Source organism: Pseudorhizobium banfieldiae, from assembly GCF_000967425.1.
In the GTDB taxonomy this organism is placed as follows: domain Bacteria; phylum Pseudomonadota; class Alphaproteobacteria; order Rhizobiales; family Rhizobiaceae; genus Neorhizobium; species Neorhizobium banfieldiae.
This window is the reverse complement of sequence record NZ_FO082820.1, coordinates 1-911,013: the sequence shown is the minus strand read 5'-3', so window position 1 is coordinate 911,013 and position 911,013 is coordinate 1. Positions and strand designations below refer to the sequence as shown.

The 911,013-nt window shown below is 61.9% G+C and carries 871 protein-coding genes, 9 tRNA genes, 5 pseudogenes and 1 riboswitch (1 of these 886 only partly in view); of the genes and pseudogenes, 369 read left to right on the top strand and 516 right to left on the bottom strand.

Features of this window, described 5'->3' with window-relative positions; translation table 11 throughout:
- A protein-coding gene (locus NT26_RS04390; protein WP_052637604.1) for a S8 family peptidase crosses the window boundary here: on the top strand, nt 1-2,195 show its 3' portion. Its footprint begins 16 nt before the window's first position; only the last 2,195 of its 2,211 coding nucleotides appear in the window; the start codon falls outside the window, past its left edge; its stop codon occupies nt 2,193-2,195.
- A gap of 273 nt (nt 2,196-2,468) precedes the next feature.
- On the opposite strand, the gene NT26_RS22270 is transcribed toward NT26_RS04390, so the two are convergent.
- From NT26_RS22270 to NT26_RS04310, 17 genes are all read right to left on the bottom strand, one after another.
- On the bottom strand, nt 2,469-2,648 hold the full coding sequence (locus tag NT26_RS22270; protein WP_082077632.1) for a rcc01693 family protein: 180 nt from the start codon (nt 2,646-2,648) through the stop codon (nt 2,469-2,471).
- Entirely contained in the window at nt 2,648-3,049 is a 402-nt protein-coding gene (locus NT26_RS04385) for a gene transfer agent family protein (RefSeq protein ID WP_052637603.1), read from the bottom strand. The genes NT26_RS22270 and NT26_RS04385 overlap by 1 nt, the downstream gene beginning before the upstream one ends.
- Nucleotides 3,049-3,456: a phage major tail protein, TP901-1 family gene (locus NT26_RS04380; RefSeq protein ID WP_052637602.1), complete on the bottom strand. Its 408-nt coding sequence runs from the start codon at nt 3,454-3,456 to the stop codon at nt 3,049-3,051. The genes NT26_RS04385 and NT26_RS04380 overlap by 1 nt, the downstream gene beginning before the upstream one ends.
- A 38-nt stretch (nt 3,457-3,494) precedes the next feature.
- A complete protein-coding gene (locus NT26_RS04375; protein ID WP_052637601.1) occupies nt 3,495-3,914 on the bottom strand; it encodes a DUF3168 domain-containing protein in 420 nt (139 codons plus the stop codon).
- Nucleotides 3,911-4,243 carry a phage head closure protein gene (locus NT26_RS04370; protein WP_052637600.1) on the bottom strand — a complete coding sequence of 111 codons (333 nt, stop codon included), beginning with the start codon at nt 4,241-4,243 and terminating at the stop codon, nt 3,911-3,913. The genes NT26_RS04375 and NT26_RS04370 overlap by 4 nt, the downstream gene beginning before the upstream one ends.
- Entirely contained in the window at nt 4,243-4,812 is a 570-nt protein-coding gene (locus NT26_RS04365; RefSeq protein ID WP_052637599.1) for a head-tail connector protein, read from the bottom strand. Before NT26_RS04365 ends, NT26_RS04370 begins: the two co-directional genes overlap by 1 nt.
- A gap of 233 nt (nt 4,813-5,045) precedes the next feature.
- Entirely contained in the window at nt 5,046-6,317 is a 1,272-nt protein-coding gene (locus tag NT26_RS04360; RefSeq protein WP_052637598.1) for a phage major capsid protein, read from the bottom strand.
- The gene (locus NT26_RS04355) at nt 6,314-6,931 is read right to left on the bottom strand and encodes an HK97 family phage prohead protease (RefSeq protein ID WP_052637597.1); all 618 of its coding nucleotides are present in this window, start codon (nt 6,929-6,931) and stop codon (nt 6,314-6,316) included. The genes NT26_RS04360 and NT26_RS04355 overlap by 4 nt, the downstream gene beginning before the upstream one ends.
- Before the next feature lie 47 nt (nt 6,932-6,978).
- Entirely contained in the window at nt 6,979-7,296 is a 318-nt protein-coding gene (locus tag NT26_RS04350; protein WP_052637596.1) for a DUF6107 family protein, read from the bottom strand.
- A gap of 284 nt (nt 7,297-7,580) precedes the next feature.
- A complete protein-coding gene (locus NT26_RS04345; protein WP_052637595.1) occupies nt 7,581-8,042 on the bottom strand; it encodes a hypothetical protein in 462 nt (153 codons plus the stop codon).
- A complete protein-coding gene (locus NT26_RS04340; RefSeq protein WP_052637594.1) occupies nt 8,035-8,583 on the bottom strand; it encodes a type II toxin-antitoxin system HicB family antitoxin in 549 nt (182 codons plus the stop codon). Before NT26_RS04340 ends, NT26_RS04345 begins: the two co-directional genes overlap by 8 nt.
- Nucleotides 8,580-8,831, bottom strand: coding sequence for a type II toxin-antitoxin system HicA family toxin (locus tag NT26_RS23365; RefSeq protein WP_052637593.1), 252 nt, complete (start codon nt 8,829-8,831; stop codon nt 8,580-8,582). The genes NT26_RS04340 and NT26_RS23365 overlap by 4 nt, the downstream gene beginning before the upstream one ends.
- A gap of 235 nt (nt 8,832-9,066) precedes the next feature.
- Entirely contained in the window at nt 9,067-10,242 is a 1,176-nt protein-coding gene (locus NT26_RS04330) for a phage portal protein (RefSeq protein WP_052637592.1), read from the bottom strand.
- A gap of 81 nt (nt 10,243-10,323) precedes the next feature.
- A complete protein-coding gene (locus NT26_RS04325) occupies nt 10,324-10,938 on the bottom strand; it encodes a hypothetical protein (RefSeq protein WP_052637591.1) in 615 nt (204 codons plus the stop codon).
- A gap of 80 nt (nt 10,939-11,018) precedes the next feature.
- Entirely contained in the window at nt 11,019-11,381 is a 363-nt protein-coding gene (locus NT26_RS04320; RefSeq protein ID WP_052637590.1) for an HVO_A0114 family putative DNA-binding protein, read from the bottom strand.
- Complete coding sequence (locus tag NT26_RS04315) at nt 11,378-11,665, bottom strand: toxin-antitoxin system TumE family protein (RefSeq protein ID WP_052637589.1); 288 nt, start codon at nt 11,663-11,665, stop codon at nt 11,378-11,380. The genes NT26_RS04320 and NT26_RS04315 overlap by 4 nt, the downstream gene beginning before the upstream one ends.
- 33 nt (nt 11,666-11,698) lie before the next feature.
- Nucleotides 11,699-12,331, bottom strand: coding sequence for a chitinase (locus NT26_RS04310; protein ID WP_052637588.1), 633 nt, complete (start codon nt 12,329-12,331; stop codon nt 11,699-11,701).
- A gap of 155 nt (nt 12,332-12,486) precedes the next feature.
- On the opposite strand from NT26_RS04310, the gene NT26_RS22650 reads away from it, so the two are divergent.
- Nucleotides 12,487-12,627, top strand: coding sequence for a hypothetical protein (locus NT26_RS22650; RefSeq protein WP_156157123.1), 141 nt, complete (start codon nt 12,487-12,489; stop codon nt 12,625-12,627).
- A 1-nt stretch (nt 12,628) separates the two neighbouring features.
- Here NT26_RS22650 and NT26_RS04305 read toward each other — a convergent pair whose 3' ends face one another.
- A complete protein-coding gene (locus NT26_RS04305; protein ID WP_082077631.1) occupies nt 12,629-14,026 on the bottom strand; it encodes a DNA-packaging protein in 1,398 nt (465 codons plus the stop codon).
- A gap of 61 nt (nt 14,027-14,087) precedes the next feature.
- Nucleotides 14,088-14,702 carry a hypothetical protein gene (locus tag NT26_RS23060; RefSeq protein ID WP_052637587.1) on the bottom strand — a complete coding sequence of 205 codons (615 nt, stop codon included), beginning with the start codon at nt 14,700-14,702 and terminating at the stop codon, nt 14,088-14,090.
- Between the two features lie 313 nt (nt 14,703-15,015).
- Here NT26_RS23060 and glsA point away from each other — a divergent pair, with 313 nt between their 5' ends.
- Nucleotides 15,016-15,996 carry a glutaminase A gene (glsA, locus tag NT26_RS04295; protein WP_052637586.1) on the top strand — a complete coding sequence of 327 codons (981 nt, stop codon included), beginning with the start codon at nt 15,016-15,018 and terminating at the stop codon, nt 15,994-15,996.
- Nucleotides 15,997-16,021: 25 nt separating this feature from the next.
- On the opposite strand, the gene NT26_RS04290 is transcribed toward glsA, so the two are convergent.
- A complete protein-coding gene (locus tag NT26_RS04290; protein ID WP_052637585.1) occupies nt 16,022-16,258 on the bottom strand; it encodes a hypothetical protein in 237 nt (78 codons plus the stop codon).
- A gap of 171 nt (nt 16,259-16,429) precedes the next feature.
- Here NT26_RS04290 and NT26_RS04285 point away from each other — a divergent pair, with 171 nt between their 5' ends.
- From NT26_RS04285 to NT26_RS04270, 4 genes are all read left to right on the top strand, one after another.
- Nucleotides 16,430-16,951, top strand: a complete 522-nt coding sequence (locus NT26_RS04285; protein WP_052637584.1) for a (2Fe-2S)-binding protein — start codon at nt 16,430-16,432, stop codon at nt 16,949-16,951.
- The gene (locus NT26_RS04280) at nt 16,948-17,964 is read left to right on the top strand and encodes an FAD binding domain-containing protein (protein ID WP_052637583.1); all 1,017 of its coding nucleotides are present in this window, start codon (nt 16,948-16,950) and stop codon (nt 17,962-17,964) included. The genes NT26_RS04285 and NT26_RS04280 overlap by 4 nt, the downstream gene beginning before the upstream one ends.
- An 11-nt stretch (nt 17,965-17,975) precedes the next feature.
- Nucleotides 17,976-20,228 (top strand): xanthine dehydrogenase family protein molybdopterin-binding subunit, encoded by a 2,253-nt coding sequence (locus NT26_RS04275; RefSeq protein ID WP_052637582.1) that lies wholly within the window; start codon nt 17,976-17,978, stop codon nt 20,226-20,228.
- Between the two features lie 197 nt (nt 20,229-20,425).
- Nucleotides 20,426-20,695: a hypothetical protein gene (locus tag NT26_RS04270; RefSeq protein ID WP_052637581.1), complete on the top strand. Its 270-nt coding sequence runs from the start codon at nt 20,426-20,428 to the stop codon at nt 20,693-20,695.
- 279 nt (nt 20,696-20,974) lie between these two features.
- Here NT26_RS04270 and NT26_RS04260 read toward each other — a convergent pair whose 3' ends face one another.
- The 3 genes from NT26_RS04260 to NT26_RS04250 form a co-directional block, all read right to left on the bottom strand.
- Nucleotides 20,975-21,244, bottom strand: coding sequence for a hypothetical protein (locus tag NT26_RS04260; RefSeq protein ID WP_052637579.1), 270 nt, complete (start codon nt 21,242-21,244; stop codon nt 20,975-20,977).
- Between the two features lie 292 nt (nt 21,245-21,536).
- Nucleotides 21,537-21,752 (bottom strand): DUF4287 domain-containing protein, encoded by a 216-nt coding sequence (locus tag NT26_RS04255; protein ID WP_052637578.1) that lies wholly within the window; start codon nt 21,750-21,752, stop codon nt 21,537-21,539.
- The gene (locus NT26_RS04250) at nt 21,749-22,231 is read right to left on the bottom strand and encodes a VOC family protein (RefSeq protein WP_052637577.1); all 483 of its coding nucleotides are present in this window, start codon (nt 22,229-22,231) and stop codon (nt 21,749-21,751) included. The genes NT26_RS04255 and NT26_RS04250 overlap by 4 nt, the downstream gene beginning before the upstream one ends.
- 180 nt (nt 22,232-22,411) lie before the next feature.
- Between NT26_RS04250 and NT26_RS04245 the strand changes: the two genes are divergently transcribed.
- From NT26_RS04245 to NT26_RS04235, 3 genes are all read left to right on the top strand, one after another.
- The gene (locus NT26_RS04245) at nt 22,412-23,317 is read left to right on the top strand and encodes a dihydrodipicolinate synthase family protein (protein WP_052637576.1); all 906 of its coding nucleotides are present in this window, start codon (nt 22,412-22,414) and stop codon (nt 23,315-23,317) included.
- 223 nt (nt 23,318-23,540) lie between these two features.
- Complete coding sequence (locus tag NT26_RS04240; RefSeq protein ID WP_052637575.1) at nt 23,541-24,860, top strand: solute carrier family 23 protein; 1,320 nt, start codon at nt 23,541-23,543, stop codon at nt 24,858-24,860.
- Between the two features lie 92 nt (nt 24,861-24,952).
- Nucleotides 24,953-25,567: a carboxymuconolactone decarboxylase family protein gene (locus NT26_RS04235; protein WP_052637574.1), complete on the top strand. Its 615-nt coding sequence runs from the start codon at nt 24,953-24,955 to the stop codon at nt 25,565-25,567.
- On the opposite strand, the gene NT26_RS04230 is transcribed toward NT26_RS04235, so the two are convergent.
- The gene (locus tag NT26_RS04230) at nt 25,568-27,058 is read right to left on the bottom strand and encodes a protein adenylyltransferase SelO (RefSeq protein WP_052637573.1); all 1,491 of its coding nucleotides are present in this window, start codon (nt 27,056-27,058) and stop codon (nt 25,568-25,570) included. It lies immediately after the preceding gene.
- A gap of 315 nt (nt 27,059-27,373) precedes the next feature.
- Here NT26_RS04230 and NT26_RS04225 point away from each other — a divergent pair, with 315 nt between their 5' ends.
- Together NT26_RS04225 and NT26_RS04220 are read left to right on the top strand one after the other, a co-directional pair.
- On the top strand, nt 27,374-27,997 hold the full coding sequence (locus tag NT26_RS04225) for an outer membrane protein (protein ID WP_052637572.1): 624 nt from the start codon (nt 27,374-27,376) through the stop codon (nt 27,995-27,997).
- Nucleotides 27,998-28,237: 240 nt separating this feature from the next.
- Complete coding sequence (locus NT26_RS04220; RefSeq protein WP_052637571.1) at nt 28,238-30,025, top strand: flagellin N-terminal helical domain-containing protein; 1,788 nt, start codon at nt 28,238-28,240, stop codon at nt 30,023-30,025.
- Between the two features lie 6 nt (nt 30,026-30,031).
- Here the strand turns inward: NT26_RS04220 and NT26_RS04215 are convergent, their stop codons facing one another.
- From NT26_RS04215 to NT26_RS04205, 3 genes are all read right to left on the bottom strand, one after another.
- Nucleotides 30,032-30,706: a helix-turn-helix transcriptional regulator gene (locus tag NT26_RS04215; RefSeq protein WP_052637570.1), complete on the bottom strand. Its 675-nt coding sequence runs from the start codon at nt 30,704-30,706 to the stop codon at nt 30,032-30,034.
- 148 nt (nt 30,707-30,854) lie between these two features.
- Nucleotides 30,855-31,139 (bottom strand): acylphosphatase, encoded by a 285-nt coding sequence (locus NT26_RS04210; protein WP_052637569.1) that lies wholly within the window; start codon nt 31,137-31,139, stop codon nt 30,855-30,857.
- A 69-nt stretch (nt 31,140-31,208) separates the two neighbouring features.
- Complete coding sequence (locus tag NT26_RS04205; protein ID WP_052637568.1) at nt 31,209-31,463, bottom strand: hypothetical protein; 255 nt, start codon at nt 31,461-31,463, stop codon at nt 31,209-31,211.
- Nucleotides 31,464-31,754: 291 nt separating this feature from the next.
- On the opposite strand from NT26_RS04205, the gene NT26_RS04200 reads away from it, so the two are divergent.
- The gene (locus NT26_RS04200) at nt 31,755-32,468 is read left to right on the top strand and encodes a Crp/Fnr family transcriptional regulator (protein ID WP_052637567.1); all 714 of its coding nucleotides are present in this window, start codon (nt 31,755-31,757) and stop codon (nt 32,466-32,468) included.
- A gap of 3 nt (nt 32,469-32,471) precedes the next feature.
- On the opposite strand, the gene NT26_RS04195 is transcribed toward NT26_RS04200, so the two are convergent.
- Together NT26_RS04195 and NT26_RS04190 are read right to left on the bottom strand one after the other, a co-directional pair.
- Complete coding sequence (locus tag NT26_RS04195) at nt 32,472-32,723, bottom strand: DUF6894 family protein (RefSeq protein WP_052637566.1); 252 nt, start codon at nt 32,721-32,723, stop codon at nt 32,472-32,474.
- 62 nt (nt 32,724-32,785) lie between these two features.
- Nucleotides 32,786-33,502 (bottom strand): Crp/Fnr family transcriptional regulator, encoded by a 717-nt coding sequence (locus NT26_RS04190; protein WP_052637565.1) that lies wholly within the window; start codon nt 33,500-33,502, stop codon nt 32,786-32,788.
- Between the two features lie 362 nt (nt 33,503-33,864).
- Here NT26_RS04190 and NT26_RS04185 point away from each other — a divergent pair, with 362 nt between their 5' ends.
- On the top strand, nt 33,865-34,269 hold the full coding sequence (locus NT26_RS04185; RefSeq protein ID WP_052637564.1) for a response regulator: 405 nt from the start codon (nt 33,865-33,867) through the stop codon (nt 34,267-34,269).
- Between the two features lie 66 nt (nt 34,270-34,335).
- Here NT26_RS04185 and NT26_RS04180 read toward each other — a convergent pair whose 3' ends face one another.
- The 4 genes from NT26_RS04180 to NT26_RS04165 all read right to left on the bottom strand — a co-directional run bounded on the left by NT26_RS04180 (nt 34,336) and on the right by NT26_RS04165 (nt 38,497).
- Entirely contained in the window at nt 34,336-34,533 is a 198-nt protein-coding gene (locus NT26_RS04180) for a heavy-metal-associated domain-containing protein (RefSeq protein WP_052637563.1), read from the bottom strand.
- 54 nt (nt 34,534-34,587) lie between these two features.
- Nucleotides 34,588-35,010, bottom strand: a complete 423-nt coding sequence (gene cueR / locus NT26_RS04175) for a Cu(I)-responsive transcriptional regulator (protein WP_052637562.1) — start codon at nt 35,008-35,010, stop codon at nt 34,588-34,590.
- A 12-nt stretch (nt 35,011-35,022) separates the two neighbouring features.
- On the bottom strand, nt 35,023-37,377 hold the full coding sequence (locus NT26_RS04170; protein ID WP_052637561.1) for a heavy metal translocating P-type ATPase: 2,355 nt from the start codon (nt 37,375-37,377) through the stop codon (nt 35,023-35,025).
- A gap of 103 nt (nt 37,378-37,480) precedes the next feature.
- Nucleotides 37,481-38,497, bottom strand: coding sequence for a hypothetical protein (locus NT26_RS04165; protein WP_052637560.1), 1,017 nt, complete (start codon nt 38,495-38,497; stop codon nt 37,481-37,483).
- 352 nt (nt 38,498-38,849) lie between these two features.
- Here NT26_RS04165 and NT26_RS04160 point away from each other — a divergent pair, with 352 nt between their 5' ends.
- Nucleotides 38,850-39,509 (top strand): DUF6064 family protein, encoded by a 660-nt coding sequence (locus NT26_RS04160; protein WP_052637559.1) that lies wholly within the window; start codon nt 38,850-38,852, stop codon nt 39,507-39,509.
- Here the strand turns inward: NT26_RS04160 and NT26_RS04155 are convergent.
- Nucleotides 39,472-40,164, bottom strand: coding sequence for a winged helix-turn-helix transcriptional regulator (locus NT26_RS04155; protein WP_052637558.1), 693 nt, complete (start codon nt 40,162-40,164; stop codon nt 39,472-39,474). The genes NT26_RS04160 and NT26_RS04155 overlap by 38 nt on opposite strands.
- A gap of 180 nt (nt 40,165-40,344) precedes the next feature.
- Between NT26_RS04155 and NT26_RS04150 the strand changes: the two genes are divergently transcribed.
- Nucleotides 40,345-41,511 carry an acyl-CoA dehydrogenase family protein gene (locus NT26_RS04150; protein ID WP_052637557.1) on the top strand — a complete coding sequence of 389 codons (1,167 nt, stop codon included), beginning with the start codon at nt 40,345-40,347 and terminating at the stop codon, nt 41,509-41,511.
- On the opposite strand, the gene NT26_RS04145 is transcribed toward NT26_RS04150, so the two are convergent.
- Nucleotides 41,508-42,050 carry a YcgN family cysteine cluster protein gene (locus NT26_RS04145; protein WP_052637556.1) on the bottom strand — a complete coding sequence of 181 codons (543 nt, stop codon included), beginning with the start codon at nt 42,048-42,050 and terminating at the stop codon, nt 41,508-41,510. The genes NT26_RS04150 and NT26_RS04145 overlap by 4 nt on opposite strands.
- 147 nt (nt 42,051-42,197) lie before the next feature.
- Here NT26_RS04145 and NT26_RS04140 point away from each other — a divergent pair, with 147 nt between their 5' ends.
- The 3 genes from NT26_RS04140 to NT26_RS04130 all read left to right on the top strand — a co-directional run bounded on the left by NT26_RS04140 (nt 42,198) and on the right by NT26_RS04130 (nt 45,634).
- Nucleotides 42,198-44,423 carry a transglycosylase domain-containing protein gene (locus NT26_RS04140; RefSeq protein ID WP_052637555.1) on the top strand — a complete coding sequence of 742 codons (2,226 nt, stop codon included), beginning with the start codon at nt 42,198-42,200 and terminating at the stop codon, nt 44,421-44,423.
- 67 nt (nt 44,424-44,490) lie between these two features.
- The gene (locus NT26_RS04135; protein ID WP_052637554.1) at nt 44,491-45,078 is read left to right on the top strand and encodes a DUF1214 domain-containing protein; all 588 of its coding nucleotides are present in this window, start codon (nt 44,491-44,493) and stop codon (nt 45,076-45,078) included.
- Complete coding sequence (locus NT26_RS04130) at nt 45,071-45,634, top strand: DUF1254 domain-containing protein (RefSeq protein WP_052637553.1); 564 nt, start codon at nt 45,071-45,073, stop codon at nt 45,632-45,634. Before NT26_RS04135 ends, NT26_RS04130 begins: the two co-directional genes overlap by 8 nt.
- Nucleotides 45,635-45,653: 19 nt before the next feature.
- Here the strand turns inward: NT26_RS04130 and NT26_RS04125 are convergent, their stop codons facing one another.
- The gene (locus NT26_RS04125) at nt 45,654-45,842 is read right to left on the bottom strand and encodes a hypothetical protein (RefSeq protein ID WP_052637552.1); all 189 of its coding nucleotides are present in this window, start codon (nt 45,840-45,842) and stop codon (nt 45,654-45,656) included.
- 476 nt (nt 45,843-46,318) lie between these two features.
- Here NT26_RS04125 and NT26_RS04120 point away from each other — a divergent pair, with 476 nt between their 5' ends.
- Complete coding sequence (locus NT26_RS04120; protein WP_082077794.1) at nt 46,319-47,335, top strand: DUF2336 domain-containing protein; 1,017 nt, start codon at nt 46,319-46,321, stop codon at nt 47,333-47,335.
- 4 nt (nt 47,336-47,339) lie between these two features.
- Here the strand turns inward: NT26_RS04120 and NT26_RS04115 are convergent, their stop codons facing one another.
- Genes NT26_RS04115 through NT26_RS04105 form a run of 3 tightly spaced genes read right to left on the bottom strand, consistent with a single transcriptional unit; the run spans nt 47,340 to nt 50,205 of the window.
- Nucleotides 47,340-47,687, bottom strand: a complete 348-nt coding sequence (locus NT26_RS04115) for a DUF1491 family protein (RefSeq protein WP_052637550.1) — start codon at nt 47,685-47,687, stop codon at nt 47,340-47,342.
- 54 nt (nt 47,688-47,741) lie between these two features.
- Nucleotides 47,742-48,713 carry a peptidoglycan-binding domain-containing protein gene (locus NT26_RS04110; RefSeq protein ID WP_052637549.1) on the bottom strand — a complete coding sequence of 324 codons (972 nt, stop codon included), beginning with the start codon at nt 48,711-48,713 and terminating at the stop codon, nt 47,742-47,744.
- On the bottom strand, nt 48,682-50,205 hold the full coding sequence (locus NT26_RS04105) for a sensor histidine kinase (protein ID WP_052637548.1): 1,524 nt from the start codon (nt 50,203-50,205) through the stop codon (nt 48,682-48,684). Before NT26_RS04105 ends, NT26_RS04110 begins: the two co-directional genes overlap by 32 nt.
- Nucleotides 50,206-50,692: 487 nt before the next feature.
- On the opposite strand from NT26_RS04105, the gene NT26_RS04100 reads away from it, so the two are divergent.
- A complete protein-coding gene (locus NT26_RS04100; protein ID WP_052637547.1) occupies nt 50,693-51,121 on the top strand; it encodes a DUF5330 domain-containing protein in 429 nt (142 codons plus the stop codon).
- Between the two features lie 188 nt (nt 51,122-51,309).
- Nucleotides 51,310-51,732 carry a SufE family protein gene (locus NT26_RS04095; RefSeq protein ID WP_052641854.1) on the top strand — a complete coding sequence of 141 codons (423 nt, stop codon included), beginning with the start codon at nt 51,310-51,312 and terminating at the stop codon, nt 51,730-51,732.
- A 3-nt stretch (nt 51,733-51,735) separates the two neighbouring features.
- Here NT26_RS04095 and NT26_RS04090 read toward each other — a convergent pair whose 3' ends face one another.
- The 10 genes and pseudogenes from NT26_RS04090 to NT26_RS04045 form a co-directional block, all read right to left on the bottom strand.
- The gene (locus tag NT26_RS04090) at nt 51,736-52,536 is read right to left on the bottom strand and encodes a DUF6456 domain-containing protein (RefSeq protein WP_052637546.1); all 801 of its coding nucleotides are present in this window, start codon (nt 52,534-52,536) and stop codon (nt 51,736-51,738) included.
- A complete protein-coding gene (locus NT26_RS04085; protein ID WP_152338570.1) occupies nt 52,526-52,945 on the bottom strand; it encodes a helix-turn-helix domain-containing protein in 420 nt (139 codons plus the stop codon). The genes NT26_RS04090 and NT26_RS04085 overlap by 11 nt, the downstream gene beginning before the upstream one ends.
- A gap of 221 nt (nt 52,946-53,166) precedes the next feature.
- Nucleotides 53,167-53,595: a Ros/MucR family transcriptional regulator gene (locus NT26_RS04080; protein WP_052637543.1), complete on the bottom strand. Its 429-nt coding sequence runs from the start codon at nt 53,593-53,595 to the stop codon at nt 53,167-53,169.
- 390 nt (nt 53,596-53,985) lie between these two features.
- Nucleotides 53,986-54,327 (bottom strand): monovalent cation/H(+) antiporter subunit G, encoded by a 342-nt coding sequence (gene mnhG, locus NT26_RS04075; protein ID WP_052637541.1) that lies wholly within the window; start codon nt 54,325-54,327, stop codon nt 53,986-53,988.
- A 398-nt stretch (nt 54,328-54,725) separates the two neighbouring features.
- A pseudogene (locus tag NT26_RS22640) lies at nt 54,726-54,995 on the bottom strand (cation:proton antiporter); the annotation flags it as partial.
- On the bottom strand, nt 54,995-55,468 hold the full coding sequence (locus NT26_RS04065) for a Na+/H+ antiporter subunit E (protein ID WP_052637538.1): 474 nt from the start codon (nt 55,466-55,468) through the stop codon (nt 54,995-54,997). The pseudogene NT26_RS22640 and the gene NT26_RS04065, both read right to left, overlap by 1 nt.
- The gene (locus tag NT26_RS04060; RefSeq protein WP_052637536.1) at nt 55,465-57,051 is read right to left on the bottom strand and encodes a Na+/H+ antiporter subunit D; all 1,587 of its coding nucleotides are present in this window, start codon (nt 57,049-57,051) and stop codon (nt 55,465-55,467) included. The genes NT26_RS04065 and NT26_RS04060 overlap by 4 nt, the downstream gene beginning before the upstream one ends.
- 16 nt (nt 57,052-57,067) lie before the next feature.
- Nucleotides 57,068-57,445 carry a Na+/H+ antiporter subunit C gene (locus NT26_RS04055; RefSeq protein WP_052637534.1) on the bottom strand — a complete coding sequence of 126 codons (378 nt, stop codon included), beginning with the start codon at nt 57,443-57,445 and terminating at the stop codon, nt 57,068-57,070.
- Nucleotides 57,445-57,864, bottom strand: a complete 420-nt coding sequence (locus NT26_RS04050) for a Na+/H+ antiporter subunit B (RefSeq protein ID WP_052637532.1) — start codon at nt 57,862-57,864, stop codon at nt 57,445-57,447. The genes NT26_RS04055 and NT26_RS04050 overlap by 1 nt, the downstream gene beginning before the upstream one ends.
- Complete coding sequence (locus NT26_RS04045) at nt 57,861-60,236, bottom strand: putative monovalent cation/H+ antiporter subunit A (RefSeq protein ID WP_082077628.1); 2,376 nt, start codon at nt 60,234-60,236, stop codon at nt 57,861-57,863. Before NT26_RS04045 ends, NT26_RS04050 begins: the two co-directional genes overlap by 4 nt.
- 163 nt (nt 60,237-60,399) lie before the next feature.
- Here NT26_RS04045 and msrB point away from each other — a divergent pair, with 163 nt between their 5' ends.
- Nucleotides 60,400-60,810, top strand: a complete 411-nt coding sequence (msrB, locus tag NT26_RS04040; RefSeq protein ID WP_052637530.1) for a peptide-methionine (R)-S-oxide reductase MsrB — start codon at nt 60,400-60,402, stop codon at nt 60,808-60,810.
- Nucleotides 60,811-60,915: 105 nt separating this feature from the next.
- Here the strand turns inward: msrB and NT26_RS04035 are convergent, their stop codons facing one another.
- Complete coding sequence (locus NT26_RS04035; RefSeq protein ID WP_052637528.1) at nt 60,916-61,959, bottom strand: class I SAM-dependent methyltransferase; 1,044 nt, start codon at nt 61,957-61,959, stop codon at nt 60,916-60,918.
- Between the two features lie 267 nt (nt 61,960-62,226).
- On the opposite strand from NT26_RS04035, the gene NT26_RS04030 reads away from it, so the two are divergent.
- A complete protein-coding gene (locus NT26_RS04030; RefSeq protein WP_052641851.1) occupies nt 62,227-64,209 on the top strand; it encodes a putative bifunctional diguanylate cyclase/phosphodiesterase in 1,983 nt (660 codons plus the stop codon).
- Between the two features lie 274 nt (nt 64,210-64,483).
- Nucleotides 64,484-65,179 carry an Ntn hydrolase family protein gene (locus NT26_RS04025; protein WP_052637526.1) on the top strand — a complete coding sequence of 232 codons (696 nt, stop codon included), beginning with the start codon at nt 64,484-64,486 and terminating at the stop codon, nt 65,177-65,179.
- Nucleotides 65,180-65,316: 137 nt separating this feature from the next.
- Here NT26_RS04025 and corA read toward each other — a convergent pair whose 3' ends face one another.
- Complete coding sequence (corA, locus tag NT26_RS04020; RefSeq protein ID WP_052637524.1) at nt 65,317-66,282, bottom strand: magnesium/cobalt transporter CorA; 966 nt, start codon at nt 66,280-66,282, stop codon at nt 65,317-65,319.
- A gap of 181 nt (nt 66,283-66,463) precedes the next feature.
- Here corA and NT26_RS22990 point away from each other — a divergent pair, with 181 nt between their 5' ends.
- A complete protein-coding gene (locus NT26_RS22990; RefSeq protein ID WP_172974121.1) occupies nt 66,464-66,619 on the top strand; it encodes a hypothetical protein in 156 nt (51 codons plus the stop codon).
- Between the two features lie 7 nt (nt 66,620-66,626).
- Here NT26_RS22990 and NT26_RS04015 read toward each other — a convergent pair whose 3' ends face one another.
- The gene (locus NT26_RS04015; protein ID WP_052641848.1) at nt 66,627-67,133 is read right to left on the bottom strand and encodes a GNAT family N-acetyltransferase; all 507 of its coding nucleotides are present in this window, start codon (nt 67,131-67,133) and stop codon (nt 66,627-66,629) included.
- A gap of 76 nt (nt 67,134-67,209) precedes the next feature.
- On the opposite strand from NT26_RS04015, the gene NT26_RS04010 reads away from it, so the two are divergent.
- On the top strand, nt 67,210-67,716 hold the full coding sequence (locus tag NT26_RS04010) for a hypothetical protein (protein ID WP_152338569.1): 507 nt from the start codon (nt 67,210-67,212) through the stop codon (nt 67,714-67,716).
- Here the strand turns inward: NT26_RS04010 and trhA are convergent.
- The 3 genes from trhA to NT26_RS03995 form a co-directional block, all read right to left on the bottom strand.
- Nucleotides 67,691-68,359 carry a PAQR family membrane homeostasis protein TrhA gene (gene trhA, locus NT26_RS04005; RefSeq protein ID WP_052637520.1) on the bottom strand — a complete coding sequence of 223 codons (669 nt, stop codon included), beginning with the start codon at nt 68,357-68,359 and terminating at the stop codon, nt 67,691-67,693. The genes NT26_RS04010 and trhA overlap by 26 nt on opposite strands.
- An 87-nt stretch (nt 68,360-68,446) precedes the next feature.
- Entirely contained in the window at nt 68,447-68,767 is a 321-nt protein-coding gene (locus tag NT26_RS04000; RefSeq protein WP_052637518.1) for a TraR/DksA family transcriptional regulator, read from the bottom strand.
- A 38-nt stretch (nt 68,768-68,805) separates the two neighbouring features.
- Nucleotides 68,806-69,216: a universal stress protein gene (locus NT26_RS03995; RefSeq protein WP_052641845.1), complete on the bottom strand. Its 411-nt coding sequence runs from the start codon at nt 69,214-69,216 to the stop codon at nt 68,806-68,808.
- A gap of 199 nt (nt 69,217-69,415) precedes the next feature.
- Between NT26_RS03995 and NT26_RS03990 the strand changes: the two genes are divergently transcribed.
- The 5 genes from NT26_RS03990 (at nt 69,416) to NT26_RS03970 (ending at nt 75,530) form a co-directional block, all read left to right on the top strand.
- Entirely contained in the window at nt 69,416-70,276 is an 861-nt protein-coding gene (locus tag NT26_RS03990) for a VOC family protein (RefSeq protein WP_052637515.1), read from the top strand.
- 56 nt (nt 70,277-70,332) lie between these two features.
- A complete protein-coding gene (locus NT26_RS03985; RefSeq protein WP_052637513.1) occupies nt 70,333-71,493 on the top strand; it encodes an AI-2E family transporter in 1,161 nt (386 codons plus the stop codon).
- A gap of 95 nt (nt 71,494-71,588) precedes the next feature.
- Entirely contained in the window at nt 71,589-73,712 is a 2,124-nt protein-coding gene (locus NT26_RS03980) for a S9 family peptidase (protein ID WP_052637511.1), read from the top strand.
- Nucleotides 73,713-73,808: 96 nt separating this feature from the next.
- Complete coding sequence (locus tag NT26_RS03975; RefSeq protein ID WP_052637508.1) at nt 73,809-75,068, top strand: DUF2254 domain-containing protein; 1,260 nt, start codon at nt 73,809-73,811, stop codon at nt 75,066-75,068.
- 171 nt (nt 75,069-75,239) lie between these two features.
- Nucleotides 75,240-75,530 carry a hypothetical protein gene (locus NT26_RS03970; protein WP_052637506.1) on the top strand — a complete coding sequence of 97 codons (291 nt, stop codon included), beginning with the start codon at nt 75,240-75,242 and terminating at the stop codon, nt 75,528-75,530.
- A gap of 33 nt (nt 75,531-75,563) precedes the next feature.
- On the opposite strand, the gene NT26_RS03965 is transcribed toward NT26_RS03970, so the two are convergent.
- A complete protein-coding gene (locus NT26_RS03965; RefSeq protein WP_082077627.1) occupies nt 75,564-76,316 on the bottom strand; it encodes a cation efflux transmembrane domain-containing protein in 753 nt (250 codons plus the stop codon).
- Nucleotides 76,317-76,400: 84 nt separating this feature from the next.
- On the opposite strand from NT26_RS03965, the gene NT26_RS03960 reads away from it, so the two are divergent.
- The 5 genes from NT26_RS03960 (at nt 76,401) to NT26_RS03940 (ending at nt 78,768) form a co-directional block, all read left to right on the top strand.
- Complete coding sequence (locus NT26_RS03960) at nt 76,401-76,814, top strand: MerR family transcriptional regulator (RefSeq protein ID WP_052637505.1); 414 nt, start codon at nt 76,401-76,403, stop codon at nt 76,812-76,814.
- Nucleotides 76,815-76,845: 31 nt separating this feature from the next.
- Complete coding sequence (locus NT26_RS03955; protein ID WP_052637503.1) at nt 76,846-77,142, top strand: toxin-antitoxin system TumE family protein; 297 nt, start codon at nt 76,846-76,848, stop codon at nt 77,140-77,142.
- On the top strand, nt 77,115-77,471 hold the full coding sequence (locus tag NT26_RS03950) for an HVO_A0114 family putative DNA-binding protein (RefSeq protein WP_052637501.1): 357 nt from the start codon (nt 77,115-77,117) through the stop codon (nt 77,469-77,471). The genes NT26_RS03955 and NT26_RS03950 overlap by 28 nt, the downstream gene beginning before the upstream one ends.
- A gap of 222 nt (nt 77,472-77,693) precedes the next feature.
- A complete protein-coding gene (locus tag NT26_RS03945) occupies nt 77,694-78,182 on the top strand; it encodes a GNAT family N-acetyltransferase (RefSeq protein ID WP_052637499.1) in 489 nt (162 codons plus the stop codon).
- A gap of 16 nt (nt 78,183-78,198) precedes the next feature.
- Nucleotides 78,199-78,768, top strand: a complete 570-nt coding sequence (locus NT26_RS03940; RefSeq protein ID WP_052637497.1) for a type 1 glutamine amidotransferase family protein — start codon at nt 78,199-78,201, stop codon at nt 78,766-78,768.
- Between the two features lie 15 nt (nt 78,769-78,783).
- Here the strand turns inward: NT26_RS03940 and NT26_RS03935 are convergent, their stop codons facing one another.
- From NT26_RS03935 to NT26_RS22260, 3 genes are all read right to left on the bottom strand, one after another.
- Nucleotides 78,784-79,743 carry a cation diffusion facilitator family transporter gene (locus NT26_RS03935; protein WP_052637495.1) on the bottom strand — a complete coding sequence of 320 codons (960 nt, stop codon included), beginning with the start codon at nt 79,741-79,743 and terminating at the stop codon, nt 78,784-78,786.
- Between the two features lie 81 nt (nt 79,744-79,824).
- The gene (locus tag NT26_RS03930) at nt 79,825-82,479 is read right to left on the bottom strand and encodes a cation-transporting P-type ATPase (protein ID WP_052637493.1); all 2,655 of its coding nucleotides are present in this window, start codon (nt 82,477-82,479) and stop codon (nt 79,825-79,827) included.
- A gap of 13 nt (nt 82,480-82,492) precedes the next feature.
- Nucleotides 82,493-82,777 (bottom strand): helix-turn-helix domain-containing protein, encoded by a 285-nt coding sequence (locus NT26_RS22260; RefSeq protein ID WP_077547684.1) that lies wholly within the window; start codon nt 82,775-82,777, stop codon nt 82,493-82,495.
- Between the two features lie 127 nt (nt 82,778-82,904).
- Between NT26_RS22260 and NT26_RS03920 the strand changes: the two genes are divergently transcribed.
- Complete coding sequence (locus NT26_RS03920; protein WP_052637491.1) at nt 82,905-83,744, top strand: universal stress protein; 840 nt, start codon at nt 82,905-82,907, stop codon at nt 83,742-83,744.
- Nucleotides 83,745-83,831: 87 nt separating this feature from the next.
- Nucleotides 83,832-84,449 carry a hypothetical protein gene (locus tag NT26_RS03915; RefSeq protein ID WP_052637489.1) on the top strand — a complete coding sequence of 206 codons (618 nt, stop codon included), beginning with the start codon at nt 83,832-83,834 and terminating at the stop codon, nt 84,447-84,449.
- A gap of 19 nt (nt 84,450-84,468) precedes the next feature.
- Here NT26_RS03915 and NT26_RS03910 read toward each other — a convergent pair whose 3' ends face one another.
- The 3 genes from NT26_RS03910 to NT26_RS03900 all read right to left on the bottom strand — a co-directional run bounded on the left by NT26_RS03910 (nt 84,469) and on the right by NT26_RS03900 (nt 86,511).
- A complete protein-coding gene (locus NT26_RS03910; RefSeq protein ID WP_052637487.1) occupies nt 84,469-85,386 on the bottom strand; it encodes a c-type cytochrome in 918 nt (305 codons plus the stop codon).
- Nucleotides 85,387-85,454: 68 nt separating this feature from the next.
- Complete coding sequence (locus NT26_RS03905) at nt 85,455-85,898, bottom strand: c-type cytochrome (protein WP_052637485.1); 444 nt, start codon at nt 85,896-85,898, stop codon at nt 85,455-85,457.
- 172 nt (nt 85,899-86,070) lie between these two features.
- Entirely contained in the window at nt 86,071-86,511 is a 441-nt protein-coding gene (locus NT26_RS03900; protein ID WP_052637483.1) for a c-type cytochrome, read from the bottom strand.
- 199 nt (nt 86,512-86,710) lie between these two features.
- On the opposite strand from NT26_RS03900, the gene NT26_RS03895 reads away from it, so the two are divergent.
- On the top strand, nt 86,711-87,916 hold the full coding sequence (locus tag NT26_RS03895) for a glycosyltransferase family 87 protein (protein WP_162197774.1): 1,206 nt from the start codon (nt 86,711-86,713) through the stop codon (nt 87,914-87,916).
- Here NT26_RS03895 and NT26_RS03890 read toward each other — a convergent pair.
- Nucleotides 87,891-88,520 (bottom strand): LysE family translocator, encoded by a 630-nt coding sequence (locus NT26_RS03890; RefSeq protein WP_052637479.1) that lies wholly within the window; start codon nt 88,518-88,520, stop codon nt 87,891-87,893. The genes NT26_RS03895 and NT26_RS03890 overlap by 26 nt on opposite strands.
- 124 nt (nt 88,521-88,644) lie before the next feature.
- Here NT26_RS03890 and NT26_RS03885 point away from each other — a divergent pair, with 124 nt between their 5' ends.
- The gene (locus tag NT26_RS03885) at nt 88,645-89,340 is read left to right on the top strand and encodes a helix-turn-helix transcriptional regulator (RefSeq protein ID WP_052637477.1); all 696 of its coding nucleotides are present in this window, start codon (nt 88,645-88,647) and stop codon (nt 89,338-89,340) included.
- Here the strand turns inward: NT26_RS03885 and NT26_RS03880 are convergent.
- On the bottom strand, nt 89,337-90,179 hold the full coding sequence (locus tag NT26_RS03880; protein WP_052637475.1) for a metallophosphoesterase: 843 nt from the start codon (nt 90,177-90,179) through the stop codon (nt 89,337-89,339). The genes NT26_RS03885 and NT26_RS03880 overlap by 4 nt on opposite strands.
- 168 nt (nt 90,180-90,347) lie before the next feature.
- Here NT26_RS03880 and NT26_RS03875 point away from each other — a divergent pair, with 168 nt between their 5' ends.
- Nucleotides 90,348-90,962 carry a DUF2799 domain-containing protein gene (locus NT26_RS03875; protein ID WP_052637473.1) on the top strand — a complete coding sequence of 205 codons (615 nt, stop codon included), beginning with the start codon at nt 90,348-90,350 and terminating at the stop codon, nt 90,960-90,962.
- Nucleotides 90,963-91,019: 57 nt separating this feature from the next.
- Here the strand turns inward: NT26_RS03875 and NT26_RS03870 are convergent, their stop codons facing one another.
- Entirely contained in the window at nt 91,020-91,622 is a 603-nt protein-coding gene (locus NT26_RS03870) for a superoxide dismutase (RefSeq protein ID WP_052637471.1), read from the bottom strand.
- Between the two features lie 295 nt (nt 91,623-91,917).
- Here NT26_RS03870 and NT26_RS03865 point away from each other — a divergent pair, with 295 nt between their 5' ends.
- The gene (locus tag NT26_RS03865; RefSeq protein ID WP_425287723.1) at nt 91,918-92,661 is read left to right on the top strand and encodes a sulfite exporter TauE/SafE family protein; all 744 of its coding nucleotides are present in this window, start codon (nt 91,918-91,920) and stop codon (nt 92,659-92,661) included.
- Here NT26_RS03865 and NT26_RS22635 read toward each other — a convergent pair.
- A complete protein-coding gene (locus NT26_RS22635; protein WP_152338568.1) occupies nt 92,658-93,983 on the bottom strand; it encodes a DNA methyltransferase family protein in 1,326 nt (441 codons plus the stop codon). The genes NT26_RS03865 and NT26_RS22635 overlap by 4 nt on opposite strands.
- Nucleotides 93,984-94,278: 295 nt before the next feature.
- Here NT26_RS22635 and NT26_RS03855 point away from each other — a divergent pair, with 295 nt between their 5' ends.
- Nucleotides 94,279-95,475 (top strand): IS256 family transposase, encoded by a 1,197-nt coding sequence (locus NT26_RS03855; protein WP_052637467.1) that lies wholly within the window; start codon nt 94,279-94,281, stop codon nt 95,473-95,475.
- A gap of 248 nt (nt 95,476-95,723) precedes the next feature.
- Here NT26_RS03855 and NT26_RS03850 read toward each other — a convergent pair whose 3' ends face one another.
- The 3 genes from NT26_RS03850 to NT26_RS22630 form a co-directional block, all read right to left on the bottom strand.
- A complete protein-coding gene (locus NT26_RS03850) occupies nt 95,724-97,469 on the bottom strand; it encodes a type IIL restriction-modification enzyme MmeI (RefSeq protein WP_052637465.1) in 1,746 nt (581 codons plus the stop codon).
- A 68-nt stretch (nt 97,470-97,537) separates the two neighbouring features.
- Nucleotides 97,538-98,416 (bottom strand): branched-chain amino acid aminotransferase, encoded by an 879-nt coding sequence (locus tag NT26_RS03845; protein WP_052637463.1) that lies wholly within the window; start codon nt 98,414-98,416, stop codon nt 97,538-97,540.
- A 192-nt stretch (nt 98,417-98,608) separates the two neighbouring features.
- Entirely contained in the window at nt 98,609-98,767 is a 159-nt protein-coding gene (locus tag NT26_RS22630) for a hypothetical protein (RefSeq protein WP_156157122.1), read from the bottom strand.
- A gap of 399 nt (nt 98,768-99,166) precedes the next feature.
- Between NT26_RS22630 and NT26_RS03840 the strand changes: the two genes are divergently transcribed.
- Together NT26_RS03840 and NT26_RS03835 are read left to right on the top strand one after the other, a co-directional pair.
- On the top strand, nt 99,167-100,654 hold the full coding sequence (locus NT26_RS03840; RefSeq protein WP_052637461.1) for a phospholipase D-like domain-containing protein: 1,488 nt from the start codon (nt 99,167-99,169) through the stop codon (nt 100,652-100,654).
- Nucleotides 100,651-101,286, top strand: a complete 636-nt coding sequence (locus NT26_RS03835) for an exopolysaccharide biosynthesis protein (RefSeq protein ID WP_082077626.1) — start codon at nt 100,651-100,653, stop codon at nt 101,284-101,286. Before NT26_RS03840 ends, NT26_RS03835 begins: the two co-directional genes overlap by 4 nt.
- Nucleotides 101,287-101,304: 18 nt before the next feature.
- Here NT26_RS03835 and NT26_RS03830 read toward each other — a convergent pair whose 3' ends face one another.
- A complete protein-coding gene (locus tag NT26_RS03830) occupies nt 101,305-101,634 on the bottom strand; it encodes a hypothetical protein (RefSeq protein WP_052637459.1) in 330 nt (109 codons plus the stop codon).
- A gap of 263 nt (nt 101,635-101,897) precedes the next feature.
- Between NT26_RS03830 and NT26_RS03825 the strand changes: the two genes are divergently transcribed.
- Nucleotides 101,898-102,722: an aldo/keto reductase gene (locus NT26_RS03825; protein WP_052637457.1), complete on the top strand. Its 825-nt coding sequence runs from the start codon at nt 101,898-101,900 to the stop codon at nt 102,720-102,722.
- 60 nt (nt 102,723-102,782) lie between these two features.
- On the opposite strand, the gene NT26_RS03820 is transcribed toward NT26_RS03825, so the two are convergent.
- Nucleotides 102,783-103,172: a DUF2780 domain-containing protein gene (locus tag NT26_RS03820; protein WP_052637455.1), complete on the bottom strand. Its 390-nt coding sequence runs from the start codon at nt 103,170-103,172 to the stop codon at nt 102,783-102,785.
- Nucleotides 103,173-103,278: 106 nt separating this feature from the next.
- On the bottom strand, nt 103,279-104,259 hold the full coding sequence (locus NT26_RS03815) for a YihY/virulence factor BrkB family protein (protein ID WP_052637452.1): 981 nt from the start codon (nt 104,257-104,259) through the stop codon (nt 103,279-103,281).
- 116 nt (nt 104,260-104,375) lie between these two features.
- Here NT26_RS03815 and NT26_RS03810 point away from each other — a divergent pair, with 116 nt between their 5' ends.
- A complete protein-coding gene (locus NT26_RS03810) occupies nt 104,376-105,920 on the top strand; it encodes a helicase HerA-like C-terminal domain-containing protein (protein ID WP_052637450.1) in 1,545 nt (514 codons plus the stop codon).
- Nucleotides 105,921-105,950: 30 nt separating this feature from the next.
- On the opposite strand, the gene NT26_RS03805 is transcribed toward NT26_RS03810, so the two are convergent.
- From NT26_RS03805 to NT26_RS03770, 8 genes are all read right to left on the bottom strand, one after another.
- Nucleotides 105,951-106,253, bottom strand: coding sequence for an alkylphosphonate utilization protein (locus tag NT26_RS03805; protein WP_052637448.1), 303 nt, complete (start codon nt 106,251-106,253; stop codon nt 105,951-105,953).
- 80 nt (nt 106,254-106,333) lie between these two features.
- Complete coding sequence (locus NT26_RS03800) at nt 106,334-107,131, bottom strand: potassium channel family protein (protein ID WP_052641836.1); 798 nt, start codon at nt 107,129-107,131, stop codon at nt 106,334-106,336.
- Between the two features lie 53 nt (nt 107,132-107,184).
- Nucleotides 107,185-107,709, bottom strand: a complete 525-nt coding sequence (locus NT26_RS03795; protein WP_052637446.1) for a sigma-70 family RNA polymerase sigma factor — start codon at nt 107,707-107,709, stop codon at nt 107,185-107,187.
- A 76-nt stretch (nt 107,710-107,785) separates the two neighbouring features.
- The gene (locus tag NT26_RS03790) at nt 107,786-108,025 is read right to left on the bottom strand and encodes a hypothetical protein (RefSeq protein WP_052637444.1); all 240 of its coding nucleotides are present in this window, start codon (nt 108,023-108,025) and stop codon (nt 107,786-107,788) included.
- A 100-nt stretch (nt 108,026-108,125) separates the two neighbouring features.
- Nucleotides 108,126-108,455 (bottom strand): hypothetical protein, encoded by a 330-nt coding sequence (locus NT26_RS03785; RefSeq protein ID WP_142588696.1) that lies wholly within the window; start codon nt 108,453-108,455, stop codon nt 108,126-108,128.
- Between the two features lie 145 nt (nt 108,456-108,600).
- Nucleotides 108,601-109,413, bottom strand: coding sequence for a VOC family protein (locus NT26_RS03780; RefSeq protein WP_052637440.1), 813 nt, complete (start codon nt 109,411-109,413; stop codon nt 108,601-108,603).
- A 43-nt stretch (nt 109,414-109,456) separates the two neighbouring features.
- Nucleotides 109,457-109,918 carry a DUF1579 domain-containing protein gene (locus NT26_RS03775; protein WP_052641833.1) on the bottom strand — a complete coding sequence of 154 codons (462 nt, stop codon included), beginning with the start codon at nt 109,916-109,918 and terminating at the stop codon, nt 109,457-109,459.
- A 45-nt stretch (nt 109,919-109,963) separates the two neighbouring features.
- The gene (locus NT26_RS03770) at nt 109,964-110,710 is read right to left on the bottom strand and encodes a DUF899 domain-containing protein (RefSeq protein ID WP_152338567.1); all 747 of its coding nucleotides are present in this window, start codon (nt 110,708-110,710) and stop codon (nt 109,964-109,966) included.
- Nucleotides 110,711-110,761: 51 nt separating this feature from the next.
- Here NT26_RS03770 and NT26_RS03765 point away from each other — a divergent pair, with 51 nt between their 5' ends.
- Nucleotides 110,762-111,205 carry a MarR family winged helix-turn-helix transcriptional regulator gene (locus tag NT26_RS03765; RefSeq protein WP_052637434.1) on the top strand — a complete coding sequence of 148 codons (444 nt, stop codon included), beginning with the start codon at nt 110,762-110,764 and terminating at the stop codon, nt 111,203-111,205.
- On the opposite strand, the gene NT26_RS03760 is transcribed toward NT26_RS03765, so the two are convergent.
- From NT26_RS03760 to NT26_RS03750, 3 genes are all read right to left on the bottom strand, one after another.
- Nucleotides 111,198-111,959: an RES family NAD+ phosphorylase gene (locus NT26_RS03760; protein WP_052637433.1), complete on the bottom strand. Its 762-nt coding sequence runs from the start codon at nt 111,957-111,959 to the stop codon at nt 111,198-111,200. The two genes, NT26_RS03765 and NT26_RS03760, sit on opposite strands and share 8 nt — an antisense overlap.
- On the bottom strand, nt 111,919-112,305 hold the full coding sequence (locus tag NT26_RS03755; protein ID WP_052637432.1) for an MbcA/ParS/Xre antitoxin family protein: 387 nt from the start codon (nt 112,303-112,305) through the stop codon (nt 111,919-111,921). The genes NT26_RS03760 and NT26_RS03755 overlap by 41 nt, the downstream gene beginning before the upstream one ends.
- An 88-nt stretch (nt 112,306-112,393) precedes the next feature.
- Nucleotides 112,394-112,816 (bottom strand): organic hydroperoxide resistance protein, encoded by a 423-nt coding sequence (locus tag NT26_RS03750; RefSeq protein ID WP_052637431.1) that lies wholly within the window; start codon nt 112,814-112,816, stop codon nt 112,394-112,396.
- A gap of 141 nt (nt 112,817-112,957) precedes the next feature.
- Here NT26_RS03750 and NT26_RS03745 point away from each other — a divergent pair, with 141 nt between their 5' ends.
- Nucleotides 112,958-113,419, top strand: coding sequence for a MarR family winged helix-turn-helix transcriptional regulator (locus NT26_RS03745; protein ID WP_052637430.1), 462 nt, complete (start codon nt 112,958-112,960; stop codon nt 113,417-113,419).
- 14 nt (nt 113,420-113,433) lie between these two features.
- Here NT26_RS03745 and NT26_RS03740 read toward each other — a convergent pair whose 3' ends face one another.
- Together NT26_RS03740 and NT26_RS03735 are read right to left on the bottom strand one after the other, a co-directional pair.
- Nucleotides 113,434-114,153, bottom strand: a complete 720-nt coding sequence (locus NT26_RS03740; protein WP_425287722.1) for a L,D-transpeptidase — start codon at nt 114,151-114,153, stop codon at nt 113,434-113,436.
- Nucleotides 114,154-114,304: 151 nt separating this feature from the next.
- A complete protein-coding gene (locus tag NT26_RS03735; protein ID WP_052637428.1) occupies nt 114,305-115,135 on the bottom strand; it encodes a L,D-transpeptidase in 831 nt (276 codons plus the stop codon).
- A 286-nt stretch (nt 115,136-115,421) separates the two neighbouring features.
- Between NT26_RS03735 and NT26_RS03730 the strand changes: the two genes are divergently transcribed.
- Nucleotides 115,422-117,380 (top strand): methyl-accepting chemotaxis protein, encoded by a 1,959-nt coding sequence (locus NT26_RS03730; RefSeq protein WP_052637427.1) that lies wholly within the window; start codon nt 115,422-115,424, stop codon nt 117,378-117,380.
- Between the two features lie 70 nt (nt 117,381-117,450).
- On the opposite strand, the gene NT26_RS03725 is transcribed toward NT26_RS03730, so the two are convergent.
- Genes NT26_RS03725 through NT26_RS03715 form a run of 3 tightly spaced genes read right to left on the bottom strand, consistent with a single transcriptional unit; the run spans nt 117,451 to nt 121,667 of the window.
- A complete protein-coding gene (locus NT26_RS03725) occupies nt 117,451-119,097 on the bottom strand; it encodes a cisplatin damage response ATP-dependent DNA ligase (RefSeq protein WP_052637426.1) in 1,647 nt (548 codons plus the stop codon).
- Nucleotides 119,097-120,107 (bottom strand): ligase-associated DNA damage response exonuclease, encoded by a 1,011-nt coding sequence (locus NT26_RS03720; RefSeq protein ID WP_052637425.1) that lies wholly within the window; start codon nt 120,105-120,107, stop codon nt 119,097-119,099. The genes NT26_RS03725 and NT26_RS03720 overlap by 1 nt, the downstream gene beginning before the upstream one ends.
- Nucleotides 120,108-120,161: 54 nt before the next feature.
- Nucleotides 120,162-121,667, bottom strand: coding sequence for a diguanylate cyclase domain-containing protein (locus NT26_RS03715; protein ID WP_052637424.1), 1,506 nt, complete (start codon nt 121,665-121,667; stop codon nt 120,162-120,164).
- Nucleotides 121,668-121,846: 179 nt separating this feature from the next.
- On the opposite strand from NT26_RS03715, the gene NT26_RS03710 reads away from it, so the two are divergent.
- Both NT26_RS03710 and NT26_RS03705 read left to right on the top strand, forming a co-directional pair.
- On the top strand, nt 121,847-123,220 hold the full coding sequence (locus tag NT26_RS03710; RefSeq protein ID WP_052637423.1) for a TIGR03808 family TAT-translocated repetitive protein: 1,374 nt from the start codon (nt 121,847-121,849) through the stop codon (nt 123,218-123,220).
- 96 nt (nt 123,221-123,316) lie between these two features.
- Nucleotides 123,317-123,976, top strand: a complete 660-nt coding sequence (locus NT26_RS03705) for a glutathione S-transferase family protein (RefSeq protein WP_052637422.1) — start codon at nt 123,317-123,319, stop codon at nt 123,974-123,976.
- Here NT26_RS03705 and NT26_RS03700 read toward each other — a convergent pair.
- Nucleotides 123,936-124,868 carry a LysR substrate-binding domain-containing protein gene (locus tag NT26_RS03700; RefSeq protein ID WP_052637421.1) on the bottom strand — a complete coding sequence of 311 codons (933 nt, stop codon included), beginning with the start codon at nt 124,866-124,868 and terminating at the stop codon, nt 123,936-123,938. The genes NT26_RS03705 and NT26_RS03700 overlap by 41 nt on opposite strands.
- A gap of 98 nt (nt 124,869-124,966) precedes the next feature.
- Between NT26_RS03700 and NT26_RS03695 the strand changes: the two genes are divergently transcribed.
- Nucleotides 124,967-125,170: a hypothetical protein gene (locus NT26_RS03695; protein ID WP_052637420.1), complete on the top strand. Its 204-nt coding sequence runs from the start codon at nt 124,967-124,969 to the stop codon at nt 125,168-125,170.
- Nucleotides 125,171-125,172: 2 nt separating this feature from the next.
- Here the strand turns inward: NT26_RS03695 and NT26_RS03690 are convergent, their stop codons facing one another.
- Together NT26_RS03690 and NT26_RS03685 are read right to left on the bottom strand one after the other, a co-directional pair.
- A complete protein-coding gene (locus NT26_RS03690) occupies nt 125,173-125,796 on the bottom strand; it encodes a glutathione S-transferase family protein (RefSeq protein WP_052637419.1) in 624 nt (207 codons plus the stop codon).
- A gap of 89 nt (nt 125,797-125,885) precedes the next feature.
- Complete coding sequence (locus tag NT26_RS03685; RefSeq protein WP_052637418.1) at nt 125,886-126,893, bottom strand: asparaginase; 1,008 nt, start codon at nt 126,891-126,893, stop codon at nt 125,886-125,888.
- A gap of 70 nt (nt 126,894-126,963) precedes the next feature.
- Between NT26_RS03685 and NT26_RS03680 the strand changes: the two genes are divergently transcribed.
- Nucleotides 126,964-127,701 (top strand): DUF3750 domain-containing protein, encoded by a 738-nt coding sequence (locus tag NT26_RS03680; protein WP_052637417.1) that lies wholly within the window; start codon nt 126,964-126,966, stop codon nt 127,699-127,701.
- 63 nt (nt 127,702-127,764) lie between these two features.
- Here the strand turns inward: NT26_RS03680 and NT26_RS22140 are convergent, their stop codons facing one another.
- The 3 genes from NT26_RS22140 to NT26_RS03670 form a co-directional block, all read right to left on the bottom strand.
- Complete coding sequence (locus NT26_RS22140; protein ID WP_065814511.1) at nt 127,765-127,911, bottom strand: DUF1127 domain-containing protein; 147 nt, start codon at nt 127,909-127,911, stop codon at nt 127,765-127,767.
- Nucleotides 127,912-128,399: 488 nt separating this feature from the next.
- The gene (locus NT26_RS03675) at nt 128,400-129,401 is read right to left on the bottom strand and encodes an NAD(P)H-quinone oxidoreductase (RefSeq protein ID WP_052637416.1); all 1,002 of its coding nucleotides are present in this window, start codon (nt 129,399-129,401) and stop codon (nt 128,400-128,402) included.
- 79 nt (nt 129,402-129,480) lie between these two features.
- Complete coding sequence (locus NT26_RS03670; RefSeq protein ID WP_052637415.1) at nt 129,481-131,286, bottom strand: bifunctional diguanylate cyclase/phosphodiesterase; 1,806 nt, start codon at nt 131,284-131,286, stop codon at nt 129,481-129,483.
- A 215-nt stretch (nt 131,287-131,501) separates the two neighbouring features.
- Here NT26_RS03670 and betI point away from each other — a divergent pair, with 215 nt between their 5' ends.
- From betI to betA, 3 genes are read left to right on the top strand one after another with little or no spacing between them, the layout of a single operon-like run.
- Complete coding sequence (betI, locus tag NT26_RS03665; RefSeq protein ID WP_052637414.1) at nt 131,502-132,101, top strand: transcriptional regulator BetI; 600 nt, start codon at nt 131,502-131,504, stop codon at nt 132,099-132,101.
- Between the two features lie 29 nt (nt 132,102-132,130).
- Nucleotides 132,131-133,594 (top strand): betaine-aldehyde dehydrogenase, encoded by a 1,464-nt coding sequence (betB, locus tag NT26_RS03660; protein WP_052637413.1) that lies wholly within the window; start codon nt 132,131-132,133, stop codon nt 133,592-133,594.
- 10 nt (nt 133,595-133,604) lie between these two features.
- Nucleotides 133,605-135,257 (top strand): choline dehydrogenase, encoded by a 1,653-nt coding sequence (gene betA, locus NT26_RS03655; protein WP_052637412.1) that lies wholly within the window; start codon nt 133,605-133,607, stop codon nt 135,255-135,257.
- Between the two features lie 4 nt (nt 135,258-135,261).
- Here betA and NT26_RS03650 read toward each other — a convergent pair whose 3' ends face one another.
- Together NT26_RS03650 and NT26_RS03645 are read right to left on the bottom strand one after the other, a co-directional pair.
- Nucleotides 135,262-135,732: a DUF6644 family protein gene (locus NT26_RS03650; protein WP_052637411.1), complete on the bottom strand. Its 471-nt coding sequence runs from the start codon at nt 135,730-135,732 to the stop codon at nt 135,262-135,264.
- Between the two features lie 10 nt (nt 135,733-135,742).
- The gene (locus NT26_RS03645) at nt 135,743-136,126 is read right to left on the bottom strand and encodes a DUF6152 family protein (RefSeq protein WP_052637410.1); all 384 of its coding nucleotides are present in this window, start codon (nt 136,124-136,126) and stop codon (nt 135,743-135,745) included.
- Nucleotides 136,127-136,373: 247 nt separating this feature from the next.
- Here NT26_RS03645 and NT26_RS03640 point away from each other — a divergent pair, with 247 nt between their 5' ends.
- Entirely contained in the window at nt 136,374-137,411 is a 1,038-nt protein-coding gene (locus tag NT26_RS03640) for a LacI family DNA-binding transcriptional regulator (protein ID WP_052637409.1), read from the top strand.
- Between the two features lie 5 nt (nt 137,412-137,416).
- On the opposite strand, the gene cysN is transcribed toward NT26_RS03640, so the two are convergent.
- From cysN to NT26_RS03625, 3 genes are read right to left on the bottom strand one after another with little or no spacing between them, the layout of a single operon-like run.
- Nucleotides 137,417-138,904: a sulfate adenylyltransferase subunit CysN gene (gene cysN, locus NT26_RS03635; protein ID WP_052637408.1), complete on the bottom strand. Its 1,488-nt coding sequence runs from the start codon at nt 138,902-138,904 to the stop codon at nt 137,417-137,419.
- A gap of 1 nt (nt 138,905) precedes the next feature.
- Nucleotides 138,906-139,859 carry a sulfate adenylyltransferase subunit CysD gene (gene cysD, locus NT26_RS03630; protein ID WP_052637407.1) on the bottom strand — a complete coding sequence of 318 codons (954 nt, stop codon included), beginning with the start codon at nt 139,857-139,859 and terminating at the stop codon, nt 138,906-138,908.
- A 32-nt stretch (nt 139,860-139,891) separates the two neighbouring features.
- Nucleotides 139,892-140,653, bottom strand: coding sequence for a phosphoadenylyl-sulfate reductase (locus tag NT26_RS03625; protein WP_052637406.1), 762 nt, complete (start codon nt 140,651-140,653; stop codon nt 139,892-139,894).
- A 240-nt stretch (nt 140,654-140,893) separates the two neighbouring features.
- On the opposite strand from NT26_RS03625, the gene NT26_RS03620 reads away from it, so the two are divergent.
- The 3 genes from NT26_RS03620 to NT26_RS03610 all read left to right on the top strand — a co-directional run bounded on the left by NT26_RS03620 (nt 140,894) and on the right by NT26_RS03610 (nt 142,885).
- Nucleotides 140,894-141,334, top strand: coding sequence for an RrF2 family transcriptional regulator (locus NT26_RS03620; protein ID WP_052637405.1), 441 nt, complete (start codon nt 140,894-140,896; stop codon nt 141,332-141,334).
- A 197-nt stretch (nt 141,335-141,531) separates the two neighbouring features.
- The gene (locus tag NT26_RS03615) at nt 141,532-142,557 is read left to right on the top strand and encodes a sulfate ABC transporter substrate-binding protein (RefSeq protein WP_052637404.1); all 1,026 of its coding nucleotides are present in this window, start codon (nt 141,532-141,534) and stop codon (nt 142,555-142,557) included.
- 121 nt (nt 142,558-142,678) lie between these two features.
- Nucleotides 142,679-142,885: a hypothetical protein gene (locus tag NT26_RS03610; RefSeq protein WP_052637403.1), complete on the top strand. Its 207-nt coding sequence runs from the start codon at nt 142,679-142,681 to the stop codon at nt 142,883-142,885.
- 57 nt (nt 142,886-142,942) lie between these two features.
- Here the strand turns inward: NT26_RS03610 and ftsH are convergent, their stop codons facing one another.
- Nucleotides 142,943-144,802: an ATP-dependent zinc metalloprotease FtsH gene (ftsH, locus tag NT26_RS03605; RefSeq protein ID WP_052637402.1), complete on the bottom strand. Its 1,860-nt coding sequence runs from the start codon at nt 144,800-144,802 to the stop codon at nt 142,943-142,945.
- 184 nt (nt 144,803-144,986) lie between these two features.
- Nucleotides 144,987-145,063 (bottom strand) — tRNA-Pro (locus NT26_RS03600).
- A gap of 226 nt (nt 145,064-145,289) precedes the next feature.
- On the opposite strand from NT26_RS03600, the gene NT26_RS03595 reads away from it, so the two are divergent.
- On the top strand, nt 145,290-145,646 hold the full coding sequence (locus tag NT26_RS03595) for a hypothetical protein (RefSeq protein ID WP_052637401.1): 357 nt from the start codon (nt 145,290-145,292) through the stop codon (nt 145,644-145,646).
- Nucleotides 145,647-145,768: 122 nt separating this feature from the next.
- Entirely contained in the window at nt 145,769-146,683 is a 915-nt protein-coding gene (locus NT26_RS03590) for a lytic transglycosylase domain-containing protein (protein ID WP_052637400.1), read from the top strand.
- On the opposite strand, the gene lhpI is transcribed toward NT26_RS03590, so the two are convergent.
- Both lhpI and NT26_RS03580 read right to left on the bottom strand, forming a co-directional pair.
- Complete coding sequence (gene lhpI / locus NT26_RS03585) at nt 146,680-148,374, bottom strand: cis-3-hydroxy-L-proline dehydratase (protein ID WP_052637399.1); 1,695 nt, start codon at nt 148,372-148,374, stop codon at nt 146,680-146,682. The two genes, NT26_RS03590 and lhpI, sit on opposite strands and share 4 nt — an antisense overlap.
- On the bottom strand, nt 148,371-149,372 hold the full coding sequence (locus tag NT26_RS03580) for a 4-hydroxyproline epimerase (RefSeq protein WP_052637398.1): 1,002 nt from the start codon (nt 149,370-149,372) through the stop codon (nt 148,371-148,373). Before NT26_RS03580 ends, lhpI begins: the two co-directional genes overlap by 4 nt.
- A gap of 136 nt (nt 149,373-149,508) precedes the next feature.
- Here NT26_RS03580 and NT26_RS03575 point away from each other — a divergent pair, with 136 nt between their 5' ends.
- Nucleotides 149,509-150,546, top strand: a complete 1,038-nt coding sequence (locus tag NT26_RS03575) for an Ldh family oxidoreductase (RefSeq protein WP_052637397.1) — start codon at nt 149,509-149,511, stop codon at nt 150,544-150,546.
- An 88-nt stretch (nt 150,547-150,634) separates the two neighbouring features.
- Here the strand turns inward: NT26_RS03575 and NT26_RS03570 are convergent, their stop codons facing one another.
- Together NT26_RS03570 and NT26_RS03565 are read right to left on the bottom strand one after the other, a co-directional pair.
- Nucleotides 150,635-151,597 carry a dihydrodipicolinate synthase family protein gene (locus NT26_RS03570; RefSeq protein WP_052641830.1) on the bottom strand — a complete coding sequence of 321 codons (963 nt, stop codon included), beginning with the start codon at nt 151,595-151,597 and terminating at the stop codon, nt 150,635-150,637.
- Between the two features lie 114 nt (nt 151,598-151,711).
- Complete coding sequence (locus tag NT26_RS03565) at nt 151,712-152,416, bottom strand: GntR family transcriptional regulator (RefSeq protein WP_052637396.1); 705 nt, start codon at nt 152,414-152,416, stop codon at nt 151,712-151,714.
- A gap of 263 nt (nt 152,417-152,679) precedes the next feature.
- On the opposite strand from NT26_RS03565, the gene NT26_RS22625 reads away from it, so the two are divergent.
- The 4 genes from NT26_RS22625 (at nt 152,680) to NT26_RS03550 (ending at nt 156,434) form a co-directional block, all read left to right on the top strand.
- Nucleotides 152,680-152,820 (top strand): hypothetical protein, encoded by a 141-nt coding sequence (locus NT26_RS22625; RefSeq protein WP_156157121.1) that lies wholly within the window; start codon nt 152,680-152,682, stop codon nt 152,818-152,820.
- Nucleotides 152,821-153,355: 535 nt separating this feature from the next.
- Nucleotides 153,356-154,075 (top strand): sugar transferase, encoded by a 720-nt coding sequence (locus NT26_RS03560; protein ID WP_052637395.1) that lies wholly within the window; start codon nt 153,356-153,358, stop codon nt 154,073-154,075.
- Between the two features lie 35 nt (nt 154,076-154,110).
- Entirely contained in the window at nt 154,111-155,091 is a 981-nt protein-coding gene (locus NT26_RS03555) for a UDP-glucuronic acid decarboxylase family protein (protein ID WP_052637394.1), read from the top strand.
- Nucleotides 155,088-156,434 carry a UDP-glucose dehydrogenase family protein gene (locus NT26_RS03550; RefSeq protein ID WP_052637393.1) on the top strand — a complete coding sequence of 449 codons (1,347 nt, stop codon included), beginning with the start codon at nt 155,088-155,090 and terminating at the stop codon, nt 156,432-156,434. The genes NT26_RS03555 and NT26_RS03550 overlap by 4 nt, the downstream gene beginning before the upstream one ends.
- A 91-nt stretch (nt 156,435-156,525) precedes the next feature.
- Here NT26_RS03550 and NT26_RS03545 read toward each other — a convergent pair whose 3' ends face one another.
- Nucleotides 156,526-157,245, bottom strand: coding sequence for a sugar transferase (locus NT26_RS03545; RefSeq protein ID WP_244467667.1), 720 nt, complete (start codon nt 157,243-157,245; stop codon nt 156,526-156,528).
- A 383-nt stretch (nt 157,246-157,628) separates the two neighbouring features.
- On the opposite strand from NT26_RS03545, the gene pdxA reads away from it, so the two are divergent.
- A complete protein-coding gene (pdxA, locus tag NT26_RS03540) occupies nt 157,629-158,585 on the top strand; it encodes a 4-hydroxythreonine-4-phosphate dehydrogenase PdxA (protein ID WP_052637392.1) in 957 nt (318 codons plus the stop codon).
- A gap of 34 nt (nt 158,586-158,619) precedes the next feature.
- On the opposite strand, the gene NT26_RS03535 is transcribed toward pdxA, so the two are convergent.
- The 5 genes from NT26_RS03535 to NT26_RS03515 all read right to left on the bottom strand — a co-directional run bounded on the left by NT26_RS03535 (nt 158,620) and on the right by NT26_RS03515 (nt 165,067).
- Nucleotides 158,620-159,642: a four-carbon acid sugar kinase family protein gene (locus tag NT26_RS03535; protein ID WP_052641824.1), complete on the bottom strand. Its 1,023-nt coding sequence runs from the start codon at nt 159,640-159,642 to the stop codon at nt 158,620-158,622.
- A gap of 164 nt (nt 159,643-159,806) precedes the next feature.
- Nucleotides 159,807-160,880, bottom strand: a complete 1,074-nt coding sequence (locus tag NT26_RS03530) for a tartrate dehydrogenase (RefSeq protein WP_052641821.1) — start codon at nt 160,878-160,880, stop codon at nt 159,807-159,809.
- A gap of 57 nt (nt 160,881-160,937) precedes the next feature.
- Nucleotides 160,938-162,008, bottom strand: coding sequence for a tartrate dehydrogenase (locus NT26_RS03525; RefSeq protein WP_052637391.1), 1,071 nt, complete (start codon nt 162,006-162,008; stop codon nt 160,938-160,940).
- Between the two features lie 61 nt (nt 162,009-162,069).
- Nucleotides 162,070-164,091, bottom strand: a complete 2,022-nt coding sequence (locus NT26_RS03520) for a tripartite tricarboxylate transporter permease (protein WP_052637390.1) — start codon at nt 164,089-164,091, stop codon at nt 162,070-162,072.
- A gap of 13 nt (nt 164,092-164,104) precedes the next feature.
- Nucleotides 164,105-165,067, bottom strand: coding sequence for a Bug family tripartite tricarboxylate transporter substrate binding protein (locus NT26_RS03515; protein ID WP_052637389.1), 963 nt, complete (start codon nt 165,065-165,067; stop codon nt 164,105-164,107).
- A gap of 247 nt (nt 165,068-165,314) precedes the next feature.
- Between NT26_RS03515 and NT26_RS03510 the strand changes: the two genes are divergently transcribed.
- A complete protein-coding gene (locus tag NT26_RS03510; protein WP_052637388.1) occupies nt 165,315-166,214 on the top strand; it encodes a LysR family transcriptional regulator in 900 nt (299 codons plus the stop codon).
- On the opposite strand, the gene NT26_RS03505 is transcribed toward NT26_RS03510, so the two are convergent.
- Nucleotides 166,180-167,124, bottom strand: a complete 945-nt coding sequence (locus NT26_RS03505; protein ID WP_052637387.1) for a LysR substrate-binding domain-containing protein — start codon at nt 167,122-167,124, stop codon at nt 166,180-166,182. The genes NT26_RS03510 and NT26_RS03505 overlap by 35 nt on opposite strands.
- A 207-nt stretch (nt 167,125-167,331) precedes the next feature.
- Here NT26_RS03505 and NT26_RS03500 point away from each other — a divergent pair, with 207 nt between their 5' ends.
- Nucleotides 167,332-168,495, top strand: a complete 1,164-nt coding sequence (locus NT26_RS03500) for a mandelate racemase/muconate lactonizing enzyme family protein (RefSeq protein WP_052637386.1) — start codon at nt 167,332-167,334, stop codon at nt 168,493-168,495.
- Nucleotides 168,496-168,518: 23 nt separating this feature from the next.
- Here the strand turns inward: NT26_RS03500 and NT26_RS03495 are convergent, their stop codons facing one another.
- The 12 genes from NT26_RS03495 to NT26_RS03440 all read right to left on the bottom strand — a co-directional run bounded on the left by NT26_RS03495 (nt 168,519) and on the right by NT26_RS03440 (nt 181,642).
- Complete coding sequence (locus NT26_RS03495) at nt 168,519-169,373, bottom strand: HpcH/HpaI aldolase/citrate lyase family protein (protein ID WP_052637385.1); 855 nt, start codon at nt 169,371-169,373, stop codon at nt 168,519-168,521.
- Nucleotides 169,366-170,223: an HTD2 family dehydratase gene (locus NT26_RS03490; RefSeq protein WP_065814510.1), complete on the bottom strand. Its 858-nt coding sequence runs from the start codon at nt 170,221-170,223 to the stop codon at nt 169,366-169,368. Before NT26_RS03490 ends, NT26_RS03495 begins: the two co-directional genes overlap by 8 nt.
- Nucleotides 170,224-170,258: 35 nt before the next feature.
- A complete protein-coding gene (locus NT26_RS03485) occupies nt 170,259-171,728 on the bottom strand; it encodes an MmgE/PrpD family protein (RefSeq protein ID WP_244467666.1) in 1,470 nt (489 codons plus the stop codon).
- A gap of 42 nt (nt 171,729-171,770) precedes the next feature.
- Nucleotides 171,771-172,892: a CaiB/BaiF CoA transferase family protein gene (locus NT26_RS03480; protein ID WP_052637383.1), complete on the bottom strand. Its 1,122-nt coding sequence runs from the start codon at nt 172,890-172,892 to the stop codon at nt 171,771-171,773.
- A gap of 12 nt (nt 172,893-172,904) precedes the next feature.
- The gene (locus NT26_RS03475) at nt 172,905-174,083 is read right to left on the bottom strand and encodes an acyl-CoA dehydrogenase family protein (protein ID WP_052637382.1); all 1,179 of its coding nucleotides are present in this window, start codon (nt 174,081-174,083) and stop codon (nt 172,905-172,907) included.
- Between the two features lie 23 nt (nt 174,084-174,106).
- Nucleotides 174,107-175,162 carry an AbrB family transcriptional regulator gene (locus NT26_RS03470; RefSeq protein WP_052637381.1) on the bottom strand — a complete coding sequence of 352 codons (1,056 nt, stop codon included), beginning with the start codon at nt 175,160-175,162 and terminating at the stop codon, nt 174,107-174,109.
- Nucleotides 175,159-175,908, bottom strand: coding sequence for an SDR family NAD(P)-dependent oxidoreductase (locus NT26_RS03465; RefSeq protein ID WP_197570695.1), 750 nt, complete (start codon nt 175,906-175,908; stop codon nt 175,159-175,161). Before NT26_RS03465 ends, NT26_RS03470 begins: the two co-directional genes overlap by 4 nt.
- Before the next feature lie 2 nt (nt 175,909-175,910).
- Nucleotides 175,911-177,284, bottom strand: coding sequence for an MmgE/PrpD family protein (locus NT26_RS03460; RefSeq protein ID WP_052637379.1), 1,374 nt, complete (start codon nt 177,282-177,284; stop codon nt 175,911-175,913).
- A gap of 3 nt (nt 177,285-177,287) precedes the next feature.
- Nucleotides 177,288-178,802 carry a tripartite tricarboxylate transporter permease gene (locus NT26_RS03455; protein ID WP_052637378.1) on the bottom strand — a complete coding sequence of 505 codons (1,515 nt, stop codon included), beginning with the start codon at nt 178,800-178,802 and terminating at the stop codon, nt 177,288-177,290.
- Between the two features lie 20 nt (nt 178,803-178,822).
- Nucleotides 178,823-179,314, bottom strand: a complete 492-nt coding sequence (locus NT26_RS03450; RefSeq protein WP_052637377.1) for a tripartite tricarboxylate transporter TctB family protein — start codon at nt 179,312-179,314, stop codon at nt 178,823-178,825.
- A 108-nt stretch (nt 179,315-179,422) separates the two neighbouring features.
- Entirely contained in the window at nt 179,423-180,376 is a 954-nt protein-coding gene (locus NT26_RS03445) for a tripartite tricarboxylate transporter substrate binding protein (RefSeq protein ID WP_052637376.1), read from the bottom strand.
- A 150-nt stretch (nt 180,377-180,526) separates the two neighbouring features.
- Complete coding sequence (locus tag NT26_RS03440; RefSeq protein WP_052637375.1) at nt 180,527-181,642, bottom strand: mandelate racemase/muconate lactonizing enzyme family protein; 1,116 nt, start codon at nt 181,640-181,642, stop codon at nt 180,527-180,529.
- Nucleotides 181,643-181,731: 89 nt separating this feature from the next.
- On the opposite strand from NT26_RS03440, the gene NT26_RS03435 reads away from it, so the two are divergent.
- On the top strand, nt 181,732-182,676 hold the full coding sequence (locus tag NT26_RS03435; protein ID WP_052637374.1) for an alpha/beta hydrolase: 945 nt from the start codon (nt 181,732-181,734) through the stop codon (nt 182,674-182,676).
- The gene (locus tag NT26_RS03430; RefSeq protein ID WP_052637373.1) at nt 182,673-184,259 is read left to right on the top strand and encodes a rhodanese-like domain-containing protein; all 1,587 of its coding nucleotides are present in this window, start codon (nt 182,673-182,675) and stop codon (nt 184,257-184,259) included. Before NT26_RS03435 ends, NT26_RS03430 begins: the two co-directional genes overlap by 4 nt.
- 84 nt (nt 184,260-184,343) lie before the next feature.
- On the opposite strand, the gene NT26_RS03425 is transcribed toward NT26_RS03430, so the two are convergent.
- The 3 genes from NT26_RS03425 to NT26_RS03415 form a co-directional block, all read right to left on the bottom strand.
- The gene (locus tag NT26_RS03425; protein ID WP_052637372.1) at nt 184,344-185,867 is read right to left on the bottom strand and encodes a tripartite tricarboxylate transporter permease; all 1,524 of its coding nucleotides are present in this window, start codon (nt 185,865-185,867) and stop codon (nt 184,344-184,346) included.
- A gap of 10 nt (nt 185,868-185,877) precedes the next feature.
- Nucleotides 185,878-186,345: a tripartite tricarboxylate transporter TctB family protein gene (locus NT26_RS03420; protein ID WP_052637371.1), complete on the bottom strand. Its 468-nt coding sequence runs from the start codon at nt 186,343-186,345 to the stop codon at nt 185,878-185,880.
- A 67-nt stretch (nt 186,346-186,412) separates the two neighbouring features.
- Nucleotides 186,413-187,414: a Bug family tripartite tricarboxylate transporter substrate binding protein gene (locus NT26_RS03415; protein WP_052637370.1), complete on the bottom strand. Its 1,002-nt coding sequence runs from the start codon at nt 187,412-187,414 to the stop codon at nt 186,413-186,415.
- Nucleotides 187,415-187,788: 374 nt separating this feature from the next.
- Between NT26_RS03415 and NT26_RS03410 the strand changes: the two genes are divergently transcribed.
- The 6 genes from NT26_RS03410 (at nt 187,789) to NT26_RS03385 (ending at nt 194,646) form a co-directional block, all read left to right on the top strand.
- Nucleotides 187,789-189,213 carry an MmgE/PrpD family protein gene (locus tag NT26_RS03410; protein WP_052637369.1) on the top strand — a complete coding sequence of 475 codons (1,425 nt, stop codon included), beginning with the start codon at nt 187,789-187,791 and terminating at the stop codon, nt 189,211-189,213.
- Nucleotides 189,214-189,236: 23 nt separating this feature from the next.
- Nucleotides 189,237-190,361, top strand: a complete 1,125-nt coding sequence (locus tag NT26_RS03405) for an AbrB family transcriptional regulator (RefSeq protein ID WP_172974119.1) — start codon at nt 189,237-189,239, stop codon at nt 190,359-190,361.
- Entirely contained in the window at nt 190,345-191,136 is a 792-nt protein-coding gene (locus NT26_RS03400) for an SDR family NAD(P)-dependent oxidoreductase (RefSeq protein ID WP_052637368.1), read from the top strand. Before NT26_RS03405 ends, NT26_RS03400 begins: the two co-directional genes overlap by 17 nt.
- Before the next feature lie 17 nt (nt 191,137-191,153).
- Nucleotides 191,154-192,554: an MmgE/PrpD family protein gene (locus tag NT26_RS03395; protein ID WP_052637367.1), complete on the top strand. Its 1,401-nt coding sequence runs from the start codon at nt 191,154-191,156 to the stop codon at nt 192,552-192,554.
- 5 nt (nt 192,555-192,559) lie between these two features.
- Nucleotides 192,560-193,654 carry an isocitrate/isopropylmalate dehydrogenase family protein gene (locus tag NT26_RS03390; protein WP_052641812.1) on the top strand — a complete coding sequence of 365 codons (1,095 nt, stop codon included), beginning with the start codon at nt 192,560-192,562 and terminating at the stop codon, nt 193,652-193,654.
- A 317-nt stretch (nt 193,655-193,971) separates the two neighbouring features.
- Nucleotides 193,972-194,646, top strand: a complete 675-nt coding sequence (locus NT26_RS03385) for an FCD domain-containing protein (RefSeq protein ID WP_244467665.1) — start codon at nt 193,972-193,974, stop codon at nt 194,644-194,646.
- 72 nt (nt 194,647-194,718) lie between these two features.
- Here NT26_RS03385 and NT26_RS03380 read toward each other — a convergent pair whose 3' ends face one another.
- The 6 genes from NT26_RS03380 to NT26_RS03355 form a co-directional block, all read right to left on the bottom strand.
- Complete coding sequence (locus tag NT26_RS03380; RefSeq protein ID WP_052637365.1) at nt 194,719-195,552, bottom strand: sulfite exporter TauE/SafE family protein; 834 nt, start codon at nt 195,550-195,552, stop codon at nt 194,719-194,721.
- A 100-nt stretch (nt 195,553-195,652) separates the two neighbouring features.
- Nucleotides 195,653-196,360 carry a fumarylacetoacetate hydrolase family protein gene (locus NT26_RS03375; RefSeq protein WP_052637364.1) on the bottom strand — a complete coding sequence of 236 codons (708 nt, stop codon included), beginning with the start codon at nt 196,358-196,360 and terminating at the stop codon, nt 195,653-195,655.
- Entirely contained in the window at nt 196,360-197,112 is a 753-nt protein-coding gene (locus NT26_RS03370; protein ID WP_052637363.1) for an ABC transporter permease, read from the bottom strand. The genes NT26_RS03375 and NT26_RS03370 overlap by 1 nt, the downstream gene beginning before the upstream one ends.
- A 6-nt stretch (nt 197,113-197,118) precedes the next feature.
- Nucleotides 197,119-197,925: an ABC transporter ATP-binding protein gene (locus tag NT26_RS03365; RefSeq protein ID WP_052637362.1), complete on the bottom strand. Its 807-nt coding sequence runs from the start codon at nt 197,923-197,925 to the stop codon at nt 197,119-197,121.
- Nucleotide 197,926: 1 nt separating this feature from the next.
- Nucleotides 197,927-198,694: an ABC transporter permease gene (locus NT26_RS03360; RefSeq protein ID WP_425287746.1), complete on the bottom strand. Its 768-nt coding sequence runs from the start codon at nt 198,692-198,694 to the stop codon at nt 197,927-197,929.
- A 79-nt stretch (nt 198,695-198,773) separates the two neighbouring features.
- Entirely contained in the window at nt 198,774-199,763 is a 990-nt protein-coding gene (locus NT26_RS03355; protein ID WP_052637361.1) for an ABC transporter substrate-binding protein, read from the bottom strand.
- A gap of 267 nt (nt 199,764-200,030) precedes the next feature.
- On the opposite strand from NT26_RS03355, the gene NT26_RS03350 reads away from it, so the two are divergent.
- The 4 genes from NT26_RS03350 (at nt 200,031) to NT26_RS03335 (ending at nt 204,748) form a co-directional block, all read left to right on the top strand.
- Entirely contained in the window at nt 200,031-200,705 is a 675-nt protein-coding gene (locus NT26_RS03350) for a FadR/GntR family transcriptional regulator (protein ID WP_052637360.1), read from the top strand.
- A 40-nt stretch (nt 200,706-200,745) separates the two neighbouring features.
- Nucleotides 200,746-201,969, top strand: a complete 1,224-nt coding sequence (locus tag NT26_RS03345; protein WP_052637359.1) for an NADP-dependent isocitrate dehydrogenase — start codon at nt 200,746-200,748, stop codon at nt 201,967-201,969.
- A 596-nt stretch (nt 201,970-202,565) separates the two neighbouring features.
- Nucleotides 202,566-203,669 carry a 4-oxalomesaconate tautomerase gene (locus NT26_RS03340; protein WP_052637358.1) on the top strand — a complete coding sequence of 368 codons (1,104 nt, stop codon included), beginning with the start codon at nt 202,566-202,568 and terminating at the stop codon, nt 203,667-203,669.
- Nucleotides 203,666-204,748 carry an isocitrate/isopropylmalate dehydrogenase family protein gene (locus NT26_RS03335; RefSeq protein WP_052637357.1) on the top strand — a complete coding sequence of 361 codons (1,083 nt, stop codon included), beginning with the start codon at nt 203,666-203,668 and terminating at the stop codon, nt 204,746-204,748. Before NT26_RS03340 ends, NT26_RS03335 begins: the two co-directional genes overlap by 4 nt.
- Nucleotides 204,749-204,864: 116 nt before the next feature.
- Here NT26_RS03335 and NT26_RS03330 read toward each other — a convergent pair whose 3' ends face one another.
- Nucleotides 204,865-205,776 (bottom strand): LysR family transcriptional regulator, encoded by a 912-nt coding sequence (locus NT26_RS03330; protein ID WP_052637356.1) that lies wholly within the window; start codon nt 205,774-205,776, stop codon nt 204,865-204,867.
- A gap of 432 nt (nt 205,777-206,208) precedes the next feature.
- On the opposite strand from NT26_RS03330, the gene NT26_RS03320 reads away from it, so the two are divergent.
- A complete protein-coding gene (locus NT26_RS03320; protein WP_052637354.1) occupies nt 206,209-206,868 on the top strand; it encodes a GntR family transcriptional regulator in 660 nt (219 codons plus the stop codon).
- Nucleotides 206,869-206,901: 33 nt separating this feature from the next.
- Here the strand turns inward: NT26_RS03320 and NT26_RS03315 are convergent, their stop codons facing one another.
- Nucleotides 206,902-208,296, bottom strand: coding sequence for a CoA transferase (locus tag NT26_RS03315; RefSeq protein WP_052637353.1), 1,395 nt, complete (start codon nt 208,294-208,296; stop codon nt 206,902-206,904).
- Nucleotides 208,297-208,501: 205 nt separating this feature from the next.
- Here NT26_RS03315 and tcuA point away from each other — a divergent pair, with 205 nt between their 5' ends.
- Both tcuA and tcuB read left to right on the top strand, forming a co-directional pair.
- Complete coding sequence (gene tcuA / locus NT26_RS03310; RefSeq protein ID WP_052637352.1) at nt 208,502-209,926, top strand: FAD-dependent tricarballylate dehydrogenase TcuA; 1,425 nt, start codon at nt 208,502-208,504, stop codon at nt 209,924-209,926.
- Nucleotides 209,923-211,059, top strand: coding sequence for a tricarballylate utilization 4Fe-4S protein TcuB (tcuB, locus tag NT26_RS03305; protein ID WP_052637351.1), 1,137 nt, complete (start codon nt 209,923-209,925; stop codon nt 211,057-211,059). Before tcuA ends, tcuB begins: the two co-directional genes overlap by 4 nt.
- Before the next feature lie 15 nt (nt 211,060-211,074).
- Here the strand turns inward: tcuB and NT26_RS03300 are convergent, their stop codons facing one another.
- Nucleotides 211,075-211,830, bottom strand: a complete 756-nt coding sequence (locus NT26_RS03300) for a sulfite exporter TauE/SafE family protein (protein ID WP_052637350.1) — start codon at nt 211,828-211,830, stop codon at nt 211,075-211,077.
- Between the two features lie 83 nt (nt 211,831-211,913).
- On the opposite strand from NT26_RS03300, the gene NT26_RS03295 reads away from it, so the two are divergent.
- Complete coding sequence (locus NT26_RS03295; RefSeq protein WP_052637349.1) at nt 211,914-212,804, top strand: LysR family transcriptional regulator; 891 nt, start codon at nt 211,914-211,916, stop codon at nt 212,802-212,804.
- A gap of 75 nt (nt 212,805-212,879) precedes the next feature.
- Here NT26_RS03295 and NT26_RS03290 read toward each other — a convergent pair whose 3' ends face one another.
- The 4 genes from NT26_RS03290 to NT26_RS03275 form a co-directional block, all read right to left on the bottom strand.
- A complete protein-coding gene (locus NT26_RS03290) occupies nt 212,880-214,538 on the bottom strand; it encodes a thiamine pyrophosphate-binding protein (RefSeq protein ID WP_152338565.1) in 1,659 nt (552 codons plus the stop codon).
- A gap of 88 nt (nt 214,539-214,626) precedes the next feature.
- On the bottom strand, nt 214,627-216,642 hold the full coding sequence (locus NT26_RS03285) for a tripartite tricarboxylate transporter permease (RefSeq protein ID WP_052637348.1): 2,016 nt from the start codon (nt 216,640-216,642) through the stop codon (nt 214,627-214,629).
- Nucleotides 216,643-216,719: 77 nt separating this feature from the next.
- Nucleotides 216,720-217,817 carry a type 2 periplasmic-binding domain-containing protein gene (locus NT26_RS03280; RefSeq protein WP_197570694.1) on the bottom strand — a complete coding sequence of 366 codons (1,098 nt, stop codon included), beginning with the start codon at nt 217,815-217,817 and terminating at the stop codon, nt 216,720-216,722.
- Nucleotides 217,818-218,323: 506 nt separating this feature from the next.
- Nucleotides 218,324-219,268 (bottom strand): LysR family transcriptional regulator, encoded by a 945-nt coding sequence (locus NT26_RS03275; protein ID WP_052637346.1) that lies wholly within the window; start codon nt 219,266-219,268, stop codon nt 218,324-218,326.
- A gap of 108 nt (nt 219,269-219,376) precedes the next feature.
- On the opposite strand from NT26_RS03275, the gene NT26_RS03270 reads away from it, so the two are divergent.
- The 11 genes from NT26_RS03270 to NT26_RS03220 are packed head-to-tail and all read left to right on the top strand — an operon-like array spanning nt 219,377 to nt 229,782.
- A complete protein-coding gene (locus tag NT26_RS03270; protein ID WP_052637345.1) occupies nt 219,377-220,411 on the top strand; it encodes a class 1 fructose-bisphosphatase in 1,035 nt (344 codons plus the stop codon).
- A 5-nt stretch (nt 220,412-220,416) separates the two neighbouring features.
- Entirely contained in the window at nt 220,417-221,286 is an 870-nt protein-coding gene (locus tag NT26_RS03265) for a phosphoribulokinase (protein WP_052637344.1), read from the top strand.
- A gap of 10 nt (nt 221,287-221,296) precedes the next feature.
- Complete coding sequence (gene tkt / locus NT26_RS03260; protein WP_052637343.1) at nt 221,297-223,339, top strand: transketolase; 2,043 nt, start codon at nt 221,297-221,299, stop codon at nt 223,337-223,339.
- Nucleotide 223,340: 1 nt separating this feature from the next.
- Nucleotides 223,341-224,420, top strand: a complete 1,080-nt coding sequence (fba, locus tag NT26_RS03255) for a class II fructose-bisphosphate aldolase (protein WP_052637342.1) — start codon at nt 223,341-223,343, stop codon at nt 224,418-224,420.
- 27 nt (nt 224,421-224,447) lie between these two features.
- The gene (locus tag NT26_RS03250; protein WP_152338564.1) at nt 224,448-225,911 is read left to right on the top strand and encodes a form I ribulose bisphosphate carboxylase large subunit; all 1,464 of its coding nucleotides are present in this window, start codon (nt 224,448-224,450) and stop codon (nt 225,909-225,911) included.
- Between the two features lie 11 nt (nt 225,912-225,922).
- Complete coding sequence (locus NT26_RS03245) at nt 225,923-226,312, top strand: ribulose bisphosphate carboxylase small subunit (RefSeq protein ID WP_052637341.1); 390 nt, start codon at nt 225,923-225,925, stop codon at nt 226,310-226,312.
- A gap of 26 nt (nt 226,313-226,338) precedes the next feature.
- Entirely contained in the window at nt 226,339-227,271 is a 933-nt protein-coding gene (gene cbbX / locus NT26_RS03240; RefSeq protein WP_052637340.1) for a CbbX protein, read from the top strand.
- Complete coding sequence (gene rpe, locus NT26_RS03235) at nt 227,268-227,954, top strand: ribulose-phosphate 3-epimerase (protein ID WP_052637339.1); 687 nt, start codon at nt 227,268-227,270, stop codon at nt 227,952-227,954. Before cbbX ends, rpe begins: the two co-directional genes overlap by 4 nt.
- The gene (gph, locus tag NT26_RS03230) at nt 227,951-228,643 is read left to right on the top strand and encodes a phosphoglycolate phosphatase (protein ID WP_052637338.1); all 693 of its coding nucleotides are present in this window, start codon (nt 227,951-227,953) and stop codon (nt 228,641-228,643) included. Before rpe ends, gph begins: the two co-directional genes overlap by 4 nt.
- 2 nt (nt 228,644-228,645) lie before the next feature.
- On the top strand, nt 228,646-229,353 hold the full coding sequence (locus tag NT26_RS03225; protein WP_052637337.1) for an HAD-IA family hydrolase: 708 nt from the start codon (nt 228,646-228,648) through the stop codon (nt 229,351-229,353).
- Between the two features lie 21 nt (nt 229,354-229,374).
- Complete coding sequence (locus NT26_RS03220; RefSeq protein ID WP_052637336.1) at nt 229,375-229,782, top strand: hypothetical protein; 408 nt, start codon at nt 229,375-229,377, stop codon at nt 229,780-229,782.
- 191 nt (nt 229,783-229,973) lie between these two features.
- Here the strand turns inward: NT26_RS03220 and NT26_RS03215 are convergent, their stop codons facing one another.
- Together NT26_RS03215 and NT26_RS03210 are read right to left on the bottom strand one after the other, a co-directional pair.
- Nucleotides 229,974-231,107 carry a GAF domain-containing protein gene (locus NT26_RS03215; RefSeq protein WP_244467664.1) on the bottom strand — a complete coding sequence of 378 codons (1,134 nt, stop codon included), beginning with the start codon at nt 231,105-231,107 and terminating at the stop codon, nt 229,974-229,976.
- 12 nt (nt 231,108-231,119) lie between these two features.
- Nucleotides 231,120-231,671, bottom strand: coding sequence for a hypothetical protein (locus NT26_RS03210; RefSeq protein ID WP_052637335.1), 552 nt, complete (start codon nt 231,669-231,671; stop codon nt 231,120-231,122).
- A gap of 212 nt (nt 231,672-231,883) precedes the next feature.
- On the opposite strand from NT26_RS03210, the gene NT26_RS03205 reads away from it, so the two are divergent.
- From NT26_RS03205 to NT26_RS03195, 3 genes are all read left to right on the top strand, one after another.
- Entirely contained in the window at nt 231,884-232,522 is a 639-nt protein-coding gene (locus NT26_RS03205; RefSeq protein WP_052637334.1) for a hypothetical protein, read from the top strand.
- A 30-nt stretch (nt 232,523-232,552) separates the two neighbouring features.
- Nucleotides 232,553-233,935, top strand: coding sequence for an FAD-binding oxidoreductase (locus NT26_RS03200; protein ID WP_052637333.1), 1,383 nt, complete (start codon nt 232,553-232,555; stop codon nt 233,933-233,935).
- Nucleotides 233,936-234,122: 187 nt separating this feature from the next.
- Nucleotides 234,123-234,416, top strand: a complete 294-nt coding sequence (locus NT26_RS03195) for an integrase core domain-containing protein (RefSeq protein ID WP_152336851.1) — start codon at nt 234,123-234,125, stop codon at nt 234,414-234,416.
- Between the two features lie 227 nt (nt 234,417-234,643).
- Here the strand turns inward: NT26_RS03195 and NT26_RS03190 are convergent, their stop codons facing one another.
- Both NT26_RS03190 and NT26_RS03185 read right to left on the bottom strand, forming a co-directional pair.
- The gene (locus tag NT26_RS03190) at nt 234,644-236,029 is read right to left on the bottom strand and encodes a sensor histidine kinase (protein WP_052637332.1); all 1,386 of its coding nucleotides are present in this window, start codon (nt 236,027-236,029) and stop codon (nt 234,644-234,646) included.
- A complete protein-coding gene (locus NT26_RS03185) occupies nt 236,026-236,682 on the bottom strand; it encodes a response regulator (protein ID WP_052637331.1) in 657 nt (218 codons plus the stop codon). The genes NT26_RS03190 and NT26_RS03185 overlap by 4 nt, the downstream gene beginning before the upstream one ends.
- Nucleotides 236,683-236,845: 163 nt before the next feature.
- Here NT26_RS03185 and NT26_RS03180 point away from each other — a divergent pair, with 163 nt between their 5' ends.
- Together NT26_RS03180 and NT26_RS03175 are read left to right on the top strand one after the other, a co-directional pair.
- On the top strand, nt 236,846-237,112 hold the full coding sequence (locus NT26_RS03180; protein WP_052637330.1) for a PepSY domain-containing protein: 267 nt from the start codon (nt 236,846-236,848) through the stop codon (nt 237,110-237,112).
- 3 nt (nt 237,113-237,115) lie between these two features.
- Complete coding sequence (locus tag NT26_RS03175; RefSeq protein ID WP_052637329.1) at nt 237,116-237,655, top strand: cytochrome b/b6 domain-containing protein; 540 nt, start codon at nt 237,116-237,118, stop codon at nt 237,653-237,655.
- Nucleotides 237,656-237,712: 57 nt separating this feature from the next.
- On the opposite strand, the gene NT26_RS03170 is transcribed toward NT26_RS03175, so the two are convergent.
- Nucleotides 237,713-239,356, bottom strand: coding sequence for a phosphoethanolamine transferase (locus NT26_RS03170; RefSeq protein WP_052637328.1), 1,644 nt, complete (start codon nt 239,354-239,356; stop codon nt 237,713-237,715).
- Between the two features lie 404 nt (nt 239,357-239,760).
- Here NT26_RS03170 and NT26_RS03160 point away from each other — a divergent pair, with 404 nt between their 5' ends.
- Nucleotides 239,761-240,684 carry a purple acid phosphatase family protein gene (locus tag NT26_RS03160; RefSeq protein WP_052637326.1) on the top strand — a complete coding sequence of 308 codons (924 nt, stop codon included), beginning with the start codon at nt 239,761-239,763 and terminating at the stop codon, nt 240,682-240,684.
- Between the two features lie 40 nt (nt 240,685-240,724).
- Here the strand turns inward: NT26_RS03160 and NT26_RS03155 are convergent, their stop codons facing one another.
- A complete protein-coding gene (locus tag NT26_RS03155) occupies nt 240,725-241,645 on the bottom strand; it encodes an FAD:protein FMN transferase (protein ID WP_052637325.1) in 921 nt (306 codons plus the stop codon).
- Between the two features lie 26 nt (nt 241,646-241,671).
- Between NT26_RS03155 and NT26_RS03150 the strand changes: the two genes are divergently transcribed.
- The 6 genes from NT26_RS03150 (at nt 241,672) to NT26_RS03125 (ending at nt 246,082) form a co-directional block, all read left to right on the top strand.
- The gene (locus NT26_RS03150) at nt 241,672-241,971 is read left to right on the top strand and encodes an ATP-binding protein (protein WP_052637324.1); all 300 of its coding nucleotides are present in this window, start codon (nt 241,672-241,674) and stop codon (nt 241,969-241,971) included.
- An 82-nt stretch (nt 241,972-242,053) separates the two neighbouring features.
- A complete protein-coding gene (locus NT26_RS03145; RefSeq protein ID WP_052637323.1) occupies nt 242,054-242,659 on the top strand; it encodes a TetR/AcrR family transcriptional regulator in 606 nt (201 codons plus the stop codon).
- A 1-nt stretch (nt 242,660) separates the two neighbouring features.
- The gene (locus tag NT26_RS03140; RefSeq protein ID WP_052637322.1) at nt 242,661-243,821 is read left to right on the top strand and encodes an efflux RND transporter periplasmic adaptor subunit; all 1,161 of its coding nucleotides are present in this window, start codon (nt 242,661-242,663) and stop codon (nt 243,819-243,821) included.
- The gene (locus tag NT26_RS03135) at nt 243,818-244,951 is read left to right on the top strand and encodes an ABC transporter permease (protein ID WP_052637321.1); all 1,134 of its coding nucleotides are present in this window, start codon (nt 243,818-243,820) and stop codon (nt 244,949-244,951) included. The genes NT26_RS03140 and NT26_RS03135 overlap by 4 nt, the downstream gene beginning before the upstream one ends.
- Nucleotides 244,952-244,953: 2 nt before the next feature.
- Nucleotides 244,954-245,673 carry an ABC transporter ATP-binding protein gene (locus NT26_RS03130; RefSeq protein WP_152336844.1) on the top strand — a complete coding sequence of 240 codons (720 nt, stop codon included), beginning with the start codon at nt 244,954-244,956 and terminating at the stop codon, nt 245,671-245,673.
- Nucleotides 245,666-246,082, top strand: coding sequence for a hypothetical protein (locus NT26_RS03125; protein ID WP_052637319.1), 417 nt, complete (start codon nt 245,666-245,668; stop codon nt 246,080-246,082). The genes NT26_RS03130 and NT26_RS03125 overlap by 8 nt, the downstream gene beginning before the upstream one ends.
- A 994-nt stretch (nt 246,083-247,076) precedes the next feature.
- Here the strand turns inward: NT26_RS03125 and NT26_RS03115 are convergent.
- The gene (locus tag NT26_RS03115) at nt 247,077-247,865 is read right to left on the bottom strand and encodes a glutaredoxin family protein (protein WP_052637317.1); all 789 of its coding nucleotides are present in this window, start codon (nt 247,863-247,865) and stop codon (nt 247,077-247,079) included.
- A gap of 54 nt (nt 247,866-247,919) precedes the next feature.
- On the opposite strand from NT26_RS03115, the gene NT26_RS03110 reads away from it, so the two are divergent.
- A complete protein-coding gene (locus NT26_RS03110; RefSeq protein WP_052637316.1) occupies nt 247,920-248,324 on the top strand; it encodes a MerR family transcriptional regulator in 405 nt (134 codons plus the stop codon).
- 65 nt (nt 248,325-248,389) lie between these two features.
- On the opposite strand, the gene NT26_RS03105 is transcribed toward NT26_RS03110, so the two are convergent.
- From NT26_RS03105 to NT26_RS03075, 6 genes are all read right to left on the bottom strand, one after another.
- Nucleotides 248,390-248,839, bottom strand: coding sequence for a DUF411 domain-containing protein (locus tag NT26_RS03105; protein ID WP_052637315.1), 450 nt, complete (start codon nt 248,837-248,839; stop codon nt 248,390-248,392).
- Nucleotides 248,840-248,893: 54 nt separating this feature from the next.
- The gene (locus NT26_RS03100) at nt 248,894-249,178 is read right to left on the bottom strand and encodes a copper-binding protein (protein ID WP_052637314.1); all 285 of its coding nucleotides are present in this window, start codon (nt 249,176-249,178) and stop codon (nt 248,894-248,896) included.
- Nucleotides 249,179-249,198: 20 nt separating this feature from the next.
- Nucleotides 249,199-249,675 (bottom strand): cupredoxin domain-containing protein, encoded by a 477-nt coding sequence (locus NT26_RS03095; protein WP_052637313.1) that lies wholly within the window; start codon nt 249,673-249,675, stop codon nt 249,199-249,201.
- Between the two features lie 30 nt (nt 249,676-249,705).
- On the bottom strand, nt 249,706-251,064 hold the full coding sequence (locus NT26_RS03090; RefSeq protein WP_052637312.1) for a multicopper oxidase family protein: 1,359 nt from the start codon (nt 251,062-251,064) through the stop codon (nt 249,706-249,708).
- Between the two features lie 11 nt (nt 251,065-251,075).
- Entirely contained in the window at nt 251,076-252,536 is a 1,461-nt protein-coding gene (locus tag NT26_RS03085; protein WP_052641797.1) for a TolC family protein, read from the bottom strand.
- A gap of 307 nt (nt 252,537-252,843) precedes the next feature.
- Entirely contained in the window at nt 252,844-253,230 is a 387-nt protein-coding gene (locus NT26_RS03075) for a hypothetical protein (protein ID WP_065814509.1), read from the bottom strand.
- Between the two features lie 576 nt (nt 253,231-253,806).
- Between NT26_RS03075 and NT26_RS03070 the strand changes: the two genes are divergently transcribed.
- The 5 genes from NT26_RS03070 (at nt 253,807) to NT26_RS03050 (ending at nt 256,313) form a co-directional block, all read left to right on the top strand.
- Nucleotides 253,807-254,256, top strand: a complete 450-nt coding sequence (locus NT26_RS03070; protein ID WP_052637309.1) for a DUF305 domain-containing protein — start codon at nt 253,807-253,809, stop codon at nt 254,254-254,256.
- Nucleotides 254,257-254,260: 4 nt separating this feature from the next.
- On the top strand, nt 254,261-254,593 hold the full coding sequence (locus NT26_RS03065) for a four-helix bundle copper-binding protein (RefSeq protein WP_052637308.1): 333 nt from the start codon (nt 254,261-254,263) through the stop codon (nt 254,591-254,593).
- Nucleotides 254,594-254,773: 180 nt separating this feature from the next.
- Nucleotides 254,774-255,337, top strand: a complete 564-nt coding sequence (locus tag NT26_RS03060; protein WP_052637307.1) for a c-type cytochrome — start codon at nt 254,774-254,776, stop codon at nt 255,335-255,337.
- Between the two features lie 23 nt (nt 255,338-255,360).
- Nucleotides 255,361-255,810 carry a DUF305 domain-containing protein gene (locus NT26_RS03055; RefSeq protein ID WP_197570699.1) on the top strand — a complete coding sequence of 150 codons (450 nt, stop codon included), beginning with the start codon at nt 255,361-255,363 and terminating at the stop codon, nt 255,808-255,810.
- Nucleotides 255,810-256,313 carry a DUF6692 family protein gene (locus NT26_RS03050; RefSeq protein WP_052637305.1) on the top strand — a complete coding sequence of 168 codons (504 nt, stop codon included), beginning with the start codon at nt 255,810-255,812 and terminating at the stop codon, nt 256,311-256,313. Before NT26_RS03055 ends, NT26_RS03050 begins: the two co-directional genes overlap by 1 nt.
- Before the next feature lie 93 nt (nt 256,314-256,406).
- Here the strand turns inward: NT26_RS03050 and nirK are convergent, their stop codons facing one another.
- The 5 genes from nirK to NT26_RS03025 form a co-directional block, all read right to left on the bottom strand.
- Complete coding sequence (gene nirK / locus NT26_RS03045; protein ID WP_052637304.1) at nt 256,407-257,480, bottom strand: copper-containing nitrite reductase; 1,074 nt, start codon at nt 257,478-257,480, stop codon at nt 256,407-256,409.
- Nucleotides 257,481-257,691: 211 nt separating this feature from the next.
- Nucleotides 257,692-259,005: an MFS transporter gene (locus tag NT26_RS03040; protein ID WP_052637303.1), complete on the bottom strand. Its 1,314-nt coding sequence runs from the start codon at nt 259,003-259,005 to the stop codon at nt 257,692-257,694.
- Nucleotides 259,006-259,111: 106 nt separating this feature from the next.
- On the bottom strand, nt 259,112-259,300 hold the full coding sequence (locus tag NT26_RS03035; protein ID WP_052637302.1) for a DUF2933 domain-containing protein: 189 nt from the start codon (nt 259,298-259,300) through the stop codon (nt 259,112-259,114).
- Complete coding sequence (locus NT26_RS03030) at nt 259,297-261,525, bottom strand: copper-transporting P-type ATPase (protein WP_052637301.1); 2,229 nt, start codon at nt 261,523-261,525, stop codon at nt 259,297-259,299. The genes NT26_RS03035 and NT26_RS03030 overlap by 4 nt, the downstream gene beginning before the upstream one ends.
- 13 nt (nt 261,526-261,538) lie before the next feature.
- Nucleotides 261,539-263,023: a multicopper oxidase family protein gene (locus NT26_RS03025; RefSeq protein WP_052637300.1), complete on the bottom strand. Its 1,485-nt coding sequence runs from the start codon at nt 263,021-263,023 to the stop codon at nt 261,539-261,541.
- A 113-nt stretch (nt 263,024-263,136) separates the two neighbouring features.
- Between NT26_RS03025 and NT26_RS03020 the strand changes: the two genes are divergently transcribed.
- Nucleotides 263,137-263,430: a hypothetical protein gene (locus tag NT26_RS03020; RefSeq protein WP_052637299.1), complete on the top strand. Its 294-nt coding sequence runs from the start codon at nt 263,137-263,139 to the stop codon at nt 263,428-263,430.
- A 630-nt stretch (nt 263,431-264,060) separates the two neighbouring features.
- On the opposite strand, the gene NT26_RS22620 is transcribed toward NT26_RS03020, so the two are convergent.
- The 4 genes from NT26_RS22620 to NT26_RS03005 all read right to left on the bottom strand — a co-directional run bounded on the left by NT26_RS22620 (nt 264,061) and on the right by NT26_RS03005 (nt 268,831).
- Nucleotides 264,061-264,222: a hypothetical protein gene (locus NT26_RS22620; protein ID WP_156157120.1), complete on the bottom strand. Its 162-nt coding sequence runs from the start codon at nt 264,220-264,222 to the stop codon at nt 264,061-264,063.
- A gap of 863 nt (nt 264,223-265,085) precedes the next feature.
- Nucleotides 265,086-267,056 (bottom strand): TRAP transporter permease, encoded by a 1,971-nt coding sequence (locus tag NT26_RS03015; protein ID WP_052637298.1) that lies wholly within the window; start codon nt 267,054-267,056, stop codon nt 265,086-265,088.
- A gap of 10 nt (nt 267,057-267,066) precedes the next feature.
- The gene (locus NT26_RS03010; protein ID WP_052637297.1) at nt 267,067-268,020 is read right to left on the bottom strand and encodes a TAXI family TRAP transporter solute-binding subunit; all 954 of its coding nucleotides are present in this window, start codon (nt 268,018-268,020) and stop codon (nt 267,067-267,069) included.
- 58 nt (nt 268,021-268,078) lie between these two features.
- Nucleotides 268,079-268,831 (bottom strand): class II aldolase/adducin family protein, encoded by a 753-nt coding sequence (locus NT26_RS03005; RefSeq protein WP_052637296.1) that lies wholly within the window; start codon nt 268,829-268,831, stop codon nt 268,079-268,081.
- 92 nt (nt 268,832-268,923) lie between these two features.
- Between NT26_RS03005 and NT26_RS03000 the strand changes: the two genes are divergently transcribed.
- On the top strand, nt 268,924-269,877 hold the full coding sequence (locus NT26_RS03000) for a LysR family transcriptional regulator (protein WP_052637295.1): 954 nt from the start codon (nt 268,924-268,926) through the stop codon (nt 269,875-269,877).
- Here NT26_RS03000 and NT26_RS02995 read toward each other — a convergent pair.
- From NT26_RS02995 to NT26_RS02985, 3 genes are all read right to left on the bottom strand, one after another.
- Nucleotides 269,835-271,577, bottom strand: a complete 1,743-nt coding sequence (locus NT26_RS02995; RefSeq protein WP_052637294.1) for a thiamine pyrophosphate-binding protein — start codon at nt 271,575-271,577, stop codon at nt 269,835-269,837. The two genes, NT26_RS03000 and NT26_RS02995, sit on opposite strands and share 43 nt — an antisense overlap.
- Before the next feature lie 11 nt (nt 271,578-271,588).
- Nucleotides 271,589-273,043: an aldehyde dehydrogenase family protein gene (locus NT26_RS02990; RefSeq protein ID WP_052637293.1), complete on the bottom strand. Its 1,455-nt coding sequence runs from the start codon at nt 273,041-273,043 to the stop codon at nt 271,589-271,591.
- An 89-nt stretch (nt 273,044-273,132) separates the two neighbouring features.
- Nucleotides 273,133-275,061 (bottom strand): FAD-binding monooxygenase, encoded by a 1,929-nt coding sequence (locus NT26_RS02985; RefSeq protein WP_052637292.1) that lies wholly within the window; start codon nt 275,059-275,061, stop codon nt 273,133-273,135.
- Nucleotides 275,062-275,201: 140 nt separating this feature from the next.
- Between NT26_RS02985 and NT26_RS02980 the strand changes: the two genes are divergently transcribed.
- Complete coding sequence (locus NT26_RS02980) at nt 275,202-275,636, top strand: MarR family winged helix-turn-helix transcriptional regulator (RefSeq protein ID WP_052641794.1); 435 nt, start codon at nt 275,202-275,204, stop codon at nt 275,634-275,636.
- Nucleotides 275,637-275,840: 204 nt separating this feature from the next.
- On the opposite strand, the gene NT26_RS02975 is transcribed toward NT26_RS02980, so the two are convergent.
- The 6 genes from NT26_RS02975 to NT26_RS02950 form a co-directional block, all read right to left on the bottom strand.
- The gene (locus NT26_RS02975; RefSeq protein WP_052637291.1) at nt 275,841-276,917 is read right to left on the bottom strand and encodes an AbrB family transcriptional regulator; all 1,077 of its coding nucleotides are present in this window, start codon (nt 276,915-276,917) and stop codon (nt 275,841-275,843) included.
- Complete coding sequence (locus NT26_RS02970; protein WP_052637290.1) at nt 276,918-278,372, bottom strand: aldehyde dehydrogenase family protein; 1,455 nt, start codon at nt 278,370-278,372, stop codon at nt 276,918-276,920.
- Between the two features lie 10 nt (nt 278,373-278,382).
- A complete protein-coding gene (locus NT26_RS02965; protein ID WP_052637289.1) occupies nt 278,383-279,909 on the bottom strand; it encodes a tripartite tricarboxylate transporter permease in 1,527 nt (508 codons plus the stop codon).
- A gap of 13 nt (nt 279,910-279,922) precedes the next feature.
- Nucleotides 279,923-280,390, bottom strand: a complete 468-nt coding sequence (locus NT26_RS02960) for a tripartite tricarboxylate transporter TctB family protein (RefSeq protein WP_052637288.1) — start codon at nt 280,388-280,390, stop codon at nt 279,923-279,925.
- A gap of 113 nt (nt 280,391-280,503) precedes the next feature.
- A complete protein-coding gene (locus NT26_RS02955; protein ID WP_052637287.1) occupies nt 280,504-281,469 on the bottom strand; it encodes a tripartite tricarboxylate transporter substrate binding protein in 966 nt (321 codons plus the stop codon).
- Between the two features lie 75 nt (nt 281,470-281,544).
- Nucleotides 281,545-283,338 carry a thiamine pyrophosphate-binding protein gene (locus NT26_RS02950; RefSeq protein WP_052641791.1) on the bottom strand — a complete coding sequence of 598 codons (1,794 nt, stop codon included), beginning with the start codon at nt 283,336-283,338 and terminating at the stop codon, nt 281,545-281,547.
- Between the two features lie 103 nt (nt 283,339-283,441).
- Between NT26_RS02950 and NT26_RS02945 the strand changes: the two genes are divergently transcribed.
- Together NT26_RS02945 and NT26_RS02940 are read left to right on the top strand one after the other, a co-directional pair.
- On the top strand, nt 283,442-284,863 hold the full coding sequence (locus tag NT26_RS02945) for a LysR family transcriptional regulator (RefSeq protein ID WP_082077619.1): 1,422 nt from the start codon (nt 283,442-283,444) through the stop codon (nt 284,861-284,863).
- Entirely contained in the window at nt 284,860-285,843 is a 984-nt protein-coding gene (locus NT26_RS02940) for an ABC transporter substrate-binding protein (RefSeq protein WP_052637285.1), read from the top strand. The genes NT26_RS02945 and NT26_RS02940 overlap by 4 nt, the downstream gene beginning before the upstream one ends.
- A 259-nt stretch (nt 285,844-286,102) precedes the next feature.
- On the opposite strand, the gene NT26_RS02935 is transcribed toward NT26_RS02940, so the two are convergent.
- From NT26_RS02935 to dctP (NT26_RS02900), 8 genes are read right to left on the bottom strand one after another with little or no spacing between them, the layout of a single operon-like run.
- Entirely contained in the window at nt 286,103-287,260 is a 1,158-nt protein-coding gene (locus tag NT26_RS02935) for a CaiB/BaiF CoA transferase family protein (protein ID WP_082077618.1), read from the bottom strand.
- A gap of 52 nt (nt 287,261-287,312) precedes the next feature.
- Nucleotides 287,313-288,113, bottom strand: a complete 801-nt coding sequence (locus NT26_RS02930; protein ID WP_052637284.1) for an SDR family NAD(P)-dependent oxidoreductase — start codon at nt 288,111-288,113, stop codon at nt 287,313-287,315.
- A complete protein-coding gene (locus NT26_RS02925; protein WP_244467663.1) occupies nt 288,113-288,952 on the bottom strand; it encodes an amidohydrolase family protein in 840 nt (279 codons plus the stop codon). The genes NT26_RS02930 and NT26_RS02925 overlap by 1 nt, the downstream gene beginning before the upstream one ends.
- A gap of 31 nt (nt 288,953-288,983) precedes the next feature.
- On the bottom strand, nt 288,984-289,550 hold the full coding sequence (locus NT26_RS02920; RefSeq protein WP_052637282.1) for a carboxymuconolactone decarboxylase family protein: 567 nt from the start codon (nt 289,548-289,550) through the stop codon (nt 288,984-288,986).
- A complete protein-coding gene (locus NT26_RS02915) occupies nt 289,547-290,197 on the bottom strand; it encodes a glutathione S-transferase family protein (RefSeq protein ID WP_244467662.1) in 651 nt (216 codons plus the stop codon). Before NT26_RS02915 ends, NT26_RS02920 begins: the two co-directional genes overlap by 4 nt.
- A 3-nt stretch (nt 290,198-290,200) precedes the next feature.
- Nucleotides 290,201-291,508: a TRAP transporter large permease gene (locus NT26_RS02910; RefSeq protein WP_052637281.1), complete on the bottom strand. Its 1,308-nt coding sequence runs from the start codon at nt 291,506-291,508 to the stop codon at nt 290,201-290,203.
- Complete coding sequence (locus tag NT26_RS02905; RefSeq protein WP_052637280.1) at nt 291,505-292,026, bottom strand: TRAP transporter small permease subunit; 522 nt, start codon at nt 292,024-292,026, stop codon at nt 291,505-291,507. Before NT26_RS02905 ends, NT26_RS02910 begins: the two co-directional genes overlap by 4 nt.
- A gap of 59 nt (nt 292,027-292,085) precedes the next feature.
- Nucleotides 292,086-293,093, bottom strand: a complete 1,008-nt coding sequence (dctP, locus tag NT26_RS02900) for a TRAP transporter substrate-binding protein DctP (RefSeq protein ID WP_082077617.1) — start codon at nt 293,091-293,093, stop codon at nt 292,086-292,088.
- Between the two features lie 305 nt (nt 293,094-293,398).
- Between dctP (NT26_RS02900) and NT26_RS02895 the strand changes: the two genes are divergently transcribed.
- A complete protein-coding gene (locus NT26_RS02895; protein ID WP_052637278.1) occupies nt 293,399-294,364 on the top strand; it encodes a LysR family transcriptional regulator in 966 nt (321 codons plus the stop codon).
- Between the two features lie 609 nt (nt 294,365-294,973).
- Entirely contained in the window at nt 294,974-295,909 is a 936-nt protein-coding gene (locus tag NT26_RS02890; RefSeq protein ID WP_244467661.1) for a DMT family transporter, read from the top strand.
- Nucleotides 295,910-296,038: 129 nt separating this feature from the next.
- Here NT26_RS02890 and NT26_RS02885 read toward each other — a convergent pair whose 3' ends face one another.
- The 3 genes and pseudogenes from NT26_RS02885 to NT26_RS22615 form a co-directional block, all read right to left on the bottom strand.
- Entirely contained in the window at nt 296,039-296,491 is a 453-nt protein-coding gene (locus tag NT26_RS02885) for an MgtC/SapB family protein (protein ID WP_244467660.1), read from the bottom strand.
- Nucleotides 296,492-296,733: 242 nt separating this feature from the next.
- Nucleotides 296,734-297,042: a response regulator gene (locus tag NT26_RS02880; protein ID WP_082077615.1), complete on the bottom strand. Its 309-nt coding sequence runs from the start codon at nt 297,040-297,042 to the stop codon at nt 296,734-296,736.
- A gap of 19 nt (nt 297,043-297,061) precedes the next feature.
- Nucleotides 297,062-297,234, bottom strand: a pseudogene (locus NT26_RS22615) (IS110 family transposase); the annotation flags it as partial.
- A gap of 65 nt (nt 297,235-297,299) precedes the next feature.
- Here NT26_RS22615 and NT26_RS02875 point away from each other — a divergent pair.
- Complete coding sequence (locus NT26_RS02875; protein ID WP_152338563.1) at nt 297,300-298,529, top strand: glycosyltransferase family 4 protein; 1,230 nt, start codon at nt 297,300-297,302, stop codon at nt 298,527-298,529.
- Here NT26_RS02875 and NT26_RS02870 read toward each other — a convergent pair.
- From NT26_RS02870 to NT26_RS02860, 3 genes are read right to left on the bottom strand one after another with little or no spacing between them, the layout of a single operon-like run.
- Nucleotides 298,507-299,247, bottom strand: a complete 741-nt coding sequence (locus NT26_RS02870) for a polysaccharide deacetylase family protein (RefSeq protein ID WP_244467728.1) — start codon at nt 299,245-299,247, stop codon at nt 298,507-298,509. The two genes, NT26_RS02875 and NT26_RS02870, sit on opposite strands and share 23 nt — an antisense overlap.
- Before the next feature lie 5 nt (nt 299,248-299,252).
- Nucleotides 299,253-299,762 (bottom strand): phosphatidylglycerophosphatase A family protein, encoded by a 510-nt coding sequence (locus tag NT26_RS02865; RefSeq protein WP_052637272.1) that lies wholly within the window; start codon nt 299,760-299,762, stop codon nt 299,253-299,255.
- A gap of 3 nt (nt 299,763-299,765) precedes the next feature.
- Nucleotides 299,766-300,542, bottom strand: a complete 777-nt coding sequence (locus NT26_RS02860) for a CDP-alcohol phosphatidyltransferase family protein (protein WP_052637271.1) — start codon at nt 300,540-300,542, stop codon at nt 299,766-299,768.
- Between the two features lie 208 nt (nt 300,543-300,750).
- Here NT26_RS02860 and NT26_RS02855 point away from each other — a divergent pair, with 208 nt between their 5' ends.
- Genes NT26_RS02855 through NT26_RS02845 form a run of 3 tightly spaced genes read left to right on the top strand, consistent with a single transcriptional unit; the run spans nt 300,751 to nt 302,861 of the window.
- Nucleotides 300,751-301,542, top strand: a complete 792-nt coding sequence (locus tag NT26_RS02855; RefSeq protein ID WP_052637270.1) for a glycosyltransferase family 32 protein — start codon at nt 300,751-300,753, stop codon at nt 301,540-301,542.
- A 1-nt stretch (nt 301,543) separates the two neighbouring features.
- Nucleotides 301,544-302,410, top strand: coding sequence for a glycosyltransferase family A protein (locus NT26_RS02850; protein WP_052637269.1), 867 nt, complete (start codon nt 301,544-301,546; stop codon nt 302,408-302,410).
- Nucleotides 302,411-302,465: 55 nt separating this feature from the next.
- The gene (locus tag NT26_RS02845) at nt 302,466-302,861 is read left to right on the top strand and encodes a hypothetical protein (protein WP_052637268.1); all 396 of its coding nucleotides are present in this window, start codon (nt 302,466-302,468) and stop codon (nt 302,859-302,861) included.
- Here NT26_RS02845 and NT26_RS02840 read toward each other — a convergent pair.
- From NT26_RS02840 to NT26_RS02830, 3 genes are read right to left on the bottom strand one after another with little or no spacing between them, the layout of a single operon-like run.
- Nucleotides 302,858-303,655: a MaoC family dehydratase gene (locus NT26_RS02840; protein WP_052637267.1), complete on the bottom strand. Its 798-nt coding sequence runs from the start codon at nt 303,653-303,655 to the stop codon at nt 302,858-302,860. The genes NT26_RS02845 and NT26_RS02840 overlap by 4 nt on opposite strands.
- Before the next feature lie 5 nt (nt 303,656-303,660).
- Entirely contained in the window at nt 303,661-304,884 is a 1,224-nt protein-coding gene (locus NT26_RS02835; RefSeq protein ID WP_052637266.1) for a beta-ketoacyl-[acyl-carrier-protein] synthase family protein, read from the bottom strand.
- Nucleotides 304,881-305,165: an acyl carrier protein gene (locus NT26_RS02830; RefSeq protein WP_082077612.1), complete on the bottom strand. Its 285-nt coding sequence runs from the start codon at nt 305,163-305,165 to the stop codon at nt 304,881-304,883. The genes NT26_RS02835 and NT26_RS02830 overlap by 4 nt, the downstream gene beginning before the upstream one ends.
- 160 nt (nt 305,166-305,325) lie before the next feature.
- Here NT26_RS02830 and NT26_RS02825 point away from each other — a divergent pair, with 160 nt between their 5' ends.
- A complete protein-coding gene (locus NT26_RS02825) occupies nt 305,326-306,135 on the top strand; it encodes a lysophospholipid acyltransferase family protein (protein WP_052637264.1) in 810 nt (269 codons plus the stop codon).
- Nucleotides 306,135-309,287, top strand: coding sequence for a glycosyltransferase (locus NT26_RS02820; RefSeq protein ID WP_052637263.1), 3,153 nt, complete (start codon nt 306,135-306,137; stop codon nt 309,285-309,287). The genes NT26_RS02825 and NT26_RS02820 overlap by 1 nt, the downstream gene beginning before the upstream one ends.
- Here NT26_RS02820 and NT26_RS02815 read toward each other — a convergent pair.
- The 7 genes from NT26_RS02815 to NT26_RS02785 form a co-directional block, all read right to left on the bottom strand.
- Nucleotides 309,262-310,413 (bottom strand): LptF/LptG family permease, encoded by a 1,152-nt coding sequence (locus NT26_RS02815; RefSeq protein ID WP_162197773.1) that lies wholly within the window; start codon nt 310,411-310,413, stop codon nt 309,262-309,264. The genes NT26_RS02820 and NT26_RS02815 overlap by 26 nt on opposite strands.
- A gap of 86 nt (nt 310,414-310,499) precedes the next feature.
- Nucleotides 310,500-311,618, bottom strand: coding sequence for an LptF/LptG family permease (locus NT26_RS02810; protein WP_052637261.1), 1,119 nt, complete (start codon nt 311,616-311,618; stop codon nt 310,500-310,502).
- 100 nt (nt 311,619-311,718) lie between these two features.
- Nucleotides 311,719-312,441 (bottom strand): LPS export ABC transporter ATP-binding protein, encoded by a 723-nt coding sequence (lptB, locus tag NT26_RS02805; protein ID WP_052637260.1) that lies wholly within the window; start codon nt 312,439-312,441, stop codon nt 311,719-311,721.
- A 20-nt stretch (nt 312,442-312,461) separates the two neighbouring features.
- Nucleotides 312,462-313,412, bottom strand: a complete 951-nt coding sequence (locus tag NT26_RS02800; RefSeq protein WP_244467659.1) for an inositol-3-phosphate synthase — start codon at nt 313,410-313,412, stop codon at nt 312,462-312,464.
- A 210-nt stretch (nt 313,413-313,622) separates the two neighbouring features.
- A complete protein-coding gene (locus NT26_RS02795) occupies nt 313,623-314,966 on the bottom strand; it encodes an ABC transporter ATP-binding protein (protein WP_210166041.1) in 1,344 nt (447 codons plus the stop codon).
- Nucleotides 314,956-316,266 (bottom strand): ABC transporter ATP-binding protein, encoded by a 1,311-nt coding sequence (locus NT26_RS02790; RefSeq protein ID WP_052637257.1) that lies wholly within the window; start codon nt 316,264-316,266, stop codon nt 314,956-314,958. Before NT26_RS02790 ends, NT26_RS02795 begins: the two co-directional genes overlap by 11 nt.
- Entirely contained in the window at nt 316,256-317,077 is an 822-nt protein-coding gene (locus NT26_RS02785; protein ID WP_052637256.1) for an ABC transporter permease, read from the bottom strand. Before NT26_RS02785 ends, NT26_RS02790 begins: the two co-directional genes overlap by 11 nt.
- A gap of 126 nt (nt 317,078-317,203) precedes the next feature.
- Here NT26_RS02785 and NT26_RS02780 point away from each other — a divergent pair, with 126 nt between their 5' ends.
- The 4 genes from NT26_RS02780 (at nt 317,204) to NT26_RS02765 (ending at nt 323,223) form a co-directional block, all read left to right on the top strand.
- The gene (locus tag NT26_RS02780; protein WP_052637255.1) at nt 317,204-318,514 is read left to right on the top strand and encodes a glycosyltransferase family 4 protein; all 1,311 of its coding nucleotides are present in this window, start codon (nt 317,204-317,206) and stop codon (nt 318,512-318,514) included.
- A 61-nt stretch (nt 318,515-318,575) separates the two neighbouring features.
- A complete protein-coding gene (locus NT26_RS02775) occupies nt 318,576-319,499 on the top strand; it encodes a diacylglycerol/lipid kinase family protein (protein ID WP_052637254.1) in 924 nt (307 codons plus the stop codon).
- Nucleotides 319,493-320,302 (top strand): DUF6544 family protein, encoded by an 810-nt coding sequence (locus tag NT26_RS23095; protein ID WP_052637253.1) that lies wholly within the window; start codon nt 319,493-319,495, stop codon nt 320,300-320,302. Before NT26_RS02775 ends, NT26_RS23095 begins: the two co-directional genes overlap by 7 nt.
- Nucleotides 320,303-320,364: 62 nt before the next feature.
- Complete coding sequence (locus NT26_RS02765; RefSeq protein ID WP_052637252.1) at nt 320,365-323,223, top strand: AMP-binding protein; 2,859 nt, start codon at nt 320,365-320,367, stop codon at nt 323,221-323,223.
- On the opposite strand, the gene NT26_RS02760 is transcribed toward NT26_RS02765, so the two are convergent.
- Nucleotides 323,218-324,228 (bottom strand): cytochrome P450, encoded by a 1,011-nt coding sequence (locus NT26_RS02760; RefSeq protein ID WP_162197772.1) that lies wholly within the window; start codon nt 324,226-324,228, stop codon nt 323,218-323,220. The genes NT26_RS02765 and NT26_RS02760 overlap by 6 nt on opposite strands.
- A 223-nt stretch (nt 324,229-324,451) precedes the next feature.
- The gene (locus tag NT26_RS02755) at nt 324,452-325,519 is read right to left on the bottom strand and encodes an amidohydrolase family protein (protein ID WP_197570693.1); all 1,068 of its coding nucleotides are present in this window, start codon (nt 325,517-325,519) and stop codon (nt 324,452-324,454) included.
- Nucleotides 325,520-326,092: 573 nt separating this feature from the next.
- Here NT26_RS02755 and NT26_RS02750 point away from each other — a divergent pair.
- Nucleotides 326,093-326,920, top strand: coding sequence for a TIM barrel protein (locus tag NT26_RS02750; protein ID WP_197570692.1), 828 nt, complete (start codon nt 326,093-326,095; stop codon nt 326,918-326,920).
- A 333-nt stretch (nt 326,921-327,253) separates the two neighbouring features.
- Here NT26_RS02750 and NT26_RS02745 read toward each other — a convergent pair whose 3' ends face one another.
- Complete coding sequence (locus NT26_RS02745; protein ID WP_244467658.1) at nt 327,254-329,251, bottom strand: molybdopterin dinucleotide binding domain-containing protein; 1,998 nt, start codon at nt 329,249-329,251, stop codon at nt 327,254-327,256.
- Between the two features lie 240 nt (nt 329,252-329,491).
- Between NT26_RS02745 and NT26_RS02740 the strand changes: the two genes are divergently transcribed.
- The 3 genes from NT26_RS02740 to NT26_RS02730 all read left to right on the top strand — a co-directional run bounded on the left by NT26_RS02740 (nt 329,492) and on the right by NT26_RS02730 (nt 330,329).
- Entirely contained in the window at nt 329,492-329,707 is a 216-nt protein-coding gene (locus tag NT26_RS02740; RefSeq protein ID WP_052637249.1) for a hypothetical protein, read from the top strand.
- A gap of 70 nt (nt 329,708-329,777) precedes the next feature.
- Nucleotides 329,778-330,002 (top strand): hypothetical protein, encoded by a 225-nt coding sequence (locus NT26_RS02735; protein ID WP_052637248.1) that lies wholly within the window; start codon nt 329,778-329,780, stop codon nt 330,000-330,002.
- 84 nt (nt 330,003-330,086) lie between these two features.
- A complete protein-coding gene (locus NT26_RS02730) occupies nt 330,087-330,329 on the top strand; it encodes a hypothetical protein (protein ID WP_052637247.1) in 243 nt (80 codons plus the stop codon).
- A 381-nt stretch (nt 330,330-330,710) separates the two neighbouring features.
- Here the strand turns inward: NT26_RS02730 and NT26_RS23335 are convergent.
- Nucleotides 330,711-331,154, bottom strand: a pseudogene (locus NT26_RS23335) (AfsR/SARP family transcriptional regulator); the annotation flags it as partial.
- Between the two features lie 347 nt (nt 331,155-331,501).
- Nucleotides 331,502-332,365: a MurR/RpiR family transcriptional regulator gene (locus tag NT26_RS02720; protein ID WP_052637245.1), complete on the bottom strand. Its 864-nt coding sequence runs from the start codon at nt 332,363-332,365 to the stop codon at nt 331,502-331,504.
- Nucleotides 332,366-332,545: 180 nt separating this feature from the next.
- Between NT26_RS02720 and NT26_RS02715 the strand changes: the two genes are divergently transcribed.
- From NT26_RS02715 to NT26_RS02685, 7 genes are all read left to right on the top strand, one after another.
- Nucleotides 332,546-333,634: a D-TA family PLP-dependent enzyme gene (locus NT26_RS02715; protein WP_052637244.1), complete on the top strand. Its 1,089-nt coding sequence runs from the start codon at nt 332,546-332,548 to the stop codon at nt 333,632-333,634.
- Nucleotides 333,635-334,149: 515 nt separating this feature from the next.
- Nucleotides 334,150-335,634: a M81 family metallopeptidase gene (locus NT26_RS02710; protein ID WP_052637243.1), complete on the top strand. Its 1,485-nt coding sequence runs from the start codon at nt 334,150-334,152 to the stop codon at nt 335,632-335,634.
- A gap of 63 nt (nt 335,635-335,697) precedes the next feature.
- Nucleotides 335,698-337,215: an ABC transporter substrate-binding protein gene (locus NT26_RS02705; RefSeq protein WP_052641778.1), complete on the top strand. Its 1,518-nt coding sequence runs from the start codon at nt 335,698-335,700 to the stop codon at nt 337,213-337,215.
- 19 nt (nt 337,216-337,234) lie between these two features.
- Nucleotides 337,235-338,176, top strand: a complete 942-nt coding sequence (locus NT26_RS02700) for an ABC transporter permease (protein WP_052641775.1) — start codon at nt 337,235-337,237, stop codon at nt 338,174-338,176.
- A 5-nt stretch (nt 338,177-338,181) separates the two neighbouring features.
- Nucleotides 338,182-339,036: an ABC transporter permease gene (locus tag NT26_RS02695; RefSeq protein ID WP_425287745.1), complete on the top strand. Its 855-nt coding sequence runs from the start codon at nt 338,182-338,184 to the stop codon at nt 339,034-339,036.
- A gap of 2 nt (nt 339,037-339,038) precedes the next feature.
- Nucleotides 339,039-340,844, top strand: coding sequence for an ABC transporter ATP-binding protein (locus NT26_RS02690; RefSeq protein ID WP_052637241.1), 1,806 nt, complete (start codon nt 339,039-339,041; stop codon nt 340,842-340,844).
- Nucleotides 340,845-340,887: 43 nt separating this feature from the next.
- Nucleotides 340,888-341,283 carry a RidA family protein gene (locus NT26_RS02685; RefSeq protein WP_052641772.1) on the top strand — a complete coding sequence of 132 codons (396 nt, stop codon included), beginning with the start codon at nt 340,888-340,890 and terminating at the stop codon, nt 341,281-341,283.
- 151 nt (nt 341,284-341,434) lie between these two features.
- Here NT26_RS02685 and NT26_RS02680 read toward each other — a convergent pair whose 3' ends face one another.
- Together NT26_RS02680 and NT26_RS02675 are read right to left on the bottom strand one after the other, a co-directional pair.
- Nucleotides 341,435-341,686 carry a hypothetical protein gene (locus NT26_RS02680; RefSeq protein ID WP_052637240.1) on the bottom strand — a complete coding sequence of 84 codons (252 nt, stop codon included), beginning with the start codon at nt 341,684-341,686 and terminating at the stop codon, nt 341,435-341,437.
- A 138-nt stretch (nt 341,687-341,824) separates the two neighbouring features.
- A tRNA-Gln gene (locus NT26_RS02675) sits at nt 341,825-341,899 on the bottom strand.
- A 184-nt stretch (nt 341,900-342,083) separates the two neighbouring features.
- On the opposite strand from NT26_RS02675, the gene NT26_RS02670 reads away from it, so the two are divergent.
- Both NT26_RS02670 and NT26_RS02665 read left to right on the top strand, forming a co-directional pair.
- Nucleotides 342,084-342,992, top strand: a complete 909-nt coding sequence (locus tag NT26_RS02670; RefSeq protein WP_152338652.1) for an MBL fold metallo-hydrolase — start codon at nt 342,084-342,086, stop codon at nt 342,990-342,992.
- Between the two features lie 99 nt (nt 342,993-343,091).
- Complete coding sequence (locus tag NT26_RS02665) at nt 343,092-343,508, top strand: PRC-barrel domain-containing protein (protein WP_052637238.1); 417 nt, start codon at nt 343,092-343,094, stop codon at nt 343,506-343,508.
- Between the two features lie 29 nt (nt 343,509-343,537).
- Here NT26_RS02665 and NT26_RS02660 read toward each other — a convergent pair whose 3' ends face one another.
- Nucleotides 343,538-344,443 carry a DUF1499 domain-containing protein gene (locus NT26_RS02660; RefSeq protein WP_052641769.1) on the bottom strand — a complete coding sequence of 302 codons (906 nt, stop codon included), beginning with the start codon at nt 344,441-344,443 and terminating at the stop codon, nt 343,538-343,540.
- Nucleotides 344,444-344,545: 102 nt separating this feature from the next.
- Between NT26_RS02660 and NT26_RS02655 the strand changes: the two genes are divergently transcribed.
- Both NT26_RS02655 and NT26_RS02650 read left to right on the top strand, forming a co-directional pair.
- Complete coding sequence (locus NT26_RS02655; protein ID WP_052637237.1) at nt 344,546-344,815, top strand: hypothetical protein; 270 nt, start codon at nt 344,546-344,548, stop codon at nt 344,813-344,815.
- A 93-nt stretch (nt 344,816-344,908) separates the two neighbouring features.
- Nucleotides 344,909-345,346, top strand: a complete 438-nt coding sequence (locus NT26_RS02650; protein WP_052637236.1) for a DUF411 domain-containing protein — start codon at nt 344,909-344,911, stop codon at nt 345,344-345,346.
- 10 nt (nt 345,347-345,356) lie between these two features.
- On the opposite strand, the gene ppdK is transcribed toward NT26_RS02650, so the two are convergent.
- The 4 genes from ppdK to NT26_RS02630 form a co-directional block, all read right to left on the bottom strand.
- Nucleotides 345,357-348,047 carry a pyruvate, phosphate dikinase gene (ppdK, locus tag NT26_RS02645; protein WP_052637235.1) on the bottom strand — a complete coding sequence of 897 codons (2,691 nt, stop codon included), beginning with the start codon at nt 348,045-348,047 and terminating at the stop codon, nt 345,357-345,359.
- Nucleotides 348,048-348,153: 106 nt separating this feature from the next.
- Complete coding sequence (gene smc, locus NT26_RS02640; protein WP_052641766.1) at nt 348,154-351,615, bottom strand: chromosome segregation protein SMC; 3,462 nt, start codon at nt 351,613-351,615, stop codon at nt 348,154-348,156.
- 63 nt (nt 351,616-351,678) lie between these two features.
- On the bottom strand, nt 351,679-352,377 hold the full coding sequence (locus tag NT26_RS02635; protein WP_052637234.1) for a DsbA family protein: 699 nt from the start codon (nt 352,375-352,377) through the stop codon (nt 351,679-351,681).
- Nucleotides 352,378-352,504: 127 nt separating this feature from the next.
- Entirely contained in the window at nt 352,505-353,014 is a 510-nt protein-coding gene (locus tag NT26_RS02630; RefSeq protein ID WP_052637233.1) for a DUF721 domain-containing protein, read from the bottom strand.
- 68 nt (nt 353,015-353,082) lie between these two features.
- Between NT26_RS02630 and mutY the strand changes: the two genes are divergently transcribed.
- A complete protein-coding gene (mutY, locus tag NT26_RS02625; RefSeq protein WP_082077608.1) occupies nt 353,083-354,216 on the top strand; it encodes an A/G-specific adenine glycosylase in 1,134 nt (377 codons plus the stop codon).
- A 9-nt stretch (nt 354,217-354,225) separates the two neighbouring features.
- The gene (locus NT26_RS02620; protein ID WP_052637232.1) at nt 354,226-354,840 is read left to right on the top strand and encodes an HAD family hydrolase; all 615 of its coding nucleotides are present in this window, start codon (nt 354,226-354,228) and stop codon (nt 354,838-354,840) included.
- Nucleotides 354,841-354,950: 110 nt separating this feature from the next.
- On the opposite strand, the gene NT26_RS02615 is transcribed toward NT26_RS02620, so the two are convergent.
- Nucleotides 354,951-356,081 (bottom strand): site-specific DNA-methyltransferase, encoded by a 1,131-nt coding sequence (locus tag NT26_RS02615; RefSeq protein WP_052637231.1) that lies wholly within the window; start codon nt 356,079-356,081, stop codon nt 354,951-354,953.
- Between the two features lie 144 nt (nt 356,082-356,225).
- Here NT26_RS02615 and NT26_RS02610 point away from each other — a divergent pair, with 144 nt between their 5' ends.
- Nucleotides 356,226-356,522 carry a nucleotidyltransferase family protein gene (locus NT26_RS02610; protein WP_052637230.1) on the top strand — a complete coding sequence of 99 codons (297 nt, stop codon included), beginning with the start codon at nt 356,226-356,228 and terminating at the stop codon, nt 356,520-356,522.
- Nucleotides 356,522-356,869 carry a HepT-like ribonuclease domain-containing protein gene (locus NT26_RS02605; protein ID WP_052637229.1) on the top strand — a complete coding sequence of 116 codons (348 nt, stop codon included), beginning with the start codon at nt 356,522-356,524 and terminating at the stop codon, nt 356,867-356,869. Before NT26_RS02610 ends, NT26_RS02605 begins: the two co-directional genes overlap by 1 nt.
- On the opposite strand, the gene NT26_RS02600 is transcribed toward NT26_RS02605, so the two are convergent.
- Both NT26_RS02600 and NT26_RS02595 read right to left on the bottom strand, forming a co-directional pair.
- Nucleotides 356,870-357,217, bottom strand: a complete 348-nt coding sequence (locus tag NT26_RS02600; RefSeq protein ID WP_052637228.1) for an antibiotic biosynthesis monooxygenase family protein — start codon at nt 357,215-357,217, stop codon at nt 356,870-356,872.
- Complete coding sequence (locus tag NT26_RS02595) at nt 357,214-357,543, bottom strand: NIPSNAP family protein (protein WP_052637227.1); 330 nt, start codon at nt 357,541-357,543, stop codon at nt 357,214-357,216. The genes NT26_RS02600 and NT26_RS02595 overlap by 4 nt, the downstream gene beginning before the upstream one ends.
- Before the next feature lie 70 nt (nt 357,544-357,613).
- Between NT26_RS02595 and NT26_RS02590 the strand changes: the two genes are divergently transcribed.
- Together NT26_RS02590 and NT26_RS02585 are read left to right on the top strand one after the other, a co-directional pair.
- Nucleotides 357,614-358,297 carry an ArsR/SmtB family transcription factor gene (locus tag NT26_RS02590; RefSeq protein WP_052637226.1) on the top strand — a complete coding sequence of 228 codons (684 nt, stop codon included), beginning with the start codon at nt 357,614-357,616 and terminating at the stop codon, nt 358,295-358,297.
- A 75-nt stretch (nt 358,298-358,372) separates the two neighbouring features.
- Nucleotides 358,373-359,062, top strand: coding sequence for an HAD family hydrolase (locus NT26_RS02585; RefSeq protein ID WP_052637225.1), 690 nt, complete (start codon nt 358,373-358,375; stop codon nt 359,060-359,062).
- A gap of 2 nt (nt 359,063-359,064) precedes the next feature.
- Here NT26_RS02585 and NT26_RS02580 read toward each other — a convergent pair whose 3' ends face one another.
- Entirely contained in the window at nt 359,065-359,616 is a 552-nt protein-coding gene (locus NT26_RS02580) for a hypothetical protein (protein WP_052637224.1), read from the bottom strand.
- A 147-nt stretch (nt 359,617-359,763) separates the two neighbouring features.
- Here NT26_RS02580 and thrC point away from each other — a divergent pair, with 147 nt between their 5' ends.
- From thrC to NT26_RS02560, 4 genes are all read left to right on the top strand, one after another.
- A complete protein-coding gene (thrC, locus tag NT26_RS02575) occupies nt 359,764-361,161 on the top strand; it encodes a threonine synthase (RefSeq protein WP_052641760.1) in 1,398 nt (465 codons plus the stop codon).
- A gap of 27 nt (nt 361,162-361,188) precedes the next feature.
- Nucleotides 361,189-362,487: a M16 family metallopeptidase gene (locus NT26_RS02570; RefSeq protein WP_052637223.1), complete on the top strand. Its 1,299-nt coding sequence runs from the start codon at nt 361,189-361,191 to the stop codon at nt 362,485-362,487.
- 116 nt (nt 362,488-362,603) lie between these two features.
- Nucleotides 362,604-363,215 (top strand): GNAT family N-acetyltransferase, encoded by a 612-nt coding sequence (locus NT26_RS02565; RefSeq protein ID WP_052637222.1) that lies wholly within the window; start codon nt 362,604-362,606, stop codon nt 363,213-363,215.
- Nucleotides 363,212-366,118 (top strand): EAL domain-containing protein, encoded by a 2,907-nt coding sequence (locus NT26_RS02560; protein ID WP_082077607.1) that lies wholly within the window; start codon nt 363,212-363,214, stop codon nt 366,116-366,118. The genes NT26_RS02565 and NT26_RS02560 overlap by 4 nt, the downstream gene beginning before the upstream one ends.
- Nucleotides 366,119-366,196: 78 nt before the next feature.
- Here the strand turns inward: NT26_RS02560 and NT26_RS02555 are convergent, their stop codons facing one another.
- Together NT26_RS02555 and NT26_RS02550 are read right to left on the bottom strand one after the other, a co-directional pair.
- Entirely contained in the window at nt 366,197-366,388 is a 192-nt protein-coding gene (locus NT26_RS02555) for a CsbD family protein (protein WP_052637221.1), read from the bottom strand.
- A 78-nt stretch (nt 366,389-366,466) separates the two neighbouring features.
- The gene (locus NT26_RS02550) at nt 366,467-367,072 is read right to left on the bottom strand and encodes a YqgE/AlgH family protein (RefSeq protein WP_052641754.1); all 606 of its coding nucleotides are present in this window, start codon (nt 367,070-367,072) and stop codon (nt 366,467-366,469) included.
- A 154-nt stretch (nt 367,073-367,226) separates the two neighbouring features.
- On the opposite strand from NT26_RS02550, the gene NT26_RS02545 reads away from it, so the two are divergent.
- Together NT26_RS02545 and NT26_RS02540 are read left to right on the top strand one after the other, a co-directional pair.
- Nucleotides 367,227-368,075, top strand: coding sequence for a protein-disulfide reductase DsbD domain-containing protein (locus tag NT26_RS02545; protein ID WP_082077606.1), 849 nt, complete (start codon nt 367,227-367,229; stop codon nt 368,073-368,075).
- A 56-nt stretch (nt 368,076-368,131) separates the two neighbouring features.
- The gene (locus tag NT26_RS02540) at nt 368,132-368,617 is read left to right on the top strand and encodes a peroxiredoxin (RefSeq protein WP_052637219.1); all 486 of its coding nucleotides are present in this window, start codon (nt 368,132-368,134) and stop codon (nt 368,615-368,617) included.
- Between the two features lie 48 nt (nt 368,618-368,665).
- On the opposite strand, the gene NT26_RS02535 is transcribed toward NT26_RS02540, so the two are convergent.
- The 11 genes from NT26_RS02535 to coxB all read right to left on the bottom strand — a co-directional run bounded on the left by NT26_RS02535 (nt 368,666) and on the right by coxB (nt 377,843).
- Nucleotides 368,666-368,974, bottom strand: coding sequence for a Dabb family protein (locus NT26_RS02535; protein WP_052637218.1), 309 nt, complete (start codon nt 368,972-368,974; stop codon nt 368,666-368,668).
- Between the two features lie 138 nt (nt 368,975-369,112).
- Entirely contained in the window at nt 369,113-369,553 is a 441-nt protein-coding gene (rnhA, locus tag NT26_RS02530) for a ribonuclease HI (protein ID WP_052637217.1), read from the bottom strand.
- Nucleotides 369,553-370,527: a homoserine kinase gene (locus NT26_RS02525; RefSeq protein ID WP_052637216.1), complete on the bottom strand. Its 975-nt coding sequence runs from the start codon at nt 370,525-370,527 to the stop codon at nt 369,553-369,555. The genes rnhA and NT26_RS02525 overlap by 1 nt, the downstream gene beginning before the upstream one ends.
- 80 nt (nt 370,528-370,607) lie before the next feature.
- Entirely contained in the window at nt 370,608-371,624 is a 1,017-nt protein-coding gene (ispH, locus tag NT26_RS02520) for a 4-hydroxy-3-methylbut-2-enyl diphosphate reductase (protein WP_052637215.1), read from the bottom strand.
- A 75-nt stretch (nt 371,625-371,699) separates the two neighbouring features.
- Complete coding sequence (locus tag NT26_RS02515) at nt 371,700-372,461, bottom strand: SURF1 family protein (RefSeq protein ID WP_052637214.1); 762 nt, start codon at nt 372,459-372,461, stop codon at nt 371,700-371,702.
- A gap of 87 nt (nt 372,462-372,548) precedes the next feature.
- Complete coding sequence (locus NT26_RS02510) at nt 372,549-373,424, bottom strand: cytochrome c oxidase subunit 3 (protein WP_052637213.1); 876 nt, start codon at nt 373,422-373,424, stop codon at nt 372,549-372,551.
- A 50-nt stretch (nt 373,425-373,474) separates the two neighbouring features.
- Complete coding sequence (locus tag NT26_RS02505; protein WP_052637212.1) at nt 373,475-374,077, bottom strand: cytochrome c oxidase assembly protein; 603 nt, start codon at nt 374,075-374,077, stop codon at nt 373,475-373,477.
- 10 nt (nt 374,078-374,087) lie between these two features.
- Complete coding sequence (locus tag NT26_RS22930) at nt 374,088-374,228, bottom strand: hypothetical protein (RefSeq protein WP_162197768.1); 141 nt, start codon at nt 374,226-374,228, stop codon at nt 374,088-374,090.
- Nucleotides 374,225-375,178 carry a heme o synthase gene (locus NT26_RS02495; protein WP_052637211.1) on the bottom strand — a complete coding sequence of 318 codons (954 nt, stop codon included), beginning with the start codon at nt 375,176-375,178 and terminating at the stop codon, nt 374,225-374,227. The genes NT26_RS22930 and NT26_RS02495 overlap by 4 nt, the downstream gene beginning before the upstream one ends.
- Nucleotides 375,179-375,245: 67 nt before the next feature.
- Nucleotides 375,246-376,940, bottom strand: a complete 1,695-nt coding sequence (ctaD, locus tag NT26_RS02490) for a cytochrome c oxidase subunit I (RefSeq protein WP_052637210.1) — start codon at nt 376,938-376,940, stop codon at nt 375,246-375,248.
- A gap of 15 nt (nt 376,941-376,955) precedes the next feature.
- Nucleotides 376,956-377,843, bottom strand: a complete 888-nt coding sequence (gene coxB / locus NT26_RS02485; RefSeq protein WP_052637209.1) for a cytochrome c oxidase subunit II — start codon at nt 377,841-377,843, stop codon at nt 376,956-376,958.
- A gap of 306 nt (nt 377,844-378,149) precedes the next feature.
- On the opposite strand from coxB, the gene NT26_RS02480 reads away from it, so the two are divergent.
- The 4 genes and pseudogenes from NT26_RS02480 to NT26_RS02470 all read left to right on the top strand — a co-directional run bounded on the left by NT26_RS02480 (nt 378,150) and on the right by NT26_RS02470 (nt 381,476).
- Nucleotides 378,150-378,734, top strand: coding sequence for an invasion associated locus B family protein (locus tag NT26_RS02480; protein ID WP_052637208.1), 585 nt, complete (start codon nt 378,150-378,152; stop codon nt 378,732-378,734).
- Nucleotides 378,735-378,814: 80 nt separating this feature from the next.
- Nucleotides 378,815-380,230, top strand: a complete 1,416-nt coding sequence (gene tldD / locus NT26_RS02475) for a metalloprotease TldD (RefSeq protein ID WP_052637207.1) — start codon at nt 378,815-378,817, stop codon at nt 380,228-380,230.
- 4 nt (nt 380,231-380,234) lie between these two features.
- Nucleotides 380,235-380,360: pseudogene (locus NT26_RS23330) on the top strand (bleomycin resistance protein); the annotation flags it as partial.
- A 63-nt stretch (nt 380,361-380,423) separates the two neighbouring features.
- A complete protein-coding gene (locus NT26_RS02470) occupies nt 380,424-381,476 on the top strand; it encodes a polysaccharide deacetylase family protein (protein WP_052637206.1) in 1,053 nt (350 codons plus the stop codon).
- 2 nt (nt 381,477-381,478) lie between these two features.
- Here the strand turns inward: NT26_RS02470 and pdxH are convergent, their stop codons facing one another.
- On the bottom strand, nt 381,479-382,099 hold the full coding sequence (gene pdxH, locus NT26_RS02465; RefSeq protein WP_052637205.1) for a pyridoxamine 5'-phosphate oxidase: 621 nt from the start codon (nt 382,097-382,099) through the stop codon (nt 381,479-381,481).
- A gap of 61 nt (nt 382,100-382,160) precedes the next feature.
- On the opposite strand from pdxH, the gene NT26_RS02460 reads away from it, so the two are divergent.
- The 4 genes from NT26_RS02460 (at nt 382,161) to NT26_RS02445 (ending at nt 385,516) form a co-directional block, all read left to right on the top strand.
- The gene (locus NT26_RS02460) at nt 382,161-382,613 is read left to right on the top strand and encodes an RT0821/Lpp0805 family surface protein (RefSeq protein ID WP_052637204.1); all 453 of its coding nucleotides are present in this window, start codon (nt 382,161-382,163) and stop codon (nt 382,611-382,613) included.
- Nucleotides 382,614-382,796: 183 nt separating this feature from the next.
- Nucleotides 382,797-383,945: a DnaJ C-terminal domain-containing protein gene (locus tag NT26_RS02455; RefSeq protein WP_052637203.1), complete on the top strand. Its 1,149-nt coding sequence runs from the start codon at nt 382,797-382,799 to the stop codon at nt 383,943-383,945.
- Nucleotides 383,946-384,091: 146 nt separating this feature from the next.
- A complete protein-coding gene (gene fabI, locus NT26_RS02450; RefSeq protein ID WP_052637202.1) occupies nt 384,092-384,910 on the top strand; it encodes an enoyl-ACP reductase FabI in 819 nt (272 codons plus the stop codon).
- An 18-nt stretch (nt 384,911-384,928) separates the two neighbouring features.
- The gene (locus tag NT26_RS02445) at nt 384,929-385,516 is read left to right on the top strand and encodes a histidine phosphatase family protein (RefSeq protein WP_052637201.1); all 588 of its coding nucleotides are present in this window, start codon (nt 384,929-384,931) and stop codon (nt 385,514-385,516) included.
- Nucleotide 385,517: 1 nt separating this feature from the next.
- Here the strand turns inward: NT26_RS02445 and NT26_RS02440 are convergent, their stop codons facing one another.
- Entirely contained in the window at nt 385,518-385,778 is a 261-nt protein-coding gene (locus tag NT26_RS02440; protein ID WP_052641748.1) for a DUF1344 domain-containing protein, read from the bottom strand.
- A gap of 441 nt (nt 385,779-386,219) precedes the next feature.
- Here NT26_RS02440 and NT26_RS02435 point away from each other — a divergent pair, with 441 nt between their 5' ends.
- From NT26_RS02435 to ribB, 3 genes are all read left to right on the top strand, one after another.
- A complete protein-coding gene (locus NT26_RS02435) occupies nt 386,220-389,171 on the top strand; it encodes a sensor domain-containing protein (RefSeq protein ID WP_244467657.1) in 2,952 nt (983 codons plus the stop codon).
- 86 nt (nt 389,172-389,257) lie between these two features.
- Nucleotides 389,258-390,355: a chorismate synthase gene (gene aroC / locus NT26_RS02430; protein ID WP_052637199.1), complete on the top strand. Its 1,098-nt coding sequence runs from the start codon at nt 389,258-389,260 to the stop codon at nt 390,353-390,355.
- An 11-nt stretch (nt 390,356-390,366) separates the two neighbouring features.
- Entirely contained in the window at nt 390,367-391,467 is a 1,101-nt protein-coding gene (gene ribB / locus NT26_RS02425; RefSeq protein WP_052637198.1) for a 3,4-dihydroxy-2-butanone-4-phosphate synthase, read from the top strand.
- A gap of 30 nt (nt 391,468-391,497) precedes the next feature.
- Here the strand turns inward: ribB and NT26_RS02420 are convergent, their stop codons facing one another.
- The 3 genes from NT26_RS02420 to NT26_RS02410 form a co-directional block, all read right to left on the bottom strand.
- Complete coding sequence (locus NT26_RS02420; protein ID WP_052637197.1) at nt 391,498-392,193, bottom strand: RES family NAD+ phosphorylase; 696 nt, start codon at nt 392,191-392,193, stop codon at nt 391,498-391,500.
- 3 nt (nt 392,194-392,196) lie between these two features.
- Entirely contained in the window at nt 392,197-392,631 is a 435-nt protein-coding gene (locus NT26_RS02415) for an antitoxin Xre-like helix-turn-helix domain-containing protein (RefSeq protein ID WP_052637196.1), read from the bottom strand.
- Nucleotides 392,632-392,701: 70 nt separating this feature from the next.
- Entirely contained in the window at nt 392,702-393,892 is a 1,191-nt protein-coding gene (locus NT26_RS02410) for a winged helix-turn-helix domain-containing protein (protein ID WP_052637195.1), read from the bottom strand.
- A gap of 113 nt (nt 393,893-394,005) precedes the next feature.
- Here NT26_RS02410 and NT26_RS02405 point away from each other — a divergent pair, with 113 nt between their 5' ends.
- Genes NT26_RS02405 through NT26_RS02395 form a run of 3 tightly spaced genes read left to right on the top strand, consistent with a single transcriptional unit; the run spans nt 394,006 to nt 395,877 of the window.
- The gene (locus NT26_RS02405; RefSeq protein ID WP_052637194.1) at nt 394,006-394,686 is read left to right on the top strand and encodes an energy-coupling factor ABC transporter ATP-binding protein; all 681 of its coding nucleotides are present in this window, start codon (nt 394,006-394,008) and stop codon (nt 394,684-394,686) included.
- A complete protein-coding gene (locus NT26_RS02400; RefSeq protein WP_052637193.1) occupies nt 394,683-395,303 on the top strand; it encodes an energy-coupling factor transporter transmembrane component T family protein in 621 nt (206 codons plus the stop codon). Before NT26_RS02405 ends, NT26_RS02400 begins: the two co-directional genes overlap by 4 nt.
- 10 nt (nt 395,304-395,313) lie before the next feature.
- Entirely contained in the window at nt 395,314-395,877 is a 564-nt protein-coding gene (locus NT26_RS02395) for a biotin transporter BioY (RefSeq protein WP_052637192.1), read from the top strand.
- A gap of 41 nt (nt 395,878-395,918) precedes the next feature.
- On the opposite strand, the gene NT26_RS02390 is transcribed toward NT26_RS02395, so the two are convergent.
- The 3 genes from NT26_RS02390 to NT26_RS02380 form a co-directional block, all read right to left on the bottom strand.
- Nucleotides 395,919-396,509, bottom strand: coding sequence for a c-type cytochrome (locus tag NT26_RS02390; RefSeq protein WP_052637191.1), 591 nt, complete (start codon nt 396,507-396,509; stop codon nt 395,919-395,921).
- Nucleotides 396,509-397,765 carry a PQQ-dependent sugar dehydrogenase gene (locus NT26_RS02385; protein ID WP_052637190.1) on the bottom strand — a complete coding sequence of 419 codons (1,257 nt, stop codon included), beginning with the start codon at nt 397,763-397,765 and terminating at the stop codon, nt 396,509-396,511. Before NT26_RS02385 ends, NT26_RS02390 begins: the two co-directional genes overlap by 1 nt.
- A gap of 221 nt (nt 397,766-397,986) precedes the next feature.
- A complete protein-coding gene (locus NT26_RS02380; protein WP_235864257.1) occupies nt 397,987-398,391 on the bottom strand; it encodes an acyl-CoA thioesterase in 405 nt (134 codons plus the stop codon).
- Nucleotides 398,392-398,519: 128 nt separating this feature from the next.
- Here NT26_RS02380 and NT26_RS02375 point away from each other — a divergent pair, with 128 nt between their 5' ends.
- The 8 genes from NT26_RS02375 to dxs all read left to right on the top strand — a co-directional run bounded on the left by NT26_RS02375 (nt 398,520) and on the right by dxs (nt 407,567).
- Complete coding sequence (locus NT26_RS02375) at nt 398,520-399,452, top strand: histone deacetylase family protein (protein WP_052637188.1); 933 nt, start codon at nt 398,520-398,522, stop codon at nt 399,450-399,452.
- A gap of 2 nt (nt 399,453-399,454) precedes the next feature.
- Nucleotides 399,455-399,709 carry an exodeoxyribonuclease VII small subunit gene (locus NT26_RS02370; RefSeq protein WP_052637187.1) on the top strand — a complete coding sequence of 85 codons (255 nt, stop codon included), beginning with the start codon at nt 399,455-399,457 and terminating at the stop codon, nt 399,707-399,709.
- Between the two features lie 135 nt (nt 399,710-399,844).
- Nucleotides 399,845-400,789 (top strand): TAXI family TRAP transporter solute-binding subunit, encoded by a 945-nt coding sequence (locus NT26_RS02365; protein WP_425287744.1) that lies wholly within the window; start codon nt 399,845-399,847, stop codon nt 400,787-400,789.
- Nucleotides 400,790-400,869: 80 nt separating this feature from the next.
- On the top strand, nt 400,870-402,981 hold the full coding sequence (locus NT26_RS02360; RefSeq protein ID WP_052637185.1) for a TRAP transporter permease: 2,112 nt from the start codon (nt 400,870-400,872) through the stop codon (nt 402,979-402,981).
- Entirely contained in the window at nt 402,978-403,355 is a 378-nt protein-coding gene (locus NT26_RS02355; protein WP_052637184.1) for a DUF1850 domain-containing protein, read from the top strand. Before NT26_RS02360 ends, NT26_RS02355 begins: the two co-directional genes overlap by 4 nt.
- 101 nt (nt 403,356-403,456) lie before the next feature.
- The gene (locus NT26_RS02350) at nt 403,457-404,560 is read left to right on the top strand and encodes a GNAT family protein (protein WP_065814507.1); all 1,104 of its coding nucleotides are present in this window, start codon (nt 403,457-403,459) and stop codon (nt 404,558-404,560) included.
- Between the two features lie 73 nt (nt 404,561-404,633).
- Nucleotides 404,634-405,557: a pirin family protein gene (locus tag NT26_RS02345; RefSeq protein ID WP_052637182.1), complete on the top strand. Its 924-nt coding sequence runs from the start codon at nt 404,634-404,636 to the stop codon at nt 405,555-405,557.
- A 90-nt stretch (nt 405,558-405,647) separates the two neighbouring features.
- Nucleotides 405,648-407,567 carry a 1-deoxy-D-xylulose-5-phosphate synthase gene (gene dxs / locus NT26_RS02340; protein WP_052637181.1) on the top strand — a complete coding sequence of 640 codons (1,920 nt, stop codon included), beginning with the start codon at nt 405,648-405,650 and terminating at the stop codon, nt 407,565-407,567.
- A gap of 80 nt (nt 407,568-407,647) precedes the next feature.
- Here dxs and NT26_RS02335 read toward each other — a convergent pair whose 3' ends face one another.
- The gene (locus NT26_RS02335; protein WP_052637180.1) at nt 407,648-409,708 is read right to left on the bottom strand and encodes a methyl-accepting chemotaxis protein; all 2,061 of its coding nucleotides are present in this window, start codon (nt 409,706-409,708) and stop codon (nt 407,648-407,650) included.
- 198 nt (nt 409,709-409,906) lie between these two features.
- Between NT26_RS02335 and NT26_RS02330 the strand changes: the two genes are divergently transcribed.
- The 3 genes from NT26_RS02330 to NT26_RS02320 all read left to right on the top strand — a co-directional run bounded on the left by NT26_RS02330 (nt 409,907) and on the right by NT26_RS02320 (nt 413,608).
- A complete protein-coding gene (locus NT26_RS02330; RefSeq protein WP_052637179.1) occupies nt 409,907-410,659 on the top strand; it encodes a TlyA family RNA methyltransferase in 753 nt (250 codons plus the stop codon).
- On the top strand, nt 410,656-411,900 hold the full coding sequence (locus NT26_RS02325; protein WP_052637178.1) for a class I SAM-dependent RNA methyltransferase: 1,245 nt from the start codon (nt 410,656-410,658) through the stop codon (nt 411,898-411,900). The genes NT26_RS02330 and NT26_RS02325 overlap by 4 nt, the downstream gene beginning before the upstream one ends.
- Before the next feature lie 133 nt (nt 411,901-412,033).
- Nucleotides 412,034-413,608, top strand: coding sequence for a peroxidase family protein (locus tag NT26_RS02320; RefSeq protein WP_052637177.1), 1,575 nt, complete (start codon nt 412,034-412,036; stop codon nt 413,606-413,608).
- 60 nt (nt 413,609-413,668) lie between these two features.
- Here NT26_RS02320 and mcpU read toward each other — a convergent pair whose 3' ends face one another.
- From mcpU to NT26_RS02295, 5 genes are all read right to left on the bottom strand, one after another.
- A complete protein-coding gene (gene mcpU / locus NT26_RS02315; RefSeq protein ID WP_052637176.1) occupies nt 413,669-415,759 on the bottom strand; it encodes a methyl-accepting chemotaxis protein McpU in 2,091 nt (696 codons plus the stop codon).
- 170 nt (nt 415,760-415,929) lie between these two features.
- Nucleotides 415,930-416,685, bottom strand: a complete 756-nt coding sequence (locus tag NT26_RS02310) for a crotonase/enoyl-CoA hydratase family protein (RefSeq protein ID WP_052637175.1) — start codon at nt 416,683-416,685, stop codon at nt 415,930-415,932.
- 11 nt (nt 416,686-416,696) lie between these two features.
- A complete protein-coding gene (locus tag NT26_RS02305) occupies nt 416,697-418,478 on the bottom strand; it encodes an acyl-CoA dehydrogenase family protein (RefSeq protein ID WP_052637174.1) in 1,782 nt (593 codons plus the stop codon).
- Nucleotides 418,479-418,657: 179 nt separating this feature from the next.
- Nucleotides 418,658-419,107 (bottom strand): BA14K family protein, encoded by a 450-nt coding sequence (locus NT26_RS02300; protein WP_052641745.1) that lies wholly within the window; start codon nt 419,105-419,107, stop codon nt 418,658-418,660.
- Between the two features lie 183 nt (nt 419,108-419,290).
- On the bottom strand, nt 419,291-419,767 hold the full coding sequence (locus NT26_RS02295) for a BA14K family protein (RefSeq protein ID WP_052637173.1): 477 nt from the start codon (nt 419,765-419,767) through the stop codon (nt 419,291-419,293).
- Between the two features lie 155 nt (nt 419,768-419,922).
- Between NT26_RS02295 and NT26_RS02290 the strand changes: the two genes are divergently transcribed.
- From NT26_RS02290 to NT26_RS02280, 3 genes are read left to right on the top strand one after another with little or no spacing between them, the layout of a single operon-like run.
- Complete coding sequence (locus NT26_RS02290) at nt 419,923-420,531, top strand: DUF6656 family protein (RefSeq protein WP_052637172.1); 609 nt, start codon at nt 419,923-419,925, stop codon at nt 420,529-420,531.
- Nucleotides 420,532-420,583: 52 nt separating this feature from the next.
- Nucleotides 420,584-421,561 carry an L-threonylcarbamoyladenylate synthase gene (locus NT26_RS02285; RefSeq protein ID WP_052637171.1) on the top strand — a complete coding sequence of 326 codons (978 nt, stop codon included), beginning with the start codon at nt 420,584-420,586 and terminating at the stop codon, nt 421,559-421,561.
- Nucleotides 421,562-421,576: 15 nt separating this feature from the next.
- Complete coding sequence (locus tag NT26_RS02280; RefSeq protein WP_052637170.1) at nt 421,577-423,010, top strand: FAD-binding oxidoreductase; 1,434 nt, start codon at nt 421,577-421,579, stop codon at nt 423,008-423,010.
- Between the two features lie 24 nt (nt 423,011-423,034).
- On the opposite strand, the gene NT26_RS02275 is transcribed toward NT26_RS02280, so the two are convergent.
- On the bottom strand, nt 423,035-425,359 hold the full coding sequence (locus NT26_RS02275) for a DUF1217 domain-containing protein (RefSeq protein ID WP_052637169.1): 2,325 nt from the start codon (nt 425,357-425,359) through the stop codon (nt 423,035-423,037).
- 278 nt (nt 425,360-425,637) lie between these two features.
- Between NT26_RS02275 and NT26_RS02270 the strand changes: the two genes are divergently transcribed.
- On the top strand, nt 425,638-426,204 hold the full coding sequence (locus NT26_RS02270; protein WP_052637168.1) for a DUF6101 family protein: 567 nt from the start codon (nt 425,638-425,640) through the stop codon (nt 426,202-426,204).
- A 60-nt stretch (nt 426,205-426,264) separates the two neighbouring features.
- On the opposite strand, the gene ubiA is transcribed toward NT26_RS02270, so the two are convergent.
- The 3 genes from ubiA to NT26_RS02255 all read right to left on the bottom strand — a co-directional run bounded on the left by ubiA (nt 426,265) and on the right by NT26_RS02255 (nt 430,993).
- Nucleotides 426,265-427,218: a 4-hydroxybenzoate octaprenyltransferase gene (gene ubiA / locus NT26_RS02265; protein ID WP_052637167.1), complete on the bottom strand. Its 954-nt coding sequence runs from the start codon at nt 427,216-427,218 to the stop codon at nt 426,265-426,267.
- A 58-nt stretch (nt 427,219-427,276) separates the two neighbouring features.
- Nucleotides 427,277-428,533 (bottom strand): cyclopropane fatty acid synthase, encoded by a 1,257-nt coding sequence (locus NT26_RS02260; protein ID WP_052637166.1) that lies wholly within the window; start codon nt 428,531-428,533, stop codon nt 427,277-427,279.
- A gap of 153 nt (nt 428,534-428,686) precedes the next feature.
- Entirely contained in the window at nt 428,687-430,993 is a 2,307-nt protein-coding gene (locus tag NT26_RS02255; RefSeq protein ID WP_052637165.1) for a Tex family protein, read from the bottom strand.
- A 145-nt stretch (nt 430,994-431,138) separates the two neighbouring features.
- On the opposite strand from NT26_RS02255, the gene purD reads away from it, so the two are divergent.
- Nucleotides 431,139-432,404: a phosphoribosylamine--glycine ligase gene (purD, locus tag NT26_RS02250; RefSeq protein WP_052637164.1), complete on the top strand. Its 1,266-nt coding sequence runs from the start codon at nt 431,139-431,141 to the stop codon at nt 432,402-432,404.
- An 88-nt stretch (nt 432,405-432,492) separates the two neighbouring features.
- The gene (locus tag NT26_RS02245) at nt 432,493-432,936 is read left to right on the top strand and encodes a plant virulence effector HPE1-like domain-containing protein (protein WP_052637163.1); all 444 of its coding nucleotides are present in this window, start codon (nt 432,493-432,495) and stop codon (nt 432,934-432,936) included.
- A 123-nt stretch (nt 432,937-433,059) separates the two neighbouring features.
- Here the strand turns inward: NT26_RS02245 and glyS are convergent, their stop codons facing one another.
- From glyS to NT26_RS02195, 10 genes are all read right to left on the bottom strand, one after another.
- A complete protein-coding gene (gene glyS, locus NT26_RS02240) occupies nt 433,060-435,345 on the bottom strand; it encodes a glycine--tRNA ligase subunit beta (RefSeq protein WP_052637162.1) in 2,286 nt (761 codons plus the stop codon).
- Nucleotides 435,346-435,501: 156 nt separating this feature from the next.
- Nucleotides 435,502-435,825 carry a type II toxin-antitoxin system PemK/MazF family toxin gene (locus tag NT26_RS02235; RefSeq protein ID WP_052637161.1) on the bottom strand — a complete coding sequence of 108 codons (324 nt, stop codon included), beginning with the start codon at nt 435,823-435,825 and terminating at the stop codon, nt 435,502-435,504.
- Nucleotides 435,822-436,046, bottom strand: coding sequence for an antitoxin MazE family protein (locus tag NT26_RS02230; RefSeq protein WP_052641742.1), 225 nt, complete (start codon nt 436,044-436,046; stop codon nt 435,822-435,824). Before NT26_RS02230 ends, NT26_RS02235 begins: the two co-directional genes overlap by 4 nt.
- 78 nt (nt 436,047-436,124) lie before the next feature.
- Nucleotides 436,125-438,050 carry a DUF2207 domain-containing protein gene (locus NT26_RS02225; protein ID WP_052637160.1) on the bottom strand — a complete coding sequence of 642 codons (1,926 nt, stop codon included), beginning with the start codon at nt 438,048-438,050 and terminating at the stop codon, nt 436,125-436,127.
- Between the two features lie 12 nt (nt 438,051-438,062).
- Nucleotides 438,063-438,614: a LemA family protein gene (locus NT26_RS02220; RefSeq protein WP_052637159.1), complete on the bottom strand. Its 552-nt coding sequence runs from the start codon at nt 438,612-438,614 to the stop codon at nt 438,063-438,065.
- Nucleotides 438,615-438,685: 71 nt separating this feature from the next.
- Nucleotides 438,686-439,621 (bottom strand): glycine--tRNA ligase subunit alpha, encoded by a 936-nt coding sequence (locus NT26_RS02215; RefSeq protein ID WP_052641737.1) that lies wholly within the window; start codon nt 439,619-439,621, stop codon nt 438,686-438,688.
- 110 nt (nt 439,622-439,731) lie between these two features.
- Nucleotides 439,732-439,923 carry a hypothetical protein gene (locus NT26_RS02210; protein ID WP_052637158.1) on the bottom strand — a complete coding sequence of 64 codons (192 nt, stop codon included), beginning with the start codon at nt 439,921-439,923 and terminating at the stop codon, nt 439,732-439,734.
- Nucleotides 439,924-439,944: 21 nt separating this feature from the next.
- The gene (locus NT26_RS02205) at nt 439,945-440,808 is read right to left on the bottom strand and encodes a S49 family peptidase (RefSeq protein WP_052637157.1); all 864 of its coding nucleotides are present in this window, start codon (nt 440,806-440,808) and stop codon (nt 439,945-439,947) included.
- A gap of 77 nt (nt 440,809-440,885) precedes the next feature.
- Entirely contained in the window at nt 440,886-441,665 is a 780-nt protein-coding gene (locus NT26_RS02200; protein ID WP_052637156.1) for a tRNA1(Val) (adenine(37)-N6)-methyltransferase, read from the bottom strand.
- Nucleotides 441,662-441,892, bottom strand: a complete 231-nt coding sequence (locus NT26_RS02195; protein WP_052637155.1) for a putative signal transducing protein — start codon at nt 441,890-441,892, stop codon at nt 441,662-441,664. Before NT26_RS02195 ends, NT26_RS02200 begins: the two co-directional genes overlap by 4 nt.
- A gap of 98 nt (nt 441,893-441,990) precedes the next feature.
- Between NT26_RS02195 and NT26_RS02190 the strand changes: the two genes are divergently transcribed.
- From NT26_RS02190 to moaB, 4 genes are all read left to right on the top strand, one after another.
- Nucleotides 441,991-443,007 carry a polyprenyl synthetase family protein gene (locus NT26_RS02190; protein WP_052637154.1) on the top strand — a complete coding sequence of 339 codons (1,017 nt, stop codon included), beginning with the start codon at nt 441,991-441,993 and terminating at the stop codon, nt 443,005-443,007.
- 97 nt (nt 443,008-443,104) lie between these two features.
- The gene (locus tag NT26_RS02185) at nt 443,105-444,928 is read left to right on the top strand and encodes a tetratricopeptide repeat protein (protein ID WP_052641734.1); all 1,824 of its coding nucleotides are present in this window, start codon (nt 443,105-443,107) and stop codon (nt 444,926-444,928) included.
- Nucleotides 444,929-444,933: 5 nt separating this feature from the next.
- Nucleotides 444,934-445,839: a 4-(cytidine 5'-diphospho)-2-C-methyl-D-erythritol kinase gene (locus NT26_RS02180; protein ID WP_052637153.1), complete on the top strand. Its 906-nt coding sequence runs from the start codon at nt 444,934-444,936 to the stop codon at nt 445,837-445,839.
- A gap of 1 nt (nt 445,840) precedes the next feature.
- Entirely contained in the window at nt 445,841-446,389 is a 549-nt protein-coding gene (gene moaB, locus NT26_RS02175) for a molybdenum cofactor biosynthesis protein B (protein WP_052637152.1), read from the top strand.
- A gap of 3 nt (nt 446,390-446,392) precedes the next feature.
- Here moaB and NT26_RS02170 read toward each other — a convergent pair whose 3' ends face one another.
- Nucleotides 446,393-446,911: a glycosyl transferase gene (locus tag NT26_RS02170; RefSeq protein ID WP_052637151.1), complete on the bottom strand. Its 519-nt coding sequence runs from the start codon at nt 446,909-446,911 to the stop codon at nt 446,393-446,395.
- A 129-nt stretch (nt 446,912-447,040) separates the two neighbouring features.
- Between NT26_RS02170 and NT26_RS02165 the strand changes: the two genes are divergently transcribed.
- A complete protein-coding gene (locus NT26_RS02165; RefSeq protein ID WP_052637150.1) occupies nt 447,041-448,198 on the top strand; it encodes a PA0069 family radical SAM protein in 1,158 nt (385 codons plus the stop codon).
- A gap of 155 nt (nt 448,199-448,353) precedes the next feature.
- Nucleotides 448,354-449,019 carry a ribonuclease HII gene (locus NT26_RS02160; RefSeq protein ID WP_052637149.1) on the top strand — a complete coding sequence of 222 codons (666 nt, stop codon included), beginning with the start codon at nt 448,354-448,356 and terminating at the stop codon, nt 449,017-449,019.
- Nucleotides 449,020-449,090: 71 nt separating this feature from the next.
- Here the strand turns inward: NT26_RS02160 and NT26_RS02155 are convergent, their stop codons facing one another.
- The 8 genes from NT26_RS02155 to NT26_RS02120 form a co-directional block, all read right to left on the bottom strand.
- Entirely contained in the window at nt 449,091-449,576 is a 486-nt protein-coding gene (locus tag NT26_RS02155) for a F0F1 ATP synthase subunit B (RefSeq protein ID WP_052637148.1), read from the bottom strand.
- A gap of 3 nt (nt 449,577-449,579) precedes the next feature.
- Nucleotides 449,580-450,206 (bottom strand): F0F1 ATP synthase subunit B, encoded by a 627-nt coding sequence (locus NT26_RS02150; protein ID WP_052637147.1) that lies wholly within the window; start codon nt 450,204-450,206, stop codon nt 449,580-449,582.
- An 82-nt stretch (nt 450,207-450,288) separates the two neighbouring features.
- Nucleotides 450,289-450,516, bottom strand: a complete 228-nt coding sequence (locus NT26_RS02145) for a F0F1 ATP synthase subunit C (RefSeq protein ID WP_010026583.1) — start codon at nt 450,514-450,516, stop codon at nt 450,289-450,291.
- Nucleotides 450,517-450,586: 70 nt separating this feature from the next.
- Nucleotides 450,587-451,339, bottom strand: a complete 753-nt coding sequence (locus tag NT26_RS02140; RefSeq protein ID WP_052637146.1) for a F0F1 ATP synthase subunit A — start codon at nt 451,337-451,339, stop codon at nt 450,587-450,589.
- Between the two features lie 57 nt (nt 451,340-451,396).
- Nucleotides 451,397-451,750, bottom strand: a complete 354-nt coding sequence (locus NT26_RS02135) for an AtpZ/AtpI family protein (RefSeq protein ID WP_052637145.1) — start codon at nt 451,748-451,750, stop codon at nt 451,397-451,399.
- Nucleotides 451,751-452,019: 269 nt separating this feature from the next.
- A complete protein-coding gene (locus NT26_RS02130; RefSeq protein WP_052641731.1) occupies nt 452,020-453,165 on the bottom strand; it encodes a cell wall hydrolase in 1,146 nt (381 codons plus the stop codon).
- Nucleotides 453,166-453,321: 156 nt separating this feature from the next.
- Entirely contained in the window at nt 453,322-454,461 is a 1,140-nt protein-coding gene (locus NT26_RS02125) for an Mrp/NBP35 family ATP-binding protein (RefSeq protein ID WP_052637144.1), read from the bottom strand.
- Between the two features lie 312 nt (nt 454,462-454,773).
- A complete protein-coding gene (locus NT26_RS02120; RefSeq protein WP_052637143.1) occupies nt 454,774-455,505 on the bottom strand; it encodes a helix-turn-helix transcriptional regulator in 732 nt (243 codons plus the stop codon).
- Nucleotides 455,506-455,757: 252 nt separating this feature from the next.
- Between NT26_RS02120 and NT26_RS02115 the strand changes: the two genes are divergently transcribed.
- The gene (locus NT26_RS02115; RefSeq protein WP_052641728.1) at nt 455,758-456,642 is read left to right on the top strand and encodes an SMP-30/gluconolactonase/LRE family protein; all 885 of its coding nucleotides are present in this window, start codon (nt 455,758-455,760) and stop codon (nt 456,640-456,642) included.
- Nucleotides 456,643-456,816: 174 nt separating this feature from the next.
- Nucleotides 456,817-457,593 (top strand): PRC-barrel domain-containing protein, encoded by a 777-nt coding sequence (locus tag NT26_RS02110; protein ID WP_244467656.1) that lies wholly within the window; start codon nt 456,817-456,819, stop codon nt 457,591-457,593.
- A gap of 96 nt (nt 457,594-457,689) precedes the next feature.
- Here the strand turns inward: NT26_RS02110 and NT26_RS02105 are convergent, their stop codons facing one another.
- Both NT26_RS02105 and NT26_RS02100 read right to left on the bottom strand, forming a co-directional pair.
- The gene (locus NT26_RS02105; RefSeq protein WP_052637142.1) at nt 457,690-459,042 is read right to left on the bottom strand and encodes a putative bifunctional diguanylate cyclase/phosphodiesterase; all 1,353 of its coding nucleotides are present in this window, start codon (nt 459,040-459,042) and stop codon (nt 457,690-457,692) included.
- Between the two features lie 49 nt (nt 459,043-459,091).
- Nucleotides 459,092-460,738: a response regulator gene (locus tag NT26_RS02100; protein ID WP_052637141.1), complete on the bottom strand. Its 1,647-nt coding sequence runs from the start codon at nt 460,736-460,738 to the stop codon at nt 459,092-459,094.
- Nucleotides 460,739-461,008: 270 nt separating this feature from the next.
- On the opposite strand from NT26_RS02100, the gene mutL reads away from it, so the two are divergent.
- Together mutL and NT26_RS02090 are read left to right on the top strand one after the other, a co-directional pair.
- Nucleotides 461,009-462,820 (top strand): DNA mismatch repair endonuclease MutL, encoded by a 1,812-nt coding sequence (gene mutL / locus NT26_RS02095; protein ID WP_052637140.1) that lies wholly within the window; start codon nt 461,009-461,011, stop codon nt 462,818-462,820.
- Nucleotides 462,821-462,880: 60 nt separating this feature from the next.
- Nucleotides 462,881-463,117: a DUF2093 domain-containing protein gene (locus NT26_RS02090; protein ID WP_052637139.1), complete on the top strand. Its 237-nt coding sequence runs from the start codon at nt 462,881-462,883 to the stop codon at nt 463,115-463,117.
- Here NT26_RS02090 and lpxK read toward each other — a convergent pair.
- The 6 genes from lpxK to NT26_RS02060 all read right to left on the bottom strand — a co-directional run bounded on the left by lpxK (nt 463,108) and on the right by NT26_RS02060 (nt 468,903).
- Nucleotides 463,108-464,169, bottom strand: a complete 1,062-nt coding sequence (gene lpxK, locus NT26_RS02085) for a tetraacyldisaccharide 4'-kinase (RefSeq protein WP_052637138.1) — start codon at nt 464,167-464,169, stop codon at nt 463,108-463,110. The genes NT26_RS02090 and lpxK overlap by 10 nt on opposite strands.
- A 78-nt stretch (nt 464,170-464,247) precedes the next feature.
- Complete coding sequence (locus NT26_RS02080) at nt 464,248-464,964, bottom strand: HAD family hydrolase (RefSeq protein WP_052637137.1); 717 nt, start codon at nt 464,962-464,964, stop codon at nt 464,248-464,250.
- Nucleotides 464,961-466,280 (bottom strand): lipid IV(A) 3-deoxy-D-manno-octulosonic acid transferase, encoded by a 1,320-nt coding sequence (gene waaA / locus NT26_RS02075; protein WP_052641720.1) that lies wholly within the window; start codon nt 466,278-466,280, stop codon nt 464,961-464,963. The genes NT26_RS02080 and waaA overlap by 4 nt, the downstream gene beginning before the upstream one ends.
- 166 nt (nt 466,281-466,446) lie before the next feature.
- Nucleotides 466,447-466,686, bottom strand: coding sequence for a DUF4170 domain-containing protein (locus NT26_RS02070; RefSeq protein ID WP_052641717.1), 240 nt, complete (start codon nt 466,684-466,686; stop codon nt 466,447-466,449).
- 59 nt (nt 466,687-466,745) lie between these two features.
- Entirely contained in the window at nt 466,746-467,552 is an 807-nt protein-coding gene (locus NT26_RS02065) for a 3'(2'),5'-bisphosphate nucleotidase CysQ (RefSeq protein ID WP_052637136.1), read from the bottom strand.
- Nucleotides 467,553-467,556: 4 nt separating this feature from the next.
- Nucleotides 467,557-468,903 (bottom strand): TldD/PmbA family protein, encoded by a 1,347-nt coding sequence (locus NT26_RS02060; protein ID WP_052637135.1) that lies wholly within the window; start codon nt 468,901-468,903, stop codon nt 467,557-467,559.
- A 102-nt stretch (nt 468,904-469,005) separates the two neighbouring features.
- Here NT26_RS02060 and NT26_RS02055 point away from each other — a divergent pair, with 102 nt between their 5' ends.
- Nucleotides 469,006-470,820, top strand: coding sequence for a monovalent cation:proton antiporter-2 (CPA2) family protein (locus tag NT26_RS02055; RefSeq protein ID WP_052641713.1), 1,815 nt, complete (start codon nt 469,006-469,008; stop codon nt 470,818-470,820).
- Here the strand turns inward: NT26_RS02055 and NT26_RS02050 are convergent.
- From NT26_RS02050 to NT26_RS02040, 3 genes are read right to left on the bottom strand one after another with little or no spacing between them, the layout of a single operon-like run.
- Nucleotides 470,817-471,695, bottom strand: coding sequence for a patatin-like phospholipase family protein (locus NT26_RS02050; protein ID WP_052637134.1), 879 nt, complete (start codon nt 471,693-471,695; stop codon nt 470,817-470,819). The genes NT26_RS02055 and NT26_RS02050 overlap by 4 nt on opposite strands.
- An 8-nt stretch (nt 471,696-471,703) precedes the next feature.
- Complete coding sequence (gene rsmD, locus NT26_RS02045) at nt 471,704-472,264, bottom strand: 16S rRNA (guanine(966)-N(2))-methyltransferase RsmD (protein ID WP_052637133.1); 561 nt, start codon at nt 472,262-472,264, stop codon at nt 471,704-471,706.
- Nucleotides 472,265-472,269: 5 nt separating this feature from the next.
- Complete coding sequence (locus NT26_RS02040; protein ID WP_052637132.1) at nt 472,270-474,108, bottom strand: pseudouridine synthase; 1,839 nt, start codon at nt 474,106-474,108, stop codon at nt 472,270-472,272.
- A gap of 151 nt (nt 474,109-474,259) precedes the next feature.
- On the opposite strand from NT26_RS02040, the gene NT26_RS02035 reads away from it, so the two are divergent.
- Nucleotides 474,260-474,709 carry a nucleoside deaminase gene (locus tag NT26_RS02035; protein WP_052637131.1) on the top strand — a complete coding sequence of 150 codons (450 nt, stop codon included), beginning with the start codon at nt 474,260-474,262 and terminating at the stop codon, nt 474,707-474,709.
- A gap of 12 nt (nt 474,710-474,721) precedes the next feature.
- On the opposite strand, the gene NT26_RS02030 is transcribed toward NT26_RS02035, so the two are convergent.
- The 5 genes from NT26_RS02030 to NT26_RS02010 all read right to left on the bottom strand — a co-directional run bounded on the left by NT26_RS02030 (nt 474,722) and on the right by NT26_RS02010 (nt 481,091).
- Nucleotides 474,722-475,201 carry a GNAT family N-acetyltransferase gene (locus NT26_RS02030; protein WP_052637130.1) on the bottom strand — a complete coding sequence of 160 codons (480 nt, stop codon included), beginning with the start codon at nt 475,199-475,201 and terminating at the stop codon, nt 474,722-474,724.
- A gap of 64 nt (nt 475,202-475,265) precedes the next feature.
- Complete coding sequence (locus tag NT26_RS02025) at nt 475,266-475,886, bottom strand: hypothetical protein (RefSeq protein ID WP_052637129.1); 621 nt, start codon at nt 475,884-475,886, stop codon at nt 475,266-475,268.
- A 138-nt stretch (nt 475,887-476,024) separates the two neighbouring features.
- Nucleotides 476,025-479,018: an isoleucine--tRNA ligase gene (gene ileS / locus NT26_RS02020; RefSeq protein WP_052637128.1), complete on the bottom strand. Its 2,994-nt coding sequence runs from the start codon at nt 479,016-479,018 to the stop codon at nt 476,025-476,027.
- A gap of 233 nt (nt 479,019-479,251) precedes the next feature.
- On the bottom strand, nt 479,252-480,232 hold the full coding sequence (locus tag NT26_RS02015; protein ID WP_052637127.1) for a bifunctional riboflavin kinase/FAD synthetase: 981 nt from the start codon (nt 480,230-480,232) through the stop codon (nt 479,252-479,254).
- 10 nt (nt 480,233-480,242) lie between these two features.
- On the bottom strand, nt 480,243-481,091 hold the full coding sequence (locus NT26_RS02010) for a TIGR01459 family HAD-type hydrolase (protein ID WP_052641709.1): 849 nt from the start codon (nt 481,089-481,091) through the stop codon (nt 480,243-480,245).
- Nucleotides 481,092-481,342: 251 nt separating this feature from the next.
- Here NT26_RS02010 and groES point away from each other — a divergent pair, with 251 nt between their 5' ends.
- From groES to NT26_RS01995, 3 genes are all read left to right on the top strand, one after another.
- The gene (gene groES / locus NT26_RS02005) at nt 481,343-481,639 is read left to right on the top strand and encodes a co-chaperone GroES (protein WP_052637126.1); all 297 of its coding nucleotides are present in this window, start codon (nt 481,343-481,345) and stop codon (nt 481,637-481,639) included.
- Nucleotides 481,640-481,699: 60 nt separating this feature from the next.
- On the top strand, nt 481,700-483,340 hold the full coding sequence (groL, locus tag NT26_RS02000; RefSeq protein WP_052637125.1) for a chaperonin GroEL: 1,641 nt from the start codon (nt 481,700-481,702) through the stop codon (nt 483,338-483,340).
- A gap of 223 nt (nt 483,341-483,563) precedes the next feature.
- Entirely contained in the window at nt 483,564-484,019 is a 456-nt protein-coding gene (locus NT26_RS01995) for a DoxX family protein (RefSeq protein WP_052641705.1), read from the top strand.
- 68 nt (nt 484,020-484,087) lie between these two features.
- Here the strand turns inward: NT26_RS01995 and NT26_RS01990 are convergent, their stop codons facing one another.
- From NT26_RS01990 to hisS, 4 genes are read right to left on the bottom strand one after another with little or no spacing between them, the layout of a single operon-like run.
- Nucleotides 484,088-484,690, bottom strand: coding sequence for a class I SAM-dependent DNA methyltransferase (locus NT26_RS01990; RefSeq protein WP_052637124.1), 603 nt, complete (start codon nt 484,688-484,690; stop codon nt 484,088-484,090).
- Nucleotides 484,691-484,694: 4 nt separating this feature from the next.
- A complete protein-coding gene (gene hisG, locus NT26_RS01985; RefSeq protein WP_052637123.1) occupies nt 484,695-485,393 on the bottom strand; it encodes an ATP phosphoribosyltransferase in 699 nt (232 codons plus the stop codon).
- Nucleotides 485,390-486,511, bottom strand: a complete 1,122-nt coding sequence (locus NT26_RS01980) for an ATP phosphoribosyltransferase regulatory subunit (protein ID WP_052637122.1) — start codon at nt 486,509-486,511, stop codon at nt 485,390-485,392. The genes hisG and NT26_RS01980 overlap by 4 nt, the downstream gene beginning before the upstream one ends.
- Nucleotides 486,512-486,513: 2 nt before the next feature.
- Nucleotides 486,514-488,079, bottom strand: coding sequence for a histidine--tRNA ligase (gene hisS / locus NT26_RS01975; protein ID WP_052637121.1), 1,566 nt, complete (start codon nt 488,077-488,079; stop codon nt 486,514-486,516).
- Nucleotides 488,080-488,204: 125 nt separating this feature from the next.
- Between hisS and NT26_RS01970 the strand changes: the two genes are divergently transcribed.
- Together NT26_RS01970 and NT26_RS01965 are read left to right on the top strand one after the other, a co-directional pair.
- Entirely contained in the window at nt 488,205-488,969 is a 765-nt protein-coding gene (locus tag NT26_RS01970; RefSeq protein ID WP_052637120.1) for a hypothetical protein, read from the top strand.
- Nucleotides 488,970-489,191: 222 nt separating this feature from the next.
- Nucleotides 489,192-489,902, top strand: a complete 711-nt coding sequence (locus NT26_RS01965) for an HAD family hydrolase (RefSeq protein WP_152338558.1) — start codon at nt 489,192-489,194, stop codon at nt 489,900-489,902.
- Here the strand turns inward: NT26_RS01965 and NT26_RS01960 are convergent.
- Nucleotides 489,889-490,518 (bottom strand): DNA-3-methyladenine glycosylase I, encoded by a 630-nt coding sequence (locus NT26_RS01960; protein WP_052637118.1) that lies wholly within the window; start codon nt 490,516-490,518, stop codon nt 489,889-489,891. The two genes, NT26_RS01965 and NT26_RS01960, sit on opposite strands and share 14 nt — an antisense overlap.
- A 209-nt stretch (nt 490,519-490,727) precedes the next feature.
- Between NT26_RS01960 and NT26_RS01955 the strand changes: the two genes are divergently transcribed.
- The 3 genes from NT26_RS01955 (at nt 490,728) to NT26_RS01945 (ending at nt 493,174) form a co-directional block, all read left to right on the top strand.
- On the top strand, nt 490,728-491,486 hold the full coding sequence (locus tag NT26_RS01955) for a L,D-transpeptidase (protein ID WP_052637117.1): 759 nt from the start codon (nt 490,728-490,730) through the stop codon (nt 491,484-491,486).
- A gap of 169 nt (nt 491,487-491,655) precedes the next feature.
- Nucleotides 491,656-492,303 carry a L,D-transpeptidase gene (locus NT26_RS01950; protein ID WP_052641701.1) on the top strand — a complete coding sequence of 216 codons (648 nt, stop codon included), beginning with the start codon at nt 491,656-491,658 and terminating at the stop codon, nt 492,301-492,303.
- Nucleotides 492,304-492,451: 148 nt separating this feature from the next.
- A complete protein-coding gene (locus tag NT26_RS01945; RefSeq protein ID WP_077548194.1) occupies nt 492,452-493,174 on the top strand; it encodes an outer membrane protein in 723 nt (240 codons plus the stop codon).
- Nucleotides 493,175-493,222: 48 nt separating this feature from the next.
- Here the strand turns inward: NT26_RS01945 and glcF are convergent, their stop codons facing one another.
- Genes glcF through NT26_RS01930 form a run of 3 tightly spaced genes read right to left on the bottom strand, consistent with a single transcriptional unit; the run spans nt 493,223 to nt 497,163 of the window.
- Nucleotides 493,223-494,521, bottom strand: coding sequence for a glycolate oxidase subunit GlcF (gene glcF, locus NT26_RS01940; protein ID WP_052637116.1), 1,299 nt, complete (start codon nt 494,519-494,521; stop codon nt 493,223-493,225).
- Between the two features lie 3 nt (nt 494,522-494,524).
- Nucleotides 494,525-495,727, bottom strand: a complete 1,203-nt coding sequence (glcE, locus tag NT26_RS01935; RefSeq protein ID WP_052637115.1) for a glycolate oxidase subunit GlcE — start codon at nt 495,725-495,727, stop codon at nt 494,525-494,527.
- Entirely contained in the window at nt 495,724-497,163 is a 1,440-nt protein-coding gene (locus NT26_RS01930) for an FAD-linked oxidase C-terminal domain-containing protein (protein ID WP_052637114.1), read from the bottom strand. The genes glcE and NT26_RS01930 overlap by 4 nt, the downstream gene beginning before the upstream one ends.
- 275 nt (nt 497,164-497,438) lie before the next feature.
- On the opposite strand from NT26_RS01930, the gene NT26_RS01925 reads away from it, so the two are divergent.
- The 5 genes from NT26_RS01925 (at nt 497,439) to NT26_RS01905 (ending at nt 502,803) form a co-directional block, all read left to right on the top strand.
- Nucleotides 497,439-497,939 (top strand): NUDIX hydrolase, encoded by a 501-nt coding sequence (locus NT26_RS01925; RefSeq protein ID WP_139346230.1) that lies wholly within the window; start codon nt 497,439-497,441, stop codon nt 497,937-497,939.
- Nucleotides 497,940-498,089: 150 nt separating this feature from the next.
- Nucleotides 498,090-499,595, top strand: coding sequence for an inorganic phosphate transporter (locus tag NT26_RS01920; RefSeq protein WP_052637113.1), 1,506 nt, complete (start codon nt 498,090-498,092; stop codon nt 499,593-499,595).
- Between the two features lie 13 nt (nt 499,596-499,608).
- Entirely contained in the window at nt 499,609-500,346 is a 738-nt protein-coding gene (locus NT26_RS01915) for a 16S rRNA (uracil(1498)-N(3))-methyltransferase (RefSeq protein ID WP_052637112.1), read from the top strand.
- A 113-nt stretch (nt 500,347-500,459) separates the two neighbouring features.
- The gene (locus NT26_RS01910; RefSeq protein WP_052637111.1) at nt 500,460-501,833 is read left to right on the top strand and encodes a glutamate--cysteine ligase; all 1,374 of its coding nucleotides are present in this window, start codon (nt 500,460-500,462) and stop codon (nt 501,831-501,833) included.
- A gap of 82 nt (nt 501,834-501,915) precedes the next feature.
- The gene (locus NT26_RS01905) at nt 501,916-502,803 is read left to right on the top strand and encodes a DUF937 domain-containing protein (protein ID WP_052637110.1); all 888 of its coding nucleotides are present in this window, start codon (nt 501,916-501,918) and stop codon (nt 502,801-502,803) included.
- Between the two features lie 69 nt (nt 502,804-502,872).
- Here the strand turns inward: NT26_RS01905 and NT26_RS01900 are convergent, their stop codons facing one another.
- Nucleotides 502,873-503,169: a DUF1127 domain-containing protein gene (locus tag NT26_RS01900; RefSeq protein ID WP_065814567.1), complete on the bottom strand. Its 297-nt coding sequence runs from the start codon at nt 503,167-503,169 to the stop codon at nt 502,873-502,875.
- Between the two features lie 192 nt (nt 503,170-503,361).
- On the opposite strand from NT26_RS01900, the gene NT26_RS01895 reads away from it, so the two are divergent.
- The gene (locus NT26_RS01895; protein WP_052637108.1) at nt 503,362-504,312 is read left to right on the top strand and encodes a LysR substrate-binding domain-containing protein; all 951 of its coding nucleotides are present in this window, start codon (nt 503,362-503,364) and stop codon (nt 504,310-504,312) included.
- A 53-nt stretch (nt 504,313-504,365) separates the two neighbouring features.
- Here NT26_RS01895 and katA read toward each other — a convergent pair whose 3' ends face one another.
- Nucleotides 504,366-505,859 carry a catalase KatA gene (gene katA, locus NT26_RS01890; RefSeq protein ID WP_052637107.1) on the bottom strand — a complete coding sequence of 498 codons (1,494 nt, stop codon included), beginning with the start codon at nt 505,857-505,859 and terminating at the stop codon, nt 504,366-504,368.
- Between the two features lie 111 nt (nt 505,860-505,970).
- On the opposite strand from katA, the gene NT26_RS01885 reads away from it, so the two are divergent.
- Nucleotides 505,971-506,870 (top strand): hydrogen peroxide-inducible genes activator, encoded by a 900-nt coding sequence (locus NT26_RS01885; RefSeq protein WP_052637106.1) that lies wholly within the window; start codon nt 505,971-505,973, stop codon nt 506,868-506,870.
- An 18-nt stretch (nt 506,871-506,888) separates the two neighbouring features.
- Here NT26_RS01885 and NT26_RS01880 read toward each other — a convergent pair whose 3' ends face one another.
- The 6 genes from NT26_RS01880 to NT26_RS01855 all read right to left on the bottom strand — a co-directional run bounded on the left by NT26_RS01880 (nt 506,889) and on the right by NT26_RS01855 (nt 512,660).
- Nucleotides 506,889-507,764: a dienelactone hydrolase family protein gene (locus tag NT26_RS01880; protein WP_052637105.1), complete on the bottom strand. Its 876-nt coding sequence runs from the start codon at nt 507,762-507,764 to the stop codon at nt 506,889-506,891.
- Between the two features lie 109 nt (nt 507,765-507,873).
- Nucleotides 507,874-508,902: an alcohol dehydrogenase AdhP gene (adhP, locus tag NT26_RS01875; RefSeq protein WP_052637104.1), complete on the bottom strand. Its 1,029-nt coding sequence runs from the start codon at nt 508,900-508,902 to the stop codon at nt 507,874-507,876.
- A 106-nt stretch (nt 508,903-509,008) separates the two neighbouring features.
- Nucleotides 509,009-509,428, bottom strand: a complete 420-nt coding sequence (locus tag NT26_RS01870) for an MAPEG family protein (protein ID WP_052637103.1) — start codon at nt 509,426-509,428, stop codon at nt 509,009-509,011.
- A gap of 78 nt (nt 509,429-509,506) precedes the next feature.
- On the bottom strand, nt 509,507-509,869 hold the full coding sequence (locus NT26_RS01865; RefSeq protein WP_052637102.1) for a hypothetical protein: 363 nt from the start codon (nt 509,867-509,869) through the stop codon (nt 509,507-509,509).
- 108 nt (nt 509,870-509,977) lie between these two features.
- Nucleotides 509,978-511,483: an IMP dehydrogenase gene (gene guaB, locus NT26_RS01860; protein WP_052637101.1), complete on the bottom strand. Its 1,506-nt coding sequence runs from the start codon at nt 511,481-511,483 to the stop codon at nt 509,978-509,980.
- Nucleotides 511,484-511,661: 178 nt separating this feature from the next.
- On the bottom strand, nt 511,662-512,660 hold the full coding sequence (locus NT26_RS01855; protein ID WP_052641692.1) for an MBL fold metallo-hydrolase: 999 nt from the start codon (nt 512,658-512,660) through the stop codon (nt 511,662-511,664).
- A 192-nt stretch (nt 512,661-512,852) separates the two neighbouring features.
- Here NT26_RS01855 and NT26_RS01850 point away from each other — a divergent pair, with 192 nt between their 5' ends.
- Nucleotides 512,853-514,259 carry an MFS transporter gene (locus NT26_RS01850; protein ID WP_052641689.1) on the top strand — a complete coding sequence of 469 codons (1,407 nt, stop codon included), beginning with the start codon at nt 512,853-512,855 and terminating at the stop codon, nt 514,257-514,259.
- Here NT26_RS01850 and NT26_RS01845 read toward each other — a convergent pair whose 3' ends face one another.
- Together NT26_RS01845 and NT26_RS01840 are read right to left on the bottom strand one after the other, a co-directional pair.
- Nucleotides 514,260-514,985, bottom strand: coding sequence for an RlmE family RNA methyltransferase (locus NT26_RS01845; protein ID WP_052637100.1), 726 nt, complete (start codon nt 514,983-514,985; stop codon nt 514,260-514,262). It abuts the gene before it with no gap.
- Entirely contained in the window at nt 514,982-516,496 is a 1,515-nt protein-coding gene (locus NT26_RS01840; RefSeq protein WP_082077603.1) for a Ppx/GppA phosphatase family protein, read from the bottom strand. Before NT26_RS01840 ends, NT26_RS01845 begins: the two co-directional genes overlap by 4 nt.
- A gap of 254 nt (nt 516,497-516,750) precedes the next feature.
- Between NT26_RS01840 and NT26_RS01835 the strand changes: the two genes are divergently transcribed.
- The 6 genes from NT26_RS01835 to NT26_RS01810 all read left to right on the top strand — a co-directional run bounded on the left by NT26_RS01835 (nt 516,751) and on the right by NT26_RS01810 (nt 522,639).
- Nucleotides 516,751-516,824: transfer RNA gene (locus NT26_RS01835), tRNA-Gln, on the top strand.
- A gap of 159 nt (nt 516,825-516,983) precedes the next feature.
- Nucleotides 516,984-518,933: a tyrosine-type recombinase/integrase gene (locus tag NT26_RS01830; RefSeq protein ID WP_052641686.1), complete on the top strand. Its 1,950-nt coding sequence runs from the start codon at nt 516,984-516,986 to the stop codon at nt 518,931-518,933.
- A 475-nt stretch (nt 518,934-519,408) separates the two neighbouring features.
- A complete protein-coding gene (locus NT26_RS01825) occupies nt 519,409-520,173 on the top strand; it encodes an ABC transporter ATP-binding protein (RefSeq protein ID WP_052637098.1) in 765 nt (254 codons plus the stop codon).
- Nucleotides 520,174-520,194: 21 nt separating this feature from the next.
- Nucleotides 520,195-521,070, top strand: coding sequence for an ABC transporter permease (locus NT26_RS01820; RefSeq protein WP_052637097.1), 876 nt, complete (start codon nt 520,195-520,197; stop codon nt 521,068-521,070).
- 37 nt (nt 521,071-521,107) lie between these two features.
- Complete coding sequence (locus tag NT26_RS01815; RefSeq protein ID WP_052637096.1) at nt 521,108-522,157, top strand: ABC transporter substrate-binding protein; 1,050 nt, start codon at nt 521,108-521,110, stop codon at nt 522,155-522,157.
- Between the two features lie 59 nt (nt 522,158-522,216).
- The gene (locus NT26_RS01810; protein WP_052637095.1) at nt 522,217-522,639 is read left to right on the top strand and encodes an allophanate hydrolase-related protein; all 423 of its coding nucleotides are present in this window, start codon (nt 522,217-522,219) and stop codon (nt 522,637-522,639) included.
- A gap of 6 nt (nt 522,640-522,645) precedes the next feature.
- Here the strand turns inward: NT26_RS01810 and NT26_RS01805 are convergent, their stop codons facing one another.
- The 6 genes from NT26_RS01805 to NT26_RS01780 all read right to left on the bottom strand — a co-directional run bounded on the left by NT26_RS01805 (nt 522,646) and on the right by NT26_RS01780 (nt 528,665).
- Nucleotides 522,646-523,305, bottom strand: coding sequence for a GntR family transcriptional regulator (locus tag NT26_RS01805; RefSeq protein WP_052637094.1), 660 nt, complete (start codon nt 523,303-523,305; stop codon nt 522,646-522,648).
- Between the two features lie 227 nt (nt 523,306-523,532).
- The gene (locus NT26_RS01800) at nt 523,533-523,883 is read right to left on the bottom strand and encodes a hypothetical protein (protein WP_065814566.1); all 351 of its coding nucleotides are present in this window, start codon (nt 523,881-523,883) and stop codon (nt 523,533-523,535) included.
- A 524-nt stretch (nt 523,884-524,407) separates the two neighbouring features.
- A complete protein-coding gene (locus NT26_RS01795; RefSeq protein ID WP_052637092.1) occupies nt 524,408-524,740 on the bottom strand; it encodes a DUF6634 family protein in 333 nt (110 codons plus the stop codon).
- A 95-nt stretch (nt 524,741-524,835) separates the two neighbouring features.
- Nucleotides 524,836-525,603 (bottom strand): ATP-dependent metallopeptidase FtsH/Yme1/Tma family protein, encoded by a 768-nt coding sequence (locus tag NT26_RS01790; protein ID WP_052637091.1) that lies wholly within the window; start codon nt 525,601-525,603, stop codon nt 524,836-524,838.
- Nucleotides 525,600-527,387 (bottom strand): AAA family ATPase, encoded by a 1,788-nt coding sequence (locus tag NT26_RS01785; RefSeq protein WP_162197771.1) that lies wholly within the window; start codon nt 527,385-527,387, stop codon nt 525,600-525,602. Before NT26_RS01785 ends, NT26_RS01790 begins: the two co-directional genes overlap by 4 nt.
- A gap of 228 nt (nt 527,388-527,615) precedes the next feature.
- On the bottom strand, nt 527,616-528,665 hold the full coding sequence (locus NT26_RS01780) for a hypothetical protein (protein WP_052637089.1): 1,050 nt from the start codon (nt 528,663-528,665) through the stop codon (nt 527,616-527,618).
- A gap of 990 nt (nt 528,666-529,655) precedes the next feature.
- Here NT26_RS01780 and NT26_RS01770 point away from each other — a divergent pair.
- From NT26_RS01770 to NT26_RS01725, 10 genes are all read left to right on the top strand, one after another.
- Nucleotides 529,656-530,819, top strand: a complete 1,164-nt coding sequence (locus NT26_RS01770; protein ID WP_052637087.1) for a cysteine desulfurase family protein — start codon at nt 529,656-529,658, stop codon at nt 530,817-530,819.
- A gap of 10 nt (nt 530,820-530,829) precedes the next feature.
- Entirely contained in the window at nt 530,830-531,747 is a 918-nt protein-coding gene (locus tag NT26_RS01765; RefSeq protein ID WP_052637086.1) for a DUF4007 family protein, read from the top strand.
- Complete coding sequence (locus tag NT26_RS01760; RefSeq protein WP_065814506.1) at nt 531,744-535,079, top strand: hypothetical protein; 3,336 nt, start codon at nt 531,744-531,746, stop codon at nt 535,077-535,079. Before NT26_RS01765 ends, NT26_RS01760 begins: the two co-directional genes overlap by 4 nt.
- Nucleotides 535,076-535,924, top strand: a complete 849-nt coding sequence (locus NT26_RS01755; RefSeq protein WP_052637084.1) for a phosphoadenosine phosphosulfate reductase family protein — start codon at nt 535,076-535,078, stop codon at nt 535,922-535,924. Before NT26_RS01760 ends, NT26_RS01755 begins: the two co-directional genes overlap by 4 nt.
- A gap of 203 nt (nt 535,925-536,127) precedes the next feature.
- The gene (locus tag NT26_RS01750) at nt 536,128-536,301 is read left to right on the top strand and encodes a hypothetical protein (RefSeq protein WP_156157117.1); all 174 of its coding nucleotides are present in this window, start codon (nt 536,128-536,130) and stop codon (nt 536,299-536,301) included.
- Nucleotides 536,302-538,332 carry an AAA family ATPase gene (locus NT26_RS01745; RefSeq protein ID WP_052637082.1) on the top strand — a complete coding sequence of 677 codons (2,031 nt, stop codon included), beginning with the start codon at nt 536,302-536,304 and terminating at the stop codon, nt 538,330-538,332.
- Between the two features lie 2 nt (nt 538,333-538,334).
- Nucleotides 538,335-538,799: a hypothetical protein gene (locus NT26_RS01740; RefSeq protein WP_052637081.1), complete on the top strand. Its 465-nt coding sequence runs from the start codon at nt 538,335-538,337 to the stop codon at nt 538,797-538,799.
- Nucleotides 538,799-540,958 carry a DEAD/DEAH box helicase family protein gene (locus tag NT26_RS01735; protein WP_052637080.1) on the top strand — a complete coding sequence of 720 codons (2,160 nt, stop codon included), beginning with the start codon at nt 538,799-538,801 and terminating at the stop codon, nt 540,956-540,958. The genes NT26_RS01740 and NT26_RS01735 overlap by 1 nt, the downstream gene beginning before the upstream one ends.
- Nucleotides 540,959-541,272: 314 nt before the next feature.
- Nucleotides 541,273-541,755 (top strand): hypothetical protein, encoded by a 483-nt coding sequence (locus NT26_RS01730; protein WP_052637079.1) that lies wholly within the window; start codon nt 541,273-541,275, stop codon nt 541,753-541,755.
- On the top strand, nt 541,740-542,561 hold the full coding sequence (locus NT26_RS01725) for a DUF3800 domain-containing protein (protein ID WP_052637078.1): 822 nt from the start codon (nt 541,740-541,742) through the stop codon (nt 542,559-542,561). Before NT26_RS01730 ends, NT26_RS01725 begins: the two co-directional genes overlap by 16 nt.
- A gap of 946 nt (nt 542,562-543,507) precedes the next feature.
- Here NT26_RS01725 and NT26_RS01720 read toward each other — a convergent pair.
- Nucleotides 543,508-544,224, bottom strand: coding sequence for a GntR family transcriptional regulator (locus NT26_RS01720; RefSeq protein WP_052637077.1), 717 nt, complete (start codon nt 544,222-544,224; stop codon nt 543,508-543,510).
- Nucleotides 544,225-544,351: 127 nt separating this feature from the next.
- Between NT26_RS01720 and NT26_RS01715 the strand changes: the two genes are divergently transcribed.
- From NT26_RS01715 to gabD, 12 genes are read left to right on the top strand one after another with little or no spacing between them, the layout of a single operon-like run.
- On the top strand, nt 544,352-545,395 hold the full coding sequence (locus NT26_RS01715) for a zinc-dependent alcohol dehydrogenase (RefSeq protein WP_052637076.1): 1,044 nt from the start codon (nt 544,352-544,354) through the stop codon (nt 545,393-545,395).
- The gene (locus tag NT26_RS01710) at nt 545,392-546,420 is read left to right on the top strand and encodes an NAD(P)H-quinone oxidoreductase (RefSeq protein WP_052637075.1); all 1,029 of its coding nucleotides are present in this window, start codon (nt 545,392-545,394) and stop codon (nt 546,418-546,420) included. Before NT26_RS01715 ends, NT26_RS01710 begins: the two co-directional genes overlap by 4 nt.
- Nucleotides 546,417-548,162, top strand: a complete 1,746-nt coding sequence (locus NT26_RS01705) for an acetolactate synthase catalytic subunit (RefSeq protein WP_052637074.1) — start codon at nt 546,417-546,419, stop codon at nt 548,160-548,162. The genes NT26_RS01710 and NT26_RS01705 overlap by 4 nt, the downstream gene beginning before the upstream one ends.
- 42 nt (nt 548,163-548,204) lie before the next feature.
- The gene (locus NT26_RS01700; protein ID WP_052637073.1) at nt 548,205-549,407 is read left to right on the top strand and encodes an ABC transporter substrate-binding protein; all 1,203 of its coding nucleotides are present in this window, start codon (nt 548,205-548,207) and stop codon (nt 549,405-549,407) included.
- Between the two features lie 57 nt (nt 549,408-549,464).
- Nucleotides 549,465-550,352, top strand: a complete 888-nt coding sequence (locus NT26_RS01695; RefSeq protein WP_052637072.1) for a branched-chain amino acid ABC transporter permease — start codon at nt 549,465-549,467, stop codon at nt 550,350-550,352.
- Nucleotides 550,349-552,160: a branched-chain amino acid ABC transporter ATP-binding protein/permease gene (locus tag NT26_RS01690; protein ID WP_082077600.1), complete on the top strand. Its 1,812-nt coding sequence runs from the start codon at nt 550,349-550,351 to the stop codon at nt 552,158-552,160. Before NT26_RS01695 ends, NT26_RS01690 begins: the two co-directional genes overlap by 4 nt.
- Nucleotides 552,147-552,851: an ABC transporter ATP-binding protein gene (locus NT26_RS01685; RefSeq protein WP_052637070.1), complete on the top strand. Its 705-nt coding sequence runs from the start codon at nt 552,147-552,149 to the stop codon at nt 552,849-552,851. Before NT26_RS01690 ends, NT26_RS01685 begins: the two co-directional genes overlap by 14 nt.
- Nucleotide 552,852: 1 nt before the next feature.
- A complete protein-coding gene (fabG, locus tag NT26_RS01680) occupies nt 552,853-553,662 on the top strand; it encodes a 3-oxoacyl-ACP reductase FabG (RefSeq protein ID WP_052637069.1) in 810 nt (269 codons plus the stop codon).
- A gap of 44 nt (nt 553,663-553,706) precedes the next feature.
- The gene (locus NT26_RS01675; protein WP_052637068.1) at nt 553,707-554,552 is read left to right on the top strand and encodes a shikimate dehydrogenase family protein; all 846 of its coding nucleotides are present in this window, start codon (nt 553,707-553,709) and stop codon (nt 554,550-554,552) included.
- Nucleotides 554,549-555,973: an FAD-binding oxidoreductase gene (locus NT26_RS01670; RefSeq protein ID WP_052637067.1), complete on the top strand. Its 1,425-nt coding sequence runs from the start codon at nt 554,549-554,551 to the stop codon at nt 555,971-555,973. The genes NT26_RS01675 and NT26_RS01670 overlap by 4 nt, the downstream gene beginning before the upstream one ends.
- Nucleotides 555,973-557,580 carry a GMC family oxidoreductase gene (locus NT26_RS01665; RefSeq protein ID WP_052637066.1) on the top strand — a complete coding sequence of 536 codons (1,608 nt, stop codon included), beginning with the start codon at nt 555,973-555,975 and terminating at the stop codon, nt 557,578-557,580. The genes NT26_RS01670 and NT26_RS01665 overlap by 1 nt, the downstream gene beginning before the upstream one ends.
- Nucleotides 557,581-557,616: 36 nt before the next feature.
- A complete protein-coding gene (gene gabD / locus NT26_RS01660; RefSeq protein ID WP_052637065.1) occupies nt 557,617-559,071 on the top strand; it encodes an NADP-dependent succinate-semialdehyde dehydrogenase in 1,455 nt (484 codons plus the stop codon).
- A 118-nt stretch (nt 559,072-559,189) separates the two neighbouring features.
- On the opposite strand, the gene NT26_RS01655 is transcribed toward gabD, so the two are convergent.
- The 7 genes from NT26_RS01655 to NT26_RS01625 form a co-directional block, all read right to left on the bottom strand.
- Nucleotides 559,190-559,510 carry a hypothetical protein gene (locus NT26_RS01655; RefSeq protein ID WP_052637064.1) on the bottom strand — a complete coding sequence of 107 codons (321 nt, stop codon included), beginning with the start codon at nt 559,508-559,510 and terminating at the stop codon, nt 559,190-559,192.
- A 12-nt stretch (nt 559,511-559,522) separates the two neighbouring features.
- On the bottom strand, nt 559,523-560,461 hold the full coding sequence (locus NT26_RS01650; RefSeq protein WP_152338557.1) for a 2-hydroxyacid dehydrogenase: 939 nt from the start codon (nt 560,459-560,461) through the stop codon (nt 559,523-559,525).
- Between the two features lie 30 nt (nt 560,462-560,491).
- Nucleotides 560,492-561,271, bottom strand: a complete 780-nt coding sequence (locus NT26_RS01645; protein WP_052637063.1) for an amino acid ABC transporter ATP-binding protein — start codon at nt 561,269-561,271, stop codon at nt 560,492-560,494.
- A gap of 22 nt (nt 561,272-561,293) precedes the next feature.
- Nucleotides 561,294-562,094 (bottom strand): transporter substrate-binding domain-containing protein, encoded by an 801-nt coding sequence (locus NT26_RS01640; protein ID WP_052637062.1) that lies wholly within the window; start codon nt 562,092-562,094, stop codon nt 561,294-561,296.
- A gap of 49 nt (nt 562,095-562,143) precedes the next feature.
- Nucleotides 562,144-562,800 (bottom strand): amino acid ABC transporter permease, encoded by a 657-nt coding sequence (locus tag NT26_RS01635; RefSeq protein WP_052637061.1) that lies wholly within the window; start codon nt 562,798-562,800, stop codon nt 562,144-562,146.
- Nucleotides 562,801-562,810: 10 nt separating this feature from the next.
- On the bottom strand, nt 562,811-563,479 hold the full coding sequence (locus tag NT26_RS01630; RefSeq protein WP_052637060.1) for an amino acid ABC transporter permease: 669 nt from the start codon (nt 563,477-563,479) through the stop codon (nt 562,811-562,813).
- A gap of 94 nt (nt 563,480-563,573) precedes the next feature.
- Nucleotides 563,574-564,602 carry a LacI family DNA-binding transcriptional regulator gene (locus tag NT26_RS01625; protein ID WP_052637059.1) on the bottom strand — a complete coding sequence of 343 codons (1,029 nt, stop codon included), beginning with the start codon at nt 564,600-564,602 and terminating at the stop codon, nt 563,574-563,576.
- A gap of 430 nt (nt 564,603-565,032) precedes the next feature.
- Between NT26_RS01625 and NT26_RS23325 the strand changes: the two are divergent.
- Together NT26_RS23325 and NT26_RS01620 are read left to right on the top strand one after the other, a co-directional pair.
- Nucleotides 565,033-565,110, top strand: a pseudogene (locus NT26_RS23325) (hypothetical protein); the annotation flags it as partial.
- 43 nt (nt 565,111-565,153) lie between these two features.
- The gene (locus tag NT26_RS01620) at nt 565,154-566,698 is read left to right on the top strand and encodes a site-specific integrase (RefSeq protein ID WP_244467655.1); all 1,545 of its coding nucleotides are present in this window, start codon (nt 565,154-565,156) and stop codon (nt 566,696-566,698) included.
- Nucleotides 566,699-566,858: 160 nt separating this feature from the next.
- Here the strand turns inward: NT26_RS01620 and NT26_RS01615 are convergent, their stop codons facing one another.
- Nucleotides 566,859-567,809, bottom strand: coding sequence for a hypothetical protein (locus NT26_RS01615; protein ID WP_052637058.1), 951 nt, complete (start codon nt 567,807-567,809; stop codon nt 566,859-566,861).
- Nucleotides 567,810-568,345: 536 nt separating this feature from the next.
- On the opposite strand from NT26_RS01615, the gene NT26_RS01610 reads away from it, so the two are divergent.
- A complete protein-coding gene (locus NT26_RS01610) occupies nt 568,346-569,461 on the top strand; it encodes a PGN_0703 family putative restriction endonuclease (protein ID WP_052637057.1) in 1,116 nt (371 codons plus the stop codon).
- 179 nt (nt 569,462-569,640) lie between these two features.
- Here NT26_RS01610 and NT26_RS01605 read toward each other — a convergent pair whose 3' ends face one another.
- Entirely contained in the window at nt 569,641-574,032 is a 4,392-nt protein-coding gene (locus NT26_RS01605) for an NACHT domain-containing protein (RefSeq protein WP_052637056.1), read from the bottom strand.
- Nucleotides 574,033-574,243: 211 nt separating this feature from the next.
- On the opposite strand from NT26_RS01605, the gene NT26_RS01600 reads away from it, so the two are divergent.
- The 11 genes from NT26_RS01600 (at nt 574,244) to NT26_RS01550 (ending at nt 586,134) form a co-directional block, all read left to right on the top strand.
- On the top strand, nt 574,244-574,795 hold the full coding sequence (locus NT26_RS01600) for a hypothetical protein (RefSeq protein ID WP_152338556.1): 552 nt from the start codon (nt 574,244-574,246) through the stop codon (nt 574,793-574,795).
- Between the two features lie 50 nt (nt 574,796-574,845).
- Entirely contained in the window at nt 574,846-575,967 is a 1,122-nt protein-coding gene (locus NT26_RS01595) for a hypothetical protein (RefSeq protein ID WP_152338555.1), read from the top strand.
- Nucleotides 575,968-576,057: 90 nt separating this feature from the next.
- The gene (locus NT26_RS22610; RefSeq protein WP_152338554.1) at nt 576,058-576,552 is read left to right on the top strand and encodes a hypothetical protein; all 495 of its coding nucleotides are present in this window, start codon (nt 576,058-576,060) and stop codon (nt 576,550-576,552) included.
- Nucleotides 576,553-577,059: 507 nt separating this feature from the next.
- Nucleotides 577,060-578,136: a transporter substrate-binding protein gene (locus NT26_RS01585; protein ID WP_052637052.1), complete on the top strand. Its 1,077-nt coding sequence runs from the start codon at nt 577,060-577,062 to the stop codon at nt 578,134-578,136.
- Nucleotides 578,133-578,744 carry an ANTAR domain-containing response regulator gene (locus NT26_RS01580; protein WP_052637051.1) on the top strand — a complete coding sequence of 204 codons (612 nt, stop codon included), beginning with the start codon at nt 578,133-578,135 and terminating at the stop codon, nt 578,742-578,744. Before NT26_RS01585 ends, NT26_RS01580 begins: the two co-directional genes overlap by 4 nt.
- Complete coding sequence (locus tag NT26_RS01575; protein WP_052637050.1) at nt 578,719-579,618, top strand: ABC transporter permease; 900 nt, start codon at nt 578,719-578,721, stop codon at nt 579,616-579,618. Before NT26_RS01580 ends, NT26_RS01575 begins: the two co-directional genes overlap by 26 nt.
- On the top strand, nt 579,618-580,538 hold the full coding sequence (locus tag NT26_RS01570) for an ABC transporter permease (protein ID WP_052637049.1): 921 nt from the start codon (nt 579,618-579,620) through the stop codon (nt 580,536-580,538). The genes NT26_RS01575 and NT26_RS01570 overlap by 1 nt, the downstream gene beginning before the upstream one ends.
- A 26-nt stretch (nt 580,539-580,564) precedes the next feature.
- A complete protein-coding gene (locus tag NT26_RS01565; RefSeq protein WP_052637048.1) occupies nt 580,565-582,181 on the top strand; it encodes an ABC transporter substrate-binding protein in 1,617 nt (538 codons plus the stop codon).
- 8 nt (nt 582,182-582,189) lie between these two features.
- Nucleotides 582,190-583,149, top strand: a complete 960-nt coding sequence (locus NT26_RS01560) for an acetamidase/formamidase family protein (RefSeq protein ID WP_052637047.1) — start codon at nt 582,190-582,192, stop codon at nt 583,147-583,149.
- On the top strand, nt 583,146-584,915 hold the full coding sequence (locus tag NT26_RS01555) for an ABC transporter ATP-binding protein (RefSeq protein WP_052637046.1): 1,770 nt from the start codon (nt 583,146-583,148) through the stop codon (nt 584,913-584,915). Before NT26_RS01560 ends, NT26_RS01555 begins: the two co-directional genes overlap by 4 nt.
- 325 nt (nt 584,916-585,240) lie before the next feature.
- Nucleotides 585,241-586,134, top strand: a complete 894-nt coding sequence (locus tag NT26_RS01550) for a sensor domain-containing diguanylate cyclase (RefSeq protein WP_052637045.1) — start codon at nt 585,241-585,243, stop codon at nt 586,132-586,134.
- Between the two features lie 108 nt (nt 586,135-586,242).
- On the opposite strand, the gene NT26_RS01545 is transcribed toward NT26_RS01550, so the two are convergent.
- From NT26_RS01545 to NT26_RS01510, 8 genes are all read right to left on the bottom strand, one after another.
- The gene (locus NT26_RS01545) at nt 586,243-588,411 is read right to left on the bottom strand and encodes a methyl-accepting chemotaxis protein (protein WP_052637044.1); all 2,169 of its coding nucleotides are present in this window, start codon (nt 588,409-588,411) and stop codon (nt 586,243-586,245) included.
- A gap of 66 nt (nt 588,412-588,477) precedes the next feature.
- Nucleotides 588,478-590,382: a heavy metal translocating P-type ATPase gene (locus NT26_RS01540; protein WP_052637043.1), complete on the bottom strand. Its 1,905-nt coding sequence runs from the start codon at nt 590,380-590,382 to the stop codon at nt 588,478-588,480.
- A gap of 183 nt (nt 590,383-590,565) precedes the next feature.
- Nucleotides 590,566-591,006 carry a type II 3-dehydroquinate dehydratase gene (locus NT26_RS01535; RefSeq protein WP_052637042.1) on the bottom strand — a complete coding sequence of 147 codons (441 nt, stop codon included), beginning with the start codon at nt 591,004-591,006 and terminating at the stop codon, nt 590,566-590,568.
- A 9-nt stretch (nt 591,007-591,015) separates the two neighbouring features.
- Nucleotides 591,016-592,317 (bottom strand): TRAP transporter large permease, encoded by a 1,302-nt coding sequence (locus NT26_RS01530; protein WP_052637041.1) that lies wholly within the window; start codon nt 592,315-592,317, stop codon nt 591,016-591,018.
- Nucleotides 592,314-592,832: a TRAP transporter small permease gene (locus NT26_RS01525; RefSeq protein ID WP_052637040.1), complete on the bottom strand. Its 519-nt coding sequence runs from the start codon at nt 592,830-592,832 to the stop codon at nt 592,314-592,316. Before NT26_RS01525 ends, NT26_RS01530 begins: the two co-directional genes overlap by 4 nt.
- 81 nt (nt 592,833-592,913) lie before the next feature.
- Complete coding sequence (dctP, locus tag NT26_RS01520) at nt 592,914-593,900, bottom strand: TRAP transporter substrate-binding protein DctP (protein WP_052637039.1); 987 nt, start codon at nt 593,898-593,900, stop codon at nt 592,914-592,916.
- A gap of 159 nt (nt 593,901-594,059) precedes the next feature.
- Nucleotides 594,060-595,949 (bottom strand): bifunctional sugar phosphate isomerase/epimerase/4-hydroxyphenylpyruvate dioxygenase family protein, encoded by a 1,890-nt coding sequence (locus tag NT26_RS01515; RefSeq protein ID WP_052637038.1) that lies wholly within the window; start codon nt 595,947-595,949, stop codon nt 594,060-594,062.
- Nucleotides 595,946-596,845 (bottom strand): shikimate dehydrogenase, encoded by a 900-nt coding sequence (locus tag NT26_RS01510; protein WP_052637037.1) that lies wholly within the window; start codon nt 596,843-596,845, stop codon nt 595,946-595,948. Before NT26_RS01510 ends, NT26_RS01515 begins: the two co-directional genes overlap by 4 nt.
- Before the next feature lie 197 nt (nt 596,846-597,042).
- On the opposite strand from NT26_RS01510, the gene NT26_RS01505 reads away from it, so the two are divergent.
- Nucleotides 597,043-597,702: a TetR/AcrR family transcriptional regulator gene (locus tag NT26_RS01505; RefSeq protein ID WP_052641677.1), complete on the top strand. Its 660-nt coding sequence runs from the start codon at nt 597,043-597,045 to the stop codon at nt 597,700-597,702.
- A 75-nt stretch (nt 597,703-597,777) separates the two neighbouring features.
- Here NT26_RS01505 and NT26_RS01500 read toward each other — a convergent pair whose 3' ends face one another.
- From NT26_RS01500 to NT26_RS01480, 5 genes are all read right to left on the bottom strand, one after another.
- Complete coding sequence (locus NT26_RS01500) at nt 597,778-599,091, bottom strand: O-antigen ligase family protein (protein WP_065814565.1); 1,314 nt, start codon at nt 599,089-599,091, stop codon at nt 597,778-597,780.
- A gap of 4 nt (nt 599,092-599,095) precedes the next feature.
- Nucleotides 599,096-599,851 (bottom strand): glycosyltransferase family 25 protein, encoded by a 756-nt coding sequence (locus tag NT26_RS01495; RefSeq protein WP_052637035.1) that lies wholly within the window; start codon nt 599,849-599,851, stop codon nt 599,096-599,098.
- A 55-nt stretch (nt 599,852-599,906) separates the two neighbouring features.
- Complete coding sequence (locus NT26_RS01490) at nt 599,907-600,563, bottom strand: YrbL family protein (protein WP_082077597.1); 657 nt, start codon at nt 600,561-600,563, stop codon at nt 599,907-599,909.
- A gap of 203 nt (nt 600,564-600,766) precedes the next feature.
- On the bottom strand, nt 600,767-600,991 hold the full coding sequence (locus tag NT26_RS01485) for a hypothetical protein (RefSeq protein ID WP_052637033.1): 225 nt from the start codon (nt 600,989-600,991) through the stop codon (nt 600,767-600,769).
- A 101-nt stretch (nt 600,992-601,092) separates the two neighbouring features.
- Nucleotides 601,093-601,560 carry a MarR family winged helix-turn-helix transcriptional regulator gene (locus NT26_RS01480; protein WP_052637032.1) on the bottom strand — a complete coding sequence of 156 codons (468 nt, stop codon included), beginning with the start codon at nt 601,558-601,560 and terminating at the stop codon, nt 601,093-601,095.
- A gap of 86 nt (nt 601,561-601,646) precedes the next feature.
- Here NT26_RS01480 and NT26_RS01475 point away from each other — a divergent pair, with 86 nt between their 5' ends.
- The 3 genes from NT26_RS01475 to NT26_RS01465 are packed head-to-tail and all read left to right on the top strand — an operon-like array spanning nt 601,647 to nt 606,393.
- Complete coding sequence (locus tag NT26_RS01475) at nt 601,647-603,422, top strand: N-acetylglutaminylglutamine amidotransferase (protein ID WP_052637031.1); 1,776 nt, start codon at nt 601,647-601,649, stop codon at nt 603,420-603,422.
- A gap of 2 nt (nt 603,423-603,424) precedes the next feature.
- Nucleotides 603,425-605,227, top strand: coding sequence for an N-acetylglutaminylglutamine synthetase (gene ngg, locus NT26_RS01470; RefSeq protein ID WP_052641674.1), 1,803 nt, complete (start codon nt 603,425-603,427; stop codon nt 605,225-605,227).
- A gap of 2 nt (nt 605,228-605,229) precedes the next feature.
- Nucleotides 605,230-606,393, top strand: coding sequence for an osmoprotectant NAGGN system M42 family peptidase (locus NT26_RS01465; RefSeq protein WP_052637030.1), 1,164 nt, complete (start codon nt 605,230-605,232; stop codon nt 606,391-606,393).
- Between the two features lie 36 nt (nt 606,394-606,429).
- Here NT26_RS01465 and NT26_RS01460 read toward each other — a convergent pair whose 3' ends face one another.
- The 4 genes from NT26_RS01460 to NT26_RS01450 form a co-directional block, all read right to left on the bottom strand.
- On the bottom strand, nt 606,430-606,762 hold the full coding sequence (locus NT26_RS01460; protein WP_052637029.1) for a four-helix bundle copper-binding protein: 333 nt from the start codon (nt 606,760-606,762) through the stop codon (nt 606,430-606,432).
- Between the two features lie 76 nt (nt 606,763-606,838).
- The gene (malQ, locus tag NT26_RS01455; RefSeq protein ID WP_052637028.1) at nt 606,839-608,701 is read right to left on the bottom strand and encodes a 4-alpha-glucanotransferase; all 1,863 of its coding nucleotides are present in this window, start codon (nt 608,699-608,701) and stop codon (nt 606,839-606,841) included.
- A gap of 72 nt (nt 608,702-608,773) precedes the next feature.
- A complete protein-coding gene (locus NT26_RS23250) occupies nt 608,774-608,905 on the bottom strand; it encodes a hypothetical protein (protein ID WP_280136222.1) in 132 nt (43 codons plus the stop codon).
- Between the two features lie 61 nt (nt 608,906-608,966).
- Nucleotides 608,967-610,397 (bottom strand): phosphomannomutase, encoded by a 1,431-nt coding sequence (locus NT26_RS01450; protein ID WP_052637027.1) that lies wholly within the window; start codon nt 610,395-610,397, stop codon nt 608,967-608,969.
- Nucleotides 610,398-610,577: 180 nt separating this feature from the next.
- Here NT26_RS01450 and NT26_RS01445 point away from each other — a divergent pair, with 180 nt between their 5' ends.
- From NT26_RS01445 to NT26_RS01435, 3 genes are all read left to right on the top strand, one after another.
- The gene (locus tag NT26_RS01445) at nt 610,578-611,825 is read left to right on the top strand and encodes an NAD(P)/FAD-dependent oxidoreductase (protein ID WP_052641671.1); all 1,248 of its coding nucleotides are present in this window, start codon (nt 610,578-610,580) and stop codon (nt 611,823-611,825) included.
- 173 nt (nt 611,826-611,998) lie between these two features.
- Nucleotides 611,999-613,357: a glutamine synthetase family protein gene (locus NT26_RS01440; RefSeq protein WP_052637026.1), complete on the top strand. Its 1,359-nt coding sequence runs from the start codon at nt 611,999-612,001 to the stop codon at nt 613,355-613,357.
- Nucleotide 613,358: 1 nt separating this feature from the next.
- Nucleotides 613,359-614,657: an NAD(P)/FAD-dependent oxidoreductase gene (locus NT26_RS01435; RefSeq protein WP_052637025.1), complete on the top strand. Its 1,299-nt coding sequence runs from the start codon at nt 613,359-613,361 to the stop codon at nt 614,655-614,657.
- Nucleotides 614,658-614,672: 15 nt separating this feature from the next.
- Here NT26_RS01435 and NT26_RS01430 read toward each other — a convergent pair whose 3' ends face one another.
- The 4 genes from NT26_RS01430 to rirA form a co-directional block, all read right to left on the bottom strand.
- Complete coding sequence (locus tag NT26_RS01430; RefSeq protein WP_052637024.1) at nt 614,673-615,326, bottom strand: TetR/AcrR family transcriptional regulator; 654 nt, start codon at nt 615,324-615,326, stop codon at nt 614,673-614,675.
- A 156-nt stretch (nt 615,327-615,482) separates the two neighbouring features.
- On the bottom strand, nt 615,483-616,022 hold the full coding sequence (locus NT26_RS01425) for a gluconokinase (RefSeq protein WP_052637023.1): 540 nt from the start codon (nt 616,020-616,022) through the stop codon (nt 615,483-615,485).
- A 93-nt stretch (nt 616,023-616,115) separates the two neighbouring features.
- The gene (locus NT26_RS01420) at nt 616,116-617,144 is read right to left on the bottom strand and encodes an AbrB family transcriptional regulator (RefSeq protein ID WP_052637022.1); all 1,029 of its coding nucleotides are present in this window, start codon (nt 617,142-617,144) and stop codon (nt 616,116-616,118) included.
- A 111-nt stretch (nt 617,145-617,255) separates the two neighbouring features.
- Entirely contained in the window at nt 617,256-617,729 is a 474-nt protein-coding gene (gene rirA / locus NT26_RS01415; protein WP_052637021.1) for an iron-responsive transcriptional regulator RirA, read from the bottom strand.
- 213 nt (nt 617,730-617,942) lie between these two features.
- Here rirA and NT26_RS01410 point away from each other — a divergent pair, with 213 nt between their 5' ends.
- Complete coding sequence (locus tag NT26_RS01410) at nt 617,943-618,953, top strand: Fe(3+) ABC transporter substrate-binding protein (protein ID WP_321209447.1); 1,011 nt, start codon at nt 617,943-617,945, stop codon at nt 618,951-618,953.
- 57 nt (nt 618,954-619,010) lie between these two features.
- Here NT26_RS01410 and NT26_RS23245 read toward each other — a convergent pair whose 3' ends face one another.
- Nucleotides 619,011-619,133: a hypothetical protein gene (locus tag NT26_RS23245; RefSeq protein ID WP_268877031.1), complete on the bottom strand. Its 123-nt coding sequence runs from the start codon at nt 619,131-619,133 to the stop codon at nt 619,011-619,013.
- Nucleotides 619,134-619,238: 105 nt separating this feature from the next.
- Nucleotides 619,239-620,735: a CoA-acylating methylmalonate-semialdehyde dehydrogenase gene (locus tag NT26_RS01405; protein WP_052637019.1), complete on the bottom strand. Its 1,497-nt coding sequence runs from the start codon at nt 620,733-620,735 to the stop codon at nt 619,239-619,241.
- Between the two features lie 108 nt (nt 620,736-620,843).
- On the opposite strand from NT26_RS01405, the gene NT26_RS01400 reads away from it, so the two are divergent.
- Nucleotides 620,844-621,725 (top strand): LysR family transcriptional regulator, encoded by an 882-nt coding sequence (locus tag NT26_RS01400; RefSeq protein ID WP_052637018.1) that lies wholly within the window; start codon nt 620,844-620,846, stop codon nt 621,723-621,725.
- A gap of 10 nt (nt 621,726-621,735) precedes the next feature.
- On the opposite strand, the gene NT26_RS01395 is transcribed toward NT26_RS01400, so the two are convergent.
- From NT26_RS01395 to NT26_RS01380, 4 genes are all read right to left on the bottom strand, one after another.
- Nucleotides 621,736-622,872 carry a GNAT family N-acetyltransferase gene (locus tag NT26_RS01395; RefSeq protein WP_052637017.1) on the bottom strand — a complete coding sequence of 379 codons (1,137 nt, stop codon included), beginning with the start codon at nt 622,870-622,872 and terminating at the stop codon, nt 621,736-621,738.
- Between the two features lie 128 nt (nt 622,873-623,000).
- Nucleotides 623,001-623,240, bottom strand: a complete 240-nt coding sequence (locus NT26_RS01390) for a helix-turn-helix domain-containing protein (protein WP_065814504.1) — start codon at nt 623,238-623,240, stop codon at nt 623,001-623,003.
- 242 nt (nt 623,241-623,482) lie between these two features.
- Nucleotides 623,483-623,559: transfer RNA gene (locus tag NT26_RS01385), tRNA-His, on the bottom strand.
- A 126-nt stretch (nt 623,560-623,685) separates the two neighbouring features.
- Nucleotides 623,686-624,132 (bottom strand): phasin, encoded by a 447-nt coding sequence (locus tag NT26_RS01380; protein ID WP_052637016.1) that lies wholly within the window; start codon nt 624,130-624,132, stop codon nt 623,686-623,688.
- Between the two features lie 222 nt (nt 624,133-624,354).
- Between NT26_RS01380 and NT26_RS01375 the strand changes: the two genes are divergently transcribed.
- The gene (locus NT26_RS01375) at nt 624,355-627,933 is read left to right on the top strand and encodes a PAS domain S-box protein (protein ID WP_052637015.1); all 3,579 of its coding nucleotides are present in this window, start codon (nt 624,355-624,357) and stop codon (nt 627,931-627,933) included.
- A gap of 135 nt (nt 627,934-628,068) precedes the next feature.
- The gene (locus NT26_RS01370; RefSeq protein ID WP_082077595.1) at nt 628,069-629,643 is read left to right on the top strand and encodes an ABC transporter permease; all 1,575 of its coding nucleotides are present in this window, start codon (nt 628,069-628,071) and stop codon (nt 629,641-629,643) included.
- Between the two features lie 246 nt (nt 629,644-629,889).
- Here NT26_RS01370 and NT26_RS01365 read toward each other — a convergent pair whose 3' ends face one another.
- Nucleotides 629,890-631,839, bottom strand: coding sequence for an acetoacetate--CoA ligase (locus NT26_RS01365; RefSeq protein WP_052637013.1), 1,950 nt, complete (start codon nt 631,837-631,839; stop codon nt 629,890-629,892).
- 175 nt (nt 631,840-632,014) lie between these two features.
- On the opposite strand from NT26_RS01365, the gene NT26_RS01360 reads away from it, so the two are divergent.
- Complete coding sequence (locus tag NT26_RS01360) at nt 632,015-633,850, top strand: AsmA family protein (protein ID WP_052637012.1); 1,836 nt, start codon at nt 632,015-632,017, stop codon at nt 633,848-633,850.
- 67 nt (nt 633,851-633,917) lie between these two features.
- Here NT26_RS01360 and NT26_RS01355 read toward each other — a convergent pair whose 3' ends face one another.
- From NT26_RS01355 to NT26_RS01335, 5 genes are all read right to left on the bottom strand, one after another.
- A complete protein-coding gene (locus tag NT26_RS01355) occupies nt 633,918-634,736 on the bottom strand; it encodes an ABC transporter permease (RefSeq protein ID WP_052637011.1) in 819 nt (272 codons plus the stop codon).
- 3 nt (nt 634,737-634,739) lie between these two features.
- Nucleotides 634,740-635,648 carry an ABC transporter permease subunit gene (locus tag NT26_RS01350; protein ID WP_052637010.1) on the bottom strand — a complete coding sequence of 303 codons (909 nt, stop codon included), beginning with the start codon at nt 635,646-635,648 and terminating at the stop codon, nt 634,740-634,742.
- A 12-nt stretch (nt 635,649-635,660) separates the two neighbouring features.
- Nucleotides 635,661-636,812: an ABC transporter ATP-binding protein gene (locus tag NT26_RS01345; protein WP_052637009.1), complete on the bottom strand. Its 1,152-nt coding sequence runs from the start codon at nt 636,810-636,812 to the stop codon at nt 635,661-635,663.
- A 73-nt stretch (nt 636,813-636,885) separates the two neighbouring features.
- On the bottom strand, nt 636,886-637,983 hold the full coding sequence (locus NT26_RS01340) for a polyamine ABC transporter substrate-binding protein (protein ID WP_052637008.1): 1,098 nt from the start codon (nt 637,981-637,983) through the stop codon (nt 636,886-636,888).
- Nucleotides 637,984-638,093: 110 nt separating this feature from the next.
- Nucleotides 638,094-639,512 carry a helix-turn-helix domain-containing protein gene (locus NT26_RS01335; RefSeq protein ID WP_052637007.1) on the bottom strand — a complete coding sequence of 473 codons (1,419 nt, stop codon included), beginning with the start codon at nt 639,510-639,512 and terminating at the stop codon, nt 638,094-638,096.
- A gap of 219 nt (nt 639,513-639,731) precedes the next feature.
- On the opposite strand from NT26_RS01335, the gene aceA reads away from it, so the two are divergent.
- Both aceA and NT26_RS01325 read left to right on the top strand, forming a co-directional pair.
- Nucleotides 639,732-641,021 carry an isocitrate lyase gene (aceA, locus tag NT26_RS01330; protein ID WP_052637006.1) on the top strand — a complete coding sequence of 430 codons (1,290 nt, stop codon included), beginning with the start codon at nt 639,732-639,734 and terminating at the stop codon, nt 641,019-641,021.
- Nucleotides 641,022-641,131: 110 nt separating this feature from the next.
- Nucleotides 641,132-641,368 (top strand): SMc00767 family acetate metabolism repressor, encoded by a 237-nt coding sequence (locus NT26_RS01325; RefSeq protein WP_052637005.1) that lies wholly within the window; start codon nt 641,132-641,134, stop codon nt 641,366-641,368.
- Between the two features lie 53 nt (nt 641,369-641,421).
- Here NT26_RS01325 and NT26_RS01320 read toward each other — a convergent pair whose 3' ends face one another.
- From NT26_RS01320 to NT26_RS01310, 3 genes are all read right to left on the bottom strand, one after another.
- Complete coding sequence (locus tag NT26_RS01320) at nt 641,422-642,294, bottom strand: LysR family transcriptional regulator (RefSeq protein ID WP_052637004.1); 873 nt, start codon at nt 642,292-642,294, stop codon at nt 641,422-641,424.
- A 284-nt stretch (nt 642,295-642,578) separates the two neighbouring features.
- Nucleotides 642,579-642,713, bottom strand: a complete 135-nt coding sequence (locus tag NT26_RS23240; RefSeq protein WP_280136235.1) for a hypothetical protein — start codon at nt 642,711-642,713, stop codon at nt 642,579-642,581.
- Nucleotides 642,714-642,845: 132 nt separating this feature from the next.
- Nucleotides 642,846-644,033, bottom strand: coding sequence for a BaiN/RdsA family NAD(P)/FAD-dependent oxidoreductase (locus tag NT26_RS01310; RefSeq protein ID WP_082077594.1), 1,188 nt, complete (start codon nt 644,031-644,033; stop codon nt 642,846-642,848).
- A 121-nt stretch (nt 644,034-644,154) separates the two neighbouring features.
- Between NT26_RS01310 and NT26_RS01305 the strand changes: the two genes are divergently transcribed.
- The 5 genes from NT26_RS01305 to edd all read left to right on the top strand — a co-directional run bounded on the left by NT26_RS01305 (nt 644,155) and on the right by edd (nt 651,071).
- Nucleotides 644,155-645,606, top strand: coding sequence for a glutamine synthetase family protein (locus NT26_RS01305; RefSeq protein ID WP_082077593.1), 1,452 nt, complete (start codon nt 644,155-644,157; stop codon nt 645,604-645,606).
- Between the two features lie 8 nt (nt 645,607-645,614).
- Nucleotides 645,615-646,904, top strand: coding sequence for an NAD(P)/FAD-dependent oxidoreductase (locus tag NT26_RS01300; RefSeq protein ID WP_052637001.1), 1,290 nt, complete (start codon nt 645,615-645,617; stop codon nt 646,902-646,904).
- A gap of 90 nt (nt 646,905-646,994) precedes the next feature.
- The gene (gene zwf, locus NT26_RS01295; RefSeq protein WP_052637000.1) at nt 646,995-648,467 is read left to right on the top strand and encodes a glucose-6-phosphate dehydrogenase; all 1,473 of its coding nucleotides are present in this window, start codon (nt 646,995-646,997) and stop codon (nt 648,465-648,467) included.
- A gap of 3 nt (nt 648,468-648,470) precedes the next feature.
- Nucleotides 648,471-649,169 carry a 6-phosphogluconolactonase gene (gene pgl, locus NT26_RS01290; RefSeq protein WP_052636999.1) on the top strand — a complete coding sequence of 233 codons (699 nt, stop codon included), beginning with the start codon at nt 648,471-648,473 and terminating at the stop codon, nt 649,167-649,169.
- An 84-nt stretch (nt 649,170-649,253) separates the two neighbouring features.
- Nucleotides 649,254-651,071 (top strand): phosphogluconate dehydratase, encoded by a 1,818-nt coding sequence (gene edd, locus NT26_RS01285; protein WP_052636998.1) that lies wholly within the window; start codon nt 649,254-649,256, stop codon nt 651,069-651,071.
- A 25-nt stretch (nt 651,072-651,096) separates the two neighbouring features.
- On the opposite strand, the gene NT26_RS01280 is transcribed toward edd, so the two are convergent.
- The 6 genes from NT26_RS01280 to NT26_RS01255 form a co-directional block, all read right to left on the bottom strand.
- On the bottom strand, nt 651,097-651,453 hold the full coding sequence (locus NT26_RS01280) for a hypothetical protein (protein WP_052641662.1): 357 nt from the start codon (nt 651,451-651,453) through the stop codon (nt 651,097-651,099).
- Between the two features lie 177 nt (nt 651,454-651,630).
- Nucleotides 651,631-652,719 carry an ABC transporter ATP-binding protein gene (locus NT26_RS01275; RefSeq protein WP_052636997.1) on the bottom strand — a complete coding sequence of 363 codons (1,089 nt, stop codon included), beginning with the start codon at nt 652,717-652,719 and terminating at the stop codon, nt 651,631-651,633.
- Nucleotides 652,720-652,730: 11 nt separating this feature from the next.
- Entirely contained in the window at nt 652,731-654,386 is a 1,656-nt protein-coding gene (gene bglA / locus NT26_RS01270) for a beta-galactosidase BglA (protein WP_052636996.1), read from the bottom strand.
- 32 nt (nt 654,387-654,418) lie between these two features.
- A complete protein-coding gene (locus tag NT26_RS01265; RefSeq protein WP_052636995.1) occupies nt 654,419-655,582 on the bottom strand; it encodes a carbohydrate ABC transporter permease in 1,164 nt (387 codons plus the stop codon).
- 1 nt (nt 655,583) lies between these two features.
- Nucleotides 655,584-656,597 (bottom strand): carbohydrate ABC transporter permease, encoded by a 1,014-nt coding sequence (locus tag NT26_RS01260; protein WP_052636994.1) that lies wholly within the window; start codon nt 656,595-656,597, stop codon nt 655,584-655,586.
- 98 nt (nt 656,598-656,695) lie between these two features.
- Nucleotides 656,696-658,057 carry an ABC transporter substrate-binding protein gene (locus NT26_RS01255; protein ID WP_052641659.1) on the bottom strand — a complete coding sequence of 454 codons (1,362 nt, stop codon included), beginning with the start codon at nt 658,055-658,057 and terminating at the stop codon, nt 656,696-656,698.
- A 244-nt stretch (nt 658,058-658,301) separates the two neighbouring features.
- Between NT26_RS01255 and NT26_RS01250 the strand changes: the two genes are divergently transcribed.
- A complete protein-coding gene (locus NT26_RS01250; protein ID WP_052636993.1) occupies nt 658,302-659,324 on the top strand; it encodes a LacI family DNA-binding transcriptional regulator in 1,023 nt (340 codons plus the stop codon).
- A 21-nt stretch (nt 659,325-659,345) separates the two neighbouring features.
- Here NT26_RS01250 and folD read toward each other — a convergent pair whose 3' ends face one another.
- The 40 genes from folD to NT26_RS01050 form a co-directional block, all read right to left on the bottom strand.
- The gene (folD, locus tag NT26_RS01245) at nt 659,346-660,245 is read right to left on the bottom strand and encodes a bifunctional methylenetetrahydrofolate dehydrogenase/methenyltetrahydrofolate cyclohydrolase FolD (RefSeq protein WP_052636992.1); all 900 of its coding nucleotides are present in this window, start codon (nt 660,243-660,245) and stop codon (nt 659,346-659,348) included.
- 114 nt (nt 660,246-660,359) lie between these two features.
- Nucleotides 660,360-662,030 carry a GumC domain-containing protein gene (locus tag NT26_RS01240; protein ID WP_052636990.1) on the bottom strand — a complete coding sequence of 557 codons (1,671 nt, stop codon included), beginning with the start codon at nt 662,028-662,030 and terminating at the stop codon, nt 660,360-660,362.
- A gap of 99 nt (nt 662,031-662,129) precedes the next feature.
- Entirely contained in the window at nt 662,130-662,645 is a 516-nt protein-coding gene (locus tag NT26_RS01235; protein ID WP_052636988.1) for a hypothetical protein, read from the bottom strand.
- A gap of 226 nt (nt 662,646-662,871) precedes the next feature.
- The gene (locus tag NT26_RS01230; protein WP_052636986.1) at nt 662,872-663,411 is read right to left on the bottom strand and encodes a hypothetical protein; all 540 of its coding nucleotides are present in this window, start codon (nt 663,409-663,411) and stop codon (nt 662,872-662,874) included.
- Nucleotides 663,411-663,776: a hypothetical protein gene (locus NT26_RS01225; protein ID WP_052636985.1), complete on the bottom strand. Its 366-nt coding sequence runs from the start codon at nt 663,774-663,776 to the stop codon at nt 663,411-663,413. The genes NT26_RS01230 and NT26_RS01225 overlap by 1 nt, the downstream gene beginning before the upstream one ends.
- A 25-nt stretch (nt 663,777-663,801) precedes the next feature.
- Nucleotides 663,802-664,356, bottom strand: coding sequence for a rod-binding protein (locus NT26_RS01220; RefSeq protein ID WP_052636984.1), 555 nt, complete (start codon nt 664,354-664,356; stop codon nt 663,802-663,804).
- A gap of 104 nt (nt 664,357-664,460) precedes the next feature.
- Nucleotides 664,461-664,877: a hypothetical protein gene (locus NT26_RS01215; protein WP_052636983.1), complete on the bottom strand. Its 417-nt coding sequence runs from the start codon at nt 664,875-664,877 to the stop codon at nt 664,461-664,463.
- 6 nt (nt 664,878-664,883) lie between these two features.
- Complete coding sequence (gene fliR / locus NT26_RS01210; protein ID WP_052636982.1) at nt 664,884-665,636, bottom strand: flagellar biosynthetic protein FliR; 753 nt, start codon at nt 665,634-665,636, stop codon at nt 664,884-664,886.
- A gap of 28 nt (nt 665,637-665,664) precedes the next feature.
- The gene (flhA, locus tag NT26_RS01205; protein ID WP_052636981.1) at nt 665,665-667,752 is read right to left on the bottom strand and encodes a flagellar biosynthesis protein FlhA; all 2,088 of its coding nucleotides are present in this window, start codon (nt 667,750-667,752) and stop codon (nt 665,665-665,667) included.
- 100 nt (nt 667,753-667,852) lie between these two features.
- Complete coding sequence (gene fliQ / locus NT26_RS01200) at nt 667,853-668,119, bottom strand: flagellar biosynthesis protein FliQ (RefSeq protein WP_052641656.1); 267 nt, start codon at nt 668,117-668,119, stop codon at nt 667,853-667,855.
- A gap of 39 nt (nt 668,120-668,158) precedes the next feature.
- Nucleotides 668,159-668,647, bottom strand: a complete 489-nt coding sequence (flgD, locus tag NT26_RS01195) for a flagellar hook assembly protein FlgD (RefSeq protein ID WP_052636980.1) — start codon at nt 668,645-668,647, stop codon at nt 668,159-668,161.
- Complete coding sequence (gene flbT / locus NT26_RS01190) at nt 668,638-669,087, bottom strand: flagellar biosynthesis repressor FlbT (RefSeq protein WP_052636979.1); 450 nt, start codon at nt 669,085-669,087, stop codon at nt 668,638-668,640. Before flbT ends, flgD begins: the two co-directional genes overlap by 10 nt.
- Entirely contained in the window at nt 669,084-669,431 is a 348-nt protein-coding gene (gene flaF, locus NT26_RS01185) for a flagellar biosynthesis regulator FlaF (protein ID WP_052636977.1), read from the bottom strand. Before flaF ends, flbT begins: the two co-directional genes overlap by 4 nt.
- 33 nt (nt 669,432-669,464) lie before the next feature.
- Complete coding sequence (locus NT26_RS01180) at nt 669,465-670,586, bottom strand: flagellar hook-associated family protein (protein ID WP_052636975.1); 1,122 nt, start codon at nt 670,584-670,586, stop codon at nt 669,465-669,467.
- Nucleotides 670,587-670,588: 2 nt separating this feature from the next.
- Complete coding sequence (flgK, locus tag NT26_RS01175) at nt 670,589-672,055, bottom strand: flagellar hook-associated protein FlgK (protein WP_052636973.1); 1,467 nt, start codon at nt 672,053-672,055, stop codon at nt 670,589-670,591.
- A 28-nt stretch (nt 672,056-672,083) separates the two neighbouring features.
- Entirely contained in the window at nt 672,084-673,616 is a 1,533-nt protein-coding gene (locus tag NT26_RS22235) for a flagellar hook-basal body complex protein (protein ID WP_052636971.1), read from the bottom strand.
- A gap of 103 nt (nt 673,617-673,719) precedes the next feature.
- Nucleotides 673,720-674,391 carry a response regulator transcription factor gene (locus tag NT26_RS01165; protein WP_052636969.1) on the bottom strand — a complete coding sequence of 224 codons (672 nt, stop codon included), beginning with the start codon at nt 674,389-674,391 and terminating at the stop codon, nt 673,720-673,722.
- A gap of 282 nt (nt 674,392-674,673) precedes the next feature.
- Nucleotides 674,674-675,249, bottom strand: a complete 576-nt coding sequence (locus tag NT26_RS01160; protein WP_152338551.1) for a transglycosylase SLT domain-containing protein — start codon at nt 675,247-675,249, stop codon at nt 674,674-674,676.
- A complete protein-coding gene (fliK, locus tag NT26_RS01155; protein WP_082077592.1) occupies nt 675,179-676,690 on the bottom strand; it encodes a flagellar hook-length control protein FliK in 1,512 nt (503 codons plus the stop codon). Before fliK ends, NT26_RS01160 begins: the two co-directional genes overlap by 71 nt.
- On the bottom strand, nt 676,687-677,970 hold the full coding sequence (gene motC, locus NT26_RS01150; protein ID WP_425287721.1) for a chemotaxis protein MotC: 1,284 nt from the start codon (nt 677,968-677,970) through the stop codon (nt 676,687-676,689). Before motC ends, fliK begins: the two co-directional genes overlap by 4 nt.
- Nucleotides 677,971-677,972: 2 nt before the next feature.
- The gene (locus tag NT26_RS01145) at nt 677,973-679,262 is read right to left on the bottom strand and encodes a MotB family protein (RefSeq protein WP_052636965.1); all 1,290 of its coding nucleotides are present in this window, start codon (nt 679,260-679,262) and stop codon (nt 677,973-677,975) included.
- Complete coding sequence (locus NT26_RS01140; RefSeq protein WP_052636963.1) at nt 679,259-679,897, bottom strand: hypothetical protein; 639 nt, start codon at nt 679,895-679,897, stop codon at nt 679,259-679,261. Before NT26_RS01140 ends, NT26_RS01145 begins: the two co-directional genes overlap by 4 nt.
- A gap of 200 nt (nt 679,898-680,097) precedes the next feature.
- Nucleotides 680,098-681,381: a flagellin N-terminal helical domain-containing protein gene (locus NT26_RS01135; RefSeq protein ID WP_052636962.1), complete on the bottom strand. Its 1,284-nt coding sequence runs from the start codon at nt 681,379-681,381 to the stop codon at nt 680,098-680,100.
- 298 nt (nt 681,382-681,679) lie between these two features.
- Nucleotides 681,680-682,891 carry a flagellin N-terminal helical domain-containing protein gene (locus NT26_RS01130; protein WP_052636960.1) on the bottom strand — a complete coding sequence of 404 codons (1,212 nt, stop codon included), beginning with the start codon at nt 682,889-682,891 and terminating at the stop codon, nt 681,680-681,682.
- A gap of 227 nt (nt 682,892-683,118) precedes the next feature.
- A complete protein-coding gene (locus tag NT26_RS01125) occupies nt 683,119-684,291 on the bottom strand; it encodes a flagellin N-terminal helical domain-containing protein (protein WP_052636958.1) in 1,173 nt (390 codons plus the stop codon).
- Between the two features lie 310 nt (nt 684,292-684,601).
- Nucleotides 684,602-685,777 carry a flagellin N-terminal helical domain-containing protein gene (locus NT26_RS01120; protein WP_052636956.1) on the bottom strand — a complete coding sequence of 392 codons (1,176 nt, stop codon included), beginning with the start codon at nt 685,775-685,777 and terminating at the stop codon, nt 684,602-684,604.
- A gap of 227 nt (nt 685,778-686,004) precedes the next feature.
- Complete coding sequence (gene fliP, locus NT26_RS01115; RefSeq protein WP_052636954.1) at nt 686,005-686,742, bottom strand: flagellar type III secretion system pore protein FliP; 738 nt, start codon at nt 686,740-686,742, stop codon at nt 686,005-686,007.
- Nucleotides 686,743-686,853: 111 nt separating this feature from the next.
- Nucleotides 686,854-687,351, bottom strand: coding sequence for a flagellar basal body-associated FliL family protein (locus NT26_RS01110; RefSeq protein WP_052636952.1), 498 nt, complete (start codon nt 687,349-687,351; stop codon nt 686,854-686,856).
- A gap of 25 nt (nt 687,352-687,376) precedes the next feature.
- Nucleotides 687,377-688,096, bottom strand: coding sequence for a flagellar basal body L-ring protein FlgH (gene flgH / locus NT26_RS01105; RefSeq protein ID WP_052636950.1), 720 nt, complete (start codon nt 688,094-688,096; stop codon nt 687,377-687,379).
- On the bottom strand, nt 688,093-688,626 hold the full coding sequence (locus tag NT26_RS01100) for a MotE family protein (protein ID WP_052636948.1): 534 nt from the start codon (nt 688,624-688,626) through the stop codon (nt 688,093-688,095). Before NT26_RS01100 ends, flgH begins: the two co-directional genes overlap by 4 nt.
- Nucleotides 688,623-689,747, bottom strand: coding sequence for a flagellar basal body P-ring protein FlgI (locus NT26_RS01095; RefSeq protein WP_052636946.1), 1,125 nt, complete (start codon nt 689,745-689,747; stop codon nt 688,623-688,625). The genes NT26_RS01100 and NT26_RS01095 overlap by 4 nt, the downstream gene beginning before the upstream one ends.
- A complete protein-coding gene (flgA, locus tag NT26_RS01090) occupies nt 689,744-690,226 on the bottom strand; it encodes a flagellar basal body P-ring formation chaperone FlgA (protein WP_052636944.1) in 483 nt (160 codons plus the stop codon). The genes NT26_RS01095 and flgA overlap by 4 nt, the downstream gene beginning before the upstream one ends.
- An 18-nt stretch (nt 690,227-690,244) precedes the next feature.
- On the bottom strand, nt 690,245-691,033 hold the full coding sequence (gene flgG / locus NT26_RS01085) for a flagellar basal-body rod protein FlgG (protein WP_052636943.1): 789 nt from the start codon (nt 691,031-691,033) through the stop codon (nt 690,245-690,247).
- A gap of 18 nt (nt 691,034-691,051) precedes the next feature.
- Entirely contained in the window at nt 691,052-691,381 is a 330-nt protein-coding gene (gene fliE / locus NT26_RS01080; RefSeq protein WP_052636941.1) for a flagellar hook-basal body complex protein FliE, read from the bottom strand.
- On the bottom strand, nt 691,378-691,797 hold the full coding sequence (gene flgC, locus NT26_RS01075) for a flagellar basal body rod protein FlgC (protein WP_052636939.1): 420 nt from the start codon (nt 691,795-691,797) through the stop codon (nt 691,378-691,380). Before flgC ends, fliE begins: the two co-directional genes overlap by 4 nt.
- A 3-nt stretch (nt 691,798-691,800) precedes the next feature.
- Nucleotides 691,801-692,187: a flagellar basal body rod protein FlgB gene (flgB, locus tag NT26_RS01070; RefSeq protein WP_052636938.1), complete on the bottom strand. Its 387-nt coding sequence runs from the start codon at nt 692,185-692,187 to the stop codon at nt 691,801-691,803.
- Nucleotides 692,188-692,239: 52 nt separating this feature from the next.
- The gene (locus NT26_RS01065) at nt 692,240-692,812 is read right to left on the bottom strand and encodes a hypothetical protein (protein ID WP_052636936.1); all 573 of its coding nucleotides are present in this window, start codon (nt 692,810-692,812) and stop codon (nt 692,240-692,242) included.
- Between the two features lie 2 nt (nt 692,813-692,814).
- On the bottom strand, nt 692,815-694,212 hold the full coding sequence (gene fliI / locus NT26_RS01060; RefSeq protein WP_162197803.1) for a flagellar protein export ATPase FliI: 1,398 nt from the start codon (nt 694,210-694,212) through the stop codon (nt 692,815-692,817).
- 13 nt (nt 694,213-694,225) lie between these two features.
- Entirely contained in the window at nt 694,226-694,960 is a 735-nt protein-coding gene (flgF, locus tag NT26_RS01055; protein WP_052636932.1) for a flagellar basal-body rod protein FlgF, read from the bottom strand.
- Between the two features lies 1 nt (nt 694,961).
- A complete protein-coding gene (locus NT26_RS01050; RefSeq protein ID WP_052636930.1) occupies nt 694,962-695,738 on the bottom strand; it encodes a DUF1217 domain-containing protein in 777 nt (258 codons plus the stop codon).
- Nucleotides 695,739-695,939: 201 nt separating this feature from the next.
- On the opposite strand from NT26_RS01050, the gene motA reads away from it, so the two are divergent.
- The 6 genes from motA to NT26_RS01020 all read left to right on the top strand — a co-directional run bounded on the left by motA (nt 695,940) and on the right by NT26_RS01020 (nt 701,194).
- Nucleotides 695,940-696,812, top strand: a complete 873-nt coding sequence (gene motA, locus NT26_RS01045) for a flagellar motor stator protein MotA (RefSeq protein WP_052636928.1) — start codon at nt 695,940-695,942, stop codon at nt 696,810-696,812.
- Nucleotides 696,812-697,765, top strand: coding sequence for a FliM/FliN family flagellar motor switch protein (locus tag NT26_RS01040; protein ID WP_052641647.1), 954 nt, complete (start codon nt 696,812-696,814; stop codon nt 697,763-697,765). The genes motA and NT26_RS01040 overlap by 1 nt, the downstream gene beginning before the upstream one ends.
- A 63-nt stretch (nt 697,766-697,828) precedes the next feature.
- Complete coding sequence (fliN, locus tag NT26_RS01035) at nt 697,829-698,473, top strand: flagellar motor switch protein FliN (protein ID WP_052636925.1); 645 nt, start codon at nt 697,829-697,831, stop codon at nt 698,471-698,473.
- 29 nt (nt 698,474-698,502) lie between these two features.
- The gene (gene fliG, locus NT26_RS01030) at nt 698,503-699,546 is read left to right on the top strand and encodes a flagellar motor switch protein FliG (RefSeq protein WP_052636923.1); all 1,044 of its coding nucleotides are present in this window, start codon (nt 698,503-698,505) and stop codon (nt 699,544-699,546) included.
- A 122-nt stretch (nt 699,547-699,668) separates the two neighbouring features.
- A complete protein-coding gene (gene flhB, locus NT26_RS01025) occupies nt 699,669-700,724 on the top strand; it encodes a flagellar biosynthesis protein FlhB (RefSeq protein ID WP_052636921.1) in 1,056 nt (351 codons plus the stop codon).
- Between the two features lie 26 nt (nt 700,725-700,750).
- Nucleotides 700,751-701,194 carry a hypothetical protein gene (locus tag NT26_RS01020; RefSeq protein WP_052636920.1) on the top strand — a complete coding sequence of 148 codons (444 nt, stop codon included), beginning with the start codon at nt 700,751-700,753 and terminating at the stop codon, nt 701,192-701,194.
- 21 nt (nt 701,195-701,215) lie between these two features.
- On the opposite strand, the gene visR is transcribed toward NT26_RS01020, so the two are convergent.
- The 24 genes from visR to NT26_RS00900 all read right to left on the bottom strand — a co-directional run bounded on the left by visR (nt 701,216) and on the right by NT26_RS00900 (nt 719,989).
- On the bottom strand, nt 701,216-701,944 hold the full coding sequence (gene visR, locus NT26_RS01015) for a transcriptional regulator VisR (RefSeq protein ID WP_052636919.1): 729 nt from the start codon (nt 701,942-701,944) through the stop codon (nt 701,216-701,218).
- 33 nt (nt 701,945-701,977) lie between these two features.
- Nucleotides 701,978-702,715, bottom strand: coding sequence for a transcriptional regulator VisN (gene visN / locus NT26_RS01010; RefSeq protein WP_052636918.1), 738 nt, complete (start codon nt 702,713-702,715; stop codon nt 701,978-701,980).
- 271 nt (nt 702,716-702,986) lie between these two features.
- Nucleotides 702,987-704,663 carry a flagellar basal-body MS-ring/collar protein FliF gene (fliF, locus tag NT26_RS01005; protein WP_052636917.1) on the bottom strand — a complete coding sequence of 559 codons (1,677 nt, stop codon included), beginning with the start codon at nt 704,661-704,663 and terminating at the stop codon, nt 702,987-702,989.
- A gap of 137 nt (nt 704,664-704,800) precedes the next feature.
- Complete coding sequence (gene cheT, locus NT26_RS01000) at nt 704,801-705,190, bottom strand: chemotaxis protein CheT (protein ID WP_052636916.1); 390 nt, start codon at nt 705,188-705,190, stop codon at nt 704,801-704,803.
- Between the two features lie 28 nt (nt 705,191-705,218).
- Entirely contained in the window at nt 705,219-705,776 is a 558-nt protein-coding gene (gene cheD / locus NT26_RS00995) for a chemoreceptor glutamine deamidase CheD (protein WP_052636915.1), read from the bottom strand.
- Complete coding sequence (locus NT26_RS00990; RefSeq protein ID WP_052636914.1) at nt 705,773-706,162, bottom strand: response regulator; 390 nt, start codon at nt 706,160-706,162, stop codon at nt 705,773-705,775. The genes cheD and NT26_RS00990 overlap by 4 nt, the downstream gene beginning before the upstream one ends.
- Nucleotides 706,163-707,203 carry a protein-glutamate O-methylesterase CheB gene (cheB, locus tag NT26_RS00985; RefSeq protein ID WP_052636913.1) on the bottom strand — a complete coding sequence of 347 codons (1,041 nt, stop codon included), beginning with the start codon at nt 707,201-707,203 and terminating at the stop codon, nt 706,163-706,165.
- On the bottom strand, nt 707,200-708,108 hold the full coding sequence (cheR, locus tag NT26_RS00980; RefSeq protein ID WP_052636912.1) for a protein-glutamate O-methyltransferase CheR: 909 nt from the start codon (nt 708,106-708,108) through the stop codon (nt 707,200-707,202). Before cheR ends, cheB begins: the two co-directional genes overlap by 4 nt.
- Entirely contained in the window at nt 708,105-708,572 is a 468-nt protein-coding gene (locus NT26_RS00975) for a chemotaxis protein CheW (RefSeq protein WP_052636911.1), read from the bottom strand. The genes cheR and NT26_RS00975 overlap by 4 nt, the downstream gene beginning before the upstream one ends.
- Nucleotides 708,573-708,576: 4 nt before the next feature.
- Nucleotides 708,577-710,817: a chemotaxis protein CheA gene (locus NT26_RS00970; RefSeq protein ID WP_052636910.1), complete on the bottom strand. Its 2,241-nt coding sequence runs from the start codon at nt 710,815-710,817 to the stop codon at nt 708,577-708,579.
- Between the two features lie 29 nt (nt 710,818-710,846).
- Nucleotides 710,847-711,212 (bottom strand): chemotaxis response regulator CheY1, encoded by a 366-nt coding sequence (gene cheY1 / locus NT26_RS00965; protein WP_052636909.1) that lies wholly within the window; start codon nt 711,210-711,212, stop codon nt 710,847-710,849.
- Between the two features lie 4 nt (nt 711,213-711,216).
- Nucleotides 711,217-711,510, bottom strand: coding sequence for an STAS domain-containing protein (locus tag NT26_RS00960; RefSeq protein WP_052636908.1), 294 nt, complete (start codon nt 711,508-711,510; stop codon nt 711,217-711,219).
- Nucleotides 711,510-713,141 carry a globin-coupled sensor protein gene (locus tag NT26_RS00955; RefSeq protein WP_052636907.1) on the bottom strand — a complete coding sequence of 544 codons (1,632 nt, stop codon included), beginning with the start codon at nt 713,139-713,141 and terminating at the stop codon, nt 711,510-711,512. The genes NT26_RS00960 and NT26_RS00955 overlap by 1 nt, the downstream gene beginning before the upstream one ends.
- Nucleotides 713,142-713,501: 360 nt before the next feature.
- Nucleotides 713,502-714,059: a DNA-3-methyladenine glycosylase gene (locus tag NT26_RS00950; RefSeq protein WP_052636906.1), complete on the bottom strand. Its 558-nt coding sequence runs from the start codon at nt 714,057-714,059 to the stop codon at nt 713,502-713,504.
- A gap of 33 nt (nt 714,060-714,092) precedes the next feature.
- Nucleotides 714,093-714,168, bottom strand: a tRNA-Phe gene (locus NT26_RS00945).
- Between the two features lie 161 nt (nt 714,169-714,329).
- Nucleotides 714,330-714,536, bottom strand: coding sequence for a DNA gyrase inhibitor YacG (gene yacG / locus NT26_RS00940; protein ID WP_052636905.1), 207 nt, complete (start codon nt 714,534-714,536; stop codon nt 714,330-714,332).
- A 5-nt stretch (nt 714,537-714,541) separates the two neighbouring features.
- Complete coding sequence (locus NT26_RS00935) at nt 714,542-715,162, bottom strand: Maf-like protein (protein WP_052636904.1); 621 nt, start codon at nt 715,160-715,162, stop codon at nt 714,542-714,544.
- A gap of 26 nt (nt 715,163-715,188) precedes the next feature.
- Nucleotides 715,189-715,407 (bottom strand): translation initiation factor IF-1, encoded by a 219-nt coding sequence (gene infA, locus NT26_RS00930; protein ID WP_004435948.1) that lies wholly within the window; start codon nt 715,405-715,407, stop codon nt 715,189-715,191.
- 127 nt (nt 715,408-715,534) lie between these two features.
- Nucleotides 715,535-716,014 (bottom strand): arsenate-mycothiol transferase ArsC, encoded by a 480-nt coding sequence (locus NT26_RS00925; protein WP_052636903.1) that lies wholly within the window; start codon nt 716,012-716,014, stop codon nt 715,535-715,537.
- Nucleotides 716,015-716,019: 5 nt separating this feature from the next.
- On the bottom strand, nt 716,020-716,493 hold the full coding sequence (locus NT26_RS00920; protein WP_052636902.1) for a UPF0262 family protein: 474 nt from the start codon (nt 716,491-716,493) through the stop codon (nt 716,020-716,022).
- Between the two features lie 2 nt (nt 716,494-716,495).
- Nucleotides 716,496-717,794, bottom strand: a complete 1,299-nt coding sequence (gene hisD, locus NT26_RS00915; RefSeq protein ID WP_052636901.1) for a histidinol dehydrogenase — start codon at nt 717,792-717,794, stop codon at nt 716,496-716,498.
- A 39-nt stretch (nt 717,795-717,833) separates the two neighbouring features.
- Nucleotides 717,834-718,271, bottom strand: a complete 438-nt coding sequence (locus NT26_RS00910) for a DUF2948 family protein (RefSeq protein ID WP_052636900.1) — start codon at nt 718,269-718,271, stop codon at nt 717,834-717,836.
- Nucleotides 718,272-718,362: 91 nt separating this feature from the next.
- A complete protein-coding gene (murA, locus tag NT26_RS00905; protein WP_052636899.1) occupies nt 718,363-719,655 on the bottom strand; it encodes a UDP-N-acetylglucosamine 1-carboxyvinyltransferase in 1,293 nt (430 codons plus the stop codon).
- Between the two features lie 115 nt (nt 719,656-719,770).
- Nucleotides 719,771-719,989, bottom strand: coding sequence for a hypothetical protein (locus NT26_RS00900; protein WP_052636898.1), 219 nt, complete (start codon nt 719,987-719,989; stop codon nt 719,771-719,773).
- Nucleotides 719,990-720,145: 156 nt separating this feature from the next.
- Here NT26_RS00900 and NT26_RS00895 point away from each other — a divergent pair.
- Nucleotides 720,146-720,220, top strand: a tRNA-Thr gene (locus NT26_RS00895).
- Nucleotides 720,221-720,489: 269 nt separating this feature from the next.
- On the opposite strand, the gene NT26_RS00890 is transcribed toward NT26_RS00895, so the two are convergent.
- From NT26_RS00890 to NT26_RS00875, 4 genes are all read right to left on the bottom strand, one after another.
- Nucleotides 720,490-721,302, bottom strand: a complete 813-nt coding sequence (locus NT26_RS00890) for an enoyl-CoA hydratase/isomerase family protein (RefSeq protein WP_052636897.1) — start codon at nt 721,300-721,302, stop codon at nt 720,490-720,492.
- 36 nt (nt 721,303-721,338) lie between these two features.
- Nucleotides 721,339-722,694 carry an MmgE/PrpD family protein gene (locus NT26_RS00885; protein WP_052636896.1) on the bottom strand — a complete coding sequence of 452 codons (1,356 nt, stop codon included), beginning with the start codon at nt 722,692-722,694 and terminating at the stop codon, nt 721,339-721,341.
- Nucleotides 722,695-722,834: 140 nt separating this feature from the next.
- Complete coding sequence (locus NT26_RS00880; protein ID WP_052636894.1) at nt 722,835-723,626, bottom strand: SDR family NAD(P)-dependent oxidoreductase; 792 nt, start codon at nt 723,624-723,626, stop codon at nt 722,835-722,837.
- 105 nt (nt 723,627-723,731) lie between these two features.
- Nucleotides 723,732-724,667 carry a LysR substrate-binding domain-containing protein gene (locus tag NT26_RS00875; RefSeq protein WP_052636892.1) on the bottom strand — a complete coding sequence of 312 codons (936 nt, stop codon included), beginning with the start codon at nt 724,665-724,667 and terminating at the stop codon, nt 723,732-723,734.
- A gap of 176 nt (nt 724,668-724,843) precedes the next feature.
- On the opposite strand from NT26_RS00875, the gene NT26_RS00870 reads away from it, so the two are divergent.
- The 4 genes from NT26_RS00870 to NT26_RS00855 are packed head-to-tail and all read left to right on the top strand — an operon-like array spanning nt 724,844 to nt 728,314.
- The gene (locus NT26_RS00870) at nt 724,844-725,641 is read left to right on the top strand and encodes an SDR family NAD(P)-dependent oxidoreductase (RefSeq protein ID WP_052636890.1); all 798 of its coding nucleotides are present in this window, start codon (nt 724,844-724,846) and stop codon (nt 725,639-725,641) included.
- A 46-nt stretch (nt 725,642-725,687) separates the two neighbouring features.
- On the top strand, nt 725,688-726,758 hold the full coding sequence (locus NT26_RS00865) for an AbrB family transcriptional regulator (protein ID WP_052636888.1): 1,071 nt from the start codon (nt 725,688-725,690) through the stop codon (nt 726,756-726,758).
- The gene (locus NT26_RS00860) at nt 726,755-727,753 is read left to right on the top strand and encodes a D-2-hydroxyacid dehydrogenase family protein (RefSeq protein ID WP_052636886.1); all 999 of its coding nucleotides are present in this window, start codon (nt 726,755-726,757) and stop codon (nt 727,751-727,753) included. The genes NT26_RS00865 and NT26_RS00860 overlap by 4 nt, the downstream gene beginning before the upstream one ends.
- A 9-nt stretch (nt 727,754-727,762) precedes the next feature.
- A complete protein-coding gene (locus tag NT26_RS00855) occupies nt 727,763-728,314 on the top strand; it encodes a carboxymuconolactone decarboxylase family protein (protein WP_052636885.1) in 552 nt (183 codons plus the stop codon).
- 89 nt (nt 728,315-728,403) lie between these two features.
- Here NT26_RS00855 and NT26_RS00850 read toward each other — a convergent pair whose 3' ends face one another.
- The 3 genes from NT26_RS00850 to NT26_RS00840 form a co-directional block, all read right to left on the bottom strand.
- Nucleotides 728,404-729,357 carry a Bug family tripartite tricarboxylate transporter substrate binding protein gene (locus NT26_RS00850; protein ID WP_052636883.1) on the bottom strand — a complete coding sequence of 318 codons (954 nt, stop codon included), beginning with the start codon at nt 729,355-729,357 and terminating at the stop codon, nt 728,404-728,406.
- 76 nt (nt 729,358-729,433) lie between these two features.
- Entirely contained in the window at nt 729,434-730,954 is a 1,521-nt protein-coding gene (locus tag NT26_RS00845) for a tripartite tricarboxylate transporter permease (RefSeq protein WP_052636881.1), read from the bottom strand.
- The gene (locus NT26_RS00840) at nt 730,954-731,403 is read right to left on the bottom strand and encodes a tripartite tricarboxylate transporter TctB family protein (protein WP_052636879.1); all 450 of its coding nucleotides are present in this window, start codon (nt 731,401-731,403) and stop codon (nt 730,954-730,956) included. The genes NT26_RS00845 and NT26_RS00840 overlap by 1 nt, the downstream gene beginning before the upstream one ends.
- Nucleotides 731,404-731,567: 164 nt before the next feature.
- On the opposite strand from NT26_RS00840, the gene NT26_RS00835 reads away from it, so the two are divergent.
- On the top strand, nt 731,568-731,981 hold the full coding sequence (locus NT26_RS00835) for a PaaI family thioesterase (protein ID WP_052636877.1): 414 nt from the start codon (nt 731,568-731,570) through the stop codon (nt 731,979-731,981).
- A gap of 67 nt (nt 731,982-732,048) precedes the next feature.
- On the opposite strand, the gene NT26_RS00830 is transcribed toward NT26_RS00835, so the two are convergent.
- The 4 genes from NT26_RS00830 to NT26_RS00815 form a co-directional block, all read right to left on the bottom strand.
- Nucleotides 732,049-734,139 (bottom strand): acetate--CoA ligase family protein, encoded by a 2,091-nt coding sequence (locus NT26_RS00830; RefSeq protein WP_052636875.1) that lies wholly within the window; start codon nt 734,137-734,139, stop codon nt 732,049-732,051.
- Between the two features lie 156 nt (nt 734,140-734,295).
- A complete protein-coding gene (locus NT26_RS00825; protein ID WP_052636873.1) occupies nt 734,296-736,362 on the bottom strand; it encodes a 3-hydroxyacyl-CoA dehydrogenase NAD-binding domain-containing protein in 2,067 nt (688 codons plus the stop codon).
- On the bottom strand, nt 736,359-738,431 hold the full coding sequence (locus tag NT26_RS00820; RefSeq protein ID WP_052636871.1) for an acetate--CoA ligase family protein: 2,073 nt from the start codon (nt 738,429-738,431) through the stop codon (nt 736,359-736,361). The genes NT26_RS00825 and NT26_RS00820 overlap by 4 nt, the downstream gene beginning before the upstream one ends.
- A 12-nt stretch (nt 738,432-738,443) precedes the next feature.
- Nucleotides 738,444-739,592 (bottom strand): acyl-CoA dehydrogenase family protein, encoded by a 1,149-nt coding sequence (locus NT26_RS00815; protein WP_052636869.1) that lies wholly within the window; start codon nt 739,590-739,592, stop codon nt 738,444-738,446.
- Between the two features lie 173 nt (nt 739,593-739,765).
- Here NT26_RS00815 and NT26_RS00810 point away from each other — a divergent pair, with 173 nt between their 5' ends.
- Nucleotides 739,766-740,689, top strand: a complete 924-nt coding sequence (locus NT26_RS00810; protein WP_082077590.1) for a LysR substrate-binding domain-containing protein — start codon at nt 739,766-739,768, stop codon at nt 740,687-740,689.
- On the opposite strand, the gene NT26_RS00805 is transcribed toward NT26_RS00810, so the two are convergent.
- The 3 genes from NT26_RS00805 to NT26_RS00795 form a co-directional block, all read right to left on the bottom strand.
- Complete coding sequence (locus tag NT26_RS00805) at nt 740,686-741,855, bottom strand: PrpF domain-containing protein (RefSeq protein ID WP_152336605.1); 1,170 nt, start codon at nt 741,853-741,855, stop codon at nt 740,686-740,688. The genes NT26_RS00810 and NT26_RS00805 overlap by 4 nt on opposite strands.
- A 203-nt stretch (nt 741,856-742,058) precedes the next feature.
- On the bottom strand, nt 742,059-742,886 hold the full coding sequence (locus NT26_RS00800; protein WP_052636863.1) for a transporter substrate-binding domain-containing protein: 828 nt from the start codon (nt 742,884-742,886) through the stop codon (nt 742,059-742,061).
- Nucleotides 742,887-743,044: 158 nt separating this feature from the next.
- Nucleotides 743,045-743,974: a LysR family transcriptional regulator gene (locus tag NT26_RS00795; RefSeq protein WP_052636862.1), complete on the bottom strand. Its 930-nt coding sequence runs from the start codon at nt 743,972-743,974 to the stop codon at nt 743,045-743,047.
- Nucleotides 743,975-744,126: 152 nt separating this feature from the next.
- Here NT26_RS00795 and NT26_RS00790 point away from each other — a divergent pair, with 152 nt between their 5' ends.
- The 9 genes from NT26_RS00790 (at nt 744,127) to NT26_RS00750 (ending at nt 752,721) form a co-directional block, all read left to right on the top strand.
- The gene (locus NT26_RS00790; protein ID WP_052636860.1) at nt 744,127-745,302 is read left to right on the top strand and encodes an NAD(P)/FAD-dependent oxidoreductase; all 1,176 of its coding nucleotides are present in this window, start codon (nt 744,127-744,129) and stop codon (nt 745,300-745,302) included.
- Nucleotides 745,299-745,553 carry a 2Fe-2S iron-sulfur cluster-binding protein gene (locus tag NT26_RS00785; protein ID WP_052636859.1) on the top strand — a complete coding sequence of 85 codons (255 nt, stop codon included), beginning with the start codon at nt 745,299-745,301 and terminating at the stop codon, nt 745,551-745,553. Before NT26_RS00790 ends, NT26_RS00785 begins: the two co-directional genes overlap by 4 nt.
- The gene (locus NT26_RS00780; protein ID WP_052636857.1) at nt 745,546-746,883 is read left to right on the top strand and encodes an FAD-dependent oxidoreductase; all 1,338 of its coding nucleotides are present in this window, start codon (nt 745,546-745,548) and stop codon (nt 746,881-746,883) included. The genes NT26_RS00785 and NT26_RS00780 overlap by 8 nt, the downstream gene beginning before the upstream one ends.
- Before the next feature lie 14 nt (nt 746,884-746,897).
- Entirely contained in the window at nt 746,898-748,298 is a 1,401-nt protein-coding gene (locus tag NT26_RS00775) for an aldehyde dehydrogenase family protein (RefSeq protein WP_052641644.1), read from the top strand.
- Between the two features lie 10 nt (nt 748,299-748,308).
- Nucleotides 748,309-749,058, top strand: coding sequence for a dihydrodipicolinate reductase C-terminal domain-containing protein (locus NT26_RS00770; protein ID WP_052636855.1), 750 nt, complete (start codon nt 748,309-748,311; stop codon nt 749,056-749,058).
- A gap of 13 nt (nt 749,059-749,071) precedes the next feature.
- Nucleotides 749,072-749,995 (top strand): 4-hydroxy-tetrahydrodipicolinate synthase, encoded by a 924-nt coding sequence (gene dapA / locus NT26_RS00765; protein WP_244467653.1) that lies wholly within the window; start codon nt 749,072-749,074, stop codon nt 749,993-749,995.
- A gap of 186 nt (nt 749,996-750,181) precedes the next feature.
- Nucleotides 750,182-750,847 (top strand): amino acid ABC transporter permease, encoded by a 666-nt coding sequence (locus NT26_RS00760; RefSeq protein WP_052636853.1) that lies wholly within the window; start codon nt 750,182-750,184, stop codon nt 750,845-750,847.
- A 17-nt stretch (nt 750,848-750,864) separates the two neighbouring features.
- Nucleotides 750,865-751,638 carry an amino acid ABC transporter ATP-binding protein gene (locus tag NT26_RS00755; protein WP_052641638.1) on the top strand — a complete coding sequence of 258 codons (774 nt, stop codon included), beginning with the start codon at nt 750,865-750,867 and terminating at the stop codon, nt 751,636-751,638.
- Nucleotides 751,639-751,644: 6 nt separating this feature from the next.
- A complete protein-coding gene (locus tag NT26_RS00750) occupies nt 751,645-752,721 on the top strand; it encodes a saccharopine dehydrogenase family protein (RefSeq protein WP_052636852.1) in 1,077 nt (358 codons plus the stop codon).
- A gap of 26 nt (nt 752,722-752,747) precedes the next feature.
- Here NT26_RS00750 and NT26_RS00745 read toward each other — a convergent pair whose 3' ends face one another.
- Complete coding sequence (locus NT26_RS00745; RefSeq protein WP_052636850.1) at nt 752,748-754,667, bottom strand: hybrid sensor histidine kinase/response regulator; 1,920 nt, start codon at nt 754,665-754,667, stop codon at nt 752,748-752,750.
- Between the two features lie 20 nt (nt 754,668-754,687).
- A complete protein-coding gene (locus NT26_RS00740) occupies nt 754,688-755,434 on the bottom strand; it encodes a Crp/Fnr family transcriptional regulator (RefSeq protein WP_052636847.1) in 747 nt (248 codons plus the stop codon).
- A gap of 121 nt (nt 755,435-755,555) precedes the next feature.
- Here NT26_RS00740 and NT26_RS00735 point away from each other — a divergent pair, with 121 nt between their 5' ends.
- Nucleotides 755,556-756,290, top strand: coding sequence for a response regulator (locus tag NT26_RS00735; RefSeq protein ID WP_052636845.1), 735 nt, complete (start codon nt 755,556-755,558; stop codon nt 756,288-756,290).
- On the opposite strand, the gene NT26_RS00730 is transcribed toward NT26_RS00735, so the two are convergent.
- Nucleotides 756,263-756,736 carry a hypothetical protein gene (locus NT26_RS00730; protein ID WP_052636843.1) on the bottom strand — a complete coding sequence of 158 codons (474 nt, stop codon included), beginning with the start codon at nt 756,734-756,736 and terminating at the stop codon, nt 756,263-756,265. The genes NT26_RS00735 and NT26_RS00730 overlap by 28 nt on opposite strands.
- A 205-nt stretch (nt 756,737-756,941) precedes the next feature.
- Between NT26_RS00730 and NT26_RS00725 the strand changes: the two genes are divergently transcribed.
- On the top strand, nt 756,942-757,166 hold the full coding sequence (locus NT26_RS00725) for a hypothetical protein (protein WP_052636841.1): 225 nt from the start codon (nt 756,942-756,944) through the stop codon (nt 757,164-757,166).
- 28 nt (nt 757,167-757,194) lie between these two features.
- On the opposite strand, the gene NT26_RS00720 is transcribed toward NT26_RS00725, so the two are convergent.
- The 5 genes from NT26_RS00720 to mscL all read right to left on the bottom strand — a co-directional run bounded on the left by NT26_RS00720 (nt 757,195) and on the right by mscL (nt 764,038).
- Nucleotides 757,195-760,029 carry an EAL domain-containing protein gene (locus NT26_RS00720; RefSeq protein ID WP_052636839.1) on the bottom strand — a complete coding sequence of 945 codons (2,835 nt, stop codon included), beginning with the start codon at nt 760,027-760,029 and terminating at the stop codon, nt 757,195-757,197.
- A gap of 47 nt (nt 760,030-760,076) precedes the next feature.
- Nucleotides 760,077-761,039, bottom strand: coding sequence for a FecR domain-containing protein (locus tag NT26_RS00715; protein ID WP_052641635.1), 963 nt, complete (start codon nt 761,037-761,039; stop codon nt 760,077-760,079).
- 115 nt (nt 761,040-761,154) lie between these two features.
- Nucleotides 761,155-762,189 carry a UDP-glucose 4-epimerase GalE gene (gene galE, locus NT26_RS00710; RefSeq protein WP_052636837.1) on the bottom strand — a complete coding sequence of 345 codons (1,035 nt, stop codon included), beginning with the start codon at nt 762,187-762,189 and terminating at the stop codon, nt 761,155-761,157.
- Nucleotides 762,190-762,344: 155 nt separating this feature from the next.
- Nucleotides 762,345-763,514 carry a pyridoxal phosphate-dependent aminotransferase gene (locus NT26_RS00705; RefSeq protein WP_052636835.1) on the bottom strand — a complete coding sequence of 390 codons (1,170 nt, stop codon included), beginning with the start codon at nt 763,512-763,514 and terminating at the stop codon, nt 762,345-762,347.
- A gap of 95 nt (nt 763,515-763,609) precedes the next feature.
- On the bottom strand, nt 763,610-764,038 hold the full coding sequence (gene mscL, locus NT26_RS00700; protein ID WP_052636833.1) for a large conductance mechanosensitive channel protein MscL: 429 nt from the start codon (nt 764,036-764,038) through the stop codon (nt 763,610-763,612).
- 178 nt (nt 764,039-764,216) lie between these two features.
- On the opposite strand from mscL, the gene NT26_RS00695 reads away from it, so the two are divergent.
- Together NT26_RS00695 and NT26_RS00690 are read left to right on the top strand one after the other, a co-directional pair.
- Nucleotides 764,217-767,726 carry a PAS domain-containing hybrid sensor histidine kinase/response regulator gene (locus NT26_RS00695; RefSeq protein WP_052636831.1) on the top strand — a complete coding sequence of 1,170 codons (3,510 nt, stop codon included), beginning with the start codon at nt 764,217-764,219 and terminating at the stop codon, nt 767,724-767,726.
- A gap of 178 nt (nt 767,727-767,904) precedes the next feature.
- On the top strand, nt 767,905-769,113 hold the full coding sequence (locus tag NT26_RS00690; RefSeq protein WP_052636829.1) for an OpgC family protein: 1,209 nt from the start codon (nt 767,905-767,907) through the stop codon (nt 769,111-769,113).
- A gap of 22 nt (nt 769,114-769,135) precedes the next feature.
- Here the strand turns inward: NT26_RS00690 and NT26_RS00685 are convergent, their stop codons facing one another.
- Both NT26_RS00685 and NT26_RS00680 read right to left on the bottom strand, forming a co-directional pair.
- Nucleotides 769,136-770,668, bottom strand: coding sequence for a UxaA family hydrolase (locus NT26_RS00685; RefSeq protein WP_052636827.1), 1,533 nt, complete (start codon nt 770,666-770,668; stop codon nt 769,136-769,138).
- A gap of 47 nt (nt 770,669-770,715) precedes the next feature.
- Nucleotides 770,716-771,417: a FadR/GntR family transcriptional regulator gene (locus NT26_RS00680; protein ID WP_052636824.1), complete on the bottom strand. Its 702-nt coding sequence runs from the start codon at nt 771,415-771,417 to the stop codon at nt 770,716-770,718.
- A 244-nt stretch (nt 771,418-771,661) separates the two neighbouring features.
- Between NT26_RS00680 and NT26_RS00675 the strand changes: the two genes are divergently transcribed.
- From NT26_RS00675 to NT26_RS00665, 3 genes are all read left to right on the top strand, one after another.
- The gene (locus NT26_RS00675; RefSeq protein WP_052636822.1) at nt 771,662-772,669 is read left to right on the top strand and encodes a zinc-binding alcohol dehydrogenase family protein; all 1,008 of its coding nucleotides are present in this window, start codon (nt 771,662-771,664) and stop codon (nt 772,667-772,669) included.
- Between the two features lie 107 nt (nt 772,670-772,776).
- Complete coding sequence (locus tag NT26_RS00670; RefSeq protein ID WP_052636820.1) at nt 772,777-773,511, top strand: SDR family oxidoreductase; 735 nt, start codon at nt 772,777-772,779, stop codon at nt 773,509-773,511.
- Between the two features lie 25 nt (nt 773,512-773,536).
- Nucleotides 773,537-774,814, top strand: a complete 1,278-nt coding sequence (locus tag NT26_RS00665; RefSeq protein WP_052636818.1) for an L-fuconate dehydratase — start codon at nt 773,537-773,539, stop codon at nt 774,812-774,814.
- A 75-nt stretch (nt 774,815-774,889) separates the two neighbouring features.
- Here NT26_RS00665 and NT26_RS00660 read toward each other — a convergent pair whose 3' ends face one another.
- The 9 genes from NT26_RS00660 to NT26_RS00620 all read right to left on the bottom strand — a co-directional run bounded on the left by NT26_RS00660 (nt 774,890) and on the right by NT26_RS00620 (nt 783,947).
- Nucleotides 774,890-776,308: a mannitol dehydrogenase family protein gene (locus NT26_RS00660; RefSeq protein ID WP_052636816.1), complete on the bottom strand. Its 1,419-nt coding sequence runs from the start codon at nt 776,306-776,308 to the stop codon at nt 774,890-774,892.
- On the bottom strand, nt 776,308-777,504 hold the full coding sequence (uxuA, locus tag NT26_RS00655; protein WP_052636815.1) for a mannonate dehydratase: 1,197 nt from the start codon (nt 777,502-777,504) through the stop codon (nt 776,308-776,310). Before uxuA ends, NT26_RS00660 begins: the two co-directional genes overlap by 1 nt.
- A gap of 9 nt (nt 777,505-777,513) precedes the next feature.
- The gene (locus tag NT26_RS00650) at nt 777,514-778,554 is read right to left on the bottom strand and encodes an L-idonate 5-dehydrogenase (protein WP_052641633.1); all 1,041 of its coding nucleotides are present in this window, start codon (nt 778,552-778,554) and stop codon (nt 777,514-777,516) included.
- 10 nt (nt 778,555-778,564) lie between these two features.
- Nucleotides 778,565-779,971, bottom strand: a complete 1,407-nt coding sequence (locus tag NT26_RS00645; RefSeq protein WP_052636813.1) for a TRAP transporter large permease — start codon at nt 779,969-779,971, stop codon at nt 778,565-778,567.
- A 3-nt stretch (nt 779,972-779,974) separates the two neighbouring features.
- Nucleotides 779,975-780,547, bottom strand: a complete 573-nt coding sequence (locus tag NT26_RS00640; RefSeq protein WP_052636811.1) for a TRAP transporter small permease — start codon at nt 780,545-780,547, stop codon at nt 779,975-779,977.
- A 69-nt stretch (nt 780,548-780,616) separates the two neighbouring features.
- Nucleotides 780,617-781,594 (bottom strand): sialic acid TRAP transporter substrate-binding protein SiaP, encoded by a 978-nt coding sequence (locus NT26_RS00635; RefSeq protein WP_052636809.1) that lies wholly within the window; start codon nt 781,592-781,594, stop codon nt 780,617-780,619.
- A 32-nt stretch (nt 781,595-781,626) separates the two neighbouring features.
- Nucleotides 781,627-782,370, bottom strand: coding sequence for a FadR/GntR family transcriptional regulator (locus NT26_RS00630; RefSeq protein WP_052636807.1), 744 nt, complete (start codon nt 782,368-782,370; stop codon nt 781,627-781,629).
- A gap of 156 nt (nt 782,371-782,526) precedes the next feature.
- Entirely contained in the window at nt 782,527-783,459 is a 933-nt protein-coding gene (locus tag NT26_RS00625; RefSeq protein ID WP_052636805.1) for a hypothetical protein, read from the bottom strand.
- 71 nt (nt 783,460-783,530) lie between these two features.
- Nucleotides 783,531-783,947, bottom strand: coding sequence for a hypothetical protein (locus tag NT26_RS00620; RefSeq protein ID WP_052636804.1), 417 nt, complete (start codon nt 783,945-783,947; stop codon nt 783,531-783,533).
- 701 nt (nt 783,948-784,648) lie between these two features.
- Here NT26_RS00620 and NT26_RS00615 point away from each other — a divergent pair.
- Nucleotides 784,649-784,933, top strand: coding sequence for a GIY-YIG nuclease family protein (locus NT26_RS00615; protein WP_052636803.1), 285 nt, complete (start codon nt 784,649-784,651; stop codon nt 784,931-784,933).
- Between the two features lie 152 nt (nt 784,934-785,085).
- Here the strand turns inward: NT26_RS00615 and NT26_RS00610 are convergent, their stop codons facing one another.
- Nucleotides 785,086-785,724 (bottom strand): SOS response-associated peptidase, encoded by a 639-nt coding sequence (locus tag NT26_RS00610; protein ID WP_052636801.1) that lies wholly within the window; start codon nt 785,722-785,724, stop codon nt 785,086-785,088.
- A 486-nt stretch (nt 785,725-786,210) separates the two neighbouring features.
- Between NT26_RS00610 and NT26_RS00605 the strand changes: the two genes are divergently transcribed.
- Nucleotides 786,211-786,495, top strand: a complete 285-nt coding sequence (locus NT26_RS00605; RefSeq protein ID WP_052636799.1) for a GIY-YIG nuclease family protein — start codon at nt 786,211-786,213, stop codon at nt 786,493-786,495.
- A 277-nt stretch (nt 786,496-786,772) separates the two neighbouring features.
- The gene (locus NT26_RS00600; protein ID WP_052636797.1) at nt 786,773-787,696 is read left to right on the top strand and encodes a hypothetical protein; all 924 of its coding nucleotides are present in this window, start codon (nt 786,773-786,775) and stop codon (nt 787,694-787,696) included.
- Nucleotides 787,697-787,717: 21 nt separating this feature from the next.
- Here NT26_RS00600 and NT26_RS00595 read toward each other — a convergent pair whose 3' ends face one another.
- From NT26_RS00595 to NT26_RS00585, 3 genes are all read right to left on the bottom strand, one after another.
- Entirely contained in the window at nt 787,718-789,931 is a 2,214-nt protein-coding gene (locus NT26_RS00595) for an FAD-dependent oxidoreductase (protein WP_052636795.1), read from the bottom strand.
- A gap of 20 nt (nt 789,932-789,951) precedes the next feature.
- Nucleotides 789,952-791,160, bottom strand: coding sequence for an acetyl-CoA C-acetyltransferase (locus NT26_RS00590; RefSeq protein ID WP_052636793.1), 1,209 nt, complete (start codon nt 791,158-791,160; stop codon nt 789,952-789,954).
- 95 nt (nt 791,161-791,255) lie between these two features.
- Nucleotides 791,256-793,049 (bottom strand): acyl-CoA dehydrogenase C-terminal domain-containing protein, encoded by a 1,794-nt coding sequence (locus tag NT26_RS00585; protein ID WP_052636791.1) that lies wholly within the window; start codon nt 793,047-793,049, stop codon nt 791,256-791,258.
- 313 nt (nt 793,050-793,362) lie between these two features.
- Between NT26_RS00585 and NT26_RS00580 the strand changes: the two genes are divergently transcribed.
- From NT26_RS00580 to NT26_RS00570, 3 genes are all read left to right on the top strand, one after another.
- Nucleotides 793,363-797,130, top strand: coding sequence for a peptidoglycan-binding protein (locus NT26_RS00580; protein WP_052636789.1), 3,768 nt, complete (start codon nt 793,363-793,365; stop codon nt 797,128-797,130).
- Nucleotides 797,131-797,357: 227 nt separating this feature from the next.
- The gene (locus tag NT26_RS00575; RefSeq protein WP_052636787.1) at nt 797,358-798,284 is read left to right on the top strand and encodes a sulfite exporter TauE/SafE family protein; all 927 of its coding nucleotides are present in this window, start codon (nt 797,358-797,360) and stop codon (nt 798,282-798,284) included.
- Complete coding sequence (locus NT26_RS00570) at nt 798,284-799,087, top strand: TIGR02186 family protein (protein WP_052636785.1); 804 nt, start codon at nt 798,284-798,286, stop codon at nt 799,085-799,087. The genes NT26_RS00575 and NT26_RS00570 overlap by 1 nt, the downstream gene beginning before the upstream one ends.
- A 64-nt stretch (nt 799,088-799,151) precedes the next feature.
- Here NT26_RS00570 and NT26_RS00565 read toward each other — a convergent pair whose 3' ends face one another.
- The gene (locus NT26_RS00565; RefSeq protein ID WP_052636783.1) at nt 799,152-799,940 is read right to left on the bottom strand and encodes a DUF4394 domain-containing protein; all 789 of its coding nucleotides are present in this window, start codon (nt 799,938-799,940) and stop codon (nt 799,152-799,154) included.
- Between the two features lie 194 nt (nt 799,941-800,134).
- Between NT26_RS00565 and NT26_RS00560 the strand changes: the two genes are divergently transcribed.
- Together NT26_RS00560 and NT26_RS00555 are read left to right on the top strand one after the other, a co-directional pair.
- Nucleotides 800,135-800,689: a sigma-70 family RNA polymerase sigma factor gene (locus NT26_RS00560; protein ID WP_162197801.1), complete on the top strand. Its 555-nt coding sequence runs from the start codon at nt 800,135-800,137 to the stop codon at nt 800,687-800,689.
- The gene (locus tag NT26_RS00555) at nt 800,686-801,417 is read left to right on the top strand and encodes an anti-sigma factor (protein ID WP_052636779.1); all 732 of its coding nucleotides are present in this window, start codon (nt 800,686-800,688) and stop codon (nt 801,415-801,417) included. Before NT26_RS00560 ends, NT26_RS00555 begins: the two co-directional genes overlap by 4 nt.
- A 1-nt stretch (nt 801,418) precedes the next feature.
- Here NT26_RS00555 and pdeM read toward each other — a convergent pair whose 3' ends face one another.
- From pdeM to sppA, 5 genes are all read right to left on the bottom strand, one after another.
- Nucleotides 801,419-802,150 carry a ligase-associated DNA damage response endonuclease PdeM gene (pdeM, locus tag NT26_RS00550; RefSeq protein WP_052636777.1) on the bottom strand — a complete coding sequence of 244 codons (732 nt, stop codon included), beginning with the start codon at nt 802,148-802,150 and terminating at the stop codon, nt 801,419-801,421.
- A gap of 32 nt (nt 802,151-802,182) precedes the next feature.
- The gene (locus tag NT26_RS00545; RefSeq protein ID WP_052636776.1) at nt 802,183-804,705 is read right to left on the bottom strand and encodes a ligase-associated DNA damage response DEXH box helicase; all 2,523 of its coding nucleotides are present in this window, start codon (nt 804,703-804,705) and stop codon (nt 802,183-802,185) included.
- 52 nt (nt 804,706-804,757) lie between these two features.
- Nucleotides 804,758-805,105, bottom strand: coding sequence for a DUF1049 domain-containing protein (locus tag NT26_RS00540; RefSeq protein ID WP_052636774.1), 348 nt, complete (start codon nt 805,103-805,105; stop codon nt 804,758-804,760).
- 99 nt (nt 805,106-805,204) lie between these two features.
- Entirely contained in the window at nt 805,205-805,504 is a 300-nt protein-coding gene (locus tag NT26_RS00535) for an integration host factor subunit beta (RefSeq protein WP_052636772.1), read from the bottom strand.
- A 24-nt stretch (nt 805,505-805,528) separates the two neighbouring features.
- The gene (gene sppA / locus NT26_RS00530; protein ID WP_052636771.1) at nt 805,529-806,482 is read right to left on the bottom strand and encodes a signal peptide peptidase SppA; all 954 of its coding nucleotides are present in this window, start codon (nt 806,480-806,482) and stop codon (nt 805,529-805,531) included.
- A 160-nt stretch (nt 806,483-806,642) separates the two neighbouring features.
- Here sppA and lptC point away from each other — a divergent pair, with 160 nt between their 5' ends.
- The 4 genes from lptC to rpoN all read left to right on the top strand — a co-directional run bounded on the left by lptC (nt 806,643) and on the right by rpoN (nt 810,382).
- Nucleotides 806,643-807,311, top strand: coding sequence for an LPS export ABC transporter periplasmic protein LptC (gene lptC / locus NT26_RS00525; protein ID WP_052636769.1), 669 nt, complete (start codon nt 806,643-806,645; stop codon nt 807,309-807,311).
- A gap of 46 nt (nt 807,312-807,357) precedes the next feature.
- Nucleotides 807,358-807,882: an LptA/OstA family protein gene (locus tag NT26_RS00520; protein ID WP_052641630.1), complete on the top strand. Its 525-nt coding sequence runs from the start codon at nt 807,358-807,360 to the stop codon at nt 807,880-807,882.
- Entirely contained in the window at nt 807,818-808,702 is an 885-nt protein-coding gene (gene lptB, locus NT26_RS00515) for an LPS export ABC transporter ATP-binding protein (RefSeq protein ID WP_342025087.1), read from the top strand. The genes NT26_RS00520 and lptB (NT26_RS00515) overlap by 65 nt, the downstream gene beginning before the upstream one ends.
- A gap of 117 nt (nt 808,703-808,819) precedes the next feature.
- Nucleotides 808,820-810,382, top strand: coding sequence for an RNA polymerase factor sigma-54 (rpoN, locus tag NT26_RS00510; RefSeq protein ID WP_052636767.1), 1,563 nt, complete (start codon nt 808,820-808,822; stop codon nt 810,380-810,382).
- Between the two features lie 5 nt (nt 810,383-810,387).
- On the opposite strand, the gene NT26_RS00505 is transcribed toward rpoN, so the two are convergent.
- The 3 genes from NT26_RS00505 to NT26_RS00495 all read right to left on the bottom strand — a co-directional run bounded on the left by NT26_RS00505 (nt 810,388) and on the right by NT26_RS00495 (nt 812,720).
- Nucleotides 810,388-811,032: a YitT family protein gene (locus NT26_RS00505; RefSeq protein WP_052636765.1), complete on the bottom strand. Its 645-nt coding sequence runs from the start codon at nt 811,030-811,032 to the stop codon at nt 810,388-810,390.
- The gene (locus NT26_RS00500) at nt 811,032-811,682 is read right to left on the bottom strand and encodes a YitT family protein (protein ID WP_052636763.1); all 651 of its coding nucleotides are present in this window, start codon (nt 811,680-811,682) and stop codon (nt 811,032-811,034) included. Before NT26_RS00500 ends, NT26_RS00505 begins: the two co-directional genes overlap by 1 nt.
- Before the next feature lie 108 nt (nt 811,683-811,790).
- Nucleotides 811,791-812,720, bottom strand: coding sequence for a class I SAM-dependent DNA methyltransferase (locus tag NT26_RS00495; protein ID WP_052636761.1), 930 nt, complete (start codon nt 812,718-812,720; stop codon nt 811,791-811,793).
- A gap of 146 nt (nt 812,721-812,866) precedes the next feature.
- On the opposite strand from NT26_RS00495, the gene NT26_RS00490 reads away from it, so the two are divergent.
- The 3 genes from NT26_RS00490 to NT26_RS00480 are packed head-to-tail and all read left to right on the top strand — an operon-like array spanning nt 812,867 to nt 814,978.
- A complete protein-coding gene (locus NT26_RS00490) occupies nt 812,867-813,133 on the top strand; it encodes a DUF6460 domain-containing protein (RefSeq protein ID WP_052641623.1) in 267 nt (88 codons plus the stop codon).
- 1 nt (nt 813,134) lies between these two features.
- The gene (locus NT26_RS00485) at nt 813,135-813,623 is read left to right on the top strand and encodes a CAP domain-containing protein (protein WP_052636759.1); all 489 of its coding nucleotides are present in this window, start codon (nt 813,135-813,137) and stop codon (nt 813,621-813,623) included.
- A complete protein-coding gene (locus NT26_RS00480) occupies nt 813,623-814,978 on the top strand; it encodes an MATE family efflux transporter (RefSeq protein ID WP_052641620.1) in 1,356 nt (451 codons plus the stop codon). Before NT26_RS00485 ends, NT26_RS00480 begins: the two co-directional genes overlap by 1 nt.
- Here the strand turns inward: NT26_RS00480 and NT26_RS00475 are convergent.
- Together NT26_RS00475 and NT26_RS00470 are read right to left on the bottom strand one after the other, a co-directional pair.
- On the bottom strand, nt 814,954-816,045 hold the full coding sequence (locus tag NT26_RS00475) for a quinone-dependent dihydroorotate dehydrogenase (RefSeq protein WP_052636756.1): 1,092 nt from the start codon (nt 816,043-816,045) through the stop codon (nt 814,954-814,956). The genes NT26_RS00480 and NT26_RS00475 overlap by 25 nt on opposite strands.
- Nucleotides 816,045-816,458 (bottom strand): DUF952 domain-containing protein, encoded by a 414-nt coding sequence (locus NT26_RS00470; RefSeq protein WP_082077588.1) that lies wholly within the window; start codon nt 816,456-816,458, stop codon nt 816,045-816,047. Before NT26_RS00470 ends, NT26_RS00475 begins: the two co-directional genes overlap by 1 nt.
- Nucleotides 816,459-816,477: 19 nt before the next feature.
- Here NT26_RS00470 and NT26_RS00465 point away from each other — a divergent pair, with 19 nt between their 5' ends.
- The 3 genes from NT26_RS00465 (at nt 816,478) to NT26_RS00455 (ending at nt 818,490) form a co-directional block, all read left to right on the top strand.
- Nucleotides 816,478-816,888, top strand: coding sequence for a hypothetical protein (locus NT26_RS00465; protein WP_052636752.1), 411 nt, complete (start codon nt 816,478-816,480; stop codon nt 816,886-816,888).
- A 108-nt stretch (nt 816,889-816,996) separates the two neighbouring features.
- Complete coding sequence (locus NT26_RS00460) at nt 816,997-817,644, top strand: response regulator transcription factor (RefSeq protein WP_052636750.1); 648 nt, start codon at nt 816,997-816,999, stop codon at nt 817,642-817,644.
- Nucleotides 817,645-817,827: 183 nt separating this feature from the next.
- Complete coding sequence (locus tag NT26_RS00455; protein WP_052636748.1) at nt 817,828-818,490, top strand: S24 family peptidase; 663 nt, start codon at nt 817,828-817,830, stop codon at nt 818,488-818,490.
- Between the two features lie 16 nt (nt 818,491-818,506).
- Here NT26_RS00455 and NT26_RS00450 read toward each other — a convergent pair whose 3' ends face one another.
- Nucleotides 818,507-819,382: a transporter substrate-binding domain-containing protein gene (locus tag NT26_RS00450; protein ID WP_052636746.1), complete on the bottom strand. Its 876-nt coding sequence runs from the start codon at nt 819,380-819,382 to the stop codon at nt 818,507-818,509.
- 147 nt (nt 819,383-819,529) lie between these two features.
- On the opposite strand from NT26_RS00450, the gene NT26_RS00445 reads away from it, so the two are divergent.
- Entirely contained in the window at nt 819,530-821,344 is a 1,815-nt protein-coding gene (locus tag NT26_RS00445; RefSeq protein ID WP_052641617.1) for a glycosyltransferase family 2 protein, read from the top strand.
- 100 nt (nt 821,345-821,444) lie between these two features.
- Here NT26_RS00445 and NT26_RS00440 read toward each other — a convergent pair whose 3' ends face one another.
- The gene (locus NT26_RS00440) at nt 821,445-821,879 is read right to left on the bottom strand and encodes a hypothetical protein (protein ID WP_052636744.1); all 435 of its coding nucleotides are present in this window, start codon (nt 821,877-821,879) and stop codon (nt 821,445-821,447) included.
- Nucleotides 821,880-822,141: 262 nt separating this feature from the next.
- On the opposite strand from NT26_RS00440, the gene NT26_RS00435 reads away from it, so the two are divergent.
- Nucleotides 822,142-823,332, top strand: coding sequence for an IS481 family transposase (locus tag NT26_RS00435; protein ID WP_052636742.1), 1,191 nt, complete (start codon nt 822,142-822,144; stop codon nt 823,330-823,332).
- Between the two features lie 44 nt (nt 823,333-823,376).
- Here NT26_RS00435 and NT26_RS00430 read toward each other — a convergent pair.
- Together NT26_RS00430 and NT26_RS00425 are read right to left on the bottom strand one after the other, a co-directional pair.
- Nucleotides 823,377-823,450: transfer RNA gene (locus NT26_RS00430), tRNA-Gly, on the bottom strand.
- A 61-nt stretch (nt 823,451-823,511) separates the two neighbouring features.
- On the bottom strand, nt 823,512-824,606 hold the full coding sequence (locus tag NT26_RS00425; protein WP_052636739.1) for a 2'-deoxycytidine 5'-triphosphate deaminase: 1,095 nt from the start codon (nt 824,604-824,606) through the stop codon (nt 823,512-823,514).
- A 74-nt stretch (nt 824,607-824,680) separates the two neighbouring features.
- Nucleotides 824,681-824,759: riboswitch (SAM riboswitch) on the top strand.
- A 44-nt stretch (nt 824,760-824,803) separates the two neighbouring features.
- Here NT26_RS00425 and NT26_RS00420 point away from each other — a divergent pair.
- Both NT26_RS00420 and apaG read left to right on the top strand, forming a co-directional pair.
- Nucleotides 824,804-825,988, top strand: a complete 1,185-nt coding sequence (locus NT26_RS00420; protein WP_052636737.1) for an O-succinylhomoserine sulfhydrylase — start codon at nt 824,804-824,806, stop codon at nt 825,986-825,988.
- A gap of 171 nt (nt 825,989-826,159) precedes the next feature.
- Nucleotides 826,160-826,552 carry a Co2+/Mg2+ efflux protein ApaG gene (apaG, locus tag NT26_RS00415; protein ID WP_052636735.1) on the top strand — a complete coding sequence of 131 codons (393 nt, stop codon included), beginning with the start codon at nt 826,160-826,162 and terminating at the stop codon, nt 826,550-826,552.
- 15 nt (nt 826,553-826,567) lie between these two features.
- On the opposite strand, the gene NT26_RS00410 is transcribed toward apaG, so the two are convergent.
- The 3 genes from NT26_RS00410 to NT26_RS00400 form a co-directional block, all read right to left on the bottom strand.
- Nucleotides 826,568-827,557, bottom strand: coding sequence for an Hsp33 family molecular chaperone (locus NT26_RS00410; RefSeq protein WP_052636733.1), 990 nt, complete (start codon nt 827,555-827,557; stop codon nt 826,568-826,570).
- A gap of 165 nt (nt 827,558-827,722) precedes the next feature.
- Nucleotides 827,723-828,640 (bottom strand): ornithine carbamoyltransferase, encoded by a 918-nt coding sequence (gene argF / locus NT26_RS00405; protein ID WP_052641614.1) that lies wholly within the window; start codon nt 828,638-828,640, stop codon nt 827,723-827,725.
- Between the two features lie 33 nt (nt 828,641-828,673).
- Nucleotides 828,674-829,870, bottom strand: coding sequence for an aspartate aminotransferase family protein (locus NT26_RS00400; protein ID WP_052636731.1), 1,197 nt, complete (start codon nt 829,868-829,870; stop codon nt 828,674-828,676).
- A 377-nt stretch (nt 829,871-830,247) separates the two neighbouring features.
- On the opposite strand from NT26_RS00400, the gene NT26_RS00395 reads away from it, so the two are divergent.
- Nucleotides 830,248-830,775, top strand: a complete 528-nt coding sequence (locus tag NT26_RS00395; RefSeq protein WP_052636729.1) for a GcrA family cell cycle regulator — start codon at nt 830,248-830,250, stop codon at nt 830,773-830,775.
- Nucleotides 830,776-830,873: 98 nt separating this feature from the next.
- On the opposite strand, the gene phoR is transcribed toward NT26_RS00395, so the two are convergent.
- Nucleotides 830,874-832,118 (bottom strand): phosphate regulon sensor histidine kinase PhoR, encoded by a 1,245-nt coding sequence (gene phoR / locus NT26_RS00390; protein ID WP_052636727.1) that lies wholly within the window; start codon nt 832,116-832,118, stop codon nt 830,874-830,876.
- Between the two features lie 143 nt (nt 832,119-832,261).
- Between phoR and ppk2 the strand changes: the two genes are divergently transcribed.
- A complete protein-coding gene (ppk2, locus tag NT26_RS00385) occupies nt 832,262-833,143 on the top strand; it encodes a polyphosphate kinase 2 (RefSeq protein WP_052636725.1) in 882 nt (293 codons plus the stop codon).
- 2 nt (nt 833,144-833,145) lie between these two features.
- Here ppk2 and NT26_RS23090 read toward each other — a convergent pair whose 3' ends face one another.
- A complete protein-coding gene (locus NT26_RS23090; protein WP_052636723.1) occupies nt 833,146-834,375 on the bottom strand; it encodes a hypothetical protein in 1,230 nt (409 codons plus the stop codon).
- 232 nt (nt 834,376-834,607) lie between these two features.
- Here NT26_RS23090 and NT26_RS00375 point away from each other — a divergent pair, with 232 nt between their 5' ends.
- From NT26_RS00375 to NT26_RS00355, 6 genes are all read left to right on the top strand, one after another.
- Complete coding sequence (locus NT26_RS00375) at nt 834,608-835,567, top strand: NAD(P)H-dependent flavin oxidoreductase (protein WP_052636721.1); 960 nt, start codon at nt 834,608-834,610, stop codon at nt 835,565-835,567.
- 112 nt (nt 835,568-835,679) lie between these two features.
- A tRNA-Thr gene (locus tag NT26_RS00370) sits at nt 835,680-835,755 on the top strand.
- A 49-nt stretch (nt 835,756-835,804) separates the two neighbouring features.
- On the top strand, nt 835,805-835,999 hold the full coding sequence (locus tag NT26_RS22600) for a hypothetical protein (RefSeq protein WP_077547489.1): 195 nt from the start codon (nt 835,805-835,807) through the stop codon (nt 835,997-835,999).
- Between the two features lie 124 nt (nt 836,000-836,123).
- The gene (locus tag NT26_RS00365) at nt 836,124-836,303 is read left to right on the top strand and encodes a hypothetical protein (protein ID WP_052636720.1); all 180 of its coding nucleotides are present in this window, start codon (nt 836,124-836,126) and stop codon (nt 836,301-836,303) included.
- A 106-nt stretch (nt 836,304-836,409) separates the two neighbouring features.
- Complete coding sequence (locus NT26_RS00360; RefSeq protein ID WP_052636718.1) at nt 836,410-837,111, top strand: ribonuclease activity regulator RraA; 702 nt, start codon at nt 836,410-836,412, stop codon at nt 837,109-837,111.
- Entirely contained in the window at nt 837,108-838,034 is a 927-nt protein-coding gene (locus NT26_RS00355; RefSeq protein WP_052636716.1) for a dihydrodipicolinate synthase family protein, read from the top strand. Before NT26_RS00360 ends, NT26_RS00355 begins: the two co-directional genes overlap by 4 nt.
- 39 nt (nt 838,035-838,073) lie before the next feature.
- On the opposite strand, the gene xth is transcribed toward NT26_RS00355, so the two are convergent.
- Entirely contained in the window at nt 838,074-838,850 is a 777-nt protein-coding gene (gene xth, locus NT26_RS00350) for an exodeoxyribonuclease III (RefSeq protein ID WP_052636714.1), read from the bottom strand.
- 231 nt (nt 838,851-839,081) lie between these two features.
- Here xth and NT26_RS00345 point away from each other — a divergent pair, with 231 nt between their 5' ends.
- From NT26_RS00345 to nadE, 3 genes are read left to right on the top strand one after another with little or no spacing between them, the layout of a single operon-like run.
- The gene (locus tag NT26_RS00345) at nt 839,082-839,339 is read left to right on the top strand and encodes an acyl carrier protein (protein WP_052636712.1); all 258 of its coding nucleotides are present in this window, start codon (nt 839,082-839,084) and stop codon (nt 839,337-839,339) included.
- Nucleotides 839,340-839,346: 7 nt separating this feature from the next.
- Entirely contained in the window at nt 839,347-840,900 is a 1,554-nt protein-coding gene (locus NT26_RS00340; RefSeq protein WP_052636710.1) for a class I adenylate-forming enzyme family protein, read from the top strand.
- Nucleotides 840,897-841,892 (top strand): NAD(+) synthase, encoded by a 996-nt coding sequence (gene nadE / locus NT26_RS00335; protein WP_244467649.1) that lies wholly within the window; start codon nt 840,897-840,899, stop codon nt 841,890-841,892. The genes NT26_RS00340 and nadE overlap by 4 nt, the downstream gene beginning before the upstream one ends.
- Nucleotides 841,893-841,907: 15 nt before the next feature.
- Here nadE and NT26_RS00330 read toward each other — a convergent pair whose 3' ends face one another.
- Both NT26_RS00330 and NT26_RS00325 read right to left on the bottom strand, forming a co-directional pair.
- Nucleotides 841,908-843,023, bottom strand: coding sequence for a hypothetical protein (locus tag NT26_RS00330; protein WP_152338545.1), 1,116 nt, complete (start codon nt 843,021-843,023; stop codon nt 841,908-841,910).
- Between the two features lie 116 nt (nt 843,024-843,139).
- Nucleotides 843,140-843,532, bottom strand: coding sequence for a PRC-barrel domain-containing protein (locus NT26_RS00325; RefSeq protein WP_052636706.1), 393 nt, complete (start codon nt 843,530-843,532; stop codon nt 843,140-843,142).
- 226 nt (nt 843,533-843,758) lie between these two features.
- On the opposite strand from NT26_RS00325, the gene NT26_RS00320 reads away from it, so the two are divergent.
- Together NT26_RS00320 and pgi are read left to right on the top strand one after the other, a co-directional pair.
- Nucleotides 843,759-845,456, top strand: a complete 1,698-nt coding sequence (locus NT26_RS00320; RefSeq protein ID WP_052636704.1) for a long-chain fatty acid--CoA ligase — start codon at nt 843,759-843,761, stop codon at nt 845,454-845,456.
- Between the two features lie 102 nt (nt 845,457-845,558).
- The gene (gene pgi, locus NT26_RS00315) at nt 845,559-847,184 is read left to right on the top strand and encodes a glucose-6-phosphate isomerase (protein ID WP_052636702.1); all 1,626 of its coding nucleotides are present in this window, start codon (nt 845,559-845,561) and stop codon (nt 847,182-847,184) included.
- Between the two features lie 95 nt (nt 847,185-847,279).
- Here pgi and NT26_RS00310 read toward each other — a convergent pair whose 3' ends face one another.
- The 3 genes from NT26_RS00310 to pyrC all read right to left on the bottom strand — a co-directional run bounded on the left by NT26_RS00310 (nt 847,280) and on the right by pyrC (nt 850,109).
- On the bottom strand, nt 847,280-848,230 hold the full coding sequence (locus NT26_RS00310) for a carbohydrate kinase family protein (protein ID WP_052636700.1): 951 nt from the start codon (nt 848,228-848,230) through the stop codon (nt 847,280-847,282).
- A gap of 55 nt (nt 848,231-848,285) precedes the next feature.
- A complete protein-coding gene (locus tag NT26_RS00305) occupies nt 848,286-848,981 on the bottom strand; it encodes an orotate phosphoribosyltransferase (protein WP_052636698.1) in 696 nt (231 codons plus the stop codon).
- Between the two features lie 87 nt (nt 848,982-849,068).
- Nucleotides 849,069-850,109, bottom strand: a complete 1,041-nt coding sequence (pyrC, locus tag NT26_RS00300; RefSeq protein ID WP_052636696.1) for a dihydroorotase — start codon at nt 850,107-850,109, stop codon at nt 849,069-849,071.
- Between the two features lie 218 nt (nt 850,110-850,327).
- On the opposite strand from pyrC, the gene NT26_RS00295 reads away from it, so the two are divergent.
- Entirely contained in the window at nt 850,328-851,254 is a 927-nt protein-coding gene (locus tag NT26_RS00295) for a tetratricopeptide repeat protein (RefSeq protein WP_052636695.1), read from the top strand.
- A gap of 54 nt (nt 851,255-851,308) precedes the next feature.
- Here the strand turns inward: NT26_RS00295 and NT26_RS00290 are convergent, their stop codons facing one another.
- The 4 genes from NT26_RS00290 to NT26_RS00275 all read right to left on the bottom strand — a co-directional run bounded on the left by NT26_RS00290 (nt 851,309) and on the right by NT26_RS00275 (nt 856,140).
- Complete coding sequence (locus NT26_RS00290) at nt 851,309-852,022, bottom strand: SDR family oxidoreductase (RefSeq protein ID WP_052636693.1); 714 nt, start codon at nt 852,020-852,022, stop codon at nt 851,309-851,311.
- 180 nt (nt 852,023-852,202) lie between these two features.
- Nucleotides 852,203-852,279, bottom strand: a tRNA-Arg gene (locus tag NT26_RS00285).
- A 132-nt stretch (nt 852,280-852,411) separates the two neighbouring features.
- Complete coding sequence (locus NT26_RS00280) at nt 852,412-853,908, bottom strand: sensor histidine kinase (protein WP_152336534.1); 1,497 nt, start codon at nt 853,906-853,908, stop codon at nt 852,412-852,414.
- Nucleotides 853,909-854,061: 153 nt separating this feature from the next.
- On the bottom strand, nt 854,062-856,140 hold the full coding sequence (locus tag NT26_RS00275) for a HAMP domain-containing methyl-accepting chemotaxis protein (RefSeq protein ID WP_052636691.1): 2,079 nt from the start codon (nt 856,138-856,140) through the stop codon (nt 854,062-854,064).
- A gap of 458 nt (nt 856,141-856,598) precedes the next feature.
- On the opposite strand from NT26_RS00275, the gene rpmH reads away from it, so the two are divergent.
- From rpmH to argB, 5 genes are all read left to right on the top strand, one after another.
- Nucleotides 856,599-856,736 carry a 50S ribosomal protein L34 gene (gene rpmH, locus NT26_RS00270; RefSeq protein ID WP_052636689.1) on the top strand — a complete coding sequence of 46 codons (138 nt, stop codon included), beginning with the start codon at nt 856,599-856,601 and terminating at the stop codon, nt 856,734-856,736.
- 27 nt (nt 856,737-856,763) lie between these two features.
- On the top strand, nt 856,764-857,156 hold the full coding sequence (gene rnpA, locus NT26_RS00265; protein WP_052636687.1) for a ribonuclease P protein component: 393 nt from the start codon (nt 856,764-856,766) through the stop codon (nt 857,154-857,156).
- Nucleotides 857,153-858,946 (top strand): membrane protein insertase YidC, encoded by a 1,794-nt coding sequence (gene yidC, locus NT26_RS00260; RefSeq protein ID WP_172974116.1) that lies wholly within the window; start codon nt 857,153-857,155, stop codon nt 858,944-858,946. The genes rnpA and yidC overlap by 4 nt, the downstream gene beginning before the upstream one ends.
- 122 nt (nt 858,947-859,068) lie before the next feature.
- The gene (gene yihA, locus NT26_RS00255; protein ID WP_052636683.1) at nt 859,069-859,731 is read left to right on the top strand and encodes a ribosome biogenesis GTP-binding protein YihA/YsxC; all 663 of its coding nucleotides are present in this window, start codon (nt 859,069-859,071) and stop codon (nt 859,729-859,731) included.
- A 63-nt stretch (nt 859,732-859,794) separates the two neighbouring features.
- On the top strand, nt 859,795-860,682 hold the full coding sequence (argB, locus tag NT26_RS00250; RefSeq protein WP_052636681.1) for an acetylglutamate kinase: 888 nt from the start codon (nt 859,795-859,797) through the stop codon (nt 860,680-860,682).
- On the opposite strand, the gene NT26_RS00245 is transcribed toward argB, so the two are convergent.
- Nucleotides 860,683-861,597, bottom strand: coding sequence for a DMT family transporter (locus NT26_RS00245; protein ID WP_052641605.1), 915 nt, complete (start codon nt 861,595-861,597; stop codon nt 860,683-860,685). It lies immediately after the preceding gene.
- A gap of 102 nt (nt 861,598-861,699) precedes the next feature.
- On the opposite strand from NT26_RS00245, the gene NT26_RS00240 reads away from it, so the two are divergent.
- Nucleotides 861,700-862,410, top strand: a complete 711-nt coding sequence (locus NT26_RS00240) for a pyrimidine 5'-nucleotidase (protein WP_052636679.1) — start codon at nt 861,700-861,702, stop codon at nt 862,408-862,410.
- A 103-nt stretch (nt 862,411-862,513) separates the two neighbouring features.
- Nucleotides 862,514-863,137 carry an EF-hand domain-containing protein gene (locus tag NT26_RS00235; RefSeq protein WP_052636677.1) on the top strand — a complete coding sequence of 208 codons (624 nt, stop codon included), beginning with the start codon at nt 862,514-862,516 and terminating at the stop codon, nt 863,135-863,137.
- A 64-nt stretch (nt 863,138-863,201) separates the two neighbouring features.
- On the opposite strand, the gene NT26_RS00230 is transcribed toward NT26_RS00235, so the two are convergent.
- Nucleotides 863,202-864,062 (bottom strand): LOG family protein, encoded by an 861-nt coding sequence (locus tag NT26_RS00230; RefSeq protein ID WP_052636675.1) that lies wholly within the window; start codon nt 864,060-864,062, stop codon nt 863,202-863,204.
- Nucleotides 864,063-864,199: 137 nt separating this feature from the next.
- Between NT26_RS00230 and dapD the strand changes: the two genes are divergently transcribed.
- From dapD to NT26_RS00215, 3 genes are read left to right on the top strand one after another with little or no spacing between them, the layout of a single operon-like run.
- Nucleotides 864,200-865,054 (top strand): 2,3,4,5-tetrahydropyridine-2,6-dicarboxylate N-succinyltransferase, encoded by an 855-nt coding sequence (gene dapD / locus NT26_RS00225; RefSeq protein ID WP_052636673.1) that lies wholly within the window; start codon nt 864,200-864,202, stop codon nt 865,052-865,054.
- Nucleotides 865,055-865,063: 9 nt separating this feature from the next.
- A complete protein-coding gene (dapE, locus tag NT26_RS00220) occupies nt 865,064-866,260 on the top strand; it encodes a succinyl-diaminopimelate desuccinylase (RefSeq protein ID WP_052636671.1) in 1,197 nt (398 codons plus the stop codon).
- A complete protein-coding gene (locus NT26_RS00215; protein WP_052636669.1) occupies nt 866,244-866,840 on the top strand; it encodes a hypothetical protein in 597 nt (198 codons plus the stop codon). Before dapE ends, NT26_RS00215 begins: the two co-directional genes overlap by 17 nt.
- Nucleotides 866,841-866,843: 3 nt before the next feature.
- Here the strand turns inward: NT26_RS00215 and truA are convergent, their stop codons facing one another.
- From truA to def, 3 genes are all read right to left on the bottom strand, one after another.
- Nucleotides 866,844-867,602, bottom strand: coding sequence for a tRNA pseudouridine(38-40) synthase TruA (gene truA, locus NT26_RS00210; protein WP_052636667.1), 759 nt, complete (start codon nt 867,600-867,602; stop codon nt 866,844-866,846).
- On the bottom strand, nt 867,602-868,537 hold the full coding sequence (gene fmt / locus NT26_RS00205) for a methionyl-tRNA formyltransferase (RefSeq protein WP_052636665.1): 936 nt from the start codon (nt 868,535-868,537) through the stop codon (nt 867,602-867,604). Before fmt ends, truA begins: the two co-directional genes overlap by 1 nt.
- A 63-nt stretch (nt 868,538-868,600) precedes the next feature.
- Nucleotides 868,601-869,113 (bottom strand): peptide deformylase, encoded by a 513-nt coding sequence (def, locus tag NT26_RS00200; protein WP_052636664.1) that lies wholly within the window; start codon nt 869,111-869,113, stop codon nt 868,601-868,603.
- A 124-nt stretch (nt 869,114-869,237) separates the two neighbouring features.
- Between def and NT26_RS00195 the strand changes: the two genes are divergently transcribed.
- A complete protein-coding gene (locus NT26_RS00195) occupies nt 869,238-870,437 on the top strand; it encodes a DNA recombination protein RmuC (protein ID WP_052636662.1) in 1,200 nt (399 codons plus the stop codon).
- A gap of 51 nt (nt 870,438-870,488) precedes the next feature.
- Nucleotides 870,489-871,388 (top strand): ribokinase, encoded by a 900-nt coding sequence (locus NT26_RS00190; protein WP_052636660.1) that lies wholly within the window; start codon nt 870,489-870,491, stop codon nt 871,386-871,388.
- On the opposite strand, the gene NT26_RS00185 is transcribed toward NT26_RS00190, so the two are convergent.
- The gene (locus NT26_RS00185) at nt 871,385-872,329 is read right to left on the bottom strand and encodes a nucleoside hydrolase (RefSeq protein ID WP_052636658.1); all 945 of its coding nucleotides are present in this window, start codon (nt 872,327-872,329) and stop codon (nt 871,385-871,387) included. The genes NT26_RS00190 and NT26_RS00185 overlap by 4 nt on opposite strands.
- A gap of 166 nt (nt 872,330-872,495) precedes the next feature.
- Between NT26_RS00185 and NT26_RS00180 the strand changes: the two genes are divergently transcribed.
- Together NT26_RS00180 and NT26_RS00175 are read left to right on the top strand one after the other, a co-directional pair.
- Nucleotides 872,496-872,924, top strand: a complete 429-nt coding sequence (locus NT26_RS00180) for an Hsp20 family protein (RefSeq protein WP_052636656.1) — start codon at nt 872,496-872,498, stop codon at nt 872,922-872,924.
- Between the two features lie 45 nt (nt 872,925-872,969).
- Nucleotides 872,970-873,227, top strand: a complete 258-nt coding sequence (locus NT26_RS00175; RefSeq protein WP_052636655.1) for a BQ00720 family protein — start codon at nt 872,970-872,972, stop codon at nt 873,225-873,227.
- 11 nt (nt 873,228-873,238) lie between these two features.
- On the opposite strand, the gene trmB is transcribed toward NT26_RS00175, so the two are convergent.
- The 15 genes from trmB to trpS form a co-directional block, all read right to left on the bottom strand.
- Entirely contained in the window at nt 873,239-873,940 is a 702-nt protein-coding gene (gene trmB / locus NT26_RS00170) for a tRNA (guanosine(46)-N7)-methyltransferase TrmB (RefSeq protein ID WP_052641602.1), read from the bottom strand.
- An 83-nt stretch (nt 873,941-874,023) separates the two neighbouring features.
- Nucleotides 874,024-875,268: a methionine adenosyltransferase gene (gene metK / locus NT26_RS00165; protein WP_052636653.1), complete on the bottom strand. Its 1,245-nt coding sequence runs from the start codon at nt 875,266-875,268 to the stop codon at nt 874,024-874,026.
- A gap of 159 nt (nt 875,269-875,427) precedes the next feature.
- Nucleotides 875,428-875,844: a helix-turn-helix domain-containing protein gene (locus tag NT26_RS00160; protein ID WP_052636651.1), complete on the bottom strand. Its 417-nt coding sequence runs from the start codon at nt 875,842-875,844 to the stop codon at nt 875,428-875,430.
- A gap of 133 nt (nt 875,845-875,977) precedes the next feature.
- The gene (gene lnt, locus NT26_RS00155) at nt 875,978-877,573 is read right to left on the bottom strand and encodes an apolipoprotein N-acyltransferase (RefSeq protein ID WP_052636649.1); all 1,596 of its coding nucleotides are present in this window, start codon (nt 877,571-877,573) and stop codon (nt 875,978-875,980) included.
- Between the two features lie 73 nt (nt 877,574-877,646).
- Nucleotides 877,647-878,831, bottom strand: a complete 1,185-nt coding sequence (locus NT26_RS00150) for a transporter associated domain-containing protein (RefSeq protein ID WP_052636647.1) — start codon at nt 878,829-878,831, stop codon at nt 877,647-877,649.
- Entirely contained in the window at nt 878,828-879,349 is a 522-nt protein-coding gene (ybeY, locus tag NT26_RS00145) for an rRNA maturation RNase YbeY (RefSeq protein WP_052636645.1), read from the bottom strand. The genes NT26_RS00150 and ybeY overlap by 4 nt, the downstream gene beginning before the upstream one ends.
- Before the next feature lie 18 nt (nt 879,350-879,367).
- Nucleotides 879,368-880,423 carry a PhoH family protein gene (locus NT26_RS00140; protein WP_052636643.1) on the bottom strand — a complete coding sequence of 352 codons (1,056 nt, stop codon included), beginning with the start codon at nt 880,421-880,423 and terminating at the stop codon, nt 879,368-879,370.
- A 25-nt stretch (nt 880,424-880,448) separates the two neighbouring features.
- Entirely contained in the window at nt 880,449-881,861 is a 1,413-nt protein-coding gene (gene miaB / locus NT26_RS00135) for a tRNA (N6-isopentenyl adenosine(37)-C2)-methylthiotransferase MiaB (RefSeq protein ID WP_052636641.1), read from the bottom strand.
- Between the two features lie 44 nt (nt 881,862-881,905).
- Complete coding sequence (olsA, locus tag NT26_RS00130; protein WP_052641599.1) at nt 881,906-882,697, bottom strand: lyso-ornithine lipid O-acyltransferase; 792 nt, start codon at nt 882,695-882,697, stop codon at nt 881,906-881,908.
- Complete coding sequence (locus tag NT26_RS00125) at nt 882,697-883,125, bottom strand: Fur family transcriptional regulator (RefSeq protein ID WP_052636639.1); 429 nt, start codon at nt 883,123-883,125, stop codon at nt 882,697-882,699. Before NT26_RS00125 ends, olsA begins: the two co-directional genes overlap by 1 nt.
- 34 nt (nt 883,126-883,159) lie before the next feature.
- Entirely contained in the window at nt 883,160-883,654 is a 495-nt protein-coding gene (locus NT26_RS00120; protein WP_052636636.1) for a GNAT family N-acetyltransferase, read from the bottom strand.
- Between the two features lie 5 nt (nt 883,655-883,659).
- Nucleotides 883,660-884,319 (bottom strand): tRNA (adenosine(37)-N6)-threonylcarbamoyltransferase complex dimerization subunit type 1 TsaB, encoded by a 660-nt coding sequence (tsaB, locus tag NT26_RS00115; RefSeq protein ID WP_052636635.1) that lies wholly within the window; start codon nt 884,317-884,319, stop codon nt 883,660-883,662.
- 15 nt (nt 884,320-884,334) lie between these two features.
- Entirely contained in the window at nt 884,335-884,901 is a 567-nt protein-coding gene (locus tag NT26_RS00110; protein ID WP_052636631.1) for a NifU family protein, read from the bottom strand.
- Nucleotides 884,902-885,010: 109 nt separating this feature from the next.
- Complete coding sequence (locus NT26_RS00105) at nt 885,011-885,502, bottom strand: universal stress protein (protein WP_052636628.1); 492 nt, start codon at nt 885,500-885,502, stop codon at nt 885,011-885,013.
- A gap of 103 nt (nt 885,503-885,605) precedes the next feature.
- The gene (gene trpS / locus NT26_RS00100) at nt 885,606-886,670 is read right to left on the bottom strand and encodes a tryptophan--tRNA ligase (RefSeq protein WP_052636626.1); all 1,065 of its coding nucleotides are present in this window, start codon (nt 886,668-886,670) and stop codon (nt 885,606-885,608) included.
- A gap of 458 nt (nt 886,671-887,128) precedes the next feature.
- Between trpS and NT26_RS00095 the strand changes: the two genes are divergently transcribed.
- Nucleotides 887,129-887,563 carry a YcbK family protein gene (locus NT26_RS00095; protein ID WP_052636624.1) on the top strand — a complete coding sequence of 145 codons (435 nt, stop codon included), beginning with the start codon at nt 887,129-887,131 and terminating at the stop codon, nt 887,561-887,563.
- Nucleotides 887,564-887,566: 3 nt separating this feature from the next.
- On the opposite strand, the gene murJ is transcribed toward NT26_RS00095, so the two are convergent.
- From murJ to mutS, 3 genes are all read right to left on the bottom strand, one after another.
- The gene (murJ, locus tag NT26_RS00090) at nt 887,567-889,138 is read right to left on the bottom strand and encodes a murein biosynthesis integral membrane protein MurJ (RefSeq protein WP_052636622.1); all 1,572 of its coding nucleotides are present in this window, start codon (nt 889,136-889,138) and stop codon (nt 887,567-887,569) included.
- Nucleotides 889,135-891,975, bottom strand: coding sequence for a [protein-PII] uridylyltransferase (locus NT26_RS00085; RefSeq protein ID WP_052636620.1), 2,841 nt, complete (start codon nt 891,973-891,975; stop codon nt 889,135-889,137). The genes murJ and NT26_RS00085 overlap by 4 nt, the downstream gene beginning before the upstream one ends.
- Before the next feature lie 115 nt (nt 891,976-892,090).
- Entirely contained in the window at nt 892,091-894,742 is a 2,652-nt protein-coding gene (gene mutS / locus NT26_RS00080) for a DNA mismatch repair protein MutS (RefSeq protein ID WP_082077784.1), read from the bottom strand.
- Nucleotides 894,743-894,940: 198 nt separating this feature from the next.
- Here mutS and NT26_RS00075 point away from each other — a divergent pair, with 198 nt between their 5' ends.
- Nucleotides 894,941-897,226 (top strand): NADP-dependent malic enzyme, encoded by a 2,286-nt coding sequence (locus NT26_RS00075; protein ID WP_052636616.1) that lies wholly within the window; start codon nt 894,941-894,943, stop codon nt 897,224-897,226.
- A gap of 3 nt (nt 897,227-897,229) precedes the next feature.
- On the opposite strand, the gene olsB is transcribed toward NT26_RS00075, so the two are convergent.
- From olsB to NT26_RS00050, 5 genes are all read right to left on the bottom strand, one after another.
- Nucleotides 897,230-898,099 carry a l-ornithine N(alpha)-acyltransferase gene (gene olsB / locus NT26_RS00070; RefSeq protein ID WP_052636614.1) on the bottom strand — a complete coding sequence of 290 codons (870 nt, stop codon included), beginning with the start codon at nt 898,097-898,099 and terminating at the stop codon, nt 897,230-897,232.
- 100 nt (nt 898,100-898,199) lie between these two features.
- Entirely contained in the window at nt 898,200-899,852 is a 1,653-nt protein-coding gene (locus NT26_RS00065) for a hybrid sensor histidine kinase/response regulator (RefSeq protein ID WP_052636612.1), read from the bottom strand.
- Between the two features lie 56 nt (nt 899,853-899,908).
- Nucleotides 899,909-900,418 carry a signal peptidase II gene (gene lspA / locus NT26_RS00060; protein ID WP_052636610.1) on the bottom strand — a complete coding sequence of 170 codons (510 nt, stop codon included), beginning with the start codon at nt 900,416-900,418 and terminating at the stop codon, nt 899,909-899,911.
- Nucleotides 900,415-901,275, bottom strand: coding sequence for a TrmH family RNA methyltransferase (locus NT26_RS00055; RefSeq protein ID WP_052636608.1), 861 nt, complete (start codon nt 901,273-901,275; stop codon nt 900,415-900,417). The genes lspA and NT26_RS00055 overlap by 4 nt, the downstream gene beginning before the upstream one ends.
- Nucleotides 901,272-902,360, bottom strand: a complete 1,089-nt coding sequence (locus NT26_RS00050; protein WP_082077586.1) for a class I SAM-dependent methyltransferase — start codon at nt 902,358-902,360, stop codon at nt 901,272-901,274. The genes NT26_RS00055 and NT26_RS00050 overlap by 4 nt, the downstream gene beginning before the upstream one ends.
- Nucleotides 902,361-902,660: 300 nt before the next feature.
- Here NT26_RS00050 and hpf point away from each other — a divergent pair, with 300 nt between their 5' ends.
- Complete coding sequence (hpf, locus tag NT26_RS00045) at nt 902,661-903,233, top strand: ribosome hibernation-promoting factor, HPF/YfiA family (protein WP_052636606.1); 573 nt, start codon at nt 902,661-902,663, stop codon at nt 903,231-903,233.
- Nucleotides 903,234-903,298: 65 nt separating this feature from the next.
- The gene (ptsN, locus tag NT26_RS00040) at nt 903,299-903,760 is read left to right on the top strand and encodes a PTS IIA-like nitrogen regulatory protein PtsN (protein ID WP_052636604.1); all 462 of its coding nucleotides are present in this window, start codon (nt 903,299-903,301) and stop codon (nt 903,758-903,760) included.
- A 75-nt stretch (nt 903,761-903,835) separates the two neighbouring features.
- Here the strand turns inward: ptsN and grpE are convergent, their stop codons facing one another.
- Both grpE and hrcA read right to left on the bottom strand, forming a co-directional pair.
- Complete coding sequence (gene grpE / locus NT26_RS00035) at nt 903,836-904,495, bottom strand: nucleotide exchange factor GrpE (RefSeq protein WP_052636602.1); 660 nt, start codon at nt 904,493-904,495, stop codon at nt 903,836-903,838.
- A gap of 87 nt (nt 904,496-904,582) precedes the next feature.
- Nucleotides 904,583-905,665: a heat-inducible transcriptional repressor HrcA gene (gene hrcA / locus NT26_RS00030; RefSeq protein WP_052641593.1), complete on the bottom strand. Its 1,083-nt coding sequence runs from the start codon at nt 905,663-905,665 to the stop codon at nt 904,583-904,585.
- 174 nt (nt 905,666-905,839) lie between these two features.
- Here hrcA and rph point away from each other — a divergent pair, with 174 nt between their 5' ends.
- The 4 genes from rph to hemW are packed head-to-tail and all read left to right on the top strand — an operon-like array spanning nt 905,840 to nt 908,825.
- Complete coding sequence (gene rph / locus NT26_RS00025; protein WP_052636600.1) at nt 905,840-906,559, top strand: ribonuclease PH; 720 nt, start codon at nt 905,840-905,842, stop codon at nt 906,557-906,559.
- A 12-nt stretch (nt 906,560-906,571) separates the two neighbouring features.
- Nucleotides 906,572-906,982 carry a VOC family protein gene (locus NT26_RS00020; RefSeq protein WP_052636598.1) on the top strand — a complete coding sequence of 137 codons (411 nt, stop codon included), beginning with the start codon at nt 906,572-906,574 and terminating at the stop codon, nt 906,980-906,982.
- A 13-nt stretch (nt 906,983-906,995) separates the two neighbouring features.
- Nucleotides 906,996-907,640 carry an RdgB/HAM1 family non-canonical purine NTP pyrophosphatase gene (gene rdgB / locus NT26_RS00015; protein WP_052636597.1) on the top strand — a complete coding sequence of 215 codons (645 nt, stop codon included), beginning with the start codon at nt 906,996-906,998 and terminating at the stop codon, nt 907,638-907,640.
- The gene (gene hemW, locus NT26_RS00010) at nt 907,641-908,825 is read left to right on the top strand and encodes a radical SAM family heme chaperone HemW (protein WP_052636594.1); all 1,185 of its coding nucleotides are present in this window, start codon (nt 907,641-907,643) and stop codon (nt 908,823-908,825) included.
- A gap of 68 nt (nt 908,826-908,893) precedes the next feature.
- Here the strand turns inward: hemW and dnaA are convergent, their stop codons facing one another.
- Nucleotides 908,894-910,456, bottom strand: a complete 1,563-nt coding sequence (gene dnaA / locus NT26_RS00005; RefSeq protein ID WP_052636592.1) for a chromosomal replication initiator protein DnaA — start codon at nt 910,454-910,456, stop codon at nt 908,894-908,896.
- Nucleotides 910,457-911,013: the final 557 nt, after the last annotated feature.

The window sequence follows — 911,013 nt, the reverse complement described above, 5'->3', positions numbered from 1 at the left end:
CGCGGGCGGAGCAAATTCGGACGTCCGCCGAGTTTCGCGCGGCTGACGCCAACTGCACTTATGTCGGTTGCGCATCCTCCGGTGCGCCCGCGACGAGCCAGTCCAGCGCGTTTGAACTGCACAACCTGCACACGGCCTTGTCCTCGGGCATCAGCGGCGCAGGCCAGCTTGTTGCCGTCGTCGACAGCGGCTTTCGCACGACGCATCAGGAGTTTGGGGGCAAGACGATCTATCGGTACGGCACGCTGCCGAGCAGCGATCACGGCACGCATGTGGCTTCGCTGATTGCAGGCGCTCAGGATGACAGGGGAATGCACGGAGTGGCCCCTTCTGCCGGCTTGCATCTGACCGCCATCAATCCGGCAGGCGGCACCAATCTCAATCTGGACAATGTCATTGGTGGCACGCTTGACGCTGCCTCGCGCGGTGCTGTTGCGCAGAACAATTCGTGGGGGTTCGAGCTGGCTGCCTCCGATTTCGCATCTCACCTTCAGGCCAATCCCGGCCGGACCGTGGCACAAGGCCTGAATGCGCTGATCGGCAATTATGGTGCGGCGAAGTGGCAAACCTATCTTGATGCGCTGGATGGTTTCCAGCGTGAAGGCGTCATCGTATGGGCGCTCTCGAACAACGAGGCCTTGGCGTCCGGCGACGTGATGGCGGCCCTCCCGCATTTTGACCAGCGCTTGCAGGAGGCCTGGGTCGCGGCCGCCAATGGCTATTTCGAAGTGAACGCGGCAGGAGAGATCACGAAGGCTGTCCGCCTGTCGGCTCCCTGTGGATTGGCTGCAAGCTTCTGCATGGCGGGAGATGGAACAACGAGTGCAGCGAGCGCGACTTCCGATACCTCCTATTCTGCTGGCACAGGCACATCCTACGTCGCACCGCAGATCGCCGGGACGGTTGCGCTGCTGGCGGAGGCCTTCCCGGACCTGACGCCGGAGGAGTGGACGAAGAGACTTCTTGCGAGCGCAGACAATAGCTGGTTCAGCAAGCTAGGCGTTCCGGTCAGTGGCACCAGCGACTTCGGCAACGGCGTTTCCCATGCCTTCTCCCAGGAATGGGGGCATGGGGTTCTGGACGTCGCAGCGGCACTCAGCCCGATCGGCAACGTATCGTATCTCTCTGGAGATCACGTTCTGACCAGCGATCGGACGAGCCTCAACGAGATGACGGTTGCTCCTTCGCAAAGCTTTGGCAATGGGATCGAAAGAGCCCTGGCTGGGACTCAGGTCGCGGTCTTCGATGCCTTGAACCGCAGCTACAACGTCGAAGGTTCACAACTCGTCCAAGCGCCGAGCCCCCCAATGCTTCCCGACCTGATGCAGTGGGTTGCCGTTCCCCCTTCGCATGCGCTGCCCAAGCCGGGCCTGCTCCTACCGAACGACGCTTACGGCGCAACGGCGGGCCTTTCAGTTTCGGCCGATGCAACAGGCATCTTCGAGACCAGTCCCGCACCCGCGTGGCACAGTCAGAGCTCTGTTCTCTCGCTTGTGGGTGAAAATGTTGCAGCCATCTCCAGTCGCGAACTTGGGCCTTTCGCAGTCACGGCGGTTGGTTTTGCAGGGGAAGGCACGCACGAGGAGGAGCTGGGATCTGTTGCAGGCGGCGGTATCAACGTCGCAATCGGCGAAGCGACCCGCGTCAGTTTCGGAGCCAGCTATCTGGATGATCAGGAAAGCCTTCTCGGGATGGAGCCAAGCACGGCGTTCGCTTGGGGCACCGGGAGTAAGGTTGCCACATTCCACGCCGGTCTCGATCATCAACTGGCGCCGCACCTGGGGCTGTTTGGCCGGTTCGAATACGGGACGGCGAGAGCTTCTGGCGGAACCGCAGGTTTGATCGGATCGATCAGCGACGTCGATTTTTCGGCGTTTCAGGTCGGAATGCGCATCGGCAACCTGGTAAAGGAGCAGGATTCACTTTCTTTCTCCGTTGCTCAACCCTTGCGCATCGAAAGCGGCTCGATGAAGCTGAATATCCCGACCGGCCGTAATGCTGCCGGAGAGATCCAGCAGCGCCAGATGGCGGCGGAGGTCGAACCGACCGGCCGCGAGCTGGATTTCGGTATGGACTATAATGTCCCAGTTGGTGAGGGGCATCTGCGAGTGGGGCTACAGTATCGCGTCGATGCTGGCCATGTGCCGAATGCTTCGGCCGCGGGCATAGCGGTTGGATACCGAAAGACGTTCTAGCGCGCCAGCCTCCTTCTCGGGTGCACTTGGGCGGCGGATTGATACTTGAAGAACTATGGCCAGGATCGGGCCGAGGCAGTGTCTCTGCCGTCGACAGCTGCCTGCTGGCGCTCTTCTGAGCCGAGCTAAGACAAGAGTACGTCAGTTGTAGCGACAACGAGCAAAGTAATGGTCATTGCTCGCAGCTTTGGGACGGGCCCGTCCGCAATGGGCCGAAAGAACACGGTCGCCTTAACCCCGAAACAGCGGATCAGCCCGAGCGGCGAAACGACCTCACCCTCCTCGCCCACACGCCGCTCCATCCGGAAACTGCCTCATCAACCCCTCCAGCCCGTCCCGTGCCATCTCCGGCCGCCTCGGCCGCAGCCCACCGGTCATCGCAAAAAACTCAACCGGCGTCAGGCGCCAGAATATGTCGGGAGAAAGCCGCAGCAGGCAGAACCCGGCATGCATCACCGCTTCCCAGGGAAACGGTTCGGCATCCCGCCCGCCGGCTGCGGCGCTAAAGGGTCCGGCGAGGCCGCCTCCTGCGATGACCCGAAAGTCGCGACCAGCAGTTCGCCGACGATCCTTGCGCAGCCGGCAATGCCGCCTTCCACGCTCATCGCCGCCACCTCGTCATCGGAATAAAGGTTGCCGGCGCCCCTGAGCCCGGCGCCCAGGATGCGGACCATGTCGACCGCCTTCATCCGGCCCGAGGAGAAGCGTTCGGCAAGTCCGCCGAGATCGCCCGCGCCGAAGGCCGTTTCCAGTTCCGCCAGGCTTCCGAGCGTCAGGCAGAGCACGCGCCGCTCGCCGTCGATCACCGCCTCCACCTCGCCGCGCCTGCGGTTCGCCCTTGCCCCCGCACCCATCAGAGCGCCCCAAAACTTAACTGGCCGGCCGATTCCAGCGCCAGTTCGAAGCGCAGCTCGCCATTGTGCTCGCCGGAATATTCCAGCGCCGTGATCTGAAACGGCCCGGTCACCGTGCCGAAATCCGGGATCAGCACCTGCCAGGAGAGGATCGAGCCGGCAAAGAAGGCCTGACGCACCAGCGTATCGCTCGCCTGGTCCTTGAACAGGCCCGCCCCCGTCAGCGAGGCCCGCTGCACGCCGGCGCCACCCAGAAGTTCGCGCCAGCACCCGGCGCTTTCGGCATCCGTCACATCCACTGTCTCGGCATTGAACGCCAGCCGCCGCGACCTCAAGCCGGCCACCGTCACATAGCTGCCGCCATCGCTGATCTTCAAGAGCAGGTCCTTGCCCTTCTGCGCCACCATTATCCCGTTCCTTTCCTGTGTGAGTAAGCCCGCGACGGCTATGGAGAAACCGGCTCCAGCGGCTCCGTCACTGCCCTGAACCGCAGCTCGGCCACAAACAGCTTCGCATTCGCCTGCCGGCGCGTGCGTGTCCGCTCATGAGCCAGGCTCACCAGCACTTGGCCGGCCAGGGGGAGCGCCGCATCCTGCAGCAGCACCCGCACCCGTTCGGCAATCTCCTCGGCCTCTCGCCGTCCGGCCGCCTCAGACCAGACCTCCAGCACCAGCCGATGCTCCTCGCCGGCCTCGGTGGCGGTGGAATAGTCGCGCGTCTCCATCTCGCCCATGACGAGTGCAGGCAGCACCGGGCGCGGCAGCAGCCGGTCCCGGATGCCATCCGTTCCGATCACCGCCACAAGCTCGGCATCGGCGGCAACCAGCGCATGGATCGCCACCAGCAATGCATTTGCCGCACTCATGCTGCCGCCTCTTCGCAATGGCAGACGAGAAAGCGCTGCGTCTCGTCCGGATCGCGCACCAGCTTGACGGCGAACAGCCGCGCACCCTTCCGGAACCTCTGTCCCGCCACGACGTCCTCCCGGAACCAGATCCAGATGCGGTGGCTGTTGGTGGCGCTTTCCGCCCCCGCCTCCTGCCGCTCCGAAACCCGCACGGGCTCCACCCGCGCCCAGAGCGAACGCACGGCTTCCCAGGTCACCGCCGCACCACCCTGCCCGTCGGGCATCTCCACCGGCGCCTCGAGCACCAGTCGCGTGGTCATTCGTCCCGGATCGAAGATTTGGGTCATCAGAGCCTCCGCATCCGGAACGGCGCGATCAGCCGCTCGTAGCCGGCGGGAATGCCGGCCGGCTGCTGGTCGGGCGAGATCACCCCGCGGAAGGCGAACATGTGGCCGACATGGATCAGCATCGCCCGCTTCAGCGTGTCTGGCACGTCGGTTCCCGCCTCGCCGAAGCCGGCGAAAAACTCGATCTCGATACCGTTCATCGCCTGTCCGGGGATAGGCGGATGGCGCAGCCAGAGCCGCGCCGGCCGCCCCGCCCCGTCGAGAAGATGATCTTCAAGCGGAACTTGAAGCGGCGCGCCGTCCGCATCGAAAACAGTAATACTCTGAATCGCTTGCACCGGCGATTTCGCGATGCGGATGATGCCGTCCGCCGGCCAGTCGTCGAGATAGAGCCGCCAGGCCTGCGCCATCAGGCAGAGCCCGGTCTCGCGCTCCAGGTGCTCGCGCGCCGTGGCAATGAGCGAGGAGAGCAGCGCATCCTCCTGCGCATCATCAAGACGCAGATGCGCCCTCACTTCGGCAAGCGTCAGCGGCTCCGCGATCGGCGGAGTGGTCTGGGCATAGGTCATTGGGGTGTCCGAAAATGATTGGGGAAGTTCCGTCGCCATGGCCCCCTCACCAACAAAATCTGAAGTTTAGCCTACGGCTAAGCCTTCGATTTTGTAACCTCTCCCACAAGGGGAGAGGTTAGGCGCCGAGGGCGCGGCAATGGTTCCTCTCCCTTGGTGGGAGAGGATAGTTCGCCCCAAGAGGCAGAGCCGATTGGAGAGGCGAACTTGGTGAGGGGGCTGCCTGAGCCCCCTCAGCTGGCCGCAAACTTCACCAGCTTGATTGCCTCGAAGTTCTGTACCCCGCCGCCGACGCGCTTGGTCGTGTAGAAGAGCACGTAGGGCTTGGCGGAATACGGGTCGCGAAGGATGCGCACGCCGGCCCGGTCCACCACGAGATAGCCGGAGCGGAAGTCGCCAAAAGCCACCGCCAGCGCATTGGCGCCGACATCCGGCATTTCCTCGGCCTCGGCGATCGGGAAGCCCATCAGCGAGGCCGGCTGTCCGGCCGATGCCGGCGGCCGCCAGAGGTAGTTGCCGTCGGCATCCTTGAACTTGCGCACGTCAGCTTGCGTCTTGCGGTTCATCATGAAGGTGCCGTTCTGGCGGTGCCCGGCCTTCAGCGCATAGATGACGTCCACCAGCGTGTCGGATGGGCCCGTCGTCTTCCAGGCGCCTGCCGCGCCTGTCGCGATGTAGCCGAGATTGCCCCAGGTCCAGACGCTCTCCGCCACCGCCGTATAGGTGAGGAAGCCCTTCGGCTTGTTCACCCCGTCGCCGCGGATGAAGGCGTCCCCCTCCTGCTCGGCGAAGACGATGTCCACCTCGCCGGCAATCCAGGCCTCGATGTCGACGGCCGCATCGTCCAGCAGCGCCTGCGTCGCCGCCGGCATGGCATAAAGCTCCATCGTCGGGAAGGAAAGCTCCGCCAGCTGCGGCGTGTTGGTCTGCGGCCGCGCCGCGGTCTCGGCCACCCAGCCGGTCGAAAGTCCGGCGGTGGCGAACGGCTTCTTCAGGACGGACGTGGAGACGGTTCGCACGGTCGAAAGCGCCCGCATGGGCGACACGATCGAAACCCGCCTCCCGATCTCGTTGTCCGTCTCCGGCGGCACCAGGTAGCCGCCATCAGCCCCGGCCGTCGCGGAAAATGCCTTTGCCTCCAGCTCGCGCAGCCCCGCCTCGTCGCCGCGGCGTACATAGGCGTCGAAGGCGGCCTTGTGCTCCTCGGCCTCCGGCGAAAGCTCACGGCCCTGGGAAGAACCGAGCGCCGGCCGCGCCTTCTTCAGCAGCATCTGGTCGAGCACCTTCTTCTGTTCGTCCATCGCCCGGTTGATGCGATCCATCTTGTCGCGCGTCACGACGTCGGCCGACAGCTTCTGCTCGATCTCGCCCAGCCGCCGGTCGTTGACGTCCTTGAAGGCCTCGAAGGCCTCCATGAACTCGTCGAAGGCCGCCGTCACCGTTTCCGGCACTCCCTTGATTTCGGGGGCCTTCACCTCAGGCGCCGTCTTTGTCATGTCCGTCATGTCGCTTTTCCTTTGAAGCTGGGTTTCAACATCATCTTCGCCGCACGCCGCATCTGGCGGACGAGTTCGGCTTCCCGGTCGCGGAAGAACCGTGCATGCTTGACGTCGGAGACGCGCGCCGAGGGCAGCATCGGGAAGGTCACCACCGAGATTTCCCAGAGGTCCGCCTCCAGGATGCGCCGCACCCCGCTCTTCGGGTCGGAGCGCGCCTTCACCGTCCGGAAGCCGATCGACAGCCCGTCGAGCGCCCCGGACTTCATCAGCGAGAACACCTCCGCCGCGCGACCGACGCCCGGCGAAAGCCGCCCCTCGACATACAGCCCGCGCGCATCCTCGCGGATCACCGTCCAGGCGCCGATCGGTTCTGCCGGATCATGCTGGTAGAGCATGCGCACGCCGCGCGCGCCGCGTTCCACCAGCGAATTGGCAAAGGCGCCGCGCTCGATCCTGTCCTTGCCGAGATCGACCTCGCCGAACACCGAGGCATAGCCGGAAAACGTCCCGTCGCCGGAAACACCCGCCAGCTCCAGGTTGGCGAACTTCCGCGCACTCGGGCGCAGTATCGGGCGCTTGGGTGCACCCATGGGGGTGCGGGGCCCGCGGTCAGCGTGCATGAAAGTCTCCTGCAATCGTGATTGTCTGTTCGAGAGCCGGCGGAGGATCAGCCCGCCCGCTTGCCCCATCGCTCCGCTACACGCACGAGCGCGCCGAGCACCCACCAAGCGAGAAGGCTTGCCGCCGCCGAGCCGGTAAGTGAAATTTCCAGCCCGGTCAGCTCGTCCGCGATCCCCATCCTGTCGGAGAGCCACAGGCCGGTCGGCTTGCCGAAAATCAGCCCGCAGCAGAGCCCGGTAAAGAAGCGGCTCGCCGCCTCGCGCCGGCTCTTCGGCAACAGGTAGATGAGCGACACACCCGCACCCGCCGCCGCCCCGGCCGCCTTCGCCGCCAGGACGCCAGCCTCGTTGCCAAGGTCAGCCATTGTTAATCTTCCTTGATTAGGATGAACGCATGGACCAGCGGCCGGCGATCACCGCCCCGCCGCTCCGGCATCCGATTGCCTATTCATTTGAATCGGTTGGCCCGGGATGTTCGTGCAGCGATTCCGGTTCTTCACGTGATGGATAAGCCCGTTCATTCAGAAGGCGATGAACGAGGATGCGTTCCGATTTTTCAGGATTTACCGTGCTCTCACCGCCTCGCTCTTTTGACCGTAAGCGTGTGATCAGTTCGATGCCTCGGCCGTCGCACGCCCTAAAACGCGCATCAATCGTCCAGCAATCCGCCGTCATCAAGCTTGCCAGAATAGTCTGTCGGTTGATCAATTGCCTTGATCTTACCTGGAGCAGGCGGCAGTTGTGGGAAGTAGACGCCCATCTGATTTTTCACTACTGCGAAAAGATTTGAGAATGCTGCCCAAATTGTCGTCGATGCAAACTGCGAAGCGATCTCCGTAGCGTCGTCTTCCGCCTCCAGTTGGAAGCCACACCAATATTTGGCTTTGAAGCCAGCAGCTTCAGACGTCTCGCCTTCCTTTCTCTTTATAACTTGAAGGTTGGCTTGGAACGCGAAGATCCCCTCTTCAACTGGCTCCGGGCGAGTGATCTCAACATCGAAGGAGAACTCGCTTTCGTCGGCCATTGCCCCGACGGAGAAAAGGATGTCGACATCAATGACCGAGAGCGCAATAACTTGAGATCTTTGAGAGGGCTGCGTGTCCTCAGCCATGATAATGTGTCCGTTGCGCTTTGAAGGCTCGCATCATGCTGAGTGCAGGTCGATCGTGCTCTGTCTTCTCGTCCAGCGCACTCCTCTTCCCGCTCGATAAATGAAGCGACGCCTGCCAGTGGTAATTCGAGAGTCGCACAACCTGGGAGCTTACCCATCGCTGAAGCTTTTCTTGGCTCTGGAATACAACGCCGTCGATTCGCGTACCCCAGCGCTCGCATTCCAGTTTTTCCGTTGCGGCTTCAGATATCCACGCGTTGAGTGACATCCCGCGACTAGCTGCATCCATGGCGATCATTCGATGCATCTCGGGTGTCATTCGGACATTGAACGAGCCTTTAAAGGGTTTTGTCGGCTGCCTCCCAAGTTCGGCACAATCCTGGAGATACCCTTCTACAAGGTCCTTAAGTACCCTCGGTGCTTCTGATGCCGCGTCGCACTCCCCGATGAGCACGTCATCAATATGGAGAACCTTTACGAACAGCGAACCGTCTTCGTATTCAACTGATGCTTGGTAGCCCTTGTAGCTAATTGTTCTCATATTAACCCCTGCTCGATCAGCGAGTTGCGCACGTCTTTTACGACGTAGAACTTGACCTCAGTACCCGGGTGAGGCTCATGAAGACGAATGATATGACCAGTAACACTGTTCATGAAACGTCTTCTGGATCCTCCACCGGTGGCTCTCTCGGTATAGCCGAGCCCGACTAGCAGACGAACAAGCTCCTTATAGGGGAACGGCCCTCTGCATTGCCTGAACTCTTGGATCAGCCTGTCTAGCTTCGACATGAAGACTTTCTCATGCCTATTCCACGACACGCGGCCGCATGCAACTGAAAAATAGTCGCACGCATCCAACGATCATCGGAAGCAAAAGTTTCAGGCAAGTTAAAGCTCAAAGTGAGGCGGCCTCATCCATACGAGCAAAGCAGAACCCGCTACGCTGACGCAAGTAAAAATTGTGGTCTTCGACTGCCGGGCATGAAGAGCCCGAGGCGACGCCCCCGGTTCCGGCAACCCGCCCTCAATACCCCACCGCCTGCCGTTTCTCCTCCTCCGTCAAGAACTCCGCCGCCCCCACCCTTGCCCAGAGCGCATCGCGTTCGGCCGAAAGCCCGGCGATGCAGTCGAGGTCGGGCTCCAGCCGCAGCGCCTCGCCATAGGCTTCCGACAACCAGGCGGAAAAGCTCGCCGCCGTCCGCGTCAGGAGCGGCACCACCGTCAGCCGGTAGAAGGCACGGTTCGCTTCCTGGTAGTTCGCATAGGTATTGTCACCCGGAATGCCCATCAGCATCGGCGGCACGCCGAGCGACAGCGCAATGTCGCGGGCGGCGGCGTTCTTCGCCTCAATGAAGTCCATGTCCTTTGGCGACAATCCCATCGATTTCCAGTCCAGCCCGCCTTCGAGCAGCAGCGGCCGCCCTGCATTGACGGCGCCGGCATAGCCGCTTTCCAGCTCGGCCTTCAGCCGCTCGTACTGGTCGGCGGAGAGATTGCCGCCCTCCTTCGGCTGGTAGACCAGCGCTCCGGAGGGTCGGGCGGAATTGTCGAGCAGCGCCTTGTTCCATTCGCCCGCCGCATTGTGGAGGTCGAGCGCCGCACCGGCCGCTGCCAGCGGCGGAAAGCCAAGGTGGTCGTCGAGCGGATGGAAGAGTTTCAGGTGCAGGAGCGAAAGCCGCCCCTCGCTCTCCACCGGCAGTCGACGGCTCACATTGCCCGCCCGGTAGTCATAGGCGGTGATCCAGCCGTCGCGGCCCTCCACCACGCTCACCCGGTCCGGCCGCAACAGATGCAGTTCCCGCAGAGCGTCCCCCAGCACCAGCGGTTCCACATAGGCATTGCCGGAGAGCATCAGGTGGCCGTAGAGAACCTCGAAGAAGTCCGGCCCGGCCTGGCGCCCGTTTGGCTGCGAGAGCAGCGCCAGGGCCGGATGCGCGCTCACCTCTGCCTCGCCCTCGTAGGCAAGCCACGGCACCGAGGCCGCCGCCTCGGCCACCAGCCGCACGGCCCGATGCGCCACCGGGTTCCTCATGAAGCCCGCCCGTGCCAGCCCGCCATAGGAGCGGCCGGACCAGTGGGCGATCCCCTCGCCAGCGACCAGTGCAAAGGCAGTCGCCGCCTTGGCTTCGACAACCGGTGCGCCGGCCACAGGTTCTCTCCTGCCGGGGCCTCGCCACGGCAGCCTGAATTGAAAGCTCATCTTGCTTTGTCCCTTGTCCCTATCCGCCAGCGGAGGCTTGCAATCGCGGCCCCGCTCACGCCTGGCCTGCCTGCGGCTCCCTCAATCCTGTGCCTTTTCCCACATGATCCGCTCGATCCGCCGCAATTCGCGCTGCGAGCGGATCTGCCGCGCCGTCGGCTTGTCGGAAACCAGTGCGCGCCGGCCATGCTCGTGGCGCACCGTGAAGCTCCGCTCCGCCGCCACCATCTGCTCGTGCCAGGGATAGATCCCGACGGCAGTTACGCCCAGCTCGCGCAGGTCGTCGATCCCCGTCGGTGGAACGCAATTCTCCATCGCCGCTGTCGCCAGGTCCTCAAACGAACCCAGGTCGAGATATTCGCCGCTCGACAGCGGTCCCTGAAACAGCTCACTGCGCGGGTCGCGGCCCTGGTTCGCCACCTTCTCGATGTCGCTCAGCGAGCAGAAAAGCTCCCTGTCGTCGAAGGCGAGCCTGACGAGCAGGCCCTGGATGAAGACGATCTCCGGGCTCATGTTGGTCAGCATGCAGCGGGCGGAAAGCTTGTGGCCGCCACCGCGCGTGATCAGTATCTTCGGCCGCAGCTGGTGCCGGTAGCTCATGTAGAAGAGCTGCAGATAGGCTACCCAGACCCCGAGCGTCGCAACGCTCGCCACTGCCGAAACCACCCCGTAATTCTCGCTGAGCCATGTCCACATGCACTGGTCCCCGATGAACGTCGCGCGTCCAACAAGGCAATGGCGAACAGGTTCCTGGCCGGGTGGTTGCCTGCCGACCCTCAGGCTGTCTGGTTCAAGTCCATTTCGGCGATAATCCGGTCCCAGCAGACGGAGATCCGACCTGCGCGATCGCGGACGATCAGGCCGAACTCAAGCAGCGCCGAGACATCGGCGTGTACCCCACGATAATCGCGACCAAGCTTCTGCGACAACTGCCGGATGGATGTCGGTCCCCCGACCTTCAGCGCACGCAGAAGCCGCCACCGGTTCGGCGTCAGCACCTTCAGCAGCAGGTCCATGGTCTGGAACGCAACTTCCGCCGGCTGTTCTCCGAGATCGCCACGGTCGATCTCGCGAGCCGCCTTCGCCGCTTCGTCGAAAAAGTTTCCGATGCCCGTCACATGCAGCCGAACTTCATTCATCCCATCATCTCCCGTTCGACATCGTTCTCGAAGTCGCGGATCAACTGCTCAAGGCTCGAGAACCGGTAGGGTTCCTCCCGGCTGCGGTGGTGCCGGTGGTCGCCTTTGCCCTTCTCGTTGTCGTAGCCGATGATCCGTTCCCCGGCCCGGCCGAAGAAAAGCGAGTACTTCAGACCGTGAGGCCGCTCGGCATCCGCCTCGGGAAGTCGCCAGATCCGGATCTGGATGATCCGGCCGTCATCGAGAAGCAGCTTGCGGTCGAGGATCAATCTTGCCGGCGCCATTGATGCAGTTCATAGCATATGCGCTAGATACCATCAACAGCCCAGTGCCCGCGCGAACTCCCGGGCATGCCCCGCCACCAGGTCCGCCCGGTCGCGGCCGTTGATGATCTTGCGCGCGCCCAGCCAGTCCTCGCGGTCTGGCCCGAGATAGTCCTCCAGCCGGTGCCCAGTGAAGCTGCCGCGGCGCATGCCCTCGATCAGGATCGCCACAGACACGTCCATCTCCATCGGCCGGCCCGGATCGGCGACGAGGTCCACCCCCGTCACCTCCGACATCACCTCGTAGTTCTTCCGATGGGTGAGCTGCACCAGGCCGCGGCCGAGCCAGCATTTGCCCTCGCCGTCGCGCCGCCAGTAGGGCGTCCTGACCGAGCCCAGCCGCCCGGCGGCGAAGGCGGCATCCAGCCGACGGATCGCCTCCGCATCCGTCCGCGCCAGCGTCTCGCGCACCGGCTGCATGGTCGCCGCCGTCTCGTGGAAGGCGGTCGCCAGCACATAGGCGAGTTCCCGCCGGCCGGCCTCTGCGCCATCGTCGCCGGTGCGGGCGCACCAACCGTCGAGGATGGCGGAGAGCCCCTCGACCTGCCTCTGCGTCAGGCGACCGCGGAACGGCTTCTGCCGCGCCCGCGCGAAGAAGGACGGGCGGTCGATGGCCCTGGAAACCATGGCTGTTAACTCCGCTGGAGAAATTCGGCGATCTTTCAATCGGTTTAGAAAAACTAAATCGTTTGAAGTGGTTAGACGCTGATTTACAATTCCTTCATCTTGTGGAACCAACGGTGCCACAGGACGTTTTGGTCGGCCTTTGAGATGGAGAGATCATGATGATGAACCCGCAAGCCCCGGCCCCGCAGCCCAAGCAGCAGCCGATTCCCCAGCACGTTCTCGATCGTCTTGAATCCGAATGGCGCCAGATGCGCGAGAACGCGGCTCCGCAGCCGCGCCTGCAGGCAGCCGAATAATCTAGATTCCCCGCACCCGCGGCTCTCCCTGCCCCTCGATCAGGAGAGCCGTGAGCGCCCAGACCAGCGCGTCCAGCCGGTCGGGCGAGCGGCCCGAGGACAAGCCCTCCGGCCCGAAATCACACATCTGGTCTTCCAGTTCCACGAACCGCCCCGCATGCACCACCCGCCGCTGCTCGTAGAGGGCCGCGACCGGCTCGGCGCGCAGGTATTTGCCGCGCGTTGCCCGAACCAGCGTCAGCGGTAGCGACACGTCGACGCTTCTCAGCATCGCCGCCACCATCTCGCCGCCCTGGTTCACCTCGGCAACGATCCGGTCGGCGGCAAACCGCCGGTAGGTATTGGCCACGGCCTTCGCCCAGCCGGCCGGCGTCATGCCCTCCACGGAACAATCCGCCAGCACCACCGCCCGGCCGCCCGCGTCGAGACCCGCCACGACAATGCCGCAGCAGGAATGCTCGCCGGAACCGGAAGGCGGATCGACCGCCACGACGATCCGCCGCAGCGCCTCCGCCACCCTCACCGTGCAGGCCTCGATCTCGGCGCGCTTCCACAGCGCGTCCTTGCGATCCTCGATCAGTTCGCCGTCGATCTCCTGCCGCCCGAGCCTTGTGCCGCCGTAGCGCTTCTGCAGCTCGACGAGGAAGCCGGGCGCCAGGTTCTCGGCATTGTCCCTGGTCGCGATCCGCACCAGCCGCGTGCCGGCGTCCGCCATCAGCCGTTTCAGGAGCGGCACCGGCCGCGGCGTCGTCGTCACCAGTTGCCGCGGGTCGCGGCCGAGCCTCAGGCCGAACTGCAGCATGTCGAAGGTCTCCTCCGCATGCTTCCACTTCGCCAGCTCGTCGCACCAGGCGTAATGAAACTGCGGCCCCCGCAGGCTCTCCGGATCCTCCGATGAGAAGATCTGCGCCACCGCGCCGTTCGGCCAGACAATCCGCCGCCGCGAGATCTCGAACTCCGGTCGTTTGCTCCCGCGAGCGATCCGGCAGATGCCGGAAACCCCGTCCACCATTACCTCGCGCGCCTCGCCCAGCGTTTCCGCCACCAGCGCAATCCGAAGCTCCGATCGCTCACCCTCTGCCGCGACCAGCGCCTGCACCCATTCCGCCCCGGCTCTCGTCTTGCCCGAGCCGCGCCCGCCCATGACCAGCCATGTCCGCCAGTCGCCATCGGGCGGCTTCTGTTCGTCGCGGCCCGTGACACCCCAGTCACGCTCGAACCGACCGATGTGAACTTCCAGGTCTCCGTCATCCCTGTGCCTGTTACAGGGATCCAGCAGCGCCGCGTCGGCGGCGCGGGAGACTGTTTCATTGACTGGCGTCAGGTGGCTTCCTGCTCGGTCGAGAACGCGTGTCGTGCTGGCGCAGTCCCTCTCATGCACGCGATCGACCTCCGCCATTCGGCGTTCATGGCGTTCCGCCAGTTTTTGCCGCCGCCGCTCTGCAAGTTTCGCCAGCCTGTCATCCTGGCGGCGCCTCGTCCGGCTCGCCTGAATGACGTTCGGCTCTGGCAACAAGGGCGTCGAGGTCATCCGGAGGACGGTCACGCTGCCAGTCCCGGTATAGTAGGGCCGCTTGTTCACGCGCCTTCACCTCGATCAGTTTCAGGAGCCGTTCCTTCGCCTCCCCATATCCGCTTGCCTCCGCCGCGCGCTCAGCCTCGTCCTCGCGGTCACGGGCAAGCTGGCGCTGCAGGCTGTCGACCTTTTCCAAGGTCCGGACGATCAGCGACATGGCGTCGGTCGCGGCCTTGATGTCGGCGCGGGCAAGCTTTCCCGCCGTCTCGTCGCCACCGGCAAGCAGGCCCTCGGCCGCGATCCGCATCTTGCGGAAGGCGTCGAACTGGCCGCGCATCTCCACGGTCATCTCGTTCAGAAGCCGCCGCAGCTCTTCGGCCGCGGAAACCAGCACCCCCTCCGCGGACTTCGTTTCAAGCACCAGTGCCCGCACATCCCCGGCCAGCACATCGCCTTCCGGCAGCGCGTCGCGATAGGCGGGTGCGGCCTCCCAGCAGCCAAACAGCGCAAGGTCCACCGCCAGCGGATCGAAGGCTTCGGGTTGATCGGCATGATCCACGGCAAATCTCCAGCCACGCGCCGGCGCCCGGCGAGCCCGAAAAAAGCTCCGGCGACAGAGGCATCCGGCGTCTGAACGAAAAAAGGCCCGGCGCAGGGGGCCGGGCCAGCTTTGACTGGAAGGCCTGCAACTCGGCTGCCGGCCGGCTACAGATCTTCGACTATGCCTGAACCCTACCAGACGACCGTGACGCCGTCAAGGATTAAATTCCTATCACGGTGATTTTATAAGGAGCACCATCCATCCTCACCCCACTACCCCCTCCCCCAGCCCCGCCCTAAATGCCCGCCCGGAAACGAAAGGCGGGCACGGCATGAACAACCCCTTGCAGGACACCAGGGCTCTGAAGGCGATCCTCGAGGAGGTTGTGGAGGATGTCCGCAAGGCTGCCCCCGGCATCTACGAGAAGGCGGTGCAGGAGGCGGAGGAGTGCGACAAGCCGGCGCCGAAAAAGGCCGATTTCGAGAAATTCGGCATCGCCGTCTATACACGCATGGGCGAGCTCGTTTCGGCCGGCAACGCGGGCGTCGGCTTTCCCATCCAGTCGATTTCCAAGGTGTTTGCGCTGGAAGTGGCGCTGGAGGCGGTCGGCGAAAAGCTCTGGAAGCGCATGGGCCGCGAACCATCTGGCGATCCCTTCAACTCGATCATCGACCTGGAGCGCGACCGCGGCATTCCGCGCAATCCTTTCATCAATGCCGGTGCGCTCGTAATCTGCGACATCCTCGTCGGCATCGGTGGCAATGCCGGGCCGAACCGCCACGTGGTGAAACTCCTCGAAAACCTGCTGGAGGACCGGACAGTCGACCTCGACAAGACTGTGCTGGAGAGCGACCGAACCGGCGGCGATCTCAACCGTTCGCTGATGTACATGGCCCGCCACTACGGCAACCTGAACCACCCGGTGGAAAAGGTGCTGGACGCCTATATCCACCAATGCGCCATCAAGCTCGATTGCCGCTGGCTTGCGAAGGCCGGCTGCTTCCTGATGCTGGATGATCCGGACGATGGCGACGAGGTGACGGTCGCGGCCGCCCGCCGGGCACGGCGCATCCTGGCGGTGATGATGCTCTGCGGCCAGTATGACGGCTCGGGAGATTTTGCCTATCGCGTCGGCCTTCCCGCCAAGTCAGGCGTCGGCGGCGGTATCCTGGCGATTGCGCCGCATCGGGCATCTATTGCCGTCTGGTCGCCGGCGCTCGATCCGATGGGCAACAGCTGGCTCGGCACGCTCGGGCTGGAGCTTCTGTCGAAGAAGACCGACTGGTCGGTCTTCGGCCGTGCAAGGCATTGAGGGGAAACAAGAAACGGGTTCGGCCTCACCAGCGGTCGCGGTTGCGCTCGCGCCTTCGCCGCTCTTCCTGCGGCTGCGATATCATCGATTTCTTGAGGTCTACCCCGGCCATCTCCTCGATGACCAGCAAGACCAGCAGGAATATGGATACGGCCGCCATCCAGAACCCCGTCCAGCCACCGACGCGAAGTCCGGTGCCGATGGCAAGCTGAAGCGCGATGAAGGCCAGCGCACAAAATCCGAGTTGGCTCAATCGAAGCATGATCGGTCACCTTGTTCGCAATGGGTGATGCCGCAAACAACACTATACTAAAGTCTAGGTTCCCCGAAAAGTTCGGCAAATGCGGTAGGCGCCGGTTTCAAGCACCCCCAGTGCCGGAACAATCGCCCCTGCCTTCCGTTAGTCCGCAACACTTTCCGGAAAGGGCTTTCCATGGATATCGCCACGGCACATGCGCAGCCGAAGACGCGGGTTGCGCTGACCATCAACGGCCGCCGCCACGATCTCGAAATCCACCCCTGGGTGACGCTGCTCGACCTGCTGCGCGGGCCCATGCAGCTCAACGGCACGAAGAAGGGCTGCGACCATGGCCAGTGCGGCGCCTGCACGGTGCTGATCGATGGCGAGCGCATCAATTCCTGCCTGAAGCTCGCCGTCACCCTCGACGGCACGAACATCACCACCATCGAAGGCCTCGGCACGCCGGACGACATGCACCCCGTGCAGAAGGCATTCGTCGAGCACGACGCCTACCAGTGCGGCTATTGCACGCCCGGTCAGATCTGTTCCGCCGTGGCCCTTCTCAGGGAGGGTCACGCCAGAAGCCGGGAGGAAATCCGCGAGATGATGAGCGGCAATCTCTGTCGCTGCGGCGCCTATACCAACATCGCCGATGCGATCCAGGACGTCATGGACCAGGAAGTGAAAGTCGGCATGCGGGAGGCTGCGGAATGAGGCCCTTTTCCTATACCCGCGCCGAAACGCTCGGCGATGCGATGGCGGCCCTTGCCGCCGACCCGACGGCCCGCGTGCTTGCCGGCGGCACCAATCTCATCGACCTGATGAAATATGATGTCGAGCGCCCCGCGGCGATCGTCGACATCAACCGCTTGCCGCTGAAGGAGATCGAGGAGCTGCCGGATGGGTCTTTGCGCATCGGCGCGCTCGTCTCCAATGCCGCGCTTGCCTATCACCCGGCGGTCACCGAGCGCTATCCGCTGCTCGCCAGCGCCATCCTTGCCGGTGCTTCGCCGCAGCTCCGCAACGCCGCCACCACCGGCGGCAACCTCCTGCAGCGGACCCGCTGCTACTACTTCTACGACCCCTCCACGCCCTGCAACAAGCGCGAGCCCGGCTCCGGCTGCGGCGCGATCGGCGGCGTCAACCGCATCCACGCCATCCTCGGCGCCAGCGAACACTGCATCGCCACCCACCCGTCGGACATGTGCGTGGCGCTCGCCGCCCTCGCGGCTGTGGTCGAGGTCGAGGGACCGGAAGGCCGGCGTGACATTCCCTTCGCTGATTTCCACCGTGTGCCGGGCGACCACCCGGAGCGCGACAACACCATGCACCACGGCGAGATCATCATTGCCGTCCGGCTGGAGGGCAATCACTTCGCCGGCCATCACAGCTACCTGAAGCTGCGCGACCGGCTCTCCTATGCCTTCGCGCTCGTCTCGGTCGCTGCAGCATTGGACGTCAAGGACGGCATGATCGTCGACATGCGCGTCGCGCTCGGCGGCGTCGCCCACAAGCCCTGGCGCGACAGCCTGGCGGAAGCCGAATTCGCCGGCCAGCCGGCAACGGAAGAGACCTTCGCGGCGCTCGCCGACCGGTTGCTCGCCGGTGCTGAAGGCCAGGGCGACAACGACTTCAAGATCCCCATGGCCCGCAAGGCCATTGTGCGGGCGCTGAAGCAGGCCGCCGCCGGCACGCCGCAGGTCCAGTCCGACAAGCAGATCCGCTGAAGGAGATCCAGATGTTGAACGAAAAACCAGTCTTCGGATTTCCACTGCCGCGCATCGACGGCCCGCTCAAAGTCACCGGCACCGCCCACTATGCCGCCGAGTACCACGATCCCGGCATGCTCTTCGGCTACGCCGCTCAGGCGACGATCGCAAGCGGCCGCATCGCCTCGATCGACACCACGGAAGCGGAAGCCTATCCGGGCGTGGTCAAGGTCTACACCCACAAGAACCGCCCCTCGGCCGCCCGGAGCGACAAGAAGTGGAAGGACGAGGTCGCGCTTCCCGGCCATCCGTTCCGGCCGCTCGAAAACGACCGCATCCTCTTCGGTGGACAGCCGATCGCGCTCGTGGTGGCCGAGAGCTTCGAGGCCGCCCGCGACGCCGCCGAGCTGATCCGCATCGAGTATCATGCAGACGAGCCGCATACCGATATCGCGGTGGAGCGGGCGAAAAGCTACGTGCCGCCGGAGGCACGTAAGGACAGCATGGTCCCCACTGATCCGCGAGGTGATGCAGAGGGTGCGTATGAGGCCGCACCCTTCAAGATCGACACGGAATATGTCCAGCAGGGCGAGCACCACAATCCGATGGAGCTCTTCGCCTCCACCGCCATCCGCAACGAGGACGGCACGCTCACCGTCTACGACAAGACGCAGGGCTCGCAGAACAGCCACGACTATGTCTGCAATGTCTTCGGCCTGAAACCGGAGGAAGTGCGCGTCGTCAACGCCTATGTTGGCGGCGCCTTCGGCTCCGGCCTTCGCCCCAAGCACCAGCTGTTCTTCGCGGTGATGGCAAGCCTCGACCTCGAACGCTCGGTGAAGGTGGAGATGAGCCGCAGCGAGATGTTCTACCTCACCTGGCGGCCGGCGACGATCCAGCGCATACAGTTGGCGGCAAGTGCCGACGGCCAGCTGATGTCCGTCCGCCACCACGCGATCCAGACCACCTCGCTGCACGAGGATTACCAGGAAAACGTCGTCAACTGGTCCGGCCTCACCTACAAGTGCGACAACGTCAAGCTCTCCTACGAGCTTGTAAAGACGAGCCTTTCCACGCCCGGCGACATGCGGGCGCCCGGTGCCGCCACCGCCTTCCTGGCGCTGGAATCGGCGATGGACGAACTCGCCTATGTGGTCGGCATGGAAACCCTAAAATTCAGGGGGAAGAACTTCGTCAGCTATGACCAGAACGACGACCTGCAGATTACCTCCAAGGAGCTCGACACCTGCTACCGCGTCGGTGCCGAGCGCTTCGGCTGGGACAAGCGCAGTCATGAGCCTGGCTCCATGCGCGACGGCAACGACCTGATCGGCTGGGGCGTCGCGACCGGTGTGTGGGAAGCGACGCTGACGCAGGCGGAAGCCAAGGTCCGCCTCTTCCCCGACGGCAAGATCACCGTCATGGCGGCGGCCTCCGACATCGGTACCGGCACCTATACGATCCTCGCCCAGGTCGCGGCGCAGGAACTCGGCCAGCCAGCCGAGCGCGTCAGCGTGCTGATCGGCGATTCCAGCCTGCCGAAAACTTCCGTCGAAGGCGGTTCCTGGACTGCCGCCTCTTCTGGCTCCGCCGTGCAGGCCGGCTGCCTGGAGATCAGGAAGACGCTCCTGTCGCTGGCCCAGAAGATGGACAATCATCCCTTCGGCAATGCTCCCGTCGAGGAACTGGCAATCCGCGACAACCGCCTCGTGCTCGATCGCAACGACCAGGTCGGGCTCTCGATTGCCGATATCCTAGGCCACCACGGCATGTCCTCCGTGGAAGGCCACGGCAAGGTGGCGCCGGATCAGGAGCAGGCCAAGAAGTTCACGAGCTACACCCATTCCGCGGTTTTCGTGGAAGTAAGGATCGATGCCGAACTCGGCGTGCCGCGGGTGACGCGGGTGGTCAGCGCCATCGACGCCGGCCGCATCATCAATCCGAAGACCGCCCGCAGCCAGATCCTCGGCGGCGTCGTCATGGGACTCGGCATGGCGCTCCACGAAGAAGGCATGATCGACCACCGGACCGGCCGGATCATGAACCACAATATCGCCGAGTATCACGTCCCGGCCCATGCCGATGTCCACGACATCGACGTGATCTTCATCGAGGAGGAGGACAGGATGGCGAGCCCGATCGGCGTCAAGGGCCTCGGCGAGATCGGCATCATCGGCGTCGGCGCCGCCGTCGCCAACGCCATCTTCCACGCCACCGGCACCCGCCACCGGCATTTCCCGATCACCATCGATAAGATCATGGAAGGGCTTCCCGAAAGATGATCAGCCGCCTTGCCATCAACCCCCTCCGCTATACGCCGGACGTCGAGACGCTCGAGGCGGACAATCCCGGCGGCGAGCGTAAGCAGGGCGGCGCGTGATCGGAGATAGCCGTCATTGCGCAAGCACATAATGATCCTATGGTAGAGCCATGAAGCGCGGCATCCGCGCCGCGGCGGGGATCAACGAAGGAGCGTCCGATGGCGAAAGAGCCAAAGCTGGAATATTCTGATTTTTCAGGAGAGTTCGAGGACGATGGCGTAACCGTGCTCGTCGATATCCACCGGCCGGTCGGAAGTGCGGGCGGATGGACGCTGGAGGTCATTTCGCAGGAGGAAGACGTCACCACCTGGGAGGGGACGTTCGAGACGGACAAGGACGCCTGGGAAGAGTTTCTCGCCACCGCCGAGAAGGATGGCATCCACTCATTTATCGGTGACGAGGACGCGGGCGAGGAGTCCGTGCACTGAGCCTCCTGTCGGCATCCTGCTTGGGCCGGTGCGGCAACCGCAGACCGTGCTACGGTCGCCCCGGCGGTTCAACCTAGAAGATGAACAAGTAGAGCAGGATGATGACGAAGATGGGCACACCCATGGCCCACAGCACGATACCTTTGAGCATCTTCTTTCTCCTTTGTTTCGATCCCACAACGCCTCGAGCGTGCCGGGAGTTCCTCGCTTCTTGAGCGGGTCCGCTACGGCTCCGCCAGGCAAGTTCGCGCGGCGCGAGAGGTTGCGGACGGCAGAAGCTCAGTCGTCGGGGTATTCGATCCGGTAGCGGCTGACGAGCCGCAGCGACCGGTCGGGCCGGATAACATACCGCTCCCCCCATTCCTGGTTGAACTGGTCGCGAAAGCGGTGGGTGACCGTGCTGCCGACCGGAGCCTTCGTCAGCCGCGTTGCCGGCTGGCCGCCATAGGTGATGCTGCCGGGAACCGGTTCCAGCTCGCCGGCGGTCGTGCAGCCGCTCACTCCAAGGGTGAGGCCAAGGCTCAGGGCGGTTATCAAGAGGCGCATCATTGTGTTCTCCTGTCGGTTGGAGCTTCAACAATGGCTGCTGCAAGAGGTTCCGCAGGCCTGCGTGGTTCCCGCAAGGCTAACAGCTGTTCGATCAAAGACATGAAGCGGGACGGCCAGCGTGATCTCGCGGCAGCAACGTGACGTCAATCGGTCGCCCGACCCCGTTCTATAGATAACGGCAGTCGCGTCCCGCGTGGCTTGTGACAGAGAGGAAGCTCCAAGTCCAACCCAAATGAGGGCATGGCACTCCTTCGCCGGGCGGCCGTCGACCGTCGCACCGCGGTCCTGACAGTCAAGCCTTCGGCCTGTCCTCCGCCAGCGTCTGGGCGACGATGGCGTTTGCATGGCCGTGTCCCATGCCGTGCTCGTTCTTCAGGATGGTGACGAGTTGCATGTGCCCCGCCGGATAGTGCTTGCGCACCACCTCCTGCCACTCGGCGATCGGCCGGCCATGCGTCTTCTCGATCGACGGGAAGTAGGAGGCGGGGCCCTTGGGTCCCTCCGTCATGCCGCCTCCCCCCTGCGCGCCGCTTCGATCTTCGCAACGTCGATCTTCTGCATGGTCATCATGGCGTCGAAGGCGCGCTTGGCCTCGGCGCCGCCGGCGGCGAGCGCCTCGGTCAGCACGCGCGGCGTAATCTGCCAGGAGATGCCCCACTTGTCCTTGCACCAGCCGCATTCGCTCTCCTGCCCGCCATTGCCGACGATGGCGTTCCAGTAGCGGTCGGTCTCCTCCTGGTCTTCCGTCATGATCTGGAAGGAGAAGGCTTCGCTGTGCTTGAAGGTCGGGCCGCCGTTCAGCCCGATGCAGGGAATACCCGCGACCGTGAACTCCACGACGATGACGTCTCCGGCCTTGCCCGAAGGATAGTCGGAGGGCGCCGGTATCACGGCATCCACGCTGCTGTCGGGAAAGGTCGCTGCATAGAAGTTGGCCGCCTCCTCGGCGTCCTTGTCGTACCAGATGCAGATCGTGTTCTTGGCCATGTCGCTCTCCTCTCGAAGCTGGATCGCACGCCCATCGGCGATCGGTAGCCCAAGGACGAGGCTACTCCCGTCGCCCCGACACCGGCACCCGGAAAAATGCCTCCCTCGTCACGCTTGCGATGCAGGCAGAAAGCCCGATACTGGCGCTCCCGGATCCATTCTGACTTCCACGAGTTGCCGATGACCCCGCCCCTGCCGCTCTTCACCGGCCTCTCCGCCTTTCCGCTCACGCCCGCTGACGTGGACGGCCATGTGGATACCGATGCCCTGCAGCGGCTCGTCCAGCGCATTGTCGGCAGCGGGGCACGTTCGATCGGGCTGCTCGGCAGCACCGGCACCTACATGTATCTCTCGCGAGCTGAGCGGCGTCGCGCGACGGAGGCCGCGATCGAAGCCGTCGGAGGCCGGCTGCCGGTGATCGTCGGCGTGGGGGCGCTACGCACCGACGAGGCGGTCGCACATGCCTGCGATGCGGCGGCGGCAGGTGCCGATGCGCTTCTGCTTGCACCCGTTTCCTATACCCCGCTCACGCAGGAGGAGGCGTTCCAGCATTATCAGGCCGTTGCCGGGGCGACGGACCTGCCGCTTTGTATCTACAACAATCCCTCGACCACCCATTTCAGCTTCAGCCAGGACCTCGTCGGCCGGCTCGCCGCACTGCCCACCATCCAGGCCGTGAAGATGCCGCTGCCCGGTAACGGCGATTTCTCCGGCGAAATCGCCCGGCTGCGCCGCATCGTGTCCCCGGATTTCGCGATCGGCTACAGCGGCGACTGGGGAGCGGCAGAGGCCCTGCTTGCGGGGGCCGACGCCTTCTACAGCGTCGCGGGCGGGCTCTTCCCTCGGGCCATGGCCGCTCTGACCAGCGCCGCGATGGCCGGAGACGAGAGCCGGGCGGCCCGCCTGGACACGATGTTCTCGCCACTCTGGGACCTGTTCAAGGCGTATGGCAGCCTGCGGGTCATGTATACCGCTGCGAACCTCATGGGCCTGTCCTCGGCCCTGCCCCCTCGGCCTCTCCTGCCGCTCGGCTCCGAGATCAACGCCAAGGTGGAGGCGGCGATCGCGCCTCTCCGCGAGGCCTGATCACGACCTCGGCCACGTCGGCTGCCGCCGCGCCAGCATAGAGCTTAGACGTCACCGACCGCCCTCGGCTGTGGGTAAGGTCTCTGTTGCCGATGACAGCTACCTCCGTTGGCGCTAACGACGGCGCGACGGGCGGTCGATACGACCGCCGGATCAAGACAGTGAAGCACTTTGCCGTCGGAGCTCGATGCGCCGGCGGCTTCTTATGGAATGGGGCATACCAATGGGCGAAAGTGGCGGTTATTTTCCGCGGTGGCGGCTGAAGTCGGAGGGGCGCATCCTGCCTGACGAGCGGCTTCCTGCCGGGCAGACCATGGTGCTCGGCCTGCAGCATGTCGTCGCCATGTTCGGCTCGACGGTGCTCGCGCCGATCCTGATGGGCTTCGACCCGAACGTCTCGATACTGTTTTCCGGCATCTCGACGTTGATCTTCTTCATTGCCGTCGGCGGGCGGGTACCGAGCTATCTCGGCTCCTCCTTCGCCTTCATCGGTCCGGTCCTGGTCGCGACCGCAGCGACTGCCGGAGCGCCCAATCCGAACATCGCCCTGGCGCTCGGCGGCATCATCGTCGCAGGCGCGCTCTACGCGCTGATCGGCGTGATCGTCATGGCGGCCGGCCACCGCTGGATCGAGCGGCTGATGCCGCCGGTGCTGACAGGTGCCATCGTCGCCGCCATCGGCCTCGTGCTCGCGCCGATCGCGATCGCCAGCGCCTCGGGAACCGGTCCTGACAGCCCGGACGGCAGCCAGTTGTCGCGCTGGGTGGCGATCCTGACGGTCGCTGCGGTCGGGCTGATCGCGGTCTATGCCCCCGGCATGACCCGCCGCCTGCCGATCCTCATCGGCGGAGCCTTGGCCTACATCCTCTATCTCGTTCTCGCCAACGGCTTCGGCATGGGTACGCCGGTGGACTTTTCCGGCGTCGCGGCGGCCGCCTGGTTTGGCCTGCCGAGCTTCACGACACCGGTCTTCTCGGTTCCGGCGATCACGCTGATTGCGCCCGTCGTCGTCATCCTGGTGGCGGAAAACCTCGGACACATCAAGGCGATCGGCGCGATGACCGACCGCAACCTCGATCCCTATCTCGGCCGCGCCTTCATCGGCGACGGCGTCGCCACGATGATTTCTGGCTCCTTCGGCGGCACGGGCATGACGACCTATGCCGAGAACATGGGCGTGATGGCGGTGACGCGCATCTTCTCCACGCTCGTCTTCCTCGTCGCGGCCGCGATTGCCATCCTGCTCGGCTTCTCGCCGAAGTTCGGGGCGCTGATCCAGACGATCCCCGGCCCGGTGCTCGGCGGATTGTCGATCGTGGTCTTCGGCCTGATCGCCGCAACGGCGGGGCGCATCTGGGTCGAGAACAGGGTGGATTTCGCCGAGCCGCGCAACCTCATCACCGTTGGCGTGGCTCTGGTGCTCGGCGCCGGCAACTTCAAGCTCGAGGTCGCCGGCTTCACGCTCGACGGCATCGGCACGGCGACCATCGGCGCAATCGCGCTTTACCATGCGCTCGGCTGGGCGAAGCCGGGCAAGGCGTAAGCGGGTACAAGATCGCGGCCGGGACGAGAGCCCGGCCGCATTCCCATGACCATGGTTTGGGAGTATGCTTCCCGCTTTGGGGAGCAGTTCCGATGGCCTTCATCTCCACCCCCGGCCCCGAAGCCGGCGACGCTACCGCCGCCATGTATGTCTCGGCGGAAGAGAGCTACGGCTACCTGCCCAACATGTACCGCATCTTCGGCCACCGGCCGGAGGTGATGGAAAAATGGGGGGCGCTGCTCGCCAGCATCCGCGGGCACATGAGCCTGCGCCGCTACGAACTGGTGACGCTGGCGGCGGCCAGGGAACTGAAGTCCTCCTACTGCATGCTGGCCCACGGCTCCGTGCTGCTGCGCGAAGGCTTCAGCGATACCCAGCTGGCCGACACCGCGACCGACGGCGCCCACGCGCCGCTCGACGAGGCAGAGCGGGAAATGATGCGTTTCGCAGCCAAGGTCGTGCGTGACGCCACCTCCATCACCAAAGAGGATGTCGGAAAGCTGAAAGCGCAAGGCTTCTCCGATGCCGAGATCTTCGACATCACCTCCGCAGCAGCCGTGCGCTGCTTCTTCAGCAAGACGCTCGACGCACTGGGCGCCGAGCCGGATGCAGCCTATCGCGATCGGCTTTCGCCGGCCCTCGTGAAGGCGCTGGCCGTGGGGCGGCCGGTCGAGGGCAGCTTTCAAACCGCGACCGCGACGCCGTGATCACGTGCCGCAGAAGGTCTGCAGCACCCGTTCCTCCGGCTTCGGGGGGACCGTATAGGCCTCGAATTCAGGACGATCCTCGTAGGGCCGTTCCACCGCCTGCAGCAGCCGGTTGAAGAAGCTGAGGTCGCTGTAGTTGGCGGCAGCCAGCGCCTCCTCAACCTTGTGGTTGCGGGGAATGATGGCCGGGTTGACGGCGCGCATGGCGGCAGAGCGTTCCTCTTGCGAACCCCTCTCCCGCTCGAGCCGCTGGCGCCAGGTTTCGAGCCAGGTGGTTGCCTTGTCCCTTTCCTTGAAGGACGAAAGGAAGGCCTCCTCACCCGCGCCGGCTGCGACGTCGCAGAGCCGACGGAAGGTCAGCGTGAAGTCCGCCTCGCCCTCCTGCATGGCGGCAAGCAGCGCCTGGACGAGGTCGCCGTCTCCCTCCTCCTCCGATGACAAGCAGGTCTTGTTGCGGAAGACCGAAAGCCATGCCGCCTGGAAGCGCTGGCCGAATTCGCTCAGCACGTGATTGGCGGTCAGCACCGCCTTGTCCTGGTCCTCGTCGATCAGGGGCAGCATGCATTCGGCGAGCCGGGCGATGTTCCACTGGGCGATGCCGGGCTGGTTGCGATAGGCGTAGCGGCCGCCCTGGTCGATGGAGGAGAAGACCTTCATCTGGTCGTATTCGTCGAGGAAGGCGCAGGGGCCGAAGTCGATCGTCTCGCCTGACAGCGTCATGTTGTCGGTGTTCATCACACCATGGATGAAGCCGATCCCGAGCCAGCGGGCGACGAGATCCGCCTGGGCGAAGGCGACGGCTCGCAGCAGCTCCAGATAGGGTTTCTCCACCGCGCGAAGCTCGGGATAGTGACGCTCAATCACGTAGTCGGCCAGCGTCTTCAATCCGTCGACATCCTGCCGGGCGGCGAAATACTGGAAGGTGCCGATGCGGACATGGCTCGATGCCACCCGCACGAAGACGGCGCCCGGCTGCGGCGTCTCGCGATAGACCTGTTCGCCTGTCGCGACGGCGGCCAGCGCGCGTGTTGCGCGGATGCCGAGCGCATGCATCGCCTCCGAAAGGATATATTCCCGCAGCACCGGGCCGAGCGCCGCACGGCCATCGCCGCGGCGGGAGAACGGCGTCGGGCCGGCACCCTTCAACTGGATGTCGCGGCGGGTTCCGTTCCGGTCGACGACCTCGCCGATCAGGATCGCCCGTCCGTCGCCGAGCTGCGGGACGAAGGAGCCGAACTGGTGGCCGGCATAGGCCATGGCGAGCGGGGTGGCACCCTGCGGCACGACATTGCCGGCAAAGATCGCGGCCAGCCGCTGTGGGTCGGTCACGTCCGCCTCGATGCCGAGCTCCTGCGCCAGGCCCTCGTTGAACTTCAGGAGGACCGGGCCCTCCACCGGTTCGGGATAGACTGATGCGTAGAAGCGCTCGGGCAGGCGCGCATAGGAATTATCGAACTGGAACAAGAGAAAACTCCTTCGCCTCTCGGGCATGGATATGGGGACTCCTGCCCGTTCAACAAACAAGGGCGCTGCTTGGTTTCCCGCGGGCGGAACCAGTGCGGCGGTGGCCCGGCGGCTCAACCTGCCTGATGCAATTTCGCAACAGCGGAATTTGTTTGATGCGACGAGCCGAAACCGGGGGAACGCGGCGGCTTCCGGCTCGTTCTTTCGCCATCATCAACTACGGACGGCCGGGGCAACAAACTGTCATTTCTCATTTACAAAAAGCTGTTGTAATTCAGCTACAGCTTTATGAGTGAGATAGGTTACATCTTGGACATCCGCATTCGAGTAAGGAGACGCATCATGAAGAGAACTCTCATCCTGGCAGCAAGCGTTGCAATGCTGGCATCCACCTCGGCTCTTGCCGCTGACGCCGTGGAATATGTTCCGGAAGCACCGGCTGCCGTTGAAATGCCGGCCGCATTCAGCTGGAGCGGCCCGTATCTCGGTGTCCACGGCGGCTACGGCTGGGGCGATGGTGAAGCTCTTGGCGCTGACGGAAATTTCGACGGCGGCCGCTTCGGCGCCTTTGCCGGCTATAACTGGCAGATGTCGAACGGCTTTGTCGCCGGTATCGAAGGCGATCTGAACTATGACTGGAACGACGATGCCATCACGGCAACGAGCGACTTCGAAACCGGCTTCTCCGGTTCGGTTCGCGGCCGCGTCGGCTACGCCATGGACCGCACGCTCATCTTCGCAGCCGGCGGTTGGACGGCCACCAACGTGGAAACCAGCGGCGCCGTCGAAGACGACGACACGCTGCATGGCTGGACGCTGGGTGCCGGTGTCGATCACGCCTTCACCGACAACATGTTCGGCCGTCTGGAATACCGCTACAACGACTACGGCAGCGGCGACATCGGCGGTGCCGACGTCGACTTTGACCAGCACGTCGTACAGGTCGGTATCGGTGTGAAGTTCTGATCCTCCCCGAAGCATGCAAAAAGGGCTCCGTCAGGGGCCCTTTTTTTTCGTTTGGAGCCTAGGGGCAGGTGACTTTCTCCGGCCGGCTCCACATTGGCTTTGAACCGCTTTTCCTGTCGGGGCTGCACGGCTTCCGGGGGACCGAGAATTCCACCGCGGCGGTATTTCTACGGAGGTCCCGGGTAACTTCCGTTAACCATTTGTAAAGCATACCTGCAGGCAACAGCGCGGCAGGTTCAGATGACAAGCATCCTCACCAACCACACGGCAATTGCGGCCCTCCAGACACTGCGCACCATTGGCGCGAGCATGCAGCAGAGCCAGGCGCAGGTCAGCACCGGACTGCGGATCCAGACGGCGACCGACAATGCCGCCTACTGGTCGATCTCGACGACGATGAAGTCGGACAACAAGGCAACGGCGGCCGTCGTCGATGCGCTCGGGCTGGGCGCGGCCAAGGTCGACACGGCCTATACGGGCATGAGTGCCGTCGTGGACATCATGCACCAGTTCAAGGCGCGCCTGGTGGCCGCCACCGAGGACGGCGTCGACAAGGCGAAGATCCAGGAAGAACTTGAGCAGTTCAAGCGGCAGATCCAGGAGATCGCCCGGTCATCGAGCTTCAGCGGGCAGAACTGGCTGAACACGGATGTTCCCGACATCTATGACGACCAGACCAACCAGGTCTCCGTGGTCGCAGGCTTCACCCGAAGCAAGACCGACGGCGTGGCCGTCGAACGCATGAAGATCCACCTGTCGCAGGTCTCGCTCTTCAACAGCACAGGCGGCGGCCTTCTTCAGGGAGATGCCCGTGACGTCGGCAACATCGGCGGCATCCGTCGGATCGGCTATTGGGACAACGACGCCAAATGGATCGAGCAATGGGCACCGCAGATACAGGGAACAGGAGGACGTCCGCTCAAGACGTTTGATTTCCCGGGCCCGCTTGTCTTCGATGATCCGTCAGACATCATAGAATTCGACGTTACCGTTGATGCCGACGACCCTGCCACAGGGTTTGCTGCTCCTCTCGAGGCGGGCCATACAACCACGGTCACGATCACCCGCGCCGTGCTGGACACGCTTAAGCCGGGCTGGAACGGTGTGATCGACACCAACGAAAAGTATGCCGAGATCCTGAATGTCCTCCTCGCTGGCTCGGGTGCACACGTATACTCCAACTGGAGCATGCGTGTCGGCCCCAACAACTGGATCCATGACCCTGTAACGATGGGCATTGGGACGCTGGAGGATCGCACGCTCGGGCTCACCGGCTCCTATGTCGGCGTTTCCAACGTGACGAGTTCGTTTGCTGATACCGGCGTCTCTGACGGCCTCTCCGGCTATGGACAGCGTGCAGCTCTGGGCCTCTCGTTCGAACCATTCACCCTCCACAAGGATGGAAACAACGCAGACGGTGTACAGATCGACTTCAACTTCTCGATCAACGGCCAGCCGGCCACCCATCACTCCTTCGACCGCACCTATGTAAATACCGTCCTCGGGAAGGACACGGGCAAGGTGGAGACGGCCGAGGAAATGGCTGTCCTTCTCCAGTCGGTCCTGGAGCAGGACTGGGACGTGGTGGTGGAAGCCACCTCACCCTGGAGCCTGAGCATCCGCTCCAATCCTCTCACCGATCGTCTTTCCGGATCCTCGACCCGTGTCGTTCTGTCTGACGTCGTCGTCAGCATCGAACCGCTCGCGACAATGAAGCTTCTCGATGTCGATATCGTCAAGCGGCCGGACCTGCTGGGCGAGTACATCACCTACGTGGACACTGCGACCAGCAAAGTCATCGCGGGCGCGTCGGTGCTTGGGGCGCTGCAGATGCGTATCGGGATGCAGACGGATTTCGTCCAGCAGTCCATGGCCAAACTTGACCAGGGGGTGGGCCGTCTCGTCGATGCCGACATGGACGAGGCGTCGACCCGGCTGAAGGCGTTGCAGACGCAGGAGCAACTGGCGATCCAGGCGCTTTCCATCGCCAATGCCAATGCGGAACACATGCTCCAGCTCTTCCGCTGAGCCCGTTCAGGAGCGGTCGATATGGCCCGCCATGAGCATGGCGACGAGATGCACCGTGTTGCGTGCGCCCATGCGCTCCTTCAGCCGGCTCAGGCGATGCTCCACGGTCCGGTGTGAAACGCCGAGCGTCGCCGCGATCTCCTTCGCGGTCGCACCCTCGACCAGAAGCTGGGTAATGGCTTCGTCAGCCACGTCCAGGTTCGCCTGCTCCTGCGGCCGGCTGAGGAGGAAGCGGGCATAGGAGCTCGATATGATCCACTCGGGAGCCTCGGCGTTCTTCTGCGGGAGAAGGATCCTGTCATAACCCAGACTGACGCCGAGCAGGCGCGTCTTGACCATTTCGATGCGCGGTTGCTGGGTCCTGGAGACCTCCAGCAGCCTCGGGATGACTGCCTCCTCCATATAACGGCGATCCTTGAAGTCGCCGATGCGGCAATCCGCGAAGAGCTGGTTGATGTTGAGGAGCCGGGATGTGAAGCCCGAATGCCGCACCGCCCGCATTTCCCATTGCAGCGGGTCCGGCCCGGTGATGTGGAACACCGTCAGGCGCATCTTGATCGACAGGTGATCGAGCGCCGGCTGGTAGACCGTGTCGGGGGTTGCAGGATGCTGCCCGTCCGTCTTCAGCCACCGGTCGAGCATCATTCGGCTTACGGCGGCAAAAGGGGTTTCACTCGTCATTACTGAATCAAACTGAATGCAATCGAGTTCACTAACTCAACCAGAAATAGACACAGCACAAGAGGGTAAAAATACCTTCCCCTCCACCTTCTCCGAAGGGTTGGGGATGGGGTCAGAGATGGGTGCGGCTTTGAACTAGTGCGGAGCGTCACCGCGTGACGCGGAACTCCGGCGGCAGATCGGCGAGGTTCTCGTCCCAGGTCTCCACGGCCGAGACGGAGGCGCCGGGCGGACCCTGCCACAGGTGTTCCACCATGGCGGCAACCGCGGCGGGCGGTCCGGCGAACACGGCGGCAACGGTTCCGTCCCGTTCGTTGCGCACCCATCCGGCAAGACCCAGCTTCCGTGCCTGGCCCTGTGTCCAGGCACGGAAGCCTACCCCCTGCACCCTTCCCGAAATGCGTGCGCCCAGGATCCGTTGGTCGTCGGTCATCGCTGCCCCCTCAGCCGGATCTAGCGGACGGCAGCCGGCGAGGCTGCTGTCTCGTGGGGCCCGAACCGGTCACGAGATATGCAGGCGCCCGGTATTGCGAACCAGCCTCGTGGAGGTCATGAGCGCGGCCACCGCGCCAAGCTTCTGGGGCTCGTGAAGGCCCATCCTGTAGAGCCGGATGATGGAGCGCCCTAGGTCCTCGCCCTTGTCGCTTCCATCCAGGCCTTTCTCCGAGCTCAAGGCAAGGTGAAAGGCATTGCGCATCAGTTCGAGATCATCAGGCGTGAATACACCAACCTGAAGCCCGTCCTGTCTCGTCAACATGCCGCACCTCCTTCCATGTCTGCAGGAGCCCGTCGAGAAGATCGTTCGACGCTTATGACAGGCTATCAGGAAATGATCGGGCGATGTGGCTTTGTACGCTAGGGGACCAAGAACTGCATCGTCAGGATCGCACCAGCCCCGGAAGCCGCCGGAGAGCAGCCGTGCACGCGCCATGATTGTCCGCCACCGTACCCAAAATCCGCAGCAAAATCGCGGTGCTATACGATTCTGAACCGCCGGGGGACTCATGGGCATGGCGGCCGGACCTTCCGCCCGACATCAATGAGAAAAATGTCCATCGCATACCACCCGGCCGCGCAAAACCGACTGCTAGCCCTGTTGCCCGAACGCGAGTTCGGAGCGGTATCGCACCACCTGGAGGCGGTGGAGCTTCCGCGAGGCTTCGAGATCGTCGGCGCCGACGGGCAGATCGAGCATGTCTACTTCCTGTGCAGCGGCATCGGTTCGGTGGTCACCGTCGCGGCCGAGGCGCAGCGCGCGGAGGCCGGCATGTTCGGCCGCGAAGGCTTCGCACCGACCTCTGCCGGCGTGGGCGGCACGATCAGCGTGCATCAGGTGCTCATCCAGGTGGAAGGTCGCGGATTCCGGATGCCCCTCGACGCGGCGAAGGCGCTGCTGCCGGAACACCCCACCTTCTCCAACCTGCTGGCGCGCTTCATCCAGGCGTTCTCGTCGCAGATATCCTATACCGCGCTCTGCAACGTCACCCGCCAGGTCGACGAGCGTCTCGCGCGCTGGTTGCTGATGTGCCATGACCGGGTGGATGGCGACGAGATTGCGCTGACCCATGATTTCATCTCGCTGATGCTCGGCGTCCGGCGGCCGAGCGTCACGACCGCCCTGCATGTGCTGGAGGGCCGGAAGCTCATCCAGGCCGAGCGCGGACGCATCACCATCCGCGACCGCCGGGGCCTGCAGGAATTTGCGACGACCGCCTATGGCAAGCCGGAAGAGGAGTACCGCCGTCTGATCGGCGAGTTCTGACCCTCAGCGCTTCAACTGCTCTTCAATCACCTGCCGCAACGAAATGCTCATGAGCACCGCGCCGGTTTCGTCGCAGACGTCGAGGACGGTGTTGCCGATCATCTCGTTCGTCCTGATCCGGGCGGCGGCGAGTTCCTTGATGGCATCGACAGCACTCTGGCGTGCCTCCTCAAGGCTCCGGTGTTCCTCCCCCTCTTCATCCAGCACGGTGCTGCCATCATCCCGAATATTAAAATAGTACCGTTTGATCGACACGGGCCGTCTCCCTCAGGGACCGCCTGATGGATGATGAGGACCTGCCGGCTGCACCATCCTGCTCAGAACAAGTCCTTCATCAGACGCCGGTATTCCTCTTCCGGCCGCCCATAGGCATCCCGTGCGAACTCCTGGAGACCGGGTCTGTTCCTGACGATGACCTTGCCTCTCTCCGATTTGATGAAGCCGCTGCCTTCCAGAAGATGGAGGGAGGTCGTGACGCTCGGGCGGCGGACAGCAAGCATTACCGCCAGATATTCGTGGGTCAGGGCGATCTCGTCGCCGGGCACGCGGTCGTGGCACATCAGCAGCCATCGTGCGAGCCGCTCGGTGACGTCATGAATGGCATTCGAGGCGAGCGTATAGGATAATTGGATCGAGAAGGCTTCCATGGCGCGGACGACGACGCGCGAAAAGCTCCGGTTGGTCTCCATGGCATGCCGGAAATCGGCATAGCTCATCCGGTAGGCTTCGGCATCTAGTTGAATGCTCACATCATGCGCGTTGAGTTCCACATCGGCCACGGCCGAGGTGGGAACATAACCGTCAAACCCGAACATGCCCGCTTCGGCCCGGTGTCCCTCCGGCGTTTCCACAACGATCGAACCGATGCCAGAAGTCAGGAAATAGAGGTAGTCGATCGGCTGGCCTGACATGCCGATCGAAGTTCCTCGCGGCAGCAGGACATGCTCGAGCTTGCCGCTGATCTGCTCGAAGTCATCGGGCGGCAGCAGCGAAAGCAGCTTGTTGGAAATGGTGGCTTGGAGCGGAGTTTCCATCACGCGCCTCCGGATTGGGGCAAGAGCGCGTTTGGTCCCTCAGCCGTCTGCGCCCTTCTCAGTCTGCAGACGATAGGCCGAATATAGAGGCTAACCACGCAAAGGAAAGGCCGCTTTGGCCGCAGGGCCTCCTGCGCATCAAAGAAGGTTGTTGCTCCAATGGGTTGACGGATCAAAAAATCCACTGACGCCGGAAAGGAGGCAAACCTCCTCCGGTTCGCGGAACTATTTGAGCCGGTTTCAAAGGTCCCATGGTTATCTCCGTTCGCTAACGTACGGGAACGATCTCCCTTCCCTCTGCGTATCCTCGCAAAAGCAGGTTGTCATAGCGGGCTGCAACCGGAGAGACCGGAGGCAAGAAAATGGAGACGAGACGAGACAAGATCGACACCACCTTCGCAGGAAAAGCGGTCCTGGTCGTGGAGGACGAGTATCTGGTGGCCTCGATGATCACGGATGCCTTCGAGGATGCCGGAGCGGACATCGTCGGGCCGGTGTCGGATCTGCGCATGGCACTCGACTTGCTGAACAACGAGCGCATTCGCGTGGATGCTGCCACGCTGGATGTGAAACTCGGCGGCGAAGACGTCTTCCCGCTCGCCGAGCGTCTTGCAGAAGAGGGAATCCCGTTCGTCTTCCTGACCGGATATGAGTGCCACTTCCTTCCCGAGCGGTTCCAGGGCAGCCCCTGCCTCAGCAAGCCGTTCGAGCCGGAGGAGGTCGTGGAAGCCCTTCGTCCCCACCTGAAGACTGCCGCACCGGTCTGAGGCGAGACGGACCTCGGCCGCCGCCCTGCTGGATTGCTTTCGCAGGGCGGCATCTTATTCCTGGCGTCAGGCAGCCTTTTCCGGCGTATAGCCGGCATCCCGGATCGCTTCTTCGGCGCGGGCGGCATCGCCTTCGACGGTGACCCGCTTGGCGTCGAGGTCGACGGTCACGGCAGCGCCCGGCAGTGCCTCGCCAAGGGCGGAGCGGACGCTCTTCTCGCAGTGGCCGCAGGTCATGTCCGGGACGTTGAAAGTGGTGGTCATCGAGCAGTCTCCTTTTGTTGTTGTTGCCTTCTGAACCTTCCCACAGTGGGAGGGTCAAGCACGTTTCTTCGCGCGGACGGGAGCCGGAGCGACACCCGCCAGATCGTCGAGGATCGGGCAGTTGGGGCGGTCGTCTCCGCTGCAGCAATGGGAGAGATGCTTCAGCGTCTTGACCATGCCCTGCATCTCCGCAATGCGCCGCTCCAGATCGACGATGTGAACCTCTGCCACCTCCTTGACGGAGGCGCTGGTGCGGCCCTTGTCCTGCCAGAGCTTCAGGAGCGTCTCCGTTTCCTCCAGCGAGAAGCCCAGATTGCGGGCACGCTTGATGAAGCGGAGGATGTGCACCTCCTCGTCTCCATAGACGCGGTAATTGTTTCCGGTGCGGCCCATGGGCCGGATGAGGCCGATCTGCTCATAATAGCGGATCATCTTGGCGGAGACGCCGGAGGCGTCGGATGCCTGGCCGATGTTCATCGCAATCTCTCCTTAACTGACCTTGACCGCGCGCAGCCTCAGCGCATTGAGGACGACGAAGACGCTGGAGAAGGCCATGGCGCCGGCGGCGATCATCGGCGACAGCTGGATGCCGAAGGCCGGATAGAGAACGCCGGCGGCGACCGGGATCAGCGCGACATTGTAGCCGAAGGCCCAGAACAGGTTCTCCTTGATGTTGCGGATGGTCGCCCGGCTGACGGCAATGGCATCGGCGACGCCGGAGAGCGCGCCGCCCGAGAGCACCACGTCCGCACTTTCGATCGCCACGTCCGTGCCGGTACCGACGGCAATGCCGATATCGGCCTCGGCCAGTGCGGGCGCATCGTTGATGCCGTCACCGACGAAGGCAAGCTTGCGGCCTCCGGCGCGAAGCTCATGGATGGCGGCGACCTTCCCGTCGGGCAGGACTTCCGCCACGACGCGGTCGATGCCTGCCTGGCGGGCGACGGCTTCGGCGGTGCGGCGGTTGTCGCCGGTGACCATGGCAACGGTCAGCCCCATCTCCTTCATCGCAGCGATCGCCGCGGCGCTGCCGGGCTTGATAGGATCGGTAACGGCGATCGCAGCCGCGACCTTGCCGTCTATGGCGGCATAGAGCGGCGTCTTGCCCTCATCCCCCAGCCGGGCGGCAGCCTCTGCGAAGGATGCGACGGACAGGCCGAGCTTTTCCATGAAGCGGTCGGCACCGACCGCGATCCGACGACCGGCAACGTGGGCCTCGATGCCGTAGCCGGCCGTCGCCTGGAAGCCGGTGGCGGGCTTGACGGCCAGCCCCTTCTCCTCTGCCGCCTTGACAATGGCCTCGGCGATCGGGTGCTCGGAGCGGGCCTCGACGGCCACGACGAGCGCCAGGACCTCATCCTCTCCAAAGCCTTCGGCCGTGACGAGATCGGTCAGTTCCGGCTGGCCCTTGGTGATCGTGCCGGTCTTGTCAAAGACGACCATGTCGACCGAGCGAAGTTCCTGCAGCGCATCGCCCTTGCGGAAGAGGACGCCGAGCTCGGCGGCGCGGCCGGATCCCACCATGATCGAGGTCGGTACGGCGAGACCCATGGCGCAGGGGCAGGCGATGATGAGGACGGCAACGGCGGCGACCACTGCATGGCTGAGCGAGGGGCCGAAGGCGAGCCAGGCGAAGAAGGTTGCGACGGCGAGTGCAATCACGGCCGGCACGAACCAGGCGGTCACCTTGTCGACCATGGTCTGGATGGGAAGCTTTGCCCCTTGCGCCTGCTCCACCATGCGGATGATCTGCGCCAGCATGGTATCGCGGCCGACCTTTTCCGCCTTAAAGCGGAAGGAGCCGGTCTTGTTGATGGTGCCGCCGATGACGGTGGCGCCCTCGCCCTTCTCGACCGGTACGGGTTCTCCGGATATCATCGATTCATCCACATGCGAGGCACCGTCGACGACGGTGCCGTCGACCGGGACGCGCTCGCCGGGCCGTATGACGACCACGTCACCCACCACGACCTCCTCGGTCGGGATATCGACCGCCTTGCCGTCGCGCTCGACGCGGGCGGTCTTGGCCTGCAGGCCGGCGAGCTTGGAGATCGCCTGGCTGGCGCGGCCGCTGGCGCGCGCCTCCAGCATACGGCCGAAGAGGATCAGCGTTACGATAACGGTCGCGGCCTCGTAATAGACGTAGCGGGCATTTTCCGGCAGCAGGCCGGGCAGGAAGGTCGCGACCAACGAATAGCCGTAGGCGGCCAGCACGCCGACCGCGACCAGCGAGTTCATTTCCGGCGCGCCGTGGAAGAGCGCCGGAAGGCCGCTTTTCAGGAAGCGGAAGCCGGGGCCGAAGATGACGACCGTGGCCAGCGCAAAGTAGAGGTAATAGAGGTTCTGCGTCGAGATGACGCCCATCAGCCAGTGGTGCATGGGATCATAGACGTGACCGCCCATTTCCAGGACGAAGAGCGGCAGGGTGAGGATCGCGGCAATGGCGAGGTCGCGCTTCAGCGTTGCGTCGCCATGCATGTGCATGTGGTCATGGCCGGCATGCTCGTCGGCGGCGTTTTCGTGATGCGCATGGTCGTGCGCGCCGTGGCCGGCATGGGGATTGGCCGAGGGGGCCGCATAGCCAGCGTCCCGAAGCGCCCGCTGCATGGCGCCGGCGGGAACCTCGTAGCCGACCTTCTCGATCGCTGCGGTCAGCGCCTCGGGTGAGAAGTCCTCGGTCGGTTCGACGGTCAGCTTCTTGGTCGCGAAGTTGACGGAGCTTGTCGCCACGCCTGGCACCTTGGCGGCGGCGGTTTCCACGCGGCGCACGCAGGAGGCGCAGGTCATGCCTTCGACGGGGATGCTGATCGGTTCGATATGGGTCAGTTTGACGGTCTGGTTCATGGCGGAATCCTCTGTTCCGCATATAGGTGGACCTTCCCATCATGGGAAGGTCAAGCACGATGTGCAGAGAATTCACGAAGCGTGTCGGAAGGAATGGTAGCGACTATGTGACATAGGCTGCGCTGAATACGTTGGATACGGTAATCTCATCTTTACTGATTGTTCCACTCGCAGGCACTGTCAGGGGATGCACTTTCCGGACGTCTCCCGGGCCATTGATATGGAACATCTTGGCCGTCACGTAGAACCCGCCGTCCTCCTTAGGACCATATGTGCAGGCCACCAGCAGTCCGGGCATAATTTTCTTGCCTTCCGAGTTCGGTAGACGAAGAAGGTCGGACTTCACCGTTATCGGTTGAGTCCGAGTTCTGGGACTGCCCGGGAAGATAGCATCTCCGATTTGGGTCCCCCAATTTACGCGGTCTAGGAGACGGAGATTGTGCTGATCGATCCAGAACTTCATCATTTTCGTTTTCAGGTCTTTAAACTCTCCTGGCTCAGCCAAATCGATCGTTGTCACTACAAATACGCTGGAGGCCGGCGTCTTGCCTAGGTTGCTGGTTATGATTTTTATCTCACTGACTATTCCGTCTTGCGTAAAAACCAGATCGCTGGTGATCTGAACATCAACGTCTACCCACGGTCGCTGATCACTCAGAAACGCCCTCTTCGTTATGTCGTTTGTGTTGGCGGCTTCCTCGGCGGCTAGTATCGCGGCACGCGTCGTCTTACGCGCCTCATCCAGAGTTAATGCGACGAACCAGACGCCCAGGGCTGTAACTACAAACGCAGCCCCCGAGATGGAGATCGACCACAACGACCAGACTGCCATCTCTTTCTGAGCTACGAGGTCTTGCTCCGCGCGTTGATGCTCATTGGTTGAAATCAGTATTTCGCGAATACACTGAGTCAATTCTGGAACGTTACGGGAGGAGCACCTTGATTCGATCAGCTCATTGACCTGCTCTGCATAATGAACAGTATTTGCCTGTTTCTGCTGGTCTCGCAACGCTGTTGCGATCCCCGTTTTATAGATTGCCACAATCACCAAGCAGAAAAAAACAACGACAAAAACCGTAGTTGCCCAGTTGAAAAAGGAACCTCGATCTTTACCAAACATGGAAATGACGTTGTCCGAGCAAACAGTTAGGTTAGAATAATTCGCCGATGTTCAGAGGTGCTGTCAACGTCGGTGGCGGGAGCACGCCACCAATGATCTCCTTTTTATTGCTTCTTTCATTCCGCTCGGCGACAAAACTGTCTTCAGGCTGCACAGCAAATTGCTGAATAGGCAACCACTCATGCTTTTGCTCGAATAGCGATGGCGTAGAGCGGAGGCGGAAGGTGAGCTGGGCGAAAGCCCCTGGATCTGTCCGCTTCTGCGCTTCGTTGAAGCCGCCAACGGTTATTGTTGCGCTTGATCAATGCGGGACGAATGGCGGCGGTGATACTGGGTGCATGGAGGCCTCGACATGCTGCCCTTTTCCCGCGACCAGTTCCTGGCGGTCTTTGCCGCGTACAATCAGTCGATATGGCCAGCACAGCTCCTTGCTCTGGCTCTGGGCGTCGCCATCATCTACGCGGTCGTGAGGCAGACGAAGTCGGCGGGCGTGCTCGTGAGCCTCGGGCTGGGCGCCATGTGGCTCTGGACCGGTCTGTTCTATCATCTGGCGTTCTTCAGCAGCATCAATGGGGCTGCCTACGTGTTCGGCGCCGGCTTCCTTCTCCAGGGGCTGCTGTTCCTGCGGGCCGCTGCCCGGCGGGACGTGGAATTCGGCGATGCTCCCCGGCTCAGGACCTACGTCGGCTACTTCCTCTTGACCTATGCGGCCGTTCTCTATCCGCTGATCGGCATTTTCTTCGGGCACGGCCTGGCTGAACTGCCCGCATTCGGGGTGACGCCATGCCCCGTAACGATCTTCACGTTCGGCGTCTTGCTGCTTGCAACGCGGCGGGTACCGGTTGTGCTTCTCGTCGTCCCCCTGCTCTGGTCGCTCATCGGCGGAAGCGCCGCCTTTCTGCTTAATATCCCACAGGACTGGATGCTGCTCGTCAGCGGCGTGGTGACCTTGATCCTGATCAGGATGGATCGGGCTAGCTCACCATCCGCTGCACCGGAGCGAACTTGCTGAGCCCCAGCCATTCCGGCAGGTTGCGGATCAAGGCCGGATCGCCGTCCACCTCCAGCCGGCCGGCCTTGAGTTCTTCGCGCACGGTCGTCAGGCCCATCCAGACCGCCGTCATGGTGTGGAGCGAGCTTCGGACGAGAAGATCGAGCTCGTGACCCGGGTCGAAGTTGCACAGATCGACCTTGCCGTTTTCGATCACCACCCACCATCGTTTCTGCCCGCCCGAAAGCTCGGGGTACAGAAACTGTACCGTGCAGCGGCGCGACGGGAGATGATCCAGCGCCAGATTGCGCTGCATGTCCCACATGAGCAGCGAGGGATCGAGGTTCTTCAGCGATAGCCGCGATTCCATCCATCGCTGGGCCCAGACGCCGAGGTCCATGATGATCGGCCGCAGGTCCTCCCCGGACTGCGACAGCCGGTATTCCACACCGCCGCCGGCAGAACGCTCCACAACGATGACGCCCGCCTTTTCCAGTTCCTTCAACCGCTTGGACAACAGGGCCGGTGACATCCTCGGGACGCCGCGGCGCAATTCGTTGAAGCGGGTGGAGCCGCAGAGAAGCTCGCGCACCACAAGCGTCGTCCAACGCGAGCAAAGGACTTCGGATGCCATCGAAACCGGGCAGAACTGCCCGTAACCACCGCGCTCTTCCATGGTGCACCTATCGCGGAAACACTCGCAAAGCCCAGCCTGGTCCCATCATAGTCCAGCGCCCGCGATCCCACAATCGACCACCACCTTCCGCCACGGCCACCGGTACAGTTCCTGAACTGGAGGGATCGGCGGCATCGGCGCAGACTGCAGGCCTTGTCATTCGTGAAGGAGGATTGCGACATGCAAGGACTGGCAGACACCCTGGCTCGCCCCGAAACGGCAGAGCCGACATCGAGTGCAGTCGAGCGAGCGAGCGCACTGGTCGGCGTTATTGCCGAACGGGCGGCCGCCGCGGACGAGACCGACGGCTTCGTCCGCGAAAACTACGAACTGCTGCAGGAGGCCGGGCTTGTCGAAGCCGGCGTGCCGGCAGAGCTTGGCGGTGGCGGCGCAGAGCTTCCGGAGCTTGCCGAAATGCTGCGGACGATCGCCCATGCCTGTGGTTCGACCGCTCTTGCCTTCGCCATGCACACTCATCAGGTCGCCATTCCCGCCTGGCGCTGGCGCCACCAGGGCGTGACGGCGGTGGAGCCACTGCTGCGGCGGATCGCGGCCGAGCGGCTGATCCTGCTTTCAAGCGGCGGGTCGGACTGGATCGGCGGTTCGGGAAAGGCGGAGAAGGTCGACGGGGGCTACCGCGTGACCGCGCGCAAGGCCTTCACTTCCGGGGCGGAGGCAGGCAGCATCCTGATGACCGGCGCCATCTTCGACGCCGGTGACGGAACCCGCTCCGTCATTCATTTCGGTGCGTCGATGAAGGCGCCTGAAGTGCACATCGAGGATACGTGGCACACGCTCGGCATGCGCGGCACCGGTTCCAACGACGTCGTCATCGACAACCTGTTCATTCCCGACCAGAACGTCGCCTTTTCGCGCAAGAGCGGCGAGTGGCATCCCGTCTTCCAGGTCATCGCGACGCTCGCCTTCCCGCTGATCTACGCGGTGTACCTGGGGGTGGCGGAAAGCGCGCGGGACCTGGCCCTGGAGGCTGCCCGCAAGCGACCGGTATCCGACGACACGACACGGCTTGCCGGTCGCATGGAGACGGAGCTGCGGGCGGCACAGCTTGCCCACCGGTGGATGCTGGACGTCGCCATGCGCAACAGCCCGTCAGCGGAGAGCGTCAACGAGGTGATGATTGCTCGCTCACTTACGGCGCGGCACGCCATCAAGGCCGTGGAACTTGCAATGGAGGTAGTGGGAGGTGCGTCATTCTACCGGGCAAACGGACTGGAGCGGCGCTTCCGCGACATCCAGGGCGCGCGCTATCATCCACTGCAGGCGGGGCCGCAGGAGCGCTACGCCGGGGCCGTCGCGCTCGGGCAGCCGGTGGCGAATATCTTCTAGCCGGTGACGGTGCGGGCCGGATCGGGGAGATCAGTGTCGGATCTCTCGGGTCCGGCATCTCCTGCCGGCGGCCCATTGGCCGCCTCCCCCACCTTCCACGGCCAGTCCACCACGTACTCCTCGAAATCCTCCACCGGGACGTCCGTTTCGCTGACGGTCTCGTGGCCGCGGGCGGAGATGCCGGCCTGGTGGACGGTTTCGGGATCGCCGGAAACCAGCGGATGCCACCAGTAGAGGTCGTGGCCTTCGCGCAGCAGTCGGTATCCGCAGGTAGGCGGCAGCCAGACGATCTCGTCGACCGCCGACGGCGTCAGCTGGATGCACTCCGGCACCGTCGCCTGGCGGTTCTCATAGTCGGTGCAGCGGCAGCTCGTGCCATCCATCAGCCGGCAGCGGACGGAGGTGAAGACGACGTCGCCGGTTTCCCAGTCCTCCAGCTTGTTGAGACAGCAAAGACCGCAGCCGTCGCAGATGCTCTCCCATTCGCGCTGGTCCATCTCCTCCAGCGATTTCGTCTTCCAGAAGGGCAGTTCGGTCATTCACATATCCGTGCCGGGAACCGATAAGGGGGTTGCCGCTTTTGCCTGTTGCGATTCTGTCATCGCATTTCAACATTTCATCAGCTAATGCTGATTATGCATGCCCGCTGCTCTGGCCGCTCATGATGGCGACGTCAAGCAACCGGCATGACGATCGGGGGATACACGGTGCAGGACGATCCGACAAACAGCCAGAAGCAGCAGCCCAAGAAGCGCCACCTGCTGCTGCGCATCGATTCCTGGATCGACTCCACCGTCTGGAACCTCGGCTTCCGGCTCGGCGAAATCTGGGAAGAGATCACCATCTTCTTCCGCCGGTTCCGCGTCCGTGGGTGGAAGAAGGCCGTCTTCGAACTCGCCGGCGAAGCCATGACGCTCGGCACGGCCGGCGCGGTCGTGCTGCTCGCGCTTGCCATGCCCGCGTTTGAGGAAACCAAGGAAGATTGGCGCAATCGTGGCGATTTCGCCGTGACCTTCCTCGACCGCTACGGCAACACGATCGGCCATCGCGGCATCATCCACGAGGACTCCGTGCCGATCGACGAGCTGCCGGACCACCTGATCAAGGCGGTTCTGGCGACCGAGGACCGCCGTTTCTTCGACCATTTCGGCATCGATTTCTTCGGGCTTGCCCGGGCGATGAACGAGAACGCCAAGGCGGGTGGCGTCGTCCAGGGCGGCTCGACGCTGACGCAGCAGCTCGCCAAGAACCTGTTTTTGACCAATGAGCGCTCCTTCGAGCGCAAGATCAAGGAAGCCTTCCTGGCGCTGTGGCTCGAGGCCAACCTCTCCAAGAAGGAGATCCTCGCCTATTACCTCGACCGCGCCTACATGGGCGGCGGCACCTTTGGTGCGGCGGCGGCATCGCAGTTCTACTTCGGCAAGAACATCACCGAGGTGAACCTTGCCGAAAGCGCCATGCTGGCCGGCCTATTCAAGGCGCCGGCGAAATATGCGCCCCACGTCAACCTGCCGGCTGCCCGCGCCCGCGCCAACGAGGTGCTGACCAACCTCGTACAGGGCGGCATGATGAGCGAGGGACAGGTGATCGGCGCCCGGCGCAGCCCCGCCACCGTCATCGACCGCGCCGAGGTGAAGGCACCGGACTATTTCCTCGACTGGGCCTTCGACGAGGTCCAGCGTCTGGCAAAGACGGGCAAGCTCAAGGAGCGCTCGGTGATCGTCCGCACCACGCTGGACATGGGCCTGCAGCAGGCGGCGGAAGCCGCGGTCGAATCCAGTCTGCGGGAATATGGGGAGAGCTATCGCTCCAAGCAGGGCGCGCTGGTGCTGGTCGAGGACGGCGGCGCCGTGCGCGCCATGGTCGGCGGGCGCGACTATGGCGAGAGCCAGTTCAACCGCGCGACGCGGGCGCTGCGGCAGCCGGGCTCCTCCTTCAAGCTCTATACCTATGCGGCCGCCATGGAGAAGGGTTTTACGCCGGAATCTGTGGTCTCCGACGCACCCGTGACATGGCGAGGCTGGTCGCCCCAGAACTATGGCCGCTCCTACAAGGGCCGGGTCACGCTGATGACGGCGATGTCGCAATCCTACAATACCGTGCCGGTGCGACTGGCAAAGGATGAACTCGGAACCGAGCGGATCGCCCAACTTGCCAAGGACATGGGAATCGAGACGCCGCTCAGGACCGACAAGACTATCCCGCTCGGCACCTCCGAAGTGACCGTGCTCGACCAGGCGACGGCCTATGCGGTGATGCCGGCAGGCGGGCTGCAGTCGCGCCGCCACGGCATCGCGCAGGTGGTGGGCTATGGCGGTGAGGTGCTTTACGACTTCCAGCGCGACGAGCCACCGCCGCGCCGCGTGCTCTCGGAGCAGGCGACGTCGTCCATGAACCGGATCCTCACCAACATTCCCTATAACGGCACCGCACGACGGGCAGCGCTCGACGGGGTCCTGACGGCCGGCAAGACCGGCACCTCGCAAAGCTATCGCGACGCCTGGTTCGTCGGCTTTACCGGCAATTACACGGCGGCTGTCTGGTTCGGGAATGACGACTACACGCCGATGAACAACATGACCGGCGGTTCGCTGCCGGCGATGACCTTCAAGAAGCTGATGGACTATGCCCACCAGGGCATCGAGCTGAAGCCGATCCCGGGCATCGAGACCCCCTTCCCCGAGAGCGAGAAGAAAAAGGATGCGGTCGTCGCCCAGAAGCCGGAGGGCGAGGAGGCGCTTCCGCCGCTGGTGAGGCCGCGCTCCATGTCGGCGGAATCCACCCGCGTCCTGCGCAGGATCGCCGACCAGTTGAAGGCGGCAGCCCCGCTTCTGCCCGCAACAGCCAAGGTCGCCGATTCCACCGTTACCGGTGCGGTCGAGGCCACGCCTGTCGCAGCGCCGGTGCGGTAGCCGGGGCGTTCCTTTCCGGGGGAATCAGTGGTAACCCTCGACCGCAATCATCGAGGGCAGCCTTTCCGTGTTTCGTGTGCCATTCCTTGTCGCCATCGCGCTTGCCATTGCCTTCGGCGGCGGCATCTGGTCGACGCTCCGGGCCCTTGAGGCGACCGCCGGTTTCGGCGCCATCCGCCTCGGAGCCTGGGAAGCCTTTCCGAACGCCCAGACGGCTGCGGCTGACCCCTACGCGAAATCGCACCGGGCGAGCGCCGGCGCGCTGCTCTATGCCACGGCAGAGGGCCTGCAGTTTACCGCCAACGTGGACGACAGCGGTGCTGCGTTGCGGGGCGATTGCTCCTATCGCATTTCCGGCCATACCCCGCCGACACGGCTGTGGACCCTGCACAGCGTGCGGACGGAGACGATGAGAAAGGCCAAGGATGCAGGACTTCCGGTCGCGCTCAACTCCCGTGCCATCCTGCGCCATGCGGACGGCTCCTTCGAAATCGAGGTTTCGGCCGATGCGAAGCCCGGCAACTGGCTTGCCGTTCCCGGCGACCGTCGATTGCGACTGCGGCTGACGCTGCTGGACACGCCCGCAGCCGGCAGTTCCGGGTTGATCGACCTCTCCATGCCGTCCATCCAGCAGACCGGATGCCGCGATGCTTAAGCTGGCTCTCGCGATCGTCACGGGGCTGCTCGGGGCCGCGCTGCTGCACTTCATCATCATCCTGTCGCTTCCCTATTTCAGCGAGAAGGATGCCTATACGCGCGTGCTTGCAGAAGGGGAGCGACACAGCTTCCACCGGCTGCCCGACATCCGCGACCGCGCCGGGCTGGTGCAGGACGATCCGCTCGTGGAACTTTCGGTCTGTGCCTACGACATCTCTCAGGGGCCGATCCGGATCTATGCGCGGGGGGACGTGCCGTTCTGGTCGCTCGGCATCTACGACGCCGGCTCCAACGAGGTCTTCAGCATCAACGACCGTACCGCCTCTAATGGCGTCCTCGATGTCGTCCTGGCAACCCCGGTCCAGCTGACTCTGTTGCGCAAGGCGCTGCCGGAGCCGATCAGTGAGGCGATCCTGGTGGAGACCCAGCAGGCCGACGGCTACATGGTGTTGCGGACCATGGTGCCGCAGCGGAGTTTCAACGCGGCGGCGACGGAATTCCTGTCGCAAGCCGTCTGCGCACCGTTCGACTGGCGACCGCGCCAGCAGTTCTGAAATCTTCCAAGGCCGAGGGTCAGTTCTGGCCCTGCTCCAGAACCATCAGAGCGCCAAGCGAGGGAGGAGCCTGTTCCAGCCTCTCGTAGCGAATGCCGGTAAACAGAAGCAGCTGGCCGGAGACCATTTCTTCCGCCTTGCCGATGCGGATCTCCGCGCGCCTCGGCTGCCGGTCGCGCCAACTTTTCAGTATCACTATTTCTGCCATGCTCGTCTCCTGACAATTCGAGACGGATGAAAGACGGTCCAGCTTCACCCTGCCTCACAAGAGGCCGACGCATCCCTGCAAGCGGGCATCTGCGCCTTTCTCGCCGATGCGCAACGCACCACCGACACCAACCACGACCCGCAGCGGCTCCCGGGATCCCCGAAGGTGCTCTTTCAGCTGCGAACAGGTCCATTCAGCCGATTCTGGGTAAACCATTCGTTAATGCTAATAAAGCCTCACGGCGCTACCGCCGACCTGGGAGCGTGAAAGGCCGGCAGCGTGGCAAAATGCTCACACCTGAAATTCTGAGGAGAGACGTACCGGTCCAGGACAGATTCACCCGCCATTAACCGTGGCCAGTTACCGTTCGGTTTACCATGACGGTCCGGTATGCCTGGAGCGAGGGCGAGTGCCCGGCGCCGGGACGTCACCGGAGTTTCTGCCGCGACAGTGTATTGCGTAACGTGAGTGTGGCCGTGACGGACCAGTTTCGAGATCTTGAAAGGCCCTCTGCCATGCGCAGGAAGGATGTGGTTCTGATGGCCACGGTAACCAGTTTCGAGGCCTTGCCGCATCCATCGCGAAACGAGCTGAGACAGTTCGCGGAACTGTTCGTGCCGCTGTTCTCCGCTTCCAGCGAGGAGGCAAGGCGCCAGGCTGTCGCAGCCCTTTCCAGGTCTCCTACCCTGCCGCCTACGGTCGTCTTCTTCATTGCCAGCCAGCCGATCGCGATCGCGGCGCCTTTCCTTGCCTCGTCGCCCTGCCTCGACGACGATACGCTGATTGCGGTCGCCCGCACGCAGGGTGCCGCCCATGTGCGGGCCATCGTGCGCCGCGAGAACCTATCTCCCAAGGTGATCGATGCCCTGGTGAGCCTGCGACAGGATCGGCCGGCGGCACCGCCCGGCGCAACCGGCGAGGTCGAGGATGCGCCCTCGCCTTCGGCCGCGGCCGCCCATGAGGCGGAGCGCCGCTGGCGCGAAGAGGAATTGCGCCAGCGCATCAAGGCGCTCGCCAACCATGCGCATCGCAGCGACGACGATCGGCTCGGCCTGAGGACGCTGAGCCCGGTCCAGGAGGCGCTGCTGGTGCGGTTTGCCCGCAGCCGCGACGGCGGCATGTTCGCCAGCGTCCTGGCCGACAGCCTGTCCACCAGCCGCTGGCTCGCCGAGCGCATCCTTCTCGACATTTCCGGCCAGCAGCTGGCCACGACGCTGAAGGCACTGGGTATGGAGCGGACCGACGCGCTGCATGTGCTGGAGCGCTTCTACCCGCATCTCGCCAATCCGGTGAACGCCACCCCGCGCGGGGAATTCCTGTGGAACGCACTCGATGCGGACGAGTGCGGCCGCCGCGTTGAGGCATGGCGGCGCGCAGACGGCTACACGGCCCGGGAGAGCGAGTTTGCCACCCCGACGCAACAGGATGCACCGGCAAACCAGTGGGGCAGCCGGCCGCTGCGGTCAAGGACGGTGCTGCGCCGCCAGGCCTGACCGTTCAGCCTGCGTCGACGACGGCGAAGAGACCGTCGATGTCGTCCGCTTCCAGTTCCACCACCCAGAGATCGCTGTCGAAGCGCCTCTCGCCGCTCAGATGCTCGGCGATGCGGGCGGGCTCCTGCCGCTCCAGCCGCTTCTCGAAGCGCCGCTCGGTGGCATCGCCGGCATCCTCGAAGACGTTCTGTGGCGCCGGCGCGTAAAGTGTTTCCGTGCCGTCCCGGAACCGCTGCCGGATAAAAACGGCGCCCGCTGCCTCCGCCCCCTTGTGCTCGATCGCCGCAAAACCGCCCGCCGAAAAGACGCGGCGCATCAGCGCGGAGACGAAGATATCGGAACGGATACGCATGGTTCTCTCCGGTTGATAGCCGAGAGCGGGACGAGCCTGGCCGCGCCACGGATTTCAGAGCGCGCCGATCGATTTCAGCTTCTTGAGCACCAGTTCGTTGGGCTCGCCGGTCTCCGGAAGCCGGTAATGCTTCTCGAAACGGCGGATCGCCGCCTTGGTCTGGGCACCGGCAACGCCATCGACGGTGATGTCGGTATAGGCGATGTTCGAGAGGCCGCGCTGTATCTGGACCACAAGGTCCCCGGATGCCGGAATGGCCGCGGCCATTTCGCCGGCGGATGACGGTCGGGGCGATGCGGGAGAGGCACTGCCGCGGCCCTGTTCTGCCGCACGGATCGCGGCTGCGACGGGATCCTCGATGGTCGGGCTCACATCCTCACGCGGCCGCATCTTGGGGACGGCAACCACCTCCGGTGACGAAGGCTCGGCCGAGGCCGTCATGATCTCTGCCGCGGGCTGGGGTGCTGCGCTGAGTGCCGCAAGCAGGGCAGGCGTGGCCTCGCCGGTCTGCGGCAGGCCTTCGGCCTCCTCGAAGAACAGGATGGCCGCCGTCGTCTGCGGACCGACAAGCCCGTCATCGCCCCCCTGATAGAGGCCGCGGCGGGTAAGCTGGCGCTGCACCTCGGCCACGAGTTCACGCGGCGGGCCGGCAGTCGCCGCAGGGGCCGCCCCCGGAGAAACCGGTTCCGGCATTGCGTGGGTCGCGCCGGTCGCTTCGTCGCGGGCGATGCGGAAGGTGGTTATGTCCTGTGGCGGGACCGGGCGCGCGGGGCGATAGCCGGCAATGCCGTTCGGATCTTGCGGATCTCGGGTCGCAAGGAAGGGCGACGGGTGGTTGGACGGCTGGTACCAGAGGGCGTTTGCTGCCACGAAGCCGAAGACTACGGCAAAGCCGGAGACGCCAAGGACCACGCGCGGATGACGCGCCGCCATCCGCCCCGTTGCCTGGAAAAGCCGGGACAGGATACCTGGTTCCTGGGCTTTCTTCTTCCTGTCAGGCGATTTTCGCTTTCGCGGCGTCGTCATTCTCTATGTCCTGTACGTCCTTCATGGCCGGTCGGGCGGCATTGCGCAGGCGTGGGGGAAACTCCACGGACGAAGCCTCTCCCGCCTCGCCGGGCGCGCCGATCCCACGACCGTCTGCGGGAAGCGTGACGGTGACCACGGTCCCCTCGCCGGCCGTGCTCCTGATATGTAGCCGTCCGCCGTGCAATGCAACAAGTCCCTTCACCAGCGCGAGCCCAAGCCCCGTTCCCTCGTATTCGCGCGTAAAGCCGTCCTGGACCTGCATGAAGGGCCGGCCGAGGAGCTCCAGCTTTTCGGCGGGAATGCCGATGCCTGTATCGCTGACGGTCAGGACGAAGTCGCTGCCCGACTGCGCCGCATCGATGGTGACGATCCCGCCGTCGCCCGTAAACTTGATGGCGTTGCCGGCAAGGTTGATGAGGATCTGCTTCACGGCCCGGCGGTCGGCGACGACATCGCCGAGCCCCTTGGCGGTGCGCGCGGTCAGGGTGACGCCCTTGCCCCTCGCCTGCAGGTCGAGCATGGCCCGGCAGGACTCCACCACATCGGCGACACCGAACGGCTCGGCCAGGAGTTCGTAATGGCCTGCCTCGATCTTGCTCATGTCGAGCATGGTGTTGACGAGCGACAGGAGATGGGCGCCGGACTGGCGGATCAGGCCGACATATTCCTTCTGGCGGTCGTTCTCCAGCCGGCCGAAATATTCGCCGGCCAGCACATCCGAGAAGCCGAGGATGGCATTGAGCGGCGTGCGGAGCTCATGGCTGACGGCGGCGAGGAAGCGCGACTTCGCCTCATGGGCGGAATGTGCCTCCGAGACACGCTCGGCGGCCTCGCGGCGCAGGGCTTCGTCGGCCGAGATGTCGCGCAGCTGCGCAAAGATTGCGGAAAGCTCGCCATCCGCCTGACGCAAGGCCGTCAACTCAAGGCCGAGGTGCAGGAACTGTCGCCCTTCCGAAGCGCTGTAGAGGCCCTGGACCCGAACCGAGGCGGAAGCCGCATCGGCGCCCTGGCGAAGCGTGTCGAGGGCATGGATGAGAGCGATGCGATCGGAAACGTGGACGAGTTCGGCAAGGCGCTGGCCGCAGGATTCCTGCAGGACTGGCGGAAAACCCGCTCGGTCGCGGCCACCGCATTTCGTCACCATGCCGCGGGCGTCGAGCATCAGCGACAGGCCCGGGCAGGCATCGAAGACGAGTGTGTCGGCGCTCACGAGGCTATCGGCCACGGCCGGTGTCCGGGCGAAGGCGAAGGTTGCAGCGACGAGCGCGAGGAAGACGGCGACGACCAGCGTGGCGCCGACCGGAAGAGCGAGCGACGCCGGCAGGACGAGCCCAAGCGCGATCGGGGCAGCAAGGGCCGCCGCGACGGCGCAAAGGAGCATCATGCGCAAGAGGGCGACGTCGCGGGCGCGGTTTTCCTGTGGCTGCCCGAGGCTTTCCAGCCAGCGGGCGGCGGTCCGATCGATCTCCGCGACCGCCTTTCCAGCCATTTCAGCAACTGTGCGCACGCAATACCCTGACGCCGTTTAATACCGCCCGACATTACCGCCCGCCGGCTTAAGGAAAGTATAAAAGCAGGTGCCGCCAACCACCCCGAAAGCCCCCGGTTTCCCGTTTTGACACGCCTTGGGCGAGCCTTTTCCGCTCGTGGTTAACGGGGCGTAAGCGTCGGATTTGCTTGCATTTTCCCTATCGCGTTAAGAATTGCGGCAAGCACGGGCGGAGAAAGCACAGGGAACTCCGCCGAAGCGCCGCAATTATGCTTAACGGTCGACGGCAGGATTTGCGACGAATGCTGCCGACTGCCACCCCAACGGGAGAAAAGATCGCATTTTAGATAAATACCGCGAAAATTTGCCGACCGGCGTCAAAGGCGGATTTGCTTCTCGCGGCTAGGTTGGCGTCAAGACCGGGAACGACCCGGCGGTCCCAAAGGCATTCAGGGCATTTGGGCATTCACGGGTGGTGGACAGAGAAATGTGGTTTCTGATCAAGACCGGTTTGACATTTGCGATGGTGCTGGTGGGGCTCTCCTACTTCAGCGGCCGGCCGGTTGCCGAGGTGAGCGGCAGCCAGCAGATCGAGATGCAGGATGCCGTCAGTGCCGCCGCGCAGGCCTATCAGTATCTGAGCGCCATCTGCATCGAGAAGCCGCAGGTCTGCGAAAAGGGCGCCGAATCGATCGCCGTTCTCGGGCAGCGCGCCAAGGAAGGCGCCCGCGTTGCCTTCGAATTGCTGGACAAGCAGTTTGCCGACGATACGCCGGCGGTGGCTGAGGTTGCAAACCCGCAGCCCATGCCGGAAAGGCCCTTGACGACCGCCTCCACCCGCCCTCTCCCGGCCGAGACCGCTGTGGCGCCGGCCACCACAGTCCCGCTCCCCATGAAGCGACCGGCGCAGAACTGACCCGGCTACCGCCTTCGGATATTCACCTCTTGCGCCGGAGACCATTGTCCCGGTTCCGGCGCCGGACTGCCTGCCCGACTTCAGCCTTTGCTGAGCCGTGAGGTTTTCGCCTCACGGCTTTTTTTCTGTTCACCCCGGCGCCGAACCTTCCTATATGCGTGCTAAGACAAGGATGGATGGAGCATTCCATGGCGACGCTCGAGCAGATCATCGACGACTTTGCCTTCCTCGACGAATGGGAGGATCGCTACCGGTACGTGATCGAACTGGGCAAGGCCCTGCCGGAACTGCCGGAGGAGAAGCGTACCGCCCAGAACAAGGTCCAAGGCTGCGCCAGCCAGGTCTGGCTCGTCAGCCATCCGGAAGATGGCAGCGCCGATCCTGTCCTCACCTTCGAAGGTGATTCCGATGCCCATATCGTGCGCGGGCTGGTGGCGATCGTCCTCGCCGTCTATTCCGGCAAGCACGCCTCCGAGATTGCCCGGACCGACGCGATCGAGATCTTCGACCGCATCGGTCTCGTGGAGCATCTGTCGTCGCAGCGCGCCAACGGCCTGCGTTCCATGGTCAAACGCATCCGCGATGAGGCGCGACTGAAGGCGGCGGCCTGAGGCTCATGGTTGGGAGAGCGGCGGGCGATAGCCCTCGGTTCCCCAATGGTGGCTGGTGCGGCGCTGCGGCGCCGGCGGCGCATAGTGACGAGCGAGGGCCAGCAGCGCCGTCCGCAGCATCAGCTTGGCCGAACGCGCCGGCCACTGCCGCTCCCGCTCGACTGTCTCAAGACCCTTCTCGAAGCAGCAGACATCGACGGCGACGCCGGAAAGCTCCGGTCCCATCGCTTCGACGGCGCGGGAGAAACGCTGGCGGGCAGCGATGGCGCTATCGGCCAGTTCCGCCTGTCCGCCTGCCTGTCCCTTGCCACGGCTGGAAAGCCATGGCTCCCATGTGGCAGTGACGCGCGGGCGCAACTGCGCCCGGTGGAAGTCCGACAGAAGCCGCTCGCCCGCCTGCCGCGCCTCTTCGGGAAAGAAGTCCTGTCCGGTCCGGTCCTTGAGGCGCGCCAGCAGCGACAGAGGGGATTCCGCGAGGTTTCGTCGCGCGGACTGTCGTTGGCCTTCATAGTCCACGGACACCTCGACCTCGATCCGGTGCTGCCCTGCAAAGGCATCCTCGGGCAGGAGGGCGCGCCGCAGGAAGGCGGCCGTCGCGCCGGTTGCGGCCAGTCTCCCGGCGCCTTTGACCAGCAGGCCACGACGCTCGGCCCGCGCTATAAGGGCGGCGGGAAAGGCACCTGGAAGGTCGACAAGGCGAAGCATATCACCTTCCCCGGCGCTGAACTCGCAGGGGCCGCGCAGGAGGCGGCGAAGCAGGCGCTGCAGGTCGCGCATCTCGCTCTTGGTCCACTCATCCGTCATGGGCGGCAACCTCCAGCGTGCCGAAGACCGCAACGACGATGCGCTCGATGGCGGAGATGAAATCGTCGAAGACCGGGTCATCGCGGCGATCCTCGACCACATGGCAGGCGTGGCGCACCGTGGTGCGGTCGCGGCCGAAAGCATCGCCGATATCCGTCTGCGATATCCTTAGCGCGACATGGCAGACATACATGGCGATCTGCCGGACGTGGCAGGCCAGCCGGCGGCGGTCGCGCCGGAGCAGCACGCGGTCGCCGAACAGGAGGACCATCTCTCCCACCACCTGCCGGACGATGCGACACGTGGTCCTGAGCGGGAGCGAGTGGATGCGGTGCGGAGGCCAGCGCACCTCTGTGGGAGGCAGGGGCGGACCGGAAGCACCGGACTGAAAAGTTCTTTCGGATGACATGACAACTCCTCGAATAGGAATTTATTCGTACATCCTTGGGTGCAAAGGGGGATAAGGAAAATGAGGCTTTAGCGCACCTGCAGCTGATTTCCCATCACATTTCACCGCTTCCGCCAAACATGATGTGAATTTTTTCCTTCCTCTATCCCCGCCTGCCCCCAAAAAGGAAAGGGTCGGAAGCAATGCTTCCGACCCTTCAGGTCCCAGTATGGCAGTCGCGCTTACTTGCCGCGCTTGCGGCGCTGTCCGAGCCCCATCTGCTTGGCGAGACGGGAACGGGCTTCCGCATAGGCGGGCGCCACCATCGGATAATCGGCCGGGAGACCCCACTTCTCGCGATATTCATCGGGCGTCATGTTGTAGTGGGTCATCAGGTGCCGCTTCAGAGACTTGAACTTCTGCCCGTCTTCCAGACAGATGAGGTAATCCTCCTCGATCGACTTCTTGATCGGCACGGGCGGCTTCGGCTTCTCCGGGACCGCAGCGACGGGAGTCGGAGTCGAGGTATTGTTGAGCGCCGCATGGACGTCGGAAATGAGGTGGCTCAATTCGCCCACCGGAACCACATGATTGCTAACATAGGCCGCGACGATATCTGCCGTCAGTTCGACCAGGAGACTATCTCCCTTGATCGGTGCCACATCTGTCATTTGGACGTCTCCTGTCTTTTCTTATCGTTGTCGTGACGCGTCCAAAGCAAAACCGCGCCACAGTACATTATGGACATCGCCAGAGGTGAGGCATCGCAAGATGCCCGCTCGCTTGCGGCCCGCACCGCAATAGAGCCTCAACGCATTGCAGGAAGATGAAATCCGGAGGAGAACCTTTGCAATAAAGGAATGCCTCGTCTCCGAATCGGGACATGCATCTTCATGCAAGCATCACACTTGGCCGTTACTCCCGTAGCACCAAGTAAATGGAAACTCCAAGGATGAAGTTCAAGCGGAGGCAATATTTTCCAAATTTACCACAAGTAGCGATGCCATGTGAGCTTTTGTCACATCGGTGTCGCAATAAATCACCCAGAAAAATAGGTAGTATTAAAGCTTAACTTGATCTTTCTTCATGTCATCCCGTACCGAGATATCCGACAGGGGATAGCCAGTCTCGTGCGCAGCCTTGGCAAGCAGATGTGCCGAGACCGGGGCAGTGAGCACGAAGAAGAAGAAGCCGGCGAACGAGCGCGCCAGAATGGCGAGATCGGCGGCATGGATGCCGACGGCGATCAGCATCAGCGCCGATCCGACCGTACCGGCCTTCGACGCAGCATGCATGCGGGAATAGAGATCCGGGAACCGGTTGAGACCGAGGGCAGCCGCAAGGACGAAGACGGCGCCGACCAGTATCAGTGCGGCGGTGACGAGCGCAAACAGGATGTCCATCACGGCGTGCCCTTCTTTGCCGGCTTGGCGGGTTTGGTGGGCTTGGTTGCCGCACGGGGCTTCGTGGCCTTGGCCCGGCCCGCAGCCGCCTCCGCGGCGACCGCCGCCTTGCCCGCTGCCTTGGCCTTGGCGATCTTCACCTTTGCGGCGCTGGCCTTGGTCGCATCCGCCTTGCGGGTGGCAGGCTTGGCCGGCGCTTCTGCCGGGCTTGCATCGGCAACCACGGGCATGATCCTAGCTGCAGTCCGCTCTGGAACAGGGTCTGGAACTGCCCCGGGGGAAGGCCGGTCCTTGGCGCGGCTCTTCACCGCGGCAGGCTTTGACGCGTCCTGCGTCACAGGCTTCAGCTCCGGCTTGACCGGCTCGGGAGGAGAACCGTCCTCCCCTCCCCGGCGCTTTCGCGACAGGATGAAGCGGGCGAAGGCTACGGTCGCCAGGAAGCCGACCAGGCCGAGCGAGATGGCGATGTCAATGTAGAGCGTGAAACCGGTGCGGATGGCGATCAGCGCGATGAAGCCCATGACGATGCCGACCAGCATGTCGAGCGCGATGACCCTGTCGGGCAGGGTCGGGCCCTTGATGACGCGCCAGACGGTCAACAGGAAGGAAGCACCGAGGACGAGGAGGCCGACATAGACGGCGAATTGGGTGATGGTGTCGGCCGTCATCAGCGGAAGGCCTCCAGGATCTTGCGTTCGAATCCATCGGCAATGTCACGCCTCGCCGCCTCGGGATCGGAGCAATCGAGCGCGTGCACGTAGAGGACCTTGCTGTCGGCGGAGACGTCGACCGAAAGCGTGCCGGGCGTCAGCGTGATGAGGTTTGCGAGCAGCGTGATCTCGAAATCCCGGTCGACCGTCAACGGGAAGGCGAATATGCCCGGCTTCAGATCAAGTCTCGGGCTAAAGGCCATGATCGCGACCCGGATGGCGGACATCGCGAGTTCCTTCAGGAAAAGGCGAAGCAGAGACAGGATGCGGCGAACGCGCAGCCAGTATTGCGGCCCGCCCATCTCGCCACGCACGATCCATAGCGCGATCGTCGCGATAAAGAAGCCGAACACCAGGTTGACAAGGGTGGCGCTACCGGTGATCGCCACCCAGATGACCGCGAAGAGGACGTTGAAGATATAGGTCGTCATTCGACACCTCCTGCCGGAAAGACCGACTGGATATAGGCGGCCGGATCGGCAAGGCTCGAGGCGGCCGCCTGGGACAGCCGTACCGGCACTTCCGGAAACAGGCCGAAGAAGACGAGAAGGAGGACGAGCCCCGCAAGCGGCCCGGAGCGCTCCCACGCCCCCGCAGCGAGCGGTGCGGCGACGGCGGCCGCGGGCTCGGCTGCATCACCGCCCGGTCTCGGCCGCCAGAAAGCGAGCAGGAAGACGCGGCCGAGCGCCAGCGTGATCAGGAACGCGGAGACGAGGATCGCGGCCGAGAGCCACCAGGCGCCGATGTCGAGCGCCGCCTTCAAGAGCACGATCTTCGGCCAGAGTCCCGAAAAAGGCGGCAGGCCGGCGGTCGCAAAGAAGATGACAAAGGCGCCCGCAGCCACCCACGGCGCCTGGCGGTAGATGCCGCCAAGCGTCTGGAGGGACCAGGAACCGCCGATGCGGGCCGCTTCGCCGACCAGGAGATAGAGCGCTGTCATCGCGACGATCGAGTGCAGGGCATAGAGGATAGCGCCGCCTGTGCCGGCCGTGCCGCCGATGGCGATGCCGGCCATCACGTTGCCGATGCCGGCAATCACTGCAAAGCCGGCCATGCGCCTAAGGTCGTTCTGCGCCAGCGCGCCGAGCGCGCCGATGACCATGGTGAGCGCAGCCGAGACGGCGATGACGAAGCTCAACTCCTCCCGCTGCAGCGGAAAGAGCATGACCATGACCCGCATCAGCGCGTAGACGCCTACCTTGGTAAGGAGGCCGCCAAACAGCGCCGCGACGACGATGCGCGGCGTGTGGTAGGACGCAGGAAGCCAGAAGTTCACCGGGAAGGCGGCAGCCTTCATGGCGAAGGCAAGGATGAACAGCGCGCTCAGTGTCATGAGCGGGGCAGTGTCCGCATGCGCGCTCGCCTGGCGGGCAATGTCGGCCATGTTGAGGGTGCCGAAGATGGCGTAGAGATAGCCGACCGAAATCAGGAAAAGCGTCGTGCCGATGAGATTGAGAATGGCATACTTCAGCGCGCCATCGATCTGCTCACGCTCCGATCCCAGGATCAGCAGGCCGAAGGAGGAGATCAGCAGCACCTCGAACCAGACATAGAGGTTGAAGATGTCGCCCGTCAGGAATGCGCCGGTCACGCCGGCCATCAGCAGCATCAGGAACGGGAAGAAGCCGTAGCGGCGGCCGGTCGTGTTGATGTCGCGCAGGGCATAGATGCCGGCGGCGAGCGCCACGAGCGCGGACGCAAGCGCCAGGAGTGCGCCCAAGAGATCGGCCGTGAAGGAGATGCCGAAGGGCGGCAGCCAGCGGCCGGCGGTCATGGTGAAGGGCCCGGCATGGGCGACGCGCCAGAGCAGAAGGCTGTCGAGCACGACGAGCGCCACCAGGCCGGGAATGGCGATCCAGCCATGCAGATGCACCCTGTGGCGGACCATGACGAGGATGGCGCCAAGCGCGATCATCAGGCCTATGGGGGCGATCACCAGCCAATCGGCAACAGGCGTCGGCGCCATCACCATGGCGGCGGACAGATCGATAGGGGCGGAAGTGGTTGCGGCCATCCGTCAGTGTGTCCTGTCAGTAACCGAGCGGCGGAACGGGTTCGTTCTGCGGCTCGGCAAGCCGCATCTCGTCGGTATTGTCGGTGCCGAGTTCCTGATAGCCGCGATAGGTCAGCACGAGCAGGAAGGCGAAGAAGGAGAATGAGATGACGATGGCCGTGAGGATCAGGGCCTGCGGCAACGGGTTGGCGGCACCGGCCGGCAGGACGTCCATGCCGCCCGGGATGATCGGCGGCACTTCGCGCGTCAGGCGACCGGCGGTAAAGAGCAAGAGGTTGACCCCATTGCCGAGGATGGCGATGCCCAGCAGGATTCGAACGCTGTGCTTGGAGAGCATCAGGTAGACGGCGGCGCCGAAGAAGACGCCGATCAGAATCGAGAAGATCGCTTCCATCAATCCGTCTCCCTTTCCTCAAGCGCGAGCGCGATCGAGGAAATCGCGCCGAGAACCACGAAGTAGACACCGATGTCGAAGGAGATCACGGTGGCGAGCGCCAGTTCCACGCCGAAGAAGCTCGGATAGATCCACAAGCCGGTCATGAAGGGTGCGCCGACGAGAAGCGACAGGAAGCCGGACAGCGTGGCGATAAGCAGGCCGAAGCCGGCAATGGCCAGGGGATGGAAACGGATGGCCCGTCGGACAGCCGACACACCATAGGCGATGCCGTAGATCGCAAGCGCCGAAACGGCGATCAGCCCGCCGATGAAGCCGCCGCCCGGTTCATTATGGCCGCGCAGGAGCACGAACACGGAAAAGACCAGCATCAGGGCCGTGATCGGCGGGGCGACGGTGCGCAGGATGAGCGTGTTCATCGGGCGGGCTCCTTCACCGGAGACTCGACTTGAGTATCAGCCGTTTCGGGAAGCGGGTTGCGCAGGCGCACGCGGATGAGGGCGAGCACGGCAAGGCCGGTGATCATCACCACGGCAATCTCGCCAAGCGTATCGGTGCCGCGGAAGTCGACAATGATGACGTTCACGACATTGGCGCCGTGCGCAATGATCTTGGAATAGGCGTTGAAGAACTCCGTCAGCGCCGTGTTGAACGGCAGTTGGGTGGATTTCATCAGCAGGAGGGCGAAGCCGAGGCCGCAGGAGACGGCGATCACCGTGTCGAACAGGAGTTGCCCGAGCGGACGGTGGTCGCGGGGCGACAGCCGAAGCCGGGTCATGACCAGTGCAAGGATGACGACCGACAGCGTTTCCACCATGAACTGCGTGAAGGAAAGGTCGGCCGCACCGAACAGCAGGAAGATCACCGCAACGGCGAAGCCCTGAATGCCGAGGGAGACGATCGCGGTCAGGCGGTCGCTGGCCCGCAGCACCGCGACGAGTCCGATCACCGCCAGCACGAAGAACGCCCATTCGTGGAAGAGGACATCGGACGGCCATTGCGGCATGTCCGGCAGTTCACCGTAGACGAACGGCGGGACGAGCAGCGTTAATGCCAGCAGGATGAAGGTAACGGTGATGTAGATCTCCAGGCGGCCCGGCTGCACGACGCGGGTCACCGCGACCGAAATGCGCACGAGACCGGCGACGAAGTGGTCGAAGCCGCGATCGGGACCGCTGCCGATCGCCGCCAGCACCCGAACCATGAAGTCGCGGGCCTGGTCGAGCTTGAGATAGACGAGGACACCGAAGGCAACGGTGACAATCGAGAGCAGCAGCGGCATGCCGATGTGCGGGATCGTAGTGATCTCGACGAGGGTCGGCTCACCGGCGACGGCACTTGCCATCGGCGTCGATATGAAGCGGTGGGTGGCGCTTGAGAGGATGCCGCCAAACAGGCCGAACGTCGCGAGAAGCGCCGGGCCGAGCCACATCAGCAGCGGCCCTTCATGGGCATGCTTGGGCGTTTCCACATGCGGCCCGAGGAAGGGCTTCAGCGCCACGGCGAAGCCGATCACGAACATCAGGCCATTGCCGACGATCGCCACCAGCGTGAAGAGGATCGAGCGCAGGTCGCCATGGGCAAGTGCATAGTAGATCTCCTCCTTGGCGAGAAAGCCGAGGAAGAGCGGCAGGCCACCCATGGAGAGCGCCGCGAGAAGTGCCGCGGCGAAGGTGATCGGCATGTCCCCACGCAGGCCGCCAAGCTTCGTCACGTCGCGCGTGCCGGATTCATGGTCGACGAGGCCGGCGACCATGAAGAGCGCGCCCTTGAAGAGTGAGTGGGCAACGAGATAGAGTACGGCCGCTTCCACCGCATGCGGCGTGCCGAAGCCGGTCAGCATGACGAGCAGGCCGAGCGAGGCCATGGTCGTATAGGCCAGCATCAGCTTCAGGTCTGTCTGGCGGATCGCAAGCAGCGTACCGGCAATCAGGGTGACACCGCCGAAGAAGGGCAGCAGGATTTCCCAGGCCGCCGTGCCGCCCATGACCGGGTTCAGCCGCATCAAAAGATAGACGCCTGCCTTCACCATGGTGGCGGAATGCAGGTAGGCGGAAACCGGAGTCGGTGCCTCCATGGCATTTGGAAGCCAAAAATGGAACGGGAACTGCGCCGACTTGGTGAAGGCGCCGCCGAGAAGCAGCAAAAGCGCCGCGAGATAGAAGGGACTGTTGCGCAGCGTGTCGTCGACATTGACGAGCAGCGAGAGCTGCGTGACGCCCGTCATGTTCCACAGGAAGATGAGGCCTGCCAGCAGCGACAGCCCGCCGAGACCCGTCACCACCAGCGCCTGCAGCGCCGAGCGGCGCGCAGCCTCCCGCTCGTGATCGAAGCCGATCAGCAGGAAGGACGTGATCGAGGTGAGCTCCCAGTAGACGAAGAGCATCAGAAAACTGTCGGAGACGACGAGCCCGAGCATCGCTCCCATGAAGAGCAGGATGAAGCAGATGAAGCGCCCCTGCTGCGGATGGCCCTTCATGTAGCCGCCCGAATAGAGCACGATCAGCGTGCCGATGCCGGTGATCAGCAGCGCAAAGGTCAGCGAAAGACCGTCGAGGAACCACGAGAAGGAGAGGTTGAGGCTCGGCACCCAGGCATAGCCGCCGGTCACCACGCCGCCGTCGGCGATCTCAGGAAGGAAGGTCAGGAAGTGGAGGAAGGCGAAGAACGGCGCCAGCGCCAGGACCCAGGAGGCTGCATGGCCAAGCCGGCCGATCGCGGACGGCGCAAGGATGGCGGCCAGAAATGGCAGCATAAGACAAAAGAACGTCAATGCCGTTTTCTCGGCCATTTCGTCTCCCGTTTCTTTTGCGGATCGCCCCCAGCGGACGTAAGCCCACACCACTTAGGACAAAGAATCCGCTGCCTCAAGCCATTAACGGTCAACCCACAAATAGTTGAGGCTTTTCGGAAGGCGGCGCGCAACCTATCTTTAGTCGAAGAAAGGTTCTCCCATGACAGACACCAGCACTCCCCGCATCCAGAAGACCGATGCCGAATGGCGCGAACAGCTGACGCCGGAACAGTATCGCATCCTGCGCGAACACGGCACCGAGCGCGCCTTCACCGGACCCTATTGGGACAGCACGGAAAAGGGTCTCTACCGCTGCGCGGCCTGCGACGAGCCGCTGTTCGTCTCGGACACCAAGTTCGATGCCGGCTGCGGCTGGCCGAGCTATTTCGAGCCGGTGAAGCCAGGGGCGGTGACGGAACACAGGGACATGTCCTACGGGATGGTCCGCACCGAGGTGCGCTGCGCCAATTGTGGCGGGCACCTGGGCCACGTCTTCCCCGACGGCCCGCCGCCGACCGGCCTGCGCTACTGCATCAATGGCCATTCGATGGTGTTCGAGCCGATCAAATAGCGGCAGGCGGGGAAGCCCCCGCCTCCTCAGTATCCCGCAGCTCGCCCGGCCGGATGATGCGCAGAAGTGCTCAGACAGGAAACGCCCATCAAGGCTTGCCTGTCTTCACGCCTTTTTCCGGATGGTGCTGTAGATGATGTTGCGATTGGTGCCGAACCAGACATCGATGTCGACGGATGCTGTATCCGTGCTTGCGCTGGCGACCCTCCACATGTCCTGCTCCGACCGCTGCAGGAGTTCCCAGTTCATGTAGGATTCCATGTATCCGTCGTCGGCCATCTCATCGGAGAAGTTGGCGAAAAGGAAGAGGCCACCTGGTTTGAGCATATCCATGCAGACCTCGGTCAGGCGGATGGCGACCTTGTCGGACAGGTAATCGTACAAGCCAGCTGCATAGATCAGGTCGAACGAGCCCAGCCGGTACTTCTTGCCAAGCAGGCCACGCACGGACCCGTCGACGGGTTCGATGCAGGTGTCCGGGAACTGGCCCGCGATCGTGGCTATGCTCAGCGGGTCCTGGTCGAGTGCGACCCATCGCTTGATGGCGCCCTCACCTAACGCCTGCGACCTCTCCGCTTCCCGCAGATGGCCCGCGGCGACCGTCAGGATTTCGGTTCCCGGCCCTGTCCGCGCAGCAGTCTCGTCCACGTAGCGCGTCAGGATGTCCCGCCTCTCCCGAACGGCGACTGGGCCCGGCGCGTTGATGGTGTATTCGAAGATGCTCAATCCCTGAGGCGTGGATTTCGCCACCTCGTCGGCAACGTCAGGATGGCCATAGATGAAGTCGATCAGGCTGGCATCGCCGGAATATCCGCGTGGCTTGTCATAGGACCAGCGGGTGAAAGGGCACTGCTGCATGATCCTTGCAGACGGATGGGCCTGAATGATCGGGATCAGCTTCTGCCAGACAACCGGGCCAGACTTGTGCCGCAGTTCATGCATCTGCGTGATCAACCACTTGACCGCGTCCGGCACGTTCCTGCCGGCCTCGAACCTCTGCATAGCGATGCTGATGATCAGCGCAAAGTCGGCCTCGGCGGCGAGCAGCCGATCCGCGTCGCCATCCTTGTGTTCCACCAGAATTTGTCTGCTGACGGATTGGGGGGTGATCAGGCTTTCGCCATCGAGAGAAAACAAAGGCTCGGCCACGCACACCTCATGATTAACCGATAATGAATCCGATTCTTAAAATCTGCAGTATTTCCAGTGACGTCAAGGTCGGAAGCATCATCTTCAACCGCCACTCCTGAAGAAGTTTGGAAACCGTTAAGCCCTTTTGCGCATAATCGCGCCCAGGCCGCGTCTAGGAGACCGATCATGGTTGCCTTCATGAATGTCTGAGGCAACTAACCTCCTCATTGCGAGCCAAGGGTGTGCATCAGGCGCAGCCGAACCATATTGGGTAAACAGGGCATGATGCACGTGTTAACCGATACGAGTGTGCCCACTGTCCGGCCGACGCTGTCGACCGAGCAGATGCGCAGCCTGTACCGACAGGAAAGCGAGGACGTACGGAAGAGGACGACACGGCATGGTCTGTGGGTCGCAGTCTTTTCGTACATCGCCTATTCGGGAACCGACTATCTCTTCATTCCCGACGTCGCATCGAACACGATCGCAGGCCGGCTGATCGTCGGGATCACTGCGCTTTGCGTTCTGGAGCTTCTCCTGCGCCTCAAGGTCTCGGCCGACGCGCTCGACCTCTGGGCTGCACTGTCGGTGCTTGCGGGTTACGTCGTATGGCTTGTGACAGCCAACATGACCGGCGCCCTCGACGCATTTTCGTATTACATGGCATTCGGCGCCATCTTCATGATGAGCGTCAACCTGTTCTTCAGCTTCCGCTTTCCGCTCGCCCTCGCGTCGTCAGCGACGAACCTTTTGATCTTCATCGGTGCGCTCTACCTCTTCGAACCGATGCTGCTCCTCCACAAGCTGATCCTGGGCGCATTCTGCATTTCGTGCTTCATCTTCACCAGTTACGTGAACCTCCAGCTGAACCGGGAACGCTACAAGGTCTTCCTGAATGCCTATGAAGCGCGCCTGCAGCAGGAGGCAGCCGATGAACGCGGCAAGGCACTGCTTGAGCTTTCGCACACGGATTCGCTGACGGGCCTGGAAAACCGCCGCGCTATCGACCAGCAATTGCGTCTCCATTGGCAAGACTGGCAAGGCCGGGACCAATGTTTTTCGGTGCTGCTCGTCGATGTGGACTTCTTCAAGCGCTACAATGATTTCTACGGACATCAGGAGGGCGATCGCTGCCTGATCGCGGTGTCCAAGAGACTCGCAGAAATTGCCGCCTCCCATGGCGCCGTGATCGGCCGCTACGGGGGTGAGGAGTTCATCCTTATCCTGCGAATAGACAACGCCGATCAGTCGATCCGGCTTGCAGAGGATCTGTGCGCCGCGGTCCATGCGATGGCATGGCCTCACACCTGCCGGCGCGACGGCACCTCCGTGGTCACCGTCAGCGTCGGCGTGTCCAATACCCGCGCCCAGACCAAACAGCTGGAGAAGATCATCCACGAGGCTGACCGGGCCCTCTATGCCGCCAAGGCCAATGGCCGCAACTGCCTGAAGGTCTTCGATCCCGAAGATCCGCAGCACGGCGACGAGAGCGAGAATATCGCAGCCATCCTGCGGATCGCGCTCGAGCAGCGCCTCGTCTCCCTCGTCTACCAGCCGATCCGCAACGTCCAGACGGGCGCCCTGGACGGCGCAGAGGCCCTGATGCGCATGAAGATGCCCGACGGCACGTCCATCATGCCAGGGACCTTTATCCCGGTCGCGGAAAGGACAGGCGCGATCATCGAACTCGGTCGCTGGGCCATCCGCACGGTCTGCAAGGAGATGCTCGCCACCAACAAGGTCAAGGTCGCCAGCGTCAATGTCTCCCCAAGCGAACTGAAGATGCCCGGGTTTTCAACCTACGTGGCAGCGACCTTGGCGGAATACGGCCTGGTCGGGACGCGCCTGGCGTTCGAGATCACCGAAGGCGTCGAACTGGACGTTGACACGGACGTGGTTCGCTGCATCAGCGAACTGAAGAGACTGGGCGTCCAGATTTGGCTCGACGATTTCGGCACTGGGTTTGCCGGGCTGTCGTGGCTGCGGATGATCGAGTTCGACACCGTCAAGATCGACCGCTCCTTCCTTCACGACTGCGAGACGGAGCGCGGACGAAGGATGATGCGCGACATCATCAGCCTCCTGCGCCATCGCGGCCTCAGGATCCTCGTCGAAGGCGTGGAAACCGCGGAGCAGGGGACACTGATGCATCGATACGGAATCGACCAGATCCAGGGCTATCACGTTGGCCGGCCGGAACCGGCAAGGCGCTTCGGAAATTTGGGCTGGCTCCCCTCACCCGCTGCTGCCGGGCTCTCGTCCGCATAGTGTGGCGTCGTCAGCGCCCCAGCCCGTGGCGTACGAAAGTGCAACGCCATCCTCCCACAGTGTCTGCTTGCGACCGCCGATTAAGGGCCTGTCGGCGACATCGCGGCGCAAACGGGTTGTCAAATGGAACGCCGCGGGGGCCGAAGGCGTATAGGTGGGGCTGACAATGCGACCGGCCCTATTGTCTTGCCGTCACGGCATGAATGTCCGAGCCACCACCGATACGGCTCCGACAGGAATGTCCAAGACACCTATAGCTTGAAAGGACTGCTACATGACTGTCGTGCTTGCCACCGTTTGCGAAGATGGAGTGGTGATCGGCTCGGACTCGCAGATCACCGACAAGGGGCGCGGCATGACATATCCCGCGGAGAAGCTTCACCCCTTGGGCGATACGGCGGCCTGGGGCGGCAGTGGCGCGCGATCGGTGCTGACGGATGTAAAGCGCTGTTTCAACGAGAAGAGCGCGGCGATCTTGGAAGCACCCGATATCGGTCGTGCGTTGCAGGCACAGGTTCTACCGATCCTTCGCCATCACTACGATACCTTCATCCCCGACGTGCCGGGAGAGGAAGGCGGGGGCACGCCATCGGCCTATGTCATGGCCGCCGGGTGGCGAGACGGCGAGCCGTGGATCATCGAAATCACGCCCTCCGGCATGATCGGGCACTACGCCGATATCGGCTTTCACGCCATCGGCAGCGGTGCAGCCATGGCCCAGCAGGCGGGTTCGCTGCTCTCCCACTTTCGCCTTGGCAAGAGGTCCGTTCGTTTCGGCTGCGCAGCAGTGCTGCGCGTCCTGCACGCGCTCGACCTCACATCCGCCAGCGTTGGCAAGCCGTTCAGCCTGTGCCGGATCGACGCGAAAGGCGCCCACCATCTCAGCGACGAGGAGATCGAGGAAGTCGGTGAGGTGGTCCGCAAGTGGGAGGAAGCCGAACAGGCTGTGATCGCGAAGCTATTCGACTGACGCTGCCGGATCGTCAGAGCAGGCGCTATCACTGCATCCCAGCGCTTGCAGCTTGAGTACAGGAAGAGCGCCCTGCGGTTCCGCTGCGATGTACAACGCAGCTGCTTGTTCCTGCCTCCTCGCCCTCTCCCTCCCCGTCAGAGCCAGCCGGTCCGCTTGAAGCGGTAGTACAGGATGCCGCAGAGGGCGGCGATGACGGCGATCACGACATAGTAGCCGTACCGCGTCGACAGTTCCGGCATGTTCTCGAAGTTCATGCCGTAGATGCCGGCGATCGCGGTGGGTACGGCGAGGATCGCGGCCCAGGCGGCGAGCTGGCGGGTGATCGCGCCCTGCCGCTGCTGCTCCAGCAGGTTGGAGGCTTCGAAGACGGAGGTGATGACTTCGCGCAAGCCGCCGACCATCCCCTCCACCCGACTGACATGATCATGCACATCGCGAAAGAACGGCCTGACGTTTTCGTCGATGCAGGGCAGATCGAGATGGACGAGCTTGCCGGTAACATCCGACATGGGCCCCAGGATGCGCCCGAAGAGGATCAGTTGCCGCCGCAACCTGAACAGACGGCGGATCTGCTCGCGCTCCAGGAAGGAGGCAAGCATGTGCTTTTCCATCTTCAGCACCTTGTCCTCGATTTCCTGCACCACCGGCAGATAGCCGTCGACGATGAAGTCGAGGATGGCATGGAGGACGTAGTCCGGGCCCTGCGAGAGAAGCTGGGGCGATGCCTCGAGCTGCGACCGCAGATCGGTGTGGGCGCGGGCGGAGCCGTGTCGCACCGTGATGATGTGCTGCCGGCCGACAAAGATGGCGGTCTCGCCGTAGCGGATCTTGTCGCCTTCCAGATGGGCGGTCTTGGCGATCACGAACAATTGGTCGCCATACACTTCCACCTTCGGTACCTGGTGAGCCTTCAGGGCGTCCTCGACGGCGAGTTGGTGGAGGCCGTAGGTTGCAGCCAGTCCCTCGATCTCGCTCGGGACCGGCTCATGAAGCCCGATCCAGGCGAAGTCGTGCCCCTCCAGCAGCGGAGGCGTTCCATCGACGGTTAGCGGCTCACCGCGCCTGCCATTGCGGTACACGAAGGATGCGATGACTGGCATGATGACCCTTGCAGGCGGGAATGGACGAGGGCGGGAAGATAGGACAGGTGCACCGCCTCTCCAAGCCAGCCATCTCACCGAGGGGGGCAGGCGGCCGTTTCTGCAATTCCCGCTGGGAATTGCATCAGACAAGCCTTAACGTCTGCCGCGTAAGAGGGGAGCGATAGCTGCAGGGAGCAAGATGTCGAACGTCGTCCAGTTCAAGAAGCCGCCGAAGCCGCCGGCGCCGAAGAAGCCCAACCCGGGCCTGCGGAAACTCCTCACCCTGCTTGGCGTCGTGGCCGCACTCGTCGCCACCTGGGCCTATTTCCAGTATGTCGGCGGAGAACCGGGCTAGACCCTGCTCAACGATGCTGCGGCGGTACGCGCAGTTCGAGGCAGGTGAGATCGAGCCAGCGGCCGAATTTCGTGCCGACTTCGGAAAAGGTCCCGACATTGCGGAAGCCCAGGCTTTCGTGGAGCCGGATCGACGCTGCATTGCCGGCCTCCACGCAGCCGATCATCACATGGATGTCCCGCTCGCCGGCGACCCGGACCAGCGCCTGCATCAGGTCGCGGCCGAGGCCTGCTCCACGATGGTCCTTGTGGACATAGACCGAATGCTCGACGGAATGGCGAAATCCGTCGAAGGCCCGCCAGTCGCCATAGGAGGCGTAGCCCGCGACGGTGCCGCCGACATCGGCCACCAGCACCGGAAAATTGCGCGCCTGGCGCGCTTGGAACCAGTCGCGGCGATTGGCAAGATCCACCTGCGTGTCGTTCCAGATCGCCGTGGTGTTGGCCACCGCGTCGTTGTAGATATCCATGATGGCGGGAAGATCGGCTTCGCTGGCGTCGCGGATGAGCGGCATGGATGCTGTAGCCCCGGTAAGGTGATCGATGCCAGTCCCTATACCGGCATTGGCGGAGTGTCCATTGGGGAGAAACATGCACAGATCCTTACTGGCAGCAGGCATGGTGCTCATCCTTGCCAGCACCGCCGAGGCGCAGTGGCGGACCTATGAGAACGAGCGGTACGGCTATCGTCTCCACGTCCCTCCCGGTGCCGAACAGCCCGTTCTCTCCGACAGCGGGGACGGAGTGACCTATTCCGTCGAGCACGGTCAGTTGCGGGTCCATGGCACGATCCTGATGGGACGGGCATTCGAGGAAGAAGCGAGAGGCCGGCTCGACGCCGCGGTCGCCGACGGCTGGCGGGTGAATTACAAGAACATCGAGCCGCGCACGGCCACCTTCGACATGTCCGGGGACGGGATCATCCGTTACGTCCACGGAATCGAGATCTGCGACGGTGCCGCGGCTTTCTTCGAGTACGACTATCACCGCTGGGACGTGAAACTGCTCCGCCCCATCTTCAAGCACATGGCGGCAAGCCTTCAGGCAACCGGTGCCTGTGCCGGCGACGTGGCTAGAATCCGGTACCCGACAGACTAAAGCTGGTGATCACCGCGCCGTAATGCACGGCGGAGGCAGCGACCACAAAAGCGTGCCAGATGGCGTTCTGGAAACGCAGCCGCTCCCAGACGTGGAAGATGACGCCCAGCGAATAGATGATGCCGCCGGCGACGATCAGCCAGACGGTGATGGTCGGGAGGTATTGCGAGATCGGCACCGCGACGATGACGCCGCTCCACCCCATGGCGAGGTAAAGGAGGATCGCCAGTCGATCATATCTGCCGGGAAACAGGCATTTCAGGATGATTCCGCCGATCGCGGTGAGCCAGATCGCGACGAGCATGAAGAGGATCAGCGGGTCATGGGTGCCGCGCACAAGGAAGGGGGTATAGGTCGCCGCGATCAAGATGAAGATGGCCGAATGGTCGAGGCGGCGCAGGATCCACTTGGTGCGGGAATGCGGCCAGATATTGTAGGTAAACGAGATCGACAGACAGAGAAGCAGGCCCAGCCCGTAAACCCAGGCGGCTGCGATCTCGCCGAGGCTGGCCCAGAGGGTCGCATAGAAGATCAGCGCCGTGACGCCGATCAGCGCCAGCACGATGCCGATCCCATGGACGATACCATCGGCGACAATCTCGTTGAAATCGTATTTCCGTCCAAAGTTGAACAACTCGCTCATGCAATCCTCGCGGCACCAGTCCGACAAAAATGATCGCACAGGCGCCGCGAGGCAAGAGGCTGTTGATTCAAAAAGAATTTCAAGCTGTCAAAGAGTGGCCGCGCAGGTCTTGCAGAACGGCGTATGCGGAACGACGTCGAGGCGCTCCTCGGAAATCGGCTCACCACACTTCACGCAAGTTCCGAAGGTACCGGCGGCAATCCGGCCGAGTGCGGCATCGATCGCGGCAAGCTCCTTCTGGCCAGCTTCGCCGAGTTCTCCCAGGACCTCGTCATTGTTGCGTTCGACAGCGCGGTCGTCATCATCAGGATTGCGCGGCTGCTCGAAGTCCTCTTCGATCTTGTGCAGGCGGGTATCGAGTTCCCGCTTGCGCTCCGTCAGAATGGCCTTGTACCTGGCGATGTCCATCAATCAGTATCCTTCTTTCATTCTCACTTGATGCGGGCTCAGCGGTCCACGAGCACCGAGCACTGGGCGTGACGAACCACGCGGTCGGCCGTGGCGCCGAGGAAATAGTTGGAGAGGTCCGGACGGTGCGAGGCCAGGATGATGAGGTCGGCCTTGTGTTCCGCTGCCGCGGCCAGAAGCTCCCTCGCCGGCGCACCCTGGCGCACTTCCATCTCGGCATCGAGCCCGTGCCGCTTGCGAAGTTCATCCAGCTTCGCCTCCGCATCACGCCGGGCATCCAGCGAGATGCTGGCCGGCACTTCGGCGAGCACATAGCCCGGCAGGTCTTCCACCACACCGACGAGCAGGATCTTGCCACCCTCGCGACGCAGTTGCACCGCTCGCGGGACGATCCGTTCGGCTTTCTCGATGGCTGCGACGTCGACCGCGACGATGATCTTGCTGTACATGATGGGCTCCTTCGGTCCCGCGTTCATCCAGTGCTTTCCAATCTTCGACTTTTCATCGACCCTGCATTGATCGGGATCAAGTTCGACAGAAGCATTGTCAACTTTCACTGAACGTCTTGTCTAGCATCAGCGATCTTTATTGAACGATCTCGAGCCGCCATATTAGGGCGAACCAGGCTTCACGCGCAGGAGAATTGCCATGACCGAAGGTTCGTCCTTTGCTCTGTCCACGCCCGCCTTCGTCGACCACGTCGAACTGACGGTCGGCGATCTGTCCACCGTCTCTTCCTTCTATCAGCGAGTGATCGGCCTCGCGCCGATCGAGCAGCATGCCGGCAAGGATGTGCTCGGCGTCGGCGGACGACCGCTGCTGACACTGACCGAACGCCGCGACGCGGTCCCCGCGCCGCGATCGGCGGCGGGCCTGTTCCACATCGCGTTCCTTCTGCCGACACGCGCCGACCTGGCACACTGGCTCTCCCATGCCGGCGAACAGAACGTGCGGCTCGAAGGGGCGTCCGACCACCTGGTGAGCGAGGCACTTTATCTTTCCGACCCGGAAGGCAACGGCATAGAGATCTATCGTGACCGCCGCCCGGACGAGTGGACCTACCACGAAGACGGGACGGTCGAGATGGCGACCGAGCGGCTGGACCTTCGGGCGCTGCTTGCGGAGACGCCCGGCAAGCCATTCGCAGGAATGGCGGATGGCACGGCGGTCGGCCACATTCACCTGCAGGTGGGGGACGTCGCGCAGGCAGAGGGCTTCTACCGTGACATTCTCGGCCTCAAGGTGATGGCGCATTATCCGGGCGGGAGCTTCATGGCCACGGGCGGATATCATCATCATGTCGCCGCCAACATCTGGAACAGCCGCAAGGCGGAACCGAGGGGGGAAAACATGAGAGGGCTCGCCGGCTACCGGCTGCACTACAATGATGTCGCAACCTTTGAATCAACGCTTGCCAGCCTCCGGGAGAAGCAAATCCCGATGCAGCAAACGGACAAAGGCTGGGCGATCAGGGATCCGTGGAACATCGGCATCACCCTTTCGGCGTAGCGTCCGGAACCGGTATTCGCGCCGCGCGTTGACGGCGCGCACCGGGGACTCGACACATGGCGACTTCAGACAGCGGCAGTGGCCGCAGGCCGATCAGGACAGCAGCAGACCTTGTGGTCGCAAAGGCCGAAAGCGCCAAGCTCGAGGACGAGGCCGATCCTACCGAATTCTCCCCGCTCGGCCGCGCCGCCCTCGAGGTGGCCGCCAGCTGGGCGCTGATCGGCCTCTTCTGTCTCGCCGGCCTGGCCCTCATCTCCTACATGAAGCTCGTCCTGATCCCGATCACGCTGGCAATCGTGGTGGGCATCATCCTCGGCATGGCCGCGGAACGACTGGGGGAGCTAGGCATACCGCGCTTCGGCATCGCGATCACGCTTTCATCTGCCGTGGCCGCCGTCATGTTCCTGATCGTCTATGCGCTGGCGGAGCCGGTCGCCTTCTTCATCAACAGCGGCCCGGACCTCGTCGAACAGACGATAGACCGGATGCTTCCCTATCTCGAGCGGATGGAATGGCTGAACATCAGCGCGGCGACTTTCGAGACGGGTCCGATGTCGATGGAGAAGCTGCTGGAAAACAGTAGCAGCGTACTGGCGATCCTGAGCGCCAGCCTGGCGCCCGCCGTCATCCAGGCGATGATCTTCTTCGCGGCGCTGCTGCTCTTCCTCTATGGCCGCGTCAGGCTGAGGCGCACGGTCATCATGGCCTTCCCGCAGCGCCGGCAGCGGCTGATCGCCATCCGCGTCCTGAACTCGATGGAGGAGGTGCTCGGCTATTATTTTGCCACCGCCAGCATGCTCTATCTCGGCCTCGGCATTTCGATGACGGTGATCGCCTATCTGGGCGGTCTCGCGGCGCCGGCCATGTGGGGGATCTTCGCCTTCATCTCCAGCTTCATCCCCTATCTCGGCATCACGCTGATGACCTTCTCAGTGGCGCTCGGCGGGGTGCTGACGCATGACACGCTGATTGTCGGGCTGATGCCCGCCTTCGTCTTCTTCATCGTGCACCTGATCATGGAGAACCTGATCTTTCCCGCCATCATGGGCCGCCAGTGGGAGATCAACCCCTTCCTGGTGTTCATCGCCATCATCTTCTGGACCTGGATGTGGGGCGCAGTCGGCGCCATGCTCGCCCTGCCGCTGTCGCTGATCGTCATGACGATCGCCAACGAACTGTTTCCGGAACGCCGCACGGTACCGCACCTGCCGGGGTGAGTTCGGGGCGACCCGGCAAGCTCACGCCGCCGCTTGCCTCCCGGCGACCCGCCGCCTATCTGTGGCATTCCGTTTCCAAAAACCGGAGTGCTTCCTTGGCCGTCTCCCGAAAGCCCGTCTTCCAGAACCTGCCCTCCCCGCCCCTTGCCGACAGGAAGCCCGTTTCCGATACGCGCCACGGGATCGCCCGCACCGACGACTATGCCTGGATGCGGGCCGAGAACTGGCAGGCGATGTTCAAGGACCCGAGCCTGCTCGACCCGGAACTGCGGCGCCACCTGGAGGCGGAGAACGCCTATATGGAAGCCGCCATGGCAGACACGGCGGCGCTGCAGAAGACGCTGTTTGCCGAGATGAAGGGCCGGATCAAGGAGGATGATTCCTCCGTGCCGATGAAGGACGGTGCCTTCGCCTATGGCACCGCCTATGTGACCGGCGGCGAGCAGCCGCGCTACTTCCGCATCCCCCGCGACGCCGACCACAAGGACGAGGCGAGCCGCAAGCTGCTTCTCGACGGCGACAAGGAGGCCAGCGGCAAGGACTATTTCCGGCTGGCGGGCCTCGACCACACGACCGACCACCGCTTCGGCATCTGGGGCTATGACGACAAGGGGTCGGAATATTTCACGTTGAGGATCCGCGACCTGGAGAGCGGAGAAGACCTTCCGGACGTGATCGAGAACACCGGTGGCGGCGGCGTCTGGGCGCCGGACGGCAAGAGCTTCTTCTACACGCTGCAGGACGAGAACCACCGCCCGTCGAAGGTCTTCCACCACATTGTAGGCCAGCCGCAGTCCCAAGACCGGCTGGTCTACGAGGAAAAGGACCCGGGCTTCTTCATGGGCGTCGGCGGCTCGCTGCTGGACGACTTCATCTATATCGACGTGCACGACCACGAGACCTCGGAATACCGCCTCCTCTCGACCAAGGACCTGATGGCGGAGCCGGTGCTGGTGGCCGAGCGGGTCGAGGGCATCGAATATTCGATGACGGAGGGCGGTGACGTCTTCTACATCCTCACCAATGACGGCGGTGCCAAGGATTTCAAGATCATGGAAGCGCCGGTTGAGGCGCCAGGCAAGGCGAACTGGCGCGAGGTCGTGGCGCACGAGCCGGGGCGGCTGATCATCAGCCACATGGCATTTGCCCGGCACCTCGTCTGGCTGCAGCGCAAGGACGGGCTGCCGCAGATCGTCATTCGCGACCGGCAGAGTGGCGAGGAGCATGCCATCTCCTTCGCCGAAGAGGCTTATTCGCTTGGGCTGCAGGGTGCGGCGGAATACGACACTGACGTCATCCGCTTCTCCTATTCCTCGATGACGACGCCCTCCCAGCTCTTCGACTACAATATGTCGACACGCGAGCGGGTGCTTTTGAAGACGCAGGAAGTGCCGTCCGGGCATAATCCGGACGACTACGTGACCCGCCGGGTGATGGCGCCGGCGCATGACGGAGAACTGGTGCCGGTCTCGCTGCTGTACCGCAAGGATACGCCGCTCGACGGTTCGGCGCCCTGCCTGCTCTACGGCTACGGCGCCTACGGGATAACGATCCCCGCCAGTTTCTCCACCAATGCACTCTCGCTCGCCGACCGCGGCTTCGTCTATGCCATCGCCCATATCCGCGGCGGCAAGGACAAGGGATTTGCCTGGTACGAAGACGGGAAGATGAAGAAGAAGGAGAACACCTTCAAGGACTTCATCGCCGCGGCTGATCATCTTGTGGAGCAGAAGTTCACCTCCTACGCGAACATCATCGCCGAGGGCGGATCGGCGGGCGGGATGCTGATGGGGTCGATCGCAAACATGGCGCCGGAGAAGTTCGCGGGCGTTATCGCCGCCGTTCCCTTCGTCGACGTGCTCAATACCATGCTCGACGACACGCTGCCGCTCACGCCGCCGGAATGGCCGGAATGGGGCAATCCGCTTGAGTCGGAAGAGGAATACCGATGGATCGCCGCCTACAGCCCCTATGACAATGTCGGCGCCAGGCCCTACCCGCCAATCCTGGCACTTTCCGGCCTGACCGACCCGCGCGTCACCTACTGGGAGCCGACAAAATGGATCGCCAAGCTGCGCGAGAAGGCGCCGGACGCCGGCCCCTACCTGCTGAAGACCAACATGGCGGCCGGCCATGGCGGCAAGTCCGGCCGATTCCAACGGCTGGAGGAGATCGCCTTCGAATATGCCTTCGCCATCAAAGTGGCCGGGAAGACGTAGGCACCGCTGCCCATCGCCCGGCTGCGCTCCACGAGGCGGGTGGAACTTCCGTACCGCTTGCCGAATTGACGTTGAAACGGAGCGGTGGGGACGGACATGATTTCGAGGCGATGGTGGATCCTCGTGCGCTACCTGCGGCGGCTCTGGGTCCGCGCGGCGCTCTATTGCGTCGTGGGTGTTGCGGTGGCCGTGGCGGCGATCCTCGCCGATCCCTACATGCCCTCCGACCTGCCGCGAAAGGTCGGTGTCGATGCGGTCGATTCCATCCTGTCGATCATCGCCTCCAGCATGCTGGCGGTGACGACCTTCTCCATGACCACCCTCGTATCGGCCACCACGGCCGCCTCATCCAGCACCACGCCGCGCGCGACCTCCCTGCTTCTTGAGGATACGACTGCGCAGCGGGCGCTTTCCACCTTTCTCGGCAGCTTTCTCTTCTCTCTCGTCGGCCTGATCGCGCTCAACACCGAGCTCTACGGAGCGGGCGGGCGCTTCATCCTGTTCATCGCGACGCTGGTCGTGGTGGTGCTGATCGTCGTCACCCTCCTGCAATGGATCGACCATCTTGCGGGCCTCGGGCGGGTCGGCGAGACGATCACCCGGGTGGAGAAAGCCGTCGCGCGGGCTTACCGGGCCCACCGTCGCACGCCCTATCTCGGCTGCGTGCCCTTGCTTCAGGACGTGCCTGACGGGGCAATCGAGATTCAGCATGACAGCGTCGGCTACCTGCAGCATCTCGATGTGAAGGCCCTTTCGGCCATTGCCGAGAAGGGTGACCTGGACATCTATGTGCGACGGCGGCCCGGCGGACATTGCGATCCCTCCACCCCCATCGCCTCCGTCGTCCTGCACGATGCAAGTGCCACCTATGATGCGGCGCTGACGGCAGGAATCCGGGCGGCCTTCACGCTCGGCCCGCGCCGATCCTACGACCAGGACCCACGCTTCGGCCTGATCGCCCTGTCCGAGATCGGCTCGCGCGCACTCTCCCCCGGCATCAACGATCCCGGAACGGCGATCGACGTTCTCGCCACCCTGGTGCGGGTGCTGGTTCCGGATGGCAAGGAGGAGCGGGACCAGGAGGACAGAGATATCTCCTACCCGCACATCCACCTTCCACAGTTGCGGGAAGACGATCTCATCGACGCAGCCTTCATGCCGATATCGCGCGACGGGGCGGGCCTGGTCGAAGTGTCCATCCGCCTGCAGAAGGCGCTGGCGGCGGTTGCCACGGCCGCGCATCCGGAGATGCGGCCTGCCGCGCGACGGCTCGCGATGATCGCGCAGAGACGATCGCTGGAGAAGCTGGAATTCGAACCCGATCGGGAGCGTCTCGTGGCGGAGGCCGGCGTCTGAGCGCCACGCCGACTGACGAGAGTGGATTGCACAACCCACGGACGCAAATCAGCGCATGCTGCTATTCACGAATCTGTCAAGAGTCTGATTCGCCCTACCCGCCTTCGCCGCAAGGTTCGCGCAAGGTTCCAGCGTTAACCATTTATTAACGATTGAACCTAGGGGTCTTCCATGAAGATCGAGAGTGGCCTCAGCAGCTATAACTATCAGAGCCGGTCATCCGACGTCGAGCGCCGGCCCGAGGAATCGGCACTTCGGGAGAACGAAGCGCCGACGAGATTGAGTGCTTCGACGGTCGAGAGCAGCACGCTCCTTTCCACCTCCCTCGCAAACGCGCTCTGGATCGTCGGCGATGGAAGCAAGACCGTCCGGGCCGAGCCCGAGACATCGCGTCCCTCCACCGTTTCGCCGCGTGGCGAGGAATGGGTGGCGGAGCGTTACCGCGAGTTCGGCGAGTTTTGATCTTCCTGCGGCCCGGAGGGCCGCATCACTTCTTCATCGATGCACCTCACGCTCGGCAGGCGAATGGCTGTCACCGCAGCAAGCGGACGCGGCGCCACATGCACCTGCCTCCCTGTTCATCCCGCTTTCCGCACCATGGCTGTGACCCGCATGGGGATCGAGCGACACCGCGCCGCCTGACTCCCATTCCCGCCAGGACTGCTGCAGGATCTGGACCGAGGAGGACACAAACAGGCCCGCCATGATGGCGGCGACCGCGAGGTCGGGCCATGCCGTGGCCGTTCCCCAGACGCCGAGGGCGGCGATCATGACGATGACATTGCCGATCGCATCGTTGCGGGAGCAGAGCCAGACGGAGCGGACATTGGCGTCGCCATCCTTGTAGTTCACCAGCAGGAGGACGCTCAGGAGGTTGGCGGCAAGCGCAAGGAGGCCGATCACGCCCATGATCGGGGCCTCCGGGACGCCATTGTAGAAGACCCGCCAGATCGTCGAGCCGAAGACCCAGAGCCCCATCAGGAAGAGGCTGATCCCCTTGGCCGCAGCGGCGGTGGTGCGGACGCGGATCGAGGCGCCGATGACGGCGAGCGAGATCCCGTAGGTCACGGCATCGGCAAAGAAATCCAGCGCATCTGCCTGCAGCGCCTGCGAGCGCGCCATCTGGCCGGCCGTCATCTCGACCGCGAACATCGTCGCATTGATGGCGATGACGGCCCAGAGCCGTCGCTTGTAGTCGGGCGAAAGCCCCTCGAAGGTCGTGTTCTCGTGGCCGCAGCACGCACTCATGATCGTCACCCTTCCTTGCATGTCCTTTGGTGACGCCATAACTAATCCCTCTAGCCACTATAGGTTCAAGAGGAATCACGGAAAATGTATTCGATCGGTGATCTTTCGCGGCGCACCGGGGTGAAGGTGCCGACCATCCGCTATTACGAGCAGATGGGGTTGATCAGCGCCGCCCACCGGTCCGAGGGAAACCAGCGGCGGTACGAGAAGAGCGACCTCGAGCGCCTCGCCTTCATCCGCCATGCCCGCGACCTCGGCTTCGACATTCCAGCGATCCGCGACCTGATTGCGCTCAGCCGCCACCCGGACGCGCCCTGCGCTGGCGCTGACCGCATTGCCGAGGAACACCTGGCTGCGGTGCGGGAGAAGATTGCCAAGCTCAGCAAGCTGGAACAGGAGCTGGAGCGAATCGTCTCCCACTGCAGCGGCCATTCGGTCGAGGACTGCTACGTGATCCGGGCGCTTTCCGACCACGGCATGTGCGAGGCGGAACATTGACGGGAGAGCGACGTTGTAGCAAACTCCAACGATGAAGGCGAAGCTTCTGCTGCGGAAACGTCTGACCCTTACGGAGACATGCTTCGTGGATATCAGGATATGGCAGGTGCCGAAGCCGGTTCGTGGCAGCCCGCACAACATCAAGTACAGCCTGGCGCTGGTCTCGAACGAGACCTGTGTACTGCGATACGACAACGAAGCCGGCAAGGGAGATCATAATCACCTGGGCCACGATGAGGTCGATTACGCTTATGTGGATTTGGAGCGACTGCAGGACGATTTCTGGAAGGACGTCGAACTATGGATGAAGGATCACACTCAGTCGTGACGCTTGGCCTTTCCTCTATCCAGGAGACCAAACGGCAGGTGGCTGCGGCCTTCGGCGGACACGCGCAGGGGACACGCATCGACTTTGTGTCCATTGATCTTCTCTGGAAGGTCCTGACGGTCAAGCGGCTGGAAATCCTACAGGCCATGGCAGGTCAAGGTGCCATGGCCGTTCGCGAGGTCGCGCGGAGGGTCGGTCGTGACATCAAAGCCGTTCATGGCGACGTCACCGCACTTGTCTCCGCCGGCATCCTAGACAGGACTGCAGCCGGGAAAGTCAGTTTTCCCTATGACGAGGTTCGCATCGATTTTACCCTGAAGGCGGCGTAGGGCCCCCGAAGGCTGGTCGGATGATGCGGCTTGACAACCTCTGAAAACCGGCGCATCTACTTCGCCATGATCAACGCACGCGCACCCATCTCCTGCACGTATTTTTGGGCCTACCGGTAACGGGCGGCTCGACAGATCACAATGTCAACAAGCCGCCGTCAGGCGGCTTTGTTGTTTCAAGACGGCTCCTCCTGACGGCACAAATACCCAGAGGAAGCTGAAATGACCGAAGATACCGAAATCACCCTTCCCCGCCCGGCGGTCGTCACCATTCGCGCCGCCAAGCGCCATGATCTTCCCGAGGTCAACGAGATGATCGCGCTTCTCGCTGCCCATCATGGCGATGCTGCCGGAATGACGCCAGACAAGCTGGAGCGGGACCTGTTCGGCCCGATGCCGTGGATCCAGGCGCTGGTGGCCGACAGCGGCGAGGGTCTGATGGGATACGCCATCCTCGTGCCACTCTACAGGGCCGATACCGGCACCCGCGGCATGGACCTTCACCACCTTTTCGTCCGCGACGGCCAGCGCGGCAACGGCATCGGCCACCATCTCGTTTCGCGGGCCCGCGAGATTGCCCGCACTGCCGGCTGCGATTATCTTTCCGTCAGCGCCGCCACCGGTAATTTCGCCGCCCACCGCTTCTACGAGCAGTTGGACTTCCGCCCGCGCCCGGTGACCGGCATGCGCTACATGCAGGCAATCGCCTGATCCTGAGGAAACCGAGATGACCCGCATCGCCATTGCACTGACGCCGCATTTCGCAGATTGGGAATGCGCGCTGCTGATGGCGGTGGCACGCAGCTATCTCCAGGCGGATGTCGTGACCGCCTCCCCGGACGGCGACGCCGTCGTTTCGATGGGCGGCATGAGGATCACGTCGGATCTTGCCTACGATGTGCTCGACCCGGCGGTCTTCGACGCGCTGGTGATCCCCGGCGGCCTCGCCTGGGAAACGGAGGAAGCTCCCGATTTCACCGCGCATGTGCAGGCATTCCACGCTGCCGGGAAGGTCGTGGCGGGCATCTGCGCGGCCGCGAGCGTGCTTGCGGCCACGGGCATCCTGAACAGTGTCGCCCATACCGGAAACTCACTCGCGTCGCACAAGCGGCAGGCGGCCTATCGCGGCGAGGCGCTCTACCGCGACCAGCCGCAGGCGGTCTCGCATGCGGGCGTCGTTACCGCGCCGGGCAGTGCGCCGGTGACGTTCACGATCGAGATCCTCAAGGCGCTCGACCTTTGGGGAGCGGAGGCGGAAGCGGAGATTGCCGCCTTCTCGCGGGAGCATCGCAGCTAGCCGCGACGACGACGGTCAGTGTTGATGGCCGTTCGAGCCATCCGTCCCCGCTGATCGCCCGGTGCGGTGGCCGATGACCTTCGCCTCGCCTGCCTCGCAGCATGACCTGCCAATGGTCAGTTCAAGCGTGGAATGGGCAATGCCGAATTCCGCGTTGGCGATCTGCTTCAGACGGTTCCTGACAGCGTCCGCCGTCTCGCCGTGGCCCTCTGCCACCACCACGTGAGCCTCCATCGCCGTCAACCGTTCGTCGATGGCGAAGACGTGGACGTGGTGGATGTCGGTCACGCCCTCTATGCCGCAGAGCCTCTCGATCAGTTGCGCCACGTCGACGTCAGGAGGCGTGCCCAGCATCAGCATGCGGATCGCCCCGCCGATTTCGGCAAACGCCTGCCAGAGAATGTAGCCGGCGATCGCGAGGGTGACGATCGGATCGACGATCTGCCAGTCATAGAGGAGAATGAGCGTACCGGCGATGATGACGCCGACCGATCCAAGCGCATCGGCCACATTGTGGACGAAGGCGGCGCGGATGTTCATGCTCTCCTTCGACATGGTGTAGGTCAGAAGCGCCGTGACGAGGTCGATCAGCAGCGCCACGACCGCTACGCCGACGACGATCCAGCCCTCGATCGGCTCGGGCGTGATGAAGCGCATTACCGCCTCGTAGACGAGGTAGAGGCCGATGACGATCAGCGTCGTGTAGTTGATGAGCGCCGCCACCACCTCCGCCCGGACGTAGCCGAAGGTCATCGTCGCGTCGGAGGGACGGCGGGCGATACGCCGCGCAAAGGCGGCGATGACCAGCGAGGCTGCATCGCTGAAATTGTGGAGGGCGTCGGCGATCAGCGACAGGCTGCCGGAGAGGATGCCACCGGCGATCTGCGCGAGAGTAAGAGCGAGGTTGACGCCGATCGCCCAGATCATCCGGCGGTCGCCGGCCTCGCTGCCGTGGTGGTGGTGATGATGGGCCATCCAGCCTCCTTCGCGGCTTTCAACAGGAACGGGGGCACCAGATTCCGACGCTACACCTCCGGCCCGGAAGTCCCAACCGCATCACAAGTCATCAGAGGCCGACACCTTGCCCGAGTTTCGCTTCATCAGACCCAGACGGATCTGCTTTTCGATCTCGGTGATGGTGAAGGAAACGGCTCCAATCGCGACGATGAGGAAGCCGTCCGCCAGCGGAACGGACTGCGTGCCGAGGATCGCCTGCAGGGGCGGCAGGTAAGTGACCGCGAACTGTGCCAGGACAACGATGACGACCACCAGCCACACGACAGGCGTGCCGCGCACCGCAGACCATGTCAGGGAGGTGCCGTGCATGTTGCGGATGAAGAAGAGGTGGAAGATTTCCAGCACCACGAGCATGTTCATCGCCATGGTCTGGGCGAGCGGAAGCGGATAGCCACGATCGAGCGCATAGGTGAAGACACCGAAAACGGCCGCCAGGAAGAGAATGGCAACCAGTGTCACCTGCCAGACCAGAAAGCCGGACATGATCGGCATGTCGCGCGGCCGCGGCGGGCGCTCCATGGTGCCGGCTTCCGTGGGCTCGAAAGCGAGAGCAAGACCAAGCGTGACCGCCGTTATCAGGTTCACCCAGAGTATCTGGACCGCGGTGACCGGCAAGGCGAGACCTGCGAGCAGCGCGAGGATCACCGTCGCCGCCTCGCCGGCATTGGTCGGCAGCGTCCAGGTGATGACCTTTTTGAGGTTGTCATAGACGGTGCGGCCCTCGCGCACGGCCGCGGCGATAGTCGCGAAATTGTCGTCCGCCAACACCAGGTCGGCGGCTTCCTTGGCTGCTTCCGAGCCTTTCAGGCCCATGGCAATCCCCGCATCGGCACGCTTGAGAGCCGGCGCGTCGTTGACACCGTCGCCCGTCATCGCGACCGAGAGCCCGTGGGCCTGCAGCGCCGTCACCAGCCGAAGCTTGTGCTCCGGACTGGTCCGGGCAAAGATGTCGACCGACAGCACCTCAAGGGCAAGCTGGGCGTCGTCGAGCCTGTCAATATCGGCGCCGGTCAGAACGCGGCCGGAGTTCTCTAGCCCGATCTGGCGGGCAATCGCCATGGCGGTCCCGGCATGGTCGCCGGTGATCATCTTGACGCGGATACCGGCTGCACGGCATTCGGCGACGGCGGCTATGGACTCCTGCCGAGGCGGATCGATCAGGCCGACGAGGCCGAGGAAGGTGAGGCTGCCGGAAAGGCTCGCCTCGTCGACCTCGTCGGCTTCCTCCCGTCGCTCGGCAAGCGCCAGGACGCGCAGCCCGCGCAGCGCCATCGCCTCGGCACGCTCGTGCCAATGATCGTAGTCCAGCCCCGCACACATTCGAAGCACTCGCTCGGGCGCGCCCTTGACATGGGTGACGCGCCCGTCGGCGTTTTCGCTGAGAACCGCCATGTAGCGGTGGCGGCTGTCGAAGGGGATCGCATCGATCCGCCGCGCCTCGCGCGGATGGCGGACCTTGCCCGCAAAGGCCAGAAGAGCTCCCTCCATGGGATCGCCTTCGACCGTCCACTGGTCGTCCCGGAAGGTGAGCGCCGCATCGTTGCAATGGGCAGCGGCGGCCGCAAGGCGTTGGAGGTCGCCCGTTGGCGTCACCTCGCCCTCAGGGGCATAGCCTTCGCCGGAGACCTCGAATGCGCCGTCGGGTGTCTCGACGGCTGCCACCACCATCTCGTTTCGCGTGAGCGTACCGGTCTTGTCGGTGCAGATCACGGAAACCGAACCGATCGCCTCGATCGCCGGCAGACGGCGCACGATCGCGTTGCGCCGGGCCATTGCCTGCACGCCTATGGCGAGCGTGATCGTCATGACGGCAGGGAGCCCTTCCGGTATTGCGGCGACGGCAATACCGACTACGACCATGAACATTTCCGAGAATGCGTGGTGGCCCACGTAGTAGCCGTAGACGAGGAGCAGGCCAGCAACGACGAGGATCAGGAATGTGAGCCACCGCGCGAAATGATCCATCTGCTGCACGAGCGGCGTGGTGATCTCCTGCACGTCGGAGAGAAGCCCGCCGATCCGGCCGATTTCCGTCGCCCGCCCCGTGGAGACAATCACGCCCCGCGCGGTACCCTTGGTGACGAGCGTGCCGGACCACAGCATGGACCGGCGGTCGCCGAGCGCCGCATCGTCCGCGACCGGCCCCACCGCCTTGTCGACCGGAACCGATTCACCCGTCAGCACCGCTTCCTGGGCGGCAAGGCCACGTGCCTCGAGCAGGCGCATGTCGGCGGGAACCTTGTCGCCCGCCTCCAGCAGCGCGACGTCGCCCGGCACGAGATCCGCGCCGTCCACCGTCACACGGCGACCGTCCCGCAGGACCGCGGCATGCGGCGCCAGCATGTTGCGGATGGCCGTCATCGCCTGCTCCGCCTTGCCTTCCTGGATGAAGCCGATCACGGCATTGGCAAGCACGACCGCAAGGATCACACCGGTATCGATCCAGTGCTGGAGGGCAGCCGTGACGACGGCTGCACCGAGGAGGACGTAGATCAGCACATTGTGGAACTGGCCGAGAAAGCGGCGCAAGGCGCTACGTCCTTCCGCCGCCGGAAGCCGGTTGGGACCGAAGACAGCCAGCCGACGCTCTGCCTCGGCCGCGGCAAGACCACCTGGCCCGGCATCCAGAGCGGCAAGGCATTCTTCCGCGGTGCGCGCATGGGCGTTCGAAAGAGTGCTTTGTTCGATCGGCATTCGTCCTTCTCCTCTATGTATTCCGTCTCGTTGGGGGCGAAGCATCAATGCTGCTTCGGTCGGGCATCGTCGAAAGCTCCGGCCCCGGACACCGCAGTTGATCCTGCGAGCTTGTCTCCCGAGGCCGCGTTTCGTGACGCCGGAGAAAATCCTCGAGATCCGCATCCGATACCCGCCACCCCTTGCCGATATCGATTGCCCGAAGATCGCCGTCCCTGATCCAATGGCGAACCGTCGCCTCGCTGACCCTCAGGCGATCAGCCACTTCCTGCACCGTCTGATATCGATCCTGTGGCATCGCATGGCACCGTTTTCTGTCCTATGGCGCAAGATAGCGACGGATCACCGAAAATGGTTGATCTGGATCAAGGGAGACCAGGCAAGCTTGTGGTCACCTGTTCCGGACTTGGATGAAAGGAAGAGAGATGACCCGCGCCCGCCTCGCCTACATGCCCCTGATCACCTATCCGGACATTGCCCCCGACGATTCAGTCTCGGCAGCTGTGGCGGTTGCAGTCGCGCTGGGGCTCGAGCTTCACGCGAAGACCTTCTCAGTGGAAATCCCGCGCGCATCCTCGGCCCTGGGAGGCGTTCTCCTCGACCTGCCTGAAATGATCCGCACCACCGAGGAAAACAGCGTCGTTCAATGCCGCCGCCTGGAAGATCTTGTCAGGCAGCAAGCTGGCACAGCCGTGAAGGCGGAATGCACCACCCGAAAGCTGGCAGCAGGCCTCACCCTCGACGCCGCCGCCATCCAGGCGCGATACTATGACCTTTCCCTGCTTCCCTGGGCGAAGGACAAGCTGACGATCCAGGACCTTGCCCAGGCGGTCGTCTTCGGGTCCGGCCGCCCGGCGATCCTCGTGCCTCCGTCGGCGATCCCCGAGAAGATCAACCATGTCGCTATTGCGTGGGATGGGACGCGCGTTGCCGCCCGGGCGCTCGCGGATGCCATGCCGCTGCTGACCGATGACGCGCGCCTCACCGTGCTCACGATCCAGGATGAGAAACAGCTGGAGCGCGGGGACATCGCACCGGCCCTTGCCTCGTCGCTGCAGTTGCGCGGCCTCGACGCCCAGGCGAAAAGCGTCCCGCTGGATGGCCGACCGATCGCGGAAGCCCTTCAGGCTTCTGCAGCCGAGGCCGGCGCAGACCTTCTTGTCATGGGCGGCTTCGGGCATTCGCGTATTCGTGACTTCATCCTCGGCGGCGCTACCAAGGGAGTCTTCCGGGACCTGCGCATGCCGGTCCTGCTCTCCCACTAGGGCGAAGAGCCATCAGCAGGCAGAAGAGAATCGCTGGTGGTTGAACCTTGCCGTGTGCTACTCCCTCCACCGAGGGAGTTTCCGCGAATGCTCGTGCTGCGTCGCCTGCTGTTGTCCATGATGCTGCTGTCCGTTCCGGTATCGGAGACCGCGGCCCACAGTCTGCGTGCGCCACGCGACACATCGGGCATATCGATCCCGTCGCTCAGCCACGGCCAGATGGAGGTGGTGGCGAGGCACAGGGACGAGATCCACGCGCTCGCCTCCTGGGTTGCGGTGAAGGATACAGAGATCCGCACACTGCTCGCGTTCAGCCGCACGCAGTTTGCCCGTTGCCTCTGGGGCCTGATGCCGTTCAGCATCCAGGACGAGGCAAGCCCGATGAACGAGTGCAGCCACGCCTATCTGGCCGCCGACCGCGCCATGCTGGTGCGCATGCGCGACCTGCCCTTCTGGCAGGATCGCTCCAGGTCTTTGTTCGACGCGGTGGACAAGGAAATGGTCGAAGAAGGGGCATCCCTGGTGCTCTGCATCTTCAGCGCGACCGATTTCAACACGGCCTCGCCGGTTGGGCCCGACTGGCACGACTTCGTCGAGCACCGGCCGAGCCTCATCGTCATCGTCCTCGCGGGCGGCACAATGATGGCGGTGATGGCGCTGGGGGCGTGGATGATCTTTCGGCGTCCACGGTTGATGGCCGCCTAGGCTTTCCCGCCGAACCAGACTACTGCCGGGCCGGAACGGCCTTCAGGTAAACGGCGATCGCCTCCAGATCCTCCTGCGGCAGGTGGGACAGGTTCTTCTGCACCTCCACCATTGAGCCGCCGACAGAATCGTAGTCAGGCGTGAAGCCTGTCTGGAAGTAGCTGACGAGATCGGCCTCGCTCCAGGAGCCGACCGATTGCGAGCCGGGCGTGATGTTCGGGATACGACCCTCACCTTCGGGATTGGGACCGCCGCCCAGCCATTGGGCCGTCTGGAGACCACCCAGGGCATTGCGAGGCGTATGGCATTCGCCGCAATGGCCAAGTCCCTCGACGAGGAACTGACCCCGCTGCAGCTTTTCGTCTGCGGAGGCAAGCTCGATACGCGGGCCGTCATCGAAGAAGAGGAACTTCCAGCCGCCGAGCGCAAGGCGCATGTTGAAGGGGAAGGAAAGGTCGTGCGGCGGCGCGACATTGCTGCTGGCCGGCAGCGTCTTCATGAAACCGAAGAGATCGTTGACGTCCTGCAGGCTCATGCGCGCATAGGAGGTATAGGGAAAGGACGGATAGAGGTGCTCCCCTTCCCGACCGACGCCGCGCAGCATGGCATTGCCGAACTCTACCAACGTCCAGTCGCCGATGCCGGCCTGCGGATCGGGCGAAATGTTCGGAACATGGAAGGTGCCGAAGGGACTGGTGAGCGCCAGGCCTCCGGACATGACCTTGACGTCGTCGCCCGTCGCGCCCTTGGCTGCATGACAGCCGGTGCAACCGCCTGCCCAGAACAGCATCTCGCCGCGGGCGATATCCGGCTCATCGAGATTGGCCCAGGCTTCCGCCGGGAACGGATCCGGCTTCGTCAGGAACCAGGCGACCGCTACGCCGACTGCAACCAACGCCGCTCCGGCACCCAGCACCCGTTTCCACCGCAAGGCCATTCCCATTCTCTCCAATCATATTCGCCAATGCCGGCGGCACGATCCCACCGCCGGCACCGGTTCACTTACTACTGCTTCTTTGCCCGGAATGTCTCGTGACAGTCCGAGCAGATGGCTCCGAGATTCCGCATGGCCGCACCAACCGCCGCCTGGTCCGCCGGCAGGGAGGCGAGCTGCGCCTGCGCTTCGGCGTGAAGCTTCTCGGCACTGGCCCGGAATTCCTCGGGCTTTTCCCAGATCGCCGGCAGCGCCTCCGTCTCATGGCCGCTCTCCGTTCCTGCCGGGAAATGGTCCGGGAAGGCCTGAATGTTCGTGCTGATCACCGTCAGCGACTGCTCGACCACCGCCGCGTCGTAGGGTTTCTCGCCCTTGGCGATCGCACCCATGGCACCGACCGACTGGCCGATCTCCTTCATCAGTTTCTGCCGCACGACCTGCGGCTCCTCCTGGGCAAGGGCCGGAGAAAGACCGAGACAGACGGCAGCGGCAATAAGACAGGACCTCGACAGCATTCGCATACTCCTCCCGAAGTGCCGGCACCGCCGGCTGTTGACGACGGGCACGATGCTCCTTGCGGCGAAAGGGGAAAAGTAACAAGGCGGTGATGGGTTACCGCTTGGGGAGCGGGCGCGAGAAACGCACAGAAAGGGAGGCGGCAGGCCCGCCGCCTCAGCCCGGCCTGTGTCACCGCTTGACGCGATAGGTTTCGTGGCAGTCGCCGCAGGTGGCGCCGAGCGTCTTCATGGCCGCACCGACGCCGGCCTGATCGGCGGGAACAGAGGCGAGAAGCGTGTCGGCTGCAGCGCCAAGCTTTTCCGCCTTGGCGGCGAAGTCGGCCATGTTTTCCCATATGGCCGGAGCGGCCTCGGTTTCGGCACCCGTCTCCGTGCCGGCCGGGAACTGGTCCGGGAACGCCCTGGCATTCGTGCTGATGCCCTCAAGCGCGGTCTGCACAACGGCTGCGTCATAGGGCTTCTCGCCCTTGGCGATCGCACCGAGCGCGCCCATCGACTGGCCGATCGCCTTCATCTGCTCCTGCCGCACGACCTGCGGCTCCTGGGCAACGGCAACGGACATACCGAGACAGCCGATCGCGACGGCGAGAGCGAGGGACTTGAGGCGCATACAGTGATCTCCTTGTTACGCCGCGGCGCGGCGTTGATGATGCGCCGCAACATGGCCGCTTCGGCTGCTGGAACAAAGTAACAACCCGGTGATTTCACCGGGAAAAATGGGAAGGGTTGCCAAGCGAGCCAATCGCCTCCCCTGCAGCGTTTTGTTCACCGGTGCATGGCATCCTGCGGGGCGAACGGGGATCGATGGCATGACCGGAAAGGCTTGGGCCGGACAGCGCGCCGATGTGGAGCTGCGCCTCTTCGCCTGCCTAGCGATCTGCGCGATCGGACTCCTGTTCTGGCTCTACGGCAGCGGCCAAGACCTATCCTCGCTCTTCTGGACCAACCGCGATTTCGCCAATTACTGGATCGCATCCAAGCTTGCGCTGGAGGGGCGCGTCCTCGACCTCTTCAGCGGCCAGGACATCTATTTTGCCCGGATGCAGGAGGTCTTTGGCCAAGATTATCCCTGGCACAACTGGAGCTATCCCCCCCATTACCTGCTGCTGGTCCTGCCCTTCGGCCTTCTTCCCTATGTGGCGAGCGGGATCGTCTTTCAGCTTGCGACGCTGGCGCTGTTCCTGCACGCCGCGAGCCTTGCCCGGGCGCCCGAAGCGCGCGGCTACTGGCTCCTGCTGCTGCCGTTCATCGTCTGCAACCTGCACCTGTCGCAGAATGGTTTCCTGACCGCCGCGCTGATGCTCTACGGCCTGTCGCTGCGGTTTCGACGGCCGATCCTTGCAGGCGTCGCGATCGGGCTCCTGACGATCAAGCCGCAGCTCGGCCTGCTCCTGCCGATCCTGCTGCTCCTGGAACGCCGCTGGCAGACGATCGCCGCAGCGACCGTGTCGGCGACGCTCGCAATCGCCGTGTCGGCTCTCCTGTTCGGTGTGGATGCCTGGACCGGGTATGTCGCCCATAACCTGCCCTACCAGACGATCGTCATGACCGATTTCGGCGGCTTCTTCCTGCATCTCATGCCTTCGCTCTACGGTGCGGCCCGCAGCCTCGACCTCGATGCCGCGACTGCGATGATGCTTCATCTTCCCGTAGCCGGCCCTACCTTCGGGGCGTTTCTCTACCTTGCCTGGCGGCTGAAGACACCAGAGGCGCGCAGCCTCTCCCTGCTGTTCGCGACCTTCTGCATCGCACCCTATTCGCTGCTCTACGATCTTGGCGCGCTCTGCGTCCTGGCTGCAGCCGAGAATGCGCGGGAACGGATGCTTCCGCAGGGACAAGGCCGAAGGTGGCGCATGCTCATGCTGGCCGCGGTCTGCCTCTTGCCCGTCCTTGCCCTTCCCTTCTCGCTGGCCGGCCTGCCGATCGCCCCGGCCGTTCTGCTGCTCGGATGGGCTGCCGCCGTGACGCCCCTGCCCGAGAGGAATGCGGTCAACGGAGCCCCTCGGCGAGGGTGACCAGCGATACGGCGACGAGAAGGATGCCGGCGCCGCGGCCGATCCAGATCGTGGCCGTGGCGTTCCCGACGATTGCCTGCCGCGCCCTGCCCGCCGCCAGCGCCAAGCCGCCATAGACGGCTAACTGGGTTGCGGCCGTCATCAGCCCCATGACCAGCGCCTGCGGCAGGAGCGGACCGAATTCCGGCCGCAGGAACTGCGGGTAGATCGCCAGCATGAAGAGATAGGCCTTCGGGTTCATCAGGCAGGTGATGGCGCCGCGGCGGAAGGCCTGGGCGTGGCTTCCTACCTGTGCCTGACCGACGCCGTCGATCACGATCGAGCTGCGCATCAGCGTGTAGCCGATCCAGGCCATGTAGAGTGAACCGGCTATCAGGAGCGGCGTGAACAGGACTGGAATGAAGCTCGCCAGCAAACCAACGCCAAGCGCTCCGTAGAGCGAGTGCACGGCGCCGCCCGCCATGATCCCCCCGGTCGCGGCCATGCCGGCGGGGCGGCCACGAGAGAGCGAATGGGCTAGCACGAAGATCATGTCCATGCCCGGAACGATGATGATGCCGAACAGCAGGGTGAAGAAAAGCCAGAGGTTCTCGCCATAGGTCATGTCAGTTGCTCATCTCGGCCGCATTGCCCTGAAGGGTCGAGCGGCTTGTTTTTCCATTGGATCTGGGGCGGTATACGGCAAGGCAACTGACAGCGTTCTGTCAGTTGCCTTGTGGGAGGAAGAGATGCGCAAGGCCTCGCGACTGTTCGAGATCATCCAGATCCTGAGGCTCGCCCGCCGGCCGGTGACGGCGGCACAGATCGCTGCACAGTTGGAGGTGACGCCGCGATCCATCTATCGCGACATCGCGGAACTGCAGGCGATGCGGGTGCCGGTCGAAGGTGGGCGCGGCATCGGCTACATCCTGAGGCCGGGCTTCACGCTGCCTCCGCTGATGCTGACGGTGGAGGAGACGGAGGCGATCGTGCTGTCGCTGGCGCTCCTGGAGCGTACCGGAGACACGGGGCTGAGGCAGGCTGCCAAGCAGGTCAACCGCAAGATCGCCGCCGCCGTGCCGCCACCGCTTGCGGCGACCTTCAGCGCCAATGTCCTGCATGCCTGGGGTAGCGTCGCGCCTGCGCCGGAGGCGGTCGACCTCACCATGGTACGCCGGGCTATCCGCGACGAGCAGACGCTGCAGCTCGACTACCGGGACGAATTCGGCCGGCTGACCGAGCGGACGATCCGGCCCATCGCACTCATCTACTATTCGCAGACGGCCAACATCGTCGCCTGGTGCGAGCTACGGCAGGCGATCCGCAACTTCCGCGCCGACCGCGTGGAGCATTGCGAAGCCGGGCTACAGTTCTTCCGCGGCGAAGGCGACGGCTTGCGCAGGCTCTGGATGGATGGCTGGCAGGCCGGACCGAGCGCGGCCTAGAAAGCCAAGGTGCGGCTCTCCTCGCGACCGAAGCCGATGATCCGCAGCCGGTCGGCGAAGATCTCGGCAATGGCGAAGGCATTGTCCGTTTCCGTGTCCACCATGCCTTTGAAGTTCACGTACCAGGTCGAGCCGTGGCGGCCGAGATTGCCGTCGTGGTTGTGGCCGCTCAGATAGGCAAGCACGTTGCCGGATCGCTCGAACAGGTCCACGACGCGCTGCCAGTCCCACAGATTGTGGTTGTTTTCCGGATAGAGCGGGTAGTGGCCCGTCACGACCACCTTCTCGCCGGCAGCCGCGGCGTCCGACAGCGTCTCGGCGAGCCAGTCGAACTGGCGATCGCTCATGCCGCCATTCCAGGTTTGCGCATTCACCGCCCCGGCCGCCTCCAGCGCCTTCAGGCGTTCCTCGGCACGCGCGCGGAAGGGATGCCCGGCGGGGGCGCCGAACAGACTTTCCTCGCTGCCGTCGATGACGACGAAGCGCAGGCCGGCGCGGCGAAATTGATGGTAGGGCGCCGGCATGCCGAGGCGCAGGTGAACCTCCGGGAGGTACTCCGGCTCGACCAGGAAATCGTGATTGCCCGGAAGCAGGATGCAGTCGTGGCGCAGCGGCGAGTATCGCTCCAGCACCCGGACGAAACTGTCGTAGCCGCGATCAATCAGGTCTCCGAGCGTGACCACGAAGGCGAGATCCTCGCCGTTGAAGGCAGCGACGGCCTTGTCCAGCTTTTGAAGGCTTCTGTCGTAGTGGCGGTCGAGGGCGAGATTGGGCGGGAGAGGCGCGTATTGCGGATCGGCAATGATGCCGAAACGGATCAGGGGTGTGTCAAGCGGCATGCGGGACTCGGGGACGGCAGGATCGATCCGACCCTAGAGCAGGCCATCTTAACAGCCGTGTGACGGGCAGTGCCCCGGTCGACAAGGGGACAATCCGCCAGTCTCTAGTCCATTCGCGAAATTCGTGCTTATTGCGGATCGGGGAACCTGAACGGGGGATTTTTTGGAATGCGTTACCTGCCGATAATGGGCATGGCGGCTGTACTGGTGTCGCTTGCCTCCTGCAATACCATGTCGAAGGAAGAGTGCCGCGTGGCGGACTGGGCGGTTGTCGGCGATACCGACGGCGCGGCCGGCTACGATCCGCAGACCCGCTTTGCCGATCACGTGCGCTCCTGCTCCAAGAGCGGCGCCGTGCCCGACCAGACGCGCTGGTACGAAGGCTACCAGGCCGGCATCAAGCGTTACTGCACGCCGCTGAATGGCGCCTCGACGGGAGAGGCCGGGCGGACCTACCACAATGTCTGCCCGCCGGAACTGGCGACCGACTTCATGCGCGGCTACAGCCTCGGCAAGCGCGTGCACGACCTGCGCTCGCGGATCAATTCGCTGAACTCCAGCGCAAGCTCCAAGGAATATGAGGCCGACAAGCTGCATGACGATATGAAGAAGGCAGCCGACAAGGATCGCCGCGCCATCCGCGACAGGATCGACGACCTGGAGCGCGACCGGCGCCGTGCGCGCCGCGAGGCCGACGACCTGGGCTATGAGCTGAGCGAGGCCGAGCGGGACCTCGCCTTCTTCCGCCAGAACCCGATGGCGCAGTTTTCGCAGGGCTACTGACCACGAAAAAGGGCTCCGGCGGTCACCGGAGCCCTTTTTCGTTCTGACCGGGCGAAACTACTTCGTGGCAACTTCGTAGCGCTCGAGCACGTAGTCCCAGTTGATCAGGTTGTCGACGAAGGCTTCGAGGTACTTCGGACGGGCGTTGCGGTAGTCGATATAGTAGGAGTGCTCCCAGACATCGACGCCGAGGATCGGATCAGCACCGTGAACCAGCGGGTTCTCGCCGTTCGGGGTCTTGGAGATTTCCAGCTTGCCGTTCTTCACCGAAAGCCATGCCCAGCCCGAGCCGAACTGGGTGGTGCCCGCCGCAACGAAATCCGACTTGAACTTGTCGTAGCCGCCGAGATCGCTGTCGATCGCCTGCTGCAGCTTGCCCGGAAGCTTCGTGCCGCCGCCATCCTTCTTCATCCAGTTCCAGAAGTGGATGTGGTTGTAGTGCTGGCCGGCATTGTTGAAGAGCGTCTGGTGCGTGCCGTAGGACTTCTTGATGACCTCTTCGACGGAGAGATCGCCCATGCCTGCCTCGGAGGCCAGCTTGTTGCCGGTGTCCACATAGGCCTTGTGGTGCTTGTCGTGGTGGTATTCCAGCGTCTCCGCCGACATGTAGGGCGCCAGCGCGTCGTAGGCGTAGGGGAGTTCGGGAAGTACAAAGGCCATGATCTTACTCCTTTTCGGCAAAATACCGTGAACAGCGTCGAGCCGGAACATAGGTTCCAAGCGAACGGGAGGCAACGGGCCGCTTGCCAAAAATCGGGCCGCCACAGGCAAGACATGCTGCAACCGGCGCGAAGGAAGAAAACTCGGCGGACTGCGGCCGGTTCGGGGTCCGCACCATGGCCGCCAGCGGCGGATCCCGCCGAGATGGCGCTTGCGTGAATGATGCCGGTGGGCGCTTGCGAAACGGCGCTGCATTGCGGCATGTTGCGGCACGCGCCCTTTTCAAGGAGATGGCATGCCCGACATTCTGAGCACCGATCTCCTTCTCTTCATCGCCGTCGGCTTCGTCGCGCAGATCATTGACGGTGCGCTGGGCCTTGCCTTCGGCGTTCTGACAACGACGATCCTTCTCTCGCTCGGGGTGCCGCCGGCCGTCGCCAGCGCCATGGTGCACGTGACGGAATGCTTTACCACGGCGGCCTCCGGCCTCTCGCATGCCTACCATCGCAATGTCGACTGGCGGCTCGTGGCGCGGCTGGCGCCGGCCGGCATGCTGGGCGGCGCGATCGGCGCCTATGTGCTCTCCAATATCGACGGCTCGGTGATCGCGCCCTTCATCTCGCTCTACCTGATCGGCATCGGCTGCTTCATCCTGTTCCGCGCCTTCCGGCCAAAATGGCCGCGCGATGTGCGAGACTGGATCGTCCCCTATGTCGGCGGACTGGGCGGCCTGATGGATGCCATGGGCGGCGGAGGATGGGGACCGATCGTGACGAGCACGCTGCTCGGCCGCGGCCATGACCTGAAGAAGGTGATCGGCTCCACCAACCTCACCGAGTTTGCAGTGACGACGGTGATCTCCGCCACCTTCATCCTGGCGCTCGGCTGGTCGGAGCTTTCCGCCGCCATCGGCCTCATCATCGGCGGCGTGCTGGCCGCCCCCTTCGGCGCCCTCGTCCTCAAGCGCCTGCCGGTAAAGCCGCTGATGATCGCCGTCTCGCTGATCATCATCGTCACGGCCGCCGCCCGGCTGCTCTAGGCCGCGCGGCGGAAGGCGAAGCGCTTGCCGTCGGTCGTGGAGACGAGGCCCATGCGAAAGAGCGAGGCGAGCACCGCATTGACGGCCGGCAGGCACTTGCGGCCCTGCTTGAACGACGAGGCGATGGCGAGCGCATCGACGGCGCCCTCGGCTTCCATCAACTGGTGCAGGACGGCCGGCGTCTGGTCGCGTTCGTCCGACGGGAAGCTTGGCTTCGGACCCGCAACGGCGGCGAGGATCGCTTCGCCGAGATCGGCTTCCAGCTGCTCTTCCTTTTCCCTGGCCGAGCCGAAGCGCGGGATCTGGTAATCGGGGCGCAGCCAGCGCACGAGGCCCCGCCGTTCCTCCTTTGCCCGCTCCTTGTTGAGCGCGACGAGGCGGGAAAGTATCTCCTCCTCGGCCAAATCCACCGGCCAGCCATAGGCGTCCGCCACGGCGGCATCCAGCCTTTCGTGCAGTTCCTTCAGGATCAGCACGAGGCCGTCATCGAAGATGCGGCGCTCCCTGGCGTCGAGATCGTCGGGATTTGTGCCCGCTTTCAGCCGCTCCAGCACGTTGTAGAGGCCGGTCAGCGTCAGGTGCGGATGCTCGGCCAGCACGCGCTTGCGATGGGCGTCGAGCTCTTCGGCAATGGCGCCGATGGCGGCTTTTTGCGCGTCACCTTCGTCATTCTTCGAAAGAACGGGAAAAGGAAATTTGGTGAAACACTGGGTGTTGTAGACTGGGGTATTGGCTGCGCCTGCCCTGCCACCGGTTCTAATTGAGAACATCTCATGAAACCGGGACATAAGGACGCCGAACAAAAAGCTTTCTTCGCATATGATGACTCTAAGCTTCTGGTCCGGCAGAATATCACTTCGAAGCTTGACGAATACACGTTGGGGGGAATTCTCAAGAGTACATATATATTGATCTAGATCGACCAATCCTGCTCTCAGCTCTGAGCGGTTAGCCTCGAACTTCCAGTATTCTTTCGCCAGTCTTGGGTTGCGCTCTCTCACCCTCGCTGGCTTTACGTGCTCAAGAACGTGTTGGTAGGCCCTCGGAAAGTCTTCGCGCAGTTCGCTTTCCGAAAGTGTATTCAGGTCCAGAACGAACAAACCTCGCCACCGTTGACCAACATCATGACCATTAAAAATAGGAGGGGCGAAAATGTCCGCTTCTTGAGAGTCTTCAAATAAGAAGTCGCGAGCTTTCCGATCGATTAAGAGGCCGAGGGAATAGGGTTTCACGCCCGCGTGGCAAAGGCCTGAGTTTGCAGCGAGATTAGTCATACTGTGCAAGTCATGACCCGCAGTAAGATCATGCAGGATTTCCGGCACCCACGTCTCCACATAGGGGGCATCCTGCTTCGCCTTTCCAGAGACTTTCTCATGATCTGGCGCCAGAACCAGTTGCGCTAGGCCGCGGTCCTTCCCTACTGCGACAAAGCAGACTCGAACCGCAGCGTCTGCCTCCTGAGGGATCGTGTCCCGCCGAGTGGTGTAGCTGGGTGATAGCGAAGCCGCTCGCGAGTGCACCCTCCAAGGTGCTGTAGGGAGCGGGCGGCGTAGCGGTGGTCACCAGTGTTTTCCGGTAGGGTCGGGTTGCTTAGAGCCAACCTGAGGGACACCACCGATGACCGACGACATGATGAACCTGCGCTCACTCGTTGAGAAGAGCGCCGACGCCGATTTGCTGCGCGAGATGATCGGCTTCGCTGCCGAGAAGCTGATGGCGCTGGAGGTCGGCACAAAGACGGGCGCGGGTTATGGCGAGAAGAATGGCTTCCGACTTGCCCAGCGCAACGGCTATCGCGACCGGGACTGGGAGACACGGGCGGGCACCGTCGAGCTGCGCATTCCGAAGCTTCGCACAGGCAGCTATTTTCCAAGCTTTCTCGAACCACGCCGCATGGCAGAGAAGGCCCTGACGGCGGTGATCCAAGAGGCCTATATCCAAGGCGTCTCGACCCGATCCGTCGATGACCTCGTTAAGGCCATGGGCATGTCGGGCATCTCCAAGAGCCAGGTATCCCGGCTCTGCGAGGAGATCGACGAGAAGGTGAAGGCCTTCCTCGACAGGCCCATCGAAGGGGAATGGCCCTACCTTTGGATCGATGCGACCTACCTCAAGGTCCGGCGCGGCGGGCGCATCGTCTCCGTCGCCGTCATCATCGCCGTCGGCGTCAACACCGACGGTCGACGCGAGGTGCTCGGTATGGAGATCGGCACATCCGAGGCCGAGGCGATCTGGACAGAGTTCCTGCGTAAGCTGACAAGGCGGGGTCTGCGTGGCGTCAAGCTCGTCGTCTCTGACGCACATGAAGGCATAAAAGCCGCCGTCTCCAAGGTTCTCTCGGCCACCTGGCAGCGCTGCAGGGTTCACTTCATGCGCAATGCGCTCGCCCATGCCGGAAAGAGCGGACGCCGTGTTGTCTCCGCCTTCATCGCCACGGCCTTTGCCCAAGACACGTCAGAGGCTGCAAGTACCCAATGGCGCAACGTCGCCGACCAGATCAGGCCGAAGGTGCCCAAACTCGCCAGTCTCATGGACAGTGCCGAGCAAGACGTGCTCGCCTACATGACCTTTCCCAAGCAGCATTGGGCCAAACTCCACTCGACAAACCCGATTGAGCGATTGAACGGTGAGATCAAGCGACGCACAGAGGTCGTCGGCATCTTCCCAAACGACGACGCCATCATGCGCCTAGTCGGTGCGCTGCTGCTCGAACAGAACGACGAATGGGCCGTCCAGCGGTCCCGCTACATGACACTTGAGACAATCGCCACGATGAGCGATGATCCGCTCATCAGCCTGCCAGCCGCAAGCTGATCCATTCCCGGCTCTGTCCGGAAGCACGGCGACCGCCAAAGCTACACCACGCCGGGGGGCACGATCTCCTGAGGCCAATCATGGTCAGGGATGGCGAACTTGATTTGCCATTTTTTCCCAAGCGCTCCAGAGAAAACCTTCCTGTTCTGCTGCATTCGCAATCGAGCAGTTGATACGAATCCTACTTGGGTAGGATTAGCCCTCTTGCTCAATGCGAGTATCCAGAAGAAGACTACGAAGTCCGCAGCTTAGTTGAACTCTGGATACGCGAGTTTCAACGCATCGACATAGCCGTCTCCAAGAAGCGAACGCATTTTACGGTTAGAGACAAAGGGAGGGTTGCCGACGATGTAATCCGCCTTCGGCCAGTCCGGGCGGCGCGGGTTGGGATAAGTTTCCACCCCGTCCACGACCTTCGGCACGGGATAGCCATCCCATTTCAAGACCGCATCCATGTTCTGGATGTTTTTGAACGCCTTCAGGATCGGCTCGGAGGGGGCGACGCCCCGGTTGCGGAAATGCCATTGCAGGTGGCCGATCCAGAGCACGAGTTCGGCGATGGCCGCGGCGCGCGGATTAACTTCGATGCCTAAGAACTGGTGGGGGTCCACCGTGTGGCTTTCGAGCGCCAGTCCTTCCTGCCCGCCGAGATTGACGAGCGCTTCCAGCACCTCGCCTTCCAGCCGCTTCATCAGTTCCAGCGAGACATAGAGGAAGTTGCCGGTGCCGCAGGCCGGGTCGAGCACGCGGGTTTCGCAGAGTTTTTCGTGGAAGGCGCGCACGGTGCGGATCGCCGCTTCCGCCTTGCCTTCCGATTTCTGCCGGTCGGCGGTGGAGCGGGCGGCATCCCACTCGGCACGCAGCGGATCGATGACGGTGGCGATGACCAGCCGCTCGACATAGGCGCGCGGCGTGTAATGGGCGCCGAGCTTGCGGCGGTCGGCAGGATCGAGCGCCTGTTCCAGGAAGGTGCCGAAGATCGCCGGCTCGACATCCTTCCAGTCATGGTTGGCGGCGGCCAGAAGCTCGCCGATCTCTTCCCTGGCAAGCTTCAGCGCCCGGCGGTTCTTGAAGAACTCGCCGTTGAACCTCTTCACCTTCTCGCGGATCGTCGCGGTGAAGCCACCCTCATCCATGGCGCGCCACAGGTCTTCCATCATGCCGGGGAAGATTTCGGGCTTTTCCGCACAATCCTTCAGGAGTTCCTTGAAGCAGTCCTTCGGCAGGAGCTCCACATCCTCGGCAAACATGGTGAAGAGCATGCGCATGAGGAACATGGCCACCTCTTCCGTCGGGTAGCCGGATTTCTCCAGCGCCTGGCTGACCTTGGCGATGCGCGCGGCGATCTCGCGCGTCACCTTTGCGGCATGGCGGGAGGGATCGAGCGAGACCGGATCGGTCCAGATCGCCTTCAGCCGGTGGCGGACCTTCTCGTCGCGCAGGTCCTCCAGATAGATGCGGAAGGAGCGGCGGTCCGGGAACTGGTCATAGGCCTTCCCGTCGCGGCGGAAATTGGCATAGACCTCGATCGCGTGGCCGACATCGCAGACGAGCACGAAGGGCGGCGGCTCGTGGGAGGCGGGCAGCAGGCGGACATAGTTTTCGGCCTGAGCGCGCGCGTTCATCATCAGCACGTCCCAGGAGCGGTTGGCGCTGGCGCGGCGCCCGCGGGGCGAGGATTCCATGCCCGGCAGCTGCGGCGCATCGGCAATCTGCTTCTCGCCCGCAAGGCGGCTCTGCTTGGCTTCGAGAACGAAGCAGTCCTTCTTGTAGAGATCGATGCGCTTGTATGATGTGGAGCCGTCGCGGGCGACCTCCTTTACGACGCGCTCGAAAACGTAATCGTTGCCTTCGGTGGTGGCGGAGGCGGGATCGGGATGGGGGAGGCCGAGCAGGTCGGTCAGTTCCGTCAGGAAGAGCGCATAATTCGCCCTCTCCTGCCCGCCTTCCTGCCCCTGCCAGCGGGTGATGAACGCTTCAACCTTGGCCTGCACTCTCGTCCCCTGCCCTGTTCGGGCGCATTCTTAATGCCGTGGGGACGAGACGCAAGACGGGATGAGGCTCAGGCAGCCGTGGTGCGGGCCCAGTCCATGTAGAGGTCGAGCGCCTTGCGGGCGACGGGGCCTTCCTGGAGGTCGCGGTCGTCGAGCTTCGTCACCGGCACGATCTTGGAATAGTTGCCGGAGGTGAAGATCTCGTCGGCATTGCGGAAATCCTCGACCGTCAGGGTCACTTCGCGGACGTCGTAGCCCGCCTCGCGCAGGAGGCCGATGACGCGGGCGCGGGTGATGCCGGAGAGGAAGGTGCCGTTGGCGACCGGCGTCATCACCACGCCGTCCTTGACCATGAAGATGTTGGAGGAGGCCGTTTCGGCGACATTGCCGTTCATGTCGCGGGCCAGCGCATTGTCGAAGCCGCGCGAGCGGGCCTCGATGATCATGCGGCCGCTGTTGGGATAGAGGCTGCCGGTCTTGGCAGCCGTCATCGCCACTTCCGGGTTGGGGCGGCGATAGGGCGAGACGGTGAGCGAGGAGGGCTTCGCCGCATGCATCGGCGCCTCGAAGAGGCAGAGCGCGAAGCGGGTCGATTCCGGGTCGGGCGCCACGACGCTGAAGGACGTGCCGTGCTCGGCCCAGTACATGGGCTTGATGTAGATCGCCGTCTTGCCGTCGAACTTCTTCACGCCTTCCAGCGCCAGCCGCTCGATCTCGCCCGCTTCCATGGTGGGCTTCAGGCCCATGTTGGTGGCGGAGCGGTTGACGCGCTGGCAGTGCAGGTCGAGGTCGGGCGACAGGCCGTCAAACCAGCGCGCGCCGTCAAACACCGTGGAACCCAGCCACATCGCATGGGAGGTCGGGCCGATGAGCGGCGGATTGCCTTCCAGCCACTGGCCTTCGACATAGGTCCAGGTTGCGGTGCGGGGTGCGGTGTTCACGGGCATCGTCGTCTCCTTGCGTTTGGCGGGAGTGAAGGCCCCGACAACCGGCGAGGTCAAGATAAATCTTGCCGCGGGCGGGCCTCTCCGGTCCGCCTGCTTTCAAGACGCAGCATTGATTTCATTCGACCTTTTCCAGAATCCAGCAGGATCCGGAATGGGTCGATCACAAAATATCATGCGAAGGGGCGACGGCCGTCAGGAGCGGCTCGGCGGTGGAAGCAGGGGATTGCGATCCGGCCGAACGGCTTCGATCAGGCTGTCCTGCATGCGCACGGATCCGAACCGGTCAAGCAGCACGATGCTCAGGATGCAGCCGAGCAGAAAGAGCATGAAGAACAGGAAGGGCAGACGCATGGGAAACTCCGGGATGGAACGCAAGACATATCCACAGACCCATCTCTCGGAGACGGGGCTTTACAGAAACGCCAGGAATGCGACCTGCTCAAGGCAGCACCAGACGTTGTCCCCGGTCGTGTCGCTGCCCCCGTCAGGGAGGGGACGGCCCGGCATCCTGCGTTCGCGAAATCGCCGAGGTCGTCAGCATGTCACGGGTAGGCCCGGATTCCGGCGCACTTGCGAGCATCGTGCTCAATACCGCCATGATCAGCAGCAGAAAAATCACCGGCAACGCGAATTGCATGGATCGTCCCTTCTTCGTCGCTGACGGAACCGCGTCCGGCCTGAATCGTTCCAGAACCGGTGCCGCCTGATCGGCGCCTCCAGGCAGAAACTGACAGTGGGGCAAGGCAAGAGATGGCGTCGATTTTGGCGGAGGGCGAAAGCTGCTGGCGCGTGGCGCGGGCCGACCGTTTCTCGGTTATCGTCGATGCGGCCGATTTCTTCCGGTATGCCAAGCAGGCGATGTTGAAGGCGAAGCGGTCGATCTACCTGATCGGCTGGGACTTCGATACGCGCATCCGGCTGGAGCCGGGCAATCCGGAGGCACAAAGGCCGGACAAGCTCGGCCGCTTCCTCAATTCACTGGCGCGCCGGAACGAGGAGATCGACATCCGCATCCTCAAATGGGATGTGGGCCTGATCGCCTCCCTGACCCGTGGCGAGACCCCCTTCTACATCCTGCGCTGGCTGTTCAACAGCCGCATCCATCTGAAACTGGATGGCGCGCATCCGGCCTTGTCGGCGCACCACATGAAGCTTCTCGTCGTCGACGACAAGGTGGCCTTCTGCGGCGGTATCGACATGACGATCGGGCGGTGGGATACCAGGGACCACAAGGAGAAGGACCCGGCGCGACGCTCCCCCTTCGGGTTTGCCGAAGATCCCTGGCACGACGCGACGAGCTGCTGTTCCGGCCCCGCCGCTGCAGCGCTGGCGGATCTTGCACGGCAGCGCTGGCAGCTCGCCACGGGCGAGGAACTGCCGAAGCCGGAGAACCCCGATCAATCTTGGGACCCCTGGCCGGACGATCTGCCCGTGGAGTACCGGGAGGTCGACGTCGGGATCGCCCGCACGGCACCGGAATATGGGGAGCGCAAACAGGTGGTCGAGATCGAGACTGCCAAGCTCGCCATCATCGCCGCGGCCCGCAAAACCCTCTACATCGAAAGCCAGTACTTCGCGTCCCGCCGCATCGCAGAGGCGATCGCAAAGCGGCTGAGGGAGCCGGACGGTCCGGAAGTGGTTCTCATCAACCCCAAAGGAGCGGACGGCTGGCTGGAAGCGAAGGCGATGGATTCAGCGAGAGTGCGGTTGATGAAACTGGTCCACGAGGCGGATATCCACGACAGGTTCCGCATCTACCATCCAGTCAACGCCGCCGGCACACCGATCTATGTGCATGCGAAGCTGATGATCGCCGACAACCGGATTCTGAAGATCGGCTCTGCCAACCTCAACAACCGGTCCATGGGGTACGATACGGAATGCGACCTGATCCTCGAGGCCGGCGAAGACCAGCCGGATCTTCACGCTGCGATTCTGGAGGAGCGGAACGCGCTACTGGCCGAACATCTCGGGCGCCCGATCGAAGAGGTGGAGGCAGGCCTGCAACGTGCAGACGGCTCATTGATCCGGGCCATCGAAATACTGAACCGGGAGAGCGGGCGCGGTCTTCGGCCAATCCCGATGCGGGAGCTGACGCCCGACGAGGAGCTGATGGCCGAATCCGACCTTGCCGATCCGGAACGGCCGGCGGGTCTGCGCTATCGGACGCCGAAGCTCCTGCGCCGAAAATTTCCGCGCACCGCCCTCCTGCATGCCGAGCATTCGGAGGCGAGATGACTACGCGCTCGACAACCGACCAAGTCGATGCGGGTCCGACCAGCGGAGGCGGTCAGGCCGGCGAAGGTCTCTCACATCTGGTGCAGAGCCTCAGCCACCTGGGAAAACGGCATGACAAGGTGTCCGTCCACCAGATCCGCGAGGAGATCGGCGAACGCAGCTTCGGCCCGTTCCTGGTCATCCCCTCGCTGATCGAACTCAGCCCCGTCGGCGGGATCCCCGGTGTGCCGACGGCGCTAGCCGCTATTGTCAGCCTGTTCTCGCTGCAGATCGCCTTTGGGATGAAGCACCTCTGGCTGCCGGACTTTGTGGAGAACCGCAAGATGCCGGGAGACAAGCTGAAGGACGGGCTGAACTTCCTGCGGCCGCCTGCGCGGTGGATCGACAAGGTGCTGAAGCCGCGCCTGCGCTGGATTACCCGGCCTCCTGCCATTCAGGTCATTGCAGCGGCATGCCTGCTGCTTGCCGCCGCAGTCCCGCCGCTGGAACTCATTCCCTTCGGCAGCACCTTGCCGATGGGCGCGATCGGCCTGTTCGGCCTCGCCCTCATGGTGCGCGACGGCCTGCTGGCCTTCCTGGCCGCAATCCTTGCGGGCGGAACCATCTACATGCTCTACAGGCTGGTTCTCTAAGGCCGGAGTGTCACCGGTTCAGAACTCGCTTTCGGTCAAGGTGCGAAAGTCGTTGTGGACCGCCCACATCACCTTCACTTCGTTGAGAAGGATTGCGGTCGGGCGAATGCCGCCGCCGGCCAGATTCTTGTACTTGCGGCCATAGGCTTCAAGGAAGGACGAGGCGGCCTGAAGCATGGCGTCTCCCCGCGCGGCCTGCCGGCGCAGTTCCGCATTCTCCCGTTCGAGCGCCTCGCATCGCTCCCGCAGGGCGTCGGTCTCGGCGGTCGCATCGGCAGCTGGAGGAGCATTGGAAGAATGGGCTTGCGCGCGCAGGCTTCCAACCAGTTGAAATGGCGTTTCCGTCATGGGCTTTTCTCCGACGGATCCGATGCCACTGGCATCCCCTGCAAACTGCAGGCGCCGTCCCTATCAATATTCGAAATGGGCAGGCGGGTCGCCCTGCCGGCAATGATTTGAATCGGTTTATATACCCCTTCCTGCTGTCGGAAAATCTCCAAATGTCCCTCCCCTCGAAGGGACGGCTGCAGTTGAAGCGATCCGCCTGCGGCCCATGTAGAAGGAGCCGCATTTCCGCCCGGGTCCGACGGGCGCACCAAAGGAGTACTTCCATGCATTCAGTGAGCGCAAACGGCGCCAACATCCCCGCCCTCGGCTTCGGGACCTTCCGCATGCCGGAGGAGGACGTGCACCGGATCCTGCCGGAAGCCTTGAGGATCGGTTTCCGCCATGTCGACACCGCGCAGATCTACAAGAACGAGGCGGCCGTCGGCGATGTGCTCCATTCTTCCGGCATTCCGCGCGCCGACATCTTCCTGACAACGAAGGTCTGGGTCGACCGCGTGGGGCACGACGCCTTCATTACCTCCGTGGACGAAAGCCTCGCGAAGCTGAAGACGGACTATGTGAACCTTCTCCTCCTCCACTGGCCGCAAAGCGAGATGCCGCTCACCGACCGGATCGGCGCACTGAACGAGCTGCGCCGGGCCGGCAAAGTCAGGAATATCGGTATTTCGAACTTCTCGACTGCGCTGATGGCCGAGGCGATCCGGCTCTCGGACGCGCCCATCGTCACCAACCAGATCGAGTACCACCCCTATCTCGACCAGACCAAGGTGATTGGCGAGGCTCGAAAGACGGGGATGTCGATCACTGCCTATTACCTAATGGCCGACAGCAAGGTGCCGCATGACCCGGCGCTGCGCGACATCGGCGCCCGGCACGGCAAGACGGCGGCCCAGGTGGCTCTGCGCTGGGCCGTACAGCAGAAGGACGTGATTGCCCTGTCGAAGACCGCGACGGAGAGCCGGCTCAGGGAGAATTTCGACATCTTCGACTTCGCCCTCGGCGACGGCGAGATGGCAGAGATCCACAAGCTCGCCCGCCCCGACGGCCGTATCGTCAACCCGGGCCATCTGGCGCCGGAATGGGATTGAGCCAAGAGAAAAGCCGCCGGGGGTGCCGGCGGCTTTTCTACGTTTGAAAGCAGTATCGGATCAGACGAACTGGCTGAGGCCCGGGACGGAGGCAACCACGGTATCGACCGTCTCGTCGCCCGCGTGTTCACGGGCGACCTTGATGGTTTCCTTGGCAAGCGAGGTGATCTCGCCCATGCCGAGGCCGAGGCCCATGAGCTGCTGGCCGAGCGCCATCACTCCGCCGCCGAAGCTCGCCATCAGGCCGCCGAGCAGGCCACCGCCGCCCTGCCCCTCGCCGTTGAACTTGGCGACCAGTTCCGGGGCACCGGGAATGGCTTCGATCATCCGAGCGACCGCGCCGTCGTCGGCTTCGCGCTGCAGAAAGCCGAGCATCATGCCGACGGCCTTCTCGGCCGTGTCCGGAGTGATGCCGACATTGTCGGCCACGCGCGTGACGAGTTCGTTCATCAGTCTTTCTCCTCGAGTGTTTGACGTTGACGTCAAGGTAATACGGAACCTCGCTCGGCGTCCAGAGCCAATTGCGCAGATCCCGGCGCCGATCAGCCGATCTCGATCAGGAAGAGGCTTTGCCAACGTGGTCAGCCATATAGGCGCCTCTCTTGCCCATCGGCTGTTCAGGCCCGGTCGTGGAATCCTGCGCCGTCTGATGCTCGAGCTCGGCATTCAGTTCCGCACCGATGATCAGGATAATCACTGATACCCATGTCCATACCATGAAGCCGATCAGGGCGCCCAGAGTGCCGTAGGTGGCGTTGTAGTCGGCAAAGTTGGACAGATAGAAGGACACGGCGACGGCAGCGAGAAGCCAGGACACGGTCGCAAAGATGACGCCCCAGCTGAGCCAGCGAAGCCGAGCATCTTCGCGACTTGGCCCGTAGCGGTAGAGCAAGGTGATTCCGGCCATGATAATGAGAAGCAGGACCGGCCAGCGGAGCGTGTTGATCAGCGTCTCGGCCCAACTGCCGAGGGACAGGAAGGAAAGAACCGCCGGCACGACACCCACCGCGACAATCAGCACAACAACCAGGATGAGTGTCCCGAGCGTAAACAGAAGCGAGATCCCGGTGAGCTTCAGGAAGCTGCGCTTCTCCTCCTCCTCATAGGCAACATTCATCGCCTGAAATAGCGCCTTCATCCCATTGTTGGTGCTCCACAGGGCAATGCCGAGACCCGCGATCAAGCCCAGGCTCAGGGAGGAGCTGTCCTGAGACGCGAGCGAACGCAACTGTTCCAGGAAGATGTTCAGCGCATCCGCCGGCATGACGGCGCCCAGGAACTGGATCCGTTCGGCTATCTGGCTGGGGCTGGCAAAGAAGCCGTAGAGCGAGACCAGTGCCGCCATGGCCGGGAACAGCGCCAGCAGGAGGTAGTAGGTCACACCCGCCGCCACCAGCATGACGCGATCCTCGTTGATGGCTGCATAGAGGCGCCAGAAGACATCCTTCATGCCCTTGGCCGGTATCTGTTGGGGCGTTTCGGCCTCGCGGCCTCGTCCCGGCTCACGCCTCTCCGCCTCCATCACGTCCTCCTGCATCTAGTCGCTCCCTATACATCAAGGCTGGCCGAAGCCAGCCGGCGCGACCGTTGCCGGGCACTTCGGCTGCCTCTATAACCCTTTGAGCCGTAACGCTGCGAGGGAGCGCCAGTTGCATGATCGAAGAGGGAAAACTGTTTCTCGGCGGCAGCCGGAATCCCGATGACTCCTTCAACAACCCTGAATATCTGGAGCTGAAGTTCGGCAACCGGCACGGCCTGATCACCGGGGCGACGGGAACGGGCAAAACGGTGACGCTGCAGATCCTCGCCGAGAGTTTCTCCAATGCCGGCGTCCCGGTATTCTGCTCCGACATCAAGGGAGACCTTTCCGGCATTGCCGCAGCCGGCGAGGAGAAGGACTTCCTCCTGAAGCGCGCCGAGCAGATCCAGTTCTCCGACTACGAATTCGCCGCCTCGCCGGTGATCTTTCTCGACCTCTATGGGGAGAAGGGGCATCGCGTGCGCAGCACGGTCGCGGAAATGGGGCCGCTCCTTCTGGCTCGCCTGATGAACGCCACCGAGGCGCAGGAGGGCGTGCTGAACATCGCCTTCAAGATCGCCGACGAAGGCGGGATGGCACTGCTCGATCTCAAGGACCTGCAGGCGCTCCTCAACTACATGGGTGAGCACGCCGGGGAGATCTCCACCCGCTACGGCTTCGTCTCCAAGGCCTCGGTGGGCTCGCTGCAGCGGGCTCTCCTGGTGCTCGAGCAACAGGGCGCGGAATACTTCTTCGGAGAGCCTGCACTCGACATTCGCGACCTGATGCGCACGACGCAGGACGGGCGCGGCATGATCAGCGTGCTCGCCGCCGACAAGCTGATGAACAATCCGCGGCTCTACGCGACCTTCCTGCTGTGGCTGCTCTCTGAACTTTTCGAGGAACTGCCGGAAATCGGCGATCCGGACAAGCCGAGGCTCGTCTTCTTCTTCGACGAGGCGCACCTGCTCTTTGACGAAGCCCCCAAGGTTCTGATCGAGCGGGTCGAGCAGGTGGTACGGCTGATCCGCTCCAAGGGCGTCGGGGTCTATTTCGTGACGCAGAACCCGCTCGACGTGCCGGAGGCGGTGCTGGCGCAGCTCGGCAACCGGGTACAGCATGCGCTGCGCGCCTATACGCCGCGCGAGCAGAAGGCCGTGAAGACAGCGGCCGATACCTTCCGCACCAATCCGGCCTTCGACACGCAGGAGGCGATCACCGCACTGGGCACCGGCGAGGCGCTCGTCTCGACGCTGGAGGGTAAGGGCGCTCCGTCCATGGTCGAGCGCACGCTGATCCGGCCGCCCTCGTCGCGGATCGGGCCGCTGACCGACGCCGAGCGGCGGGACATCATCAACCGGAGCCCGATCGCCGGCCAGTACGACCGCGATATCGATCGGGAGTCGGCTTACGAGATCCTGATGGAGCGCGCGGAAAAGGCTGCAAAAGCAGAGGCTGCGCAGCGGGAAGAGGAGGAGCGTGAGACGGAAAGTGCGGCCGGCCGCTGGAGCCTGCCCGGTTTCGGCGACGAGCCGGCGGGGAAACCCGCGGGCAAACGCACTTCCACCCGTCAACGCGAAACGGTCGTCGAGGCGGCGATGAAGAGCGCGGCCCGTTCCGTCGCAAGTTCGCTCGGCCGCGCAATCGTGCGTGGCATCCTCGGCAGCCTGAAACGCTAGCCACGCCGAGCCGCACGGCCGGGCGGGCAATCACCGCTTGCGGACGAATTCCGTGCGCAGCACGAGGCCCTTGATGGCGTCGTGGCGGCAGTCGATCTCTTCCGGATTATCGGTGAGACGGATCGAGCGGATAACGGTTCCCTGCTTCAGGGTCTGCCCCGCGCCCTTGACCTTCAGGTCCTTGATGAGGGTGACGGAATCTCCATCCTTCAGCACATTGCCGGAGGCGTCGCGCACGTCTGCAGCCTGCGCGGCCGCCGCGGCCATTTCGGACGCGGGGCGCCACTCGCCGGTCGCTTCGTCATAAACATATTCGTCATCCGCATCGGCCATGACCATTCTCCTTTGATTGAACCGCTTCTAGGCGGTTGCCCAAGCGGGAGCAAACAGAGTCTGAATGGCCAAGGCGCCTGTCAGTCGCCGTCGTCGGGAATCTTCAGCATTTCCCCACAGGCCTTGCAGTGAACGGCGTCCTGCTCGTGTCGCTGCAGCCCGCATTGGGGACAGGGGTAATGGACCTTGTTCGGACGCACCACCGCCTGAGCCAGTCGCACGAAGAGGGAGATCCCGACGATCATGGTCACCACCGAGGTGAGCTTTCCGGCGGTTCCTGGAAGGGTGATATCGCCGTAGCCGGTGGTCGTAATGGAGGCGACCGTGAAGTAGAGAGCGTCGACGAAACCCTGCTCGCCCGGCCGATTGTAGAAGAAGCTCGTGTAGACGAAGCCGGTCACGATGAACAGGAAAACCAGGAGGTTGATCAGCGCCCGAACGACATCGAGCAGGTGTGCGTATCCGGCGCGCCGGAGACCATGCTGCAGCAGCGGGCTACTCCCGATCGCCCAGAGACGCATGGCTCTGAGGAAGGCGAAGTTGAACAATACGTCGGGAAAAAGCAGCGTCGCGAGGATGATGATGTCGATCCAGGTCATGAACCGGCGGAAGAAGATGCGCCAGGTCGGTGCAACAAGCGCCCTCGCGATCAGCTCCAAGCTGATCCAGACTGCGATGATGTAGTCGATGATGAGGTAGGTCGGCCCGGCGCGGAGGTACGGGCCGAAGAGGAAGAAGGCGAGGATCGCGATATCGACGACGGCGAAGGCCGCCTGGAGGCGCAGAGCGGTCCTGTCCTGCCCGCGCTCCACCCTGACGAGAAATTGCCGCAGGTTCTGCAGATAGATGGGCCGGCTGGCCGAGGAAGAGGCTGTCATACGCGCGACCATAGCAGCCGGAATAATTCCATCAAGTTTGGCGGAGAACGTCGCTACTGGATATCGACCGTCCCGCGGATGCCATCCTCCCCAAGGGTCTTGAGGATGGCGAGGCGGGCGCGGTTGACGCGGCTCTTGATCGTGCCGACGGGGCAGTTGCAGAGCGCCGATGCGGATTCATAGCTTTCTCCACGCATCAACACGATCTCGAAAGCGTCACGATAGTGCTCCGGAAGTCCGGCGAGCGCACGATCGAATTCCTGGATCCTCACGGCCCATTCCTGCGGGGCATTGATCGACCGCTGCAACGAGGCGCAGTCCTCCGTACCGACGAATTCCCGCTTGCCGCGGCCGTAGCGCGTGCAAAACGTATTGCGCATGATCGTGAAGGCCCAGGATTTCAGGCTGGTGCCCGGCTGGAACTTGTCCAGATTGGCGAGCGCCCGCAGCACCGTTTCCTGCACCAGATCGTCGACATCATGGGAGTTGCTGTAGAAGCGCCTCGCGAAACTCCTCAACATGGGGATCAATTCAACGATTTCTGTCTGCGGGTGGCTTTCACCTGCTGCTTCCTGCATCGACTGACTCCTCGTTACCAGGGTCAATCCCCGCACAGCGCTTTGGTTCCCCGACAGTGATGATGTGAAAAGGTGATCAGAAGACGGGGCCGCCCACCAGCGCCTGGCGGTCCACCATCAGCCCAGCGAGTTGCAGGAGCTTGTCGTGTTCGGTGAGCCCAGTCCTGTAGAGCCGCAGCACGATCCTGGCCACCGCTTCGGGATCCCGCGCGGCGCCTTCGCCATTTTCGACCTGCAGCACGTTGCGCACCGTCTCGTGAAGCAGCTTGAGGTCGTCGGAGGCAAGGATCCCGGGATAGAAGTACCGGTCCGGCATGGGCATTCTCCGCAAGGCGAGAGGGGCGGCCGCCGATGGCCGGCGCCGAAAGCCTGTCAGGCAACCATAAAAGCCGAGAAATGCGGCGCAATTACAAATGTTACTGCATTGTACTCGCCTCGGAGCCGAGCAGGCTCCGGACGATCGCATTCATGGCCTCCGAATTGGCGGAAAGGGAGTAGCCTCCTCCTGGGGCCGCACGGCCGCTGCCGGCGAAGATGGCCGGTACCGCAAAGGCATCCAGCACCTCAACCACCTGCAGGAGAGTGGGTGCATCGTACTCCACATCGATGATAGCGCCATCGAACGATGCCTCGACGAGCTTGGTCGCAAAATCCCTGGAATTATAGGGGCCCTCAAGATCGATCTCGGCGCGGCTCCACGCCTGGCGGACGGCCGGAGAAAGATATGGTGGCGGTCCAATCACCATCAGCCTGATCCTGCGCATCCATCGCCTTTCGTCCGGGAGCTGCATCCTATCACGAGCGTCCAACCGACGCCTGTAGCAGCAGTTCCATGAACCCAGCTTTAACAGCGATGGAGAAAGCCGGGGCGAACTCGCCCCGGCTTTCTAGTCATTTCTGCATGGATGCGAGGCAGAAGAAGGCACCCTGCGGGTCGGTGCACTGGGCGATCCAGCTGCCGCCGGGAACCTCCATCGGCCCGTTCAGCACCTGGCCGCCGCCGGCACGGACCCGCCCGATGGCGGCTTCGACGCTTTCGACGTTGAAGTAGTAGACCCAACACGGCATGGGGATCTCCTCCGGACGCTTCATCATCCCGCCGGTCTGCTTGCCGTGTTCGGCGAAGAGCCGGTAGGCCCCCATCTCTCCCATGTCGAAGTCGCTGTCCTTCGTCCAACCGAAGATGCGGCTATAGAACTCGAAGGCCTCTTCCAGGTCGGCGGCATAGAGTTCGTGCCAGCCGACGGTGCCCGGCGCACCCTCCGGCGGGGGCGGCGGCATGTCATCCATCGGCAGCGGCGTCATGATGTTGAGGACGGCGCCATGCGGATCGGCGACCACGGCGAAGCGGCCCACCTGCGGGATATCCTCCGGCTGCCGATGCACGGTGCCGCCGTTCTCCGCGAACTCCCGTGCCGTCCGGTCGACGTCATCGACGGCAACGTAGCCGCTCCAGTTCGGCGGCATGCTACCGGCCATCTCGGTGGGAATTTTCATCATGCCACCGATACCGGGGCATTTGTCGCCCTCGCCGATCTGAAAGAGGTAGTAGGCGTCGCCCTCCCCCATCGGCATGGCGTTGAGCGACCAGCCGAGGACGGACGAATAGAAGCGGCCGGCCGCCTCCGTATCCGACGTCATCAGCTCGCACCAGATGAACTTGCCGTGGGTTTCGCTTCTGGTTTCCGATGCAGTCTGCAGCATTTCAATCTCCTCCTGCCCGGCTTGCGACGGGCGATTTGGGCGCCTAGGACACGCGCCGGTAATTGACTTCCATGAACTGCTTCCATCTTCCGTCCGCTTGCTTCGCACTGGAGTTGAAGATGCGATGATCATCGTCATTGATGATGATCTGCTCGCGATATTCCCCGGTCCTGCCGGGATTTTCGAAGTCAGGTCCGGTGGTGTAAAGGCTGAGGGTATTGCCGTCGGCAGACACCTCGCCGTCGTACACCCACATGTGGGTCATCATGGACCCGATCCAGCTGCCGACATACCTGCCCTTGGCGGGATCGTAGCCAAGCGTCAGCACTGTGGTGGCATCGCCACCGCCCGGCATCTGGCCATTGCCTTCCGCGACGAACCAGATGCCATGCAGCGACCGGACCACCTCGACCCATGTGCCGGCATCGGGCATGTCCCTGACCTCCCAGGTGCCGACGAGCCTCCGCAGGAAGCCGTGCTCTGCCTGCGGCTTCGCCATCTCCATTTCCATGGCCATTCCTCCTGTCCGTGGTACCGATATTGCGCCCGCTTAGTGGCAGCAGGATGAAGCTTCAGGCGCCTGCTCGTATTCGTCATGACGCTTGACGAAGTTCATCGTGGTTTCCTCGTTTCGGCCGAACGGCGCCCGGTCTAGGATCATCAGCGTGCCGATCAGCTCTTCGCCGCCGCGGGCATAGGTCGAATAGGTGTGGAAGATCTCGCCCTTCTCGTTCTTGTAGAAGGCGGATAGGCCCGGGAGTTCGTCATGGGCCTGTTCGCGCGGGATTTCGGTGAAGTTGTAGCGGACGCTGCCGCTCGCCAGTTCCTCCGGCGTAAACGAGACGTGGAAGTCGAAGTTGAAGTCGGAGCCATAGGACGAGACCCAGGGGAACTTCCAGCCCATGCGCTTCCTGTAGGCCTCGATCTTTTCGATCGGCGCACGGGAGACGGCGACATAGGTCACGTCGTGGTTGTTGAGATGGACAAGCGCGCCGTCCACATGATCGGAGTGGAAGGAGCAGCCCGTGCAGCCGGCATCCCAGTCCGGACCCAGCATGAAATGATAGACGATCAGCTGGCTGCGGCCATCGAAGAGGTCGGCAAGCCGCTTCTCCCCGTCGGGGGCGTTGAAGACATAGTTCTTGTCCATCCTGACCCAGGGAAGCGCCCGGCGCTCGGCCCGCACCTTGTCGCGCAGGCGCGTTTCCTCCTTCTCCAGCTGAAGGAGCCTGCGGCGAGCTTCCAGCCACTCCTCCCGGGACACGATTGCATTCTCCGGCGACGTGATCGCGTTCATGCTCATCCTCCTCTGGCTTGACATTTACGTTGATATCAACATATATGATCCATGTCAAACGCCATGCCGATTCCCTTCTCCACGACCATCCACGTCCGCGACACATGCCTGTGCCTGCACGTACAGCGCGCGGCCCGAGCGCTTGCCCGCCGCTTCGACAATGCCCTGAAGCCGCTCGGCCTCAACAACGGGCAGTTCTCGCTGATGATGGCGCTGAACCGGCCGCAGCCTGCACCCATGGGGCCGGTGGCCGAAGTCCTGGCCATGGACAGGACGACACTGACGGCGGCCGTTAAGGTACTGGAGCGACGCGGGCTGGTGGAGACCCTTCCCCATCCCGACGACCGGCGCAGCCGGCTGATGCGGCTGACGTCGGAGGGTACCGCGCTGCTGTCGCAGGCGCTGCCGATCTGGGAGCGGGTGCATGGCGAGCTCGACGGAGAGCTGGGGTCCTCGATGGCGCCGCTGCGCCAGACGCTCGCGGCGATCAGGTAAGGCGTGCGGCAATCCGCGGATCGGCGGCGAAGTCTGCCATGGAGAAACCGATGCGCAGGAGGGGGAAGTCGCGAATGGCCTGGAAACCGGTCATCGACAGCCGCATGCGCCATGTCTGCCGCTCCACCGGCTCCCGCGCCGCAAATGCCCCGGCGGACAGAAGTGCGAGATTGACCCCGCCTGCCGGGTCGCGAACGGATCGGTAAAGGATGGCATCAAGGCCCGCCTCGCGTGCCGCATCGGACAGCGCCTGGCAGGCTGCGTAATCGGTGCGGTGCTCCCACGCATGGTTGTCCCTGTCGAGCGGCGGCATGGTCAGGTCGATGCCAGCTTCCGTCGCGACAGATGCCGCGAAGGCGGTATATTCGGCGGCATTGGCAGGAAGCGGCGTCTCCGGCGATTCGGCAAAGAACAGCATCCGGTAAAAGGCCATTTCGGCGATCGCCGTCTCGACCCGCGCTGCTGCATAGAAGACGCCGAGCGTCCGGCCGGCACGGCGGAAACGCGATCCGTGCGGATAGCACGCACCATAACGGAAGGGCGTCGCGAGCAGATAATCGAGGCCCTTGCATTCGGGCGGAAACGCCGGCTTCGTCTCTTCCAGCAGGTTTTCCAGCAGGGCCTGCTCGTCTACCGTCTCCACGAGCTTCATCGTCGAGACGCGGTGCTGGGCCTCGACCAGCCGCCAGAATTCCCCGGCGACCGGTCGCGCCTCAGACGAGAGCGCGGCGGGCGTCCAGATAGGCAAGAACATCGGTGAGGCCGGTAATGGTGGAGATCCTGTCCGCCGGTATCCCACCAAGTGCGGTGTTCGTGTTGCGCAGCCACTTGCGGGCTACCCCTTCGTCACCGCCCGTAATGGCATCGAGCGAACGGAACAGGCGGATCAGCAAGAGCGCCAGCTCGAACGGCTTGGTTCCCTTCTCCAGGAGATGATCGAGCCGCTTCATGCGAGAGACGGAGGCTTCAGACACGCCCAGAACGGAGGCGAGGCTGCGAGCGTTCAGCCCAAGCCGCTCGGCTGCGACTACAGTGGCCTTGGTGACCACCTGCGCCTCCGAGATGTCAACCCGACCAACCTGTTTCTCCAGAAAATCCATGTCGAAATCCTTTCAGGAGAAAGATACTCGCACGGGGCTGGATGGTCAAGGGAGCGGCCCACTAGTCGTCCGCCCCCTCCTCCGTGGGTCAGGCCACCGAAACGGGCACCTCGGTGGAGGTACGCATGGCGTGGCTATAGGGGCAGACGATGTTCGCCTTGGCGACCAGATCCTCGGCCTGCGCCTTGTCTATGCCGGGAATGTCCACACTGATGGAGACCTCGATGCCGAAGCCGGTGCCGTCATCGCGGGGACCGATACCGACGGAGACGGTGACCTTGGCGTCGTCCGGGATCTTCACCTTCTCCTTGCCAGCGACATTCTTCAATGCGCCGAGGAAGCAGGCGGAATAGCCGGCGGCGAAAAGCTGCTCGGGGTTGGTGCCGGTGGCGCCGTCGCCGCCCAGCTCCTTGGGGACGGTCAGGGTGACATCGAGGACGCCATTTTCGGATACGGCGCGCCCGGACCGGCCGCCGGTGGCAGAGGCTTTGGTCGTGTAGAGAATTGCCATCGTCTTCACTCCTTCAGGTTTCGAGACAATATCCGTAACAGGCAATTAAATTGTACGCAATATAATTTTGCACGTTGATAATCGCTAGGACTGGGGGGATAATCGTGAGATAGGCCAGAGATACGGAAAATCAGGCACGCGATGACGAAAAAGAAAGAGAGCAGAGGCGAGGCGCCGGCCAGGCTGGAGACGCAGCTGTGCTTTGCGATCTACGGGGCGGCCCATGCACTGACGCGCACCTATAAGCCGCTGCTGGAGCCGCTCGGCCTCACCTATCCGCAATATCTGGTCATGCTGGTGCTGTGGGAGGAGGACGACCAGTCGGTGCGGGCGATCGGCGATCGGCTGGGGCTGGATTCGGGAACGCTATCACCGCTCCTCAAACGGCTGGAACAGGGCGGCCTCGTGAGCCGCAAGCGCGACAGCCAGGATGAACGGCTCGTGCGTATTTCCTTAACCCGGAAAGGACAGGACCTGGCTTCACAGGCAATCGACGTCACCCGCGCCATTGCGGTGGCGACACAATGCACCCTGGAGGAGATGGAGGGATTGCGGGACAGGCTACGCGCCCTGACAGGCAACCTGCAGGAGCAGCCTGCCTAGTCGCGCTTTCGCTGTTACTGCCAGACGACGATGCGGGCCTTCTGCGGCACGCGCTCGTATAGATCGATGACGTCCTGGTTGATCAGCCGGACACAGCCCGAGGAGACCGCACGCCCGATCGAGTTCCATTCCGGCGAACCGTGCAGGCGGTAGAGCGTATCCTGACCATTCTTGAAGATGTAGAGCGCGCGGGCGCCGAGCGGATTGTCCAGGCCCGGCGGCTGGCCGCCATTCTCTGCAGAGTATTTTGCAAGCTGTGGCTGGCGCGCGATCATTTCCGCCGGCGGGGTCCATTTCGGCCACTTCTGGCGCCACTGGATGACGCCCTCGCCTTCCCAGGCAAAGCCTTCGCGGCCGATGCCGACCCCGTAGCGCATGGCGCTGCCGTCACGTTCGACGAGGTAGAGGAAGCGCGACGCCGTGTCGACGACCACCGTGCCCGGGCGTTCGCCGGTCGGATCGAGGACACGCTGGCGATAGTAGCGCGGATTGATGTTCCAGTAGGGAACGGCCGGAATGACATAACCGCCGTCGACGACGGTGCCATACATGGCATCCAGTTCGGGCGAACGACCCGCAGGTGAGACCGGCGGCGGCGAGAAGGCGGCAGGCGTTGCGGAAATGATGCGTGCACCGGACGACCCGGAGCCGCTCGAGGCGCATCCGGCAAGTGTCGAGGCCGCGCCCGCCGCAAGAAGCGACAGGACGCCCCGGCGGGAATAGGAAATGTTCATGCTCATGTTCGGAAAACCGCCCGACTTGTTCTTCTGACTAGGCCCGATCAACGGCAACCTGAATGCAAAGGTTCCATGATGGGCCTGTGCTATCACGCGAACGTTTACGCTTCCCTACGGGAGGCCAACCAGCCGGTCCAGAACGGGATGATCAGATCACGACGATCGGCGCCGAGGCGGGTACGCGATCGTAAAGGTCGATAACGTCCTGGTTCAGCATGCGCACGCAGCCGGAGGACGTGGCCCTGCCGACCGACTGCCAGTCGGGCGTGCCGTGGACGCGGTAGAGCGTGTCCTTGCCATCCTTGAAGATATAGAGGGCGCGGGCGCCCAGCGGATTGTTGAGGCCCGGATTGGCACCGCCTTCGGCAGCGGCAAACTGGCGCAATTCCGGCTGGCGGGCGACCATATCGGCCGGCGGCGTCCAGCGCGGCCATTTGGCCTTCCACTGGATGGTGCCGCGGCCCGACCAGGCGAAGCCCTCCTTGCCGAGCCCGACGCCATAGCGGATCGCCTTGCCGCCAGGCTGCACGAGATAGAGATAGTGCTGCTTCGTATCGACGACGATCGTGCCGGGCGCCTCGGCGGTCTGGTAGGAGACTTCCTGGCGCAGGAAACGCGGATCGATTCGTGAATAGGGGATGGCCGGCAGCGTCCTGCCCTCATCGTTGAACGCACCGTACATGGTTCGATGCACCGGGTTGGAGACCGGCATTCCGTAGGTCGGCCGGTAGGTCTGGTGAAAATAGGTTGGATAGAGCTGGCGCTTCTGCGGAATGCCGCCCGGCATCGGTGGCGGCTGGTTCGTCGGTGGATCCGCATAGGGCGGAACGTGGAAGACGGGCGCGGTTTCCTGGACGAAGACGTCCGGGTTCATGCGGCTCGTATCGGTGACCAGGATGCAGCCGCTCAGGCTTGTGGCCGCAGCAAACATGCCGACGGCGGACAGCATAGGGCGCAGAGACTGGGGCAGGAGCGGCATGACGACTCGATTCCGGCTGATGGGACCGGAGCAACCATGTCCTCCGCGGCTGGTGCGAAGCTGGCGGCGGACGTGCTTTCGTCAACCCGGCCAAGATGGGGCGGGACCGGCAGCTGGAGCGGCACATAGGAAATTATCTATATATCAGTTTTAACTAATTTTCATCCATCACATCTATGGGTGCCCTTGTTTGAATTTCGTAACGCATGGCTCGTTAAAGCTGCATCGATCGAGGCAAACTGCGATCGCAGCGTCCTTGAGCCCTCTCGCCCTGAACGGACCTCCCATGACACGACCCAAAGTTAAGACCGCCCTTGCAGGAATCCTGATTCTGATCGGCATTTCCTTCGGGCTCTTCGCGACCTTTGCCCTCAACCGGATCGGTGCGATCAATGCACACCTCGAAGAAATCGCCACGGACAACATGCCCACCGCTATCACGGTGAAGGACATGGAGGTTCAGCTTGGCAGCATACGGACAGCGTATCGTAGCCACATTCTCCGGTCCGATGCGGAGGGCAAGGCTGCCGCCGCCAAGGCAGTCGAAACGGCGACCGCCAAGCTCAAGGAAGACATCACCAAGTTCAACACCCTCAACCCGTCGAGGGAGGAGAGCGAGATCGTTGTGAAGCTCGGGCAAGCGGTCGACGAGTACAACGCGGTCGGTGCCACCGTCTTTGCTTCCTCTCTGGCTGGGCACATCGACGAAGCAAACCGGATCCTTCGCGATGAGATGGTCAAGAGCGCCAATGCGGCAACCGAAAGCGCGGAGCGGCTCGTGGCGATCAGCAACAGTGATACCACTGAAGCCTATGCCAACGCCCAATCCGCCTATTCGACCACGTTGACCGTTGCCTTCGTGGCCATCGGCGTGCTCGCAGCCGTCATCGCCGCTGCCATCTGGTTCGCCATCACCGGCATTGCGCGTCCGATCCAGACGATCACCGGCTCGATGAACACTCTCGCCAGGGGCGATGCCGACACGGCAATTCCATATGCCGGCCGCACCGACGAGATCGGCGAGATGGCGGCAGCCGTCGAGGTGTTCCGCACGAATGCACTGGAGAACCGCCGGCTCGAGCAGGAGGCGAATGCCCAGCGCTCGCAGTCGGAAGAACAGCGCCGCCGCACGGCCGAGCAGGAGCGCATTCGCGCCGAAGCCATGGCACAGGCAACCACGGGCTTGGCCGATGGCTTGAAGCAGCTTTCCGCCGGCAATCTCGGCGTCCAGCTGACGCAATCCTTCGCCGAGGAATTCGAAGGCCTGCGCGAGGACTTTAACCGCTCGGTCATGCAACTTCGCGAAACCATGACGGCAGTGGCGGAATCCACCAGCTCGATCGACAGCGGATCGCGCGAGATCAGCCAGAGCGCCGAGGACCTGTCGAAGCGCACCGAACAGCAGGCCGCCTCGCTGGAAGAGACGGCAGCAGCCCTCGACCAGATCACCACCAATGTCGCCAACTCCTCCAAGCGCGCCGAAGAGGCCCGTACGGTGGCGATCCAGGCGAACGAGAGCGCCCGCCATTCCGGCGCCGTCGTCGCCAATGCCGTCGATGCCATGGGCAAGATCGAGCAGTCATCGAGCCAGATCTCCAACATCATCGGCGTCATCGACGACATCGCCTTCCAGACCAACCTCCTGGCGCTCAACGCCGGCGTGGAAGCGGCGCGTGCCGGCGAAGCCGGCAAGGGCTTTGCCGTCGTCGCCCAGGAAGTCCGTGAACTGGCACAGCGTTCGGCAACCGCTGCCAAGGAGATCAAGGACCTGATCCGCAACTCCTCTGCCGAGGTCGGCAACGGCGTGAAGCTGGTCAGCGACACCGGCGAAGCCCTGAAGACGATCGAAAGCTATATCGTCACCATCAACCAGCACATGGACGCGATCGCCACGTCGGCCCGCGAACAATCGGTCGGCTTGTCGGAGGTCAACACCGCCGTCAACCAGATGGACCAGGTGACCCAGCAGAACGCCGCCATGGTGGAAGAGGCCAATGCGGCCGGTGCCACCCTCGCCAACGAGGCAAGCCGCCTACGCGGCCTGATCGGCCAGTTCCAGCTTGGCGGCGCGGCCTCCTACCAGCCGGCATCGCATCGGGCACCGGCACCGGTGGCCAAGGCCGGAGCCAAGTCCGCCCCGGTCGCCTCGCCCGCCCGCAGCATGATGGGCAAGATCGCCAATGCCTTCTCGGCCAAGGGCTCCGCTGCCGTCGCCGTCAGCAACGACAGCTGGGAAGAGTTCTGAGGCGACCTGATCTCATGGTTGAACGAAACAAGGGCGGGTGGCGCAAGCTGCTCGCCCTCTTCTTTTGAGGTTACGACTGCGGCATACTCGCATCGATCATCGCGGTCAGAGTCGACAGCCGGTCGGCATCGCGGGGCAGCTTGTCCATGCGCAGGCGCGAAATGCGAGGAAACCGCATCGCGACGCCGGACTTGTGGCGGGTGGAGCGGTTGATGCCCTCGAAGGCGACCTCCAGCACGAAGCCGAAATCCGGCTCTGCCCGCACCGCTCGGACAGGACCGAAGCGCTCCACCGTGTTGTCACGCACGAACTTGTCTAGCACTTCGAGCTCAGCATCGGTGAAGCCGAAATAGGCCTTGCCCACGGGCACAAGCTGCTCGCCATCCGGGCTCTCGGCCCAGACGCCGAAGGTGAAGTCGGAATAGTAGCTCGACCGCTTGCCGTGGCCGCGCTGGGCATAGAGCATCACCGCATCGATATTGTAGGGATCGCGCTTCCACTTGAACCACGGCCCCTTCAGCCGACCGGCCTGGTAGGCGCTGTCCTTGCGCTTGATCATGACACCCTCGATCACCGGATCGGGTGGATCTACCCGAAGGCGGTCGAGTTCCTGCCAGTCGGAGAAGTCGACGAGATCGGACAAGTCGAAGCGGTCGTGTGGGGCCTTTTCGATGACCTCTCCCAGCCGCTCGCGGCGCTCGAAGAAGGTGCGGGCACGGATGTCCTCATCGCCCTGAAACAGCAGGTCGTAGGCCCGCACGAAGGCGGGGTAGTCGTCCAACATCCGGCTCGTCACCGTCTTGCGGTTCAGCCGCTGCTGGAGATCGGAGAAGGTGCGGGTCGGGCTGTTGGAGCGCATGGTACCGCCAACAAGCAGTTCGCCGTCCACGACGCCTTCGAAGTTGATCGAGTCGACGATGTCCGGGAAGGCACCAGTGATGTCGTCGCCGGAGCGGGAGTAGAGCTTCTTCGTGCCGCCATAGCTCGACATCTGGATGCGGATGCCGTCCCACTTCCATTCGGCAGCATAGGCTTCCGGGTCGAGCTTCTCGAGATCGCCCTCCTCCACCGGGTTGGCCAGCATGACCGAGTGAAAGATCGCCGGCGTGGCCAGCACCGGCTTATCCGCCCGGCCCTCGAGCCATGCGAAAAGCGGCTCGTAGGGCGGATCCAGGCCGTGCCACAAGGTTTCGATTTCGGTGACGTCCTTCTGGCTCTCCCCTGGGCCGCTCATGTCCGACAGCGCCTGCTTGGCGAGCCGGGCGGAGACGCCGATGCGAAGCGCCCCGGTGGCGAGCTTCAGGAAGGCGAAGCGGCTGGAGGGATCGAGATGGTCGAGCAGGTCGCGGACGGCGGCGCGCACTTCGGTCCGGCCGAGCGAATTCATCATCATGACGACTTCGCCGAGCCGCGGCTGCTCCTCGTCGGTCGTGTCGTCCTTCTCGCCGCCATCCCAAACGAGCGCGATGGTTTCGGCGAGGTCGCCGACGTAATCGTAGGAATACTGGAAGAGGACCGGATCGAGCTTTTCCAGCACCAGTTCGCGCAGGAGCGCCGGCTTGATGTTCCTCAGGTCAAGCGTACCGGCCAGTGCCGCGAGGCCATAGCCGCGGTCCGGATCGGGCGTGTCGCGAAAGTAGTCGGCCAGCAGCTTCAGCTTGCCGTTGCGCGATGGGGTCAGGACCAAGCGGTCGAGGAGGTTGGAGAAGGCCTTCATCAGTCTCCCTCGTCCTCATAGCCGACGAGGTGCAGCGGGCGGGCCGGGATGCCCTGCAACTCGCACCAGCGCACCAGCGCCTCCTCCCGGCCGTGCGTCACCCACACCTCGGAAGGTCCGACCTCCCTGATGGTCTCCAGGAGCTCGGGCCAGTCGCAGTGGTCGGAGATCACCAGGGGCAGTTCCACCCCGCCCTGCTTGGCGCGCTGGCGCACCATCATCCAGCCGGAGGCGAAGGCGATCAGCGGCTCGTTGAAGCGCCGCGCCCAGCGATCCTGGAATGCCGACGGCGGACCGACGACGACAGCGCCCTTGAAGGCATCGGGATCCTTCTTCTCCAGCGTCGCGGGCCGGATGTCGCCCAATTCGATGCCCTGTTCGCGATAGTAGTCGCAGAGCCTCCCCAGCGCCCCGTGGATATAGATCGGCTCGTGGTAGCCGCAGTCCCGGATCAGACGGATGACACGCTGCGCCTTGCCGAGCGCATAGGCGCCGATCATGTGGCTGCGCTCGGGAAACTGCTTCAGCGAGGTGAGCAGCTTGCCGATTTCTCCCTTCGGGTCGGGATGGTGGAAGACCGGCAGACCAAAGGTGGCCTCGGTGATGAAGACGTCGCAGGCGACGGGCTCGAAGGAGGCGCAGGTCGGGTCGGTGCCGCGTTTGTAGTCGCCGGAGACGTTGATCCTCAGGCCATCCTTCTGGATGAGGATCTGCGCGGAGCCCAGGACATGGCCAGCGGGGTGGAAGCAGACGGTAACGCCGTCCACCTCGACGCGCTCGCCGAACTCCACCGCCTGTTCTGATCCGCAGAAGTCTTCGCCATAGCGGATGCGCATGATGTCGAGCGTCTGGCGGGTGGCCAGCACCTTGCCATGACCGGCGCGGGCATGGTCGGAATGGCCATGGGTGATCAGCGCCCGCTCGACGGGCCGCACCGGATCGACATGGAAGCGGCCGATGGGGCAGAACAGCCCGGCCGGGGTCGGATGAAGCAGCGCCTCTGGTTTCATTCCCTCAAAGATAGTGCGCGACAGGCGACTGCAAAGATCGTCTCGATGTCGCCGTCAGTCGCCGGCAGGAGCACAGGTCCAGACCTGCAGGCGATCACGGCCGTCGATCTTGGCGCCGTACATGGCGCGGTCCGCCCGTGCCAACAGCGCCTCGGGGGTGTCTCCATCCTCCGGATAGAATGCAGCCCCCATGCTGCAGGTGACTTGGACTTCTTCGGACTCGAACATGACGGGTGCCGAGATGACGGCCCGCAGCTCGTCCATCCGCCGAACCACGCCCTCTTCCCCCTGGCCGAGGAGGGAGAAGACGATGGCAAACTCGTCCCCACCGAGCCGGACTATCAGGTCGTTGGCGCGGATGCAGCGTGGCAGGCGTTCGGCGATCGTCTTCAGCACCTCGTCCCCGGCTGCGTGACCCAGCCGGTCGTTGATCTGCTTGAAATTGTCGAGATCGATGTAGGCCACCGCGACCTTGCGTTTTTCGCGGCGCGCCTCGGCAAGAATATGGTTGAACTGGATCCAGAAGAGCGCCCGGTTCGGAAGACCTGTCAGGGCGTCATGATGCGCCATGTAGCGAATGCGCTCCTCCGCACGCATCCGTTCGATGGCGATCCCGGCAATGTCGGTCGCCATGGCGGTCAGTTCGAGCTCAAGCTCCGTCGGCTCGCGCACAGAACCGGAATAGAGAGCGAAGGTGCCGAGAACCCTTCTATCCGGGCCAATGATCGGCGTGGACCAGCAGGACCGGAAACCGAACTGCTGCGGCAGTTCGCGATACTCTTCCCAGAGCGGGTCTTCGAGGGCATTGCTGACGATGACCGGCTCGCGCCGCCAGGCGGCCGTGCCGCAGGAGCCGGCATGCGGGCCGATCTGGAGACCGTCGATCTTACGGACATAGGCTTCCGGAAGGCTCGAGGACGCCCCATGCCGCAGCCGGTCGGTTCCTTCATCGAGGAGCAGCACCGAGGCAACCACGTCGTCCAGTTCCTCTTCAACCAGATCGACGAGAGAAAGCAGGACCTTGTCGAGCGGCTGGCCGCGCGCGATCATTTCGAGGAGGCGCGCATGGCCGCGCCGCAGATCCTCCTGCCGCTTGCGCTCAGTGATGTCGCGGGAGATACCGATCAGCCCGACGATACGGCCCGCAGCGTCCCGCAGCGGGGTCTTTGTCGACTGGAGCCAGCAGGACTGGCCGCCGAACGCAAGGCGATGCTCGACATTGGTCATTGCCTCGCCAAGCGACATCATTCTCTGCTCGGCGAGAAAGAGCTCCTCCGCGACCTCCCGCTCGAAGAGATCGAAATCCGTCTTGCCGAGCAATTCCACGGGATGGGCGATGTTGTTGGCGCGGGCGGTGGCGTCGTTCGCCAGCACGAAGCGGCTGCGGCGATCCTTGACGTAGATGAGCTCAGGAAACTGGTCGACGAGGGAGCAGGCGTCCAGCCGGTCGAGAATCGCGAACGTATCCGCCAGTTCCGCATCCGTAACGACCGTCAGCAGCCGCTGGCGGAGGCTCTCGAGAGTGACCGAGGTATCCTGCGAATGCGCGCTTCTTGACATTGGACTGTGCATCCGATGTCTCTCCCAAACCGCTTGCTAATATGAACGCCCCAACGTCAGCGATAGACTGCAGGACAAATCCTTAATCTTCTTTAATATTATCGTAACAATTGTTCATCTCGCCAATCGAATTCAACCGTAGGCGCAAATAAGCAGATTCTTACTCTCCGGAGATGCGGATGATTTCCAGACGAACGCTTTTGCTTGGACTGTCTTCGGCGAGTTGTACCGTTCTGCTGAGCGCGGGGAGCGGACGAGCAGCCCCTGCCATGTCGCTGACCGATCTGCGCGGCGCGATCGATGCGGGAGCCGCGGGATTGAGGTCGGGTGGCGGCGAAGAGCAGACCCGGAAGTTGCGGGAGCTGATCGCGCAGGCGAGCCAGGCTGACCAGTGGGTGTTCCTGCCGCCGGGCCGCTACGAGGTGAACGATCTGGCGCTGCCGGACCGGACCCGCCTGATGGGCATTGCCGGCGCCACGACCCTCGCACTTGGCGGCGGTGGTCCATTCATCCGCAGCGAACCGGGTGCGCGGCGCATAGAACTGGACGGCATCAAGTTCGACGGGGCCGGACGACCTCTGCCTGACCATGTGCCTGCCCTACTGCACCTGCGCGACGTGGCTGACCTGACGATGGAAAAATGCGCGGTGGAGGGCAGCAGCAAGACGGCCCTGCAGCTGGAGCGCTGCGGCGGCGCCCTGAAGGGTAACCGTATCTCCGGAATCGACGAATACGGGCTCTATGCGATCGACAGCATCGGCCTCGCGATCCGGGAAAACCTCCTGTCCGGCTGCGGCAATGGGGGCATTCTCGTTCACCGCAGGGAGAAGGGAGAGGACGGCACGATCGTTTCCGGCAACCGCATCACCCGGACCGGCGCAAGCTATGGCGGCACCGGTCAGTTCGGCAATGCCATCAACCTCTACCGCGCCGACGGCGTAATCGTATCGAGCAATCACATCTCCGACAGTGCTTTCACGGCCATTCGGGCGAACGCCGCTTCCAACGTCCAGATCTCCGACAATCACTGCCTGCGATCAGGCGAGACGGCGATCTATTCCGAGTTCGGCTTCGAGGGAGCGCTGGTCACCGGCAATCTGGTGGATGGAGCGGCGAACGGCATCAACATCGCCAATTTCAACGAGGGTGGACGGCTGGCGATCGTTTCCAGCAACATCATCCGCAACATCTCGCTGGTTGGTCCCTACGAACACGACAGCGTCGGCTTCGGGATCGGCATCGGCGTCGAGGCCGACACGGTGGTTTCCGGCAATGTCCTCGAGAACGTTCCGCGTTTCGCCATGCTGGTCGGCTGGGGTCCCTACCTGCGCAACGTCTCCATAACCGACAACATCGTCCGTCAGGCGCGAATCGGCTGCGCCGTGTCGGTCGTGGAAGATGCGGGCAGCGCCCTCGTCAGCGACAATATCTTCGATGGCGTGGAAGACGGCGCCATCCTCGGCTTCCGCTGGCATGACCGTGCCACGGGCGAACTGCTTGGTGGCGAGGAGCGCTTTGCGCACCTGACGATCGAGGGCAATCGCCGGGCCTGACCGATCGAAACAATTCATGGCGCCATAACGCCGACCGGTCTTCCGTTCAGCCACCTGCCCCCGTAGCGTGGCGCAGCTTTTCCCAGGAGGACGTAAATGCTGACGATCTACGGAGTCTATCGCTCCCGTGCCACCCGGCCGCTCTGGCTCATCGAGGAACTTGGTCTTGCCTTCCGGCACGTGCCGGTGATCCAGGCCTATCGGCTGGCCGATGCTTCCGCGGCCGGGGCACCGATGAACACCCGCTCCCCCGAGTTCCTGGCCATCAACCCGATGGGTTCGATCCCGTCGATGGACGATGACGGCTTCGTGCTGCACGAATCACTCGCAATCACGCTCTACCTTGCGAAGAAGCATGGCGGCGCGCTCGGACCGAAGGACCTGCAGGAGGATGCCCGAATGGTGCAATGGGCGCTGTTCGGCGCCACCAGCATCGAGGAGGACGCGCTCGACATCCAGATGGCCATCGGCAAGGGCGCGATGGAGACCGAGGAAGGCCGCGCGAAGATCGCCGCCTCCGCCGCCATGCTCGAACGCCCCTTCGACGTCTTGGAGGCTCATCTCAAGGCCAGCCCCTTCATGGTCGGCGGGCGCTTCACCGCCGCCGACATCCTCGTGGCGGAGGTCGTGCGCTACGCGCAGGGCCATGCACCCCTGTTCGAGGCGCGGCCAGCACTGAAGGGCTGGCTCGAAACCTGCCAGGCGAGGCCCGCCTTCAAAGCGATGTGGGAGAAGCGACTGCAGGAGCCGGCGTGACGACCTCCCGGTCGAGCGCCTGCATCTCTGCCCGCAGCCAGTCGGCAAAGGCACGCACCTTCGCGGGCTGACGGACACTTGCACGGGTCACGAGGTAGTGGCCCATGCCTGTCGCTGCCTCCAGGGCAAACGGCTTCACCAGACGCCCCTGCTCAAGGGCAAAGCTTGCCAGCGTCTGCCAGGCGAGCATTACCCCCTGCCCCGCCATGGTCGCGTCGAGGCAGAGCGAGGCGTCGTTGAAGACGTGCCGCGTCGTCATCCTGCGGCCTGCGAGACCCGCCTGCTGCAGCCAGACGTCCCAGGAAAAGGCCGAGGGGCCATCGATGATCGCCGGGAGCCGGAGAACGTCGGCCGGCGCCCTCAGGTCTGCGGCCAGGGCCGGCGCGCAGACGGGGAAAACCCGCTGCTCCATCAGCAGTTCAGCATCGACGCCCGGCCATACGCCACGCCCGACCCGGATGGCGAGGTCGACATCTCCGCCGTCCAGATCGGCAAGCGCCGTCGTCGCCTCGATGCGCAGGCGTATCAACGGGTGCAAGCGGGAGAAGCTGTCCAGCCGGTGGACGAGGAAGCGCGCCGCGAAGACCGGTGCAACGGACACCGTCAGAAGATTGTCGTCAGCCGGCCGCGCGAGTGCCACGCCCTGAGAAAGTGCGTGAAACCCTTCCGTCAGCCGGGCGAGCATCGGCCGTGCGGCATCGAACGGAACCATGCCCTTCGGCTGACGCAGGAACACCGAACGTCCCAATTGCGCTTCTGCCTTGATGACCTGCTGGCTGACTGCACCGATGGTGACGCCCATCTCCTCAGCAGCCGCCTGCAGCGATCCGAGACGGGCGACGGCCTCAACGGCCCTCAGGCCGTTCAGATGCAGCATGTTCAGGTTCTTCATATAGATTTTCTACAGCAGAGTGCTGAAGAACTCAATTGAATGGGCCTGCTCCAATCTGCATCATAAGCGGGAAAGCATGTATTGCCGGGAGGCACGCTATGCGCGATCTACAGATTATCTCCAGCGCCCTCGACTGGCTCAGGTCCGCCGAGGAAGCTTCTGCCGAGGGGCTCGACGTGCTCCGTCATCCTGACCTTGTCCGTATGTCGGAGCGTCAACTGGCCGACCTGCCCTTTCTGAGGCACCCCGAAACTCGGTCCCACGGCATCGGCGATGCATTGAAACTCACACGCTGCGCCTGAGTTCAGGCCGGGCGCTCGATGGAAAGCGCCTTCTGGACGGCGGGGCGCTCCATCATTCGGCGATAGTGGTCGGCAACCTTGGGAAACTCTTCCCTCCCGATTCCGAGGCCTTCGAGCCAGTCGGCCATGGTGAAGAGGTAAGGGTCGGCGACCGAATAGGCCTCGCCCAAAACCCAGGGGCCTGTCAGGAAGTCGTTTTCAACCATGCCGAAGTACATGCGCATGTTCGGCGCGACCTTCCGCTTCATGGCATCGAGCGCCTCCTGCCCATCCGCCCAGCGATAGCCGCGCTTGTTATGGGCATAGGCCACGTGCAGCGATGAGGCGATGAAACTGTTGAAGCCCTGCATCTGGGCGAATTCGAAGGGATCGTCGAGCGGCGCGAGCTTTGCGTCAGGTGCCGACTGGGCGATGAAGGCGAGGATCGCCGGACTTTCGATCAGCGTGCCTTTCTCCGTTACCAGCGCCGGCACGCGGCCGTTCGGATTATGCTTCAGGTATTCCGGCGAACGCTGCTCGTTCTCGGCGAAATTCACTCGACGCACCTCGTAGGGAAGGCCGGACTCCGCCAGCGCGATGTGGCTGGCGAGCGAGCAGGCATTGGGCGAGTAGAACAGCGTGTACATGACGATTTCCTCCATCGGTGATGTCGGTGATCTGGCGTCGGCGGCGCCTCTATCAAGTCCTGATCGTGACGGCAGTTGGCACCGACGGGTCAGGCGAACAGGGCATCGGTGACACGGATGTCGCCGACATGGATGCCGTTCCAGTTCCTCATCGACTTATTGGCCATGGCCATGAGCGTCTGGTGCGTCTCGCTGGCCTTGTCGAAGTGGCGGGCGATCAGGGCGAAGATCATCGCCTCGGCGGCGCGCGTCGTACCGTCTTCGCATTTCACCGCCATCGCCAGGCCCTGCTCGGGAAGTGCTGCGACGAATACGCCCTCGGCACCCGTCTTGGCAAAGATCTTGCCCGGAGCGACCTGCATCAGCTTCGTGCAGGCACGCTTGGTGCCGGCAACATAGAAGGGCTCCGCCATGCAAGCCTCCATCAGCCGCCGCGAGGCCTTTGCCCGGATGGGCTCCAGCCCCTGCCCCGTCACCATCTTGGCGAAGCCGTGCGCGAGGCCACGAAGCGGAATGGCGTAGCTCGGGATCGAGCAGCCATCGATGCCGCAATTGTCATGGCCGAGGGCGGCACCCGTCAGACTTTCCATCGTGGCGCGGATGTCGGCCTGCAGCGGATGGTCGTAGCCGACGTAGCCTTCAACCTCGTAGCCGACATGGGCGCAGGTGCAGACGAAGCCCGAATGCTTGCCGGAGCAGTTGTTGTGGAGTGCCGTCGGCCGGTCGCGGGTGCGCGCCTGGTGGATCAGGGTCGTCTGGTCGGAGGACCAGTGGGCGCCGCATTCCAGCGCGGAGGCATCGCGGCCGGCACGCTCCAGCATCGAGGCCGCGAGCGCCACGTGTTCATCCTCGCCGGAATGGGAAGCACAGGCCAGCGCCAGTTGCCGATCGGCGAAGCCATAGGCGTCCGCGGCACCACTCTCGACAAGGGGCAGAGCTTGCATGGCCTTGCAGGCCGAACGGAGGAAGACGCCGCTTTCGACATCCCCGAAGGCGAACACCGTCTTGCCGTCACCGTCTACCACAATGCCCATGCCGCGATGGCGGCTTTCGACGAGCTTGCCTCGAGTGACTTCGACGGTAACGGGGTTTTGCATTGGTCTGCCCTGAAATTGCTGGTTTCAATCGGTCATAGCCGACCGCGATACGACTTGCACGAGGTCTTGCATGAAATACCTGAAGCGGCTGCTTCTCATCATCTTCATCGTCTACCTGCTGCCGACCTTTGCTTCGGCAGGTTGGTGGGCAATCCAGGATCGCCCGGGCCGCTGGAGCGAAGCACGCTGGTCGTCTGCCGGGATCCTGCCGGAAGCAGGGGCGAGCGACGAGGCAGCGATCTACGTCTTCTCGGCGACGACCGGCGGGCTGAAGGGCGCGGTCTCCAGCCATGCATGGATCGTCACCAAGGAGAAGGGTGCCGACAGCTATACGCGCTACGACAAAGTCGGCTGGGGATCGCCGATCCGGCGCAATCACCGGCCGGCGGACGCGTACTGGTATTCAAACATGCCACAGGTCGTGAAAGCGGTGACGGGTGTCGAAGCGGAATTGCTGATCCCGAAGGTGGAGGGCGCGATCGCCGCCTACCCCTATGCGGAGCCCGGCGGCTACAAGATCTTTCCGGGGCCGAACTCCAACACGTTCGTCGCCTTCGTGCTGCGCAGCGTGCCCGAACTGGCAGCCGTCCTGCCGCCGCATGCGGTCGGGCGGGACTACCTGCCGGATGGCGATTTCGTGCATCTGGATGCGGACTGGCGGGACGTCCATCTGACGCTCGGCGGCCTTCTCGGCCTCTCGGCCGGGGCCCGCAGCGGCTTCGAACTGCATTTCCTGGGACTGGTCGCCGGGCTGGACATTGCCAATCCAGGGATCAAGGTTCCGGCGCTCGGACGGATCGGTCTCTGACCCTCCATAAATGCAAAACGCCCGCTTTGGGCGGGCGTTCACATCCGGCAAGCCTCGCCGCGATTAGAGGCCGGCAGCCTGGCGGGCGACGCGATGGATATCGCACTGCGAAATACCGAGGTCGCTGAGGTCGCGCGGGGTCATCCGGCTCAGTTCAGCTACGGTACGGCGGTACTGGCGCCAGTTGTTGAAGCTGCGTGCTATGTTCATGATAATTCCCCCTTTCACTGGGCTTCGAAGCCCGGCGCCGTGCTTGGCGCTCCGTCCTGCTTCGATGTCCCGTAGATAGGTTCGCGGAACGCGCATGAGTAGCACCCAAATGTCAGCTCACGCATGCGTGAGATGCATAGGTAGAACGGCAGCTTTCTCGTCGAAACGGCGGAAACGAAAAAGGGCCGCGCACGGCGACCCTTCTCGTGAATTTGGTCCGTTCAACGAACCCGGACACGCGAGGCGCCCGAAGGAAGATGCGTTCAGGCCGAGGGCTGCCCCGTCATGACCATCACCTTTCCAAAGTCCGAAACGCAGACCGAAATCTCACTCGACATTGGATCACCTTCCTTTCATTACGTTGACGATGATCAAAAGGTAGGTGCTGCGTCGCATGTATGCAAGGCACGTTATGTGACAATGTTCGGATGTAATTGAGTTGAAGTCTCCCTGGCTTCGTCTAGCATTCACCAGCCTGCTGATTCACCCTATCGAAGATCGAGGATGATCTTTCCGATGTGACTGCTCGTCTCCATCAGCCGGTGGGCCTCCGCAACCTGATCGAACGGCAGGACCGTGTGGATCACCGGTGCGACCTTGCCCGCTTCCAGCAGTGGCCAGACCTGATCCCTCAACTCGTCGCGGATCGCGCGTTTTTCCTCAGCGGTGCGCGGGCGCATGGTGGAGCCGGTCACCGTCAGGCGCTTCACCATGATCGGCGACAGATTGGCCTTTTCGGCGACGGCGCCGCCGAGGAAGGCGATGATCGACAGGCATCCATCCCTGGCGAGCGCACTGAGGTTGCGGTTGAAGTAATCGGCCCCGATCATGTCAAGGATTGTGTCGACGCCCCTGCCCCCGGTTTCTGCCTTGATGACCTCGACGAAATCCTCTTCGCGATAGTTGATGGCACGCTTTGCGCCCAAATCTTCGCAGGCCCGGCATTTCTCCACCGAACCCGCCGTGGCATAGACTTCAGCGCCGAAGGCGCTGGCTAGCTGAATCGCAGTGGTGCCGATGCCGCTGGAACCGCCATGGATCAGGACGCTCTCGCCCTCGGTGAGACCGGCCATCTGGAAGAGATTGGCCCAGACCGTGAAGAAGGTTTCAGGCAGGGCTGCGGCCTTCACCGCATCATAGCTCTTCGGAAACGCGAGGACCTGGCCCGCCGGCAGGGCGCAATACTCGGCATAGCCGCCGCCGTTGGCGAGGCCGCAGACCCGATCGCCGATGGTGACATCGGTCACCCCCTCGCCGAGCGCCACCACCCGGCCCGCGACTTCCAGGCCCAGGATCGGGCTGGCATCCTTGGGCGGCGGATAATTGCCGCTGCGCTGGGCGACATCGGGACGGTTGACGCCTGCCGCCTCGACCTCGACCACCACTTCGCCGGCTCCAGGCTGCGGCACCGGGCCGTTTGCCAGCCTCATCACATCCGGGCCGCCGAAGCCCGTCAGTTCGACGTAACGCATTTCCTTGGACAGGGACATAGGGGCCTCCTCATCATGGCAGGAGATGGAGACTTAGGACGCGCCAGGGACGCTGGAAAGGCAAGTAGCCGTCGCGGTGTCAATTTGTCTCGCCGAAGGTGGCAAAGACGAGGCCCGAGGCTGCCTTCTTCGCCTGCGCCTTGACGAGCGCGATGCTGCCGGCGATGCTGCCGGCGTCGTCGAGCAGCAGGCCGGAGGGAAGCTCAAGGACGCCGATCGAACAACGCAGCAGGGGAAAATCACGCTCGTGCCCCTGACGGTCGCGGCCCCGGATACGGCCCGCCTCCTGTTCCTCGCGGGAATAGAGACCAACGACATCATCATGAAAATCACCCAGCAATCGTTCAAGGATTTCCGTCAATTCCGCACGAGTCCAGTTGCGAACGCCAATGAAGAAGTCGTCCCCGCCAATATGACCCAGAAAAAGCTCATCTGAGAAGAAGTAGCGGCGCAGCAGTGCGGCGAAGAGAGAGATCGCATGATCGCCGACATGAAAGCCGTAGAGGTCGTTGAACGGCTTGAAGTGATCGAAATCGCAATAGCAGAAGAACCGGGAGTCCTCCTCGTCGCGTCCGGATTCCAGTATAAAGTCACCGATCGCCCGGTTGCCGGGCAATCCGGTCAGCGGGTTCTGGTCCTGGGCGATCTTCAGCTGCTTCTCGCTCATGACCTTGATCAGCGAGGCGGCGGAAACGACGCCGGCATAGCGCATGTTTTCCGTTAGGATGACGCAGGCGCTGTTCTCCATGCTGGCAAATAGGCTCATCAGTTCCTCCGCATCGGCATCCAGCCCGATGATTGGCGCCATGTCGACGAAATGCGAGATCGTCCGCTCGTAGACCTTGTTCTTCAGGAGATCGCGGCCGAAGGGCTGATAGATGTATTCCTTCAGGTGGTATTCGTTGATGACCCCACGCGGCTCGCTATTGGCATTGAGGACGGGAAAGAAGGCTTGGCGGGGATTGCGGCGGAAGAGTTCGAAGACGCTGTCGATGCTCTCGTGCTCGAAGACAGCCGGCAGGGTCTCGATCTGCTTGCGGATCAATATTTCGTCGAGAGACTGGCTGGAGCGGCGGACACGGCCGATGTCCGCCAGATGCGAGAAGCCGGCCTGCAATTCATTCGGGAAAGTCGTAGGACGGGCGACGAAATAGCCCTGCACGAGGTCGACGCCGTACTCGCGGCAGGCCAGCAGTTCCCCTTCGGTCTCGATGCCCTCGCCGATGACGCGAATCCCGAGGACATGCGCGATTTGGACAATGTTCTTCACCAGATGGCGCTTGCGCGAACTGGTATCGATGCCGTCGATGAAGTGCCGGTCGATCTTGAGATAGTCGACCTGATAGTCGCACAGGAGCTTGATCTCAGCATGGCCGACGCCGAAATCGTCAATGGCCAGCTTGAAGCCCGCCTTGCGGAGCTTGTCGACGAGTGCCGCAAATTCCGGCACGCTGGTATTGTCAAACCGTTCGGACAGCTCGAAGCAGACGGAGGACGGCGGGATGTTCGACTTATTCAGGTGCTGGAGCAACCTGTCAATGACCTCTTCGCCATCCTTGATCAGACGGACGTCGAGATTAAGGAACAGCGTGGCGGAGGAGAAGTCCGGCAGGGTGGAGAACTTGGCTAGCGAGCGTGCGGCCATCATCTGCTCGAGGGCCAGGAGTTGGCCCGCCTCGGCGGCCTGATCGAGCAGTTCGACAGGAGAGGAGAAGCCGATACGGTCATGGCCGCGCATCAGCGTCTCGTAGCCGAAGACCGTTCCCGTCGCGACCTCGACGATCGGTTGGAAGGCGCTTTCCAGAACCAGCTTCGACAGCGTGAGAAGCTGGTCTCCCGCGTAACGCCTGAACACTGCAGGCTCGACGAGGGACGCCGAAGTCATCTTTTACTCCACGAACGCAAAAACTGAAACATGATCGGAAACTGTCTTTCAACCTGTAAAGAAAGCCTTTCCGGCCGATGAAGCTTTCATGAAAGTTCGACGACATTCCCGTGACATCGGATGCGGCAGACTTTCCTCTGTCGGGCTCTCCAGCGCCCAGGGTTGATTGATCAGTCAATCAAACCTAAACTGGCTCGAAACCGGAGATGCCTCACATGCCCCGTATCGGAATGGAGCCGCTGCGCCGCAAGGCGCTGGTAGACGCGACGCTGCGAGCCATTGGGCAGCACGGATCGCTCGACGTGACGATGTCGGACATCGCAAGGGAAGCCGGCGTTTCCCCCGCCCTTGCGCACCACTATTTCGGCAGCAAGCAGCAATTGCTGGTGGCGACGATCCGCAGCCTGCTGACGCGCCTGAGGGCTGATACCGTGACCGCGATGGAGCATCTCGACACGCCCCGCGAGCGGCTGTCGGCCATCATCCGCGTCTCCTTCCAGGCCGACCAGTTCGCCCCGGAAACGGTGGCCGCCTGGCTTGCCTTCTATGTGGAGGCGCAGCGGTCCGAGGAGGTGCGGCGGCTGCTGGTCATTTATTCGAGGCGCCTGCGCTCGAACCTCCTTCACAGCCTCGAACGCCTCTGCCCGCCTGATGATGCAGCCCGGATCGCCGAGGGCGTCGCGGCGATGATCGACGGGCTCTATATCCGGCAGAGCCTGCGTTCCGCCCCGATCGGCAGCACGGCGTCGATCGCGCTCACCGAAGACTATCTCGACCTGCAGCTTCGCCCCTTCCTGCCCGCGAAGCTTTCCTGACGATCGACGCCGCCCCCTAGGAGAAGAAGATGCGCGCACAGCCGGTAGCCAGCCATTTCATTGACGGCGAATACGTGGAAGACACAGCCGGGACCGTCATCGAGAGCGTCTATCCCGCGACGGGTGAAGTGATCGCCCGTTTGCATGCCGCGACGCCGGCAATCGTGGAGAAGGCTGTCGCCTCCGCCAGGCGGGCGCAGGTGGAGTGGGCCGCAATGAGCCCAACCGCGCGCGGTCGCGTGCTGAGGCGCGCGGCGGACATCATGCGCGAGCGCAACCGGGAACTGTCCGAACTGGAGACGCTGGATACCGGCAAGCCGATCCAGGAGACGATCGTAGCCGATCCGACGTCAGGGGCCGACAGCCTGGAATTCTTCGGCGGTATTGCCGCGACGGCGCTGAATGGGTCGCACATTCCGCTCGGCGGCGACTGGGCCTATACGAAGCGGGTGCCGCTCGGTGTCTGTGTCGGCATCGGCGCATGGAACTACCCGCAGCAGATCTGCTGCTGGAAGGCGGCGCCAGCGCTCGCGGCCGGCAATGTGATGGTATTCAAGCCATCGGAGACGACACCGCTCGGGGCGCTGAAGATCGCGGAGATTCTGATCGAGGCCGGCCTGCCCAAGGGGGTATTCAACGTCGTGCAGGGCGACCGTAAGACGGGGCCGCTCCTCGTCAGTCACCCGGACGTGGCCAAGATCTCGCTCACTGGTTCGGTGCCGACCGGCCGCAAGGTCGCCGCCGCAGCGGCCGGGCAGATGAAGCACGTGACGATGGAACTCGGCGGGAAGTCGCCGCTGATCGTCTTCGATGATGCCGACATCGACAGTGCCATCGGCGGCGCCATGCTCGGCAATTTCTATTCCACCGGCCAGGTCTGCTCCAACGGCACGCGCGTCTTCGTGCAGAAGCGGATCAAAGACCAGTTCCTGTCACACCTGAAGGAGCGGACAGAGAAGATCGTCATCGGCGACCCCATGGACGAGCGGACGCAGATGGGGCCGCTCGTTTCTCGCGAGCAGCGCGAGAAGGTTCTGGACTACGTCGAGAAGGGTAATGCCGAGGGAGCGACCCTCGTCACCGGCGGCGGCATTCCCAACGACGTTTCCGGCGAAGGCTTCTACGTCCAGCCGACCGTCTTTGCCGATGTCACCGACGGGATGACGATTGCGCGCGAGGAAATCTTCGGGCCCGTCATGTGCGTGCTGGACTTCGACGACGAGGCCGAGGTGATCAAGCGCGCCAATGCCACCGAGTTCGGCCTTTCCGGCGGCGTCTTCACCGCCGATCTCAGCCGCGCGCACCGCGTGGTGGACCAGTTGCAGGCGGGGACGCTCTGGATCAACACCTACAACCTCTGCCCGGTGGAAGTCCCGTTCGGCGGCTCGAAGCAGTCCGGCTTCGGGCGAGAGAACTCCGCCGCGGCGCTGGAGCACTACACGGAGTTGAAGACGGTCTACGTCGCCATGGGCCCGGTCGAGGCGCCCTACTGAGGAGATCGGGATGACCAGCGCAGACTTCGTTATCGTCGGTTCCGGCTCGGCAGGCTCAGCCATGGCCTACCGGCTCTCGGAGGACGGCAAGCATTCGGTGATCGTCATCGAGGCGGGCGGGTCCGACATCGGGCCCTTCATCCAGATGCCGGCGGCACTTGCCTGGCCGATGAGCATGAAGCGCTACAACTGGGGCTATCTCTCTGAGCCGGAACCCAACCTCAACAACCGCCGCATTACCGCGCCGCGCGGCAAGGTGCTCGGCGGGTCCTCCTCCATCAACGGGCTCGTCTATGTGCGCGGCCACTCCGAGGATTTCAACCGCTGGGAAGAGCTCGGCGCCCGCGGCTGGGACTATGCCGACGTGCTACCCTACTTCAAGCGCATGGAGCATAGCCACGGCGGCGAGGAAGGCTGGCGCGGCAAGGACGGTCCGCTGCATGTGCGCCGCGGCCCCTTCGTCAACCCGCTCTTCCACGCCTTCATCGAGGCGGGCAAGCAGGCGGGGTTCGAACTCACCGACGACTATAACGGTTCGAAGCAGGAAGGCTTCGGGCTGATGGAGCAGACCATCCACATGGGACGGCGCTGGTCAGCGGCCAACGCCTACCTCCGGCCGGCGCTCAGGCGACAGAACGTGCACCTGGTGCACGGATACGCCCAGCGGATCGTCATCGAGAACGGCAAGGCGGTCGGGGTGGAGATCGAGCGGCGCGGCGCTACCGAAGTGATCCGCGCCAACCGCGAGGTGATCATTGCCGCCTCCTCCTTCAACTCCCCAAAGCTCCTGATGCTGTCGGGAATCGGACCTGCGCAGCACCTGCGGGACATGGGGGTAGAGGTCGTGGCCGATAGGCCCGGTGTCGGGGAAAACCTGCAGGACCACATGGAATTTTACTTCCAGCAGGTCTCGAAGAAGCCGGTCTCGCTTTATTCGTGGCTTCCGTGGTTCTGGCAGGGCGTCGCCGGCGCCCAATGGCTTCTGTCAAAGGGCGGCCTCGGCGCTTCCAACCAGTTCGAAGCCTGCGCCTTCGTCCGCTCCGCCGCAGGGCTGAAGCAGCCGGACATCCAGTACCACTTCCTGCCGGTGGCGATTTCCTATGACGGCAGGGCCGCCGCCCGTAGCCACGGCTTCCAGGTGCATGTGGGCTACAACCTGTCTAAATCGCGCGGCAGCGTGACCTTGCGGTCGCCTGACCCGACCGCCGATCCGGTCATCCGCTTCAACTATATGAGCCACCCCGAGGACTGGCAGAAGTTCCGACACTGCGTGCGGCTGACCCGCGAGATCTTCGGCCAGCAGGCCTTCAACCCCTATCGCGGCCCGGAAATCCAGCCAGGCGAGGCGGTCCAGACGGACGATGAGATCGACGCCTTTCTGAGGGAACACCTGGAAAGCGCCTATCACCCCTGCGGTACCTGCCGGATGGGCGACCGGGATGATCCGCTGGCGGTGGTCGATCCGGAATGCCGGGTGATAGGCATCGACGGCCTGCGCGTGGCGGACAGCTCGATCTTCCCGCACATCACCTACGGCAACCTCAACGGCCCCTCGATCATGACAGGCGAGAAAGCTGCCGACCATATCCTCGGGAGACAGCCGCTGCCGCGCTCCAACCAGCAGCCGTGGGTCAATCCGCGGGCGGAGTTCAGCGACCGCTGATTGCTTAGATGAAACCAATCCACCGTCCGGCGATGATCGCCCCACCCCAGATCAGAATCGAGATCGCTGCCCCCACGCGCAGCACCTTTGTGGGATCCGCCCCTCGGGTAGTGGCGCGCCATGCCGGCGTGAGATGCACTGCAAGGATGTTGATCAGCCCAAGCGCGATCAATGCGAGCTTGGCGAGGAAGGCGGGATTGGCTGCGTATTCGCCAGGCCGCACGGAAAAGAGCCCGAGGCCTGTGAGCATGGCCAGGCCAAGACCTGTCGCCGCCACCCGCGAGAGATAGACCGCCGTCGGCGCGAGCGGCAGCATCCTTGCCAGGCCGAGGATGCGAAGGTCGAGCGACAGGATTGCACCAAAGAGGACGCCGATCGCCATGATATGCGCCGCATTCACCAGCAGATAGGAGGTTGGCGAGAGGATCAGAGCCCGCGCGGGAAAGGTCTGCGACAGCGGCTGGAGCCAATCCACGCGCCGAGCCTCAGTTGGTCTCGATCCGCTCCGGGTAGATGTCGTAGGTCTTGTTGCCGACCATGACCCGGACCGCCTTCATCCGCAGTTCCTCCCGGTCTCTCGACCGGTTGCCGATCAGGGTGACGGCGTCGCCCACATCCGCCACGCCTTCGACGAAACCGGACCGCTGGGTCTTGCCGGGGTTGCTGAGCTCCACCTTCCAGACCCCGCCGTCCGCCTGGACTTCCATCGACGGATGCGGAGGCGCGAAGGAAATCGCCGTGATCGTGCCGCTGAGCTCGATCTGCTCAGCCTCTGCCCAGGACCATCCGTGATGCGCCATGACCATCGTGCTGGCGAACGGGGTGAGCACGGCCGTCGCTATCGCTGCCCTCAAGAGAGTGCGTCTCATCGTCAATCCTCCTCGGTTCGCTTCGGATAGAGATGTCGCACATAGCTCTGAACGCCATAGGTCTCACTCGGAAGTGAACGCTTGCAGGCGTGGGGTAGAAGATGGCAGCGCCCGTCATGCCGAAGCGCGCCCACGTTATTCAGCGTACGGACCGGCGGCCTGGACTTGCCGACCAGTGGAAGAAGCTTAATTGCTTATCTCAGCCTGAAACGTGCCCGTGTCTCATTCTGACCAGCGGGAGGAGACAATGTCCCAACGCCGTGCCCGGTCGGAGAGAGTGACGCTACAAGATGTTGCCGATGTGCTCGGCGTCAGTCCGATCACGGTCTCAAGGGCGTTGCGGGAGCCCGAGAAGGTATCGGAGACGCTTCGCGAACGGATCATCGCGCAGGTCGACGAGATGGGCTATGTGCCGGACTTCGCGGCCAGGGCGCTGGCCAGCCGCCACAATGGCGTCATCGGCGTCCTCGCGCCCGCCCTGACCAGCCACGCCCACCTTGGCATCATGCGCGGCATCGAAGAGCGGGTCCGTACATCCAACCTGCGGATCCATTATGCGAATTCACGCTATGACCCGGAGGAGGAAGTCCGCCAGATCCGCCTCTTCCTCTCGCAGAATCCGGCCGGAATCCTTCTCTCCGGGCTTCAACAGCGGGAAGGAACGCTGGAACTCCTGAAGGCGGCATCCTGCCCTGTGGTGCAGATCGTCGATCTGCACCTTACGCCGAGTGGAATGGCCGTAGGCATCAACCATTGCGAAGCCGCCGCATCAGCAGTTCGACACCTGCTTGCCTGCGGCTATCGCCGGATCGGCCTCATCGGAGGAACGATCGACGTGCGGTCGGAGCGGCGCCATGAAGGCTATTGCCTAGCCATGCAGGATGCGGGCATCGCGGACCCGGCGCTCATCGCATCAGAGGAGGCGCCGACCAGTGTCCAGCTCGGCTGCCAGCTCCTGCAGCGCTTGAGGCGGCAGGCGCCGGAACTCGATTGCGTCTTCTGCCAGAACGACGACCTGGCGATGGGCGTCCTTTTCGAGGCGCAGCGGCTAGGTCTTCCAATCCCGGAATTCGGCATCTGCGGATATAACGACCTCGGATTTGCCGCCTTCAGCCACCCACCGCTGACAACCGTACGGGTGCCTCGCTTCGACATGGGTTATCGTGCGACCGACCTGGTGATCCGCGTCCTGAGTGGCGAACCTGCCCCGACCGACCCGATCGACCTGGGTTTCGAGGTGATGCCGCGAGGAACCACGCGCCCGCCTGACAAGCGAAGCGCGTGAAGGCCTCAGATGTCCTGCGCGGCGTTGGCGAAAATGTCCGCTGCCTGTGAAGCGCTCATACGACGCACGTCCGTCTCGTCGCGCCGGCTTGCGAAGACTTCGCTCGCCATGATCTGGTCCGCAAGGTCGGCTGGCAGAGACAGCACGACGCGTTCGCCTTCGTAGCGGATGCCGATCCCGCCACTGCGCTTGGAGGTGATCATCCCGCCGGCGATAGTATTGTGCGTATCAGGATCGATCAGGATGAAGGCGCCGGTCGAGCGGTTCTGCTCATAGGCATCAAAGATTGCCTGCTCGTCGAACGAGAGCCGCACCTTGCCTATGGCGTTCATCTGCAGAGGCTCGACGTGGGCGCGCCAGGAGCCGGTGGCGAGATCGAGCTGAGACGTCGGCCTGACCGAGACGCGCTGGCGGCGCGAACCGCTCTTCAGCCAGTAGCGCTTGCCAGGCTCGATGCCGTCCGGCTGCAGGGCGACGATCTGCGCCTCGAATTCGAGGCCGGTCATCGGCTGGGCGTCCAGCGAAACGATCATGTCGCCGCGGGAAACGTCCACCTGCCGGTCAAGCACGAGCGTGATGGCATCGCCGGCCACGGCGGCATTGCGCACGAGATCAAAAGTGACGATCTGCTTGACATTGGCGACCATGCCCGATGGCAGGATGACGACGGAATCTCCCGGCTTCACGGAACCGCCGGCGACGGTGCCCTGGTAGCCGCGGAAGCTTTCGCCGGGACGCGAAACGCGCTGCACCGGCAGCCGAAAGCCGCCGGCCTGGGCGGAGCGGACCGTTGCCAGTTCCAGCGTCTCTACCAGTGTCGGTCCGTCATACCAGGGCATGGCGGCAGGAGCCGGGTAGACGACATTCTCGCCCTTCAGCGCGGACATCGGGATCGCCGTGATCTGTCGCACGCCGAGCGAAAGCGCCAATTCCTTGAACTCGTGCGAGATCCTGTCGAAGATGGCGCGGTCGTATCCCACGAGGTCGAACTTGTTAACTGCCAGCACGAACTGCCGGATGCCCATCAGCGATGCGATCGTCGCATGGCGGCGGGTCTGCTCCAGGAGGCCGGCGCGCGCATCGACCAGGAGGACCGCCAGATCGGCGGTCGAGGCACCGGTTGCCATGTTGCGCGTGTACTGCTCGTGACCGGGCGTGTCGGCGACGATGAAGGAGCGACGGTCGGTGGCGAAATAGCGATAGGCGACGTCGATGGTGATGCCCTGCTCGCGCTCCGCCTGCAGGCCGTCGAGCAAAAGCGCGAAGTCCGGCAAGCCGAGATCGTTCTGCTGGCCCGAATCCCGCTGCAGCGTCGCTGCCTGGTCTTCCTTGACGGCCTTGGTATCCCACAGCAGCCGGCCGATCAGCGTCGACTTGCCGTCATCCACCGAGCCGCAGGTGATGAGACGCAAGGGACGCATGTCGCGCGACAGCGGCAGTGGCTCCGATGCGGGATGGACAGCGACCGAGGTGGCGGTGGCGGATGCGGTCATCTCAGAAATATCCTTCGCGTTTCTTCTTTTCCATCGAGCCGGACTGGTCGCGGTCGATGGCGCGTCCCTGACGTTCGGAGACGGTGGCAATCTCGAGTTCGGCAATGACCTCCTCGAGCGTGGTCGCCGTGGAACGGATACCGCCGGTCAGCGGCCAGCAGCCGAGGGTGCGGAAACGCAGCATGCCTTCCTGGATCTGCTCGTCTGGCAAGGCTTCGAAGCGGGGATCCTCCGCCCACATCAGCATGCCGTCTCGTTCGACGTATTTGCGCCTCTTGGCGTAATAGAGCGGCGGCAGCGGAATATTCTCCGCCTGGATGTAGCGCCAGATGTCGACCTCGGTCCAGTTGGACAGCGGGAAGGCGCGCACGCTCTCACCCTTGCGGACCATGCCGTTGTAGACGTTCCAGAGTTCCGGCCGCTGGTTGCGCGGATCCCATTTGTGCTCCGGCGTGCGGAAGGAATAGATGCGTTCCTTGGCGCGCGAGGCCTCCTCATCGCGCCGCGCGCCGCCGAATGCGGCATCATATTTGCCGGCATCGAGTGCCTGGCGCAGCGCTTCCGTCTTCATGACATCGGTGTGATAGGCCGAGCCGTGGGTGAAGGGCGAGATGCCTTCCGAGACGCCGCGTGGGTTGGTGTAGACGATCAGGTCGAGGTCGAAGCGGCGCGCCATCTCATCGCGAAAGGCGATCATCTCCGGGAATTTCCAGCCGGTATCGATGTGGAGCAGCGGGAACGGGATGCGTCCGGGGTGGAAGGCCTTGCGCGCCAGATGCAGGAGGACTGAGGAGTCCTTGCCAATCGAATACAGCATCACCGGTCGCTCGAACTCGGCGGCAACTTCGCGAAAGATATGGATCGCCTCGTTCTCCAGCGCCTTCAGGTGCGGATCGAGCGGTTGCTTGTTGGACGTAGCAGGCTTGGGATCTGCTGCGTGAAGGGTATCGGACATCAGTTACTCCAGGGCGCCTGGCCGGCTGCCGGTCAAAGGGAAGTCGAGTTCGCAGAGGCGGCAGCGGCTTCGGGAACATGGAGGCCGCATTCGCGCTTCTCGTCGTTCTCCCACCACCACCGGCCGGCGCGCTCCGGCTCGCCGGGCTTTATCGCCCGTGTGCAGGGCTCGCAGCCGATCGAAGGGTACCCACGCTTGTGGAGCGGATTTGTCGGCACGGCCTGTTGCTCGACATAGGCGTTGATCTGTTCGAGCGACCAGTCGGCGAGCGGGTTGACCTTTAGGAGGCCCCGCTCCGCGTCGTATTCGGCGAAAGGGGTGGAGGCGCGATTGCCAGACTGGCTGCGGCGAAGGCCCGTCACCCAGACCACCGCCCCATCCAGCGCGCGGGCGAGCGGCTTCAGCTTGCGCACGTGACAGCAGGCGTGTCGCGCTTCCACGCTTTCGTAGAACCCGTTGAGACCATATTGCGCGGCATAGGCATCAACATCCGCCTTCTCGGGCATGAAGCGTCGGATTTCGACACCGAAGCGGTCTTCCGTTTCGTCGATCAGGGCAAGCGTTTCGGGAAAAAGCCGACCCGTCTCCAGCGTCGCCACCTCGATGTCGAGGCGGTCGAGGCCGATGGCAGCGGTGATGACCTGGTCCTCGATACCGAGACTGGTGGTGAAGACGGCGCGGCCGAGCGTTGACGCAAGCGCGAGCCGGCCGGCAAGATCCAGTTTTTCAAACTGCACATCGAGAGAGGCGGCGAGTTCGGCCAGGCGGGGGCCGGAGGCGTCGTGGATCGTCATGGGGTTCTTCCAAACTCTTTGGCGAATTATGGAAGCTCGCCCGTGGCAAGGACAGAAACAGCGGTTTCATGAGGCGGGGATGGAGAGCAAATCTCTCTCCAAAGCTGCTGTCCGGCAGAAAAGCTGCGGCGGTCGGCAGCGACAACGCCCGGTGTGTTTGAATTCCACTGCCGTTTCCATTATGCCCGAAACAGGTCAGGACCATCCGGAAGCCCGGCCGCAGGCACCAACGGTTGCACGATGATCTCTCAGAAGGCGAGATACGCGCTGCGCGCGCTGACGGCTTTGGCGCAGGCCGAAAGCGGCTCGTCGATGATGATCTCCGAGATCGCGGCGCAGCAGTGCATCCCGAAGAAATTCCTGGAGCAGATCCTGCTCGACCTGAAGCGGGCCGGCCTGGTTGCCAGCCGCCGCGGCAAGCAGGGCGGCTACCTGCTGCTGAAGCCGGCCAACGCCATCACCTATGGCGAGGTGCTGCGCCTGATCGACGGCCCGATTGCGCCCCTGCCCTGTCTTTCGGTGACAGCCTATCGCAAGTGCGAGGACTGCGACGGTGAGCAGGGCTGCGAGATCCGCCACGTCTTCGCTCGCGTGGCCGATGCGACCCGCGACGTGCTGTTCAGCACAACGATCGCCGATGCAATAAGCAGCACAAGCTCCGAACACCTTCTGAGGGCCTGAGCGGCTCTTGAGCGTGGAATACACTTCTTCCGAGCTTTCCTCCAGTAGGTCGGTTTTGCTTGAAACTGACCTTCACGCAGTACCGCCCTTTCCCGAGTTTACCTGGAAAAGGAAGAGTTTTGTGTTCTTTCCGCGCTCCGTTGTCAAAGACTACTTAACCAGTAGACTTACTGGAGTATCAACGGAGGGAAGCCGTAATGTTCAAGTTCGTGCATGGAATGGGCGCATTGGCGCTTGGACTGTCTCTTACTGTCGGCGTCTTCACACCCACCCTGGCGCAGACCACTCTGCTCAACGTCTCCTACGACCCCACCCGCGAGTTCTACGAAGAGTACAACGCGCTCTTCATTGCGCACTGGCAGAAGCAGACCGGGGAAACGGTCCGCATCGAACAATCGCACGGGGGGTCAGGCCGGCAGGCGCGAGGCGTGATCGAGGGACTGGAAGCGGATGTCGTCACCCTCGCGCTGGGCAGCGACATCGATGCGATCGCCCAGCACAGCGGCAAGATATCCCGCGACTGGCGCGGCAGGTTCGAGCACAACTCGGCACCCTACACGTCAACGATCGTCTTCCTGGTGAGGAAAGGCAATCCCAAGGGGCTGCGGGACTGGGGAGACCTCGTGAAGGATGGCGTGGAAATCGTCACGCCTAACCCCAAGACCTCCGGCGGCGCCCGCTGGAACTACCTCGCTGCCTGGGCGTGGGCGAACGAGACGTATGGAGGAGACGAGGAGAGGATCAAGGCCTACATGCAGGATCTCTTCCGCCATGTCAGTGTGATGGATACCGGCGCGCGTGGCGCAACCACAACCTTCACGGAGAGAGGGATCGGCGACGTGTTGCTCGCCTGGGAAAACGAGGCCTTCCTGGCGCTGAAGGAAATCGGGGAGGATGCTTTCGACATCATCGTGCCACCGATCTCGATTCTGGCAGAACCGCCCGTGGCGGTCGTCGATGCGAATGTGAACCGGAAGGGTAGCCGCAAGGTGGCCGAGGCCTACCTGCAATACCTGTATTCCGACGAAGCGCAAAATCTGATCGCCGAGCACTTCTACAGACCCGTCAGGCCGGAGGTGGTCGATCCGGCCCTCCTGCAACGGCTTCCGAAGGTCAAGCTGGTGACCATCGACGATCCGATCTTCGGTGGCTGGGCGAAGGCGCAACCCGAGCACTTTGCCAATGGCGGGACCTTCGAGGCGATCTATGGCAGCCGGAACTGAGCGGAATGGGACGCGGCCCGTGATGCCGCGTCCCTCTTTCGGTGACAGAATTGTGAAAGGGCACGGAACAAAACCGGCCGAGAAGGATTCGGAAGCTGTCCCCCTCGCAATGGAGAGCAACATGGCAATGTCGGCGCATATCCACGTCAAGCCCGAGGATCATATTCTGACCATCCAGGAAGCAATCGAGCCCGTCTACAACCGGCTCGCGCTCGAGTGCGAGGCAAGGATCATCGATGCAGCCGTGCGCGCCGGCTGGTCGGCGGAAGAGGCTGTGGCGGCAATCGAGGACCTGCGCAAGCGCGAGTTGCTGGAAAGCACCCACTGAGGCCTGCCATCCATTTCTTCAGCATCGCCAGCAACAAAAGATCCTGAGGAGCCTGCCTCAGTTGAGCGCGATCCCGCCGCGCGTTTTTCGCGCATCATCGGCCGGCGGTTGAAGCTGCAGCGGCCGCAGATCGTCCTCGCCGAGCGTCTCCACCTCGAGGAGTCGCCTGGCGGTATCCTCGAGCGCGCCTCGCCGCTCGGTGAGGATCCTCACCGCGCGGTCGAAGGCTTTGTCGATAATCTTCCTTACCTCCTCGTCGATAGCGTCCGCCGTGTGTTCGCCATAGTCGTGCTGGCGCGGGCCACCCATCAGCGGATCGGGCGTGAGATAGGACCGCTGGTCGCTTTCCAGCGCGATATGCCCGATCTTCTCCGACATGCCGTAGCGGGTAACCATGGCACGGGCGATGTCGGTGACCTTCGCAAGGTCGTCCGCGGCACCGGTCGAAAGGTGCTGGAACACGATGAATTCCGCCGCACGTCCCCCCAGCAGCACGGCCATCTTGTCGTCCAGTTCCTCGCGCGTCATCAGGAAGCGGTCCTCGGTCGGGCGCTGGATTGTGTAGCCGAGCGCCCCGACGCCGCGCGGGATGATCGACACCTTGTGCACGGGATCGACACCCGGCAGTGACAGTGCCACCAGCGCATGTCCCATTTCATGGTAGGCGACGATCCGGCGTTCCTGGGGGTTGAGCAGCCTATTGCGCTTCTCGAGGCCCGCGACGATGCGTTCGATGGCATTGTTGAAGTCCTCCATGCTCACCGCGTCTGCCTTGCGGCGGGTCGCAAGGAGCGCGGCCTCGTTGACGAGGTTGGCAAGGTCGGCGCCGGTGAAGCCCGGCGTCAGCGCCGCCACCTGCTCCGGATCGACGTCCGCGGCGAGCTTCGCCTTCGACATGTGCAGCGTGAGGATCTGGATGCGGCCGCCCTTGTCGGGCCGGTCGACCAGAACCTGGCGATCGAAGCGGCCGGCGCGGAGCAGCGCCGGGTCAAGGATTTCGGGTCGGTTGGTCGCCGCCAGCAGGACGACGCCGAGCGACGGGTCGAACCCGTCGAGCTCGACCAGAAGCTGGTTGAGCGTCTGCTCCTTCTCGTCATGTCCACCGAACATCGGCCCGGCGCCGCGGGCGCGCCCAAGCGCGTCAAGCTCATCGATGAAGATGATCGCGGGCGCCTTGGCGCGGGCCTGCTCGAAGAGGTCACGGACGCGCGCCGCGCCGACGCCCACGAACATCTCCACGAACTCGGAGCCGGAGATGGAGAAGAAAGGCACCCTCGCCTCGCCGGCCACCGCACGGGCGATCAACGTCTTGCCAGTCCCGGGCGGACCGACGAGCAGCACCCCCTTCGGCATGCGCCCGCCGAGCCGGCCGTATTCCTCCGGGTCGCGCAGAAAGTCCACGATCTCCTTGAGCTCATCCTCCGCCTCATCCACCCCGGCAACGTCGTCGAAGGTCACCTTCACATCGGTCTCGACATAGACCTTGGCACGGCTCTTGCCGATCTGCATCAGCCCACCCGCGCCGCCACCGGCACCGATGCGCTTCATCATGAAATACCAGATGCCAAAGAAGAGCGTGATCGGCAGCACCCAGGAGAGGACATTGCCCAGGAGATTGCTCTCGATGCGGCCCATATAGACGGCGCCGCTTTCCTGCAGGCGCTCCACAAGTGCCGGATCAACCCGGGTGGTCACGAACATGGTCTCGCCGCTGGGCAGGGCCTGCTTGAACTTCCCATGGACGTAATTGTCCGAAATCGACACCTCCGCGATCCGCTTCTCGGTGAGATAGGTCTCGAACTGGCTGTAGGGAATTTCCGTGACCTGCTGCGAATAGGCGAAGAAATACTGGACGAGCAGTACGCCAAAGAGGGCGGCGATGCCGTACCAGATGTTGAACTTCATATTGTCGTTCATCGCAGGTCATCCTCGTCCGGTGCCATCAGGCGGCACGGATACAGACAACTCCATCGGCCACGGCCTTGCAAGACCAAGCCCGGCTGCCATGCATGGCGATTGCCTGAGCACAGGCCAGGATCAAATGCTTTGCGTCTCGACTTGAACGGGAGGGAATGAAGCCATTCGGGGGAGGCTTTTCAGCTGGTCGGAGTGGCAAGATTCGAACTTGCGACCCCCACGTCCCGAACGTGGTGCGCTACCAGACTGCGCTACACTCCGTGACCAGCGGCGCCTCTATAAACCAGCCACTCGGCTTCGACAAGCGGTCGGGTCGAAAATTTGCGCCCTCTCCGGCCTCCGTTCCAGCAGCGCCGTCGGCGTGGCAAAAAGGTAGCGATGGCGGGAAATTTTGACGGAGGCGCGGCCCGGTGGTGCGACGGAAACAAGAAATCTGCTAGGGCGGCCGCAGCCTCATCGGACGCGCAGAGAAAAAGGTCTACAGGACATGAACCGCCGCATCATCGCATCCACCGCCGTCATCGCCATCGCACTCTCCGCCTGCACGACGACAGGAGCGCCGGCCAATCCGATCGAGGCTCGCTGGGTCGGCCAGTCGGCCGGAAAGTTCTTCGCGAAGTACAGCCCTCCGATCAGCGATACGCCCACCGGTTCGACGACGCTTTATAACTGGCGCGGCGGCTACCAGCGGATCAAGCTGCAGAACGGCCGCACCGCCAATGTCAGCTGCGCCGCCCAGCTGACCGTCGACGCCGACTACAATATTCGCTCCATCCGCATCACCGCCGACCGCCAGGGCGCCCGGGGTCCGAGCTATTGCGAGGAACTGCTGACGCAGGAATAGAAACTGCGCTGCCGGGAAGTCGGATCCGGCGGACCGCTTTTCGGCGCATTCGTCGGGCGATGGCTCGAGAACGCAGTTCGTGACAGAATGGGACGTCCAACAGACGGCATTGCACATCCACCATGACCAGACTGGCAATCTTGCTCCTGCTCTTCCTGACCTTCGCCGGTGAAGGCGCTGCCGCAGAGCAGGCCGGAGAGCAGCTGGAGAACGAGTGCCTGTCTTCCTGGGTCGATGAGGCGTCCGGAGACACGCTCTGCGTCCGTGGCGAGACGTTCAACAGCGACCTCTGCTCCGGCCTCGAGTATTTCTCGCGCCGGCACGACATTCCCGCTGATTTCTTCGCGCGGCTGATCTGGAAGGAAAGCCTGTTCCGGCCTGGTGCCGTCAGCCACAAGGGAGCGGAAGGCATCGCGCAGTTCATGCCGGGCACCGCGCGGCTGAGGGGGCTTGCCAACAGCTTCGACATCCTTTCGGCACTAGGCGCCTCTTCCGCCTACCTGAAGGAGCTCCGCGACCGGTTCGGCAGCTATGGCCATGCGGCGGCCGCCTACAATGCCGGTGAGGCCGGGCTGCAACGATATCTGGACAGAGGGTTGCTGCCATACGAGACGCGCGCCTATGTGCGCTCCATCACCGGCCATTCGATCGAGCAGTGGACGAGCGAGCCTCCGGAGACTGCCGCTGCGCCGCTCGACGCCGACAAGCCATTCCTCGAGAGCTGCGTTGCGCTGGCGGAGAGCAGGCGACTTTCACCCGGAGCCGTGATGGGGGAAGGGCCGTGGGCGCCCTGGGGCGTGCAGATCGCCGCACACGTCAATCCCGAGGTCGCGCGAAAACTGTTTGCCGACAGGGTGGCACGGCTGCCCTCCCCTCTCGACGAGGAGTTGCCTGTCATGGTGCACCAGACGCGCGGCAATTTCGGCCATCGCGGCCGTTATGCCGCGAGGATAGGCCGCGAGACACGTGCGGAGGCGGACAGGCTCTGCGCGACCATTCGCGCTGCAGGCGAGGCCTGCACCGTCTTCCGGAACTAGGGAGACAGCCACTCGGGAAGCCGGCAAGGCGCTCTGCCTGTGGCGGTGGCTTCCGCACAGTCGCGGATGCTTCCGAAGCGGACAGTTCGGCTGCTCAGGCCGGGCCCGTAATGGGCATATTTGCCGGAATTGGTAAGCACGGTTTTCGCCGCGGGCGGGAAGACCGGCTCGCTCATCGAACACCAGCACAGGTCCGGCAGGACGGTCACGCCCGCCTCCCTCAGGAGCGGCAGCGTCCCCTCTTCCTCGGCGATCCGGATGACGTCGTGCCCAGCCGTGACGATCACCGTTATGTCCGGGCTGCATCTGCGTCCGCCAAGGGCAGCAACAAGGGCGCGGCACTCGCCCAGCGAGGCATGCGGGCTTCCCACCGCCACGAGATCGACCTGCTCGGGCCCGGCCGACAATTCCCGCCAGGCAGCGGCCATATCCTCTCGTGTGATCTTTCGCTGCGGCAGGCCCGCGGCGGCGGATGATGCGGCTTCCGGGGTCACGCCGTCGATGTGGAGCATAGGTGACGCGGATGCCGTGCCGAAGGCGGCACAGAGAGCCTTCAGGTCGTCCATCGACGGCTTGCCTTCCGCCAGCCCACGCAAGAGGGGAATGCTATCTGGCGACATTTGCCCTGCCAGATAGCCCACCAGCGGCCAGAAGGCATCGTCAGAACCGGGTGGAAGCTCGACATCGATGACCATACCAGCCTTGCGGTTCTCATCGAGATAGACGCCCGCCAGTGGCGCGCGGCCCGTCAGCGCAATGCAGAGATCGAGGAAATCCGGATGTTTTTCCGTGCGCGCTCCGAGGACGGAGTTTGCGAACACGACTGCGTTGGATTCCGCCCAGGCGACGCATTCCCCCGCCTTCGGCGCGCTCGATAGCAGGTAGGGAGCGCAGGTATAGGTCGGGCGACAGCCCATCCGCACATAGGCATCCGCCAGGTCCTGCGCCGGCTTCCCGAACGTTTCCGGAACCTGCTGCGATCTCCAGTTCGCGTAGTCGACCGAGATCGCGTTCATGGTCGTGGGAACGCGAACGCGCGCGCCTGAGGCCGCCATCTTCTGGGCGAACAGGAGATTTGCACGGCTGGCGTAGATGCAGCCGTCAATATGGGCCTGGCTCACGTTGACGAGTTGCCGCGCTCCCTGCTGGGCGGCCATAGAGCAGATGATCTCCATGGCCTGGCGGAGAGCAGGCTCCGCCTCGCCGCCGAGCATGGCGTGATCTTCCGGCGACAGATCAAGCGCGGCCGTGGGCGCAGGAGCCAAGGCGACGGTTCGTCCTCCAGCCTCCAAGATACTGCGAGTAATCACGGCACGGTCACAGCCAGAAAGAAACCGGAAGTCATCCTCCGACAGGCGAATGACCGGGATCGGCTTGTCGAACATCATCGCCGCGACGAGCGCGCCGAGTGTCAGGACATCTTCGGCGCCGCTGAAGACCAGAGCTGCGGGCGCGCGTCCGGACAGAATGAGGTCGAGCAGCACGCCCGACCCGGAGCAGGAGCCGCGGCTCGACGGCATCAGCAAGATGGTGCCGGTGAGGCAGACCCCATGCAGGGGATGATGGACGTCGATCACCCGCCCATCCTCCGGCGACACACCGCCCCAGAAGCTCAGCGGCTCGGTGGTGGAGAGCACCGGCCCCTCCGCCTCGCCGGCAAGGATGGCGACGGATCGCGGCTCGGCCGTCACCTGACGACGAACCCATGCGCAAACGGGTCGCGATCATCGATGAAGATCGTGTTGATGCCGGTCATGCGGGCCCAACCGGCAATCGACGGGATGATCGCATCGCGACCTGCGACGGTCGTCGCCGCCTCGACGCAACCGCGGAAGAGCGAGCCGATGATCGACTCGTGGACGAATTCGTCGCCGACCTTAAGCTTGCCCTTTGCCGCCAGTTGTGCCATCCGCGCCGAAGTCCCCGTTCCACAAGGAGAGCGGTCAATCGCCTTTTCGCCATAGAAGACGGCGTTGCGTGCGTGAGCCTCCGGGTTCGTCGGCTTGCCGGTCCACTGGATGTGGCTCAGTCCGCGAATCTCCGGATGTTCTGGATGCACGAACTCGTATTTGGCATTGAGGGCGGCGCGCAGCTTCGGGCTCCAACCCACCAGTTCGCCGGCCGTGTGATCGGCCATGTCCCTGAAATGCTTCTGCGGTTCGACGATGGCGTAGAAATTGCCACCATAGGCGACGTCGACGACGACCTCGCCCAGCCCCTCGACCTGTGCCGTCAGCCCCTCCGAATGGAGGAAGCCGGGGACATTGGTGAGGCGAACCTCCTCCACGAAGCGGCCTTCCTGGCGATAGGTGATGTCCACCTTCCCCGCCGGCGCATCGATCGATAGCTTTCCAGGCTCGCGCGGCGTGATCAGCCCGTTCTCAATGCCCATTGTGATGGTACCGATCGTGCCGTGGCCGCACATCGGCAGGCAGCCGGAGGTTTCGATAAACAGGACGGCCACGTCGCAGTCAGCGCGGGTGGGCGGGTACAGGATCGACCCGGACATCATGTCATGGCCGCGCGGCTCGTACATCAGCCCGGTCCGGATCCAGTCGAACTCGCGCAGGAAATGCGCCCGCTTCTCAAGCATGTTCGCCCCCTCCAGCCGCGGACCACCGCCGGAAACGAGGCGGACCGGGTTTCCGCAGGTATGCCCGTCGATGCAGGAGAAGGTATAGGAGGCCATCGTTTTTCAACTCCGTCGGAAGGCGTGATATGTGACTCGTGCGAACCAGAATTGCACGCGCCCGTTCTTGTATACTATGTGTATGCACTCGTTCAACGCCGCCTGGCCGGGCGGCCCAGCTCGGAAGAGGCAGACAATGACCCAGACATCCACCATCACGATTGCGGATCTCCACCAGCGGGTCGATGCCATCTTCCGGAAGGCCGGCCTCAATGCGCAACAGGCCGGAGCGCTAGCTCGGGTTATCGTCGCTGGCGAGCGCGACGCCTGCAAGTCGCACGGCATCTATCGTATCGAAGGGGCGCTGAGGACCGTGAAGGCAGGTAAAGTCAAGCCGGATGCCGTGCCGGAACTCGACCTGAACGAAGGTTCGGCCATAGTCAGGGTCGACGCCAAGGGGGGATTTGCCAACCCCGCCTTCGAACTGGGTCTTCCCGCACTTGCCGAACGCGCGCGTGCCCTCGGTCTCGCGGCGCTGGTCATCAACGATTGCAGCCACTTTTCCGCCCTGTGGCCGGAAGTGGAAGCGGTGACTGGCCAAAGCCTTGCCGCGCTGGTCATGTGCCCCAGCTATGCGACCGTTGCGCCCACCGGTGGCAGCAAGCCCTTGCTCGGGACGAACCCCTTCGCTTTCGGCTGGCCGCGTCCGGATCATGCACCCTATGTCTTCGACTTTGCCACCTCTGTGGCCGCACGGGGCGAGCTCGAACTGCATCGACGCGCCGGCAAGCAGCTGCCAGAGGGCTGGGCGATCGATGCCGATGGACAGCCGACAAACGATCCGGAAGCGGCACTGGCCGGCGCCATGCTGCCCTTCGGTGGTCACAAGGGCTCGGCGATCGGCACGATGATCGAGCTTCTGGCCGGCATCATGATCGGCGACCTGACGAGCCCTGAAGTCCTGGACTATCTCGGGACCACGACGCTTGCGCCCATGCATGGGGAACTGATCATCGCCCTCTCGCCTGAGGCCTTTGCCGCCGGGCGTCCCGGCAACCCCTTTGCGCGTGCCGAGAACCTGTTCGAGAGCATTGTCGGCCAGGGCGCCCGCCTACCGTCGCAGCGCCGCTTTGCGGCCCGTGCGAAATCCGAAGCGGAAGGGATTGCGCTGACGGCTGCCGACATGGAACAGCTTGACCGGCTTCTGGAAAAGGGGCTTGACGCCGTCGCCTGAAGGCGGCCGAAAATCGCGCCCAGCTACCATTCCGCTGCATGGAACGGCTCCCTGCAAAAGGAGCCGTTTGCCACCACGCTGATGAAGCTCAGACCTTGTATGTCTGGACGGCGCCCGGAAGCTTGCTCCACTCTGCATACCAAGTATCAAAAAGCTTCATCTGAGCTTCGACATAACCACGCTGGCTTTGGGACAGTTCGTCCGTCTCATTGAAGTGCAGCGTGTATTCCTTGTCACCCTTGAGCACCATCATATGCTTGAAGAAGAGGACAAGATCGGGCCCCTCGTCAAAGGAGGAAAGCACCGCCAGGGCCGATTCCAGTTCCAGCGCGCGCTGGCGGGCATCGGGATCGCCCTTCGCCGCGGCCTGGGCGAGGTTGCACAGGTGCAGTACCTCCTTCGGCAGGACGCAACCGATCCCGGTGATGGCGCCGGTTGCGCCACAGTTGACGAAGCCGTGGAAGACGCAGGTATCGACGCCGATCATCAGCGAAACGTCATCGTCGCGGCTGGTGATGTTTTCGGCGGCATAGCGCATGTCGTCCGCTCCGCCGAACTCCTTGAATCCAACGAGGTTCGGATGCTCTGCGCGCAGCGAGAAGAAGAGATCGGCGCGGGTGGCGAAGCCGTAGTAAGGGCTGTTGTAGATGACCGCGGGCAGATCCGGAGCGGCAGCAAGGATCGCCTTGAAGTGGTTACGCTGGGCGGCGACGACAGAGCCCCGGGAAAGGACGCGCGGGATGACCATCAGGCCCTGCGCACCCACCTTCTGGGCGTGAGCGGCGTGGGCAACCGCCGATGCCGTGTTGACGGCGCCTGTGCCGACGATGACCGGAACGCCAGCCTTTACCAACCGCTCGACGCCTTCCATGCGCTGCTCATCGGTCAGGAGCGGCCAGTCCCCCATCGATCCGCAATAGACGACGGCTGACATTCCCTTTTCGACGAGCTCCTTGCCCTTGCGGACAAGCGCATCGAAATCCGGCGACCGGTCCGCCTGACACGGGGTCATCAGCGCCGGAATGACTCCGGAAAAAATCTTCGACTTCACGTCAGTCTCCTTCTCGCCGGCCCAACCCGGCAGCAACGGGATGAATTGTGAGGCGCCCTCTCCGCCAAGACGCCGGCCTTGCATTCTTTTTGTCGACAAACAGAATACAACAGGTCAAAGCCCGATGTCCAGCCCGCCGCTGCGGCTGAACAGCTTCTGCACCTGCGCGACGATCTGCTCGGCATGCGCCCTGCCGAGACAGTCGGCCGCATCGACATCCCGGGCTTCGATCGCGGCGATGATGGCCTCGTGATCGTCGACGAAGCTCTGCGGGAACTGCTCATCATAGGATCGGTAGTAGAGGCGCAGGATCCGCCGCCCCTCGTCGAGCAGACGCTGGAACAGGCCGGTGAAATAGGGGTTGCGGCCCGCCTCGGCGATCGCCGCATGGAAGGCGGCGTTGGTGGCGATCATCGCCAAGGCGTCGCGCGCGGCGACCGCCGCCGCATATTCCTCGTGATGAAGACGGATGGCAGCAATATCTCCGGGTCGATGGTTCTGTGCGGCAAGGCGCGTCGTCACCCGGTACATGAGAACGAGCGCATCGAAGAAGGGCCCGAGATTGAGGAAGTCGATGTTCGACACCATGGTCGAACGATTGGGCAGCGTCTCGATCAGGCCCTCGCCTGCCAGCCGCACCAGAGCCTCGCGGATCGGCGTCCGCGACATCTGAAAGCGTTCCGCCAACTGAACCTCGTCGATCGGACTGCCGGGGGCGAGCTTCAGGTCGAGGATCTCGTCGCGCAACAGGTCATAGACCATTCTTGCGCCGGAGCCCCTCTTGCGGCCGGGCAGCGGAGGATCAGCAGTTTCACTCATCCGATATCCTTCTTGTCGACATGCAGAATACATCCTTCGACTACCGGCGCAAATCTCGACTGCGTCGGGTGCTTCCTGCTTATCGACCCGGAGCAAGTAAGGGCTGAAGAATGATGGCACAGAGCGCATAGTTCAGGGGCACCAGGCCCGTCTGAAAACGGGACAACCGTTTAGTTTTTCTCAATCATGGAGATAATTAACCATCGAGATTTACCAGGAAACAACTTCATTGCCGGATCATGTGCACACCGAAAGGACGGACGATGTCACGGCGCTTGAGAAACCTCCTGTTTGCTTTCACCCTCTCATTGTCGATGTGGGCGATCATCCTGTATGCGTCCGTCGCACTTTACGCCGGCATCGTTCCCCAGTTGGACCCAGTGACGACGGCGAGCATCGACTAGCAGGAACGCTCCAGTAGCAATCCCTACTCTTCCAGATCGCGAAACCTGTGTTCTGCAAACGGGCCAACAGGCAACAATCCTGGCACCTATCGCTCCATCCGGCATGGAGCAGGTGCAATACAAGCGCATGCTTGATAACTAACCAGTAATTCCCAAAGAATTCAATTAGTTATTTTTAGCATGCAAAATGCTGCTGGATCTCTCGGAGCAATAAATCCCGCACCTTTTCCTTCTGCGCGAAAAAAATCTTCGAAAGCAGGAAGCATCGTCAATATCTCTATTGTCTGCCGCGCTACCTCTAGGGGAAGGATCATTATCCGAAGCCAAACAAGGACGCTCAGGTCCTCCGCCGCCACCGGAATGTCGAAGGAAGTATTGAACGGAAATGGCTTGTGCCGAAAGCGCCAACCACCGAGCAGCAGCAGGAGAATTACTTGAATTAACCAGCTTAAAGAAACGTGTCTGAGTTCTGTTTGCAATGCAGCGAGGACTAAGTTAGATTAACATTCAGTTAATTTTCCATGAGTGCTGGGTCATGAAAGCCAATACCTTCCTGGGCGTGTCCGTGCCCGTTAGTTTCGAGCACTACGCTGCTGCGAACTCGAATACTGCCCCCCAGGCAAAGCCGGCGCCGGTGATCCAGCAGCATTCGCTGGAGCTTGGCGTGAAGCGTGCCATCGACATCACTCTGTCTCTCGTCGCGCTGGTGGTCCTTCTGCCACTCCTGCTGGCCGTTGCTCTCCTGATTAAACTTGAAAGCCCAGGCCCGGTGTTTTTCCGTCAGGCGCGATGGGGGCAAGGCTGCAGGATCATCCGCGTCTTCAAGTTCCGCTCCATGCGCCTCGATCAATGCGACGCCACCGGCGTCAGGCAGACTGTCGAGGGCGATCCGAGGATCACCCGCATCGGGCGTTTCATTCGCAAGACCAATATCGACGAGCTGCCGCAACTGTTCAACGTATTGAAGGGCGACATGTCGCTTGTCGGTCCCCGCTGCCACCCACTCGGCATGCTGGCGGCAGGCGTCGCCTACGAGGATCTCGTTCCGAATTATCACGACCGTCACGTGATGAAGCCCGGGATCACGGGGCTTGCGCAGGCGAGAGGCCTGCGGGGACCGACCATCCGGCGATCGAAGGCAAAAGCGCGGATAGCGGCCGATCTTCATTACGTCCAGAAATTCAGCCTCTGGCTGGACTTCAAAATCATCTACCGGACCCTACTTTCCGAGATCCGGGGCGGGACAGGCTCCTAGTTCCGGTATCGTCACTTCAGACCCAGGGACGTATCATGAAGAGAATACTGGTCACCGGTGGCGCCGGCTTTCTTGGCGCGCATATCTGCGAGCGGATGCTCAACAGCGGTCACAAGGTCATCTGCCTCGACAATCTCTACACCGGGTCGATGGCCAATATCGCCCACCTTTCCGGCAATCCCCGGTTCGAGTTCATCGAGTGGGATGTGTGCGACCCGATCGATATCGCGGTGGACGAGATCTACAACTTTGCCTGCCCCGCTTCTCCGCCCCATTACCAGGCCGACCCGATCCGCACGATGAAGATCAGCTTCCATGGGGCGATCAACATGCTGGACCTGGCGCGAAAGCACGGCGCCAAGGTCATGCAGGCATCCACCTCCGAGATCTACGGCGATCCGCTGGTTCATCCGCAGACGGAAACCTATTGGGGAAATGTGAACTCGACGGGAATCCGAGCATGCTATGATGAGGGCAAACGCGCCGCCGAAACGCTCTTCTACGACTATCATCGCCAGTACGGAACCAATATCCGCGTGGTTCGTATATTCAACACCTATGGTCCCGGCATGAACGCAGGTGACGGCAGGGTGGTGTCCAACTTCATCGTCCAGGCTTTGGCAGGTGACGATCTGACCGTCTATGGCGACGGCAGCCAGACCCGATCCTTCTGCTATCGGGATGACCTTGTGGAGGGCATCATCCGCCTGATGGATGCGCCAGACCACGTAACATTTCCCGTCAATATCGGCAATCCGAACGAGTTCACGGTGAAGCAGCTTGCAGAGGTCGTTCTCGAGCTCACGCAGTCGAAGTCGCGGCTGATCTCGCTTCCCCTGCCCCAGGACGACCCGACCCAGCGCTGCCCTGACATTTCGCGGGCAAAGGAACTCCTCAATTGGGAGCCTTCGGTCCAATTGAGAGAGGGCGTTCTCAGGACGATCGCCTATTTCCGCAATCAACGTTCCAACCCATCCCGTCTCGATACAAAGGCCCGCGTGGAGGCAAGTGCATGAAGATCGTAGTAGTCGGATCAGGCTATGTCGGCTTGGTGGCAGGCACGTGCTTCGCCGACATCGGCCACAGCGTGGTTTGCGTCGACAGCGACCAAAAGAAACTCGAGAAGCTGCGGCAGGGTGTCATGCCGATCTACGAGCCGGGCCTCGATGACCTGGTTGCCAGAAACCATGCGAGCGGCCGTCTCTCCTTCACCGATGAGCTGGGGTCTGCGCTCACCGGTGCTCATGCCGCGTTCATCGCGGTAGGCACACCGCCGCGCGCCACCGATGGTCATGCGGACATGAAGTATGTCCATGCCGTTGCCCATGCCATCGCGGAGAAGGCAAGCGGAGACCTGGTGGTCGTGAACAAGTCCACCGTGCCGGTCGGCACCGGCGACGAGGTCGAGAGGATCCTCCTGAGCGCGCGCAGACCGTTCAGGTTCTCGGTCGTCTCGAATCCGGAATTTCTTCGCGAGGGCGTGGCGATCGACGATTTCATGCGCCCCGACCGGATCGTCATCGGCAGCGAAAGCGAATGGGCGCGCAAAGTGGTGTCCGGCATCTACGAGGTCGAGCGCCTCTCGGAAGCAGCCATCCTCCATACATCGCGCCGCTCCGCCGAGTTGATCAAATATGCGGCCAACGCCTTCCTGGCGATGAAGATCACCTTCATCAACGAGATCTCGGACCTCTGCGAGGCGGTCGGCGGGGACGTGCGTCACGTTGCCCACGGATTGGGACTGGATAGCCGCATCGGTTCGAAGTTCCTCAATGCCGGTCCCGGCTATGGCGGCTCGTGCTTCCCCAAGGACACCCTGGCGATTTCGAAGACCGCCCGCGACCACCGTGTGCAGTTGCACACGATCGAGACGGTCATCCAGGTTAACGACAACCGCAAGCGAGCTATGGCGCTACGGGTGCTCGACGCCTGCGGCGGATCGGTGCGCGGCAAGACCATCGCCGTCCTCGGCCTCGCCTTCAAGGCGCACACGGACGACATGCGCGACTCGCCCGCCATTCCGATCATCCAGGCGCTGCAGGATTTCGGCGCGAGGGTTCGTGCCCACGATCCGGAGGCCATGGAGAATGCGGCCAAGCTCTTGACCAATGTGACCTTTTGCGAGGATGCACTGGACGCGGCAACGGACTCCGATGCCGTCGTGGTCCTCACCGAATGGCCGGAGTTCAGGGATCTTGATCTCGGACAGTTGAAGGCGGTGATGGCGGAGCCACTGATGATTGACCTTCGCAACCTCATGTCCGAGGATGCAGTGCTCGAAGCGGGCTTCACCTATTGCTGCGTCGGCAGAAATCCGGCCGGCCCCCATGGCGAGAAACAGCTTCTCGCAGCGGAGTAGCCAGCCGTCTGCAGGCAATATGCTTTCCGCTAGTCGCACAAAGGCCCGGCGGACTCGGTGGTGCCCGCCTCGACCCCGGGTATACCCTGGATCAATGGTCGCCTTTGCCCGTGACGACAATCGCGATCGTCTTCAGGATGATCCGCGCATCCAGCCATGCAGACATGGTGCGGATATAGCGGACATCCAGTTGCACCCGCTCCTGATAACTCAGTGAATTGCGTCCACTGACCTGCCAAAGGCCCGTAAGTCCCGGCCGGGTTGTCAGGTAAAGGCGCAGGTTCCTGCCATATCGCACCGCCTCCTCGTGCACGATCGGCCGAGGCCCGACAATACTCATCTCGCCGCGCAGAATGTTGATGAGTTGCGGCAGCTCATCCAAGCTGCTTTTGCGCAGAAAGCGGCCCAGCCTGTTCACGCGGGGGTCGTTGGAAAGCTTTTGAGCGTCGAGCCATTGCTTTTGAGACTTCGGGCAAGAATCCAGGAGTTCCGCCAACCGAAGATCGGCATCCCGAACCATTGTGCGGAACTTCAGGCAGTTGAATGACCTGCCGTGCCGACCGATACGAACTTGGCGATAGAAGATCGGACGCCCGTCCAGAAGGAGGATCGCAAGCATGATAACGCCGAAGAGCGGTGCTACGAAAATCAGGGCTCCCAGCGCAAACACGATATCGAACAGGCGCTTGGCCAAGCCGAGCGTGCGTCGTCTCGGCCCGAATGCGGTCGAGGCTTTAACATGCTCACGCCTTCCCTCGATCGCCTTGTCATAGCTCGCGAGGTGACGATGTGCGTCAGACATCGTCTTCATCAAGAATCCGACTCAAATGATCACGCCTGCACAAAGCCAAAGCTGGCTTCCAGTTAGATGCTGGTAACGCCAAACGGGTCTAGGAGCAGGAGGTTCCAATCTCGGAACGGTTTGGCCGAGAGACACCACTATCGCTCTTCATGAGCACTGGAATGCCTCGACTGCTGCGCGACGGAGGCCAAGGCGCGTGTAGGATCCGCGGCCAATAGCGAATTTGGAGTCCGTGCCGGACTTTGCAAGGATCCGATTGACGGTTGAGCAAGAGTATGTCCTATCCGGGCTGCGGCAGCGACCCTGTGAAGCAAGCAGCCTGGCTCCATCACCCACGGCCGTTGCAACACCGTCCTGCTCTCGGCCAGGAGGCGTCAAGAACGAGGATACTTATGAGCGACATCATCGGCATCACCATGGGCGACCCCTGCGGCATCGGTCCGGAAATCTCCGTGCGCGCGCTTGCCGACATGTCGCCGGCAGAACGGCAGAGGACCCGCATCTACGGCAATCTCACGACACTGGAGGCGGCTCGCGCGGTGCTCGGCCTCGACCTCGATCTTTCACCGAATGTCGTGGATCTTCCGCTCGACGGCGCACCCCTCCCCTGGGGGCAGTTAAGCTCCGTCGCCGGTGACGCGTCCTTCCGCTTCATCGAAAGGGCGGTTCGCGACGCGCAAGCTTGCGCGATCGGCTGCATCGTCACCGCCCCGATCAACAAGGAGGCGCTGAACAGCGCCGGCCACCACTATGACGGCCATACTGGCATGCTGCGCAGCCTCACCGGGTCGAAAGCCGCCTATATGCTGCTCGCCTCCGAGCGGTTGAAGGTCATTCACGTCTCCACCCATGTCTCGCTGCAGGAGGCGATCCGCCGCGCGACGACGGAGCGGGTGCTCGCGACCATTCGAGCGGGCGATGCGCATCTCAGGCGCGTTGGCTACGCCTCACCCAGGATCGCCGTCGCCGGCATCAACCCGCATTGCGGAGAGAACGGTCTCTTCGGCACGGAGGACGATGACCAGATCGCCCCGGCTGTCGCCGCTGCGCGCGCCGAAGGGATTGACGCTCATGGGCCGATATCGGCCGACACCGTGTTCCACCGCGCCTATTCCGGTGCCTTCGACCTGGTCGTCGCCCAGTATCACGACCAGGGACATATCCCGATCAAGCTCGTCGCCTTCGATACCGCAGTGAATGTCTCTGTAGGCCTGCAGATCGATCGAACCTCCGTCGACCACGGTACCGCCTTCGACATTGCCGGCAAGGGCATCGCCAACCATGGCAACATGAACTCCGCAATTGCCTATGCGCGCAAGCTGGTGGCCGGTCGCTCCGAGCAAGGCTGACCCTTCTCTCGGGCCGTCACCGACCCTCGGCCCCTTACCGGTCACGAAGCTGGGCGGCGATCCTTACAAGGGTGTCGGGGGCCCCAAATCCCCCCGATTTCGTGATGATGCAAAGGCCGCCAGCATGCGCCAAGCCCAATCCGGGGAGACATTCACCGGCCAGGCGGAACCGGTTTATTCCCATTTCTTCCATGACAGCCTCAGCGGTTGCTCCACCGGTAAGAAGCAGCGTCGACACGGTCTTGCTCACCATCGGCACCACCGCCTTGGCTAGCGCACGCGAAACCTGCAGCGGGTCTGCGGGAAACTCACCTTGAACAGCCTGCACTACGGTAATCATGGCATTGATCGGTCTAGTCTCTAGAACCTTGCCGTTGGGCGCAGCCAGGTAATCGACGTCGAATGCTCCTCGAAGTTCTTCGACCTGCACAATGGTGATCGGGTCATGGGAGCCTACCACGAAGAGCGCCGTGCCCTGTGGCAGCTCCGCAAGCCGAGCGGACGCCCGATCTGTCATCGTATCGGCCAACGCCTCCGCCAGCCCACGGGCGCCGACGAGGAGATCGAAGCCCGCAGCGTCTGACGTTACAACCCATTCACAGAGGTCGTCCTGCGCAAGCGTATCGGGCACTGTCGCCCTTTCCATATGCCGGCCAAGGCATTCGCGAATGGAGATCGGGCTTGTGATCCCGAACCCCTGCACCTCTCCGTTTTGAACAATGCGGCCGAAGCTCGGTATCGCCGGCGCGACCAATGCGGACTTGAAGAGCATGACATCGAGTTCTGCTGCAATATGCCCCTTCAGCCGCGAGTCGATCTTCTTGAATAACCGCGTCGCAGGCGGAAAAGCGCCAAGAGCCGCGGTCGTCCTGTCGCGAGCAACAGCGACGTCCAGTTCGCGCGATCCCAGATTGACCGCAAGCACCGCCGGATTGGCTTGAAGGGCTTCGCCGATCGCCTCGACCGTCAGAGCAACTTCTACGTGCATTCCCCTGGCGGCAAAGGGCGCAGAGGCATCCAATGCACCCGTCAAATCATCGGCAAGGATGGCGAGCAACGAGATCACACTCCAGCTTTTATTCCTGCAATGGGCGAGCTAGCTCAACCGGAAACATCGGCGCATTACAACGGCAAAAGCAGAGCGATCTCGGGAGGTCGCTGCCATCTCTCATCCACCGTACGCTGCCGCAGGTCCCTGGCATCCGCTTCCTCCACGACACCTCAGATGTTGGAGCCGCGGATCGCCTCGCAGACTGCGTCCGTCACCTGTTGCGTCGATGCACTTCCCCCTACGTCCGGCGTCAGGATGCCATCGCCACACACCTTCTCGACAGCGCGCATGAGACGGTCAGCCGCCGGCTTCTCGCCCAGGTGCTCCAACAGCTGCGCCGCAGTCCAGAATGTGGCCACGGGATTTGCGATGCCCTTTCCCGTTATGTCGAAAGCCGAGCCGTGGATCGGCTCGAACATTGATGGATAGCGGCGCTGCGGGTCGATGTTGCCCGTCGGGGCAACTCCCAGGCTGCCAGCCAGTGCCCCTGCGAGATCGGACAGGATGTCGGCATGCAAGTTGGTAGCGACTATGGTGTCGAGGCTCTTCGGATTCTTGACCATCCTGACGGTCATGGCATCGACGAGCATCTTGTCCCAGGCGACGTCCGGGAATTCTATGGCAACCTCTGCCGCGATCTCATCCCACATGACCATGCCGTGACGCTGGGCGTTGGACTTCGTCACCACTGTCAGCAGCTTGCGTGGACGGGCCTGGGCGAGGCTGAAGGCATATCGCATGATGCGCGTCACACCTACGCGGGTGAAAATGGCCACTTCGGTGCCGACTTCTTCGGGCAGACCCTTGTGGGCTCTGCCGCCGTGACCGGAATATTCCCCTTCCGAGTTTTCGCGCACAATTACCCAATCGAGATCACCTGGCCCGACGCCCGCGAGCGGAGAACTGACACCCGGCAGGATCTTCGTGGGACGGACATTCGCGTACTGGTCAAACCCCTGGCAGATGGGCAGGCGCAATCCCCACAGGGTGAGATGGTCGGGAACGTCCGGCGCACCAACTGCACCGAAGAAGATCGCGTCGAATTGCCGAAGCTGCTCCAGGCCGTCGTCGGGCATCAGAGACCCGGTCCTCTTGTAGCGCTCGGAGCTCCAGTCGAACGTCGTGACGGATAGCTCAAAACCACCGTCGCGGCGGGAAAGCTCCTCCAGCGCTTGAAGGCCGGCAGCGATAACCTCCGGGCCGATGCCGTCAGCGGGTATCGCTGCGATGTTGTGTCGTCTCATATGCTTCTCCATTGCGAGGGCCGCATTCATTCTTTCTGCGCCGCGGAGCCTGTCCTTTTATCCTAGAGCGTCCGCAATCGCCTTGCCGCACGCGATCGTGTCGGCCTGTCCGCCGAGATCGCGGGTGCGCAGGCGCGGCTCGGCCAGAACCCTTTCGATCGCCTCGACAATCCCGGCTGCGGCCTCCGGATGCCCCAGATGGTCCAGCATCATCGCCCCTGCCCAAATCTGGCCGACGGGATTGGCGACCCCTTTGCCCGCGATATCGGGCGCAGATCCGTGCACCGGTTCGAATAGCGAAGGAAAGCGGCGCTCCGGGTTGATGTTGGCCGAGGGAGCGATGCCGATCGTGCCGGTGCAGGCGGGGCCCAGGTCGGAAAGGATGTCGCCGAACAGGTTCGAGGCAACGACGACGTCGAAGCGATCCGGGTGCAAGACAAAAAGCGCTGTGAGGATATCGATGTGATACTTGTCGACGCTGATATCAGGGTAGTTCTTCGACATCTCGGCCACGCGCTCATCCCAATACGGCATGGAGATCGAGATACCGTTCGACTTAGTGGCGGAGGTCAGTTTTCCGCCACGCTTGCGAGCAAGCTCGAAAGCATATCGCAATATCCGATCGACGCCTGTCCGCGTCATGACCGTCTCCTGCAGGACAACCTCGCGATCCGTCCCGGGGAACATGATCCCGCCCACGGAAGAATATTCGCCTTCCGTATTCTCTCGGACGATCATCATGTCGATGTCACCCGTGTTGCGGCCCGAGAGGGGCGACTGGACCCCAGCCATCAGCCGCGCCGGGCGAAGGCTGACATACTGGTCGAACTCACGACGGAACTGGATGAGCGACCCCCAAAGAGAGATGTGATCCGGCACTGATGCCGGCCACCCGACCGCACCAAAAAAGATCGCGTCATGTCCGCCCACCTGAGCCTTCCAGTCGTCGGGCATCATCTTTCCGTGCTTTGCGTAGTAATCGCAGGAGGCGAAATCGAATTCGCCGAAGGCGAAGTTCAAGCCGTATCGGCTGGCCGCTGCCTCCAGTACGCGCAGCCCCTCGGGCACGACCTCTTTGCCTATCCCATCGCCGGGAATGACGGCGATCTTCATGTGATTACTGGTCATCTGTCTCTCTTGTCTCTTTGCAACCTGAAGGGCGGGGTGAATCTCAAAAGGCGGTCACCGATCAGAACAGGAAGCCTGAAGGCACTCGCAGCAGCAGCACCTCGGACATCAGCAGCCAGAAGATCATCACCGTCGCGACTGCGGTAGCAGTCCGGCGAAGCCAGACGACCGCCGTCTGGCGTTCGTATTCTGCAAGGAACATCATCGCGACGAATGCGATCAGCGAACTGGTCGCAAACCCCAGCAACGGGATCGCGAAGACCCACAGTCCGAAGATGACCGCCAGTATGATGCGCCTGCGGGAGGCTGCGTCAGTCTCCGGCTTGGGTGGCCGGACACCTCGGCCAAGGAAGGAAAGGGCAAGCAAGGTCAGGGACAGGCCGATCAGCAGGATCGAAATTGCTCTCGGGAAAACGGAGCCCATCATGCTCATCCGGCTCGTGTCGAATAGAGCCAGGCCGCCGACGACAATAAAGATCACGGCAAGGGTCATTCCGCCGATATCACGGACTCGCGCCGCCGGTACGGAGTCTGCAGGGAGATCGATAGGATGTGCCTCGGCCTCCGCGGCAATCTCCGTAAGGGGCACCGAACGTCTGCGCTTGGCGCGCCATTCTGCATAGAAGGGATAGCAAAGTGCGATGACTGCGGCGGCGATGATGGCGATGCTGATGGGACGACCGAAATACATGCCAAGCAGGTTTCCAGTGGCATTACCGATCAGCCATGTCTGGACGAAACCCTGCTCCGCGATCTGTCCGAGGACTAGCCCGAGAACGATCGGAGACGGTTGGAATCCATAACGATCCAGAATCCAGGCGATGACGCCGAGGACAAACATCATCTGAGCATCCTGGACATTCGAGTGGATCGCAAAGGATCCCACCACCGTGAGGAAGGCGATGGTCGGGACGAGCAATGACTTCGGGAAGGTGATGATCGAGCGATAGGCGTATCTGCCGATCAGCAGGCCAGCCGGCAACATCAGCAGTGTCGCGATCAGCAACCCATAGATGAAGGTATAGACGATGTCGGCCTCGGAATTGAAAAGCTGAGGGCCGATCTTGATACCCTGCACCAACAAGGCTCCGAGAATGATTGCATCGGGCGGCGTGCCTGGTATCCCCAGAACAAGTGTCGGTATGAAGCCGCCACCCACGGTGGCGTTGTTCGCTGCCTCGGTGGCGATGACACCATCCGGCTCGCCCTTGCCGAAGTTCGCGGTGTTTGGAGAAGCCCTCCGTGCCTCGGTGTAACTGACGAGACCGGCGATCGAACCACCGGCCCCAGGCAGAATGCCGATGACGGTACCGATGACGGATGAACGGATGACGTTGAACTTCGACGCCCAGGCAATCCGCATCGCCTCGAGCAGGCGGTAGCCCTTGTCGTCGGAGGCGAAGTCCAGATGGCCTCTGTTCGTTGCAACAAGATCAAGGATAACTGGGACGCAATAGAGACCGATCAATGCGGAAACCACGTCGATGCCGCCAAGAAAGGCGGGCACGCCGGCTGTCAACCGAACGTCGCCGCCGACGACGGCGACACCCACCATCGATAGCAGAAGTCCGAGGCATGCACCGATCAAACCTTTCAGGGTATTCCCTACCGAAAGCGCTGCAATCAACGTAAGACCAAAGATTGCGAGCCAGAAATATTCCGGCGGCCCAAAGGCCAGCGCAACCCGTGCGAGCGGCGGTGCAAGGAACAGGAGAGCCAGTGCCCCAACCAAGCCTCCGACGACCGATGCAAGCGTTGCCAATGTCACGGCGAGGCCGCCATCACCACGCCGCGCCATAGGGTAGCCGTCGAACGTGGTGGCGATGGACGAAGGCGTTCCTGGCGTATTCACGAGGATTGCGGCAAACGCCCCACCGTAGATCGCACCGGTATAGATCGCGCCGAGCGCGATCATGCCCGAGGCGGGGTCCATGGTGAAGGTGAATGGAACGAGAACCGCCACTGCCATGGTGGCCGACAAACCCGGCAAGGCGCCGATGATTGTCCCGAGCACGACTCCTACCAGCGCCAGTAACAAGTTGAGCGGTGTGAGAGCGTGCAGAAAGTAGCCGAGCAGTTCCATTCACCTGCTCCCCTTATTGACCGATGCCCAGTGCCTTGGCACCCTCAGAGTATTCCGTCTTCATCTTCGAAACGAAATCAGGCATCTTGTCATAGGTGATGTCGGTCAGGACAAATCCGCCATCCTCCATCTTCTTCACGAAGTCCGGATCCGCATTGATTGCGGCGACGATGTCAGAAATCTTCTTGCGAATGTCTTCCGGGGTCGATGCGGGCACGGCGACACCGCGGTAAGCACCTCCGACGATATCAAAGCCCAGTTCCTTGAAGGTAGGCACGTCCGGGAAGGCCGGCATACGCTCCTCGGAAGCGACAGCCAGCATGCGCAGCGCGTCACCCTGGTTCATGGCCGACGTCACGTAGTTGAACCCTGCGAGCGTCTGGTTGCCGAGAACGGCGGTTACAGACGGTCCAGTTCCCGAGAAGGGAACATAGGTCGTCTTGACGCCGGCAGTCTCGTCAAACTGGAGTTGTCCCAGATTGTTAGCCGACTTCGAACCTGAACCAGCGAAGGTCACCATGCCGGGGTTCGACTTCGCGTAGTCGATCAACTCCTGGAGCGTCTTGAACTGGCTGTCTGCCGGGACAAAGATCGCGTTCGGCGTGTAGTGGAAATAGTGAACCGGCGTCAGATCATCCGTCTTGTAGCCGACATCGCCTTCCAGCGGCTGCAGGATGGTGTGCGGCAGGTTGATGCCCATGATGGTGTAGCCGTCGCCGGCAATGTCATTGAGTTTCGACCAGGCCTGGGCGCCACCGGCACCGGCCTGGTATTGGATGACGACATCCTGACCTGCATGCTCCTTCCATTCAGCCTGCTGGAAGCGCGCCGAGATGTCGGATTCGCCGCCAGCGTCGAAGGGAATGATGTAGGTCATCGGCTTATTGGGGAAATCTGACGCAGACTGGGCGACGGCCGGCATTACCGCCAGGAGCGACAGGCCAACTGTGGCCGCGAAAATGGTCTTGATCTTCATCTTGGTTCCTCCCTGATGAACTTCTGCCCGAGCCGGGCCCGACACGCACCTGTTGAAGAAACAGCGCGACGTTCGACCGAACGCCGGATGCACAAGTTCCTCCAGCCTAAGCAACCTCTCCCACGGCCACTCAGCACCCTTGCTGTGCGAACAAAGACATCGTCAGCATAGAGGCCGCAGGAAACGCTGGGAATTTCCGCAAATTCATTTCATTATTGATTTTTGGGAACAAGTGAGCGAGCCGAGAATGAACGGTGAAACTGACATGCGCTTCTTCACCGTCGTTGCGCAGCGGAGCAGTCTGTCGGAGGCGGCGCTTGAGCTTGGGCTTACCGCTTCGGCCGTCAGTCGGCGGCTTGCAAGAATGGAAGATCGTCTCGGCGTTCGTCTGGTCAATCGGACCACACGACGAGTCAGCCTTACAAGCGAAGGGGAAGCCTACCTCGCAGCCTCAATGGACATCATCAACCGCATTGCAGCGGCCGAGGAGGCAATCGTCTCTGCTCGCGGAGAACCCCAAGGTCTGTTGCGGATCAACGCGACCTTCCAGTTCGGGCGCGAGCATGTGGCGCCGGCTGTATCTGCATTCGTCAACAGACATCCTGGAGTGGAAGCTCAGCTCGTTCTTACCGACGCACCACTCAACATCATGGAAGAAGGTTTCGATCTTCAAATCCGCTTCGGGGAGCCGACGGCTACGCGCCAAGTGATGGGGCTCCTCTTGCGCAACCGCCGGGTTCTGGTGGCTTCTCCCGAATATCTGCGTGGACACGGAACGCCGAAGCGGCTCTCGGACCTCACGCAGCACTCATGCATTGTCCTGAGGCAGGAACATGCTGCGTACGACGTCTGGCGGTTCGGCACCGAAGACAGTGTCCGGGTTGCCGGCGGGTTGTCCACCAACGACGGTGAAATTGCTGTCTCTTGGGTCTTGAACGGCCATGGCATAATGCTCAGGTCTGAATGGGACGTGGCATCCCACGTCCGCGCCGGTCGACTGGTTGTAGTTCTTCCGCGCTACTACATGAGAGCCGACGTCATGGCGGTCTATCCGGAGCGGCTCAACCTGTCAGCCAAGGTGAGGTTGTTCGTCGAGCTGCTGCGCGAGCGCATCAAGGAGCGGACACCGGACCTGCAACTGAACTGACCTGCCCCAGCGACTTATCGCGGGCCAACTGCCAGAACCGCTCCGCCATATCGGGCAGCGGCCGCAGAGTTCGGAAAAGAGCCACCTGGACAGGGACCGCCCAATCCAGGGAGCCGGCAATGGCGAGGCGACCACCAGGGGAAAGCTCGTCGGCAGCGAGGCTCTCCGGAATCCATGCAACACCTTTGCCTTCAAGCGCGAGAGCTTTCAGTACCATGGCGAGGTGAGAGCTGAAGACGTTATGCAGATGCAGATCCTCACTTCGCTGAGAGAGTGCCGACACCAGAATCCGGCCCATACCGGAGGTCCCTTCAAACATCAACCACGGAACTGACCGCGAGGACGAGCCCGGCAAGCTGTAGATCGCTTGTCCATCAGGATCGCGACGGCTGACCGGGACGAGCCGCTCATGCGAGAGGGTCATCATCGGGAAGTCGCTTTCGGACAGGCGCGTCGCCGTACCGGGATGGTGGTGGCACAACAGGAACTGGGCCCCGCCCTCGAGCATGAGCCGCTCGCACTCGTTCATGTTGTCGGAGAGGAGCCTGATCGGCATTGTTGACGCTATCGATCCAAGCCGCTGCACCCATCCTGGAAAGAACGTATAAGAGAGCGCATGGGTGGAGGCGACGGTCAACGTTGCCGTTGCGCTGCGGACTTGCTGCAGCTCGTGCTTCGACCTTTCTAGTCGACGGAGGACATCGTCAGCGGCTTCAACCATGACCTTTCCAGCCTCGGTCAGCGCCAATCTGTGACTGCCGCGGTCAATCAAGGTCGAGCCGCACCATGCCTCCAGCGATTTTATCCGCCTACCGAAGGCTGGTTGGGTAACATTCCTGATCTCGGCCGCGCGGGAGAAGTTGAGCGTCTTCGCCAAGACCTGAAGGTCCAATAACCACGCCGTGTCCATTTCCCCTCCGCCAGTGCATGATCGGCATCACGTATAGCATGCGACCCGCCGGTACGACATATGATCAAAGGCTCCTCGTGAACCACTCGTAATGCCGTATGGGCATCGAACTGTTGAGGATCGGCATTGGCCTTCCGTCGGTGCCGCACGTACCATCGAGCTCCGCCCGAAAGAACCGGCACGACCGACGTGAAGGAACAGCATCCCATGCGCATTATCGACATCTGTGAGGTCACCAAGCCAATCGCCTCTCCCATTCGCAACGCCTATATCGATTTCAGCAAGATGACGGCGAGTCTGGTGGCGGTTGTTACCGATGTCGTTCGCGACGGACGCAGGGTGATCGGCTATGGCTTCAACTCCAACGGCCGATATGGGCAAGGCGGCTTGATACGGGAGCGGTTCAGGAATCGCATTCTCGAAGCCGCTCCGGAGAGTCTCCTGAACGAAGCCGGAGACAATCTCGACCCCCATAGGATCTGGTCCGCCATGATGGCCAATGAGAAGCCGGGCGGCCATGGAGAGCGCTCGGTCGCAGTCGGAACCATAGACATGGCCGTCTGGGATGCGGTTGCGAAGATCGCGGGCAAGCCGCTGTTCCGATTGCTCGCCGAGATGAAGGGCCTTGAGGCAAACCCGAAGGTGTTCGTCTATGCGGCGGGTGGCTATTATTACCCCGGCAAAGACGATAGCGCCCTGCGTCGCGAAATGCGCGGCTACCTCGATCGTGGCTACACGGTCGTCAAGATGAAGATCGGCGGCGCGTCTATCGACGAGGATCAGCGTCGCATCGAGGCTGTGCTGGATGAGATCGGCGCAGATGCAAAACTCGCCGTGGATGCGAATGGCCGTTTCGACCTGGAGACGGCGATCGCCTATGCGAAGATGCTGCGCCAATACCCGCTCTTCTGGTACGAAGAAATCGGCGACCCGCTGGACTACGCGCTGCAGGCGGCAATGTCCGAGTTCTACGACGCCCCCATGGCGACCGGCGAGAACCTGTTTTCGCACCAGGATGCGCGCAACCTCCTGAGATATGGGGGAATGCGGCCGGACCGCGACTATCTGCAGTTCGATTGCGCCCTGTCCTATGGGTTGGTGGAATACCTGAAGACGCTGGACGTCCTCCACCAGTTCGGCTGGTCCCCCTCCCGCTGCATCCCCCATGGCGGCCACCAGATGTCTCTTAACATTGCTGCCGGTTTGGGACTGGGAGGCAATGAGAGCTATCCCGACCTTTTCCAGCCCTATGGCGGATTTCCGGATGGTGTCCAGGTCGCCGACGGATACATCACCATGCCGGAATTGCCGGGGATAGGGTTTGAAGGGAAGTCCGACCTTATCAGGGTGATGCGAGACCTGGCGACCTGACCCAGGAGGATACCTCCGGTCGGTTACTCAAGCGCCTCAAACGACAGGTCTGTGCCCGCCTGATCAAGAAGCGCCTGTGCACGTTCAACGACTGGCCGGTCGATCATCCTGCCATCGAGTTGCACGACGCTTCCCTTCGCCAAGCCGGCGGCAGCAACGATTCGACGCGCCCGGTCGAGTTCGGCCTTCGTCGGCGCAAAGCCCTCATTCACAGCCGCCACCTGCCGCGGGTGCAGACAGAGCTTTGCAGTGAAGCCGAGAGCGCGGGCGCGTGCAATGTCGGCAGCCAGCACCGCCGCGTCGTCGAGGTCCACGGTGACCCCATCAATCGGCGAGGGCAAGCCTGCGTGCCGCGATGCGATTGCGATCTGCAGTCGCACCGGATCCAGGCTCGCACCGGTGTCCGGAACGCGTGCATCGAGCCCAAAGTCAAGATTGCCGAAGGCAATCCGGTAGACGCCCGCCCAGGCCGCGATTTCGTGGACGCCCACGTAACCCTCGACGCTTTCGAGAAGGGGGATCAAGCGACGGCGGGGCAAATGGCGAGACACGCGGCTCAATACAGCGGCATTCGCTTTCGGGACCATGATCAGCGCTTCCGGGAAACCGGCGAGCGCCTCGAGATCGGAGGCGAGCCAGGGCGTATCGGCGCCGTTGATGCGAAGAACGCCCGTCCCGCCCTGCGCGAACCAGGCCATGGCGGCGGCCCGCGCCGTGTCCTTGTCGTTCGGTCCAACGGCATCCTCCAGATCGATGATGATCGTGTGGGCACCGGAGGCGGTGGCCTTGGCGAAACGGTCGGGACGGTTACCCGGAACGAAGAGATAGCTCGCCGGCTGCCTCCGATCTGCAGTTCGTGGCTCTTGAGCGTCAGTCATCGAAACTCGCCGTTGCCTGCATGGCGAGTTCCCCTTCCGGGCCGCGCGCCCAGAGTGACAAGCCGCTATGATCTTCGGAGGTGACGGCCTCCAGTCGGAACGGGCGATCAACGAAGAGCGGCGCCATCGCCCGGAAAGCAAAACGACGGATCGGGACACCGCCCCTGCAACGAGCGGCTAGCCCGTGCAGCAGCGTTGCTACCAGGGGACCATGCACGACAAGATCGCGATAGCCCTCAACCAGCCGGGTATAGGACAGGTCGTAATGAATGCGATGGCCGTTGTCGGTCAGCGCAGAGTAATGGAAAAGCAGCACGGGGTCCGGCACGAAAACCTCCGACCACCGCGCGTCGTCCGGTGCCGAGACGGGAGAGGCGCCCGGAGCACCCGGCACAGCCGCTTCGCGGAAGACGAGATCCTGCTCCTCCTCGATGCAGAGCGTGCTCGCGTGTGAAATCCGGTGGCGGATCGTCACGAAGCCGAGACGGCCCGAGCGTCCCTTCTTGGTGGAGACATCGATGATTTCGCTCTCGCGGATCGCCTCCGCCCCGACCGGCAACGGCGCATGATAGACAAGCCGGCCGCCGGCCCACATGCGGCGCGGCAGGCCCAGCTCCGGCACGAATTCACCGCGTCTCGGATGCCCGTCCGGTCCCAGTTCGCTGCGCCGTGCCACAGGATTGAAGAACATCCAGTGCCAGGCAGGCGGGAGGGATGCGCCGCCTCCTGGCGCACTGTCAAGGTCAAGCGCCGCTGCCAACGCCGCAGCGCGAGCGGGCGAGATGACCGCGCGCCGACACTCTGTCCGGCCGATGGCTTCCCTGCCGTCCGGGGTGTTGTCCGAAGACATCGCTCCTCCTTGCTTCGTTCAGCCTGTGCGCCAAGCTAGGGCTGGCTTTGCCAGTTCAGCAGGTCGAAAATCCGCCCGACATTCGCGGCCTCGTCCAGCGACCAGACAAAATCAAACACCTGCTGCATCCGATCCGCATCGATCAGACCATCAGCGCAATCCCGGAACTTGCCTTCCAGCTCCGCATCGGAAAGTGGATTGTGCGGGCTGCCGCGATAGTTTTCATTCGCCCAGCGCTCGAACTGCCGGCCGTCTTTCGTCGTAACCTCGATCTTCGATCGAATGCGATCCCACCCCATATCCTCGATTGACTGGTCGAAGACGGTTTCAATCCGCCGCTGCATGTCCTGCGACGCCTTGGAGGAAACGAATTCGTCGGTGAATTCACCCTTGCCAGCGCGACCTGCCAGGATGATGGCAGTCAGCAGGAAGGCGAAGGAGAATTTTCCCTCGAGTTCCGTTGTCGCGATGCGAAAGCGGATGGGGCCGAGCACGTTGCTGCCAGCCTTTAGCGTGACAGACGCGATGTCGTCGGCCGTAAGCCCATTCTCACGCATCAGGAAGAGCATCGCATCCATGCTTGGATGAGTAAGCACGCCCGACGGATAGGGTTTGATCGAGATGCCGGGGCTTACGATCGTGTGCGGCCTGCCGAAGCGATCGCGCACCAGCGCCGGCTCGCCCCCCGGTCCGGCAATTGCCAGATAGCCCCAACGACCATCGAGCGCCTCCGGATTGGCAGACAGGCCGTGGCGAGCAAGCAGCGCCGCCGTCACGCCGTTTTCGGCTGCGCGGCCGACATGCATCGGCTTGGTCATCGTCCCGAACCCGGCGCGGATGCCGGATGCCATGGAGGCGGCAAGGCCGAGCGCCTGCGCCACGCCCGCGGCATCAAGGCCCAGCATCTTTGCCGCCGCAGCGGCCGCCGCAAAGGTGCCGATGGTCCCGGATGTGTGGAATCCGCGCATGTAGTGATCCGGATTGATCGCCTCGGCGACCTTGCAGCCCACCTCGAACCCAGCCAGGAAGGCCGTCAGGAAGCGCCTGCCGTCAACCGGCTGTCCTGTCTCCGCGGCGACAAGGTCCGACATGGTGAGCGCCGCGATCAGTGGCGGCATCGTCGGATGCATCAGCAATCCGTAGGGACGGCCCGGGCCTTCGGCGAGTTGTGTGTCGTCCCAATCCATCGCATGCCCGGCAGTCCCGCCCCAGAGTGCGGCGAGATGGGCGGGCACCCGGCTTGCCGCCCTGCCGATCAGCCTGGCCTGGGGTGTGCCGCCAAGGCTGTCGACATAGGCACCGAGCGGTTTCATGCCCGGCTGCTCCGACCCGGCGAGTGCCACGGCGAGACCGTCGAGCACGCAGCGCCGGGCGAGCCGGAGCGTCTCGTTGTCGAGATCGTCGTAGTCGAGGTCGGCGACGAAGCTGGCGGCGGCTTTCGTCAGACCGGAAAGATGGCCGTGCGGATCATCGCTCGCGGCGGACGTCATCGGATGCTGGTTCACGATCTTCCTCCCAGGGCACGTATCTGCGCATGTCTCATTGGTTCAACCGAACTCCCGTCGGATCGCCGCACCGTCGGTATCGATGGACGGAACCGGTCCCAATGCAGGAGCCTTGTCCCGCCTGCGTGCCGGCGGGGCAGGCACGGAAACCGTGCCGCCCTCCGTGGCGACGTCGATCCGTCTCAGATGGGGGTGCTCGGCCAGGTTGAGCGGGGTATTGACCATGGCATAGGCGATGCCTGCCGCGTCGAGGCGGTCGATCATCGTCTCGTGTGATTCGGCGGCGAACACTGTCTCGATCAGGCCGTCCATCACGGCCCGGTTCTCGATCCGGCGGAAGGCGTCACTGAAGCGCGGATCAGTCGCGAGCGAGCCGTTGGCCATGACGGCACCGCAGAAGGAATGCCATTCCCGCTCGTTCTGGATCGAGATCAGGACGCCTCGCCCGTCAGCGCAGGTGAAGACGCCGTAAGGTGCGATCGACGGGTGGCGCAGCCCCATGCGCGGCGGGTTCCTGCCTGCACCCTCGGCCTGGAGCAGCGGCACCGCCATCCAGTCGGCCATGGCATCAAACATGGCAACCTCAATCACGGCGCCTCGGCCGGACGAGCGCCGTTCGATCAGCGCCTCGAGGATTGCCGCATGGGCATACATGCCGGTGCCGATATCGCAGACCGATATACCGACACGCGCGGCCTCCTCCGGAGTACCGGTCACTGATGCCAGCCCGCTTTCCGCCTGGATCAGGAGATCGTAGGCCTTGCGGTCGCGATGCGGCCCGTGGTCACCATAACCGGAGATGTGGCACTGGACCAGCGTCGGGTTGAGCCCCTCCAGCACGTCCACGCTGAGCCCGAGGCGGCCTACTGCGCCGGGAGCGAGGTTTTCGACGAAGACGTCCGCCTTGGCGAGCATCGCCTTCAGCACCGCGAGGTCCTCCGCCTGCTTCAAATCGAGCGCAATCGACTGCTTGCCGCGGTTGAGCCAGACGAAATAGGAGGAATGTCCCTTCGCCAGCCGGTCATAGTTCCGCGCGAAATCGCCTTCCGGGCGCTCGACCTTGATTACCCGCGCACCGGCATCCGCCAACCGCGAGGTGCAGAAAGGAGCTGCAACCGCCTGTTCCAGCGAGACGACGAGCAATCCATCGAGCGGTCCGGCCATCCTTCAGGCTCCTCAATAGGACCGGGGCATGCCAAGCACATGCTCGGACAGATAAGCGAGGATGAGGTTCGTCGAGATTGGCGCCACCTGGTAGAGCCGCGTCTCGCGAAACTTGCGCTCGACGTCGTATTCCTCCGCAAAACCGAACCCGCCATGGGTCTGCAGGCATGTATCGGCCGCCTGCCAGGAAGCTTCGGAAGCCAAAAGCTTGGCCATGTTCGCTTCGGGGCCGCACGACTCGCCCCGATCGAAGCGCTCCGCCGCCCGGTAGACCATCAGCTTCGCCGCCTCTGCCGCCGCATAAGCGCGCGCGATCGGGAACTGGACGCCCTGGTTCTGGCCAATCGGTCGGCCGAAGACGACGCGCTCGTTGGCATAGCGCGTGGCGGTCCTGGTGAACCAGGTGGCATCGCCGATGCATTCGGCAGCGATCAGGATGCGCTCTGCATTCATGCCGTCTAGGATATAGCTGAAACCCTTGCCCTCCTCGCCAATCAGGCTGTCGGCCGGGATTTCGAGATTGTCGAAGAATACCTCCGTGGTTGCGTGGTTCAGCATGGCGCGGATCGGCTTGATGGAGAGTCCCTGGCCGAGGGCCGCCTTCATGTCGACAAGGAAGACTGAGAGCCCGTCGCGCTTGCGCGCCACCTTCTCCTTGGTCGTTGTGCGGGCGAGCAGGATCATCAGGTCGGAGTGCTCTGCTCGCGAGGTCCAGACCTTCTGGCCGTTGATGACGTAGCGATCGCCTCGCTTTTCGGCGAAGGTGCGGATCGACGTCGTGTCGGTTCCGGCGGTCGGCTCCGTCACACCGAAGGCCTGAAGCCGCGTCTCGCCGGTCGCGATCTTCGGCAGCCACAGCGTCTTCTGCGCTTCGCTGCCGTGGCGCAGCAACGTTCCCATCGTGTACATCTGCGCGTGCAGCGCGGCTGCATTGCAGCCCTGCGCGTGAACCTCTTCCAGGATATTGGCGGCGACCGTGAGGCCCTGCCCGCTGCCGCCATACTCCTCCGGCACCAACACACCCAAGAAGCCGCCATCCGTCATCGCCTTCACGAAGGCGGTAGGATAAGCCTTTTCGCGGTCCAACTCGCGCCAGTATTCGCCGGGAAAGCCGGCGCAGAGTGACGCCACCGACTGGCGAATTTCGCGGATCGTATCGGCATCAACCATGGCTGCCTCCTCCTCGTTCATTGCTGCTTTTCTCGCGCCGCCGCTCAAGTGTTCGCCGCCTCGTCGGTGCCTTCGGGACCAACCGCGAAGCGGACGAGCAGCGGCGGCGCGATGATGTTGGTGAGGAAGGAACGGGTGAACTGGAAGCCGGCGACAATGGCGGCAGCGGCACCCAGCGCCTTGGCCGAGGCGATCATCTCGCCAAGGCCACCGGGGGCGACACCGAGCGCCAGCGACACGGGCGCAACATCGATGAAGAGGCGCAGGATCGGCACGAAGCCGAATACCATGATGAGGATGAGCCCACCGCTGCAGATTATCGCTGCGATTGCCGCCCTCGGTACCCGCGCAAAATCTTCCTTCTTCAGCCGCGCACCGAGCGAAAAGCCGATCAGCACCTGCGCACCGACGATCAGCCACCACGGCATTGCGGCAATGGAGACGTTCATTGACACCAGCGCGATACCGACCGCCATCGGCATGATGACCCAGGGATTCAGCACGCCGAGCCTGGCCGTGACGATCGAGAGTAACAGCCCGCCCGCGACGCATGTGGCGAGAGCCGCAAGACTGGCCTGTGGATCGACTTCAGCGGCGACGGCACTGCGGTCGATGCCGAAGAGAAAGGGAACCATCACGACGATCATCACCACGCGCAGCGTGTGCACGACCATGACCACATCCGCCTGCGCGCCAGTTTCACGGGCCAGCGAGGCCATTTCCGACATCCCGGCGGGCAGGGTCGAAAGGAGCGCGGTCTTGCGGTCGACGCCGGCGATCTTCTGAAGCGGAAAGGCAAGCAGAACGCCCAGCGCATTGGCGACGAAGGCGGCGGCGATCATCGCCGGCAGGAAAGACCAAAGTTCACCGAGAATGCCGGGCGTCAGGATTGCCGCCGTCGCACCGCCGATCAGGAGCTGGCCAAGACGGCGGGCGTACTTAGTCTTACCGCCGAGCCCGACGGTGTTGGCATAGACGGCACTGCCGACCATAGCACCGAGAATCCAGGCGAGCGGAAGGCCGGTCAGGGACAGGAGCCAACCCACCACGGCCGAGGTGGCGATGCCGCCGGCAAACGTGAGGTTGGTCCCAAGCGTCATGACAGATACGCGCCGCCATTGACATGTAGCGTCTCGCCGGTGACGTAGCGCCCGGCCGCACCAGCAAGGTAGGCGACCGCCTCGGCGACCTCCTCCGGCTTTCCATGCCGCCCGACGAGGTTCTTGCGACTGCCGTGGTGCCTCGGCACCGCTCCGTCATTGCTGATGCGCACCGTCTCGATGAGGCCCGGCGCGACGCAATTGACGGTGATGCCCTTCGGCGAGAGCTCGTGCGCCATAGCCTTCGTCAGCCCCACCACGCCGGCCTTGGCGGTGATGACATGCGCCCGGTGCGCCGCACCGGTATGGCCGGTCAGTCCGCCGAGATTGACGATCGCAGCCTGGTCGCTTTTTTCCAGGTACGGAAGAGCTGCCTGCGAAATGAGGAAGACGGCATCGAGCGCCACCCCCATCACCTTTCGCCAGTCAGCATAGGTGATATCCGCGAAGGCGCCTTCCGGCCGGACCGCGGCATTGTTGACGACGACATCGAGCCTGCCGAAGGCGTCGGCAGCCTCCCGCACAACCCTTGCCGCTACCTCCGGCTCAGACAGGTCGCCGCACACCAGAACCGCACGTCGTCCAAGCGCCTGGACGGCAGCAACCGTTTCGCCGCCGGCAGTCGTGTCGTTCGCCACGTGCACGATGATATCCGCTCCACGTCTCGCAAGCGCAACGGCGATGGCCCGGCCGATATTGCGCGAGGCGCCGGTGACAAGGGCGACGCGGCCCTGAAGATCGCTCATCGTCATTTCGCAAGCTCCGCAATCATCTCGTGTCCCCCCTTCATTGAGGCTATCCCGTCGCAAGCCGCCAGCAGCGTATCCGGATCGCCGTGACCGCCGAACCTGACGTTCGCCCGGAATTTTGCGTCGATCTCGCTCCGCGTCAGTGGCTCCTCAACCCCACCGCGCATATGACCCTGCTCCGCCTCTTCGACGCGCCCGTCTTTGTATTCGATACGGACATGACCGGTGAAGGCAGCGGGATAGGGATTGTCAGGATCGATCACGAAATCCACGAGCTCGCAGAGGCGCAGGAGCTGCGGGTCGCGAATGGCCTCCTCGGTGAAATCGCCGAGATCTGCATGGCCCCGGACGAGGCCGAGCGCCACGCCAAAGGGTGTCGAGAACTTTGCGGCATAGGCGGTCGGCGGACGACGCTTCAGCTCGATGGGTTCCCAGAGGCGGTGCACGATCCCCTCGGCTGTCTTGCACACGATGCGCCGGATGCCGTCGAGCGGAACGCCTCTCGCACGCAGCTTCATGGCAACGTCGATATAGGGCTGAACCATTGTCCCGCATGGATAGGGCTTGAAGGTGATGCCATCCATCACGAAGGTCTTTCCGAGGCCGTCGAACAGTCTGTCGGTTTTCGGCTCGATTGATGGGGCGAAGGTCTTGAAGGCGCCGTGCGTGCCTTCGAAAACGAGGCGCGGGCCGAAGAAACCGGCCTCCGCCATGGCGACTGCACGAAGGGCGGACTGAGCCGACCAGCCGGGATGCATGCGTTTTGTCCAGCTTCCGTCGCCGAGATATTCGATGATGCCGGACGCCATGGAGCCAGAGATCCCGAGGGCGTCGACGATGACCCTTTCCGAGGCGCCACGCGCTACCGCGATGCCGAAGGTAGCGGCAAAAGTGCCGAGCACCGCGGTGGGATGGAAACCTGCCTTGTGTACCGCCTTGGGCAACGTGAGGGCCAGTCGGCACAGTACCTCGGTCCCAGCGGCGATGCCGAGCATAACCCGGTCGTTGGTGAGATGATACTTCTGAGCGGCGGCAAGCAGCGCCGGAACGATGACGACGCCCGAATGGACCGGACCGCCCTCGAACGTGTCGTCGAAATCCTCGCCATGCGCCGCCGTACCATTGACCAGCGCCGCACTGGAAGCCGAGACCCGTTCCGTGTGGCCGACGATGATGTGGTCGCCCGGTTCGGCGGCTGCTTTTGCGGCCGCAACATAGTCTGTCTCCCTCGCGGCGACGCAGAGGCCGATGATGTCGACCAGGATGTCGCGGCTCTTGCAAAGGGTCACCGGCGGCAGGTCGTCCGCCCGGAGCGTCGCGCCCCAGGCGGCCAGACGCTGTGACACGGAAAGGCTGGTGTTGTCGTTGCTCATGAATCAGCTTTCGGCATTTTCGGAGAAGGTCGAGGAGGGGCGGTGGCGCAGCAACTCGTAGCCGCGCTTGGCGATCGAGCCGCCGATGAAGAGGAAGGCGAGAACCAGCAGGGCGAGCGAGATCCGGTCGTCGACGAAGATCATCAAGTCATCCCCGGACAGTACCAACGAACGGCGGAAGTTGCTTTCCACCAGATAGCCCAACACCAGGCCAAGCACGGTCGGCAAGAAGGGAAAGCGCAGCATGCGCATGAAGAAGCCGAGGACCCCGGCTGCAATCATGATGCCGAGATCGAAAGCCTCGTTATGGATCGAGTAGATGCCGGAGAGGATCAGGGCGAAAATGAAGGCATTGAGATAGGGCCGCGGCCGGTTCACGAGCCAGATGCAGACGGGAAGCATCGCCATCCCGATGACAAGCTGGCCGATCGCTGCCGTAAAGAGGCCGGCGTAGAGACCGTAGACCACCTCACCGGATTTCTGGAACAGCATCGGCCCGGGCACGATGCCGTGGATCAGGAACCCGCCAAGCAGGATGGCCGTGGAGTTCGAGCCCGGAATGCCAAAGGAAAGCAGTGGCACCAGCGCAGTTTCGGCGACCGTGTTGTTGGCGGTCTCGGGTGCGGCAATGCCTTCCGGCGAACCCTTGCCAAACTCCTCCGGATGGCGCGACCAGCGACGCGCCTCATTGTAGGACATGAAGGAGGCGATCGTGCCGCCGGCGCCCGGCATGACCCCTTCGAAGGTGCCGATGCCGTTGCCGATCAACTGCGCCGGGATGAGCCGCTTGGCGAGCGGCCAGTCCGGAAACTGAATGCGCGGGCGAGACGTGACGCGGTCGTCCTTGCCGCGCCGGGAAGCCTGCACCAGAAGTTCGCTCATCGCAAAGAGGCCGACCATGATCATCACGGGTTCGATGCCGCCGAGCAGTTCAGCCGATCCAAAGGTGAAGCGGGTGCCGCCGGTGACGGGATCACTGCCGATGGTGGCGATGATGAGCCCGAGGATTGCGGCGATCAGACCCTTGACGAGATTTTCGCCGGATAGGGTTGCGATGACCGAGAGGCCGAGAATGCCGAGCGCGAAATAGGCCATGGGCGTGAAGGCGAGCGCCACCTGCGCCAGCGGGCCGGAAAGTGTCATCAACATGGCGAGCCCGAAGAGGCTGCCGATCACGCCGGAATAAAGCGAAATGCCAAGCGCCAGCCCCGCCTTGCCCTGCCGGTTCATCTCGTAGCCGTCGATGACGGTCGCCGCCGCCGCATTGGTGCCAGGGGTACGGATCAGAATTGCCGGGACGGAACCACCGTATTCGGCGCCGATATAGGTGGAGGCGAGCAGCACGATGGCGCTCGTCGGGTCCAGCGTATAGGTGAAGGGCAGAAGCAGCGCCATCGTGATCGATGGCGAGATGCCGGGCAAAGAGCCGCCCATGATCCCCCAGGTGACGCCGATCAGGGCCGCAAGGATTACGTTCCATTCGAGCAGGAAGGAGACGGTATGGGTGAGTGTTTCCATGGATCAGAACTCCTGGACCGTCAGAGGCCGAGGCTGGCAAGAAGACCGGACGGCATGCGCACGCCCAGCACGACGACGAACATCACCCAGAGGAAGACGGCGCCGAGCACCGCAACGGCAAGGACACGCCCCTTGTTGCCGGCACCGAGATAAAGCGCGGTCACCAGAAGCAATACGGCGATGGACAGCAGGTATCCCAGCGTCTCGATCACGAAGATGTAGCCGACGCCGATCCCGAGCAGGCCGGCTGCGAACGCAACCTTACGCCCCTGCCCGTCCCATTCGCCTTTTTCTTCCGGAGCATCGTCGGCTGTCGCCAGGCGCGGCGCAAGCAGCGCCTGGATCGTCAGCACCACACCCAGCCCAACGAGGAGCCAGCCGTAGAGACGCGGGAGGCCTCCAGGCCCCATGCTGTCGTCCAGCGCGCTGCTGCGCAGTTGATAGGCAAAAAAGAGATAAACGGCACCGAGTGCGATTGAAGCAACACCGCCGACGAAGTCCCGGGTTAGCATGACAGCCTCACATGGAAGACGGGGCGTTGGAAAACGCGATTAGGACTGGAGGAGTGTCCGATGCGGCACGCTCCAGGGAGCCACGCCGCATCCGAAATCCCGATGGCCTTATTCAATGACGCCGGTCTCTTTCAGGAAGCCTTCCGTCTCTGCACCAAAGGTCTCGATGAACTTGACATAGTCGGCATGGGGGATGAATTCGGCGCGCAGATTGGCGCCTTCGTAGGCTTCCTTGTACTTCGGGTCCGCCAGCACCTTCTGAGTGGCGGCTTCCCAGGCGGCTACCACATCCTCCGGCAGGCCCTTTGGTCCGGCAAGGCCGCGGAACTTGCGGACCACCACGTCATAGCCGGATTCCTTGACAGTCGGTACGTCCGGGAAGGCATCGAGGCGCTTGTCGCTGAAGGTGGCAAGCAGCCGGAGTTCGCCGGCTTCGATCTGCGACTGGATTTCCTGAACTTCCCCGACGCCGATCTGCAGCGTGCCGTTCAGCACGTTGATCATCATGTCACCGCCGCCTTCATGCGTGACCACGGCCGCATTGACGTCCGCCGCCGCCTTCAACTGCTCCAGCGCCTGGCGCTCCAGCGACGCCGGATTGGCGGCACCCCACTGGCCACGGCCGTCGCGCGCGTACTGGATGACGTCCTCGAGCGTCTTGAACTCGCTCTTCGCCGACGTATAGATCACTTCGGGATCGATGAAGAAATTCACGAGCGGCTCAAGGTCGGTGTACTTGTATTCCGGATCGGAGAGCAGCGAGGTGTAGATGAAGGTCGGCGTCGTTGCGTAGAACATCGAGCCGTCCGCCGGAGCCTGCGCAAGCTGCGCCATCGCCTTTGCGCCGGAGCCACCACTGACATTTTCCACGATGACGTTTGCGCCGAGATAGGGCCCCAGGTAACGGGACAGTTCGCGTAGAAAGACGTCACTGCCGCCGCCGGGGCTGGAGTGGGTGATGAGCGTCACAGTGTCTACGGGATATTCCTGAGCCTGAGCCGAGGTCAGGCCCCCTGCCCAAACGGCAGCGGCTACTGCGAAAACGAGATGTAGTTTGTTCATTGGTGAAATCCTCCCGGTTTGTGGCCGAACCTCCCGTTCGGCATTTCATTTCGTGCTGCACTTCCGGTAGTCCAGTCGCAGCCAAGTTATCCCCCCTCATTGTAAAGTGTCAACAATTTTTCCGCGAAAGAATGGACGGACTACCCTTCGTTAATCGAGCGCCACGCGCGTCTCGCGGAACGCATCCGGGTCGAGCGTTAATCCGAGGCCTGGACGGTTCGGGATCTCAATAAACCCGTCCTTCGGCTTCGGCGCATCGGTAAAGAGCGTTTCGCCGACGGCGACCATGCCGAGGTGCCATTCGACGATCCAGCCGTTCATCATGCCGGCCAGAAGATGCATGTTGAACAGCGGCCATCCGCCGCCGTTGGCGATCGGCATGTTGTAGATCTGGGCAAGATGCGCGATCTTGCGGGCCTCGGTATAGCCGCCGCAATAGGTGACATTCGGCTGTAGGATGTCGAGCGACTGGTGCTCGACGAATTCACGCATGCGCCAGCGATGCCCTTCCATCTGGCCCGCTGCCAACGGTATCTTGGTCGAGCGGCGCAGGTCAGCCAGCGCCCGTGCATCATTCTGCGTCAGCGGCTCCTCAAACCAGGTGATGCCGCAGTCCTCGATTTCCCGGCAGAGATATCTCGCCTCGACCGGGTTGAAGAGATAGTTGGCGTCGATCATCAGATCGATGTCGGAACCGACCGCGTCGCGGATCGCCTTTACCCGCCGCACATCCTCGCGCCAGCCGCCCTTGTCGACTGCAACGACCGATTTGAGGGCGCGAAACCCTTTTGAAACATGAAGTTTGGCGGCTTCGCCGAGTAGATCCAGGTCATATTGTGGAAAGCCGAAGGTGACATAGCAGGGCACCTTGTCGCGCGCGCCACCGAGCATGGCGGAGATCGACCGGCCTTCCGCCTTGCCGATGATGTCCCAGAGCGCGATATCAAGACAGGAGAGCGCCATCGAGATGGTGCCGCTCATGGCGCGCGGGTTCAACTTCTTCCAGACACGTTGATGGATCTTCTCCAGATCGCGCACGTCCATGCCCTTGACGCAAGGGAGCACGTGCTGTTCCAGAGCGACAATGACGGCGCGCGACAGGAAGTGACCGGTCAGCCCGTAGCCGACGATACCCTCGTCCGTCTCGACCTGACAGAAGACGAAATGCGTCTGCTCCTCGCGCCCATAGCCTTGAACACGCCCCTCCAGCAACGGAATTTCGATCGAGAAACCGTGAAGGCTCGCCCTGATGTCCTGGATAATCATGAGAAGCGCCTCCCCGCGCCGTGGAGCAATGCAGGCATTGTCTAGCCGATTTCATTATTGTAGACAATAAACAGATGGAGGAGAGTTTCATGAATACTGCCGCTGAAATGCCGACGCTTTCACAGAGCTCCAGCCTGATGGACAGCTTCAGGCATGAGATGGTAAAGACCTCCGGCGCCGAGATCAGGGTCGCCATCGCTGGCAACGGCCCGCCGCTCCTGTTGATCCACGGCAACCCGCTCACCCATGTAAGCTGGCACAAGGTTGCCCCCGCACTCGCGAAGACATTTACAGTGATTGCACCTGACCTACGCGGCTACGGCGACAGTTCCAAGCCAGCCGGCGGCGAGGACCATGCGGCCTACACCTTCCGCGCCATGGGTGAAGACAATTTCGATGTGATGGACCATTTCGGCTTCGAACGCTTCCAGATCGCCGGTCATGACCGTGGCGCGCGCGTCGGGTTTAGAATGGCGCTGGATCGGCCGGACCGCGTCGAGCGGCTGGCCGCCCTGGACATCGTGCCGACGCATCACGTGCTTACCAACGTCACGCTCGGCTGGGGGCTGGAAAGCTACCACTGGTTCTTCATGGCGCAGAAGGCACCTTTCCCCGAGCGGCTGATCTGCGCAGACCTCGACTATTACATCCACTACAAGCTGAACAAGAAAGGTGTCGGTCTGGAGATCTTCACGCCGGACGCCATGGCCGAATATGTCCGCTGCACGACCCCGGAGCAGATTCACGCTGTGTGCGAGGACTACCGCGCAACCGTGACGCTGGACCTCGCCATGGACACGGCCGACTACGGCAAGCGCCGGATCCTGTGCCCGGTCATGGTCATCTGGGGCACCAACAGCCATTGCGGCCGTCACTTCAAGCCGGTCAAGGCCTGGAGCGAATGGGCCGACGACCTCCGCGGCTTCGGCATCCCCACTGGCCACTATCCGGCCGAACATCGCCCGGACATCGTCTACCCGCTGTTCTGGGACTTCTTCACGGGCCGCGAGCCCCATTGGAATGAAGCCCCATGACGGCGCACATCATACCGGTCGGCGAAGCGCGGCGACGCCTGCACGGGGGGAGCGAAATCGCGCTGCTGGACGTCAGGGAGGCCGGCCAATTTGGCGAGGCGCATCCGCTGTTCGCCACTCCGTGCCCCTTTTCCCGGCTGGAAATCCTCGCACCCCGCCTCATGCCGCAGCTGACAGTGCCGGTGCTGCTCCTCGATGCCGGCGACGGTGTGGCGGAACAGGCCGCTCTACGGCTAGCCGAGCTCGGCTATACCGAGATCAGCGTCATTACCGGCGGAATGCCGGCCTGGGTGGCGGCAGGCTTTCCCGTCTATAAGGGCGTCAATGTTCCGTCCAAGACACTCGGGGAGTTGGCCGAAGAGATCTGGCATCCGTCCATGCTGGCTCCGGAACAGCTGGCCGCCTGGAAGGCGGACGGGCGAGACTTCCGCTTCTTCGATGCCCGCCCGGCCGACGAATATCGCAAGATGCGTGTTCCGGGTGCGGTGTGCCTGCCGAACGGTGAACTGGCACATCGCCTCCCGGCGGTGGTGGAGCCCGACGAAACCATCGTCATCACCTGCGCCGGGCGTACGCGGGGCATCATCGGTGCAATCGGCGCGAGGCTGGCGGGGCACCAGGGGCCCGTTCTGGCCCTCGAAAACGGCACACAAGGCTGGGCACTGGCCGGAGAAGCGCTGGAGCGCGGTAATACGGCTGCGGCCTTTCCGGCGCTTTCGCCTGCAGAGGCCGAGCGCACCCGCGCCGCGGCGCAATCGCTAATCAGCCGCTTCCGCATCGACACGATCGACACTGCCGAGATCGACGGCCTCCTGTCAGACCACGAAACCACCACCTATCTGCTCGATGTGCGATCGGCGGCCGAAGCCGCCGCCGATCCGATCCCCGGCGCAGCGCACGCGCCATCCGGTCAACTCGTGCAGGCGACGGACCAGTGGGTTGCCGTGCGGCACGCACGGCTCGTTCTCCTCGACGACCTCGGCCTGCGTGCAGGGCTTGCCGCCTTTTGGCTGCGGCAACTGGGCTATCGGCCTTACGTCGCGATCATCGACGACGGGATGCGCCAGCGAGCATCAAGAAACGATGCAGCAAGACGGGACCATTCGGTCACCCTGCCGTCGATCATGCCCGAAGACGCGCTGCGGCTTTGCAGCGAGGACAGAGCGGTCTTCATCGATCTGCGCGGCTCCCTTGCCTATCGTAACAGCCACGTCGATGGGGCGGTCTGGCTCGTGCGGCCCAAGGCCGGATCCGTGGCTGACAGCATCGGCGGCCGGGCAGCACTGCTGATCACCGATGATCGGCTTCTTGCCGAATTGGCGGCCAAGGAACTCCGTGAAGCGGGAATCCAGGAACTGAGTTTGGCTGAGGGCGGCCACCAATCCCTGGTCGATGCCGGCGCGCGAACGGTTTCGACACCGGACACGCCGTCCGACGCGGAAGCCATCGACCACCTGTTTTTTGTCCACGACCGCCATGACGGCAACCTCGAATCCTCACGGCGCTACCTCGCCTGGGAAACCGGTCTGATCGCTCAGTTGGATGACGTCGAGCGTGCGGAATACCTCCTGGAACATCCCTGATCTTAAACAAACCGGCCGGCGCAGCGACCTCTCCCCCGGTAGCTGCGCCGGCCGTTTTCTTCGTTCGCGCCTTCCTCGATAGGATTAGCCCGACTGCGCCGCGGACAAGGCCGCATCTTTTGCGCGGCGGCGCTTGGAGATCGCTTGCAGCAGGATGGATCCCAGCATCAGCGCAAATATCAGCAGGGCCCAGGGCCGCTCGAGGCCATAACCGATGAAGTCGCCGCCGCTGATCTGGTTCGTCCGCAGCAGATTGCCTTCCAGCAGGCTGCCAAGCAGCAAGCCAACGACTGTCGCAGCCACGGGATAGCCATAGCGTACCATCGCCCAACCAAGCACTGAGAAGACCCAGAGCGTGATCGGCCCTGCCGAACTCCCTTCGATGGCATAGGCACCAAAGGTCGAGACGACGAGAACGCTGGGGATCAGGAAGCGCAGCGGGACCCTGACGACATAGCCGGCCACATAGACGAAGCCCAGTCCGACGACGAAGAGCAGGATCGCCTGCGCGAAGTTGGAGAAGATGACGGCGTAGACGATGTCCTTGTTGTTGGCGATAAAGCTCGGTCCACCGACGATGTTGTGCATGGCGAACGCCGCAAGGAGGATTGCCGTCGCACCCCCGCCCGGGATTCCAAGCGCGAGCATTGTCGCCATCGCGCCACCCTCGGAGGACGAGTTCGCGGCCTCGGCCGCGATCACGCCCTTCGGGTTGCCCTGCCCGAATGTCTCGCCGTCGGAGGCGTTTCGTCTCGTTTCCGAATAGGACAAGAGGTTGGAGATCGACGACCCGACGCCCGGAATCGCCCCCACGATGACGCCGATCAACGATCCACGGAAGATAATGGTCGGGTAGCGGAAGGTTTGCCGGATGCCCCCGAGGATCTTTGCAAAACTGATCTTCCGGGAGGCTTCGTCCTCGATCAAGTAGGTCGTATTGATGAGCCCGATCAGTTGGCTGGCTGCCAGCAAGCCCATCATGGCGGGGATTTGGGGCACGCCGTCGAGAAGCCACGGGACCCCCATCGTTCCCCGGACGAAACCGGCCGTGTTCATGCCGACGGTCCCGAGCAACACGCCGAAGGTGCCGGCCAGAAGGCCGCGGCTCATGTGCGTTCCTGCCAACGAACCGAGCAGCAGCATGCCCCAGACAGCCACTGCGAACATTTCAAGCGGTCCGAGCTTCAGAACCACTCCGGAAATCGGGACGATCAGCACGAAGAGTATCACGTAGCTTGCAAGGCAGCCGATAACGGAAGAGGCAAGTGCAACGCCCAGCGCCTCGCTATGTTGCCCCTTGCGCGCCATCGGGTAGCCGTCGAAGGTGGTCGCCACGGCCGAGGATGTACCGGGGATTCCCATCAGGACCGCCGGAACCGATCCGCCGAAACCGGCGCCGGTGTATATTGCGGTCAGGAAGACGATGGCCGGCAGGAAGTCCATGTAGAGAGTCGCCGGCAGGGCAAATGCCATGGCCATCGTGATCGATATGCCCGGCATTGCCCCGAAGATCAGGCCGATCGCCAGACCGGGCAGCAGATAGAGCCAGGCGTTCATGTCGGACGACAGTAGCGTGAAGGCTCCCGAAACAGACGTCAGTTCGATCACGGCGCCTCGCTCAAAGGATTGTCAGAGGGAAAGGGAAAGGCGTAATGGTTCCGTATCCGTAGATCAGGAACACGGTGAAGAGCGCACTGAACAGGAGATTGACCCACCATCGTTTTTCGCCGCAGACCGCCAGCGCCACGACCATGAAGGCAAAGGTGGCGATGTCGAAGCCGACGACTTCCAGCGAAAAGGCGAGCCCTGCCAGCGCCGCGATCAGGATGAAGACCCGGACCAGGTCAACCCATGTTTCTCCGTTCGCTTCAGCCTCCTCCGACGTATCGGCGCGCGGGAAGATGCCCGGAATTACGAAGGCCGCAAGCACAATTGCGAGGATTGCGGCCGGCTGTACGAGCAGGAGGTTGTTTGTGCGCAAGGACACGCCGCGCGCATCCAGAAGATAGGCAACGACGACCCCAACTATGACCGTCAGGAGGATGAGGTGACCCCACACTACCTTCCGCCCTGATTTGGTGCTCATGGATAAAATCTCCGTCGTTGCAGGAGTGCCCGCATTCACGGACACTCCCGCAAACGTCGCCCGGCGGTTAGTTGCCCTTCAGAAGATCGAGATACTGTTCCATCACCTTGGCGGTGCGGGCGAGCATCTTGTTCGATTCCTCTGGGCCGTACCATTCGGTGGCAAGCTGCTGGTTTTTCAACGCCTCGATTGCCGCCGGATCCTTCGAGGCCGTCTCGATGGCGCTCACGAGCGTCTTGAAGATCTCGGGATTGGACGTCTGCATCGAACCGTGCAGGCCCCAACCTCGCTGGGAGCCGACCACGAAGTCGGCATCGGCGCCGAGAACGTCGGTCACGATCGCGCCGTCCCAATTGTCGCGCTTGCGGGTGTCGAAGGTCAACAACGGGCGTATCTGCTCGGCCAGCGGCAGGAAGCCTTCCCCACCGACGAAACCGACATCAACGACACCACCGGCGACAGCGTTGCGCGCAGGCCCACCACCATCATAGGTGACGACACGGACGGCATTGGCATCAATCTCATTCGCCGAGCACAAGATGTTGAAATTGACAAGGTCGGCTGATGCCGGCTGGAGGCCCACCGAAAGGCTCCCTGGGTCAGCCTTGAGCCGCGAGATAACGTCTTCCACCGACTTTATGTCGGAACCCGCGCTGGTCGCCATCAGCGTGTAGTCCTGGGATGGCAGGTTGACCATGTAGAAGTCTTCCAACTTGAAGGAAGCATCCTGCGTCAAGATGTTGAGCGGCAGATAGGGCGCCGCAGAGGTGCACAGGATGGTGTAGCCGTCGTCCGGCTGCTGCTGGAAGAATGTATGGCCGAGCAGTGCACCCGCACCGCCACGATTGATGATGGTCAAAGGCTGGCCAAGCTGCTGCTGAAGGAACGGAGCAAATGCCCGTGCAAGCCGGTCGTTATAGCCCCCGGTGTCAAAGGGAACGACAACGTTGATCGGACGATCCGGATAGGCGCCTTGGGCGCGCAGGATCGAAGGCGATGCAAGCGCAGCAAAGGCGGCGCCTCCCGCACTCGCCTTAAGAATGGTTCGACGCGAAAATGTGGATGTCATGTTGTTTCCTCCATGGCCTTTTTCGGCTCACTCTCCCTTTGCCACCCCATTTCTTAGGGACGGCTGCCTCTCCCAAGGCACGTGGCAAGGCTAGAAATGAATTCGTGGACTGTCAACAATTAATCCCACCGCCGCCTTTCACCCCTGGCTTCCCAGCTTGGCACCACGCGATCTCGCTGGACGACTCTCTCAATCCTGCTGCTCAGAACTAGAACTCTTGGTAGAAACCCGCAATCTCACCCAAAGTTGTTGACAATCAACAGACGTTGGCGTTTGTTGGCGGCACTGGCGAGGGAGCGCCAAGACCGCTGCGTCCATGCGCTTCTCATGGGTGAGACCCTTCATCCTTGAAGTGAAAACTGGGAGAAATTGAAATGACCATCGCGACAAGAACCGTCACCGCATCCGACGCGAACGGATTGACCCTTGAGGTCGCCAGCTTCGTTCATGCTGCAAAAAGCACCGATCTGCCGGCGGTCGTCGTGGAAAACGGCAAGAAATCGATCCTTGATGGTCTTGGCCTCGCCCTGTCCGGATCGGTCGCGACCTCAGGTGAATATGTTCGTCGTCACCTGGACGACATCGGTGCTGCCAATGGCACGGCAAGCGTAATCGGCACCAATCGCAAGGTCGCGCCGCGTTTCGCCGCCTTCGCTAACGGTGTCGGCATCCATGCCGACGATTATGACGACACGCAGCTCGCCGTTGCAAAGGACCGCGTCTACGGCCTCCTGACTCACCCGACGGCACCCGCCCTGCCCTCAGCGCTGGCCATGGGAGAGACACTCGGCGCGAGCGGCGCCGACGTCATGCTGGCCTATCACATCGGCGTCGAGGTAGAATGCAAGATCGCCGAGGCGATCAATCCGCGGCACTACCAGACCGGCTTCCACGCGACTGCAACCTGCGGCACGTATGCGTCGGCCGCTGCGGCCGGGCGTCTGATGGGCCTCAACGTCGAGCAGTTGCTGCGCGCGCTTTCCATTGCCGGCAGCCAGTCTGCCGGCCTGCGCGAAAACTTCGGCACCATGACCAAGCCCTTCCATGCCGGCCGTTCCTCGGAAAGCGGCGTGGTCGCTGCACAGTTTGCCTCGTATGGTTGGACGGCGGCGCCGACGATCCTGGAAGCTCCGCGAGGCTTCTTCTCGGCTGCAGGCGGCGGCTATGACGAGAACGCCATCAGCGGCAAGCTCGGCAACCCCTGGACCTTCGACAGCCCCGGCGTTTCGATCAAGCCGCATCCGTCGGGTTCGCTCACCCATCCTGGCATGACGGAGATGCTGCGCCTCATCCGCGACAACAACATCAAGGCTGCGGACGTCGAGCATGTGCGCGTGGGAACGAACCACAACATGCCGAACGCGCTTATCCATCACCGGCCGCAAAACGAGCTGCAGGCAAAGTTCTCCATGGAGTTCTGCATGGCGATCCTGCTGCTGGAGGGCCGCGCCGGCCTGAACGAGTTCACCGACGAGGTGGTACTGCGCGACGACGTCAAGGCAATGATCTCGAAGGTGGACTTCGTTGTCGACGATCGCGCCGAGGCTGCCGGATATCACCTGATGACCACCTATATCGACATCCGGCTGAAGGACGGCCGGACGATTTCGGGCATGGCGGATTTCGGCAAGGGCAGCCCGGCCAATCCGATGAGCTATGACGAGGTTGCGGGGAAGTTCATGGAATGCGCAGAATTCGCGCGGTGGGACATGGGCAAGGCCCGCGACGTCGTCGGTATGGTGGCTCAGTTTGAGCAACTCCCGGACATCAGCAAGCTGATGGCGCTGGTCAGCAACTGAGACCACGCGTCGAGAGTACCGCGATGGATGACAAGCCACGATCAGCACCGCCCGCGAAATTGGGTAAACCATCGGATGCTGCACGGCGCTTTCGCCAGCCGCACTGGTGGCTGACGCTCGCTCTCACATATGCCATCGCGGCGGTGTCCGGCTTTGCGGCGAAAGCGGTCAACATGCCGCTGCCTTTCATGCTCGGGCCGTTCTTCGTCATGGCGGCGCTGTCGATCTTCGGCTTCCGGTCGGTTCTCTTCCCGATGGGCCGCGAGCTTGGCCAGGTTGCAATCGGGGTCGCCGTCGGCATGCGTTTCACGCCGGCAGTGCTTGCCGCCATGACCGGATTGTTGCCGGCCATGGCGCTCGGCACGCTCTACGTCATCGTCTTTACCCTGGTGGCGGCATTTATATTCAAGCCGCTGGCGAAGGTAGACGACGTTACTGCCTTCTTCGCGACCGCCGCCGGCGGCGTCGCCGACATGGCAACCGTAGCGAAAGACTATGGTGGCGCGCCAGGATCGGTGGCGGTGGTACACGCCATGCGCGTTTCCGGAGTGGTGGCGATCGTACCTTTTCTGGTTGTGCTCTTCGGCCAGCCGGGCAACGCGCCTGACGCGACTGTCGTTGAATCAGACTGGCTCCTCGTCCTCGTGTCTCTGGCGCTCGGATACCTGATGGCGCGGCTGCTGAAGCCGACGCCACTGCCCAATCCATGGCTCGTCGGACCGATCTTCATGGGCATCATCATCGGCGTTCTCGGGCTCTATTCCGTCAAGATCCCGTCGCCACTGATCGGTATTGCGCAGATCATGCTCGGTACCTGGCTCGGCTGCCAGTTCAAGCGCGACCTTCTGGCCGCCCTGCCACGTGTAACCTTCTCGGCTCTTGTCATCTCGCTCTTCATGATTGGTTGTGCCGCACTCGGTGCCGTGGTCTTGACGCTGGCAACCGGCCTTCCTTACCCGACGAGCTTCCTGTCGTTAGCGCCAGCTGCGGTCACGGAGATGGTGGTCACGGCCCAGGTGATGCACCTGGAAGCGGAGGTGGTGACGGCCTTTCACGTCCTGCGGATCGCCGTCGTCTCGTCGACGGTGCTGATCGTCTTCAAATTCTATCTTCGACTGAGGGGAGGCTCCATTGGATCTCGGGTATGAGGGGCGCCGCGCACTCATCGTCGGCGGCAGCTACGGCATCGGAAAAGCGACGGCCGCCCTTATGGGCGCCGAGGGCGCCGACGTCCTGATCGCCTCGCGCAGCGCAGACAATCTTGCGGAAGCGGCAGACGGCATCGCAGCAACGGGTGCCGAGCGCCCGGCCACGCTTGTATGCGATGTGACGCAGCCCAACGCCGGCCACACGCTGGCTGCGGCGGCACTGGAACGCTGGGATGGTCTGGACCTGCTGGTGACCGCCGTCGGCGGCAGCATCCGCTCCTCCTTCGAGGACCTGACCGACGAGGACTGGCTCAACAACTATACGTTCAACATCCTATCGACGGTGCGCGCCATTCGCGCCCTGCTGCCAGCCTTGGAAAAGGGGGACTGCCCGGCGATCGTAACCCTCGGCGCCGCGGCATCAAAGATGCCTTACCAGCACCAGATCGTGTCCAACGTGCACAAGGCGGGGTTGCTCGGATTGACCAAGACGCTCGCCGCCGAACTCGCCGATCGCGGGATCCGCGTCAACTGCGTTGCGCCCGGTCGCACGCTGACGCCGCTCTGGACCAGACGCGCCGACAAGATGGCTAGCGAGCAGGGCCGAACCCGCGACGACATCCTCGGCGACTTTTCGAAAGATATCCCGCTCAACCGCTTCGCGAGCGCCGAAGAGGTGGCGACGATGGTGGTGTGGCTCGCCAGCCCCCGCGCGAGTTACGTCACCGGACAGACGGTCAACGTGGACGGCGGCATAGCCCGCGGTCTTCTGTGAGTTACAAGGAGATTAAAATGAGTCAGCACCAGCCAACCGCCCCCGGCACTCCCAACGTGACGGAAATCCTTGCCGAATGGGTGGTCACCATCAAGGGCAGCGACATCGCGCCCGACGTTCGCCGCGAAGGTCTCAGGACCTTCGTCAACTGGGTCGGCTGCGCCGTCGGTGGCGCAAGCCACGAGACGGTCGACCGGGCGCTCGCCGCGGTCATGCCCTTTTCAGGCAAGCCGACCTCCACCGTTCTCGGCCGCACTGAAAAGCTTGATGCGCTACATGCGGCACTCGTCAACGGCATCACGTCGCACGTGCTCGACTATGACGACACCCACCTCAAGACGATCATCCATCCGGCCGGTCCCGTCGCCTCCGCCCTGCTGACGCTGGCTGAAATGCGCCAGATTTCCGGCTACGACCTGCTGACGGCGCTGATCGTCGGCATCGAGGTGGAGTGCCGCATCGGCAATGCCGTCTATCCGCACCATTACGACCGCGGCTGGCACATTACGGGCACGACGGGCGTCTTCGGTGCCGCCGCCGCCGTCGGCAAGGTTATCGGCCTCAACGCGCAGCAGATGCGGTGGGCATTCGGCCTTGCCGCCACGCAATCCTCCGGTCTGCGCGAAATGTTCGGCACCATGACCAAGAGCTTTCACCCCGGCCGCGCCGCGCAGAACGGCATGTTCGCCGCCCTGCTTGCCGAAGCGAATTATGACAGTTCGGAACGGGCGATCGAGGCGCCACGCGGCTTCGCCAACGTCATGTCCAACAAGCAGGACTACACCGAGATCCTGGATGATCTCGGAAGTCGCTGGGAAGCGGCGCTGAACAGCTACAAGCCATTTGCCTGTGGCATTGTCATCCACCCGACGATTGACGGCTGCATCCAACTGCGCGAGGAGCTCGGGGAGGCGAAGATCCGGCAGATCCGTTCGGTCGCGCTGACGGTCCATCCGCTGGTGCTCGAATTGACCGGCAAGACCACCCCGAAGACAGGGCTGGAAAGCAAGTTTTCGGTCTATCACGCCGCGGCCGTTGCGCTGCTGAGAGGCGATGGCGCTCCGACGGCCTTTACGGACGAAATGGTCAACGACCCGGAGATCATTGCCCTTCGCGACCGGACGAAAGCGACGGCCGACAGGGGTTGCCACGAAGCCTCGGTCGATATCCTCGTCACCCTTGAGGACGGCTCCACCGTCTCGAAGCGGGTCGAACGGGCGCTCGGATCTAAGGAGGTGCCGCTGACCGACGCGCAGATCGACCACAAGTTCAAGGTCCAGTCGGCGCTCGTCGTCGGAGACGGCGTAACGCAGGCGCTCCTCGATGTCGCTTGGAAGCTTGAAGAGCTGAAGGACGCCGCGGAGGTCGCGCGCGTCAGTGTTCCCGGATCCACCTCCAAGACGGCAGCAGCGGAATGAACCAGATGACGAAGAAGACCTCCCTGCGGATCGGTATCCTCGAAGGCGACGACATCGGCCACGAAGTTGTCCCGGCTTCCGTTCGCATCGCCAAGGCCGCGGCGGCCGCCTCCGGCATGGCCATCGAATGGGTCGATGTGCCGATCGGCCGGCGGGCGCTGGATACCCATGGCCACACCATGCCGGAAGGGACGCTTGAGACGCTGGGAGCCCTCGACGGCTTCATCCTCGGCCCCATCGGACATCGCGAATATCCGAAAGTGCCGGAGGCGAACAACCCGCATCCGATCCTGCGCAAGCGGTTCGACCTGTTCGCCAATGTCCGTCCGACGCGCTCGTTCCCCGGCATTGGCTGCCTGCACGACAACGTCGACATGGTGATCGTGCGCGAGAACAACGAGGGCTTCCAGCCCGACCGAAACGTAGTCATGGGCTCTGGAGAGTTCCGGCCGACGCATGACGTGACGATCTCGGTGCGTGTGATCACCGTCGAAGGGTCCTCCAAGGTGGCGCGCGCCGCCTTCGAGATTGCTCGCTCGCGGCGAAAGAAGTTGACGCTGGTGCACAAGAACACCGTCTACAAGCTCGGCTGCGGCATGTTCGTCGACAGTTGCTATGAGGTCGCCAAGGACTTTCCCGATGTCGAGGTGAACGAGGTAATCGTCGACACGATGGCGATGCGGCTGGTGCGCGACCCACAGAGCTTCGACACCATCGTCACCACCAACATGTTCGGCGACATCCTGACGGATGAGGCGGCCGGTCTCGTCGGCGGCCTCGGCATGGCGCCCGGCCTCTGCATCGGGCGGGGTTCGATTGCAATGGCGCAAGCGACGCATGGTTCCGCGCCCGACATCGCCGGCAAGGGCATCGCCAATCCCTTCGCGATGATCGAATCTACCCGCATGCTGTTCGACTGGATGGGGCATCACCACAAGATCGATGCGGCGCTGGAAATGTCTCGCCTGATGAAGGCGGGCATCGACGCAGCACTTGCCGACCCGGCGACCCGCACGCCCGACATTCGCGGCACGGGCACGCAGGCCGACATGGTGAACGGCATACTACGCGGCATGGAGGCGGCGCGCGTTCCGGCATAGGATCCAGGCAATAGGCAGGGACCGGGCGGGCCGGCGTAATCAAAGCTCTCCCCATCCCTGGTCCGGGCTTGGCAGCATCAACTCTGATGCTCGACTAACCCGCTCCATCTGGTGCGTCGATCGCAATCGTGCACGCGGCGACGATCCCGCTGGGCGACTGAGAAATGAAAGGAGCATTGCCTCACCGTCCCGGGTGCTAGCGCGACAATAGGAGGCTGTTGATAGCTGTTGCGGCTTATCTCTGCGTTGTTTATTGCCTACAATGGTAGCCGGGTGCAATGGAACGCGACATGTATCATCGGGAACCGAAAGTGGAAATGAACGATCTAACGGTGCTGAGAACCTCGTCGCTGACGGGCGTGATCGAGCGCGAGTTAGAGCATCTTATCCTGACGGGGGAATTGAAGCCCGGCGAACGGCTGAACGAGATCCAGCTCTCGACCCGCTTCGGCACCAGCCGTGGGCCGCTGCGGGAGGCGACACGGAGCCTCCAGGCCAAGGGCCTCGTCGAGAGCATCCGCAACCGCGGCGTCTTCGTACGCTCGGTTTCGCCAACGGAGGCACTGGAGATCTACGACGTCCGCGCGGCGATCTTCGGCCTTGCCGGACGCCTGCTCGCCGATCTCGTCAACGATCAGATGCTGGCCAAGCTCAATGCTTTCCTCGACCAGATGGACGAGATCGCGGCCAGCAAGAACTTCGACGATTACTATCCCGTCAACTTGGCATTCCACGACTATCTCGTCACCTCCACCGGCAACAACACACTGGTTAAGGAATACAAGGGTTTCGTCAACAAGCTGCACCTCGCCCGTGCGCGCGGCCTTGTCCAGGCAGGCGGTCTATCGGTCTCTAACCGCGAGCACCGCGAAATGGTCGATGCGCTCGCCTCCGGCAATCGCGAACGCGCGCAGGAGGCGTTTTTCCGCCACGTCGAGCGCTCGAAAATTCGGTTCCGCTCCACGCTCGGCTCGGCCGAGTCACGGTTGTAGTCACTGCCGGCCCCGCCAACCGAAAGAAATCTGCGGGCATGAATCCGCATGTCCGATTCCAAGTCCGAACCGCTAGAAGAACATGCGGTAGCTATCGAACAGCATCTTGCTGGACGTGATCGTGAGGAAGACACCGAAGAGGATGCGCAAAGTGCGCGGCTCGATCGAATGTGCGGTGCGAGCACCCAGTGGAGCGAACCACATGCTGGTGACGACGATGGCGATCATCCCTCCCAGATTCACATAACCCAGCGAGAATGCGGGCAGGCCGGCCCTACCCCAACCATTGATGATGTAGCCCACCGTCCCGGGGACCGCGATGATCAGTCCAATCACCGATGCCGTGCCGACGGCCCGTCTGACGGGGTAGCTGAAGATGCTCAGGGTGGGAACCGTCAAGGTGCCGCCGCCGATACCCATGAGCGTCGAGATGGTTCCTATGGCTGTCGCCATACCCGCTTGTCCCGCACGCCCCGGTAGCCCCTTGACCGGGTGCCAGCCTTCACGGGTGAACAGCATGTAGAGCGCCACCAATGCTGCAACGACCCCGAAGACGGCAGTCAGCAGCGACCCAGAGGCATAACCCGCAACGACAACGCCACAAAGGACGCCAAGGCCAACGAATGGACCCCATAGTTTCAGAAGCTCCGTGTCGACCGCCCCTTTCGCCTTGTGGGCGCGGATGGACTGAACCGATGTGGGAATGATTGTTGCCAGCGATGTCCCAACCGCTATGTGCGCGCGCAGGGCCACGTCGACATCGAATGCCGCAAGCACATGGTAGAGGACCGGCACGACGACAATCCCACCGCCGACCCCCAGGAGGCCGGCCAGAAAACCGGACACGCATCCCACCAAACCGAGGACGAGGGCAAACGAAGTCAGCAGCATGATCGATGCGGGCATGGCGAGTCCGGAAAAAGGGGTGATGGAGGTGCCCGAATGGGCTCTTTGATGGACAGGGTGTGCGAAGCGCACCCTGTCCATCGGATGTGCGCCCGCGCGGTCAGCTGACCCGGAAGCGGATCTCGCCCACGCCGGCCACGTAGCCGACCATTTCGTCGCCCTTGACGACCGCGCCAACGCCGGCTGGAGTTCCCGCAAAGATCAGGTCGCCTGCCTTCAGTTCGAACAGGCGCGACAGGTAGGCAATCATCTCAGGCACCTTCCAGATCATCTGGTTGAGGTCGCCCTTCTGGCGCATCTCGCCATTCACCTTCAGCCAGACCTCCCCTTCCGTCGGATGCCCGACCTCGCTGACAGGATGCAGGGGGCCGCAGGGTGCCGATGCCTCGAACGCCTTGCCGGTTTCCCACGGGCGTCCAAGCTTCTTGGCCTCTCCCTGCAGATCGCGGCGCGTCATGTCGAGGCCTACCGCATAGCCATAGACATGGTCGAGGGCGTCCTCGACGGGAATGTTTATGCCGCCCTTCTGCAGTGCCACGACCAGTTCGATCTCGTGGTGGACGTCGCTGGTTTCCGTCGGGTAGGGAAAGTCCTGGCCGAGCGGCACGATGGTGTCCGGGTTCTTCTGGAAGAAGAAGGGCGGCTCCTTGTTGGGGTCATGTCCCATTTCGATGGCGTGGTCGGCGAAGTTGCGCCCAACGCAGTAGATGCGGTGGATGGGGAAGAGCGCATCGCTCCCCGCGACCGCCAGCGTCGGTACCGGCGCCGGCTTGATGACGTAGTTCTTCAGTTGAGGCATTTCGTTCATTATCGCGCTCCTGCGTAGTATTCGATACGTTTTTCGAAGTATTCGACCCCGGCGGACAGCAGCATGGCCGCCGCGAAGAGAAGCATGGTGAGAGCCCAGAACCGTTCCATGTCAAAGCTTCTCGAATAGAGCTCGAAAAGCTCTCCATAGCCGATGATGGAGACCAGGATCTGGCCGATGACCACCCCCTTGACCCCGCGGATGAGGCCAATCCGGATGCCGGCCAGTATTTCCGGCAGCGCCGAGAGAAGGATGATCTTGGTGAAGATCGTCCATCGGGATGCGCCGTAGCTGCGCCCCATCTCGACGAGCGATGTCGGGACCTGCATGACGCCGGCTCGGGCATCCAGAACGATGATCCAGACGGCGAACAGGAAGACGGTAACGACGACCGTCGTCTCTCCCATTCCGAACAGGATCATCAGGATGGGCACCAGCGCCGACAGCGGAGCACTGACGAACATGTTCACCCACAGGCCGAAGATGTTGTCGACAACCTTGAAGCGTCCCATGAGCACCCCAAGCGGCACGCCAACGACGATGGCAAGGGTCATGCCGTACAGGAAAGAGCGCAGCGTAATCATCGATGCGCTTTGCCAGGAGCCGGTCTGCACGAGTTCGAAGCCCGCGCTGACGATGGAGGTGAACGGTGGGATGAGGAACATGACGTCGAGTTGCCCGACGATCTCCCAGACAAGCAACCAGAACAGCAGAGACGCCATCATGGGAACGCGTGTGCCGAATAGGGTCATGGCGCATCACTCCGCATATTGCCGCAACCCCTGCCAGATCTCCTCGACCACGTCGAGGTAGCTGGCATCGCGGCGAATATCATCCGGGGAAGCACTGCGATCAATCATCGGATCGATGACCTGGGAAACGCGACCCGGTCGAGGAGACAGGAGAACGATCCGGTCAGAGACATAGACTGCCTCTTCGATGGAGTGGGTCACGAAGATGAACGTCTTCTTCTCGAGCTCGACCAGACGCAGCAGATCCTCCTGGAACTTGCGGCGGTTCTGCTCATCGACTGCCGAGAAGGGCTCGTCCAGGAGAAGCACGTCTGCGTTCACCGCAAAGGCTCGCGCAATCCCTACCCGCTGTCGCATGCCGCCGGAGAGCTCGTGCGGATACTTCTGCTCGAAACCGGAAAGCCCCACCTGTTCTATGTAACGTCTTGCCGTCCGGTCTCGCTCCGCTGCCGGCACCCCCTTCAGTTCGAGGCCGAAGCCGACATTGCGAAGTACGGTCGCCCACGGCATCAACGCGAAATCCTGGAAGACGAAGGCCCGTTCCGGGCCGGGGCCTGTCACGGCACGTCCATTCACGCGGATTTCACCGGAGGTGGCGGGAACGAGGCCGGCGATGATCTTGAGCAGTGTTGTCTTTCCGCAACCTGAAGGGCCCAGCAACGTCGTGAGCTTGCCACGCTCGAATTCGAGATTGATGCCACGGAGCGCTTCGACGTCTCCGTAGTTCTTGCAGATCTCGCGGACCTGAACGACCGCATCATTACTGGTGGCGGAGGTCACGCTGCCGCTACGTGCCAAAGCAGGATTGGCCATGTCACTTTCTCCTCTTCTCAGGACGCAGCAGGTGGATTTCCACGTATTGCAGGCCCGCAAGCGTCAATGTCGAGACAGCAATGATCGAAGCAACTGCCGCATACATGTGGGCATAGTTGGCCACCGAACGGTGATAGGTGATGAGGTCGCCGATACCCGTTGGCGTGATCAGCAGCTCTGCCAGCATCACCCCGATGAAGCCTGCGGCAATGCCGAGGCGAAGGCCAGCAAACAGAACCGGAGATGCGTCGGGAATGATGATCTTGAAGATCTGCTGCATGCGCGAGCCCTGGAAGGAGCGGCACATGTCCACCAGCGAGGGATTGACGTGCCGCACGGCCTTGTAGGAGTTCAGCACGATGACCGGTAGCGCCAGCATGATGACCGCCAGCGTCTTCGCCGTCAGGCCGATCCCGTAGACGAAGGTGACAAGCGGAACGAGCGCGGCCATCGGGGCCGCCTGGAGCACGATGAACACAGGCGCCAGCAGCCACTCCGCCTTGTCGGAAAGGCCCATTGCGACGCCGAGACCAATCCCGACGGCCGCCGAAATCACGACACCGAGGACCAGCGGCTGGAGTGTCAGGAAGTAGGCCCGGTGCATGCTGCCGTCCGCAACCATCTCGCCGAAGGCAGAAAGGGTTTCCAGAAAGGTCGGAAATGCGAAGCTGATCGGGATCCGTCCCGCGACTTCCCAGGAAGCGAAGAGTACAGCGAGCGATACGACAATCCAGAACGAACGCCGCTCGTCAGCGAATGTCCGGATCATCTCGGCGGTAGTGGGTGGAGCCTCTTGCGAGGCTCCGATCCCGTTGTCGATTTTTGCTGGCGAAATTGACATCTGCATCTTACTTTGTACCGACCCTCGAGAGCACATTGTTGAGAGCGGTAAGATCCCAGAAGTCTTCAACCTTCAGGTCCTTCGCCTCTCCTTCAAGCGCCCCGGAGATCGTGTAGAAATCGAAATCATCGCGCGCAGCATCTTCCCCACCTCCATTGAGCGGCATGTTCGGCGCGGCCTCCGTGAAATATGGCTCGATATCGGCCACCATTTCCGGTGTAGCGTCGGGAAGCAGATTGTACTTTTCCTTCAGCGCCGCGACCGACTTCGGATCCGCGGCGACTTCCCGCCATGTCGTCAGGATCGCCTCGATCAGGATCTCCACGTCCTTGGTATTGGCGGTAAGATAGTCCGTGTTTGCAAAGAGCGCCTCATCCGTTGCGGCGACCTCGCCGAGCGGCAGGAACGCGAACTTGCCGGGCGCCTTGTCCTCCAGAACGCGCTTTCCGGACGAATCCACGATCGTCGCCTTCACATTACCCTGCAGCAGTGCACCCGTGCGCACTTCAGCGCCTGGAACGTAAGCGATGCTGGAATACTTGATGCCGTTTTTCTCGGCCATCAACTGCATGATCGCCTCGGTGCCGGATCCGCGTGAATGGACCGCGACCTCCTGGCCGTCGAGATCCTTCCATTCCTTGTAGAACTCGGTGTTGACCACCGGATAGAACTGTAGCTTGCTCAACTGCATGAAAATGCGGATCGGCGCCTTCACCTTCTGAAGCAGGGCATATGGCGCTCCCACGCCAATATCGGCCTGGCCGCTGACGACTGCCTGTGCTGCGATATCCTCGCTCTTCAGATAAGTGATCTGGACATCGACGCCCTTTTCCTTGGCGCGCTCGAAGGCCGCAAGGAGATGAAGCGATTCCACCGTCGCGATGTCGCCGAAGGCGACGCGCATGGGATCTGCCCAGGCGAAGCCTGGCACGGCAACAGCAAAGCAGAGGGCGGCGGCAGACACCGACGCCCGGATCTTCTTGGCAAACATATTCATTTCGTTCCTCCCTTTATTGGGCCCTCCCCAGAACCCAATTGCAAACCAATCATCTATTAACGCGGACTTATGTCAACCAATTTCTTCGCCGAAGCCTTTACAGGGTGGAGTGAGAAACAGGCGAAACCCAACAATTCTCATATAAAAACCGTTATTTCCCAGCATTTTAGATGACTTCAACACCTGTCTGAGCAAGAACTCTTCTGCGTATTGACACCGCAGCACATGCCGGCTATCCATCAACCAATTCGGATATTGGTTTCGAAAATGGATCAAAACTTGGAAATGGATGTGCTGGCGAAGCTCAAGGGCTTCCTTGCCACCGCAGAGCTACCGGACGATGGGCGCCTCCCGCCTGAGCGGGAGCTGGCTCAATCGCTGGATGTCGGCCGCGCCGTACTGCGCAAGGCGCTCGCGACCTTGCAGGCGGAAGGCACGGTCTGGCGACATGTCGGCAAGGGTACCTTCGTTGGTGACCGCCCTATCGATACGGTTGCCGACATCAACGCCATGGTCCAGCGCACAAATCCGCTTGAGGTCATGGGAGCACGAATCGCATTCGAACCTGAGGTAACGCGCTGTGCTGCCCTCAATGCAACGGGCGCTCAGATTGCCGAGATTCGCAACTGCATGATCAAGGCACAGCAGGCGCCGACATGGCGGCAATACGAGCAGTGGGACAACCGCCTGCACCGTACGATTGGCGAGGCCTCTCAGAACTCACTGCTGCTGGGGCTCCTCGACACGCTGAACGCCGTGCGTCGGGCCGTCACCTGGGGCAGGTTGCGTCAGACCCCCGTTCGCCCGCCCGCGGACCATCACAGCTTTGCCGAACACGAACAGATTGTCGAAGCGATCGCGGATCGCGACGGCGCAGCTGCAGCCGACGCCATGCGGCGTCATCTTCGCAGCGTCGAAAGCCACATGCGCGACATGCGCTGAACACGTGGCGGCGGAGGGCCGTCACCATTGGGAGGACTACATGCATAAGATCAAGGTCGCCAATCCGGTCGTCGAACTCGACGGCGACGAGATGACCCGCATCATCTGGCAGTTCATCAAGGACAAGCTGATCTACCCCTATCTGGACATCGATCTTAAGTACTATGATCTGAGCATCCAGAAGCGAGATGAGACGGACGACCAGATCACGATTGACGCTGCCCATGCGATCAAGAAGCATGGCGTTGGCATCAAGTGCGCGACCATCACGGCCGACGAAGGCCGCGTCGAGGAGTTTGGGCTGAAGAAGATGTGGAAGAGCCCGAACGGCACGATCCGCAATATCCTCGGCGGCGTCATCTTCCGCGAGCCGATCATCATGAAGAACGTGCCGCGCCTTGTGCCCGGCTGGACGCAGCCGATCATCGTCGGCCGCCACGCCTTCGGCGACCAGTACCGCGCCACCGACTTCAAGTTCCCCGGCAAGGGCAAGCTGACGATCAAGTTCGTCGGCGAGGACGGCCAGACGATCGAGCATGACGTCTTCGACGCCCCGTCTTCCGGCGTCGCCATGGCGATGTACAACCTCGACGATTCGATCCGTGACTTTGCCCGCGCTTCGCTGAACTACGCCCTGATGCGCGGCGTCCCCTGCTACCTGTCGACGAAGAACACCATCCTGAAAGCCTATGACGGCCGCTTCAAGGACATCTTCCAGGAGATCTACGACGCCGAGTTCAAGGCGCAGTACGAAGCCAAGAAGATCTGGTACGAGCACCGCCTGATCGACGACATGGTCGCGGCCGCCCTGAAGTGGTCCGGCGGCTATGTCTGGGCCTGCAAGAACTACGACGGCGACGTGCAGTCCGACATCGTCGCGCAGGGCTTCGGGTCGCTCGGCCTGATGACCTCCGTCCTGATGACCCCGGATGGCCAGACGGTGGAGGCGGAAGCCGCGCACGGTACCGTCACCCGTCACTACCGCCAGCACCAGAAGGGCCAGGAGACCTCGACCAACTCGATCGCCTCCATCTTCGCATGGACCCGGGGCCTCGCCCACCGCGCCAAGCTGGACGACAATGCCGAACTCGCACGCTTCGCCGCAACGCTCGAGCGCGTCTGCATCGAGACGGTCGAATCCGGCTTCATGACCAAGGACCTGGCACTGCTCATCGGCCCGGACCAGCCGTGGCTCTCGACGACCGCCTTCCTGGAGAAGATCAACGATAACCTCCGCGCGACCTTCCTTGAGGCTGCCGCGTAGCCTTGTCCGGCGTCGGCAGAGAGCTGAACAGCCCTGCCAGAAACGGCCTGATCCGTGCTGTTACCCGTGTCAGTCGCGGAAAACAGCACGGTGAGCTTTGTGGCAATGGGACGCACAGAGATAACCTGCATTCGCCAACCGGGACGGCCGTAACATTCAGTCGTCGGGCGAATTCTCTGCTTTGGTCTCTGAGTTTCGCGTGCTTGATTTAATAGATATGAAAACCGACGGCCCTGTAATGCAACGTCAGGAAATGTCGGAGCAGCTGCACGCCAAGGCCAGCGAAGATTGACGAAAATGCGTCGCCCCCAAGTAGCGGAATCTGCCTTACCTTCCTTTATGATGGCATTCGCCTGCTCAGTGTCGGTATCATGCCAGGCAAAGCTGGCCACACCGACGTCCCTTTTTACCGCCTCGACGATCGGCACCTGACAGCCAGCGCCGATGCGTTGGGATTAACGCCCCCAAATGAACATGCCACAACACCACTAGATGATCGCGCCGCGGGTAAACTTGGGCGCCCCCGCTCTCACGACTAGATTTCCGCCCTCGCATATTGTATACAAATGCACTCAATCGCATGTAAAGGAGCAGCGATGCCCAGACAGGTCTCGATCCCCTGCACGCTGATGCGCGGCGGCACCTCCAAGGGACCCTATTTTCGGATGGACGATATCCCGCAGAACGCCGAAGTTCGGGCGCAGGTTCTGCTCGCCGCCATGGGATCACCCGATGCCCGACAGATCGACGGTCTGGGCGGTTCCGATACTTTGACCAGCAAGGTTGCACTGGTGGGGCCATCGAGTCGCGAGGGTGTCGACGTCGACTATCTCTTTGCCCAGGTCTCGGTGGATCAGGCGATCGTGGACACATCCCCGTCATGTGGCAACATGCTCGCCGGCGTAGGTCCGTTCGCGATCGAAACTGGGATGGTGCCCATCCAGGGCGACAAGACCAGTGTCGTCATCTACGACGTCAATACCCAGAGCCGCATCGAGGCGATCGTCGATACGTCGGACGGTGCGGTCAACTATGAGGGGGCGACAGCGATCGACGGGGTCCCCGGGACGGCTGCCGAGATAAGGCTCAACTTCATGGATATCGTCGGCTCAAAAACCGGAGCCCTATTCCCGACAGGGCTGCCCGTGGAGGAGATCGAAGGCGTGCGTGTGACGTTGATCGACGTCGCCGTGCCGATGATGATCTTCCGCGCGATGGATCTCGGCAAGACCGGCTACGAATCCTCGGCCGAACTCGATGCCGATCGCGCCTTCTTCGCACGTATGGAGGCGATGCGCCTCGATGCGGGTCGCCGGATGGGGCTCGGTGACGTCACCGGACGCGTCGTGCCCAAGATGGCCATGCTCGCCGCCCCGCGAAACGGAGGCAGTGTTGCCGCACGCTACTTCGTACCGCACAAGACGCATGCGGCCTTTGCGGTGACTGGCGCGCTCTGCGTTTCCTCCTGCGTGATGGCCCCGGGCACGGTCGCTGAAGGTATCGCAAAACGGCCGGACGGAGATGATTGTACCGTCTGGATCGAGCACCCCTCGGGCCTCATCGACGTGGCGATGACGACGCGGGTCAATGGAAACGGCATAGACATCATCAGCGGCGGCGTCATACGAACAGCTCGAAAGCTGATGGAGGGACATGTTTTCGTCCCCTCCTGGATACTCGAGACGAGAACCGCTGCATGAAGCTGCTTGTTCTTCCGGGCGACGGGATTGGCCCGGAAATCGTCAATGCGACGCTTGCGGTGCTCGATGCCGTCGACCGGCAATTCGCGCTCGGCCTCGACTATCTCACCCGTGACATCGGCTTCGCCGCTCTTGGCAAGTTCGGAACCACGCTTCCTGACGGCATCATGGATCTGGCTAAAAGCGTGGATGGAACGCTGCTTGGGCCAATCTCGCACCTGGATTATCCGCCGCGCGAGAAGGGCGGCATCAATGTCTCCGCGGCATTCCGCACCAGGCTTGATCTCTTCGCCAACATTCGTCCCGCCCGCACGCGCCAAGGCGTCTTCCACCGGGGCACCCAGATGGACCTCGTCATCATGCGCGAGAATACGGAAGGCATGTACCCGGATCGCAACATGTATGCCGGGAGTGGCGAATACATGCCGACCGAAGACGTGGCTATTTCGATGCGCAAGGTGACGGCCAAGGCGATCGAGCGGATCGCGCGCGCCTCCTTCGACCTGGCACGGACGCGCCGCAAGAAGGTCACCGCCGTCCACAAGGCAAATGCATTCGTCTTGACGGACGGGTTGTTCCTGCGGGAGGTGCGAAAGGTCGCGGCAGCATATCCGGACGTCGAGCTTGAGGAAGTGCTGGTCGATGCAATGGCAGCCCTTCTGGTTCGTGATGCCGGTCGCTACGACGTCATCTGCACGACGAACTTCTACGGCGACACCCTCTCCGATCTCGCGTCGGAGCTCTCGGGCAGCCTGGGTCTAGCTGGCTCGCTCAATGCCGGAGAACATCATGCGGCCGCTCAGGCGCAGCATGGCTCTGCCCCGGATATCGCAGGACAGGACAGGGCCAACCCGGTCTCGATGATCCTGTCCGCTGCAATGCTTCTGCAGTGGCATGGCAAGAGGAGCGGCGAACTGCGCTACATCGATGCCGCCACGAGCATCGAGGAAACGGTCGATCATCTGATTGCGGATCCCGCCACGCGTACCACGGATCTCGGAGGGCAACTGGGCACGCGCGCCTTTACCCAAGCATTGGTACAAGCGCTGGAGAGCGACCGTGTGGCCATCCGCGCTTGAAAACGCCCGTCGATAGTTTCGGTCCAGCATGTTCGTCCAGCGCCCCTCTGGCGCCCATGGCGACGTCAGCAGTTCCATGAGAAATAATGTCTAGGACGCGAGCAACCTAGGTGGAGCTAGCCGGTGTTCCTGTACGTCCCGGCCGCAAGCGTCAGGAACGCTTTGATCGGCTGGGAAAGCGGGCTTGCCGGTCGTCTCACATGGACGAGTTTCCGGCGCGCCCAGTCATCTGAGAGCCGGGCGCTGATGACGTCGGTTCCGGCCAGGAGATGCAGGCTTGTCGAGCGCATGAAACCGATGCCGAATCCCGCCTCGACCATTCTCACCAGCGACGGAAAAGTCTCAACCTTGACGCGCTCCCCAAGGATGCGTCCGGTGGCGGCGGCAGCCGCGCTGAGCAGCCGGTCCATCGCGCCCGAATGGTGGACGCCTACGACTTCGTGCTCGGCAACCTCGTCGAAGGAAATTAGGCGACCTGATCCCAGTCGAGCCGCCAGCGGATGATCAGGCGAACAGAGAACGAGCACGTCATCGTCCTCGAAAGCGCCGGTTTCGAAACGGGTGAGCTCGTTGTTGTCAGCAACGAACGCGATGTCGGCCTGGCCATCGTCGATTGCCGCAAGGGCGTTTGGTGCAGACATTTCCTGGATGTCGAGGCGGACGCCGGGATGGGCCGCCGCATAGCGTGCCAGCAGTTCCGGAAGCCGCCCGGACAGCGACGAGCTGGTGCAGGCGAGGCGAAGCCACCCATGTTCTGCCGTTCCAAAATCCGACATCTGGGTGTTGAGGTCTTCGATCCTGCGCAGGACATCGCGACAACCGGCCACGTAGACTTCGCCCGCCGGTGTCAGTCGAGCCCCCTGAAGCGATCGATCGAAGAGTGCGACACCGAGGCGGGCCTCGATATCGCTCAGCCGTCGGCTGACGGCCGATGAGGCGATGTTTTCACGCTCCGCTGCCCGCCCGATGGAGCCGTGCTGCGCTATGGCGACGATGAGACGTGCCGTTACCGGATCGAACGGCAGCATGCCGAACCTCCTCCGCGGCCGGGTGGTATTCGTCCTCCAGCCCCAGATCGCGCCGGATGCGCAGCAGGGTCGCTTCGTCCATCACGCGCGACTGATAGCTGTTGAACCGCTGCACGAAGGATACATAGCGCTCGAGGGTTTTGAAGGGAGCGGTAAGAAAGGAGAGGATCATAATGGCTACTGCCGGAAAGTGGTCTTGGGATGTTCATCCTGTACCGGGTTCCCCCTGTCTTCGGTAGCGTCGATTGGCGACGCCACCCTCGCAATTCGGCAATGACGGCATCGACTTCCATTTAGTGTTCGCTGGTCAGAATAGAGCCGACTGTGCTGCACGCAAGTAGACGTCTGCGGGATACCCCCCCGCCGGCGATCATCGTGGACAACCGTCCGATCATTCTGTAGCCGAATAGGGTATCGGAGAAAGAGGCAACGATGAGCGAACCCAAGGAACTGTCCTCAAGGACGCGCGGACAGAGTACGTACCAGGCGATCCTGGCGGCAATTCGCGACGGAATTTACCATCCGGGCGCCCCCCTCCGGGAGGAGGAAGTCGCCATGAGACTCGGCGTCAGCCGGACGCCTGTCCGCGAAGCCCTCGGACGACTTCAGGAAAAGGGCCTGCTCGAGGCAGCCCCCAGCCGAGGCGTGGCGGTTGCGGTTCTTTCCATGCAACAGATCTTCGAGCTCTATGCCATGCGCGAAGAACTGGAAGGGATCGTGGCACGCTTCGCAGCTTGGCATGCGACCGAAGCCGAGATCGCCAACCTCACGCAGATCAACGAGAAGTTTGCCGCCGCGACCGATGATCCAAAGCTTGCTGCGCAACTGAACCGTCAGTTCCATGCCAGGATTTATGATGCGGCCCGCAACCGGTATCTGCGCCAGGCGGTCGAAGACCTTCAGGAGACGATTGCGCTGTTGCCGGACACGACGTTCATCAAGGAAGGCAGGACGGCGACGGCAGCCAAGGAGCATGTCGCCATTCTCGATGCAATCCGCAACCGCGATGCGGAAGCCGCCGAACAGGCTGCGGTTCATCACATCAAGGCCGCTCTCGAGGTCCGGCTCGCCATTTCCAATCCGGGTTCTTGACCGGTGACATTCGGGTCCTGAGCCTCAGAGGCTTCACTCCCGGGGCCAGGCCGGTGGGTCGCTTCCCAATGGAACGGGGGGCCGCCTCCAGCGCGTCGCTTCGCCGTCAAAACGGAGCGCAGGTGCAAGGGCAGTGACTTCACCAAACGCCGTATCGTGTCGCCACAGGAGGTCCGAGACTTGGTCGGGACCGGGGTTGGCAGGTGGATAGGGCTCTTCATCGCCGATTTCATCCCTCATCGACCACATCCACTGCGCCGTTGCTGCCAGGGACAGACTGGCATGCCAGCTCCCGCCCTCCTCGTGGCCGCGTATCAGCGCAACCATAGCCGCAAAGGCAGAGAGATAGCCGGTGAGATAGTCGAGCGGCTGACACGGCAGAAGACGCGGCTGGCGGTTCTCCCGATAGGCCATGCCCGTGGTCGCCTGCACCAGGGTGTCATAACCCCGCCTTCCCTGCCACGGGCCCGGTCCACCGAAGGCAGATATCGAAACCGAGATGAGGCCCGGCTTCATCCTCGCGAGTTCATGCGGGCCGAAGCCGCGTAGCTCGAGCGCGCCAGGACGATAGGCGTCCAGGAATACATCGGCGTCCAGTACCAGTGAGCGAAGCAGATCCCGCCCGTGGACCGTATCGAGATCGATGAAGGTCGAGCGCTTGCCAAAGCCTGTATCGATGACGAGCGGGACGATCGACGGCAGGTTCGGGCTGGATACGAGCATGACGGTTGCTCCATGTTCCGCCATTGCCCGCCCTGCCATCGGCCCGGCAATTACCCGCGACAGGTCGAGCATGCGCAGCCCCGCAAGCGGTCCATTGCCACCCGAGGCAAGTTCCCGCTTTTGGACGGACGCGAGCTTTTCAAACCGGATCGGTGGAAGCCGACTGATGGCAGTGCAATGCGGGTCCTCCAGGCACTCCGCGCGGCTGCGCACTCGGGCAGCGCACAGGCCGCGGCGGATCGCTTCGGCCTCGACTTCCTCCGCCTCCCACAACAGCAAGGCCCTCCGGACGTCTGAGGGATCCTCGCCCGCGCCAATCATTTTGATCAGGCCTTCGCGCAGGTGCTGGAAGTTGCCGTGCAGATAGACCCACTGGCCACCGGCAGTCTGGTAGAAGCCGGTGAAAGGCTCCATCTGCTTTGCCGGTTTCCCGTTCAGGAGCAGATAGCTGGAACTTGCCATCGCCAGTTCCGCCGCTCGCGTGTCGACAGTCACCTGCCGCTTCTCACCGGTACGTATCTCGTGGATCCGGGAGGCAGCGATGCCCACAGCACCAAGCACGGCTGCGGCCACCGGTCCGATCGGCCAGGGCGTGGCAAGAACCTTTGGCCTCTCCTCGATCACCAGCCGCTGGAGCAGATCGTCCGACCAGCCGACGAGAGCGAGAAGATGGCGAAGAGGCGCCTGTGCCCTTGTCGAAGTCATCTCCTTACCCCTTCAATTCCGCCGAGGAAGAAACTCGTGGGCGGAGGCTGGCACGAAACCGCCCAGGCGCAAGTGCGGTACCATCTCTACACCGCGAGGCACTGGCGAGAAACCATGTTGAAACGCATCATTCCTACCACGTCATGCCACTTGACTGTATACAAATGTGTGCAGTAATGACGGCTAGAACAGATGGTGGCTTGATATGACGATTAGAGATTATGACGTCCTCATCGCCGGCGGCGGCAATGCAGCACTTTGCGCGGCGATAAGCGCCCGGCGCGGCGGCGCATCCGTGCTGGTCGTGGAGGCGGCACCGCGCTTCTACCGCGGCGGCAATACCCGCCATACGCGCAACATGCGCTGCGCCCACGACAGCGCAACAGAGACACTTTCGGGGCCCTACTACGAGGAAGAGTTCTTCGAGGACCTGTTGCGGGTGACCGGCGGCAAGACGGACGAGAAACTTGCTCGGATGATGATCGCCGAGTCGAAGGACATGCTGAACTGGATCGTCGAGCAGGGCGTGCGTTTCCAGCCGTCCCTTGGGGGGACCTTGAGCCTCGGACGCACCAACTCCTTCTTCCTGGGCGGCGGCCGCGCAATGTTGAACGCCCTGTACCGTACGGCCGAGCAACTGGGTGTCGAGGTACGGTATGACACGGAGGTTGTCGATCTCGACATCGTCGACGGACGCTTCCGCTCCGCAACCGTTCTCCATCGCGGCCAGCGGCAGTCGATCGCCGCCAAGGCATTCGTGGCCGCCTCCGGCGGCTTCGAGGCGAACATCGACTGGCTGAAGGAAGGATGGGGCGAGATTGCCGAGAACTTCCTCATTCGCGGCACGCCTTATAATCGCGGCACGGTCCTCAAGATGCTGATCGAGAGCGGCGCGCAACAGATCGGCGATCCGACCCAGTGTCATGCCGTCGCGATTGATGCCCGTGCTCCGAAATATGACGGCGGCATCATCACCCGCCTCGACTGCGTGGTGTTCGGCATCGTCGTCAACAGAGATGCGCAGCGTTTCTACGATGAGGGAGAGGACGTCTGGCCAAAACGCTATGCGATCTGGGGACGACTTGTCGCCGCGCAGCCCGACCAGATCGCCTACATCATCTTCGACGCCCGCTCGCTTGAGCTCTTCATGCCCTCGCTCTTCCCGCCGGTGAAGGCGATGACCATCCCCGATCTCGCGGGCAAGCTGGGCGTGGATGCGTCCGCGCTTGAAAAGACCGTGTCGGACTTCAACGCTGCAGTGCAGCCCGGAACCTTCGACCACACGAGCCTCGATGACTGCCGGACGGAAGGCCTCTTTCCGCCCAAGACACACTGGGCCCGACGGATCGAGGAGGCACCCTTTTACGCGTATCCCGTGCGGCCCGGCATCACTTTCACCTATCTCGGTGTACGGGTGAACGAGCAATCCCGGATGATGATGGCGGACGGGAGGCCGGCCGCCAACATGTTTGCCGCGGGCGAGATTATGGCCGGCAATGTGCTGGGCCAGGGCTATGCAGCCGGTATCGGCATGACGATCGGCAGCGTGTTTGGCCGCATAGCCGGCCGAGAAGCAGCCGCAGAGGTGCGCGCCAACCTACCTGCGCCCGCCACAATGGAGATCGCATGAACATTCACGCTGCACCCGAGACCCTTCATGCCAGCCCCCTCCTTGCCGAGGCCGACCGGCTGATGACGGTCTGCAATTCCTGCCGGTACTGCGAAGGTCTCTGCGCCGTCTTTCCGGCCATGGAAATGCGCCGTTCCTTTTCCGACGGAGACCTCAACTACCTGGCAAACCTCTGCCACAGTTGCGGTGCCTGCCTGCACGACTGTCAGTTCGCTCCTCCGCATGAATTCGATGTCAACGTGCCGAAGACGCTGGCAAAACTCCGTGGCGACAGCTATCAGGCCTATGCTTGGCCTCGGCCGCTCGCTGGCCTGTTCGAGCGCAACGGGCTGGCGATCAGCATCATCGCAGCCGTCTCGGTAGCACTCTTCATCATCGGCTTTGTTGGCTGGACTGACCCCGAAGTGCTGTTCGGCGTCCATACCGGGCCGGGCGCCTTCTACCGGCTGATGCCGCACAACACGATGGTCCTGATCTTCCTGGGGGCATCGCTTTACGCGCTCTTCGCCATCGCAATGGGAATCCGGCTGTTCTGGCGCGATATCGGCGAGCCCGCCGCGACATTGCGGGAAGGCTCTTCAGTCTGGCAGGCAATGAAGGACGCTTGTACCCTGCGCTATCTCGACGGGGGCGGCGTCGGTTGCGTGAACGAGGATGACAAGCCCACCGATCGGCGCCGGCTTTACCATCACCTGACCTTCTACGGCTTCATGCTCTGCTTTGCCGCTACGTCCGTAGCGACGGTCTACCACTACATCGTTGGCCGGGAGGCTCCCTACTTCTGGTATGACCTGCCGGTCATCCTCGGGACAGTCGGCGGGATCGGCCTCATCATCGGGCCGATCGGACTTCTCAAGGCGAAATGGCAGCGTGATCCCCTTCTGCTTGATCATTCGCGGATGGGGATGGACGTCGCGTTTCTCGCAATGCTGTTCCTGACGAGCGCGACCGGCCTGCTGCTCCTGGTCTTCCGGGCGACACCCGCCATGGGAATGCTGCTTGCGGTGCATCTCGGCGTCGTCTTCAGCCTTTTCATCACCATGCCGTATGGCAAGTTCATGCACGGCATCTACCGATTCCTGGCGCTCGTTCGCTACGCCAAGGAAAAGCGCGAGATGGAGACGGCCGGCTGATGCCGGCCTGCCCGCTCAGAGCATGGAGCTCCCCGACCAGATCAGGCGGAGCGATAGGACGACGAGCGTGATGTCGAGTGCAAGCCGGAACCGCCTGTCCGAGATCCGGTCGAGAATGAGCCTGCCGAGGAAGGTTCCGATGGCACCGCAGATGATCATCGCACCAATGAAGCCAATCCAAGGTGCGAATGCGAAGCCAAGAAAGCTCAGCATGAGCGTCTTGAGGAGATGCTGCACCGACATCATGGCGCCGTGCGTTGCGACGTGGCGATGGCGGTCAAGCGCCAGCGACTTGGTGAACGTCGCAACGAACGGTCCTGTGGCACCGAAGAACATGGTCAGGAAGCTCGAGACGACACCCGTGACCAGCGGAATGCGGCTGAGCCAGCGAGGCGGCTTCATGAAGACCGACCAGAGCACGAACAGCCCGACGCCCATCTGTACGACCGCCGGCGACAGATTGGGCGCCGCCGCTCCGCCGGCGATCACGCCGACCACGGTCCCCGCCATGAACGACCATGTGCTTGCCCAGCTGATATATCGGAACATGAAGACGACGCGACCGATATTGGAGCCGAACTGGATGATGCCATGCACCGGAATGAGCGCCGCCGGCGGGACCAGGATCGCCATGACGGCCAGCAGCAGAACGCCGCCACCGATTCCGAACGCAATGGTTATGAAGGATGCAGCCGTGCTCGCTGCCAACATGACGAGGGCCGCCGTCGGCTCCACGGTGGGCGGCATGAGAAAGTTCAACAGGTGGTTCATCTGCGCCTTTGCAAAGTCGGCGGCAATTGCCGCATCCGATGTCTTATGGGAACGTGGCTCTTCGTCGGCACCGGGGTAGCGGAATGCGAGTAGATTATCTGGGGCTGGAAGCCTTCATCGCGGTGGCCGAACTCGGAAGCTTCTCCAAGGCTGCGGCCAAGCTGAATGTCACCCAGACGGCGCTCAGTCACCGCATCCGGAAGATCGAGGAGGATCTCAATACACGCCTCCTGATCAGGACCTCTCACGACGTCTCTCTGACGAAGGCAGGCCAGGCGCTGCTGCCGGACGTGCGGCGCCATCTGGAGACGCTTTCCGGCCTTTACCAGGGAGTGAGGGAGAGTGGCCGCGAGGCACGCCGGCGCCTGGTCTTCGCCTGCTTGCCGACCATAGCCGGCTATTACCTGCCCGACGTGATGAGAGCCTTCGCAGACCTTCACCGAGGGTTTCAGATCGTGCTTCTCGACCAACCTACCGGTCACGTCATGGATCTGGTGAAGGAGGGCGAGGCCGAGTTCGGGATTACCATCATCAGCGCAACACCGTGGGATATCGAAGCAGAACCTCTGTGCACCGAACCTTACGTGCTGCTGGTCAACAAGGGGCACCGGCTTGCCCGGCAAGACCACGTAACAAGGTCCGATCTCCTGGGAGAGCCTATGGTTCGGATTCGCACCCAGTCGACAAATCGCCAGCTGGTGGAAAACTCGCTGGGCGATGTCGGCAAGCAGATCGACTGGCGCTTCGAGGTACAGAATGCCGCCACGGCCATGGCGCTGGTGGCCTCCGGCGTCGCATTGACGGTGCTGCCCCGCCTCACGATGCATCAGTCGCCGGCGAATATTGTTGGCCTGCCCTTTTCCGATGTGGACCTGACGCGCCGGATCGGCGCGATCACGAGGCGCGGCGTTCCACTTTCGCCACCCGCGGAAGCGTTGCTGGAGATGATCCGCCATCGCCTCGCCAACATTTGACGGCGCCGGACCGCAGATCTTGGGGTCTGCCGCCTGGGTCGCTCGCATACGACCAGCCCGCGTCATTCGGCTCACTCACGTGGACGCTCGTTGAGGATGCGCTCGCCGGATAACCGGTGACAGCACCTTGTCGGAAACGGGAAAATCCCAGATGGCCGCGCCACCGCGCCGGCTGAACTGGGCCACGAGCCGGGGCAGATCGGAAAGATCGCCAATAGTCTCGCCACCGATGCCGAACCCCCTGGCGATTGCTGCAAAGTCAGGCCGGCCAAAGACTGCTCCATCGTCCGGCAGGCCTTCCGATCGCAGTTTGTGGATCTCCGAACCATAGGCGCCGTCATTCATCACGCAGATGAGGATGTTCATCCCGTGACGACGTATGGTCTCGATCTCCTGGATATGCATCAGCAGGCTCCCATCACCGTCGAACAAGACGATCGTTTCGTCCGGGCGCGCGGCCGCCACCCCCATGGCGAAAGCGATCCCGTTGCCGATTGCGCCGAATTCCCGGATAGTCAGGAACCGTTCCTGAGGTCGCGACGGCATGTGTGCGAAGTAGAATGAACAATGGCCGGAGGAATTCACCATCTCCCAATCACGCGGCAGTGCTGCCTCAAGCGCCGCCACGACGTCGCGCGGGTCGAGAAGCCCGGGCTCCGTGGCATAGGGCTCAGGATCGATCGGCGCTTCCCGGATAAGGGTAGTTGTCTCCTCGCTCCTCCACACGAGCTGACGGGGGTTGACGAGTTCCGCTAGCGCTTCCACGGCAAGCCGGGCATCCGCGCGGACATGGCTGTGGGCAGCAATGCGTCCCTGGCTGACCGTCAGAGGCTCCACGTCGATCTGCAGGACATGCGCTTGCCCGAAGAGCCTTCCGCCCTCCGCATTGTGATGGGCCAGGATCGTTCCGACACCGATGACGAGATCCGCCTCACCCAACAACTCCCGCGCGGCCGCGCTGGAAAAACCGCCGACCACCCCGATGGAATAGGGATCATCATGGAACAGGCCTCGTGCCGGAAGCGTAGTAGCGAGCATTGCGTCACACCGTTCTGCCAGTAGACGGCAAGCAGGTCCTGCCCCTGCGGCAACCGCGCCCATGCCCGCCATCACGATGACGCGTTTTGCCCCATTGATACGTGCCGCCGCATCGGCGAGATCGTCCTTATTCGGCGGGATCGGACCAACTTTAGGGACGAGCTCGGTCGAGGGACGGGGTAAAGTCGGTGATTGCTCAATATTGAGGCCCTGGAGATCGAATGGCACGCCAATCACGACGGGCCGGCTTGTGGTCCTCGCCTCAAGAAACGCATCACGTACCGCTTCAGCCATGCGAGGCGGATGATGGAGGGAATGATAGGTTGCGCCGGTCGCACGGATGAACGGCGCCTGGTCAATCGCCTGATTGTACCAGGCCGCCTTCAGAGGCGCTTCTCCGGCAAAAATGACAAGCGGCAGTTGCGCCCGGACGGCCGCTGGCAGCGCCGTGAGAACCTGCGTCAGCCCCGGACCGCAGGTTACCGTTGCCACACCCACGTCTCCGGTTTTCCGTGCATAGGCCATGGCAGCCGCAACCGCGCAATGTTCGTGGCGGACATAGACCATGTCGGTGCCGAGCCCTGAAAGGGCAGTTGCCCAGTTCATGTTGGCATCGCCCAGAAGGGCAAAACAGGTATCGACCCCCTCCTGCCTGAATGCTTCGGCCAGCAAACCATACATCTTGCGCTCAACCACGCAGCAACTCCAATTTTATCGTCAGAAGATCGTTCGCCTGTGAGGGCGGATGAACCGCCCCAGCGCCAGCCGGGGCGTAGGTGCGGATTTACCTCAGCGGCCAGGGCAGGTCGGTGTAAGCCTGCAGGAGGCCGGGCGGGAAATCGCGTCCGAGAACCCCGGCAAAGAGGATGATCGCAGCAACTCCGCCCGCGGTGTAGATCAGCGTCATCGGCAGTCCGAGCCTTGCCCGGGTGCGGAAGAACGCCAGCAGGAAGAGCGTGAGTCCGATCACGAAGCCGAACAACAGAGAGGCTGCGAGAAGCATGGCGAACCAGGCCAGCGTCGACCATAGTCCGACCGGAAGCTTCTCGTCGGGCCCACCGCGTTCGAGATCGACGAAGACGGGATCTGTTTCCGGCGCGCGGCGCATCCGGACCAGCAGGCCCGCACAGGCCGCAAGCGTGACGAGCCCAACCGTGAGTGGGAAGATCTTATCCCCGAGCCGCGATATCATCGCCGCGTCCATGACCGAGACCGCAACATAGGTGGTGATGCAAAGAAGGAAGATCACGGAGGTCCGTTTTCCCCCGCTCGCTTCTGCGTCATGCTCGTTGATGAACTTCGCACTGCGCAGCCCGACGACGATCGACACGATGGTCAGCGCAAGGATCGTCAGCGCCAGCGGCGATGCGATATACTCCATGCCGGCCCAGAAGCCACGGTTGAAGCGTGCTCCCGCGATCTGGTTCGCCATGTTGGCGAATGCCTCTGCCTGGTTCGAGAGAACGAACCCGATCAGGAAGGCTGGCCTCGAATAGTCAAACCGGCGCAAGAGGATACCGAGGAAGCCGATGGCGATCAGGGCGATGAGGTCTCCGATCGACTGCCGCGACTGGAATGCTGCAAACGAGATCAGCATGAACAGGAATGGCGCCAGGATCGCGAAGCGGATCTTCGAAAATTTGGCGATCTGCGCGGACAAGAGGATACAAATCCCAGCCCCGATGACGTTCGCCAGGGCGAGCGACCAGACGATCGTATAGGTCACGTCGAGGTTCTGGCGCACCATGTGCAGGCCCGGCGACAGGTTGAGCAGCGCAAGGCCTCCGAGGAACACCGCCATGGTGCCCGAGCCCGGAATACCGAAGATCAGCGTCGGCACCAGTGCTCCGCCCATGGTGGCATTGGCGGAGGATTCCGGCCCGATCACGCCGCGGATGTCGCCCTTCCCGAAGTTTTCGCGATCCTTCGAAGACTGCACCGTGTAACCATAAGCGATCCAGTCGACCACCGATCCGCCCAGACCGGGGATGATCCCGACGATGACACCGATCATCGCCCCCTTGGTCGACAGCCACTTGTTGCGCCACCAGTCACGGACCCCGTCGAACCAGCCGGCACCAAGCTTATTGCCCTGCGCCACGCTCTGGTCTTCCCTCAGCAGCGAGACGATCTCAGGTACGGCATACATGCCCAGACCCACGATGATGAGTTGCAGACCGTCCACCAGGTAAGGAAAGTCATAGGTCGTCATGCGCAGGCTGCCGCCGGCACCCGCCGCCCCAATCGTTCCAGCGAGGAGCCCAATACCCGCCGCAACGATTCCTTTCAGCGGCACCCTCCCCGCCAGGATTGCGACCATGGACAGGCCGAGCACGGTCAGCATCAGCATTTCCGGAAGGCCGAATGCCAGGATGAGCGGTCGTGCAATGAAGATGAAAAAGGTCAGGATGATCGCACTGATCAGGCCGCCATAGAGCGAGCACATGAAAGCGGCCGAGAGGGCGCGGGCAGCAAGCCCCTTCCTCGCCAAGGGGAAGCCATCGAGCACAGTCGCCTGGGCTGAACTCGATCCGGGGATGCCGAGCAGGACGGAGGAAAACGTGTCGGACGTGGGGATGACTGCGATCAGGCCAACCATCAGCGCCAGTCCGGACACCGTGTCCATGCCGTATATGAAGGGTAGAACGAGGGACAACCCTGCGATCCCCCCCAGGCCTGGCAATATGCCCACCGCGAGACCGAGCAGGACCCCAAGCGTGAGAAACATCAGCTGCTGCGGCTGCAGCAGAAGGACGAAGGCCTCACCGAGGGCCGGCAGGGCCGTAGAGAGAATGTCCATGAAGAAGGCCTTTCAGATGCGAACGACGTGACGAAGCGCCCGGCATGGCCAATGGCCGCGCCGGGCACCCTGCCGGATCATTGCATGGTGATGCCGTAGTCTTCCTTCAGCCAGTCGAGGACGTACTGCTTGGCTTCAGGGGTGACGGTGATGGCCTGTTCATGGGCTGCCATCGCAGCCTTGCCGACGCCTTGCGGATAGACACCGAGTGTCTCTTCCGAGTTCTTGGCAAACTCCGGTTGCGCGATCATGTCCTCGAATGCCTTGGTGTACATGTCCACCACTTCCTGGCTTGCGCCACCCGGCAGGTAGATGAGCTTTTGCGCCGCGAAGCCGGAAACAAAGAAGGCCTTCCAGGCATCCCAGCCGACGCCGGAAGTCTCACACCCTTCGGTTGCCTCACAGACTTCCTTGAAGCTCGGCAGGTCGGGGAATGTGGGATCGCGGACAATGTTGCCATCAGCATCGAGCGCACCGTAGGAGAAGGCTGGGACCGCGAGCTTCTGCTCGACCAGCGGAACCACGCTCTTGAGGTAGGCGGAGGTGGTCTGGTAATCGATATTGGCCTCGCCACGCTCAAACATCAGGCGTCCGTCGCCACGGCCTTCGATCCCGAAGACAGGATCAACCTGCAGTCCGAGAAGCTTGAAGGCGAGCAGCGGCACCAGGTCAAGCGTTGTCGCTCCCTGGGAGCCGTAGAGATAATTCTCATCCTTCAGGTCGTCGAAGTCGCCGTCGAACCGCTCGCCCAGATCCGGCGGCAGATAGACGACGCCGCCGGTACCGGATGAAAGGACGACCTTCCAGTCCTTGTACTCGTAGCGGACCCGGGGATCATCCAGCAGGTAGGGGAATTGCGTACTGCCGGAGGTCCCGAAGATCAGCGTTCCGTCGGCCGTCTTCTGCTCCTGGAACCAGTTCGCACCCTCCGTCGATCCGGCTCCCGGGCGATAGCGCACGACTACCGTCGGATTGCCGGCGAGATGCTTGCTGAGAAGCGGCGCGAAGAAGTTTGCCCATGCTGCTGAGCCGCCCGATTCAGCAAACGGGATGACAAATTCGACGGTCTTGCCCGCCAAATCCTGCGCAGCAGCGGCGCCTGTCCCGACTGAGCCTGCGACCACTCCTGCCAATGCGGCGGCAACGACCGTCCTACGTAGATTGTCTTTTCTCAAGTTTCCCTCCCATCGTTCTATTGCACTCACGACGTGCCTGGACCCTCACCTGACGATGACGGACCCGGTCATGCAGCCTCCTCGCTACAGACCTCAGCAAACGTGGCATGGAAGGCTGAACGAGAGAAATTCTTACATCTCATCCTTCGATGAATCCTATTCACCTGACGCTCTCCCGAACCAGAGGCGCGGTCTACTAGCGATACCTTTCAGGCGCAGTGGTTGATCGCGTCTTTAGGCGTCGCCGCGACCGACTGGCAGGCTAATGTCTCGTCAGGATAACGTTACCCACACTGGGCGGTGCAGGCAGGTGGCGGCTATAGCTGCATCGTATGGCGCCCAAGGAAAACCCTATTAGGAATAAAGCCGGGTACGCGTATGATATGCGCCGCCTGACGCGTGAGTATCGCGCGCCTGAACCATACCACCCTCATAACCAGAACATCTCAATACCTTCTCGAGCGGCAGGACGGAAGTCAGCCTTCTACCCCGAAGCGCAGAGCAAGTCAGGTCGGGAGTTCAACCCGCCGGTAGAGCGGTAATGCGAGGGGAAGGTATTGCGCACCCTTCTGGGATAGGAACGTCAGAAAGGCTTCACCGGCTGATGTGGGGCTGCGGTCGGAGCGCGAGACAGCAAACCACTGGCGCCGGATTGGCGTACCTTCCACGTCGAGCACCCGAAGCCTACCCGCCTGGACTTCCGCTTCGATCGTGTGGGCAGAAATGAAGGCGACGCCTAGCCCGGCCATCACCGCCTGCTTGATCGTTTCGTTCGACCCCATCTCGCTGCCGATATTCTCCAGCTTGGAGGGGACCGGGGCGAAGAACACCTCCAGCGAAATACGAGTTCCCGATCCAGGCTCTCGAACCAGAAACCTCTCCTTTGCTATCCGTTCCCGGGAAATGTCACGTGCACCGGCAAGAGGATGGTCGGGCGCGCTGATGATGACTAGGGGATGGTCGCCGAACACCTGGGCACGGACCGGAATGTTCTTCGGCGGGCGGCCCATCAGCGCGATGTCTACGGCATGGTCCGATAATGCACCAATTATTTCGGCCCGGTTTCCGACCTTCAGGTCGATGTCCAGCCCGGGAAACTCCCGGCCAAACTCTGCAATAATTCTGGGTGCGAAATACTTTGCGGTCGAGACCACCCCCAGCCGCAGATGGCCGCGCCGGACGCCCCTAATTGCATCGATGCGCTCGGCGAGCAGGAGGAGTTGTTCCTCGATCGCATGGGCGGCATCAATCGCAGCAAGTCCTGCGGCAGTCGGACGCATGCCGGCAGTCGTGCGGTCGAAGAGCGACGTGCCAAGCTCCTCCTCCAAGGCCTGAAGCTGCAGTGTCACTGCAGGAGCAGTGACACCCAAATATTTGGCGGCACTCGCGATTTTCCCCTCTTCCGCGATCCGAACGATGGACCGCAACTGTCTTAGTGTCAGGTTCCTCATCAAGATCACTTAGAAAAATTTATCTGCACGGTTAAAACAATAAACTTCCCTAAAGGTCAAGCGCGTGGTGGGCTGTGTTCTCAGACCGAGGCATTGGGAGGTGAACCGGTGACAATAGCCACGCTCGAAGCCTATCTGAACGCTCTGGTTCTTGCCGGCGACACGACTAAAGCGGTGGAGGAAACGGTCAGCGCGCTCGCCACGGCTGCCTGCGATCTAAGGACGATCATCACCCAGGTTTCCCCAATGACGCTTGGCGGAACGTCCGGCGAGCGGAATGCCGACGGCGATTTCCAGCGTTACCTGGACGTCAGCGCCGACGAGGCCCTCCTCGCCGCTGCCCGCAGGGCAGGCATCCGCCATTACTGTTCTGAGGAACTCGACGGCGCCGTCGACCTCAACGGTAAAGGAGGGCTCGCACTGGCCGTCGATCCGCTGGACGGCTCGTCGAACATCGACACGAACGTTTCGATCGGCACCATCTTCTCGATCCTGCCGGCGGTGGACGAGGACGAGCCGGCTGCCAGCTTCCTGCAGGAAGGCCGCAAGCAGCTGGCCGCCGGCTTCTTCATCTATGGGCCGCAATTGGCGCTGGCGCTGACGCTCGGTGCCGGCACCCGTATCTTCGTGCATTCGTCGCACCTCGGCGCCTTCGTGGAAAGCCTGCAGCCGGCCATTCCTGAGCGCACGCAGGAATTCGCCATCAACACATCCAACTACCGTCACTGGGACGAAGGCCTCCAGCTCTACGTCGACGACTGCCTCAAAGGCTCGTCGGGTCCCCGCGAGAAGGATTTCAACATGCGCTGGATTGCCTCGCTCGTTGCCGACACCTACCGAATCCTGATGCGCGGCGGGGTGTTTCTCTACCCCGGGGACGCCCGCAAGGGCTATTCGAGCGGGCGCCTTCGCCTCGTCTACGAGGCCAACCCGATCGCCATGCTGATCGAGCAGGCCGGCGGCGGAGCGAGCGACGGCATCAGCCGTATCCTCGACCTCGCACCGGTCAACATCCACCAGCGCACGCCGCTCGTCTTCGGTTCCGCTCGGGAAGTCAACCGCATCGGCCGCTATCTCCGCGATCCCAGCATAATTGCCGAACGCTCGCCATTGTTCGGCGTGCGCGGCCTGTTCAGGGCTTGAGCATCATGTCGGCACTGCATCCCATCATCTCGATCACCGGTTCGTCGGGCGCCGGCACCACCACGGTCGAGCAGACGTTCAAGAAGATATTCGCCCGCGAAAAGGTGACGGCCTGCTTCATCGAAGGCGACGCATTTCACCGCTACGACCGTGCGGCCATGAAGGCGAAGATTGCCGAGGAGAAGGAGTGCGGCCGCGACTTCACCCATTTCTCGGCAGAGGCCAATGAACTGGAGATCCTCGAAAGCATATTCGAGGAGTACGGGCGCTGCGGCCGCGGCAGGACCCGCCACTACGTGCATGACGACGAGGAGGCCCGCTGCTACGGGACCCCGCCCGGCACATTCACGGAGTGGGAAGAGTTCGCCGAGAGCGACCTGCTCTTCTACGAGGGCCTGCACGGCTGCGTGGTCACCGATAAGGTGAACGTCGCCCAGCACTGCGATCTGAAGATCGGCGTGGTGCCGGTCATCAACCTGGAGTGGATCCAGAAGATCCATCGCGACAAGGCGGCCCGCGGTTATTCCACCGAGGCGGTGACCGACACGATCCTGCGCCGGATGCCGGACTACGTGCACTACATCTGCCCGCAGTTCTCGCAGACGGACATCAACTTCCAGCGCGTGCCGATCGTCGACACGTCGAACCCCTTCATCGCGCGCTGGATTCCAACGCCCGCGGAATCGATCCTGGTCATCCGCTTCGCCAATCCGCGCGGCATCGATTTTCCATACCTGCTGTCCATGCTGCACGACAGCTACATGTCGCGCGCCAACTCCATCGTCGTGCCGGGCGACAAGCTCGACCTGGCGATGCAGCTCATCTTCACCCCGCTCATCCACAAGCTCGTCGAGCGCAAGCGACGCATGTCGTGAGGAGGAAACGATGAACATCTCTGCAAGACCTGAAACGATTGAAGCGGCCTCAGAAGCCGCCATGGCGAACGCCATACGCTTCCTGGCGATGGACGCTGTCCAGAAGGCCAATTCCGGCCATCCCGGTATGCCGATGGGCATGGCGGATGCCGTAACCGTCCTCTTCCACCGCTTCCTCAACATCGATCCGTCGCGGCCCGACTGGCCGGATCGTGACCGGTTCGTTCTGTCGGCCGGGCACGGATCCATGCTCCTTTACGCAGTCCATCACCTTCTCGGCTTCGCCGACATGCCGATCGAGGAACTTCAGGCGTTCCGCCAGCTCGGCTCGAGGACTGCCGGCCATCCGGAATATGGCCATGCCCTCGGCATCGAAACGACCACCGGCCCGCTGGGGCAGGGCATCTCCACGGCGGTCGGCATGGCGCTCGCGGAAGAGATGGTGGCGGCCCGCTTCGGGCGGAGCCTTTGTGACCACTACACCTATGTGGTGGCCGGCGACGGATGCCTGCAGGAGGGCATCAGCCACGAGGCGATCGACCTCGCGGGCCATCTGAAGCTCGGCAAGCTGATCGTGCTGTGGGACGACAATGAGATCTCCATCGATGGCGCCACCTCGCTCTCCACCTCGATGAACCAGTTGGAGCGCTTCCGCGCCGCCGGCTGGGATGCCGAGGCCGTCGACGGACACGACTGCGAAGCCGTCGCCGCCGCAATCGCCAAAGCCCGACTGAGCGACATGCCTTCGCTGATCGCCTGCCGCACACGGATCGGCAAGGGTGCGGCCACGATGGAAGGCTCGCACAAGACCCATGGAGCGGCCCTCGGCGACAAGGAGATCGCGGCAACCCGCGAAAAGCTCGGATGGCACCACCCGCCGTTCTTCGTCCCGGGCGACATCAAGTCGGCCTGGGAGGGAATTGCCGCACGCGGCCGCGCCAAGCGCGCCGAATGGGAAGGCCGGCTCGCTGCTGCGTCCTGCAGGGAACAGTACGAACAGGCGATCACCCGCAGTGCCGGCGAGGATCTCGCGAAGGCTCTGGCAACGTTCAGGGAAGAACACCAGCGGAAGGCAACGAAGGTTGCGACCCGCCAGGCCTCGCAGATGGTGCTAGAGGTCATCAACGGGGCAACGGAGCTGACGATCGGGGGCTCGGCCGACCTGACCGGGTCGAACCTGACGATGACCTCGCAAACTCAACCGATCGCGCGCGGCAGCTTCACTGGCCGCTATATCCACTACGGCATCCGCGAACACGGCATGGCCGCGGCGATGAACGGCCTTTCGCTGCATGGACCCTTTGTTCCGTATGGCGGTACTTTCCTCGTGTTCTCCGACTACGCCCGCGGTGCCCTGCGGCTTTCAGCCCTCATGCAGCAGCGTGTGATCTATGTCCTGACCCACGATTCCATCGGCCTCGGCGAGGATGGTCCGACGCACCAGCCGGTCGAGCACCTGGCGATGCTGCGCGCAACTCCGAACCTCAACGTGTTCCGTCCGGCCGATATCGTCGAGACGGCGGAGTGCTGGGAGATCGCCCTGAGCGACGAAAGGACGCCGAGCGTGCTGGCGCTCTCGCGCCAGGCGTTGCCGATGTTGCGGACGGGTTCGGACAGCTCAAACCGTTCGGCCAAGGGAGCCTACGTGCTTCGCGGAGCTGACGGTCGCCGTGATGTCACCCTGATCGCCACGGGCTCGGAAGTCGAGATCGCGGTCGCCGCGTCGAACCGGCTCGCCGAAGGGGGCGTGCATGCTGCGGTCGTATCGATGCCCTGCTGGGAGAAGTTCGAAAGCCAGGACGAGGGCTACCGCCGCGACACGCTGGGGACCGCGCCGCGTATCGCGATCGAAGCTGCCGGGCGGCTCGGCTGGGATCGCTGGATCGGCGAGAGCGGGCGCTTCATCGGCATGAGCGGCTTCGGGGCTTCAGCGCCGGCGGGCGAACTGTACACGCATTTCGGTATCACGGCCGAGAACGTCGTGTCGGCAGCCCTCGCGCTTATCGGCAGCCGTCCGCGTGGCGAAACCCACCAACAACTGGAGGAGGCTTGAAATGGCCCGCATAACGCTACGCCAACTGCTCGATCACGCTGCCGAACGCGGTTACGGCGTGCCCGCCTTCAACATCAACAACATGGAACAGGGTCTCGCGATCCTGGAGGCGGCGAGCGCTTGCGACGCACCGGTGATCATCCAGGCCTCCCGCGGCGCGCGCACCTATGCCGGCGACATCATGCTCTCGAAGATGATCGATGCGCTCGTCGAGATGTATCCGGAAATCCCCGTGTGCATGCATCAGGACCACGGCAACGACGAGGCGACCTGCATGACCGCGATCCGGCATGGCTTCACCTCGGTGATGATGGACGGTTCGCTCATGGCGGACGCCAAGACACCGGCGAGCTATGAGTACAACCTGGACATCACCGAGAGGGTCTCGCGCATGGCCCACTGGGTCGGAGCCTCGGTGGAAGGCGAACTTGGCGTGCTTGGCTCCCTGGAGACCGGAGAATCCGAGGCCGAGGACGGGCATGGCGCGGAGGGCAAGCTCAGCCACGACCAGTTGCTGACAGACCCTGACCAGGCGGTCGACTTCGTGGCCCGCACCGGGGTTGATGCGCTGGCGATCGCCTGCGGCACGTCGCACGGCGCCTACAAGTTCACCCGTAAGCCGACCGGCGACATACTTGCAATGCGGGTGATCGAGGAAATCCACGCCAAGCTGCCGAACACGCATCTCGTCATGCATGGCTCGTCCTCCGTTCCGCAGGAGCTGCAGGACGTCATCAACAGATTCGGTGGCGAGATGCCGCAGACCTTTGGGGTGCCGCTCGACGAAATCGTCCGCGGGATCCAGCACGGCGTGCGCAAGGTCAACATCGACACCGACTGCCGCATGGCGATGGCGGGCCAGTTCCGCCGGATCGCCGTTGAGAAGCCCGGGGAGTTCGATCCCCGCAAGTTCCTCAAGCCGGCGATGGACGCGATGCGCAACCTCTGCCGCGAACGCTTCGAAGCCTTCGGCACCGCAGGGACTGCCTCGAGAATCAAGGTCATTCCGATGGATGAGATGGCCAGACGCTATGCGAGCGGACAGCTCGACCCGCAAATTGCGACCGCCAAGGCCGCCTGACCCCACCGTGATCGAAAGGACGATGTCATGAACATGGATGTGAAGACCGAGATCAAGGGCAAGGAACGGTACAAGGCCGGCGTCCTCAAATATGCCCAGATGGGCTACTGGGACGGCGACTACGAGCCGAAGCACACCGACATCATCGCACTGTTCCGGGTCACCCCGCAGGACGGCGTCGATCCCATCGAGGCGGCGGCCGCGGTTGCGGGCGAGAGCTCGACGGCAACCTGGACGGTCGTCTGGACGGACCGGCTCACGGCGGCCGACCAGTACCGCGCCAAGGCCTACAGGGTCGATCCCGTGCCGGGCAGGCCGGGCGAGTACTTCTGCTACGTCGCCTACGACCTGATCCTGTTCGAGCCCGGCTCCATCGCCAACCTGACGGCTTCGATCATCGGCAACGTCTTCTCGTTCAAGCCGCTGAAGGCAGCAAGGCTAGAGGACATGCGCTTCCCGGTCGCCTACGTGAAGACATACAAGGGCCCGCCGACGGGCATCGTCGTCGAGCGCGAACGGCTCGACAAGTTCGGCAAGCCTCTCCTCGGCGCAACGACAAAGCCGAAGCTCGGCCTGTCCGGCAAGAACTACGGCCGGGTTGTCTACGAGGGGCTGAAGGGCGGCCTCGACTTCATGAAGGACGACGAGAACATCAACTCGCAGCCGTTCATGAACTGGCGCGACCGTTTCCTCTACTGCATGGAGGCGGTGAACCGGGCGTCTGCCGAGACCGGCGAGGTGAAGGGGCACTACCTCAACATCACGGCCGGCACGATGGAGGAGATGTACCGGCGTGCAGAGTTCGCCAAGGAACTGGGCTCGGTGATCGTGATGATCGACCTGATCATCGGCTACACGGCGATCCAGTCGATCTCGGAATGGTGCCGGCAGAACGACATGATCCTGCACCTGCACAGGGCCGGACACGGTACCTACACGCGCCAGAAGAACCACGGCATCTCGTTCCGTGTCATCGCCAAGTGGATGCGGCTTGCAGGCGTCGACCACATTCACGCCGGCACCGCCGTCGGCAAGCTCGAGGGCGACCCGCTGACCGTGCAGGGCTACTACAACGTCTGCCGGGAATTGAAGAACGAGGTCGACCTGGAGCGCGGCATCTACTTCGAGCAGGACTGGGCCGATACGCTCAAGGTCATGCCGGTCGCCTCCGGCGGCATCCATGCAGGCCAAATGCACCAGTTGCTCGGCCTGTTCGGAGACGACGTCGTGCTGCAGTTCGGCGGCGGCACGATCGGCCATCCGATGGGCATCCAGGCCGGGGCGACGGCAAACCGTGTCGCGCTCGAAGCGATGGTGCTTGCCCGCAACGAGGGGCGCGACATCGCCAACGAAGGGCCGGAAATCCTCCGCGCCGCTGCCAAATGGTGCAAGCCGCTCGAGGCCGCCCTCGACGTCTGGGGCGGCATCACCTTCAACTACCAATCGACCGACACCTCGGACTTCGTCCCGACGGCGGTTCCAGCGATCTGAGGAGAACCACCATGCGCATTACCCAAGGCACCTTTTCCTTCCTCCCGGATCTTACCGACGAGCAGATCTCGGCACAGGTCGAATACTGCCTCAACAACGACTGGGCGATCGGCGTGGAGTACACCGACGACCCGCATCCCCGGAACATCTACTGGGAGATGTGGGGCAACCCGATGTTCGACCTGAAGGATGCGGCCGGCGTCATGATGGAAATCCGGGCCTGCCGCGACGCATGGCCGGAGGCCTACATCCGCATCAACGCCTTCGACTCCACCCGCGGCTTCGAGACGGTGCGCATGTCGTTCATCGTCAACCGGCCGAAGGTTGAGCCGCGTCTCGTCCTGACAAGGACGGAGGCCGCGGGGCGCATGCAGCGCTACGCGATGAACGTCGCCCAGTGACGACAGCAGAGAAAGAGGAGCCAGCCATGCAGGCAGCCGAAGCCATTGCAGAACCGCCTCCGGGCGGCATCGACCTCGCGGCCGACTTCAGGGATTCAGGCGTCGCCGAGATCCTCGATGAACTGGACCGCGAACTGACCGGCCTCAAGCCGGTGAAGCAGCGCATCCGCGAGACGGCGGCACTTCTTCTCGTCGAGCGGGCCCGCAAGCAGCTTGGCCTGACGACCGAGACGCCGACGCTCCACATGAGCTTCACCGGCAATCCGGGAACCGGCAAGACGACAGTCGCTCTTCGCATGGCGAGCCTCCTGCATCGGCTCGGCTATGTGCGCAAGGGCCACCTGGTCTCGGTCACCCGCGACGACCTCGTCGGACAGTATATCGGCCACACGGCTCCGAAGACGAAGGAGGTGCTCAAGAAGGCGATGGGCGGCGTGCTGTTCATCGACGAGGCCTACTACCTCTATCGACCCGACAACGAGCGCGACTACGGTCAGGAGGCGATCGAGATCCTGCTGCAGGTCATGGAGAACCAGCGGGACGACCTCGTCGTCATCCTCGCCGGCTACGCTGACCGGATGGACCGGTTCTACCAGTCCAATCCCGGCTTCCGGTCGCGCATTGCCCACCATATCGACTTCCCGGATTACGAGGACAGCGAGCTCCTTTCGATCGCCGAAACTATGCTGGCGAAGCAGAACTACGTCCTGGATGATGCTGCGAAGGTGGCGATGGGCGAATACATCGGCGCCCGGCGGACGCAGCCGCATTTCGCCAATGCCCGCTCCATCCGGAATGCGCTCGACCGTGCTCGCCTCAGGCAGGCGAACCGCATCTTCGAGAGCGCGGAAGGACCGGTGACGGCAGAGGTGTTGTCCACCATTCGGTCCGAAGACATCCGCGCCAGCCGCGTCTTCTCGGCAACGCCACAGGGACCAGCAGAGGAGGGCCGGGCATGACCAGCACCCTCATCGCCCCCTCCGTGCTCTCCGCAGACTTCTCACGGCTCGGCGAGGAAATCGAACGTGTCGTGCGGGCAGGCGCAGACTGGATCCACCTCGACGTGATGGACGGCCATTTCGTGCCCAACATCACCTTCGGACCGCAGGTGATCAAGGCCGTCAGGGACCGCACCGAAAAGGTCTTCGACTGCCACCTGATGATCGAGCCCTGCGATCCGTATCTCGAGGCCTTCGCGCAGGCCGGCTGCGACATCATCACCGTGCATGCGGAGGCGACGCGGCATCTCGACCGTTCGCTCCAGGCGATCCGGGCGCTGGGCAAGAAGGCCGGCGTGTCGCTCAATCCCTCGACACCCGAAACGGTGATCGAATATGTGCTGGACCGCCTGGATCTCATTCTCCTGATGACGGTCAATCCCGGCTTCGGCGGCCAGGCCTTCATTCCGGCCGTCGTCCAGAAGGTGAACCGCGTCCGCAAGATGATCGGCGACCGCCCGATCCACATCGAGATCGACGGCGGCGTGACGGCGGAGACGGCGCCGCTTGTCGTCGCGGCCGGCGCCGACGTGCTGGTTGCCGGGTCCGCCGTGTTCAGGGGCGGAACAGAACAAGCCTATCGCGACAACATCGAGGCAATCCGGCAAGCCGCCGACGGAGCTTTCCGGGAGCGGGCAGCATGAGTGCCGGGCGACTAACACGGCCGCGTCTCGTGCTGTTCGACCTGGACGGCACGCTCGTCGACACAGCGCCTGACATCGCGGCGGCGGTGAACGAACTTCTCTCCGTCCACCGGCTGCCGGCGCACTCTCTCGATACGGTACGCTCCATGATCGGGCACGGAATCGAGACGCTTGTGGTCCGGGCCTTCGCAGCGCATGGCCTGACGCTCCAGGGGACCGAACTGGCAGCACGCCATGCCGAGATGATGGAGATCTACGGAGGGCACCTGACCCGTTTTTCCAGCCCCCGTGACGGCGCCCGGGACGCGGTTGCGGTGGCACGGCGGACCGGCCTCGGCACAGGCGTCGTGACCAACAAGCCGGAAGGCTTCTCCCGCACGATCCTTGCTGAACTCGATCTTCTGGCCGGTCTCGACATGGTCATCGGTGGCGACAGCGGATTTGCCAAGAAGCCGGCGCCGGACATGCTCCTCGCCGCCTGCCGCGAAACAGGCTGCGGCCCCTCGGATGCGCTCCTTGTCGGCGACAGCCAAGCCGACCTTGCGGCGGCGCGCGCGGCGGGCATGGCCTGCATCCTCGTGCGTGGGGGCTACGGCGATATGGACGTCGACCTCCTTGATGCGGATCGTGTAATGCACGACCTCAGGGAGTTCCCGGCTCTGCTCTCACGGCTCCTGGAGGCCGCTTAGCGATGGTACGGGCGGTCGTTTTCGACGTCGATGGAACCCTTGCCGAGACGGAGGAGATCCATCGCCAGTCCTTCAACCATGCGTTCCGGGACGAGGGTCTCGACTGGGAATGGGACCGTCCGCTCTACGCCGAGCTCCTCGCCACCACCGGCGGACGCGAGCGCATCCTTGCCCATGCGCATGCCATGGGCGAAACGGTCGATGCTGAGGCCATCCACGCCCGCAAGACGCGCATCTATACCGAGCGGATCAAAAAGGGCTCGGTCGCGTTGCGGCCCGGTGTTGCGGCCTTGATCGACCATGCCCGGCGGTCCGGACTGGTGCTTGCGATCGGCACGACGACGAGCCGGCCCAATGTTGTGGCACTCCTGGCGGCGACGCTCGGTCCGGGTTCCGAGTCATTGTTTCGAAGCATTCGAACCGGAGAGGATGTGCGGACGAAGAAACCGGATCCGGAAGTCTATCGCCTTGTTCTACAGGACCTGGACCTTAGCGGAGCTGAATGCCTCTGCATCGAAGACTCCCGCAACGGGCTCCTCGCGGCACGCGCGACGGGAATGCGTACGGTGATCACGCCGAGTATCTACAGCACCGGTGAGGATTTTACCGGGGCCGACCTCATTATTCCCGACCTTTCTCACCTCAAGGCTTCCAGCGAACAATGGCCAAACAGCTCTCTCATCGATCGTCCGATGGCGTCCCGCGCCTAAAGACACCTTTCGGAGCACGGCGTGGCCGTCTTCGACGGCGAAGACGGCCACGCCGTCACCAGTCCGGAAGAAGTCACCAAGGGGCAGTTGGGGAACGCTCTCCTCGAACATGATGATGTCGACATCCAGACGGAAGCCATGACCGAGGTGCTCCAGAGCGCAGGTGGCGAGACGATGTCCAGAACCACCTTCAGGCGCTGTTCCTCAATCCCGAGCGCCGACATCTTGGTTTCGCCGGAAGGCTCTATCCGCTTCACGACCGTCAACTTGCGCCTCAGCTATTGGTTCAATAGCCGCACTTATTCTCCGGCCAAGGCGAACTCGGCGCTGCTGCGGCTGACCAAGAATGCTTTGCTGGATGCCGGGATCGAGCTACCCATCCAGTCCGCGAAGTGGTGTTCCCTAAAGGAGTACCCTGCGTCCATATGACAGACGTGCCACAGTCCCCTCAAACCTCGATCCGGCTAGACGAGAAGACCGCATTGAACGAAACGTCAGATGCCACCGCTGGCGAGCGCGAGCTGATGAACGAGACCGACGAGGTTCGTGGACACTCGCAAGTGCGGTTCTCGAGGCGTCAGAAAACCTGCTGGAGCCTTGAGGGGCATCTCGCTGCGATCTCACCCGGCACCCATCTCCTCCAGGGTCAGGCGGCCGCCGACGATCAGTCTAAAGCGGCCTCGGCCGCACCGGTCGATGGAGATGCCGACATCGCGCTCGCAAAGGCGGCGCTGTAACAAGACAAGCCGCGCCTCAAGATTCTCGGAATATTCCGGCAGGCGCAAGGTGGGGTCGAGGCGCAGTTCCCGGTTCGAAAATTCGATCCGACCGCTGCCCGCGTATTCGCGCAGGATCTTCCACAAGATGGCACCGGCAACGCCTTTGATAAGATAGTCGTGGTCAACGAATATCGTGTCGTCTGCGCGGTAATGACGGATTCTTATCTCGGAACCGGCCATCTCACCTGGCGCGGCCACCAAGGTGGCCTTTTCCGCCGTTTCTTCGTGCTGCTGCAGGGAAATCAACACCGAAAGCTGCCCGGCGACCAGGGACAGAGCGTCTTCCTCATCGTAGCGGAACTGGTTCGGCTCCGGGCTTTCGGCAAAGAGCACACCAATCGTCTTGCCGTCACGCAGGATCGGCATTGCAATCTGGCTCTGTGGTGCTTTCAGCCCCGGATAGGGGATGGCAGTGTCGCAGATCCATTCAAGGCCGGCGGCCAGCGCCGTATCGCGAACCGCCGTGCCATAGGAATACTCGGAAGCCATGCGGCCGATGCGGATAGGCTTTCCCTGCTCCGCCGCAACGCCGATCACGCCCAGGCCGATACCCACCTCGGATCCGATGCCCGAAACGGGGTAGCCACGCGAGGCGACTGTGTAGAGCCTGCCCATCGTCCGGTCGAGCATCATGACCATGGAATAGTCGATGCCGAAATGCTGCTGCAGTCCGGCCAGCGCCGCATCGAACAACTCGCCCAACTCACCGCACGCCGCTATCCGCTCGCAGATGCGGCGTGTGGCCGATAGAAGATTGACATCGATCGGCTGCGCGATCGTGGCCGAGGGCATGGCCTCGATCTCTCTGACACGGAAGATGTCGGAACCGAGCAGGCGGAAGACCCCTTGCATGCCGGAATGCGAGGCGATGCCGGCAAGCTTGGCCCGCATCGCCTCGAACAGCGGGCCGCTCGTCTGCGTCTCCAGGTACTCCAGCGTCAGACGATATTGGGCGTTTGTATCGGATCGCGGCAAGCCGTAGCGGCCTCACGGCGTCATCTCCGCGCCCGCGCCCGGACCGGGCGTCTGGACGAATGCAGCATCAAGCGTAAAGTCGACGCCGACGATGATCTGCGGGTTGACGCGACAGTAGGCTTCGGCGAAGGCCGCAGGATAATCCACCTCCACCAGCTCCCGGAGCACCCCCTGGCTTTGGCGCACTGCTTCCTCCCGGTCCTCGTCATCCGCTGCGGTCACGACGGCTTCGGATCCCTTCACCTGGATGGAGCGGTGAGTGACGGGCTGGCTGAAGGTGACGGAAATGCGGGCGCCTGCATCCACGGCGGCCAGCAACGCCTCGTTGCCAGCGCGGGCAAGCAGAAGCCGCATCCTGCCATCGGGTCGGAGCCGGCAGCCGCAGCCAAGCCCTGCGATGGGTGTCTCCCCTCGCCTGCAGACGCCGACGATGACGCTTACGCCACTTTGGCAGAATGCCTCCAGTTCCGGCGTGAGAACCCGCGGCGTGTTTAGCGTCGCCGAATAGGCGCGATGCGCGGCCAGATCATCGTCGGGTGTATGGGGATGTGATGCCCGTGGCATGGTTCGCCTAGCTGCGGCTCCGTCAACTGGTTTCTCGAAGTGAACGTCGAAGAGTTCCCGTAAGGGGAGCTTTTTAGCATTCTTTTACGATTTGGTGCAGGACCATTTAGCGAGCCAAGCTGGCCTGGCTGGATTATCCATAGTGCATCGACGCCGGCATCAGCAACGCCGCAGCGACGACGATCGACATCCAAAGGACAGGAACCATAGACATGACACACGCCCTTTCCCGGCGCGCGGTATCGCTCGCCCATCTGATCCTCGCCACCACTGCCATGGCGACCGCCGTGCCGCTTGCTGCCAGCGCTGCGGGAGCGAATGTCTTAGACCAGATCGCGGCAGTCAAAGCCGCAACGATCCGCTTCGCGGACGTCGATGTCGCACTCGCAGAGGGTTACATCCGTGATCCGATGGACCATTGCGTGACGGCGGCAGCCGAGGGCCTTCCCGCCGAACTGGGAGCCATGGGAATTCACTATATCCACCCCCAGCGGCTCGGCATCACTGCAGCTGAACCTCGCGTCGATGGTAACGGCCTCCATACGGACTTCCTCAAGCCGTCGATCCTGCTCTACGAGCCTCAGGCCGATGGCTCGTTGAAGCTGGTCGGGGTCGAGAACCTCATCTTCGAGGCTTCGTGGAAGGCTGCGGGCAACAGCGACGCACCTGTCTTTGCCGGTCGCTCCTGGGATCGCATGGCGGATGATCCGCAGACACCCGCCGACGAGGCGCATGGGTTCCAGGCGCACTTCGATCAGCACGTCTGGATCGTGGAGAACCCGGCAGGCCCCCTCATGCCCTTCAACCCCGAGATCACCTGTGAGCACCACCACAACAAGCATGGCAGTTGAACCGCGTTCCGGTGAAGAAAGGACAACAAGATGAACATTGAGAAACTGAGAAAGGCGGTTCAGGGAACCGTGTGGACGCGGGAAAGTGCCGACTACCAATCGGTTCGATCGGGTCTGCTGTGGAACGGTCGCAAGCCGGACCGGTTTCCGGAGATCGTCGTCAGGGCGATGACTACTGCAGATGTGCAGGCGGCAGTGTCGTTCGCCGCCGAAAGCGGGAGGCGGGTCGTTGTCCGCGGCGGTGGTCACCACTTTTCGGCGATCGCATTGCAGGATTGCCTGGTAATCGATCTAGGGGGGATGAACGGTCTTCAGGTGGATCCCCAGGCGCGGATCGCGCAGGCTCAGCCAGCGGTGACCAACGGGATGCTCGCAACGGCTCTGTCCGAGCACGGCCTCGCCTTCCCCACCGGTCACTGCGCCAGCGTTCCGCTGTCGGGTTATCTGCTCGGCGGCGGGATCGGCTGGAATGCGGGCGCCTGGGGCATTGCCTGCCACAACGTGCAGAGCGTTGAGGTGGTATTGGCCGACGGCTCTCGCGTCGTGGCGAGCGAAACCGACAATCCCGACGTCTTCTGGGCTGCGCGCGGCGCGGGACCAGAGTTCTTCGGCGTCGTCACGCAATACCGGCTGCGCCTGCACGACTTGCCGCGTGCCATCCGGACCAGCGTCTGGACCTATCCCATCAGCCAGGTCAATAGGGTTGAGCAGTGGATGAGCCGGACGATGCAGGTGGTACCGCGCAACGTGGAATTCACAGCGGTGTTTTCATCGGCGCCACCGCCACTTGCCGGACAGGCGACGAAGACCATCTCGGCCATCGCGACGGTCTTCGCGGCAACGGAGGATGAGGCGCAGGCTACGCTTGCACAAGTTGCGGCTGGCGCTCCGCAAGACGCTCTCGATATCCAGCAATCGCTGGAGACGCCGCTCGAGGTGCTTTATCTGATGATAGGACAGTTCTTCCCCGAGGGCCGCCGCTATGCCGCCGATACCAACTGGACTGCTGATCCGGCTAGACAGATGGAGATCATGGCAAAGGCTGTTGTGGCTGCGCCCTCTGCCGAGTCCTTTGCGATCGGCGTTGTACTGCCGCCTCCAGACGGCGCGAGAATGCCGCAGGCAGCCTTTTCCATGGTCGGCCCCGCATTCGGATGCACCTATGCCGTATGGGGGGATGCCAGGCAGGACTCTGCCAATCTTGCCTGGATGCGAACAACCAGTGAAAAGATCGCGCCAATTTCGCTCGGACACTACATCGGAGAGGCAGACCTGGATCTAGACGAACGCCTTGCCGGCTCGTTTTCGCGAGAGGCATTCGAGCGGTTGCAACATCTGCAGCGGACGTATGATCCTTCCGGCCTCTTCCATCGCCTGCGTTCGGACATGGAGCTCCTTGAGAAGGTCGGATAATCCATGACGTCCGGTCCTCCTGTAGGTGGGCCGGACAGGTGCTGCCGGTGAGTTCGAGGTCGAAAGCCAGCTTGGCGTCTCGCTCCAATCCGGCTCCTGGTGACGGCGTTGGATCGCAGGATCTATGCGCCGGATCGGGTGGATCTGTGGGAGCATTGTGGGCTAACACCGACACAGGTCAATCCGAATGACGCGGAGCCAAGCCGCAAGCGAGACCTATCGAAGAGCGCTCGATGCGGCAGGTCTGCAGGGGTCCATGAGCGCCGTCGGCAACCCTTATCATAATGCGCAGGCAGAGAGCTTCATGAAGACCCTGAAAGTGGAGGACATCTATCCCGCCGGCGACGAAACCTTCGCTGACGTCGCCGAGCGATTGCCTAGATTCATCGAAGAGGTCTACAAGGCCAAACGGCTGCACTCAGTCCTTGGCTATCGATCGCCAGCAGAAATTGAAACCCAACTCGCCCAGCAGGCGGCTTAGTTTGAAGCGCCTCACTGGTCCAGCCCAACGGGTTCAATCCACTAAGGGGTCAACATTCCGCGCCGATTGACTCTTTCATCGCTTCTGCTGCGCTGCGATCCTCAGATCGCATGTCCCCAAGGGGGAATATGATTCCCCCTGCCCACCTTATGTGGTCGACGGGAAATGCTGCCATGTGGAGCTCGCGCGGAGAAGGAAAGCCTTGTTTCTCGCCCCAGCCTCTTGCCCTACGTGGTTGCCGCCGCTCCAGGGCAGGTGTCGGCCCCATGGCCGACACCCGGCTTTGCAAAGATGATCTCTGCCTGAAAGCCATCGTCGCGACCGGGAATGGGGGAGCTAAGGACCAGTTCCGCCTGCATCTGCGCCAGGAGCCGTTCGGCGATCGATAAGCCCAGCCCAGAGCCGGCAGCACTGGTATCGCCGCGAGCAAATCGCTGTCGCAGAGTGACAAGCTCCGTTGCCGCAAGCGCAGGGAACCCGTTCTGAATGCGGACGGTGCCGTCGCGGGAAACCCGCACGAGGACAGGTTGGTCGGGGCGCCCGTACAGAAGCGCATTCTCAATGAGATTGCGCAGTGCGATCGCGAAAGCGTCCGCAGAACCCAGCTGAACCAGGGTTCCTTCGTTCTCCTTTTCCAGACGAAGTCTTGCGCCCGCCGCAGTGCCCCGGAAATCGGCAATGACCATGTCGATGACATCCGCGACATCAAATGTCCCTTCATTAATGCCTATACCTGCCTCCGCACGAGCAAGCTGAAGCAGTTTCTCCGCCAGCCTCGTCAGCCCCTGCAGCGATTTCTCGATCTGGCGCGCGCGCCCGGCGGCAGGTCCATCCTTCAGTTCCAGGAGGAGAAGCTGCGTCTGGGCCAGCGCGCCGGCGAGAGGTGTTCGCAATTCGTGTGCGCTGTTGGATGTGAACTCCCTCTCTGCCGCCAGGACCGCACGCAGGCGCGACAGGAGTAAATTGACAGAGTTCAAGATCGGCCTCAGTTCCTCCGGCAGGTCAAGCTCGTCGATGGCTGTCAGGTTTCCACCGTCCTTTCTGCCGATCGCAGACCGAAGCGTATCCACGGGAGCCAAGATGCGACGCAGCACCACCCATACGGCAGCAATCGTAACTGGCACTACAAGCAAAATGGGCAGCAGAAGTGCAAGGACTCCCTCGAGCAGTGCCTCCCGCCGGTGCTCTGCCGAGTCTCTCACCTGCACGAAGATGGTGTTGCTGACGGCCGCGGCTGTATAGGTACGTCCCGTGGGTCCATCCGAGAAGCCGGCTATCAGTGGGGTATCGAAGGGGTTGGCAGACGCCGCATGTGAATGGAGAAGCACCCTCCCTCTCTGATCTCGTACCTGGTACGTCAGGTACTCTTCATCGGAGCCCGCACGCGAAGCCATGATGCGCCGCGGCTCGGCAAGATCGTCCCGCTGGAACAGTTCGTCGATGACCAGGGGCACAAGCCGCTCGGCCGTCTCCTGGAGAGAACTGTCGAAGATCTCGCCGAATTCCTCCTGCATGACCAAGGCACCCAGCCCAACGGCCAGGACCCAGACCAAGGTGATGATTCCTGAAATCCAGAGCATAAGTGCCTTGGTCAGGCTGTGGCGTCCGATCATCGTCCCAACCTGTAGCCAATGCCGCGAACCGTCTCGACGGCGTCCTTGCCCAGCTTCTTCCGAAGCCGGCTTACATAGACCTCGACCGTGTTGCTTTCTATCTCCGAGCCGAAGGCATAGAGCGCCTCTTCGATCTGCGCCTTCGACACAATCGCGCCAGGGCGGGCAGCTAGGCGTGCCAGTACCGCCCATTCGCGACTGGATAGATCCACAAGTTTTCCGTTTAGCGTCACATTCCGGTCAGCGAGATGCACGGAAAGAGCTCCCACTTCGATCACCGCAACGGCCGAACCTGCATAGCGCCGCGCGACGGCCTGCATACGAGCCGCGAGTTCATCCAGGTTGAAGGGCTTGACGAGGTAGTCATCCGCACCGCGATTCAGGCCTTCGATACGGTCGGAAATCTGGTCATGCGCGGTCAGGATGATGACCGGCGTGAGGTTGGAGTCCTTTCGAAGGTCCGAGAGGAGATCCAAACCCGTGCCGTCCGGTAAACGTAGGTCGAGCAATAGGAGGTCGTAGTCCACCGCGTCGATCGCACCCTGGCCCTGTTCGAGGGTGCGCATCCAGTCGATCGCATGGCCTGTGGCTGCGAGGTAGTCCCGCACCGCCTCGCCCAGGACGGCATCGTCTTCGATCAATAGTACTCTCAATCAATGCTCCCGCAGTGCTCGGCTTATCTGCGACGTGAGATCTCCATCAAACCTTGCACTCGCCTGAACGGCGGGCAAGCCCGCCGCCTCGCTGCCGTTCAGCGGTGCGTCAGAATGCGCGGGCATGGATCAATGGTCTGAAACCCTTGGATGGAGACTATACATGAAGACGTTCATTGCCACTGCCATCGCCGTTCTCGGCATCACCGCAACCTCGTATGCCGCGGAGAAATGCAATGTTCCCGCCGCAGAATGGCAACCACGCGAGGCCCTTCAGGCGAAGCTCGAAAAGGAGGGATGGAAGGTTCGCTCCATCAAGACGGAGGATGGCTGCTACGAGGCGTATGCCATCAACGTCAAGGGTCAGAAGGTGGAAGCCTATTTCGATCCCAAGAGCTTCGCTGCGGTCGATGTGAAGATCGAGGACTAGGTGATGTCGGCAAAAGTGGAGGTGTGGGATCCGTACGTGCGAATCTTCCACTGGAGCCTAGTGGCAAGCATTGCGCTGGCCTGGCTGGCAGCCGATGAGGTCAAGGATGTGCACGAGTTCGCCGGCTATGCCGCCGGCGCGCTTGTGGCGTCGCGCCTCGTGATGGGCCTGATCGGCAGCAGATATGCCCGGTTCAGCCAGTTCGTCCGCGGCCCACGAAAGACGATCGCATATGCGGCAGCAATGCTGAGAAACCGCGAGCCGCGCCATATGGGCCATAATCCTCTCGGTGGGCTGATGATCCTGCTGCTGATTTTCCTCGTATCGCTTGCCGGTCTCACCGGATGGCTGCAGACGACGGATGCTTATTGGGGTGTGGAGTGGGTGAGCGAGGCTCACGAGATCGTCGTCAACACCCTCCTCGTATCCATCGCGCTGCATGTTTTTGGGGTAGCCGTGGAGAGCGTCAGGCATGGCGAGAACCTAGCGCTCGCCATGGTGACCGGCCGCAAGCGTCCGCCGGAAAACGATGACATAGCCTGAACTCCTGCTTCGACACCGAGCGCCGCGGCCTACGCTGCGGCGCTTTCCGCTATCGGTTCAGCCGGACAAGCGGGACCTGCAACGGGTGGCAAGATCAAGCTGGGGATCGCGTACCGCCGTCTCCACGCGCATCAGTCCCAGGACCGTATGGAACAGGTTGTCATGCGACTGCGGCGGACCTGTTTCGGCTTTTAGGCAGGTTCCCGAATAATCTGCCTGTGCCTCGGTCCCGAGCCACAGCAGAAACGGCACGTGGGTCTGCTCGCTCGGTGCGATGAGGTAGGGCGCGCCATGCAGGTAGAGCCCGTACTCGCCGAGTGACTCGCCGTGGTCGGACATATAAAGGAGCGACACATCGAGCCGCTCCTGCTCCTCCTCGAGCCTAGCGATAGCCTGGGCCAGAACATGGTCCGTGTAGAGGATCGTATTGTCGTACGCGTTGACAATCTCCTCTTGGCTGCACTCGGAAAACTCGGCGCTCCGGCAATCGGGGACGAAGCGCCGGAACTCTTGCGGATAGCGCAGGTAATATGATGGGCCGTGGCTACCAATCTGGTGCAAGACGAGGACGGTATCCCGCTGGACCGCGCCTATGCGGGCGTCGAGCTCGTCGAGGAGTATCCCATCCTGACATTCACCATCCGCACAGAACTGCGCATCCTCGCGCGCGACGAGGGAGCGCTCCGGGACCCGTGCCGCGATTTCCTTGGATCCGGTGTTATTGTCCCACCATTCGATCGAGACGCCGGCATGGGACAGAACGTCCAGCAGGTTTTCCGTCGCCCTCCCCTTCTCATGCGAATAGTCGGAGCGACCATAGACTGAAAACATGCAGGGCAGAGAGACCGCAGTCGCAGTCCCACAACTCGTGGTGTCACGGAAATAGTATATAGCCTTGCCTGACAGTTCCGGATTCGTCTGTCGGACATATCCTCCAAGAGAGAAATTTTCGGCACGAGCCGTCTCACCCACGACGACAACCAACAATCGCGGCTTCCGCTGAGACGCAGAATCGCTGACGCCCGCATCCTCACCTATAGGCGCTGCTACGACGTTGACCTCGGCTGAACTGCGTAGCGCGAACTGCACCGTCGTAACAAGCGGAGCGAACGGGTTCAGGGTAGGCAGCCAGTCACGATGGGCACGCGTCGCAGCGGCATAGGCCCCCGCGTGGGAAAGGCCGGCGATGAGCGCAACCGCAAGCGCTGGAAAAATGACGACCAAATTGGTCCGCAGCTTTTTCCGGAAGTCCTGATGCCGGACCCTGATCCAGACAAGAAGCATGCTCGGCAATACGCCGTAGATCAGCAGGTGCAGCAGGAACGCCGGCGTGATCAGGTGGCTGGCCTCGGCACTGTTGGTCTCGGCCGCGTTGCGGATCATCTCGACGTCCACGATCACGCCATAGCGATCCATGAACCAGGCCATCGCTGCACTGGCGAGAATGAGCAGGATGAAGGCGGGCTTCATGGCATATTTCACGGAAAGGGAGACGCAAAGTGCAACATAAAGTGCGGCAAGTCCAATGCCGAAGAACGCTATCGTTGCCATCCGCCCATCGAGATAAAGCCAGCCTTTCGACCAGAAGCTCCGATTCATCAGGAGAAGCAGATAGAGCGCGACGAATATGCTCACGGCGATGCTACTAACCTGCGGACGCCACTGAGTTCTTACATGAACATTCGCCGTTCGCTTGCTCATCGAATTCCAGATCACACTCAGGCACCTGTTGTACGCTGATAGGCTCTTGTCCGGAGAAGCTGACAACACGCTGAACGTGCGGTGTCTTCAGCTCTGTGTCAGGTTCTTGACGCATGCCGCCAACATGGAAAGAGGTTGGTGCGTGAACTCGAAGCGCTCGCGGTTAGGAATTCTGTTTGTGATGGCACTGCTCACACTAGTGTTGACGATCCCCCTCGCCCAGACCTCACAATCACGCGCCAACCGCAGCATGCAGCGCGAGTTGTCCATCCTTGGCGGCGGCTAGGATATCTCCACCGCTCCGTTTGCTGGCGCATGCACCGCAAAGGAGGCGAAAAGGCAGTATTCAGGCTGCTGTCAGCTTAGGGCTCTAGCCGCGTATGGGACACAGACAGGGATCACAGATGCTGATGCGCCGAAGAGACTTCCTGTGTGCCACTGCTGCAGGCTTCTTGGTGAGCAAGGCGGGCGCCGGCGCAGTGCTCGCCCCAGCTTTGGGCGACGAGCTCGCATTCGTTGCCATCGGCGACTGGGGCAATCCTGGCCATCATGATGCCGCGGTGCGGGTAGCACAGGCGATGGCTGAGACAGGTCGGGAAGCAAACGTGCAATTCGTCCTGGCGGTCGGGGACAACTTCTATCCTAGAGGCGTATCCAGCGCCGAGGACCCCGTCTGGACGACCGTCTTCGAAAAGACCTATTCGAGAGAAGCGCTGGACGTTCCGTGGTATGCCGTGCTCGGGAACCACGATCACAAGGGCAATTCACAGGCGCAGATCGACTACACCAGTCGCAGCCCGCGCTGGAACATGCCGAAGCCCTACTACACATTGCACCGCGAGCTCTCGGGCGTGGCCGCCGACTTCTTCTTCATCGACACGACGCCCATCGCCGATGCTCGCTGGTGGCGGACGGTCGTGTGGAGCGATCCGTCCGTGACGGAGCAACTTCGCTGGCTGGAACAGGAACTTCAACGAAGCACCGCACGGTGGAAGATCGTCATCGGCCACCATCCCGTCTATTCCGGCGGTTCACATGGAAGCACCAAAGCACTGGTCGACCTCCTTCCCCCGCTGTTCGAGCGGTACGGTGTTCAGCTCTACATCAACGGCCATGACCTGCAACACATCAAAAGGGCTGGCATCTCCTACGTGACCTCGGGTGCCGCTGCCAATACGCGGGAGGTCCAGCCGATCGACGGGACGCTCTTTTCCGCGGCCAAGCTCGGATTCCTGCTTGTTCGTCTCTCACCAGTCACCGCTACGCTAACATTCATTGGCGATCGCTCCGAAACGCTGTACGAGACGATGATCGCCACAAGGGCCTGAACCTCCAGGAGAAGAACCCGCCGAAGCCCTGCCTTGCCCTTCAACAGAAATGCGCGGCTGAGACGCCTTCCGAAAACAGCTGCCCGATGCCAAGGCTCCGGCAACTACCTCCCGGCTGGCGCATGATGAAGAGTGCCTGCAGCCTGTTCCGCATCGCGAGCCCGGGTCCGGCCTCAGGACCCGCCACCATCAATGCGGTGGCCCAGGCATCGGCCTCCGCGCAGGTCCGGGCGACGACGGTCACAGAAGCGGGCGAGGAGAGAAGCGACGCGCCGGTTTGCGGGTTCATCGTGTGCGACACCCGTCGACCCTGCACCTCGACCCAGTGCCGGTAATCGCCCGACGTGGCGACGGCGGCGTCCTGAAGCGCCAGGATCGAGTGGGGCGCGCGACGATCCGGATCCGGTTGCTCAACAGCGATTGTCCAGCCCTCGCCGTCCGGACGCGTGCCGATCGCCCTCATCTCGCCGTCGATCCCGACGAGCGCCTGGCAGATGCCCAACGCCTGGTGCGTTTTCGCGAGGCGATCAGCCCCATAGCCCTTGGCGATGCCATTGAGGTCCAGCCTCACCGGCGCAAGTTTGCGGATGCGCCCCTCATGGAGCTCCAGGATCTCGTCGGTGGCTCGACGCCTTGCTCTCATCGCTGCCTTGATAGCATGCGTGTCGGCTGCGGCGGGACCAAACCCCCAGGCCCCAACCGCGTCGCCCAGGCCGATATCGAACAAGCCGCCCGATTCATGGCCGATCTTCAACCCGAGCTCAATAACCTGTCGGAGGTCAGCGGCAACCGAAACCCATTCGCCAACCGGTGCCCGGTTCAGACACATGAGGTCACTGTCCGACTTCCAGGTGGACATGCTGCGATCCACGGCCTCCACCGCCGTCTGAAGCGCGGACCGCACGGGCGTAGGATCAAATTCCGGCGGCGCGAAGAACAGCGCCGACCACCGGGCGCCCATGGTAGGTCCATTCACCGCATGCCGCCTTGCGTCATGGATCGGACGATCAGCCGATCGACGTGTCGCTGCTGAACGACGGGATCCTGACGGTTGCCAGCGAGGCAGCCATCACCCCCGAAAAGACCCTGTCGCCGCTTGCGACCCGCTTCGAGCGCGGGGGCCGGAGCACGGAAGGACGCGGGCTGGGTCTCGCCATCGTTGCAGCGATCGCCGAGCGCATCGGCAGCAGACTGATTCTCAAGTCTCCCCGGGCTGGAGGGAAATCTGGTTTCCAGGCGAGCCTGCAGCTTCCGATTTCGAGGGCAGCGGCTGGCGGTGTCCAGTAGGTCCCTCGCCCCGTGATACATCATTGACACACCGAAGAAAGTCAGTTAGTTATTACTTACTAACCCAAGGGAGGGGGTGGTCGTGAGGAAGACAGCGGAAGAGCGCAAAGAACAGATCCTCACGGTAGCACTTCGGCTCGCAGACGAGTTGGGGCCGGATCGCCTCACCACTGGCGCGGTAGCTGACGCAATCGGGCTGACGCAGCCGGCCATCTTCCGACACTTCCCGACCAAGCAGGCCCTATGGGCGGCTTTGGCGATAAGAACTCGTCAGCGAATGCACTCATCATGGCAAGCCGCGCTTGGCGATCAGATCTCCTCAGAGGCTCGCATTGCCGCGGTGATTGACACGCAACTGAGTACAATCGCGGAAAACCCTGCGCTGCCCGCCATCCTCTTCTCGCGCGAACTGCAAGTTGAGAACGGTGATCTGCGCAAGACATTCGCCGGAGCCATGGCTGCATTCCGCAACCTCCTGCACGATGAAGTCGCCAAAGGGCGTGATGCAGGGGTCTTCCGCCGTGATCTGGACCCGTCCGACGCAGCCGCGCTGCTTCTGTCGCTTGTTCAGGGGCTGGCGATCCGCTGGTCGCTTGGCGCCCGCGAATTCGATGTCAGGCAGGAGGGCGCGCGCCTCGTCCAGGTGCAACTCCGGCTGTTTGCGGCATCTCCTCAGAGGAGGGCTTAATATGACGACGAAATCACTGTCCTATCTGGCAATCGCAGCGCTCGTGATCATCGCAGGCGGCACCTACGCCTTTGTTGTTGCAAGGCCCCTGCCCCTCCCCGTCGCGTCCAGTGAGAAGGACGTCGCCATCCGGGTGTATGGCCTTGGCACGGTGGAAGCCCGGATCGTTTCCAGGATCGGTTTCCAGGTGGGCGCAGCGTTGACGCAACTTCGCGCCGATGAAGGCGACACAGTCGCCCGAGGAGACCTGCTCGCAAGTCTCGATCAGGACGCCCAGGAAGCCCGTGTGGCGCGCGCCCAGGCGGCCGTGGATGCCGCAACAGCCAATCTCGCCAAGGCCGAGGCGAATGTGGGAAGGGCGGAAGCCGTTCTTCAACAGCGGCGCGCAGCAAACGAACGGCAGCAGGAACTTGCGGGACGCAATGTAAGCTCTCGCCAGGCAGCCGAGGAAGCGAAACGGGATGTCGACGTTGCTTACGCCGATGTCACCGTCGCACGGACCGACGTCTCCGTTGTCAGGTCTCAGGCAGAGGATGCCGCTGCCGCCTTTGCCTACGAGCAGGCCATCCTGAAGCAGCACACGCTCACGGCACCGTTCGACGGGATCGTCGTGGATCGACATGTGGAGGCGGGAACGGTTGTTCGTGCCGGCGACGTCATCTACACGCTCATGGATCCGACAAGCGTGTGGGTGCTCGCCTATATCGATGAGGAGCGTGGCGGTTCGCTGGCGGTCGGCCAGGATGCCGAGGTGCGTCTGCGGTCGATGCCGCACGATGTCTACCGCGGCAAGGTGGCCCGGATCGGCATAGAGAGTGACCGCACCAACGAGGAACGTCGCGTCTGGATTGCGTGCGAGGTCTGCCCTCCCCGCGCCTATCTCGGGGAACAGGCCGAGGTCCTGGTGACGGTGGCGAAGCTTGAGCAGGCACTTCTGGTTCCGGAGGCGGCAATCCGGGGGTTCGACGGCCACAGGGGCAAGGTCTTCATCATCGAGGATGGTCGGCTGGTCGAGGTCGAACTGACGTTCGGCCATCGTACCGAAGACGGGCGTGTCGAAGTGTCGGGCGGATTGCCCGAGGAGGCCATAATCGTCACGGCTCCGACCAAAGGATTGTCCGAGGGGCGCAAGGCACGTGCGATCGATGAGACTTCGCCATGAACCTTGCCTATCGCGACGTCCGCCACAACCTTTTCCGCTTCGTTCTGACCTGCTTCGGGCTCGGTTTGCTGATGGCGGTCGTCCTCGCCATGATGGGCATCTACAACGGCCTTGTTGCGGATGCGCTGAACATCGTGCGGGCTCCGCAGGCTGACCTGTGGGTGGTGGAAGCGGGCCGGCTCGGCCCATTCGCGGAGGCGTCGAAGATACCCGCGGACACCCGTGAGGCCGTGGCACGTCTGCACGGCGTGGACGATGCAGGTGGCATCACCTACCAGACGATCGAGGCACCGGTCGCCGGGCGTACCTTGAGACTCTACCTGATCGGTTACGAGCATGGCCATCTCGGCGGTCCGCCCGAGATCGCCGAGGGCCGGCAGATCCAGCGGAGCCATTTCGAGCTGGTCGTCGACCGCAAGGCGGGCCTTACCATCGGCGACCGGATCACCCTCGGTCGTGACCGCTACACCGTGGTTGGACTGATAGAAGATGCCGTAAATTCAGGTGGCGATCCCGTCGCCTATGTCACGTTGCCGGATGCGCAGGCGCTCCAGTCGCAACTTGCCCCGCCCGCCGCCAGGATTCAGTCGGCACGCGGAGACGTGCCTTCCAGCAGCAACACGATCGCAGCCGTGGTCGCCCGGATTAAACCCGATGCGGATGTCGCATCGATTGCGCAGACGGTGCGCCAATGGAAGCACCTGTCTGCCATGACGCAGGTGGAGCAGGAGGAGTTGCTGGTACGGTCCGTGGTCGATCGAGCCCGTCGCCAGATCGGGCTGTTCCTCGGGATCCTGCTGACGGTCTCCGCCGTGGTCATCGCCCTCATCATCTATACGATGACCATGGAAAAGCTGAAGCAGATTGCCACCCTGAAGCTGATCGGGGCGCCCGACCGCACAATCGTCGCGCTGATCGTGCAGCAGGCCGTAGCACTCGGCACCGTCGGATGGAGCCTCGGCTTGGTCCTGATCCTGCTGATCAAGGACTTCTTCCCCCGCCGGGTCATGCTCGAACCCATCAACGCACTTGCGCTGGCGGGCATCATCTTCGTGGTGTGCGTGCTTGCGAGCGGTCTCGGCGTACGTGCGGCCCTCAAGGTCGATCCGGCAACGGCGATCGGAGGATGACCATGACCGACACCGATAAGAAACCGGTCGTGGAAGTCGCCTCGCTTTCGAAACATTATGGCGAGGGCCCGACCCGGGTGGATGCCTTGCGCGATGTCGATCTCAAGGTTTCTCCGGGTGAGGTCGTGGCGCTGCTCGGCCCTTCCGGATCAGGCAAGACGACCCTGCTCAACGTCATCGGTTGCATCATCGATCCAAGCGAAGGCCGCGTGCGGCTCGACGGAGAGACCGTCTATGACAATCGTTGGCTGAGGGGTGATCTCCGGCGCCTGCGGCTCGACAAGATCGGCTTTATCTTCCAGTTCCACAATCTCCTGCCCTTCCTCAACGCACGCGACAATGTCGCCCTTGTGCTGCACCTGGCGGGCAAACCGGCCGCCGAAGCGCAGCGGCGCGCCGTCGAACTGCTGGACCATCTCGAAGTCGGCCATCGCAAGGACGCCATGCCGGCGCTGCTCTCCGGCGGTGAAGCCCAACGCGTCGCCATCGCCAGAGCGCTCGCCAACAGCCCGCGCATCATCCTCGCCGACGAACCGACCGCGGCACTTGATTCCAAGCGAGCCGGGATCGTCATGGATCTGCTTCGCAAGCTGGCGGCCGAGCACGATGCCTGCATCATCGCCGTCACGCACGACGAGAAGATCTATGATCGCTTCGACCGGCTGTATCATCTCCGAGACGGGCTTCTGGAAGGCATAGAAGGGAGTGCATGGCATGGATGAATTGCCGAAATCGCCGATGCACCTGAAAGTCTTGGCCGGGGTCGGGCTTGTATTTGGCGTGCTGACGGTCGTTTCAGGTGGGACTGCCATCTTCGGACCAGCGACGGCGACGGACGTCCTCGGAAATGTCGTACCCTTCGTTCTGTGGTTCAACTTCCTGGCCGGCGTCGCCTATGTCGCCTCAGGCCTGGGCCTTTTCCTGCGCCAGGACTGGGCGGTCGGTCTGTCACTCGCCCTGTTCGTCGCGACGTTCCTGATCCTGGTGGGGTTTGCGATACACGTCGCTACGGGCGGGCTCTACGAAATGAGGACCGTCGGCGCGCTGCTTTTGCGCACCGCGGTCTGGGCAGCGATTGCCTTCTACGCCCGGCGCGCGTCGTGGTACCGCCACGGCGGTAACGTCCTCTAAGCATCCATTGCCCCCCTCTTTGAAGCTTCGCGCTTGTGTCCCGCAGGAAAGATGGGGAGCAATCTTTGCAAGGACCGGCTTCAGATGATCGACCAGCGCCGCCCGGCAAAGAACGATCTCGTCCCAGTAAGGAGAGAAGAACTCTCGCTGAAGGTCCGCAACTGGCAGCCCGAGATCGTCCTCAACGGTCGATGCCCACGGTCTTCCGTCGGAAGGGCGGCCGCAAACCAGGACGCAATCCACATCGATCATCAACGCTTGGATCGACGACATCTACCCCTCCATGTGCTCAGCGATAGCCTCGGCGTCTTCTCTGCCCTTGCTAGTAAGTCCGGTGTCGTACCAGCCACCCACCTTCTTCGCTGTGTGGTGAATGGACTGCGGATGCGTCACAACGAAGAGCTCTTTCCTCAACTCACTCGAATCAAAGAGACGGCATATTCCCAGATAAAGCGATCCTGCCATGACGGTAGTCGGCCTCCGAATGGGGAGCCATGCTGCAAGTGCAGCTTTCGTCTGCTTGGTCACTTCGAACTGTACGGGCCGCTTCGTCTCCTTCTGGATGATGGTGGCTCGATCCCCACCAGACCACAGGTCTTCGACCTTCAGTCTTACTAGGTCGCAGGCGCGAAGATTGCTCTGTGACGGCGAGATTGAAGAGCGCTAGCTCTTTAATCGCTCCGCACATTTCCAGTCGAACACGGATCCACGACACGTTCTTTGGCTGAAGTGGGCGCTTCTGACCGACTAAGATACCCTTGTTCCAGGGGCGGCGGGACGTAGTGGTGCAATATCCATGAGGAGTTCTCCGCCACTCCTCCCGCCGCGTCGCCTCCATCAGGGCAGCGGATCATCGCACATTTCGTCGCTACTCGGCCTAAAGCGGGACATGGCCTATGCCGCCAAGCTTTGGGCACTACAGTACCCTCGTAAGTCAGGGTGCCTGAGGCTTTGTCAGCATCAGGCACCTTGGCAGACGTCTCTTGCACTGTCGCTACATTGCATGACCAGGGGCGAGCCCCGTCGAAGCGAGTGCCATCCAGATCGCCATGGCGATCATCATCAGGTTCTCGGTCAGAGAGATTAAGCCGAGCGGTACATTGCTCGATCCACCAACGCAGGCGCACTTCAGCTCCCGTCTGTCGATGTAGACCGCCTTGAAGACCGAGACTGCTCCAATGGTGCCGATGAATAGCGCCACCGGGACAGAGAGCCAGTTCGCCACTCCGGCCACCATCAGAACGCCTGCCAGCCCCTCCGCGTAAGGATAGATGTAGCTGTAGGGAACCCAACGTTTAGCCAGGAGGTCGTAGTTCAGGAACATGGTCGCGAAACTCTCGACGTTCTGGAGCTTCAGCATCGCCAGAACGACCATGGAAAAGGCGATGAACCACTCCGCTGCGCGCAGTGTGAACGGGTTGCCCAGGACGGCATAGCTTGCAGCGAGAGCCATCAGAGCCGTCAGCGTAAACAGAACGATGACCGGCCGATAGGTGGTCGCTTTGGGGTCGGCCACTGACTTCCCGAGGAACCTGCGCAGGTCATCGTGGCCGCCGACACGGTAGCCGCTGACAAATACCTGCGGAGTGGTCGAGACACCATGCTTCGCCTTGAACGCATCGGTCTCTTCACGGGTGGTCAGGTGGTGGTCCTCGACCTTGTAGCCTTCCCGGCGGAGCAGGTCCTTTGCCTTCAGGCCATAGGGGCAGGTATGCCCGGGCATGACCATCCGGTAGAGGACGGCCTTCTTCTCCAGCAATGCGGGGTCTGTTCTCTCCAACATTTTCACGTTTCCTTCGTCTTGTGAAACCGTTGGTGAGACCATAGGTTCCGTACCATGGTACGGAGTCAAGCCCCTATGGATATGACAATCGGAAAATTCGCGGCCACAGGAAAAGTCGGGGTGGAAACCATCAGGTTCTACCAGCGCAAGGGTCTTCTGCGGACGCCGAAGCGCCTGGAAGGTGGCAGGCGCTATGGAAGCGAGGACGTCCGGCGGCTCCTGTTCATCAAGCAGGCCCAGTCGGCTGGATTCACGCTGGAGGAGATCAGGGAACTGCTCGATCTCGATGCGAGCGATGACAGGGAGCGCGCTCGCGAGGCCGCCAGGGCACGTCTCGCCGCACTCAATGAGCGGATCAGCGAATTGAACAGGGCGCGCGAGGCTCTGGAACGGCTGATCGGCGAATGTGCCTCAGGCAAGAAGGGGCCTTGCCCTATCCTGGCATCATTCGGACTGTAGGCTCTGTGCCTGCAGCCTTCCTCGCAGTCGTCTTTGCGGCGGTTCCCCTTGCAGCGGCGAATGCTCTAGCTCGGTCTCACCGCAAGATAGACGTAAGGTGCTGAACCGTCGCGAGGCACGGCCATCACGTCATAGCTAGCCCGTGGGTCATCCCCCATGCCAAGTGAGCCGGATGGCATGCCCGCGACGGCAAGCCCGGCAAGCGGCGGACGTTCGCGTAGAAGTTTCTCTGCAGCGTCCAGGGGGACATGTCCTTCAAGGTAGTAGCCGTCGACTTCCGCCGTATGGCAGCCCCACAGATCAGGGGGGACTTTGAGACCGACCTTCACGGCATCCATGTCGGCTTCGTTGACGGTACTGACGTCATATCCGGCCTTGCCGAAGGCCGATGCCCATGCGGCGCAACATCCGCAGTTCGCGTCCTTGTGAACCGTCATTTTCGGTGCTGCTGCTAGGACCATGCCCGGAGCGGCTACTGCCGATGCGACCAGGCTGATGAATGTTCTACGTTTCATCTGCTTCTCCTCTAGGGTTCTGGCCGCCACGGGTTGCCGGGGCGGCCAAGGTCTTTACTTCAGCTGCGTGACAGTCAGCTTACCGTTCAGACGGTCAGCAACGAACTCGACGCTCGAACCCTGCTTCATCTTGTCCAGCATCGCCTCATCCTTCACATAGAAGACCATGGTCATTGCTGGCATGTCGAGGCTCTTCAGCTCTTCGTGGATGAGGGTAACCTTCTTGGCCTTGGTGTCGACCTTCTTGACCGTGCCCTTGGTGAACTCCTGGGCGAAGGCTCCGGTGAACGCACCCAAGGTCAGGACAGCGGCAAGCGCGATGTTGAGAATTGCTTTCATGGCAGTGTTCCTTTCGTTTCCTACTTCTTGGCGACGGTGACGTTGCCGTGCATTCCGGCGTCGTAGTGGCCGGGCACGAGGCAGGCGACCTTGAAGACGCCGTCATTCGTGAACTTCCAGACGATCTCTCCAGATTCGCCCGGCGCCAGCCGGATCGCGTTAGGGTCGTCGTGCTCCATCTCGGGGAACTTCTCCATGAGAGCCTTGTGCTCCATGACCTTGTTCTCCTGGTCGAGAACGAATTCGTGGTCCACTTCACCATCGTTCTTCACGGCAAAGCGGATCGTCTGGCCCTTGCGGACCTTGAAGCTATCCGGTGTGAAGACCATGCGGCCGTCATCGGTTTCCTTCATGCTGACACGAATCGTCTGGGTGACCTTCGACTTCTGTCCGGGTTCACCCACCGCCATCTCGCCGTGACCTCCGGCGTGGTTTCCGGCGGCGATGACGGGTGTGGCCAGACCGGCCATGAGCAGGGTGATAACTGCAGTCTTCATAGGCTTTATCCTTCCTTTGGTGAGTTTCGATCAGTGGTGTTCCGAATGGTTCGGGGTGATTGTGGTCGTCGCGTCGGTGGCCTTGGGCGCATCTGGGAGGCTTCCGGTCCATTCCCATGCCTGGGTGCCGGGCGGGTTCTCGTACCAGCCCGGATCGCTGTAATCGCCAGCGGAGATGCCCTCGCGAACCTTCACGACCGAGAACATGCCGCCCATCTCGATGGGGCCATGCGGGCCCCACCCGGTCATCATGGGCACAGTATTTTCGGGTATCTCCATGGACATCTCGCCCATGTCCGCCATCCCGGCAGTCCCCATGGGCATGTATTCCGGCTGCAAGCGGCGGATTTTCTTCGCCACCTCCTTCTTGTCGACGCCAATAAAGGTCGGGATGTCATGGCCCATGGCATTCATGGTGTGGTGCGACTTGTGGCAGTGGATCGCCCAGTCGCCGACATACTTGGCGTCGAACTCATAGGCGCGCATCGCGCCGACCGGGATGTCGATGCTGACCTCCGGCCAGCGTGCTTCCGGACGCACCCAGCCTCCATCCGTGCAGGTGACCTCGAAGTCGTAGCCGTGCATGTGGATCGGATGGTTGGTCATCGTCAGATTGCCGACGCGGACACGGACCTTGTCATTCTTCGAAACCACAAGCGGGTCGATGCCGGGAAAGACGCGGCTGTTCCAGGCCCAGAGATTGAAGTCGGTCATTTCCATGATGCGCGGGACATAGGAGCCCGGCTCGATGTCGAACGCATTCAGGAGGAAGACGAAGTCGCGGTCGACCGGCATGAAGGTTGGGTCCTTGGGATGGACCACGAAGAAGCCCATCATGCCCATCGCCATCTGGACCATTTCGTCCGAATGCGGGTGGTACATGAAGGTACCCGACTTCACGAGGTCGAACTCGTAGACGAAGGTCTTGCCGACCGGGATATGAGGCTGCGAGAGACCGCCGACACCGTCCATGCCCGAGGGCAGAATCATGCCATGCCAGTGGATCGTCGTGTGCTCCGGAAGCTTGTTCGTGACGAAGATGCGGACCCGGTCACCCTCGACGGCCTCAATCGTCGGCCCAGGGGACTGGCCGTTGTACCCCCAGAGATAGGCCGTCATGCCTTCCGCCATCTCACGTTCGACCGGTTCGGCCACCAGGTGGAACTCCTTGACGCCATTGTTCATCCGGAACGGCAGGGTCCATCCGTTCAGGGTGACCACCGGATTGTAGTCGGGGCCGGTGGTGGGCCTGAGCGGCGTCTGTGTTGCGGCCGTATCCATCAGTGCCGCCTCCGGCAAACCCATGTTGGAAGTCCGGCCCCACGCCTGCGAGGAAACCAATGCGGCACCTGCCGCACCTGCTCCCAGTAATTGTCTTCTGCTGAACATGATCGTTTCCTTTAGTGCCCGCCGCTCTCGGCCGCTTCCGCAGAGGCGACCTCTGTTTCACCGGAAGGCGCACCGGCGCTGCCGCCGTAGACGGCGGGCGCAAGGTTCGCTTCGGCGAGCCAGAAGTCTCTCTTTGCGTTGACTGCGAGGAGGGCTGAATTGACGCTGTCCCGGCTGTCCGAGATCAGTTCGAAGGTGCTTGTGAGCATGCCGTTATAGGTGAGAAGCGACTGCTCCTCGACCGCCTTGCGCAAGGGCAGAACGCTGTTCCTGTAGTGGCGCGCAATGTCGTGGTTGGAGCGGTACGCCTGGTAGGCGGACCTCGCCTCCGAGCGGGCGTTGACCGCCTTTTCCGCCAGTTGGTTGGCCGCCCGCATATAGGCCAGCTCGCCCTTTCGAAGCCGCGCCTGGCCGGAATCGAAGATCGGGATCGTGAACTCCAGAGAAGCGGTCCGCGACACTTCGGAGACAATGCCATGATCTTCCCGTTCGCGCTCCTTCTCCACCATGCCCACCAGCTCGATGTCCGTGACGATCCGGGTTGCGTCCTCCAGCTTGTAGGACTGCGCCGTCGCCTGAAGTTCCAGTCGGGCGATTTGGAGATCGATGCGCTTGTGGAGCGCTTCGGCCTCGATTTCGTCCCGTTTGATCAGGACCCGAGGCAATGACGGGAGCTGGTTCGGTATCTGGAACTCGATGTCGGACCCAGACAGTCCCATCAGCCGGATCAGCTCTTCCTTCGCCAGCCGCGCAGCCAATCTTGCCTTCGCGGTTTCGCCCGTCAGCTCGGCATAGAATACATGTTCCCGGGCTTGCTCTCCCTTAGGCATCGACCCCGCCTCACCCAGTTTCTGGGTCAGATCGGACGCCGCCTCCGCCGCAGCGCGCGCACGGTTGAGGTAGACGACATTCTCCCATGCCGCGACCGCGTTGATCCAGGCCCGGCGGGTATCGGCGGCAAGTGAGATGGTTGCGAGCGCTGCATTGAGCTGCGCCTGCCGGAAGCGTGTCTCGGCGATCTTCATGTTCCTGTCATAGGTCACCAATGACAGGATGTTTGCCGCGATGGCGCCTTCCAGCACCCGGTAGGCTTCAAGCCCGGGTGTGCCGATACCGGAGACGCCAACCGAGAACTTCGGCAGAACCGAAAGCTGCGTCTGCCAGGCATCTGCTGCACTCTCCCCGAGGTCGGCATAGGCCGCCTGAAGGCCCTTGTTGTTGAGCAGTGCCACTTGCACAGCAGTCTCGGCGTCCACCGTCTTCCTGGCCATCAGCGTCTTGACGCGGTCGCGAACCACCTGGGCGTGCTGCTGGTTCTGCACCCACACCGTCTGCTTGCCTGTCGCCTCACCCGCCTTGAGCGAGACATTCAAAAATCCGGCATCCTTGGCGGCATAGTCCGTTGAGACGCAGCCTGCCGCGATGAGCGGCAATGCCAGTACAGAGAGAAGTTTGATCTTCCTGCCGAGCATCATGCTCCCCCTTTCGGAGCCTGGGCGTCGTTGAGACCGCGCCAGGGTTTGGGATCGACAGGAGTGCGATGCGTGTATGCGCCAATCGGATTCTGGTAACGGACCGGCCGGACGTCGGTCACGGTGTCTGGATGGCCAGTCGAGGCCACGACTTCAGGTAGCGTGGAGGTGCACCCGCTCACAACGAGCGGGACGCCCACCACCAGGAATGTCAGCTTCATGGTGAATTTCCGAGAATACAGTCACGACAGCACCAGGCACTCGAAGTGCTCAGGTACAGCAAGCCCCGTCAGGCGGGTGACGGTTCTCAGATGTTGGGTGGTCGGTGAAGAGCCGGAAACTCGCCGAACGTCCTGAGGTCGTTCATGAAGCCCTTGATGGATACGGCCACCGGGTGGGCGAGTTTCGGCATGGGAGCATCAATTGCGAACACGCCACAGTAATCCTGGCAGCAGCTGTTATCCGCAGTGTCGCCATCGCCTTCAGCAGCATGCTCAGAATGATGTCCGTCATCGGTCATCTTCGGGTGAGCATGGACGCCATGAGCCGAATGGTCACCTTCAGCGAAGGAAGCGGAGTCAGGCATGGCGGGATGCATAGCGGCATTGGCGGCCGACATGCTGTAGCCAGCCAGCGACAGCACGACCGCCAGCCTGAAGATCAGCATCATTACCCGCGATGTGATTCTCAACATCCCACTCATGTCCAAAGAATCGCCGTCAGCTTGACGGTTGTCAATCGACCAGCCTCTACAGCACGGACATCTCGTCCTTTGTGTGGCGCTAGAACATCTATCCTGTGGGAAGGTTTGCAGGAGGGACGACGGCGAACCCCATCGCGGCTGGAACTTTCTCCTTTGCTCCGGTGTTTCCAGCCATCGAGCGCGGAGACCCAAGGATGTCCCTATCGGACTTTTTGAAGGCAGTAGTATCGGTGATGGCAGCGACGCTGCTTATGGTCGGCCTCTTCGCTACGACTCCTGCTTTCGCTGCACCGAGCCACCATTGCCCGGAGGTGCAGGCGAGTCACGAGGTATTGGACAGCCAACGCGATGGTCTGGATGTTCAACTTGCCAGAACGTGTTGCGCGCAGATGCACTGCTGTCCGATCCTTCCTGAGCCGCTAGTCTCTGCCCCGCCTGCAGTATCATTCGGTCAACTCCATGTGCACGTCAGACCGGAGCGGCCGCTTCTACTCGTAGCCGCGATTGATCCCCCTCCCAGAACTCCTGCTGCTTGAGTCACGTTCCTCAAAATAACAGGAGTTCAACATGAAGACGTACGTCAAACTCGCAGCCGCCGCGCTCGCTCTCTCCGCTGCCATACTCGCATCCGTTAATCCTGCCGCAGCCGACCCGACATTCCCCGACAAGTGCAAGGGCGACATGCCAATGGGCAGTCAACCGATGCCAGTGGGCGGACAAGGCTCCAATAGTGGTCAGGGGCCGATGGCCGACCTCACTGACTATCAGCAGGCCTCGCTGGAGGCGATGATGTCGATGAACCAGAAGATGATGCAGGGGATGATGAAGGACGATCCCGACGTCTCCTTCATCTGCGGCCTCATCGCACATCATCTCGGTGCAATCGACATGGCGAAGGTCGAGCTGGAGCACGGCGACAACGAAGAGGCGAAGGCGACCGCGCAGAAGGTCATCGATGATCAGACTAAAGAAGTCGAGCGACTGACTGAGTGGGTCGACGAAGAAGTGAAGGAGTAGCGTCATGCACCATATCTCTTCCGATATGAAGCAGTGCATCGACGATTGTCTCGGCTGCTACAGCGAATGCCTCTCCATGGCGATGGGACACTGCCTGGAACTAGGTGGCGAGCACACGGAACCGAAGCACTTCAGGCTGATGATGGCCTGCGCCGAGATTTGCCGCACCTCGGCCCATTTCATGCTGATCGGCACCGAGCACCACAAGCACACTTGCCGCGAATGTGCGGAGATATGCCGCCAGTGCGCCGATGACTGCGAGCGTATCGGCGACATGCAGGCTTGCGTCGACGCCTGCCGCAAGTGTGCTGATAGTTGCGAGCGTATGGCGCAGTAGCACCTTTCGACCACGCGTGCGGAAGGAGCGCCCTCGTCCGTACACTCTCGCTGGACTTGCTGAAGATGTGGAGGTCCAAGGCTCCGTCACAGCATTGGCTGTCTTCATCTTCGGCGCACCGGTTCAGCAATCTTTTCTCCAGACTGGTCTTGGCTCAACGCGGACCAAAGGATGGAAGACATGCAAGAGAACAAGAAGACAGGAATGTTGGCATTCCTCGTTGGAATAGGAGCGGCGCTCGTGGCGCTGTTCCTCGGCACCGTCGCCTACGTTTATCTCGGTGGCTACAACATCGCAGCCACCGAGGAACATAGCTCGTTTACGAGGTGGGTGCTCGATACCAACTTTCATCAATCTGTAGAAGGCGGCGGCGCGAGTGTTTCCGGTCCTGAACAGCTGACGCCGGAAATGGCCGCTGCCGGTGCCTCTCCCTACAAGGAGATGTGCCAGCACTGCCATTCGGCCCCTGGCGGGGAGCGTGCATCCTGGGCTGAAGGCATGCGGCCGCTGCCACCCCATCTGACGGAGGCCGCCGCCGAGTGGGAGCCGTCGGAGGTGTTCTGGCTGGTCAAGCACGGAGCGAAGATGACTGGCATGCCAGCCTTCGGTCCCAACCATAGCGACGAAGACATCTGGAACATCGTCGCCTTCGTAAAGCGGCTGCCAGCGATGACGTCGCAGGAGTACGAGCGATTGACAACGGAAGCCGGGTCCAGCGCGAACGCGCCTCCGGTCCAACAGTAACTGTAGGAGGAGCCGCGATGGGAATGTCCTACTGGCGCTTTGCCGCCATGATCGCGACATCGACGGTCGTGATGTACGGCCTGATGTATCTGAACACCTATGCGCTGGAGCACGTCTTCTGGAGCGAGACCCGAGCCTGGATGGCCCTGGTCATGGGATCGACTATGGCGGTCATCATGCTCGCCTTCATGCTCGGTATGTACAAGAAGCAGATGCTCAACATGGCCATCTTCGGCGGGTCCGTCGCGGTCTTCGCCTTGTCGCTGTGGCTCGTCCGCAGCCAGGTGACGGTCGACGACGCCGAGTACATGAGCGCGATGATCCCGCATCATTCGATTGCCATCATGACGAGTGAGCGTGCGCAGATTTCCGATCCCCGCGTTCGAAAGCTGGCCGACGAGATCATCGAGGCCCAGGAGCGGGAGATCGCAGAGATGAAGTATCTGATCGAGGACCTGGAGGAGCGTGACTGATGAAGAACTCCCTCCTTTCACTGCTGCTCCTTACCTCGGCCAGTCTCCTTTCGGGATGTGGCGAACGGGAAGCTGCTGACGACATCATTAGTCCTCCGCGTTCTGAAGAGGCTGCCCGCGTGCTATCCGGTGAGGAAGCCATAGCTGGCGCTGATATACCCACACTCGATCCGGCGACCATGGTGGACGCGGAGATCGCCAAAGTCCTTGGTTCGCCTGCACAGTGCACGTTCAGATACACGAGTGCTGGCAAGCCGATACTTGCCCTCAAGGGAACACCGGGCGGTACCGCGACAACTGCTGTCCTAAAGGTGAACGCTCACCTAGTGGAACTACAGCCAGCTGGCGGGGACGGCAACCTCGTCCTGACCTCTGGGCCCATCAGCGTCACTCTCGCCGCCGATGATGTCCAAGCGGAAGAGAAGGTGGAAGCCGACATGGTATTCGCGATTGGTGAGAGCCTGCGCGTGGGATATTCAGGTTACTACCAGTGCGGCGGCTAGCGCGGCACGTGACTATCTCCGACCACCTTCTTCGAAGCGTTCAAGCGCAGGAGGCAGGAAATGTTGTTAGCATCCCGCCTCCTGCGCCGCCGATCAGTGTGTCTCGTGTCTACCGTGTTCCGCCTGGGCAGTGCGTGTCGTTGCTGCTTTGAAGATTTCCGTCTGCTCGTTTCCGTCGACGACGAGCTTGCCCACTAGGCCACGCGCTGCCCGTGACAGAGCGTGATCCACCAGCACATACTCACCGGGAACGTCCATGGTCATATCGACCACCGCAGCGCCGCCCGGAGGAACGTTGATGGTCTGGACGTCCGTCAGTGGCTCGGTTGTTAGAGATGCTAGTTGATAGGCCCTGTCGAAGATTTCGCCGATCACGTGGAAGCTCGACGTCTTGTTGGGGCCGCCGACACCGAAGTAGATGCGGACAGTCTCGCCGACCTTCGCGGTCAGCGCATTGTCGCCGGTCAGTGCATTGGCTGCGCCGTTGAACACATAGTATTCCGGCGTCTCGTCCGTCAACCTGTCGATGCTCTCAGTCAGCTTGCCCTTCGTGCCATAGGCCTGTTTCGTGTAAACCTCACCTTGCATCACGTAGAACTCGCGGTCCACCGGAGGAAGACCACCTTCCGGTTCCACCAGGATCAACCCGTACATGCCGTTGGCAATATGGTGTGCCGCAAGCGGTATGGCGCAGTGGTAGACGTAAAGGCCCGGCCGCATTGCTTTGAAGGTGAAGCCCTTGGTCTCGCCGGGTGCGGCGTCCGTCGCCTCCGCTCCGCCTCCCGGTCCCGTGACCGCATGGAAGTCCACGCTGTGGCGTTCACTGCTATCGGCAAGGTTGGTTAGTTCAACTTCGACGGTGTCGCCGACTCTTGCTCGGACGAAGGGGCCCGGAACCTTCTTGTTGAAGGTCCAGTAGTGGTAGGTCGCGCCGTCCGCCAGGCTGCCAGTAACTTCGACCGTGTCGAGCTTCACCTTGATCATTTCCGGTCCCCTCGCACCTACTGACGGAGCAAGGTCTGTCGCCGCCCGTACGATATCGAGGGGAGCAGCAGCAGTCCCGTTCGCCGCCGGATGGTTGTGGGTGGCGTCGGCCAGCACCGGCATTGCCGTCGCCGACAGGAGCGCGACGGCGAGGCCGGCGCGGAAGAGTGTTCTGCTGGTCATAGTTCTGGTCCTGCTATGTTATGTCTGCGTTGACTGTTGTTGGACACTGCGCCCGTCGCAGCATCCTTGCGATGCCGCAAATAGAAGCCTCGCTCGCATCTTCGTGATCGCCTCAAGGCGCCGGTTCGCCCATGGTCTGCTAGCGGATTGTTGCTCCACCAGACGGGCACGCTAACGAGTGCTGGGATAAGAGGTATCGACTGGGCGTTTATCAGCGCGGCCATTCGGGATGCAGACGGTCAATCACGATGGCGTGGCTGTGGCGATCGCGGCCACGACGCGTCCCTTCCTGCAGATGCGGGTCCTGGTCAGGCAAGTCCTCATGACTGTGCTCGATCTCCAGGTCAGCTGAGGAAGGCCATAGGTAGAGTGCGGCGACAAGTCCAGTCACAGCGATAACCGACAGGACAAGCGCCGTTTCACCGAGGCCGATTGAGGCTCCCAGCCATCCGGCAAGCGGATAGGTGATGAGCCAGCAGGCATGCGACAGGGCAAACTGTGCTGAGAACAGGGCTGGACGATCTTCCGGATGGGAGGAGCGCCGCAGCAGGCGTCCCGATGGCGTCTGAGCGGCGGAGTAACCGATGCCCAGTACGAACCAGATCAGAAGCAGCGAAGAATAGGTCTCGACAAAGGCCGTCGCCACGAGCCCGGCAACCAGAATCCCCGAGCCTCCCACCATCACCGGACGGTCAGGCAACTGATCCAGCAGCTTTGGAAGGGCGAAGGCCGCCAGCATGGAACCGCCACCGAAGGCCGCAAGCGCCAGTGCCGTGTCTTCCTGCCTCAGACCGAACTGCGCCTGGACGAAAACGACAGTGTTGACGATGACCATTGAACCCGCTGCCGAGACGGCCAAGCTGATCGCCAGCAGTCCCCGCAGTCTTGGAGTGGCGAGGTAGAGACGGATACCGCGCGTAGTTCGGTTGTAGATGCTGCGGCGCTCGGACTTGGTCGCCTTAGGTAGGACGACCGAAACTACCAGTGTGGCGGAGGCAAGAAAGCCGATCACCGTTCCGCCGAACAGGGAATGGAACGAGACGGCCGTCAGAAGGAGTGCCGCCAGAGCAGGGCTGACGAGGCTTTCGAGATCGTAGGCGAGACGTGAAAGGGAAAGGGCTCGCGTATAATCCTTCTCCTCGGGGAGCACATCCGGGATCGTCGCCTGGAAGGTCGGCGTGAACGCTGCCGAGGAAGACTGCAGAACGAAGATCAGGACATAGACCTGCCAGACCTCCGTAACGAACGGCAGGCAAAGCGCCACGCCCGCCCGTATGAGGTCTAGGGTTACCAGCATGGGGCGGCGAGGGAGAACTTCCGCGAATGCGCCCGCTACGGGAGCGACACCCACATAGGCGATCATCTTTATGGCAAGTGCCGTCCCCAGAACTGCGCCTGCTTCCGCGCCAGCGATGTCGTAGGCAAGCAGGCCGAGCGCGACGGTCGCGAGCCCGGTCCCAATGAGCGCGATGACCTGCGCCATGAACAGGTGCCGGTAGGTTCGGTTCTTTAGGATGTCCAGCATGACGACAATCCGTTCGGTGACGACAGGTACTTCTTGATCGGTCGGAAGCCGTGCATCGCCTCGACGATGCCGACCAGCCTATCGGGTGAGACCGACTGCTTACAGGTCACGACCGGTGATCCTTGTGGTCGTGACCGCCGCTGTGCCTATGGAACAGGTGCATGAGCGGGCAGGCCAACAGGATCAGGTATGGCAAATACCCAAGCACGTGCCCCCAGTGCTCACGAAGGATGTAGAACACCAGGATCAGGGCCAGGGAAGCGCCCATCAGCAGGAGCGTGCGGTTGGCCGTCATATCTTCATGCTCCTCAACCTGAGAGAGTTGGCGATCACACTGACCGAAGACAGTGCCATCGCCGCCGCCGCGATGATCGGTGAGAGCAACAGACCGAAGACGGGATAGAGGACGCCCGCCGCGACCGGCACGCCTGCCGCATTGTAGATGAAGGCGAAGAATAGGTTCTGCCGGATATTGCTCATCGTTGCCCGGCTCATCTGCCGTGCCCGGACAATCCCCTGCAGGTCACCCTTCAGGAGAGTGACGCCTGCGCTTTCGATTGCGACGTCGGTTCCGGTGCCCATGGCGACACCGACATCGGCTGCGGCAAGCGCGGGAGCATCGTTCACACCATCCCCCGCCATGGCGACGATCCTGCCTTCACTGCGCAGGCGCGAGACGATCTTGCTCTTGTCCTCGGGCAGGACTTCCGCCTCCACCTCGCTAATCCCGAGGCGGCGCGCGACGGCATGCGCGGTCGTCTTGTTGTCGCCCGTCAGCATCACGACCCGAACACCGTCTTCGACGAGCGCCTTCACCGCATCCGGTGTCGTCGGCTTGATGGGATCGGCGACAGCAAACAGACCTGCCAGCCTGCCATCGATGGCGGTGAATATGACGGTGGCGCCTTCGTTGCGCAGCTCTTCCGCCTTCGCGGTCATGGCGCTGACGTCGACACCCTCTTCCCCCATGATGCGGTGACTGCCGAGGATCAGCCGCTTTCCATCGACCGTCCCCGTCACGCCCTTGCCCACAGGGCTGTCGAAATCGACGGCATCTCCCAATGAGACGCCACGCTCACCTGCCGCGTTGACAATCGCGAGCGCTAGCGGATGTTCGCTTGAGCGTTCGACCGTGGCGGCCAGCCGCAGCAATTCGTCTTCGGACATGCCTTCCGCTGGCGCGATGGCAGTGACCTTGGGCCGTCCCTCTGTCAGGGTTCCCGTCTTGTCGACGACGAGCGTATCGACCTTCTCGAAGCGCTCCAGGGCCTCGGCGTTCTTGATCAACACGCCGAGACCAGCTCCCCGACCGACACCGACCATGATCGACATAGGTGTCGCGAGCCCCAGGGCACAGGGGCAGGCAATGATAAGAACGGTGACGGCCGCGACGAGGCCATGAGCGAAGCGAGGCTCAGGCCCATAGACCATCCAGGCGGCGAACGCGACGAGCGCAACCACGATGACGACCGGAACGAACCATCCCGAGACTTCATCTGCCAGGCGCTGGATGGGTGCGCGAGAGCGTTGGGCGTCCGCGACCATGCGAACGATCTGGGAGAGCATCGTGTCGCGTCCGACCTTGCCCGCCTCCATGATGAAGCCGCCGGTCTGGTTCATGGTGCCACCGATGAGCGTCGACCCGACCTCCTTGGTGACGGGCATCGACTCGCCGGTGATCATGGATTCATCCACCGAGCTGCGGCCCTCCAGAAGCACACCATCTACAGGCACCTTTTCTCCTGGCCGAACCCGGAGACGGTCACCAACGGCCACCGCGTCAAGACCGACATCCTCGTCCGTCCCATCGGCATGCACGCGACGTGCCGTCTTTGGTGCCAGATCGAGAAGCGCGCGGATCGCCCCGCCTGTCTGTTCGCGTGCCCTCAGTTCCAGAACCTGCCCGAGCAGGACCAGGACGGTGATGACGGCGGCCGCCTCGAAGTAGACGGCGACCGAACCCTCTTCCGCGCGGAACGTGTCTGGAAAGACGCCTGGCGCAACCGTCGCGACGACGCTGTAAATCCAGGCAGCACCCGTCCCCATCGCAATCAGGGTGAACATGTTCAAATGACGGGTCACCAGGGACTTCCAACCCCGTTCGAAGAAGGGCCAGCCCGCCCAGAGCACAACCGGTGTCGCGAGTACCATCTGCAGCCAGTTCGACGTCTGTGGTCCCAGCATCATGTGGAGGTTCGTGAGATGGCCGCCCATCTCCAGAGCAAGGACCGGGATGCTGAGGACGAGGCCAACCCAGAACCGTCGGCTCATGTCCACCAGTTCCGGACTTGGACCCGTTTCCAGGGTCGCCACTTCCGGCTCCAGTGCCATGCCGCAGATCGGGCAGTTACCGGGGCCGATCTGCCTCACCTGCGGATGCATCGGGCAGGTGTAGACGGTGCCTTCCCCCAGCATGGCCGGGGGAGGTAATTGCTTCTCTGCCACCTGATGGCGGTGCTCTTGGTCATGCTCTTGATGATGATCATCGTGAGCATGATGGCCGTGATGTTCGTGCTTCATCTCCGCTCTCCGATCAGATCGCGCGATTATAGGACACGAAGGACATCATCCCTGCCGCCATGTGGTAGAGGTGGTGGCAGTGGAACGGCCAGCGGCCGGGGTTGTTCGCATCGAACTCGATGGCAACCTCTGCCATGGGAGGAACGTGAACCGTATCTCTCACGGCTCCGCGAATGCGTTGTCCGTTGATGCCGACCACCTGGAAGTGGTGTCCGTGAAGGTGCATCGGATGCGCCATCATCGACATGTTGCGCATGACGATGCGAACCCTTTCGTCGGGATTGACGGCCATCGCATCGCCGCTGATCCCCCATGAGTAACCGGTCATGCTGCCGGAGAGGATCAGAGGATAGGTCTTCGTTGCGGGCCGCTCGTCCAGAGGTGACGTCGCCTCGAGCATCGCCTCCAGTGCAAGGTCGAGGACCGGCCCGGCGGAAGGAGCTCTTGTGGCGACCTTCGAAATGGACGCGTCAGCCGTTGCGAGGATGACGCCTGTCTGCTCCTCGGAGCCTTCGCGCAAGGCAAGGATCGGAAGCGACTCAGGGCCTGGTGGGAGTTGCAGCACGATATCCAGCCGCTGGCCCATGCTGATCGGGAAGCGGGTGCCGGTGACGGGCTCGATGGCCATGCCGTCGACGGCGGCCAGGCTTCCCACGACGCTTCCCGTGTCGATGGTGAAGGCGGTCGCCGTTGCACCATTGATGATGCGTAGCCGAACGCGGCCACCTTTCTCGACCTGCACGATCTCCGGATCGTCCAGCGTGCGGTCATTGGCGAGGTACGCATCATACTCGATGTCGTTCAGGTCCATCATGCCCATGCCGCCCATGCCCATGCCGCCCATCGCCATGCCGCCCATGGGCATGCCGCCGCCGTGCATTTGCGCCATGTTGGACATCATGCTCCCGTGATCCATCGGCATCTGCCCCCCATGACCGCCGCCCATTGCGGAACCTTGCTGCAGTTCCGCCAGCAATTCCTCGGGCGACCTGAACGAGAAGTCGTGGAGAAGGATCACGACGTCCTGCTCGTCACGAGCCCGGTCCTCCGCCGTCCGAACGATAAGGGGCGCTGCCAGCAGGCTTTGTTCCTGCAGTGTATGGGCGTGCATCCAGTGGGTGCCGCCGCCTGCGAGATCGAACCGGTAGTGCCGTTTCTCTCCTGCCGCGAGGAGCGCTGCCGGATTGTCGGGGACACCGTCCATCTCCCATGGAGGGGTAAGTCCGTGCCAGTGAATGAGCGTCGCTTCATCTGAGGTATTGGACAGCAGGACATTGAAGCCGTCTTCCGCATCCAAGACGAGGCCGCTCCGTCCATTGCCTTGAACGAGGCCGAAGACGCTGGCGGATCGGCCATTCACTTCAATGGAGCGCTTGGTGACTGCGAGTTCGATGGGTGACAGAAGTCCTGTGCTAGTGAGCGCCCAGGACTTCTGTGCAAGGGGTGAAATAGCTGCCGCGCCGACGGCGAGCGTCTTCAGGAATTGACGACGAAACATGACGTTCTCTCGATCTTCTTGGCCGTAATCGGCCCAATGGTGGGAATGGCCCGCCAGCGGCGAGCGGTTCATCAACCGAAAGATCGAGGAGGCTCAAGGCCGGGAGACGGGTCGTGGCCAGCGACATCGTCAGCGATATCCAGGACTCTGGTCAGAAGCAGGACCGAGTGCGCCGATCCTGCTGGTTGTGCAACGACTGCGAGGCAGAAGACGCAGATGACGCTGCAGCAGTTCTGGTTGGGAGAATGCTCGGGCTTGGAAGTCGCGTCGCCTGCATCACCGTCCACTATCTGGTGGTGTCCGTCCAGGCAGGTCTGGGGAGCCGCATGCGTAACCGGTGCACTGACCACGAGGGCAACAACAAGGAGTGCCGCGAGCAGCCTCCATGCCAACGCTCTCTGGGTTAACCTGCGCATTGTCGATCCTCCGTCATCTCACCATGCCACGCCTAAGATTGTGCACCTTGATCTTTATCAATGTTCGGGTGCGGTTCTGGTCGGTGGTGTCGCCGCTTGGCAGATCGTCTGTCTCGACGCTGATGCTTCCAACGTGGGAAGGTCAAGGATGAATAAGAGCGCCTGCACCGTCGCAAGCTTTAGACCTCTGGGACACACTTATGTCCGCTTGTGGCGCACAGGAGACGTAACGCGGCGCCGGCCCATGTCTGCTTTTAGGCAGGCACGACGACAGCCTCTATGACCGATATGAAGGCGCTAAGCCATCATTGGCAAGCGCACCTCAACGAGCATCGAGCGCATGTGGTATAAGCAGTTGGCGACGCCTCTGGGGTGGAACTCCGTGCCATTCCCTCTAGCGCCGATCGCAAAACTGGTCGTGGTGCGGAGGTTGGCGGGATTGGAGGGCAGAGTTAACCGCAAAGTATCCGAGCCACGTCTGGATAGGCGATCTGTCCACTCTTGCAGAACGGTTCCATAGATCTCCCTGCTGTATATATGCCTAGCCGGCTCACACTGTACCGACTATTCTGGCTCTCAGTTGAGATGCCGCTTAATACCAAACGGAAAGACACCGTTAGATTATTTCCGCACGAGTTGATCATAGACGTCATAGCCTTCCTGAGCATCGAAGCCTTGGCTCCCCAACCCGTCAACGATCCTGTCGACTAGCTTGCTGATCAGCGTACGGCCACTCTCGCCGTTGCAGTGCCCGTCGGAATCACCTTCCAGAAAAACATCCAATCAATGTCCTCTCTCGTCGGGCGACGCTTCTCCCGCGCTGCCTCTCGAACAAGCCGCTGACGGACAGCCTGCTCTGCATCGCGCTGCTTCTTTGATTTCCTGGTCATGTGTCTTTCCTCTGGGGCGGCTGGCATTCTTTGCCGGATGCGGACATGATTTCCGCATCCGGTTCTTCCCTGTTCCAGCGGATAGCCGGGAAACGCCTTGCTCTCCGGGACCGGCCTAGAGCGACAGCTCTGGCTGCAATCGCCATCATGTACGACAATCCGCGAATCTCGATTCCCAGCTAAGCAAGAAGTGCCGGAAAACCTGGATTGTTGGCTTGAAAAGGGAGGCTTGGCTGGGGCGCCTGGATTCCCAGCTAAGGATTGTTCCGCTCTCAAGCCCTTGAAGAAGCTTCTATGTCGCGCCCACGCTAGTTCCTGTACGACACTTCGTTACTACATTCTGAAACGACAGTCCGGAGAAGTTTTCTCCCTCCGATGTTCATCACGATTGGTCGGGAGTGGATGGCATTAAATGTCAAGCTTAGCGGAGGATTTCACCGCGAGGTTCAAGACGCTTGGTCCCCGCCCGGCTAGCTGCAGATCCATGGCGACGTCGCCAACATCATTTCCTCCGGTAATCGACCTGATGGACTCCCAATTCCATACCAGCGCACGGAATATGCCTGATCACGATGATCGTATCAGGCGAGATCAACACTGAGGCCAAGGAAGAAATTTCTTCGACGCCCATGCGGAGGTGCCTTTGAGCAGGTACCCCGAGTGGCAAGCTGTTGAGTTTGCCTGGTTGCGGGGCCGGATCGCATTGAGGCTTGTCCGTTGACGGTCTTGATGGGGCCCAAACTTCGACCCGCTTCCTTAGTCTGGGCGGCCCGTCGCGGCGGAGTATTCAGCATGCTGTTCGACGTGCCGTCCCGCGGCACCACGAGGACGTGGCTTGATCGTTGCATAGAGGCCGCAGAAGGCGGCTAGCCCGACCAAGTCAGTCCAGATGAACCCCGAAACCAGTCCAGCCGGTAGCAGCGCCAGAGCACCCGCTATGCCGATAAGAGCGCGCTCGCCAAAACCCAGACTGCGCCGGAAGAAGCCGACGATTGCAGCAGTTACCATATAGATCCCGAGGATGGCAGTGGCGAGTGTCCAGAGCACCTTGATCCATGTGCCGTCAAAGGTGAGTGCGGGCGTGAAGATGAACAGGAACGGCACGATATATGCTGGCCATGCGATTTTCATCGCTTCCATGCTCGTCTTCCATGCCGAAGCGCCCGCGATGTTGGCGGCAGCAAAAGAGGCGAGCGCCACCGGCGGCGTGATCATCGAGAGGAGCCCAAAGTAGAAGACGAACAGATGCGCAGCAATGACTGGCACACCCACTTCTACCAGCGCGGGAGCAACCAGCGTTGCCAGGAGGATGTAGACTCCCACCGTCGGCATACCCATCCCGAGAACGACACTGATCAGCGCCGTGATGACCGCCAGGACCACGACATTGTTGCCGCTCGCCGCGACGATGTTCATGGTCAGGTTGAAGGCCAGGCCGGAGATGTTGAGGACACCGATGATTATTCCTGCCGCCGCACAAACAATGATGAGGTCGAGAGCGGAGCGCCCCGTACCGGCGATCAGCGGCAGCAGGTCACGCACCTTCATTCGGTTGCCCTTGTAGCCGACAACGAAGCTGACGAAGAGCAGGACCAGTGTGGCGATCACGGCGGCACGCTCCGGACGCATATTGAGTGCGAAAAGCGCGTAGAAGAGCACGGCGAATGGAATGGTGAAGTGCCATCCGGCTTTCAGCGCGCCCCAGCCGCTTGGGATTTCCTCACGCGGAACAGCGAGCAGGTTTCGCTTACCCGCCCTCAGGTCAACGTTGATGAAGATCGCAACATAGTAGAGGATCGCCGCCGGTAGCGCTGCCAGCATGATGTTGACGTAGTCGACCTGGATCATGTCGGCCATGATGAAGGCGGCCGCTCCCATGACCGGCGGCACAAGTTGACCGCCTGTCGATGCCGTCGCCTCCACTGCCCCTGCGTAGGCTGGCTGGAAGCCCGCTCGCTTCATCATCGGGATGGTCACGACGCCAGTGCCGACGACGTTTCCGACGGCATTGCCGGAGATCGAGCCGAACAGCGAAGATGCCGTGACGGCGACCTTGGCAGGACCTCCGCGATAGCCGCCCATCAGGGCAAGCGCACCGTCATTGAAGAAGCTCGCCGCCCCGCAGGCAGACAGGAGCCTACCAAAAAGCAAGTAGGGAACGACGATGACGACGGCGACCTTCAGCGCGGTCCCGAGCATACCGTTGGCATCGGTGGCGAGGTAGATCAGCAGCTCTGACGGAAGTGCTTCGCGGCTTTGAAAAGCGCCTGGCATCAGATGCCCGAAGAGGCCATAGCCGAGGAAGACCAGCACGACCACGAGGATGCCATAGCCGACCGTAGGTACGATGTTGAGCAGGAGCGCCCCCAGCAACGTGCCGGACAGAAGCACCAGCCAAAAGGGGAGATAAGGTGCCTCCATCGTGATCGAGATATAATCGAATGACAGGTAGGCGCCGCCGCCGAACGTCACGACGGCGGCAACCAATGCGAGGATGCATAGCACTTGCCCTTTCGCCCCCCGGGCGATAGCGAGGAAGCTGGCGGTCAGTGCCAGCGTCAAGCCCGCTGCAAGGAGCTGCGCATCGTAGATTGACAGACCTACATAGCGAGGGATGTCGCCCGCATAGGCAATCGAGAGCAGGACGGTCAGCGTCCCAACCAGACCCTCCATCCAAGCGATCGGCGTGTGCGCCTGACCCGGCGCGCGATCTTCTGCGGGCGTCATGTCCAACGCCTCAGTTCTTCAGGCCGATTTCGTCGTAGTAGGCGGAAGCAGCCGGATGATAATCGATGCCGTTCATCTGCGGCGCCATATCCTCAGGTGAGAACTCGGCAAAGGTCTTGAGGATTTTCCGCACCTTGTCCGGATTGTCGTGAACGAGCTTGAGTATCTCGCGCACTGTCTCGTCCGGCACGTGGGAGCCGACCGTCAGGACGTAATCGTAAGCCATCATCGGCGTATCTTGCTCAACCCCCGGGGCGGAGCCAGCCGGAACGACCTTGATGTAGGAGGTAGAGACGAATTTCTGCATCGCCGCCTCGGCTTCGGGCGTATTTTCAACTGCTAACCAGCGGATTCCGACCGAGGCGTCAGCCTCCCGGGTCTTGCCTCCCTGAAGCGCAAAGAAAGCAACATCGGCATTACCTGAAATGAAGTCATCGACGCCGTTTGGCACCGAAGGCACGTTATTCACCTTCATGTCATCAATCGACAGGCCTGCTGCCGCAAGAATGCCGTCAACTTGGTAACGCAGCGTGGGCTGGGCGGTGTAACCATAGGTAATTGTCAGGCCCTTAACATCCGACACCTTGGTATGGCCGGAATCAGCGCGGACCATGAAGCCATACGCAGACGAACTCAGCGAGGCGGCAGCTCGCAGGTTCTGCAAGGGCCGCCCCTCGAAGGGTTCTTCGCCTCGAACGGCGGCAGCCATGTCGGGACTTGGGACGAGTTGGAGATCGAGGCGGCCAGCATCGATGAGCGGCATGGATTGACCCGTGCCGCCATATGCCTGGACGCGAACGTCGAAGCCGAGCTCGCTGGACAGGAACTCAGCAAAGCCGGCATTTACAGCATAATTCTGTGAGCCTTGGGTTCCGGCTCCGATCCCCAGCGACTGGGCGCTGGCCGTTGCCGCAAAAGCAAGGGCGGCGGCAAGGGCAAAACTGCCCGCGAATGGCTTGTACATGTTTTCTCCTCCTTGTTTGGTCAGATCCGGTCGGCTCCCTCCGCCCGGCATTGGATTTCTAGAGCCCCTGAAAGCCGGCCCGGGCCACCCAATAGTCCCAGGCTCGCGCCAGCGGCATTTCGCTGAGCAGCATTCGGCTCGCCATATCGATTTCACCATCGGTCAAATACGTGATTTCGCCGAGTTGGCGGGTCTGCTGAATAAGCGCGGCATTGTCCTTGAGCGCGATCGATATCATGATCACAGAGCGGACGTCGGTTGCTGCGCAGATGCACCCGTGACCGCGCAAGAGAGCCACCCGGTTTTCGCCGAGCGCGCGAGAAAGTGAGTGGCCCATCTCCATGCTGTCGACCAGCATGTTCGTATCGCCGAATTCGTCCTGACTGTCCCAGACATTAATGTCCTTGCCGATGACGGAGGCCATGTGGAACATCGGTCGGAGAGATATATCTACCATGGTGAACGGAAGCACCGAGCGGGCGTGGTGGTGCGTGACCGAATTGACGTCGGGACGATCCTTGTAGATCGCCCCATGGATGTGGCGTTCGGCGTAGGGCCGCCGCGGATCGTTGCCAATCAGTTCCCCGTCAAGCGTGAACTCCATGATATCGCCGCGCGTAACCACGGCGGGGCTGCGTGATCGCGACAGGAAGTAGGTGTCCGGATTGAGCGGGTTTCGTACACTGATATGACCGAAATCGTCGATTACGTCCTCGCGTGCAAGGATCCGATTTGCCATGACGAGTTCCGTCAGCGTCGCATCGCGAATGAGTTTGTCGTTCTCTTCCTGCCGTGAAGCCGTGTCCAGCATACCAGTCCTCCTTTAATAGGGTGAAGCTTAGCTTGCGGCCACTGTAGCGGCTAATATATAAATCGTCCTTCTGTATAGTATCTAGGCTATTCATGCGCTCGCTGATCTCGCAGATTTCCATCCATAAGCTCGAGGTGTTCTGCCTCGTCGTCGAACTCGGCAGCTTCTCGCGCGCTGCCGAGCGGCTCGGAATAGCGCAGCCGGTGGTTTCGGCTCACATAAAGGCGCTCTCGGAGAAATTCGGTGCTTCACTGGTCGCACGAACAGGACGCAAGGTCACGCTGACGGAGGAAGGTGTAAGGGTGTACAACTGGGCGCGCGAGATGGTCAGCCGAACCCGCGAGATGGAGCGGGAAATGGCAGATTTTCAGCGAGGTTTCTTCGGCAAGGCGACAGTGGGAGCTTCGATGACCATTGGCTCGTACGTGCTGCCCGGCCTGATCGCGCACTTTCACACGATCTATCCGAAGGGAGAAATCTCAGTGCGCATCGCAACGCCGGGCTCTGTCACCGATGCGGTCCATATCGGCGATTGTGACTTCGCCTTCACCATTCTTGATCCGCGCCATGAGACCACGGGGCTTGAGATCGAGAAGATCATGGACGAGCGGCTGATCCTCGTTGCGTCCGACAGTTCCGGAATCGTTGGCGACAGCCTGGACCAGACAGCACTGGCGGACGTGCCGTTCATCACGGCACAATCGGGAACGCCTCGACGGGAGATCGAGGAGCATTGTCTTGCGGCCTATGGTGTGCAACGCAACCGCATAGCGATGGAGTTCGGCCACGCAGAATCCATCAAGCAAGCGGTGAGGGCTGGCGCAGGCGCCGCATTCCTGTTCCGTTCGTCGGTGCGCGACGAGCTCGCATCCGGCAAGCTTCGCATCCTCTCCACACCGGGAATGGAGCTCCAGGTTCCGGTCTACCTCGTACGGCGGCGGGGCAAGCAGCTCTCGCATTTCCAGCTATCCCTGATGGACGCGCTCTCGCGCGGTCTCAACGGTCAGGAACCGGAGCGCAATGCATTGGCCATGGAAGGCGCATAACCCTTGGCAGTCTCCACTTCCAGAACTGCGGTGCCACCATGCTTCAGGACCGACAATGCTTCATCGATCGCGGCAAGCAGCGCATCCGCGCCCTGAAGCAGGCCGGGGCTCCAGGCCCCGAACCCACGTGCGACCGAACTGACGTCGATGTCCGGCCCGCTCATGACAATGCCAACATGTTTGTTTTCTATCGGACGGTTGCGGTGCTTCGCGACCGTTTCTTGATGCACCTCGTCATTGTAGAAGGATCGGTTGTTGAGGACGACCACCAGAAGCGGGACCCGCTTGTTGATACCGGTCCAGAGCGCAGAGGCGTTCATCAGGAAGTCGCCGTCCCCCAAGACCGCAAGCGGCAGCCGGTCGCTGCCCGTATCGCGCAGCGCAAGCGCCGCGCCTACGGCCATGCCGCATCCCGAACCGATGCCGCCACCGCCATCATAGCCGAGTGCGCCAAGTGGATGGTCCACAGGCCAGTCGTCCCCCGTCCAACTCAAGGGGCCGCGGATCAGGCAAGGTTTTACGTCGTCAAGCTTTGACCGAAGAAGAATTGCGATGTCTTGCGGAGTTAGCGTCTTCCCTTTTGGAGGAGTGCTGAGCGGAGGAAGGCCAGGTTTCTGGGCTTCCCTCGCATCGAGCAAGTTGGCGAGCGCATGCACCACTTGGTCAGGCTCGTTTAGGAAAGACACGTCAGCCGGATAATGCGCACCACCATCCTTCGACCAGCCGCGATGGGCAAAACTATCGAGCGAAGCGGAAATGATTTTCGCCGTAACGGGACGGTCCGGAAAGACTGAGCGCAACGTGCCGCCGAAATCGAGCCAGTCGAAATTGACGATGACATCCGCCTCCGTCAGAGCCGTCTTCGCGTCCGGATCCGGAAAATAGCCGGCGCGACCAACCGTCAGCCTGTGGTTTGTCGGGAAGGTCGAACCGGTCTTGAAGTCGGTAACGACGCGGGCGCCGAGATATTCGGCGAGCGCGATCCGCCGATCCCAATCCGCCAGTTCACGTGACATTCGCCCCATCATGAACACGATGTGGGTGCCTGTCTTAAGGATTGAGGCAGCCCGCTCCAGCAGATCTGGGACAGGCGTCGCCGCCACAGGCGATCCGCGCCGCGCAATATCCGGATCGACTAGTGGCCGCGTTACCCTCTCCTCTTGAAGCGCGGCATCGATATTTATGTACACCGGTCCCCGCGGCGCCGTAGCTGCAACCGCGGTACCCTGAATGAGCGCATCGCGCGCCGCCGCAACGCTGCCCGGCTGATCATCCCATTTGACGAAGTCGCGGATCAGCGCGCCTTGGTCCTGTGCGGTATGTATCCACTCGATCCAGGGGCGTCGCCTTGCGGCATCCAATGGACCCGTGGCGCCGACAATGACCATTGGCACGCGGTCGCAGAAAGCGTTGAAAATCCCCATGGAGCCGTGCATCAGCCCGACATTCGAATGGAGCGCCACCGCCATGGGGCGCCCGGTGATCTTCGCCCAGCCATGGGCAATGGCAACGGCCGCCTCCTCGTGAACACAAAGCAGGATTTCCGGGTCATTGCCTGTGAAGTTGACCAGGCTGTCATGGATGCCGCGATAGCTGGCGCCGGGATTAATCGCGACATAGCGGAGATCGAGATCGCGCAACGTCTGCGCGATTACGTCGGATCCCCACTCTGGCGCCTGGTTTAGTGTCTCTTCGGTCATGGGCGATCCCGTCACAGCATGATGTTGATGGTTTTGGTCTCAGTGTAGCTGTAGAGCTCCTCCCGGCCCTCCTCCCGACCGACGCCGCTGGTCTTCATCCCACCAAAGGGTACGCCGAGAAAATGCATACTTGACCCGTTGATCCACAGATGCCCGGAGCGCACCTGCCGCGCCATTTTAAGGGCGTTCTTGATGTCGTTGGTCCAGATCGCCGCCGTCAGCCCGTATTCGGTCGAATTGGCCATCTCCACGGCCTGATCGAACTCCCTCCAGCGCGCGACCGCGAGCACTGGCCCGAAGACTTCGTTCTGCCAGAGCCTGAGCTTGGGCGTCACATCGGCATAGATCGTCGGCTGGACCCAATAGCCCTTCTCGAACTCGGGTCCCACCGGCCGCCCACCGCCGACAATGCGGCGCGCCCCATCCTGGTCAGCTGCCGCACAATGCTGAAGGATGCGCCGCATGTGAGCTTCGGAATTTACCGGGCCGATATCGGTGTCCTCGCTCAACGGATCACCCATTCGAAGTGAGGCAACACGATCAGCAATCGCCTCCAGGACCCTATCATGCACGTCCTCATGCAGCAGCAGGCGGCTGAGAGAACCACAGCTCTGACCCTGCCACGAGAAGTTCATCCCCGCGACCGCCGCTTGCGCTACCTGGTCCGGATCGCAGTCCGGAAACACGATCATCGGATTTTTGCCGCCGAGCTCGAGCGTGATGTTCTTGACAGTGACCTCGGCGGCTGCACGTTGGATGGCGCGGCCTGTCGTCGGAGAACCGATGAAGGCGATCCGCTTCACGCGCGGGTGGCGAACGATCGCATCGCCGACGGTCTGCCCCTCGCCCGTCACGATGTTGAACACCCCGGGGGGAAGAGCATCGCGGGCGATTTCCGCCAGGATCATCGCCGAAAGCGGCGACGTTTCCGGCGGCTTGACAATGACGGCATTGCCGGCTGCGAGAGCCGCCGCCGTGCGCGCCACCGCGAACATGACCGGATGATTGAAGGGCGCGATACGTGCAACGACACCATAAGGTTCGTGCAGCGTCATGTGGATGTGGTCACGCGTTGCGGGAATTGTCTCACCGCGTAGATCGGGAGCCAGTCCAGCGTAGTACCGCAGCGATTCCACCGCCGTCGGCACGTCGATCATGCGCATCGGCCGGATTGTGTTGCCGGTGTCCGTAACCTCGACCTTGAGGATTTCGTCGGCACGCGCGGCGAAGGCATCTGCAAAGCTGTTCATGATGCCCGCCCGCTCCATAGGCGTGCAGGCCGCCCATTGCGGCCATGCCTTCTCGGCAGCCACGACGGCACGCTCTACATCTTCGGCCGTCGCGGCAGGCACTCGACCTATCGGTATCTCGTTCGCCGGGTTTAACGAGGTCGACCACTCGCCGCTTGAGCTCTCGACCAGTTCACCGCCGATGAGCATCCGCTCCGATTGGGTGACGCGCTCCATTGTCTCTCTCCCTGATGGCCGGAGGAGCATTCACCCACGCGCGGCCTCCCGTCCAATATATAATTCCGGACCGCTATATATTCGTGATGCTATACTATCGCCTGCCGGTGCGGCCTTTGAACCAGAAATTCGTCGAAATATGCGGCAAGCGTGTCATACGCGTCGAGGGGAATGACCTGGGCGACGTACTGGTCGGGGCGCACCACGATGAGGCACCCTCGGTGTCGGTCGATGGCCCGCAAATCGAAGATGTCTGGACCTGCCTTGAGGTCGGGACAGAAGACCTTCTCATGATCTATCAGCCCATATCGTCCCTTTCGCGGCAGGAGCAGCGGATGAAGCTTATTGCGCTCCAGATCACGGTGACCGCTCTGGAATATGGCGCGCAGGTCGATTACCGAATCGATGTCGGCTCCCTTCGGCGTGAAACGCAGGATGGGTGAACCCGGATCATCGGCGAGATAATCACACAATCGCCGAATGGCTCCGGGCTCACCGGTGCCTTCGAACGCAAACAGCCGGAAACGCCCGTCCGCTTCAACGGTGTGGCCGAGTTCCACAGTTTTCGCATCGGCATAACGTATGACCGGAGCAGAATGAAACCGTGTTCCGACACAGAACCCGGCCGCTAGGCTCTGGTGTTCGGTGCTGCCCGTGAGTAGCGACTGCCGATAGCAGGTCGCGGTACCTGCGGTAAACCGACCTTGCTTGACGAAATAGCGCTGGAATTCGGCGGGTTCGATGCCCTCTTCGTCGTCCTCTCGGGTTTTCGGGCGAGCGCTGAACATCTTGGCAAATTCACGGTCGAAGTCGATAAGTTCCTTTGCGACCGCCTGCCGTTCCTGTGAGTAGGTGGCGAGTATCCGCTCATCGGCCAGACCTCGGATAACGCTGGCAAGTTTCCAGCCGAGATTGAAGCTGTCCTGCATGGAAACGTTCATGCCCTGACCGGCCTTGGGGCTATGGGTGTGGCACGCGTCTCCTGCGATGAAGACCCTCGGCGGCTTGTCTGAACCTTCGATCACGTCATCAAAACGATCGCACAGGCGCTGGCCGATCTCATAGACCGACCACCAGGCAATCTCCTTCACGTCAAGCGTATAGGGACGAAGGATCCGTTGTGCGGCGGCAATCAGATGTTCCGCAGTGATATTGCGGCTCGCCACACGCTCGTTTTCGTTGAGCTTGTCTAGCTCGATATAGAGGCGAACGAGATAACCGCCCTCACGTGGGATGATCAGTACGCTGCCTTCATTGGCAGAGTGAATTGCCGCCTTGAAGCGGATATCAGGAAAATCTGACACTGCCAGAACGTCCATCACACCCCAGGCCTGATTGGCGGAATCGCCTTTGAGGGACCTGCCGATGGAATGTCTCACCGCGCTGCGCGCGCCATCGCAGCCCACCACGTAGCGGGCCCTGATCGTTTCCACCGCGTCCGACTGCGTGTCGCCGAGACGTGAGAGTCGTGCAATGACCGAATAGTCCATGGCACTCTCGTCGATCTTCAGATCGAGCAACTGGCGCCGATACGTCGGCTCGAGGCGAGTAGGCGAATTGCGCATGGTTTCCAAATAGAAATCATGAACGCGAGCCTGGTTGAGGATAACATGGGGAAATTCCGAGAGACCGTCCTCGGTGTCCTGTATCCGACCGCTGCGAGCTATGTGCTCGGGGCGTTTCGGATCGGGCTTCCAAAAGGTCGTCTCATTCACCCAGTACGCCTCCTTTTCCACCTTCTCTGCAAAACCGAACGCCTGGAACATCTCCATCGTGCGGCAGGCGATCCCGTCCGCCTGTCCCAGGCGCAACGGCCCCTCCTTCTGGTCGACGATCATGGTGCGGATGTCGGAGAAGACCGCCAGCTGAGCCGCAAGCGTGAGCCCGGCCGGGCCGCAGCCGATAATCAGCACATCGACGTCTTCGATACCCGACCCGTTCGCCGGCAATACTTGCCGATCTGCGGCGACCTGAATGCTAGGGTCCCCGGTGCGGAAGCCGTTAAGATGAAACTGCATGTTAAACCCCTCCATCCAGAAATTTCGACGGTTGAGGGCTCTCGCCGCTTCACGAGCAACAGCTTCCTCCGCCGAACGCCATATAGTAAGTACACTTATCATATTTTGGAAGTCAAATGTACTGCCTGAAAGGACCCTTCATGCCCGATCTTATAGAATTGCCCGGCCATATGATCCGGCGCCTTCAGCAGATCGCAGTCGCCGTTTTCCAGAGCGAACTGGGCGCCGTTGGCAGCGATCTGACGCCGGTCCAGTATGCAGCGTTGAGAACCATCAACGAGCGGCCGGGACTCGATCAGGCAACATTGGCCGGCTTGATCGCCTATGACCGCGCGACGATCGGCGGGGTCGTCGAGCGACTGCTCTCAAAGGGCCTGATCGTCCGCGACGTGAACGCAATTGACAGGCGCGCTCGCGTCCTCACGATCGCGCCGAAGGGCCGCGAGATGCTCGACCTGGTCGAGCCAAGCGTGCAAAGGGCGCAGACTGTGATGCTGGGTGGGTTGGACGAGTCGGAGGCGGCACAGTTCATGCGCCTCCTGCGCAAGACCATCACGACCGGCAATGAGAGCTAAGGTCCTCCTTCGCGTCGACTGGAAGCTGGCTGACTGGCGACACCGATGCCTTGTCTGTCTGCCGTCTTACGGCGATCACGTACATGATCCTTTCATGTTAAGCGTCCGAACTTGCAGCGGGTCGTGTCTCCTGAGACGCTCGGGCCTGAGATGCATGGCTGTTTTATCCATATTGAAACTTCGCTCCGCCAGGTTGGCCGACCGTCAGGCGCCGCTTCTGTCGATCACCCTTCGAGCCAGCTGTGGAATGACACCCAAAGTGAAGAGGATGCGATAAAAGTGGATCAAGATGACGAACGGCACGCTCAGGTTCAGGGTCAGAGCAATCAGGCTCATCTCCGCCAGACCGCCTGGGACGAATGCCAAGATGATCGCTTCCTTGGGCGTCTCCAATGCCGGAGCAATCAACCATGCCGAGCAAGCGGCAAGCCCTAATACTAACGCGAATGCCGCCAAGGCCAATCCCACGCCTCGCATGAATTCTCGTCCAGCAATCCCAACGAAACCCACGCCGAGGGATGTGCCAATGACCAATTGCGTCAGGCTGAGCATAATCGGAGGGATAGAACCCTCGATCAGGCCTGCCGAATGGAATACGGCACTCACCGACAAAGGCCCCGACACCTCGGGCGCGGGAAAACGGAGCCATGGCCCGATGAATGATCCGATTAGGCCGGCCGCCACCAGCAGGGTCGCACTTCCAAGCGTGAGGTTCACGTCGGATGTTGGGAGTCCTGCTGCGCTGCCGACGCGATGACCGCTGAGCGCCCAGAAAATCAGCGGCATCAGCAATACGATCAGAGAGACGCGCAAGAAGTGCTGCAATGTGACCAGCCGCTCGATGGCACCGGCCTCACGTCCCAACACCGCGGCCTCCACAAAGCCCCCAGGGAACGAGGAAAAGAATGCCGTTGCGCGATCGTAGCCGCCCACATGCCGGAACAGGAGGTATACTACCGCCTGCGCCACCAGCAGAAACAGCGTCACTGCAATCAGCGCCGGCCACCAACCTGGGATCTCTCGCAATATATCTGCGCTGAAGGCAGCTCCTATCATCACGCCGAGCACCGGGAAGAACAAGCTTCGGCTCTTCTGCGGCCATTCCGGCGCCCCCCCCAGTATTTGAATTCCAGATAGGGCCACAAGGCACAAGGCCAGCTGGGCACCGATAAGCCAGGGGAGCGGCGCGCCCACGATCAAGGCTACGAGGCCACCAACGAGACCGATACCTAGCGTTACGGCTTTGCGCACGAGCCGCTTGCCCGAGGGATGCAAGATCATCTAATCGAAGGCCAGATGCAGGTTTTTTTCGCGTGTGAAGCTGAGTAACTCCCCAAGGCTTTCCTCCCGTCCGATGCCGGATTGCTTGACTCCTCCGAAAGGTGCGCCGAGGAAATGCGAACTGGATTTGTTCACCCACACGAATCCGGCGTCGACGAGCCTGGCCAGCCTGTGTGCCCGCGCAAGGTCCTGGGTCCAGATTGAGCAGGTCAGGCCGTAGTCGACGGCATTCACGTGCTCCATCAACGTCGCCTCCTCAGACCATTTGAGAACGGAAAGAACCGGTCCGAATATCTCCTCGCGTGCAATGGTCATGTCTGGGGTGACATCGGCAAAGATCGTCGGTTGGATGAAATTTCCATCGGGATGGCCCCAGACCTGCGCGGGCTCACCCCCATGGATTAGCCGGGCGCCCTCGGCCTTTGCTATCTCGATAAATTTTAGGATCCGGTCGTACTGGCGACGACTTATCACCGCGCCCATGGTTGTCTCCGGATCCGTTGGGTCGCCCGGGATGAATTCACCCGCACGTGCCACGACTCGCTCCAGTACAGCATCGTAGATGTCGGCATGTACGAAAGCGCGGCTGGTTGATCCGCAGGACTGCCCGCACCAGGCAAAGTTCATTCCCGCAATTATCCCGGCCGCGGTCTTGTCGAGATCCGCATCCGGGCAGGCAATCAAGGCATTCTTGCCCCCTAACTCCAGCAGTACCGGCTTGATCGTCGCCGCCGCACCGGTCATGACCGCACGTCCGGTTGGGACTGACCCAATCAAACCAACCATTGCCACCTTGGGATGCGAAGCCAGTAGTGCTCCCGCTTCGGCCCCGCCATTCACTACATTGAAGACGCCTGGTGGTAGTATCCCCTCGATCAACTCAATGAACCGGAGAACCGAAAGAGGTGCCTGTTCGGCGGGCTTGAGCACGAGCGTGTTGCCAGCGGCCAACGGAGCGGCCATCTTGGCACCGCAGAACATCAGCGGATGATTGAAGGCGACGATCCGCCCCACCACGCCGTGAGGCTCACGCACCGTGAAGTTGATCGCATTGGGTCCCATCGGGATGCTGTCGCCCTTCATTTCGGTCACAAGCCCCGCAAAGAAGTCGAGCAGGTCGGCCGCAATATCGACATCCCGTATCATCGCTGCCACCGGATTACCGCTCTCTGCGGCGTCCAGAAGTGCTAGATCCTCGCGGTTGTCGCGCATCACCTGGGCAATCTGGCGTAACGCCTTTGCGCGCGTCAGCGGCGGCGTGTCGCGCCATTCAGGAAAGGCGGCATAGGCAGACCGGATTGCGGCTTCCATGTCATCCGCGTCGCCAACAGCCACCTCGCCGTAGGTTTCACCCGTGGCCGGGCTTGAACAGGTTCGACTTCCGCCGGCCAATGGAAGGTGCCAGGCACCTCCATAGTACAGGCTGCGATTTGAGGGGAGGATGGGTCGTGTCACGGGAACTTCCTTAGACGAGGGCACTTGTGCCTGATGCGGCATTTCGGCGTTGCCCACGCCAGATGATGCGCAAGATGATGAAGAGGGTCAGCAAGACGAAGCCCATGAAGATCGGCCGTGTCAGCAGTGCCTCTGGACGACTTCCATACAGTAGGACCGTCTGGCGAACCGCCTCCTCCAGGGCCCTGCCGAGGGCAAAGCCAATGATGAAGGTAGCAAACGGGTAGTCCAACTTGCGCATAAAGTAGCCGACCACGGAGAACACCAGCATCACCGCGACTGCAAACATGGTATTGCCGTTTGAGTAGGCGCCCGCGAGGCAGATCGCCGTCACGATCGGCAAGATGACATTCTTCGGCACGTTGATGATCAGGGCAAACAACCTCAAGCCCACGTTACCGATGGAGAAGTTGATGAAGTTTGCCATCATCATGGCTGCGAAGATGCCATAGACCAGCTGACCGTGATCCTTGAAGATCATGGGCCCTGGCGTCACCCCATGAATGAGAAAGGCGCCGATTAGAATCGCCGCAGAGAGGCTTCCCGGAATGCCAAGCGCGAGCAGTGGGATCAGATTCGCGCCGTTGACCGCGCTGTTCGCAGCCTCGGTTGCGGCGATCCCCTCCAGCTTGCCCTTGCCAAACTCGTCTGGCTTGTCAGATGCGCGTTGAGCTGCCCCGTAGCCGAGGAAGCCTGCGACGATGGCGCCGATCCCTGGCAGTGCGCCCACGCCCGTTCCTATCAACGCTGACCTCAGAAGTGTCCTTCGACACTCCCAGAATTCCGCCCAGCTGACATTGCGGTCTTCGGCCGGAAGCGATTTGGAAAATGCGGATATCCGCTTCGACGGCACCTCGCGTCTTAGAGCGAATGCTTCGATCTGGATCAGTATCTCAGACAAGGCGAGCAGGCCGATCGTCATCGGGATCAGAGGCACGCCCTCAATCAGTTCTGGGATACCGAATGTCATTCGTGGCTGCGCCGTTTCGATGTCCAGGCCAACGCAGGCAACGAAAGCTCCCGCCGTGGCTGCTATCAGCCCACGCAAGAGGGAATTGCCCGCCAAACCTGCAATGATTGTCAGCGAGAAGGCGAAGACCGCCGCAAGTTCGGGCGGCCCCATCCTAAGCGCCAGAATGGCCATCGGCGCAGCAACAGTGAATAGTACAATGTCGCTAAACGTATCCCCAGTGAAGGAGGAGTATAGCGCCATCTTGAGCGCCTTCAGCCCCTTGCCCTGCTTCGCCAAGGGATAACCGTCGAAGGCAGTTGTTGTGCTTTCGGGGGATCCCGGCGTGTTCAAAAGGATTGCGGAAATCGCTCCGCCAAACGCGCCACCCTTCGCAATCCCGACCAGAAAGGCGATAGCAGACAAGGGATTCATGTAGAAGGTCAAGGGGACAGCAACAGCCAACGCCATCGGGGCATTCAGGCCAGGAATGGCCCCCACTATGATCCCCAGGGCGACCCCAGCTGCAATGTGCAGGATGTTGATCAGTGTGAAGGCATCCACAATGCCCGCAAGGATGGTATCCATCTGATGTGCTATCCTAAGCTGGCAGGTAGATGATGAAGAAGTATCGGAAGATCAGGTAGATCACGGCGGGTGCGATGAACACCATTAGCGGCAGCTGCAGCAGGGTACGCCGCACGCTCCCCATCGCCACTCCGGCTGCCGCGATGATGAACATCGCGGCCACGATGTAACCGACCTCCCGCATCAACAGATACGCGACCATCAGCACGATTGAAGCGGCGCCGATGAAGGCAAGCTCTGGCAGTCTTATCGGCAACATTGCGGCTTCGGTGTGCGGTGCCCTGCGCCAAACCGAGATCAATTGCACTGCCAGCAGCAGGGCCGTCAGGATCAAGAGAAGTCGTGCTATCAGGCGTGGAAAGAAGTCCGGCGCAAGCCCACCCCAGGACTGGCTCCCAATCTGATCCGGAATGATGAGAAAGTAGAGCACCAACCCAAACACCAGCAGAAAGCCGGCCGACAGAATGTCGGATAATCGCATGATGTTCCTCCGCTTGTATGCGATGGCGCGCCCTCCAGCGCGCAATCGCTCTCGGCTGCGCATTTGTCCTTGCGACCCGCCGGCAGCGACGCCGACTGGTCGCAACCCGACATCTACTTCTTGGTGTCTTCAGCCAGCATGGCATCCAGATACGGCTTTACCTGCTTCGACTGCATGCGCAGGTATTCCGTCGTATCTTCCGGATTGCGATAATCGGCCGTAAGGAACATCCTCTCATGGAGGTTCTTCTTCAGTTCCTCGTCCATCGCTGCCTCAACAGCCGAACTCAGCCTCTCCAAAATCTCCGGGGGCAGGCCCTTCGGTGCGGACAGCATGAAGGTGTCCACGAATGCGTAGTCGTAGCCCAATTCGAGCATCGTCGGCACGTCCGAGAAGGTCGCGTTGCGCTTGTATCCGAGTGACAAGAGGGGACGAAGTTCCCCGGACTGAACAAGCGGATGCCATCCCGATGCACCCCATGTCATGTCGGTGTGGCCCCCAAGAACCTGTTGAATTCCGGCACCCCCGCCCTGAGTGGGAATGACGTCGATCTTGATACCTTCCTTCTGCTCCATGGCGATCGCCATCAGTCGCGATACTGCTACCTGAGATGACAGCGACAGCGTCTTCCCCGCCTTTGCGTCGGCGATCAGGTCGTCATAGGTCTTCCAGGGAGAGTCCGCCTTCACGACAAGTGCATCTTCGGGATACGAGACAGTCGCAATGTGGTCGAGCGAATCCATCTTGTAAGGGAGCTCAGGGTTATAGACCGGTGACAGGACATAGGCGGCGCTGGCGCCCATTCCGATCGTGTAGCCATCAGCAGGCATGTTCATCAACGTTGCAGCCATGACAGCACCGCCGCCGCCCGGCTGCTGTACCGCCACGATCGGAACGCCCAGTTCGCGCTCGAGGTTCTGAATTAGGAGGCGCGCCGTCGTGTCCACGGCACCGCCCGGTGCAAAGCCAATGTACATCGTGATCGGCTTTTCAGGGAATTCAGCAAGCGCCACGCCTGCCGTCATCGTCATTGCGGCCGCCAAGCTGAGCACCCGTTCTATCATCTGACGTCTGTTCATGATTCTCTCCTCCAAAATCATTTTTCTTCCATCCTCAGCACCGCATTCAAGCGCGGCACTCCTCCCCGCAAGCCATCATCCCGACGGCTTGATTCCAAAGTCGCCGGCGTAACCCGCCTCGACCCTTGCATCGATCAGGTAACAACCGCCCGCCGCAACCGCGGCGGCGCCTCGGCTGAGCGCCGCACGCAGATCAGCCAGCTTGCGGACCGGACCTTCGGCTTGGAAACCCTGCGCTCTCGCCATAGCGACGATGTCGACCTCTGGCTGATTGAGACGCTGTCCAATCCATCGGTTCTCCACCGGCCGCCCTCGGCGCAAGGCAACCCGTTCCTGATGCAGTTCATCATTGAAGTATGAGGTGTTGTTTGCGACTATGACCAAGAGCGGCAGGCGCATATGGGCGGCGGTCCAAAGGGCGTTGATGCCCATCAGCGTGTCGCCGTCTCCCAGGACGGCGGTCACCAACCGGCCGCTGTTGCGCAAAGCCAAGGCGGCCCCGACCGCGGTTCCAGGCCCGATCCCGACCGCACCGCCGCCATCCTTGCCGAGATAGGCCAATGGGTCGTTGAAGCGGCTGGCCGCGCGGGGCCAGCCCAGGGGCAGCTTCACATAGGTCACCGCCTGCTCGTCGGACAACGCCCGCACCGCCAGCGCGAAATCTCCCAGCGCCATGCAATCGGCTCGGTCGCCTAATGGGGCACCCGGCAGATAGGTAGTCCAGTGCGCTCCCCCGAAATCCCATGCCGTCTGGTGAGGCTCAGCTCCGAACGTCTCAAGCAGTTGGGCAGCAAAAGCGTCCGGCCCAGCGAGCGCCGGCACGTCTACCGCCGCCAATGCCTGGTGGTCCATGGACCAGCCATTCGCCAAGAAAGTGTCTAGCGAAGCATGAACGACCGTCTGTGCAACCGGTTTCTGTGTTTGTGCGAAGTCCGTGCAGCTACGCAGATAACCAGCCAGATCCATCCAGTCGAAACTGACGATCAGATCCGCCTGGGCCAGGAGTATCCGCTCGGCCTCTGACCGCTGCTCACCGCAGACGGGGAGCAAATGCTGACAATGGTCCGTAGAAAAGGCCGCAGGATTGTGTATCGACGTAAGCACCGCCGCGCCAGAGCGCTCGGCGAGTGCCACTCGGCACTCCCAGTCTTCCGTGGAGCGTGACATCCGCCCAAACAGGAACACCGGCCGCTGCGACCGCCGCAGCAGGCTCGCAACGCGATCTATAGTCTCCTGGGGTGCCACCGGTGCAGGCGCCGCGGCGTAGCGCCTGACGTCGGGCACAGCGATGGGTCCGGCGAGTTCTTCCTCCTGCGACGTCACATCAAGGCAGACGTATGTGGGTCCATAAGGAAGTGTGGTCGTGATCTGGTGCGCGCGCAAAATCGACTCGACGCCAGCTTCCGTCGAAGCGGGCTGGTCGTCCCATTTCACGTAATTCCGAACAAGTGCGCCCTGATCGCGCGAGGTGTGGACCCAATCGATCCAGGGACGGCGGCGGTGCGCATCAACAGGCCCCGTAGCGCCGATGATCACCATTGGAACCCGGTCGCACCAGGCGTTGTAGATGGGCATAGCGGCATGCATCAGCCCAACATTGGCGTGGAGGCCGACGGCTATTGGCAAATCGGTCGCGCGGGCATAGCCATCGGCAATTGCTACAGCGTGCTCTTCGTGCAAGCAAAGCACGATCCGAGGATTCTCGTTACCAAGGTGATTGACAAGGGAGTCATGCAAACCGCGAAAGCTGGAGCCGGGGACCATTGCAAAATATGGCAGGTCTAGCGCCTGAACTGTTTGCGCTATCACGTCGCTCCCGAAAACCTGGTCCGAAGCAGCGCTGGCCACCGGCCGCTCGATCTTGTCCATTGGATCCGCAATTCGCGGAATCCCCACTCTGACATCATCCATTCGGGTGACATCCTCCTGTGTTCAGCATTCGTCTTGGTACAGCCAGTGATCTTGCCGAACTATGGGCGCCGCGGAGGTCGAGGGGAAATGCGTAGCGGTGGTCGCTGTATGCGTTTTGCTTATACCGCCCTTTACGCACCGGACCGAGATGGCGCACTGTCACCCAGTGCCGACGACGTACGAGGGGGTCGCGGGACATCCATTTCCATCGGGCTGTGATCAGCCGCGGTTACGCAAGATCCAAGGAGGAAGCCCCCTGACGAGCCTTAGAAAGCTCAGGACCGTTCTCTATGCCGCGGAACTGGGACAAGTGTCCGCGGCAGCGCGGGCATTGAATATCTCCCAGCCTGCGGCCTCGCGAGCTATCCTCTCGGTTGAGAAAATGATCGGCACGCCACTGTTCCAGCGTGGAACATCGAGGCTGACGACGACCGAACAGGGCATGGCCCTTTGCCGCCGAACGCGTCGCGCCCTTGATCATCTTGAAACCGCAGATGCGGCAGTCACCCCGGCACCGGATGCAGCCCGGCGCCTCATCTCCGCACAAACGTCCGAGAATGAACTCCAAGCAGTGATCGCCATAGCAGAGTGCGGCACCATCACCGCAGCGGCTCGCCGGGAGGGCCTGTCACAGCCCGCTTTGACGCGTTCCCTGCGCAAGCTCGAGAACAGGGTTGGGCAAGCCCTCTTCCACCGCACTACTGAGCGCATGCGCTTGACCCCGGCTGGCGAAACACTCGTGCGGCGGGCCAAGCTCGCCTTCTCGGAACTGCGCCACGGGTTTGAAGAAGTGGCGCTAATTCAAGGTGCACGGGGCGGCGAGCTTCGCCTCGGAGCGCTGCCCCTGACACGGGCACGGCTTGTGCCTTTTGCAATTGATGCTGTTCTGACAACCTTTCCCGAAGCCCGGGTCTCAGTGGTTGATGGTACTTACTCATCGCTCGCTACCAGCTTGCGCAATGGGGATATCGATATGATCGTCGGCTCCATTCGTGCGGCTCCCCCTGGTACTGACCTAAGCAGTCAGTGGCTTTTCGATGACTCCATGGTGGCCGTCGCGCGGACCGGCCATCCCTTGGCCGGCAACGCTGCTCCCAGTCTTGCCGCCTGCCTCAGGCACGATTGGGTGCTGCCGCTGCCGGGAGTGCCGCTCAGAATGGAGTTCGAGGCGCTGATCGACTCGGCTGGACTGCCGCGACCCGGGCACGTGATCGAAGCCGACTCCTTGGCCATCGTCCGAACCCTACTCCTGGGCAGCGATCGTCTTGCCGTCGTGTCGCATCATCAAGTCCACTATGAAACGTCGGCCGGTCAACTTGTCGTACTGCCAGTGGATTTCAGCGCCGCCGTACGGCCTGTCGGCTGGACCGTTCGCCGCGACTACATTCCGACATCGCTGATGCAGGCGTTCCAGCAAGAACTGCGCCGCGCGGTCTCCAGGATCACTTCAACTGACAATCACCATACAAGGGACATGATATGACGAAACTTCGACTCTCTCTCGCGGTTGGCAACTACGATCGCACTCGCGCCCTGGTCGACGGACGTGTACAGATAGATGGGGTTGATCCCGTTGTGCACCTGCTCTCTCCGGAGGAGATCTTCTTTCGTGCCTTTCGGTCGGAGGATTTCGACATTTGCGAGCTGTCCATGTCCAGCTTCACCGTGAAGACGGCGCAGGGCGCTTCTCCCTATGTCGGGATTCCAGCATTCTTGTCGCGTGCCTTCCGCCACACCTCCATCGTCGTCAGGCGTGACCGCATAGCTGCGCCGGCAGATTTGAAGGGAAAGCGTATTGGCGTCCCCGAATACCAATTAACTGCCTGCGTCTGGGCCCGTGCCATCCTAGCCGAGCAGGGTGTATTGCCTGAGGACGTAATTTGGGTTCGTGGAGGGCTCGAGGAGCTGGGCCGCCCCGAAAAGATAACCATCTCTTTCCCCTCCAGCGTCAAGATCGAGAGTGCGCCTGGTGACAAGTCCCTTTCACAGATGCTGGCTGCGGGTGAGATCGACGCCGTCATCGCGCCGCGCCTGCCATCGTGTTTCGGGGCAGATGCAACTGTCGGCTGGCTCTACGATGATCCGATCGCCGAGGCGAGTGCATGGTTCGAGAGAACGGGCATCTTCCCGATCATGCACATCGTCGGGATTCGTCGCGCACTTGTCGATGAGCATCCATGGTTGCCCATGTCAGTATTCAAGGCGCTGAATTCAGCCAAGGCCGTCGCTCTTGATGAGCTAACCGACACCTCTGCGACCAAGGTCACGCTGCCGTTCGTGGAGGAGCAACTCGCCCGCGCCCGGGCCTTGATGGGTCGGGATTTCTGGTCGTACGGGCTTCAGGAAAACCTACCTACCTTGATCGCTTTCCTCGAAGCACATCACAAGCAGGGGCTCTCGTCGCGGCTGGTTTCGCCCGAAGAGCTGTTTCACCCTTCTACCTTCGAGGCTTACAAGATCTGACATGAGGATGCTCGGGGATTCGAAGGAGGCGGGACCTGCGTCCCGTCAGAATGCCTCGAAGCGGTTAGCAACATGGTGCTAAGGGCGTGACAAATTTGGGGACGGTTGTCGAAGGGCTAACGGCAGGGAATCAGAATTTCCCGGTGATAAGGTGCTGGCCGATTGAACAGAGTGGCTGAAGCGGGAGGCGTGCGAGCGAGATCAAGAGAAGCGGGAAATATGGGGCAAGACAACTGCAATCCTCATGGTCAGATATTTCTCAACAGTGAGACTGTTCCTTTCCCACCCACTGCCTGATTTCTTCACCGTGTTCGTCAACCCGCGGCGGCGCGCGATCGATTCTTGGATTGCACCCTGATAATAGGAAGGCTGTCCCAGGTAGCCTTACAGCGCCAATGGGCGACGCCAAATCAACGCTCAGCAATGCTGCCCGGGGAGACAGCTGTGGGTCATCAAGCGCTTCTTTGAGATCTCGGACCCGGCCCGCTGGCACCCTGTGGGAGCGCAGAAACTCCTCCCACTCGGATGCTGCTCGCGTCAAAAATATGTCTCGCAATACCTTTCCTTCGCGTTCAGCATCATCAACGCTTTGCTGCAGGCTGCCTTTAATCATCTCTGGACGTCCCAACGCAGTCCAGAGCCGACGCTGCTGGCGCAGATTTCCCGCACCCAACACCAAGACGCCCGCTTTCGTCGCATACGTGCCAAGTCCAGCCATCGGAAAGCGATTGCCGTTTGGGCGCGGCTTCAGGCCTCCAACCGTCAACGCACTGATGTGCGAGCCCATCAACATGAGCGATGCATCGAACATCGCCAGATCCACATGTTGCCCACGCCCCGTCCGCTCCCGCTGAAACAGTGCAGCTGAGATTGCAAATGCAGCAATGTAACCGGTAGCGTAGTCGACCACGGGAGCACCAGCTTTCAGAGGGGCGACCTCTGGTGTTCCGGTCATCGCCATCATCCCCGAGATGGCCTGAAATACATTATCGTAACCCGTCTCTTGCGCGCGAGGCCCGGTCTGTCCGAAGGCGGAGATCGAACAGTAGACAAGACGAGGGTTGATACGGCTCAGTTCATCGTAGCCGAAGCCGAGTTCGGCAAGAGCTCCGGGTCTGAAATTTTGCACGAAGACATCGGCATCGCGCAACAGGGCATGCAGCGTCTCCTGTCCCTCCGACGATTTGAGGTCGAGCGCGATAGACCGCTTGTTCGATCCCTGGGCAAGGAAGGCGGTACCCATCGCGGCTGCGTTCAGTTCCCGGTCGGCCCCCTGAAGCCTGGACTGATCGGGATCGTCGGGTCGATCGATGCGAATGACGTCGGCTCCCAAAAGCCCCAGCTGGTAGGCTGCGAAAGGTCCAGCCAAGACGTGTGTCGCATCAATAACGCGAATGCCTTCAAACGCTCTCGCCATTGTCCTTTCTCCTCAATCCTGACCGGACTGTTGCGTCGGTGCCAGCTGCGGATTAATCGCAGCGCACGCTCATGCCGCCGTCGACCACGATCTCTGTGCCCGTTACAAATCGCGCTTCGTCCGATGCCAGGAAAAGTGCTGCGTTCGCAGTGTCCCGGCCGTCGCCCATCCAGCCCAAGGGGATGCGTCTCACGCGCGACGCAAGAAGCGCATCGACATCGCCCGCTGCACGCTGACCGGCAAGACGCGTTTCCACCATGGGGGTATGCAATTGCCCCGGCACGACCGTGTTCACGCGGATACCCTTTGGTGCGAACTCGACTGCGGTCACCTTGGAGAACTGGATTATGGCCGCCTTCGCAGAGGCATAGGCCACCTGTGGAGATCCAGTATAGCGCAATCCAGAGGTAGAGGAGACGTTGACGATAGCACCGGACCTCTTTGCTTCCATCACCGGAAGGACCGCTCGGCAGGTCAGGAAGACGCTTTTCAGGTTGAAGTCCAGCTGCCGATCCCAGACGTCCTCCTCCAGAGCTGCCGCACCGCCTTTCGCCGAGCCGCCGACGTTATTGACGAGGATGTCGATGGCGCCAAAGCGCTCCTGGCATGCCGAAACCATGGCCTCGACCGCACTACGGTCTGTTACGTCGCAAAGATAGGGCTCTATCTCGCCGCCAACTTGGCGCGTGCGCTCCAACGTCTCTGTCATCGTCTCCATGCGCAAATCAACGGCGAAAACCCTTGCCCCTTCTTCAGCGAAGCGAACGCAGGTAGCGCGACCATTGCCCCAGCCAGGACCGACGCAGCCTGCACCGGTGACGATCGCAATTTTTCCTTCAAGACGGCGAGCCATCAGATGTTCTCCTTGAAGCCGTAGAGACGGGCGGGGTTATCGACGAGAAGCGCCCTCATCAGGTCGGCGGTCGGGGCGATCTGCGGCAGCAGATCGAAGAGGTCGCCATCATCCGGCGGCGCAGCGCGATAGTTCGGGTGGGGCCAGTCAGTCCCCCAGACCACTCGATCGGAGAAATGCTCAACCAGTTCCCGTGCGAAAGGTGTCGCATCGGCATAAGGTGGATCCTGTCGCGAGGCACGCTCGCTGCCCGAAACCTTGCACCAGACATAGTCATGGTCGAGCAGCCGCAGCAGCGCCTCGAATTGCGGCTGATTGCGTCCGCGAGAGGCGTCGATCCGTCCCATATGGTCGATCACGACGGGAACCGGCAGACTGGCAAGCACGGGCGACATCGGCTCGATCAACTGGTCTTCCATGTGGATCTGCAAGTGCCATCCGAGATCGGCAAGCTTCGGCGCAAGTGCGCGCAGTTGCGCTTCGTCCGCACCATGCGCAAGATGGCTCATGTAGTTGAAGCGCAGGCCACGAAAGCCTTTCGTATCGAGTACCCGCAAATCGGCCAGCGTTACGTCTGCCGGCGCAAGGGCGACGCCGAGATAGCGCCCAGGGCGGGCGGCAATCGCGTCAACGACGACGCTATTGTCGAAACCATGGCACCCCGACTGCACGATAACGCAGCGCTCGATCCCCATCTGGTCGTGGAGGGCAAACAGCGCTTCCTTTGGTGCCTCAGCAGGCTTGAAGCCGCTATCGTCGGCGTAGGGAAAACGAGCGACCGGCCCGAAGACATGGCAATGGCAGTCGGTTGCGTTCTTCGGTAGGCGGACAGTGGTCATATGTGGCTTCTGGTGCCATGTCAGAACTGGATCAGGCATTATCGAGCTCCGGCGCCCCACCGCCTTGGGGAGGGATGCTAAAGATATTGATGGTCAGGGAAATCAGCGTGTAGTAGCCGAGGAGGCCAACGAGATCGACGAGCCGCTGCTCGCCCAGCACGTCGGCGGCGCGGGCATAAAGCGCATCGTCCAGCCGGCGGTTCTCGTGGGCCGCGCGTGCGACGTCGTGAACGACCTCCAGTTCCGGATCATCGAAGACTGGCCGGTTATCCGTTCGGATGGCGTCGATGATGTCGGGCGCGATACCTGCGGCAAGAGCGGGCCCCTTGTGCGCCTGCCACTCATATTCCGAGCTGAAGACGCGTCCTGTGATGAGGATCGCGAGTTCGGAGAGATGCGGTGCAAGACTCGTATCGTAACGGCAGTAGCGACCGAGATCCTGCGCCCGAGCCGCAAGTTCCGGCCGATGCAGCCAAACAGCCAGCGGGCCACGCACTCCGCCGCGGGGACCGGCGCTGATCGTGTCGTGGATCTGACGCTGCTGCTGCGAGTAGAATTGCGGGTCAGGTGCGCTGAGGCGCTGTGGCGGCCAATTCATGCGGCTTTGCTTTCTGTCTGTTGGAAGGCGGGTACTGCGGCGGAAAACTGATTGAGCCAGGCCACAAGGTTCGGATGGGTATCTCGCCACTCCACTGGCTGGCGCCAATCGAGGTAACCCAGCGCACAGCCCAGGCCGATATTGACGATATCGATGCGTTCAGTTTGGGGCGGCGCCTGCTCAAACGCGGCAAGCGCTCGTTCGATCTTGCCGCGTTGATGGCCCATCCAGACCTCTGACCTTTGACTTGGTTCGCGGAAACGGTCCTCGTAAACCATCAGCAGGGCGGCCTCCGCGATCCCGTCTGCGAGCCGGGCCCGGGTCAAGGCGCGGCTACGCTCGAGTGGCTGCGAAATGCCGGGCAGCAACCTCGCGCCACCCGCCAGCAGATCGAACAGCTCAAGAATAACGCCGCTGTCGTAGAACGCCTCCCCAGCGATCAGCAGGCAGGGCATCTTGCCGAGCGGGTTCTGGCAACGCAGGTCGTCGGCTGCATCCCTTGTATCAGCATCGCGGCGAATGATCCGCCCGCTGAGACCGAGTGCCTGGGCCGCGATGCGCACCTTTCGGCCGAATGGAGAGGTGATCGTCGAGCGCAGCACAATTGGGACCGACGGGTCGTTCCAAAGTAAATGCAGATCCGTCACGGCCTACATCCTCGAAGGAAGGAAGAGGGCGATCTGCGGCACGAGATACAGCAGCACCAGCATTGCAAATCCCGCCAGGACGAACGGGACCAGGCCGCGGAAAACATGCTCCAGCTTGACGCGTCCACCGGATGCCGCCTGAACGACGAAGCAGTTGATACCGACGGGAGGTGTTACAGCGCCAATCTCGACCAGCAGAACAACGAAGACGCCGAACCAGATAGGATCATAGCCGAGATCCATCATGACGGGATGCGTGATCGGCAATGTCACGGCGAGCAGCGCAGGCGCATCCATCATCATACCAAGCGCGAGGTAGATGATCGAGATCAGCACCACGACGACCCAGGGCGCCACATCAAGCCCCGTCAGAAAGCCGCCCAGAGCGTTCGTTACCCCCGAAAGCGCAAGGAACTTCGAGAACAGGAGCGCGGAAATCAGGATCGCGAAGATCATGGCGGAGGTGCGGACCGTCTCCATGAGCGTCTCGCCCAGCTTGACACCGCGCAGACCGCGATGGCGCAAGATTGCCAGCAGGAAGGTCAGTCCGGCTCCCACGCCTCCCGCCTCAGTTGGTGTAAAGATGCCGACATAGAGGCCTGCGACGATGCAGATAATGATGAAGACAAGCGGCCCCGCGAGGCGGAGCGACACGATCTTTTCGCGCAGCGAGTAACGCTTACGATCAACGGGAGCGAGTTCGGGGCGGCGCAACACCGTAAGCCAGATCGCCAGGCAAAGCATGAGCGCAAAGACAATACCCGGGATGAAGCCCGCAATGAGAAGCGCGCCGATCGAGCTGTCCGTCAGGATACCATAGACGACGACCAGAGCAGACGGCGGTATCATCACCGCAAGCGTACCCGCAATCGCGATGGACGCAGAGGCAAGGCTCTTGTCGTAGCCCCGATCGAGCATCTGCGGTAAGGCGAGCTTGGTAAAGACCGTCGCGGTCCCGACGGACGAACCGGATGCCGCCCCAAATGCTGCCGCCCCCAGCGTCGTCGAGATCGCAAGCCCGCCCTTGAGATTGCCCATCCACTTCGTTGTCGCTTCGAACAGGTCCTCGCCAAGCCCCGCACGCATGGCAAAGAAGCCCATGAGAAGAAAGAGCGGGATTACCGAGAAGTGGAAGGAGTGGGTTGTCTCGAAGAAGACGGTAGACAGGAGCGCTGTGGCAGCCTTGAAGCCGACCAGGGCCGCCAGCCCAAAGGCTCCCACCAGACCGAGGACGACCATTACGTTGATGCCTAAAAGTATCCCGGCAAAGAGGCACAGGGTACCGATCAGGCCGATCGCTATATTGCTCATGCGTCCTCCGGGAGTTCATGGGGAAGTTGCCGTCCAGATGCGACCCAGAGCGCGTCGATCAGGAACTGCACAGTCAGGAGCGCCATCCCGGCGGAGACGGCATACTTGATAGGCCAGACCGGATATCGAATTGAGCCCCGCTTCATCTCGCCGATGGCGAACGACTTTTCAGCTGAAAGCCAACCCGCCCAAGTCGCCCAGCCGAATAGCAGCGCGCCGGCGAGGAGCGCGAAGATGGTGAGCGCACGCGCTATGGATTCCGGTGCCCGGTCCGTGATCAATGTCACGCGAATATGCCCACCGTGGTATTGGGTGATGGCCAGCGACAGGAAGATGATGAGGGGCAGCGCTCCTTCCGTGAGTTCCAAGGTGCCGGCAATCGGCATATTGAAGCCATAACGGCTCACCACGTTTGCCACGACGAGAACCATCACACAAAAGGCGACGGCGCTCGATATCCAGGCAAAAGTTGTCAGGAGCCAGCCAAAGCCGGTCCGTATGCGAGACAGGGTCAACATGAGACTTGTCCTATTCGACAAAATGCGGGACCGCGGCCAGCCGCGGTCCCAGCTATCGCTCAGAACTGAAGGTCGGAAACAATCTTGTCGACCGGAAGTCCTGCTGCCTCAGCCTTGGCCTGCCACTCTTCGCGAACGGCCTTCACCTTCGGATCTTCGAGGATCGGCTTCAAATGTTCGGCCGGGAACGGCGTGACCGTGACGCCAAGGTCGCCATTCCAGAGATCGCGGACGCGTTTCTCGTCATCTGCGAGCATACGGCCGTATTCGACCATATAGTCCTTACCCAGCTGATCGAGCGTTGCCCGGGTCTCCTCATCCATTCCTTTGTAGGTATCGAGATTGATAGTCAGCAGATGGCCGAAAGACGCCCCGAAGGGGATCTCGATGTAGTACTTGGCAACCTCGTCATACTTGAAGCCACGGGCCAGCGCGGGACCAATAGGTGCGCAGTCGACAATCGAGCGCTCCAGAGCTTCGTAGGTATCCGAGGTTGTAATGGAGACGGGCGTCGCACCCATTGCCTCGATCAGAGCCGGATAGGCGAAACCGTATGAGCGAATGCGCTTGCCTTTCAGATCGTCAAGGGAATCGACCGGCTCTTTGCACAGAAGTCCATAGTTTTCCAAGGCCCGAAAACTGAAGGCATGCAGGTTGTCCTGCGCTAGTTCCTCGGCGAACTGCGGATAGGTGGCATGCCAGTTGACCATTGCCTCGGCGACCCCGGCACTATCAAGCGGCTGCGGAATGAAGAACCCAATCGCGTTATTCAGCGGGAACTGATCGGGAAAATAGGGTGTGACGATGTCCCCCATATCACCTACACCGCTTGCCAATGCGTCGGGAGTTTCACCCACCGCAGCAACCGAGCCGCCCCAGAACATCTGGATCTCATGCTTTCCGCCGGTTCGCTTCTTGAACTCATCCACCAGCCATTGCAGGCTGTTTGCGTGCGCATCATTGGCGCCTTGCGGCTTATAGGTGATGTAGGTGTAGGTTTCCGCATTGGCTGCGGCCGCCCAGAGCACCATGGCAGAGGCCATGGCCGTTAGCTTTGTTAACTTCATTGAAAATCCTCCTTTGCGTCCGGCCTCCCCCGGATAGCTGAAAAATGCCCAAGCTGAGGACGCGACGCAAATACCGAGTTTCTATACTGATCCATACCGTTTCGGCATGGATCAGGTCAGTTTCCTAACGCTTCTCGTGCGGAGGCCATCACCATCTCCGGAATAGACGCAAGCATGATTATCGCTTACGTGCCGATATACCGGCTATATCAGGCCACCTTTTTGACGTCCGCAGCGAGAGGTGCTTTCTGCGAACCCAAAGACAGTCTATGAACATTTCGGTATGGCTTGTTTGGAGGATGCCGATGGACTTGCGCGCGCTGAGATATTTTGTGGCGGTGGTCCGTGCACGTAGCATTTCGGCTGCGGCGGAGGAACTTCACATCGCCCAGCCGGCCATTACGCGCCAGCTTCAGAAGCTCGAGCAGCAGCTCGGCGCGCAACTGCTTGAACGCAGCGGCCGGGGGGTGCAAGTGACCAAAGCCGGGTTCATGTTGATGGAACGGGCCGAGGCGCTTTTGCGCATGGCCGACGACACCCGAGACTACATATCTGGAACCGAGAACATGGCGGTCGGTAACGTCGTGCTTGGCTTACCGCCGATGGCAGGTGCGGCACTCGCCCCACCTATCGTCGATCACTACCTGAAGGTTTGGCCGCAAATCTCGCTTCGACTGCTGGAAGGGAGCAGTCCATCACTGCATGAATGGGTCCTTGACCGGCGGATCGACCTAGCCGTCCTGCACAATCCCGTGTCGCTGCCGGAGCTTGATATCGAGCCCATTTCTTATGAGCAGACAGTTCTGATCGGACCGGGAAAAACGGCGCACGGCAACCTGCCACCGATCAAGAAGTCGATTTCCGTCGGTGATCTCGCCGATATCCCCCTGATCATGCCGGCCTTGCCTCACGCGAACAGGCGCATGCTAGATAACGCGGCAAAGCAATTCGGCGTGCGTCTGCAAATCCGCAGCGAGGTCGACAGCATCACGCTGATCAAGGCGCTCATCCGCTACGGACAAGGCTTTACAGTCACCACCTACGCAAGCGTCCAGCAGGAGGTCGAGAGGGGAGAACTGCAGGCGTACTTTCTTGATCGCCCGCCTTTGATCAGCGTGTTCGCCATGGTCCGGCGCCGTGAAATGCGGGGCTCCTGGTTGACGAATGAGCTGGCACAGACGGTGAAGACTACGCTGACACAGCTGATCGCGACAGGACAGTGGCAAGGCTCACATCGTCGTGGACGAGAGGATGTGGAGCTTCAACATTGACGAGTGCGCTTCGGTGCCTCCTCGTTCAAATTTTCGGGTGAAGTGGAAAGATGCCGCGCACGGCATGCCTAGCAACGCTGCCGCTGTTGACCTGCCCGCACCGAATTTTATCTCGTGCCAAAAGTCGTTGAGACTCGTGCTTTTGCATCTCGCCCCCTCGGCACGCCGCAGAATATCAGGTGGCCTCGGCAATCATCGCCGAGTCAACCTAACTCGACCGCATCACGCCTGCCAATGTCGATCAACGCAAGTGGGCTGGGCGATATGTTCATTTCCTGGCAGCTTGAGCATCTCTAGCAGGTCGGTCTGACATCCAGCGGGTGATGGGATTCGAACCTCTTACCCCGTCGTTCAGCCTCTGTACTCGCTAAAAACTACTTGAGCGGTCAGCTTCTATTTTGCGGAAGGGCTAGTTTTTGGAGCCGAGAGCGGACTGTCCGCTTCCGCGGTGGGATTTCGAGAAGCCGACTTTCAGCTCGGAAATGCGGGGGCGCGAAGAGGAAATCATTTCCGTTGTGAGACTCCCTGTGCGCCTCCCTCGTTATCATTCCACGACAACGCGTGCTCGGGCATTTATCCGCAAGCGTTCGTCTGGTATCTGCTCAGGTCATGCCCCCGCCCGGTCCCTCCCCCGCTCCTGCGCTCTCCAGCGTCCATGCTCAAGGACGTGAGAAGCTGCTTGCTCATCTCGCCATGCTGTTGTTCGCCGCACTCATCGCGGGATCATTCTCGTTTGGCGGCATGGCGGCGCAACATCTGGACGCCGGGCCGCTGACATTGATGCGCTACCTCATGACGGTGGCAGTGATGGGCGTTCTGACGTTCTGGATCATGAGGGTTCCGTTCGCGCTGCCTCAAGCCATCTGGAGATACGCGGTTCTCGGCGGTCTCATTGCAACGTACATGCTCACGATGTTCATCGCGCTGGAGTTCACCAGCCCGGTCCAGACAGGAGCAGTCTTCACCCTCATGCCGCTGATCAGCGCAGGGTTTGCGCTGATGTTCATCGGCCAACGGACTCGACCGGACGTCCTGGTTGCCCTTGTCACGGCAGGTCTTGGTGCCATCTGGGTCATATTTCGCGCCGACGTACAGGCACTGCTTTCGTTCGACATCGGGCGTGGCGAACTGATTTTTCTGGCTGGTGTGATCGGCCATGCAGCCTACGTGCCGCTGCTGAGAAAACTGTCCCGGGGGGAGAACCCCGTATTGTTCGGTTTCTGGATCATCGTGTTCACGGTGCCATGGCTGGTGCCGACGGGTGCACGCGAACTGGTCTCGCTGGAGTTTAGAGCGCTGCCACTGTCGGTGTGGGCCACCCTTGCCTACCTTTCCATCGTGACGACCGCCTTTACCTTCCTACTGCTTCAGTACGCGTCCATGCGTCTACCGGCTGCCAAAGTCCTTGGTTATGGATATCTGACGCCCAGCTTCGTTATCGTACTCGAGGGGCTTCTGGGGCACGGGTGGGCTGCTCCAGCGGTCATCCTCGGCGCCCTCGTGACTGCGGCAGGACTCATAGTCATGGGCGTTCTGAAGGACTAAAGCATCCCTCCCCCGGAGATGTCACAGGCGACCATTAAATGGTGAAGCGGGAGGCATTTGCCTTCGAAGCACCTAATCCGGCTTCTAGGTCGTAGCTGACGGAGTGCGATATCGGGACGATGTATCTGCTCAACTTGGATCAGACTCGTTCGGGCCTGATTTCTTCGCGGACAGCTTTGGAAGCATAGCGGGTACTGCCGCGAGAATGATCAAGACCACGAAGGTTGACAGGACGGCGGTCGCTTCCAATCCCAGACCCGCTATCACTCCGATCCCGGCCGTCGCCCAAATGTTCGCTGCCGTCGTCAAACCCTCGACCTCCCGCCGCGCTGCACGAACCATGATCGCGCCCGCACCGAGGAAGCCGATTCCTTGCACAATGCCCTGCAGCACGCGGGACAGATCTCCGATCTCCATGCCGCTTTGCAAAGGACCTAGTACGAAAAGTGCTGCACCGACGGCCACCAGCATGTGCGTCCGGACGCCTGCGCTTCTTCCCTTCAGTTCGCGCTCGTATCCAAGGATCCCGCCGAGCACCGCCGCAAGTGCCAGGCGCACCGTGATGCGTGTAATGGTAGACACGTCTGGAACATCCGAGAACTCACTGACCAGCGTTGACCAAATCTCCGCTCCCACGGCAGCATCCTCATGTTGTTTTGTAAGCTCGCAGCGACGCTGCAGTGCCATCCGTTAACCGGGTTGGCAAGTGCAGGTTGCTGCACCCGCCGGGATGGACATCCCGATCCTGACTGGTGGTGAATTTTCTTTAGACGAACGGCAACTTGATCAACGTTGAGCAATGTTCGCACCTCACGCCGCCTGAGCTAATGGTTCAGCACAGCTTTCAGCGCCGCCCTTAGTTGCTCCACCCCATGGCGTTTCGTCAACAAAGCTGTGCGTGACGCATCTTCCAGCACGAGGCCAGGGGCTGCTCCTGTCGCGAGAACCAACCCAATCTGCGGCCAGCGTCGACGCACGTCCCGACAGCAATCCTCGCCTGACATCCCAGGAAGTCCAAGATCGGTCACAACAATATCGACCTCCTCTCGCTCCAGGATCGGGAGTGCCTCTTCCACCGAGCCCGCTTTAGAGAAGTCATACTCCAGCTCCTCTAGCATACTGGCTGTCGCCATGCAGATCAGCCCGTCGTCCTCGCTTAACGAATGGTTGGACGTAAGACGCCGGCATCAGCCGAACCTCGTGACCCAGCCCCCTAGAGTACCAGGGTCTAGTGGTGTCCACTCGCGCATGCTTCGATTCCGATCAGGCAAGGCGGCGGCAAATGCGCTGAAGAAAGCGACGACCTCGTCACGTCGCAGCTTTCGAATCGGCAAGGGGTGTTGCTGACGGCAATTTCCCGAAAACGCAAAGCATACCTACTCTTGACGGGGTGGAAGGCGGCCTTATAACACGTTCACCCTCAGTTCAGGTGCTAGTCATCCTACAGCAGCGCCCTCACCCCAACCGTCAGCATGATTTAACCCGCTCTGGGCCAAAACGAGTTGCCTTGGTCAGCGATTGGTGTCTGCCCCGCCAAGGCGGGATCGAGATGCATCTCCTTGCCCTGGCCAAGAACTTGCAGCAACAGGGCATCGAGCCCGTGATCGTAACAAGCTTTCCTGGTCCGCCTGAGATCGACGGAGTGCCGATAGACCGCATCGATTGCTTCAGACTACCCATAGTCGAGCTTGCGGCGTCGCCACAACTGGTCGGAAAGCTCCGAGACAGTTTTGCTGAGGGTAGGTATGATACCATTCACATTCATCCCAGCATCGTCGCACCCTTGTGCCTTGCGGCCGTGCCGGCGGCACGGTTCCTCGACTTGCCGATCGTGGTCACCTTTCACTCGGTCATGCGGAAGCTTCCGCTCCTGCTGTCTGTCATCGAGCGAGCGACCGGCTGGTGCAAGGGCAGATTAATTCTCTCCGCGGTCAGTAATCTCGTCGCCGGCCAGATACGCACAGCGATGCCGAAAGTCCCAGTGCGGGTTCTACCGAACGGCTTCGAGCACGGCCTCTGGCACGCTGAAGGACTGCGGCGCGCGCAGGGCGGGGGGCAACTGCGGCTTGTTTCGGCCTTGCGACTACAGCCGCGCAAGCGGTGCATCGCACTCGTCGATGCCTTCGCTGAAAGTGCCGCGGAAGCTTCCAGCAGACGTATCGACCTTACGCTGACGATCGCCGGAGATGGGCCGCTGCGCGCTCGACTTGAGCAGCGTATCGCAAAAACAGGACTTCAGGACCGGATCCTTTTGGCGGGGTGGCTTTCGCGCGAGGAGCTGAGATCGCTTTACGCAGAAAGCTCTCTTTTTGTGATGCCGTCTCTCAAGGAAGCGTTTTGCATCGCCGCACTGGAAGCAAGAGCAGCCGGCCTACCGGTGCTTGCCATGGAAGGGACCGGCATCGCGGACTTTGTTCATAGCGGAGTTTCGGGGATTCTTGTAAAGAACGACATGGAGTTAGCAGGCGAGATTACGGCGCTCGCGGCAGACCCGCAGAGGCTGCAAAAGCTTGCCATGGCCGATCCTGGTCTCGCCCGTTACGATTGGCAGGCGCTGGCGGCGGAACACATCGCGCTTTACCGCGAGAGTCACGGGTTCAGTTCCCCTTCGCCTCCCTGAAGTCTTGCACCAGCCGAAAAGCCGCCCCGGCATCCCGCAAAACACGGATAACATCGCGAAGATCCCGAAGCGCAGGATCTCCCGTCCGAAATCGACAATCGACGCGGATCGGATGTCGCGTCAGATCAACGAATTCCCAAGGATGCACGAATAAAACAACAGGGCTCCGCAACCACCTCAACAATGGGTCTCGTACGAAGGACGGCAATCGTAGGATACTTGACGTCGCGGAAACGGGAAGACGCTGCACGGTCGGTGCAGACGTATTCGGTTTGTCGCAGAATTTGTACTTGGCGCGCGAAGAGTCAGTCCTGATGCCATCTGCCGCTAGCAAGGGGAGAAACCTTTCAGGCAGCTGGAGGTAAGGTGCGCGAAAGGACGTGACCGGAGCGAACTTGCGCAGCAGCGAATTCGTGTAGGCCACCTCAAACATTGCGCGCTCCTCATCGAAGGTTCTGAACGGATGATGGCTAAAGCCATGGCAGCCGATCTCGTGCCCGTTCTCGACAAGGCATTCTACCATCTGCGGATAGCGAGAGGCCGTGTCCCCGGTAACAAAGAAAGTTGCAAGCACTTTCTCCTCCGTGAACAGGTCGATCAGCTTCGGCATCCCTTCCTCGATGCCGCGCCAGGTCCACAGATAGGGCGGGCAGTCCGGTTCTACATCGACCGAAAGGTATACTTCTATTTCCTTGGACGAACCCTCACGCGCTTCCATGTCGATCAAGCAAGAAGCGGTGCAACGAGAAAGCGAACCGCGAGGATCGTGTACAGCGCGGCGAGAAGATCATCGAGAATGACAAAAAATCCGCCTTTCCATTTCCGGTCGACGAAATCGATGGGCCACGGCTTGTAGGCGTCGAAGAAACGGAAAAGCAAGAACGAGACAGCTCCGATCGCCATTCCAGGGGCGACGAATTCGAGGGTTAGGCTCATGCCGAGCGTCTCGTCTATGACCATCGCATTATGGTCGGGGGAACTCAGATCCTCGCCGGTTTTCTGACAGGCCCAGGCGCTGGCGACGATGAGCACCACATAGACAAACACCCGGGCGGCAAGCGGGATCGGTTGTAACGCGACGAATAGGCCTATTCCGGCAAGGGTGCCCCATGTCCCCGGCCACACACGGAAAAGGCCGAAGCCAAACACCATGGCCAGCATCTGATGTGGCGCCGAGACCATCGCGGAAAAGGAAGGCTTTACCGGTGCGTATGGCGCTGCTACCTCCGCCATCGCTCAGCCCTCACGCTCGAGGCTGCCGAGGGTTTCGGCTTGTCGGATGAGCAGATAGGCCCGAATGATGCGCTGCAGGGCGGTGAAATGTGTCATGAAGGCCAGCGCCCAAAGCATGCCTGGCAAAAGCCATGGTAGATTTGCATCGCCGATAAGTGCGAGACAAAGGAAAAACAATCGAGCTGGCTTGGCCAAAAGATCCGGCCAACCCTTGTTATCGACCGGAATCTCGATGGCGGCGCGGGCTTTGTTATAGCTGGTAAGCATTGATCCCGTAATGACCAGGAAAGCCACCAGCCATTGATCGAGGACCCAGCCGATAACCAGGTAGGTTGCAATCTCCTGGTAGCGATCGACGACCGCATCCAGATAACCACCGAAGCGTGTCGACGTCCCCTGGGCACGTGCAACCACGCCATCCAGGGTGTCAAAGAGATAGGCGACGATGAGGCTGGTGCCAAACAGGAAGGTGTTCTTGTGATAGGCAAACAGCGCACAGTTCATGAAGACCAGCACGAGACCGACGAGGGTGATCTGGTTCGGCGTAATGCTTTGCGATGCGACCCAGCCGGCGAAGCGGCTGATAGCGGTTTTGGCAGTACGCTGGATCGTGGATGGACCAGGGCTCTCGCCTCTACTCTTCTTGGGTTCCGGCTTCGGCCCAACCAGAACGTAGACGGCGTTCGCCGCATAGATAGCAGTCATGAAGCCAATGAAAATGATCAGGAAGCGCGTGGTGGCAGCGTCTGCCATGATCAAACGTTGGAAGGCATCGAACATTATCGAGCGTTCTCGGCAGCGCCAAGACCCGACGCCCGCATTGGAGTTGATGTTATACGGGAAAAGGCGTCCCCCTTAACCTTATCCTGTTTCTAGACTTGTACAGGCTGGATTGGCAAGGCTGTTCAAACTCCGATGCTTTGCCTTGCGGCAAATTCGTGCAAGATGACGGCAATTGCCAATCTCTAGCCCTTGCAGGACGTTAATCTTGATACCCCAGCGCGTTAGCCAGACATGGCGCTCGAAGAGCCTGCCTTCGGAGGCGCGAAGGCTGCAGCAGAGCTGGACAGGAAACAACCCCGATTTCGTCCACAGCCTATTTGACGACGACGAGTGCACCGAGGTGGTGGCCGAGGTCGCACCGCAGTTTCTGGACGACTACCTCAGCTTTCCATATCCCGTCATGCGCGCAGATTTCTTCCGTTATGCCGTGATCTACCGCGACGGCGGCATTTATGCCGATATAGATATGGAATGCGTTCGACCGATGCAGCCATTATTGTCGATCGCTCCGGCTATTTTCTCGATCGAGGCGCATGTTTCATCGAGACGGCAAAGAGAACTCTCCTATCCAAAGCCCCTTCAGATCGCCAATTGTATCTTCGCGGCCGAGAGCGGCCACTCGTTTCTCTGGGAGGCAATCGAAAGATCGATCGAGTTAGTGCGCATGCGACCGAGGATCGACCGATCCGAGATCGAGGACCTGACGGGACCGCACATGCTGACCAGGCTTTTCTTTGAGAAGCCCCGCACCGACATCGCAGCTCTTGCACAGATCGTGTTGATGCCGCCGCGGCATTACCCGGATATCTGGCCACTGAATGCCAATATTCACGCGCGCCATCACTTCTTCGGCAGCTGGAAATCGTCCCCGGCGCGCCGATCCATCGCTCGTCGATGGATCGAGCGCGATCGCTGGCCAAATCCGTTTCCCGCTTCTTATCTCGATTCCACGCTGACCAAGGCAGGGTTCGGCGGATGCTTCCGCCAGGTCTCGTAACATGGATGCTCACACCAGCAACCGGTTTACCATCGAAGCCCAGCGAGCCATATCTCGGTTCAGAAATATCGGCCCCGCCACGCTGGCGACGACAATCTGGCGGGCCGCAAGGCTTCACCTGCGGCAGCCGCGCCGGAAACCACCCACGCCCCGAAACGAGCGCGTCGTGGTGACGCTGACGACCGTCCCCGCTCGCGCAAAGACGCTCGCGGCCGTGCTGCGCGGTCTTCTCGATCAGTCAGAGCCGGCGGACCGGATCGTACTTGCACTTCCACGGGCAACTCGACGCGGTGAACCATATCCCAAGCTGGAAACGATGAATTTGCCAGCAGGCATCGATGTGGTTCGCTGCGACGATGAAGGGCCCGCCACGAAACTGCTCCCGACACTCAAGCTGGAGGCCGGCTCTGTCCTGATTGTGGTCGACGATGACGTCATCTATCCCCACCGGTTCATCGAAACGCTGCTTGCAGCCCATCGCCTTGCTCCCGGAGCTGCCTTGGGGTTCCGCGGCGTTCAGCTTGCACAAGGCGTGCGCTTTCCTGACCTTCTCCATATATTCGCGACGGGCGTAGATACGCCCACGCCGGTGGACGTGCTTTTCGGAACTTGGGGCTATCTGCTGCCGCCGGGTGCGCCGGGAGAAGACGTCCACGATTTTTCCGACGCACCTGCCGAGGCGCGCTGGGTTGACGATGTCTGGATATCGGGTCATCTCGCACGGGCCGGTATACCGCGTCTGGTGGTCGTCGCCGATGAACTACCCCTTGAGACACCAAGTTCGCTACGCGCCTCGCTGACCAGCGGGATAAACAAGTCGGGCCAGAACGACGAAATCACCTTGAATGCGTTTGCTGGTCACTGGTAAGAGCTAGTGCAGTGAGGCGCTCAGCGATAAAAGTGATAGCTACATGATATCTCTAATGTTTGAGTCTTTCGGTGAGCAGGCGCCTGCCAATCTCTCCAGACGTCGTCACCCGACGCTCTGGCTTATCGCTTTCTGCTTCGTCCTGGCCTCAGTCCTGATCCTTGCCGTGATCAATTTTTTCGGGCTTTTCTTCGGCGTCACGGTCAGATTACTCGGGCGCGACGGCGTAAAGTTCAACTTTATCCAGCTTTTTGGACGGATACCTTTGATCGGCATCACGGTGCCGTTGCTGTTTGGCTATGCCATCTTTCACAACGTCAAGATCAACGGAGCAATGACAGCAATTTTGCCGAGCATTCTGACGACAACCGTCGCCGTCGCACTGTTGGGGGCCATCATCTACCTTAACAACAAGAGCGGGGCGCAGATCGCAAGGCGCTCCAAGGCCTAGTCATCCCTCAAGCTAACATCACTGATGCAGACGAGAGGTCCTTCATGCAGTGCAATGGCAATGCGGAGCCTACGCGTGGCCTGCGGAATGGCTTGCACGTCCAAAACCGTGATGCTGATGCGTTCGCCGACGAAACACGGCGCCAGAAAACGGGTCCTGAGCTCCAGCAAATGTCCCAAGCCAAGATGCGCAACTACCGGCTCAGCCAACCCGGCCAGCAGCATTCCAGGCACGACACGTTCCGGTATTTCAAGGGAACGGACGAACTGTATGTCGGTGTGTAGGGGGTTAAAGTCGCCTGCGGCCTGCGCATAGGCCAAGACGAGATCGGATGTCACCCGTTGCGACACAATAACTGGTGCGACGGCGTTTACGGTCGGGCGTATCTTGGCCGTGGCAGTCTCGCCGATCAATGCCGCCGCAGGCACCACCCGAAGCCTCGTAGCCGAAGAGAATGCCGGTCCGCCTCCAACCGTTTCGGCGTTCAAGGAGATGCTCACCATGGCGTCATCGGCCTTGAGTTCCCCTGCGGCCGTCAGGTCGTCGGCGGCCACGAGGACGCGCTCGCATCTGATCGACTGCGACTCATGAATGGCGATCTGGCCGTTGGTCACGTCGACATGGTGCCGGATCTGCGCGGAAGCCGTCTCGGCGACAATACGCAAGGGATAGATGAAGGGTATTGTTGCCGAAACCCCTGAGACGTCCAATCCGATTGTCTGGGCCAAGACAATGGACATGCTGCGCGCCGCATCTTCGTCGATTCGCGCGCGACGAGGCGCTATGGGGATCATTGCGCTCAAACCGGGGCGGCGAAACGTTTTACCAGTAGCGAGGCATTTATGCCGCCAAAGGCAAAGGAATTTGAAAGGCAGGCATCGGCCGCGCCATCAAATGCCCGGGCTATATTGGCCACAGGGTCTATGCCAAGCTTCGGGTCAATGCTCGTAAAGTTGATTGTCGGAGGCGCAAGCCGCTCGCGCAACGCCTTCACCGTGACGATAAACTCTATGGCGCCGGCAGCACCCAGCGCATGGCCATGGATAGGCTTGGTGGAAGACACGAGGACGTCGCCGAGCCGGTTTCCAAACAGGTTCCGCAATGCTTCGCTTTCGGAAACCTCGTTGGCCACCGTGCCGGTGCCGTGGGCGTTCACATAGGCGATGTCGGACGTGTCGAGGGCCGCATCCCTTATCGCCGCCACCATGCTGTCGTGCGCGCCTCGCGGGTCGGGCCTCAACAGGTCGCTGGCATCGCTGGTCGAACCGTAGCCGGCGACTTCGGCCAGTATTTCGGCACCGCGGTCCGTGGCGGAACGAAGCGATTCCAGCACGACGATCCCAGCCCCCTCGCCCAGCACCATGCCGTCCCGGTCTGCGGAGAAGGGACGACACTTGCCCGCCGTCATCACCCTCAGTAGTTCCCACGCTCGAAATACGCTCGGCACGATCAAGGCCTCGCTGCCGCCGGCTATGCAGCGGCTGAGCATGCCCTGGCGTATCATCTGCGCCGCAATGCCGATCGACTGGGTGGCCGATGCACAGGCAGTCGATATGCACATCGTCGCGCCGCGAGTCCCGAAATGCATGCTAATCCAGGACGCCGGTGAATTCGTCATGATCTTCGGAATGCTCATCGGATCCAGCCGCCCCCCCGGATCGCGGATGAAATCCGTCATGTTTCTGGTGGTCGTTTCCGCGCCGCCAAAGCCCGAACCCACGACGACGCCGCAATCGGCGCCAAAATCATCGGCAGCAAGAGCGGACTGCGTCACCGCCTCCTGCGCCGCCGCCAAGGCGATGGCAGTGACGCGATCCTGCATGCGAGGCTTGGCACCCTTCCACACGTCCTCGACGACCTCGTCGGACAGAGTTGCAGCCTGCCTGACAAGTTGGCGCTCCGACGGGAGGAAATTCACAGGCGAGACGCCCGATATTCCATTCTTTGCCGCCTCCCAGAGTCGGTCGACGCCGAGCCCGCATGCGGACACCGCGCCCATGCCCGTCACGACGACACGGTTCACGCGCCAGCTCCGGACCCTTCGGCGATTTTCGCCGCAACGGCACGAACGAGATCACCGACCGTTTCGGCCTCGGTGAACCCGCTGTCGATGGAGATGTAGACGCCGAATCGCTCTTCCACTGCCATTAGGATCATGACGTAGTCGGCGGATTGGATATCTAGTTCGTCAAGGCGCGCCGTGGCCGAGAGCTTGTCGCGATCGATCATCGCCTCTGCTGCAACGATGTCGATTACCTCCTGCATCAGGTCCGACGTGGTACCAATATCCGATTCAGTCATCATCTTTCCTGCAAACTCTATTATTTAGCCATTACTATTCCCGTTGCATTCACGCAATATGCCGCCCGTCCCGTTGCACCGTCCGATGCACTTGAAAACGAAGTCATTGACAGATTGAAATCGGTTCGAAACACAGATGCCTTCCCTTTCGGAATAATGGACCGTGCCCGATCGTCTCCTGCTGCTTTTCAGAAACATCATCTTTTACATGGCAGCGATGCTGCTGTCGGTTGCGTTCCTGTTGGCAACGCCCTTGATCGTCTTGCCTCTGCGGGTGGGCTGGCCGGTCGTGAAGGCCTATCTTCACAGCATCCTGTTCCTCCTGAAGCATATTTGCGGCCTGACCTTCGAAGTCATGGGGGCGCCAAACATGCCCGCGGGGCCGGTCCTGATTGCGGCAGCGCATCAGTCGACCTGGGAGAACCTGTTTTTCCAAGTGATTTTCGACAATCCAGCCATCCTCATAAAGGAGGAAATCCTTCGCTATCCGCTTGTTGGTGCCATCGTTAAGAAAAACGCCCATATCCCCGCCCATCGCTCCGGCGATGTTCAGGCGGTGAAACTGTCTTTTGAGGAGGCCAGGCGTCAGGCGAGGGCCGGCAGAAGCATCCTGATCTTCCCGTCCGGAACGAGAAGCGGCACGGCCGATATGCCCCCTTTGCGCCGAGGTGTCTGCGCACTCTATGGCCGGCTCGAGCTCCCTTGCGTGCCCGTGGCCCACAACTCCGGGCTCTATTGGCAGAACAAGTCCTGGCTGCGGCATCCCGGGAGGATCATCGTCGAAATCCTCGAGCCGATCCCCGCCGGACTGGAGAAGGAGGTATTTCTGCGACAGCTTACTGAGCAGCTGGTGGATGGTACGGATCGCCTTCTCCATCCCGCAGACAAGCCGGTTCTGATGCCGCTCCTGTCGCCGCGCGCGAGACGCATTCACGCAGAGATGCTACCCATGGAAAAAGCCGGCAGAGAATAATGCGCATTGTGATCGATGGACAGGCGCTGCAGTCGGCGAAGATTGATGAAGCCGCTCGCAAGGCGTTAGAAGAGCTGATAGGAGGGCTTGCTTCGGCTTGGGCGCAGCACGAAGTTCTCCTGGCTCTAAGTGGCTTGATGCCGGACCGGATCCCCGAGATCAGGGCGAAGTTCGACCCCTTGTTTTCACGCGCCGGCATTCGCCTCTGGTACTCTGTCAAACACGTTCGCTCCGGATGGGCGCCGCACGCGTGGCAGCTTTCCGTCGCCCAGTTGATCCGCGAGGGCTTCCTGGCAGGCCTCGACGCTGATCTCGTTTTCGTGCCTCTCCCGCTCGATGGAAGTGCCGACGACATCGTCTTCAGCGCCGATCGTCTCGCAGACATTCCAACTGCGGTCTATTTGCACAGCCGTTGCACTTCCCTCCCGGCAAGCCAGACCGCCAGGAGATCGCTTTCGGGAGCCTCCGTGGTTTTCGCCTCGCAAGATGCGGATGTGAACGCGCTCGCCTGCTCAGCCCGCATTGAGCGCCGCAGGATTGTATCGCTCCCGACAGACGATGCCGCCCTGCCGTGGATCGTCAAGGAATTGGCGGTTCTCAAACGTGACGCAGCTGAGCCCGGGGAACAAGCGAAACCGACCCTCGCACTCGTAACGCCACTGCCGCCCGAGCAAAGCGGCATCAGCTTCTACTGCGCGGAGCTGGTACCAGCGCTTTCGGCACACTATGACATCGATGTGGTCGTCGACCAGGCGCAGGTCGTCGATCCATGGATCAACCAACACTGTTCGATCCGCAATCTGAAATACTTCGCGGACAATGCCGCGCGCTACGACCGGATTCTCTATCACTTCGGTAACTCTCGGTTTCACCAGCACATGTTCGCGTTGCTCGACGAACATCCGGGCGTCGTGGTCCTGCATGATTTCTTTCTGTCTGGCGTCGTCTCACATATGGACTCCTCCGAGTATGCCCGGGGCCTGTGGACGCGCGAACTCTATTCATCGCACGGCTATGCAGCAGCGAAAGAACGGCACTTCGAGAAAAACCCCACGGATGTCATCTGGCGCTACCCTTGCAGCGGCAGCGTGTTGGAGCGCGCAAGCGGCGTGATCGTTCATGCGCAATCCTCCAGGGCCCTGGCCGGCGCCTGGTTTGGACCGGATGCGGAACGCAAGATCGAGGTTATCCCGCATCTACGGGCTCCGGCGGCCATCCCGGAGCGGGCAGCGGCAAGACGGGAGCTTGATCTCGCCGCGTCGGCATTCGTCGCCTGCAGCTTTGGCGGCATTGGGCCGACAAAGCTCAATCACCGGCTTCTCGATGCATGGCTGGCATCGAGCCTGTCGACCGACGAAAACAACACCTTGATCTTCGTCGGCGCCAATGAGGGCGGATATTACGGCCGCCGCATCCTGGAGACGATCGAAGCCGGGAACTGCAGGGTACCTGTGCGGATGACCGGCTGGGTCGACGAAGAGACGTTTCGCAAGTACCTGGCTGCATCCGATCTGGCGATCCAGCTGCGGGCGCTGTCGCGCGGAGAGACCTCGGGGACGGTCCTCGATTGCATGAATTCCGGCGTGCCGCTGATCGTCAATGCACATGGGAGCATGCGCGAGCTGCCGGATGATGCCGTTTACATGCTGCCGGATGCCTTTGACGATCGGGAACTCATCGAGGCACTGGAGAAGATGCGGGCGGACAAAGCATTCAGAGTGAGGATTGCGGCAAGTGCCTCCAGACACGTCCGCATGAACCACGCGCCAGCCTCGATTTCAGCGATGTACCGCGATGCGATCGAGGCTTTCACAAGCCGACCGCGTAATCGCTTGCCGAGGCTTGCGTCAAGCCTCGCGGCCATCGTCCCGCCAGCGGAAAAAGACGCCGGCGAAGCGATCGCGGCCTGCGCGGCGCTCTCTGTTCAGCCGGCCCTTGCTAAGCGGCAGCTGTTCATCGACATAACTGCCGTCGCCAGGAGAGATATCAAGACAGGAATTGAGCGTGCTGTACGTGCGCTCTTGAACGCCCTGCTCACGCGGCCGCCGGAAGGCTTTCGAGTAGAGCCGGTCTACGCGAGCGGCAAGGGTTTTCGCTACGCCAGAAGCTTTACCAGCAATCTTTTGGGGATTCCGGCAAGGAAGCTTCAGGACGAGCCGATCGAAGTTCGAAGTGGCGACGTCTATTTCATGCCGGATCTCGAGCACCAGGCGGTGATCCGCAATCGCTTGACCTACCGCGCCTTGCGTGACCATGGCGTCAGCGTGAATTTCATGGTCCACGACCTCCTCCCCCTAAAGTTTCCGCAATTCTTTCCCGCACATGCCGCGGTCACCCATCACGCCTGGCTTGAGGTCGTGGCGGAGGCTGACCGTGCCATTTGCGTTTCCAGCACCGTCGCACTCGAGCTTGCAGCATGGCATGCGCAGAATGGCGGCCGCGGGACTGGCGAGCTTGTGATCTGCCACTCCCATCACGGCGCGGACCTGGTTGCCTCCAGCCCCAGCAAAGGCCTGCCGCGCAATGCCTATCGCGTTCTCCAGCGGCTGCGCCGGGCCCCTTCCTTTCTGATGGTGGGTACGGTGGAGCCGCGCAAAGGTCATTCGGACATACTGGCGGCCTTCGAACGCATTTGGGCCGGTGGCGGCAAGGAGCAGTTGGTCGTCGTCGGAAAGGCGGGCTGGATGCTGGAAGCGTTGATCAGAAGACTGCGGAAACATCCAGAGAGAGATCGGCGTTTGACATGGATCGAGGACGCGTCCGATGAGTATCTCGATCAGATCTACGCCTCTTCCACATGCCTTATCGCCGCCAGCCACGGCGAAGGTTTCGGCCTGCCCTTGATCGAGGCGGCGTCAAAGGGATTGCCCATCATTGCCAGAGACATACCCGTCTTCCGGGAAGTCGCAGGCGATCATGCCTTCTACTTTGATGCCGATTCCGATGCCACAAGGCTCAGCGAGACGATCAGGGCCTGGTTGCAGCTGAAACAGCGAAACCGGATCCCGGATTCCAGGCTGATGAAATGGCTGACTTGGGAAGAAAGTGCAGAGCAGTTGAAGCGACACCTCCTCTGCTCATCCCCTCCTATCCTGCTCCATTCGTCCGACCCACCTGTACCCAGTCTTACGGCAAAGCGGGTTGAGGCTTGATCTTGTTCAAGATTTTCCTGGGGAAGGCACGATCCGGTTTTGCCAGCTGCCAGAAGGCGGCGGCACAACAGATCAGCAGGATGGTCGGAAGGGCCCAGGCGGCTATGTGGGATGGCAAAATGGCATGTTCGGCAATCACAGTCATGAGTCGCATCGCTGCGAATCCGAGGTAGCCAAGGGCAAGTGACGCCATTGCCGCAATGGCGAGCGAAAACCGGGCACTGACGACATAGCAGACTGCGGCAGCCAACAAGCCAAGCATTCCGGGGACGAAAGCCTGAGCCTTTCTTAGTTGCTGCCAGGCTGCATAATTATGTTGATCGGACGGGATATCCGCAGACTTAGCAAGCGCACCGAGGACAGCGGCAGGTAGATATTTTGGCTCGAGCTGACGGTAACTCAGCCAAAGAGGATCGACCGGCAACTCGATCTCCTGCCGTTCGAAGCGTCTAGCAAAAGCCGCGAGGGAGCCCCCTGTATCCTCGCCGAACTCCCACATGCGCCCGTCGAGCAGGACCCAAGAAGACGCACTCCCGCCCGCTGCGGGCTGCGCTACAGCTGCCGCAGTGATAGCATGGAGGGCGGTCTTGCTAAAGTGATAGAGTTCGACCTCCCTGAGGATATCGGGATCAGCTGAATCGATCTTGGCGCGAAGGATGTCACTTCCAAGCGCCAGCCACACAGAACCGTTCGGCATGCTTCTATCGACGTAGTCGTGATAGGAACCGAGTTTTTCCTCAATCAGCTTCATCACCGCCGACGGTCTGAGATAGTTGTCGAGGCTGAACTGGATCACGGTTGCGGCGAGTGCAACGATCAGCAGTGGCGTTGCGGCGCGGACGAAAGACTTTCCGGTCGTCATGATCATCAGCCGCCGCCCCGTGCTGCTATGCACCGCCTCCGTCCATAGCATTCCTAGAACACAGGCGATCGGGAACACCTGAGCGGTGATGTCGAGTGCACGATAGAGCGAAAAACGGAAACTAGCGGCGACGGCCGGGATCACACCCCTTCCTACGGCATTGGACCAAACCGATCCGACCCAAGGCGATATGTCGACAGCCAGAGCAATGCACACCAAGACGATGAGAACAATCTGGATATGCCAGACATGGCGCCCGACCATATAGCGGGAATAGGACCCTATGATGGGAAGTCGTTTCAGGGAACGGCCTTTCGCAACGGCCCTCTCGGTTGCTTCCGCGCCCTCCATCAGGTCTTCGCCATCTGGGGTGTGACGAGACGATCATGGTTTCGGTGAACCAGACCGATAGTCAGGAACACGGCAATCGCAGCCCCGATCGCTCCGGCCGCCAACAAGAACGGAACCCTGGCGAGGGGACCGTAGACGGAAGCGATAGTATTGTTGAAGATCGCTACGACCATAATGCTGGCGCAGGCGATGGGAAAGGTGAAGACCTTGGTTGCCGCGCTTGTGAAGGCGACACAGACGACTGCCACCGCACCTGCCACCAGGCAAGTCAGAGCCGCCAAGAGCCGCGAGAAGGCAGCTTGCGAATACTCACCGCTTTCGATCCACCCCCGGCGAGCAAGTTCGCTAAGGCTCAACTCCGAAGCATATCCCTCGTCGATCTTCCTAAAAACAGATTCCATGCTGAATTGGTATCGGGACGGCCCAGCGTCGACCTTGACCATGCGCGGCTCAGCTAAAGGTGCTGAGGCGTTGGTCTGGAGCATGTAGATATGCGCCTTGCAAAGCTCGGCGTTGACGGAGCCTTCCTTCACCTGGATGGAGGCGCAGTTGGAGAAGATCACGCGGTCAAGTCTGTCACCGGAGAAGCCAAACAGGCGGATCTCCCGCAATGGCGTGTTGTCGAGCGACCGTGCATAGAGAACCTTGCCCTCCTGCGAATAAAAGGCGCCACCGGGAATGCCTTTTGACAGGACCTGGTTTTCTGCGGACTGTTGAGTGGAGCGGAAGCTGTAATTGGCCGCAGGCTTGATGAAGCCCGCAAAAAGCAGAGAAAGAAGAACGGCGCCCGTCGTAGCGAGAAGCACTGTGAGGCCGATAAGGGCGGGGCCCACCCCGGTGCTTGCAAAGATAAGCATTTCACGTTTTTCGCGGGCATTCAGCAGCCAGAAGTAGATTGCACCGAGACAAGCGAGCGGCAAGGCGAGATCGACCATGGTCGGCAAAGTGAACAGCATCAAGGAAAAGAAGGTATCGAGACTGATGTCGTAGTCCACGGCTATCGCGACCAGCGCGGCGAACTTCTCGATCAGGTAGATCAAGCATAAAAGAGCTGTCACCAGAATATAGTATCCGGTGATTTCCAGCGTCGATCTTAGAAGATAACCGATGGGGATCACACGCCGGCGTCCAGTTCACTTGACACGTGAATTTTGTAAGGGCCGTTCACAGACAGCCTGCCGTGGCATAGTCACTGCAATCGCCCTGCTGCATTGGCTACTATAGCGGAAAGTCGGTGCCGAGAAAGGATCTTCGCACGCTTTCGTTTTCGATTATTTTCTGCGCCGTGCCTTCGGCGATGACGTTGCCCCGGTTCACGACGTAGGACCGATCTACCACGAACAGTGCGCTGCGGACCTTGTGTTCCGTCAGCAGGATGCCGATGCCTTGCGACACGAACGTCGTCAGCATATGCAGGATCTCATCGGAAGCGATAGGATCGAGACCGGTCAGGGGTTCGTCAAGCAAGAGAAAGCGGGGGCGAACCGCAAGCGCGAACGCGATTTCGCAACGCCTGCGCTCGCCTCCGGACAACGCCGCCACCCGCGTATATCTGAGCGGTCCGAGATCAAACATTCTGCAAAGCGAATCAACTGAAGTTTCGCGGCGGCCGCGATCCGCCTCGTTCGCCTCCACAGCAATGGCAATGTTCTGCTCAACTGTCAGACTGCTGAAAAGCTGCGGATTTTGCGGCACATAGCCCAGTCCCAGACGGGCGCGGGCATCGATCGGGACGTCGGTCAGATCCCGCCCATCCAGCAGGACGCGGCCGGCAGTAGGCCTGCTCGCGCCGATGATCATTTTGAAGATTGTGCTTTTGCCGGAACCGGAGGGACCAAACAGGCCGACGAACTCGCCCCCATGGATCGTCATGCTGATATCATTCACCACGGACTGGTGCGAGTAGCGCATATGAAGCCGTTCGGCGGTAAGGGCGGTCATGCTGCTTCAGTCCGTGAAAATCAACTGCCCTTGCCTTGAGAAGCAAACGCCGTCAGCTTCTCGGCTGCAGTTTGATCGTCCATCTGCACAGGCGGATGCTTGAAAAGAAACGCACATACGTCCGGGATTGCCCCCGCCACCCCACGGTCGAGCGCAATCCTGGCGCACCGGATGGCGATGAGGGCCATGGCCGCAGCATTCGGGGAATCCTCGACCGACAGCCTCAGTTCCACATTGGTTGCGACACCGCCGAACAGACGGCCTTCGAGCCGGATGTAGGCGACCTTCTGATCCATCAGCCATGGCACGTAATCGGACGGCCCGATGCGCACATTGTTGTCGTCGAGCCGCGCCTTGACTGCGCTCTGCACAGCCTCCGTCTTTGAGATGCGCTTACTGGTAAGCCTATCCATATCCATCATGTTCATGAAGTCGGTATTGCCGCCAACATTGAGTTGATAGCTGCGATCGAGTTCGGCGCCTCGAATCTTGAAAAGATTTGCCAATGCACGATGTACGATCGTCGCGCCGATCTGCGCCTTGAAATCGTCGCCGAGAACCGGCAGCCCAGCCGCCTCAAAACGACGCGCCCAGCTCTGCCTGCTCGCCAGAAATACGGGGATGCCGTTGACAAAGGCAGCGCCTGCCTCGATCGCGCATTGCGCGTAGAATTCACTCGCAAGTTCCGAGCCGACCGGCAGGAAGCTGATAACCACTTGCGCCTGTGCCTGCTTCAACACCGCTGCGATGTCGGCGACCGTGATCGGCCGCTCCACGATCGGCTGAAAACTCGCCTCAGCCTCGCTATTGCGCATCATGGCGGACACGCCGTCGAGCGCCGGCCCCGCAGCGACCGTAACATCATTATCGGGGACCTCGCGAAAAAAGCGCTGGGTGTTGTTGGGTGCAGCAAATATGGCTTCTGCCAGCGGCAGGCCCACCTTGCGCCTGTCGATGTCGAAGGCGGCCACCACTTCGACATCTGCCGGAGAATAGCCGCAGAGATCGGGAAATGGTACGCCCGCAGCATCAGCTCCGTGGGTCCGGCAGTATGCTATTCCCTGAACCAGGGAACTGGCGCAGTTGCCAACCCCCACAATGGCTAACCTGATCATCGAAGCCCTCTGATGAATGCTTGGCACGCTTCGCCGACTGGGAAGCGATCGAGTGTACTTGAGCCGTTAACGCGTTTGCGCAGGGTGCGCAACATGGGCCAGATCATGCGAACGGTCGCTCCGCAGCGCTGCCGTCACCCGCATAGGAACGCCTACCAATCCGAGGCTCACCGGCGACTCGTGAACGGTCAGCACGAGCGCCTCCTCAATCCAGCAAAGCTGGATATGGCTCTTCTGCGTGCCGTCGATGAGCGACGGCGCGATTGTATAGGTTCCAAGCGGAAGGCAAGGCAGACGAAACTCAAGTGCCGCATGAAACGACGCCCCTGCGGCCATTTCTCGGGGTTCATGCTGGTATTGAAGGAAGGTGTTGTCGCCAAACAGGTTCTGGCCCAATGCATTGCGGAAGATAAAGCCCGCGATGGGCCGCGAAATCTGACGCTCCGCCCTTCCCTTCATGTGCAAGGCGACAATCTGCCCGCCCTGCAACCGCTCGAGCCTCGCTCCCTCCCGGTCGGACATATAGACGTCCTCAATGATTACGCCGCCGTGACCGTGCCAGGGAGCCTCGGTCAGAAAACCGGAGACGGTAACCGGGTTCGTCCCCTGCCCGCAAAAGTCGAAGCGGGCGGGGTCCACCGCAGGGGCCGCACTGCCTACGGCTTTCTCGACTGCACCAAAGTTGACGTCGTGCGCCTGTCGATATTGGCGCAGAACATCCTTGGGCGCTCCCTGTGCCATGGGGCGGCCATGTTCGAGCCAGATCGCACGGTTGCACAATGATAAAACAGCGTGTTCGTCGTGGGAGACAAACACGATCGCTCCATGTTGAAGGAAAGAGTCGAGAAAGCGGCGGCACTTCAGCTGGAAGGCGGCATCCCCGACCCCTAAAATCTCGTCGATGATCAAAACGTCCGCATCGACATGCGCGCATACGGCGAAGGCCAAACGTGCGTACATTCCGCTGGAGTATTCACTGACGGGCCGGTCCATGAATTCCCCTATATCGGCGAAGGCCGCGACCTGGCGAAATCGGGCCTTTATCTGGCGATCGCTCAAACCATAGAGCGATGCGCTCAGGAACACGTTCTCCCGCCCCGTAAATTCCGGATTGAATCCCGCCCCGAGTTCGAGCATTGCCGCGACACGTCCGGAGGACGCGACCGATCCGCAGCTGGGCGTCAGTGTGCCGCACATGATCTGCAACAACGTCGACTTTCCTGCACCATTGCGGCCGATGACGCCCAGCGCTTCGCCGCTATTGATCGAAAAGCTGACATCCTGGAGCACCCACCGTCCTTGCTTCTCAGCTCCGACGCCCAAGAGGCCCGCCAAGATCTTCATGGCGCTCGCGCCCTCGCGATATCTCTTTCCGACACCGCTGACCTCGATCAGTGTCTTACCCGTCACCACAGGCGCTCTCCGGCTCAACGATAAGCAGCGTTCGCTCCATCCTGAGATTGGCGATCCCGCTGGAGACGTGGTTGGACAGCACCTCGATCACGGCTGCGATCTCGATGTGGTCATGACAGGCGATGCACTCGTCCGCGCTGGAAAGAAAGAAAACCTCTATCGGATAGCTGCCCGTGGGGAGATAAGGGAGCATGAAATCGAATTTGCAATCGATGTGGTCGCCAGGTTGCATGCCATTTATCGGGTCCACGCCGGCCGCACGGCTATCGCCCGCGAAAACGATCTGGCCCATCGGATCGCGCAGGACGAAGATCAGATGCGGCAGGTCGATCGGGGCGCATGAGCGGCACGCAACCCTGAGGCTGAGATGTTCCCCTCCTTCTACCGAGCGCAGCTGCGACCCATCCGCAAGCTGAAGGGCAACCTTATCGATCACGCCTTGCTGATCGACCGGTGGCACATCATTGGGGTCGAAAGGCGGTGCCGGAAGCGTTGAGAGATCAGGGCCGAACGCTTCCGAAAGCTTGATCGTTTCATCCGATCCGATGAAACTGCGGTCTTCCCCCGTTCGCTGAGAGATATCGCGGCGATAGCGATAGAGAACCTCTTTCGTCGCGCCCGAGGCCACGATGCGGCCTGCATCTATCCAGATCGCCCGATTGCACAATGCAGCGACAGCGTGTTCATCGTGAGAAACGAACAGCACGATGCCTTTTCGGCGAAAACCCCGCAGCAATTTCATCGACTGCTGCTGGAACTTGACGTCACCCACGCCGAGCGCCTCGTCCACGACGAAAATATCGGCATCGACATGGGCGCAGACGGAAAACGCGAGCCTTGCATACATACCGCTCGAATATTCGCGGACCGGCCGCTCGATGAAAGAGCCGATGCCCGCGAATGTCTCGATTGCCGAGAACCGTTCCGCAACCTCCGCGCCGGACAAACCATAAAGCGATGCTGCTAGGAAGACATTCTCGCGTCCGGTGAAATCGGGGTTGAAACCGGCGCCCAACTGCAGGAGCGCTGCAATTCGTCCTCTCGTTTCGATCGTCCCTTCGCTTGGCGTGAGAATGCCGCAGATCAGTTCAAGAAGGGTCGACTTACCCGCCCCGTTGCGGCCGACGATGCCAAGGCAGTCTCCAGGTCTCAGGTCAAGGTTTACCTCGGCCAGTGCCCGATATTCGCGACCGAAGCTTGTGCCGAAGGCGAGGTTGGAAAAATAGTGCCATGAACGGTCATAGAGCCTGAATCGCTTACCGAGGCCAGAGGCTCTGATGTAGGGCTCAGATGACATCGGCAAATCCCGGCCGCAGCTTTTGAAAGAAGGAAAAGCCGGCGAGGAAGACCACTGCCGCTGCACCACAGTATATGATGTAGGAGTGAATTGAGAATGCTTGCCCGAAAAAGAGAAGGTTTCTCAGACTCTCAAGCACATAGGTCAACGGGTTCAGGAAGTATGGGGTCTGGAACATTTCCGGCACCTGCTGCACCGAATAGAAGACCGGGCTGAGAAACATGATGATGGGCCCAAGCGCCTGCAGGACATGCGACAAATCTCGAACGAAGGCGCCGATGGCAGCGAGGATCCAGGCTATGCCCAGGGTCAGCAACACGAAGGGCACCAGCAGGAACGGAAGCAGGAGCATCCCCGAAGGGATCCTGCCTGTCACGAAGACCAAGAAACCAAGCAAAAGCAGCAGGTTGACGCAGAGCTTGAAAAAGGCCGTTCCGACGAGAACCCAGCCCAGTATATCGAGCGGAAATATGATCTTCGTCACATAGATCCGGTTGTCGCGAATATAGTTGGGCGCGCGACCGATGATTTCCATGAAGAAGCCGAACACGGTTAAACCGGTGAAGAAAATCAACGGCACCTCGAAGGGTGAGCCGGTAGCGGCGATCCAAGTCGAATTGAGAACCACGCCAAAAACGAAAGTGTAAATGGCAACAAGCACAAGTGGAATAACGACGATCCAGGCGAGGCCCAGCGCGCTGCCGCGGAAAGAAGACTGGATGTCTCGCAGCAAGACGCGACGATAAAGCTCGCGATTGTGCCAAATTGACCTGAATGGCTCAAAGAATTTGCGGGCGCGCATCGACATCATTCACGTTTCTTTATGCTGAATCATTCTTCCCGCCGTATGCGGAAAACGCCATAACAAACATCTAGCTTTGGGACATCCCATCGGCTACAGCCATGATGGGTTTACCAACAGTTGAATACCTCCCGCATGGATGTTTCCTCATCAAGTGACGGCTTTCGGATCTGGATCGAAGTCGATGACTTTATCCGGTATTTCGACTGGTCGGTCACGCCGACCGGCATCGGCCGCGTCCAGGCACAGATCTTGCCATGGCTCGTCGACGCCTATCCCGGCCGCGTCCTCTTGTGCCGGGTCGGCGCCGGAGGCGAACAGGTGGAAGTGCTCAGTTACGAGGAGGTGGCGCGACTCACCGACGGTAACGAGTTTCTTCACCGCCAGAAGACGAGGCGCTGGCCTGTTAGTCTCCTGAAGGTGAAACGTTATCTCGGCACGCGGTTAACGGCCGCCGTGAAGGCGCGACTCGGCAATACTAACGGAAGGCAGCGCTTTGCATCGATGATCCGGGAGGGAGACGTCCTGCTCAACCTCGGTGCTTCCTGGAGCCATCGGGACTTCGGCAAAGCGATTGCTTTCCTCAAGGCGAGATATGGAGTCCGCTTCGGCCTGCTGGTGCACGATGTTCTTCCGGTCAGTCATCCTCATCTTGTGGCTCCTGGGCATATTCCCAATTTCACCAAATGGTTGCACGACATGACAGGAGTATGGGACCTGGTGCTGACACCGTCCCAAAGCTCGGCTGAAGCCCTGGCCAACTATCTTGGCGAACAGAATTTGCCAGTGCCGGACACACGTGTCATCCCATTCGGTGCAGGCTTTCCGACGAACCTCCCGCGGCCTGACCTTCCGCTCGAGCACCGCTCGCATGTCCTCTACGTATCGACGATCGAGATTCGCAAGAACCACATGCTGCTCTTCCGGGTATGGGAGAAATTGGTCGACAGGCACGGCGCCGGCGCCGTGCCTCAACTTGTCTTTGCCGGTAAGTTTGGCTGGGAGATCGCCGATCTCCGGCGGGCGCTGAACACCAGCAAATCGTTGGACGGAAAAATCAGGGTTATCGAAAACCTCTCCGACGAGGAATTGGCGAGCTATTACAGAAACTCACTTTTCACCGTTTTTCCCAGCTTCTGCGAAGGCTGGGGACTGCCTGTGTCCGAAAGCCTTTATTACGGTCGCTATTGCATCGCCTCGAGCGCCACGTCCCTGCCAGAGGTCGGTGGGCGCTTCATCGACTATCACGAACCGGGGGATACCGAAGGCGCTTATGAACTAATCGAGGCCGCTATTTTCAACCCCGATCTTGTGGCTGATAAAGAACAGATCATCCGGCAAGAATATCCCTGTCCGACTTGGCAGCAGACCGCCTTGTCGATCGTTGCTACCCTTGACGGGTATTTTCCAGACCCGCAGCGAAAACAACAGGCGTTCGCCCGGTGACCGACGAACGACTGGGTGCCCTGATTGACATCGCAGGCTCACACGATAGCGGTCGCATGCGATGAGCGTATTTGTCGTCATCAACCCGAAGGCGGGCGGCGGCCGCGTCAAGAAAAGATGGCCAAGGCTTGCCAAGCGTCTGGCAGAGCACATCGGTCCGTTTGCTTCCGCGGAGACGGCAGCACCTGGTCATGCGTCGATCCTCACCCGCGAGGCGATTCGGACGGGTGCGGACCTGGTCATTTCCGTCGGGGGCGACGGAACCCTGAACGAAGTGGTCAACGGCTTTTGCGATGCGGACGGGAAGATGTCTACACACGTATCGCTCGCCGTGGTCTCGCTCGGGACTGGTTCGGATTTCGTTCGCAGCCTTTCCACTGGCATGGACAGCATAGATCGGATCGTCTCGGGGGCTACCCGCAGGATTGATCTGGGTCGCGTCATCTATTTCGATGACGACGGCAATCAAAAGTCGCGGCTCTTCGCCAACATCGGGAGCTTTGGCGTGTCGGGCCAGATCGATCGCATCGTCAATACGACGCATTCTCGTTTCCTGCCCCGCAAGGCGCGGTTTCTCGCAGCGACCATTGGCGCATTAGCTGCATTCCGCTCTCAAAGGATAGGCATGATGGTGGATGATGATCCGGCGGTCACAGCTCCGATTGTGCTCGTTGCCGTTGCCAATGGCCGCTATTTCGGCGGCGGGATGCAGATCGCTCCCGATGCAGAATTCGATGACGGGCTTTTTGACATCGTCACCCTGCAGCATACATCGAAACTGGCTCTGCTTCGCAATCTGCTCCTCGTCTATTCCGGAGGACATCGTGATCATCCGGCCATTTCGATCCGGCGCGGGCGACGCATCAGGGTCGAGCCCCTGGACGGGCAGAGCGAGCCGGTGCTACTGGATCTGGACGGCGAGGCGCCCGGCCGCCTGCCGGCCACCTATGAAATCCTGCCGCAGGCATTGGCTCTGCGATGCTGATGCTCCTGTCTCTACTTATCTTCCCCTTGCTCGCCTTGGCCATCTTGGCATGGCAGCGGCTGAAGCAACTGCACGAAGACGATTCCACCTGGGCGGCTCTGGCCAGCAAGACTCCCTGGCATGACGAGAGCTTCGATGAGACGATGGTGGCCGGCCTGCCGGTTGCCGCACGTCGGTTCTTCCTCTTTGCGATACGGCCGGGTACGCCGCTCCGAACCGTGGTGGAAGTGAAGAGCACCGCTAAGATATCGATAGGCCATCGACCTCCTGCTGAAGTCACGACCTATCAGATCCTTGCGGCCCCTCACGGCTCGCTTTCGCGCTATTATTCCAAGAACAGCCTCGCATTGTTTTCGGGAAACTCACTCGTGTACGAAGGACGTGCGTGTCTGCGGTTTTGGTGCTGGAAGATGTTTCCCTTTGGCAGCAGCGGCGCTTCTGTGACCGTACTGTTCGAGCGCATGGGGATAGACGCTGCCCTTTGGGCGCCAGCAGGGCTGCTGCCGCGCAATGGGGTGATCTGGCAGGAGATAAGCGATACGGCTGCCCGCGCCACCATGACATCAGGCGAATTAACTCAGTCGATCGAGATCATGGTACAGCCGACGGGCCAGCTGGAATGGGTACGCGGTCCCGGTCCAGACGCCACGATCGCTGTACCTTCGGGTTTCCGGCTATTCGACGGCTATCAGCTACCGACGAACGTGAAGTTTCAGAATGTGCCGGAGGCAATCGTGCCGCTGAGTTCAAGAACGGACGCCATCCGTTTTGTAGGCCCCTGGATCGGAGCAAGCCATGCGTGACACCCAGGTCGTGGCGTCTGCAATGTCTCGACACGAATTCAGATGGATCGGGCGGTAGTAAGATGCGCAAAGACATCCTCGATCCCTTGAGAGACCTCAGTCAGACTGCGCCGCAAAAGATTGCGCTCAGATCGCACGACAGAGCCGACACATCAGTCAGCCAACTGCTGCAGATTATCGATACCGTGCACGCGCATTTCGTCGAGCATGGCGTCGAGCCGGGATCCAGGATCGCGACGATTTTACCAAACCGGCCAGAAACGGCAGTGGCAATTCTCGCAGTCGCGTCTTTCGCAACTTCGGTGCCGCTGAACCCCGCCTATGCGCTCGACGAGACAAAGCGTTTACTTGTCCAATCGGGCGTCACTCACCTCATCACCGACACGACAATCATGGCGGATGCGACAGCGGCGGCTATCGCCCTAGACATTCCAATCCTGCAGCTTGTCCCCCTGGCAGGACCCACCGGCGCCTTCAGGCTGGCCCCCCACAAACCGCAGCGACGGACTGTTGCAGCAGACACACCCGATGCCGGCTTGCGGTCCTCGACCGCGCTCGTGCTCCAAACCTCCGGCTCCACCGGGACGCCGAAGAGGGTACCGCTCAGCGCGGAAAACCTGATCAGTTCGGCTTGGAACGTGGCGCGCTCCATCGAACTTGGGCCAGCAGATATCTGCCTGAACATGATGCCCATGTTCCATATTGGCGCACTGGTTGACCTGTTGCTGGCTCCCCTTTACGCAGGCGGATCCACGGCCTTTGCAGGGGGCATTTCCTCCGAGGCTTTCTTCCGAGGCCTCCAGCACTTCCATCCCACTTGGTCGCAAGCGGTACCGACCGTATTGCGCGACCTTCTCGCCCATGGCGCCACGGGCGAGGATGCGCGATTGTTCCGAGATCTACGCTTCATCCGCGCCGTCTCGCAGCCGCTGCCGACAAGATTGCAGGAGGAATTCGAGGACAAATTTGGCACCCGGCTCGTCCCGATGTTCGGCATGACCGAGACGGCCGGTCTGATTACCAGTACGCCGCTCGATCGGCTGAGATTGAAGCCCGGCTCCGTTGGAGTTCCATTCGGACCGCAGGTCATGATCTGCGATTCACTCGGGAACGAAGTCACGGCCGGCAAACGAGGCGAGGTGCTGATAAGCGGACCGAGTGTGATGTCGGCCTATGAGGGAGACGCAGCCGTCAGCCGCGATACTTTCAGGGGGGATTGGCTTTGCAGCGGCGATGAAGGCTTCATTGATGACGAAGGCTTTTTGTTCCTGACGGGACGGCTCAAGGACATCATCAATCGCGGCGGCGAGAAAATATCGCCTCAAGAGATCGACATGATCCTTTCCGACCACCCCAACATCGCCGAGGCCGCCGCATTTGCCATGCCCCACCCTTCGCTTGGCGAGGAAGTCGCAGTTGCTGTCGTACCGCGTGACAGGACGACGCTGGAGACAAGCGACATCATCGATCATTTGCGCGGTCGCACGGCAAACTTCAAGATCCCCCGCACGGTGATTTTCCTCGACAAACTTCCCCGTGTGCCGAGCGGAAAGCTTGATCGGCGTGCATTGCCGGAACTTGCTGGTGCCACGGTCCAGGCCAGATCTCACATCGCTCCAGCGTCTCCTTTAGCGAAAACGCTGGCGGCGATGTGGACGAGCGTGTTGAAAGTGCCGGTCATCGGGATGGAAGACAATTTTTTCGACCTTGGCGGCGACTCTCTCAGCGCAACCAATCTGGCACTCTTGCTGGAGGAACGCTTTGGCCGTGACATTCCGGTTTCAGCGTTGTTCGATGCGCCGACGCTGCGTGAAATGGAACAGGTTCTAAGCGCGCGGGTATCCTGCGAAAGCGCGAAGCGACGACTTGCACCCGAAATTTATTCTGCCGTAAGATTGGCGACTGCGGCTTGGCGCGGCAAGCGCAGGGACGACTCGCTTGTGCTGGGCAGAAACACGTTTGGCAAAAAGCGCGCCTTCTTCTGGGTCTGCCAGAGCATGTGGCAGTTCGAATGCCTTTCCGAAGGACTGGATCCCGATCGCCCCTTCTACATTCTCAGTTCCTTGTCGAATACACGCGTGAAAAGTGACGAGAACACCCAGAAGCTGGCGCGCTATTATGTTTCGGAGATCCTTGGCATCCAGCCCGAAGGCCCCTACCTGATCGGAGGATTTTGCCAAGGCGGCGTCGTCGCTTTCGAGATCGCCACGATGCTGAAGGCATCGGGGCATGCGGTCTCGCTTCTGTGCCTTCAGGATCGCTTCGTTGCCAAACCCTATGATGGCGAACTTGCTTTGTTTTGGGGTAAGCGGGGATGGTTCTGTGCCTACGATCTCAATGACCAGCCGGAACGGGCATGGGCGAAATATTATTCCGGCCCGATCTCGGTATTTTACAGCTCCGCCGACCACGACGATCTGCATAAGCCGCCTTATGTCGACGACTTTACGCAGCAATTGGAGAAGGAGTTTGAGAGGGTAGAATTGTCCCAACCTTCGGCAAATTCGCGCCTCTTGCAGCCGATGAAGAGGCTGGACCGGCGGTGCTTCGCCTCGACCATTCGCGCGCAAGTGCCGACATTCATGCGGCAGGGCAGTCGCCGATCCATCAAGGTCGCCATAACCAATACGAGCCCTGTTCCTTGGGAGCCGACCGAGAAAAGCGGGATCATTCTGGCAACGCGTTGGCGTAGCCTCGACAAATCCCACGGCTACGCATTGGATGCCAGACTGCCCCTTGGAAAGGAAATAAAACCATCGGCAACTGCCATCATGGAACTTCAGATCAAGGTGCCGATGCGGAACCTTCCAATGTTCCTGGACATCGATCTCGTGGAAGACGGCATTTGCTGGTTTGGCGGTGCGGGGCGTTCCGGCTTGCGCAGGCTCGTTATCCCGCTCGCACCCGACTGGCGTTCATGAAGGAAAAAGACGGATCGGTAGGGTTTTCAACCAGCGGTGACCGACGCGCGGAAGCCATTCCAGACCATCCTGGTCGACCTCGACGACGGTCGTCGTCTGCAGTAGCGACCGCACGGCCTCCACGGATTGTGAGCGGACCAGAGACGCTCCGATGCACGAATGCCCCCCTTTTCCGAAACTGAGGAGCGGCGAGGTGTTCCGCGAGATATTGAAACGATCAGGATCGGCAAAAACCGCGGGATCCCGGTTCGCCGATCCCAGCGCCAGGAACACCGTGCTGTCCCGCTTTATCGTCTGACCGCCGATCTCGACATCGTCGCGGGCGACCCTGGCGATCAACTGGGCCGGGGAGTCGTAGCGCAGCCCTTCAGCAACGGCGTTTGCGATAAGCTCCGGTGCGTCTCTCAGGCGTTTCATTTCCGCGGGATGTCTGCCCAGAGCCAGAAGTATATTGGCTATCCCCGCATCCACATTTTCAACGCCGTCGGAAAAGAGAAGCATGCAGTTATCGACAAGCTGGCAGTCTGAAAGGCGTTCCCCCTCATCTTCTGCACTTAGCAGAAGGGAGATAAGATCTGCCTGGGGCTTCCGCCGTCGCTCCTGAACCAGGTCGGCAAAATAGCCTCTGAACGCAGTCAGGGCCTCGTCGGCTTTCTGGCGGATTTGGTCGGAGGGGATCGGCGCGAACAGGAAGAAAAAGTAGTGGCTGTATTCGAGCATTCGGTCGCGATCAGGTGCTGGGATGCCCAGCATTCGGCACATGACCTCAGCGGATAGCGGCGTGCCGAAATCGGCGATAGCGTCCATTTGGCGGCGGGCAAGCTGCGGATCGAGCAACTGGCGCGCAATTTGTGCAATGTCGAGAGGATTGTCTTTCATGTGCGTGCTCAGGACCCGAGACAGTATCCTGCGGGGCCTCACATGCTCAGGCTTGTCCAAGAAGGGCAGAATGTTCTGCGCGACATTTGCGCAGACATAGCGGCCCCGATTGCGCGGCGCGACCACGGAGTAACGTGAGGGAGCATTGCCGAGGGACGGATCGCCAAGCGCCGAAACGATATCGCGATGCCTCGTCAGAATCCATCCGCCGTTGCGGCTACGATGAACGGGGTCATGCGTTCGCAATCGTCTGTAGATTGTATAGGGATCGCACACGAATGATGGATCGAGCAGATCTAGCGGAGCTTCCAGCGGGAGAGCATCTGCTTCCGAGCGACCGCGCAATCGCTCAAAGAGACGGTTGAGCCCTTGCATTCATGACCTTCGCAATCTCTTGAGCGTTCTTCATCAGGTGCTCCCTCACGATATCGCATTCGTCGGAGGTGAGCTTTTGGCCCGAGGCCAGGCGCGCCAAGACCGATATCTCATAAAAACGGATTGCAGCCGATAGCATGAAGACTTCGTCGACAAGATCAGCAGTCGTGCTCGGCGAACAGATATCGGCAACGTTGTCAGACCCTAGCCGAATATGGACGCCGGCGGCAGCAAGCTCGAGGATGCGCGGTATCGAATTGTGTGTCGGAGCATAGAGCGGCCGCAGCTGGCGCATGCCGATCGCCGCCGACGGGCAGGAAATTACACCGATATTGCATTCCAGCAATCCCTCCACCAAGCGTTCATGACGATCGTCCTCATAGGATGACGGGGATATCATGTGCACAGCCCAAATCATGGGCGTCCCGTCGGGGGAAGCCGGCCCGCCATGCTTTCGCACAATTTCGATCAGACGCTCCGTGCCCCGCTCGCTCGCCTCGTTCCGCTGGTCGGTGTGAACATGGAGCATGAGACCAAGCCGCCTGGCTAGATCAAGCATACGCACGCAATGCTCTTCGAAGCCGATGTGATCCGGATAATCAACCCTGTCGTCTGCCTCGGGCAAGCTGCCCAGGAAGTCGGCGATTTTGGCGCCCTCCTCGAAAACGGCCCAGCGGCCGGGCTCACGGTCGATAAATCCCAGTGGCGAATAGGCAGCAATGCGAAGATCGATCTCCCCGCTTCGCCTGTCCTTGATCTCCTTGAGTTTTTCCAACGCAGACGTGCTGACGATGTCGTCGGTCACATCCACCATGGTGTCGGCACGAATGGTATTGGCGGCGACCATGACATCTATCGCCTCATTCACCCGGACATCCAGATCCTCGGCCTGATAGGCAGGTCCGGCATGGATCGCGTTGATGAGGTGATGCTTCTTCTGAAGAGAAATATGCGAATTTGACAATATCCGAAGATCGGCATGCGCCATGTAGCGATCATCAAGCGTTCCAGCGCGATCCAGATGCAGATGCGCGTTGAACATTCCCCCCAATCCGGCAATTTCTGTCCTCAGCCGCGCAAAATAAGGCGACTGCTGCCTCAACCAAGTCATTAAATTCCCCCCCTAGCCGCAGGCCCCCTGCATCCAATGCGCGATATTATCTATCAGCGTTGTGTCATCAACCGCCATAGAAGAGTTCGAACAAATCGTCATCACTCATACAAAAGATCAGTATCGCCACGTGCTCTCCCGCAGTGCCCTCATGGTCCCATCCATCCCGCCGTGCGTGACGTAGAGGCCGAAGAGTCCGCCTGACGTCGGAGCAGCCCCCCTAGCGATCTTTTTCGATAACGTCTCGGGTGTCGAGATCGACATCCGTGCCAGTGCCGGCGAGTCTGGCGTGAGCTTGTGACGACACCGGAGCGAATGGGCGTTCACGCTTGGACAGCTCTTCCTACCGTTCGATCTGCATGTGCCTGAGAGCCTGTGGATGACAAATTCTATCCTCTCGAGCCATTTCAGATCTCCTTACTGCAGGATCGGCAGCATCTTCGATTGACGGGTCATTGCAGCCGCGGTCTATGGTCTACTCATACCGGGAAGCTAAAGATGAGAATGTCTATTCAATTCGCGCTGAACCATATAACTGCACCTCACCTCACTTGTAGGCGCCTGATCGATCTAGCCGCGGAGCTAGGCTGCGTCGGTGTCGAACTACGTAATGATCTCATCGAGAAGAAGCTCAGCCACCGCCCATTCTTCGATGGAGAAGATCCGGCCGCAATCGGCGCCTATGCCCGCGAAAGAGACGTCCGCCTTCTGGGTCTCTCTGAGGTGTACGGCTTCAACGCCTGGAGTCCCGAGATGGCGGACAAGGTTCGCTCGCTCATCGCAAGAGCGGAAAGAAGCGGGGCGGAAAGCATCAGCCTCATCCCCCGAAACGATGCGCCAGCCTATAGTTCGAACGAGCGCGCAGTTCATCTAAGGACCTCCCTCGCCGCCATCCTGCCAATGGTGGCCGAGGCCGGCATTCGCGCACTGATCGAGCCGCTCGGTTTCATAACCTCCTCGCTGCGATACAAGCGCGAAGCTTTGGAGGCGATCGAAGCAGTAGGGGGCGAAAAGTACTTCCGTCTAGTCCATGATACCTTCCACCATCACCTCGCCGCAGAACGCGAGTTCTTTCCAGAATACACGGGCATTGTGCACGTCTCCGGTATGTCGGAGCAGCAGCTCACAGCCGAAGAGATGCGTGACGAGCACCGCAAATTGATCGATGAGGAAGACCAGCTGGCCAACCTCGCTCAGATGCAGAATCTGATGGCGCAAGGTTATGCAGGCGCCTTCTCCTATGAAGCCTTCTCACCGGCCGTCCACGCATCGGCTGATCCGGCTAGAGAACTCAGCCACTCCTTCGCCTATCTTCTTTCCGCTCTCAGATAAATCGTGCAGGTGCCGCGACCGCAAGCACCCGAAGGGCGACCAAGCAGCAACGGCAACGGCCTGCCTAGTGGCAGGGTTGAGGAAGTTGCGTCTCTCTTCCTCCCCCCCGGGGAGGGGAAGCGGAAATGATCTCCGCTGTATCCACTGACGACCACTTCGGGGCCGGAAGCGGACCATCTGGTCCCGATTGCTTTCTCCGACTAGCTGACAGTCGTTTCACCTTAGGCGAGAATGACGGCATGCGGCTGGAAGGACATCAATATCCCGACACCGCTGGGATCCTTCCCTGTTATTTGGGTGGTAAGGCAACCCGAGACAGGTCTGAAGCCGCGCCTATGCTGTCCGGACTGTGGCCAATTCGGTGGACGGGGGATCGTAAGCCCGGACGGGCGGGAGTTCGCCATCATAGCGGCTGACCTCCACCACGGTTACCTGACCGCAGCATCCTTGCGCCAGCTTCGACGTGCCGATGTCGCGGGTCAGGATGTTCGGGTTTCCGTGGCCGCATCCGAGCGATCCATCGCCGACATCCAAGGGATCGAACCAGGCGCCGGTCGAAAGATTGACGATGCCCGCCATCACGCCGTCCCTCAGCACCGCACCGGCAAGGCAAGCGCCGCGACCGTTGAAGATCCGTACGATATCACCGTCGCGAATGCCCTGCTGCGCCGCATCCTGCGGATTGAGGCGCGCCGGCTCCCGGCCCCTGACCTTCGAAGACTGACTGTAGGCGCCGAAATCGAGCTGGCTGTGCAGCCGTGTCGACGGCTGGTTGGCTATCAACACGAGAGGCGCCGCCTCGTTGGGCACTTCGTCTGGCGCAAGCCAGACCGGATGCCCCGGACAATCGTCATAGCCGAAATCGGCGATCGTGCGGGAGAATATTTCTATACGGCCGCTCGGCGTCGGCAAGTGCGCACTTTGGGGGTTCTGGCGGAATGCCCGCAGCATGCCGCCGTCATCGGGCGCCGAAGGCAGGGTAAGCTCACCCCTCTCCCAGAAGCTCTCAAAATCCGGCGCGTCCCATCCCCGTTCCGCCAGCGCCATGCGCGTCGGCTCGTAGAGATGCGCCAGCCATTCACGCGCGTCACGCCCTTCGGTAAAGGCATCCTCGCTGCCCATCAGCCGCGAAAGATCGGCGAATATTGCGTAGTCGTCGCGCGACATGCCGACCGCCGGCGCAAGCCTACGCATGGCAATCAGTCTCGGATCGGTCCCCGCTGCGCCGATATCCTCGCGCTCCAGCGTCATCGTCGCCGGCAGCACGATGATGGTTTGCGGCCTCGCCAGCGCCGAGCGCAGCCGGTTCAGGTCCTGATGGTGGAACGGATTACCGCCCGCCCAATAGACCAGCCTGATATCGGGATAGGTCATCTCGCGGCCGTCATAGTGATAGGTCTCGCCGGGATTGAGCAGCATATCGCTGATGCGGGCGACCGGAATGAAGTTGGAAACGCCGTTCCTGCCCTGCAACAGGGTGGGGATCGGCACGGCATTGATGCGCCGCCCCGTATGGCCCATCGTGCCGAGGGCGTAATTATAGCCGCCGCCCGGCAGGCCGATCTGGCCTGCCATCGCCGCCAGAGCCGCGCCGGCCCAGACCGGCTGCTCGCCGAAGCGGGCCCGCTGAAGCGCATGCGCCACAGTGACTAGGGAGCGGCCGGCGGTCATCTCGCGGGCCAGCCGCACGATGCTTTGCGCCGGCACGCCGGAAATGCCGCTTGCCCATTCGGCCGTCTTGGGCTGGCCATCTTCACCACCTGCCAGATAGGCGGAAAAGACGTCGAAGCCGGTGCAATATTGTTCGAGAAATTCAACGTCGTGCAGGCCTTCCGCAAGCATGGTGTTGCACAGGCCGAGCATCACGGCGACGTCCGTTCCGGGGCGGATCGGGTGCCAGATGGCGCCGGCTTCCGGCGGAAAATCGTCGCGCAGCGGGCTGAACAGATGAAAACGACAGCCCCGCGCCGCGGCGCGCGCCATCGCCCCCCTTTCGATATGGGTGGTGACGCCGCCGCTCGCGACATTGGAATTCTTCAGCGCCATGCCGCCGAAGGCCAGCACCACATCCGTTTCCGCCTCGATCTGGCTCCAGGTCACATTGTTGCGAGACATCGCCTCGAAGGGTCCGAGGATCCACGGGAGTATGACCGCCGAAGCGCCGGCGCTATAGCTGTTGACGGAGCGGACATAACCGCCGAGGGCGATATTCAGGAAGCGGTGGATCTGGCTCTGGGCATGGTGGAAGCGCCCGGCGCTCGACCAGCCGTAGGAACCGCCGAAGACGCCTTCGGCGCCGTGCCGCCCCTCGCGAACTAGTCGAAGCGCCAACGAGTATCGTCTCGATCGGCAGCGACCCATCACGGGTCGCGCCCGCGCGCTCCGACACGCGTCGCTGATGCCGCCGACTTTCGCGGTGCCTTCGTTTTTCTTTCTCTTTTGCGCTTTTTTGACGCGGCATTGACGCTGGCTTCACGCCCGGCTGACGCCTGCGCGCGATGCTGCCACCAACAACAAAGGCGACACGGCCATATGGACCGGGTGCCGAGACGGAAGAAGGGAGAAGAAACAATGATGAGTCCGATCCACCGGGTCGCTCCGGCTTTCATGGCCTGGATCGCGTTGAGTGGCGGCAGCCATGAGAGCGATGCGATCTACCCGGCCAGTCAGTCGGTGATCAGCCTGCAGCGCGATCAGCAGGGCTGGGACGCGGCTACCAAACGAGAAAGGCTGGTCTTCGGATCAAATAAGGCCGGCGACTACTACGAGGGGGCGCTTCCCCCTTAGCGCCCACCGCCTTGCAAGCATGGAACAAGCTGCCCGTGAGGGCCGCGAATGAAGCAGGAGGATAAAACCAATGACGAAGACACTATTGATGGCCGCCCTGTTCGCTGTGGCAGGCGCGCCGATCGCATTCGCCAGCGAGGGCGAATACTACCGGGGTACGCAACTTGCACTGGGGTTCATGCCCGTTGACCACGTGGTCACTGGTGGCCCGCGATGGAAGCATTCGGGGATACCGCGCATGCCGACGTCCAGAGACAACCGTCTACCGAACGATGACCTGAGGGACATCCGGTAGCCAACATCGCACCCCGAAGACTTCAACCAGTAACCCAACCGCAGGGCAGGACAGCCCCTGCATTCAAATCGAAAGGACAGAACAATGAAGACCACGAACACAACCTTGGCAGTCGCATTCATCGCCACTGCAGCCATTGGGACCGCAGCATCTGCGGCCGAGGGTGAGTACTATCCTGGTGCGGGGGGCTCGACTGGTGCGGCACACATGCCGGGCGTCGACCTCTTCACGACCCAGGGCATCAACCCGGTCCTGCCGCGCCCGATGACAGATAGCAGGACGATCGACAGCGGCGACTACTACGAGGGTGTCGATCGCAATCGCTAAGCACTCACCTTCTCGGAAGGCACGCAGTAGGTTTATGTTCAACGAAGATACTGCGTGCCTTGCGAACGCCTTCAGGCATTTGCGACAACGCTTTCACCTCCACCCACAACCCATGCCGCTCAAACTGGCAGCGCGTTCCGGATAGGGCCATTGTCCGCCGACGGCCTATTGCGGAGCTTGAATCTTCTGATTTGATCCGCTCCTTTCCTACCTGACGCAGATCGACCAAGTTCGATCGGCTGGAGCGGGCGCTTCTGCCTACCCACGGTGCACTTTTTCCATATGCGGCAGGGATGTGGCACGGCGATGTTCACGACGAAGCTCCCCCGAACTTCCCGCCGCGTCGCCTCTATCTAGCATTGCGGGCCCTCCAACACGTCGCAGCCCTGTTTGCCAGATTTGCCGTTCGAGCCTAAGCCATTCCTCAAACTCCGGGTCGCGGACATCAATCCCCTCCAGGAGTTGATCATTCGCTCTCTCCCAAGCCGTAGTCTGTTGGAGATCCAGCTCCACCTGCTCCAAGTCCAGCCATACGCTCAGCTTGTCCGCCTGCACGAGCGCACGTGCAGAGCCAAGCGTTTTTCGAATTTCCAGCAGAGTCTGTCGGAGGTTAGCGAAAGCGTGTTCTTCGGATCTGTCGCTCCAGAGCTTGTCGCGCAGCCAAACCCTTGAAGGTAAGCCTCGTCGTGCCAAAGCGAGCATCGCCAGCAACGCTTGTGCTTTTTGCGACTTCGGGGCGAGGGATCTACCGGTGCGATCCGTCAGGGCAAAGGAGCCCAGAAGGTACAGTCTGTATCTCGCACGCATGCCTTCAGGACGGTGCATTAAAGCGCGCCTTGCAGATCGACGAAGATTACCAGCACCCCTTCATAAACTACCACGACACTACTTCGGAGGGTAGTGGAGATTGGCGGCGATGCGCCCTCGTGATTAGATTCCCAGGGATGTTCCGCACGCGGCAACCTGTCGGTCACACGACACCTGCGATCGCTACGTGCGCTAGCAGCGCACAGGCAACGTTACGCGGCCTCCGGGGCAATGTCCGCTACCGGGTATCTGTGGTGAAGAGCTCTATGACCGAGTTGCGGGCGCAAGGCTGACGATGCCTCCGCAGTGCCGCGATCAAACCGCAAGACCTGACGAGGGGGACTGAGATACGGCGAAAGTGACCTCTAATCCCCTAGAAGCTGGCGGTCGTCTCCGTCTCGGTTGCGCACCAGTTCGCCCTTGATGCTGCGGAGAGATCTAAGTGCCTTGTTTCGATCGGCATAGGCGACCATGTTCGCCAGTATGTCGATCGCGGCAAGATAGGCATAGCGAGTGGATGTCGGTCGGAAAATATTCTTGCCCTCCGGCATCTCGATCGCAATCACGACATCCGCAGCGACGGCGACCGGCGAGCCCGCCTGCGTCATGACGATCGTTGGGATGTCGTTCTGCCGCAGAAGCTCCAGGCAATGGACAAGACCCATGTCCCGGCCGGTAAAGGACGAACCGAACATCACTGTTCCGGGCTGTGCCGCAGCCGACAACATCAGGTTCATGCCGTGGTCGTTGGAAGCATTGATCCGACAGCCGAGACGGAAGAGGCGGTTGTAGAGCTCATTGACGATCATCGTCGAGTTACCGCTGCCTCCGAACGCCTGGATGAAATCGGCCCTTCGCAATATGTCCGCAGCCTTTTCGATGGCGACAAGATCGAGCTGGCGATGCAGTTCGAACAGCGCGTTCTGCGCCTTCGAGACGATATCGTGCGCCACCTCCTCCACCGTGGTCGTGGGCACTTCCGGTTTAAGGTAGCGCAATCCGACATAGGCGAGCTTGGCGAGTTGCACTTTGAAGTCGGAGTAACCTTGGCAACCCAGCCGCCGGCAGAAACGTGTCACGGTCGGGGGGGAGACGCCAACCCGATCGGCCAATTCCACAATGGAGGAGTTGACGACAAAATCGACGTTCTCCAACGCAAACTGCGCCAGTTTCGCCTCCAGGCTGGACAGTCTGCCCTCCTCATCAGAAAGGGCGTGAAAAAGGTCCATTCAATTCTTCCTATGCTTCGGCAGCGGTTCGAGGAATGCATCATTTGAAAATGAATTTCACTTTGCCCCGCTTTTGATACCATAGTACGGGCAGCCATCAATAAATCCGCAGCTGGAAAGAAAATAAAAGCAATCACTGCCGCCGCAATTGTGGCGCTCCATTTCCCGATGAGGTTCACCATGGACTATCCCTGGCCGGAAGCCGGCACACCGCTTGAGCAGATTGCGACCCCAATGCCGGTGATCGACGAGGACCGACTGGCTGCCAACATCGCGCGCGCCCAGGCCTATTGCGACCAGCACGGCAAGGCGTTCCGGCCGCACATCAAGACCCACAAGATCGCGGCGATTGCACGCCAGCAGTTGGACGCTGGCGCGGTTGGTCTCAATTGCCAGAAGGTGACCGAGGCTGAGATATTTGCCGAGGCGGGCTTCGATGACATCCTGATTACCTACAACATTCTGGGGCCCACCAAACTCGCCCGCCTGAAGGCTCTGAATTCACGGGTCGCGAAGCTTGCCGTTGTAGCGGACAGCGAAGTCACCATCGCTGGACTCGCTTCCACGTTCAGTGCCGATCAGCCGCTGACGGTGCTGATTGAATGCGACACCGGCGCCCGGCGCTGTGGCGTGCAGACACCGGAGGCCGCGGCCTTGCTTGCCGAACAGGTGGCGGCAGCGCCGAGCTTGCGTTTTGGAGGGATCATGACCTACCCGGCCGTCGGCGGAGCGGCTGAAGTGGAAGTGTTCCTGGCCCGCACCATGGCGCTTCTGTCGGGAAAGGGCATCAACTGCCCCGTCCGCTCCAGCGGCGGCTCTCCGGATCTGTTCGCCGCCCATCTCGTGCCATCTGCTACTGAACATCGGGCGGGCACCTATGTCTATAACGACCGCAGCATGGTCCGCGCCGGTCATTGCAGTGCCAATGACCTTGCCATGCATGTCCTTGCCACAGTGGTTTCGCGGCCTGCAGAGGATCGGGCCGTGCTGGATTGCGGTTCCAAGGCCCTCACGTCCGACCTCCTCGGCTTTACCGACTACGGTACGATCGATGGGTTCGAAGGCGCCCGCATCGTCTCGCTGTCAGAGGAACATGCGGTGGTCGATCTTTCAAAATGCATCGAGCCTTTCCCTCAGGTTGGCAGAATGGTGAAGGTAGTCCCGAACCACACCTGCGTCGTGAGCAATCTTTTCGAACGGATGGTCTTCCACCGCAAAGGCATCGTCACGCGCGTCGAGAAAGTGGATGCACGCGGGACTGTCTGGTGAAGCACCTTAGATTTTTTGCTTCCTCATGATCTGAGCGAATGGGCCGGGCATCCAGAACCAGCGAACGTCACGAAAATGGCGGGCCTGTTGCGGGCCTGCTTTTTCATGGCGAGCAAGGCCTCGTTCTGGATCAACCTCCCACCTGAGTTGCCGGAAGCTGATGATCTTAAAGCAGTAACGCCCCTTCCGCCTATCGTGGAACGAGTTGCGAGCACTTCCCCCTTACGAAAATAATGCGCGATTTCGCTCGATAAGAAAATTAATTACATCCTCCTGCTGGAAACCGGGAAGGAGCATTGACTTCGAATCATTTTGACGCATTATGGCGAAAATAAATTACACCGAAATGGTGAGTGGGTGAACTGAGAAAGCGGGACATCGAGATCCTGAATGCGCCGGGGCTAACACAGCCCAGAGAGGCATGATCAGAGCTCTCGGCTTCATGGCAAAGATCCGACGGCAGCGCGCCCCATTGCGGTGGCGCGAAGGCCGGAGTGTATGCGGACAGGACTGGAATGCGCATTTTTACCGCCTCGCTGGCGACCGAGACCAACACCTTCTCACCCGTCCCCACTGATATGAATGCCTTCAAGGCGGCTTTCTATGCCGGGCCGGGCGAGCATCCGGATACCCCCACGCTTTGCTCCGCCGTGGTCCCGATCCTCCGCCGTCGCAGCCGGGAAGAAGGCTTCACTGTCATCGAGGGCACTTCCTGCTGGGCGGAACCAGCCGGCCTGATCCAGCGACAAACCTACGAGACGCTGCGTGACCTGATCCTTTCAGAGCTGAAGGCAGCCTTGCCTGTCGACGGGGTGGTACTTGGCTTGCATGGCGCCATGGCCGCCCAGGGTTATGACGATCCGGAAGGCGATCTGCTTTCCCGCATTCGAGACATCGTTGGCGCCGGCGTGCTGATCGCTGCGGAGTTCGACCCGCACAGCCACCTGACGGCGCTGCGGGTCGCCAATCTCGACATCATGGCCGCCTTCCAGGAATTCCCCCACACGGATTTCGAACAGCGTGGGGAGCATGTTGTTGACCTGGCGTTGAGGACTTTGCGCGGTGAGATCACGCCGGTCATCTCCACCTTCGATTGCCGCATGATTACCATTTTCCCGACCAGCCGCGAGCCGATGCGGTCCTTCGTGGACCGCCTCAAGGCAATGGAAGGCAGGGACGGCATCCTGTCGATCTCCGTTATCCACGGCTTCATGGCCGGCGACCTGCCCGACATGGGCACGCGCATGGTGGTCGTGACCGACAATGACAAGGAGAAGGGCGACGCGCTGGCCGCGCGGCTCGGGCGCGAGCTCTACAGCCTGCGCAAGACGACCGCCATGCCCATGTTCGACACCGAGACCGGCCTGGATAAGGCGGTCGCCATCCGCGCCGCTCATCACGACAAGCCGGTCACGATCGCCGACATCTGGGACAATCCCGGCGGCGGCGTGGCCGGTGACGCGACCCACATCCTCCGCCGCATGATGACACGCGGATTGGACGGCATCGCGGTGGCAACAATATGGGATCCAATCGCGGTCACCTTCTGCCACGCGGCGGGAGAAGGGGCGCAGATCAACCTGCGCATCGGTGGCAAATCCGGGCCGGAAGGCGGTGATCCGCTGGACCTGCGCGTCACTGTCGCAAAGGTATTTGATGCCGGCTGGCAAAGTTTTCAAAACAGTCGAGTGACGCTCGGAAGCACCGCCGTCATCCGCCCCGTCGGCACGAACATCGATATCCTGCTGATCACCAGCCGCACCCAGACCTACGAACCGGACATCTTCACCAACCAGGGCGTCGAACTTTCCGGGAAGTCATATCTACTGATCAAGTCGACTAACCATTTCTATGCCGGCTTCCAGCCGATCTCGTCCGAGATCGTCTACATCGCCGCGCCGACCTCCTATCCGACCGACCCGGCGATCACGCCCTACCTCAAAGCAAGCCTTGAGCTTTGGCCGCGCGTGGCTGACCCGCTGGGGCTGGATAATGCCTGAACTTTCGGCCGGGAGGAAAGCCGGCCGGGTTGATTGACGACGCAACACAAGAAGGGGATGACCATGAAGAAGAATGTACTTGCTCTGATCACGCTGGCGGCACTGGCCGGCGCAAGCAGCCTGGCTCTGGCGCAGGCAAGCGACGGCGTACTGACCGTCGCGACGATCGGCGAACCGCCAACCCTCGACGTCATGCAGACGCCGACGGATATCGTGCTGACCATCGACCAGCACATTTTCGAGACGCTCTACACCTACGACGCCCAGTGGAAGTCGGTGCCGCTCCTCGCAGCGGACATGCCCACTTTGTCGGAAGACGGTCTCACCTATCGGATTCCGCTGCGCGAGGGCGTAAAGTTCCACGATGGCAGCGACTTCGACGCAAAGGACGTTACCGCCTCCCTGAAGCGCTGGATGGCGATCAATTCGAAGGGCAAGCAGGTTGCCGAGATCGTCGACAGCCTGACGGAAGACGGGGATCACGCTGTCGTCATCAAGCTGAAGTCGCGCTATGCGCCGCTGCTGGCAACGCTCTCGCAGGCCTCGGTCATCCTGCCGTCCGAGAAGATCGCCGATACCTTGACCGAGTTTGTCGGCACCGGACCCTATGCACTGAAGGAGCGCAAGCCCGACCAATACATCCAGCTCGTCCGCTTTGACGACTATTCGTCTCCGGAAGGAGAGGTCAGCAACTATGCCGGCAAGCGTGAGGCGATCGCCAAGGAAATCCGCTTCGTGCCCGTGCCTGATGCCAATACCCGCGTCGAAGGCTTGATCTCGGGCCAGTTCGACTATGCGGATTCGCTTCCCGTCAGCGCCTATGAGCGTGTAGAACAAAGCGACAGCGCCAAGCCCGTGATCTTTAAGGATGCCGGCTGGGCGTCGATGAACATGAACATGAAGGAAGGCCTTCTGGTCAAAAAGGAACTGCGCCAGGCAGTTCAGGCCGCACTCAATCCGAACGACATGATGCTGGCGGCCTTCTCCGACGACCGCTTCTTCAGCGTTGATGCCTCGATCTTCCCGGAAAGCTCCTTCTGGCACACCGAAGCCGGCGTCGAACGCTATAGTGAGGGCGATCCCGAAGCTGCCGCAAAACTTCTGGAAGCGGGCGGATACGATGGCACGCCACTGCGCCTGATGACCAGCCGCCAGTACGAGTTCCACTACAAGATCGGCGAGGTCGCAAAGGCCTATCTCGAAGCCGCGGGCTTCAAGGTCGACCTTCAGGTGGTGGACTGGGCAACGCTGACGACCCGTCGCGCTGATCCGAAGGAATGGGACATCTTCATCACCCACTCCAACTTCCCCGGCGATCCGACGACGATCAACACGATTACCGACACCTATCCGGGCTGGTATGTCTCCGAGCAGAAGGCCAAGGCAGTTGCTGCCTATATGGATGCTACGACCGACGAGGCAAAGAAGGAGGCCTGGGACGGCATCCAGACGGTCATCTATGACGATGCTCCGCTCTACAAGGTGGGGAACTTCAACGCCGTTTCCGGTCTAGCCAATGGCGTTGAAGGTTATGAGCCTACCTATTGGCCGCATTTCTGGAACGTGAGCCCGAAGAAGTAAGGACTGACTGATGGCAAGGATCGCTCAGGCACTCGTGAAACGGCTGGGGGGAATGGCCATAGTGCTCGCCCTTGTCGTGACGGTGGTCTTCATCATCGTTCGCGTAACGCCTGGCGATCCTGCCGCGGTCATGCTGGGATCCGATGCGACCCCGGAAGACATCGCGCAACTGCGCACCCGTCTGGGGCTTGATGCGCCGCTCCTCCTGCAATACGGCCAGTTCGTGCTGGGCATATTGCAGGGCGATCTCGGCCAGTCGATCTTCCTCAACCAACCCGTCACGACGGCACTTGCCGCACGGGCGGAGCCGACTTTCTTCCTCACCCTGTTCTCAATCCTGATCGCCGTCCTGATTGCCCTACCGGTCGGGATATTGTCCGCAGTCAAGCGGGGCACACTCTTCGACCAGATCGTTGTTACCTTGACCATGGTGGCGGCGAGTGTGCCGAGCTTCTGGCTCGGCCTGATCCTGATCCAGGTATTCGCTGTCGGCCAGGGCTGGTTTCCCGCCTCCGGCTATGGTGGTCCCGACACCTCTTTCCTTGACCGTCTTCACCATCTTGTCCTGCCAGCAGTGGCGCTCGGCGTCGTCAACTCCGCGTTGATCACACGCTTCACCCGCGCCGCCATGCTGGACGTTCTCGGTGACGACTATGTCAGGACCGCACGGGCCAAGGGAGCGGGTGAAGGTCGCGTTATCCTGAAACACGCGCTGAAGAATGCATTGATCCCGATCATCACCGTCATCGGCCTGTCGATCGCGCTGCTCGTCGCCGGTGCCGTCGTTACGGAGACCGTTTTCGGATTGCCCGGGATTGGTAACCTTGTCGTATCGGCAGTACTGAGGCGCGATTACCCGGTGATTCAGGGAACATTGCTTGTTGTCGCCGCCATCTATGTGCTCATCAATTTCATCGTAGACGTGCTTTATATCCTCGTTGATCCACGGGTGCGCCAATGACCACGATGGCCTCCGTCTCCATGCCGTTGGTGTCTGGCCTTCGCCGCCTGTTCGGCAACCGGGCGGTGCTGCTCGGCACCGTCATCCTGGTGGTGGTCATACTGGCTGCACTTCTTGCGCCATGGGTTGCCCCCTATGCTCCGAACAAGCTCTCGATCGTCAACAAACTGAAGCCGCCGTCGATGACCAACCTGTTTGGAACCGACGAATTCGGGCGCGATATCTTTTCGCGGGCGATCTTCGCCGGGCGAGTCTCGCTGCTCGTCAGTCTGGGCGTCGTCGCGATCTCGACTGTGCTCGGCGTGATCCTGGGAGTTGCCGCCGGTTTCTTCCGCAGCCTGGATGCGCCCATCTCCCGCCTCCTCGATGCAATGATGTCCTTCCCGGACATCCTGCTTGCGATCGCGCTGGTTGCTGCACTCGGCCCCTCGCTTTCGACTGTCATCATCGCGCTCGGGATAACCTATGCCCCCCGCCTCGCCCGGATTGTACGCGGCTCGACGCTCGTCCTGCGCGAACTACCCTATATCGAGGCGGCAGTCGCCATGGGCCTGCCTACCTGGCAGATCCTTGCCCGGCATGTCCTGCTCAACCTCGCCTCCCCCATCCTGGTTCAGGCGACCTTCGTCTTTGCTTCGGCAATGCTGGCGGAAGCAAGCCTCTCATTCCTTGGCGTCGGCGTTTCCACCGACATGCCGACTTGGGGGACGATGCTCGCGTCCGGCCGTGAATACATGAACAACGCCCCGTGGCTGATGATCTTCCCGGGACTGGCCATCGTGTTCTCGGTTCTCTCGCTGCAGTTGCTCGGAGACGGCCTGCGTGACTTCGTTGATCCACGACTGGCCAAGGAAAGCTGATCATGACCACTGCCATGACCACGACGCCGCCAGTGCTTGCCGTCGAGAACCTGACCACCTCGTTCAAGACCACTGAGGGATGGAAGGCTGTTATCCGCGATATCAACCTGCATGTAGATGCCGGCGAAACGGTCGCCATCGTCGGCGAATCCGGTTCCGGCAAGAGCGTCACGGCGCTATCGACCATGCGGCTTCTGCCTGCAGGACGATCCCGTATCGAAGGCCGGATTCTGCTCGACGGCACAGATGTCCTGAAGATGAGTGACAAGCAGATGCGCTCCGTCCGCGGCGGCTCCATCGGCATGATCTTCCAGGAGCCGATGACCTCGCTCAACCCAGTCTTCACCATCGGCAACCAGATTGCCGAGGCCCTGGTCCTGCATCGGGGCCTGTCATGGGGGCAAGCGGAAGCCGAAGCCCTGCGGCTAATGGAACGCGTTCGCATTCCAGCCGCCAAGACCCGGTTGCACGAATACCCGCACAAATTCTCCGGAGGCATGCGCCAGCGCGTCATGATCGCCATGGCGCTCGCCTGCCGGCCGAAGCTGCTGATCGCCGACGAACCGACCACGGCGCTCGACGTGACTATCCAGGCCGAGATCCTTCACCTCCTGCGCGAACTGCAGAGGGAGGAGAACATGGGCATCCTGTTCATCACCCACGACATGGGCGTCGTCGCCGAGATTGCGGATCGCACTGTGGTGATGTTTCGCGGGGACATGGTCGAAACCGGTTCAACGCACGAAATCTTTGCCAACCCGAGGGCCGTCTACACGAAGTCGCTGCTCGCATCCATCCCGCGGCTCGGCACGATGGGTGCTGCAAACGCACCGCGGCGGTTCCCGGAGGTCGATCCGGCAACCGGAGAAGCGACGGATGGCATCCAAATGAACCCGGTTCCACAGACGGTGGAACCGATCCTCAGGGTCGATAACCTCGCGGTCCGTTTCGATCTTCCGAACGGGCGTGTTCATGCCGTGGAAGATGTGTCCTTCGACCTGCGCCCTGGCGAGACACTCGCGCTGGTGGGCGAATCCGGCTGCGGCAAGTCGACGACCGGTCGCGCCATCATCAGGCTCCTCACCCCAGCCGCCGGGTCGATCGTGATCGACGGGCAGGATATCACGAAAGCAGGTAACCGCGAGTTGCGTGAGATGCGCCGCTCCTCGCAGATGATCTTTCAGGACCCGTTCGCCTCCCTTAATCCGCGCATCACCGTGGGTTCCGCGATTGCTGAGCCAATCCTCGCCCATGGCCTGATGGGCCGCAAGGAGGCAAAGCTGCGCGTGTCGCAGCTTCTCGAACAGGTGGGCCTCTCCGCCGCAATGGCTGATCGGCACCCGCATGAATTCTCCGGCGGCCAGCGCCAGCGAATCTCGATCGCGCGAGCACTCGCGCTCGAACCGAAATTCATCGTAGCCGACGAGGCTGTCTCGGCCCTCGACGTGTCGGTCAAGGCGCAGGTCTCCAATCTTCTGCTGGATCTGCAGCAGCAGCATGGCCTCGCCTACCTGTTCATCTCCCATGACATGGCCGTGGTCGAGCGTATGAGCCATCGGGTAGCCGTGATGTTCCTCGGGGAGATTGTCGAGATCGGGCCGCGGGCGGCTATCTTCGAAAACCCCCAGCACCCATACACCCGACGGCTGATATCCGCGGTGCCGATCCCGGACCCGACCCGGCGCGGCCAGATGGCCCCACCACTTTCAGAAGAGATCAAAAGCCCAGTCCGCGCTTTTGACTACGTCCCGCCCAAACGGGCGTATCGTGAAGTTTCACCCATGCACTTCGTGCAGGAAACGCTGTGACCCGGTCTTGACGCCCGGCCTTGCCAAACAGAAAGCGCATTCCATGACCAACAAGAAACTGATCCGCTATGACGTCGCCGACAGCCAGGCAGGCGGCCAGCGCCGTCCCTTCGCCAAAGCCGTCCGTGCTGGCGATTTCGTCTATGTATCGGGTCAAGTTCCTACGGTCGGAGGCGAGGTTATCGTCGGCAACATCGTGGCGCAGACCGAACAGGTGATCGAGAACATCAGATCCGTTCTCGAACTTGCGGACTGCACGCTGGAGGACGTGGTGAAGGTCAATGTATGGCTCGACGACGCCCGTGACTTCTCAAGCTTCAACGCGGTCTTCCAGAAGCACTTCATAGACCACCCGCCAGCCCGCTCCACCGTCCAGTCTCCAATGATGGTGGACGTGAAAGTCGAGATAGACGTGATCGCCTACAAGCCGTTGGATTAATGCACCTCGCCGATGGGAGCCTAATCCCGCATCCTTCCAACGGTTGGCGAGGAACCAGCTCCGTGCGCTCGGACGCCGCGAAACGCTCCATCACATCGGGGGCTGTTAACGGCTCCGCTGAACCAGATCTGCCACAACAGCATCCGTGCGTTCATTTGTTTGACGGTGCGGCGGCGAGAATGTGCTTGGCGTCTTCGGCAGAGAACATCGTGCGTATCAGGCCGGGCAAGAGGCGATGGCTAGCGAGTGTTACCTCGCTGGCGACCGACCTTGCCAGCTCCAGCTCCTTGGTCTGCAGGCTCAGTTCGACGCGCACCCAAGCACAGCGGCCGGTACCAATCGGTAAACGCCGTCGCCACCAGTAGACGGAACCGCGTTTGAAGACGTGCTGAATCGATGCCATGCTAAACCCTTTCTAAAGGGTGAGTGGACATGGCGGCCACTTCGATACGACAGTCGTGTAAGACAATCTGCGAATCTCGATTCCCAGCTAAGCAAGAAGTGCCGAAAAACCTGGGTTGTTGGCTTGAAAAAGGAGGCTTGGCTGGGGCGCCTGGATTCGAACCAGGGGATGGCGGTACCAAAAACCGCTGCCTTACCGCTTGGCTACGCCCCACCATGGCAGGCCGCGACGCGTATTGGGTCGCTGGCCGGCGAGTGCGGTTGCTCTAGCAAAGCTTCGCTCCGGCGGCAATCATCCCGGCTGACGTTTTTGAAGATTTCCGCCAGGCGCTCGTGCTAGAGCGAGGCGAAGCAAAAAGCTCCAGCGCCAGGGAGAATACATGGCCGAGAATGACGATCTGCGGCAACCGGAATTCGACCTTGCCTTCCACCCGGCCCATGGGGAGGCTGTGCCGGTGGCCGACAACGTGCAGCGCATCACCGTCAACAACCCCTCGCCCTTCACCTTCCACGGTACCAATACCTACATCGTCGGGGACTCCTCGGTCGCCGTCATCGATCCCGGCCCGGAGGACGAGGCGCATTTCCGGGCGCTGATGGCGGCCCTCAAGGGCCGGGAGGTTACGCATATCTTCGTCAGCCACACGCACCGCGATCACTCGCCGCTTTCCCGGCGGCTGAAGCAGGAGACCGGCGCATCGATCGTCGCGGAGGGGCCGCACCGATCGGCGCGGCCGCTGTTTGCGGGCGAGGCCAATCCCTTCGCCGAAAGCGCCGACACGAGTTTCGTGCCCGACATCGTGGTCTCTGACGGTGAAGCGATCGAAGGCGATGGATGGCGGATGACGGCCGTCCACACGCCCGGCCATACCGCCAACCACACCGCCTTCGCGCTCGACGGTACCGGCCTCCTCTTTTCCGCCGACCATGTCATGGCCTGGGCGACCACGATCGTCGCGCCACCGGACGGGTCGATGGCGGAATTCATGGCGTCGCTGGAAAAACTGCTTGCCCGCGACGACCGCCTCTTCCTTCCCGGCCACGGGGGTCCGGTGCGGGAACCGGCATCCTTCCTCAGGGGCTTGCGCGCCCATCGGCGGATGCGCGAGCGGGCGGTTCTCGAGAGGATCAGATCGGGCGACCGGCTGATCCCGGACATGGTGAAGGCGATCTATGCGACAACCGACCCGCGGCTTCATGGCGCTGCCGCACTTTCCGTACTGGCGCATCTGGAAGACCTGGTCGAAAAGGGCCGGGTGACGACGGAAGGACCACCCTCCCTGAAGGGCGCCTACTTCCCCGCTTGAGCTCTGCTGAGCCTCCGGGAACATCCGGCGCCAAGCGCCGTTGTCCGCCGTCCGGTGCAGTTGTCCGGCTGCGCCGCCAAGCGAACAGATGAGGCAAGCATGAAGACCACCCTAATCGCGACCGCGACGGCCATTACCCTTTTCTCCGGAGCAGCATTTGCCCAAGCTCCGATCCAGGCACCCATCGTCGTGCTGCCGGATGCTGTCCAGGGGGCGGCGCCCAGCTATCTCTTTGCCGGCCGCATCGATGACCTCGACATCTACGGCGCGGATGGAGAAGAGATCGGCGAGATCGAGGACGTGCTCCTCAACCTGGACGGCACGGTCGCGGCGGTCGCCGTCGAGGTCGGCGGCTTTCTTGGAATGGGCGACAAGGATGTCCTGGTCGACTGGAGCGCGCTGGAGATCACCCGCGAAGGTGACGATATTCGGGTGATGGCCCCCACCCTCACACGCGAAGTTCTCGAAGGCGCAGCGGCTGTCGATCTCGACAAGCTCGGCCTCGGCAGCGACTGAGCCCTCGGATGCGGGGCCGAGGCTTTCCCCTAGCCTCCCGCTATCCCCAGAAGTTCGGCGTCGAGCCGATCGAGGAAGTCTTCGGCGATCTCGGCACTCATGCCGAGATCGTGGGCGCCGTAGCGTGAGGCGACCCGGACATCCACGAAGGTGGTTTCGACATCCTCGCGCAGCCGAATGACGATATCGAAGGGCAGCCCCAGGACGAGCGTCTCCGTTTCACCCTGCAGCAGGACATCCTGATCCGCCAGCGACGCGACCATGCCGGGAAGAGCCGGCTCCGGCCGAGGCAGGGGTATCGGTACTTCACCGACTTCGGCGACCGCCTCGTCCGGTTGCGGCTCCTGACCGGGGAGCGCGTCCTGCAGCTCCGGCAACTCCACCCCCTTCCGGTCGGTAATGTCGATCCGTGCTGAAATCGCCGCGGCCTCGACCCCCTGGAGTACACGATCGAGCGCCCCCTCGTAACGGCGGCCGGCGAGACCGGGATAGGCAGCAAGCTGTGCCTGGCGCTCAGCGGCTCGTGTTGTCGTCACGGTCGCCAACCACTGCTGGTCGTATTGCGGGCGCGAGAGGAAGGGCGGGACATCCTCCAGATCCGTGCTCACCTCGTTGAGCGGCGGCCGTGTCAGGTAGAGAGCGGCCCCTGCAGCGACGAAGCCAAGTGGCACGCCGGCATAGACAAGTGCCTTTGCCGAAGCCATGCCGCCCTCAGCACCCTTCTGCCAGAGGCGGATCAGACCGACCAGCGCCAGCGGCACGACCGCGGCGGCAATGGCGGCGGACATCAGGACGAGTGCCAGGAAGTCGGGCGTGCGCAGGGGCCCGAAGCGATGGGCGAGCACGGCCAGCACGAACAGGACCAGGGCTGCAAGGCCGATGCGACGGGCGGCATAAGCGGAATGGGAAACGGGCCGGACATAGCGGATGGTCATGGAATTTGCGGCACCTGGATTTGCGACGGCATGCCTGTCTGTGTAGAACATGACGCCTCATAAGGAAACGCGTTCCGTTGAACGCCGCATCTGGAGCTTTGCATGCGTCGACCACTGAGCATCGTCCTTGCTCTCCTGTGCATGCCGCTGGCGGCCTGCCAGACCATGACGCCGGAAGAACGCCGGGCAGCCGACGAGCGAACCTGTGCCGGATACGGGTTCAGGCCAGGGACGGATGCGATGGCGCAATGCCTGCTCGACCTCGAGCTCGACCGCCGCGCGGAGATGCGCAGCTGGCTCGACAGGCAGGCCAGCACGATGTGGGGGCCCATGTATGTCGAGCGTCGCATCATCATCAAGGACGGGGACTGACAGCTTGAGCCAGCGCAAGGAGCGTTCGCTGTGTTGCAGCTACAAAAAGATCCGCCTCATCCGGAGGCAGACCCAACTCTCTGGAGCCGTGCCATGACGTTAAGAACCCTCTTCCTGAGCGTAACCTTCAGCCTGCTTTCTGCATCCGTCGCACTTTCGGCAAGCGTCAGCGTGTTCAAGGATGCCGGCTGCGGCTGCTGCGGCGGATGGATCTCGCACATGAGAGAAAACGGCTTTGCGGTTTCGGCTACCAACGTTGCGCCTGAAACGATGGACCTCGTGAAGTCGAAAGCCGGCGTTACCGCCGACACGGCCTCCTGCCATACGGCCATCGTTGCGGGCTATGTCGTCGAGGGGCATGTTCCGGCATCCGATGTGCAGCGCCTGGTGGACGAGCGCCCAGACGCGATCGGGCTCTCGGCACCTGGTATGCCGGTCGGCTCCCCGGGAATGGAAGGTGCGGGCGCGGAACCCTATGACGTTCACCTCATCCGCAGGGACGGCCGCACCGAAGTCTTTGCCAGCCACTAAGGCGGCTGCCTCACCCGGTTCGGCTTGCGCTGCCCCTTCGCTGTGCGATCGCGGCCTGCGCCGCCGCAAGGCGGGCGATCGGCACGCGGAAGGGGGAGCAAGACACGTAGTCGAGGCCGGTCTGCTCGCAGAAGGTGATCGAGGCCGGGTCGCCGCCATGCTCGCCGCAGATACCAAGCTTCAAGCTCGGGCGGGTTGCACGACCCCGCTCCGCGGCGATTCGAATCAGTTCGCCGACCCCGTCGAAATCCAGTGAGACGAAGGGATCCTCGTCGAGGATGCCCTTCCGCTGGTAGGTCGGGATAAAGGCCGCGGCGTCATCACGCGACATGCCGAAGGTCGTCTGGGTCAGGTCGTTCGTACCGAAGGAGAAGAATTCGGCGGTCTCTGCAATCACGTGCGCCCGGAGGGCCGCGCGCGGCAGCTCGATCATCGTACCGGCAAGATAGTTGATCGACATGCCGGCCTCTCGGCTCACCTCACTTGCCACCCGATCGATGCAGTCCTTGACGTAGTCGAGTTCGGAACGAAGCCCGACCAGCGGTACCATGATCTCCAGTTCGACAGCCTCGCCCGTCGACCGGGCGGCAGCCACGGCCGCCTCGAAGATCGCACGCGCCTGCATGGCGGCGATTTCCGGATAGGAGATGGCCAGTCGGCATCCGCGATGGCCAAGCATGGGATTGAACTCGTGAAGCGCATCGATCCGGCGGCGCAGGAAGGCCGGCTCAAGATCCATCGCCCGTGCCACCTCGGTAATCTCCTCGTCCGACTTCGGCAGGAATTCGTGGAGCGGCGGGTCGAGCAGGCGGATCGTCACGGGCAGGCCATGCATGATCGCGAAGAGCTCGGTGAAGTCCGATCGCTGCATCGGCAGGAGCCGGTCGAGCGCTTCGCGACGGCCCGCTTCATCCTCGGCAAGGATCATCTCGCGCATCACCTGGATGCGGTCGCCCTCGAAGAACATGTGTTCGGTCCGGCACAGACCGATTCCCTCCGCGCCGAAGGAGCGTGCCGAGCGGGCGTCCTGCGGCGTGTCGGCGTTCGTGCGCACGGACATGCGGCGCGCCTTGTCGGCCCATTCCATGAGGCGGCCGAAATCGCCGGAAAGCTCCGGCTGGATCATCGGCACGTTGCCGCGAAGCACCTGCCCCGACGAGCCGTCGAGGGTGATCGTGTCGCCGCGACCGAGGATCACGCCACCGGGACACAGCAATTGCTCGTTGCGCAGATCAACCCTTATCGTGCCTGCCCCGACGACGCAGGGGATGCCCATACCGCGGGCCACGACGGCCGCATGGCTGGTCATCCCGCCTCGGGTCGTCAGGATGGCCTCGGCCGCATGCATGCCGTGGATGTCCTCCGGGCTCGTCTCGATCCGCACCAGGATGACCTTGCGGCCTGCAGCCTCGGCCTCCACTGCCTCCTCTGCCGTAAAGACGATCTCCCCAGCCGCCGCACCGGGGGATGCGGGCAGGCCGGATCCCAACACCACCCGTTCGACCTTGGGATCGATGGTCGGATGCAGGAGCTGGTCGAGCGAGGGTGGCTCGATGCGCGACACCGCCTCCTCCTGCGTAATCACGCCCTCGTCCACCAGATCGACGGCGATCTTCAGGGCGGCACGCGTGGTGCGCTTGCCGGAACGGGTCTGCAGCATCCAGAGCTTGCCGCGCTCGACCGTGAACTCGAGATCCTGCATGTCTCGATAATGGGCTTCCAGCCGAGCGCAGATCGCCTTGAATTCGCGGAACGTGTCCGGCATCAGCTTTTCCATCGACGGCTTGTCGGAGCCGGAGGAGATACGCCCCTCCTCGGTGAGCGAATGAGGGGTTCTGATCCCCGCCACGACATCCTCGCCCTGCGCATTGACCAGGAACTCGCCGTAAAGCTCCTTCCTGCCAGTGGAGGGATTGCGCGTGAAGGCGACACCGGTCGCCGAGGAGGAACCGAGATTGCCGAAGACCATGGCCTGCACGTTGACGGCCGTGCCCCAGTGTTCGGGGATGCGGTGGAGGCTGCGATAGGTCGTGGCGCGGGGATTGGTCCAGCTCGAGAAGACCCCGGCAATCGCCTGCCAGAGCTGCACGTGCGGATCCTGCGGGAAGCTCTCGCCCAATTCCTCCTCGATCACCTGCTTGTACAGGCTGACGACGTGCTGCCATTCGACGGAGGAAAGATCGGTGTCGTATTCATGGCCATACCGGGCCTTCTCGTCCTCGAGAATTTCCTCGAAGACCTCATGGTCCAGTCCCATGACGACATCGGCATACATCTGAATGAAGCGCCGGTAGCTGTCCCAGGCGAAACGGGCGTCGCCGGCATCGTGGCCGAGCGCCTGAACCGTCTCGTCATTCAGTCCGAGGTTGAGGACCGTGTCCATCATGCCGGGCATGGATGCACGGGCGCCCGAGCGGATGGACAGGAGGAGCGGACGGGTCGAGCCGCCGAAGCTCCTGCCGGTCTCCGCCTCCATGGCGGAAATTCCCTCCAGGACCTGTTCCTTCAGCCCGTCGGGAAGGGTGTTGCCGTTCTCGAAATACCAGGCACACGCGTCGGTAACGATCGTCAGGCCGGGAGGAACGGGAAGCCCAAGGCTTGCCATCTCTGCTAGGTTGGCACCCTTGCCGCCCAGCATCGCGACATCGGCCACGCCTCCCTCGGCCTTTCCTCCACCGAAGCGGTAAACCCACTTCTTCATCAAACGCTCTCCACCCGCCTCGCTTGTCTCAGGACGAATACAGCTTTTGCAGCCTTTTGAAAACGCATGAAGGTTGGATTATGTTGCGACGCAACAATTGCGCCGGTTAGACCGCCTCGCGCAACAGTTCGGCCGTCTGCAGGTCAACGGATACGAGCTGCGAAACGCCCTGCTCCGCCATGGTGACCCCGAAGAGCCGGTTCATCCGGGCCATGGTGATGGGGTTGTGGGTGATGATGACGAAGCGGGTCTCGGTGGAGGCAGCCATCTCGTCCATCAGGTTGCAGTAGCGTTCCACGTTATGATCGTCGAGCGGCGCGTCCACTTCGTCGAGCACACAGATTGGTGCCGGGTTGGTGAGGAAGACCGCAAAGATCAGGGCCATTGCAGTCAGCGCCTGTTCGCCCCCCGACAGGAGCGTCATGGTCTGCGGCTTCTTGCCCGGCGGCCGGGCCAGGATCTCGAGGCCAGCCTCCAGCGGATCGTCCGATTCGATCAGTTGCAGTTCGGCAGTCCCGCCGCCGAAGAGATGGGTAAACAGCCGCTGAAACTCGGTATTGACGACGTCGAAGGCGGCGATCAGCCGCTCGCGCCCCTCACGATTGAGGCTCTGGATCGCTCCGCGCAGCTTGCGGACGGCATCGATGACATCGTCCCGTTCGCGGATCAGCGCGTCTAGCTTGTCCGAAAGCTCCTTCTGCTCCTCGTCCGCGCGCAGGTTTACGGCGCCCAACCGCTCCCGCTCCATCTTCAGGCGATCCACCTCGCGCTCGATTTCGCGCATGTCGGGAAGCTCTGCGCCCGGCGCCAGACCGGCAAGCCGCAGCACTTCATGCGGGGCTACTCCGAGCGCCTGCTGGATCGCGACCTCGCTGTCGTGACGACGTTCGGCAGCAGATACGAGCCGCTCTTCGGCGCGACCTCGTTTCTCGCGGGCTTCGGCAAGCTCCGAGAGCGCTGTGGCTGCCAGCCGGTCCGCTTCGCGCTGCCGCGTCTCGGCTTCCGCAAGGCGATCGGCGGCGCCGCGCCGCGCCTCTTCCGCCTTCTGCAGCTCGGTCAGAAGCATGCGGCGGCGCTCCTCGAATTCCTCGGGCGCAGCCTCCAGGTCGACGAGTTCCTCGCGCGCCTCCTCCTCGCGTTCGCGCAGTGTCGCCACATGATCCTCGGCGCTCGCCGCACGCGCTTGCCATGCGGAACGCTCCTGGGCGATCGCCGTCAGCCGGCGCCGGCGCGCCTCCGTCTCGCGGCTCAACCCCTCGAACCGGGCACGCGCTTCGGCTAGGACACCCCGGTCCGTCGCTACTGCCGCCTGCTGGTCCCGCAGACGCTCATCCAGCGACGACAGATCGGGGGCGTCCTCCAGTTCAACCCGAGTATTCTCTTCTTGGAGCAGCACCTCGTCGATCTGGCTGCGAACCTGGCTCAGCGCCTCCGCAACGACATCTCGGCGACGCAAGAGATCGCCTGAAGCCCGCTCGGCGGCTGCCAGTGCCTCCCGCGCTTCCGCGAGCCGGCGTCCCGCGATGCGACTACGATCCCGCGCCTCGGCGAGGCGAGCTTCGCCGGTGGCAATTCCGGCTGCGGCGTCGGAGAGAGATTCCTCCGCATCCCCGAGGACGATCCGCGCCTCTTCCATCTCCCCTTCCAACTCAGCGAGACGATTCTTCTGCGAGAGCCTGAGCGCTGCCGCTCCGGGCGCTTCGGATCCGGCGATATGTCCGTCCCAGCGGTAGACTGCCCCTTCCAGCGTCACCAGCCGCTGGCCGGGCTTCAGCTGCGGCATCAGCCGCAGAGCGTCCTCCTGCGCAACCACGCCGATCTGGGCAAGACGGCGCCTCAGTTCTGGGGGCGCGTTAGCGCGTTGGAGCAACGGCTCACATCCGGCAGGCAGCGCCGTATCCTCTTCAACGTCCCCGTTCTTCGTCCAATATGCCGGAGCGCCGGGATCCGTCGAGCTTTCGAGATCATCCCCCAAGGCCGCACCTAGGGCGGCCTCATAGCCCCGGTCGACGCGAATGGCCTCCGCCACGGGAGAAAAATCGCCGGAGGCTTCAGAGGCTGCCAACATCTTGGAGATGGTCCGCGCTTCGGTCTCCACAGCGTTCAGACGCGAGCGCGCAGCTTCCACGGGCTTACGCGCCATGGCTTCGGACGAGCGGGCGGACGCAAGTACCCCCTCGGCCTCTTCCACGGCCGCGCCAGCCTCTTCCAAGGCAAACTCCGCTGCTTCGACGGCCTCGCGACGCTCGGCGGGATCGTCTAGATCAGCCAGTCTTCCGGCAATTGCCTGCAGTTCCGCCTCGGCATCCTGTCGCTGGCGGTCGAGCCGATGGTGACGCTCGCTGATGTCGCGGATCAGCCGTTCAAGCTGCGTACGCGACGCTGCCGCCTCCGCCTTCTCGGCCGTGATCGCTGCGAACAGCTTTTCGCTCTCTGCAAGCGCAGCCGCGGCCGTCTGGAAGGCCTCTTGCAGATCCTCCGCCTCGGCGCCGGATTCGGCCAGGAGTTCGTTGATCTCTCCCTCCTCATCGTCGAGCTTGGTCAGAAAGGAAGCATTGTCCTGAACCAGGCGCTCCTCGCGTCGGATATCCTCCGCCAGCTGCAGCAGGCGCCGTGAAAGCTCGTCGCGTCGCTTCATGAGGCGACCGGCCTCGTCGTCGAGCTGGGTGCGGGCGATCTGGATCCGCTGCAGCGCGGCTCCGGCCTTGGCTTCTTCCTCCCGCAGTTCCGGCAGCTTCAGGCCGGCGATCGCCTGGACCTTCGCCGCCTCCATCTGCGCCTGCGCCTTCTCGGCTACTACCATCGTGGCCTGGTTGAGAGCGGTGTTCGCTTCCGCCTCCGCCTCCGTCGCCTGAGCCCAGCGGATATGCAGCAGCATGGCTTCGCGGGCGCGGATATCGGCTGACAGCATCTTGAAGCGGTTTGCCTGACGCGCCTGGCGCTTCAGGCTTTCGATCTGGCTCTCCAGCTGCGCCGTCACGTCTTCGAGCCGCTCCAGATTGCTTTCGGCTGCCCGCAGTCGCAGTTCGGCCTCATGGCGGCGCGAGTGCAAGCCGGATATACCGGCCGCCTCTTCCAGAAGCTGGCGGCGTGCCTGCGGTTTGGCGTTGATCAGCTCACCGATCCGGCCCTGGCCGACCATGGAGGGCGAGCGTGCGCCCGTCGATGCGTCGGCGAAAAGGAGCTGGACGTCCTTGGCGCGGGCCTCCTTGCCATTGATCCGGTAGACCGAACCATTCTCCCGCTCGATGCGGCGCGATACCTGGATCTCGTCGGAATCATTGAAGGCGGCGGGTGCGGTCCGGTCGGAATTGTCGAGGAAGAGCATGACCTCCGCCGTATTTCGGGCGGGCCGGTTTCCGGAGCCGGAGAAGATGACGTCGTCCATGCCGGACGCACGCATGTTCTTGTAGGAATTTTCCCCCATCACCCAGCGGAGCGCCTCGACAAGGTTGGACTTGCCGCAGCCATTGGGGCCGACCACGCCGGTCAGGCCGCGCTCGATGATGAATTCCGTGGGTTCGACGAAGGACTTGAAACCGAGGACGCGCAGCTTGTTGAACTTCATGCCGCGCACCGAAGGAAGGAAGCGGCCGCACCGGTGCGGCCGCCGCTCACATCATGAACGGGCTCAGAGAAGGCTGTCGATAAGAGCCGACATGCTTTCAACAGACATGGCCCCCGCATAGCGCTTGCCGTTGATGAGGAATGTCGGCGTCGAATTGACGCCGAATTCGTCGGCACCGCGCTTCATCGTCGCGTTCACATCATCGAGAAGTTTCTGGTTCGTCAAGCAGGCCTGGAAAGTCTCCTGTGAGAAACCGGCCAGTTTCGACATCTGCAGCAGGGCCGCGCGGCCATCCTGTGCTTCGGCCCAGGTTTCCTGTTGCTTCATCAGCATTGAAACCATCGGGAAATACTGTGCCGGTGTGCTCGCTTCTTCAGGCTTGGTCGGATTGCAGCGCGCCAGCATGAAGGCCGCAGCTGCGCGCGGATCGAAAGGGAACTCGCGGATGATGAAGCGGGCCTTGCCGGTATCCACGTAGTTCTTCTTGATCTCGTCGAACGTATTGTTGTGGAAGGTCGCGCAGTGCGGGCAGGTCATCGACATGTATTCGACGATGGTGACGGGGGCGTTTTCTTCCCCGATCGCCATTTCCGGCAGTGGGCCGGGCTTGAGGACCTCCGCCATGTCCACGTCGCCTTGGGACTCCGGCAATTCCTGGGCGAAAGCTTCGGTTGCGGCGAGCGGAAGGGCCAGGACCAGAGTCGTGGCTGCCACGCCTCCGAGAAGAGCGCGCCGGGTAAGGGTGACTTCGGTCTTTTTCATCGAACACCTGCCTTAACTTCAAATTTGCCGCCATCCGTATCCTGCCGCCCGGGAGCGAACAAGGGATGGCTTCGTGAAATTCTTCAAAGCTTTGTGACAGCCTGAAGCTGAACAGCGCCTGTACGTTTCAGCGTTTCTTTTGAAGAACAGCTGTGCCGAGCCGGGTGACCGCCTTCTTCAGCGCCTCGTTTTCGATCCCCTCCATCATGTCCTCCAGCCGTCTCGCCGCCTCCCCCTTCAGCGGCGGCAAAGGGCGCCGGTGCCGGACTGCATGGGAAACGGGCTTCTGGACGATGCGGATCTGGCGCACCGCCGGGAAGCCGAAGAAGGCGTTGATGCGGGCGATCAGTTCCCCCTGTGCATGGGTTAGGAAGAGAGCCCGAGCACCTTCGCAGGCGATCGTCAGGACACCCGCCTGGTAGCCGCCTGCCTCGTCGGAGGCATCGCGCCTGGGCCAGGCGATCTTCTCCGGGCGGCTGCAATCGGCAAATTCCTCGCCAGCGATCTCGTCCCAGGAGCCCAGCAGGGCGGTGGAGATGCCGGCGCGCCGCGCCAGCACGGGATCGATGATGCCGTTCGCAACTTCCGCGATCTGCATCTCGCGCTTGCGGGCAAAGGTCTTCGGTTCGTTGGCCATCGACAATCCTTCGGCAAGTCCGCGACCCGCGGAGGTCTCGCCGTCCAGCTCTCGTTGACGGCGTGATCATGGAGGCGATAGAAGAGCATCTAGACCAGACGCACAGGCATTTCCAGCACGTGACCACTCCCCCGGCCATCATACGGCAATTGCTCGCATGGTACGACAGGCACCATCGCGACCTGCCATGGCGCGTGACGCCCACCGCGGCGGCGCAGGGAAAACGTCCCGACCCCTACCATATCTGGCTGTCGGAAGTGATGCTGCAGCAGACCACGGTTCAGGCGGTGAAGCCCTATTTCGCCAAGTTCCTGGCCGCGTGGCCTACCGTAGCGGATCTGGCGGCGGCCCCGACCGAGGATGTGATGGCCGCTTGGGCCGGGCTCGGTTACTATGCCCGCGCCCGTAATCTGAAGAAATGCGCCGAGGCCGTCGCCGAGGATCACGGCGGCGTCTTCCCCGATACCGAGGACGGCTTGCGGGCGTTGCCCGGCATCGGCGATTACACGGCTGCCGCCGTTGCCGCGATCGCCTTCAACCGCCCTGCAGCCGTCATGGACGGTAACGTGGAGCGGGTTGTCTCCCGCCTTTACGCGATAGATGCCCCCCTCCCCGGATCGAAACCGCTGATGAAGGCGCACGTGCGGGACCTGACGCCGGAGGAACGCCCTGGTGACTTTGCCCAGGCCATGATGGATCTCGGCGCGACCATCTGCACGCCCAAAAGGCCCGCCTGCGCCATCTGTCCCCTTCGCGACCACTGCCTGGCATTTGCCGAGCACGACCCGGAGCGGTTTCCGGTGAAAGCGGCGAAGAAGGAAAAACCAGTGCGTTTCGGCGCCGCCTTCGTGGCCGTCAATCCGGAAGGAGAGGTCCTGCTGCGACGGAGGGTCGACAGCGGGCTCCTTGGAGGCATGACGGAGGTCCCGACGACTGACTGGACCGCCAGACAGGACGGCGGCCAGACCGTCGACCACGCTCCCTTTCAGTCTGCCTGGCAATCCTGCGGGACGGTTACCCATGTGTTCACGCACTTCGAACTGCGGCTCTCGGTGTTCCGGGCCAAAGCCGACGAGACCATCCATCCCGGGGGATGGTGGGAACCGGTAACCAACCTCGGCACGCAGGCCTTGCCGACCGTCATGAAAAAAGTAATCAGCCAGGCTATTCCCCTGGCTTTCGAGAGAGACCCCAACCGCTAAGGAACTACGATGGCAGGCCCGATCGACCATATCGTCTTCGACATCGGCAAGGTGCTGATCCACTATGACCCGAACCTTCCCTATCGCCGGCTCATTCCGGATGATGCAGAGCGGGCATGGTTCTTCGAGAATGTCTGCACCCATGACTGGAACCTGGAACAGGATCGTGGACGGAGCTGGGAGGATGCCGAGGCTCTGCTGATCGAGCAATTTCCCGAAAAGGAGGAGCAGATCCGAAATTTCCGGCGGTACTGGCACGAGATGGTGCCCTATGCTTACGAGGACAGCGTGGCGATCATGGAAGGATTGATCGATGCCGGGCGGGACGTCACCATGCTGACGAACTTCGCAGCCGACACGTTCCGCCACGCCCGCGAAATGTATCCGTTCCTCAACAAGCCGCGCGGCGTGACCGTTTCCGGCGAAATCAAGCTCATCAAGCCCGACGTCGCGATCTATCAGAAGCACGCTCGGGATTTCGACCTTGCCCCGGAAGCGACACTCTTCATCGACGACTCACTGGCCAATGTCGAAGGCGCACGAGCAGCCGGCTGGCAGGCGGTGCATTTTACCGGCGCCGAGAAACTGAGGCGCGACCTTGCATCCTTAGGCATCGATGACTGAACGAGATTGACGCCCGGAGGTCAGCCTCCTCCGGGCGTCAATTATCCCCAGCCGGGACTAGAGGTACAAAACCGGCCGGGGAAGCCAAAGCCTCGCGTGACGGTGGATCGTCAGTCGAGGTTCGCCAAGCCGTTGCGGATGACCGATCGCAACTCATCGATCGGCCTCAGGGCAGACGCTTCCTCATAATGCCAGAAGGTCCAGCCGTTGCAGGCGTCCAGACCCTGCACCTTCGCCCCAAGCCGGTGGATGGAGCCTGCCTCGCCACCGGCGGCCAGCGTTCCGTCGGCCCGGATGATGGCACTCCAGCGGCGCTTGGCATCGGTCAGGACCTGGCCCGGTTTCACGAGGCCGCTTTCCAGGAGCGTGTTGAAGGCGACCCGCGGCTCGGCCTTCTTGCCGGTCATCACCGTCAGTTCTGCCTTGCCGAGCGGTTCGACCGTGGCGATCCTTGCCGATGCGGCTTCGATATAGTCCTGCTCGCGCTCGATGCCGACGAAGTTGCGGCCGAGGCGCTTGGCGACGGCGCCGGTCGTGCCGGTGCCGAAGAATGGATCGAGGATGACGTCGCCCGGCTTGGTGGAAGCCATGATGACGCGGGCAAGCAGCGCTTCCGGCTTCTGCGTCGGGTGCACCTTCTTGCCGTTTACGCCCTTTAAACGCTCGCCGCCGGAGCAGATGGGGAAGAGCCAATCGGAGCGCATCTGCACGTCGTCATTGGAGGCCTTCAGGGCATCGTAGTTGAACGTGTAGGACTTGGCCTTGGGGTCGCGGCTTGCCCAGATCATCGTTTCATGGGCGTTCTGAAAACGGCGGCCCTTGAAGTTCGGCATCGGGTTCGTCTTGCGCCAGACGATGTCGTTGAGGAGCCAGAAGTTCAGGTCCTGCAGCATGGCGCCGACGCGGAAGATGTTGTGGTAGGAGCCGATCACCCAGATAGTGCCGTTCGGCTTCAGCACCCGGCGGCAGGCAAGCAGCCATGCGCGGGTGAAGGCGTCATATGCCTGGAAGGAGGCGAACTGGTCCCAGTCGTCGTCGACCGCATCGACCAGCGACTGGTCTGGGCGGTGAAGCGCGCCCCCGAGCTGCAGGTTGTAGGGAGGGTCTGCGAAGATCGCGTCGACCGAATGATCGGGCAGCGCCTCAAGCGCGGCGACGCAGTCGCCCTTGATGATGGTATTGAGCCAGGTGCCCGGCCGATCCTGCTGACGCAGATCGGCAAGCGGAAGGACTGCTGCCATGGGATACTCGCTGTTACGCTTACTCGGTACTTTACTGTCCGTTATGGTTACCCATGTTGGTTACCAAAGCCTGAAGGGTGGCCGCGATTTCGTGAATTATCTGCCTCTATGGCAACGAAGCTTCGAGTACGGTAGAATTTCCGCATGAAGAGAAGCGAGGCGATCGAGAAGCTGAAGGCAAAGGCGGACGCCATAAAGGCGCGTGGCGCCACGTCGCTCTACCTGTTCGGTTCGGTTGCACGCGACGAGGCAAGCGATACGAGCGACCTCGACCTGTTCATCGACTACGACCCCGAAAGCGCCTTCAATGCGCTTGACCTTGTCGGCATCAAGCTTCTCCTGGAGGATGAACTCCACCACTCCGTTGACATCACGACACGTGACAGCCTTCACCCAGTGCTGAAGAGCCGGATCGAAACGAACGCTTTGCGGGTGTTCTAGTGGCGCGGGAGGTTCGTCATTTCATCGCGGATATCATTCGAGCAATCACCGTCGTAGATCAGGCAGTCGGAGGTAAATCATTCGACGATTACCAGAGGGACAGCGTCCTACGATTTGCAATCGAACGCGCGATCGAGATCGTCTCCGAGGCAAGCCGCAGAATACCGGACGAGTTGCTGGCGGTTCGCCCCGAGATCGAATGGCGGAGGGTACGTGGCATCGGAAATGTTCTGAGGCATGAGTACCACGGCCTTTCGGACAAGATTATCTGGGGTGTGGTTGTTGATGAGCTTCCAAAGCTGCGTATCGCCATGCAAGCCATCGACGAGGCCGCAGCCAAAGATTGATCACCCATCATGCAGCGCCCGGCTGTCCTCCGGCGCCTCGGCGCGCTCGAACATGCCGTAGTCGCGGAGCACGTGGCCGATCCTGAGGCGGTAGTCTGCGAAGATGCCGTTGCGGCCCGCCTGCTGCGCCGCCCGGTGCGCCTCCAGGTTCCGCCATTGGCGGACTGCTTCCTCATCGCGCCAGAAGGAGAGCGACAGGATCTTGCCGCGCATGGTCAGGCTCTCAAACCGCTCGATCGAGATGAAGCCGTCGATCTTTTCCAGCTCCGCCCGCAGCTCTCCTGCAAGATCCAGATATCGATGGCGCTCGCCCATGTAGGGCACGACTTCGAAGATGACGGCGATCATGGCTTCACCAGCGGAGCGTGCGGCAGCGAGACGTTTTTGAGAAAGATGCGATCCTCGCGCAGGATGAAGCGCTCACGGCTCGCAAACCTGTAGTTCTCCTGCCCCAGCGGATCCTGCGCAAGGCGCTGCCGATAGGCTTCGTAGGCGGCAAGGCTTTCTATGTTGTAGACGCCATAGGCGGTGGTGGCGGAACCCTCGTGTGGCCCAAAGTAACCGATGAGGTCGGCTCCGCAGCGGGGAATGGCCTCTCCCCAGTTTCGCGCATAGTCAGCGAAAGCGTCCCTCCGGAAGGGATCGATCTCGTAGCGGATGAAGCAGGTGATCATGATAATCTCCATATGAACGCCTACAGGATAGCGCCTTGTCTGTCGCAGATGCTTCGGCTACGGTCGAACTATGAAAGAAGGCCCTGACATTGCCCGCATCGGCACCCTCATTGGGGACCCAGCCCGCGCCAACATGCTGACGGCGCTGATGGGCGGGCAGGCGTTGACGGCAACCGAATTGGCGCAGGCCGCCGGCGTGACGCTGCAGACGGCAAGTTCCCACCTGTCGAAACTGGAAGACGGAGGGCTGGTGCATCAGCGCAAGCAGGGGCGGCATCGCTATTTCGCGCTGGCCGACGCGGCGACCGGAGCGCTGCTGGAGGCGATCATGGGCTTTGCCGCCAGCCGCGGGCATCTCCGCCACCGACCGGGCCCGAAGGACCCGGCGCTCCGCAAGGCGCGGGTGTGCTACGATCACCTCGCTGGCGATTATGGCGTTCGCATGCTCGACAGCCTCATTCGGAGTGGCGCCATCGCCGACACGGGAGGCGAACTGATCGTCACCGAGACCGGCCGTGAAGGCCTGCACGGGATCGGCGTCGATCTCGATGCCCTGACCGCCTCGCGGCGTCCCCTGTGCAAGTCCTGCCTCGACTGGAGCGAACGCCGCTCGCACCTCGCCGGCACACTCGGCAAGGCGCTGCTTTCCCGCTTTCTTAGCGAGGGCTGGGCCAGGCGCAGCGACAACAGCCGGGCGATCCACTTCACCCAGACAGGTGAGCGCCAATTTCTCGCCCTCTTTCCATTGGAATAGAAAACCCCCACATTGTGGCCGGCGCCGCCGTGATGTAGAGCGCCCTCGTCCTCCCCAGCCAAAGAGTTTTCCATCATGAGCGGTTTCGACCTCATCATCTTCGATTGCGACGGCGTGCTCGTCGATTCCGAAATCATCGCAGCGCAGGTCGAGTCGAAGCTACTAACGGAGGCCGGCTATCCCATCAGCGTCGAGGAGATGGGCGAGCGCTTCGCCGGAATGACCTGGCGCAACATCCTTCTGCAGGTGGAGAAAGAGGTCGACATCCCCCTCTCCGCTTCGCTCATCGACAAGTCGGAAAAGCTTCTCGATGCCCGTCTCGCCCGCGACGTGAAGATCATCGAAGGGGTGAAGTTCGCGCTGTCGCGGCTGACGACACAACGCTGCATCTGCTCGAATTCCAGCGCACACCGGCTGGACATGATGCTCGAGAAGGTCGGCCTGAAGCCCTACTTCGCCCCGCACATCTTTTCCGCGAAGGACCTCGGGCCCGACCGTGTGAAGCCGAAGCCGGACATCTTCCTGCATGCCGCAAAGCAATTCGACGTGTCGCCTTCAAACGTGCTGGTCATCGAGGATTCCGTCCACGGCATCCACGGCGCGCGGGCGGCGGGCATGCGAGTCGTGGGCTTCACAGGCGCGTCGCACACTTATCCGAGCCATGCCGACCGGCTGACCGATGCGGGTGCTGAAACGGTGATTTCGCGGATGATGGATCTGCCGGCCGTGACAGCGGCGCTGACCGAATGGGCCGGCGCCCTCTGAGGTTATCGCTTCGATCCGGTGTCGAAGCCGAGGCGGACGCGCGTGAAGCGTGAGGCGCCACCTTGCGCATTCGGGATCTGCACATCGGGCTTGCTGAAGACGAACTGGGTACCGGCGGTTGGTAGTTCCACCGGAAAGCTTACGCTCTGGGAATAGATGACATTTTCGCCGTCAACCACTTCCACGAGCACGGGAAGGTTCACCTGTCCGGCGCTCACTGCGGGGCCTGCCACGATACGCCCCTGCGCAACGACATTGATGGTTATTGTCGTCTCGTTTGCGGTGCAGGCGCGCGTCGCATCAGCAAGCGAGGCCTGATACATCAGCTTTTCGGGGTTGTCCTGACCGCCGCGGGCATAGGCCCGATGGATCGCCGTTTCCTCGCGCATCACAACGGGCGGGCAGAATGCCTGGACGACGGGCGTGGGCTCGGCCTGCGCCGTAGCGGCTGGCGCAGCGCCCGTGAGGCCCGAAGTGGGTGAGGATGAGTTGCAGCCGGCAAGCACGGCCAGAAGCGATACCGACAGAAGACTACGCGCTGTTGTACCAATCACTGTACTCGATCCTCTCCATACAATTCCGGCTCGACCATTCCGGTCTGCACAAACCGCGCCGAAAGATGCTGTCTTCCGGCCTTTCGCCGCCGATTTTAGTGGTCTATATCAGCGGCGCGAACAAAAATCGATTGGGGATTGAAGGTCGTGGAATACATTTCTACCCGCGGAGAAGCACCGGTTCTCGGCTTCCGTGATGCGCTTCTCGCAGGCCTCGCGCGCGATGGCGGCCTCTATGTGCCGCGTGAGTGGCCGGTCCTGACGAAGCGGGAGATCCGGGGCCTGCGCGGCAAGTCCTACCAAGAGGTGGCATTCGAGATCCTGCGCCACTTCACGGGGGAGGAGATCCCGGCCAACAAGCTGCGGTCCATGATCGACGAAGCCTATGCCACCTTCCGGCATCCGGCCGTTGCACCACTGGTGCAGACGGGGCCGAATGATTTCGTTCTTGAGCTTTTCCATGGCACGACCTTGGCTTTCAAGGACGTCGCCATGCAGTTGCTTGCCCGGCTGATGGACCATGTCCTTGCCGAGCGCGGCGAGCGGGCGACGATCGTCGGCGCGACATCCGGTGATACGGGCGGCGCGGCAATCGATGCTTTTGCGGGGCGTGACCGGACGGATATCTTCATTCTCTTCCCTAAGGGAAAAGTGTCGCCGGTCCAGCAACGCCAGATGACCACATCGCCGCATGCCAACGTTCATGCACTGGCGATCGAAGGCAATTTCGACGACTGCCAGACGCTGGTGAAGGAGATGTTCAACGATGCGGGCTTCCGCGACCGCGTCAGGCTTTCGGGCGTGAACTCCATCAACTGGGCCCGCATCATGGCCCAGGTTGTCTACTACTTCACGGCAGCGCTATCGCTCGGCGGTCCTGACCGGAAGATATCTTTTACGGTTCCGACCGGAAACTTCGGTGACATCTTCGCCGGCTACGTCGCCAAGCGCATGGGCCTGCCCATCGAGCGGCTGGTGATCGCCACGAACGACAACGACATCCTTGCTCGCACCCTGAAGACCGGTCGCTACGAAATGCACGCCGTCAAGGCTACAACCTCGCCTTCGATGGACATCCAGATCTCGTCGAACTTCGAGCGACTCCTGTTCGAGGCCCATGGGCGCGACCCGGTGGCAGTTCGTGCCGCCATGGCCGGCCTCAAGCAGTCGGGCGCCTTCGAAATCGAGACGAATACTCTGAAGGCCATTCGACGTGAATTCCGCGCTGCCCGCGCAACGGAGAAGCAGGTAGCTGAAACGATCCGCAAGACTCTGGCCGATACGGGGTACCTGCTCGACCCACACACGGCGACCGCCGTCTTCGTGGCTAACAAGCACGCAAAACCAACCAGCCCGATGGTAACATTGGCCACGGCCCACCCCGCCAAGTTCCCGGCCGCGGTAAAATCCGCTTGCGGAATTGATCCGGCGCTCCCATCATGGCTCGGCGATCTCATGAACAGGGAGGAGCGCTTCGACATCCTGCCTGCGGAGATCAGGGCCGTCGAGAAGTTCATCGGCGACCATGCCCGTGCAGGTAAGTGAATGGCGGCAGCGCCAGAAAGACAAACGATGAATGTACAGGTAACCCGGCTTTCTTCCGGGTTGACGGTTGTAACCGAGGCAATGCCCCATCTGGAGAGCGTCGCCCTCGGCGTGTGGATCAAGTCCGGCTCTCGCAACGAGACTGAAGACGAACACGGGATTGCCCATCTCCTCGAGCACATGGCCTTCAAGGGCACCGCAAGGCGCAGCGCCCGCGACATCGCCGAAGAGATCGAAAATGTCGGCGGGGAGCTGAATGCTGCGACCTCCACGGAGACGACCTCCTACTATGCGCGCGTGCTCAAGGACCATGTGCCGCTGGCGGTAGACCTCCTGGCAGACATCCTGACAGAGTCCCTGTTCGACGAGGAGGAGTTGCGGCGCGAAAAGCACGTCATCCTGCAGGAGATCGGTGCTGCGAACGATACGCCCGACGATGTCGTGTTCGACAAGTTCTCCGAAATCGCCTATCGCGACCAGACGATAGGACGGCCTATCCTGGGCACGCCCGAGACGGTGAAGAGCTTCACGCCGGCGCAGATCCGCAACTATCTTGCACGCAACTACACCACCGACCGCATGTTCGTCGTGGCGGCAGGCGCGGTCGACCACGACCAGTTCTGCAAGCAGGTCGAGGAGCGGTTTGCAGGTCTGCCGCTGACGCCCAGTGCCCCGCCTGTTCTCGAGACTGCCCGCTATACCGGCGGCGAGATGCGGGAAGTGCGCGACCTGATGGATGCGCAGCTTCTCATCGGCTTCGAGGGCAAGGCCTACCACATGCGGGACTTCTACTGCTCGCAGATCCTCGCCAACATCCTCGGCGGCGGCATGTCATCGCGCCTCTTCCAGGAGGTGCGCGAGCACCGCGGCCTCTGCTACTCGGTCTACTCTTTCCATTGGGGCTTTTCCGATACCGGCATCTTCGGGATCCATGCCGCGACAGGGGGCGAGGACATTCCGCAATTGCTGCCGGTCATCATTGAGGAACTGCGCAAGGCCTCCGATACGATCCATGAGCAGGAGATCAACCGGGCGCGGGCGCAGATTCGTGCGCAGCTGCTGATGGGACAGGAAAGCCCCGCCGCGCGCGCCGGACAGATCGCCCGCCAGATGATCCTCTACGGCCGGCCGATCCCCAACCATGAGATGATGGAACGGCTCCAGGGGATCACCACGCAGCGGCTGACAGATCTTTCCGGGAGACTGTTCTTCGACACCAAGCCCACGCTTTCTGCCGTCGGTCCGATCGACAAGCTTGCTTCGATGGAGGAGATTTCCGTCAGTCTTGCCCCCTCCGCGAAGGCGGGGGAGCGAGCCGCCGGCTGAGCACCGCTGCTGAACGGACCTTAGCCCGTTCTCAGCTTCAAACCAACGCGGCCGAAGCCTCGGCAGCGTCCATCACAGACCGCGCGCTCGCCGCCCGACGACCATCTGGAGTGGACATGACGGGATCGATCTTTCGGTTTTTGTCACGACAGCCGCAGGGCCCGCTTCTGTATGGCGAAGGCCATCTGCTTCGCCTTCCGCAAAATCGTGATTTCACGCAATGGTCGGAACTGCGAGCGGAAAGCCGCGGTTTTCTTCAGCCCTGGGAGCCGACCTGGCGGGAAGACGAATTGTCGGAAGCCTCGTTCCGGGCACGGGTGAAGCGCGGCAGCGAGGAATATCGGGCGGGCTATGCGATCCCACTGCTGCTCTTCAGTCGACCCGACCTGACGCTGCTCGGGGGACTCACCATCGGCTATATCCGGCGCGGGGCCGCCCAGAGCTGCATGATCGGCTACTGGATGGGTGAGCGCCATGCGGGCCAGGGGCACATGCTCGCCGCCCTTAAAATCGCCATCCCCTACATCTACGGGCAACTTCAGTTGCACCGGATTGAAGCAGCCTGTATTCCGGAAAACTGGAAGAGTGTCCGGTTGCTGGACAAAGCCGGATTCGAGCGAGAAGGTCTTTTGCGAAAATATCTGAAGATCAACGGGGAATGGCGCGATCACGTGATGTTCTCCCGACTGCCGGAAGATGGTGAATTCCGGAAGATGACGCGGCCATGAATGTCCGCAGTCTGACCAGGCTTTCCTCGCGCGTGATGCTGTTCCTTCTCGCTGCATTCGTAACGAGCGCCGCCCCCTTCGCATCCGATGTCCACGCCGCCGAACCGGTGAAGATCTCCCGGGACGATACTGCTCTCGATCTCACCGAGATGACGGACATCTATACCAATCAGGGAGAGGCCTTCCAGGTCTCCACGGCAGCTGGTGCCGATGGCATCCGCCGCCGCATCGAGGTCCGCTCCAGCTCACCAACCCACCAGGGGGACTGGGCGGTTTTCGCCCTGGCCAACGTGTCCGAGGAGCAGCTCGAACGGGTGATCGTGGCGCCGCATTTCCGTCTGGTCGGTTCGAAGATGTTCTGGCCCGACCTCGGCTCGCAACGCATCATGGCCATCACCCCGAGCGAGGGCTTCGCTCTTGACCGCGAACCCAGCCCCGATGCGGACGTCTTCCGGATCACGCTCAACCCCGGGTCCGTCATCACCTTCGTCGCCGAGCTTTCGACCCCTTCCCTGCCGCAGCTCTATCTTTGGGAGCCGTCCGCCTACAAGGACACGGTCAACGCCTTCACGCTCTATCGCGGCATCGTGCTGGGCATCGCCGGACTGCTCGCAGTGTTCCTGACCATTCTCTTCGTCGTCAAGGGCACATCCATGCTGCCGGCGGCAGCGGCTCTCGCCTGGGCAGTGCTTGCCTATATCTGCGTCGACTTCGGCTTCCTGGACCAGTTGATCAGCATCACGGCCAGCGACCAGCGCGTATGGCGGGCCTGTGCCGAGGTCGCCCTCGCCTCCAGCCTGGTTATCTTTCTATTTACCTACCTCAATCTCAATCGCTGGCACGTCAATCTCGGCTACGCGACGCTGGCCTGGGTCTTCTGCCTCGCCCTCCTCTTTGGTGTCGCCATATACGACCCTTCCGTCGCGTCAGGAATTGCGCGCCTGTCATTCGCACTGACGGCGACGGCCGGGATACTGCTGATCGTCTACCTCGGTCTCAACCGCTACGACCGGGCGATCCTGCTCGTCCCCACCTGGGCACTCACCCTTGTCTGGCTGTTCGGCGCCTGGCTGACCGTCACCGGCCAGCTCGACAACGACATCATCCAGCCGGCACTCGGTGGAGGGCTGGTCCTCATCGTGCTTCTCATCGGCTTCACCGTCATGCAGCACGCCTTTGCAGGCGGTGCCTATCAACAGGGCCTGTTCTCGGATCTGGAGCGCCAATCGCTGGCGCTGACCGGCTCCGGCGACACCGTATGGGATTGGGATGTCGCACGCGACCGGGTGGTGACGATCCCGGATGTCTCGCTCAAGCTCGGGCTGCCCGCCGGACTGATGCATGGACCGGTTCGCAACTGGCTGCCCCGGCTTCACCCCGACGACCGCGATCGTTTTAAGGCCACGCTCGACGTCCTGCTGGAACACCGCCGTGGCAGACTGGCCCACGAATTCCGGCTGCGTGCGGAGGACGGGCACTTTCACTGGATGCAGATCCGCGCGCGCCCTGTCCTCGGCTCCGACGGCGAGATCATCCGTTGCGTCGGCACCATAATCGACATCACGGAACAGAGGAACTCGGTCGAACGGCTGCTGCAGGATGCCATGCATGATAACCTGACCGGCCTTCCGAACCGTCAGGTCTTCCTCGACCGGCTGCAGGCCGTGCTGACGCTCGCTTCGAGCAGCGACAGCGTTCGGCCGACGGTGATGGCGATCGACATCGACCGCTACAAGCAGGTCAACGATGCGCTGGGTATCGCCGCGGGGGACAACATCCTGATCGCACTGACGCGCCGCCTCCGCCGCCTCCTGCGCCCGCAGGATACGCTGGCCAGGCTTGCCGGCGATCAATTCGGACTGATCCTGGTCTCCGAGCAGGATCCCGTGAAGGTGGCCGATTTCGCCGACGCGATTTCCAAGGCGATTATGGTGCCTATCAATTTCGCCAATCGCGAGATTATCCTGACGGCCTCTATCGGGCTGGCGTCCTGGGTAGACCAGCAGGAAAGCGGCAGTGAACTGCTCAGCAATGCCGAGCTCGCCATGTATCGGGCCAAGCGCGGCGGCGGCAACCGGGTGGAGCCCTTCCGGCCGATCTTCCGCTCCTCGGGGACGGACCGACTGCAAATCGAGACGGATCTTCGTCGCGCCATCGAGCGGAAGGAACTGTCGCTCGCCTACCAGCCGGTCATCCGGCTGAGTGATGGCGAGGTTGCCGGTTTTGAAGCGCTGCTGCGCTGGGACCACCCGCGCAAGGGCAGCATTCCGCCATCCGAGTTCATTCCGATCGCCGAAAGCTCTGACCTTATCGAGCCGCTGGGCATGTTTGCCCTCGAACGGGCTTCGAGTGACCTGATCGGCTGGCAGCGCCAGACGGGCGACCTTCCGATCTTCGTCGCGGTCAATCTTTCCAGCGCCCAGGTGTTGAACAACGGCCTCTACAACGACGTACGGGCCTTGCTGGCAAAGAGCGAATGCGACCCGCGCCAGCTCAAGTTGGAGCTGACCGAGTCCGTGATGATGGAGAATCCGGAACAGGCGCGGCTCGTCCTGACGAAGCTGAAGGAGCTCGGGATAGGGCTTGCACTTGACGATTTCGGGACCGGCTATTCATCGCTCGCCTATCTGACGCAGTTCCCGTTCGACACGATCAAGGTGGACAAGGCGCTCGTTCGTGATGTCCGGGAGAAGCGGGCTGTACTGCTTCGGTCCGTCATAGCGATGGCGCGTGCTTTGGAGATGGCCGTCGTCGCAGAAGGCATCGAGACCGACGAGGATGCAGCCGAACTTGCGAAGATGGGCTGCCAGTTTGGCCAGAGCTTCCTGTTCGGGCCCCCGACCAGCAGCGAAGCAACGCTGCGGCTTCTCAGGGAGCGATTCCCGCTGACGAAGCGCGCGTAGGATAGGGGAATTTCAGGCACGAAAAAAGCCCCGCGCCTTTAGGTGTGCGGAGCTTTTGGGCTTGGTGTCCTTGGGCGATTAGGTCCGGTCTACGACGTTCTTGACGCCTTCCTTCAGTTCGCCCTTGGCCTGTTGGCCGTGGCCCTTGGCTTCCTGTGCGGCGCCCTTGGCTTCCATTTCACGGTCGTCCATCGCGTCGCCGGCAGCCTGCCGCGCCTTGCCGGCCATTTCGTTAGCCTTGCCTGCCATCTTGTCGCTGGTGCTACCCATGTCTTGTTCTCCTTGTCGACGGCACAATTGCCTTCGTCAGGATAACGTGGCGGGCCGGGCTTCGTTCCGCGAAACGGATCACGCGTGGCCGACGTCTGTCGACAAGGCTTCGGGCGTAACGCCCAACAAGGCCAGCGCCCGGTCGTATTTCGTGTCGAGCGCGGTATCGAAAATCAATGCCTCGGTCGCCGGGCAGTTCAACCATCCATTGTTCGAAAGCTCCGCTTCGAGCTGGCCTGGTCCCCAGCCCGCATAGCCGAGCAGCATGGTAGCACGCTTCGGTCCCCGTCCTTCAGTGATCGCGCGCACGATATCGAGCGTCGCGGTCAGTGAGATATCGTCGTTGACGGGAATGCTGGATTCGCTCTCATAGTCGTCGGAGTGGAGGACAAAACCCCGCCCCGTCTCGACTGGTCCACCCATGAGCACAGGGAAACGACGAATTGTTTCAGGCAGTCCGGGAATGTCGCGCCCCTCCATCAGATCGAGATGAAGCAGGAGGTCAACGAAGGACACAGGTTGTGCGCGGTTGATGATGAATCCCATCGCGCCGGCGGGGGAATGGGCACATATGTAGATCACCGACCTCACGAAGTTGCCGTCCTGCAGTCCAGGCATGGCGATCAGGAACTGGCCATCCAGAAAGCCTGGTTCGCCCGCATCCCGGAGACTTGTCTCGACCATCTGGACCTCCTTTGCCGCGTTCAACCCACCGTGCCGAAGCGAGCCTGACCTCTTGAAGATGGGGCAGCGCCTTGGCTCAATCAACCGAAAATGATCGGCGCCGCCAATCTGGTGACTGGCCTGATACTGAAGGCTGAGGTAGAGCATTGCTTCCATGAGAACAGGCGCCGTCAGACACAGTTTCGCGAGCAGCCGGGCCACAAGCGTGGCTCTGGGCGTGGCAATCGCAGTCGGCCTCGGAGCGCCTGCCTTTTCCGAGACAACACCCTGGGCCACCAATGAGGGCGGCCGGATGCGGCTTGTCGCCCTGCCTCCTGCAAGCGATGGCACGATCCGCGGCGCGCTGCAGATCGAACCGAACCCAGGCTGGATGACCTACTGGAGGGAGCCTGGCGACGCCGGCATCCCGCCGCAGCTGAGCTTCCCCGAAGAAGCGGCGGTCGAATTGAAGAAAATGGAATATCCGGTGCCGAAGCGCATCGACAGCGGCGACCTTCGCGATATCGGTTACGATCACCCAGTGACGCTACCTTTCGAACTCAAGGTGGAAGACACTAGCAAGCCGGTCAAGGTGGGCGTTTCGGCCTTCGTTGGGCTGTGCCGCAACATCTGCATTCCCTTCCAGGCCGATTTTGCCCTCGAGCTTGCGGATACGGGGCCATCGATGGAGGAAGCCATGCTGCTCGCCTCCGCCGAAACACGCCTACCGGAGCCCGCCTCGGACGAGTTCAAGGTGATCCATCACGCCCTTTCGGACGAGGATCTACTGAAGCTTCAGGTGCGACTGCCTGCCGAGACAGCCGAGGCGCCTCAGGTGATCGTAACCGGGCCGGAAGGCCATGCCTTCTTCGACAGCGGCAAGGGGGAGGTGACCGGCCGCGACTACAGCCTGGACATCCCGATCGACAAGCTGCCGCATGGCTATGACGTCAAAGGCAAGACCTGGGGGGTGCTGGTAATTGCCGGTGACCGGGCAATGGAAAGCTCGCTTGTCTTCAACTGAAGCATACCTATAGTGCCGATGACGGCGCTGGGGCGCCCATCGATGAGGAGACTCCCATGACCATTGCCATCGGCGAAAAGCTGCCTTCCGCAACCTTCAAGGAAAAGACGGCCGACGGCCCCGTGGAAATCACGACGGAGCAGTTGTTCAAGGGCAAGCGCGTCGTCCTCTTTGCCGTGCCCGGCGCCTTTACGCCCACCTGCTCGCTCAACCACCTGCCCGGCTATCTGGAAAATCGAGACACCATCCTGTCGCGCGGCGTCGATGATATCGCCGTCGTTGCGGTCAACGACTGGCACGTAATGGGTGCCTGGGCACAATCTTCGGGCGGGATGGGCAAGATCCACTACCTGTCCGACTGGGACGGCGCTTTTACCAAGGCGCTTGGCCTCGATGTGGATCTGTCTGCCGGCGGCCTCGGTGTACGCTCGAAGCGTTACTCCATGCTGGTCGAGGATGGAGTCGTAAAATCCCTCAATGTCGAAGATTCCCCCGGCCAGGCCACCGTGTCGGGCGCCGCGGCGATGATCGAGCAGTTATAAGCTCTCGACCATCCCATCGTAAAAAGGGAGCCGAACGGCTCCCTTTTTTCATACGTCCATGTCGAAGACCATGAGGCCGGCAAGTCCTCCATCCGTCAGCGAGACGATACGATCACCTACGGCGACGTGGTCCGGATGCACCAGATAGGCATCCCTGGACTCGGCGTCCTCGAAGCGGACGATGAACCCGTCGCGGAAACCGCTGTTCAATCCTTCGGGCGAGACGTTCGGTCCGTTTTTCACCTCGATCATCCCGGGTACCGCGCCAACGAGCGCGCTGATGGAGTCGTAGATCTCCTGCTTCTCTTGTGCCTGGACGGCCGACTTGAATCTCAAAAATACACAATGAAGGATCATTCCAACCTCCCGATGGTCCGGTGGAGCACAATAGGTATCGCCGAGCGTGGGGCAACCCCGAACTCGGCAGTGGATGTAGGCTGCCTCGCTCCGGATGAAGCTTGCGGGGTAAGGGCAGGAAGAGCAGCCGAAACTTGATCAGCGTTTCTTGAACGGCGCCATCCCGAGCCGCGCCAGTTCGTCGGCGCGTTCGTTTTCCGGATGTCCGGCATGGCCCTTGATCCAGTGCAGCGTCACCTTGTGCTTGTTGCGCGCTTCTTCCAGCTGCTGCCAAAGCTCGGCGTTCTTGACCGGCTTCTTGTCGGCGGTCTTCCAGCCGTTCTTCTTCCAGCCGAAGATCCACTTGGAGATGCCGTCCTTCACATAGGCGCTGTCGGTATAGAGATCGACCTCGCAGGGGGTCTTGAGGGCATTGAGCGCTTGGATAGCCGCCATCAGTTCCATACGGTTGTTGGTCGTCTGCGCCTCGCCGCCGGACATCTCCTTCTCCGTCTCGCCGTAGCGGAGGATCGCGCCCCATCCACCGGGGCCGGGATTGCCGGAGCATGCACCGTCCGTGAATATCTCGACATGCTTCATCAGACCGCTTCCGCCGGCAGGCCATACTCGACGCTCGAGGCAATCGACCGATGGAAGCGCAACTTCCTCAGGTATTCGAGCGGATCCTTCTTCACGACAAGCGCTCCTTCGGGCGTGGTCAGCCAGTCATAGAGCCTGGTGAGGAAGAAGCGCAGCGCGGATCCCCGGCAGAGGACGGGCAGCGCATCCCTCTCCTGCCTCGAAAGCGGGCGGACGGCGTCATAACCTTCCAGGAGCGCCATGCCCTTCGTGAGATTGTAGGAGCCGTCCTTCTCAAAGCCCCAGGCATTCAGGCAGATGGCGACGTCATAGGCGAGCATATCGTTGCAAGCGAAATAGAAATCGATCAGGCCGGACAACTGGTCTCCGAGGAAGAAGACATTGTCCTGAAAGAGATCAGCGTGGATGACACCGAACGGCAGGTCGCGGGGCCAGGATGAATCGAGATAGGCGAGTTCTGACCCGATCTCCTCCTCCAGTCCCGCCTCGACTTCGTCGGCACGGTCGCCGGATTTCTCCCAGAGGGTCTTCCAGCCCTCCAGCGACAGGGCGTTGGGGCGTGTGAGCTGGAAGCCCTCCCCGGCAAGATGCATCTGCGCCAGGGCGCGGCCGACTTCGCGGCAATGCTTCGCCTCCGGCTTCCTCAGCCACATGCCCTCAAGGAAGGAGATCAGCGCCGCTGGTCGTCCTGAAAGCTCCCCGAGCAATGCACCGTCGCGGCGCGGCAGAGGCAGCGGACAGGAGAGACCGCGATCGGCCAGATGCTGCATCAGGCCGAGGAAGAACGGCAGGTCTGCCTTCTCTACCCGTTTCTCGTAGAGCGTGAGGATGAGCGGTTCTCGCGTCGTGTGCAGCAGGAAGTTCGAATTCTCGACGCCCTCGGCAATGCCCTTGTAGGAGGTAAGGTCACCGACGTTGTACTGGGTCAGGAAATCTCTGAGGTCGTCTTCGGTGATGTCTGTATAAACGGCCAAGGCTGTGTCTCGCAATGAACGGCGAGGCGCAGAGGCGCCCCGGGAATCGGCGCTACACTATCGCGCCAGCAGCCGAAAAGTCACCCGTTCACGAAGGCCATATCCTCTCGCGTGAGCGGCACGCCGCGCAACTCGCGATTGACGAGGAAGTTTTCCGTCTCCTCGGCGGTGATGGCGAGTTCGACGGTCGCGTCATACCGGGCACGGAAGGCCTCGATGATCTCATCCACGATGACTTCCGGAGCAGACGCGCCGGCCGATATGCCGAGGGTCGATATCGGACCGATCTCGTCCCAGTCCAGTTCCGAGGCGCGCTGCACCAGCAGCGAGCGCTGGGCGCCTGCCCTCAGTGCCACCTCGACAAGGCGCTTGGAGTTCGAGGAATTCGGGGCGCCGACGACGATGAACAGGTCACAGCCGGGAGCTGCTTCCTTGACGGCATCCTGGCGATTGGTAGTGGCATAGCAGATGGAGTCGGCAGCCGGAGCCTGCAGATTGGGAAACCGCTCCTGCAGCTTGGCAATCACGCCGGCGGTATCGTCGACGGAAAGCGTCGTCTGCGTCACAAAGCCGAGATTGTCCGGATCTTCCGGCAGATAGACTTCGGCATCCTCCACCGTCTCGACCAGGGAGACGCTGCCTTCCGGAAGCTGCCCCATGGTGCCGATCACCTCCGGATGGCCCGCATGGCCGATCAGGATGACATGCCGCCCGAGGCGCTGGTGGCGCATCGCCTGCTTGTGGACCTTGGATACGAGGGGGCAGGTAGCATCAAGATAGAAGAGGTTTCGGGCCTCCGCATCGGCCGGTACCGATTTTGGAACCCCGTGCGCGGAAAAGACCACCGGCTGGTTGCGATGCTCCGGCGGTATCTCGTCAAGCTCCTCGACGAAGACCGCGCCCTTGGCTTCGAGCCCTTCGACCACATAGCGGTTGTGGACGATCTCGTGCCGGACGTAGACGGGGGCGCCATAGGCCTTGAGGGCAAGAACGACGATCTGGATGGCACGATCGACGCCGGCGCAGAACCCGCGAGGGCCGCAGAGACGGATCGTCAGAGGCGGCTTGGCCAGGTGTTGTTCGGTAAGGATGGTCATGCGATCCGCTGGCTGGGAATTGGATGTTGCCGTTCATATAGGCGAGCCCTTCGCGGACCGCCAAGCAAAACTTCGTCAGGTGTCGTTCACGCCCCGGCGGCGCCGCCACCAGACGCCCGCGACAACCGCGACCAGCGCCGCTGCAAGTCCGTACCAGGTCACCGCATATTGCAGATGATTGTTGGGCAGCGAAAACTGCGTCACGCCTCCCTGCGGCCACCCACCGGGATTTGTCGATGCCGCATCGGCATCCATGAAGAAGGGGAGGACCTCCCGTCGGTCGAGACCGGTTGACGAGGCCATCCCGTCGAGATCCTTCCAGTAGAAGAGGTTCTTGGCAATGTCGTTATCCGGAACAATGGCCGAAGGCTTCTCCAGTAGCTCGGAGCGGGCGTAACCGCTCACCGTCACCTCTCCTTCAACCTGGCCCTGCGGGCGCAGAGCTGGATCTTTCAGATCATACGGCACGAAGCCGCGGTTGACGAAGAGCCTTCGGCCATCCGCGACTGTCAGCGGCGTGTAGACGTAGAAGCCGGTACGTCCTTCATGGGTAGCGAAGAAGTGCCGTTCCCGGCCGTGATCGAAAACGCCCGTCGCCGTCATGGCGCGGTATTCGATATCCTCGCCCCGGGCCAGCAGCGCCTCGATCTCCGTGACATCCAACGGCGGCGCGGCATGACGCTCCGCAATGTCTGCGAGCAACTGCTCCTTCCAGACCAGACGCTGCGCCTGCCACGTGCCAAGTGAGAGAAGGATGGCAAGAGCGAGCAGAACGAGGATCGATGTCGCGACCGACCTGAGCCGGCTCGTAGGGTGGAGTTGCGTGTTGTGGTTCATCCGTTCATGCCGCTCGTCAGTCCTCGAAAGCAGAAGGGCGGCTTGCGCCGCCCCCTCGATACCATGTGGTCTTCTGGACCCGCCCGATCAATGGGCGAGCGGAGCGCCCCAACCACCCCAGATGTAGATGGAGAAGAAGAGGAACAGCCACACCACGTCGACGAAGTGCCAGTACCATGCCGCCGCCTCGAAGCCGAAGTGCTGCTGCGGGGTGAACCCGCCACGCATGGCACGGATGAGGCAGACGATCAGGAAGATCGTGCCGATCAGGACGTGGAAGCCGTGGAAGCCCGTCGCCATGAAGAAGGTCGCGCCATAGATCGAGTTGGAGAAGTCGAACGGAGCGGTTGCGTATTCGTAGGCCTGCACGAAGGAGAACAACAGCCCAAGCGCGACGGTGAGTGCGAGACCGTTCACGAGCCCCTTGCGGTCATTGTGCAGCAGGGCGTGGTGGGCCCAAGTCACGCAAGTACCGGAGAGAAGCAAGATGACGGTGTTGTAGAGCGGCAGGTGCCACGGGTCGAGAACCTCGACGCCGGCCGGCGGCCACTGTCCACCCGTGAACTCCACGCGCGAAGCCTGAATCGCTTCGTTGGCGAAAAGGCTCGCATCGAAGAAGGCCCAGAACCACGCCACGAAGAACATGACTTCGGAGGCGATGAACATGATCATGCCGTAGCGGAGATGCAGGGAGACGACCCGCGTGTGGTTGCCCTCGCGACCTTCCTTGATGGTGTCGCTCCACCAGCCAACCATGGTGTAGAGAATGATCGCGAGACCAATGTAGAACAGCCACGGCGACGCCCAGTTGATGCCGAGCATGTTGAACTCGCCACCGTTCAGGTAACGCATGTAGCCGACACCGCCAAAGGTGATGATAAAGGCGCCGATGGACGCGATAAGCGGCCAGGGGCTCGGGTCGATGATGTGGTAGTCGTGATGTTTCTGATGCGCGTCGGCCATGTCAGAATCCCCGGATCATTGCATGCTCGCCGGAAAACCGGCGAATCCTCTCAAAGTTGCCCATTGACCGGCTTGCCCTTTTCCTGAACCGCCGCAACAGGCTTGGACGGCTGCGAGGGGTAGAAGGTGTAAGACAGCGTGATCGTCTTGATGTTCTTTGTTTCCTCGGCCTTGGTGATCTCCGGATCAACGAAGAACACTACCGGCATTTCCAGGCTCTCGCCCGGCTGGAGCGTCGTCTCCGTGAAGCAGAAGCACTCGACCTTGTTGAAGTAGGCCCCCGCCTCCATCGGCGTGACGTTGAAGACTGCGGTACCGGTGGTGGGTTCGCTCGACCTGTTCGTCGCGGTAAATGTCACCTGGACGGTTTCGCCGATCTTCGGCTCGATGCGCTTCGCCGCCTTGAAATCCCAGTTCAGGCCGTTCGACGTGTTGGCGTCGAAGGTTACAGGGAGCGTTTGATCCAGAATGACGTCGGAATACTGCTCCGCCCGCTGGGTCGTGCCATTGTAACCGGTCACCTGGCAGAACAGCTGGTAGAGGGGCACCGCCGCATAGGCCATGCCGATCATGCCGCCGACGAAGACGAAGCACATCGCCATGATCGTGCCGTTACCGACCCGTCTGTCCTGTGATGCCTTAACCTGCGTCATGTTCCGCTCCTCAACCGCCGATGCCGCCGATCTTGACGATGGTGATGACGTAGAAGAGACCGACCAGCCCCGCGAGAACCAGCCCAAGTGCAATGTTGCGATTGCGCCGCGACTTCTTCTGCTTGTCGGTCACCTTTATGGTGTCGATCATTGTATCCCTCCCGCCAGATTGGCCAGCCCGGCTGCGAAATAGTCTGCTAGCAGGGCGGAGAAGATCGCGAAGAGGTAGAAGACCGAGTAGGCAAACATCTTCTTTGCCGCGATCATCTTCTGGTCGCCATCCGGCATGCGCCAGACGGCGATGGAACAGTAGATGAAGACAGCGCCAAGCACCGCTGCGAACAGGCCATAGCCGAGGCTCGCCAGCCCCGTGAAATAGGGCGCGACGGCGACGGCCGCAGTCAGGACGGCATAGGCGACGATCTGGTTCTTCGTGGAGCGCTCACCGGCGACGTTCGGCATCATGGGAATGCCGACCGAGCCGTAGTCGCGCATCTTGAACAGCGCCAGAGCCCAGAAATGCGCAGGCGTCCACAGGAAGATGATGAGGAAAAGCAGGATGCTGTCGAGCGAGACGCTCCCGGTGACGCAGGCCCAGCCGATCATCGGCGGAAATGCCCCCGAGGCTCCGCCGATGACTATGTTCTGCGGCGTCGAGCGCTTGAGCCACATCGTGTAGACGACGGCATAGAAGAAGATGGTGAAGGCCAGCAGCGAGGCAGCGGCCCAGTTCACGGCGAGCCCGAGGATCGCTACGGAAAAGACGGAGAGCGTGAGGCCGAAGGCCAGCGCCTCGCGCGGCTCGATCCGTCCTGACGGGATCGGGCGCTTCGCCGTACGCGACATGACGGCATCGATATCGGCGTCATACCACATGTTCAGTGCCCCGGACGCTCCAGCGCCGACGGCGATGCACAGGACGGAGATCGCGGCCAGGACGGGATTGATGTTACCCGGCGCCACGACCAGCCCGACAAGCGCCGTAAAGACCACAAGCGACATCACCCGCGGCTTCAGAAGCTCGAAGAAATCGCGCGCACTGGCTTCAGAAAGGCTGATGCCTCTCTCGTCGCCAACTGCATCGTGATCGATTACCGTCATTATCTTGTCCGTTTTTGTTATTGCTCAGGGCACCGCGGGAAGCGGTGCCCTGTCTGTCAGGCCTGGATCAGCGGACCTTCGGCAGCTGTTCCCACTGGTGGTAAGGCGGCGGCGAAGAGAGCTGCCATTCGAGCGTGCTGGCGCCCTCGCCCCACGGGTTGTCACCGGCGACGCGCTTCTTCGCGAAGGCCTCCCATACCATGTAGAGGAAGATGATGACGCCGAGGAAGGAGATGTACGAGCCGATCGAGGACACCCAGTTCCAGCCTGCGTAGGCATCCGGGTAGTCGATGTAGCGGCGCGGCATGCCTGCCAGACCCAGGAAGTGCTGCGGGAAGAACACCAGGTTCACACCGATGAACATGACCCAGAAGTGCAGGTTGCCCAGCATCTCGGAGTACATGTAGCCGGACATCTTCGGGAACCAGTAGTACCAGGCCGCGAAGATGGCGAAGACGGCGCCGAGCGACAGGACGTAGTGGAAGTGTGCAACGACGTAGTACGTGTCGTGCATTGAGCGGTCGAGGCCGGCATTGGCGAGCTGAACGCCCGTCACGCCGCCGACGGTGAACAGGAAGATGAACCCGATCGCCCAGATCATCGGCGTGCGGAAGGTGAGCGAGCCGCCCCACATCGTCGCAATCCATGAGAAGATCTTGATCCCGGTCGGGATGGCGATGACCATCGTCGCGAAGACGAAGTAGCGCTGCGCATCGAGCGACAGGCCGACCGTATACATGTGGTGGGCCCAGACGATGAAGCCGACGGCACCGATCGCAACCATGGCATAGGCCATGCCGAGGTAGCCGAAGACCGGCTTGCGCGAGAAGGTCGACACGATGTGGCTGATGATGCCGAAGCCTGGCAGGATCAGGATGTAGACTTCCGGGTGACCGAAGAACCAGAAGAGGTGCTGGTAGAGGATCGGGTCACCGCCGCCTTCCGGTGAGAAGAAGGTGGTGCCGAAGTTGCGATCGGTCAGCAGCATGGTGATGCCGCCGGCGAGAACCGGAAGCGAGAGCAGCAGCAGGAATGCGGTGACCAGCACCGACCATGCGAAGAGCGGCATCTTGTGGATGGTCATGCCGGGAGCGCGCATGTTCAGGATCGTGGTGATGAAGTTAATCGCACCCAAAATGGAGGACGCGCCCGAAACGTGTAGCGCGAAGATCGCCAGGTCGATGGCAGGGCCCGGATGGCCAGCCGTCGCCAGCGGCGGATAGAGAGTCCAGCCGCCACCTGCACCATAGGCACCGGCAGGCCCCTCAACGAAGAGCGACAGCATCAGCAGCAGGAATGCCGGCGGCAACAGCCAGAAGGAAATGTTGTTGAGGCGCGGGAAGGCCATGTCCGGAGCGCCGATCATGATCGGGATCATCCAGTTGGCGAAGCCCCCGATCAGCGCCGGCATGACCATGAAGAAGATCATGACAAGAGCATGCGCAGTGGTGAACACATTATACATGTGCTTGCCGCCGTCGATGGCAGCGTCACCCTCGAAGCCGTAGACCATGGCCGCGAGGCCGTGGAAGATCTGGATGCCGGGCTCCTGGAGCTCCATGCGCATCGCGACGGACATGAGGCCACCGATGATGCCCGCGATGATCGCGAAGATCAGGTAGAGCGTGCCGATGTCCTTGTGGTTGGTCGAAAGGAACCAGCGGGCGAAGAAGCCCGGCTTATGGTCATGATGCCCGTGCGCATCGGCGTGCGAGGCAGTGCGGGCGTGAGCGTGATCGTCGTGAGCGGTTGGTCCAGCCATTGTCCTCACTCCTCGTTACTTGGATTCGGTTGCCGCAAGGCGAACGGCATCACCCGACTCGTCAACTGCAGCCATCAGAGCGCGATTGGCGCCGGCCAGGTCTGACTGAGCGGCCGCCAGCCAGGTGTTGTACTGCTCTTCGGAGACGACGCGGATCGCGATCGGCATAAAGGCGTGGTCCTTGCCGCAGAGCTCGGAGCACTGGCCATAATACATGCCTTCCCGCTCCGCCTTGAACCATGTCTCGTTGAGACGGCCCGGCACGGCGTCGATCTTCAGGCCGAAGGCAGGCATGGCGAATGCGTGGATGACGTCGGTCGGCGCTGCCGTCACCAGCAGGCGAACAGTCTTGTTCACCGGCACGACCATTTCGTTGTCGACGGCGAGCAGGCGCGGATAGGCGGCGAGATCCTCCTTGCCGGCCGCGGCACGGTCTTCGTCCCTGAGGATATAGGAATCGAAGGCGAGCGGAGTTTCACCACCCTCGTATTCATAGCTCCACAGCCACTGGGTGCCGGTTGCCTTGACCGTCAGATCCGGGTTGGTCGGGATCGTCAGCTGCGCGTTGAGGAGATTAAAGGAAGGGATCGCGATGAGGAAGAGAACGAGAACCGGTCCGATGGTCCAGATGATCTCGATCATCGTGTTGTGGCTCGTACGCGACGGCACCGGATTGGCGCTGGCGCGGAACTTCATGACAACGACGACCAGAAGGATCAGAACAAGGAAGGTAATCGGGACAATGAACCACAGGGTGTAGTTATTGAACCACTTGATTTCCTGCATGATCGGGGTGGCGGGGGCCTGCAGGTCAACCTGCCAGGGCGTGGGCTGATCGGCGAAACCGGCAGAAGCAAAGAGCAGACAGATGAGCGCCGTCATCACCGCAAAAGCTCTGTTCATCACTAATTCTCCTCAGGCGTTTGATCTGGATCAACCTCAAACGCAGAATCCAGGCTATGTGACCTGCTTCAATCACAGTTTGACGGTCGCCGCAATATCTGGCGGGAAAACGCCGTGCGGCATTTTTGCGCTTCGTCAAATGCCGAGAGTCTCACGGGTTTTGGCACAAAATCCGGGTGCGCCACCTCCCTCCCTCGGGACACCAGTCCCATTTTCGCCTCACTCGATTGGGAAGAGGTCGGGGCTTTTCATTTCGCGCCTGCAACGCCAAGAATAGCCGCACCGATTCGCTGTCCAGAGGGTTTTATGGGTCGCTCCTCGATCATTGCCGCTTGTCTCGTTGCTGTCCTTGCCGGCTCGACGCTTTCCGCGCAGGCACAGCAACCTGCTGCACCGGCGCCCGGCACGGAGGCTGCGCCCTCCGCTGAAGATCGGGTTCCGACGTCATCGAGGCAGCAGCCCGGCGCGGTGCGCTCCAACCACGGCGCATGGTCGATCATTTGCGACCGGCCTGCGGGTGCCTCGTCGGAACAGTGCGCGCTGATGCAGAACGTCATCGCCGATGACCGGCCGGAAGTCGGCCTTTCGGTGGTGGTACTGAAGACCGCAGACGGCAAGGCGAAGATCCTGCGCATCCTCGCACCGCTCGGCGTCCTGCTCAAGGACGGCATGGAGCTCTTCGTCGACAACAACAATATCGGCCGCGCCTACTTCACCCGCTGCTTTTCCGAGGGCTGCTATGTGGAGGTTGAGATCGACGACGAGCTGATGCGCATTCTGCGGGCCGGCAAGAACGCAGTTTTCGCATTGCGGGAATCGGTCGACCAGGACCGCGTCGGCATACCGATCGAGTTGACCGGCTTCGCCGCCGGCTACGACGCCCTGCCCTGATCCTTGCTTCGGCCTATAGCCGGACCTACATCGGTTTCACACGCTCCCTGTCATCGCGGGGAGCAAGGGAGCATTTACTGATGAACACCGACCTCTTGAGCCTTTTCGACTGCGACGAGGCAAGGCTGCGCCGCATTCTCTCCGAAACCCTTTCGGCTGCCGATGACGGCGAGTTGTTCGTGGAACATGCACAGGCGGAATCGCTCACCTTCGACAACGGCCGGCTGAAAGGCGGGAGCTTCAACACCGACCAGGGCTTCGGGCTTCGTGCCGTTGCGGGGGAATCGGTTGGCTATGCGCATGCGGGCGAACTGTCAGCGGCGGCCCTATCACGCGCAGCCGATGCGGTGCGGGCAGTCACGGCCGGCTATTCCGGCTCCTATGCCGCGGCACCGCAGCGGACCAACAAGAAATACTATGGCGACGAGAACCCCATCGGCCAGCCGAGCTTCGAGGAGAAGGTGAAGCTCCTGACGGAGATCGACACCTATCTGAGGGGCAAGGATCCGAAGGTCCGGCAGGTGACGGCCACGGCTTCCGCCAGCTGGCAGGTGGTCGACATCCTGCGCGCCGACGGCCACCGGGTGCAGGACATCCGGCCGATGACGCGGGTCAACATTTCCGTCGTGGTGGGTGATGGCGACCGGCAGGAATCGGGCTCCTTCGGCACCGGCGGTCGCATGGGCTTCGGTGACTTCGTTGCCAGCGGCAATTGGAAGACAGGCGCCGACGAGGCGCTCCGGCAGGCATTGGTCAATCTTGAAGCCATCGAGGCACCCGCAGGCACCATGGATGTCGTGCTTGGCAACGGGTGGCCGGGTGTGATGCTGCACGAGGCCGTCGGCCATGGGCTGGAAGGCGACTTCAACCGCAAGAAAACCTCCGCCTTCGCCGGACTGCTCGGCGAAATGGTCGCCGCACCCGGCGTGACCGTCGTCGATGACGGCACGATCGACAACCGCCGCGGCTCCATCACCATCGACGACGAAGGGACCCCCTCCGGCTACAACGTCCTGATCGAGAACGGCAAGCTCGTCGGCTACATGCAGGACCGGCAGAATGCCCGGTTGATGGGCATGATGCCGACCGGTAACGGGCGCCGCCAGGGTTATGCGCATGTGCCCATGCCGCGTATGACCAACACGTACATGCTGGGCGGCGACAAGACGCCTGAAGAAATCATCGCCTCCGTCAAGAAGGGTATCTATGCGGTCTCCTTCGGCGGCGGGCAGGTGGACATCACCTCCGGCAAGTTCGTCTTTGGCTGCACCGAGGCCTACATGATCGAGAACGGCAGGATCGGCCCGGCCATCAAGGGCGCCATGCTGATCGGCAACGGGCCTGAGGCCATGAAGCGCGTTTCGATGGTCGGCAACGATAGCAAGCTCGACACCGGCATCGGCAATTGCGGCAAGGCAGGGCAATGGGTACCCGTGGGCGTCGGCCAGCCGCATCTCCGCATGGACCAGGTCACGGTCGGCGGCACGCGGACTTAGAGCGTTGGCGGCAAACGCCCTGGTTCCGGAACTCGCCGTCTCGGATTGGCGAACGAGCCGCGCCTTCTACTCAGACGTGATCGGCTTTTCCGTCCGATACGAGCGGCCAATGCCCGATAACGGGTTCAGTAACGATTAAGACAATCCCGTCTAACTTCTCCGGCAGGTGGGGCAACGGGGCGGGTCCATATCTATGAATATGCGGTTGAAGGCGCTGCTGAAGCGACGAGGCAAGCGATTGGCTATTGCCGGCGCACTCGAGGCAGCGGCGCTGCTCTCACGGGCCGGAGCCATCGGGCGGGCCAGGGGCCGTGGTGCGATTTTCACGCTGCACCACGTCCGCCCGGCAGACGCCTCGTCCTTTGCCGCCAACAGGCATCTGGAAGTCACCCCCGAATTCCTCGATCAGGCGATCGCGCAGCTCCGAGAGGATGGGTATGAGTTCATTCGCCTGGATGAGGTTGCTGCGCGGTTGCGGTCGCGGGGCCTGCGGCCGTTCGCAGTCTTTACCCTTGACGACGGCTATCGCAACAATGCGGAGCACGCGCTGCCGGTCTTCGAGCGGCATGGCGTTCCCTTCACCATCTTCTTCACCCGCGGGTTTTGCGAGCGCACCCATACGCTCTGGTGGGAGACGCTCGGACGTCTTCTCACTTGCAACGACACACTTCGGTTTGATTTCGGCCAGGGCGACGAAAGGCTCGACCTTTCCACGGAGCCACAAAAGCTGCAGGCCTTCGATCGCTTCGCACGTTTCGTCGAGACCGAGCCCGAGGACGTCGCGGTTGCCCGGATCGATGGGCTTGCGCGCGAGCATGGGATCGATCCGCTGAAGATCACCGGTGATCTCGTCATGAGTTGCGACGAACTTCGACAGATCGCGTCGCATCCCCTAGCATCCCCGGGCGCCCACACAATCAGCCATCGCAACGTAGCCCGGCTTCCGACGGACGAGGCGCGCCGCGAGCTGGAGCAATCGGCGGACTGGCTCGAGACGCTCGCGGGCAAGCGCCCCCGTGCCTTCGCCTATCCTTATGGATTTCCAGCTGCCGTGACTGAGCGGGACACGGAGATAGCACGGGAGGTCGGCTTCGAGGTAGCGGTCACGACGCAGCCCGGGACGATCGACGAAAGCTCAGCAGGCCGGCTGACCGCCCTGCCCCGGATCTCCCTGAACGGGCACTTCCAGCGTCCCCGCTACGTGTCGGCGCTGGCTTCCGGCATTCCCTTCAAGCTGATGCGTTAGGATCAGGGATACATCCTGACCTTTTCCCAGGCGCCTTCGGGAGAGGGACGCCGGAACTCGATCCGGTCATGCAGGCGGAAGGGGCGGTCGTGCCAAAATTCGATGGAAACGGGCTTGATACGGAAGCCGGACCAGTGCGCCGGGCGCGGGATCTCTCCGATTGCATATCGGGCCGTGAACTCAGCCACGGCCTTTTCCAGCGCGAACCGACCTTCGAGAGGCCGGGACTGTTTCGACGCCCAGGCTCCGATCCGGCTGCCGCGGGGACGGGTTGCGTAGTAGGCGTCGGCCTCGGCGTCGGTCACCACCTCGACCTCGCCCCTCAGCCTCACCTGCCGACGCAGGGACTTCCAGTGGAAGCACATTGCCGCCTTCTTCTGGCCAAGGATTTCGCGACCCTTCTGGCTTTCGAAGTTGGTGTAGAAGACGAAGCCCTGCGCGTCGTATCCCTTCAGCAGGACCATACGCACGTTGGGCATGCCATGGTCGTCCACCGTGGCGAGCGCCACGGCCGTCGGATCATTCAGCTCGGACGTCTCCGCTTCCTTCAGCCATTTGCCGAACAGGGCAAAAGGCTCGTGTTCTTCGGTGAAGTCACTCGTTGTTAACCCACTCTCAGACATATTGACTAAAACACTCCCGACTGGTGAATTTGCCCGTGACTCAGCCCGGACAGGACGCAAGGTGGTACTGATAGCAAAGTCGAACAAGCGCTCAAAGTGGCTGGTCCGAACAAGTACGCATGCGTTCGCCCTGATATCGATCGCTCTTTCCTCGACCTCATGTACCAGCAGTCTCGACCTGCTCGGCAGCGCATCGAAGGTCGACCGCTCCATTTCGACGGGAACCGTGCCACGCAGCGGATCAGAAGACGTCCTGTCGGACGAGGCGACCGTCCGCAACGCCGTGACATCGGCCGATCTTGCCAAGGTCGGCGATACGCCACTGCCCTGGGCAAACACGGCCACCGGCAGCGCAGGCGTGGTATCGACCATCAAGGAAGCGCGGAATGCAGGCCGTGTCTGCCGCGACTTCAAGACCACCCGTCACTCCTACGAGGGAATAGCGATGTTCTCCGGCCAGGCATGCATGACGGGTCGGGGCGACTGGTTGCTGACTGCTTTCGATCGTCAGTAGAATTTTAACTGTCCGGCACCCTGCACGGCACGCGTAACCACTGATTCACAATTGTCCTGATAACCTTCAGTACCGCGGAGACACCGGGAAAGGAACCGGTCGACTCCGTGAACGTTGTTGTCGTTATAACAGGCGGGGCCACGCATCGTGGGATACGCCATTCTTTGAACCGGTGGTCATTTCATGCGTGATCCGTACTCTGTTCTTGGTGTGCAACGAAATGCCGATGCAGACGAGATCAAGGCTGCCTGGCGTTCGAAGGCCAAATCCGTCCATCCCGACCACAATCAAAGTGATCCGGGCGCTTCGAGCCGTTTTGCGGAAGTCGGCCGCGCCTATGAGGTTCTGAAGGATCCTGATCGCCGCAAGCGCTACGACCGCGCCGTCGATGCCCACCAAACGATCCTGCAGCAGCGCCAGGCTGCACGCGAAGCTGCCGAGCGCGCCAAGGCGGCCAAGGCGAATGCCGAGAAGGTCATGGAGGAGCTCGCACGGGCCAATGCCCAGCGCGCGCAGGCCCAGGCGAATGCCAAGGCGGCAGCGCCCGAGACGGAAGCTGCCGAAGACATGGTCGAACGGATATTCGGCGCCGCGAAGGAGGCAGGTGCGAGCGCCGACGAAGGCCGGACGAGGCAGGACAGCGAGGCAAGCGGAAAGGCTCAGCCCCAACCTTCATCTTTCTCCTCGGGTTCGGCTGCCGGAACGGACAAAAATCCATCGGAAGGCGGCAATATCGCGCCGGAGCCGCGGCCGCTGCCCGTGCAGGCGGTTGATCTCATCGCGTCACTCGTCCGCCGCATTCGCGGGGTGAATGCTCCGCCGGAAAAGGCGCCGGATCATGCCGTCGAAGCGCATGTTTCCCTCGAAGAACTTCTGAAGCAGAGCTGGGTGGCGATCAAGCTTCCGGAGGATCGCGAAGTTCACTTCCGGCTCGAGCCCGGCATGACCGCCGGCCATGTTGCGCGCCTGAAGGGCCAGGGACTGAAGGTGCCGGGCATGCTGCGCGGCGACCTGCTCGTGACCCTCAAGCTGGTCACCGACGCGAAGTTCCGGGTCGAGGGATACGATATCCACACCATCATGCCGATCTCGCTCGAGGACGCCGTACTCGGAACCGAAACCCAGGTCGAGACGCCTGAGGGACCGAGGCAGATCACCGTCCCACCATGGTCGGGGTCGGATCGGGCGATCGAACTGGAAGAGCTCGGGCTTGCCAATGGCGAGGGTAGTCGCGGCAAGCTGGTCGTCGAACTGCGGGTGATGCTGTGGGAAAAACCCGACGCGAAGGTGACGGACCTCATGCGGCACATGCGCGAGGGCCTCTACGTCTGATCCTGGTTGGCCCATCCCCTTGCCATGCACTCTTTGTTACGCGTGGCTACATGAGATGATCCAAGTCAACTTGAACGGTTGAACCGCCTATGCCATAGGCAGGCCTGACTTTTTCAGGTTTCGACTTTGGTCTCAGGGGACACAGCATGGTTCAGGCTTCAGGCCTCATGGCAGGCAAGCGCGGCGTCATTATGGGCGTCGCCAACAACCGCTCGATCGCTTGGGGCATTGCTAAGGCCATCCACGCACAGGGAGGCGAGGTCGCCTTCACCTATCAGGGCGATGCCCTTCGCAAGCGGGTCGAACCGCTTGCCGCAGAGATCGGCGCCGTGGTTGCCGGCGACTGTGATGTCGGCGACGAAGCAAGCATCGACGCCGCATTCGCGGAGATTGAAAAGCTGTGGGGGAAGATCGATTTCCTCGTTCACGCCATCGGCTTTTCCGACAAGGATGAACTGACTGGGCGCTACGTCGACACCACGGCCGACAATTTCGACAAGACGATGCGGATCTCCGTCTATTCATTCACATCGGTGGCGCGACGCGCCGAAAAGTTGATGTCAGACGGCGGCTCCATGCTGACCCTGACCTATTACGGCGCCGAGAAGGTCATGCCGAACTACAACGTCATGGGCGTGGCGAAGGCGGCACTGGAGGCGAGCGTGAAGTATCTGGCGGTCGATCTCGGCCCCAAGAATATCCGCGTCAATGCCATTTCGGCAGGCCCAATCAAAACGCTGGCTGCCTCCGGCATCGGCGACTTCCGCTACATCTTGAAGTGGAACGAGTACAACGCACCATTGCGTCGCACGGTCACCATCGAGGAAGTGGGCGATGTCGGCCTTTACCTGCTGTCCGACCTGTCGCGCTCGGTTACCGGCGAAGTCCACCATGCCGACAGCGGTTATCATGTCGTCGGCATGAAAGCCGTCGATGCTCCGGACATCTCCGTCATCAAGGATTGACGCCAGGGAACGAAGGCCGTGCTCATCTACATGGTCCGCCACGGCCAGACGGACTGGAACGCCGAAGGGCGCCTCCAGGGACAAAAGGACATTGCGCTAAACGAGCGCGGTCGTTCTCAGGCGACCCGCAACGGGCGGGTTCTCCTGGACATGATCGGAGATCCGTCCTCCTACGACTTCGTTGCTAGCCCCCTTTCCCGTACGCGGGAGACAATGGAACGGCTGCGGACCGCAATGCGGCTCGACCCATCCGCCTACCGTACGGACGAGCGACTGCTCGAACTTTCCTTCGGGGATTGGGAAGGCCATACGCTGGCAGAGGTGCACGATTTCGCACCGGAACGACTGCTGGCGAGAGATGCGCAAAAGTGGAACTTCATTCCGCCGGGCACGGATGCCGAGAGCTATGAAATTCTCTCCTGGCGGGTCGGTGCCTGGCTGAAATCACTCGACCGGCCGACGATCTGCGTCACGCACGGCGGCGTCGTAAGATCCATCTTCCGATTGGTGGCAGATACCACCGAAGAGGAAGCGGCAAAGATGAACGTCCCACAGGACAAGATCCTAAAAGTGGACTTGGATGCAGGCAGCCTCGGCTGGCACTGACCTACTGGACGATCTCCAGATCATCCACCACGCGGCTGCCATCGACTTCGGTGTAGAAGACCAGTACCTTTACACCGGACTCCAAGCCCTCGAAATTGAACTCCTCCGGAACCTTGTAGGTCTTGCCGTCATCCAGTGTCAGCGTCAGGTCGTTGAGATCCACCGACTGGATGGTGGCTTCCACGTCCGAACTCTGCGCGAAACCGCTCAGCGGCGAGAGGAGACTGGCAGTTCCGAGCAGGGCAGCAATCAGGAAGCGCATGGTGGGGACTTTCAGGCAAATCATACAGGCTTGATAGAGGCGCAAGATAGTCTCCGGATTGTGGCGAAATTCGCCCGCGGACGTGACTTTTTCCGTGCAAGTAGTGACCTGATTGTTAATTCCGATCAAGCCTCTAAGGGCAGACCTCCACAAATTCGGGGATGTTGTCTCTCCCGGCGCATGAAGCTCCTGGACGACGCAATCAGCCATTAACCCGGACCATGTAAAACCGTCCCTTGTCAGGTGAGATGAAAAGGGGCGAGTTTGACTGCCTGGGGAATGCTGCGCGCGCATCTGCGGCCAATCGTTGGAAGGACTCCGGTTCTTGCAGTAGCAACCGTGGCGGTTGCCGGCCTGGTTCTTCTCCTTGCCTTATCGCTCGATGAACGACACCGGCGACAATATCAGGAAGAATTGCGCGAACGCGCGGAGCGAGCGATCATGTTCGTTGCCCTGCGCATAAAATCGGAAATCGATGACGAAGTAGCGGCGACCGGCCGGCTGGCTCTCGCGCATCAATCGCAGGGATTCGGCACGGACGCGCTGTTCCATGCCTACGCGGAACACGAACTGGACAGGAACCCCAGCGTCGCGGCGATCGCAATCGCCTCGGAAAACGGTCTTGAAACCTTCCTCAGTCGGCGAACGTCGGACCTGACGAGCGACCGAGATCAGCTTGCCGCTGCCGTTCGGGAGCAGGTAGCTCTGCGGGCGTCGGCGATCATGTCGAAACCTGACAGCCCGTTCCTCATCATCGTCTCTCCCATCGAGGCAACTGACAGCAGCCCGGTCAGCGCAGTGCTGCTGATCGACAAGGCGACGTTGATGGCAGCATCCGGCATCGATTTCTCCTCCGTTTCCGGGGAAGCGAGGTTGAAGACTGCCCCGGGCCTGGAGATCGCGGTCGGCGACACACAGGCACCGACAAAGACGCCGTTTGTGGGACAATCGACGATAAGCGATCTTCAACCGCTCGAATGGCACATCCCGGTGGGGACGACCGTCTGGCAGGTTCTCCTCGCGCCATCGACCGGGTGGGACGTGACCGCACCAGACCAAGCCGAATACCGCTTCTCCCTGGTCTTCGGCGGCCTCGGCGTGATGCTTCCGATCCTGCTGGCCAGTGTCCTCATCGGCGAACGCAACCGCAACATCACCGCGTTGAAGGCCCGCGAGGCGAACCTTCTGGAACTGTCACAGCGTTTCAACCTCGCCATGGAAGCGTCCAACATCGGGATTTGGGAGGTCACAGACAACGGGCACCACCTGTTCTGGGACGACCGCTCGGCTGCTCTGCATGGCTGCGAACAAGATGGGGTGCGCAACAGGCTGGATGACTGGCACGGCGCGATCTATCCGGAGGACCTGGAAGCGGCGGAAGCACATTTCTTCAACTGCATCTGCGCCAAGACTGCATGCACAGAAACCTATCGCGTCGCGACGGAGGACGGTGCGGTCCGCTACCTCAGATCCGCTGGCGCAAGTTATCACAATCCGGATGGAAGCCTCCGCAGCACGGGCATCGTCTGGGACGTCACGGCCGACATGCTGATGGCGCAGATGCTTCGCGACGCCAAGGCAGTCAGCGACATCAAGAACGCCGAACTGGAGCTGGCGCTCGACGAGCTCTCCAAGCGCGAGCAGGAGCTCGAGGAACTTTCGAGCAAGCTCGATCTCGCTCTCGCCTCGTACAACTGCGGCATCTGGGAGGTCGATCTGGAAACACGGACGGAGCGATGGGACGAGCGCATGTGCCAGCTCTACGGCATGCGCTACACGGACGGGATCGTCTCGCAACACGAATGGTCCAAGCTCGTGCACCCCGACGACCGGGAGATGGCGAAGACGGTATCCTACGAGTTCCAGACTTCCGGCATCAAGGAGACGCTGGTCGTGCGCGTTCCGCAGGGCGAGCGCGATCTCCGTTATATCCGTTCCGTCGGGCAGCTTCAGGTCGACCGAAACGGGCGCCGCAAGGTCGTCGGCATCGCCTTCGACGTGACAGAAGACGCCGTTCTGACGGCCCAATTGAAGGCTGCCAAGGCCGAATCTGATGCCAAGAACCTAGAACTCGAATTGGCCAAGAGCCGCATCGAGCACAACGCGTTGCACGACCCCCTGACGGGTCTCGGCAACCGACGCAAGCTGGACGCGGAACTGGATCTCCTGTCGCGCCAGAGCCGAACCGAACGACAGAAGCTAACGATCCTCCACCTGGACCTCGACCGCTTCAAGCAGATCAACGATACGCTTGGACACGCGGCCGGGGACGCGATGCTGGTGCATGCCTCCGAGGTCCTGTCACGCAATGTTCGCGAGAACGACATCGTCGCTCGTATCGGCGGTGATGAATTCGTCATCCTCATTCGCGATGAGAACGGCCATGATTGCGTCGCGCAGCTTGCGACCCGCATCATCGGCGAGCTTCGCCAGCCGATCGACTTCGAGGGTTTTGCATGCCGCGGCGGCGTCTCGATCGGCATCGCGCAGGCAAGTGGTGTCAACATCGATGCGCGCCGCGTTCTCGTGAATGCCGACATCGCCCTCTACCGAGCCAAGGCCATGGGCAGGAACCGCTACGAGTTCTTTACCCAGAACCTGCAGGCCGAAATCGTCGGCCACAAGCGCACGGCCGACGAACTGCTGGCGGGCCTCGAGAACCATGAGTTCACGACACGCTACCAACCCCAATTCGATGCGCGCACCAGTCAGCTTGCGGGGGTCGAGGCCCTCGTGCGCTGGAACCATCCCCATCTCGGCATTCTCACTCCGGACCGCTTCCTGCGGATTGCCGAAGAGTTGAATGTCGCCGCAACCATCGACCAGATCGTCCTGGAAACTGTGCTGAAGGACCTCAAACGCTGGGCCGACCTTGGTGTCAGCGTGCCGCGCGTCTCGGTCAATGTATCGTCCCGTCGCCTTCACGACGAGAAGCTGATCGAAGGCCTGAAGCTGCTGGACATCAGGCCCGGCCAGATCGCGTTCGAGCTCGTCGAGTCTATCTTCCTGGACGAACATGAGGATGTCGTCGCGCGCAATCTCGAGCAGATAAGCGGCCTCGGCATCGATATAGAGATCGACGATTTCGGCACTGGCCATACCTCCATCGTCGGCGTGCTTAAGCTCAAGCCGCAACGCCTGAAGATCGACCGGCAGCTGGTCATGCCGATCCTGCACTCGCCGCAGGAACGGGCGCTTGTCCGCTCGATCATCGATATCGCCCGCTCGCTCGGCGTCGAGACTGTGGCGGAGGGGGTCGAAAGCATGCAGCACGCCGCCATGCTGCGGGAACTGGGATGCGACCTGCTGCAGGGCTACGCCTTTGCGAGACCCTTGTCGTTCGCCGAGTTCACCGAGGCGGCGATCGTCCGCTGGGCGCGTGCCGCAGCCTGACAAGAAGGGCTTGTCGCCCGGCGCCGTTTTCCCTAAGACAGCCCCGTCGGAACCGGCAACGGCCGGTTCTTCACGGGCGATCCAGAATGTCTCACAACACATTTGGCCATCTTTTCCGAGTTACCACCTGGGGCGAGAGCCACGGCCCCGCGCTCGGCTGTGTCGTCGATGGCTGCCCTCCTGGCATCCGCCTGACGCTTGCCGAAATCCAGGGCTGGATGGACAAGCGCAAGCCGGGACAATCCAGGTTCGTGACGCAGCGACGCGAGGACGACATCGTCAAGGTGCTGTCAGGCGTGATGCTTGCCGAGGACGGCGAGACAATGGTCACGACCGGCACGCCGATCTCCATGCTGATCGAGAACACCGACCAGCGCTCGAAGGACTACGGCGAGATCGCACGACGCTACCGCCCGGGACATGCCGACTACACCTATGACGTAAAATACGGCATCCGCGACTATCGCGGCGGCGGTCGCTCCTCCGCCCGCGAGACGGCAGCGCGGGTGGCCGCTGGGGCCGTGGCACGCAAGGTGGTGCCGGACCTCGTGGTTCGCGGCGCGCTGGTGCAGATCGGAAAGCACAAGATCAACCGGGGCAACTGGGATTGGGCGCAGGTCGACCAGAATCCGTTCTTCTGCCCGGACCCCGAGACGGTGCCGGTCTGGGAAGAGTATCTCGACTCTATTCGGAAGGCGGGCTCGTCGATCGGCGCAGTCGTCGAGGTCGTGGCCGAGAACGTCCCGGCCGGGCTGGGCGCGCCGATCTACGGCAAGCTCGACCAGGACATCGCCTCGCTGCTCATGTCGATCAATGCGGTGAAGGGCGTCGAGATCGGCGACGGCTTTGCGACCGCCGAGCTTTCCGGCGAGGAGAATGCCGACGAGATGCGGAGGGGCAATGACGGCAAGCCGCTGTTTCTCTCTAACCATGCAGGGGGCATTCTGGGCGGGATTTCCAGCGGCCAGCCGGTGGTGGCGCGCTTCGCCATCAAGCCGACTTCCTCCATACTCACGGAACGGCAGTCGATCGATGCCGACGGAAACAATGTCGATGTCCGCACCAAGGGCCGGCATGATCCATGCGTCGGCATCCGCGCCGTGCCGATCGGCGAGGCCATGGTAGCCTGCGCCATCGCCGACCATTACCTCCGCGACCGGGCGCAGACCGGGCGGCAGCGATAAGGACCTTCTCCATGGCCTATGACCAGAAGCGCGTCGTTGACGCTATTCGTGCCTTCGAAGCCGGCGAAATCGTCGTCGTGACGGATGACGACGACCGCGAGAACGAAGGCGACCTGATCGTCGCCGCCGTCCACTGCACGGCGGAGAAAATGGCCTTCATCGTTCGCCACACATCCGGCATCGTCTGCGCGCCCATGCCGCGCGAGGAAGCCAAGCGCCTCAACCTCAATGCCATGGTGGCGGAAAACGACAGCGCGCATACCACCGCCTTCACCGTAACGGTCGACTTCAAGCACGGCACCACGACCGGGATTTCGGCCGAAGACCGGGCGCTGACGGTCCGCAACCTCGCCAACCCCAACGTTGGCCCTTCGGACTTCGTCCGCCCCGGCCATATATTCCCGCTGGTCGCGCGCGAAGGCGGCGTGTTGATGCGGTCCGGTCATACGGAAGCTGCCGTCGATCTCTGCAAGCTCGCGGGCCTGCCGCCGATTGGCGTCATCTGCGAGCTCGTCAATGACGACGGCACCGTGACGCGTGGCGCCCAGGTCGCGGCCTTCGCCGAAAAGCACGGCCTGAAGCAAGTCTCCGTGGCCGACCTGATCGCGTACCGGCAGCGCAAGGAAACGCTGATCGAGTTGCAGTCGAGCTTCGATGTGGAGACCCGTTTCGGAAAGGCGAAGGGCCATGCCTATTCCCTGCCCTGGGACCCGATGCAGCACGTCGCGATCGTCTTCGGGGACATACGCGACGGGGTGGACATCCCGGTCCGGCTGCATCTGGAGAATGTGGCAGCCGATGTCTTCGGCGCCCAGCGTGCCGTTGATACCTACATGGAGAGGATCGCCACCGAGGGCCGCGGGGTGATCATCTATCTGCGCGAAGGTTCCGTCGGCGTCGGCCAGAAGGATCACGGGCGCAAGTATCGCCACGATCAGGAAGCGCATGAGCAGGCCCAGGCGCGCGAGAGCGAATGGCTGGAAATCGGCCTCGGCGCGCAGATCCTCAAGGACCTCGGCATTACATCCATCAAGCTTCTGACCCGCAGCGAGCGGCACTATGTCGGGCTGGAGGGTTTCGGCATCCGGATCGCTGAGACGGTGATCTGCTAAGGCTGGCATCGGCCGCCACAGTCGTGGCGGCTAGCCGCTGATCGGCCCCTCGACGGTCGGGGACGCGTCCCCGCTCCAGACCAGCCTGTAGACATCCCCCTGGCGGACGGATTGAACCGCAGCCGGTCGAAGCACTGCGAAACATGTGCCGCCGGAATGGCGGACGGACGGGTAGATGATCCCGTTCAGCCCTTGTGCCCGAGCCTGGGCGGCAAGCGCATTGCCTTCGGGATAGCCGATCGCCTTGTCCGGGTGGAGCGCCGGGTGGCTGGGTAGCGGCCTCAGGTCGAGGAAGTCGCCGGAGAGGCTGCAGAACATTTCAGCATACTCGACCGTCGCTTCGAAATGACCGGTCCGGCCAAGGAACTCGGTCATGTGGAAGGTTATCTCGGCGAGGCACGTCTCGACCTCGAGTGCCGCATACCAGGCACCGCGATTTTCCCCGTTAAAGCGATTAGGCTCGCGAGGCTTCGCATAGGCGAAACTCGCATTGATGAAGTGCGCATGAGGCACGTCGTAGACGAGTTCATTCGCGTCGAGGCCGGAAATGCCGGTCGTCTCGGCCACGCTACGGCTGCTGGTGGCACCTTCGATTTCGGCCAATTGCGCGAGTTCGTCGGCATCGTCGATTAGGGACGTCAGCACCGACTCCCTCAGCCTTGCTGTGGTGACCAGCCGAACAGTCCTCGAATAGGCCGTGGTGATGACCGGTACGTCATCCGTCACCGGTCACAGTCCCCCACGCACTGCGTCGATGTAGCGCCGAACGTCCAGCATGAGCGGGATACCGCCTTCGATCATCGCGGCAACCGGCGTCTGGCCATTGAACAGCGGCCCCGAGTTTGGGAGAGAAGGCCAGCGGTCGGCCATGCGGTCGGCAAACAGCAGATGCAGGCCCTTGTAGATGCCGGTCAGGACAGAGATGCGCGTCATCTGATCCTGGCTCAGCGTCCTGCGCTCGCTTCCCGGCTTCAGCCGATCCCAAGTGCTCACTGACACGCCGAGAAGAGCAGCCGCCTGCGCTCCTGTGAGATCCCATTCCTCCACAAGACGTACGAAAGCCTTGAGCGCGGTGGCAGACAGCCGGACCCGATCCTCTTCCGATGCGAATGTCTGGCGTCGGCGGGTGCTCTGCGGTGAGACAAGTTCCAATGCGGTTGCCATGCGCTCGCTCTCTCATTCAGATGATGGCTCCTATATACATCATTTGATGTAGACTATCCAATGTTTTTCCTCAGGGCTGCCAACCCGCCAAGTAGTTGACGCGCTCCACGCCGGCGAAACGCGCAACGCGGAACAGCTCTGCATCCAGCTTTTCCAGCCTGCCGTTCGAGGCGCGAACGCCTGGCTCAAGCCAGAGACGCCTGACATCCAGAGATCCCGCCTTGCGATCCGCCTTCATGTCGATGCGGCCGATCATCCGGTCGCCCTCGATCAGCGGAAAGACGTAGTAGCCGTATTGGCGCTTCGGCTCGGGCACGAATATCTCGATCCGGTAGCTGAAGTTGAACAGCCGTTCGGCCCTGTTGCGGTCGCGCAGCAGGGGGTCGAACGGACTGAGGACGCGGATGCGCCCCGGAGGCTCGGAAATACTATCCAGCGAAGTGGGAAAATCCTGGAAAGCATGGGCCGCCCGCGGCCTGCTGCCATTGGCGCTCTCGATCACCACCTCCGTCAACTCGTCGCGATGGGCGTCGACCCAATCCTTTGCCTCCTGCGGCGTGACGAGGGCCCAGAACGCGGCGATCTCGCCGGACGTCGCAAATCCCAGCCGCTTGAGCGCGCTGCGGCAGGCCCAATCGACGAATTCCTCGTGGCTGACCTCCGGTTCGTGATGATGCGCCGGTAGCACCCTTTCCGTGAGGTCATAAACCTTCTGGAAATTCACCCGTCCCGCGATCGCTAGCTTCCCCGTGTGCCAGTAGTATTCGAGCGCCGTCTTGTTGGGATGCCAGTTCCACCATCCGCCGGACTTGTGCTCATCCGCCTTCATCTCCCGGGCCATGATAGGGCCAGCCTCGACGATTCGCCGGTAGGTCTCTTCGAAAGCGCTGTCGTAACCCTCTCCCTGCCATTTTCTCCAGCGCTCCCCGATCACCGCTTCGCGGCGTGCAAAACGATGCTTCCAATAACGGAAATAGGCGGACGGAATGACGGAGGCATCATGCGTCCAGTGCTCGAACAGTTCGCCATCATTCTCCAGCAGATGCTGCAGGTGCTCGCGCCGATAGGTCTGGTTGCGCGAGAACAGGATCATGTGATGGGCGCGTTCGACGGTCGCGATACTATCGATCTGCACGAAGCCGAGCTTGTCGATCAGGCTCGACAGTCCGGCCTTGTCGAGGCTGCGGGAGGGGGGCAGGGAGAGGCCCTGCCGCTCAAGAAAGATTCGCCGCGCCTGCTCGTTCGGGATGAGAATCGCCATGTCGGCAACATTAGGACGATCATCGGCGCACTTCAATGTTCACCTTATGTTTTGCATTCCCCTGCCCCGGCATCCGGTCTATAGGGAGCCCTCGACAGTCGAGAGGACGCAAGTTGGACGTCAGATTTCTCCAGGCGGCGGCGAGCTTCGACGGCCACGTGGCAGTGCGACCGATCTCGGTTTCCCTGACCGAAAGGCGAATCGGGATCATCGGCCTCAATGGTTCCGGCAAGACCACCTTTGCCAGGATGATCAATGGTCTCGTGCAGCCGAGCCAGGGAAGCGTGTCCATCAACGGTTTGAACACCGCGCAAGATGGCGAAAGCGTGCGCAGCCAGGTCGGCTTCATCTTCCAGAACCCCCAGAACCAGATCATCCTGCCGATCCTGCGAGAGGACATCGAACTCGGACTTCGGGCCAAAAAGCTGATGCGCGCCGAGGTGAAAGCAAAGGTCGACGGCGTGCTTTCCCGCTTCGGCATAAAGCATCTGGCAGACCGGCGGGTGCACGAACTTTCCGGCGGCGAGCTTCAGCTTGCGGCGCTCGCATCGGTCCTGGTGACCGAGCCGGCGCTGGTGATCCTAGACGAACCGACCAACCAGCTCGACCTGCGCAATCGCCTCCTCGTTCAGAAAACGATCGACCGGCTGGAGGAGGATGTGCTCGTCATCAGCCATGATCTGGAACTCGTCGAAACATTCGATCGCGTCCTGCTCTTCCACGAAGGCCAGATACTGATGGACGGGCTGCCGGCGAACGCGATCCGGCGCTACCGCGAGATCGCTGGGGCATGAATTCCCTCTACGTCCAGGGCAGAAGCCCGCTCCATCGACTTGCCGCAGCGCCAAAACTTCTCCTCGTGCTCGTGGTGAGCTTGGCCGTCTTCCTCACGCGCTCGCCGCTCATCCTCGGAGCGTCGGCGCTCGCTGGGTTTGTCCTTTATGCCTCCACCGGCATCGGCGTCAGAACCGGCTGGATCCGCCTGCGACCAATCCTGCTGACGATCGTCGTGGTGGCGCTGGCGACGGTCCTTCTGGGTTCGGTTGAAGAGGGCGTTGTCGCGCTGCTGCGGCTCACCACACTGATGCTGGTTGCCGCCGCTGTCACCGCGACAACGCCGGTGGGTGCCTTCATCGACGTGGTCAGCCGGGCGGCGCGGCCGCTGGAGCGGCTTGGCCTCGTGCGTGCAGATGACATCGGGCTTGCAGTCGGCCTCGTCATCCGCTTCGTACCGGAGGTCCTGTCTCGCTATGACCTCCTGAAGCAGGCGCATCGAGCTCGCGGGCTGAAGCTGCGCCCAACCACAGTCCTTGCGCCGCTCACGATCCAAACCCTGAAGGCCGCGGATGAGATCGCTGCCGCCATTGACGCTCGCGGCATCCGCGGGCACAAGCACTCCACCGATTCCTAGGAGTTTTCATATGAGCAGTCGCGATCTCGTTCTCGCAGCCCTCTTCGCCGCCATCATCGTGGCGCTTGGCCTCTTGCCGCCAATCATGCTCGGCTTCATCCCAGTGCCGATCACCGCCCAATCCATGGGCGTGATGCTTGCTGGCGTAATCCTGGGGGCGCGTCGCGGCACCATCGCCGTGCTGCTGGTCCTTCTGCTTGCCGCGATCGGTTTGCCGGTGCTTTCGGGTGGACGCGGTGGTCTTGCCGTCTTCGCTGCGCCGACAACCGGCTTCCTGATCGGCTGGGTGTTCGCTGCCTTCGTCACCGGCTATCTGTCGGAACGGTTCGTCCGCAGTTCGCAGAGCGCCATGCTGCAGACGGCCGGCTTCTTCGCAGCCGCCGTGGCGGGCGGCGTCGTCGTGCTCTATGTCTTCGGCATAAGCTATCTGGCGCTTGTTTCAGGGCTCGGCTTCACCAAGGCCTTCCTCGGATCCATGGCCTTCATCCCGGGCGATGTCGTGAAGGCAGTCGTGGCCGCGCTTGCCGGCCGCGCGGTCATGGCCGGATATCCGCTGCTTCCGGCCCGCGCCTGATCAAATGAGGTGGGCGATAATCCGATCCGCCTGCGCCCACCTCACTTTACCGGAACGACCTCGAGCTTCGTTCCGGCATACCAGTCGGCGACGGCCCTGATTTCTGCGTCGCTCAGGCCCGCAGCGATCTCCGACATGATCTCGTGCTTGCGCTTGCCGCTGCGGAAAGCCTTCAACTGCGTGTCGATGTAGATCGCATTCTCCCCGGCAAGATTCGGGGCATCATCGATGGTCGCCAGCCCATCCGCTCCATGGCAGGCGACACAGGCCCCGGGCGCCATGTTCTCAGTCTTGCCGGAAGGCAGCGACGCGCTCGCCTGCTGGGCCGAATACCAGGCCGCAAGATCCGCGATCGCCTGATCATCAAGCCCCTTCGCCACGACGGACATCATTTCATGGGTACGGGTACCGTCGCGGAAGGCCGCAAGCTGCCTTGCCAGATAGGCAGCGCTCTCGCCGCCGATGTGAGGCGCGATCGGGATGCGGCCCACGCCGTCAATCCCGTGGCAGGTGCGGCACATACCGGCTTTCTTCCGACCCGCTTCGACATCGCCCGCGAGGTCCTGCGCCCCTGCTACCGTGCCCTGGGTGAGGAGAACCCCACCCAGGTATGCCAGCACGACTTTTTGCATCAATTGCCCTCGTAGGAGATGCGGTAGAGGGCACCGGCGAGGTCGTCGGAGACCAGCAGAGAGCCATCGCGCAACTGCGCGACGTCAACCGGACGACCGAGATACTCGCCGTTCTCGTCGATCCAGCCTTCCGCGAAGACCTCGCTCGTGGCCTTTCCTTCGTCATCGATGAAGGTGACCATAACGCGGGCGCCGATCGGGGTCGTACGGTTCCACGATCCGTGCTGCGCCGAGAAGATCGCGTTCTTATACCGCGCCGGGAACATGTTGCCGGTGTAGAATGTCATCCCGAGGTCTGCGGCATGCGCGTCCATCTCGACGGCCGGCATCACAACCTCGACCGGGATCTCCTGCCCTTCATATTCCGTGGTGCGGATCGAGCCGCCACCATACCACGGATGGCCAAAGTTCTGGCCGGCTTCCGTCTGCCGGTTGATCTCGCCCGGCGGGATGTCATCGCCCATGCCGTCCACCTGGTTGTCGGTGAACCAGAGTTCACCCGTCACCGGATGGAAGTCATGCCCGACGGAATTGCGGATGCCGTAGGTATAGACCTCCCGTCCGGTGCCGTCGGTGTTCATGCGGATGATGCCGCCGATACCGTGCTCCTTGAAGGTATCGAGGCTCTCCGCAGGCGCAACGTTGAACGGCTGGCCCAGCGATATGTAGATCTTGCCATCCGGACCGATCTTGCAGACGCGCGCCGTATGGTTGAAGCTCTCATGCTCCGGCGGGATCAACTCGCCCTTCTTCACGAGGTTGAAAGCAGCGACATCCGGGCTCTCGTAGAAGAACTCCGCAGCCGGGAACAGCAGGACACGGTTCTGCTCCGCGATGTAGAGGAACCCGTCCTTCGAGAAGCAGGGACCATTGGGGATCGAGAACTGCAGCGACGGCGCGAAGTCCTTAACCTCGTCGGCAACCCGATCCTTGTTGCGATCGGTGACGGCCCAGACCTTGTCCTTCCTCGTCCCTACGAACGTAACAATCCCCTGCGGTCCAACCGCCATGTGACGTGCATCGGGCACGATGGCGTAGAGCTCGATCTTGAACCCGTCGGGCAGCTTGATGCGCTCGAGGTTCTTTTTGACGCCGTCGGCGAACTCGCCCTTCTGCTCAATGACGGTGAATTCGGTCGTGCCGGTGCTTTGGAAATTCGACAGCTTTTCCAGGTTGTCAGGCACGGCCGGTGTCTGTGCATATGCCAGGTTCGTCGTGACCATGAGCATGGCCGTGGACGATATCAGATGCTTCATGACTTCCTCCCAGAATGATCACGGCATCATGCTTAGGCCACGCGCAGCGAGACCTATGCAGTGTGTAAACGATTTATGTATCAGGATATTTCACCGGCGCTGATGCCTCCCAACACGGCGCCTTGTTGATGATTTTGATGTCGATTGTATACCGAGTCAACGGTTTTCTCAGGCGGCCGTACCAGGGCGCGCGGGGGTTCTGCTCGCAGGTCGCCGAGAGACTAATCCAGAAACTCGTATAGCCAGTCCCTCAGGTCCTCGGGGAGCGCGACGGGCTCCTTATTCTGGCGATCGCAGGCAATCCAGAGGATCTCTGCCTCGGCCGCCGCGTCGCTTTCGCCGTCCCGGACCATGCGAACCAGGAAACCGGCAGACTTGCCGCCAATCTTGCTGACATGAACATCCATCCGAACCTGATCGTGCAGCCGCAGAGCTGCGTGAAAGCTGCAGGTGATCTTGCCGACCGTGAAATGGAGTTCGTCTGCCGCCGCCGGGCGCCGCTTCCAGAAGGAGGCCAGCGCTTCCTCCGCCCTCGCGACGTAAGCCGACTTGAACATCTCGCCATGCATGTCGACGTCCCGGAACGGGACCTGAAACTCGATGAAATCTGCGGGCTGTCTATCCACGGCACCTTCCAGGCATGACCTGATCATGTAAGCCCATTCTTTGCCCTCAAACAAGCGCGGCTGCGCACTTGCTTGAAATGGAGCGTGATCTGCGCCATCTCGTGGCAAACCGGAAAACGAGGGTCCGAATGTCCACCCGCCTTTACGAACACGACATCTTCCTGGAGCACCGGACGCCGGAAGGTCATCCGGAACGCGCCGACCGGCTGCGCTCGCTGGCGATCGCGCTCCAGCATCCCAATTTCGAGAAGCTGGACCGGAAGAAGGCGCCGCAGGCAAGCGAGGATGCGGTGCTGCTTGCCCATCCTGAGGAGCACCTGCGGGCGGTGGTGCGCGAGATCCCGGAAGAGGACGAGGTTCACCAGATCGAGGCCGATACCTACGTCGGTCCACGAAGCCTGGAGGCGGCGCTGACTGGCGTCGGTGCGGCTATGGCAGCCGTGGATGACGTGTTCACTGGTGCCGCCGACAATGTCTTCGTTGCTGCGCGCCCTCCGGGCCATCACGCAGAGAAGACCAAAGCGATGGGCTTCTGTCTCTTCAACACCGCCGCGATTGCCGCACGTCACGCGCAGAAGACCTATGGTGCGGAGCGGGTGGCGATCGTCGACTGGGACGTCCATCATGGCAACGGCACGCAGGACATCTTCTGGGACGACCCGTCAGTGCTGTTCTGCTCCACCCATCAGATGCCGCTCTATCCGTGGACGGGCGCGAAGGACGAGACCGGCACGAAGGGTAATATTGTCAACGCACCGCTGGAAAAGGATTCCGCCAGTGAGCATTTCCGGGAAGCGTTCAAGAACCGCGTGATACCCGCGCTTGAGAACTTTCGCCCCGACTTCCTGATCATCTCGGCCGGGTTTGACGCGCATCATCGAGACCCGCTGGCGCAGATCAACCTCGTGGGCGACGATTTCGACTGGGCGACCGGACGCCTCATGGAAATTGCCGGGAAATACGCAGGGAACCGGCTTATCAGCCTGCTGGAGGGTGGCTATGATCTGGAAGGCTTGGCGGAATCAGCCGGGCTGCACATCTGCAGACTGATGAAGGGCTGAACATGACCGAGACCGCGGAAATCATCGACGTCAGCGGCTATACCTTCGAGAAGGCCGTGGCGGAGCTCGAGAGCATCGTCGCGCGGCTGGAGCGGGGTGACGTGGCGCTGGACGAGTCCATCGCCATCTACGAACGCGGCGAAGCCTTGAAGAAACACTGCGAGAAACTTCTTGCCGCGGCAGAGAACCGGATCGAGAAAATCCGCCTCGACCGAGCAGGCAAACCGCAGGGCGTGGAACCCCTCGACGGCGAGTGAACACCGCATTAGTTCAAGCTTGTAAGAAGTTTGCCCCATTCCGGGCACAAAGCGATTGACGACCCCCTTCCAGTTCCGCATGTTTAGCGTCTGCTGACGATGGCTTTGGGAGGAACAATCGTGAAATCAAGCAAAATCAACCTCGTGCTCGCCGCCACCATGGCGGTTTCCGCCACTTTCGCATCTGCGGGAGCCAAGGCGCAGGAGTTCATCAACGTCCTCACCGGCGGCACCTCGGGCGTCTACTATCCGCTCGGCGTCGCGCTTTCGGAAATCTATGGCGAGAAGATCGAGGGCGTCCGCACGCAGGTGCAGGCAACCAAGGCATCCGTCGAAAACCTCAACCTGCTACAGGCCGGCCGCGGCGAGATCGGTTTCGCGCTCGGCGATTCCGTCCAGATGGGCTGGGAAGGCAACACCGAGGCAGGTTTCCCCGGCAAGCTCGACAAGCTGCGCGGTATCGCAGCGATCTACCCGAACTACATCCAGATCGTCGCCAGCCAGGAGTCCGGCGTGAAGTCGCTCGCCGACCTGAAGGGCAAGAGCCTGTCCGTCGGCGCACCGAAGTCCGGAACGGAGCTGAATGCCCGGGCAATATTCAAGGCCGCCGGCATGTCCTATGAGGACCTTGGCAAGACGGAATACCTGCCGTTTGCGGAATCCGTCGAACTCATCAAGAACCGCCAGCTCGACGCGACACTTCAGTCTGCCGGCCTCGGCGTCGCCTCGATCCGCGACCTTGCCGCCTCCGTGCCGATCAACGTGGTCGCCGTTCCAGCGGCCGACGTTGAAAAAATCGGCGCGCCCTATATGGCGGTGACCATCCCCGCCGGCACCTATGACGGCCAGACCGAAGACGTTCCGACGGCAGCCGTCGGCAACTTCCTCATCACCCATGAGGGGGTTTCGGAAGAGACCGCCTATCAGATGACGAAGCTGCTCTTCGAGAACCTCGACCGCCTTGCAGCATCACATGCTGCGGCGAAGGCAATCGACCCGAAGAAGGCACTCGACGGCATGCCCGTTCCGCTGCACCCGGGCGCTGAGCGCTACTACAAAGAAGCCGGGCTGATGCAGTAAGGTCAGGAATGCATCGATCCCCGTGGCTGTGAAAGCAGCCGCGGGGATTTCTGTTTCAGCTTTCGGGTAACGAGGAACGAATGAGCGATCTTGCAGCAGTGGAGAGCAAGCCTGCCCCGCATAATGCGGAAGAGGCAATCGAGGGCCTGCCTTCTGGCTTTGGCAGCGGCATGGCCGGCCGGATCGCCTTCTGGATCGCCTTTACCTTCTCGCTGTTCCAGCTCTGGACCGCCGCCTACGGTACTCTGCCGAGCCAGGTCGTAAGGGCCATGCATGTGGGCTTCCTGCTGTTGCTGGGCTTCGTGCTCTTCGGCAACCTGGTCGCCAAGACGAAGGCCGGGAAGGCCTGGTTCTGGTCGCTCGGGATCCTCGGCTTCCTGACCGGCATCTACAACTGGATCTTCTACGAGCAGCTCATTCTGCGCAGCGGGTTCCACACGCCGCTCGACCTGACCGTCGCGACGGTGATGATCTTGCTGGTCTTCGAAGGTGCGCGGCGACTGATGGGTCTGCCGCTGACGATCATCGCGGCAATCTTCCTCGCCTATTGCTTCTTCGGCCAGTATTTTCCGCCGCCCTTCATCCATCGCGGCTATGATTTCGAACTGATCGTCGAGCACTTCGGCTTCGGCACCGAAGGCATCTACGGCACGCCTATCTATGTCTCGGCGGCCTATATCTTCATCTTCGTTGTCTTCGCCGCCTTCCTGGAGCGCGCCGGCATGCTGGCGCTGTTCAATGATTTTGCCCTTGGACTGGTCGGCACCTGGCGCGGTGGGCCCGCGCAGGTCTGCGTGATGTCCTCGGCGCTGATGGGTACCATTTCGGGCTCCGGCGTCGCCAATGTGGTGGCCAGCGGCCAGTTCACCATTCCCCTGATGAAGCGGTTCGGCTTCCGCTCGTCCTTCGCTGGCGGGGTGGAGGCGACCTCCTCCATGGGCGGACAGATCATGCCGCCGGTGATGGGCGCGGTCGCCTTCATCATGGCCGAGACGCTGAACGTGCCCTATGCGGACATCGTCAAGGCGGCCCTGATCCCTGCCATTCTCTATTTTGGGGTCTGCTTCTGGACCGTGTTCCTTGAAGCCGGCAAGGCCGGCCTGCGCGGCATGGACAGGGCGGAACTGCCCAATCCCTGGCAGGCCGTCAGGGAGCACTGGCCCCTGGTCCTGCCGCTCGCCGTCCTCGTCTATCTGCTATTTGCCGGCTACACGCCGATCTTCGCAGGCACGATGGGACTGGCGCTGGTGGTCGTGCTGATCCTCGGCATGCCGCTTGCCGCGTCGATCGGCCCCTTTGTCTTCCGGCTGGTGTTCTGGTTGGCGGTGGGTCTTGCTGCCGCATCCTTCCTGAAGTTCGGTGTAAATTTCCTGGCGCTCGTCATCCTCGCACTCATTGCCGCCTGCTTCTTCGTCAAGGGCGGCCGCGAAACGCTCGGGATCTGCCGCGACGCTATGGCAGAAGGCGCGAAGAACGCGCTGCCTGTCGGGATCGCCTGCGCCATCGTCGGCATCGTCATCGGCACGCTGACCCTGACCGGCATTGCCTCGACCTTCATCGGCTTCATCATCCGGGTGGGGGAGGACAACCTGTTCCTTTCGCTGGTGCTGACGATGATCACGTGCCTCATTCTCGGCATGGGCATCCCGACCATCCCGAACTACATCATCACCTCGTCGCTCGCGGGCCCTGCCCTGCTGGAACTCGGTGTGCCGCTTCTCGTCTCCCACATGTTCGTCTTCTATTTCGGGATCATGGCCGACCTGACGCCGCCGGTGGCGCTCGCCTGCTTCGCTGCGGCACCCATGGCCAAGACATCAGGATTGAAGATATCGATCCAGGCCACCAAGCTTGCAGCAGCGGGCTTCATCGTGCCCTTCATGGCGGTCTACACGCCGGCCCTGATGCTGCAGGACGCCGGACCGATCGCCGCGGCCTGGGGATATCCCGTGGAGGTGGCCTACATCTTCGTCAAGGCCTGCTTCGGCATCGCCCTCTGGGGCGTTGCCGTCGTAGGCTTCCTCTTCGCTCCGCTGGCGATGTGGGAGCGGGTTCTGGCCTTCGCTGCCGGGGCCTCCGTCGTGCTCGCCCTTCCCTGGACCGACGAACTCGGCTGGGCGCTCGGCATCATCATGGTGGGTCAGCACTGGCTGCGGGCGCGGCGATCTTCACGCCCTGTCGCCGTACCGTGAGCCTCTGCGTGCTGGCGGGCGGCAAGACCATCGCGCTGGCCATCTCCGCCTTCACCCTGTCCTGGACACATTCCGTCGAGAAGACGGAATGGCGGGAGCACTGGGAGCTGACGCCGGCGGGGCTGGAACTCGCGGAAGCTGCCGTGAAGGGATCCGGGGCGGGCATGGAGCCTGGGCCTGATGCCGTATTGCGCGAAGGCTGGTGGGTCTGGGAGCCGGGACTGGCGCCACAGCAACGGATCTCACTTGCAGCCTCCGGCGCGACCGGAAGGGGATGGACGCTCTGCCACGACAGTGGCTGCATGGAGGTCGGAGCCGCGGCCGGCGACGCGGTCGTCCTCGAACCCTGCACCGAGCCTTCAGGGACGCCATAACGTCATCTTCACCATAACCAGGAATTCATCAGCGGGCATCAACCCGTTCTTGAGGTTCACACCCTAAGGCTGCAGCGCAGACATCCGGGCGCGGGAACCAAATGGGCAGGATACGAGCACTGACGGAGAGTGACGCGGGAGCTGTGGCAGCGCTCTTCCAGCGCGTCTTTCGCCGGCAGAAAACGCCGCCACCCGCCGCTTTGCTTGCGGATATCCGCGCCGTCTATCTCGATGACGAGGCCTGCGATCCGGAACTGCCATCCCTGGTGCATGTCGAGGACGATGGAGCGCTGAGCGGCTTCATCGGACGGCACGTGCTGGCCATGACGCTCGGCGATAGGCCGCTCCGCATGGCGCTCTGCAGCTCCATCATGGTCGATGCGGAAAGAACCGGACCGCTTTCCGGTGCCAAGCTGCTGAAGGCAGCGCTGGAGGGACCCCAGGACCTTTCCTTTACCGATACCGCCAGCGATGTTTCCCTGCGCATGTGGCGGGGCCTGGGCGGTTTGGCACTTCCCCAACACAGCCTGGACTGGGTTCGCATCGTCGACCCGGCGATGGCCCTGCTGGATGGTGCCGGTTACCGTCTTTCGTTCCTCAGCCATCTGAAACCTCTGGCCCGAATGGCAGGTCGCCGTGTTCGCAGCCGCGTCCGGACCGATCCGCTGCGTTGGGCGGCTTTTCCGGACAACCAGAAGGCGGTGACGACACGAACCATCGAGCCGGAAGAGTTCGCCGACATCTTCGGGACCTGTATCCGGCACCTTTCGCTACGGCCCGCCTGGCCAGCAGAAGAAACCGCCCGACTAGCCCGCAAGGCGATGACAAAGCCGGCTTACGGCGAAGCTGTCATTATCGGCATGTTCGACCGGAGACAGACGGCAATCGGTGCCAGCTTCTACCACGTTCGAGCGGGCTCCAGTGCTCGGGTCCTGCAGCTTCTTGCCCTGCCGGGGCAGGAAGGACCGGTCCTCGATGCGGTCCTGGTCGATGCGGCGGCACGGGGAGCCAGCCTCGTGCGGGGTCGCATGCAACCGGCATTCATGAACGCCATGCTCGGCCGCCGCCTGGCACTCGTCAACACCGGGTCCAGCATCGTCCATTCCCGCGATGAAGCTCTTCTGGAAAAGGCCAGATCCGGTGACGCCTTCCTCAATGGACTGGCGGGCGAACAATGGAGCCGCATGATCGGCGGCGCGAGCTAAGCCTTCCCCTACCAACGCGCCAAACTGGCAAAGACGGCTGCTTTCCGCTACGGTTCCGCTACAGGAGCCCGCCATGTCCTTCTTCCCCGGAACAGATCCACAAGCCGGCGATCGCTTTGCCTGCGACGCCATCGAGAACCTGATTATCCCGCGATCGAGCGACATCGGCGGCTTTGCTGTCCGCCGCGCGCTGCCGAGCCGTCAGCGTCGCCTCGTCGGCCCCTTCATCTTCTTCGACCGCATGGGCCCGGCGCTGCTGCGCGCCGGTGAAGCCCTCGACGTCAAGCCGCATCCGCATATCGGCCTTTCCACCGTCACCTACCTCTTCGACGGTGAGATCAAGCACCGCGACAGTCTCGGCACGGAACTGGTGATCCGGCCAGGCGACATCAACCTGATGACGGCAGGACGCGGGATCGTCCATTCGGAGCGGACGCCGGAAAACCTGCGGGGACGACCGTTCTCCGTCTCGGGTCTGCAGACCTGGCTCGCCCTGCCAGATGACCGGGAGGAGATCGACCCGGCATTCTCCCATACCGGTTTCGACGCCATGCCCGTAATAGACGATGACGGCGCGAGTGGCCGCGTGGTGATTGGTAACTTCGCCGGCCTCTCATCGCCGGTTCCGGTGTTCACCGACACGCTCTACGTGGATCTCCGCCTCGCGCCGTCCCGGCGCTTTCCCTTTCCGGCAGCCCACGAGGAGCGGGCGGTCTACATCCTTTCCGGCGAGCTCAACGTGGCGGGCGACGGGTTCGCCGCAGACCAGTTGCTCGTCTTCCGCCCCGGTGACGAGATCACCCTCGAAGCAGGCCCACAGGGCTGCCATCTGATGCTCGTCGGCGGTGCCGCCCTCAACTCCAAGCGCTATATCTGGTGGAACTTTGTCTCCTCCTCGCGTGACAGGATCGAGAAGGCAAAGGAAGAGTGGCGAACCGGACGCTTCGACCTTGTGCCGGGAGACGAAGAAGAGTTTGTGCCCTTGCCCAATATGTGAAATCCGCTAAGGCATTTACTTGAAAAAGCCTCGTTCCTCCTCATTTTGAGGGACAAGCACTTCCGGAAAGAGCAGAAAAGGCCAGACTCCGTGACATCTCTTCCCCAGACTCCCCTGCTCGATGCGGTCAAGTTCCCGGCCGACCTCAGGATGATCGAGGATCGCGACCTGCCGCAACTCGCACGCGAGGTGCGGGACGAGATGATCGATGCGGTGTCCAAGACAGGTGGCCATCTGGGGGCCGGACTTGGCGTGGTGGAACTGACCATAGCTATCCACAAGGTCTTCAACACGCCTGACGACCGGCTGATCTTCGATGTCGGACACCAGTGCTACCCGCACAAGATCCTGACCGGGCGCCGCGACCGGATTCGCACACTGCGCCAGGAGAACGGGCTTTCCGGCTTTACCCGCCGCGCCGAGAGCGACTACGACCCGTTCGGGGCCGCCCATTCCTCGACCTCGATTTCAGCAGGCCTTGGCATGGCGGTGGCCGCCGACCTCTCCGGGTCGAAACGACACGTAATCGCGGTGATCGGCGACGGAGCGATGTCGGCCGGCATGGCCTATGAAGCGCTTAATAATGCCGGGGCCCTCGACGCCCGCCTGATCGTCATCCTCAACGACAACGACATGTCGATCGCGCCGCCGACGGGTGCGATGAGCGCCTATCTCGCGCGCTTGGCCTCCGGACGCACCTATATGGGCGTGCGGGAGATCGGCAAGAAACTGACGGCCTACCTCGGCAAGGGCTTCGACCGCGCCATCACCCGCGCGGTGGAGCATGCTCGCGGCTATGTGACCGGCGGCACCATGTTCGAAGAGATGGGCTTCTACCATATCGGCCCGATCGACGGTCACTCCTTCGAACATCTTCTCCCGGTGCTGCGCAATGTCCGCGATAACGGACAGGGACCGGTGCTCATCCATGTCTGCACCCAGAAAGGCAAGGGCTACCCGCCGGCGGAGGCAGCCGCCGACAAGTACCACGGCGTCAACAAGTTCGACGTTATTACCGGCACGCAGGCCAAGGCGAAACCCAATGCGCCGAGCTACACGAGCGTCTTCGGCGAGTCGCTGGTGCAGGAGGCAAGGTTCGACGAGAAGATCGTCGGCATCACTGCCGCCATGCCGAACGGCACCGGCATCGACAAGCTGGCCGAAGTGTTCCCCTCGCGGACCTTCGACGTCGGCATTGCCGAGCAGCATGCTGTAACATTCGCTGCCGGCCTCGCAGCGGAAGGCTTCAAACCGTTCTGCGCACTCTATTCCACGTTCCTGCAGCGCGGCTATGACCAGGTCGTTCATGACGTAGCGATCCAGGGCCTGCCGGTCCGCTTCCCGATCGACCGGGCAGGCTTTGTCGGCGCCGACGGTCCAACCCATGCCGGCTCCTTCGACACGACCTTCCTCGCCACCTTGCCCGGCATGGTGGTGATGGCGGCCGCCGACGAGGCGGAGCTCAAGCACATGGTGCGGACAGCCGCGGCCTATGACGAAGGGCCGATCTCCTTCCGCTACCCGCGCGGCGAAGGCGTCGGCGTCGAGCTACCGGAACGGGGCCAGATCCTGGAGATCGGCAAGGGCCGGATCGTCAAGGAAGGCTCCAAGGTCGCGCTGCTTTCCTTCGGAACGCGTCTGAAAGACTGTCTGCTGGCGGCCGAGGACCTCGATGCGGCCGGCCTGTCGACAACCGTGGCGGACGCCCGCTTCGCCAAGCCGCTCGATCACGACCTCATCCGCCAACTTGCGCGCCATCATGACGTGCTGATCACCATCGAAGAGGGGGCCCTCGGCGGCTTCGGCGCCCATGTCCTGCACTTCCTGGCCACGGAAGGGCTGCTTGACCAAGGGCTCAAGGTCAGGCCGATGGTGCTGCCGGATGTGTGGATGGAGCAGGCGAGCCCGGACGCGATGTATGCAAAGGCAGGACTCGATCGCGCCGGCATCGTCACCACCGTCTTCAACGCCCTCGGGCAAAAGGGACTGGGCCTGGGGGCTGCCGGGTGACATTGCGCTCTTCCCTTTCGTGAAAAGGAAAACGGCCGGGATGACCCGGCCGTTTCTTTTTTCCGACTGCCCGCGAGGCGTCAAAATTCCTCCCAGTTGTCCTCGCTGGGCTTCGCTGCTGCGGAGCCGCCGCCAAAGGCTGCCGAAAGCTTCCCGTGCAGGGCGCTGGCCGGCGACGGAGCGGGACGTGAAGCCGGCGTCGCGGCAGCCGGCTTTCGGCCCGAGACCGGCTGAACCGTTGGCTTGGAAGCTGCTGGAGCGACGCGCTGAGAGGCGGCCGTTGAAACAGCCGGTTTCGGGGCTGTCGGTCTGGACGGCGTAGTCGCCGCACCGCCCGCAGAGCGACCCGTCACCTGCCCGCCGAGGTTGAACTGACGCAGCAGCGAGTTCAGGGACTCCGCCTCACTCGCCAGGGAATGGCTGGCTGCCGTCTGCTGCTCGACCATGGCAGCATTCTGCTGGGTGCCCTGGTCCATGGTGTTGACCGCGACATTGATCTCCTGGAGACCGGTGGATTGCTCGCGAGTGGAGATGACGATTGCCTTGATGTGCTCGTTGATCTCCTGAACCTCGCCGACGATCGCCTCCAGCGCCTTGCCGGTCTCGCCAACCAGGGCGACGCCTGAGTCCACGTGCTCGCCCGATGTGGTGATCAGCGACTTGATCTCCTTCGCCGCATTGGCCGAACGCTGGGCGAGTTCGCGGACTTCCTGCGCCACAACCGCGAAACCCTTGCCAGCGTCTCCAGCCCTGGCAGCCTCGACGCCCGCATTGAGCGCAAGCAGGTTGGTCTGGAAGGCGATGTCGTCGATGACGCTGATGATGTTGATGATCTCGCTGGAAGACTTGGAGATCTGCTCCATGGCGGAAACCGCCTTGCGAACGACCTCGCCGGACTTCTCGGCGCCGACGCGGGCGCGCTCCACGCGTTGGCCCACATCCTCGGCGCGCTTTGCGGCATCCTTGACGGTCGTGGTAACCTCTTCCAGAGCCGCTGCCGTTTCCTCGACGGAAGCCGCCTGCTGTTCGGTGCGGCGCGCCAGATCATCGGCGGCCGTGCGCACTTCCTCGGCGCCTGCATTGATCGCGGCGGCATTGGCGCCAACCGACTGCAGCGCTGCCTGAAGCTTGGAGACAGCCTCGTTGAAGTCCACACGCAGACGATCGAGATTGCCGGTGAAGGGCGTGTCGATACGATAGGCCACGTCGCCGTTTGCCAAGCTGGAAAGACCCGCCGCAAGGGTGTTCACCGCAAACTCCAGTTGTCCGGATTCCTGCGCCTTTATCTCGTCATTGCTCATCCGTTCGCGATCGGCGGCGGCCCGTATGGCTTCACTTTCCTGCTCGAGACGGATCTTCTCGATTGCCGCGTCCTTGAAGACGGCAACGGCATTGGCCATTTCGCCGACCTCGTCACCGCGTCCAAGCGCCGGCACCTCGATGTTGTTGTTGCCCGCGGCGAGCTGGGTCATCGCCCGGGTCATGCCAACGATGGGAGTGACGATCGCCCGCGACAGGGCCCATACCAGCCCCGTTGCGATCAGACCTGCCGCGGCGCCACCGGAGAGCAGCGCCAGCATGATATCCCACTGGGCGCTCTTCTGGTTCGCCTGCAGCGACGCGACCAACGCGCCGGCATCCTCGTTGATCTTGGCCGCGCTTTCGCGGAACGCATCGAGCTGCCCCCTTGACTGGTTCCTGCCGATCTCGATGATCTCCTCGATCGGCGCCTCGGTGCTCTTGCGCGCGGCAAGCTGCGGCTCGCTCAGTTGCGCGTGGAAAACGTCCGCGGCTGCCCGCATCTGGTCAAGCGATGCGATCAGGCCCGGGTGTCCGGCGGCTGCCTTCTTGGCCTCGTCGATTGCGGCGATCATCTTGTCGCGCTGGGCGAAGACTTCGTTATAGGTGCTGTCGCTGCGGAAAAGCAGGAAGCCGCGCTGATTGACCGCCTGCTCAAGCATGGCTTCGAGAGCGTTGTCGACGTGATGCAGGATTTCCTGCGCCTGCGCCTGGTCTTCGGAGGCGCGCGTGGATTTCACGACCTGCCAGAACACGACCGCAGAAGCGAGCAGGCAGACGGACATCACCGCGAAGAATGTGCCGATGAGCTTCTTGTTGAGGGACAGATTCTTGAGCGACATGGGCTTCCCGTGCGTGAGTATGCAACGATTTCGAACGAGCCGAAGTCATTTCGGGCAGTCGGGAGACAGCGGCGCCGGAGGATGGCGCTGCCAGTACTCAACTGGATGTGGCTTAAAATTCGATTGATATTTTGTGCAACCTTTGGCGCAGGCGGTCGCACCGCTTGCATCGTGCGCGAAAGGATCCCAAGGAGAGGCATGCCCACTCATCCGCCGCAACGGCTCGATCAACTTCTTCTATCCCTCGGTTTGTTCGGCAGCCGTTCCCGTGCCCGGGACGCAATCGTGCGCGGCACAGTGAAGGTGAACGGCCAGGTCGTCAGCAAGCCTGGCCAGACTTTTCCCGAAGATGCGACGGTCGAGATCGACGACCCCGCTCAGGACTACGTCTCCCGGGCGGCTCTGAAGCTGGTGGCAGCACTGGATCACTTCCGCCTCGATCCTGCCGGCCGCAGCTGTCTCGACGTCGGCGCCTCGACCGGCGGGTTCACGCAGGTTCTGCTGCAGCGGGGGGCAGCGCATGTGACGGCCATCGACGTCGGGCACGGCCAGATGCATTCATCCCTTGCGGACGATCCGCGCGTGACGAATGTCGAAGGCCTCAACGCCCGTGCGCTTTGTGCCGATGATCTTGACGGACGACCGATCGACTTCATCGTCTCCGACGTGTCCTTCATCTCGCTCAGGCTGGCACTGCCGCCAGCGTTGAAACTCGCAGAGCCGAAGGCCATATGCGTGCTTCTCGTCAAGCCGCAGTTCGAGGCTGGCCGCGAGGCGATCGGCAAAGGCGGCCTCCTGAAGGAGCCCGATAGCGGGCCTGCGATCGCCGAGGCACTCGAGACCTGGCTGACGCACGACATGGGCTGGCGGAGCCTCGGGCTCATCCCCTCCCCCATCGCCGGCGCCGACGGCAATCAGGAATACCTGCTGGCAGGAACGAAAGAGACATGAGTACGCTCACAGTAACCATCAATCGGCTCGGCGCCCACGGACACGGCATAGCCAACACAGCCGAAGGACCAGTCTACGTGCCACATGCCCTGCCGGGCGAGACGGTAGCGATTGCCCGCAACGGCAGCCATGGAACACTTCTTTCGACAGCGACCTCCTCCCCGGATCGGGTTGTGCCCCTCTGTCGCCACTTCAATCCTGACCGCGACGCCTGCGGCGGCTGCTCGTTGCAACATCTTGCAGAGCAACCCTACACAGATTTCAAGCGCAATCTCGTCGTGGAGGCGTTGCGGAGCAAGGGCCTTACGCCGCCTGTCGAACCACTAGTCACCTGCGGCCTCGGGCAACGGCGGCGAACGGTGTTTTCGGCCCGCCGGACGGACAAGGGTCTCCTGCTCGGCTTCAATCGCGCCGAGACGAACCACATAGTCTCCGTCGAGGAGTGCCCCGTTGCAGCCCCTGCGATCATGGCGCAACTCGACGCCCTGCGCTCGATTGCAGCTGCCCTTGCCGGTGGTTCGGAGAGCTTCCGCTTGACCGTGCTGGAAACCCTTGCCGGTCTCGATGTGGCAGCCGAGGGCGTGAAGCCCCTCGACGAGAAACGACGGCGTGCGGCAATCGAGACGGTGATGCGGCTCAGCGCCATCGCCCGTGTCTCGGTCAACGGCGAAATCCTCGTCGAGCCCCGCAAGCCGCTGGTCGACTTCGGCGGCGTGCTGGTGACGCCGCCGCCCGGGGCTTTCATGCAGGCCACAAAGGAGGCAGAGGATGCGATGGCCGCTCTCGTGCTTGCCCATGTCGGCAAGGCGAAGCGCGTGCTCGACCTGTTCGCGGGTTCCGGGACATTTGCTCTGCGCCTGGCGCGGACGGCGCGGGTGCATGCCGTCGAGGGCGAGGACAAACTGCTCAAGGCGCTCGACCTCGCAGCTCGCACCACCGAGGGCCTCAAGCCCGTGACGGTGGAGAAGCGCGACCTCTTCCGCCGGCCGCTCACGGCGCAGGAACTGAAGGTCTATGATGCCGTCGTCTTCGATCCGCCGCGGGCGGGTGCCGAGGCGCAGGTCAGGGAACTCGCTCGTGCGGGCGTGAAGAAGGTGGCGGCAGTGAGCTGCAATCCCCTCACCCTGGCGCGCGACCTCAGGCTGCTTGTCGATCAAGGCTACGAGATTCGATCGGTAATCCCGGTAGACCAGTTCCTCTGGTCACCCCACGTGGAAGCAGTCGCGCTTCTGCAACGCTGAAGCCACGCAAGCCTCACAACTTCACGCATCCGCAGATTGAATATGCGGTTGGTTGTATCCGACATCCCCCAATGCAATCATAACGATTATTCCAGAACACGGAAAATCGGAGATTGCAGAAGGAGGGGAAGTCATGACTGACATTGCGATGCATGGACATGGTGTGCGGGGCATGAAGCGGGAGGCGTTGCACTCCTTCAACGGGATCGGCGACCCTGGCAAGTTCGGGGTCATGTTTCCGGACCTGTTGCCGCTCCACGTCGGCGACGACGCGCTGTTCGAACTCGCCCAGGCGATGCGCGACCAGGGCGACGTGGGAGTGGATCCGGATCCCGCCGGTGACAACGAGGCTATATCCGCCGGCTATACCTATCTCGGCCAATTCATCGACCACGACATCACGCTGGATACGACGCCACTCGACCAGCAGAAGGCCGATCCCAAGGCCACGGACAATTTCCGGACGCCAGCGCTCGATCTCGACTCCCTCTACGGAGATGGACCCGGTATCCACCCCTACCTTTACCAGCGGGATCCCACGACATTCGAGATCACCCAACAGTTTCTCATCGGGCATACGGGTGCGTCAAAGAATGAGAAGAACGAACCGATCCCGTCGCTCCGGCATGACCTGCCGCGCAACCAGGTCGGCCATGCGCTGATCTTCGACGAGCGCAACGACGAAAACCTTCTCGTGTCACAGACGCATCTGCTGATGCTGAGGTTTCACAACGCTGTCGTCTATTGGTTGAAGGAGAGGCAGCCCTCGCTTCAGGGGATGGCGCTTTTCCATGAAGCCCGCCGGATCGTGACATGGCATTACCAGTGGATCGTTTTGTTCGACTTCGTCGAGCGGCTGACGGAGCCGGGCCTCGTTAACCGCATCAAGAAGGAGGGGCGGCGCTTCTATCGTTTCAAGAAGCGCCCCTACATGCCGGCGGAATTTGCAGCCGCCTGTTACCGGCTGGGCCATTCCATGGTTCGCGAGACCTACAGCCACAATCGCGCCTTCCATCCAGGCAGCCCGAGGATTGCAAACGGCACGCTGCAGGCTCTGTTCTTCTTTACCGGCAAGTCCGGCAAGATCGTCGGCGAACTGGCCCCGGACGCGGAAGCCTTCCCGCCCAATCCCCAGCATAAGCTGCCCTCAAACTGGGTGATCGACTGGCGGCGGTTCTTCAACGTGGCAGGCCAGGGTGGTGAGGATTTCACCTTCAACTTCTCGCGCAAGCTCGATCCATTCATTGCCCCGTCGCTCCACACGCTGCCGGGCCTGCGGGAGGATCCGACGGAGCAGCAAAGACGGGATGCGAACCTCGCCTTCCGCAACCTGCGGCGCGGCGTCCAGATCGGCCTGCCGTCCGGACAGGACGTCTGTCGTGCGATGCAGATCGAGCCAATGTCACCGGACGAGATCGCCACCGGGCCGGACGGCGAAGTTGCGAGGGAGCACGGCCTGCATGAGGCGACGCCGCTCTGGTACTATGTGCTCAAGGAAGCACAGCAACATCATAGCGGCAGGCGACTGGGGCCCATGGCGTCTACCATCATCGCCGAGACCTTTCTCGGCATGGTCCATGGCGACGAGGAATCCTTCCTCTGGAAGCGCTCAAACTGGAAGCCTGAACTGACCTGCGAACAGGAGGGTCATTTCACCATGACAGACCTCATCCGCTTCGTCGGCGACATCAACCCCCTCGGCCCATGAACACGAAAGGCCGCGGCAGCCCTGCCGCGGGCCTTTCCCGACTCCATGCATCTTGGAAAATTAGGCCGCCCTGCGTCCGCCCTGCGTCGACATGCCGGCCTGGGCCGCCATTCCGAGGTTGAAGCGGGCAAGCAGTTCCATCAGCTTCGCGGCTTCTGCCGCGAGGCTATGGCTGGCGGCGGTCTGTTCCTCTACCATCGCGGCATTCTGCTGCGTGCCCTGATCCATGGCATTGACCGCGTTGTTGATCTCCAACAGACCGGTCGACTGTTCGCGCGTCGCCGTTACGATCGCACCGACATGGCGGCTGATTTCCTGGACCTGCGAAACGATCGCCTGCAAGGCTTCCCCCGTCTGGGCCACCAGCGTCACGCCTGAGCGCACCTGGGTGTTCGAGGCCGTGATGAGCGCCTCAATTTCCTTCGCGGCCTGGGCAGAACGCTGGGCGAGTTCACGGACCTCCTGGGCAACGACAGCGAACCCTTTGCCGGCCTCGCCTGCACGTGCCGCTTCGACGCCGGCGTTGAGTGCCAGAAGGTTGGTCTGGAAGGCGATGTCGTCAATAACGCCAATGATGTTGGAGATCTTGCCGGAAGAGTCCTCGATCTCCGTCATTGCCGCGACCGCCTTGGAGACGACTGCACCGGAATGTTCGGCGCCATCGCGTGCGCGGGATACCAGCGTGCCAACCTCTTCGGCGCGATGCGCCGTGTCGCGCACGGTGGTGGTGATCTCTTCCAGAGCCGCTGCAGTCTCCTCGACGGAGGCCGCCTGCTGTTCGGTTCGGCGGGCGAGACCATCGGCGGCAACACGGATCTCCTCGGCGCCGGCATCAATCGTCCGGGCATTCGAGCCGACCGCCTGCAAGGCTGACTTCAACTGCGTGACGGCCGCGTTGTAGTCGGTGCGGAGACGGTCGATGTGAGCAGCGAAGGGCACTTCGATGCGATGGGAAAGATTGCCATCTGCAAGAGCGCCGAGCGCTTCGGCAAGTGCCTTCACGGCCCGCTCCGCCTCGGCCTGATCATGGGCCTTCTGCGCTTCCCGCTCGCGGCGCTCGGCATCGCTGAGGCGACGCCCCTCTTCGGCCTCGCCTTCCAGGCGTTCCCGCTCCAGAGCGTTGGTGCGGAAGACGGACACCGCGGCAGCCATGGCGCCGATCTGGTCACGACGATCTTCGCCAGGGATGGCGACCGTCAGATCTCCAGCGGCAAGACGCTCCATGGCATGGGTCATGTCTGTCACCGGACGCACCACGAGACGGCTCAACATCCAGGCCATGGCGCCTATCATCAAGGCGACCGCAAGCACTGTGGCAATGACCGCAGCCGTCTGGAACGCGGTAAGAGACGCGTAAGCAGCTTCGGCATCAACAGCGAAGCCAAGATACCACTGGACAGAGGGAAGACCGGCGACCGGAACGAAGCTGACCAGCACGTTGCGCCCCCCGAAAGTGGTCTCCACCATAGTCGCGCCGGTGGCCGGCGTGTCCTGCGGGAAGACATCAGCCAGCGTCTTCATGACGAGCGAGGCCTCCGGGTGAATGAGCACGGTCCCTGCCTTGTTCACCAGGAAGGCGGTGGCTGGGACGCCAAGATCGATCGACTTGACCATCGCAACGATGCTCTGCAACGAGAAGTCGCTACCGACGACGCCGGCCAGGGCGCCCTCACGGTTCACGGGCACGGCGGCGCTGACCACGAGGTCTCCACTGGACGCATCGACATAGGGTTCCGTGAGGACGACGCTGCCGGACGCAACTGCATCCTTGTACCAGGGCCGCTGACGCGGATCATAGTCAGCCGGCATCGGTAGGTTCGGCCACATGGTGAACGTGCCGGCCGTATCGCCGAAATAGGTGCTGGAGAATTCCTTGGTCAACACCTGGTTGTCCAGGACTGCGGTGACCGCATCCGGATTCCGGCTCACGGCATCAGCAACCATATTGGTCAGCACGACGCGACCGTTCATCCAGTTGGCAAGCGCCTGCGATGCCTGCCGGCCGGCAGAGGAAATGCTGTCCTCGACGGACTTCGTCACCGAAGCGTGCTGGATGGAATTGATATGGAAGGAGAACCCCGCAAGTGCGACAACGACGACCACAGAGGCCGCGACGAGGATGCGGGTCATGAGATTGGCTCTTTTTGCCATGACTTGTCCTTGGATGCGCGCCGGCGACGCCTGCGGAAGCAAAAGCTGCAGCGGCCGGACATTCAGGATGGTGGGAACGGCGCATCATGCGCAAGGGCACCTCCCATGCCCTGCGCCTAGTTAGGAACAATGATATTAAGAATAGCCTAAAATTAAGCCCATGCGCCGGCTCAGCGGCGCATGAATGCCTCGAAGGCGGCACGGGCCTCGGCGCTTCGGAGCTGCGCCGTGAAGTGCACCAGTTCCTCCTCCATGCGCGCCAGCACATCATCGCCATTGCCGCGGATGAGGTTGCGGGCGATCTTCATGGCATGGGGCGGCTTGGCGGCGAGGTTGGCGGCCAGCGCAAGCGTCTCGGCCTCGACAGCGTCCGGTGAGACGACCTTCCAGACTATGCCGGCCTCGCGGGCCTGTTCAGCGGAAAAGCTCTCGCCTGCGGCGAGCAGTGCGAAGGCTCGCTGGTGTCCCATCACCCGGGGCGCGATGAGACTGGAGGCAGCCTCCGGCACCAGCGCGAGGTCGACGAACGGCGTGCGGAAGAGGCTGCGATCGGAGGCGATCGTCATGTCGCAGTGCAGGTGAATTGTCGTGCCAATGCCGATGGCCAGGCCGTCGACGCCGGAGACCATCGGCTTGTCGCAGGTGGCGAGTGCCTGGAGGAAATCGGCGGCCGATGGCCGACCGCCGCCACCCATGGCATAGGTGAGGAAATCTGCCATGTCATTGCCGGCTGAAAAGCAGTTGTCGGTCCCGAGGAAGGCAACCGCGCGGATCTCGGCGTCATTGTCCGCCTCATGCAGGGCTTCCGTCATCCGGGCATACATGGCCGTGGTGATGGCGTTCTTCTTCTCCGGCCGATTGAGGCGGATGACGAGGACGCCCGGCTGCGCATCGGGCCGCTCGACGAGAATATGGTTGTCGCTCATGGCATCTCTCCTCAGGCCAGAACGCTGCGGGCCGCTTCGAGGCTGGCAGCCCCCTCGACCACTTGGCGATTCAGCGCCGCCGTTTCAGGCAGCAGGTTCTCCACCGCGAAGCGGCAGATCGCGATGCGCTGGGAACCCCTGCCATCCTCTGCAGGCGCAAGCGCCCCCTTGGCAAGATAGACGCCGGTCAGCACCAGGCCGAAGAGGCGCTGGTACGGCGTGGCACCTGCGAGCGCCTCGGCCACGTGGCCTTCTGCCTGCGCCTTCAAGAGCCATTCCGTCGTCGCCTCCAGATCGCTGATCGCCGCCTGCAGGCCCTCAGCCGTCCTGCCGAAGGCCGGTTCGTTGGAGGAAGCGACGCACTCAGTGAGCTCCTTGAGCTCGGCGATGAAGCCGCTCACCTGGCCGCCACCGGAGAGCGGCAGCTTGCGAGTCACGAGGTCGATCGCCTGAATGCCGTTGGTGCCTTCGTAGATCGGGGCGATCCGGGCATCGCGAAGATAGCGGGCAGCGCCGGTTTCCTCGATGAAACCCATTCCCCCATGCACCTGGATGCCGAGCGATGCAACGTCCACGCCCGCGTCGGTGGCGAAGGACTTGGCGATCGGCGTCAGGAGTGCGGCGCGCTCGCCCCAGGCCTCGGCCTCGTCGCCCTCGCTATGATGGGCCATATCGATGGCGTGGGCACAGGCATAGCAGATGGCGCGGGAGCCCTGGGTCAGCACCTTCATGGTCAGCAGCATGCGCGCCACGTCGGGATGCTCGATGATCGGGCTCATGCCGCTTCCCGTCCACCGGGGCGCCTTGCCCTGAGTGCGCTCCCGTGCGTATTCGATGGCCTTCTGGGTGGCCGCCTCGGCGATCGCGACACCCTGCATGCCGACGGCGAGACGGGCGTTGTTCATCATGGTGAACATGCAGGCGAGGCCCTTGTTCTCCTCGCCAACCAGCCAGCCGATCGCGCCCTTCTCTTCACCGAACTTGCCATCGCCGTAGATCATCGTGCAGGTCGGCGAGCCGTGGATGCCAAGCTTGTGTTCGATCGAGTGGCAGAAGACGTCGTTGCGGGCGCCGAGCGAGCCATCCTCGTTGACGAGGAACTTCGGCACCAGGAAGAGCGATATGCCGCGCGTGCCGGCGGGCGCATCCGGAAGCCGCGCCAGCACCAGATGGATGATGTTATCCGCCGCGTCATGCTCGCCCCAGGTGATGTAGATCTTCTGGCCGAAGATGCGGTAGGTTCCATCGTCGCGGCGTTCGGCGCGGGTCTTGAGCACGCCGAGGTCGGAACCGGCATGCGGCTCCGTCAGATTCATGGTCCCGGTCCATTCGCCGGAGACAAGCTTCTCAAGATAGATTGCCTTAAGTTTGTCGCTGCCGTGCTTGTCGAGCGCCTCGATGGCGCCCATGGTGAGGGTCGGTGCGAGGGCGAAGGCCATGGAGGCCGAGTTCCACATCTCCAGTGCGGCAACGTTCAGCATGTGCGGCAGATTCTGGCCGCCATAGGCTTCCGGACCGGTGAGGCCGTTCCAGCCACCTTCCCGCCAATTGCGGTAGAGATCGGCCCAACCGTCCGGTGTGGTCACCACGCCATCGGAGATGCGAGCTCCCTGCCGGTCGCCGGGCTCGCCGAGAGGTGCCATCTCGTTGGTGGCAAAGCGGCCGGCCTCTTCAAGAATGGCATCAACCAGATCCTGCGAGAGATCACCGAGCCTGCCTGCGTCGATCGCTCCCGAAAGTCCGACGACATGATTCAGGGTGAAGGAAATTTCCTCGACCGGAGCCTTGTACATGCTGCATCCTCCTCATGGACGGCCGGGGGCGGGCCCGGCAAGAAACTCCCTGCTTTTTACGTAAACGTAAATCTGATTGTCAATGGAGCCGGCTCCTGGCTACGCAGAAACAGACAGCAAAAAGCCCGTCGGGCGAACGCCGGACGGGCTTCTTCTTTGAGCCGGATCAGCTTGCCAGCTCAGTAATAGGGCGAGTAGCAGGTCTGGCGCGGGCCGTGATAGGGCTGAAACGTGTTGGAATAGGCGTCATAGGACCGGTAGCGGGCATGGCACCAGTCATAGTGGCGCGGATTGAGGCCGCTGGCGCGGTACGCCGGAGCCGGCTCGACATAGCGGGGCTGTGCCGCGATCGCGCCGCCGATCAGGGCGCCTGCACCGAACGCGGCGAGGGGAAACCAGTAGCCGTCATGGTAGCGGTAGCCGGGGCGATGATGCCGGTAGCCGCGATGCCCATGGTAATAGCCGCGACGGTAACCGCGGTGGCGGACTTCGGTAACATCCGATTTCGCTTCTATCTTTGCCGCCGGGTTTGCCACACTTGGCATGGCGGCTTCAGCGGGCATGAAATCCGTACCGACGACAGCTGCCGAGATGGCGGCGATCGCGACTTTTCTGAACAGCTTTTTCATCTTCTTCTCCATTGAAGTTGAATTCCGCTCCCGTCGACCAGCGCGGCTGCCGGGTATTCCATGGATCAGCAAACTCGTAGTAAAGGCAATCTGAACCCCGAATTAACGCCAAGCACAAGTTAAACCTGTCAAACGAGACAAGCCGCCCCCAAGGGAGCGGCTCGTCGTGCATACGCAACAATATCAGGAGTAGGGCGAGTTGCACTGCCGACGCGGCCCGTTATACGGCTGAAACGTGTTGTCGGAGGCGCGGTAGGAGCGATAGCGGCTTTCGCACCACTGGTAATGGCGCACGCTATGGCTGCCACTCGGCCGGGCCTGAGCCCCACCGCTGATGATCGCACCTGCGGTGAAGGCGGCAAACGGGAACCAGAAGCCGTTGTAGTAGCGGTATCCCGGTCGACGCTCGCGATAGCCGCGGTATCCGTTATAGTAGCCCGCCCGATAGCCGCGGCGGTAGTCGCGGCGAGCCTCCCGGCGGTCCCATCTGCGATCGTAGCGGCGGTCCCAGCGGTCACGGTACTGCACGTCGGTGACGAGTCCCTGCGCGCTCGCGGCCGGGGCAGCCGGCAACGGCATCGCCTGGACCGGCACATAGGTGGTCACGGTCACGGCGAGCGCCGCTACCATCGTAGTCAGACGAAACTTGAACTTACCCATGGTTGGCTGTCTCCTCTTTTCCTTCGATCGGCGGAAAAACGGAGGAAGCGCCTGTTCGTTCCCGTGCGGTCCGGCAGGGTTCCAGCGCTCCGATACGCATGATTAACCATAGCTCGCTACCATCTGCGCCGACGCAAGACCGAGGGAAGCAGACGGTGCAGGCAAGTGCAAAGCGGCGCTACTACCAGAACCAGGCGCCACGGCGCCTTTCCGCGACCAGCGCGGCGCCTCATTCCGAGTTCCTGCGGACGGGCAGGATCGATCGCACCGCGCCCACCTGGGATCGCGAGACAAAGCGCTACCTGAGCTTTGAGGAAGTCGCCGAAAGAACCAACAGGAAGCTTGTGCGGGCGGGCGAGAGGACCCATGAGAGGCTCAACGCCTTCCATGAGGCGATCCGCTTCCCAAAGGTCATCTTCTCCAGGGCGTTTGAGGAGATCCCGCATCTCGGCTACTGCCATGTCACGACCGCGAGCACCCGATTTGCGCAGAGAGGGCCTGTCCACTGGTCCTTCTACATTGCCAATTTCTCCTCCGACATCAGCGAGAGCTATCCCTTCTTCGAGAATATCCGTAGCGGAAATGTACGGATGTATTTCGCCGTCGCCTATGAAAAGGCGGCGGGCGACACACTCCGCATAGATCGATCGATGCGGAAGGATGGTCTCCTGTTCCGCACGGCAAATCCAAGGGAAGCCATGAAGAACCTTCTTCTTCTCGGGGCACCAAGCCAGTCACTCCGGACGATGATCAAAAAGCTCTAGCCGCTGAGCTTTTGGATTGCAGACGCGGGCGATTACGCGTTAGGACACGGACATGACGGCCAGGATCATCCATCTGCGAAGCGATGAGGAAGACGCCCTGCACGCGGCGGTGGACACGCTGCGCGAAGGTCTGCCCGTGGCCCTCCCGACGGAGACCGTCTACGGCCTTGCGGCGGATGCAACCAATCCGCTCGCCCTGACACGGATCTACGAAACCAAGGGGCGACCCCGTTTCAATCCGCTGATCTGCCACATGGCGGATTTCGCCATGGCCGAGCAGCATGCGCATTTTGATCCTGTCTCCCAACGCCTCGCCGAGCATTTCTGGCCCGGCCCGCTGACATTGATCCTGCCTCTGAAGGAGGGCACGCCCATCCACCCGCTGGCGACCGCTGGTCTCGCTACGGTGGGCGTGCGGGTTCCGGTTGGTTTTGCGGGCTCGGTGATCCGCCGGCTCGGCAGGCCCCTTGCGGCCCCGAGCGCCAACACATCCGGAAAAGTGAGCCCTACGAGCGCGCAGCACGTCGCAGAGGACCTAGGCGAGAAGCTGGCACTGATCATCGACGGTGACGCGGCGCCTGTCGGCGTTGAATCAACCATCCTCCGCGTCGAGGGAAACATGGTCCGGCTTCTGCGCCCAGGCGGGGTCTCCGCCGACCAGATCGAAGCCGTGGCCGGGCTGCCGATCATTCGCCAGGAAGCGCCGGCCGCGACGATCGAGGCGCCCGGGATGCTGGCTTCGCATTATGCGCCGGGCTCGCCGGTCAGGCTGAATGCGGTGGCCGTAGGGCCAGATGAAGCACTGATCTGCTTCGGCGGCCAAGAGGTTGCCGGGCAGAACGAGGCTGCCGCCCTCTTCAACCTCAGCCCCGCAGGTGACCTGGCGGAAGCCGCCTCCAATCTCTTCGATTATCTGAAGAAGGCAGATGCGATTGCGCCGCGCGGCATCGCCATCACAGCGATCCCCAACGAAGGGCTGGGCGAGGCCATCAACGATCGGCTCGCGCGCGCCGCCGCGCCACGAAGCTAGCTAGGGGAGCGCGTGATGGACATGCCCGGCCTATTCTCGGACGTTCTGGAGCGCTTTGCGGCCATCGTCGGCCCGGCCAACGCCCTGCGCAGCGCGGAGGATATCGCGCCTCGGCTGATCGAGAACCGCGGTCTGTACCGGGGCGCCTCCCCGATGATCCTGAAACCCGGCTCTACCCGCGAAGTCGCCGATATCCTCAAGCTAGCTACCGAGACGCGGACGCCAATCGTTCCCCAGACCGGCAATACCGGCCTCGTCGGAGGACAGGTGCCACGCGAGAGCGGGACTGACCTGATCCTTTCCCTCGAGCGCATGAACCGCATCCTGGACGTCGATCCCGTGGCCAATGTTCTTGCCGCGGAGGGCGGTGCCATCCTTGCCGAGGTGCAGCACGCGGCCGAATCCGTCCAGCGCCTCTTTCCGCTTTCGCTCGGATCGGAGGGCTCCTGTCGCATCGGCGGCAATCTCTCCACGAATGCCGGCGGCACGGCCGTTCTCGCCTATGGCAACATGCGCCAGCTTTGCCTCGGTCTCGAAGTGGTGCTGCCGACGGGCGAAATCTGGGACGGCATGCGGCGGCTGAAGAAGGACAATACCGGTTACGACCTCCGCGACCTCTTTATCGGCGCAGAAGGAACACTCGGCATCATTACCGGCGCCGTATTGAAGCTCTTCCCGCAGCCGGTCGGGCGGCAGGTCGCGCTCGTCGGCCTGGCGTCACCGGCCGATGCTCTGCGCCTCTTCGAAAAGGCATCGAACCTCTGCGGGACATCGTTGACGGGGTTCGAACTCATGCCCCGTATCGGGGTCGAGTTCACCACCCGCCATATCGAAGGCGTTCGCGATCCCCTCTCGGAGCCGCATCCCTGGTACGCGCTGATCGACATCTCCACATCCGACTCGGCCGAGACCGCCGAAACCATGGTCCATGCACTGCTGGAATGGGGCCTGGAGACGGGGCTCGTACGGGATGCCGTTATCGCCAACTCTGTCGCGCAGCAGAAGGCGCTCTGGCACATGCGCGAGAGCATGTCGGACGCGCAGAAACCGGAGGGCGGGTCGATCAAGCACGACGTCTCCGTTCCGGTCTCAAGCATCCCGCCGTTCATGGAGGCGGCGGACGCCGCAATCCTAGCCGCCCTACCCGGCGCCCGCATCTGCGCATTCGGGCATCTGGGCGACGGCAACATTCACTACAACATCTCCCAGCCCGTCGGTGCCGACAAGGCCGGCTTCCTGGCCCGATGGCACGAGATCAACGAGATCGTCCACGGGATCGTGTTATCGCTCAATGGCTCGATCTCTGCCGAACACGGCATCGGTCAGTTGAAGCGCGATGAACTGGCCCGCATCCGCCCCGCAATCGAGATCGACCTGATGCGTCGCATCAAGCGCGCCTTCGACCCTGCCAACATCATGAATCCTGGCAAGGTCATCGCAATCGAATGACATGGGCGGCGGGCTGTTGCGGTCCTATCGACGAACCTGAGATAACGCCCACAATGTATCGGCACTGATGCCGGTATAGGCGCCGCTTCCCGTCAGGATGTCGACTGGCGAGGGCCCGGTCACGCCGTTCTCGAGGTCATACATGATGGTGAATCGCTGGATCATCTTGCGAACCTTGTCGGGGTCCTTGAGGTCGTTCAGGTCGAGGTTCTTCTCGACGATCTTCGCCTGCTGATCGATGTCCATAGATCCGATCTCGCTGGGCAGGCTGAAGGTCACCCTGAAGAACTCCATCAGCGCCTCGTCACCCAGGATACTGTAGGCGTCGGTGATGGAATCGACCATCCGCTCGAAGTAGAGGGCCATTCGCACACCGGCGTTCTCATTACCTTCTTCCATTTCCAGGGTCTGGCGAAGATAGAGATTCTGGGTTTCGATCACTTTGCCTCGCCCCTGGATCGTTGCCGCTGCGTCGCGATCGAGAGTGCCGTTCTCATCGAAGTTGAACGATCCTAGAAGTTCGGCGAATTCTGCATTGCCCTGTTGATTGACGAAGCTCTCTGGATCGCTCAGGTCCGACGTGAATATCTGCTTCAGGAAGTCGTCCGTCGCGGTTGATGGGTCGATCCCCTTCGCCGTCAGCACGAAATCCACCAGACGCCGATCGCCCAGGAATTCGCTGAGCGTCTTTATGCTGGCCATTGTCTGCGTGTAGTAGCTCGATTCGGCGTCCGCCTTCTTGCGCGCAGCCTCCTTCTCGTCGCCGCGAAGAAAGCGGGTCTGCTCGACGATATAGGCCTTGGCCGTTTCGGTGATGGTTGCCATCGACTGAGCCTGGACCGGCGCCGTAATGCCACCGTCCCTCGTGAAATTGAAGGCCTGCGCCAGCGTCAGGTAGCGTTCGTCCTTCAGGCGGTAAACGTAGCTCTTGGGGTCGGAAAGGTCGCTCTTGAGCACGTTCTTCAGCGTCAGCAGAGAGACCGAGTCCGGATCCAGTCCCACAGCCTGCAAGGTAAATCCATAGATTGCCTTGTCGGACAGGAAATCCTCAACAGACTTCACCGCCGCCATCTCCGATTTGTAGAGCTTGATTGCCTTTTCGTCCGCCTCTTCCTGCTTGTCGTCATAGCGGCTGAAGTAATGGTTCGACGTCAGCGACGTCTGCGCGGCGGTCTGTGCGACAGGTCCATCAAGGCTGCCATCGGTGTTGAAGTTGAAGGCGTTCGCAAGCTCCAGGTACTGGGGCCGATCCTTGCCGTAGAGATTGGCGTAGCTGTTCGGATCCGATAGGTCGCTGGTCAGGATCTGCTCCAGCGTCGACTTGACCACGAAAAGCTCGTTGAGGTCGAAGGCCTTGCGGACATAATCGTAAAGTCGCGGATCATCCAGCAGACCATCGACACTGGTGACCGTCGGGATCTTCTCCTCGAAATAGTCCCTTTCGCGAAGCGCCGAAGCCTGCGTCTGGCGCGGCCGGCTGAGCAGGTAGAGGTCGGTGATCGCCGCCAGCTGTTGTTCGGTCTGTGCAGAACCCTTCGCCGATGTGCCGTCGACCGCAAATTCGAACGCTCCGGCGAGATCGATGTGGGCTTGGGTCGACTTGATGGCGTTCTGGTAGCCGGCGATCTCCAGCTTGAGGGATGCCTTCTTTTCCACATGCTCCTTGGAATTGGTACCAAGGGCAGCGAGTTCCGCCTGGGCCGTCGACAGCTTGGCCGTCAGATAGGTCATCTGATCCTTGAGCACGGTGTTCGTGTAGCTGGCAGGATCATTCTTGTCGCTGCTCATTGCGCTCCGGACGACCTGGTAGGAGTAGACGCTGTCGTCTATCCCGAGCGATTCAAAGACGTATCGGCGCAGCCTGTCATTGCTCAGGATGTCGTCCACATGATCGACCTGCGCCATCATGGCCTTGTAGTAGCGCGTCTCCTCCGCCACCTTGTCCTGGGTAGCGATGATGCTCTGGTCGTAGAGGTCGAGAATCTCCTCCTGCTGCGCGGCCGACTGCGCAATCGCCGTGTCGCTTGAGGAGAAATTGAAGGCGGCTGCGAATTTCTTGTACCGGTCGTCAGTGAGCAGATTGGCGTAGCTGTTCGGGTCGCTGAGGTCGCTTTCCAGCACCTTCTTCATGAAGGCCTTGGCATAGGTCATCTCCTCGAGGCCATGGGCCTTCATGGCGTAGGAGAACAGCCGGTAGTCGTCGAGAAATTCATCGATCGACGTCACCTTCCCAATGTTTTCCGCATAATAAGCCGCGTCCCGCGCCACCATGTCCTGACTTGCGACACGCTGAAGGGTCTTGAACATGTCGCGGTTGACGAGGTCGTAGCTGAGATATGTCGAAACCATGGACGGGCACTCCGGTCGCAATATTGCCGACAGCAGCATGCCCGACCTTGCTTGCCCGGGGCTTTTGCGTCCCGACGTGCACGCAAGAGAACGTGTTCACCTTCTGGAAACCGAGCAGGATTGGCGTTTGATAACCATTCGCCGAGGCAAAACTTCCTTAACCGCGATTTTTAAGCCGTCTCGCACAGAGCGGCCCGTATGGTTTGCCCATCAGAGGACAAAAGTCCCGCAGGAGAAACCGGAAACGGCTCTCAGGTAAAACAAGGGTAGCATACACGATGACAAACACGGTTCTGAAGCCTGCCTGGGCAGGCTCCACGCTCAGGCTCGACCCCTCGCGCTTTCCGCAGCAAGTCACCTATGCCCTGCGCGACACCTCCGGCGATGTCCTGATCACCATCGACTCGCGGGGGGCAGTCCTGCGCAAGACGCTGCCATCGAGCGGACTGCCCCTTTCATTCGCCCTTCCCGCCCGCGCCTTCAAGGGTGTCGCCGCACGCGCCATCGACCACGGCGACGGAGAGGTCACCGTCACGCTGGAACTACACCACGAAGATCCGGAACTCTGCATTCCGCTTCTCGTCGCCCATGACCTCTGCGACATCGCGGCCGACTGGCGCAGCTGGTCCGAGGCATTCCGCATTCCGATGCTGATGGTCGAGGCAGACGGCATCGCCCGGCCGCTCGAAAACCATCTGGGAGAAGTGCGGACGCATGAGGCAAGGCCTCGCCGCCGTCATTCCTATTTCGCTGCCCGCCGTCCGCGCTTCCTGGTTCGTCGCACCACGGGAAAGCTCGGCGTGACGATGAAGATCGAGGGCAAGGAGATCATCGCGCGACGCTAGCCGATCCACCGCCGCCCCGCGCTGATGCTGGTGCCCGGCCACAAGCCGGGTTCCTGCGTTTCAGGCAAATGGCAGCGCCAGGACGAGACCGGCGAAAATGACCGCGCCTACCCGGGTGTTGAACTTGAAGAGTGTCAGGCACTGGTCCGGATTGTCGATATCGAGGACGAGGATCTGCCAGGCGAACATGACCGCAGCGACGAGCAGGCCTAAATAGGCGATAAAGCCGACGTCTGCCCCGGCATATGCGGCAAGCAGGAGCACCAGCGTCAGGCCGTAGAGGCCGGCCAGCCAGGCTTTCGTGTTGGCGCCGAACAAACGCGCGGTGGAACGGACTCCGACGAGTGCGTCGTCCTCCTTGTCCTGGTGTGCGTAGATCGTGTCGTAGCCGATCGTCCAGGCGACCGACCCCAGGTAGAGCAGGACCGGCGCCCAGGACAGGCTGCCGAACAAGCCGGCCCATCCCATCAGCGCGCCCCAGGAAAAGGCAAGTCCCAGGAAGAACTGCGGCCAGTCGGTAAATCGCTTGGCGAAAGGGTAGATCGCAACGACCGCCAGCGACAGGATGCCCAGCAGGATCGCGAAGCCGTTGAACTGAAGCAGCACAAGCAACCCGACCAGCGCCTGTAGGACGAGGAAGACCTTGGCCTCGAAACGGCTCACCCGCCCCGAGGGGAGCGGCCGCGAGCGCGTCCGGGCAACCGCATTGTCGATCTCATGATCGACGAGGTCGTTATAGGTGCATCCGGCGCCACGCATGGCGACCGATCCCAGGAAGAACAGGAACAGATGAAAGACGAAGAGGCCGAGCGACAGCTCCTCGTCGCGTGCGGCCACGTTGGCGGCGAGCGCCGACGACCAGAAGCAGGGCCACATCAGCAATTGCCAGCCGATCGGCCTGTCCCAGCGCGCAAGCTGCGCATAGGGCCATGCCGGCCTCGGCAGGACGCGATAGACCCAGTTGTCGGAAGGTGCGTCGTAGACGCGGCCATTGAGATCATCCGTCTTCATCATGCAATGGTCGTAGCCCGCCTCGGGACCTGCCGCAAGGCGGGACGGACCCGGACCGGCCCTAGAAGGTAACCGGTTCAAGCGGCGGACGGGTCGCATCGAACGACTTCAGGCGCTCCTCCCGCTCAGCGATGTAGTTCCGGTTGTCCGGAACGGTCATGCGCTTCCTGGTGAGCTGCATCTGGAAGATGAAGAAGTTCTCGTGGCTAAAGGCCATCTCGGAACCTGCCAGGTAGAACTCCCACATCCGCACGAAGCGCTCGTCGTAGATCGAAGCCGCTTCCTCGCGCCGTGCCAGGAAACGCTCCCGCCATTGGCGCAGCGTATGGGCATAGTGCATCGGCAGGATCTCGATGTCCGACACCAGCAGGCCCGAGCGTTCGACGGCAGGCATCACTTCCGCTAGCGACGGGATATAGCCCCCCGGGAAGATGTATTTCTCGATGAAAGGGCTGTTGTAGCGGGCGGGGTAAGGCTGGCCGATGGAATGCAAGACCATCACCCCGTCTTCATCAAGGACTTCGTATGCCTTTCGGAAGTAGCGCCCGAAATTCAGCCGGCCCACATGCTCGAACATGCCGACGGAAACGATGCGGTCGTATCTCGTCGACGCCGGCAGATAGTAATAGTCCTGCAGCTCGAAGCGCACCCGGTCCGAAAGTCCGCGCTTCTGTGCCCGATCGCGGGACACGCGCAGCTGCTCCTGGCTCAGCGTGATGCCGGTGACGTCGACGCCGGAGGATTCCGCAAGGTACATGGCCATTCCGCCCCATCCCGAGCCTATCTCGAGAACCTTCTGCCCCGGTTCAGCGAGCAGCTTTGCTGCGATGTGCCGCTTCTTGGCGACCTGCGCCTCGTACAGGCTGATGCCCGTCGGATTGAAGTAGCCGCAGGAATACTGCCAGTCCTCGTCGAGGAAGAGATTGAAGAGCTTCGCGCTGAGGTCGTAGTGGTGGGCGACGTTGCGCTGGTTGCGGTTGATCGGCACCCCGTGCCTGATGCGAGCCCCGGCGATGCGGAGAAGCCCGCGCCATATCATGCCAGGTGTCAGCACCTCGCTCAGCGTGTTGTCCTTGACGATTGCGAGCAGCTCGTAGATGTCGCCCTCCTCGAACAGAAGACGGCCATCCATATAGACTTCCGCGAGCTTCAGCTGCGGGTCGGAGGCGATCTCTTCTTCCGCCTCTGCATCGGTGAAGCGGATTGCAACCGTTCGCCCGCCTCCGTCACCGAATACCTGCGAGCCGGCGGGGCCGCTGACGGTCAGCCGGCCTTTCTTGATGATCTTGGCGAGAAGTCGACGCAGGGACGAGGCCATAATTCACCTCCGAACGAAGTCTATCTTGCAGTTTAAAAAGGAGTAATTTCTTTCACCCGAGTTACAAGCACAGGAACGCCAAAAAAGATGACACAAAAACAGATGCCGTCCAACGCTGTTGAACGGCATCCTTTCATACGCATGAACAAGTTGCTAACGGCGCTTCAGAGCCTCTGCCAAGGCGGCGCCAAGGGCGCCCTGTGAGGAAACGCCCTTCGGTTCCGCTTTCATCTTCGCCGGGCTAGGACGCTGCACGTTCCGGTCGGCACCACGCGCGGCGGGCGCCGCCTCCCCTCCGTCCTTGCGCATGGTGAGCGCGATCCTTTTGCGCTTCACGTCCACCTCGACGACGCGCACCTTCACGACATCGCCAGCCTTCACGACCTCATGCGGGTCCTTCACGAAGCGATCGGCCAGCTGGGACACGTGAACCAACCCATCCTGGTGAACTCCGATATCGACGAAGGCACCGAAGGCGGCAACATTGGTCACCGTTCCCTCCAGCAGCATGCCGGGCCTGAGGTCCGTGATCTCATCGACGCCCTCTGCAAAAGTTGCGGTCTTGAAGCTCGGGCGCGGATCGCGTCCCGGTTTCTCCAGTTCCGCGAGGATGTCCTTCACGGTCGGCAGGCCGAACTGCTCGTCGATGAACTGCCGCGGATCGAGCTTCTTCAAGGTGGCGCTGTCGCCCATCAGCGTGCGCAGGTCGCGACCGCACGCGGCAACGATCTTCTTCGCCACGCCATAGGCTTCCGGATGGACGGCGGAGGCATCCAGCGGCTCCTTGCCATTCGGGATGCGCAGGAAGCCGGCGGCCTGCTCGAAGGTGCGGTTGCCGAGACGGGCGACCTTCAGCAGGTCCTTGCGGCTCCCGAAGGGTCCGTTCTGGTCACGATGCAGGACGATAGCCTCGGCGATCGAACGGCTTAGGCCGGAGACGCGCGAGAGCAGCGGTGCGGACGCCGTATTGAGGTCGACGCCGACGGCATTCACCGCGTCTTCCACGACCGCATCCAGCGAGCGCGACAGCTTCCCCTGGTCCACATCGTGCTGATACTGGCCGACACCGATCGACTTCGGCTCGATCTTCACGAGTTCCGCCAGCGGGTCCTGCAGGCGCCGAGCGATGGAAACGGCGCCGCGGAGCGAGACATCAAGAGTTGGGAATTCGGCTGCAGCGGTCTCGGAGGCGGAATAAACCGAGGCACCCGCTTCCGATACGATGACCTTTGTCGGCTTCGGCGCCGGCAGGCTTGCGAGCATGTCTGCCACCAGCTTCTCCGTCTCGCGGCTGCCGGTGCCGTTGCCGATGGCGATGAGTTCGACGCCGTGCTTGCGAATGATGGAAGCAAGCTCCGCCTGAGTGCCACGGATGTCGTTCCGCGGCGGGAACGGGTAGACCGTGGTCGTTTCGAGGAGCTTGCCGGTGCCATCGACCACGGCGACCTTTACGCCGGTACGGATCCCGGGATCGAGGCCCATAGTCGCGCGCGAGCCGGCGGGGGCTGCGAGAAGCAGATCCTTCAGATTTCGAGCAAAGACGTGAATGGCCTCCTCCTCCGCCCGTTCGCGCAGCTCGCGCATCAGGTCGAGGGACAGTGAGGTGGAAAGCTTGACGCGCCAGGTCCAGCCGGCGGCCTCCATCAGCCAGCGGTCCGCCGGCCCCCTTTCGCCGATCTCGAAGGCAGCGGCGATGATGCGCTGGGCCGGCTTCACGGGCGACGGATCGTCCTGGTCGACCTCGATGGACAGTGTCAGCACTTCCTCGTTCCAGCCGCGCAGCATGGCGAGCGCCCGGTGTCCGGGTGCGGTTGCCCAGCGCTCGGAATGGTCGAAATAATCTGCGAACTTCGCGCCTGCCTCCTGCTTGCCGTCAACAACCTTTGCCCGCAACAGCGCCCGGTCGCGCATGTGCTGGCGAAGTCGGCCGAGGAGATCCGCATTCTCCGAGATCGTTTCGGCGACGATGTCGCGGGCACCTTCCAGCGCCATCTTCACGTCCGTCACTTCTCCAGCGATATAGGGTTCCGCAAGCTTCCCCGGATCGGCTGCGCGATCGGCCCAGATCGCTTCGGCAAGCGGGCCGAGGCCTCGCTCGCGGGCGATCTCGGCCCGGGTGCGCCTTTTCGGCTTGTAGGGAAGATAGAGGTCTTCCAGCTCGGCCTTGGTGGCGGCCTTCGCCAGCCTTGCTGCCAGTTCCTCCGTCATCTTGCCCTGCGAGGTGATCGACTCGATCACGGAAGTGCGGCGCGCTGCCAACTCCCGCAAATAGACAAGCCGCTCCGACAGAATGCGCAACTGTGTGTCGTCCAGACCGCCGGTCACTTCCTTCCGGTAGCGGGCAATGAAGGGGATTGTCGCCCCTTCATCGATCAGACCGATGGCAGCGGTGACCTGGTCTGGCCTGGCATTGATTTCGGCGGCGATCGCAGCGGCGAGGAAACGGATGTCGGCGGCCATGGCGGTCTCACTGGTTCAAGGGAGGCGCGACCATATCCAAACTTTGCGGCATGGCAACGTGACGAGGCGGGATTCCACAGGATGCGCTTGACCTTTCGCCCCCCTCCCCTTAACCGCCCGGTGAGGCATCAAGAGAGGGCGAGAGATGAAGGTTCTGCTGATCGGCTCCGGTGGACGCGAACATGCGCTGGCCTGGAAGCTTACCCAGTCGCCCAAGCTCACCAAGCTCTTTGCCGCGCCCGGCAATCCGGGCATTGGCGAACATGCGGAACTCGTTACGCTCGATGTAGACGATCAGACTGCGGTCGTGGATTTCTGCCGCAGCGAAGGCATCGGTTTCGTCGTCGTCGGGCCGGAGGCGCCACTGGTCGCCGGGCTTGCCGATCGACTGCGGGATGCCGGGATCGCGACCTTCGGCCCCTCCGCAGCCGCCGCGCAACTGGAAGGTTCCAAGGGCTTCACCAAGGACCTCTGCGCCCGCTACGGCATCCCGACCGGCGCCTACGAGCGCTTTACCGATGCGGATGCGGCCAAGGCCTATGTCCGGGACCAGGGTGCTCCCATCGTCATCAAGGCCGATGGGCTTGCCGCCGGCAAGGGCGTCACCGTGGCGATGACGATCGATGAGGCCATCGCTGCTATCGACGACTGCTTCTCCGGCGCGTTCGGAGCGGCTGGTGCCGAAGTGGTGGTCGAAGCATTCCTCGACGGCGAGGAGGCGAGCTTCTTCTGCCTGTCGGACGGCAAGACGGCGCTAGCGCTTGCGACTGCACAAGACCACAAACGGGTCGGCGATGGAGACACCGGGCCCAATACCGGCGGGATGGGCGCCTATTCGCCCGCTCCGATAATGACATCCGATATGGTGGAGCGGGCGATGAAGGAGATCATCGAGCCGACCATTCGCGGCATGTCCGAAATGGGCCACCCCTTTACCGGCGTCTTCTTCGCGGGGCTGATGATCACCGAGAAGGGGCCCGAACTCATCGAATACAATGTCCGCTTCGGCGATCCGGAATGCCAGGTGCTGATGATGCGCCTGAAGAGCGACCTCCTGCCCCTCCTGTACGCGGCCGCAACGGGTACGCTGGACCAGGTTTCGACCGAGTGGTCGGACGACGTCGCGCTCACCGTGGTGATGGCCTCGAAGGGGTATCCCGGTTCCTACGACAAGAACACGCCGATCGGTCCACTTCCCAAGACCGCCGATCACGCGAAGATCTTCCATGCCGGAACGGCACTGAAGGACGGCGGACTGGTTGCAACCGGCGGACGGGTCCTGAATGTAACCGCCACGGGCAGGACCGTCGCCGAAGCGCAGGCGAAGGCCTATGCGCTGGTGGACCAGATTTCCTGGGAGAACGGCTTCTGCCGCCGCGACATCGGTTGGCGAGCCGTCGATCGCGGATAAGTTTTTTTTACCTGAGCTTAACCAGTTTTGCTGACGGGATCGCAATCCTAAGGCGGTAGACCTCCTCTGACATGAGAGGAGTCGTGCCATGCGTTTTCTGCTGACGAGTGCCCTGATCCTGACGAGTGCACAGGCGCTAGCCTCTTCGATCACGCCACTCAGCAGCCATGGCGAACGCGGAAGCGTCATCACGAAGAGCTGCACTGGCTGCCCGCCTCCGGCCTCGAAGGAAGAACAATCCCGCTACCGTGTGCCGGTTCTTGAAACCGGACCGCAGAAGATCGAGATCGTCGAGATCGACGGCGAGAAGAAGATCGTCCGCACAGATGCATGGCTCGGCGGCTCGCCGGTCGTGCATGTCAGCAAGATGCAGGATTGGATGATCGAACGGGGCGGCACCGCCGTTGCCGGCGCTGCGGGACAGGATGGCATTGACCATACCGCAACCGTCGGTGCGGTCGAAGCCGGCATGACGGGTTCGGCAGCGGCGATCGATCTCGACGCATTCACGCTACGGCTCAGCGCACGCTGACAAACGTCGGAACTGGCGTTTGACAGGCAAAGAGCCGCGTCACGCCTAGCGGGATTTCGGTCAGTCTCCCATCAGACGGCAAGCCGCCGGACCGCCGGCGGCTTTGTTCATTCTCGGAGTTCGTCAGCCAGCGATCCTGGAGAAATCTGCGACCGTTCCGGTCGCTTCGCGGATGGCCTTCAAGAGCGCCAGCCGGTTGGCGCGGATGGCCGTGTCTCCGTCATTCACCAGCACGTCCTCGAAGAACCGGTCGACCGGCGCCCGCAGCTTCGACAGTGCCTGCATGGCGGAACGGAAGTCTTCGCGCGCAACGGCTTGCGAAGCCTCACTGGAGGCCGACGTGATCGCGCTCCACAGCGCCCTTTCGGCGTCGAGGCGCAGGAGTTCTCCCGTGACGCCATCGGCGACGACGGTGCCCTTCTTCTCTTCGGCCGCGAGAAGCTGCGTGGCGCGCTTGGTGCCGGCGAGCAGGTTGATGCCGTCCTCCGAGGTGATGAAAGCCGTCAGCGCCTCGGCGCGACGGGCGACCATCAGCAGGTCGTCGGCCTCCGGCGTGAGCACCGCATCGATGATGTCGTGGCGGGCGCCCTGGTCGCGGAGGTAGACCTTGAGGCGATCGTGGAAGAACGAGAGGAGGTCGAGGCACCTTTCGTCGAAAGCACTCCGTTCAAGCACGGAACGACGTCTGCTGCCGACCTGCGGATAGCTGTCCGGAGTAGAGCTGCTAAAACTGTCCGATATCACGACGCCACCGTCATGCTCGCGCGCCTTGGCCCAAGCCTGAAATGCTACCGTGATCGGCAACCGCACATTCCGCTCCAGCAGGATCCGCACCACGCCCAGCGCCGCACGGCGCAGCGCATAAGGGTCCTTCGAGCCGGTCGGCTTCTCGTCGATCGCCCAGAAGCCGACCAGCGTGTCGAGCTTGTCGGCCAGCGCCACGGTGATGGCGACCTTGTCGTCCGGCACGCGGTCAGACGGGCCCTGTGGCTTGTAATGATCCTCAATGGCCGCGGCGACGGAGGAATTCTCACCCTGGAGAGCGGCGTAGCGGCGGCCCATCAGGCCCTGCAGTTCCGGGAATTCGCCGACCGCCTCGGTCCGCAGGTCCGCTTTTGCCAGCACGACCGCGCGATCCACGAGAGCGGCATCGGCGCCAACGACCGGCGCCAGTTCCCGCGCAAGCGCCCTGATGCGCGCGACCCGCTCACCCTGGGTGCCCAGCTTGGCATGGAAGGTGACGTCTAGCGCGTCAAGCTTCGCCATGCGCTGGTCGAGCGGCTTCTCGAGGTCGAGCCCGAACTTTTCCGCCGAAGGCTGCAAATCCTGAAGATCCGGCAGGTCGCCCTGGTCGCGGGTCCAGAAATGCTTGGCGTCGGAGAGGCGCGCGCGGACGACCTTGCCGTTGCCGTGGATGATCTCCCTGCCGCCGTCCTTCGCCTCTATATTGGAAACGAGGATGAAGCGGTTGGAAAGCCCCTCTCCGCCCTGAGGACGGGTGACGAAGCACTTCTGGTTCGTCTTGATCGTCAGGCGGATGATCTCGGCCGGAATCTCCAGATATTCCTGCTCGAACTCGCCCATAAGAACATGCGGCCATTCGACGAGTCCGGCGACTTCTTCGAGCAGGCCCTCGTCCTCGACCAGTTCAAGACCGTTCGCGAAGGCAACATCGCGGGCGTCGTGCAGGATCACGTCCTTTCGCCGCTCCGCATCGAGCATCACCTTGGCTTTTCCCAGGCTTCGTACGTAATCATCGAACCGGCGCACGGTAATGGCGTCCGGCGCATGGAAGCGGTGGCCGTAGGTGACATTGCCAGCCACTAGCCCGTCGATCTCGAAGGGGATGACCTGCGTTTCATCGTGCTCTGGCCCAAAGACGCAGACGATCGACTGCAGCGGGCGCACCCAGCGCAGGCTTTCCGATCCTTTGCCCTCGGTGCCGCCGAAGCGCGCGCCCTTCGGCATGGAAGCCGCTCCCCAGCGCATGGACTTCGGCCAGGGGAAGTTGCGGATGATGCCGGGCATCACATCGGCGATGATCTCCTCGGCGGCACGGCCGGGTTTTGAAAGGACCGCCACGTAAAAGTCGCCCTTCTTCGGATCGCTGACGACCTGCGCCTCCGAAACTGACGAAAGGCCCGCCTTGCGCAAAAAGCCCTGCACCGCCTGTTCCGGCGCCTTGGTGGAAGGCCCCTTGATCTCCTCGCGCTGATCCGCCGAACGCGCCGTCAGTCCGCGAATGTCGAGCGCCAGGCGGCGCGGCGTCCAGTACTCGCGCGCACCCTCATAGGTCAGTCCTGCCTCCACCAGCGCATCGGTCACGAGTTTCTTGAGGTCGCCCGCAGCCTTGCGCTGCATTCGGGCCGGGATTTCCTCGGAACGGAGTTCAAGAAGCAGATCGGGCATAGCGTCCTTCCTCACCCTCGCCCGAAGGAAAGGGTCGGCACAGGGTGCCGGTGATGGGGCAGAAATCGTCGGCTTCTGCTAGCAAAGATCAACGTTGCTGCACAATGGCAAATGTAGCCGTTTACCACATGGCAGACACAGGCTGTGGGCTGCAGATCAGAGAATATTGAGAAAGACAGCCAGGGAACGGTTGACTGCAAGCATACTCTCATCCTCAAGGCGTCCAAACGTCGGACCAAGCTTGTCGCGCTTCACGGACATTGCCTTGTCGACCATCACCTGAGAAATCTTGCGAAGCCGGTTCGCCGCCGAAGGATGCACAGTCACTCGGATCAAGGGCGCCTCGACGATCGTCGCCGAAACCAGCAGCACGGTAACCGTTCCTGTTTCGGCGAAAAGATCTGATTGGATGATCAGCGCTGGTCGAGGCTTCGAAAAATCACCTGGAAGAGCGATCGTGACAAGATCGCCGCGCCTCATGCCTCGCCGTCTCTATCCAACTGGCCCAGCGCGGCTTGCAGGAAGGCGTCGAGATCCGCATCTATGGCATCCGCGGCTGCAACCAGCGAGGCCTGACGGCGGCACTCCGCAACGAACCCTTCTTGCCGAGTGTCCGGCACCCAGATCTGAACAGGCCTCAGCCCCGCCAGTCTCAGTGCCTCGCGCCGCTTTTCCACACGCTTGTTGACCGGGATCGCCATATACAGCCCCATGTTGTTACATGTAACGTAGACCCTCCGCCCGTTCGGATCAAGGGCGGACACGGGACATGCGTCCAACTACCATCCGCCGCCGCCACCACCGCCGCCACCGCCGCCGGAAAAGCCACCGCCGGAGGAGAAGCCCGATGACGAGGAGCTGGATTTCGGGGCGGGGATGGTGGAGGCGATCGTCGAGGCCATGGACGACGAGAAGCCGCCGATGCGATCTCCGAAATGGCCGATGCCCTGGCCTTCATACCAGGCGGGCGAATAGGATGCGGCTGCCGCCCCTGCGGCGGCCGTTGCCAACCACGCCTCGAAGGCCCGGCTCCACGGCTTTTCCACGCCCAGCGCTACGGCATAGGGCAGAAGCGTCTCAAAATGCTGCGGCGACATCTCAGGTGCGCCGGCCATATTCATCCGATCCTTCTCCGCGAGGCTCAGATAGGTGCGCAGTCCCTCGATCCCGTCCATCAACCGGCGGCCGAGCGGCGTCGGCGCGCCCATCAGAAAGAAGAAGATGACGTTGATCAGCACGATGCCGCCGACGGACACCAAAAGCGGCCAATGGCCGCTGCCTGACAGATCAGCGAGTGTCACGACAAGGACGGTCGAAATGGCAGAAATCGCAACGAGACCGATGAAGCCGAGAATCACGACGGCGATGATCTTGGAGAATAGGGAACTGCCGCGCCGGAGGTTCTTGCCGAGGCTGACCGCAAGGCCCCCGAAGAAGGCGGCAAAGAACACCGGCACCATGAAGACGAAGATCAGGTCGGGCTCGATGTCGCCGAACAGGAACAGGAGAACCAGGGCTGCCACGCTGAGCGCGATGCCGCCGATGACGTAGCCGGTGTTGGCGCGGTAATACTTGCCGCGATGCTCCTTCTCGATGGCGCGGCGAAAATTCGTCCCGACCGTCTGAACCTTGGTGCCGTTTGCCTTGTCGATGATCAGCTGCTCGCCAGGGGCGCCGATATCCTTCAACAGCGCTGCCTGCCCCGCAGGCAGAGGCCCCTGCGTCGTCTTATCGGTCCGTCGGATCGTGATGGAGTTCTTCAGGTCGTCGAGCGTAACATAGCCCTTGACGGCGAGATCGATGGCGCTGGCGGAGAGTGCCGTCCAGCCGCCCCCGGAAAAGCCCTTGTTGTCCACGTAGTTGACGAGCGCAGGAGAAAGACCCTCTGGAGGATCCCAGCGAGGCACCATGACACCACCAGCCGGGTCTCGCCCAACCCGCGTCCAGTTGCGGGCATAGTAAAGCGCAACAAGCGCCAAGCCGCCTAAGCCGAGGATGGCGTTGATGTTGTCGCGCAGCCACCAGCCTCGCTGGTCGGCGGCCGAAGGCGGTGCAATCACGCCCTTCGGAATCCCGACGACGATCGTGAGGCCCTCATTCGGCGCGAGCGGTCTGGTGGTCGAAAAGACGGCTGTGTTGCCGCTCACCCGCATGTTGGCGTCCGTGTCGGCGGCACCCAGGGGCCCGGTATAGGCGACGGTTTCCGTCACCGCTGCGCCGTCCGGAAGCGTTACACGCGCCGAAGCCTGATCGATGCGGAACATCCAGCCATTGCCGGTGACGTTCCAGTAGAGCTCGTCGTGATCGCCGAAATAGCGAATCTGGCGGTCGGTGCGGTAGGCGATGACATAGGTATGTTCGCCGTGGTCAAGGAAGACGTCCTGCGAGCCGGTATAGATACGGATGCCGCCGGAGATGGATTCCGTATGCCAGTCTTCCGGCTCTCCGTCGCGGGTGACGGAGATGACATCGAAGCCAACGCGGATCGTCCGTCCCTCATCATCCTCCATGGTCAGCGGAAAGTCGCGGAAGATCCCGCGGCGAATGTCATCGCCCTCGGCATTCACGGTAATGGTCTCGGAAACCGTCAGCCCACCATCCGCGGCAACCTGAATGTCGGAATGGTAGGAGCGGATGAACTCCACCGCGCCTGCCGACAGGGTCGTCGCAAACCAGATGATGACCGGCAGGAGCAGGCGCAACATGATCGGCAAGCCTCAGAACTTGACGGCGGGCACGGCACGATTGGCGGGGTCTTCTATCTCGAAATAGTCCCGCTTGGAGAAGCCGAACTGGTTCGCAACGATGTTGGAGGGGACGCTCTCGACCTTCACGTTCAGGTCACGCGCGGCGCCATTGTAGTAGCGGCGCGACATCTGGATCTCGTGCTCGATCGTTTCCAGCGAGTTCTGCAATTCCAGGAAGTTCTGGTTCGCCTTGAGGTCCGGATAGGCTTCGGCGAGTGCGAAGAGCTTGCCGAGCGCCTGCGACAGCAGTCCTTCCGCCTGGGCGCGCGCCGCTACATCACCCGCAGGAACCGCCTGGGCGCGGTTGCGAAGCTCCACGACCTCCTCGAAGGTGGATTTCTCATGGGCCGCATAGCCCTTCACCGTCTCGATGAGGTTGGGTATCAGGTCGGCGCGACGCTTGAGCTGGACGTCGATGCCCGACCAGGCTTCCTCCGCCATCTGCCGCGACTTCACGAGGCTGTTGTAGAGAAAAATGCCGTACAGAACGACGAGTACGACGATGGCAAGCAGGATATACATCCGAGTGTCCCCCAAGACAGTAAGCTCGGGCGGACACTAGAAAGCTTTTCCAACAGCGTCAAACGCTGGCGTCAGGCTGCCTCTCGACCCGCTTGTGCGCCGCCCGCTTCGGTCAGTAGGAAGGCTTCGCCGCAGGCCTTGGCGAGGGTGCGGACGCGCAGGATATAGCTCTGGCGTTCGGTAACGGAGATCACGCCGCGGGCATCCAGCAGGTTGAAGACGTGGCTTGCCTTGATGCACTGGTCATAGGCGGGGAAGACGCACTTGTGCAGCATCTGGTTGGTATTCGCACCGGGAGCTCCGGCAGCGAGCAGCGCCTGGCATTCCTTCTCGGCGTCGATGAAGTGACGGTGCAGCATGGCCGTATCGGCATATTCGAAATTGTGCCGGGAGTACTCCTGCTCCGCCTGGAGGAAAACGTCGCCGTAGGAGATCTTCTCCTCGCCCTCGCGGCCGTTGAAGTTCAGGTCGTAGACATTGTCGACGCCCTGGACGTACATGGCGAGGCGTTCGAGACCGTAGGTCAGTTCTCCCGCAACCGGCGAGCACTCGATCCCGCAGACCTGCTGGAAATAGGTGAACTGCGACACCTCCATGCCATCGCACCAGCATTCCCAGCCGAGGCCCCAGGCTCCGAGCGTTGGGCTTTCCCAGTCGTCCTCGACGAAGCGCACGTCGTGCAGCAGTGGGTCGAGACCGATCGCCTTCAGCGAGCCCAGATAGAGCTCCTGCAGGTTGGACGGGTTTGGCTTCAGGATGACCTGGTACTGGTAATAGTGCTGCAGCCGGTTAGGGTTCTCACCGTAGCGGCCATCCGAGGGACGCCGCGATGGCTGGACGTAGGCCGCCTTCCATGGTCTCGGCCCAAGTGCTCTAAGTGTGGTCGCGGGATGGAAGGTGCCGGCACCAACCTCCATGTCGTAGGGCTGCAGCACGGCGCAGCCCTTGTCGGCCCAGTAGTTGTGCAGCGCGAGGATCAGCCCCTGGAAGGAGCAGGTCGGGGACATGTGGTCGGGAAGATCGGTCATGAATACAGCCGGCATCTCTACAAATGATGCGGACGAGTGCCACGCAGAGCCGCAAGGGTCAAGGATTTATGCCGCGCAGGCAGCCGGCATCACTCGTCGTCGCGCTTGACCCGATACTCGCCGGTCTCAGGATCTTTCACGAGCGTACCCAACGCGCCCGTCTCCTGTTCCTTTCGACGTTCCCGGGAACGCGATGTGAGCTTCTCCGCATCGGCGACGAACCGCTTGTAAAGCAGCCAACCTCCGCCGACGATCAGTATGAAGAAGATCAGTTGTACCATGGGTCCGCCTCGCCCCTTACCCTACATTCCGTAGCGACCCCACAATGCCTTCTCCTCCAGCGTCTCGGCAAGGCCCGCTACGGCGCCGGCACCGATATCTCCTGCGGCACTGCCGCGCACCACACCAGGCAGACGCCGGCCGAAGATGTTGCGGGCACCGCCGACCAGCTCCAGCCGCGTCTTGGGGCCGTAGCGGCGCTTGAGCGTCTCGCGCATTTCACCCGTGCCATCGACAAGCCCCAGTTCCAGGCCCCGGACTCCGGTCCAGAACAGGCCGGAGAAGATCGTCTCGTCATCCGCCAGGCGGCTGCCGCGGCGCGCCTTTACCATGTCGATGAAGACCTTGTGGATCTCCAGCTGCAGCGTCTTCAGGTATTCGACGTCGCCTTCCTTCTCGGGCTGGAAGGGATCGAGGATCACCTTGTTCTCGCCCGCCGTGTAAACGCGTCGCTCCACGCCGATCTTGCGCAGGAGTTCGGGAAAGCCGAAGCCGCCGGACACGACGCCGATCGAGCCGACAATGGAGGTCGGATCGACGAAGATCTCGTCGCCCGCGAGCGCGATCATGTAACCGCCCGACGCCGCGACGTCCTCGACGAACATCAGGACCTTCTTGTTCTTCTCTTCGGCGAGCGCCCGGATGCGCTGGTAGATCAGCCGTGACTGGACAGGCGAGCCGCCCGGCGAGTTAATCGATATCGCCACGGCTGGCGCATCCTTCTTCGAGAAAGCCTTCTCGAGCGCTGGAGCGACGGTCGCAATGTTCAGGGTCGGGCGGAACTGACTGCCGCCTGTCATGATGACACCATGCAGCCGGACCACGGGGATCGCCGTCCCCTCCTTGCGGAATCGCTTCGGCAACATACGCGACAACAGACCAGCCATCTCAAACCCTTCGTTCACGACAATACTGCCGCAGATGTATGACCGGTTGGGCGAAACACAATGGCAGCGCCGCCATTTCAGCGTCTCGGCGAGCCTCGGCGGATGATTGCACTGCGGCCGTTGTTCAGGGCGTCTGCTTCGGGCGTGAAGGCGTGGCCGTCTCCTCCGTGGAGGAAAAGCGGAGGACGGAAGAGCAGGCGGGCACGAGAACCCTTCACCGCCGTCACAAGAAGCCTCGTCGCATCCGCCGCCGGCCGCGGATGCACGACGGTGATCTCCAGTCCACCAAAGCGCCGGCCGCAGGCAGCGATGATTTCTGCGATGGATTGCGGCCGCGCGATGAGAGACAGTTGGCCGCCCGGCTTCAGAACGGCGCCGGCCGTTCTGATCCATCCTTCGAACAGACCATCAGCCATTGCATGCGCCTCGGCCTTCAGGACGTCGGGGGTGGTGCGGTCCGCAGGGTCGTTGAACGGCGGGTTCATGATGACATGATCGTGAACATCGTCCGCAAGCCCGGCGGCAAGTCTGGCCTTCCCCCGGCTCGTCACGTCCGCCTCCAGCACGGTCACCCGTGGGGCGAGTGCGACATTCTCCGGCAACGACAGTGTCTTCCTTGCACAGTCCGCCATCACCGACGAACGCTCGACCAGCAGCACGCTCGCTTGAAAAAGCCTCGATGCCACGGCCAGACCCGCCGCACCCGCACCGGCGCCGAAATCCGCCACGCTGACCGGGCCGTTCGCATTGACCAGCGAGGCCAGCAGCATGGCATCGACCCCCGACCGGTGTCCCACGCCCTTGGGCTGCACCACATGGAAACGGCCGCGATGAAACGCATCGACCGTTTCGATCATGCCTGCGCCTCCCGCAGCTCCCCGCCGAGGCCCGCATCGTTGAGAATCTGCCGCGCCTCGTCCGCCCGGTCATCCTCCACGAGAAAGCGGCGCGGCAGAAGACCGAGCGAGCCTTCAAGGATGCTCATAGTCTGATCCGCGATCATGCAGTGGATACCTGCGTCGCGGATCAGGCTTTCGGCGTAGGAGAGAAGCACGGCATCGTTGGTGCGTATGAGTTCCTGCATGGATCCCTGTTCACATTTCAATGTTTGGCAATTCGTGCCGGGGACGGTATAGGCCACTTCTACAGATCGTGGGTGAATTTGAACAGGAGACCGGAACCTTGGGCGTCGTCGTACCGCTTGAAGAAGGAAAAAAGAAGCCGGCTTCCGTCAAACCCCTCGTCGACCTGACGAAAGCCGACATGGAGCGGGTCAACCAGTTGATCCTGTCCAAGGCCGGTTCCGATGTACAGATGATCCCCGAAGTGGCCAACCACCTGATCTCCTCCGGTGGCAAGCGCCTGCGGCCGATGCTTACACTCGCCGCGGCATCCATGTTTGGCTACAAGGGCGACAGCCATGTCAAGCTCGCAACCAGCGTCGAGTTCATGCACACCGCGACGCTGCTGCATGACGACGTGGTGGACGAAAGCGATCTCCGCCGCGGAAAGTCTACGGCGCGGACGATCTGGGGCAACCAGGCAAGCGTCCTTGTGGGCGATTTTCTCCTCGGACAGGCCTTCCGGATGATGGTCGATGTCGGCTCGCTCGATGCGCTCGACGTCTTGTCTACGGCCGCCTCCGTGATAGCGGAAGGCGAGGTCTTGCAGCTTTCGGTCGCCAAGAACATGGAAACGACGGAGGATGACTATCTCTCCGTCATCCGGGCCAAGACCGCAGCCCTGTTCGCGGCCGCAGCCGAAGTCGGCCCCATCATCGCGCAGGCCGACAAGGCTGGCCGCAATGCACTGAAGTCCTACGGGATGAACCTTGGCCTCGCCTTCCAGCTGGTCGACGACGCGCTGGATTATGGCGGAACTGCCGCCGATCTCGGCAAGAATGTCGGCGACGACTTCCGCGAGGGCAAGATCACGCTGCCGGTCATTCTTTCCTATCGCCGCGGAACGGCAGAGGAACGGCTTTTCTGGCGCAGTGCGATCGAGGCGGGCGAGAGTTCGGAGGAAAACCTCCAGCACGCGCTGGACCTCATCCGGAAATACGATGCGCTGAACGATACGATCGGGCGCGCCATCCACTATGGCACGATCGCCCGCGATGCACTCGCTCCCCTGCCCGCCTCGCCCTACAAGGCGGCGCTTCTGGAAGTGATCGATTTCTCCATCCAGCGCGTAAACTGAACCGCAAGCACAAAAGAGGCTTTCTTGCGGTCCTGTACCAAAAAAGCCATGCTGTCGGTGAATCACTCGGTGCAGGATACTGATGAAAGGCACCTCGATGCGGCAGATTTCCAAGCTTTCCCTGCTTTGCGGTACAGCGCTGGTGACAGCCCTGTTCCTTGCGGCCGCGCCGAACGCGGCGACGCCCGAAGAGAAGCCCGCCGAAGAGGCGGCCAGTTTCGAGCCTGCCAAGGTGCAGTCGTTCGCCGGCGCGTTCCTCGCCGCGCGCACGGCCGACGTCGATCATGACTACCCGACCGCCATCACCCTCTACCGCAAGGCGCTTGAGTTCGACCCGGCCAACCTGGAAATCCGCGAGCGACTGATGATCGCCCTCTTCCTGGACGGGCAGTTCGAGGAAGGGCTCGCCGAGGCCGAGGCCCTGAAGGACGACGAGGCTGTCGAGCGGATCACGACGATCGTGCGCGGCCTCGACGCAATCCGCGACGGCCGTTTCGGCGAAGCGAAGGAGATGCTAGCCTACAGTGGGCCGAACGACCTCGACAAGCTGACACATACCCTGATCAGTGCGTGGGCTGACGTCGGCGCCGGGGAAGAAGGCAAGGCGCTCAAGACCGTTCGTGACCTGACGGGGCCGGACTGGTTCAAGGTATTCACCGACTACCAGCTGGGGACGATGGCGCTCGTCTCGGGCGACACGAACGCCGCGAGGACGCACCTGACGGCCGCCATCACCAATGAAGAAGCGGTTGCAACAGCGCCGGATACCTTCATGCGCGCCGTCATGGCGCTTGCGCGGCTGGAGGCTGCCGCCGGCAAGACGCAGAAGGCGCTCGATGCGATCTCCGTCGGTGACGGGATGATCAGCAACTATGCGCCGCTCAAGGCCCTGCGCGAAAGCATCGAGAGTGGCGAGAAGCCCGCCCAGCAGATAACGGACGCCTCCCAGGGCGCTGCCTCCGTGCTGTTTTCCATCGGGGCTGCGCTCAATCGCCAAGGCGCCGAGGACATGGTGTCGCTCTACCTGCAGGTTTCGCACGCGCTTGATCCGGAAAGCGCCGACACACTGATCCTCCTCGGCGGGATCGCCGAGAAGCTTGAGAAGCCGGAGCAGGCAATCAGCTATTACGAGAAGGTGCCAGCCGATTCTCCCATGCGGCGGATCTCCGAACTCCAGCTTGGGCTCGCCCTTGCCGGCTCCGAGAAGGTCGAGGAGGCGCGTCAGCACCTCAAGGCGCTGATCACCGCCGACCCCACCGACCTCCGCAGCTACCTAGCCTATGGCAGCGTGCTGTCCGACGCCAAGGACTACAAGGAGATGGCGGCGAACTACGACAAGGCTGTGGAGGTCATTGGACCCGTTCCCAAGCAGGGCGACTGGACCATCTTCTTCCAGCGCGGCATTGCCTATGAACGCCTGAAGAAATGGGATCAGGCGGAGCCGAACTTCAAGAAGGCGCTGGAGCTGAACCCGGAACAGCCGCAGGTCCTCAACTATCTCGGCTACTCCTGGGTAGACATGAACCGCAATCTCGAGGAAGGCCTCGACATGATCCGCCGCGCGGTCGAGCTTCGTCCGGACGACGGCTATATCGTCGATTCGCTCGGTTGGGCCTATTATCGCATGGGTCGCTTCGAGGATGCGGTGGCGGAACTGGAACGGGCCGTACAGTTGCGGGCCGGCGACGCCACGATCAACGACCACCTGGGCGATGCCTACTGGCGGGTCGGCCGGAAGCTGGAAGCTGTCTACCAGTGGAACCGGGCACTGATCTCCGAGGGCGACGACGTCAACCGCGACCAGATCAAGGAGAAGATCGACAAGGGCCTGCCGCCGCTCGATCCGACCGCGACAACCGCCGACAAGCGTCCGGAGGAGCCTGCGACCCCTGCGCCCGCGCCGGCAGGCAACAAATCCTGACAGCCATGCGGCCCTCCTTGCATGGTTCTGGTGCGGAGCTGGTAAGTCTCCCGGTCACCGAACTTGCCCCGGCTAAGATCAACCTGGCGCTTCACGTGACCGGGCAGCGGCCGGACGGCTATCACCTGATAGAGAGCATCGTTACCTTTGCCGATATCGGCGACCATCTGACCTTCTCGCCCGCTGACGAGGATCGCCTGAGCCTGTCGGGGCCCTTCGCCCCTGCCATCACCGGTGGCTCCGACAATCTGGTGGCCCGCGCGCGCGATGGACTGCGTCGTCTGCTGCAAGCCAGAGGCGTGGAGGCCCCGGCCGTCGCCATCCATCTCCAAAAGAACCTGCCGGTCGCATCCGGGATCGGTGGCGGTTCCGCCGACGCGGCAGCGACACTAAGAGGGCTCTTGCGGCTCTGGAGCGCAGGCGGCGTCGGCACTGACGAGATCGAGGCTCTGGCGCTGTCGATCGGCGCGGACGTCCCCATGTGCATGGCAGGCAGACCTTTGATCGCAAGCGGGATAGGCGAGAAGCTGTCGCCTTTGACGGGCATGCCGCGCTTTGCCATGGTGCTCGCCAATCCTCTGCGAGGCATCTCTACGCCGGAGGTGTTCTCTCGCCTCGCGTCCAGGCAAAACCCCGGGCTGGTCTTGAACGACCCATGCGACTGGATGTTGAACCTCGCGGCCGCAAGGAACGACCTGCAGGGTCCTGCCGGCGAACTGGTGCCGGAGATAGGGGCACTATGCAATCTCCTGCAAAGCCAAGGTGCGGTGCTGACGCGCATGTCGGGATCCGGCGCCACGTGCTTCGGCGTATTCGATTCCAGGCGAAGTGCCGATCACGCCGCAAGTATGTTGCAGGCCGAAAGGCCCGAGTGGTACTTTGCCTCGACAGAAACCATTGCCGGGTCATGACATGAACCGCATCGACGAGAGCCGTCCCTTTATCCCCGTCGGCATTGCCGTACTGACAGTCTCCGATACCCGGACGCCCGATGACGACCGCTCCGGGGACACACTCGTCGCTCGGATCGAGAAGGCTGGGCACGTGTTGAAGGCCCGCGCCATCGTCACCGACGACGAGGAGAAGATCGCCGCCCAGGTGCGCAGATGGACGCTCGACCCGCAGATCGATGTCATCATCACCACCGGCGGAACCGGATTTACGGGGCGGGACGTGACGCCGGAGGCGCTGGAGCCGCTGTTCGAGAAGCGGATGGATGGCTTCTCAGAAGTGTTTCACCGGATCTCCTATGACAAGATCGGGACCTCGACCATCCAGTCCAGGGCCACCGGCGGCGTGGCGAACGCCACCTTCATCTTCGTCCTGCCGGGGTCGCCCGGTGCTTGCAAGGACGCCTGGGACGGCATCCTGGAGGCCCAGCTCGACTACAGGCACATGCCCTGCAACTTCATAGAGATCATGCCGCGCCTCGACGAGCACCTGAAGCGAGGGGCCGGCTGAGGCTCAACCCGCCGCACGCAGCGAGCGGGCGGGAACGACCTCGCTGGACAGCCTGACCGCCTTGAGTCCGGTCACTAGGGCAGCGAGGCCCATCCCTGGCGCCACGGCGTCCAATGCCTGCCGCTTCGTCAGCAGGAGGCCGTGCTCGAGCGGCTGAACCCTCCCGACGATTCGCTTCAGGAACGGGCGGCGGCAATGGCGGGCAAGGGAGAAGCGGGCCGGCCTGCTGCTCGAAGCGATGTATTCCATCACCTCGTCGATCCAACCCTTTTGCAGGCGCGCACCCGGCTCGATGAGGAGCAACCAGTCACCTCGCGCAGCCATCAGGACATCGGAAAGAACCCAGTCGCGGTAGAACCTGCACCCCGCCGCATCGGCGACCCTTGCCGAGCCGTCGGAGGACCCTCGATCGAGGACTGCTACATCGCTGACAAGCCCCTCCACCGCACCCGAAACCAGACCTGAAAGTGTCTGGGCGAGTTCGGCTTCATGGTCACTGCATTCCATCAAGACAGTCAGCATGAACTGCTTCTATCGTATCATCATCGGCTTTTCCACATCCGCTCCTTTGAGTTTGTTCTTGCATTGTTCTCATTTCTATCTTAGGAATTTAATCAGGCGGGCAAGCAGAAAGGCCCTTCGGAGCGTCACATGAATGAGCTGACCCATCTGCGGCAGGATGCCTTCGCACCTGCCCATACGGCAGATATTGCCGATTGCCTGGTGAAGTCCTCAGGCCTTCGCATCGAGATCGACCGGCGGCGCGGCCGCGGCGCCGGGCTGAACCCGAGCGGCCGGTTCGAGCAGGAACGGCGCGAGGCGTTCGACGACGGGTGGCAGTCGCTTGAGGAACTGGCACCGTTCACGACGGACGTGCAGGTGGAGAAGCCCCGCACGGCAATCACGCGGAACGATTCACCCGATATCTCCTTCGACCGCTCCATCAATCCCTATCGTGGTTGCGAGCACGGCTGCATCTATTGCTTTGCACGCCCAACCCACAGCTTCATGGGATTGTCAGCCGGGCTGGACTTCGAGGCCAAGCTCTTCGCCAAGCCGGACGTGCCGAAGCTGCTGGAGCGCGAGCTCAGCCGCCCGGACTACAAGGTCCGCGCCATCGCCATCGGCACGAATACCGATCCCTACCAGCCAATCGAGCGAGAATGGCGGATCATGCGTCAGATCCTGGAAGTCCTTCACAAGGCCAATCATCCCGTTGCGATCGTGACGAAGTCGGCGCTGATCACGCGCGACCTCGACATCCTCTCGGACATGGCCGCGAAGGGATTGGCAAAGGTCGGCATTTCCGTCACGACCCTCGACCGTAAGCTGGCCCGCACGATGGAGCCACGCGCCTCCACCCCCACGAAGCGTCTGGAAGCAATCAAGGCCCTGAACGATGCCGGTGTACCGACCGCTGTCATGGTCGCCCCGATCATTCCGGCGCTGAACGATCACGAGATCGAGCGTATCCTGGACGCAGGGCACGCGGCGGGTGCCCGGGAAGCGAGCTACGTCCTTCTGCGCCTGCCGCTGGAGGTGAGCCCGCTGTTTCGCGACTGGCTGCTTCGCAACTATCCCGACCGCTACCGGCACGTCATGTCGCTGGTGCGCTCCATGCGCGGTGGCAAGGATTACGACGCCGACTTCGGGAAGCGGATGAAAGGCTCCGGCCCCTACGCCTGGCAGATCGGCCGCCGGTTCGACATAACCGTCAAGCGGCTCGGCATGGGGCATCGTGGCCTGCCGCTGCGCGATGATCTCTTTATCCGCCCGGATGGAGGTGGGATCCAGCTGTCGCTGCTCTGACGAACGAAGGTCCTTGATTGCTCCAGATTTCGGTGCGGATGCCGCCTCCTCCGTATCCGAAACACCCCGGCCCCGCCTCTCCGTGGCGGGACAGTGTGCCGCATCACACCGGCCGGGGCTTGCAGGAGGTCGGGTGGGCGTGCGAGTCTGCCGCCATGTTGGCTCGCACGTCCCCCGATTCTCCGATGCTGTTCGAAGAAGTCCCGCTCGTCCCGGACTTCAGCCTGGAACTCGTCGCACGCAATGCCGGCCACTGGCCGGTGGCAGGAACGGACGAAGCGGGCCGCGGCCCGTTGGCCGGACCTGTTGTGGCGGCAGCCGTGATTCTAGATCCCAACAACATCCCCGACGGTCTCAATGATTCCAAGCAGCTGACCGCTGCACGGCGGGAGGAGCTCTTCGAAGCGATCATGGCCACCGCCGATGTCTCGATCGCCGCTTCGGGACCCCGCCACATCGACGAGCGAAACATCCTGCGTGCAAGCCTCGATGCCATGCGCCGGGCCGTGGCCGGCCTTTCGATCCTACCAGCCTATGTTCTTGCAGACGGCCGCGACGTACCGCAGGGCCTCTGCTGCCCCGGACGTGCCGTCATCCAGGGGGATGCCCGGTCGGTATCGATCGCGGCCGCGTCGATCATCGCCAAGGTCACGCGAGACCGCATGATGACGCGGGCACACCAGGTATTCCCGCTATACGGGTTCAACAGCCATGCCGGCTATGCGACGCCCCAGCATCGCGCGGGGATTGAAGCCCACGGACCCTGCCTGCTGCACCGGATGAGCTTCCGCCCCCTCCGCAAGGACGAGGCTGCGGAGTAACCCGATCAGACGGCAACGAAAAAGGGCCGCGCAATGCACGGCCCCTCTCTTCTATTTTTCGCCGCTGGTAGTCAGTTCAGTCGCGACTGTACTTTCCCGAGCGAGTCTTTGAACAGCGCGTCCTGCGTACCGGCATCGGCCTTGCTCGCAATCACCTTTTCAGCGGCGGCAATTGCGAGATCGACGGCAGCGGAGCGAACTGCAGCAATGGCGTCAGCCTCGGCCTGCCTGATCTTCTGCTCCGACAGGGCATTGCGGCGGGCGACGAATTCCTCCGTCTTCTGCTTGGCCTCTTCGGTCAGCATGGCTGCTTCCCGTTCAGCCGCAGCGACGATCTGAGCGGCGTCGGCCTCGGCTTCCTTGCGCTTGCGCTGGTATTCGGCCAGAAGCTGCTGCGCTTCCTCGCGAAGGCGCTTGGCTTCCGCAAGCTCGTTGCGGATGTTCTCCGCGCGCTCGTCGAGCGACTTTGTGAGCATTCCCGGCACCTTCAGGTAGGCCAGAAGCACAAAGAAGAGGATAAGGCCGACAAGGGCGAAGAAAGTAGCGTCGAAAGCCATGGATCAGGCCCCCTTCGGAGATGCTGCGGCAACGGCAGACTTGATTTCATCGGCGTTGGCCTTGGCGCCGATCAACTGATCGACAATGGCTGATGCCGTTTCTTCGGCGATAGCTCCAACCTGGGCGAAGGCCTGAGCCTTGATGTCGCTGATGCGGGCTTCGGCCGCCGAGAGCTTCTCTGCAAGCTCTGCCTCGATGGCGGCGCGGTCGGCGGCAGCCTTTGTCTTGGCGGCTTCGCGAGCCGTCTCGCCGATCGTGTGCGCCTTGGAGCGCGCCGCGGCGAGTTCGCTTTCATAGGTTTCGACAGCCGCATCGGCTTCCGACTTCAGGCGGGACGCCTCGTCGAGATCCTGGGCGATGCGGTCGTGGCGCTGCTCGAGAATTCCACCCAAGCGCGGCACGATAACCTTCTTCATCAGAAGGTAGAAGAGACCGAAGGTGATGACGAGCCAGAGAAGCTGCGATGGATAGGTCGAAGCATCGAAGGGCGGGAATACGCCCGTGGCATGCGCGTCGTCGTGAACGACGCCGGTTTCCGTGTGCAGCTCGCCCGCAGGCGCTGCGCCCGGCGCTTCTTGCGTCTCTGTGGCTTCCGGCGCGGTCTGCGCAAATGCCGAAGTCACGAACATCATCACCTCCAGGTGGAATTCGAATGCGAAGGATCACGGCCATTCGTCAGGACGGCCGTGATCCTGTACCCCGATGCCGATATTAGACGGCGAACAGGAGAAGGAGAGCAACGAGCAGCGAGAAGATGCCCAGAGCTTCCGTAACGGCGAAGCCGAATACCAGACGGCCGAACTGGCTGTCAGCGGCGGACGGGTTGCGCAGGGCGCCCGACAGGTAGTTGCCGAAGATGTTGCCGAGACCGAGAGCCGTACCGGCCATACCAAAGCAAGCGAGACCTGCGCCGATGAACTTTGCTGCTTCCGCTTCCATGAATGAACTCCTTCGAAATGGTTGTTGCGGCGGATGACTGGCGCCTGCGGGGCGCCAATGTGGTTATTCCTTAGTGCCCGCCCGGATGGACCGCGTCATTCAGGTACATGCAAGTCAGTACCGCGAAGACATAGGCCTGTAGGAAGGCGACGAGGAATTCGAGACCCGTCAGGGCGACGGTCATGATGAGAGGCAGGATGGCGCCGCCAATGCCCAACGCGCCAAGAGCGCCAAGCGAGGCTACGAAGCCCGAGAAGACCTTCAGCGTGATGTGCCCTGCCAGCATGTTGGCGAAGAGACGCACCGACAGCGAGATCGGACGGGACAGGAAGGAGATGATCTCGATCGCGACGACGAGCGGCAGAAGCACCCCGGGAACGCCGCTCGGCACGAACACGCTCAGGAAGTGCAGGCCGTGCTTGTAGAAGCCGTAGACGAGGACGGTGCCAATCACCAGCAGCGCAAGAGCGAAGGTGACGATGATCTGGCTGGTTACGGTGAAGAAGTATGGGAACATGCCCAGCATGTTCGCCGTCAGGACGAACATGAACAGCGTGAAGACCAGGGGGAAGAACTTCATCCCCGAACTGCCGGCGCCTTCACGCAGCATGCCGGCAATGAACTCGTAGGACATTTCGGCGACCGACTGCGCCCGGCCGGGAATCAGGCCGCGCTGCGAGGTGGCGAAATAGAGGAAGCCGGCGGCGCAGGCGACCGTCGCGACCATGAACAGCGATGCATTCGTGAAGGAGAAGTCCAAGCCGCCGATTTCGATCGGGACGATCTTGCTGATCTGGAACTGATGGGTCGGATCGTTGGCCACCGTCTACCTTCTTTCTTCCTTCACTCGCCTCGCCGACGGTCGCCACTCATGCGCCCGTCAAGGCTTTCGCTTCTTATCCCGACCGCCCGCCAGGGACGGCGGCAAAGCAACCATCCCCACGGCCCGCAGGACGTTCAGTATTCCGGCGCAGAAGCCGAGGAGGAGCAGGATGATCATCCCCCAAGGCCCTGTACCGGCAAAACGGTCGAGAAGATAGCCAAGCATGGCGCCCACCGCGATTGCGGCGATGAATTCCGAAGAGATCTTCAGACCGAGAGCCATCCCTCGACGGCTTTCCTCGCTCTGCGCATCCCTCTTCGCTTCAGCCGCTTCTTCGGCGTCCCGCTCCGCCAAGGCGGCAGAAAGACGCCTGCGGCGCTGCTCCAGACTCTCGTCCCGATTGTCCGTCATTCGCATCCTCCCTTGCCGTCTTCCCGCATCCCACGGTGCATAGACCGTCCGATCCGTGTGCGAAACATGCTGACTGCTAGGGATTTCGCGCCTTCCGGCCCGTTTTCAAGTCGGGCGCAACATAGTTTTGAGCGTCTGCATAGTCAAGGCATGGAGTCGAGATGGAATCCCAGCCAATTGATCTGATTTTTCAAGCTTTTACGGCCGAACCACTACTATCGGCGTAAACTTCTTGAGCGGAATCACGACGCAGCGGCGTCAGGCCGCATTCAGCTCCAGCCGCCGCCATAGGTGCGATAGAAGATATGCAGGCCGATGCGCCCGACCTTCTTCATAGACCGCGCCCACTTCGGGCGGACGTATACCGCGTGGTAGTGGGTCGATGAGCCAACCTCGTTTAGCCAGATCTTCCCGGCGGTGACCGCCATGGCGACCTCGCGAGCCATCTTCCAGTGATATTGCGAGCGGATGCGGTCCCGGATGTTGTCGCAGGCAAAGGAGAACTGGCAGCGGTTGCGCCAATCCTCGTTCTGGTAAACGACGCCGCAGATCGTATCCGGATAGGCAGGATTGCGTACGCGGTTGAGGATGACCTGTGCCACGGCCGCCTGCCCGCGCGCCGATTCGCCACGTGCTTCGAAGTAGATGCCGGACGCGAGGCATTGCTGCTCACGCGCCGAAAATGTTTCCGCCGGAAGCGGCGTCGCGGCCCATGCATGATCATCACGCCCGATCGGCGGGATGAAGCGCCCGGCTTCGGGCTTCTTGAGGATCGCGTCGAAGGGCGACTCCCGGGCGAAATCCGGCTCCGGAGGCGCGTAGGCTGTTGCCAGGACATCGGCCTTGTCATTGGTCACGAGGCTGGCGATCATCGGCGACACACCGGCAGCCGGCTTCTCCTCCTTGCGGAAGTAGAAGGATGCCAGTTCGAACTCCTTGACCTTCTTACCGGGCTTGGCGAACCCGGCCAGTTCCTGTCTGCCTTGCGGCGGCAGCGTCAGCGCACTGGTCCGTTGCAGGATCGAACCGGCACTGAAGGCCTTGGGAGGTTGCATCGGCTCGACCGCCACGATACGCCCCTTCTTCGCCTTCCGGTTGACGCGATCCTCGTCCGGCGTTGCGTCGCCCTTGCTGCCACCACCAACAAAGGCGATCTTGCTGCCATCCGGCAGAGCCAGACCTGCATCGGAGGGAAGCATGCGCTCCGCGCCGGGGAAGGCGAGCTCGGAAGAGTGAATGGATCCGGCCGGAGAATGGGTCAGAACAGCCCGCCACCTCTGACCCGCATCGAGCCCATTCAGGAGTGCGGAGAGATCCCCATGGGACGCCGTAGAGGGAAAGGCCAGCCAGGCGACAAGGCCAAATAGCGCAGGAGCGCTCCAGGCATTCAGGCGGGCACGGCAGTTGCGACTCAAAAGAACATTCGAACGCAAAACGAGGGACTCCACGGGCTACGGCAACCCGCGAAGGATCGATCATTAACCTTGACGGGGCGTTAACGGCTCATCGGGAAAAGCTTGAACAGGCTGACAATTTAGCGAACCGGCATAGATGTGCGAGGGTTCTGAAGCCTATTCGAAGACGATCGTAGGAGCCGGTCTTTCCACCCGCCCCTCCAACGCCCCGCGCACCCGTAACGCGATATCCCGGTAGATCTGCCCGGCGAGCCCCTCAGGATCCGCTGCAACAACAGGCGTCCCACTATCGGACTTCTCCCGGATATCGATCGTCAGCGGCACTTCACCCAGGAAGGGGACGCCGATCCGAGCGGCTTCTGCCTGTGCGCCGCCATGGCCGAAGATGTCGTATCGCGCACCGGTATCGGGCGCCACGAAATAGCTCATGTTCTCTATGATGCCGAGCAGCGGCACTTCCACCTTGCGGAACATGGTGATGGCCTTGCGTGCGTCGATCAGCGCCAGGTCCTGCGGGGTAGAGACGATCACTGCGCCAGCAAGAGGCACCTGCTGGGCCATGGTGAGTTGCACGTCGCCGGTGCCGGGAGGCATGTCGACGACCAGGACGTCGAGCTCGCCCCAGGCCACCTCCCGCAGCATCTGCAGAAGCGCCGACTGAACCATCGGGCCACGCCAGATCATGGCGGTCTCTTCGTCGACAAGGAAACCCATGGACATCGCTTTAAGGCCATAGTTCTCCATCGGACGGATGATGCGGTTCTCGATCTGCTGTGGCCGCCCCGAAATCTTCATGAGCCGCGGAATCGAGGGGCCGTAGATATCGGCGTCGAGTATCCCGACCTTCATCCCGATGGCCTGCAGGCCGAGGGCAAGATTGACAGCGGTCGTGGACTTCCCCACTCCCCCCTTCCCGGACGCAACCGCTATGATCGCGCCCACCCCCGGTACGCCCGCCTTTTCCGGGCGCGCCGGAGACCCATGTGCGTGCGGTGGGGCTGCAGGCTGCGGGCGACGTGGCGGGGCAGAGGGCGTGGCACCAGCCTTTCGATCCGCCGTCAGCGTTACCAGGGCACCTTTGACGCCTCGAACGGCCTTGACCGATCGCTCGGCGGCTGCCCGTAGCGGTTCCAACTGCTCGGCCCTGTCGGCGGGCACGGTGATCGAGAAGTACACCTTGTTGTCGGAAATGAAGACATCGGAGACCATCTTCAGCGACACGATGTCATCGGTGAGGTCAGGGCCGCGGACCTTTGAAAGCGCCGCCAGAACCTGTTCCTTGGTCACGTCCGTCATCGATCAAACTCCTGTCGCTCGACAGTCGCGGGGCGACTGGTCAGGAGTCCTTATAGAAGTTGGCCGCCCGATGCTGCAACACGCAATGGCGATGCTGCCCGGCGCAAGCTCATTGAACCGCCAGGCAGCATCGTTTCTCATCACGTCTCTGTCGGACGCTGTCGGCCCCCTCTGGACCTCCCCGTGCAATGCACGGACCGTGCCAGATGGCGAACGTCGCGGCGGATGCGGCAGTGGTGCCGCCCGACCGGATGCAACAGAGTTCCGCGGAGGCGGCGTGCCCACTTTCTGAGCAGCGGGAATCAGGTGCCGTCAGCAAATCAGCCCTAGGCGGAACGCGGTTGCGACCGCCTGGGTGCGATTGACGCTGTCCAGCTTCTTGGCGGCTCGGTTAAGGTAGTGATTGACCGTATGTTCGGACAGCCCCAGGATCTCCGCAATCTCCGCGCTTGTCTTTCCAGCTGCCGTCCAAGTGATGCAGTCCAGCTCGCGTTCCGTCAGCGTTTCGACGGTGCGGGTGGTCATGCTGCGTATCTGCCCTAGCCGCTCATAGACATGGATGGCCAGATAGCTGAGTTCCATCATCTGCTGATGCGTGAAGGGAGCACCATCACCGGCGAGCGATACGGCGCCGCGCATCCCAGTACTGTCGTGCACCGGGAAATAGGCGCCTCGAAGCAAACGATAAGGGGCAAACAGGTCGGTCGAAACCGTATTGCCGCGCACAAGGTTCACTTCCTCCAAGTCATACTGGGTGGGAATGAATGATTCACGCAACCGCTTCAGGATTGGGCTGGAGGAGAGAAGTCCTTCGCGGTCGAAATGAGTAATGAGCTCCGCAGGCCAGTTGGTGATGACGCTATGGGCGGAAAGAGTGAGGGAGGTCGGTCCCGGCATGTTCACGACCATGAAAGCGCGAGCGCCATAGGATTCGGTTATCCGCTTCATGAACCGGAATACGTCGAACTGCGTCTTCAGTCCCTTGATCTCCAGGATCTGATTCTCGGTCGATTCGTTTGGGATGCTCTTTTCCAAAGGCGGCATGGGGCGGAGTTCTCGATTTCCTGGTGTGACGCGACTGACCGAAATGGTCGGATGGAGAGCAATTCAGGCCAGGAACGGAGTTGTCCGACACCTACGCCCCGTTCGATGCAATCTTGTCTTTACAGAGAAAGATTATAGACAGGTATGTCGAAAATTCCGCAATAGCAATCGCCAATCTGACAGGAAGTCATGTTGGCGGAGACATTTGCAGCGTCCAAGCGATGGTGCAAGATTCACTTCCCGGAGCTCATCATGCACGACGCAAAATCCGAGCCTGCGACCTTGTCCAACACCGTTTCCGAGCTCGGAGAGGGGCCAAACTTCGAACCGGAAACGAACACGCTTTGGTGGTTCGACATCCTGGGAAAGCTGCTTCACGAAAGGAACCTCTCCACCGGTGAGGAGCGACATCACCCGCTGCCATTCATGGCGAGCGTCATCGCCCGCATCGATGAGGAACGACAGCTTCTGGCAACCGAAGAGGGGCTTTACATCCGCAACCGCCGGGATGGTGCGCTCAGCCTCTATTGCGAGCTAGAGGCTGGGAATGCCGGCACCCGCTCCAATGACGGACGGCTCCATCCGAGTGGCTGTCTCTGGATCGGGACGATGGGGAAAGGAGCCGAGGAAGGCGCCGGTGCCATCTACCATGTGGCACGGAAGACCGTGACCCCGCTCTTCCGCAATATCAGCATCCCAAACGGAATCTGCTTTTCGCCGGACGGTTCCACCGGCTATTTCGTCGACACCACGAAGAACCTCCTGATGCGGGTCAGCCTCGACGCCTCTACGGGACTGCCAGTCGGCGAGCCCGCCATCCTCGTTGATACGAGCGATCAGCCGGGCGGCATGGACGGCTCGGTCTGTGACCGGGACGGCAACATCTGGAATGCGCGGTGGGGCGCCGGAGCGGTGGACTGCTATTCTCCGGACGGCACGTTGGCGAAACGTCACAGACTGCCGGCGCGGCAGACGACTTGTCCCGTCTTCTTCGGACCCGGCCTGACGAACATCGGGGTTACGTCGGCCTGGGAAGGACTGAGCCCTGACCAGCGGGAGAGCGACCCACTTGCCGGCCAAATGTTCGCCTTCACCGCCGGTGCCGCCGGCACGCCGGAGTCGAGCTTCCGCGTCTGAGCCTTCCAACCTCTCCTTGAGTTCTCCGCTCGCCAACCGGCAGTTGGCAGGGCACCCGCCTATAATTTCGGCGTTGGGCCGGAACTAAACCCCAGGTCGATCCATTGTCTGCGCGAACCAGCGCGATTGAACGTCGTGCGTTCACATCGAGAACACTAGGAAGGTAGGTTCGACATGAAGAAGACTTTCAGCACAATGGCGGCCGCAGCCGTCCTGATGGCCTCCACTGCAATCGCACCGGCCATGGCCCAGACCAGCGATCCGGCCGCGCCTGCATCTCCGGCTGCTCCTGCAGATCCCGCGATGAAGCCGATGACCGGCACCGACGCCGCACCCGCAGCAGGCGCCTCGTCGACCGACAACGCTGCCGCTCCCGAAGCCGATACTTCGACCGACACTGCAGCTACTCCGGCAACTCCGGGCGCTGACGCTCCCACGGACACTGCAGCCACTCCGGATACCGATGCGACCACGGACACTGCAGCCACCCCAAGCACGGATGCTTCGACAGATACTGCTGCCGCTTCGGGCTCTTACCTGACCGAACAGTCGGAGACGCAGATCAGCGCCAACGACTATATCGGCAAGTCGGTTTATAATGCTGAAGATGAAAGCGTTGGCGACATCAACGACCTGATCCTTGAGCAGGATGGCGGCATCGTCGCAGCCGTGATCGGCGTCGGCGGCTTCCTCGGTATCGGCGAGAAGGATGTCGCGGTTCCGATGGAAAACATCTCCATGACCCGCGACATGGAAAACAACAATGAGATCCGTCTGACGACGACTGAAACGAAGGATTCGCTCAATGCGGCTCCCGAGTTCATGACGCTCGAAGACCAGCAGGCAGCCGCTGATGCGGCGACCACCGACACGACGACAACTTCGTCCACCGGTGCTACGACACCGATGCCGAATGCCACTACCCCGCCGACGGCTGAAGGTAACAACTAAGCCCGGAGCGTGTGACGCATTAAGGCATCTTGAAGGGGCGGCGCTGCGGCGCCGCCTTTTTCTTAGCGGCCGCACCAGGTGAGGCGTGCCTCTGGATCAGAGGTGAGCAACCAGAAGTCTTCGCTCCTGCTCCCGCAGATAGCGTCCCGTTGCGACGGTGTCGGCCGGCTTGCCGTAGTAGTAGCCTTGCCCCATCCCACATCCCAGGGCCTTCAGCTTCTGCGCGTCGGCATAATCCTCGATACCCTCCGCCACCACCTGCAGATCCAGCCCGTCGCACATGGCGATGATCGCTTTGACGATGTGTTCGGACGTTCGATCAGTGGTGATCTGCGACACGAACGCCCGGTCGATCTTCACCTTGTCGAACGTGAATTCACGTAGCCGGCCGAGGCTCGACTGCCCCGTCCCGAAATCGTCGAGCGAGATCTTCACTCCTTCGGCCCGCAGATCGGTAATGATCCGGTGCGCCGTCTCCGCCGACGTCATCATGGCGGTTTCGGTGATTTCCAGTTCGAGCCTGTGGGGATCAAGGCCAACGCGGTCAAGGATCGACAGGATGGTGTCCGTGGTTCCGGGGTCCATCAATTGAACGGAAGACAGGTTGAACGAGAGGAAGAGCTCCCGCGGCCATGAGAGCGCGGCTTCCGCCGCCTTGCGCAACAAGGTCTCGGAAAGCGCATCAATAAAGCCGCGTTCTTCGGCGAGGGGCACGAAAACGGACGGCGAGACGAAACCCAAGTCAGCATCGATCCAACGCGCCAGTGCCTCGAAGCCCAGCACAGCGCCGTCGCCGAGCCGCACGATCGGCTGGAAATGGGCGTCGACGGCATCGGCAATGACCGCCGTTCGCAGCGCCTGCTCCAGTTGTGTCGCATGCTTCATCTCCAGGGCGATTTCGCGGGAGTAGACGGTGATCTGCCCCCTGCCCCGGCGCTTGGACCGATAGAGGGCGGTTTCCGCGCTCTTCAGAAGATCCTCGAACTCCTCACCGGCAAAAGGATAAATGGCAAAACCGAAGGAGGCCGATAGACGTACGTTTCGGTCGCCCAGATCGTAGGGTGCGGAGAGCACGTCCTTGATCATCTGTCCGATCCGTTCAGCGCCCACCCTCTCGAAGACCAACGGCAGGACGAAAGCAAACTCGTCCCCGTCATGACGGGTGACCGTTGCACCGTCGGGAATACAAGCCTTCAGGCGATGGGCCACCTGGCAGAGGATTTCGTCTCCCGCAGCGACGCCGAACAAGTCGTTGATCGGCTTGAACCCGTCGAGATTTGCGATGCAGATGGTAAAGGGAGCGGGATCCTGAGCACGTTCGGCAGCGAGCAACCGGACCTTGTCGCGCAACCGGTAGCGGTTGCCGAGGCCTGTAAGCGGATCGCTGTATGCCATCGCCTGCAGTTCATTCTGGGTGACCTGCGGCAACAGTTTGCCGGCCGACGTCATGCGAAAACCCGATACTCTGTATACATTCGGGCAAGATGCGACAGAAACCTTAACAAACCCGCCTTCCTTCAGGTGCAGATTTCCGCCTCTCGATCACGTCGCGTTCCTGCAAATACGTGAGAAGAACGGACTCCAGCATTTCCGGACTGATGGGCTTCAGGATCACGTCATCCATCCCCGATAGAAAGCATTGTTCGCGGTCACGATCGAATGGCTGCGCCAGAACTCCAATGATGGGAGTGGGACTACCGCGTCCCTCAACCTCGCGGATCTGCCGGCAGGCATCGAAGCCGTTGATCTTCGGCAGCGTAATGTCCATCAGTACGAGCCGCGGCTTATGTTCCTTCCATAGCCGGACCGCCTCCTCACCATCCGCCGCGATGCTGTAGCGATAGCCCAGCCCTTCAAGTATCTGCGAAAATACGATCTGGTTGACGGCATTGTCCTCGGCAACAAGCACGTCGAGCAAGCCGGGGGCGGCTGCGGCTTGAGCGTCCTTGACCACTTCGTCGTCAGCTTCCTGCGTGAAAATTTCGCTAACCAGCGCATGCAGGCCCTGGCCTGTACGGCTACGATCCAGCACCACGAGCGGAACCTGAAACGCCTCGGTCAACGTCGTACATGCAGCCAGTAGGCTCTTCTCGGCAAGAACCAGGACGAGATCGATAACAACGCCTAGATCTTCGGAGACAGAGAGAAAAAGTTCGAGCTCCTCGGCGCTTCCTACGACCACGGCCTCGGCGCCCAGCTTGGCAATGGACTGCGGCAGCAGGTCGGACGCATCTTGCTCGGTTGTCACGACCAGCACGTTTCGCCCCCTCAGATCCTGCAGGGACATGCCGTGCTGGCCAAGCTGAACCCTGCGAGCAGGTTTCCTCACCGTGGATCCGATCCACTCCGGCACTAGCCCCGACAGGTCCTCCAACGCCGCTACCACCTGATAGCGACCCGGCTTCCCAATCCTGAACTTCCTGACGATCGTCTTCACGTGGTCGCCGTCCTTGCCTATGAGGAGTTCCGGCGAGGTCACCGAAATACCCTTCCTGATGATCTGCCGATCGGCGGCTTCGATGCGGCCGGCGACCACCGGATCGAACACCTCACATGCTTTACGGCCAATGAGTTCTTCGGGAGAGCGCCCGACAATCTTGCAGAACGACTGGTTGACCGTGACATAGACCATGTCGCTCGATTTGATCGAAACGGGAAATGGAAGCTTGTCGAGAACCTGTTCGGCCAACTCCATTCGCTCACCGACAGCTTTCCACTGCTCCTCGCGCTTCTTCTGTTCCGAAATGTCCCGAACGACGCAGACGCCGTAGCCGTTGGGGAAACGACGTTTGGAATAGTGTAGCCAGCGATCCGGCCCTCTTTGCTCGACATGTTCGGCGCGCTCGCGCCACAGGGAGGCAATCTTGTCGGCGATCCAGCTTTCACGCAGGGAGCGTGGCTGTGCATGGGCATGGCTACCGGCCTCGCCCCCGGCATCGAAAAGGGCCGCCACGACATCGCGAAGGCGGGCGCCCGGCGTCAATGAACTCGCCGGCAGGGGAGCAAGCAGTTGCAACTGGCCACCGGCGTAGACAAGCTGATCGCTACGGTCGTAGATAAGTACCGCCGCCTGCAGGCCGTCGCACAGAAGATCGATAGCGAGGTCTGCAATGGTGGGATCTGTCAGGATGCCGCTATGCGTCATCGGCTCTCTCGCCGGGTCTGGCTCAGTCCCTGCCGATCTTCTCTGTCCTGTGTCTCCACCAGCCCGGGTCTTCCTCATAGTCCTTTTGAGCCTTGCCGGCTTTGGGGTACCCTGCTTTTCGACGATCTGCCCGCCTCCGTCGCCTGACATCCCTGGAGCCTGGCAGATTTCTGCACCCAGGCTTTATTTTACGGCGATAAGCTTAAGGCCCGTTTAATCATAGGGGTGTTGGGGCTTCTCAAGCTTCACCGAATCCGGAATTATAGGGCAATGCCCGTCAAACAGCTTCCAGAAACACTGATCAACCAAATCGCTGCAGGCGAAGTCATCGAACGTCCCGCCAGTGCAGCGAAGGAACTGATCGAAAACGCAATCGACGCCGGTGCAACCCGTATCGAGATCGCTACTGCCGGCGGTGGAAAGAGCCTGGTGCGCATCACCGACAATGGATGCGGCATGGATGCGGCGGATCTTGACCTGGCGGTAAGGCGCCACTGTACCTCGAAGATCAGCGACACTCTCGACGACATCCGCACGCTCGGCTTTCGCGGAGAGGCGCTTCCGTCCATCGGCTCGGTTGCCAAGCTCACGATCACCAGCCGCCGACAGGGCGATCCCGAAGGCGCGCAGGTGACGGTCGCAGGAGGACGGATGTCGTCAGTACGACCGGCCGCAGCCAATACCGGCACGGTGGTCGAGGTTCGCGACCTGTTCTTTGCGACACCCGCCCGCCTCAAGTTCCTGAAATCCGAACGTGCCGAGGCAGCGGCGATTACCGAAATGGTAAAGCGGATGGCGATCGCGTTTCCGTCGGTCCGTTTCGTCCTCTCCGGGCCGGATCGCTCGACCCTCGAGCTGTCTGCAACGGGCGACGATCAGTTGGCCCGCATCGCGCAAATCCTCGGCCCTGAATTCCGCGACAACGCGATCCAGATCGACGCGGAGCGCGCGGACGTATCACTGACGGGCTTCGCCGGCGTGCCGACGTTCAACCGCGGCAATTCCGCCCACCAGTACGCGTTCGTCAACGGTCGCCCCGTCCAGGACAAACTGATCCTATCTGCAATCCGCGGTGCCTATGCCGAAACTGTACCGTCAGGCCGATACCCGGTCGCGGTTCTTTCCATCCATCTCGATCCAGCCTTCGTGGACGTCAATGTTCATCCGGCCAAGGCAGACGTCCGTTTCCGTGACCCGGGTCTGGTTCGCGGGCTCATCGTCGGTGCGATCCGCGAGGCGCTCGTACGAGAAGGCAGCCGCGCATCGACGACGGGTGGTCACGGTCTCATGCGGGCATTCAGGACCGGCACTGACCAGCCGAGGGCACCGTGGCAGGCGGATCAGTCCCCCTCACGACCGCTCGCGGAAGCCCGTGGATTCTCGGAGGGGCAGCAGGCTGCATTCGACAGCCTGACCGTGCCTTCCGGACGCACCGACGCCCCGGACCAGTCGGAAGCAATTTCTCGCGCAGAAAACACGGTTTCGCCGATCTCATTCGCAAATCACCGGCTGGGCGCAGCCCGGGCCCAGCTACATGAGAACTACATCGTTTCTCAAACGGATGATGGCCTCGTCATCGTGGACCAGCATGCCGCTCATGAGCGGCTTGTTTTCGAAGAAATGCGCAAGGCCCTGGACACCGGCCGACTTGCCTCCCAGTCGCTGCTGATCCCGGAGATCGTCGACCTTGCCGAGGAAGATTGTGATCGGCTGATGGCTCACGCACGCGACCTCGACAGGTTCGGGCTGGCAATCGAGCGGTTCGGCCCGGGTGCTGTCGCGGTGCGGGAGACGCCGGCCATGCTTGGAGAGATCGACGCAGGCCTTCTGGTGCGCGACCTCGCCGACGAGATCGCCGAATGGAATACCGCCGGGGGTCTCAGGAGCAAGCTCGAGAACGTCGCCGCGACGATGGCCTGTCACGGTTCCGTCCGGTCTGGACGCCGGTTGAGACCAGAAGAGATGAACGCGCTTCTGAGGCAAATGGAATCGACGCCGGGCTCCGGCCAGTGCAATCACGGCCGCCCGACCTATATCGAACTCAAGCTATCCGACATCGAACGCCTGTTCGGGCGCAGTTGAGGGTGGCGCTTCACCCATCTGCGCGGTAGAGCAGAGACGATGTTCCGCAGGAGACTCAAGATGAACCGGTTCGAAGGAAGCGGAAGCCGGGAGGCGAAAATCCGTTACCTGGACGGCGACTACCAGATTCTCACGTCCGGCGCCTATGTCGTCTGCGCAATGACGGGCAGGCCCATACCCCTCGACGAACTTCGCTACTGGAGCGTCGCCCGTCAGGAGGCATATGTGGACGCCGCAGCGTCGCTGGAAGCGGACAAGCGCGCCGGCGCGCTTCCGGTCCAGGCTCCTCAGGGCTGAGGAGCCTGCTGATCTTTCTGCCGGCTCTCCTGCAAACGCCTGCGCTGGTAATTTGCTACCGCAAGATCGATAATCTTGCCCGGCGCATTCGGATCATCGAAGGTCATGTCCACCTCCACGATCTGCACCTTCTTCAGCAGGGTTTCAGCTGCTCCGTGCAAACCGACAAGCCGTGCAGCGTCCTTGGCCGTCGTCACCGGAACCAAGCCCTCTCGATCCGCCTCTCGCAGCAGGTCGGCCAGTTCATCATCGCCGAAATAATGATGATCTGTGAAGGACTGTTTGACGACGATGCGCGCCTGAAGGGCTTCCACCGTACGGTAAAACTTCTCCGGATCCGCTATGCCCGCGAAGGCAAGCACCGGCTTGTCCTTCAACTCGGCCAAGGGCCGGGCCTTGAGCGCCGCGACATAGACCGGTTTGCCGGCTCTCGCCGCCTGGCGAACAAGGTGATCGGCGGCGTCTCCGTTGCCGACCTTCAGGATCGCTGAAAGGTGGCGCATCTGCTCCGCAATGGGAGCACGAACTGGACCGCCGGGGACGAGATGCCCGTTGCCGATACCACGCACGCTGTCGATAACGATGAGGGCGAAATCCAGGCGCAAGCGCGCGCTCTGGAAGCCGTCATCCATAATGATGAGATCGACGCCTTCGGCGATCAGCTTCCGAGCACCGTCAACGCGTCGGCGCGAGACGACGGTCGTCGCGACGCGAGCCAGCAGAAGCGCCTCGTCGCCGACGGCCGCCGCCTTGTGATGCTCAACATCGACAAGGGTCGTTACGTCCAGCGAGCCACCATATCCACGGCTCAGGAAGCCCGGCTTGTACCCCTTTTCCCGGGCGGCAACGGCAAGTGCGAGAGCAGTCGGAGTCTTTCCAGCGCCGCCCACGGTGAAGTTACCGACACATAGAACCGGTGCGGGCACACTTGCGCGACCCCCGCTCGCCATCCGGCCTCCTGCCACCCGGCCATAGACATAGGAGACGGGAGCGAGCGCCCATGCCCGCCAGTCCGCCTTGGTCCACCAGAACGGCGGCGCTTCCGAAACCATACGCAAGACTCCCAAATTCACGGTCTCTCGGCACTGAAACGGGAACCGCAGGAAAAAGGCAAGCCCGGCGACGGACCACTAACCCTGCAGAAGGCTCTGCAGGACCGTGATGTCATCGATGCAGATATCGGCCAGTGCCGCGAGAGTTTCGCGTGTACCGGTTCCGGTAAGGACGCCGACCTTCAGTCCGGCGCCGGCGGCGTGCCCCATGTGGAGGTCGTGGGCATTGTCTCCCACCATGGCCACCTGCCGCGGCTCAAGCCCGGTGGACTCACAAAAGCCGAGCAGCATTCCGGGCTCCGGCTTGGTCCCGAAGCCGCTGTCGTAACCGGCGACGAAATCCACCCAGCCATCGATCTCGAACCGTGCAGCCGTGCGCCGGATCGAGGATTCATTGTCGCTGGAGGCGATGCCGATCTTCAGTCCCTGCGCCTTCAGCCTTCGGAACAACACCCGCATATCCGTGACGGGCACAGCATACTCCACTGCCCGTACGAACAGGTCGTCGAGAAGAACCGTCAATTCCGCCGCATCGATTGGGGAACCCGCCGCGGCAAAACCAAGTGCAATCTCGGCCGCATTGCCGGCTGCCAACAGGCTGTCTGCGCGGGTCTGGCCGGACACGGGATCCATGCCGGCGGCAAGCAGAAGCCGCGGCTCCAGATCGGCATCACCGGCTGACGCGATCCTTGCAGCCTCCCGGTTTACCGGGCCCCAGCTTTCATCGTAGCGGATCAGGGTGCCGTCCTTGTCGAACAGAATGCCGGCGATCCCGGGAAACCGCCCTCCGGTCATCGGGCGGTCGCGCTCTTCGGCTGCAGCCGGGCTGTCACAGTCAGCGGGTTGATATAGGGCTCGAGCGCCTTCACGGTCACCGAAAGAGCCCCCCGCATCTCGTTGATGGTCTCCTGGCCCGCATCGATCATCTTGCGGCGGGCGACATCGTTGGACAGGAGGTAATGGACGGCCTTTGCCAGCATCTCCACATCGCGGATCAGCCGGGCGCCACCCTTGCGGGCGAGATTGGCGTAGGCGTCGCGGAAGTTCTGGACGTGACTTCCCGAAAGAACGGCACAGCCGAGCATCGCAGGTTCCAGCGGGTTTTGCCCGCCCTCCCCGGTCAGTGACCGTCCGACGAAAGCCAGTTCCGTCAAGCGGAGATAAAGACCCATTTCGCCCATGGTGTCGCCCAGGAAGATGTCCGTCTCGGGAGTGATGGGATCATTGCGGGAACGCCTCGCCACCACCAGGCCTTGGGTCTTCAACATGTCCTCGATCGCATCCGACCGCTCCGGATGGCGTGGCACGATGATCGTCAACTGCCCGTTTCGCGGCATGAGCGCCTTGTGAATGCCGGCGACGGCCTTCTCCTCGCCCTCGAAGGTGGAGATGGCGGCCCAAGTCTTGCGCTCGCCGATCTCCTCACGATAGCGCTGCAGCGCAGCAGGATCGCAGGGCGGCGGATCCGTGTCGCCCTTCAGGTTTCCGGAGACGAGAACCGGCCATGCGCCCAGATCCCTGAACCGCTCCGCATCGAGGTCCGATTGCGCGACGACGAGCGACATCTTCCCGAAGAGAGCTTCCGCGATCGTGTCATGACGCTGCCAGCGCTCGAACGAGCGGTCGGAGATGCGCGCATTGACGGTGATCTGCGGGATCTTGCGGCGATGAAGTTCAAGAAGAGTTGTCGGCCATATCTCCGACTCGGCAGTGATGCAGGCGTCCGGCCGCCAGTAGGAAACGAACCGCTTCATCGAGAACTTCAGGTCCAGCGGCACGTACTGGTGGATGACCTGATCCCCCAACCGGTTGCTGACGAGTTCCGCCGACGTCACCGTTCCGGTGGTCAGAAGCACGTGAATGTCGCGCCGCCCGAGTTCGCACAGCAATGGGATCAGCGCAAGCGTTTCCCCGACACTGGCGGAATGGGCCCAGACGAGCGGACCACGAGGCCGGGGCTGGCTCGCATAGCCAAGCCGCTCTGAGCGACGCAAACGGTCTTCCTTGCCCTTCCAGCTTCTATAGGCGAGAAACGGGCCAGCGAGCGGATAGACGAGAATTCCGGCCACGCGATAGCCGGTCAGCGCCAGACGCGCCAAACCCTTGCGTATCGCGCCCGTCCTCGATCGCCGCTCATGTCCGCTGATGTGGAAAATCCTCCGCTCGGCCAGCACTCATCTACTCGGTTACAAATACGTCAAAATAGCGCCGGGCAACCATGAAGCAGAACGGGTGCCGCATCCAGCCGCTGCGACCGGATATCCCCTGCTTTGCAGGCTATGCGCCCTTGGCTTCCGGCTCGAGAAGCTTGTGCATGTGGACGATGAAGTAGCGCATCTCGGCGTTATCCACAGTCTGCTGCGCCTTCGACCGCCATGCGGTGAGAGCACTGGCATAGTCGGGAAAGATGCCGACGATGTCGAGATTGCTGAGATCCTTGAACTGTACGCCCTCGAGGCTGGACAGTTCACCCCCGAACACGAGGTGCAGGAGTTGCTTCTTTTCGGTTTCCGGCATGGTCAGTCCCTTCAGTTCATTCCCCCCGGACATGTCTCATAGGCATCCAGGAAAAAACGTCAATCTGTCGGTTCGTCTGGCATGAACCTGGACAGCTTGTCCAGTGCGGGGCCGGTGCCGGCGTAGAGCATTCCGTGCTTCACGCTTTGGCGATTGTAGACGAGAGGATGGCCCGCGCTATCGAGCAATTTCCCGCCCGCGCGCTGGAGAATGATGTCTGCCGCCGCCAGATCCCAATCATGGGAGTTCTTCTTGACGATCGTCCCATCGATTCTCCCGTCGGCGGTCAGCGCCAGCCGGTAGGCAAGCGACGGGACATGGCGCACTCGGCGAACCGCCTGCGTCTGCGCTGCTGGAAGCTTGCGCAGCAGGTCTTCCGCGATGGCCAGCGTGAGCGGCAGGGACGGATCCGGATGGGATACCGATATCAGGCCGCCATTCATGAGCGCCGGCCCGTCGAGACAGGCGTAGAATTCCTCGTCTAGCGCCGGAGCGACGAGGACGCCGGCGACAGGTCTTCCCTGATGAACGACTGCGACGGACACGCACCATGTCCGCTCGCCGGCAATGAAGGCACGCGTGCCATCGATCGGATCGACCACGAACAGCGTCTCGTGGGAAAGCCGCGCATTGTCGTCGTCGGTCTCCTCGGAGAGCCAACCATAGTGCGGCCGTGCGGTGATCAGCAGTTTTTCCAGGCGCTCGTTGGCGGCAAAGTCGGCAGCGCTGACAGGTGAGCGTCCCTCGTTCTTCCACCAGACCTCGGGGGATCGTCCGAAGAAGGAGTGCGCCACCTCGCCAGCCTCGGTGGCGGCCCGGCGGATAAGTTCAAGGTCGGCCTGCCAATCGTGCTGCCCGCTCTCCATCGGATCAACGTCCCGCCAGTGTCATGCCCTCGATGGCGATGGTGGGCGAGGCGATCCCGAACTTGCGGTCGATGTCGTTGGCAGGCGTGAGGCGCATGAACATGTCCTTCAGGTTGGAGGCGATCGTAACCTCCGAGACCGGATAGGCGAGTTCCCCGTTTTCGATCCAGAACCCGCTTGCGCCCCGGCTGTACTCACCCGTGATCATGTTGACGCCCTGGCCGATCAGCTCCGTCACATAGAAGCCGTTGCCGACGCTGCGGATCAGATCCTCCGGCGAGACTTCGCCGGGCTCCAGCGCCAGGTTCGTGGAGGCGGGCGTCACGGATGTCCCGCCACGCACGCCACGTCCGTTCGTCGGCAAGCCAAGCTCGCGGCCCGTCGACGTCGACAGGAACCAGTGCTTGAGCACGCCGTCCTCGATCATCACCAGCCGCTTCCCGGACACCCCTTCGCCGTCGAACGGACGCGAGGAGGAGCCGCGCACCACCAGAGGGTCGTCGGTAATGTTCAGGCCGGTTTTCAGCACCTGCTGGCCCATGCGGTCACGCAGGAAGCTCGTCTTGCGCGCCACAGCCGCGCCATTGATCGCGCCGGCGATATGGCCAACGAAGCCGCGGGCGATACGCGGGTCAAACACGACGGTGATATTGCTGCCGGTTTCCACCTGTCGCGGATTGACCCGCTTGACCGCGCGCTCGCCGGCCCTGCGGCCGATCACGCGGGGTTCGTCGAGATCTTTGAAATAGAGCCGGCTGTCGAAATCGTAGTCGCGCTCCATCTTGGTGCCTTCACCGGCAATGACGCTCACCGAGCGCCCGAACCGGCTGGCCATGTAGCTGCCGGAGAAGCCATGAGACGTAGCGAGGACAAGGCCGCCCATGCCTGCGGAGGCGCCTGCACCAGAGGAGTTGGTGACACCAGAGACTTCAAGTGCCGCCTGCTCTGCCTCCAACGCAGCCTCGCGCAATGCCTCAGTCGGCACGTCCGTCGCGTCAAGCAGTTGCAGATCGGGATAGCTTCTTGCCAGGTCGGCTTCGTCGGCAAGGCAGGCATAGGGATCTTCGGGTGATACACGAGCCATGGCGACGGCACGCTCCGCCAGAACCTTTACATCGAAGCCCGGATTGGCGGAGACGCTTGCAACACGGTTGCCCACGAAGACCCGCAGCGAGAAATCATCGCTTTCGGATGCCTCCGTGCCCTCCACCTTGCCAAGCCGCACGCTGACCGAGCGGGAGCGGGAGCGGACAACCACGGCATCCGCCTGATCGGCACCGGCCGCCCTGGCAAGATCGACCAACTGGGCGGCGCGCGAAAGAAGGTCCTGGGAGTCAATTGCGGAGGTCATAGTGTACCTTTCGTTGCGGCACCATTTATTGTGCGGCAAGGAAGGCATCAAGACGTGTACGATGATTCTTCCGATCCGGCAGTCCAGCAAGGCGAGCTTCGCATGAGCGGCAGTGGCACATTCTTTACCGAGATGCTGGTCCTCTTGGCTGGCGCGGTAATCGCGGCCCCTATCTTCCGATTGCTTGGGCTCGGCACCATCCTCGGATACCTAGCCGCAGGCGTTGTGATCGGGCCGGTCATGCAGGAGGTCACTGATGCGGAGGAAGTGCTGCACTTTGCGGAGTTCGGCATCGTCTTCCTGCTGTTCGTGATCGGCCTTGAACTCAAGCCCTCTCGGCTCTGGCAGATGCGCTCCGACGTCTTCGGGCTCGGCCCCGCGCAGGTCATCCTCACCGGGCTGGCGCTCACGGGGCTTGCGATGGCGACGGGGTTGGCCGACTGGCAGGGAGCTCTTGTGATCGGTTTCGGCCTGTCGCTGTCGTCGACGGCCTTCGCTGTCCAGATCCTGAACGACGACGGCGACCTGAACAGCAAGTACGGGCAAAGAGCCTTCTCCATCCTCCTTTTCCAGGATCTCGCGATCGTGCCGCTGCTGGCGCTGGTCAGCATTCTGGGGAAAGGCGTGGACGAAACCGGCCAATCGGCCTTGACCGGCCTGGTGGTCGCCGTTGCTGCGGTCGGAGTCATGATCATCGCCGGTCGATACCTCCTCACGCCGCTGTTCCAGGTCATTGCGCGAACGGGAGCGCGCGAAGTGATGATCGCGACGGCCTTGCTGATCGTGCTGGGTTCGGCGGCCGCGATGCAGGCCGTGGGGCTCTCGATGGCAATGGGCGCCTTCCTTGCCGGCCTGATGCTTGCCGAATCCTCCTACAGACACGAGCTTGAAGCTGACATAGAGCCCTTCCGAGGGCTTCTGCTGGCGCTGTTCTTCATGGCCGTCGGGCTTTCCCTCGATATCCATGTGCTGTGGAGCCAGATCGGCTTTATCGTGCTTGCGGTCCCGGTGTTCATGATCGCCAAGGGCGGCATTATCTACGGGCTCTGCCGCCTCATGGGATCGCCGCACAATGATGCGATGCGGATTGCCTTTCTTCTGCCCCAAGGCGGCGAATTTGGGTTCGTGCTGTTCACGACCGCAATGGCTGCGGGCCTGCTATCGTCGGCCACAGCGTCGCTGCTGATTGCAATCGTGACCTTGTCCATGGCTCTGACGCCGCTCGGAGCCGCGTTGTCCCGAAAACTCCTGACCGTGGAACGTGAGGAACTCGAAGAGGATTTCCAGGGTGCCGGCGCCGACGTTCTGATGATCGGCTTTTCCCGCTTCGGGCAGATCACGGCGCAGATCCTGCTGGCGGGAGGCCGGGACGTCACGGTGATCGACGATTCCGCCGACCGCATCCGGCAGGCGGCGTCGTTCGGTTTCCGCATCTATTTCGGCGACGGCACCCGGAAGGACGTGCTTCTTGCTTCCGGCATCGAGAAGGCGAAGATCGTCGCGGTGCTGACACAGAAGCGCGAGATCACCGACAAGATCGTTGACCTTATCCGCTCAGAGTTTCCCAACGTCCGGTTGTTTGCCCGCTCCTATGACCGGATCCACACACTTTCGCTCCGAGAGCGGGGCGTTGAATACGAGATTAGGGAAACGTTGGGCTCAGGCCTCATCTTCGGACGCAGGACGCTTGAGGCATTGGGGATGGGGTCAGCGGAGGCCGAAGCCATCGAAGACGATATCCGCAAGCGCGACGAGGAACGCCTGCTGCTTCAGGCCGCGGAGGGCCTCGCGGCTGGGCGACACATGCTGCACAACCGCCCGGTCAAGCCGGAGCCGCTGATAAAGCCCAAGCACCCTTCCCCAAATGAGGAGGCAGCGATGAGGGCGCACGACAAGGCGCAGGAAGCTGCGGATTAGGCCCTGGCTGCCAGATGGATTGCGTCGACGGCGCGCTTCAGATCCTCCTTCACCGGAAGGGTGTAGTCGAATATGTCCTTCGCCTTGAGGAAATCCATCACCCGGAAGTGGTTGACCGGCGGACGCAGGAGAACGTGCGGCGGCTGCAGCTTCAACTGGAACGAGATCGTCGACTGCATCATCAACTGATTGGCGCCGAAAATGCTCTCCATGCGGCTTGGCGGTGATAAGCCGTCCCCTTCCGGCGCCCCGACCACGTCCACCCCGATCACGACGTCCGCCATATCCATCAGGTGGTCGTAAGGCACGGGATTGAAGATTCCGCCATCAACCATAATGCGGCCGTTCACCGTCACCGGCATGAAGATGCCGGGGATCGCGGCAGACGCGGCGAGCGCCGGTCCGAGTGAACCTTCTTCCAGCACAACTTCGGAACGCCCGTAGTAATCGGTGGCGATCACCTTCAGGGGAATGCCGAGGCCCTGGAAATCTGCCGGAATGGCCTGCGGCAGAAGCGCCTTCAGCACATGCTCGATGTTGAACTGGCCAAAACGAAAACCGCCATCGGTACCGCGCATGGAGGAAGGCCCAAGGCTCCAGAGCCTGTTGGCGAGCGCTCCACGGTTACCGACCGTCTCCAGCGTATAGGCGCGAATCTCGCTGCCCGTCATGCCGGCGGACATTCCCGCCCCCATGATTGCGCCCATCGAGGAACCGGCGATAGCGACAGGTCGTATCCCGAGCTCGTCCAGAGCATTGATCACATGTGCGTGCGCCAGGCCACGAGCGCCGCCGGCGCCGAAGGCGACCGCGAAGGTCGGGTCTCGCTGTGATTTCTCGCCCTGGGCATCGGCAAGGACAAGCTTGGTGGTCATTGGCAGCCTCAACCTGGCTCGTAGCGAAAGAAGTGCATGCGAGTGTCGCCGAAGAGGCGCTGTTCCAGCGGCCTGAACACGGGATCTACGGAAGGCGCGACATCGGCGCGCTCCTCGAGGATCGCCAGCGCCCCGGGAGCAAGCCAACCGCCGGAATGGGCCGCCAGCATGGCTGCTTCACCGAAGCTCCTGCCATAAGGCGGATCGGCGAAAAGCAGATTAAACGGCTCGATCGTTCCGTTCGGCCCAAGCTTCGTGGCGTCGCGCCTGAGGATGCGGGCGCGCCCATGGAGCGCGAGGTGATCGATATTTTCCCACAGCAGGCCTCGCCCTTCGACGCTGTTCTCGACGAACAGGGCCTGCCTGCAGCCGCGGGAAAGCGCCTCGAGGCCAACTGCTCCGGTCCCGGCAAAGAGGTCGATGACCCGGGTCTGTTGCAGGGCCTCCGGATAGACGTGGCCGATGATGTTGAACAGGCTTTCACGGGTCCGGTCGACAGTCGGCCGGATGTCATTGGATTTCGGTGCGGCCAGCGTCCGGCCGCGAAATTCGCCCCCGACGATGCGCATCCGTCCTACCCTCTGGTCCGAGGCTTGCCGCCTGCGGGACGCCCGCCGGGTCTTGCGCCACCGCCGCCGGGTTTGCCGCGACCTCCACCGGGCTTTCCGCCGGATGGCTTGCCGCCGAAGGACTTTCCGCCGCCGGGTTTGCCTCCGAAGGAACGATCTCCCGCCGGTTTGCTGCCGCGTGGCCGGTCGCCACGGGAACGGTCTTGCTCGGTGCGTGGGCCGCGGGGCGGGTCACCAAACGGACGATCGCCGCGGGGGCGCTCACTCCTGGCGTCATCGGAATATCCCCGACCACGGGCACCCTCTCCCTCCTCGCGCGGCTTGCGGTCGCCGCGGGGCTTCTCGCGGAACGAGCCCTCCCCTCGCGGCCGATCCGCAAACGGGCGCTCGGTCCGCGGGGATCGCTCGCCCCGATCAGGTCGATCGCCGGCAGGTCGCTTGCGAGGAAAGTCGCCATCCCTGCTATCCCGCGCAGGAGATTCAGCGCGGATCCAGTCGCTGTCCTCTTCCGCCCGGTTCACGAGGACCCTCCGGTCGCTCGGAAGCTTGGGCTTGTCGAACAGCTTTTCCGCCTCAGCCCGTGCAGAAGTTCTCTTCCCCTTGGCATCCGTCGTCGGACGTGCACCGGGCGCCATCCACACATTCGCGGTCCGTGAGGTCCCCATGGGCGGGCGCTTCTTCGGCTTTTCGCTGAAGTCACGGTCGTCACGCTTGTCACCGCGCGATACCGGCTTCCCGCGGCGATCGTCACGCCTGGAATCCTGCCGGTTCGACGAACGATCCTGCGACCATCCGCCGGTACGCTCCCTGTCATCCCGGCTCGCGGCACGAGTCGTCACAGGTTCGGGCTCCTCGCTACCACCGACATCGCTGTAGATCGGCGCATCGAAGTTGGCCTTCGCTTCCTCGATCAGGCGCGGCCCCAACTGGTCGCGCAGCATCCGTCCACGCACTTCGACAACCTGCCCCTCCGGCAGATCGCCCAGTTGGAAAGGCCCGTAGGAGATGCGGATCAGCCGGTTGACCTCGAGACCGAGCGCGCCGAGGACGTTCTTGACCTCGCGGTTCTTGCCTTCCCGCAATCCGACGGTAATCCAGACATTATGGCCCTGCTGGCGGTCGAGCGTCGCGTCGATCGCGCCGTAGAGGACGCCGTCGACGGCGATGCCTTCCTTCAGCTTGTCGAGCGCGGCCTGGTCTACCTCACCATGGGCGCGCACGCGATAGCGACGCAGCCAACCGGTCGTCGGCAGTTCCAGCACACGCGAAAGGCCCCCATCGTTGGTCAGCAGCAGCAGTCCCTCGGTATTGATATCAAGGCGCCCGATCGACATGACCCGCGGCAGGTCTTCCGGCAGGTTCTCGAAGACGGTCGGGCGTCCTTCCGGGTCGGAGTTGGTCGTCACAAGTCCGGCGGGCTTGTGGTAGAGCCACAGCCTGGTGCGTTCGATGCCGCGGATCGGCTGACCATCAACCTCGATGCGATCTTCGAGGGTAGCGTTGACCACCGGCGTCTCGAGGACAGTGCCGTTCAACCGCACCCGGCCTTCCATGATCATGCGCTCGACATCGCGGCGCGAGGCTACCCCGGCACGGGCAAGGATCTTGGAAATCCGCTCCGGCTTCGATCCGGCGGCCTCGACAGGGGCCGTCGAAGCCTTTGCCGGCTGCTTTGCCACAGGCTTGTCGCTGTTGCCGGCTTCCTTCACGGGCCGCTGCTTCAGTCCCGCCTTGGCGGAGAAGGCGGCCTTGCCGGTGGGCTTGCCCTTCGTCGCTGATCCGGGTTTCGTTGCGCGTTCGAAGGACTTTGCTCCGCCGCGCTTTGGCTTGTCTTTGGGTGTCATTTGTTGTTTGCCTGAAGCGATGAAGTCGACGGAAGGTTCCGGACATTCATGCGGGTTGAGGTGCGTCCCGGCTGCCCGCGCGGTGCGGCGGGGCCCGTTTGTTCGCTTCCTACCAGTTCAAGGGTGCCGGGTTAAGAGGAAATCGCCGAGAATGGCCAAGAACGACGGTTTCATGACAGAAGCGCTGCAGGAGGCGGAACAGGCCGGCAGCCGGGGCGAGGTCCCCGTTGGCGCCGTACTGGTCATGGATGGCGAGATCATTGCGCGCTCGGGGAACCGTACTCGCGCCGAAAACGACGTCACCGCCCATGCCGAAATCAATGTCATCCGAGAGGCCTCTCGGCTGCTCGGGCAGGAGCGGCTAACGGGTGCCGACCTCTACGTGACGCTAGAACCCTGCGCGATGTGTGCGGCGGCGATTTCCTTTGCGCGTATCCGCAGGCTCTACTACGGTGCCGAGGACCCGAAGGGGGGCGGGGTCGATCATGGCGGCAGGTTTTACGCGCAGCCAACCTGTCATCATGTGCCAGAGGTCTATTCCGCCATCGCAGAACGGCAGGCTGCAGAACTGCTGAAGCGCTTCTTCCAGGAAAAACGATAGCCGGCGGGACGGTCAGCTCGCAGCGAAGGCCTTCAGGCTGTCACCGGTCAGCCGGTACCGAACCCACTCGCTCTGCGGTCTCGCACCGATCGTCTCATAAACGCGGATTGCCGGCTCGTTCCAGTCCAGGACGCTCCATTCGAAACGGCCACAGCCTCGCTCCACCGCAATCCTGGCAAGATGGCGCAGAAGCAGCCGGCCTGCCCCCGCACCGCGATACCGGGGCGAGACATAGAGGTCTTCGAGGTAGAGGCCGTTGCGCGCCTGCCAGGTGGAGTAATTGAAGAACCAGACGGCGAAGCCTGCGGGAGCGCCATCCGCTTCCAGTATGGCCGCTTCCGTCACCGCTTGCGGGCCGAACATGGATGCAGCGAGGCTTGCTTCCGTCGCCTCGACCTCCTCTTCCGCCTTTTCGTAGATCGCAAGCTCGGTAATGAAGCGGAGAATGACGCCGACATCGTCGGCGGTCGCAGCGCGGATCGTGTAATTCATGGGCGGGCTCAACAGAAAAAGGCAGGCCACCAGGCCTGCCGCTTCATAAGTCTAGGATGCTTGGCTACTGGAAGGGCTTCCACCAGCTGGAGGTCTGCTTTGCAGCCTCGGCCTCCTTCTTGCGACGACGCTCCTTCTTCAGCTCGGGCTCGCCCAGATCTTCAAGGGCTGCAGAGTCGACGGCACGATACTCGACCGGCGGATCGGTGAGCGAGCGGCGTGTCTGCGTTACGTCGGCCCTGTTGAGATTCTGCTTAGCCTGCCGGAAAGCTTCCCACTTCTCCGATTCCGTCATCTGCCCAGCCTTGCCCTTACCGGCAAGAAGCGGTGAACGGTAGCCAGGATTGCCTTCGTTCTCGGCTGCTTCCTGGCGGAGTCGCTGGCGGGTCTCCTCGGGCGATTCCACCCATGCCGGATTGGTCTCGCGGCTGGCGAGGGAGGCCTGCGGGGGCGGAAGGGACTTGTCCTGCGCCGTGACCACGAGGCCCGGCCGCGGATTGTACTTCACGTCGCGCTTCTCCTGCGGGCCCAGAGAGACCGCCGACGTGATGTCGTCACCCAGTTGCTCCATGGCGGAGGTTCCGGTTCCGTAGGTGGGACTGCCCATGCAACCCGATAGGGCCAGCATACCGGCCATCAGCCCGGTGGCGCTCAATGCGGCGCGAAACCCATGCGACGTCTTCATCAAAACCCTTCCAGCAGCGCCCGTCCTTCGACGCCTTCAGATTTCCCGTCAGTACCGCCTGACCGAGAATTCCGGCCAATTTCGGGCAGATGTACCGGATGACGCGGCGAAGCGCAATCATCCGGTAGCGAAAGCGGATCAGCCAAGACGGCCAAGGGCTGCCAGTTCACGCAAGGCTGCGGCATCTCGTGCCGACACTTCAGGGTAGTCGGGATCAGACCCGACATCCGTCGTGACGCGCCAGGAACGGGCGCACTTCGTCCCTTCCGCCAGCTTCGTCTCGACTGCGACACCCGGCACCTCGGCAAGACGGAACGCTGCTTCCGGCCCTTCGCCGGCGACCACACGAATGGCCGAAGTGATGCAGATCTCTTCGAAATCCTGCCCCTCGAGCGCGTTCATCAGGGCAGTATCCGACACGTGCACGACCGGTGCCGCCTCCAGCGACGAGCCGATCCGCTTTTCCTTGCGCTCGATCTCCAGTGCGCCCGTGACGACTGAACGCACGCGGCGGACCTTCGACCATTTTTCCGCGAGCGCTTCGTTGCGCCATTCTGCCGGCACCTCGGGGAACTGTTCCAGATGCACCGAGACCGCTTGCGGATTGCGGGACAGCCAGGCTTCCTCCGTGGTGAACGGCAGCATCGGCGCGAGCCAGGTCACCATGCAGTCGAAGATCTTGCGGATGACGACGAGTGCCGACCGCCGGCGCAGCGACGACGGCGCGTCGCAGTAGAGCGCGTCCTTGCGGATGTCGAAGTAGAAGGCCGACAACTCGATATTCGCGAAGTCGATCAGGGCGCGGGCGATCTTCTTGAAGTCGAATGCGTCATAGCCATCACGCACCAGCCGGTCCAGCTCGACCAGGCGATGCAGCATGAGCCTTTCGAGTTCGGGCAGGTCCGCATAGGCAATGTCCTCGCCTTCGTCGTGCGCGAGCGTGCCGAGCATCCAGCGGATCGTGTTTCGCAGCTTGCGATAAGCATCGACATTCGTCTGGATGATCGTCTTGCCGAGACGCTGGTCTTCCCAGTAATCGGTGGTCATGACCCAGAGGCGAAGGATGTCGGCGCCGGCATCTTTCATGACGTCCTGTGGCGCCACGACATTGCCTAGCGACTTCGACATCTTCTGGCCCTTCTCATCCATGGTGAAGCCATGGGTGATGACGGCGTCATAGGGCGCGCGGCCGCGGGTGGCCGCCGATTCCAGAAGCGAGGAGTGGAACCAGCCGCGATGCTGGTCGGAGCCTTCGAGATAGACGTCCGCCGGCCATTTCAGATCCGGCCGGTCTTCCAGCGTAAAGGTGTGCGTCGAGCCTGAGTCGAACCAGACATCGAGGATGTCGCGGACCTGTGTCCAGCCCTCGTTCGCGCGGGAGCCGAGGAAGCGCTCGCGGGCGCCCTCGGCAAACCAGGCGTCGGCACCCTCCTGCTCGAAAGCGTCCATGATGCGAGCGTTCACTGCATCGTCCTGCAGGATCGCGCCCTTCTCGTCGACGAAGACGCAGATCGGGACGCCCCAGGCGCGCTGGCGCGACAGCACCCAGTCGGGGCGCTGTTCGATCATGGCGCGCAGGCGGTTCTGGCCGGCAGACGGCACGAAGCGCGTCTCGTCGATCGCCTTCAGCGCGCGCGAACGCAGCGTCGTCCCGTCGCCGAAGTCCTTGTCCATGTAGACGAACCACTGCGGCGTGTTACGGAAGATGACCGGCTTCTTCGACCGCCAGGAATGCGGGTAGGAGTGCTTCAGGCGACCGCGGGCAAACAGATTGTTGGCGGCAATCAGCGCCTCGATGACGGCCTTGTTGGCATCGCCCTTCTTGCCGTTGTCGTCCATGACGCGGGCCGGGCCACCCTCGCGGTCCGGACCAAAGCCGGGGGCATCGGCGGTGTAAAAGCCAGCGTCGTCTACGGGGAACGGGATCTTCGTGTCGATACCGCGCGCTTCGAGCTCGCGGACATTATCGGTCCAGGCGTCAAAGTCCTCGCGGCCATGGCTGGGTGCGGTGTGCACGAAGCCGGTGCCGGCGTCATCGGTGACGTGATCGCCGGCGAGAAGCGGAGCGGGGAACTCATAGCCGCCACCGAACTGGCGAAGCGGGTGCCCGCACACGAGGGACGCTAGTTCTTCGGCCGTGACATCGCGAAGCTTCCGGTACTGCAGCTTCGCCTTGGCAAAAGACTCCTCGGCCAGCTTATTGGCGAAGACGAGCTTTTCCCCGGGACGCGGCCCGAAGTCATTTTCCGCGGCCGTGACTTCATACAGACCGTAAGACACCTTTGGGGAATAGCTGATCGCCCGGTTGCCGGGGATCGTCCAGGGCGTGGTCGTCCAGATGACGACGAAGGAACCCTGGAGATCGCCGAGGACACCACCATCGGCGTTCTGTGCGATGACCGCCTGCCTGTATGCCTCACCGGTCTCAAGCGCCACGCCCGGCTCGCTCATCCGCACAACCGGGAACTTCACCCAGATCGTGTCGCTCTCGACATCGGCATATTCCACCTCGGCCTCGGCCAAGGCAGTGCGCTCGACGACCGACCACATGACCGGCTTCGAGCCCCGATAGAGCTGGCCCGACTTGGCGATCTTCAGAAGTTCGCCTGCGATCCGCGCCTCTGCGTGGAAGTTCATCGTCGTGTAGGGATTATCGAAATCGCCCTCGATGCCGAGCCGCTTGAACTCCTCCGACTGCACCTTGATCCAATGCGCCGCGAATTCGCGGCATTCCTGGCGGAACTCGTTGACCGGAACCTCGTCCTTGTTCTTGCCCTTCTCGCGGTACTTCTCCTCGATCTTCCATTCGATCGGCAGTCCGTGGCAGTCCCAGCCGGGGACATAGTTGGAATCGTAGCCGCGCATCTGGAAGGAGCGGGTGATGACGTCCTTCAGGATCTTGTTCAGCGCGTGGCCGATATGGATGTTGCCGTTGGCATAGGGCGGGCCGTCATGCAGCACGAACTTTTCGCGACCGGCGGCGGAGGCGCGAAGTTGTCTGTAAAGATCCATCTGCTGCCAGCGCTTGACCAGTTCCGGTTCTTTCTGCGGCAGGCCGGCGCGCATCGGGAACTCGGTCTCGGGCAGGTAGAGGGTCTTGGAATAATCCAGCTTTTCGGCGGTATCGGTCATAAGTCAGGCAATCGTTTCTGGCGCCAGAGGGCGCGTCGGAAAAATGGAATGAGGTGGCGGAGGCGCCAGTCAGGCGCCTGAATACCCGGACCTTCCCGACGCCCGGATCAGGCGGCGCGAAAGGCCGGGCCGATAATTCGAATGATGGGGACCAGCCGGTACGTTCTCATGATCGGCGTCTTTACGGCTTTTCGAGGGGGAAAGGAAGAGACCTGTTTGAACAGCGGCCAGTCCTAGAAAGCGATCTTCGCATCCAGTTCGCCCAGCGGCCGCACGCCGGAGAGGAGCGCCCTCGCCTCCTCCTCGTCGCGTTTCATCTGCTCGACCAGCGGCTCCAGTCCGTCGAATTTCACCTCGTCGCGCAGATGGCCAAAGAAGGAGACGGAGCAGGTCTGGCCATAGAGGTCGCCGGTGAAGTCGAAGAGATAGGTTTCGAGCAGCGGTGCGCCATTCTCCGTCACCGTCGGGCGGCGGCCGTAGCTCGCGACGCCATCGTGGAGAATGCCGTCTGCCTTGCGAAAGCGCACCGCATAAATGCCGGGCTTCAGTTCCATCTCGGGCGGCAACATCATGTTGGCGGTCGGATAGCCGAGCGTGCGGCCGAGTTTCTCACCGCCGACCACCTCACCCTCCACCGTGAAGCGGTAGCCGAGCAGGCCAGCTGCCGCGGCAACATCGCCCTCCGCCAGCAGCGCCCGGATACGGCTTGAGGAGATGACCTCGGCATTCTCGTCGCGGAAGGCGTCGACAAGGCTCACACCGAAGCCATGTCGTTCACCCGCGGCCATCAGATAAGCAGGCCCACCTTCGCGGCCCTTGCCGAAATGGAAGTCGAAGCCGGTGACGACGGCGCTGGCCTGCAGCCAGTCAACGAGCACGGTCTGGACGAATTCCTCGGCGGAACGCTGCGAGAACTCCGGGTCGAACGGATATTCGATCACGCAATGGAAGCCCATCCCCTCCAGCAGCCGCGCCTTGAGCGGGGCTGGCGTCAGTCGGCAGACGGGGCTGTCGGGGCGAAAGACGGTGCGCGGGTGCGGCTCGAAGGTCAGCACGAGCGCCGGAACGTGGCGAGCCCGCGAAAGCTGCAACGCACGCTCCAAAACGCTGCGGTGGCCGCGATGGACCCCGTCGAAGTTGCCAATCGCCACGACACCGCCCTTCAGGCCTGGCGGCAGCGGCTCCTTCTTCTCGTTGCGGTGGAAGACGGTCATCGGCGTTTTCCTATGCGAGCCGCGGCATCCACCATTTCGGCGCCGCCCCTTCGCGCTTCAGCCAGGCGTTCATCACCGCCTCGTCGATCTGCCCGTTCACCGTGTACTCGTTCACGTGGATGCCGGCGCTGACGTAGAGGAGGTCGAGGCCCTGGCTGATGGCGCCGCGGACATCCGTCGGCATGCCGTCGCCGATCGCAATGACCCGCTCTCTGGCGACCTCGCCGCGCGCCTGGCGGGCGAAAGCAAGCGCCTCCTCGTAGATCGGGGTGTGCGGCTTGCCGGCAATGCGGCTCTTGCCGCCGAGATCCTCGTAATAGGCGGCGACGGCTCCGGCACAGGGAATTATGCGGTGTCCGCGTTCGACCACCAGATCCGGATTGGCGCAGATGAAGGGAACATCGCGCTTCTGGAAGGCGACGAGCATGTCGTGATAATCTTCCGGCACTTCCTTCTCGTCATCGAAGAAGCCCGTGCAGACGATAGCGTCTGCCTCATCCGCTCCGACCACCTCGACGTCCAGCCCATCGAATAGCGGCATGTCGCGCTCCGGACCGAGGAGGAAGACCTTCCGAGGCCCCTCGGCGATCAGGTGGCGCGTCACGTCACCCGAGGTGACGATGCCGTCATAGGAACTGTCGGGAACGCCCAGCAGCCGAAGCTGGGAAATAACGCCGGGCGAAGGCCTCGGCGAATTGGTGATCAGAACCACGGTCGTCCCTGCTGCACGCGCGTCGGCCAGCGCCTTGCAGGCATCCGGGAAGGCATCGACGCCATTGTGGACCACGCCCCAGACATCCGACAGGACCACGTCGTAACTGCCGTTAATCTCTGTGAGACTGCTGATGCGCTTGGCCATGTCTTTTCCCGAACCGATATCTGAACCGGCGCTGACATTGCAAAGCTGGTGCAGGATGGCAAGGCCTTTCCTGCCTTCCAAGGACATGGCAACATCGAACGAGATTCCGGGAAATTTCGATCCGGCTCGTTCTTGACTCTCATTCGAGCCGAGCTTATCTCGACGCCAGCTAGCACTCTCCTCTACTGAGTGCTAGCAACCAGATACGGGTCCGCAGACCTGTCCATGTCATTTGATCGAGGGATTAGACAATGGCAAGCACCAATTTCCGCCCCCTGCACGACCGCGTCGTCGTTCGTCGCGTCGAGTCTGAAGAAAAGACCAAGGGTGGCATCATCATCCCGGACACCGCCAAGGAAAAGCCTGCCGAAGGTGAAGTCGTCGCCGTTGGCCCGGGCGCCCGCGACGAAAGCGGCAAGCAGGTTGCTCTCGACGTCAAGGTCGGCGACCGCGTCCTGTTCGGCAAGTGGTCCGGCACTGAAGTCAAGCTCGATGGCGTCGATCTCCTCATCATGAAGGAATCCGACATCATGGGCGTCATCGGCTGATCTTACAGCCTCTCGCCCATCCCGAAATTACGCTGACACCCCTTTTCAGGAGTTCTCAAAATGGCAGCTAAAGAAGTAAAGTTCGGCCGCACGGCGCGCGAAAAGATGCTGCGCGGCGTCGACATCCTCGCCGATGCCGTCAAGGTCACCCTCGGCCCCAAGGGTCGTAACGTCGTGATCGACAAGTCCTTCGGCGCACCGCGCATCACGAAGGACGGCGTCTCGGTCGCCAAGGAAATCGAACTGGAAGACAAGTTCGAGAACATGGGCGCCCAGATGGTCCGCGAAGTCGCTTCGAAGACCAACGACATCGCCGGTGACGGCACCACGACTGCAACCGTTCTGGCCCAGGCCATCGTCCGCGAAGGCAACAAGGCCGTTGCAGCCGGCATGAACCCGATGGACCTGAAGCGCGGCATCGACCTCGCCGTCAAGGCCGTCGTCGCCGATCTCCAGGCCAAGGCCAAGAAGATCAACACTTCGGAAGAAGTCGCACAGGTTGGCACCATCTCTGCCAACGGCGAGCGCCAGATTGGCCTCGACATTGCTGAAGCAATGCAGAAGGTCGGCAATGAAGGCGTCATCACGGTTGAAGAAGCCAAGACCGCTGAAACCGAACTCGAAGTCGTCGAAGGCATGCAGTTCGACCGCGGCTACCTGTCGCCCTACTTCGTGACCAATCCGGAAAAGATGGTTGCGGATCTCGACGATCCCTACATCCTGCTGCACGAGAAGAAGCTCTCCAACCTGCAGGCCATGCTGCCGGTCCTCGAAGCCGTCGTTCAGTCGGGCAAGCCGCTCCTCATCATCGCTGAAGACGTCGAAGGCGAAGCCCTCGCAACGCTCGTCGTCAACAAGCTGCGTGGCGGCCTCAAGATCGCTGCCGTCAAGGCTCCGGGCTTCGGCGACCGCCGCAAGGCCATGCTCGAAGACATCGCTATCCTGACGGGCGGTACTGTCATCTCCGAAGACCTTGGCATCAAGCTCGAGAATGTTACCCTCGACATGCTCGGCCGTTCAAAGAAGGTCTCTATCTCCAAGGAAAACACCACGATCGTCGACGGTGCCGGCCAGAAGACCGACATCGAAGGCCGTGTTGCCCAGATCAAGGCGCAGATCGAAGAGACCACTTCGGACTACGACCGCGAGAAGCTGCAGGAACGCCTTGCAAAGCTCGCTGGCGGCGTTGCCGTGATCCGCGTCGGCGGCTCGACGGAAGTCGAAGTGAAGGAAAAGAAGGACCGCATCGACGACGCGCTCAACGCGACCCGCGCCGCCGTTCAGGAAGGCATCGTACCGGGTGGCGGCGTCGCTCTGCTCCGTGCTTCCCACCAGCTTTCCGTCAAGGGCGAGAATGCCGACCAGGAAGCCGGCATCAACATCGTTCGCCGCGCGCTGCAGGCTCCGGCCCGCCAGATCGCAGAGAACGCTGGTGACGAAGCTTCGATCGTCGTCGGCAAGATCCTCGAAGGCAACACCGACAACTACGGCTACAACGCCCAGACCGGTGAGTATGGCGACATGATCGCCATGGGTATCGTCGACCCGGTCAAGGTCGTTCGCACCGCCCTCCAGGACGCAGCCTCGGTTGCCGGCCTCCTCGTCACGACGGAAGCCATGATCGCCGAACTGCCGAAGAAGGATGCCCCGGCAGGCATGCCGGGCGGCATGGGCGGAATGGGTGGCATGGACATGATGTAAGACCTTCGGGTCCTACATCTGAGCCATCCGGTTCAAATCAGGAAGGGCGGTCTTCGGACCGCCCTTTTCTGTTGGGGTGAAAGATGCAAGATTCGTCCGCCGTTCAACTTTAGAAGACAATCTGTCTCCGATTGTTCACCTTTCGGACGATGCGAAAGGCGGGCATATTCCGCTCCAGAATTCGATGCCACTGAACATCAATCTTTCGTTCTGGAGAAATCCCATGCCCAACACCTCGACCAACAACCTTCTGCTGCTTGCCGCCCGCGTCCTGCTTTCGGCAATGTTCATCCTGTCCGGCTATCCGAAGCTCCTCGATCCTGCAGGCACCGCAGGTATGATCGCCGGGGCAGGTTTCCCGGCAGCGACCGCGCTTGCCTATCTCGCAGGCGTTTTCGAACTGGTCGTCGGCCTCTTCGTTCTGGTCGGCTTCCAGACCCGCATCTCGGCGATCCTGCTGGCACTCTTCTCCGCCTTTACGGGCCTCGTCTTCCACTCCGGCGCCATCAACGTGCCTGACTTCCCGGAAGCGGCCAATGGCCTGCTGACCATGTTCAACGGCCTGATGATGATGAAGAACCTGACGATCGCAGGCGGCTTCCTGGCGCTTGCCGCTTTAGGCGCGGGCGCCTACTCGCTCGACGCCCGCCGCCGTGGTTCGGTCGCAATCGCTGCCTAACCTTCGACATTCCCTGCCCAAGGCGAACCCGCCGGATCCCACGCGGACCGGCGGGTTTTTCGTGGATATCAAGCGTGGCGCTGCGCCAACCAGACGGTGGCGCCACCGCAGGCGGGATCCTGGTCCATCTGCGCCACGGGTTTGAAACCGTGCGCCGCCAGCAGGTCCCCATACTCCTGCCGCGACAGGCTCGCATGATAGAGCGGCTCGCCGCCGAACTCCCCCATCGCCACGCCCTCAAAATGGCCGGCCGTGAACATCAGCGCTGCCCCGGGTGCCGCGAGGTAGGCGAAGACCGGGAACATGGCGCGCTGGTCCGCCGGGCTGAGATGGAAGAAGCTGTGCCAGGCGATGATGCCGTTGAAGGTCCGCCCGGGCGGCAGCCTGCGCATGTCGCGGACGATCCACTGCTGATCGGGAAACCGCTGTCTTGCCAGCTCGATCAGTGACGGGGAGCTGTCGACACCGGTCAGACGAAAGCCGCGGGCGATGAAATGGCCGGCGATCGGCTCTCCGGAGCCGCAGCCTAGATCCAGAATGGTACCGCTCGGCGGAAGAAGCGCGGCGAAGCGATCCAGCCAGGGCTTCTCGAAGAGGTTCTTGCCGCGCAACTGATCGAAAGCCTGCGCGTGCCGCTCGTAGAGACCGATGATGTTGTCGTCGTCGGCCATCCGCTCAGACAACCGCCCCTTGCACTGCCTGGATGATCCTGCCGATACGCGGATCCCGCTCATGCTCCGGCTTCCGGGCACGAACTAGGCAGGCTTCGCTCTTCAGGATCACGCCATCGCCCAGCACCTTCAGGTGGTTTGCCTTGAGCGTGGAGCCGGTGGAGGTAATGTCGACGATGATATCCGCCTGTCCCGCTGCCGGCGCACCCTCGGTAGCCCCGAGGCTCTCGACGATCCGGTAGAGCTGGATACCGTGCTGGCGCGAAAAGAACTGCTGCGTCAGCCGCCAGTATTTCGTGGCGATCGCAAGACGCCGACCGTGGCGGGTACGGAAGTCGGCGGCGACATCTCCCAGATCTTCCATCGTCTCCACATCCAGCCAGATCTCCGGCACTGCGACGACGACATCCGCCTGGCCGAAGCCTAGACGAGCACAGAATTCAACCTTGGCATCGACCTGGGCCAGCCCCTCGCGCACGAGATCCTCGCCGGTGACACCGAAATCGACCGCGCCAGCCGCCAGTTCCCGCGCAATCTCCGACGCGGAGAGATAGGCGACCTCGACGCCTTCCATGCTATCGATCCGACCGCGATAGGAGCGATCATTGCCGACGGCGGATATGGCGAGGCCGGCGCGATCGAAGACGGCCGCCGTATCGTCCTTGATGCGCCCCTTGGAGGGCAGTGCGATCGTGATCGTCATTCCTGGTCCCTCGCCTGCTCGATGCGGTCGAGCCAGAGCGCAAAGCCCACCGCCGGAATGCGATCCTTAGCGCCCAGTAACGTCAGCAACCGGTCAAAGCGGCCGCCACCCGCAAGCACGGCCGATGACCCTGTCTCGGTCACTTCGAAAACCAAGCCGGTGTAATAGTCCAGAGGACGGCCGAAGGCGGCGCGATAGGTCATGCCGGAGAGATCAAGCCCGCTTTCGGTCAGTGCGGCCAGCCGCGCGTCGAACCAGGCAAGCGCCGGGTCGAGGTCAAGCCCGGCTGCATCGGCAAAGCCCGCGAGCGCCGAGGACGCATCGGCGAGCGGCAGCCTGAGCGTCAGGAACTCCCGCAGGAGAAGCAATGCGCCCCCATCGAGCCTGGTCTCGGCGAGCGCCAGCTTGTCCTTCAGGCGCCGCGCGATCTCGATGGGCGGACGGCTGGCATTGGTGGAGTAGCCCGTCTCCTGCATGGTGCGGTCGATCCGCGCCACCAGTTCATCCTCTTCGCCCGAAGCGAGAAGCGCCGCTATCTGCGGTTCAAGGCCCGCCACCGGCTGGGGTCTCGCGAGTCGGTCCAGAAGCGCCTCGAGATGCGCCATGTCGCCGAAGGCATGGATCAGCCGCTTCTGCCAGCCGAGCGGCAGGCCAAGCGCCCTCACCACCGCTTCGAAAACCGCCTGGTCGCCGAGCGTCAGTGCAAGAGCACGTCCGGGAAGAAGCCGGCCAAGAATGCCCATCGCATCGCCGATCGCGCGGGCGTCGGCGGCGGCGGTGTCGCCTTCTCCAAGATCCTCTATGCCGGCCTGGTAGAATTCGTGCGAGCCTTCACGACGCTGGCGGAAGACTTCGCCGAGATAGGAATAGCGCCTCGGCGTGCCGGTCGCGGTCTCGATGTGGCGCAGGCAGACGGGGATGGTGAATTCGGGCCGAAGGCAGAGGCTGGCACCGGTCTCGCTTTCCGTCAGGAAGATGCGGCGGCGCAGGTCTTCGCCCGCCATGTCGAGGAAGGGCTCGGCAGGCTGGATGACCGGCGTATTGACGCGCACCGTGCGGCGCGCCTCGAATTCCTCCAGCAGGTCACCGGCAAAGTCCGGCAGGTCGGTCACGGGCATGGTCAGCCTGCCCGCCGTCGGTCTTCCGCCTGGGCTGCCAGGATCTCCTTCACCTTGGCGACGAGTTCGGCTTCCGGAACCGTCTCCTGCGCCACGCGGGCTTCACGCCAGGCGGCGTTGTCCTCGATCTCGCCGGACAACCGCTTGCCCTCGATCAGGTCCTTGATCTGCACGACACTCTCAGCGCGCTCGTCGCCGCCCTGGATGATGGCGATCGGCGAGCCGCGGCGATCGGCATATTTCAGCTGGTTGCCGAACTTCTTCCAGTTGCCCTGGTACATCTCGGCGCGGATGCCGGCGGCGCGCAGTTCCTGCGTGAACCGCTGGTAGCGACCCATGCTCTCGACGTCGCCGTCCATGACCGTGACGAGGACCGGGCCGAGGACGTCATCCTGCCCGAGCTTGCCGAGGTTCTTCAGCGCCGTCATCAGCCGCGAGACGCCGATGGAGAAACCCGTCGCCGGCACCGGCTGGCCCATGAAGCGTGAGACGAGCCCGTCATAGCGCCCGCCGCCGCCGACCGAGCCGAAGACGACCTTCTCGCCCTTCTCGTTGGTGACGTCGAAGGTCAGCTCGGCTTCGAAGACGGGGCCCGTGTAGTATTCGAGGCCACGGACGACCGACGGGTCGATATGTATCCGGCCACTGAAATACGGTTGCGGACCATACCCACTTGCTATGATCAAGTGGGCGATGGTCAGCAACTCCTCAATCCCGTCTTGATAAACAGCGTTTTCAAACAGCGACTTGAAAAACGTAAGGGTCTTTACTGGGTCCTTCTGCAGACCTCCCCCAAAGTCGCTAGTTTGAAAGTTGTCGGCATCACAGAACCGAAGGACCTTTCCAATCTGCTCGTCACCTAAGCCTGCGCCCTTGGTGAAGTCACCCGACTCGTCCTTGCGGCCTTCGCCGAGCAGCAACCTCACCCCTTCCGGGCCGAACTTGTCGAGCTTGTCGATCGCCCGCAGCACCGTCAGCCGGCGCCCCGCATTCTCCTCACCGCCGAGGCCGATCGCCTCCATGACGCCATCGAGCACCTTGCGGTTGTTGACCCGGATCACGTAGTCGCCGCGCTGGATGCCCAGCGCTTCCATCGTGTCGGCCATCATCATGCACATCTCGGCATCCGCCTGCACGCCGGGTGCGCCGACGGTATCGGCATCGAACTGCATGAACTGGCGGAAACGGCCGGGACCGGGCTTCTCGTTGCGGAAGACATAGCCGGCGCGATAGGTGCGAAACGGCAGCTGGATCTCGTTGAAGTTTTCGGCCACATGGCGGGCCAGCGGCGCCGTCAGGTCATAGCGCAGGCTCATCCACTGATCGTCGTCGTCCTGGAGCGAGAAGACGCCCTCGTTCGGGCGGTCGGCGTCGGGCAGGAATTTCCCCAGCGCGTCGGTATATTCGAAGAGCGGCGTCTCGACAGGATCAAAGCCGTAACGCTCGTAGACCTCGCGGATCTTGGCGATCATCTCGTTGGTGGCATGGATATCGGCAGCCGAGCGATCGACGAAGCCGCGCGGCAAGCGGGCCTTCAGCTTCTGGGGTTTCTTCTGCTTGTCGCTCATGATCGGATGTCCATTGCCGGCGGCCCGGAAGGCCGGATTTCGTGAGCGGTTTCTTAGAGGATGGAGAAGAGAGCGGCAAGGGCGGCCGGCTGGCGGAGCCTGCCACATTTTGCTAACGCGACCTGATGATTGCCGAGGCTCTTCAATACGTCGCGACCACTCCGGTCACGCCAAGCGAATTTCGCCCTTTCCTTGGCTCCTCGGTCAGCCTCTGGTCGCGCGCCACGCGCTGCAAGGACGAGTGGGCGGCGCATGAGGGAAACTGCCGGCGGTTCGTTGCCGACACGATCGGTCGGATGCGCCAGCGGCGGACGGTGGTGGTACTAGGATCCGGGCTCTTGCGCGACGTGCCCATCGAAGCAGTCGCCCGCACCTTCGACACGGTCGTACTGGTTGATCTGGTGCATCTGGCGAGCGTGCGCCTGTGGCTCAAAGCCAAGCGTCTGGACAATGTGCGGCTCGTCCATCGCGACCTCTCGGGATTCAGCGATGCGCTGGGCGGGGAGCAGCCGGAGCCGCTCGCCTTCCTTCGGCAAGTTCCCTATCTCGACCTTGTGATCTCGGCCAATCTTCTGTCGCAGATCGGCGTCGGAGCCGAGCGCCGCCTTGAACAGAACAAGGATGTGTCACCGGCGGATGTCGTGCCGCAACTCATCGAGGCACATCTGCGCGATCTAACGGCCCTGCCCTGCACGACGATTCTCCTGACGGATGTCGCCTACAGGATCGTCGGCCGCTCCGGCGAGACGCTGAAGTCAGGAGACCTCATGCATGGTGTGCCTGCACCGGATGCCGAGGAGCATTGGCCGTGGCCCGTCGTGCCGTTCGGGGAGCAAGGCAGAGACTATCAGATTGTCCATCAGGTCATCGCCAGGCGGGTCCTGCGGTAGGACGATTGCAATGCCGCAATTCAGAAGTAAGCAGAGCAGCATACAGCATATCGCGTGCCTGCTACTCTTGTCCTGCTTGATCTCGTACGGGATGTCCTCGCCAAAGCGAGGCCGAGATTGCCGACATGCGCAAGTGGCTGGAAGAACGCGGACAGTAACATGCGGAGCCGGGCAGAATCCTTGCCCGGCTCCCCTCTCCGGTCCATATGGGACGCTGGAGGATTGATCATGCGCCCCATCACGGCCATCGGCTTCGATGCCGACGACACGCTCTGGCAAAACGAGCAGTTCTACCGCCTGACCGCGGAGCATTTTGCCACTCTGCTCGGCGACTATGCCGAGGGAACTCATGTCTCCGAGCGGCTGCTGGAGGCGGAGAAGCGGAACCTTGAGCATTACGGCTTTGGCATCAAGGGCTTCACCCTCTCGATGATCGAGACGGCGATAGAGATCACAGATGGTCGAGTGCCCGCAAAGACGATCGCCGAAATCCTTGATATTGGCCGTAACCTCCTGCGCCACCCGGTCGAGACGCTGCCGCATGTGGAGGAGACGCTTTGCGCTCTCAACGGCGAGTACCTGCTCGTGCTGATCACGAAAGGCGACCTGTTCGACCAGGAGCGCAAGCTGGCGCAATCCGGCCTTGGCGAGCTGTTCGACGCGATCGAGATCGTCAGCGACAAGAGCGCCACCACCTACCGACGGATCTTCTCAAAGGTCGCCGATGGGCCGGACCGCGCGATGATGGTTGGCAATTCGCTGAAGTCCGACATCGTGCCGGCAATCGCCGCCGGCAGCTACGGCGTCTTCGTACCGCACGAACTGACCTGGGTGGTGGAGCATGTCGAGCCACCGACCGACGCACCACGCTTCCGGCAGATCGAGCATCTGGGGCAGTTGCGGGATGTCCTGGCGGAGATCACGGGCGAATGAACTCGGCCCGCAGCCGATCGACCTCGGCCTGGCAGAAGCAGCCGGTGAGATGGTCATTGACCAGCCCCATGGCCTGCATGAAGGCGTAGACGGTTGTCGGGCCGACAAAGGTCCAGCCGCGCTTCTTCAGGTCCTTGGAGAGCCGGATCGAAGTCGCGGTGGTGGGGTTCGCCCGCAGCGTTGCAAGGTCCATCACGGCCGGACGGTCGGCCGGTGACGGCTCGAAGCTCCAGAAGAATTTCGCAAGCGAGCCGAACTCGCCTCGCAGTTCCACCGCGCGGCGAGCGTTATTGATGGTCGAGACGATCTTTCCACGGTGGCGGATGATCCCTGCATCGGCCACCAACCGCTCTACGTCGTCCTGGTCGAACGACGCCACCTTCTCGAAATCGAAGCCGGCAAAGGCGGCCCGGAAGTTCTCCCGCTTGCGCAGGATCGTCAGCCACGACAACCCCGACTGAAAACCTTCGAGGCAGATCTTTTCGAACAACCGGAAGTCGTCGGTCACCGGCCGCCCCCACTCCTCGTCATGGTAGCGGCGATAGTCATCGAGCCCTCCATGCCAGAAGCACCGCGAACGGCCGTCTTCGCCGATGATGATGCCCGTTTTTTCCATTGTCGCCCTCTGTTAATGCGCCGCGTGCTGGATTCAGCCTCGGTCAACCATGTCCCCAAACCAGCCGGTAACCCTGCCGAAAGGTTTATGCCCAGAGCCGTATTTGAATCGCCACCCGTTTACACTTCCCTCGTTCTCCATTGGCAGCGTGAACTGCGAAGCGGGCGGTGACCGCCCTATCGGTGCATGTGTAACGAGTGGATCCGACGATGAACAAGATGCTTCTGCTGGCCCTCGGCCTTCTTCCCGCCTTTGCGACGATGGCGCAGGCGAATGATCGCTATCGCGAGCGACCGCCGGTGATCGTCAGTCCCGATCTCGCGGCACCGTGGATCCTGCAGCTCGGTGGGGGCAACGTGCGTCCGGTGGTCTATCCGACGCGTCCGGAAAAGCCGCGTGGCCTTTTCCAGCCCAGAACACAGCGGGAAGTCCAGCGTCGCCCGCAGACGACCCGCCAAGGCATCGTGCAGCCGGCCAGCATGCGGCCCAACAAGGTCGTCCGCAGTCAGATCGAGCCGCAGTTCCTGCCGCAGACGGTCGCTTATGAAACGAAGCATGCTCCTGGCACGATCGTCATAGACACCAACAACCGCTTCCTCTACCTCGTCACTGGCAACGGGCAGGCTCGCCGCTACGGCGTTGGCGTCGGCAAGCCAGGCTTCGAATGGGCCGGCACCCACAAGGTCACCCGGAAGGCGGAGTGGCCGCGCTGGGTTCCACCGAAAGAGATGATCGCCCGCGAAGCTGCGAAAGGCCATTTCCTGCCGGCCAGCATGGACGGCGGTCCCGCAAACCCGCTGGGTGCGCGAGCCATGTATCTCGGCTCGACGCTCTACCGAATTCACGGGACCAATGCCCCGTGGACCATCGGCAGCGCCGTCTCCTCGGGCTGCATCCGCATGCGAAATGAGGACGTGGTCGATCTCTACGAGCGGGTTAAGGTGGGGACAAAGGTTATCGTGATGTGATGGATTGTGGCCGCTCCGCCACGGCGCGGCCGGTTTCTCGTCTGAGGCACGTCGTGATTCGCGTCCTCCGCTTGCCGTTTGTCATATGCAGGGACATCTTGCTCTCCATTCACCGCTGAGCGGCAAGAGGGGTAAGATGAAAACCAAGACACTGATGATCGTCGCCAGCATGATGGCGGCGATGATGGCTAGCGAGGCTCCGGCTCAAAGCTCCGGAGCCCGACCGGCGACGACGGCAAGCGACGTGGCACCTTCGGTGCGCAATCGGGCCGTGTCCGAGAAATACAAGCGCCGGATGGTCCGCTTCTCCACCAATGAAGCACCCGGCACGATCATCGTCGATACCCACAACAAGTTCCTCTACTACGTGGAAGGCAAGAACCGCGCGACCCGCTACGGCATCGGCGTCGGTCGCGAAGGCTTCGGCTGGTCAGGGGTGGTGAAGATCGGCCGCAAGGCGGAGTGGCCGTCATGGACGCCCCCGGCGGAAATGCGCCGTCGCGAGGCGGCGCGTGGACATATCCTGCCCGCCGTCCAGAAAGGCGGCCCGGACAATCCCCTCGGCGCGCGCGCGATGTATCTCTACAAGGGTGGCCGCGACACGATCTTCCGCATCCACGGCACCAACCAGCCATGGTCGATCGGGCTCAACCTGTCGTCCGGCTGCATCCGGATGATGAATAAGGACGTCGAGCACCTCTATTCACGAGCGCCTGTCGGTACAAAGGTGATCGTCATCGGACCTGGCAACAAGCATGGCGACGTTGCGTTCGAGGACCGGGGTATCGACATCCTCCGGACCCTGTTCGGCGGTTAGCTGCTCCCAGAAGGCGGTGAAGCCGCACCTTTTACGCTTCATTCACGATAACTGGGCAAGATGATTGCAGGTGGTGCATAAAAACCACAGACCGCAACGCCTCTGCTCGCTAAGATTGAGTCGAAGCAAGAAACATTCCGGGCTCTCCATGCGCAAATCAACGTTCCTCTTCCTGGCGTCCTCGTCAATCGTCGGGCTCGTCGCTTTTTCCTCTGCGCAGGCAGCAGATATGGCGCCGGTCGAAGCGCCCATGGAAGCTGCTGTTGCGCTTGAAAGCACCGGCGGTTACGAGTTCTCAGTCTATGGTGGCTACCAGACCGCGCCGCATAGCGACGTAGAAGTATCGGGTGGGCCAGACTTCACCGCTGGTTGGGAAGGAAACTCCTTCTCTATGCCGATCTACTGGGGCGTTCGCGGCACCTACTGGTTCGACGGCGGCCGGCTTTCCAACCTCGGCATTTCGCTCGATTTCACTCATGCGAAGGTCTATGCGGATGACGAAACCCTGGCCGAGACCGGCTGGGATCATTTCGAAATGACCGATGGCATCAACCTTCTGACGGTGAACGCGCTCTATCGCTTCCCGATCGAGGGCAGCCGTTTCACCCCTTACGTGGGCGCCGGCGTCGGCATTAACGTTCCGCATATCGAAGTGACACGTCCGAGCGGAACCACGTCCGAGTACCAGTTCGGCGGTGCAACGCTTCAGGCGCAGGCCGGCGTCAAGTACGACATTACCGACCGCTGGGCTGCCTTTGTGGAGTACAAGGGCAACTATTCCTTCGTCGACGTCGATATCGACAGTGGCGATTCCCTGAAGACCGAGATCTTCACCAACGCAGTGAATGTCGGTATCTCCTTCAAGTTCTGATATCGCGACAAAGATGAATGGAAAGGCCGGCCTTAGCGCCGGCTTTTTTCATGGGAGCTTCGCAGGCTTCGGACCGCCATAGGCCCAATCGAGAAGTTCCACGGTGTGCAGGATTGGCAAGGCCGTGCCGCTGCCGATCTGCGTCATGCAGCCGATATTGCCGGTTGCGATAACATCCGGTTGCGTCGCTTCGATGTTGCGGACCTTACGGGCCTTGAGCTGGGCGGAGATCTCCGGCTGCATGATGTTATAGGTGCCGGCGGAACCGCAGCAGAGGTGGCCCTCCGCCGGATCGCGGACCTTGAAACCGGCTTTCGCTAGCAGGGCCTTGGGAAGCTGCGTGATCTTCTGGCCGTGCTGCATGGAACAGGCGGAATGATAGGCGACCGTCATCCCCCTTGCATCCTGCGCAGGAAGCTCGAGCGTCGCAACATACTCGGTGACATCCTTTGCCAGCGCCGATACTCGCGCCGCTTTCTCTGAATAAGCGGGGTCACGCCGAAGCATGTGGCCATAGTCCTTGATCGTCGTACCGCATCCGGAGGCGGTGATGATGATCGCATCCAGTCCGCCGCGTTCAATCTCGCGGGTCCAGACATCAACATTGCGGCGGGCAAAGTCGAGAGCCGGCTCTTCCTTCCCCATGTGGTGGACGAGCGCGCTACAACAGCCCTCACCTTCCGGCACGACCACCTCGACCCCGAGCCGGGTCAGGAGGCGAATGGCTGCCTCGTTGATACCGCCGTCAAGAACCGGTTGGGCACAGCCGGTCAGGATCGCCACCCGCCCGCGGCGCGCGGCCTCCGGCGCTCGAACCCCGGGGCGGGCAGAGTCCGAATGCCTCAGCCTTCCCTGCGGCGCAAGCTCCAGCATGGCCGCGACCGGCCTCAACGGTTTCACCCCCTTGAGCAGCGGCGCAAACGGACGGCCGAGTCTCGCAAGCGCCAGCGCCGGCCGGAAGCGTGATGGATAGGGCAGGATCATGGCCAGCATCTGCCGGATCATCCTGTCCATCAGGGGACGCCGGTAGGTCTTCTCGATATGGATCCGGGCGTGGTCGACCAGATGCATGTAGTCGACACCGGACGGGCAGGTCGTCATGCAGGCAAGACAGGACAGGCAGCGATCGATGTGTGTGACGACCTCGGCATCCGCCGGCCGGTCGTTCTCCAGCATGTCCTTGATGAGGTAGATCCGCCCGCGCGGACTGTCGAGTTCATTGCCGAGCGTCACATAGGTCGGGCAGGTGGCAGTACAGAAGCCGCAATGCACGCAGCGCCGCAGGATCTTCTCCGATTCCGCCACATAGGGATCTGCGAGTTGTTCGGCCGTGAAGTTTGTCTGCAAGTCTCAGGCTCCTGCCATCTTGCCGGGGCTGAATATGCCGGCGGGATCGAGCTTTTCCTTGATGCGCAGCGACAGCGCGGCGACCGCCTCCGACTCGGGCTGAAAGGCTGGCGTGGCCGCCCTCACCCGATCCGGCGCCCGCATCAGCGTCGCATGCCCGCCTCCGAGCGCCTTGATGTAGCGCCGCAGACGTTCGGCTTCCGGATCAGCCTCCATCTGCATCCAGACCAACCCGCCCTGCCAGTCGTAGAAGGCGTCTATCCCCGCCTCAAGGCGCAGCGCGGCCACAAGCTGATGACCGGTCGAGGGCGCGACGCAAACACGCCAAAGGGGCTTGTACAAGGCATTGGCGTAGGGGGCGACATCTCTGATCTCGCGCCAGAGGCTGTTGCTTTCCTCTCCACTAAGTTGCGACACAGGGCCGAAGCGGGACATTTCTGCTGCAAGCTTGTCGAGGCGCACAGAGACCGATGCCGGAAGCCCCTCGAGCCGCAGCACCGTCGCCTCGCCTTCCGGCAGCGCTCCGTTCAGGAAGCGGCCCTTCACGCTCTGGGGCAGATGAGCGGCTCCCGAGGCCTCGACGGGCATGGCCATGGCAACCGCCATGGCTTGTGCCGCGGCTGCATCGTCCAGCCCCGAGATCACGATGGTCGCCACCGCCTGGGGCACGGGAAGGACCCGGAAGGTGACCTCCGTGATGAAGCCCAGCGTGCCTTGCGACCCCGCCAGCAGCTTCACGAGGTCAAGACCGGTGACGTTCTTCATCACCCGCCCGCCCGCGCGGATGACTTCGCCGCTGCCATTGACGAAGCGGATGCCGAGCAGGCTGTCACGGGCAGCGCCAGCGACGAAGCGGCGGGGGCCGGAGGCATTGGCGGCGAACATGCCACCGATGGTCGGCTCGCCGGATGTGCCCATGATCGGCCGGTGGTCCATCGGCTCGAACGCCATCATCTGGCCGTTCGCCGCGAGGGCGGCTTCTACCTCCGCGAGCGGCGTGCCGGCCCGCGCCGTCATCACCATTTCTGCGGGTTCGTAATCGACGATGCCGGACAAGCCCCTCGAGCACAGTTGCTCGTCAGCCTCGACGGGATTGCCGAAGCCGCTGCGGGTACCTCCGCCGCAGATCGTCAGGCGCGTGCCCCGTGCTGCGGCATTGCGAACGACATAGGCGGCATCGGCTTCATTATGGGGTACGAAGGTCATGCGGCCGGACGCCCCTCCAGCGGGAAGACTTTGGACGGATTGAGGAGCCAACCCGCATCGAAGGCGGCGCGGACTGCCATCTGCTGGTTAAGATCGGCATCGGAATATTGGTGGCGCATCAGGTCGCGCTTTTCGATGCCGACGCCATGTTCGCCGGTCAGGCAACCGCCGGCATCGACGCAGAGCTTGAGGATTTCGTTCCCCGCCTCCTCGGCGCGAGCGGCGTCTTCCGGATCATTGGCGTTGAACAGGATCAGCGGATGCATGTTGCCGTCACCCGCGTGGAAAACATTGGCGACCCTCAGGCCGAAGCGAGCGACGATCCCCGACGTCTTCTCCAGCACGTAGGAGAGCTTGCCGAGGGGCACCGTGCCGTCCATGCAGATATAGTCGGCGATCCGACCGGTCGCGCCAAAGGCGGACTTGCGGCCCTTCCAGATCAGTGCCGCCTCCGTTGCGCTCTGACTCTCTCGCACAGTCTTCACGTGATGGCGGCCGGCGATTTCCACGATGCTCTTCAGCATCGCCTCCATCTCGGCCTCCGACCCCTCTACCTCGACGATCAGCAGGGCTCCGACATCCAGGGGATAGCCGGCCTGCGCAAAGGCCTCGCAAATTTCGATCGCCGGCTTGTCCATGAACTCAATCGCCACCGGAATGATGCCGGAACCGATGATATCGGCGACACAGGCACCCGCCTGCTCCGAGGTGTCAAAGCCGAACAGAACCGGCCGGGCGCCCTCCGGCTTGGCGATCAGCCTGACAGTGGCCTCCGTGACGATACCGAGCTGGCCCTCGGAGCCGCAGACGATACCGAGCAGATCGTAGCCGGCGGCGTCGAGGTGTTTGCCGCCGAGTTCGATCACTGTTCCATCGACCAGCACCATCTTCACGCCGAGCAGGTTGTTGGTCGTCACGCCATACTTCAAACAGTGGGCGCCGCCGGAATTCATGCCGATATTGCCGCCGATCGTGCAGGCAAGCTGCGAACTCGGATCGGGCGCATAGAAGAAGCCTTGGGGACTGACGGCATCGGAGATGCTCAGATTGGTCACGCCAGCCTGGACGGTTGCGGTACGATTGCCTGGATCGACCTCGAGTATCCTCGACATTTTCGAAAGTCCGAGGACGACTGCATCTTCCTGCGGGATCGCCCCTCCAGAGAGGGAGGTGCCCGCGCCCCGCGGAACGACCGGAATACCGTAGCGGTGGCAATATTTCATCACCGCCGCCACCTGTTCCGTCGTCTTCGGCAGGACAACAGCGAGCGGCAATCGTCGATAGGAGACAAATGCGTCAGTCTCGAACGGCACAAGCTCACGCGGTTCGTGCACCAGGCATTCCGGTGGCAGGATATCCGCGAGATCCGCAATGATGGTCGCCCGCCGCGACACGACGGCCTGACGTGGCTCAAGAAACTTTATGGCATCAGACACGGCACTTCCTCCCGCGTTTGAACCGTCATAGCAGCTAGCATGGCGATATACCAAGATGCGTCAGCATGAGCATTGACGGATGAGCATTTTAGGACGCTTTCTCCAGAAGCCTGTCATCGGCGATTATCTGGGCAAACGAGAGGTCCATCCCTGCACAAGCCTCGGATAAGAACTATATTTCAAGATCAAAATAGAACGACTCACTTCTGCCTCGCCATCATGGGATCTGAGTGGCCGTCACTGGCGGAAACCGCCGATCAAGGGAGGAACCCTCTTTGCAACTTCTGAACCGCCTGAAGACAGACGTCGGCCTCATGCTGCGGCGACCGCCGAAGCAGCAGTATGCCGCGCTGTGTTATCGGGCGAAGAAGAAGCAGGGGACCTGCGAAATCCTTCTCCTCACCAGCCGCGACACCGGCCGGTGGGTCATTCCGAAGGGATGGCCTATGACGGGCAAGAAGGCACATGCCGTCGCCGAACGGGAGGCGTTCGAGGAAGCCGGCGCCAAGGGCAAGATCGAAAAGGAACCGCTCGGCTTCTACCACTATCGCAAGGCGTTGCAGACCGGGCTCAAGATCCCCGTGCGGGTCCAGGTGCACGTACTCGAAGTGGAAGACATGTCGAGAAACTTCCCCGAGAAAGGCAGTCGGCGCCTGGAATGGGTATCGCCGGCAGAGGCTGCAGCGCGCGTAAATGAGCCGGAACTCAAGGAGCTCCTGCTGAGTTTCGGCGAAAGGCTGCAACAGTCGCCCCTGAAATCGGCGGCGAGCGGCTGATACGGCCGCTGTCACAAAAGTGTCATATTGCGTTAGGGGTGCAATCCCGCTAGGCGAACGGCAATAGTCGCTGGCAGCAAGACCCGAGGGTCGATGACCAATGACCAACGGCGCCGATGTCGCGCCGGCTCCCTGGCCAAAGGAACCGATATGGCACAGCAGACCCCGCGCCTCGTCAAACAGACCCTGGACAAAGACCTCGACAAGATCAGTTCGGTCGAAGCGGCGACGCATTCCGTCTCCCGACGCCTTGCAGGCCCCGGAACCGCGCTGATCTTCCTCGTCGCTGCCATGCTGTTCGCAGCTGTCGCCGTGATCGACCGACCGGGCGCGATCATCGTCATCGCTGCGGCGGCGGTCGGCGCTTACATGGCGATGAATATCGGCGCCAATGACGTAACGAACAATGTCGGGCCCGCGGTCGGCTCCAAGGCGATGTCCATGGGCCTTGCCCTCTTCATCGCGGCAGTGTTCGAAACAGCGGGCGCCATGATTGCTGGCGGCGACGTGGTCGAAACGATTTCCAAAGGCATCGTCAATCCAGCTCTGTTTGCGAACACGAACATGTTCATCTGGGCGATGATGGCGGCTCTGCTGTCATCCGCCCTCTGGGTCAATCTCGCAACCTGGATCGGCGCTCCTGTTTCGACGACTCATGCCGTGGTGGGAGGCGTGGTCGGCGCGGGCATTGCTGCGGCGGGCTTCGGATCGGTGGATTGGGGCCAAATGGGCGGCATCGCCGCCAGCTGGGTGATATCGCCGCTGATGGGCGGGGTGGTCGCGGCCGCCTTCCTCGCCTTCATCAAGGAACTCATCATCTATCGCCATGACAAGATCACCGCGGCCCGTCGCTGGGTACCGGTGCTCATCGCCGTCATGGTCGGGGCGTTTTCCTCCTACCTGGCCCTTAAAGGGCTTCGCCAGCTCGTCCATGTCTCGTTGCTGAACGCGGTGCTTATCGGTCTGGTGGCAGGTGCGCTCGCTTGGGCCGTGAGCGTGCCATTGATCCGCCGCCAGTCGCAGGGGCTGGAGAACCGCAACCAGTCGCTGCGCAAGCTCTTCCAGATGCCGCTGATCTTCTCTGCGGCGCTCCTGTCTTTCGCCCACGGCGCCAACGATGTCGCCAATGCCATTGGCCCGCTCTCGGCCATCGTCTCGGTTGCGCAGGGAGGCGGCGTTTCCGGTGCCGTAACCATTCCCTTGTGGGTCATGGTGATTGGAGCCATCGGCATCTCCGTCGGGCTTCTGCTGTTCGGTCCGCGCCTCATCAGGCTCGTGGGCGAGCAGATCACCAAGCTCAACCCGATGCGGGCGTTCTGCGTGTCGCTGTCGGCTGCGCTGACGGTCATCATCGCCTCCTGGCTCGGCCTGCCGGTAAGCTCCACCCATATCGCCGTCGGGGCAGTTTTCGGCGTCGGCTTCTTCCGCGAGTGGTATACCCGCAACTCGAAACGCCGGGTCGAGTACATGAAGATGAAGGCGGACAAGTGGGAGATCGAGGAACGGCCGGAGCGGAACGCCGAAGAATTGCGCCGGCGCTACCTCGTCCGCCGCTCGCACTTCATGACCATTGTCGCGGCCTGGATCATCACCGTCCCCGCCGCCGGCGCTCTTGCAGCGCTCCTCTATCTGGTTATGTCTCTGCTCTTCCTCTGAGGGGTGAACGGACATGCGCGCCAACTTCCGAATGCAACGGCTTTTCCTGGAGAATGATCTCGCAGCCGGCGTTCGGATCGAGGCGAAGCCCGAGCAGTTCAACTACCTCGGCAATGTCCTTCGCCTGGCGGAGGGCGCCGAGATCCTCGTCTTCAACGGCCGCGACGGAGAATGGAGGGCGCGCCTCGCTTTTCCATCCCGCAAGAAACTGTTGATCGAATGCGTGGAGCAGACACGACCGCAGCCCGAGATACCGGATTTTCAATACCTCTTCGCGCCGCTGAAGGTCGGTCGACTCGACTATATGGTCCAGAAAGCCGTCGAGATGGGCGCCGGGATCCTGCAACCGGTGATGACCCAGCATGTCCAGGGCAAGATCACCAATCTCGATCGCCTGCAGGCAAATGCGATCGAGGCGGCGGAGCAGTGCGGCATATTGTCGATTCCGCAGGTCATGCCCCCGAAACGGCTGCGCGACCTGCTTGGCGAATGGCCGGCGGACCGAAGGATCATCTTCTGCGACGAAGGAGAGGAAAGCCAGAATCCCCTCGCCGCCCTGGCAGCGCTTGAGGGCGAGCGCCTTGCCCTTCTCGTGGGCCCGGAAGGCGGATTCTCGGAAGAGGAGCGCGAGCTGTTGCGCAGCCTCGATTTCGTCACCCCCATCCCTCTCGGTCCCCGCATCCTGCGGGCAGATACCGCGGCCGTCGCGGCGCTCGCGGTGATACAAGCCAGCATCGGCGATTGGCGATGATGACCCATCGTGAATTTCTGAAAGCATCTTGAAACAAATTCACTTGCGCCGCACATCAATCCGGTTCAATCAGCCGGACGCGACAGTCCTGTCGGCCTTACAAGGTAGTTTCGATGGCCCGTGACACCACCGACCAGACACCTCTGAACTCGGTGTCCGAGCTTTCCGCCTATCTCGCAAGCGGTGCCCGTCCCGCCGAACAGTTCCGCCTCGGCACGGAGCACGAGAAGTTCGCATTTTTCGCCGCCGACCATAGCCCCGTTCCGTATGCGGGCGAAGCCAGCATCTCAGCCCTGCTGAACGGCATGCAGGCGAGGCTCGACTGGGATCCGATCATGGATGGCGACAACATCATCGGGCTTGCCGAGCGCTCCGGCATGGGGGCAATTTCCATAGAACCCGGCGGCCAGTTCGAGCTCTCCGGAGCCCCGCTCGAGACCATCCACGAGACCTGCCAGGAATCCAACCGGCATCTCGACGTCCTGCGCGAGGTTGCCGAGCCCATGGGCATCCGCTTCCTCGGCATCGGCGGCAGCCCGAAATGGAGCCTGGCCGAAACGCCTCGAATGCCGAAATCGCGCTACGAGATCATGACGCGCTACATGCCCAAGGTCGGGAAGCAGGGCCTGGACATGATGTACCGCACCTGCACGATCCAGGTGAATCTCGACTTCTCCTCCGAGAAGGACATGGCGCGCAAGATGCGCCTTTCGATGAAGCTTCAGCCGCTCGCGACAGCGTTGTTTGCCTCCTCGCCTTTTACCGAAGGCAAGCCTAACGGACTGCTTTCCTGGCGTGGCGACATCTGGCGCGACACCGACAACCAGCGCGCAGGCCTCCTGCCTTTCGCCTTCAATGCCGACTTCGGCTTCGATGACTATGTCGAATGGGCGCTGGACGTGCCGATGTATTTCGTCGTCCGCGATGGCCGGTACCACGATTGCACCCATGTGACCTTCCGTCAGTTCATGGATGGCGCGCTCAAGGGGGAGATTGCCGAGTGGGAGCCGACTCTCGGTGACTGGACCAACCACCTCTCGACGCTCTTCCCCGATGTACGCCTGAAGCGTTTCCTGGAAATGCGCGGCGCCGATGGAGGGCCGTGGCGCCGCATCTGCGCTCTGCCGGCATTCTGGGTGGGTCTCCTCTACGACGAGGCCGCCCTGGCGGCGGCGGAGGAAGCAACCGCGGCCTGGAGCTACGACGATGTCCTACAACTTCGCGACACGGTTCCTGCGAAAGGTTTGAAGGCGGAGGTGGGCGGACGGCCATTGCTTGAGATTGCCCGCGAGATCGTCGGCATCTCGCGCAGCGGCCTTGCGGCTCGCAAGCGGCTCAACGACGAAGGGCAGGACGAGACGGTATTCCTGAACACGCTGGACGAGGTACTGGCTAAGAAGGCGACCCTCGCCGACGACCTGTTGATGCTTTATCATGGCCGCTGGGCACAGAGCGTCGAACCGGTCTTCGACGAATACAAGTACTGAGCGCCCCCTTCCCAAAAAGCGGTTTCCGCCGCTAAGTTTCCGGATATATTAGGCTATCGCGCCAACCGGAAAGGAACGCTCCATGCTGCCACTGTTCGACATGATGCTGAAGGCACAGAACGGAACCGCCATGGAGGCTATGGCGCGCCAGTTCAATCTGGCCCAGGAGCAGGTGGCGCAGGCAATGGCGGCGCTGACCCCTGCCTTCTCCTCCGGCTTCAGGCGCACCGCCACCAATCCGTATGATTTCGGCGCCCTGATGAACACGATGATGTCGGGGAGCTACGCCAAGTACTTCGAAGACCTGAATAAGGCTTTCACGCCGCAGGGCATGGCCGACGGCAATGCGGTACTGGACAAGCTATTCGGTTCTCCGGAAGTCGCGCGTGCGGTCTCCGCGCAGGCGGCACAACTGACCGGGCTCGGGCAGGACATGCTGCGCAACATGATGCCGGTCATGGCAGACATGATGATGGGCGGCATGTTCAAGCAGGCGACCGGCCAGATGCAGCAGGGCAGCGATTTCTTCGCATCCACGCCGATGGGCCAGATGACGAAGCAGTGGCTGGAGACCGTTGGCCTCCAGCCGAGGCAGAGCCCGCAGGCGGCCCCGACCGACATCTTCGACAACCCATTCATGCAGAGCGTACGGAGCGCCTGGGGCCTGGACAAGCCGGCAGCTTCGAAGCCGCAAGCGGCGGCGGCCAATCCATTTGCGGACAACCCCTTCATGCTGGCGTTCCAGGACATGATGACGGGCAGGTCCGCCACGTCTTCGACCGGCAAGTCCCCCGAGGACGCGGGAGCAAAGGCTGGCTCCAATCCCTATGCCGACGCACTGGCAAGCATGTTCGACAGCGGACTGGAGGTGCAGAAGGCCTACCAGAAGAGCGTGGAATCGATCTTCGATACCTACCTCAAGCCCAAGGCCACCGGCGAGGCCGCCCCGGGCGGACAAGGGTCGGAATAAAAAAGCCCGGCCAGGAGACCGGGCCGGGCAAGCGGCAGGGCTATTGGCTGTCACCCTGCGGGGAAAATGTCAGTTTCGCCGAATTCGATCGAACCTGGTCACGGCGCGGCGACGTGCGCTTTCAGCCAGCAAGGCTGCAGGATCATCAAAAAGGCGGGACGCATGCGTCGCGGCAAAGACGTCATGACGGGTCAGGCCGATATCGTCGAGCTGACGGTCGTCGAGATCGTTCAGGCGGTCGGATGCCCAACGGTTAAGCAGGACACGCCAGATGGAACCCGCGAACGCAATGGTGGTCGCGTAGAAGCTGCGGCTCGCCGGCTGCGACGGGGCGAGGTCGAGTTCAACAATCCGGGTCGTGCGCATGATCATTCCTTTCCATCGGCACGAGGATAGCCGCCCCGTCCACGGAGGCATGTGGACGGGTGGCCAAGTCATCACGGGTGGAGGGAGAACACCCGATGTCGTGAGTACAGTGCCATTTAGTCGCGACACTATTGATCAGTCCAACGAATGTTTCTAATGGTTGCTATCAGCCACTCTGATGGATGAACGCTCATGACCGCTCCACTCGATATCGATCAGCTTCACACCTTCCTCGCCATCGTCGACACCGGCAGCTTCACGAAGGCAGCCGATCGCGTGTTCAAGACGCAGTCGGCGGTTTCCATGCAGATGAGGCGGCTGGAGGAACGGATCGGCAAGCAGCTCTTCGCCAAGGACGGGCGCGGCAATCGCCTCACTGCCGAGGGCGAGAAGCTGCTCAACTACGCGCGCCGCATCATCCGGCTGAACAACGAGGCGATCGCCGCCTTCGACGACAACCGACTGGAAGGAACGCTGCGGATTGGCACGCCGGACGACTACGCCGACCGCTACATGCCGGAGATCATCGGACGCTTTGCCAAGACGCATCCGAACGTCGAGCTCTATATCGTCTGCGAGAACTCCTCGAGCCTCGCAGAGCGGATGGCCCGGGGGGAACTGGACATCGCACTGGTGACGCATAACCCGCGTGCACGGATCTCGGACGTCGTTCGCACGGAACCCCTGTGCTGGGTCGCCTCGGCGAACCATCCGCTGCGCGAGGACGCGCCGGTTCCGCTTGCTGTCGGACGACGCGACTGCCTGTGGCGTCAGCTCGCCTGCTCGGCGCTCGATGCCGATGGACGGGAATACCAGGTTCTGTTCACGAGCTGGTCATCGACCGTGGTCGCGGCCGCCGTGCTGGCCGGGATGGCGGTATCCGTGCTGCCGGAATCGGCGCTGCGGCCCGGCATGAAGGTGTTGACCTCGGGCGACGGCTTTCCGCCGCTGCCGCCGGTCCAGATCGGCCTGATGAAGCGGCCGGGCCTGTCGCCTTCTCTGATGAATGCCATCACCGACCACATCGCGGCCTGCCTCGACAACATCTCGCCGGCAGTGGTCCCGGACGACCTCGATTCCGAACCGAAGGGGATCGGTCGCTCCCTCAAGGTCCGGGCCGGGCAGATGGCGACAAGCTGGTAGACAACAGAAAACCGGGGCCGAGGCCCCGGTTTCCATTTCAGCACGTACCGATGTTACTCGGCGGCGGTGGGCTGTGCCGAAATCGTGTCGGCCTTGTAGCCGTGCAGCCGCTCCAGTGCAGCGCGTACGCCGGCTTCGTAGTCCGGGTGCACAAGCTTGAAGTGCGCCAGCTGCCGCTCAACAATCTCGCCCGGCACGCCGCCCATTGCCGCGGCAATGTTGGAGAACAGGCGTCCCTTCTGGCCTTCGTCGAAGAGGTTGAAGAGCGCCCGCGGCTGCGAGTAATCGTCGTTGCCTTCGCGATGATTGTAGCGGGCCATGTCGCCGGAAATCTTCAGCGGCGGCTCCTTGGAGGATGCGTCCTCGAACGGGCCGTTGACCGAGTTCGGCTCGTAATAGGCATCCGGGTTACCGGTGCGCAGGCCGCCATAGGTGTTCATCTGGCCATCGCGGTGGTAGTGATGAACCGGGCAACGCGGCTGGTTGACCGGGATGTTCTCATAGTGCGTGCCGAGGCGGTAGCGGTGGGCATCGGCATACGAGAACACGCGAGCCTGCAGCATCTTGTCCGGCGAATGGCTGATGCCGGGTACGATGTTCGACGGCGAGAACGCGGCCTGCTCGATTTCGGCGAAATAGTTGTCCGCATTGCGGTTCAGTTCCATGATGCCGATGTCGATCGGCGGGAACTCCGCATGCGGCCAGACCTTGGTGAGGTCGAAGGGGCTGTAGGAGGTGTTTTCCGCCTGCTCCTCCGTCATGATCTGGACCTGCACCTTCCAGCGCGGGAACTCGCCACGCTCGATGCCACCGAACAGAGCTTCCTGGTATCCTTCGCGGGTCTTGCCGATGAGGGCTTCGCCTTCCTCGTTGGTGAAGTGCTTGTGGCCCTGCTGGGTCTTGAAGTGGAACTTCACCCAGTAGCGTTCGCCAGCATCGTTCCAGAAGGAATAGGTGTGCGAACCGTAGCCATTCATGTGCATCGGATCGACCGGCAGGCCGCGGTCCGACATCAGGATCGTGACCTGGTGCAGGCTTTCCGGCGACAGCGACCAGAAGTCCCACATGGCGGTCGCGGAGCGCAGGTTGGTGCGTGGGTGACGCTTCTGAGTATGGATGAAGTCGGGGAACTTCAGCGGGTCGCGGATGAAGAAGACCGGCGTGTTGTTGCCGACGAGATCCCAGTTGCCCTCTGGGGTGTAGAACTTCAGCGCAAAGCCGCGGACGTCGCGTTCGTGGTCGGCGGCGCCGAGTTCACCGGCAACGGTCGAGAAGCGGGCCAGCATCGGCGTTTCCGCGCCCGGCTGCAGGCATTTCGCCTTGGTGTACTTCGAGATATCGCCGGTGATCTTCAGCGTACCATAGGCGCCCCAGCCCTTGGCGTGCACGACGCGCTCCGGGATGCGCTCGCGGTTCTGGTGGGCCAGCTTCTCGATCAGCTGGTAGTCCTGCAGCATGACGCCGCCGCGCGGCCCCGCCGTCATCGTGTTCTGGTTATCCGGTATCGGCGCACCGGCCGTGGTCGTCATCGTCGGACGATCGGACATGGTCATCTCCCTGGGTGAAATCTGGAACCGTTCTAGGTTGCGGCTTGACCATCTCACTCCGGTTCCATAATTTCCAATATTATTTACTAGGATCGGTGATAGGATTTTCCTATGTCTGTTACCCTAAGGCAGATGCGGTATTTCAGTGCACTTGCCACCGAGAAACACTTCGGCCGCGCTGCGGAAGCGGTGCATGTCAGCCAGCCGGCGCTGTCTGCTCAAATCGCCGGCATGGAGCATAGTCTGGGGGTTCGACTGGTAGAGCGCAGCCGCAGCGGCGCACTACTGACGCGCAAGGGCGAAGAGGTCCTTGAGCGGGTCCGCGCCATCCTCGAGCAGGTCGAGCAACTGGCTGCGTCCACCCGCGGCAGCGCCAGCATGCTCGACGGTGCGGTGAGGATCGGCATCATCCCGACGGTAGCGCCCTACCTCGTCCCCAAGCTCGTGCCGTGCCTGCGGGAGCGTCACCCCGGAATGGAGCTTGAGCTGAGGGAGGCGGTGACCGACCGGCTGATCCTCGACCTCCAGGAGGGCAAGCTGGACGCCGTGGTTGCTGCCCTTCCCATCCAAGCGGAAGGGCTGGAGAACGTCTCTCTGTTCTTCGACCGCTTCTACATGGCGGTAGCCAACAACGATCATACGGTCCTCATGTCACCAATGACGGAGACGCAGGTCGACGCGGACAGGTTGCTCCTGCTCGAGGAAGGCCACTGCCTGCGTGATCAGGCGCTTTCCGTCTGCGGCACGGCCCGCAAGCGCAGCCTCGTCAACTTCGGTGCGACATCCATGGCGACGCTCCTGCAGATGGTGTCGCACGACATGGGCATGACGCTGATCCCGGAGATGGCGATCCCGACGGAGACCGCCCGCAACGACATCCGAATCCTGCCGTTTGCGGACCCCGCCCCCTCCCGTGAAATCGGGCTGATCTGGCGCCGGTCGAGCGGCCGACGCAGCGAAATGAAGCTGCTGGCCGAGGCCGTGGCCAGTTGTGCGCCGGGAAGAAGCTGAGTCCCCGCCCTTGTGGCTTCAGGACAGGTGCTCCTTGAAGAACTCCACCGTCCGGCTCCAGGCAAGATCCGCCGCAGCCTTATCGTAGCGTGCCGCAGAGGTATCGTTGTTGAAGGCATGGTTGACGCCTTCATAGACGTGAATCTCGAAGGTCTTGTCGTTCTCCTCCAGCGCTTGCTTGTAGGCGTCGATCCCGGCGTTGATCCGCTCGTCGAGCCCCGCATAGTGCAGCATCAGCGGCGCCTCGATAGCCGACACGTCCTCGACAGGCGGCTGCGAACCGTAATAGGCGACGCCGGCCCCCAGTTCCGGCGAACGGGTCGCCATCCGGTTTACCATTCCGCCGCCCCAGCAGAAGCCGACTGCACCGACCTTACCATTGGTTCCGTCGAGACCCGCGAGATAGGCGCGCGTCGCTTCGCCATTCGCGGCAGCGGCGTCGAGATCCATCCCGCTGAACATCTGCCGCGCCTGATCCTCATCTGCCGGCGTGCCGCCCTGCGGCGACAGGAAATCCGGCGCCAGGGCGACGAAGCCTTCGAGCGCCATGCGCCGCGCAACATCGCGGATATGGGCGTTCAGACCCCGGTTCTCATGGATGACGATGACGCCAGGCAGGTCGCCGCCCGCATCCTTGGGGCGGACGAGATAGCCCTTCATCTCGCCTTCCGCGCCTGGATAGGTGATGTCTTCTGCCGCCAGACGCTCGTCTGTCTCGGCGACCACTTGCGCCTTCGCGCCATTGGCTGCCAGCAGCGGTGCAACGGCGGCGGCGGCTGCGCCCGAGCCGGCCAATGCCGTCAGCTTCTCCATGAAGCTGCGGCGATCAAGCGTGAGGTGGGTGTATTCATCATAGGCGTTGATCATCGCCTGGGTGATCGTCGGCTTTTCCATGACAGGCTCCTCCCGGGTGGTGGCCGGCCACGCCCGCGAGAGCAGCAGTCGACCGGATGACCAAGGCTAGATCATCCGGCCAAAAAACGCTGACACTTCTGCGTGAGGCTCAGGCGGCGAGATCGAGGACGATGCGACCGTCGATCTTGCCCTCCTCCATGCGGTGGAAGATGTCGTTGATGTTCTCGAGCTTGTCCCAGGAGAAATGAGAAGCGACCTTGCCCTCGCCCGCGAATTGCAGGGATTCCTCGAGATCCTGGCGCGTGCCGACGATCGAACCACGCACCGTAATGCGCTTCAGTACGGTATCGAAGACCGGCAGGGAGATATAGCCCGGCGGCAGGCCCACGAGAGACATGGTGCCCTTGGCGCGCAGGAAGCCGTAGGCCTGTTCCATGGCCTGGGGCGAGACCGCCGTCACCAGCACCCCATGGACGCCGCCGGTTGCCTTCTGGACCTGCTCGACGGCATCCGCAGCTCTGCCGTTCACGACGAGATCAGCACCAAGGCTCTTCGCCAGACCCAGCTTGTCATCGAATATGTCCGCGGCCACAACGTGCATGCCCATCGCCTTGGCATACTGGACGGCCATATGGCCAAGGCCGCCAATGCCGGAGATCACGACCCATTCTCCCGGATTGACCTCGGTTTCCTTGAGGCCTTTGTAAACGGTGACGCCAGCGCAGAGGACCGGGGCCGCAGGGCCGAACTCGAGCTTGTCCGGCAGGCGCCCGACGAAATCCGGATCTGCGAGCCCGTACTGCGCAAAGGTCCCGTTGACGGAGTAGCCGGTGTTCTGCTGGCTGCCGCACAGCGTTTCCCAGCCGGTGCGGCAGGGCGTGCAGCATCCGCAGGCGGTGTGCAGCCACGGAACGCCGATCCGATCGCCCTCCTTGATGCGGGAGACGCCGGCACCGAGCTTGGCGACATAGCCGACGCCCTCGTGGCCCGGAATGAACGGCGGATTGGGCTTGACCGGCCAGTCGCCGTTAGCGGCATGCAAATCCGTATGGCAGACGCCGGTCGCCTCGTACTTGACGAGTATCTGTCCGGGACCGGGCTCCGGGATCGGCACTTCCTCGATCACCAGAGGCTTTCCGAATTCGCGGACCACGGCGGCTTTCATCATCGCTGACATCGCTCAACCCTTTTCTGAAAAGGATGGCCGCGCTCGGTGCGACCATTTCCGATGAAGGGTGGTAGCGGAGGAATGGACCGCCGATGTTGACGCAACTCAAAAAGTGTCAGGAAAGGGCGAGCCAGACGGCAAGCCACAGCCAGAGCAGGATGAGAATGAAGAAGCCTGTTATCCAGATCGGCCGGCGGTGGCGAAGCCGGTTGCTGGTGATGTGGACGTAGGCGTGGACGTAACGCGACAGGACGAAGGCCCAGGCCAGCAGCGCCGTCACCACATTGTCCGCCGTCGTCACATAAAGTGCCAGGCACACGGCATGGAACAGGACCGGAAGCTCGAACTGGTTCTTGATGTTGTTGTGGATGAGCAGGCTTTCGGCCGGCTCCTCGCGGTTGTCCTTGAACTGCTCCGCCTTGGCGGTGCCCGCACGCACGGCGCCGATGCGACGGTTGGAGAGAAGGAAGTAGAGGCCGAAGACCAAGACCGCGTGGGCAATCATCGGCCAGATCATCATAGTGCTGAAGGTCATAGGCTTCTCATTCTGCTCATGGGTTATCGGAGCCTCGGGCCGTCAGCCATGGCCCGAGGTTATAGCATGCAACAATCCTTAGTCGCGCAGGGTCAGTGTTTCCGTGCCGGAGCCATTCTTGCCGGAAATCGTCCAGGCACCTTCCAGGATCCCGTCCCCGACGACCTTGTAGACGATGATGCCGACAGCATCACCTAGAACGTAGCCGGCCGCGAAGGCATCCTCGTAGAGCATGCAGATGCCCGTCGATGTCGTTCCTCCCGTTACCCATTCGATGGAGCAGGTCGTATCGCTGGTCAGTTCGATCGTTGCCGTCCCGCGATAGGACGAACCGTCGAGATTGGTGCCTTCTACCGTATAGGTGCCTTCGCTGACCGACTGAGCAAACGCTTGCGAACACATTGCGGTGGCGATCAACACGCAAGCCAGAAGTCTCTTCATGAAATCCCCCCAAACAGCCGGCACGAGCGCCGGCAGCAGGAGATTAGATGAAGCCAGGCTGTTGGCAATCGCCTAGCTGCGCCCTTATTGACGAGCGAGTTGCGATGGTCAGCCGCCGGCGCCCGGATAGTTGGGGCTTTCGCGGGTGATGGTCACGCCGTGGGTATGGCTTTCGCGGAGCGCCGCACCGGAAATGCGCACGAACGTCGCCTTTTCCTGGTAGTCGCGGATGTCGACGCCGCCGACATAGCCCATGGCGGCGCGCAGGCCACCCGCAAGCTGATGCAGCACAGCCGATACCGGGCCCTTGTAGGGAACCTGGCCTTCGATACCCTCGGGTACGAGCTTCAGCGTGTCGCGTACCTCCGCCTGGAAGTAACGGTCGGCTGAGCCGCGCGCCATGGCGCCCACCGACCCCATGCCACGGTAAGCCTTGAAGGAGCGCCCCTGGTAGAGATAGACCTCGCCCGGGCTCTCATCGGTACCGGCAAGCAGCGAGCCAACCATCGCGGCGGAAGCGCCGGCGGCGATCGCCTTGGCAAGGTCGCCGGAGAACTTAATGCCGCCGTCGGCGATGACCGGGATGTTCTGGTTGCAGGCGGCGCCAACGGCGGCCATGATCGCCGCAAGCTGTGGCACGCCCACCCCGGCGACAATGCGCGTCGTGCAGATCGAGCCGGGGCCAATGCCCACCTTCACTGCATCGGCGCCGGCATCGATCAGTGCTTTCGTGCCGTCGGCCGTGGCGACATTGCCGGCCATGATACGGACGGAATTGGAAAGCTTTTTCACCCGGGTCACGGCATCGAGGACGCGCTGCGAATGACCGTGGGCGGTATCGACCACCAGAAGGTCCACCCCGGCCTCGATTAGACGCTCTGCCCGCTCATAGCCGTCGTCGCCGACGCTGATCGCGGCCGCTGCCCGCAGGCGGCCCTGTGCATCCTTGGACGCGTTCGGATTCAACTGCGACTTCTCGATGTCCTTGACGGTGATCAGGCCGACGCAGTGCCCCTGCCCGTCCACCACGAGAAGCTTCTCGATGCGGTGCTTGTGGAGGAGCCGCTTGGCCTCCGACTGGTCGACGTTGTCGTTGACCGTGATGAGGTTTTCCCGCGTCATGAGCTCGTAGATCTTCTGGGACGGATCGGAAGCGAAGCGGACGTCGCGGTTGGTCAGGATGCCGACGAGACGGCCGGTCTTGTGCCCACCATTGCCACCATTTTCCACGACCGGAATGCCGGAGATGCCGTGCGCCTTCATCAGTGACAGCGCTTCCGCCAGCGTCGCATCGGGGCCGATGGTCACGGGGTTGACGACCATGCCGCTTTCGAACTTCTTTACCTGCCTGACTTCTTCGGCCTGCTCGACCGGCGTCAGGTTGCGGTGGATGACACCGATGCCGCCGGCCTGCGCCATGGCAATCGCCAGCCGGCTCTCGGTCACCGTATCCATTGCCGAGGAGAGGATCGGCAGGTTGAGGTCGATATCGCGGGCGATGGTGGTGGCGATGTTTGTCTGCCCCGGCATGATCTCGGAATGGCCGGGCTGCAGAAGCACGTCGTCAAAGGTAAGCGCGTCCGCGCCGGTCGCCGATTCAATGATACGTGCCATGGCCAATTTCCTTCGGTTCAGAAATGCGGGAACCGCACCGGAACGATCATTCGTCCGCCCGGGCGTCCCTGAAACAATGCTCGGAAGTTGGCGAGGGCTGGTAACACGTTCATGACATGATGGGAATAGCAAAAACCCGGAGACGGCGTCTCCGGGTTTTTGTGCGGCCATGGAATGCTCAAAGTTCGAACTGGTAGGACTTGGGCACGAAGCGGTATCCTGTCTCCTGCTTCTCCACGTAGCCAACCGCCGGGAAGGGCATGTGGTAGCCCAGGAACGCGACCTTGTCTGTCGCCAGCATGTCGAACACCTTCTTGCGGGTTTCCGCAGCCGCTTCCTTGTCCATGTCGAAGCGGACTTCCCAATCCGGCCGCTGGAGAGACAGGACGAAATGGTTGGCGGTATCTGCCGTCAGCACCAGGCGGCGTCCGGCGGATTCGATATTGAAGATCATGTGGCCCGGTGAATGGCCGAAGGCGGCCATGCCGGTTATGCCGGACACAACCTCGGCGCCGTCACCGATGAAGGTCATCTTCTCCGCCAGCGGCTGGACATTGGCCAGAACGCCTTTGTGGCCGTTCTCGGCCGGGGTTCCGACGCGGGCGGTATCTGTCCAGAAGTCGTACTCTACCTGGCCGGCGACGTATCTGGCGTTCGGGAAGGTCGGCTTGCCGTCCTCCATCAGCCCGCCGATGTGGTCGCCGTGCATGTGGGTAATCACCACCACCGTCACGTCCTCGGGGGAATAGCCGCCGGCTGCAAGGCCCTCCACCAGCCGGCCGAGGCCTTGCGCGCGCCCACCCGGACCGAGACCGGTGTCGAAGAGAACGACATCACTGCCGGTGTTCACCAATGTGGGTGCAAAGCTGTTGACGAAGTTCTCCGGTGGCAGGAAATTCTCTTCAAGGAGCGCCGCGACATCGGCTGCTGACTTGTTCGTCCCGAAAGTTTCATTCGGGGCACCCGATGGCCGTGCTCCGTCCTTGACGACGAAGACCTCAAAGTCACCCAGCGTGAAGCGATGCGTCTCTGGCGGCATGGCCCGGTTGATCTCCAATCGTGTCGTGTCCTGAGCGACGGGGGCAGCGGCTTGTGCGCGGACGATGCCTGGCGCAGCAAGCATTCCAAGGCCTGCGGATCCCAACAGCGCCCGACGTCCCAATATGGGCATGGTCATGATCATGTCTCCCTCAAACTTCGTCCCTTCGCGGCTGCAGGGACTTCGCGGACTGAGATAATCAACTGCACCTACACGGGAAGCAGCGTCACGCAGACGTGATGCGGATATGATCGCAACACTAACCGACATTGGCAATTCAGCAGGATGGCTCTAGACAAGCCCTGTCCGTTTGCCCGCACGACCGAGGTCATGAATCGTATCGTCCCTCTCATCCTCGCCGTCGCACTGTTCATGGAGCAGATGGATTCGACCGTGATAGCGACGGCGCTTCCGACGATCGCCGCCGACCTCGCAGTCGGGCCGATCACGCTGAAGCTTGCGCTCACATCCTACATGGTGGCACTGGCGATATTCATCCCGATCAGCGGGTGGATGGCAGACCGCTTCGGCGCCAAGAAGGTCTTCCGGCTGGCGCTGGTGGTATTCATCATCGGCTCGATCTGCTGTGCCGTTTCCGGAACGTTGCTGCAGTTCGTCCTGTCGCGCTTTCTGCAGGGCATGGGCGGCGCGATGATGACGCCTGTCGGACGGCTCCTGCTGTTGAGGACGACCGACCGCCGGGAACTGGTCTCGGCAATGGCGCTCCTTACCATCCCGGCGCTGATCGGGCCGCTGACCGGACCGCCGGTTGGCGGCTTCATCACCACCTACTTTGCCTGGCAGTGGATCTTCATCATCAACGTGCCGATCGGCCTCGCGGGCATATGGCTGTCGGGCATATACCTGCCGAATGTGGAAGCCGTCCGGCCGCCACCGATCGATTGGTTCGGCTTCCTGCTGGCATCGATGGCCGCCGCAGGGACGGTCTTCGGCCTTTCCGTCGTCAGCCTTCCCGCCTTGCCGCCGGTCTTCGGCATTGCCGCGACCCTCATCGGCATTGCCTGCGGCATAGGCTATGTGCGTCACGCACGGCGCCACCCCACCCCGATCCTGAATCTCGCGATCTTAAGGAACGAGGCGTTCCGGGCTGCGACGCTCAGCGGAACCATCTTCCGGATTTCCACCGGAGCCATCCCCTTCCTGATGCCGCTGATGCTTCAGCTCGGATTTGGGCTCAACCCGTTCCAGTCCGGCATGATCACCTTTGCTGGAGCGATCGGAGCGTTGACTGTCAAGTTCGTCGCCAGGCGGGTGTTCGCCGCGACCGGCTTCAAGGCGACGCTGATAACCGCCGGCCTCTTCGGCGCGCTGACGACCGCCGTCAACGGCTTCTTCACCCCGGAAACCTCGCACGCGCTGATCATTTCGTTCCTGGTCCTCTCCGGGCTCTGCCGCTCCTTCTTCTTCACCGGCGGCAACGCGCTCAGTTATTCGGAGATCGACAATTCCCAGGCGAGCCAGGCCACATCAATCGCCTCGGTACTCCAGCAGGTAAGCCTCGCGCTCGGCGTGGCGTTCGCCGCCTTCATCCTCGAATTGTCCGCCCTTCTGTCGGGCGAGCACCTGCAACTCGCAGACTTCCACCTGGCATTCTTCGTCGTTGCCGGCGTATCGGTGTTTGCCGTTCTTCCCCTCCTCGGCCTGAAACGGGAGGCTGGCGCCGCCGTATCCGGACATGGACGAAAGGCCATCGCCGAAGCCGAAGCGGCCGAGTGATCAGGCTTCCGCCTCGTCCGGCTCCACCTCCGCCTTGCGCCCCTTGAAGTGCTTGGCCAGGAGGAACATCTCGACCGATTCCGAACGCGAGGCGCCTGGCTTGATGTGGATCACCTGCCGGAAGTTCTGCTTGAGCATGTTGAGAAGGTCGCGTTCGGTACCGCCCTGAAAGGTCTTCGCCAGAAAGTGTCCTCCGTCCTTCAGGACATCGACCGCGAAGTAGGCGGCCACCTCGCAAAGATGCATCGTCCTCAGGTGATCCGTCTTCTGGTGACCCGTGGTGGGTGCGGCCATGTCGGAAATCACGAGGTCCGGCGCTCCACCGATCGCCTCGGTCAGTTGTTGCGGGGCCGAGGGGTCGAGGAAGTCAAGCTGCAGGATCTTCACACCTGGCAGCGGCGCCATTTCGAGAAAGTCGATCGCCGCCACCCGGATGTCCTCATCCGTCGATCCCGTCACCTTGGCGGCGATCTGGGACCAACTCCCCGGGGCGGCGCCAAGATCGATGATCCGCCGAGCACCCTTGAGGATCTGGTGCTTCTCGTCGATTTCAAGAAGTTTGAAGGCCGCCCGGGCACGGTAACCCTCAAGCTTTGCTCTCTGCACATAGGGATCGTTGATATGCCGCTCGATCCAGCGCCGCGAAGACGCCTTCAGCTTGCCCTTCTTGACCTTCTGGCCGAGCTTGCGGCCCGTCCGGTTGCCCGCGACCGGTGGTTTCGTCATCGACGCTTCCCCTCTCCCTGCCACTCCATGTCACGGCGCGGGCGGCTGCGGCGCCAAGCCCCGTCATCCGCCATCATGTCGGTCAGAATCCCTTCGCGCAGCCCACGATCCGCAACACGCATACGCGGGCTTGGCCAGCGCCTGCGGATCGCCTCCAGAATGGCGCATCCGGCGAGCACCAGGTCTGCCCTGTCCGGCCCGATGCAGGGATTGGCGGCGCGGCCGGCGAAATCCCACGACAAGAGCTTCGCCTGCATCGCCGAAACCTCCGCATCGGAAAGCCACAGCCCGTCGACCTTGCGGCGATCGTAGCGCGGCAGGTCGAGATGAACGCCTGCAAGCGTTGTCACCGTGCCCGAGGTTCCAATCAAATGGAAGCCTTCGGCATCGTGCCGGTGGAGGCCCGTCACCGGCGGCGCTTCGAAGCGGGCCAGCATGTCCTCCACCTCTGCGACCATGCCGGCAAAGACATCCGGCGTCACGTCGCGTCCGCCGTGGCGTTCCGACAGGGTCACGACACCCACAGGAAGCGACGTCCAGTGGGTAATATGGTTGGCAAGCCTGTTGGAGCGGCTATCACCGATCCGGATGACCGCGATCTCCGAGGAGCCACCGCCGATGTCGAACAGCACCACCGAACGGGCCTCCCGTCCGACCAGCGAGGAGCAGCCGGAGACCGCAAGGCGGGCCTCGGTTTCGCGATCGATGATCTCGAGCGTTAGGCTGGTTTCGCGCACCACGCGATCGAGGAACTCTTCCCCATTCTCGGCTGCCCGGCACGCTTCGGTGGCGATGAGGCGCATCTTGCGGATGGGCCGGCTTGAGAGCTTTGCGGCGCAGACCTTCAGCGCCTCGACGGCCCGGTCCATTGCCTCGTTGGAAAGCCTACGGTTCGCGGCCAAGCCTTCACCGAGCCTGACGATCCTCGAGAAGGCATCGACGACCCGGAACTGACCCGGCCGTGTCGGCTGGGCGACCAGAAGGCGGCAGTTGTTCGTGCCGAGGTCGAGCGCTGCGTAGTAGTCATCCCTGAAGGACGGCCGGCTTGGCTCCGCGGCCACCTGCGGCGTCTGAGGGTACGCAGACGCCGTGACGGCCTTCTCGGGCGCATAGGCAGGCGCATGGCGCGGCTGGGCAAGCGGCCGACCCTGCAACTCGCGCCCATGAGGGTTCTTCTTGCGGCGCTTGCGTGTCCGGTCGCGGTCCCCGCGGGTTCCGACATCGGTGCTTTCGCGCCGGGACGCAGATGTGCCGGCCGTTGCCTGCGTCATGGCTTCGGCAGTCGAGGCCGATCGCACACGCCGCCGCTTTCGCTTGCGTTTGGGACTTTCGGCGTTGCTCGGCTCGACATGGCCCTGACCAGCATCCTGTGCTAGTCCGCCATGCATGCTGGGCGCCGCGTGACGGCGTTTGCCGTTCCGCTTCGCCCTGCGGCGGCGGGTCTTTGCGTCGCCCCGCCCTTCAGCCGATGCCCCGCCCTGCTGCGGCTTTCCGCCGCCCTCGGGGTCCATCACTTCTATCCATCTCGCCGCGCAACGCCATCATGGCATGCAGCAGGCGTCCATCTGTTTCGTTGAGCGGAAGATAACAGCGAGCGGCGGTTTCGCCAATCGCTTTTTCGACCGCCTAACTCGCTCTCGAACATCCGCCACCCTGAGCACCCACATGGCCGAGGCGCAAACTTTTTCAAAAAGGGTATTTGCATCCGCCCGCGCTTTGGCTATAAGCCGCCCACACCGAGCGACGGATGCCGCCGCGCTATTCTTGGGGAATAGGTTAACGGTAGACCCACGGACTCTGACTCCGTTAGTCCTGGTTCGAATCCAGGTTCCCCAGCCAATTCTCCCGAAAAGCCCTGATTTCCTTGTTTTTCCAGTCGTGCCGGATCCCGTTTTGGCATCATTGGCGACCTGATGCCCAGAACTGATGCCCAAAGGTGATGCCCAAGCCGGAGTTGGCGCGGCAAGCACCTTGGGCCCGACACAGGGTATCTTCGTCATGGCTGTCCGCCACGAAGTCGAGAATCTCATCCGCCGCGGAAACATCTTTTACTGGCGACCACGCATTCCAGCCGCCTTCATTCAATGCCCACCAGGCAGCCGGCTTTCACTGACCCTTCACTGTTCTGATCATAGGAAGGCACAGATCATCGGCCGCAAGCTCAACACGCGGCTGGCCGAACTGAAAATGCGGTCGCAGGAAACGATGTCCAAGCAGCAACTCCAGAAACTCTTCGAACACGAGCGGGACAGGGAACTGGAGAGGCTCGATGACATCAGCACCGTGGCCAAGCGCAATGGGCGCGGTGCCGACGTCATGGAGATGGAACTCGACCTTGAGGTCGGCTGGGCATATCAGCTCCTCGCGAAGTTCGGGACCCGTTCAGACCTCAGCCTCGAAGAGAACTGTCCCGGCCTCGCCTTTCTCCTGAAGAACGAAGTTCCGGTTTCCCATATCGAGGCTATCCGGGCGAACTATCGCGCGGAACTGTCCATTGCGCGTAGCACGGGCTTCGAAGACGGCATCCGACGGCTGATCTACAACTTCGATATTCCGGACACCGCGCTCAACCGCGAGCGGGCGATGTCGAAAATCTTCGAAGGTCGGGCAGCAGCCCTGCTGGATATCAACGACCGCCACGAACTAGTGGATCGCAGCCTGAGCGAATTCAAATTGAGGAGCAGAACGGACAATCCCAGTGCCGACGTCAGAAGCACGGGGACGGCATCCAAGCGTCAGGAGGGCGAACAGCGGGTTGTTGCAGTTTCCGAGTTTGAGCAGGAATGCGAAAAGCTGATCGCGAACATGGGAAAGGAATGGGAGCCGGCGACCGCGCGGGACGCCATGGCGCTGGTGCGGATGTTCAAGTCGGTCCTTGCAGAACATGGCGTCGAGCATTCCGGGCAAATCGAGCAGTATCACATTGGCCGGCTGCGTCAGCACTTCAACGACATTCCGACGGACTGGGGCCGAAGCAGCCGAATGAGAGCCATGTCGGCGCTCGAACTACGCGCGGAAGGCGACCGGTTGCGGAAGGCTGCCGAGGCCACGGGAACGAAGGCCAAGGTTGGTCTTTCCACCGCAACGATCCGCAAGCATTTCGGGAACCTGCAACACTTCCTGAAGCATGTGCGCGGTCACGGTTTCGATGTCGCTGACTGGTCTTTTGACGGTTTGCGTCCGAAGAAGCCGAAAGCGGGGCTAATCCGATTGCAGCAGTACAAGCCGTCGCCGCAGGACATCGCACCCATATTCGCGAGTCCGATCTACACCGGCTCGCTGGATTGCAGGCGTGGGAGAAAGAAGCCCGGCCGGCACATCTTCCATGATGCCCTGTACTATCTCCCGATCCTTTTCACCTATCTTGGTGCGAGACGTAACGAGTTTGCCGGTCTCGCCGTTGACGACGTGGAGCAAGATCAGCACGGGCTTGTCATCCAGCTGAGAACGAACGCGTTGCGGCGGCTGAAAAACGCGCAATCTCACAGGACCCTCCCCGTCCCAGATGAGCTAGTTCGGCTTGGATTCGTCCAGTATCACGCGGCGATCAAGCAGCTTGGCTACGAAGCGTTGTTCCCAGACCTGTTCTCCGACAGGACCAGGAATGACCCTGGGGACCGCTTCTACGACACGTTTACCCCAATCATGCAGGAGGCACTGGGGGAGAACATGTGGAAGCGCTCCCTGCATGCCCTTCGCCACGGCATGGCGGATACACTGAAGCAAGCAGGCGTACCAACAGAGGTGATTGACGATATTTCGGGAAGACTGAGCGAGGGCAGCGAAACAAATACACGCTACACCAATCCAGCAGGCCTCCCGTTGATGCGCAGCGCGTTGACCAAATACCCGGTCATCACCGCCACTATCGAACCCGCTCCGCTACAGCTTCTCCCATGGGTGGAAAACAAGCAGGCCCCGCCATGGGCGCGTAAGGGAAAAGCCTGATTTCCACGCCGTCTTCGTTGGAAGACGTTTTCATAGCTGCTGCCAAGCTCTCAGGAATAACAGCGGCATGCTTCTTCCCTGCGTTAGCTGTTCAGCTGGGCGCACAAGCCGCGTGCAGATTACACGCGAAACGCGGCATCAAGCAGTGTCGGCATTGCGGCCGCCAAGGTTCCAATCAAAGCCTCCAATGGTACTGGAAGCCCGCCCTGCGCTCAGCTTCAGATGATCTGATGCCCTACCAAGGACAAATACAGCAGACGTTCGCACTTAATCAGACGGCGGTGCATTGGCTCGGCAGGACGCCCCCCTATCGACGCTCAAGTTTTGCTCATTCTGCTTGATGGACGACCGAAGGCGGATTTTTTGTCTTCAGGCACCTGACGTCCCTTCCGCTAACTAACTGCTTACATAGCTTTCTTTCCAACTGGCACGCGCATTGCATTCTATTTTGCATGCAATTTATGTGGAGAAGTTCATGACTGCCGGTTTGATAGAGGGATCGCATCTCAGCAAAGTCTACGCCACAGCGACAGGACCACTGGTGGCTCTGTCTGACGTGTCGTTCGATGTGAATGAAGGCGAGTTCATTTCGCTGGTCGGGCCAAGCGGATGCGGCAAGTCAACTCTGCTGTCGATCCTCGGCGGGCTCGAAAATCAGACGGAAGGCGTGCTGCTGCTATCAGACAAGGAGCACGACGGGCCCCGAGCCGAGATCGGGATGATGTTCCAGACCTCCGTGCTCTTTCCCTGGCGAACCATCCGGCAAAACGTGGAGCTGCCGGGCATCATCCTCGGCCTCGATCGCAAGCAACAGGCGGAAGAAGCCGACAGGTTGCTCGACATGGTCGGGCTCAACGGCTTCGGCGACAGATATCCCGGAGAGCTTTCCGGTGGAATGCGCCAACGCGTGGCGCTGGCAAGGCTTCTTGCCCACGATCCGAAGGTTCTCCTGATGGACGAGCCGTTTGGCGCACTCGATGAATTCACCCGCGAGACGATGAATGTCGAGCTGCTCCGTATCTGGGAGAAGACCAGCAAAACTGTGATCTTCGTCACCCACAACATCGGCGAAGCAGTCTTTCTTTCCGACCGCATTTTCGTGATGACGCCGCGCCCAGGCCGCCTGGAGGGCATCGTGGACGTCGACCTTCCCCGACCGCGCAAGCCAGAGGTGATGCGCGACCCCCGCTATTCCGAATTGGTGTTCGACATCCGCCGGATGCTCGGCGTCGATCACTGATGACCAGAAGGAACGAGACAAATGAACATGGCCTCGCTTAATATCTCTTCCGCATCCGCTACGGCGGAGGTGAAGCCTGCGGCGAACGTCCACGCGGACACAATCCAAAGATTTCTTGCTTCCGAGCAAATCAAGCAGAAGCGCGAGCGGATTGCCAATCGCGCGATGGCGATAGGCTTCGGCATCTTCGTGCTGATCGCCTGGACGATCGCCACAGAGGGTGGCTTTGTCCACGCGCTGATCATTCCATCGCCGATAGATACGATCGAAGCGACGGTTCGTGTTGTGGGCTCCAGTTCATTCTGGCCCAACGTTTGGGTGACCGTTCAAGAAATACTCTGGGCCTTCGCGCTCGGACTTGGCGGCGGGGCTCTCCTCGGCGTGAGTGTGGCGATGTTCGCCAGCGTCCGCGCCACTCTCTATCCCTACCTGGTCGCCATCCAAGCTCCGCCAAAGATCGTTCTTGCACCGATCTTCGTCACCTGGTTCGGCTTCGATCAGGCATCCAAGATCGCGATCGGTGTTGTTATGAGCTTCTTCCCGATGTTTCTCAACACGCTGACCGGTCTCTCCTCCGTCGATCCGAACGCGATCAAGCTGATGAAATCGCTCACCGCCGGCCGCTGGAAGACGTTCCGTTATCTGCTGCTGCCCAACGCGCTGCCGATCATGATGGCCGGGGTCAAGCTCTGCTGGACGCTGGCCGTGCTGGGCGTGATCGTCGGCGAATTCGTCGGGGCTTCGGCCGGTATCGGCTACCTGATCTACGCGATGAACTTCCAGCTCGATATCGCCGGAGTGTTCTCGCTCATCATCCTGCTCTCGCTCTTCACTCTCTTTGTCTACCAGCTGATCGAATGGCTGGAGGGAAAGATCGTCTTCTGGAAGCAACTTTGATCCCGAGCATACAGACCAACAACTAGGAGAACCTCCCATGACTGCCACGACGAGAATGCTTTCCCGTTTTACAGCCTACGCCACGGCAACGGCGATCATCATGATGGCTGCCGCATCGCAGGCACAAGAGCTGGTGAAGTTCAACGGCGTTACCGCCCAGGGCGGCGCGACTGCCCAGATGTTCCCGATCTACATGGCCCAGGAGATGGGCTACTACAAAGAGGAAGGCCTCGATGTGACCCTGAACTATTCCAAGGGGTCGTCGGATGCTGCTCGTCAGCTGGCTGCCGGTAACGTCGACTGGGGCATCTTCTCTTCGGCTGCCACCATGCAGACCGTACAACGAGGCTTCCCGCTGAAGGCCATCATGCAGGTGTACTACCCTGACACCTTTGACATCGTGGTGCCGGCAAACAGCGACATCAAAAGCATGGCTGACATGAAGGGGAAAACGATCGGCCTCTCGGATCTCGCTGGCGGTGAAGTTCCGATGACCCGTGCTTCGATCGTCGAGACCGGACTGAAGGAAGACGAGGACGTGAAGCTTGTGGTGGCCGGCGAAGGCGATCCCACGACCATCCGTTCATTCGAAACCGACCGCATCCAAGCCTATGCCGGGGCCAAGCGAGATCTGCTGCTCATCCCGGCTCAGGGCATCGAAACTCGCTCTATCACTCCGGCAGCTATCGCAGCATTCCCCGGCGACGCACTGTCGGTTCGAGCCGAGACCTACGACAGCGATCCGGAGCTTCTGGTAAAGTTCGTACGAGCAACCCTGAAAGGCCGTCAGTGGGGCATGGACAACCCCGACAAGGCATTCGAACTCCTGAAGACAAAGTACGCCGCCGCCTCCCTCGGTGACAACCCTGTCGCGCCGCAGTTCTGGTCGCTGGTCCAGACTTACTATACCGCGCCCGAGAGCGTTAAGGTCCACGGCACGATGCTGCCCGAAGCCTGGAAGGTGTACATGGACTACCTTCAGCTAGGCGAGGGCGAGCAGAAGGCACTGGCAGGCCCGGTCGATCTCTCCACGATACTCACCGATGATATCGTCCTGAAGGCCTCCGAAGCGACGGCTCAGAACTGACGGGTAACCTGCCCGCCGGGCTTACCGGCGGGCTCTTTCAAGCGGACTTGAATTGCACGATGCAAAGAAAAGAGAATGAAGACCTGATCGACCTAGTGGTGGTCGGGGCCCATCTGAGCGGCATGCCGCTGAACAAGGAACTGGTGGAACTCGACGCAAAATTCGTACGCGTCGACGCCACGACATCGGAGTATCGCCTTTTCGAACTGCCGGGCACTGCACCCAGGAAACCAGGGCTTCTTCGCGTGGAGAGCCAAGCTGGCGCGGCCATCGAAGTGGAAGTCTGGGCATTGACGCCGAAAGCCTTCGGTCTGTTCGTATCGCGCATTCCATCACCGCTCGGTATCGGTACGGTCAAGCTGCGTGGCGGGGCGGCTGCGAAGGGCTTCCTCGTCGAGGAGATCGCCGTCCGGGAGGCCGAGGACATCAGCCGGTTTGGCGGCTGGCGTGCTTTCCGCCGGAGCGTCGAGGCCGCCGCCTGACGCGGATCAGCGCAGGGTGGGGGCAACCGTCCCCACCGAATCTCTCACGACCCGCAGATGCTGCGTCATCGCTTCAGCCGCAGCATCGGCCTCACCCGAAAGAATATGGTTCACGATCGTCTCGTGTTCCGCGACGGAGTTCATCAGACGGTTGAAACTCTGGAATTGCGCCTTGCGAAAGGGTGCAACGCGGTTGCGCACGTTCAGCGTGATTTCCGCCAGGAAACCGTTGCCGCTTGCGATGTAGATGACCTCGTGAAACGCGATATTTCTCCGGTAGTACTCATCTATGTCGCCGTCCAGGGCAGCCTGCTTGCAAGCCAGGTGTGCGTCCATCAACTGCTGCTTCGTTGCCGGCTCAATGGCGACTGCAGCATTTCGGGCACAAAGCGCCTCCAGATCAGCCATGACGACGAACATCTCGTCGATCTTCTCTTTCGTGAAGTGGGGGACGACTGCACCGCGATGAGGCCTGGCTTCGACAAATCCGATCGCCTCCAGCTGCCGGATAGCTTCGCGCACCGGTGTTCGGGATACCTTGAAGCGCTCGGCAAGCGAGACCTCGTCCAGCGCGACACCCGGGCCGATGGACCCCAGTACGATCTCGTCCGCCAGAACGAGCCGAATGCGGTCGGTTGCCGTCAGCCGTCTCTCCCGTATCGTCATGCCGGCATCCTAGTGATTGTTCGCGGTCCGCGATTTGTGATTCAGTCGTAAACGCCGTTTCAGGAAGTAACGGGGGGAATACAATGAATCAACAAAACGACGTTTGTGCAATACAGCACCCTTGACGCCAGCTCCGGGCGGTTGCAGTCCAATTGATCGATGCCGACAGAACCGGAGCTCTGGCGTCCGATCCGAACCTAGAAATTTCTCCATCAAGAGCGTTGGCATCATTCCTGGTCATCGGCGTCGTTCGGGACGTCACGCCCGATATGCGTTTTCCTCCTGAACTCCCAGCCCTGCTTGACGTACTTGTCGACCAGCTGATCGAAGGCGTCATAGGAAACACGCTTGTCGAAGCCCTGCTCCACGAGCCTGTCGACGATCAGGTCGCCGAACTTCTCCAGCTCATCGAGCTTGTCCCTGGCAGCGCTCCTAGTGATGACCACGTGCAGCAGCACCCGGGCGATGTCGTCCCGTGAGGGCCGCCGCTCGGTCTTGATCCGCTTGCGATAAAGCTGCTGACGCTCGCGCTGTTCCGCCAGGCGCTTGTCACCCTGTTTGTCGCCCCGTTTTGCCACCTGCCCGCTCCCTATCCTCTCTTCCGCAAACGTCGTTTGAATGTGAATCGCATTTCTCGACATCTGCAACATTGATCTGGATATCGGAATCGCTCTTTCAGGGAGATGAATCGGATTTCCGCAAATCATCGCCAATCGACCTGAGGTGCAGGCAAGGCATTTCAACTCGATCCAATTTCACTGGCAGCCTGTGGGCATCACGCGGTTCCTCTCTCGCAACAATCACGACGCCCGGATGGGGAAGCGGCTCAGGACGAGCAGCCCCTGCGCAACGCTATCGGCCATTACAGTCAGGCGGCGCAAACGTCGTTTGTCCCAGAATCGGGGATATCTAGTTCTGTAACGCCGATCTCGATCCTTGAATCGCTTGCCAGCATGTTTGAATCGCAGAACCACAAATCATCTCAAATCAGGATGACGTGCAGGGGATTTGCCGCAAGGCAGATTGCTTTGCCTGCACATCATCATGATTTGATGCCGAACTCCGTGGAACCCTCGGTGCCCAGCCAGGACCGCCTGCGGCCCTAGCCGTCGAACCCTTCCGTTCGTGAACCCAACCGATAGTAGCGTGAGATCGTCCGAGCAAAGCCGCGTTGCGGTGCAAGCAGCCAGAGATCGGAGGTTATTCCGTGTGGGGCGTATCCCAGCCGCGGATGACCGGAGATCTCGCCGCGCAGGCAGACGATTTCCCGTGTTGACAGGTGCCAGTTGTCGATGAGGGGTGCATCCTCGAGGCGGTCCTGGCCTGGCAGATCCCCCTCCCCGATGGCTACCAGGTCGTCGAGCAGCGCCTGCAGCTTCTCTATCATCCGCTCCAGTTGGCGAATCTCGCGCTGACCGTCACCATATATGATCATCTTCTTCTCCTTCAGGTTTGGCTGCCGACCGGCAGCATGGTTGTGTTGGGAATGGTGCCTTGGGCTGCGAAGGCCCCGGCGTCGGGATTGTGCCGCTATAACGAAGGGCCAGCAGACGACGGGGTGGCCATCAGCGCGGCAATCTCGGGTCCTTCCAGCGTGTCTCTTTCGACAAGCGCATTGGCCAGCGCCAACAGGTCGTCCCTGTGCTCGGCAACGAGACGCCGAGCCCTGTCGAAGGCTTCGTCAAGCCTGGCGCTGACACGATCAGCGAGGCCGGGCTCCACGAACATCAGCGCTGGGATGATGGTCGCGTCGCGATAAAGGAGCGGCCAGGCGGAGCCGCAACCGACCCTGGTCTCGACCGCAAGAGCAAGATCGGTGGCGTTCGCAAGGTCACTTCCGGCATATCCCCCCGAGCCCAGGGATACGCTGCCGAGGATCATCTCTTCGGCGGCCCGTCCGGCCAGATGCAGGCACAAGATGTCGAGGGCCTGGGCTTCTGTCAGGATCCGGATTTCCGCCTCGGCGGCGAGAAAGCCAAGGGCAGTCTCGGAGGCCTCGATGGAGAGCTGCCGGACCTGCCCCAACTTGAGGCGCATGCTGGCAATGCAATGGCCGCACTCATGGACAGCGACGCGCCAGCGGAGATCGCTCGGGAGACGGGGCTGCCGTTCGCGGATAGCCCGCTCAAGATCATCCCATGTCATTGACCGGCGCTGGCGACGCGCCCGCTGGCGGGCCTCGCGAACCAGTCGCTCGATGTCGGCTCCGGTGCGACCGGCCGACAGGAGCGCAAGCCGCCGCAAGGGACCGCTCTGGTCATCCGCAATCATGGTGGCTGGAGCCCGTTCGCTGCTCATCGGGCGGCCTCCCCATTCTCCTGCCCCGCCCATGCCGTAGGCGCGGTTTCCAGGACAGAGACGAGGTCGCGGCCGACATGGTGGGCAAGGATGCCGCAGAGCGCATCGACATCGGGTTTCGGGATGACGACATGCTTCTCCAGGCGGCCGGAGCGCGTCAGGGCCCTGTCGATGAACTCAGGCCTGTTCGTCGCGCCGACGATGATGACGCCGCTGGTCCTGGCAGCGCCATCCAGCAGCTCCAGCAGCCGGGCGATGACCGTATTCCAGTAGTCGGCGTGATCTCTTGCATTGTCCTGTCGGCTGCCGATCGCATCACATTCATCGATGAACAGGATCGAGGGTGCGTTCCGTTGTGCTTCCTCGAAAGCCCTGGACATGCGCTTCAGGACATCGCCGAGGTAACTCGGCTGCAGCCATGTCGCGACGGACGTTGCCAGCATGGGCAGTTGCAGGCTGTTGCACAAGGCCCGCGCGAAGGTGGTCTTGCCAGTCCCAGGTGGCCCGGACAGAAGCAGCCGCGTGCTCATCTCCTCCCACTCGATCGCCCCGTCCCTCCAGAGCTTGAGGTCGCTCCTGAGGTCGAGGGCCCAGGACCTGGCTTCGCCGTAGCCGCTCAGGGTTTCCACGGTCAGCGGAAGGCGGGGAGGCTTGGCTGGTGGGGAAACCGGGTCGTCGGAAGAGGAGGAGTTGGTGGTGCAGGCATCGGCGAGGGCCTCGGGCTGGATGAGGCGCGAGCCTGTCGACTTCTCCGTGGACGTGCTGCGCCCTCCCCTCCGTGAGCCCAGGCGAGCCCCAGACTGCCCAGACGATCCGCCGTCGCCTTCGCCTCGTGACGCCAGCTCGATATTGGCCAGTTCGCCGAGGAGACGCACGGCATCTTCACGACTGCGGGATGGTCGCAGGGCAAGGACCAGATGGTCGAGGCGACGAAGGGACAGTTCTGCGGGAGTGAGTAAGGACGCCTCCCCGCCTTTGCCGTCATGGAGCCTGTCCAGGAGAGGTTGGATCACATGCAAGTCGATCGGGCGGATGGTCAGTTCCAGGTCTGCCGCTGCAAGCAGCGCGGGTGGAACGATGATGCCCGCTCCATGAAGAACCAGGACCTGGCTGCCCCTTGAAAGCGCCTCTGCCGCCTGCTGCTCCAGTTCGCGGTGCTCCGTGTCGCCAAGATCCTCGTCATTGATCAGCCGGATCGTCCGGTCCGGCCTGATCCCCATGTTACGACCGGTGGACGCGGGGCTGCCCTGGCGTTCGATCCTCGTCCTGCGGTCGAAGAGCACGCCAGCCTTCAGCAATTCCACCAGCCTCTCGGCAAATCCCTCCACTTCGGAGCGGATGAGAATGAGGCTGCCGGGCTGGCTGAGCCGGGACAGCATCGATGACTTTGGAAGCCCGCATTCGGCAAGCGCCCGGCTCAACAGCCGCACGACCACCAGGTTGGCGGTTTCGTCGACGCTCGGGAGACCGTTCAGCAGCGCCAGCAGATACGGCCATTCGATATGTCCGCATCCCTCAGCGGCCAGCGCCTCCGCTTCGCCAGCAGGGGTCAGTCCTTCCCCGGGAATTTCCTGTTCCTGCCCGACTGCACGGCGTCCGCTGAGGAACATCCGCCGCAGTACGGCGAGGTCGGCAATCGGCTTGCCGGACAGCCCATGATCTCGGGCGACAATATAGCGACGCAGGCTGTAGCCGTTGATGCTGACCCGGATTGGCACCAGCAGTTCAAGGGACCGAGCCACCTCGACCCTTTTCCACAATTGCTCGTGGCGAATGCGTCTCATGAGGTGATTTGCTATCCGCTCGGCCGATGTGCCGGAACGTTCGCGATGAGTGAGTGTATCGTCGCCCGTGTCGGGCGGTGGAACCGCTGGTTTGGCGGGATTTGGCATGTGTTACTCCATTCGCAGAGCCACAGGCTCCACGTCGCACTGGATTTGAACTTGGTGAGTTGCGCTCGAGGTTTCCGCGGCCCCGATCGGGATCGAAGACCGCCGGGCACCAATCGGCGATCAGCCGGAACCGGAGGCGGAACGTGCAAAACCGACCACGATGCAGGCAACGGGCGTCTCATCGCTGCTCCGGCCAGCCTCGGCCCTACCCGCCTTTTCCACCTGCGGACCATCATGCTTGCGCGAACGGGTGGGCGCAGTGCTGGACGCGGTCGGCGATGGCTGTTGCAGGCCAAGGGCTCCTAGCGCTTGGCTTTCGATCAATGCCCTCACCCTCTCGCCGAATGTCGAGCGCAGGTGCTCCATGGCCGCGGCCGCGCCGGGAAGCCCGAGGAGATCGTCAAGCTCGCCAAGCTTCCAGATGCCTTGGGTATGGTCGCTCTTGCGACTTGCTCCGTCGATCACCGCGATGTCAACACTGGTGATGCTGAGGCGCTTGTGTCGCTTGTAGAGAAAGTCAGGCAGCACCAGGCCTGTCGCCATCATGCGGCTCGTCAGATCGGCAAGCGTGGAATCGCCGTAGGCCGCCAGCGACCGCTTCAGGTCGATGACAAATGCCTTGCGTGTCTTCCTGTTCACGATGACCAGGTCGGGACGGTACGTTCCCTTAGTCCCGGCATCGGCGTCGAAGCAGACACCGTCGAGAACCTCCCACCTATTCGTCGAGATCGCCTGCACGGCTGCCTCCACCAGTGGCAGCTTCAGGGGCTTGCCCAGTACCTGAAGATCGGGATGCAGGGCCGCAACCACAGCCAGCCCCCTCTCCAGCAACCTGCCCTCATGGAAGCTGACGGAGCGGAGCAGTGACGCCAGCGGAGCATAGCGTCCCAGGACCTGGTCCGGAACGGACGGACCCTTTTCGATTGCCGTCATTGCATCCTCGATGAGCCCATCAAACAGAGCATGCTCACCGGACAGATCGGGCACTGTAGGATGAGAGGCGGGACGAGACCGGGAGGACAAATTGCTAGGGACCGCCTGGTTCGGCGGCAGGATGGCTTCTGCGGCGGCTGCAATCGACGCCTTCGACGGTCGCCCGCGTTTGCGTCTTGTCGGCACCGAGGTGAGCTCGATAACGGCTGCGGTGCGCTGGTCGATTATGGATGTCATGGGATAGCCTTTCTGGAAATGGTTGGCCATGCCCTGGTCATTGCCGCGGACGCACGCTGCTGGACCCGCCTGACGAATGGACAAGGCGGCGGTGTGACCAACATGCAGAGCACAGGCAGCGCCCAGGCTGCCATCGCGGATGCCGGGACGATGCGAAGCGCTCAGGACGGCGCGTCAGTCAGCAATCAAACCAGGGATGTGGAGGATCAGGCGGATGCCTGCGGGCGAGCGTGCAGCAACAGGCAGGCTGCCGATGCACTCAGCTGTTCAAAGCCGAAGCGCCGAACTTTCCATGAAGCGGGGGAGAGAGTAGATGTACTCATAGCCCAATTCCTTCTAACCAAGGTTGCGGGTCAGGCCCTCGTCTGGTGGTTCCAACACCGGCGGGGGCCGCTTAAGTCTTCACAGAGATGAAGACAGTTCCTCTATGTCATACTCGATGTTTCCAAGCAAGGGGCCCGGGAGAAAAAGGGAACACTCCGGGAACACGCTATATTTACTTCAAAGCGAATCAAATAGATGCCTACTAGCAGTAGTTTCTTCGTCGAAGCTCATCAGCTTCGGCAGCCAGATGAACATGTCCCTCAGCGGACCGTGCAGATCGCTGCAGCGTCACGGGCAGGTCGGTCTACCTGGCTCTAGCGCTAAGCAAAAGACGGCCGAACCCGCTTCCTCTGATCTCAAACGCGCTTGTGTTAAAACGCAAAACCGACCATCTAGTCGAATATCGAGCGGATCGTTCGCACTAACAGCGTTCTTCATCAAAAGTCGGAGACACTGGGAAGCGGATGATTAAAGTTCGTGATGAAGAGGATGGTCCGCGATCTTATCCAAGAAATGCGGATCTTGGTGCAGCTGCATTCGATGCTCCTGCCCGCAGGGTTATTGAATTGATCAAAGTCTAGGGGCTGTCTACCATCGTCTCAGCAGCTCGCCGGAAAGGCTCTCGAGGCCGGGATCGGCGCTACCATCTAAAGAGATCCAAGCACGATGACAGAGGAAACAGCCAACCGGTCGGTCTATCTTGATGGCCATGCTACGACACCGCTGGCTCCTGAGGCTTCAGAAGCGATGTCACCTTGGTGGTCGTCGTTCGCTGCCAACGCAAATTCTCCCCATGTGCTTGGTCAACGCGCTGCGGCCGCGGTCGAGAAAGCCCGATCACAGATCGCACAACTGGTCGATGTTGCGCCATCAGAAATTGTCTTTACCTCTGGCGCAACCGAAGCCAACAACCTCGCTCTGCTTGGGATTGCCGGGTTGTTCGCGCCGAATGATAGCGAGCGTCGAAACATTGTTGTATCCGCAATCGAGCATAAGAGCGTGCTAGCCGTGGCTTCAGAACTTGGAAGGCGGGGCTGGGAAATAAGAATCGCCCCTGTCGACCGCAACGGCAGGCTGAGTGTCGAAATGTTCGCGGAAATGGTGGATGAGCGAACGCTGCTAGCTTCAGTCATGGCCGCGAACAACGAAATTGGCACAATTCAACCGTTAGCGGACGTCTTATCGATCTGCCGAAACTCTGGAGCGATGATACATGTCGACGCCGCACAGTCGGTTGGCAAGATACCGACTTCGTTCCCTGACGTGGATTTCGCGAGTATATCCTCGCATAAGATGTATGGGCCGCCGGGTGTTGGCGCCCTGTTCGTCTCGTCAGCCGCACCTTTCAAACCCCGCCCCCTTTTCTTTGGAGGTAGTCAAGAAAGCGGCTTGAGACCTGGTACCCTGCCGGTACCGCTAATCGTCGGCTTTGGCGCAGCCGCTGCATCTAGAATCGCGTCCATGGAAAAGGACGCTTCGCGCACCGAGAAACTTAGGGAACATCTTCTGGAGGGTCTAAGGCGCAGGCAAGTTAGGTTTATGATCAACGGCGATCGAACCGAACGGTTACCAGGCTCTTTGAACATCAGAGTACTGAATGTGGATGCTATGGAACTTATAATGCGTCTTGGCGAACGGGTTCTAGTGGCCGAAGGATCCGCTTGCTCAAGCGGAAATATTGCTCCCTCTCATGTACTTACAGCTATCGGGCTGAGCGCTGAGGAGGCCTCGTGCAGTATTCGGATGTTCATTTCTCGGTTCAATACAGTTGATGACATGGAAGTGGCGGCGGAACAAATCGCGCTTGCTGCTGGAGCCATCCGCCAGTAGGGTTCGGTCCATGTTGATCGATATTCATGATTCTGATTTCCGGCCACAGTTCGTCGGCCATGAAACGTTTCCCCTCAGGCTACTGTGGCTCAAGAAAGCGTATGATGCCGTCGCCAATGAAAACGCCACCAGAAGAACATTTCAGGAGCAGGAGGCAATCGCAAAATTCGGCGTTGGCAAGAATATGGCGATTTCAATTCGGCATTGGGCGATCGCAACGGGAATCGTTGAGGATGATAAGGGTCAACTAAGGCCTACAAAAATTGGACGAGCGATCCTCGATGACGACGGGGGCTATGATCCCTACCTCGAGGATCCAGCCACGATGTGGCTGGTCCACTTTGCACTTGCAGGGACTCCGGAACTGTCGACTGCCTTCTTCTATTGCTTCAATATCTTAAATCAACCAGTCTTCGATCGGGAGACGATCACTAGCGGCTTGTTCGAGATAGCAACGGCGAAGTCGGCCCGCGTAACGGCCGAAACGCTCAAAAGAGACGCAGAGGTACTTATTCGGAGCTACGTGGCCAAAAAGGACGGCGCTGAAGATGCCGTTGAGCCGCTGCTCAACGAGTTGTCCCTTGTCCGCGAACAGCGTCTCGCTAACCAATACGAATTCGTACGCGGTCCCAAGCAGAATCTGCCCGATGCAGTCTTTGCTCTCGCTCTGCGGCGATTTTGGAGACGTTGGCATACAAACGCCCCCACCCTGTCAGCTGAGGTGGCATCATACGGAATTGGCTCGCCAGGCCGGGTATTCAAACTCGACGAGGATAGTGTGCTTAATCGTCTTTCCCGCATTGGTGAGATCACTAACGGAGCGATCATCTGGACGGATACGGCAGGGTTGCGACAGGTTAGCCTTGTTACGGAAGTGAATGAAGACGCTCTGCTCAGCGCCAGCTTCTCCGAAGGTGGCCGCTCATGAGGAAACTGATCGATATTGTTCGAGTCGAGCGTCGATTTGCGCTGTCAGCTCGATTAGAATCGGATCTTTCGGGCACGCCGCCGCTTAGTGGTTATATCCTACAGGCATCCGTGCGGAAGTCTCTCTTAGGAATGGCGGAGAGCATAACCGAGTCCGGACAAAGGGCCTTTACTTGGACTGGCCCATATGGCGGGGGGAAATCCTGCGCAGCGCTTCTTGTAGGCAGCTTAGTCGCCGGAACTCCTGAACAGCGGCAAGTCGCCAGTGAGGTCGTTGATGCGGAGTTTGCGGATGCCTTCCGTCTGGCGTTTCCGGAAGATGACAATAGATGGCGCATACTCGCGCTCACCGGGCGTCGCGCTGACCTGCATCAGGAGTTGACCCGCGTAGCCGCAGAGACGCTAAACTGGAAAAAAAACGAGGCGCAGAACGCTGCGGAGGACTCCAATTATCTAATATCGCAGCTCGAAGCCGAGGCTGGAAAATGCGGTGGCCTCTTGATCATCGTGGACGAATTAGGCAAATTTTTTGAGCACGCCACCTCAAGTGGTGGGGATGTGCATATACTGCAAGACCTTGCGGAGCGGGCAGCGCGGTCAAGGGCCAATCTGGTTGTCGTCGGTATTCTCCACCAGTCCTTCGAGCAGTATGCAGGACGCCTCGGCAAGACGGCCCGCGACGAGTGGGCCAAAGTTCAGGGACGTTATCAGAACGTGCCCTTCACCGCACAGTCAGACGAGATAGCCGCGCTCGTTTCTCGTGCGGTCATCGCAGATAACGTACCCGCCGAAGCAGCGACACTGGCTCGCGAAACGGCTGTCGCAATATCGGTACGTCGCCCGGTCGATGTGGAGGGCATGACCGCCATTCTCACCGGCGCCTGGCCTCTTCATCCCGTGACGTCGCTACTTTTGGGTCCGGTATCACGGCAACGGTTCGCCCAGAATGAGCGGAGCGTATTTGGGTTTCTGTCGTCCTCCGAGCCCCATGGATTCCAGGCACATCTGATATCGGCTCCGGCAAAGGGGGCGGACGCGTGGTTCGGTCCCGATAAGCTTTGGGATTACCTTCTCGCGAGCTTTGGCTCCGCCCTAGCCGTAGGCCCCGACGGCAGCAGGCTCACACTTGCTATGGAAGCCGTCGAGAGGGCTGCCCTGCGTGGTCCTCTTTGCGCACGCCTCACCAAGGCGGCCGCTATGATTGAATTCTTCAGAAACGGCACGGGCCTCGCAGTCGTGGATGACGTGCTCCGACTGTGTGCGATCGGCGAGACATCCGCAGCGGTCAATGAGGCGCTCAAGGAACTTGTCGAGCGAGCGATCCTGATAAGGCAGCCAAGGCTTGGCGGATATGCGATCTTTGCAGGAAGCGATTTTGATCTCGATGATGCAATTCGAAGCCACACAGATCGCGCGTCGGTTGAGGCCTTGATCGACTTGCCGGCCCGACTTGATGTCGGGCCGATCGCGGCCAAGCGTCATTATTTTGCCACGGGAGCGCTGCGAACGTTGGACGTCGTCCTGCAGCACGCTCAGGACGTGCCTATTGACCCATCACATTGGGCGAAGAGCGCTGCGGAGCGGCTAGCACGCAGGAGGCGAAAATCGACGGGGTTGATCGTTCTGCTGACACCCGACCCGACGTCTGTCGACGCGCCAATTGAGGAGATGGCAGCCGCCTTGTCGGATGCGCTGGAACTCGCCGGGTTAACTGCGGCGGTCGCCCTCGTCTCGAATGCGGACGGTCTGCGAGCCAACGTCGATGATCTCTTTGCACTTGACCGGATCGAAGCCGCTCACCCTCATCTTGAGGGTGACCGGATCGCTCGCCGGGAGGTCTCCGCAAGACGCTCGCAGATCGTTGATCTAACACGGGCAGACCTTATCGCGAGCCTGTCCTCGGCGCGTTGGTGGATGCTGGGTACGCGGGCGGAAAAGCTCGACGGCGCGAACGTGAACGTGGTGGCATCGGCGGTCATGGATGCTGCTTACCCCGACAGTCCGATCATACGCAGTGAACTGCTCAATCGTGACAAGCCGTCGACGAGCGCAATGGCGGGTTTGCGGGCTCTTGCCCATGCAATGGTCGGAAAAGCGACATACGAAGCACTCGACATCAAAGGTTTTCCTGCCGAAAAGGGCCTTTACCTGACCGTTCTCGGACCTTCTGGCCTCCACCGTGAAGGAGCAGATGGCATCTGGGGTTTCGCAGATCCTAGTGACACTGCCGAGGGAAAACGCCTCAAGCCAGCATGGGCAATCTTCGAGAATGGACGCCGATTCAAACTCTCAGAGCTTTACGATAAGTGGTCCTCCCGCCCTATCGGTATGAAGCGGGGAGTGATGCCGGTTTTTGCACTCGCTTTCCTGCTTGCTCATCGGGACACGGTAGCCGTCTATGTAAATGGGGCTTATGAAGCGGTCATCGACGATGTTTTCGTCGATCGTATGATGCAGAACCCTTCTTCAGTAGAACTACGTCGCGTGGTTCGCTCGAAGAAGAATGAAGCGTTCATGATGCGGTTAGCGATGCTGCTTTCCAGCAATAGCCAAAAGATCTCAGCGGCGCCTCTCCCCGTCGCCTCCGCGCTCTACCAGCGGTTCAAAAAGCTGCCACTTTGGACGCAGAGGACAACCTCTTTGTCGGCGAAAGCCCAGCGTGTCCGTGACATCGTGCTCAAAGCGAACGATCCCGAGGCGCTCCTGTTCACCGACCTGACGCACGCGCTCAAGGAGGAAGTGGATCCGGCAGTCGCAGTCACATCCGCTTTACTGGAATCGGAAGCTGCCTACCCCAAGATGCTCGCCGACCTTACAACCCGCCTCGCTAGAGAGCTTGGCGTCGACCCCGAGACGTTCGCGGGGCTTGGCCCCCGCGCAGCAACCGCCTCCGGGGTCAGGGCGGACCTCCGGCTTGACGCATTCGCGGTGAGAGCAGGCGCATTCGCGGGGGGGAATGGAGACATTGAAGGGCTCGCGAGTCTTCTGGTGCACAAGCCACCAAGGAGCTGGTCTGACAAGGAACAAGAACAGGCCGTGTTCGAACTGGCAAAACTTGCCCGACGTTTCCGAGAAGCGGAAGCATTCGCCGCTGTGAAAGGAAGAGCGCCGACGGCGAGCGCGATTTCAGTCGTCGTCGGCCTTGATCCTGAAGCCGCCCCTGTGTTCCACACATTTGAAGTTACCAATACTGAGCTTGAGGATGCCGAAGAACTTGCCTCTGAGCTCATTGGCCGAATAAGAAAAAGCAATCTGGGAGCTACAGTGGAGCTTGCCGCACTTGCTCGTGTAGTAGAGCGCCTTTCAGCGGAAGAGAAAACGGAGGCGTCATGAGCCAGCCGACAGAACGTCATATCCTCGGCATTTCCGGCGGACGCGACAGCGCCGCGCTTGCGGTCTACATGCGGCAGAACCATCCCGAGCTTCATCTTGAGTACTTCTTCACGGACACGGGAAAAGAGTTGACGGAGGTCTACACATTTCTCGATAAGCTCGAAGGATTTCTTGGAAAGCCGATCCAGCGCCTAAATCCAGACCGCGATTTTGACTTCTGGCTCCAGGAGTACAACCACTTCCTGCCTTCGGCGAAAACGCGATGGTGCACCCGCCAGCTCAAGTTGCGACCGCTCGAGCAATGGCTCAAAGATGATCTGGAAAATGGCACCGTCGTGCATTCCTATGTCGCTATACGTGCCGACGAGCCGAGCCGAGAAGGATATCAATCGACCCATCCCAACATGCGTGTCCACCTCCCTCTTCGCGACGCGGGAGTAGATCGTGCGCAGGTCATAGAAATGTTGGATAGTTCGGGCGTTGGCGAACCAGAATATTACAATTGGAGGAGTCGCTCCGGATGCACGTTCTGTTTCTTCCAGCAGAAGATCGAGTGGGTTCGCCTTATGCGTGAGCATCCAGCGGCGTTCGCTGAGGCTAAAGGGTACGAAAAGAACGCGCTCGACCATGGCTCGCCGTTCACATGGAGCCAAGGCGAAAGTCTAGAGGAGCTAGAACGCCCGGAACGTGTCAGGGCCATAGAGAATGAATTCGAGCAGCGCCGCAAGCGCCTCCTGGCACGCAGGCGCGTCAACCCGCTGGCAGGTGGGCAGCCAGACCTGACGATCGACGACTACTATGGGATCGACGAGGCGAGCGCTGGCTGCGTAGTTTGCCACAAGTAGCAGGTTGAAACCATGGAAAGTGCTCCCGTCGCGGTAAGGAGCAGCAGGTAAGGAATCTGTGTTCAGACTTACCGAACGCTGGAACGTCGGCACGTGCAATATGTTGGCTGCTTTCTGGGTGTCTTGGGCTTCCGTACTAGTTTGAGTTGAGCTAGCCTACCTGAAATAGACTCAGGCCGGGTTCGCAAATGGGGGGCGTAGTGGTGGCTGATGAAAAGTTGTTTGGCTCACAGGCGTTCGAGGAACGCGAGCTCGATAAGTTAATTCGCCAGATCCTCGATAAGGTGCGGCGAAATTACTTTGATAACGGGGAAACCGCTCGCGGTATTCCTGCTGAGCTCAAGAAGATCATCGAAGCAAATATGGATCGCTTTTAGATGTTGATCCAACGCATCGAGCTTGCGAACTGGCGCAGCTTTTACGGAGTGAACGCCTTCTTCACCTCCGATGACCCAGAGAAAAACGTCACCCTTATCCGGGCGGAAAATGGCGTAGGAAAAACAAGTCTTTTAGCCGCGATCAATTGGTGCTTCTTCAACATTCTGCCGGCCGAGAGTGAATTTGAGAATCCTCAAGAGCTAGTAAACAAGTTTGCAGCTAGCCATGATGGTGTCACGAAGGCGACTGTCGAGATCGACTTTAAGCACGATGGAAAGCGCTACCGCGCCAGCAGGACCTACGATCAGCGAACGAGGACAACTGAGGCGCTGCGAATGGTGGATCTGCGTGCAGGTGGTGAAGTTCCAACTTCGCAAAGCCGCCCGGATCGCTTTATCAACTCTGTTATTCCCCGAGAGATGGCGCCACATTTCTTTTTCTATGGAGAGGCCACCAGCCGCTATACCGGAGCCACCGGCGCCAAGAAGTTTGGTGAAGCCGTTAAAGGCATCCTAGGGTCCACGGTCGCTCGAATGGCTCTGGAAGATCTAAAAAAGGCCTGTCAGGAGTACAATCGTCAGGCATCCGACAACACTAGTGCGGAAGCTCAGGCGACCGAGCGGGAGATCGAACAGAACGACCTAAAGATTGCAGGATATGAGGACGATCTTGCAAAGATAGATGAGGAGATTGAAGCCGCAAGCAAACGCATGGATCGATTGGGCCAAGAGCTCGCTGGGACGAAACCGGCCAAGGAAGCACAAGCTCGGCGCAACCGCATTGAGAATCAGCTGGCGGCGAAAGAGACCGAAAAAACCAAAGCAGCCACCCGCTCAAGCTCTTGGATGCAGAATTTCGTTACCGCTATCCTCGCCGAGGAACTGATGAGCGAGGCGGCTGATGTTATACAGGCCGAGGAAACCCGACGTAAACTTCCTTCGCCGTACGACAAGAAGCTCGTCAACGAGATTCTCGAGGACAATCTGTGCATCTGTGGCCGCCCTGTCACTGAGGGCAGCGTAGAACACGAGCATATCAAGACCCTCCTCGATTCCGCTGGTGATCAAGCAGTGATGTCGAGAGTGATGTCCACGCGTGAGGCACTCGGCCGCTTTGAGCAGCGGGCGGAACGCGCTTGGAGCGAGTTTGAGCGGAACAACGAGGATCTACGTAGGGTAGAGAGCGAGATCCAACGCCTGGACGCGGAGTTGACCGACATATCCAAGGAGCTCGCAGCTAATCCAATCACTGATATTGCTGAAAAGGAAGCGGCTCGCGAGCGTGCTAAACGGCAACGGGACCAAGCCATTGACAGGAAGGCCGGGCTACGGGCCACGATCACTAATCTACAACGTGACACGGCTGATCTTGTCCGCAAGCGTGATGAGTTGATCCGGAAGTCTGATGCGGCCAAGCGCTACGTCAAACGAGCGCAGCTATCGGCGGCACTTATGGCTAGGCTCGAGTCAAGACTCTCGGCAGAAGAAGAGGCTGCCAGATCGACAATCGAGGGGGATATTGATCTTATCGTCCAACGATTTATGCGGAAGCCAGCCAAGGTGAAGCTGGATAAGGATTATCAGCTACGACTTTACGACGAGCACGGAGTGGAGGTCGCAAAGAGCACCGGCGAGAACCAACTGCTCGGCCTCGCATTTACCGGCGCGATTGCCAAATTCGCGAAGACCCGAGAGGATGATGACGATGATATTCTACTGCCAGGCACCGTCGCCCCTCTCGTGGTAGATTCGCCATTTGGTCACCTTGACCCACTTTACCGCCGAGGCGTGGCTGAGTTTCTGCCGAATCTTGCTTCGCAAGTAATCCTGCTAGTCTCCACGTCGCAAGCATCGGACGTCGTAATGACAACGCTGGCAGAGAAGGTGGGGCAGCAGTACCTCCTGACCCGCCACAACCGCGACGACGGGGCAGAGAAGCAGCCAGAGGTGATCACCATTGGCGGGACCACCTATGACCTCACTACTTACAATAGTCAGATCGACGGCACCCGCATAACTGAGGTTGTTTGATCATGCGCCTTATCCACTCCCCGGTTAGACGCAGCAAGGCTTTCGAGAGCACACTGCAGGCACTTGGCGGCAAGGATGCTAAGCTTTTTCCTACTCTGCGAGAGGCCATGAGTTTCTCTGCGATACTCGGCTACAAGGAGCGGCGCAAGAAGCCGCTAGATCCGAATGCAGGAACAGAGGATATCGCTGGCGCCCAGTTCCAGCTCAATGAGGCGGTCGATATCATCTTCGCACTAGCGTTGGCGGATACAAAGAATTCGGACATTCTGCGACCGGAGCAAGAGAAGGACTGCGTACAGATCTATGAGGAGTACGCCAACGGCGGCCTCGAACTCGTTCAAAGCTGGATTGACCGCTATTCAGATAACAGCGTTGAAGATGCGGTCTGGCGCGGCTTGAACACAATAGGCGTTAAGCCACCTAAGTCCTCAAACCCTGCGGTGGACGTGGTGGAACCAACTTTCTAATGCTCCGCGCACTCGAGCTAAAAACTAACTATACGTCAGAGTTCGACAACATCTACTCCGACTTTTTCCTGCCCTCTCTTCGCGAAGCTGTGCAATATCAGCGTGCAGTTGGCTTCTTTTCTCTCGGTGTGTTGCTTAACGCGCCTGCGGCCATGTCAACGTTAGTGTCGAACGGAGGGCGCATAGAGCTGATATTTAGCAAGCTGGTCGCCCCCGAGGACTTCGAGGCAATCAAAGCAGGCTCTGCCACGCCATGGTCGGAGAGCGATTTCCCAGACTTTGCACGGCTGATTAAGGACAACGCGGGCAGTCTGCTAGAGTACCGGATTCGGATTTTGGCTTGGCTATTCTCCAAGGGCAGTCTTGAGATAAAAGTCGCTGTGCGGCCGAATGGTATGTTCCATCAAAAAATTGGCCTCCTGCGGGATAGGCACGGAGATATCATTTCGTTCAGCGGATCGATGAACGAGACAATGAGCGCCTTGGATCCCCGCTTCAATTCCGAAGAGATAACCGTATTCCGTTCCTGGAACTCAGGGCAGAAGGAGTATGTGGAGAACCATGCAACGAACTTTGCGCGGCTGTGGTCAGGAGATACTGGCAGCTCTACGATCATATGTGGTCTCCCGGAGGCTATTGAGCAGGGTCTCAAGTTTGTCATGGAGCAATTCTCCGAGGCGCCTACGCCAGAGGAAGAGGCCAGCCGTATCAGCGACTTCGTTCGAATTGGCGCGTCTACCGGTAGCAGTATGCCAAGAGTTCCGGCGACTCTACATGGCATTCCCTTTGGAATGCGTGATCACCAGCTGGAAGCACTACGCGCATGGAGCAGCAACGGCTACAACGGTATCCTTGAGTTAGCCACCGGTTCTGGCAAGACGATAACAGCCATTTATGCGGCAACGAAGACTTCGCAGGCGAACGAAGGCATAGCGTTGATCGTGTCGGTTCCTTATCAGGCCCTTGCAGACCAGTGGTGCGAGGAACTGAGGCTTTTCAACATCCATGCGATCCGATGCTATGGCAATCGAAATGATTGGGAGCCAGTCGTTCAGTCATATCTCCGGCGAAATAGTGATCAGCAGAAGGAGTTTATCGCTGTCGTTGTCGTCAACAAGACACTGAAGACAGACCACTTCCAGGCTTTCGCAGAGCGACTCGACAGAGGGCGCCTATTCTTCATTGGCGACGAATGCCACCACCACGGAAGCAGCGGCTATCTGAATAAGCTATTCCCAGGGGCTAAGTTCCGTATCGGCCTTTCGGCCACTCCCTTCCACTATCTCGACGAAGCGGCCAATCAGCGGCTGCGTGATGTCTACAACCGCTCGGTCTATCAGTATACGCTTGCAGATGCGGTCAGTGATGGAGTGCTCACGCCTTACGAGTATTTCCCTGTACCAGTGAGGCTCACGGTCGCCGAAGCCCAAGATTACCTGAACCTCAGCGATCAAATAGCGCGAGCTTTCGCCGCGGCCAGGAACGATGTCGGGGGACCGTTAGGAGAAAAGCTCAAGTCCCTACTCATGCGACGAGCGCGGCTGATCGGCGCAGCTAGCAACAAGATGACAGAACTCAACCGCCTGCTAGACCGCCACAAGGTCGGACCGCACTCGCTATTCTATTGCAGCGACGGACGCACGCTCGAGGAGGATGATGAGGATGAGGATGATTTCGGTGCATCCGTTGTGGAGGTAAGACAGCGTCATGCGGTGGCGCAGGCGCTAATGAAACGGAACGTGAGGGTCTCGCCGTTCACGTCTGAAGAGAATCGGGCTCAGCGACGGGAGATCCTCCGGCAATTCAAGGACGGCGAAACTGAGGCCCTAGTAGCGATCCGGTGCCTTGATGAAGGCATCGACGTCCCTGCCTGCCGCACTGCCTATTTGATCGCAAGTTCCCGTAATCCCCGCCAGTTTATTCAGCGCCGTGGCCGCATTCTTCGACGCGCACCGGGCAAAGAAGTTGCTATAATTTACGATTTCGTTGTTGTGCTGCCGGAAGAGACCGTACCCAATGAGAAAATTGCTGCGGACTTTCTTCGAAATGAACTAGATCGCGTCGCCGATTTTGCGGGGAATTCATTATATCCCGCGAGCTCAATACAGCCGCTGCTGCCATGGCTACAAAAGTACGATCTCGAACATTTTGCTTCGTAACGCCTACAGATGCGCGTCTTCGGCGGGAAAGCCATCGTGATTAGGCTCATTATCAGGTCGGGTGACGGAGGGACTGATAGATGGGCCGATACGCCGCAAAAATGGAAATCATCCGCTAAGGGGCCGGCGACGTGAGGAGGAGGACGTTTGCTACAACCGAGAGAGTGCTCAAGCCGAGGCAATGCTTGCGCCGCCTGGGAGTTATTGGATACGAACAGCGATGTCCGCAGACGAAATTAATAGGTTGATCCGAAAGGGGCTGATCACCATCGTCGCTATGGATATGATCGGTGGTAGATTAAGTGAGGAATTCGATGTCTCGAGCCGATGAACTAGCGGAGCGGGTCAAGTGGAGCAAGGATCTCGTTACGCCTCCCGCTGATCTGACGGCGCAGTGGGATCTGGATCCCGCACACCTCTATCTAGCCTACGATGGTGACGACCCTGATTTGCATCCGGGAGACAAGTTCACATTAATCGAAGCCGACGTGGCCGATGTCCATGGCAAGTTGACGCACCACTCTAGCCGCGACAAGGGTTCCTGGCACAAGAAGTATAAGCCTGGGAGTGAGGGGACCGCTTTTCGTTGGCTTCAGGGACTGCCTGTTACTCCTCCGCTGATCAACCGTGTTGGCAGCCTGCAGGGCGGCAATCACAGGTATCACCTCGCACATTACTACCAGACGGACAGGATGCCCTTTTTGGTGCTGAACGAAGATCTGGCCGCTGTACTTGACCTTCTGCCGACCGCGAAACTCGTCGACTGCCACATGAGAATGCCTTGCCCGTCACTTTGAACCTCTATCTCGACGATTCTGGAACTAGACATCCAACCCGCAAGGTAGGGAAGAAAGCGGCGCACGGGTACGACTGGTTCGCACTTGGTGGCATCCTAGTTCGAAGTGACGAAGAGGACCTCGCTCGAGACCTTCACGTAAGGTTCTGCCAGAAATGGGGAATCACCGCCCCCTTGCATTCTTCGGAAATAAGGTCGCAGAACGAAAACTTTGATTTCCTGCGGGGCTGGGAGAATGACAAGCTAGAAGCGTTCTACGAGGAACTTTACAATCTGATGCGAGAGGCGCCCGTAGTCGGTATCGCGTGCACCGTCGACCGTCCCGGATACTGCGGTCGATATCTCGAGCAGTACAAGCAAAATCCTTGGATGCTCTGCAAAACTGCATTCGCCGTCGTCGTCGAACGGGCCGCGAAATATGCGATCACGCAGGGCTTGAAGCTGCGCGTGCACCCTGAGCGCTGCAACAAGGCTGAAGATGCGAACCTTGAGGGCTATTACAAGGCTCTGAAAACGGAAGGAATGCCCTTTGCTAAGGACAATTCCCATAAGTACGGCCCATTGACCACTGAGCAATTAAGCCAGACGCTTTACGAGTTCAAGACCAAGCAGAAGACTTCGCCGATGGCGCAACTGGCGGATCTGTATCTATGGCCGATCTGCATGGGAGGCTATAACGCCCACAATCGTCCTTACCAGCGCCTGACCCAGGACGGAAAGCTAATCGACTGTCTTATCAGGGAAGACGAGCGGCCGATGCTCGGATCCAAATATAGCTGCTTTGAGAATGTCGAACGGAAGGTCTAAGACTCAAAAAGCCTCCGATGTTTCCACGGAGGCTTTTGGGCGACCGCAAAGGCGATCTCATGGGCCAGGCCCGACCGAATAACTACCGTGCGCTATGATTTGTTGCAAGGATTTTTTCGTTAAATCAAGTTAACTCGGCGGCGGTACCAACGCACATCTTTTTGGCGAGACCGTGCGCGAACTGGCGTCGCTTATTCCCGCAGCCATCACGAAGTCGCTGCTATTCTTGACACCCACCACGTGACGACGTCCAGGGCATCCTCCTTGTGGCTGCCGCCTTTGTTGATGAGAAGCCACCACGGCAGCATCTCCGGTGGAATGGCTATCCGAGGTGAAGACGTGGCCTCGGACCGGGATTGTCGTGGTGACGACAAACCTCCGTCGGGTCTCCTCGTTGCCCCTGCCCGCGGCGAGACTGGACAAGCTTAACAACCTTAGTGTGTGCTTGTGGCACAGACGAAGCGAGGTAGCCGTGAGCGATGTCTGCGTTGGGTTGAGAGGACAGGTGGCTTCCGTGACCGAAATGGCGGGGTATAGCTGCCGCACACTTAATTGCTACGGAACCGCAAGGGGAGATCTGAAAATCGTAAACAATTGGCGCTGTACCCGTCCCGTTGACTGATGCCCAAAGCCAGGGCACAAAGGTGGTATCCACGGTCGCTCGCGGCGGGAAAACAGAGGGAATTTCAAGGATTTTCTTCTAAGCCCTTGAAATGATGTGAGAATCCGAGGTCCCCAGGCAAGCCGTTTTGGACCCACTCCCTCCGTTCCGTGGCCGCCATTCCCCAGCAGAAAAAGCGACATTTTTGTAGCAACTTGTGTGATCTGGTCGAGGGAGTCCTATGGGTTCCGGCGGATAATGGAGTATCCTCACGACTTGGCTGGGGACCCTACCGCGTTGGTCATGCCCGCAGAAATTCGCCTTCAGCGAACAGGTGTCCCTCCATCAATCTGTCTTGTCCGCCGCCTTCACATACGCAAGAAGCCCTTGTCCTCCTCGGACGATGTCTTCCTTGATGGCCTCCTCGGCTGCTGCGGAGTCCCGGGCCTTAAGTGCAGCGATGATCCTCTTGTGCGGATGCGGTTCCCAGTCGGGCAAGCCACCGTCGTAGAGGTGTGATAAGATCGGGCCACAGCGCATCCACAGGCCTTCCACGATATCGTAGGTGATGGGCATTCGCCCCGAACGGCAGAGCCCGAGGTGGAACTCCGTGTTCAGAACGATTGCCCGTTCGAATTGTTGAAGGCGATGACATTCCGATATTTCTGAATGAATCGCTTCTAAGGTGTTGATCTCGGCTTCCGTGGCGCGTTCGGCCGCCGCCGCAGCCGCCCGTCCCTCCAAGTCGACGCGGATACTGCGGATCTCGACAAGCTCATCTAGGCTCAAGGTGGGAACGACGACGGTGCCTCGTGCGTCCAAAGTGAGCGTCTTCTCGCTGACGAGGCGCAGCAAGGCTTCGCGCATGGGGGTCGCGCTGATCCCAAAACGCGCCGACATCGGACGCAGTCTTAATCGCTCGCCCGGCTTCAACTTGCCGTGCATGAGCGCGTTCTTGAGGTCGGAGTAAGCCCTTTCGCTCAGGTTTTCCTTGACGAGCGGGCGAGCCCAGTCCTCCCCCTCCCCGGTCTGCTCATAATTCTGCACCAGCCGTCTTGACACCAGAGATCCTTTAAGAAAAAGTGTTATAACAAATTACATATAGCACCAAAGATGTTCAAGCGAAGCCTGTTTTTCGCATGAACTTGGACGGGGAGGTCCAATCAAGGTGCGGTCGGAGGAGTGACATTTGCTTGCCTTTCGTAAGACGACGCCGGCTTTCGGCGCCGATATCGTTACAATTCCCGAGCCCACTTTGCCAGCAGCAGGCATGGCGACTGTCGCGGTGGCGGCAGCCGGGATCTGTGGCAGCGACATTCACGCCTATGAGTGGACGCCAGGCTACGAGTTCATGGAAGCATGCCTGCCCCTGACGCTGGGGCACGAGTTCTCTGGCGTCGTCGAGGGTGTCGGTGCAGACGTCCTCGATATCGAGATAGGTGACAGAGTGGTATGCTGGCCTACGATCGCCTGTGGCAAGTGCCTCGCATGTTCGTCCGAACGCCCTCAGGATTGCACCGATCGGCGCATCATCGGCCTTCACGTTGATGGTGCCTTCGCGGGGCGTGTCACCGTCCCGGCGATCAACTGCCGAAAGGTGCCCGATAATCTTCCATTAGACATCGCTGCATTGGCAGAACCGCTTGCGGTTTCAGTTCACGCCGTGAATCTCGCGGAGATTTCGGACGGTGACCGCGTTGTCGTTCTAGGCCCTGGTCCAATCGGACTTGGTATGGCTTTCGTCGCATCCCAACGCGGCGCCGACGTGTTGATCGCTGGTTTCAATGATGATGTGCGCCTGCAACACGCGCGGGATCTTGGCATTGCTGGCACCGTAGATCTCGCAACTGAAACACTCGCTGAAGCAGTTCAACGACATTTCGGTCGGCCGGTTGACCGCGTCCTGGAAGCCACTGGCATCAGCACGTCTGTGGCGGAAGGTCTCGCCATTCTTCGTTCCAGCGGCATCTTCGTCGTAGCAGGCATTCACTCGCGTCCTCTGGAGCTCGACCTCACCCGGTTTGTGCGTGAGAAGAAGCAACTCCGAGCAGCTCATGACACGACCAATGAGGCGCTCCTGGAGGCAATCTCTCTCTTGGCTGAACACACACACCTTCTGTCGACTCTAGCGACACACCGCCTCCCCCTTTCACGAGCCGCCGAGGGGTTCGAACTCGCCCGCAGCCGAGAGGCCGTCAAGGTCCTCCTAATTCCTGAAGGACAACACGTATGACCTCTACTTTGCGAGCCGTAATTGCCAGACAGCCGGGTGGACCGGAGGTTCTAGAATTGGTCAACCGTCCATGCCCCAATCCTGGTGTTGGAGAGATGTTGGTACGTGTCCGTGCTGCGGGCATCAATCGGCCCGATGTCATGCAGCGGCAGGGCAACTACCCACCACCTCCCGGAGCTTCTGACGTTCTGGGACTGGAGCTTGCCGGTACGGTGGAAGCGGTTGGCCCGGACGTCCGTGAATTCAAGCAGGATGATCGAGTGATGGCACTCGTTCATAGCGGTGCCTACGCAGATTGGGCGATCGTTCAGGAGGGGGCCACGCTACCGATTCCAGACAGCCTTGACTTCACTGAGGCTGCCGCATTCCCGGAAACGTTCTTTACGGTGTGGAGCAATGTCTTCGAACGGGCTCGCCTGGCTGCGGGTGAGACGATCTTGATCCACGGCGGCACATCAGGGATCGGGACTACGGCTATATCGCTGGCGAAGGCGTTAGGATCGCAAGTGATCACAACGGCGGGCTCGGACGAAAAATGCCAGGCCTGCCTCGACCTGGGAGCGGACGCGGCGATCAATTACCGAACGCAGGACTTCGTCAGCGAAAGTCGACGTCTAACCCATGGGCGTGGTCCGGATGTCATCCTGGACATGGTTGGCGGTGACTATATCGCCCGCAACCTGGAAGCGGTTGCCGTTGATGGCAGGATCGCGCAGATCGCTTTCCTCGGAGGCGCGAAAGCGGAGGTGGACTTCACGCCACTGCTGATGAAGCGCGTCACCCTCACCGGATCCACGCTTCGTGCTCGTCCAATCGAAATGAAAGCGAAGCTCGCCAAAGCGCTACGCGAAAAGGTCCTGCCACTCATTCAGGCAGGCAAGGTGAAGCCGCTAATCGATTCCGTCTTCGCCTTCGAAGACGTCCGGAATGCACATGCCCGCATGGATACGGGAGCACATATTGGGAAGATCGTTCTTTCCATGCCGAACGGCGAAGACACGCCACAACAGGGAGCAAAGGCATGAACATGGTCGCCAATCATCCGGTCAAGTCCGCCGGCAGCAACATGACCGGAGCCCATCTTCTGGCGGCTGCACTTCAAAGGCATGGCGTGAAGGAAATCTTCGGTCAGAGCATTCCCTCCGCACTGTTTCTCGCGGCCCCGGACTATGGGATCCGCCAGATCGGCTATCGCACGGAGAATGCAGGCGCTGCCATGGCGGACGCCTATGCCCGCACCTCTGGCAAGGTTGCCGTTGTCACTGCCCAAAACGGGCCTGCGGCCACGCTTCTCGTTCCAGGCCTTGCTGAAGCATTCAAGGCATCAATTCCTATGGTGGCAATCGTACAAGATGTGTCGCGCCGGTTCACCGACAAGAACGCCTTCCAGGAACTCGATCATTTCGCCTTGTTTGGCGGGGTCGCGAAATGGGTGCGCCGGGTCGCCGATCCTCAACGCATCGATGACTATGTCGACATGGCGTTTACGGCAGCCGCCAGCGGTCGCGCCGGTCCTGCGGTGCTGCTGGTGCCACTCGATGTGCTGGACGAGCGACCTGATCTTGATCCTGCGGCGCCGCAACGTTCGGCCTCGCTCGGCGCCTTCCCGCTCGACCGGACTGTCGCTGATCCGGAACGGATAGCGGCCGCAGCCGACCTGATTGCCGCTGCCAAGGCGCCGATCGTCATCGCCGGTGGCGGGGTACATTCCTCCCAGGCGTGGGCGCAACTGGAAGCCTTGCAAGCGCTCGGCCTTCCAGTTGCGACCACGGTCATGGGCAAAGGCGCGGTGGCCGAGGGCAACCCACTTTCCGTAGGCGTCGTAGGCTACTTCATGGCGCCGCGGGGCCGCTCATCCCACCTGCGCTCATTGGTCACTGAAGCCGACGTCGTCATCCTCGTTGGCAACCGGACGAACCAGAACGGTACGGATAGCTGGTCGCTCTACCCGAAGAACGCCACCTATATCCATATTGACATCGAGAGCAGCGAAGTTGGTCGAAACTATGAGGCTCTCCGCCTGGTCGGGGATGCCAAGCTGACGCTTGCTGCGTTGGAAGCCGAGCTGAGGAAGCGGGACCTCTCGGCCGTTGCGTCGAGACGCCCGAGGATAGAAGCCACTATCGCCAGCGGACGCACGGCCCACGACGAAGACATGAAGCGTCTCGTCGACATGGATGCGGCTCCTCTTCGCCCGGAGCGTATTCTTGCCGACATCGACGCTGTTCTGACCCCGGAGACCATCACGGTTGCCGATGCAAGCTACTCGTCGATCTGGATCGCAAACTTCCTTACGGCCCAAAAGGCCGGGCAGCGCTTTCTCACGCCGCGAGGCATTGCAGGGCTCGGTTGGGGGCTACCCTACGCAATCGGTGCGAAGACGGCCCGGCCGGATGCACCCGTGATCTGCCTTACGGGCGACGGCGGCTTCGGCCATGTCTGGTCGGAACTGGAAACCGCCCGGCGCATGAAGCTGCCAGTCGTGGTGGTCGTGCTCAACAACCAGATTCTGGGATATCAGAAACACGCAGAGCTTAGCCTCTTCGGCGACTTTACAGACGTATGTGACTTCGAAGCCGTCGATCACGCGGCAATCGCGCGTGCCGTTGGCTGCGACGGCATCCGTGTTGAGAAGCCATCGGACTTCCTGCCTGCGCTGAAGAATGCGCTAGCAAGCGGACAGACGACGGTACTGGACGTCATCACCGACCAGCGGGCCTATCCGCCAATCACCAGCTTCGAAGGCAAGGAAGCCCTGAACTACTAACCTACAGACCCATCAGCAACGACGTTTTCACGGGAGGAAACAATGAAACTGTCGTACCTAATGAAGACTACTGCCATCGCTCTGGCGTTGACCGCAACCGCGGCGCAAGCCGAAGTCAAATTCGGCTCGCTTTACCCGTTCAGCGGACAGCTCGCCCTTTTGGGTGAAGAGAGTGCGCGTGGTCTTGAACTGGCCGTAGAAGAAATCAATGCCGCCGGCGGCATTCAAGGTGAACAGATCACCTTGGTGCGAGGTGATGCGGTCGACAACAACCAGGCGATCGGCGAGGCGCGGCGCCTGACTTCGCTCGAAGGCGTCAAAGCCATCTTTGGCACCTATTCATCTGCACGCTCGATTGCAGCCAGCCAGGTGACCGAGCTGGCTGGTATTCCCTACTTCGAGCTTGGTGCTGTGGCCGAGGAAGTCACCGGGCGCGGCATGAAATACCTCTTCCGTACTAATCCCACCGCTGACGACATGGCCAAGATGATCATTCAGATGGTGGTAGAGAAAGTCGGACCCGGTATCGGCAAAGAGCCGGCTGACTTGAAGATCGCGATCATCCACGAAGACTCCAGCTACGGTACATCCGTTGCCGAGCGGCAGAACGCCTACGCCAAAGAAGCCGGTCTCAACATCGTGACGACCCAGGCCTATCCCGCGGCTATCGTGGACATGTCGTCCCTGGTGCTCGACCTGAAGAACCGAGAGGTCGATATCGTTCTTCAGACGTCCTACCAGAACGACTCAGTTCTCTTTCTGCAGCAGGCGAACGAGGCGGGGTACAAGCCTTCCGCCATCATTGGCGGCGGCGGCGGCTACTCGATGCAACCTACCGCGGACGCAGTCGGCCATGACGTGATCGAAGGCGTACTGGACGTCGACTTCACCCAATACACTGTCAACACGAGCTACACGCCTGGCCTGGAACAGTTCGTTGAGGCGTATCAGAAGAAATACGGCTCGGCTCCCCGTTCGGGACATTCCCTCAACAACTATGTGGGCGCAAAAGTCATTCTTGAAGCCCTTGGAAAAGCCTCCGACCTTGAGCCGGATACCATCGTCGACACCGTGAAGGCCATCGACATCGAGGCTGGCGTCACCGCTGCTGGTTATGGCTTCAAGTTCGGCGACGACAATCAGAACGAACGCGCTGAAATGATGGGGATGCAGTGGCAGGACGGAAAGCTGGTCACCGTGTTCCCGGATTCCGCTGCCATGACGCCAATCAAGCTGGGTGAGTAAGCCCTTCTGACGTGCCGGGCGGTCACCGCCCGGCACCTTTCTGTCCTGGAGAGGCCAATGAACACTTTCTTACAAGTTCTCACCAACGGGATCATGCTCGGCAGTCTATTCGCCATCGTCGCCGTGGGCCTGACCTTGATCTTCGGCATCGTCAAAGTCGTCAACTTCGCCCACGGGGAATTCCTCATGGTGGGCATGTATCTGACTTACGTCCTGACGACCTGGATGGGGATCCACCCATTTGCGACGGTTATTCTCGTTGCACCGGCCCTCTTTCTTCTGGGCGCCGTGACACAGCGGTTCCTGATACAGCCCCTGATGTCTGCCGACGACGATCACATACAGATCTTCGCTACTGTTGGACTTTCGACCGCGCTTATCAACCTGGCGCTGTTGGTCTTCGGTGCCGACATCGCTAGCACGCCGGCAAGTGGACTCCGAACTCCTCTGCAACTTGGTCCTGTACGCCTGCTCTCGGGCCAGGTTGCCATCCTAGTTGCTTCCATTGCAGTTGTCGTGGTTCTCCAGTTTTTCCTTTCGCGCACCCAGACCGGGCGTGCCATCCGCGCCGTCGCCCAAAACCGCGCGGCTGCTCAGCTGATGGGTATCAATGTCAATTGGATCTACATCCTGACCTTTGGCATCGGCGCCGCCTGTGTGGGAGTCGCCTCGGTCCTCATCGCCCCGCTCTATCCAACCTCGTCTGGTATCGGCACATACTTCGTCCTGACCGCGTTCGTCGTCGTCGTTCTGGGAGGTCTTGGATCGATCGGAGGGGCCTTTGCCGGCGCCATGATCATCGGCCTGATCGACAGCTTTGCGGGATTTTACATCGGCTCCGACCTTCGTGAGGTCGCCGTCTTTGGCGTGTTCCTCTTGATCCTCATCCTGAAGCCGTCGGGCCTGTTCAGCTCGCGTCTCAACCTATCGCACGTGTCGCCATGACAGATATTTCCTCCACTTCCCCCAGACCGCAGGCAGCCTCCAATGGCTGGATGCTGAAGGCTATCCCACTTGCGGTTATCCTTGCATCACTGCTCCTCATCCCCGTCATGGTCGGCAACCAGTTCGTCTACCATATCTTCATCACGATCTGCATCTTCGCTGCCCTTTCAACAGCCTGGAACATCGTGGGTGGCTTTGCCGGCCAGCTTTCGTTGGGCCATGCCATCTTCTACGGGATTGGCGCCTACACCGGTGTCATCCTGATGAACATGGGGATCAGTCCGTGGATCGGGATGTTCGCCGGCGCTGCGATAGCCGTCGTGGCCGCAGTGATCATCAGCTATCCCTGCTTCCGCCTGCACGGTCCTTTCTTCGCTCTTGCTACCATTGCTTTTCTGGAAGTGTTCCGGGTTCTCGCCCTTCATTGGCGTGAACTCACTGGCGGCGCAACTGGGTTGATGATCCCTTTGCAGATTGGTTGGGAATGGATGGTCTTTCGTGACCGGCTCCCCCAATTGCTCATCGCGTTCGGCCTGCTTCTGCTGACCTTGGCGGTCGCTTGGTGGATCCGCTCGCACAGGATGGGCTTCTACCTCGTGGCGACTCGCGAGCGGGAATCGGCAGCACTGGCCGCTGGCGTTGGAACGGTACGGGTGCGGCTCGCAGCCGTTGCGGTATCTGCCGCACTCACGGCCTTTGTCGGTACATTTCATGCCATGTATCTGACATTCATTGAGCCCGCTGCGATGTTCTCACTGCAAATGTCGATCCAGATCGCGATGTTTGCCCTGATCGGCGGCTTGGGGACCGTGTTCGGTCCCCTCCTCGGCGCTGTTCTTCTCGTACCCATCAGCGAACTGGCGCGTGGTTGGCTTGGGGCGCATGCGCTGGGCCTCCACGGCTTCGTCTATGGCGTTGTCTTGATGCTGGTCGTTCTGTTCATGCCCAACGGCCTGATGGGGCTGATCTCTCGCTTCACGAAGCAGAGGCGTGAGCGGGGCGTGTCAGCAGGCACGATTGCCGCAAGCGCGGCTACGTCCGACGCAAGCCAGAGGGCACCGATCGGTTCCGACGTCATGCGTGTGGAGCACCTGCAGAAGCATTTCGGCGGCCTTCACGTCACCAACGACGTCGGATTCACGCTCAGGGAAGGAGAAATCCTCGGGTTGATCGGGCCGAATGGTGCAGGCAAGACAACCGTCTTCAACATGATTTCCGGCTTTCTGAAACCGGATAGCGGATCGGTAACGGTTCGCGCCGCCGACGGTAGCTGGCAAAGTCCTGCTACTCCTGGCGATTTCGCAACGATTGGCGTCGGTCGCACCTTCCAGATCGTTCAGCCATTCGCCGCAATGACCGTTGAAGAGAACATCATGGTCGGCGCGTTCCATCGATATTCCGATGTCGAAGAAGCCCGCGAAGTTGCGCGTGAGACGGCCGAGCGGATGGGGCTTGGGCCTTGGCTCCATGCCGAGGCACGCGGGTTGACCATAGGCGGCCTGAAGCGGCTGGAAGTCGCTCGTGTCATGGCGATGAAGCCACGCATCCTCTTGCTCGACGAAGTGATGGCGGGGATCAACCAGACGGATGTTCGCCGGGCGATCGACCTGATGAAGTCGATCCGCGACAGCGGCGTCAGCATCGTTGCCATCGAGCACGTCATGCAGGCGGTAATGTCCCTCTCGGATCGCGTGATCGTTCTAAATTCCGGCAAGATCATCGCCCAGGGCGAGCCTCGCGAGGTGGTCAAGGATCCCGTGGTCGTCGAGGCCTATCTTGGAAAGGAATTCATCGATGCTCAGGCTTGAGAACATTCACGCCGGCTACGGCCCGACAACCATTCTTCACGATATCTCACTGGCCGTGGAGGCCGGGGAAGTCGTCACCATTGTGGGCGCAAATGGCGCTGGCAAGACCACCACTCTTCGTACCATTGCCGGACTGATCCGCCCTACCACAGGCAAGATTACCTTCGAAGGTGAGGACGTCACCCGGCTTTCCTCGCACGAGATGGTCGATCGAGGCATCACCTTGATCCCGGAAGGGCGTCAGCTTTTCCCGGACATGACGGTTCAGGAAAACCTTTTGATGGGCGCTTATCGTAAGGCGGCACGGCAGCACAAGGACGCTGCTCTGGAGGAGGTCCTGTCGCTGTTCCCGCGAGTGCGCGAGCGTCTTTCCCAGAAAGCCGGATCATTGTCAGGCGGCGAACAGCAGATGGTCGCAATCGCCCGTGGCATGATGGCTCGGCCCAAACTCTTGATGTTCGACGAGCCTTCTCTCGGCCTTGCGCCGATCATCGTCACGCAGGTGTTCGACGTTATCGAGACGATTGTGAAGACAGGGGCAACCGTCCTGATCGTCGAGCAGAACGTCTTCCACACACTGAAGGCGGCTGACAGGGGCTACGTGCTCGAGAACGGCGAGATCGTCCTTGCCGACACGTCCGATGCGCTGCTCCACAACGACCATGTCCGTCAAGCATATCTGGGAATCTGAAATGTCTCATCGAGAAATCAATCCGGAAGAAATCGCCTACAGGCCGAGCCATGCTGGACGCCGCGTTCTGGTGACTGGCGCAGGGCGCGGCATCGGTCGGGCCATTGCGCAGCGATTCGCAGCACGTGGCGCTATGGTCGGCGTTGCTGACATGAACGAAGCCGACATCAATGAAACCGTCCGGCTGATCGAAGCTGACGGCAAGGGCGGTGCCATCCCCTTGGTGCTGGATGTCGCGGATTATCCGTCCGTAGAGAAGGCACTCAGGGATGCGGCAGGCCGGATCGGCGGCCCCTTCGACACTGTCGTGAACAACGCCGGGATTTCGCCGAAGCATGAAGGCATCGCACATAAGATCTGGGAGATGGATCCAGCGGAGTGGAACCGGGTCGTCGCCGTCAATCTTTCCGGCTGCTTCAACACTATTCGTGCGCTCTCCCCCAGCATGCGGGAGGCGAATGCCGGCTGGATCGTCAACATGTCTTCGGTTGCAGGCAAGACATACTCGCCCATCGTAGCTTGCCACTATGCCGCAACGAAATCTGCCCTGATCGGCTTTACGAAGCATCTTGCCGCAGAACTCGGACCCTTCGGAGTCAGGGTCAATGCCATAGCGCCGGGCCGCATCGAAACCCCTATGGTTCGCGCCGTCGCCGGCGAAGTCAACGAGGAACAGGTGCGAATGACGCCGATGGGGCGATTGGGCGCCCCCGAGGAAGTTGCCGATCTTGCCCTCTACCTTACCTCGCCAGAAGCAAGCTTTGTGACTGGCCAGACCATCGACGTTGCCGGTGGCCTGTACATGACCTGAGGCACGCCAGACGTGTCGAACAAGGCAATGCATAGGATCCTCTCATGACCTCTCCGATCGCCGCGGATCACAATGAGCTCTACCGGAGCTTCTTGCCGCCAGTCACCGGACGCACCCGCATCTACGGGATTCTCGCCGATCCCATCTATCATGTGAAGACGCCGGAAGTGATGAACGCCCTGCTGAAGTCGAAGGACGTGGATGCGGTGCTCGTGCCATTCCATGTCAAACCGGATGGCTTGAAGGGGCTTGTTGATGGTCTGCGGCGTATGGAGAACTTCGGGGGCTTCATCGCGACGGTGCCGCACAAGACGGACATGCTCGCGCTGTGTGACGAGGTCACGGAAGCTGCGCACAACATCGGCGCCGTCAATTGCGTTCGCCGCGAGCCTGACGGTCGCATGGTCGGGGCCATGCTTGACGGTATTGGCTTTGTTGAAGCCTTGCGTGTTGGAGGCGCGGATCCGGCGGGGATGAGGGCCTATGTTGCGGGCGCGGGGGGAGCTTCCAGCGCCATCGCATTCGCCCTCGCCGAGGCAGGAGTGACCCACATCACTATCGCAAATCGGACCGTGATGCGTGCGGTGAGCCTTACCGAACGTCTTAAAGCTGCATATCCGGCTCTTACGGTTGCAACCAATGCTCAGCGGGTTGCGGACCATGAATTGGTCGTCAACGGGACGTCGCTGGGAATGCGTTCCGGCGATGAGCCACCCTTAGACCTCTCACAGCTTCATCGGGATCAGCTTGTCGCGGATGCCATCATGGAACCCGCCATGACACCACTTCTTGAGGCGGCGAAGGCGAAAGGGTGCAAGATCTTTCCCGGCAAACCGATGCTCGAGTCCCAGATCGTGCTGATGGCGCAGCACATGGGTGCACTGGCATGACGAGCCGAACCGATCTTCTCTCGGCGCTCTCTGGCATCGTGGGCGAGCGATACGTCCTGACCACAGCAGAAGACACCGCACCTTATGCGACGGACTGGAAGCGAAGCACCACGGGGGTGCCAGCATGCGTGGTACGCCCTGCCTCAACAGCCCAGGTGGCGGCCATCGTCCGACTTTGCGGCGACTCTGGCATCAGCATCGTGCCCCAAGGCGGCAACACCGGCCTTGCCGCCGGCGCCATCCCGGACACCACTGGGAGCCAGGTCGTCCTTTCCCTGAACCGTATGCAGACGATCCGCTCGCTCGATCCGATCGGCATGACCGTGGAAGTAGAAGCGGGTGCGATCCTCCAGACCGTTCGCGAGAAGGCGGCTTCTATGGACCGGATGCTTCCGATCGCCATCGCAGCAGAAGGCTCCGCTACTGTCGGGGGCGTGATAGCCACGAACGCCGGCGGATTGAATGTTCTTCGCTATGGGATGACGCGCGATATTACGCTCGGGCTTGAGGTCGTTCTTGCTGATGGTAGTGTATCAAACGGCTTGCGCCATCTGCGCAAGGACAATGCCGGCTACGACTGGAAGCAGTGGTTTATCGGTTCCGAGGGCACTTTGGGCATCGTCACCGCCGCAGTTCTGCGGCTCGTGAGCGTTCCTCGTTACTCCGTCACAGCCCTCCTCAGCGTTAGCAGTCTTGAAGCCGCCATTTCGCTGTTCGGCCACGCCCAGCAGGAGATCGGAGAAGCACTTTCAGCTTTCGAACTTATCTCTGCCAACTCTCTGGATCTCGTCAGCCGGCATGCGCATCTAAAGCCCCCTATCACCGCTGGTGACTGGTTCATTCTTCTTGAAGGAGCCTCCAGTCTTTCCGGACTGCGCGACGCAGCCGAAGGTGTGTTGGCGGGCGGGTTCGAGAGTGGCTGGGTTATCGATGGCGTTGTTGCGGAATCGGAGGCGCAAGCTCGGCAGCTCTGGGCTCTGCGCGAGCACGTCACCGAAGCAGAAGCGCGGGACGGTCCTAGCCTGAAGCACGACATATCCGTATCACTCACGCACTTGCGCGAATTCCTGGATGATGCCGAGGCCGCTCTGGTAGATGCAGCTCCCGGAGCGGGGCTCAATATCTTCGGCCACTTGGGCGACGGCAATCTCCATTACAATGTCCTGTTCCGACCGGATCACGATCAAAAGGCAATCAACCGCATAGTACACGATGCCGTCATCAAGCACGGGGGCTCCATCTCTGCGGAACATGGATTGGGGCAATATCGGGTGGATGAATGGCTGCGGCTTGCCCCCGAAAGCGACCTGCGTCTCGCTTCCACATTAAAGACTGCGCTCGACCCAAGTGGCCTGCTCAATCCTGGCAAGATCCTTCCTTTCTCGCTCCTACACACCAAAGCGATCAGGGGGGTGAACTAATGCAGCAGGATCGCGAGTCGTTTGACTACATCATCGTCGGCGGTGGTACGGCCGGCTGCGTTCTTGCAAACCGTTTGACGGCATCTGGGAAGTACACAGTCCTGCTGCTGGAAGCGGGCAAGGCCGCGCGAAGCCTCTGGGTCGAGATTCCCGCAGGCTTCAGTAAGCTGCTTACCAATCCGGACTTCAACTGGCGCTTTCAAACCGAGCCGGAGGAGGCCACCGGCAACAGGGTCATTTCGGTTCCCCGTGGCAAGGGGCTCGGTGGCTCCACCTTGATCAATGGGATGATCTACGTACGCGGGCAGCCGCAGGACTATGACGGTTGGGCGCAACAGGGCTGCCGGGGGTGGAGCTTCGAGGAAGTGCTCCCTTATTTTCGAAAACTTGAAGACTACGACGGCCCCGCTTCGTCTTTGCGTGCGCGAGGTGGTCCACTGCCAGTCACTGAAGTCAAGGAACGCCCGCTAATCGCCGAAGCGTTCATCTCTGCGGCGGAGAACGCGGGCTACGAACGCAGTGCCGACTATAACGGAGATCGTCAGGACGGCTTCGGCTACTATCAGGTGAACCAACGACGTGGCCGTCGGGTGAGCGCGGCTGCTGCCTATCTTCAGCCAGCCTTGAGCAGACCCAACCTTGAGGTCAGAACCAATGCGCACGTAACGCGTATTCTTCTGGAGAACGGCCGGGCGACGGGCGTCGAACTGCGCCTGGGCAGCAGCTCCGTCGAGGTCCACGCTCGACGCGAAGTCATCCTGACCGCAGGTGCTGCCCAGACGCCGCAGTTGTTGGAGCTGTCTGGCATAGGCGACCCACGGATATTGCAGCCGTTAGGGATTGAGGTCCGGCACTTTCTGCCGGGCGTGGGGGCAAATTATATCGACCATTTCTGCACCCGGATGAATTGGCGTGTGAAGCTGCCGGTCACCCTCAACGAGCAGACGCGCGGCCTAAAGCTTGGACTCGCGGTTACACGCTACTTCGCGACGCGGAGTGGCATCTTGACGCTCGGTACCGGGCTCGTCCATGGCTTCGTCCGGACACGACCGGGCCTAGATGGGCCCGACGTCCAGTACTTCTTCATGCATGCGAGTTACGCCAATGCAGCGGAGCGTAAGCTTGATCGGCTTCCTGGAATGACCATCGGCGTCACTCAGCTTCGGCCGGAGTCGCGGGGAACCATACATTCCAAATCTCCCGACCCCTTTGCGCCACCAGCCATACGACCAAATTTTCTGGCAACGGAGGAGGACCGTCGAGCTATCGTCGACGGAATGAAGGTCGCTCGAAGGATCGTCGAGGAGGCTCCCTTGGACGCTTTCCGAGATAGGGAGATGAGCCCCGGTCCTGAATGCAGGACCGATGAAGACTGGCTCGATTTCGCCCGACGCGACGGCCAGACGATCTATCATATCTGCGGAACCTGCCGGATGGGAGTGGACGAAGGTGCCGTTACCGATCCTGCGCTGAAGGTTCATGGGATCGAAGGACTTCGCATTGCCGACGCCTCGATCATGCCCACGATGGTTTCTGGGAACACGCAGGCCGCTGTCTTCATGATTGCGGAAAAGGCTGCGGACCTGATCCTCGAAGAGGCCCGCTAAGAGTACGATGCACCGGGACAACAGGAGTTGGAAGAAATGAAGCTCAAGGATCAATCTCTCTTCCGTGAAGCGGCTTTGGTTAGCGGTGAATGGGTTCAGGCAAACGCGGACCACCATATTGCGGTCGACAATCCGGCGACCGGTGAGATCATCGGACACGTGCCGAAGCTTGGCGCGGCCGAAACCCGCGCCGCAATTGAATCAGCTCGCATTGCGCAGAAAGACTGGGCCGCACGCACTGCAAAGGAGCGCGGTGTCGTGCTGCGCAAGTGGTTCGAATTGATGATGGAGAACAAGGAGGACCTTGGAAAGATCCTGACGCTCGAACAGGGCAAGCCACTTGCTGAGGCCATGGGAGAGATCACCTATGGTGCAAGTTTCATCGAGTGGTTCGCAGAAGAAGGTCGCCGTATCAATGGGGATATCATTCCCGGCCACCAGCCCGACAAGCGGATCATGGTCATGAAGCAGCCCATTGGGGTGGTTGCCGCGATCACGCCATGGAACTTCCCGAACGCCATGATCACTCGCAAAGCTGGGCCGGCGTTTGCGGCTGGGTGTGCAATGGTATTGAAGCCAGCGTCGCAGACGCCGTTTTCGGCTATCGCCATTGCAATTCTAGCCGAGCGGGCTGGCATTCCGAAGGGACTATTCAGCGTCATCACCGGGTCGGCGCGAGAAATCGGTGGCGAGATGACAGCGAACCCAACTGTCCGGAAGCTTACCTTCACGGGTTCTACGGAAGTCGGTGCGGAACTCTACAGGCAATCGGCGCCGACCATCAAGAAGCTCGGCCTTGAACTTGGCGGCAATGCTCCTTTCATCGTGTTCGACGATGCAGATCTGGATGCGGCAGTTGAGGGGGCGATCATCGCCAAGTTCCGCAACAACGGCCAAACCTGCGTCTGTGCAAATCGCATCTACGTGCAGGACGGCGTCTATGATGCGTTCGCCGAAAAGCTGGCCGGTGCTGTGGGCAAGCTCGTCACGGGCAACGGCTTTGACGAGGGCGTGATCCTCGGACCATTGATCGACCGGGCAGCGCTGGAAAAGGTAGAAGAACACGTGGCTGACGCCTTGGGCAAGGGAGCCAGAACCGTCACCGGAGGCAAGCGCCTTTCGATCGGCAACACATTCTACGAACCTACCGTACTTGCCGACGTCACGGCCGAGATGGCCGTCGCTCGGGAAGAAACTTTCGGTCCCGTCGCGCCTCTGTTCAAGTTCAAGGACGAGGCAGACGTCATTCGGCAGGCCAATGATACGGAATTCGGCCTTGCATCCTATTTCTACGCGAAAGACATGGCCCGGGTGTTCAGGGTCGCGGAAGCTCTTGAGTACGGTATGGTGGGCGTCAACACCGGGCTTATCTCGACCGCCGAAGCTCCCTTCGGGGGTGTTAAGCTCTCCGGCCTGGGTCGCGAAGGATCAAGCTACGGGATCGAGGAGTTTCTGGAACTCAAGTACGTCTGCCTCGGCGGTGTGGCCTGAAGGGTAGACGGCCTCCCGCGCCATAGAGCATGCAGAAGCATGAGGAGCGGAGACGATTGACTGTTCCTACCCCGTCGCCCCACATTTCAGGCGGCGGCAACGCCGTCGTCGCGCAGAATCAAGCTTCTAGCTCAAAAACATGGTGGTGGATGACGCCGTCGAACATGGCGAGCAAGCCCTTGGTCATATCCCGGCTTGCGTACCGGATCGGGGAGTTCAGTGCCTCATCCAGTCCCTCGCGGCTCTCGTACATAGTCGACAGCACCATGGGATAAGCGGGAGCGCCCTCGTCCTGGTCAATGGCATAGAGCACGCGGACTTCGCAAACGCGGGGGAACTCCAGCCACATCGGCATCAATTTATCTGCCACATATGCCTTGAAGGCGGCTTCCTTACCTTCGTGGATGCGACCTTCGAAGAGTGCTTGGCGAATGATCATGTCACGTCCGATTCAGTTGCCGGTGGTGGGCGGCTTTTCGCCGTTGAAGAATGCCTGGAGGTTAGCGAGGACAATCTCACCCATCGCAATCCGCGTCTCGCGCGTTGCGCTACCTTGATGCGGCATCAGAACGGTGTTGGGTGCTGTGAAAAACTCCTCGCGGATTCGCGGTTCGCCGACGAACACGTCAAGACCTGCTCCGGCGAGCGTGCCATTCCAGAGAGCCTGAAGCAATGCATCCTCGTCAACGACGCTGCCTCTCGCGACGTTGATGACAATGGCTTTCGGCCCGAGAGCCTCCAGCACCTCGGCATTGACGAGGTCTTGCGTTGCGGCATTGGCCGCAACGCAAACCGCCAGCACGTCACTGGACGCGGCAAGTTCTGTAGGCGTGGCATGTGCTGTCCAGCCGGTATCGGTCTGGGGTGAACGATTCCAATACCCGATGGTCATCCCGAAGGCTTCCGCGCGGCGGCCAAGAGCACGCCCGATCTGACCTAGTCCGAGGATGCCCAGGCGTTTGCCTTTCGGACTCGTTCCCAAAGGAAAGGCCCCGCCCCTTGCCCAGCGCCCCTCGCGAACAAAGCGATCGCCTTTCGCAATGTGACGGAGAACCGCGAGCATCAGCGCTATCCCGGTATCGGCGACGTCATCCGTCAGCACGCCTGGCGTCGTAGTAACGTCGATGTTTCGGCCTCGGGCCCTCACAAGATCGACCTTGTCGGTACCCACGCCGTTGATGGCAATGATGCCCAGCGCCGGCAGACTATCGATCTGGTCGTTCGAAAGTCCGGTACCCCCGCCCGTCACGACAGCACAGATTGACGGCAGGGCTTTTGCGATGGCCTCTTGCTCAGTGGCAGCATAGTGTCGATGGACAACATAAGCCTCGTCGAGGCGAGCCTCGATGACATCGAGCATTGGCTCGATCAGCAGGATTTCCGGTTTCATCTTGGATACTCCGTCCCTAAGCCTGGTCGCTCAGGAGATCTGGCCGAGGAAGTTGCGAGTCCGCTCATGCTGGGGACTGTTGAAAAAGTCTTCGGGCGCACCGACTTCAACGATCTCGCCCCGGTCCATGAAGATCACGCGGTCGGCGACCTGGCGGGCAAACCCCATTTCATGCGTCACGCACAGCATGGTCATGCCTTCGTTGGCAAGATCGATCATCGTGTCGAGGACTTCCTTGACCATTTCAGGGTCGAGGGCCGAGGTCGGTTCGTCGAACAGCATGATCTTCGGGTTCATGCACAGCGCACGGGCGATCGCAACGCGCTGCTGCTGACCGCCCGAAAGCTGGGCCGGGTACTTTTGAGCCTGCTCAGGGATGCGCACCCGCTCCAGGAATTGCATGGCCGTTGCTTCAGCCTCCGCCTTGGCTATTCCGCGCACCTTGATTGGTGCGAGCGTGCAGTTCTCCAACACGGTCATGTGGGGGAAGAGATTGAAGCTCTGGAAGACCATGCCCGTCTCCTGCCGCACGATATCGACATTCTTGCCGCCCGCCGTCAGGTCGTGGCCGTCCACCACGATCCGTCCCTTCTGGATCATCTCCAACTGGTTGATGCAGCGGATCAGGGTTGACTTGCCGGAACCGGAGGGACCGCAGATGACAATGCGCTCCCCGGGATCCACCGACAGGTTGATGTCCTTCAGTGCGTGGAATTCAGCGTACCACTTGTTGACGCCCTCCATCGTCACCGCCGGACCAGAAGCTCCCCGCACGTCTGCCTTCGATGTGTGAGCATGAGTATCAGCCATGCGAGGAACTCCTTGTTTTCTCTTACTTGCCTTCGGCGACGAAGTTCGGCAGCGGCGTGCCGAGCCACTTTTCGTGGATCGCGCTGAGCTGGCCGTCTGCCTTGACCTTCTCGAGGAAGGCATTGACGGCTTCCAGAAGTTCACTCGAACCCTTCCGTACAGCGATACCCTGGACCTGCTGGCTCAGCTCAAGCTTCTGGTTGAAGCGGCCGGGCGCTGCCTGTTCGATCTGGGCGGCCACGACGTTCGAGACTCCGATCAACTCAACCTGACCGGACAGCAGGGCCTGAACGGCGCTCGCATCATCATCGAAGCGCTGAATAGTCGCATCCTGGGGAGCGATCTTCGTGACTGCAGTGTCCTGCGTACTAGCGCGGGCCACACCAATGGTCTTTCCGGAAAGATCCTCCGCCTTGGTGACTTCCGCATCCTCGGCACCAAAGACGCCGATGGAGATGCCTGCATAGGGTTCAGAAAAGTCGACACTCTTGGCACGCTCCTCGGTGATACCCAAGGATGCGACGAGCAGGTCCACCTGATTGCTCTGGAGGTAGGGAATGCGGTTGGGACCGGTGACCGGAACGATCTCCGCCTCGACACCCCACTCCTTGGCAAGAAGCTTTGCCACATCCGCGTCGTAGCCATCAGGCTGATTGTTTTCATTCATGATGCCGAATGGCGGGAAGTCCACCAACATCCCGATCTTGACGCTTCCGGCGGACTTGATGTTCTCGACAGTCTGCGCCGCTGCGGGGAGAGAGGTCGCCGCAGCCATCAATCCTGCGCCCATGATAGCGACTGCTGCGCGTCTGGTAATGTTCATGTTTCCTACCCTTTCTTGATCTGCCGGCCCTCCCGCCGGCGGGGTCTCGTCAACGTTGTGTTGCCCGAGAAAACCTGACTTCCATGCGCCGCGCCAATAGCGAAAGCGGCCAACACAAGATGAAATAAATGGCGGCCACCGTTCCGAAGACCATGAACGGGCTGAAGGTGGCGTTGTTGATGATCTGCCCCTGCCGTGTGAGCTCGGTGAATCCGATGATGGCGGCAAGCGAGGTGCCCTTGATGAGCTGGACGAGGAACCCGACGGTCGGCGCCACAGCAATCCGCGCCGCCTGAGGGAGCACGATGTAGCGCATCCGGTTATAGTACTTGAGCCCAAGCGCCGTCGCCGCCTCACGCTGGCCCGAGGGAACCGCTTCAATGCAGCCCCGCCAGATTTCTCCCAGGAATGCGCTCGCGTGCAGCGTCAGTGCAATCGTCGCGGCAATCCATGGGTTGATCGCCATGCCAAAGATGTTCATCCCAAAGAACACCAGAAAGAGCTGCATCAGAAGCGGCGTCCCCTGGAAGACGCGAATGAAACCTAGAGCCACCAGTCGCAGAGGCCGGACATCGGAGACGCGGGCAAGCGCGATCAGCAAACCGCCGATCCCTCCGCCGGCAAAGGCGATCGCCGAGAGCGCGATCGTCCACTGCGCTGCCATGACGATGATGAGGAACTCGTTCCAGCCAAAGGGTCTGATCATCCTTGCGCTCCTATCGGCTCAGCGGGTACTTGAACGCCATCTTCTCGATCGCAGCGAAGATTGCCGAGAAGCCGATCGATAGGGCCAGGTACATCAGCGTGATGACGATATAGACCTCAAAGCTCGCGAAGGTGGCCGACTGCAGGTCATTGCCCGCAGCCGCGAGGTCGTCCGCAGAGATCACCGAAACCACGCTCGACGTCAGCATCAGGTAGATGAACTGGCTCGTCAGAGACGGATAGACCGTGCGCAGGGCTGGTTTCATGATGATGTAGCGGAAGACCTGCAGTCTCGACAAACCAAGGGCTGTCCCCGCCTCCACCTGCCCCTTCTGAATGGATTCGATGCCGGCGCGGATGATCTCAGTGCCGTAGGCGCCGAAGTTGACGACGAGCGCTAGCAGAGCCGCACTATTCGGGGAAAGGCGTAGACCGAGCGATGGAAGACCGAAGAAGATGAAGAAGATCTGCACCAGGAATGGCGTGTTGCGGATAATCTCAATGTACGCATTGATGACGAACCGGATCAGCGACGGGCCGGACGTCTTTCCCCAGGCACAGACGATCGAGACGATCAGACCGAGAAGCATGGCTGCGCAGGACAAACGGATCGTCAGCCAGGCCCCCACAAGCAACTGGTCGAACGAAGCGAATACTGGCGCGAAATTGAAATCGTACACGTAGCGCCTCCCGAGCCCGGCGCTCCTCATCGCGCCTTTAGATCGATCTAAATTTCTGTCGTAAGTGAGTCAACCGCCAATTGGCCCACCGGTTTCACGAAGATGACAGCGGACTGCAGGAATCGCGGATGTGGAGCTTCGTCGCGCTGATCCAGCAACGCGGCGGCAAAGAAGGCTGCGCGATACGTTCCAAAAGCAAGGCGACAGCGTTGTGGCCGATCTCGCTTGGCGAGGTCGAGACGGAAGTGAGACGGGGCCGCATGGCTTCAGCGTCGGCTACATCGTCAAAGCCGATTAGCGAGATGTCGCGACCGATCCTCAAACCGCGATCATAGAAGCCGGCGGCCAGTCCATGCGCGACGAGGTCGTTGAAGCAGATCACCGCGCTTGGCACCCTGCCCTGCGCAAATAGCGCATCGGCTTCCTTAGCGATCTGGTCCACGCGGTCAGGAACACGAATGACAAGATCAGGCTTCAGACTAAATCGCTTCATCGACTCCCGGAAGCCCTGGACGCGTTCATGGTAGGCCGAGTGAACCGGGCCATGAACTGCAAAGCAGATAGCTTGGTGGCCAAGGGAGACGAGATACTCCACCGCTTCTTCCATACCCGCTGCGTAGTCCACCCCGGCATAATCAATGTCATCCGTCACATGTCGCAGTGCCTGGACGACCGGAAGCTTCCAGTCGCTGACCTTGCTTGCGAGATCGTCCGGCGTACCTGCCGCAGGACAGAGAATGATCCCGTCGACGCCATGCTCGCGCAAGCGCTGCAGGACCGCCGCCTGCCGAGGTGGCCCGTCTCCACTGTTGGCAATGATCATTACCAATCCGGCCGCGTCGACCGAGGCCTCCATTCCACCCAGCAGCTCCGCAAAGAACGGATTGGTGAGGTTGGGCACAACGACACCGATAGTGTGGCTTCGTTCGGCGCGTAGCCTCGCGGCACCCATGTTGTAGACATAGCCGAGTTCACGCATCGCGGCTTCGACGCGCTCTCGCGTCTCAGCCCCCACCAGCGGGCTTTTTCGAACAACGAGTGACGCTGTCGCACGCGAAACATCGGCGTGTTTGGCGACATCAAGCAGCGTTACCTTGTTCCGTTTCTGGTCTTGCCTGGACATCTCATCGCACCCACAGGGTCGCCATCGTTAATGGTCATCACTTCAGTCAGCAAGAGCAGCAGCCAAGGTCGCGGAGATCCAGCCTCAGCCCTGAGCCCCTGGATTGGAAATTATTGCCGATCGTTAGCCCTGTTGACTGATGCCCAAACCCGGGGCACTAAGGTGGCATCCATGGTCGCCCGCGGCAGGAAAATATAGGGAAATCAATGGCTATTTTTATAAGCTATTGAAATCATGTGAGAATCCAGGTTCCCCAGCCATCTTCCTTTTAACTCGCTGAAATCGTTCGAATGCCTCACGCCCACGTCGGCGGAAAACGGCATTTTGCTACAATCCGCTGCTACAAAAACCACCGTCTCGGTGGCTGGCGGAACCATTGGCAATATCGAACGTCGTCCGCCGTGGCGGTACCTATCATTTCCGGCGAGCCGTGCCGGTCGAGCTTCGAGAGCGCATCGGCAGACGCGAACTGGTCCGCAGTCTCGGAGCCTGCAACGCGAAGACTGCCCGGCTGCTTTCAGATCAGCTATACCGGGAATCAGAACAACTCTTTGAACTGGCTCGCCGAAACCCGATGCTCTCAGACGATCAACTTGCCCACCTCGTGCAGCATTTCTATGCCCTTGTGCTCCAGAAGGAAAAGTCCCACCGAGCCAACGGCCGATTTGTCTCCGAAGAAACAACGTGGCGCGCGGGCCGAATATTGGCGCATAATCGCTGACAAGGTTCGCAAGGCGCTCGGTGCGAACGCGCTGCATGATGGAAGCTGGACCGCCATCGAAGCCGCAAGGCTCCAAGGCTTGAAATGGGCTGACCTCGACACCGAGGAAAGGCATCAATGCGCCGAGGCGGTTCATCGCGCCGGTATCGAGCTCGCGAACGCCTTGGCGGCACGGTACGAAGGCGACTTCAATTTCGAGCCGAAAGACAAGCTGCTGATCCGCGCCCTTCGCGAAGATGCCGCCGCTTCGCCTGCATCGGTATCACCATCGCCAAAAGCTGAATCAGCAACGAAATCCGGGCCCATGTTTTCGAAGGTCTATCCAGATTTCGCTCAAACGCAGGTGGCGCGTGGCGACTGGCGTCAGCAAATGGCCAGTCAGGCGGACGCCACCTATCGACTATTCATGGCCATCTGTGGCGACCGCCCTCTATCCGACTACAGCCGCGCGGATGCCCTGACGTTCCGCAAGACAGCAGAAAAGATGCCATTCGACTACGGCAAGGCGGCGATCTATCGTGATCTTGGCCCCGCCGAGATCATTGCACGATACGAAGCCTTGCCGCAGGAAAAGCGCTCACCCCTGCTGACGCAAAAGACGATCAAGCGGCATTTCTCGGCATTGTCGAAGCTCTGGTCGGAAGCGATTTCCGGCGGCGAAGTGACCACCAACATCTTCTCCGGCTTCAAGTTCACGAATACGAAGCGGGCCAGCGACGAGCGCGATATGTGGGATGCGGACGAGCTCAAAGCCCTGTTTTCCTCGCCCATCTGGACCGGCTGCGCAAACGAACGCCAGCGCAGCATGAAAGGCGATCAATTGTTCAAAGACGAAAAGTTCTGGGTTCCGCTCATCACCCTGTTCAGCGGAATGCGGCTCGAAGAAATCTGCCAGCTCCAGACCGATGACATTCGCGAGGAAGACGGTATCGCCTATTTCGACCTGAACGACCGCCCGCCCCGCCAACTGAAGAACAAAAACGCGGTGCGAAAGGTGCCGATCCACTCCGAATTGATCCGGCTGGGTTTCCTCAGTTATGCCGAGAGCTTCGGGAAGCGCTCTTACGCGCTGTTCCCGCAACTCAAGCCGGGCGGCGCAGATAACAAGTTCGGTCACGCGTTCTCGAAATGGTTCACCCGCTATCGCCAGCAGATCGGCGTCTACCGAAAGAATCTCGATTTCCATTCGCTCCGGCACACGGCGACGACGTGTATGCATCAAGCGGATGTGAATACGATGGTTATCGACCACCTGACCGGCCACAGCACGACCGGCGAAACCGCCCGCTATACGAAGGGATCGGCCTTGAGCCAGTTGGCGGCGTCCGTCGAGACGATACGGCCACCGCTGGATTTGCACCATCTGCATCGCTAGCGGGTCAGAGCTTCATTTGACGTCGAAACCGAATTTCCATGTCCGGTTACGGGGTTGCGCCCCCTCCTAAAATCCAGAGTCCAAGCGGAGATCTAACCGATTAAGTTAATTCACTGTTTCTGGGATGCCCGTTCACTCTTCTTGCCGTGACGTTCCAAAATCAGATCTGGAGCGTTTCCAGCAGCATGTCTCGTCGCTTCCGCGCCTCCCGCCGCTCGCACTCTCCGACCTCCCAACCGCTATAGATTTCCTCGAAACGGCCATCGTCATACCGGGACACAAAGCCGGCACGTTTCTGCTCAGCTTCGTTGAGACGATGCGTGATCCCGCAGAGTTGACCGGCTTCGATTCTTACTGGGGTGCAGTCATTGGGATAGGGCTTAAAAATCTCACGTGCCGTATATATCGGGTCTTTCTGACCACGCATAACTACGTTTTCGCCTGTAGTTTTGATAATGTACCGGAACAGTTCGACCTGCCGATCATAGCGTCGTTCGGCACTCGAAGGATGCCTCGTTCGGAATGCAATTCCATTCGCTTGAGCGATACCGGGCGACTTCAATCGCCACCATGACCAGGTCTTCTCCTCAAATGCCTTCACCGCATATTTCGGGACAACGCAGAGGACATGCATGTGGACCCCGTGATCGCGGGCATACTCCACTACCCCCATCCAATAATGCGGATGGTCTACCCTCACCAAATCACAGCGGCTGACGCGGTGTGCTCGCCCGCCTTGCCGGTCTGGCCGGGCTGCCTTGCGAGAACCATCGAAGAGGCATCGGTTCAATTCCTTATGCCAATGCGGCATAAGTGTCAGGAACTCCTTGCAATCGGCAAAACCGAGGCTGGACGCGGTTAGCGTCACATGCACATTGAAATAAAGGCCGGTCTGCCAAGTCAGAAAGGACATGGCGTTGTAGAGCCGTCGCGGCTCGTCCACGAGCAACGTCCAACGATGCCGGGCATGCTTCCCCGTCGCGACCGGCATGCTGCAATAGAGTTCCATCGCGAAACCCGGCTCGAAGGAATCGAAGTCCACCTCGACAACGGAGCCATAATCTGCACTTGAAACTGATGGGAAGTCCTGCAAGCGATCTTGATATGCCATCGGACATATATCTCCATGTTGATCGCAATCACACTTGGGGCGTTTTCGCTGCAAGCGATTGCTTGCAGATATAGTTTTCAGGCGGCATTTCATGCACGAGTGCAGCCAAGAATGTGACACTGTTGCCGGGGCGCACCACCTCAAAAGACCGACGTTCCAGGAGAGATTTCCGGACTTCCGGCTACCGGGACGAATCTCCTACGCACCCCCTCGCAAATTGAAACGCTATGCCAGATGCCGTTCGATCCCCTGTGAACATGCTGTTCGGCCAGCGATATTCACTTATAACCCCCTCCGGAAATAGGGATAGAACTCCCGGAGTGCGCTCCTGCACTCCTCTTCCCTCTTCCCTCTTCCCTCTTCCCTCTTCCCCTTCCCCCTTCCCTCTTCCCCCCTCCCTCTTCCCCCTTTCCCTTCTCTCTTCAATCCGCACTCACAGCCTCTTCACTTCGCCCCTCCCGCTCTGTTAACTTCTCCCACTCATCCGGGAAGCTCTCCGGGACCGCACTTCGGTGGTCGCCAACCGGAACACTTGGATGACATCGACAGCACATTCCCCCATCGCCGACGCCCGCACCTCGCCGGGCTCCACCCTCGACCCTTCCGGGCTGGGCTCCGTCCCTGCTTTGCCCATCGTCCCGGAAACGATCCTGCGCCAGCACCGGGCCTTCATTTCGACCGATAATCGCTTCCGCGCCGCCGCCCGACTTCTGCAAGCCCTCTGGCGCGAAGATCGCAACCTGCCCATCGGTGTTCATCCCGGCAGGGAAGGCAAAACCCGCCGCCTCGGCTCCTCCATCGCCGTCTCGGCAGGCATGACCGGGGCGAACTTCATTCATCCCGCTATCGCCCGGCTCGCCAAACGCGAAATGATCTATCGCGAGGCAGGCGCGGCCTATGACGACGTTCGCCTCCTGACCAACCTACTTTCGTCCCAGCCGCTGGTCTTCAATCTCTTCGGCCCCCTGAAACTCGACCTCGCCACGGCGACCGCCGTCTTCGACGCACTCGCGCCGGGCTTCATGACGGAAATCAGCGAAATCCTGTTCGAGCACTCGCCCGGTCGTGGCGATCTTCGTTTCAGCGGCGACGGCACGGCCTTCGATATTCTCGTTCGGGGATTTGGCCCGACCGGGCAGCGGCGCTTCATCGCCATCGAAGTGAAATACAGCGAGAGCGGGCAAGAGGCCCTGCCGCGCTTCTCCGGTCGTTATGACGACATCGCTCCCGGCTCCGGCCTCTTCATCGACGCCACGAGCCCCACCCTCCGGACAAATCCGGTACAGCAGCTTTTCCGGCAGATGTGCCTCGCCCATACGATGATCGAAACCGGGCTGCATGACGAGGGCCTGCACCTCTTCATCGCTCCCGCCCTCAACACACCTGCGCAGCACGCCGCGACCAGCTTCGTCCGGCACCTCGCATCACCGCAGGAAGGCAGATTGCCGTTCATGGCCGTGACGCTCGAAAGGTTCATCGAAATCCTCGCGGATGTCGGCACGACGGGCCATGCGCGGGCGCTTCATCGCCGCTATTGCGACTGGTGGCTGATCGACGGCGAACTAAATCTGGAAGACGCCTCCGGTTGCGATGATGATGGTTTCGCAAGACCGGCAGTTACGCCGGCCGGGGAGATGGGATCCGCCGCTTAGGCCCCTCTACCGCGCAGTACATGTTCCATATCGTAAGTCATTGTATAGGCTTACGATATGGCTTCCGCGGTTGCAAAATAGGAGGCTTCCGCTTCCAATATTCCTTGATTTCCATCATTTCTGGCTCCCTTGCGAAAGCAGCTGGGACGGGGGCTGCAATCGCAGTTCGGCTACTTCCTTCACTTAGCAAGCGCTTCTTGCGGCTCTTTTGAAGCATCCTTACATTGACGGTTCCGTGACTTTGCACGTTCCGTCGACAAGCGCGGCTGGAGATCCAGGCCTCGCACAAGCAATCGCAGGCTGCCGCCCATTTCCTCCTCGATCCGAACAGCCTCGGCATTCAACATGTCAACAAGACCAGCCAAACTCAGTGCCGTACCATTATCGGGGTGCTGCCAGGTTCGAGCGGAATTCACGGTGATGAGCAAACAGCCGGCACGGCTGTTCTCCGCCGCCATGTACTTCGCAACAAGCTGGCCTTTTATCGTTGCCTTGAGGTCGGCTGCTGAGCGGCCTTTTTCGCCGATCTTCAGTTCGATGATAGCCTCATGTTCCGAGCCAGTAGAGCGCAAGCGGATATCGGTTTCTTTTTCGTCCGCCGTCACCGCTTCCTGGTCAACTGTGTAGGCACCTTTGGCACCAGAGCGCAGTTCGCGAGCGATCTGCTGGCGCATGATTTTCTCATCTTTGATGAGCGCCCAAGCTGCTCGGGGAGAATCGTCGCGCAACAGAGTATCGTCGATGTCGTCCAGCCGATCGACCATCAGGATAAACATTTCGTCGCGCGTCAGTGGCGGCAGTTCGCCATAACGGTCCAGTGCCACTATGTCGGTCTCGGTGAAGGCAGCGGCATCCGCCTCCTCTGCAGCACGCTCGCGGGCCATTGCTAGTGCCCGCTCCTTGAAGCCGGCGAAGAGTGGATCGTTAGCCAATCGGAGTTTCATTGCCCAGCTGTCAGGCCCTGTCGTCGACAAGAGCGCGTTGACAATATTACTTCGGCCGCGTTCCGCGTGATCACGCGCATTGGGCGTGAAACTGCCTTCTCGTTTTAGATCGTCAGACGGGCGGACATACTGATAAGCAAGACGTGCGAGCCGTAGTAGCAATTCTGGGGTGAAGGTGGATGCGGACAGATAGGTCTCACGATCACCATGTGGATTGCCAAAGAGTGATCCGAACCACTCTATTGCTGGGCCGAACTTCGCCGGCGACTGAGCCTCGATGATTTTAGCAAGCGCATCGATCCCGTCTGCCGGGCTTAGACGCATAAGAACCGGCAACCAGATACCGTCCACGCTATCATGCGCACCACTTGCTATTTCGCCCTTCGCAAGTGCATGGATGTGAGCAATGATATCAGCGTCGCCATGCTGAACCAGAATTCTTAGCACTTGCTCAAGCCGGTTCGCACGAACCGACTCGGAAGCTGCTTGCCCTACGCGCCATTCCCCTTGATCCAGCCAAGCAAGCAGACGCGGCACGAACAGTTGTGCGACGGACAAAGGCGCATGCCGGATACCTTGCAACATACCGGAATGGGCGGTAGCCGGATCGCTAAGCTCGATCGTCAACTCCGTTCCAAGTACGGCATCGACGGCCGCCGGATGCACAGCGGCGAAACCTTCGAGCCAAGTTGGAAAACCGTTTAGCTCAATGGGCACGTATCTTAGCGCCAACTCGGCGTCATCCTGACTAAGGTTTTCGGCCCAATTAGGATCTTCGGCTTCTGCGGTAATTCCCGCCAAACCCAGCTGCCATCGAATCAGAAAGGTATCCTTCTCTTGCTCCGGCCGTTCGCTCCGTAATGTTGGGCGATCCTTACGCCAGAATGCCATCACAGCAAGGCGCAGCCGGTCAGCCACTGTCTTGTTGAAATGCCTTTCGATGAACCGTCGGTTCCACCCAGAGGCTCGACTTTCATTGCCGCTCTGTTCCATTGCCCGCCAGAGACCCCAGGCGGTGTTATCGGAACGATCGGACGCGAAGACCTCGTCAGGATTATTGACGATCTCTCTCCAAAACATCACCCAACTGGCATGGGCTTTCATATCTCGGCGCTCGTCATGCTCCCGCCGCTTAGCCTGCTCGCGTTCCCACCGTCTATTTTTTTGGCTTGCGAGGCTCGGGTTAGAAAGTTTCTCAAGACGCTCAATTAGCTCCGGACGATCCGAAACGTGAAGCTTCAGAGCTGAAAGATGGTCGGCCCATTCAACGTTGTCGTTGCGGGTACCGATAGCCGCCTCAAGCATCATCGCGCGATCGTCGGCAGAGCGAGTGCGGTCCGCGAGGGCTTCGAGGACCCACTCCGCATCTGCAGCACCTAGAACGACAACTGCACCATAAAGCGCCAAGCGGGCATACCGGTCGAAAGGATCACTTCTTGAATCATAAGCTTGCAGAAGCTTGTCGTCTGCCTCGAAAATGGAGCGCCGGATGGCCGGCGGGGCAGAGGCAATTGCGGCTGCTAACTGCTTAGCGGGCTCAGTGTGATCATACTCACGTTCTGCGAGTCGTAATGCAACCGCGATGGATCTGAATAGCTCCGGTGTCGTGACATCGTTCCGTAGCTGACGCAGACAGATTGAGGCTAGTGCCGGCAAGAGATACTGCCGTTTGCTGGCGAGATTTGGCCATTTCTTTTGGTCCCAGACGACGCCTTCAAGTGCCAGTTCGGTCACTCTTTCACGCAGGGCGCCGAGTTCATATGGCGGTAGGCTCACATGCTCGATAAGGCGCGGGAACTGCCACGAGATATCACCTACAGAACGTTTTTTCTCCGAAATCCGCGCAAGTACCTCGCCGAGTTGTTCTATAGAGAGATGGGCGGGAAACAGGCGCATGAGCGCAGCGCGTGCTAGGCGGTCGGACCAAAGTGACGGGTCGCTGACCAAGCTATCGCCGACTTTGGTAAGACGCGGATCAGGCAAACTTATCAGCGCCTCCAATGCATCGATCCGCTCGTTATCAGGCGCAGTACCATCCATTGCGACGCTATGGGCAATGTCGGCACATTCGTTCATCTTCCCCAGACCGATCAGGTCCAGTAGCACTTCGCGGATCTCCGGATTTTCGACCCCGAGGTTCCAAAGCCGCTTGACCTCAGAATCTAGGGAGGCGTCTGCGAAGCGATGAAGCTGTATAGCCGGCACGCGCAGTCCTCGCCAACCGCCCTTACCGTGGCGCTCGACATAGGCGCGGAGGGCGCGCTGGCGCTTCAAAGGAGAAAGCGTCTCAGGGTCGCCGAAATTCAACAGAACGTCTGGTTCTCGCTTTAGCACTTCTTCGAAAATCGCATCATCTCGTAGCGCCATCCAAGCGGAGACAGGCCGGAGCGATGGCTTAAGCACAGTGCCACCTTGTGCAGTGGTCGTAAAAAGGATGCGCTTGATCGATCGGGAAGACACCCCTCGCTCCCTTAGCGCGAGAAGATGCTCAGAAGCGAGATACTCTATCACCGAGCGGTGGTGGAAGCGCACACGGCCATAGGACGCAAAGCCAAAAAGTGGGCGCTCCAGAAGCGTCGTGCGTTCGTCTGAGGTCCAATCATGTAAAATCAGCTCAGGATCAAGCGGCGCTTCTGCCGGATCGCCTTCGCGGTCAGCTTCGGCACTATGGCGCAAGGTCAGCTTTCGACTGAGAGTGGCAGCTAGAGCCAATCGGCAGGCACCTTGCAATGCCCTGTCCGCAGACAAAGCCGCTCGCTCCTTCCGATCACTCCTTGGCTTCAATTTCACGGCGATGTTGCTCGCCACTTGATCAAGATGTGAACGAATGCGGCGATGAACTCGCCAATCGGCACATAGCTCAATCAGGTCTTGCGGGCGGCGCACGAATTCCTCGGCATTTCGCTGCCGGATATCGGCGAGCAGGGCATCAGGTTCATCTACGCCTTCTTTGAGTGCCATCTGTACAATCTGGGCATTGGACAGGGGCAGCAATGCAACATTCCGCCAATCTCGCTCAAGCCTCTCTTCGGACGACTTCTGTGCTCGACGCGCCATGGCGATATCGGCGAAATCCTTCTCGGTCGGAGCCTCCTCAGACTCATCGGGCACTGGCAAGAGCTGTCGGAATAACTGTTCGTCGATGGGAACAGGGCGAGATGTGATAACCACCCGGATCCGCCCGAGCTGTCCCTCAACAGCCTTCGCCAAGCGTTTCAGCGCCTGCTCGAAGGAACCGAGGCTGAGTTTCAATTCATCGATGGAATCAAGAAAAAACGTTGCGACGTCAGATTGCGAAGCATGCCAGGCGTTGAAGCGGACTTCCTCTTCATGCGAGAGAAGATCTCGCAGATTGCTACGTGCAAGGTCGGCCAACTCAACATAAAAAGCAGGCTCACCTGATGCCCACAGGGCCCGCTGCTGCGCTCGGCACTCATAGGTTTTGCCAGCACCAGCTTCGGAGATGATGAGGATGCGTTTCGATTTTAGAAGGTCATCCCAATTTGAGCCCTTGTGCCACCCCAAATCCATGAGAAACGCTGTCTGTTCCGCTTCCGTTTTCTTGTTGCCGGGGATGTCCTGGAAGCCGCGCTCAATGTCGTCGTGTGTTTCAAGTTGGGGTGCCATCAAGTTTCCTCTCCCACCGAGACAGAACATAACTACAACCTGGGCGTTAATCTACCTCACTGCAGCATCGTAGGCACAAAGGAACAGGTACACCTCTTCATCGCTCCCACCCTTATGTGCCGCTGATCGACGGGCAGCGGCAACGCCCTTCGCCGGGGCTGAAAAGTCTGGGCTTCATCCGCTCCTTGTGGGCGATCCGACAATTATCGACGTGGAGATCGCGCTGACCCGGACGGGGACAAAAAAAGCGGCCACGCAGCAGCAGGACCGACTTGACGCAGCCGTCATCCGGAACACTAAGACCGGGCCGGAGGTCGTTTTCTGCGAGGCCAAGCACTTCACCAATATCGCATTACGAGCCAACGGAGATGGCTTGCCTACCGTCATCGGCCAGATCAAGGACTACGAGAGAGCGTTGACGCGGTACGCCAACGCATTGAAGGAAGGCTATGTCGAGGTCGCCAGCGCCCTCGTTCGCATCAATGCGATGAAGAAGCTGGTTCGCGGCGGTGATGCGCCCGCGGTTCATCAGGCCATTCGCCAGATTGCGGGGAACGGCACTCGCCCCGTCATCGACACCAAACTACACCTTCTCATTTTCGGCTTCGCCAAGGCCCAGCGTGACAATCCGCGTGAAAAAAGCACCTTGAAAAGCTGGAAATCCAGCTTGGCGGGCGGGTTCGCGCCATCGGCAACCGACGCGCCAGTCTGTGGCAATCCCGGTAACAGGAGTGATTTCTTCGCGGAAAGCCGCAATTTGTAAGTGGCTGAACTGAATATAGAGGGCGGTTCGCCACCCAAGGGGGCCGCATCATGAGAAATCACGAAGCGGGCCCCATGAACGTCATCGTCTATTTTCGGCAGAACGGCGGAACTGCCGCCAAAGATTATCCCGTGACGACGCATTGGGCCGAAGACGAGAACGGAATTCCCGCTCCCCTGTTCAGTGCGTTCGACACCGGCCAAGCGGACACGTTTCCCCCGGAAATCCTGTCACAGATCGAAGCCGTCAACCCTTGGCTGGCAGCCCGGCGCGGCGTCGTCGCGGCAACGTTCACCGAGATCGAGATTGGTTCACCCCGACGCCCTGCCTATGGCGCTGCCCGCAAAGCGGCAATTCATGAACGGGCCGTACTTCTGGTCACCACGAGCGAAGCCGTCGCCGGACAGGAGTTTTCCCCCGCTTCGCAGGATGGGGTCGAGGTCATTACCCTGCCAGCCCCGAAACTGGCCGACCAACTTCGCGAGACCGCGTCAGGAAGAACGCCCGTCGTGTTCTACCTTCGCGCCGGGCCGCAGGGACCGGAGGCAGACACTCTTCTGGCAAAGCAGCGGGACGGAATCCAGAAAGCAAACATTTCCGACAATGTTCTGGCCGAGTTCATGGAGCAGGAAACGGTAGGTTCGACGGAGCGCCCGCAATTGGCGAAGGCTCTGGAATTATGTCGCCAGCACAAGGCGCTTCTCTTCATCGGCACCACAGACGCCATCGGAGATGGCGAGGAATTCCAGCCGGATTTCACCTATGTTTCCTATGAGGTGGGCTATCGCAAAGCCTATGAATGGCCGGACCTGATCGCGCTTTCCGCCTGTCCTTTCCCGGTTGCCCTGCATTTCGGCAAGCAATGGGTCCACGGCAACATCCCGCTCTACCTCGCCAATAGCAGCGGAAGCGACTTTGTCGCCGCCAGCGTAACTAGCCGTGGTTCAACCTTCCTCGGCGGCGAACTGACCGAAACGACGCTTGGAAACAAACGCCTTGGTCCTGTTCCCGCAGGCCAGGCGCGTTTGGTAGAAGCCTATGACGTCTATTTCGAGGGAGACTTCCTGATCGAATATCGCATTGACGCCCGTTTGGCCGACGGTACGTCGTTAACCGGGCGGGCTTTCGTCAAGGGCATTCCGGCAAGCCGCTGGCTCCTGGTTGGGCCTTGACCTTTTCAGAAGCTACGCCTTAGGCGAATCTTCTAAGACACTTGATGTCAACCGCAGAACAGAAGAATACCCCAAGGATGGAGAGCGCCAATGAAACACCGCAGATACCGAATTGCAGCCCTCGTGTTAACGCTGTCAGCTATCCAATCGAGCGCTCAAAGTCGCCCTCAGGATTATTGGCACTACGTTGCCGAGAGCAGAGTGCTATACTCCTGCGATAACCTGGACTGGGAATTCGAACCCGAACTAAATGGGTCCTCCAACGCATGCCTGGCATTCAGTTGTGATTACAAATCTCCAACAATGACTATCCTTACTAGAGATTACTCGGGACCTGTCACAATCAAAACAAAGGAAAGCGAAACTCGCGTTGTCGCCTCCAAAACCATGGAAGAAAGGGATTTCGCCGATTTCTTCGCCATGCACGCCAAAGTGATCGTGCTCGACGGGACACAGGCTCTCGGTGAAGAGGTCGCCAGGGATTGGACAATCACCACGCCTAATCGCAGTTACGAGTTCCTTTCGCCGAAAACCGGCGAGGGCGCAGAGGTCGCGTTCTCGAGGTTTTCCGATGACTGCCTTTAGGGAACGGCCCCGAACTGTGCTACAATGAATTGCTACATTTCTTAGAGCAATTTCAGTAGTGAGGCATTGATTTCGTTGAGTTTACGGCTGCGCAATCTGGATAGTGTAGGGTCCAGGTTCCCCAGCCAATCTCTCTAAAAAGCCCTTACTTTTCCTTGATTTTCCAGTCTCGCTGGATCCCGTTTTGGGTCATTCGCGACCTGATGCCCGGAACTGTAGGTGCCGGGTCATGCTTCGCGCCTTGCTCTGTGGCGTCAGCACATGACTGCTGCGCCTCGCGAAGGCCTCCTCAGCCCATGCGGATCACAGAAAAAGGGCAACTGCCCATTTGTTGCGCAGGGGAGCCTCCACGAGATGCTATTGTGCAAATTCAGCGACCGATTTCGCAATTAAGCTTCCAATCTGGAATCCGCAGCGCTAGACTGATATTAAATAATCGGCATTCGAGCCCCGTATCGATCGCGCTTCCGGCGCGCATCGCCCGGGGCTTTTTGTATTGGGGCTTTGATGAAGCGAGTCGTAGACATAGGCCTTCTTCTCTCCGGCAGCGGCATGTATGCGGCGCTTGCGGGCGCGAGCCGTGCGGGGGTGCTGAGGGGCGTCGACGAGGTGAATGCCGATCCCCGGCTCGATGTCTCCTTTCGCGTCGTCGAGCGGGATCCCGAAGGGCGGCTCGACCGCTATGCGCCGCTCTGCCGGGAAATCCTGAGGGAGTCCGGGGCCCGGCACATCTTCGGCTGCATCACCTCGGCGAGCCGCAAGGAGGTTATTCCCGAGCTCGAGCGCTTTGATGGGGTCCTCTGGTATCCGGTGCCCTACGAGGGTTTCGAGGCGTCCGAACACGTTGCCTATATGCATGCCTGCCCGAACCAGCATCTGCTGCCGCTTCTGGAGTGGGCGCTGCCGTCGCTCGGCAAGCGGGCCTACCTCGTCGGCTCCAATTACATCTGGGGCTGGGAAATGGCCCGAATTGCCCGCGAACGGGTTATGGCGGCAGCTGGCGAGGTGCTGGGCGATCGCTATCTGCCCGTGGGCGACACCGACCTTGATCACATCATCCAGGAAATACGGGTCCTGAAGCCGGACTTCATCCTGAACTCGCTGGTGGGAGACAGTTCCTACGCCTTCCTTGCGCGACTGGCGGAGCTGAAGCAGGAAGCGGAATTCGACAAGGGCCCCACGGTCCTCTCCTGCAACTTCACCGAATGCGAGATCACATCCGCAGGTGAAGCGGCCGAAGGACTGGTGTCGGCAGGGCCGTGGTTCGAGCCAAACGGCGGCTCCGGCGGATCATTCCACGAGATGGCCCGTCAGTCCGTGCACGAACTGGCCAGCTTGTTGCACGGCCGCCCTCGCGCAGAAGTGCTTCCACTGCCGGAACTTCTGCGCTCCGCGATCAGCTCCGGCCATAAGCCGAGACTTGATCCTGAACATCATCACGCGCGCCAGCCAACCATCATCGCGCGGCTGGAGAACGGCCGCTTTCGCGAGATCAAGCGCCTGCCGACACTGCGCGCAGATCCCTATCTCACCGCCCGCTCGCATTCCCTCCAGGGCGGCCCCTGGCTGAAAGTGGTGCCATGACGCGCATCAGGACCGAGAACCTTGGCGGAGCGACAGCCTGGATCCTGCACCGGCCCCACCCGTCGGTGCAGGGCCTGATCCGGCAGCTCGGTGTCATCGGCCTGGAGGCTCGCGAGGCCTGGCCCGAATTGTCCGCCGAGGCAATTGCGGCGGACTTCATCTTCTATGATGCAGACATGGGGCACGACGAGCAGTTCCCCTGGTCGCCAGGACAATCCCCGATGCCGATGATCGCCCTGATCGGGTCGGAAGCGCCGGGGCGTCTTCGCTGGGCCATGGAGATGGGCGCGCATGCGCAGCTGCTCAAACCCATGAGCGACAAGGGCGTCTACGCCGCCCTCCTCGTCGCACGCAGCAATTTCGATCGCGCCAAGGCATCGGAAGCGCTGATCACCGATCTGCAGAACCGCCTGTCGGCGCGACAGACGATCGTGCGTGCGGTGATGATTTTCGTGATGCAAGGAAAGACCGAGGCGGAGGCCTATGACCTTTTGCGCCAGACCGCGATGACCTGGCGCGTGACTATCGAAACCGCCGCGGAGCGGCTGGTGGCCAATCATTCGAACGAGAGGGGCACCGACGATGGCAGACGCATCGACCTCGCCTGAACCCTTGGTGGCGCCGGCAGACGGACCTTCGATCCTGCGCAGGCTGATGAGCCGCAAGCTTGCGCTCCTGGGATTGCTGATCGTGCTCGTTTGCGTCGGCGGCGCACTCTTTGCCGACTGGCTTGCCCCGCACGATCCCTATGAGCAGTTCTTCGACGGCCTGACGCTGGAAGGTGCGCCGCTACCGCCAAACGAGACGTTCTGGTTCGGGACTGATCTCCTCGGTCGCGACCTGTTCTCCCGTGTTCTCTATGGCGCACAGACCTCGCTGATCATCGGGCTTGTAGCCAACGGCGCGGCGCTTTTTATCGGCACGCTCGTCGGCGTGACGGCCGGCTACTTCCGGGGCTTCATCGGCGCGGTGCTGATGCGCTTCACCGACCTGATGATGGCGTTTCCTGCGCTGCTGCTGGCGATCTGCCTTGCCGCCATCTTCTCGCCGTCGCTGTGGATCGTCGCGATGGTGATCGCCTTCGTGAATTGGGTACAGACCGCACGCGTGATCTTCACCCAGACATCGTCGCTCGCCGAACGGGATTACATAGCAGCCGAGAAGACGCTTGGCGCCGGCCACGGCCGCATCCTGTTCAAGCACATCCTGCCGCATCTCATCCCAACCCTGATCGTGTGGGGCACGCTCGGGATATCCACGACCGTCCTGCTGGAGGCCACGCTTTCCTTCCTCGGCATCGGCGTTCAGCCGCCGATCCCGTCATGGGGCAATATTATCTTCGAAAACCAGACCTACTTCCAATCCGCGCCCTGGCTCGTCTTCATCCCGGGTGCAGCGATCCTGCTGCTCGCGCTGGCCTTCAACCTGGTGGGGGACGCACTGCGCGATATCCTCGACCCGACACAGCAGGGGCGTGACTGATGGCCGCCTATATCCTCAGACGCCTCATCCAGTCCGCGCTAATCCTGCTCGGCGTCTCGTTCATCACCTTCGTGCTGCTCTACGTCTTGCCGGCGGACCCCGTCCGCCAGATCGCCGGCCGTTCGGCAACGGCCGCGACCGTCGAAAGCATCCGCCAGCAGCTCGGCCTCGACCAGCCGTTCCTCATCCAGTACGGCAATTACCTCCTCAACCTCGTGCAGGGCGACTTCGGCCGATCCTACCTGCAGAAGACCGAGGTGGCGCAGCTTATCGCGTCGCGCCTGCCGGCCACGCTGCTGCTGCTGGTGGCCGCCATAACCTGCGAACTTCTGATCGGCCTGCCGCTCGGCATTATCGCGGCGCTCAACCGCGGAAAGGCATTGGACAACGGTCTGATGCTGACCAGCTTCCTGACGGTCTCTGCTCCCCAGTTCGTTGTGGCGCTGCTGCTGCTCTTCGTCTTTGCCGTGAAGCTCGGCTGGTTCCCCATCGGCGGCTATGGGACTTTCTCGCATATCGTCCTGCCGGCGCTCACGCTCGGCATACTCGGCTCCGGCTGGTATTCGCGCATCATGCGGTCTTCCATGGTGGATGTGCTGCGCGCCGACTTCATCCGCACGGCACGCGCCAAGGGCCTCGGCCGCAGCAAGGTTATCCTCGGCCATGCGCTGCCCAACGCCATCCTGCCGATCATAGCGATGATCGGCATCGACATCGGAATCTTCATGTCGGGCATCGTCGTCGTGGAGAGCGTCTTCGGCTGGCCAGGTATCGGCCAGCTCGCATGGCAGGCCATCCAGCGCGTCGACATCCCGATCATCATGGGCGTCACGCTCGTCTCAGCCTGCGGCATTGTCCTCGGCAATCTCATCGCCGACCTGATTTCGCCGCTCATTGATCCGCGCATCAAGCTGCGCTGAACCGCCAACCCACAGGAGTGAAGCCTATGAAGAAGCTTATCCTTTCCACCGCACTGGCAACGCTGATGGCGCTGCCTGCACTTGCCCCGGCGCAAGCCCAGGAGGCCAACCACGGCGGAAACATGATCGTGACCTACAAGGACGACGTCGCCACGCTCGATCCTGCCATCGGCTATGACTGGCAGAACTGGTCGATGATCAAGTCCGTCTTCGATGGCCTGATGGACTATGAGCCCGGCACCACCAACCTTCGCCCCGGCCTCGCTGAAAGCCACGACATTTCCGAGGATGGCCTGACCTACACCTTCAAGCTGCGTCCGGGCGTCAAGTTCCACAACGGCCGCGAACTGGTCGCCGACGACGTGGTCTATTCCATCAACCGCGTCATCAATCCGGCCACCCAGTCGCCCGGCCAAGGCTTCTTCTCCATGATCGAAGGCTACGACGAAGCCGCCGAAGGCAAGGCCGAGACGGTATCGGGCGTTTCTGCTCCCGATGCGACCACGGTCGTCTTCAAGCTGTCGCGTCCCGACGCAACCTTCCTTCACATCATGGCGCTGAACTTCTCCTTCATCGTGCCCAAGGAAGCCGTCGAGGAAGCCGGCGCCGACTTCGGCAAGAAGCCTGTTGGCACCGGCGCGTTCAAGCTGACCGAGTGGACGCTTGGCCAGCGGCTCGTATTCGAGAAGAACGAGGATTACTGGATCTCGGGCGTTCCCTATCTGGACAGCTTCACGGTTGAAGTGGGCCAGGAGCCTGTAGTCGCCCTTCTGCGGGCGCAGAACGGCGAAGTCGACATCCCGGGCGACGGCATTCCGCCCGCAAAGTTCGTCGAGGTCATGAAGGACGAGGCGCAGGCGAGCCTCGTGGTCGAAGGCGGCCAGTTGCACACGGGCTACATCACCATGAACGTGACGCAGGCTCCCTTCGACAAGGTCGAGGTGCGGCGTGCCGTCAACATGGCGATCAACAAGGACCGCATCGTCCAGGTCATCAACGGCCGCGCCGTTCCGGCAACTCAGCCGCTGCCGCCCTCCATGCCGGGCTACACGGAAGGCTACGAGGGCTACAAGTACGATCCGGAAGGGGCGAAAAAGCTGCTTGCGGACGCTGGCTATGCGGACGGCTTCGACACCGAACTCTTCGTCATGAACACCGACCCGAACCCGCGTATCGCCCAGGCGATCCAGCAGGACCTGAAGGCAATCGGCATCAATGCGTCGATCAAGTCGCTGGCCCAGGCTAACGTGATCGAGGCCGGTGGCGCAGGCACCGCGCCGATGATCTGGTCGGGTGGCATGGCATGGATCGCAGACTTCCCGGATCCGGCAAACTTCTACGGTCCGATCCTCGGCTGCGGCGGTGCGGTCGAAGGTGGCTGGAACTGGTCGAAATACTGCAATGCCGATCTCGACAAGCTGGCAGCCGATGCAGACTCCATCGTCGATCCGGCAAAGGTGGACGAGCGTATGGCCAAGTGGTCCGAGATCTACATGAAGGTCATGGAAGATGCGCCTTGGGCACCGGTCTTCAACGAACAGCGCTTCACGCTGAAGTCCGCTCGCATGGGCGGTGACGACGCGCTCTATGTCGATCCGGTTTCGATCCCGGTCAACTACGACTACGTCTTCATCAAGGAGTAAGGCTGGCAATGTGCAAGCACTGCAACCACACGATCCACGCCCATCAGCACCACTACGGCTGGGACAATTCCTTTGCTCCTGCCCTGACAGTTGCACCAGGCGAGACGATCCTGTTCCAGTGCCTTGACAGTTCTGGGGGCCAACTCGGCCCCCAGTCCACCGTCGAGGACGTGAAGGCGCTGGATTTTGCCAAGATCAACCCGGTCTCCGGCCCGATCTATATCGATGGCGCCAAGCCGGGGGATGTTCTGAAGGTAACCATCGAGAGCTTTACGCCACAGCTTCGCGACGGTGCGGGCTTCGGATGGACAGCCAACATTCCAGGCTTCGGCCTGCTCGCTGACCAGTTCACCGAACCGGCTCTCAATGTCTGGAAGTTCGACGCGTCAAGCATGGAACCCGCGCTGTTCGGCAAGAATGGTCGCGTTCCGCTGAAGCCGTTCGCGGGCACCATCGGCAATGCGCTGGCTGAGAAAGGCCACCATACGGTCGTCCCGCCGCGCCGGGTCGGCGGCAACCTCGACATCCGCGATCTAGCCGCCGGCACGACGCTCTACCTGCCGGTCGAGGTCGACGGCGCGCTATTTTCGGTCGGAGACACGCATGCCGCCCAGGGTGACGGCGAGGTCTGCGGGACGGCGATCGAGAGCCCCTTCGACGTCGTACTCACGCTCGACCTCATCAAGGACCAGCCGCTGAAGACACCGCGCTTCACGACGCCTGGCCCGGTCACGCGCCATCTCGACGCCAAGGGCTACGAGGTCACGACCGGCATCGGTCCCGATCTGTGGACCGCGGCTAAGGACGCCGTCGCCAACATGGTCGATCTCCTTGCGACGACGCAGAAGATGGATCCGGTGGATGCGTACATGCTCGTCTCGACCTGTGGCGATCTTCGCATTTCCGAGATTGTCGACATGCCGAACGTCGTGGTGAGCTTCTACTTCCCGAGGGCCGTCTTCGAATGACCGCAGCCGTGCTTTCTCCCGTCGTCGATACGGCAACCGACGTCGTCCTGTCGGTGCGCGACCTCAAGGTCTCTGCCCGTTCCGACCATGGGCTGGTGCCGTTGGTCGAAGGGTTGAGTTTCGATCTCCACCGGGGCGAGACCCTGGCGATCGCGGGGGAAAGCGGCTCGGGCAAGTCAATTACCTCACTTGCCTGCATGGGGCTTTTACCGGCACCCGCCGTGCGGGTCACGGGAGGCTCCATCCGCTTTGGCGATGAGGAACTGACGACACTGCCCGAAAAGAAGATGCAGGCAATGCGCGGCGCGCGCATAGCGATGATCTTCCAGGAGCCGATGACCGCGCTCAATCCGGTCATGAGCATCGGCCGGCAACTGGTCGAGGCTATCCGGGCGCATGAGCCGCTGTCGATCTCGCGGGCGCGTGCGCGGGCACTGGAAGCGGTGAAGGCCGTTCGCCTGTCGCAGCCGGAGAAGCGGCTGGAGCAGTATCCGCACGAATTATCGGGGGGCATGCGACAGCGCGTGATGATCGCCATGGCGATCGCTTTGCGGCCGGCCGTCCTCATTGCCGACGAGCCGACAACCGCGTTGGACGTGACAGTGCAGCGCGAGGTGCTCGACCTCCTGCGCGACCTGCAGAAGGACCTCGGCACCGCCGTCATCCTGATCACCCATGACATGGGCGTGGTCGCCGAAATGGCAGACCGTGTCATCGTCATGCGCAAGGGCAAGATGGTGGAGGCGGCGTCGACCGTCGACCTCTTCGACGCACCTCAGGAGGAATATACGCGCGACCTGCTGGCCGCCGTGCCGCGCATCGGCACAGGTGCATCGCGGCCCGAACCCGAGATGCGCGAGCTGCTCGTTCGCTACGACGACGTGTCGGTGAACTTTCCGATACGGCAGGGGCTGCTGGGCCGTGTCGCGGCCCGCGTCCATGCTGTCGAACACGTTTCTCTGGAGATCTTCCGCGGCGAAACGCTTTCCCTGGTGGGCGAATCCGGTTGTGGTAAGTCGACCATGGCAAAGGCGCTGGTAGGCCTCGTTCCGCATTCCGGTCGCATCGAAATCAACGGCAAGGCACTGGGCGACCTGAACAATGCCGGCCGCAAGGCGATCCCTCGCGATCTCCAGATCGTTTTCCAGGACCCGATGGCGGCGCTGGACGCACGGATGACGGTCGGCGAACTGATCCGCGAGCCGCTGGTCATCCACGGCATCGGAACCCCTGCCGAACAGAAGGCACGTGTGCACGAACTGCTTGAGCGCGTGGAGCTATCGCGCACCGTTTACAATCGTTACCCGCACCAGTTCTCCGGCGGCCAGCGGCAGCGCATCTGCATTGCACGCGCGCTTGCCCTGAAGCCGAAGCTGATCATCTGCGACGAGAGCGTGGCAGCTCTCGACGTCTCGATCCAGGCCAAGGTCCTGGACCTCCTGCGCGACCTGCAGAAGGAAAGCGGTGTCACCTATCTCTTCATCAGCCATGACATGGCGGTAGTCGAGAACATCTCCGACCGGGTCGCCGTCATGTATCTCGGCCAGATTGTCGAGATGGGAACGCGCGCGCAGCTATTCGGCAATCCGCAGCACACCTACACCAGGCGGCTCCTCGCCGCAGTGCCTGTGCCCGATCCTCGCCGCGAGCGTCAGCCGAGCGCACGGTTGTCCGGCGAGATCCCGAGCCCGGTGTGGAAGGTGGGGGAAGGGCCGAATCGCGTGGGACTCGTCGACATCGGCGGCGGCCATCTGGTGGCAAGATAAGTTCTCGGCAAGACGCAATTTGGCGTTCCCGTGGGCCAAGCTCCGTATTGCGATGAAACGAACTTAGACGCGGCAGACATCTCAACCTTTAGAGCCGGATTGGTCATTGGCGAGGAATTTGTCTCTGATGAGGAAGCCCACGACCATCTCTGGCGGAATGGAAACGAACGTGGCGGCCAGCCGGCACCAGCGAGCGGGCATTTAGAGAATGGCAGCACTTGTATGACAACTATTGGCTTCCCGCCGCTGACCAAGTCGGATGCAAGCGCAAGGCGTCGCTCGACGGTGGTCATCGGTCTTTCTCGGAGCGTCCGGTAGGTCTTCCTTGTTCACGCATCAGCAATTGATCTCGATACTATCCTCCCTTCCCGATCCCGCCTTCATCCTCACCCGCAGCGGTCGCTACGCGGCGATCTTCGGAGGCAAGGACATCAGGCACTATCATGACGGCAGCGGCCTCGTCGGGCGCAGCATGTTCGAGGTGCTGAAACAGGAAAAGGCTCAGTGGTTCGCTGCAGAAATCGAAAAGGCGCTGTCGAGCGGCGTTCTCCATATTGTCGAGTACCAACTCAGCGGCAGTGACGTGAAGGGAGCCGGCGACGGCCCCGCGCACGCGATATGGTTCGAAGGTCGCGTCCAGTCACTCGAATTTCCTGTTGATGGTGAGCCCGCCGTCGTCTGGGTAGCGAGCAACATCACCGAGAAGAACGAGACGCAGCAAAAACTGCGTCAGCTGAGCGAAACGGATGCCCTGACCGGCCTTTACAACCGGCGGAAGCTCATCGCGACCCTCGATGATCGGCTGGCGGCCTTCGAAAGCGAAAAATCCCAGACGTCGCTTCTGGTCTTTGATCTCGACAACTTCAAACGCATCAATGACGAGATGGGGCACCACATGGGCGACGCAGCGCTCATAGAGATTGCGCGGCTCTGTCGTCAGCATCTGCGCCAGAGCGACGTGATCGCACGCTTCGGCGGGGACGAGTTCGTGATCGTCATGCCAGGAACCGAGAGCGGCAACGCGCTGGAGATTGCGGAGCGGCTTCGCAAGCACGTTCCAGCTGCGCTCCGGGATTGCCTGCGCCATGAGTCGACGATCAGCGGCGGTGTCAGCGACTTCCGGTTCTCGGACAAGTCGACCGATGATATTCTGAGGCGCGCCGATGAAGGACTGTATCACTCGAAACGGACAGGCCGCGATCGCGTTTCCATCCTCTAGTGCTCTTCGGTGACCCCGGCAGTTCCGGACGAAGATCCTGCCGATGGTCGTGTCAACCGTACTAGCATGCAGGTCCCTCGGAGGTAGGCGCTTCCGAAGGCACTTCCTTTAGGCAGCGGCTGGACAAGTTTGCACCTCGGCCGACTGTTGCTCCCTTGTCCGGAAAGCGGCCAACTGGTCCCGCAGCTTTGACGCTTCAACCGCCAGCGTTACCGATGCTGCGTTGGTCTCTTCCACCATGCTGGCGTTCTGCTGAGTGATCTGGTCCAGATGCGCGATCGAACCGCTGATCTCCGCCAGCGCCACCGACTGTTCCTTTGCGGATTGCGCTATCGCGAGCATCTGCCCGTTGACCGTTCTCACCTGCTGCTCGATCCCGCGGAGAGCCTCGCCAGTACGATCGACCAGCGAGACACCGTTGGAGACGTCTTTGGATGCCTGCTCCACCAGAGACTTGATCTCCCTGGCAGCCGAGGCCGAGCGTTGTGCCAGTTCGCGGACCTCTTGAGCGACGACGGCGAAGCCCTTCCCTGCCTCACCGGCCCGCGCCGCCTCGACGCCGGCATTGAGCGCCAGCAGGTTGGTCTGGAAGGCAATTTCATCGATGACGTTGATGATGTGACCGATCCGCGAGGACGAGTGAGCAATGTCCTGCATCGCCTCGACTGTCTGGCTCACGATGATCGTCGCCTGGGATGTGTCGTCGCTTGCTCGGGTGGATGACTTCTGCGCGTCGTCTGCCGCACCCGAGGACATTTTGACTGCGCTCGCCACTTGCTCCAGTGCCGCTGCGGCCTCTTCAAGCGCGGCCGCCTGGCCCGCCGTCCGGCGGGCAAGCTCGTCAGCGGCACCGCGCAGATCGGCACACCCCGCATCGATGACACTGGCATTGCCGCCAGCAGTGGCAACCAGCTGCTCCAGGGTCTCGACGGATCGGTTGAAGACAAGGCGGAGCCCGTCGAAGTCGGCATCCAGGACTGCATCAATCCGGTAGCGCAAGTCACCGGCCGAAAGCGCGTCCAGACCCGTTACACGCTGGTCGAGAGCATATTCGACCGCCTGGCTACGTACCGCGCGCTCGCGCTCGGCCGCTTGGGCGATGCGCCGCGCGTCAGCGTCGCGGGCCATCTCTTCCTGCCTCTGGTGCTCGGCCTGCCGCCGCGCCTCCTCGAGCGCACGAGCAACTGCCCGCGACATGGCGCCGACCTCGTCCCTGGCGGAGGTGTCGCCGACGCTGACCGTGGCGTCACCTTCGGCGAGCTGTTCTATGGCTGCGGTGAGGCGCTTGATCGGCCGCACCACGCCTAGGCCGATCGCAAGCGAAAGCAACAAGGAACCAGCAAGCGCGCCAGCCAGCGACACGCCCAGGACGACCAGTGCGCGTTCTTCGCCCGCCGCTGCTCCGGCTGCGTCTTCTCTGACCTGCTCGAGAAGACGTTGCTCAAGGGCACGCATCGTGTCGATCCGTTCTGTGGTGAGGCGATACCAGGTTGCGGCATCGAGTCCGGACACATCGCCCTCTGCGCCGGCGAGCAGCAGGCGCGATCGCATGGCCGCAAGCGGTCCCTCGCCTGCAACTCCGATCGACCTTGCAGCATCCGCGAAGGCAGGCATACGTGCTGCGAACTCCTCCAGCAGCGCTGCCTGCGACCCATGAAGGACCGACAATCGCGTCAAGGCTGACTTATCGACGACCCCTGCCGTGATCACGCCATTGCCGGTTGCCCTTTCCTGGCCCGCCAGTTCCTTCACCTGAGAGAAGAGGTTGTAGGCTGCAATTTCATCGGCGATCGGGCTATCGGAGCCTTGGTCTCCGAGGGTCTTCGACAATGCAAGCAAGCCAGCGACGACATCGCTGTAGCGCAGGGTCGCGGTGGCGGCTGAAAGCTCCCGGAGATCGACCCGCTGCCGCAGTTCCCGAAGGCCATCCAGCGACGCGGACGATGAACCGGGTGGCACGGATGCCGTGTCTGACGACAGTTCCTCCAGCCGCCTGGCTAAACGATCAGTCGATTGGCGGGCTTCGTCGAGGCGGTCGAACTGCGCCTGATCGCTGGCTGCAAGGGCGCCGGCAGTTTGGCCTCGCTCTCTCTGTACCGCATGGATCACGTCCGCGAGGGCGGCCAGGTCGACACTCACCGATACGACATGTGTGGCCTCGCGATAGGAAACGATCCCGTCGGCGATACGGCCGTAGGCGAGCCAGACTGCCACAACCGCCGGCAGAGCCGCGCAGACCAGAATTCGTTTTGTGAGGGATACATCAGAAAAACGCATGAGGAGGCTCCGAACGACGCCGGCCTCATGCCGAACTGCCGAACATGATGTCCGGCCGCAATTGGGCTACCCGAACCTTCCCATGCCGTCTTTGCTGCTGCGCAAACTCTGATGGTCGAGCTCGGCCGGGGCCGGCTCGATGCGGAGGGCGCGCAACGCGTTGAGAATGACTGCCACGTCGATTGCCTCCTGAATCAAGGCACCCTGGACGGGGGAGAGGTAGCCAAGGGCTGCCGCGATCATGCCGATGACGGAGAGCCCGATCCCGACCACCACGCTTTGCAGGGCAATTCGTCGCGCACCACGGGCAATTTCCACGCCTGCCCGCAGCCGGTCCACGCTGTCGACAAGCAGGACGACGTCCGCGGCCTCTGCCGACGCGGCCGCGCCACGTGCGCCCATGGCGACGCCGATATCAGCCGCAGCCAAGGCGGGTGCATCATTGACGCCATCTCCGACCATCATCACGGGACCATGCTTCCGCTCGGTGAGCACCAGCAGCACTTTCTCGTTGGGGCTGAGGTCGGCTCTGATGCCATCGAGGCCAAGTCCCTCTGTTATGCGCTTGGCGACGTCACGGCGGTCTCCCGTTGCGAGCAGGATGCGCTCGATCCCCTGCCGACGCAGGCCAGAAAGCATTCCGAGGCTGTCATCGCGCAGAAGGTCAGCCAAGACGAAATGGCCCGCGAAACCACCGTCGATGCCGACAGCAACAAGGACCGATCCAGCACCGAGCGCTGGATGCCCCATCGCCGTTCGACCGAGGTGTTGGGATACGAAGCGATGACCGCCCACGACCACGGAGCGGTTGTCGACGCGACCGACAAGCCCCTCCCCCGGGGTCTCGGCCACCTCCGTCGGAACTGGCAGTGCCAGCCCTCGTTCGCGCGCCTCCTGGACGATCGCCTGGGCAACCGGATGCTTGGTTGCCTGTTCGAGCGCCGCCGCCAGCCTCAGCACGTCTTCCGTTGCCATGCCGCCATATGTGCTGGCCGATACGATCTTCGGCCGCCCATCGGTCAGCGTCCCCGTCTTGTCGAGAATCAGCGTGCGCGCGCGCGCCATCGCTTCAAGGGGTCCGGCACCCTTGATCAGCACTCCGTGGTGAGCGGCGCGGGAAAGGCCAGCCACCAACGCCACGGGCACAGCCAGGATCAGCGGGCACGGCGTTGCCACCACCAATACGGCAACAGCGCGGATGGGGTCCCCCGTTACCCACCACGCCGAGAAGGCGATTGCGACAGTGACGAGCAGGAAGGCAAGCGACCATCTGTCGGCGAGCCGCGACATTGGCGCCTTCGAAGCCTGAGCCTGTTCGACGAGACGGACGATGCCGGCATAGGTACTGTCGCTTGCCGGTCGGGTCGCAAGGAGGTCGAATGCCTCGCCAGCATTGGTGGAACCGCTCATTGCCTCGCCGCCCTCCTGCACCCGGACCGGCAGTGATTCTCCCGTCAGTGCAGAGGTGTCCAGAAAGGCAACGGAGGATCCGACGGTACCATCGACCGGGACGACGTCCCCCTGCCGGATCAGCAGCCGGTCGCCGGGTGCGACGGCATCGAGCGGCACGTCTTCCAGTGCGCCATTGATGTGCCGCGTGGCCGTCCTAGGCACGCGCGCGAGCAGGTCGCGCATCTCGCGACGCGCACGGCCTTCGGCGAAGCTTTCAAGAAAGGTACCACCGGAATACATGACCGCAACAACGGCGGCTGCGAGAGTTTCGCCAAAAAGGAGCGCGGCCGACATGGAAAGCGCCGCCACGATATCGAGCCCGACCTCGCCCCGGCGCAGGCTGTGCAGGATCTCGATCAGGAGCGCGGCGAGGACGGGGCCGACGCCCAGGGCCCATACGGTGGAGGTGAGCTCCGGTCTGCCAATCCCGTAAGCCAGCAGGAGGCCGCCAAAGAGGCCACCGAGGGCCACCGCCAGAAGCGCGATCTTCAGCTTCTCGGCCGCCGAATACCCAGACATCGAACTGCTCTCCAGCGCCGTGGAGCACCTGCCCACGGATCATCTCCAACTTCAGCCCTTTATCACAAAGCAAAGAATGGTCGTCGATGATTCACATCGTGGCCAGAACGCAGCTTGCGCGGCGGCGCCGGATCTTTCCGACGTGATGCATTGTTGGGGTTGGGCGGGGCTCGAGTGCCGTGCTTATCGTGCCTTCTTAGCGATCAACGTTTCCAGGGCACGAACGGCGACGGAATACCCTTCCGCCCCCAGCCCGGCCATGACCGTGGTCGCCGTCATCGAGACATAGGAGCGGTGGTAGATCGACTCCCGGCGATGGACGTTGCTGATGTGGAACTCGATGATGGGTCCCTTGAACATCTTCAGCGCGTCGAGGAGCGCGAGGGAGGTGAAGGTGAAGGCTGCAGGATTGATGACGATGCCATCCCCCTCGTCGATCGCCTCATGCACCCATTCGATCAGCCGCTCTTCGCTATTGGTCTGGCGGAACTCAACCGGACGGTCACCCGCCGCCTCGCGGCACATGGCCTCGACTTCTGCCAAGGTCGTGGTGCCGTAGATCTCCGGCTCCCGCTTTCCCAACCGGTTCAGGTTCGGGCCGTTCAGGATGTAGATCGGCTTCATGATGATACCTCAGCCTTGATAGCCCAGCAGCCGCGGCAGCCAGAGAACGCTGTCGGGGACGAAGGTGATGAATACGAGCGAAACGACCATCCAGAAGAGGAAGGGAGCCGCATCCAGGATGATGTCCTTGATCGGTGCACCGGAGATCTTCGCGACGATGAAAAGCAGCAGCCCATAGGGCGGTGTCACCAGTCCGAGCATGATGTTGACGACGACGACGACGCCGAAATGGACGAGGTCGATGCCGAGCGCCTGAGCGGTCGGAATGAAGACCGGCACGATGATCAGCAGGATCGCGGTACCCTCAAGAAGGCAGCCGAGGATCAGGAGGATCACATTGACCAGGATCAGGAAACCCGTGGGGCTGAGATCCCAACCGGTCAGCATCACCCGTATACTGTCGGGAATGTTCTCGATCGTGACGACGTAGTTGAAGACGAGCGCACCCGCGATCAACATCCCGATCGATGCCGTCGATTTGGCGCTCGTCGCAAGCGAGCCGTAGAAGTCGCGCAGGCTGATGCTCCGGTAGAGCACGACTGAAATCAGCAATGCGTAGGCCGCGGCAATCGCGGCCGCCTCTGTTGGCGTGGTGATGCCGGAATAGATGCAGCCGAGCAGCACGACGGGCATCATCAATGCCGGGAAGGCGCGGATTGTTATGCGCGGAATTTCGCGAAGCGGGACCGGCTCCTCGACCGGAAAATTCCGGCGCCGGGCGGTGATTGATACCTGCATCATCTGCAGCCCGGACATGAGGAGCCCCGGCACCATGCCTGCAAGGAACAGGTAACCGATCGAGGCATCCGACACGAGCGAGTAGATGATCATCGGGATGGACGGAGGGATGATCGGACCGACCACGGCAGTCACCGCCGTCAGGGCGGCCGCGAAGCTGGGGGTATAGCGGCCCTCGCGTGTCATCATGTTCTGCATCATCTTGCCGCTGCCCGCGGCGTCGGCGATCGCCGAACCGGACATGCCGGCAAAGATGATGCTCTGGACGATGTTAACCTGGGCAAGACCGCCCCGGAACCGCCCGACCAATACGTTGCAGAAGTTCAGGAGCCGCTCGGTCATGGAGCCAACGTTCATGAACTCCGCCGCCAGGATGAAGAGCGGCACGGCGAGAATGACGTAGTTCGAATACATGCCATTCAGGAACTGCTCGGCGGCGATCCCCATATCCGCGTCGGCAAGCCAGAGATAGAGGATCGATCCGCTGATCATCGAGAGGCCGATCGGCAGCCCCATGAAGGCAAGCGCCGTGATCACGAAGAGGGTGACCGAGAAGGGACTAGCGAAGCTCATACGCCTGAGCCCGCCTTGGTCGGATCGAAGGCATCCGGTGCGGTACCGCGTACAGCGCGGAAGCCCAGCCACATATAGCGGACGATCATCGCGATCGCGAAGACGACATAGATGGAATAGAGATAGTCGAAGCGGATCTTGAGATAGGCGGTGCTCTCCACCTTCATGAAGGTCACGTAGTCGACGATGGCCGGAAGCGAAATGCCAAAGAGGAAGATCAGTGCCGCTGCACAGATGATCTGCATGATGCGTCGTGACTGGTCGCTGGCACCACCCCAGATCAGGTCGAAGCGGATTTCGTCGACCTCACGAACCACGAAGGCGGATCCGAAGAGAACGATCCAGATCCAGAGCGCCACACTGACCTCGTGGGTCCAGCCGATGGAGAGATTGAGCACATACCGGAAGATGATCTGCAGGATGAAGACGACGAACATCGTCAGCAGCATCAGGCACAGTATGTTTTCCGCGCGCCGTCTCAACCACCCGCCGATGGCCGGCAGACTCGAATTCATCGCATTCTTCCTCCCAGGAGGAGGCGCACCGCCCGAGCGGCCCGCCTCCCTGATTGTTACACCTTGAGCTTCAGCTCGACCTTACATCCCGGCAACTTTTTCCAGGACGCCATCGGGCCAGGACTTTGCCAGGTCGGAAGCGAGATACTTCTCTTGCGCGAACTTGCGGAATGCCTCCTGATCTGGTTCGTAGATCTCAAGGCCGGCAGCCTTGAACTCTTCCAGCAGCGCCTTTTCCTGGGCGACGTGCTGTTCCTCGCTCCATTTCATGGCTTCGTCGGCCGCCGCCTGGAAGGACTGCTGCTGCTCAGGCGTCATCTTGTCCCAAACTTCGTTGGAAATGACCAGCAGGTCGTAACCGATCAGGTGCGAGGTCAGCACGATCTGCGACATGACCTCATAGAACTTCATGTTCTTCACGTTCGGGAGCGGGTTGTCCTGACCATCGATCGCACCTGTCTGCAGTGCGGTATAGACTTCTGCATAGGCAACAGGAACCGGGTTGGCGCCTAGGGCCTCGCCGAGGAACTGCCAGGCGTCCCCACCCGGCATGCGCAGCTTGATGCCTGCCATGTCTTCCGGCGTGTTGATCTTCTTCTCAGGCTTCAGGCCCACCTGGCGCGCGCCGAAATATGTCGGGCCGAGAATGTGGATACCGAGCTTGTCCTCGGCCATCTTCTTGAACTCGGCACCTGTTTCGCTGTTGAAGAAGGCCGACAGATGCGCAGCGTCACGGAAAAGGTAAGCGGACGTCAGAACCGACCACTCCGGGATCTGCTTGGAAATGTCCTGGGGCGCGATATTGCCCATCTGCAGGTTGCCGCGCTGGATGGCGACGAGTTCGGTGCCTTGCTTGAAGAGGTTGCCGCCGTAATAGGGCTCCAACTTGAAGTCAGCGCTGATCCCTTCGGCAAGCTTCTTGGTCATCTCGGCGCGGATATCCTGCTCTGAGAAGACAGCCGAAAACTTGAGAACCGGCTTGTCCTGAGCCAGCGCCGGAATGGCGAGCACTGCGGCGGCCAGCATGGTTGCGCCAAACAGATGGCGACGAGTTATATTGAGCATCATGTTTTCTCCTCCTGTTATATTTCCTGTTCATCTGCTGGCTGCAGATGATCTCCTCCAGACTACTGGCTGTTCTGCCTGCCCTCAGGCAGAATGTACGGAACAGTTCGTTTAGTCAATGATCGGTCCCGAACACTATCTGTAGGTCCTTTTTTTCAGACCTCATGCCGCCGGCACTCCTTCAGGCCGGATCTGTTTCCTCAACGCCGCTATACGGAATATCGCGTTCGGTGCCCCATAACCTCGATAGCCTCGCCTTTCGACGATTTCGAAGAAAAAGCCTTCGCTGAAGGTCCCACTGTAGAGCTGGAAATATTCCCCGTGCTCATCCCGATCGTAGAGGATGTTCTCGGCCTTCATGCGCTCGGTCAATTGCGGCTCAAGACCGAAACGTGCTTCGACGTCGTCGTAGTAGTTTGGCGAGATCGGCAAGGTATGGAAGCCGTTTGCCCGCAACGCCTCGGCGGTCTTGAAGATATCGGTGCTTCTGAAGGCAAGATGCTGGATACCGGAGCCGAATTTCTCTGCTATGAAGTGGCCCGCCAGTGTTCTCCGGTTCTCGGCTCCGTTCATCGTGATCCGCAAGAAACCGTCGCGATTTTCAACGACCTGGCTCCGCACCACCCCCGCCGGATCGATGATGTCCACCATGGGCGACTTGGCGGCCTCGAAGATGGAGGTATAGAAGAGAAGCCAGGTCAGCATCTCTTCATAGGCTACTGTCTGCGCCACGTGGTCTACGGCAATCAGGTTCGCCGGGAACGGCTGGCCCTCATCGGATGTGGGGACGAAGTCCACCTCCCATATTTTGCCTAGGCTGCTCGTGCCATCGATCAGATAGACCAACCCGCCTCCGACCCCGCGGATCGCCGGGATCTCCAGTTCACCGGGTCCCACCGGCTGGTGAAACGGTTCCGCGCCCAACGCTACCGCGCGCGCCAACGCTGCAGATGCATCCTCTACTTCCAGGGCCATGGCATAGGCTGATGTTCCGTGAACGGCATAGGCCGCGCTGGCAAAGCCGACGGATTCTCGATTGACGAGGATGCGGATCTGTCCCTGCTGATAGACGCTGACCTTCTTCGTCCTGTGAACGGCGGTCTTGCGGAAACCGAGCGCATGCAGCATCGCGATCAACTGGCCGGCATCCGCCTCGCCGACAGAGAACTCGACGAAAGCCACGCCCTTCACCACGGCGCGCTCGGGCATCGGCGCAACCGAAAGCGTGGCCGCCCCCGATCTTCTCCGCACCTGATCACCGAGATAGATCAGCGATCGATGACCATCGGCCGCGATCGCCTTGGGCGAGCCGCCACGAAACTGATCATTGAAGATCTCAAGCGAGAAATAGCCGTCGTAGCCGGTTTCCGCGATTGCGGCGACGAAGTCGGTGACTGGCAAATCCCCCTCGCCCGGCATGTTGCGGAAATGCCTACTCCAGTAGAGAAGGTCCATGTCGATGAGCGGCGCGTCCGCGAGCTGAACGATGAAGATCTTGTCCTTCGGGACAGATCGGATCGAACCGATGTCGATCTTGCGCGCCAGTGAATGGAAACTGTCGAGGATAAGCCCGACATTGGGATGATCGGCGCGGCGGACGATTTCCCATGCGTCACGATGATCGGAGATATGGCGACCCCATGCGAGGGCTTCATAACCGACCCGCAGACCCCGCTTCGCTGCTCTTTCGCCCAGTTCGCTGAAGTCCGCTGCGGCGCGATCAATCCCACCGAGCGAGACCGGCGAGACGTTCGAGCAGACCAGGACGAGATCTGTCCCCAGTTCCTGCATGACATCGAACTTGCGTTCGGCACGGTCGAAGGTCCGTGTGCGGTGCGGCTCGGGCATCCCCTCGAAATCGCGGAATGGCTGGAAAAGCGTGATCTCCAGCCCGGCGTCCCGGACCATTCGGCCTACATCGCGTGGGCTGCCGTCGAAGGCGAGAAAGTCGTTCTCGAAGATCTCGACTCCGTGAAAACCTGCCTTGGCAATCGCCTCCAGCTTTTCCGGGAGTTCACCGCTGATCGATACCGTTGCGATCGATGTCTTCATCGGCCGCCTCCCGCTGCGCGGACGGGCTGGAGCGGCCCCCGCGTCATCTCAGCGAAGTGTCGGAGCATGCGGTCCGCATCCGGTTCCAGGCCGGTAAAGAGTTTGAATGCGCCAACTGCCTGAAAGACTGCCATGCCGCCGCCATCCAGGATGCGGCATCCAACCTTTTCCGCCTCGATCAGCAACTCCGTCCTCAAGGGGAAGTAGACGATTTCCGCCACCCACAAAGATGGGCCCAGCAGATCGGCCGGCAGCGGCAGGCCCGGATACTTCGCCATGCCGGTCGGCGTTGCATGGATCAGGCCCGTCGCCGATGCCATCTCCCGGGAGAGGTCGCGGCCTGCTACGACTGCCCTGTCTGGAAAATGCTGCTTCATGCTTTCGGCGAGAGCCGAGGAGCGGGCCGCATCCTGATCGAAGATCGTCAGCCTCTCGGCACCTGATCGAAGGATGGCAAAGGCCGTTGCGGCGCCCGCACCTCCGGCCCCCAACTGCACGACCGACCGGAGATTCGCTCCAGGCAGACCTCGCCGGAAGCTCTCGGCGAACCCCCACCAGTCGGTGTTGTGCCCGTGCCGCCGGCCATCGCGGAGGACGACCGTGTTGACGGCGCCAAGCGCCACGGCCTCATCGGAGAGGGTATCAAGGAAGGGGATGACATCCTGCTTGCAGGGGTGGGTAATGTTCAGGCCACCGAAGCCTTTCGCTTCCGCATCCAAGATGAGGTTCGGCAGGTGCTTGTCGCCGCCATCGATCCGGTCCAGATCGAGCAGAACGTAGTGATAATCCAGGCCCTGCGCGCGGCCCTCTTCCATGTGCATCGCAGGCGTCAGGGAAGCCTGGATGCCCTTGCCGATAAGCCCGGCACGAAATGAGGAATGCTCGACGGCTGCCATTTCTGCATTCACCGCGGCGATGGATGATTAGGATCAGCCGGGCCGACGGCGCTCCTCCCAAAACGCTGTTCTTGGTCAATGCCATAGTGTACTAACTAGTTCGTGTCAATCGATCCTCCATTGAAACCTGACTACAAGGCCAATATGAGTCGTCGCGGAGGGCCGGAGGATGCCCGGAGGAAGTGACGGAAGTGGACGTGCGCAGGCCTGCTGAGCGAGAGAGCCGGAAGAACGATCCGGAAAAAACACGGGACGACATCCTGAACGTCGCGACGGAGGAGTTTTCGGCCTACGGCCTATCCGGCGGCCGCGTCGACGCGATCGCCGAAAAGACCCGCACCTCGAAACGCATGATCTACTACTATTTCGGCAGCAAGGAGGGTCTCTACCTCGCGGTGCTCGAAAAGGCCTACCGCAAGATCCGCTCGCTCGAAGCCGATCTTGAACTTGCCGACATGCCTCCGGTCGAGGCGCTGCGGACCCTGGTTGCCAGCACCTTCGACCATGACGAGAACAATCCCGACTTCGTCCGGTTGGTCAGTATCGAGAATATCCACCACGCGAACCACATGAAGCGATCGTCCGAGATCGGCGAACTCAACCTCTCGATCGTCAGGACGATCGGCGAAATCCTGGAGAGGGGGCGCAGAGAAGGCGTCTTCCATCGCGATGTCGATGCGGTGGACCTGCACATGCTGATCAGCGCCTTCTGCTTCTTCCGCGTGTCCAACCGCTACACCTTCGGCACGATCTTTCACCGGGACCTATCGGAGCCCGCCCTCTATGATCGACATAAACGGATGATTTCGGATGCGGTCATCGCCTATGTGACACAACCTGTGGCGAAGCAATCCTGAGACTCTTAAGGCTCAGCAGAGAGTTCAGGGCGTTGAACAGGACGAAAATCAGGCAACGAGTTCGGCGAAACGCGACTAATCAGCTTGCGCGACATCGGCAGGCTTCGCCTGGCTGATCCTCATCGCGAGCGAGATCGCAAAGACGGCAGCCCCCGCAAGCAGGAAGTAGCTCTCGCCCAGCGCCAGGCGGTTGTTCGAGTTCGTTGCGATGGTGATGAAGAAAAACAGGCTCAGGCTGTAGAGATAGAGCATCAGGCTGGCTGAAATGACCCCCTGCCGCCTTGCTTCGTATATCCTATACGCGGACACCAGGATGAAGGTAGCGAGTACCAATGCCCCAAGAAGGCCGTGCCGCACCAGGATCTCGAGATAGCCGTTGTGGAGCAACTGGTGGTTGTTATCTTGATAGGTACCCTGCCGCCATCGATCCTGCCAGAGATTCCCCCAGCCGAACCACGGAGATGACTCTACCGTATCCAGTGCGTTGGTCCACAACATCAGACGGTCCCGCATGGATTGGGGAGTGTCGGGATTCTCTACGGCGCGGCGCATGGCGTCTCGGGGATCGACATGTTCCATTCCAAAGCTGAACAACGCGCCGGTGGCTTCTATTGTCGGACCAGCCACGCGTCTGGCATCCTCCTGCGCAACGATGATGCCCATCATTGCGACCAGCAGCACTGCAAGGACGGCCAATGCCAGACGTTTACCGTAGAACGCGAGGACCGCCAGGGACATGAAGCCCGCCACGGGGCCGAGGGCGAGCCATACCCCTTTCGACTGGGCGCCCAGAATCCCGACCCCGCTCAACAACACCGTCAGGAACCCCATTCCGAGGATCACGCCGAGACGCCACCCGTCATAGCGCCGCGTTTCCACGACGTAGAGCATCAAGCAAATGCTTGTAACCAGAAGCATACCGCATCCGATCGCCGCATGGATGGGATTATTGTGAAAAAGAGGGAATACGCGCTCGCCGCTCCTCAGGGCGGCCCAGTCGATGCTAGCCAGCAATCCTACAACTCCGGCGGCGATTAAAACCATCACGGCTGGAAAAACGTACTGACGTGTCTTGTACAGCGTCACCCCAAGTGCCGGAAAGAAGAGCGGGAATATGTACAGCCATTCGGAGGTGCCGCGCGCATCATAAACCGTCATGCCGATCACGAAGCGGATAGCAGCGTAGGCAGCCCAGAGCCAACAGAACCAGGCAAGCCAGTCACGCGAGACGAGGCGAACGTAGTCCCGAAAACGGATCATGGAAAGGGCGACGAGCGCCAACGTCGCATAGCGGTAGGCGTCGCTCTCCACCAGCATCGCCGACGCCATCAACACCCACAACAGGGGAATAAGAAAGGGAGCAGACCGAGAGACCGCAACGGCCGGCATCAGTTCAGACCCCCTTGAGCGCATATAGTATCCGTTGGAGATAGTCCTTCGCCCGCTGCCAATGTGTCGGGAGGCGCTTCCACCAGACGAACTTTCTCTCTTTGTAGCCGCTTCGGCTGGCGATGGTGCTGGCCGACCGCTTGGAGATGACGACATCCTCGTCCACGGTCAAGACTTCCGCGCCTATCGCCCAGCCCCGCTCGAGGGCAATGTCGAACGGGTACTCCATCACCTTCATCCGCTCCACCAGTTTCGCCGCGCCGGGGCGCGTGACCGCGTAGCAGGCCGCCGACCCCATAGGACCGTGAATAGCACGACCGATCCGGTCGCCATGAGCGGTCGTTGCATAGCTCCTGAACCCGACCATTCGGTGATTGAACAGTTTGATCACATCCGCTCCCGGAACCGCAGCGAGTGCCGCCGCCGCACGCTCAGGCAGATCCGATGAAAGCCTGATGTCGTCTTCAACGATGATTGCGTGTGGCAGCCCGGCCTCAAGAAAGGTCGAGAGCGCCTTCATGTGGCTGCGATAGCACCCATACTCGCCCGGGATCATATGGCGCCCGTTATTGCGCATGAAGGCAGCTTGGTTCACGTCCGCCCAATCTCCTGCTTCGAACAAACTGCCATCGACTGCCGCGACCCTATGGATAGCCAGGCCCAGATCAGCAGCCTCGCGAGAGAGTTCTTCCCAGCGCTCGCGGGAGCGGTCGAGGTTGATCGCGTAAATGATAGCCTGGAAGTCTTCGGCGGTGGACATCAGGACTCGTCGGAATGGGTTGAACGCAGCATTTTCGCAAAGCCTAGCAAAGCGACTACCTAGTCGCAGCCAGTGATTGATCGAGAGCGCCGTCGGACGACAGCGCCGCTGCGTTCAACCGCGCACGGAGCTTGTCAACCTTCTGACGCTTGTCGTAGCGATTAAGTGACTGCGACCAGCTTTTCAATGGAACTGCGGCGTTTTCCCCATAACCATCGATCAGAACGATCCGGGACCGCCCCGTCAGACGGTCGGAAAGCACGAGATTGTTAATTCCAAGCTCGTTGACTATGATCGGACTGCGCTCGAGCCAGTCAAAGAACTCCTCCAGCAGCAGCAATATGCTCCTGTCCAGCCGGCGGGACTTCATCAGGCTCGCGACGGTGGGCGCGATGTCGCTCCGAAAGGTCTCGCATCGAACCGCAAGCCCGGGACCGATGTCGGTATCGACCAAGCCGATGACCTCTTCCAGATGCTGCGAGGCATGGCCCTCGGCGGCATAGAAAGCCACCTGCTCCTCCAGCACCCGCATGAAATTCTTGAGATGAAAGAAGCGGCGACGGCGACCACGGAGAAATCCCCAGCTGTCCTTCTGACGCCTGATCGCTTCAGGTCGCACGACCTTTACAAGCATAGAAGGGTCATTCGGGTGGCGATGCACGGCCGAGTTATTGCCCCAAGCAACAGGTGCGCTATCTCCTAAGTGGATCATGCAAGGCTCCGGGACACTACGGTCGTGACGTTGCGCTGAGCCTGGTCGTGCCGATCGGCTTCAACAGTGCGCAACTTGCACCTTATGCGACGGTTTGGTGACGAAGTTCAAGCCGCAGCAAACTTATGTCACCTGTAGGCGTCGCTCAGTTGCCAAAGATTCTGGCGCGCCACGTCAGAGGGACGGATGCGGCAGCCTCCACCTCAACCGTGGTCTTCGTCCTGCTCCGGCTCCAGCATGGCGACAAGCTCGGCTACGCGAGGGCTTGGCAGATGATGCCCTTCGTTGATCAGCGCCTCGTCACTGTTGAGCCAGGTCCATGCTTCCATCAGGTCCTGGAAGCTTGCGCCGGTTGCAACGATCTCGGCCGCAAAACCGTCCTCGACCGGGCCTAGGACCTGCCTGATCTCTTCCCTTGTGATCGTCATTGCTGCCTCCTTCAGCCTTCGCAAGACTAGTTAGGACATAAGGTTTTATGAACAATAGGAGGCCGGTCGCCTCCGTGCGATCTACAATCATTATTGGGCCACTACCTGGCCGGAGACATCAACTCCGCCAATTGCAGGACAGCCTGCGCCAGCGCCTGGCGTTGCTGCGGGGGAAGGCCAGCGAAGTTCTCCAGAAATACATCTCCCATCGGCTCCGGCGCTTCGGATACCAGTCGGGAACCCTCCGGCGTGAGTCTCGTATGGACGATCCTCCGGTCGGTACCGGACCGGTATCGCTGGATCAGCCCGCGCTCCTCCAGATTATCAAGGATCGTCACCACGGTCGCCGGGCTGATGTCAGCATAGATGGAAAGCGCCACGGAGGTTACCTCCCCAAGCTCCATGATGCCCTTCATGAGGATGAGTTGGGCCGCTGTCAGCCCGCATTGCTTCGAAAGCGCCCGTGATTGAAGATCGTGGGCCCGGACGATCCGCCGGACCGCCTTCTCGACCATCCGGGCCTCCGCCTGCAACCTTTTCCCGTCCGTCTCGTTTGCCGCGACATTCATGCCTTGACCATATCCATTCGATCTCTAATTATTAGATCTAGTATTATTTCAGGCCATTCAAGAGCAAGAGAGGATTGATAGGAACCGTGTGTGGGATCTGTGGTGAAGTGCGCTTTGATGGGGGACAGCCCTCGCCCCTCGTGCAGGCGAAGATGATGGACGCGATAGCGCCGCGCGGACCGGATGGCTCCGGGTTGGTTATCCATGGCAATGCGGCGCTCGGACACCGGCGCCTGTCCATCATCGACCTCTCGCAGAAGGCTCGCCAGCCCATGGTGGATGCCGACCTCGGCCTCACCATCGCTTTCAATGGCTGCATCTACAATTATCCCGAACTCCGGAGCGAACTGGAAGCCAAGGGCTATCGCTTCTTTTCGCACGGCGACACCGAGGTGATTCTGAAATCATGGCATGCCTGGGGAACCGAGTGCGTGAAGCGCTTTCACGGCATGTTCGCGTTCGTCATCCACGAGCGCGACAGCGGTCGGGTCGTCATGGCGAGGGACCGGTTCGGCATCAAGCCGCTCTACTTTGCCCGGACTGGAGGCGCGATCCGGTTTGCCTCCTTCCTTCCGGCACTTCTGAAGAGTGGCGACATCGACACCTCGATCAACAAGACGGCGCTGCATCACTACATGACCTTCCATGCGGTGGTGCCGCCCCCGCACACGATCGTCAACGGTGTCAAGAAGCTGCCGCCGGCGACGATCCGCGTCATCGAGGCTGACGGGCGCGAGGAAGACACCGTTTACTGGGCACCGCCCTATCAGCGCGATCCATCGCTGAGCAAGCTCTCGTCGACCGAATGGCGGGATCTCGTGCTGGACGCGCTGAGAACGGCAGTTCGTCGAAGGATGGTGGCTGATGTTCCGGTGGGCGTCCTGCTTTCCGGCGGGGTGGATTCCAGCCTCATCGTCGGCCTTTTGGCAGAAATGGGTCAGAAGGACCTCATGACCTTCTCGGTAGGTTTTGAAGCCGCGAACGGAGAAAAGGGCGACGAATTTGTATATTCCGACATTGTCGCCAAGAGGTTCGGCACGGATCATCACCAGATCTTCGTGCCGTCGGAGCGCCTCATGGAGGCCTTGCCGGGTGTCTTCGCAGCAATGTCCGAGCCGATGGTTTCCTATGACAATGCCGGTTTCTACCTGCTGTCGCAGGAAGTTTCGAAACATATCCGGGTGGTGCAGTCGGGCCAGGGGGCCGATGAGGTCTTCGGAGGCTATCACTGGTATCCGCCGCTGGCACAGTCGAACGATGTTAGTCACGACTATGCGAAGGTATTCTTCGATCGGTCACACGACAAGCTTTCGCAGCACCTCAATCCCGAGTGGATGACGGAGAGCGACGTCAGCTTCGAATTCGTTGACCGCCACCTTCGCTCCCCTGGCGCGGACACGGCTGTCGATGCAGCCCTTCGTCTCGACAGCCAGGTCATGCTGGTGGACGACCCGGTCAAGCGGGTCGACAACATGACCATGGCCTGGGGCCTGGAGGCACGCGTGCCCTTCCTCGACCACGAACTCGTTGAACTGGCGGCCAAGATCCCACCGGAAGAGAAGCTGCGGGAAGGCGGCAAAGGCGTGCTTAAGGACGCGGCGCGCCTCGTCGTACCTTCGGAAGTCATCGATCGGAAGAAGGGTTACTTCCCGGTACCCCAGCTGAAATACGTCGACGGGCCCTATCTCGATATGGTCCGCGATGCCTTGGGATCGCAGGCCGCACGCGACCGCGGGATCTTCCACCAGGACTACCTGAACCAGCTGTTCGACAACCCCTCCGATCATATCACCCCGCTTCGCGGGTCGGAGCTTTGGCAGGTAGGGCTGCTCGAAATGTGGCTGCAGACGCAGGGGATCTGATGATGGCCAAGACCACACCAGAAGACAGGGCTGGCCGATTTCCTGCGGCGAAGGCGGTCGCCCATCGTCTCAAGCGCCAACGGGTGGACTACTCCAGAGGCGGAGGCCACCCTGCGGACGCTGATCTCGCGAAGGACGCGGCCCAAGTCGATTGCGGCTGGGGGCGGCTGCTGTTTGCGCAGACCTTCCAGGATCCGGCTCAACTGGTGGCCGCGCTGCGCGAGGAGGCGCCGGAACGCCGGGACATAGCCGTCTATGTCAGCGATCCGCATGTCGTCCTCGCTGCCGCACCGCAGGAGCTCTTCCTCGATCCCTCCCACACATATCGTCTGGATCTGGCAACCTATCGCAACAGCCGCAAGCAGCCCCGCGGTTTCTTTGTGCGCAGGCTCTCCTCCGAGGCGGATGCGGATGCGGTCAACCGCATCTATGCGTCGCGAGGAATGGTTCCGGTGCGGCCCGACTTCTTCTGGTCGAACAGGGACAATCGCTCGATCACCTACCTCGTGGCGGAGGACGAGGTCTCGGGCGAAATCATCGGCACCGTCACGGGCATCGACCATCGCCGTGCGTTTACAGATCCGGAGCGGGGCTCGTCCCTATGGTGCCTGGCGGTGGATCCACAGGCTCGCCATGGCGGCGTCGGCGAAGCTCTAGTGCGGCGGCTGGCCGAGCATTTCAAGGCTAGGGGCTCGGCCTTCATGGACCTGTCGGTCCTGCACGACAATGAACAGGCAATCAGCCTCTACGAAAAACTGCACTTCCGCCGGATCACGGCCTTCACCGTCAAGAGGAAGAATTCCATCAACGAGCGGCTCTACGCCAACCCGCTAGAGGAATACGACGTTCTCAACCCTTATGCGCGGCTCATCGTCGATGAGGCGCGCCGGCGCGGGATCCACGTGGAAATCACCGACGCCGAAGGTGGCTTCTTTCGGCTGACCCAGGGCGGGCGGTCGGTGCACTGCCGCGAAAGCCTGTCGGAACTCACCTCCGGGGTTGCCATGTCGATCTGTGACGACAAGGCGGTGACCCGACGTGTGGTCGATCGGGCCGGGATCAGCGTGCCGGAGCAGATGACGGCAGGTGGAAATGATGACGAACTCGCAGCTTTCATCGCCAAGCACCGCCAGGTCGTGGTCAAACCGGCCAGAGGCGAACAGGGTCGTGCAGTCGCGGTCGGGCTCGACAACCTTACGGCAGTCAAGCATGCAATCGCGGAAGCTCGCGAGGTCTGCGACCGAGTTCTCGTCGAAGCCTGTTTCGATGGGCAGGATCTCCGACTGGTGGTAATTGACTTCAAGCTGGTTGCCGCCGCCGTCCGACGTCCGCCCCACGTTGTTGGAGACGGGCGGCAGACGATCCGCGAATTGATCGAAACCCTCTCGCGACGCAGGGCAGCTGCAACCGGAGGAGAGAGCACGGTTCCGATCGACGCAGAGACGGAACGCTGCCTCAAGCTCGGCGGCTACGGGCTCGACACGGTGATGGAAAGCGGCCAGGAGGTGCTCGTGCGCAAGGCGGCCAACCTGCATACGGGGGGCTCCATTCACGATGTCACGGGCATCGTCCATCCGCGGCTCGTCGAAGCCGCTATCTCCGCTGCACGCGCCATCGATATTCCTGTCGTCGGAATCGATTTCATGGTCCGCAATCCCACCGAGCCGGACTATGTCTTCATCGAAGCCAACGAGCGCCCCGGCCTGGCAAACCACGAGCCGCAGCCGACGGCGGAGCGGTTCCTGGACCTGCTGTTTCCGACCTCCGGGCAGCGTTACGCCAATCTCGTCCTCGGAAAGAGCTAGGCATGTCCATCGAGATCGACGAGGCTTACCTCAAACGCCAGTTGGAGGCGCTCCTGCGCATCGCAAGTCCGACGGGCTATACCGATGAAATCGTCCACTATTGTTCCGGCGAGTTGGAACGGCTTGGCCTGAAGCCGGAGCTTACCCGCCGCGGTGCAATCAGAGCTGTCCGACAGGGCAGCCGCCGCCACGGCGCGCGCGCGATGGTCACCCATCTGGATACGCTGGGCGCACAGGTGAAATCGGTGAAGGACAATGGACGTCTGGAAGTCGTACCGATCGGCCACTGGTCGGCCCGGTTCGCCGAAGGCGCCAGGGTCACCGTCTTCAGCAGCGCCGGCAGTTTCCGCGGTACGATCCTGCCGATCAAGGCCTCGGGCCACACCTTCAATGACGAGGTCGATACGCTCCCTGTCGGGTGGCGCTATGTGGAGCTTCGCATCGACGCAGTGACGACCTCGCGGCAGGAAACCTTGGCCCTGGGCATCGATGTGGGCGATGTCATCGCGATCGACCCTGCTCCGGAGTTACTGGAAAACGGCTTCATCAACTCCCGGCACCTCGACGATAAGGCGGGCGTGGCAATCGCTCTGGCGGCAATCGAAGCTCTTGAGCGGACTGCAGCAACAACACCGGTCGATACCTATTGGCTTTTCACCATTGCGGAAGAGGTCGGCGTCGGCGCTTCGTCGATCCTGACCGGAGACATTGCCTCCATGCTGACCATCGACAACGGGACCAGCGCCCCGGGGCAGAACTCCGCCGAGTTCGGCGTGACCATAGCCATGGCGGACCAATCAGGACCGTTCGACTATCACCTGACCAAGAAGCTTGTCGATCTGTGCCAGAGCGAAGGCATTCCCTATCAGAAGGATGTCTTCCGCTACTATCGTTCCGACTCCGCCTCTGCGATCGAAGCGGGCCATGATGTGCGCACGGCCCTTGCCACCTTCGGGATCGACGCGTCCCATGGGTATGAGCGAATTCATATGCATGCGCTTGTCTCGGTAGCCCGCCTTGTCGCGGCATTCGCCGTCAGCCGAGTGGACATAAAGCGGGATGCAAGGGAGATTTCCGGCGTCGAGGGCTTCACGCACCAGCCGACGGAGGAGGCGGACAATCCGCTGCCGCCTGAATTCGGGTCAACCGGCTCTAGGAACACCTAGAGCCGGTTGAAACACGGGTTATAGCCAAAGCCCAGATCAGGCAGCCATCTGGCGGCAGCTCTCGGCGCATTTGCGGCAGGCGTCGACGCAGGCCTGCATATCGCCTACTTGCTCGCAATCGTTCGCACATTCGGTGCAGATTTCCGCGCATTCGCGGCATGTATGCTTGTGGTGCTCCGTTCCGATCAGCATGAAGTGTGCCGAAGTCCGGCAGATCTCCGCACAGGCCATCATCAGCCGAAAGTGCGCAGGTTCCGTATGCTTTCCGCCGGTCTCCAGGCAGTGGTTCATCGCCATCGAGAGGCAGACGCTGTAGCAGTTCAGGCAGTTATCTATGCATTCCTTCATCTTGGGGTCCATCGCGGCCATCCTAATCCTCCTGGGTTTTCTGCACGAAGGGGGTAACAGAAGACGCAAGCGGAGGTTCCCATGCGATGCGGCCGGTCTAGGATTGCCGCGGCCGTTCGGCCGTCACAGCGGCGACAACACACTGGAAGAGCGAGCTTCCGGCAATTTCCTCCAGCGGAAGACGCAGCTTCAACCGCCAGTTCGGATAGGCATCCGACGTCCCCGGCACGTTGGTCTGGCGGTCCTCTCCGACCAGATCCGCAAGTCGCAGAGCGACCGTGATGCTGGGCGAGCGAGCCAATAGCCGGTGCATTGCGACGAACAGTTCCTCGGAGATGGCGCCAGCTGGCTCGGAAATCGAGCCGACCGCTGCAGAGGACAATCCCGCCTCCTGTATGGCTCGGATGAAGGCTGTTCGCCGTTCCTGCCTTTCACGCAATGATGCCTCCGCTCCCGATTCGCCCGTGAGGCCGAATTGCCTTGCCAGCCGGATGTCGTCACCGCGCCACCAGCCGATCAAGGGCGGCAAATCATGGGTGGACAGGCAGGCCAAGGAAAGGTGTGAGACGGCAGGCGACCCGACAACCTCCTCCACCGGCTCGAAGTAGAGGACGCGATAACCAAGGATCTGCGCCTTCACCATCATGTCTCGAAAGCCGTCCGGGACGTTGCCGAGGTCCTCCCCGATGACGATCGTGCCGCGCCTGTGGCTCTCTGCGGCAAGGGTAGCGACCATGTCCTGGAACGGATAACGGAGATAGCCGCCGACCGCCGGTGTCTCTCCTTCCGGCAGCAGGAAGAGCTGCCAGAGCCCCATGGCATGGTCGATACGCAGAGCGCCGGCAAACCGCATGGACGCATCCAGAAGCTCGGCATAGGGCCGCATGGCTTCGGCCTTCAACGCGGTGGGCGACAGGGCCACGAGGCCCCAATCCTGCCCCGAGGTGCTGAAGACATCCGGCGGCGCCCCGACCCTGAGCCCCTGCAGGACGAGTTCCGGCGTGCTCCAGCTCGAGGAGCCGTCCGGAGCCTCCCCTACCGCAAGATCGAAGTACAAGCCGATCCGCATGCCCGTGCTACGCGCGCAATGCTCGGCTTCCTGCAACTGCTCAGCAGCGACCCACTGCAGCCAGCAATGGAATTCCACTTCGTCTGCATGATCGTCAGCGAAGCGTTTTACCGTGTCGCTATCCTTGGATTGAAATTCTGCGGGCCAGTCGGTCCATCCGCCACCATGACCACGTTCGACCATCGCCAACGATAGCGCTTCGAAGAGCGCATGCAGCCGAAGCTCCTCCCCGGCGTCCGATCGGAACCGCTCAAATGTCTCGCGCCCGGCCGTCGCCTCCGCAGCGTCCACGCTTGCCTGCCAGACCTTCCGCAGCACCGGCAGCTTTAGCCGTGTTACTCCCTCGTAGTCTACAAACTCGGTTTCCCGCAGCGTTGCCAGCGCATCCTGATCCACCCACGCCTCCTCGTAGCCCGGCAGCGTGTCAACCGCGATGTAGAGAGGATTGAGGAACTTCCTGTTCGATGGGGAATAGGGGCTGCAGCGGTTGGGTTGGGAGAGGAAGAGCGCATGCACAGGGCTTAGTCCGATGAAGTCAGCTCCAGCCGCGGCCGCAATCTCGCAAGCAGTTTTCAGATCCTCGAAATCCCCAAGGCCCCAACTGCGGGCCGACGTCAGTTCGTAAAGCTGCAGGGAAATTCCCCACACCTTCTCCTTCTCAAGGAAAGTAGGCAGATAGCATTTCGTCGTCTCATCGAGCTCCATGCGCGGCGGCGACAGATTTACTGCCTCCCGCGACACCTTCCCCAGGGCGCGAAGCATCAGTGCGCGCGTGGCGGTCGGCACGTTCTGCACTGTGCCTTGCAGATCCTGATAGGTAGCCGGAATGCCGTGGCCGGTCGCGACCTCGTCAAAATCATCCAGCCGATCCGTACCCTTCTTGCTGCTCATCGCCACCTCGCCCTGCTGCAAGCGATGAACAGGATGGCTCCCGTGTTTGTTCCAGCCTTCCGTGCAAGCCAGTCACTGATTGACGGCATGCGGCGGCGGGTTGCCCGGCTCCTCCGAGACCGTTGCCTGGAAGGGACGGAAGCCGATGATGACGATCGCGAGCACGATGACGAGAACGCCGATGACAAGGTAGCGAAGGTTCATGATACCTCTCCTGGGAATTCGGCGCCAACCAGCCGATCCAGCAAAGGTTCCGGGCCGTGGTCTAAAGAGCGTCTGCGCCGCCGTGTTCGTGCGCCCACTGGCCGATGCGCTCCAGTCCCGCCCGAAGCAGCGCATCTGCGGCTGATGCGTCTTTCGCCTCGACGTAGCAGCGCATCTCGGGCGCATTTCCGGACGGCCTGAAGTGAATGATCCTTCCATCGTCGAGTGCAACCCTCAGACCATCGATGTCGGAGGTTTCCTCGATCCGTCCGATCGGTTCCAGGAACGACTCTAGATTTTCGCGACGCGCCCGCAGATGGGTCATGAGCGCAGCACTCGCTTCCGTCGGGAAGTTCTCCAATCGGTCAGAGGCGGCAATTGGCAGCGCGAATTGAGCGGCGATCTTCGAGAGAGGCAGCCCCCTGTCCACACGCAGTGCAAGCACCGCAAGAATGGGCAGGAAGCAGTCTCGCGTTGGCAGGGCACAGAAGACCTGCCCGTTCACCTGGAAATCAGATGCGGTCAAAACCCCACCATTGGCTTCGAAGCCCATCACGCCGTGCCTTCCAGCTGCCACGGCCTCCTGCATCGCCGCAATCACATAGGGGGAGCCCACACGCGTCCGGGTGACCGCGAATGACCCTGCTGCCTCAATTCCCGAGTTGGAGGTCAACGGAGTGACGACCACGTCTGCGCGAAGGAAGTTCGCGGCGATCAGGCCCAGCAGATCACCGCGAAGCGGTAGGCCTGCCTCGTCTGCCACCAGCGGGCGGTCGCCGTCGCCATCGGCCGATACGATGGCATCGAGCTCGAATTCCGTGCTCCACTGCCGCAACGCGTTGATCGTGTCGGCTGAAACCGCTTCGGTATCCACCGGAATGAAGGTCTGCGAACGTCCCAGAGCCATGACGTCGGCGCCGTAGAAGCGCAGCACGTCCACGAGCAGGTCCCGCGCCACCGTGCTGTGCTGGTAAACCCCGATCCGAAGTCCCTCCAAGGCATTCTGCGGGAGGAGCGCGATATTCCTGTCTCGAAAGAGTGCAAGGCATTCGCGCGAGTGATCGGCAGGAGAAAGAGACGTCGGATGGACATTCGATGCCTGGGCGGCAAGCGCGCTGATCGCCTGCTCGTCCTGCTTGTCGATCTCGCCATCCGGGCGATAGAACTTGATGCCGTTGCGGTCGGCAGGGATATGCGAGCCGGTGATCATCAGCGACGCTGCGCCACGCTTGAGGCCGTAAAGCGCCAGAGCGGGAGTGGGAAGCTCGCCGCAATCGACAACTCGGAAGCCCAAGCCCGACAATGCCGCACTGCAGTTGGATGCGATCGCGGGGCTGGAGGGACGAAAGTCCTTTGCCAGCAGGATTTCGGAGCCCTGCTTCGCTTGTCCGCTCTCCAGGAGATACCGTCCAAAGGCGGCGGCGTAGGCACCGGACACAGGTCCTTCGAGATCGACCGAAAGGCCCCGAAGGCCGCTGGTTCCAAACTTCATGCGCTCCCCCCACTCGTCTTACCGCTGTGCCTCGATCTGTATCTGCCCCCCGGCACCGCGACAAGAGAACCGAAGATGGAAGCTTTCAGACAATCGCAAGCCTGTGGCGATTTTTCATTTGCGCCGCAGCATCCTCACCGGCATGTTCGCGCCATCGGTATTTGGATTGAAAGTGCAGACATGGCAGCGGATGCAATCGTCCTGGGCGCAGGCATCATAGGGGTTTCGACGGCGCTACAATTGGCGCGGCGCGGTAAGTCGGTCGTCCTTGTCGACCGCCGGGGGCCCGGTGAAGAGACATCCTACGGGAATGCAGGGCTCATCCAGCGAGAGGGGGTCGTCCCTTACGGGTTCCCGCAGCAGTTCGGCCTGATCCTGCGCTACGCCTTGAACAACCGCATCGATGCTCACTATCACTGGCGCGCCATCCCGCATGTCACTTCCTTCCTGGCGAAGTACTGGTGGCATTCCAACCTCAGCCGGCATCAGCTGATCGCACGCGCCTACGCTCCGCTGATCGAGCACTCGATCTCCACCCACAACGAGCTGATAGAAGAAGCTGGTGCACAGGACCTCATCGCCAAGAATGGCTGGACTGAACTTTTCCGCACCTCAGCAAAGCGCGATGGCGAATTGAAGGAAGCGGCACGGCTGCGCCAGGAGTATGGGGTCACGTTCCGGGAGTTGACCTCAGCCGACATCAGGGTAGAGGAGCCCGATATCAGCGGCGACTTCGTCGGCGGCCTGAAGTGGGAAGATCCGTGGTCCGTCCGTGACCCCTATGCACTGACCATGGCCTATGTTCGCCTGTTCGAGAACCTCGGTGGGCGGGTCCTCAAGGGCGATGCGCGCAGCCTGTCGCAGACGGCGACCGGCTGGCGCATGGTTGCCGGCGACGGAACCGTCGAAGCGAAGGATGTGGTGGTTGCGCTCGGACCGTGGTCCGACACCGTGACGAAGCCACTCGGCTACCGCTTCCTCGTCGGCGTCAAGCGTGGCTATCACATGCACTACGGAACCAGCGAAGGCGTAAAGCTCAACGGCTGGACCATGGATGCGGAGAAGGGATATTTCCTCGCGCCGATGAACCAGGGTATCCGCTTGACCACCGGAGCTGAATTCGCGCTTCGCGATGCCCGCAAGACACCGGTCCAGCTGGAGCGGGCAGAAGCGGTCGCCCGCACGGTCTTCCCGCTTGGAGAGCGCCTGGACCCGGAGCCTTGGATGGGTGCACGCCCCTGCACCCCGGACATGATGCCGGTCATCGGTCAGGCGCCGCGTCACAAGGGCCTCTGGTTCGCCTTCGGCCATGCCCACCACGGCCTGACGCTCGGCCCGGTGACCGGTCAGGTCATCGCGGAAGCCATTGCGGGAGAACAGACCCTCATCGACATCTCGGCCTACCGGCCCGAGCGCTTCGGGGCCTGACTGCTGGTCTTCCTGCCGGAATGACGCTAGACTATGGAAACAGGGGAAGGCGGGCATGTCCCGCGACATCAAGAATGGCTCGATATCTCATCTACAATGCCAGAACCGTCCATCTTTAGCGGGCCACCCGGCCCGGCGCTTCGGCGCCTACGGAAACGGTTTCTTGGTGTTACATGGATGATATAAGTTCAGCGCAGGTTTTCCTAGACAGCAATCCGGACATCGAAGTCCTCGAGGCATTCGTCATAGACGTCAATGGCGTGCCGCGCGGCAAGTGGATTCCGCGCGAGCGGGCTCTGGACATCTTGTCCAAGGGCATGGCGATGCCGCGATCCGTCTATGCACTGGATGTGTGGGGACGGGATGTGAATGCGGCGGGGCTAGCTGAGGGCACCGGCGACCCGGACGGCCTTTGTTTTCCAGTTCCCGGCACGCTTTCGCGCGTGACCTGGTTGAACCGGCCGACCGCCCAGGTTCTTCTCGGGATGCGTGATCCGGATGGCCAGGGCTTTTACGGCGACCCTCGGCAGATCCTCGCCAATGTCCTCAAGGGCTTCACGAAGCTAGGACTGACCCCGGTCGTGGCGACGGAGCTCGAATTTTACCTTATCGATCCGGTACGTTCGGCGCTCGATCCCGTGCGTCCTCCCAATTCCCGCGATGGCCGCTGGCATACCGGCCAGACTCAGGTTCTGTCGATTTCGGAATTGCAGGACTTCGAGTCGGTCTTCCACGGGATTGCCAGTGCGGCACGCGCCCAAGGCATTCCGGCTGACACGACACTGCGCGAGAACGGGCCGGGCCAGTACGAGATCAACCTCAACCATGTTCCCGACGCGTTGAAGGCAGCCGACTTCGCGGTTCTCCTCAAGCGGATCGTCAAGGGCGTGGCGCGGGCAAACGACCTCGATGCCACCTTCATGGCCAAGCCCTACGGCAGCCAGGCGGGGAGCGGAATGCACGTGCATTTCTCCCTGATCGACGAAACGGGGACCAATGTCTACGCGGGAGAGGACGGCCCGGCGGAACGTCTGTTCCACTCCGTCGGCGGCCTTCTGGAAAACATGAACGACAGCATGGCCGTCTTTGCGCCGCACGCCAATTCCTATCGACGCCTCAGGCCAAGCGAGCACGCGCCCACCTACGCGTCCTGGGGCTTCGACAATCGCTCGGCGGCGGTGCGGGTCATCACCGCGAGCCGACCGGCCACCCGAATCGAGCATAGGGTGGCGGGATCCGACACCAATCCGTATCTCGTGCTGGCGATGATCCTCAATGCAGCGCTCACCGGCATACGCGAGAAGCGCAATCCCGGCGGGGCGATCACAGGCGACGATCACGCGGTCAGCCACGAGCCCCTGCCGACCAACTGGGACTATGCGGTGCAGCAGTTTGCGAAGTCGACATTCGCCTATGCCACGCTCGGCCCCAAGTACCGCGCGCTCTACACCGCCTGCAAGCAGCAGGAGATTCAGGAGTTCTCACTTCGGGTGACCGACGTGGAGTATGATGCCTACATCCGGACGGTATGAGATGAGCTTCAAGACCAGCGACAATCCCCGACACACGAATTCCTGGTACGCGGCAACCGCCAACGACAAGCGGGTACGCCCTGCCCTCCAGGAAGATCTGGAGACCGATGTCTGCATCATTGGTGCCGGCTTCACAGGAATCTCGGCCGCCGTTGAGCTCAGCGAACGGGGCTACCGGGTGGTTGTTCTGGAGGCGGAGCGCATCGGCTATGGCGCATCCGGGCGCAATGGCGGGCAGATCGTCAACGGCTATAGCCGCGACCTGCAGACGATCGCATCGCGATACGGGCAGGAGAAGGCGGTCGCCCTCGGCGCCATGTCGCTTGAAGGCGGCGAGATCATCCGTAGTCGCGTTTCGACCTACAACATCGACTGCGATCTCATCCCGGGCGGCTTCTTCGCAGCATTTACGGACAAGCAGATCCGGGAAATGGAAGCTCACAAGCGGCATTGGGAGCAGCATGGCCACGGCGGACTGGAAATGGTCTCGAAGCAGGAGGTCAGCCGCTATGTCAGTACCGACCGCTATGCCGGCGGCATGATCGACCGGCTGGGCGGGCACATCCATCCCCTCAACCTAGTCGTCGGCGAGGCCGCGGCGGCGGAAAACCTCGGCGCGCGTATCTTTGAAGGCTCCCGCGCCGTCGCGCTGGAAGATGGAGAACGACCGATTGTCCGTACAGAGCGAGGATCGGTTAGGTCCGCCTACGTGCTCGTCTGCGGCAATGCCTATCTATCCCCCCTCCTGCCGGAGATCCACGGACGCATGATGCCGGTGTCGAGCCAGGTCATGGCAACCGAGCCCCTCGAGGAGGGGTTGGTCCAATCCCTGCTGCCGGCGAATTACTGCGTGGAGGATGCCAACTATATCCTCGACTACTACCGCCGGACCGCCGACAATCGCCTGCTCTATGGCGGTGGCATCGGATATGGCGGGCATGATCCGAAGGACCTGACGAGCGTCATCCGGCCGAACATGCTGAAGACTTTCCCGCAGCTAAAGGATGTCCGGATCGATTATGCGTGGAGCGGCAATTTCGCGCTGACCCTGACGCGGATCCCGCACATGGGACGTCTTTCCGACAAGGTCTACTTCTCGCATGGCGACAGTGGCCACGGTGTCACGACCACCCACCTGCTCGGCAAGATCCTCGGCGAGGCAGTCGCCGGTCACGCTGAACGCTTCGACATCTGGGCTTCGCTTCCCAACCTTCCATTCCCGGGCGGAAAGACGTTCAGGGTACCGCTGACGATGCTGGGCGCATGGTGGTATGGGCTGCGCGACCGCCATGGGCTGTGATGTCCCGAAGCATCACTAGGCGTCAGCTTCCGACCCAGGGAGAAAGCGTTGCATCTGAACCGCGCATGCGGACTTGAAGTCTTCGATGATGAGCCCGGCCTCGTGCTCGTCGGCCAGCAACGCAAGGCGAACAGCGGCTTCGGCCATGTGGAACATCAGGAACACCATGCGCTCGAATTCGTCTCGACGGTCCGCGGCTACGAAGCGTGACGTGGCATCCGAAAACAGCCTGGCATGGTTGCGGGACTCCTGGAGATCCAGAAGTGCCAGCTCCTTGTCAGCCTGGGTGGCATTTAAAAGGTCCTGCAGCGCAGGCGTGCGGCGGATGTTTTCGTAGTAGCGATCAATGATGCAGTCGATCGCCGTGAAAACATCGTCAACGGTCACTATCCTGGAAACGCCCTCCCGGATGAACATCCCGACGCCGTCCACGTACCGCATGTAAAGCGTCGCAACGATCGCGCTCTTGTTCGGGAAGTACTGGTAGATCGACGCGATCGGACCTCCCGCGAGCGAGGCGATCTCCTTCATCGTGACCGCATCGATACCCTTGCTGCCGATCAGGTCCATTGAGACCTTGAGGATTTCATCTATCCTTTCGCGGCTGCGCTCCTGCTTCGGTATCCGCCGCAGCAGACCTTGCGTCACGCAATCCATCGTATCCGACATTCGCAGCACTTCTCCATACTTATACTGAATCCGGATGCCGGCATCTCTGCAGGCGCCCCGATGGAGATCCAGGATACTTGCTTCTACGGGAGCGAAAGTGATCTAGATCATCAACTCGGCGAGTTTTATCATTGTATCAGGATGTAAGAAGTCACTTCAGCGCGAATCAGACCTAGGTCCGAGCTTGCTCAGACCTTTTTCGGCGGCTTCAACTATTTCGTCGAGCGTCCCATCGATAGTCACGGTCACGACTCCCTTCTCGCCCTCCGGCGTCTCCAGCGTCGCCAGCTGACTGTGGAGCAGCGAGAGCGGCATGAAGTGGCCCGTCCGATCCCCCATCCGAATTTCCAGAAGCTCCGGCGTCCCCTTCAGGAAGACGAACTTCAGGTTTCCTCCCGCAGCTGCGCGAAGCCGGTCACGATAGATGCGCTTGAGCGCAGAGCAGGAGAGGACAAGGCTCCGGCCCTCGGCAACGGCAAGGGCAAGCTCCTGCCCCACGAGATCGAGCCATGGCCACCGGTCCTCATCGTTAAGGGGAATGCCCTTCGCCATCTTCTCGACGTTGGAGGGAGGATGGAGCCTGTCTCCTTCCGCGAAGTCGCAGTTCAGCGCCTCAGCCAACCGTTCGCCCACCGAGGACTTACCGGCTCCGCTGACGCCCATGACGATGATTGCTGAAGCTGTTTGGCGGTTCATTGTGCTAATCATTCCTCAATAGATCCGGCGACCAGCTATCCGACCTTCCCCGTCAAGCTCAAGCCGCAGGAAGTCGATCTGCACAGGTTCGCATCAATCCCTGCTCAGATCGCGGCGCAAAAGATACGGCATCAGCGCGGACAGGAGCAGGAGGCGCAGGATGTGATGCGCGCCCACATAGGTCGGCTGGGCATTCAGCATGACTGCCATCGCAGCCATCGTCTCCAGTCCGCCGGGGGCGAAGGCAATAAGCGCGGCATCGACCGGGACATCCGCGATATGTGACACCAGAGCCGCGATCAGGGCAGCCAGCACCACCACGACGACGGTCACCACACCTCCCGCGACAAACGCAGTGCGTAACGCCCGGAGGGAGACCCCGGAGAAACGGGATCCGATCATTCCGCCCAGTAGCACATAGGTCGGAATCAAGATCCAGGCGGGAAGGTTACCCTCCACCATCCCGCTGAGATGAACGCTACCCGACGCGATCATTCCTCCCATGAGAAGTGCGGCGGGCACGCGCAGCCGCATCAGGACCCAGCCCAGACCGAGAGCCGCTGCGAACGAGATGGCCAAAGGCCAGATGGCCATGGTCGCGGCGGGATGCGGCGCGGTTCCGACCAGGCCGAGAACCTCGACGATCAGCGGAACCGTCAACGTCAGGGCGAGGACCCGGACACTCTGGATGACGCCGACAGCCAGCAGGTCGCTACGGGTGTCCGCCGCCAGGCTGAGCACGAAGCTGAGGTGACCGGGGGATGCAGCAAGCAAGGCCGTTGTTCGATCGTAGCCGAAGAACCGCTGCAGGATCCAGGTCGCCGAATAGAGGAGTATGACGATGGTCACGGGCACGAGAAGGAAGCTCAGGGGCCACGTCCGGGCCGCGACAAAGACCTCGGGCGTCAGGCCGGCTCCCATCGAAAGGCCCACAGCAACGAAGCAGGCATTTCGCACCGATGTGGGGATGGAAAGTCGCAGGCCGGCAAGTCCAGCGATGCTGACGGCGGAGGCTGGCCCAATCAGGAACGGCGCAGGCAACCCAAGGAGGTAGGCGGCTATAGCCCCGGCCGATGCCAGGGCTGCAGTGAGAAGGAAGGTGCGAAGATCGGCAAGGGACATTCAAACGCCTTTTCGAGGCGCAATCTCCACCCCTGAGCGTTCTCCCTTGTATTGTACGCCGGAGAGAGGTCAACCCGGCAAAGCCTTGCCGGGCAAAGACAATCGGACAACTCAGGCAGCGGGCACGGCTGCAAGCCGAGGTGCACGAGCCTCGTCGATACCGAGCAGGAAATTTATCTGCGGACGAGCCTTCACGAGATCGTCGATCGTGTAGTCCGACAGGACATCGAAGAATGCGTTCAGCGCCTTGCGCAGCGCCGAGTTGAGGCCACAGCTGTTCACAAGCGGACATTCCGCGACGGAATCTTCAAAGCACTCCGCCATCGCGAAATTGTCTTCGGTAACCTTCACGACGTCGAAAAGCGTGATCTTGTCGGCTGGACGTCCAAGCCGGACACCTCCATTGCGACCGCGAACGGTCTCGACCAGTCCTGCCTTGGTCAGCGGCTGGAGGATCTTGAAGAGGAAGAGTTCCGACACGCCGTAAGCCTTGGCAATCTCGGGGATGCGGCTCAGGTGACCTTCATTGGCCGCGCAGTACATCAACATGCGCACCGCGTAGTTCGTCTGCTTCGTCAACCGCATAGTATTGCTCCCCGAGTCTTCGTCAGAACTTACATATAAGGGCTCGGCTAGTTTTGAACAATTCCAAAATAAGAAATTTATGATCAAGTTTTCCCGCCCGACCCGCCCGGGGCTCTTGACCCTCGTAAAAATTCATGACTTCTGCCATCAAGATTCATAACTCGATGGAGGATACTCATGGTGAAAATGTTGTCTCTTGTCGCGCCGGCGATCATGGCGAGCGTGGCGCTTCTCCCGATCGACCGCGCGCTGGCAGACGGTGAAGTGAACATCTACTCCTACCGGCAGCCGGACCTGATCAAACCGCTGCTGGACGAGTTCACCAAGAGAACTGGCGTCGAGACCAACGTGCTCTTCCTGGACAAGGGCCTTGTCGAGCGCATCCAGGCGGAAGGTGCGAATTCGCCAGCGGACGTCATCCTTACCGTCGACATCTCCCGCGTCATGGAAGCCAAGGAAGGCGGCGTGACCCAGCCGGTCACCGACAATGAGACGATCAACAAGGACATTCCGGCCCACTTCCGGGATCCTGCCGGCGAATGGTTCGGGCTTACCACCCGGGGCCGTGTCGTCTACGCCTCAAAGGAGCGCGTCGAGCAGGACGAGATCACGTATGAGGAGCTTGCGGATCCGGAATGGAAGGGCAGGATCTGCATTCGCGATGCGCAGCATTCCTATAACATCGGACTGATTGCCTCGATGATCGCCGCCCACGGCGAAGAGTATACCGAGGAGTGGCTGACCGGACTGAAGAACAATCTTGCCCGCAAGCCGAACGGCGGCGATCGCGACCAGGCCAAGGCAATCTTTGCCGGCGAGTGCGACATTGCGCTTGGAAATACCTACTACGTCGGCCTGATGCAGACCAACGAGAAGGAACCGGAGCAGAAGGACTGGGCGGCTGCCATCAAGGTCCTGTTCCCGAACACCGCGGACCGCGGCACGCATGTGAACATTTCGGCGATGGCACTCGCAAAGAACGCTCCGAACCGGGACAACGCCATCAAGCTGATGGAATTCCTCGCATCGGGCGACGCACAGGAGATCTACGCCGAGCAGGTCTTCGAATATCCCGTCATGCCGGGCGCGGAGCCATCCGACATCGTCAAGGCGTTCGGCGAGATCAAGCCGGACACGCTGCCGCTGGCTGACATTGCCGCGAACCGGAAGAAGGCTTCGGAACTCGTGGACAAGGTCGGCGTGAACGAAGGGCCGAACGGCTGACACAGCTAAGGCGGGGGCGGCCCCACCGCCCCCGTTGTCGTTCAGAACTGCGGTAGATCAAAGGACGGCTGCCGCCGTCCAGGCGAATGCTCCGACGAGCGCCAGAACAATTATCGCGACCACGGCAACCCTGCTCCAATAGGCGCGTCTCGCACGCCTCTCATCCCATTCGTAAACCATCGTCCCGCTCCCTAGCGCAGGCGAAGTAGGGCGGCCGGACTGAACGTCAACATATGCTAAAAAAGAAGGCTCTGCATTTGCGGAGCCTTCTTTTGCAGTGACGACTTACTTCATCGTCGGGATGGAGAATTCGGCGCCGTCCTTGATACCCGACGGCCAGCGGGACGTGACTGTCTTTGTGCGCGTCCAGAACCTGATCGAATCCGTCCCATGCTGATTGAGGTCGCCGAAGGACGAGGCCTTCCAGCCGCCGAAGGTGTGGTAGGCGAGCGGAACCGGGATCGGGACATTGACTCCGACCATTCCGATATTGATACGGCTGGCGAAGTCGCGGGCGGCATCACCGTCGCGGGTGTAGATGGCGACACCGTTGCCGTATTCGTGCTTCATCGGCAGCTCTAGAGCTTCTTCATAATTTCTGGCGCGAACCACGGAAAGCACGGGACCGAAGATCTCGGTCTTGTAGATGTCCATGTCAGGCGTCACATGGTCGAAGAGGCAGCCGCCGACGAAATAGCCGTTCTCATAGCCCTGCAGCTTGAAGTCACGTCCGTCGACGACAAGCTTCGCGCCCTCCTCGATGCCACGGTCAATCAGGCCGCGGACGCGGGCGTGCGCTTCCTTGGTAACGAGCGGGCCCATGTCGGCCTTGTCATCGGTGTAGGGACCGATGCGAAGGCTCTCGACCATCGGGGTCAGCTTGTCGATCAGGCGGTTCGCAGTCTCTTCCCCAACCGGAACAGCCACGGAGATCGCCATGCAGCGTTCGCCGGCGGAACCGTAGCCCGCGCCGATCAGTGCATTGGCGGCCTGATCAAGATCGGCATCCGGCATGATGATCATGTGGTTCTTCGCGCCGCCGAAGCACTGGGCGCGCTTGCCGTTGGCCGTGGCCGTGCCATAGACATAGCGGGCGATCGGCGTGGAGCCCACGAAAGAGACAGCCCCAATATCCGGATGAGCAAGGATAGCGTCCACGGCTGCCTTGTCGCCGTTCACGACGTTCAGAACGCCTTCCGGCAGGCCGGCCTCGATCATCAGCTCCGCGAGGCGCATCGGGACGGATGGGTCGCGTTCCGACGGCTTCAGGATGAAGGCGTTGCCGCATGCGATGGCCGGCGCGAACATCCACATCGGGATCATGCCGGGGAAATTGAAGGGGGTAATGCCGGCGCCGATGCCGACCGGCTGGCGGATCGAGTACATGTCGATGCCGGGTCCGGCGCCTTCGGTGAATTCGCTCTTGGAAAGATGCGGGATGCCGATGACGAACTCGCAGACCTCCAGGCCCCGGACGATGTCGCCCTTGGAGTCCTCTATTGTCTTGCCATGTTCGCGGGAGAGAAGTTCCGCCAGTTCATCCATGTTCTCGTTCAGCAGCTGCACGAACTTCATGAAAACCCGTGCACGGCGCTGGGGATTGGTGGCGGCCCAGGCGGGCTGGGCGGCCTTCGCCGCTTCGACGGCAGCACTGAGTTCCGCGTCGCTCGCCAGGGAAACCGTTCCCTGGACCTCTCCGGTCGCAGGATTGAAGATGTTTGCGGTGCGCCCGCTCTGGCCGGCGACGCGCTTGCCGCCGATAAAATGGCCTATTTCGTACATAGAAACACTCCTCCGATAGCTCGATGGCCCGCAGAGTGGCAAACAAATTTGCACAACGCAACGCGATAGTTTACGCATCCGTTGTGCATTTTTGTCGATAGGTGACCCGTGGACTGGGATGATGTGCGGCTTTTCCTAGCCGTCGCGCGAAGTGGCCAGCTACTCGCGGCCTCGCGACGGCTGGGCATCAATCACGCAACCTTGGGGCGCCGGATGACGGCGCTTGAGCACGCCCTGGGGACAAGGCTTCTGGTTCGGCGAACGAACGGATGCGAACTCACGGCGGAGGGAGAGGTCTACTTTGCCGCCGCCGAGCGGATGGAAGCCGAGATGCTGGCGGCGCAGGCTGCGACCGGCCAGATCGATACGAGCGTGGCCGGCACCGTTCGGCTTGGGGCGCCGGACGGCTTTGGTGTGTCGTTTCTCGCAGCACGCCTGGGAAGGCTCATGCAGCAGCACCCTCAGTTGAAGGTGCAACTCGTGCCCGTTCCTCGTTCCTTCTCGCTGTCACAGCGGGAAGCGGACGTGGCCATAACGATCGAGCGGCCGGAACAGGGCCGGCTTATCTCCTCCAAGCTTACCGATTATACCTTGGGCCTCTATGCATCGCGCGCCCATGTGAAAACGCATGGAATGCCGGGCGGGCTCGAGGACCTGCGGCATCATCCTCGCATCGGCTATGTGGAGGACCTGATCTTCTCGCCTTCGCTCAACTTCACCGGCGAGGTGATGCGCGACTGGGATGCGATGCTGGAAGTCTCCAGCGCCATCGGCCAGACCGAGGCCGTACGCTCAGGAGCCGGCATAGGTATCCTGCACGACTACATCGCTCGCCAGTACCCGGAACTCGTCCGCATTCTCCCGGACGTGGTGATCCGCCGCGCCTACTGGACGACCTATCATGAGAGCAGTCGCGACCTGATGCGGATCAAGACGCTGGTCCGCTATCTGAACGACATCGTCCACGAAGAGCGCCATATCTTCCTGTGACGCCAAGCCATCAGCGCACCGACAGTTTCCGCAGGACGACCCATTTCAACGGCCGCAGTCGCTGGTAGACCAGCGTTCCACGAATCTTCTCCATCAAACTCAGACGCGCCAGGTAGAGGCGCCCGCGGAGCGTCAGTGCCTCACGCCGCTCCACGAGGGGGATTGTCGTCCTGCAGCTTTCCAGCTTCCAGGGTTCATTGCCGATCCCGAGGTCCATCCACTCGAAGCCGTTCCCATGAAGCCACTCGAGCACCTTATAGAAGAGGACGCTGCCGGGGGAGTGCTTCGTCCACTCGTCGCCCTCGAAGGAGAGCATGATGGCGTAATACCGCTTGCCGCTGACCAGGCCCCAGATGGTGGCCACGACCGTCTCGCCGAGGGTGAGGTAGAAGAGCCTGAGCATACCCTCTCCATGGAAGCGAGCCGCACCGCCGTCGAAGAAGTCGAACTTGTCGCGATCGACGTCGAAGCCCGGAACCTTGGTCTCCTCGAAACGGCGCTGCTTCTGCCGAAGCATCACCGCGGTCACCCGCCTCACCTCGTCTTCCGTCTCAGCAAGGTGGAATCCGAGGGGGCCCAGGCGTTCCAGGCCCCTGATCTTGCGCATCAGCGTCGTGCGCCGAGGTATTTCCCCGTCGATCTCGGCCCAGGGGCGCCTCAGGTCCGTTGCATGACACGAGAGTTCACTGGCTCCACTCCCCAGGAAGACAAGCGGGTTCAGCAAGCCCTCTACATCCCCCGGGATCTTCGTTAGCTCGACGACATCGACGGGCGGAAGCTCTGCGAGCACCTGCTGCCAGAGTTGCTCCGCGGTCTCGCGGCTCCACGTCATCTCCGATGGGAAAAGCACCGGAGCGTTATAGTCTGCGGCATCCTGGTCCACGAACTGCAGCAATCGTGCGCCGCCTGCCCTGAGGATGCGAAGCGGCATGAAAAGCAAGGGTTGGCGGGCTCGGTCCCTTACCTCCACGAAATGGAAGCTTTGCGTGCCGGACCGCCCAAAGCTTTCCAGCCACACCTGAAGAAAGGTGCGTGATTGGAAGGCGTGCAGCAGTGTCTGGGCCTGGTGGCATGGGGCGCCGACGGGCCAGTCGGACGAGACGTCCTCCAGGCGGTTCCGCACCTCAATCAGAAAGGGTTTTTCCACGCTGTCGCCCCGCCGGCTCTCGTCGTTCGAGATGCCGCAGGGATGACATCTTCCCGTCAAGATTACGTTTACGGACGGGGTTCATTTCGCTGTTTTTGCTGGCTCTGACGTCAATCCGACGCCTGCCTTCAGAGAAGAGCGGCAGGCGGCAGACCAAGAGCAGAGGCGATACGCTGCACGAGTGCCGGATCCGTTACACCGCCATCTTCGACCGCCTTCAGTTCGTCCACGGTCAGGCCAGTGGTCACGGCCAGCTGATCAAGCGTATAGCTCCGCTCCTGGCGCGCTTCGGTGAGAATGGCTGAAACACGATCAGCGGAGATACCGGTTTTCACTGCAGGGGCGAAATTGCTCATGGAAATAGACATAGGAGGAACCCTTCTACGATTGTCTTGCGCCGGAGGCGATATGTGCAAGGAGTACGGCAGCATAGATAGCGTGCGCCGCAATAAAGAGTAGGTTTTTGGGCGAGTGGATGCAAGTCAGCCGACCTAGATCCCGTTCGACTGCTCAAGCCGTGGCTTGCCCCTATGCGTGCCGCAGAAGACAGAACGGTGACTAGTTCGCAGCCACTCGCGGCTTACCTGCAGCGCATCGGGATCAAGAGAAATGGTACGGTTGGCTGGAGTTGAACCAGCGACCTCAGGTGCCACAAACCTGCGCTCTAACCAACTGAGCTACAACCGCACATGCAAGCCGCCGCGGCGGCTTTTCGGGTCAAATACGAGCATCGGGCCGTTTTTGCAAGCCCCCATACGAAAAGAAGGACCGGGGCTCTTCGCCGCCGGCCCTTCCTCTTCTCGATGCTGAAAATCAGGCGGCCTTGAAAGTCGACATGGCCTTTTCGGCAGCTTCCTTGCCCGGCTGGCTGACCGCTTCTGCGAGCTTGCGCGTGGCATCCTGGATGCTGCGAGCCTGATCGACGGTCAGTTCGGCCTGCTTGCGGACGAAGCTCGTCTGCAGCTCCACGAATTCAGCGACGGACTTCACGCCAAGAAGCGATTCCATGTGGGAAAGCGAAAGATCGGCATTGGTGCGAAGAGCCTCGATGGCCTTGAGGCCAACTTCCACGGAGCCGGCCTGAGCGGACTGCATGGTGGTCTCGACCGTCTTCGTCGCCTCTTCGGTCGCAGCCTTTACCTTTGCATAGGCTTCGCGAGACTGGGCTGCACCCTTCTCGGCAAATTCACGGAAGCTGTCCGTCAGCTTGGCCGGGTCGAAGGCGCTGAAGGAGAAGATATCATCGTTGCGGTATGCCATCCTCATATTCCTTGTACTTGGTATCTTCGGAAGGTGACCGAAGCTTCATGAGCCGTATATAATAGATCTTATTGTGCATTGCAACATAATTGTGCGACGCACCATTTTCCTTGTTAACCTTTCGGGGCGTTAAGGCGCAGCCATTGTGGACCCAAATCGGCGTTCCGGCTATTAACACTATGTTAAGAACCCTATTTACGCTCGTGACGTCGGGGCCCTTCCATGCCTGCCACACAGTACCCGTTCATCGACATCGCGGTTCACGAACGTGTTCGTAACCGGTATGCGGCCGGCGATGCGATCGTGCTGTTCTCAGCGGACATGTCCACCGTACTGTGGTGCAACGGTCGCGGCGCCGGACTGTTCGGCTACGGGTCCGTCTATGACTTTCTCGACCAGGGCCCAGATCAAAACGATCTTCTCTTTCGGCAGGTCAGAAGCGTCGCGTCGCGGGTTGAACGCTCCTCTATTCCCGAAACCCTCACCATCCGCGTCGCTGCCGGCTTCCGAGCGGTGCCCGTCATGGCGCGCTGCATGCCGATCGACCTTTCCGGCGAGGCAGCGGTGCTTTTCACCGCCCCTGTCGGAGGAACTGGCGGCGCGGCTGCTGCAACGGGGTCGGGGCTAATCGATGGGCTCGATGACCCCCACATCCACGTGGCCGTGCTCGGCGCCGACGGAGTGGTGGCCGAGGCATCGAAAGCATTTCCAACTCTCGGGCTGACGCCTCATACCGCGCAGATGCTCGTGACCATCGCGAACAGTGAGGCGAACGGCCTTGTCAAGCGCCCGGTCCCGACGTCCAAGGGCTATCTTCCTGCGGCGATGGGCAAGCTCTCCGACGATCCGGCGCTCTATCTGCTGCTCGTCGTGGAGACGGCCGCTGCCGGCATGGATCTGGCACCTGAAGCGATCGGCAACGACCCGGCTGCCGCCATGGAAGTCAGGCCCCGGAACGCCGACAGTTTCGACGACGCCATCGAGGCGGTCGCGCATATCGAGGAAACCTCCGACACGGAGGAGCTGGTGACCCTCGATGTCGATTCAGCTGACAGTGAAGAGAATGACGCCTCCGACGAGGACCGCCGGGCTCTCCCACCTCAAGGCGGCGAGGCGGAGGAGACAACGGTGACGCTCCCCGGTGAAGGCGTGGTCGATGAGGCGCCGACCGAGCCGCCGACCCCATCGCGCGAAGAGCCTCCTTCGGAACCTCGTTTCGTGTTCCGTCGCGATAGCCGCGCCACCCGCTTCGTCTGGAAAATCGATGCGGAGGGACGGTTCCAGGAGATTTCCGAAGAGTTTGCGCGAACCGTCGGTCCCCGCTCGGCGAACATTGCCGGTTCGACCTTTGCAGACGTTTCGGCACGCTTCAAACTCGATCCGGAGAACAAGCTGCAGGATCTTCTGCGCCGCCGCGATACCTGGTCCGGCAAGACGATCCGGTGGCCCGTCGAGGGAACTTCGTTTAAGGTTCCGATCGATCTCGCGGCGTTGCCGACCTACACCCGCGACCGCGTCTTCGACGGCTTCCGCGGGTTCGGTATCATCCGTGTTGGCGATGTCGCGGAGGACCCGGACGCGCTCGGCATCAGTCTCGCCTCTGACGCGAACGAAACGCGGGCCGAAGAGGCACCATTCCAAGAGGCCGAGGAGGTCTCCTCCGCCGTTTCGGACGACGTTGCATCCGGCGAGGTCGTGACAAGGGAAGGCGTGACGGCCCCTGAGGAAGCCGCTCCACAGGTCGAGCCGGCCGCCGATGCCGAACTCGATAGTGAACTGCCCGAGCCGTCGACGACACAGCCGTCGAACCGCGACGCAGAAACCGATCTCCAACTGCCGGAGAATGAAAAGCCTGCACTTCGCGTGGTTGCGGCTCCGGCACCCGCCAGCACCGACAAGGTCGTGCAGCTACCGGACCGCCGGATCCGGCGAGAGGGCCTATCACCTGTCGAACAGGCCGCATTCCGAGAGATCGCCCGTCAGCTTGACGGCTTCATAGGCCGCCGCCCCTCGGGGGATGAGGACCCCAGCAGCCAGGAGGTAGCAGGCGTAAACGCCGATGAGGCTCAGGCCTTGCCCGACACTCTGGAAGATACGCGGGAGGTGTCGCCGCCTTCTCCAGAGCCCGAGTCAGATGACCACCTATCATCCGCAGACTTGACCGTACCCGACGATGCGCAAGAGGCACCACTTGCCGAGGAGCAACCCTCGGCAGTGGAAGAGAGCGAGCCCGACAACCACCAGTCGGGTACCGCAGACGACGAAAGAGCTCCCTACCTGCCTGCCGCCCGCGAGCGTATGGGACTGTCAGGAGAGATCCTGGACCAGATGCCGGTTGCGCTTCTCGTGCATGCCGGCGACCGGCTCATCCATGCCAATCCGGAATTCCTGCGCCTGACGGGCTATTCGTCGCTTGAGGCGCTGGCAGACGTCGGCGGGCTCGATGCGCTGCTGCAGCGGCAGGATCTCGACAGCGCGGCCAATCAGGCCAGTGGGCTGGTGCTTGTTCGAGCCGACGACGTGATCGTTCCGGTGACCGCTCGTCTTCAGTCCGTCCGATTCGAGGATGCAACTGCGCTCATGCTCGCCATGATCCCGATCGCTGCAGAGCCGGTGGCGGAGAAGGAGCATCAGGCCGAAGTGATCCCGCTCGCAAGGCCCATTCCCGAGCAGGCGGTGCGCCTGCAGGTGGAGGTGGAAGAACTGAGGGCGATCCTCGAGACTGCGACGGATGGCGTCGTCGTCATCGACATCGACGGAACCATCCGCTCGATGAACCGGTCCGCCAGCGCACTTTTCAACTACGATAACGACGAGACGGAGGGCAAACCCTTCGTGATGCTCTTCGCCCATGAAAGCCAGAAGGCAATCGTCGACTATCTCGCAGGTCTTTCCGGACATGGCGTTGCCAGCGTCCTCAATGACGGCCGGGAAGTCATCGGACGCGAGGCCTCCGGAGGGTTCATCCCGCTTTTCATGACCATCGGGCGGCTGACCTCTTCCAACGGCTTCTGCGCGGTGATCCGCGACGTGACCCAGTGGAAGAGGACGGAAGAGGAACTGCGAACGGCAAAGCGCGTGGCTGAGGCCGCGAACGCTCACAAGAGCGAGTTTCTGGCCCATGTAAGCCATGAAATCCGGACGCCCCTGAACGCCATTATCGGCTTTGCGGACCTGATGGCCACGGAGCACTTCGGCCCAGTCGGCCACCCGCGCTATGTGGAATATGCCAGCGACATCGTGCGCTCTGGCCGGCATGTGCTGGACATCGTCAACGACCTCCTCGACATATCGAAGATCGAGGCTGGAGAGATGGAACTCGACTTTATCCCAGTCGAGCTCAACGAAACGGTGTCGGAGGCAGTCTCGCTGTTGCAGCCACAGGCGAACGGCCAGCGCGTCATCATCCGGACAGCCCTCTCCCATTCCGTGCCGCAGGTGGTTGCAGACCTTCGCTCGGTGAAGCAGATCGTCCTCAATATCCTCTCCAATGCAATCCGCTTCACGCCCTCCGGAGGGCAGACCGTGGTTTCGACGGCCTATGAAGGGAACGGAAGCGTCGTCCTGCGTATCCGGGACACAGGCATCGGCATGAGCAGGGAGGAACTGGAGGTGGCCATGAAGCCGTTCCGGCAGGTCGCGGGAAGCACGAGAAAGCGCGGCGACGGCACCGGTCTGGGGCTTCCCCTGACCAAGGCCATGGTCGATGCCAATCGCGCCAGCTTCGCAATCAGCTCTGCACCGCGCGAAGGGACACTGGTCGAAATAACCTTTCCGCCGCAGCGGGTGCTTGCGAATTGAGGTCTGCCGGCTTAGCAGTTCCTCACTTCTAGAGGATCAAGCTTGCAGGTTCCCCCGTATCCGGCCAGTAGCTCACCCCGACGCCCCCGCCGCGCCACGTCTGCCCTGGCGATCGTCACGGCTGCCGTCGTCGCCATGCCGGTCATTGCCGTCGTGTGGATCGCATTTCAGGGTGGTGATGACACCTGGCGGCATGTTGCGTCCACGGTCATCCCCCGCGCAAGCCTCCGCACCCTGCAACTCCTGGGCCTGACGGGCCTTGTATGTGCCATCGTCGGTACGCTTACCGCATGGCTGGTGACCAGCTACGAATTCCCCATGCGCAGCATGTTGTCTGTCATGCTCGTCTTGCCGCTTGCGATTCCCTCTTATCTCGCCGCCTATGCCTTTGGCGAATTCATGGACTTCACGGGCCCCCTGCAGACGGCCTTCCGCGCAGCCTTCGGCTTTCAAAGCTCTCGCGAGTACTGGTTCCCGGACATTCGGTCGATGGGCGGCGCGGTTCTCGTCCTGAGTTCGGTGCTCTATCCGTACGTCTACCTCGCCTGTCGCTCGATGTTCCTTATGCAGGGGCGAGCCGCCGCCGATGTTGCACGGACGCTCGGCGCCAGTCCGGCCAGAGTGTTCTGGCGCATTCAGATCCCGATGGCGCGCCCCGCGATCATGATCGGCCTGACGCTGGTAACGATGGAGACGTTGAACGATATCGGCGCCGTGCAATTCCTCGGCATCAATACCCTGACCTTCTCCGTCTATGATACCTGGCTGAACCGGGGCAGCCTGAGCGGAGCGGCCCAGATCGCGGCCGTGATGCTGGGAATCGTCGCGCTTCTGATCTGGCTCGAGCAGGCGGCGCGTCGCAGCCAGCGCTTCTCCACGAACCGGACCACCGGCGCGGTACATGACGTTGTGCGAACCCGACTTATCGGCGTGGCAGCTGCGGGTGCAACGGCGTTCTGCCTTGTTCCCGTCGTGACCGGCTTTGCGATTCCGGTCGTCATCCTTGGCGGGTTCGCCTCCCGACGGCTCGGCGACTATCTCGATCCTCGGCTGCTCGACGCGCTCTGGAACAGCCTGGTCGTTTCCTCGCTGACCGCAATGATCGCTGTCCTGTTCGGCCTTGTCCTCGCCTACTCGATCCGCAACGACCGGTCATCCGGCGCCACGATGGCGGGGCGCATCGCCTCCCTCGGCTATGGCGTGCCGGGGACAGTGCTGGCCATCGGCGTGCTCATCCCCATGGCCGGTTTTGACAATGCGGTCGACGGCTTCCTTCGTTCGAATGTCGGCATATCGACCGGCCTTCTTCTCTCGGGTAGCGGCGCGGCAATCGTCTATGCCTGCACCGCCCGGTTCATGACCATGGCGGAGGGAACATTGGAAGCCGGGTTCCACAAACTCTCTCCTCACCTGGACATGGCCGCACGCACGCTTGGCCGCAACCAACGACAGACGCTGGCGACCATTCTCCTTCCCAATCTTGGTCCAGCCTTGATGACGGCGGCGCTCATGGTCTTCATCGAAACCATGAAGGAGCTTTCGGCCACTATGCTGTTGCGGCCATTCAACTTCAACACGCTCGCCACGCTGGTTTACGAGGATGCTTCCCGTGCCCGGATCGAAGATGCTTCGGTTGCCGCGATGATCATCATCCTTGCCGGCCTGATTCCGGTCCTGATCGTTTCGCGTTCCTTGGACAGGCAGCGCTGATCAAAAAAGAAGGCGGCCAAAGCCGCCTTTCGAGGTAATGCTGTGTCACGTGCGTTCGGACATCCTGATGCCCCAAGCGCCTGCTGCTTCGGACGGGTTTAGCGATGTCGCCCGCTACTGCTGCAATCTTTGCCGGGGCGACTTAATGATGCGTTAAAGTGGCACACGATCTCTGGCAACCGTCAGTCCCGCCCCAAACTGAAGCGGATGTGTCTCGATAGAGGGTCCTCCGCGTCATCCTGCCGATCAAGTCCGGAGCTCGGGGAGGTCAGCGAAAAGGTCCAGCGCCTCCGGATTGGCCAAGGCTTCCTTGTTCTTCACCGGCCGGCCATGGACCACATCCCTTACCGCCAGCTCGACGATCTTGCCGGACTTGGTCCTCGGTATGTCCGCAACGGCAATGACCTTGGCCGGGACATGCCGCGGAGACGCGCCGGTGCGTATCTTGTTCCTGATGGCATTGACAAGGCGATCATCGAGCACGGCCCCCGGCGCAAGACGTACGAAGAGGACGACGCGCACGTCCCCGTCCCAATCCTGGCCGATGCAGATGGCCTCGGCGATCTCCGGAAGCTGTTCGACCTGATTGTAAATCTCGGCGGTACCGATGCGCACCCCGCCTGGATTGAGGGTTGCATCCGAGCGCCCATGGATGATGATTCCGCCATGCTCGGTCCACTCCGCGAAGTCGCCATGGCACCAGACATTCTCGAACCGGTCGAAATAGGCAGCCCGATACTTCTCGCCTTCCGGGTCATTCCAGAACATGATCGGCATGGAGGGGAATGGCCTGGTACACACAAGTTCGCCCTTTTCTCCGCGCACGGGCTGCCCGTCGTCGTTCCAGACATCGACCGCCAGCCCAAGCCCCGGCCCCTGGATCTCACCCCGCCAGACCGGCTTCAGCGGATTGCCGAGCACGAAGCAGGAGACGATGTCCGTCCCCCCGGAGATGGACGCAAGGTGGATGTCCGACTTGACACCTTCATAGACGAAGGAGAAGCCCTCGGGAGAGAGCGGTGATCCCGTCGAGGTCATCAGCCGCAAATGGGACAAGTCGTGGGTCTCTCGCGGAACGAGTCCGCTCTTGCGTACCGCGTCGATGTACTTGGCCGAAGTCCCGAATACAGCGAATCGCTCATCCTGGGCATAATCGAACAGCACTTTTTCATTCGGTGCGAAGGGCGAACCATCGAACAGGCAGAGCGTCGCTCCGACCGCGAGCCCCGACACCAGCCAGTTCCACATCATCCACCCGCAGGTGGTGAAGTAGAACAGCCTCTCACCCGGCTCGATGCTGCAATGCAGGCGGTGCTCCTTCAGGTGCTGGAGCAGCACCCCACCGGCGGAATGAACGATACACTTCGGCACGCCTGTCGTTCCAGACGAGAAGAGGATGTAGAGTGGGTGCGCGAAGGGAAGGCGCACATATTCGACCTCGCGCGCCTCGAATGAGGCAATGAAGTCCGAAAGTGTTCGACCGTCAGCAAGCGAAGCGGCGAGCGCCGGTGCATCACCGGCATAGGGAATCACCAACACTGGAACGGAGAGCGCGGCGGCAACCGCCCGCACCTTGTCAGCGACGTCCTGCAGCTTTCCGTTGTACCAATAGCCATCACAGGCGATGAAGAGCTTTGGCGCAATCTGGCCGAACCGGTCCAGCACACCCTGCTCACCAAAATCCGGCGAACAGGAGGACCAGACGGCGCCGATCGACGCCGCCGCGAGCATCAGCGCCACCGTCTCAGGCATATTGGGCATCATTGCAGCGACGCGATCACCCTCCCGGATGCCGGCCGCCCGCATCGCCTGCTGGAGGCGGGAAACGTTGCCGCGGAGGCGATCCCAAGACCATGTATCGCGAGCCTTGTCCTCCCCTCTGAAGATCATGGCTTCGCCAGCACCGCGCTGGGACAGGAGGTTTTCCGCGAAGTTCAACCTGGCGTCCGGAAAGAAGCGGGCTCCGAGCATATCGCCACCGTTCACCAGCACACGAGTGCCAGGCTCCCCCTTGACGCCGCAGAACTGCCAGATGGCCGTCCAGAATGCTTCCGGCTCCCTCACAGACCACGCATGGAAGTCATCCACGGAGGTTGTTGGGCTTCCATGTCGTCCGGCGCACCAGGACATGAACGATTGAAGCGGCAGATCCTGTCGAACGTCCGACGGTGTCCACAGCGGCTGATCAGAATTCATAGGGTCTCCTCCATCCCAAGAACACCTCTCCTATAGCAATGCTGCAGCGCAAGATAAACGGCCAATGATCCGGTCCGGAGCCCAGTTTGCGCAACAAGCGCATTTCCTGTATCCGCAGGCCTTACCAGCAACTTGATCAAGACTACCGCGAGAGCCCGCGAGGCTCAGGAGGCCTATGGCAGAGGGAGTTGGCGTAATCTCGAAGCGACTGTTTCGCCGCTCGTGGCGTCCGTTCGGCGCGGGTATCCTGCTTCTTGTGGGGCTAGTGCTGGCTGTTCAGGCGCTGGCGCCTGTTCTGATCTCCAGCTCGATCGTGCGGGATGGGATAGAGCGTGCGCTGTCCGATTGGACGGGTCATGATGTTCGCATAGAAGGACCTCCAAAGCTCAGTTTCTGGCCCGAGCCCGAAATCGAGGTCAGCCGTATCGTCGTCACGAAACCGACGCCCGCAGGCATTCGCGTTCTGGCGCGCGTCTCGCGGATGACGGCCGACTTCCGCCTCCTCAAGGCTATCGGGGGAAGCCTGGAGTTTCGCGACTTCACGTTCTTCGACCCGGAGATCTTCCTCTTGCGTGACGAGGAGGGCCGCCTGGATTGGGCGCAGGAGGGTGGGCTCACTGCCGCAATACGCAGTGCTGTCGAGGTGGACGGACGCGTGGTTCTCGATCGGTCCCTGGACGTTGCCCCGGGCGACGTCACGATCAACAACGGCCGGGTCGAGGTGAAAGACGTTGCGACTGGGCGCGTCTGGTCGGGGCGTGGAATTACGGGTGATCTCGATTGGCCCCGACTATCCCAGCCAGCCTCGCTGCATCTGACGGCGGTGGTCAATGGGCAGGCATTGCAGCTTTCCGGCTCCTCAGGTGAGCCTCTACTCCTTCTTGCGGGTCGGTCTGCGTCCCTTGAACTCTCCCTCAACTCGGACCTGCTGGCAGCCGAGTTTGCCGGAACCGCAGACCTCGCGAAAGGAGGCTTCCTGTCTGGACCGGTCAAGCTCTCAACACCAAACACGCAAGCTGCTCTCGCATGGGCAGGAGTGCCGATTTCAGACCTTGCATCAGATGGACGATTGTCGATCGAGGCCCGGCTGCTGACAACTGAGAGAGCACTGCGCTTCGATGAACTGCATCTCACGACAGAGTGGATGGAAGCGACGGGAATAATTGACCTGCTGCTCCCGCAGGATCGCCCCCTGCGCGTGACGGGGACGCTGGCCGCGAACCGCTTCGACCTCGCCGACCTGCAGGCAGCGACGAGACCAAAGCCTGACGGCGACGGGAAAGGCAGTTTCCTGGACCGGATGGAACTCGACTTGCGTATTTCGGGACAGGACGTTTCGCTCGCCAACCTTTCGCTCACGCAGGCGGCGGTGAGCATCCTTCGTGAGAACGGTCAGTCCCGCTTTGATCTTGTGGATGGAACGCTCGGAGGGGGCGACATGACCGGTCAGGTCATCACCTCCGCACGGGCGGGAAAGCTCACCACCGATGTCGCGGTCTCTGTCCGCAACGCTGACCTCGGGGAGATCTTCGAGACGCTCAAGCTTCGTGGCCCCGTTCCCCACGCCCGGGGCTCCCTCGAACTGACATTGGCAACGACGGATGACGGCTGGAGCGGCTGGCGCAAGGGCCGGGGCTCCTTTCGCATGACGACCGGCCCGGGCACCTTGGCCGGTCTGGAACCCGAAACGATCCTTAACCGTGCACGCCAGGGGCGGTACCAGCCCCTGACAAACCCGGAGGGCCAGGACTTCGAGTACCAGAGCCTTGATCTTTCTGCGACGTTCGCACGTGGGTTGGCTGAGATCGAGACGGCCATCATCGAAGGCGACGGCCTGCGGGTGAAATTCTCCGGTGCGCTTCCGCTGACGGAAGGCGGTCTTGCGCTCTCGGCGACGATCAGCAGACCAGAACAGCAGGGTGAGGAGAACGTGCTGTTCATCGGCGGCTCTCTTTCGGAGCCGGTGGTGATTGCTCTGATGCCACCGGCCATTCCGGCTTCATCCGATTAGGGCCACCTCGGCCACCACCGCCACTGATTGGCGTGAGGCGCCGACCGGAAGGCTGGCGCCTTCGTCCTCAGACCGTTCCCCGCAGCGCCACATGCTCATCGCGGATGCGCCTGAACTCCGCGCGTTTTGAAGCGATGGAGGCGAAAATGACACCGACGGTCACCAGGCCGATCAGAATCGTGCAGATTGCGTTGATCTCCGGCGTCACCCCCAGCCTCACCTGCGAATAGATCTTGATCGGCAAGGTGGTCGCGCCGGGTCCGGTGGTGAAGCTTGCGATGACCAGATCGTCGAGCGAGAGGGTGAAGGCCAGCATCCAGCCCGCGACCACCGCCGGCATGATGAGCGGAAGCGTGACCTTGAAGAAGGTTTTGACCGGCGGACAGCCAAGATCCAGTGCCGCCTCTTCGAGGCTGCGGTCGAAGGTGAGAAGCCGCGACTGCACGACGATCGCCACGTAGCACATGGTGAAGGTCGTATGGGCTATCGTCACTGTCCAGAAGCCACGATCGACGTTGAGCGCCACGAACAGCAGGAGCAGCGACAGTCCGGTGATGACCTCCGGCATGACCAGCGGCGCATAGATCATTCCCGAAAATGCCGTTCGCCCGGGGAATCGTGAATAGCGAACCAGCGCAAGTGCCGCGAGCGTACCAAGCACGGTCCCAAGCGTGGCACTCAGCACCCCCACCCGCGCCGTGACCCAGGCGGCATCCATCAGCCCCTGATTGGACCACATGGCCGCATACCACTGGAGCGAAAACCCGCCCCAGACGGTCACCAGCCGGGAGGCGTTGAAAGAGTAGATGACCAGGATGATGATCGGAATGTAGAGGAAGGCGAAGCCCAGGGTGAGGATGATGGGGTCAAAGCGTGAGGACTTCATGGCTCACCTCACCTTCTGCTGCTGGTTCTGGAAGATCATGATCGGCACCACCAGCACCAGCAGGAGGAGCACCGCTACGGCTGATGCGAGCGGCCAGTCACGATTGCCGAAGAACTCCGTCCACAAGGTCTTGCCGATCATCAGTGTCTGGGCCCCGCCAAGCAGGTCGGGGATGACGAACTCACCCGTGATCGGGATGAAGCAGATCATCGAGCCGGCGACGACGCCCGGCAGGGACAGCGGGAACGTGATTCTCCAGAAGGCCTTCCAGGGAGGGCAGCCGAGATCGCTGGCCGCCTCGAGCAGCGTCCCGTCCATCTTCTCCAAGGCGGCATAGAGTGGGAGAACCATGAAGGGCAGGTAGGAATAGACGATGCCGATGAAGACGGCGATGTCGGTGCGGTAGATCTGCACCTGCTCGTCGGGACCCAGCAAGCCGAGCGCCTGAAGGAAAACCGTGAGAAGTCCTTCAGGCTTCAGGATGCCGATCCAGGCGTAGACACGGATCAGGAACGAGGTCCAGAACGGCAGGATCACCAGCATGACCAGGGTTGGTCGCAACGAATTCGGTGCGCGGGCCATGGCGAGTGCGATCGGATAGCCGATCAGCAGCAGGAGGACGGTCGAAATCGCCGCAATGCGCAACGAGGAGAGGTAGGACTGCAGGTAAAGTGGGTCCTCCAGGAGGAAGCTGTAGTTTTCCAGGTCCAGTTGGCGCACGAAGTCGCCGAGCATGCCGGGCCCCTCGAAGACCGGCAGGTAAGGCGGCATGGCGATTGCCGTGTCGGATAGCGATATCTTCAGGATGATCAGGAACGGCGCGGCAAAGAAGAGCAGCAGCCACAGATATGGGATGATGACGACCAGCCATCTCGCTGGTCCCGCCTGGGGAGGTGCCGCAGTGTCAGCCATTCTCCCCTCCCCTCAATTGGTCAGGATCAGCCCGGCATCCCTGGGCCAGCTCAGCCAGACCATGTCGCCGAAGGTAATCGGGCGATCGACCAGCCTGGAGACGTTTGCCTGCGCGGCGCGGATGATCCGACCGTCCTCCAGCCTGACAAGAAAGACGGAAAAATCGCCGAGATAGCCGATATCCCAGACCTCTCCATGGGCTGCGTTGACGCCCGTATCGGAGGGAGGATCGAGAGTGATGCGGACTTTCTCCGGCCGAATGGCGAAGGCCGCCTTGCTTCCCTCGACCGCCGCACATTCCTGCTCCACCGCAACTCCCAAGCCGTCACAGTTCATGGTGACGATCATCGATGAGCCGCCGCTCACTCCGGTGACTGTACCTTCCATGATGTTGATGTCGCCTATGAAATCGGCGACATACCGGCTGTTGGGCGCCTCGTAGATCTCGGCAGGCGTGGCAACCTGAACGATCCTGCCCTTGTCCATCACCGCAATACGATCCGAGACCGTCATCGCCTCCTCCTGGTCATGGGTGACGATCAGGAACGTCAGGCCCAGCGTGTGCTGGATATCCATCAATTCGAACTGCGTCTCCTCGCGCAGCTTGCGATCGAGGGCGCCCAGCGGTTCGTCCAGCAGAAGCACTTTCGGACGCTTCGCGAGGGAGCGGGCCAGAGCCACGCGCTGCCGCTGGCCACCGGACAATTGTCCGGGCTTGCGCTTCGCAAACTCCTCCAGCCTGACGAGCCTCAGCATTTCCTGGACCCGCTCGTCGATCTCTCCCTTCGGCAGCTTGTCCTGTTCGAGACCGAAGGCAATATTCTTCTCCACCGTCATGTGGGGGAAGAGCGCGTAGCTCTGGAACATCATGTTGGTCGGGCGCCGATAGGGCGGCACACCCGAGATGTCCTTTCCTTGCAGCAGGATTCGACCTTCCGTCGGCTCCTCGAAGCCTGCCAGCATCCGCATCAGCGTGGTCTTGCCGCAACCCGATGGGCCGAGCAATGAGAAGAACTCACGCTCGTATATGTCGAGGCTCAGTTCACTGACGGCGGTGAAATCGCCGTAGCGCTTCGTGATGTTCTCAAAGCAAATGAATGGTACGGCGTCGGGTTCTGTCCATGGAGAAAACGTCCGTTTCACGGGTCCCAGAGATCTGGCCATGCCTGCTCCATCGAGCGTTGCGGGTATCAGAGACAAGAATGCGAAGGGGGGGGTCACTGCCCGCCCCTCTGTATCAGCTGCCGGTCTTGATCTGGGTCCAGATCCGGTTGAGCACGCGTTGCTCACGCGGTCCGTAGGGAGAGATGGTGAAGAGCTTCGACACTGTCTCGGCCGGAGGATAGACGGAGGGGTTCTCCAGGACTTCCTTGTCGAGCAGTTCCTGCGATGCCAGGTTGCCGTTTGCATACTGGACGTAATTCGAGGCCTTGGCGATGACCTCGGGCTTCATCAGGAAGTTGATGAATTCGTGGGCCTCCTCGACATTCTTGGCGTCAGCCGGGATCGCCAGATTGTCGAACCACATGTATGTGCCTTCCTTCGGGATCACGTACTCCACGTTCACGCCGTTGCCCGCCTCTTCAGCGCGCGCCTTGGCCTGCAGGACGTCGCCCGACCAGCCCATCGAGATGCAGGTATCGCCATTGGCCAGTTCGTCGATGTAAGCCGACGAGTTGAAAGTCTTCACGAACGGGCGGATGTTCATGTAAACCTCGCCACCTGCCTCAAGGTCGGCCGTCTCCTTGCTGTCCGGATCCTTGCCGACATAGTTCATCGCGATCGCGAAGGTCTCGTCGGAGGCGTCGAGGATGTTGATGCCGCAGGCTTTCAGTTTCTCGGCATTTTCTGGCTTGAAGAGGATGTCCCAGCTGTCGACCGGCACGTCGCCAAGCGCTGCCTTCACCTTGTCGACGTTATAGCCAAGCCCGGTCGTTCCCCACATGTAATTTACGGCGTACTCGTTGCCGGGGTCGTACTTGGCCAGGCGCTCGGTGATTTCTGGCCACATGTTCGACAGGTTCGGCAGCTTCGACTTGTCGAGCTTCTGGAAAACGCCCGCCTGGATCTGGCGCGCCAGGAAGGGTCCGGTCGGAACAACGACGTCATAGCCGGAGCCACCGGCCAGAAGCTTCGTCTCGACGATTTCGTTGGAATCGAACACGTCATAGACGACCTTGATGCCGGTTTCCTTCGTGAAGTCTTCCAGCACCGACTCATCGATGTAGTCGGACCAGTTGTAGACATGCACCACCCGTTCCTGGGCCATGGCGGCGGTAGCGGTCACGGCGAGGCTGGCAACGGTTGCAGCAAGATGCAGCAGCTTGGTCTTCATGATCTCTCCAGTTCGACTTGTCGGCCATCGATGCAGCCGTTCCCCATTTCGAGGCGAGAGTAAGAAGGAAATTTTGCCGCCACAAGGAAAATGTGCACTGCAGGATCGGCTTACTGGAAATCGAAGGCGCTCAATCCCGTCACCATCTCGTCAAGCCCCAGCGGGCGCGTCAACGGGGGTTCCGCGCGGGCAAGGCAGCCCCGTCGTTCGCAGAGGCGGCAGGCCGTGCCGGCGAGCACCCGCGCGGCTGTGCTTTCAACGGCCGGGCCATAGACAGTCTCGCCGGCGAGCGCCAGTTCGCATCCGATGAGCAAGGCAGTCCGCCTTATCCGTTCTCCGAAAGCCGCCTGAGGTCCGTCGATCGTGCGGGAAACCGTCAGGTAGGCGGTACCATCGGGCATTTCCGCCGCTTCCGCCAATATCTGGCCAGGCTGGGCGAAGGCTGAGTGGATGCCGAGCTTCGGACAGAGCCCGCCGAACGCCGCCTTGGGATAGCCTTGCGATCCCGCACGCCGGATCACATTGCCCGCATGATCCAGTTCGAGCAGGAAGAACGGAAGCCCCGCCGCCCCGGGTCTGGAAAGCGTGGTGATCCGGTTGGCCGCCTGCTCGAACGAAACATCGAAGCGGGACCTCAAGAGGTCGATGTCATAGCGGGCCTTCTGCGCAGCCGAGAGGAAGGCCCCATATGGCATCATCAGCGCATGCGCGGCATAGCGCGCCAGTTCGAACCTTCCGATGCGGCGTGCCTCGCTGCTGGTGAACGACAGGTCTTCCAGTTCCGCCAGGATCTCCGAGGATAACGCCAGTTGTGCAGCCTCGGCGGCCAGTTCTCGCGTCCTGTCGAAAGGAGACAGCCTCTCGGACAAAAAGAGCCGCATCGAGTGGCGATCATATCGGCGTCGCAGATTTGGCATTGCGTGTATGGGCAGGGTGCGCGCGGCAATACCATGCTGGGCCTTCAGCCAGGCCTTCAAAGCTCCCGGCAGGTCCTCCCCTGGACCCAGGCGTTGCACGAACTCTTCGGCTGCATCTTCGATCCGGCCGAAGAAGTTCGGACGACGCTCCAGCCTGTCCCGGACTTCGTCGATCGGCAGATGGGTTGCAGAAACCGAAGTCTCATGCCCCTCCTTCGCCAGAATGTCGGTGAGATCCGTCAGGCGGGCCGCCTGTTCCCGATATGCCCGGTAAAGCTTCACCATTCCAAGCGCGGCATTGGGAGCAGCCTCCGCGACTTCGAGGATTTCCTGATCACCCGGAATTTCGCCCGACAGGAGAGGATCGGCAAACACTTCGCGCAGCTGGGTCGCCGCGCCGTTGCCCTCTCCCTGCAGCAGGTCGAGATCGACCTTGTAGACCGAGGCCAGCTTGATGAGCAGTTGTACCGTGAGCGGGCGCTGGTTCCGCTCGATCAGGTTCAGATAGGACGGCGATATCCCAAGCGCCTCCGCCATTGCCGTCTGCGTCAGGCCGAGCCCGAGACGAACACGTCGTACGCGAGGCCCGGCGAAAATCTTGCGTTCAGCCATTTGTCACCTTTTTTTACACGCCCGCACCAGACAGCTTCTTTGACGATTTTTACATCTTCACAACAGCCCTTGTCAAACAAGCGACATCATAACCCTTTTGATGTCTCTGTTTTTGCATATTTTCTGGCAGTTCGGCGTTTGCATCTGTAAATCCCGTCACAGACGCAGGCAGCTACGGTTGCTGATGCGGAAGCCACGAATGAAGATGGAGCCTTGCAGATGACCGACTTTTACAACCTCATTCCGAACGCCCCGAAAGACCGTTATGACGGCATCGAGCGCCCCTACACGGCAGAGGACGTGAAGCGTCTGCGCGGCTCAGTCGAAATCAAGTACACGCTGGCGGAGATGGGCGCCAATCGCCTGTGGAAGCTGATCAACAAAGAGCCCTTCATCAACGCTCTCGGCGCGCTCTCCGGCAACCAGGCCATGCAGATGGTCCGCGCCGGCCTGAAGGCCATCTACCTCTCCGGCTGGCAGGTCGCTGCCGACGCCAACACCGCGTCCGCCATGTATCCGGACCAGTCGCTCTATCCGGCTAATGCAGCTCCGGAGCTTGCAAAGCGGATCAACCGCACACTGCAGCGCGCCGACCAGATCGAGACGGCCGAAGGCAAGGGGCTTTCCGTCGAGACCTGGTTTGCGCCGATCGTCGCCGACGCGGAAGCCGGCTTCGGCGGACCGCTGAATGCGTTCGAGATCATGAAGGCCTTCATCGAAGCCGGCGCCGCAGGCGTTCACTTCGAAGACCAGCTCGCCTCTGAGAAGAAGTGCGGCCATCTCGGTGGGAAGGTTCTGATCCCGACGGCGGCCCATATCCGCAACCTGAACGCCGCTCGCCTCGCCGCGGACGTCATGGGCGTCCCGACGCTGATCGTCGCCCGTACCGATGCCGAGGCCGCCAAGCTCCTGACCTCGGACATCGACGAGCGCGACCAGCCTTTCGTCGACTACGATGCCGGTCGCACGGCCGAAGGCTTCTACCAGGTCAAGAATGGCATCGAGCCCTGCATCGCCCGTGCGATCGCCTATGCTCCGCACTGCGACATGATCTGGATGGAAACCGGCAAGCCGGACCTGGAACAGGCCCGCAAGTTCGCCGAAGCCGTCCACAAGGCACACCCGGGCAAGAAGCTTGCCTATAACTGCTCGCCGTCGTTCAACTGGAAGAAGAACCTGGACGACGCGACGATCGCCAAGTTCCAGAAGGAACTGGGTGCGATGGGCTACAAGTTCCAGTTCATCACCCTCGCCGGCTTCCACCAGCTGAACTATGGCATGTTCGAACTGGCGCGCGGCTACAAGGATCGGCAGATGGCCGCCTATTCCGAGCTGCAGGAAGCCGAATTCGCGGCAGAGGTCAACGGCTACACCGCCACCAAGCACCAGCGCGAGGTCGGCACCGGCTACTTCGACGCTGTCTCCATGGCGATCACCGGCGGCAAGTCCTCGACCACAGCCATGAAGGAATCGACCGAGACCGAGCAGTTCAGGCCGGCCGCTGAATAATATCCCGGGCACAGCCCTTCGCCATGCCTCTTCCCGTCCGCGGGGAGAGGAGACCGACCAGCACCCGGATCAGCAACTTCAAGAACCCCGCGTATAAGAGGAGAAATACAATGACCCCACAGACCCGCGTCAAGGAACGTGCCGAAGAACAGGCATCCGCCATGACCACCGACCAGCAGGCCATGATCCGTATGGTCGCCAACGACCTACACCGTCTCAACCAGTCGGTCATGAAAGCCGTCGACGCTGGCGTATCGGTCGAACTCGTCCGCTCCGCCCGCCATCATGGCGGCGACGGAAACTGGGGCGATCTCCTCATTCCGGTTGTTGTCACCCAGGCTCACTGAGCAGGCCATGATAAGCAAAGGGCGTCGCGCATGTCGCGGCGCCCTTTGCGCATTCAGCCCGTCGAGGCAGGGCGGCGGCCTGCAAAAAGGTCGACATGGCTGCACACAAGCTCCGTGATCCGGTCCACGACCGTCCGGATCTCCCGCCTGTGACGGTCGTCATTGTTCATCACGATCCACTGAGTGTGACGCAGGGCAGTTATCTCCTCCCCTACCCGTTCCAGCCGAACGTCATTGTCCCCCACGAAGCATGGCAGCACGGCGATACCCGCGCCTGCGATCACCAGGTCACGGAGCGATCTCGGCCGATTGACCGTCACTGTAATCGCGCCCGCCTGATGCTCGTGCGGATAGCGGAGATAAGCGGAAATCGCCTCTTCCTCCGCAACGGCAAGCCAGCGCCCCCGACCTGAGGTATCGGCCTCGCGGGAGCGGTAAGCGGCGTAAGCCACTTCGCCCAAACGGCGCGCGGCAAGATTACCCTCCTCCGGCTCGAAGGCCCGGATGCCGATATCGCTCTCGCGGTGCGCGAGGCTCGCCCTTCGCTCCGCGATGAACATGTCGATGCGGAGGTTCTCTTCGGCCGTCTGAAGGCGTGTGTGATGCCTTGCCAACCACCAGGCAAGCCAGGTGCCGCAGGCGATCCTCACCAGCGGCGAAGCGCTTTCCTGTTGCCACGCATCTATCCGTCGTGCCGCACCTTCCATCTCCTGCACCTGCTCGAAAAGCACCGCACCCTCAGGCGTCAGCTGATAGCCGGTCCGGCTGCGGAGAAAGAGCGGGCGCCCCACGCCGCCTTCCAGCTCGAGCATCCGACGTCCGATGGTAGCAGGGCTCAAGCCGGTGACACCGGCAGCGCCGGACAGGCCGCCATGACGGGCGACCTTGAGGAAAAGTTCGTATGTGTCCCAACCTATGTTTTTCATCGGTGAAAAACATAGCGCGTTTCCGGCTGTTTCAGAAGCCTATGAACCGTTCCATCTCAGACGACGGCTTTTCATTTTCGGAGGTAGAGACAATGTACGAAGTCGTTGCTGCGATCGTGGCATCATCCCGAGCATGGGAGAATAGAGGAAGGAGGGAGCGTGGACTGGAAGATCGATATTATCAGCGGTTCGCAACGCCGATACCGCGTGCTCCTGCAGCCGTCTGCCGGATTGCGGGCAGGCTCTTGAGCCTCAGGCCGTCGGTCAAGGACGATTCGCGACGATCAGAGAATTGCCGGCAGCGCCAGGAAGGCAGCGGTCGCGCCAGCGCACAGCAACAGGAGGCGCAGACGAAAGAGCCGGTCGGCATCCTCAGCCTTGGCAATGGCGACAGCACGGGCACGGCGAACTTTCTGCATGATCTGAACCCCAAGAGCGTTGTCGGTCGCGGTCTGCCGCGACAGGCCGCATGCCACATCCTGACAGCAGGAATTTGCCGGCATCAAGGCAGGATGATCAAAGCACCTTAACAAGGCTTGAATCAGCGATGCCTACAATGCGTCCCCACAAACATGGCCCGAGGCCCAGGCCCACTGGAAATTATACCCCCCAAGCCAGCCGGTCACATCGACGCACTCGCCGATGAAGTGGAGGCCGGGAACCTTCCTGGCGGCAAGCGTCCGCGAATCCAGTTCCTTTGTATCGACACCGCCAAGGGTTACCTCCGCCGTGCGATAGCCTTCGGATCCCGCCGGCCGAACACGCCATTCCTGGGCCGAGGCAGCGACCGCCTGGAGCACCTTGTCCGGGCAGTCGGCCAGTTGGACATGGGCTGCGACGCCCGACCTTTCCAGGAGGTACTGCGCGAGGCGCCTCGGCAAAAGCTCGGACAGCACGGTCAGAGGCGCCTGGCGGCCATTCTCCCTCCGCGCCGACCTCAGCATCTGGAAGAGGTCATGCTCCGGCTCGATCTTCAGCAGGATATCATCGCCTTCGCGCCAGTAGGACGATATCTGCAGGATAGTCGGTCCGCTCATACCCCTGTGGGTTAAGAGGAGTGCTTCGCGAAAGGCCGTCTTTCCGTGACGCACCTCCGCGGGGACAGAAACTCCCGACAGCGGCGCCAGACGCTCGAGCAACTGCGGATCGAGCGTCAGCGGCACCAGCCCCGGGCGGGTTTCGATCAGGTTCAAGCCGAACTGCTCGGCGATCCGATAGGCAAGACCAGTGGCTCCCATCTTAGGGATCGACTTGCCGCCTGTGGCGACCACCAAGGCCGGGGTCTGGACTGGCCCGGTTGACGTTCCGACACGGAATACTGCACCGGTGTGTTCGATCGACGAAATCTCCTGCTGGAGCTCCATCTCAACATCCGCGGCGCGCATCTCTGCCGTCAGCATTCCGATGATCTCTTTGGCGCTGCCGTTACAGAACAACTGTCCGAGCGTCTTCTCGTGCCAGGCTATGCCATGCTTGTCCACGAGAGCAATGAAGTCACGCGGCGTGTAGCGCGCAAGGGCGGACTTGGCGAAGTGGGCGTTGGCGGAGATGTAGTTTGCCGGCGAAGTCCCGGTATTGGTGAAGTTGCATCTTCCGCCGCCGGAAATACGGATCTTTTCGCCCGGCGCCTTCGCATGATCGAGGAGCAGGACCCTCCTGCCGCGCTGCCCGGCACGAATGGCGCACATCATCCCCGCGGCTCCGGCTCCAAGAATGACGGCGTCGAATTTGCGGACCAAGTGCGGCTCCCTTCAGCAGGTTTCCCTGTTTGCGATCAGTCGGGCAAAGTCAATGCCGCCCCCTCGCCAATTGCCAATCTCTGGTTATGATGGCGCTCCGATCAACGCATACCGGTGCTTCATGACGCGCAAGAAACCGTCGCCTGCCTCCCCATCCGCAGGGCCTGTGCTGAAATCGACCGGCGGACAGCCTGCGCCACCAGCCCTGACCTCTCTGCGCGGCGTACACGACTGGAAGGAAGCCGTCGCCTGGCTGCGGGCGCGCGGCATCGAGGATGTCGAGTGCATTACGCCAGACCTCGCAGGCGTCCCGCGCGGCAAGATGATGCCGTCGTCGAAGTTTACCTCCAACACGTCGCTTGCCTTGCCTTCCGCTCTCTACCGACACACGATCTCCGGCGAATATCCGGACGAGACGGCCAGCTTTCGCTATGAGCCACGCGACAGCGACCTGAAGCTGGTTCCCGACCTTTCAACTCTCTCCGTCGTGCCTTGGGAGACGGATCCGACGGCCCAGGTCATCTGCGATGTGGTCGGCATCGGCGGCGACAACGTCCCCTACACGCCTCGCGCCGTCTTGAAGAACATCGTCGACCTTTATCATGAGCGAGGGTGGAAGCCGGTGGTCGCGCCGGAAATCGAGTTCTACCTCGTCGCCAAGAATGATGATCCGGACTATCCCCTGCATCCGCCGAAGGGACGCTCGGGCCGCGCCATTCTCGGCGGCCAGGGGTATTCGATCGCCGGCATCAACGAGTTCGATGAACTGATCGACGACATCTATCATTTTTCCGAGAAGCAGGGCCTGGAGATCGACACGCTCATTCACGAGGAAGGGCCTGCCCAGCTCGAGATCAATCTGCGGCACGGCGACCCGATAGAATTGGCCGACCAGGTCTTCCTCTTCAAGCGCACGATCCGCGAAGCTGCGCTGAAGCACGGCATCTACGCAACGTTCATGGCAAAGCCGATGCAGGGTCAGGCGGGATCCGCGATGCACATCCACCAGTCGGTGGTCGACATCGAAACGGGACGGAACGTCTTTTCCAACGAGGACGGCTCCCCCTCCAGCGAGTTCTTCCACTTCATCGGCGGCATGCAGACTTATGTCCCCAAGGCGCTCGTGATGATGGCGCCCTATGTCAACTCCTACCGCCGCCTGACACCGGACATGGCAGCGCCGGTAAACAATGCCTGGGGATATGACAATCGCACCACGGCCTTCCGCGTACCGGTCTCCGATGCTGGCGCGCGGCGCGTGGAGAACCGCCTACCGAGCTCCGACGCAAACCCTTACCTGGCGCTGGCAGCCTCCCTCGCCTGCGGGCTGCTCGGTATCATGAACAAGGTCGAGCCGGGCCCCCCGACGGAGCACAGTGCCAATGAAGGTTCGATTGAATTGCCGCGGGGCCTCCTGGAGGCCGTCTCGGCGCTTGAGGCGGAGCCGGCCCTTGCGGAGGTGCTCGGCCCGGAGTTCATCGGCCTCTATGCCGGCGTCAAGCGCGGCGAATTCGAGACCTTCATGCAGGTCATCAGCCCGTGGGAGCGGGAATTCCTGCTCCTCAACGTCTGAGTGGCGTGATGAGTGAGTGGCAGAGCCCGATTGCTCCAGGCATATCCTGGTATCAGGCCACGGTCGGTGAGCGACCGACCTATTCTGCCATGGACGGCTCCAGGACGGCCGACGTGGCGATCGTCGGCGGCGGCTTCACGGGGCTGCAGGCCGCTTTCAATCTTGCCCAGCTAGGCCTGTCGGTTGTCCTCTTGGAAGGCGCCCGCCTCGGTGACGGCGCGTCCGGCCGCAATGGCGGCCAGATGGGAACCGGGCAGCGCGCTTGGCCGGAGGAGTTGGAGCAGAAGATAGGTTTCGAGCGCTCGAAAGCACTGTTTGACATGGCGGAGGAGGCGAAGCGCTACCTGCTCAATTTTGCGTCCGAGCACCGTATCGACATGGACTACACGCCCGGCCAGATGAATGTGGCGCACAAGCCGGGCTACGAGAGGGACTACCGCGCCAATGCCGAGATCGCGGCAGAGCGTTATGGCTATCCGCATCTCAGCTTCATGGACCGGGAAGAAACGGCAGAGCGGACAGGCTCGCGACACTATTACTGCGGCGTCCGCGACACCGGCACCGGGCACATCCACCCGCTCAAGCTGCTGGTCGGCCTGGCGCACGCCGCGCAGAGCGCCGGTGCCCACATCCACGAGATGACGAGGGTCACCGCGATCCGTCGGGGAGACGGAAAGACGCTGCTCGATACGGCGCGGGGTACGGTCTCGGCAGACCGGGTCCTAATCGCCACCAACGGCTACATCGAGAAGCTTGAGCCGGTCACGGCCGGTCACGTCATGCCGATCGGATCCTTCATTGCGGCAACGGAGCCGCTGGACGATTACCCGAGCGTGCTGCCGGGCGGAGAGGCCGTAGCGGACTCCCGCTTCGTCGTCCGCTATTTCCGCAAATCGCGTGACAATCGTCTGCTGTTCGGCGGCCGCGAAGTCTACTCTTCCAGCAGCCCGGAAGACACCGCACACTTCATCCGCCGGCAGATCATCGAGACTTATCCGTCCTTGAAAGATATCCGCATCACCCATGCCTGGGGCGGCTATGTGGGGATCACCATGCCGCGGCAGCCGTTTGTCCGCGAAGTCATGCCGGGGGTCACCTCGATCGGCGGCTATTCCGGCCATGGCGTCATGTTGTCGAATTTTTGCGGCAAGCTCTATGCCGACCGCCTGACCGGTACGGCGGATGCGCTGGGTGATCTGGAGGCGCTCGATGTGCCGAGCTTCCCCGGCGGTGCCCATCTACGCAAGCCGCTGCTGTTCCTTGCCCTTACATGGTATGCGCTGCGCGACCGGGTGTAACAGCGCCTCAAAAAATGCGCCTGGGGACTGGAATTTTTAAATCGATTAGATTAGGAACGTCCGAGTTTGAAAAGACGAGAGACGAGCCTTATGAGCAGCCAGATTATCCCGGTCGATCCCTTTGATTGCGTCGTGTTTGGCGGATCGGGCGACCTTGCGGAACGAAAGCTGTTGCCGGCGCTCTATCATCGACAGGTCGAGGGACAGTTCCTCGAGCCCACCCGCATCATCGGTGCGTCCCGCAGCCCGCTTTCCGACGAAGAGTATCGGACCTTTGCGCGTGACGCGCTCCGCGAGCATCTCAAACCCGGAGAATACAATGACGCCGAGGTCGAGCGCTTCTGCAAGCGGCTGTTCTACATCCCTGTTGACGCGAAATCGGATCAGGGCTGGGACAAGCTCAAGAAGCTTCTGGACGGCGGCAAGGATTGCGTCCGCGTCTTCTATCTTGCCGTTGCTCCGTCGATCTTCGGCGCCATCTCGGAAAAGATCCGCGACCACAAGCTGATCACCAAGCAAACCCGGATCGTCGTGGAGAAGCCGATCGGCCGCGACCTCGCGTCTGCACTGGAGCTCAATGACACCATCGGCCGGGTATTCCAGGAAGAGCAGATCTTCCGCATCGATCACTACCTCGGCAAGGAGACGGTGCAGAACCTGATGGCGCTGCGCTTCGCCAATGCCCTCTACGAGCCTCTCTGGAACGCGCAGCACATCGACCACGTGCAGATCACCGTTGCGGAGGCCGTCGGACTGGAAGGCCGCGCCGGCTATTACGACACGGCCGGCGCACTGCGCGACATGGTGCAGAACCACATCCTTCAACTGCTCTGCCTTGTCGCCATGGAAGTCCCCTCTTCGCTGAGCGCCGAGGCGGTGCGAGACGAGAAGCTCAAGGTCTTGCGGGCACTTAAGCCCATCACCGAGGGCAATGTCGAGCACATGACTGTGCGGGGCCAGTACCGAGCGGGAGCATCTGCTGGAGGGCCGGTAAAAGGTTACCTGGACGAGTTGGAAGGCGGCGTCTCCAACACCGAGACCTTCGTTGCCATCAAGGCTGAGATCGGAAATTGGCGGTGGGCCGGAGTGCCCTTCTACATCCGCACGGGCAAGCGGCTGGCGACACGAGTGTCGGAGATCGTCATCACCTTCAAGCCGATCCCCCACAACATCTTCGACCAGGCAGCGGGGCGCATCTCCGCCAACCAGCTGATCATTCGGCTGCAGCCAGACGAAGGCGTCAAGCAGTCGCTGATGATCAAGGACCCTGGTCCCGGCGGCATGCGCCTTCGCGGCGTCTCGCTCGACATGAGCTTTGCCGAAGCCTTCGCCGTCCGCAATCCGGATGCCTACGAACGCCTGCTGATGGATACGATCCGCTCGAACCAGACGCTGTTCATGCGTCGCGACGAGGTCGAGGCGGCCTGGCAGTGGGTAGATCCAATCCTGAAGGGCTGGGAATCCACCGGCCAGGCAGTCCAGGGCTACACCGCAGGAACGTGGGGTCCAAGCCAGGCAATCGCGCTGATCGAGCGCGACGGCCGCACATGGCACGAGGGTTGAGTGATGGAACCAAACCTGCACGAATTCTCAGACGGTACGGTTCTGGCGGAAAAGCTTGCCGATCAGGTCGCCCATCGCCTCGCCGCGGCAGTGGAAGCGCGTGGCGAAGCAAGTCTCGCCGTATCGGGCGGCTCCACGCCGAAGAGGTTCTTCCGGGCAATCGCCAACAGGGACATCGATTGGGCGAAGGTCACGGTCACGCTGGTCGACGAACGTTTCGTTCCTGCCGATCATCCGCGGTCCAATCATCTGCTGGTGCGGGAGAACCTCTTGCAGGGCAAGGCGGCAGCGGCACGCTTCATCCCCCTCTACCATGACCGCCCGAGCGTCGAGGAGGCTGCCCGCGTGGCGACGGCGGCGGCCAACACGATCACCCCGCCTTTCGATGTCGTCATCCTCGGCATGGGTGGAGATGGCCATACTGCCTCCTTCTTCCCACATGGCAGCACGTTGAACCAGGCGCTCGACGCCGCCGGGCCTCGCTCTGTCCTGCCCATGGAGGCCGACGGCGCCGAGGAACCTCGCCTGACATTCTCCTTTTCCAGCCTCACGGATGCCGGAATGCTTGTGCTCCATATCGAGGGGCAGTCGAAAAAGGACGTGCTGGCCAAGGCGCAGGAAGGCACCAACGAGACGGAGATGCCGATCCGCGCGGTTCTTCACCGAGCCTCTTCGCCAGTGGACATCTACTGGGCGCCCTGACGCCCGCCCCGAAGCATCACCCGGGGCAATCCGGCGGCATCTGCCGCTCCCAGCCGGCTTGCTCCCGAACCAAAGGACATGGCCATGGCTGCTCATTCGCAGATCGAAGCAATTACAGCCCGCATCGTCGAACGCTCGAAGCCGCGCCGCGAACGCTATCTCGACCAGGTTCGTTCGGCTGTTTCGCGGGGTCCCCATCGGGCAGTACTTTCCTGCGGCAACCTCGCCCATGGCTTTGCCGCCTGCTCCCCCGCCGACAAGGCAGACCTTGCGGCAGACGTGGTCCCCAACCTCGGCATCATCACCGCCTATAACGACATGCTGTCGGCGCATCAGCCTTACGAGACCTTCCCGGCCATCATCCGCGAAGCGGCCCGGGAGGTCGGTGGCGTGGCACAGGTCGCTGGCGGGGTGCCGGCGATGTGCGACGGCGTCACCCAGGGCCAGCCAGGAATGGAGCTTTCGCTGTTCTCGCGCGATGCGATTGCCATGGCTGCAGGCATCGGCCTCTCCCACAACATGTTCGACGCGGCCGTCTTTCTCGGCATCTGTGACAAGATCGTTCCCGGCCTGGTGATCGCTGCGCTGACCTTTGGTCACCTACCGGCCGTGTTCATCCCAGCAGGTCCCATGACGTCGGGGCTGCCCAATGACGAGAAGTCGCGGATCCGCCAGCTCTACGCGGAAGGAAAGGTCGGGCGGGCAGAACTGTTGGACGCAGAGTCCAAATCCTATCATGGCCCCGGCACCTGCACCTTCTACGGCACTGCCAATTCGAACCAGATGCTGATGGAGATCATGGGCTTCCACATGCCAGGCGCCTCCTTCATCAATCCGGGCACGCCGTTGCGGGACGCCCTGACCAAGGAAGCCGCCAAGCGTGCGCTCGCGATCACGGCGATCGGCAACGAGTTCACACCGGCTGGGGAGATGATCGACGAGCGCTCCATCGTCAACGGCGTCGTGGGTCTTCATGCGACCGGCGGCTCCACGAACCACACGCTTCATCTCGTTTCCATGGCGCGCGCTGCCGGGATCCACCTGACATGGCAGGACATTTCCGAGCTGTCCGACATCGTGCCGCTACTGGCCCGCGTCTACCCGAACGGCCTTGCCGACGTGAACCATTTCCACGCCGCCGGCGGCATGGGGTTCCTGATCAAGCAGTTGCTGAAGGCGGGGCTCATCCACGACGATGTCCGCACCGTCTTCGGTCACGGGCTTGAGGCCTATACGATCGAGGCGAAGCTCGACGCGGCAGGCAGCATCGTTCGGCAGCCGGCGCCGGAGGAAAGCGGGGACGCCAAGGTGCTCGCGAAAGCGGAGGCGCCATTCCAGCCGAACGGCGGGCTCAAGATGCTGACAGGCAATCTCGGCAAGGCCGTCATCAAGATCTCTGCCGTGAAGCCGGAGCGGCATGTGATCGAGGCGCCGGCGATCGTCTTCCATGACCAGCAGGAACTGCAGGATGCCTTCAAGCGAGGCGACCTCAACCGCGACTTCATCGCGGTCATGCGCTTCCAGGGTCCGAAATCCAACGGCATGCCGGAACTGCACCGCCTGACGCCGCCGCTTGGGGTTCTCCAGGACAGGGGCTACAAGGTCGCGCTGGTGACCGACGGGCGCATGTCAGGTGCCTCCGGCAAGGTTCCTGCCGCGATCCACGTGACGCCTGAAGCCTCCGACTCTGGCCCGATCGCACGGATCCAGGACGGTGACCTGATCCGCCTCGACGCAAGCAGGGGAACCCTGGAAGTGCTCGTCGACGCAGCCGAGTTCTCCACGCGGACTCCTGCGAGCGCCAATCTGGAGCAGAACGAATTCGGCATGGGCCGCGAGCTTTTTGCGATCTTCCGGAAGAATGCGGGAACGGCAGACAACGGCGCGAGCGTCTTCGCCTGACCTTGCGGCTTGTGCCGCGAGGCCCTTACCAGGAGCGGATATCCAGCACCTTGTCGCGATGGGCGGGGTGCGTGCTGAAGACGAAGATCCGATCAAGTTCCTTCTGGCTCAACAACCGAAGGAAGCGGACTTCGATCGTGTTGTTGGCATAGGTCTTCATCAGCAGGCAACCGATCTTGGATATCCGGGCGTCCGGAATATCCAGGTAGAACTGCTGGGGCAGCTTGTACTGGGTCAGGATGCCGATGATGGCTCCGCTCAGCGAGATGCGCAGGATATCACAGCGGCGGGCGGCCATGTTCAGCACGCCGTTCTCGGTATACTCGATCCGTGCCGCGTTCATGGTGTCCTCCATGCGGAACCGCGTCTCGCGATCGTACATGAAGGATTCTTCCTTGTTCAGGAAGTGATTTTTGCCACCGCTGAATGCACCCACGGCCAGTCTCCTACTCTGCCCGACAAACTTACAGGTCGAAGCTTAACAGAGGGTATGTCTTGGGCGTCCATGGGCGAAAAACTGTGACATGCTCACGTTTCGGGGGAGCGCCTAAGTGATGGCTCAGGTGCGATAGGTATGGCCATCGGCGTCGAAGAGATGAAGCTTGTGGGGCGAAGCCGTCAGGCGCACGGTGTCGCCCTTCCTGCCGCTCCAGATGCCCGGAAACTTGGCGATAAGCGGCTCGTGGTCCGAAAGGCCCTCGATATAAAGAAGCGTCACCTCCCCCAGGGCTTCGACCAGCGAAATTCGCCCCTCGAAGAGGAAGTCTCCATCCTCGGCAACGGAAAGGTCCTCCGGCCGTACACCGAAGCTTGCGGATTTGCCTCGTTCGGAGGCATCCGTCCGGATGGGAACCCGAACAGCCTTCCCGCCGCCGAAGCTGACGGTCGTGGTCTCGCCCGTTTCGGTGATGGTGACCGGCAGGATGTTCATCGCCGGCGAGCCGATGAAGCGTGCGACGAAGAGGTTGTGCGGCCGTTCATAAAGATCGAGCGGCGTCCCGACCTGCTCGATCCGGCCGGCTGAAAGGACGACAATGCGGTCGGCCAGCGTCATCGCCTCGACCTGATCGTGGGTGACGTAGATCATCGTGGTGTCCGGCATGGACTCATTGAGCTTGGCAATCTCGATGCGCGTCGCGACACGAAGGGCCGCGTCCAGGTTCGAAAGGGGTTCATCGAACAGGAATACCTTGGGGTCCCGGCAGATCGCACGGCCGATGGCGACGCGTTGCCGCTGCCCCCCCGAGAGCGCCTTGGGCAGACGATCCAGGTAGGGGGTCAACTGGAGGATGTCGGCTGCCGCCCGCACCCGCCGGTCGATCTCCGCCTTGTTCTCCTTGGCGATGCGCATGCCGAAGGCCATGTTGTCGTAGACGGTCATGTGCGGGTAAAGCGCGTAGGACTGGAAGACCATCGCAATGCCGCGCTTGGAAGGCGGCACCTCGTTGACCAGTTGGCCGTCGATGTACATCTCGCCGCCGGTAATGGTCTCGAGGCCCGCGATCATCCTTAGCAGCGTGGACTTGCCGCACCCCGAGGGCCCGACGAAAACGACGAACTCCCCCTGCCTGATCTCCAGATCGATGCCGTGGATCACCTTGACCTGGCCGTAAGCCTTGCGGATGTCCTTCAGAACGACGCCAGCCATTTTCCCCTCCTTTAGGCCCGCCGGGCGAAAAACGCCCCCCATGCGGGCAAGTCTATGCGATTGCCTTCCACCGTGCTTCCGAAGCCGTGACCCTCCAGCACCTCCCAATCGCCGGGAGGCGGCTCTACCGTCGCCGGCTGCGGCGACATGTTGAAGACACACAGGACGATCTCGTTGCCGTAGCGCCGCTCATATTGCAGGAGCGGCATCTCGGACGGCAACAGTTCCATGTCTCCCTTGGCCAGCGCGGGATGCTGCTTGCGAAATGCAAGGAAGCGCCGGTACTGCTCCAGCACCGAGTCCGGATCGCCGTACTGGGCGCTGACGGCGCGAAGCTGGTGTTCGACGGGAATTGGAAGCCAGGTGCGGTCGGAGGTGGAGAAGCCGGCATGAAGTGCCTGAGCATCCCAGACCATCGGTGTGCGGCATCCGTCACGCCCCTTGAACTCTGGCCAGAACTGGATCCCGTATGGGTCCTGCAGGTCGGCGAACGCGATGTCCGCTTCGGTCAGGCCCAATTCCTCGCCCTGATAGATGCAGACCGATCCGCGCTGCGTCATCAGCACTGCCGCGAGCATCCTGACATAGGCATCGCGATCCTGGACCTCGGCGCCCCAGCGGCTGGCGTGACGGACGACGTCATGGTTGGAGAAGGCCCAGCAGGCCCAGCCCTCGGGCGCTGCTGCCGAAAATGCTGTCTGGACCTCCTTGACCCGCGACGGCGTCAGCGCGTCCGGCGCCAGAAATTCGAAGGCGTAGCACATGTGCATCTTGTCGCCGCCGGATGTGTACTCGCCGACAATCTCCAGCCCACGCTGGCTGTCGCCCACCTCGCCGACGGCGGCAATTGCCGGGAATTCGTCGAGCACCGCGCGGAACCGCCTCAGGAAATCCAGGTTCTCCGGACGGTTCTTGTCGTAGATGTGCTCCTGGAAATTATAAGGATTGACCGCAGGCGCCGTGGAGGCGTTGCGCCGCGACACTTCGAGTGCAGGATTGTCGCGCAGCTCCTTGTCATGGAAGTAGAAGTTGATGGTATCGAGCCGGAAGCCATCCACGCCCCGCTCCAGCCAAAAGCGCGTCATGTCGAGGAGCGCATCCTGGACCTCCGGATTGTGCAGGTTGAGGTCCGGCTGGGAGGTCAGGAAGTTGTGCATGTAGTACTGCATGCGCGTCGGGTCCCAGTGCCATGCGGACCCGCCGAAGATCGACATCCAGTTATTCGGCGGCGTACCGTCCGGCTTGGCATCCGCCCAGACATACCAGTCCGCCTTCGGGTTGACCCGGCTCGACCGGCTCTCGATGAACCAGGCATGCTGGTCAGAACTATGCGACATGACCAGGTCGATCATCACCTTGAGGCCGAGGCGATGGGCCTCGGCGATGAGCGCATCGAAATCCGAGAGCGTCCCGAACATCGGGTCGACCTCGGTATAGTTCGATACGTCGTAGCCGAAGTCCCTCATCGGCGACGGGAAGAACGGCGAGATCCAGATCGCGTCGGCACCGAGAGCCGAGACATGCGGCAGGCGCGCGGTGATACCTTTCAGGTCCCCGATCCCGTCACCGTTGGAGTCCTGAAAGGAGCGTGGGTAGATCTGATAGATGACGGCGCCTCGCCACCAGTCCTTGTCCGGTGCCGCGGGCGTTCCTGCGAGTATGGTCATTCAGTGTCCTGTTGTCATGCAAAGAAGATTGCTCAGCCGCCCTTCACCGAGCCCGCCAGCAGGCCGCGGACCAGATATCTCTGGAGCGCGAAGAACACGAGGAGGGGCACGATGATGGTGATGAAGGCGGAAGCGGTCAGAATCTCCCAATTGCCTCCCCGCGAGCCGAGCAGCGCATTCAGTGCGCCCGTGAGGACCAGTTGGTCCCGGCTGGCGCCGAGGAAGACGATGGCTACCAGCAGGTCATTCCAGACCCAGAGGAACTGAAAGATCGCAAAGGAGGCGAGCGCCGGGAAAGAAAGCGGGAGCACGATCTTCATGAAGATCTCGAAGTCGCTTGCGCCGTCGACACGTGCGGATTCGATGATCTCCTTGGGCAGGCCCGCGATGTAGTTGCGCAGCAGGTAGATGGCGAGCGGCATGCCGAAAGCTGTATGCGCGAGCCAGATCCCGGCATAGGTCTTCGAAGGGACGCCGAAGAGTATGCTGATCTCGTTGTACAACCGCAGAAGCGGGATCAGCGACATCTGGAGCGGCACGACAATGAGGCCGATGACGGTCGCGATGATGATCGTTCGCCCGGGAAACTCCATCCACGACAGTGCATAGGCTGCAAAGGCCGCAATCAGGATCGGAATCACGGTTGCCGGAATGGTCACCGTCAGCGAATTGATGAAGGACTGGCCAAGACCTTCGGCATTCACCACGGTCTGGTAGTTTTCCATCGTAAATTCGGGCGGCGTCGCCACCGTCAGATAGACCCGTTGACCGCGGTTTCCCTCGAAGGGTGTCGTGCTGGAATGGACATAGCTGCCGTCGCCGTTGACCGTCAGTGCCTCGCCATCTCCCAGATCGGCAGTCTCGCCGGCTTTGAACGCCGCCGGCTCCTGCACGCGAACACCAAAGGCGCGTACCGTGCCGGGGGCACCTTCCTCGAAGACATTGCCGGTGATGACGTAGCTTGCACCCTCTTGCCGCTGCGCGGAAGGCTCCGCGAGGCGCACCGCGGCCGTCTGGGCGGAGTTCGAGAACGCCGTCCACCAGCCGGAGGTCGTGATCTGGTCCCGGTCGCGGATCGAGGTGACCAGGATGCCGAGCGTGGGCACCAGCCAGATGATGACGATCAGCAGAACCGAGAGATGGACGAAGAGACGCGGAAGGCCGACGCGCCGGATACGTGTTGCGAGAGCGGTCATGTCAGTGTCCTCCCGTCTCGCGGTTCGCCTGCCGGATGTTCCAGATCATGATTGGCGTCACCGCGGCCATGATCACTAGGGCAATGACCGCACTTCGGCCGGAATCACCTCCGCCACGGAACATCCAGTCGAACATCAGGTTTGCGAGCACCATCGTGTCCCACTGGCCGTTGGTCATCGTCAGCACGATGTCGAAGACCTTGAGCACGAGGATGGTGATCGTCGTCCAGACGACAGCGATTGTGGCCCATATCTGGGGAACCATGATCTTCCAGAAGATCTGCCAGCCATTGGCGCCGTCGATCACCGCCGCCTCGATCGTCTCTTCGGGAATGCCGCGCAGCGCCGCCGACAGGATCACCATGGCGAAACCCGTCTGGATCCAGATCAGGATGACCATGAGGAAGAAGTTGTTCCAGAACGGCAGCGCGATCCAGACCTGCGGGTCGCCGCCGAAGAACTGGACGATGGCATTGAGCAGGCCGATCTGCGTCTGTCCCGCCCCGCGATACTCGTAGATGAACTTCCAGATCACCGATGCGCCAACAAAGGAGATCGCCATCGGCATGAAGACAAGGCTCTTGGCGATGTTGCCCCACCAAATGCGATCCGTCAGAACCGCGATCACCAAACCCAGGAAGGTGCAGGCGGCCGGCACGACCAAGAGCCAGAGGAAATTGTTGAAGATCGACTGCCGGAAACCGGCATCGGAAAGCGCCCAGCGATAGTTGTCCAACCCGACGAAGACTGTTCCCGATCGGCCGTAGAAGGACAGGATGAAGGTCGCGACGACGGGATAAACGAGGTAGATGCCGAGAAGGATCAAGGCAGGCCCGAGGAAAAGCCAGGGGCGGACCACCGCTCGCCGGTTGAGGTTGCGCGATGCGCGCTGGACATCGTCTCGTGGCGTGGGGAAGATGACCTGGAGGGTCTTGTCCGACAGCCAGTAATAGAGGGCGCAGGCAAAAACGCCGACGACCATGACGCCGACGGCCGATACGATCTGTGATGCCATCACTCCCCCTCCCGGCCTTGCGGCTCTTGCGGCCGCTGAATCTATTGCTGCTTCAGGGGACCGTGCGTCCGACGACCGGAGGCACGGTCCCGCTGAACTTAGTTCAAGCCGTCCCAGGCGTTCTGTATATCCGTTGCGACAGCCTCGGCATCCTTGCCGCCGACATAGTCGATCATGCCCGTCCAGAAGGCGCCTGCGCCGATCTTGCCGGGCATCAGGTCCGATGCGTCGAAGCGGAATGTGGTGGCAGAGGTGAGGATATCACCCTGCTTCTTCAGCGGGTCGTTGGCATAGGCCTCGACGTTCACGCCCTTGTAGGGCGTCAGGAAGGCGGCTTGGGCCATCCAGACCTCGTGCGCGATCGGCGTCTTCAGGAATTCTATGAAGGCCTGGGCGGCGGGGGAATCCTTGGTGATGGTGACCAGCGTGCCTGCGCCGAGAACGGGAGTGCCGAGATCAGCCTTGGCTTGGTAGGTCGGCATGTAGAAGAAGTCAGCATCCGCACCGAGTTCCACGCCGTCGGGGAAGAAGGACGGGATGAAGGACGCCTGGTGATGCAGGTAGCACTTCGGTGGGATGTCGAAGAGACCCTTCGGGCTGTCGCGGAAGTCGGTCGAAGCAACAGCGGCCACGCCGCCGCTGACATACTTGTCATTGCGGGCGATCTTGCCGAATTCCTCGATCGCGCCGACGACGGCCGGATCGTTGAACTTGATCTCGTTGATCACCCACTTGTCGTAGGTCTCCGCCGGCTGGGTGCGCAGCATCAGGTCCTCGACCCAGTCGGTTGCAGGCCAGCCGGTAGCACCGCCCGAACCCAGACCGATGCACCACGGCACGCCGCCGTCCTCGACGATCTGGTCGCTCAACGCCAGCAGGTCTTCCATGGTCTCCGGCACTTCGTAGCCGGCCTCCTCGAAATTCTCCGGCACGTACCAGACGAGCGATTTCACGTCCGCCTTATAGGGGAAGGCGTAGAAGGCTTCCGCGCCGTCCTTGCCCTTGTAGGTGCCGTAACCAATCCAGCTCTCGCCAGCGCCGTAGTTTTCCTTGACCCAGTTTGCCGTCTCGTCGCCAAGGGGAACGAGGAAGCCCTTCGATGCGAGATCGGCCAGCAGCCCGGGCTGCGGCAGGATGGCGATGTTCGGCGGCGACCCCGCCTGGGTATCGATCACGATCTGCTGCTCGTAATTCTCCGAAGAGGAATACCGGGCATCGACGCCGGTGGCTTCGCGGAAATAGGCAAGCACGCTGTTGAAGAGGATCTCGTCGTCGCCGCGCCATGGACCAAACAGGGTGAGGCTCTGCCCCTTGAGATCGCCGTGGGCCGACTTGAAGTCCTCGAAGCTCTGCCAGTTAAAACGCGCTTCTTCGCCCGGAGCGAACTTGAGCTCCTGCGCGGCAGCCCCACCTGCCATAAGCGCAGTCAGCGCAACGCCCATCCACAGTGACCTGTTCATCATCGAAGACCTCCCTGGTTATTGGTCGCGCAGCGTCACAGATCGCCGTCTGTCCAAAGCGCTTTGATCGGTAGTCATGTGTTCTCAGACCTGTCACTGTCAAGTCCTTGGTCCGGATATCAGTGCTGCACCGCAGCAGATCCTGCGGAGCGGTTGAAGCTGCCCCGCAGCTTTTGTTTGAGATTTCAAGAAACCACTGCTACTAATCCAAAGCGCTTTGAGAGTGTGCTAGGGAGGAGTAGCTGTGAACCTGAAGCAGTTGGCGGAGCTGCTGGGCCTGTCACAGACTACCGTCAGTCGCGCGCTGAACGGCTATCCGGAGGTAAACAGGGCAACGCGAGAGCGCGTTCTCAAGGCTGCAGAAGAGACAGGATATCGTCCCAATGCAGCGGCGCAGCGTCTGGCCACCGGGCGGGCAGGATCGATCGGCCTCGTCATGCCCGCAGCGCCCGATTATTATGCGGATATCCATTTCGCGGAATTCCTGAGCGGCCTGGGCGAGGAAGCGGCTCGGCGGGATTTTCACTTTGTGCTGATGCCGAAGAAGCCTGGCGAGGAGGAGGAGGCGCTGCGCGGGCTTGTCGCAAGCGGCAGCGTCGACGGGATCTATCTCGCTTACATGCAGGCGAATGATCCGCGGATTACGCTGATGCAGTCGCTCAGGATCCCTTATCTGGTCCACGGGCGCTCGATTGGGATCGAGGGCGATTACCCTTACCTCGACGTGGACAACGAGGCCGCTTTTCGCGACGCCACCAATCTCCTCCTGGAACTCGGACATCGGCGGATCGGCCTGCTCAACGGACCGGGCGGGGTTGATTTCACCATCCGCCGCAAAGCCGGGGTAGAGGCGGCGCTCGCAGCGAAAGGACTTGCCCTGGAGGCTGAGCAGATGCGCCATACGGCTATGACCGACGAGTTCGGCTTCCGCGGCATGAAGGAGCTTCTGGAACAGCCCTCGCCCCCCACGGCCGTGCTTTGCGCAAGTACCGTACTCGCACTCGGCGCGATACGGGCCGTCAATCAGGCGGGCCTGAGGCTCGGCCGGGATGTCTCCCTGATCGCCCATGACGACGTCCTGCCGCTGCTCAAGCCGGAAGATTTTTCCGTACCGCTGACCACGACACGGTCATCGCTCAGGGCTGCGGGCGTGCGCATCGGCCAGCGGCTGATCGACCGGATCAAGGGACTTGAGACCGGCCCCGAGCAGGAACTTTGGAAGGCTGAACTGATCGTCCGCAACTCGACGGGCGCCGCCCCCCGCTGAGGGGGGCTATGGCTCGTGCCGTCAGAACTTCGGGATCGGGCGCCCGAATGTCCTGCAGGCGGCAACCACGGTGTTGGCCATCAACATGGCGATTGTCATGGGACCAACGCCACCGGGCACCGGCGTTATCGCACCGGCAACCGCTGCGCATTCCTCATAGGCGACATCGCCCGTGATCTTCGTCTTGCCCTCGCCCTTTTCAGGCGCGGGGACGCGATTGATGCCGACGTCGACGACCGTCGCACCGGGCTTCACCCAACCGGCCCTGACCATGTGGGGGCGTCCAACGGCGGCGACGAGGATGTCCGCTTGGCGGCAGATGCCAGGAAGATCCTTGCTGCGGGAATGCGCCATGGTCACCGTCGCATTCGATGACAGAAGCAGCATGGCCATCGGCTTGCCGAACAGGTTCGAACGACCGATGACGACCGCGTTGAGACCCGACAGGTCGGCTCCATGGATCTTGTTGATGAGGATGAGCGCGCCGGCCGGCGTGCAGGAGATCAGCCCGCTCGCGAGATCGCCTGTCGCGAGCTTGCCGGCGTTGACGACGTTCAGCCCGTCGACATCCTTTTCCGGCGCGATCGACTGGATCACCGGCTCCGATTTCAGGTGCTTCGGCAGCGGCAACTGGACGAGAATGCCATGAATGGCAGGATCGGCGTTCAGTTCGGAGACCAGCTTCTCCAGCTCCTCCTGCGTTGTCTCCTCAGGCAGGCTGTGCTGCACCGAGTTGAAGCCGCACTGCTTGGCCATCTTGCTCTTGGAATTGACATAGGCATGGCTGGCAGGATCATTGCCGACGATGACCACGGCGAGGCCAGGCTTCACTCCGACGCCGCTCTCCAGAGCTGCCGCAGCCCTCGTCACGGTCTCAATGACCGATTGCGCCGCTACCTTGCCGTCGATGATCGTAGCCACACGCGTTCCCCGTTGTCGAATGAGACCGAAACTGAATTCTGTGCAGCGCCCGGCTGCACATCAGGCTGCATGCCTAATGCGTCGCGAGCACGAGAAATGCAAGAAAGAATGCCTTCAGCGGACAGCGGCGGAGCGACGCTCGACCCGTCCCCGAAGCTCGACAAGCTGGTGGTGCAGTTCCCAGAGCTCCCGCTCCAGCGGATCTTCGTCATTGGCTGGCCGGGGAAGATCTCCAGAGGATAGCTCATGGCGAACCGAGTGATGCACCTCACCCGCGATCGCTGATGCCACGAGAGGCGGAAAGGAAGAAGCGCGATCCGCGGGAACGGCGTTGTGATGGAGGATCTGTCGAATTCGCTTCGCCAGGGGTGCATCATCCATTGAAGGCGACAGGAGAGGATTGTCCTCTACGCCCTCACCATGGTCCGAAAGAGCACCATTCATCTCCTGCACATCCGGGTCCAACCGCAAGCCATCGCGGACATCCTTAGTGATGGCGCGAGACACCGTGCGCGAACGACGCCGCCACTGAAGGAACATCAGCGCTATCGACATGCCCACCACCGCTCCGGTGGCCATCGCTCCCGGAAACATCCAGCCCGCGGTCACAGCGCGTTCCGGCTCCGCCCGGGCGATCAGCGTCAGGGACAGCGGGCTCGCAGCATTGCCCGTCTGAGCTACGCTGCTGGCCTTGCGGTAAAGTTCCTGGGCCGTCCGCGCCGCTGCTTCCAGTGAAACCAGCTTCTGGCGCAGCGCCTGACTTTCGGGTGAGACGGCAGGCTTCCGACGCTTCAGTTCGGCGAGTTTCTGCGACGCGTCCGCTTTCTGTGCCTCAAGGCCCTTCACGAGTTTCACCAGTTCCCGGTCGATGTCGGCCTTCGCGGCATCGAGCGCGCCCTTCGCACCCAGAAGGTTGGGATGGCGCGGCCCCAACTGCCGCGAGAGCTTATCGAAGGCAAGCTTCGCGTCGACATACCGCTCCCGATGATACTCGAGCGCAGTGTATTCGAGCCGGTCCGGAAGCGGCTGCTTCAGCACGTCAGCAGACGTCATCGACACGGCTTCCTGCACCTGCTCGTCGAGTTGCATGAGCCGGGCTTCAAGCGCACTGGTTTCCTGTCGGGAGAACTCCGCCTCTCCGCCCGCGCGCTCGGCCGCAGCAAGCTCTTTGCTGTCGAGACCTGCCTTGAAGGCTTCAAGATCCATTCTCGCCTCTTCGGCCGCCGCCTTGAGTTTCGGCAATCTCTGATCGGGCGCGACAGGAAGCCAAACAGCCGGGTTGTCGACAAGATCAGCGGCCACGCTGTTGGCTGCGCGCGTTGCGGTGGCCGCGTCGGAAGCAGTCGCGCGGACCAGCAGCATCCTGCCTTGTTCCTCGGGGATAAGCTGGACTGAACCGGCTGCCACCTCAGCGGCCGCTTCGTCGACGTAAGTGACCGGTGGAGCGCCCAACAGTGCGTCGAGGATCATGCCAGACAGGGAGCTGTTTCCGGCATCCGCTTCGTTCTGCCGGTCCGCTTCGGGATGGACGGGCTCGTGGGCCCCAGAGGATAGGGCATTGGACAGAGATGCTGCCATCGAAGCGGTGAGCGCTCCGCCTTCGATTTTCAGGATCGCATCCGCACTGACCTGGCGGGGCGACCACGTTGCCAGGGGAAGCGAGATCACGGCACCTACCACCGCGGCGAGGAGCATAGTCACGATATCGGGGAGGAGGCGCGATGGCGCCGCCGATGCCAATGCATCGACTTCACTCAGGCCATCGTTCGGACGGTCGGCTAGCATCTTGTCAGCTCGGCAGTTCGCTCTGCCGCCTCAGGACATCATGAAGGGATGCTAAACAGACGTGGGAAACAAACCGTTAATCGGTGGCGCACCACCGTCTCACGCTGCCTTCCGGTGACGTTGGTTCTGCCAATCCGGAGGCGCAGCCTGAAGCGGCTCCATCCGCGCGACTAGACGTTCAGGTGTCGTGCCACAAAACAGCTTGAGGGTCACCGAAGCCACCGAGAGCCGAAGCCGATCTTCGGCGCTGATATTGGGAATGGCAATCAGTGCCAGATCGGAGTGCGGAAGATCGCGCAACTGAGCGAGGTCAGCCATTGTGTAACTGTGCCAGGGGGCATGGGCCTTGAGATGACGCCCTGCCGAAGCCAGATCATCGGCCGTCCGGCCGATCACGATGATCCGCAGCGGACGCTCGACGAAGGTCAGCAGCGAAGGGACGAGCTCGGAGGCGGAGCAGTTCCAGCGCCCGCTCCTCCACGACCATAGCCTGCGCAGACGCGGTGCAAGGAAAAGCGACCGTAGACGGGAGACGGCCCCGAGCGGACCGCGGTCGGACCTGAGTACATCTTCATCGAATGAAACTGATGTACCGGTCGCCTGTCCGAAGATCATCGCCTCCAGCGCCGCCAGCGTCGCGTTCCAAGTTTGCGGTCGGTCTGCGGCTCTGCCGTCAGTCAGAGATGACGGCTGAACAAAAACCGGGACACAATCCTGATCTGGAGAGTTTGCTTCTCGCATCAACGACCACCGAACCATCTTTGGTCGACGGTTCTAGCAGAGCCCGATGAATGGCCGGGTAAGCAGATCGCTCAATGTTGAACAATCGGGGCTTTACGGGCTAGTGGGTGGCAGGCTTCGGCTCCTCGACAACGACGCCTTCGACGATCTTGGTCGGCGCGACCGGTCGCTTGCCTTCCCGGGCAACATTGGTTCGAATGTCTTCCTTGGAGAGGAAGTCCAGTTGTTCGACAAGGACTTCATCGACCATGCCTTCGCCCAGCTTAGCGTTCAGCTGGTCCTTGATGCGGGTACGGAATGTCTCGAGATCAAACGCGCCCGGGTTGCCGAGATCGATCATCTTGTCGCCCACCAGAAGCGTGAACAACTGGTCGGTCGTCAGTTCCGTCATCGGAAGCTTCTGGCCCTTGATCTGTTCCTTGTCCATCATGAACGAGAAGCGGCCAAGGAAATAGCCTGTGATCATACCGTCAGAGATGACCGGAACCGTGAGCGATTCGCCCCGGACGAGTTCCAATGCCTCCTTGCGGGCAGCCTCCTCGTCGACGGGTGGCGGCGGTGCAGACATCTGGACGGAGAAATAGACAGCGGCCAGCGTCACGATGCAGACCCACAGTCCGGTCAGAAGCAGCTTGATCATCACATCTCGCTGTAGAGGAATTGTTCCTGGGTATATGTGCCGTCACCGTCGGCTTCACGGGCCGCGTTCTTGAGTAGGTCAGCGACCGCGCGCACGGCGTGCAGATGTGCCTCGACACGGCGCGCATTGATCGCGAGCTTTTCCTTCAAGTGGTGCATCTGGTCGATGTGGGCGACTGCCAGTTCCTTCGGATCCGTGCTCCGGAACAACATGGTCAGTTCATACAGGCACCTGCTCTTGTGCGCGTTCGAGACCTTGAGATCGAACTCCGCATCCGTCCCCAGCCGCTGGTTCTCGTTATCGACGATCATCTCCAGGCGGCCGAGCACTGTCTTGATCCGGTGATCGTTTGAAACAACTTCCATTTGTCCTGCCCCAGCACTTTCCATATCAGGCCTCACCCTCTTGCGTAGGAGCAAGATCCAGGACCTGACGTTCAATATCGGTCTTCATCCGCATGGCGCGATCGCGATCGCTTTCATCTGTCGTGGCATTGACGACCGCAGCCTCCTGCCGCGCCAATGCCTGGGAGTACATCTGCTCGGCAATGCCGATCCCGCCGTTCCGCGACATGCCGTCTGCGATCTGCTCGGCCATCATGCTCTTCCAGAACTCGCCGGCCGAACCCTTGCCATAGACCTGCTCGCTGTCGCTCGGCAGCATGGAGCTGACGAAGTTCTGCAGGATGCTTGCTTCGAACTTACGGTATTCCTCCGGCATCCGCGCCGTCTCTGCCGCGGCCGCCGGATTGGCAAGCCCGGCCTTCGTCGCCGGCGTCGAGATGACGTCGAGCGCCGCGCCAAAACCTGCCCCGACCTCGGCCAGACTGGTTGCCGCGAATGCAGCCTTGTTCGCCTTCAACTTCGCCTGGGCCGCCTGGACTTCAGCCGGGTCTGCAGCCCGGACCACGTCCAGGACGAGATCGCTCGGAGGGGAGATCGCCACGTCAGTTCCTTTCGCCACGGCCGCCAGGCATGTCGGCCATGGCAGCAACGGTTCGATTGCTTTCTAGCGGCGGCTTGGGCCGCCCCTTTCGACTGTGGCCAAGACTATGACGACTGAACCTTGCTGGAGGCTGGCGCGGCGAAGGTGATTTCCAGGAGATCGTAGATCGCCTGGTCGGACGCCTGGCGCTCCTCCTGCTCGCGTGCCTTCTTCATGTGCTCCTCGAGCCGATCGCCCTTCGTGCGCTCCCGGAGCACCTTCATTTCCTGTATCTGCTGGATGCTCTCCAACTGGCCGTCCTTGATCGTCAGGCGGCCGAAGCGCTCGGCGTAGTTCTGCGAAAAGGAACGGTGAATCGGATCGATCGAGCCGATCGCCTGGATCACGACTTCCATCGACTGGGCCACCTCGGCACGGTGCTGGGTCGTTGCGGCGAGCTCCTGCTCCGCCATCTTTTCCATATGGCGCTGAACGCTCACGAGGCGTTTCAACTTCTTCGACCTGTTCTGCTCGTCAGCCATGACACCTCAGAAGGAAAGAAAGACCATCGGGAAACCGTCCGCGAACTGGCGAATCAGGGCGGCGATCGACAGGTAGAGCAGGAACAGACCGCCCGCGAGCAGGAATGGCGTGGAGATGAAGAAGACCGGGATCTGTGGCGCAAGCTTGTTGATCAACCCAATGCCGACGTTGAACATCAGGCCGTAGATCAGGAAGGGGCTTGCAAGCCGCAACATCAGATCCGTGGAGGCGCGCAGCGTGTCCGTCAGAGTGATCAGCATCTTCTGGGGATCGACCAGATTTCCGACAGGCGTCGCCGCGTATGAATCCACCAGAGCGCGGATAACGATGTGGTGGAAGTCGAGCATGAAGAGCAGCAGAAGCGCACTGAAGGTCAGGAGGTTCGTCAGTTGGTTTTCTGAGGTATCCTCCAGGACGTCCGTACCGCCCGGCGCCGTGAACCCGATCGACATGGTGAGGATCGCGCCCGCATACTGCATGCCCAGCGTGTAGAGGCGGGCAATCAGGCCGTAGACGACGCCGATGAGCGTTTCGCTAACGATCAGCCCGATATAGGTAGCATCGGGCGAAGTAGCTCGCGGATAGATGACGTCCCATAGAAGCGGGAGAACCGCCACGGACACGGCCACCGCCAGGAAAAGCCGAATGTTGGCAGGTACGCGTGCGCTTCCGAATCCCGGCAGAACCATGATGCACCCGCCCATGCGACAGAAGGCGAGAAACAGTGCCAGTATGGTCCCCTGCGGGTCGGCAATCATTTGGACGATCCCCTGCCGGGCTCGGCCATCAGGAGATGGAGCCCAAAATCTTGATCTCGAGTCCCTTGGCAAGCTCGACGTGGGAGAGAACGGGGAGCGTTGCAAACAGCCGCTCGATGATCATGCGGACATAGGACCGTGTTTCAGGCGATGTGACAAGGACGAAAGGCAGTCCCCGGTCCATGAATTCACGGATAACTTTGGTCGCCTGCTCGCTGAACTCCTCCAGGCTGCGCGGATCGATGTCGAACTCGACGACCTCGCCCTTCGCATCGCGCTTCAGGGCCTGGTGGAAGATCATGTCCCACTTGGTTCCCAAGCGGAGAACGCGAAGCACACCATTGTCCGCGAGGTCGCCGCACAACTGCTGCGACATGCGAACACGGACATGCTCGACGATTTGCTCGGTCTTGCGCACGTGAGGAGCCAGTTCCGCGACGGCTTCCAGAATCAGGTGCAGGTTGCGGATAGAGACGCGCTCGGCCAGCAGAAGCTTCAGCACCGCCTGCAGGCCCGAATAGGACATATGCGAGGAGCATATCTCGTCGGCGAGCTTCTTGTATTCGGGATCGAGGCGATCGATCAGGACCTTCACGTCCTTGTAGGACAGGAGTTGCGGCAGGTTGTTGCGGATAACCTCGGACATGTGCGTCAGCACGACGGAGACGTTATCAATCGGATGGAAGCCCTCGCGCTTCAGGTCTTCCGCAAAGGTCTCGAGGATCGATACGGCCGGCATGCCGAATGCGGGCTCGCGGATCTCATCACCAGGGATGCTCGGCTTGCGGCCGGAACCGGTTACGACCAGCACGTCGCCGACACGCAGCGTGTTTGATGCGATCGTCGTTCCGTGGATACGGATCTGGTAGGATTTCTCCGGGATCATGATGTCGTCGGACACCTTGATCTCCGGTACCACGAAGCCGTACTGGGTCGCGAACTTCTTGCGCATCTTGCCGACGCGGAAGGCGAGCTCCTGATGCGCACCGAGCAGGCGCGTGGAGACCTGCTTGCCGAGTGCCAGCTCGATTTCGGCCGTCCGGAGCGCGCTCTTGACGGAATCCTTCTCCGCCTCCTTGTTCTGGACGACCTTCTTCTCCTCGTCCTCGCGGCGCTGCTTGTTCTCGGTCTCCAGACGCCGCGGAATATACCAGGCGCCGAAGCCCATCACGCCGCCAAGCGCCAGGAAAGGCACCAGTGGAAGACCCGGGACGAGCGCCAGCATTCCCATCAGGCTGGCCGCCATCGAGAGAGCACGCGGGTAGCCGCTCAGCTGGTCCACGACTGCCTTGTCGGTTGACCCGGCTGTGCCGCCGCGCGACACGAGGAGGCCCGCGGCCAGCGAAACAACCAGCGCCGGAATCTGCGAGACAATGCCGTCGCCCACCGACAGCTTGACGAACACATCGGCTGCTTCGCCAATTTCCATGCCGTGACGGAAATAGCCGATAATGATCCCGCCGAAGATGTTGATCGCGGTAATGATGAGGCCGGCGATCGCGTCACCACGGACAAACTTGGACGCACCGTCCATGGCGCCGAAGAAGGAGCTTTCCTGCTCGAGCTCGCCGCGCCGGCGTTGCGCCTCCTTCTCGTCGATCACGCCGGCGGAAAGATCCGCATCGATCGACATCTGCTTTCCGGGTATCGCATCGAGGGTGAAGCGAGCGCCGACTTCTGCAATACGCGTGGCGCCCTTGGTGATGACGATGAAGTTGACGGTGATCAGGATCATGAAGACGATGATCCCGATCACGAAGTCGCCGGACATGACCAGGCCTGCAAACCCGGAGATCACGCCGCCCGCGGCGTCGTGGCCCTGGTGTCCATTCGACAGGATGACGCGCGTCGTCGCGATGTTGAGTGACAGGCGGATCATCGTGGCGATCAGCAGGATGGTCGGAAAGGAAGAGAAATCCAGCGGCCGCTGGATCCAGAGCGCCACCATCAGGATCAGCACGGAGAAGGCGATCGAGAATGCCAGGCCCATGTCGATCATGAAGGTCGGTATGGGCAGGAACAGGATGCCGAGGATTGCGATGATGCCCAGCGCAAAGCCGACATCGCGTCCGTTCGGTGCTACCTTGGGAATGGAAAGTGCAGGTGGTTGCGCCATGATGCATCCGTCTCTTCATGAGATGGCGGCAGGAGTACTGCCAGTTCACCGTCTTCCTAGACGGCGAAGCTTGCGCGAGGGTGTCATCCGCACGCCCGGGTTAGAAGCCCGACTGCACCCGCGAGAAGACGAGGTTGGCGAACAGGTTGATCTGAGCACCGATGAATGGTGCCGAGACGCCGATCATGATCATGATGGCAACGATCTTCGGCACGAAGGTGAGCGTCATTTCCTGCACCTGCGTGAGGGCCTGCAGGATGGCAATACCGACGCCGACGATCATTGCCGTCAGCACGGCGGGACCGGACGCTACTAGGATCGTCCAGATCGCCGCCTGCATGATATCCAGGGCATCGGCTTCGTTCATGTCGCCAGCTCCGACCCGAATCATTCGGGCCTTCAGTCATCAGCCTGTTGTATCGTCGCCTGAACCGTCCGTCGAGCCGCCAGCGGTATCGCCGGGCGTCGTCTTGACGATCGGATTGTCGGAGATCACCACGCCGGCCTGCAGCAGGACCTTGTCGTTGTTCTCGGTGAGGACGATCACGCCATCCGAGTAGACTTCGACTTCCTTGACCTTACCCATGACCTTGTCGTCGGCGCTCTGGACATATTTGCCGACGAGATCGCCCGCACGTGTCAGCGCCTCCGCCTGCAGCATGCTGCGCAGGTGGGCATTGGTCTGGATCGTCTGCTCGACTTGGGAGAACGAGGCGAGTTGGGACATCTGCTCGCTCGCATCCATCGGATCGGTCGGATCCTGGTTCTTCATCTGGGCGATAAGCAGCTTTAGGAAGCTGTCATAGTTCAGCCCCGCCTTGTCGGCGTCCTTCGTCGTGGCAGCCGCATTCGCCCACGGGTTCGAAGCAGCCGTCGTTACCGGATCTACCGCCATGGAGCGATCTCCTTGCGAATCTGCTCAACCGTCGCCGGCGTCATTTCCTGGCTGTTGAGGATGCGGTCTTCAATCGGATAGAGGCCGCGGATGGCCTTCAGAGCGTCGAAGGCGCGGCCGGACGCGACCATCCCGTCGATCCGCTTCAGTTCCGCCAGCACCTCTTCGTTCTGGAAGCAGTTCAGGAGCATGCTCACTGACTTCCGGAAGAGGGCCATCGACTGGTCCTTGCCCTCAGGGTTGATCAGCATCATCTGGGCAATGAAGTAGAGTTGCCGCAGTGGCGTCGTTGCATCCTCCGGCTGGAGGACGTGGTTTTCGAGCAGGAACGTCACATCGTTGAGGAATTCCAATGCTACCTTGCGATCAACCCGCAGCACTGCGCCGTTGATGAAGATGCGTTCGCCCGATTTCAGCGAGATGCGCAGCGTACTTTTCATTTAAGTCCATCCTTGATGATGGTGGTCACGTCGATGATGCCCTGATAATTCGTCGACTGGCGCTTCCTGATCCGCTCACATTCCTTCAATATCCAGATTGCGATCGAAATCAGATTGGCGCGCAGCTCCGAGCCTAGCTCGTTCTCCGGCTGCTTGAGGTCCTCGATCAGACGTATCCAGACCCGCCGTGTGTAGTAGACCGCCTCGATAGTGTGGCGGGAATAGGCTCCTGCGTCACGCGCGGCGACCAGAAGTTCTATCGATCGTTCCAGCGCCTGCCGTTCACGGTCTTTGGCGTCGGCGACGCCATCTTCCATGATCTCGGCATATGAAAACTGGTACATTCATGTATCCTTCATTTTCACGTATTTCCTCAATCATCTGAGGAAGTTGACCAGACTTAACTGCTGCAGGCGGGCCGTCAGTGTGTAGGCTGTCTCCACCAGCGCCTCAAGGCCCTTGACCCGGGTCGACGCCTCGTAGGCATCGACCGACTCGAGGTCGTTGAGATGCACCTCGATGATCTTCTGTTGTGCCTCGAGCGTCTCGTTAGCCTTCTTGACGCGTTCCGCGGAAAGACCGAGACGGGCCCGTTCACCGGTGAGGTTCGACATCGCCTGGCCGATATAGGCCTGGGCACGGGTGGTCACGACGCCGCGGGCCTCATCCGAGATATCGTTCGTGAGAAACTCCATCGAAATCAGGGAGGTCAAAACGAACTTTCGCATGCCTGCGGTGTTTGAATTCGTGGACGTCTCGACGATCTCGCTCTGCGTGATGCGGCTCTTCATGTTCTCGTCGGACGCGTTCGAGACGAAGGCGCTCCAGAAGTCCTGGCCTGCCACGGTCGGGAGGTGCGGTGGACTCGTGAGGAGGTAGGGAGCATCGGCCGGATTGGCCGGATCAGCGTTAAACATTTGCTCCATGCGATTGAGAAAATCCGACATGTCCTGTTCAGTCATGTCGCTTCGCGACGCGATCGTATTGTCCGTCAGGAATTTCGCCAGCTCGGCATCGAAAGCGACCTGCACCGCCGAACCGGCCGCCGCGACGTTCTCGAACGGCTTGATGTCGGAGTTGATGCCCGCAAACAGGTATTCAGCATTCACCGACGTATTGGCGAAGCTGGCAAAGGTGTCCAGCGCCGACTGAATGGACGTGCGTGCGACACCAAGGTTTGTGGAATCGCTGCCGCCACCGATGCCGATGAGAGAGTCGAGGATATTCTGGCCGAGTCCGAACATCTTCGAGAGCGCTTCTTCCGAGGATTCCAGCCGCTGGGTGGCGAGTGAATTGGTGGTCAGCATCGACTTGATGCGCAGCACGTCGCGGGTGAGGTCAAGGCTTCGTGACGTCGTCGCGCCAAGCGCAACACCAACGTCGGCGTGCCGGCCCGTGGTCACCTCCTGCTGCGCGGCGACCATGTCCTGCTGCGCCTTTGCGACAGCGTAGCGCATCGTCGTCTGGATACTGAGCGATGAGATGAAAGAAGTCTTCATGATCAGCTCGCCGCCTCGAGCAGTGCTTGCATCATCGTGTCGACCGTCGACATCAGTTTTGCAGCCGCCTTGTAGGACTGCTCGATGTCGAGGAGCAGCGACAGCTCTTCATCGAGGCTCACGCCGGTTTCGCTGGAATAGGCATCCGTTGCCCGGCTGAGCATTGCCAGCTTGTTCTCCGTCGCCAACGTTGCCGTGCTGCGCAACATCTCGAGCCAGCCGATCGAATCTGCAGCGAAGGATTGCAGGTCGAGCTTTCCGCCGACCTGGGTGCTTGCAGCAAAGTCGATCCTCACCTCGAAGGCATCATCGTACTTGTTGAGCAGATCCGAGAAGCCGGTCGAGGCCGTGGTGTTGACGACATAGTTCACGCCGTTGATGCCGCCATCGCGGATCAGCATCGGCTTACCCGACGGGGGGATCACCAGCGGGTTGACCTTGATGCGGGCTGCTAGCCCCGGCTCGACAGTGTTGGCGGCGGGAATCGTGCCGAGATCCCAGGTGAAGAGACCTGGCGCAAGAATGGCCGGCGCCGGAGGAACCACCGTCTGGTCCGTCTCGGCAAATGCCATGATCAGTCCACGGGCGATCTCGTCCATCTGGCTCTGGTAGACTGGAACGACATCGTCACGCAGCTGCAGCAGCGCCTGGAGCGATCCCTTGGCGTTCGTCTCAGGACCGATACCCGCCTTGACCGCCACGCCGTCGATATAGACGCCGTTGCCGGTCGTGGTGGCGCCGTAGGCGACCGTTGGCGCGAAAGTGACGGGCCGCGGAACCGTCTCGAACAACACCGTACCCTCTGTCGTGTACAGGACCAGGTCGTTGTTCTCGCGCGACAGCGTGGTGACGCCGACGATCTCTGCGATCTGCTTCAGGAGCGTCTCTCGTTCGTCAAGCGCATCGTTCGGGTTGGCACCGACCGCTGTCTCCTGCTTTACTCGATTGTTGGCTATCTCGAACTGCGCCAGCAGCTTGTTGAGTTCCTCGACGCCCTGCTGGATGTCGTCGTCGGCGCGCTTGCGAATGGCCTGCAACTGATCGGAGGCCGTATTGAGCGAGTTGGCCAGATCCACGGCCGCAGAGATGACCGTTGCACCAACAGTCGTTTCGCTCGGCTTGCTCGCCCAAGTCTGAAGATTGTTGCGGAGATTGGCAATTATCGCGGAGGGCGACGTCTCATAGTCGTTGCCGCCCATAAGGGACTTTACCTCTTCTAGGCCGGAAAGCAGGATCTGCTGGCCGCTGTAGAGCGAGGAGCTTTCGATGGTCTGCCGGTAGAGTGCTTGGTTTTGCGAGCGCTCTATGGCAACGACGAGAGAACCGTTGCCCCCTGTCGTCAGCACTGCAGAGCGCCGGACGTAGTTGGCGTTCTGTGCGTTCGCAATGTTCTTCGAGGCGACTCCGGTCTGAATGCCGGTGTTGTTGAAGATGGATTGCGCCGTTGAAAGTGCGGACGAAAGGGACATTGTAGCTGCCTCTAGGAACTAGCTCCCGTCATCTTTTCAGATTGACGAGAACTTCCATCAGTTCGGAACCGGTCTGGAAGACCTTGGAGTTGGCGGTGTAGTTTCGCTGGGACTCGATCATCGAGGTCAGCTCTTCGGCAATATCGACATTGGAGTCTTCCAGGGCGCCGGAAAGGATCGTGCCGTAGCTGCCGTTCGCGGCATAGCCCATGACGATGACCCCGGAGTCGTTGCTCTGGGAGTAGACATTGCCGGCAAGCGGCTTCAATTGGTCGGGACTCTGCACGTCCGCCATGGCGATGCGGTACTTCGGCTCCAGCTTGCCGTTGGAGTATTTCAGGTAGACGATCCCGTCCTCGCTGATCTCATGACCGACCACATCGCTTGCCGCGTTACCATCGATCTTGCCGTTGCCGACCTTGAAATCGGAGGACAACTGGGTCGATCCACTGATGTCGATCGTCAGGCCGTTGAAGACGGCTCCACCTAGCACCATGGCTTGGGTCGTCACCGAAGGGGGACCGACGATTTGGCCGTTGACGTCGAACTCGATGGTCGGCACGTTGCCCACGCCATCCGAAGAAGCGGAGACCGATGTGGTACCCGAAACGCTTGTCACGCCGGCAAAGCTGATGTTGATCGCGCCGAGAGTGCCGGCTGGCCCTATCGGCAGCGTACCGCCGGCAACCGGGGATAGCGTCCCGACCGGAGCGGCCGCCGTCATGCCGTCATAGACGCTCACACCCCAGACACCCGCCGTCTTCGCGTATTCATACCTCAGCGTCCGGGCGTTACCGGCGGTATCGTAGACGATCTCGGTTGTCTGGAACGTCGTCCCGTCCGCGGCAGCCGAATCGAGGTTACCCGTTGCGGTCACGTTGGCAGTCGGCGTGAACGGCTGCTTGAGGATCGACGTCCCTTCGTAGCTGACGTCGACGGTCCAGGTGTTGTCGGCCATCTTCGTGTAGAGGAAGTCGAGAAGGCGCGTGTTGCCTTGTGAATCGTAAGCGACCAGCGAGGTGGTCTTCTGGTAGCCGACGGCCTCCTTGGAGGGCAGGTTCACGTCGAGGATGCCAGTTTGCGAAGCAGTTGCGTTTAGCGAGCCCGACGACAGGTTGATCTCGGTCAGGCCGTCGAAGCCGTTGACGACAATCGTCGGATCATCGGTCGAGGAGTACTGATAGCCCATGAGCGTGAAACCGGCGGCGTTCTGCAAGGTGCCGTCGGACATGCCGGTGAAATTGCCGGCGCGAGTGAGGTATTCGATGCCGTCCGAGCCCTGGACGATGAAGAAACCACGCCCGTTGATGGCGAGGTCCGTCGATGACGTGGTGTAGGTGAACGTGCCCTGCGAGGAGATGGAATAGCGGACGTTCGTGGTAACCCCGCCGGAGTTGTAGGCACCGTCGCTGGAAGGGAGGATCAGCGACGAGAACTGGGTGGACGCCTTCTTGTAGCCAGCGGTCGAGGCATTGGCGATGTTGTCGCCCACCGTGCTCAGCCGGTTCGCCTGCGCGTTCATGCCGGACACACCGGTTCTCATGGTTCCGTAGAGGCTCATATCCAATCCTCGTTGTAGCTTTATTGTCCGGGAGAGTAGGTGGTGGGCCTTGCGTGAAACTGTCTGAATTCCGCTTCATTCAGGGAAGCGGAACTCGTCTGCGTCAGTTCCAGTCGATGCAGTAGCCAAGGAAGCGCTTCGAATCGATCGGATCAGTCCCGAGTTTCTTGCGCAGCTTCTTTCTCAGCTTGCTGATGTGACTTTCGACCACGTTCTCTTCGACTTCTTCGTCAAAGATGCCGTAGATCGCGTTGAAGATCTGGGTCTTGGAGACACGTCGGCCACGATTGGCGACCAGATATTCGAGGATGCGACGCTCACGCCGCGGCAAGGGGAAGGTTTCTCCGGCAATTTCCGGATCACGGCCGTCGGAGAACACCCGGATCTGGCCGACGTCGGTGTGGTTGGCGATCGCCTTCAGGCGGCGCCGGATCGCCGCCGCACGCGCTAGAATCTCGCGGGGATGGACCGGCTTGCGCACGACGTCGTCAACACCGCTGTCGAACAGGGCAAGAGTAGCGTCGAGCGAGGGTTGGTCGCTTACCGCGATGACCGGTGCCTGGGAGCGGTCGCGAATGGTCCGCGGCAGCTCGAGCATGCAGTCCCCCTGGCCAATCAGGAATGCCTCCACGGCATGCAGATCGCCGTCGGCTGCCGTGTTCACCCATTCGGTGAACTCTGCCGGATCGAAGCCTGTCGAGGGAATGCCCTCGCGTCCAAAAAGAGAAGTATAGCCATTTTTCACGAGCTCGCGCTCGTCAACCACTACGATCATTCGTCCGCCTCCGAATCAGTTGTGGTGTTTCGATGAGGCTATGGGTACGAATCGTGGGAATCGGACACAAGCTGCAGGAAGTTAACCAAACAAATTAACAGTTGATTAACCATCGGCTGCCGATTTGCACTATATGTAGTAGGTCACCGGCGAACTGGCACAATTTTTCCGGGGAGAAATTAATATTTGATCGAGCAGGGGCTTGCATCGCTTAATTTTGCCCCAAATCTGCCACACGTCAGATTGCGAGTCCTGGTGGCTGGCTCCTGCAGCCAGAGGTTGCTATTCCGCGCAGAAGCTCGAGGCGTTGGGCGTCCATTTCCCGTAGCCGGTGGCAACCAGATTGCTGATCACCCGGCAGACATATTTCTTCTGCGCGGGATCATTGTTCGGCCCTGCATGGTATCGCGCGACTGCCATGGTCCAGGTCTCGTGACGGCCGTGGAGGTTGCGGAGAAACTTCGCTGCGTACTCCACGTTGCGCCTGGGCTCGAACATTTCCTGTGCCGATGAGAAGTTCTCACCGTGGAAGTGGTGGTTGATTTGCATGCACCCGATGTCGATCAGCTTCCGTCCCTCACGCCGGGCGGCTTCGAACACTGCAAGCGCTTCCTGCGTCGAGGAAGGGTAGTACGCCTTGCCCTCGACGTTCATCGCATAGGCGTAGAGGCTTCCCTTCCGCCCGGTCTCGGTGAGGCCGACGGAGTAGAGGATGCCTTCGGGAACGCCGTATTTGGCGGCTGCGGCCTGGATTTCCCGTTCGCAGGCACCGCCAGAGGCGAGTGCGTCAGAGGTAAAGCTGGCCGTTGCGAGCACCGACAGGATCGGCAGAAGCAGCCTTTTCAGTGACCAGTTCATTCCCGTCCGCCCTTCCGTTCATCTCGCTATCGAAGCCGGGCCTCTGCTGTTCCCGGTTCTGCGCACCGCCATTTCGTTCCCCGCTCCCGGTCATCTGCTGGCCGGTTGCGGCATTCTGCTGTCCCTTCTGCTGCTCGGCGTCAGCCGTGGACGAGATGTTGATGGTCAGTTGATCGACCGAGAATCCGTGGGCCTTCAGCGAGTCGAGCATGCCCTTGCTGTCCTCGCTCAGCTGCCGATACGCCGCGCGCGTTTCCACCGTCAGATGAACGTGAAGCTCCTCCCCGATCAGCCGCAGCGTGGCAGTTACCGTGCCGAGATCATGAGGCGTCATCTGCAATTTCAGCATCTGGACGGCCGAGCCTGTAGCCCCGCCAACGACTGTGTCAGCGGCAACTGCGCGCGAATGCATTGCTGACGACCATCCCGTGTCGCCGGTCATGGCTGCGAGCAGCGAGGTGCTATTGGAGCTGGGCGCGAGCCCGAGGAACCGTCGGGATTCGATGATGGAAATGTTCTCGATCGGTGCAGCCTTGCCCTTGCTCTCTCCCGCCCTGTCCGAGACATTTGCGGCACGCGTCAGTTCAGCAGCAACACCGCCCCCCTTTGCGTCAGAAAAGCGGAAGCTACGTTGCGTCTGAACCGCACTGTCCACTTCCGTCGTTGGCATCTCCAGCGTCTCACCCTGGGCACCCGCGGTTCGGCGGAGACTTTCCGAATTCGCCTCCCCGCCTCTCATCGCCTCCGGTTCAGGCTTGCGCCCTCCCCCGGTCTGCGTGTGGCGGCTTGCACCGTGAGCAGACCAGGCTTGAGCCGGCCCGCCAAGAATGTTCAGGAGATCAGACGTGCCATGAGGGTCGCCGGCCCCGGAAGCGGCGCCGCTGAGCAAGGCATCATCTGCATCGGCCGTTCCGGCCTGATCTGTTGCGAACTCTCCCACCACTGCCGATGAAGGCCCGCGCTTCGCCTCCAAAAGGTTGGCACCATCGGTTTGCTTCACCCCAAAGCCCGCCTGGAAAATCGAGGTCCGTGCGGGAGAGGTTTTATCCAGCTCGTGACGATTAGGGTGCGCAAGCCTTGTCGCGGGATTGATGATGGACGCACCCGAATCGCGGTCTCCGAGCATATTCTCCAAGCCGCTATCGGGCGGCAATTCACCATCAGCTCCGGAACCAGCCCGTGCTTCGCCCATGCTCCGTCCGCTCGACTGCGTCGAAGCGCTGGACAAACCAGCTTCCCCATCATCTGCATCACCCCGTCGCCCCGATCCATTGACCGCAGGCTGGCTCGATGCCGCCTCACCTTCCCCAGCGTTTCGTCCCCCCAGACGCGTCAGCGTATTAGAGAAGCCCGCCTCTCCGTCTTCGGCCTTACCCGATCGGCCCAATACCTTGACTGCAGGCTCAGCCGTCGCCGCCTTGGATAGAGCATCCAGCATCATCGCACTACACCTTCCTGTTTCAGAAGATCGTCGATCTCGCTCAACTTGGAACGACCGGATTCGACAAAGGTCTGGATTTCGGGATCAATCTCGACGCTGCTCTCCAGTGACGCCGGGAGCGCCACAACTGCAGGCCCGGGATCTTCATATCCGGGAGACGCTTCCTCAATTTCAGCGTCGGGTCGAGCCTCGACTTTGACGCCTGCATCTTGCGCGAGGCTTTCCGTTGTCGGCTTGCGAATGACCTCACTCGCAATCGCCTGCGCGGCAGCGCGCAACGCCTGGTCACGCGGGGAGAGTTCATCCGCCGGAATGGCTGCAAGATCCTCAATGGCAGTTCCGACTTCCGATGTCGGAATGCTCGCGACGCCACGATACAGCCTCGCCAGCACTTCCGGTCCGTCGGCAGCCATGCCTGCCAGAGCCGCAGCCTTGCCAGACGCCATCCGCGCCAGATCATTCTTGCCATCGAGTGTCGCGCGGCGGGCGATGCGCAGGAAGACCTCGCGACGGCGTTCGACATCCATGAACTCTACCGTCGCGTCGATGTCAGGCTCACTTAGCTCTGGATGGTGCTCAACGACAAGTTGGACAAAGAAGTCCACGAACTGGCTGGCATAGGGGGAATGGACAAAACGGCGGGCGTATTTTCGGGAGTATGCCAAGCCCTTGTCCACGAGGTCGGCATCGACCGCGATGGCAACGGAACGCCGCAATGCTGCTTCTTCTATGATCGTGCCCGGCGCGCCCAATCGAGCGATGTCGTAGTACTCCAGGGCGCCGACCGGGTTTTCCGGATCCGTGACATTGCCACTGACGAGCGCAACATAGGGGCCGATCGCCTGATCACGATACTCCATCGCCATGTCGCCCAGGCTCTTGGCAACGAGTGTTCCCTTGCCCCCCAGATACTTCCGCAAGGCATCTGCGACGCGGCTGTCGAAGTTTCCCGACAGGTCGCGCTCCACGAGGTATTCTAGCGTGGCTGGATTGCCGCCGCTCATCGCATAGATCAAGGCGGCATCGACGTTGCGCGGGTCATCGAAGGTCGACGTATCCGCAGCCCGAAGCGCCGAGTCGATCTTGTTGAGCATGAAGCGCTGCATCTCGCCAGCAGAATGATCGCCGAGGGCGACCGTATCCTGCACGAATTGCAGCGAACGGAGCATGATGTACGGGGCGAGTTCAGGCGTCTCCTGCGCACTGACGGAGCGCGCGGGCTGCCCTCCCAGGAGGAGAACCGCTGCGAGCGCTGCCGAACGAAACACCATCCGCGGCATAGCTATCCCTCGTCGGCCTGCAACAGGATCTCGATGCGCCGGTTCGCGGCGGCCAGCGGATCTTCCGGCACCTGCAACCGTCGATCCGCATAGCCGGAAACCTGCTGCACACGGCCCTCCTTCAGGCCGCCGCGGACGAGCATGTAGTAGGCGCTGTGCGCGCGGGCCATGGAAAGCCGCCAGTTGTCGTTCTCGCCGCCCTTGAACTGGCGACCGTCCGTATGGCCGCGCACCAGGATCGCGCCCTTGCGCTCCTGCAGGATCTTGCCGATTTTCTCCATCGCCAGAACCATCTCGCGGCGAGGAACCGCTGATCCAATGTTGAACATGGGATCGGCAGCCTGATCCGAGATCGTCACCAGCAACCCACCTTCTGCAGGAGTGACCACCAGGCCCTCGGCGAGCTCGCCGGCGACGCCGTTTATCTGCTTTGCGATCTCCTGACGCAGAGCATCGGCCTCGGAGGTCCCCTCCTCTGCGCCATCTGCTGGCGCATCGGCGACGTCCTCCTTGTTGTCCACGTCCTCCGGGCCATCGCTCTTGTCGGTTGCCGCTTCCGGCTTGTCGTCGGCCTCGACCTCCGGCTTGCGGGCAGCCTCAGGCAGATCCGTGTTCTGGCGGGGCTGAGGCATTGCAAGCGCGACCTCTTCTTCCACCGGCGGCTCCCCGTCCGTCGTCGTCGACGATCGCGCTTCCTGCTGTTGCTCGGAACTGGTGACCTGAACCTGCTGGGTCCAGAAATCCGGATCGAATGGATCGCGATAGGCCTCGCCGCCGTCGGCGCCCGTGGCAGGACCGGAATCGGCAGCGCCCCCCTCGCCCTTGGCGCTGATATTCGCCTGCTGACCAACTTCCTGGGCAATTTCGGCCAGTACCGAGTAGGGATTTTCGAAGTAGTCAGCCTCGGAGTAGTTGGTCTCGTCGCCGGATGTCGAGGTCATGTCCTCGCCGGTTGCCGCGGCCGAGCCTATTGTGCTGCCCTCCGCCTTGACCTTCGAGCGCTCGGTCTGTTCCTGACCCTCCGCCTGGTCGACCGGCTTTTCGATGCCTTTCTCGGCAGGCGTTTCGTCTGAAAGCTTGATGGGATTGAAGTAGCTCGCCATCGAGGCCTTCGTTTCCTCATTCGCGGCGTTCACGAGCCACATCACGAGGAAGAATGCCATCATCGCCGTCATGAAGTCTGCATAGGCAATCTTCCAGGCGCCGCCATGGGCGCCGTCGTGGTCGCCGCGGTGCTTCTTGACGATGATGATCTCGTTCTTGCCGTGGTGATGGTTCTCTGTCTCGCTCATGCAAGAAGCTCCTTCACCCGGGCCGACCAGGCGGAGAGCCGCGTTACGAGGGCCGGATCACCAAGGTCGGCAGAGACGTCGAGATCGCTCGCCTCAACATGACGGAGCACGGAAGGCAGGCTGTCACCGAGCGCTTCAGACAGCTTCATGCGCAGATGCTCCGGCCCACGTACCGTGACCGTCGCCACGTCCCCTTCGAGCACTGCCGCCCTGATGAGATCCGCCATGTCCGCGATGGCCTTGTCGGTCAGCGCCTCTTCAACGATGGGTGCAAGTACCTTCGCAGTCTGGTCGCTTACCGCCTCGGCGACTGTTATGGCGATCTGACCGAGCTTTGAATGCACAAGCTCCACGATTTCGTTCTCGTAGCGGGCTTTCAATGCCGCCATTTCAGCCTCCTGAGCCGCCAGGAGAGCCTGCCGTTCCTCGGCCCATTTCGCCTGAAGCTCCTGCGTGGCTGCTTCAAATCCCCTGGCATGGGCTTCGGCGCGCTCGGCCTCGATATCGACAGGTTCTTCGACAACCGCATCCGATCCCGAGAAGCCGCCGAAATCAAAGTCGCCACTCGCCTCCGGAGGGGGTGGCGGCGGCACTTCGCCGAAATCCTTCAGAAAACGGGCAATCGAGGCTGTCATTGCTGGAACCTGTTCATCTGTCCTGTCCAGGCTAGTACATGCAGGGCAACAAAGGGTTACCGCCAGCACTAGCCGATTGCGCCGCACCATCCACAGAGAAGCCGGCATCTGCCAGCAGGCTAGATTTCCAAGCTTGTGCGAGGATGAAGGTAGACGGCGATGTCGGCCCCGGATGCCCCGCGGCCAATCCCATCGCAAAATTACTGCCTGAAGAGGGTCAGGATGTTCTCGGCATTGGTGTTGGCGATGGAAAGCGACTGGATGCCGAGCTGCTGCTGCGTCTGCAGGGCCTTCAACCTGGTCGACTCCTCGTTCATGTCCGCATCCACCAGACGGCCGATGCCCTTGTCGATCACGTCGATCAGGGAGGCAATGAAGTCCTCCTGCAGGTCGATGCGGCTCTGGATAGAGCCAAGGCTGGACGCGGCGCTCGTCATGGCCAAAAGCTGCTGGTCGACGAAACTCATCATGATGTCGAGGACATCAGTGTCCTCGGTTATCGAACCCGGCACCTTTGCATTCAAGGCGACGCGCAGGTCCCCGAGCTTCGTGATATCCAACGTAACAACGGAAAGGTCGACCTTGCGATTGTTCAGGTTGTTGCCGGCGACTACGACGTAAAAGAAGTCGTTTGTGCCGTCATTGTGGACCGGCACAGTGAACGCCGGCCCAACAGCCGAATCGGTGGTCGTCGCTTCGACCCAGACATCGTCGGTCACCTTGAAGTAGGATCCGCCGCCTGCCGTATAAATCGATGGGTCGGCATTGGTATCAACGCCAAGCCCTGCGAGATCTGCATCCCTGTAGGTGAGCACTGCGAAGTTGGCGTTCGTCACCAAACCTGCCCCGTCGTCCGTCGACGCGGTGACCGCCATCTCACCCTTGGCTACATAGGCCAAGTCCTTATCAAGGATACCCAGTTTGCCGCCACTGGTGTCGAAAAGGACTGTTGTGGAATTCATGGGGTAGTCGACAGTGGTAACCGCAACCTCGCCGGAAGGGCCGCGGGTGAAGGCTGAAACCACCTCCTTCAGAAGCGTCTTCTCGACCGCCGGGCTGCCGCCGTCGCTGATGACGCCCTGGATCCAGTTCTCGCCGGAGAAGCTCGCGGACTCCGAGATGCTGTGCAACTGCTCCTGCAACTGCGTGATCTCTTCCTGGATTTTTGACCGGTCGACGCCGACGCCGTAGGCGGCGACCAGCTTCGACTTGATCTCCTGGACAGTCGCGATCGCGCTGTCCATCGCCTCATACGCCGTATCGACCTTGGCGGCGCCGAGGCCGAGCGCATCCTGAACGGTCGACAGGGTGCCATTGTCGGAGCGCATGGTCGTCGCGATCGACCAATAGGCGGCATTGTCCTCGGCCGTCTCAACGCGCAGGCCGGTGGAAACACGCGCCTGCGTCGTCTCGAGGTTCCGGTCGATCGACCGGAGCGTCTGGAGCGCCGCCATAGCAGCAACGTTGGTAAGGATACTGGTCATTGCCCCTGCCTCTGTCTCGAATGCCGATGTGCATCAGGAAGACGACAGGAAGGGCTTCATGCTCGGCCGCCGGTTCCCGTCATGGGCGGGCGGTCTGTCGTTCGTTAACAAATCGTTAACGCGGACAGTTAACAGCCGAGGCTTGCGCGTGGCAAGCGCCGAGCTTGCGGGCGGGAATGATCCGAAAGGCTTCACGCAAGTTCCGTACATGCGAAAACCGCGCCCCTTGCGGGACGCGGCTTCCATCATGACTATCAGTCCGCAGGGCGGGACGAAGATGCCCCTAGCCGGGCTCCGCTTACTGGCGGAAGAGAGTCAGGATGTTCTCGGAGGCGGTGTTGGCGATGGAGAGCGACTGGATGGCCAGCTGCTGCTGCGTCTGAAGAGCTTTCAGGCGGGTCGATTCCTCGTTCATGTCCGCATCAACCAGGCGGCCGATACCGGAGTCGATGGAGTCGGTGAGGGCCGCAATGAACTCCTCCTGCATCCCGATGCGCATGGCGATCGAGCCAAGGTCGGCGCTGACGCTGATGGCGGCTTCAAGTGCCACATCTACGGCCTGTACCATAATGTCCAGTTCGGCATTGGTCAGGGTGGTGATGTTCAGCAGATCGATCGACTGAGGTGCAACGATATTGGTCTGCGGTGCTCCGGTCACACCGGTATCGACACCCCATTTAGTCGTGCCGTCATCATAGATGACTTCCTGACCCGTGGCCAACACATCGATTGCGCGCACCCAGTGACCATCCACCTTGACATAGTCACCGTTGTAGTCGACGCCGCCGGGCGGGACGATGTAGCCGGTTACGTTGGCAGAGTCTCCGGTGAAGACAGCACCGGCTCCGATCAATCCGTCGATCGAGTACACCCCGACCGTATGCTCCGAAACCGTGCCATTGATGTTCACCTGAAGGGTGACGGCCGACTGCGAGACGTTGAACTGCTTGTCCAGAATGCCGGTGTTCCCTCCTGTGTCGAAGAGGACATTGGTGGCCGAAAGCGTATAGTTGACTTTCTGCACCGAAACAGCTCCCGTCTCGTCGCGAACGAAGGAGGCGACGACGTTCTTCTGGAGAGCTGCGCCGCCGGCCGTGAGATCGGCCTGCAACCAGTTCTCACCGGAGAACGAGGCAGCGGAAGCGATCGAGGTCAGCTGATCCTTCAGCTGTTCGATTTCCTCCTGGATCTTGCTGCGATCGACACCCTCTTCCGTCGCGGCGACGACCTTGGCCTTGATCTCCTTCATCACTTCCACGACGGTTTCCATCGCGGCATAGGCGGTATCGACCTTGGCTGCGCCGAGACCCAAGGCATCCTGGACGGCGGAGAGGGCCATGTTGTCGGACCGCATAGTCGTGGCGATCGACCAGTAGGCGGCATTGTCGGAAGCGGTGCCGACGCGAAGACCGGACGAAACGCGCGCCTGGGTCTCTTCCATCTTGGCGTCGATCGAACGAAGGGTCTGAAGTGCAGCCATGGCTGCGACGTTTGTGAGAATGCTTGTCATAGTGGTTGCCCCTATATTGGCTAGATGAGGGACATCCCGGAACCGCCGGGAACGATGGTGTGGCCTGATGCCGTTAACCGCTTCTTCGTCTAGGTTAACCCATCGTTACGATGGTTGCAGTTAAGCCGGGCATGGTTAACAAACCTTAAACGGAGTTCATAAAGTTTAACGAAACAGAAAAAGGCCGCCCCGAGGGGACGGCCTTCCGAGTGTCAACTGTTCGGAGATTAACGGAACAGCGTGAGGATGACTTCCGAAGCCGAGTTGGCAATCGAGAGCGACTGGATCGCCAGCTGCTGCTGCGTCTGCAGAGCCTTCAGGCGGGTCGACTCTTCGTTCATGTCGGCGTCGACCAGACGGCCGATACCGGCATCGATCGATTCGCTCAGCTTCTTGACAAACTCTTCCTGCATGTCGATGCGCATGCCGATCGAACCGAGGTCGGCGGCAGCACTCGTCATGTCGGTCAGGGCGGCGTCAACAGCGGAGATCATCACGTCGAGCTGCGCATTGGTCAACGTGGCGAGGTCAAGTGTCGCAACCGACTGCGTAGCAACGGCCGTGGCCGGAACAGCGGTCGTGTCAACGCCCCACTTGGTACCTGTGTCGACGACAACTTCCTGACCGGTTGTGCCGACGTCGACAGCCGCTACCCATACGCCATTGACCTTGACGTAGTCGCCGGCAAGAGCACCCGTGGAGTTGGCATAGTCGCCGGTGAAGGTGGCACCGTCGGCGATCAGGTCGTCGACCGAGTAAGCACCGACGGTAACTTCCGTCTCGGTGCCGTTCATATTGACCGTCAGCGTCGTGCTTGCCTGCGAGACGTTGTAGGTCTTGTCGAGAACGCCGGTGTTGCCTCCGGTGTCGAACAGGACGTTGGTGGTGGCAAGCTGGTAGTTGACCTTCTTGACCGACACATTGCCCGCGTCGTCACGGACGAAGGAGGCGACGACGGACTTCTGGAGAGCAGCACCGCCGGCGGTGAGGTCGGCCTGCAGCCAGTTTTCACCGGAGAAGGAAGCAGCGGAGGCGATGGACGTCAGCTGATCCTTCAGCTGGTCGAGTTCTTCCTGGATCTTCGTGCGATCAACGCCGTCTTCGGTGGCGGCAACGAGCTTGGCCTTGATTTCCTTGACGACTTCGATGGCCGATTCCATACCGGCATAGGCGGTATCGACCTTGGCGGCACCGAGGCCGAGAGCGTCGGAAACAGCCGAAAGAGCCATGTTGTCCGAACGCATCGTGGTTGCGATCGACCAGTAAGCAGCGTTGTCAGCGGCTTCGCCGACACGCAGACCGGAGGATACGCGAGCCTGGGTCTCTTCCATGCTGGAGGAAATTCCGCGCAGGGTCGAGAGCGCGGCCATGGCTGCGACGTTAGTCAGAATGCTAGTCATTTATGGGTGCCCCTTGAATGGCTGATTTTGGAAAGGGACATTCCGGACTGTACCGGGAGCCGGCGCACAGCGTCATGCTTGCTAACCCGTTAATTATCAAGGTTAACTCGCCGTCTCGATGAGGCTAGCTAACGCCGGTTTGGTTAATGAAGAGCTAAACGGAGCGGCCAAAGAGGCACAGCCTGAGATTTTATTTTGCAGCCTTTGCGTGTGCGCGCGCGTGCCACAAGATGCTTAAAAAATGATAAAGCCGCACCTGTTGCCAGGTGCGGCTGAATGTACCGGCTCTGAAGCCGATGGGCGTATCCGATTAACGGAAGAGCGACAGCACGTTCTGCGAGTCGGAGTTAGCGATCGACAGAGCCTGGATTGCCAGCTGCTGCTGCGTCTGCAGAGCCTTCAGGCGGGTCGACTCTTCGTTCATGTCGGCATCAACCAGGCGGCCGATACCGGCGTCGATCGATTCGCTCAGCTTCTTGACGAACTCTTCCTGCATGTCGATGCGCATGCCGATCGAACCGAGGTCGGCGGCAGCACTCGTCATGTCGCTCAGGGCCGCGTCAACAGCGGAGATCATCACGTCTAGCTGGGCGCTCGTCAGCGAAGCCAGGTCCAAGGTCGCAACCGATTGCGTGGCAACGGCGGTGGCCGGAACAGCGGTGGTGTCTACGCCCCACTTGGTCGTGGTGTCGTCATAGACGACTTCCTGGCCGGTGGTGCCGACGTCGACCGCCGCTACCCAGACGCCGTTGACCTTGACATAGTCGCCAGCGAGGGCACCGGTGGAGTTCGCGTAGTCGCCATCGAAGGTGGCGCCGTCGGCGATCAGGTCGTCGACCGAGTAAGCACCGACGGTAACTTCCGTCTCGGTGCCGTTCATGTTGACCGTCAGCGTCGTGCTTGCCTGCGAGACGTTGTAGGTCTTGTCGAGGATACCGGTGTTGCCTCCGGTATCGAACAGGACGTTCGTGGCGTCGAGGGTGTAGTTTACCTTCTTGACCGACACGTTGCCCTGGTCGTCACGGACGAAGGAGGCAACGACGTTCTTCTGGAGAGCTGCACCGCCGGCGGTGAGGTCAGCCTGCAGCCAGTTTTCGCCGGAGAAGGAAGCAGCCGAAGAGATAGCCGTCAGCTGATCCTTCAACTGGGTGATTTCTTCCTGGATCTTGGACTTGTCGACGCCGTCCTCGGTTGCGGCAACGAGCTTGGCCTTGATTTCCTTGACGACTTCGATGGCCGATTCCATACCGGCATAAGCGGTATCAACCTTGGCGGCACCGAGGCCGAGAGCGTCGGAGACCGATGACAGAGCCATGTTGTCCGAACGCATCGTGGTTGCGATCGACCAGTAGGCGGCGTTGTCCGAAGCGGAGCCGACGCGCAGGCCAGACGAAATCCGGGCCTGGGTTTCTTCCATACCGGAAGAGATGGAGCGCAGCGTGGAGAGAGCTGCCATTGCATTGGTGTTGGTCAGAATGCTCGACATTATGTTTGTCCCTTTGACAAAATACTGATGGGGGACATACCGGATCGGTTTCCCTTCCGGTCACGACAGCCCGGCGTCATGCCACTCGGTGCCGCATCTTTGGCTACCAAACCCGTCGTGTGAGGCAAAGGTCGCACGCCAATTCTTGCCAACATCTTAAATCCGAGCGCCCCTCAGGTCGGCAGTCGGCTCATGGTAAACGGGGGGTAAGGAGGCTTGGTTAACGGTCAGCCGAATGACCGTACAAGGCTGCCGACGAGCAGGTTCCAGCCGTCGATCAACACGAAGAAGAGGATCTTGAATGGCAACGAGATCGAGGTCGGGGGCAGCATCATCATGCCCATGGCCATTGTGATGGCGGCAACCACCATGTCGATCACGAGGAATGGCAGGATGATCAGGAAGCCGATCTCGAAGCCGCGCCGGATTTCCGACAGCATGAATGCCGGGATGAGAACCCGGTAATCGATTGCCTCGGCCGTACCGACGGTCTGGTTCCGCTCCCTCGCCAGATCGACGAAGAGCGCCAGGTCCTTGTCGCGCGTGTTGACGCTCATGAAGGCACGGAAGGGCTCGGCGATCCTCTGAACCGCCTCGGCCTCCTGTATCTGATTTTCCAGAAGTGGCTGCACTCCCTCGTTCCAGGCCCGGTCGAAGGTTGGTGCCATGACGTAGAAGGTCATGAACAGCGCCATGGAGATCAATATGAGGTTGGACGGCGCAGTGGCCAGTCCCATGCCGGAGCGGAGGATCGAGAAGGCGATGACGAAGCGCGGGAAGCTGGTCACCATGATGAGGATGCCTGGCGCGACCGAGAGGACGGTCAGAAGACCGAACGTCCGGATGATCCAGGCCGCAGCGGAGCCGTCGACGGGCAGGTTAAGAAGGTCGGCGGGCGACTGCTGTGCCAGGGCAAGTCCCGGAATCGCCATCATGGCTATGAGCAGGAGGATCAGCCGAATCATGCGATCACGAAGGTTCTGGACATCGACCTTCGATAGCCATCGCAGGTGATGGCGGTCAACCAGGCGCGCAGGTCATCCCCTGTTATCGGCAGGGCATGACGGGCAGGTGGCCTATTCGATTACCATGGTGCGGAACATCACCCTCGATACCTTTCCCTTCGAACGCAACGCGACGCGCTCCTGAAGGTCGTCGCGCAGGTACTGGAAACCGCGCGGACCCTCGATCTGCTGCAGGGAGACCGTCCGCACATAGGCGAGGATGTCCTGGTGGATGTCCTCGGCAAGGGGAAGTTCCGGCGGGCCGTTGAAGGCAAGGGCAACTTCGAGACGGATCCAGTTTTCGGAAGGATAGGCGAGGTTGGTCGTTATCGGGTCGAGCAAGACGATGCCGTTGGCCTCCGTCGCGATCTTCGGAATACCCTCTTCCTTGGCGTCCTTCTCGCCTTCCGGCGCAACTGCTTCCTCGACCCCGGGAACAGGTGGCGCGATCATCCCGCCCAATACCCAGCCGCCGCCGGCACCAAGCAGGGTCAGAATTGCGACACCGCCGATCAGCAGCAGAAGCGACTTCTTCTTGTTGGCACCGTCGGCGCCCTGTGATTCATCCATCGTCGTGTCCCGTGCTCAGGCCGCCTCAGAAGGGCGAGTAGAGATCCACCACCTGCTGGCCAATCGGCGGCTGTTGCACTTCCATCAGGCGGCCACGGCCGCCGTAGGAAATACGCGCCTCGGCGATGCGCTCATAGGAAATCGTGTTGTCGGCATTGACATCCTGCGGACGGACGATGCCGGCGACGTTCAGGATGCGGATCTCATGGTTCACCCGCACTTCCTGGGAGCCGCTGATCAACAGATTGCCGTTCTCCAGAATGCCGGTCACGACGGCTGCAACGAGCAGTTTCAGCTTCTCGGAACGTTCCGTGGAGCCCTTGCCCTGCGAACTCGAGTTGGAATCGGTGCCCATGTCGCCCGATGTACCGGTGTCCGTGCTGAAGCCGAGGAAGTTCGAGACCTGGGCGCCCCACTGCAGATTGGTGCCGTTCGTGCGGCTGCGTTCGGTTTCGTTGTCGAACGAGGCTCTATCGTTGATCTGGATGTCGACGGTGAGAATATCGCCAACGTTGAGTGCGCGGGCATCCTTGAAGAGCGCGGACTGCGAGTCGCTCCATAGCGAATAGCCATTGGAAAGCTGGCGCGGCTGTTTCGGATAGGACGCCATCTGCGGCGCGGACGCGTATTGCAGGCCGCTGCCGATCGGGCTCATGGAAGGCGCATTGCCGATTTCCTTGATGGTCTGGCTCTGGCATCCCGTGAGCAGGAGGACAGCCACGAGGGCTGGGGCGCGCTTCTTCATGAGGGTTCTTTCGAGGTATTGGGATCGGACGCGCTGGCAATGATCGTGGCGATCACTCCCGCCTTCTGGGGATCCATTTCGCTGAGGACGAGCCCGGACTGGCGCGGCGGAAGCTTCATGATGATGGCAGCCGCCACTTCGATGTTCATTTCTTCCAGCTGCGGCGCGGCAGCATCGGCCTTCATCGTCTTGAAGATCTCGACTAGGCCTGCCTCGGCACGAACGAGGAAATCGTTGCGACGCTTCAGCCAGTCCTCGTATTCCGCCTTGCGGCTTTCGAGAACGGCGATCCGGGCGTCGACGTCGGACTGCAGCTTTTCCAGCTCCTGCTTCTGCAACAGGTAGCGCTGATCCCTGGCGGCATCGGCAATGTTGGTGCAGAACTGCCTGATCTCGTCCTGGGTGGAGTTCGTGAGCGATGGAGCAGGCTCCTGCGCATTCACCTGCGGAACTGCCAACAGTACCACGCCTGCCAGAATAATGTGGCGTAGGGAAGGACGACGGCCACAAGGGTTCGTTGGCTCGGTCATTGCAGGACAAGCTCCGCTTGAAGGGCTCCGGCAGACTTGATGCCCTGAAGGATCGCAATGATCCCGTCGGGCTTGACGCCGATATTGTTGAGGCCGGCGACCAGGGTACGGAGATCAGGGCCATCGAGGATGGCGACCGGGCCGCCTTCCTTCATCGCCATGATGTCCGTTTCCGGCTGGACCGCGGTCACGCCCCGGGAGAAAGGCTCCGGCTGAATGACCTGCGGTGTCTCCGTCACCTGGACGGTGAGCGTCCCATAGCTCACAGCGACGCGCGAAACCCTGACATCGGCGCCGATGACGATGGTGCCGGTGCGCTCGTTGATGACGACCTTGGCCGGAGTGTCGGTCTGGACCACCAGGTTCTCGACTTCGGCCATCAGGCGTGTGAGGTCTGCGGCCTTCGGTTTGGCGATGATGACTTCCTGAGAGTCACGCGCCTCTGCGATGGGACCGCCATAACGCTGACCCGCGAAGACGTTCACCGCGTCGGCCATGCGGACGGCTGTGGAGAAATCCGGATTGCGCAATTGCAGCACCAGGTTGACCGCATCCTTGAAACGCGACGGCAGTTCACGTTCGATGATGGCCCCGTTCGGGACGCGACCGGCCGTGGTGACGCCTTCCGTCAGCGTCGCCGCCTCACCCTGGGCGGAAAAACCCGATACGATGACGGCACCCTGTGCTACGGCATAGATCTGGCCGTCGGCACCGGAGAGCGACGTCATCACCAGCGTACCGCCGCGCAGCGATGTCGCGTCGCCCAGCGAGCTGACACTCACATCGAGGCGGCTGCCGGGGCTTGCGAAGGGCGGCAGGTTCGCGGTGACCATCACCGCTGCGACGTTCTTCGCATTGGACTGCCCGCCCTGGGTGGAGATGCCGAGATTTTGCAACATCGCCCGCATGGACTGGTCGGTGAAGGGCGAACTGCGAAGGCTGTCTCCGCTACCCTGCAAACCAACGACGAGACCATAGCCGATCAACTGGTTGTCGCGGCCAGACTGCAGCGAAGCGATGTCCTTGATGCGGGCGGCGTCCGCCATGGCCGATGGGGCAACGGCGGAGAGTGCCGCGGCCGCCGTCAGAACCAGTGCCAGTATCCAGCGAGCGTGTTTCATCGCGCCATCACCTGTATCGTCCCGTCACCCATCACCGTGCCGCTCACGATGACGCCGGAATCCGTGTTTCGCACGCGAATGAGATCTCCGATGGAGGCGTCCTGGAGAGGCATGCCGGCCGCCGAGATCGTCATGTTGCCGATGCTGAAGGAGAGACGTACCGACGAGCCGCGGCGCACCGCATAGGGCGCCCGCAGCCCGGAGAGGGCGATGGTGCGGCCTGGCAGCAGTGTTCGCGTGCTGACCATGCCGCTGACTTCCTCGACCGTGCGGGCATAGCCACCGGCGAGGTTCGGGTTGGTCACGTCGACCTCTTCCACCGCGGCGACCGAAATCTCCTCGCCGGGATAGATGATCTGTTTCGGCACCACGGCGGTGCCCATGTTCGCGGCGGCAGCAGCTGTCATCCCCAACAGCAAGGCGGCAGCCCACGGGAAGACCTTCCCGTTGATGATCCTCATTCTGCGGCGAAACATCATGTCTGCCCTTCCCGCTGCTTACTTTAGGTTCTTGCTGACGATGGAAGCCATCTCATCTGCCGTGGTGATCACCTTGGAGTTCATCTCATAGGCGCGTTGCGCCGAGATGAGGTCGGTGATCTCCTTCACCGCATCGACGTTGGAGGCTTCCAGATAGCCCTGCTTCACGTAACCGAAGCCCGGATCCTCCGGGACGGCAACGATCGGCTCGCCCGACGCCGGGGTCTGGGCGAACAGGTTGTCGCCCAGCGGCTGCAGTCCTGCCTCGTTCACGAAGTTGGCGATGGTAAGCTGGCCGATTTCCTGGAACTCGGTCGCATTCCCGATGCGGACGCTCACCTGGCCGGTCCGACTGATGACAGTCTCGCTGACATCCGGCGGGAAGACGATGCCCGGAACGACCGTATAGCCGTCGATGGTGACGAGCTGTCCCTGGGCGTTGGTGTTGAAGGCCCCGGCCCGCGTGTACATCGTCGTACCGTCCGGCGCCTCGATCTGGAACCAACCGCGGCCAACCAGCGAGAGGTCCAGGCTGTTTTCGGTATGGGTCAGCTGGCCCTGGGTATGGATGTTGCGCACGGCCGCCGTCTGGACGCCGAGGCCGATGTTGGCGCCTTCCGGCACGATCGCCTGGTTGGCGCGGTTCGGCACGCCCTGGGCACGCTCGGTCTGGTAAAGGAGGTCGGAGAATTCAGCACGCGCGCGCTTGTAGCCGGTCGTGTTGATGTTGGCGATGTTGTTGGCGATGACCTCAAGATTGGTCTGCTGGGCATCCATGCCCGTCGCCGCGACGGAAAGCGCTCTCATGTCCTGGTCTCCGCTCCGTTAGATCGACATCTTGGTGACTTCGAGATACGCATTCACGATCTTGTCGCGCAGCGCGATCGCCGTATTCAGCGACTGCTGGGCCTGCAGGACCGCGTCCACCACCTCACGGGTATTGGCCTTGCCCTGGATGCCCTCGAATGATTTCACTTCGGCGAACTTCAGGCTGTTCATGGTGTCGGTCGCCATGCCGCCAAGGACGCTGGCGAAGTTCATGCCGGCATTCTCGCCAGGGGCGAGCGTGCCATTGAGTGAGGAACTCGTCTCGACCAGTTCCTTCAGGTTCCGGGTCGGCGACAGGGAGCTTATCTGGGTAATGCTATCGATCATTGTCCGCTCTTCAGAAGGTCTATGGTCGCGGCGATGAGTTCCCGCGTCTGTTTGATGGTCTGCAGATTTGCGTCGTAGGTCCTGTTGGCCTCGCGCATGTCCGCCATTTCGATCAGCATGTTGACGTTCGGCAGCTTCACCATGCCACGCTCATCAGCAGCCGGATGGTTGGGGTCGTATTCCTCGATGAAATTCGAGGCATCGGTACCGAGCTTCTTTACGCGCACCAGTTCGACCTCGGCAGCGCGGTCCATCTCGGCGCCGAAGGTGATCGTCTTGCGCCGGTACGGATCGGCGCCAGGCGTGTCCCCTGTGGAGCGTGCGTTGGCAATGTTTTCGGAAACGATGCGCAGGCGTGTCGCCTGGGCCTCAAGGCCGGAGCCTGCGATCTTGGAAGCGGCTGAAAGCGGATCCATTGCTTACCTTCTTACCGTCATGAGCATCATGCCATGGAAAGACTTCACGAGGCTCGTGCTGAGCTCGTATTGGCGCTTGATCTCTCCGGTCTTGGAGAGTTCCTCGGCGAGCGCCACGGTGTTGCCGGACTCCTGCAGGCCGATCTCGTTGTTCAGCTCGTTTTCGCTGACTTCGATGTCCTGGCCGTACTGGCTCGCCGCCAGATGTCCGGGATGCGTCCGGACCATGCTGACCTGGGTCTGGTCCAGGACCGCATTGAACGGAGTGATGTCCTTGGCGCGGAACTGGGGCGTGTTGGCATTCGCGATGTTGGTCGCCACAACCTCCTGACGGACCGAAAGCCATTCAGCCTGCCGGGATGCGAGCGCGAATAGTTGAATCGGTTGCATAGGCTTCTCCATCGTTCTGTCTGGAGACTATGCAGGTAATCTTGCGTGGGACTTACGGACGCCCCGCGCCTTGATCCTCGTAGACTTCGCCCGAGGAGGTGACGATTGCCCACTTACCGTCGCGTTGCTCGATTCGGGCCAGCTTGCTGTTGTCGGGGAGGATCGAACCGACGCGCACCATGCACATGCCGGCGCCGTCTTCGATCAGTGCACGGCCATTGGTGACGTGCAGCAAGCGGAACGAACTCTTCCCGGGGAAGGGCTGGATTTCGAGCAGCCTGCCGCGCTCTTCCTCCTCGCCCAGCGCCGACGTCGTTGCGGTGGTCAGGCTATCTGCAGGCTCAGGTGCCGGCGCCGCTTCGTCATCATCCGAATTGTCGACCATAGCCAGAGGCGAGACGCTCATCACATTACGCGGCTGCCCCGGCGGGAGATCGCGTGTATGCTCGAAGCTCGGGGTGCGGATACCGAACTTGTCCTCATTGAAAAAGACGTACCAGGGAAAGATCGCCGAGGCTGCGGCGAGCGCGATGCCGGTGGCCGTGAGGATCCGATCCCCTGCGCGAGGCGAATTCTTTTGCAGCCGGTGCAGGTCGTCCATCTCCGGCGTGTCGATTTCAGCCATGCTTACCCTCTCTGTCTCGCAGCTTGCGGCGCCTGACCGGCCGCGTTACGCAGCGCTGTGGCGAGGTCGGCATAAGCGTCAGCGGAAGGCTGCTCGCCCGGCGTCTGCTTCAGAACTTCGTAGATAACCGGCACCTGCTTGATCGCCATGTCGAGGTCCGGATCACTACCGGGGCGATATCCACCGATAAGGCGCAGGTCGCGCGTTTCCTCGTATCGGTGGATGAGCGCCTTCAGGCGGGAAACAAGCTTCTCCTGGTCCGGCGTCCATGCCTTGCGGGCCAAACGGGAGATCGACGCAAGGGGATTGATCGGTGGATAGCGCCCCTCCTCCGCGAGGCTTCGATCCAGCACAAGATGGCCATCGAGAATGCCACGCGTCGAATCGGCAATGGGGTCATTGTGGTTGTCGCCATCCACGAGGATCGAGATGATCGCCGTAACGGTGCCCGCACCTTCGGCGCCCGGCCCTGCCCGTTCGAGTAGGCGCGGCAGTTCGGTGAAGACGGAAGCCGGATAGCCGCGCGCGATCGGCGGCTCGCCGGAAGCGACGGCGACCTCTCGGATCGCATGGGCAAAGCGGGTGACGCTGTCAACAATGAAGAGGACATTGTCCCCCTGGTCGCGGAAATGCTCGGCAATCGTCACGGCGACCAGCGGCGCCATCTTGCGTAGCATCGGGCTTTCGTCACTCGTCGCAACGACCGCGATCGCCTTTGCCATGTGCGCGCCCATCGTGTCCTCGATGAATTCGCGAACTTCTCGTCCTCGTTCGCCAACGAGCGCAATGACAACCTTGTCAAAGGCGTCTGCACGAGCCAGCATCGACAGAAGCGTGGATTTGCCGACGCCCGAACCGGCAAACACGCCCAGGCGCTGGCCAAGGCAGAGCGGTGAGAAGATATCAACTGCCCGAACGCCGGTCATGAATCCCTTCTCGACGCGGCTGCGGGTCATCGAGGGCGGCGCCGTATTGGAGATGGAGCGCTTGACGCGTCCCTTGACCAGTGGTCCGCGCCCGTCGATCGGATCTCCCAGCGCGTTGATCGTGCGCCCGCACCAGCTGTCGTCCGGGGCGACCCGGAAAGCGCCCTTGCGGATCACGGTATCGCCGATGCCAATCGGCTCGCCGGGCTCGATCGGGCAGACGTAGACCACCTCCGGTTCGACGCGAACCACTTCGCCGAGGTGGATGCCGGTGGCGCTGCGGTGGGCCACAAACTCCCCGAGCCGAACATGCCGCGAGAGGCCCGCAACCGCATAGTGACCCGCCGCAATCGTGCGAACATGGCCTCCGTGCGCCACCGAATGGGCCGGATTGGCGTAGCGTTCGGTGATCTCGGCAAGCTGCGCCAGCTTTCCGCCCGTGACTGCCTGCAGGATTGCCGCCTGGTCAAACATTGGCATTCAGTTCCTATCGGCCGCCGCCAAGTGTCTTGATGGCTTCGTCGAAGGAGGCTTCGGTGTCGCGCATCATTGCGGAGATCCCCTCGAAGGCACGGTTCACCTGGATCAGCTGCGTCATCTCGCTGATGCCGTTGACGTTCGATGCCTCGATGTACCCCTGCACCACGGCAACGTTGAAGTTGTCGACGACCGGCTGGGGCGCAGCCACGGGAATGACGCCGCTATTGTCTGCCCGCAGGAACCCCTGGGAAAGGTCAGCGGTGAACAGGCCAAGCGTCGCGACCGGCTGGCCGTCCTGCATGATGCGGCCATCGGCACCGACGGTCGGCGGGCCGCCATTGCGGTTGAGCTGGATCGGTGCGCCGCCGGCGTCCAGAACCGGGTGCCCCATGATCGACACGAGTTCACCGGTCTCGAGCATCGTGAAGCGGCCGTCCCTGGTCAGCACCTGCCCTGCGGGCGTATCGATCGTGAACCAAGCATCACCCTTGATGGAAAAGTCGAGGGCATTGCCTGTCTGTTGCATCTGGCCCAGGCGCGTGGACAGATAATCGTTGCCCTGGGTGACGAACGCCACTTTGGCATTCAGTTCGTTACGGGTGCTGCTCAAGACCTCGTCGAATTTGACCTCGGTCGCGCGGAAGCCGACAGTGTTCATGTTGGCCATATTGTCGGCGATCGTGTTCAGACGGCGCTCGAGCGCGATCTGCGAGGAAATTCCGACGTATAGTCCGGACTGCATATCATTTGCCTCCGAGTTTCAGTGAATTGATCGAGATGAGAAGGTCAGTCGAGATGCCCTGAGTGGATGGGGCGAAGAGCGAAACGAAGGAGACGGGATCGCTCGAATTCTCCATCTCCCACAGGGCCGCAAACCGCTCCAGCAGCTTCGATACCTTTGCGGGGTCCTGGAAGTCAGCAACGTCGATGGAGTCCTCGATAAATTCGGCCTGGCGGTCGACATCCATCGCAGCGATCTCATCGGGCAACTGAAGGACGGTCCGTATCACCTCGACGAGCGCATCGTCGGCCAGGATTTCCATGCCGGACTTGATGGAAGGGGCCATGCGCTCGAAATAGAGCGCCAGCCGCACGCCGGGATTATCCGCGCCTGCCTCCTCCTCCAGCGTCTGGCGCGTGTATCGCTCGACCACGCCCTTCTGCGCCTTCTCGAAAGCGGTAGCCGCGGCGCCGTGCGCCTCGAAGTTGAAGGTCTCGGCGAGCGCTGCATACCGGCTGTCGGCGAGCTTGCGCGCAAATGCTTCGCTGTCTGCCACACCTTCGGTCAGCACCTTCCGGATGAAGGCCTTGGCATAGGCCATGTCTTCCAGGCCATGGGCCTTGAGGGCGTAGTTATAGATGCGGCTGTCAGCCATGAAATCATCGACAGTTTTTATCTTGCCGATGTTGGCCAGGTAGTATTCGGTCTCGCGCGCCACATCCGGCTTCTCGGCGACGCGCGCCAGAGAGCTCGGCAAGTCCCTGCTGATCATCGCATAGCTGGTATAAGTCGTGATCATCTCGGGTCCCCCAGGCGTGGTGAAACGGCTTCTCTCGGACAATGCGCCCGATTCTGATGGCAAGCACTAGGACGGAAGACTTGTGCGAGGCTGTACCTTACCCCCGATGCTCCGAACCGGTTTTTCTGTCTGAACCAGCCTCACGCAAGCCAGAGGCCGTATCTCCACTGTGAAAGTCTCAACTTCTGTGCGGGTACCCGGATGAATATTCTAATCGGAATGGTGATCACGTTCGGCTGCATCCTGGGTGGCTACATGGCCATGGGTGGGCATATCGACGTTCTCATTCAGCCATTCGAACTGGTGATCATCGGCGGTGCCGGCCTCGGCGGCTTCATCGTCGCGAACCCCATGAAGGTGGTAAAGGACTCGGGCAAGGCGCTCGGCGAGGTGTTCAAGAACGCCGTGCCGAAGGAGCGCAACTACCTTGATGTTCTGGGTGTCCTCTACTCGCTGATGCGTGACCTGCGCACGAAGTCGCGTAACGAGATCGAAGCGCATATCGACAATCCCGAAGAATCCCCGATCTTCCAGACCGCCCCCAATCTTCTGAAGAACAAGGAACTCACCTCGTTCATCTGCGACTACGTCCGGCTGATCATCATCGGCAATGCGCGCTCGCACGAAATCGAAGCGCTCATGGATGAAGAACTAGAGACGCTTCTCCACGACAAGATGAAGCCTTACAACGCCATCGCGCAGATGGGCGACAGTTTCCCGGCCATCGGCATCGTTGCGGCAGTTCTCGGGGTCATCAAGGCGCTCGGAAAGATCAACGAGTCGCCCGAAGTTCTCGGCGGCCTGATCGGCGCCGCACTCGTCGGCACGATGCTCGGCATCGTCCTCTCCTATTCCGTCTGCACGCCGCTGGCGTCGCAGGTCAAGATCGTGCGCACTAAGCAGCATCGCCTCTTCATCATCGTGAAGCAGACGCTTCTCGCCTACATGAACGGCTCTGTCCCACAGGTGGCGCTGGAATACGGACGCAAGACAATCTCCAACTACGAGCGCCCCTCGATCGATGCGGTCGAGCAGGAAATGATGAATCCGGGCGGTGAAAACAAGGCGGCATGATGACGACGACCGAGGCAAGGGAATTCTCCCCGGCTCCAATCGACTTCGCCCTTCTCGCGAGACTGACGGGGGGGCTTGGGGACCGGAAGACGATCGAGAAGATCAGCGCTGATTTCGGTCGGCTCTATGCCGACTTCCTGCCGGATGTCTTCAACAGCGAGACAGGCATCTCAATCGACGTAGCCTATACCGGCTGCTCTTCCGGGCTGATGACGGACCTGGTCGCCGATCTCGGCGACACGTTCACGCTTGCCGACGGCTCGCTTCGCAACTGGTCGCCGAACTTTGTTCTCGCCTGCGGCAACAGTTTCATCATCGCGTTGATGGAGCGCATGCTGGGCGCCCTGCCGGAAACCATCGAGCAGCCCTTCGAACGGCCTCTGTCGGAGATCGAACTCGATCTCGCGCAGATGGTCCTCGGCAAGATGGGTGAGGTCCTACGCTCGGGCGTGAACGCCCAGGGCGGCTTCGAGGCAATACTGGAGCGCAGCCACAACTTCGAGGATCGTCCGGGACCGGACGAGGCCACTCCGGCCGAATTCGGCGTGGCCATCCGTCTCGCCGTAGAGATCGGCAAAGTCGCGTCCGAGCTCGCTCTCGTCATTCCGCAGCGCGCCTTCCTGAAGACCAAGGTCGTCATGCCGAAGGCAAAGGGGCAATCCTCCAAGACCAAGGAAGAGTGGTATGAGCGGATCTCCGAGCAGGTTCGACGCTCCCACGTGACGCTGGAGGCGCGCGTCCGTCTCCAGACGCTGACCCTCGGAACCATATCTCGCCTGGCCGCTGGCGACGTCATTGCCTTCCAGGACAAGAAGGACGTGACGGTTCAGGTGCGTGCCAACGGCATGGACATGTATGCCTGCGAACTCGGCCGCTCCGGCGAGCGGTATACGGTCCGCGTGAAAGACAACATCAGCACCGACGATGAAATCCTTGACCATCTGATGGGATAGAGCCGTACCGGGTCATCATCCGCACGGCAGGTTGACGCAAGTTTCAACGGGAATAATGAGCACATGGCTACGAAGAAGACACCAGTGACCGAAGAGGACATCGCGATGCCCGGCGTCGCGAGCGGCGAACTCGATCAGGCGATCGATGACCTGCGTGGCGTGCTCAAGGCTGACAGCGATGGCGTACCAGGCTTCGATGCCGACTTCGGGAATGTCGGCGGTGACCTTTCACCCGCAGGATCCAGCGATTTCGGTGCAGAGTTCGGCTCTGATCTCGCCGGTGCAGACAGCTCCGCCGCTGGTCTCGCGGACTTTGGAGGCGGCGATTTCGGGGGCAGCGATTTCGGCAACACCGACTTCGGTGGTTCCGACCTCGGGGGCTCCGGTTTCGGCGGCGCAAGCATGGACGAACCGACCTTTTCCGGTGGCGTCCAGGAGCCTGGTAGCGCGCTCGCCGCCAACCTCGACCTCATCATGGACATTCCGATCGACGTCGAGATCGTTCTTGGTTCGAGCCGTATGCAGGTTTCCGGGCTGATGAACCTCGAAGAAGGTGCAACGATCGCGCTGGACAAGAAGATCGGCGAGCCCGTTGAGATAATGGTCAACGGTCGGCGAATCGGCAAAGGTGAGATCACCGTGCTCGACAATGACGACACGCGCTTTGGCGTGAAGGTAACTGAAGTACTCAGTACGAAAAGAGCCTGATCCCGGTGTAGGGACAGAGAGGTAAGACCATGATGGACTTTGACGATTTCGGTGGCGCTGTAGCCGAGAAACCGTTGTCCCAAGCCGAAAAGGCCGCCGCTGTGCTTCTTGCCATGGGCAAGGGCGTTGCCGGCAAGCTTTTGAAGTACTTCACCCAGGCCGAACTCCAGACCATCATCGCCTCTGCCCAGCGCTTGCGCTCAATTCCGCCTGACGAGCTGTTGCTGCTCGTCAACGAATTCGAAGACCTGTTCACTGAAGGAACGGGTCTCATGGACAACGCCGCCGCAATCGAGGCGATCCTCGAAGAGGGGCTTACACCTGAGGAAGTCGACGGCCTTCTCGGCCGCCGCACTGCCTTTCAGGCTTACGAATCGTCGATATGGGACCGTCTGCAGGATGCCGATCCGGCCTTCGTTGCCAAGTTCCTGTCGCGCGAGCATCCCCAGACGATGGCCTACATCCTGTCGATGCTGCCGTCCTCCTTCGGCGCAAAGGTCCTGCTGCAACTGCCCGAAAGCCGTCGCGCCGACATCATGAACCGTACGGTCAACATGAAGGACGTGAGCGCGAAGGCTGCACAGATCATCGAAAAGCGGGTCGTGGACCTGATTGCCGCTATCGACGCAGAGCGCAATTCGCAGGGTTCCGCGAAGGTCGCGGAACTGATGAACGAGCTCGACAAGCCGCAGGTCGACACGCTGCTCACGTCTCTCGAGACGATCAGCAAGGAAGCCGTCAACAAGGTTCGCCCGAAGATCTTCCTGTTCGAGGACCTCCTCTACATGCCGCAGCGCAGCCGTGTCCTGCTGCTGAACGACGTTGCAGCGGATATCCTGACGATGGCGCTTCGCGGTGCGAGCTCCGAAATCAAGGAGTGCGTGCTTTCCGCGATCAGCCCACGCCAGCGCCGCATGATCGAATCGGATCTCGCCGTGCCGGCTGCGGCACTGAACCCGCGCGAAGTGGCAATTGCACGGCGCGCCGTAGCGCAGGAAGCGATCCGACTCGCAACCGCCGGGCAGATCCTGCTCAAGGAGCCGGAAGAAGGCGGCGACGTGCAGGCGGCCTGAGGCCGCACTGGCATTTCTCGCATGGCCTGCCCACAGTCTTTTTGTTGACTCGATTACCGGCTAGCGCCCGCATGCGCTAGCCTGCGGCTGCAGGCCTGATCGATTCGGCGGGGACGGACGTCTTGTCAGAAGATAAAGACAGCAAAACAGAAGACCCTACCGCCAAGAAAATCTCCGACGCGGCCGCCAAGGGCAACGTGCCTTTTGCGCGAGAAGTCCCCGTCTTCGCGTCGGCACTTGCCTTCTACATCTTCCTGGTCTTCTTCATGCCCTCCGGCATGGCCAACCTCGCAGAGACCCTGAAGGACGTCTTCTCGCAGCCCGATCAATGGCAACTGGAGAATAGGCCGGACGTCATATCGCTCGGCGTCCATCTTGCCTGGGCCGTCGCGGGATTCCTCATCCCCGTCATGCTCCTCTTCATCCTGTTCGGCGTGGGATCCTCGCTTGCGCAGAACATGCCGTCCATGGTCCTGGAGCGTATCCGTCCGCAGGTGTCGCGAATCTCACCTAAGAAGGGTTTCGAGCGCATCTACAGCGTCGCGGGCATGGTCGAGTTCGGCAAGTCCTTCTTCAAGATCCTCATCGTCTCGACCATCATGTACTTCGTCATGCGCGGCGAGTTCTTCGCAGCGATCGATGCGATGTTCTCGGACCCGCAGGTCATTCTGGTCAAGCTTGACGGAATAGCCCGCAAGATGGTGGTCATCGTGCTCCTGGCCACCGCCTTCCTCGCCGCAATCGACGTGGCCTGGTCGCGTCATCACTGGTTCACCCAGCTCAAGATGACGAAGCAGGAGGTGAAGGACGAGTACAAGCAGGCCCAGGGCGACCCGCTGGTGAAGTCGAGGCAGCGGTCGATCGCCCGAGATCGCGCCCGACGCCGCATGATCGACAGCGTGCCACGCGCCACGCTGGTGATCGCCAACCCCACCCACTTTGCAGTGGCCCTTCGCTACGTACGCGAGGAGAACGACGCGCCGGTGGTCGTCGCCAAGGGCCAGGACCTCATCGCCCTCAAGATACGCGAAATTGCCGAAGCCAACGGGATTCCGGTCTTCGAAGATCCGCCCCTTGCCCGCTCCATGTTTGCGCAAGTCTCGGTTGATAGCGTCATTCCGCCAGCCTTCTACAAGGCGGTGGCGGAACTGGTGCATCGGGTTTACGCGGCCCGTTAGCCGAATCAACGGACACATTGAGCGTCATGAAAAAATGCGACCACGCTGCAGAAAGAGAAAAGATACTCGCCAGTGCCATCAGTCCCGTGGCTACAGAGCTCCGGTTACTGGACGCCGGCGACCTGATTTCCCTGATACGGCTGGAGTCCTACGGCAATCTCGCTGACCTTGTCTCGTCGGCCGCGGAACTGTATTTCCATCCCGGCACGATCAACTTCGGTGCCGGTGGTGAGTATTCGCTGGAGTGGAGCGGGCCGCCGCAGGTCGTTCTGGATCTCGAGATCAAGCCGAAGGGCGTCTCCGTCTATGCCCGCCTGACGCTCGCCGACACGCAGGCGGGAATCGAGATCGACCACATCGCCTTCCAGACGCCGCTGGAGAACCCGGAAGCAAATACGGAGTTCCTCGAGCGCAGTCTCCAGGAAGCGCGGTTCGTCAAGACGACGCCGCCCATGGCTCTGGCCAGCTAGGCGGGATCCGCCTCCTCTCCCTCAATGGATATGGCCGAGGCGGATCGCCTTGGCTATGGCCTGTATCCGATTCACGGCATCGAGCTTCATGGTCGCCGAACCGAGATAGGCGTTGACCGTATGGACGGACAGACCAAGATTATCGGCAATTTCCTCGCTGATGCGTCCGTCGCCCGCCAGTTGCAGGCAGGCAACCTCCCGTTCACTGAGTGTCTCGGCGGTCACCGTCCGCCGCTCGTCCAGCGCGAGCAGGTCCATCATGATCTGGCAGCCGAGCACATGGTGTTCGACGATAGCGTCGCTGGAGAGGTTGAGGGAGGCAGCGGTGAAGACCAGATAGCCGTTCCCAGTCGCGCCAAGCCGAATTGGAAAGGCCAAACCAGAGAAAGGCAGAACGTCCGAGGGAAGCTCACGGATGAGAGGCGTGAACTCTGAAGCCTGTACGAAGCTCATGTGGTCAGAGCCGGTCCAAGCCAACGGCAGGAGCGATGTCTCCACGTGGTCCAACATCGCCTCGCCGTAGGTTTCCACCACCATGGCGAGATGGCGGGAGTGCTCCTCTCCCCAGTTGTCCATTTCGGAGATCAGCTTCCGCTTGCCCGGAAGACCTCCACCCGCGATCCGGAACATCACGAAATTGCGGGCCCGCAGATGCTTCTGCATCGCCACCAGTCTTGGAAAGATATCGGCGCGGCTGGTAGGCCGTTGAGCGCGGAGGAAATGCGCCGCCGTGGAGGCGTCGATCGCCATGCTATGCCTTCATCCCATTCATGCCATGCTTCCCTAGACAAGGTTGTGGCGCACTGCGTAGGCTATGGCCTCCGAGCGGGTTTTGGTACCCGTCTTCCGCATTACGCTCGTTATGTAATTGTTGATGGTGTTGCGCGAGATACCGAGGATGGTAGCGATCTCGTCACTTGTCTTGCCTTCTGCAATCCAGAACAGGCACTCCAGCTCACGTTCCGTAAGCTCGAAATCCCGCTCGGTGCGGACCTCTCGTCGATCGGAGGAGCTGACGGCGTAGGCCGCCAGAAGCCCCACTTCCCGCAATCGCTCCTGCGACAGGATTAGCCCCTCCGAGAACAGCAGGAGCAGCATATAGCGCGTCCGCCCGACGCACAGACTGAGGGAGCAATACTGCCGGCTGATGTTGTCCGGAACAGGTGTGTCATCGGGAACGAGAGAAAAGGTAGGGGCAAAGAGCGAGAGACACTTATCCAGCTCCGTCGATCTTGCGTAGTTGCTGGCGATCTCAGGTGCGACGCGGCGGACCAGATCAAAAGGCCAATCGGAAGAGATGATGTATTCGAGACCCTGTTGCTGGATAAGGTCGCAGCGGGCGAGGAGGAAATGGGAGGCACCCACATATTCGGCCAGAAGATGCATCGAGGACGGAACGCCGCGCGCACCGGCAGTAAGCGAGAGCTTGCGGACAACACGTTCCCGAGACGAAGGCGTCGAGGACGTATCATCCTCAATTCCCAGGGTCTCTCTTACTGCCCTCACTCCCCTTGAATCCATCCGCCTTGCTAACCCTTAACAAGCACGTCTGGAGAGGCCAAAAATGCGTTCCAGATCCATCTGTTCAGCGACTCGCCTCCATCTGATCGTCGATTCGTAACCATTCTAGGAAAGCCGCCGGAAATTTCCATCGCTTCGATGTCATCTCCAGGAGCAGGAGGACGTGGCGGATCAACGAACGATCGATGCATCCAGACAAACCACGGGTATGTAAACAGAAAAGGCCGACCCTGCGGTCGACCTTTTCTGGTAACATTTCTGTGAGCTACGGTCAGGCCGCCTGATCGACTGCCCATTTGCGGAGGATCTTCGCGGCCCGCTCCTCGCTGATTTCCACCATGCGGGAAAGCCGCTTCTCCGGACCTTCCTTGACGCGGCGATTGAAGCCACCCTCGTCGTCGCCCATTCCGAGCAGATCGTCGGTGCTGTCGAAGCCGAAGTCGGAGCCGAAGCCCTCCATCAACGAGCTTCCGCCGGCCGCAGGCGAGAAGTCAGGCAGTTCGAGGCCTGCGCTGTCGGCAGACAGTTCCGTGGAGGCGGTCGTTGCACCGACGGTGCGGACTAGCGGGCGCAGGCCGAGCCAGACAACCAGGAAGGCGACCACGACGAAGGCGAGGGAGTTGATGATGCCTCCGAGATTACGGCTGAGGACCTCGGTCACGCCCGGCCCCGATGCTGCTTCTTCGAGAAGCTGCGACTCCAGGAAGTCCATGGCGGTGAGTGTCACGACATCCCCCCGCTCCTGGTTGAGGCCGGCGGCGGACGTCACGATCTTCTGCATCTCGGCCAGATAGGCATCGATCTTCGCCTGATCGACGGGTTCGCCGACCATCTGGGCGATACGACCGCGATTGACGACCACGGCGACCGACAGCTTCTCGATCTGGTAGCTGTTGCGGACCGTCGCAACAGTCCTGCTGTTAATCTCGTAGTTCGTCTGCTCTTCCTTCTTGTCCGACTGGTCGGAGGATTGCGGACCTGTGGCGCCGCCCGCCTCAGGAGCAGCCTGGGGAATATTCTGTTCGACGGTCGCTGCAGAATCGTTCTGGTTCTGTTGCGAACGCTGCTCTTCCTTGGTGATGCGGACCGAACGCTCGACGCGTGATTCCGGATCGAAGATCGTTTCCTGAATCTGCTGGCTGTCCGTGTTGAGGTTCGCGGTCACGCTGGAGCGGAAGTTGTCCATTCCGAGGAATGGTGCCAGCGCCTTGTCGATGTTGGTTTCCAGTTCCTGCTGCACCGACTGCACGATGTTGAGCGACCGGTTGAGCTCGCTGTTTCCATACTCGTCGCCGGCGGCAAGGAGCTGCCCGGTGGAATCAAGAATGGTGACGTCGTCAACTTCGAGACCCGGAACGGCGGACGCGACCAGATGCCGAATGGAGGCTGCGGCCTTGCGGCCGGTGCTGGTGCTGGCGCGGATCATCACCGACGCCGTCGGCTTTTGCTCGCCTCGCCGGAAGTTGCCGACGTCGGGCATCACGATGTGAACTCTTGCGGCTGCCACGCCGCTGATTTGCTGGATCGAGCGGCCGATCTCACCCTCAAGGGCCCGCACACGGGTGACTTCCTGCATGAAGGAGGTCAGGCCAAGGGAGCCGACATTGTCGAAAAGCTCGTAGCCCGCATTCGCGCTGTTGGGCAGCCCGCGTTCAGCGAGGAGCAGGCGGGCCTTGCCTGTCATGCCAACCGGGACCTGGATGGTTGCTCCGTCGGCTCCGACGGCAAAGTCGATACTGGCCTCCGCAAGAGCGATGCTGACCTGGTTAAGGTCCGTGGTCTCAAGCCCTACGTAGAGCGTTTCATAGGCAGGCTTGTTGACATAAAACGCGGCGCCCAGGACGAGCGCAAGAGAAACGACGCCTACCCCTGCCAGCGCAATAAGCTTGGTCTGGCCGAGCTTGGCCAGATTCTCGAAAACTTGATTGAATTGAGCCAACAGATTCATTCTGTTCCCACATCGCAAATACGGATCAGGCCTATGCCCAGGGCCACCCTAGGCAACGAAGCTTGTGCGAGCGTTTCGGGAATGCGATCTGGGCGAACTGCCGAGCCGTGTTTTTTGGGGCGCCGACGATCGAAGAATCAGAAGAAGTCGAAGTCTCCAGCGGCCTTGCTGAGCGGCTGGCTGTGACCATGGCGCACACCGGTCGCAAGGGCACGGTGCATGTCCGCCAGCTTGACGAGGCTGAGGGCAGTCGACACGTCGACCATCCAGTCCTCAGGTATGGTCGCGGTAATCGTGTCGATAAATTCGGCCAGTCCGCGCGTCTTCTGCACCGCGAGGTCGATCCCCTGCAGTACCTTGATGCTGTCGGGATGCTGCATCAGGTTCGCGTCGCCGAGCTCCAGCAGCTGCGGCTCGACACGCTCTATCAGGTACGCCACGTCATGCAGCTCCGACACGAGCCGCATCAAGACCTCCGGCAGAGACTGCTCGAGGGAAGCGTCTTGCGGCTTCGAGATGTCTTTCATGGCTTTCCTCGCGCCCCTGCGGGCCTTCCTAAAAGAATTCGATGGAGCTTTCGACCGGCTTCGGCGTCCGGACGGGACGCTGCTGCTCGAGAGCAACGGTCTTTTGCGTCTCAGCTCCGGTCAGCGGATACTGACGGGCCCTTCCGCTCACCGGCCAGTATTCCAGCTTGCGCCCATGCTCTCCACCCGTCGAAGAACCCACGATGGGGATACCCTCATCCTTCAGGAACTGGGTGGCGAAGGCTGCATTCTGCTCGCCCACATTCGAAAAGCTGGCAATCGTCTTGGCGCCGCCGAAAATCTTCGCTTCCAACCGGTCGCGCCGCGCCCCCCGTTTCAGGAGGCCGTTGATCAGCAGTTCCATGAGGTGAACGCCATAGCGGGTTGCATCGCCGCCCGAGGACGCCGCGCCGCCGGAACCTGGGAGCAGGAAGTGGTTCATGCCGCCGACGCCCGCGACCGGATCCCGCAGACAAGCGGCCACGCAGGAACCAAGGATCGTCGAAAGGACCACGTCCGGGTCATCGACGACCTTGTACTCTCCCTGAATAATGTGGACCCGCTTTGCGGCGGCGGTCTCATTCATTTGAGCGCTCCGAATACGGCTTCGATAGCCGCCTTCATCTTCTCGATGGTGAATGGCTTGGCCAGAACGTTGTTCGCCCCAAGTTGCGCAGCCTTCTGGACCAGGGCCCTGTCGCCCTGAGCGGTGAGAATGATGAAGGCCGCCTTCTTGGTGTTGGGGTTCTTGCGAACAGCTTCCAGCAGACCCAGTCCGTCCATCTTCGGCATGTTGAAGTCCGAGATCACCAGGTGGTGCGGCTGCTCGTACATGATCTTCATGCCCTGCTCGCCATCACCGGCGGCGGTGATCTGCTTGAAGCCCAGCTGTGTCAGAGCATCGCTGAGCAGCAGGCGGCTGGTTACCTGATCATCGACGATCAGAACTTTGATCTTTTCTGCGAGCGACATTTATTCGACACCTTCTTTTCGGGCAGCAGTTAGTTTGAGTATTTCCTCGCCGATTGCGCCGAGCGGCAATTGCTGTTCGACAGCGCCAATCTCGTAGGCAACGCGGGGCATTCCATAGACAACGCAGGTCTTTTCGTTCTGGCCGATGGTGCGGGCGCCGGCCCGCCGCATCGTCAACAGCCCGGAAGCGCCATCACGGCCCATTCCGGTCAGGATGACGCCCACCGCGTTGCGTCCAGCCAGGGTCGCAACGGAGTCGAATAGGACGTCCACAGACGGGCGGTGACCGTTGACCGGCTCACGCTCAACCAGGCGGCACGATGGTGCTGACGGATTGATGACCTCCAGATGCCGTTCGCCGCCAGGCGCCACGTATATCTTTCCGATCTGCAGCCGGGCACCATCGGTCGCTTCCTCGACGACTGGCGCGCAAAGGCGGTTGAGGCGCTCGGCAAAGCTCTTGGTGAAGGTCGACGGCATGTGCTGGGTAATTACTGTCGGCGGACAGTTCTTCGGGAAGTTCTGCAGCACGGTGATGAGCGCCTCGACCCCGCCCGTAGACGATCCGATAGCGACGACCTTGCGGCCGACCCGGTATTCAGCAGACGGCGTAATGGCGGGTGCCGGCGGAGAGGCCTTGCGTCGCAGACCCGAACGTGCTGCCGCCTTCACCTTCTCCGCCAGATCCAGGAAGGGACGGGCGTCGCCGGGAGATGGCTTGCCGACACAGTCGAAAGCGCCGATCTCCAGGGCCGCCAATGTCGCATTGGCCCCTTGGTGGGTCATCGTGGACACCATGATCACCGGCATGGGCCGAAGCCGCATGATCTTGTCCAGGAATTCGAGGCCATTCATGTTCGGCATCTCGATATCCAGGGTTACGACGTCGGGGTTGAGCTCCTTGATCGCGGCCCGGGCTTCAAGAGCATCGCTCGCCTGGCCGACGACGCTGACCTCCGGGTCAGAGTTCAGGACGGCCGTGATAAGGCCGCGCATCGTGGGCGAGTCATCTACGACCAGAACCCGGGCCGGTAAACTCATGCTCGCCTCCCCGCGCCGGAGCCCGTATACCGGTACGTGGTGATGCCGATGTTGTCGAACTGGTTCTTCGCATCTCCCGAAACGCGCTCGGAATGCCCGATGTAGAGATGCCCACCGACCGGCAGCAGTGCTGCAAACCGCGACCAGATTTTCATCTGTGTCGGCTCGTCGAAGTAGATGACGACGTTGCGGCAGAAGATCACGTCGAACTGGCCCTTGAACGGCCACTGGGCCATCAGGTTGAGTTCATTGAAGGTGATGAGCTTCTTGAGGCGATCATCGACCTGGAACTTCCGTCGCCCACCGACGTCGAGCTCCTTGAAGTACTGCTTGCGGATCTGAGGCGACACCGTTTCCAGGGCGTTCTCGTCGTAGATCCCTGCCCGGGCCTGGGCGAGAATCTTCGGATCGATGTCGGTCGCGAGAATCTTGAAATCATAATCCGCGGCATTGGGCAGTGCCGACAGGACGGTCAGGGCAATCGAATAGGGCTCCTGCCCATCAGAACAGGCTGCCGACCATATGCGCACGCGCCCGCCCGACTTGGCCCGCGCGATCAGTCCGGGCAGCACTTCGTCCCGGAGATGCTCGAAGTGATGGTTCTCCCGGAAGAAGCGGGTGAAGTTGGTGGTGAGATGCGACAGCATCTCGCGCCGTGCGGCCGCACCCTCCGGCGAAGCGACAAGGGCGCAGTACTCCCGGAAACCCTTCAGCCCCAGTGAGCGGATGTGCTTGGACAGCCGGGAATAGACCAGCGAAGCCTTGGAATCATTCAGATAGATCCCGGCATCGGAATAGATCATCGCCGCAATTTCGGACAGATCGCGGCGGGTCAGCGGGTATTCCCCGCTTGCCATGACCTCGTCCGGCGATTGCCGGGTATCGACTGCGCCCATGGGCATCATGCAGCTTCGCTTTCCTTGTGCAGGAAGAGCGCATCCAACTCGATCATGCAGATCATCCGCTTGTCGATGGACAGGATCCCCCGCGCATATTGTTTCTCGAGGTCGGAAGAGACTTCCGGTACCGGCTGGATATTATCCTCTGTAATCGTAAGGATATCGGAAACAGCCTCCACCAGAAGACCGACCACGCGCGACCTCACCTGCGCCACGATGATGACGTGGCGCGCAGTCGGTTCCGCGTCCTTCATCCCGAGCCGTGCGGAAAGATCGATGATCGGAAGCACGGCGCCACGAAGGTTGATCACGCCCATCACGTAGGGGGGCGCATGCGGCAGCGGAGTGGCCGGGGTCCAGCCCCGGATCTCTCGGACCGACATGATGTTGACGCAGAATTCCTGGTCGCCGATGCGGAAGGCGATCAGCTCGCGACTGGCTTGATGGCTGTTTTTCACGGCGTACGACATACACTTAACCCGTGGCTGCTAGTGATATTTCCGGTTTGAGGGACTGTCCGCGCGATGCCGCCACAACGGCATCGACATCGAGAATGAGGGCGACGCGGCCATCCCCGAGGATGGTAGCGGCCGCGATTCCGGGAACGTGGGTATAGTTGGCTTCCAGCGATTTGATGACCACCTGGCGCTGGCCCTGGATGGCATCGACCATGAGGGCACGCTGCCCGCCACCTTCAGATTCCACTAGCAGCGCCACTCCCTCGACGGGATTTGCCTGTGTTGCCCGGAAGTTCAGGATCCGGCCTACATCCACCAACGGGCAGAAGGAGTCGCGGATCGAGATGAGCCGCTGGTTTGCCCCGAAGGAATGGATGGAGGAGGCTTCCGGCTGCAGCGTCTCGACGATAGCCGTCAGCGGTACCACCAGCGTCTGCCCTGCTACCGTCACCACCATGCCGTCGAGAACGGCGAGCGTCAGCGGCAGGCTCATCGTGAAGGTGGAGCCGTGGCCTGGGCGCGACGAGATCGAGATTCGTCCGCCGAGAGCCTGGATGGAGCGCTTCACCACGTCCATACCGACGCCGCGGCCGGAAATGTCGGAAATCTTGTCGGCGGTCGAGAAGCCCGGCGCGAAGATCAGATTGTCGATCTCCTCGTCCGTCAGGTTGGCGTCTGCCGCGATCAAATCGTTGTCGATCGCCTTCTGCCTGACCCGTTCGCGGTTGATCCCGGCGCCATCGTCGACCAGCTCGATCACGATGCGGCCCGAACGATGCTTGGCGGTCAGCTTGATCGTGCCTTCCGGATCCTTGCCAGCCGCCTCGCGCTTCTCCGGCGTCTCGATGCCGTGATCGACGGCGTTGCGGATCATGTGGGTCAGCGGCTCGGCAAGCTTGTCGATGACAGTCTTGTCGACTTCGGTATTCTCGCCTTCGGTGACGAGCCGGATCGACTTTCCGACCATGTCCGCGACTTCGCGGACGATACGCGACATGCGCTGGAAGACCGGCTTTACCGGCTGTGCGCGGATCGCCATGACCGAATCCTGGATCTCGCGCGTCAGTTGCTGGAGCTCCTCCAGGCCCATGTTGATGGAGGAAGTCCCCGTCGTGTCGTTCTCGATAACGCTCTGCGACAGCATGGCCTGGTTGATGACAAGCTCGCCCACGAGGTTGATCAGGCGATCGACGCGGTCGAGATCGACGCGGATGGTCTGTCCTGCTGCGGCTGCGGCAGCCGCATTCTGCGCGGCGGCGGTCGATGCGGCCGTGGCGGATGCCTCCTTCTTCTCGACCCGAGCGGCCGCGGCAGCCATCTTCGACACCGAACTCGCGGTCTCCGCCGCGGCTACGGCTTCCACTGCGGCATTGGCGCACGATGTCGTCTCAGCTGCGGTATCTGTCTCGTCCAATGCCGAAAGGTCGAAGGGCACGGGGATCATCGGAAGCTCTTCCTCGGGCGCCGCATCGGCGGCTTCCCTGATCTCCAGGTCGCAATCCCATTCGGCGAATTCGAAGACCGTGCGAATGTCGTCTTCGGACTTTTCCGTCTTTAGCTGGATGGTCCAGCTAAAATAGGCCTCCTCCGGATCTATCTTGTCGAGCGCCGGAAGACTGTCGACATCGCAATTGATGCTCATCTCGCCGATGCGCGAGAGATCCCGCAATAGCAACGCCGCTTCATTGCCCTTGGTGTACAGTTCCCGACGCGGCCGGAACGAAACCTCGTAGGCCCGGCTGTCGTTCACCGCTTCACCGTCGTCGAAGGAATCGAACGAGAACGGGATCGGCTGGAAACCACTATCATCGGTGGGCGCGGGGGTAGCTGCAGAAGTTGCCGGTTCGGGCGCCTTGGCGGCAGGGGCCGGCACTTCGCCGTTCGCCAGCGCCTCGAGCTCCTTGACCAATGCCCGGCTGCGTGTCTCGTCGACATAACCGCCATCGCGGGCGGCATTGGTGAGGTCGGCGAGGACGTCAGCCGATTTCAGCATGACCTTCAGGACATCCTGCGTCGGCTCAAGACGGTTCGAACGAACGCAGTCGAGGGTCGTTTCGAAGACATGCGCAAAGGCGACGAGGTCGTCCAGGCCGAAAGCGCCGGCACCGCCCTTGATGGAATGAACGGCGCGGAAGACGGCGTTGACCGTCTCGGGATCGCGATCTCCGTCGTTGAGCTTCAGAAGCCCCGATTCCAGTTCCGCGAGCTGCTCCTCGCATTCCTGGAAGAAGATCTCTTTGATTTCGTTCATATCCATCGGAGAAAATCCTGATCAGGCTGTTTGTTTCAGGCTGTGACGCGCTCGATTGCATCGATGAGCTTGGCGGGATCGAACGGCTTGACGATCCAGCCCGTCGCACCAGCCTGGCGGGCGCGGTTCTTCTTCTCCGCATCGCTTTCAGTCGTCAGCACGAGGATCGGAACCGCACGATACTTCTCGTTGCGGCGGACGCCTTCGATGAAGCCGAAACCATCGAGGCGCGGCATGTTGATGTCGGTGACGATGACGTCCGGATTGGCATCTTCCAGGACTTCCAGCCCCTCGACGCCATCCTCAGCCTGGACCGTCTCGAAACCGGCATTGTTGAGGGTTACCAGCAGCATGTTCCGGATGGTCCGGGAATCATCCACGGTCAGCACTTTCTTCTTCATGATTTCAGGTCTCCTTGGCCGTCAGCTGGTGAGGATCGATGCCGATGAGTTGCAGGGTCTTTTCGAATGCGTCGGATGCCTTCTCGACAACGAAGGCCTTCTTGTCGGCCTGCCATGCGCGGGCCGCCGCGACGATGACCTGGACGCATTGGACCCCCAGCCGCTCGACTTGCGAGGCATCGATCTTCAGATCGCGGCCACGAAGCTCCATCAGCTTGCCATGCAGGAGGGACGCTTCGTTCAGGTCCAGGACCGGTGACAGTTTCAGATTTTCCTGGGCAGCCTTCTTGCTCGCCATCAGTTCATTCCTTGTCTTCGGGGAAATTCGATTTCGTCGCCGGCAGCCTGCAGTGGATCACCCACGTCGATTAGGGCGACCGGCAGGCGGGCGGGTGCCAGCGGCGTGGTGTTCTTACGGTCGGAGCGATAGCGGACCTGCCGCTCAACCCGAAACTCGCGGACGGTACGCCCGAGCTCGAGGATCACCGTGTGCAGGTCGTCCGCCTCGGATCCGACCATTCCGGCATTGCCAGCCGTGGCGCTGATCTCCCTGCCTAGCAAGGAGAGATCTGCCGATATGCTGCCGAGTTCGCCGACATGCTCGTCGGAACGGGTGGCTATGCCGGCGATCGCGTCGTTTATTTCTGTGACCTGACGGACAATGCCACCGATGGCATCCTGCGTGCGGTGTACCATCTCGACCCCAGCATCCACCTGGGTCTTCGTCGTGCTGACCAGTGACTTGATCTCGCGGGCCGCATCGGCGGAACGCTGCGCCAGGGCACGCACTTCCTGTGCGACGACCGCAAAGCCCCGCCCGCTTTCTCCGGCCCGTGCCGCTTCGATGCCGGCGTTGAGCGCCAGGAGATTGGTCTGGAATGCTATCTCGTCGATGACGCCGATGATCTGGCCGATCTTTTCCGCAGACGTCTCTATGTCCGCCATGGCAGTGATGGCACGCCCGGCAGCCTCACCACTTTCCTCTACCGTTCCCCTCGTCATGGCTGCGAGCCGCGCCGCGTCGCTGGTTTCTGCGGCACCCGTGCGAAGACGGCCTACGAGTTCCTCCAGTTGATGCGTCGCTTCCCGGACACGGGCGGACTGCCCTTCGGATTCCTCGGCCACGGCACGTGCGCGCGCAGCAAGGGCGGCGGACGCCGTACCAGCCTGGTCGCTACGCCCACAGGCGCCCTCGATCGAGGCGCGCATGGCCTCGATTGCGCCGCCCAGCACGGACGCGATCTCGGCATATGCCTCCGGCACGTCCTCTGGCAGCGTTGCAGTCAGGTCACGTTCGGCGAGCGAATGGATAACCTCGGACAGAAGCTGGATCACCTCGCCCTGGTCTTCCTGCCGTTGCTCCGCCAGAGCGCGATGGTGCTTCTGGCGCAATTCGTTGAACCGGAGCGAAACGGCGATCTCGACGTCGACCATGACCAAGCGGACAAGCGCTGTAACGATGTCTGCGAGACCATCGGAGCCGCGCCGACCGAAGGGGAGCCGCGACTTGCGGCCTTCCTGCGCCATGGCTGCCTTCAGCAGATGCTCCAGCATGACGGCGTGTCCGGCAATGTGCCACCTGGGATCAAGTCCCATGCGGCTCTCGCTGTCGGACAGTATCTTGACGCGTTCTGCATAGAGCGCGTCGAACCGCGCGTCGGTCAGGACACTCCAGTGGGAGGATTGCAGATCATGCAGACGCTCGATCTGCTGCTCGCTGGCGAAGGCGCGGGATGCATCGGGGAAGGACTGGTAGCGCAGCATGAGATCGCGCAGACCGCTTTTCACCGCTGGCTCGAGCTGCGGCCGGTGGCGGCGCAGCAGGTCGCAGAGGGCGACGTCGAGGCCAGCGAATGCCAGCCTTTCCCCCAGGCTTCCCGCCTGTCCCCTTCGCGCCTGATCGGATCGCGTCTCGTTCCCCAACTGCATCCTCGAAACCAATAGAAACCCAAGAAGGGCCGAGTGCGAACTGTCGCTTCACAAGGTCCGCCGCCTGGATCGCGGGCCGATGCACCGGCGCACGCGCCGGCGTCACAGACCATGCGGTCACCGCAGTCGTTCTGATTGTGATCATGGATGATACCGGGTCGAGACCGGTACGGCAGGGCGGCGTCATGCCTCGGGAAACTCCAGGTCACCCAATTTGCCGTGGTTTCCAATATGTATGGTTAATTCCTTGCCCGAAGGTTAAGATGTGGCTGGAACTGTCCCAACATCGCAACCATTTGCAGCCGGAAGCCACGGTTCCGACGTGTGGCTCCTACCCTATGAGGCATGGGATCACGCCTGTTAGGCCTCCGGCGGGAACCGGCGGCTGAGATGTGGCGAGCCCCGCAGACCAAAGCGCCACGGCTGGTCGGCAGCCTTGGTTATCCCGATGCGCTTTCCAGCTTCTACCGAGCAGCTCTCCAGCGGCAGCGACACCCGGAAGGGCGGTTCGGCGAGACTGAGCCCGTCATGCTCTCGGTCGATGCCCAGTGCCTGGCACACCCGTCCGGGACCGGCACAGAGCAGGCGAGGTGCTGTCTGCCCGCGACGCTCCTGCATTTCCGCCACACCCCATACCGGCTCCAAGGCACGGATGAGCACTGCGCTGCCGGGCCGGCAGACGACATTGAGACACCAGTGGATGCCGTAGGAGCGGTAGACATAGGCATGTCCCGCAGGCCCGAACATCGAACGGTTCCTCTCCGTCGGCCCTCGGAAACTGTGCGAGGCCGGATCGTCGGGCTCATAGGCTTCAGTCTCCACGATGATGCCACCGACACCACGGAAAGTCAGTTCGGCGCCGATGAGGTCGCGGGCGACTTCCACGGCGGAACGATCGAAGACAATCTGAGCGTCCATGGCCTGCTCTGGCTTGGGAGACTGAAAGGGAAATGGTGCCCGGAGGCGGATTCGAACCACCGACACGCGGATTTTCAATCCGCTGCTCTACCAACTGAGCTATCCGGGCATCGAGGCTTCATCAAGCCTTCCGGCACCTGGCCGGCGGGGCCTGCGCCCCGGAAGCGAGCGGGGTTATAACATCTTGTTCGGCCATGTCCAGCGGCGGCGGACACTTTTTTCGCCTGCTCGCATCGTCCCTGAAATCGGCGTGGAACAGACCGGCGGACACTACTCGTCCAGGGGGTCAGCCTTGCTCTGGTCCTCGGCCACTGGGATGGCGTAGGAACCCTTCAGCCAACGCGACAGATCGAGGGTACGGCAGCGATCGGAGCAGAAGGGATAGTGTTCGCGAGCCGATGGCTTACCGCATTCCGGGCACGGTCTCGCCTTGCGAAGCGGCTCCACCTTGGCGCCGGGCTTTGTCGATGATGCCATAGGTCTCAGCCCTCCGGCCAGGCCGCCTGCACGTCGAAGCCTTCTCCCGAAAGCAGCGACAGCGTTTCATAGAGTGGCAGCCCGACGACATTGGTGTAGGACCCGACGATCTTCTGCACGAAGCTGCCGGCGATGCCCTGGATCGCGTAGGCGCCGGCCTTGCCGCGCCACTGACCCGAAGCGATGTAGTTGTCGATCTCGTGCGGCGACAGGCGCTTGAACCGCACCTTGGTCTGTACGACCTTCTGCCGGAACTGGCCCCCCGGCGTGACGAGACAGATGCCGGTATAGACCGAGTGGCCGCGTCCGGAGAGAAGGTGCAGCGCGGAGGATGCCTCGTCCGTATACTCCGTCTTCTCCAGGATCCGGCGCCCGACCGCAACCACCGTGTCCGCCGACAGGATGTAGCTGTGGCGCCAGGCGAGATCGCTCTTGAGCGCAGCCCAGGCGGCCTCCGCCTTCTCGCCGGAAAGGCGGCGGGCAAGCGAGCGGGGATGTTCGGACTTCTTCGGCGTCTCGTCGATGTCCATCGGCATCAGGCGCGCAGGATGGAGCCCTGCCTGGTTGAGCAGGTCCAGGCGACGCGGAGAGCCGGAGGCCAGGATGAGTTTCTGTTCTGACGCCATGAGCCTGCCGAACTGCCGCTTTGATGTTACTTGAAGCGGTAGGTGATACGGCCCTTGGTCAGGTCGTAGGGAGTCATTTCCACAAGGACCTTATCGCCGGCGAGAACACGGATACGGTTCTTGCGCATCCGGCCAGCGGTATGGGCAATGATCTCGTGTTCGTTTTCGAGCTTCACACGGAACGTTGCGTTCGGCAGCAATTCGGTCACGACGCCCGGAAACTCAAGGACTTCTTCTTTAGCCATCTACGGATTATCTTCCTGTCTGTTGATTTCATGGGCGCAGCTTCAGCCGGCCCCGCAAATTTCGGCGGAAACTACACAATCATGTTCGCTTTGTGAACTCGCATAATTTCCGTTCCCCTTCCGTCGCTCATCGCCTGTCCGCCGGACGCTTCTGCAGGCCGGAAAAGCGCTCCTCGATCCGCTTCCAAAGGTGATCCCTCACCCCACGGTACGCGTCGAGCCGTTGCTCGCGAGAGCCGGTCGCGGCGGTTGGATCCATGGTCGGCCAGTAGACGACCTCAACCGCATTCGACCGCGTCAGTTCAAGCGCCGCATGATGGGCCTCGGGCGTCAATGTGATGATGACGTCAAAATAGTCGTCTTCGAGATCGTCAAGGGTCCGAGGCTGGTGACGCGGAATGGAAAGACCGATCTCGTCGAGTACGACATCCACGAAAGGATCAGGCTCTCCTGAACGCACGCCAGCCGACTGGACATAGATATCGGAAGGCAGCAGCCGCTTTGCAATGGCCTCTGCCATTGGCGACCGGATCGCGTTCCAGCCGCACATGAATAGGATTGCGCCCGGCCTCTCCTTCTTGACGTCCGCGTCAGGGGCGCCGCTCATGGACGTCAGCCGCGCCAGTAGAGGACACAGACGAGCGTGAACAGCCGTCTGGCAGTATCAAAATCCAGCCGGACCTTGCCGTCCAGGCGATCCATCAGGGTTTGCGACCCCTCGTTGTGGATACCGCGACGGCCCATGTCGATCGACTCGATCCGGCTAGGCGTGGCGGATCGGATCGCCTCATAGTAGCTCTCGCAGATCATGAAGTAATCCTTGATGATCCGCCGGAAGGGCGTCAGCGAGAGAATGTGGGTGGCTACGTCCTCTCCACCCTCGGTCGTGATGGTGAAGACCAGCTTGGAGTCCACCAGCGAGAGCTTCAGGTGGTAGGGGCCGCCAGAATGTCCCACAGGCTCGAAGGAATTTTCCTCCACGAGGTCAAAGATGGCAACAGCCCGCTCATGCTCGACATCCGGCGTGGAGCGCCCGATGGACTCATCCAGGACGACATCGGAAAGCCGGAAATCGCCCTTCGCCATTCTCAACCCCCGCGGTTGAGCCGGATCGAGACCGACCGTGCGTGGGCATCGAGCCCTTCGGAATTCGCGAGCGTGATTGCCGCGGGCGCCAGCGCTGCCAGCTGGTCGGGGCCGAGGCGAAGGATCGAGGTGCGCTTGACGTAGTCGAGGACGGAGAGACCTGACGAAAAGCGGGCCGAGCGTGCGGTCGGCAACACATGGTTTGATCCGCCGACATAATCGCCGATCACTTCCGGTGTATGCCGGCCGACGAAGATCGCGCCCGCATTGCGGATCCGGTTGATCAGCGCGTCGGGCTCCGCCACGGCAAGTTCCAGATGCTCGGCAGCGATCCGGTCCGCCAGCGGAACGGCCGCCGAAAGGTCGCCGACGAGGATGATCGCACCGAAATCCTCCCAGCTTTTTGCGGCGGTCCGTGACCGCGACAACCGGGTCAGTTGACGCTCCACCGCCTGCTCCACCGCCTCTCCGAAGGCGCGGTCGTCCGTGATCAGGATCGACTGGGCCCCCTCGTCGTGCTCCGCCTGGGCCAGGAGGTCCGCGGCGATCCAGTCCGGGTCGTTCTCGCCATCTGCGATAATGAGCACTTCGGAAGGACCGGCAATCATGTCGATCCCCACCTGACCGAAGACCTGCCGCTTCGCCGCGGCGACGTAAGCATTGCCCGGCCCGACGATCTTGGCGACCGGTGCGATCGTTTCGGTGCCGTAGGCGAGAGCGGCAATCGCCTGCGCGCCGCCGACCCGGTAGATCTCCGTCACGCCTGCGATCCGTGCGGCCGCGAGGACCGTGGGATTGATCGCTCCACCGCTGGCGGGGACCACCATGACCACCCGAGGCACGCCGGCTACCTTCGCCGGCAGCGCGTTCATCAGGACCGAACTCGGATAGCTTGCAGTACCGCCCGGGACGTAGAGGCCGACTGCCTCGACCGCCGTCCAGCGGGACCCGAGTCCGACGCCGAGCGCATCCTCGTAGATGTCATCCTTCGGCATTTGCCGGGCGTGGTGCTTCTCGATCCGCTCGGCCGCAAGCTTCAAAGCTTCCAGCACTTCCGGATCGCTGGCGGCTACCGCTGCATCGATGTCCGCGTCGCTGACCCGAAGTCCGGCCGTCGCGAGATCCACCCGATCGAAGCGAGCCGAATAGTCGAAGAGCGCGGCGTCGCCACGAAGGCGCACGTCATCAATAATGTCCCGCACCACGGCGTTGACATCATCGGAAACCTCCCGCTTCGTCGAGAGAAAGGCGGAAAACCGCGCCTCGAAGTCCTCGGATCGCTGATCCAGCCAGATTGCCACGTCTTATGTCCCCCTGAAATTCCGTGCTGCCTGCGTCACTCAGTCGGCCGGGTGCGCCGGCAGGCGCTCGGTTGCCCAGGCACCGCCGGTATCCAGCATCTGCACCTCGATGCATTCGACGTCGAGGCTGATCGCGGCACCGCCGGCAAGCGTCAGCTCGATCGTTCCGTCGGGCCCCTCGCCCTTCTGCTCGAACCGGATCGCCAGCAGGCAGTAGACGCCTTCCGCGTCCTGTCGATTGATGCCCATCGACCGGACTGCCTCCACACGCTTGAAGGAGATGACCGAACGACGCCTTTGGTAGCCCTTCCTCCCGCGGTCGGCCTCTTCCCAGACAAAGCGGTTGACCACGGCGGTGAATTGCCGGTGGCGCGCGTCATAGCTCAGTTCGCCGACGCGAAAGACGCTGTCCTGCATATGGGCGGAGATGATGCCGAGATCATCCTGATCGAGAGCGAGAAGCTTGAGGTCGGCCATGATTCCATTCCAATCCACGGCGCGCGCGGCGCGTTGTCATCCGGCGCTGGAGATAGGATGACGCGCCACGCCATGCAACGCCAGCGTGACCTTAGTCGCTGACCCGTTCAACCTCCGCGCCGCAGCGGGTGAGCTTTTCCTCCAGCCGCTCGAAGCCGCGGTCGAGGTGGTAGACACGGTTGACCATGGTCTCCCCCTCGGCCGCCAGCCCGGCGATGACAAGCGACACGGAAGCCCGCAGATCCGTCGCCATGACCGGGGCTCCCCGCAGCCGATCCACACCCTCGATCCGCGCCATCTGTCCAGACAGCGAGATGCGGGCCCCAAGACGCGCCAGTTCCTGCACATGCATGAAGCGGTTCTCGAAGATGGTCTCCGTGATATGGGAAACGCCGGAGGAGCGCGTCATCAGCGCCATGAACTGTGCTTGGAGGTCGGTCGGGAAGCCGGGGAAGGGTTCCGTGACGACATCGACCGGCTGGATGCCGTTCCCGTTGCGCACCACCCTGAGCCCGCTTTCGGTCTCGGTGATTTCGGCTCCGGACATGCGCAGCGCATCAAGCGCGTTCTCGAGCAGGTCCGCGCGCGTTCCCTCGAGCGTCACGTCGCCACCGGTCATCGCGACAGCCATGGCATAGGTACCCGTCTCGATGCGGTCCGGCAGCACGCGGTGGCGCGCGCCGTGTAGCGAGGTCACGCCCTCGACGGTGATCGTGCTGGTTCCCGCGCCGGAGATGCGTGCTCCCATGGCGATGAGGCAGTCGGCAAGATCGACGACCTCGGGCTCGCGGGCGGCATTGTCGATCACGGTCGTGCCGTTCGCAAGCGTTGCGGCCATCATCAGCACATGGGTGGCCCCGACCGAGACCTTGGGGAAGGTGTAGTGTCCACCGACGAGCCCGCCGTCCGGGGCAGTCGCATTGACATAGCCGCCGTCAATCTCGATCTGTGCGCCGAGTGCCTGCAGGCCTTCGAGGAAGAGGTCGACGGGGCGCGTGCCGATGGCGCACCCCCCCGGCAGCGATACGCGGGCCGTACCGGCGCGGGCCAGGAGCGGTCCGATGACCCAGAAGCTCGCACGCATCTTGGAGACGAGATCATAGGGAGCAGTTGTGTCGACGATCGTCCTGCAGGTGAACTGGATCGTCCGCGAATAGCTTTCCGTCTGGCTTTCGCGCCGCCCGTTGACCATCACGTCGACACCGTGATTGCCAAGGATTCGCAGAAGCTGCTCGACGTCGGCAAGATGCGGAACGTTCTCCAGCGTCAGCGTATCGCTGGTCAGCAGCGACGCGATCATCAGCGGAAGCGCCGCGTTCTTGGCGCCGGAGATCGGGATGACGCCGTTGAGCTTGTTGCCGCCGCGAATTCTGATGCGATCCATGAGGTCCAACGGGAGCAAGCCCGCCCTTTGTTCTTGTGCAAGCGCGAAAGATGGCGTCCTTAGCGGAAAAGCAAGTAGGCTTCAAATAGTTTGGACCAGGCCGGATGCGGATGTGTCAGCCTGATTCGTCCTTTTTTGCGGCGGGCAGCCCGTCCACCTCGTCGGCCGCCCCGGCGCGCCGCGCCCGCGTCTGCGCCTTGCGACGCAGCAGGTTCTCGCGAAGCTTGGCGGCGGCGCGTGCCTGCCGCTGCTCTTCCCTGATCTCCGCTTCCCGCTTGCGCCCGCTCTTCGTCTCTACTGCCGAAGGCGTCGCATCTTCGTCCTTTGCCGCCATCACTCGTTCCTACATGCCTGCTGAAAACCCGTCGGCCTCCTTTTAGCTCCATCCTGCGGCGAACCGCAATTTGCGGCTTGCGCTCGCTCCGAAGCTATGGCAATAGGCCCCTCGCCCGACGACGTCCACCACGGACGCCCTTCAGACCGGGCCTAAGCTGCTATAGCTCAGGGGTAGAGCACTCCCTTGGTAAGGGAGAGGCCGAGAGTTCAAATCTCTCTAGCAGCACCATTCCATCCCCCGAAATCCCGGCGTGGCTCGTTGAAGACGCTTCTTCTTTGATGAGCGATCCACTACGCGGCACCAGCCGCATCAAACCGGCAAACAATGCGCCCGGCGTAGTCGCCATGGAAGAGGTTCTAGGGAACGGGGCCCGCGCGTTAGCCCAGCCTCCGACGTCTCTGACGGAGACCTTGGAGGAACACAGGGCGATGCGGGACAGCAGGCATTCCAGGAATGCCCGCCAATCCATTTCGCGACAAACTCAGTTGCCGCTGTGCCTATCGCGTCTTGTTGAGGAAGTCTTCCACCGACGCCCGGTGTTCCGACGTGGTGTAGCAGATCGCCTGCGCCTCCCGTCCGAGGGTCAATATCTCGTCTGCGGTGCTTTCCATCGACTGGTCCAGGATGGCCTTCGTCAGTGCAATCGCAGCCGGCGCCCCCTGGCAGAGTTCTTCTGCCCATGTCTGGGCATCGTTCAACAGTTCTTCGGTGCTGGAGATGCGGTCCACCATTCCGATCTGAAGCGCTTCCTCGGCCTCGACCACGCGGCCGGTGAGGATAAGCTCCTTCGCCTTCACCAGACCGACGCGACGGGGCAGGAAATACATGCCACCGCCATCGGAGACCAGGCCACGCTTGATGAAGCTCATGGAGAGCTTCGCTCCCGAGGAGGCGATGATGAAGTCGCAGGCAAGCGCCATGTCAAGGCCCAGTCCGAAGGCAGCGCCGTTCACGGCGGCGATCACTGGCTTGGTCATGTTGCGAATGACGCTGATGCCCTTGTGGGTCTGCTTCTGGCGTAGCCACCCGTTGAACGCCACCTCCCCGGCGGGTGCCTCGAGCCTGCCGCGCATGCCGCCGATATCGCCGCCCGAGCAGAAGCCCTTGCCTTCCCCCGTCAGGATCACGCCACGCACCTCGCGGCTCTTGTCGGCCCATTCGAATGCGGCAATGAGTTCGGCACGCATCTCGTCGTTGATGGCGTTCCTGACGTCAGGCCGGTTCAGCTTGATCGTCGCAATCCCATTCTTCACATCCGTGGTGATGAAGGTCGCGACGGGGAGGATTTTCGCGTCGGCGTTCGTATTCATGGTAGGAGCCTTTGCTGATTTTTCTGCTTGTTGATGTCAGGCCGTTCGGGGAGCGATCGTCAGCGCCATGGGCAGGTCCGTCCCGAACAGCACTTGCTGCTTCAGACCCTCACGATCCTGATCGCCGAGGGCCACGGCAGCCAGTTCGTCATATTTCTCCACCAGTTCCTCGTCGGTCAGCGGATCGTCGGGGTCGCCCTTGCGCGTCTCCTGGAAATGATCCAGCACCCGCCCATCCGTCAGCTCGACCCGCAACCGCGCCATACGGCGGCTCGGATAGGCGGCAGCAATCTCGGCATCCTCGACCACCACGACCTTCGGCATGATGGCGCGGATATCGTCTCTGGCCAATGCCTCCGGCGTGAACGCCTCCATCCGCACACGGCCGATGGTGAGCAGTGCACCCACGCAGTACTGCACGGAGAATCGTGCATCTCTCGCAGTCTCGACCGTCATGCGGTTGCAGATGGCCGCAGTCGGTCCATAGCCACGCACGGTGATCGAATGAATGTCGTCCGTCTGAAAGCCCACCTGTGACTGCAGCGTTCTGACACCATCCAGCGTGGGAAAGATATGGCCGCAACAGCCATGGTTCTTGAACGTCATGCGGGTGATCGGCGTCCATTCACCCAGCCCGTCGAGAGCCGCCTGCCAGTTGCCGGTCGTGTCGCTCGAGGCAGCGGCATAGCCGTGGGGCGCGTGCAGGCTGTCCAGGGATCCGGTCACTCCGGCAGTGGCCGCAAGGCCTGCCAGCACACCGGCTTCGGCCGCGTGTCCGCAATGGAGCGGCTTGGTGTTACCAAGGCCTTGCAGGTTTTCCTGGTGTCCCCCAGCGAAGCTCGTGGAGATGGCGATGGCATGCGCGATCGTGTCAGCCGTTCCACCCAGGAGCATAGCAGTGGAAACCGCCGCCCCGATCGTTCCGACTGTCGCGGTTATGTGCCAGTCGCGATAATGGCTCGGCTGAAGCGCGATCGCGATGCGGCAGCCAACCTCGTAGCCGCCGATCACCGCACGGCGGAATGCGTCACCGCTCGCGCCGACATCCTGTGCCACGGCAAGGGCTGCCGAGATCGTCGGGCTGCCGGGATGATAGCCACCGTCACGGAAGATGTCGTCGAATTCCGCCGTGTGGCTCGTCACGCCGTTCAGGAGAGCCGCATGCCTGGATGTTCCAACGGAGCCGTCGACATAGCTGATCGCCCGCCCCTCTCCCCGACCGGAAGCCAGAACCTTGGCAAGGGCCGGACCTGGACCATCGAGACAGCCGGGCAACATCGATCCGAACCAGTCAAGGATCGTACGCCGGGTCTGCCAGTCGACCTCCTCGGGCAAGGGGCAGTTGTTCCAGTGCGCAGCCGCCTCCGCCAGTCTGATCAAAGGATTGCTCATCGTCTCCAGGCACCTCGAGTTCTTGTCGACGCGGTTTCCGGCAACGGCGTCGTTGGAGGATCCAATACCTCCCGTTATCGCTTCGACCTAACATCCCTCTGGATCGGCCGACCGTTGGTCGTTGCCATTGCAGGGACAGATCAGCCCCGCTTGAGCAAGAGGCCGCCGTCCACGGGCAGCAGGACGCCGGTGATGTACTTCGCTTCGTCGGAGGCCAGAAAGACTGCCGCGTTGGCGACGTCCAATGCCTCACCCATGAAGCCCATGGGGACGAGTGCATCGCGTTCTGCGCGAATTTCCTCGCGGCTGCGCCCGGTCTCGGCGGCCCGGCGCTCGATTGCCATCGGCGTATCGATCAAGCCGGGAACGATGACGTTCGCTCGCACGCCAAAGGCGGCATTCTCGGCTGCGACGTGCTGCGTCAACGTGTTGATTGCCCCCTTCGAGGTCTTGTACGCGAGCGTCGGGCGCTTGGAGAGCGACGAGGTGGAGGAGATGTTGATGATCGAACCCGACCGCTGTTCGCGCATCACCGGCAGCGCCTGCTTGCACATCATGAACATGCTCTGAAGGTTGAGCGTCATGATGCGCTCCCAGGCCTCCACTTCGAGCTCCCATGTCGGCCTGTCGCCCTTGGACATGCCGACATTGTTGTGCAGGATGTCCACCCGGCCGTAGCGAGCGACTGCGGCTTCGATGACGGCGCGGCAGTCATCCTCGCGGGTCACATCGGCCTCGAACGTGCTCGCCTGAGCCCCGTCCAGGAGTGAGCGAGTGTCCTCCGCCCAGGCGCCGACCTTGTCGATGAGCAGGCAGGTCGCCCCTTCCTGGGCAAAACGCATCGCGACGGCACGCCCGTTACCGACCGTCGTGCCGGGCTGCTGTCCCGCTCCGACGACCACCGCGATCTTGCCCTGCAAACGACCAGCCATGCTTCCTCTCCATCCGCCTATCTGATTAAGCGATAGCATCGGGCGGCGGACAGAAAGCCTGATCAAACGTTAGGTAATCCAGAGTTCCGTTCTGCTAAGGACGTATCAGGGCTGGCTAAGGACGACCTTGGACCCGGAATAGAACTCGGGGGTTTCCCCCACCTGGCCGAGCAGCCAATCGATGAATTTCTTCGTTTTCACGTTGACCGAGGCCGTGGTCGGCCAGGTCACGTAGAAGGATGCGCCGGTTGCGATCCGCATGTCGAACGGCCGGACAAGCCGCCCCCTTCCGACCAGATCGTCCAGAAGTCCCAACTGGCCGATAGCGAGGCCAAAACCCTGCTCGGCTGCCGAGAAAGTAAGAAGCGAGGTGTCAAACTCCATGCCACGCCGATAGTCGATCTGGACGCCGATCGTCTCCGCCCAGTGCTCCCATGCACGCCGCCGATACCGCGAATGCAGCAATTCGCAGCGCTCGACATCCGCCGGCTTTTCGAGCGGTCCGACCTTCTCGAGGTAATCTGCGCTGCAGATCACGTCGATTTCCTCGTCCCACAGTTTGCGAGCCTTCGCATCCTTCCAGTGGCCAGAACCCAGCTGTACGGCAACGTCGAGATGGGTACCCCGAAAATCCAACGGCTCGACCCGCGTGTCGAACCGGACCCGGATGTCGGGGTATCTCTGCATGAAATCCGGAAGCCGCGGCATCAACCACAGATGTGCGAGCGTCGGATGAACCCGCAGGTTGACGGTGCTTTGCGTCTCCTGGCTGATGATGCGATGCGTCGCATTCTCCAGTTCGTCGAACAGACCGGCGATCTCCAAGCCGAAGGCACGCCCCACGTCCGTGAGCTTTGCGGAGCGTGTGCCGCGCTCGAAGAGGCTGACATTCAGGTAGTTCTCCAGGATGGCGATCTGACGGCTGATTGCGACCTGACTGACGCCAAGCTCCCTAGCCGCAGCCGTGAACGTCTTGTGCCGCGACGCGATGGCGAAGGCGCGGAGAGGGTTGAGCGGAAGATTGAGTCTCTGTTCTTGCATAAGCGCAGGTTTCCCTAGAGCGACGAAAAGCCAGTCAACTTCCCAATAGGTCAGGCTAATGTCGACATGGAAGCAATATCGGCTTGTCTCTTGCTCTGCAAATATCCCGGACATAACTTTGCCGGCAGCCCATCTGCAGTGACCCTGACGACAGGCGAAACGCCGGGAGGGGCAGGATGCGGAGGCTTGAAGGCAAGGTGGCCATCATTACGGGTGCGGGATGCGTCGCACCGGGATGGGGCAATGGGAGAGCTGCGGCAGTCCTGTTCGCCAAGGAAGGCGCCACCGTCGTCGGCACGGACATCAACACGGACGCAATGGAAGAGACCGCACGAATGCTGCGGGACATTGGCGGCGCATTTCATCTCACGCACTGTGACGTCACCGACAGTTCTTCCATCGCAGGCATGGTCGAGGACGTCATGTCCCGATATGGCAGGGTGGACGTGCTTGTGAACAATGTCGGCGGATCAGCCAAGGGCGGTGCTGTCGAGATGAGCGAGGAGCTGTGGCTCAAGCAGCTCAACTACAATCTCACCAGCGTCTTTCTCATGTGCAAGCATGTGCTGCCCATCATGAAGGCTCAGGAAAGCGGCTCCATCGTCAATACAGCGTCCACGTCCGGAATTCGCTGGACCGGCGCTGCACAGGTCGCCTATGCGGCGGCGAAGGCAGGGGTCATACAATTATCGCGGGTCACTGCCGTCGAATATGCGCCATTCAACGTCCGCGTGAACACGGTGGTACCCGGCCAGATGCACACCCCGATGGTTGAAGCGCGCCTCGCAACTCAGCGCGCCGGCGGTGATGTCAGCGCGTTGCTTGCGCAGAGGCAGAGCAGGATCCCGCTGCCCTTCATGGGAGATGGCCGCGATACGGCAAATGCAGCGCTCTTCCTCGCCTCAGACGATGCCCGTTTCGTGACCGGTACGGAACTGGTGGTCGACGGTGGGATGTCGGCGCGTTGTGACTGACCGCCGAAAGCACGTGAGACCTAGAGGGGGTACGATCTCTTTGCGAGTGAAGCCGCTGGCGAAGCTCTGCCTCCTGCTTCTGCTCGCAGCGGCGTCCGGCGCTATCTTCCAATGGCTTGGATCGCCGCTACCGTGGATGATCGGCCCGCTGGTCCTGACGGCCTTCCTTGCCATCAGCCAGTTGCTGGTCGTGCGGGTCCCCAACCAGATCCGACCATTCGGCCAGGTGATCGTCGCCTGCCAGGTCGGACTGACCTTCACCCCCTCGGCGCTCGACAAGCTCTTCCTCCATGCACCAGTCATCATCGGGACGGCCGTCGCAAGCCTCTTCTGCATCTTCGCAGTCGCCGCCATCTTCGCACGCGCAAGCGGGCTCACCTTCGCCCAGGCTTTCCTCTCAGCCGTGCCCACGAGCCCGGTCGAGGCGGCCGCGATGGCGGTGGAGAGCAAGGTGGATCCGATGCCGGTCATCTTTTCACAGACGCTTCGGCTTTCAGCGGTCGTCGTCCTCGTCCCCTTCGCGATGTACGCCGTGGAGGGATGGCCGGAAGGCCGCGGCATGATGGTCAATGGGTCCGTTACGTTCGACCCGTTGGAGATCGGCCTGCTTGGTGCAATCGGCTTCGGCGGGATGTGGCTCTTCCGCCTGTTGCGCATTCCCAACCCCAACTTCCTGGGACCGCTCGCCCTCACAGCCCTGCTTGCAGCCACGGGCAATGGAATCTCGCCGTTTCCGGCGATCATCCTTTCGGCTGCACAGATCGTGCTCGGATCATGGCTCGGCTCGGCATTCCGTCGTGAGATCATCACCTCGGCAGGCAGGCTGACGCTGGCCTGCGTTCTTGCCGTCCTGGTCCTGATCGGCCTGTGCGCCGCAATTGCGCTGGCGATGAGTTATCTTTCGGGGATGGACTGGCGGCTCGTCATTCTCGGCGCAGCACCGGGTGGCGTGGTCGAGATGGCGCTGACTGCGAAATATCTGCATCAAGACGTGACGATCGTCACTGCATTCCACCTGACACGGATATTCCTGTTCATGCCGAACATCCCCTGGATCGTGGCCCTGATCAACAGGTACGAGAAGCGAAGCAATTCCGCACGAGGAGACATGTCATGACAGAGTTTCGTCCGCTACCGACCGATCGCCGGCCCCGCATCGCGGTTCTCGACGATTACATGGGTGTGGCGCACAAACTGGCGTCCTGGGAAAAGATCGAGGCGAGAGCGGACGTCGATTTCCTTCATGAGCCGATAGGCAAGGGCGAGGCTGGAATAGAGCAACTGCGGGAGTATGATGCGATTTGCCTTCTGCGCGAACGCACCGCGTTTTCTGGAGAACTGCTTTCTCAACTGCCGAACCTCAAGGCAATCGCAGCGACTGGTCTTCGGAACAGGACCCTCGACCACGGTAGGGCACGAGAGCTCGGTATCGCCGTCATGACCACTACCGGGAGCGGAAGCGGCGTTTACGCAACGGCGGAGCTCGCCTGGGGCCTGATCCTGGGCCTGATGCGTTTCATTCCGGAGGAGAGCGCCGCCATGCGCCAAGGTGCATGGCAGACGCGGCTCGGCAATGCGCTGTGGGGAAAAACCATCGGCATCGTCGGTCTCGGCAAGCTTGGGGCCCGAATGGCTCACATCGCCAAGGCCTTCGGCATGGAGGCGGTTGCGTGGAGCCCGAACTTGACACCGGAGCGGGCCGCCGAAGCAGGCGCCACCTATCTCGGCAAGCAGGAACTGCTGGCAACGGCGGACGTGGTATCGCTGCACCTCGTGCTCGGCCCTACCACCCGCGGCATCATTGGCGGGCAGGACCTGACGCAGATGAAGCCCGATTCAATCCTGATCAATACGGCGCGGGGTCCGCTGGTGGACGAGCAGGCTCTCCTGGACGCTCTCCGCAACGGACAGATCAGGGGAGCCGGGATCGACGTCTACGATCAGGAGCCGCTGCCGGCAGATCACCCGATTCGGACCTTGCCCAATGCTCTGGTCACACCGCATCTCGGCTATTCGGTGCGAGAGACCTTCGAGGCATTTTATCGCCAGACCGTCGAGAACCTGGAGAGCTGGCTGGACGGTCAGCCGATCCGGCTCGCAGAACAGCAATAGGAGGTCAGCATGCGCCTTGGGCCACCCGACCCGAACCATCTCACTGCAGAGCAGAAGCGTGTCCACGACATCATCGCCTCCGGTCCACGTGGCCGGGTTCGCGGTCCGCTCGCCATCTGGCTGCATCGGCCTGAACTGGCAGAAGCCGCACAGGCGCTTGGCGCCTATTGCCGCTACGGTTCGTCCCTCGACCCCAAGCTGTCGGAACTCGCCATCCTGTGTATGGCGTGCGTGTGGCAGGCGGAATTTGAATGGTGGGCGCACAAGCCCATCGCGCTCAAGGCAGGGCTTGCTCCAGAGATCGTGGAGGCACTGAAGGCGGGTGAGCGGCCCTCCTTCGCAGATCGCGAGGAAGCGGTCGTGCACGATGTGGTCTTTGCACTTTCCCGGGAGCGCAGGATCCCCGACGAGCTCTACGCGAAGGGGACGGACGTGCTGGGCGCCGAACGGCTGGTCGATCTGGTCGGCCTGTGCGGCTACTACACCCTGATATCCATGACCCTCAATGCGTTTGACGTGTCCCTCCCGGACGGGGAAACCTACGAACTCACCACGCGATAACAAAGATGCCGGCGCCCGAAGGTGCCGGCATCCGACCTCACTCACCATGTCGCGGAAGATGATCCGGCCGGAGCCGGATCATTAGACCGTTACTGGGCGACGATATTCCGCTCCTTGGCAAGGCCCGCCCAGAGATCCATCTCCTTCTCCACCTGTTCTTTGAACTCGGCTGCGGTCGTCTTGCCGGCCACGACAAAGTTCTCTTCCAGGACCTTCTTGAAACGATCGGTGGAGATGGCCTTGTTCATGTCTGCGTTGAGCTTCTCGACCAGGGCAGGATCCATGCCGCCGGGGCCGAACAGCCCAAGCCAGCCGTCGATCTCGATGCCCTTGACACCATTCTCCCCGCTGGACTGAACGTCCGGCAGAAGTTCGAAACGCTCCGGTGCCAGCACGACCAGAGCCTTCACCTGACCGTTGTTGACATAGGGCATGACCGACGCGGTCGTGCTGATGTAGACGTCGGCATGTCCGCCCATCAGGTTGACCTGGGCTTCGCCGCCGCCGGAATAGTGGACGACGTCAGCCGGGATACCGGCCTGCTGGATCAGCAGTTCGGCAGAGAAATGGCTGGAGCTGCCGACGCCGGCGGTTGCGAAGAACATCGGCCGCTCCTTGGCCTCTGCCACGAATTGGTCGAAGCCCTCCGACTTCACGTTAGCGCCGCTGACCGCCACATAGGGGCTGGTCGCCACCATGCCGATCGGGGTGATGTCGTTCCTGGGATCGAACGGCAGATCCTTTTGAACGGCAGGCGCCGTCGAATGCGCGGCCGTGTTCACGAGGAGTGTGTAACCGTCCGGCTGCTGCTGGGACAGATAGGCCGTGCCGATCATCGAGCCCGCACCGGCGCGGTTTTCCACGACGACCGGCTGCCCCCACATCTCCTGAAGCTCGGTTGCGAGCGAGCGGGCCATGAGGTCGGTCGAGCCGCCGCCGCTATAGGGAATGATGATGGTGACCGGCTTGTTCGGGAAGTCCTGCGCGACGACAGTTCCCGTCGCTGCGGCGAATGCCAGAGCGGCTGCTGCAAAGATCTTCATGGTTTCTCCTCCGTCTTTCAGTGCTCTTGATTGATGACCCGTCAGCGGTGGCACCTAACGCCGCTCCCGGTGAAACTCAGTTTTCGCTTTCCAGCAGCTTTCTCTTTCCCGCCTCGCGGAACGTGGACCAAAGGCTCCACCCCAGGAGAAGGACGCTGATGACGACGAAGACACCGCTGATCGGACGCTCCACGATCGCCATCAGGTCCCCCCGCGCCAGAACCATGGCTCGCCGGAAATGCTGCTCGATCAACGGCCCGAGAACGAAGCCCAGCAAGAGTGGCGCCGCCGGAAAGGCGAAGATGCGCATCACGTAACCAAGCGCTCCGAAACCCGCGACGGTCAGCACGTCGAATGCGCTGTAGCGGACGGAGTAGGCTCCGATCGCGATGAACATCACGATGGCCGGGAAGAGCAGGTGGTAAGGCACCGTCAGAAGCCGAACCCAAAGACCGATCAGGGGCAGGTTCAGGATGATGAGCAGGACGTTGCCGACCCAGAAACTCATCACCAGGCCCCAGAACAGCGTGGGCTGGTCGGTCATCATCTTCGGGCCGGGATGGATGCCGTGAACCATCATCGCGCCGATCATCAGGGCCATCGTGGCGCTGCCGGGAATGCCCAAGGACAGCGTCGGGATGAATGCCGTCTGATCGGCTGCGTTGTTTGCGGTTTCCGGTGCGACGACCCCCTCGACTGCTCCCTTGCCGAAGCGCTCGGGCGTCTTGGAAACCCGCTTCTCCACCGCATAGGAGACGAAAGAGGCGATCGATGGGCCCGTACCGGGCAGCGCACCAAAGAAGGAACCGATCGTGGAACTGCGCAGCATCGGCATCCAGCTCCGACGAATGTCGTCCCTGTTCGGGATCAACGATCGCATGGTGACGGAGCGGGCGCTTGCGGGGGCTGCCTCGTCATTCTTGGTGCGGATCGACGAGATAACCTCGGAGATGCCGAACAATCCCATGGCAAGTGCGCTCAAGCCGAGGCCGTCCATCAGGTCGAGCGTGCCGAACGTAAAGCGTGGCGTCCCGCTCTGTGGATCCATGCCTACCGTCGCCAGAAGAATGCCGAGGACGACCATGGCAAGCCCCTTGGCGGCCGAGCCCTCGGTTATTGCAGAAGCGGCGATCAGCCCCAGGACCATCAGCGTGAAATATTCCGCCGGACCGAAGGACAGCGCATAACCGGAGATCAGCGGGGAAAACAGGCTGAGGACCAGGATGCCGAAGACGCCACCGAAGAACGAGCCGAGAGCCGTCATTGCCAGAGCAACGCCGGCACGACCCTGCTGTGCCATCGGATATCCGTCCAGGCAGGTCACAACGCTGGAGGACGTTCCGGGAATGTTGAGCAGGATCGACGCCGTGCTGCCGCCATAGGCGGTGCCGTAATAGATCCCCGCCAGCATGATAAGGGCCGTGGTCGGTTCCAGATGATAGGTGATCGGAAACAGCATCGAGATAGCTGCAAGCGCACCGATCCCCGGCAATACGCCGATGAACGTCCCGAGGAAAACGCCGATGAAACAGTAGAGGATGTTGACCGGGGTCAGCGCCGTTTCAAGGCCGAGCGCGATGTTGGAGAACATATTCATCAGAAGGGCCACGCAAAGAGAGGAAGGGGCAGCTGCAGCCCGAGCGAGAAGATCAGATAGGCGACGGCGCTAAGGCCGGCCGCGAGCGCGGCATTGCGAAGAGGACGGAACGACAGGTCGGCAAAAGCGGCCACGAATGTCGCCAGGAATGCAGCAGACAGAAGGCCGAACGGCTTGATGACGACGGCGAAGAGAACGACGCTGCCGAGGACCACCAGCGGTGTAGCCACTCTTATCTGCGGGAACGTTCCTTCACGTGACAGGCTGGCGAACACGATCATTCCGCCGAAGACGGCAAGGATCACGCCAAGGCTGAAAGGAACCATGCCTGCGCCCATGCGCGTGACGGTGCCGAGAGGATAGTGCATCCAGGAATAGGCTGTGAAGGTGGCTCCCAGCGCCACGAGCAATGCGCCTCCTACCGCATCGCGGTAGTCGATACTAGGCATGCATTCTCCTCCCTTAAGTCCATGCGCGTTAGCGTCACCGATACTCCAGACAAACTTCCCGGACATCAACCTTCAATAAAGCATGCATCCATAACAAAAGGTCAGAGTGGGATGCCCGGCTGCGACGATTGCCAAGGCCCTTCGGTTGCGCGATGAACTTCACCATGGAAGATTTTCTCACGCGCAATGGCTGGGTCTTCGATCCGGCCGACGGATTCATTGGCCACATCGGCGGCTACTGGCGGTTGACCGATCAGAGGGGCGAACACTACGGGTTTATTACCCGCGAGATGCATGCCAACCGCAATGGCGTCGTTCACGGAGGGATGATCATGTCCTTTGTCGACCGCGCTTTCGGCCTTCATTCACGCTTGGCAAGCGGATCTGACAAGGCAGCGACCGTTTCTCTCAGCCACCAGTTCGTCGCTCCGCTTCCCCTCGGCAAGTTTGCGACCATATCCCCACGGATCGTCAAGCTGACCCCCCGGATGTCGTTCATCGAGGGCACGGTCCTTTGCGAGGATCAGCCGATCGTACAGGCGCAAGGTGTCTGGCGTCTCGCGCGCAGGACTACCTGACAGGAAGTCAGCTTGGACGGCGGGACGGGCAATTCGTGCCTCGGTTCCCGCCGCAATCCATCCCCGTCTATCCCAGGACCACGAGTGCGTCTGCCGCGGCAACGCCCTCCCCCTTGGGCATTACGAACAGCGGATTGATTTCCGCCTCGAGCAACCGTTCACCGAGGCTTTCTCCCATGCGGGCGAGCGCCATTATTGCCGCCACGAGGGCCTCCACATCATACTCCTTGCCGCCGCGATAGCCATTCAGGATGCGTGAGAGGCGAAGGTCCGAGACCATATCGCGGGCATCTGTCTCCGCAATCGGCAGGAGTCGGATCGCAGAATCATCCGCGAGCTCCGCAAACACACCGCCTGCCCCGAGCAGGATAAGGGGACCGAGCTGAGGGTCTCGTCGCAGGCCGAGGATAACCTCGACGCCTCCGGACAGCATCTTCTGCACGAGGAACCCCTCAGGCTTGGGAAGTTTCTGGTCTGCCAAATGGCGCGTCATCTGCTCCACCGCAGGCCCGATCGTGGTATCGTCCAGGCCGACCTTCACGCCCCCCACATCCGACTTGTGAGCGATCTGCGACGAAAGGACCTTCAGCACGACCCGCCCACCGAGTTCCGTTGCGGCAGCCGTGGCTTCCGAGGCGGTCTGGACGATGCGCTGGTCGGTACCCGACAGGCCGTAGTGGTCGAAGAGCGCGCGCGACCTGGCCTCGTTGAGCGTGCCGGGTGTCAGCCAGTCCGGAGCACCCGGGACATCGGATATTCGAAGCGCTGACTCAACGGCAGAAACAGGCAAGGCCGCACGCAAGGCCACGGCGCAGGTCTCCGGATCCGTATAGGCGGGAATGCCCTGCCTGTTTAGCTCCTTGACGATGTGGGGCGCATAGGGGCTCACATAGGCGATGAGCGGCTTTGTGCTTCGTGCTGCACCGTTCTTGATGGCACCAACCGCAATTTCGGGCTGGGCGAGCGCGGATGAACCGACAATCACCACCACGCCGTCCACGCTCTGCGAGTTCAGGAGCATCTCGGTTGATGCCGTCATCACGTCCGGCTTCACACCCGCGAGCGTCACGTCGACCGGGTTTGCCGTCATCGGTTCCGGCGCCTGCAAGATTGCAGCAAGACCATTGGCCGTTGCATCATCCAGAAGCGGCACATCCAGTCCGCCGATCCCACAGCTATCGGCAACCAGGCTCCCCGCCCCGCCCGTCGAGGTCAGGACGGCCACCCGGCGACCCTTCATCTTGCGTCCCGTTGCCAGCATGGCCGGCACATCGAGAAGGTCTGCGAACCTGTCGGCACGAATGATGCCGCACTGCCTGAACAGCATATCGTAAACTCGATCTTCGCCCGCCATGGCGCCGGTATGGGACACGGCGGCGCGTGCGCCCGAATCCGATCGACCCACCTTGAACACGACCACGGGCTTGCCCGCACGGCGTGCCTTCTCGGCCGCAAGCCTGAACTTCTCGACGGAACGGATACCCTCGATATAGCCAACGATGACCTGGGTATCGTCGTCATCGGCGTAGTAATCGATGAGATCGGCGAGATCGACGTCGACCTCGTTTCCGGTCGTCGCCAGCTTGCTGAAGCCTATTCCGCGGGCAGCCCCGCGGGAGAGCAGAGCCCCAAGGATGCCGCCGCTCTGGGAAGCGACGGAGATGCCACCGACCGGCAGGTCGCTGACCTCGAGCGCGCCACTGGCGGAAAGCACGATGTTTCGGGCAAGGTCCATGGCGCCGATCGTGTTCGGCCCGAGAATGCGCATCGTCCCGGCAGCACGAAGCAGTTCCTCCTGGCGTGCCCTTCCAGCCTCGCCCGCTTCGCTGAACCCGCTGGCGAGCACGATCGCGAGCTTTGTGCCCCGCTCGGCGAGCTGCCGCACGGCGACATGCGCCCGTTCGGCGCCGAGCAGCACGATCGCCGCGTCGGGTGCCTCCGGAAGATCCGCCACCGAGGCGTAGCATTTGAGGCCGGAAATCTCCTCCACCTTCGGATTGATCGGGTAGATGCTCCCCTCGAAGCCATGCTTGATCAGGTAGTTGACCGGTCGCCCGCCCGTCTTGGTCGGGTCGGCCGATGCACCAACCACGGCAACGCTGGACGGACGAAAGAGAGCGCGCAACGCGCTGGCGCGATCGATGGCATTGTCGGACATTCGGTTCTCCCCACTTCAGGAGGAGGAGCGGTGTAGCGCCTCCCCGCAACTGTCGCGGCAATCTGTTTGCTGGAGGCCGGCAGGACAACTGACTAATTGACCTACCGTCCCGACGATGGGTTTGGCATGACTGCTCATCGCAGCCCGAAGGACGACCTAGGCGGTGCTGTTTGGAAGACCGGAGCCGAACAAGGCATCCAGATCCGCCCGCCTCTTGGAAGGCCCGGCCGCCGCGGCCGATGCTGCGCAGTCTGACGCGAGTTCCTCCAGGTCCTGCTGTGCGGCCCAGTAAAGCGGGCCGCCAAGCCAGCGCGGAAAGCCGTAGCCATTCACGAGGACGACATCGATGTCGCTCGCCCTCGCCGCAATCTCCTCTTCCAGCACCAGTCCCGCCTCGTTGACGATAGCGGCCATGGCGCGGCGCTGGATCTCGCGGGCATCGAGCGAACGGCGTGCGATGCCCTTTGCGTCCGAAGCCATGACGATGACATCTTCCACCACCGCGGACCGCTGCGGACGGCCCTTATCGTCGTAGTCGTAATAACCCGCACCTGTCTTGCGTCCGAGGCGCTCCATCTCGCACAGCCGGTCCGGAATTGCCACGTAGCGCGCGGCCGGGTCGCGTGTGGCAGCCTGCTGCTGGCGCATCCGCCAGGCAATGTCGAGTCCCGACATGTCGGCGACCGCGAACGGTCCCATGGCAAATCCGAAATCCTTCAGGGCTTCATCAACCTCATGCGGGAGCGCTCCATCCTCCAGCATGAATTCGCAGGCCGCGCGGTAGGCGGCATAGATGCGGTTGCCGATGAAGCCGAAGCCGTTCGAGGCCTGGACAGCCTGCTTGCCGAGCGACTTCGCGATGGCGAGGCCGGTGGCGACCGCCTCATGGGAACTCTCCGCTCCCGCAACAACCTCCAGGAGCTTCATGATATGGGCCGGGCTGAAGAAATGCAGGCCGATCACATCCTTCGGACGCGTGGTGGCGGCAGCGATACCGTCGATGTCGAGATAGGATGTATTCGTCGCCAGGAGCGCGCAGGGTCTGGCGATGGTATCGAGTTTTGCAAAGACGCTTCTCTTGGTCTCCAGATCCTCGAAGACGGCCTCGATCAGCACGTCACAGTCTTCCAGCGACTGCAGTTCCGAGGCAAGCACAAGGTTGGCCTTTGCCCTGTCGCCGGCGTCGGCGGAGAGCTTGCCGGAGGTGACGCCCTTGTCGATGGCAGCGGTGATCCGCGCCTTCGCACGGGCCAGAGCCTCCTTATTGCTGTCGACGAGGACGGTGGGAAAGCCGCGCTGCAGCGTCGCTGTCGCGATATCGGCGCCCATCGTTCCGGCACCGACGATCCCGAAGCTTTCGAAGCGTCGGCCTTTCACGCCCGCTGGCAGGTTTCCACGCGTTGCCTCACGTTCGGCGAAGAAGATGTGCCGCAAAGCCTTCGCCTCGGACGCGACACGCAGTTGCTGGAACTCCGCGCGCTCTGCCGCCAGGCCCTCGCGAGCACCGACCGTACCGGCTGCCATCACATGACGTATAGCTGCCTGTATGTGCGACCGGTTGCGCCCGGCTGCCAAGGCCTTGGAAGTGGCAGCTTCGATATCCTCCGGCTTTTCTTCCGGTACGGGCAGCTCGATCACCCGCTGCTTTCGGCCCGCAAGGCTGCGGGCAAGCGCCACCGCCTCTTCGCACAGGTCAAGGTCCGCGACGGCATCGATCATTCCTAGCAGCAACGCTTCCGGAGAAGACACCCTGGCGCCGGTGCAGATCAGGCTGATGGCCTTGGCCTTGCCGACAAGCCGGGGGAGCTTCTGCGTGCCTCCGGCGCCCGGAATGATTCCAAGCGTACACTCCGGAAGGCCGACGACCGTTTCCGGCGCGGCGATGCGGGCATCGCAGCCAAGAGCGAGTTCATAGCCACCGCCGAGCGCGGCACCATGCAATGCCGCGACATAGGGTTTGGAGGACCCTTCGATCGCTTCGATGACCTGAGGCAGTTGCGGCGGCTCGAGCGGCAGGTTGAACTCGCGCAGGTCGGAGCCGGCGATGAAGCTCTTCCCCGCTCCGATAAGGACGACACCGACAAGGGTCGTATCGGCTTCCGCCTCGGCAATCCGGGCCAGCAGCGCCTTGCGGACATCCGACGAACCGGCATTCACCGGCGGATTGTCGATGATGAGGACGGCAATGTCGTCATCCCGTTCCAGATGGACAGTCCCGCTCATGGTGCAATCCTTCCCAGTCCATCGATGGCGCGTACTCCCTTGCCACGCGGCAGGACCAGGAGCGGGTTGATCTCGAACTCCTCGACGCGCGGAGCCGTTTCGGTGGCGAGCCGGGACACGGAGACGATGGCGTCGGCAAGTGCATCCAGATCGCCCTTGGGACCTCCGCGGTAGCCGTCCAGAATGCGGCTGGCCTTGATTTCCTGGATCATTTCCATCGCTGCCGCGCGGTCGACGGGCGCAAGTCGCATGGTGCTGTCGCGGTAGAACTCGGTGAAGATACCGCCGGCAGCAAGCACCACGAGCGGGCCTACCTGCGGATCGCGACGAAAGCCGACCAGGACCTCACCGATGCCGCGTGTCATCTGTTGCACCAGGATCTCGGACGCCTTGATCCCGGTATTCTCTTCCACACGCGACACGATCGCCTGCATGGCTTCGGCCAGTTGAGCGGCATCGGCAATGTGCAGCACCACCCCACCGGCATCGGTCTTGTGGGCGATCCGGCTGTCGAGAACCTTGGCGACGACCGGATAGGCGAATGGCAGTGGCGGAACAGGGTCCCCCACCTTCAGCACGATATGGGGGGCGCTGGTCAGGCCGTGGTGCTCGAGCAGCCGGTAGCAGGAGACCTCGTCCAGGACTGTGGTCTCGCCGATGAAGGCCGAGCTGTCGAGTGGCGTTGAACGGGTGGGCGCGCGGCGATGCAGGGCTGCCGCGATGGCGTCCCCGCATGTCTCCGGGTCCTGGAATGCCGGTACGCCCGCCTTCGCGAGAAGACGTGCGGCGTCAGGCGCGTCGGGGACAAGAAATACCGCCAGCGGATGTCCCGGCTCGCGGGCAGCATCTACAGCAGGCTGCACGACCAGCTCCGGGTTGAAGCGGGCAGATGAGCCGGCCGTCGCCAGCACGAGGTCGAATTCCGGAGCGCTTCGAAGGATGTCCAGCGTCGCCTTCATCACATCATAGCGCGTCCCGGCAAGCGTCAGGTCGATGATGCGTCCCTCGCCCGGTTCGATCCCCTTTTCCCGCAGGCGCGCACGGGTCTCTTCGCTGGCCGGCACCACATCGACTCCGCGAAGCGCCATCTGGTCGACTGCCATGGCCGCGCCGCCGCCCGTGGTCGTCACCACTCCGACCCTGCCCCTGCGGGGGCCGTCAAGAGAGGCAGGCACCTGCTGCAGGAGCGGCATGACTTCCAGCAGCCCCTCGAACGATTCAACCCGGGCTATGCCGAGCTCGGCGAGAAAGATGTCCGCAACTTCATCGGCGCCCGCAAGCGAGCCGGTATGGGAGACGGCAAGTTCGGCCGCCTCTTCCGAACGACCGAGCTTGAAAGCCGCGACGGGCTTGCCGCGCTTGGCCGCCTCCAGCGCGAATTCCTGCAGCTTGTCCGCATGGCGAAGCGTCTCAATGAACAGCATGTAGCTGGTGATCTGCGGGTCATCGAGGGTTGCCAGACAGATCTCGCCGATCGAAAGATCGGTCTCTGCACCCACTGAAACGAGGCCGGCAAAGCCGATGCCCTTGCGTTTGCCGCGCGACACGAGCGCACCGATCAGGCTGCCGCTGTGGGATCCAACGAATATCCCGCCCTTCGGGAGGTCCGGCTCCGCGAAGGCCGCATTGGCCGTCAGGGTCAGGCCGTTATGAAGATTGACGACGCCTATGCTCGAGGGTCCGACCAGCCGAATGGTTCCGCGGGCGAGAATGGCCTCGAGACGCGCCTGATTGGCGAGGCCTCTTTCGCCTGCCTCGGCGAAGCCGCTGGACAACATCGTCGCGACCGGAACACCGAGACGCTCGCATTCCTCGAGAGCATCCAATGCCTTTTCCGCATCCGTGAGGATGAAGGCATGGTCGGGCCGTTTCGGCAGATCCGCCAGTGATTTGTAGGCCTTCTCTCCCTGGACGGTCTCGCGCCGCGGATTAACGACGAAGATCTCCCCGTCGAAGCCGGCGCGCCGCAGAAACTGCAGCGGGCGGCCTGCTGTCTTCGACGGATCGTCGGACACGCCGATCAAGGCAAGGGATTGCGGCCTGAGCAGCGCAGCGGAACTCAAAGTCATGAAGCCTACTCCCTAGCGTGCGCGCTGATCGAACCGCCGCTCGAAGACGTGTTCGGCAATACGGTTCTTGAGCATTTCGATCGAGCCGCCGGCGATCATCCAACCGCGTGTACGCTTCACGCAGTATTCGACAAGGCTTTCTGTACTGTAGCCGTAGCCGCCCATCACTTGCAGGGCCTCGTTCGCCACCTCGAAGCCGGCCTGATTGCAGGCAAGCTTCGCGACCGCCGTGTCGTAGGCGCTTGGCAGTTCACCATTCTGGACGGAGGCCGCCCGGTAGAGCAGCATCTGCGCCGCTTCCAGCTTGACGGCCATTTCGGAGAACTTCCATTGCAGGCCCTGGAATTCGCAAAGAGGACGGCCGAACTGGTTTCGGTCAAGGGCATACTGGCGCGCCACCTGGAATGCATACTGGCCGAGCGCCAGTGCCCGCGATGCGTTGCCGATACGCTCGACATTGAAGCCCGAGATCTGCTTCTTGAAGCCACCTGGACCGAGCAGGATATTGGCTTTCGGGATACGGCAGTCCTCGAAATAGAGCGGGCACCACTCCTCACCGCTCATGAAACTGGAACGTTCTCCGATCGTGAAGCCGGGCGTGCCGCGCTCGATGAGCACCGAGCCAATGCCGCCGGTGCCGGGCCCGAAGCGCACGTAGATGAGGAACAGCTTGGCCTCGGGGCTATGGGTCGAGAAGACCTTCGAGCCATTGATGATGACATGGTCGCCATCCTCGACGGCTTTCGTCTTCAGCTCGGTGACGGCCGATCCGGCATCCGGTTCCGACATGCCGAGCGAAATCAGTGCCTTGCCTTCCAGAAGATCCGCCAGGTAGCGCTTCTTCTGGTCCTCCGTCGCGTATTCGACAAATGTCCGTATCGGTCCGAAATTGCCCGCCTGGACGATGTCCGCGCTCTTCGGACAGACCTTGGCGATCTCCTGGATGGCGATGACGGCATCCATCAAGGTGCCACCGACGCCGCCGTCCTCCTCCTTCATCGTGATGCCGAGGAGGCCCATGCCGGCAAGCTTATGCGCGACCTCCCACGGATATTCCCGCGCATGAGCACGCTTGAGCGCGCCTTCAGCCAGTTCCTTTTCGGCAAACCGGCGGACGGTGCTGGCCAGTTCGGCCTGTTCCGAGGTGAGATGGGAATACAATGCGGCCTCCTGATCCAAACTCTTGCCGTTTTGACACAGGGCGGGGCGATGACAACTTCGCAGACCTCAGGCCGGCATGACCTAAGCTCATATCGCCCCAATGGATTGGCGGTGGAAGCCGTCACCGCCGTGTTTCATGGTGGCAATCGTTCGAACAGTCTGCGGGATCGCCAATGCCAAAAATGCCGCCGCTCAACCCCCTGCATGTCTTCCATGTCGCCGCCCGTTCGGGCAGCTTCAGTCGCGCCGCCCAGGAGATGGGGGTGACGCAGTCCGCCGTAAGCCGGCAGGTTTCCACATTGGAGGAATACCTCGGAACCAAGCTCTTCCTCCGCGAAAGCCGCGGCATAGAGCTCACCCAGGATGGCCGGGACTACATGGAGCGGATCGGTCCAGCCATGGACAATATTGCCACCGCGACGGATCTGCTTCTGGCGCGAAACAGGTCGACGGCCGTTCGCGTCGCGGCCTATCCCACCTTCGCGGGCAAATGGCTTATCCCACGCCTCAAGGCATTCTCCGAGGTCCACCGTAACACGCAGATCAAGATCAAGACGTGCATTTCGCCCGTCGATCCCGAGACCAGCGCGTTCGACGTCGCGATACAACTCAGGCGCATGTCGGAAGTCGATCCCGAGTTCTCCCTCCTCCTCTACCGGGACGTATTGCAGCCCTTTTGCAGCCCGGCCTATCTGAGGCAGCAGAGGCTGACATCTCCCAAGGACCTTCTCTCGGTACCGCTGCTCACCTCCCACTACCGCAGGCTCGACTGGCACCACTGGTTTGAGGGAGTAGGCCTTCCTTCGCAATCCATTGAAGGGGACGAGTTTCCGAGTTCTATCCTCACCTATCGCGCTGCCCAGGAGGGTCTGGGCGTTGCAATCGGCCAGCCATTTCTCGTCGCGGAGGAGATCGCCGCCGGGCAGCTTGTGCCCATCTTCCAGCCGATCGAGCGCGACCTCGGGCTCTTCGTGATCTGGACGCGCTATGCCAATGCCCGGGTTCGCGGTTTCATCAAATGGCTCGCAGCAGAAGTGGAGCGCACCGATGACGCCCGTCCCACCACCCTGTCGGAACCGCTCATCGAGCAGGCTTAACGGATATAAGTCGTCCCATCCATGACCAGGCGAGCCGTCCGCCCGATCAGGGCCTTGCGTACCATGATCCCCTCTTCGCCTGCATGCACTTCGGCAGCCACTTCCAGCACGCCGCCCGGATGTCCCACGCGCAGGTCGTATGGTCCGGCAGACTGGACGAGATCACCAACCGCCTGATGGACCAGGGTACCAGGTATGCCTGCGGCCACCGCAGTCCCAGCGGCGCCCGAACCGGGATAGGCCTTCGAGAATTCGAAGCGGGCGAGGGAGCGGGAGAAGAGGTGATAGTCGGACGCCTCAATACCGATCCTGTTCGTCGCCTGGTAATCCATCGCCGGAGCGACCGCGAAGATCAGCGGGTTCGTACTGATGCGCAAACGTTCGTCCGCGTCCGGGCCGGTGATGAAACCAATCTCGGCCGATACTGCCTTACGAACCGCTTCCAGCCGCCTCACCAGTCCTTCGTCGGCCTGCATGTCGTAGATGGAGGCATTGACGTCCATGCCGATGTCGCCTGCTCGCACGAAGAACAGCAAGTTGGCCATGTCCACGACGCTGACATCGATATCCCCGACACCCGGAATGGCGAACCGGTCGACAGACCTGCCGGTCGGCAGCACATGCCCGCCGAGTGCGGAGCCTGCAAAATCGCCGAAATCCAGATCGATCCGTGCACCCGTGCCCGGCACCCCGCCGATGGCGAAGTCGCCTTCCACCGCCGGCGCCCCATCTTCGAGCGGTACATGTGCCACAAGTTTTCGACCGGTGTTGACCTGGTGGATGTCGACCCGCGCGACGCCCTCCTCGACCTCGCATGCTCCTACCAGTGCCCCATAGAGTGCTGCGCCAGCGGAGAGGTTGCCGCAGTTTGCTGCCCAGTCGACACGTGGGAGCTCAGTGTTGACCTGGCCGAAGAGGTAGTCAATGTGACAGTCTGACCGCGTCGGCTTGCCCATGACAGCGACCTTGCTGGTCAGCTTGTCGGCGCCTCCCAGCCCATCGATCTGGCGCCTGTCAGGAGATCCGAAGATCTTGAGGACGATCTCATCGAGACTGGATTTCTCACCCGGAAGGTCATCGCGGTTGAGATAAATGCCCTTGGACGATCCACCACGTATGATCTTCGCCGATATCGCCCGCATGTTGTAAGCGTGAGAAATCTCCACTCCACCCTCCCCGGATGTAACATTGTCAGCAGGGCAAGGGGTAATGCGCGCGCGCTGCAAGGCACACTGACGATTGGTCGCAACGGACAGAGCGGAGGTTTAGCCCGTAGTGAATGTCGACCATCCAGAAAAACGCGCGGAACGAGGTCGTTCCGCGCGTTCAGAGGTCGTCGCCGTGACGGGTCCCGGCAGCGATCTGGAGGTCAGCCGCCGAAGCCGAAGCCGACCGGCATGTCTTCGAGGGTGATGTCGAAGGTCTCGAGGCTCTTCAGGATCCATGTCTGGTTGTTGCCGATGCGGCGATTGTATTCGGCCCAGGCGGAGACAAAGCTCTTGAAGGTCTCGTCGCCACCATAGTTGAGAGCGATGACCGAAGGCGTGGAGAGAACCGGCGTCGGGACCTGCACGGCGCCGATGGTCGGAGCCTTCTTGGCAATGACCAGGCCGTTCAGCATGGTGTTGACCAGCGCATCGGCCTTGCCGGTGGTCACTGCAACGATCGCCTCGTCACGCGTCTTGAAGCGCAGCACGTTGGCCTTGGGCAGGTATTGCTGGGTGATCAGGTCCTGGGCAGAGCCGAGGTCAACGGCGAAGGTGTACTGCGGGTCGTTGAGTTCCTTCCAGGTCTTCCCGGCAATCTCTTCCTTGGCGGAGACGAGCACGAAGCTGTTGTAGTAGGTCGGCTCGGAGAAGGAGACTGACATGGCGCGGACCGGCGTCGCCGTCACGGCGAATGCCATGTCGACCTTGCCGCTCTGGACGTCGAGGATCGCGTTTGCCCAACTGGACTCGACCACTTCAAGCTTGACGTCCAGCGTCTTGGCGATGTCGTTCGCCATGTCGATGACGAAGCCCTGCCATTCGCCGGTGCGCGGATCCTTGTTGAAATAGGGCGTCTCGTTGAGGATCGCCGGAATGCGAAGCACGCCGCGCGAGCGGATGTCGTCGATGGTGCCGGCCGAGGCCGCCGTGCCACCCAACAGCGACAGCGCCATCGCCGCTACCCCACAGATCTTGGAAATAATGTTCATGCTTCTTCTCCTAGTTCCCCGGAATCTTGTTGATGTCCGTCCCCCCACTCGGCTCAGATGCCTCGCGGGCTTGCCGGTGAAGATCAGCCTAGCGGCGAATTGGCCGGGAACAATGCTAGAGACGCCGAGGGACTTAGCGGGTTTTTTATATGTCCCGATCACAGCGGCGGGACGGAAATCTCGCTGCTGCGCGGCGGATCGAGTACCGGGCCGACCAGTTCCCGCCGGCAATCTTCCAGCAGTTGCTGGACCATCGGATGCTTCTGCAGAAAGCCTGCACTGCCGAAATAGACCCGCACCTCGGGCAGGTTCGTCAGCTTCGTGCTGCGGATCGCGCCATCTTCCGGCCCGACGCACCAGGAGGGGATGATCGAGAAGCCCAGACCTTCTTCCACGCACCGCTTGACGCTGGAACTTCCGGAGGTCGAAATAGCCGGCTGGACGATCGCACCATCGCGGCCCAGAAAGTCGACTGCAAGGTTCCTCAGGGTCTGCCCAGGCTCGTAGGTCACGAAGGGGCGTCCCTCGGCCCAGCCAGGAATATCCTCCTGCTTTGGCGGCTCCCCCCACACACGCGGATAGACCAGGCTCAGCCGATAGCTGCCGAGCAGGCGCTGCGGGACAACGGGGTCGCCGAAGTAGCGCTCCGATATGCAGACATCAAGGCTGCCGTTCTTGACGAGCTCCGCCAGCACCGTGTCTCGCTCGTAGACCGCGAACTCCATCTCGGGGAAGGCTTCGCGAAACCGGGACAGCACCCGGGGGAACAGGTAGAAGAAGATCGCCTGGGGCATCCCGACGCGCAGCGACGATCGCTGGTTCTCGATCAGCTTCGTCAGCCGCTCGAGCATGATGTCGAGCTCCGGATGAAGGAGGCTGTATAGCGCCCGTCCGCGCGGCGTGAGCGATATCCGCTTGGCGCCCTGCTCGGAGTCGATCAGCTTTCCCTGGAGGATCTGTTCCAGTCGCCGGACGTGGTTGGCGGCCGACTGATAGCTCAGATTGAGTTCCCGCGCCGCGCCGGAAAACGAGCCGTGGCGAGCCACCTGGTAGAAGGTCTGGATGAGTGTGAGGCTGATCTTTGCCATGGGGTACCCGTTTCCTCCCACCTTGATAAGGCTCCGGCCCGTCGTACCGGATACAAATTTCGTGAACAAGCACGGGCGTCATCTTGTATCGACGCTGGCGCATCACCGCCGCCAATATTGGCCGACAACCAACAAGGCTCGGCCGTTCGCACATGCAACCTCGCCCTCCGTCCAGCGCCATCGTCGTCGGCTCCGGCATCATCGGAGCGGCAAGCGCCTATTTCCTGGCCAGGCGAGGTGTCTCGGTCAGGCTTCTCGACGCCTCGGCTCCCGCCGCCGAAGCGACAGGGGCTGCGGACGGCGCCGTTTCCGTGGCGAGCAAACGCCCCGGACCTATGATGTCGGCAGCGCTCGAAGGCGTGCGCCTCTACGGTCAACTTGCCGACGAAGGCCTTCTGGCGGGTGCGTTCAAGCGGCGTTCCACTTTCATCATAGCCGCTTCCGACGAGGAGTGCACGGTTCTCGCGAGCCATTCGGCAGCTCTGGAGAGTGCGGGGGTCAAGGTCGAGACGCTTTCGGGAGACAGGCTCTGCCAGACATTTCCGGTTCTTTCGAACCAGGCGAGGATGGCTGTCGAGGTGCATGGCGAGGGCCACGCCATCGGCTACCAGATCGTCCACAGGCTTCTGACCGCCTCCGGCATCACCGTCGACCGCGATACGCGGGTGGAGGGCCTCCGGCGCGATCGGAGTGGACAGCGCGTCACCGGCATCGACACCAACCGCGGGCGCCTCGCCGCAGACGTAGTCGTAGTCGCGGCGGGCAACGGCTCAGCCACGCTTCTGGGCCTGTCCCAGGTCCTCACCCCGCGCAAGGGACAATTGCTGGTGACCGAACGGGCACCCACCCTCAACGCCGCCATGCCCGGTGCCATCATGTCTGGCCGCTACCTGCTCAGCAAGGGAAGCCAGAAGGTCGGCTATACCCCGCCGCCGCGGGGCATGGGCCTCGTGATCGACCCGCTCGTTACCGGCCAGTTCCTGATCGGCGGCACGCGCGAGGATTTCGGCGACCGGCGGACAAACGATATCGAAGCGGTCTCGCGTATCCTTTGTGATGCTGTCGAACTGGTGCCGGGACTTGCATCGGTCAGGCTGCTGCGCAGCTTCGCCGGCGTACGCACCGCGGTCATCGACGGGTTGCCGCTGGTCGGCCGCGTGCCGGGTCTGGAAAACGCCTTCGTCGCGACCGGGTTCGAGGGCGACGGCATCTGTCTCGGCCCGATTACCGGCCAATCGATCGTTCAGCTGATCTGCGGTGAGAAGCCCTCGATCGACCTTTCCTTCTTCGATCCCGCCCGCTTCGGCAGCTACGGAGCTGCGGCATGAGCGACCGAACCTTCGACTGGATGGGACAGGAAATCAGCTTCCGAGAGGGCGAGAGCTTTGCGGCGGCACTCGATGCCGCAGGAACCCGCACCTTCGGCTCCGACCCGGCGGGCAATCCGACGCGCTACTTCTGCGGGATCGGTGCCTGCCAGTCCTGCCTGATCCGGGTGGACGGCGTGATCCGGGAAGCGTGCATCACTCCGGCCAGAACAGGAGCCCAAGTCGGCCCGGTGGGGAAGACCAATGGTTGAGCCGGATGTCATTGTTGTTGGCGGCGGTCCTGCCGGTCTCGCCGCAGCAACGGAGGTTGCGGCCTCGGGGTATCTCGTGGAACTCGTCGAACAACGCAACAGCGTCGGTGGGGCTGTGCATCGGCAGCCTGTTGATGGGATTGCGCACGTCCCCCAGGCCCGCGGCACCCGCGCGCGCTGGGAGCGTGTTTCCAGGGCATTCTCCGCGGCGCAGATCCCTGTCCGCTATCAATCGGTTTTTCTCGGCGTCGATGGCGACGGCTTCACTCTGATAGAGAACCGCCAGACCGGGCAGGTCGAGTTGTTGCGCCCGAAGGCAATCATCATCGCGACCGGCGCCGTCGAAAAGGTCCTCCCAAGACCGGGCTGGCAGCTGCCGGGGGTTTCCACGGCCGGTGGACTGCAGGTGATGATGAAGGAAACCGGACAGGCGCCGCAAGGCCGCGTCCTGCTCGCCGGCACAGGTCCCCTGCTGGTGGCCGTCGCCGCCCAGATGGCAAAGCTCGGAAATCCGCCGGTGGCCATCGTCGAAGCCGGCAATCCTCTGCGGCGGTTCAGGGCGGGCCTCAAGCTGCTTTCCGACCCGACGATCCTCGTGGAGGCTGCCGGCTATCTGGCCAGCGTCGCGCGCAGGCGGATACCCTGGCTGAGGGGCGTACGCATCATCGCGATCGAAGACAGTGGCACATCCCTGGAAGTACGGGTCCGTGACAGTGGTGGCTCGGAGCGGTCCTTCACTGTCGATCGCATCGGCCTGCACGACGGCATCCGTCCGAATGACTTCGGCTTGCCGGAGGACTCGACCGCGCCGCGAACCGGGCCCTTCATCTTCAGGGCGGGAGACTGTCGCGAAGCGCTTGGAGCCAATGCGGCAGAGACGGACGGTCGCCGCGTAGGGCGCATGGTCTCCGAACTCCTTCTGGGCAATTTTGGCGCTGGCGATCCCACGACGGCACTTGAGCGGTCACGGCGGACGCAGGCAAACCTCGCAGCGCTTTTTGCCCCCGTCTGCCCCGCTTCTCCTTTCTGCTATCTGCCGGATGAAACCGTCCTGTGCCGGTGCGAAAGCAAGACCGTCGGTGACCTGCGCAGCCTCTGCAGCCAGCCCGACCGGCTGACGGGCCGGGAGGTGAAGCACAATGGCCGCTTCGCCATGGGGGCGTGCCAGGGCCGCTTCTGCGCCGAGAACACGGCATCTCTGATGGCGCACTTCAATCCGGGAGAGCCCCAGCCACTCGCCGAGGACCTTACGGGCCGCCGCTGGCCGGTGCGCCCGGTCTCCATTGCGGCGCTGACCCGCGCCAATCCCACAGGAACTGAAAGCCAATGACGAGGTATCCGCACATGACGCAAGCACAGCGCCTGACGATCGAGACAACGAATGCGATCCTGGTCCGAAATCCCTTCGACGGCTCCCCGGTGGGAGAGGTGCCAACCAGCAGCGCAGGCGAGATCGTAGCCGCCGTTTCACGCGCCAAGGTAGCCCAATGGGATTTCAGGCGGTCAACGCCGGCCGTTCGCCGCGCCATGCTGAACGCGCTTGCGACGGAAATTGCCGCCGATGCCGAAAACCTCGCCCGGATCATTTCGTCCGAGATGGGCAAGACCATCCGCGAGGCGCGAAACGAGGTGCGCCGCGCGCAGAACACGTTGAGGCTCTCGGGGGATGCCGCAACCTTTCTCGACGGTGAGGCACTGCATTGCGCCATCGTCGAAGGCGGGGCCGACAGGCTGGCCACCATCACCTACGAACCAGTCGGTGTCGTGGGCGCGATAACGTCTTTCAACTACCCGCTCAACCTGCTCTGCCACAAGCTCGGTCCTGCCCTCGCTGCCGGCAATGCCGTGGTCGCCAAGCCCTCGCCCAAGGCGCCCCTCGCCGCCGCGCGGTTGCGCGAACTGGCGCTGAAGGCGGGCTGGCCGAAGGACCTGTTCCAGGTCGTGCACGGCGGAGCCGATGAGGCGCTGGCGCTTGTCCGCGCTCCGATCGACCTCCTGTCGTTCACCGGCGGCCCGTCCGCAGGCCTCGCACTCAAGAATGCGTCGGGCCTCGTGCGCTGCCTCATGGAGCTCGGTGGCAACGACCCGCTTTTCGTGCTGCCCGACGCCGATCTGGACAAGGCCGTCGCAACTACGATCGGACACCGTTTCGAGATTGCCGGCCAGAGCTGTGCCGCCGTCAAGAAGCTCTACCTGCACAAGGACATAGAAAAGACCTTCACCGATAAGCTGCTCGCCGCCGTCGATGCTGTCGAGTTCGGTGACCCCTCCGGGGACGACACCGACATGGGAACGGTCATCGACATGGCCGCGGCGAGAACGGTGGCCGATCGTGTCGAAGCTACGATCGCCAACGGTAACGGAAAGCTGCTGACCGGCGGCACCCATGACGGAACCGTCTATTCACCGACCGTGATCTCCGACGTCTCCGTGGATGCACCGGTCATTGCCGATGAGACCTTCGGCCCGATCATCGCGATCCGCTCCTTCTCGGATGCGCGCGAGGCAATCGCCGAGGTCAATGCCGGCTCCTATGGGCTGCAGGCGGGCGTCTTCACCAACAACCACGCGCTGATCAAGACCTTCTCCCGAGACCTGCAGGTCGGCGGCGTAATGATCAATGAAGGCCCTGACTTCCGGGCCGAGCATGTGCCGTTCGGCGGAATCAAGCGCTCGGGCCTCGGCCGCGAAGGTGTGCGCATCGCCCTGCGGGAGATGTCGGAGCCCAAGGTGGTCATCGACTGAGGAGGATGGAATGCGCGTCGGTATCCTTGGAGCATCGGGGCGGGTCGGCGCCCGTCTCGTCGAACAGATCCTAACAAATCCCGGGCTGGAGCTTGCGGCGGCGCTGGTTTCGCCGCAGTCCCGGCTCATCGGGAGCCCCGTCGCCGGCGGCAGCCTCGAGTATCGCCCGGCGGACGCGGCAATGAAGAGCCATTGCAACGTGATGATCGACTTCTCGACACCGGCTGCGAGCCTCGCATTCCAAGAAACCCTCGGGACGAAGACGATCCCGATGGTGATCGGAACGACCGGGTTTACCGGCGAGGAGGAGGAGCGCCTGACAGGCTTCAGCCGGCACCGGGCAATGCTGATCAGCGCCAATTTCGCGAACGGGTTCGAGGCATTCCGGCTGGCGGTCGTCGGCTTCTCTCAGCGCATGCCCGAAGCGGAAGCCGCGGTGAGCGAGACATATCATGCACGCAAGAAGGCTGAAGCGTCGGGAACCTCCCGGCTGCTGGCCTCGCAGCTGTTTCAGGCCCGCAGCGCTGCCATGGGCTTCGCCGCGCCGGAGCCGTCGATCACGGTCAACCGCGAGGGCGATACCGTGGGAATCAATGAAGTGCGCTTCGAGATGGGATCGGCCGAAGCGGTCTTCACCTATCGCGTCCATACGCTAGCGGCATACGCGGAAGGGGCGCTTGCAGCCGCACAGTGGCTGGCTTCCAAGCCGAGGGCGGCCGGCCGCTATCAGCTTGCGGACAGTCTGAACGGAAACGATTGAGAGGAACAGGAACATGACCATGGATGAATTGGCCAGCCGCTTCGGGGGCGTACTCACCGCCCTGATCACCCCCTTCAAGGATGGAGAAGTCGACACCGTCGCCTACGACGCACTCGTCGAACGCCAGCTCGAAGCCGGCGTCGCCGGACTTGTGCCGGTCGGCACGACCGGCGAGGCAGCGACCCTTGCCGACGACGAGGCCGATGCGCTGATTGCCCGCACCGTCCGGCTTGCCGGCGGCCGTGCATTGGTCATGGCAGGTGCCGGCGCCAACGACACGAAGAAGACGGTCGAGAAGGTCAAGCGGGCAGAAGCGGCGGGTGCGGATGCAGTCCTGATCGTCACGCCCTATTACAACAAGCCGACCCAGGCGGGCCTGATTGCCCATTACAGCATGGCCGCGGAGGTGACCTCACTGCCGGTCATGCTCTATTCGGTGCCGGGTCGCTGCGGGGTCGAGATCGCACCCGAGACCTGCGCGGTTCTGATGGAGAAGCATGCCAACATCATCGGCATCAAGGAAGCCGGCGGATCGGCGAGCAGGGTCACGCAGCTGCGCGCTGCCTGCGGCGACCAGTTCATCATTCACTCCGGTGATGATGGCCTGACGCTTCCCTTCCTGTCGCTCGGGGCGGTTGGCGTGACGAGCGTCGTGGCAAACGTCGCTCCGCGCGAAATGGTGCAACTGGTCGAGGCCTGGAAGCGTGGGGACACGGCACGGGCGCTCAAGCTGCACGAGCTGATTTCCGAGCTGACGGACAGCATGTTCATCGAATCCAATCCGGGACCGGTCAAGGCGGCACTGGCGCTCGCAAATCTGGCGGGGCCCGAGATGCGGCTGCCCATGGTGCCGGTGTCGGCGGACAACCGCGAGCGTCTTTCCGCGGTCCTTGGTCGGTTCACATCCGCCTCGGCCGCCTTCCAAGAAATGCGCTAAGCCGCGCCTGCAGCTTTGCATTGCCCGGTGCTGCCGAGCATAGGAGTATCGACCATGGCCGTCCGCGTCAGCGGACGTGCCGTCAAAGACAAGGGGAACGTGAATGAGGAACGGGACTGAGCCGAACGGCTGTCTGAGGGGGAGCCATCACCTTCCTGCCCGGATCAAGACCGTCAGGAGCTGCCGATGAACTACACCTGGGATTTCCACTCCGTCTGGCAGTACTGGGACCTGTTTCTCTGGGGACTGTGGATCACCGTCGTCTACACCTTCGGATCGATCCTTCTCGGCATCGTCATAGGTTTTGCCACCTGCGCGGCGCGGCTTTCCGGCTCCAGGCTGCTTGGCGGCATCGCCCGCGTCTACCAGGAGATCTTTCGCTGCACGCCGCTGCTCGTTCAGCTCCTGTGGTTTTATTATGCCTTCCCCCTCCTGATCGGCGGGTCGATCGACAACCGGGTCGCAGCAATGCTGACGCTGTCGCTCTATGTCGGCGCCTTCTATGCCGAAATCTTCCGCGGCGCGATCGTATCTATCGATCGGGGACAGCGGGAGGCCGCGGCAGCGATCGGCATGAGCTCGTGGCAGTCGATGAAGCGGATCATCCTTCCGCAGGCGATGAAGCGGGCGCTGCCGTCCTTCATCAACCAGTCGGTCATCCAGTTCAAGAACACGTCTCTGGTCTCGGTCATCTCGGTCGCCGACCTCGCCTATATGGCCGCGGTCGTGAACGGGCAGACCTACCGGCCGCTGGAGTCCTACACGCTGATGGCCGGACTCTACATTGCGATGCTGCTGCCGCTCACGCAGGCCGCAGACTGGGTAGAGCGTCGTCTGAGGGTCAGCGACTGATGGAGCGGATGGAACAGATGAGCGAGAATACGAAGGCAGATTCGGCCGTGATCGAGGCCGTGGGACTGCGCAAGAGCTACGGGACGCTCGAAGTGCTCAAGGGGCTGGACCTCAGCCTGGATCGCGGCGAAGTCGTCGCCCTGATTGGACCCTCCGGATCCGGCAAGTCGACGTTCATTCGCTGCCTCAACATGATGGAGGTTCCAACCGGCGGAACCATCCGCTTTCGCCAGAAGCCCGTGGGCAAGCAGTTCCGCGACAAGGGCGAGGAGATCGGGATCGGCACGCTGCGGCGCCATGTCGGCATGGTGTTCCAGCACTTCAACCTCTTCCCCCACAAGACGGTGCTGCAGAACGTCACCGAGGGACCGATCGTCGTGTGCAATCGGCCGAAGCGTGAGGCGGAGGAACTGGCGATGGACCTGCTTGCGCAGGTGGGGCTCGCGGAAAAACACGGCGCCTATCCAAATCACCTTTCGGGTGGCCAGAAGCAGCGCGTCGCCATCGCGCGGGCCCTTGCGATGCAGCCGGAAGTCCTGCTCCTCGACGAAGTGACGAGCGCTCTCGATCCGGAACTGGTGGGCGAAGTGCTCGCGGTCATCCGGAAACTGGCAGAGGAAGGAATGACGATGGCGATCGTGACGCACGAGATGGCATTCGCCGCCGATGTGGCGAGGCGCGTGCTGTTCCTGGACCAGGGAGTCATTGCCGAGACGGGCAGTGCCGAGGAGGTCATCCTCAATCCGCAGAACCCCAGGCTGCAGGGCTTCGTCGCCCGCTTCAAAGGGTAAGGTGGCATGGCGAAGCTGAACGTTTGCATCTTCGGCGCAGGTGAGATCGGTACAGCTCTCGCGTCAACACTCAGCAGGAACGATGGCTTTGCGGTAAAAGTCGTCGATCCGTCGGAAGATGCGCTGGACCGCATCCGCAAACGGAACCTTGACGTGAAGCTTCAGCTCGTCAGTGGAGCAGACGGCGCGTGCGCGGCGCTGAGCAATCAGGATATTGCCGTCGCAGCCGTTCCAGAAGCGGCTGTCAAGGATGTGGCCTTGGCAGCACTTGCTGCCGACGTTCACTACCTCGATTTCACGTGTCCGACGGACGCAGTCAGGGCGACCCTGGCGCGGCTGGCGGAGCAACGTGCTGTCTTCAGCGGCTGTGGCGTCTCGCCGGGCCTGGTGGGGAACATCGCCTGCAGCTTGCTTTCTGCCTTCTCACCGATCACCGACCTTACGATACGGGTCGGTGCCAATCCGATCGTGCCGACCAATCGACTGGGCTACGGCCAGATCTGGAACCTGGACGGCCTGATCAGCGAGTATACCAAGCCCAGTGCGGCGATACGGGACGGGCAGTTTACGTGGATCGAGTCGCTTGAGGGGCTGGAGCGACTCACGATCGACGGCGTGACCTACGAAGGTTTCACAACGGCCGGAGGTCTTGGCGACCTTTCCATCTTCGGCGAGAAGCTGCCCCGAAACGTGACGTTCAAGACGATACGCTATCCCGGTCATCTCGATTATATGCGGTTCCTGCTCGATGACCTCGGGCTCCGGCACCGTCGCGACATGCTCCGATCATTGCTGGCCAATGGTCTGCCGGTCATCGAAGACGATACGCTTCTTCTGGTCCTGACCGCGCGTGGTCTTCGCGGTCGACAACCGATCGAAAAGACGGTCCATCACCGATTTTCGGCGAGTTCCACCTTCGGTGCCTTCAACGCCCTGACATCGGTCGCCGTGGGCTACGCAGCCACCCTCATGTCGCTGCTTCTAAATGATCGCGTTCCGAGCACGGGCCTGATCGCACACCACCGCCTCGACACCAGCGCGCTCATCAGCAGCCCCTATCTCGGACCGCTCATGAGAACTTGAAGCCGCGTGCGTCGAGCGGAAGGGCCTCAGTCCAGTAGCTCGCGCAGCCGCTCAGCCAGTTCCCGAGCAGTATAGGGCTTCTTCAGCCAGCTTCCCGATGCTGCTAGCTCCCGCCCCGCGATCTCCGGCTCTGCATAGCCGGAGGTGAACAGGACCTTGATCTCCGGGCGTTCCCGGCGGACGATCTCGGCGAGTTCGTCCCCCGTCATCCCCCCCGGCATGACCACGTCGGTGAAGAGCAAGGCAATGTCGGCATGCTGTTTCAGGCGTTCGAGCGCAACGGCGCCGTTTTCCGCCTCGATGACTTCGTATCCCAGATCGATCAGACGCGACACTGCCACGCGCCGCACCCGCGCATCGTCCTCCACTGCCAATATCTTTTCCGAACCGCCAGGCAGGGCCCGCTTGAGCGCCACCTGCTCGCCCGGCGAGGCCATATCCGTCGCATACTGCACCGCTGGCAGGAAGACGCGGACACTGGTTCCCTGCCCTTCCTCGCTGTAGAGCTGGATGTGCCCACCGGACTGCTTGGCGAAGCCGTAGACCATGCTCAGACCTAGACCGGTGCCTGCTCCGACGCTCTTCGTGGTGAAGAAGGGCTCGAATGCCCGCTGCTTCACTTCCTGCGACATGCCGGCGCCATTGTCGGTCACGCTGACGAGAACATAATCCCCGGTACGGACATGCGGATACATCTGCGCATAGTCGACATCGAGCTTGACGCGCGAAATCTCGATCGACAGGCGCCCGCCCCGCGGCATCGCATCGCGGGCGTTCAGGGTGAGGTTGAGGATCGCATTCTGCAACTGGGACGCATCCACGAGCGCCTCGTTGCTGCCGCCGCTGATGATTGTCCGCAACTCGATCGTCTCGCCTACAGAGCGGCGAAGCAGATCAGAGAAGCCCGACACGAGCTGCCCGACGTCGACGATCTTCGGATTGAGGGGCTGCTTGCGCCCGAAGGCCAGCAACTGGCCGGTCAGCTTGGCGCCATCTTCCGCAGCTCCTTGCGCCTCACGCAGCATCGTCAGCAGCTTTTCATCGTTCAGCCGGCTTTCGATCATCTCGAGATTGCCGCTGATCACCGTCAGCAGGTTGTTGAAGTCGTGGGCAAGGCCCCCGGTGAGTTGCCCGATCGCTTCCATCTTCTGGGCCTGCCGCAACTCTTCCTCGATCTTGTGCCGGCTCGTCAGGTCTCGCACGAAGCCTGTAAAGATCCGCTTGCCGTTGACGCGGGTTTCTCCGACCGCCAACTCCATTGGAAAAAGAGTTCCGTCCTTGCGCTGCCCCGTCACCACCCGGCCATAACCGATGATCCTGCGCTCGCCGGTCGTGATGTAGCGATTGAGATAGCCATCATGCTTCTCGCGGTCGGGGGATGGCATCAGCATCTTGACGTTGCGGCCGCGAACCTCACCGGCCGAATAGCCGAAGAGACGCTCGGCCGCGGCGCTGAACGAAGTTATCGTGCCGTTCTCCTCGATGACGATCATGGAGTCGGGAACGGTATCGAGGATCGAGCGCAGATGCGCCTCTCTCTCAGCCAGGTTGATTTCGGTCGACTTCATGTTCGTCACGTCGTTGTTCGTCTGGATGATGATCGGCTCGGGCTCATCGGGAATGCGCAGCGCTACCCAGCGCGTTGCACTGACGACCGTATGACCCTCTTTGTGCTTGTGGAGGATTTCCCCTTCCCAGACACCCGCCGAAAGCACCTCGGCACAAATCTCTTCGCGCGGCTTCGGGAAGCGCGTCGAGAGCAGCTGGTGAATGACATTTCCGACCGCTTCCTGCCTCGTCCATCCATACAAGGCTTCGCATCCGGCGGACCATCCGAAGATGGTTCCCTCCAGGCGGTGGACGATAAGGTTGGCATGGTTCAACAGTCGAAGTGCGGCGTCGAGATCTTCCCGACTTGTCCATTGGGGTGAGACTGCCAAATCCATGTCCTAATCAAGCCTTGGAGCTAGTGGCGGATCCGCTCCGGCTGTGAGGTCGCGGGACGCCAATCATCTTCGTATTCATCGCCGTCTCCAGCCATCTGCGCAAGCTTCCCGCGCTTCAGTATCTTCACCGAATGGCGGCCGGCGGTTTCAATCACGCCCTTGCTGCTCAGCTTGGTCAATGTCCGGGAGACGGTTTCGATAGTTAGCCCAAGGTAATCGGCAATGTCGAGACGGGTCATCGGCAGCTGAACTGTCGTCTGACGAGCACCAGCGTCTAGGGTGCGCTGCAACTCCTTCAGCAGGAAGCTGCAGAGCCGCTCTTCGGCATTCTTGGTGGAAAGCAGCACCATCTGATCCTGCGCTGCCGCCATTTCGTCCGACATCTGGTGGAAGACGGCGGGCCCGAGATCGGGGGAAATCGCGATCTCGTTTTCGAAGCTCTTGCGGGAAAGGCGGCGGATGGTCACCGGCGTGATCGCCTCGGCCGTGTAGATATAGTGGCTCTTGAAGGACATGCCGAGGATGTCGCCGGCATGAAGGAAGCCGGTGATGACGCGGCGTCCGTCACCGAGAATGCGGAAGATCCGCAGCGAGCCTGTAACCACATGGAAGACGGACGTGGCAACGTCGCCCTCGAGGATCAGGGTCTGACCTGCCGAAAGGCTCTCGGAAGGAAGCTTGGAAAAAAGTGCCTGGAGGCTCGTAGGCTGGACGGCAACGACTCCGGAAATTGTTCTCAGGGAATTGCCTGCGCTTTCGATGAACATTGGCATCGCCTCCATTTGTTGATGATGCCAATAGATGCGATTAAAGTAACACGCTGATGCCCGGCGCGTGACAATCGGCGCTATCGTGTAATACTGTGTAACAACTCAATATCGGCGGCGCATGAATCCGGATGTGAACAGCCCTCCCCACCTCCTCGTGATCGACGACGATCCGCGTATCCGCAACCTCCTCACCCGGTATTTCGAGGAGGAGGAATACTCGGTGACCTGCGTCGCCGACGGCATCGAAATGCGCGTCGAGATGCGGCAGAAGACGTTCGACGCCATCCTGCTGGATCTCTCCCTTCCCGGTGGGCAGGACGGACTGGATCTCGCCCGCGAAATCCGAAGCCAGTCCGACGTTCCGATCGTCATGCTGACCGGTCGCGACGACGTCGTCGATCGCATCGTGGGCCTGGAGATCGGAGCGGATGATTACATTGCCAAGCCCTTCCACCTCCGTGAGGTGCATGCGAGATTGAAGTCGATCCTGCGGCGGCGGGCCACATCCACTCCCGCCAAGGTCAGCGCCGCGCCGGAAGAGGAAGTCTTCTCCTTTGATGGCTGGTCCCTCAATGTCAGCCGTCGAATGCTGTACGACCCGGAGGGCCGCGAGATCGGCCTGACGACCGGAGAGTTCGACATGCTGGTCTCGCTCGTGAAGAATTCCGGCCGGGTTCTCTCACGCGACCAGTTGATGGACATGACGCGCGGGCGGCCAATGGAAGCCTTCGATCGGGCGGTCGATGCGCAGATCGTGCGCCTTCGCCGGAAGATCGAGCGCGATCCCAAACGCCCGGAACTGGTGAAGTCGGTGCGCGGTATTGGTTACGTCTTCACTGGGCGGGTGTCGTAGGGCTCCGGCCACTGCCGATCTGTCCGAAGATCATAGAAAAGGCTAACGGGGGGATCGGTGGCTTCCGGCAATTCCAGCTGTTCCGGTGTCTCCGGCGCCGAGTTCCAGAACCGTATCGCCTCGCAACCCTCTTCCCAGGCGCATTTCTTGGCGAAGTCGAGGAGTTGACGGGAAATACCGTCGTGATCCAGAAGCGAGACGGTTGCGAAGATCGGCACGTCGAGGATTCGCGCCGCCTGCCCCTGGCTCGTCGGCTGGATTCGAACCAGACCTCGAATGTAGCCCCTACTATCCCTTGCCACAGCCCATTGACGTCGCAGTGAATCCGTCGCCAGCAGGCGTTTCCACGTCTCGAAGGATAGTGACGGCATGACGACCTGCATCACCGCAAAAGCGCGTGCAACATCGTCCGCATCCAGAAACCCGATCTCGCAATCTTTGGGCATTTATGCCGGCTCCACAGTCCTTTGTCTCTCGCAGCATTGCGCAGGTGACCGACCATGCGGCCCTCCCCAAAACTTGCATTGATGCGGGTCAAAGCACGGCATCGGCAATCGGTTCCAGAACCGTCGGGTTCCGACACCGGATCGCAGCGTCCTGAATTAATTTCGTCGCAATTGGTCGTTAGGGTCAGTTGGTGGAGGAAAAGCTATGGCAACCGATCTCACAGTGACAGAAGTTCTCTCCGACCCGCTGATCGGCCTCATGCTCGAAGCCGATGGTATGGACAAGGCGACGTTCGCAGATCTTCTCGACAGGGTGGCGCGGGAACAGCTGCATCAAAAGATGTCCAGCCTGCAGGAAAGACGCGCGGACATGTTCTACACGCGCCTCGCGGCATCTGAGGCCCAAGTCTCGTGCGGCGGGATCTGCTGAACGCTGTCAAGCCGGCTGCTGCTTGCGGTCAGGCTGTCAATTCCACGGGCGGCTTGGCTTGGTTCAAGAGCGCGAGCAACTGCGACGTCGGACCCGGCCGGCCAAAGTGATAGCCCTGCCCAAACTGGCAGCCCATCACCGACAGTAGCTGACGTTCGGTTTCTCCCTCGATACCTTCGCAAAGAACCTTTCTGCCCAGTTGCGCCGCAATGCCGGTCACAGCATGCACGATGGCCCTGGACGCGGCATCTTCCGTAAGCCTGCGTATGAACGACTGGTCGATCTTGATCAGGTCGAACGGGAAATCGGAAATATAGGACAGCGACGAATAGCCGGTCCCGAAATCGTCGAGAGCAATCGTCACTCCCAGCGCCTTCAGCCGCTTCATGTCTTCCAGAAGCTTTTTGGCATCGAGCGCGAATGTCGATTCCGTGATTTCGACATGAAGACGGCCCGGCGGGAGCCCGGTCACCTGCAAGGCATGCAAAACGTCTTCACGCACATCCGATCCGGCAAACTGGACCGCCGACACGTTGACCGCGACCGTCAGATCCGACGGCCAGTGGACGGCCTCCCTGCAGGCTTCTTCCAGCGCCCAGCGCCCAAGGTCGCAGATGAACCCGTTCGCTTCGGCAATCCCGATGAAATCCATCGGTGAGACCAGGCCCAGTTCCGCATGCTGCCAGCGGATGAGCGCTTCTGCCCCTACGATAGCGCCGGTCTTGAGATCCACCTGCGGCTGGTAGACGAGGAAGAACTCCCCCCTCTTGAGCGCCGGCCGCATGTCCTTTTCCAGTCGCCGTGTACGGGCTTCGGCTGCGGCCTCGACCGGCGTGTGGACAGCCCAGCCGGCGCCGCCGACCTTCTTTGCCTGATCGAGCGCAGCCTCGGCGGCGTCGATCCAGGAAGCTGGCCCTCCAGCGACGTCGCTTGCCAGGGCGGCGCCGACACGTACGGAGACATCGATCCTGGACGAACCGCAGTTGATGCCTTTGGAGAACACGCCGACGATCTTGTCGGCGTAGAAGGAAAGGGGATTGTCGGCCGACACGGCCAGCACAACGCAGAACACATCCCCACCAAGCCTGCCGACAAGACCGACATCGGGAACTTCCGAGATCTTCCTCGCTGCCGCCATCAGGCGACGGGAGACCGCTTGCAGAACCTGATCGCCGGTATATCTGCCGAGCGTGGCGTTTACCGTGCTGAACCGATGCAGATCGATCGCGAAGACCGCCAGCATCTTCTCTTCCTCGGCGCTTTCCCTGATGCGGTTGATCAGCTCACGGCGGTTCAAGGCACCGGTGAGATCGTCGAGTTGCGACAGACGACGGAGTTTCGCTTCGTAGACCTTTCTCGCGGTGATGTCTCTCATCGTGATGCAGGCCGCATAGGATCGGCCGTGGTCTTCATCGCTGCCACTGCCAGACTGCTCGAGCGAGGACAGCGTCAGGACTGCCTCGACGTGCTTCTTCTGGCCGTCGCAAACAAGGTCGAATTCTTCCTGAATGGCCGGCGCGTTGCGATTGCCTTCCGTGAAGGCTGCGATGCTCCGTCGAAGCGCCGCGACGAGTACGGCGGGAGCTCCTTCACAGAAATCGCTTCCACGTCTGGGCTCCCAGGAAGAACAGGAAAGCGAGCCTGCAGCGCGGCTGAGGTCGATGATCGTGCCCTGATCGTTGACGATGAAGACGGCATCGACGCTATCCTGAATGACACGCTTGAGTATCCGCCGAGAGTTCCGTTTCTCTGCGCTCGCCAATTCGGCAAGCAAGGTGGTGAGATCCAGCTTGGCGGCCAGCAGTGCCGTGAATCCGAGAGCCAGTATCAGGTGGATGGTCGCTGTTGGCAGGATGAACGACCATTGCTTCTGAAGGAAGTAGGCAGCCAGTTCGGAGGCCACCGAGATCACCACGGCAATCGCAGCCACGACCGGGATCGATGTCAGCCGTCGCCAGATTGTCGCGGCGATAACGAGCAGCACCGTTATCAAGTATATCGGCCAGCTTACGAGCGGCTGCGGGACACGATCCTGCAGCAGCGTCTCGGCTGCGAGAATGTGCAGCATTGGCCCGCTTAGTATACCGTAGATCGGGACAGGGAACTGATCCTTCAGTTCCGTCGAGTAGGCGCCCACGACGACCGAACGGCCGGCCAGCATGTCTGCGGGAACCTTGTTGCGCAACAGGTCCGCCACCGAGATTACCCGCACCGTATCAGGCCGTATAGAGAAATCGATTCCGATCTGTTCCGGTAGGCCCGCCTCCGGCAGTGCGGACAGCACCACCGCAACCGACGTGAAGTTTTCACCGTCCATCCCTCTGAACGTGTCAAACGCCCGGAATTGCCCCGCCTCCGTCAGCGACGCATCCGCGGCAGCCAGCCAAGCATTCTTCGCAAACTCTGGGATCGGTCTCGTTATTGTCGCCGAGGAGGGATCATCGACGTTCTGGCGCTGCAGAAAGACCGGCAGGATTACCCCGCCCCCGGCCCGAAGCAAGGCTGCGGACAGGGCCTGGTCTTCCGCCGGACGTGAGGGAGTGCTGAAATCGATATCGAGAAGGATGTCGCCAGCGCCTGCGGCAACCAGCCTGTCGATGATCTCGGCATGGATCGAGCGGGGCCATGGCCAGGTCCCGACGTGATCCAGACTCTCCTTGTCGATTGCCAGATAGACAAACCGGTTCGACGCAGTCCGCGGCGCGTTGGCGGCCCGGAAATCTATCAGTTGCGAATCGAGACGCTCCACTGTGCCAACGCCCGGCAGCCAGAGAGACAATAACAATAGCAGGCTGACCGAGATTACTCGCGTCAGCCTGCCTGGTTGCATTCCCTGCTTCAGCGGTGAGAGCCGGTCCAGCATGGTGGCGGACAATCCTTGTTACCGTGCCTCAGGCTTCAACGCCGCAGTCATCCGTTGCCGTTACCGTTGTTGCCGTTTCCATAGTTGCCGTTGCCGTTCCTATGGCCGTCGCCATTGTTGCCGTTCCCGTTTCCGCCACCGTTCCCGTTGTTGCCGTTCCCGTTCCCGCCACCGTTCCCGTTGTTGCCGTTGCCGTTTCCGCCACCGTTCCCGTTCCCGCCACCGTTCCCATGGCCGTTGCCATTGTTGCCGTTGCCATTGCCGACTGCAAACATCTTGCCGCTGTTTCCGCTGCCGGAACCACCAGAGCTTTCGAAGCCTCCGGAGGGTCCATCACCGTTGTCGCCACCCCGGCCATTGCCGCGCGATTGATCCGCACCGATGGGGGTAGGCGCACCGACGGCTGGTACGCTTGCTGCACTCGGCTGGGCCGCCGACACTGTAGGAGCGCCGGAGACACCCGCGACGCTCATCGACTGCGATTGGTCGACACGTGCGCTTTGGCCGGGACCAAGGTCGGTAGTCTGCCCGCCAGTGAACGACGACACCTGGACCAGGCCACGCTCGACGCTAACAGAGGCGTCCTTCTCCGTGACCGTGACATCGAAGCTCGTTCCCTTCACCACAGCGGCGAGGAACGGCGTATGGACGTAGGTGTGCGGGCTGCTGCGCTTTTCGATATCGAGCGCCAGCTTGCCGTGCTGCTGCACGACCTCCGTCTTGCGGTTGAAAAGGCTCTCCGTGGTGATGATGGCCGCCAGGGTCTGCGGTTGCACCGCGATGGTTTCAACACCCCGGGTCAGCACCGCCCGGCCTCGCGGGCCCGTGGAGATCCATGCCTTGTTGGGGATGTTCATCCCCGCCTTGACGGGCTGCCAGGTCTGTTTGTCGGTCGTGTACTGAACCTGCTGGTTCGCTTTCTCGACAAGCCATTCCTCGGCGAGTGCCGAGGTAACGCCGGTAAAGAAGATGGCCGCGAGGATGAGAAGGTTACGTATCAAGGTCGGCATGTGGAAGTCCCCCATTCGCCAACACCACAGCACCACCTAATTAAGAAATCCTTCAACTAGCAGCTACATTTGGAGACAAGCGGCGTATTTTCGCCATTTCCGAACGAATTCCACATCAAAAGGCGGCGGTAGCCAGACGCTGCCGCAGTTCCCGAAGATCACCGATCTTCCGCTCCATCAGGTGTCGTTCCCAGGCCAGTGCCGTCTGGACGATTACTTCCAGGTCATCGTGGCGAGGGGTCCAGTCGAGAAGACGTCGCGCCAGCGTGGCATTCGCGACCACGCTCGCCGCATCTCCAGGCCGCCGCGGCCCATATCTGACGTCGAAGCTCTCGCCGCTCACCCGCATGACCGTTTGCAGCACTTCGAGCACGGAATAGCCCCGGCCGTAGCCGCAGTTGGCGATAAGCGCTTCTCCGCCGCGACGCAGATAGCTCAACGCCCGCAGATGCGCCTCCACCAGATCGCTAACGTGGATGTAGTCGCGGATACCGGTCCCGTCGGGAGTCGGGTAGTCGGTGCCGAAGATATCGACGCCGGATCTCTGGGCGAGAGCCGCCTCGACGGCGATCTTGATCAGGTGGGTAGCGCCTACCGTCGAGAGTCCCGTCCGGCCCTGCGGATCGGCGCCAGCGACGTTGAAGTAGCGCAACGCCACGAAACGGAAGTCATGGGCTGAGGCAGCGTCGCGCAGCATGATTTCCGCCATCAGCTTCGACTGCCCGTAGGGGTTCTTGGGTTGGAGAGGGGCGCTTTCCAGAACCGGCGCGTCGTCCGGCTGGTCGCCATAGACGGCAGCGGTTGACGAGAACACGAAATGCTTGATCCCCGCAGCAATGGTCGCTTCGGCTAGAAGCCGGGTCTTGCTGGTGTTGTTGTCGTAGTACTCCAGAGGATGTGCGACCGATTGCGGGACAACAATTGAGCCGGCGAAATGCATGACGGCATCGATGCGGTTTTCGGCAAACACCTGCGCCAGCAGATCCATATTGCCGACATCGCCGAGGTAGAAGCGCGCGGCGGGAGGAACGGCCCAGCGGAAGCCGGTGGACAGGCGATCGAGAACCACGACCTCCTCCCCGGCATCCAGCAATGCCCACGCCATGTGACTGCCAATATAACCGGCACCACCGGTCACCAGAACGGCCATTTCGAGGCTCCCTGCCTTTGTTGTTGGCAGGAAGCGAAACACCGTCCGTCTTCAATATTGCTTACTTGGGGACCGCTGCGCCGGGTTTATCTCCACCCATGGCTAAGCCTGTGCTGATCGTTTTCCTCAAACTTTATCGATCGCCCCATACGGCATCAAAGTCCGAGGATGTAGTCCGCCAGCCGCTCGGCTGCCACGCGCACCTGCTTCGGGTCCCGCAGAAAACAGGCCCTGAGGAATTCCGCGCCGCCCGGCCCGAAGGCGGAGCCCGGGGCGAGCGCGACCTGGACCCGGTCGACAATGTCGAGGGCGGCTTGCCGGCTATCAGTGATGCCGTCAACCTTCAGAAAGGCATAGAGAGCGCCCTGCGGCTTCAACGTCTCCACCCTGTTCGTGGCAATTAGCGTATCGCACAGGATATCGCGCGATTCCCTCGCCCGGGCGAAATTCTCCCTGAAGAAGTCGTCCCCGTGGTCGAGAGCCGCCACGCAGCCACGCTGCAGGAATTGCGCGACGCCCGAGTTGGAATACTGGACGAGGTTCTCGATGACCTGGCCCATTTCCGGTGGAGCCACCAGCCAGCCCACACGCCAGCCGGTCATCGACCAGTTCTTGGAGAAGGAGTTGGCGAAGATCACGCGCTCGCCAGGCTCCATGACATCCAGGAAGGACGGTGCGCGTGTTCCTTCCCCGTAGTGGTAGAGTGCATAGATCTCGTCGGCAATGATCCAGATGCCGTGCCGGCGGGCAATGGCGAGGATTGCCGCCAGTTCCTCCCGGCTTGCCGTCCAGCCTGTCGGGTTGGACGGCGTATTCACGAAAATTGCCCGGGTCTTTGGCGATACCAGGGATTCAAGCTTCTGGAGATCAAGCGACCAGGCGCCGTTCGCGAAGTCCAGTGGAAGAGCAACGGCCTTCGCCCCGCCAAGCTCGGTGGCGGCTACGATGTTCGGCCAAGCGGGAGAAAGATAGACAAGCTCGTCGCCCGGAGAGGTAAGCGCCTGCGCCGCCAGCATGATGGCATGCATCCCCGACCCGGTGACGTAGAAATGGTCGCTGGAAAGCGAAACCGAGAAATGCCGGGCGTAGTAGCGCGACAGGGCCTCCCGCAGTTCCGGTATCCCCCGCTGCCAAGTGTAGAAGGTTTCGCCGGCGAGGAGGGCGTCACTTGCCGCCCTGTTGATGAAACCCGGCGAGGGCAGGTCGCCCTCCCCCGCCCAGAGCGGAATGAGCCCCTCCTGGCCCCGCGCATAGGTGATGACCTCGACAATACCGCTTTCCGGTGCGGCAAGTGCGCGGGGGCTGAGACTTTCCAAGACCGACATACGATCCCTCTCCGTTTGTCGGTCCCTCATAGCGCAGCCGGCCGCAGGAATCCCATGACAATCGGTGAGGCTGAGATCGATTTGTGTGATGATTATCAGCGGGCCTTGAGCAGGTCGCGGATCTCCGCCAGAAGCAGCACATCCGCCGGCGGCGGGGCTGGAGCCTCTTCCACCGGCTTCTTTTCCTCGGCAAGGCGGATGCGATTCACGACCCTGACCATCAGGAAGATGATCCAGGCAAGGATCAGGAAATTCAAGATGACCGTCACGAAGCTGCCATAGGCGAACACTGCCCCCTGCTCCCGTGCTGCCGCCAGCGTCGGAGCAGTCACGGCGGAGGAGAGGGGAATGAAGTAGTCGGAGAAGTCGATACCGCCGATGATTGCGCCGACAAGGGGCATGATGATGTCGTTGACGAGCGAATTGACGATCCCCGTGAAGGCACCGCCGATGATGATCCCGACGGCGAGATCGATGACATTCCCCTTGGCGATGAAAGAACGAAATTCGGAGACAACGGACATGACGACCCTTCCTGTACCAATCAGGGCCAGCCAAGGCACAGTACCCGGCGACGGCCCTCGTAGATGTGTCGGCGAGAGCCGAACAAGTAGGACTTTATGCCAAGACCCGCGCGATTTCCAAGCATCCTGTTTTCACCTATCCTGCTCGACTTGAGCAAGCGTCCCGAGCGGAGGAGACATGCTTCCAGCCTGGCTGATCTTCCTGTCGGCATTCGTCTATATCCTGCTGCTTTTCGCGGTCGCGAGCTATGGTGATCGCCGGAGCCGGTTGATCGGCGTGCCCGATCGCGGCCGTCCGGTGGTCTATGCGCTCAGCCTCGCGATCTACTGCACGTCCTGGACCTATTTCGGCGGCGTCGGGCTCGCCTCCCAGCGGGGTCTGGAATTCACCGGCATCTACATCGGCCCCATCCTCGCCTTCACGATTGGCATGCCGATCATCCGACGGATCGTCGAACTGGCGAAGGCGGAGAAGCTCACCTCCGTCGCCGACTTCATCGCCGCCCGCTACGGCAAGAACCCGGCGGTCGCCATGATCGTCGCTTTTATCTCGCTGATCGGAGCGATCCCCTATATCGCCCTGCAGCTGAAGGCCGTCTCCAGCTCCGTCGCCGCCATGGTGGACGCTTCTGTCTACGGGATCGGCAGCGGCAACCTCTACTTCATCGACCTCGCGCTGATCGTCACCATCCTGATGGCGTGTTTCGCGGTGGTGTTCGGGACCCGCCACACGGATGCCACGGAGCACCAGGACGGCCTGATCCTTGCGGTGGCGATGGAATCCGTCGTCAAGCTGCTGGCCTTCGCCACGGTCGGTATTGCCGTTGTATTCTTTCTCTTCGACGGGCCGGCGGATCTGTGGCAGCGCTCCACGGAGAACCTGCTTGTCGCCTCGGCCATGTCCTACGAGACGCCCGTCAGCCGCTGGATTCTGCTGATCGTGCTGTCGGCCTTCGCCATCATCATGCTGCCGCGGCAATTCCACGTCACGGTCGTCGAGAATCGCACCGAGCGGGAACTGAAGACAGCGGGCTACTTCCTGCCGCTCTACCTCGTGGCGATCAACCTCTTCGTGCTGCCGATCGCGATCGCTGGCGTCATCCAGTTCGGGGGCACCGGCAATGCCGACCTCTACGTGCTGCTCCTGCCGCTCGCGAATGAAATGCCGGTCGTCTCGCTGATCGCCTTCATCGGTGGCTTCTCGGCCGCGACGGCGATGGTCATCGTCGCGTCCGTCGCCCTGTCGATCATGGTGTCGAACGACATCGTCATGCCGGTCCTTCTCCGCCGCAAGCTCATGCGGCGTTCCGTGCATCGGGCCGATTTCACCAAGACGCTGCTGCGGGTCCGGCGGACCTCGATCATCGTCGTCCTCATGCTCGGCTATGCCTATTATCGCGGCGCCGACAGCGAATCGGGGCTGGCCTCCATCGGCCTTCTCGCCTTCGCCGCGATCGCGCAGATGGCCCCTAGCCTGTTTGGGGGGCTTATTTGGCGGCGGGCGAACGCCCGCGGCGCCATCCTCGGAATGACCCTGGGCTTCCTCGTCTGGGCCTACCTGCTCTTCGTGCCAAGCCTCGGCGGTCCGAACAATTCCCATGTGGCAACAGCCATCCTCGATTTCCTGCTGCCAGGTACGGGGCTCTTCTCCGGCGCCGAGACCGATGCCCTGGTCACGGTGACGCTGTTCAGCCTGATCATCAACACGGCCGCCTTCGTGCTCGGCTCGCTGTCGCGCAATCCAAGCCCCGTTGAACGCATCCAGTCCGGCATCTTCGTGCGCAGGCATCGCCGAACCCAGTTCGCGACCCGGGGCTGGAAGACGCGTGTCAGTGTCGGCGACCTGAAGACCACGATCGCCCGCTATCTCGGCGAGGAGCGGATGGAGCGCTCCTTCGCCAACTATGCGAATGCAGGCGGACGTCGGCTTGAAGACAACCAACCTGCGGACATGGCGCTGATCCACTTCTCCGAACAATTGCTCGGAAGCGCGATCGGCTCATCATCGGCGCGACTGGTCCTTTCCCTCATCCTGCAGAAGGCTGAGGACACCAATTCGGACACCGCCTGGCTACTGGATCAGGCAAGCGAGGCGCTCCAATACAATCAGGACATGCTGCAGACCGCGCTTTCGCAGATGGACGAGGGCATAGCGGTTTTCGACAGCTCCTATTGCCTGACCATCTGGAACCGCCGCTTCAGGAACCTCCTCGACCTGCCGGAGCAGGCCGGTCAGGTCGGCTATCCGCTCACCGACATCATCGCCTACCTGTCCAATCGGGGCGATATCCAGCCCGAGAACCGGGCGGAGGTGATCCGCCAGTTCCAGACCCTCGATGCTCCCTTTTCGCTCGTGGTGGCGGGCGGCACACGCATCATCGAAGTGCGCTCCAATGCCATGCCCGACAAGGGCATCGTCGCGACACTGACAGACATTACCGAGCGGGTCGCCGCTGACCGCGCCCTCAAGCTCGCCAACGAGACGCTGGAGCAGCGGGTCGAGGAGCGGACCGCGGAACTCACGAGGGTGAACCGGGAGCTGGCGGAAGCGCGTGCCGCGGCCGAGGAGGCCAATATCGGCAAGACGCGCTTCTTCGCAGCGGCGGGCCACGACATCCTTCAGCCGTTGAACGCCGCGCGCCTCTACTCCTCGGCGCTCGTCGAGCGGCTGGGCAAGTCGGAGAACAGCGCCCTCGTACGCAATATCGATTCGGCGCTGGAATCGGTCGAGGCAATCCTGGGAGCTGTTCTCGACATCTCCCGTCTCGATACCGGTGCCATGAAGCCCCGCGTCGCATCCGTGGCCCTCGACGAGCTCCTGAGGCGCATCGAAACCGATTTCGCGCCCATGGCCCGGGAGAAGAACCTGCGCTTCGTCGTCGTTCCGAGCTCGATCCGTGTCCGCTCGGACCCAAACCTGTTGCGGCGCCTGGTCCAGAACCTCGTTTCGAACGCCATCAAGTACACGATTGACGGGAAGATCCTGGTCGGTGCGCGCCGGCGCGGGAACGAGGTGGTGATCGAGGTGCTCGATTCAGGCATCGGCATTCCATCCGCCAAGTTCCGGACCGTCTTCAAGGAGTTCGCCCGGCTGGACGAGGGAGCACGGACAGCATCGGGCCTCGGTCTCGGTCTTTCGATCGTCGATCGCATCTCGCGGGTCCTGAACCATCCGGTCGAACTTTCCTCCGTACCCGGCAAGGGAACCGTCTTCCGCGTCAGCATGCCGCGTGACGTCACCGTATCCCAATCCGTACGCGGTAGCGAACGACCGGAGCGGCGCCGGCGGACGCAGCCACTGACAGGGCTCCGGGTGCTGTGCATCGATAACGACCCGAAGATCCTCGAGGGCATGGCGCTGCTGATTTCCGGCTGGGGATGCACGGTCGGCCAGGCCGCCTCACTCGCAGACGTCGAGGGTCTGATAGCAGGCCGCGAGCCAGCCCCCGAGCTCATTGTCGCAGATTTTCATCTTGGTGACGGAAACGGCGTCGAGGCGATTATCCGTCTTAGGCAGGCTTACAAAGCCGATATTCCGGCATTGCTCGTGACGGCCGATCGTTCCCTCGAGGTGCGGGCGGAGGCGGAACGTCACGATATCGCGCTGCAACACAAGCCGGTGCGTCCGGCGGCGCTACGGGCCTACCTGACGCAGGTGGCCGGCATCAAGCGGATCGCCGCGGAATAGCACCGCTGTTCATCCGGCAGTCATCCACCCTCTCCTAGGAAGACAAGCGTCTCGACTCGGCCGCGCGGAACTGACTGCGTGATTGCTGCGTTTGGGCCGCAGAAGATCCTGGCCCGAAGAGGCCATACCGACCGGGCGACCCAAGCGCATCGGGCCGGCAGAACGGAGACCGCGACCGATGAAACGGTTCGATATTATTGATGGTATGCGAGGCTATTTCCTCGTCTTCATGCTGATCAACCACCTGATCTTCGCCGGCGGTTACTGGCTCGTGAAGGTGAACCACAACCAGTTGGCCTTTGTCGAGGATGCACAGGGCTTCGTTTTCCTCTCCGGCCTTCTCATCGGCATGGTCTACGCCCGCAAGATGATGAAGAACGGTTATGCCGCAGGTCGCCAGGCGATCTATTCGCGCGCCTTCGAACTCTATCGCTACGCCATGGGGATCGTGATCGCCGTGCTCGCCGCGCAGATGATCCTGCCGGAAGCCTACACGGTCTGGTACAACTGGCTTGGCTACACGACCTTCGACGATCCGCTTCGTCTTGCAGCGATTGCCACCTTCCTGTTCCAGCCGACATTCATGGACATCCTGCCGCAGTACATCGTCTACATGTTCTTTGCGCCGATGCTCGTGAAGCTCGTGCTTGAAGACAAGTGGCACTATGTGCTTGCTGCCTCCCTCGTCATGTGGATGGCCGCGCAGCTCGGCCTCCAGCGTATCGTCACGGAGCCGGTACATCAGCTGGTGATGGGCCCGGATGACCAGGGTATTCGCGCAAGCTTCAACATGCTCGGGTGGCAGATCGTCTTCTATTCAGGCCTGGTTCTGGGCGCCATGACGTCGGCCGGGAAGATCGACTGGAGCCGGATCCTGACGCCAGAGAACACGTTCATTCCGAAGATGGCGCTGATCGTCGTCCTGTTCTTCCTGCCGCTAAGGATCATGACCGCCAACGGCCTGATGCCGGACTTCATGATTGGCAAGTTTGCCGCCATGGAAGTACGCGCCGATTTCGGGCCGGTCTACCTCCTGAACTTCATCGCCGTCGCGGCGCTCGTCACGTGGTTGCTTGTCGCTGGCGCGAGGCATCCCTCAGCCTTCGTCCAGAAGGCAGCCGGCGTGCTGACCTGGGTCTTCTCGCTGAAGTTCCTGCAGCTGATCGGTCGCCATTCGCTCTACGTCTACGTATGGCACGTCGCAATCGTCTACGCGGTCTACTACTTCGACGGCCGTTCGCCGGCACTCAGCCAGTTGACCAAGACTGCGATCGCCTTCGTGGGTATCGCACTTCTGGCTCTACCGGCGGTCTGGCGTGAACGCGAGAAGTTTTTCGGCAGCGCCGCAGCACCAGTCATGAAACCGCAGACGAAGTCGGTTCGATAGAATAACGTTGGGGTGGTGACCGTCAGGTCACTGCCCCGATCTGCCAGGGCACGAATTCGTTGTCGCCGTAGTCGTAGATCTCGCTCAGGGTCTTCTTGCCCGATGCAACCGCGATGATGTCCTCGAATATCCGCTGCCCCGACTGCTCGATCGTTTCCTCGCCGGTGACGATGCCGCCGCAGTTGATGTCCATGTCCTCCTTCATGTGCTCGTACATTTCGGAGTTGGTGGCGATCTTGATGCAGGGCGACGGCTTGAACCCGGAGACGGAGCCGCGGCCAGTGGTGAAACAGATGACATTGCATCCGCCGGCCACCTGTCCCGTAACCGCCACGGGATCATATCCGGGCGTGTCCATGAAGACGAAGCCCGGTTCCGTGACCGTCTCGGCAAACTCGTAGACGGCCTTCAGCGGCATGGACCCACCCTTGGCGACGGCGCCCAGCGATTTTTCGAGGATAGTCGTCAACCCTCCAAGCTTGTTGCCGTGCGAGGGGTTGTTGTTCAGCTCGTCGCCGTTGCGGGCGGTATAGTCCCGCCACCAGTCGATCCGTTGCAGGAGTTTTTCCGCCACTTCCGGCCTCACGGCACGCCGCGTCAGCAGATGCTCCGCACCGTAGATCTCCGGCGTTTCCGAAAGCACCGTGGTGCCGCCGTTGCGAACGATGAGATCGGAGGCGTGACCGAGCGCCGGGTTTGCGGAGATGCCGGAATAGCCGTCAGAGCCGCCGCATTCCAGGGCAACCTTCAGCTTCGACAACGGCTGTGGCGTCCGCACTGCCGCGTTCACCCCCGGCAGCATCTCCTTGATGATCTCGATCGCAGCATCGATGGTCTTTTTCGTGCCACCGTGCTGCTGGATCGTCATCGTTCGCAGCCGGTCGCCCTCTTCCATCTTGTAGTGCTCGAGGATCGGGCCGATCTGGTTCGTTTCGCAGCCGAGGCCAATCATCAGGATGCCGCCGAAATTGGGGTGCTTGGCATAACCCTGGATCGTGCGAATGAGGACGCGGTAGCCTTCGGACTTGTTGTTGAGAGCACAGCCACCGCCATGGGTCAGCGCCACGACGCCATCGACGTTGTCGAACCCGTCGAGCCCGCCCATGCGGTTGAAGTAGTCGGCGATGTAGCGGGAGACGGTGGCGGAACAGTTCACCGAGGAGATGATGCCAATGTAGTTGCGGGTGCCGGCACCGCCGATGCCGCGGTCATAACCCATGAAGGTCCGCCGCTCGTTCTCCGGCAGCATGCCCTTCTCCTCGACATCGATGCTGAACTGGTGCTCGTGCTCGGAGGGCAGCATGGCGAGGTTGTGCAGATGGACGTGGCTGCCCGGCTCGATATCCTGCGTCGCGACGCCGATGACCTGACCATACTTCTTGACCTCGGCGCCCTTGGGAATAGGGCGGATCGCCACCTTGTGGCCGCGACCGATCAGTTCACGGGCAACGAGATCGCCATGGCCGATCGGATTTCCCGCCTGGACCGAACGGCGGACCACACCGACATCGTCGGCCGGATTGAGAATGATGATAGGCGTTACAATGGCATCCATGGCTGCTTCCTCCTCCCGGGAGGTCTTCCTGTTTCTGATTGGGGGGTTCAGCGGGGTTCGTTTTCCATCCACCGGCGTTTGGACTGCTCCAGATGCGCATGCATCATCGCCTGGACGAGCAGCGGGTCGCGTGCCTGCAAAGCCGTGAGGATCGCCTCATGCTCGCGAAGCGCGAGATGCCAGGTCTCCGGCGTCTCGAAGCGTGTCCGCAACTGGGCCGAGATCGGACTATGGCGCTCATCGAACAGATCGCCGACGATCTGAGCCAGCACCGAATTGCCACCCTCCGCCGCGATGGTGAGGTGGAAAAGCCGATCCTGGTCGAGCGGCTTCCTGCCGGCTTCGATCTCGGCACGCATTGCGTCGAGCGTCTGGCGAAGCAGCGTCAGCCCTTCCTGAGAAATTCTTGCGGCAGCGGCAAGCGCCACCGTTCCCTCGACAGCGGCCCGCGCTTCCATGAGCTCAATCGGGCTCTCGCCCATCGAACCCGTCTGCAGCGGACGGCGCTCTGTTTCCGCGGTGATATAGATCCCGGACCCCATGCGAATTTCCACACTGCCCTCGATCTCCAGCGCAATCAAAGCCTCACGAAGGGAAGGCCGGGAGACGCCGAGTTGCTGCGCAAGGTCCCGCTCCGCCGGCAGCCGATCGCCTGCGGCGAAATGACCGCCCTGGATCAGGCCGCGAATTTGGTCCGCAATCTGCTGATAGAGGCGCCTTGGTTCCGTCGCCTTGATGGGTGCGTTCATGTTGCTGCCGCTGCTCTAATCTGGCCTTACCATAAGAGTGCTTTGCGTCGGTAGCAAGGCTGGTCAGGCCACTGCCACCGCCACTCCTCGCTCATTTCTCGGATCCTGCCAGTCGCTCTACGCAGTTGGCTTGACCAATTCCGGGAAACATCGTTAGCTTCATTGTCGTTCCGACCCGCTTCGGATCCGAAGAAGATCACACATCCATCGTCGGCTGCAATAGCGGCTTACAGGCAAGGCTTTCATGCTTACGATTACCTGCGATTCCCCCGGTACTCTCTCCCGCTCGGAGCGCGCGAAGCCCTTTCCGGGCGAGGGCGAGGTGCTCGTGAATATCCGGCGCGTCGGCGTCTGCGGGACCGACCTGCATATCTTCACGGGAAACCAGCCCTACCTCTCCTATCCCCGCGTCATGGGGCATGAGCTCGCTGCAACGGTCGAGGAGGCACCACCAGGAAGCTCTCTCCAGGCCGGCGACACGGTATCGATCATCCCCTACATCTCCTGCGGTCACTGCAGCGCCTGCCGCAAAGGCAAGACCAATTGCTGCCGCAACATCGGCGTGCTTGGCGTTCATCGGGACGGCGGCATGACGGAATATCTCAGCCTGCCGGAGCAGTTCGTCCTCAAGGCGGAAGGCCTGACCCTCGACCAGGCGGCCATGGTCGAATTCCTGGCGATCGGCGCCCATGCCGTCGCGCGCGCCACTGTTCAGCCTGGCCAGAAGGTGCTGGTGGTCGGCGCCGGTCCGATCGGCATGGCAGTGGCGATCTTCGCCCGGCTTGATGGCGCCGAGGTGACGTTCCTCGACGGACGCGCCGATCGGCTGGCCTTCGCTGCCAGGCATCTCGGCGCCTCACATACAGTTCAGCTTGGCGAAGCCGATCACCAAGCACTGTCGGAAATCACCAGCGGCGACTTCTTCGATGTCCTGTTCGATGCCACGGGCAATCCGAAGGCAATGGAACGCGGCTTCGGATTCGTCGGCCACGGCGGCGCCTATGTGCTGGTGTCGATTGTCGCCAGCGACATCACCTTCTCGGATCCCGAGTTCCACAAGCGCGAGACCTCGCTGCTCGGCAGCCGCAACGCAACGGTGGCGGACTTCGAACGGGTCATGGAGGCGATGCGGGCCGGCGAAGTGCCGGAGGCGCTGGTCACGCACCGGATGACGCTTTCCGAGGTGCCGGAGCGTTTTGCGGCCCTTACAGATCCTGCCGCCGGTGTCGTGAAGGCGATGATCGAGGTGTGAGGACGGAGCCGCTACCCACGGGACTGCACAGGCCGTAGAAGATAACTGAGGGCGGGCGTGGAAAGTGCCGTCTACCGCCTTCACCGCCGCGACATTTGAGGAATGACATGACGAAGACCCTTCAAGGAAAGACCGTTCTCATCACCGCCGCCGGCCAGGGCATCGGCCGGGCTTCGGCGATCGCCTTTGCCGAGGCCGGAGCCGTGGTGCATGCCACCGACATCAATGACCGGGCGCTCGCTGAACTGCCAAAGCTCGAGAACCTGAAGACACCCCGGCTCGACGTCCTCGACGAGACCGCCGTGAAGGCCGCCGTTGAGAAGATCGGCCAGGTCGACATTCTCTTCAATTGCGCCGGTGTCGTCCATGGCGGATCCATCCTGGAGATGAAGGACAGCGATCTCGACTTCGCCTTCGATCTCAACGTCAAGGCAATGATCCGCACGATCCGGGCAGTGCTGCCCGGCATGCTGGAGCGCAAGGACGGGGCGATCATCAACATGTCGTCCGTCGCGTCCAGCATCAAGGGCGTGCCCAACCGCTTTGCCTACGGCACGACGAAGGCAGCCGTGATCGGCCTGACGAAGCATGTTGCCGCCGACTACGTGACGCAGGGCATCCGCTGCAACTGCATCTGCCCCGGGACCGTTGAAAGCCCGTCGCTGCAGGAGCGCATGCGGGCGCAGGGCGACTACGAGGCTGCTCGCGCGGCCTTCATCGCACGCCAGCCGATGGGCCGCCTCGGCTCGCCGGAAGAAATCGCGGACCTCGCCGTCTATATCGCTGGCGCCACCTACACGTCCGGCCAGGCCTTCTGCATCGACGGCGGCTGGACCATCTGACCCTTCACCGACGACAGAGACTGCCATGACCCGCATTACCGATCTTCGCGTCTTCGACCTGCGCTTCCCGACTTCGCAGAGCCTCGACGGCTCCGACGCGATGAACCCGGATCCCGATTACTCGGCAGCCTATGTCATCCTCGATACCGAAAGCGAAGGGCTGTCGGGCCATGGCCTGACCTTCACCATCGGTCGCGGCAACGACATCTGCTGCATGGCAATCAAGGCCATGCGGCATCTCGTGGTGGGGCAGGAGCTCGACGCATTCCGCCAGGACCCCGGCAAGTTCTGGCGGCACCTGACCAGCGACAGCCAGCTGCGCTGGATCGGCCCCGACAAGGGCGCCATGCACCTGGCCACAGGGGCAGTCGTCAACGCATTCTGGGACCTGCTTGCCAAGCAGCAGGGCAAGCCGGTCTGGCAGCTGGTGTCGGAACTTTCGGCAGAGGAAATCGCCGATATCGTCGACTTCCGCTATCTCACCGACGTGCTGACGCGCGACGAGGCCGTCGCCATCCTGAGACAAGCCGAGACCGGCAAGGCGAAGCGCATCGCGACGCTGAAGCAGGAAGGTTATGCCTGTTACACGACGTCTGCGGGCTGGCTCGGCTATCCGGAAGAGAAGCTCCGCCGCCTCTGCCAGGAAGCCGTCGATGCCGGCTTCAACCACGTCAAGATGAAGGTCGGCCGGGACCTTGAGGACGACATCCGCCGCCTGACCATCGCCCGCGAGGTGATCGGCCCGGATCGTTACCTGATGATCGATGCCAACCAGGTCTGGGAGGTCGACCAGGCGATCGACTGGGTGAAGAAGCTCGCCTTCGCCAATCCCTTCTTCATCGAAGAGCCCACGAGCCCGGATGACGTCGCCGGACACCGCAAGATCCGCCAGGCCATCGGCCCGGTGAAGGTCGCCACCGGCGAGATGTGCCAGAACCGCATCATGTTCAAGCAGTTCATCGCCGAGGGCGCGATCGACATCGTGCAGATCGATTCCTGCCGCATGGGGGGCCTGAACGAGGTGCTGGCGGTGCTGCTGATCGCCGCCAAGTACAACCTGCCGGTCTGGCCGCATGCGGGCGGCGTCGGTTTGTGCGAATATGTTCAGCACTTGTCGATGATCGACTACGTTGCCGTCTCGGGTACCAAGGAAGGCCGGGTGATCGAATATGTCGACCACCTGCACGAGCACTTCATCGATCCCTGCGTCATCAAGAACGCTGCCTACATGCCGCCACCGCGGCCGGGCTTCTCCATCGAGATGAAGCCGGAGTCTATCGCGGAGTATGCCTTCAAAGGCTGACAAGCCTCCGCTGACGAAAAAGCCCCTCGGTCCGACTGGAGCGAGGGGCTTTCGGTTCGTAGTCCGGTGATGGCCTCAGAGCCGCCCCGCCTCGATCTCCGCCAGCTTGGCGTTGACCAGGTCACGCCACGCCCGATTATCGATCAGCGCCTGCGGGAAGAGCCCCGGCAGCGCGAAGAAGGGTGCCGAGGCATCATCGCTCGCGGGTTCAGCCGCCGCACGGCGCAGTTCCTCCCGGCGCGGATCGTCAATGTCCGGCGTCCTCTTGGCATAGGCGATCCAGAGAGCCGTCGCGAGCGCTGCAGTATCCGCGTCCTCACCCTTCGCCAGCGCCTCGACCGTTCCGGCAAAGATGCGTTGCGGCAGTTTCTGGCTGCCGTCCATGGCGATCTGCTTCGTCCGGTGCGCGATCGTGGGGTTCTCGAAGCGCTCGATCAGCTGGTCGATGTACTGGTCAAGGTCGATACCGGGAACGGGATCCAGCGTCTTGCGGGCGGCCTGCATGTGCCGGCGCGCGAGGTCGCGATACTCCGGAACGGCCATAACGTCACGGACATATTCCAGACCCTTCAGCTGGCCGAGATAGGCGATCATCGAGTGGGCGCCGTTGAGGAGGCGAAGCTTCATCTTCTCGTAGGGCTCTACGTCATCGACGAAGAGAGCGCCGGCCTTGTCCCAGGCCGGATGACCGGAGATGAAGTGATCCTCGATCACCCATTGCATGAAGGGCTCGGTTTCCAGCGACAGCGAATCCTCGGCCCCCAGCAGACCGGCCGCCCGTGCTCGACCCTCGTCTGTCGCGGCCGGGACGATGCGATCGACCATGCTCGACGGGAAGGCGCCATGGCCGGAGATCCAGTTGGCAAGTGTCGGATCGCGGGCACCGGCCATCTCGATCACCAGGCGGCGGACGATCCGGCCGTTGGTCGGCAGGTTATCGCAGCAGAGTACGGTGAAGGGCTCCTGGCCGGCTGCATGACGGCGCGCAAGGCCCTCGACGATATAGCCGATGACGCCGACGGGCGCGGTCGGATTGGCGAGATCGGCCGCCACTGCCGGATGGTTGCGATCCAGGCCGCCCGTTCTCGGGTCGAGTCCGTAGGCTTTTTCGGTCACCGTGATCGTGACGATCTTGATCGCCGGATCGACGAGCAGCGCCAGAAGCTCCTCGCGGTCCTCCACCGCCGAAATGCCATGGATGATGGAGCCGACTACCTGCACGCTTTCACCCGCACCGCTGCGGGTCACGACGGAATAGAGATGATCCTGCGCCTTGAGATCGCGAGCGATATCGAGCGACCGCAGGCTGACGCCGACAATGCCCCAGTCACCTGGTTCCTTGGCCAGCGCCAGGTCGTTGTAAACCGCCTGGTGCGCGCGATGAAATGCACCGAGCCCGATATGCAGGATGCCGGGCTTCAGCGTCTTCGGGTCGAAGGCGGGCTTGACGACGGATCCGGCGAGCGGGGTCGAGGCTGACAGTCTTTCCATGATCAGGACAATCCGTATCTGGAGTGGCTAAGCGCGCGTTCGATACCGCGCAGTTCGGCGAGGCCCTTCAGCCGGCCAATGGCCGGATAACCGGGCTGGGCGCCGCGGGTGAGGTCGTCGAGAATTTCCTGGCCGTGGTCAGGACGCATCGGGATCTCGTGATCAGCGCGGCCTTCCGCCTGGCGGCGCTTCTCCTCGGCAAGCAACTCGGCGATGACGGCCACCATGTCGGTATGGCCTTCAAGATGCTCGTCCTCGAAGAAGGAGCAAGGGGTAGTCTCCTCGTCCCGGTGAACGTTGCGCAGGTGGACGAAGTGGATTCGCGGAGCAAGCTTCTTCACCATGGCCGGCAGATCGTTGTCGCCGCGGGCGCCGAGTGAACCCGTGCAGAAGGTGACGCCGTTCGCCCGGCTGTCCACCTTGTTCAGCATGTGGAGGTAGTCAGCCTCGGTGGAAAGGATGCGCGGCAGGCCGAGCAGCGCCCATGGCGGGTCGTCCGGATGGGCGCAGATATTAATGCCGACCTCTTCGGCAACGGGCGTCACTTCCGACAGGAAGTCCACCAGATGCTGCTGCAGCTTGTCGCGGCTGATGCCGTCATAGGTCGCGAGATGGTCGCGCAGCTGCGGCAGCGTGTATCCGTCAGCCGAGCCCGGCAAGCCAGCTCCGACATTCTTCGAGAGCGCCTCCCGACGATCTTCCAGCATTTCTGCAAAGCGTCTTGCCGCTTGCTCGCGCAGGCCCTCATCATAATCCTCCGCCGCACCCGGACGCTCCAGCAGGTGGATGTCGAAGGCAACGAAGTCGATCAGGTCGAAACGCATCGCCCGTGCCCCATGCCGCGTCGGCCAGCGAAGATCAGTGCGGGTCCAGTCGAGCACCGGCATGAAATTGTAGCAGACGGTGCGGATGCCGCTGGATGAGAGGCGGCGGAGCGTCTCCTGCCAGTTTGAAATGTGCTGGCGCCAGTCGCCGGTCTGGGTCTTGATGCTTTCGGAAACCGGCACGCTCTCGACCACGTCCCAGAACAGCCCGCCCGCCTTGATCGCCTCATGGCGCTTGGCGATTTCCTCCACCGGCCAGACGTCCCCCGTCGGGATATGATGCAGGGCGCTGACGATGCCCTTGGCACCGGCCTGGGCCGCATCCTCCACGCTCACCTTGTCGACCGGGCCAAACCAACGCCACGTATGCCGCATGAAATATCCTCAGAGAAACGTCAGTTGAACCTTGCAGGCGGTGGCGCGGTCGCCGGCCTGCTCAAACGCCTTTACCGCATCCGTGACGGGAAAGCTGTGGGAGATGATCGGCCGCACGTCGATGTCGCGGCGGCCGATGAGATCCGCGGCCTGTGCAAATTCCTGATCGAACCGCTGGGTGCCGATCCAGTGCAGCTCCTTGCCAACCAGGGCATTGAGCGGCACCGTCACGTCGCCCGTCACACCGACCTGGACGATGAGCCCACGCGGCCGGACAGTCGCAAACGCTGTGCGGATTGCCGGTGCCGCGGCCGAGCACTCGAAGGCGACATCGAACTGCCCCTTGTCCTGCTCGAAGGCCGCGAGGGCCGCAGCATCCGTCGCCACGTTGATGGTCTGGTCGGCGCCCATGGCTCGGGCACGATCCAGCGCGGCATCGGTCAGGTCGGTCACCACAATCTTGGCCGCACCCGCGTGCCGGACCGCAGCCACCGTCAGCACGCCGATCGGGCCGGCGCCAGTGACGAGCACCTGCTTGCCGTTGAGGTCGCCGGCGCGCGCCACTGCATGCAGGCAGACCGCCAGCGGTTCGGCGCAAGCCGCCTCGCCCGCCGTCACTGTCTCGCCGACCGGCACGCACTGCCTCGCCGGCACCACCAGCCAATCGCGGAACATGCCTTGAGCATGCGGCAGGCGCATGGCGCTGCCCATGAACTGCATGTCGAGGCAATGGATGGGCAGGCCTTCCCGGCAGAAGCGGCAGTGTCCGCAGGGCTGGCTCGGATTGACGGAGACCAACTGGCCGACCGCCAGCCCAGAGACCCCCTCGCCCAGCGCCTCCACATAGCCCGCCGCTTCGTGCCCCGGAATGATCGGCTCCCGCACCCGTACCGGGCCGAAGCCGCCGTCCTGGTAGTAGTGCAGGTCGGAGCCGCAGATGCCACCGGCCGCCATCTTCAGCAGCACCTGACCCGCGCCGGGTGCGGCAACGGGCGCCTCCTCGACCTTCAGGTCCCGCTGGCCGTAAAGCCGGGCGAACCGTGCAAGCATCATCTGCCTCCTATCGCAGCAGGCCGAGCTGGGTCGGCAGCCAGAGCGTGATTGCCGGGATGAAGGTGATCAGCAGCAGGGCGACAAAGAGCGGGATCATCCAGGGAAGGATCGCCATCGCCGTTCGCTCCACCGAAAGCTTGGCAATCCGCGAAAGCACGAAGAGCACCATGCCGACGGGCGGCGTCAGGAGACCGATCATCAGGTTCAGCGTGAAGATCAACCCCATGTGGACCGGATCGATCCCGTAGCGAGCGGCAATCGGCATCAGGATCGGCACAAGGATGCTGATCGCGGCAATGGTGTCGAGGAAGGCTCCGACGATCAAAAGCAGCACGTTGACGATAATCAGGAAGGTCCACCAGTTGTCCGTCAGTGAGAACATGAAGTCGGAGAACAGCTGGGCCGCCTGACTGACCGTCAGGAGCCATGCGAAGATCGAGGCTGTCGTGACGATGAACAAAACCGAGGCCGTGGTTTCGATCGTGTCGAAGCTCGCCTTGGCCAGCGTTCGCAGCGTCATGGTGCGGTAGCGCACCAGGCCTAGGAAGAGCGACCACAGGACAGCGGCAACCGCGGCTTCCGTCGGCGTGAACCAGCCCATGGTCATGCCGCCGATCAGGAGAACCGGCGTCAGCAGCGCCATCACGGCGGAGAAATCAAAATACCAGTCGAGCGCAACCAGCGCGACCAAGGCGATCAGAACTGCGATGTTGATGGACAAGCCAGCCAGTATCAGAAGATAAACCGCCGCCGGGAAACTGAAGACGATCAGCACTTCCAACGAAGCCCCTGCGAGTCTTTTCAGTTCAAACGGCGTATCGGAGCCCCAGCCCTTGCGGTGGGCGAAGATGAAGACGGTCAACATCATCAGGCCCGTCATGACGAGGCCCGGCAGGATGCCGGCCATGAAGAGCGCGCCAATCGAAACATTCGCCATCATGCCGTAGATGACGAAGGGGAGCGACGGCGGGAAGATCGGGCCCAGCGTTGCCGATGCGGCGGTGACGCCGACGGCCGCCTCGACCGGGTAGCCGTGATCCTTCATCGCCTTGATCTCGATCGTGCCGATGCCGGCTGCGTCCGCGAGCGCAGTACCCGACATGCCGGAGAAGACGACGGAACCGATGATGTTGACCTGCGCCAGTCCGCCCTTCATCCAGCCGACCAGTGCCAGTGCGAAGGTGTAGATGCGGCCGGTGACGCCGGCGATGTTCATCAGGTTGCCGACGAGGATGAAGAAGGGCACGGCGATCAGCGGGAAGCTCTCGACGCCGGCGATCATCCGCTGGGCAGCGATGATGTCGGGCGCGACACCGTAAATGACAAGGTAAAGGAGAGAGGAGACGCCGAGCGATACCGCAATCGGCGCGCCGACGATCATGAGGGCAAGAAAGGACCCGATGAGAAGCAGCACTGGTCAGACCCCCTGAATGCCGGTTTCGTTCGCCTTTTCGCGAACCGTCTTGTCGTTGATCATGTCCTTGACGAAGTTCTGCACCGCACGCGCCAGCATCAGCGCGAAGGCGGCGAATACCGTATAGAAGACATAGCCGCGCGGCAGGTTGACCGTCACCATGCGTTCATTGCCGACGATGGCGATATAGCGCCACATCAGCCAGGTCGTGTAGGCGAAAAAGCCGATGACGATGAGGTCGACCAGGAGCTCGAGCGCGCGGCCGGCCTTGCGCGGCAGGAAACGATAGAGAATATCGACGGAGATGTGCCTGCACATGCGAACGCACATCACCGAGCCCAGGAACACGAGGACGACGAGGCAGTTGGCGGCGATTTCCTCGGTCCATGCCAGGCTGTTGTTCAGGGCGTAGCGGGTGAAGAACTGCAGGAAGACGGAGGCGGCCATGACCCAGAAGATGGCCATGTTGAACCAGTCCTCAAGCGCGTAAGGCGACAGGTCCACCGGACCCGCCTCCTCCTCGAAGGCATGGGCCATTTCCTCGACGCTGATGGGAGCGTGCTGTTGTTCGTTCATCGGAGAACTCCGCCACTCTGGGATGCGACGAGCGCCCGGCAGCGAGGCCGGGCGCTCCAGTTGCGTCGATTACTGGACGGCGCGGATGGCTTCCCAGTCGGCCTTGTCGTAGCCGAATTCCTCGAAGGTCACCTTTTCCATGACGGTCTTCTCGAAGTCGGACTTGTCGACTTCGGTCACCGTGATGCCGTCGGCCTTGAACTTGTCGACCAGCGCATTTTCACGCTCCTCGATGATCTTGGTGCTGCGCTCAGCGGCTTCCTGCATGACTTCGGTGAAAATCTGCTTGTCCTCGTCGGAAAGCTTGGACCACAGCATGCCGGAGACGACCGTGTTCAGGTGGTCGACAATATGGCCGGTGAGGACGATGTTCTTCTGGACTTCGTAGAACTTCTTCGCCTCGATCGTCGTCAGCGGGTTTTCCTGAGCCTCGACCGTACCGTTCTGGAGCGCCAGGTAGACTTCCGCGAAGGCGATCGGGGTGGTGTTGGCGCCGCAGGCGCGCGGCATGGCGAGGTAGGCCGGAACGTCCGGAACGCGGATCTTCAGGCCCTGCATGTCGGCGCACTTTTCGATCGGCTTGTTCGACGTCGTGTGGCGCGTGCCGTAATAGGTGACGGCGGTGATGTGGTTGCCGCCCGATGCTTCCTCATAGCCTTGAGCGAGCTTATTGAAGACGTCGCTCTTGGTGTAGGCGATCAGGTGGCTCGGATCGCGGAAGATGTAGGGGAAGTAGGTGACGCCGATCGGCGGGTGCTCGCGCGACGCGAAGCTGGAGCCCGAGATGATGATATCGACGGTGCCGAGCTTGAGGCCCTGGTTGATATCGGCCTCCTTGCCGAGCTGCGAGGCCGGGAAGACGTCGATCTTGTAGCGGCCGTCGGTGCGCTTGGCGATCTCTTCCGCCGCCCAGACCGATTCCGTGTGGAACGGCTCGGAGGTTTCGTAGACATGCGCCCACTTGAGCGCAGTCTGGGCATGGGCTCCAAGGGCCGATACCAGAACCGCGGCAGTGGCGCCGAGGATGGTGGAGAGTTTCAACTTCATTTTCATTTCCTCCCGGTTGAAGTCAAAGGTTGCTATTGGCCGCCCGCACATCTCCATGCGGCGGGTATGACGCTGTCGGCCGGCTCCTCGCCGAAACTTTCCGACAGGCGGATCTGGGACTGGTCGAGATGGGCGCGCATGGCGTTGCGTGCGGCCTGATGGTCGCCTGCGGCGATGGCGTCGCGGATGGCGCGATGCTCCTCCATGGCCGACTGCCAAGTCTTAGGGTTTTCGAAATAGCTCGCCAGCTTCTCGAAATAGGGCGTCAGGCGCAGGTCGTGGATGCTGCCGACGAAACGGTTGAGGGTGCCGTTGCCGATGATGCCGGCAACCGCGATGTGAAATTCGCGGTCGAGCTTCAGCGCCAGCGGGCGGTCGTCAAGGGCTGCGGCCATGGCGCCGAGGTTTTCGTCGAGCACGGCGATCTGGTCAGGCCGAGCCACGCGGGCCGCCTCTTCGGCAATGGCACATTCGAGGATGGCGCGGGCGCGCAGCAGCTCGAAAGGACCTTCCGCCTCGCCGGCCGGATGGGGTTCGGCCGCCTGGCGCGGAGTGGCGACGTAGACGCCGGAGCCCATGCGGATATGGACGAAGCCTTCGACCTCCAGCACGATCAGGGCTTCACGAACGGTGGGGCGGGACACGGCAAGCAGTTCCGCGAGCTCGCGCTCGGCGGGCAGCTTGGAGCCGGGGGCGAAATTGCCCTGCTCGATCAGGCTGCGCATCTGGTCGGCGACCTGGCGATACAGCCGGCGCGATTCAATGACCGAAAACATCCATCCTCCCGACGCACCCTCCTCGGCGCGTGACTGGTAAGCTGGCCTTACCAGTTGTGGAAGTCATATCTTGATGTCTGACAACCTGTCAATGGTATACCGTGGACGGAGTGGTGCGCAACGCAATTCCGGTTGGACCCGTACCAGGCACCTGCTCTACTCCGGCGCGAGGCGGGTGATGACGATGTGGGTGTCGCGGCGGAACGGGCCGGCGACAAGCCGGGCGTCGAAGGTGATCTCACGCATCAGCCCCGGCGTCAGGTCGTAGATCGCCACGCCCGCTTCCAGCGCCTCGACGCCCTGCACCACCGCTTCCGTGATCTGCCTGCCTGCGTCCGCCTGCCCGGCACCACTGGCGAGCGCGCTGGCGATTCCCTGGAGCTCCCGGCCAAGGCTTTCCGACGCCGCCTTCGGATCGGAGGTGATCTTCCAGACGAACATCAGGTCTTCGGAACCTTCGAGACGGGCGCCATAGGATTGCAGCACCGCCCCCTTGACCGGATAGAAGGCCGGCAGGTCGAGGCCGGTGGCGGTGGTGGTCGAGCCGTCCCTGGCGAAGGCGCGCAGATAGGCAATGCCGGTGACCCAGAGCGGTCGGAGAACGGCGGTGACGCCATCCGGATCGAACATCGGCAGGATCTGCGGCATGGCGGCCGCCGTGCGGCCACCCAGGCCGGCGGAGCGTTCGCCCACACGCCGCTTGATGCCGGCCCAATCGACCACCACCGGCGGACCGGCTTCCAGCATCTGCAGATCGAAGCTCTCGCCCTCGATCGCGCTTGCGATCAGGTAATAGGGGTCCTCGGCCGAACCCTCTTGATCGACGACGTTGCGGAGGGTGAAGCGGCCCGCCAAAAGGTCCGGCGGCCGTTTGCCGGTAAGGCGGATGACCACTTCGTGCGACCAGCTGCGGCGGTCGGTCCGCCCGTCGAACACCTGCTCCTGCGAGAACTCGATGCGGTAGACGAGGTCTTCACCGAGCCGCGGAAAGAAGCCGAGGCGTAGCGTGTCCCCTGCCGTCGCCTGCGCGAACGCTGCGCCGGCCCAGCCGACGAGAATGAAGAAGGCAATCAGCAATCGGCGCGACATGGGGTCACCTCACCTGCTTCCGCCCCACAGCCTAGGGGAAGCGCGGGTTTTCGGCAAGCAGGCGGCGGCCGTCACGAGGCCTCCCCGTCCTCCCCCGCCGGCCTGTTGGAGGCGCGGCCGTTGTATTTCGGGCCGTCATCCTCTTCCGGCGGGTAACCGAGCGCGGCGGGAAAAGCGGCGAGCACTTCCGGCTGGCGGGCACCGCGCGGGCCGACGCAGGGTGGAAAGGCATCGTGCCAGCGCGGGTCGCCGCTGTACTGCTTTTCCGACAGGAAGCCGCGGCAGGCCCGCGCCCGGCGGCAGGCGGGAACGTCGCAGGTCTTCCAGTAGCCGAGATAGCTCGTGACGCGCTGGGTGAGCTTCTGCCATTCCCGCGACTTCTTTCGCGGGGGGAGCCTGTTGAACTCGCCGCGGGTATAGCCGGGCAGGTAGGGCTCGTTGTCGTACTCCCGCCAGAGACGGAGCTTTTCTTCCTTGCTTTCGGCCATGGCTCATCCCCCTTTCCGGGCACGGGTTCGCGTTCACGCGGGTTGCATGTCTTCTGGATCTTGCTGGAGAGCCCACACGGATGCGGAACCTCACTTTGGTTTAGTCTGTGGCTCCGCATCCGCGTGGCCTTCGGCGTTCTTTCGGGGTGTCCAGCCCCTACAGGTGATCGCCTCGTCTCTCTGCGCACCGGGATGTCTCCCGGTGCTTGCACGGCTTTCCCGAACCGGACATGGCTGCCCGGGGGAGACTTGATAGGAGCGCTGCCTCATCAGCCCGCTCCATGGCTTTCACCTCTTCCACCCTCCCCGCACGTTACGGCTTGGATGGAAGCGCCGGCCCCCGCCTGCCCGCGACCGTCTCGCGAAACACTCCGGCGACGGAGGCGGGGGTATTATGGGAGCGGGTTTTATATGCGGGGACGATGGGGGAGAAGAAAAATCCCCTCACCTGCAAAATCTAGCACTTAGCCGTTGGCTAAGATGCTGATTTTGCTTCCTCTCCCACAGGGGGCGAGGAGGGGGTGCCGCATTGCTTGGCTGCGGGGCGTTCACGTGTTTGAGGGCGCGGCAGCGCCCTTTCTCTCCCACAAGGGAAGAGAAGCAGTTTACCTTCTCTTTTCGTCATCCTCGGGCTTGACCCGAGGATCCAAACCCAAGCCTTCTGCTTGACGAACACGCACCGGCCCCACCATCCTGCACGCATGGCGGGATATGTTTACATCGTCACCAACCACAAGCACGGGACGCTCTACATCGGCGTCACCTCAGACCTCGCACGCCGCGTTTACGAGCATCGCGAAGGACTGACGCCCGGCTTCGCCTCCAAATACGGCCTGACGCAGCTCGTCTGGTACGAGGAGCACTGGGACGTTCGCGACGCCATTCAGCGGGAGAAGACGATGAAGCAGTGGTACCGCAAGTGGAAGATCGCGCTGATCGAGGAGCGAAACCCGGGCTGGCGGGATCTGTATCTGGAGCTGTGGTGAGGGCTTGTGTCTGGATCCTCGGGTCAAGCCCGAGGATGACGAAAGAGAGGGGAGGAGCGAGGGAGCCAAAAGCCGACGCGGCGCTGCTGGATTCCTGTGACCGATCCCCGGATCAAGTCCGGGCACAGGAATGACGGAGGAGAGGCACTACCTCAGTCACTCCCCGACCGCACCTCTTCCACGGCGAGCGACCCCGCCGGCAAGGGGCGGAGGAGGTCGGCTTCGGGTTTGGTGAGATGGAGCCAGTGGCGCCAGTCCTCGGGCCGCAGCACCACGACCTGGCGGTCGTGGATGGGGGCGACGTCGGGGCCGGGGGCGGTGGTGAGCATGGTGAAGGCGGGGGGCTGGTTGCTCTTCTCCCCCTCGCCTGCTGCCTCGCGCCCCACATCCCGCCAAAGCCCGGCGATGCAAAGGAAGGGCGCGTCCTTCAGCGTGAAGCGGTGCTTGGCCTTGGGGTATTTCGTGCCGGTGAACTCGAAGAAGGCCGAGGCCGGGATGAGGCAGCGGCGGCTTTGCGCAAAGCTTCGGCCTTCCGAGCGGAAGTTGAACACCGGCCCGCCCTTCTTGCCCCCTTTGGCTGAAGCTGGCGGCGGGAAGCCGAAGCGCATGGACGACAGCGCCACTACGCCCTCGCCTTCCGCCCGCATCACCGGGGCGAGATCGCCGATCCGCACGTCATCCGCCCGGGGGAGATCCGCCTCGCTCTGATGCGGCGGGGCGGCAAGGCCTTGCTCCTCCAGCGCGCGGAGGTATTCGGCATAGCGGATGTGTTGTTCGTAGTCGTTGCACATGGGGGGTGAGGTAGGGCGGGAGGGGGTGGGTGGGGAGAGGCGATGGCAGGAGGGACGACAAGGTGGCGGGCTTGTGTTTGGATCCTCGGGTCAAGCCCGAGGATGACGAAAGAGAGGGGGTGCCATGGGTGCCCCAAGAGAGGGCGGAGCAAAAGGTCGCAGAACGGGTAGCGTAAGGTGTCTGAGGCATGGCCTCGTGTTTGTCGGCCAGATACTCCGGAAGGGAATTGGGCTGATCCGCGCGTTGCTAACGCGAACAGGAAGGAGAGGGTGCTGATGGGAGAAGACGGCCGGTCGAAAGACCCGAGGCCCGACTCGTTGCGGACTCCTCAGGTGAGACGTTGGTGATCGCGCGCCTCCACCGCAAACTTCTCTTGTGGCACCGGGCATCCCCCTCCCCATTCGTCATCCTCGGGCTTGACCCGAGGATCCAAACCCAAGCATGCCCGCTTGACGAACACGTACCGGCCCCACCATCCTGCACGCATGGCGGGATATGTCTACATCGTCACCAACCACAAGCACGGGACGCTCTACATCGGCGTGACGTCCGATCTCGCACGCCGCATCTACGAGCATCGCGAAGGACTGACACCCGGCTTCACCTCCAGATACGGGCTGACACAGCTCGTCTGGTATGAGGAGCACTGGGACGTCCGCGACGCCATCCAGCGGGAAAAGACCATGAAGCAGTGGTACCGCAAGTGGAAGATCGCGCTGATCGAAGAGCGGAACCCGGACTGGCGGGATTTGTATCTGGAGCTGTGGTGAGGGCTTGGGTTTGGATCCTCGGGTCAAGCCCGAGGATGACGAAAGAGAGGGAGGTGCCAAGGGCGCCTCAAGAGAGGCCAGAGCAAGGCTATGGCAGCAGATGGGATTTCACTTGCCGGTGGCCTTCGTAGAAAGTGGACTTTGCTAAACCGCATTGTCATCAAGTTGAAGCAACCAGGACCACCAGCACCGACTTCCCGTATGGCACCGCGCGTCCCTATTCTCCTTCGTCATCCTTGGGCTTGACCCGAGGATCCAAACCCAAGAACGTTCATGTATGAAACGCGACATCAGGCACCTGTTCGACTCCACCATCGAGAAACAATATCGAAGCTTCGTGTCGACATCTGACGATACAGAAACTCTCGACGCGCAAGATCAAGATCGCCGGCGGAAGAAACTTCAGCATATTCTCGACACCGATCCGGAGTTCTACGTCCTCCATCGATGTACGAACATTGCAGCTACGTGGCTCTCACTGTTGGCAGTCGCCCTCGTGCAAGATCTCCCCGCAACCGGAGAAGAGGTTGAGCCAAGCACCGAGAAGCTTGCGGCAATTTCTTTCTTGTCGCGGCTGGCCAACGACTTGTGGGCAATTATCGAACTGGTAGAAGCAGGGTTTGATCTGCAGGCTAGAGCATTAACACGAGCATATCTGGAGCACGTGGATGTGCTGATCTGCTGCATCCATGACGAGCAATTAACCGCTCAGTTCGTAGCAGCGGTTGAACCTGATGAGGCCAATCAGTTTTGGCACCGACATGTCAGCAAGAACAAGATAAAGAGACGCGTATCGGACTTCGTGTCGTCGGTTATCGAGGCACCGGGCAGCCAAGTGGTCGATTTTCTCCGTGAGGATGCCGAGCTCGCCGGATCTATGCTTCTCCATCCGACAATCACTGCAGGGTTCGCGGCAGCATTCGGTATCGAAGAAGATGGGTACGATAGCTACCCAATATTCCCCAACCCCTTGGCTTCTTCTGCCGGGACGTTCAGAGGCATCCTGATACACCTTTTCTGGCTGTGGTTTGCGCTGGGCCCATTACCAAGGAAAGCTAATGGCCGCTGGAGGCCCCTGTTGACGAATCCCGAGTTATCAAACCACATAGCGATTGAGCGATTCTCGGTCTTGATATCGGAAATGCTTGGCTTTCTTCTAGAGTCTCACTTGCTGATGAGACCTGCTTCAACCGATGACTAGGTAAGCAAAAGAAAAGGCGGCCTAAGCCGCCTTCTCCACGTCACCATAGGGGTCGAACCGGCCGTAGAAGGTCTCGCCGTTGGCGGCCATCTCCTTCAAGAGCGGCGTCGGCTTGAAGTGGTCGCCGTAGTGGGCGGCCAGTTTCTCGGCCAGGTCCACGAAGATCTTTACGCCCATGCCGTCGATGTAGGAGAGCGTGCCGCCGGTATAGGGGGCGAAGCCGAAGCCGAGGATGGAGCCGACGTCGGCTTCGCGCGGGTCCGTGACGATGCCTTCTTCCACCGTGCGGGCGGCTTCGAGCGCGATCGTGACCAGGAAGCGCTGCTTCAGGACGTTGACGTCGACCTCCGAGGCCGGCTTCTGCGGGTAGAGGTCCTTCAGGCCCGGCCAGAGCGACTTCTTGGCAGGCTTTGGTGGATAGTCATAGAAGCCCTGGCCGTTCTTGCGGCCGCGGCGGTCGAGCACGTCGACCATCTTGTCGATGAGCGCCATGTGCTCCGGCTTCACCGAGTTCGGGCCGAGATCGGCGATCGAGGCCTTCATGATCTTCTGGGAGAGATCGACGGCCACCTCGTCGTTGAGCGACAGCGGGCCGACCGGCATGCCGGCCATCTTGGCGGCATTCTCGATCATCACCGCCGGCACGCCCTCAGCCAGCATGTCATAGGCCTCGTTGATGTAGCGGAAGACGCAGCGGTTGACGAAGAAGCCGCGCGTATCGTTGACGACGATCGGCGTCTTTTTGATCTTGCCGACGAAATCCAGCGCCATGGCGAGCGCCTTGTCGCCCGACTTCTCGCCAAGGATGACTTCGGTCAGCATCATCTTTTCCACCGGCGAGAAGAAGTGGACGCCGATGAACTGCTCCGGGCGCCTGGAATTCTCGGCCAGGCCGGTGATCGGCAGGGTCGAGGTGTTGGAGGCGAAGATCGCGGTTTCCGGGATGACGGCTTCCACCTGCTCGATGACGGCCTTCTTGACGGCGCGGTCCTCGAAGACGGCCTCGACCACGAGGTCGACATCGGAGAGCGTGGAATAGTCCGGGGTCGGGGTGACGAGGGAAAGCAGCTTCTCGCCGTCTTCCTTCGTCATGCGGCCCTTGCCGACCTGGTCGGAGACCAGCTTCTCGGAATGCGCCTTGCCCTTGTCGGCGGCCTCCTGGTCGCGGTCGATCAGGACAACGGGGATGCCGGCGGCGGCCGTGACATAGGCGATGGAGGCGCCCATGAAGCCTGCGCCGACGACGCCGACCTTCCTGATGTCCGTCTTCGGGACTCCGGCCGGGCGGCGGGCACCCTTTCCGAGCTCCTGCATGGAGACGAAGAGCGAGCGGATCATCGAGAAGGCCTCGGTGGTCTGCAGGATCTGTGTGAAATAACGCTGCTCGACCTTCAAGGCGGTATCGAAGGGCAGTTGCAGGCCCTCGTAGACGCATTTCAGGATGGCGAGCGCGCCCGGATAATTGCCGGCGGTCTCGCGGCGCAGGATGGCGGGTGCTGCCGGGAAGAGCTGGGCGGCTGCCGGCGTCCAGACGCCGCCGCCCGGAACCCTGAAGCCCTTCTCGTCCCAGGGGGCGACGGGCTTCAGGCCATCCTTGATCATCTGCTTGGCCGCCGGGATCAACTGATCCGGCTCGACGACCTGGTGGACGAGGCCCATGGCCTTGGCGCGCTGGGAGGTGAGCGACTGGCCGGTCGTCATCATCTGCAGGGCGTCCTGGGCGTTCGCCAGGCGCGGCACGCGCTGGGTACCGCCGGCGCCCGGGAAGATGCCGACCTTGACCTCGGGAAGCGCGATCTTGACCGCCTTGGAATTGGCGGCGACGCGGCCGTGGCAGGCGAGCGACAGCTCAAAGGCGCCGCCCATGCAGGTGCCGTTGATGGCGGAGACCCAGGGCTTGCCATTGGTCTCGATCTTGCGCCACAGCCAGGACATGCGGCCGGCGGCATCAAAGAGCTTCTGGACGGCCGACTGCGGATCCTTCGCCTTCTCCTCGGCGAGCATGGAGAACATCGACTTGATCATGGTGAGATCGGCGCCGCCGGAGAAGGAGGACTTGCCGGAGGTGAAGACCACGCCCTTGACGGCCTCGTCGGCGACGGTCGCGTCGATGATCTTCTCGATCTCGTCCATCACCTCGACGGTGAAGACGTTCATGGATTTTTCCGGCATGTCCCAGGTGACGAGGGCGATGCCGTCTGCGTCGGTTTCGACGGTGAAGTTGGTGTAGGTCATGATTGGTCTCCTCCCCGATCTCAGACGCGTTCGATGATGGTGGCGGTGCCCATGCCGGCGCCGATGCAGAGCGTGACGAGGGCGGTGTTGAGATCACGCCGCTCCAGTTCGTCTAGCACGGTGCCGAGGATCATGGCGCCGGTGGCGCCGAGCGGATGGCCCATGGCGATCGCACCGCCATTGACGTTGATCTTGTCGTGGGGGATGTCGAAGGCCTGCATGTAGCGCAGCACGACGGCGGCGAAGGCTTCGTTGAGCTCGAAGAGGTCGATGTCGGAAAGCGACATGCCGGAGCGCTTCAGGAGCTTTTCGGTGACGTCGACGGGGCCGGTCAGCATCAGCGCCGGATCGGAGCCGATATTGGTGAAGGCGCGGATGCGGGCGCGCGGCTTGACGCCCATCGCCTCACCGCCGGCCCTGGAGCCGATCAGCACGGCGGAGGCGCCATCGACGATGCCGGAGGAATTGCCGGCATGGTGGACGTAATTGATCTTCTCGACTTCCGGATGAGCCTGGATGCCGACGGCCTCGAAGCCGCCCATCTCGCCCGGCATCTGGAAGGAGGGGTTGAGCGAGGCCAGCGACTGCATGTCGGTGGTCGGGCGCATGTGCTCGTCCCGGTCGAGGATCACGAGGCCGTTCTGGTCCTTCACCGGGATGACGGACTTGTTGAAGTAGCCCTTTTCCCAAGCTTTGGCGGCGCGTTTCTGGCTCTCGACGGCATAGCCATCGACGTCGTCGCGGGAGAAGCCGTACTTGGTGGCGATCAGGTCGGCAGACACGCCCTGCGGCATGAAATAGGCCGGGAAGTTGACCGACGGGTCCATGTACCAGGCGCCGCCGGACATACCCATGCCGACGCGCGACATGGATTCGACGCCACCAGCGATGACGATGTCGTCGGAGCCTGCCGCGACCTTGCCGGCGGCGAAGTTGACGGCATCGAGGCCGGAGGCGCAGAAGCGGGAGATCTGCATGCCGGGGGCGGCGAAGGAATAGCCAGCCTCAAAGGCGGCAGCCTTGGGGATGACGGCGCCGGCATCCATGACCGGATCGACGCAGCCCATGATGATGTCGTCGACGGTGGACGTGTCGAGGCCGTTCCTGTCGCGGATCGCTTCCAGCGTCTTCGCCGCAAGGCGGACGGAGGGCACCTCGTGCAGCGATCCATCCTTCTTGCCGCGGCCGCGCGGCGTGCGGACGTGATCGTAAATGAAGACTTCGGTCATGGTCTCATCTCCCTGGGTGGCAATCGTCTTGCCAGAAATGTCATTCGGTGGGGAGGGTCTCGCCCTCCCCGTCCCTCTGCGGCGGAGGGGAAGGATCAGAACGCCTCGGCGGCCAGTTCCATCATGGTATCGGCACCGGTTTCGATGCGGGCCTTGCGCAGGGCCGTTTCCGGCATGATGCGCTCCATGTAGAATTTCGCGGTGACAAGCTTGTTCTTCAGGTAGTCCTCGCGCGGGTCGCCGGCGGCGATGCCCGCTTGGGCGGCCTTTGCCATTTTCGCCCACATGTAGCCGAGGGTGACGAGGCCGAAGAGGTGCATGTAGTCGGTCGAGCCGGCGCCGGCATTGTCGGGCTTGGCCATGGCGTTCTGCATGAACCACATGGTAGAAGCCTGCAGGTCGTTCAAGCCCTTCTTGAGCGCCTTGGTGAACGGCGCCATAGCCTCGTCGGCGCGGTTTTCCTCGCAGAAATCGCCGATCTCCTTGAACATGGCCATGACGGCGCGGCCGCCGTTCAGCGCAAGCTTGCGGCCAACGAGGTCGAGCGCCTGGATGCCGTTGGCGCCCTCGTAAATCATCGCGATGCGGGCATCGCGGACATACTGGCTCATGCCCCATTCTTCGATATAGCCGTGGCCGCCATAGACCTGCTGGGCCATGACCGCGTGGTCGAAGCCCTTGTCGGTCAGGACGCCCTTGAGGATCGGCGTCGCGAGGCCGAGCAGGTCGTCGGCGTTCTGGCGCTCGGCGGCATCTTCAGAACGGTGAGCGATATCGGACTTCAGGGCCGTCCACAGCATAAAGGCGCGGCCTGCTTCGTTGAAGGCCTTGATGGTCATCAACGTGCGGCGGATGTCCGGATGAACGATGATCGGATCGGCTTTCTTTTCCGGTGCCTTGGGGCCGGAAAGCGAGCGGCCCTGGATGCGCTCGCGGGCATAGGTAACGGCGTTCTGGTAAGCGGTCTCAGCGATCGACAGGCCCTGCAAGCCGACGCCGAGGCGTGCCTCGTTCATCATGACGAACATGGCGGCAAGGCCCTTGTTCTCGGCGCCGATCAGATAGCCGGTCGCCTCGTCATAGTTCATCACGCAAGTGGAATTGCCGTGGATGCCCATCTTGTGCTCGATGGCGCCGCAGGCGACGGAGTTGCGTTCGCCGACGGAGCCATCGTCGTTGACCATGAACTTCGGCACGATGAAGAGCGAGATGCCCTTGGTGCCTTCCGGGGCACCCTCGATGCGGGCAAGCACCAGGTGAATGATGTTGTCGGTCATCCCATGCTCGCCGGCCGAGATGAAGATCTTCTGGCCGGAGATCTTGTAGCTGCCGTCGCCATTCGGCACGGCCTTGGTGCGCAGGAGCCCGAGGTCGGTGCCGCAATGGGGCTCGGTCAGGTTCATGGTGCCGGACCAGGTGCCTTCAACCATCTTCGGCAGGTAGGTCTGCTTCTGCTCGTCGGAGCCGTGGACGAGGATCGCGGCGATCGCGCCCTGGGTCAGGCCCGGATACATCATGAGCGACATGTTGGCCGACGACATGTACTCGCCGACGGCGGCGTGCAGCGTGTAGGGCAGGCCCTGGCCACCGAACTCTTCCGGAACGGCAAGACCGATCCAGCCACCCTGGCAATACTGGTCATAGGCTTCCTTGAAACCCTTCGGCACGGTGACGGTGCCGTCGTCGTGACGCGTGCAGCCTTCCTGATCGCCAGACAGGTTGAGCGGGAAGAGCGCTTCCTCGGCGACCTTCGCGGCTTCGCCCAGGATCGCCTCGACCATGTCGGGAGAGGCATCGGCGAAGCCCGGCAGGTTGCCGTAGCGCTCCAGGCCGAGAACGTCGTTCAGTACGAAAAGGGTATCGTTTACCGGAGCCTTGTAGACAGGCATGGTCGAGCTTCCTCCATAAACCTCGCACGGACATGAGGGTCCGCCATCATGTCTCCCACAAATAATTGACGTTTGCGTAAACGTCAAACAGCGCTCACCGGTTTTTTTGATGCTCCCTCGCGAGGCCCCACCCCTGCCGGTCTTCCCGCGGCGAAGGCAAACGTAGCGCAAAGGTTAAAAAAGTCTGCCGGATTTAACGGCTTGTTTACCACGTTTGGCGAAATTGCACGTGGAGAAGGCCCGTTGGCAGCACCTGCGGCCGATCCATCAGAATTCCCGTCGCCAAGCCGGACAACCTGGAACGAGCAGCGAAATGAACGGTTCACGATCGACACATCCCCTTCACGGAGACAGATCGTCGCTAGACGCGCTGAACAGGACCATTGAAGGGCTGGAGGCGCGGCTGGAAGGGCTCATGCATACCCGGGACAATCCGCGTCAGTCGACCGGCGACAAGGGCCATCCGGCCAGGGCGCCGCAGTTGCCGCAGACAACGGCCCATCGCGATCCCCTGCAGGAAATCCGCGAGCGGCAGCGAAGCCTTGCCGGCACGCGAATCCCGGAAAGTGACCGCCGCCCGGCACCGGAGCGCACATCACCGTCATTTCGCCCTCCGCTCGAGCCGCGCAGGCCCGCACCGCGCGCCGGCGTAGCCGAAGCGGGCGCCACGCCGCGCTCCACTCCCATGCCGCAATCCGACGGTCATTCAATGCATGAGGTGGTGGAAGCGATGGCCGCCCTCCGCAAGGAGATCAGGCAGGATGTCGCCCAGGAGATCGCGCGCGAGATCGGGGGGCTACGATCGGAGATCGGCGGCCTTCGCACGAATTCCGGCCGACCCCACATCGACGACGATGTCAGGGCGGACCTTGCGCGCCTCGCGGACGGAATAGATGCGCTGGGTCACCGTGGCGGACCTGCAGCAGATGCGCTTCGCGACGAATACGAGCAGTTGCTGGCGGCGGTCGATGGACTGGCGCGAGAGGAGACGGTGCAGCGGCTGGACAGCCGGTGGGATGGGCTGGAGGAGCGCCTCCTAGACCTCGACCCCCATGCACTGCGCGAAGAACTCGTGGGCCTCGCCTATCGCATCGACGACATCAAGGGGCAGCTCGGCACCATGAGCGACAGCCCCGCCATCCGGGCGCTGGAGCAGAAGCTCGTCGCCGTCGCAACCGCGATGGAGCATCTCGGTTCGCGGATGCAGCCGAACGACGAAGCGTTGAACGAGCAGTTCGCCATTCTGGACGAGCGGCTCGACGAAATCAGCCGGGCAATTGCTGCAAGTGGCCGGGCTGCCTCCGCGCCGGCCATGGATTATGCGCTTCTCGAGCGGCTGGAAAACCGGCTCGGCTCACTGGCACAACAGATCGATGCCATGGCCGTCGGTGCGAGACCCGATGCGACACGGCTCCTGTCCGAGCGGATCGAGGGACTGTCCGAACGGGTCGAACAACTGGCCGGCGACCAGGTCCTGCGCCTGGAGGAACGGCTGGACCAGCTTTCGCAGATGCTGACCCAGACTTCCAGGGGGCAGGATGCCGACCTGGCCGACTTCCTGGGCGAGATCTCGAGCAAGGTTGACCGTCTGGGGCAAGGGGTAGGAAGCCACGACCTTGTCGAGCGGCTGGATCGCCTGACGCAGCAGATCGAGGAGATCGACTACCACCGGGCGCATGGCCAGCACTCGCCAGATCCGGCGGCATTCGACCGGATCGAGGACAGGCTGAGTGGCATCGCCGCCAGACTGGACGAGGCGACGCTTGCGCCGGCCGGCGACAGCGCCGCGCTGCAAAACCTGGAGGCGCAAATAGCGCACCTGTCGACGCTGATCAGCCAGCCGGGAAGCCATGCGGGTGCGATGCCCGAGATGGACAATCGGGTGACCCAGCTCGAGAACTATCTGGCGACAAACGACGAATATATCCTCGAAGCAGCAAGGCAGGCCGCAGAGGCCGTGCTCGAGAACTTTTCCCGGCAGGGCCATGGCCCGGCCAATCCCGTCGACATGAGTGCCGTGGCCGCCCTGGCCGAGGACCTTCGCCATCTGGAAGAACTGACCCGCAGCAGCGAAGAGCGATCACAGCATACGCTCAACGCGCTTCACAGCACCCTGGTGCAGATCGCCGACCGGCTCGATACGATGGAGGATCGCTTCACGCAGCCTCTTCCGCAACATTCGGCGACAGAGAAATGGCAGCAGGAGCCGAATGCGGCGCCCCGCATGCAATTTGCGGCTCCCGAGGCGACATCCCGTGCAGAGGCGCCGCGCGAAGCGGACCGGTTTCACGCCGACCTGTTGAACTCGCTGGCCAGCAGCACCGCCCATGCTGCCCCTGCCGCCTCCCGTCCGCCGGTCCTCGATGAAGACGCAGCGGCAGCCGACGCAATGGTGGACGAGTCGACCATTTCGCCCGAGGCGCCCGTCGCCGTGGGAGAGCCGGGTGAGGTGGAGAAAGGCGGGCTCCTGAACAAGATCACCAAGCGACTGCGGTCCGGCCAGAAGACGGCTGCCGCGGCACCTGGACGGACCGTCGTCGATCCTACACCCCCGCTCGCGCCAGTAGACCTATTGCCGGCCGAACAGCAGAACGAGCCTCTGGAGCCAGGCTCCGGCGCGCCGGACGTCCGCAAGATCCTCGAGCGAGTTCGCGCCAGCCAGGCGGCAGCCGCCGGACGGGGTCCGGTGACGGAGTCGGATCGCGCCGATTTCATTGCTGCGGCCCGCCGTGCTGCCAAGGCTGCAGCCCTGGAGACCGATCCGGCCACGGGCGGCGCCGACAGGGCCTCGTCCTCCGGAAAGGGCGGGGCCAGCAAGGCCTCTGCAAGCGCACTGACCCGGCATCGCCGGCCGATCATGATGGCGGTGGGCGCGGTCCTGCTGGTGCTGATGACCGTGCCGCTGGTCAGAACGTTGACCGGCGGGGGCGAGGTCCTTCCGCCGCCGCCCGCACCGATGGAAGCACCTGCCACCGACGCTCCGCCCGCAGCGTCCGAGGGCGCGGCGGAGACTGCTGCTGTGGCTGAAGCAGGACCGGAGGCGAAGGCTACCTCTGCTGTCCCGCTTGTTCCTGTTGAGGAACCGCCGGCCGAGGACGCGGCTGCTGACACGGGTACGGCCGCGGACCCGACAGAGGAGATCGCTTCCGATGCGGCCGCGGAACCAGAGGCGACCGCCACTGAACCGGTGGAGATTGTCGCAGCTGAAGAGGCAGCGCCTCGTATCGTGGTGCCTGCCTCGATCGGCCCGAAGCCGCTGGCGGAGGCGGCCGAGTCGGGCGATCCGCTCGCCCTGTTTGAAATCGGCGCTCGCTACACCGATGGCCGCGGCGTCGCGACGGATCTCTCCGAGGCTGCCAACTGGTACAAGCTGGCGGCCGACAAGGGCTTTGCGCCGGCACAGTACAGGCTGGCGAACCTTTTCGAAAAGGGGACGGGCGTCACCCGTGACGTGGACAAGGCAGTTACCTACTACGGGCAGGCGGCCGAGGCAGGCAATGCCAGCGCCATGCACAATCTTGCCGTTCTCCATGCCTCGGGGGCAACGGGCGAGCCGGATTATGCGACAGCCGTGGACTGGTTCAAGAAGGCTGCCGATCTCGGTGTCTCCGACAGCCAGTTCAACCTTGCTATTCTTTATGCCCGTGGCAATGGCGCTCCGCAGGATCTGGTGCAGTCCTACAAGTGGTTCGCAATAGCCGCGAAGGGCGGCGATCAGGATGCCGCCCAGAAACGCGACGAAGTGGCCAAGGCGATGCGTCAGGACCTGGTCCAGGCCGCGCGCGCTGCTGCCGACAGCTGGAAGGCGCAACCCCTGAGGGCAGAGGCCAACGAGGTCACGCTTCCCGACGGCTGGACCAACGGAACGCCGTTGACCACCGGCTCCGTCGATGTGGAAAAGGCGATCCTCAACATCCAGGCCATCCTCAACAAGAGCGGCTTCGACGCCGGGACGCCTGACGGCAAGATGGGGCCGAAGACGACGGAAGCGATCAAGGCATTCCAGACGTCCGTCGGACAGGAGCCGACGGGCAAGGTGAATGACGCGCTGGTGAAGGAACTTCTGAAGCGCAACGCATGAGCTGCCGGCGCTCCTCGCGCCGCCAGTGTTAATCACGATGCCACAAAAAGGCGGGAATGGCGGCATATCCCGGCCGCCTTCCGTTGACTAGGCACGGTATCGGGCGCAAGACAAAAGCTTCCGGAACCTGCCGTCGTGCAGGGCCACTTCCCGGCACTGGCGCGGAATTGCATCCGTCTGGCGGAACCGCTCCCTTGCCGCGGCGCCATCGTGTTTGAGGTTCGGCCGTGACCGTCTATCTGCCGATCGCAGAGCTTTCTGTGAACATCTTCATCATCCTGGGGATGGGTGCGGCCGTTGGCTTCCTTTCGGGCATGTTCGGCGTCGGAGGCGGCTTCCTCATCACGCCGCTCTTGATCTTCTACAACATCCCGCCCGTGGTCGCGGTCGCCACTGGCGCCAACCAGGTGGTGGCCTCCTCGATATCGGGCGCGATCACCCACTTCCGGCGCGGCACCCTAGACGTCAAGCTCGGCACCGTGCTTCTGGTCGGGGGTCTTGCCGGGGCAACGATCGGGATATCCATCTTCTCGTGGCTCAGGCGCCTGGGCCAGCTGGACCTGTTCGTCTCGCTTCTCTACGTGATCCTGCTCGGCACCGTCGGCAGCCTGATGCTCAGCGAGAGCGTGCGCGCCATGCGGCGGACGGCGCGCAACGAGCCACCGCTCGCAAAGCGGCCCGGCCAGCACATCTGGGTGCATCGCCTGCCCTTCAAGATGCGCTTCAAGAAGTCGAAGATCTATCTCAGCGCCATCCCGGTGCTCGCGCTCGGCTTTGCGATCGGCGTGCTGACCTCGATCATGGGTGTCGGCGGCGGCTTCATCATGGTGCCGGCGATGATCTACCTCTTGCGCATCCCCACCAGCGTGGTTGTCGGGACGTCGCTGTTCCAAATCATCTTCGTCACCGCCTACACGACCATGGTGCAGGCGGCGACGAACTATTCCGTCGACATCGTGCTGGCGACGATCCTCATGGTCGCAGGCGTCATAGGCGCCCAATACGGGGTGCGGGTCGGGCAGAAGCTGCGCGGCGAGCAACTGCGTGCCCTGCTTGCGCTCCTCGTGCTCGCCGTCGGCATCCGCCTGGCAATCGCGCTCGTCGTTCCGCCCGACGATGTGTACTCGGTCGCTGTGGGGAGCTTCGCCTACTGATGCTGACCTTCCTGCGCATGCTTGCCGTCTCCAGTCTGATCCTCGCCGCCGCGCCGGCCGTCGCACAGGTCCCCTTCGGGGAGGCCTCCGCGGTCAAGGAGGGGCTGGAGATCGGGACGTCGACGAGCGAGATCGCCATCACCTCCGACTTCCGGGGAGCCGACCTGACCGTCTTCGGGGCGCTGACCAATGCCGACGAGCTGTTCCTGGCGATCGGCCAGTACGACGTGATCGTCACGCTCGAAGGCCCGCGAGACTACGCCACGGTGCGAAGGAAGGAGCGCGTGCTCGGGATCTGGATGAACACCGATTCCATGACCTTCGAGCAGGTGCCGGAATCCTATTCGCTTGCCAGCACACGCGAGATCGACGCGATTGACGAGGCGCCCTCGCTCAACAGCATCGGCGTGGGGATCAACCACCTGGCGCTGACGCCGACCGGCTATCTGGGAAATGCCGTCAATCTCTCCGAGTTCCGCGAGGCCTACCGGCGGCTTAAGCTTTCCAGCGGCCTTTACCAGCGCGACACGAGCGGCGTGCGCTTCGTCAGTTCCAGCCTGTTCCGCGCCTCACTGCGGCTGCCCGCCAACATTCCGGATGGCGTCCACACCGTCCGGGCCTACCTCTTCAAGGGCGGCGAACTGATCTTCGATCGCGAACTGCCGCTGCGGGTGGTCAAGACGGGCATCGAGCAGGCGATTACCGACGCGGCGCGCAATCGCCCGATCGCCTACGGTTTCCTCTGCGTGCTGATTGCCGTTATCACCGGCTGGGGTGCGAGTCTGGTGTTCCGGAAGGATTGAGCGGCTCACGAAACGCGCTTCTGGGGGAAGGCCGGTTGCGACCGGCCCGGCCTTCCCCGTCGCGTTACATCGCCGGAAGAACGGCGATGTCGCGGATGTCGCCGTCTGCGCCGGTGATGTCGGCGGTCTTCGTTGCCTTGCCGCTTTCCAGATCGACGGTGTGAAGCGCGCCGCCAGCAACCAGCCATGCGGTGTTCTTGCCATCAACCGTGGTCTGCACGTCGAAGGCGTAGGTGGGAGGCATACCTTCGCCACCGAGCTTGCCGATGGCCTTCAAGGTGCCGTCGTTGGGCTTCGTCTGCTGGATAAGTCCGCCGATGGTGGCGTCGATGTTGTACATCGCCGTTTTTTCCGGCTTGCCATGGGAGTTGATGTAGGCCGCGGCGACGATGTTCGGCTCCTCGCCCTTGTGCATGTCACCATCTTCGAAGGCGAGGCTGCCGTCCACCGTCACCTCGCCGGTATCGGGATGAACGCGGTGGTTGGTGGTGCCGGTCATGTAGCGAAGCCGGTCAGCCATCGGGTTGAAGTCGACGACGACCGGCGCATCGCCGATCGTCAGCGGCTTGTCCATTTTCGCGACCTCGGTCGCAGCGCCGGTTTCCATGTCGATCGTGACAATGGTGCTGTAGGGGGTGACGCCGACCAGCGTGTTGTTGGACGGGCGAAGGTCGATGCCGACGAGGCGGTCGACGCCAGTAACGTCCATGGTTTCGGAAACGGCCGGGTTGTCGGTATCGAACATCACCAGCGTCTTGTCGCCGACGAGGCCGACGACCGGCGCGGCGGATGCGGCAGCCGAAGTGGCGGCGAGGACGCTGGAGGCGATCAGAACCGTGCGCAGTTTCATCATGTCTTTTCTCCCGTTGAATCTAGCGTTGTGAGGCAATCGGCGCTTGATGACGTCCTGCCTCACAGGGAAGACCCGCCAGCGGGTGCGTTTGGATGCAGTCAGAAAAAAATAAAATCGGCGGCGCATCCGGAAGCCGTCACGGCGTGTATTAGTTACGTGACGAAAACAGTGGATGCGGGAGATGTGACTTGAGCCTGGCGGAACTGCCGACCGACGATCTGGCCGTGCTGCTGGTTGCCTGTGGCCGCGGCGAGCGCAGCGCCTTGAAGCGCATCTTCGACGTGGAAGCGGGACGGCTCATTGCCTTGGCCGAACGGATCCTACGCCGGCGCGACCTGGCGGAAGAAGTCGTGCAGGAAGCTTTCCTTCGCATCTGGACCAGCGCCCGGCAGTTCGATGGGAGCCGCGGATCGGCACGCGGCTGGATTTACGCCATCGTCCGCAACCGGGCCCTCAACGTTCTCAGGGACGGGCGCAGGGAAGACACTGTTGAAGAGGATCGACTCGAGGCGCTGCGCGAGGACGAGCAGATGGAGCATATCCTGTCCGCCTGGCAGGCACTCGATCGCAACAGCCGACTTCACGAGTGCCTTGCCGCACTGGACGACAGGAAGCGCCGCGGAATCCTGCTCGCCTATGTCGGCGGCTATACGCATGGCGAGATCGCCGGACGGCTGAAGCTGCCGCTCGGCACGACGAAATCGTGGATCCGCCGCGGCCTGTCGGCACTGCGGGAGTGCATGGCATGAGGTTCGACAACACGACCATCCCAGAGATCGCCGATGAGTACGTGTTGGGTCTGCTCGACCCCGCGGAGCTGCAGGCCGTGGAGCAAGAGGCGGAGCAAAATCCGACACTGCGCACAGCGATCGCCGCAAGCCGCGAGCGTTACCTGCCGCTCGACCTGACCGTGGAACCGGCGGCCTTACCGGCCGGGCTCTGGACACGGATCGAGGCAGGATTGTCGGATGGCGCTCCAGCCGTGCCACTCGGCGGTGCGACCCTAGCGCCAGAGGCTGTACTCACGCCTCCCGCCAACGACAACCGTCGCTTCGGCTGGCGGGCGGCAGCTCTCTCTTCCATGGCTGCATCGCTGGTGCTGGCCGTCACCCTGATCTGGAGCCTCGGGCGCCAGGCGGATCCCGTCGTGATCGCCGTGCTCCTGAACGAGGCGGGCGAAGTGCAGGCGGTGGTCGAGGACTTCGGCAACGATACAGCCCAGATCCGCCTTCTCGCCGACGTCCGCGTGCCGGAGGACAAGGCGGTGGAGGTCTGGACGCTGCCGTCCCGCGAAATGGGTCCCGTCTCGCTGGGCCTTCTGGAGGATGGGGGCTCATCTCGTCTTGAAGGTCCTCCGCTTCCCCTGCCGCAGGCTTCGCAACTCTACGAGATCACGCTCGAGAACGCCGGTGGTTCGCCAACGGGCCGTCCAACCGGACCGGTTCTCGCCAAGGGCTTCGCGCAGCCGCCCCGATAGTTCAGCCGAGAAGATTGGCGTAGCGGACGGAATAGATGCGATCGCGACCGAGCAGGTGGGCGACGAGCGCCTGCCGGTCAAAGAGGCCGTGCATGGCCTTGTGGTTGAGATCGAGGCCACCGGCGAGCACGCCGAAGGCCGGCATCAGCAGCCGCAGCCCGTCGGTGGCGAAACAGGGTCGGCGAACATATTTCTCGCGGCGGCGGACGGTCGCCGACGGATGCAGGTGACCGGCAACCTCGCCTTTGCCGACCGTGAGGCTCGGTTCGTGGCGGAAGACGAGACCGCCGTAGAGCAATTCATCGACGGAGGTACCTGGAAGAGCGATCGTGCCATCCGGGTCGTGATTTCCATTGATCCAGATCCAGTCGCGGCCGCGGGCCATCGCGCCGATCAGCGCCCTGAGGTCGTCCGGCAAGTGCGCCGATCCCTTGCGGTCGTGAAAGTTGTCGCCGAGCGAAATCACGGTTCTCGGATCGTAGCGTGCGATCACGGACGCCAGAATGTTGAGCGTCGCGATCGTGTCGTAAGGCGGCAGCATCATGCCGCGGCGGGCGAAGGCCGCACCCTTCTCGAGATGGAGATCGGAAACAACCAGCGCACCGGCATCCGGCAGGTAAAGCGCGCCCAGCGGATCGCAGACCGCCGCCACGCCATGGACAACGGTATCTTCCGATCCGGCCTCGCGGCCCGTCAAGTTTGCTGTACGGGCGGCCAGCCCGAGGCGGTGCATCAAGCGTCTGTCTTTCCATGGCGCGAAGGGCATCAGGAAAGCGCCTCCGCAATCAGTTCCTCGGCGGCTTCCTCCAGCACCGCATCCTGCGCCTCTCCCGGAACCGACTCTCGCCCGATCTCGAGCATGATGGGAACGGCGAGCGGCGAGACGTGGTCGAGATCGCGGTGGGTGATGTGCCCCTTGATTCGCGCCAGCATATCGCCAAGCCGGCCGATATCCAAAAGACCGGATGCCGCATCCCGCCGCGTCGCTTCCAGCAGGATGTGATCCGGTTCATGGCTGCGCAGCACGTCGTAGATGAGGTCGGTCGATACCGTGACCTGACGGCCCGTCTTTTCCTTGCCCGGGTGACGCCGCTCGATCAAGCCGGAAATCACGGCGCAATTGCGGAAGGTGCGCTTCAACATGTAGCTCTCGTCGAGCCAGGCCTCGAGATCATCGCCCAGCATGTCCTCGTCGAAGAGGTCCGTGAGGCTGATGCGACCGTCGTCGATCATTCCGCCGATGTCGTTCAGTGCCCAGACTGCGAGCGAATAGTCGGTCGCGACAAACCCGAGGGGACGGGCGCCGAGGCGTTCAAGCCGGCGGGTGAGCAGCATTCCAAGCGTCTGGTGGGCAAGCCTGCCCTCGAAGCAGTAGGCGATCATGAAGAAGCGCTTGCCGCGCGGGAAGGTCTCGATCAGCAGTTCGTCCTTGCTCGGCAGCATCGAGCGGTCCTGCTGGATTTCCAGCCACTCGCGCACCTGATCGGGAAGCGACTGCCACCGCTTCGGATCGGCCAGCATGCCGCGGACCTGATCCGCCAGATAGGTGGTGAGCGGAAACTTGCCTCCGGCATAGGCCGGGATCTTCGGGTCCATGGAGAAGGCATTGGAGACGAGGCACTCGTTTTCGCGGATACCTTCGAAGCGGAGAACCTTGCCGGCGAAGAGAAAAGTATCGCCCTGCACCAGTTGTTCGAGGAAATACTCCTCGACCTTGCCGAGGGAGAGGCCGCCGCGGCCGAGCGTGCCCTTGGCGTTGCGCTTCACCAGACGGACATTGAGTTCGGTCGCTTCGACGATCGTGCCGAGGTTCAGCCGATACTGCTGGGCAACCTGCGGATTGGAGACACGCCAGCGTCCTTCCTGCGTCTTGCGGATCTTGGCATAGCGCTCGTAGGAGCGGAGCGCGTAGCCACCGGTCGCAACGAAATCGACCGCGCGTTCGAACATCTCCCAGGAGAGACTTGCGTAAGGCGAGGCGGAGGTGATCTCCTCGTAGAGCTCCAGCGGATCGAAGGGCTCGGCGCAGGCCATGCCGAGGATGTGCTGGGCGAGCACGTCGAGCGCCCCCTCCCCCACCGGCGGCGTATCCTGCGCGCCGAGATAGTTGGCGTCGAGCGCCGCCTGGCATTCCATCACCTCGAAGCGGTTGGCCGGCACGAGGATTGCCTTGGACGGTTCGTCCATCCGGTGATTGGATCGGCCGATGCGCTGCGCAAGGCGGGACGCACCCTTCGGCGCACCCACATGGACCACAAGATCGACGTCACCCCAGTCCAGGCCGAGATCCAGCGTGGAGGTAGCCACCACGGCGCGCAGCTTGTTGGCCGCCATGGCCGCTTCCACACGCCGGCGCTGGCCCGCGTCCAGCGAGCCATGATGCAGCGCGATCGGCAGGTTGTCCTCGTTGATCGTCCAGAGCTCCTGAAACAGGAGTTCAGCCTGGAAGCGGGTGTTGACGAAGATCAGCGTCGTCTTGTGGCGCTTGATCTCCTCGTAGACCTCCGGAATGGCGTAGGTGGAGACATGGCCCGACCAGGGGATGCGCTTGTCGGTATCCAGGATCGTGATGTCGGGGGCAGCGCCACCCTGGACATGCACAAGGCCGGCCGGCGACGAAGGGCGTTCCCCCTGAGGCACCAGCCAGCGCTGCAGATCCATCGGATCCGCGACGGTCGCCGAGAGGCCAATCGTCTGCATCTGCGGCGCATGCCGGCGAATGCGCGCGAGCCCGAGCGACAGCAGATGGCCGCGCTTCGACGTCACCAGCGAATGCAGCTCGTCGAGAACGACGTATTTCAGATCCTTGAAGAAGCGTTCTGCTTCCTTGTTGGCGAGCAGCAGCGCCACCTGTTCCGGCGTCGTCAGCAGGATGTCCGGTGGAGTCAGCTTCTGGCGCTGTCGCTTGGCCTGCGGCGTATCCCCGGTGCGGTTTTCGATGGTGACGGGCAGGCCCATCTCCGAGACGGGCTTCATCAGGTTGCGCTCGATATCGACGGCAAGCGCCTTCAGCGGCGAAATGTAGAGCGTATGGATGCCGGTGAAGGCGGAGCCCGGAGGGATCTTGCCTCGGGTCGTCAGGTCGGTGAGCGACGGCAGGAAGCCCGCAAGCGTCTTGCCGGCGCCGGTGGGCGCGATCAGCAGCATGTTCTCGCCGGCCTGCGCCCTTGCCAGCAGCTCAAGCTGATGCGCACGCGGTGACCAGCCCTTCTCGGCGAACCATTTCAGGAAAGGCCGGGGCAGAGTTACGGCGTCACGGCCGGCGGATGGTGTTTCGACAAGGTCCACGGCGCTAGAAGATAAGCAAGGCGTGGACAAAAAGAAGAGGTTTAGCGCCGCGTCAGCTGCGGGGGAGCGCCGGGCCTGCCGGTACGACGGCCGGTGTCTGCGCCTTCTGCCGGTCGGCCTCGGTCTGCCACTTGATCGCCTCGCGCGCCTCGATCCGCGCTTGCTTGCGATACCGACCCTGCGTCCACCATGTGCCGATCGACCCAATGAGCATTCCTAGGATGAGCGACAAGAGCAGGAAAAGGAAGAAAGGAGCGGTGAGCGAGAGGACGCTGTCTGCCGGACGAAACGGGTTCAGGGCGAGCGTGACGCTCTGACGATTGGCGACCGAAAGGACGATGAGCAGGATGCCGAGCGGCACCAGGATTACCAGCGTGACAATCTTCTTCAGCCTCGTCATGTCGTCCTGCCTCGTCTGTGTCTGATAGCTTATGCCTCCGGAGGCAGAATAGGCGCCTTGCGGCGCCTTTCAAGTGCAATCCCCGGAGCGAAGGACGCGTCAATCCGCCTCGTCGCCCATGCCCGGATTGAGGCGCTCACGCAGTTCCTTGCCCGTCTTGAAGAAAGGCACCCACTTCTCCTCGACGAATACGGATTCGCCGGTGCGCGGATTGCGGCCGGAGCGCGAGGGGCGGTTCTTGACGGAAAAGGCGCCGAAGCCGCGCAGCTCCACGCGGTTTCCGGCGGCCAGCGCGTCGGTAATTTCGTCGAGGACCGCGTTCACGATGTTCTCGACATCGCGATGGTAGAGGTGCGGGTTACGTGCCGCAACGATCTGGACCAGTTCCGACTTGATCACGTTTGCCCCCTGAAAAATCTAGATTTAATTGCGGCCAACCTGCCAAACGGAGACAAGACCGTCAAGGAACAACTTCTCGCCCATCCAGGGCCGCATGCTGTCGAGGCCCAGCATCTTTCCGAGCCCCGTCAGCCGGACGAACTCGGTCATAGCTCGTGCGAACCAGAGGGAGGAACTGCTTCCATCGTCCTTCCACTCGACCATGGGCAGGTCCTCGCTGACGCCCTTGCCGGCAAGATAGGCGCGGATCTCATCGTCGCCACCGAGGGTGTCGATCAGCTTGGCCTGCAGTGCCTGCCGGCCGGTAAAGATGGAACCGTCGGAAAGCCGCAGCGCCTCGTCGCGCGGAAGGTTGCGGCGCTCGGCAACCAGATCCACGAACCAGTCGTAGCTGTCCATGATCATCGAGCGGATCATCTGCCGCGCCTCCTCGGTCGGAGGATGGAAGGGCGAAGGTTCTGCCTTCAGCGGCGAGGACTTGATCTCCTCCAGCGAGATGCCGAGGTTGTCCATCATCTCGGCAATCTGCGGATACTGAAAGATGACGCCGATCGAGCCGGTGATCGAGCTTTCGCCTGCAACGATCGTGTCGCCGGCGGTGGCGATCATGTAACCGGCGGAAGCGGCAAGCGTGCGGATGTCGGAGACGACCGGCTTCTTTTCGGCCACCGCGCGGATCGCCTTGAAGATCCGCTCTCCGCCATAGGTCGTTCCGCCCGGCGACGAAATGGAAACCACCAGTGCCTTGACGCTGTCGCTTTCGGCGATCCTGTCCAGCCGCTCCAGGAGTTCAGTGTCATCCTGGATCATGCCGGTGATCTTGACCTGGGCGACGTGCGGCGTGGCACGGCCGCCCTCGCCCGCGCTCATGCGGTAGACCGCGAATCCGAGCCCGATGATGACCAGAAGTGTGAGGATCCGCCAGAAGGTGAGCTTCCGCCTCAGCCGCCGACGATCTGCAATTGCCGATTGATCCATTGGATTTCCCTGCTGCCGATGCACGCTCGATAGGTAAGCGCTGCGCCACCGACTATCACGATTTAATGTTGGCTGTTATTGTTTGTTGATCCATAAAAACCATATTGGCGCGAAAGCGCGATCCGAAAAACATGCGGAATGTGAGGAACAGACCCAGCCAATGCTGCAGAGAATGCTCAAAGCACCAGGACCGGCCAGCATGGGCCGGGCGGAGGTTGACGCCTACCAGGCGGCAGTCGCCCATTCCGCACGCGTGCGCAGGCTCCGCATCTGGCTTCCGATTGGCGCCGTGGTCATTTCGGCGATTTTCATCTCCGTCTCGGTGATCCGGGCCTACCTTCCCGAGAACCTCTCGGTCGAGAGCGCCCGCATCGAAGACGGCAAGATCGTCATGGAACGGCCGGCGATTGCTGGGCGCAACGACGACGGCATCAGCTATTCGATGACGGCAGTGCGGGCGCTGCAGGATATCGCCAACCCGAACATGATTACGCTTGAGGACGTGAAGGCCGCGGTCCCGTTGAACGTCAACACAATCGCGCGTGTCGTCGCGACGGAAGGCATCTTCGACCGCGGGACCGACCGCATGGAACTGACGGCCCCGTTCGACGTCAATCTCAGCAACGGGACTACGGCGAAGTTCCAGTCGGCGCAACTCGATGTTGTCGCGGGGACGCTGAATACCGACGATCCGGTGGCAATTGACACCGAGCAGGCGTCCATTGTTGCACAGTCCCTCAAGATAACGGATAAGGGGCGAACCATTACATTCGCGGGACAGGTTCGGGTCAACATCGAAGCCGCCGCCATCCGCAACCGAGGCAGTTAGAGCCGACACCATGACCGTTCGTCGACGTTCCCAGACATCCGTTTCCATGATCGTGGGTGGCTTGCTTTCACTTGCAGCCGTCTGTCCGGCCTTCGCCCAGGCGACGACGAGCCAGATGGATGGGATGCGGCTTTCCAATGATGAACCGATCCAGATCGAGAGCGACCAGCTCGAGATCAAGGAGCAGGAGAAGAAGGCCTACTTCACCGGCAACGTGAAGGTCGTCCAAGGGACAACGACGATGCGCGCCGGCAAGATGACCGTGCTCTACACCGGTGAAGGCGCCTCCATGACCGGAGGCAATGCGGACATCGAGAAGATCTACCTGGACAACAAGGTCCTGCTCAACTCCGGAACGCAGCAGGCGACCGCCGACAAGGGCGAGTTCGACATGCCGTCCCAGACGTTCATCCTGACGGGCGACCAGGTCGTGCTTTCCGAAGGCCCGAATGTCTTCAAGGGCTGCAAGCTTACCGTCTATATGGAAACCGGCGAAGCACGGCTGGATGCCTGCGGCGGACGCGTCGAGATCCTGCTCGATCCGAAGTCGCGGCAGCAGCAGCAGCAGTAACGACGGAAGCAGTGTGAAACTTCCCCTCCTATCCAGACTGGCGGCGCGCAGGCCGTCCCCTCGCCAGCCGTTCGCGGTGAAGGACAAGACTCGCTACGAAGGCACGTTGGTCGCCCACGGGCTGTCCAAGACCTATGATACGCGCCGGGTCGTCAACGGGGTGTCGCTCGTGGTGCGGCGTGGCGAGGCCGTGGGGCTGCTGGGCCCGAACGGTGCCGGCAAGACAACATGCTTCTACATGATCACCGGCCTCGTGCCGGTCGACGAGGGCATGATCGCCATCGATGGCAACGAAGTGACCATGATGCCCATGTATCGGCGTGCGCGACTGGGCGTCGGCTACTTGCCGCAGGAAGCGTCGATCTTCCGAGGCCTGACGGTCGAGCAGAACATTCGCGCGGTCCTCGAGGTTCACGAGCCAAGCAAGGAGAAGCGCGAGCGCAAGCTGGACGAGTTGCTGGAGGAGTTCCATATCGGCCACCTCCGGAAATCGGCAGCCGTTGCGCTCTCCGGCGGCGAAAGACGACGCCTTGAGATCGCACGGGCGCTTGCGACCGATCCGGCCTTCATGCTGCTGGACGAACCCTTCGCCGGCGTCGACCCGATTTCCGTCTCCGATATCCAGAACCTCGTCCGCCACCTGACCGCCCGGGGCATCGGGGTGCTGATCACCGACCACAACGTCCGGGAAACGCTGGGCCTCATCGACCGCGCGTACATCATCCATGCGGGCGAGGTGCTGACTCACGGCCGCGCCGAGGATATCGTCAACAATCCCGATGTCCGCCGCCTCTACCTGGGCGACAAGTTCACGCTCTGAGGCGCAAACTGTCGCGGTCGATGCGGACCGCTTGACCAAATCATTCAAAAAAGCAATTTTTGGGCCAAGTCGATATCCGGACGCCGGAATGTTGACCGCTAGGGAGTTTGCGTCCGCATGGCCTTGTCCGCCAGCCTTCTTCTGCGCCAGAGCCAGTCACTGGTCATGACGCCGCAATTGCTGCAGTCCATTCAACTGCTGCAGATGACGCATCTCGAACTCAACCAGTTCATCGCTGCTGAAATCGAAAAGAACCCGCTTCTCGATCTCGCTTCTCCGGAGACGGATGACGCCAGCGAACCACGATCGGCGGAACAGTCGGCGCCGCGCGGCGAGCAGGATGGAGCGGACGACGACAGGCCGGCAAGCTTAGACGCCTCGGATGACTGGTACGAAAGCCGGCCCGAGGTCGCTGCGGCGCGATTGCAGGAGATCGATCAGGGCTTCGAGAACGTCTTCCAGGACGACCGGCCTGCAGCGAAGGCCGATGTACCGGAACTGCTCGGCCAGTGGAAGTCAATGACGGGAGCGCAGTCCGGCGACGACTATGACCTGGAGGATTTCGCCGCCGCTCCGATGACGCTTGCCGAGCACCTGGGTCAGCAGGTTCCGTTCCTCCTGAAGAGCGCGACTGAGCGCCAGATTGCGGAACATCTCATCGACGCCGTCGATCAGGCGGGATATTTTGCCGGGTCCACCGCGGACATTGCCGAGCGCCTGGGCGTGGACCGGCAACAGGCGGAAGCCGTGCTGACGGCGCTGCAGACGCTCGATCCGCCCGGCGTGATGGCGCGGTCACTGCGCGAATGCCTGGCGATCCAACTGAAGCAGCGCGATCGTCTTGATCCTGCGATGAAACTGCTGGTCGACAATCTCGACCTGCTCGCCCGCCGAGATTTCTCCTCGCTCCGCCGGCTTTGCGGGGTCAGCGAGGAAGACCTTCTCGACATGCTGGCAGAGATCCGCACGCTGAACCCGAAGCCCGGTGACTGCTTCGAACGACACGCCGCCGAACCCGTTGCACCCGACGTCGTCGTGCGGCCTGGCTCGACCGGAGGCTGGATGGTCGAGCTCAACCCAGACACCCTGCCCCGCGTACTGGTCAACCGGCAGTACTTCCAGTCCGTGTCGAAGTCCTGCGCCAAGAACGGACAAGAGCAGGACTTCCTCGCGGAATGCCTGCAGAATGCGAACTGGCTGACCCGTAGCCTCGACCAGAGGGCAAAGACCATCCTGAAGGTGGCGACGGAAATTGTGCGGCAGCAGGAAGCGTTTCTCGTGCATGGCGTAGACCACCTGCGGCCGCTCACCCTGAAGGCGGTCGCTGAGGCGATCAAGATGCACGAGTCCACAGTCAGCCGGGTGACCTCGAACAAATACATGCTGACGCCGCGAGGCATGTTCGAGCTAAAGTATTTCTTCTCCGTATCGATCGGCTCCACCGAGGTTGGCGGCGACGCCCATTCCGCGGAGGCGGTGCGTCACCGCATCCGGGCGCTGATCGATCAGGAAAGCGCCGATGCCATTCTCTCGGACGACGACATCGTGATTTCCCTCAAGAAGGGTGGCGTCGACCTCGCACGGCGCACCGTCGCCAAGTACAGGGAGGCGATGAACATTCCCTCCTCCGTGCAGCGGCGGCGCGAAAAGCGGGCAATGGCGAGGCTCGCTGCCGTCTAGGCAGATCACCGGACGATGTAGCGGTCCGTGCGGTGGTTGATCGCCAGCGTAAGATTCAGGGTCGCGGCTGCCACGATGGAGCAGACGATCACGAAGGGTGTGGCGACGAAGAAGGAGAGCGCGAGTACCAGAAGGTCGAGCGCCAGCTGCACGAACCCTGCCCTCCACCCGGCACGCTCCTGCAGGTAGAGAGCGAGTATGCCGAAGCCGCCGAGCGACGCCCGATGGCGAAACAGCGCCAGCATCCCCGTCCCGATCAGAAGACCGCCGAACAAGGCCGCGACCACGGGATGCAGGGTCTCGAAGGTGATGAAGGCCGGCAGCACTTCCGTGAGAACCGATGTGAAGGCAACCGCCGAGAACGTCTTGACCGTGAAGGCGAGGCCCAGCCGCCGATAGGCAAGCCAGTAGAAGGGAAGGTTGAGCGAGAAGAAGACGAGGCCGAAGCTCAAGCCCGTTGAATAACGCAGGAGGAAGCCGAGTCCGGCCGTGCCGCCGATCAGCAGTTCCGCCGAGGCGAGCATGGTGACGCCGAGGGCCGCCAGCATCGAACCGGCTGCGATCCCCTGAATGTCTTCCGCGATCGAGTGGCGATCGGAGGCCGATGCCCAGAACCCCACCGGTGTCTTCTGCCCGTCAGCATTTGCCATCAGCGCACCACGATATACCGGTCGGAGCGATGGTTGATCGCCAGGAAGACGTTGAGCACCACCGCACCAAGGATCGACCATGCCACGGTTGCAGGGGAAACGACAGCAAAGGCACAGATCATGACGCAGAGATCGAAGGCGAGTTGCACCAGCCCGGCCTGAATGCCGAAACGATCCTGAATGTAGATCGCCAGGATTCCGACCCCACCGAGCGAGGCCCGGTGCCTGTAAAGGGCGAGCAGTCCGTATCCCAGGAGGAGCCCCCCAAGCATGGCTGCCCAGCCGGGATGGAGGTATTCGATCAGCAGGAAGCGATGCTCGATCTCCGTGACCACCGAGACGAGGCCGATGGCGATGAAGGTCTTCAACGAGAAGCCGAGGCCGAGACGCCGGAAGGAGAGATAATAAAAAGGCAGGTTGACGATGAAGAACAGCAGGCCGAACGAGATGCCGAACGCATAGTGGAGCAGGAAGGCCACTCCCGCCGTACCTCCCGTCAGCAGGCCGACGTGATTGAGCAGATAGAAGCCAAGGCCGGCGACGAGGGCGCCGGTGGCCAAGCCCTGGCTATCCTCCAGCAGCGTATGCTGCGAAGGGTCTGCGCTGTAGAAGCCGAGGCTTCGCCTCTGCGCCTGCTTCTGCTGAGCCAATCCTGGACCTCTGGAATGCGTGGATGCTGCAATGCAATAAATCGTTGGCGCACCCTGTTCAACGGCTGCAGCAGTGAACACCGCAAAACGAAAGAATATGTTGGTTCGTTACTGCTTCTGCGACAGAAACAGTATGCCCCGCACCGGCTCGCCGCGATCGTGACGTAGCTCGATGCGCTGGATCTCAAGCAGGCGGAGGTGATGGAGGTCCAGAAGCCGCCGGATATAGTCCTCCGAATGCGCATAGCGAAGGGAGTCGCGCAGCACGAAGCCTTCATCAACTCCGGCGTCTTCGATCGAGAAGGCAAAGAGGCCCCCCGGCGCAAGCAGTTCCGTCACGAGCGGAAAGACCGTCTGGAGCGAGCCAAGATAGATGAGGACATCGGCCGCCGTGACGAGATCGGCGCGGTGACGGACTAGACCATCCGAAATCAGTCTCGTCCGGTCTGCCGGGAGGCTGAGATCCGCTTGGGCGAGGTGGTCGTAAATGTGCTTCTGCCGCGCCTTCTCGATCATGTTGAGGGACAGATCAAAGCCCTCCAGACGCTTGGTCATCGGGCGAGCCTCAAGGCCCATCAGGCCGGTGCCGCAGCCAAGGTCCACGGTCAGCCGATAGGGTGCAGCAGTCACCAGCATCTCCGCGAGCCTTGCCGGGACGCTGTATCCGAGCTTTTCCACGAGAGCGGTCTCAAAGCGATCCGCATACCCGTCGAACAGGCTTTCGACATAGCGGCTGGACGGGTGCTCCGGAACCTCCTCGGCCCCCAGAAGCGCCAGCTTCAGGCGGGCGCCGAAGATATCCTGCGGCTCGATCGCAAGGACCTTCCGGAAGGCCTCCACCGCATGTTCGATGAGGCTCGCCTTCTCCCGGTACTCACCAAGACGAAACCAGCCAGCAGCCCAGGCAGGCACCAGTTCGACAGCCTGCTCCACCAGTTCGAGCGCCGCCTGCAGATCGCCACCGTCGAATAGCATCCGGGCATAGTCCATGCGCCGATCTGCGATGGCATCACCGGAAGAAAGCTGGACGGGCGGCATGGGTGCTCCTGGAGGGGTGCGGGTTATTGGCCGAAGTCACAAAAAAACTCAAGTTCTATTTGAAGGGGCGGCATGGGGCGGTGGAAAACGGGCTTGCGACGCGCGTCGATGCCGCCTATTCCTGCCGCCAAACGGAGACTGAAAGCATGTCGGACGGGGTCAACCGGCTTCTCGGCGATACGCCGGGGCGTACGATCGTCAAACTCATCGTCGTATCGCTCATCGTGGGTTTCGTGATGGCCATATTCGGCGTCGACCCATGGGATATCGTCTACGGAATCCGCAATTTCGTTCTCGACCTCTGGTATCAGGGCTTCCATGCGCTCGGGCGCGTCGGCGACTACCTGATCCTCGGGGCCACGATCGTCATCCCGGCCTTTATCATCCTGCGGCTCCTCAGCTACAGGCGCTGACATGACACTGGAAAAAAATTTCCTTCCGAGACGGGGCTTCCTGGTGCTCGCGGGCTGCGGCCTTATCGCAACCGGATGCTCCAGCGTCCTGAAACCCGACTCAGTTGCCGGCGTCGAGGACGAGACGGATGCCGCCCTGCCGCTGGTCAACCGCGTGCGCGCCCAGCAGGGGCTTCCGGCGCTGTCGGCCAAGGCGCCTGCGCGCGCCGCCGCCGCCGAGCAGGCCGTGCGGATGGCAAAGGCCGAGCAGATGACGCACCTGATCGGCATGGGCGACAGCTTCGCCACCCGGATGAAGCGCCGCAACGTGCCGCTTCCTGCGGCAGAGAACATCGCGAGCGGCCAGAGGTCGGTGGATGACGCCGTGCAGGCATGGATCGATTCCCAGCGCCACCTGAAGAACATGCTGGGCTCCTTCAGCGGCGTCGGCGTCGCGGTCGCACAATCACCGGCCGCCCGGCCCTATTGGGCCATGGTGTTGTCGGCCTGATGGAGCCGGCCTCGAAGTCCCAGCACGTCGTGTCTCGGCCGTTCGAAGTCACGCATGGACTGGTGCTTTCGATCGCAGTGCCGATGACGCTCGGTTTCCTGACCACGCCGCTGCTCGGGCTGACCGATACCGCAGTCGTCGGCCGGCTTGGCCAGGCTGAAGCGCTGGCCGGTCTCGCGATCGGCGCGATCCTCTTCGATCTCATCTATGGCAGCCTCAGCTTCTTCCGGACCGCAACGACGGGACTGGCCGCACAGGCCTTCGGACGCGCCGACGAGCGCGAACTGCAGGCGGTGTTCTGGCGGGCCACCCTCAGCGCGCTTGCGCTCGGCGCCCTGATGCTGGCGCTTGCGCCGGTTATCCTCTGGGCAGCGCCCGACCTGATGACGGACGATCGGTCAGTCCAGGCGGTCGTCCGGGACTATTTCGCCATCCGCGTCATCTCCAGCCCGGCCACCTTTCTCAACTACGCCATCCTCGGCTTCGTCTTCGGCCGCGGCCAGCCGAAGTTCGGCCTGGCGCTGCAGATCCTGTTGAACGGCACGAACATCCTGCTTTCGATCATCCTGGGCCTGTGGTTTGGCTGGGGCGTCGCTGGAGTGGCATGGGGAACGGCTGCGGCCGAAGTGCTGGCGGCCGCCGTGGGCCTGGCGCTGGTGGTGCGCCGGTTCTCGCCTGGTGCGCGGCCGACCCGGGCAGACCTCCTCGACCGGCACAAGCTGAAGCAGCTCTTCCAGCTCAATGCCGACATCCTGGTCCGCTCCCTGGTCCTCAACGGCGCCTTCGCGCTCCTGACGAAGGTCGGTTCAAGCTTCGGTGCGGTGACGCTCGCCGCCAACGCCGTGCTGATGAACATCTTCATGCTCTCGTCATTCTTCCTGGACGGGCTCGCGGGCGCTGCTGAGCAACTGTCCGGGCGGGCCGTCGGCGCCAATTATCGCCCGTCGTTCCACCGTGCCATCAAGCTCACGGCCGTCTGGTCCTTCGCCATGGCAGGCGTCCTTGCTGCCTTCTTCCTGCTGTTCGGCCAGCCGATCATCCAGTTGCTGACGACATCGCCGGAGGTGCGGGAAATCGCAATCGCCTATCTTCCCTGGGCCGCGATGACCGGCCTTGCCGGAGCGCTCGCCTTCCAGATGGACGGCGTCTTCATCGGTGCGACCTGGTCGCGGGAGATGCGCAACATGATGCTGATGTCATTCGCCGCCTATTGCCTGGCGCTACTGACACTGGTGCCGACCTACGCCAATCACGGGCTTTGGGCGGCACTCAACCTGTTCCTGCTGATGCGCGGCGTGTTTCTCGCCGCCATGGTGCCGCGCAAGACGGCTCAGAGCTTCATTGCCGCCCAGTGATCCACCCGGCTATCGCGCAGGTCGCGGATGGAGCCGGCCCCGTCACGATCGAGCAGGTCGGACAGGCCGCGCAGGATGCGAGCCGGCAGGGCGGGACCTTCGTAGATCATGCAGGAATAGAGCTGCACAAGGTCCGCACCGGCACGGATCTTCTCCATGGCATCCTCGGCACTTCCGACGCCCCCGACCCCCACCAGCGGGAGTGCCGCTCCCACGCGCTGCCGCATCTTCGCGAGGACGGCCGTGGACAGGCGAAAGAGCGGGGCGCCCGACAGCCCGCCTGATTCCGCGGCATGCCGACGGTCGGTCAGGTCATCGCGGGAGAGTGTCGTGTTGGAGATGATCAGGCCGTCCAGATCGTGAGCCAGGGCTTCGGCCGCAACATCATCGAGTCCTTCTTCCGTCAGATCGGGAGCGATCTTCAGGAATACCGGGAGCGAGCGGCCGATCCTAGATGCCTCCTCCGCGCGGGCCGCAAGGACGGCTTCCAGAAGTGCCTTCAGGCTGTCGCGGGCCTGCAGGTCGCGCAGGCCGGGTGTGTTGGGCGAGGAAATATTGACCGTGAAATAGCTCGCGACGGGATAGAAGCGCCTGATGCCGGCGACATAGTCCGCCACGCGGTCGGCACTGTCCTTGTTGGCACCGATATTGACGCCGACAATGCCGGCTGAGCCCTTGCGTGCGGACAGGCGCGCAAAGGCCGCCTCATGCCCCGCGTTGTTGAAGCCGAGCCGGTTGATCACCGCCCGGTCGCCAGCGAGACGGAAGATGCGCGGCTTGTCGTTGCCGGCCTGGGGCTTCGGTGTCACGGTCCCGACTTCCGCAAAACCGAAGCCGAGCTTCAACAGTGCGTCCGGCACTTCGGCATTCTTGTCGTAGCCGGCCGCCATGCCAAGCGGATTGGGGAAGCCTATTCCGGCAACCGTCACGGCGAGGCGCGGGTCATCCGGAACGCGACAGGAGGGGACGACCCCGCTTTTCAGCGCCGCGATCGACATGCCGTGGGCCGTTTCCGGATCAAGAAGGAAGAGCGCCTGACGCGCCAGGTCGGTAACGGGGCCGAACATCAGGCGACCTCCTCCGGAAAAATATGCAGCCCATCGTCGCCGACCGGCAGGGAGCGCTCCCACAGTACGGCATCCATCGGAAGCCAGGCGTAGAGGTGCGGGAAAAGATCACCGCCGCGGGAGGGTTCGAACTTCAGCGCCTCCCCAAACGCATCACCATCGATGGCGACGAGCAGGAGGTCGTCCATGCCGGCAAAATGACGCCGGGCGGTTTCGCGGCATTGCGAGGCCGTGGAGAAGTGGATGAACCCGTCCTGCAGATCGACGGGTGCGCCTTCAAAAACGCCTGTTTGCCTGGCTTGCTGCCAAAGCGCTCGCGGAACGATCTTATAGACGATAGTGTTCATGGGCGGCTTTCGGAAACGCGTCGATTGCTGACCGGCGGTTTGCCGCAAAGAGACCGGCTTGTCCACCGCAGGAAAGGGAAGCGAAATGAAAAGACTGTTCTGGATCCTTCTGCCCCTGGCTCTGCCCGCATACACCCATGCCCAGGACGCGGACCCATCGCGCTTCCAGCTGGAGCGAACCGAGAGCGGCTTCATCCGCCTCGACCGGGAAACCGGTGCGGTGTCGCTCTGCCGCGAGGCGGAAGGCAACCTGGTCTGTCGAATGGCCGCGGACGAGCGGGCCGCCTACGAAAAGGAACTCGACCTGCTCGGCGAACGGGTTACTGCGCTGGAGAAGCGACTTGACGCCCAGCCCTCCCAGAACGCCCTGCCGGGAGAAGACGAGATCGAGCAGAGCCTTTCCATCATGGAGCGCTTCATGCGGCGCTTCATGGAGATCATCGAGGAGTTCACGACGGAGCGGGACAATGCCGAGCCGGCGCCCCAGAGGACCTGAGCGCCGCACCCAGATTTTCCACCACAAGAAGAGGGCTATTGTTTCCGGAGCCCGGCCCGCGTAAACTGTATGCAAATATGCGACTATGCTCTTGGGAGGGGGCGTGGCATGCAGACATTGACGATCCTCATAGCCGACGACCATCCGCTCTTCCGGGGCGCGCTGAAACAGGCGGTCCACGACCTAGGCGAGGAGCGCCGGATCATCGAGGCCGGGGACTTCGAGGCAGCCCGCAAGGCCGCACGCGACAATCCCGAGGCGGATGTGATGCTTCTCGACCTCGCCATGCCGGGTGTGAGCGGCTTTTCCGGCCTGATGTCGCTCCGGGCCGAGTTTCCGGCACTGCCGATCGTCATCGTATCGGCGACCGACGATGGAAACACGATCCGGCGGGCGCTCGAACTGGGCGCCTCGGGCTTCATCTCCAAGTCCTCCGGCCTCGATGACATTCGTGCCGGCATCAATGCGGTGCTGGAGGGCGACATATGGGCGCCCGACGTTCCGCTCCCGGTCTCGGACGAGGATCCGGGCGTGAGCGAACTGCTTGAGCGGTTGAGGACACTGACCCCGCAGCAGAGCCGCGTGCTGGCCATGCTGGGAGAAGGCCTCCTCAACAAGCAGATCGCCTATGAACTCGGCGTGTCCGAGGCGACGATCAAGGCGCATGTCTCCGCCATTCTCCTGAAGCTCAATGTCGACAGCCGGACCCAGGCGGTTATCAAGCTCAGCAGGATCAACATGCCGATGGTGGCATAGCAAGGATTTTATTCCTTCCTTCCCTTTACCCGGGACTTCCGTTTCGCTAATCTGTTGTCAGTGGCCGTATGGCTGCCTGCGCCGGGATGTGCTCCGAAAAGGCATCCCGGTGCGCCATGCCTTTGGATGGCGAGACGGTTCGGGGCGCAAGGCCCACGACGATCCGCCGGAGTATGTATCGTCATGCTGTCACACGACACGATCTGGGGTGCGATCGATGCACTCGCCGCCCGTCACAAGCTGACGCCTTCGGGTCTGGCGCGCCGGGCAGGCCTGGATCCGACATCGTTCAACAAGTCCAAACGACTGGGGCCCGACGGGCGGCTGCGATGGCCTTCGACCGAGTCGATCGCCAAGGTGCTGGAGGCCACGGGCGCCACGATCGACCAGTTTCTGAGTTCGCTGCCAGGCCAGGCACGATCCGACGTCCCAACGGGTAGCTTTCCGCCGCAGGCCGGTTCGATCCCCCTGCTCGGCTTCGCGCAGGCCGGCGCCGGCGGCTTCTTCGACGATGGCGGCTTTCCGGCCGGGCAGGGATGGGACGTGGTGGATTTCCCCGCCTCCCCTTCGCGAAAGTCCGGTGTCTATGCCCTGGAGGTCCAGGGCGATTCCATGGTGCCGCTCTACCGCGACGGCGACGTGCTGATCGTCGAACCGGGCGCGCAGGTTCGCCGCGGAGACCGCGTCGTGGTGAAGACCCGGGACGGCGAGGTGATGGCGAAGGTGCTGCTGCGGCAGACCCCGCGCAGCATCGAGCTGACCTCGCTCAATCCCGACCATCCGAACCGGACCTTCGACATGGCGGAGATCGAATGGGTGGCCAGGATCATCTGGGCAAGCCAGTAGGAATATACTCCGGCGCTCAGTAAAGCCCGTGCGGGAAGTAGCGCAGGTAGATGTCCTGCAGGCGGCCGTTGCGGGAGAGCGTTGCCAGCGCGTGATCGAAGGCATCCCGCAGGGTGTCATCGTCCTTCTTCAGCATCACCGTCACTCCTTCCCCCAGGAAGGTCTCCGAGAAGTAGGGACCGCCATAGAGGCGGCAGCAGTTTGCGGAGGCCTCGGCGGCAATCCAGAAGGGCAGCCTCAGACCGTCGGAGAAGACGGCGGCGACCTTGTTGTCCTTCAGGGCGTCGAGCAGCGCATTCTGGTCGGCGAACAGCACGGGGATAGCGCGCGGGAAGAAGGCCTTGAGCATGGCTTCATGCGCCGATCCGTTCACCACGCCGACCGTCCGCGCGGCAAGCGCGTTCTCGCCCAATTCCCCCAGATCGCGGTCATCATGGCGGGCGAAACGCGCCGGGATCATCAGATAGGGACGCGAGAAGGAGAATGACTCGCGGCGTTCCGCCGTCACCGCCACCCCGGCCATGACCGCATCGCCGTTACCGTTCGCCAAAGCCTCTTCCAGCTCCTCGAAAGGCAGTGCCTGAATCTGGCAGCGGCTTTCGATCTTCAGTTCGAGACAGATTTCACGGGCAAGATCGATGTTGAAGCCGGTGAGGCGGCCGGTCTGATCGGCAAAATTGAAGGGAGGAAAATCGGCAGTCGTCAGGATCCGCAGCCGCAGCAGGTTAGAGAGATCCGGACGCGGAAGGCGCTCGCGCGCATCGAAGAGGACCGGAAACTCCGTATCCTGCGCCCCTGCTTCGTGAACGGGGGCAAAGGCGAGACCACACCCCAGGACAACCCAAAGGAGAAATATCCCCTGCCTTCTGAGGGATGTAAGCAATGCGGGCATGTCTATGATCCATTTCGGGACAGGGCGGCAGGACGGTGTAACAGAGTCATGCGTCTGGGGGAATATTCGCAAGCGCCTTCGCTTCGGAGCGGAGACGCCGGCCATGACGGCCGGGTGCCGGAGACGGCGGCGCAACGGGATCTTGACGTGGCACCGGCGCCAACCGGCGAAGCGGCCGCACTGCAGTCCCTCGGTTTCTCCAAGCCACTGGTGGAAGCCATTGCCGCCAAGGCACGAGACCACGGAACCAGCCTCGAGCAGGAACTCCTCCACCATCCGGGCATAGAGGAAAACGCCTATTATGGCGCTATGGCGCGGTTCCTGCGGCTCCCCTTCCTGGAGAGGATCGACAGCGCGATCGTCGTCGACAGCGAGCACGCCGACACGCAGCTGCGGCGCCCAACCATGATCCGGCTGCAGCATCAACGGCAGGCGCCGCAGATGGCGGTGATTCCCCGGGCGGCACGCCTCGGCGGTCTCGCAGCGACCCTCGCGAACCGGCCATCGCTGCGAGAGGGGCTCGTTGTGACCACACCAACCGCCCTGCGCGCCGCGGTATGGGAGGCGGGAGCGCTCAGGAGGATTCGTCACACCGTCGGAGAGCTATTTGATCAGCGGCAGGACCTTTCGGCGCGGATCGTCCTGATGGGAGGACAGGGTTTTGTCGCCGGACTGCTGACCGCGACGCTGGTCGCCTGCGCCCTCGCAGAGCCGGGATTGTTCTTTTCGCTGCTCCACCCGGCGCTTTCCTACCTCTACCTCTTCGGGCTCATCCTGAGGATCATGGCGCTTCTGCACCACCGGCGGCGACACGAGCTTGAGGTGCGCGACGTGACCGGCCCCCTGCCCTGCTACACCATCCTGGTCGCCCTCTACCGGGAGGCGGCCGTCGCCCGGCAGTTGGTGGACGGCTTGAAGCGGATCGACTGGCCGTCTCCGCTGCTCGACATCAAGCTCGTCTGCGAAGCGGACGATCGGGAAACGATCGACGCGCTGCGAGCCCAGACGCTGCCGGCGAACTTCGAGATCGTCGAGGTTCCACCCGCGGCACCACGCACCAAGCCGAAGGCACTCACCTATGCTCTGAACGGTGTCCGCGGCGATTACCTGGTGATCTACGACGCCGAGGACCGGCCGCACCCTGGCCAGTTGCGCGAAGCCTATTGTCGCTTCTGCGAGCTTCCCGCCGAGGTCGTCTGCCTGCAGGCACCGCTCGTGATCAGCAATGCGAAGGCGTCGTGGATCAGTGCGCTTTTCGCGCTCGAATACTCGGCCCTCTTTCGCGCCCTCCTGCCATGGCTTGCCAGACACCGCATGCCTATCCCGCTCGGTGGGACTTCCAATCACTTCCGGGTCGCGGCATTGCGAGAGGTCGGCGGATGGGACCCGTTCAATGTGACCGAGGATGCCGATCTGGGGCTGCGGCTGTTTCGCCTCGGCTATCGCGCCGATGTGCTTCAACGGCCGACGCAGGAGGATGCGCCGACCACGCGTGCGGTGTGGATGGGGCAGCGGACGCGCTGGTTCAAGGGCTGGGTGCAGACCTGGCTGGTGTTGATGCGCCAGCCGGGCAGGCTCGTTGCACAGATGGGCCTGCGCAACGTCCTCATCTTCCAGCTGCTGATCGGCGGCATGCTCCTGTCATCCCTCCTGCATCCGCTGATCTTCGTCTTCCTGGTCGAGGGGGCGCTTGCCATGCTGGCCGCGCCCGCAGAGGACATCCCTGCACGGGTGCTGATGCTCTTCGTGGTCGATGCGGTCAACATCTTCGGCAGCTACCTGATCTTCGTCACGCTCGGCGTCAAGGCGATGACCGATGACGAGCAGCGACAGATCGGCATGCGCTGGACAGGTGTTCCGCTCTACTGGCTGCTGACCTCCATCGCCTCGTGGAAAGCGGTCATGGAGTTGCGGGCGAAACCCTTCTTCTGGCAGAAGACACCACACCAGCCGAGCAGCTGAGAGCCAGCTCGAAGCGGCGCCATATGAGGAAGCCCGTATCGTGCACGCCACCCGAGGCATTAAACAATCTCCGGCTACTGCCTTGAGACACGCGCCGGCGCTATTGGAAAAGGGTCTGACAGGCTTCGCCGGCGTTTCTCGCCAGCGCGAGAATGGTAAGGTAATCGCCAGCCAGCGGTGAAGGCGCCCTGTTGATGTCGAGCACATCCGCCCGGCCTGCCTCTGTCGTCACGTAGGCACCTTGCCGCCCTGCCTTTTCGTTGAGTGCATAGAATATCCCATCGATGTAGGCCAGGAGGGGTCCGGACAGGCCGATGCAAAAGAGCTGTGTCTCCCTTACCTGCGGATAGCGCTCCTCCATCCGAAGGGCCGCTGCTTCGCCGATCTCCGACTCCGTGACATCGGTGAACCTTTCGAAGCGTCCATTGGCATAGGGAAAGCCAAAGCTTTCCACCTCCACAGCTCCAGCGCTGGCAGCGCCACCGGCGAGAAACAGACAAGCCGCCAGGGTGACGCCGGCACGCGTTCTGTTCATTTGCACTCCTAATCGACCCGGCATGCGGCCACGCTTACACATCAGGGTGGAAGTAGTGGTCGTGCCGCCCATTATCAATGGAGCCCAGTCTGCACGCGTCCGCAGGACACCAAGCCGACAGCGGGCCAAAGCTTTTCAACCGCCGGCGCTCTGCGCCTTGCTAAACATTGCTGGACATCGTTGGAGTGTCCGACCTGGGAGATAGGTGACATTTCGTACCGGAGACATGGGTAACACTTTTCGACTTTGTCGGGAGGTGTCGATGCCGTGGAGAGAGACTTCGGTCATGGAGGAACGTCTACGATTTGTCGCCCGGCTGCTTGAGGGCGAAGGCATGAGCGAGGTGTGCCGAGCGTTCGGCATCTCGCGCAAGACCGGCTACAAGATCTTCAACCGCTACAAGGATGATGGCCTAGAAGCGCTGACCGATCGATCCCGACGGCCGGTGCGCTATGCCAACCAGTTGCCGGATACGGTTGAGGCGATGATTGTTCGCCTCAAGAAGGAGAAGCCTTACTGGGGTGCCAGGAAGATCAGGGAACTGCTCGTCAAACGGCTGGCCGGCGATGTGCGCATTCCGGCAAAGAGCACCGTACACGCCGTACTCGATCGTCATGGCCTTGTGAGCCAGGCCCGCAAGAGGAACCGGGCGAACAAGGCCGTCGGCACGCAGCTATCGGCAGCACCTGGTCCCAACGATCTCTGGTGCGCCGACTTCAAGGGCGAGTTCAAGCTGGGCAACGGCCAATACTGTTACCCCTTGACGATCACCGACCAGCTCTCGCGCTATCTTCTGTGTTGCGAGGCCTTCGAATCGACGCGCGAACAGGGTGTCTTCGAGGCCTTTCGGCGGGTTTTTGCCGAGCGGGGCCTACCGGCCGCGATCCGCTCCGACAACGGCCTGCCCTTCGCCAGTCCCAACGGGCTCTACAATCTGTCAAAGCTCTCGGTCTGGTGGCTCAGGCTCGGCATCGCCCTCGAGCGCATCCGTCCCGGCCACCCGCAGGAGAACGGCCGCCACGAGCGCATGCACCTGACGCTCAAGAAGGAAGCGACGAGGCCGCCGGGCCGCAATATCCTGCAGCAGCAGATGCGTTTCGACGGTTTCGTCAGCGAATTCAATGAAGAACGGCCGCATGAGGCGCTGTCTATGAAGGTACCGGCAGAGCTCTACACCACATCGCCCAGACTCTATCAGGGCCTGCCGGACATCGACTATCCCTTCCACGATCGCGACGCCATCGTCACCAACTGCGGGCGGCTTTGCATCCATCGCAAGAAGATCAATATCTCGACGGTGCTGGCCGGACAGAGGCTCGGGCTCAAGGAAGTCGACGACGGCATTTGGCTCGTCAGCTTCATGCACTATGATCTCGGATATATCGACCTGGAGCAGAGAACATTGCAAACCATCGACAACCCGTTCGGCACGAGGTTGTCACCCATGTCTTAGGGACAAACCGTTACCTATGTCTCCGGGTCGGACAGAGAGCTAGCTGGAGCGGGTGAAGGGAATCGAACCCTCGTCGTCAGCTTGGGAAGCTGCTGCTCTACCATTGAGCTACACCCGCGACGGGGGCAGAGTTCGCCCAGTTCGCGGCGTCTGTCAAGCGGGGATCGCAGGCGTATGGGTCAACCGATCCGGAAGTGCTTGGACAGCTTCAGACCCTGCGCCTGGTAATTGGAGCCAAGGCCGAGGCCATAGAGGGCACCGGGCCGTTCCAGCATGTGCTCGTAGACGAGGCGGCCGACGATCTGGCCGTCTTCCAGAATGAACGGCACCTCGTGGCTGCGCACTTCCAGAACGGCGCGGCTGCCGCGGCCGCCCGCCTCGGCATGCCCGAAGCCGGGGTCGAAGAAGCCCGCATAATGGACGCGGAATTCGCCCACCAGCGGATCGAAAGGCGTCATCTCCGCGGCGTAAAGCGGCGGCACGTGGACCGCTTCCCGAGACACGAGGATGTAGAATTCGTCGGGATCGAGAATGAGTTCGTGGCGGCCGCGGCTGTAGAGAGGCTCCCAGAAGTCGAAGATGTCGTGCTGGGCCTTCTTGTCGACGTCGACCACGGCAGTGTGGTGCTTGCCGCGGTAGCCGATCAGTCCTTCCTTGTCGCCGGTGAGGTCGATCGACAGCGCAATGCCGCCTCCGCTGATATTGGGCTCGCGGGCTGCCACCAGCGTTTCGGCGCCATGCAATTGCAGAAGCTCCGGCTCGTTCAGCAGCGCATTGCCGATGCGGAAGCGGATCTGCGACAGGCGCGAGCCGCGACGGACGACGATCGGGAAAGTGCGCGGGCTGATTTCCAGATAGAGCGGGCCGGAATAGCCGGCAGGAATCTTGTCGAACTCCTGGGCGTAGTCGGTGATGACGCGGGTGAAGATGTCGAGGCGACCGGTGGAACTTTTCGGATTGGCCGAGGCCGACATTTCTGCCGGCAGGTCCAGTCGTTCCATCAGCGGCACGATATAGACGCAGCCAGTTTCCAGGACCGCCCCTTCCGAAAGGTCGACCACATGCAGCTTCAGCCGGTCGAGCTTGTCGGCAACCCGGCTGTTCGGGCCGGGCATGAAGCTTGCGCGGACGCGGAAGGCCTTGGTGCCGAGGCGCAGATCGAGGCTTGCGGGCTGGATCTGGTCGCTGTCCAGCGCCTTCTCGGATGTGAGGCGCCCGCTGTCAAACAGCGCTGCGATGGCCCGATCGGCCAGGATCCCGGTGGTTCTTTTCATCGTCGTTCTTTCCCGTCCTGCCGGACAAAACCAAATGCCTGCCATTGACGCAAGCGAGGAGCGGCGCTATGGCAGCTTTATCCCGTGGTGATTTGGCCGGTCGGCTTGCAGCCACGTTAAACAAGTGGCTAAAAAGACCGGGGCGAAACCGGTCTGCTGACGCGACCGGTTTTTTTGTGTCTGAAAGGTGCAAGCGCATGACCACGAAATGGCGCCCCGCAACCCAGCTCGTCCATGGCGGAACGATCCGCTCCCAGTATGGCGAGACCTCCGAGGCCATCTACCTGACGCAGGGCTTCGTCTACGAGACGGCGGAGGCGGCCGAGGCACGCTTCAAGGGCGAGAGCGAAGGCTATATCTACGCCCGCTACGGCAGCCCGACCAACGACATGTTCGAGAAGCGCATGTGCCTGCTGGAAGGTGCGGAGGATGCGCGCGCCATGGCCTCGGGCATGGCCGCAGTCGCAGCAGCGATCCTTTGTCAGGTCAAGGCGGGCGACCATATCGTTGCTGCGCGCGCCCTGTTCGGCTCCTGCCGCTGGGTGGTGGAGACGCTGGCGCCGAAATACGGCGTGGAGTGTACGCTGGTGGACGGTCGCGATCTCGCCAACTGGGAAAAGGCGGCCCGGAAGAACACCAAGGTCTTCTTCCTCGAAAGCCCAACCAATCCGACACTCGAAGTGATCGACATCGCCGGCGTTGCGAAGCTCGCAGACCAGGTCGGCGCCAAGGTGGTGGTGGACAATGTGTTTGCCACACCGCTCTTCCAGAAGCCGCTGGAGCTCGGTGCCCATGTCGTCGTCTATTCCGCCACAAAGCACATCGACGGACAGGGCCGCTGCCTCGGCGGCGTCGTCCTTTCCGATAGTGAATGGATCAAGGAAAGCCTGCAGGATTACTTCCGCCACACTGGTCCTGCCATGTCGCCCTTCAATGCCTGGACGCTCCTGAAGGGGATCGAGACCCTTCCGCTTCGGGTGCGCCAGCAGACGGAAAATGCCGGACGGATCGCCGACCTCCTGGCAAACCATCCGAAGGTCGCAAGGGTCATCTATCCGGGTCGCGCGGACCATCCGCAGGCCGACATCATCGCCAAGCAGATGACCGGCGGCTCGACGCTCGTCTGCCTCGAACTCAAGGGCGGCAAGGCCGCAGCCTTCGGACTGCAGAATGCCCTGGAGGTGGTGAAGATATCCAACAATCTGGGCGACGCCAAAAGCCTCATCACCCATCCGGGGACGACGACGCACAAGAATTTGACGGACGAGGCGCGCGCCGAACTCGGCATCTCGCCGGGAACGCTCAGGCTATCGGCGGGGATAGAGGATACTGACGACCTGCTCGAAGATTTCGCACGGGCTCTCGACAAGCTGCCGGGTTGACCAAGGCTGCCGCCGGGCGCGTTGCAGGTTCCGCCTGTCGGCGCGCCGGTTATCCTTAACCGGCGAAAGTTCGCGCAAGAGGCCACCGAACTCCCCTCCAAACCGCCGGGTTTCTTGACGTTCCCGCGGAGCTGCAGCATATCGGATGGGATGTGGTAGAAGGTGTCGCGCATGTACCGCGCCAGGACATGTGACATAGAGGTCGTCGTCGAGCCCTATTATCTGGAGGAGCAATCCAGTCCGGAGGATAGCCGTTATGTCTGGGCTTACCACATCGTCATCGAGAACCATTCGGACCAGGCGGTGCGGCTGACGCATCGCTACTGGCACATCACTGACCAGAACGGCCTTGTCGACGAGGTCGAAGGTCCCGGAGTGGTGGGCGAGCAGCCACGGCTCCTGCCAGGCGATTCCTACGAATATTCCTCCGGCTGCCCGCTCGACACGCCCTCCGGCATCATGTTCGGTCATTACCGGATGGAAGACGACCAGGGGAAGGCATTCAACGTCGAAATCCCGGCGTTCTCGCTGGATTCACCGGGACTTCTGAGGGTGCTGAACTGAGACGAAGGCTGGCTGTCAGGCCGCGGTGAACTCTTCCGGCGAGAAGCGGTATGTGGTCGAGCAGAACTCACAGGTGACGGCAATCTCGCCGTCCTGCTCGCTCGCCTCGATCTCCTCGGCGCTGAAGCTGTCCAGAATGCCCTTGAGCCTCTCGCGCGAACAGCTGCAGCGATCGAGGACCGACTGGGGCTTGTAGACCCTCACGCCCCGCTCGTGAAACAGACGGAACAGCAGACGTTCGATCGGCACCTGCGGATCGGTCAGTTCGTCCGTATCGATCGTCTCGACCATGACGCGAGCCTCGGACCATGCATCGTCCTCGCTGTGGTCATGCTCGCGCTCGTCGCCATCGCCACCATGGAGATCGGGCTGGCGCATGCGCTCGGGCGCCTGTGGCAGGAACTGCGCCACCAGTCCGCCCGCCCGCCAGTTGTGGCGCGGCTTGCCGGCCTCATCCCGATCCAGTAGTTCGGCCACACCCAACCTCACCTTGGTGGGGATCTGCTCCGACTGGCGGAAATAGACGCCGGCGATCTCCTCGAGCGACGAGCCGTCGAGCGGGACGATGCCCTGGTAGGGCTGCATGCCACGGCCGTGGTCTATCGTGAAGGCAAGGACGCCGGCGCCCAGCAGTTCCGGCGGCGACGTCTTGCCGTCTGCAACTGCCGCGGCAAGTGCGTCCTCGTCATACCTCGCATAGGCGCGAAGGCTGTCGGGCGTCGTGAAATCGGCAACCAGAAGATCGACGGGTCCGTCTCCCTTCGTCTGAACGGTGAACTTGCCGTCGAACTTGAGGGATGTCCCCAGAAGCGCCGTCAGCACGATCGCCTCCGCCAGAAGGCGGGCCACAGGCGCGGGATATTCATGGCGCCCGAGGATCGCGTTCAGAAGCGGTCCAAGCTGGACCGCTCGGCCACGAACGTCCAATCCTTCCACCTGGAAGGGGACAACCCGGTCATCGCCGGCGAAGTTGAAATCACTCAGTTCAACAGTGGCTTCCGCCATGGTCTGCTCCCTGGCGCCTAACGGGCCAATTTATGCACGCGCGCCTGGGGACGGAACCGCCGGGGCGTGAAAGTTGTCGGCAATATCGTGGAATGCCCTTCCGTCACCGGGAAAGGCTCGATAGCCGACAGGTGGTATCGGGGCCGCCCGAAGTCAAGAACAGGCTCAAAGAGCGCCGAGACACCAGGCGAGAATGGACTTTTGGGCGTGCAACCGGTTCTCCGCCTCATCGAACACAACCGACTGAGGTCCATCGATGACCTCGTCGGTCACTTCCTCGCCGCGGTGGGCCGGAAGGCAATGCATGAAGAGCGCTTCCGGCTTGGCCCGCTTCATCAGCGCGCCGTTTACCTGGTAGGGCTGGAAGATGTTGTGACCGCGCGCCTTGTGCTCCTGGTTCATGGAAACCCAGGTGTCCGTCACGACGCAGTCCGCGCCGGAAACTGCCCGCTCTGCGTCATGGAAGAGCATGATGTCGCCGCCGTTGTTACGCGCCCAGTTCAGGAACTTGTCGGACGGCTCCGACCCCATCGGCACGGCCATGTTCATGCGGTAACCGAAGCGCGCAGCGCCCTCGACGAAGGAATGGAGTACATTGTTGCCATCGCCCGTCCAGGCGATCGTCTTTCCCTTCACCGGTCCGCGGTGCTCTTCGAAGGTCATGATGTCCGCCATGATCTGGCAGGGATGCGTGTCATCCGTCAGTGCATTGATGACTGGAACGGTCGCATGCTCGGCAAGCTCCAGAAGGCGCGAATGGTCGGTTGTACGGATCATGATCGCGTCGACGTAGCGGGAGAGGACCTTTGCGGTGTCGCCAATCGTTTCCGCGCGGCCGAGTTGCATCTCGGTACCCGAGAGAAAGAGCGTCTCCCCGCCCAGTTGGCGCATGCCGACGTCAAAGGACACGCGGGTACGCGTAGAAGGCTTCTCGAAGATCATCGCGAGCATCTTGCCGGCGAGCGGCTTGTCGGCCTTGCCGGCCTTGGTCGCCAACTTGCGCGTGAGCGCATCATCGAGGATCACCCGCAGGTCATCGGCGGCGACGGCTGAAAGATCGAGAAAATGCTTGGGTGATGCCATGTCTTCGATGAGGGCTTCGATGCCCCGCACTCCTTACGCTGATTTCTTCAAGCCCGACTGGTGCAGGCGCTCGGCGGCACGCTCGATGCGTGCAAGACCATCGCGAGCCTCCTCGGCGGTGACGATCAGAGGCGGCAGGAGCCGCAGCACGTTGTCGCCTGCAGGCACGGCGAGAATGTGCTCCTCACGCATGGCCATCAGTAGCTCGGTACTCGGCGCTTTTGCCTTGATGCCGAGCATCAGGCCCTCGCCGCGGATCTCGTCGATGACATCGGGGAACCGATCCTTCAGGCCCTCCAGCCCCTGCCGGAAGACCAGCGCGACGTCACGCACGTGGTCCAGGAAACCCTCGGCAAGCACAACGTCCAGAACGGCATTGCCTACTGCCATCGCCAGCGGGTTGCCGCCATAGGTGGTGCCGTGGGTGCCGGCCTTCATACCGCTTGCCGCCTCTTCCGTCGCAAGACAAGCGCCGAGCGGGAAACCACCGCCAATACCCTTCGCCACTGCCATGATGTCGGGCGCGATGCCGGACCACTCATGAGCGAACAACTTGCCGGTCCGACCGACGCCGGACTGTACCTCGTCAAGGATGAGAAGGAGACCGTGCTCATCACAGAGGTCCCGCAGGGAACGCATGAACTCCCGGGAGACGAGGCGCAGGCCGCCCTCGCCCTGCACCGGCTCGATCAGGATCGCAGCGGTGGCGTCGGTGATCGCAGCCTTCAGCGCGTCCAGATCGCCGAAAGGCACCTGATCGAAGCCGCTGACCTTGGGACCAAAACCTTCGAGGTACTTCGCCTGTCCGCCGGCAGCGATCGTCGCCAGCGTTCGACCGTGGAAGGCACCTTCGAAGGTGATGATATGGAACCGCTCCGGATGCCCCTTGCTGAACTGGTAGCGTCGCGCCGTCTTGATCGCGCACTCGAGTGCCTCGGCGCCGGAGTTGGTAAAGAAGACCCTTTCTGCGAAGGTCGCTTCCGTCAGCCGGCGCGCCAGTTGCTCCTGACCAGGGATGTCATAGAGGTTCGACAGGTGCCACAGCTTGTCTGCCTGGGCCTTCAACGCCTCCACCAGATGCGGGTGGGCGTGGCCGAGGGAATTGACTGCGATCCCTGCGGCAAAATCGAGATAGCGCTCACCACTCTCCGTCACCAGCCAGACACCCTCGCCGCGCGCAAAGCGCAGTGGAGCACGGTTATAGGTTTCGAACAGCGCGGCCTCGGCCATGGGGAGCGGCTCCTCTAGGAGATGCAAGGGGCGTGGCCCCGATCAATCAAAAATGCCGCCCTGTCGGGCGGCGCCGGCACTATCGGCATTTCGCCCCGATATGTCAACAAAAGCCCCCTTTCCTGCAACCTTCGCGGCTGTGACAAAAATGACTCGCTTGAAAAGCAAGTTGGGGAAAACCCGGAAATCGATTCGTGCCGATTCCGCTGACTCTTGCCACGGAGTCACCGGCCCAGTAGTTTACCAATCAACAACTAGACTGCATGCGGCGGAACTAGTCACCTAACAAGCTATATCTAGTAGCTGGCGCGAATTGTCGTTCGCGCCAAGGGCGGGGGATTCTGCATGCCGGACACGTTCAAATGCGGAGAACGGGCATGAACTGGACAGACGAGCGCGTCGAAAAGCTGAAGAGACTGTGGGCGGAGGGCCTGAGCGCCAGCCAGATCGCGGCCCAATTGGGCGGGGTCAGCCGGAATGCGGTCATCGGCAAGGTTCACCGGCTGAACCTTCCCGGACGCGCCAAGGCAGGCGGATCGACCGGTGCTAACCGCTCGGCCAAACGCCCAGCGGCGCCGGCCCGTCCAGCCAACTATCCGGCACGCGTTGCAACCCGGCCCACAGCCCGGACGGTCGGCGCGACGGCTTTGAAGGATGACGTCGAGGTTGCCCTGCCCGAGCTGTCCTATGTTCCTTCCAACGACGTGGTGGTGCCGATCTCGCGCAAGCTTGCACTGACGGATCTGACCGAACGCACCTGCAAGTGGCCGATGGGAGACCCGCTGAAGGACGACTTCCACTTCTGCGGCGTCGACGCCTCGGAAGCCTCTCCCTATTGCGGCTATCATGCCCGCCTTGCCTATCAGCCGGTGGCAGACCGGCGGAAGGCTGCAGCACGGGCCTGACCCAAAAATGCCGATGGTGGAAAGCGGGCCTTGATGGCCCGCTTTTTCGTTGCGCCATGCCAGATCAGGATCTCGCCGCCCACCGCACGATTTCTGGTTCAGAAGCGGACGGTGAACTGGCTGCCCTTGCCCATCTCGGACGTGACCACCAGCCTTGCCCGATGGCGGGTAAGGATGTGCTTCACGATTGCCAGCCCGAGACCGGTTCCCTTCTTGGAGCGGCTATCGGCAACGCTGACGCGGTAGAAACGCTCCGTCAGACGAGGGACGTGCTCCGAAGGAATGCCGGGGCCGTGATCGACAACGCTGACCTCGACGGGCCCGGCTTCCGGAGACTTCAGGAAGACATCGACGGTCTTGCCGTCCTGGCCGTACTTGCAGGCATTCTCCACCAGGTTCTCGAACACCTGCACCAGTTCGTCGCGGTCACCGGTCACTTCGACCGCACGTTCCGGCAGATGAAGGTTGATCTCCACATGGAGTTCTTCTGCCAGAGGCGAGAGTGCATCGCGGACATGGGAAAGCAGGGGCACGAGGTCCACCTTGCCCTCCGGCGCCACATTCGACCTCAACTCGAGCCTGGAAAGGGAAAGAAGGTCATCGATCAGCCGGCTCATACGCGTCGACTGGTCCAGCATGATCGACAGGAACCGCTCCTGGGCCTTTGGATCCGACTTGGCCGCCCCCTGCAGGGTTTCGATGAAACCACGCAACGACGCAAGCGGTGTGCGCAGTTCGTGGCTCGCATTGGCGACGAAGTCGCTGCGCATTCGGTCGAGCCGATGCAGTTCGGACACATCCCGAAACGAGAGCAGGTACAGCCGGTCCCGCTGGTCCCGCCCGGGCAGTTCAACCGGCGCGATCCGGACGACGTAGACCTGTTGCGAGGGCAGACGCTCGACATGCTCGAGCTGGTTCGGCCTGCCGGTGGCCAGTGTCTCCCGGATGATGTCCAGCACCGCGGGGGAGCGCAGCCGTCCGGCTACATGAGCGCCAAGCGGCAGCGAGCCCAAGAGGCGGTCGGCCCCGGCATTTTGGGATAGCACGTTGGCCTCCCCGTCTAGCAGGAGGGTGGGTATGTCGAGCGCATTGAGCGAGGCAGAGATGACCTCTACGACATCGTGCGGCGCCTGCTCCTCTGCGGTCGCCGGTCGCTCTGGCGCTGGCTCGGGTTTATGATCGGCGACCAGGACGAGGCCGGTGAGCACGAACCAGGCAAGGCCCGCCTGCCAGACCGGTACGCCTGCGAAGACGCTCAATGCCCCGGCGAGCGACAGGGCAAGCAGCAGCAGCCAGGAGCCGCCGAACCACTTGTTCAACCCGGTCCCCCACTGCGAACCCATGCGCGACTCACCTCCCGATCCAGATTTTTCGGCTCTTAGACCGATCTGATGACAGATATACATCGACGCCCGGCGGATGAACGATAAATTACGAGGAAGCGTCCCGTCGTTTTGCCGGCGTTGTCTAACGAGAGGAGAAGAGATTGAGCAGCTCAAAACAGGACCGTTCGGTTGACATCGAGATCGGCGGGCGTCGGCGCGTCTTCGATATCGACGATCCGAAGCTGCCGGACTGGATCGACAAGAACGCGCTCGGTTCAGAGGGCTATTCCTATGACGACAAGATGGATAAGCGCGACTACGCCGATACGCTGGAGCGACTGCAGATCGAACTGGTCAAGCTGCAGTTCTGGCTGAACGCCAGCGGCAAGCGGGTGATCTCCGTATTCGAGGGCCGTGACGCCGCCGGCAAGGGCGGCACGATCTTCTCCATACGCGCTTACCTCAATCCGCGCTCGGCGCGGATTGTGGCGCTGCCGAAGCCGACGGAAACGGAGGCAGGCCAATGGTATTTCCAACGCTATGTCACTCACTTCCCGACCGCTGGCGAAATCGTGCTCTTCGACCGCTCCTGGTATAACCGCGGCGTGGTGGAGCCGGTCATGGGCTTCTGCACCGCTGAACAATGCAAGAAGTTCCTCCACGAAGTGCCGCGGTTCGAGGAACTCATCGTCGATGAGGGCATCCACTTCTTCAAGTTCTGGCTGAACATCGGCCAGGAGATGCAGTTGAAACGCTTTCACGACCGGCGCCACGATCCGCTGAAGATCTGGAAGCTCTCGCCGATGGATATCGCCGCACTGACGAAGTGGGACGAATTCACCGATGCGCGCGACCGCATGCTGAAGAAGACGCACACGAAGCATGCACCGTGGACGGTGGTGAAGGCGAACGACAAGCGGCGGGCTCGGATCAACGTGATCCGACAGATTCTGCTATCGATCGACTACGAGGGTCGGGACGAGAAGGCGATCGGCGAGATCGATCACAACATCCTCGGCGAAGGTCCCGAGTTCCTGGGCTGAGGCTACTGCCCCGGAAGCACCCGAACCGAATGCAGAAGGATCGCCGCCTCCGCGCCCTCGAGTCCGGTATTGACCACCAGCCTACCGGGGGCGTTCGGAGCGATCGAGCGTTCGAAGGTCACGCGCAGCAGCACGTCCGCCCGCTCCTGCCGCGCCGTGAAGCGATGGCGGGGACAGGCGCCGAGGCTTCCGAAGTCGCAACGGACCGAGAATTGAACCGACGTTTCCGCTGCCGACTGCACGGTCAAGGCGATCGTGGAAGACTTGCCCGCCAGCTCCTGCAGGATTTCCGCAGGCACGGGAATGGAAACATCGCCTTCGGAGGTAGGCGCGCCGGACATCACGCGCGCCGCAGTCGTGCCCTGGATGGCTACCGGCTCCAGCCGAGCGGCTGCACCACCTTCAAGCGTGTTCGTATCGCCGGAGAAAATCTCCGTCCAGTCTTCGGAGAAACCATTCTGGGGCCCTCGGTCTCCGAGGTCGGAAGACGGGTCGCCCGCCGTCCGTTCGGCAGCATCAAGAGCCTGCTGCAGCGACTGCTGGACAAGGCCGGACGAATAGGCCCACCAGGCCGCAAGACCAACCAGGATAAAGAAGACGAGCCATGCAAGGAGCACGGACAGGAAACCGCGGCGCCGGCGCGGCTTTGCCGTGCGTTCGGGTCGGGTTTCGAGCAGGGTCTCGTCGCGTGGACGTTTCGGTTCGCGCGCTTCGCCTACGGGAAGCGGGGCCGCCTGCGGCTCCTGGGCGGCCTCGAAAGGAATATCCCGAGCGGCGCGTAGGGAATCGCGGCCAGAAGCACTGGCCACACCTGGCGCGCTTGAGATGTCCCGAGCGGCATCGCGCGTCGCCCCACCCAGAAGGGGCGCGTCATCCTGCGGCCGGGACGCAGTGGAACGCGACGCGTCCCGCGAAACACCCGAAGAGACCGGTGGGGCAATCGGGTGGGCAGCTGGAGACACTGCAGGTGAGGTCGCGGCAGGCGCCTCCGCCGGTGCTACCCGAGGCGCAGCGGGTGGTGTCGCAGCAGCCGGGGTCGACGCGGCAGCTGCGACGGCCTTCCGCTCCTCGAACTCGATCTCCCGTATCTTCTGTTCGAGCCGCTGGTGCTGCGCCAAAACCACCTGCTCATCGGAAACGCCCTGCTTCTTCAGGCCGGCATCCAAGGCCTGCCGCGCGGACTGATAGATGCGGGCCCGGACATCGGGATTGGTGCGCTCGGACTTTTCCAACGCGTTTCTGATCGCTGTTTCCAAACCGCTCAATGCCAATCCAGCCCTGTCATCGCCTCGCGCCCGGCGCCTGCCTTTACGTTTCGGTAATCTTTCCGCTCGCGAACTGCAAGCACCGGCATTCTGTCGAATCTGCGGCCGGCTCTCTCAACTGCACTCCCATGACCCTTTTCGAACGCGTCCGCCTCTGCTAGGGAAGCTTACGTTTGCGTAAACGTAAGCCGAGGAGGATATGATGCTGCCGCCCATCCTGAAGGACAAACTGCGCCTGCCGGTTGTCGCCTCTCCGCTCTTCATCATCTCGCATCCGGCGCTGACGCTGGCCCAATGCAAGGCCGGGGTGGTGGGCGCTTTTCCGGCACTCAATGCGCGGCCGGAGAGCCAGCTCGACGAATGGCTGGCAATGATCACGGAAGAGCTTGCCGCGCATGACGCCGCCAATCCCGACAAACCGGCCGCCCCCTTCGCCGTCAACCAGATCGTGCACACCTCCAACAAGCGGCTGGAGCACGACCTGATGATGTGCGTGAAGTACAAGGTGCCGATCGTCGTCTCCTCGCTCGGCGCCGTCCCCGAGGTCAATGCCGCCGTTCATGCTTATGGGGGCATCGTGCTGCACGACGTGATCAACAACCGGCACGCCAACTCGGCGATCCGCAAGGGGGCCGACGGGCTGATCGCGGTGGCTGCCGGCGCGGGCGGCCATGCCGGCACGCTGTCACCCTTCGCACTGGTGCAGGAGATCCGTGAATGGTTCGATGGCCCGCTGCTGCTTGCCGGGGCCATCGGCACGGGCGGCGGGATTCTGGCCGCTCAGGCCATGGGTGCCGACATGGCCTATATCGGCACGCCCTTCATCGCGACCGAGGAGGCGCGCGCGTCAGATGCCTACAAGCAGATGATCGCCCAGTCCCAGGCTGCCGACATCGTCTACTCGAACTATTTCACCGGGATCCACGGCAACTACCTGAAGGGCTCGATCCTTGCTTCAGGCATGGATCCGGAGAATCTGCCCGTCGCCGATCCCTCCAAGATGGATTTTGACAAGGCGACCACCGGCGCGAGGGCCTGGAAGGACATTTGGGGCGCGGGCCAGGGGGTCGGGTCCGTCAAGGCTGTCGTTCCGGTGGCGGAATTGGTCGACAGGCTGGAACGGGAATATCGCGCCGCACGGGAGGGGTTGTGCGGTTGAGACCGACAGCGCCCATCCGGTAAAATTCCATTGCGGAAAATTCCCGGCTTGAAATCGGCGTTCTTTGCCTGTATCAGCCGCATCACATCGCAGCCGGCCCGCCGGCTGTCATGCCGCTTTAGCTCAGTCGGTAGAGCACATCATTCGTAATGATGGGGTCACGTGTTCGAGTCACGTAAGCGGCACCATTTACCACACACTCTTGCCTAAAGCCTTTTCGGGCCGTAGCGTGTCATCATGCGTGGCCGTATTCCCTCCGATGTTCTTCTTCGTCCCGAAGACCTTGCCTTGCTCGAACGAGTGTTCGCACAGGTGATACCCGAGCACGACACCCATCCCGACGAACTGGCAATGCTGCTGGTGCGGCTGTTCCAGGACGGGGTGAGGTCCGAGGAGGAGCTTCTCGCGGCGGCGGAGCGGTGGTTTCGGTAGCGACGGGGTTTCCACGGATTAGGTTTAATCGGTGCCAGACCGCGGTCGCTGAACGATACGCTTTCGTCCTTATGCGAACAAACCCTGCTTTCGCTCGTTCTCATTGAGAACCAGGAGGCAGACGATGAACCATACTGACAAGCAAGAGACCAAGCAGGAAGCCCAGCAGAAGACCGACGAGCAGGCAAAGGTCTCGGGGAATTCACCGATCTCGCCCGTGGAAGAGTTCGACGTCGGCGAGGCCGATGACGACCGACGGATCTTCCAGAACGGCGATACCGACCGGACGTCGGGCAAGGACTAAAGGGCGAACCGAAAGCAAGTTTGCCTTGCTTGACGCATCTTGTCGGACAACAGAATATCCGCGGCCGTGACGGACCGTTCCGCCACCCAAGTGCCGAGGAAATTACATGCTTGATCCGAAGATCGTCGAGACGCTGAAGGGTGTCTCCACCGCTACGCTGACCACCGTGCTGCTGAAGAAGGGCCTGCGCAATGTCTGGATGCGCGGCACCAAGCCCCTGAAGGCTGGGCAGGGACGCGTCGTCGGCCCCGCCTTCACGCTCCGTTTCGTGCCGGCGCGGGAAGACCTCGCCACGCCGGAAAGCTGGGCGTCACCGATCTCCACACGCGCCGCAATCGAGGCGATGCCGGAAGGCTGCGTGGCCGTCGCCGACGCAATGGGTGTGCTCGATGCAGGCATCTTCGGCGACATCCTCTGCTCGCGCATGGTCAAGAAGGGCGTTGCCGGGTTGGTGACGGATGGCGTGGTAAGGGATGCGGAAGGCGTGCTGGGCACCGGCCTGGATGTCTGGTGCAACGGCGTCGCTGCGCCACCCTCCGTTGCAGGCCTTACGTTTGTCGGCTGGCAGGAGCCGATCGCCTGCGGCGGCGTTGCGGTTTACCCGGACGACATCATCGTGGTGGATGAAGACGGGGCGGTGCTGATCCCGGCGAAACTGCTCGATGCGGTACTGGCCGAGGCGCCGGAGCAGGAGCGCATGGAGGCCTGGATCATGACAGAGGTCGACCGCGGCGTGCCGCTTCCCGGCCTCTATCCGATGAATGCCGAGACCAAGGCGCGCTACCAGGCATGGAAGGACGCCCAATGAGCTTTTCCACCCAATCGAAGGGCGTCTACGCCATCGCCACCACGCCGTTCCTGCCGGACGGCTCCCTCGATACGCCGTCGGTCGATCGGCTGACGGATTTCTACCAGGACAGCGGTTGCACCGGTATCACCATCCTCGGCATCATGGGGGAAGCCCCGAAGCTCGAGCCGTCCGAGAGCCGGGCGATCATCCGGCAGGTGGTCGGCCGCTCGCGAGTGCCGGTGATCGTCGGCGTTTCGGCTCCCGGATTTGCGGCAATGCGATCGCTTGCCCGCGATGCCATGGACATGGGAGCCGCCGGCGTGATGATCGCGCCGACGCCGGCACTCCGGACCGACGAGCAGATCATCAGCTACTTCGGGCAGGCGGTGGAGGCGGTCGGCGAAGACGTGCCGTGGGTTTTGCAGGACTATCCGCTGACGCTGAACGTGGTCATGTCGGCGAGCGTGGTGGCGAAGGTCATCTCGAACCATTCCTCCTGCCTGATGCTGAAGCATGAGGATTGGCCGGGGCTGGAAAAGATCTCCAAGCTCCGCGCCCTGCAGAAGGCGGGGGAACTACGGCCATTCTCGATCCTCTGCGGCAATGGCGGCATGTTCCTCGATTTCGAACCGGAACGTGGCGCCGATGGCGCAATGACAGGATACGGCTTTCCGGACATGCTGAACGAGCTGATCGGGTTGTTCGCCGACGGCAAGCGAGACGAGGCGCACGACCTTTTCGATGCACACCTGCCGCTGATCCGCTACGAGCAGCAGCTCGGCATCGGGCTTGCCGTGCGAAAGCACGTGCTGAAACGGCGTGGCGTCATCACGTCGGATGCGCAGCGCAAGCCGGGGCTTGCCCTTTCGGAGACGGCGCGGGCCGAGGTGGACTATCTGTTGCAGCGGCTCGGCCGCCGCGACAAGCGGGCTGCCCTCTGACCCGTTGCCGGCGGGGGCATGCTCGTCCGTGCCGGCTCCTCAATCGTCGAGAAGTGTAACCCATGTCGGCGCGTGGTCGCTGGCATGGTCCCAGCCGCGCACGTGGCGGTCGACGTCGGCCTCGTCCAGACGGGCCGCAACGGACGGGCTGAGCAGCAGGTGGTCCAGGCGGAGGCCGGCATTGCGACCCCAGGCGTTCCGGAAATAGTCCCAGAACGTGTAGATCCGTTCATCGGGATGAAGATGACGCAGGGCGTCCGTCCAGCCCTGCGACATGAGGTTGCGGAAGACCTCGCGCACCTCGGGCCGGAACAGCGCATCGTCCTGCCAGCGCTCCGGCGCATAGACGTCGATGTCCGTCGGCATGATATTGTAGTCGCCTGCGAGCACCACCGGAGCGCCCGTCTCCAAGAGGTCTTGCGTGTGAGCAAGGAAGCGCTCGTACCAGCCGAGCTTGTAGTCGAACTTGGGGCCTGGTGCCGGATTTCCGTTCGGCGCATACAGGCAGCCAATCAGCACGCCGTTGACGGCCGCCTCGATATAGCGACTGTGACTGTCCTCTGGATCACCGCCCAGGCCGCGGCGTGTCTCGATCGGCTCAACATCGCGTGCCAGGATGGCCACCCCATTCCAGCGCTGCTGCCCGTGCCAGACCGCCCCATAGCCTGCCTTGTCTAGTGCATGGCGGAGAAACTTCTCCTGCGGCGCCTTCAACTCCTGAAGGCAGACCACGTCAGGACGCGCCTCGTCGAGCCAGCGGAGAAGGGTGTCGATCCGGCCGTTGACACCGTTGACGTTGAAGGTCGCGATCTTCATGCCGGCGCGGATTTCATGGTCGAGAAGTATAGAGCTGTGGGCGTCGGCCCATTCAGCCGCGTCGCGCAACCATTGCCGAACATTACAACCTCTGCATGTTTTGCGAAGTCTTTACGATGCAATTTAGCGAAAGATTCAGGTGACGGTGTCATGGTGAATTCTCGTTGAGACATGCCGCAAATCCTTACGCGACGGCATGGCAGATAGAGATATACCTCGGAGCGACCAGTCATGAGCCAGAGATTCCGACCCGCGGTGCGCGAGTTCATTGCCGAAAACTTCCTTTTTCGCGCGGATGCGGAGATCGCCGACGACCAGTCTCTGCTGGAAAGCGGCGTGATGGATTCAACTGGTGTGCTCGAATTGATCGCCTTCCTAGAGACCAGCTACGGCATCAGCATCGAGGATGAAGAAATTATCCCGCAAAACCTCGACAGCGTCGATGCCATGACCAATTACCTGGCGCGCAAGCTGCCGGTTGCCGCCTGAAACCCCGATGCGGCTCGAGGCAAGGCTCCGCGAAAGCGCCCGCCGCTATCCCGACAAGGTCGCTCTTGTCGCGGGTGGGTGCCGCCTGAACTATGCCGAGCTCGATACTCGATCCGATCACCTCGCCGCCGCGCTCCTCAAGGCCGGGGTCCAGCCGGGTGACCGGGTGGCGCTGCTGCTGGAAAACGGGATTGAGGCTCCGCTGAGCTTCTTTGCAGCCTGGAAGGCTGGTGCCGTAGCCTGTCCGCTTTATCCGTCGATGAAATCGGAGAAGCTCGCAGCCATATTTTCAAGCATCCGGCCCGCAGCAGTCGTAACCCAGGCACGGCAGATCCTGTCCGTCCAGGCGGCGATCGGAGCAAGCGGCTGCCAGCCCATCGTCATCAACACGGAAGCCGCGAATGATGCCGTCGGGGATGCGCTGTCGTTCGCGGCTATGACATTCGGCGGGCCAACGGATCGGCCCGAGCCGCGCGCGGACGAGTCGGAGCTCGCCCTCCTCATTCATACCTCCGGCTCCACCGGACGCCCGAAGGGCGTGATGCTGACGCATGCGAATGTCGATGCCGCCTGCCAGTCGATCGCAGGCTATCTCGGCAATACCGAGAACGACATCGTCCTGAGCGTTCTGCCGCTCTCCTTCGGCTATGGCATCACGCAGATGGTGACCATGGCCTCCGTTGCTGGAAGGCTGGTGCTGGAGAAGAGCTTTGCCTTTCCCCGAACGATCCTCGACCGGCTTGCCGAGGAGAAGGCGACAGGCTTGCCCCTGGTTCCGGCCATGGCCGCGCTGATCGCCGGCATGAAGGAGCTTCCTGACAGCCAATTCGCCTCCCTTCGCTACGTCACGAGCGCCGCAGCGGCGCTGCCGCCCGCCTTGTCCGGTCGGCTCAGGGAAATGATGCCAGACACCCTGATCTTCATCATGTACGGGCAGACCGAGTGCCTGCGGGTGAGCTATCTCGAGCCGACTGAACTCGCACGCCGCCCGACATCCGTCGGCAAGGCCATTCCAGGCACGCGCGCCTATGTCGTGGGGGACGACGGCCAACCCTGCACTCCCGGGGAAGTGGGCGAGCTGGTGGTCGAGGGGCCGCATGTCATGGCCGGCTACTGGGGCGACGGGGCGGATCCAAGGCAACGCCCGGCGGAAATCAAGGGCGGACGACGCCTGCGAACGGGCGACCTTTTCAGGACTGATGCCGACGGCTTTCTCTATTTCGTCAGCCGCAAGGACGACATCATCAAGACTCGCGGCGAGAAGGTGAGCCCGCAGGAGGTCGAGCGGGTGCTTTACGCCCTGCCCGGGATCCGGGAGGCGGCGGTGACGGGAATGGAGGATCCGGTCTTCGGCCAGGTCGTCCGCGCCCATGTGGCGCTGGAACCCGGCTGCACGCTATCGGAGCGCGACGTCATGCGTCACTGCGCCAGCCAGCTAGAGGATTACATGGTGCCGAAGATGGTTGAGTTCAGGGATATGCTTCCGCGAACGACAACCGGCAAGATCAGGATGAGCGCCGAGGGCGACCTCGTCGAGGGGAAACTGGAGACTGCAATATGAACCAGACGATGAAGATCGCCCGCCAGGATGCGGCCTTTTCCGCCGCCAGCCTCCGCGTCCATGCCGAGGCCGAGATCGAGCGCATCTGCGCCTGGATCAGGGAGACCGTCCTGAAGGACCTGCGCAAGCGCGGCGTCGTGGTGGGCCTGTCCGGCGGCATTGACTCCAGCGTCACGGCAGCCCTTTGCGCCCGGGCCCTCGGCCCTTCCAGGGTGACCGGCATCTTCATGCCCGAGCACGATTCCGACCCGGAAAGCCTGCGGCTGGGACAGGCGCTGGCCGCAGCGACCGGTGTCAAGACGGTACTGGAAGACATCGGACCGGCCCTCGCCGCGGCGGGCTGCTATACCCGGCGAGACGGCTTCATACGGCAGATCGTGCCGGAATTCGGCGAAGGCTGGGGCTGCAAGGTGGTGCTGGAGAATGCCCTCTCGAGCCGCGGCTACAATATTTCCTGGCTTGTCGTCGCTTCGCCGACCGGGGAGCAGAGCCGGCACCGGATGCCGCTCGACGTCTATCTCGGCATGATCGCGGCGGCCAATATGAAGCAGCGCACTCGCAAGCAGATCGAGTACTACCATGGCGACCGCCTGAACTATGCGGTCGCGGGGACGCCGAACCGGCTGGAGTACGACCAGGGCTTCTTCGTGAAGAACGGCGACGGCGCGGCGGACTTCAAGCCGATCGCGCACCTCTACAAGACCCAGGTCTATCAGCTTGCAGAGGCTTTGGGCGTGCCGGAAGAGATCCGTCGCCGACCGCCGACAACCGATACCTGGTCGCTGCCCCAGGGCCAGGACGAATATTACTTCTCGCTTCCCTACGACCGGATGGACATCTGCCTCTTTGGGCTCGACCATGGTGTTTCACCGGATGCCGTCGCCGATGCGGCTGGCCTGACGCCGGAGCAGGTGGATGCGGTGTGGCGCAATATCGCGTCCAAGCGCAAGGTAGCCGAGTATCTGCACGCCGCACCGGCGACCATGCTTTGATGGGGTGGCATCCGGTCAGTCGAACCGGTCGCCGATCAATCGGGTCCAGTTCTCTCCGGCAAGGCCGCTGATCAGTGCCTGCCCCGACTTGATGGGCTGCAGGAGGCTCTCATCCTTCGAATGGGCCACGACGAAGGCCCGCCCATAGAAGACTGCCTTGCGGGTGATCAGTTCGTGGGTCAACCACGGATGGCCGCCGCCCCGGATCCCGGCGCAACCGCTGGCGTCCGCGTGGGCAAACAGGTCATCGACGAGATCACCGGCGATCGCCGGCGCACAGAGCGCCTGCAGCAGCCAGCCGATACGGCCGGCTCCGCCGAAATAGGCATAGCAGGCGGCAATGTCGCCGGTCGTCGATTCTGCTATGCGCCAGACGGGTGCCCCCAGTGCCCGTTTCTGGCGCGCATGCCCGATGAACCAGTCGAGCATGGCGCGATCCCAGAGCGGGTGAAGAGGAAAGCTCTTGCTCAATAAAAGCACCGCTTCGGCGAACTCGTTCTCGCTCGCGTCCCGGAAGCTGATGCGGCGCGCGGTTGCACCTTTCGACACACGAAGGGAGGAGAGGCCGGTCTTCTCGACTACCGCATCCGCGGCTCTGCCCAGCGGCCGAAGCAGACGCGCAGCCGGGAGACGGCGTTCAGCAGCGTTGACTGCGGCGGAAACCGGCCGAAAGACCCGCAGCCAGTTGAGGCTATACGATGTATCGAGCGGCAATGCGAGCTTCTGCCACATGCCAAGCGCGGTGGCATTCGCCGTCTCGGTCAAGGAAATATCCTGGGGGCCGGCGAGGAATGCGCGCAGGAGGCGCGCACCGGCCAGCGGATTTCGCTCGGGCTCCTGCACCATCATGGAGCCCGCGAACGCGGCGCGAACCGGCCTGCCTTCGAGCTGCAGGCGCGATGGAAAGACGCCGATGAAGCCCTTGAGCTCGCCCTTCTCGCCCACAAAGACCTTCGAGCGCAGATCCTCTTCATGCCAAGGGTGATCGAGGAAGACCTCCCGAATGTACTCTACGAGCGATCCGGAAACATCCTGGCCGTTGCGAAACGTGTTCTGGAACAGGCGGGCAACCTTGGAGATATCGTCGCGCTCAAGATCGCGCACGCTCCCCTGCCCTGCTGAGTGAGACATGTTTCCGCTTGCTCCGGCTCCGAGACGGCTGATCGCATGATTGGCATGCAGCTATTAACCAAACGGAAAGAGGCTCCGCATGCGGAGCCTCTCGTTTGTCTTGCTGATTCCAGATGTCATACCCAGTAGGGCGGAACGCCATAATAGTCGTAGATGGTGCGGCCTTTGTCCTGATACCAGCTGTCGTCTTCCAGATCATTGTAGCGGGGTGCGCCGGTGATCTGGTCCTTCGTCAGGTCGATGCGGTAGCCGTCGAGTTCCTCATCGTAGTTCAGCTTTTCCCACGGCAACGGATAGTAGTCATCGCCGATGCCGAGGAAGCCGCCAAAGCTGAGGACTGCATAGGCCACGCGGCCGCCACGCTTCTCCAGAAGAACGCGCTCGATCGAGCCGATATGCTGCCCGTCGGCGCCATAGACGCGGGTACCTTCCACCTTGTCGCTTGCGATCAGCGACGGGGTGTCCTTCACATAGGGGTCCTGCCCCGCGCGCGGTTCCTGATGCAACATCACATGCCTCCTTTATGGTTCGGTGAGTGCTTCCTTCGAAACTCATGGTCCACGCGTTCGTTCCCCGACGGGCCACCGTGCGAACCGTTGACGTTTACGTGCAGGTTATATAGCAATCAGCTTATGGCCCGGTGGGACAGAGCATGGCATAGTGGGACTCTTGCCGCAGAGTGGAGGACTTTGCGCCATGAGACGCCGCCAAGATGAGAGGGAAGAGGAGGCCCAAATGAACGAAGCGCCTGCGCAGGCAAGTGACAACTCCGAGAAGTTCTGGCTTGCCTCCTATCCCTCTTCGGTTCCCCCCGAAATCCCCGCCCTTTCCTATCGTTCGCTCGGCGAACTCTTCGAGAGCTGCTGCGTAGAATATCTGCCGCGCGTGGCCTTCTCGAGCATGGGCCGGGAGATGACCTATCGCGAGCTGGAAGTGGAAACGCGCAAAGTAGGCGCCTGGCTTCAGGCGCAGGGGCTGGAGAAGGGCGACCGCGTCGCCGTCATGATGCCGAACGTGCTCCAGAACCCGGTCGTCACCTACGCGATCCTTCGGGCCGGCTTCGTCGTGGTCAACGTCAATCCACTCTATACGCCCCGCGAGCTCGAGCATCAGCTGAAGGATGCGGGCGCGAAGGCGATCTTCGTTCTGGAGAACTTCGCGCACACCGTCCAGCAGGTGGCAGCCGAAGTCGGCTTGCGGCACATCGTCGTGACGGCAATGGGCGACATGCTGGGCATGAAGGGCCATATCGTCAACCTGGTGGTCCGGAAGGTCAAGAAGCTGGTTCCGGCTTGGTCGATCCCCTCGGCTATTCCGTTCAAGAAGGTCCTTACGGAAGGCTCGCATCTTCCATTGAAGCCGGTCGATATCGACAGCAACGATGTCGCCTTCCTGCAATATACCGGCGGCACGACGGGCGTCTCAAAGGGGGCGGCTCTCACGCATGCCAACCTGATCGCCAACAAGATGCAGATCAGCATGTGGCTGGAGGCGGCGTTCGAGAACAGGCCAAGGCCCGAGGTCCTGACCTTCGTCTGCGCACTGCCGCTCTACCATATCTTCGCACTGACGGTGAATTCGCTGATGGGCGTCGCCATGGGCGGGCACAATATCCTCATCGCCAATCCGCGCGACATTCCCGCCTTCGTCAAGGAACTGCAGAAGCACAAGGTGCATGTCTTCCCGGGCCTCAACACGCTCTTCAACGCGATGATGAACAATGCAGACTTCGGAAAGATCGACTTCTCCTCGCTGATCCTGGCCCTTGGCGGCGGCATGGCCGTGCAGCGGCCGGTTGCCGAACGCTGGCAGGCGCTGACCGGCACTGCGATCACCGAGGGCTATGGCCTGTCGGAAACCTCCCCCGTTGCCACCGCCAACCGCTTCGATACGCAGGAATTCACGGGCATGATCGGGCTGCCGCTGCCGTCGACCGAGATTTCCATTCGCGACGAAGACGGCAAGCCACTCCCGCTCGGCGAAGTCGGCGAAATCTGCATCCGCGGACCGCAGGTGATGGCCGGCTATTGGCAGCGGCCGGACGAGACCGCCAAGGTCATGACAGACGACGGCTTCTTCCGCTCCGGCGACATGGGCTACATGGATGAGCGCGGCTACACGAAGATCGTCGACCGCAAGAAGGACATGATCCTCGTTTCCGGCTTCAACGTCTATCCGAACGAGGTGGAGGAAGTCGCAGCCATGCATCCGGGCGTGCTGGAATGCGCGGCGGTCGGTGTGCCGGACCCGCATTCCGGCGAGGCGGTGAAGCTCTTCGTCGTCAAGAAGGATCCGGCGCTGACGGAGCATGACGTGCGGGAGCACTGCGCAGCCAACCTGACCGGCTACAAGCGACCACGGCTGATCGAATTCCGCAACGAGCTGCCGAAGTCCAATGTCGGCAAGATCCTTCGTCGCGAACTGCGCGGCTGAGGGCGATTATCCACAAGCGCAGCCGCCTCAGGCTGCGCTTGATTTGACATGGAAGTCTTATAGGTTCCCGTGCATCCCTCCCCCGGATCACGAGGACATTCCATGCGGGCCATCATCGACGAGCTGAAGACCACCGCCGCCACCACGGCTGCGACCGACCTGCGGGCGGCATTTTCTGCCGATCCGCAACGCTTTAGGCGGTACAGTGTCTCGTTGGACGACCTGCTGATGGACTTCTCCAAGACGGCCGTCAACGATCGGGTCATCACTCTCCTGGAGACGCTGGCGGAAGAGGCAGGGGTTGCGCAGAAGCGCGATGCGATGTTTTCCGGCGAGGCCATCAACTTCACGGAGGGCCGCGCCGTCCTGCACACGGCGCTTCGCAATCGATCCAACCAGCCTGTCCTGGTGGACGGCAAGGATGTGATGCCGGACGTCAATGGCGTGCTCGCCGCCATGGCTGGCTTCGCGAATGGTATTCGATCGGGGAGCCTCAAGGGTGCAACTGGGCGCAGGATCACCGATGTGGTCAATATCGGCATCGGCGGCTCGGATCTCGGCCCGGCCATGGCGACGCTCGCGCTTTCGCCCTTCCACGACGGCCCCCGCGCACATTTCGTCTCCAATGTCGACGGTGCCCACATCGCCGACACGCTAAAGGGCCTGGATGCCGAGACGACGCTCTTCATCATCGCCTCCAAGACGTTCACGACCATTGAAACAATGACGAACGCAGCTTCGGCGCGGGCGTTCATTGCCGAGAAGCTCGGCGATGATGCGGTGAAGCATCACTTCGCCGCCGTTTCCACCGCCCTCGACAAGGTGGCTGCCTTCGGGATCGCGAGCGAACGCGTCTTCGGCTTCTGGGACTGGGTTGGCGGACGCTATTCGATTTGGTCGGCGATCGGCCTGCCGCTGATGATCGCGATCGGCACGGAAAATTTCGGCCGCTTCCTGGACGGTGCGCACGCGATGGACCTGCATTTCCGCGACGCGCCGGTCCGTGAGAACCTGCCTATGCTGCTGGGGCTGATCGGCTTCTACCACCGCAATGTGCTGGGCTATCCCTCGCGGGCGATCCTGCCCTATGACCAGCGTCTGGCGCGTTTCCCCGCATACCTGCAGCAGCTCGACATGGAATCGAACGGCAAGGGTGTGACCGTGGACGGGACGCCGGTGGAGGGGGATTCCGGACCCGTGGTCTGGGGCGAGCCGGGGACCAACGGCCAGCATGCCTTCTACCAGCTCATCCATCAGGGCACGAGCATCGTTCCGGCTGAGTTCATGATCGCGGCAAACGGGTTCGAGCCGCATCTGCGCCACCAGCACGAGTTGCTGATCGCCAACTGCCTGGCGCAGTCGGAAGCGCTGATGAAGGGCCGGACGCTGGAGGAGGCGAAGGCACAGCTGACGTCAAAGGGGATGGACGAAGGCCAGGCGGAGGCGATCGCGCCGCATCGCGTCTTCCCCGGTAATCGTCCCTCGATCACCTTCGTCTATGACCAACTCACGCCCTTTGCACTCGGCCGCCTCATCGCCCTCTACGAGCATCGCGTCTTCGTCGAGGGCGTGCTGTTCCGGATCAACTCGTTCGACCAGTGGGGCGTCGAACTGGGCAAGGAACTTGCGACCGGCCTGCTGCCGATCGTCGAAGGCAAGGAAACCGCCGACGACCACGACAGCTCGACGGCGGGGCTCGTGGCGCGGCTGCTGAAGACCAGAAGCTGACGCGTCCGGGCGTCCACCGTTTCTACCGAGTAGGGCGGCAGGCGCCGTCTCCTAGCAGGCGCCGTCTACGAGATGGTAGCGCCCGGCCAGGCTCCTCAGGACGGTTGGCCGCGAAAGGGCGGCAAACCAATCTCGTGAGCATATGGCGGGTTGGCACCTGCCCGCGAAACTGTTACGGCGGCCGCCTTCGATCCCAGGGAAAGCGCGGTGCGGATCTCTGCCTCGGAAAGCTTCGCCACTTGCTCCTTGGTCAGGAGCCCCTGCAGCTTCAGCGAAGCAAGGACGCCGGCGTCGAAGGTATCTCCGGCACCGACCGTGTCGACGACAGTTACCTTCTCGCTCGGCACCGTAACCCGATGATCTGCCGTGTAGCCTGTCGCGCCTTCTGCTCCGCGCGTGACAACGACCAGCTTGGCGCCATGATGAAGCCAGTGGCGTGCAAGTGCGTCTGCATCGCCGTCCAGGCCGAACCAGGCGAGATCCTCGTCGGAGAACTTCAGGATGTCGGACATGGCGGCCATCCGCCGAATGCGCAGCATGTGCGAAGCCTTGTCCCTGATGAAGCCGGGACGGATATTGGGATCGAGCGAGATCACGCGCAGCTGATGTTCGCGTTTCAAGAGCGCCTCATAGGTCGACCCGCAGGGTTCGGGGATCAGGCTGATCGCGCCGAAGTGGAGCGCCTCGCACTCGTCGCCTAGGTCCGGCAGATGATCTTCCGTGATCATCCTTCCGGCCGTGTTCTCGTCGTAAAACGCATAGGATGCCTGCCCCTGCACGAGCTTCACGAAGGCTATGGTCGTCGGGCGCGAGAGGGTGGCGCAGTAGCTGAAATCGACATTGCTGGCGCGCAAGGTGTCACGCAGGATGTCCCCCATCATGTCGTCCGAGAGACCGGTGAAGAAGCCGGTCGGCTGGCCGAGCCGTCCAAGCGCGACCGCCGTATTGAAAACGGCACCGCCGGCATAGGGCGCGAAGCCCGTTTCGCCGAGCGTGGTCTCGCGCGGTAGCATATCGATCAGCGCCTCGCCGCAACACAGGATCATGTCGGTCCCTCCCAGAACTGCTGCGTCCTTCGATACTTGAGCTTTTGTCGCTTGGCTAGAGCGAAAGCTCACTCACGCCACCATTGCGGCCCGACCAGGCGAGTGGTGCATCGAGAAAGGCCTCGACTTCCGAAAGTGTCTTGTCGTCAAAGAGCCGCTCCGCTTGAGCCACCGCGAGAACGTTGCGCCAGGTGGCGATGTGGTGAAGCCGCACCTGACCATTGGAGAAGCGCGCCTCGGCCTCCGGAAAGATGCCATAGAAGAAGAGGGCAATAGCGTGGTCGACGGTTCCGCCGGCGGCGCGGATGGCGTCGATGAACTTGAACATGGAACCACCGGCCGTGGTCAGGTCCTCTATCACCAGCACCCGAGCCCCTTCCGGCATGTGACCCTCTATCTGGGCGTTGCGGCCGTGTCCCTTAGGAGCCTTGCGGACATAGATCATCGGCAGGCCGAGACGCTCTGCAAGAAAGGCTGCAAAGGGGATGCCTGCGGTCTCGCCACCCGCAACGCAATCGAATTTTTCGAAGCCGGCGTCGCGCATGACCGTGGCGGCTGCGAAGTCCATGATGGTGGAACGGATGCGGGGATAAGAGATGAGCTTACGGCAATCGATGTAGACGGGGCTCATCATGCCGGAGGACAGCTTGTAGGGCTTGTCGGCGCTGAAGTGGACAGCACCGATCTCCCACAGCATCTTCGCCATCAGTTCCGCCATGACGCTGCGGTCCGTAAAGGTGGTCTGGATCATGCTGCCGCTCCTTCCTGTCGCTCGGTTCCAAGCGCCATAGCAGCATGCCGCCCGACGCGCCAGATGGGCCGCCCGCGGATCAAAGGCTCAGGGATCCACCCGCCAGTGCAGCGGGAACATCGGATCGAATACGGTGATCGCTCCCGCCTCCGTCTCGCGTTTGGCCGGGTAGACCACCGGCTGCTCCTGCGTGGACAACGTGATCGTCTCGGCGTTCGGCGCAAGCCCGTACCAGGCCGGACCATTGAGGGAGGCAAAGGCCTCGAGCCGGTTAAGGGCGTTTTCCTGCTCGAAGACATGCGCAAGGCAGCTCATCGTGTTCGGCGCAGTATAGATGCCGGCGCAGCCGCAGGCGCATTCCTTCAAGGGGTCGACATGTGGCGCGGAGTCAGTGCCGAGGAAAAAGCGAGCATCACCGGAGGTCGCCGCAGCCCGTAGCGCCAGCCGATGATGCTCGCGCTTTGCAACCGGCAGGCAGTAGTAATGCGGGCGGATGCCGCCGACGAGGATGGCGTTGCGGTTGATGATCAGGTGATGGGTGGTGATCGTGCCGGCAAGATTGCCGGAGGAGCCGCGGATGTAGTCGATGCCGTCCTTGGTGGTGACATGCTCCATCGTCACCTTCAGCTCCGGCAGGCGCTTGCGCAGCGGGTCGAGGACCGTCTCGATGAAGACGGCCTCGCGGTCGAAGATGTCGATCTCGGGCGTCGTCACCTCACCATGGACGCAGAGCGGCAAGCCGATCTCCGCCATCCGCTCCAGAACCGGCATCGCCTTCTCGATATCGCGTACGCCGCTGCTGGAATTGGTGGTGGCGCCGGCCGGATAGAGCTTTACGGCGGTGATGAGGCCGCTCTCCTTGCCGGCTGCGACATCGTCCGGATCGGTCCCCTCCGTCAGATAAAGCGTCATCAGCGGCTCGAAGCGATCACCTTCCGGCAGGGCCGCGATGATGCGTTCCCGGTAGGCTGCCGCGTCTGCCGTCGTGACGACCGGCGGCACGAGGTTCGGCATAATGATGGCGCGGGCGAAATGGCGGGTGGTATCGCCAATGACCCCTTCCAGAACGGCGCCATCGCGCAGGTGGAGATGCCAGTCATCAGGGCGGCGGATGGTGAGCGTCTTCATAGGGGAGCCTCGCAGTCATCAGTGAGGCGGCATAGCACCAACGGGTGCTCGGAAACAACGCCCAAGGGCAACGGCAAACCCCTGGTCGGGCCAGTTGTCTCGCGAAATGGTGATCGGAAATGCCTGAGGGAACGCCGCGGATCCTCGCATTAAAGGAACCGCTTACGGACTTGGGCGTTCGTTAAGCAAAATGAAGAAGAAATGAATCGGAGCGCACAATGAAATCCCCGGTCTCGAAAGTCAACAAGGGATTTGCACTTGCAACAGGAACCGCAGTCGCGCTGCTGGCGCTGTCAGTGTCGCCCGGTGCGCAGGAGAATGCCCTCGCTGCCGCCTCGCTTAACCTTCAGAACGAGTGCGACCGGCTTGCCGGCAGCCCCAGCGATAATCAACGCAACAAGGCCTTCGGCGCCGTCGAGACCTCCGAGATAGCGGCCAGTGCAATCGATTCCTGCCGGCTCGCATTCGAGGCCACCGGCAATCCGCGCTTTGCCTATCAACTGGGCCGCGCGTTGAACAAGGCCAACGAAATCGATCAGGCGATGTCGGCCTATCAAACTGCCGCGCAGGCAGACTACCCGGCAGCCAAGGTGAACTTCGGCATCCTTCTCGGCCGTCTCGGTGACCACCGCGCGGAGTTTGAGATGTATCGCGAAGCGGCCCAGGGTGGGAGCGTGCTGGCCGCCTACAACCTCGGCGTATCCTATCGCGACGGGATCGGCACCGACGCTGACGTTTCCAAGGCGCTGACCTGGTTCGAGACTGCTGCCGCAGGCGGCGACGACACGGCAGCCTTCAACATCGCCGTGATCCACGACGAAGGAAACCTCGTTCCCGAGGACGACCCAACGGCTATTGCCTGGTACGATCTTGCCGTTGCGCGCGGTAATGTAGATGCCATGGTGAACCTCGGCATCATGCTCGAGACTGGCGAAGGGATCGCGCCCGATGCTGCCCAGGCCGCCGAACTCTACGCCCAGGCCGCGGAGCGCGGTGACATGTTCGCCGCCAACAAGGTTGTCGAACTGCATGCCTCGGGCCGTCTGGCGCCACCGGAGGTCAGCGAGTTCGATGAAGGGGTGACCACTCTGATCCTCAAGGAGGGCGACATGGAGACCCCCTCCATCCTCACGAAGAGCATCTGATACCCACAGAACCAGGTTGGATGTGGACGCGCGCCGCGAACCCGGCCTGACAGATCAGACGTGGCGTGTGAGGCCACCATCGACCCGTATATTCTGCCCGGTGATATAACCTGCGCCATCGGACAGCAGGAAGGCAGCCGTCTTGGCTATCTCCTCCACCAGCCCGATGCGCTTCATTGGCACCTTGTCAGCAGTCTCCGGCTTGTGGTCGAGGCTGTCGATGTAGCCCGGGAGAATGCAGTTCATCCTAATGCCGCTGGCAGCGTAACGGTCGGAATATAGTTTGGTGAAGGCGCCCGCTGCCGCCCGATAGGTGCAGGAGACTGGAAAAACCAGCGAGGGTTCATAGGCGGCGAAGGTCGTTATATTGACGAAGGCGCCTTGACCCTGCCGAAGCATGACAGGAGTGACCAGTCTCGCCATCCGCACTAGGCTGAGGATCATCATGTCCGATCCCAGCGTCCATTGCTCGTCCGTGATATCGAGAAGATCGCCCTTCGGTGGATGGCCGGTATGATTGACCACTGCGTCGATGCGACCATATTTCGTCATCGCGAGGTCGAAGACTGCCTGGATGTCCGCAGCCTCTTCTGCAACGCCGCGCACGGCGACGCCTCCGAGTTCCGTGGCCAGGGTCTCGCAGCTTTCCGAAGGCGACATGAGTGCCAGACGGTAACCCCGCTCATGCAGCTCCCGCGCGATTGCCGCCCCCATGCCACGTCCACCGCCGGTGATCAACGCAACCGGCTTTTCCGAATCGTCCTGCATCGTTGCTCCCTGGCGCTGTACATCCGCCGGATGTGCTCTCGCTGAAGCTATAGCACCACCAACTGGGGCTTGCCTATGGCGGCTTCAGGAGCGGAATCTACAGAAACGGAATGACACGGCCTGCGCCTCGACAAGGTGGACGCAAGACACTCAGAAGAACGGGACATCAATAGGAGAAAATGGCGCACCCGAAGAGATTCGAACTCCTGACCCCCAGATTCGTAGTCTGGTGCTCTATCCAGCTGAGCTACGGGTGCGTGCTGCGAAACGACCGTGTCGCTTGCGTGGGCGATCCTCTAAAACGTCCTCCGATGGATTGCAAGCGCTTTTCCGATGTGAAACCGTTTTTTGCCAACCGACGTACCGGGGCCCTCGATCGTCACGGAGTTTCAAGCTCCGGCGCGGACGCGGTAGTCTTCGAGTGCCACCGGGCGATCGGGGATCTCGATCCTGAACTGCGTGCCCGGCCCGGGCTTCTCCACCAGGGCGATGGTGCCGCCATGGGCAAGCACCAGTTCGCGCGCAATGGCGAGCCCCAGCCCGGTACCGCCGGAGCGGGCCGAGCCCCGGAAAGCGGCGAAGAGGTTTTCCTTGGCCTTGCGCGGCATTCCCGGCCCCGTATCGTCTATGGTGATGCTGACGACGCTGCCGACGCGCTGCGCCGTGAGGGTTACGCGCCGGATGGTCGCCGGATCGTCAGGATGGAAGATCACCAGGGCCTGTACCGCGTTCCGGCAGATGTTGTGGATCACGCGGAAGAGCTGATCGCTGTCGGCATCGATCTCGAGATCGACCGGGATCTGATCCTGAAACTCTATGCCTGTCTCGGCATCAAGCGCGAGCATGTCACGAACGTCCTGGCACAGTTCCGCCAGACGCAGCACGCGCCGTTTCGGCGCGGATTCACTCGCCTGGCCGTAGGACAGCACTTCGCTGGTGTAGCCGACGGCCCGGTCTATGGTGCGCAGCAGCTTTGGCGCGAAGCTGCGCACCATCGGGTCGTCGACGTCCACGAGGCGGTCTGACATGAGCTGCGCAGAGGCAAGAATATTGCGCATGTCGTGGTTGATCTTGGAGACCGCCAGCCCGAGGTCGGCGAGATTCTTCTGCTGCTTGAGGGTTCGCTGCAGCTCGACCTGCATTTCCAGGAGATGACGCCCGGCCACGGCAAGCTCGCCCCTGGCGGCATCGGGGCGGAACAACCGGCCCGGATCCTCGGGACGCTCCGAGAAGATCTGCATGCTGCGCGCGAGGTGACGGATCGGCCGGATCATCATGCGGTTGATGGCGAGGAAGATCAGCACGGCGGTTATCAGCGAGATCACAAGCGACAGAACGAACATCATCTGCGCATAGTCGAGCATGTCCTTGCGCAGGGCGTCGTCGGTCATCACCACTTCGATGATCATGTCCGTCTCGCCGATCGGTCCCAGAACGCGCATGACCCGCCCACCGCCGAAGAACAGGGTTTGCATCGCGTCGCGGATCGATACGAGAAGCGACACATCCGCCAAGTCATACTGGTCGTCGATCTGGGGTGGGGCATCGACTGCCGCAAGTAAGCTCGAAATGCCGTCCTTTCGTAGCGCCACAACTTTTGCGCCGGTCGCGAGCAGCGTGTCGTCCTGAACGCTTCTGGGCAGTTCGGAGGGCCGCAGACCGTCGATGACCACACCGGCCGCCGCCGCCGTGTCGAGCCGATCCCGCAGCCAGTTCATTCGCATTCCCGCCACCGAGGGCGCGAAGATGAGAATTTCGGCAAGCATGACGAAGGCGACGGTCAGCCAGAGCAGCCGCCCGGAAAGGCCCTGGAAAAGGGGCGGCATCCGCGCTGGGGCTTCGCGCTCCGGCGATGCGTCAGTCTCTGTCTCGGCGTCTCCGCTCATGCGGATCTCCAGTCGTTGCCGCCAAACCCCTCTGGCGGCCGCATCCAACCATCGCGCGCCCCAAGTCCTTTTAGCAGGTTTTGCACCCCGTACAAACAGAAGCAGGCCGAGGGGAATCCTCGGCCTGCGCAGGTTTCAGCGATGCGTTGACGTTCAGAATTCTTCCCAGTCCGCATCGGGTGCGGCGGCTGCCGCCGTCGCGGCTCCGCCAATGCCAAGAGCCTTGGCGATCGCACCCGTCATTGCCCGTGCAGGCGAAGCACGCGGCCGATCGATCTCGGATGCGGCCCGCGCCGGCTTTGCAAGGCTCCTGGAGGCCGACGGTTTCGAGATCGTCGTCGACACCGTTGCCGCGTGGCCCTGGGCGGCGCCTGCCTCTCCCAGGTGGAACTGCGAGACCATCGAGAACAATCCGCCGGCTTCAGAGGACAGCTTCTGCGTTGCTGCCGAAGTCTCCTCGACCATGGCGGCGTTCTGCTGCGTCACCTGATCCATCTGGTTGATGGCCGTATTTACCTCCTGCAGACCCGTCGCCTGCTCCTTCGCGGCAACGGCGATCGAATGGATATGGTCGTTGATCCGCAGGACGCGCGCCTCGATCTCGGACAAGGCCTCGCCCGTCTTCTGGACCAGACGGACGCCACCGGCAACCTCCTCGCCCGACTTCGTGATGAGGCCCTTGATGTCCTTGGCGGCCGCGGCAGAACGTTGTGCGAGCTCGCGTACCTCCTGGGCGACGACGGCAAAGCCCTTGCCGGCCTCCCCGGCGCGCGCAGCTTCCACACCGGCGTTGAGCGCCAGCAGGTTCGTCTGGAAGGCGATCTCGTCGATCACGTTGGTGATCTGGGCGATCTCGTGCGACGCCTGCTCGATGCGGCCCATGGCTTCCACCGCGCTGCGGACGACGGCGCCGGACTGGACGGCGCTTTCCTTCGCCTCGCCCACCATGACCGTCGCCTCCTGAGCGCGCTCGGTCGAGGTGCGGACCACAGCCGTGATCTCATCAAGTGCTGCCGAGGTTTCCTCAAGAGCGGCGGCCTGCTGTTCGGTCCGCTTCGAGAGGTCGTTCGTTGCGCTGCTCAGTTCGTTGGAACTGCTGTTGATCGTGCCGGAGCTGACCCGCACGTTCTGCATGGCTTCACGCAGGCTGGCGACAGCCGCGTTGACGTTCACCTGGAGTTCCGCGAAGGCACCGCGGAAACTGCCCGACATGGTCTGGGTAAGATCGCCCTGGGCGAGAGACTTGACTACACGTCCGGTCTCGGAGACGCCGGCCTCGACCGTGTCCATCAGGCTGTCGACGTTGCGAGCAAAGTTGTCGAGGCTCTCCTCGCCGAAGCGCTTGTCGATCCGTTTGCTGAAGTCGCCCTCGGCTGCGGCACCGACGACCGCTTCCATCCGCGAGCGAAGTTCGTCGCTGCGGGCGCGGCTACCGCTTTCCTGCTCGTTCATGCGAGCGACCTGGATGCCGTTCTGCTTGAATATCTCCACGGCATCTGCCATCTCGCCGATCTCGTCGACGCGGCCGCGGCCGGGAATATCTGTTTCGAATTGGCCATCGGCGACGCTCTTCATCGCGGCAGTAAGATCCAGGATCGGACCGCTCAGCTGGCGGCGGCCGATATAGAGGCCAAACCCCGCACCGGCGACGACACCAAAGAGAGTGATCCCGGACAGAGTAAGAACGATCATTCGCCCGAATTGCGTGACCTGCGCATTCACGGCCTCAAGCTCGGCGAGATCGGCTTGTACGACGGCATCGATCTCTGCCTGGAAAGCCTTGCGGTTAGCACGGTTCGCCTCGTTGTTACCCTGCTCATTGCCTGCTTCCGGACCGATTTCGGTGCCGAGCCGGACCGTCTCCGAACGGAACGCCTTGAACTCAGCAGCTCTCGCAAGAAGGTTCTCGAAAGAAGCCCGCTGATGATCCGGCACCTCGGTCTTCCAGTCCGCCAGCAGTTCGTCCATCTTCTGCAGGCTCGTCAGAAGGCCATCTCCGAACTTGGCGGCTTGTTCCTTCGTATCGGATGCATAGATGCCGCGGGCATCCATGACGACCGCCGTCACCAGCCTGTTCAGGCTCTCGCCCATATGGGCCCGATGTGCCGCCGCCTCGTAGCTCTGCATGAGAGAACGGGATTCCGTCTGCGCAAAAATCGATATGCCGCCAATTATCAGCGTTACAGCGCTCATGAGGCCCACGAGCAGGTTGATCTTACCTCGGATTCTCATCGCATTCCCTTTTCCAGCTAAAGCTACCAATCAGGCCTCTTGTGGAGTCCCCCGACGATTGAGGGCCAGAAATGACAGGCAGCGATTAAGAAATGCTTGAGGCTATGAACTGGTCAGGCCGATTTTCCGGGCCCGGAATTCATCCAAGTGACTGTGCAGACGGAGATCTTTCCTTCAAAACCTTACATTTTGCGGATGACTGCGAATTTTCATCCCTCACTTTAGGGGAAGCGACATTTCGAGGACTGGGCGACCAGACAATTGGTCGACCAACTTTCATCCCATCGCATCTCCTCTTTGGCCGCTCGGCGATTGACTCCTGTCGCCCAGTTCTCTTATAAGCCGCGCACGTTCAGCCTCCCCGGCTCGCGCGAGCGTGAGCTATTGGCGGACGTTTTTACGAAACGCTGTTGCCGCAAGGCAATCAAGAAGGGCCGCACACCGCGGTATTTAAATAAATGTCGAAGCGTACCTATCAACCATCCAAGCTTGTCCGCAAGCGCCGCCATGGCTTTCGTGCCCGCATGGCGACCAATGGTGGCCGCAAGGTTCTTGCAGCTCGTCGCGCACGTGGTCGCAAGCGTCTCTCGGCCTAAGGGCCGGACGTGCCCGACAACCGGGCAATGACGACCGAGAAGAAAACGAAATCGACTGTCGGGCGGCTGAAAAGCCGGCCGCAGTTTCTTGCCGTGCGCAAGGGCGAGAGCCGCCGGGGCCGCACCTTCCTTCTGGAGGTCCTTGACCGGCACGAGCCGGATACGCCACCCCGGGCCGGCTTCACGGTGACCAAAAAGCACGGCAACGCCGTCGAGCGAAACCGCATGCGCCGACGCCTCAAGGAGGCCGTGCGGCAGAGCGCCGGGTTTGCAATGAAAGCCGGACACGACTATGTCATTGTCGCGCGACGGGAGGTCCTGACGGTACCGTTCGCAGAACTGGCTGCACAACTCGCCGAACGCATAGAAGGCCGGTCGAGACCGAGGCGGTCCGAGGAGACCCGTTCCAGGAAAGCATGATGGAAAAAAACCGAAATTACTTCATCGCGATCGCTCTTTCGGTAGTGATCGTCCTTGCCTGGCAATTCCTCTACATGAACCCGAGGATGGAAGCGCAACAGCGCGCCCTGGAGGCGCAGCGGGCCCTGCAGGGTGAAAGCGCGCAGCCGGTGACGCCGGAAAGTCCCGGGGTGACTGCCACCGGCCCCCTTCCCGGCGCCAATCAGGCCGAGGCGACGCAGAACCGCGAGCAGGCGGTGGCGGCAAGTCCTCGCGTCGCCATCGACACGCCCGCGCTTTCCGGCTCGATCAACCTCGTCGGCGCCCGCTTCGACGACCTGAAGCTGCGCGAATACCACGAGACCGTCGACGACGAGAGCCCGATCATCACGCTCTTCTCACCGGCCAACACCAGTGGCGGCTATTTCACCGAACTCGGCTACGTCCAGAGCGAGACGTCAGGTCCGGTGCCCGGCCCCGGCACGCAATGGACGCTTGCCAGCGGCGAGACGCTCTCGGTCGACAGCCCGGTCGTGCTGAGCTTCACCAACGACAGGGGCGTGGTCTTCAACCGGACCATCTCGATCGATGAGCACTACCTGATCACCGTCACCGACCAGATCCAGAATCCGACCGGCGAGGCGGTGGCAGTTGCCCCATACGGCCGCGTCACCCGCTACAACAAGCCGGCGACCCCTTCCGTCTACGTCATCCATGAAGGCTTCATCGGCGTGCTCGGCGAGAACGGCCTCATCGAGGAAAGCTACGGCGACGTCGAAGAGGAGGCGATCACCAACGCGAAGACGACCGGCGGCTGGCTCGGCATCACCGACAAGTACTGGGCGGCCACGCTCGTTCCGCCACAGTCGCTGCCCTTCGAGTCGCGCTTCACCCATTTCACCGACGGGCAGCCACGCTTCCAGGCGGATTTCCGCAGCGATGCGGTGACGGTGGAGCCTGGCCAGTCAGCAGAGTTGAAGAACCTCGTCTTCGCGGGCGCCAAGGAAGTGCCTCTGGTCGACCAATATGAGGAGCAGTATTCGATCCCGCGCTTCGAGCTCTTGATCGACTGGGGCTGGTTCTACTTCATCACCAAGCCGATGTTCCACCTGATGGACTTCTTCTTCCGCTATTTCGGAAACTTCGGCGTGGCGATCCTGATGACGACGATCGTCGTCAAGGCGATCTTCTTCCCGCTGGCCAGCAAGCAGTATGCTTCCATGGCCAACATGAAGCGCGTGCAGCCGAAGATGGAAGAGCTGAAGGCCAAGCATGGCGACGACCGCATGGCCATGCAGCAGGCGATGATGCAGCTCTACAAGGAGGAGAAGATCAACCCGATCGCCGGTTGCTGGCCAATCCTCCTGCAGATCCCGGTCTTCTTCGCGCTCTACAAGGTGATCTACGTCACGATCGAGATGCGGCATGCGCCGTTCTTCGGCTGGATCCAGGACCTCTCGGCTCCCGATCCGACGTCGCTGTTCAACCTGTTCGGCCTGTTGCCCTTCGATGTCCCATCCTTCCTGATGATCGGCGTATGGCCGCTTATCATGGGCATCACCATGTGGCTGCAGATGCGCATGAATCCGACCCCGCCGGATCCGACCCAGGCGATGATCTTCAACTGGATGCCGCTGATCTTCACCTTCATGCTGGCAACCTTCCCGGCCGGTCTGGTGATCTACTGGGCGTGGAACAACACGCTGTCCATCACCCAGCAGGCGCTGATCATGAAACGCCACGGGGCCAAGATCGAACTCTTCGACAACATCAAGAACGTATTCCGGCGAAAGCCGGCGACCAACAAGTAACCTCGAAAAGCCCCGGCCACACCGGGGCTTTTCTCTTGGGAGGTGTCCGTGGTGCGGTGGCAACTTGACAAGCAGGGCCAAAAAACCGAAGCCCTGCCTTCCACAGCGACAGGACGAGACCGATGCCCGCGACCATGACCCCGGACGAGAAGCCGCTCTTCGGCCGCCCCTGGATCTTCATCCGCGGCGTACCTTCGCTGAAATTCCTGCCGCCGGAAGGCCCGCTGGAAGTGGCCTTCGCAGGACGTTCCAATGTCGGCAAATCGTCGCTCATCAACGCCCTTGTCGGCCACAGGGGCCTTGCGCGAACCTCGAACACGCCCGGGCGCACGCAGGAGCTCAACTATTTCGTGCCGGAGGGGTACTCGGGGGAAGGCGGCGACCTGCCGCCAATGGCGCTCGTCGACATGCCGGGTTATGGCTATGCCCAGGCGCCTAAGGACCAGGTGGATGCCTGGACGAAGCTCGTCTTCGACTACCTGCGCGGACGCGCGACGTTGAAGCGGGTCTATGTGCTGATCGACAGCCGCCACGGCATCAAGAAGAACGATGAGGAGGTCCTGGATCTGCTCGACAAGGCTGCCGTGTCCTATCAGATCGTCCTCACCAAGACCGACAAGATCAAGGAGGCCGGCGTCCCGCGGCTGATCTCCGAGACTACGGAGAAGATCCGCAAGCGGCCGGCCGCCTATCCCGAGATCATCGCTACCTCCTCGGAGAAGGGAAAAGGGCTGGACGAGCTGCGCCATACCATTGCAAGGACGGTTGGCTACTCAACCGTCTGACGACGTGTTCCATCTGCTCCAAACCTGCGCTAGAACGCGCCGAACCAAATCACAGGGATTCCCATGAGCGCGACCGACAGCGAACTCCAGGCGAAACTTCTGGCCCAGGCGCTGCCCTACATGCAGCGCTACGAGAACAAGACGATCGTCGTGAAGTATGGCGGCCATGCCATGGGCGACAACGAACTCGGCAAGGCGTTCGCCGCCGACATCGCGCTTCTGAAACAGTCGGGCGTCAACCCGATCGTCGTCCATGGCGGCGGGCCGCAGATCGGCGCCATGCTGAACAAGATGGGCATCGAATCCAAGTTCGAAGGCGGGCTGCGGGTCACCGATGCGAAGACCGTCGAGATCGTCGAGATGGTCCTGGCCGGCTCGATCAACAAGGAGATCGTCGCGCTCATCAACCAGACGGGCGAATGGGCGATCGGACTTTGCGGCAAGGACGGCAACATGGTCTTCGCCGAGAAGGCCAAGAAGACCATCGTCGATCCGGACTCCAACATCGAACGGGTGCTGGATCTCGGATTTGTTGGCGAAGTGGTCGAGGTGGACCGAACCTTGCTCGACCTGCTGGCAAAGTCGGAGATGATTCCCGTCATCGCGCCCGTTGCCCCGGGCCGCGACGGCGCGACCTACAACATCAACGCCGACACCTTTGCAGGTGCCATCGCCGGCGCGCTGCGCGCGACGCGCCTGCTGTTCCTCACGGACGTCCCCGGCGTCCTCGACAAGGACAAGCAACTCATCAAGGAACTCTCGGTCGCCCAGGCACAGGCGCTGATCAAGGACGGGACAATCTCCGGCGGGATGATCCCGAAGGTCGAGACCTGCATCGACGCGATCAAGGCGGGCGTGCAGGGTGTTGTCATCCTCAACGGCAAGACGGCGCATTCCGTCCTGCTCGAGATCTTCACCGAGCACGGCGCGGGCACGCTGATCGTTCCCTGATCAGATAAGGACCAGCGCCAGGATCCCCAGCACGATAAGCACGCAGCCGGTGAACTCCAGCCGGTTGATGTGCTCCTTGAAGATGAAGACGGACGACGCGAAGGTGAAGAGCATTTCCACCTGGGCGAGCGCCTTGATGACGGCTGCCGGCTGAAGCGTCATGGCCGTAAACCAGCCGAAGGAGGCGGTTGCGCCCACGAAACCGACCAGCAAGGCCGGTCGCCAGGCCCCGACGACCCTGCTGAGTTCCTGTCGCTCCCGCAGGACGATCCAGACGAGCATGGCGATCGCCTGCATGATGATTACCACCATCAGGGTATAGCCGGCCTGAACGACGGGATCGGGCGCTGGTAGGCTCGGCGCCAGCGACAGCGATGCGTAGCGGTAGGAGACCCCGGAAATACCGAAAAGGAACCCCGACATTAGGCCGATAACGGCTGTGCGGCTGCCGATGGAGGTGATGAGCGACTTCGCGGTCAGCTCGGTCCTTGCCACCGAAATCAGCATGACGCCGACAACCGAGATCGCAATCGCGATCACCGTACCCACGGTCACGGTCTCGCCGACCAATACGAGAGCGACAAGAGCAGCCTGCGCCGGTTCCGTGCGTGAATAGGCCGTGCCGACAGCGAAGTTCCGGAAGGCGAAGATATAGACGAGCAGGAAGGTAGCACCGATCTGCGCCAGGCCGCCGGTGATCGACCAGAGCCAAAAGGAGAGGTTCGGGGAAGGCATCGGCCGGCCGAGGCCGTAGTGCAGGATTGCCATGTAGGCGAGCGCAAAGGGGACGCCGTAGCCGAAGCGCACGAAGGTCGCGCCGGTCGTGTTCAGGCGACCGCGCAGGTGCTTCTGCAAAGTCGAGCGCATGTTCTGCAGAAAGGCTGCGCCAATGGTGATCGGTATCCAGAGTTCCATGCCATTGGCCGCTACCACTCCCGCAGCGCTTCGCCAAGATCACTTTCCGGCGGCACTGGAGTTTGCCGTTTTCTTTCCCTGCCGGACGGTGCATAAGGCGGCATGATCAAGCCGAAGACCACGCCTGTCGCCGCCGATTTCGCTCATGTCCGGGACTGGGTATTCGACCTCGACAACACGCTGTACCCGCATCACGTCAACCTGTTTGCGCAGATCGACCAGAACATGAGCGCCTTCGTGGCTGAGCTCTTGCAGCTTGGGCCCGATGAAGCCCGTGCGTTGCAGAAGCGTTACTACCACGAGCATGGAACAACCCTGCAGGGTCTGATGCTGAACCACAACATCGATCCCAACGACTTCCTGGAGAGGGCGCATGCGATCGACTATTCGGCGCTGCTGCCGCATCCGGAACTCGGAGAGGCAATCAAGGCACTACCCGGCCGCAAGTTCATCTTCACGAACGGAAGTGTTCCTCACGCCGAGGCGGCTGCGCGGGCGCTCGGAATTCTCGACCACTTCGACGACATCTTCGACATCGTCGCCGCGGACTACGTGCCGAAGCCGGCCGGCGAGACCTATGACAAGTTCGCCAATCTCCATCGCGTGGATACACGCCACGCCGCCATGTTCGAGGACCTGCCGCGCAATCTCAAGGCTCCAAAGGCGCTCGGCATGCGCACCGTGCTTTTAACGCCACGCAACCTGGACGACATCCTGATCGAGCGCTGGGAGGTGTTTTCGGAGGAGGACGACCACATCGACTACCTCACGGATGACCTCCAGGCCTTCCTATCCGCTCTCACCGCGGGCTGAGGACGTTACCGAAAGTTCATCCAGATTACCGATGTTTAAGTGGTTCTTCCGGCGGGCCGGCCATAGCTTGAGGCTATAGAGCAACCGAGGAAGGAGCCTCTCCATGAAGACCCGCAAGATCGTACTGGCATCGCTCGCCGCAGTCCTGGTCGCCGGCACCGCCCTGCCGAGCTTCGCAGGCCTTGGGCGGGATGGCCCCGGCCGGCAAGCCGGCAGAGGCGGCATGATGCAGGAGATGATGTTCGTCCGCCTGCTGAAGACGGCAGATGCCAACAAGGATGCGAAGGTCACCAAGGAGGAGGTTGCGGCAAGGCAGGATGCCCTGTTCAGCGAGATTGACGCCGACAACGACGGCAACCTGATCCCTGGTGAACTGCGCACCTATCGCGACGCCAAGATGGAAGGCGTCCGCAAGGAAAGGGCCGAACGGCGTGAAGAGCGCCGCAAGGAGATGGCCGAAAGCCGTCAGGATAATGATGACATGCGCCAAGGCCCGCGCGGAGAGCGCGGCGAGCGTCGCCATGACGGCGGACGGTGGGGGATGCACCACGGCCGAATGGGAGGCCAGATGGGTGGCTTCCACCTGGTTCGCCAGGCTGACACTGACGAAAACGGCCAGTTCAGCAAGGCGGAGGTCACTGCCGCAGTCGACAAGCTGTTTACCCGCATGGACCGCAACGGCGACGGCGTGATCACCATCGACGACATGCCGGACCGCCCCTTCTAATCGCCCCGATTGGAACGGCACGTCGTTGAACCCGCCCCACCGCCCGGGGCGGGTTTCTTTTCCTCTAGTGTTCGTAGAAGTCGCCGATGATCTTCCAGGCCTCGTCGGCCGTCTCGACGAAGCTGATGAGGTCGATATCCTCCGGGGCAATGGTGCCGAAATCGGCCAGCGCCTGCCAGTTGACGATCCGGTGCCAGAACTCCTTGCCGAAAAGGATGAAGGGGATGCGCTCCATGCGGCCGGTCTGGATGAGCGTCAGCCCCTCGAACATTTCGTCCAGCGTGCCGAACCCACCGGGAAAGATGGCGATTGCCTTGGCGCGCATCATCAGATGCATCTTGCGGATAGCGAAGTAATGGAAGTTGAGGCTGAGATCCGGCGTGACATACCGGTTCGGCGCCTGCTCGTGCGGTAGCACCACGTTGAAGCCGACCGTGGGTGCTCCGGCCTCGGATGCTCCGCGATTTCCGGCCTCCATCACGCCCGGGCCGCCGCCGGTCACCACGACGTATTCCTGATGGTCATATTTCTCACCGTGCAAGGCGCAGAGGTGGGCGAACTTGCGCGCCTCCTCGTAATAGGCGGAGGCCGCCTCCAGGTTCTGGCGCTGGGTCTCGTTGCGGGCTGCCCAGGCGGCCTGCCCCGGCGCCGGGATACGTGCTCCGCCGAACAGCACGACGGTTGACCTTATGCGCCGCTCGGCAAGGATCATTTCAGCCTTCAGGAGCTCCAGTTGAAGGCGAACGGGACGCAACTCCTCGCGCAACATGAAGTCGTCATCGGCATAGGCGAGGCGATAGGAGGGGGACATGGACTGTGGGGTCTGCGGCACGCCGGCGGCGCTCCGCCGGTCGGTCGAACTGTCCTTCAACGGATCCCAGACGCCATCCTTGCGCCGCGGGCCATCCTTCTTCATCTTCGCCATGTCCTGCCTTTCAAGTCCGACGCGAGGCGCCAATTCACGTTGACGGTGCCGTGGCGGTCGCTTAGATCAATTACCATCATTTGGCCAGCCGCCAGACCATCCCGACCATCCTACGCAAGCGACGTTAAGGACTTCCCATGAGCAGCACGGATCTCGCCTCCCTGGAAACCTCGATCGAGACCGCCTTCGAACAACGAGACGGCGTATCTGTTTCCACGAAAGGAGAAATCCGTGATGCCGTCGATGCGGCACTAGACCTGCTCGATTCAGGCAAGGCCCGCGTCGCGGAGCGACTGGCCGACGGCACGTGGAAGGTCAACCAGTGGCTTAAGAAGGCGGTGCTCCTGTCGTTCCGCCTCAACGACATGGACGTGGTCAAGGGTGGACCGGGCCAGTCCACGTGGTGGGACAAGGTACCCTCGAAGTTCGAGGGCTGGGGCGAGAGCGAGTTCCGAGCGGCCGCGTTTCGGGCCGTGCCCAATGCCGTGGTCCGCCGCTCCGCCTTCATCGCCCCAAACGTCGTGCTGATGCCCTCCTTCGTGAACCTTGGCGCCTATGTCGGCGAAGGGACGATGGTCGACACCTGGGCAACGGTTGGCTCCTGCGCCCAGATCGGCAAGAACGTGCACCTTTCCGGCGGCGTCGGCATTGGCGGCGTACTGGAGCCGATGCAGGCCGGACCTACCATCATCGAGGACAACTGCTTCATCGGTGCCCGCTCGGAAGTCGTCGAAGGCTGCATCATTCGCGAAGGATCGGTCCTTGGCATGGGCGTCTTCATCGGCAAGTCCACCAAGATCGTCGACCGCGCCACGGGTGAGATCACCTATGGCGAAGTGCCTCCCTATTCGGTGGTGGTCGCCGGCACGATGCCGGGCAAGCCCTTCCCCAACGGCGAACCCGGGCCGAGCCTCTACTGCGCCGTCATCGTCAAGCGCGTCGACGAAAAGACCCGTTCCAAGACCGGCATCAACGAACTCCTGCGGGACTGATCAGAGCCCATGTCCGCCACCAATCCCGTCAACAATCTCCAGGCTCTCATTCGCTGCCCTTCGGTCACTCCGGCGGAAGGCGGTGCGCTTTCGGCGCTCGAGGCGATGCTTGCGCCACTCGGTTTCAAGGTGGAACGGGTCGTGGCGCGGGCGGAAGGGACGCCGGACGTCGAGAACCTGTATGCCCGGATCGGTTCCGGCGGACCGCACCTCATGTTTGCTGGTCACACGGATGTGGTTCCCCCCGGCAACGAGGCAGACTGGTCCCATCCGCCGTTCGCGGCAGAGATCTCCGACGGAATGCTGTTCGGCCGCGGCGCGGTGGACATGAAGGGTGGCATCGCCTGCTTCGTGGCGGCGGTGGCGCGTCACATCGAGAAGCATGGCGCACCGGACGGCTCCATCTCCTTCCTGATCACCGGTGACGAGGAAGGACCGGCGATCAACGGTACCGATAAGCTCCTGCAATGGGCGGCGGACAAGGGCGAGAAATGGGATGCCTGCCTCGTCGGCGAGCCGACCAATCCCGACGTGCTGGGGGACATGATCAAGATCGGCCGGCGAGGGTCTCTGTCGGGTCGCATCACGGTGCAGGGCGTTCAGGGTCATTCCGCCTATCCGCATCTTGCGGACAATCCGATCCGCGGTCTGCTGCAACTCACGCACGCGCTGATGGACGAGCCGTTCGACCACGGGACGACAGATTTTCCGCCGTCCAACCTCGAGGTCACGACGATCGACACCGGCAACCCGGCCGTGAACGTCATCCCGGCCAAGGCCACGGCTGCGTTCAACATCCGCTTCAACGACACCTGGACTGCGGACAGCCTTCAGTCCGAGATCATCCGCAGGCTGGAAGCTGCGGCGACCGAAGGCAGCCTTCGACCGGGGCGTGATCCGGTGCGCTATGACATCGTATGGAACGAGCGGCCGAGCCATGTCTTCCTGACGCGAAACGACGCACTGATCGAATCCCTGTCGCTGGCAGTGGAGAAGATTACCGGTCGGCGTCCTGCCCTCTCCACCACGGGAGGAACCTCCGACGCCCGCTTCATCAAGGACTATTGCCCGGTCGTCGAGTTCGGCCTCGTCGGGCAGACAATGCACATGGTCGATGAGCGCGTGTCGGTCGAGGACCTCGAGACGCTCACGAATATCTACGGCAGTTTCATCGCCAACTGGTTTACACATGCCCGGAGCTTTTGAGGTCAGGTTCTACCTCGGCGGCCTCTGGCAGGTCATCCGCGGGGATGCCGCCGGCCTGCGCCGCCTCGACATTTCCGACCGCGGCCTGATGCGTTCATTCTGGGCAATCATCTGGTGCCTGCCGGCGATGGCCATATCATGGTTCTGGTGGCGCGCGCTCTTCCTGCGCGGCATGCCCAGCGACACGGAAGTCGGCGGCATGTTCTTCTTGCGCCTCGCAATGCTGGAACTTGCCAACTGGATCGTGCCGCTGGTGCTGGTTGGCCTGATGGCCTGGGGACTTGGGCTCGGCCGGAAGTACTACGCGATGGTCGTGGCGGTTAACTGGCTGTCCGTGCCCTTTGCCTACGCCTATGCGGTGCTCAGCCTTCTGCTGTTGTTCGCGCCGGGACTGACGGGCTTGCTGTCGCTGATCTGGCTCGCCCTGATGATCGGTCTGGTCTTCTCCATATCGCGCATCTTCAGGATCATCTGCGGACCCAGCCCGCTGATGGTGGCAACGCTGACCATGGTACTGATCGTGCCGACCATGCTTCTGTCGGATACTCTAGAGCGCTTCCTCGGCATCTATCCGGGCTGAAGCTCACGCTTCGTCGCCGGGGTAGTCGACCTTCATGAAGTAGAGACCTTCGGGTGGTGCCACCGGCCCGCATTCCTTCCGATCTCTCGCCTCCAGCGCTGCTCCTACATCGGCAGGCGACATCTTACCCTCGCCCGCGAGCTTCAGCGTGCCGGCAAAGGAGCGGATCTGGTTGTGCAGGAAGCTCTGCGCAGACGCGCGGATCTCGATCAGGTCCCCCTGCCGCGTCACATCCAGCCGATCCAGGGTGCGGACCGGGCTCGTGGCCTGGCAGTGGGCGGAACGGAAGGTGGTGAAGTCATGGTGGCCGACCAGCATCTGGGCGGCGGCATGCATGGAATCGTGATCGAGAGGCTTGGGCACCCACCAGGCGCGGTTGGCTTCAAGTGCCAATGGGGCCGGGCGATTGATGATGCGGTAGAGATAGTGCCGCCTGACCGCCGAGAAGCGGGCGTCGAAGCTCTCGTCCACCGCCGCGACGTCGATGACGGCAACCTTTTCGCCTGCCATGCCGAGATGCGCATTCAAGGCGTTGCGAAGCGTGTAGGGCTTCCAGTCGCGCGTCAGGTCGGCGTGGATCACCTGGCCTATCGCGTGCACGCCCGAATCCGTCCGTCCGGCACCGCGGATGGACACTGACTCGCCGGTCAGAGACAGGATGCCGTTCTGGAGTGCAGCCTGAACCGAATGGCCGTTCTCCTGCATCTGCCAGCCGACATAGGTCGTTCCGTCATATTCCACGGTCATGCGGAAACGCGGCATCAGCCAAGCCTCGTGCCGGCGGGAAGCGACGTTCCGCGCAGGAAGTCTGCCGCCGCCAGCGGCTTTCCGCCGGCCTTCTGCAGCCGCGTCAGTCGGATTGCGCCGCTACCGCAGGCAATGCCGAGCCTCTCGTCAAGAACCATACCAGCAGCCCCCTGCCCGTCGGCAAGCTCCGAGGAGAGGACCTTGATGCGCTCGGGACGGCCATTGATCTCGACCTCGAACCATGCCCCCGGAAAGGGGGAAAGACCCCGAATGTGGTTGTGCACCTCGGTCGCCGGTCGAGAGAAGTCGATGCGCGTCTCGTTCTTGTCGATCTTGGAGGCATAGAGAATGCCCTCTTCCGGCTGCGACTTCAGCGGCAGGTCGCCCTCTTCCAGTCGCTGCATCGCCTCCACCATGGCGCGGGCGCCGACCAGCATCAACTGATCGTGGAGTTTGCCAGCCGTGGTGTTGTCGCCGATCTCCACCTCGCGGGTGAGCGCAACTGGGCCGGTGTCCAGCCCCTTCTCCATCTTCATGACCATCATGCCCGTCTTCCTGTCGCCGGCCATGATCGCGCGCTGGATCGGTGCGGCGCCGCGCCAGCGCGGCAGCAGAGAGGCGTGGCCGTTGTAGCATCCAAGCCGCGTGCCGTTCAGAATCGGCTCGGGCAGCAGCAAGCCGTAGGCAACCACCACAGCGACATCGGCCCTGAAGCTGCGGAACTGCTCGCAGTCAGCCTCATCCTTGAAGTTCAAAGGTGTAAGGACCGGGATACCCAGAAGCTCTGCCGCCTGGTGGACGGGGGACTTCTGCAGGTCCAGTCCACGGCGTCCACCGGGACGCGGCGGCTGGCTGTAGACCGCGACGATGTCGTGGCCGGCGTCCTTCAGCGCGCGGAGCGTCGGAACCGAAAACTCTGGTGTTCCCATGAAGATGATGCGTAGCGCCATGCTGCCTGCGCTCCTTGCCGGCGGCTGCCGCCACCATGTTCGTTGACCACGCGTGGCCCGCTTTTACGCGCGGGCGCGGGCAGCCTTGGTGAACTTCTTGATCACCATCTCCCTCTTGAGGCGCGAGATGTGATCGATGAAGAGGACGCCGTTCAGGTGATCGATCTCGTGCTGAAGGCAGGTCGCCAGAAGGCCATCAGCCTGGAGGGTCTGCTGCTTTCCCTCGCGATCGATATAGTCCACGGTCACCGCAGCCGGTCGCTCCACTTCCGCATAATAGTCAGGAATGGAAAGACACCCCTCCTCGTAGACCGAGCGCTCATCGGAGGACGCAACGATCTGCGGGTTGATGAACAGCTGGGGAGCCTTGTCCTCGTCCTCCTTTGAGACGTCGATCACCAGCAGGCGGCGGGGCACACCGATCTGGATCGCCGCCAGCCCGATACCCGGCGCGTCATACATCGTCTCCAGCATGTCGTCGGCGAGACGCGTGATTTCGGAATCGACCTGCTCCACCGGCTTGGAAACCTGGCGCAGGATCGGGTCGGGAAGGATGATGAGGGGCTTGATGGTCATGGCCTCCCATAGCGCATCTTTTTGCCGGATGGAACAGGATTGCCGCTGACCAGCGGCAACAGCAGAAGGAAGCATGTTCACGATTTGATCTTTCCGCGCAAATGATTTCTGCTAGTGTGTCGGCATGAACAGCCTCACCCCGATCCTCCAGGATCTTGCAGCCGATTCCTCCAGCGCCGTCTGGCTCCTCGCAGTTTTCTTCGCAGCACTCTGCCTAACAGCCGTCGGCCTTGCTCTGGGTTCGCGCCGCAGGAGTGCAGAGCAGGCACGACAGGCCGCCCAGTCGGAGGCCCGCCTCGCAGAGCTGATGCGGGCACAGGCGGAGATGCAGGGGCGGCTTGTGACCATGGCAGAGACGCTCTCCCAGAAGCAGGCGGAACTCAATCATGCGGTGAACCAGCGACTGGACGGCATGACCCACCGGCTGGGGAGCACGATCACCGAACAAACGAAATCGACGCATGAAAACCTTCGCCTGCTGCAGGAACGGCTCGCGGTTATCGACGCGGCACAGAGCAATATCCAGACCCTGGCAAAGGATGTGGTCGGATTGCAAGCGATCCTGTCGAACAAGCAGACGCGCGGCGCCTTCGGGCAAGGGCGGATGGAAGCAATCATCGCGGACGGATTGCCGATGGGCGCCTACGAATTCCAGGCCACGCTTTCCAACGGCAAGCGGCCTGACTGTCTCGTGCGAATGCCGAATGGCGCTTCACCGCTGGTGATCGACGCGAAGTTCCCGCTGGAGGCGTGGAATGCGTTTCGCGACACGGCGGCGCCCGAGGCGCGCAAGGCAGCTGCCGTACAGTTCCGTCGTGACCTCGAGGTCCATGTCCGGGATATTGCCGAAAAGTACCTGATCAGCGGCGAGACACAGGACATGGCCTTCCTGTTCGTACCGTCGGAATCCATCTTTGCGGAGATCCACGAACATTTCGACGCCGTGGTGCAGAAGGCCCAGCGGCTGAAGGTGGTGATCGTCTCACCCTCGCTGCTGATGCTGTCTATCCAGGTCATACAGGCGGTTCTCAAGGATCAGAGGATGCGCGAGCAGGCGCACCTGATACAGGGCGAAGTGGCACTCCTGATGGAAGATCTTTCGCGACTGGACGACAGGACCCGCAAGCTGCAGGGGCATTTCCTGGCGGCGCAGCGGGATGTGGACCAGATTCTCACCTCGTCGGACAAACTCGTCCGGCGCGGAGCGAAGATCGGTGCGCTTGAACTCGAGCAGGCGGTTGAGGCGACAGGCCCAGGCGACGAGCCACGCGCCGTGGAAAGCCGGACCGGGCTCCTGAAGCTGCGGGTGGTTGACGAGGAGTAAGCGGCTCGGGCAGTGTCGCCAGCAAATTTTGACGATGCAGAAAGAGTGCCCATGATCACCGTCTTCGGATCCATCAACATGGACCTGATCGCCAACACCGAGCGCCTGCCGGAACCGGGTGAGACGGTGGCCGGAACCGGCTTTGCTACCGCCGCCGGCGGCAAGGGCGCAAATCAGGCGCTGGCTGCACGGCGGGCCGGGAGCTTCGTGTGCATGGTAGGGGCCGTCGGCAAGGACGAGTTTTCCAAGCCGGCGCTTTCACTTCTCAATCAGGCGGGTGTCGACCTGACCGCCGTCGATCATGTTGACGGGCCGACGGGTACGGCTCTCATTCTGGTTGGTGGTACCGGTGAGAACATGATCGCCGTCGTTCCGGCGGCGAACGGAACTGTTAACGAGCGACAGGCCCGCGCAGCGGTCGCGGCCATGTCGGCGGAAGACGTGTTGATGCTCCAGTTGGAAGTGCCGGCGGCTGCCGTCGAGGCGGCACTGCAGGCGGCGAAAGCGAAAGGCATCCGGTCGATCCTCAACACCGCGCCGCTCACGGCGGACGCTGCAAGACTGGTGAAGCTCGCCGACGTGGTCATCACCAACGAGACCGAGTTCGAGCTCCTGACGGGCCAGACGGATCTGCGGCCCAACGAGCGGGAAGACCTGCTGCGGAAGATGCATGCCGAGACGGGGCAGACCGTGATCGTGACGCTCGGGGCCGAAGGCGTGGTCGCTGTGCAGGACGGCCAGCTGTTTCATGCGCACGGTCTCGACATCCAGCCGGTAGACACGGTGGGTGCGGGCGATACATTCTGCGGCTATCTCGCCGCCGGCATTGACAGCGGTCTCACGTTCGCGGAAGCCTTGCGGCGCGCGGCCGTTGCCGGCTCGCTCGCCTGTCTCAAACCCGGGGCACAGCCGTCGATACCGCTCGCAGAGGAAGTCGCCAGCCGCCTTTAGAGCCGACCAACACGCTCCGTCAGCAGATCAAAGAAGCCGTCGGCATCGACGTGTCGCATGACCATGGCGTTCGGCTTGCGCCCGGAAACCCGCCACCAGTCGACGACAGTCATGCCGACCGTCAACTCGGACTGCGTCTCGATCTCGACATTGCAGTGGCGACCCGAGAAGAGCTCCGGCTTCAGCAGGTAGGCGATGACAGTCGGATCGTGCAGTGGCCCGCCATCGGAACCGTACTTTTCCTCGTCGAAGCGCTCGAAGAAGGCGAGCCAGTCTACCAGCACCTGTGCCGGACGCGTCCCGAGCGCGGCAAGCCTCGCAACACGGTCCTTGCGAGTCAGCAGTTGATGGGTGACGTCGAGCGGCATCATCACGATCGGGATTCCGGAGGCGAAGACGGCCGCGGCCGCTTCCGGATCGACATAGATGTTGAATTCGGCAGCCGGCGTGATGTTACCACCCTCGAAGAAGCCGCCGCCCATCATCACCAGCTCCCGCACGCGCCCGGCGATGGCTGGCTCCATCTGCAGGGCCAGCGCGACATTGGTCAGCGGGCCGAGCGTGCACAGCGTCACGCTGCCGGCTGGCTCACGCATCACCGTCTCGACGATGAAGTCGACCGCATGCTGCGAGCGCACCGCCATGATGGGTTCCGGCAGTTCCGCACCATCCAGGCCGGTGCGGCCATGAACGTGCTCGGCTGTGACCTGCTTGCGCAGGATCGGGTGCATTGCGCCTTCGAAGACCGGCAGGTTGGATTGCCCGCAGAGTTCGCAGACGATCCTCACATTCCGGCTGGTCAGTGAGAGCGGCACGTTTCCCGCTACCGCGCAGAGGCCTAGTACATCCAGTTCATCGGGGCTGGCGAAGGCTAGCATGAGCGCGGCGGCATCATCCTGTCCCGGATCGGTGTCGATGATGATCTTCCTACGCTGTGCCATGCCGGAGCCCCGTTTCTGTCCGGCGTCTAGCTACACCGCCAAAACGCCTGAGGCAATGGATCGGCCTTCTGTCCATGCTTGCGCTTAAGGCGCGCCGTTCCCATATTCCGGCCGTGGCCGGCGCCATTGAGGGCCGGAGTCGCGGTCGCTCCAAAAGGACTGAGAAATGAGCCGAATCACACCGTTCGCCAGCCCACTTCTTCTGGGCTTCGACGCGATGGAGAAGACGCTGGAGCGGTTGGTCAAGGCGAATGACGGATATCCGCCCTACAATATCGAGCGGGTATTTCCGGACTCATCCGGCGCTCCCGATCGCCTCCGCATCACGATTGCGGTCGCGGGTTTCTCCCGGGACGAACTCGACATCACGGTCGAGGAAAACCAGCTGGTCATACGCGGGCGTCAGGCAGAACAGCCCGAGCGGGATTACCTTTACCGAGGCATTGCCGCACGCCAGTTCCAGCGGATGTTCGTTCTTGCGGACGGGATGCAAGTCGATGGAGCAGCTTTGAAAAACGGCCTGCTTTCCGTGGACCTCGTCCGGCCCGAACCTGCTCGGATGGTGCGAAAAATTAACATTTCCGTCCCAGAGTAGAGCAACGACATCATCGTCGTGACGCCCTCAATGCTGGAGGCTGGAATGCTCCTGAAAGAAGCGAATACGCAGCTGACCGAATCGGAACTTGCCCATCTGGGTGCCGGAGAAGTCGGCTACATTCGCAAGATCAGATACGAAGACGTGTCGCGTTGTTTCCCCGAAGCGCCGTCCATGGACCCCAATCTTGATCTCTGGGCACTTTTCGGTGCCGACGGCACGCCCATCCTGCTGACCGACAACCGCTCAAGCACATTCTTCAAGGCGGCTGAGGATGACCTGAAGACGGTCAGCCTCCACTAGAACCTCCTGGACTAGACCCTTCGGAACGTAAGGTAGGCGGACGAGCGCCCCTCTCTGCGCGCCTTGGCCTCATATCGCGTACCGGGCCAGCCGGCGAAGGGCGTCAGCCAGTCCGAGGCGTCCTGGGCAAGCCATTCGAACCCCCCGTGGTTTCGGCAGTGGATCAACGTCCAGTTGACATAGGTATCGATGTCGGAGGCGAAGAGAAACAGTCCGCCCGGCTTCAGGACGCGGTGGAACCGCTCAAGGTTCACCTGTGACACGAAGCGGCGCTTCCAATGTTTCCGCTTCGGCCAGGGGTCCGGATAAAGAAGGTCAATGCGATCGACTGAAGCCGGCGGAAGCCAGTCCAGGACCTGCGTCGCATCATCGTCGTAGAGACGGATATTGCGCAGGTCGAGATCCGTGACCCGCCCCACGAGTTTCGCCATGGAGTTGACGAAGGGTTCCACGCCGATGAAGCCGGTCGAGGGGCTCTCCTGGGCCCGATGCACCAGATGTTCCCCTCCCCCGAAGCCGATTTCCAGTCGAACCTCGTCGATAGGAACCGAAAACAGACCCGCGAGCCTGAGGGGCGCAGGCGCCGCCAGATCCAGCTTCAGCGCCGGCAGCACCGTGGCGAGACTTTCCACCTGGCGATCGCGTAGCGGCTTTCCCTTGCGCCGGCCAAAGAAGGCTTCGGTGGCACGGCCAGGGTGGTGGCGATCGGTCATCGGCGGGTCTTTCAACAATGGAAAAGCGGACGGCTTGAGAGCCATCCGCTTTACAGTCTCCACAACGGATCCGTAAAGGCCGGTCAGGCAGCCTTCAGCGCTTCCTTCAGCGGCTTCACGAGATCAACCCTCTCCCACGCAAAGGAACCATCACGTCCGGGCTTGCGGCCGAAATGGCCGTAGGCCGCGGTCTTCGCGTAGATCGGCTTGTTCAGGTCGAGATGGCGGCGGATGCCGGATGGCGACAGATCGATGACCTTGCGGATGGCGTCCTCCACCTGATCCTCGGTGACGCCCTTTCCGGTTCCCCCGAGGTCCACGTAGATCGACAGGGGCTGGGCGATACCAATCGCATAGGCAATCTGGATCGTGCAACGATCAGCCAGGCCGGCTGCAACGACATTCTTTGCGAGGTAACGAGCGGCGTAGGCAGCCGACCGGTCAACCTTGGTGGTGTCCTTGCCGGAGAATGCGCCGCCGCCATGGGGGGCAGCACCGCCATAGGTGTCCACGATGATCTTGCGGCCGGTCAGGCCGGCGTCTCCATCCGGACCGCCGATGACGAACTTCCCGGTCGGATTGATGTACCACTTGCAGTCATCCGAGATTTTCAGGTCACCGAGCGCCTCGCGAATGTACGGCTCGACGACGGCGCGCACCTTCTTGGAATCCCAGCTTTCATCCAGATGCTGTGTGGAGAGGACGATCGAGTCCACGCAGGCCGGCTTGCCGTTCTCGTAGCGTACGGTCACCTGGCTCTTGGCATCAGGACCGAGCTTGGCGGCATCGCCTTCGCCCTTCTTGCGTGCCGCAGCGAGTAGCTGGAGAATGCGGTGCGAGTAATAGATCGGCGCCGGCATGAGATCCGGGGTCTCGCGGCAGGCATAGCCGAACATGATACCCTGGTCGCCCGCCCCTTCATGACCCTGCTTGTCGGCAGCGCTGTCAACGCCCTGGGCGATGTCGGCCGATTGTGAATGCAGGAGGACATCGACCTTCACCGTGCGCCAGTTGAAGCCATCCTGCTCGTAACCGATGTCGCGAATTGCCTTGCGCGCCGCGGAGCGGAACTTCGACGGATTGATGACGTCGCGGCCTTCCTTGTCCTTCTTCATCAAGCTCGGCGGGAGCCGTACTTCACCAGCGATGACCACCCGATTGGTGGTCGCGAGAGTTTCGCATGCCACCCGCACCGTCCATGGGTCGATCCCCGTCTTTGCCGCTTCACGATAGATGAGGTCGACGATCTCGTCCGAGATTCGGTCGCATACCTTGTCAGGGTGACCTTCCGAAACCGATTCACTGGTAAAGAGATAGCTCTCACGCATGCGGGATTCCCCTCAAGAAAAGAAACAGCCAACCTCTTAGTGGCTCACCCTGCCAAAGACAAGGACATAAATATATCTTTATATCTGAAATCGCGCCTTGCCGCGCCTGTCGGCATAAAAAAAGCGGCCCAGCGGCCGCTCTTCAAGACATTCAGAATATTACTCGTCAGCATCGGCGGCGAGCGCCTTTACCAGATCGACAATCCGCCGCCTGACCTTCGGATCAGAAATCTTCACGAAAGCCCGGTTGAGCTGAAGACCTTCGGATGAGGAGAGGAAATCGACCACGAAGTTCGAGCTCGATGCCTCTTCCATCCCCGCAGGGGAAGCACGGTTTTCACCGGGGGCGTCTTCAAAGAAGAAGGACACAGGCACATTCAGGATGCTGGAGATGTTCTGCAGACGGCTTGCACCGACCCGGTTCGTGCCCTTTTCATACTTCTGGATCTGCTGGAAGGTAATGCCGAGGCTCTCCCCCAGTTTCTCCTGGCTCATACCGAGCATAGTGCGGCGAAGACGAATCCGACTTCCAACATGGATGTCGATGGGATTCGGCTTCTTCTTGTTTTCAATCATCACTCTGTCCTGACGTAGGTCTGCAAACCGCTCCGAGACTGCCGCCGAACCTTGCGGTGGCAGGAACGCATATCACTTCTAAACCTTGGAGAACAGAAGCGCAGCCCCACTATGCAATTTTGGGGGTTTTCGGTCAATTCCGTCGGAAATTAAAACCATTGCGCGAAGTGACTGCAATCAAGAACATGATCATTTCAATCAACCAGAAATGGGTCTGGCGCTCAGCGTCGCTCCACGACGGCATCGAGACCTCCTTGAGCCCAACATCCCGGAAGGCCTTCTGGTTGAAGCTCAGACTGTCGACGATCGTTCCCGCAGGCGTGATCACTGCGGAAATCCCGCTATTGGCGCTGCGAATAAGAGGAAGGCCGGTCTCCACGGCGCGCAGGCGAGCCTGCTGAAAGTGCTGATAGGGGCCGGGGGTGTCGCCGAACCAGGCATCGTTGGTGATGTTCAGGATCGCGGTGGACAATCCCACATCGTCGCCGATCTCGTGCGGGAAGATCGCTTCGTAGCAGATCAGTGGATAGAGGGTACGGCCATCCGGCAGAGACAGGAGCGAGCGTGTGGCGGCGGCCGAAAAGCCCCCCGGCAGGGCGACCAGATTCTCAACCCCCCAATCCCGCAGCCAGTCTTCGAAAGGAACGTATTCTCCGAACGGGGTGAGGTGCACCTTGTCGGCGGCACCACGGATCTCTCCCCGGTCGTCGATGACATAGACGGAATTATAGTAGCGCGGAGGTGATCCGGGGCTGGAATATTCCACGCGTACGGCCCCCGCCACCAGAACCTGACCCTCCTCAAGCACCTCCGCAATCCGGGCGAGCGCATCCTGGTTCTCGGTGAGGATGAAGGGTACCGAAGTCTCCGGCCAGACGATGATGTCGGGTCGTCTGTCGCCTTCTGCCGGTGCAGCAGATGAAAGCGCCAGATGCTCCTCGAAGATCGCCGCCCGGTCGGAGTTCTGAAGCTTCCGGGACTGGTCCAGCACCGGCTGGACAAGCCGCACGATCGTCTGGGTGCCCTCGCCGGCATCAGCTGTCGTGGTGGAAAGACGATAGGCGCCATAACCGAAATGTGCGCACAGGAGGACGATGCCACAGGCCATTCCCGCAGCCAGTCCGCGGCGCGTGCCGAAGAGTGCCGGAAGCGAGAAGACGAAAACTGCCAACGTCGTCACACCGAAGAGCCCGATGACTGCAGAGGACTGCATCATGATGGGCGCCTGCATGGCGCCATAGCCGATCGCGTTCCAAGGAAACCCGGTCGCCACGAAGCTTCTCAGCCATTCCGCAAAGCCGAACCCGAAGGCAAGTGCAGCCAGCCGAGCCAGCCCGTCCGACCAGAGCAGTCCGGCAAGCGCGGTCGCCAGGCCGAAGAAGAGGGCCAGAAAGGCAGGCAGGCCGAGCACCGCAAGCGGCAGGGCCCAAGCAAACTGGTCCGCTTCGACCAGAAGGGCATTGCCAAGCCACCAAAGACCAGCGAGGAAGTAGCCGAAGCCGAAGGACCATCCGAGAAGGAACACGGATCGCAGGCGCACTACCCAGCCGCTTTCCGGATGCGACGCCTGCCCGTCCATCAGCCAGACGAGCAGCGTGAAGGAGATAAAGAGAGCTCCGAATATCCCGAAAGGCGGCAATGCAAGGGCGCCGACCGCACCGGCGGCGAAGGCGAGCGCATGACGGCGCGCGCCCCATAGAAGCATTATTCTGCCCGCCAGCCGCTCCATCCGCAATCCTTCCCCTGCCCCGAATCAGGATCGCAGTGTTTCAAAATTCCCGCCGCCTGTCCCGCCAAGGGTACTAGGAGGCATTCCGAACATCGGATGCTGTATGGTCGGCGACAGTCACCGCATCGGCAACAGGGGCGGTCGTGGCAGCATCGGATGGAGTGTCCACCTCACCCTTGCTGTGCCGCCGGCGGGAGAGCATCCGCTTGCGGACAATACGCACCCGCTTGATCCGCCGAGGATCGGCGTCGAGTATGTGAAACTCGAAGCCCGGGAGAGCCTGGACCACCTCGCCGCGAACCGGAATCCTGCCGAGCGCCGAGAAGATCAGTCCACCCAGCGTGTCCACATCCTCGACACGGTCGCGGATGTCGAAGTCGGGGCCGATCGCCTCGGCGATCTCTTCCAGTTCCACACGAGCATCGGCGACGAAAATGTCATCGGCCGAACGCGAGAACATGACCTCGTCGTCGTCGTGTTCATCTTCGACGTCACCTATCACCATTTCCACGATGTCCTCGTGGGAGACGAGACCGTCGGTGCCGCCATACTCGTCGATGACCAGCGCCATCTGCGTTCGCGCAGCCTGCATGCTCTGGAGCAGGTCGGAAGCAAGCATGGACGGAGGCACGAACAGAATATTGCGGATGAGCCCCGCCTCCGCGACCGTCTTGCTGAGATCCACCCGCCCGAGATCGAAGGAAGGTTTCGGCGTTCGCGCCGGCTTTTCGGTCTTCTCGCTGGCGAGCGGCATGGGCTGAGCCGGAGCCGCGCGGGGGATCGAGCGTCGCTTGTTGCGAGCCTGCTTCGCCAGGTAGGAGAGAAGATCGCGGATGTGGACGAAGCCGCGCGGATCATCCAGTGCATCGCAGTAGACAGGCATTCGCGACCGGCCTGTCGCCTCGAAGTGGATCATGAGATCGCCGAGCGTGATCGTCATGTCGACCGCCTCGATATCGGCCCGCGGCACCATGATATCTTCGACACGAACCTCGCGGAACCGCAGGATATTGTGCAGCATGGCCCGTTCTTCGGGCGAGAAGGCACTGCTGACGCCGGCGTCGGTCATCAGCGCATCCGCAAGATCCTCCCGCAGGCGCTCGCCCTGTGCGGGTCGCACGAGGCGCATCATCCGCGCCCAAAAGGAACTCTGGCTTCGGGTAAGGTTGTCGCGCCGGAGCGGACTACTGTCTTCTTCCGAGGGAGTGTCCGAACCGGACCTGCCCTCATGGGCAGCAATGGTCGATATGTCGTTCATCGTTCCAGATCATTGATCGGGTCTTGTCCCGCATAGGGATCAGATAGGCCAAGCTTGGCCAAAATGCGAGTCTCCGTCGCTTCCATCTGTTCGGCTTCATCATTTTGGATGTGGTCATAGCCGAACAGGTGCAGAAAACCATGCACCAGCAGATGCGTCAAATGCGCGTCGAAGCTCTTGTCGAGCTCCGCGGCTTCCCTCTCGACTGTCTCACGGGCCACTACGATGTCGCCCAGCATCGGGCCCGGCATCTTGCCCGGCGCAATTGGGTAAGCAGGAAAGGAGAGGACGTTGGTCGGCTTGTCCTTGCCTCGCCACTCGGCATTGATGGCGCGGATGTCTTCATCGCCCGTGAAGACGATCGAGACTTCAACAGGGTGAGCGGGAAAGGGCTGCCCTTCCGCATCCGCCAGATAATCTGCCGCAACCGAGAGGACGGTGGCGGCCTGCTCCGCCAGTTCCTCTTCCGAAGACCACCCGGTCTCCTCGACGCTAACCTGTATATCCAATTGCGGCATCAGACTGCGATCGGCACCTTACCGGTCGACTTCCTCGCTTTCCTCGTGAACAGCGTACTGGGCGTCATAGGCCTGGACGATCCGCCCGACAAGCGGGTGGCGCACCACGTCGATGTCCTTGAAGCGGGTCACGGATATCCCCTCCACCCCCTTTAAGACATGCAAGGCTTCCACGAGACCGGACTTGACGCCGCGCGGAAGGTCCACCTGGCTCGGATCACCGGTAATGATCATCCGCGCATTCTCGCCGAGGCGGGTCAGGAACATCTTCATCTGCATCGATGTCGTGTTCTGGGCTTCGTCGAGGATAACAGCCGCATTGGAGAGTGTGCGCCCCCGCATGAAGGCGAGCGGGGCGATTTCGATGACGCCGGCGGTGATCGCACGCTCCACCTTGTCGCCCGGTATCATGTCGTAAAGCGCGTCGTAGAGCGGTCGCAGGTAGGGATCGACCTTCTCCTTCATGTCGCCGGGCAGGAAGCCCAGCCGTTCGCCCGCTTCAACAGCCGGACGGGAAAGGATGATTCGATCCACGGCGCCGCGCTCGAGCAACTGGGCCGCGTGCGCTACGGCGAGATAGGTTTTGCCCGTGCCGGCAGGGCCGACGCCGAAGACGAGTTCCGCCCGCTCGAGCGCCCGAATGTATGTATCCTGGGTGGGGGTACGTGCAACGATCGTCTTCTTGCGCGTGGAAATCTGCGCCATGGACAGCTTTGCCTTGCGCTCCATGGTCGGCAACTGCAGTTGGTCGTCCGCCGCAACCGCCATGCGGATCGCGCCTTCGACATCCGAAGCCTCGACGCTGCCGCCCTTCTGGAGCCGCTCGTAGAGATAGTCGAGGGCGCGACGTGCCTGGTTGGTCGCCGTGACATCGCCGGAGATCGATACGGAATTGCCCCTGGCGCGGGCATCGACATGCAGCCGCTCCTCGAGCAATTTCAGATTCTGGTCAAATTGTCCGAAAAGTTCGCTCGCTAACCTGTTGTTCTCGAATGTCAGCACGAAGTGGTTGGCATCGGGCGCAGCGGATCGGGTTTGACGCGCGGGTGAAGAAACCAGTTCGTGTCCGTTCAAGTAGGCAAGCTCCTCGCCAGTGGGTTCAGGCTATGATTACATCCCGTACGGGCTCCGCAAACAAGCTGTTCGGCCCCGTTCCGATGATTCGTACCGGAATAATGTCACCTATCTGCGATGTTTTTGCATCAACATTCACAGACTGCAGCCAGGGCGATCTTCCGATCACCTGACCCTCGTTCCGGCCAGGCTTTTCCAGCAACAGGTCGATGACCTTTCCAACGCAGGATTTGGCGAACTCCGCCTGCTGTTTCAAGAGGAGGGCCTGCAATCTTTCAAGCCGTTCCGACTTCACGTCCTCGGGAACCTGATCGGGAAGGTCGGCGCCGGGCGTGCCGGGACGGGTGGAATACTTGAACGAGAAGGCCTGGGCATAGCCGACCGCCTGAACGATCCGCAGCGTATCCTCGAAGTCGACATCGGTCTCTCCGGGGAAGCCGACGATGAAATCGCCGGACATGGCAATATCCGGCCGCGCCGTGCGGATTCGGTCGATCAGGCGCAGGTATTCCGACGCCGTGTGACGCCGGTTCATCGCCTTGAGGATGCGATCCGAGCCAGACTGAACGGGAAGATGCAGATAAGGCATCAGCGAGCGCAGATCCCTGTGAGCATCGATCAGGCGATCATCCATGTCGCGCGGATGGCTGGTGGTGTAGCGCAAGCGGGCAAGGCCAGGCACCTCGGCCAGGCGATAGAGCAGGTCACCCAATCCCCATTCTCGGCCATCCGGACCCTCGCCGTGCCATGCATTGACGTTCTGACCGAGGAGCGTGATCTCGCGCACCCCGGCATCTGCCAGACGGCGGGCCTCGTCGATGATCTGGTGCAAGGGTCGCGAGACCTCCGCACCACGCGTGTAGGGCACTACGCAGAAGGTGCAGAACTTGTCACAGCCTTCCTGAACGGTGAGAAATGCCGTAACGCCGCGGGCGCGGATGCGCGCCTTTTCGGTGACCGGCAGGTGCTCAAACTTGTCCTCGACCGCGTAGTCGGTATCGACGACCCGCGTGCCCTGCCTTGCACGCCGCAGCGCCTCGGGAAGCCGATGATAGGTTTGCGGCCCGACAACCACGTCGACTGCGGGAGCACGCCTGAGGATTTCTTCCCCTTCCGCCTGCGCGACACAGCCGGTGACGCCGATCATCAGTTCCTGCCCGTCTGCCTGACGGGCCTGTTTCATGTCCCGCAGCCGTCCCAGCGCGGAATAGACCTTTTCCGCAGCCTTCTCCCGGATATGGCAGGTGTTCAGCAGGATCAGGTCCGCTTCTTCCATCGCATCGGTCGGGACATAGCCGTCGCCGGCAAGCGCGTCGCCCATGCGCACGGAATCGTAGACGTTCATCTGGCAGCCATAGGTCTTGATGAAGACCTTGCGGGTATTAGCGGCGCCTGCCTTGTCTGCGGCCGGAGGAGTTGTTGCGGTGTCGTTGCTCATGGGCGGGCTCTTTACCGCAAGACGGCCCGCAATAGAAGGGTTTATCAGGCCTCGCGACCGCGAAGCCGAGCAAGCAGCATGCGCCGGATCTGCGCGGCGACCGCTGCACTCAATAGCTTGCGGTTGTCGCCGGCTCGAAACTCGATTGTCTGCCCGAAGGAGATGTCGACATCAATCGCCTGCGCCTTGAGCACGCCGATCAGGTGTGGCACCAGCTCAATGTCGCCCGGCCAGGCCGCAATCGGCCTGTGATACCGTCCCATTGCCATGCCGTGCACCCGCGTGTAGGCGATGGCGACCGGTTGGACATGGACGACATTGCCCGGCACCTGCGGCACGGCCGCCGCGGCAGCGCCGAAAAGCGACGACTTTATCTCCAGCACCCGATTACCGTCCGACGTCGTGCCTTCGGGAAAAAGCACGACGACTTCACCCGCCTTCATCCGCTCGGCGATCTCGTTCACCTGACGGCCGGCCTGGCGCTTCTGCTCCCGTGCCACGAAGATCGTCTTCTGCAGCTTGGCAAGAAGCCCGAATACGGGCCAATCGGCGACTTCAGACTTGGCGATGAAGGCAACGTCGGCGATCGCGCCGAGAACGAGGATGTCCTTCCACGAGGCATGGTTGGCGGCGAGCATCAGGGGCCGGCGCGGCTCCGACTTGCCATGAACGTGGATGCGGATGCCGAGCAGGCGGCAGGCGGCGCGGTGCCAGTATCGCGGGACGTAGCGGCGGAGCCTCAGGTCGAATGCCAGCCCGACGACTTGGAGAGGCAGGAGCACCAGCGTGACTGCCGCAAGCGAGACGACGACGAAGCCGATCCGCAACCAGGTGATCAAGCGTCGTCCTTGTCGAGCGGAACGCCGTAGAGCTCCAGCCGATGCCCGACGAGGCGGAAGCCATGCTCGCGGGCAATACGCTCCTGCAGCGCCTCGATTTCAGGCGAATGGAATTCGATGACGGAGCCGGTTTCGACGTCGATCATGTGATCGTGATGCTCCTCGGGCACCGTCTCGTAACGCGCGCGGCCATCCCGGAAATCATGCTTCTCGATGATGCCCTCGTCCTCGAACAGCTTCACAGTCCGATAGACCGTTGATAGCGATATACGAGGATCTACGGTCGAGGAGCGGCGATAGAGTTCCTCAACATCGGGATGGTCATCGGATTCCTGGAGGATGCGCGCAATGACCCGGCGCTGCTCCGTCATGCGCATGCCCTTGTCGGCGCACAGTTCTTCCAGTGTCTTGGAAAGATCTGTCATGACGTTGCCGCCTCTCGTTATCTACCTGATGGAACTAGCGAAGATCGCGCTTCATGACAAGCGCCGACGACCGCTCCCCACCGGCGCTTTCGTAGTAAGCGGGACGTTCGGCGACGGTCACGAAGTCGAGCTTCCGATACAGCCGGACGGCCGGCTCGTTGGCAGCCTCGACCTCCAGGAAGATTTCTTCCGCGCCTCGCTGCTCGGCCTCGCGCAGGGCCGCCTGCATGAGGCGCCAACCCAGGCCCGCCCCCGCAAACCGCTCGGCGACCGCTATCGTCAATATCTCCGCTTCGCCGGCAGTCTCTCGCGCCAACACGAAGCCCGCCGCCGGACGGGAGAAGAACGCATTGGTCTGGCGGGCGATGAAGCCGAAGACGTTTGGCTGCAGCAACAGGCCGAGAAATTCGCCATCATTCCACTGACGTGGAAACCGCTGACCGTGGAGCTCAGATATCTCACGGCAGTCCTGGTTCTCGAGCGGAACAATCTCGAAAAAGGGCTTCCACTGGAGATATTCTTCCAGCATCGCAATCAGGCCCTGGCAAGCGCGTAGCCGCTCTGCGGCTTGGCATCCGGCCCACGCAGGTAAAGCGGCTTCGGACGCGCCGCGTCCAAGGGCTTTGCCGCCCCCAGTCGCGCGATGATCGAGATATCGAAGCGATCGGCACCAGCGGATGCTTCCCCACCCATGGCAAGATCACGTCCCGATCCTGTCAGATCGGCGGAAAGCGAAGCTGCCAGATCTCTTGCGGCCTGCGGCGGAAGCGCCTGCGGCTCCCCCAGCGAGTTCCCATCGGCAGCGAAAGCCTGGACATAAAGTTCGCCGCGCTTGGCATCCATCGCAGCGACCACGGGGCCGGGATGTCCTCCATCCAGGAAGGCGTGCGCAAGCACCTCAAGGGTCGTTACCCCGACTGCCTGCACACCTAGGGAAAGCGCGAGCCCGCGCGCCGCCGCGACCCCGACCCGAATTCCCGTGAAGGAGCCGGGTCCAACGACAACCGCGATTCCTCCAACATCGGAAAGGGGCCGACCGGCCTGGGCTAGCGCCTCATCAATCGCGGCCATCAGCCGTTCCGCATGCCCCTTGCCGATGTTGTCGACGACGGAACCCAGGATCTTGCAGGAGGATGTGTCATAGACCGCCGCGGAACAATCGGCCCCGGCGGTATCAATGGCCAAGAGGAGCATCGATAGCCGGCGCCCTTAGAGGGCTTCCACCGACTGCACTTCCGGGACGAAGTGGCGAAGCAGGTTATGCACACCATGCTTCAGGGTTGCGGTGGACGACGGGCAGCCGGAGCAGGCTCCCTTCATGTTCAGGTATACGGTACCGTCCTTGAAGCCCTTGAAGGTGATGTCGCCACCGTCCTGGGCAACAGCAGGCCGGACGCGAGTTTCCAGCAATTCCTTGATCGTTGCGACAATCGTCTCGTCGCCCTCGTCGTAGAACTCGCCCTCTTCGTCGAAGGCTTCGGCCGTGCTTGTGCCACCGCCCATGACCGGCTGACCGGACATGAAGTGCTCCATGATCGAGCCGAGGATGGCGGGCTTCAAGTGCTGCCACTCGCCACTCTCCTTCGTCACGGTGATGAAGTCGTAGCCGAAATAGACACCGGTCACTCCAGGAACTGCGAAAAGGCGCGACGCGAGGGGCGATGCTTCCGCCTCGCCAGCATTGCGGAAGTCCGCTGTGCCCTTTTCCATGACCACCTTGCCGGGCAGGAACTTCAGGGTTGCCGGGTTCGGCGTTGCCTCGGTCTGAATGAACATCTTGCTTCTCCGAAGTGCGCACGGCACTTAGTTTAGAATTCTTCCAAAGAAGATAATCCCGATCACCTTTCGGTTCAAGTGCGCTTTTCGATCCCTGCCGTCAAGCGCCTCAGCACAGTGCGTCGATCTCCTCGTCCGACAGACTGTCGGGCAGAACGGTGACGGGAATGGGAAACACGGCGCCTCTGCCCGCAATGGCGGACACGAGCGGTCCGGGACCTTCCTTGGCCGAGGCTGCCGCAAGAACAAGGATGGCGATATCCCGGTCCTCTTCGACCAGGTCATTGATCTCATCCGTGGCATTGCCTTCACGGATCACCACTTCCGGGTCGATGCCGATCGATTCGCGCACCTTCTGGGCAGCCTTGGCCATGATGGCCTCCGCCTCCTCGCGGGCTTCGGCGCGCATGATCGCCTCGACGCCCAGCCACTGCTGAAAGTCTCCTTCCGGAATGACGAACAGCAGGACGAGCCCGCCATTGGAATTCTTGGCACGGCGACCGGCATAGTGCACCGCCCTTTCGCATTCCGGCGTGCCGTCGATGATAGCCATGAACTTGCGGCGGTGTCCCTCAAGTCGAGACAGGCGTTTTGAAACCATGGCAGCCCCCTTCCTCCCGAAGCTCGACGCGGACGGTCGAGCCGCGAAATTTATACGAACGCGACGAAATTAAAACCGGGGCGATTGCGACGAAGCCGCACGCTCAGCGCAGGAAGCCTATGATGTCGAAAACGTTGCCCATCACCTTCGACGCCCGCGCCCGGGCCCGTTCACCACCGTCGCGAAGGATGGCGTCAATGTGCGTCGTGTCGTCCATCAGCCGCCGCATCTCGCCGGTGATCGGCGAGAGGACGTGGACCGCGAGATCGGCAAGGGCCGGCTTGAACGCCGAGAACTGCTGTCCGCCAAACTCCTTCAGCACGTCTTCCTTCTTGCGGTCCGCCAATGCCGCATAGATCCCGACGAGATTGTCCGCTTCAGGGCGTCCGTTGAGGCCGTCAACCTCCGAGGGCAGCGAGTCGGGATCGGTCTTCGCCTTGCGGATCTTCTTCAGGATCGCGTCGGCGTCGTCCATGAGGTTGATGCGCGAAAGGTCCGACGGATCGGACTTAGACATCTTCTTCGTACCGTCCTTCAGCGACATGACGCGGGGCGCCGGACCTTCGATCAGGGGCTCCACCAGCGGGAAATATCCATGGATAGGCTCCTCGCCGACGACCATGTCGACGCCGGTGCCGGCTGCGCGGATATTGTCCTGAAAATCGATGTTGAACTTCTGGGCGATATCCCGTGCGAGTTCGAGATGCTGCTTCTGGTCATCGCCCACCGGCACGTGCGTGGCACGGTAGACAAGAATGTCGGCCGCCATCAGGCTCGGATAGGCAAGGAGGCCAAGGGAGGCATTCTCACGGTCCTTGCCGGCCTTGTCCTTGAACTGCGTCATGCGGTTCATCCAGCCGATACGGGCGACACAGTTGAATATCCATGCCAGTTCAGCGTGCTGCGGCACTGCCGACTGGTTAAAGACAATATGCTTCACGGGATCGACACCGGATGCGATGAACGCGGCCGCGATAGAGCGAATCTGGTTACGCAGATCATCATGAACCAACTGCGCGGTGATCGCGTGCAAATCGACGACACAATAAATGCAGTCGTTGTTCTCCTGGAGAGCCACGAATTTCCGGATGGCCCCGAGGTAATTGCCGAGATGCAGGTTGCCTGTCGGCTGCACGCCGGAAAACACGAGCGGCTGGAAGGTATTCATCTTGTCCTCAATAGGCTGGTGGAGGGCCCCAGGCCCAGTGGGCCATGTTGCTAACGGTCGGGCTTATGCACTCCCATGCCCCACCGATCAAGTAGATCGCGAAGAGCCAGCAGGACAAGTTCCTGCCTCATTTTTGCCACATACTCGCCTCTCCGCCTCCTCATGAGTCGCTCAAAAACCAGCGATCTCGCCGAATGTCGCCGCATTTTTTGGCATATTCTGTCTTGCTTGCGCCAATTTTGCATAGCTTCCGATGTGTCGCCTTGGGCACTGATTCCTTTTGCCTTTCGAAAATTTCTTCCGCTGCCGAAGCGGGGTGGCGCCCAAGCGACGGACCGAGTGGCGATCACCCGCAGCACCAGCAAAATATTCCTCCATATTTGAGACACTTTCTGGAACCATTTTTCGACGACCTAAGAAGGCTCAAGATGATTTTGAGCCAGCCATAGGGGGATACCATGCGCATTGTTCTTCGTGTCGCGCTTGCCTCTCTACTCTCGATCGGCCTGAGCAGTGTTGCTGAAGCCGACAACTCACAGAAGCGCCGCGGCAATATATTCAAGCACGATTATACAGCTGCCTATACGGTCCAGCGGATCAGCGTCAGGACCAGTTGCTTCCCTTCGAAGCTGAAGGCCATCCTGGCCCATATCGCCGTCCATACCGGCAAGAGGCCCGTCGTGACCTCCGGCCACCGCCCACGCTCCGGTCGGTCGCAGCATAGCAACTGCTACGCCGCCGATATCCGCGTCCCCGGTGTATCCGAGAAGAAGATCCTGGCAGTCGCTGCCAGCGCTCCAGGCATCGGCGGCATCGGCCGATACTGCAACGGCCTCGTGCACGTGGATATCGGGCCAAAGCGCCGTTGGGCTCACTGCGGACGTCGGAGGTGATCGCTATCCCTTCGGGCGGGATCGCCTGAGGTTCCTGCGGATCATGCCGATTTCGGCACCGCCGATGAGGAAGGCGACCGGGAAATAGACCGTGACTGCTAGCGCGATCAGTGCGGCAAGTGCTGCGATCTGCTGCAGAAGCGGCACCTGCGGCAAGAGCCAGGGCGCCGCATATGGCAAAGCATAGGTCAGGGTGGCAGCCATCACGCCCGCGGAAACGATGAGTAGCAGCGTTCGACGCAGGAGCGCCCATTCCCAAACGAGATCCCCTCTCCAGAGCAGGGTGGAGAACAGCAGGATCGTGTTGATCCAGCCTGCCGCAGCCTCGGCGGTGGCAATGCCACGCTCCGCCAGGATCGGGAAAAGCGTGATTGCAAGCCCTGAATTGACGATCACCGAGATGATCGTGAACCGCATGGGCGTGCGGGTATCCTCGCGCGCATAAAATCCCGGCTGGAGCGCCTTGATCATCACAAAACCCGGAAGCCCTATGCCGTAAATGGCCAGAATCGAGGCCACCACGGTCGTGTTTTCCGCAGAGAAGGCACCCCGTTCGTAGAGCACACGGATGATCGGCTCGGACAGGACCCAGAGCCCCGCAGCGGCCGGCAGGGTCATGAACAGAACGAATTCGAGCGACCGGTTCTGAATGCCGGCTGCCTCCTTCATGTGGCCGGCCTTCAGCGCCCGCGACAGTTCCGGCAGGAGGACCACACCCACCGCCACGCCGACCACGCCCAGCGGCAACTGATAGATGCGGTCGGCGTATTGAAGCGCGGCGATCGCCCCTTCCTTGCCGGATGCGATTGCCTGGCCGATGATCTGGTTGATCTGCGTGATCCCGCCGGTAATCGCCGCAGGCACGGCAAGAACCAGAAGTCGCTTGACGTTGGGCGTCATGCGCGGGCGACGAAATCCGATGCTGATGCCCGCGTGACGAACACCGAAGTAGACCACGGAAAGCTGGAGCACACCCGCGACGAGGACACTCCAAGAGAGATACCAGGCAGTCGCCAGAGGATCGGCACCGCTCCACCACGCATAGGCGAGCGCCGCGATCATCACCACGTTGAGGAAAACCGGCGCGATCGCGGCGGCAAAGAAATGATGAAGCGAATTCAGCATACCGCTCATCATCGCCGTCAGCGACATGCACATGAGATAGGGGAACATCACGGCTGCCAGCCGGACCGTGAGCGCCGATTTCTCCGCGTCACCGGCAAAGCCCGGAGCGATGATCCAATCCACCAGCCAGGGCATGGCCAGTTCCATGGCGATGGTGATCAGCAGCAGGGCCGAGAACAGGACGCCGAACACCTCCTCCGAGAACCGCTTGGCGCCCTCCACCCCGTGCGTCTCGATCTCTTTGGAAAAGAGCGGGACGAAGGCGGCGTTGAACGCTCCCTCGGCAAACAACCGCCGGAAGAGGTTGGGAAAACGAAATGCCGCGTAGAAGACGTCCGCCATCGGGCCGGTGCCGAGCGCGGCCGCCATCATTGTTTCCCGGGCAAAGCCGAAGATGCGGCTGCCGAGAGTTGCACCACCGACCGTTGCGAACTTGCGGACGAGGCTCATGCGTCGGCCTTTGGACGACGCGGGGCGGCTTGGACCCGCCGGGCGGGCATGGGAGCCGGCGCGATGATCCCGGAGGGCATGCCGCTCCGCAGTTCGTCCTCCTGCTCGGCCATCACTGCCTTCAAGCGTGCCGAAATATTGCCCTGCCGGTTCTCGTTGGTGATTTTCGTACCAAGCAGATCGGTCACGTAGAAGGTATCAATCACCTTCTCGCCAAAGGTCGTGATGCGCGCCGAGTGGATGTCGAGCGACAGGTCCGCGAGAACAGCGGTGATTTCCGCCAGAAGTCCCGGACGGTCGAGGCACTCGACCTCGACGACGGTGAACTTGTTCGACAGGCCGTTGGAAAGGATCACCGACGGCGGGATGTCGAACATCTTGTTGCGTCGCTTTGCCTTCGCGCGCGTAGCGATCACCTCCGGCAAACGCTTCTTCCCCGAAAGCACGTCCTCGATCATCCGCCCGATCGTGGCCGCCCGGCGAAGCTCGTCTTCATCGACCGGAAACTCACGATTGATGAGGATCGTGTCGAGCGCGCGGCCATCGGAAGTCGTGAAGATCTGCGCGTCGGCGATATTGGCTCCGGCGGCGGAGCAGGCCCCTGCGATGACGGAAAGCAGCCGGGGATGGTCCGGTGCGAGGACGGTGATCTCGGTGATGGCGTGGAAGGAATGGGTCCTCACCGTGGTGGCCAGTGCCTGCCGCTTCTGGTCAGCCTCCCGTATGAAGCGGGTATGGCGAACCTGGTCCTCCAGTGGCACCGACAGAAGGTAGGGCGGATAATGCAGCCGCGAATAGACCCGCCGGTCCTTCTGGTTCCAGTCGGCGAGTGCGTCGTAGAGCTCCTGCTCGGCCTGCTGGGCGCGCTCCTTGCGCGAAAGTTCCGAGAAGCCGCCGGAGAGGAGAAGCTCGGTCTCGTAGTAGAGCGTGCGCAGCAATTGCCCCTTCCAGCCGTTCCAGACACCAGGGCCAACTGCACGGATGTCGCAGATCGTCAGGATCAGCAGAAGCTTCAACCGGTCCATGGACTGAACCTTCTCGGCGAAGTCCGTGATCGTCTTGCGGTCGTGGAGGTCGCGGGTCTGGGCTGTCATCGACATCAGCAGATGCTCCTCGATCAGCCAGGCGACCAGTTCCGTCTGCTTGGTGTTGAGGCCGAAGCGGGGGCAGAGCTTGCGGGCGATGCGCGCGCCTGCAACGGAATGATCCTCCTGCCGCCCCTTGGCAATGTCGTGAAGCAGGACAGCGACGTAGAGAGCCTCCCGCTCCTCGACCGAGGGCATCAGCTTGTTGGCGAGCGGGTGAATGTCCGCCGCCCCGCCATTGTCGACCTCCGACAGAGCATCGACAGAACGGATCAGATGCTCGTCCACCGTATAGTGGTGATACATGTTGAACTGCATCATCGAGACGATCCGACCAAAATCGGGGATGAACCGCCCCAGTACGCCGGCCTCGTTCATGCGGCGCAGCATCAGCGCAGGTTGCCGGCGAGATGTCAGCATCGAAAGGAAGAGGCGATTTGCCTCCTCATCCTCCCTCACCTCGTTGCCGATGAGGGAGAGCGAACGGGTAACGCGTTTCAATGCATCCGGATGAAACTCAAGCCCATGGATGTCGGCAACGTGAAAAAAGCGGATAATGTTGACGGGATCGCGCTTGAAGACATCGGGATCCGCTAAGGTGATCCTGCCGCGATCCTGGACGAATTCCACGGTCCCGGGAATCTTGTGCACACGCTTGGTGAAGCGCGAGATGACCCGCTTCAGACCAGGTGCTTCCTTTGCCTGCTCGTCCTCAAGCGCCGCGCAGAAGATCCGGGTCAGGTCGCCGACGTCCTTTGCCACCAGGAAGTAGTGCTTCATGAAGCGCTCGACGGCAGATAGGCCTGGCCGCGAATGATAGCCGAGGCTTTCGGCGATCTCGCGCTGGATGTCGAAGGAAAGCCGCTCCTCCGCCTTGCCTGTCAAAAAGTGCATGTGGCAGCGAACAGCCCAAAGGAAATCTTCCGACTTCTGGAAGACCTTCCATTCATGGCGAGAGAGGACGCCCAACTTGATCAGTTCCTGCGCGTTGCGGATGCGGTAGTAGTACTTGGCGATCCAGAAGAGCGTATGGAGGTCTCTCAGACCACCCTTGCCTTCCTTGACGTTCGGCTCCACGAGATAGCGGGTATCGCCAGATTTCTGGTGGCGCAGATCGCGTTCCGCCAGCTTGGCGGCGACGAACTCCTCACCCGTTCCGGCGACAATCTCCGCATCGAACCGCTTCTCCAGCTCCGCCACCAGGGCCGCAGCGCCGCAGACATAGCGACTTTCGAGGATCGCCGTGCGGATCGTCATGTCCGTCTTGGAAAGCTGGATGCACTCCTCCACGGTGCGGGTTGCATGGCCGACCTTGAAGCCCATGTCCCAGAGGACATAGAGCAAGAACTCGATCGCCTTCCGCATGGCGTCGGAATTCTTTGCAGGCAGCAGGAAGAGCAGGTCGATATCCGAACCGGGCGCCAGAGTGTCACGGCCATATCCACCAACAGCCGCGACCGCGATGCTGCTTGCCTCCGGTTGGAGGGTCTCTGCCACCGCCACATGCAGGATCTGGATCACCTGGTCCTGCAGCCATGAAAGGCGCTGGGCGCAGGCGAGACCACCGCCATCCTCGTCCAGCAGCCGGCGGATCTTCTTTCGGCCCTCGGTGCTGGCACTCCTCAACACCGCAAGCACCGCAGCGCGTCGATCCAGTGCCGACTTGCCTTCGTCCTGCAGAGCCGCAAGACAATCTGCCCGCAGCGCTTCCACGTCGAGGATGTCGGAGAGATCGATCGCGTCCTGAACCATTTTATCCCGCTGATGCCGGCCCGAATGGAGCCTATATCCGCTCCGCTGCGGACTGGCCAATACTAATCATCATCCAACGTTCACACTTCGTGTGCCGGAGAATGACTGGCATTCCTCAGTCGCGCGGCAGTTGCTTGCGCAGCGCATAAAGCGCCTCAAGCGCCTCGCGCGGCGTCATGTCGTCCGGATTGATCGCCTTCAAGGCTTCTTCCACCTTGGATGGCCCTACCCTCCGCTGCTCCTCGCGCCGGACGGCCACCTGAAACAGCGGCAGGTCATCGATCAACTGGCTCGCCGGGTTCTTTCGGTCGGAATCCTCCAGCTTCGTCAGCACGTCCCTTGCCCGCGCGACCACGGAGGCAGGCAGGCCGGCGAGACGCGCGACCTGAATACCGTAGGATCGATCTGCGGCACCCGCTCCGACTTCATGGAGAAAGACCACTTCTCCATCCCATTCCTTGACCCGCATCGTGGCATTCGAAAGCCGGTTCAGCTTCTCCGACAGAACCGTCAGCTCGTGGAAATGGGTGGCGAAGAGCCCGCGGCAGCGGTTGATCTCATGCAGATGCTCGACCGCCGCCCATGCAATGGAGAGACCGTCAAAGGTGGCCGTTCCCCGGCCGATCTCATCGAGAATGACCAGCGAGCGATCGGTCGCCTGGTTGAGGATGGCAGCCGTCTCGACCATCTCCACCATGAAGGTGGACCGGCCCCGGGCGAGATCGTCGGAGGCTCCGACGCGTGAAAACAGCCTGTCGACCACCCCGATATGCGCGGACGACGCCGGAACAAAGGACCCCATCTGGGCGAGGATGGCGATCAGCGCATTCTGCCGAAGGAATGTCGACTTGCCCCCCATGTTGGGGCCTGTCAGCAGCCAGACAGCCCCGAACTCCCCGTCCTGCGAAGGCGAGAGATCGCAGTCATTGGCGATGAAGGGGCCTTCCGACTGCCGCCGCAGCGCCTGCTCCACGACCGGATGGCGGCCGCCTTGGATCGCGAACATGCGGGAGGCGTCCACCGTCGGCCGGCGATAGCTCCATTCTTCCGCGAGCAGGGCCAGAGCCGCTGCCACGTCCACGACAGCGATCGCACGCGCGCCCTTCTTGATGGCCTCGGCCTCACCGATGGTCGCCTCGACCATACGATCGAAAGCGGCCAGTTCGATCGCCAGCGCACGATCGGCGGCGTTGGCGATTCGACTTTCCAGATCTGCAAGCTCGGTCGTAGTGAAGCGCATCGCATTCGCCATCGTCTGCCGATGGATGAAGCGTGCCTTCGCCTCCGGACCGTCAGTCATCGGACCGGCACTGCCCGCAGTGACCTCGATGAAATAACCCAGCACGTTGTTGTGCTTGATCTTCAGGGACCGGATCCCCGTTTCCTCGGCATATTGCAGTTGCAGTCCCGCAATGACGCGCCGGGACTGGTCGCGCAGCGCCCGCACCTCGTCGAGTTCCGTATCGGCGCCTTCGCGCAGGAAGCCGCCGTCGCGCTTCAGGAGCGGCAGGTCATCGGCCAGCATCTCCGCGAGCCGCTGCTCCAAGGTTGGCGGGAGGGAGCGAAGATCGTCCAGCGCCGTTGCGAGTTCCTCCGGCAGCATCGATTTCTCCAGGAAGGATGCGACGGCACGAGACACCTCGAGGCCGCGCCGTATCGCGCCTAGGTCACGCGGGCCACCTCGGTCGAGTGCAAGGCGTGATAGGGCTCGCGGCATGTCCGGCACATGCTGCAACGCTGTTCGGAGCTCGGAGCAGAGCGACGGCTCGTCGATAAGGAAGGAGATCGAATCCAGCCTTCGATTGATCTGGACCGGGTCGGTCAACGGCGACATCAGTCGCTCGGCAAGCAGGCGGGCACCGCCGCCAGTCACGGTCCGGTCGATGGCCTTAAGAAGCGTCCCGTCCCGGTCACCGGACAGGGTCCGCGTCAGTTCCAAATTGCCACGGGTGGCCGGGTCGATTAAGAGGGTCGAGGCGGCGCTCTCTCGCTCGGGAATGCCGAGCGGCGGCCGCTCGGATATCTGCGTCTTCTCCACATAGGCGACCGCAGCCGCAGCCGCCGCCAGTTCTGCCCGGGAAAAGCTGCCGAAACCGTCGAGGGTGCCGACACTGAAATAGCGGGCAATGCGCCCTTCGGCGCTGGCGCTGTCGAAGAGAACGCCCGGCTGCGGGACCGCAACCTTGCCCAGAACGTCGAACACCGGCTTCAGTTCGGCATCGTGAAACATCGTGTCTGGCACGATCAGTTCGCGTGGATCGATCCGCAGGATGTCGGCGAGAAGTCGCGACTGATCGGTTTCGGCAAGCCGGAAGACGCCGGTCGAGATGTCGATCCAGGCTAGCGCCAGCTGAGGATCGGCTCCACCACGAATACGTGCGAGCGCCATCAGGTAGTTTGATTCCGAGGGGGAAAGCAGCTTTTCCTCGGTCAGCGTTCCCGGCGTCACGAGCCGGACGACGTCGCGCTTCACCACCGATTTCGAACCGCGCTTCTTCGCCTCTGCCGGATCCTCGACCTGCTCGCATACGGCCACCCGGAAGCCGAGCGAAATGAGCTTCTGCAGGTAGTCGTCGGCGGCGTGGATAGGGACGCCGCACATGGGGATGTCCTGGCCCATGTGCTGCCCGCGGCGGGTCAGCGTGATCCCCAGCGCGCGGGACGCCTCTACCGCATCTTCGAAGAAGAGCTCGTAGAAGTCTCCCATCCGGTAGAAGAGGAGCGAATCCGGGTTGTTCGCCTTGATCTCGATATACTGCTCCATCATCGGCGTTGCCGATGCGCGGCTTTCTGCCGTGGCCAGTTCAGCCGTGGTCAGCGCGTCGATGGAGAATCTTTCAAATTGCGTCACGGAACCGGTTTTTTGTTGCGCAGGGGAATTGCCGACACTATCGATGTTGGCCCCGGAAAGACAACAGCCGCCGCAGCCAGAAGAACGGCTGCCCACAGGAAGCTGGGAGGAGGAATGCCAGTGAATGAGAAGGCCGCCCGAACGCGCACATCCGTAACGGAAAGCGAAGCGCTCGCCTTCCATGCCGAGGGCAGGCCCGGCAAGCTGGAGATCAACCCAACCAAGCCGATGGCGACGCAGCGGGATCTGTCTCTGGCCTACTCCCCCGGTGTCGCGGTGCCGGTCAAGGCAATCGCCGCCGATCCCGCCACCGCCTACGACTATACCACCCGTGGCAACATGGTGGCGGTGATCTCCAACGGAACGGCAATCCTGGGACTTGGCAATCTCGGTGCGCTGGCGTCGAAGCCGGTCATGGAAGGCAAGGCCGTCCTCTTCAAGCGCTTCGCCGATGTCGATTCCATCGACCTGGAAGTGGACACGGAAAATGTCGACGAGTTCGTAAACTGCGTCCGCTTCCTCGGCCCCTCCTTCGGAGGCATCAATCTCGAGGACATCAAGGCGCCCGAATGCTTCATCATCGAGAGCCGCCTGCGCGAGATGATGGACATTCCCGTCTTCCATGACGACCAGCACGGGACCGCGATCATTGCTGCCGCCGGCCTGGTCAATGCCCTGGAACTGACTGGGCGGGACCTCAAAAATACCCGGCTCGTCTGCAACGGCGCCGGTGCTGCTGCGATCGCTTGCGTCGAGCTTATCAAGGCCATGGGATTCAACGCGGACAACATCATCCTCTGCGACACCAAGGGGGTCATCTACCAGGGCCGCTCCGAGGGAATGAACCAGTGGAAATCCGCTCATGCCGCCAAGACGGACAAGCGGACGCTGGCGGAGGCGATGGACGGTGCGGATGTCGTGTTCGGGCTTTCGCAGAAGGGCGCCTTCTCCGAGGAGATGATCCGTTCGATGGCCGACAGGCCGATCATCTTCGCCATGGCCAATCCCGATCCGGAGATCACGCCGGAGGAGGTGGCCCGCATCCGCGACGACGCGATCATGGCGACCGGCCGTTCCGACTATCCGAACCAGGTCAACAACGTCCTCGGGTTTCCCTATATCTTCCGTGGTGCGCTGGACGTGCGGGCCACACAGATCAACGATGCGATGAAGATCGCCGCCGTCCGGGCGCTGGCAAGTCTGGCGCGCGAGGACGTGCCGGACGATGTCGCGGCCGCCTACCAGGGCAACCGCCCGATATTCGGATCCCAGTACATCATCCCCGTGCCCTTCGATCCGCGGCTGATTTCTGCCATTCCGGTCGCGGTTGCAGAAGCCGCGATGGAAAGCGGCGTTGCGCAAAAGAATATTCCGGACCTTGCCGCTTATGCGCGAGAGTTGTCGGCTCGGCGCGACCCGATCGCAGCGACGACGCAAGGTATCTACGAGCGCGTGCGCCGCCTCCCCAAACGTGTCGTTTTCGCCGAGGCCGAGGAGGAGCAGGTGATGCGGGCGGCTGTCTCCTTTGCCCATCACCAACTCGGTACTGCCATCCTGCTCGGGCGCGATGACGTCATCAGAACGACGGCGGAGAAGGCAGGAATCGACCTCGAACGGCCGAACATCGAAATCGTCAACGCACGCATCTCGACGCGTGTGGACGCCTATATCGATTATCTTTACGAGCGCCTGCAGCGAAAAGGCTTCCTGTTGCGGGACGTGCAGCGCCTGATCCACAACGACCGCAATCACTTCGCCGCGACCATGGTTGCCGTCGGTGACGCGGATGCAATGGTCACAGGCACGACCCGGAACTATGCAACGGCGCTGCAGGACATTCGCCGCTGCATCAACACCAAACCGGGCCACCGCGTCATCGGCGTGTCGCTCGCCCTGTCCCGCGGCCGGACGGTGTTCGTCGCAGATACGGCGGTTCACGACATGCCGACGGCGGAGGAGCTTGCGGATATCGCCGTCGAAGCTGCCCGGGTTGCGCGCCGCATGGGCTACGAGCCACGCGTCGCCCTGCTCGCCTATTCGACCTTCGGCCAGCCCACCGGGGAACGCTCCGAGCGTGTGCGGGAGGCGGTCAAGATCCTCGACCGTCGCCGTGTCGACTTCGAGTATGATGGTGAGATGGCCGCCGACATCGCACTCAATCCGCAGCGAATGGAGCAGTATCCCTTCTGCCGCCTCTCCGGCACGGCCAATGTCCTGGTGATGCCGGCCATTCATTCGGCATCTATCTCGACCCGCATGCTGGCGGAACTGGGCGCGGCGACCGTGATCGGCCCGCTTCTGGTTGGGCTCGACAAATCGGTGCAGATCACGTCGATGGGCGCCAAGGATTCCGACATCGTGAACATGGCGGCGATCGCCGCCTACAACGCGGGGAGTTAGCGGTCAGCTGGCAAAACGTCCGGCATCGGCGCCATAGTAGTTGATATAGCGGTTCGAGATCGCGGAAATCGGCAACACGACCAGCACATCGGTGGTGTTGAAGGCCGCATCCACCACCGCGCCGTCGCCAATCATTGCGCCGAGGCGGAGATAGCCTTTGATCAGCGGCGGCATGGCCGCCAGCGCCTTGCGCGTGTCTATCCCTTCAGGCGGCACGAGGTCCATCTCCCGGCGCAGGTCCGGGCGTGCCGCTACGGCCCATTCGCCCTTCGCACTCACATTGTGCTGGAGGAAAGACAACGCCAGGGCATGCTCCTCCGGATGTATCCCTGGAAAGGAGGCGCAGCCGAACATGGCAGCCATGCCGTGCTTCAGCGCATAGGCCCAGTTGCCCTGCCAGAGAAGTTCCACTGTCCGCTTCGTCCGATAGGCCGGCAGGACGCAGGAGCGACCCAGTTCCATGAACAGCTTGTCGGGATGACGCGCAAGCAACGGCTCGATCTCGAACTCCGAGGCGCTGTAGAAGCCGCCATGGGACATGGCCACCTGGTGGCGCAACAGGCGGTAAGTGCCGACGATCTGGTCCTCGATCTCACCCTCGATGGCAAGATCGATGACGAGGAGATGGTCGCAGATGGCATCGAAGGTATCGATGTCACGGTGAAGGCGCATCGCCTCTGGGGGCAGTTGTGCCTTCATCTCCTCCACGAACACGCGGTAGCGGACGGCCTGTGCCGCATCCACTTCACGCGCCGTCCGCGCAAGCCGCGTTTCCAGACTGCCGATCCGTCCAAGGATCTCCTCGGCCGGCTGCTGAACCAGAGTCTGGCTGGGGTTCGCGTTCACGTCATGCTTCAGAAGGTCTAGCGCCATGGTGATTTGCCCCACAGGTTCAACTCACCGCCGTATAATCATCTTCCCGCAACAGAAAAATGACAATGGGTGTCACAATAGGTTGGGGCAGAGCCGCCCGTCAATGCAGTTCCGTTGGCGCCACCTTACGCGAGGCCAACTGTTCGACCAGTTGCAGCAGATGCTGAGGGTCCGTCGGCTTCCCGAGCCGCGCGCTTATGCCGAGTGCTTCCGAACCGACCAGCGACTGTCCTGAAGCATCTCCGGAAAGCACGATGACCGGCGTGGCTGAAAGAGTGTTCAAAGCTTCATGCCGCCGCAGTTCAGCCAGTGCCTCCATCGTGGGCATACCCGGCATGTGAAGGTCGGTGACAATGACATCGGGGCGACCGTCCGGTATCGCGGCATGATCGAGAATCGATCTTGCATTGTCGACGACATCCACGCGGTGGCCCCCTTTCCTCAGAGCAGCGCTGACCAGTTTCGCTCCGACGGGATCATCCTCTGCGACAAGGACATGTAGCCTCGACACTGCAGGTGAGTTCATCGCTTCGGTTGTCGATCCGGCCGAAAGGTTTGCTTCGTCGCGGCTCCGAGAGCCCCTGAGGCGGCCGGACAGGACATCGATCAGCGATTTCTCACGCAGCGGCCGTATCAGCCAAGCGTCATACAGCTCCTGCGGCTGCGAGGCCCGCTCTTCCGGGTTGACGAGGAGGATGCGGTGCAGCGGACCGCTCATCTGGCTATCTATCGGCTGGGCCGCCAGCCGATGATCGACAATCAGATCGGTAAAGGGCGTCAGTGCTAGATCACCGTTGAGCAGCTCGGCTGCATCCGCCGTACTCTCGACATGGCGGCAGGTTCCCCCCAGCGTTTCGATCGTCGTAACGGTTGCCGTGGCCGCCGGCCCGGCCGGTGCCAGCAACAGGACCCGATTTCGCTCCAGCAAGCTTCCTCGCCGAGTAGCGCCCGCCGGCGCATCCTCGGCAAGCGTCAGCGGGAAACGGACCGTGAAGGTGGTGCCCAGGCCAGGCTCGCTCACCGCCAAGAGGTTGCCGCCGAGTTCCCGCAATATGTGAAGGGCTATCGCAAGCCCGAGACCTGTTCCGCCACTGCGCTGGGCCGCATTACCCATCTGCTCGAACTCGCGGAACAGCCGTATCCGGGCATCGGCATCCATTCCGGGACCAGTGTCGGCGACGGCGATGACGACGTCCGAACCGTCCGCGCGGACGCTGATCAGGACGCCGCCGCGTTCCGTGAACTTCACGGCATTGCCGATCACGTTGAAAAGCACCTGCCGAAGACGGGCGGGATCGAACTCAAGCAGTTCCGGTACGTCTGCAGCAACCGTCGCGGCGAGCTCTATGCCCTTCTCATGCGCGCGCGGTGCGAGCATTTCCACGACCGTCTCGATCTGCTGACGGATGCTAGCGGTCCGGTTGTTGAGGCGAAAGCGTCCCGCTTCGAGCGTCGAGAAGTCTAGGAGATCTTCTACGAGTTGGACCAGCGCATGCCCCGACTGGCGGATGCCGCTCAGATAGTTCTGCTGTTCGGCGGTAAGCCGCGTCTGTCCGAGAAGATGGGTCATGCCGAGGATGCCGTTCAGCGGCGTTCGCAGTTCGTGCACGACCGTGGCAATCTGGCGGGATTTTGCGGCGCTCTCCGCTTCTGCGTCACGCAGCCGCCTGCCGGAAATGCGATCTATAAAGACCGAGCAGCTGTCACGCAGCCGCGGCAGGCGATCCTTCAAGGTGGCAAAGGGGAAACGCATCGGAAATGGCCCGGCACAGTTTCCCCGAACATTGCACCTGCAAAGCTAACAAATCTCTACTCGCTCTCGCTGGCGCGGGCAGCCTTCCGCGACCCCAGAAGCTCATCCAGGATGACCAGGGCAGCCCCGATCGATATGAAACTGTCGGCAAGGTTGAAGACGGCGAAAGACCAGGTCTGCGTATAGAAGAGAATGTAATCGATCACGTGGCCATAGACGAACCCATCGATCAGGTTGCCGATCGCGCCTGCGACGATGAGAGTGAATCCGAGATGGGCGAAACCACGTTCCCCGGGCGTGCGGCGCCAGAGCCAGAGCACGAAGGCGACAATCACGACCCGCATGCCGATGATGAACTCCCTCTCCATTCCCGACAGGAGAGAGAAGGCGACGCCGAGATTGTAGGTCCGGTAGAGCGCCAGCATCGGCAGGATAGGAACCGCCTCTTCCAGCGGCAGATAGGCTTCGACCGCAAGCTTGACCGCCTGATCCAGCACGACGGCAATGACGATAAGCACTACGGCGACGAGCGGACGTGAGAACCTGGAAGCAGTCGCTACGATCATCCGGCGTCCTCCAGCTTCAGGAGATGACGGCGGGCCTCAAAGAGCATGACCGCCGTCGCGACCGCAAGATTGAGGCTGTCTGCCCTGCCCTGCTGTGGGATGCGCACCAGTCGATCGGCGGACTTCGCCAGTGCCTCGGGAAGACCTGATTGTTCATTACCCATCAGCAGGACCGTCGGTTTCTTTTCATAATTGACTGTCCGATAGTCAACCGCGCCGGCGAGATGGGTTGCGACGACCTGGGCCCCCGAACGTTTCTGCCACGCAAAGAACTCCTCGGTGGTAGCTCTGGCGAGCGGGACTGCGAAAACGGATCCCATTGTGGCGCGGACGGTTTCCAGAGAGAAGGGATCGGTACATTCCCCGACCAGAATCACGCCAGAGGCACCGGCCGCGTCCGCGGTGCGGATGATCGTGCCCAGATTGCCCGGATCGCGGACGCGATCGAGGGCCACGTAGGTCACCCCTTGGCTCGGCCGGAGGTCGTCAAGCGGTGTCCAACGCTGCTCAAAAATGCCGACCACCATTTGCGGATTGTCTCGACGCGTGATGGAGGAGAGGACCTTCTCGCTGACTTCGAGCACGAGCCCCCCCTTGGCGATGGTGCGGGCAGCTACCTGTTCCACCAGAGGCTTTCCCTTGGCGGCCTTCGCATAGGCGAGGATCCGGATAGTCCAGCCCAGTTCCAGCGCATCGATGACCAGCTTCAGCCCTTCTGCCATGAAGGTCCCGCTCTGCTCGCGATCCTTCTTGTTGCTGAGCGCCTTGATATCCTTGACGATCGGGTTTGAGAGGCTGGTCACCTCCTTTACCTGGCCGACGCGCCGAGAACCCTCGTTGTGGTGATCATTGCTCATTCGCGCACCCAGCGGCTGAATAGGGAGGTTGACAGGGCACGACCGACAGCACCGCCGTCGATGCCCGTTTCGCGGATGACCAGTTCTCCCGATTCCACGGCACCGCCCGCGCCGCGCATCGTCTCGCGCATCAGTTCGTGGATCGAATAGAAGCTCGCCCGGATCGAATAGGCGGTCAGCACCAGACCGACAGCGCGCGGAGAGAGCAGCTCGCGGCAGACGTCCAGCATAAGGGGCAGGTGATCGAACAGATGCCAGACTTCGCCATTGGGACCGCGGCCAAACTTCGGCGGATCGGTCAGGATAATATCGTAGTGGTTGCCTCGCCGTTCCTCCCTCTGGATGAACTTCATGGCGTCTTCGCAAATCCATCGGATCGGCGCCCGCTCCAGGCGCGACAGGGCCTGGTTCTCGCGAGCCCAACCGATCGCCTTCTTCGATGCGTCCACATGGGTGACCTCGGCGCCGGCAGCTGCCGCGACAAGCGAGGCAACCCCCGTATAACCGAAGAGGTTCAGCACCTTGAGCGGGCGGTCAGCACTCTCGACCTGCTGCTTCATCCACTCCCAGTGGACGATCTGCTCCGGGAACACGCCGACATGGCGGAAAGAGGTGAACCGGCCGAGGAAATCGACGCCAAGCAGCGACAGGGGCCAGGTTTCTCCCTGCGCCTCCTTCGGAAAGCGCCAGCGTCCAATGCCGTCCTCGTCCGTATCTCCGGTGAAGACGGCATCGACCTTCTCCCAGACAGAAGGGGGGAGCGACGGCTGCCAGAGCGCCTGCGCCTCCGGCCGCACGATCCGATAAGGCCCATATTGCTCGAGCTTCAACGCATTGCCGCTGTCGATCAGGTGAAAGTCCCCGGCGCCGCGTGACTCGAGTATGACCGGCACGCGCTCAGACGGGCGTTCGCCGACCCGCTGGATAAGAGGCCGCTGTGGCGCAGGCTCGGCCGCCGCTCGGCCGCCAGCGACAGATCCTCCCTCGCGCTCTCCCTTTGCCGGCCCGCCGGGACGGGGGCGCGCGGAACGCGGGCTGCCGCTCGTGCCGGGTCTCCGCTCCGTGCGTTTTTCCCTGTTTTTCACTGCACATCCGATCGGTTGACGTTTCGCTGCAAATAGCAATTGCCCCGGCAGTTGGCAAAGGGCTTTAGAGCCGGCGAGGGTCACCGGAGACCTTCTACTCTGGGGCGTCCATTAGGGATGCGTTGACTTTAGAGGTCCACAGGCGTAGAAGCCCGCCGCAATTGCAACGGACAAAAGCAAGCACCCTTACCCACTCGCCATGCCTCCTAAAAACATCCCGGTGCCGCGTGAAGCGCTTGGATGAGGTGGATGGTTGGCGTAGACTGAAACACGCAAGTCACGATAAGAAGGAACCAATCCATGAGTGTGCGTGTATCTGGTAAACAGATGGAGATCGGTGAATCGTTCCGCCAGCGGATCGAGGACCAGATCGGCGAGGCTGTCGCCAAGTACTTCGATGGGGGGTACGCAGGTCAGGTGATCGTGGAGAAATCCGGATCGCGTTTCTCAGCCGATTGCAAGATACATCTCGATACCGGCATTGTCCTGCATGCAGCAGGCCAGGCTAACGATCCGCAGTTGAGCTTCGATGCCGCCGCAGAGCGCATCGAGAAGCGCCTTAGGCGCTACAAGCGCAAGCTGAAGGACCATCATGGCGGTTCCCACGGCAACGGCCAGGAGATCGCCTACACCGTCATGGATGCCATTCCGGAAGAAGACGAGGAACTGCCAGAGGATTTCGCGCCCACCATCGTGGCGGAAAGTTCCAAGCAGTTGCGCACGATGTCGGTCGCTACCGCTGTCATGGCCCTGGACATGACGGACGAGCCGGTCCTGCTTTTCCGGAGCCCCGGCAAGGAAGACCTGAACATCGTCTATCGCCGCAACGACGGCAATATCGGCTGGATCGACTCCACCAATATCAAAGGCTAACGATTCTGGGAGAGCGTCGGCGACGACGCTCCCTCCACCTTGCGGTGGTAAAAAGGAAGAAGAGAATGGCTTTGGCAGATTTGCTACAGCAAGATGCGATTATTCCCGCCCTGAAAGTAAATTCCAAGAAGCAGCTGTTGCAGGAGTTGGCCTCCAGGGCCTCCAAGCTCACCGGGGTTGCCGAGCGGGAGATCTTCGACGTCATTCTGCAGCGGGAACGGTTGGGTTCAACCGGCGTCGGTCACGGCGTGGCCATTCCGCATGGCAAGCTTAACAGTATTTCGTCCATTAGCGGTGTCTTCGCGCGACTTGAAACGCCCGTTGACTTCGAGGCTCTCGACGATGAACCCGTCGACCTTGTATTCCTTCTGCTTGCTCCCGAAGGGGCCGGAGCAGACCACCTTAAGGCGCTTTCGCGGATCGCCCGCGTGTTGCGCGACCAGGAACTTGTCGCGAAGCTTCGCCAGACGGATTCGGCATCGGCGATCTACGCCTTCCTGAACCAGGAACAGGCAACCGCCGCCTGACAACAGAACTGAGACTGAAATAGCCGCCCGTCGCCTATGGCAGCGGGCGGCTATTTTGCGTTTACGGAGAGGTTGTCAGCCGTTCGTCGTTTCGCTCTCGCCGGGGGCGGTGGTCCCTTCGACCTTCGGCCCCCCTTTGGAAACGCCAACCATGGCAGGCCTCAAGACACGCTCACCGATCGTGTAACCCGCCTGAACCACCTGGAGAATGGTGTTGTTCGGCACTTCGGGATTGGGGATCTCGAACATGGCCTGGTGGAAGTTGGGATCGAACTTCTGGCCCTCGGCGTCCATCTTCTTCACGCCGTGGCGTTCGAGCGCAGACAGCATCGAACGTTCGGTCATTTCCACGCCTTCGAGCAGCGAGGTCAGGCTCTGGTCGGCCGCGGCACGAATTTCGGCCGGGACGGCATCGATCGCCCGACGGAGATTGTCGGAGACGGCCAGCATGTCACGCGCGAAGGCGGCGACCGAATAGGACTTCGCGTCCTTCACATCGCGTTCCGTACGACGACGCAGGTTTTCCATCTCGGCGGCCATACGCAGGAAACGATCGCGAAGATCGGTATTTTCGGCCCTGATTGCCTCGATGGGATCAGGCTCGGCGATCCGAGATTCACCACCCTCAACCGTCTCCTGATCCTGCTGCCCCGATGCCACAGCCTCGGCAGCATTTTCCGCGGCGGTTTCGTGCTTGCCCGCGTCAGGTCCGGTTTTCTTTGTCTCGTCGGTCATGACCATCTCCGGTATCTTAGTTCACAAAGTCGTGCCCGATATCGAGGTTTGGACCTCAAAAATCAAGGCTGGTCCGAGAATGGGGTGTTATCGTGGCTTCCGGGTCAGGCGCGCCAGAAGCTGGGCGGTATAGTCGACCATCGGGACGACCCGCGAATAGTTAAGCCGTGTCGGGCCGATCACGCCGACGGCCCCCACGATGCGTTCTTCCTGATCCCTGTAGGGCGCGACGATCAGGGACGAGCCCGAGAGCGAGAAGAGCTTGTTCTCCGACCCAATGAAGATTCTGACGCCCGGCCCACTTTCGGCAAGGTTCAGTATCTCGATGAGGCTGTCCTTCTTCTCCAGATCGTCGAAGAGCAGGCGCAGCCTGTCCAGATCGTCGAGACCCGTCATTCCTTCGAGCAGGTTTGCGCGCCCGCGTACGATCAACTGGTTCGGCTTGCCGTCTTCGCGCGTCCCGGACCAGACGGCCAGGCCGCGCTGCACGAGATCCTGCGACAGCGCGGTCAACTCCGTCTGAACCTGCGTCTTCAGCCTCTCGAGTTCGGCGCGAAGCTCAAGGAGAGTCTGGCCCGTCAGATGAGCATTCAGGAAGTTTGCGGCTTCTGTCAGTTGCGAGGAGGTCACTCCCGCAGGCAGGTCGATGATCCGGTTTTCGACCTGGTTATGTTCGCCTACCAGGACCGCCAGGGCCTTGGTCGGCTCCAGCCGGATGAACTCTACATGCTTGAGGATAGGATCACTCTTGGTGGTGACGACGATGCCGGCGCCGCGCGAGACACCGGAGAGCATCCGGCTGGCATCGTGCATCAGGCTCTCAAGCGGTCGGTCGCGGTCCTCCGGGCGGATCTGGCGTTCAATGCTCGTCCGCTCCTCCTCCGAGAGATCACCAACCTGCATGAAGGCATCGACGAAAAAGCGCAGGCCGGACTGGGTCGGCAATCGACCTGCGCTGACGTGTGGAGAATAAATGAGGCCGAGCTCTTCCAGATCGCTCATGACATTGCGGACAGATGCCGGCGACAGCGACATAGGCAGGAGGCGGGAAAGATTTCGAGAACCAAGTGGTTCTCCGGTTTCAAGGTAGCTTTCGACGATGCGTCTGAAGATCTCACGCGAACGGTCGTCAAGCACCGCGCCGCTTTCCCTTCGTTCCATCAATCCCATCGTTCCCTTGAAGCCCTCGGTTTGTCTGGGTGGAATATAGTGATCCGGCGCGGTCTTCGCCATACGGAAGTTCTGCGCGCCTTCGGGACCGCTCCGAGACACGCCTTGCCCCTTTTCCTTTGCAAATGCCGGGCGACGTCCGTAGAACGCCTAGGAAATTCTCAGGAGCATGACATGCGGCCTTCAGGCAGAAAAACCGACCAGATGCGCAAGGTTTCCTTCGAGCGCAACTTCTCGAAACATGCGGAAGGGTCCTGCCTCGTCCGCTTCGGCGACACCCACGTCCTCTGCACCGCGAGCCTTGAGGAGAAGCCTCCGGCATGGCTTCGCAACAGCGGCAAGGGCTGGGTGACGGCCGAATACGGCATGCTGCCTCGCGCGACCGGTGATCGGATGAAGCGCGAAGCTGCGTCCGGCAAGCAAGGCGGGCGCACCCAGGAAATCCAGCGCCTGATCGGCCGCTCGCTTCGCGCCGTGGTGGACCTGAGCGCGCTTGGGGAAAAGCAGATTACCATCGACTGCGACGTCATCCAGGCGGACGGCGGCACGCGAACCGCTGCCATCACGGGCGGCTGGATTGCTCTGCACGACTGCCTGAAATGGATGGAAGCCCGTTCGATGACGAAGCTCGACAAGGTCCTGAAGGACCACGTCGCGGCGATCTCCTGCGGTATCTTCGCTGGACAGTCGGTCATCGACCTCGACTATCTCGAAGATTCCGCCGCCGAAACGGATGCCAATTTTGTCATGACCGGCACGGGCGGTATCGTGGAGGTACAGGGAACCGCCGAGGGTGCACCGTTCAGCCAGGAAGAGTTCCTTTCACTGCTGGCGCTGGCGAAGGCGGGGACCGAGGAACTGGTGGCACTTCAGAAGCAGGCCATCACTGCCTGACCGGAGAGCGCGATGCTGATCGAAGGGATGCTCGAGACCGCCCTCTATGCCGAAGATCTCGATGCGGCAGAGGGTTTCTACGGCGGCATCCTGGGACTGGAGCGGATCGTCCGGGCCAGCAACCGCCATGTCTTCTTCCGGTGCGGGCAAGGCGTGCTGCTTGTCTTCAATCCGGACGAGACGGTGAAGCCGCCTGCCGAGAACGGGCCGCAAGTCCCGCCACATGGCGCGACAGGTGCAGGCCATGCCTGCTTTCGGGTCGCCCGCAGCAATCTCGACGCTGTCGCCGACACGCTGAAGAAGGCAGGCGTCGCGATCGAGAGCGACGTGATATGGCCGAACGGCGCCCGGTCGATCTACTTCCGCGATCCGGCGGGCAACAGTCTCGAATGCGCCGAACCGGGCCTCTGGTCCATCGGCTGAGGAAATCAGGAACATGCGCAAACTCGACACCAGGACGATCGTCGTCGCCAGCCACAATGCCGGCAAGATCCGCGAGATCGCCGAGCTCATTGCTCCGTTCGGCTTCAGCGCGAAATCTGCGGCTGAACTGGCGCTGGAGGAGCCGGCCGAGACCGGTACGACCTTCGAGGAAAACGCGGCTATCAAGGCACTGGCCTCCGCCACGGCATCCGGCCTTCCGGCGCTCTCCGACGATTCCGGCCTCGTCGTCGATGCACTCGATGGGCAACCGGGCGTCTACACTGCCAACTGGGCAGAGCGCGAGGACGGCAGCCGCGATTTCATCATGGCTATGGAGAAGGTCGAGAAGGCGCTCTTAGAGCGCGGGGCGACCACCGCCGAGCAGCGCACCGCCCGTTTCGTGAGCGTGCTTTGCCTTGCCTGGCCGGATGGCCATACGGAGTTCTTTCGTGGCGAGGTCGAGGGCAGCGTCGTCTGGCCGCCCCGGGGAGACAAGGGCTTCGGTTACGACCCGGTCTTCCAGCCGAAGGGCTATGACACTACCTTCGGCGAGATGAGCTCGGAAGAAAAGCACGGCTGGAAGCCCGGGGGTTCCGATGCGCTTTCGCACCGCGCCCGCGCATTCAAGCGCTTCGTGGAAACCTGCCTGGAGAGCTGAGTGCCGTTCAACCCCGACGCGCCCCTTCTGCCCGATACCGGGGAACCCGGCTTCGGCATCTATGTGCATTGGCCGTTCTGCGCGGCGAAGTGTCCCTACTGCGATTTCAACAGCCATGTCCGGCACCAGCCTGTCGACCAGCCTCGCTTTACCGCCGCCTTCCTGCGGGAGATGGCCACCATGCGTCAGATGAGCGGGCCGAAGACCGTTACCAGTATCTTCCTCGGCGGCGGAACGCCGTCGCTGATGGAGCCGGGCACGGTCGCCGCAGTCCTCGACGGCATTGCCCGGTACTGGCATGTGCCGGATGGGATCGAGATCACCATGGAAGCCAATCCGTCCAGCGTCGAGGCGGAGCGGTTCCGCGGCTATCGGGCGGCAGGCGTAAACCGCGTGTCTTTGGGCGTGCAGGCCCTCAACGATGCCGACCTGAAATTTCTGGGCCGGCTCCATGACGTGACCGATGCGCTGAAGGCGGTCCGCCTGGCGCGGGAGATCTTTCCCCGCATGAGCTTCGACCTCATCTATGCCCGTCCAGGGCAGACGGTCGAGGCATGGGAGGCCGAGCTCGAGCAGGCGATCTCCTATGCCGTCGACCACCTCTCGCTCTACCAGCTCACCATCGAGGAAGGCACGCCGTTCTACGGCCTTCACAAGGCCGGCAAGCTTGTCGTGCCCGACGGCGATCAGTCTGCGAACCTCTACGAGGCGACGCAGGAGATCACCGCCCGTCACGGACTGCCGGCGTATGAGGTTTCAAACCATGCCCGACCGGGCGCCGAAAGCCGCCATAACCTCACCTACTGGCGCTATGGCGACTATGCGGGGATCGGGCCGGGAGCACACGGCCGCCTCACACGCGGCGCGGCCAAGATCGGGACAGCGACCGAACGGCGTCCCGAGACATGGCTGGAACTCGTAGAGCAACAGGGACACGGCCTTGTGGACCAGGAGGACCTCGGCCGCGACGAGCAGGCCGACGAACTGCTGTTGATGGGGCTGAGATTGACCGAGGGCGTCGACCTTGCCCGCTGGCAGCAACTGTCCGGCCGGGATCCCGATCCCGCACGGGAGGAGACCTTACTGGAACACGGCTTTATCGAACGGCTTGGCAATTCGAGGCTGCGCTGCACCCCTAAGGGAATGCTCATCCTGGACGCCGTGGTCGCGGATCTGGCCTGCTAGGGATTTGGACAGCAACCGGCCCCTGCCGGATAAACGAGAAGGCCGGCATCTCTGCCGGCCTATCTTGATCAGGCATTGTTCTCGTTGATCAGCCGCTTCAGAAGCTCCACTTCGTGGCAGAGCTTGCTGTCGCCCGAGATCAGGTCTTCAATCTTTCGTACAGCATGAAGTACCGTCGTATGGTCGCGTCCGCCGAAGCGGCGACCGATCTCCGGGAATGACCTAGGCGTCAGAGTCTTCGCCAGATACATGGCGATCTGGCGCGGTTTCACCACGACTCGTGTTCGGCGATTGGAAACGAGTTCCTGTCGCGAGACGTTATAGTGACGGGCGACGATCCGCTGGATGTCCTCGATGCGGACGCGCTTTGCCTCTCCAGTGCCGACCAGATGGGCGAGCAGTTCATCGACGCGCTCGATCGACAGCGAAGGCTCGAACGAGCGGCGAAAGAGCAACTGGTTGAATGCACCTTCCAGTTCGCGACCGCTATTGGCGACATTGCGGGCCACATGCGAGAGGATTTCGACCGGGATGTCCAGCGAGGCGTCTTCCTGCTGAGCCGCCTCCAGGCGACGCTTCAGCATTTCGAAGCGCATCTCATAGTCGGGGCTTTCCATCTCGATCGCCACGCCGCCCTGCAGGCGCGAACGGACGCGCGGGTCCAGGGACTCCAGTTCCCAAGGCGCACGGTCGGCGGCCACGACCACCTGCTTGGCGCTGTCGAGCAAGGTATTGAGCAGGTGGCAGAACTCGTTCTGGATCATCTTGCCCTGCAAGAACTGCATGTCATCGATGATCAGAAGGTCGATATTGCGCAGCGAATCCTTGAGCGTCAGGGCGTTGTTGTCACGGATCGCGGTTGCGAAGCGCCACATGAAATATTCGGCAGTCAGGTAGACGACGCGCGGCGCGCGGGCGCTGGAGACGGCGGCATTGGCAATCGCCTGGAGCAGGTGCGTCTTTCCGAGACCGACACCGGAGTGGATGAACAGTGGGTTGAACCGGACGGCGCCGGCGCCAGCCTCGGCAATCGTTCGGGCCGCAGCCAGCGCTACCCGATTGGACGGACCCTCCACATAGGTATCGAAGGTGAAGCGGGAATCGAGCGGTGAGCCGAACAGCGGCGCGGCAGCACTCGGTCGCGGGCTCGCCGCGGCTGTCGGAAAGGTGGCAATCTTGCCGATTTCGCGGGATGCCGATTGCCGCGAGGCAGAGGGCGTAGCGACGGGGGCGGCCTCTGTGGCCTGAGGGCTAGTTTCTGCGGAAACCGGACGCGGATTGCGGCTGGCGCTGCGAACCAGGATCTCCACCTTCAGGATGCCCGGCTCCTCCGCCTGAAAGATGCTGGTGATCAGGTCAAGATAGCGGTTGGTGATCCACGATTTCAAAAAGGTGGTCGGAACGCTCAGCCGAACGACGCTCTTGGAGAAGGAATGAAGCTTTAGGCGACCAAACCAGCTTGTGTATACATCGGCACCAACCTGGGCCTTCAACCGCTGCTTTACGCGACCGAAGAGAGCTTCATCCGTCATGTCCGAGCTTACCTCTTTTGTCTGCGTCGATGATGTCTCGAATGCCTGTCGTACATGGTCCGCCTCGCCCAATGCACGTGCCGCCGTATTCGTCTGCATTTATTCTGCCGCCTTCTAGTTCCTGCACCAGCGGCACCGCTGCCGCCAGACCATCCTCGATCTCGCAAGCTCGACCTGCTGCTGCATCATCGTCGAGCCGTCCCTGCGTCCTTTGTCAACGTTGCGGTACAGTCAAAGATACCGCTTCTCGGACCTAACGCCGCGTCTCCGCGACCGTTTACCCGGGCTCCCATCCTCGTCCTGACGAGACCCGTCCTTACTTCCTCCTTGTCTCCGGCCGAAGCCAGTCGTCGCACACCCGTCCCGTTCGCATTCCCGACAGGAATCCGGCGCACAACCTTTGGTTACATGGAAAGCGGACATCGCAGTCCGCAACAAGAGCGAAAAAGCTGCTGCTCCGCGCCGGTAAAACGCGAATGGCGGCGGCTTTCTTGAAGTCGTCCCCGTGCCCTTGCTGAAGCCATTTAGGCAGGATCGGAGGTGGAGATCAATGCTGATTTTTACCCAAAATTAATTGGCAAGCGTTGACTCTTCCGACCCGGTTTGCATCGCTTGAAAGGCGCTCCCGAGAATCCCTGTCGAATCAATAGGATTCG

Bases quoted from the DNA above. Each gene is read 5' to 3' on its own strand.
- NT26_RS22270 (WP_082077632.1), bottom strand. From the start codon at position 2,648: ATGCATGCCGGGTTCTGCCTGCTGCGGCTTTCTCCCGACATATTCTGG.
- NT26_RS04385 (WP_052637603.1), bottom strand. From the start codon at position 3,049: ATGGGTGCGGGGGCAAGGGCGAACCGCAGGCGCGGCGAGGTGGAGGCG.
- NT26_RS04380 (WP_052637602.1), bottom strand. From the start codon at position 3,456: ATGGTGGCGCAGAAGGGCAAGGACCTGCTCTTGAAGATCAGCGATGGC.
- NT26_RS04375 (WP_052637601.1), bottom strand. From the start codon at position 3,914: ATGAGTGCGGCAAATGCATTGCTGGTGGCGATCCATGCGCTGGTTGCC.
- NT26_RS04370 (WP_052637600.1), bottom strand. From the start codon at position 4,243: ATGACCCAAATCTTCGATCCGGGACGAATGACCACGCGACTGGTGCTC.
- NT26_RS04365 (WP_052637599.1), bottom strand. From the start codon at position 4,812: ATGACCTATGCCCAGACCACTCCGCCGATCGCGGAGCCGCTGACGCTT.
- NT26_RS04360 (WP_052637598.1), bottom strand. From the start codon at position 6,317: ATGACGGACATGACAAAGACGGCGCCTGAGGTGAAGGCCCCCGAAATC.
- NT26_RS04355 (WP_052637597.1), bottom strand. From the start codon at position 6,931: ATGCACGCTGACCGCGGGCCCCGCACCCCCATGGGTGCACCCAAGCGC.
- NT26_RS04350 (WP_052637596.1), bottom strand. From the start codon at position 7,296: ATGGCTGACCTTGGCAACGAGGCTGGCGTCCTGGCGGCGAAGGCGGCC.
- NT26_RS04345 (WP_052637595.1), bottom strand. From the start codon at position 8,042: ATGGCTGAGGACACGCAGCCCTCTCAAAGATCTCAAGTTATTGCGCTC.
- NT26_RS04340 (WP_052637594.1), bottom strand. From the start codon at position 8,583: ATGAGAACAATTAGCTACAAGGGCTACCAAGCATCAGTTGAATACGAA.
- NT26_RS23365 (WP_052637593.1), bottom strand. From the start codon at position 8,831: ATGTCGAAGCTAGACAGGCTGATCCAAGAGTTCAGGCAATGCAGAGGG.
- NT26_RS04330 (WP_052637592.1), bottom strand. From the start codon at position 10,242: ATGAGCTTTCAATTCAGGCTGCCGTGGCGAGGCCCCGGCAGGAGAGAA.
- NT26_RS04325 (WP_052637591.1), bottom strand. From the start codon at position 10,938: ATGTGGACATGGCTCAGCGAGAATTACGGGGTGGTTTCGGCAGTGGCG.
- NT26_RS04320 (WP_052637590.1), bottom strand. From the start codon at position 11,381: ATGAATGAAGTTCGGCTGCATGTGACGGGCATCGGAAACTTTTTCGAC.
- NT26_RS04315 (WP_052637589.1), bottom strand. From the start codon at position 11,665: ATGGCGCCGGCAAGATTGATCCTCGACCGCAAGCTGCTTCTCGATGAC.
- NT26_RS04310 (WP_052637588.1), bottom strand. From the start codon at position 12,331: ATGGTTTCCAGGGCCATCGACCGCCCGTCCTTCTTCGCGCGGGCGCGG.
- NT26_RS22650 (WP_156157123.1), top strand. From the start codon at position 12,487: ATGATGATGAACCCGCAAGCCCCGGCCCCGCAGCCCAAGCAGCAGCCG.
- NT26_RS04305 (WP_082077631.1), bottom strand. From the start codon at position 14,026: ATGGCGGAGGTCGATCGCGTGCATGAGAGGGACTGCGCCAGCACGACA.
- glsA (WP_052637586.1), top strand. From the start codon at position 15,016: ATGAACAACCCCTTGCAGGACACCAGGGCTCTGAAGGCGATCCTCGAG.
- NT26_RS04290 (WP_052637585.1), bottom strand. From the start codon at position 16,258: ATGCTTCGATTGAGCCAACTCGGATTTTGTGCGCTGGCCTTCATCGCG.
- NT26_RS04285 (WP_052637584.1), top strand. From the start codon at position 16,430: ATGGATATCGCCACGGCACATGCGCAGCCGAAGACGCGGGTTGCGCTG.
- NT26_RS04280 (WP_052637583.1), top strand. From the start codon at position 16,948: ATGAGGCCCTTTTCCTATACCCGCGCCGAAACGCTCGGCGATGCGATG.
- NT26_RS04275 (WP_052637582.1), top strand. From the start codon at position 17,976: ATGTTGAACGAAAAACCAGTCTTCGGATTTCCACTGCCGCGCATCGAC.
- NT26_RS04270 (WP_052637581.1), top strand. From the start codon at position 20,426: ATGGCGAAAGAGCCAAAGCTGGAATATTCTGATTTTTCAGGAGAGTTC.
- NT26_RS04260 (WP_052637579.1), bottom strand. From the start codon at position 21,244: ATGATGCGCCTCTTGATAACCGCCCTGAGCCTTGGCCTCACCCTTGGA.
- NT26_RS04255 (WP_052637578.1), bottom strand. From the start codon at position 21,752: ATGACGGAGGGACCCAAGGGCCCCGCCTCCTACTTCCCGTCGATCGAG.
- NT26_RS04250 (WP_052637577.1), bottom strand. From the start codon at position 22,231: ATGGCCAAGAACACGATCTGCATCTGGTACGACAAGGACGCCGAGGAG.
- NT26_RS04245 (WP_052637576.1), top strand. From the start codon at position 22,412: ATGACCCCGCCCCTGCCGCTCTTCACCGGCCTCTCCGCCTTTCCGCTC.
- NT26_RS04240 (WP_052637575.1), top strand. From the start codon at position 23,541: ATGGGCGAAAGTGGCGGTTATTTTCCGCGGTGGCGGCTGAAGTCGGAG.
- NT26_RS04235 (WP_052637574.1), top strand. From the start codon at position 24,953: ATGGCCTTCATCTCCACCCCCGGCCCCGAAGCCGGCGACGCTACCGCC.
- NT26_RS04230 (WP_052637573.1), bottom strand. From the start codon at position 27,058: ATGCCCGAGAGGCGAAGGAGTTTTCTCTTGTTCCAGTTCGATAATTCC.
- NT26_RS04225 (WP_052637572.1), top strand. From the start codon at position 27,374: ATGAAGAGAACTCTCATCCTGGCAGCAAGCGTTGCAATGCTGGCATCC.
- NT26_RS04220 (WP_052637571.1), top strand. From the start codon at position 28,238: ATGACAAGCATCCTCACCAACCACACGGCAATTGCGGCCCTCCAGACA.
- NT26_RS04215 (WP_052637570.1), bottom strand. From the start codon at position 30,706: ATGACGAGTGAAACCCCTTTTGCCGCCGTAAGCCGAATGATGCTCGAC.
- NT26_RS04210 (WP_052637569.1), bottom strand. From the start codon at position 31,139: ATGACCGACGACCAACGGATCCTGGGCGCACGCATTTCGGGAAGGGTG.
- NT26_RS04205 (WP_052637568.1), bottom strand. From the start codon at position 31,463: ATGTTGACGAGACAGGACGGGCTTCAGGTTGGTGTATTCACGCCTGAT.
- NT26_RS04200 (WP_052637567.1), top strand. From the start codon at position 31,755: ATGTCCATCGCATACCACCCGGCCGCGCAAAACCGACTGCTAGCCCTG.
- NT26_RS04190 (WP_052637565.1), bottom strand. From the start codon at position 33,502: ATGGAAACTCCGCTCCAAGCCACCATTTCCAACAAGCTGCTTTCGCTG.
- NT26_RS04185 (WP_052637564.1), top strand. From the start codon at position 33,865: ATGGAGACGAGACGAGACAAGATCGACACCACCTTCGCAGGAAAAGCG.
- NT26_RS04180 (WP_052637563.1), bottom strand. From the start codon at position 34,533: ATGACCACCACTTTCAACGTCCCGGACATGACCTGCGGCCACTGCGAG.
- cueR (WP_052637562.1), bottom strand. From the start codon at position 35,010: ATGAACATCGGCCAGGCATCCGACGCCTCCGGCGTCTCCGCCAAGATG.
- NT26_RS04170 (WP_052637561.1), bottom strand. From the start codon at position 37,377: ATGAACCAGACCGTCAAACTGACCCATATCGAACCGATCAGCATCCCC.
- NT26_RS04165 (WP_052637560.1), bottom strand. From the start codon at position 38,497: ATGTTTGGTAAAGATCGAGGTTCCTTTTTCAACTGGGCAACTACGGTT.
- NT26_RS04160 (WP_052637559.1), top strand. From the start codon at position 38,850: ATGCTGCCCTTTTCCCGCGACCAGTTCCTGGCGGTCTTTGCCGCGTAC.
- NT26_RS04155 (WP_052637558.1), bottom strand. From the start codon at position 40,164: ATGGAAGAGCGCGGTGGTTACGGGCAGTTCTGCCCGGTTTCGATGGCA.
- NT26_RS04150 (WP_052637557.1), top strand. From the start codon at position 40,345: ATGCAAGGACTGGCAGACACCCTGGCTCGCCCCGAAACGGCAGAGCCG.
- NT26_RS04145 (WP_052637556.1), bottom strand. From the start codon at position 42,050: ATGACCGAACTGCCCTTCTGGAAGACGAAATCGCTGGAGGAGATGGAC.
- NT26_RS04140 (WP_052637555.1), top strand. From the start codon at position 42,198: ATGACGATCGGGGGATACACGGTGCAGGACGATCCGACAAACAGCCAG.
- NT26_RS04130 (WP_052637553.1), top strand. From the start codon at position 45,071: ATGCTTAAGCTGGCTCTCGCGATCGTCACGGGGCTGCTCGGGGCCGCG.
- NT26_RS04125 (WP_052637552.1), bottom strand. From the start codon at position 45,842: ATGGCAGAAATAGTGATACTGAAAAGTTGGCGCGACCGGCAGCCGAGG.
- NT26_RS04115 (WP_052637550.1), bottom strand. From the start codon at position 47,687: ATGCGTATCCGTTCCGATATCTTCGTCTCCGCGCTGATGCGCCGCGTC.
- NT26_RS04110 (WP_052637549.1), bottom strand. From the start codon at position 48,713: ATGACGACGCCGCGAAAGCGAAAATCGCCTGACAGGAAGAAGAAAGCC.
- NT26_RS04105 (WP_052637548.1), bottom strand. From the start codon at position 50,205: ATGGCTGGAAAGGCGGTCGCGGAGATCGATCGGACCGCCGCCCGCTGG.
- NT26_RS04100 (WP_052637547.1), top strand. From the start codon at position 50,693: ATGTGGTTTCTGATCAAGACCGGTTTGACATTTGCGATGGTGCTGGTG.
- NT26_RS04095 (WP_052641854.1), top strand. From the start codon at position 51,310: ATGGCGACGCTCGAGCAGATCATCGACGACTTTGCCTTCCTCGACGAA.
- NT26_RS04090 (WP_052637546.1), bottom strand. From the start codon at position 52,536: ATGACGGATGAGTGGACCAAGAGCGAGATGCGCGACCTGCAGCGCCTG.
- NT26_RS04085 (WP_152338570.1), bottom strand. From the start codon at position 52,945: ATGTCATCCGAAAGAACTTTTCAGTCCGGTGCTTCCGGTCCGCCCCTG.
- NT26_RS04080 (WP_052637543.1), bottom strand. From the start codon at position 53,595: ATGACAGATGTGGCACCGATCAAGGGAGATAGTCTCCTGGTCGAACTG.
- mnhG (WP_052637541.1), bottom strand. From the start codon at position 54,327: ATGGACATCCTGTTTGCGCTCGTCACCGCCGCACTGATACTGGTCGGC.
- NT26_RS04065 (WP_052637538.1), bottom strand. From the start codon at position 55,468: ATGACGACCTATATCTTCAACGTCCTCTTCGCGGTCATCTGGGTGGCG.
- NT26_RS04060 (WP_052637536.1), bottom strand. From the start codon at position 57,051: ATGGCCGCAACCACTTCCGCCCCTATCGATCTGTCCGCCGCCATGGTG.
- NT26_RS04055 (WP_052637534.1), bottom strand. From the start codon at position 57,445: ATGGAAGCGATCTTCTCGATTCTGATCGGCGTCTTCTTCGGCGCCGCC.
- NT26_RS04050 (WP_052637532.1), bottom strand. From the start codon at position 57,864: ATGAACACGCTCATCCTGCGCACCGTCGCCCCGCCGATCACGGCCCTG.
- NT26_RS04045 (WP_082077628.1), bottom strand. From the start codon at position 60,236: ATGGCCGAGAAAACGGCATTGACGTTCTTTTGTCTTATGCTGCCATTT.
- msrB (WP_052637530.1), top strand. From the start codon at position 60,400: ATGACAGACACCAGCACTCCCCGCATCCAGAAGACCGATGCCGAATGG.
- NT26_RS04030 (WP_052641851.1), top strand. From the start codon at position 62,227: ATGCACGTGTTAACCGATACGAGTGTGCCCACTGTCCGGCCGACGCTG.
- NT26_RS04025 (WP_052637526.1), top strand. From the start codon at position 64,484: ATGACTGTCGTGCTTGCCACCGTTTGCGAAGATGGAGTGGTGATCGGC.
- corA (WP_052637524.1), bottom strand. From the start codon at position 66,282: ATGCCAGTCATCGCATCCTTCGTGTACCGCAATGGCAGGCGCGGTGAG.
- NT26_RS22990 (WP_172974121.1), top strand. From the start codon at position 66,464: ATGTCGAACGTCGTCCAGTTCAAGAAGCCGCCGAAGCCGCCGGCGCCG.
- NT26_RS04015 (WP_052641848.1), bottom strand. From the start codon at position 67,133: ATGCCGCTCATCCGCGACGCCAGCGAAGCCGATCTTCCCGCCATCATG.
- NT26_RS04010 (WP_152338569.1), top strand. From the start codon at position 67,210: ATGCACAGATCCTTACTGGCAGCAGGCATGGTGCTCATCCTTGCCAGC.
- trhA (WP_052637520.1), bottom strand. From the start codon at position 68,359: ATGAGCGAGTTGTTCAACTTTGGACGGAAATACGATTTCAACGAGATT.
- NT26_RS04000 (WP_052637518.1), bottom strand. From the start codon at position 68,767: ATGGACATCGCCAGGTACAAGGCCATTCTGACGGAGCGCAAGCGGGAA.
- NT26_RS03995 (WP_052641845.1), bottom strand. From the start codon at position 69,216: ATGTACAGCAAGATCATCGTCGCGGTCGACGTCGCAGCCATCGAGAAA.
- NT26_RS03990 (WP_052637515.1), top strand. From the start codon at position 69,416: ATGACCGAAGGTTCGTCCTTTGCTCTGTCCACGCCCGCCTTCGTCGAC.
- NT26_RS03985 (WP_052637513.1), top strand. From the start codon at position 70,333: ATGGCGACTTCAGACAGCGGCAGTGGCCGCAGGCCGATCAGGACAGCA.
- NT26_RS03975 (WP_052637508.1), top strand. From the start codon at position 73,809: ATGATTTCGAGGCGATGGTGGATCCTCGTGCGCTACCTGCGGCGGCTC.
- NT26_RS03970 (WP_052637506.1), top strand. From the start codon at position 75,240: ATGAAGATCGAGAGTGGCCTCAGCAGCTATAACTATCAGAGCCGGTCA.
- NT26_RS03965 (WP_082077627.1), bottom strand. From the start codon at position 76,316: ATGAGTGCGTGCTGCGGCCACGAGAACACGACCTTCGAGGGGCTTTCG.
- NT26_RS03960 (WP_052637505.1), top strand. From the start codon at position 76,401: ATGTATTCGATCGGTGATCTTTCGCGGCGCACCGGGGTGAAGGTGCCG.
- NT26_RS03955 (WP_052637503.1), top strand. From the start codon at position 76,846: ATGAAGGCGAAGCTTCTGCTGCGGAAACGTCTGACCCTTACGGAGACA.
- NT26_RS03950 (WP_052637501.1), top strand. From the start codon at position 77,115: ATGGATGAAGGATCACACTCAGTCGTGACGCTTGGCCTTTCCTCTATC.
- NT26_RS03945 (WP_052637499.1), top strand. From the start codon at position 77,694: ATGACCGAAGATACCGAAATCACCCTTCCCCGCCCGGCGGTCGTCACC.
- NT26_RS03940 (WP_052637497.1), top strand. From the start codon at position 78,199: ATGACCCGCATCGCCATTGCACTGACGCCGCATTTCGCAGATTGGGAA.
- NT26_RS03935 (WP_052637495.1), bottom strand. From the start codon at position 79,743: ATGGCCCATCATCACCACCACCACGGCAGCGAGGCCGGCGACCGCCGG.
- NT26_RS03930 (WP_052637493.1), bottom strand. From the start codon at position 82,479: ATGCCGATCGAACAAAGCACTCTTTCGAACGCCCATGCGCGCACCGCG.
- NT26_RS22260 (WP_077547684.1), bottom strand. From the start codon at position 82,777: ATGCCACAGGATCGATATCAGACGGTGCAGGAAGTGGCTGATCGCCTG.
- NT26_RS03920 (WP_052637491.1), top strand. From the start codon at position 82,905: ATGACCCGCGCCCGCCTCGCCTACATGCCCCTGATCACCTATCCGGAC.
- NT26_RS03915 (WP_052637489.1), top strand. From the start codon at position 83,832: ATGCTCGTGCTGCGTCGCCTGCTGTTGTCCATGATGCTGCTGTCCGTT.
- NT26_RS03910 (WP_052637487.1), bottom strand. From the start codon at position 85,386: ATGGCCTTGCGGTGGAAACGGGTGCTGGGTGCCGGAGCGGCGTTGGTT.
- NT26_RS03905 (WP_052637485.1), bottom strand. From the start codon at position 85,898: ATGCTGTCGAGGTCCTGTCTTATTGCCGCTGCCGTCTGTCTCGGTCTT.
- NT26_RS03900 (WP_052637483.1), bottom strand. From the start codon at position 86,511: ATGCGCCTCAAGTCCCTCGCTCTCGCCGTCGCGATCGGCTGTCTCGGT.
- NT26_RS03895 (WP_162197774.1), top strand. From the start codon at position 86,711: ATGACCGGAAAGGCTTGGGCCGGACAGCGCGCCGATGTGGAGCTGCGC.
- NT26_RS03890 (WP_052637479.1), bottom strand. From the start codon at position 88,520: ATGACCTATGGCGAGAACCTCTGGCTTTTCTTCACCCTGCTGTTCGGC.
- NT26_RS03885 (WP_052637477.1), top strand. From the start codon at position 88,645: ATGCGCAAGGCCTCGCGACTGTTCGAGATCATCCAGATCCTGAGGCTC.
- NT26_RS03880 (WP_052637475.1), bottom strand. From the start codon at position 90,179: ATGCCGCTTGACACACCCCTGATCCGTTTCGGCATCATTGCCGATCCG.
- NT26_RS03875 (WP_052637473.1), top strand. From the start codon at position 90,348: ATGCGTTACCTGCCGATAATGGGCATGGCGGCTGTACTGGTGTCGCTT.
- NT26_RS03870 (WP_052637471.1), bottom strand. From the start codon at position 91,622: ATGGCCTTTGTACTTCCCGAACTCCCCTACGCCTACGACGCGCTGGCG.
- NT26_RS03865 (WP_425287723.1), top strand. From the start codon at position 91,918: ATGCCCGACATTCTGAGCACCGATCTCCTTCTCTTCATCGCCGTCGGC.
- NT26_RS03855 (WP_052637467.1), top strand. From the start codon at position 94,279: ATGACCGACGACATGATGAACCTGCGCTCACTCGTTGAGAAGAGCGCC.
- NT26_RS03845 (WP_052637463.1), bottom strand. From the start codon at position 98,416: ATGCCCGTGAACACCGCACCCCGCACCGCAACCTGGACCTATGTCGAA.
- NT26_RS22630 (WP_156157122.1), bottom strand. From the start codon at position 98,767: ATGCGTCTGCCCTTCCTGTTCTTCATGCTCTTTCTGCTCGGCTGCATC.
- NT26_RS03840 (WP_052637461.1), top strand. From the start codon at position 99,167: ATGGCGTCGATTTTGGCGGAGGGCGAAAGCTGCTGGCGCGTGGCGCGG.
- NT26_RS03835 (WP_082077626.1), top strand. From the start codon at position 100,651: ATGACTACGCGCTCGACAACCGACCAAGTCGATGCGGGTCCGACCAGC.
- NT26_RS03830 (WP_052637459.1), bottom strand. From the start codon at position 101,634: ATGACGGAAACGCCATTTCAACTGGTTGGAAGCCTGCGCGCGCAAGCC.
- NT26_RS03825 (WP_052637457.1), top strand. From the start codon at position 101,898: ATGCATTCAGTGAGCGCAAACGGCGCCAACATCCCCGCCCTCGGCTTC.
- NT26_RS03820 (WP_052637455.1), bottom strand. From the start codon at position 103,172: ATGAACGAACTCGTCACGCGCGTGGCCGACAATGTCGGCATCACTCCG.
- NT26_RS03815 (WP_052637452.1), bottom strand. From the start codon at position 104,259: ATGCAGGAGGACGTGATGGAGGCGGAGAGGCGTGAGCCGGGACGAGGC.
- NT26_RS03810 (WP_052637450.1), top strand. From the start codon at position 104,376: ATGATCGAAGAGGGAAAACTGTTTCTCGGCGGCAGCCGGAATCCCGAT.
- NT26_RS03805 (WP_052637448.1), bottom strand. From the start codon at position 106,253: ATGGCCGATGCGGATGACGAATATGTTTATGACGAAGCGACCGGCGAG.
- NT26_RS03800 (WP_052641836.1), bottom strand. From the start codon at position 107,131: ATGACAGCCTCTTCCTCGGCCAGCCGGCCCATCTATCTGCAGAACCTG.
- NT26_RS03795 (WP_052637446.1), bottom strand. From the start codon at position 107,709: ATGCAGGAAGCAGCAGGTGAAAGCCACCCGCAGACAGAAATCGTTGAA.
- NT26_RS03790 (WP_052637444.1), bottom strand. From the start codon at position 108,025: ATGCCGGACCGGTACTTCTATCCCGGGATCCTTGCCTCCGACGACCTC.
- NT26_RS03785 (WP_142588696.1), bottom strand. From the start codon at position 108,455: ATGGTGATTGGACCGCCACCATATCTTTCTCCGGCCGTCCGCCAGGCG.
- NT26_RS03780 (WP_052637440.1), bottom strand. From the start codon at position 109,413: ATGCTGCAGACTGCATCGGAAACCAGAAGCGAAACCCACGGCAAGTTC.
- NT26_RS03775 (WP_052641833.1), bottom strand. From the start codon at position 109,918: ATGGAGATGGCGAAGCCGCAGGCAGAGCACGGCTTCCTGCGGAGGCTC.
- NT26_RS03770 (WP_152338567.1), bottom strand. From the start codon at position 110,710: ATGAACGCGATCACGTCGCCGGAGAATGCAATCGTGTCCCGGGAGGAG.
- NT26_RS03765 (WP_052637434.1), top strand. From the start codon at position 110,762: ATGTCAAACGCCATGCCGATTCCCTTCTCCACGACCATCCACGTCCGC.
- NT26_RS03760 (WP_052637433.1), bottom strand. From the start codon at position 111,959: ATGTTCTTGCCTATCTGGACGCCCGCCGCGCTCTCGTCTGAGGCGCGA.
- NT26_RS03755 (WP_052637432.1), bottom strand. From the start codon at position 112,305: ATGGATTTTCTGGAGAAACAGGTTGGTCGGGTTGACATCTCGGAGGCG.
- NT26_RS03750 (WP_052637431.1), bottom strand. From the start codon at position 112,816: ATGGCAATTCTCTACACGACCAAAGCCTCTGCCACCGGCGGCCGGTCC.
- NT26_RS03745 (WP_052637430.1), top strand. From the start codon at position 112,958: ATGACGAAAAAGAAAGAGAGCAGAGGCGAGGCGCCGGCCAGGCTGGAG.
- NT26_RS03740 (WP_425287722.1), bottom strand. From the start codon at position 114,153: ATGAACATTTCCTATTCCCGCCGGGGCGTCCTGTCGCTTCTTGCGGCG.
- NT26_RS03735 (WP_052637428.1), bottom strand. From the start codon at position 115,135: ATGCCGCTCCTGCCCCAGTCTCTGCGCCCTATGCTGTCCGCCGTCGGC.
- NT26_RS03730 (WP_052637427.1), top strand. From the start codon at position 115,422: ATGACACGACCCAAAGTTAAGACCGCCCTTGCAGGAATCCTGATTCTG.
- NT26_RS03725 (WP_052637426.1), bottom strand. From the start codon at position 119,097: ATGAAGGCCTTCTCCAACCTCCTCGACCGCTTGGTCCTGACCCCATCG.
- NT26_RS03720 (WP_052637425.1), bottom strand. From the start codon at position 120,107: ATGAAACCAGAGGCGCTGCTTCATCCGACCCCGGCCGGGCTGTTCTGC.
- NT26_RS03715 (WP_052637424.1), bottom strand. From the start codon at position 121,667: ATGTCAAGAAGCGCGCATTCGCAGGATACCTCGGTCACTCTCGAGAGC.
- NT26_RS03710 (WP_052637423.1), top strand. From the start codon at position 121,847: ATGATTTCCAGACGAACGCTTTTGCTTGGACTGTCTTCGGCGAGTTGT.
- NT26_RS03705 (WP_052637422.1), top strand. From the start codon at position 123,317: ATGCTGACGATCTACGGAGTCTATCGCTCCCGTGCCACCCGGCCGCTC.
- NT26_RS03700 (WP_052637421.1), bottom strand. From the start codon at position 124,868: ATGAAGAACCTGAACATGCTGCATCTGAACGGCCTGAGGGCCGTTGAG.
- NT26_RS03695 (WP_052637420.1), top strand. From the start codon at position 124,967: ATGCGCGATCTACAGATTATCTCCAGCGCCCTCGACTGGCTCAGGTCC.
- NT26_RS03690 (WP_052637419.1), bottom strand. From the start codon at position 125,796: ATGTACACGCTGTTCTACTCGCCCAATGCCTGCTCGCTCGCCAGCCAC.
- NT26_RS03685 (WP_052637418.1), bottom strand. From the start codon at position 126,893: ATGCAAAACCCCGTTACCGTCGAAGTCACTCGAGGCAAGCTCGTCGAA.
- NT26_RS03680 (WP_052637417.1), top strand. From the start codon at position 126,964: ATGAAATACCTGAAGCGGCTGCTTCTCATCATCTTCATCGTCTACCTG.
- NT26_RS22140 (WP_065814511.1), bottom strand. From the start codon at position 127,911: ATGAACATAGCACGCAGCTTCAACAACTGGCGCCAGTACCGCCGTACC.
- NT26_RS03675 (WP_052637416.1), bottom strand. From the start codon at position 129,401: ATGTCCCTGTCCAAGGAAATGCGTTACGTCGAACTGACGGGCTTCGGC.
- NT26_RS03670 (WP_052637415.1), bottom strand. From the start codon at position 131,286: ATGACTTCGGCGTCCCTCGTCGAGCCTGCAGTGTTCAGGCGTTACGCG.
- betI (WP_052637414.1), top strand. From the start codon at position 131,502: ATGCCCCGTATCGGAATGGAGCCGCTGCGCCGCAAGGCGCTGGTAGAC.
- betB (WP_052637413.1), top strand. From the start codon at position 132,131: ATGCGCGCACAGCCGGTAGCCAGCCATTTCATTGACGGCGAATACGTG.
- betA (WP_052637412.1), top strand. From the start codon at position 133,605: ATGACCAGCGCAGACTTCGTTATCGTCGGTTCCGGCTCGGCAGGCTCA.
- NT26_RS03645 (WP_052637410.1), bottom strand. From the start codon at position 136,126: ATGAGACGCACTCTCTTGAGGGCAGCGATAGCGACGGCCGTGCTCACC.
- NT26_RS03640 (WP_052637409.1), top strand. From the start codon at position 136,374: ATGTCCCAACGCCGTGCCCGGTCGGAGAGAGTGACGCTACAAGATGTT.
- cysN (WP_052637408.1), bottom strand. From the start codon at position 138,904: ATGACCGCATCCGCCACCGCCACCTCGGTCGCTGTCCATCCCGCATCG.
- cysD (WP_052637407.1), bottom strand. From the start codon at position 139,859: ATGTCCGATACCCTTCACGCAGCAGATCCCAAGCCTGCTACGTCCAAC.
- NT26_RS03625 (WP_052637406.1), bottom strand. From the start codon at position 140,653: ATGACGATCCACGACGCCTCCGGCCCCCGCCTGGCCGAACTCGCCGCC.
- NT26_RS03620 (WP_052637405.1), top strand. From the start codon at position 140,894: ATGATCTCTCAGAAGGCGAGATACGCGCTGCGCGCGCTGACGGCTTTG.
- NT26_RS03615 (WP_052637404.1), top strand. From the start codon at position 141,532: ATGTTCAAGTTCGTGCATGGAATGGGCGCATTGGCGCTTGGACTGTCT.
- NT26_RS03610 (WP_052637403.1), top strand. From the start codon at position 142,679: ATGGCAATGTCGGCGCATATCCACGTCAAGCCCGAGGATCATATTCTG.
- ftsH (WP_052637402.1), bottom strand. From the start codon at position 144,802: ATGAACGACAATATGAAGTTCAACATCTGGTACGGCATCGCCGCCCTC.
- NT26_RS03595 (WP_052637401.1), top strand. From the start codon at position 145,290: ATGAACCGCCGCATCATCGCATCCACCGCCGTCATCGCCATCGCACTC.
- NT26_RS03590 (WP_052637400.1), top strand. From the start codon at position 145,769: ATGACCAGACTGGCAATCTTGCTCCTGCTCTTCCTGACCTTCGCCGGT.
- NT26_RS03580 (WP_052637398.1), bottom strand. From the start codon at position 149,372: ATGGCCTCCTATACCTTCTCCTGCATCGACGGGCATACCTGCGGAAAC.
- NT26_RS03575 (WP_052637397.1), top strand. From the start codon at position 149,509: ATGACCCAGACATCCACCATCACGATTGCGGATCTCCACCAGCGGGTC.
- NT26_RS03565 (WP_052637396.1), bottom strand. From the start codon at position 152,416: ATGAGTGAAACTGCTGATCCTCCGCTGCCCGGCCGCAAGAGGGGCTCC.
- NT26_RS22625 (WP_156157121.1), top strand. From the start codon at position 152,680: ATGTCACGGCGCTTGAGAAACCTCCTGTTTGCTTTCACCCTCTCATTG.
- NT26_RS03560 (WP_052637395.1), top strand. From the start codon at position 153,356: ATGAAAGCCAATACCTTCCTGGGCGTGTCCGTGCCCGTTAGTTTCGAG.
- NT26_RS03555 (WP_052637394.1), top strand. From the start codon at position 154,111: ATGAAGAGAATACTGGTCACCGGTGGCGCCGGCTTTCTTGGCGCGCAT.
- NT26_RS03550 (WP_052637393.1), top strand. From the start codon at position 155,088: ATGAAGATCGTAGTAGTCGGATCAGGCTATGTCGGCTTGGTGGCAGGC.
- NT26_RS03545 (WP_244467667.1), bottom strand. From the start codon at position 157,245: ATGAAGACGATGTCTGACGCACATCGTCACCTCGCGAGCTATGACAAG.
- pdxA (WP_052637392.1), top strand. From the start codon at position 157,629: ATGAGCGACATCATCGGCATCACCATGGGCGACCCCTGCGGCATCGGT.
- NT26_RS03530 (WP_052641821.1), bottom strand. From the start codon at position 160,880: ATGAGACGACACAACATCGCAGCGATACCCGCTGACGGCATCGGCCCG.
- NT26_RS03525 (WP_052637391.1), bottom strand. From the start codon at position 162,008: ATGACCAGTAATCACATGAAGATCGCCGTCATTCCCGGCGATGGGATA.
- NT26_RS03520 (WP_052637390.1), bottom strand. From the start codon at position 164,091: ATGGAACTGCTCGGCTACTTTCTGCACGCTCTCACACCGCTCAACTTG.
- NT26_RS03515 (WP_052637389.1), bottom strand. From the start codon at position 165,067: ATGAAGATCAAGACCATTTTCGCGGCCACAGTTGGCCTGTCGCTCCTG.
- NT26_RS03510 (WP_052637388.1), top strand. From the start codon at position 165,315: ATGAACGGTGAAACTGACATGCGCTTCTTCACCGTCGTTGCGCAGCGG.
- NT26_RS03505 (WP_052637387.1), bottom strand. From the start codon at position 167,124: ATGGACACGGCGTGGTTATTGGACCTTCAGGTCTTGGCGAAGACGCTC.
- NT26_RS03500 (WP_052637386.1), top strand. From the start codon at position 167,332: ATGCGCATTATCGACATCTGTGAGGTCACCAAGCCAATCGCCTCTCCC.
- NT26_RS03495 (WP_052637385.1), bottom strand. From the start codon at position 169,373: ATGACTGACGCTCAAGAGCCACGAACTGCAGATCGGAGGCAGCCGGCG.
- NT26_RS03490 (WP_065814510.1), bottom strand. From the start codon at position 170,223: ATGTCTTCGGACAACACCCCGGACGGCAGGGAAGCCATCGGCCGGACA.
- NT26_RS03480 (WP_052637383.1), bottom strand. From the start codon at position 172,892: ATGGCCGGACCGCTCGATGGATTGCTCGTCGTCTCGCTGGAACAGGCG.
- NT26_RS03475 (WP_052637382.1), bottom strand. From the start codon at position 174,083: ATGAACGAGGAGGAGGCAGCCATGGTTGATGCCGATACGATCCGCGAA.
- NT26_RS03470 (WP_052637381.1), bottom strand. From the start codon at position 175,162: ATGACGCTTGGGACCAACCTCACGTTTGCCGGCGGCATCGCCACCTCG.
- NT26_RS03465 (WP_197570695.1), bottom strand. From the start codon at position 175,908: ATGAGCGATCTTCAGGGCCGCGTCGCCCTTGTCACCGGCGCCTCGCGC.
- NT26_RS03460 (WP_052637379.1), bottom strand. From the start codon at position 177,284: ATGAGCAACGACAACACCAGCCTTTCCGTGTCACAGCGTCTGGCCGCC.
- NT26_RS03455 (WP_052637378.1), bottom strand. From the start codon at position 178,802: ATGGAAACACTCACCCATACCGTCTCCTTCCTGCTCGAATGGAACGTA.
- NT26_RS03450 (WP_052637377.1), bottom strand. From the start codon at position 179,314: ATGCTAACCCGGGACTTCGTCGGCGGTGTTGCTTCAATCGCACTCGGT.
- NT26_RS03445 (WP_052637376.1), bottom strand. From the start codon at position 180,376: ATGAACAAACTACATCTCGTTTTCGCAGTAGCCGCTGCCGTTTGGGCA.
- NT26_RS03440 (WP_052637375.1), bottom strand. From the start codon at position 181,642: ATGATTATCCAGGACATCAGGGCGAGCCTTCACGGTTTCTCGATCGAA.
- NT26_RS03435 (WP_052637374.1), top strand. From the start codon at position 181,732: ATGAATACTGCCGCTGAAATGCCGACGCTTTCACAGAGCTCCAGCCTG.
- NT26_RS03430 (WP_052637373.1), top strand. From the start codon at position 182,673: ATGACGGCGCACATCATACCGGTCGGCGAAGCGCGGCGACGCCTGCAC.
- NT26_RS03420 (WP_052637371.1), bottom strand. From the start codon at position 186,345: ATGAGCACCAAATCAGGGCGGAAGGTAGTGTGGGGTCACCTCATCCTC.
- NT26_RS03415 (WP_052637370.1), bottom strand. From the start codon at position 187,414: ATGACATCCACATTTTCGCGTCGAACCATTCTTAAGGCGAGTGCGGGA.
- NT26_RS03410 (WP_052637369.1), top strand. From the start codon at position 187,789: ATGACCATCGCGACAAGAACCGTCACCGCATCCGACGCGAACGGATTG.
- NT26_RS03405 (WP_172974119.1), top strand. From the start codon at position 189,237: ATGGATGACAAGCCACGATCAGCACCGCCCGCGAAATTGGGTAAACCA.
- NT26_RS03395 (WP_052637367.1), top strand. From the start codon at position 191,154: ATGAGTCAGCACCAGCCAACCGCCCCCGGCACTCCCAACGTGACGGAA.
- NT26_RS03390 (WP_052641812.1), top strand. From the start codon at position 192,560: ATGACGAAGAAGACCTCCCTGCGGATCGGTATCCTCGAAGGCGACGAC.
- NT26_RS03385 (WP_244467665.1), top strand. From the start codon at position 193,972: ATGAACGATCTAACGGTGCTGAGAACCTCGTCGCTGACGGGCGTGATC.
- NT26_RS03380 (WP_052637365.1), bottom strand. From the start codon at position 195,552: ATGCCCGCATCGATCATGCTGCTGACTTCGTTTGCCCTCGTCCTCGGT.
- NT26_RS03375 (WP_052637364.1), bottom strand. From the start codon at position 196,360: ATGAACGAAATGCCTCAACTGAAGAACTACGTCATCAAGCCGGCGCCG.
- NT26_RS03370 (WP_052637363.1), bottom strand. From the start codon at position 197,112: ATGACCCTATTCGGCACACGCGTTCCCATGATGGCGTCTCTGCTGTTC.
- NT26_RS03365 (WP_052637362.1), bottom strand. From the start codon at position 197,925: ATGGCCAATCCTGCTTTGGCACGTAGCGGCAGCGTGACCTCCGCCACC.
- NT26_RS03360 (WP_425287746.1), bottom strand. From the start codon at position 198,694: ATGATCCGGACATTCGCTGACGAGCGGCGTTCGTTCTGGATTGTCGTA.
- NT26_RS03355 (WP_052637361.1), bottom strand. From the start codon at position 199,763: ATGAATATGTTTGCCAAGAAGATCCGGGCGTCGGTGTCTGCCGCCGCC.
- NT26_RS03350 (WP_052637360.1), top strand. From the start codon at position 200,031: ATGGATCAAAACTTGGAAATGGATGTGCTGGCGAAGCTCAAGGGCTTC.
- NT26_RS03345 (WP_052637359.1), top strand. From the start codon at position 200,746: ATGCATAAGATCAAGGTCGCCAATCCGGTCGTCGAACTCGACGGCGAC.
- NT26_RS03340 (WP_052637358.1), top strand. From the start codon at position 202,566: ATGCCCAGACAGGTCTCGATCCCCTGCACGCTGATGCGCGGCGGCACC.
- NT26_RS03335 (WP_052637357.1), top strand. From the start codon at position 203,666: ATGAAGCTGCTTGTTCTTCCGGGCGACGGGATTGGCCCGGAAATCGTC.
- NT26_RS03330 (WP_052637356.1), bottom strand. From the start codon at position 205,776: ATGCTGCCGTTCGATCCGGTAACGGCACGTCTCATCGTCGCCATAGCG.
- NT26_RS03320 (WP_052637354.1), top strand. From the start codon at position 206,209: ATGAGCGAACCCAAGGAACTGTCCTCAAGGACGCGCGGACAGAGTACG.
- NT26_RS03315 (WP_052637353.1), bottom strand. From the start codon at position 208,296: ATGACTTCGACAAGGGCACAGGCGCCTCTTCGCCATCTTCTCGCTCTC.
- tcuA (WP_052637352.1), top strand. From the start codon at position 208,502: ATGACGATTAGAGATTATGACGTCCTCATCGCCGGCGGCGGCAATGCA.
- tcuB (WP_052637351.1), top strand. From the start codon at position 209,923: ATGAACATTCACGCTGCACCCGAGACCCTTCATGCCAGCCCCCTCCTT.
- NT26_RS03300 (WP_052637350.1), bottom strand. From the start codon at position 211,830: ATGAACCACCTGTTGAACTTTCTCATGCCGCCCACCGTGGAGCCGACG.
- NT26_RS03295 (WP_052637349.1), top strand. From the start codon at position 211,914: ATGCGAGTAGATTATCTGGGGCTGGAAGCCTTCATCGCGGTGGCCGAA.
- NT26_RS03285 (WP_052637348.1), bottom strand. From the start codon at position 216,642: ATGGACATTCTCTCTACGGCCCTGCCGGCCCTCGGTGAGGCCTTCGTC.
- NT26_RS03275 (WP_052637346.1), bottom strand. From the start codon at position 219,268: ATGAGGAACCTGACACTAAGACAGTTGCGGTCCATCGTTCGGATCGCG.
- NT26_RS03265 (WP_052637344.1), top strand. From the start codon at position 220,417: ATGTCGGCACTGCATCCCATCATCTCGATCACCGGTTCGTCGGGCGCC.
- tkt (WP_052637343.1), top strand. From the start codon at position 221,297: ATGAACATCTCTGCAAGACCTGAAACGATTGAAGCGGCCTCAGAAGCC.
- fba (WP_052637342.1), top strand. From the start codon at position 223,341: ATGGCCCGCATAACGCTACGCCAACTGCTCGATCACGCTGCCGAACGC.
- NT26_RS03250 (WP_152338564.1), top strand. From the start codon at position 224,448: ATGAACATGGATGTGAAGACCGAGATCAAGGGCAAGGAACGGTACAAG.
- NT26_RS03245 (WP_052637341.1), top strand. From the start codon at position 225,923: ATGCGCATTACCCAAGGCACCTTTTCCTTCCTCCCGGATCTTACCGAC.
- cbbX (WP_052637340.1), top strand. From the start codon at position 226,339: ATGCAGGCAGCCGAAGCCATTGCAGAACCGCCTCCGGGCGGCATCGAC.
- rpe (WP_052637339.1), top strand. From the start codon at position 227,268: ATGACCAGCACCCTCATCGCCCCCTCCGTGCTCTCCGCAGACTTCTCA.
- gph (WP_052637338.1), top strand. From the start codon at position 227,951: ATGAGTGCCGGGCGACTAACACGGCCGCGTCTCGTGCTGTTCGACCTG.
- NT26_RS03225 (WP_052637337.1), top strand. From the start codon at position 228,646: ATGGTACGGGCGGTCGTTTTCGACGTCGATGGAACCCTTGCCGAGACG.
- NT26_RS03210 (WP_052637335.1), bottom strand. From the start codon at position 231,671: ATGCCACGGGCATCACATCCCCATACACCCGACGATGATCTGGCCGCG.
- NT26_RS03205 (WP_052637334.1), top strand. From the start codon at position 231,884: ATGACACACGCCCTTTCCCGGCGCGCGGTATCGCTCGCCCATCTGATC.
- NT26_RS03200 (WP_052637333.1), top strand. From the start codon at position 232,553: ATGAACATTGAGAAACTGAGAAAGGCGGTTCAGGGAACCGTGTGGACG.
- NT26_RS03195 (WP_152336851.1), top strand. From the start codon at position 234,123: ATGACGCGGAGCCAAGCCGCAAGCGAGACCTATCGAAGAGCGCTCGAT.
- NT26_RS03190 (WP_052637332.1), bottom strand. From the start codon at position 236,029: ATGATCGGACGCCACAGCCTGACCAAGGCACTTATGCTCTGGATTTCA.
- NT26_RS03180 (WP_052637330.1), top strand. From the start codon at position 236,846: ATGAAGACGTTCATTGCCACTGCCATCGCCGTTCTCGGCATCACCGCA.
- NT26_RS03175 (WP_052637329.1), top strand. From the start codon at position 237,116: ATGTCGGCAAAAGTGGAGGTGTGGGATCCGTACGTGCGAATCTTCCAC.
- NT26_RS03170 (WP_052637328.1), bottom strand. From the start codon at position 239,356: ATGAGCAAGCGAACGGCGAATGTTCATGTAAGAACTCAGTGGCGTCCG.
- NT26_RS03160 (WP_052637326.1), top strand. From the start codon at position 239,761: ATGCTGATGCGCCGAAGAGACTTCCTGTGTGCCACTGCTGCAGGCTTC.
- NT26_RS03155 (WP_052637325.1), bottom strand. From the start codon at position 241,645: ATGGGCGCCCGGTGGTCGGCGCTGTTCTTCGCGCCGCCGGAATTTGAT.
- NT26_RS03140 (WP_052637322.1), top strand. From the start codon at position 242,661: ATGACGACGAAATCACTGTCCTATCTGGCAATCGCAGCGCTCGTGATC.
- NT26_RS03135 (WP_052637321.1), top strand. From the start codon at position 243,818: ATGAACCTTGCCTATCGCGACGTCCGCCACAACCTTTTCCGCTTCGTT.
- NT26_RS03130 (WP_152336844.1), top strand. From the start codon at position 244,954: ATGACCGACACCGATAAGAAACCGGTCGTGGAAGTCGCCTCGCTTTCG.
- NT26_RS03125 (WP_052637319.1), top strand. From the start codon at position 245,666: ATGGATGAATTGCCGAAATCGCCGATGCACCTGAAAGTCTTGGCCGGG.
- NT26_RS03115 (WP_052637317.1), bottom strand. From the start codon at position 247,865: ATGTTGGAGAGAACAGACCCCGCATTGCTGGAGAAGAAGGCCGTCCTC.
- NT26_RS03110 (WP_052637316.1), top strand. From the start codon at position 247,920: ATGGTACGGAGTCAAGCCCCTATGGATATGACAATCGGAAAATTCGCG.
- NT26_RS03105 (WP_052637315.1), bottom strand. From the start codon at position 248,839: ATGAAACGTAGAACATTCATCAGCCTGGTCGCATCGGCAGTAGCCGCT.
- NT26_RS03100 (WP_052637314.1), bottom strand. From the start codon at position 249,178: ATGAAAGCAATTCTCAACATCGCGCTTGCCGCTGTCCTGACCTTGGGT.
- NT26_RS03095 (WP_052637313.1), bottom strand. From the start codon at position 249,675: ATGAAGACTGCAGTTATCACCCTGCTCATGGCCGGTCTGGCCACACCC.
- NT26_RS03090 (WP_052637312.1), bottom strand. From the start codon at position 251,064: ATGTTCAGCAGAAGACAATTACTGGGAGCAGGTGCGGCAGGTGCCGCA.
- NT26_RS03085 (WP_052641797.1), bottom strand. From the start codon at position 252,536: ATGCTCGGCAGGAAGATCAAACTTCTCTCTGTACTGGCATTGCCGCTC.
- NT26_RS03075 (WP_065814509.1), bottom strand. From the start codon at position 253,230: ATGTTGAGAATCACATCGCGGGTAATGATGCTGATCTTCAGGCTGGCG.
- NT26_RS03070 (WP_052637309.1), top strand. From the start codon at position 253,807: ATGAAGACGTACGTCAAACTCGCAGCCGCCGCGCTCGCTCTCTCCGCT.
- NT26_RS03065 (WP_052637308.1), top strand. From the start codon at position 254,261: ATGCACCATATCTCTTCCGATATGAAGCAGTGCATCGACGATTGTCTC.
- NT26_RS03060 (WP_052637307.1), top strand. From the start codon at position 254,774: ATGCAAGAGAACAAGAAGACAGGAATGTTGGCATTCCTCGTTGGAATA.
- NT26_RS03055 (WP_197570699.1), top strand. From the start codon at position 255,361: ATGTCCTACTGGCGCTTTGCCGCCATGATCGCGACATCGACGGTCGTG.
- NT26_RS03050 (WP_052637305.1), top strand. From the start codon at position 255,810: ATGAAGAACTCCCTCCTTTCACTGCTGCTCCTTACCTCGGCCAGTCTC.
- nirK (WP_052637304.1), bottom strand. From the start codon at position 257,480: ATGACCAGCAGAACACTCTTCCGCGCCGGCCTCGCCGTCGCGCTCCTG.
- NT26_RS03040 (WP_052637303.1), bottom strand. From the start codon at position 259,005: ATGCTGGACATCCTAAAGAACCGAACCTACCGGCACCTGTTCATGGCG.
- NT26_RS03035 (WP_052637302.1), bottom strand. From the start codon at position 259,300: ATGACGGCCAACCGCACGCTCCTGCTGATGGGCGCTTCCCTGGCCCTG.
- NT26_RS03030 (WP_052637301.1), bottom strand. From the start codon at position 261,525: ATGAAGCACGAACATCACGGCCATCATGCTCACGATGATCATCATCAA.
- NT26_RS03025 (WP_052637300.1), bottom strand. From the start codon at position 263,023: ATGTTTCGTCGTCAATTCCTGAAGACGCTCGCCGTCGGCGCGGCAGCT.
- NT26_RS03015 (WP_052637298.1), bottom strand. From the start codon at position 267,056: ATGACGCCCGCAGAAGATCGCGCGCCGGGTCAGGCGCACACGCCGATC.
- NT26_RS03010 (WP_052637297.1), bottom strand. From the start codon at position 268,020: ATGTACAAGCCATTCGCGGGCAGTTTTGCCCTTGCCGCCGCCCTTGCT.
- NT26_RS03005 (WP_052637296.1), bottom strand. From the start codon at position 268,831: ATGCTGGACACGGCTTCACGGCAGGAAGAGAACGACAAACTCATTCGC.
- NT26_RS03000 (WP_052637295.1), top strand. From the start codon at position 268,924: ATGCGCTCGCTGATCTCGCAGATTTCCATCCATAAGCTCGAGGTGTTC.
- NT26_RS02995 (WP_052637294.1), bottom strand. From the start codon at position 271,577: ATGACCGAAGAGACACTAAACCAGGCGCCAGAGTGGGGATCCGACGTA.
- NT26_RS02990 (WP_052637293.1), bottom strand. From the start codon at position 273,043: ATGGAGCGCGTCACCCAATCGGAGCGGATGCTCATCGGCGGTGAACTG.
- NT26_RS02985 (WP_052637292.1), bottom strand. From the start codon at position 275,061: ATGCAGTTTCATCTTAACGGCTTCCGCACCGGGGACCCTAGCATTCAG.
- NT26_RS02980 (WP_052641794.1), top strand. From the start codon at position 275,202: ATGCCCGATCTTATAGAATTGCCCGGCCATATGATCCGGCGCCTTCAG.
- NT26_RS02975 (WP_052637291.1), bottom strand. From the start codon at position 276,917: ATGATCTTGCATCCCTCGGGCAAGCGGCTCGTGCGCAAAGCCGTAACG.
- NT26_RS02965 (WP_052637289.1), bottom strand. From the start codon at position 279,909: ATGGATACCATCCTTGCGGGCATTGTGGATGCCTTCACACTGATCAAC.
- NT26_RS02960 (WP_052637288.1), bottom strand. From the start codon at position 280,390: ATGCGATTATCCGACATTCTGTCGGCCGGCTTTCTGCTGGTGTTTGGG.
- NT26_RS02955 (WP_052637287.1), bottom strand. From the start codon at position 281,469: ATGAACAGACGTCAGATGATAGAACGGGTGCTCAGCTTGGCGGCCGCA.
- NT26_RS02950 (WP_052641791.1), bottom strand. From the start codon at position 283,338: ATGGACAAGATCGAGCGGCCGGTGGCCAGCGCTGCTTCGGACCAGGTT.
- NT26_RS02945 (WP_082077619.1), top strand. From the start codon at position 283,442: ATGGGCGCCGCGGAGGTCGAGGGGAAATGCGTAGCGGTGGTCGCTGTA.
- NT26_RS02940 (WP_052637285.1), top strand. From the start codon at position 284,860: ATGACGAAACTTCGACTCTCTCTCGCGGTTGGCAACTACGATCGCACT.
- NT26_RS02935 (WP_082077618.1), bottom strand. From the start codon at position 287,260: ATGGCGAGAGCGTTTGAAGGCATTCGCGTTATTGATGCGACACACGTC.
- NT26_RS02930 (WP_052637284.1), bottom strand. From the start codon at position 288,113: ATGGCTCGCCGTCTTGAAGGAAAAATTGCGATCGTCACCGGTGCAGGC.
- NT26_RS02925 (WP_244467663.1), bottom strand. From the start codon at position 288,952: ATGACCACTGTCCGCCTACCGAAGAACGCAACCGACTGCCATTGCCAT.
- NT26_RS02920 (WP_052637282.1), bottom strand. From the start codon at position 289,550: ATGAATTGGCCGCCACAGCGCCTCAGCGCACCTGACCCGCAATTCTAC.
- NT26_RS02910 (WP_052637281.1), bottom strand. From the start codon at position 291,508: ATGAGCAATATAGCGATCGGCCTGATCGGTACCCTGTGCCTCTTTGCC.
- NT26_RS02905 (WP_052637280.1), bottom strand. From the start codon at position 292,026: ATGTTGACCCTGTCTCGCATACGGACCGGCTTTGGCTGGCTCCTGACA.
- dctP (WP_082077617.1), bottom strand. From the start codon at position 293,093: ATGAAGTTAACAAAGCTAACGGCCATGGCCTCTGCCATGGTGCTCTGG.
- NT26_RS02895 (WP_052637278.1), top strand. From the start codon at position 293,399: ATGGACTTGCGCGCGCTGAGATATTTTGTGGCGGTGGTCCGTGCACGT.
- NT26_RS02890 (WP_244467661.1), top strand. From the start codon at position 294,974: ATGCCCCCGCCCGGTCCCTCCCCCGCTCCTGCGCTCTCCAGCGTCCAT.
- NT26_RS02880 (WP_082077615.1), bottom strand. From the start codon at position 297,042: ATGGCGACAGCCAGTATGCTAGAGGAGCTGGAGTATGACTTCTCTAAA.
- NT26_RS02870 (WP_244467728.1), bottom strand. From the start codon at position 299,247: ATGGAAGCGCGTGAGGGTTCGTCCAAGGAAATAGAAGTATACCTTTCG.
- NT26_RS02865 (WP_052637272.1), bottom strand. From the start codon at position 299,762: ATGGCGGAGGTAGCAGCGCCATACGCACCGGTAAAGCCTTCCTTTTCC.
- NT26_RS02860 (WP_052637271.1), bottom strand. From the start codon at position 300,542: ATGTTCGATGCCTTCCAACGTTTGATCATGGCAGACGCTGCCACCACG.
- NT26_RS02850 (WP_052637269.1), top strand. From the start codon at position 301,544: ATGGATGCTCACACCAGCAACCGGTTTACCATCGAAGCCCAGCGAGCC.
- NT26_RS02845 (WP_052637268.1), top strand. From the start codon at position 302,466: ATGTTTGAGTCTTTCGGTGAGCAGGCGCCTGCCAATCTCTCCAGACGT.
- NT26_RS02840 (WP_052637267.1), bottom strand. From the start codon at position 303,655: ATGATCCCCATAGCGCCTCGTCGCGCGCGAATCGACGAAGATGCGGCG.
- NT26_RS02830 (WP_082077612.1), bottom strand. From the start codon at position 305,165: ATGATGACTGAATCGGATATTGGTACCACGTCGGACCTGATGCAGGAG.
- NT26_RS02820 (WP_052637263.1), top strand. From the start codon at position 306,135: ATGCGCATTGTGATCGATGGACAGGCGCTGCAGTCGGCGAAGATTGAT.
- NT26_RS02815 (WP_162197773.1), bottom strand. From the start codon at position 310,413: ATGGTCGGGCGCCATGTCTGGCATATCCAGATTGTTCTCATCGTCTTG.
- lptB (WP_052637260.1), bottom strand. From the start codon at position 312,441: ATGACCGCCCTTACCGCCGAACGGCTTCATATGCGCTACTCGCACCAG.
- NT26_RS02790 (WP_052637257.1), bottom strand. From the start codon at position 316,266: ATGTCATCTGAGCCCTACATCAGAGCCTCTGGCCTCGGTAAGCGATTC.
- NT26_RS02785 (WP_052637256.1), bottom strand. From the start codon at position 317,077: ATGATGTCGATGCGCGCCCGCAAATTCTTTGAGCCATTCAGGTCAATT.
- NT26_RS02780 (WP_052637255.1), top strand. From the start codon at position 317,204: ATGGATGTTTCCTCATCAAGTGACGGCTTTCGGATCTGGATCGAAGTC.
- NT26_RS02775 (WP_052637254.1), top strand. From the start codon at position 318,576: ATGAGCGTATTTGTCGTCATCAACCCGAAGGCGGGCGGCGGCCGCGTC.
- NT26_RS23095 (WP_052637253.1), top strand. From the start codon at position 319,493: ATGCTGATGCTCCTGTCTCTACTTATCTTCCCCTTGCTCGCCTTGGCC.
- NT26_RS02765 (WP_052637252.1), top strand. From the start codon at position 320,365: ATGCGCAAAGACATCCTCGATCCCTTGAGAGACCTCAGTCAGACTGCG.
- NT26_RS02755 (WP_197570693.1), bottom strand. From the start codon at position 325,519: ATGTTCAACGCGCATCTGCATCTGGATCGCGCTGGAACGCTTGATGAT.
- NT26_RS02750 (WP_197570692.1), top strand. From the start codon at position 326,093: ATGTCTATTCAATTCGCGCTGAACCATATAACTGCACCTCACCTCACT.
- NT26_RS02740 (WP_052637249.1), top strand. From the start codon at position 329,492: ATGATGAGTCCGATCCACCGGGTCGCTCCGGCTTTCATGGCCTGGATC.
- NT26_RS02735 (WP_052637248.1), top strand. From the start codon at position 329,778: ATGACGAAGACACTATTGATGGCCGCCCTGTTCGCTGTGGCAGGCGCG.
- NT26_RS02730 (WP_052637247.1), top strand. From the start codon at position 330,087: ATGAAGACCACGAACACAACCTTGGCAGTCGCATTCATCGCCACTGCA.
- NT26_RS02720 (WP_052637245.1), bottom strand. From the start codon at position 332,365: ATGGACCTTTTTCACGCCCTTTCTGATGAGGAGGGCAGACTGTCCAGC.
- NT26_RS02715 (WP_052637244.1), top strand. From the start codon at position 332,546: ATGGACTATCCCTGGCCGGAAGCCGGCACACCGCTTGAGCAGATTGCG.
- NT26_RS02710 (WP_052637243.1), top strand. From the start codon at position 334,150: ATGCGCATTTTTACCGCCTCGCTGGCGACCGAGACCAACACCTTCTCA.
- NT26_RS02705 (WP_052641778.1), top strand. From the start codon at position 335,698: ATGAAGAAGAATGTACTTGCTCTGATCACGCTGGCGGCACTGGCCGGC.
- NT26_RS02695 (WP_425287745.1), top strand. From the start codon at position 338,182: ATGGCCTCCGTCTCCATGCCGTTGGTGTCTGGCCTTCGCCGCCTGTTC.
- NT26_RS02690 (WP_052637241.1), top strand. From the start codon at position 339,039: ATGACCACTGCCATGACCACGACGCCGCCAGTGCTTGCCGTCGAGAAC.
- NT26_RS02685 (WP_052641772.1), top strand. From the start codon at position 340,888: ATGACCAACAAGAAACTGATCCGCTATGACGTCGCCGACAGCCAGGCA.
- NT26_RS02680 (WP_052637240.1), bottom strand. From the start codon at position 341,686: ATGGCATCGATTCAGCACGTCTTCAAACGCGGTTCCGTCTACTGGTGG.
- NT26_RS02665 (WP_052637238.1), top strand. From the start codon at position 343,092: ATGAAGACCACCCTAATCGCGACCGCGACGGCCATTACCCTTTTCTCC.
- NT26_RS02660 (WP_052641769.1), bottom strand. From the start codon at position 344,443: ATGACCATCCGCTATGTCCGGCCCGTTTCCCATTCCGCTTATGCCGCC.
- NT26_RS02655 (WP_052637237.1), top strand. From the start codon at position 344,546: ATGCGTCGACCACTGAGCATCGTCCTTGCTCTCCTGTGCATGCCGCTG.
- NT26_RS02650 (WP_052637236.1), top strand. From the start codon at position 344,909: ATGACGTTAAGAACCCTCTTCCTGAGCGTAACCTTCAGCCTGCTTTCT.
- ppdK (WP_052637235.1), bottom strand. From the start codon at position 348,047: ATGAAGAAGTGGGTTTACCGCTTCGGTGGAGGAAAGGCCGAGGGAGGC.
- smc (WP_052641766.1), bottom strand. From the start codon at position 351,615: ATGAAGTTCAACAAGCTGCGCGTCCTCGGTTTCAAGTCCTTCGTCGAA.
- NT26_RS02635 (WP_052637234.1), bottom strand. From the start codon at position 352,377: ATGAAAAAGACCGAAGTCACCCTTACCCGGCGCGCTCTTCTCGGAGGC.
- NT26_RS02630 (WP_052637233.1), bottom strand. From the start codon at position 353,014: ATGGCCAACGAACCGAAGACCTTTGCCCGCAAGCGCGAGATGCAGATC.
- mutY (WP_082077608.1), top strand. From the start codon at position 353,083: ATGGAGGCGATAGAAGAGCATCTAGACCAGACGCACAGGCATTTCCAG.
- NT26_RS02620 (WP_052637232.1), top strand. From the start codon at position 354,226: ATGGCAGGCCCGATCGACCATATCGTCTTCGACATCGGCAAGGTGCTG.
- NT26_RS02615 (WP_052637231.1), bottom strand. From the start codon at position 356,081: ATGGCAGCAGTCCTTCCGCTTGCCGATCTGCGTCAGCAGGATCGGCCG.
- NT26_RS02610 (WP_052637230.1), top strand. From the start codon at position 356,226: ATGAAGAGAAGCGAGGCGATCGAGAAGCTGAAGGCAAAGGCGGACGCC.
- NT26_RS02600 (WP_052637228.1), bottom strand. From the start codon at position 357,217: ATGATCGCCGTCATCTTCGAAGTCGTGCCCTACATGGGCGAGCGCCAT.
- NT26_RS02595 (WP_052637227.1), bottom strand. From the start codon at position 357,543: ATGATCACCTGCTTCATCCGCTACGAGATCGATCCCTTCCGGAGGGAC.
- NT26_RS02590 (WP_052637226.1), top strand. From the start codon at position 357,614: ATGAAAGAAGGCCCTGACATTGCCCGCATCGGCACCCTCATTGGGGAC.
- NT26_RS02585 (WP_052637225.1), top strand. From the start codon at position 358,373: ATGAGCGGTTTCGACCTCATCATCTTCGATTGCGACGGCGTGCTCGTC.
- NT26_RS02570 (WP_052637223.1), top strand. From the start codon at position 361,189: ATGAATGTACAGGTAACCCGGCTTTCTTCCGGGTTGACGGTTGTAACC.
- NT26_RS02565 (WP_052637222.1), top strand. From the start codon at position 362,604: ATGACGGGATCGATCTTTCGGTTTTTGTCACGACAGCCGCAGGGCCCG.
- NT26_RS02560 (WP_082077607.1), top strand. From the start codon at position 363,212: ATGAATGTCCGCAGTCTGACCAGGCTTTCCTCGCGCGTGATGCTGTTC.
- NT26_RS02555 (WP_052637221.1), bottom strand. From the start codon at position 366,388: ATGGGTAGCACCAGCGACAAGATGGCAGGCAAGGCTAACGAAATGGCC.
- NT26_RS02550 (WP_052641754.1), bottom strand. From the start codon at position 367,072: ATGGTCGAGACAAGTCTCCGGGATGCGGGCGAACCAGGCTTTCTGGAT.
- NT26_RS02545 (WP_082077606.1), top strand. From the start codon at position 367,227: ATGAGAACAGGCGCCGTCAGACACAGTTTCGCGAGCAGCCGGGCCACA.
- NT26_RS02540 (WP_052637219.1), top strand. From the start codon at position 368,132: ATGACCATTGCCATCGGCGAAAAGCTGCCTTCCGCAACCTTCAAGGAA.
- NT26_RS02535 (WP_052637218.1), bottom strand. From the start codon at position 368,974: ATGATCCTTCATTGTGTATTTTTGAGATTCAAGTCGGCCGTCCAGGCA.
- rnhA (WP_052637217.1), bottom strand. From the start codon at position 369,553: ATGAAGCATGTCGAGATATTCACGGACGGTGCATGCTCCGGCAATCCC.
- ispH (WP_052637215.1), bottom strand. From the start codon at position 371,624: ATGACCATCCTTACCGAACAACACCTGGCCAAGCCGCCTCTGACGATC.
- NT26_RS02515 (WP_052637214.1), bottom strand. From the start codon at position 372,461: ATGAACCACAACACGCAACTCCACCCTACGAGCCGGCTCAGGTCGGTC.
- NT26_RS02510 (WP_052637213.1), bottom strand. From the start codon at position 373,424: ATGGCCGACGCGCATCAGAAACATCACGACTACCACATCATCGACCCG.
- NT26_RS02505 (WP_052637212.1), bottom strand. From the start codon at position 374,077: ATGACGCAGGTTAAGGCATCACAGGACAGACGGGTCGGTAACGGCACG.
- NT26_RS22930 (WP_162197768.1), bottom strand. From the start codon at position 374,228: ATGATCGACACCATAAAGGTGACCGACAAGCAGAAGAAGTCGCGGCGC.
- NT26_RS02495 (WP_052637211.1), bottom strand. From the start codon at position 375,178: ATGACGGTAATCGATCACGATGCAGTTGGCGACGAGAGAGGCATCAGC.
- ctaD (WP_052637210.1), bottom strand. From the start codon at position 376,940: ATGGCTGGACCAACCGCTCACGACGATCACGCTCACGCCCGCACTGCC.
- coxB (WP_052637209.1), bottom strand. From the start codon at position 377,843: ATGAACAGAGCTTTTGCGGTGATGACGGCGCTCATCTGTCTGCTCTTT.
- NT26_RS02480 (WP_052637208.1), top strand. From the start codon at position 378,150: ATGGGTCGCTCCTCGATCATTGCCGCTTGTCTCGTTGCTGTCCTTGCC.
- tldD (WP_052637207.1), top strand. From the start codon at position 378,815: ATGAACACCGACCTCTTGAGCCTTTTCGACTGCGACGAGGCAAGGCTG.
- NT26_RS02470 (WP_052637206.1), top strand. From the start codon at position 380,424: ATGAATATGCGGTTGAAGGCGCTGCTGAAGCGACGAGGCAAGCGATTG.
- pdxH (WP_052637205.1), bottom strand. From the start codon at position 382,099: ATGTCTGAGAGTGGGTTAACAACGAGTGACTTCACCGAAGAACACGAG.
- NT26_RS02455 (WP_052637203.1), top strand. From the start codon at position 382,797: ATGCGTGATCCGTACTCTGTTCTTGGTGTGCAACGAAATGCCGATGCA.
- fabI (WP_052637202.1), top strand. From the start codon at position 384,092: ATGGTTCAGGCTTCAGGCCTCATGGCAGGCAAGCGCGGCGTCATTATG.
- NT26_RS02440 (WP_052641748.1), bottom strand. From the start codon at position 385,778: ATGCGCTTCCTGATTGCTGCCCTGCTCGGAACTGCCAGTCTCCTCTCG.
- NT26_RS02435 (WP_244467657.1), top strand. From the start codon at position 386,220: ATGTTCGTTGCCCTGCGCATAAAATCGGAAATCGATGACGAAGTAGCG.
- aroC (WP_052637199.1), top strand. From the start codon at position 389,258: ATGTCTCACAACACATTTGGCCATCTTTTCCGAGTTACCACCTGGGGC.
- ribB (WP_052637198.1), top strand. From the start codon at position 390,367: ATGGCCTATGACCAGAAGCGCGTCGTTGACGCTATTCGTGCCTTCGAA.
- NT26_RS02415 (WP_052637196.1), bottom strand. From the start codon at position 392,631: ATGGCAACCGCATTGGAACTTGTCTCACCGCAGAGCACCCGCCGACGC.
- NT26_RS02410 (WP_052637195.1), bottom strand. From the start codon at position 393,892: ATGGCGATTCTCATCCCGAACGAGCAGGCGCGGCGAATCTTTCTTGAG.
- NT26_RS02400 (WP_052637193.1), top strand. From the start codon at position 394,683: ATGAATTCCCTCTACGTCCAGGGCAGAAGCCCGCTCCATCGACTTGCC.
- NT26_RS02395 (WP_052637192.1), top strand. From the start codon at position 395,314: ATGAGCAGTCGCGATCTCGTTCTCGCAGCCCTCTTCGCCGCCATCATC.
- NT26_RS02390 (WP_052637191.1), bottom strand. From the start codon at position 396,509: ATGCAAAAAGTCGTGCTGGCATACCTGGGTGGGGTTCTCCTCACCCAG.
- NT26_RS02385 (WP_052637190.1), bottom strand. From the start codon at position 397,765: ATGAAGCATCTGATATCGTCCACGGCCATGCTCATGGTCACGACGAAC.
- NT26_RS02375 (WP_052637188.1), top strand. From the start codon at position 398,520: ATGTCCACCCGCCTTTACGAACACGACATCTTCCTGGAGCACCGGACG.
- NT26_RS02370 (WP_052637187.1), top strand. From the start codon at position 399,455: ATGACCGAGACCGCGGAAATCATCGACGTCAGCGGCTATACCTTCGAG.
- NT26_RS02360 (WP_052637185.1), top strand. From the start codon at position 400,870: ATGAGCGATCTTGCAGCAGTGGAGAGCAAGCCTGCCCCGCATAATGCG.
- NT26_RS02350 (WP_065814507.1), top strand. From the start codon at position 403,457: ATGGGCAGGATACGAGCACTGACGGAGAGTGACGCGGGAGCTGTGGCA.
- NT26_RS02345 (WP_052637182.1), top strand. From the start codon at position 404,634: ATGTCCTTCTTCCCCGGAACAGATCCACAAGCCGGCGATCGCTTTGCC.
- NT26_RS02335 (WP_052637180.1), bottom strand. From the start codon at position 409,708: ATGTCGCTCAAGAATCTGTCCCTCAACAAGAAGCTCATCGGCACATTC.
- NT26_RS02330 (WP_052637179.1), top strand. From the start codon at position 409,907: ATGCCCACTCATCCGCCGCAACGGCTCGATCAACTTCTTCTATCCCTC.
- NT26_RS02325 (WP_052637178.1), top strand. From the start codon at position 410,656: ATGAGTACGCTCACAGTAACCATCAATCGGCTCGGCGCCCACGGACAC.
- NT26_RS02320 (WP_052637177.1), top strand. From the start codon at position 412,034: ATGACTGACATTGCGATGCATGGACATGGTGTGCGGGGCATGAAGCGG.
- mcpU (WP_052637176.1), bottom strand. From the start codon at position 415,759: ATGGCAAAAAGAGCCAATCTCATGACCCGCATCCTCGTCGCGGCCTCT.
- NT26_RS02310 (WP_052637175.1), bottom strand. From the start codon at position 416,685: ATGAGCGACAACCATATTCTCGTCGAGCGGCCCGATGCGCAGCCGGGC.
- NT26_RS02305 (WP_052637174.1), bottom strand. From the start codon at position 418,478: ATGTACAAGGCTCCGGTCGAGGAAATTTCCTTCACCCTGAATCATGTC.
- NT26_RS02300 (WP_052641745.1), bottom strand. From the start codon at position 419,107: ATGAAAAAGCTGTTCAGAAAAGTCGCGATCGCCGCCATCTCGGCAGCT.
- NT26_RS02295 (WP_052637173.1), bottom strand. From the start codon at position 419,767: ATGGGTAAGTTCAAGTTTCGTCTGACTACGATGGTAGCGGCGCTCGCC.
- NT26_RS02285 (WP_052637171.1), top strand. From the start codon at position 420,584: ATGACGGCCAGGATCATCCATCTGCGAAGCGATGAGGAAGACGCCCTG.
- NT26_RS02280 (WP_052637170.1), top strand. From the start codon at position 421,577: ATGGACATGCCCGGCCTATTCTCGGACGTTCTGGAGCGCTTTGCGGCC.
- NT26_RS02275 (WP_052637169.1), bottom strand. From the start codon at position 425,359: ATGGTTTCGACATATCTCAGCTACGACCTCGTCAACCGCGACATGTTC.
- NT26_RS02270 (WP_052637168.1), top strand. From the start codon at position 425,638: ATGACAAACACGGTTCTGAAGCCTGCCTGGGCAGGCTCCACGCTCAGG.
- ubiA (WP_052637167.1), bottom strand. From the start codon at position 427,218: ATGATGAAGACGGATGATCTCAATGGCCGCGTCTACGACGCACCTTCC.
- NT26_RS02260 (WP_052637166.1), bottom strand. From the start codon at position 428,533: ATGGCCTCGTCCCTGCGTCGACTTCTCGCCAAGATCATCAAGAAAGGC.
- NT26_RS02255 (WP_052637165.1), bottom strand. From the start codon at position 430,993: ATGGCCGCCGACATCCGTTTCCTCGCCGCTGCGATCGCCGCCGAAATC.
- purD (WP_052637164.1), top strand. From the start codon at position 431,139: ATGAAGGTTCTGCTGATCGGCTCCGGTGGACGCGAACATGCGCTGGCC.
- NT26_RS02245 (WP_052637163.1), top strand. From the start codon at position 432,493: ATGCGTTTTCTGCTGACGAGTGCCCTGATCCTGACGAGTGCACAGGCG.
- glyS (WP_052637162.1), bottom strand. From the start codon at position 435,345: ATGCCCGATCTGCTTCTTGAACTCCGTTCCGAGGAAATCCCGGCCCGA.
- NT26_RS02235 (WP_052637161.1), bottom strand. From the start codon at position 435,825: ATGAGGCGCGGCGATCTTGTCACGATCGCTCTTCCAGGTGATTTTTCG.
- NT26_RS02230 (WP_052641742.1), bottom strand. From the start codon at position 436,046: ATGGCGATCCCGGTCAACAAGCGTGTGGAAAAGCGGCGCGAGGCACTG.
- NT26_RS02225 (WP_052637160.1), bottom strand. From the start codon at position 438,050: ATGTTGCGCCTGCTCCTGCCGGTCATCATCTGGTTTGCGACGACCCTG.
- NT26_RS02220 (WP_052637159.1), bottom strand. From the start codon at position 438,614: ATGTATATCCTGCTTGCCATCGTCGTACTCGTCGTTCTGTACGGCATT.
- NT26_RS02215 (WP_052641737.1), bottom strand. From the start codon at position 439,621: ATGTCCCCGACCTGCTCCTTCCAGGGGCTGATCCTCGCGCTGCACAAC.
- NT26_RS02210 (WP_052637158.1), bottom strand. From the start codon at position 439,923: ATGGTACAACTGATCTTCTTCATACTGATCGTCGGCGGAGGTTGGCTG.
- NT26_RS02205 (WP_052637157.1), bottom strand. From the start codon at position 440,808: ATGGCTGGTCTGTTGTCGCGTATGTTGCCGAAGCGATTCCGCAAGGAG.
- NT26_RS02200 (WP_052637156.1), bottom strand. From the start codon at position 441,665: ATGATCGAAACGGTCGATGCGTTTCATCGCGGCCGTTTCCATGTGGTG.
- NT26_RS02195 (WP_052637155.1), bottom strand. From the start codon at position 441,892: ATGCAGGAACTCATACGCACCAACGATGCCGTGCTTCTCTCCTACGCC.
- NT26_RS02185 (WP_052641734.1), top strand. From the start codon at position 443,105: ATGCGGCAGATTTCCAAGCTTTCCCTGCTTTGCGGTACAGCGCTGGTG.
- NT26_RS02180 (WP_052637153.1), top strand. From the start codon at position 444,934: ATGCGGCCCTCCTTGCATGGTTCTGGTGCGGAGCTGGTAAGTCTCCCG.
- moaB (WP_052637152.1), top strand. From the start codon at position 445,841: ATGAACCGCATCGACGAGAGCCGTCCCTTTATCCCCGTCGGCATTGCC.
- NT26_RS02170 (WP_052637151.1), bottom strand. From the start codon at position 446,911: ATGCTGACTGTCTTGATGGAATGCAGTGACCATGAAGCCGAACTCGCC.
- NT26_RS02165 (WP_052637150.1), top strand. From the start codon at position 447,041: ATGAATGAGCTGACCCATCTGCGGCAGGATGCCTTCGCACCTGCCCAT.
- NT26_RS02160 (WP_052637149.1), top strand. From the start codon at position 448,354: ATGTTGGCTCGCACGTCCCCCGATTCTCCGATGCTGTTCGAAGAAGTC.
- NT26_RS02155 (WP_052637148.1), bottom strand. From the start codon at position 449,576: ATGGCTTTCGACGCTACTTTCTTCGCCCTTGTCGGCCTTATCCTCTTC.
- NT26_RS02150 (WP_052637147.1), bottom strand. From the start codon at position 450,206: ATGTTCGTGACTTCGGCATTTGCGCAGACCGCGCCGGAAGCCACAGAG.
- NT26_RS02145 (WP_010026583.1), bottom strand. From the start codon at position 450,516: ATGGAAGCGGAAGCAGCAAAGTTCATCGGCGCAGGTCTCGCTTGCTTT.
- NT26_RS02135 (WP_052637145.1), bottom strand. From the start codon at position 451,750: ATGACGGACAATCGGGACGAGAGTCTGGAGCAGCGCCGCAGGCGTCTT.
- NT26_RS02125 (WP_052637144.1), bottom strand. From the start codon at position 454,461: ATGACGGACGTGACCAAGGAACAGGTTCTGGCGGCGCTTTCAAAGGTC.
- NT26_RS02120 (WP_052637143.1), bottom strand. From the start codon at position 455,505: ATGCCGCCTTTGGAAAAGAGCATCCCAAACGAATCGACCGAGAATCAG.
- NT26_RS02115 (WP_052641728.1), top strand. From the start codon at position 455,758: ATGCACGACGCAAAATCCGAGCCTGCGACCTTGTCCAACACCGTTTCC.
- NT26_RS02110 (WP_244467656.1), top strand. From the start codon at position 456,817: ATGAAGAAGACTTTCAGCACAATGGCGGCCGCAGCCGTCCTGATGGCC.
- NT26_RS02105 (WP_052637142.1), bottom strand. From the start codon at position 459,042: ATGACGTCGGCCGGCAAACTGTTGCCGCAGGTCACCCAGAATGAACTG.
- NT26_RS02100 (WP_052637141.1), bottom strand. From the start codon at position 460,738: ATGACGCATAGCGGCATCCTGACAGATCCCACCATTGCAGACCTCGCT.
- mutL (WP_052637140.1), top strand. From the start codon at position 461,009: ATGCCCGTCAAACAGCTTCCAGAAACACTGATCAACCAAATCGCTGCA.
- NT26_RS02090 (WP_052637139.1), top strand. From the start codon at position 462,881: ATGAACCGGTTCGAAGGAAGCGGAAGCCGGGAGGCGAAAATCCGTTAC.
- lpxK (WP_052637138.1), bottom strand. From the start codon at position 464,169: ATGGTTTCGGAAGCGCCGCCGTTCTGGTGGACCAAGGCGGACTGGCGG.
- NT26_RS02080 (WP_052637137.1), bottom strand. From the start codon at position 464,964: ATGACCGGAGGGCGGTTTCCCGGGATCGCCGGCATTCTGTTCGACAAG.
- NT26_RS02070 (WP_052641717.1), bottom strand. From the start codon at position 466,686: ATGCCGGAAACCGAAAAGAAGCAACTCCTGCACCTCGTGTTCGGGGGT.
- NT26_RS02065 (WP_052637136.1), bottom strand. From the start codon at position 467,552: ATGGAGAGCGGGCAGCACGATTGGCAGGCCGACCTTGAACTTATCCGC.
- NT26_RS02060 (WP_052637135.1), bottom strand. From the start codon at position 468,903: ATGACCTCCGCAATTGACTCCCAGGACCTTCTTTCGCGCGCCGCCCAG.
- NT26_RS02055 (WP_052641713.1), top strand. From the start codon at position 469,006: ATGAGCGGCAGTGGCACATTCTTTACCGAGATGCTGGTCCTCTTGGCT.
- NT26_RS02050 (WP_052637134.1), bottom strand. From the start codon at position 471,695: ATGACCACCAAGCTTGTCCTTGCCGATGCCCAGGGCGAGAAATCACAG.
- rsmD (WP_052637133.1), bottom strand. From the start codon at position 472,264: ATGCGCATCGTCGGGGGCGAATTTCGCGGCCGGACGCTGGCCGCACCG.
- NT26_RS02040 (WP_052637132.1), bottom strand. From the start codon at position 474,108: ATGACACCCAAAGACAAGCCAAAGCGCGGCGGAGCAAAGTCCTTCGAA.
- NT26_RS02035 (WP_052637131.1), top strand. From the start codon at position 474,260: ATGGCCAAGAACGACGGTTTCATGACAGAAGCGCTGCAGGAGGCGGAA.
- NT26_RS02030 (WP_052637130.1), bottom strand. From the start codon at position 475,201: ATGAATTACACGATCCGCGCTGCGACCGCCGACGATGTCGGCGTCATT.
- NT26_RS02025 (WP_052637129.1), bottom strand. From the start codon at position 475,886: ATGAAGACGTCGCATGGGTTTCGCGCCGCATTGAGCGCCACCGGGCTG.
- ileS (WP_052637128.1), bottom strand. From the start codon at position 479,018: ATGACCGATACCGCCGAAAAGCTGGATTATTCCAAGACCCTCTACCTG.
- NT26_RS02015 (WP_052637127.1), bottom strand. From the start codon at position 480,232: ATGACCGTCTTCCACCGCAACGAGAAGAAGGAGCCGCTGCCGCCAGGC.
- NT26_RS02010 (WP_052641709.1), bottom strand. From the start codon at position 481,091: ATGGCCAAGCGCATCAGCAGTCTCACAGAGATTAACGGCAGTTACGAC.
- groES (WP_052637126.1), top strand. From the start codon at position 481,343: ATGGCAAGCACCAATTTCCGCCCCCTGCACGACCGCGTCGTCGTTCGT.
- groL (WP_052637125.1), top strand. From the start codon at position 481,700: ATGGCAGCTAAAGAAGTAAAGTTCGGCCGCACGGCGCGCGAAAAGATG.
- NT26_RS01995 (WP_052641705.1), top strand. From the start codon at position 483,564: ATGCCCAACACCTCGACCAACAACCTTCTGCTGCTTGCCGCCCGCGTC.
- NT26_RS01990 (WP_052637124.1), bottom strand. From the start codon at position 484,690: ATGGCCGACGACGACAACATCATCGGTCTCTACGAGCGGCACGCGCAG.
- hisG (WP_052637123.1), bottom strand. From the start codon at position 485,393: ATGACGATCACGATCGCACTGCCCTCCAAGGGGCGCATCAAGGACGAT.
- NT26_RS01980 (WP_052637122.1), bottom strand. From the start codon at position 486,511: ATGCCCGTGACCGACCTGCCGGACTTTGCCGGTGACCTGCTGGAGGAA.
- hisS (WP_052637121.1), bottom strand. From the start codon at position 488,079: ATGAGCGACAAGCAGAAGAAACCCCAGAAGCTGAAGGCCCGCTTGCCG.
- NT26_RS01970 (WP_052637120.1), top strand. From the start codon at position 488,205: ATGATTGCCGAGGCTCTTCAATACGTCGCGACCACTCCGGTCACGCCA.
- NT26_RS01960 (WP_052637118.1), bottom strand. From the start codon at position 490,518: ATGGAAAAAACGGGCATCATCATCGGCGAAGACGGCCGTTCGCGGTGC.
- NT26_RS01955 (WP_052637117.1), top strand. From the start codon at position 490,728: ATGAACAAGATGCTTCTGCTGGCCCTCGGCCTTCTTCCCGCCTTTGCG.
- NT26_RS01950 (WP_052641701.1), top strand. From the start codon at position 491,656: ATGATGGCGGCGATGATGGCTAGCGAGGCTCCGGCTCAAAGCTCCGGA.
- NT26_RS01945 (WP_077548194.1), top strand. From the start codon at position 492,452: ATGCGCAAATCAACGTTCCTCTTCCTGGCGTCCTCGTCAATCGTCGGG.
- glcE (WP_052637115.1), bottom strand. From the start codon at position 495,727: ATGACCTTCGTACCCCATAATGAAGCCGATGCCGCCTATGTCGTTCGC.
- NT26_RS01920 (WP_052637113.1), top strand. From the start codon at position 498,090: ATGGCACAGCAGACCCCGCGCCTCGTCAAACAGACCCTGGACAAAGAC.
- NT26_RS01915 (WP_052637112.1), top strand. From the start codon at position 499,609: ATGCGCGCCAACTTCCGAATGCAACGGCTTTTCCTGGAGAATGATCTC.
- NT26_RS01910 (WP_052637111.1), top strand. From the start codon at position 500,460: ATGGCCCGTGACACCACCGACCAGACACCTCTGAACTCGGTGTCCGAG.
- NT26_RS01905 (WP_052637110.1), top strand. From the start codon at position 501,916: ATGCTGCCACTGTTCGACATGATGCTGAAGGCACAGAACGGAACCGCC.
- NT26_RS01900 (WP_065814567.1), bottom strand. From the start codon at position 503,169: ATGCGCACGACCCGGATTGTTGAACTCGACCTCGCCCCGTCGCAGCCG.
- NT26_RS01895 (WP_052637108.1), top strand. From the start codon at position 503,362: ATGACCGCTCCACTCGATATCGATCAGCTTCACACCTTCCTCGCCATC.
- katA (WP_052637107.1), bottom strand. From the start codon at position 505,859: ATGTCCGATCGTCCGACGATGACGACCACGGCCGGTGCGCCGATACCG.
- NT26_RS01885 (WP_052637106.1), top strand. From the start codon at position 505,971: ATGTCTGTTACCCTAAGGCAGATGCGGTATTTCAGTGCACTTGCCACC.
- NT26_RS01880 (WP_052637105.1), bottom strand. From the start codon at position 507,764: ATGGAAAAGCCGACGATCACCCAGGCGATGATCAACGCCTATGATGAA.
- adhP (WP_052637104.1), bottom strand. From the start codon at position 508,902: ATGTCAGCGATGATGAAAGCCGCCGTGGTCCGCGAATTCGGAAAGCCT.
- NT26_RS01870 (WP_052637103.1), bottom strand. From the start codon at position 509,428: ATGACCTTCAGCACTATGATGATCTGGCCGATGATTGCCCACGCGGTC.
- NT26_RS01865 (WP_052637102.1), bottom strand. From the start codon at position 509,869: ATGAAGAGACTTCTGGCTTGCGTGTTGATCGCCACCGCAATGTGTTCG.
- guaB (WP_052637101.1), bottom strand. From the start codon at position 511,483: ATGGCACGTATCATTGAATCGGCGACCGGCGCGGACGCGCTTACCTTT.
- NT26_RS01855 (WP_052641692.1), bottom strand. From the start codon at position 512,660: ATGACCATGCCCATATTGGGACGTCGGGCGCTGTTGGGATCCGCAGGC.
- NT26_RS01850 (WP_052641689.1), top strand. From the start codon at position 512,853: ATGAATCGTATCGTCCCTCTCATCCTCGCCGTCGCACTGTTCATGGAG.
- NT26_RS01845 (WP_052637100.1), bottom strand. From the start codon at position 514,985: ATGACGAAACCACCGGTCGCGGGCAACCGGACGGGCCGCAAGCTCGGC.
- NT26_RS01840 (WP_082077603.1), bottom strand. From the start codon at position 516,496: ATGGACCCCGAGGGCGGCGGAAAGCCGCAGCAGGGCGGGGCATCGGCT.
- NT26_RS01830 (WP_052641686.1), top strand. From the start codon at position 516,984: ATGGCTGTCCGCCACGAAGTCGAGAATCTCATCCGCCGCGGAAACATC.
- NT26_RS01825 (WP_052637098.1), top strand. From the start codon at position 519,409: ATGACTGCCGGTTTGATAGAGGGATCGCATCTCAGCAAAGTCTACGCC.
- NT26_RS01820 (WP_052637097.1), top strand. From the start codon at position 520,195: ATGAACATGGCCTCGCTTAATATCTCTTCCGCATCCGCTACGGCGGAG.
- NT26_RS01815 (WP_052637096.1), top strand. From the start codon at position 521,108: ATGACTGCCACGACGAGAATGCTTTCCCGTTTTACAGCCTACGCCACG.
- NT26_RS01810 (WP_052637095.1), top strand. From the start codon at position 522,217: ATGCAAAGAAAAGAGAATGAAGACCTGATCGACCTAGTGGTGGTCGGG.
- NT26_RS01805 (WP_052637094.1), bottom strand. From the start codon at position 523,305: ATGACGATACGGGAGAGACGGCTGACGGCAACCGACCGCATTCGGCTC.
- NT26_RS01795 (WP_052637092.1), bottom strand. From the start codon at position 524,740: ATGATCATATATGGTGACGGTCAGCGCGAGATTCGCCAACTGGAGCGG.
- NT26_RS01790 (WP_052637091.1), bottom strand. From the start codon at position 525,603: ATGAGCAGCGAACGGGCTCCAGCCACCATGATTGCGGATGACCAGAGC.
- NT26_RS01785 (WP_162197771.1), bottom strand. From the start codon at position 527,387: ATGAGACGCATTCGCCACGAGCAATTGTGGAAAAGGGTCGAGGTGGCT.
- NT26_RS01780 (WP_052637089.1), bottom strand. From the start codon at position 528,665: ATGACATCCATAATCGACCAGCGCACCGCAGCCGTTATCGAGCTCACC.
- NT26_RS01770 (WP_052637087.1), top strand. From the start codon at position 529,656: ATGACAGAGGAAACAGCCAACCGGTCGGTCTATCTTGATGGCCATGCT.
- NT26_RS01765 (WP_052637086.1), top strand. From the start codon at position 530,830: ATGTTGATCGATATTCATGATTCTGATTTCCGGCCACAGTTCGTCGGC.
- NT26_RS01760 (WP_065814506.1), top strand. From the start codon at position 531,744: ATGAGGAAACTGATCGATATTGTTCGAGTCGAGCGTCGATTTGCGCTG.
- NT26_RS01755 (WP_052637084.1), top strand. From the start codon at position 535,076: ATGAGCCAGCCGACAGAACGTCATATCCTCGGCATTTCCGGCGGACGC.
- NT26_RS01745 (WP_052637082.1), top strand. From the start codon at position 536,302: ATGTTGATCCAACGCATCGAGCTTGCGAACTGGCGCAGCTTTTACGGA.
- NT26_RS01740 (WP_052637081.1), top strand. From the start codon at position 538,335: ATGCGCCTTATCCACTCCCCGGTTAGACGCAGCAAGGCTTTCGAGAGC.
- NT26_RS01735 (WP_052637080.1), top strand. From the start codon at position 538,799: ATGCTCCGCGCACTCGAGCTAAAAACTAACTATACGTCAGAGTTCGAC.
- NT26_RS01730 (WP_052637079.1), top strand. From the start codon at position 541,273: ATGTCTCGAGCCGATGAACTAGCGGAGCGGGTCAAGTGGAGCAAGGAT.
- NT26_RS01710 (WP_052637075.1), top strand. From the start codon at position 545,392: ATGACCTCTACTTTGCGAGCCGTAATTGCCAGACAGCCGGGTGGACCG.
- NT26_RS01705 (WP_052637074.1), top strand. From the start codon at position 546,417: ATGAACATGGTCGCCAATCATCCGGTCAAGTCCGCCGGCAGCAACATG.
- NT26_RS01700 (WP_052637073.1), top strand. From the start codon at position 548,205: ATGAAACTGTCGTACCTAATGAAGACTACTGCCATCGCTCTGGCGTTG.
- NT26_RS01695 (WP_052637072.1), top strand. From the start codon at position 549,465: ATGAACACTTTCTTACAAGTTCTCACCAACGGGATCATGCTCGGCAGT.
- NT26_RS01690 (WP_082077600.1), top strand. From the start codon at position 550,349: ATGACAGATATTTCCTCCACTTCCCCCAGACCGCAGGCAGCCTCCAAT.
- NT26_RS01685 (WP_052637070.1), top strand. From the start codon at position 552,147: ATGCTCAGGCTTGAGAACATTCACGCCGGCTACGGCCCGACAACCATT.
- fabG (WP_052637069.1), top strand. From the start codon at position 552,853: ATGTCTCATCGAGAAATCAATCCGGAAGAAATCGCCTACAGGCCGAGC.
- NT26_RS01675 (WP_052637068.1), top strand. From the start codon at position 553,707: ATGACCTCTCCGATCGCCGCGGATCACAATGAGCTCTACCGGAGCTTC.
- NT26_RS01670 (WP_052637067.1), top strand. From the start codon at position 554,549: ATGACGAGCCGAACCGATCTTCTCTCGGCGCTCTCTGGCATCGTGGGC.
- NT26_RS01665 (WP_052637066.1), top strand. From the start codon at position 555,973: ATGCAGCAGGATCGCGAGTCGTTTGACTACATCATCGTCGGCGGTGGT.
- gabD (WP_052637065.1), top strand. From the start codon at position 557,617: ATGAAGCTCAAGGATCAATCTCTCTTCCGTGAAGCGGCTTTGGTTAGC.
- NT26_RS01655 (WP_052637064.1), bottom strand. From the start codon at position 559,510: ATGATCATTCGCCAAGCACTCTTCGAAGGTCGCATCCACGAAGGTAAG.
- NT26_RS01650 (WP_152338557.1), bottom strand. From the start codon at position 560,461: ATGAAACCGGAAATCCTGCTGATCGAGCCAATGCTCGATGTCATCGAG.
- NT26_RS01645 (WP_052637063.1), bottom strand. From the start codon at position 561,271: ATGGCTGATACTCATGCTCACACATCGAAGGCAGACGTGCGGGGAGCT.
- NT26_RS01640 (WP_052637062.1), bottom strand. From the start codon at position 562,094: ATGAACATTACCAGACGCGCAGCAGTCGCTATCATGGGCGCAGGATTG.
- NT26_RS01635 (WP_052637061.1), bottom strand. From the start codon at position 562,800: ATGATCAGACCCTTTGGCTGGAACGAGTTCCTCATCATCGTCATGGCA.
- NT26_RS01625 (WP_052637059.1), bottom strand. From the start codon at position 564,602: ATGTCCAGGCAAGACCAGAAACGGAACAAGGTAACGCTGCTTGATGTC.
- NT26_RS01615 (WP_052637058.1), bottom strand. From the start codon at position 567,809: ATGGCATATCAAGATCGCTTGCAGGACTTCCCATCAGTTTCAAGTGCA.
- NT26_RS01610 (WP_052637057.1), top strand. From the start codon at position 568,346: ATGACATCGACAGCACATTCCCCCATCGCCGACGCCCGCACCTCGCCG.
- NT26_RS01605 (WP_052637056.1), bottom strand. From the start codon at position 574,032: ATGGCACCCCAACTTGAAACACACGACGACATTGAGCGCGGCTTCCAG.
- NT26_RS01595 (WP_152338555.1), top strand. From the start codon at position 574,846: ATGAGAAATCACGAAGCGGGCCCCATGAACGTCATCGTCTATTTTCGG.
- NT26_RS22610 (WP_152338554.1), top strand. From the start codon at position 576,058: ATGAAACACCGCAGATACCGAATTGCAGCCCTCGTGTTAACGCTGTCA.
- NT26_RS01585 (WP_052637052.1), top strand. From the start codon at position 577,060: ATGAAGCGAGTCGTAGACATAGGCCTTCTTCTCTCCGGCAGCGGCATG.
- NT26_RS01580 (WP_052637051.1), top strand. From the start codon at position 578,133: ATGACGCGCATCAGGACCGAGAACCTTGGCGGAGCGACAGCCTGGATC.
- NT26_RS01575 (WP_052637050.1), top strand. From the start codon at position 578,719: ATGGCAGACGCATCGACCTCGCCTGAACCCTTGGTGGCGCCGGCAGAC.
- NT26_RS01570 (WP_052637049.1), top strand. From the start codon at position 579,618: ATGGCCGCCTATATCCTCAGACGCCTCATCCAGTCCGCGCTAATCCTG.
- NT26_RS01565 (WP_052637048.1), top strand. From the start codon at position 580,565: ATGAAGAAGCTTATCCTTTCCACCGCACTGGCAACGCTGATGGCGCTG.
- NT26_RS01560 (WP_052637047.1), top strand. From the start codon at position 582,190: ATGTGCAAGCACTGCAACCACACGATCCACGCCCATCAGCACCACTAC.
- NT26_RS01555 (WP_052637046.1), top strand. From the start codon at position 583,146: ATGACCGCAGCCGTGCTTTCTCCCGTCGTCGATACGGCAACCGACGTC.
- NT26_RS01545 (WP_052637044.1), bottom strand. From the start codon at position 588,411: ATGCGTTTTTCTGATGTATCCCTCACAAAACGAATTCTGGTCTGCGCG.
- NT26_RS01540 (WP_052637043.1), bottom strand. From the start codon at position 590,382: ATGTCTGGGTATTCGGCGGCCGAGAAGCTGAAGATCGCGCTTCTGGCG.
- NT26_RS01535 (WP_052637042.1), bottom strand. From the start codon at position 591,006: ATGAAGCCGATCTACATCCTGAACGGCCCGAACCTGAACCGGTTGGGA.
- NT26_RS01530 (WP_052637041.1), bottom strand. From the start codon at position 592,317: ATGAGCTTCGCTAGTCCCTTCTCGGTCACCCTCTTCGTGATCACGGCG.
- NT26_RS01525 (WP_052637040.1), bottom strand. From the start codon at position 592,832: ATGAATTCGAGTCTGCCGGCCATCGGCGGGTGGTTGAGACGGCGCGCG.
- dctP (WP_052637039.1), bottom strand. From the start codon at position 593,900: ATGATGCTCAATATAACTCGTCGCCATCTGTTTGGCGCAACCATGCTG.
- NT26_RS01515 (WP_052637038.1), bottom strand. From the start codon at position 595,949: ATGAAGACATCGATCGCAACGGTATCGATCAGCGGTGAACTCCCGGAA.
- NT26_RS01510 (WP_052637037.1), bottom strand. From the start codon at position 596,845: ATGGCAGCCGTCGAGCATTCCTCATTTCGTGCCGGGCTTATCGGCAAG.
- NT26_RS01500 (WP_065814565.1), bottom strand. From the start codon at position 599,091: ATGCCGGCCGTTGCGGTCTCTCGGTCTGCTCCCTTTCTTATTCCCCTG.
- NT26_RS01495 (WP_052637035.1), bottom strand. From the start codon at position 599,851: ATGTCCACCGCCGAAGACTTCCAGGCTATCATTTACGCGATCAACCTC.
- NT26_RS01490 (WP_082077597.1), bottom strand. From the start codon at position 600,563: ATGATCCACTTAGGAGATAGCGCACCTGTTGCTTGGGGCAATAACTCG.
- NT26_RS01485 (WP_052637033.1), bottom strand. From the start codon at position 600,991: ATGACGATCACAAGGGAAGAGATCAGGCAGGTCCTAGGCCCGGTCGAG.
- NT26_RS01480 (WP_052637032.1), bottom strand. From the start codon at position 601,560: ATGAATGTCGCGGCAAACGAGACGGACGGGAAAAGGTTGCAGGCGGAG.
- ngg (WP_052641674.1), top strand. From the start codon at position 603,425: ATGGCCAAGACCACACCAGAAGACAGGGCTGGCCGATTTCCTGCGGCG.
- NT26_RS01465 (WP_052637030.1), top strand. From the start codon at position 605,230: ATGTCCATCGAGATCGACGAGGCTTACCTCAAACGCCAGTTGGAGGCG.
- NT26_RS01460 (WP_052637029.1), bottom strand. From the start codon at position 606,762: ATGGCCGCGATGGACCCCAAGATGAAGGAATGCATAGATAACTGCCTG.
- malQ (WP_052637028.1), bottom strand. From the start codon at position 608,701: ATGAGCAGCAAGAAGGGTACGGATCGGCTGGATGATTTTGACGAGGTC.
- NT26_RS23250 (WP_280136222.1), bottom strand. From the start codon at position 608,905: ATGAACCTTCGCTACCTTGTCATCGGCGTTCTCGTCATCGTGCTCGCG.
- NT26_RS01450 (WP_052637027.1), bottom strand. From the start codon at position 610,397: ATGAAGTTTGGAACCAGCGGCCTTCGGGGCCTTTCGGTCGATCTCGAA.
- NT26_RS01445 (WP_052641671.1), top strand. From the start codon at position 610,578: ATGGCAGCGGATGCAATCGTCCTGGGCGCAGGCATCATAGGGGTTTCG.
- NT26_RS01440 (WP_052637026.1), top strand. From the start codon at position 611,999: ATGGATGATATAAGTTCAGCGCAGGTTTTCCTAGACAGCAATCCGGAC.
- NT26_RS01435 (WP_052637025.1), top strand. From the start codon at position 613,359: ATGAGCTTCAAGACCAGCGACAATCCCCGACACACGAATTCCTGGTAC.
- NT26_RS01430 (WP_052637024.1), bottom strand. From the start codon at position 615,326: ATGTCGGATACGATGGATTGCGTGACGCAAGGTCTGCTGCGGCGGATA.
- NT26_RS01425 (WP_052637023.1), bottom strand. From the start codon at position 616,022: ATGAACCGCCAAACAGCTTCAGCAATCATCGTCATGGGCGTCAGCGGA.
- NT26_RS01420 (WP_052637022.1), bottom strand. From the start codon at position 617,144: ATGTCCCTTGCCGATCTTCGCACCTTCCTTCTCACTGCAGCCCTGGCA.
- rirA (WP_052637021.1), bottom strand. From the start codon at position 617,729: ATGCGGTTGACGAAGCAGACGAACTACGCGGTGCGCATGTTGATGTAC.
- NT26_RS01410 (WP_321209447.1), top strand. From the start codon at position 617,943: ATGGCGAGCGTGGCGCTTCTCCCGATCGACCGCGCGCTGGCAGACGGT.
- NT26_RS23245 (WP_268877031.1), bottom strand. From the start codon at position 619,133: ATGGTTTACGAATGGGATGAGAGGCGTGCGAGACGCGCCTATTGGAGC.
- NT26_RS01405 (WP_052637019.1), bottom strand. From the start codon at position 620,735: ATGTACGAAATAGGCCATTTTATCGGCGGCAAGCGCGTCGCCGGCCAG.
- NT26_RS01390 (WP_065814504.1), bottom strand. From the start codon at position 623,240: ATGTCTATTTCCATGAGCAATTTCGCCCCTGCAGTGAAAACCGGTATC.
- NT26_RS01380 (WP_052637016.1), bottom strand. From the start codon at position 624,132: ATGGCATACCGCAACGATGATATCTTCTCCTTCAGCGCCTTCGACCCG.
- NT26_RS01375 (WP_052637015.1), top strand. From the start codon at position 624,355: ATGCCTGCCACACAGTACCCGTTCATCGACATCGCGGTTCACGAACGT.
- NT26_RS01370 (WP_082077595.1), top strand. From the start codon at position 628,069: ATGCCGGTCATTGCCGTCGTGTGGATCGCATTTCAGGGTGGTGATGAC.
- NT26_RS01365 (WP_052637013.1), bottom strand. From the start codon at position 631,839: ATGAATTCTGATCAGCCGCTGTGGACACCGTCGGACGTTCGACAGGAT.
- NT26_RS01360 (WP_052637012.1), top strand. From the start codon at position 632,015: ATGGCAGAGGGAGTTGGCGTAATCTCGAAGCGACTGTTTCGCCGCTCG.
- NT26_RS01355 (WP_052637011.1), bottom strand. From the start codon at position 634,736: ATGAAGTCCTCACGCTTTGACCCCATCATCCTCACCCTGGGCTTCGCC.
- NT26_RS01350 (WP_052637010.1), bottom strand. From the start codon at position 635,648: ATGGCTGACACTGCGGCACCTCCCCAGGCGGGACCAGCGAGATGGCTG.
- NT26_RS01345 (WP_052637009.1), bottom strand. From the start codon at position 636,812: ATGGCCAGATCTCTGGGACCCGTGAAACGGACGTTTTCTCCATGGACA.
- NT26_RS01340 (WP_052637008.1), bottom strand. From the start codon at position 637,983: ATGAAGACCAAGCTGCTGCATCTTGCTGCAACCGTTGCCAGCCTCGCC.
- NT26_RS01335 (WP_052637007.1), bottom strand. From the start codon at position 639,512: ATGGCTGAACGCAAGATTTTCGCCGGGCCTCGCGTACGACGTGTTCGT.
- aceA (WP_052637006.1), top strand. From the start codon at position 639,732: ATGACCGACTTTTACAACCTCATTCCGAACGCCCCGAAAGACCGTTAT.
- NT26_RS01325 (WP_052637005.1), top strand. From the start codon at position 641,132: ATGACCCCACAGACCCGCGTCAAGGAACGTGCCGAAGAACAGGCATCC.
- NT26_RS01320 (WP_052637004.1), bottom strand. From the start codon at position 642,294: ATGAAAAACATAGGTTGGGACACATACGAACTTTTCCTCAAGGTCGCC.
- NT26_RS23240 (WP_280136235.1), bottom strand. From the start codon at position 642,713: ATGCAGAAAGTTCGCCGTGCCCGTGCTGTCGCCATTGCCAAGGCTGAG.
- NT26_RS01305 (WP_082077593.1), top strand. From the start codon at position 644,155: ATGACGCGCAAGAAACCGTCGCCTGCCTCCCCATCCGCAGGGCCTGTG.
- NT26_RS01300 (WP_052637001.1), top strand. From the start codon at position 645,615: ATGAGTGAGTGGCAGAGCCCGATTGCTCCAGGCATATCCTGGTATCAG.
- zwf (WP_052637000.1), top strand. From the start codon at position 646,995: ATGAGCAGCCAGATTATCCCGGTCGATCCCTTTGATTGCGTCGTGTTT.
- pgl (WP_052636999.1), top strand. From the start codon at position 648,471: ATGGAACCAAACCTGCACGAATTCTCAGACGGTACGGTTCTGGCGGAA.
- edd (WP_052636998.1), top strand. From the start codon at position 649,254: ATGGCTGCTCATTCGCAGATCGAAGCAATTACAGCCCGCATCGTCGAA.
- NT26_RS01280 (WP_052641662.1), bottom strand. From the start codon at position 651,453: ATGTACGATCGCGAGACGCGGTTCCGCATGGAGGACACCATGAACGCG.
- NT26_RS01275 (WP_052636997.1), bottom strand. From the start codon at position 652,719: ATGGCTGGCGTCGTTCTGAAGGACATCCGCAAGGCTTACGGCCAGGTC.
- bglA (WP_052636996.1), bottom strand. From the start codon at position 654,386: ATGACCATACTCGCAGGAACGCCCGCGGCACCGGACAAGGACTGGTGG.
- NT26_RS01265 (WP_052636995.1), bottom strand. From the start codon at position 655,582: ATGACCGCTCTCGCAACACGTATCCGGCGCGTCGGCCTTCCGCGTCTC.
- NT26_RS01260 (WP_052636994.1), bottom strand. From the start codon at position 656,597: ATGGCATCACAGATCGTATCGGCCGTCGGCGTCATGGTCGTCGGCGTT.
- NT26_RS01255 (WP_052641659.1), bottom strand. From the start codon at position 658,057: ATGAACAGGTCACTGTGGATGGGCGTTGCGCTGACTGCGCTTATGGCA.
- NT26_RS01240 (WP_052636990.1), bottom strand. From the start codon at position 662,030: ATGCTAGCCGACCGTCCGAACGATGGCCTGAGTGAAGTCGATGCATTG.
- NT26_RS01235 (WP_052636988.1), bottom strand. From the start codon at position 662,645: ATGATCTTCGGACAGGCGACCGGTACATCAGTTTCATTCGATGAAGAT.
- NT26_RS01230 (WP_052636986.1), bottom strand. From the start codon at position 663,411: ATGATCAAGCTGCTTCTGACCGGACTGTGGGTCTGCATCGTGACGCTG.
- NT26_RS01225 (WP_052636985.1), bottom strand. From the start codon at position 663,776: ATGGAAGTTGTTTCAAACGATCACCGGATCAAGACAGTGCTCGGCCGC.
- NT26_RS01215 (WP_052636983.1), bottom strand. From the start codon at position 664,877: ATGGCTGACGAGCAGAACAGGTCGAAGAAGTTGAAACGCCTCGTGAGC.
- fliR (WP_052636982.1), bottom strand. From the start codon at position 665,636: ATGATTGCCGACCCGCAGGGGACCATACTGGCACTGTTTCTCGCCTTC.
- flhA (WP_052636981.1), bottom strand. From the start codon at position 667,752: ATGGCGCAACCACCTGCACTTTCCATTCCCAAGGTAGCACCGAACGGA.
- fliQ (WP_052641656.1), bottom strand. From the start codon at position 668,119: ATGAACGAAGCCGATGCCCTGGATATCATGCAGGCGGCGATCTGGACG.
- flgD (WP_052636980.1), bottom strand. From the start codon at position 668,647: ATGGCGGTAGATCCGGTAACGACGGCTGCTTCGAACCCGTGGGCGAAT.
- flbT (WP_052636979.1), bottom strand. From the start codon at position 669,087: ATGAAAAGTACGCTGCGCATCTCGCTGAAATCGGGCGAACGCATCTTC.
- flaF (WP_052636977.1), bottom strand. From the start codon at position 669,431: ATGTACCAGTTTTCATATGCCGAGATCATGGAAGATGGCGTCGCCGAC.
- NT26_RS01180 (WP_052636975.1), bottom strand. From the start codon at position 670,586: ATGAAGACTTCTTTCATCTCATCGCTCAGTATCCAGACGACGATGCGC.
- flgK (WP_052636973.1), bottom strand. From the start codon at position 672,055: ATGTCCCTTTCGTCCGCACTTTCAACGGCGCAATCCATCTTCAACAAC.
- NT26_RS22235 (WP_052636971.1), bottom strand. From the start codon at position 673,616: ATGAGCCTCTACGGAACCATGAGAACCGGTGTGTCCGGCATGAACGCG.
- NT26_RS01165 (WP_052636969.1), bottom strand. From the start codon at position 674,391: ATGATCGTAGTGGTTGACGAGCGCGAGCTCGTGAAAAATGGCTATACT.
- NT26_RS01160 (WP_152338551.1), bottom strand. From the start codon at position 675,249: ATGAACTGGTCACTGAAAAGGCTGCTTCTGCCGATCCTGTCGGTGCTC.
- fliK (WP_082077592.1), bottom strand. From the start codon at position 676,690: ATGATGCTGGATGCTCTATCCAAGGCGGCGACGGCTGAGCCTGCAGTC.
- motC (WP_425287721.1), bottom strand. From the start codon at position 677,970: ATGCCGCGGATGGTGTTTCGTTCGGCAGCGCTCGCAGCGGTTCTCCTC.
- NT26_RS01145 (WP_052636965.1), bottom strand. From the start codon at position 679,262: ATGAGCGAGACAGAGAACCATCACCACGGCAAGAACGAGATCATCATC.
- NT26_RS01140 (WP_052636963.1), bottom strand. From the start codon at position 679,897: ATGACAGCCTCGATTGCCCGTTTTCTGAAGGATTTCGGCGAAGTGCCG.
- NT26_RS01135 (WP_052636962.1), bottom strand. From the start codon at position 681,381: ATGACCAGTATCCTTACCAACGTTGCTGCTATGGCGGCGCTCCAGACG.
- NT26_RS01130 (WP_052636960.1), bottom strand. From the start codon at position 682,891: ATGACAAGCATTCTCACAAACGTCGCAGCCATGGCTGCACTTCAGACC.
- NT26_RS01125 (WP_052636958.1), bottom strand. From the start codon at position 684,291: ATGACTAGCATTCTGACTAACGTCGCAGCCATGGCCGCGCTCTCGACC.
- NT26_RS01120 (WP_052636956.1), bottom strand. From the start codon at position 685,777: ATGTCGAGCATTCTGACCAACACCAATGCAATGGCAGCTCTCTCCACG.
- fliP (WP_052636954.1), bottom strand. From the start codon at position 686,742: ATGATTCGGCTGATCCTCCTGCTCATAGCCATGATGGCGATTCCGGGA.
- NT26_RS01110 (WP_052636952.1), bottom strand. From the start codon at position 687,351: ATGGATGAATCACAGGGCGCCGACGGTGCCAACAAGAAGAAGTCGCTT.
- flgH (WP_052636950.1), bottom strand. From the start codon at position 688,096: ATGAAGAAGCGCGCCCCAGCCCTCGTGGCTGTCCTCCTGCTCACGGGA.
- NT26_RS01100 (WP_052636948.1), bottom strand. From the start codon at position 688,626: ATGACCGAGCCAACGAACCCTTGTGGCCGTCGTCCTTCCCTACGCCAC.
- NT26_RS01095 (WP_052636946.1), bottom strand. From the start codon at position 689,747: ATGAAACACGCTCGCTGGATACTGGCACTGGTTCTGACGGCGGCCGCG.
- flgA (WP_052636944.1), bottom strand. From the start codon at position 690,226: ATGATGTTTCGCCGCAGAATGAGGATCATCAACGGGAAGGTCTTCCCG.
- flgG (WP_052636943.1), bottom strand. From the start codon at position 691,033: ATGAGAGCGCTTTCCGTCGCGGCGACGGGCATGGATGCCCAGCAGACC.
- fliE (WP_052636941.1), bottom strand. From the start codon at position 691,381: ATGATCGATAGCATTACCCAGATAAGCTCCCTGTCGCCGACCCGGAAC.
- flgC (WP_052636939.1), bottom strand. From the start codon at position 691,797: ATGGATCCGCTTTCAGCCGCTTCCAAGATCGCAGGCTCCGGCCTTGAG.
- flgB (WP_052636938.1), bottom strand. From the start codon at position 692,187: ATGCAACCGATTCAACTATTCGCGCTCGCATCCCGGCAGGCTGAATGG.
- NT26_RS01065 (WP_052636936.1), bottom strand. From the start codon at position 692,812: ATGGCTGAAATCGACACGCCGGAGATGGACGACCTGCACCGGCTGCAA.
- fliI (WP_162197803.1), bottom strand. From the start codon at position 694,212: ATGTTTGACCAGGCGGCAATCCTGCAGGCAGTCACGGGCGGAAAGCTG.
- flgF (WP_052636932.1), bottom strand. From the start codon at position 694,960: ATGCAGTCCGGACTATACGTCGGAATTTCCTCGCAGATCGCGCTCGAG.
- NT26_RS01050 (WP_052636930.1), bottom strand. From the start codon at position 695,738: ATGATCACGACTTATACCAGCTATGCGATGATCAGCAGGGACTTGCCG.
- motA (WP_052636928.1), top strand. From the start codon at position 695,940: ATGAATATTCTAATCGGAATGGTGATCACGTTCGGCTGCATCCTGGGT.
- NT26_RS01040 (WP_052641647.1), top strand. From the start codon at position 696,812: ATGACGACGACCGAGGCAAGGGAATTCTCCCCGGCTCCAATCGACTTC.
- fliN (WP_052636925.1), top strand. From the start codon at position 697,829: ATGGCTACGAAGAAGACACCAGTGACCGAAGAGGACATCGCGATGCCC.
- fliG (WP_052636923.1), top strand. From the start codon at position 698,503: ATGATGGACTTTGACGATTTCGGTGGCGCTGTAGCCGAGAAACCGTTG.
- NT26_RS01020 (WP_052636920.1), top strand. From the start codon at position 700,751: ATGAAAAAATGCGACCACGCTGCAGAAAGAGAAAAGATACTCGCCAGT.
- visR (WP_052636919.1), bottom strand. From the start codon at position 701,944: ATGGCGATCGACGCCTCCACGGCGGCGCATTTCCTCCGCGCTCAACGG.
- visN (WP_052636918.1), bottom strand. From the start codon at position 702,715: ATGGATTCAAGGGGAGTGAGGGCAGTAAGAGAGACCCTGGGAATTGAG.
- fliF (WP_052636917.1), bottom strand. From the start codon at position 704,663: ATGAATCTGTTGGCTCAATTCAATCAAGTTTTCGAGAATCTGGCCAAG.
- cheT (WP_052636916.1), bottom strand. From the start codon at position 705,190: ATGAAAGACATCTCGAAGCCGCAAGACGCTTCCCTCGAGCAGTCTCTG.
- cheD (WP_052636915.1), bottom strand. From the start codon at position 705,776: ATGAATGAGACCGCCGCCGCAAAGCGGGTCCACATTATTCAGGGAGAG.
- NT26_RS00990 (WP_052636914.1), bottom strand. From the start codon at position 706,162: ATGTCGCTCGCAGAAAAGATCAAAGTTCTGATCGTCGATGATCAGGTA.
- cheB (WP_052636913.1), bottom strand. From the start codon at position 707,203: ATGAGTTTACCGGCCCGGGTTCTGGTCGTAGATGACTCGCCCACGATG.
- cheR (WP_052636912.1), bottom strand. From the start codon at position 708,108: ATGATGCCCATGGGCGCAGTCGATACCCGGCAATCGCCGGACGAGGTC.
- NT26_RS00975 (WP_052636911.1), bottom strand. From the start codon at position 708,572: ATGTCGTACGCCGTGAAAAACAGCCATCAAGCCAGTCGCGAGCTGATC.
- NT26_RS00970 (WP_052636910.1), bottom strand. From the start codon at position 710,817: ATGGATATGAACGAAATCAAAGAGATCTTCTTCCAGGAATGCGAGGAG.
- cheY1 (WP_052636909.1), bottom strand. From the start codon at position 711,212: ATGAAGAAGAAAGTGCTGACCGTGGATGATTCCCGGACCATCCGGAAC.
- NT26_RS00960 (WP_052636908.1), bottom strand. From the start codon at position 711,510: ATGGCGAGCAAGAAGGCTGCCCAGGAAAATCTGAAACTGTCACCGGTC.
- NT26_RS00955 (WP_052636907.1), bottom strand. From the start codon at position 713,141: ATGCAGTTGGGGAACGAGACGCGATCCGATCAGGCGCGAAGGGGACAG.
- NT26_RS00950 (WP_052636906.1), bottom strand. From the start codon at position 714,059: ATGGACGCTCAGATTGTCTTCGATCGTTCCGCCGTGGAAGTCGCCCGC.
- yacG (WP_052636905.1), bottom strand. From the start codon at position 714,536: ATGGCATCATCGACAAAGCCCGGCGCCAAGGTGGAGCCGCTTCGCAAG.
- NT26_RS00935 (WP_052636904.1), bottom strand. From the start codon at position 715,162: ATGGCGTCAGAACAGAAACTCATCCTGGCCTCCGGCTCTCCGCGTCGC.
- infA (WP_004435948.1), bottom strand. From the start codon at position 715,407: ATGGCTAAAGAAGAAGTCCTTGAGTTTCCGGGCGTCGTGACCGAATTG.
- NT26_RS00925 (WP_052636903.1), bottom strand. From the start codon at position 716,014: ATGAGCGGCGCCCCTGACGCGGACGTCAAGAAGGAGAGGCCGGGCGCA.
- NT26_RS00920 (WP_052636902.1), bottom strand. From the start codon at position 716,493: ATGGCGAAGGGCGATTTCCGGCTTTCCGATGTCGTCCTGGATGAGTCC.
- NT26_RS00910 (WP_052636900.1), bottom strand. From the start codon at position 718,271: ATGGCCGACCTCAAGCTTCTCGCTCTCGATCAGGATGATCTCGGCATC.
- murA (WP_052636899.1), bottom strand. From the start codon at position 719,655: ATGGATCGCATCAGAATTCGCGGCGGCAACAAGCTCAACGGCGTCATC.
- NT26_RS00900 (WP_052636898.1), bottom strand. From the start codon at position 719,989: ATGGCGGCAAAGGACGAAGATGCGACGCCTTCGGCAGTAGAGACGAAG.
- NT26_RS00890 (WP_052636897.1), bottom strand. From the start codon at position 721,302: ATGAATACGAACGCCGACGCGAAAATCCTCCCCGTCGCGACCTTCATC.
- NT26_RS00885 (WP_052636896.1), bottom strand. From the start codon at position 722,694: ATGAGCAATCCTTTGATCAGACTGGCGGAGGCGGCTGCGCACTGGAAC.
- NT26_RS00880 (WP_052636894.1), bottom strand. From the start codon at position 723,626: ATGGCTGGTCGTTTGCAGGGCAAGATCGCGGTGGTCGTCGGAGCGGGA.
- NT26_RS00875 (WP_052636892.1), bottom strand. From the start codon at position 724,667: ATGCAAGAACAGAGACTCAATCTTCCGCTCAACCCTCTCCGCGCCTTC.
- NT26_RS00870 (WP_052636890.1), top strand. From the start codon at position 724,844: ATGCGGAGGCTTGAAGGCAAGGTGGCCATCATTACGGGTGCGGGATGC.
- NT26_RS00860 (WP_052636886.1), top strand. From the start codon at position 726,755: ATGACAGAGTTTCGTCCGCTACCGACCGATCGCCGGCCCCGCATCGCG.
- NT26_RS00855 (WP_052636885.1), top strand. From the start codon at position 727,763: ATGCGCCTTGGGCCACCCGACCCGAACCATCTCACTGCAGAGCAGAAG.
- NT26_RS00850 (WP_052636883.1), bottom strand. From the start codon at position 729,357: ATGAAGATCTTTGCAGCAGCCGCTCTGGCATTCGCCGCAGCGACGGGA.
- NT26_RS00845 (WP_052636881.1), bottom strand. From the start codon at position 730,954: ATGAATATGTTCTCCAACATCGCGCTCGGCCTTGAAACGGCGCTGACC.
- NT26_RS00840 (WP_052636879.1), bottom strand. From the start codon at position 731,403: ATGCCTAGTATCGACTACCGCGATGCGGTAGGAGGCGCATTGCTCGTG.
- NT26_RS00835 (WP_052636877.1), top strand. From the start codon at position 731,568: ATGGAAGATTTTCTCACGCGCAATGGCTGGGTCTTCGATCCGGCCGAC.
- NT26_RS00830 (WP_052636875.1), bottom strand. From the start codon at position 734,139: ATGTCCGACAATGCCATCGATCGCGCCAGCGCGTTGCGCGCTCTCTTT.
- NT26_RS00825 (WP_052636873.1), bottom strand. From the start codon at position 736,362: ATGAGCGGGACTGTCCATCTGGAACGGGATGACGACATTGCCGTCCTC.
- NT26_RS00820 (WP_052636871.1), bottom strand. From the start codon at position 738,431: ATGACTTTGAGTTCCGCTGCGCTGCTCAGGCCGCAATCCCTTGCCTTG.
- NT26_RS00810 (WP_082077590.1), top strand. From the start codon at position 739,766: ATGCCAAAAATGCCGCCGCTCAACCCCCTGCATGTCTTCCATGTCGCC.
- NT26_RS00800 (WP_052636863.1), bottom strand. From the start codon at position 742,886: ATGAACATTATTTCCAAGATCTGTGGGGTAGCGGCGATGGCGCTGTCG.
- NT26_RS00795 (WP_052636862.1), bottom strand. From the start codon at position 743,974: ATGGCAAAGATCAGCCTCACACTCATCCAGACCTTCTACCAGGTGGCT.
- NT26_RS00790 (WP_052636860.1), top strand. From the start codon at position 744,127: ATGCAACCTCGCCCTCCGTCCAGCGCCATCGTCGTCGGCTCCGGCATC.
- NT26_RS00785 (WP_052636859.1), top strand. From the start codon at position 745,299: ATGAGCGACCGAACCTTCGACTGGATGGGACAGGAAATCAGCTTCCGA.
- NT26_RS00780 (WP_052636857.1), top strand. From the start codon at position 745,546: ATGGTTGAGCCGGATGTCATTGTTGTTGGCGGCGGTCCTGCCGGTCTC.
- NT26_RS00775 (WP_052641644.1), top strand. From the start codon at position 746,898: ATGACGCAAGCACAGCGCCTGACGATCGAGACAACGAATGCGATCCTG.
- NT26_RS00770 (WP_052636855.1), top strand. From the start codon at position 748,309: ATGCGCGTCGGTATCCTTGGAGCATCGGGGCGGGTCGGCGCCCGTCTC.
- dapA (WP_244467653.1), top strand. From the start codon at position 749,072: ATGACCATGGATGAATTGGCCAGCCGCTTCGGGGGCGTACTCACCGCC.
- NT26_RS00760 (WP_052636853.1), top strand. From the start codon at position 750,182: ATGAACTACACCTGGGATTTCCACTCCGTCTGGCAGTACTGGGACCTG.
- NT26_RS00755 (WP_052641638.1), top strand. From the start codon at position 750,865: ATGAGCGAGAATACGAAGGCAGATTCGGCCGTGATCGAGGCCGTGGGA.
- NT26_RS00750 (WP_052636852.1), top strand. From the start codon at position 751,645: ATGGCGAAGCTGAACGTTTGCATCTTCGGCGCAGGTGAGATCGGTACA.
- NT26_RS00745 (WP_052636850.1), bottom strand. From the start codon at position 754,667: ATGGATTTGGCAGTCTCACCCCAATGGACAAGTCGGGAAGATCTCGAC.
- NT26_RS00740 (WP_052636847.1), bottom strand. From the start codon at position 755,434: ATGTTCATCGAAAGCGCAGGCAATTCCCTGAGAACAATTTCCGGAGTC.
- NT26_RS00735 (WP_052636845.1), top strand. From the start codon at position 755,556: ATGAATCCGGATGTGAACAGCCCTCCCCACCTCCTCGTGATCGACGAC.
- NT26_RS00730 (WP_052636843.1), bottom strand. From the start codon at position 756,736: ATGCCCAAAGATTGCGAGATCGGGTTTCTGGATGCGGACGATGTTGCA.
- NT26_RS00725 (WP_052636841.1), top strand. From the start codon at position 756,942: ATGGCAACCGATCTCACAGTGACAGAAGTTCTCTCCGACCCGCTGATC.
- NT26_RS00720 (WP_052636839.1), bottom strand. From the start codon at position 760,029: ATGCTGGACCGGCTCTCACCGCTGAAGCAGGGAATGCAACCAGGCAGG.
- NT26_RS00715 (WP_052641635.1), bottom strand. From the start codon at position 761,039: ATGCCGACCTTGATACGTAACCTTCTCATCCTCGCGGCCATCTTCTTT.
- galE (WP_052636837.1), bottom strand. From the start codon at position 762,189: ATGGCCGTTCTGGTGACCGGTGGTGCCGGTTATATTGGCAGTCACATG.
- NT26_RS00705 (WP_052636835.1), bottom strand. From the start codon at position 763,514: ATGTCGGTCTTGGAAAGTCTCAGCCCCCGCGCACTTGCCGCACCGGAA.
- mscL (WP_052636833.1), bottom strand. From the start codon at position 764,038: ATGTCCGTTGTCTCCGAATTTCGTTCTTTCATCGCCAAGGGGAATGTC.
- NT26_RS00695 (WP_052636831.1), top strand. From the start codon at position 764,217: ATGCTTCCAGCCTGGCTGATCTTCCTGTCGGCATTCGTCTATATCCTG.
- NT26_RS00690 (WP_052636829.1), top strand. From the start codon at position 767,905: ATGAAACGGTTCGATATTATTGATGGTATGCGAGGCTATTTCCTCGTC.
- NT26_RS00685 (WP_052636827.1), bottom strand. From the start codon at position 770,668: ATGGATGCCATTGTAACGCCTATCATCATTCTCAATCCGGCCGACGAT.
- NT26_RS00680 (WP_052636824.1), bottom strand. From the start codon at position 771,417: ATGAACGCACCCATCAAGGCGACGGAACCAAGGCGCCTCTATCAGCAG.
- NT26_RS00675 (WP_052636822.1), top strand. From the start codon at position 771,662: ATGCTTACGATTACCTGCGATTCCCCCGGTACTCTCTCCCGCTCGGAG.
- NT26_RS00670 (WP_052636820.1), top strand. From the start codon at position 772,777: ATGACGAAGACCCTTCAAGGAAAGACCGTTCTCATCACCGCCGCCGGC.
- NT26_RS00665 (WP_052636818.1), top strand. From the start codon at position 773,537: ATGACCCGCATTACCGATCTTCGCGTCTTCGACCTGCGCTTCCCGACT.
- uxuA (WP_052636815.1), bottom strand. From the start codon at position 777,504: ATGCGGCATACGTGGCGTTGGTTTGGCCCGGTCGACAAGGTGAGCGTG.
- NT26_RS00650 (WP_052641633.1), bottom strand. From the start codon at position 778,554: ATGCTTGCACGGTTCGCCCGGCTTTACGGCCAGCGGGACCTGAAGGTC.
- NT26_RS00640 (WP_052636811.1), bottom strand. From the start codon at position 780,547: ATGAACGAACAACAGCACGCTCCCATCAGCGTCGAGGAAATGGCCCAT.
- NT26_RS00635 (WP_052636809.1), bottom strand. From the start codon at position 781,594: ATGAAGTTGAAACTCTCCACCATCCTCGGCGCCACTGCCGCGGTTCTG.
- NT26_RS00630 (WP_052636807.1), bottom strand. From the start codon at position 782,370: ATGTTTTCGGTCATTGAATCGCGCCGGCTGTATCGCCAGGTCGCCGAC.
- NT26_RS00625 (WP_052636805.1), bottom strand. From the start codon at position 783,459: ATGTCGCGCCGATTGCTGATTGCCTTCTTCATTCTCGTCGGCTGGGCC.
- NT26_RS00620 (WP_052636804.1), bottom strand. From the start codon at position 783,947: ATGGCCGAAAGCAAGGAAGAAAAGCTCCGTCTCTGGCGGGAGTACGAC.
- NT26_RS00615 (WP_052636803.1), top strand. From the start codon at position 784,649: ATGGCGGGATATGTTTACATCGTCACCAACCACAAGCACGGGACGCTC.
- NT26_RS00610 (WP_052636801.1), bottom strand. From the start codon at position 785,724: ATGTGCAACGACTACGAACAACACATCCGCTATGCCGAATACCTCCGC.
- NT26_RS00605 (WP_052636799.1), top strand. From the start codon at position 786,211: ATGGCGGGATATGTCTACATCGTCACCAACCACAAGCACGGGACGCTC.
- NT26_RS00600 (WP_052636797.1), top strand. From the start codon at position 786,773: ATGAAACGCGACATCAGGCACCTGTTCGACTCCACCATCGAGAAACAA.
- NT26_RS00595 (WP_052636795.1), bottom strand. From the start codon at position 789,931: ATGACCTACACCAACTTCACCGTCGAAACCGACGCAGACGGCATCGCC.
- NT26_RS00590 (WP_052636793.1), bottom strand. From the start codon at position 791,160: ATGACCGAAGTCTTCATTTACGATCACGTCCGCACGCCGCGCGGCCGC.
- NT26_RS00585 (WP_052636791.1), bottom strand. From the start codon at position 793,049: ATGCCTGTCTACAAGGCTCCGGTAAACGATACCCTTTTCGTACTGAAC.
- NT26_RS00580 (WP_052636789.1), top strand. From the start codon at position 793,363: ATGAACGGTTCACGATCGACACATCCCCTTCACGGAGACAGATCGTCG.
- NT26_RS00570 (WP_052636785.1), top strand. From the start codon at position 798,284: ATGCTGACCTTCCTGCGCATGCTTGCCGTCTCCAGTCTGATCCTCGCC.
- NT26_RS00565 (WP_052636783.1), bottom strand. From the start codon at position 799,940: ATGATGAAACTGCGCACGGTTCTGATCGCCTCCAGCGTCCTCGCCGCC.
- NT26_RS00555 (WP_052636779.1), top strand. From the start codon at position 800,686: ATGAGGTTCGACAACACGACCATCCCAGAGATCGCCGATGAGTACGTG.
- pdeM (WP_052636777.1), bottom strand. From the start codon at position 802,150: ATGCACCGCCTCGGGCTGGCCGCCCGTACAGCAAACTTGACGGGCCGC.
- NT26_RS00540 (WP_052636774.1), bottom strand. From the start codon at position 805,105: ATGACGAGGCTGAAGAAGATTGTCACGCTGGTAATCCTGGTGCCGCTC.
- sppA (WP_052636771.1), bottom strand. From the start codon at position 806,482: ATGGATCAATCGGCAATTGCAGATCGTCGGCGGCTGAGGCGGAAGCTC.
- lptC (WP_052636769.1), top strand. From the start codon at position 806,643: ATGCTGCAGAGAATGCTCAAAGCACCAGGACCGGCCAGCATGGGCCGG.
- NT26_RS00520 (WP_052641630.1), top strand. From the start codon at position 807,358: ATGATCGTGGGTGGCTTGCTTTCACTTGCAGCCGTCTGTCCGGCCTTC.
- lptB (WP_342025087.1), top strand. From the start codon at position 807,818: ATGCCTGCGGCGGACGCGTCGAGATCCTGCTCGATCCGAAGTCGCGGC.
- rpoN (WP_052636767.1), top strand. From the start codon at position 808,820: ATGGCCTTGTCCGCCAGCCTTCTTCTGCGCCAGAGCCAGTCACTGGTC.
- NT26_RS00505 (WP_052636765.1), bottom strand. From the start codon at position 811,032: ATGGCAAATGCTGACGGGCAGAAGACACCGGTGGGGTTCTGGGCATCG.
- NT26_RS00495 (WP_052636761.1), bottom strand. From the start codon at position 812,720: ATGCCGCCCGTCCAGCTTTCTTCCGGTGATGCCATCGCAGATCGGCGC.
- NT26_RS00490 (WP_052641623.1), top strand. From the start codon at position 812,867: ATGTCGGACGGGGTCAACCGGCTTCTCGGCGATACGCCGGGGCGTACG.
- NT26_RS00485 (WP_052636759.1), top strand. From the start codon at position 813,135: ATGACACTGGAAAAAAATTTCCTTCCGAGACGGGGCTTCCTGGTGCTC.
- NT26_RS00480 (WP_052641620.1), top strand. From the start codon at position 813,623: ATGGAGCCGGCCTCGAAGTCCCAGCACGTCGTGTCTCGGCCGTTCGAA.
- NT26_RS00475 (WP_052636756.1), bottom strand. From the start codon at position 816,045: ATGTTCGGCCCCGTTACCGACCTGGCGCGTCAGGCGCTCTTCCTTCTT.
- NT26_RS00465 (WP_052636752.1), top strand. From the start codon at position 816,478: ATGAAAAGACTGTTCTGGATCCTTCTGCCCCTGGCTCTGCCCGCATAC.
- NT26_RS00460 (WP_052636750.1), top strand. From the start codon at position 816,997: ATGCAGACATTGACGATCCTCATAGCCGACGACCATCCGCTCTTCCGG.
- NT26_RS00455 (WP_052636748.1), top strand. From the start codon at position 817,828: ATGCTGTCACACGACACGATCTGGGGTGCGATCGATGCACTCGCCGCC.
- NT26_RS00450 (WP_052636746.1), bottom strand. From the start codon at position 819,382: ATGCCCGCATTGCTTACATCCCTCAGAAGGCAGGGGATATTTCTCCTT.
- NT26_RS00440 (WP_052636744.1), bottom strand. From the start codon at position 821,879: ATGAACAGAACGCGTGCCGGCGTCACCCTGGCGGCTTGTCTGTTTCTC.
- NT26_RS00435 (WP_052636742.1), top strand. From the start codon at position 822,142: ATGCCGTGGAGAGAGACTTCGGTCATGGAGGAACGTCTACGATTTGTC.
- NT26_RS00425 (WP_052636739.1), bottom strand. From the start codon at position 824,606: ATGAAAAGAACCACCGGGATCCTGGCCGATCGGGCCATCGCAGCGCTG.
- NT26_RS00420 (WP_052636737.1), top strand. From the start codon at position 824,804: ATGACCACGAAATGGCGCCCCGCAACCCAGCTCGTCCATGGCGGAACG.
- apaG (WP_052636735.1), top strand. From the start codon at position 826,160: ATGTACCGCGCCAGGACATGTGACATAGAGGTCGTCGTCGAGCCCTAT.
- NT26_RS00410 (WP_052636733.1), bottom strand. From the start codon at position 827,557: ATGGCGGAAGCCACTGTTGAACTGAGTGATTTCAACTTCGCCGGCGAT.
- argF (WP_052641614.1), bottom strand. From the start codon at position 828,640: ATGGCATCACCCAAGCATTTTCTCGATCTTTCAGCCGTCGCCGCCGAT.
- NT26_RS00400 (WP_052636731.1), bottom strand. From the start codon at position 829,870: ATGGCCGAGGCCGCGCTGTTCGAAACCTATAACCGTGCTCCACTGCGC.
- NT26_RS00395 (WP_052636729.1), top strand. From the start codon at position 830,248: ATGAACTGGACAGACGAGCGCGTCGAAAAGCTGAAGAGACTGTGGGCG.
- phoR (WP_052636727.1), bottom strand. From the start codon at position 832,118: ATGGGTTCGCAGTGGGGGACCGGGTTGAACAAGTGGTTCGGCGGCTCC.
- NT26_RS00375 (WP_052636721.1), top strand. From the start codon at position 834,608: ATGATGCTGCCGCCCATCCTGAAGGACAAACTGCGCCTGCCGGTTGTC.
- NT26_RS22600 (WP_077547489.1), top strand. From the start codon at position 835,805: ATGCGTGGCCGTATTCCCTCCGATGTTCTTCTTCGTCCCGAAGACCTT.
- NT26_RS00365 (WP_052636720.1), top strand. From the start codon at position 836,124: ATGAACCATACTGACAAGCAAGAGACCAAGCAGGAAGCCCAGCAGAAG.
- NT26_RS00360 (WP_052636718.1), top strand. From the start codon at position 836,410: ATGCTTGATCCGAAGATCGTCGAGACGCTGAAGGGTGTCTCCACCGCT.
- NT26_RS00355 (WP_052636716.1), top strand. From the start codon at position 837,108: ATGAGCTTTTCCACCCAATCGAAGGGCGTCTACGCCATCGCCACCACG.
- xth (WP_052636714.1), bottom strand. From the start codon at position 838,850: ATGAAGATCGCGACCTTCAACGTCAACGGTGTCAACGGCCGGATCGAC.
- NT26_RS00345 (WP_052636712.1), top strand. From the start codon at position 839,082: ATGAGCCAGAGATTCCGACCCGCGGTGCGCGAGTTCATTGCCGAAAAC.
- NT26_RS00340 (WP_052636710.1), top strand. From the start codon at position 839,347: ATGCGGCTCGAGGCAAGGCTCCGCGAAAGCGCCCGCCGCTATCCCGAC.
- nadE (WP_244467649.1), top strand. From the start codon at position 840,897: ATGAACCAGACGATGAAGATCGCCCGCCAGGATGCGGCCTTTTCCGCC.
- NT26_RS00330 (WP_152338545.1), bottom strand. From the start codon at position 843,023: ATGTCTCACTCAGCAGGGCAGGGGAGCGTGCGCGATCTTGAGCGCGAC.
- NT26_RS00325 (WP_052636706.1), bottom strand. From the start codon at position 843,532: ATGTTGCATCAGGAACCGCGCGCGGGGCAGGACCCCTATGTGAAGGAC.
- NT26_RS00320 (WP_052636704.1), top strand. From the start codon at position 843,759: ATGAACGAAGCGCCTGCGCAGGCAAGTGACAACTCCGAGAAGTTCTGG.
- pgi (WP_052636702.1), top strand. From the start codon at position 845,559: ATGCGGGCCATCATCGACGAGCTGAAGACCACCGCCGCCACCACGGCT.
- NT26_RS00310 (WP_052636700.1), bottom strand. From the start codon at position 848,230: ATGATCCTGTGTTGCGGCGAGGCGCTGATCGATATGCTACCGCGCGAG.
- NT26_RS00305 (WP_052636698.1), bottom strand. From the start codon at position 848,981: ATGATCCAGACCACCTTTACGGACCGCAGCGTCATGGCGGAACTGATG.
- pyrC (WP_052636696.1), bottom strand. From the start codon at position 850,109: ATGAAGACGCTCACCATCCGCCGCCCTGATGACTGGCATCTCCACCTG.
- NT26_RS00295 (WP_052636695.1), top strand. From the start codon at position 850,328: ATGAAATCCCCGGTCTCGAAAGTCAACAAGGGATTTGCACTTGCAACA.
- NT26_RS00290 (WP_052636693.1), bottom strand. From the start codon at position 852,022: ATGCAGGACGATTCGGAAAAGCCGGTTGCGTTGATCACCGGCGGTGGA.
- NT26_RS00280 (WP_152336534.1), bottom strand. From the start codon at position 853,908: ATGAGCGGAGACGCCGAGACAGAGACTGACGCATCGCCGGAGCGCGAA.
- NT26_RS00275 (WP_052636691.1), bottom strand. From the start codon at position 856,140: ATGAGAATCCGAGGTAAGATCAACCTGCTCGTGGGCCTCATGAGCGCT.
- rpmH (WP_052636689.1), top strand. From the start codon at position 856,599: ATGTCGAAGCGTACCTATCAACCATCCAAGCTTGTCCGCAAGCGCCGC.
- rnpA (WP_052636687.1), top strand. From the start codon at position 856,764: ATGACGACCGAGAAGAAAACGAAATCGACTGTCGGGCGGCTGAAAAGC.
- yidC (WP_172974116.1), top strand. From the start codon at position 857,153: ATGATGGAAAAAAACCGAAATTACTTCATCGCGATCGCTCTTTCGGTA.
- yihA (WP_052636683.1), top strand. From the start codon at position 859,069: ATGCCCGCGACCATGACCCCGGACGAGAAGCCGCTCTTCGGCCGCCCC.
- argB (WP_052636681.1), top strand. From the start codon at position 859,795: ATGAGCGCGACCGACAGCGAACTCCAGGCGAAACTTCTGGCCCAGGCG.
- NT26_RS00245 (WP_052641605.1), bottom strand. From the start codon at position 861,597: ATGGAACTCTGGATACCGATCACCATTGGCGCAGCCTTTCTGCAGAAC.
- NT26_RS00240 (WP_052636679.1), top strand. From the start codon at position 861,700: ATGATCAAGCCGAAGACCACGCCTGTCGCCGCCGATTTCGCTCATGTC.
- NT26_RS00235 (WP_052636677.1), top strand. From the start codon at position 862,514: ATGAAGACCCGCAAGATCGTACTGGCATCGCTCGCCGCAGTCCTGGTC.
- NT26_RS00230 (WP_052636675.1), bottom strand. From the start codon at position 864,062: ATGGCGAAGATGAAGAAGGATGGCCCGCGGCGCAAGGATGGCGTCTGG.
- dapD (WP_052636673.1), top strand. From the start codon at position 864,200: ATGAGCAGCACGGATCTCGCCTCCCTGGAAACCTCGATCGAGACCGCC.
- dapE (WP_052636671.1), top strand. From the start codon at position 865,064: ATGTCCGCCACCAATCCCGTCAACAATCTCCAGGCTCTCATTCGCTGC.
- NT26_RS00215 (WP_052636669.1), top strand. From the start codon at position 866,244: ATGCCCGGAGCTTTTGAGGTCAGGTTCTACCTCGGCGGCCTCTGGCAG.
- truA (WP_052636667.1), bottom strand. From the start codon at position 867,602: ATGCCGCGTTTCCGCATGACCGTGGAATATGACGGAACGACCTATGTC.
- fmt (WP_052636665.1), bottom strand. From the start codon at position 868,537: ATGGCGCTACGCATCATCTTCATGGGAACACCAGAGTTTTCGGTTCCG.
- def (WP_052636664.1), bottom strand. From the start codon at position 869,113: ATGACCATCAAGCCCCTCATCATCCTTCCCGACCCGATCCTGCGCCAG.
- NT26_RS00195 (WP_052636662.1), top strand. From the start codon at position 869,238: ATGAACAGCCTCACCCCGATCCTCCAGGATCTTGCAGCCGATTCCTCC.
- NT26_RS00190 (WP_052636660.1), top strand. From the start codon at position 870,489: ATGATCACCGTCTTCGGATCCATCAACATGGACCTGATCGCCAACACC.
- NT26_RS00185 (WP_052636658.1), bottom strand. From the start codon at position 872,329: ATGGCACAGCGTAGGAAGATCATCATCGACACCGATCCGGGACAGGAT.
- NT26_RS00180 (WP_052636656.1), top strand. From the start codon at position 872,496: ATGAGCCGAATCACACCGTTCGCCAGCCCACTTCTTCTGGGCTTCGAC.
- NT26_RS00175 (WP_052636655.1), top strand. From the start codon at position 872,970: ATGCTCCTGAAAGAAGCGAATACGCAGCTGACCGAATCGGAACTTGCC.
- trmB (WP_052641602.1), bottom strand. From the start codon at position 873,940: ATGACCGATCGCCACCACCCTGGCCGTGCCACCGAAGCCTTCTTTGGC.
- metK (WP_052636653.1), bottom strand. From the start codon at position 875,268: ATGCGTGAGAGCTATCTCTTTACCAGTGAATCGGTTTCGGAAGGTCAC.
- NT26_RS00160 (WP_052636651.1), bottom strand. From the start codon at position 875,844: ATGATTGAAAACAAGAAGAAGCCGAATCCCATCGACATCCATGTTGGA.
- lnt (WP_052636649.1), bottom strand. From the start codon at position 877,573: ATGGAGCGGCTGGCGGGCAGAATAATGCTTCTATGGGGCGCGCGCCGT.
- NT26_RS00150 (WP_052636647.1), bottom strand. From the start codon at position 878,831: ATGAACGACATATCGACCATTGCTGCCCATGAGGGCAGGTCCGGTTCG.
- ybeY (WP_052636645.1), bottom strand. From the start codon at position 879,349: ATGCCGCAATTGGATATACAGGTTAGCGTCGAGGAGACCGGGTGGTCT.
- miaB (WP_052636641.1), bottom strand. From the start codon at position 881,861: ATGAGCAACGACACCGCAACAACTCCTCCGGCCGCAGACAAGGCAGGC.
- NT26_RS00125 (WP_052636639.1), bottom strand. From the start codon at position 883,125: ATGACAGATCTTTCCAAGACACTGGAAGAACTGTGCGCCGACAAGGGC.
- NT26_RS00120 (WP_052636636.1), bottom strand. From the start codon at position 883,654: ATGCTGGAAGAATATCTCCAGTGGAAGCCCTTTTTCGAGATTGTTCCG.
- tsaB (WP_052636635.1), bottom strand. From the start codon at position 884,319: ATGCTCCTCTTGGCCATTGATACCGCCGGGGCCGATTGTTCCGCGGCG.
- NT26_RS00110 (WP_052636631.1), bottom strand. From the start codon at position 884,901: ATGTTCATTCAGACCGAGGCAACGCCGAACCCGGCAACCCTGAAGTTC.
- NT26_RS00105 (WP_052636628.1), bottom strand. From the start codon at position 885,502: ATGGTTTCAAAACGCCTGTCTCGACTTGAGGGACACCGCCGCAAGTTC.
- trpS (WP_052636626.1), bottom strand. From the start codon at position 886,670: ATGAATACCTTCCAGCCGCTCGTGTTTTCCGGCGTGCAGCCGACAGGC.
- NT26_RS00095 (WP_052636624.1), top strand. From the start codon at position 887,129: ATGCGCATTGTTCTTCGTGTCGCGCTTGCCTCTCTACTCTCGATCGGC.
- murJ (WP_052636622.1), bottom strand. From the start codon at position 889,138: ATGAGCCTCGTCCGCAAGTTCGCAACGGTCGGTGGTGCAACTCTCGGC.
- NT26_RS00085 (WP_052636620.1), bottom strand. From the start codon at position 891,975: ATGGTTCAGGACGCGATCGATCTCTCCGACATCCTCGACGTGGAAGCG.
- mutS (WP_082077784.1), bottom strand. From the start codon at position 894,742: ATGATGGAGCAGTATATCGAGATCAAGGCGAACAACCCGGATTCGCTC.
- NT26_RS00075 (WP_052636616.1), top strand. From the start codon at position 894,941: ATGCCAGTGAATGAGAAGGCCGCCCGAACGCGCACATCCGTAACGGAA.
- olsB (WP_052636614.1), bottom strand. From the start codon at position 898,099: ATGGCGCTAGACCTTCTGAAGCATGACGTGAACGCGAACCCCAGCCAG.
- NT26_RS00065 (WP_052636612.1), bottom strand. From the start codon at position 899,852: ATGCGTTTCCCCTTTGCCACCTTGAAGGATCGCCTGCCGCGGCTGCGT.
- lspA (WP_052636610.1), bottom strand. From the start codon at position 900,418: ATGATCGTAGCGACTGCTTCCAGGTTCTCACGTCCGCTCGTCGCCGTA.
- NT26_RS00055 (WP_052636608.1), bottom strand. From the start codon at position 901,275: ATGAGCAATGATCACCACAACGAGGGTTCTCGGCGCGTCGGCCAGGTA.
- hpf (WP_052636606.1), top strand. From the start codon at position 902,661: ATGAGTGTGCGTGTATCTGGTAAACAGATGGAGATCGGTGAATCGTTC.
- ptsN (WP_052636604.1), top strand. From the start codon at position 903,299: ATGGCTTTGGCAGATTTGCTACAGCAAGATGCGATTATTCCCGCCCTG.
- grpE (WP_052636602.1), bottom strand. From the start codon at position 904,495: ATGACCGACGAGACAAAGAAAACCGGACCTGACGCGGGCAAGCACGAA.
- hrcA (WP_052641593.1), bottom strand. From the start codon at position 905,665: ATGGGATTGATGGAACGAAGGGAAAGCGGCGCGGTGCTTGACGACCGT.
- rph (WP_052636600.1), top strand. From the start codon at position 905,840: ATGCGGCCTTCAGGCAGAAAAACCGACCAGATGCGCAAGGTTTCCTTC.
- NT26_RS00020 (WP_052636598.1), top strand. From the start codon at position 906,572: ATGCTGATCGAAGGGATGCTCGAGACCGCCCTCTATGCCGAAGATCTC.
- rdgB (WP_052636597.1), top strand. From the start codon at position 906,996: ATGCGCAAACTCGACACCAGGACGATCGTCGTCGCCAGCCACAATGCC.
- dnaA (WP_052636592.1), bottom strand. From the start codon at position 910,456: ATGCAGACGAATACGGCGGCACGTGCATTGGGCGAGGCGGACCATGTA.